We start from the raw sequence: 922,746 nt of genomic DNA, 5'->3' as shown, positions 1-922,746 counted from the left end.
TCGTCTAAGCAACAAATTGAAACACCCGCATTACCAATCTTTCCGTATATGTCTGGGCGATGGTCTGGGTCATTTCCATACAGTGTTACACTATCAAAGGCAGTAGACAACCGCTTTGCTGGCATCCCCAAACTCACATAGTGAAAACGACGATTGGTACGTTCTGGGCCACCTTCACCAGCAAACATCCTAGTTGGATCCTCCCCAGTTCTTTTAAATGGATACAATCCTGATGTATAAGGAAATTCTCCCGGAACATTTTCCTGCAATGTCCATCTAAGGGTATCTCCCCATGCTTGATATTTAGGTAAACAAACTTTAGGTATTTGTGTGTGCGATAATGACTCTGAATGTGTCTCAATTTTAATCTCCTTATCTCGTACTTTAAATGAATAAATAGGATTTTTATAACGATTTACTTTTTCATCCCATCCAGTAATTACCTCCCAATTATAAGGGTCTAAATTTAATTTTACACGGTCAAATTCAGCAAGCAACAGTTTAACTAATTCTTTATTTTCTTCGGAAATTTTAAGTTCTTCGGAAACAATACCTGCTTTGTTAAGTTCTGGTTTTTTATCCAAAACAGATTCCATTGTTTTATATATTCCATATAGCTTTTGGGCAACTTCAGCTTGTTCGTTTGCTGTTTTATCGTAAGCTCTATTCGTTTCAGAAATTTCAGAAAGATATCTTGTTCTTGCTGGTGGAATTACAAAAATCTTTTCAGACATCTCATCAGTAATCTCAAAAGAACTTTTTAAATCCGTCTCTGTTTTTTCTTCTAGCTCTGCCATAATAGCGCTATACAATTTGTTCATCCCAGGATCATTGAACTGGGAAGCAATTGTTCCATAAACTGGCAAATCATCTTGATGCGTTTCCCATAATTGATGGTTACGCATATATTGTTTTTTTACATCACGTAAAGCATCTAGAGATCCCCTTTTGTCAAACTTGTTAATAGCAACAAGGTTTGCAAAATCAAGCATATCAATTTTTTCAAGTTGTGTTGCAGCACCAAACTCTGGCGTCATTACATATAATGACACATCGCTATGCTCTAAAATTTCGGTATCACTTTGTCCAATCCCCGAAGTTTCTAAAATAATAAGGTCATATTCTGCAGCTTTAATTACTTCAATCGCTTCGGCAACATATTTTGATAAAGCAAGGTTGGATTGTCTTGTAGCAAGGCTTCGCATGTATACTCGAGGCGAATTAATTGCATTCATTCTTATTCTATCGCCCAACAATGCACCTCCAGTTTTACGTTTTGACGGATCTACGGAAATGAGACCGATTGATTTCTCGGGGAAGTCAATTAAAAACCTTCTAACTAATTCATCTACTAGTGATGATTTACCCGAACCACCTGTACCCGTAATTCCAAGGACCGGTGTTTTTAAATCTTTATTTTTTTTATGGATTTTATTTAAAGTTTCTGCAGCTATTTCGGGGAAATTTTCGGCTGCTGAAATCACTCGAGCAATGGCACCACTGTTTTTTTCAACTAAAAGCGAAAGTTCTCCGTTTAATTCATTTCCGATAGGAAAATCTGATGTTTTAACTAGATCATTAATCATCCCTTGTAATCCAAGTTCTCGACCATCATCTGGAGAATAGATACGTGTGATACCATATTCCATCAATTCTTTAATTTCTGACGGTAAAATCACACCGCCACCACCGCCGAATATTTTAATATGACCAGCGCCTTTTTCTTGCAATAAATCATACATGTATTTAAAATACTCATTATGTCCACCTTGATATGAGGTCATTGCGATAGCATTTGCATCTTCTTGTATTGCGGTATTTACAACTTCTTCTACACTTCTATCATGACCTAAATGTATAACCTCTACACCTGTTGATTGGATTATGCGTCGCATAATATTAATTGCGGCATCGTGACCATCAAAAAGTGATGCTGCAGTTACGATTCTTACTTTATATTTTGGTGTATAAGGAGTTTGCTGTTGCATGTTATATTCAAAAATGTTATTAAGAAGACAAATTTAATTAAAAATAACCCGTGTTCACTGACTTTAACGCCGAAAATATGTCTTAAAATTTACACAAATTTTTGTTCTAAGTCATTATTTTAATTATATTGCTCGCTCATTTAAACTTAAAAACAGATATTATGAAAAAAATTTACATTTTAGCCTTAGCAGCTATAGGCTTTACTACTACATCTAATGCACAATTATTAGATGATAACATGGAAGACTATTTAGTTGATGGCAACATAAGCTTACAATCTTCTTTATGGAGAAATTGGGGTGGTGATAATACAGTTGATGCTGAAGCTGCAAACGTTTCTGATTTATTTGCATTTGACGGAAGTCTTTCTATGGAAGTAGAAGAAGGTGTTGACCAAATACTTGAATTTCCAAGTGGTGTAACATCTGGAACAGTTACATTAAAAATGAAAATGTACATCCCTACAGGTCAATCAGGTTATTTCAACTTACAAGGAGCTATTCCTGCTGGAGCTTTAACAGGTTCTTTCTTAACGACTGACATCTATTTTAATCAAAACAACGCAACTCCTGGTGAAGGTAGTGATGGAACCAACTCTTGGAGTTTCCCTCATGATTCATGGTTTGATGTTGCATTTGTAGTAGATATGGATGGTCAAACTTTTAGAATGGTAATTGCTGGTGTAGATGCTATTCCTACTCAAGCTTTCAACGACGGTAGTATTACTGAATTTGGTGGAGTTGATTATTTTGGTGGAGACGCAACAATTTTATATTATATAGATACTGTTTCTCTAGAAGAAGGAAACACTTTAGGAGCTGAAGACTTTAATGCAGATGTATTTTCTGTATACCCTAACCCAGTTGTAGACGTATTAAACATTAGCTCAAAGGCTCCTGTTGATGCAGTTGTTGTTTATGACATTTTAGGAAAAGTTGTTGCTCAATCAAACTCAAAAACTGTTGATATGAGTGGATTATCTTCTGGTGCTTACTTAGTTAATGTAACTATTGGGAATACTTCAAAAACTATCAAAGTAATTAAGTAATTAATACTTAACTATTTTAAAAGGCGCTTCTCAAAAGAAGCGCCTTTTTTTTTAAAAAATTTAAAAAACGTATTATGAAAAAGTCTATTTTTTTATCGATCATTTGTTTTATGTCTCTCTCTTGTGCAGAACTTCAAAATGTCGTAAACACATTACCAACTTCGCAAGGAGGACTCGACCCAACCACAATTGCTAGCGGTCTTAGACAAGCCTTAGACCTAGGGATAGATAAACAAGTGACTAAACTCACTCAAAAAGATGGGTTTTATAAAAATTCTCTTGTCAAAATATTGCTGCCAGAAGAACTGCAAAAGGTTGATAACACTTTACGAAGTATAGGCTTAGGGAAATTAGCCGATGAAGGATTAAAAGTTATGAACCGAGCTGCTGAAGATGCTGTTAAAACAGCAACTCCTATATTTGTTGACGCTGTAAAGAATATTACTTTTGCTGACGCTAAAAATATATTGTTAGGAAATAACACTGCTGCTACAAGCTATCTTGAAGGCAGAACAACACAAGCGCTATATCAACAATTTAACCCTGTTATTAAAAATTCTTTTTCAAAAGTGGGAGCAGATAAAGTATGGAGCAACATCATAAATAAATACAATGCAATCCCATTAACAAATAAAGTAAATCCAGACTTAACCGACTATGTCGCCTCTAAAGCGCTAGAAGGTGTATATACAATGATTGGGGAGGAAGAAAAAAAAATACGCACCAATCTTAATTCAAGAACTACAAGTCTACTTAAACAAGTTTTTGCACTACAAGATTAATATTTTAACGTTTTTGAATAAATCTCTAACTCTTTTACAAAAATCTTAACGAAGTATTATTAAATATTTCAAAGATCCAGCTATATCTTTGTAGGATAATAAATTACTTAACGATGTCACTCTGGAATAGAAAAAAAACGAGATTAGAGAAACTTCAAACGAAGTATTGTGACCTAATGCGCAAATCTTTTGAAACAGCCTTGAGAGATAGAGAAAAAAGCAAATTAGTTAAAGAAAGAGCGCTAGAAATTTATGAAGAAATTGAATATTTAAGCCTTAAAGGTGCAGATAAATAGTTTGTGCTATTTGTGCAACTCTTTAAAATAATTAAACGCTTTAATAATTCTAGATCCATACCACGAAAAATATTCACCATCTACTAAACGCACTTCAGTTTGAAGTGCGTTTTTTAATTCCTCGACATTTTTATTTTTAAATGGGTAAGGCTCTGTCGACAATAATATTAAATCTAAATTTTTAAGAATTTTTAAATCTACTTCTGGATATCTCGAATTAATTGGCGCAAAATTTTCATAGTTATTTAGCTCCAGCATATTATTTATAAATGTATTTTGTCCAGCAATCATATAAGGCTTTTTCCAGATTAAATAAGCAACTTTTTTTGATCTCCTACCCCTCATAAATTTTTTAAATTCTAAAAAATTTTTATCAATAGCGCTATTTAGGGATGTAGCTTCAAATTTCTTATTCAAAAGAAGCCCTAAGCTTTTAATCATTTTTTTATTATCTTCTAACGTATAAATATCACTCACCCATGTTGGCGCAATATTTTGACAAGCGTCAACAATTTCTTTTGAGTTTTCTTCTTTATTACAAATGATTATATCTGGCTGAAGTAATAATATTTTTTCAAAATCAACATTTTTAGTCCCCCCTACTATACTGCTATTTTTCTTTATTGTAACCGGATGCACACAAAATTTAGTGACTCCCACAATAGAATCTCCTAGCCCTAAATCAACTAGCAGTTCTGTTTGGGAAGGTACTAATGAAACAATACGACTTGGCACAACTTTAAAAACCAATTTTCTACCTAATTGATCCTTAACGCGCATCTAAAATAACTTCCATTTGTTGTTGAAGCACTTTAGCTGCTTTTGCTGCTTCATTATAAAATTGAGTATCATTACCAGCATAAATAACTCCTCGAGATGAATTTACAAGTAACCCTACATGTTTATTCATTCCGTATTTGGCTACGTCTTGTAAATTACCACCTTGAGCTCCTACACCAGGTACTAAAAGAAAACTGTCTGGTATAATTGAACGAATATCAGCTAAATATTCAGCCTTAGTAGCACCCACTACATACATTAAATTTTTAGCATTTTTCCATGCAGTTGACGTTTGCAACACCATCTTGTAAAATTCTTGCCCACCAACATCTTTAGTCTGAAAATCAAAAGCACCTTCGTTTGATGTTAGCGCTAACATTATTGTATGTTTATTTTCAAACGCTAAAAAAGGCTCTATTGAATCTTTTCCCATATATGGAGCAACAGTAACACTGTCAAAAGCCAGATCATCAAAAAAAGCTTTTGCATACATTGTTGAGGTATTCCCTATATCACCTCTTTTTGCATCAGCGATAGTAAAAATCTCTGGATAATTTTTATTTAAATATTCAATTGTTCTTTCTAATGATCTCCAACCCTTTAAACCATATGCCTCATAAAAAGCAGTATTTGGCTTATAAGCCACAGCCAAGTGGTGTGTTGCATCAATTATTGCTTTATTAAAGGAGAAGATAGGATCTTCTTCAGAAAGAAGATGTTTTGGTATTTTATCTAGGTCAACGTCAAGTCCAATACAAAGAAATGATTTTTTACGATTAATTTCAGAAATTAAATTTTTAGTAGTCATTTCTCAAAGTCTTGATGTTGTTAAATTTCAGAATAATTAAAAACTATCACCCGTTTCCTTCAAACGTTCTGTATTATCAACCAATTGCAGCTCATCAATAATTTTCTGAATATCTCCATCAATTATATTATTTAAATCGTACAAAGTCAGATTAATACGGTGATCTGTTACACGTCCTTGAGAATAATTATAAGTTCTAATTTTAGCACTTCTATCACCACTTGTTACTTGAGAACCGCGCTTTAATGCGTCTTCTGCTTGTTTCTTTGCAAGTTCAAGATCATATAATCTAGATCGTAAAACCTTAAAAGCCTTCTCTTTATTTTTGTGTTGAGATTTTTGGTCTTGACATTGCGCTACAAGTCCTGTGGGAATGTGAGTCAAACGTACTGCAGAATAAGTGGTATTTACAGACTGTCCCCCTGGTCCTGAAGAGCAGAAAAAATCAACCCGAACATCTTTTGCCTCTATTTGTACATCAAATTCCTCAGCTTCTGGAAACACCATTACTGTTGCCGCACTTGTGTGAACACGCCCCTGAGTTTCTGTTTGTGGAACTCGCTGAACACGGTGTACGCCAGCTTCAAATTTCAAAGTTCCGTAGACATCGTCTCCTTCTACCTCCATCTGTATTGCCTTGTAACCACCACTAGTGCCTTCACTAAAGTCTACAACACTTGTCTTCCATCCTTTACTCTCACAATATTTTGTATACATACGATGCAAATCACCTGCAAATATACTTGCCTCATCGCCACCAGTTCCTGCCTTGATTTCCATCACAGCATTTTTAGCATCCTCAGGATCCTTAGGGATAAGCATAAATTTGATCTCTTCTTCAAGAATATCTATTTTAGATTTGGCTTCATCCATTTGCATCTTGGCCATTTCAACCATATCTGCATCACTGCCATCTGCTAATATTTCATCAGCCTCTGCTATACGCTCTGTTGCCATTACATAAGCCTCACGTTTTTTCATTAATGCATTTAAATCTTTATATTCTTTTGTAAGTTGAATATATTGTTTTTGATCACTAATAACATCAGGCTGGATGATGAGGTCACTCACCTCATCAAATCTATTTTTTACTATTTGAAGTTTATCTAACATAATTCAATATTCACCCCTTCATTTTGAAAAGGACGATGGCAAATTTACAATAATTTAACGGAATCTTTTGGTGGTTTAACTTCGGAAATTTGAGCCATTAAAAGGATTAATACTATTTGATTTTTAGCAGAAAGTTTTAAATATTTAATATTTCCGAAGCCAATATATGAAATCAAATTTTCAAACAATTATAGAAGGTACTCACTAATATGAAAATGTCCCAAATTCAGATTTTATGGTTAGTGATTTTTCTTTAGCAGCTTCAACTTTTCCTATTATTTGGGCAGGTACATTAAAACTTTCTGATATTTTAATAATTTTATCTGCTACATCTGGCGCTACATAAAGCTCCATGCGATGCCCCATATTAAACACTTGATACATTTCTTTCCAATCTGTACCACTTTCTTCTTGAATTAGCTTAAAAAGTGGCGGTATGTTAAACAAATTATCTTTTAGAATATGAAGGTTATCTATAAAGTGAAGTATTTTTGTTTGGGCCCCACCACTGCAATGAACCATTCCATTAATATTTGACGCTCCTACTTCTGAAATAATTTTTTTAATAATTGGCGCATATGTTCTTGTTGGAGACAATACTAATTTACCGGCATTCAGAGGACTGTTTTCAACAGCGTCAGTCAATTTTTTAGAACCTGAATAAACTAAATCTTCTGGCACAGCTGCATCAAAACTTTCTGGATGATTTTTTGCAAGCTCTTTGTCAAATACATCATGGCGTGCAGAGGTCAAACCATTACTTCCCATTCCTCCATTATATTCTGTCTCATATGTTGCTTGCCCAAATGAGGCTAAACCAACTATAACATTACCTGGTTTTATATTTTTGTTGTCTATGACTTCACTACGCTTCATACGAGCTGTAACTGTAGAATCAACGATAATAGTCCGGACTAAATCACCCACGTCTGCAGTTTCACCACCTGTACTGTGAATTTCAACTCCGTGGTTTTTTAAATCTGAAATAAGCTCTTCTGTTCCATTAATTATTGCTGATATTACATCACCAGTAATTAAGTTTTTATTTCTACCTATAGTTGAAGAAAGTATAATATTATCTACTGCTCCCACACAAAGTAGATCATCTATATTCATTATTAAGGCGTCTTGAGCTATACCTTTCCATACAGAAATATCTCCAGTTTCTTTCCAATACATATATGCAAGAGAAGACTTTGTGCCTGCGCCGTCTGCATGCATTATTAGACAATAGTCTGAATCTCCAGTTAAATAATCTGGAACTATCTTACAAAATGCTTGTGGGAACAAACCTTTATCTACATTTTTGATTGCGTTGTGGACATCTTCTTTTCCCGCAGAAACACCTCGTTGGGCGTATCTTTTTGATATTTCTTGACTCATTTATATAGTTTTAACAAGAGCGTAAAAATACAAAATGAAAAAACGCCTTAAAAATTTAAGGCGTTCTAAGTTTGTAAATTATATTTCTTAATTTTCCCAGTCTGGCATTTTACCATCATTTGTAACCACTACAAAATTTTGATCTGTAAGTGTAAAATCGTGAGTAAAAACTTGAGACGGTTCACCAAAGCCCCTACCCTTTTGAGTGTATATAACATTATTTTCATTTGGGGAAAAACGCGGATCTATATTTAAAAAGCCCTCTGTCACACTAGTTAACAACGCTTGAGTAGTCATTGAAGAAATTTCATAAATAAATAAACGAGCTTCTTGCAATGCATAATTAGGCAATTCTGTTCCAGAAACATCTCGATAATATAATACTCTATCTCCATCAACATCTAAATTTAAACCCCCAGCTCCGCCTGGCATACCGCTTAAAATTGTTTCTAGCCTATTACCATCTAAATCTATTGTAAATATTTCTGCATTATAACCTTCGCTATTATTTGTTTTAACAGCTATAACATCATCAAATCTACTCCAATCAACTTCAGTAACAAAATTTCCGTCACTTAAATTAAAAAAAACTCTTAGTCCAGTTCCATTTGAAGAAATTTGATAGAGAGTTCCAAATGCAGGATACAATAAAGTATCTCCTTGCGGAGACCATGTAAAATCTAATTCTTCAAAATTAAAACCTTGTAATGGCTGAGAGTTTGTTATTTGAACTTGATTGCTACCATCTTCATTCATAGTAAATAAATGAACATTACCACCTACATTTCTCAAAAAAGCAATCTTACTAGTGATGGAATTTCTTCTTGGCCTAAAACTATTAACAGATGGACTTGTTAGTCTAAATTCGTTACCATCTTGATCTGTTGAATAAATAACATTGTTACTATTCTCTTCACGAACAAATAAGATATCTAGTTGTGGTGATGTAGTTGTTTCAAAATTAAACAAATTACTAAAGACTGGTGACGTAACATTATCTGTAGCAGAAACTTGCCAAAAATACTTAGTACCAAACCTTAAGTTTTCTACAGTATAAATTGTATCTGTAATATTTTCAAAATCTAGTACATCACTATCTGTCTCATTATATATTTTCAAATTATATACAATATCATCATTCTCATCTGTATCAATTGCAGACTGCCATTCAAAATTCACTGTTGTCCCAAGATCTGTTGAGTTATTTTCAGGAGTAAGCAACACAGGGTTTGTAGGAGGAGAATTCCCTTGATCTGACACTAAAAGTTCAAACACTACATTGACAGGTCCATCTGCAATTACATTAGCTGGCTCAAAACCAGATAAAAAATCATCTAAGTCTGCCTGTACAGAATAACTTCCTAAAGGAACATTAGAAAGTGTAAAATTACCTCCAGCATCTGAAAACACAGTAGATGATACAGGTTGAGTTGTAATTTTAACATTCTCTAGGGGTGTATTATCTTGATCTTTTACAACTTTCCCAGTAATTGACCCTGTTTGATTACCGTCTATACGATCTTCACTACAAGAAAATATAAAGAGGAATAAAATTACCCCTAAGCTATATTTATATATATTGTTTATTTTCATAACATTATGCATTAAAATCCTAAGTTGTAGTTAACACCAAAGTGAACATTGTAATAATGATCATCTTTTGAACCATTTATAACATTGTCAATTTTATCTGAAAAAGAGTAGTTATAATCTCCCTTCAAAAAGAAGCTAAATGCATCAGAGCTATGGTATTCAAGACCAATTCCATATTGAATTTTTCCAAATGAATCTCCTTTTTGAAGAAATTTAAATGGCTCATCATCTACAAATAATAAAAGTCCAGGACCTCCATATATATATGGAGAAAATTTATCATTACTTAAAATTCTATATTCAAAATTTAAATCAAAATCCATAAACCAGTAGTTTATTTCAGGTGAAGAATACAGTTTAAATAATCCCGCAGCAGCATTAACACGGAACGAATTTGTTAAATCGTATTTATATCCAAGTTCTACAGCAAAATCTGGATCATGAGTTGCTAGATCTCCATCAATAAGAGCAGCTCCTATAGCTGCATGAATGCTGTGCTTTCTATCATTTTCATAAAATTTTCTATTATAAAGCCCGATTGCCTCTTCCTCTTCTTTATTTTTTAGATATTCTGTTTTAATTTCTTCTCTTTTTTCTTCTCCCCCTTCTGCTACCCATAAACCATCAATTATACCCTCATAAACTAAACTTTCGACTGCTTTTTCAATGGCTTCCTTAACAGCAAGTTCTGCCGGTTCATTTTTTGTATAACCCGTCTCAACTTCTAACAACCGTTGAAAATTAACATATCTAAATAGTCCAGCATCAACTCCTTGAGATAAAATTGTTTTTGAAACATAAACTGTTTTCACTACTTCGCCAGTTGATGTAGCCACTGCTCTTAAATAAATAGTAATTCTATCTTGACGATATTGGGTAGAACCTCCAATCCCAAAATAGCGGGCTCCAGCTCCGCCAGTTAAAATATTCGAATCGTAAGATATTATACCTCCTTCTAGGATTACACCTGCAAACAAGAGTGGAGATAATCTTTGGACTTGTGTTTTGTCTGAGGCATAATCATTTCTAGTAGCCTCAATAATTTTTCTTTCTTGTAATAAATTACTTAAATTTTCTCTTTCTATAGGTCTAAACCACTTTGAGTCCTCTAAAGCCTTAATTAAAACAGTAGTAGCTCCTTGAGTTACTGCTGTACTAAAATTACTACCCGCTTGAGTTTGTTTATATTGACCTGTTTGATCTTTAAAGTTATAAACACCAATGACAACCTTTTTTTCTGGTGTTGGCAACGATCTTATTGATTCTGTATTTTTTGTTGTTTCTCCTATACGGGCATCTTGAAATTTTGTAGGTTGATTAAAATAAGAGCCACAACTCACAAAAAATAATGTTATAAAAAACACTAAAACTTTTTGAAAATAAATCATGCTAATTAGGAACAATAATTTGAGTCTGTTCACCATTATTAGTGTCAAGAATATTAATAATAAGACCAGTAATACCTTCTGCTATTTCAACTTCTAAACTCCCGAAAGTAAATGTACCTGGCTGTAATGTATCTGAATCAAATTGATTATTAAACACTTCACGAGATATCTGGCTTAACAGCTGTCTATTCAAATTATCCGCAAATTGACTTAATTCACTCGTTTCCTCATTTTGTTGGGTATTGGGATCGGTAAAACTATTTTGTGCGTTTGCAGAGCTTAATAGCCATTGATAATTAAATGTATCTCCACCAAATGCTGGATTCACTGCTTTATAAACCAATTGTTGTGCAAAACCAAAAAAAGGAAATATTATGAATATTATAAATATTATAATTTTTTTCATTAACTAAAAATTTTAATAACGTTCAATTTGATTGTTCATGTTTTTTTTATTCTGCAAATATTTTACAATATTATCTATAGTGAATTGAGACATATATTTCAAATATTGTTCTTTAGGTCTTAAAAAAAACTCGCTCAACAAAACTCCATCAATTCTCACTTCTATTTTTGTATTTCTTCCTAAAGCAAGTACCTCTTTAACATCAATTATCTCTTCTGCATTAATCTCACTCAAAAAATATTGTGCATAAAATATTTTATAAAAATCATTCCCAAATTTTGTTCGAGTATCTTGTGTAACAATGCCACTAATTAAAGCATCATTATAAGCACTAGCTCTTATCTCTTCTTTCGAAAGCACAATAGGTACCTTTTCACTACTCTCTTCATCAAACTGTGACCATCTAGCTTTACCAATTAATTTTTCTCTGGCGTCATAAACTAATAAAAGAATAATAATCTTTGTCTTATCAGTTTTTGGAATTGTAATCTCTCCTAAAAATTTTTTCTCAAATGGCTTTAAAAAAAAGCCTCCTTCTTCATCAGTTTTATTTAATTTCTCATCCTCTGAAATCGTTTTAATTATTGAAAAAACAAAACGTAAATCTTGGTTTACTTCAACTAAATTATTTGCTCTGGCTTTAATTTCTGTAAATTCAGTATTTTCTTCAACAAGCAAATCTGCTTTTACAATTGTATTATATTGTCCCTTAGCAACAATACTAATAATAAAAATAATGTAAAGAAAAGATTTCATGCTGAAATTCTAAGAATCAAAAATATAAAATTTTAAAAACTAATAATAGTAATAGTTTTATTAGAACCCAACATATTAACTTCAAGCCCATTAGATATACTATTAGATCCAATTTTATTAACTTCAAGATTATTTCCTACTTGACTAACATTAGAATTAACTGAACCAAATGTATTATTTACAATTTCAATAATAGAATTATTTGATCCGTTTTGAAGAAGATTAGCACTAACATCATTTACATTATAAGAGACGTCAATAGTATTATTAGATCCTCTTTGATCTATAAATACATTTGATTTTTTTGCTTTGACGAAAACCGAAGCGTCATTATTAACTCCTATTTGATTCACTTGGGCAATATTTAATGATCCATTGGGTAAAGGAGCATTATTAACTACAGAAGAGAGTAAAGAAAGTTGATTATTCTCAATTAGTTCATCTGCTATTTTATTAGTTTGAGAAAAGCAATTAAAACTTCCAAACAATAGAAATGATATGTAAAAACAAATTTTCATCTTCTTGGTTTTTTATAAAGTTACTAAAATCATTTGTAATCTATATAAAAATAAGGTGCTAAAAAAATAGCACCTTATTAAATAATCATCAAACTCTTTAAATTAAAGAATCTTTTTTTAATTGCTAATTTGAGTAACCGTTGCAGTATTTGCACCACTTTGGTTTATAGCACTATTGTTAACTTCTCCAAAAGAACCAGGCCCCATTGTTGGCGAAGCTAAACTATTAGTTTGCATTACAGTAGCAGTGTTATTAGCATCTCCTGCAACTAAATCACCTTGGTTTACCGTAGAGTAAGCAAGTGAACCAGTTTGAGTTACCGTAGCCTCATTAGAATAATTTGCTAACGCATTTGCACCACCATTTTGAACAATAATAGATCTTTGATTAGCACCATTTTGTGTAGCTAATGCATAGTTGTAAGAACCATTTTGATTTATTGTACTCCCTTGTGTGTAACCTGCTGGATTACCTGCTAATGGAGCGATAGACATATTTCTGTCTTGATCTGTCTCCGCATAGTTGTTATCTCCTTGTTGATTGTGACTAGCAAAGTTACCTTCTTCCATTTGATCAACCTTAGATTCTTGAGAGTCTCCAGTTTGATCAATATCTGCTAAGTTAGCTACAGCAACTGAACCTGCCGCTGTAAATTGATCAACATCTGAACTATGACCATCTCCTGTTTGATCTACTAACGCAGTGTTACCACCACTCTGAAGAACATCAGAAGAGTTAGTTGCTGCTGTACCAGCTAAACCTTGACCACCACTTTGTGTAACAACTGCTGTACTTGCACCTGTTTGATCTACTATAGAAGAGTTATCTCCTGTTTGAGTAACTGTAGCAAGATTTGTTCCTACTTGATCTACATCACTAAAATTATAAAAAGACCCTATACTTGTTTGTGTAACAGTAGCTGTGTTACCAGCTATTTGATCTAGTTCTGATACATTTTGACTAATACCAACTGCTGTGAATGTTAATGCTAATGCACTTAAAATTACTTTTTTCATTTTGTTAAATTTAAATTATTAATTGAATTATTTTAGTTGCTGACTCAAAACAAAAATTTCATTTTTTAATGAAATATTAGGATTGAGAAATTTCCTTATTAATAACTTATTTCAATAACTACACTGAATATAAGTTAACTTGGGGTTTTATATTAATTTAATTTATGAAAAGTAAGGATGTATTATTTACATCCTTACATTCAATTATCCTAATTAGTTATTAGTTTGTGTTACAGTAGCTGTATTTCCTCCCATTTGATTTTCTGTTGAAATATTACCCAAGAAAGCAGTTGATAAATTCTCTTGAGTTACAGTAATTAAATTGTTACCATCATTTCCTAACATAGAATCACTTTGTGTAGTGGTCGACATGTTGTTATATCCATCTTGATCTATCGTTGCTACGTTGCTTTCTCCAAGAGTAATTGGAAAACCTGCTGAAGTTTGTTGATCTACAGAAGACTGGTTATTACTACCATCCTGATTTACAGTAGAAAGGTTATAATTACCTCTTTGCACTACAGTAGACTCTTGCTCGAAGCCAGCGCCTACAGAGCTAAGAACACCGTCAGAAGTTTGATTTGTATTACTAGTGTTTCTACCTCCGAATTGATCTACATTAACCGAGTTATCATCATTCACTTGAGTAACATAAGACCCATTGTGAAAAGGTCCTTGCAATACTCTCGCATAGTTACCATCTCCACCCGAAGCTACATTATTTTGATCTATTTCAGAAATGTTTCCACTTGCAGGATTTCCGCCTCCTAGGTTAGCTTGATCTACATCAATAACATTTCCAGATCCATTTTGAATAGCTGTTGAGGTATTTACATCAACATAAAATGTAGGCTGGTTACCCCCTATTTGATTAATATCGGCCATGTTACCAGTTCCGGTTTGATCAACCGTAGAATCGTTGTTACCTTCTTGATTTACCTGAGCATCGTTTCCAGATCCATCTTGATCAACATCACTATTATTGTAAAATGTGCCTGTTGAAACTTGTACAATATCAGCGTTGTTAGAACCCATTTGATCTAGTTCATTCACATTTTGAGCATAAGACATTGTACCAATCATTAGCGCTGCAGCGCCTAAAATTACTTTTTTCATAATTGTAAAATTTAGTTATTAATATTTAGTTGATAATTATTATTTAATTATTTGTTTGTGTTACAGTTGCGGTATTTGCACCTAATTGAGTTGCAGTATTCATATTACCTAAACCATTTACCATATTCGTTTGCATAACTGTAGCAGTATTATCTCCTCTTAATGAATTATTAAGGTTATTTTGAACTAAAACACTAGTACCAAGATCTCCATCTTGGACTATATAAGCCTCATTAGTCATAGGAGTACTATTTAAAGTTGAACTTTGATTTACAGAAGAGTCATTATTATCACCATTTTGAGCTACATCTGAAAAGTTTCTACGAAATCTTTGCATAACAGTAGACCTATTTAAATAACCTCCAGCTAAAGAACCAGAGGAAAGCTCAGATGACGTTTGATTACTTATAGATACATTACTTAAATCTCTTTCTTGAGTAACACTTAAATAGTTATTACCGTTGGTTTGTGTTGCAGTTGAAGTTTGATTTCTCTTTGTTTGTGTTATTGTAGCGAAATTTCCCACTCCATTTGAAGAAGCTGTATTGTTTTGAGTTAATACTGAAGAGTTACCACTTGCAAAATTATTTCCTACACCAGAAACTTGTGAAACAAAAGCTTGATTATTTGTACCATCTTGATCTATGGAAGAGTCTTGACGGTTTTGATTAAAACCAGGATTTCCATTACCGCCAACTTGGTTCACTGTAGCCATATTTAAAGTTCCTGTCTGAGTTAAAACCGACTCATTATTACCCACTTGAGTTATTTGAGCATCATTGCTTGCTCCATTTTGATCAACATCACTAGCGTTATAAAATACCCCTGTTGAAGTCTGATTAATATCAGCATTATTTGTACCTGATTGAAGCAAATCACTAATATTCTGTGAAAACCCCATTAAAGTTAAAAATGAAAACATTCCTGTTAAAATTACTTTCTTCATAATTAGATAGATTTTTAGTTATTAATTAAATGAAACACGATTAATATGTTAATCAAAATTTGGGCGAGGAGAGAGTGCTTAAATTAACATGTATTCATATTTAATTTCGCAATCCAAAGATTAAAATTAATTTGACTTAATATATACGTGGATGTACGTAGTAATCAATCATTTAAAGTATTTGTAGGAAAACACGTGTTAATGGTGTTTGGTAAAATCGGCTAAGAATTAATATTTATCGGTAACTAAACAAATTCTTCCTATATCTCAAATATGTTAAAGAAACGTTAAAATTTCAAAGTCCTTACGCGTTCGTTACAATGCAGAATTTATCAGACAATCAACGTAGTCTTTTTCCTGCTTTGTGAATTTTATCATGCATTTATAATATAATAAATAACAAAAGTCCTGTCTCAAACTGAAACAGGACTTAAATCAACTCTAATTTATTTTATAACTATCTAGTAAATAGCAATTCTCTGTATTTTGTTAATGGCCATAATTCATCATCAACTAATAGCTCAAGTTTATCACAATGATATCTAATTGTCTCAAAAAATGGCTTAACCTCATCACAATAAAGAATAGCTCTCTTTTCTCCATCTTCAATTTTATTTGCTTTTTTACGAGCATCAATCATTGATGTAATATCTTTATTAATATTCTCAATATGGGCGCTGATAGCTTCAATTAATCTCATTTGTTCGCTAGCAAATTTCTTAAAATCTTTCCCGTAGATATCTTTTAATCCTTGTACATTTTCAATTAAAATGTTTTGATATTTAATTGCTGTTGGTATAACATGATTTCTTGCAATATCACCAAGAACACGCCCTTCAATTTGAATGTGCATAGCATATTCTTCTACTTCAATTTCGTGACGAGCCTCTACCTCTACCTTACTCATAATACCAAGATCCTCATAAAGTTTAATTGTCTTCTTAGAAACTTGCTCCCTTAAAGCAATAGGTGTTGTTTTATTATTACTCAACCCACGCTTCTTTGCTTCCTTTTCCCAAGCCTCTCCATAACCATCACCTTCAAATCTAATACGTTTACTATCCTTAATATATTCTCTCAATACGTTAAACATAGCATCATCCTTCTTCATTTTTTTATCCTTGATAAGCGCATCAACCTGCGTTTTAAACTCCATTAATTGTTTTGCAACAATAGCATTTAATACGGTCATAGGCTTCGCACAGTTTGCAGTTGAACCTACTGCTCTAAATTCAAATTTATTTCCAGTAAAAGCAAACGGTGATGTACGGTTACGATCTGTATTATCAAGTAAAATTTCAGGGATTTTGCCAACAACGTTTAACTTTAAATCTGTTTTATCTTCTGGTGATAATTTCCCATTCTTCACTTTTTCAAGTGCGTCTAATACATTTGTCAACTGTGATCCAATAAAAACAGAGATAATTGCTGGCGGCGCCTCATTTGCACCCAAACGATGATCATTACTTGCACCTGCAATTGCAGATCTTAATAACTCTTCATATTCATTTACTGCTTTTATAGTATTAATAAAGAAGGTTAAAAACTGGAGGTTTTTCATTGGCGTAGTACCTGGGCTTAATAAATTTACCCCAGTACTTGTAGCTAATGACCAGTTATTATGTTTTCCGCTTCCATTAATACCAGCAAATGGTTTTTCATGAAATAACACTTTAAAATTATGACGGTCTGCAACCTTACTCATCACATCCATTAACAAGGAGTTGTGATCAACCGCAAGGTTTGTTTCTTCAAAAATAGGCGCTAACTCAAACTGATTAGGAGCTACTTCATTATGTCTTGTCTTTACAGGAATTCCTAAAAGCATGCATTCAGTTTCTAAATCACGCATATAGTCAAGCGCTCTTTTAGGAATTGAACCAAAATAATGGTCATCTAATTGTTGTCCTTTTGCAGAAGAATGTCCAAGTAATGTTCTTCCTGCAAGATTAATATCTGGCCTTGACTTAGCAAGAGCTTTGTCAATTAAAAAGTACTCTTGCTCCCATCCTAATGTAGGGTTTACTTTAGTTACGCTCTTGTCAAAATACTTTGCAACAGCTGTTGCAGCAGTATCGATTGATTGTAACGCTCTCAATAAAGGAGTTTTATTATCTAAGGCCTCACCTGTGTAAGAAACAAATACCGTAGGTATGCACAAAGTGGTCCCATATATAAATGCAGGAGAAGTAGGGTCCCAAGCAGTATAACCACGAGCCTCAAACGTATTTCTAATCCCACCGTTAGGAAAGCTTGATGCATCTGGCTCTTGTTGAACTAACTGTCCACCACCAAATTTTTCTATCGCACCATCCTCAGTAGTTTCAAAAAAAGCATCGTGCTTTTCTGCAGTTGTTCCTGTTAATGGTTGAAACCAATGCGTATAATGTGTCGCTCCCTTTGAAATAGCCCACTCTTTCATACCTGTCGAGATATGATCTGCTACAGAACGATCAATTTTACTACCATTAACAATAGCATCTTGTACACTTTTAAAAGAGTCTTTTGTCAAGTATTGACGCATTGCAGCATCATTAAATACGTTTTTTCCAAAAATATCTGAACGTCTTGCTGGTTCTTCAACATCAATTACTGGACGATTGAATGTTTCTTTTATGGCATGAAATCTTAATGTAGACATATTTTAAAGTGTGTTTATATTAAATTAAAGCACAAAAATAAACTTTTTACAAACACACCCCCTATTTTTTAATGTTAACTTATTAATAATTGTTGTTTTTAAACAACACACCCCCTAATTTATCTAAGAAGTCAAAATTAAATATGTATAAATATGAAAACAAAATAATATTTCTAGTCTCTCTTCTGAAATAAATTACTAATACAAAAATTTAGACAATAAGATATTGGTAAAAAACTGATGACAAAAAATAATTTAAGAATTTATATACCTATATATTAAGGTATAAAATAACATCGCTTCTAAAACTAAAATTGTAATTGAATAACTAAAAAGTTGCCGTAGATATATTTCCGAAGTTGTAAATAAAATATTATCCTATAAAAGCTAAACTAACAAAAACACAATATGCGACAACAATTGTAAGCCCCTTGATCCTCCCTATCTCAAACTTTCTAGGCAAAAAAGCTAACGGAATAAGCACAGCAGCAAACCCCATCATCCACCAAATATCACTAGTTAATACCTCTGGACTTTTTAAAGCAATAGGCTGTATTAATGCTGTAACTCCTAAAACTGAAGCGATATTAAAAATGTTTGACCCTATTAAATTTCCTAATGAAAGTGCTTTTTCTTTTTTTAACGCGGCAATTACAGAGGCTGCAAGTTCTGGAACACTAGTTCCTACAGCAATCATTGTGATAGCTATTACACGCTCACTAACTTCAAAATAATTAGCGATATCAACCGCACCTCTTACAAGCCATTCACTACCAAAATACAGCGCAGTACCACCAATTAATAACCAAATAATAATCTTAACATTTGAAACCGTTGAAAGACCCTCATCGATTTCCTCAACAGTATCAGCACTTATGGGTTGTTTTCTTGCACGACGAATAAGAATAAATAAATAAACCGCTAACATTAATAATAATACAACTCCTTCGATTGCAGTGATTACATTGCCGCTGGCTAGGATAAAATAGAGTGTGACAGAGAGAATCATCATCACTGGCCAATTAAATTTGTAAAAATCCTTATCAATAGTTAATGGGGCAATTATTGCTGTGATTCCTAGAACCAAGCCTATATTTGCAATGTTTGAGCCTATCACATTCCCTATAGATATATCACTAAAACCTTCCATTGCTGCTTGAATACTTACTAATAATTCTGGTGCAGATGTAGCAAAGGACACTACCGTCAAACCTATTACCATTTTTGATAATTTAAGTTTAAATGATAATCCCACCGCAGCGCGAACGAGAAATTCTCCGCCTACAACAAGCAATACTAATCCAAGAAAAACATACAGAAGACTCATACTATTATTATATTAAGGATGCGAAGATACTGATTGAAAAATAATTTTTGAGATGTGATTTCTAATTTATTCACAAAACAAGAATTGAGTTTTTAAACAATTTGTTAACTAACCATTTAGAAGTTTAATCGTAAATTTGCAATCAAGAAGGTTATACTTTTAAAGAATGAAAAAATCTATTTTCAAAACACTCGCTAAAATAAATAAAGCAATACTTCCAAGCTTCACAAAAAAAAAGTTGGATTTAGCAAAAGCTTCAAAATTTCAAATGGCAATTTTTGGATATAAGCTTTGGGTAACTAAAAACGCTTTGGATTAATTAATAATTTAAAACAGAAGCCACGTCATAAGATTTGAGTTTCTCATTTCCGCAGAGAAAATCTATTTGCATAATAAAGTTGCATTGCACAATTTCGCCACCACACTTTTTAACTAAATTACACGCGGCTCTAGCAGTGCCGCCTGTGGCAAGTACATCATCGTGAATCAAAATACGCTCTCCTTTTTTGATAGCATCTTCATGCATTTCAAGAACATCCATGCCATATTCTAATAAATATGGTTCTTTATGGGTTTCATAAGGAAGCTTTCCAGGTTTTCTAATAGGAACAAAGCCAGCGTTAAGTTTTTGGGCGAGTAACATCCCAAAAAAAAATCCACGCGACTCAATCCCAACTACTTTATCAATTTTTTCATCACCAACTTTCTCTAACAATAATTCTAAACATCGTTCAATAGCCAAGTGATTAGCTAATAATGGAGTGATGTCTTTGAAGACAACGCCCATTTTCGGGAAATCTTGAATATCTCTAATGTAATCTTCTATTGAAATCATATTTATGTATAACAAAATAAGCCACAACTATGTGGCTCTAAAAAAAATTTATGTTTGGAAAACTATACTTCTTCTTTAATAATGGCAATGATACCCAATACTAAACAAAGAAATGCTGTTCCTAAAACTAATGCTCCTACTCCCATGTGTCTAAATTATAAAATTAAAAGTTATTTTAATACTGAAACGAGAAAAATATTAAACATCAACTATTTCAGTTATAATTTGAGCTCCCATTTTTGAAACAACTTCATTTCTGAAAATTGCCTCATAAGCCATTGGGTTTGGAATATTATCAAACTCACAAAGCAACTCAATCACCGAAACCATCCCTTCAAAAAGAACTTCTTTTGGGATTGGAATTTTTCTATGCTTTGAAAAACCGCGCAGAGGAATTTGAAACCCACATGTTTTTAAAAAAGTAGCTTCTATTTTTAAAAGCTCAATTGGTAAATAACCATTAATTTTTCTTCCTAGGCGTTGATGCACAATCCCAACATAATTGAGCTGAATACTCCCATGAAAATCACTAAAGTGTTTCCAAGCATCCTTATTATCACAAATGTTCCCTACAGCACATTGTTTATTACATTCAGGATTAAGTTTATTTGAGTGAAAAGCATCATACAATCTTGAAATAGCGGCTTCAAATCTATTAATGGTTTCCATAATCATTTTAATATTTTCCATTTAAATATACTATTAATAAATAGTATATAAAAAGCCTGCATATTAATATGCAGGCTTTTAAGTAATATCTAAATGTTTAAATTATTTAGAACATAAACCCGACTCCTGTCGAAAAAATTGAGTTATGACCTTCTGAGTCTTCAATAACTTCAGAGAGTCCTAATGTATATCTTGCTTGTACAAATAGTCCAAAATCAAAAGTGTATTGTGCACCTGTAGCAAGTTGGAAATCCGTTGAGTTAAAAAAGTCTGTTTCTGTATCTCCTCCATTTTCAGTAATATCTAAATCAACCTCTTCATTAATTTTAAATCCTATTTGTGGACCTGCATGGGCACTTAATCCCTTAATGATATTAACTTTAAAAAGTACTGGGACTTGAATATAATCAACTTGAAACTCAGCATCAAAATCATCATCTAATGAAACATCATCACCAAGACTAAAACCTTGCTGTGAATAGAATGCCTCTGTTAATAGTGAAAAACGCTCTGAGAATCTATATTCAAAAACTAGACCTGCATAAGCACCAAAACGAGCATCTGGGTTATCAAAATCATCATCTTCACTCACAACAGTTGCAATGTTAAGACCACTTCTTACACCAAAGTTAAATTTTTTAAAAGTTTCTTGAGCAGTCATCATTGCACCAGAAAATAACATCGAAAGAATTAAAATTTTTGTTTTCATAATAAGTTGTTTTGTTAATTTGAAATTTTGGCTCTTTTACGTTTTTAAACTGTTCTGGACAGAACCCATATCCAACAACCAGTCTATATTATTTTTTCTTGCCCGCAAATGGGTCTATTGAAAATCCCACTTGAAAATACCCTGTAGGGTCTTGGTTATTTTCATAAATAAAATCCTGTGTTGGCTCTCCTTTTTCTGTCAAACGATTACTAATAAAATTTTGTAATCCACCTTGGAATGTTCCAATAAGATAATTACTAAAACGGTGTTCATATATAACTCCAGATTTAATCTCTAGTTGACTATATTCAAATGTTTCGGCAAAATTAGGGTTATCGACATTCACGTAAAAACCTGTAGAACCAAAGCTACTACCAATAGAAAAACGACCGTTTTTACCAACAGGTCTTCTAAACAATAAACGCTGCGGCAGTATAAAATCAAGTTCCCATTTTGAATTTTTAAACCTATGATTGTAGGAGAATGTAGGAAAGAAGGGAAGCTGAGAAGTAGGATCAATAAATACAATTGCTCCAAGAGTTAGGGTTGTTCGCTCAGTACGCTTTAATATAAATGATAAGCCCACAAGACCCTTTAAACGCTCGACACCTTCATCATTTCCATCTACTATTAATGAAGCATTATAAATCACTGGCTTTTTAAAAAGACTAGAGAAATATGTTGAACTAATGGCTGCGGAAAAGTTATGAAAATTAACAATTCCGTTTTGTTCAAAAACTGAAACATCAGTCGATTCAATATCGTCAAATTCAAACTCATTAAATTGATAATTTAAAGACCCAGTTAAACCCCATTGTCTTGTTTTAAAAATAGGAACATTAGCCGAAGCTGTAAAAGTTCTTTGTGCCTTTATTTCTCCATCTTGAAATTCTTGATCAAATAATTCTGAATCAAAATCACGAGATAAAGTTTGTCCATATTCAAAATTTAAAACTCTAGCTCTAGGAAATTTTTCTTTAATACCTAGCGTTGCTTTTTGTTGTAAAGAATCACTTTTTTGTTGGTCTTCTTCATTAACCTGGCTTAGCGCAGTACCATATATAGTCACTAACAAAAGTGTTGAAAAGAGTGTTTTTTTATTCATTATTATTATTGCTATTATTTGATTTATAGTTTAAAAGAGTGTGTATAATTGTTGTTTGAACGATATAGCCTATCACAAAAAAACTTGTATAAAATTTATCATTGTCAGTCTCCATCCAATAACTTTTTGCAATTATTAGAAACCCCCAGAATACTGCTGAGAGTATATAAAGCACGGCTATTTTATTTTTATTAAATTTCAGTTTGTGCTATTTTTTTAATTTTTTTCGCATCATATAAAAAAGTGTTACTGCTCCTATAATTACTAAAGCAATTATAAATATCATCGCTATATTTATTATTATCATGGTGGTTGGTTTTTAGATTCATCTATTCTGTTAGTTTTAATTCACCTTTAAGACTTTTAAGTTGTTCTTCTTTAAATACCATAGTTCTGTGTGGAAACGGAATTGAAATACCCTCTTTATCAAATCTTTTCTTTATGCTTTCATATAAATCACATTTCATCTCAAAAGCATCTGTAAAATTTGCTGCCCATGCCCATGCACGTAAGGTAACAGCACTATCACCTAAATCAATTACTCTAACAATTACTTTCTTTTTATTGTTGTACTTGTCAAGTTCACTGCGATGATCTAATAAATTAGGGTGGTCTTCACATTCTTCTCGCATAATATGCCTAGCAAGATCAATATCACTATCATAAGAAATACCAATTTCTACCCACTGGCAACACATACGCTCTCCTAAGTCATAATTGATTAATTTCTCTTTGTTAATAATTGCATTAGGTATGACAATCATTTTATTTTCGTAATTACGAATAATAGTATGTCTCAATGTTATGTCTGAAACCGTACCTACCATAGTTTCGTCGAGCTTAATTATATCGCCTAACTTGAATGGTTTAAATGCGATAATAAAAAGACCTCCTACCAAATTAGAAAGTGCTTCTTGCGAGGCAACTCCAGCAACTATTGCTAAAACACCAGCGCTACCTAAAGCCGTTACTGCAAAACTTCGCATTGACTCAAAAGCTATTAATGCCAAAATACCTCCAAGAAAATAAACTCCAAATATGGCAATGTATCTCAAAAATTTATAGCTGGTAGTATCTTGATTAGCATTCTTTTTTTCTCTAATACTTCTTTCAAACCAAGACTGAGTTATAGATGCTATTACTAATGTAACAACCGCAACAACACCTAAATACAACACAAGACCAAAATTGCCTAAAGCAACTTCTTTGACCCTATCTTCATCCATAAAATTCCAAGATATAGCCATGACACCCAACAATACCCATAGAGAATTCAAAATTTTCTTAGTTAAAATAATTGTGTTAGGCTCAACCTCAGGCTTTCTCCTAAGGCTTCTTTTTTCTAACCAATTATGAAAGATTTTTGTTAGAAACCTTAATATTATTACTACGATAATAACAATAGCTGTCCAAATTATATTAGTTTGATATGTAAACCAAAATTCTTTCATTAGGCAATATTTTCAATTATGTTATAAGCATAAGATGGACGGCAACTTCTTTTTTCTATTAAACTTTTAAACTGCTCTTTGATTGAAGGTTCAACTTTAAATAGAACATTTAAGTCTGGATTTTTTATAAGCGTATCCATAAATAAAAACACATGTTCTAAATCTGTTTCCGTATAATTTTTAACAATACTTACTTCTAACATAGGATTTTTACTTGCTATATAATAGAACATCTTTTAAATTTTAACCATTATTAATAAACATTAGTTATCTATTGTCTTCTTCTGAAATTTAGTTATCATTCCGTATCGATTGATCCTTTTTTTTGATTTTTGCATTAACAAAATCAACAAAATAATACTTCCTAAGATTGGGATTAAATGGAGTAATAACCACCAGCCACTACGATTTGTATCATGTAATCTTCTTACGGTAAGTGATAAAAAAGGAAACGCTATAAACAAACTAAATATCATTTCTAGTAAGCCTTTTTTGAAAGTCAATATTTCATAATTGAGAGCAAAACGATCAATCAATGCTAATGATGTTCCAATAATGGCTGCAATTAAAAAAAACATCCAAAAAATAATGAGATCAACATATTATATAAAGACACTCAGATTTAGTCAATATTTTCCTCAATCGTATTAAAAGTGATTGATTCTTGCGCTGCTGCTACAAATGACATTAATGTAATAGTGAGCGCTAGTATCGATTTAACAATTATATTCATTTCTTTTTGTTTTTCCAAAATTGTATGGTTCAGAATAAAAAGAACCAGATTGATAAAAAAATTTTTTCTATTTTTTCCAATTAGTAATAAGCTTGATACTCTCTTCTTGATAATAAGCAAGAAACTCTGTAAAGTCCTTTAATTGATCATTAAATTCTTTTGTTTTCTTTGTTCTATGCGTTAAAATTTCCTTAACTACCTCATTATATGCTGTAAGGCCATTTATGCTATCTAAAAAGGTATTTTTCCATTGACCTAGTTTAGTATGAAAATAACGTTTACGATCACCAGGTTTTGTTTTGTATCCAATACGCCTAAGCATTAATAAATTATTAATTGCATTACTAGTTGCACTCTTGCTTAATTCAAGAGACTCTCGAATGTCATCAAAAGTCAACTCTGTAGTATCTGCTATTGTTAACAAAGCATCTACTCGCGCAGAAGCAGGTGAAAGTCCCATTCCTTCTTGAATTACACCAAAACTTTCAATAAGTTCTTTTTGCTTATTTGTTAATTTATTCTCCATAACTAATGCAAAGATAGAAAGTTTTTTTAGTTCTGCCTGAAAAGAACTAAAAAAATTTATTTATTTTTTATACAAGGTAATTAATATATGATACAAAGTTTACCTTTTTGTAAATCTTTAAGAACATCTTATTTTATCAAAAGTATATTTGTAATTATATAATTAAAAATTTCTCAATATTGATTCACTAAAAACATTTGAAACATTTTTGAAGTTCTTAAAGAGCTTTAATTTTTCAAAAGCTATTCTTGTGGGTATTGCTATAACAGTACCTATTGTTTTAGGAATTGCACTTGAACATTTAGACATTGGTCTTGCTTTATGTTTTGGAGCTTTTTGGAGTTCACCTAGCAATACGCATGGAAGCTTTAGAAACAAAAAGTTAGGAATTCTATTTTCTGCAGCTTTAGTAACTATTGTAAGTTTTATAGGCGGCTATCTCAACATACAACTAATTTTACTACTCCCTATTTTAGGGTTACTTACGTTTTCAATTGCTTATATTTCAATTTATGGTTTTAGAGCTTCACTTATAAGTTTTTCTGGCTTGTTAGCTTTAGTTTTAAGTTTTGCTCATACCCCTACTGGACTTGAACCATACGAGTATTCTTTATTAATTGGTCTTGGAGGGTTGTGGTATTTGTTACTTGTAACAATTGCTTATTACTTAAACCCAAAAGCGCAAACTGAGGAGTCTCTCATAGAAACATTTGAACTAACTGCTCAATTTTTAAAAACACGCGCTCAACTTGTTGGTGAAAAAAGTAACAGAAAAGAATTACAAAACACACTTCATAAACTTCAAACTGAACTAATTGAACATCATGAAACACTACGTGATATTTTGATTGTATCTAGAAAAACTTCTGGAAATTCTAAATATCAAAACAAGCAATTGCTCATATTTATTCAGCTTGTAGAAATATTAGAAACAGCTATAGCAAATCCCGTAGATTATGATACTATGGACACTTTGTTTGAAAAAAATAGAGGTTTAAAAGAAAATTTTCAATCTATCATTTTTGAGATTTCTGAGCAACTTAATGTCTTTGCAATCTCTTTCAATAAAAAGGATATTTCTTGTTTTAATAAATTAGAAAAACTATTAAAATCCACTAAAGCTAAAATTAATACAATAGACGAAAAGGTAAATTATGAGCATTTTGTTATTCTTCAAAATTTATTAGAATACCAAGAAAAACAATTTGAAAAATTAAAACGTATTAAATGGTTATTATCTAATCCAACTTTAAAATCTTCAGAATTTCTCGCAACGAAAAAACTAAAGCAATTTTTAGTGCCACAAGAATATGATTTGAAAATGGGAGTTCAAAACTTTACATTTAAATCAACTATTTTTAAACACTCCTTACGCTTATCTGTTGTTATGATGACAGGATTTCTAGTAGGAACGCTATTACAGTTTCAAAATCCATATTGGATTTTACTTACGATTGTTGTTATTATGCGCCCTAGTTACGGTCTAACAAAAGATCGCTCTAAAGATAGAATTATAGGTACGGTAATAGGCGCATTCATTGCAGCTGGAATTGTGTTCTTTGTAAAGGATAATTATATTTTAGGAGTATTAAGTATAATAACTCTAGTTATTGCTTTTATGGTTTTACAAAAAAACTATAAAGTTTCGGCTGCGTTTGTGACATTGAGTGTGGTTTTTATTTACGCTATTTTACGTCCAGATATTTTTGTAGTAATACAGTATAGAATATTAGATACAATTATTGGTGCATTGTTGTCATTTATGGCTATTAAATGGTTATGGCCAGCTTGGGGGTTTTTAGAAATTCGTGGAGACATAGCATCTAGTGTATTGGCAAATCAAAAATTTTTCGTAGAAATAGCATCAGTTTATATTGATAAAACTAGTGTTTCAACTAATTTCAAAGTAGCTCGTAAAACTGCATTTTTGCAAACTTCAAATTTAAATGCTGCTTTTCAAAGAATGGCGCAAGAACCTAAATCTAAACAGAAAAATTTAGATACTATTTATGAGCTAGTTGTTTTAAACCACACACTGCTTTCTTCACTAGCAACTTTAAGCACGTATTTACAACACCATAAAACTACTCCAGCATCTAATAACTTTAAAGAAGCTGTAACTATTATTGAAGATAATTTAAAATATGTTAAACAAAGATTAGAGAAATCATCTCAAAACATAGAAGCAAGCACGCTAAAACTAGCGGCACCATCAGCAAGCGAGCAACGGTTAATGAATTTTAAATTTTCTGACGTTAAAGCCTTGATTCAAGAAACTCAAGATCAAGAGAAAAATTATCATGAGGCGCATTTGATCTGGGAACAACTAAGGTGGTTACATAGCATAAGTAGAAAGATGCGGGAGCTAAGTCATACTTTATAAATTTTTATTTTTTATAAATCAATCTCTAATTTTAAGACCAAAAATAACTCATGATTTAAATTTTGCGTGTAATCCGCAAGTCTATATTGTGTTCCAACTTCTACTACTTTATCCTTTTTTAATTTAAAACCATATAGTGTCGTAAGGCGCTGTTCATATTCAGGCTTTTGAGTTTTAGCTATTTCAAACAACGCTTCTGTTTCTAATTTTATATAGCTATTACTTAATTGATTTATTAAAAACGCTGTACCTAACTCATATCGTAATCTGTTTTTAAAGGTAGATTTATAAAAACGTTGTTCTGTACGTAATCTGTTTTTTATATTATGATTATGCCAAGTATTCTTCCATTTATATACTTGTAATAAACGTAATTCATTTTCTTCATTGATATTAAAAACTTTCTTAAAACGATACTTTATCCCAACTCCTATAAGTTGATTTACGCTTAATTCAAATTGTGAAACATGACCTATGTCTATTTGCTTTACAACAAACTGTTGTTCATTATTTTTATAAAGTAAATTTCTATTTTCTACACTAAAATTTATACTATATAAATTGTTTACCGAATGCTCAACTTCAATTTGAGGCTCAACATACATGATAAAATTTTCTTGAGTCCAGCTTATAGTACTACTCAAAATAAAAATTAATATGGATATTAAATACCTCATTGTTTAAATTTAAAAAGAGCTAGAAAAACCCTAACTCTTTTAATTATATGACTTCATTTTTTATTTTGTTCTTAAAATATTTCCGTCTTCTGTAATCACAATTTTTACATCTTTTGCAAACCATTTTTCAAGTTCTAACTCATAGGTGTTATTACCATTCTCTTCAGTCAATTCAATTTCATCAATATTGTATTTTGGGTATTTAGATTGTACCACATCACTTATTGCTGATGGAAGTTGATTTTTAGTAAGTTCTTTTTCTATTTTAACAATGATTCCTTCTTTAGAATACCATATTTCATTTTCAATTGAATTAAAATCAAACTCAACTTTGTAATTCATTTCTTCAAGCTCCCATTCAACATTTGTAGCAGTTGGATATGCTTTATTAAAACTTGTGATTAAATTATCTGGAACTTGCTCCATCATTAAATCTTGTGCGCTTAGTGCTGCTGTTGCAAATAATGCAATGACAGCAAATTTTAAATTTTTCATATTATTTTGTTTTTTTACTTTGGTTCAAATAAACAATAGGAATCTGTAAAAATTTAGGAATGCAGTTTTACACCAGAATATTAAATAAATAATAAAAAACATTTTCGGTTTATCTAGGGTTTGTAGTACCACTAATTATATTAAATTCCCATTTCATTTTAGAATTCCATTATATTATTGTTTAAAATTTCCGAAGAAAATGAAAATATTGATCGTTGAAGATGAGCAAGAAATGCTTAATAATATGCGCCAGAGTCTAGAACAAGAACTATACATTGTTGAAGCTGCCTCAAATTTTAAGTCTGCTACTGAAAAAATAGGCGTGTATGATTATGACTGTATTCTTCTAGACATAGGACTTCCAGATGGTGATGGGTTAGAACTACTTAAGTATTTGAAAAAACAAGGAAAGGATGATGGGGTTATTATTGTCTCTGCCAAAGACTCATTAGACGATCGTTTAAAAGGGTTAGATCTAGGAGCTGATGATTATTTACCAAAACCATTTCATATGGCAGAACTAAATGCTAGGATTAAAGCTGTGTTACGCCGTCGCAACTTTGATGGTAATACACTTGTTGAAATAGGCAATGTTTTAATAGATACAGAAAGTAGAATTATCAAAATTGCAGATGAAAAAATCATTCTTAATCGAAAAGAATATAGTATACTCATGTACCTTATTGCAAATAAAACTAGACTGGTTACAAAAACCGCTTTAGCCGAACATGTTTGGGGAGACCATATAGATCAAACAGACAGTTTTGACTTTATCTATTCACAAATAAAAAACCTTCGAAAAAAAATGGATAAAGCAACCATTACCGTAGAGGCAGTATACGGAGTAGGTTATAAACTAGAAGTTGAATAATGAAATTATTAAACTATACATCAAAATTCCTGGCGTTTTTGCTTTTGATACTCATAACAATCTGGGCTGTTTTGTTTTATTATGCAATGCTAGATGAGATTTATGACAGCCTGGATGATGGGTTAGAAAATCAAAAACTTTTAATGGTACAAAGAGCTGCAGAAGACCCAACAATCTTAGAGCAGAATGACCCAGAATTTAAAAAGCATGTGTATGATTTTACTTTAATTTCGAAAAAAACCTTTGAGGAATTTAAGGAAAATTATCGCGATACTTTAATGTATATGCTCAATGAAAAAGATTACGAGCCAGTACGTCTCCACGAAAGTGCAATTGCTATTAACAAAAAACATTACAGATTAAAAATTATAACCTCTATGGTTGAAGAGGATGATCTTGCTAAAGATCTTATACTCTATTTATTTGGTCTCTATTTATTGCTCATTGCAAGTGTGCTTGTCTTAAACAATTTATTACTACTTAAAATTTGGCAACCTTTTTATACGCTTATTAAACAGCTAAAAGATTTTAGAATTGAAAAAAACACAGCTATCAATATTCCAAAATCAAACATAGATGAATTTAACCTGCTAAATACTACCGTTGATAAACTCATAAAAAAATCTACAAACAGTTATATAACTCAAAAGCAATTTATTGAAAATGCATCGCATGAATTACAAACACCTCTAGCAATTAGTATCAATAAGCTAGAATTGTTTCTTGAAAATAATGCACTTAAAAAAAATCAAGCAGACGACATTACAACAGTCTTAGACAATTTAAATAAATTAACAAGACTCAATAAGTCACTCTTATTGCTTTCAAAAATTGAAAATCATCAATTTGAAAATGAAAATCAAGTAAACTTTACAGAGATTACAAAAAATATAGTAGTAGATTTTGAAGACATGGCTCATCATAAAATGATGAAAGTAAATATTACAAATAATGGTATTTTAAATTATCAAATAAATGAAGACCTTGCAGTAATACTACTTACTAATCTTGTTAAGAATGCATTAATTCACGGTCAAAAAAATGAAATAATACAAATACATATTGAGTCAAAAAGCTGGAAAATAAGCAATATAAGTACTTCGGAAATGTTAGATGAAAACACTTTATTTACAAGGTTTAAAAAATATAGTACTAACAAAAAATCAACAGGATTAGGACTTGCCATTGCTAAAGCTATTACTGACAAATATGACTTAAAACTAAAATACCATTTTGACACTACACATATCTTTAAAGTTGAATTTCCTTAGCTAGTTAAAATATCTTAAAAAACACTGATCTCCATAGTTTTCCAAATTGTTTACAGATTTAGGTCGCATCTTTAACTCATAAATTAATAGCAACCTCTATCTTATATAAACAGAAAATGAAAACACTTAAAATAATATCTTACGGTATGATGGTATTTTTAATCATTGCAGGATTTTTTGCATTTTCTGCACAAAACGACAGAAACCAAAATAACATCTCAAAACAATATTCAATCCAAAAAACCTGGAATCTCCCCAAAGATTTAAATGAAATAAGCGGTATTGCATGGTTGCCTGATGGAAATATAGCTAGTGTGCAGGATGAAGATGGCATCATTTTTATTTATAATTTGGATTCCAACAAAATTATTGAAGAAATAGAGTTTGAAGGCTCAGGAGATTATGAAGGAATCACAATTAAAGATAATGATGCATATGTATTAAGAAGCGATGGTACTATTTATGAAGTTTCAAATTTCAGAAGCAAAAACAAAACAGTCAAATCTTTTAAAACAGATTTTTCTTCAAAGAACAATGTAGAATCTTTAGCATTAAATTCTAAAACAAATAGTCTTATCATCGCGCCAAAAGACAGAGATAAATCTGACAGCTTTAAAGGTTTGTATGAAATTCCTATAAATTCTAAAGCTATGAATGCTAGTCCAAGTATAAAAATAAATATGACTGATGAGGCATTTAAAAACTATCAAAAAAAGAAAGTTTATAAAACATTTAGCCCCTCAGATGTTGCCATACATCCTAAAAATGGCAAATATTATGTTTTAGAAGGAAAAAATCCTAAACTAGTAATACTTGATAAAAAAGGCACAATTGAAAAGGTTTACGAACTTAACAAAAAACATTTTGCACAACCAGAAGGGATCACTTTTAGCCCAGATGGAGTGCTCTACATCTCTAACGAATCTGGAGATGGTCCAGCAACCATATTACAAGTAAACTTTAATTAATGGATAAAGATGATCAAACATCAAAAAGTAATTTACCTCTTTACTTAAGCATAATATTAATAGGTGGGATAATTTTATGTTATTTACTTATACCAAGCTTTAAGCAATTTTTAGACACAGCCTGGAGTGTTCTTACAAGTGATAATGAAGAACGTATTAAAGAGTGGGTGGCAGGATTTGGCTGGCTAGGACCTCTTGTAATTATACTTGCAATGATAGTCCAGATGTTCTTATTAGTTATTCCCTCTGTAGCATTAATTGTAGTGTCAATCTTAGCTTATGGTCCCATATGGGGAAGTTTGATTATTCTAGTCGCTGTATTTGCTGCATCAACTGTAGGATACGTAATAGGCCGTTATCTAGGAGAGACATTTATAATGAAATTATTAGGAAGAAAAACAGAAAAAAACATTGAGAGTTTTATTGAAGAGTATGGTTTTTTTGCTGTTATAGTTACTCGTCTCAACCCCTTTCTGTCAAATGATGCGATAAGTTTTATAGGCGGTATGCTAAAAATGAGTTATTTAAAATTTATAACCGCAACGCTAGTGGGAATTTTACCCTTAACAATATTCATCGCATTTATAGGAAAAAGTACAGACCAGCTTAAAACAGGTTTATTATGGGGTTCAATAATTAGTTTAGTTGGCTTTGTATCTTACATTTGGTGGAAAAGAACAAAGAAATAGATACTTAATTTTCAATTTTTCCCTTAAAAAAATTAAGGTTTAATACACCTCTATAATAAAAGACTCAAAACAACTATCTCTTTTTAATAGTAGCATTTTAGAAAACAAAAAAAGTCTGCAAAAATATGCAGACTTTTTAACAATTTTGTGACCTCGACAAGATTCAAACTTGTAACCTCTTGAGCCGTAATCAAGTGCGCTATTCAGTTGCGCCACGAGGCCTAATTCAAAACAAATACTGTTTTTGTTTCGGGGTGCAAATATAAATAATTTCGGTCTATATACTATAATATTTCAGAAAAAAATCGCTAAAATTTATTTTTAGTAGATAAAATTAGGTGGTATAAAATTATGATTTTATTAGTCTAATTTATGAGAAACTTAATATATTAGTAATATATGGATATGTACTTTTATTAAAAACCAAAATCATGACAAAAAAAGACAATACAACCCCAGACCTAGTTAAAGACGCAGACGATAAAAACAACAGGGATTATATTTTACAGGACAATAAAAAAACCAAGTTTGGTGCAACATTTATTATTGTAACACTCGTAATTTTAATACTTGCCGTTATAGCCACTTCATATTTTATAGGATAATAATTTATTGAATTTCGGCACTTAAACCCGCATCTAACAACATACTACACCGTGACTCCAATTCATCGTAAGGACCTGTCTTTACGGTGCATTTTCCTTTATAATGGACTAAGATAGAACATTGTTCTGCTTGCTCTGGCGTGTGGTCACAAGCATACATTAGTGTATTTATTACGTGATCAAATGTATTAACATCATCATTGAAAAGAACAATTTGATTTTCTTTCAATACATCTTCTAATACATCAACCTCTTCTTGGTATTTTTCTTTTGTGCTCATAATAGCAAGCAATTATATTAAGTAACTAAGATACAAATTTTGCGGCAATCCAGTTATTGCGTTTCTTATTGCTAACGAAAGTTAGCCCAAGCTTATTGCAACATTCTTTAATTATAGGCAGGTCTTCAGAGTAAAATCCACTGAGATATAATTCAGCATTTGGGAGCATACTATTTTTATAAATCTCCATATCGATTAATAAAATATTCCGATTAATATTTGCAATAACCGTGTGATATTTATTTACTGGAATCGCACTAGCATCACCTAACGAAACATGTATATTTTTACAATTATTCCTATTCACATTCTCCTCACTGTTCTCAACACACCACTGGTCAATATCAATAGCATCAAGGTTTTTTGCTCCTTTTTTTTCAGCAAGAATAGCCAATACTGCCGTTCCACAGCCCATATCTAAAACTGTTTTCCCTTTCCACTCGTTTTCTAAAATATGCTGCATCATCATAAACGTAGTTTCATGATGCCCCGTCCCAAAACTCATTTTAGGCTCTATCACAATCTCATACTCACAATTATATGCCTCATGAAACGGCGCTCGCACGGCACACGTATCATCAATAACAATAGGATCAAAATTTTTCTCCCATTCCTCATTCCAATTTACTTGCCCTATTTCATTTTTATCAAACGTAATTTTCACCTCATCGCTTGTCAAAATAAAAATATCCTCTAACACATTCTTTCTCCACTCATCTTTTTGAATATAAGCCTTCACCCCTGTTTCGTGCTCTACAAAACTTTCAAAACCGGCACCTCCTAATTCTGCTATCAAAATCTCGATATAAGGTTGTGTTGGGCTTACAGTAAAGTCGTATTCAATATATATTTGTGACATAACTTCGGAAATATTAAGGGTGGTACTTATTTAAAATGAATTTACAATCGCAATAAAATCTTCAGCTTTAAGTGCTGCTCCCCCAATTAATCCTCCATCGACATCCTCTTGCCCAAAGATTTCTTTAGCATTAGCAGGGTTAACACTACCGCCATAAAGAATAGAAACACTTTTAGCCACCTCATTTCCGAAGATATCAGCAACGAGTCCTCTTACATACTTATGCATTTCTTGTGCTTGCTCTGGACTTGCAGTTTCACCTGTACCTATTGCCCAAACAGGCTCATAAGCTAACACTATTGACTCCCAGTTTTCAGCCTTTATATGAAATAACCCTTCTTGTAATTGCTCTTTAACTATGTTAAAATGGTTGTCACTTTTTCTATCTCCTAGCTCTTCTCCAAAACAAAAAATTGCCGTCATTTCATTTTCTAAGGCAGTATTTACCTTTGCAGCAAGGATTTCATTAGTTTCCCAAAACATAGCACGACGTTCACTGTGGCCTAAAATTACGGTATCAATCCCTACACCATTTAACATGGCTGCAGACACCTCACCAGTAAAAGCACCGTTTGCGGCTTGATGCATATTTTGTGCAGCTACAATAATATCACTATCTACAAGGGCTTGGTTTGCGCTCTGTAAACTTGTAAAAGGTGGTGTCACAATAACAGTAACATCTTCAGGTAGTTCACTATCTTTTAACTCATCAAGCAATTCATACGTTTGCGAAATATCGCAATTCATTTTCCAGTTTCCTGCTACTATTTTGTTTCTCATATTCATTGCCCGCGTAGGCGGGTATCTTTTAATTATATTTCTTAAATCTTAAATATTTACTTTTAATTCTTACTTCTTTACTCTTTTAGCAAAGTGGTCTTTTTTATTAAAGCTACCTACTAATCTTAGGGTCTAACAACCCATAAATAATATCTACAAAAATATTGATAATTATAAACAATGTAGCGATGACAAGTACCATTCCCATTATAATTGGCAGGTCACTTTTATTTAACGCATCTACAATCTCCTTCCCCATACCATTCCAACCAAAGATAAACTCAACAAATACTGCTCCTGCGAGCATTGATGCAAACCAACCAGATATAGCTGTTACAACTGGGTTTAATGCATTTTTTAATGCGTGTTTTCTAATAATTTTAGGCATTGATAATCCTTTTGCTTTTGCCGTGCGTATGTAATCTTGGTTTAAAACTTCAAGTAATGAGTTACGCATTAATTGACTTACTACTGCAAGTGGTCGTATTCCTAAAACTATAGCGGGCAAAATTAAATTTTTTAATTGAATGTATTTTCCTTCGCCAAAGTCATCAACTTCATATAAGCTCCCTGTCATATTAAGTCCGGTGTATTTGTGTAATAAATACCCGAAAAACCATGCGAATAATATGGCGCTAAAAAAAGAAGGCACGCTCATCCCAAAAGTGCTTACTAATTGTATCATTTTGTCAATCCACCCATCCTTAAAAAGCACCGAAATAATCCCTAGCAACACACCAAGTATCATTGCAATTGTAATAGATGAGATAGCAAGTATAAATGTGTTAGGCAATGTTTCGGCAATAACGGAGCTTACTTTTTTTCCACTTTTTTGAAACGACTCTCTCAAATATGGAAACTTTAAAACGGTAGTCACATTTCCGAAGTTAAAAAGCGTAGTTGCACTGTATTTGTTTGGTGCTAAAAAAGTGTAATCACTCTTAGTATTACTGTGAAATGAAATAGGTGACAAATCATTAAGGTACAATAAATATTGAGTCCCTATGGATTTATCAAGACCATACTTTTTTTTCACCATTGCTATTTGCTCCGCGTTTTGATTTTGACCAAGCATCATTTTTGCTGGATCATCTGGCAACATTGCGAATAACATAAAAATAACCGTAACAACCCCAAAAAGCGTGAGTAACGCATAGCCTATTTTTTGAAGTACGTATCGTCCCAAAGCTTATTTTTTTATCTCATCGATGGTGAGTGCTTTATACTCAAAATCTTCACCAAAAAGTAATTTTGCATAGGCTTCAATAGTCTGTGTATAACCCGCTTTTACACGACGCTCATTTACAGTTTCTGGGTTTTCAATTGGCCAAATGTAGTTTGTACCATCAGGTAGTGTGCCTCCTTGCGTACCATATATTTGGGGTTTTTCTTCACCCATTAAATAACGGTCTTCCATCATCGCCACTAAACGAAATGAAATTTCACCAGCTTCACCTGCTTTTTTAATCATTGGCAAATACTCTGGGATTCTATCTGGATTGTGTTGTAGAACATACCATGCTGCATTATTAGAAGGCTCTCCTACAACGCTTTTTCCGGGATATCCTTTTGTATCAAAATACTTTTCAACAAATTGTATGTTTGAAGCATCAATTACTTCTTGCATTTTCCAAAGGCTGTCCAAATTTGCACCTTCATGTTGCATTAATTTACGATATTTTTGATCTAGAATAGCTATACTATCAAGGCGTTTTTTTAAATCAAAATCTAGGTTGGGAATTGCTCCATCTAATTGTTTTAATCTTAAATCTGCCGCGTCATTGAAATGTAATTTTTGGACAATTGTTCCTTTTTCAAGTGACACTATTCCAGGATTACTTCTCACAATTGTTTTTAGCGTAGTCATATCGCAGAAATAAAATTTAAAGTTCAAACCGTATAACTCCACCAATTTCTCAGTCTCCTCTTGTGAAGATGCAGAAAGTCCAATAACTTTATATCCATTTTTTATGGCTTCATTAGTAATTTTCCTAATAGGTAAGAAACCATCTTTCTCTGTATTATCTAGATTGTATGCGATTACTGCTATTAAATTTTCTTCTGCTAGAAAAGTTTCAGTATAATCTTCACCTTCCCTTTCCATAGAAAAATCATGCACTGGTGGTTCGTAAGGTTCGCGTAAAAACTCTGTAGTTACGCCCACCATCGTCCCTCCTGCTGGCTGTGGATCTTGTCCTGTGGTGTTTGAAATTATTTCACTTTTTCCGTTTATATCATATTCCCAATTATATTGAATTAATGGGGGAAGCGCATCTGGCGGAGTTTCCATTCCTTCTTTAATATTTGCACCTACTTTGTATGCTCTAAAATCTACTACTGGTAAGTGAGATAACACATGATACCCTAACCACATGCATAATACAAAGGCTATAAACACTATAATACTACGAGTAAATTTTGTGAAAAATGGTTGTATATGCTTACGCCCAGCGAACAATATCAAAATTAAAACAAGTAATACAATATCCTTGTAAAAAGACTGCCAAGGGGTTAGTTTTAAAGCATCTCCAAAACATCCACAATCTGTTACTTTATTAAAGTAAGCGGAGTAAAATGTGAGAAATGTAAAGCCTACTATTAAAATTAGCAAACTCCACAGCGTAAATTTCTTTGCATATCCCACAATCAACATTACTCCAAGTAGTACTTCAAATATCACAACTACGATTGCAATTAATAATGCAAATGGTACTAGAAATTCTAAGTTTAAAACCTCTGGGGCAAAATAATCTCCTAATTTAAATGAAAACCCAACAGGGTCATTTAATTTTATTAACCCACTAATGATGAATAAAACTCCAACAAATATTCTTGCAAATCCTATTAGTACTTTCATAAACTCTTACTTTTTAATGTCTTTAATATTTCAGCAGAAAACATATAACCTATTTAACATCAATTTCTAAATGTATCATCGCGAACACCGCATAGTTAATCATATCTTGGTAATTAGCATCAATACCTTCACTCACAAGTGTTTTCCCTTGATTGTCCTCAATTTGCTTAACGCGAAGTAGTTTTTGTAAAATTAAATCTGTTAAGCTACTTACACGCATATCTCGCCACGCTTCGCCATAGTCATGATTTTTATCGAGCATTAATTGTTTAGTAACTGCAACGTGCTCATCATACATCTGGACTGCTTCTTCTAATGCCAAATCTGGTTGCTCAACAACACCTTTTTCTAATTGAATTAATGCCATTATAGAATAGTTGATAATGCCTATAAACTCACTTACTTGGCCTTCATCCACACGTTGCTCTTTATTTTGTTGCAAGCCTCTTATACGTTGAGCTTTAATAAAGATCTGGTCTGTTAAGGATGGTAATCTTAAAATACGCCACGCACTCCCATAATCTTTCATTTTATTGATAAAGAGCGCTCTGCAGGTTTCAATAATTGCATTGTATTGTTTAGACGTATCTGCCATAGTAAGTGTAAGATTTTGCGTAAATTTCGTGGAAATAAATCAATTATAAAAATTGCAAACAATCAACTGTAAAGGTACGTTAATTGACATGTCTATGCCACACGTGATGGGTATAATTAATGTTACGCCAGATAGCTTTTATGACGGCGGAAATACTACATCCATTAGACCCATCATTGCACAAGCTACTAAAATGCTGGGCGAGGGCGCCACGTTTTTAGATATAGGCGGTTATAGCTCAAGGCCTAATGCTAGTGACATTTCGGCTTCCGAAGAAATTGAAAGAGTGATTCCTGCAATCAAAGCCATCATTGATGAATTTCCAGAGGCGTTAATTTCTATTGATACCTTTAGAAGCAATGTTGCGAGCGCAGCCATTGAAGCTGGCGCCTGTATTGTGAATGATATTTCTGGCGGTCTTTTAGATGCTGAAATGTATAACACCGTAGCTCGTTACCAAGTTCCCTATATTTTAATGCACATGAGAGGGACACCACAAACGATGAAAACCGAAACAGATTATAAAAATATTACCAAAGAAGTTTTGTTCTATTTTTCGCAAAGAATTGCCGAAGCACGAAGTCATAATATTAACGATATAATTGTTGATCCTGGTTTTGGTTTTTCAAAAACTGCTGCTCAAAGTTTTGAATTAATGAATTCTCTTGAGCTATTTAAACATTTAGATTTACCCATTTTAGCTGGAGTTTCAAGAAAATCGATGATTTACAAAACACTTAAAACCGAACCTACCGAAGCACTAAACGGAACCACAGCTTTAAATATGGTGGCACTTCAAAAAGGTGCTAGTATATTGCGCGTACATGATGTTAAAGAGGCGATGGAATGTATAAAACTGAATCATCAACTAAACAAACATCAATTATAAAATTGTATTTTTAAACCTTAGTAAAAAAACAACCCCATTTGGATTTTATAGAATTTACTGATTTTAGAATCATTGATGCCATTGACATATTCCTTGTTGCTGGCCTCCTTTATTATTTATATCGCCTTGTAAAAGGTACAGTTGCCATTAATATATTTATTGGTATTGTAATAATTTATGGAATCTGGTGGTTGACAGATTTGTTAGAAATGGAAATGCTTAGTAAAATACTAGGTGGTTTCTTGGGCGTAGGTATGTTTGCTTTGATTGTAGTATTTCAGCAGGAAATAAGAAAGTTTTTATTAATGCTAGGATCAACTCAATTTAATATAAGAAGGATTTTTAAACAATTTAAATCTATCTCAAAAGACAGCATCGCTGTAACCGAAATAACCCCAATCATTGAGGCTTGTGTGAAAATGTCAAACTCTAATACTGGAGCTCTTATTGTTATCAAACGTAATAATAGCCTCGATTTTGTAAAATCTAGTGGAGATGAAATGGATGTAGAAGTAAATCAACCTATAATTGAAAGTATATTTTATAAAAATAGTCCATTACATGATGGGGCTATGTTAATTGAGGGGAATAAAATTACTGCTACACGTGTTATTCTACCTGTTTCAAACGATAGAAGTATTCCATTACGTTTTGGTTTAAGGCATCGTGCTGCCGTGGGAGTTTCAGAAAAGAGTGATGCGGTATGTTTAGTAGTATCAGAAGAAAATGGACAAATATCTTACTTAAAAGATGGCGATTTTGTACTCTACGAAACCATCGAAGAACTTACCACTATTATCAACAATGACTTAATGCAATAATAAAATGAAATGTAAGAATTGCGAAAAGCAGCTTTCAGAAAACGATAAGTTTTGTAATGAGTGCGGGGCGAAAGTCATTGAACAGCGCCTTACAAATGGTTTTTTTATTTCTGAAGTAAAGGAGAATTTTTTTAGCATCGATGCAAACAGACCGTTGCGAACGTTTGTTGATTTGTTTAAAGAACCTGAAGCAGTTGTTTGTGGTTATATTAACGGTGTTCGAAAAAAATATATTAATCCGTTTGGATACTTTACAATTGCAATTACACTTACAACTTTTTTCTATTTCGTCGCTCAAAAATTTTTTCCAGAATCTATTGAGGCCGGAATGTCTATGGCAACAAGTATAAATGAAGAGCAAAAAGCAAGTGTAAATAAATTTCAATCTGCAATTTTTGAATATCAATCATTACTTTATTTTGCTTTTATACCATTCTTTGCTATAATAACATGGTTACTTTTTATCGTAAAAAGGAGATATAATTTTGTGGAACATCTTATCCTCAATATGTATGGATACTCGCAAGCATCAATATTTGTAATTATTGGTTATTTTATTACTGTTAGTTTTGAATCTGTTTTCCAATACGCAATGATTACTTCAATGCTACTTCAAGTAATCTATTATGCGTATTTTCTAAAAAGAATTTTCAAATTATCATTTGGACAAATAGTTTTGAAAACACTTTTATTCATCCCTTTAGGATTTGTTTTTTATATGATTATTTCTGTAATAGTGATAGTTATATTATTACTTATTGGAGTTATTGAGTTAAAAGACTTCCTTCCTCCTCCTAAAGAAACTAAAGACGCTGTAAGCTATATTGCCTCCTCAGTCATAAACTGGACTTCGTAAAGATTACGATAATATCCATTTTCTTTTTTTAGTAGCTCTTGGTGCGTACCAGATTCAACAATATGCCCAGCATCCATTACTAGTATTTTATCTGCTTTTTTAATAGTTGCAAGTCTGTGTGCTATCACAATTGAAGTTCGGTCCTGTGTTATTTTTTCTGTAGCGGTTTGTATCATTTCTTCAGAATAACTATCTACTGATGATGTTGCTTCATCAAGAATTAAAATACCCGGCTTGCTAACATACGCTCTTAAAAATGCGATTAATTGCCGCTGTCCAGATGACAACATCGCTCCTCGTTCTTTAACATTATATTGAAATTTACCAGGTAGTGAGTCTATAAATTTTGACACGCCAATCTCATTAGCAGCAGCTCTAACTTCAGCTTCTGAAATTTCAGGATTATTTAAAGTTATATTATTTAAAATAGTGTCTGCAAATAAAAAGACATCTTGTAATACAACAGCAATTTCCTTTCTAAGAGAGACTAAGGTATATTCGTCAATCGAAGTTCCATCAATAGAAATCTCCCCACTATTTATCTCGTAAAATCTATTTAATAAATTAATTATGGTAGATTTCCCCGCACCTGTAGCCCCCACAATTGCAATTGTTTCACCACTATTTACTTTAAATGAAATATCCTTGATCACCTCTTCGCCTTCAACATACCCAAAACGTACATTTTTAAACTCAATTTCACCTTTTGTCACATCTAACTCAGTTGTACCTTCGTTAACAATATGTGATTTTGTATCTAAAATTGCAAACACTCTATTTGCCGCAACCATACCCATTTGAAGCGAATTAAACTTATCTGCTATTTGACGTAAGGGTCTAAATAGCATTTGAGCTAATTCAATAAAAGCAACGATTAAACCTAAAGTAATTACACCACCTTCAGCGGCGTTAAGGCCTCCAAACCAAACAATCAAACCGATAGCTACTGAGGATGACATTTCGGCAATTGGGAAAAATATAGAGTTATACCATACGGTTTTAACCCATGCCTTCTTGTGTTTTTCATTGATAGCAACAAACTGCTTATATTCGGTATCTTCTCTTGCAAAAATTTGCACAATTTTCATTCCCGTCAACCGCTCTTGTACAAACCCATTTAAATTTGCAACCTGATTTCTTACTTCTTCAAAAGCAACCTTCATTGCTCGCTGGAAAATGCGAGTTGCATAAATTATTATAGGCATTACCGCAAAAGCAATTAGAGATAAACGCCAACTTTGATACAACATAAAACCAGCAATTGCTGCCATTTTAAGTAAATCTGCAATAATCATAAACAACCCCTGACTAAAAATACTAGAGATAGTTTCTATATCATTTACAGCTCTAGTCGTTAGCCTCCCTACCGCACTTTTATCATAATATTGCATCTTAAAACTCGTCATTAATTTAAAGAGTTTTACTCGTAAATCTTTGATAACATGTTGCCCTAACCAATTTGCGTAATAGATGAAAGCAAATTGAAAAAGAACCTCTAAAAGCAACACTCCTATCATGAGTGACACAAACATTACTAATAAATTTGAATCTTGTGGCACAAACGCATCATCCACCGTTCGCTTTAAAAGGTATGGTCTCAATACAGCAAGTATAGACATTGCGACCGCAGCAAAAGCCACAAAGTAGAAAATTAGCCGGTATGCATTTGTAAACGCAAGCAACCGTCTAAATAATTTAAAATCAAATGCTTTTCCTGATTCTGCCATCCTTAGTCTCCGCAAAAGCGGGAAAGTTTTATCCTCTATAAATACGAGGGTGTGTATTAAATTTTTTCTTCGGAAATATTAATCCCTTAAAAAAACGTCTTCGGGATATTCAACCTTAGTTAAATATAGTCCATGAGCAGGTGCAGATGTACCTGCTTCCCTCCTATCTTTTGATGCGATTATATTATGTAAATCTTCAATTGTGCTTTTTCCAAAACCTATATTAAGTAACGTCCCTACAATAGCACGTACCATATTGCGCAAAAACCTATCTGCTTGAATAGTAAATTTCAATAAATCACCTTCTCGCTCCCAATACGCTTTATTAATGTCACAAAAATAAGTCTTTACATCTGTATTAGACCTTGAAAAACATTGGAAATCCTGATACTTTAATAGAATACTTGCCGCCTCATTCATTTTTAAAATATCTGGAGCATGGTATAATTGATATGAAAGTCCTTCGAGAAAAACGTTTTTTTTAACCGAAATGAGATACTCATATTCACGAGCTATTGCATTAAACCTTGCATGTGCATCGTCCACAACACTATGAATTGCAATCACCGAAATATCTGAAGGTAAAAAAGAATTTATTTTATAAATAAAATTACCTTCAAATTGTGCCTCGTAATCAAAATGTACATACAATTGTTTTGCATGTACTCCGGCGTCTGTTCTTCCTGCAGCATGTACTTTTATTTCTTTTTGTAAAAGAATGCTCATTTTTCTTTCGAGTACTTCTTGTACACTAATTGCATTAGGCTGTATTTGCCATCCGCAATAATTAGTACCATTGTAAGCTATTTCTAGAAAATATCGCAAAAAGAAAAGATTTCAGCAAAGGTATCATTTTTAAAGAATTTTAAGTTTACGGTTTAGTGATTACAAACTATTATTTTTGTTGTATAAAATTTCCGAAGTGAAAAAAATTCTACTACTTAGTGACACCCACAGCTATATTGATGACACTATTTTAAAATATGTAAAATTAGCTGATGAGGTATGGCACGCTGGCGATATAGGAGACTTAAAAGTGACAGATGCTATTGCTAGTTTGAAACCATTAAAAGCTGTATATGGAAATATTGACGACGCTAGGGCGCGAGCTAGCTTTCCTCTAGATTTAAGATTTTTTTGTGAAGGTGTTGATGTTTGGATAACCCACATAGGCGGTTACCCTGGAAAATATAACCAACGCATTAAAAATGAAATTTACACAAACCCTCCTCGCCTTTTTATTTGCGGTCATTCTCATATTTTAAAAGTAATGAATGATAAAAAAATAGGTTTGTTACATATGAATTCTGGAGCCATTGGCAAACATGGATTTCATAAAGTTAGGACAATGTTACGGTTTGAAATTGATGGAGTGAAAATTCAAAATCTTGAAGTTATTGAATTGAAACGATAATGACATAAAAAAACCCTTACAGATGGCATTCTGTAAGGGCTTGCACTAATAATACTAAGTTGTGTTTATCGTAAACGATCAACAGATTTTACAAGGTCCTCATCCCGTTTGATGGCTTTGTTGGCCATCACTAAAAAAACGATAGAAATGATGGGAAGTAGCACCCCAATACCCTTCTCAGAAACTAATGTCTCTCCAGATAATATAAGTGATTTGTAAACGAAAACTCCCAGTAATACAAAGTTTAATATGATGTTCAAGCGATTTAATACAAATTGCATTTGGCGCTTTTTAAATAATAAAATAGTTATTATCACTAGTGCAATTGAGACAAAAATTATCCCAAAGACCAATGGTTCTTTGTTACCTAACAAAATATTTCCTTCATTATCAATGATTACAGGAAACCAATAATAAAGGGCCAGCATTATAAATGCGACGATAATTAAATAGACTGTTTGTATTCTTTGTAACATAGCGTTGTTTACACGTGTGTGAAGCAAAAATAAGGTTTCTTTTTAAAAAATATAACTGCAGAATATAATTTATTGTTGTATTATTGCATTAACTAGTGGTAACCATTTCAATATAGGTTACTTATCTTCAAATAAAATTTTCTTGAGCATTCTCGCTCATCATACTCACAAACTTAAAAAATATTAATAAACTACATTTTTTACATGTTAGAAATTTCAGAATTAAAAGCAAAGAAGCTTCCTGAATTACAGGAACTTGCACAAACGCTTAAAGTCCCTAAGTACAAGTCTTTAAAAAAGTTAGACCTAGTTTATCAAATACTCGATTATCAGGCAGCAAATCCATCTGCAGTTAAAGCAGTTGTAAAAGACGATACTCCTCCTGTTGCTAAAAAGGCGCCAACAAAAAAAGAAGAAACAAAAGAAGTTTCTGAAACTAAAGAGAATAAACCTGCTCCTGCTAAGAAGCAAGAAAGAGCTCCCAGAAAGCCAAGAGAAACAAAAAGCACCGAGAACAAAAAACCTCAAGTACGTCAACAGAATAAAACTACTAATACCAGTAGTAAAACTTCTAAAACCGAGGAGAAAGACGAAAAAACAAACGATAGTCGTACTGCAGAAGCCAGAAAAAAAGCTAACGATGCTAAAAGCAACGAAGGCAGAGCTAGACAAAATGATAATCGTAAGAAAAATAACGATGGTAAGTCACCACAACGTGATAATAAACAAAAAAATGACCATCGAAACAATGGAAATAAAGACAACCGTAATAGATATAAAGAACCAGATTTTGAATTTGACGGTATTATAGAAAGTGAAGGTGTACTTGACATAATGCAAGATGGTTATGGATTTTTACGGTCTAGCGACTATAACTATCTTTCATCACCTGATGATATTTATGTTTCTCAATCACAAATTAGACTTTTTGGTTTAAAAAGCGGAGATACAGTTCTTGGTGAAGTACGACCTCCAAAAGAAGGTGAAAAGTACTTTCCTCTTATAAAAGTAAATAGAATCAATGGTCAAAACCCAAATGTGGTGAGAGACCGTGTTTCTTTTGAACATCTAACTCCTTTATTTCCTCAAGAAAAATTTAACATCTCTGATAAGCAGAGTACTATTTCTACACGTATTATAGATTTATTTGCACCTATAGGTAAAGGCCAACGTGGAATGATTGTAGCACAGCCTAAAACAGGTAAAACTATGCTGCTTAAGGATATTGCTAATGGTATTGCCGCAAATCACCCAGAAGTATATCAAATGATTCTTCTAATCGATGAACGCCCTGAAGAGGTTACTGATATGCAACGTAATGTACAAGGCGAAGTTATTGCTTCAACTTTTGACAAAGAACCTTCTGAGCATGTACGTATTGCTAATTTAGTAATAGATAAAGCTAAGAGACTTGTAGAATGCGGACATGATGTTGTCATTTTATTAGATTCTATAACTCGTTTAGCACGTGCTTATAATACAGTACAACCCGCTAGTGGTAAAATACTTTCTGGTGGTGTAGATGCAAATGCTCTTAACAAACCTAAACGTTTCTTTGGTGCTGCACGTAATATTGAAAATGGCGGCTCACTAAGTATTATAGCTACTGCACTGACAGAAACAGGTTCTAAAATGGATGAGGTTATATTTGAAGAGTTTAAAGGAACTGGTAATATGGAATTACAATTAGATAGAAAAATATCTAATCGTAGAATATTCCCTGCAATTGATCTTACTTCATCTAGCACACGTAGAGATGACTTATTACTAGACGAGGCTACAATTCAACGTATGTGGGTTATGCGTAAGTATCTTGCAGACATGAACCCAGTAGAGGCAATGGAGTTTATTAATGAAAGATTTAGAACTACAAGAACAAATGAAGAGTTCTTGATTTCTATGAATAGCTAATTATAAATTTAAAATTTTTATAAAAAAAGGGACTAGCAATATGCTAGTCCCTTTTTTTTCCTATACCTAGAGGCCACATCCTTGAATGAAGGAAAGATTAAAATATAACCACAATAAAATACATCTCTGCAATCTTGTTTTAACACGCAATTCTAGAAACAATTATATTATATATTAATAATTTTAATTCTAAATATTAAAACAAAATTTAATTTACTTAATTAATATAAAAAAAGCCTCTGCAATTGCAGAGGCTTTTCTATAATAATTATTTGATAATTATTTGATAATTACCTTCTCAGTTAAAGTACCAGCTGTAGTAGTAATATTTAACATATACACACCACTTGTTAATCCAGCAACATTAATTTGTCCATTAGAAATAGTAGCAGATGCTCTTTTTCCTAAAATATCGTAAAGTGCAACACTGTTAATTTCAACATTAGCAGGAACTTTGATATTTAAAATATCGCTTGCAGGGTTAGGGAATACAGATATTTGAGATAATGCATTGTCATTAACACTAAGAGCAGGCTCTCCTTCAATCAAAAATGCAGTAGAGTTATAATCAGTAATACCTAAATTTTCGTAAGAAGTCCAATCTGTATAACCTCCACCAAAAATATCACTAGGATCAATTAAATGTGCAGAACTCAATGGTCCAACAGCATCAGACTTAAACCAATTCCAACGGTTTGTCAAGTCAACACCACCAGTAGCCATTCTAGGTCTAATTGAAACCCAATAGATACCAGCAGGTAAAACAACATCATCTCCACCGTTAGCCTCAGTAACATCAATTATAAATTCATAACCAGCATCTTGAGTAATCGTTAATGAACCTCCATTAGGATCTGCATTGAAAACCTCTAATACAGCACCACCAGAATAATCTCCATCTGGAGTGTTTGTAGCAGGATCATTATTGAATATAAAAAGGTCATATCCTGTAATAATATCTTGAAGAGTTAATTCATTTTGAAAACCATATGCTGTTATAGTTTCAATTCTACTACCTTCAGTTAATTCGAAATCATCAGCAATAGCTACACCTGATTGAGTATCATCGTAAAACGTTGAAACAACACCATTAGCACCAGTACTTGGCTGATCCCATAAGACTGCCTCTGTTGAATTTCCACCATTACTTATTCCTTGAACATTTGATTCAGAAGCAAAATCTTGAGCATTAGCAGAAACAGCTAAAGCAAAAGACGCCATTAATAACGTAATTTTTTTCATAATTTAATTTTTAAAAGTTTAATAAAGTTTAATATTGTGTAACAAATATAAAATAAGGAATTATAATTACCAACCTATTCTAACATAAATTTATGATAATTGCGATAAACAACAGTAATTCACTATTAACTTACTTTAAAGCAGCACTTTTAACAGTAATCACAGTGTTTTTCTGCAGTTGTGAAAATTTAAAAAAAGAAAAAAAAACGAATGATGTAATAACAAAAACATTATTTGAAACCTCGAATGGAACAGAAACACCTAGCTACGAGAATGTTATAAAGTTTTACAGTTTTTTAGCTTCAAATAATGCTAAGATATCTATAGTAGAATTGGACAAAACAGATAGTGGAGAACCACTACATGTTGTGATATATGACCAAAATGGAATAAACTATATTAACACCAATCAATTATTTCAAAAAAAAGAAGAAAGAAATATTTTACTGATTAATAATGGTATACACCCAGGTGAAAGCGACGGGATAGACGCTTCTATGTTGTTATTACGTGACTTAGCAAATGGAATAATCCCCAGCCCAAAAAATACCATTATTGCAATAATACCAGTATATAATATAGGAGGAGCATTAAATAGAAATAGTACCACAAGAACTAATCAAAATGGCCCTATTAATTACGGCTTTAGGGGAAATGCTCGCAATTATGATTTAAATAGAGATTTCATAAAAGCAGATTCTAAGAACGCACGTGCATTCACTAAACTTTTTAGGAGCCTAAAACCCGAACTATTTATTGACAACCACGTAAGTAATGGCGCAGATTATCAATATACGTTAACTCACCTATTTACACAACACAACAAACTAGGTGGCGAAATGGGAAAATACTTAGATCAAAAATTTATGCCCACCCTAGAAGATTCACTAACTATTAAAAACTGGGACATTACTCCTTATGTAAACGTATTTAATACTACGCCCGAAACCGGTTTCAAACAATTTATGGATTCTCCAAGATACTCAACAGGCTACACAACCCTATATAATACACTAGGCATGATGGTTGAAACACATATGCTTAAACCATACAAACAAAGAGTCAAAGGCACATATGAGCTTATGAAGAGCTTCATAGATATTGCTGATAAAGACTCTCAAGTTATTAAAACAATTATATCAAAAGACAATAATAGATTTAAAACTGGCGACAACTATCCCATACAATGGGTTATTGATAGCACAAAGACAACAACATTAGATTTTATAGGCTACGAAGGCAGCATGATTGCCAGCAATGTCACCGGCAAAGAACGTCTCAAATTTGACCGCACAAAACCATTTTCAAAAAAAGTCACTTATTACAACACTTTCAAAGCTTCAAAAAAAATTACAATACCATCCCATTATATAATACCTAAAGGATACTGGAATATTTTAGAATTACTGAAATTAAACAACATTAAAATTTCCGAAGTAAAAAATGACACAACACTAACTGCGGAAATATATCACATTCAAGATTTTGAAACTTACAAAAACCCATACGAAGGCCACTACCCTCATTATAATACTGAAGTAAAAACTACCACAGAGAGCATTAATATTTCAAAAGGAGATTTCATTGTTTCAACTAATCAAGAAGGAGTGCGTTATTTATTAGAAACATTAGAGCCTAGTGCGCCAGATTCATTTTTTAATTGGAATTTTTTTGATACCATTTTACAACAAAAAGAAGGTTTCTCACCCTATGTATGGGAAGACAAAGCCGAAATATTACTGCAAGAAAACCCTGCGCTCAAAACAACATTCGATTCTATAAAAATGATCGACCTTAATTTTGTTAATAACTGGTATGCGCAGCTAGAATGGTTACATAAACATTCACCTAATTATGAAAAAGCACATTTAAGATACCCTATCGTTAGGGTGCGTCGTTAAATATTCATTTGGAAAAAGCAATTTAATATTTTCGTAAGATTCAGTAAGGGCTTTTTGAGACTTTTCAAAGTTTTTCCATTTTGCTTTTTTAATACCCTCTTTCGCTTCTGGAATTAAATCCCCATCATAATCGCTATACATTTCATACCAATAAGTTATCTTGAGCTTAAACTTGTCATTTCGTTTAAACACATGATAAGTCTTTGTTATAAACTTTCTTACCACTAAGTCTTTGACGCCTGTTTCTTCCATTGTTTCTCTAATAGCACCATCTTGATGACTTTCTCCTTTTTCAATTTTGCCTTTAGGAAGATCCCATTTTCCATTACGACGAATGAAAAGAATTTCCTTTTTTTGATTAAAAACCATCGCTCCTCCAGCTTCAACAACAGGTAGTTTTTTTCTAAGAAATTGCTCTAATTTTTCCTCATTTTTATGATAAAGGTTTACATATAGTAAACTTCCTTCATTGATTTTTTTTATCAATTTCTTAAACTTAACCACTTTTAAAGGGATGGTTGTGTACTGCTTTCCAATCTTTTTTTCCGAAGATAAAATAATTGGTATGTCGTTGACGAAAACTTTATACATTTGCACTATGATATTAAACAAGGAGACAGCTCAAAAAACTGCCGAATTACTTTTGCAAATTAATGCAATAAAATTACAACCACAAGAACCTTTTACATGGGCATCTGGATGGAAATCTCCCATTTATTGTGACAATAGGATAACACTTTCATTTCCAGCAATACGCAATTATCTTAGAGAGCAACTTGCAAAACAAATTGAAGAAAAATATGGAAAGCCAGATATAATTGCTGGTGTAGCAACAGGAGCCATAGGCATAGGCATGCTTGTTGCAGACTATTTAAACGTGCCTTTTTGTTATGTACGCCCAGAAGCTAAAAAACACGGACGTCAAAATAAAATTGAAGGACTCGTTAGCGAAAACCAAACAGTAGTTATCGTCGAAGATTTGATCAGCACAGGAAAAAGCAGCTTGCTCGCAGTTGAAGCATTACAACAAGCAAACCTAAATATAAAAGGGATGTTTGCTATTTTTTCTTATGGTTTTGATGTTGCAAAAGAAAATTTTGAAAAAGCAAGCATTGAATTAAATACCTTGAGTAATTACGAGCATTTATTAATCAATGCCGAAAAGACAAATTATATTGCCTCAAAAGAAGCTCAACTTTTAGGAAAATGGCGAGAAAGCCCTAGCACTTGGATGCAATAACCACATTTTAATCAACCCAAATTATACTAAAAACTTATGGAAATAAATAGCAAAACAGTAACAGTAAATAAAAGCGCAACAGATCTTTGTGCATATTTAAGCGATGCTAAAAACTTTGAGCATATTATGCCAGAAAACATAAGCAAGTTTGAAATGATTAGAGACAATGCTTTTGTTTTTGCGCTTAGCGGTATGCCAGAGATTGCGCTAGAAGTAAAAGAGGTTGAAGCACCATATAAAGTTACATTAGGAGCTATTAGTGATAAACTTCCTTTTACACTTGTGGCGAATATTGATGAAATTAGCGATAATACATCAGCTTGTGAACTTGTCTTCAAAGGGAAATTTAACACAATGATGGCAATGATGATTAAAGGACCTATCACAAAATTTATTGCCACTCTTTCTACAAATCTAACCACGATTTAACCAAGTAGTCTAATTTCTTTTAAGCCGAAATATAACAACGTTGAATCTTCAGTTTCTACGATGAGTAATCCGTTATTAGTAACTCCTTTAATAATTCCGTTAAATTTTAATCCATTAGCATCTTCAAACACCGAAATTTTCCCCATTTTATACAGATGTGAGTGATACTGATCATGCAATTTATTCAGTTCATTCAATTGTAATAAATGTAATTTTTTTAAAATTTCCGAAGTAAGAATTTTTAACACAACATCTATATCAAACATTTTTCCAGTCGTTAAATAAAGAGAAGAAGCTTTTGGAAGATTTTCAAATTGAGATTCATTTACATTAAGTCCTATACCTATAATAGCGTCTTTAATGTTTGATTTTTTAATACTAGTCTCAATTAAGATCCCACAACATTTTTTCTCTTCTGCCATTATGTCGTTTGGCCATTTGATTTTGACATTAGGTATTTCTAGCTTTTTCAATGTCAAATACACGCCTAATGAAACTGCCATTGAAACATAAAATTGATGTTCCAACTTAACATTGCCAAACAACTTATAAATACTGAACGTCAAACTATTAGCGGGTTGAGATTGCCAAGAATTGGTATGTTGCCCCCTACCTTTAGTTTGATTTGACGCTAAGACTACGGTTTCATCACTCAAAGTAGTTGACATACGTAATTCTTTTAGGTATGTATTTGTCGATGGGATGGCATTAATTTTGATTAAATTCACGTAAATTTATTAGTTTATATAGTGAACTGCAAAGTAAGTAAACAAACAAAAAAGTAATAACTTTGTAGAAATAAAAAAAGTGAATGTTAAAGAAAGAAAAAGATACCGATGTACTCATCACTAATATTATTAGAGGCATTGAAGAAGTAAAAGGACAAGACATTGAAATTCTTGATCTTAGAGAAATCGAAAACACAGTTACAGACTATTTTATTATTTGCAACGGTACTTCAAATACTCAAGTAAACGCAATTGTAGGTTCTATTCAAAAAACTGTAAGCAAAGCGATTAAAGAAAAAGCTTGGCATATAGAAGGAAGTGACAATAGCGAATGGATACTTATGGATTATGTACATGTCGTTGTACATGTTTTTCAAAAACACATTAGAGAGTTTTATGATATTGAAGGCCTCTGGGGCGATGCAAAATCTGTTAAAATTCAAACAACACACTAAAACCTAAACGCCCACATGGCAGAAGATAAAAAAAGTCCAAAAGAAAATAAAGGCAAAAAGCCAGATTCAAAGAAACCTAAATTTAGTCCTTACTGGATTTATGGAAGTATTTTTTTAATATTTATAGCAATACAACTTTCAGGAGGCAGTAATTGGACGCAACCTAAAAAAACAACTCAAGCTGAATTTGAAACTTACCTTAAAGATGGTGATGTTGAAAAAGTTGAGATTGTAAATAAAAAGGTAGCTCAAGTTTACCTCACCCCTGAAGCACTTACTGAAGAAAAACACGTTAAGAATAAAAATAAAGGGTTTATGGCGCAAGCTGGAGACCCAACATATCAATTTGAGTTTGGTGATCTTCAAAATTTTGAGAATAACTTTCAAGAAATTAAGCAAGAAAATAACTTAGACACTAATATTGTTTGGCAAACAGAGTCAAATATATGGAGTGAAGTTATTATAGGTTTTCTTCCATTTATTGTAATCATTGCTATTTGGATATTTATCATGCGCCGTATGTCTGGCGGTGGAGGCGGTGGTGCTGGAGGACAAATTTTTAATATTGGAAAATCCAAAGCGAAGCTGTTTGATGAGAAAATTGATGTTAAAACTTCGTTTAAGGATGTAGCTGGACTTGAGGGTGCAAAAGAAGAAGTACAAGAAATTGTTGACTTTCTAAAAAATCCAGAAAAATATACCTCACTAGGAGGTAAAATCCCTAAAGGGGCATTATTAGTAGGTCCTCCTGGTACAGGAAAAACATTACTTGCTCGTGCAGTTGCAGGAGAAGCAAAGGTACCTTTCTACTCATTATCTGGTTCAGATTTTGTTGAAATGTTTGTAGGTGTGGGAGCATCAAGAGTTCGTGATTTATTTAAGCAAGCAAAAGAAAAATCTCCTGCTATAATTTTTATTGATGAAATTGATGCAATTGGACGTGCTCGTGGTAAAAGTAATTTTTCTGGCTCAAATGATGAACGTGAGAATACATTAAATCAACTTTTAACAGAGATGGATGGTTTTGGCACTGGAACTAATGTAATCGTTATAGCTGCAACTAACCGTGCAGATGTATTAGACAAAGCTTTAATGCGTGCTGGACGTTTTGACAGACAAATTTATGTTGATTTACCAGACGTTAGAGAGCGTAAAGAGATTTTTGAGGTACACTTACGCCCATTGAAAAAGGAAGAAGGACTTGACACAGATTTTTTATCAAAACAAACACCAGGTTTTTCTGGAGCAGATATTGCAAATGTTTGTAATGAAGCTGCACTTATTGCAGCTCGCCAAGAGAAAAAAGCTGTTGGAAAACAAGATTTTTTAGATGCAGTTGATAGAATAGTTGGTGGATTGGAAAAAAAGAATAAAATAATTACGCCTGCTGAAAAAGAAGCTATAGCTTTTCATGAAGCTGGTCACGCAACAGTGAGTTGGATGCTAGAGCATGCTGCCCCCCTAGTTAAAGTTACAATAGTTCCTAGAGGACAATCATTAGGAGCAGCTTGGTATTTACCAGAAGAACGCCTTATTGTTCGACCAGAACAAATGCTAGACGAAATGTGTGCTACACTTGGCGGTAGAGCTGCTGAAAAAGTAATTTTTAATAAAATCTCTACAGGCGCGTTAAGTGATTTAGAAAAAGTTACAAAACAAGCACGTGCCATGGTCACTATTTATGGATTAAATGAAAAAGTAGGAAATCTTACATACTATGATTCAAGTGGGCAAAATGAGTATAATTTTAGCAAACCTTATAGCGAAAAGACTGCTGAGTTAATAGATAAAGAAATTTCAAATCTTATCGAAACACAATATCAAAGAGCTATTGAGTTATTAGAAAATCATAAAGACAAATTGACTGAATTAGCTAATGTTTTACTAGATAAGGAAGTGATATTCAAAGATAACTTACAAACCATATTTGGAAAAAGACCATTTAGTAAAGAAGAGGAAGAAGACAAGAAAACTATAGCTGAATAACTATTAGTTTTCGATTACGTGCAAAATAGCAAAGATGACTAGCTCAAAGATTAGATAGATCCCTATTTTCTCTATCATTATTTTTCTATCTTTGAGTTTAACCTAATGTATAACTCCTCAAACTTGACTTATGAGTCTCTTTAAAAGACTTTTAAATCCTAAAAAACATTCTGAAGACAAGGCCAAAGCTTTGGGCAAATCTTCAGATCGTGGAAAATATTACCCAGAGGACAAGTTACCTATAGACGAAAAATTTACTTTTAATTTTAAAAAAAACGGAGGTAAGTTTCTCTATTGTGAAAATGATGCAGAAGTTTCAGAAGCTTTTGATAATATTCTTGCAGAAAATGATTGGTATGAAAAAGATACATTTTGTATCAATGAACTTTTAACTTCAAAATTTCAAGGATATAATTTAAACTTTGTCAAAAAAGCTAATGCAACTTTTTTTCTTTCAACTTGTGAATCTTTAGTAGCCAATAATGGCTCAATTCTTTTGTGTTCTAATCAAATGAAAGAGAAAAAGCTAGTTGAGCTTCCTAGTAATATAATTATCTATGCAACTACTAGCCAGTTTGTTGAAAACATAAGCGAAGGACTTCGCAATATTAAAAATTCTGGCGGCAAATTTATACCCACAAATATCACTACCATTCAAGACTTTGAAACCGATAAAGAAAAGGATTTTATGAGCTACGGAAGTAGTACAAAAAACTTATATTTGCTCCTGCTGGAGGACTTATAAAATGTATAAAGTCACGCTATTCCTAATCAAATACCTAAGGATTAGCAATTCCATCTGATTCAAAAACTGACCAAAACCACAGATGAAAGAAGTAATTGTGCGTTCTATTTCTGGCGCTTTATACATACTTATAGTCATATTTTCTATGTTTACCTCAAGAGCATGGTTTATGGCACTCTTCTTTATATTAGGAATAATTGTAATGCGTGAGTTTTTGCGACTTGTTCATCTTACAAGTTACCTTGCCTTTGGGTTGCTTGCAGCGGCAATGTACTTTTTAAGCTATAATATCTTTGAACAAAATGCAGTATTACTTTATTTAATTCTTTCATCATTTGTCTGTCTATTTCTTTTTAAGGATATGCTATGGACTAGCAAAATACCAATGTTTGAAAAAAAGAAATATATAACCACAATATTTTACATTATAAGCGGCTTTGTATTTCTAACACTAATCCCTTTTTCCGAAGGTGTTTTTATGCCAAAAATTATTGTTGGTGTATTTATTCTCATTTGGTCAAACGATACATTTGCCTATTTAATAGGAAAGAGTTTTGGCAAGCATAAATTATTAGAACGCATTTCTCCAAAAAAAACTATCGAAGGTTTTTTTGGAGGAATGTCAGGTGCTTTATTAGCAGGATTTATTATCTTTAAAACAATGGGTATATACAGTTTACCTATTTGGCTAACAATGGCACTTATCGCCTCAATTTTTGGAACCATCGGCGATTTAGTACAATCAAAATTTAAACGCCAAGCAGGTGTAAAAGATAGTGGTATAATTATGCCAGGACATGGGGGTTTATATGACAGGTTAGATAGTATTATTTATGCTAGCCCATTTATTTATGCATTTTTAGAAATAGTTCAATATGTTTCATAAAGAAGGTTACAAAATTATTTTAATCACACTTTTTATAGTCGTAGGTGTGAGCTTAGCTACTGATTATCTTATTTCAAATTTATATTTGAGAGGTGTAGTTTTATTAACCGTCGTTGTATTTCTTATCTTGATTTTACAATTTTTTAGAAATCCAAAAAGAAACTTTCCACTAAATGAAGAACAAGTATTATCTCCCGTAGACGGAAAAGTTGTAGTAATCGAAGAAGTTTTTGAAAAAGAGTTTTTTAAAGAAAAAAGACTACAAGTTTCAGTATTTATGTCGCCTTTAAATGTACACGTAACAAGATACCCTGTAGAGGGAGAAGTTTTATTAAGCAAATATCATCCCGGCAAATTTCTTGTAGCTTGGCACCCTAAATCTTCTGAAGAAAACGAACGCACCACTGTAGTTGTAAAAAGCAAGAATTTCGGAAATGTATTGCACCGTCAAATTGCTGGTGCACTGGCTAAACGCATTGTTAATTATGCTAAAGAAGGAACTATTGTTAAACAAGCAAGTGATAGTGGTTTTATTAAATTTGGATCCAGAGTAGATGTCTTTTTACCGCTAGGTACTAAACTTAACGTTGAGCTTAATCAAAAAGTAAAGGGAGGTATTACTGTATTAGCATCAAAATGACAAGTGAAGAAATAGATATAGCGTTTCAAAAGGTTGTCACTTTAGTGAATGATCATCAAGACCCATTTCCTGCAGATGTGTTACTAAAATTATATGCATATTATAAAAAAGCAACTAACGCTCCTCACAAACCTAGTTATAGTAAAAAACCACTTATAACAGCTTTTAAAACAAATGCACTATTTCAAGCACAACATTTTACTGAGGATGAAGCAAAACAACTATACATAGAAACTGCAAACCATTATTTTTTATATCGAAAATAAAAAATGACAGCTTGATCAGCTGTCATTTTTATAAATATATGTACTAAAAGGTGAAGTGTTATAATTGAGCTTTGTTAAATTTAATTTCATAGTTTTCCATCACTTCTTTTATCGCAGTAACATTGTCTGAAGCTTTTTGATGTGCTGCTTCCATTCCTTTTTCTAAATCTTTATCTGGATTCTCAAATAAATCTGTTATTACATGATTTATCTTATCAATTATACTCTCTTGGCTGTTTTTGATATCTTCTAATTTATTCAACATCGTCTGCATTGTTTCAAATTTATCTTGTTTATCTTGGTCCATTATCTTAAGTTTTTTGATTAAAAGACTAATATACATATGACAATCACTTAATAAATAGCTATTAACATGGGTTTGGCTCAATTTAAGGGTATTTAACACATTAACAGTCCCACTAATAAATATCTACAAATACTCACTAAAAAAAGTCCATAAAGACAAATGCCTTAATGGACTCTCAAAATTTGTCTAAATACATTTACCCTTGCTAGCTTAAACTAACTAAAGAAGTTTTTAAGGTTTCAATCTTTGCCAAAGCATCTGCTTCTTTTTTGCGTTCACTAGCAACTACTTGTTCTGGAGCACCATTTACAAATTTTTCATTTTTTAATTTTCCTTGAACACTGCGAAGAAAACCTTCTGTATATTTTAATTCCTCTTTCAGCTTTTCTATTTCGGCCTCCACATCAATAGCACCTTCCATTGGTATAAAGTATTCGTTAGACTTTACTCTAAATGTAAGAGCACTATCTAATGCTTCGGAAATATAATTTAATTCTGAAATATTAACCAATTTTGAAATAATAGCATCAAACACACTATCTACTTTCTCTCCATTTATAACCGAAAGTACAATTGCGTCTTTAAAGGCAATATTTTTTTCTTTTCGAATTGTACGAACTCCAGAAATTACCTCTGCAGCGAACTCAAAGTTTTTCAATAAATTTTCATCAATCGGTTCTACTTTTGGCCACGTATTGATACACAATGCCTCTTGCGGGCTACGATCTTCAATATTGTGCCAAAGTTCTTCTGTTAAAAACGGCATAAATGGATGTACTATTCTTAAGTTATCCTCAAACAATGCCATTACTTCATTATACGTTTTTGAATCTATTGGAGCTTGGTATGCAGGTTTAATAATTTCTAATAACCAACCACAAAACTCATCTTGTATTAACTTATAAGTTGTCATTAACGCATCACTAATACGATATTTGCTATAATGATCATCCATTTCAACTAGCGCTTTCTGTAATTTGCTTTTGTACCATTCAATCCCTATTCTAGAGGATTCTGGCTGTGGAATCGTTTTATCAACATTCCACATCTGGGTTAATGAAAATGCACTCTGTATTTTTTTACTAAAACCTTTTCCTTGATTACATAAACCCTCATCAAACATCAAGTCATTACCTGCTGGCGCACTTAAAAGCAATCCTACACGTACACCATCTGCACTATAATCATTGATGAGTTTTAAAGCGTCTGGAGAATTACCTAAAGACTTACTCATTTTTCTGCGTTGTTTATCACGCACAAGACCTGTTAAATAAACATTTTTAAATGGCGCTTTATCAGTATACTCATATCCCGCTATAATCATTCTAGCTACCCAGAAAAATAAAATATCTGGACCTGTAACTAAATCGTTTGTAGGATAATAATAATTAAACTCTTTATTATCAGGATTATTTAGACCATCAAAAACACTCATTGGCCACAACCATGATGAAAACCATGTATCTAACGCATCTGCATCTTGACGCAAACTTTCGGTAGTCAACGAATTATTATTGGTTTTTGATTTTGCCAGTACTAAAGCTTCATCTATGCTCTCAGCAACCACAAAATCCTCTTTTCCGTCGCCATAAAAGAACGCGGGAATTTGTTGTCCCCACCACAATTGACGCGAAATATTCCAATCACGAATGTTTGTCATCCAGTGACGATATGTGTTTTCAAATTTTTTAGGGTGTAACACGACATCATCATCTTCTAAAACAGCTTTTATTGCTGGCTTTACGAGCTCCTCCATTTTTAAAAACCACTGATCACTCAAACGTGGTTCAATAACAGCCTTTGTGCGCTCACTTGTTCCCACTTTGTTGATATGTTGCTCTGTTTTAATTAAAGCTCCTTTTTCGTCTAACTCTTTTGTAACCTCTTTACGAACTACAAAACGGTCTTTTCCTTCATAATGCAACCCAAAACTATTTAAGCTTGCATCATCATTAAAAATATCTATTACCTCTAGCTTATGCTTATCACCAAGCATTTTATCATTTTCATCGTGGGCAGGAGTTACTTTTAAACAACCAGTACCAAATTCAACATCAACATACTCATCCTCAATAATAGGAATTACTCTATTACAAATAGGGACAATTGCCTTTTTACCTTTTAGGTGCGTAAATCGCTCATCGTTAGGGTTGATACAAATGGCAGTATCCCCAAATATAGTTTCGGGTCTGGTAGTAGCGATTGTTAATGTTTCCTTGCTACCTTCAATTTTGTATTTGATAAAGTATAAATTACCTTGTTTTTCTACATGGTTTACCTCTTCATCACTAAGTGTAGTTTTTGCTACTGGATCCCAATTTACCATGCGATATCCACGGTATATAAGTCCTTTATTGTATAAATCAACAAAACTTTTAATCACTTGTTGTGACATTTCTGGATCCAGCGTAAACTTGGTACGTTCCCAATCGCAAGACGCTCCTAGTTTTTTTAATTGATCAAGAATAACACCTCCATATTCCTCCGTCCATTCCCACGCGTGCTTCAAAAATTCTTCCCGGGTTAAATCTGCTTTATTTATTCCTTGTTCTTTTAATTTAGCTACAACCTTTGCTTCTGTAGCAATAGAAGCGTGGTCAGTACCAGGTACCCAGCATGCATTATAGCCCTGCAAACGTGCTCTACGAATCAAAACATCTTGTATGGTATTATTTAACATATGCCCCATATGCAACACACCTGTTACATTAGGTGGTGGTATTACAATGGTATAAGGCTCTCTCTCATCGACTTCACTATGAAAATAATTATGTTCCATCCAGTAGGCGTACCACTTATCTTCTATTTCACTTGCGTTATATGTTGCTCCTAAGGCCATTTTGGTATCATTTTTGAAATAAGAATGCAAAAGTAGGGATAACTATACGACTTTAAAAGTGAATAACTTATTTTGCACAATATTCTAAAGTTACCTACATTAGCAATCAATAAAAAGATAGAAATTATGAAAAAATTAGTCTTAATAGCTGTTATAGCATTAGTAAGTTTTGCTGCAAATGCACAAGCTAAAATTACATTTAAAAGCGACACTGTAGATTATGGAGAAATCGCAAAAGGTAGTGATGGTGTACGTGTTTTTGAATTTACAAATACAGGAGATGCGCCACTTATTGTTTCTGATGTTAAATCTAGCTGTGGGTGTACTGTTCCTAAAAAACCAGAAGGTCCAGTAGCTGCAGGTGCAAGTGGAAAAATAGAAGTTAAGTATGACACAAATAGAGTTGGTCCTATAAGAAAAACCGTAACAGTTTATTCAAATGCTGACGAGCCTATCAAAGCCCTTAAAATTAAAGGTGAAGTTATGAAAGAAGCAGGCAGTGTTTTAGAGAAAACAAAATAATTACTTTTACAACAATATTTTAAGAAGGGTGAAATTTCAAAATTGAAATTTCACCCTTCTCTATTTCGAATAGTCTGAAGTCTATAAAATTCTTTTTAAGATGAAATCAACTACCTTAAAAACCTCATCACGCTCATATTCTATAGTTATTTTACGCCCTTCTTTGCTACTAAATAATGCAGTCAATTCGTATATCTTGTATTTATAAGCATACTTACCATTAACTTTAACTATTGCATCTCCCCTCTTAAGCCCTGCTAGTGCAGCAGGCGAATTTGCTCTTAATTCTGCAATCACTACTTTTGGGGCGGTAAATAACGAATAAATAGGATCAATCATCACATCTACACTACCCACATTTTTCCCCGCATTTGAATTTTTCATATTCATCCCCTCACTTCGAATGTCTTGTAATTCCTTAATTTGTACCGTTCCATCATACTCCAAAGTTAAACCGCTAAGATTATAATTAAATGGGCGCTTAAATTGGGTATTTGCTCTTAGCAACATCCTTCTACTTTGATAATCCATTAAAACAGTAAACCGCTTGAGTACTTCTCCACCTATACTTCCCGCCCTATTTTTATACATACGTAATGAATCTCCTTCTATTATCTTCGGAAATGCGACAGTAATGTCATTCAATGTAAAATTACCCAACACCAATCCATCAATACGTGATCTTTTACCAAAAATACCCCCAGTTATACTCATTCCTAAAAAATCTTCAAAATAATTTTTAGGAGTAATTTCTATAAAGTCATTTTCATCAAATAGCCATAGAGCATCACTTGAGCCTGAATCTACTAACAAAATAGACTCTTGCTCTAAACTATCATCCAGTACATTCGCTTTTATATAGGGTTTATTTTTATAAAATTCTATTTCAAACTCTTCACATCTTCTACATTTTTTGAATTTAAATTTATCAGGAGTATAGAAAGTAATCCGTTTTGAATTATAATTAGTTTTAACTACAAAATCTCTATAAAAATTAGAACCTATAATCCCATGGATTGGAATCCCCATTCTTTTTGAGAAATCAACCATTTCATTAAAAACAACAAAAACTGTGTGATTTTGATCTTTCGCATCACCAATACTCATTGTATTTCCAGAACTTTTAATAGCGCTAACTTCAATTTCATTTCCAAGACCCTTTATTTTAATTGGAACTGCAGCATTTAATGAAATCGAATCTGCTTGAGTGACGCCAAAAAGAATTGTGTTATTCACCCCAGTATCTAATAAAAATGATAGTTGCACTCCGTTTAATTCTATAGGAATAACAACTAAATTATTAATAAGTTCAAATGAAATTTTATCCTTCTTTACTCCATTTTCAAATGAAAATCCTATTTGAGCGTACGAAATTAACCCCTGCGATAACAAAATAAAGCAGCAAAGAATTCTTATTTTTATGAAGTATTGAAATTTCATCTTTTCAAGGTAGAAAAAAAATGATAAAAACGATTTCCGAAGCACCTATTATTCTCCATTAATTTTGCAACTTTGTTATAAATAAATTACGACATGCCATCTATCTCAATCAAGGGTGCAAACATGCCCGAATCTCCTATAAGAAAATTAGTTCCTTTTGCTGAAAAAGCATACAAGGCCAATAAAAAAGTATACCACTTGAATATTGGACAACCAGATATAAAGTCTCCTCAGATAGCTATGGATGCTGTTTCATCTCATCATTTAGAGATTTTAGCATACACGCGCTCAGAAGGCTCTGAACCTTACAGAAAAAAAATTGCAGCATATTATCACCGTAATAATATTATGGTTGATGAAAACGAATTAATTGTTACCACAGGAGGAAGTGAAGCATTGCTTTTTGCAATGGGGAGTATTGCAGATGTAGGTGACGAAATAATTATTCCTGAACCATTTTATGCAAATTATAATGGCTTTGCTACAGCAAGTGGTGTGACTATTGTTCCTGTAATTTCTAAAATTGAAGATAATTTTGCATTGCCTCCAATTTCAGAATTTGAGAAACTTATTACTCCTAAAACAAAAGCAATTTTAATTTGTAATCCTGGTAACCCAACTGGTTATCTATACTCACAAGAAGAAATTGAAACTCTTGCTGCAATAGTAAAAAAACATGATTTATTTTTAGTTGCAGATGAAGTTTACAGAGAGTTTGCTTACGACAATTTAAAGCATTTCTCCATTCTTGAAGCAAAAGGGTTAGAAGATAATGCCATAATTATTGACTCAGTATCTAAGCGATATAGTATGTGTGGGGCAAGGATAGGGTGTTTAGTTTCAAAAAATAAGTCTGTCATTAAAACCGCGCTTAAATTTGCGCAAGCGAGGTTGAGTCCCCCTACGTTTGCACAAATTGCAAGTGAAGCAGCATTAGAAACACCACAAAGCTATTTTGATGAAGTAATTGAAGAATATAAGGGAAGACGAGATATCCTTATCGAAAAACTTGAGGAAATTCCAGGAGTGCAAGTAGGTCATCCTAAAGGAGCCTTTTATTGTATTGCTCAACTCCCAGTTAAAAACAGTGATGCATTTGCACAATGGTTACTCGAAGAATTTGACTTAGATGGTGAAACTATAATGGTTGCTCCTGCTGCAGGATTTTACTCAAGTCCAGGTGTAGGTTTAAATCAAATTAGAATTGCCTACGTTCTTAATAAAGAGAGTTTAATCAAAGCTGTTAATATATTAAAAGCTGCATTAAAGGAATACAAAGATTAATGAACATTGAGCGCAACGTTTCTTTAAAAAAGTACAACACATTTGGTATTGAAAGTAGTGCTGAGTATTTTGTCTCAGTAAATTCGGTCGCACAATTAAAAGAGGTTCTTTCTAAAAACGAAGAACCTCTTTTTATCCTTGGTGGAGGTAGTAATATGCTACTTACTAAAGATATTAAAGGACTTGTACTACACCTCAACATTACAGGAATTGAACTTTCTAACAAAACAGATAGCCATGTTGAAATTACGTGTATGGCTGGCGAAAACTGGCACAAATTTGTTCTCTATTGTATAGAAAACAATTATGGCGGTCTCGAAAACTTATCACTTATTCCAGGAAATGTAGGTACTTCTCCCATTCAAAACATAGGTGCGTATGGCGTAGAATTAAAAGATACATTTGTTCGCTGTAATGCTGTTGAAATTTCAACAGGGAAAGAATTTATATTTAATAAAGCCGAATGTAACTTTGGCTATCGTTCGTCTATTTTTAAAACTTCGGAAAAGGGAAAGTTTATTATTACTAGCGTTACCTTTTTACTTACTACAAAAAATCATAACCAAAGTATTTCGTACGGGGCCATTAAAACTCAATTAGACAAACAACATATTACAACTCCTACAGTAAAAGATATAAGTAATGCTGTTATTGCAATTAGACAATCAAAATTACCAGATCCAGCATTACTAGGAAATAGTGGAAGCTTTTTTAAAAACCCAGTTATAGATGCTGAAACTTTTAGAAATTTTAAAACTAAATTTCCAGAAGCACCTTATTATGAAGTAACTAATACTACATTTAAAATTCCTGCTGGATGGCTAATTGAACAAGCTGGCTTTAAGGGAAAGAGGTATGGTGATGCTGGGGTTCATAAAAATCAAGCTTTGGTTTTAGTTAATTACGGAAATGCAACAGGCGAGGAAATCTGGAATTTAGCAATGAAAATTCAGAAAAAAGTTAGAGAAAATTTTGGAATTTTTATTGAACCCGAAGTAAATGTTTTTTAATTTTCATTGTATGTATAATTGTCTAAATATTTTAGAATTATTAAAATTTCAGTATAAAAAAAACCCGCTTTCAAAACAGAAAACGGGCTCTTCTTCATAGCACTCTTTTAGAAGTTAACAATAACCTTCTACATATAAAACAATCTAAACCGCATATTACCACCTCTCTATAAATATATATTTTTTATATAATTTTACGGTGCTATAAAATTATGGAAAAGAAACAATCAGTTTGCAACGAGACTACCTACGAGGCTGTTTATAAGAAACATTCACAATCGTTGAGCAATTTTATGTTTTTTAAAACGAAAGACAGAGCTTCATCTTACGATTTGGTCCAGGAAGCTTTTATAAAACTTTGGGACAATTGTGATAAAGTAAGTCCTGCAAAGGCAAAATCCTTCCTTTTTACGGTTGCAAACAACTTGTTTTTAAACACTATTGCTCATAAGAAGGTAAAATACACGTATGCTAATAGCATTACAGAGTCATCAGACAAACAAACACCAGAGTATTTACTGGAGGAAAAGCAATTTGGTGATAAATTACAAAGAGCTTTAGACAACTTGACCGAGATTCAACGCACTGCATTTTTAATGAGCCGCGTAGAAGGGAAAAAATATAGAGAGATTGCCGAGGTTTTAGAAATTTCAGAAAAAGCAGCTGGAAAACGTGTGCTTGATGCTTTAGAAAATTTAAGGAAATCGATTGAAAGAATTTAACAGGAAGGTGGTATTTTAATTACTTAACTGTTATAATTACAGAGACAATACAATGGAACACAATAATATACTTGACAAATGGTTAAATGGTGAGCTATCATCACAAGAACTGGAAAGGTTTAATGCTAATCCAGATTTTGATATTTACCGTAATATTGACAGAGAGATACAGAAAATTGAAGTACCCTCTCACGACGTTGAAACTGGATTTGCTGATTTATTACAACGAAAAAGTACTAGTAAAAAAGAGATTAAAATCTTTAGACTTTCAAACGTTTTAAAAGTTGCTGCAATTTTTGTGATGCTAGTCATGTCATACATATTTGTTGCAAATATTCCTTCTACTACAACTGCGCCAATGGCTAACACAGAGCAACTTTTATTGCCTGACGATTCTAGAATTACATTAAATAAAGATGCAACTGTTACATATAAAAAATATGGCTGGGCTTTTGACCGAAATGTTACCCTCGAGGGAGAAGCATTTTTCGAAGTTGCGAAAGGAAAAAAATTCACAGTCACTACCGAGCAAGGTATTGTAACTGTTTTAGGTACTAAATTTAACGTAAGTACCAAAAACAATAAATTTAAAGTGAGCTGTTATGAAGGATTAGTATCTGTTTCACATAACAACCGCATTTTTGAAGTGACTCCGGGAAACTCATACACTTTTGATAATGAGAGCAATGTAAACCATATAGTTTATACTTCTCATCCTACTTGGATTTTTAATGAAAGTAGTTTTACTAATATAGATTTGTATTCAGTGATTTTAGCATTAGAAAACCAATTCGGGATTGCTATTAAAACCGAAAATATTAATGTAGATTTACGCTATACTGGTACTTTCACTCACACAAATCTTGAAGATGCGCTGCGTACAGTGACGGTTCCATTAAATCTTTCGTATCGAAAAGACTCTAAAAATGGCGTTACAATTTATAATAGCAAAAAATAAAGGAAGCCGAAATTTTCTGCACCTACTATTTTTTTTCTGTTTTATTATATCAAGTACTGCACAGACATCAAATGAAATAAAATTTTTAGAAGCGTTGTCACTTTTAGAAGAAACTTTTGAAGTTAAGTTTTCTTTCAATTCTGCACTTGCAAATAGACTTCAGGTTTTTCGCCCCACTTTAAATCAACCTCTTGAGGCTACACTACAAAGCTATTCAGATACTTATAAAGTTGAATTCCAGAAAATAGACGAGCGCTATATAACTGTTACTTTTCCTACAAAACAAGTATCAATATGCGCCACAATAATTGATACTAAAACTGGTACTCCCATAAAAAATGCTATCATTTATAGCAGCAGTTCACAATTCAATGCAGATAATGGCGGAACCTTTTCTATTGCTGAAATAGAACAAACTGAAACCCTCCAGATATACAATAATGATATTTTTCTAAGGTCAATAACAGTATTAGAAATTCTAGAAAAACCAGAACCTTGCCCGTTGCTTTTTGCATCTGCTAACGTAAATTATCTCTCTACAGTAACGTTACAAAGCTACCTTGTGAAGGGAATTTCTAAAAATGCAGAAGGTTCTATCACTATTAATAATAATAATTTTGAAATACTGCCAAGTCTTGTTGAGCCGGATGTACTTCAAATAGCACAAGCACTTCCTGGCATTGAAAGTTATGATGAAACTGCTTCAAATATTAACGTTCGTGGTGGAGCAAGTGATGAATTACTCATTTTATGGAATGATATACGTATGTATCAAACGGGTCATTTTTTTGGACTTATATCTGCTTTTAATCCTAACTTAATAGATAATGTTATTATTTATAAAAACGGAACACATCCACGTTATAACGAAGGAGTTTCTGGTGTTTTAAATATGCAATCTTCTAATAATGTTACAAAAAATGTTGATGGAGGAATAGGCATTAATTTGAGCAGTGCAAATTTATTTGCAAGAATGCCACTTTCTGAAACTTTTGCAATTGATATCTCTGGGCGTACTTCAATCAATAGTGGCGTGGGAAATCCGATTTATAAATCATTTTTTCAGCGCACATTTCAGAATACAGAAGTAACTAATTTAAGCACTAATACTTCAAACGGAATTAGAAATACAGAACAGAGTTTTAATTTTTATGATATAAATATTACTTCAATTTGGGATATTTCAAAAAAGGATAAATTGCAATATAATTTTATGACTATAAATAATAAACTTGCTTTTACTGAGCGTTTTATTGCTATTGATAGTTCATCTGCGCTTTTTAATGAATTAAGACAACGCACACTTGTTGGTAATTTTGATTATAAAAGAACATGGAATTCAAAATTAAATACGCGCCTCTTATACAGTTCAAGCACGTACGTTTTTGATGGTGAAAATAAAGCAGTTGAATTATTAACCGAATCTTCTCAACGCAATGAAGTAAGAGAACAACAAGTAAGATTTGATGTAAATTACAGACTAAATAACGCAATAACGTTCCAAACAGGCTATCAATATACCGACACAAAAATAAGAGACAATCAAATTTTAGCAACTAGCTCTATTCCTATTATTAATGAAAGCAATAGTATAGTAAATGCTTTTTACTTAAATAGTATTTTACGACTTTTTGATAATACTACAATAGTAACACTAGGAGGTCGATTGACAAACTTTAGTAATCTCAATACACAATTTGAACCAAGAGTAAACATTAACCATAAACTTAAAAAACACTGGAATATTTTTGCTGCTGCCGAAGAAAAAAGCCAGCATATATTACAATTTGTAGCAAGAGAAAATCAACTACTCGGCATAGAGAGTAAGCAGTGGTTAATTGCAAATGGTGTAGACGTTCCATTACTTGAAAGTCAGCAACTTTCAATAGGAACAGATTATACATTTGACGGTTTCACGTTTATTGCAGAAGGCTTCTATAAAAAAGTAGATGGTGTTAATATTAAAAATTTAGGTTTTAGAAATCAACTACAAGATGTGAATACCATAGGTAGTTACAATGCTAAAGGTGTGGAGGTTTCTGTAGCTAAAAATACAGAACGATTTACAAGTTCTTTAAGCTACACCTATCTCGATAATGACTATACTTTTAACTCATTGAGTCCTAAAAATTTTCGTAGTAATTTTGATGTTACGCACACAGCAAGCCTAGCAGCTACATATAAATTAGGTAATTTTAAAATAGCTGTAGGATCTAATTATCACTCTGGACTTCCATATACAACACCATTAAATACTAATGCTATTATTGATGTTGATGGTAAACCACAAATACAATACAATGAACCAAACAACAAGACACTTAATTCATACCTTAGAGTAAATACCTCAGCATTATATGACTTTAAGGTTGATGAAACTTTTAAAGGAAAAATAAATGTTGCTTTGTTGAATATATTTGACAAAAAGAATGCATTAGATTCCTATTTTGAAATTGAAACAGATGCAGATGGAAATAATACCATCAATAGAGTTGATCAATTTTCATTAGGATTTACACCTAATATTTCTTTTCAATTGTTATTTTAATATTTTCCTTTATTAAGTACTACTAAGGCTTAGTAAACTTAAAAAGCTTTACATTCTATTAGGAACTGTAATTCCTAATAATGAAAAAGCCGTTCTAATTACATCTCCCACTGCACTACATAATGCAATTCTAAATTGCTTTTCAACATCTGATGTTGCTTGAAAAATAGGCACATTTTGATAAAAAGAATTAAATTCCTTCACTAAATCATACGTGTAATTTGCAATTAAAGCCGGGCTATAATTTGAAGCAGCTAGTTGAATTGTCTCTGGAAATAATTGAAGCGTTTTTAAAACATCTTTTTCTTTGGGCTCAAGACTAATAGAACTAAAATCTACATTCTTCCCAACTTCAGCTTTGCGTAAAATTGACTGAATTCTTGCGTAGGTATATTGAATAAACGGCCCAGTGTTTCCTTGAAAATCTACGCTTTCTTCTGGGTTGAAAAGAATACGCTTTTTAGGATCCACTTTTAAGATGTAATATTTTAAAGCGCCAAGACCAATGGTGTTATACAATTCGGTTTTTTCTTCTTTGCTGAAATCGTCAATCTTACCTAACTCTTCACTTATTTCACCAGCAGTTTTTGCCATTGATGCGATTAAATCATCTGCATCTACTACAGTACCTTCACGACTTTTCATTTTTCCACTTGGTAAATCTACCATTCCATAACTTAAATGATAAAGATTTTCTGCCCATTTAAAGCCTAGCTTTTTAAGAATTAAAAACAGCACTTGAAAATGATAGTCTTGTTCGTTTCCCACAGTATAAATCATACCATTAATATCTGGAAAATCCTTTACTCTCTGTATAGCCGTACCTATATCTTGCGTCATATAAACCGCAGTTCCATCACTACGAAGTACAATTTTTTCATCTAGACCTTCGTCTGTCAAATCACACCATACAGAGCCGTCTTCTTTTTGTTTAAAAACGCCACTTGCTAGTCCTTCTTTAATAAATTCTTTTCCTAAAAGGTAGGTATCACTCTCGTAATAATTTTTGTCAAAATCAACACCAATTGCTTCATAAGTTGCATCAAAACCTTCATAGACCCAACCGTTCATTTTCTTCCATAAATTAACAACTTGGGTGTCTCCTGCTTCCCACTCTTGAAGCATTTTCTGTGCCTCAATTAACAATGGAGCTTGTGTTTTTGCTTCTTCTTCTGTTTTCCCTTCTGAAATTTGCTGCGCTATTTCTTTCTTGTACTCTTGATCAAATTTTACGTAATAATTACCTACTAATTTATCACCCTTTAATGCCGTAGATTGTGGAGTCTCCCCATTTCCGAAGCGCTTCCAAGCGAGCATACTTTTGCAAATATGAATTCCGCGGTCGTTTATAATTTGAGTTTTGTATACCTTCTTTCCGGCTGCTTTTAAGATTTCGGCAACGCTATACCCAAGGAGAACGTTACGCACATGTCCTAAATGTAATGGTTTGTTTGTGTTTGGAGATGCATACTCTACCATCATTGCATCTGCGGAAGTTTGTCTTGTTCCGTAAGTTGAAAAGCTGGTTACATTTCCGAAGAAATCTAAATAATAAGTATCACTTAGCACAACATTTAAAAAACCTTTTACCACATTAAATTTTGAAACCTCAGCAACATTGTCAACAAGATATTGACCTATGGTTTCCCCTATTTGAACAGGATTTCCTTTGACAGTTCGTAACATAGGAAAAATCACAACGGTGATATCACCTTCAAAATCCTTGCGAGTAGCTTGAAATTCTACAGTTTTGAGAGTAGTGTTATAACTTGCTTGAACAGCTTCTTTAACTTTTGCTGAAAGGATTTCTTGTAAAGACATAGGGTTAAAATTTGCGTGCAAAGATAGCCTTTTTAACGGTTTTTTAAATTAGGGTATTGTATCTTTAATACTTAAAATTATTTATGGAATCAAGTCCTACTTTATTGTGCATACCGGATATAAGCGGTTTTACTCAATATATGCGAAATGCAAATTTTGAGATAAGCTCACAAGTAATACCTGCGCTGTTAAATGAAATTATTTACAGCAATGAAATAAACCTTAAGGTTTCGGAAATTGAAGGTGATGCTGTACTTTTTTTTCGTAGCGGAGAACTTCCATCTCTTTTAAACCTTATTAACCAGTGTAAACTTTTTTATACACAGTTTTATGAGCGAATGGGGGTACTATTAAAAAAGTTTAGGGATGAATCTTTAGATGCAGATTTTCCAGAAATCCTTGGGCTCAAAATTGTATTGCATTATGGCAAAGAGATAGGGATGGTTCCTATAGGCACTCATATAAAATTGATGGGTGAAGATGTAATTACTGCGCACAGGCTTTTAAAAAATAATGTTCCTATTGATGAGTATTTGTTAATTTCGGATGATCTTTTAACTCTATATAAAAGCAAAGAGGTCAAAGAAGAATTTGATTGGGCACAGTTAAAATCTGGAGAGCAAGATGTAGAACATTTAGGTACTTTAAAGTATCATTACATAAGCTTAAAACCACTAAATAAAAATTGAAATAACGCAGAATGCTCTTAAACGTATCTTACAATAACAAACAAGTTTCAAATAAAATTGATGCCGAAGTAGGTAAACCATTTACGCTTAAAGAACGTTTTTCAATGAAAGGAATAGGATCTACAAAGCTTGTTATTACTGAAACGAGCATACAAATTTCAAATTTATTAATTCTAGACAATAATAGAAATCAATGCAATATTGAAATGCGTCCTAAAGGGATTATTGTAGGATTTAGGTCTCTGCTAGAAAGTTATGCATTAATAATCCCCTATTATAAATTAGTGTTATACAAAGGCAAAGCTGAAGAATATTCTATCTATCGTGACAACTATTTCATTAAAATAAAAGCCCGTGCTAAAGACAAAAGCATTCACAAATTTATACAAAAGGTAATGGATGCTAAGATTGAAAATAGTCCAACCAGAATCGATGATTTATAGCTAGAGATTTTATGCTTTTATTTTCTATCTTTTAAAAATGCACCAGCCACAAGAGCTACTATTCCTAATCCAATCATCCCTAATGTTTGATTACTCAAGTCCTCTTTTGCATTAACCTCTAGAGGACCAATGTCTAAAACTTCTTGAGGAACAAATGCATTATAAAGACCAAATGCGATGAGTACAATCCCTACAATCATCAAAACTGTTTTCAATACTTTCATAATGGTGTGCTTTAGCGTTTTGATAAAGATACTATTTAGGTAGCGATAGAAATCATTTTATTCTTCTTGAGCTATATAATTTAAAATAAGTTTAACTTCTGTTATAGAAACGGTACGTATCTTTAAACAAAACTATCATATTGAAAATATTACTCACAGGCGCTAACGGATATATAGGCATGCGATTACTACCGTTATTGTTGGAACAAGGACATCATGTTATTTGTTCGGTACGAGATGCAAATAGACTTTCTGTTAATAAAGACATTCGTTCAAGAATCGATGTTGTAGAAATAGATTTTTTGAATAAACCTAATCTATCAGTACTACCCAAAGATATTGATGCGGCATATTATCTTATACATAGTATGAGTAGTTCCACAGAAGATTTTGATGAGCTAGAAGCTTTATCCGTTAAAAATTTTAATATCTATCTTAATAATACAGACTGCAAGCAAGTAATATACTTAGGGGGTATTGTAAATGAAGGAAATCTTTCAAAACATTTATGGAGCCGGAAAAATGTAGAAGATATTCTATATGAAGGAAATGCAAAATTAACTGTTCTTCGTGCTGCAATTATAGTAGGAAGCGGTAGTGCTTCATTTGAAATCATTAGAGATCTCTGTGAAAAACTCCCATTAATGGTTACACCCCGCTGGGTAAAAACTAGATGCCAACCCATTGCCATTAGAGATGTACTTACTTATTTAACGGGTATTCTTGGTAATGAAGCCTGCTATGGGGACTCGTTTGATATTGGTGGTCCAAATATTTTATCATATAAAGATATGATGTTGCAGTATTCAAAATTTAGAGAAATCAACCTCTCCATAATTACCCTTCCTTTTTTATCTCCTAAGCTATCCTCCTATTGGCTCTATTTTGTAACTTCTACATCATATAAATTAGCTTTAAATCTTGTAGATAGCATGAAGATTGAAGTTATTACGAAAGATACTCGACTTCAAAAAATTTTAAATATTGAACCTACCCCCTATTTAAAAGCTATTGAATTAGCATTTAAAAAAATAAAGCAAAATCAAGTTGTATCAAGTTGGAAAGACTCAATGGTGAGTGGACGCTTTACAAAAGATTTGAAAAAATATGTTGAAGTTCCAGATGAAGGATGTTTAAAAGATAAACAAAAAATAGCATTAAAAAACCCCGAAAAAGCGTTAGAAAACATTTGGTCCATAGGTGGAGAAACTGGTTGGTATTACGCAAATTGGCTTTGGAAAGTTCGAGGATATATTGATAAAGTTTTTGGGGGTGTAGGTTTAAGACGTGGACGCACTCATACTAATCAAATTTACGAAGGTGATTCATTAGATTTTTGGCGTGTAATTCTGGCAGATAAAGAAGAGAGACGGTTACTCCTATTTGCGGAAATGAAAGTTCCTGGAGAGGCTTGGTTAGAATTTGATATTGATGAAAATAATGTACTACATCAAACAGCCACATTTAGACCTCGAGGATTGTGGGGGAGATTGTATTGGTATTCCATGTTACCATTTCATTACTTTATCTTTGGCGGGATGATTAGGCGAATAGCTGCAAAATAAAAATAATGACTGCTAAACGAGATATTACAACGAGTGAGGACATAAAACTTTTAGTTGATTCATTCTACAATCGTGTTCAAGAAGACAACACTATAGGTTTCTTTTTTACAGATATTGCAAAAGTACATTGGGAAACTCATTTACCTACAATGTATTTATTTTGGGAATCAATTGTATTTAAAAATGCTGCATATAAGGGTAACCCAATGCTTAAACACATAGCATTAAATAAAAAAGAACCAATGGAACCAAGCCATTTTAAAACATGGTTATCGCTTTGGGAAACAAATGTACATACTCTTTTTAAGGGAAAAAATGCAACCGAAATTATAAACCGCGCAAAACAAATTGCAAGCCTAATGGAGTTTAAAGTTACACCATAATTATAATTAGACAACTTTTATCGCTTTTGGCAAAAACACCTCTGCCATCATACAACGTGCACTACCTCCGCCACAGGTTTCAATTGTAGTTAAGTCACTACTTAATATTTTACAATGTCTTTGTATTGCTTTTACTTGGTCACTTGTTAAAATATTTCTAGCAGCCTCACTCATTACCATATAATTATGGTCCTTACCTTTTACTTGTAACATGTTACCTGCAAAATGATGCATTTGTTCTTCTGTAATAGCGATGATTTCTTTTTTAGTTTCTCTCAAATGTTTTATAACATTTTTCTTTTCATGTTTATCATCAATTGTATCAAGACAAATTACAGCAAAAGTCTCTGCGAGTGCCATCATTACATTTGTGTGATAAATAGGTAAACGTTGCCCTTTTACAGTTTGATTTGCTGTGAAAATTACCGGATCACATTCAAAATCTTCACAAAATTCAATAACTAATTCCTCATCCGCCCTTGGAGATATGGCACAATATGCCTTACTAGCCACTCTATCTAATAGAAGACTGCCCGTTCCTTCTAGAAAATAACCTTCATCCTCAGCAACGGTATAATCCATAAAGCCTTCCACCAGAAAACCCTCTTTTTCTAATCGAGTAATTACCTCCTCTCTACGTTCACGACGTCTATTTTCGGCAAACATAGGGTATAATGCTACGGTTCCATTTTTATGAAAACTCACCCAGTTATTTGGAAAAATAGAATCTGGAGTATCCATTTTTAAATCATCATTCTCAACAATAACATTTACTCCCACGCCTCTAAGTTTTTCAACAAATGCATCAAACTCAGCTTGTGCTTTTGTATTAATCTCAGCATTGCGCATTTGCAAATCTTCCTGAAAATAATTATTCACAGCAGTTTCTTCGTTCATTCTAAACGCTACAGGGCGAATCATCAAGATAGTATCAGTAATTTGTGACATAACAAAAACCGCAAATTGCAGTGGATTTTAAAGGGGTTATTTTCGGCAAAAATAGTTCTTTTTTATAAGTGTTAACCACAAATTATTCAATGGTATTAAGATTTATATTTGGCACATTTCAGAAATTAAAAAATTACATAAATTGTATATTTAACACACTAAACTCAGATCATGAATCTTTCTTCAGCATTAGGCAAGCATTTTAAAGATGTAAACACAGGCGGAAATTGGACTGCTGTAAATCTAACAGAAGTTTTGTCTGGTATAACTTGGCAGCAAGCAACTCAAAAAGTGGGTAGTCTTAATACTATATACACCTTGGTTTTTCACATTAATTATTACGTCGAACTACAATTGCGCGTGTTACATGGAAAACCTATTACAGGTAGCGACAAAAAAAGTTTTGAGCATCCACAATTAACATCTCAAAAGCAATGGGAAGATTTTCTAACTACGGTCTTCGGAAATATTAGCGCCATGACTAAAAAGATAGAAACATTAAAAGAGAAACAATGGGGCGAAAATTTTGCCAATTCTGAAAAATACGGAAGCTACTATCGAAACATTCAAGGACTCATTGAACACCATCATTATCATCTAGGGCAAATTGTTTTATTGAAAAAGTTGATAAATAATAAATTTAAAGAAGACTAAATACAATTTATTTTTTTTATTCTAAAACACACTTGTTCTTTAAATTACAAAGTACATTTATATTGAAACCGATTTCAACTTTTTAAATATTGTATGAAAACCCAATTAAGAGCGCTTATTGTCGAAGACGAATTTATCACAGCAAATTTGCTTAAAAACTATTTACAGGAATTAGGTCATAATGTTGTTGCTTTGGCAAAAAATGCAATAGAAACGATTGACTATTTAGATAATGAAGAAATAGACTTTGTATTTCTTGATATACAGATACAAGGGTCTAGAGACGGAATATGGCTTGCTAAAAAAATTCAAAAAGATTATCATTTACCTTTTATATTTGTTTCGGCAAATAGTGAAGAACTTACAGTAAAGAAAGCTGCAAAAGCAAAACCGCTTGGTTTCATTGTCAAACCTTTTAAAAAAGATGAAATTTTTGCCACTATTGCAGTTGCCCTAGAAAATTTTGACACCAAAAAATTTAATGTACCAAAAGCAACTCAAGCCGATGACTACACCTTCATTAAAACTACAAATGGATATAAAAAACTTAGATATAACGATATTATATATATAAAGAGCGAACAAAAATATATAACAGTCTATTATACAAGCGGAAAGATGCTATTACGATCTGGACTTCAGGATTTTAGCGACACATTACCCCATAATATGTTTATAAGAGTGCATCGTTCATTCCTTATTAATAGTGACAAAGTAGATCATATTAATCCTAATTCAATAGTTTTAGGTAATATTACAGTTCCTATTAGCGCATCTTATAAAGAAGAAATTACTACAAATTTCAGTATTAATAATTAATCCCTAATTAGCGGCATTGTTGTACAACGCAATAAACCTTCTTGTTTCGAGATTTCAGCATAGGGTACTTCTTCTACAATAAAACCTTGGGAACGTAGCCATGTATTTAGTCGTGTAAAGTTTTTTTCTGAAATGATAACATCTTCTGAAATTGAGAAAATATTACTATTCATATGATACATTTCACGTTTATTGATATGAAAACAATTCTCATTTCCGAAGAAATCCACGAGCCATTTATATTCTGCTATTTCAGTAAAACCCTCCTTATGAATGATACATTTACCTTTGCCAATAGGTTGAAAACAACAATCTAAATGTAATGCATTATCCTCTGCAATTGTATTTGACTTATTAAGCGAGAACGATTTTACTTTTTTATTTGGGAACAAATCCTGTAATGCCTCTACGGCTTGCATATTAGTACGTGCTGTTATATAAGAAGCGTAATCATCTCCATAATACGTACCTACAAAAATATAATCTCCGTAGGGCATCACATCGCCACCCTCTACATGAACATCTTCAGAAAACTGTATTATATTCTCTGGATTAATTTGATTAATTACATGATGTATTGCTTCAATTTCCTTTTCTCTATCTGGTAAAATGTTTGCTTTTATAAGTTTATCGCCAATCACAAAAGCAATATCACGAGAAAAAATTTGATTATAATTTTCAATTTGTTTGGGGCGGTACACTTTAACGTTATACTTTTCAAATACAGCTGCTACGGCATCCATTTCTGCAACCATATCTTCATCTTTGGGATATGTTCCTGCTTTTATATGCTCGGCACTTTTTGGGTCGTATGCATCTTTGAGTAACGGGATGGGACCGTTACTTTTTGCTGTACCTAAAACTACTTCACGTAGTCTTGAAAATTCGTTATTGATGTTTAATTTTATCATGGTAACAAATATAAAAAAAGCACCTCAATTTGAGGTGCTTTTAAAATTTCCGCTTTGCGAAAAACTATCTTTTTTCTACTGGAATAAACTCTCTAAAAGTTTCTCCGGTATAAACTTGTCTAGGACGTCCTATAGGCTCTTTTTGAAGACGCATTTCTCGCCATTGAGCAATCCAACCTGGCAAACGACCTAGTGCAAACATAGGCGTGAACATCTCTACTGGAATCCCCAAAGCACGATAAATAATACCTGAGTAAAAATCAACATTAGGATATAGTTTTCTGTCAACAAAGTAACTATCCTCTAACGCTTCTTTTTCAAGACCTTTTGCAATATCAAGAACTGGATCATCAATTCCTAAACTAGACAAAACATCATCAGCTGCTACTTTAATTATTTTAGCACGAGGGTCAAAGTTTTTATATACTCTATGCCCAAAGCCCATTAAGCGAAAAGGATCTTCTTTATCTTTCGCTTTTTCCATAAATTTATGAGTGTCTCCTCCATCTTCTTTAATCTCCTCAAGCATTTCAATAACCGCTTGATTTGCTCCTCCATGAAGAGGACCCCAAAGTGCAGCAATACCTGCTGAAATACTAACAAAAAGACCAGCATGTGACGAACCTACAATTCTTACTGTTGAAGTAGAGCAGTTTTGCTCGTGGTCTGCATGTAGTATCAATAATTTATCTATCGCATCCACAACTTTTTTATCTACAGAATATTCTCTGTTAGGACGGTGGAACATCATTTTATGGAAGTTTTCCACGTATCCTAAGTTATTATTTCCATAATCCAAAGGAAGTCCTGCGCGTTTTCTATGTGCCCAAGCTGTTAAAACAGGAAATTTACCCATTATCTTAACAATAGCATTGTACATTTCCTCTTCACTGTCAACATTTACAGAGGTAGGATTAAAGGCTACAAGTGCAGACGTTAATGAAGACAACACACCCATAGGATGTGCAGATTTAGGGAAACCGTCTAAAATTTTCTTTACATCTTCATCTACATGAGATTGTTCTTTTATATCTGCATGAAATTTTTCTAGTTGTTGCTTTGTGGGTAACTCACCAAAAATCAATAAATAAGCAACTTCAAGGAAATCTGCCTTATCAGCAAGTTGTTCAATAGAATACCCTCTATATCTTAAAATCCCTTCTTCACCATTTAAAAACGTAATAGCACTCTCGCAAGATCCTGTATTTTTAAACCCTGGATCTATCGTTGTTACTCCGCCTGTTACTCCACGAAGTGTTTTAATATCAATTGCCGTTTCATTTTCAGTTCCTGTAATTAAAGGAAACTCATACTTCTTACCATCAATCTCTAATGTAGCAGTCTTTGCCATATATCTTTACTTTATTTTTTGAATTTTTTGCGAAATGCTAAAGTACAAAAACTCGCTTAATTTATTTAACATTTTACATTTTGGTTTGGTTAAATAAACCTTAAATTATTGCTCCTATTTCCTGAAGTTATAAACACCATGAATTTTAAAGGCTATCCTTATAAGGATAGCCTTTAAAATTTTGCCTAAATAGCTACTTCCTAAATTTTAAACGCTTTCAATCCAGGAAAATAAGCCACATTTGCAAGTTGTTCCTCAATACGTAATAATTGGTTATATTTTGCCATACGATCACTACGAGAGGCAGAACCAGTTTTAATCTGTCCACAATTTAATGCAACAGCTAAATCTGCAATGGTATTATCTTCAGTTTCTCCACTTCTATGAGACATAACTGATGTATATCCTGCGTTATGAGCCATATTAACAGCTGCGATAGTTTCGGTTAAAGTACCTATTTGATTAACTTTAATAAGTATAGAATTTGCTGTACCTTCATCAATACCTCTAGATAAACGATCTACATTTGTCACAAATAAATCGTCACCCACTAACTGCACCTTATCCCCTATTTGTTGTGTTAAATAATTCCATCCTTCCCAATCGTTCTCATCCATTCCATCTTCAATAGAGATTATTGGGTATTTTTCTGAAAGGTCGGCCAGATAATCTGCTTGCTCCTTGCTAGTTCTTACTTTTCCAGATTTACCTTCAAATTTTGAGTAGTCGTATTTACCATCCACATAAAATTCTGCTGCTGCACAGTCTAATGCTATCATAATTTCGTCACCAAAACTATATCCCGCATTCTCAACAGCCTTTTTGATAGTATCTAACGCATCTTCAGTACCGTCAAGTGTAGGAGCAAAACCTCCTTCATCACCTACAGCAGTACTTAAATTTCTATCATGAAGTACTTTTTTAAGGTTATGAAAAATTTCAGAACCCATTTTCATAGCTTCAGTAAAGTTCTTTGCCTTTACTGGCATTACCATAAATTCTTGAAAAGCGATTGGTGCGTCACTATGCGAACCTCCATTGATAATATTCATCATTGGCAATGGTAGTGTTAATGCACTAACACCTCCAACATAACGAAATAATGGTAAACCCAATTCATTTGCTGCAGCTTTTGCACACGCAAGAGAAACGCCTAAAATAGCATTTGCGCCAAGTTTTGATTTATTTTTTGTTCCATCAAGCTCAATCATAATTTGATCAATTTCAGCTTGTTCAAAAACTGAAACTCCAAGCAATGTACCCGCAATCTTTCCATTAACATTTTCGACGGCTTTTAAAACTCCTTTACCCATATAGTCTTTTCCACCATCACGCAACTCAACTGCTTCATGTTCTCCCGTTGATGCTCCAGAAGGCACCGCAGCTCGCCCAATGTATCCAAGTTCTGTAATTACATCTACTTCAACCGTAGGGTTTCCTCTTGAATCAAAAATTTGTCTTGCTTTAATGTCAATGATACTGCTCATGATGTAACTATTAATGGTTTATTAAAAAAAATTCTCTTCGGAAATGTGTGCTATAATTAATTAGTAACTGCTGCCGACTTTTTAATGTTATCTAAAAACTGGTCAAATAAATAAGAAGCATCGTGTGGTCCTGGGCTAGCTTCTGGATGGTATTGAACTGAAAATACTGGTTTTGATTTCATACGTATTCCTGCAGCCGTGTGATCATTAAGGTGTACATGTGTAATCTCAACATCTGCATGAGCTTCAGCTTCTTCTCTATTAATTGCAAAACCATGATTTTGAGATGTAATCTCTCCTTTTCCAGTTAATAAATTTTTGATAGGATGATTAATCCCTCTATGCCCATGGTGCATTTTATAAGTTGAGATTCCATTAGCTAATGCTAATACTTGATGCCCCAAACAAATACCAAACAATGGCATTCCGGTTTCTATAATTTTTTTAGTAGTCTCTATTGCCTGTGTTAATGGCTCTGGATCTCCAGGACCATTTGACAAAAAGTATCCGTCTGGGTTAAAATTTTTCATATCTTCAAAAGATGCGTTGTATGGAAATACTTTGATGTAACAATCCCTTTCGGCAAGATTTCGTAAAATATTTTTCTTAATACCAATGTCTAATGCGGAGACTTTAAATGAGGCATTCTCATTTCCGAAGAAATAAGGTTCATTTGTTGAAACTTTACTTGCTAGCTCTAATCCATTCATGTCTGGAACAGCAGCAAGTTGTTTTTTAAGTCCATCGATATTATCAACCTCTGTAGAAATAACCGCGTTCATTGCACCATGATCTCTAATGTAACTTACTAAGGCACGCGTGTCAACATCGCTTATAGCAAGTAAATTATTTTGATCTAAGAAATTCTCTAAAGAATCATCTGCCAAATCACGAGAATAATGATAACTAAAATTTCGACATATAAGTCCAGAAATTTTAATTCCTTCACTTTCAATTTCCTCATGGTTAACTCCATAATTTCCTATATGCGCATTAGTAGTCACCATTAATTGCCCAAAATAAGATGGATCTGTAAAAATTTCTTGATACCCAGTCATCCCTGTATTAAAACAAACTTCACCAAAAGAAGAACCTTCTTTCCCTCCTACGGCTTTACCGTAAAATATGGTTCCATCTGCAAGTAAAATAAGCGCTTTCTTTCTTGTTTGGTATTTCATAATTTTTTTTCAAAAAGAGTTTAACAAAAATAATTGAATTGTAATTATTATGATAATTCAGTTTTTAGAACTTTTAAACAATGTAGTATTATAAAACACTGTCATATAAAAAAAGGGATAAACATTAAATGTTTATCCCTTTATATTTTATAAACGATTCCTCATTTATTCTTCTTCTTTAGTAGCTTTTGTTGCTACGGCTGGAGCTGCTGATTTTGAACCTCCACGACGGCTACGACGTGTAGATTTAGTTTTTGTAGCTTTTCCTGCATTGTAAATAGTATTATAATCTACAAGCTCGATCATTGCCATATCAGCATTATCACCTAAACGATTACCAAGTTTAATGATACGTGTATATCCACCTGGACGATCACCTACTTTTACAGCTACTTCTCTAAAAAGTTCAGTCACCGCATCTTTTTGTCTCATTTTTGCCATTACTAAACGGCGATTGTGCGTAGTGTCTTCTTTAGACTTAGTAATTAACGGCTCAACAAAACCTTTAAGTGCTTTTGCTTTTGCAACAGTAGTGTTAATTCTTTTGTGTTCAATTAGGGAACAGGCCATATTCGCCAACATTGACTTTCTGTGCGCTGTTTTTCTTCCTAAGTGATTTACTTTTTTTCCGTGTCTCATGACATTTTAGTTGTCATCATCTTGCTACCATATTCGGAAATTTCCGAAGAGCAAATTATGATGGATTAAATTTAATTATTGAAAAGTTATATTAAACTTTGGTGCGCGAAAATAAACAAAAGCTTTTAATCGCACACTAAATTTAACTAGTCTTTATCTAATTTGTATTTTGAAAGATCCATCCCAAAATTCAGTCCTTTTACATTAACAAGCTCTTCAAGCTCGGTTAATGATTTTTTACCGAAATTTCTAAACTTCATCAAATCATTTTTATTAAAAGAAACAAGATCTCCTAATGTATCAACCTCCGCAGCTTTCAAACAGTTAAGTGCACGAACACTAAGGTCCATATCAACTAACTTAGTTTTAAGTAACTGACGCATATGTAATGACTCTTCATCATATGTTTCAGTTTGCGCTATCTCATCAGCCTCTAAAGTAATACGCTCATCAGAGAATAACATAAAGTGGTGAATCAAAGTTTTTGCAGCTTCAGTTAATGCATCCTTTGGATGAATTGACCCGTCTGTTTGAATTTCGAAAACTAATTTTTCGTAATCTGTTTTTTGCTCAACACGAAAGTTTTCAATACTGTACTTAACATTTTTTATTGGCGTGTAGATAGAATCTGTAAAGATAGTACCCATTGGGGCATTTGCTTTTTTATTCTCTTCTGCAGGAACATATCCTCTACCTTTTTCTATAGTGATTTCTAGGTTAAGATTCACTTTAGCATCCATATTACAGATAACTAAATCTGGATTCAAAACTTGAAAACCAGAAATATATTTTTGAAAATCTCCAGCAGTTAATACGTCTCCTCCATTGATAGCAATAGTAACAGTCTCGTTATCTATTTCATCAATTTGTCTTTTAAAACGTACTTGCTTAAGGTTTAATATAATTTCTGTTACATCCTCTACTACACCTGCAATTGTTGAAAACTCATGATCAACACCTTCTATACGAATTGAAGTGATTGCAAATCCCTCTAATGATGATAGTAACACTCGTCTTAACGCGTTACCAATTGTTAACCCATAACCAGGCTCTAAAGGACGAAATTCAAATTTCCCTTCAAAATCTGTAGAATTAATCATTATAACTTTATCAGGCTTCTGAAAATTAAATACTGCCATATTTTTCTTCGTTTTAATTGTTATTTAGTTGCGCGATTTAAAAGTTTGAAGAAGTCTAATAAATCCTTTGGCTAAATACCAATATGAATAATTTATTATTTAGAATATAATTCGACTATAAACTGTACGTTTATGTTCTCTGGAATTTGGATTAACTGAGGAATCGATACATATGTTCCTTGTTTTGTTTCTGTATTCCATGTAATCCACTCATATACATTACGTGAATTGGACAATGAAGACTCAATAGCTTCTAGTGATTTAGACTTTTCTCTCACAGCTACAACATCTCCTGGTTTTAATTGATACGATGGAATGTTTACTTTTTCACCATTCACAGTAATATGACGGTGAGAAACAAGTTGTCTTGCTGCTGGACGGCTAGATGCGATACCCATACGGTAAACAACATTATCAAGACGTGACTCAGCTAATTGAAGCAATACCTCACCTGTAATTCCAGGAAGTGCAGTTGCTCTTTTAAACATATTTCTAAACTGCTTTTCTAAAATACCATAAGTGTATTTAGCTTTTTGCTTTTCAGCTAATTGAATTGCGTATTCAGATTTTTTTCCACGACGACGGTTATTTCCGTGTTGTCCTGGAGGATAATTTCTTTTTTCGAAGGATTTATCTTCTCCGTAAATTGCTTCACCGAATTTACGTGCAATTTTAGTTTTTGGACCAGTATATCTTGCCATTTCTAAGTGTTTTTGAAGTGAAACTAAATTAAGGTCTTACGTTAATCCTCTAGTTCCGTTAATCTTCAGTTGATATTTATAAATAAAATTATTTTGCGTTTCCGCGTAAATATTGAAATTCTTGACCATTCAAAATTGAACAGTAAAAAATAGAAAAAGACCCATCTTTTAAAAAAAGTGGGTCAAATATATTAAAATTAAACGCGACGTCTCTTTGCTGGACGACAACCATTATGTGGCATTGGAGTCACATCAATGATTTCTGAAACCTCAATTCCAGAGTTATGAATACTACGAATAGCAGATTCTCTACCGTTACCCGGTCCTTTTACATATACTTTACACTTACGCATTCCAGCTTCATGTGCAACTTTCGCACAATCTTCAGCTGCTAATTGTGCTGCGTAAGGGGTGTTTTTCTTTGATCCTCTAAAGCCCATTTTACCAGCTGATGACCAAGAGATAACATCTCCACCTTTATTTGTTAAAGAAACAATAATGTTGTTGAAAGAAGCAGTAATATGTGCTTCACCCACAGACTCTACATTAACTTTACGTTTTTTTGTGCTTTTAGCTTTTGGATTTGCCTTTGCCATATCTCTAGTTATTTAGTTGCTTTCTTCTTATTAGCAACAGTTTTACGCTTTCCTTTTCTCGTCCTTGAGTTATTCTTAGTGCGTTGTCCTCTCAAAGGAAGACCAGCTCTATGACGAATACCTCTGTAACATCCAATATCCATCAAACGCTTGATATTCAATTGTACTTCACTACGTAATTCACCTTCAATTTTGAAAGATCCAACAGCATCACGAATAGCTCCGATTTCATCATCGTTCCATTCGTTTACTTTTTTGTCTTCACTTACTCCAGCTTTTTCTAATATATTTTTAGCACGGCTACTACCAATACCAAAGATATACGTTAACGCGATTACACCCCTTTTTTGTTTAGGAATATCTACACCTGCGATTCTTGCCATAATTATCCTTGTCTTTGTTTGAACCTAGGGTTCTTTTTATTAATTACATATAATCTACCTTTTCTACGTACGATAACGCAGTCGGCACTTCTTTTCTTAACTGATGCTCTAACTTTCATTTTAGTATCTGTATGTTATGCGAGCCTTAGATAAATCATAAGGACTCATTTCTAATTTTACTTTATCTCCTGGTAATAATTTTATGTAGTGCATTCTCATTTTCCCTGAGATATGCGCTGTAACAATATGACCGTTTTCTAACTCAACTCTAAACATTGCATTTGATAATGCTTCTACTATGCTTCCGTCTTGTTCTATTGCGGGTTGTTTTGCCATTCTGAAATTTTAATTTAATTATTAATATGCTATTACAATTGGCAATAGTCATACCAACATTTCAAATATAGTTATATTAGTTACGCTACTGCTTTTCTATTCTTTCCACTTTTCATCAATCCGTCATAGTGACGATTCAATAAATATGAATTAATTTGTTGCATAGTATCTATAGCAACACCTACCATAATAAGTAAAGATGTTCCACCAAAGAATAATGCCCAACCTTGTTGAACTCCTAGAAACTTGACAACAATTGCAGGAAATATTGCAATCAATGCTAAGAAAATAGAACCTGGTAAAGTTATTTGGGACATAATTTTGTCTAAATATTCTGCAGTTTCACCACCAGGCTTGATACCTGGTATAAATCCTCCACTACGCTTTAAATCATCCGCCATTTTATTAGTAGGTACTGTAATTGCTGTATAGAAATACGTAAAAACAATAATCAATAATGCAAACGTTACGTTATACCATAAGCCAAATATATCACTATAAATAGCTAGCATAGATTGACCAAAACTAGTATCCTTAATAAATCCAATACCTGCTAATGCACTTGGAACAAACATTATTGCTTGAGCAAAGATAATTGGCATCACCCCAGAAGCATTCAACTTCAATGGAATAAATTGACGTGCACCAAAAATATTTTTCTCATACTCCCCAGTTGCAGTTCTACGAGCATATTGGACAGGAATTTTTCTGACTGCCATAACTAATAAAACCGATAAAAGTATAATAACAAACCATATCACCAATTCTATAAGAACTAACATAATAGATGATGACACAACTTCTTGAGCAAATGATAGCGGTAAAGTTGCTATAATACCCACCATAATAAGAATTGAAATACCGTTACCAATACCCTTATCTGTTATCTTTTCTCCTAACCACATTGCAAATACACATCCTGTTACCAAAATGATAGTTGAAGAAACAAAAAACATTGGCGTTTTACCTAGAATAAATGCAGCAGAAGGAACCCCTAAGGCCTCTAATCCAAATAAATAACTAGGAGCCTGAATTAAACAGATACCAATAGTTAACCACCTTGTAATTTGATTAATCTTTTTTCTACCACTCTCTCCTTCTTTCTGTAATTTCTGAAGATAAGGAACTGCAATCTGCATCAATTGAACCACAATGGAAGCAGAGATATAAGGCATAATACCCAATGCAAAAACAGAAGCATTTGCAAATGCACCTCCTGTGAAAGCATTTAATAAACCACCAATTCCACCAGCATCAAAATTACCAGAGAATTCAGCGAGTTTTGAGGCATCAATACCTGGCAATACTACCTGTGCACCAAAACGATACACTAACAGAAGTCCTAACGTAACCAATATACGATTACGAAGTTCCTCTATTTTCCAAACATTTTTTAAGGTTTCAATAAATTTCATCCTTACAAAGAGATTACAATGTTACTACTTCACCACCAGCAGCTTCAATTGCTTTCTGAGCAGTACCAGTAAATTTATGCGCTGTTACTTTTAATTTTGACTTCAACTCTCCTCTACCTAAAATCTTCACCATTTCGTGTTTTCTAGCAAGACCAAGCCCTACTAAAGTATCAAAATCAATAGTATCCTTAATTTTCTTATCATCTACTAACTCTTGAAGTTTATCAAGGTTAATTCCTTGATAATCTTTACGGTTAATATTTGTAAAACCAAACTTTGGCACACGACGTTGCAGTGGCATCTGCCCTCCTTCAAATCCTATTTTCTTAGAATACCCAGAACGAGACTTTGCCCCTTTGTGACCACGTGTAGCAGTTCCTCCTTTACCAGAACCCTGTCCGCGACCTATACGCTTACCTTGTCTTTTAACCGAACCTTCTGCAGGTTTTAAGTTACTTAAATCCATTTTTTAGATATCTTATTTAGTTTCAATAGAAACTAAGTGTTGTACTTTATTTACCATACCAAGAATATTTGGCGTGTCATCATGCTCGACAGTCTGGCCTATTTTTTTAAGACCTAATGCTTGTAGCGTTCTCTTTTGGTTCTGAGTGCGATTAATTGCACTTTTAACCTTTGTTACTTTTATCTTTGCCATCTTAGTGTTGTTTATCCTTTAAACAATTTTTCCATAGAAATACCACGTTGTTTCGCAACAGTTTGTGCACTTCTCATTTGCAATAATGCATCAAAAGTAGCTTTTACTACATTATGCGGGTTAGAGGAACCTTGAGACTTTGAAAGTACATCATGTATTCCAACAGCTTCAAGTACTGCACGTACTGCTCCACCGGCAATAACTCCTGTACCAGGAGCAGCAGGCAAAAGATTTACTCTTGCTCCACCATATTTACCTTTTTGCTCATGTGGTAATGTTGATTTATTTAGAGGAATACGCACTAAATTTTTCTTTGCATCTTCAATCGCTTTAGCAATTGCACTTGCAACATCTTTAGATTTACCTAATCCTTGTCCTACAACACCGTTTTCATCACCTACGACAACAATTGCAGAAAAACCAAATGCTCTACCACCCTTTGTTACCTTAGTTACACGTTGTACACCTACTAAACGATCTTTCAGATCAAGTCCACCTGGCTTTACTAATTCTACGTTTTTATAATCTTGATACATAATACTTAGAATTTTAGGCCACCTTCACGCGCACCTTCTGCTAATGATTTAACTCTACCATGATATAAGTAACCACCTCTGTCAAAAGACACAGCTTCAACACCTGCCTTTGTTGCTCTTTCAGCGATTGCTTTACCAACTAATTTTGCTGCTTCAACTTTATTAACTTTTGAAGCGTCTATATCTTTGTCTCTTGAAGACGCTGCTGTGATAGTTTTACCACTTACATCGTCGATCAATTGAGCATAAATTTCTTTATTACTTCTAAAAACAGCTAAACGCGGACGTTGTTCTGTTCCTGAAACAGTCTTACGTATTCTGTAACGTAAGCGTTGTCTTCTATCGTTTTTTGATAATGCCATAACGTTATATCTTATGCAGATTTACCTGCTTTTCTTCTTAATTGTTCACCTACAAACTTAACTCCTTTTCCTTTATAAGGCTCTGGCTTACGGAAACCTCTAATCTTCGCAGCTACCTGTCCAACAAGTTGCTTGTCAAAAGACGTTAGTTTAACGATAGGATTCTTTCCTTTTTCTGAAATTGTCTCAACTTTCACTTCTGGAGCAATTTCCAAAACTATATTATGTGAGAAACCTAATGCAAGATCAAGTTTTTGACCTTGATTACTAGCTCTATAACCTACCCCAACTAATTCTAGTTGTTTAGTCCATCCCTTTGAAACACCTTCAATCATATTGTGAATCAATGCTCTATACAAACCATGCTTAGCTCTGTGGTCTTTGTGATCTGTTGAACGTTCAACGATTGCATTGCCGTCCTCTACTTTAATTGTAACATCAGAGTACTCTTGAGTTAACTCTCCTAATTTCCCTTTTACCGTTATCATGTTGGCTTTTACATCAACCGTAACGTCTGCTGGAATTGCTACCGGGTTTTTACCTATTCTTGACATTTCTTCTTGTCTTTTATATTAGTATACGTAACATAATACCTCTCCACCTACATTTTGGTTTTGAGCTTGCTTACCTGTCATTACTCCTGCTGAAGTTGAGACAATAGCAATTCCCAAACCATTCAAAATACGTGGCATCTCATTAGAGCTGGCATATTTACGTAAACCTGGTTTACTTATTCTTTGAATTTTTTTGATAACTGGATCTTTTGTAAGCTTATCATACTTAAGTGCGATTTTGATTACACCTTGGTGTCCTTTATCATCCTCAAATTTGTAACTTAAAATAAATCCTTGGTCAAAAAGGATTTTAGTAATCTCTTTTTTAAGATTAGAAGCTGGAATTTCAACAACGCGATGTCCTGCTTTTACTGCATTTCTAACTCTCGTTAAGTAATCTGCAATTACGTCTGTATTCATTTTCTTGAAGTTTCGATAGTGGTTTTCTTAAGAACCTTCTACCATATTAATTTTTATTCACGACACACCAACCAAGATATGCCATGGCGTTGATACGCCATTTTTATAGTTTATTTTACCAAGATGCTTTACGCACTCCCGGAATTAAACCTTGATTTGCCATTTCGCGAAACATTACACGCGAAATACCAAATGTTCTCATATACCCCTTAGGCCTTCCTGTTAACTTACAACGGTTGTGAAGTCTAACCGGAGAGGCATTTTTAGGTAGTTTTTGCAAACCTTCCCAATCACCAGCATCCTTTAAAGCTTTACGCTTAGCAGCATATTTCTTTACAGTTGCTTGTCTTTTAACCTCGCGGGCTTTCATTGATTCTTTAGCCATCTCTTAGTTCTTTTTAAAAGGTAAACCTAGTTCAGTTAATAATGATTTTGCTTCTTTATCTGTTTCCGCAGAAGTTACAAAGGTAATATTTAAACCTTCAATTTTCTTTACTTTATCAATATCAATTTCAGGAAAGATAATTTGCTCTGTAACTCCTAACGAATAATTACCTCTACCGTCAAAACCAGTAGCTTTAATTCCATTAAAGTCACGAACACGTGGCAAAGAAGAAGTAACAAGTCTATCTAAAAACTCATACATTCTTTCACCCCTAAGAGTAACACGCGCACCAATTGGCATTCCCTTACGAAGTTTAAACGTAGCAATATCCTTTTTAGAAATAGTTGCTACAGCTCTTTGACCTGTAATGTTAGTTAATTCATCAACTGAATAATCAATTAATTTTTTGTCGGCTACAGCAGCACCTACACCACGAGACACAACAATGCGCTCTAGTTTAGGAACCTGCATTACATTTTTGTAACCAAATTCATCAGTAAGCGCAGAAACCACTCTGCTCTTATATTCTTCTTTAAGTCTTGGTAAATATGCCATAACTATATTGCTTGATTCGATTGTTTAGAAAATCGTACTTTTTTTCCATCTTCCATTCTGTAACCTACTCGTGTCGCTTTTCCAGATTTTGAATCAACTAATGATAAGTTTGAAATATGAATTAGAGCTTCTTTTTCAGTAATTCCGCCTTGAGGATTAGCCGCACTCGGTTTCTCATGTTTCTTTACCATATTAACTCCCTCTACGATTGCTTTGTTTTTCTCCTGAACAACACGCATAATCTTACCTTCAGAACCCTTATGATCCCCTGCAGTAACGATTACCGTATCTCCAGTTTTTAATTTAAGCTTTCCCATTTTATAATTTCGTATTAAAGCACCTCTGGCGCTAATGATACAATTTTCATGAATTGTTTATCACGAAGTTCTCTTGCTACAGGTCCAAATACACGTGTACCTCTCATTTCTCCTTGTGGATTCAATAATACACACGCATTATCATCAAAGCGGATATAAGAACCATCAGCTCTCCTAACCTCTTTTACCGTACGAACAACAACCGCAGTTGAAACAGTTCCCTTTTTAACCTGTCCATTAGGGGTAGCATCTTTAACAGAAACTACAATTTTATCACCAATTGAAGCATATCTTCTTTTAGTTCCACCTAATACACGAATAGTAAGCACCTCTTTAGCACCTGTGTTGTCTGCGACTTTAAGTCTTGATTCTTGTTGTAACATATCTTACTTCGCTCTTTCAATTATTTCTACTAATCTCCAACATTTAGTTTTACTCATAGGCCTTGTTTCCATGATCTTAACAGTATCTCCTTCGTTGCAGTTATTTGTCTCGTCGTGAGCAACATATTTTTTCGTTTTCAAAACGAACTTACCATACATTGGGTGTTTAACTTTTTTTACTTCGGCAACAACTATAGACTTATCCATTTTATTGCTAGTAACTACACCTACACGTTCTTTTCTTAAATTTCTTTTTAATTCTTCCATCTTTCAGCTTGGTACTTATTGTACTTCTCTTTTAGTTAGTTCTGTCGAAATTCTTGCTACAGTTCTTCTGTGAGTTCTGAGCAGAATAGGATTCTCTAACGGTGAAATGACATGAGCCATTTTAAAATCTGAATACACTTTCTTAGCCTCTGCAAGTTTAGTTTGCAAATCTGCTGTAGATGCTTCGTTTATCTCTGATTGTTTCATCTTGAAAAATTTTAAGCTTGAAAATCTCTTGAAATTACAAACTTGGTTTTAACCGGAAGTTTTTGAGCTGCAAGACGTAACGCCTCTTTTGCAGTTTCCAATGGAACACCAGATATCTCCAGTATAACTCTTCCTGGCTTCACAACAGCTGCCCAATACTCTACAGCACCCTTACCTTTACCCATACGAACCTCAAGAGGCTTTTTTGTTATAGGTTTATCTGGAAAGATCATGATCCATAAAGAACCTTCTCTTTTCATAAAACGTGTTGCTGCAATACGTGCTGCCTCGATTTGACGAGCTGTCAAGAAATTTGAATCTAAAGATTTTATACCAAAAGTTCCATAAGAAAGTTGGTTACCACGCCCAGCATTACCTTTCATGCGGCCCTTCTGTTGTTTACGAAACTTCGTTCTTTTGGGTTGTAACATTTGTCTTTGTCTTTAAAAAATTACTTTCTACGACGTGGCTTTGAGCCCCCTCGTCCTTTGTTATCACCTTTTCCTTTTTTGTTACCCGTAGATAAACCAACTAAAGGAGAAAGCTCTCTTTTTCCATATACTTCACCTTTCATTATCCAAACTTTAACACCCAATCTACCATAAGTAGTGTGTGCCTCAACTAAAGCATAGTCAATGTCAGCTCTGAATGTTGATAAAGGAATACGACCATCCTTATAAGACTCTGAACGCGCCATTTCCGCACCATTCAAACGTCCTGAAATTTGAATTTTTATACCTTCAGCATTCATACGCATCGCTGCAGTAATAGCCATCTTAATTGCACGACGATATGAGATTCTATTCTCAATTTGTCTAGCAACACTAGCCCCTACTAAATGCGCATCAAGCTCAGGCCTCTTGATCTCATGGATGTTAATCTGTACCTCTTTACCAGTAATTTTCTTAAGCTCTTCTTTTAACTTATCTACTTCCTGACCACCTTTCCCAATAATAATACCAGGTCTTGCAGTAGTAATAGTAACGGTTACAAGTTTAAGCGTACGCTCAATAATTACCCTAGACACACTTGCTTTAGATAAACGAGCATGAACATATTTTCTAATCTTGTCGTCTTCGGCTAATTTATCACCGTAGTCATTGCCTCCGTACCAGTTAGATTCCCATCCTCTGATAATTCCAAGGCGGTTCCCGATTGGATTTGTCTTCTGTCCCATTTATTTAGCTTTGTGTGTTATCGTTTGCTGCTAATACCAGTGTTACGTGGTTAGAGCGTTTTCTAATTCTGTGTGCACGACCCTGAGGTGCTGGACGTAATCTCTTCAGCATAGTTCCTCCATCTACACGGATTTCCTTTACAAATAGATCAGCCTCTTCAATAGAACCCTCTTCGTTCTTAGCTTGCCAATTTGCCATTGCTGACAGTAACAATTTTTCCAAACGACGTGAAGACTCTTTTGAGCTAAACTTCAAAATATTAAGTGCTTTTTCTACCTTTTCACCACGAATCAAATCCGCCATTAGACGCATTTTTCTTGGTGATGTAGGACAATTATTCAATTTAGCGAAGTATTGTGTCTTCTTTGCCTCCTTGATCTGATCTGCTCTTTCTCTTTTACGAACTCCCATGGCCTATTATTTTTTTCCTTTATTTTTCGCACCTGCGTGACCACGGAATGATCTTGTTGGTGAAAATTCTCCTAATTTATGCCCTACCATATTTTCAGTAACATATACAGGAACAAATTGCTTCCCATTATGAACTGCAATAGTCTGCCCTACAAAATCTGGAGTAATCATAGAGGCTCTAGACCACGTTTTGATTACCGTCTTCTTATTAGAAGCCACATTTTGATCTACTTTCTTCTCCAGTTTGAAGTGAACGTACGGTCCTTTTTTTAACGATCTTGCCATAGCTTATTTCTTTCTACGTTCGATTATATACTTATTACTCTGCTTAGTCTTAGAACGAGTTCTAAATCCTTTTGCCGGGATACCGTTTCTAGAACGAGGATGCCCACCTGAAGACTTACCTTCACCACCACCCATCGGGTGATCAACTGGATTCATAACAACCGGCCTAGTACGAGGTCTTCTACCCAACCATCTTGATCTACCTGCTTTACCAGATACAAGCAATTGATGATCACTATTAGACACAGCACCTATTGTAGCCATACACGTTACTAAAATCAAACGAGTTTCACCAGAAGGCAATTTAACCGTTGCATACTTACCATCGCGAGCCATTAATTGAGCAAAAGCACCAGCGCTACGAGCCAATACAGCTCCTTGCCCAGGACGCAATTCAATACAAGATATAATTGTTCCCAAAGGGACATTTGCCAAAACCATAGCATTTCCAATTTCAGGAGTAGTTTGCTCACCAGAAACGATGTTTTGACCAACCTGAAGACCATTTTGCGCAATCACATAACGCTTTTCACCATCTTGGTAATTAAGCAATGCTATGAAAGCAGTACGGTTAGGATCATACTCAATTGTCGCTACAGTTGCAGGAACACCTGCTTTGTCGCGTTTGAAATCGATAATACGATATTTCTTTTTGTGACCACCACCTATATAGCGCATAGTCATCTTACCTTGACTGTTTCTACCACCAGACCTCTTATTCGGAGCAAGTAAAGACTTCTCCGGCTTATCAGTTGTAATGGCGTCAAAACCATTTACAACTCTAAAACGCTGACCTGGGGTGATAGGTTTTAATTTTCTTACTGACATTTTTGTCTAATTATACAGGATTAATCCTGAATGTTATTGTAAAAATCTATTTCATCACCTTCCGCCACCTGTACAATTGCCTTCTTATAAGCATTTGTTTTACCAGTTTGAATACCCGTCTTTGTATAACGTGTACTTCTATCCGGGCGGACATTTAATGTACGAACCTTAAGGACAGAAACTTCATAAGTGGCCTCAACCGCTTTTTTGATTTCTACCTTGTTCGCCTTTGGATTCACTATAAAGCCGTAACGGTTATTTAATTCCGCATCAGCAGTAGCTTTTTCCGTAATTATAGGTTTAATTAAGATACTCATCTTGTTTCTATTTACTTAAGTTTGACTCAATTCCTTCCAAAGAACCTTCAAATAGCACTACGCTATTTGCGTTTAAAATTTTGTAAGTACTTAAAGATGAATTACTTATCACTTCAGTACCTTTCAAATTTCGCGAAGACAAATATACATTATTATTTGGCTCCCCCAACACAAACAAAGATTTTTTATCATTAAGACCTAAAGTCTTTAAAACTGATGTGAAATTTTTTGTTTTTGGAGTGTCAAAATTTAAGTCTTCAATTACAACGATCGCTTTATCATTTGCCTTCATTGTTAAGGCAGATTTACGAGCTAATCGTTTTAAGTTCTTATTTAATTTAAACGAGTAGTTTCTTGGTCTTGGACCAAACATTCTACCACCACCTTTAAAAAGACCAGACTTAATACTACCCGCACGAGCAGTACCTGTCCCCTTTTGTTTCTTTATTTTTCTAGTAGATCCAGAAATCTCTGCACGTTCTTTTGACTTATGCGTTCCTTGACGTTGATTTGCCAAGTATTGCTTAACATCAAGATATACAGCATGATTATTAGGTTCAATACCAAACACATCTTTAGAAAGCTCTACCTTTCTACCTGTGTCTTTTCCGTTAATATCTAATACAGCTACCTTCATTATTTCTCAATCGTTACATAAGCGTTCTTATGTCCAGGCACACAACCTTTAACAACAAGCAGGTTCTTTTCAGCCACTACTTTTAAAACTCTTAAATTTTCAACTTTTACCTTTACATTTCCCATTTGACCGGCCATTTTCATTCCTTTGAATACTCTCGCAGGATATGATGCTGCACCAATAGAACCAGGCGCTCTTAATCGATTATGCTGACCGTGAGTCGCTTGACCCACACCACCAAAACCATGGCGTTTAACAACCCCTTGAAAACCTTTACCTTTAGATGTTGCCGCAACATCGACAAACTCACCTTCAACAAAGTGCTCAACAGTGATTGTATCACCTAATTTGTACTCCGAATCAAAACCTTTGAATTCAACGACTTTACGTTTTACAGAAACGCCTGCTTTTTTAGCGTGCCCTTGAGCAGCTTTTGTAGCAGTCTTTTTGTCATCGAAACCAAGTTGAAGAGCATTATACCCATCTACTTCTTCGGTTCTGACTTGGGTAACAACACAAGGACCGCATTCAATAACGGTACAAGGCATATTCTTACCTTTCTCGTCAAAGATGCTGGTCATCCCTATCTTTCTTCCAATTAACCCAGACATATTTATTAAATTTAAAATTATGAACACTCTAATTAAATCATCGTGACCCAATTCTCGGCATTCGTTTATATTACCTATTATTTTCCTTTAAACGGAAACATTATTTCGTTAAAATTTTAGCGAAAGCTAAAACTTCATAAAAAAAGGGATCAAAATAAATTCGATCCCGAATGTTACTTTGTTTACCGTTTTTCCCTCGCACGCAGCTCAGGACATGTTTTTTATTTTTCTAAATTCAGAATATAAATTCAGAATTCACTTACACTTTAATCTCTACTTCTACACCACTAGGCAACTCTAATTTCATTAGAGCGTCAATTGTCTTTGAAGAAGAACTATAGATGTCCAATAACCTCTTATAAGAACTTAACTGGAACTGTTCTCTACTCTTTTTATTAACGTGTGGTGAACGCAATACTGTAAATATTTTTTTATGTGTTGGCAATGGGATAGGACCAGTCACTACTGCACCCGTACTCTTTACCGTTTTTACGATTTTCTCAGCAGATTTGTCTACTAAATTATGATCGTAAGATTTTAATTTAATTCTTATTTTTTGACTCATTGCTGAAATATTAATCGTTAGTTCCTCTTGCCGCTTTAATAACCTCTTCTGAAATATTAGAAGGGGTTTCAGCATAATGTGAAAATTCCATTGTTGATGTTGCTCTACCTGATGACAAAGTTCTTAATGTTGTAACATAACCAAACATCTCAGAAAGTGGCACTGTAGCTTTTACAGTTTTAGCTCCCGCACGGTCTCCCATATCACTCACTTGACCACGTCTTCTATTTAAATCACCTACTATATCACCCATATTCTCCTCAGGCGTAATTACCTCAAGTTTCATAATTGGCTCGAGTATAACAGCACCAGCTGATTTTGCAACAGCCTTAAAGCCCATTTTAGCCGCAAGCTCAAATGACAATGCATCACTATCCACAGGGTGGAAAGAACCATCATTAAGTGTTACTTTCAAACTATCAACTTCAAAACCTGCTAATGGTCCATTAACCATCGCTTGTTTAAATCCTTTCTCAACCGAAGGGATAAATTCCTTAGGAACATTACCACCTTTAATTTTATTTTCAAAAGTCAATCCTTCCTGAGCATCTTCTTCACCCACAGGACCTAAATCAAATACAATATCAGCAAACTTACCACGCCCACCAGATTGTTTCTTATAAACCTCTCTATGACTTGCAGTTCTTGTAACAGCTTCTTTGTACTCAACCTGAGGAGCACCTTGATTAACTTCAACCTTAAACTCGCGTCTTAAACGGTCAACGATAATATCTAAGTGAAGCTCACCCATTCCTGAGATAATAGTTTGCCCAGAAGCCTCATCAGTACGAACTGTAAATGTAGGATCTTCTTCAGCAAGCTTACTCAAAGCCATACCTAATTTATCTACATCTGCCTTAGTTTTAGGTTCAACAGCAATACCGATTACCGGATCTGGGAAATCCATAGATTCTAAAACAATAGGATGATCTTGATCACTCATTGTATCACCAGTCTTAATATCTTTAAAACCTACTGCAGCCCCAATATCACCTGCCTCAATAAAATCAATAGCATTTTGTTTATTAGAGTGCATTTGGTATATACGCGAGATACGCTCCTTTTTACCTGAACGATTGTTCAAAATATAAGAACCTGCATCTAAGCGTCCCGAATAAGCACGGAAAAATGCAAGACGACCCACAAATGGATCTGTCGCAATTTTAAATGCTAAAGCAGCGAAAGGCTCCTTTACATCTGGCTTACGTAATTCTTCTTTTTCTGTTTCTGGATTCACACCCACAATACCATCCTTATCCATTGGAGAAGGCAAGTAACGACACACTGCATCAAGAAGAAACTGAACTCCTTTATTCTTAAATGCAGAACCGCAAATCATAGGAATAATAGACATGTCCATAACAGCAGCACGAAGCGCAGCATGCACTTCATCTTCTGTAATAGAATCCTCATCCTCCATATATTTTTCTAAAAGGTTTTCATCATAAGCAGCAACCTCTTCAATAAGCTTACCCCTTAACAATCTAGCCTCTTCTTTTAAATCATCCGGAATAGCTACAACATCAAAAGTCGCCCCTTGTGTTTCATCATGCCAAACAATAGCACGATTCTTCACTAAATCCACAATACCTTTAAAGTCAATCTCATCACCAATATTTAATACAATTGGTACAGCATTTGACCCTAACATATCTTTTACCTGCTGGCAAACGTTCATAAAATTAGAACCCTGACGGTCCATTTTATTTACAAAACCAATACGTGGTACCTTATAATTATCAGCAAGTCTCCAGTTAGTTTCTGATTGTGGCTCAACACCATCAACCGCACTAAACAAAAAGACCAAACCATCAAGTACACGTAATGAACGATTTACCTCAACAGTAAAATCAACGTGACCAGGAGTGTCAATAATATTAAAATGGTAATCTTTTGTAGTAGGAGTAACCTGAGCATTTTCCATTGGGAACTGCCAAGTACATGTAGTAGCCGCAGAGGTAATTGTAATACCACGCTCCTGCTCCTGCTCCATCCAGTCCATTGTAGCAGCACCATCATGCACTTCTCCAATTTTATGACTTACACCTGTATAGTACAAAATACGCTCTGTAGTAGTAGTTTTACCTGCATCAATATGAGCAGCAATACCAATATTTCTAGTTAATTTTAAGTCTCTTGCCATTTTTTAGAATCTGAAATGTGAGAATGCTTTATTTGCTTCGGCCATTTTATGCGTGTCTGTACGCTTTTTAACAGCTGCCCCTTCTTCCTTAGCCGCAGCTAAGATTTCAGAAGCAAGCTTTTGAGCCATCGATTTTTCGTTACGTTTTCTAGCATAACCTATCAACCACTTCATCGCAGTAGATATTTTACGGTCCGCGCGTATCTGCATTGGTATCTGGAACGTTGCTCCACCAACTCTACGACTACGCACTTCAACGTGAGGCATAACATTTGAAAGGGCATCCTTCCAAATCTCTAAACCTGTTTTTTCTTCGTCAGTTTTCTTTTCTTCTACAATGTCAATTGCATCGTAAAACACCTTGAACGCCACCGATTTTTTACCATCCCACATCATGTTATTAACAAAACGTGTCACCAATTGGTCATTAAACCTTGGATCTGGCAAAAGCGGTCTTTTTTTGGCTGCTCTTTTTCTCATGTCTTCGTTTTAAATTTGTTTAAAATTACTTCTTAGGGCGCTTAGCTCCGTACTTAGACCTACGTTGCGTTCTTCCATCGACACCAGCGGTATCTAAGGCTCCACGAACAATATGATATCTAACTCCAGGCAAATCTTTCACCCTTCCACCTCTAACCAATACTATCGAGTGCTCTTGTAAATTGTGTCCTTCACCACCAATGTATGCGTTTACTTCTTTTCCATTTGTCAAACGAACACGCGCAACTTTACGCATTGCCGAGTTTGGCTTTTTAGGAGTAGTAGTATATACACGCGTACAAACACCGCGGCGTTGCGGGCACGAATCCAATGCAGCCGATTTCGACTTCTTGGTTATTTTGGTCCTTCCTTTTCGTACTAATTGTGAAATAGTTGGCATAAAAATCCTTGTTATACTTAATTTATAATAAAATTCCCTCTTATTAGGGCGTGCAAAAATATAATAAATAATTGAAAACTCAAATGTTAGTCGATTAAATTTCTACCTTTTTTATTAATTTCATTTTCAGATATTAAAACCCCACGAACATCGTTAGCTTTACAAAACAAAATAAAACAGTTTTTGAAACATCTTTTTTACATATTTATCTACCTTAATATATATACTGCATTTAACAATAAATTACCTGCACAAGATCTGAAACTGACAATTTCTTCGGAAATTTCAATTTCAGCAACCCTTCTAGACTCAATAAATTTTGACAATACCCATAAAAATTTAAAATCTATTTCCGAAGAAGCTATAAAAATTTCTTTAAAAATTCAGCAGTTTGGGTTTATTGAATGCAAACTTGAAACTATTCAAAAAATAAATGATTCGGTTTTTAATGCGCATTTTTTCTTCGGAAATAAAATTGAGATGATAAAAATTTTTTATGACGCCTCTCTTTTTAAAAAGCAAGACATTAAAAATATTAGTTATTTTAACAACGAAAAGTATTTTATACAGCCTATTTCCGAAGTTGAAAAGACACTTAATTCATTAAATACCAATCAAACCAAAAACGGAAATGCATTCGCAAGACTAAGACTCACAAATTTTAAAAACAAAGATGGAGAAATTTCAGCAACACTAGAAACCGAAAGAGGCCCGATAAGAACTATTGATAGCATTGCAATAAAAGGGTATGACAAATTTCCGAAGTCATTCTTAAAATATTATGCTGGAGTAAAAAAGGGAAAAGTGTTTGACCAAAAAAAAATAACTGAGCAAAATAACACATTAAGCAGCTTAGGATTCATCAATACCCTTAAGACACCCGAAGCACTCTTTAGGAAGGACAGTACTGTTGTTTATTTTTATTTAGAAAAAAGAAATTACAATAATTTTGATGGTATATTAGGTTTTTCCACAAACGAAGAAACCAACAAACTAGAACTTAATGGTTATCTTAATTTAGAATTAAATAATAATTTAAATTATGGAGAGCAATTACTTTTCAATTATAAGGCAGATGGAAATGATCAGCGAAACTTTAGGATAAAGACAACATTGCCTTACATCGCAAAAACTCCATTAGGAATTTCACTTGAACTTAAAATTTTTAGGAGAGACACCACTTTTTCAAACACATCGCAATCAGTAAATGTGACCTATCAATTAAAACCTAGAACAAACTTAACAATTGGCTACCTAGGAAAATCATCGAGCAATTTACTTGACGAAACTTTAACAAACATTGAAAACTACAAATCAAAATTTGTTACATTAGGACTAAATTATGTGAAAATTCAAAAAAGTATTTTATTTCCTGTCAAAACAAATATATTACTAAATTTAGGCCAAGGCAGAAAAACTACAGAAACAAATACAGAAAATCAATCAATTATAGAAAACGACATTTCACACATCCTGCCTCTTAACGATAAAAATTCAATATTCATAAGAAACAACACGAATGTTTTATTTAGCGAGACTTACTTAACTAACGAATTATTTAGATTTGGTGGAATTCAAAGCATTAGGGGCTTTACAGAAAACAGCATTGACGCAACTTTTTTTTCAGTTATAAACACTGAATATAGGTATCTTTTGAATTCTTCATCCTACATACATTCGATCATAGATTTAGCATATTTTGAAAACAATGTTATTGAACAAAAAGAGAAACTTTTCAGTTTCGGGCTTGGCATTGGAGTTTTGACAAAAGCCGGGATACTTAGTTTAAATATCGCAAATGGAAATATTGACAATCAAGACTTTAAATTTTCGAACACCAAAATACACGTTAGCCTAACTTCCCGTTTCTGATAAAACGGGGCTTCGTCGGGTGTGTCACTTTCAAAAAAAAGCAAAATTTAAGTTTAAAAAGTTGTGTAATTAACTTTTTATTGTGATTTTTGGCATTGGCTAATTCAAATAATTATAACATGAAAACAAAGTTTAGTGGAATTTTAACGCTATTGCTAGCGTTAGTAGTGCAACTCTCGTTTGCACAAGAAAAAACAATCTCCGGAACGGTGACTGATAGTTCAGGCTTACCATTACCAGGGGTTAACATTATCGTAAAAGGTACGACAAATGGAACACAATCAGATTTTGATGGAAATTACTCTATCTCAACTGCGGTGGGACAAACACTTGTATTTAGTTATGTAGGTTTTGACAATGTTCAAAGACCTGTTACTGCTGCATCTGGTCGCATCAACATAACTCTTGAGGAAGGACAAACTCTTTCTGAAGTAGTTATTACTGGTTACGGTGGTGTAACAAAGGAGCGAAAGTCTCTTGGTTATGCTGTAACGACTCTTGAAGCTGAAGCTATTGAGAACAAACCTGAAAGTGACGTTGTGCGTTCACTAAATGGTAAAGTAGCTGGGGTTCAAATTACTGCAACTGGTGGTGCTACTGGTTCGGGTACAAATTTTGTAATTCGTTCAAAAAGTTCTATTAATGGTAACAACCAGCCTTTATTTGTAGTTGATGGAGTTCCTTTTGATGCAGGAACAAACACTCAAAATGGTTTTGGAACTGGAAGCACTACTACTAGTAGTCGTTTCTTAGACTTAGATCCTAATAACATTGAAAGTGTGAGTATTCTTAAAGGTCTTAGTGCTGCCGTTCTTTACGGTCAACAAGGACGTAATGGTGTTGTATTAATAACTACTAAAAATGGAAGTTCAAAAGACTTAAACAAAAAATTTGAAGTTACAGTTTCATCTGCTGTTTATGCTGTAGAAATTGCAAATTTAGCAGAGTACCAAAATACTTATGGACAAGGTTCTGACAATACACCAAATCCTGGTTTTGTAGGAAACTGGGGAGGTAGATTTGATGATAACTTAACAATTGCTCATCCACTTGCTGCTGACTTTGGAACTGTGTTTCCTGAATTTGATGGTTTAGAGATACCTTATACTGCTGCAGAAGATAACGTTAAGGATTTTTTCAGAACTGGACTTGGACAGACAATGTCTGTAAATGTTGCTGGGTCTCCAGGTAACGAGGGTAATACTCGTTATAACTTAAATTTCGGGTATGCATCTGAAGATGGTTTTATTAGAAATAATGGTTTGACTCGTTACAATATTGGTTTAGGTGGATCTACTAAATTATCTAATAAGTTTACTTTCAATGGAACTGCTAATTTTAGTAATCTTAGAGTTAACACTCCTCCTATTGCTGCAAATAATGCTGCAGGATCAATATCGGTTTTTACAAGAACTTTATTCTTGCCAAGAAACTTAGACTTATCAAATTTACCATTTGAAAATCCAAATGATAGATCTCAAGTTTATTACAGAGGTGACCAAACAAACCCTTATTGGTTATTAAACTATGCTGGTCAAGAACAATTAACTAATCGTTATTTTGGAACACTTGGAGCTTCATATGAAATTTCTGATAACGCAACGTTATCTTATAGATTTGGTCTTGATTCATATACTGAAAAGCAAGAATACAGAGTTGCTAAAGGAGCAAATGATGACGGTCCTAATAATGGTGATGGATTAAATTTTGTTGATTTATACAGAAATGGTTATTTAAGAACTACAACTGGTACTAACTTTATTTATGATCACAATTTAAACCTTGCATTTAATAATGTAGAGATTACAGATAAAATTGGATTCAGTTCTACTGTTGGTTTTAATGCACGTAGAGATACTTACTCTCAATTTGGTATTTCAAGTAGAGATCAAATTGTTTTCGATTTTTCTAATCACAATAATTATTTAACTTCTTCAAACTATGACCCATTAAGAAATGGTGGTCTTAATTTTGAACAAGAACAAAATATTCTAGGTGCTTATGCACAGTTAGATTTTAATTATGATAAATATTTATTCTTGACATTATCTGGTCGTAATGATTGGGCTTCAACATTAGAACAAGAAAATAGATCTTTATTTTACCCTGGTGTTTCCTTATCTTTTGTACCTTCTTCAATTGATGGTTTTGGTTCTCCAGAAGGTTTAGGGTTTTTAAAATTTAGAGGTAGTTTTGGTACATCGGCTCGTTTCCCGAATCCATATAACACTCGATTAGCATTAAGTACTAATCCAACTGCATTCTTTGATGGAAATGGTAACCCTTCAACTACAAACGGTATTCCTGGAACACGTCCTAATCTTGACTTAGAACCAGAATTACAACAAGAAGTTGAAGCTGGTATTGAAGCAGAATTTTTTAATCGTAGATTAACTTTAGATGCAACAGTTTACAAAAGAGTAATTACAGATCAAATTGTTGATCGTCCACTTGCAACTTCAACAGGTTTTTCATTTATAAATGATAACATTGCAGAATCTCAAATTAAAGGTCTTGAAGTTGGCTTAAACTTCACACCATTAAAGTCTGAAAACTTTTCTTGGGATGTAAGAACTAATTTTACAGCTTACGAAAATGAAGTAACTGATTTAGGTGGTTTAGAGCCATTTGCATTTGCAGGATTTAGCAATTTAGGAAACTTTGCTTCTGAAGGTGAAGCATTAGGAGTAATTAAAGGAAATTATGCTTCTCGTTATGACCCAGCTAACATTACTGATGAAAATCCATTAGGAGTTGGTGTTGAAGGAGTTCTATTAATTAATCCTAATGACGGTAAAGTAATTTCTAGTGATGTGATTGGATTTGAAGACGAAACGATTGGAGATCCAAACCCAGATTGGAATGCCACAGTAATTAATGGTTTTACTTATAAAAACTTGACTTTAAATGCTCAAATAGAATATACACATGGTGGTGATATATATTCTCAAACAGCTAGTCAATATTACCGTAGAGGTGTAACAACTGTTAATGAAGACAACAGAGAAGGATCTTACGTAATTCCAGGTTTATTAGCTAATCCTAACACAGGAGAATTGTTAAGAGATGGTCAAGGAAACCCTATTGAAAATAACATTCAAATTAGTGCTAATGATTTATATTTTATCAATTTAGTTGATCCAGCAGGACAAGGAATATATGATGCATCTCACCTAAGATTAAGAGAAGTATCCTTATCTTATGCTCTTTCTGAAAAGACTTTAGAGAAAACACCTTTTGGTAACGTAAGTTTTTCTTTATCAGGAACTAATTTATATATTAAAACATTTAATATTCCCGATGCATTTAGTTTTGATCCAGAAGCACTTAGTAGTGGTGTAGGTAATGGACAAGGTTTAGATTTTCAAACTGGTCCGACAACAAAACGTTATTCTTTTAGTGTAAAAGCATCATTCTAAAAAAAAAAAAATATGTCATAGGTGGTAAAATTGTTTCTCAATTGTTCTACCTATGACTATTAATTTAAAACATTATAAAAAATGAAAAATATTTTTAAATACTCTCTAATAGCTTCATTTGCATTGACGCTATTTAGTTGTGAGACAGGAGAATTAGAGTTATTAGAGAACCCTAATTCTATTACTGTTGATTCAGCTGACCCAAATTTCGTGTTAAATCAGATACAATTAGATTTCAATCAAGTTGTAGGTTCTTATAGCGGAATTGACAGTGATATTGTTAGGCTCGATAATCAAAGAGATACTTATCCAAATACTGTAGGTGTTACTACAGGAAATACTGCATGGAATAATTCATATGGTATGTTTGCAAACGTAGACTTCTTAGAACAAGTATTGGTTACTAATGAATTTGATTTACCTAATCATTTAGGTGTTGCTCAAGTATTAGAAGCTTACGCATATTTCTTACTTGTTGATCATTTTGGTGATGTTCCTTTTTCTCAAGCTAATCAACCTGAAGAATTCCCTAATCCTGTCTTAGATTCAGGAAGCTCTGTTTATGATGCACAATTTGAACTTTTAGATAGTGCTATTGCTAATTTTAATCAAGGTTCAACTGTTATACCAAGTGATTTCTTTCATGAATCTTTTGAAGCATCAAATTGGATTGCACTTGCTAACTCACTTAAGCTTCGTGCTTATTTAAATCAAAGATTAGTTGATCCTTCGGGAGCCACTGCTGGAATTAACTCAGTTCTAGGTTCTAACATTATAGATGAAGTATCTGAAGATTTTAATTTTATTTACAATCCTTCAAGTCCACACCCTTATTTTGCAAATAACTATTCATCTACTGTTGATACATACCAAAGTAACAACTTGTATGATTACTTAAATTCTGGAGATGCTACTGGAATTTTTATTGAAAATGGTATTGCTGATCCAAGAGTTCGTTATTATCATTATAGACAAACTGATAGCGAGCCTTCAGGATCAAGATTACCTTGTGAGGGTGATGCTAATTATGATTATTGTTATGTTGGTAACTTATATTGGGGTAGAGATCACGGTGACACTGAAGGTCTTCCTAATGATGGTGCTAGAAAAACTGCTGCCGGTGTATATCCAGGAGGAGGAGCATTTGACAACAATGCTTTTGAGAGAGCTAGAGACACTGAAAACACATTACAAGGAGCAGGGGTTTTACCAATTTACCTTTCTTCACATACACATTTTGCTTTAGCTGAAGCTGCTTTAACTTTAGGTACTGGTGGAGGAAGTCCAGCACAACTTTTAGAGTTAGGAATTCGTCGTAGTATGACTAAAGTTTTATCTTTTGCTGAAGGTGTTGATACAAGTTTTGATGGTACTAATTATGAAGCTACTTCTGCAGATGTAGATGCTTATGTTACTCGAGTAGTTAATGAGTATTCAAGTGCATCAAATGATGGTAAATTAGAAATTATTGCTAGAGAACAATGGATTGCTTCTTTTGGTGGAGCTATTGAAGCTTATAACACATATAGAAGAACAGGATCACCTGAATTACAGGAAGCTGTTATTGCTGCAGGACCGTATCCAAGAACTTGGAGATATCCAGCTAATGAAGTTAGTAATAATCCTAATGTTACTCAAAACACACCTTCTAACAAAACTTTCTGGGATAATAATCCAGACAATTTTATTGACTAATAACATTTAATATAATTAATATGAAAAATATAAATAAAATATTTTCTCTTGCTTTTGTTGCTTTAGTTACTTCAGTAGCATTTACAAGTTGTGAAGATGAGGATAAAGCACGTTTTCCCGAGTTAACTAACGGTGGATTTGTAAAATTTGTTTCTTTACCAGAATTTAATGCTGGTGCTGATCCAACTACAGCTAGTTTCGATATGGCTGTAGAAGATCCTAATGAAAATGCTGCTCTTTATGAAATTAGAGTTCTAGGTAATTTTACAGGTGCTTCTGAAGATACTTTATCTTTTAGATCTACTACTACTTTCCCTTTTGACATTGGTTTTACAGGCGCAGACATGGCTACTTTATTTAGCGTCCCTGTAAGTACTTTTGAAACTGGTGATAGTTTTGAGTTTTTTGCTGATGTAACTACTGTTGATGGAATTGTGTATGATGGAGCTGCGTCTTCATTTATTTCTCCAACAAATAATGGAGATTTACAACCAGGTGATGCAGGATACATAGACCCTTTAAGTCCAGAATTTGTTCCTGAGCCAGGAATGTGGAATGGAGCTAACTCTGACGGTATAGTTTTAGTCTCAACTCCTAGTCTTTTAGCTGCATTTAATTGGGAAGTAACTTTTGAGGATCCTGAAGAAGATTAATTAAAAAGATGTAATGTCTTTTAACATATTAAACCATCCGCTATGCGGATGGTTTTTTTATTTTTACTTAATGAAAAAAGAAGCACTCATATTTGGAATTTACCCTGTTATTGAAGCTATAAGAGCTAATCAGTTTATAGATAAAATTTACGTACAAAAAGGCCTTAATAACCCAAAGGTTGATAGTATTATTTCTGATCTTGAAAAAACAGACACCACTATATCAACGGTCCCTTTCGAAAAAATGGATAAGCTATGCCGTAGTAATCACCAAGGTATTATTGCAATAACTTCTCCTGTTTCCTTTCATAGTATGGAAAGTGTTGTAGAAAATGTTTTAAATAGTGACAAATCTCCTTTATTTATTGTTTTAGATCAAATTAGTGATGTTCGTAATTTTGGTGCAATTTTAAGAACTGCTGAGTGTACTGGAGTTGATGCTGTTATTATACAAAAAAAAGGAGGAGCACCCGTTAGTGGAGATACTGTGAAGACGTCTGCCGGAGCTATTTACAATGTTCCCATTTGTAAGGTCGACCACATTAAAGATGCAATTTATTATCTCCAAGGTAGTGGTATAAAGACAGTAGCTGCCACAGAGAAAACTAATAACAGTTTATATAATATAGATTTTAAAGTTCCAACAGCGATAATTATGGGATCTGAAGGTACTGGTGTTTCAAAATCAGTATTAAATATCGTAGATGAAAAAGGAGCATTGCCTTTATTAGGTAAAATTAACTCACTAAATGTTTCGGTTGCTTCTGGAGCATTTCTTTACGAAATAGTACGTCAACGCCTACAATAAATTAAATATTTTCGTTATTTTTCTTTATAATAATACTGTAGTGTATTTTTAGTGGTTGTTGACTTTCAGCAAATGTATTTGATTGAGAGTCATTTGGGTCTAAAGACTCTATTTCTAGCTCTGGTTTTAATTCTATAAAATTTCCGAAGTCATCAAATTGACGCATAAAAGGATCATTCTCGGGATTATAATCATCCTGCTCCCATTCAAATTTCTTTTTCTCTACGTATTGCCCTCTAAATAAAAAAGCAAAGGTTAATCCAACTAGAAATCCTGAAAGATGTCCTTCCCAAGATATAACTGGGTCTACAGGGAAAACATACCACAGTAAACTACCATAAATAAAAACTACAGCAAATGATAAAGCTGTTAGCTGATAATGTTTAGAAATAATTCCTTTAAAAAAAAGAAATGATGCCAAAAGATAAACTACTCCACTTGCTCCTATGTGGTTTGCAGGTCTTCCTATAACCCATGTCAAAATCCCTGTTATTAACAAACCTATTATCAATATGCGCCAACGAATAGAACGATAAAAATAAAAAAGTGCACTCATAAGCACTAACATAGGAATTGAGTTATTAAATAAATGCTTTAAGCTACCATGTATAAAGGGTCCAAATAAAATTCCACGCAATCCTTCTAATTTCCCAGGTCGCACACCAAATTGTGTGAAATCTGTATTGAATCGTATTTCAAACCAAAAAACAACCCACATTATAAAAACAAATAGTAGCGGATATAAAATTACATCTAGAGAAAAGAAAAGTTTAGTCGGTTTACTCATAATTTAAATACTTCAAAAAATTAACCCAATTGTAAATTAATGATAAATTGTCAGTCAATCGAAAGTTATAATATTGTAATTTTATATTTATGAGCACTCCCCTAGCAGAAAGAATAAGACCAAAAACATTAGAAGACTATTTAAGTCAACATCACCTCATAGGTGAAGATGGCGCATTAACTGCACAGTTAAAAAGTGGCATTTTACCTTCAATGATATTTTGGGGGCCGCCGGGAACAGGAAAGACTACATTAGCTACAATTATTGCCACACAGAGCAATAGACCATTTTATCAATTAAGCGCAGTAGACAGCGGCGTTGCTGCTGTAAGAGAAGTTATTGAAAAAGCAAAAAAAGCTGATACACTTTTTACTACTAAAAACCCATTATTGTTTATTGATGAAATTCATAGATTTAGTAAATCACAACAAGACTCATTATTAGGTGCAGTTGAAAAAGGACTTGTAACACTCATAGGTGCAACAACCGAAAACCCTAGTTTTGAAGTTATCCCTGCACTTTTGTCAAGAAGCCAAGTTTATGTTTTAAAACCTTTTACAAAAACAGACTTAGAGGCATTGTTAGCTAGAGCCTTAAAAATTGATGAAAAGCTTTCTAAATATAACGTAGAACTTAAAGAAAGCGAAGCTTTAATAAGGATTTCAGGGGGGGATGCACGTAAATTATTAAATGCATTAGAACTAGTTGTACTTTCAGAAATTTCTGAAAAAAATGATGCAAAAGTTATTATTACAAATAATTTAGTCTTAAAAAAAATTCAAAAAAACACTGTTCTTTATGACAAAACTGGCGAACAGCATTACGATATTGTTTCGGCTTTTATAAAATCTATAAGAGGTAGCGATCCTAATGCAGCGGTTTATTGGTTAGCTCGTATGATTGAAGGTGGTGAAGATGTAAAATTTATTGCTCGTAGGCTTTTAATTTTAGCTTCAGAAGATATTGGAATGGCAAATCCCAATGCACTTTTACTAGCAAATAGTACATTTCAAGCCGTTACAACAATAGGCTACCCAGAAGCACGTATAATTTTAAGTCAATGTACAATTTACTTAGCAACTTCTACAAAAAGTAATGCGTCCTATATGGCCATAAATAATGCGCAACGACTTGTAAAACAAACTGGAGATTTGTCAGTGCCACTTTCAATTAGAAATGCACCCACAAAATTAATGAAGGAACTAGGTTACGGTGATAATTATGCATATGCACATAATTATGAGGGAAACTTTATAGCACATGAATTTATGCCTAAAGAATTATCAAACAAAACTTTATATACTCCTGGAAACAACTCTAAAGAAAACCAACTAAAAAAATATTTGCAAAGTTTATGGAAAGAAAAGTATAATTTTTAATTCTGAAATTTTAAAACCATATTACTATCTTCTTTATATATAACTAAATCCTTATTTGACTTAAAGGAAACAGGATATTCTTTATCTGCAATCTTACAACTGTAAGAGTTTCCTTTTTTAGTAATATCACCAATCACTAACAGTCCATTTTCGGCTAATTCAGATTCCTGAAATAAAGTAAAACCTTCAGCCGTTTTCTTTAATAAATACGCAACATCACTTAATGAGTATTGATTAAATGTATTTGATGGAACAATTGGCTTACTTAGTGTTGCAGAAGAAACTACAGCCTCTTTTTTAGAGTCAATTTCATCTATTGCACGCTCTTTAACTACTATATCATTTTGTTGTACATGAAGTTTATTAATAAACTCAAAAGCATTTCTTAATGCATCATGATATGCTTTTCTATATTCTTTAAACTTACTTGCACCAGGTTCTCCTTTATAAATTTCATTTCCTCGACAATCCTTGAGTGTAATAAAAATTTTTGTACGTGTAAAATTGCTTTCTTCTGTAATTTCTGCGGTTAAACCATCGCAAAAATCAACCTCAGGTAATTCATTTCTATAAAGAGCATTAAAACCGTTTTTATTGAATAAAAATTTGGTCAATGAATTTAATTGAAACTGATCTTCTTCAGCTAAAAAATCAAACTTCTCTGGAACAATTACAAATGAATAATCATTTATAGATTGCTGTGCAAAAGATGGTGTTGCAACATAAAAAAACAGACATACAATTAAAATTAATCTTTTCATTCTTGATCTACAATTACATTAAAACCTAGCTGTAAAGATACGCTTTTTGCTTTCGCAATATTTCCATAATCTAAGAGATTATCTGCGGCGACATAAAAATTAACTTGACCTAACTTAACCGAAACACCAAGCCCTATATTCTTTGCAGAATAACTATCTAAAGTGTAAGTTGCCTTAGCAGAAAGCCATTCAGCAAAACGTCTTCTGTAAAAAATGGTTCCTGCAATTTGTGCTCCTTTAGGCCTAAAAACACTATAGTATTGTAATCCCACAGCCTCAACTGTAGTGCGTTTACCTCCCATATTCCTACAATCACAATCACCAGATCTATTTATTGTACGTCCAAAGTTATATGTCAATCCTGCATTAATTTTTGCTGGACGAAACTGAGAATAATTAGTAGTTAGTGTATCAATAGGAATTTCACGCTCAATCTCATCTTCTAGATTATCATAGTATGGAAAAGTAGGTTCACCATCAACAATTTCTGGAAAAATTAATTCAATACCATCAAGAGTATAATTACCACTTGCTCTATAATTTTCAGTGTCTTTTCTATGAAAGATAGCTCCTAAATCAAGTATTGAAGCCGTAGCCTCTAATTGGTTTGTCACCGCATATGTTACTCCCGCATCTATTCCGACACCTACATTCCCTCCAAAAAATGCACCTCCAATTAATGAACTCGTCCTTTCCCCATTAGACTCGGCATCTCTCAAAGAGGCATAGCCAGATGTCTCTACGCCTAAATCAAGGTTAGAAATCGTATGTTCGTATACATTATTTGTTCCATCTGTTTGTGTAGTTGTAAATGTCCCAGTATTGTTTTTACTGCGGAAACTTAACATGCTTGAATACACTTTAAGCCTAAATCCCATTGTTAGTTTATTACTTACCTGTTTATTAATCCCAAAATGATAAACTGTAAATAGGTCTCCTTGTAAATTAATATCACTAAAATCAAATTCATAACCTAAATAATCTCTATTTCCTTCCCAAGCAAGGATGGCAAAGTCTTTAGGGAAATAGGCAATAACATCTAATTCTTGATATATGCCTCCAGAAAAATAAATATCATTTTTTGAACGCCAACCAAAGTTTATTAACTCCAGCTGCTGGTTGACAGTAAAGAAATCATTATTATCTAACTCAAATATTTTATCTCTTATCTTATCATTAATATCTCTCCCATCCTCACCAAAAATATCAAAGGTAGATACCCCAGAAGCTCCTGCATTTATATGTATTTGTGATAAAAAAGGGAATCCATAATGATATTGAGATTCTACATTAGTTCCTGGATTAAGCATTAATGACTGAGCAGGACTCTCCCACTCATACAAAATCTGTTTATTTTGTGCATTACAAATAGTTAGCCCTAAGACTATGTAGATAAAATACATTTTCATCGTAGTCTTGTTAATCGATTTCTAAAAAATAAGTAACCTTAGATTGTAAATTGAGATTTCCTGTCAAAGTAGCAGATGATGAAGGAATAGTCACTTTAACCACTACCCTATTTGCTGTTGTAAGTTGATCAATTTCTTCTTCTTCAACAATAGGCTCAAAAATTGTAGTCTCTATTTGCTCAGATGTTCCTTGGTTAACTGTTGTTTGCGTAGAATAAGTTAATTCATCATTTTCAGAAATGAAATCAAAATCTACTTGAAAATCTCTCGGAATTTCATTTTCAAATTTGAAGAAAAACTCTGCCCTTTTTATAGCATCACTTATATCTTCTCCATCTAAAAAATCTAAAGCAGTAGTATCTCTTACCGTAAGAATAGGTGTATTTGCAATCGAATCATAAAACTGACTTGCATTTACATCAAAATAAATTAAATTTAATTCGACAACAGGTCTAAGGGTAATTTCTTTTGATTGTTCAAAATCTGTATCTCTAACGCAAGAAGTAAATAATACACATAGTAGAGAAAAAATAAATAGGAAGTTTTTGTAGTTAAGCATTTAATTGGGGATATAGTAATCAAACGCCTCACTTTCAATATTTAGTATAAATTATAAGTGCTTTTTAATTTCTAATAAAGTATTTACAACTTTATAGGTGCTAGGTATCACTTCGTTTCGGTAGTTATAAAAAATGGTATCCATTCCTACGCTTTCAGCTCCTAGAATATCGGCATCAAAAGTATCTCCTATCATTATAGAAGTTTCAGGCGCTGCGTTTGTTTTCTCTAAGGCTGTATGAAAAACAATAGGATTGGGTTTTTTAACACCCACTTCTTCAGAGGATGTTATTGTTTTAAAATAAGGTGCTAGATTACTTCGCTCCATTTTAATATTTTGAACTTCAGCAAAACCATTTGTTATAATATGCAGTGTGTATTTATTTTTAAGGTATTCTAATAGTTCAATCGCCCCGTCAAAAAGATAATTATTTCCAGGAAGTTCATCAATATAACCATCAGATAGCGCATCTATTATTTCTAATCCATAAGTTAGACTTAGCTTTTCAAAAGTATCTTGTAGCCTACCTCTTCTTAAAACTTCTTTAGTCACACGTTCTTCTCTATATTCTTTCCAGTATGCAAAATTTATTGGCTCATAAATCTTCATGAATTCAGTTACTGGAACTTCAATATTATTAGCACTAAAAACTCGTTCAAAAGCTAGTGCTGAATTACGGTCAAAATCCCACAGCGTGTGGTCGAGATCAAAATAAACGTCCTTTATCTTATTTTTCATAGCTTGGTATCGTTTCAGAAATTAGTGTACGCCATACTTTATTATTTGGATCTATTGAAAAATCTTGATTCGAAAAAATCATAGAAAAAGTACCATTCACACTATCTACAACATCTATTATACGTGTTACTTTTTCAATAATTCCATTAGGTGATAAACGATTAAAACCTTTACTAGTGCAAGATATTGGGTAAATGATTAGTGGTGTTCTAATTTCATAATCTAAATCATAAAATAGAAATGGAGTACATGTTCCTGCTCTAAATCCCACTACGTTTTCATAAACCATTGTAAAATCTTTTTCAACCTCAAGCTCTACAAGATTTCTATAAATTTCGGGAAGGTTGACCACAAAATTTAAATTGAGAGAATTCAAAAGTTTTCGGTTAGTAATGCTTACTAACTTCAACTTTTCAATTTTCAAAATTTCATTGTTTTTAAGCGCTTTTTCAGAAACCAACAGACCCACTTGATGATAATCTGATACGGTTTTGATAAGCATTTTAAATCTTTTTCTGTGAGTATTTATACTTTCATCAAAAGAATTTGCTTCACCTAAAAGAAAAAAAACAAATAGTTTTAAGCTATTGTTTTTCGTGACATTAACTAACCACTTAAACGTATCATGCGGGTCTCTTTGAAAACCAAAAATTACCCGTGTTCTATTCAAAATTGAATTAAATCTCAACCCTATTAAATCATTAAAATAGGCTATAAAACTTCTATAAACTCCTTTTTGAATATAGGCAAAAGGCGCTTGTGCATTTGCTATTACAGCGCTTTTCATCTTTTTCTTTGGAAATATTAAACCATCAAAACTTTCTTTTAAAACAGCCTTTAGTTTGTAAGCCCAGACATCTATTACTGGAATCTCTAAAAATTGATTTTTAAAACCGATAGACTCACTTGCAGGATATCTCCCTAAGCCATCTTTAACATGTGGTTGGTATTCCTCATAACGCGAGAGTAAATAAAATGATGCCGAAAATATATCAAAAGGAATAGCACTTTTATCACTCGTTGAGAAAAAGCAAGGAACATCGTCCCATTCTTTAACAGTTACATCAACACTTTCAATTCCCATTTGATTGAGCAAGCCATGACTTTGAAAAAAAAGCTCATTTCCTAGCGCTTGTTTTCCGTAAGAAATTTTAGCACCCGTGTGACTAATAAACACTTCAATCTCCGTGGTAAACCTCACTTCAATACCAAGAATACGCGTAAATAAATGCTTAAAAGCATAGGTAACACGTGGAGTAACTTTTTGAGTAAAAATTAAAAGCATAGTGAAATTTTCGGGGAACATTTCCGCAGGCTAAAAATACAATTTTAAATATTGCTCCGTAGTAAAATTAAACATCAAGATATTCAATTCATTAAAATTTCCGAAGTGAACATTATTTAATCTTCATAAAATTCCCTCATCAGCAAAACTAAAATAACTTTTCTCAGTCACTATAACGTGGTCGAGCACTTTAATGTCTAGGCTCTCTCCAGCTTTTACAAGTTTTTGTGTTAATTGTTTGTCTGCATGACTGGGTTTAAGCGTTCCACTAGGATGATTGTGGACTAATATTAACCCCACTGCACCTAGCTGCAATGCGTTTTTAAAAGCCAATCGCACATCGACTAAAGTCCCGGTAATGCCTCCTTTACTTAGCTGTACTTTTTGTAATACCTTATTTGAATTGTCCATGTAAATAATCCAAAACTCTTCATGCGGCAGTTCTCCAATTACCGGTTGCATTAACTCAAAAACAGATGTACTGCTTGTAACTTTATGCTTTTCAAGTGCCTCGCCGGCTCTTCTTCGCCTCCCCAACTCCATTGCTGCAACAATTGAAATTGCTTTTGCTTCCCCTATTCCTTTAAATTCCATGAGTTGCGGCACTGTGAATTTTCCTAAAACGTTTAAATTATTTTCAGCTTTACCGAGGATACGTTGACTTAATGACACTGCACTTTCATTAAGACTACCGCTACCTATTAATATGGCAACAAGTTCTGCATCGCTCAATGCAGCTTTACCTTTATTCATTAATTTTTCACGTGGGCGGTCATCTTCATTCCATTGTTTTATGGAAAATGGGGTGGAGTAAAGTGTCAAATCTTTAAATTTTAAACACACTATAAATTAGGGAGATTTTAAAGATAAAGCTAATATTTAAAAGAGCTCTAACTATATTGAATTTCAATGATATAAAATATAGCAGCGTTATTTAAATCTTGCTCCTTTCTGAAATTTTAAATACTTTTAAACATATTTAAACATATTTAAACAACCAAAACCATGAAATCAATTTTCACCGAAGAAGCATTCTCCGAAATCAAAACAAGACTCAATAATCTAAATGAAGATGCTCCTCGCCAATGGGGAAAAATGACTTCTGGCCAAATGGTACATCATTGTCAATTACCTTTAAATGTAATTCTTGAAAAAGAAAAGTTTGACATGAAACCTAACTGGATTGTAAATTTACTTTTCAAAAAATCAATGTATAGCGATAAACCGTGGAGAAAAAATATGCCAACAGCTCCAGGATTTAAAGAAACTGAGCCAAGAGATTTCACATCTGAAAAAGCAAAACTTGATGAACTTATTGAAGAACTAGGAACTCAAAGAGAAAAAGAAAATTGGAAACCTCATCCAGCATTTGGTAAATTTACTAAAGAACAATGGGGAAAAATGCAATACAAGCATCTTGACCATCATTTTAGACAGTTTGGAGTATAATCAAGTTATAATTAAGAATTTTCGATTTTAAATTAACACATGTATCCTCCCAAGCATCACCAAACAAAAGATATTCAAAAAATGATTGCTGTCATTAAGCAATACCCTTTAGCTATGCTAGTTTCGGCAAATGAAGGTGTGCCCTTTGTCACTCATATTCCTATTATTTATAATGATAAAACGGGAAAATTAGTAGCTCATATTGACAAATTTAATCCGCAGGTGGTTACACTCAAAGATGACGCAGAAGTAACTGTAGTTTTTAAAGGGCCAGATTGCTATATATCACCTTCCATTTACACAACTACGCAATTACCCACTTGGAATTACATTATAGTACATATAACTGGCAAAATCACTTTAATCAACAACCCGAAAAAAGCAAAACAAACAATTATTGCAATGACGGAGTTTTTAGAACATCCAGACCACAAATACATACTAGAAAAAGAAAATCCTAGAATGGATGGAGCCATCAATTACATACAAGCATTTGATATTGAAATTACAAATTGGGAAGGTAAATTTAAACTCTCCCAAGATAAAAATACTCAAGACCAAGAAAACGCAAAACAACAACTCATAAAAAAATCCCGCGATAGTGATGCGGGATTTATTGAGGATATTTATAAATAATTATTTAATATAATCTTGCACTTCATCAAAATCTAGACCTCCATAATTACCGCTACTCATTAATAGCAACGAGGTGTTATCAAAATTTTGTGAATATAAATACGTTTTAAAATCGGCTGGGTTGGTGAATACCACCAAGTCATCTCTTTCAAAAGCTTGAGTGATTTGCGACTCTTTTATTTCGGCTAGTTGTTTGATTAGTACAGCGTGCGGAGAATAAAAAACAACAGCTTTATCTGCTGCATCTAATGCACCTTTATATTCTTTTAAAAATTCTGGGTTCAAACTACTATACGTATGCAGCTCTAAACATGCTAATAACTTTCTTTCTGGATATTGATTTTTAACAGCTTGGGTAGTCGCCCTTACTTTACTTGGTGAGTGTGCAAAATCTTTAAACGCAATGGCACTTTTGCTCTCTGCTATTTTCTCTAGACGTTTGCTCGCTCCTTTAAACGTAGCAATCGCTTCGTAGAAATCTTCTTGTTGCACACCCATTAATTGGCAAATCCATCGTGCACCTTCAAGATTATTTAAATTATGTTTTCCAAAAACTTCAATAGGCATCGGGCCATCCTCTGTCATCAATAAAGTCTCTCCATCTTCAACAGTATATTCGGGTGTTTTGTATGGGTATTTTTTAATTTGGCTTTCGGACTCCTCAACAACTCTTTTTACCTCAGCATCTTCTTCATTGTATATAATTGCTCCCCCATTAGTGATTTCAGTTAAAAAAATTTCAAATTGTTCCACATAATTCTCATAATTAGGAAATACATTAATATGGTCCCAAGCAATACCGCTCAGTAGCGCAATATTGGGTTTGTACAAATGAAATTTAGGACGTCTATCAATGGGTGAAGATAAATATTCATCGCCTTCAAGTATCATAAAATCGTTCTCCTCTGTCAAATGCACCATTGTTTCAAAACCCTCTAACTGCGCGCCCACCATATAATCAACTTCTTTTTCATGATAATGCATAACATGCAAAATCATTGAAGTTATCGTAGTTTTTCCATGCGAACCACCAATAACCACTCGCGTTTTATTTTTTGATTGTTCGTATAAAAACTCTGGATAGCTATAAATTGTTAGCCCTAATGCTTTTGCTTTTGCTAGTTCTGGATTGTCTTCTTTAGCATGCATCCCTAAAATAATGGCATCAATATCTTCGGAAATTTTCTCTGGAAACCAGCCAAATTCCTCCGGCAATAACCCTTTAGTTTCCAATCTAGCCTTTGATGGATTGAAAATTTCGTCGTCACTCCCAGTAACGTGATATCCTTTATTATGTAGTGCTAAAGCTAAGTTGTGCATGGCGCTACCACCAATGGCAATAAAATGTACTCGCATAGAAATCCCGTAAACAGGTAATTTTAATGATTAATTGATTGATTGAAATATAAAGATACGTTGTTTGAAAACGAAATAGAAATTGAAGCTTAAAAAAATAAAAATTAGAGATTGTGAACTTTTATTAATTGAGTCTAACTATTTATTACTTTTTGTAAATTATAAATTTAAAGTGCCTCAATAGATTGCTTTTCCTCTAATGCCTCTTTAAAATCTGGCCTGTTTTTTAAAGCTTTTTCGATCCAAACAAGTGCTGTTTGCTTTTTACCCTGATTTTTATAAATCTGTGCTAGCCTAAAATATGCCCAATCTTTAGGAACACCATCTTTTATATTATATGCTTTAATATAATTTTGAAGACAATCAATACCCAGTTGTGGGTCTAGATTATACTGCGCAGAGATTTTACCTATTTGGTAGTTGAGACCATTTCGCTTATGTAATTTTAACGATGCTTTTGCAGTGTCTATAGCTTCTTTGGGCTGTTTGTTTTTTTCGTAGTGGTTGGCTAGTTTTTCATACGTATGTGGCGAACCTCCTATTTCAATAGCTCTTTTGTAAAGTCTCTCAGCATCCTTCGGTCGATCGCTATACTCAGCAATGTAGCCATTAGCTAGATAACCATCAACGGGTGAAATTTCCTTTAATTGATTGGCATATTTAATTGCCTTTTTTTCACTACCACCTATAATACCCGGCAATTGAATATAAAACTCTACAAGTGCCCAGCGTGTTTCAACATGTTTAGGATCAAGTGTTGCAGCAGTTTCAAAAGCTTCTTTAATATCACTAATATACATCGCCGCTCTCAAACGGTTTATAGAAAGCGCCTTCATTCCCATAGCGCCACCGTATTTAAAATGATAATTTGCACTTGTATCATCTTCCTCAACTAAGCTTTCATAAAAATAAATTGCAGTATCCCAGTCTTTTGCGTACCCAGCAATATCCCCCAAGTATTCGCGCGTTTTCTTATCGCTTGGGTGTTCCTTTAAATACGTTTCAAATAAAGGTTTTGCGCTTCGGAAATTTTCAGCATTGTAGTATGCTACTGCTGTTTCAAAAGAGGTTTGACTTAACAAAGTAAAAGGGAGTATTAAAAAAACTAAAAATTTCATGGGGCTCAAATTTCCGAAGTAAATGTAAGTATTAAAATAGCTTTATTTAAAAACTAAAAAATATTTCTCCTATTATTTTTTGGGTGGAAATTTTGAGAGAATTGTACGCACCAAGCGATCATAAAAACTTTCCTTTTGCTCTGGAGTTGCATTTTCATTAAGCACACCAGAGGCTACTCCTTCCCAAACTAGCGGCTGGTTTGTTGTTGCTTCATGGAATGAAATTGTAAGCACATGCTCCATCTTTTTTGCGCCAACGGGAATACCTACGCTACCACCAATCCCTATACCTCCACCGCCACTTCCTAAGCCAATACCAATAACAGAACGCCGCGAAGAGGGAAGAACATCAACATAAAAATCGACAAAAAATTGATTATAATCTGTGCGTTGCCAGTCGTTTGCAATCAGTACGCTGTCAATGGAAGTTTCAATACGCTTTGTGTCAAATGGATTTACACGACTGTCCTTTTCTGTAAAAAATTGAAATGTTTTCTGAGTGGTAAAATCGGTTTCTTTGTCATAATCTACAGCGACCGAAGCGCCGCAGGATATCATTATAAGAGAGCCGAGTACAAGAGATAAAAATTTCATGGAATATTTTTTCTTCTGAAATGCAAAAACCGCACCACTCACCCCGTTGTTTTATTCTTTAACTATTTTTTTTGTGATGGTGCCTTGGGTGGTTTCTATGGTTATGAAATAGACACCGGCAGAAAAGTTTGATATGTCAATTTGTTTGTTTGAGGTTTGTAACAACGTTTTTCCAGAAATTGAGCGAATAACTACGTTATCCATTACTAGATTATTTGTTTCTATATTGAGCAGTTGTGACGTGGGGTTTGGGTAAATTTTAATCATATCAACAGAGAAATTCTCCACTACCATAAGTGTACAAGCGTCATCAATTTCATTTATAGTATTACAGCCCATTGCGTTATTGTTTACATCAAAACTACCAACATTTGGGAAAGCATCACAAACATACGCGATTGAGCAGTTGCTTAAATTAGGGTTATCAGTAATCCTAAAATCAATATTACATGCACCTGAATAAGAATCAACAAAACCATCAATTGAAGTCAAAACCTCATTACCTGAAATTGTAAATCCACAGATTGGATCTATTGCATTTGGAAAATCTAAGACCTCTAGCATATCGTTATTTTCAACAAAAAGCCTACCTGTAACAAGTAAATCATCTAACCCACTAAGTGAATTTAACACATCATTATTTTCTATGTAAAAATTATCTACAGTTTGAATACTAGAAAGTCCTTCAAGGTCTAAAAGAGCATCATTCCCAATAATATTTAATGTACTTACAGTTCCTTGTAATCCTTGTAATCCGTCCAAATTTTCTAAACTGGAGTTTACTGAAATCGACATATTCAATCCTTCTGTATTTACCAAAGAACTTAATCCTTGTAAAGAAACTAGTTCTGGATTGGATATAATTTTAAGTCTCACCGGTTCTCCAATAATAAAGCTTTGAAATGTTATAATATTTTCTAAACCATTTAAGCTTGTCAAATTAAAATTTTGTTCAATAGTTAAGTCACCTACTTGGGTTATTTGATTTAATGGCAGAAGATTTGTGATATCTTGGCCAGAAATGGTTAATCCCTCAACAAGACTTGTACAATTAGGGTATGTTGATTGAAATTCATTTACCTCGGCTTGAGAAGAAAGTGATATTACTCCAGGAGGACAAAGTAAAGTTTGACCGCAACTTTGAGCAACTTCTACTATATTTTCACAACCTGTTCCATTATTCTCAATTTCAAAATAGCCTAAATTTGTATTTCCAATATTTTCACAAACAGCTTGAATATTACATAGGGATAATGCCGGGTTATTTAATATTTTAATTCCAAAAACAAATGTTGAGTTTAAATTTTCGAATGCTGAAATATCATTTATTAAAAGGTTATCAGTAATCCAAAAACTAAAATCTAAATTGTCAATATTTTCGAAACCTGCTAAAGAAGTTACTAAATCATTATTACCTATTACTATTCGTTCAGTTACCGTTGATAAACTTTCTAATTGCTCAAAACCTATTAAACTAGGATTACCTTGACAACGAAAACCTGACACTGATTGTAAATTTTCAAAACCACTGAAAGCAAGCAAAGATGAGTTGTCATATATATCAAGAAAGCCGCCTATAGAAACTACATCTTCAAAACCATTAAAATTTTCAATATTTGGATTATCTATGATTAAAATTGTGCCTGCAACATTATTTATATTTTCTAAACCTGTGAATGACTCTAAAAGTAAATTCTGTCTTATTTCAACGTCATCATTGACTTGTGTTCCAATATTTGAAAGAGAGGTTAGGTTTATATTTGTAATAGAAGTAAAAGATATTTCAAGTCCGCCACTAATAGAGGTTATTTGACCCAAAGGAGATAAATCTGTTATATTTGATCCAGAAATAACGACTACTCCATTAATCTCCGTACAATTAGGGTACATAGTAGGAAATGAATCTATTTCAGATTGAGCACCAAAAAAAACAAAATTATCTGGTGGACACTGCCCAAAACCAACAACATTAACAAATAAAAATAAAACAGAAAGTAGTAACTTTTTCATAATCAAGAATTTTCACAAATCAAAAAAAAAAAAACATTTAAGCCTAATAAAATTTCACAAAACTTTTGAGAAAATGGTATTGACTTATAAGAGACCAATACTATTTATCTTTTACTCTTTAACTATTTTTTTTGTGATGGTGCCTTGGGAGGTTTTGATTGTTATGAAGTAAACGCCTGAATTCAAATAAGAAACATCAACTATTTTTTTGTCTGTTTTTAGTAGTTTTTTACCCTCTATTGAATATATGGAAGCACTAATATAAGCTAACATTTCAGAAATTGAAATTGTCATTTTTTCTGAGACTGGATTTGGAAAGATTGAAGTTTCGGTTTCGAGAAAAATGTCTACATTTCCTAAAACACAGGATGCTTCAATTTCTTGAATTGAACTGCAACCTGTTCCATTATCTTCAAACACTAAGAACAAGCCATTGTTGTCAAGGTTTTCACAGACTGCGGCAATAGCACAATCAGTGAGGTTCGGGTTGTAACGCAATACGATTTGAATGAATAAACTGCTGGGGATAAGGTTAGATAAACCTGATATATCGCTAAGCACGGAGTTATCAGTAATTATAAGTTGATATAAATATTCTAAATTAGAAAGGCCTTCTAAATTTTGTAGAGAAGAATTATTTCGAATCTTCAAGGATAGCATATCCTCTAATCCACTCAAACCTTCAAGACTATTTAAATGTGGATTGTTAAAGACTTCAATTTCATTACCAATATCACTCAACGACTCCACACCGGCAAGGGTTAGTAAATTTTCATTATCACCTATTATCAAATTTTCGGCATCCGTTAACGAAGAAGCTCCGTCTAATGTTTGCAACAAATTATTATTTTGAATAATTATATCATCGTCAGTTCCTGTGAACGCTCCTATTCCAGTTAAATCAATTATACTCGTATTTATTATTTTAAACTCTCCACTAACCCTTATAAGATTATCAAGACCTACAAGACTTGTTAAATTTGCAGCTCTTATTTCAAATTCCCCTGATGCTCCTATTCCTGTACCAATCATTGTAATTTGACTGAGTCCCAATAAATTAGTTATATCATTATTGCTGTTGATATGCAGTCTATTCGTAAGCTCAGTGCAGTTAGGGTAATTTAAATAAAAATTATCTATTTCTGCCTGCGAAGACAGTGTTATTGATGTTGCAGGACACTGCCCAAAACCAACAACAGTAACAAACAATAACAATATAGAAAGTACTAACTTTTTCATAATCAAGAATTTTCACAAATCAAAAAAAAAAAAACATTTAAGCCTAATAAAATTTCACAAAACTTTTGAGAAAATATTAAATTTAAACCTCATGCACAGAAGTCCCATTCAACATCCCCCACAACGTGTCTTTCAACTCCATCAAACCTAATTGGGCTACAGAACTAAAAAACAAATAAGGTATTCCCTTAAAGTCTTTGTCAAGTTCTGCTTTCATTTCGGCTTTGAGTTCTTCGTCTAGCATGTCGCTTTTTGAGATAGCGACTAGTTTATCTTTATCTAGCAATTCTGGATTGTAGCGTTTTAATTCGTCTAGTAGAATATTGTATTGTCCCCTAATATCATCTGCATCTGCCGGGATAAGAAATAGCAATGTTGAATTACGCTCGATGTGTCGTAAAAAGTAATGCCCCAGTCCTTTACCTTCGGCAGCTCCTTCTATAATTCCTGGGATATCTGCCATCACAAAGGTGCGATGGTCACGGTATTCTACAATACCAAGATTGGGTTTTAACGTCGTGAACTCGTAATTGGCAATTTTGGGCTTTGCAGCTGTAATTACAGAAAGTAGTGTAGATTTTCCAGCATTAGGAAATCCTACCAATCCCACATCTGCAAGTACTTTCATTTCCAGTGTAAAGTCCCCCTCTTCACCATCCATTCCTGGCTGTGCATAACGAGGCGTTTGGTTTGTCGAACTTTTAAAGTGATTATTCCCTCGTCCACCTTTTCCTCCTTTTGCGATGACAAGCTCTTCGCCATGCTCCATGAGTTCTTTCATCTTTTCGCCAGTCTCGGTATTAATCACTAACGTACCGAGTGGTACTTGTATATAAATATCAGCACCATCAGCACCAGTACTTGTTTGTTTGCTTCCGTGTTCACCGTGTCCCGCTCTATAATGACGCTTAAACTTGAGATGATGCAATGTCCACATATTGCTGTTCGCAACAAGGATTATATGACCTCCACGACCACCATCGCCACCATCAGGTCCTCCCTTTGGGATATACTTTTCACGACGCAAGTGCGCGCTCCCCTGTCCACCTTTACCAGATTCTACATGGATTTTTACATAATCTACAAAATTGCCTTCAGTCATATTCGAGTTATAATGTTTGTGGTTTATTGTTTATGGTTGTTTTCTCGCTTACGCTAGGTTGACCGGTTGATTTTATAACTTCAATTAAAAGTTACTTAAATTTTTGTCCTTTAAATTCTGTCTTTCTTAAATAGAACATAAAGGCACCTATTTTATTTATTTCTATATCGCAAAGCTCAAGAAGCTCTTTTTGTTTTTCTTCGGAAATGTAGTTTTTATCATAACACCTATACAATTGAGATTTTAGCTCTGTTACTGAACCTTTTGCATAACTTAAAAAATTATGAAACTCTTTGTTTCCATCTCTTCCAAAACCTTCAGCTATATTATCCATAATAGAACCTGAACTTCCTTCCATTTGATTACGCAGTCTATAGTTTTTACCTAGTTCAGTATTTTGAAATAAGAATTCAACTATTTGACAAATTTTTCGTCCACGCTGCCAAATTTCTAAATCCTCAAACTTTTTAATAGTTCCCATAAATTAAAATTTAAAAACAGTAACTAAATTAAAAGTTACTGTAAAATTAAGGGGAACAATAAACTACAAACAACAAACTATAGACTACAGTTTATCAATCACCGTACTTAATCTAGCGGTAATCTCCTCAACACTACCTACGCCATCAACTCCAAAATATTTATCCTCCTTTTGATAATATTCCTTCAAAATATCTGTCTTACGGTAGTACTCTGCAATACGTTCTCTTATTACATCTTCATTTGCATCATCTGCTCTTCCACTTGACTTTCCTCTTTCTAAAAGTCGTTTGACAAGTACTTCATCATCAACCTCAAGTGCAACCATTGCATCAACCTCAGTCCCTTTTTCGGTAAGGAATTCTGTTAAAACTTTTGCTTGTTCTTTTGTGCGTGGGTATCCATCAAAAATAAAACCGTTAGGCTTTTCTTCTAATCTTCTTGTTACTTCGGCCTTTAGCATATCGTTCGTCACGCTGTCTGGTACAAGGTGTCCTTTTTCGGTATAGGTTTTTGCTAGTTTACCTAACTCTGTTCCATTTTTCATGTTGTAACGAAACATATCACCCGTTGAAAGATGTATCAATTTATAGGTCTCTTTCAAAACTTCTGCCTGTGTTCCTTTCCCCGCTCCAGGAGGGCCAAATAGTACGATATTCTTCATATTCATTACCCGCGCATGCGGATATTTTTTTAATTCAACTTCTGTTTTTTCTTCTTCGGAAATGTTAATTAAATCATCACCCGAATTGTTTTTTAAATCATTCCCGCTAATGCTCTTTGATGCGCTAGAATGTTTCAACTTACTACTATTTCCGAAGAAATTATGTATCCAATTCCACATAGCAATAAACATTCCAATTAATTTAAAAAACGGTATCGTTAAAATACCGCGCAAAGATACCGTTTTAAAAGGAAAAATAAGAAGGAGAAAAGAAGAAAGACTGCTAGGGTTTAACGTGTTACTTTCATGTATTCAAACTTGGATTTCAATTTCGATTTCAACTTCAACATTGTATCTTTGTAATATGGCAAATTATTTTTCTTCAAAGTTCACACTCGGAATATTAGGCGGCGGTCAATTGGGCAAAATGATGCTCTACGAAACACGCAAATTTGATATCACTACACATGTGCTTGACCCTAGTAATGAAGCACCTTGCAAGATTTCTTGCGATGTATTTGAACAAGGAGATTTAATGGATTATGACACGGTTGTTTCCTTTGGAAAAAAAGTAGACGTGCTTACTTTTGAAATTGAAGGCGTTAATATTGATGCGCTTGAAACGCTCGAAAATGAAGGAATAAAAGTTTTTCCTTCATCAAAAACATTACGAAACATTCAAAATAAAGGGGTACAAAAGCAATTTTATGCTGACCACAGTATACCCACTTCGCCTTTTACAAGATTTGCAGATAAATTTGAATTGACAGAAGCAATTGTTCGTAAAGATGTTTCTTTTCCATTTGTGTGGAAAAGTTGCACAGGCGGTTATGATGGAAAAGGTGTTGCTGTTATTCGCACTGCCGAAGACGTAATCCCATTACCCGAAGTTGAATGCATCGCTGAGGATTTAGTTCCTTTTAAAAATGAATTAGCAGTTATAGTAGCACGCAACCCATCTGGAGAAGTAAAAACATATCCGGTGGTAGAAATGGAATTTCATCCTGAAGCTAACCAAGTTGAATATGTAATCTGCCCTGCAAGAATTACTAATGAGGTTGCAACAAAGGCAAGGGCTGTAGCCGCTAAAGTTTCCGAAGCATTTAAACATGTGGGGCTTTTAGCCGTTGAATTATTTCAAACAGAAGACGATGATATTATTGTAAACGAAGTAGCTCCACGTCCTCATAATAGTGGACATTATAGTATTGAAGCAAGTTATACAAACCAGTTTGAGCAACACATAAGAGCAATCTTAGATTTACCGTTAGGAAAAACCGATAGCAAAGCTGCTGGAATTATGGTTAATTTAACTGGTGCAGAAGGTCACACAGGAAATGTACATTATGAAAATATTGAAAAAATAATGGCAATGGATGGCGTAACTCCACACATTTATGGTAAGAAACAAACAAGGCCTTTTAGAAAAATGGGTCATGTTACTATTGTCAATGAAGATGTAGCTAAAGCAAGAGAAATCGCCGAAATTGTAAAAGAAAGTATTAACGTAATAAGTGGATAAATTAAACCTTTGCAATTTTTGCAATCGTTCAAAAAAATATTAATTAAAAGCTACCCGTCTCTGCGGGAAACAAATATGAAAGTAGCAATAATTATGGGTAGTACCAGCGACATGCCAGTTATGCAAGACGCCATTGACATTTTAAGAGGATTTGATATTGAGATAGAAGTTGATATAGTTTCGGCACATCGCACACCAGAAAAGTTATTCGATTTTAGCAAAAATGCACATAATCGTGATATTAAAGTTATTATTGCTGGGGCAGGCGGAGCAGCTCATTTACCTGGAATGGTAGCATCATTATCACCACTTCCTGTAATTGGAGTTCCTGTAAAATCTAGCAATTCAATTGACGGTTGGGACAGTGTACTTTCCATTTTACAAATGCCAGGCGGTGTTCCCGTTGCTACAGTTGCACTAAATGGCGCTAAAAACGCTGGCATACTCGCGGCTCAAATTATTAGTACTGCAGATAAATGTGTGCTTGATAAGGTAATCGCCTATAAAGAAGGATTAAAAATAAAAGTTGAGGAAGGTGCTAAAGCAGTAAAGCAATAGACAGTTTCAAAAATCGACAATAAACAAAAGACCTTAAACTTCTCATCTCATAAACTCATAGACTATTTTTATGAAAAACCCATTATTATCAACTTTTGATACAGCTCCATTCTCTCAAATTAAGAATGAACATTATCTCCCTGCAATAAAAGAATTGATTTCATTAACAAATTCTGAAATTTCAAACATTACAGAAAATAGTGATGCACCTACATTTGCAAATACAGTTGAAGCATTAGAAAATACCGGAAGCCAGCTCGATAGAGCCACAAGTATTTTTTTTAATTTAAACAGCGCTGAAACCAACGACGAAATTCAGAAAATTGCTCAAGAAGCATCTCCCCTTTTAACCGAATTTTCAAACGATCTTCTTCTCAATGAAAAATTATTTGCTCGTGTAAAAAATGTTTTTGATAGCCGAAATGAACTTGATTTAAACATAGAGCAAACTACACTTCTTGAAAAGCAATATAAAGGTTTTGCAAGAAATGGAGCTAATCTTAATGAAGACGAAAAAACAAAGCTTCGTAAAATTGATACAGAACTCTCAAAGCTGTCTCTCACTTTTGGAGAAAACGTATTAGCTGCTACAAATGCATATCATTTGCATTTGACGAATGAAGAGGACTTAGCTGGATTACCTGAAGGCGAAAAAGAAGCTGCTGCTCAAGTTGCAATGGAAAAAGAATTAGAGGGTTGGGTTATTACATTAGACTATCCCAGCTACATTCCTTTTATGAAATATGCTGAAAATCGTGAACTTAGAAAAAAGCTTTCTTTAGCTTTTGGAGCACGTGCATTTTCAAAAGGAGTAAATAATAATGAGGAGAACGTTTTGAAAATTGTCAACTTGAGACATCAAAGAGCACGACTTTTAGGATATAAAAGTCACGCACATTTTGTTCTTGAAGAACGCATGGCAAAAACGCCTCAAACGGTTTTAGATTTTTCAAACGAGTTACTTCAAAAAGCAAAACCTGCCGCTCAAAAGGAATTTGATGAGCTTGAGGCATTTGCTAAAAAAGCAGACAGTATAAACCAATTGCAAAAATGGGATAGCGCCTTTTATGCTGAAAAGTTAAAACAACAAAAATTTAGCTTAGATGATGAAAAGTTAAAGCCCTATTTTAAACTAGAAAACGTAATTGATGGGGTATTTACAGTAGCTCAAAAGTTATTTGGGCTTCAATTTGAAGTTGACACTACTATTGACAAATACCATGAAGATGTAAAAACGTATCGCGTTAAAGATGCAGATGGCGCATTAGTATCAATCTTTTATGCAGATTTTCATCCTCGTGCTGGAAAAAGAGGTGGTGCTTGGATGACAAGCTATAAACCTCAACAAAAAATAAATGGTATAAACGACAGACCACATGTTTCTATCGTTTGTAATTTTACAAAGCCAACAACAAGCAAACCCTCACTATTAACTTTTAATGAGGTTACAACGTTGTTTCATGAGTTTGGCCATGCATTGCACGGGATGCTTGCTAACACAACTTATAAAGGATTAAGTGGCACTAGTGTTCATTGGGATTTTGTAGAATTACCGAGTCAAGTTTTAGAAAATTGGTGTTATGAAAAAGAAACGCTAGAGCTGTTTGCAAAACACTATGAAACAGGAGAGGTAATTCCTATGGAGCTGGTCCAAAGGATAAAAGAAAGCGCTACGTTTCATGAAGGAATGCAAACATTGCGTCAGTTAAGTTTTGGATTATTAGATATGCAATGGCATGGAAGCGACCCGTCAACTATTAAAGATGTAAAAGCGTTTGAGGAAAAAGCGTTTGAAGATACTTCTTTATATCCAGACACCCCTGAGACCTGTATGAGTACTGCTTTTTCCCATATTTTTCAAGGAGGATATTCGGCCGGGTATTATAGCTATAAATGGGCAGAAGTTCTTGATGCAGATGCTTTTGCTTATTTTAAAGAAGAAGGTATTTTTAGCAAAAAGGTTGCAGATAAATTTAAAAACTTTGTCCTTTCACAAGGCGGAACACAAGACCCTATGGAATTGTATATCAAATTTAGAGGTAAAAAACCAAATCCAGATGCATTATTAGAACGTGCTGGATTGTTGTAAAGTTAAAAAACATACTAATAGAAATTTGCAGGAGCAGAAAATACATATGAGCAATAAAGAAATTTTTAAAGACAAAGTAGTTATTCTTTTATCTCAACAAACTGATGTAAAATCAAACGTGATTGAAATTCAAGATTTTGTTGAAAAAGGAAAACCATTTATTCCTGTCTTTACCTCAAAAGAAAAAATGATGGAATCTACGCAGGGTTCAGAATTGCCTTTTCCTAAGTACAAGATTGAGGGATTATTTTTATTAGGAATGATGAATGGTAATGAAATATTGAGAGTAAATCCAGGTTTAAAAGACGAGGCTTATTTTATAGCTTCAGATTTAAAAGAGGAATTTTTGGATGACATTGAAAAATTAATGAAAGAAGTAAATTCTAAAAATAAATAATTTGTTTGATGAAAAATCTACTATTACTTTTTGCGTTAACGGGTATATTTTCTTGTAATCAAAAAGGAACTAAAAAGGCTAATGAAACTAAAATTTCCGAAGAAATTACAAAAGAAAGTCTAACTACAAATGACTTAGAAAACTCAGAGATTTTCAAAATGCTTCAAGGAAGTTGGGTAAACAATTTAGACCCATTAAGTACGCTAACTTTTAATGGAAAAAGTGTTACAAATGCCTATCAAGACACCTTGAGCGTTAGAACAGTAGGGTTTGTTCTAGGTAATAGTTGTCTTAACGCTCCTTCTATAAGCAATGAAAAAGAAGCAGATTTATATATTACAACTACTGGTAATATGAGCGAATGCTATTTTATTAAAAAGCTAAACGATACGATTCTAAAGATTAATTTTGTTGACGGAAATATTGATTTGACTTTTAACAAAAAGCGATAAAGCATTTTAAATTTCAGCAAAAAACAAAACGCTCTTATTTATATAAATAAGAGCGTTTTGTTTTTAAGAAAATTAAGCAGGTTTATTTAATAATTACCTTTTTTGAAACCGCTCCTTTGCCATCTGTTACAAAATTAGCAATGTATAATCCAGATGTAAAGTTTGATGTATTAATAGTTCCTTGAGCTGATTTAATCTCTTGCGTTGTAACAAGTTTACCACTAATATCATATAAGTTAATCACAGTAAAATCTTGATTTGTTGCAGTAATATTATAATTTATAACTCCATTGCTAGTAAAAACATTTACCGCATTTATTGTTACATCATCAAGCCCCAAAGCACCTTCGCTTTTTGAAGCTTCAATTAAAAACTCCACACACAGTTTTGCAAATTTTGTAGCATGTGTAGCTGTTCCTATTGCTGCATATGTATCATTTGGCGTATGGATTGCAGGATTGTGAGCTCCAAAATTAGCTTCAAATGGAAAAGACGCCATGTAACCCTCTGCAGTCCAACTTGCATGGTCAGAACAACCATAGTTACATAGTGAGGTTCCATAGGTGATTTCGTTTGCACCGCTGCCATTATAATGGTCTAACAAGCTCATTAAATAATTATTTAACGTTGCATTTGTAAAGTCTGTAACAAATGAAATATCGTTAGCAGACCCATTAAAGTTTGTCATATCAAATTGTACAACTGCACCTACATCAATGTCATTGTCTGCATATTCTTCAGCAATTTCAGCAGAACCTACAAGACCAATTTCCTCAGCAGAATATGCCATTATTTCAATAGTTCTTTTAGGAACAAAACCTATTTCAAAAAGACTTCTTGTTGCTTCAGTTATAGTTGCAATTCCTGAAGCATCATCATCTGCTCCTGGAGCATTTGTTTGAGCTTGCGAAGATGTTGAATCAAGGTGCCCTCCTACTATTACAAACTCTTCTGGAAATTCTGCTCCTTGGATAGTCATTATTACAGATGGCATGTTTGTATTCACATGATTAAATAAACGCACGCTTACATCTGTACGATTATACGATGCCGCCATAGCCTCCCACCTTGCTTTAAGGTCTACAGATGCTTGCATACCACTAGACGTTGCGTGATGACGAGTACCATAAGCCTCTAACTCCATAATATGACTTTCAATATTAGAGGTATTTATTTCTGCAATTGCTTGATTTACTAAAACATCTTCTGTAATTGTAAAGTCAATAACACTTCTAGTTGGGCTTTGTGACTTATTCAAACTTTCTAAAACGGCAGCTTCACTTGCCTTAAAAATGTAACCAGGTCCATGTACTAATACTCTATCATGTAATTCATGACCTGCAAACTCAGTCATATATACAGCAGCTTCATTCCCATTAGTCGCAATAATTGTTACTTGGCTAGGAAAATCGGCTTTTAATTCTTCGGCATCATGCAACGCCATTTTTGCGTAAAACCTTTCAGTTTGTACTTGTGCATGCATTGAACTAACACATAGCAATAAGAGAATAATAATCTTTTTCATAAAGTTAATTTTTCTCAAATTTACTTTTTTATATATAACATTAACTGTTGTAAATTGTTAAAACATCATTGTATTATCTCATATTAAACTAATACCCTTTTAAGTTAACTAAACTTTACTATTTTTGAAACTTTTCAAATAATACATGGCAACACACAAAATTGACGCAAATAAATGGGTAGATCGCTATAGCGATTACTTATACAATTACACTATTGTACGCGTTAACGATCATGAAGTTGCACAAGATTTAATTTCTGAAACGTTTTTCGCTGGACTAAAGAGTGCTGCTAATTTTAAAGGAGAAGCTAGTGAGCGCACTTGGCTCATCTCTATTTTAAAACGTAAAATAATTGACCACTATCGCAAAAAAAACAGTAAGAAAGGAAAAGCTGAAATTCGTATGCAGTATAATGACTCAGAAACTGAAGGCGATTGGTTAGAAGAACGCGTTAGTGACCCTTTTGATAAGACAGCTGAGGATGATATGGAAAATACTGAGCTAGGCCTAGCAATACATGAATGTCTTGACGGTATTAATGAAAAACAAGCTGCAATTTTCAAGTTGAAGACGATTGAAAATTATGATACCGAAGCAATTTGTAATGAGTATAATATTACACCGTCTAATCTCTGGGTAATCATTCACAGAGCGCGAACAGCTATGGCAGATTGCCTAGAACAAAAATGGTTAAAGTAAGTTATGAGTATATTTTTAAAATGCGAGGAAGCAAATCATAAATGCGATAAAAATCAATACAAAGAGGCGTCATTCTTTGAAATGATACAACTTAATATTCATTTAATTTATTGCAGAGTATGTCGTAAATATTCATCTCGCAATAACAAATTAACAAAGGCTTTTAAAAATAAAAATTTTAAAACAATGCCTCTTGATCAAAAGATTAAACTGCAGGAACGCCTAAGACAAGAAATAAGTAAATAATAATATAAATACAAAATACACAATCGGGATACTCTCCACAAAAAAGGAGGCAAAGTATCTCGATTGTTTTGTTTTAGCTCTCACGAGTGCAATGCTAATTAAAAGCAAGACTAGCACTAAACTATAAATATGCGCTTCGGAAATTTCATCCTCAAAGCCCTCTAATAACAAAATAACTGTAACTAAAAAAAGACCGATTCCTTTCGTTTTTTTTATTCCAAATTGCTGTGGAAATGTACGCAACAAAGTAGAATCGTATGCTACATCTCTAATATCAAAAGGAAAAATTAAAACGATAACCATTAAAAACCGCTGGATAAAACTCAACCAGTAATCTGTTGTTACATTCATATTATTTTCAATCATAGGAAGCAAAACAGTTACCCCTGCCCAGACTAAAGCAACTATGAAAATTTTTAAACCACCCAACATTCTCAAATTCTTTTTTGCAAATACTGGTACTGCATATAACATTGTTATAAATCCTAAAAATCCAGAAAATAGTAATGTATGTCTTGAAATATGGTATGCTGCATAACAAAAAACTAAAAAACAAAATATTGAAAACACCTGGATTGTTTTTAAGTCTTTAGTTAAACTACGGTGATGTAGCCCTGCGACTTCTGCATATTTAACAAAGTTGTACCCTGTTATTGTCCCAGAAAAAACAAAAAGCAACAAGTACAAAGAGAGCGATAAATCAAACTCAATTGCAGTTACTCCCACAAAAGCAATTACTGCTATTGCTACATGAATACTACTGTTTATATAAAAATTAAAAAGCTTTCTAATAAAACTCATGGCATAAAAATAGTTAAACTGTTAGTAACCTCGCTTTTTAGTTGAAAAGTATCGTTTTACTTAACAATAATCACCCACAAATTAAAGATGAAAGCATTATTTTTGCAATCACTTTTTCAGGAACATAATAGCTTTTTTAATGGCTAACATTTCCGAAGAAAACAAACTTATTTGTTCAATTAACAGCATCCGAAAAACCGGAGAACTATGAATACAGATTCTTTTGCACTTAGACATATTGGCCCACGTGAGGCAGATTTAAAATCAATGCTTAAAACAGTTGGCGCCGAAACAATGGACCAACTAATTTTTGAGACTATCCCAGATGATATACGTTTAGAAAAATCATTACGCTTAGATACTGCGATGAGCGAACAAGAATATCTTGAACACATTACAGAGCTTTCTACAAAAAACCAACTTTTTAAATCATATATAGGATTAGGCTACAACCAAGGTATTTTGCCTCCAGTGATACAAAGAAATATTCTTGAAAACCCAGGTTGGTATACAGCCTACACGCCTTACCAAGCCGAAATTGCACAAGGAAGATTAGAAGCATTGTTAAACTTTCAAACAATGGTGACAGATTTAACTGGAATGGAGCTTGCAAATGCATCATTACTTGATGAAAGTACCGCAGCCGCTGAAGCTATGGCACTATTATTTGCGGTAAGAGAACGTGATCAAAAGAAAAATGGAGCTAATAAATTTTTTGTTTCAGAAGAAATTCTACCTCAAACCTTATCACTTTTAGAAACACGTTCAACCCCCATAGGAATAGAATTAGTAGTTGGAAATCATGAAGATTTTGATTTTTCAGACGGCTTTTTCGCAATCATGTTACAATATCCAGGACGTAGTGGAAAAGTACATGATTTTACAGATTATGTAAAAAAAGCTAATGACCACCAAATTAAAGTAGCCGTTGCTGCAGATATTTTAAGTCTTGTAATGTTAGAGGCTCCAGGAACTTTTGGCGCAGATGTAGTTGTTGGGACAACGCAACGTTTTGGAATTCCATTAGGCTACGGAGGTCCTCATGCTGCATATTTTGCTACTAAAGAAGCCTATAAGCGTAGTATTCCTGGAAGAATAATTGGAGTTACTAAAGACACTAATGGCAATCGTGCTTTACGCATGGCATTACAAACAAGAGAACAGCATATTAAAAGAGACAAGGCTACAAGTAATATTTGTACTGCTCAAGTTTTATTAGCAGTTATGGCTGGAATGTACAGTGTATATCACGGACCAGAAGGATTAAAATATATTGCAAATAAGGTTCATAACACAGCAGCTACACTTGCTGACTCTCTTGAAAAACTAGGATACTATCAAGCAAATGAAACATATTTTGATACAATTGCTATCAAAACTGATATTTCAAAAATAAATTTTAGAGCGGAAGCAGAAGGAATCAATTTTTATTACAAAGACGAAGAGACGGTATCTATTTCTATAAACGAAACAACAACCATTAATGATATTAATAAAATAATTGGCGTTTTTGCTGAAGCCGCTAGTAAAGAACGTTTTTACATTTCTGAGCTAATTAAAGGGAATGCAATCCCAAAACGTGTAGCAAGAAAAACTGAATTTCTACAAAATGAAGTTTTCAATAGCTATCATAGTGAGACTGAATTAATGCGTTACATTAAAAAATTAGAGCGTAAAGATTTAGCATTAAATCACTCCATGATTTCTTTAGGAAGTTGCACAATGAAATTAAATGCCGCTGCCGAAATGCTACCTTTAAGTGACCCAATGTGGGGAAATATTCACCCGTTCGCCCCAATTGAACAAGCTGGAGGATATCAATTTATGCTTAAAAAACTTGAAGAACAATTAACCGAAATTACTGGATTCGCAGGAACTTCATTACAACCTAATAGTGGTGCACAAGGAGAATATGCAGGATTAATGGTTATTAGCGCTTATCATAAATCAAGAGGAGAAGAGCACAGAAATATTTGCTTAATTCCATCATCTGCCCATGGAACGAACCCTGCTAGTGCAGTAATGGCTGGAATGAAGGTAGTTGTCACAAAAGCTACTGAAGAAGGAAATATTGATGTTGAAGACTTAAGAGCAAAAGCAGAAGAGCATAAAGATAATTTAGCCGCATTAATGGTAACTTACCCATCAACACATGGTGTTTACGAAAGTGCTATTAAAGAAATTACAAGTTTGATTCATGAAAATGGTGGGCAAGTATATATGGATGGCGCAAATATGAATGCACAAGTTGCTTTAACAAATCCAGGAGCTATTGGCGCAGATGTTTGTCACTTAAATTTACATAAAACTTTTGCTATCCCTCATGGAGGTGGTGGGCCAGGTGTTGGACCTATATGCGTTGCAGAGCAATTAGTCCCATTTTTACCTACAAACCCAATTATTGAAACTGGAGGAGAACTAGGAATTACTGCAATATCCGCAGCTCCTTGGGGTAGCGCTTTAGCTTGTTTAATTAGCTATGCATACATCTGTATGCTTGGAGAAGATGGATTAAAGAAATCTACTCAGTATGCAATTTTAAATGCCAACTATATTAAAGAAAGATTGAATGGACATTTTAATGTTCTATATGCAGGAGAAAAAGGAAGAGCTGCTCATGAGATGATTATTGATTGTCGCCCTTTTAAAGAAAATGGAATAGAGGTTGTAGATATCGCAAAACGCTTAATGGATTACGGTTTTCATGCACCTACTGTCTCATTTCCAGTAGCAGGAACAATGATGATTGAACCTACTGAGAGTGAGAGCAAGCAAGAATTAGATAGGTTTTGTGATGCAATGATTTCAATTAGAAAAGAAATTGAAAAAGCTGATAAAGAAGATGAATCTAACATACTAAAGAACGCACCACACACACAAGCTATGCTAACAAGTGACACGTGGGAATTTTCATACACAAGACAGCAAGCCGCATTTCCTTTAGAGTATGTTAGTGAGAATAAATTTTGGCCATCAGTACGCAGAGTTGATGATGCTTATGGAGACCGAAATTTAATTTGTACATGTGCTCCTATAGAAGAATACATGGAAGCATAGATAAATTATTAAATCCTTATTTTAGCTCTTCTAAAATGAGGATTTTTTATTTACACGCCATTAAAATAGCAAAAACTCAATTTGAGCGTTTTAAACAGTTTTTAGAGCGTTAGTTCCTTACTTTTGAGTAGCTTTGGCAAAAATTTTAAGTACTATGGGTGTTACCATCACAGGCATAGGAAGTCATATTCCTCAAGGTGTTGCTACCAATTCAAATTTTGAAAACAATAAATTCTTCAATGAAGATGGTTCAAAATTTAAACATGAAAACAATATTATAATTGAAAAGTTTAAAGCAATAACTGGCATTGCCGAGCGTCGCTATGTGAAAGAGACCTTTACAACATCAGACATTGCTGCTGTTGCTGCAAAAAAAGCTATTGATAACGCAGGCATTGATGCTGAGACAATAGACTATATAATCGTAGCTCATAATTATGGCGATGTAAAACATAATAGTTCTCAAAGCGACACAGTACCCAGTATAGCTTCTCGTGTTAAACATATATTGAGAATAAAAAATCCCAGATGTGTAGGATATGATATGTTATTTGGTTGCCCTGGATGGGTAGAATCTATGATTCAGGCAAACGCATTTATTAAAGCCGGAATAGCTAAACGATGTTTAGTTATTGGTGCCGAAACGTTATCAAGAGTAATTGACCCACACGATAGAGATTCTATGATTTACAGTGATGGTGCTGGTGCAGCGATTGTTGAACATGTTGATGGCGATAGTGGTATTTTGACACATAACAGCGCTACATATGCATACGATGAAGCAAATTTTATTTATTTCGGAGAAAGCAATAATCAAGAAATAAGTGATGCTCGTAAATATATTAAAATGTATGGACGACGCATTTATAATTTTGCATTAACAAACGTTCCCGAAGCAATGAAAAATTGTCTAGAGGCAAGTGGATATGATATTAAAGATCTTAAAAAAGTTTTAATTCATCAAGCAAATGAAAAAATGGATGAAGCTATACTCCTCCGCTTTTATGAACTCTATAACCTACCTATGCCTGAAGGTATTATGCCAATGACAATTGATAAATTAGGAAATTCAAGTGTTGCAACCGTACCTACACTTTATGATTTAATTACTAAAGGAAAACTTAAAAATCACAGCATTAATAAAGGAGACTTAATCATGTTTGCAAGTGTTGGTGCAGGAATGAACATCAACGCAATGGTATATAAAGCGTAGCCAATGTACGAAGGAAAATACCCAAAAAAACGTTATAAGATTACTTTAGAGTTTTTAGAAAAAACCATCTCTAAAGAAGAGAAAATTCTTGACCTAGGGGTTCCTAATCCTTTTTCTGAAATTTTAATTAACAAAGGATATCAATTACAAAATACAAAAGGAGAAGATCTAGACATTGACACATCTACTGTTGTAAATAGTGATGCAGATGTTATTACTGCATTTGAAATTTTTGAACATCTCGTTTCACCATTTAATGTTATTAAAGACATTAAGGCAAAAAAATTAGTCGCATCTGTACCTTTAAAGTTATGGTTTGCCTCAGCTTACAAAAGCAAAACAGATGAAAGAGATCGTCATTATCACGAATTTGAGGATTGGCAGTTTGATTGGCTTTTAGAAAAAGCAGGTTGGACTATTAAAAAGCGAGTAAAATTTACAAACCCAGTTAAAAAAATTGGATTCCGCCCTATACTTAGACGCATCACACCACGTTATTACCTTATCTACGCAGAACGTATTTAAATTTATTTGAAATTTGCAATTATCATACCTGTCTATAACGAGGAAGCATTTTTAAAACAAATGTTACAATCTATAGTAAACCAGACAAAAATACCAGACTTGGTTGTTTTAGTAAATGATAATTCTACAGATGGTACACAAAAAATTATTGATTTATATACATCAAAATATCCTTTTATTAAAGGTATTATGAATACTTCGGAAGCTAAACATCTTCCAGGGAGCAAAGTTGTAAATGCCTTCTACAAAGGGTTTAAAACTTTGAAAGAAAATTTTGACTTGATCGGAAAATTTGATGCTGACATTATTCTGCCAAACAATTATTTTGAAAAGATAATCCAACTCTTTTCTGAAGACAATAAAGTAGGACTTGCTGGTGGCAATTTATACATTGAAGAAAAAGAAAAATGGGTTTTTGAAACTATTTCAGAAAAAACAAAAGTGCGCGGGCCAATTAAACTGTATCGCAAAGAATGTTTTCAATCCATTGGAGGCTTAAAAAAATCAATAGGCTGGGATACTGTTGATGGATTACTAGCAGTCTATCATGGATGGAAGATAAAAGCAGACACATCGTTACACGTAAAACACTTAAAACCTACAGGTGCTTCGTACACTAAGGAAGCTTCGCAAAAACAAGGTGAAGCATTCTACCGTATGCGTTATGGTAAGGCACTTACCAGGATTGCATCTTTAAAATTGGCTTTAAACAAAAATCAATTTAATTTCTATTTTGAATGTATGCAGGGCTATAAAAACGCAAAAAAACAACAAACCCCCTTCATAGTTAATCAAGAAGAAGGAAACTTCATAAGAGAGTTACGCTGGAAAGGCATTAAAGCAAAAATTCTATAACAACAAGTTAACAATCCCTACTATTATTAATCGTAATTTTGGGATTATAAAATTACGCACTATGCACAAACATCGTTTTATTTTAGGAACTTTAAGCCTCTTACTTTTTTTAGGCTGCGGAAATTTAGAGTTGGCAACAATTAATAGTCAACCATCAAACAATACAATTTCTTATACTTCAAATCCCCGAAGTATTGAGAATTCAACATTAAATATTTCGGAAGCTAAAATTTCTGAAGCAGATGAACCTTTAAATATTATTTTGTTGATTGGTGATGGAATGGGTTTAAGTCAAGTATCAGCAAGTCATTACTATGGTACTGGACCATCAAATTTTGATCGTTTTAATACAATTGGTCTTATTAAAACATCTGCCTCAAGCGACTTAGTTACAGACTCAGCAGCAAGTGCAACAGCCTATTCTGCAGGTGTTCAAACCTACAACGGCGCAATTGGCGTTACTAAAGATTCCATTGCAGCAAAAACTATTGTAGAATATGCGATTGAAAAAGGGTTAAGCACTGGACTTATTGCCACATCATCGCTTATGCACGCAACTCCTGGAAGCTTTTACGCCCATAGTAAATCACGTCAATTCTATGAGGAGATAGCTACTTTTATGCCTGACTCTGGTGTCGATTTTTTTGCAGGAGGAGGTCAACTTTTTTGCGCTCCAAGAACTGACGGTCGCAATATATATGATGAATTAAAAGCAAAAAACTATGAAGTAACCCTTGACTCCTTACCTAGTGTGATTTCAAATAAAAAACAAGCAATTATCTTAGCACCAGATGGTATGCCACGAATGCTAGACGGTAGGGGTGATTTTTTAGCTCGTGCAACAAAACTTGCTTTAAAAAAATTAGCTACAAATAAAAAAGGCTTTTTTTTAATGGTTGAAGGATCACAAATAGATTGGGGAGGACACAGCAATGAGGCACCTTATTTAATTACAGAACTAATAGATTTTGAAAAAACGATTGGTGTTGCCCTAGATTTTGCCAAGTCAAATAAAAACACATTAGTAATTGTTACTGCTGATCATGAGACTGGAGGTTTTACACTTTCTGCTGAAGATGGAAATTACAATGTAATTGAACCTAGATTTTCAACTAAAAGCCACTCTGCAACCATGGTACCTGTATTTTCGAAAGGACCTGGCGAAAAAAACTTTGCTGGTATATATCAAAATACATCCCTTTTCAAAAAAATGATGCAAGCTCTTAAGCTTAAATAGCTTGTTAACGTACTGCTAATTGCGATAAGCAATCATTTTTATTTATTATTTTTAGCCCGAGGAATAACTTATGGGATATTTAGAAGATATTGGAACTTACTTTTTAATGCTGAAACGCACCTTTAGTGGTTTTACAAAAGCTGGTGTTTTGAAAGAATTAATTTTTAAAGAAATTGATGATTTAATAATTGGCTCATTAGGAATTGTAGGCTTTATCGGTTTTTTTGTGGGTGGTGTAATTACACTTCAAACAGCCTTAAATTTAACTAATCCGTTAATCCCAAAAACACTCATTGGTTTTGCGACAAGGCAATCAATTATCTTAGAATTTGCACCTACATTTATCTCCATTATTATGGCAGGAAAAGTTGGTTCATTTATAACATCAAGCATTGGATCAATGCGAGTTACAGAGCAAATTGATGCACTTGAAGTCATGGGTATAAATTCATTAAATTATCTTGTATTCCCCAAAATTATTGCCATGCTTACCTATCCTTTTCTAATAGCGATTGCTATGTTTTTAGGAATTTTTGGAGGCTTATTAGCTGGGGTTTATGGCGGCTTTGTTTCTATGGATGAATTTGTTCAAGGAATACAACAAGAATTTATACCTTTCCATTTAGCATATGCATTTATCAAAACATTTGTATTTGCATTCATCCTAGCAACGGTACCATCATGGCATGGTTACTATATGAAAGGTGGGGCGCTTGAAGTAGGTAAAGCAAGTACAAAAAGTTTTGTTTGGACTAGTGTACTTATAATTCTCGCAAATTACATCATAACTCAATTACTACTTAGCGCATGATTAAGGTAGACAATTTAAAGAAGCAATTTGGTAATGAGGAGATCCTAAAAGGGATTACCACAACCTTTGAAAAAGGCAAAACAAATCTTATTATTGGGCAATCTGGTAGCGGAAAATCTGTAATGCTTAAATGCCTAATTGGTCTTTTTAAACCAGAGCAAGGTCGTATTTATTATGACGATAATGCAATTCAAGACATGGACGAGGAACAACAACGCGTTCTTAGAGAAGAAATAGGCATGCTCTTTCAAGGGGGAGCACTTTTTGATTCCATGACAATTGAAGACAATGTTATGTTTCCATTAAGGATGTTTACAAAACAAAAAAGAGCTGAAATGCTTGAACGAGTAAACGAAGTTCTCAATAGGGTTGAATTAGATGGTGTGAATAAAAAGTATCCAGCCGAAATTTCTGGAGGTATGCAAAAACGAGTTTCCATTGCACGAGCTATTGTCAATAAACCAAAATACCTTTTTTGTGATGAACCCAATTCTGGACTTGACCCAAAAACAGCTACAGTAATTGACAATCTTATTCAAAGAATTACACACGAGAATGACATTACAACAATTGTAGTAACTCATGATATGAACTCAGTAATGGAAATAGGTGAACGAATTAATTTTCTTAAAAACGGGGTGCTCGTTTGGAAAGGAACTCAGGAAGACATTTTTAAAACAGATAATAAAGATGTAACAGATTTTGTTTATTCTTCAGATTTGTTTAAGAAAATAAGAGATGTACAGAACAAAACTAATTGATATTTACAAAATAAATTTTAGAAATAAACTCTAACATTCTAAAAATCAATAAATTTAAAAACAAGATTAAAAATTATTGAATTTTTTTAAAATATTTGTTTGTCACATTTAAAAACAAGCTTATATTTGCAACCGCTAACAAAGTTAGGGCGCATAGCTCAGTTGGTTCAGAGCACTTGGTTTACACCCAAGGGGTCGGGGGTTCGAATCCCTCTGCGCCCACCACTAAAACCTCACAATCATTTGTGAGGTTTTTTTTATACAATAATTTTATTCTAATATGAATTCGCTAAAGTAAATAAATCAAGAAATTGTTTACTTAACATTTGGAGTTAGCCAACGATTAACTCTTTAAAAATAAATTCTAAGACTAAGGGAAATAGATTAAATAGAGTTACTATAATAAATCTAAAACACGCTCAAGAGCCATTCCTCTTGAGCCTTTAATCAACACAGAGGCTTCTTTAACACCTAAAGAACTAAAGGCCTCTAATAGCTTCTGAAATGAGCTAAAAATTATTATTTTTTTTGACTCATTCTTAATTGTACTGAAATTTTCTCCAACTAAAATAATTTTGTCAATTGCCAATTCTGCTGCTAAATCTGCAATATGTTGATGCTCTTTTTTTGCTTCAGAACCAAGCTCAAACATATCTCCAAGAATTGCCACCTTTCTCTTTTCCGAAGTATTATTTGATGTTAATTTGTTTGAAGAAAATGTTTTTAAAGCTGCCTCCATACTTGATGGGTTTGCGTTATAAGCATCTAATGTAATTTCATTATTATTTTTAATAATAATTTGAGATCTATTATTAGTTGGCTTGTAGTTTTCTATCGCATATTTGATATCCCATAATGAAACATTAAAGTATTTACCTATAATAGCTGCTGCACTAATATTTGAAAAATTATATGCCCCTATCAATTGGGTCTCTACATCGGTGTCCTCTATTTTTAATTTAACAAATGGGTCTGCTTTGATAAATTTAATTTTATAATAATTTTTATCAACTTGACTAAAACCATACTTTTTAATATATGTACTCAAAATTTTGTTCTGTAATGGATCATCAGCATTTAAAAAAACATGTTGCTTGTTTTCAATTAAATATGCATACATTTCACTTTTTCCTTTGACGACCCCCTCAATACTTCCAAATCCCTCTAAATGTGCTTTTCCGAAATTTGTGATATATCCATAATTGGGTTTTGCTATTTCACATAAATTCGCTATTTCTCTTAAATGATTTGCTCCCATTTCAACGATTCCCATTTCGGTTTCCTTTGTCATAGAAAGCAATGTCAATGGGACTCCTATATGGTTATTTAAATTACCCACAGTAGCAGTTGTTTTATATTTCTGCTTTAGCACACTATTAATTAACTCTTTTGTAGTGGTTTTTCCATTACTTCCAGTTAGAGCTATAATAGGTAAATCTAAATAAGTACGATGATAGCTCGCAAGTCTTTGTAGTTCTGTGAGTGTATTTTTACATAAAATAGTTTCTCCAGTATTTTTATGCTCTTTTTCATCATCAATCAAAACCTTATAAGCACCTTGATTGAGTGCTTCTTGAGCAAATACATTTCCATTAAAATTAGCTCCTTTAAGTGCAATAAAAAGACATCCTTTAGTAATCTTTCTGGTATCTGTACACACCCCTGTACTTTTTAAAAATAGGTTATGTAATGTTTCGATTTTCATAGAATTAAAGATATAAAAAAACCCTCTTTTGCAATATTGCAAAAGAGGGTTTTTGTTTTAGAACTCGGTATTAGTTACGCGCTCTTTTTCCTTGTTTTGATTTTGAGCCCACACGAGACATTGCGCATCTAAACCCAATATAATCTGTAGCCATATCTTGTGGGAAATAACGACGTTGTGCAGGATCTAACCAGTAGTCTCTATCTCTCCATGAACCACCTTTGTACACACGAACCTCGTTATTAACAAGCGTAGTTCTAGATCTTGATTTATCGTAATTCCTATCTAACTTAGTTGAAGCTGAATCTGCACTTACCTTTTGAATAGGTGAATTATACATTCGCTTACCTTCAGACAATTGTTCTCCGTCATCTTCACCAAATGATTGGTAATAACGAGTTGATCTTTTATCACCATCTCTGTAATCACGGTTATCACTTTGAGAAAATTGCGTTCTCAAATATGTTTCATTTTCATCAACAGGAACTTGTAGTATTTCTCCAGGTAAGTCTCTAGCTACAATTTTTCCATTACTCAATGTGTCATAAACAATAGAATCTGCAGTTACAACCTTTACTTTACCATCTTTATCAATAGCATTTTTAGTATATACATTACCACGATAATAGTTAAAATCATTAAATTCATCATCTACTATTGGTCTGTAAACATCAGCAACCCATTCAGCCACATTTCCTGCCATGTCATATAATCCAAAATCATTTGGTTCATACGATTTAATCTCCGCAGTAATATCTGCTCCATCATCACTCCACCCTGCAATTCCACCATAATCACCATCCCCTTGCTTGAAATTAGCTAGTTGATCACCTCTTGACTTTCTCTTGCCCGAACGTGTGTATTGTCCATCCCAAGGATATTTTTTTCTTCCTCTATAAACATTGTAATTTCTTAAACTTACAAGTCCAAGAGCAGCATATTCCCATTCAGCTTCTGTAGGTAGGCGATAATCCGGCATTAATAAACCATCTTTTCTTTGGATATATAAATTTGTACTATCCTTACTTCTCTTAGCGATTGATTCTGACTTTCTTCCACCTCTTGTTATGGAATCATTACCACCATACGTTTGTGTAGGAGCATTTAAATATGTTTCGGTACTAAAAGTTTCACCTGCTTTTGCTTCATAACGAGCGTTACGAGTTGTAATTCCTTCTTCTTCAAGAATAAGCTCATTTACACGATCTGTTCTCCAATTGCTAAATTCAACGGCTTGAACCCAACTAACACCTACAACAGGATATTCTGCATATGCTGGGTGACGCAAATAATTATTTGTCATTACTTCATTATACCCCAATCTATTTCTCCAAACAAGCGTATCAGGTAAAACACCATCATAGATAGTTCTGTACTCTTCTTGACTTGGCGGAAAAACTTGCTTAGTCCAATCTACATATTGTAAATACATGAAATTTGTAACTTCAGTTTCGTCCATGTAAAAAGATTGAACGTGTTGCTGATTAGGAGAATTATTCCAATCATGCATAGGATCATCCTGTACTCTACCCATTGTAAAAGTTCCACCTTCAACAAAAATAAGACCTGGGCCAGTTTCTTGCTCTTGGTATTTACTGTTTTTTTGAGGACCACCTTCTTTGGAATTCAATTTCCATCCAGTAGCACGAGAGCTATCTTTATAGTCTCTAGATTTATTACAACTCACTAATACTGTTGTAGTAAGCAATAAAATAAGTAGCCTAAGGGCTAGGTTTTTCGTTAAGATCATACTTCTAATTATGAAAGAATTGGGTTCGCAATATAATGATTAACGTATAAAATGCAATATTATTTTATAAATTAATACGTGTTAGTTTTCACTCGTAAATACAACTAACTTCTTTGAAACGGTTTCTTTAAACTATTATTATATTAAAACTACATATTAGGAAAAACTTTAAATGTACCCTATACTAAGTGTATATTTGGAACGTTAAAATAAGGCATGAAAAAGATATTTATACTATTGATTATTATATCAAGCGCCATCACAAGTGTTGCGCAACAAACTAAAACAATTACCATTCAATGGGAAGAGAGCGCAACACTTTCTAAAAATATTGCAGCAAAAAAAACAAGCACTGAAAAAGCAGCTACAAAAAACACTGGGAAATCTGTAACTGAGTACGCAAAAGACCAACTTAAATTACAAATAGACAAGGACAACAATCAATATACAGATACTTGGATAGACTCTAATTATGCCGCCCCTACTTCATTAAATATTACAAACATTTCTTATACTTCAATTTCTCAAAAAGAACTTGAATCTATTAACACCTATAATGTCCCGAGCAACATCAATGCAAATATTACAAGCTCAAAAGCTCGTGATAAAATTTATACAATATTAACATTATCACCAATTGTAAAAATTAATGGTCGTATTCAAAAGGTAAAATCTTTTCAAATACAATACAACTATGATTCAAATAGACAAAATAGCTTTAGGATTCCAATAACTAACTCAGTTCTAGCTACTGGAAATTGGTATAAATTTAAAGTTAATGAAACTGGCGTTCATAGTATTGACAAAAACTTTTTGAATGATATAGGGCTTAATACCGATGGTGTAGACCCAAGAACCATTAAAATTTATGGGCATGGCGGTCAATCTTTACCCTTACTCAATTCATTAAACAACGACTTGTTTGATTTACCAGAGACAAGCATTCAAGTAATCGGAGAGGGAGATGGATCTTTTGATAATGGAGACCGTATTTTATTTTATGCAACAAGCACATTAGGCTGGGTAGAGGAAAATGACTCTAATATCAACCCATATAGTGATGACTCTTACTACTATATAACTTCGGGAGGAAATAATGGCTTAAGGGTACAACCTATGAATGAACCAACATCTAGTGGCCCACAAATAACCACGTTCAATGACTATAAGTTTATTGAAAATGATGAGGAAAGTCCCGCAAAAGTAGGACGTAGCTGGTTTGGAAATCGTTTTGACATTGAAAATGACCAAACATTTGAACTCACTTTTCCAAATATAGTTCCTGGTAGTACTATGGAAATGGAGTATAGAATTGCATCTGCCTCTGAGAACCCTACTTCAATGGCAATTTCTGTAAATGGTGCTGCTTTAAACCCTGTTACATTTAATGTTATAAACGAACCCACTTTACTAAGCGTTCAACCAGCTACAAATATTGCTCCTGTTCAAATTCCAGCAAGTGGAGACATTGTTACTATCAACATGCTTTACAACAACGGCAACAACCCTTCAAGTAAGGGATATTTAGATTTTATTCGTATTAACGCCTTACGCCAACTCGTAGGAACAGATGGACAACTTCAATTCAGAAATAACAATGTAGCAACACAATCTGGTGTTGGTGAATATTCAATAGGTAATGCCTCTCAATTTTCTCAAGTTTGGGATGTTACAAATCCACAAAATATTACATCAACACAAAATGAATCAAATGCCGGAAATTTCAGCTTTAAAGCTACCTTAGGTGAAATTAGAGAATATGTTGCCATAAATCCATCAAACTACTTACAACCTGTTGAAATAGGCAGTAGCAATGTACCTAACCAAAACCTCAAAGGAACAATCTTTAATGATGCCTCCGGAAATTTTAAAGATATTGACTATTTGATTATTACCGCACCCTTTTTGATACAACCTGCTTTAAGATTAGCAGACCACCACCGAAACATTAGAGGCACTAGTGTAAAAGTTGTAACAACAGATAAAATTTACCAAGAGTTTTCTAGTGGAAAACAGGATATAGGAGCTATTCGTAATTTTGTACGTTATGTATATGAAAACGCTTCCGCTCCAGATAAACGGGTAAAATATATTAATTTTTTTGGTGACACCTCTGTAGATTATAAAAACAGATTACCTGGAAACAACAACACAGTACCTACCTTTCATACGCAACAGAGCACAAGTACATTCACCTCCTATATGAGTGATGACTTCTATGGCATGATGGAGCAAGAGGAAGGACAAATGGAGGACACTGAGACATTAGATATTGCTTTAGGGAGAATGGTTGCTGATAACGTAGGACTGGCAAACACCCTAGTAGATAAAATTATTGCGTACGAGGCAAAAGCATCTTACGGTAATTGGAGAAATAATATTTTAATGATTTCTGATGACGCAGATACATATTCCGAATTTAATTCACTTCAACTTACTTTAGATGGATTAGCTGACGACATATCGGCTGCAAAACCATTTGTTAATGTTAAAAAAATACATATAGATGCATTTGAACAACAAACCTCAGCTGGAGGTAATAGGTATCCTCAAGTTAATGGCATAGTAAAAAACGATATTGAAGTAGGTGCTTTAATTGTAAATTATTTTGGTCATGGTGGAGAAGATGGTCTTGCAAAAGAATTTATATTTACAAAAGAGACAGCCCTCACGTTAAGAAATGAGAATAGATATCCATTAATTGTAACGGTAACCTGTGAGTTTACAAAATTTGATCTACCTACAAGAACCACAGCGGGTGAGTTAACATACTGGAATAAAGATGGAGGTGCTATTTCATTAATAACAACAACGCGCTCCATTGGTGTAGGAACAGGCTCAATGTTAAATGAATTACTTGCTGATGAAATTTTTGGGTTTGGACAAGACATCCCTGACCTACCAGCCGAAGGACTTCGAATTTCAAAAAATGAACTTGCTGGAAATTCAAACAGACGCGTAGTTTTTTATGTGGGAGATCCTGCAATGCCATTAGCATTTCCGAAGAAAGACATTCGCCTTACTACAATTAACGACGCACCCATTTCACAAAGCGGTATTGTATTACAAGGTTTAAGCTACGCAAAACTAGGAGGACAAGTTACAACCGCATCTGGAGCATTAGATCCAACTTACAATGGTGTTGTGGAAGTAAAATTATTTGACAAAAGACAAGAACGACAAACACTAGGGAATGACGGGTCGCAATTCCCTAATAATGGAGGCCTAGCCATCTTAAACTTTACAACACTTGGAGAGATTCTTTTTAATGGACAGGCGACTGTAACTAATGGTGAATTTGAGGTAGATTTCATTGTACCCCAAGATGTTCAAATTCCAGTGGGCAATGGAAAAGTAAGCTTTTATGCTCAAAAAGAAAATATACTTTTAGATAATACAGGATTTAATCTAGATGTGCAAGTGGGAGGACTCAACCCCAATGCAGGAACAGACACCACAGGACCTATTATTCAATTATTTATGAACGATGAGAGTTTTGTCTCTGGAGGAATTACAAATGATTCCCCTAACCTTATCGCAAATCTTCAAGACGGAAATGGTATTAATACAGCTAGCGGTATTGGGCATGATATTATTGCAATTCTTGACGGAGATGAAGAAAACCCATTTAAACTAAATGATTATTATCAAGCTAATGTTGATGATTACACAAATGGAACAACAACATATAAATTAAGAGATTTAGAAGAAGGACTACATACACTTACTTTAAAAGCATGGGACACCTACAACAATTCCTCCACAGCAGAAATACAATTTATAGTCACTGGCGACGGAGAATTAGCATTAGACCGTGTACTTAACTACCCTAATCCTTTTGTTAACTATACTGAGTTTTGGTTTAACCACAATAAAGCTGAAGAACCATTTTTAGATGTTCAAGTACAAATCTTCACTGTTACTGGGAAGGTTGTAAAAACAATTTCAGGAAGTTACCCTACAAATGGTGGCAACCTCATTAGAGAAATTATCTGGGATGGAAGAGATGATTTTGGTGATCGAATAGGAAAAGGTGTGTATGTTTATAAGATTACTGTAAAATCTCCGTTAACTAACCAGCAGACTGAAAAAATTGAAAAACTAGTTATCCTATAAAATTAAAATTTATATTTGTCAAAATTTTTATACCTCATGAAGAAGATATTATTACCCTTACTTATTACCTTAATCACAATCAATGGGTTTGCACAAGATGACCCAAACTCAAATATTGACCAGCGTGTAATCACAACTGGCGTACCGTTTATGCTAATTGCCGCTGATGCTAGATCTGCTGGTATGGCTGATATGGGCGTTTGGACTTCCTCAGATGCTTTTTCACAGCAATGGAATCCTGCCAAATATGCATTTGCACTATCAAAACAAGGTGTTGGTGTAACATACACACCCTACTTAAGTAACCTTGTAAATGATATTTTCCTCGGAAATATTACATATTATAACAGATTAAATGAAAGAAGTGCCGTTGGAGCATCTTTTAGATATTTTAGTAATGGTGAAATTGAGCTACGCCAAACAGCAGATCAAGAACCACTTTTAGTAAAACCAAACGAACTTCTATTTGATGTTTCATATTCATTAAGATTAAGCGAGCGTTTTTCTATGGCAGTAGCTGGAAGATACATTCGAAGTGATTTGAAATTACAAACAGCAAACGAAGATGCAAGTGCTGCAAGTACATTTGGAGTAGATATTTCGGGATACTACCAAAGTGAAGAAATTGCCTACGATAGTTTTGATGGACGCTGGAGATTAGGATTTAACTTTTCAAACATTGGTCCTAAATTAAAGTATGACGAAACAGGGCAAGAAAACAACCTACCAACAAACATGGCGCTTGGTGGTGGATTTGATTTTATCCTAGACGAGTACAATAAAGTATCTGCCGGTCTTGAAGTAAACAAATTATTAGTTCCTACTCCAAGTGACTCTAATAATGACGGAACAATTAACAGCCAAGATGATTTTGCTAACGAGAGTTTTGTAAGTGGTATTTTCTCTTCTTTTGGTGATGCACCAGATGGTTTTAGCGAAGAATTAAAAGAATTTACTTGGGCTTTAGGAGCTGAGTATTCGTACCAAGATGTATTTGCATTTAGAGCTGGTTACTTTAATGAAAGTGATGAAAAAGGTTCTAGAAAATTTGCTTCATTAGGTGCAGGTTTTAAATACACATCAATCGGTATTGATTTATCATACCTATTCTCAACATCACAAGTTGTAAGCCCACTTGAAGGAACGCTTCGTTTTGGACTTACATTTAATTTTGGTGACGAATACGACGAATACTAGACCATTGAAAAAACACATCATTGAAACAGTTCTAGAGGTATATGATTCTATTACAGAATTACCAAAAGACATTCAACAATTAATGAATAAGGCGCAAGAAGCTCGAGACAGAGCTTATGCGCCTTATTCGTCTTTTATGGTTGGTGCAGCCTTACAATTAGCCAATGGCGAAGTTGTTCTAGGCAACAATCAAGAAAATGCAGCATACCCTTCTGGTCTTTGTGCAGAACGTGTTGCAGTATTTTATGCAGGAGCAACCTACCCAGGAGTTGCAGTAAACAACGTAGCGCTTACTGTTAAGTCTTTAAAGCATATAGTTGAAACCCCTACTCCACCTTGCGGAGCCTGCCGACAATCTCTTGCCGAATATGAAGTAAATCAAAAATCACCTATGACAGTCTATTTCATGGGCGAAAAGGGAAAAGTGGTAAAAGCAAATTCTATTAAAGACTTATTACCATTAGTGTTTGACAGCTCTTTTTTGAAATAAGACTTAAACCTTAACACTAAAGGGCAAATTTCTGACTATAAACAAACACTGCATTAAGACAAGAAAACCTTTTCAATTTTATTTAATAAAATAGAGGTTTTATAGTCTACACAAATATGTTATTTTTGTTATACCCATGGCACCATTTGCTATGAGAACTAATCACAGCACTCGATGAAAAAAATCACCAAAAAAACCTACCTTGATTGGTATGAGAATATGTTATTCTGGCGCAAATTTGAAGACAAATTAGCGCAAGTATATATTAATCAAAAAGTTAGAGGTTTTCTACACCTATATAATGGTCAAGAAGCAGTACTTGCAGGAGCATTACATGCAATGGATTTGACTAAAGATAAAATGATTACAGCATACCGTAACCATGTGCAACCTATAGGTATGGGTGTTGACCCAAAAAAGGTAATGGCAGAATTATATGGAAAAGCAACTGGAACTTCACAAGGACTTGGTGGCTCAATGCATATTTTCTCTAAAGAACATCGATTTTATGGAGGTCACGGTATCGTAGGAGGACAAATTCCTCTAGGCGCTGGACTTGCATTTGGTGACAAATACAAAGGAGACAATGCTGTTACACTTTGTTATATGGGTGATGGTGCAGTACGTCAAGGATCATTACACGAAACATTTAACATGGCTATGCTCTGGAAACTCCCAGTAGTTTTCTGTTGTGAAAACAATGGATACGCAATGGGAACATCTGTAGCAAGAACATCAAACCATACAGATATTTGGAAACTAGGTTTAGGTTATGAAATGCCTTGTAAACCTGTGGATGGTATGAAGCCAGAGGTTGTTGCAAAAGAAATGGACGAAGCAATGGAGCGCGCAAGACGAGGTGACGGACCTACGTTTTTAGAGATTAGAACCTACCGTTATAGAGGGCATTCAATGAGTGATGCACAACATTATCGTACAAAAGACGAAGTTGCTAAAAAACAAGAAGAGGACCCAATTAGCTACGTATTGCACAATATATACGAGAAAAAATGGGCTACCGAAGAAGAAATAAAAGCAATTGACAAACGCGTTAAAGACAAGGTAAAAGAATGTGAAAAATTTGCAGACGAGTCACCTTATCCAGACAAAAACGTGATGTACGATGTTGTTTACGATCAAGAGAACTATCCATTTTTACCACATAAATTATAAGCTATGGCTACAGTGATTAACATGCCGCGATTAAGCGACACTATGGAAGAAGGCACCGTTGCCAGTTGGCTTAAAAAAGTAGGTGACGCTGTTGAAGAAGGCGATATCCTTGCCGAAATTGAGACAGATAAAGCCACGATGGAATTTGAGTCCTTTCATGAAGGAACACTACTCCACATTGGTATTGAGGAAGGTGAAACGGCAAAAGTAGATACACTTTTAGCTATTATTGGTGAAGAAGGAGAAGACATTTCTGAGCATTTAAATGGCGGCGGAAATGAGGCAACATCTAAAGATGATTCCAAGGATGAAACTGATGATAATGCCGAAAAAGAAGAAAGTGATAAATCTGAAGAAGATGAATCTGAAGAAGACACTTCAAAAGAAAGTGACGTTTCCGAAGAGAAAGAAGAATCTTCAAACGATAACAGCTCAAACTTACCCGAAGGTGTAACCGTAATCACAATGCCACGATTAAGTGACACAATGGAAGAAGGTACTGTTGCATCTTGGCTCAAGCAGGAAGGTGACGCTATTGAAGAAGGAGATATCCTTGCTGAAATTGAAACCGATAAAGCAACAATGGAATTTGAATCATTCCACTCTGGAACGCTTTTAAAAATAGGGATTCAAGAAGGCGAAACAGCAAAAGTAGATGCATTATTAGCTATTGTAGGCCCAAAAGGGACTGATGTTTCTGGAATTACAGAAACAAAATCTACCCCTAAAAAAGAAACTCCAAAGAAAGAGGAAAAGTCAACCGATAAGAAACAAGAGAAAAAGGACGATAAGAAAGATGAGAATAAAGAAGCGTCAAAAACTTCAAAACCATCCTCGAGTTCAAGTTCATCTTCTAACAAACGCATTTTTGCTTCACCATTAGCTAAAAAAATGGCCGAAGATAAAGGTATTAATTTGGCTCAAGTAAATGGGAGTGGAGAAAATGGGCGTATTGTAAAGACTGATATTGAAAACTACCAGCCTAGTGCTGGAGGTGCAGCCTCTTACACACCTGTTGGTACTGAAAGTTTTGAGGAGATTAAAAACTCTCAAATGCGTAAAACCATAGCGAGACGTTTAGGCGAATCAAAATTTACGGCACCACATTATTACCTAACAATTGAGTTAGATATGGATAATGCTATTGCTTCAAGAACAGCAATTAATAGTGACCCTGATGTAAAAATAAGTTTCAATGACATGGTGGTTAAAGCTTGTGCAATGGCACTTCGCAAACATCCACAAGTAAATAGTCAATGGACTGGAGACAATACTCGAATTGCAAAGCATATTCATATAGGAGTTGCTGTTGCTGTTGATGAAGGTCTATTAGTTCCTGTTTTAAAATTTGCTGATCAAATGACATTCTCACAAATTGGAGCAAATGTTAAAGAGCTGGCTGGAAAAGCGAGAAGCAAGAAAATTACTCCTCAAGAAATGGACGGTAGTACATTTACTGTTTCAAATTTAGGAATGTTTGGTATTAAAGAATTTACTTCCATTATCAATGCTCCTAACTCAGCTATTTTAAGTGTGGGTGCAATTATTCAAAAACCAGTTGTTAAAAATGGAGCTATTGCTGTTGGTAATGTAATGACTGTAACACTAGCCTGTGATCATAGAACAGTGGACGGAGCAACAGGAGCAAAGTTTTTACAAACACTACGCAACTATATTGAAAATCCAGTTACAATGTTCGTGTAGTTTATAATTAAACTCTAAAATAATTAACCTATTAGATTTTGAAGATTTAGTAGGTTTTTTTTATGATTGCTAATTGATAACTGTTTATTAATTATTGAATTTCTTATATTTATCTCATGGCAAAAAACATTATAATTACAGGTACAAGTCGTGGTATAGGATATCAAATGGTTGCGTTGTTAGAGGACAGTGGTCATAAGGTTTTAGCACTTTCAAGAGATGCTGCACCCATTTCAGGATTAGATATTTCTAACTGCACGTGCTTTTCTTGCGACATTACAGAATCTAAGGATATTAAAAAAGTTTCGGCTTTTGTAAAAGAGCATTGGGGACATGTTGATATTTTAATCAATAATTCTGGTTATTTAGTGAGTAAGCCTTTCAACAAACTGAAATATGAAGACTTTAAAACTAGCTATGATGTTAATGTATTTGGTGCTGTTTCGTTAACGCAAGCAATACTCCCTTTTATGAAAAAAGATGGTCATGTAGTTAACATTAGCAGTATGGGAGGTGTGAGAGGGAGTGCAAAATTCCCTGGGCTTGCAGCATATAGCAGCAGCAAAGGAGCGATTATCACTTTAACAGAAGTACTTGCAGAAGAATACAAAGAAACAGGGCCTCAATTTAATGTATTAGCTCTTGGATCAGTACAAACCGAAATGCTCGAAGAAGCTTTTCCTGGCTATAAAGCGCCACTTAGCGCAAAGGAAATGGCAAAGTATATTATTGACTTTAGTATTAAGGGAAATAAGTTTTACAATGGTAAAGTGTTAGAGGTTTCTAGTAGTACGCCTTAAATTTTAAATCTAACGGAAAATAATATATAAGGTTCTTGTATCTCGTAGGAATAGAAAGTCGTAGAAAAATCTGTCACGCTAGTACGAGAAAAAATACTTTTGTTGGGTGTTATGTTTTTTGAAATTAAAGAATAATCCACGTCACCACTCTTTGTAGTTAAACGAAGTTCTGAGTCAATAAAAACGAAATCTTCTTTTCTATCTATATCTGGCTTAAAATAGTTTACACTTGTCTCAAAAAATAATCTTTTGTATGGACGTAAGAAAAAAGAAGTTTTATTTTGAAAAGAACTAAATTCAAACCTATCATTATTGTTTAAAAAAAATAAAACATTACTGTACTTAACATTGTTCTGAAAATTAATAATACCAAGAAAGCCAGTCTTAATATTTAAGTCTGCTCGACCAATATAACTTTCATTTTCTCGAATATCTGAGTTATCAACTATATTCTCAAAAAAATTAATCCCGTATGAAACATTTAATCTTACGTTAGACTTCATAAATGAAGCATATTTGTCAAGTCCAGTCACTATTAAAAAGGTGTCAAAACTAATACCTCTTACCTCTCTCGTATTTACGATAAATTGATTATCAATGTCTATTAACGAAAAAAAGTTGTTATAATTTGTTACATATGATGCACCTAAATTAAACTGAAATAAATCTACAAAATTATTATAATGGAACATAATATCAGTTGTTAGAGATTTAATATTTTCAAGAGAGGGTTTGTTTTTAATTGCAAATCTATTTGATGTGAAAATTGGATTTTCAAAAAGATAAAGCTCATTAGTACTCTTTTCAATGTAGTTTGCATTAAAATCAATACTTGATTTTTTATTAATATTATACCCAATTTTAAAACGAGGAAAAAATTGAAATTTATTTTTTTTTATTTTTTCGTTTGAAATAGCTCTTGTTTCTAAAAATTGAGATAAATAACCAACTCTCAACGTACTATTAAAATTAAATTTGTACCATTTGAAATTCATATTTCCTTCTACCCAAGGATTTTGAATTCTAAAAACAAAATCATTATTTGAAATATTAACTCCTGAACCCTCTGTTAATAATGATTCAAAATCACTTTTTCTTGAATCGTACCCTACGCCTAGTTTGAAATTATAGCTATCATTACTTTTTAGATAATTAGTATCAAATTTAAAATGGTCAATCGTGGAATTAACAAGCTGATTACTGCTAATGTTATTATCAAATCTAAAATCTGGTGAAAGAAATAACGATTCATTTAAAGAAGCATTATTATATTTAAACGAAGAAGTAACAGCGCTAGACCTACTCACCTTTTTAGTATATTTAGAAGCAGTTTTGAATTGTTGAAATCTTGTTCTCACTTCACTATTCTGTTTAACATCATTAATGAAAAAATCAATATCTGAATCAATATCTTCATTCTTAAATTTTGTGTCAACCTCTAAAAGTTCAGTATCAGATAACTTATAGGTTATTCCTACTTTTACATTATATAATTCAGGCTTCTTCTCAAAAGATTGATTTTCGATAAAACCAGACGAATTTTCTGTACTTTCAAAATTTGTTTCATTCAATATATTTCTGGAAAGAATATCATTTTTATAATCAAAATTAACTTTAGTTCCTATTCTATCTGAAATATTAAATATCGAATTTAGACTAGCAAATGCATTATTATTAATTCGAGTCCTCTCATCTTCTAGGTCTGGATTCAAAGAACCTGTGTCAATAAGTCTATCCATTTTAAAATCAGTTTCATTACTATCTTCCAATGAAAAATTATTTGATGAAAAATAATTATAAGGACTGTTTTCGACTCCTATATTATTAAAACTGAAAGTGGCAAAGGACTTTAAACGTTTTGATATTCCTAAAATATTACTATTCAAATCTGCTCTATTTTCAATACCAAGGCCTACATTTGAGGTAGAAGAAAAATCTGTCTTTCCTTTTCTCAACACAAGGTTTATAGCAATTGCATCTGTAGTTGCGATACCATGAAGTAAAGGATTCTCTATGTAATTCTCTATTGCTTCAAGGGTATCAACCATATCAACATCAATATTTTTCGTTCCTATTGTATAATTAGAATCAAATAAATTATCCCCGTCCAGTAATACACTTTCAACCTCTTTACCTTTAAAGGTTATTTTCCCATTTTCTTTAACCGCGAGACCTGGCAACTTTCCAATGAGATCTTCCACGGTACGCTCAGAACCATCTTTGAATTTTTCTGGATTATAAACAGTTGTGTCATTTTTCACAAGCACGGCCGCTTTCTCTGCTTTAATGAAGATTTCTTCTAGTTTAGTTTCTGATGCATCCAAACTAACATCATTGACATACAGTCTTTTAAAGTCAAAATCATTAAAAGTTAGTATGGCGGATTTGAAGCCCAATGAAGTTATTTCAATAATAAAAGAAGACAACTTATTAGGAATAATTATTTCATAATAACCTTGAAGGTTTGTAGTATCGTAGGCTAGTATTGTTGAAGAATCAATATCACTTTTAAGTATTATCGTAGCATTCACAATAGGCAAGGACGAGTCATTTGTAGTTACTTTCCCTTTTACTGCTTGTGCGTTAACATTAATCGAAACAGTTAAAAAGAAATATTTGCGGAAAATATTTCAATAGAACAAATAATTAATTTTTAATATACTCAACTATATTTTTTTTTGGCAAGGTCATAGACGGACCCCAAGATTCCATACTATTTCTCATCACGGCATCATATCTTTGCCTATAGAATGATAAAAATGAATTCCAATCGAGTGATATTTCATTTTCATACGGATTTACAAATTCAACATTTTTATTAACTAGTTTAATAGAAGTCGCTAAAATTGAAAAAACAGAATCATCTGATGTCACATTAAGAATAAGACCTGGAAGACCATCAAATCTCCACGGACCATTTGCAAAAGCCATTTCAGTAGTAAAAAAAGCAATGTAATTTCTACCACCGTAACTTGTTATTGCTTTTTGACATTTAAATCCAAAAATTTCCTCAAACTCTTCTTTGAGTTCCCATCGCATCGTATTAAGACTATCAATTATGTGTATAAATTTAAACTCTACCGTTTCCACATAATAAGATTCATTTTTATAAAAATCTTTATATACGAACTCATTTTCCTTTGATGATAATCCTATAACTATATCTTCATTCTTGTTATTTACATTATCCTCTGTCAAGCTTTTAGTATGGTCTATTTCATAAATTGATTTAAAAGAGTTCATTGTTAAAAGTGCATTTGTTTGATATTTTGAACCTGGCCCATAAAGCTGTAACGTTTGTAAATAAGATACTTGCACAGTCGATTGCTCATTATTATTTTGAGCATAAATACTGCACACTAATAGCAAAAAAATAGTTTTTATTAAACTCATATTTAAAGAGTAAAGTTCCTCTCACCTTGCAATGAGAGGAATTAAATTATTGTTGATGTTGTGGACATGAGCCACCTTGACTAATAATATAGTTGCACGCTAACATTTGCGCACAATCACAAGCCGCCATTCCACAACACTGAAAAGACGCCTGCCCTACTCCATTATAGGTAGCAGTCGCAGTACAACATACTACACCTTCAGCATTTACAAATGATACACTTTCAACTTCCCAAAGTTCATGGATTAACTCTTCAGTTTCTATAATTGTATTACTCTCATTAGAATTAAAGGAGACTAATCCGCAAAACAGAAACATAATCAATAGTAATTGTTTCATAATATTTTGGTTTTAAATTATTATGAAATAAAACTATTAAAGATACTTGCACTATCTTATTCTAACCAAGACTAAAGTTAGTCTATTTTAGACTAACTAACCTCAATAATAATAATAATAATAATAATATGTAACTTTGATAAAAGAGCTATCTCCCCAGCTACAAATTATACTATATTATGCATTTAATTGTGGGGGAAAACTTGCGTGCTTTGCGCAAGCAAAAAGGGCTATCACAAGAGGAGACAGCCGATTTATTAAATATTTCGCAAGCTGCGTATGCCAGAATAGAAAATGGAAAAACAAATTCTTGGTCCATCCATTTAAATAAAATTTGTCAAATTTTCCAATGTAATCCTGAAAATCTATTTGATATTGCTTTATTAAAAAATACCATGGGAGTAATAGAGATGATCAATTAAGCGACTCAAAAGTGATTGCTAAACTGATTGAACAATATGAGCTTAGATTAAAAGAAAAAGATGACCTCATAATTGCCTTAACTAATAAAGTAGGAAATTTTAAAGATTGAGCGTATCTTAGCTCCGTGACAAAGGTCCTTTCAAAATACATTCCACAAGCTGCTGTTGAAGCTTCTTTTGCACTTATCAAAGCAAACAACGTTCATTTAAAAATTGTTAATGAACGCGTCACGCGTCATGGTGACTATCGAAAAATGGCAAATGGGCAACATCAAATTACAGTAAACGCTAGTCTTAATAAATATCGTTTTTTCATTACCTTAATTCATGAAATCGCCCACTTGGTCGCTTTTCAAAAATACGGCAGAGCTATCAAGCCCCACGGAAAGGAATGGAAGTTTACATTTCAGCAGTTAATGTTACCCTTTATTCGACCAGAGATTTTTCCTTCACAATTATTACCATTGTTAGCAATGCACTTTAAAAACCCTAGAGCTAGCAGTGATACAGATGCACGCTTATCTTTAGCGCTCAAACAATTTGACCCAGAAAACGATAAAAATTATATCTTTGAGATACCCGCTAATGGCCTTTTTAGACTATATAACGGTAAAATTTTTAAAAGAGGAAATAAACGAGTTAAGCGTTATGAATGCCTCGAAGTAGCAACTGGAAGAGTTTATTTATTTAACCCAAATGCAGAAGTAGAGTTTTTAAAAACCGAAGCGTAAATACAGCAATTAAATTTTAGAAGTATTAAAATATGAAAGAAAGCACTACGAAAGATTACTACGCAGTGATCATGGCAGGTGGTATTGGCTCTAGGTTTTGGCCAGTGAGCACATCATCATTCCCTAAACAGTTTCATGACATGTTAGGCACAGGAAAGTCCTTGCTACAACAAACCTTTTCTAGACTCAATAAGTTGATTCCGTCAGAGAATATTTTGATTTTGACTAACGAACGCTATCTTGAATTAACGCTATCTCAACTCCCAGAAATTTCAGAAAAACAAGTTGTTCTTGAGCCTGCTATGCGCAACACAGCTCCTTGTATTTTGTTATCTGCTTTAAAAATTAAAAAGGAAAATCCTAACGCGGTAATGCTAGTTGCACCTAGTGACCACTGGATTGAGGACGAGGACGCATTTGCAAATGACGTGCAAAAATGTTTTGACGCAGCGCAACATGATAATATATTAATGACTTTAGGCATCAACCCAACGTTTCCAAATACAGGTTATGGCTATATTGAAGCTGATAAAAATAGTACTTCGGAAATTTCAAGGGTGGCACAATTTAGAGAAAAACCAGATTATGAGACGGCGAAAAAATTTTTAAACGAGGGAAATTTTCTTTGGAATGCAGGCATTTTTATTTGGAGTGTTGCAACAATTTCTGAAGCATTTGAGAAAAACGAACCTGTCATGCACGCCTTGTTTTCTGAAGGAATTCCTGTGTATAACACCACAGAAGAAAAGGATTTTATTGCTACAAATTATGAGCTTTCCGAAAATATTTCCATCGATTATGCAATTATGGAAAAAGCAAATAATGTATTCACAAAAAAAGCTACATTTGATTGGAATGATTTAGGCACTTGGGGCGCATTGCACGACAAGATGACTACAAATGAAGGTGATAATGCTGTTGTGAGAGGTATCCCCATGTTGACGGATGCAAAAGGGAATATGATTTATTCGGAAACCGAAAAGTTAATTGTTGTTGATGGCATTGATGATTATATAATTGTAGATAAAGCTGAAACGTTATTAATATTTCCGAAGAAAAAAGAGCAAGACATTAAAAAACTACTAGTGGAAGTTGAAAACACTCACGGTAAAAAATATACATAAGTATGAGCAAAGAGGATATTGAAATCACCCCAAATTCTTCTCCAGAAGAATTTGAGCATACAAAACTGACGGCCTGGGAAGGGGTTAAAAAGTTTTTTACAGACCTGTTTGATATCCATAATGACACAGACAGAGATGCTACAATTGAAGCCGTAAAAAAAGATATTTCATTTAAAGGGCACACCTCGTGGATTTTAATATTTAGTATTTTTATAGCCTCCATTGGCTTAAACGTAAGTAGTACGGCTGTTGTAATTGGCGCCATGTTAATCTCTCCTTTAATGGGACCAATTGTGGGGATAGGACTCTCTGTTGCGATTAATGATATTGAAACAATGAGACGCTCTTTTATCAACTTGGGCGTAATGGTTATTTTAAGTGTAATGACTGCTACATTTTATTTTTGGGTTTCTCCACTTACTGAGGAAACTCCCGAATTAGTTGCAAGAACATACCCTACAATCCTTGATGTCTTAGTAGCTATTTTTGGCGGGTTGGGACTCATAGTAGCTAAAACAAAAAGTGGCACCATTGCTAGTGTTATTTTTGGTGTTGCTATTGCTACAGCCTTAATGCCACCTTTATGCACAGTGGGCTACGGTCTTGCGATTGGTAATATGGCTTATGCTGGAGGTGCTATGTATCTATTTTGCATCAATGCAGTATTTATCGCTTTAGCAACCTTTATAGTTGCAAAAATATTACGCTTTCCATTGGTGCGCTATGCAAATTCACAACGTAGAAAACGTATAGCACAAGTAGCATCTTTAGTTGCTCTTGTTGTAGTAATCCCTAGTGTTATTTTATTTTATAATTTATTACAAGAACAAATTTTTACCAATAAAACTAAAGAATTTGTCAAAGATATAATCCAGTATGAAGGTGCGGAAGTGGTCAAATTTGACCAAAATTATAAATCCAAAGACATTCAAATTTATTTAATTGGACGCCCAGTTCCTCAAGCAACGATTGATGACTGGAGAACTAAATTAAAAGGTTCAGAAAAAATAGGAGAATCAAATTTGTTAATATATCAAGGTGCTGATAATAGCGGTGAGCTTGCCGAAAAAATAAGCGGCAACCTAAAAGCAGACATCCTTAGTGAATTATATGTAAATAATGAACAGAGAATTCGTGATAAAGATGACCGTATTACATTTTTAGAAAATGAAGTTGCTAGACTTAGTGTGAAAGAAAAAGGTATTCCTTTTAACCAAATAAGCAAAGAGCTAAAAATAACATATAGTGGGTTGCAAAGTTTTGGGTATTCAAAGCGAGTGAATACAACTTTTGACAAAACCGATACTTTAAGTGTATTTAATCTTTCTTGGGACAATTCTGTTCGAGGAAAACAACGACTAGAAAATCATAAAAAAATAGGAGAACTACTAAAACTTAAGCTAGCCCTTGACACATTAGTTGTTGTTGAAAATTAAACGACTTCAGCAACCACAAAAGTGCTTCCACCTACATAGACAACATCATGGTTAACCTGTTCTTTCTTCGCAGCATTGAGAGCATCGTTAACCGAAGGGTAAACTGAACCTTTAAGGTCATGCTTAGTAGCCTTATTTTTTAATATAGTTACGTCCATTGCCCTTTCAACAGCCGGCTGACAAAAATAGTAACGGGCGTGTTTAGGGAATAAGGATAGCACCTCGTCTAAATCTTTATCACTTACAAAACCTAAAACAATGTGAATCACGCGATAGTTAAGCTTTTCTAATTGACGCATTGTAAATTGCAATCCATCTTTATTATGAGCCGTATCACAAACTATTAATGGTTCCTTTTGTAAAATTTGCCACCTTCCTAAAAGTCCAGTATTTTTTACAACATTTTGAAGTCCTTTAGCTAGGTGCTGTATTCCTATGTGGAAGTTTTTATCTTTTAATATTTTAACAGCCATTTGCACTGTACGAATATTATTTTTTTGGTAGTCCCCTTTTAAATCTGAAGACATCAACGCTCCTTTTGTCTCAAAAGCTTTATACAAATCTGCATTTTTTTCTTTTGCAATTTGCTCAAAGACAGCAATGGTATTTGTATTATATTCACCAATGACTATAGGAACATTTTCTTTAATTACCCCTGCTTTTTCTTTTGCAATTTCTGGAAGTGTAGTTCCTAAAAACTGGGTATGATCAAGCCCTATATTTGTAATAATTGATATTTCAGGAATTATAATATTTGTACTATCAAGTCTTCCTCCTAGCCCTACTTCTATCACTGCAATATCTACTTCTTCCTTAGAGAAGTAATCAAAGGCTAATCCAACTGTCATTTCAAAAAAACTAAGTTGATTTTCTTTAAAAAAAGATTTATGCTTTTCTACAAACGAAGATACATTTCGCTTTGCAATAGGCTGCCCATTTATCTTAATACGCTCTCTAAAATCCTTTAAATGTGGCGAAGTATACAAACCTACTTTATAACCTGCTTCTTGTAAAATAGAAGCCAACATATGGCTTGTGCTTCCTTTTCCATTGGTCCCAGCAACGTGGATTGATTTAAACTTATTTTCGGGATTACCTAAATAGTTTGCGAGTAATAGGGTGTTAGACAAATCTGCCTTATATGCACTTTTACCTACTCGCTGATACATGGGGAGCTGTTGGAATAACCAATTGATAGCTTCTTTATAAACGATAATTTTAGTTTTTAATTAGCTTTTTTGTAATAGTCTTACCTTCCGTAGCAACACTTAAAAAATATACCCCAGTAGGGTATTGAGATAGATTTAATGTGGCTTGATTACTATTTCCAAAATTTAAAATTTCGGAAGCTACTAATCTACCCAACGCATCGTGTAATTGAATTTCATTTTTCGATCCAATACTTTTGCCTAACGTGAGAGTAATATAATCGTTGGCAGGATTAGGAGATACAATTAGTGTATTTTCTGCCTCATTTTCACTGAAAGCTAAAATATCGTTTGACAAATTTATCTTGTAAATCGAACGCCCATAAGTCCCTATATATAAATATTGACTTACTTCATGAATGTGCATATCAGTCACAGGAACTGAAGGTAAATTTGCTGCAAGAGGCACCCAAGTTTGACCGTTATCACCTGATGCTATTACGCCAATATCTGTCCCAACATATAAAATATCATTAATATCCTTAATAATGTCGTTTATAGGAATATCTGGAATTCCTGTGGAAATATTATTCCAATTAGCACCAAAATCTGAACTTTGATAAACATGACCTTCATTTTCACCAAAACGATACCCAGAAAATGTGACATATACCCCGTTTGCATTTTCTCTATCTGCAAGCACTTTAGTTACCCATCGATTAGGTAATGTGCTTGAAATATTTAGCCAATTTGAACCGGCATCTTGTGTTACCCATACATTTCCATCATCTGTTCCTACATAGATCACTTCACTATTTAAAGGTGAAATGCTTATGCTTATTATAGTTCCGAAAGTAAGATTTCCAGAAGAAGGGCCATTAGTTAAATCTGGGCTAATTGCAGTCCAACTTCCTGCTGCATTTGTAGTTTTATATAATTTATTTGTCCCATAATAAAGCGTTTGAGAATCTGCAGGGTCAAAAGTTATTGGTGTGTCCCAATTATTTCTATCTATGTTTGGTATACCATTTAAAGCACCATTAAAACTAGCTCCATTGTTTATAGATTTCCCTAAGTTACCATTTTGGGAAAGAGCATAAATTACATTTGTATTTGTTGGATCTACTAGTGGTTGAAATCCATCACCACCAAAAATAGTTGACCAATCATTAGTACCACTTGTAGTTGTTCTAACAGTACTATTATCTTGAGAACCAACATAAATTTTATCGTCATTTTGCGCATCCACATGCACTCTATAAAACTGGGTTATAGGCAACGTCTCAATTTTTGAACTACTTGCTCCTTCGTTTGCACTTGTGTATAATCCACCATCATTCCCTAATAAAATTGTACTTGCACCTTGCGTGGTAAATGCCATTGCATGCTGATCCACGTGTGCAATAGAAAAAACATCACTCCATGTTTGCCCTCCATCTATAGATTTTTGTACTTCGAAATCAACATTATAAATTATATTTTCATTTTCAGGATCTACAAATATGCCTCTAAACCACCAATGAAACCCTACATCTGTCAATGCGCTTGAGTTCATTGTCTGCCAGCTATCACCTCCATCTTGAGTTCTATAAACTCCTTGGATACCTCCTGCTGCATTTGCATAACGTGCATACAAGACATTAGGGTTTGATTGTGAAATATCAATGCTTATCCTTCCTTTTTGAGTAGCAATTGTAGGAAGTCCATTTGTCATTAGACTCCATGTAGTTCCTCCATCTTGAGAACGCCAAAGACCAGAATCTGCTCCTCCATAAATTCTATTTTCTGTAGTTCTTTCACGCTGCCAGAATGCAGCGTATACAATATTTCCATCTGTAGGGTGGATTGCCATATCAATGACTCCCGCTCTGTTGCTATATTGAAATACTTTTTCCCAAGTTACACCACCATCTATAGTTTTATAAACTCCTCTATTCTCATCGTTTTTAAAAAGAGGCCCCATTGCACCAACAAAAATTATATCTTCATTTGAAGGATGAATCAATATTTTACCAATGCTCCCTACATTAGGCAACCCTTTTGATTCCCAAGAAAGCCCTCCATTTTCACTTTTATAAATTCCGTCACCATCGTATGTGAGTGAGCCACCACCTGCATTTACCTCACCAGTTCCTACCCATAATGTATTAGGATTTGTTTTTGAAATTTCAATATCACCAATTGACAACATATCTTGATCATCAAAAATAGGGTTGAAAGTTACTCCAGCATTTATAGTTTTAAAAATACCTCCAGAAGCAGCACCCACATAATATGTATTACTATCGTTAACCGGAATTTCAATATCTGTAATACGTCCTCCAGTATTAACAGGACCAACAAATTCCCACACCTCGCTTAGCGAATTTCTTTTTGAAAGTTCGTTTCTTTTCCAAGCGGCCGCATCCTTAATTGCATTGGGTTTTAATTCCCCGCTAGGATATGCGCGCTGCATAAACATGAAATCATGAGGAGTTTTAGTAGTTTTTTCTGCGGAAATTTTTGCTGAAGAAACATTTCTATTAGTTGGCAAAGAATCTTTACAACTTTGAAAAACAAAAAAGAGTAATGCTAGTGTGTGAATGTATTTCATATCAAAAATTTGGAAAAATAAAGATACTGAAATAGTATAAGTGATTTTTGTTTTGAAACAATCACTTTCAATTATTTAAAATTTCAGAAATACGAAAAACTTTATTCAGAAAGACTAAAGCGATACACAATTTTACCTATCTGTTTTGCAGGTGCTTTATCATCACTATTAAATTTTGTTGCAAGAGCAGCTCTTTTTGCAGGTTCTAGTAAACAACTGGAGTTATTAGTAGTTCCCCTAACTCCTGCTGTAGCACTAATTACTTTTCCATTACGGTCCACTTCAATGCTAACCACAACAGTACCTGCTTCGTTACAATCTTGAACAAATTTTTCTTTGTTTAATGCTTTTCTTCCTCCTAGTTGATAATTGCCATCACCATCTAATCCTTTTCCTGTTCCGTAATAACTTTTTGCGTTTGGGTCACCGTTAGGGTTTCCTTTATCACCTGGTTTATTATCATTTCCTTCTCCTCCTTTTGCTGTTCCATCACTTTTAGGTCCATTGAGAATACTAGAAAGGGCATCTGTTGTGCTCTTATCTGGGGTAGGCTCAGGATCTGGAACGGGTGGCTTTGGTGTTTCTTTTTTGGGTTGCTCTTTTACTGGAATTTCTTTTTTAATCTCTTTCTTTTTCTCTTTTTTAATGACAGGTGCATCCTCAGTATCTTGCGTCACTACTTCTTCTTTTACCTCTGGCTCAGGCTCTGAGACTGGTGGAGGTGTTGTCACTTTTGGGGCGCTTTTTATCGCCTCAGTTGGCTGAATGTTTCCACTTCCCGTATCTGTAGTTCCAAAGTTTACTGCAATACCTTCCTCTGGCGGTGGATCTAAGTATGTCATCCCAAAAAAGAATAATAGCAAAATTAACAGTGAATATAATATCACTGTGATAGTCATGCTTTTCTTTTTATGTTGAGTATCTAAAAGAGACATTTTAAAGGTTTAGGGTTTAGGAAAAATAAAAGCGCGAATTAATTAGTCCAGAATACTTTAGGCACCTATTTTTTAATACTAATTAGGTCTTACGGCTAGCACAACTTTAAATTTGTTTTTATTTGCAATATCCATCACAAAAACAGCGTCTTCAATAGGCACTCCTTCTTCAGCTCTTAGTATCAATGTAGGTTCTTTTTCACCTGCAAAGGCTGCGATTAATACTTTTTCAATTTCATATTCGCTAACGCGTTCTTTATTTACATAATAAGCACCATCTTTAGTGATACTCACACTTGCTTTTTGAGCATTTGTGCTTTTCCCTTTTGCTTTAGGCAAAATTAAATCTAAAGCATCTGGTGTAATCGCTGGAGAAGTCAGTAAGAAAAAAACTAATAACAGAAATACAATATCTGTCATTGAACTCATCGAAAACTCTGGACTTACTTTATTTCTTCCGCGTAGATTCATATTATGCGGGTTCGTTTAAAAGATCTAAGAAATCTACTGCTGTAGCTTCCATTTGATGCACTACTTTATCTGTTTTAACCACAAGGTGATTATAGCCCATATATGCTATAATACCTACTATTAATCCCGCAACGGTTGTTGTCATTGCGGTATAAATACCTTCGGCTAGAAGTCCCATTTCAGCTTGACCACTACTTGTTGCTAATTGATGAAATGCTAATACCATTCCTATCACAGTACCTAAAAATCCAATCATAGGTGCAGCACCTGCAATTGTTGCGAGAACACTCACATTTTTTTCTAGTTTGTAAACTTCAAGACGTCCTGCATTTTCAATTGCTGTATTAATATCTTCTAATGGACTTCCTATTCTTGAAATACCCTTTTCTGTTAATCTCGATACAGGCGTATTCTGTCCTGCACATAATACTTTTGCACCTTGTAAATTTCCGCTAGATACATTATCCTTAATCTGGTTCATAAAGTTTGCATCATATTTTGATGCTGCTTTAATCGCAAACAAGCGCTCAAAATACACATACAACGCTACGAAAAGCAGAACGGCAAGTGTACCAATTATTATCATTCCTCCAGTCCCACCGTTGACGATGAGCTCCATGATAGAGAGTGTTTTTTCAGTTACTTCTGGTTCTAATTGTGCGGCATCTTCCGCACCTTCCTGAATAAAGAAGTTGAGCATATATAAATAGGTTTAATTTGTTAACGGTGATTGAGGGCTAAAAATTGTTATACGTGATTGAATATAACTCGCTCTATAAGTAAAAACACACCAGCTCCAGCTATAAAGCCTATAAATGCAAGCCATGTAATTTTCTTCAAATACCATATAAAGTCAATACGCTCCATTCCCATTGCAGCAACACCTGCTGCACTACCAATGATTAACATACTTCCACCTGTTCCTGCACAATATGCGATGAAGTGCCATAGAACAGAATCGGTTGGAGAATCATACATCCCCATAGAAGCTGCTACTAATGGTACATTGTCAATTATTGCAGAGAATACCCCTAATAATATTACAACGACATCTTGATTAGGAATGGCACTTTGTAAAACTTCGGCTAGATAGCGTAATGTCCCTACCGGATCTCCATTTTCGGCCACACCATATACAAGACTTTCTAATCCTGCTACTGCCATTAAAATACCTAAGAAGAATAATATTGACGAAATCTCAATTCTTGATAGTGCTTTATGAGCAGAATATTGTTGACGTCGTTCTTTAGTAAAATCTTCTTCTGGGTGAATATATTCTGAAACGAGCCACACTACACCAAGTGCAAGCATCATCCCAATATAAGGAGGCAAGTGTGTTATAGTTTTAAAAATAGGTACTGAAACAATCATTCCTAGTCCTAAAAACAACATTGTTTTACTACTTAAAAGTCTTTCTGCAACCTCATCTCCAGATGTATCAACATCTATTTCACCTTTAAAGGCTGGCAGATACTGAGCAATGAAAAATGGAATTACAAAACAAACAATTGAAGGAATCACAACATATTCAATTAACCCCATTGCTGTTACATTTTTTGCAATCCAAAGCATTGTTGTTGTTACGTCTCCTATGGGTGACCATGCTCCTCCAGCATTTGCTGCTACTACAACAAGCGCTGCGTACCACAATCGTTCTTCTTTGTTTACAATCAATTTTCTAAGTAATGTAATTAGTACAATTGTAGCAGTTAAATTATCAATAATAGCAGAAAGAATAAAAGCAAGTATTCCAATTATCCAAAGTAATTTACGTTTACTCTTTGTACGTACTGCACCTTTTAAAATCTCAAACCCACGGTGTAGATCAATGATTTCTACAATGGTCATCGCACCTATTAAAAAGATTAAAATTTCGGCAGTCTTCCCTAAATGATGTAATAATGTATTTTCAAAACCATGCTCTGCCTCTACTCCTCCGCTTAAAAAATTAAATGAATTGTCATAGGTGTCAATAACATCAAACCAACCTGCATGAAAACCAATTGCAAGTACTGCCCAAATCAATGCCGCCATAATTAATGCGGGCACTGTTTTATCAAGTTTAAGCGGATGTTCAAGTGTTATTGATAAATAACCAACGACAAATATTAAAATTATAATTGCTTCCATAGAATGAGGTTTGTTTTATTGTTTTTTGCTTATACTAGTTGCTTTAAAGCAATTTCGAACGCTGTTTTACTAATGTTTGTTTTTGTACTATTATTATCATAGGTATTACGAATCGCATTTTTAATGGTCATCGATGTATCATTAAAAATAGCTTCGTCTGTCATTTGTACTTTACGTTCCATAAAATAGGCAAATACGCGAGCCATTCCACAATTACTTATAAAATCTGGAATTAAAGAAACACGTTCATCAGTATATTCCATAATACTTCCAAAGAAAATTTCTTTATCGGCAAATGGCACATTGGCACCACAGCTTATAACTTCTAGACCAGTTTCCATCATTTGAGAAATTTGTCCCTTTGTAATTAAACGTGATGCAGCACATGGTGCAAACACCTCACATTCTAATGTCCAGATTTGTTCGTTTATTTCTTCAAAAGACAACATATTATCAGCAACAAGTGTATTCCCATCTTTCTTTAAAAATAACTGTTGAATCTCCTCAAAACTGAATCCATCTTTATTGATTATTCCACCCACTCGATCGATAATTCCAACAACTTTTGCTCCCATTTGTGCTAAATAATAAGCTGCGGCAGCTCCTACATTTCCAAATCCTTGTACAATGGCACGTTTTCCTTTAACGTCTCCGCCATAGATATCATAATAATGACGTACTGCTTCAGCAACCCCGTAACCCGTTATCATATCTGCCACGGTGTATTTTCTTGATACATCAGGGGAATACGTAGTGTTTTCTAAAACTTTTATTACTCCTTGACGCAATTGTCCTATACGGTTAATTTTATCAGCTTCGGTTGGTGTAAAGTGGCCATTAAAAACCCCCTCTTGTGGATGCCAAACGCCACTTTGCTCAGTAATTGGGATTACTTCGTGGATTTCATCAACATTTAAATCTCCTCCAGTTCCATAATAAGATTTTAATAATGGCGAAACAGCTTTGTACCAGCGCTCTAATACCCCTTTTTTACGAGGATCGCTTGGGTCAAAATTAATTCCAGATTTAGCGCCACCTATTGCAGGACCAGAAACAGTAAATTTCACCTCCATTGTTTTAGCAAGGGATAAAACTTCATTTTCATTTAATCCCACTCGCATTCTCGTTCCTCCACCTGCAGCACCTCCTCTTAATGAGTTAATTACTGTCCATCCTTCAGCTTCAGTTTCAGCATCGTTCCAATGGAATACAATTTCAGGCTCTTTATTTTCGTATTTTTTAAGTAGTTCTTTCATATATATTCTCTATAAAAATAGAGATTAGTTTAAAATTAATGCATTGTACTATATTTCTTTTTACTTCGGAAATTTGACTAGCGTAGCTACAATTGATTCATTTTAAACATTTTTTTAGGTTGGTATATTTCAGTAACAAATATAAATAATTGCAAATGTGTTTTGGTTTCTTTTAAATAAAAATTCTACCATAGTTTCTAACACTTTTAAAATTTCCGAAGAACAGAAAGCCATACATCTAAAATTTAACAAATTACTTTTTTCAAATTAATAGCTACAGACATTTTGTTTATACTTCTAACGATTTTACCCTAAATAAAACAATATTGTTAACAAACCTAAATAGAGATATTATTTAGAAAATTACTACCTTTAGTCATTCTGAAGGGCTTATAATCTTATTGAAGCAATAATTTATCTTTTTGACACAAAAAAATCACATGATTAACCAACTTGATGATTGTCTTAATTTTATTTTAAACCTTTATAAACACTTTAGAACAAAAAGTTTTTAATGCACAATAGAAAACTAAAACTAACTGAAAAAAGCAAGGCAAAAGTTATAAAAAAACTTTACCTAATAAGAGTATGAAAGATTCAATAGATTTGCTTGAAACTATCCAAGATAAACCGCAATCAGATAGTATTTATAATAATATTCTTAATGTTACAATAAACTCACCTAATGTTATTTCTATGGATTGGCTACGTGTGGCAGGTGCAATAGTTGTAATGATTATTGCTACAGAAATAATTGTTATTAGTGATGCTCTTAAGACCAATAGTGAAATAACAGACGTTATTCCTGTCAATAACAATATTTTGTACAATGACTAAAGCAACAGTTTACTTTATTTCCATTATAGGGCTTGTTCTTTTTAATCTTATACTTGTTGGTATTTTAGTAACAAAACCTAATACTAAACAAAATCAAGAAATAGAAACAATTCAAAATCCTAAAATGGTCGTTATCGAACGATTAAAATTTGATGAAAATCAAATTAAGCAATATGTAAAATTGATAGATACGCACAATATAGTTATAAAGGAAAAAGACGCAGAAATCGCACGTACAAAACAACAATTATACAAATTGTTATCGGGCAATTTAATGATTAATAAAGCAGACTCATTAACCTCAGTAATAGGTGAAATTCAAAAAGAAATAGAGATGCTTCACTTTGATCATTTTAAAGACATAAAAAAACTATGTAACGAAAAGCAACAAATTAAATTTGAGCAACTCTCTATTGAAATCTCTAAAATTTTTGAACGAGAATTACCGCCTCAATGAGGATTTTAAAATACATTAACTACCATTCTTTAATTAAAATTAATCCTCACTTACAGTATTCTCCTCTAATCGCTCCCACATTTTATTGCTATTGAGTCTAAAAGTCCCTACAAAATCCCAATTACATTCTTTAGGTGATATAAGCGACAACCATACATCGCCGTTAGCTTTACGATATAAATGATACGTTTTTCCAAGAATAGGCTCAAAGCTAAACTTTGCAGAGTAGATAATATTATTATATTCAAATTGCTTCATCATTAAATCATACTGAGCTTTTAGCTCATCAAATTGTGATTTAAATTGATGATTTACTTTATTAATATTACTATTTTTCCATGATGTAACATCGTCTGGAATGATTGCTGGAGCACCTAAGTTTGTAGCATAAGGTATTAGTGATGCGGCATATTTTTGTGTCTCTTCATCATATACAACTTGGTCAGGTTTTTTTTCTGTTTCTTTAGTCATTCCCTATTTTTTGTTCAAATATAAGTTGTTATCATTAAACATATAATATGCTTTAACACAATGTTATATTTCAAATATATTTCCTCCAGAACAATCAACACTTGCACCCGTAACGCTTTGCAGGCAATTTATTTCCCCACGCAACCGCAGAACACCGAGCAAACCAAAAATCAACGCTTCTTTAAACTCTAATAATTGAGACTCTGGAACTACTAACTCAACAGGATTAATACGTTTAATTTCTTCTAATAAGAATGTATTATAAGCCCCACCTCCAGTTACAAGTACTTTACTATTTGTTTTAAATTGATGTGCAATCTGGTTAGCAATGTGTGCTGTAAAGGTTGCTATTTTATTTTTTTTTGTTGTATTTGAGGCTTCTAGGACTGGGAATATGTTTTCTTTAACCCATTCTAGACCCAAGGATTTAGGTGGTGATTTTTTGTAAAACGGTAGTTGGTTTAAAGATTCTAAAATTTCTATTATGACCGTTCCACCTCTAGCGATGTTTCCATTATCATCGTATGGAAATCCTAATAAATTTGCATAACTATTAAGGACAATATTGACAGGGCAAATATCATAAGCAACACGCTTTCCATTATTATCAAGTGACACATTTGCAAAGCCGCCAAGGTTTAAACAATAATCAAAATCCTTAAATATTAGTTTATCCCCAATGGGAACAAGTGGCGCTCCTTGACCACCTAATTGTACATCTTTAACCCTAAAGTCACAAACTACTCTTTGCCCAATCAAGGCAGCTATTTCTGGAAGATTACCTATTTGAAGAGTTACACCACTATCCGGCTGATGTAAAATGGTGTGTCCATGACTACAAACCGCATCAATACTTTCAATTTTAAACTTATCAACAAATGCAGAGATAACTTCGGAAATATGACGGGTGTATCTTATATTTAGCTTATTCAACGCTTTTTCTGAAAACAAAATAGCATCCTGCAATTCTTGTTTTAAACTTTCATGGTATGGTACCGTTTCGGCTTTGCCAAATTTATAAGACCACTCCCCTTTTTTTGAAATGCTAAATGTAACTTCGGCAAGGTCAATTCCATCTAGTGAGGTTCCACTCATTACACCTATAACGTGGTAATTCTGTTTTATTAATTTTTGAGAAAACATCATACTCAAAGGTACATTTACATTTATAATAAAGAGAAATTAAAATAGAAATTAAACATTTTTTGGTTGAGTTTATTTTTGGAATTGCTCTATTTGAAAATCGCTGATTTATACCTACTTTTGCAGTCCTTAAAAAAAATCATTTTTAAAATAAACACTATGGATTTTAAACTTTCCGAAGAACACTTAATGATACGTGATGCAGCGCGTGATTTTGCTAAGCAAGAATTATTGCCTGGCGTTATTGAACGTGATAATAAGCAAGAGTTTCCTACTGAGCAAGTGAAAAAGATGGGAGAGCTTGGTTTTCTTGGGATGATGGTTGACCCTAAGTACGGTGGTGGAGGTATGGACGCATTGTCTTATGCTATTGTTGTTGAAGAGTTAAGTAAAGTAGATGCATCATGCTCTGTTATTGTGAGTGTAAATAACTCGCTAGTATGTTATGGAATTGAAGCTTATGGTACTGAGGAACAAAAACAAAAATATCTTACAAAACTTGCTACTGGTGAGTCAATAGGTGCTTTTTGTTTAAGTGAGCCTGAAGCAGGTAGTGACGCAACATCGCAAAAAACAACTGCGATTGACATGGGCGACCACTATGTGTTAAACGGAACAAAAAACTGGATTACAAACGGAGGATCTGCTGATTTTTACCTTGTAATTGCACAAACAGATAAAGAAAAAGGACACCGAGGGATTAACGCATTTATAGTAGAAAAAACGTGGGAAGGTTTTGAGGTTGGCCCTAAAGAAGATAAATTAGGTATTAGAGGGAGTGACACACACACTTTAAACTTTAATGATGTAAAAGTCCCTAAAGAAAATAGAATAGGTGAAGATGGATTTGGTTTTAAATTTGCAATGAAAACTTTATCTGGTGGCCGTATAGGTATTGCTGCACAAGCGCTAGGTATAGCAGGTGGGGCTTATGAAATGGCACGTGATTATTCAAAAATAAGAAAAGCATTTGGCACTGAAATTTGCAACCACCAAGCTATTGCTTTTAAACTAGCAGACATGCACCTTGAAATTGAAGCGGCACGTTACTTAGTATACAAAAGTGCTTGGGATAAAGACAATGGTAACAACTACGACATGAGTAGTGCTATGGCAAAATTAAAAGCTAGTAAAGTTGCCATGGACGTAACTGTAGAAGCTGTACAAGTACACGGTGGAAATGGATTTGTAAAAGAATATCACGTAGAGCGCATGATGCGAGATGCAAAGATTACACAAATTTACGAAGGAACTTCTGAAATTCAAAAAATTGTAATATCAAGAGGATTGTTGAGGGATTAATTTTAGCCACTCTCAATGATATATTAAATCGCTTTAAATTTTTTTAAGGCGGTTTTTTTTTGAACTATATTAGTTTTTCTTACTGCGGTAATGCAATTGAGGAAAACAGTAATATTGCTCTTCTAAGAATTTATAACTTTGAAATAAATTATTAAAACCAAATTAAAAAATGAAGAAAATTATTTTAATCTTAACAGTCGTTACATTATTTACCTCTTGCAAAACAGTAAGTCTCCATAGTGGTGGCTATAATCAACTTAACCAAACTCAAACTATTTTATCAGGTTCAAATTTTAATGTTTTAGGTAGTTTTACTGGAGTAGCAACTGACAAGATAAAGACCTATAATATACGAGACAAAGAAGGTATCATCTCTAGAGCAAAATCAAATCTACTAGATAATGCAAAAGCTGCAGGCATTGATTTAATAGGCAGTAGAACACTTGTAAATGTAACTTATGACATTATACAAACAGAAAAGAGAATAACAGCTACAATCTCTGCAGAAATTATTGAATTCAAATAACTCCTAAAAGTTTAAGGTCACAATTAAGAAATTAATTTAACCACTCTCAACAATAATTAAAATCGCTTTAAATTATTTTAAGGCGATTTTTTTTGTGAACAATTATACATATTGCCTAGCGGCGAAAATGTTAAGGGTGGGAGATTTGAGAGATTGTTTTAATTAAATGGACAATATTTTGAAAAAAAGGGATTAAGATACTTATCTAGCTTTAAAAATAATTAATCGATTATGTTGTTTTTAATGAATTTACAATTGAAACTAACTCACCTGGTTTAACAGGTTTTATAATATAATCAGAAATTTCTGAAATATTCTTAGCTTTTTTAATATCGTCTGAGTCCACCGAAGAAGAAACCATATAAATATATATTTTCTTACCCACTCTAGGTTTGATTTTAATATACTCCTCCATAAATTGAAAACCATCCATAATAGGCATATTAATATCTAATAATACAATATCAGGAAGATTAGCATCATTATCAAGATTTCTAATAAAAAAATCTAGTGCTTCCTCACCATCAGAAAAAATCAAGACTTCTTTGGCCAAATTATTAACTTCTATGGCTTTTGTTATCGTAAATTGATACACTCTATCATCATCAATAACACAAAAATTATAAAGATTTTCCATAAGTATTCAAATTAAAAATTACTGTAAATATTGATCCTTTCCCCACTTTACTTTTAGCAAATATTTTATCTCCCATAGAGTTTACTTGTATTTTTGTTAGATACAACCCCACGCCTTTAGCTTCCGGGTGTCTATGAAATGTTTTGTTTAGTCCAAATAATTTTAATCCATGCTTTTTTAAATCTATCCCTAATCCATTATCTCTAAACGTTAATATAATTTTACCTTCTAAAGACTCTGTTTTAATATGAATTTCTGGAAGCCTTTCAGAAGATCTATATTTAATTGCATTTGTTAGTAAGTTAAGAAAAATACTTTCTAAATATGTTTTATGATAATCAATTTGAGAAATTTCACTAAAATCGCTAGTAATTATTGCTTTTGCGTTAATTATTTTTTCTGAGATGATTTCTTTTGTTTTATTAAGGACGTCTTCAAAGTTTAATTTTTCAAGTTTTTTTTCATCCTGCTTTTTAGTTTTTAAAGCCTCAATTAATGTATTCAATGTTGATGTAAGATGCTCTATAACTATTTCAAACTTTTCAAAAACCTCTTTCTTATCTCCATCATTATTAGATGTGTGATACAAATGTAACAATGCATTTAAATTACTTACTGGTGAACGAAGATTATGTGAAGAAATATGTGCAAACTCCGCCAGTTGCTTATTTTGTCCTGTTAGTCGCTGTGTTAAGATCTCTAATTTTTCGTTAGCCTGAATAATTTTAAGCTCATCCATTTGTTGCTGTGTAATATCTTGACAAGTTCCAATCATTTCAGTAACATCACCACCATTAGTGGTTGTAATTACAGCTAAGAGCTGTACTGTTTTTATAATTCCATTTTTTAAAACAATACGATGTATAACTTTATTAAATAATTTACCATTTAAAGATTCTTGTATTTTTTCATCTACTAAACATTTATCTTCTGGATGAATAAATCCTAAATAAGTATCAATTGTCAAATCTTCACTTTCGTCTACGTCAAATATTTTATATAGACTTGTTGACCATTTAACTCTATTAGTAGTTAAATCCCATTGCCAATTACCCATCATTGTAATTTGCTCAGCAAAACTTAATAATTGATTTTTACCCAACAACTCATATTCAGCTATCTTTTGTATAGTAATATCTCTTATAGCCGCTGAAACTAACAATCCCTCTTCTGTATGTAAAGGACTTAAACTTATTTGAATAGGAATTTCTCTACCGTCTTTATCAACCCCAAACAACTCTCTTTCAACACCCACAGCACTATATACTGGACTGCCATAATAGTTATCTAAATAAGCTTTATAATCTTCATAAAAACGTTTTGGGATTAGCTTACCAGCAGATTTTTCTAACAATTCTAAAGATGAATAACCAAATAATTTTTCAGCTTGCTTATTTATAAGCTGAATTTTTCCTGCTTCATTAACAATAACCATAGCATCTGGCGCAGATTCTAATAACCCTCTAAATTTGTTTTCAGCCATTTTTTGAGCTGTTACATCTTGATAGGTACCTATTACCTCTGTAACTACTCCATTATTATCAATAACAACTTGTCCTAAAAGCTGAACTGTTTTAATAGTCCCATTAGCTAACTGAATCCTATGTACTATACCATCAAATCTCTTATTATTAACGGTATTATTCATATGTTCAATAACTCGCTCTCTATCTTCCGGGTGTATGTATTTAATGAATTTATTAAAAGTTATGTTTGTATTTTTTTCAATTTCAAAAATATTATAAAGGTTTGAAGACCATTGAGTGGTTTTATTAATTAAATGAGTTTGAAAATTACCCATTAACGTTATTTCCTCTGCAAAATTCAAAATTTCATTTTTCCTCAATAACTCATCTTGTGCTTTCTTTCTATTCGAAATATCACTTGCCACAGCTAAAAAGCCTATTTTATCCCCATCTTTATTATTAATTGCTGTTAATGTTAACTCAACTGGAAAAGTAGATCCATCTTTTCTTCGAAAGGTCCATTCTCTTGTATCAGAAACATTATTCTTAGCTAATTCTAAATAAGGACTAAAGTTAGATGTATCCTTTCCATATCTTTTAGCTATATCTTCTTTAAAAGCTAATAGTTCATCTTCTAAATGATACACTTCAGGAAATTGCAACCCCACCATTTCTGAAGATGAGTAGCCTAATAAAACCTCTGCACCATGATTAAAATGATTAATTATACCGTCATTATCAATTGAAACAATTGCCATTGATCCAGAATTAAATATAGCTTCTAACTGTGCATATGCATCAAACAACTCGTTCTCAGCAGCTTTAACTTCAGTTATGTCTTGGCAGGACCCAATCATTTCAGTTATTTCATCTTCAATTGTTGAATTAGCCACAGCTAAAAGTCGAATTACTTTTTCTGTTCCATCTTTTAGCACAATTCGATGCACTATCTCCTTAAAAAGCTCTCCCTTAAGAGATTGCTTAATATTTGCAGTCACTTCATCTATATCTTCTTCATGAACAAAATTAAAATAAGTGTTGAAAGTCAACGCTGTGCTTTCTTCAATATCAAATATTCTATAAAGATTAGATGACCATATTAATGTATCAGATTTTAAATCCCATTGCCAATTACCCATCTTGGTTATGCGTTCAGCAAAATTTAAAAGTTGGTTTTTTTTCAGTAATTCATTCTTTGCTCTTTTTTGTAACGTAATATCTCTAATTGCAGCACTAACTAACAAACCATCTTCAGTTTCAATAGAATTTAATGTAATGTTGACTGGAAATTCATCTCCATTTTTATTTATTCCATATGACTCTTTCTCAATTCCTACTGCTTTGATTTTTGAATTCCCATAATACACATTAAGATATCTATTAAAATATGGTGTTAATCTTTTAGGGAATAAAATTTCAGCAGAAGACTCTAATAGCTCTATGGAAGAATATCCAAATAAACTTTCAGCCTCTTTATTTATAAGCTGCATTATTCCCTTTTCGTTAATAATAACCATGGCATCAGGAGCAGATTCAAGCAAACCTTTAAATTTATTTTCAGCCATTTTTAGGTGAGTAATATCCTGCCCAGTACCTATCATTTCAACAACATCATCATTATTATCAGTAAAAACTTTACCTAAAAGTCGAACAGTTTTAACTTTGCCTGTGGTAGTAATTATGCGGTGTGTGAAACTATAAAACCTCTTATCATTTGTTGATTTCTGAAAGTATTCTGTTACTAATTCTTTATCATCTGGATGGACAAAATTAAAATAACTATTAAATTTTAAATCAACAGTTCCTTTATCTAACTCAAACATTTTATAAAGGTTATCAGACCAAATTACTTTATCTAAAACAGTGTCCCATTGCCAATGACCCATCATTGTTATTTCTTCAGCAAAATTTAATAAATGATTTTTCCTCAATAAATCTTCCTTTGCTTTTTTTCTTTCTGAAATATCAAGCGAAACACCCAGAAGGCCTATCTGTTTTCCGTTTTCATCTTTGATTGCTGTAATGGTTAATTGAACAGGAAAAGTACTACCATCTTTTCTTATAAAAGTCCATTCACGAGTATCAGAAAATTCATTTTTAGCGATTTCAGAATAAAAATCAAACTCTTCAGTTTCTAAACCAAACTTCTCTGCTAGGTCTACAAAAAATCTTTTTATTTCTTCTTTTGGATGCAACTTTTCTACACCGTATAATCCTACTAATTCAGAAGCAGAATACCCTAACATTTGCTCTGCTCCATAGTTAATATGATTAATCAAGCCATCTTTACTTGTTGATATAATTCCTATTGGCCCAGAATTTAATATTGCCTTTAATTGTTTATGAGCTATATCTAATGCTAAATTAGACTTCTTAATTTTATCGATATCTTGAAATACTCCAAAAATTCGAACACATTTCCCATCTACAATTTCGGTTTGCCCCGTAGCACGAGTCCAAAGAATATTTCCTTTCAATGTTACTAGCTCGACCTCTAAATCATATGGGGTTCCATTTTCTAATGCTTCGTTAACAGCTTTTTCAATAGCATCCCTACTATCCCCCTCTTTAAAAAAATTAATAGCAGTTTTTAAATCTGGCACAAAGTTTTCTGGGGCTTCATGTATTTCACGCACAACTTTACTCCAAAAAATTGTTCCTTTGCTAAAATCTATATCCCAAGTTCCAATACGGGCAATAGCATTTGTTTTTTCTAGTATTTTTTCAATATGAAGTCTCTCTTCCTCATTTTCTTTGATTTGGGTAATATCACCAGTATGCATAATTAAACCGCCAATAATTTCCTCAGAAACGTACCAAGGCCTTACATCCCAAAAAATCCATTGAACAGAGCCATCTTTACGAATAAATGGAGCCTCGTCACAAACGTCTATGGCTCCATTAAGACATTTTTTATGTATAGTTTTCCATTCTTCACCTATTTCTGGAAATAATTCATAATGACAACGCCCAATAACATCTTCATCACCCATTTTAAAATCTGAAATCCATTTTTTAGAGACCGCTATGTAACACATATTTTGGTCAAGCATTGCAATAGAGGTAGGGGCCTGTTCAATAAAAATTTTATTATGAGCTTCTTTCTTTTCTAAGTTAATTTTCACCTTACTTAACTCATCTAGACTTGTTTTTAATTTGTTTGATGAAAAAGATAATTCTTCATTTTTCTCAAACAATAATTTAAAGCTTGGACCAATAACAAAATAGTAACCCCCTGTTGCAATTAACAGGACGAATAGGACAAGAAAAGTAATGGTATAGATTAAATTTTTAAGTATACTGTTAGATTCGTTTAAATACTCAACAACAACTGCATCCATGATTGACGTGTAAAGAGTTTCCGTCTCTACAACATCACTCATATTTTCTTTTACACTTAACGGCTCAGGATTGACTAAAATATTTCTAGAAAAAGAGGTTACTTTTTTCAAGTGTAATTCACTCTCTTTTAAAAGACTATAAATCTTATCGTTAGAAGATTTAGCATTGTTAATTAGATAGTTATGTGTTTTCTCAAGCTCTTTAGTAACATTTTTTAATGCATTTAAATTTTTAATTTTTAGAGGAGTTGACAAATCTGCATCAAGCAAAAACATTGTTTTAGTTATATCATGACTAAGAACAAGTTGTTTGTTTGCTTTATTTATTACTGAAATACAGTTTTCCTGTAAATCAACATTTCTTTTAACTATAAAAAACATAGCAATCACTGTACACAATAGTGCTATAATAAAAGGCAAATACCTTTTCTGTATAGATTTAGCTAAATTTTTCATTTAAAACATTTAAATATTAGCGTATTATAAAAGTTGATTAACAATTAAACTGTAATAAATTACCATGAAAAAGGATAAACCATATTCATTAAACCGCTTTCCGCTAATAAAAGCAGATTTCTAAAAAATAAATATAAAATTCTAAAACGAACAATAAGAAAACATAAGTGACAAAAGGAGAACGTCTTATTAAATTTGGGGTTTTCTAGTCAATTTTATTAACAACAAGATACAAATTTTAACAATACGACATACGCTATTGTTAAAATTTTAACAATTTCTAAAACAAGCTTATTAATTCACCCCTATTTTGTTAATTTATTCAAAAAAAGAAAATAGACAAGTGTAACAAAATCAAACCATCACAGACTTATTAATTGAAAGCTTTTCAAAATTCAGTTTCGCACCTCAAAAATTTTCACGAAATTGATACTCCATTTTTTTATTTAATTATAAACTCTTAAAATAGCCATACCTATGTCTGATGATTTTGACTTATTAGAAACTGATTCTTCTTCAAAAAAACAAGAAAAAGTAGATGTAAACTGGGGGAAAGCCGTAGACCAAATGAAGTCTAAACTTGCCCAAGAAGATGATCCAGAAGCACGTCAAAAAATACTAAACGCAACCCTAGATGATGTTGTAGACATGGCAGAAAAAGATAGGTCTTCCCTATTAGATGCTATTAAGGATTTAACAGACTATCAAGATGAAGTTGGGATTATTTTTGAAAAATTTTCCACACTTAATGCAGATGAGCAAAAGGTAATTGATAATGCCCAAAAGGAACTTGAAAAAGCAAAAAGAGAATTAGAAGAGGCAGAAGCAGTTAAGGATAGCTGGTGGAATAACCTTTGGGGACGTAAAGCAAAAGTTAAGAAAAGAGAAGAAGAACTTAAAGCAGCACAAGTAGTACGTGACGGAGCAGACATGAAAGCAAAAGCGATGTTCCAAGAGCGTATTGAAAGTGCAGATGTCCAAACACTATTAAATGAACTCTCTTATAAATCTCAAGCGGCAGTTACACGTTTAAAAAATCGAGAAGTAGAAATTAAAGAAGTAGAAGAAAAGCTCCAAACTGCTATTGTAGAAGCAAGCAAAAACCACACAAGGGCTCTTGAAAAAAAGAAAGAGACTGAAGACAAACTTGAAGAACAATATGCATTACTAAAACAAGCAAGACAAGCACTAGAAGAAGTAGCAGACAAACAAAGTGCTGCCTATTCTGAGGCTATTGGCAAAGTAACTACCATAGAGCAAAAAGTAGAGGAATTAGAAGGTTTAAAAAATGCCTACACAACATTAGCCGCTTCAAAAGACAGTTTTGTTCACAAACATAATCTTACAATTAAAGTATTGACTTCGCTACGCAGCAACCTACAAACGCATAGAGCAAAGCTGAAAAGTGACACAGATGAAAGACTTAAGTACTATGATGGATATATCGTTGCCTTAAAAGCAAGAACAGATCAAGAATTTGCTGCAATCTTAGAACATTTAGGTGTGAAAACAGATGAACATATAGGGCAAACATTAGCTGCAATGCACACCGCTAGTGCAAAAGCACGACAAGATATGATGGATAATATTCCAGTTCATGAAAAGGTAATGCAGGGTGTTTATGGAAGCTACGCAGAGTCATTACAAGAAATTAGACAAAAAGACGCATCCATTCAGAAAAATTTTGCAGACCGTTATGGTATCGATATGAAAGAAATTTTTGAAGAATACTATGCAACAGATGGAAATAATCCAGCATCAAATAAGGAAGAAAAAACACCTCCCAAGCCAGCTGCTGATGTTGAAGATGACTTACTGAGTTAGAAAGTAGTTTGCTATATGTTAAAGGTTATATGTTTAAATCAAACTACATATAACTCTTAACCATAAACTATTAACTATAAATCTATTTATGTCCATTAACCAGATACAAACCCCACTAGACAGTGCCGTTCTTGAAACTAAGGAACAGTACAAAGTCTATTATAAGATTGTAGCGCACGCTTTTGATTCGCTCGTGGAGAGCTTGTCAAAAAAGCAAATTTGTGAGGAAATGGAAATTTTATTTATCTCTCAATATGCAGAACTTCTCTCCTATTCTTTAGAGGCATTTAGAATAAAATACCTTTTTGACGACGAAGAAAAAATGCGCATCGATTTAACCGAAAGCGGCTTCCCTAACTTTTTAGAATTTAGATACCTATATAATGATTTAGCATTAAAACATGAGCACGTAAGTAAATTGCCAAAAATTGAGGATTTAAAATCACAATTTCTAGAAACATTACTAAAAGATAAAGAAGAAGTTAGTGATTTTAAACTGCATCAAGCAGCTTCCATTGTGTATTATACCTCAGTGGAGCAAAAATATATTTTCAAAAAATTTATTCAAGGAAAAATAACTCGCAATAAAGATGTAACAAATGGTGAGTATATGGTGAGTTGGTCATTTTACGATGTCGTACACAATCGGCCATTTGTTTGCTTTATGTATTTTGATTTGTTTAAAACAACACTTGAGGAATACACCCAGCAAATTTATGAAGTTATTGAAAGCGTTGCAGATCGCAACATGTCGCTTGATATGATGGCATATGCCATAGACAAAAAGCTAACAAAACTATTCCCTAAAAAACTTCGTAAAATTGACCTTGGCCCTTTACATAATGTATTTGCCAAAGATGAACTCGAAGTAACACATGTAATATTAAAAGGTATTATTGACAAAACGCTTGACATTTCGGCGTATGCCATTTCCTTGCAATTAGAGGAAATAAACAGTACAGACACCTTTAGCGAAGGTGGATTTTTCAATAAACAGTATTTACAAATTTGGGAAACAAAAAAACCCGAAAGCTATGTATTTACATCACATAGAGTATTGCAGGTATTGTACGACAATATCCCACAATTTCTAAACACATTATCGCAATCACCCATTGAAATACCTGCGCTAAAATTGTAAAAAAATCATTTTCTCTTCGGAAATTTCAAGGGTGAAAATAATTTAAACAAACATTCATTGTTAGGTTGAACATTTTAAAAAAATTGCGATACGTAAATTTGAGGATAGTCAACATGGTTGCAAAACCCATTGAATTTAAAATTTTAATTGAAAATAATATTTCAGAATTAAAAAAAATATGGAACACAACAGCACATTTCCCATTAAAATAACTGAGCTCAACGCATTACGAGACGAAGCTACTTCGTATCTCAAAGGTGTACAATGGGAACAGGGCGGGAAGGCGCTGCGAAGAGACAAAGATCAAAAAGACAGTTCAATCTTGCTCTATTTATCAAAAGCAAACGGCACTGCAAGTAGTAACGTAACGTCGGTTTCAAAAACTATTTTAGCATTAAAAAAACGTTTGTTACCAGACTCTGTTGCAATTCCGTTACGATTAAATCAATCTCTTTTTGCATTGCAAGAAGGGTTAACAATGGGTATTTGGGTAAAGGATAGTTATTACGATGCTTCAGGATTATCTGGATTAAATGAGCGTAAATCCAACCTCGACGTTTCGCAACGAAGAGAATACGAGAGTAAAATGCAAACTGCCACAGCTTTTATGCTTCACGGTATTGCAACTAGAATATTATTTGATTTAAAACCCGCTATTGCAGATGATTTATCTGTCATGAAAAACAAATTTGCAGGTATTCCAGAACTATCTTTATCATCACCCCTCAAAGGTATTTCTTGCTTATTATTTTATTATGATAAATACTTAGCTCACCCTGAGATGATTGCCAATGATGAAGACGTAATACGTTTTACAGTAGTATATTTTGAAGCTGTAATTTCAGAAATTCAAATGCGTATCAGCTCATTAGATTATACTGAGACGATTACAGACCGCACCTATAAATTAGAGAAAAGTGAGTATGCGGTTTCGGGATGGGAAAATGCAAACGAAGGCACTGCAAAAAGTGTAGAATTCAACAAAATTGAATTTGAAGAAATTGTGGGAAATCGCGATGCAAAACACTTTGCACGCAGATTAACAGAGCGCATGTTAAGTTACGACTTTACTGCAAAGAAAAATCCGTTTCAGGAATTGGGTGGATTTATGCCTGTTTTTATGGGATATGGAATTCCAGGAACGGGAAAAAGTATGTTGATTGCCGCCATTGCAACTAGACTTAAAAAACATTGCGACGAACTGGAAATTCCGTTTTTATTTCATCCCATGCCAGATACGTTAATATCAACATTCCAAGGTGGAAGTGCGGAGAAAATGGTGCAATGGATGAAACCATTAAGCGATCCTACAAAATTAATTTTTGCTCCCATTGATGATGCGGAGAATAACCTACAAGAGCGAACCGCGCGAGGAGTTTCGGCAGGTGTTAAAGAAGTAATTGGTGTTTTTCTAAGATATACGGAGGGCGCATACGCAATTAACTATGGAAATTCTAGCATCGGCCTGTTTACAAATCTACCCGAAATGCTTGACAAAGCAGTAATTAATCGCGTACAGGGAAGATTTAAAATTGATGGTGCAAGATCAATTCCAGATTTTATTGACCAAGATTATATTTGGTGGCGCAAGTTTGAAAAAACAATGCCAGATTTTGTGAAAATGAAAAACCCTGAAGATTATAAATTTTTATCAGCACAAGGACTTGCTAAAAATTTAGGCGAAATTTTAAATGTAAGCGACAAACCTACCGAAGAAAAAATACTAGAGATTTATCAAAAAACCGAAAAACTATATGGGGCAGACCAGCATTTATTTTATGCCGAGTTGTATAAAAATGCACAAGAGTCATTTCCATTTTTCTCGTCGAGAGATATTAGAAATATTCAAAGTGCTATCTCATTGCGCTTAACAGATTTTGATTTACCTCAAGATTGGTTTAATGACCCAACGAGATATTTTAAAAAGGATTATGACACTAAATATGGTATGTTACAAGAGTTAATGAAAGCGAATATGAAAGGGCTTAACTTTAGTGATATAAGGAGGCAAGAGGTTGTGCGCTACCTAGACAACGTAGCCACAATTGCGGATACTGACTTTAAAAGAAAAGTAGAACAACGTTTGCATGATATGGAAGTACAGCTTGCGGCGAGGAAAGAATTTGATGCTTAAAAATGAGATTGGGATTAACGATTGAAGGTTTTTGATTGTTGAATTTTAACAAAAAAAGAATTTTAAATAAGATACCCGTATTCGCGGGCACTGAAGATGAAAAAACTAAAAGAGGCAGGATTATTTGGTAGTGGGTTAGTTCCCGTTTCGGGATCGTTAGCACAGCGCTATAACGATTGTCTTGCCATGCTTGGTGTAAGTCCAACTAGCTTATTATATTTTTCAATTGATGCGATGGGTTGGAGTCCAGAAATTTCCGAAGAAAAAAACGAGAATTTTTATCTCAACGTTGGTGATGCAAACCCTAATGCTATAATTATTTCACCAGAGCAAAAAGGGAAGCCTGTTTTTATGCCATCACATAGTTTTGACCGTGATTTAATGCATGCCATTTTCACAGCTTATAATAAACAGATTAGAGATATAACAAAGGATAGCGCAATTGTTGTACATCTTGACCAGCATATTGACGCATTTTATAGCCCGTTTGATTTGCTTAAATACAAGCATATTTCGGTAAGTTTTAGTTTGTTAAATGATTTGACTAAACATCAAAAAGAGCAACAACAATTAGTTAAAAAATTCAATGATGGAAATAACTTTATAGATAGAGAAATACACCACCAGTTATTAAATTCGGCAAAAAATTATGGCGATTTACGTATTCGAAAATTAGATTTCGAACCGCTATCGCTTAATGTTTCATCTTTTTACACAAGAGCTTTTGGCGGCGTTTTTTTACTCCGCGATTTTATAAAAGATGTAATGGTTTTTGAAGATATTGAGATGTTTAAAAAAGCAATTAAAGATACAGATCATGATGTAATGCTTTTTCACAAAGACCATGATGAGCTAGTGGATTTATTAAAAGACCACCTCATCGCTGAGATTGATTTAAAGGCAGCTATAAATGATGAACGTTATCAACGAATTAAAAAAAACGTATTTGCTGGAAAATTAAAAACTCCCGAGCATGGTATAGATGAAATTTTAGAAAATCAATTTTTATTCAAAAAATACCTCAACGAACTTGACATTGACACACGAAAAGAAATAATGGGTGTTGAATTATATCTTGATAAATTAGCATTAAGCAACCAAACAAAGCGCGAAGACATAGTGAGTAACGCATACTTTAAAGCACTACACAAACCTCACTCATCATTAGAATTAGAGCATCAAGAATTGATCTGGAAGCTGCTTTCTAAAATTGCACCGCTAGATATTTTACACCTGTATTGGTATGATAAAGCACAATTTTACAAAGCTTATTTAAAATGGAATGCTTCTCACCAAGATTGGGCAATTAAAATTATTAATAACGCGATAAAAAACTAAGTTATGACACTAGAAATCATAGTATTTGTACTGGCAATCCTCTTTGGGATTATCATTTACTGGACTGAATCAAAGAGCAACCGCATTTATCGTTTTATCAATCACCTTACACACAATGAAGAGCTCCAAATGAAGCCAGAAAACCGGAAAGGTTTTTTTCATTTACAGCCATTTCTATTGCGACTAGTGTATATCACATTATTATTTGTAATTGCTGCAGTTATTGTAAGTTTTACCACACCTATAAATGCATTCTATGTACAATATTTTGTATCCGCAATCGTAGGGACTATAATTGGCAGCTACATTGCTTCTATCTTTTTGTTTGCTTCAGAAAGAACGAAAAAAGAAGCATTACAACAAGCATTTGAAAAAGGAAAAGACCGTGTGGAAGAATTTGTTGACGATGTTAAGGATAATTTTGAAACAGAAACACCCAAACCACAATCAAAAACTGAAACTAAGATTAAAGACGCACCTAAGAAAAGTGCAAGAGACAGGTTTAAGGATAAAGGGATGATCAAGTGATTAACAATTAACAAAGTGATATGAAAACATATTGGCAAAAAGGAGGAAAACAAAAGCGCATCATTATCATTGGTGGGGTAATTTTGTTGTTACTATTGTTTTTTCTAAGAGATGACTATCAACCAGCGTTGTTATTTCTTCGGAAATATATCTTCATCATCCTCTTGAGTGTTTTATTCCTATGGTTTACACTTTCTAAATTTAGAGCTGCCGTAGGTGCAGGAAAACGAATACTTATTTTAATAGGTATCGTAGCCTTTTTTGTTACGGGTTGGTTCTTGGGCTGGAATACTGGAATGTATAATTACATGCAAACTTATAATGTATTTAACAATCTTAACCTCGTAGAAATTGACGAATTACCACTTACTCGTAATGAACGTATACAGCCATACAACAATATTGTGACGATGGCGTATGAGTCTATTGGTGAAACGCAAGAAGTCTCTCCGCCACAACTAGTGCGTGTTGATAGTGTAAACCAGTGGACAATGGCTGTACAACCTGCAAAGGAATATTCATGGCAACGCATGAGCGATAATACAGAGGAAATTTTTACCGTAGCGAGCACCTCCCCATTCCCAAGATTTGCTGGAGAAAATAGAATTCCCGTAACATTTGCTATTGGAGAGTCATTAGCTTTTTCACGCAATACGTATAATGCAGTAGTGCAAAGATTTAATTTCTTTCAATTATTTACGTTAGAGCCTAGTGAGGTTTTCTACATGAAAGATGATACAGGAAAATGGGTGCAAGTAGTGAGTTTAATTAAGTGGAAAGGTTTCTTTTTCCCTTACCCTTCGTATGGCGGCGTTATGATTATTGAACCAGGCGAACACGACACAACAGATTATTTAGAGCGTATAACAATAGGAAAAGGAACCTATGTTGCTCCAGACCAAACGCAACAATACCCTTTCCTCACAAAACAAAACACCCTTGCTGAAAACGTATCAAGATTACAAGCACAATCATTACAGTTTCTTGGTGGGTTTACAGACCCACTACCTTGGAATATGGAAACCGCGGTTAAAATTCCAGATTTAAAAGACGATGAAAACCAACAACCCTTTGTAACAGATTTTGATTTTGCAGATATGCCTTACGATGCTTATAATGGTTTGCATCATTGGTTTGGACTAGAACCTATTGGCGAAGAACGTACAAGTTTAGCGTTTAGTGTTCTTGTTCCAGCAGATGGAACAGACAAATTATACTATTATAATCATGGCGCAAAAAAAGAAGGTCTTGCGGGAGTTAGTGCCATGCCCCTTAAGGTAATTGAATCTAGAAAAGAATACGATTGGTCTGTAAACAAACCTGTTGAGTTTAGGCCATTTATCAAAAAAATAGCTGGACGCAAACGCATGTTTGTCATTAGCACAGTTGCAGCAAAACGTGACAACAGCAAAAAATTTGACGGTGCTGCAACGCCAGATTTGGCTTTAATTGACACAGAATATCGTGATGTAATTTGGGTAGATGCAAAACATCCCTCCACTTGGGAAGAAACCATTTTAAAACAAATGGGCGAAACATGGCAAACAAGTGAAAATTTAAGTGATGAAGTTTTAAATTCTAGTAAAAAGGATATAGATTTAAATCAAGAAAATCCTTTGTTTGAAGCGGATTCAGTTTTAAGAAAAAACGAAGTCAATGACTCTCTGAGAGCTGCTGCGCAAAGAATTTTGGATAGTTTGAATTAGATTGCACTTAATTTTATAATAGATACTAATCTAAATAATTCTTTTAAAAGAGAGTTTTCAACTAAGATTAACCCAAAAATGGTTATTTTTTTAAAGGAAGAAATCCCACACTAACCCAAAACGTATTACAGCATCACGATAAGGATATCCTGGAGCTGAGAAAAAATCGTTTTCCTTTTTAAACATGTGGTTGAAGTTTTCCCATTTAAAGAAAATACGGGTTTGTTTAATTTTTCCGTTGAAGAATAAATCTATTAGTGGAAATCCACCTATTTCTTGTTCATTTTGCACGTAGAATTCAGCAAGTATTGGGTCATAAGCATTCATATTGTATTTAGTAAAATACTTAAATCCTATTCCAGTTTCTAAATACAAAGCCTTTTTAAACCACTCATCCTTGTAGTACAATGACTGTCGAGTTATTATTTGAGGTACGTTAAAAACTTCATCCCCGCTTACTGTATTTTGATACATTACTGTATTCATTAACGCAAATTGCTTCCACTCAAATTGCTTTTCAAGCTTTATTTTTAAGTAATCTACACGGTCGCTAAACTGTTGTGGTGTGGGCGTAGAATCGTTAGGCTGTATTCCGAAATATGTATAATCATCAATCCCGGTGTAACTTATTGAAACATCAGCCAATTTTTTTGATTGGAGCTGAAATTTTAATTCTTGGGTTTTTACGTTATTAAATTCAGTTTTCCAGTTGTAATTGACATAGTCATTTTGATACAAAAGAAGATTAAAATTAGGCGCTACACTGTGAATACTAATTGAGGCTGTTGCCTTATTGTCTTTATCAAGCGCATAGCCTGCGGAGCCTTCAATATAATTACCATCAAAATCACCATTGATGTTTATTGCTGCTTTTCCTTTAAGTTCAAATCCGCGATATTCTTTTTGGTAAGCTCCCCCTACTTCTACTATGTTACCTTTAAGGCGGTTTGGGATAAATTCATCCGTAAGTTGGATAACCGTATTATACCCATAGTTATAGTCAGTATATTTAGTAAAGGCGCTAATATTTCCGAAGAGACTACTCGATAAATTTGCATATACGCTAGTATTAAAATCCTCTAGTTTTGTCTTTGTTAATAACCCCGAATTTTCATAAGAATTACCGTAAGGTGTGTAAGGCGCAACTTGTCTGTACTCAAAAAATTTATCCTCATACGTTACCGTATTCCCTATTTTGAGCACGTTGTAATTAACACTGTCTCTCTGTGCAAGCAGCTCATATTCATGTTCTAAATAAAAACGAAGTCCTTCAAGTTTGTTCTCCGCGTCTTCAAAGTTTACATCAAGTCTACCACGGTCTGAAAACTCATCATCATCTGCTATAAATAGCGCAAGTGAATTATCATTAAGTCCACCATTTTCTTGATTCAATACATCTTGGGCAGCAACATGAGCGCGTATATTATATTTTTTATTTTTTGTATGATAGTTACTAGTAAATGTAAAATTACCAGTACTTGTTAATATATGCTGATACTCACCAAGGGACCGAACCCCTTTATAAGCAAGCGAAAAATTAAATTGCTCTGAAGTGTTTACTGTAAAAAAGGCATCTAATTGTTGACCTTGTTCAAAGGCGGTTTTAAAGTATAATTCTGTTAATGGAGTTGGCACGTGAAAATAGTTGATATCCTCAATATCGTAATAATTGAAATGATGTGATTGCGCAACAAATTTAGGCTTCAAATGTTTACTGCTGAAATCAACCGCAAGCGAATTATATGTTTGGCCCACATTTGAGAATGGTAATAATTCAAAATCATCTCTACGCAAATAATTAAATTTGTAATCCTTTTGAATACTTAATGTGGTATCTAGATATGTAGTATCTCGCTCATGCGAAATTATCTCATACATATCAATAGGTGGTTTTTCATTTTTAGGCGGTGCCTTAATACGCTCAACATCAACTTGAGCAGAGCTTAAGACTATAAAACTGAAAAGAAAAAAGAAAAATAAATAGTGCTTCATTGTACCTATTAACGTATATCGCAAAGGTATATTTTTTTTATTTCTGAAATGTGCTTTTGACTTTTGATGTAAAGGTTATTTATTTTTAAAAACTTTACATAAAAAAAACGCATTAACTTGCTGTTATTGCGCTCAATACTTATTAGAGAACAAAATAACCTCACATTATTAATCTCTCTTTATTATATCTATTTTATATACGAGGAATTTTAAGTTTTGGTTTTTACTTAAAAAAAAATAGTACTAGTCATAACAACTAGTACTATTTTAATTACTAACTAAAACTTAATCCTTCTTTATTTTGAAGGTAATACAACTGTATCAACAACATGGATTACACCATTTGATTGATTTACATCTGTAATTGTAACCATTGAAGTACCGCCTTTTTCATCTTTTAAGATTACATTTTTACCCTTAAGCGAAGCAGTTATAGTACCTCCACTTACTGTTTCGAACATTGCAGTACCATCTCCGTCTTTTATAGCTTGAAGAATATCTGCCGCTTTAAAATCACCTGCTACTACATGGTACGTTAATACCCCTTGTAACATTTCTTTATTTTCTGGCTTTAATAAAGTATCTACAGTTCCTTTAGGTAATTTATCAAATGCTGCATTGGTAGGGGCAAATACAGTAAATGGTCCTTCGCTTTGTAGTACATCAACCAATTCTGCTGCTTTTACTGCAGCAACTAGTGTAGTATGATCTTTTGAGTTCACTGCATTCTCAACAATGTTCTTATTTGGATACATTGCTGCTCCACCAACCATTACTGACTTCTCCTTCATTTCTTTTTTCATATCCTTATCTTTCATCATTTTCTCTTGAGCAAATGATGCGCTACCTGCCAATAGTGTAATTGACAATGCGATTGCTGATAACATGTTTGATCTTTTCATAATTTTGAATTTTAATTTAATACTAAGTTTATTAAGGTTTGTTTTGCAAGATTAACGAGTGATTCTTCTATTTGGTTTTAAGTTAGGATCGTTTTAGTACTATTTTGGCAGTGTTTTAACTTTTGCAAAAATGAAAACCTTTATTTATTATTAACAACAAAGTCAGACAACATACTGATTATAAATACTTAATATTCATCTGCCATAGTATCAAACTTTTAAATTTTCATATATGGACTATATTGCTGTTATCGCCACTTTAATGGGCAACTTGAATTAATTGTTTCTATTTTTGCTCCTATATTTATTAAAAATGCTCGACCTTAAAATAAATCAACATCTTATTGAATGTGGCACAGATGAGGCTGGAAGAGGTTGTCTTGCTGGCCCTGTTACCGCAGCCGCTGTGATACTTCCAGATGATTTTAAGCATCCATGGTTAACAGATTCAAAACAACTTACAGAAAAAAAAAGGGTAGAATTGAAGAGCATCATTGAACGAGAAGCAATTACCTATAGCGTAACGCATGTAATGATGGAAGAAATTGACAAAATCAATATTTTAAACGCATCTATTTTAGGTATGCATCGCAGTATTGACAAACTAAAACCTATGCCACAATTTATTGCCGTAGATGGCAATAGATTTAAACCATACCAAACTATTCCTTTTAAAGCTGTTATAAAAGGAGACAGCAAATATCTACACATTGCCGCTGCGTCAATACTCGCAAAAACCTATAGAGATGAATATATGAGGCAACTACATGAAGAATTTCCTGCTTACGGATGGGCAAAAAATAAAGGATATCCCACAAAATTACATCGTGATGCTATAAGAAAACAAGGCCCCACAAAATACCACCGTCGAAGTTTTAGACTATTACCCGAACAATACACATTTGACTTATAAATAACATACGTTGTTGAAAAACCCTTTAATAAAGTGTGTTAAATCTTATTTAAGAGACAAAATAGCTTTGTACTTTTATCATATGAAAATTGGAATATATAGTATTGTAATATTAATAATCCTGAGTACGCTTTTTGCATGTGAAAACACATCAAGAAGTGACGCGCCACTCTATCAATTTCTTCCAGAAAACACAACACTAGTATATAGAATAAACCAAGAAGATAGTAGCTCCCAGTCTTTCAAAACGATACTTAAGGATTTTCAAAACAATACGCTTTTTTCAAAAACAGAAAGAATTATGTTCAATAATTCTTTTATTACAAATCCTATTATCAAACAACTTGAAATCACGGGGGAAAGTATACTCGCTTTTTCAAATAGTGACAGCCTTGCTTCACACTATACATATATAACCAAGCAGCCTAAGAAACCAATAGTACTTGATAGTATTAAAGACAAAAAGGTAGAAACACTCACCTTTAATAAAAAGAAAGTAACTAAAGTTACTATAGGAAAACAAGTACATTTTTACACCTCTATAGATAGCACATTTGTAATAGGATCTCACTTATCTCCTATTAAAAATATAATAGGAAACATAACTTTTAACGACAGTACATTTCAAAAACTAATACAGTTGCCACCTAAAAACGGACTAACAGTATTAAAAAATAACAAGACTAAAAACGTATGGACTTCTGTTCATATTATTAAAGATGACCCTGTTACTCAAGCAGCAGGCATTTTAATGGAGCGAGACACTCTTAAACCGCTTCTTTCATACTTTAAAGGACAAACACCACAAGAGCTGACCGTGCCGTCAATTATACCAAGTGACGTAAATACTGCAACCGTTTTCACCTATAATGATGCAGAATTATTATTTAAAAATCTTCGGAAATTTAAAAATGATTCTACAAAAGTTGTTTTAAGAATAGCCGAATCTTTCAATGAAATTGCGAAAGTTTCTCGAGAAGGTGAGTCCTTTTTAATTGCAAAAAGTATTGACAGTCAAATAGCTTTTGAAAACCTTGAAGCTGAAATTTCGGAAGTAAAAGAATTTAGAAATACCACTATTTATAAGTTTAACTCACCAGATTATTTTAAAAATAAATTTGGACAAATCATAGCGCTTGATGGTGCTAATTTTATGTTCGAGTTTAATGGTTACTTCATTTTTTGTTCTTCAGAAATTTCCGCAGAAAACATAAGTAGTGCCATTATGAGCGGTGCTGTTTTATCAAAATCAAATGCTTATAAAGACATCAATACAAACCTTACCCGAACTATAACATATTGCGAAATAGGTAGTGATAAAGCTGTGCCTCAAATGTTGAATAGCCTTATTGGAGAGACTGAAAAAAATATAAACTTCAAAAAAATAAGCGGCTACGATCTTGCAATCGCTCAATATACTTTTGAAAATAACTTTGCACACCTCAACTTTGTAACTAGCGAAAATAGTGGCAATTCGACTGCTATAGCTGGTGTCTCGGCACCTTCATCGATTGCTATAAATGAAACTATTCTAGGAAATCCCGTATATTTCTCAACACGAGGAAATCGCAAAAAAAGCATTGCGTTTCAAGATGTTACAAATAATTTGAATGCTCACTCTAGCGATGGCACATTGTTGTGGTCAAAAAAAATTGACGAGCCCATTTTAGGCGATATTAAAGAAATAGATATTAAACGTAATGGCAGAAAACAACTTGCGTTTGTAACTAAGAATAAAATGTTTGTTGTGGATGAGAACGGCAAGGATGTTTCCCCATTTCCTATTTCGTATAAAGATGAAATTACACAACCTCTTGCAGTTTTTGACTATGATAATAATCGTAAATATAGATTTGTAATTATACAAAGCAATGAAGTGATAATGCTTGATAGTAAAGGTAAAGCCGTAAAAGGTTTTACATTAAAAAAAGCTAAATCTAAGATAATTGCTACTCCACAACACATACGGTTAGGTAATAAAGATTATTTGTTATTTCAAGAGGAAAGCGGGAAGTTAAATATTTTAAGTCGTACAGGAAAAGAGCGAATTAAAGTTTCAGAAAAATTTAAACTTAATAAATCTGATGTTCAAAAAGATGGCAATTCATTTGTGTTTATAACTTCAGAAAATGAACAAAAAACAATATCGCAAAGCGGAAATGTGACTACAAAAAAATTGAATGTTACCACAGATTATTTTTACAATATTGATACTAAATTGAAGGTGTCTTTAAATGATAATTTGCTTAGGGTTAATGGTAGATTGATTGAATTACCCTTTGGCATTTACACAAAACCTAATTTGTTTTTCTTTAACAAAACAGGCTATATTACCGTAACAGAATCACAAGAAAATAAAGTCTATGTTTATGATAATAATGGTACACTTATAAACGGCTTCCCAGTTTATGGAACTTCTGCAGCGATCATCACTGATGTTTCCAAATCAAAATCTCTTCAAGTATTAGTAACTGCGGATGAAAAAGAATTTCTTTTATATACTATTAACTAGGTATAATTTTTAATCAAAATAAAATTTTTGACTAAAATTGCTACCTCAGTTTTTATAGTTTCCTCTATAAATTTTTAAAAGCTTATTTCGGCTTTGCCTAATATTAGATTGTATTAAACAACTACGCTTCTCTAAATGTTATAATAAATTAGAATATAAAAACTGTTTTTAAATTGTGTTTGCAATTTAAAATTCACCTAAAAAACACACATCTTAACTATTTGATTTGCTTATCATTGTGTACATTTATAAAATAGCCTTAAAAGCAAATAATAGTTTAAAAAAGTAATAATTTTTACAATTAAAATTATGAGACTAACCGCAATCACGATGATATGTACCACACTCATACTTATGAGTAGTTGTAATGATGAGAAGAAAAAAGATGTTGAAACACCTCAAACTGTTGAGAAAGCTACTAGCATTAAAAACGCCAATAGTGGTTTATTAAAACAAACAGCAAGCTATGAAAAACTTTTCAATAGAGAAGGAAAGGGTTGTGATTTTGTCTCGATTGAAATTATAGCAAAAGCCTTACAACTTGACAAAAGCTTAATAACACAAGGTAATAACAACTGTAATTTTTATTTAAATGAGGCAGATGGTAAAAGAACTCGTTTCTCTTTTTTAGTGGCTCCCATGGGCAAGAATGCTATTTCAAAAGAAATAAAAACAGCAATTGAGAATGAAGAAAACTTTGGGAAAGATTCTTTATTAAGTCAATATAGAATAAGTGAAACAGGAGACACTTATTTATCTATGCATCAAAATAGAATGGTCCGTATATATAATGAAATGGCAGAAAATGCTATTATTATCTTTTATTTTATAGAAGCTGTTCCTAATGACAGTGATATTGAAATAAAAAAGAGTCTTAAAAAAGAAGCGCTAGAGCGCTCTTATTCTATTGCAAATTATTTACTGAACACCAATAAAACATTATGAAAACTATCATCACTTGTATTTTTGCTATAATTATAACAACCACTATAATTGGTCAAAATGATTGCAGTACTTTCTATCCTTTTAAAGAAGGCACTAAAACCGAAATTACAACTTACGATAAAAAGAATAAAGTAGCTGCAAAAGTAACATACGTAGTTTCAAGCGTTTCAAATAATAATTTAAAAAGTGTTGCGGCTATGCAATCTACTATCAAAGGCGCAGATGGTAATGAGATTTCTCAAACTACTTACAATGTGACTTGTAGTAATGATGGTATTGAAATAGATTTCAATTCTATGTTTAGTCCACAACTGGCAATGCAGTTTAAAGATATGGAAACAGACGTTTCTGGAACTAATATTATTTTACCAAATAATTTAACCGTAGGGCAAACATTACCAGAAGCAACAATGAATGCTAGAATAAACATGAGCGGCATTACAATGAATATGGATGTGAAAATGACAAACCGTAAAGTAGTAGCGCAAGAATCTATCACTACTCCAGCTGGAACATTTGATTGTTATGTATTAGAATATACTAGTGAATTGAAAATGGGTATGAGTAAAAAAGGAAGTGCTAAACAATGGATTGCAAAAGGGGTAGGAATGGTAAAACAAGAAGATTATAATAAACGCGGAAAAGTTACAAGCAGTAGCCTACTTACAAGTTTTACCAAATAATAAAACAAACTCCATATTTAATATAAAAACCCTCAAGGCATATCACACTCTTGGGGTTTTAGCTATTAGATTTCAGCTTCAAAAAGCGCTATAAAATGTTTTATTAATTTACCTTTAACTTCATCCATGTTAATTTCGGCTTTGCCTAATTCTACGTTTAATGAAGTAACAGCCTTACCCTTAATTCCACAGGGAATCATATTGTCAAAATAGCCTAAGTCTGCGTTTACATTTAAAGCAAACCCATGCATGGTTACCCATCTACTAGCGCGAACGCCCATAGCACAAATTTTACGCGCAAAAGGAGTTCCTACATCAAGCCAAACACCAGTCTCACCTTTTGATCTTTCAGATTTTACATCATACTCAGCGAGGGTTAAGATGACCATTTCCTCTAACAATCTTAAGTATTTATGGATGTCTGTAAAAAAGTTTTCTAAGTCTATAATTGGGTATCCCACAATTTGCCCTGGACCGTGATAGGTAATATCGCCACCACGATTTATTTTATAATACGTAGCCCCAATCTCTGCAAGTTTATCTTTTGAAATTAATAAATTTTCAAGATCACCGCTTTTCCCTAATGTATATACATGTGGATGTTCCACAAATAAAAAATGATTAGGCGTTTTAAGATGTAACTCCTCTCGCCGGTTCCTTATTTTTAAATCAATAATCTCTTTAAAAAGTTCTTCTTGGTATTCCCAAGTTTCTTTATAATCCTTAAGACCTAAATCCTGTATATCAATTTTTTTATTCAAATGTTCTTTCTTTTACTCTTCAAGTTTAACCTCAAAATTTCTTAAAAGTTCTTTATCATCTGTCAATTTTTTCCAATCCACAGTAAACGTAACTGTCTTTCCATCTTCAGATATAACAGCGCCTTCGTGCGAAACAGATTTTATCTTTTTAGGAAATGTATATTCTAAAATCATGGTAGATTCCTTGAGCATATCTTCAAATTGACCTAACATACCATCCATCATATCTGAAGCCGCTTTTTCTTCATCAGTCTGCTCCTCTTCTTCAATGTCCATATCAAACGTCTCACCTTCCTCAACCAATTTTTTTGGGTCAACGCGCCTAAAGGTATTATCAACAAAGGTATACGTTACTTTTTCCTGCCCAAGCATATCATTTGCACCACTATTAGCTGCGCCACTTTCATTTTGACCACTTTGAGATTTTGCAATATTGAACATTTCGTCCATCTGGTATGAAACAAATGCAATATCATCAAACGTCTTAAATGGTTTATTCATTTCCATTAAAAAAACACCTTCTTCTTCATCCATCACCATATGCATATTCATATCCTTCATTGCTTTTAGCTGTTCTTGCTTTTCTGGCGAAAGCTTTGCAATACTATCTTTATATACCACCATCAATTCATTAACACTAATCAAGGTATCCATCTTTACCTTTTCTTTTTTAGACGTTGATGGCCCCATTTGTTTAGCCATCTGCATCATCGTAGTTAAATCAAACGAGCTTTTATAAGTACCACCCATATCCTCATTAAAAGTAATACTCTCGGTCACGTTGCAACTTGTAAATGTCAATACAGCTACAATTGCAATTAAAAATAAATTTCTCATAATTACTTTTCCGGGTTATTTAATATAATTAATGCTGCTATAACGCCCGGAATCCAACCTAAACAAGTTAAAATCAAGACAATTAACACAGAGCCACAACCTCTGTCAATAACAGCTAGAGGTGGAAACAAAATGGATAATAAAACTCTCCAAATACTCATAGGGTACAAAATTAAGATTAATTCAATTAATACGTCGGTGTAAATACGTTTTGTTACATATCATAAAATAGTATCTTAGTAGCTTAACTTCGGAAATGTCACAACCTCAAAAAATAACTTTTCTCATTTTACTTTTGTGCTCATTGAATATAACGGCGCAGTATCATTTCAGCGGAAAAGTAACCGAAGAGTATGCCAACGGAAACATATATCTGTCTTTAGTAGAAGATTACCGAAAAATTAACGGTGTCCATCCAGAACAAATCCTTAATAAAACTAGAGCAGATAGCAGCGGTCAGTTTACCTTTCAAGGTGATAACCTTAACAAAGAAAACCGAATTTATCGCATCCACATTGATAATTGCACAGAGGAGGAACAACAAACTTCTCATTTTACAGGGCATTGCCTTAATAGTAAAGAGATTGTATTTGTGGCAAACAATACAACTAAACTTGAGTTGCCTTTTGGCTTTGAAAACGAAATGTTTTGTCGTATTGTTTCGCCAAATGAAAGAGCAAATGCATTTCTCAAAATAGACTCTCTCAAAAACGACATGCGTTTTGCATTTGGAACCTATCGCAGTGAAGCAAACCGAAAAGTAAACTCAAAAAAATGGTTTAATATTTTACAATTATACGGCGAACAACTCAATGAACCACTCGCTGAATTATATAGTTATACTTTTTTAAGTGATCGCTCAAATGATCTACATTCTTATTATGTGGAGGATTTAAAATCAAGCGATTATTATGACAGTTTATTAAACAGGCTGGAAACAACCTACCCCAACTCTACTTACACAAATCAATATAAAGCCGAACTTGCTGCAGATAAAATGCTAATTGCCCCGTTTGAAGACAAAGGGTTGCCGTGGTGGATATATTTGGTTTCGGGTGTTACTATTATTTCTTTCTTCTTCAATCTTTATTTTTTAAAACAATTAAAACAAACCAAGCACATTTCAGAACAAAAGCAATCACTTTCTTCTCAAGAACAAAAAGTATTGGATTTAATTCTACAAGACAAAACAAATAAAGAGATTGCTACTGAAATATTTGTGAGTATAAGCACTGTAAAAAGTCACATTAACAATCTTTATAAGAAGCTTGGCGTAAAAAACCGTGATGCAGTAAAGTCTCTATATAACTAGGTTTACTGAAATTTACACCCCGGTCTAGTCCTATTTTCATCCCTAAGTACTTTCGTTTCTTTATCAATAATTAAGATGTTTGAAGTGTATTAATCACAAAACATTTTAATTATGAAAACTACAGTAAACACATTAAAAAAAGCTGCATTACTTTGCATCTTATTAGTAGCAACTGCACAAATTAGTAGTGCGCAAATGGCTTTTGAAAACGCAATAACTCCTGTTGCTATAATTGATTTTGAAGTCCAAATTGTTGAGTACGGTACCATAGATCAAAATAGTAATGGTGAACGCACCGTTAACTTTAAAAACACTGGGGATGCTCCATTGATTATTTCTAGTGTAAAATCTAGTTGTGGTTGTACTGTTCCTAGCTATGAGAAAAAACCTATTGCTCCTGGTGCTTCAGGAAAGATAACTGTAAAATATGATACGAACAGAGTGGGTGCTTTCAATAAAACCATCACGGTCACATCTAATGCCTTTGAGACAACCAAGTTGTTAAAAATCAAAGGCACAGTTGTAGCTACTAAATAAGACTATGGAATAGAACGGATTTGAAACAGGGATGATCTGTCCTTTTCAAATCCGTTTTTATAATCTAAGAAATTTCAGAAGAAAAAAGCCGCGTAAAATGAGCAAATAGGCTAATTTTGTGCTTTAAATTTTACACATGCAACTTTCTGAATTAGAAATTATCCGTAGAGAGAAACTCTCACAACTTAGAAGCCTAGGTATCAACCCGTATCCAGCCGATTTATTTCCGGTAGATCATACGAGTAAACAGATAAAACAGGATTTTAAAGAAGGTAAAAAGGTAATTATAGCCGGAAGATTAATGTCCCGCCGTATTCAAGGAAAAGCTTCTTTTGCTGAGTTACAAGACAGCGAAGGTCGCATACAGGTATATTTTAATCGTGATGAAATTTGTACGGGAGAAGATAAAACACACTACAACGAGGTATATAAAAAATTACTTGATATAGGTGATTTTATAGGTATTGAAGGGGAGCTTTTCACTACTCAAGTAGGAGAAAAAACGGTGATGGTTAAAGACTTTAAATTATTGTCAAAAGCATTAAAACCTTTGCCACAACCCCGCGTTGATGCTGAAGGAAAAGTACATGATGCATTTACGGACCCTGAGCAAAGATACCGTCAACGTTATGCAGATTTAGTAGTAAACCCACATGTAAAAGAAGTTTTTATTAAAAGAACGAAGCTCTTTAATGCTATGCGTACTTTTTTTAATGAACGTGAGTATTTTGAGGTTGAAACACCCATTTTACAACCTATTGCTGGAGGTGCTGCTGCACGTCCATTTATGACACACCACAACTCGCTTGACATCCCTTTATACATGCGTATTGCAAATGAGTTGTATTTAAAAAGATTGATTGTAGGTGGTTTTGATGGCGTTTATGAGTTTTCCAAAAACTTTAGAAACGAAGGAATGGACCGCACACATAATCCAGAGTTTACTGCGATGGAAATTTATGTGTCTTACAAAGATTACAACTGGATGATGGATTTCTGTGAGCAGTTGTTAGAATTTTGCGCTACCGAAGTTAATGGAACTACAAAAACAACTTTTGGTGAGCATGAAATTGACTTTAAAGCTCCTTATGCCAGAGTAACAATGGCAGAAAGCATTAAGCATTTTACTGGATTTGATATCACAGGAAAAAGCGAAGATGAGATTAGACAAGCTTGTAAAGACCTCGGAATTCCAGTTGACAAAACAATGGGGAAAGGTAAATTGATTGATGAGATTTTTGGTGAGAAATGTGAAGGTAATTACATACAACCTACATTTATTACTGACTATCCAAAAGAGATGAGCCCCTTATGTAAAGAACACCGAGACAATCCTGAATTGACAGAACGTTTTGAATTAATGGTCTGCGGAAAAGAGATAGCAAATGCCTATAGTGAATTAAATGACCCTATTGACCAGCGCGAACGTTTTGAAGCACAACTAAAACTTGCAGATCGTGGTGATGATGAAGCAACCGCATTTATTGACTACGACTTTTTACGTGCACTTGAATACGGAATGCCACCAACTAGTGGTATGGGAATAGGAATGGACAGATTAATTATGTATTTAACAAACAATCCATCAATCCAAGAAGTACTATTCTTCCCTCAAATGAGACCAGAGAAAAAAGCGGTAGCGATGAATGATGAAGAAAAAGCAGTATTAGCTATTTTAAAATCTAATGAAAGAATGGCCCTTGATACCCTTAAAGGCGAAAGTGGTTTAAGTAATAAAAAATGGGATAAAACCATTAAAGGCTTGACAAAACACGGTGTTGCAAAAGTGGAGAAAACCGAGGAAGGGTTATTTGTTGAGGTTGTTTAATTGTTTTAAAATTTCAGTATGAAAAACCTAATTACGCTTATAACTATTATTTGCCTAAATACAGTTGTAAATGCACAGGATGTAACGTTTACTGAGCAAACTATTACGCCCACAAATCTCATTTACGGGATTAGTGATGTAAATGGTGATTATCTTGATGACATAATTATACCTAAAGCAGACAATCTTTTTATATATCATCAAAGTACTGCTGGAACTTTAGAAATGACGACAATACCCACTACGGTAACTCATGGTGCTGAGTGGAGCCTTGCTGTTGCAGATTACGACAACAATGGTATTAATGATTTAATGTATGGAGCAGAAACTGGCGTAAGTTTTTTACAGGCAAATGTTGACGGAACTGCATTTACTGAAAATGATACAAGCACAACCTCAATTTTCTGTCAACGCGGAAATTTTATAGACATCAATAATGATGGATTTATTGATGGATTTATGTGTAATGATGAAAGCCCTAATAATTATTTTATTAATGATGGTACAGGTAATTTTTTACCAGACAATCAAGGAGGCATAGGTGACACACCAGGTGGTGGCAACTACGGCTCTATTTGGTTTGATTATGATGGAGACAAGGATATGGATGTCTACATTTCAAAATGTATTGCTGGTGGTGGAACTGGCCCAACAGATCCACGACGTGTTGATCAACTACATCGCAATAACGGCGATGGTACATTTACAGATGTTGCTCCAGCGGCAGGTGTAGATTTAGGAGTTCAGTCTTGGTCAACAGCAACAGGAGATTTTGACAATGATGGCGATATGGACTTGGTTGTTGCTGATCAACACAATAACGAAATAGGCACAAAATTGATGATTAACAATGGGGATGGAACGTTTACAGATATGACAATGGGCTCTGGATTTGAAGGGCAGGATCAAAGTGTTACAATCGTAGCTTTCGACTTTAATAATGATGGATTTATCGATATTTATGCAGAGTTTGGGCAAGGCATTTTCTTGAATAATGGTGATTTAACATTTACTCAAAATACAACCGACATATTAGGTAGAGGTACCGTGGGAGACATTAACAACGATGGTTTTTTAGATATAAAAGCAACCACAACAGACAAACTACTTGTTAATAATGGCAACTCAAACAATTATCTAACATTAAACCTTAAAGGCATTGAAAGCAACCCTAACGGCATAGGCGCCATCATCACAATAACGGGAGATTTTGGAACTCAAGTGCGGCATGTACAAAGCGGCATTGGATTTTTACAAGCGCATACATTAAATCCACATTTTGGCTTGGGCGATGCAGCACAAGTAACCTCAGTATTAATAGAATGGCCATCTGGAGTGGTAGATTTTATTGAAAATGTTTCAGTAAACGAAGCACTATTTGTAGAGGAAGGAAGTAATCCCATTTTAGGAATTTCTGAAATTTCAACAAATACAACTATCGAATTATTTCCTATTCCAGCGACAACAACTTTAAGTATAAATACTTCGGAAATTTTAAAACCTAAAGCTCGGATTACTTCATTATTAGGTGTAGCAATAAACGCTAACATCCAAAACAATACCGTCAATATTCAATCGCTAGCCAGCGGAACATATTTCCTTATTTTGGAAACTGAAAACGGACAACGTTTAAGTAAGAAGTTTGTTAAAGAATAAAAAACGACCTTTAAAAAAGGCCGTTCCCATCATCAAAATAAACGCTGAGTGCTACTCGGCGTTTTTCTATTCTGTGCGATTTTTTAAAACATAATCTTTGATAGAAATCTCATCTACAATAACATTTTTTAAAATAGCTTGGCCTTCTTTGATATAAACTAGCCCGTAGCAATTTAAGGGTAGTGTGTCTCTAGTTGCATTTCTTACATAGACCTCAGCTTCGTATGCTTTTGATTCTTCCATATAAAATCTATTAAATGGAAGCTGGAAATGAATAGTATCTTCATAAAAATAACCCGAATCAACTTTTATATAATCTTGCATATTATCCATTTTTTGGGCACTTGCATGTGTTGCTTGTGCAAAACCATTGGTGTCATTTTCAATATAAACATAAAACTCATCTACGTTAAAAAGAGAAGAATCTGTTATTTTCAACTTGTTCATTTCATAATTTAAAACTATATACTTGCCACGCAACGGGTCGCTAGGATCTATAGGAATCGTTTTAAATTTATAGGGAGTTCCCTCTGTGAGTACTGCTTCTTGTTGGTAAATCATTTGCGCTGGGATAAACCATTGTGCTGCAAATAGTGCCACAAGGATTATAGGTGTTAATAATTTATTCATGGCTTCTGTTTTTTAATTATTGTTTTTTAAACATGGAATAATTGGCGACAAAAAATCCGACTCCTATAGCTACAAACAGTACACCTCTTATTACGAATGAAATTTCGATATCGAAAAAACGAAACGCGATGAGCGAAGTAATAATGAGCAATCCATAATTGAGAATGCTAAATGCGTTGCGTTTTGAGCCTAGATATATTGCATATAACCCCATAGATAAAAGCAAAATATTTGTCAAAACCATAGGTATCATTGAATCAAATTCTTGAAAGAAAAAGATGCCCGCGAAGAGTAAAAATGCATACTGAAAAGGGTTAAATATTTTCAATGACTTTTGACGAAATAAATAAATTAAAACCCCAATCGCACTAGCGATTAAAAACCCTGTAATATAAATATCAGTCACATTTCCGAAGGTCGCACCATCGTTCCACACCCACCTAAAACTGGCAATCAACAATGTGATGACCGTTCCTAACGACCCAATGAGGAGATAGCCGTTGCGACGCATTTTTTGGCTTTTAAAATATGTAAGATGCCCAATATTATAAAACAACCCAAACAACGCCATATACATTACAAAACCCACTGTATCATTTCCAGAAACAAAGGCACCTAGCGAAATCAAAATACTCGCAGGCACCAGCCAGTGTAGCATTCCCGTGCTATTATCGCTTGGCGCTATCTTAATATTTTTAAAATATGCAGGCAATACAAACAGCACTAATGGAATATACAACCACGGAATATCATCATTAAAATATCCCACATTACAGGCGTAAATCGTGGCGAACAAAAGATGTAATAATAGTGAAGCATACGACTTTAAAAGATAGATTAAAGGTGCAGCGAGCAACATCCAAGTCAAAATTAAAGAGGACATACTGCCACTAATATTATAAATCTGGCTAACCAGTGATAAACTCGCTCCAATCCCAAAGAATAAAAATGTAGCCGAGCCTTCTACCCAAGACTTCCCCTTTCTTTTAAAATAAGAAAATGCAACGGCAATTTGCCCAATAACTAAAGGCAAAAATGCCCAAATAGTTTTTGTTCCTCTACTAAAATCATCCCAATTATGAGCGATTATCAAAATAACACCTAAACCCACGAGCAAGGAACCTAGCACGCCAAAAATGGCAAAAAGTTTGTTGGGCTCTGCCTGTTTTTTTGTGTCGTAATATTCTAAAATATTGTTCTGAACCTCAGTTGAAATAACCTGAGCTCCTACAAGCTCATCGAAGTCTCTTTCTAATTTTGACGTCATATTTTTTTATTTAATTAATGTTGTTTTGTGGATTGCGTACTAGGTAAAAAGCCCAGCACGCAACCTCTTAAAACTAATAGTTAGCTATTTGCCTTTTCATCTAGAAACTTAACGTCCCTAGTATTTTTCTGCACTGCGACAGCGGCAAAAAGCGCTAGCGTGAATGACATTCCGTAAAATCCTTTTTCACTAAGCTCAATGTCTGCATTCCACAAACCAATTATTAACAATACAATAGAGGCGATGGTGGTAAACCAGCTTATCCCGTAATACATATCTGTCACTGGGATCCCCTCTACTCTATCCCGCACACTTTTTTGTACGGAGACCACTGAGAAAAGACCAAATAACAGAATGGTAAAATAATAGCCTTTTTCATTCAATTCCATCCCCACATTCCATAAACCTATGCAATAAGACACCATCCCTATTAGTAATGCTGTCCAAGAAGCACCAATAAATGCTGGGCTTGGTTTACAATTAAAGTCTTCTACTTTTTTACTCTTTTTAGTAACAACTTTCTCCTCAAATGCAGGAGCGTTTACAGGCTTCTTTTCATTAAATACATGTTCCATAATTTTTGATTTTGATGATTTATGCCGCTCTAACTAAAATATAAAACATATAATTTGTTTCTTTTTCGTCCACATATCGCTATAAAATAAAACCGTAGCTAAGGCTATGCTTTTATTTTTTAATCTCATTTGAACAAAAAATAATTCAAATTAAGAATGCTCCATATTTCAATTAAAACGGCATTAAAATTATTTACCCCACAAAGATGCGGTGGATTAAGTTCTTCGGAAATGTTACTTTTTATTAAAACTTACGATTTAAAAAAACAAATATTTAATTAATAATACTTTATTGAAAGAAGCCAAAGTGTGCTTTATAAACAAAATTTGAGTGATTTTATTTGTTATATTTGACACAAGTTAAATATAACACTACCTTACTGTCTTCCATTTAACCCAAACTGACACAAAAAAAACTTACGATTAAATGAAAGCATTACAGAGCATTATAGAAACACTTTCTGCTGAAGAACAGCGTGATTTTATCTTAAACCTACAGCAAAAAAACCGAAGAGGAGACACAAAAAACACTACACTCTTTAAGCTTATTGTTAAAGGAGAGACAGATAATATTGTTGTCAAATTGTATGGAAAAGATTCTAAAAATGCCTTTCATGCATTGTGTAAAAGATTACAAGATAGTCTTATTGATTTCATTGCCTTAAAAAGCTTTGCAGGAGAAACAAGTGAAGAACTTGAAATACTTAAACTACTACTTTCCAGCCGGATTTTCTTTGAACACAAACATTACAAACTAGGATTTAAAACGCTAGCTAAAGCTGAAAAATCTGCGCTACAATTAGATGTGTATGCTATTCTTACCGAAATTTATCATACTAAAATTCAATACGCGCATCTTAATCCTGCAATCATTTTAAATGAGCTTATCATTTCAGCAGAAAAAAACCTTGCACTATTTAACCGTGAGCAACAAATGAATATGGCGTATGCGCATATTAAGGAAGCTTTAAAATCGAAGAAGCAAAAATCAATACAAGATATTATTACTGATGTTTTTAGCAATTTTAAAATTGGACTCGATAACAAACTTACCTATAAATCACTTTTTCAATTAATGAGTATTACAGCAACGGCCGCTCGTTTGCAAAGTTATTATTATGACAGTGCTCCTTTTTTATTTAGGTTGTACGAGATAGTTTCGGAAAAAGGAGAGCTTGCCAATAAACACTTATTCTATCATATTGAAATGTTGAATGTGATGGCAACGGTAAGTTTTAGAAATAAGGATTTTGAAACTTCGACAAAATTTTTGGGAATTATGGAAACCCAAATGGAAAAGGAACACCGCAAGTACTATGGCAGATTCCAAGAAAAACTGACTCTAAATAGAGCGCTTTGTTTTAATTACACCAATCAACCCAACAAAGCAATTTCATTATTAAAACAATATACCTCTAACTCCCTGGATATTGATTTAACGCTTGCCGTTTGTTTTTTTCAGCAAGAAAAATATGAGGATTGTTATGCTGTTTTAAAGCAAATGCACCATACCGATTTGTGGTACGAAAAGAAAAACGGTTGGATTTGGGTGATTAAAAAATCGATTATTGAAATTTTGGTGTTGATAGAACTGGATAAACTGGATGTTGTGCTTTCAAGGATTACGGGTTTTAACAATCGATTTTCAAAACAGTTGAAAGCTTCGGGTGAGGTTCGTGTGTTGAATTTTATTAAACTGGTCTCAAAATATTATGAGGCTCCTCAAGAGATCAATTCTGATAAATTTCAGCAGTTGGTAGAAACCTCTTTTGAGTGGATTGGCACAGAAAAAGAGGACGTGTTTGTGATGAGTTTTTACGCATGGTTGAAGGCAAAAATGGAGAGAACGGGATTGTATGAGACTACGTTAAAATTGGTGTTTTTTAGAACCCATTAAAAACCATCTGTTTATATTTGAAAAAAAATGCTTTATGAAACAATTACTACTCATTTTACTTGCTTTATTTTCAATATCTACTGGGTTTTCTCAGTCGTGTGTTGATGTATTGGAAGATGAATATTACAGCTGCGGAGGCTCTAATTTTCTACTTGATGCTACTTGTACAAATGCTCAATCTTATCAATGGTTTAGAAATAACGTACCATTACCAGGTGAGACTAATGCAACTTATACTGCAACTCAACAGAATGATTACAAAGTTGAGATTACTACAGGCAGCGGGTTGATAATTTCTGAAACTACTACAATATTTAATACACCACCAGCTAATAACGGATGTAGTTCTGGATCTAATTGTGACAATATAGATATTAATGATGGGACCGGTGATGGTTTTGCTCAGGTAGATTTAACAATAAACGATACTATCATTTTAAATGGACAAGACCCTTCAATTATTTCTGTAATATACTATGCTTCTCTTAATGATTTAAACTCAAATTTATCAATATTAAATCCTGAAGCATACACTAATGAAGTAGAATATTCTCAAATAATTTACTACAGAACAATTGAAGAAAATACAGGTTGCATGAGCTTTTATAAATTTTTTGTATTGAATGTCAATTGTGAAGTTGAGGCAAACCAACCAAGTAACTTAGAAGTTTGTGATATTGATAATGACGGTTTTGGAACATTTAACCTCGCTTCATTAAGTACAGAAATATTGGGCTCTAATTCTCCAGCCAATTTTACAGTAACTTATCATGAGGTTTTTCTTGAAGCAGAATTAAATGTAAATATTATACCTAATAGCACTGAATATACTAATATCGCTGGAAATTTTCAAATAATATATGCAAGGTTATCAAATAACAATACTGGATGTTTTGATATAGTACAATTTAGTTTAATTGTAAATGAAACTCCCCAACCCGTCACCCCAAATAATTTATTCTTAGTAGATGAAGATATGGACGGCACAGAAATATTTGATTTGACAAACGTTGAAGGAAAAATAATAAATAGTCTTCCTTCTAACGACTTTGATATTAACTATTTTGAAACTTTAGCAGATGCTCAGTCAAATATGAATCCTATAGTTGACCCCACACAATATTCAAATATTACCAATCCACAAACAATACATGTTTCGGTTACAAATTTTAACACAGGGTGTTTCTCTCTAATAAACTTTGATTTAATATTGACTGACACATTGGATATTGACGGCGATGGAATCCCTAATGATGACGAAGACCTTAACAATAATGGCGACTTGGAAGATGATGACACAGATGGTGACAACATCCCTAATTATCTAGATAGTGATGATGATGGCGACAATGTAGAAACGATCGACGAAATTCAAGGAATAGGCGCAGGCCTTGGACCACAAATATTTATTGATACTGATGGCGATTTAATTGAAAATTATCTTGACGATGACGATGACGGTGATGGCATTTTAACAAAAGATGAAGATTACAACAATAACGGAGACCCTATTGATGATGATACCAACAATAATGACGTTCCAGATTTCTTAGATGAAGATGTAGCATTAGGTGTTATTTCACAGCATTTAGTAGGATTGGCAATTTTTCCAAATCCTGCCAAAGACCTTTTAAATATCTCGATGCCAAATCTAGAAAGCAACGCAACTATTACAATTTATTCAATACAAGGAAAGCAACTTTTTTCTGAAATTTTAAACACCCAAGCAACTGTAAAGAATATACAGATTGCTAGTCTTCAAGGTGGCGTTTACTTTGTAAAGGTTGAAACAAGTAACGGTAGTTTAACTAAGAAATTTATAAAAAAATAAGAGCTTAATTTAATTTTATAGATAAAACAAAATAGCCGCTTTATAGCGGCTATTTTAAAATAACACCGCTCACTGTTCCTGCTTTTTGGCATAAGCGGGCTAGCATTTAAGGTAGCGTAAGCGATGTTTTAAAAAAGATGTTTCCATCTCAACAAACAAGACATGAATCTTGATATACTAAAATAATGTAGTAATAAACAAATTAAAAATTAGATAGGTCTACATTTATAAATTAAGCGTGTTTTTGACAAAAGACGTTTAATCTTCACCCATGTTACTTAAATATTCAATATCGTTATCAATAGTTAACAAGAGTAAGCTAGTTGCTGTACAAAACACAGGACTAGTAATACAATGGTGTCCATTCCAGCTACCATCTTGATTTTGGATTTTTAAGATTCTCCCACTCATATCATTATACCACTTTGTCCAATCATTATCTTGATTTACTGCAAGAGATTCACCTGTTTGTAAGAAACTTAAAAACTCTTCTCCTCCATTATTGCCAAAACCATTGAGAACATCTTCACGTTGCGCTACTTTCTTAGCAGATTGATATACATTGTAAGACGCTGTGTATTCTGCTGCTTCAGCTTCAGTATATCCTGCTTTTTGAAGATTTGCAGCATTAACAACTTTTTCTTCTAATGTCCCATTCTTATTTGCTTCTTTGATAGCATTCTCAGCTTTACGCGCATCTTTTGCAGTTGCTCTCACACTACCACTAACAGAATATAGCATAACACCGGCACCATCTGCAGTATTAATATTTCCGTTTTCACCATCATAATTTGATTTTTGATATGCTCGTGATTTTTCTAAAATATCTTCATTTACCGAAGCTCCCACAGATTGTGCCGCTTCTAGTGCACTATTAGCGAGACCGCTTTGCAAAACACCAGCCCAACCTGCACCTTTTTGTTTTCCTTGATCATCTGTACTTCGCTGGATTTTATCAATGCAAATATCTAATGCTCTTGACACTCTATTCGAGTCCACACCTTTTAATTCTCTCCCTAAAAGATTAGAAAAAAACTGAGCTGTCATTACCACATCTATATTTTCACCTAGCTTACGCTGAATTTGAGTACCTCTTGCCTGGGTGATATATTCGTTGTTTTTATTACGTTCAACTTCGTTTAGCAAATAATTAATTGCTCCTTGTAGCTGCTTACTATAAATACCTTTTTTTAATGTGGTTCCGCTTCTTAAAAAAGCTGTTGCTACCATTGCAGTTGTTGCTGGGTCGCCTTGAACAGCATGAGGATCCATAACGTTTTGCGCATTATGAGTTCCCGCACCGTACCCTCCATTCTCTAACTGTGCCTTTGACAACCATGCTAATCCATCACGGATAGCTAGAGTTAGGTTTTCATCATTTTTATATAGAGAAAAATTATTTGAGGACTCCTCCCCCATTACAGTCATAAATACGCACCCAGCCTCTGGCTCAAGCACTCTTTGAGTTTCAGTAAATTGTTTTGAAGGTTCAATAACCTTCCATGCGGTGAACACCAATACAATAAGCATTGCTGATAATAAAATTTTTGTTTTCATGTTGATATATCTTTTTAGATTTATAGTGAAAGTACTATCGAACACAATTTTTAAAAACCTCTAACTAGCAAACGCACCTTTCCATTGAGCCAAATAGTGATATCATATAGTAACCGAAATGATAAAAAATTAAACACATTGTTTTGAAATTCATCTTTTTGGCTCAATTATTGGTTTATTGAAATCAAATTATTTACATTAGTACATTATTTAATAAAAAACCGACAATGAAAAATTTATTTAAAGTAATAGCAGTAGCTGCACTATTTATTTTTGGAGCTCAAAATGCACAAGCTCAGTCACTATCTACAACACAAGATGACAGACCAGAGGTAGTTGCAAAAACGAAAACATCTAATTTAAACGATGCGTTACAATTAACAGGTGATCAACAACGTGCTGTTTTTAGAGCATTTACTGCAAATGAAGTAAGCATGAGAAAAAGCGTATCAGGAAAAGACATGAATAACGCTGAAGTTAAGGTGAAGAAAACTGAACTAGACAAAACACTTAACGATGCTATGAAAAAAACATTAACTGCTGAGCAATACACAAAATACTTAGCAATGCAAAAGCAATAAATTGTTTTTAATATAATTAAAAAAGTCCCACAAATTGTGGGACTTTTTTATGTTTAAAATGTTTGAACTGTCTTATCAATTACTTCAATTGTTTTATCTAAATCTTTATAAGATAACGCGTCACACAAAAACCAAGTTTCAAAAGCACTTGGAGCAATGTAAATACCATTATTAAGCAAACCGTGAAAAAACTTTTTAAAAGTTTCATTATTTGCATTTGCAGCAGTTTTAAAATTTGTAACTGGCGTTTCAGAAAAATGTACCGAAATCATTGATTGCTCTCTATTAATAGTGTGAGCAATGGAACGATTATTTAAAACTTCGGTCATTCCTTTGTGTAAATATTCGGTTTTCTTCTGTAAAGATTTGAAAATTTCAGACTTACTATTTAATTCATTTAACATTGCATATCCCGCAGCCATTGCTAGTGGATTACCACTTAATGTTCCTGCCTGGTAAACTGGTCCTAAAGGCGCTAAATGATTCATAATTTCTTCACGAGCGGCAAATGCACCAACGGGCAGTCCCCCGCCTATTACTTTTCCGAAGGTAACAATATCTGCTTTCACATTTTTAAGTTCTTGCACACCTCCTTTTGCCACCCTAAACCCTGTCATTACCTCATCAAATATGAGCAATATTTCGTTTTCATCACAAAGTTTACGCAACCCTTCCAGAAAACCCTCAGCAGGTGGAATACACCCCATATTTCCAGCTATAGGTTCTAAAATAATACAAGAAATTTCGTTTTTGTTGTCGTTGATAATTTCAGCAACTTGAGACAAATTATTATATTCTGCAAGCAAAGTATCTTTAGCCGTACCTTTTGTAACACCAGGACTATTAGGGCTTCCAAAGGTTACTGCACCACTTCCTGCTTGTATTAGAAAAGAATCACTATGCCCATGATAACATCCTGCAAATTTTATAATTTTATCTTTACCAGTAAATCCACGTGCTAAACGCACAGCACTCATACAAGCTTCTGTACCACTATTTACAAATCTTATTTTATCGATATTTGGAACCATAGAAATTGCTAATTCAGCTATTTTAGTTTCTATTTCTGTAGGCATCCCAAATGACGTTCCTAACTTTGTTTTTTCAATAACGGCGTTTACAACTGGTTCATGAGCATGGCCTAAGATCATAGGCCCCCATGAGTTTATATAGTCAATTAATGTATTTCCATCTTCGTCATATAAATAAGCGCCTTTCGCTTTCTTTACAAAAATAGGATCACCACCTACTGCTTTAAATGCGCGTACAGGGCTATTTACTCCACCAGGAATTACGTTTTTAGCCGCAGCGAATAAGGTACTGCTTCTTTGATATATCATCTTAATTTAATTTTTTACTGCGTGTAGATATAATTGTTGTCCTATTGACAAAGTATTGTCATCAAGACCATTATACTCTTTTAACGAGCTTACTGCTACATTAAATTTCCTAGAAATACTATATAAGGTATCTCCTTTTTTCACAATATAAGTGCTAATTTTTGTTTCATCAACATTAGTGATTTTTGCAGAACTACCAATCGTTTGGTTGTCATAACGCTGTAAATCATAACGCTCAATAATACTTATAAGCTTGTTAGGATATTTAGGATCTGTTGCATAGCCAGCTTTTTTTAAACCACGTGCCCATCCTTTATAGTCTTCTTTATTTAATTTAAATAAATCTTGATATCTACTTCGCCCAGTTAAGAATAATGAATGATCACGGTAAGAATATTTAGGGTCAACATATTTTCTAAAACATTCCTGGCTTCGGTCATCATCATGATAAACACGTTCGCCTTCCCATCCTTTATGGCATTTTATTCCAAAATGATTATTTGCCTTATTGCTCAACTCGCCTCTGCCCGCTCCGCTTTCTAAAATCCCTTGTGCTAATGTTATACTTGCAGGAATACCATATTGTAACATTTCTTCTTGTGCGATTTGACTAAATTCTGAAATATAATCTGTTACAATTTCTGCATATGAACTATTATTTTTTGGCCTTGAAGTTTCTTTGGGTTTAACAATCTCTTTTGGAGTTGGATTTGCAGCAACTGGATTATCCTTTTTTGGGGTTGCTATAACCACTTTCTCGGTTTTATCTCTTTTTTTATATGTAACTGCTTTCTTTTTTGCTTTGCAACTAGCAAATAATAAAACTATAATAATAATTAAGGAAGGAATGCGATGTGATAACTTAAACATTGATTGTAGGAAGGTTTTTTTTCTTTAATTTTTCATTCATACCCGCTATACCTTGAAGGCCTCCAGTATGAACGGCTAAAATACGGCTATTTTCTCTGAAATATCCATTTTTCAACAAATCGAAAATACCATAAAATAGCTTTCCGGTGTACACTGGGTCGAGTGAGATATTGTGATTTTCTTTAAACTCATTTATAAAACGAATTAATTTTAAATCTATTTTAGCATACCCACCAAAACAATAATCATCTATCAAAGTAAAATTTTTATTCTCTGAATATTTTGATATTATTTCCTTCTGAAATGTACCTTTCAACGCTGAAAACCCTAACACATGTTGATGTGGTGCTGCTGAAGTAACAATACCTGCTATAGTCCCCCCTGTTCCTACCGAAACACATACATAATCATAACTCAAATCTTGAGGTGTTAAAATTCCGGCGCAGCCTTGAACAGCCAAGTCATTAGTTCCGCCTTCAGGAATATTATAAAATTCACCAAATTTTTGATGTAATAAATTTATAAACTCTGGAGATTCTTTGTCTTTATATTGTTCTCTAGAAACAAAAAATAGTTGCATTCCTTGAGCTTTAGCATAAGATAATGTAGGATTATTATTAACCTTAGAAACCAACTCCTCTCCTCTAATAACGCCTATTGTATTAAATGAATGAATTTTTCCTGCTGCGGCAACTGCTGCAATATGATTTGAAAAAGCACCACCAAAAGTTAGTAATGTTTTTGCCTCTATTTTTTTTGCCTCTAAAATGGTAAATTTTAATTTTCTGAATTTATTCCCTGAAATGTGTGGATGCAACAAATCATCTCGCTTAATGTCAAGAATATTAGTATCTGATAAATAATTAATATTTATTGAATTGTTACTCATAATTCAATTTTGATATTTCCAAAATTTCATCTTAAAAAATTGTTACCGCACAATCGTAAAAACTGGTCATGGATTGTGTTTTGTAGCCGAATAATGTATTTTATCGATAAAAAAATTCTGGTTTTAAATGAAAAATGTTAAAATTTAATGTATTTCATCGAAAAAAATTGTTTTTAATCGCAATTATTAAAATGTAAGCTATAATTTAGTAGTCCCCAATCTAGATACGTATTAATATGAGGCAAAAATACACTATTCTAAAATTATGCTTATTGTTATTAGTAGTAAATACTACTTTTAGTTATTCACAAGTAGGAATAAACACTACATCCCCAGCAGTAGGAGCTCTTTTAGATATTTCAGCATCAAATAAAGGATTTTTATTACCTAAAGTTTCTTTAACAAGTACAGCAGATACTACTACTATTACACCTAGTGCTACAGTAGGACTATTAGTTTACAACACAGTTACTTCTGGGGCTTTACCATTTCAAGTTACCCCAGGTTTCTATTATTGGAACGGAAGTCAATGGCTGCGCTTTTACAATAGAGGGTATGGAATAAAATTTGACCAAGAATCTCAAACCACAGCAAGTATATTAAGTTCTGTATATACTCAAATTTCAGATTTAGATACTGGTTTCATAAGCGTTCCCTATTCTGGAACTTATCAAATAAAGGTTGAAACTGCTTATGCCTGCGGAAATCTTTCAAACACTTCTTCTGAAGGTGTAGGTCAAGCCTCAATTAGCTTGAACATGACTACTGGCATTGGATTACCAGTAAGAGTAAAAGAAAGGTACGTGACATCTACTTCTAAACGAATTGGAAGTGTTACTTTAAATAATATTCCTCAGAACACAACTATTATTTATACGGTAGACCTTAATCTTTTAAATACCTACCGTTTTAATGTTACGGGAAGGGAATGGTCTCGTAATAATGTGGGACTTGGAACTTTTGGAAAAAACACAAATGGATACCCTGGTGCTAGTGGAGTGAATAATGCACAAAGAGGTTCTATTTCAATTACCCTTTTAAAACAACAGTAACAAAATAATAATCGTACTACTGCAGCTGTTGATTTATAAAAAATTATTTAGCGCGGTTAGAATTAAGTTTCAACATATGAAATTCTTAACTATATCAAAGAATATATTTTTAGTTAGCAGTTGTTTTTTACTCTGCTCATTATTCACTAACGCTCAAGTAGGTATTAACACAACTACTCCAAGCGCCTCATCTGCTCTAGATATTACTAGCACAAACAAAGGGTTTTTAATGACTAAAGTGGCTCTTACTGGAACAGATGATATGACTACAATCACCCCATCTCCGACCATTGGGCTTCTAGTTTATAACACAGCTAGTACAGGTAGTTCTGGAACAGAAGTAGTACCTGGTTTTTATTATTTTAATGGAACTTCATGGCGTCGATTTTATACTCAAGGGTATACACTCTCATACGATCAAACAACAGAAATTACTGCAAGCGCAAATGACACTGAATATGTACTACTACCTGGATTAGATACAGGTGATATAACCGTTCCTTTCAGCGGCACTTATCAAATAAGAGTAGAAGGATATTATGCTGCCGGGAACCTGATTGACACATCTGGGGACGGTGCCGCACAAGGATCTATAAGCTTAGCTATGTCTTCTGCTAATAGTGGAGGTGGTGGTAGTCCAGGAGGTTGTACTGGAGGAATTACGACATATCCATACAACGAAAGCTTTGAAAGCGGATTAGGCTCATGGTCACAATCTGGAGCAGATGATATAAACTGGACACGAGATCAAAATGGGACCCCTAGCAGCTTTACTGGACCATCAAGAGGATCAAGTGGGATTTTCAATTCTTGGTATATGTACATAGAAGCAACTAACAATTTTAATAAAAATGCAATATTAAATTCACCTTGTTTTGATTTAACTTCGTCTCCTGCAGCTACTTTTACTTTTGATTATCATATGTATGGATCAACTATGGGCTCTATTGATTTAGAAGCTAGTGATGATAATGGTGCAACTTGGACTTCTTTATGGACCAATTCTGGAAATAAAGGAAATTCTTGGTTTACTCATTCTGTGGATTTATCACCTTATATAGGCGGTTCAGTTCAATTAAGGTTTAATGGGACTACTGGTCCAAATTTTAGATCAGATATTGCAATTGACAATATAAATCTTACTGAAACTACTACTGGTGGGACATTTGCCACAGTAAAAGAAACCTACCTCACAACTTCTTCTAAGCGCTTAGGAAGCGTATCTGTAAATAATCTAGCGCAAAGCGCATCTATACTAGTGAATATGGAATTGAATGCAGGAGTTACTTATAGGTTTGTAGTTCGCGGAAGAGAATGGCTTGCAAATAATACTAGTGTTGGAAGTTTTGGAAAAAACACGAATGGATATTCAGGCAATACCCTAAATGATGCCCAACGAGGAACTATGACAATTAGCCTCATCAAGCAATACTAAAATGTAATTGGCACATACTTTAAACTAACATCATGAAAAATTATTTTTTAGCTCAATTTTTACTCATCATTTTAACAGCTTCAGTTGGTACTTCAGCTCAAGTAGTAATTCCAGATTCAACGGAGAATCACACGATTGACAATGGAGCTATATTTCAGCTTAAAAGTGAGAACAAAGGTTTAATGATTCCTAAAATTTCATTACAATCAAGAAATGATATTACTACTATACCTGCAACCCTAGTAGAAGGGTTATGGATTTATAACACTTCAAACCTAGGTAGTGGGTTAAATAAAGTCTCCCCCGGATTTTATTTTTGGGATGGGAATAGATGGGAAAAAATGTTTAACGAAGGTTTTACTGTTCAATACGAACAAACTGAGACTGTGCGTGCAGCAAACACAACAACAACCTATACAATTCCCGGTCTAGACCAAAATTTTGTAGCACCCTATACAGGCACTTATGAAATTCATGTGACAGGCTATATAGCTGCTCTCAACCATTTGAATACTGCTCGCGAAGCTACTGTACATGGATCTTATATGTTAGAAATAGACAATACAAAAGTAGCAGAAAGCACAGTTAGTTCAAACACTAAGAAAGCACCAGGTACTAGTGCATTTCAAGCCTTAGGAAGACAAACAACTATAGTACATATAGTTGATTTAAGTGAAGGAGACTCATATAATTTTAAAGTACGTGCACGTCTTTGGGCCCATGAAAATGTCGATCCAAATAGCTTAAACTTATCTTCAGTTTGTGGTGGAGCAGCTACTGGTTATGCTTTTTTTGGCCTTTGCTCTAATCCCTACCAAGGAAATAACAGTTTTACAGATAATGCTCAAGATGCTTATTTAACAATAACACTATTAAGACAATTATAATAACCCAAAATAAAGCCCCTATTTATTATGAAAACACTAATTACATCAATAATTGCATTGCTAACAATTGCAACAATTTTTTTATTTAAATCGAATAGCGATGATTCTTACAATATTCAAAATCAAGAATTATTAAAAAACAATCCGGAATCCCAAGTTATTGACACCTCTAGAAATGATGAAGGTGATACATTTTCAATTGTAGCCTTTGACCCTAACACAGGACAAGTGGGCGGAGCGGGTTGTAGTTGTGTGAATTTTGACGCTGGAATTGACTTTTTAAGTGACTTAATTAGAGATAATGACGGTAATATTATTGGAGGGATTCATTCTCAAGCAGCCTATAATGAAAGTACACAAATTTTTGCAAGAAATAGAATGTTAGCTGGTGATTCTCCACAACAAATTATTACTGCGACTGTAAATGCTGATGGACAAAGTGCAAGTAGACAATATGGTATTGTAGGCTTTGACAATGCTGGAAATTTAACTCATGCAGGCTTTACAGGAAGCTCTAATGGACACTATGGGAATAACATAGGCGGTAGTGATACTAACGGAATTACTTATTCCATACAAGGGAATATTTTAGATAACGACAGTGCGGCTGACAACTTAAATGGACAAGATTTACTAAATGATATGGAGACTGCATTTGTAAATACAGATGGAAATCTAGCAGAAAAATTGATGGCTGCAATGCAAGCGGCAAAAAGAGTAGGTGGTGATTCTAGGTGTGAAAGTGACACCAATAGTGGTCGCACAGCTTTTATTCAAGTACTTTCTCCAGGTGAATCTACACCATCATTATATTATAATACAGATGCAATTTCTGGTCAAGCAACAACAAATGGTGTTCCTAACTTTACTGAGCCTATCGATAAATTACAAGATATGTTTGATGATGGAGAAAATGTTAGTTTTTGTAATGAATTAGTTACAGAATTCCCGTATGCAATGGATTTTGAAACTAATTCTTGGAAGCGTTTTGATCTAGACGGTAACCCAAATGACAACGATCGTTCTTGGATGAGAGACAGAGGAACTACAGCTAGTGGAAATACAGGACCTACAAATGCAAATCAAGGAACTTTTTACACATATCTTGAAGCTTCAGATATTACAGGTGCTTCTGATAACGCCGCTATAGCCTCTCCATGCTTTGAAATACCTAGTGATTTTGGTGCGCAAATCTCATTTGATTATCACATGCTTGGCGGTAATATAGGAACTCTCGCTTTACAAGCAAATAATCAAACTGGTTCTGGATGGGTAACTTTGTGGTCAAAAACTGGTGCTCAAGGTAGTAATTGGTTTAATGATCAGACTGTTAATTTAAATGCATATAGAGGTAATAATGTAAAATTAAGATTTATAGGTAGCAGAAATGGAAGTTTTGCTAGCGATATGGCAATTGATGATATAAATGTAACATTAATTCCATGTCCAGATATAGCTTCGTATAATAATGGTTGGACTGATGGAGATATTTCTAGTATATCAAGTAATACTACAATTAGCACAGATTACAATACATCTTTAAATGGAGGTAGCTTTGATGCTTGTACATTAACAGTTACAAACAATGCAACTCTTACAATTACAGCTGGTGACTATGTAAATGTTAATGGTAACATTACTGTTAACGCTGGAGCATCTTTAATAATTGAACACACTGGAAGTGTAGTTCAAATTATGGGTAATGCCACAGTAACGAACAATGGAACTATAAACGTTGCACTAACAACACCAGAATTAACTGCCCGTGATTTCATGTTTTTAGGAAGCCCAATGACTACTAGTAGCGATGCTGTATTCAATAACCCGTATCAATTACTCAAACACACCACTCAAAACTTTAGCCCTTTCCCGGGAATTAGTGGAATAAATTTTTTAAACAATAACAACAATGCATTTGACTATTCAAATCACACTGGTGTTTTAAACCCTGGAGAAGGTTATTTACTGAGACCTTCTTATACAGATGATGGTTCGTACAATTACAACTTTACAGAAGGGACACTTAATAGTGGTGACATTAGCTATAATGCTTTCTTCGGCGATAATAAAGAAGACAGCCCTAGCATTATTTCAAATCCTTACGCATCTGCAATTGATGCTGAAAAGTTTATTGAAGACAATAGTCGTGTGAGCGAAGTCTATTTTTGGGAACATAATATAACACCTAACAGTGGTGTGCCCGGTCCTTTGACTGAAAATTTTAGTATGGAAGACATCTCAACATATAATGGTATGATGGGAATTCCTGCAGCAAGTGGAGGAACCACGCCAAATGGTATAATTTCAACAGGACAAGGTTTTGGGATTATGGCAAACTCAGGTGGAGATATTACTTTTACAAACGCAATGAGACTGACATCTGGAAATACAACACTTAGAGCTCAACTAGAAGACAAAGATTTAATGAGACTTAATGTTTTAGATAATAAATATAACTTAGGAAGTACGGCCGGTCTTGGTTTCATTGCAACTGCCACTAATGAAATTGATCCTGCGTATGACACTCAACGTTTAGGCACTGTTGTTTCATTATACTCTCATTTACAAGATGGAACTGAACAATTAGGTATTCAAGGTCTTGGATCTTTTAACGATACAATGAGTGTACCATTTGGTTTCTCAACGTTAATAGAAAATAGAGATGATCAATCATACACCATTTCACTTTCAAGTATTGAAGGAATAAATATTGAAGGCGAAACCGTATTATTGACTGATAACGAATTAGGAATTACAACTAATTTATCAATAAATGAATATACTTTCCAAGCAGATGCTGGAACATATGACAATCGTTTTACGGTACATTTCCAACAAGAAACTTTAGGACTGACTAATACTAATGCTGAAAATATTAAATTATATCCAAATCCTACAAACGGGATTATAACAATTTCATCTCAGAATGCTATTATCAATAAAATTAAAATATTCGATCCTAGAGGAAGAGAAATTGTTAATATTAAAAAAGTTTCAAATAATACGTATAAAATAAATCTTGCTACACTAGACACAGCAGTTTACTATGCTATCATTGAAACAGATAAAGGAACAATTACAAAAAAGATTATAAAAAATTAATTAACTATTTAAAATTTGAAAAGGCGTTACACTCTGTAACGCCTTTTTTTTATGTTGAAATTTTAATAACATAAAACAGTTTAAATAAATTTTAAAAATGACCAAAATCGCCTTTGCTTTATATATTGAAAATTACATTCATTAGCATAAGCCTCTCTTTCAAAACTAATATTTCGGTAGGCAGTATGTTTGTTATTATACTGTATCCATCTAATAAAAAATTCAAGCCCATACCAAATATAAAATAGCACTACCAACATTTCAATTTGTTGTCGTAAATGGATTTTCTCGTGATTCAACATAACCGCATCTTCTTTCATTTCTCGTTTCCGTAGTATAACAAAAGGCCATAATGCAATCCCATTGAACCCCTTACGTATTAATAATTTTGACACTAGTATAATCATAGTTACATTTCGGCTATGCCTAAATATACATATTTTGGCCACGCAATGATTTATTTCTAATCTTGGATTTATGTATTTTTACTGCATGCTATTCCCAAAGAAAAATATACCCATCGAAGAAGGGGACTACTACCTTACCCCAGAAGGATATAAATGTTTTACCGAACAATATCACCTTAAAAGAGGTTATTGTTGCGAAAGTGGTTGTCGCCATTGCCCCTACGGATTTAACAAAAAGAAAAAACAGTAGTAATTTTAACACTCACACTATCATTATACGATATGAATTTTAAAGAAGAAATTTTACAAGGAATCCCAACCACACTTCCAGCCTTAAAGGAATACGATACAAATGTAAACCATGCTCCTAAACGTAAAAAAATTCTTTCTGCGGAAGAAGAACAACTTGCACTTCGTAATGCACTTAGGTATTTTGAACCTCAACACCACGCCACTCTCCTACCCGAATTTAAAAATGAACTCGATACCTACGGTCGTATTTATATGTATCGCCTACGCCCGGATTATAAAATTTACGCGAGGCCCATCAATGAATATCCAGGTGAGTGCACGCAGGCTAAAGCAATTATGTTAATGATTCAAAACAATCTTGACCATGCTGTAGCACAACATCCTCATGAGTTAATTACCTATGGAGGAAACGGTGGTGTGTTTTCAAATTGGGCACAATATAGGCTTGTAATGCAATATTTAGGACAGATGACAAATGAGCAAACACTTGTTGTATATTCTGGGCATCCGCTAGGTTTATTTCCTTCACATAAAGATGCACCGCGGGTTGTTGTGACAAACGGAATGATGATACCTAACTATTCAAAGCCTGATGACTGGGAAAAGTTTAATGCACTTGGCGTTACTCAATATGGCCAAATGACAGCAGGTAGCTATATGTACATTGGGCCTCAAGGTATTGTGCACGGGACTACAATTACAGTTTTGAATGGTTTCAGAAAAATTAAAAAATCACCTAGAGGAGGCTTGTTTGTAACCTCAGGATTAGGAGGAATGAGTGGTGCTCAACCTAAAGCCGGTAATATTGCAGGTTGTGTAACAGTTTGTGGCGAAGTCAATAAAAAAGCAACTCAAACAAGGCATTCGCAAGGGTGGGTTGATGAGGTAATTAGCGACGTACATAAGCTTGGAGAGCGTGTTACAAATGCACTAAAATTAAAGGAGACTGTCTCTATTGCTTATGATGGAAATATTGTTGACGTCTGGGAACATTTTGACAAAGAGAACATTCATATTGATTTAGGTAGTGACCAAACATCATTACATAACCCTTGGGCTGGCGGTTATTATCCTGTGGGAATGAGCTACGAAGCTGCCAATGAAATGATGGCAAACAACCCCGAGGAATTTAAAGAAAAGATACAAGAAAGCTTAAGAAAACATGCCGCTGCTATTAATAAACATACTGCAAAGGGGACCTATTTTTTTGACTACGGAAATGCGTTTTTACTGGAAGCTTCGAGAGCTGGTGCAGATATCATGGCTGAAAATAACATAGATTTTAAATACCCTTCGTATGTACAAGATATTATGGGGCCCATGTGTTTTGATTATGGTTTTGGACCCTTTAGATGGGTTTGCGCTAGTGGTAACCCAGAAGATTTAGCTAAAACCGATGCTATTGCCTGCGAGGTTTTAGAAGAGATCATGAAAACATCTCCACCAGAAATCCAACAGCAAATGCTTGATAACATTCAATGGATTAAAGGAGCTCAGGAAAATAAACTAGTTGTAGGTAGTCAAGCAAGGATTCTTTATGCTGACGCCGAAGGTAGAATGAAGATTGCGAGTGCTTTTAACAAACACATTTCCGAAGAAAAAATAGGAACAGTTATTCTTGGTCGTGACCATCATGATGTTTCAGGCACAGATTCTCCCTATCGAGAAACTTCAAATATTTATGATGGATCTCGTTTTACAGCAGATATGGCTATACATAATGTAATAGGTGATAGCTTTAGAGGAGCCACTTGGGTGAGCATCCATAATGGTGGTGGCGTAGGCTGGGGCGAGGTGATAAATGGTGGGTTCGGTATGGTTCTTGATGGTACTGATGACGCACAACGACGTCTAGAAAGTATGCTATTCTGGGATGTAAATAATGGAATTGCAAGACGCAGTTGGGCACGAAATGAAGAGGCAGTTTTTGCTATTAAAAGAGAGATGGAACGTACTCCTAATCTTAAAGTAACGCTTCCTAATTTCGTGGACGATTCATTATTTAGTTAAAAAAAAACTATGAAAGCATTTAAATTTTTACCCGTAGCATTGCTTCTCGTTTTTGCTTCATGCTCTTCTGTAAGAGTAGTTAGCGATTATGACAAGGATGCAAATTTTAATAATTATAATTCTTTTGCTTTTTACAAGCCAGGGATAGATAAGGCTGCAATTAGCGACCTTGATAAAAAAAGAATTTTAAGAGCAATCGAAACACAACTGGTTGCTAAAGGAAAAACAAAATCAAACACTCCAGATATGCTCGTAAGCATATTTACTAAAGAGAATGAACGTGTAGACGTTTATAATAGTAATTTTGGCTGGGGTTATGGCGCTTGGGGTTGGGGACCTGGTTATGGCTGGGGAGGCAATTGGGGCAATACAGTGTCTCGCTCTACTGAAGGAACCCTTTATATTGATCTAATCGATGTTAAAACAAACGAACTTGTGTGGCAGGGAATAGGTAGGTCAAGCCTTTACAGAGGAAGTGATATTTCTAAAAAAGAAGAAAAAATTAATACAATAGTTTCTGAAATTTTAATGGAATACCCACCTGAAGCAATGAATAAAAAGTAAATTAAAAGGCCCTCAATTGAGGGCTTTTTTTTATGGAATATATGGAACCGCATGACCATTATCTACCAGCCATTGGTTAAGATTTATATCACCTATTTTTATTGTGGCTAGATATCTTCCAAATTTTCCTTGTTTATCTTTATAACTATCTATCTCAACTTCTTTATCAAGTATCATTTCTCTAACAATATCTCTAACAACTAGTCCCTGTTCTCTTTCTTCTCCTCGCAATTCAGGTGTGTCAATACCGTAGAGTCTTAATTTCATTACTTGAAAATGAAGAAAACCTAAATCCACTTGGGCAGTTACTGTGTCGCCATCATAAACAGCTATAATTTTTGCCTTATAATTATACATAATTGGTTTTTAGCTAATTGAAAAATAAAAATACAAAAACGATTTTTTAAAACTTTATTTAAAAAATAATATTTTCAAAGTTTTAAGAAATCTAAGAACATTTAATATGCTTAAATACATTCAGTTTCCGAAGCATTAAAAAAAAATATAAATGGATGTTTTTATTTTCATCAAATAAACTTCCAAAAAAAACCTGTAACGTTATCAACGAAACAGGTTTTTAGATTATAAAATTAAATGAATTTAATTTTTAATTATTCTTTTTACAACTGTTCCGTTTTTAGTATTGATGTTAACAAAATATACGGCAGACTGCATTGCCAAAATATCTAATTTTAAACTGAAATTTTCAATATCCCTTATTTTTTTTATAATCCTACCTTGAATGTCTACGATAGTAATATCCTTAATTATTGAACTTGGAGAATTTATAAAAAGCACACCATTAGTTGGATTTGGAACTACCGAAATTCTTGATAGGTGTTGGTCCAAAGTCTCAAGAGTCTCATTATTTTCAAATTGTAAAATAAACCTATTTGGAAAATTACCTTTTGCAGTTGTAAATGTGTAAGCGCCATTTTCAGAAAGATTTGTAATGGTTTCCTCAAATGTATCTACTAGGTAAACTACGGCATTTTCAATTTGACCACCTTCAACAGCCTTTATCTTTATTTTAAAAAGAGCATTATCATTAATTTGAGAGGCATAGCCCATTGAAACCATAATATTTTCATCGAAAACTTCTCGTCCTTGAATACCAAGTGACATTGTTCCATCTGGTAGATGAGAATAAAGTGATACAATTCTACCTAACTGATCACTATCATATCCTGCATCAAATGATGATGTTGCCTCTGGACTGAATGCAATCAAGGTTTCACTACTAAGACCATATTGCATTGATTCTATTTCCAACCAAATTCTATTGCTATCTGCATTTGGCGTTCTCAAAGTTGTATTACCTGTGTTAATACGCATTGCATTATTAAAAACAGCGCTTCCAGCTGCTGTCGCTTTTACACCAAATCCTTGAGACGTAGCAATGACCCCGTTAGGAATTGCCCCTCCATTATTTGCTGCTGTACCTGTACCTATTCCGCCGGAAAGATTATACATGGAAATATCCTCCATGTTAAAATTTGCTGAGCTTCCTCCAGGAAAAGAGTTATCTGGCGTGGTGATATGCTCCCAGAAATAAACCTCGTCAATTTCATTGTTGGCATTTATAAACATTTCTGCATCGATTGCTGAGGCATAAGGGTTTGAAATTATATTTGGGCTTGAATTTTTATCGACGTGAAAATCCATTGCATATTTGATAACTCCGTTATTTAATGTACCTTCAGTAAAACTAAGGTTGTACGTTGAGTTCCCGTCTAAAATACTTGCTTGTGGATATACTAAATAACCTTCAGAAGGATTTATTGTACCTGTGTAATTTAACCAATCGTTAAAATTATCATCCATAAAATTAGCAACAATATTTGGTACATAAAAATCATCTACAAGTGGATGTGGGAAGAAATCTAATGTTGAATGTTTTAAAACCCTAAAAGAACTTTCATAAACAGCATCTCTTCTCTCCATTGTCATTGGACTACCAGAAATTATAAAGTCGCGTGGTTTTAATATAGGAGTTGTAACATCTACATTTATACTTCCAGTACTTCCTTTTACTACCCCAGACTTATTATTAATTTGCACAACACTACCTTGATGTTCAACATTTAATATGCCATTTACGATTATGCTATTTTCTATATTAAAATAGGTACCTGCCTCTATAGTCACTATAACACCTTCGTTTATTATTAATGAGCAAGCTTCTAAGTCTCCATTTATAGAAGTATTGTAAGGTGCATTTATTATTGCCGTAACTGTACTCGTGGGAACAATACCATTTTCCCAACCCGTAGCTGTAAAAGTTGTAGTTTCTATACATCTGTTAATAGGAAGAAAGTTTTTATCATAACTTGGACTAAATCCTTTTTCTGAGCTAAATGGAGCATTATATATCAATTCATTTTCTAGGATAGAATACGAAAATATACCCCCTTTATCATTAGCACCTCCCCCAGTTGTTGATCCATATATAATATTTTGATTCAATGGGTCTAAAGTATTAAGAGCCTTAGTTCCAACCATTGTAAAATCATATAGGTTTGTAAAGGTATCTGTGTCTAAATCATAAGAATATATATATCCAAAATTATTAGCCCCGCCACTTGAAGTTGATCCATATATTACTGAATTTTTAAATACTAAATACCCACTAAAACGACCATCTATTCCATTATCCATAAGAGAATGGAGTATACTTATGGTATTTGTACTTAAGTCAAATTGCAATAAATTACCTGTCACTGAGGTATTAAATTCTGTATTTGTAAAATATAATGTATTATTTTGATAATGAAACTGACTAAAAATATATAAATCAGCCTCATTATGATGTATTACAGCGTAAGTATCTGTATTAGTATCATATTTAAAAATAACACCTCTACTATTAGCCCCTCCACTGTTGGATTTGCCATATAGTATGCCATTTTCATCAACTTCTAAATTATTTGATGGATAAATTCCTTCTGCGATATTTACAAAATTATGTTCTAGTGCTAAGATACCCGTTAAGGTATTAAATGAGAACAAAATTCCGTAGTTAGTTGAATCTTCAGTTCTAGCTAAACCATATAGAATATTAGGTTGGCCTTCTACTAATTTTGTAGAAGGTAAGTTAACTATATCTCCTGTAAAGTCATATACTTTTGTATATATACTTGTTGCAGGATCAATTTCATAAAGTGTACCTTTCCCAAAATTTCCTCCGTTTCTAGTAACTCCATATAATTTACCATTTGTAGTTAATGTAAGTGAACTACTTGGGCTAGCTCCGCCTGGGCTATATCCAAAATCTATTAATTTTTCTTTTTCTCCAGTACTTGTATCGTATGAAAATAGCACTCCATTATTTCCTAAACCTCCTCTCAGGACACTATATAATTTATCAGCAATTTGAATTATTGGGTTTTCACCAGAAGGGTTTGTAGTTGCAGAAATTTCAGCAAAATCAGTCAAAAATGTTTTTGTATTAGTTACATAATCATAACTAAATAAGGCTCCTTTATCATCTAATCCACCTTTATATGTAAATCCATACATTAAATTATTACTACCTAAAAGCAAAGGACCTGAAGGTTCACTATAACCATTAAGTAAAAAATTGGTTTTCATAGAGTAGGTATCTGTAGAAGGGTCTATTTGATATATCACTCCTCTAGTTTGTTGCCCATTAGATCCACCTCCACCAGACCGAGCAATACCATATAGCATACCGTCTGGTGCAAGAATCATTTTTCCTATTGGATTATTACCAAGGCTTGTATTACTAAATGTATAAATTGTATTAAAAGTTAATGTATCAACATCAAATGAATAAACCATACCAGAGCCTCCTTGAAAGTATCTCAAAACACCATATAGTTTTCCATTAGGTGCTTCTGCTAATTCAAAGGGGTATTGAGTAGTTGCAGGATAATCATAAAGTGATGATATAGCATTTGTATCCATATTAAAACTAAATATAGAACCCCTATTATTAGCTCCACCGCTATATGTTGTACCATAGATCAATCCATCACTTTTTTGAATTATTGCTAAAGGATTACTACCTAATAAACCGTCAAAATGATGAAGCACAATTATAGTATTTGTTGAATAATCAAATTCATAAATTGTCCCAAAGCCATTAGTCCCTCCAGATGATGTGACACCTAATACCCTATTAGTATCTGTTATTAAAAAATTAGATTGTGGATTTTTTCCAGTAATATCACCCTTAAACTCAAGAACAATGCTATATACCTCTGTTTGTAAATTGTATTTAAAAAGTATCCCTTCATTAGATGCCCCTCCAGAGTACGTAACGCCATATAGATCACCATTTGGTAATTGCGTAATACCTCTAGGATTATTACCTGGATTAATCACATCATAATCTTTAATAATTGACAGATTTTCCCCTTGCCCATTTACTGCAAAAATTCCTCCTAAATTGTTTTCACCTCCGTGATTTAAAGAACCTAAAAATTCATAATCTTGAGCTAAACTAATTAATGAAGTAAACAAAAAAACAAGCGTACATATATATTTCATAAGTATAAATTTGAATCGGCTAAATTAAAAAAGTATGAAATAAAAAAAATACCTATTTGTGGGTATTTTTTTTATTTCTAATAATTAATAAGCTGAAATCTGCTTAATCCTCATCTTCTCAGTTAGAAAAATCGCTGGCATAGTTTTACTACTAATTATCACCACGCGCACATCCAATTATTAAAATATTCCTCTGGAATTTTACTTTATATGTTACGTGAAAACTATTTCCACTAGATCTTTTTTACAACTATAATATACCATCCACATTTTTAAATGAATCATATTTATTTATTGTTGTATTCTAATTTCTGCGGAAGCGTAATTCTCCTCTTAATTCTGGTCTATCATTTCCATAAAAACGCAACTCCATTACTTGAAAATGAAGAATACCTAAATCCACTTTGGCAGTTACTGTGTCGCCATCATAAACAGCTATAATTTTTTGCATTATAACTATACATAATTGATTTTTAGATAATTGAAAATTAAAAGTACAAAAGCGAATTTTTAAAAATTTTATTTTCAAAATTTTTAAAACACCTAAGAATATTTAACATTAAATTAGATTATCGCATTTTACCATAGTAATAGTTAAAATACTAGTAGCTTAATAATATGTATTATCTAAAAACTGGATTTAAAAACAAAATGCCTACATTTAATCGAATTAAATAGACAAGTCAACGAATAGAACATATCTTTTGACTCTTTTTTGTAGGAAAAATACACCTTTGTTTAAATTATTATTCTTTTATCGTAAAAAAGTATTTATGAAATGTAATAATAATTAAATTTTGCTCACTTAAATTTAAATTAACCTACAAATGCGACAACCTTTACTTTGTATTTTTTTTACAATTATATCATATTATGGACTTAGCCAAGTTGGTATAAATACCTCAAGCCCCAGTGATGGAGTTATATTAGATATAAACTCCTCAGATAGTGGCGTTCTCATACCAAGAGTGGCTCTAACAGGTGACGATTCGTTATCTGCTATAAATTTAACAGGAAATACTTTAGAAAAAAGTACTCTCATATTTAACACCGCAACAGTCGCAGGAGTTAATGCTGTAACGCCTGGATTTTATTATTGGAATGGTGTAGACAAGTGGATTGCAATAGAAAATGATTGGAAATTGAAAGGCAATGCTATAACCACGGGTGATTTTATAGGTACTACTAATCCACAATCATTAGTTGTAAAAACGAACAATAATACAAAATTTACCATTCCTTCTGGTTCTAGTTCTCAAGCAAAAATTTATTCTGAAGGTTTAGGAAGTGAATCTGCTCCAGTATATAGTTTTGCAGGGAGTACTAATTCTGGAATGTACATGCACAATGCCAGTAATTTGAGTTTTAGTAGTTCTAGCAGACGTTTTTTATCTTTTGATAGTTTTGGAGTTAATGGTGGTCAGGTAACTATAAATCCTGATGGTGATCCTGACATGAATTTTCAGATTAGAGCGGATAGCGGTGTCATAATTTCGGCAAACCCAATAAAAAACAACGTTGAAATTGGTGCAAATACCAACCCAGAATATGCATCTCTTACTTTATCTAAAACCAATCAAGGATTTTTAACTAATAGAATGCGAATTAATGATTTATCAAATTACAGCCCAATAATATCATCTCCAATTGACGGCTTATTAGTATGGAACACAGGACCTACAGCAGTATCTACAGGCACAGAGGCTGAAGGGTTTTATTTTTGGCAAAATTCTAGATGGAGGAGAATACTATCTTCAGATGATCTTGACCATGATTGGTATGAAGAGGGTACTACAAATCAACCTACTAACATTGATGACAATATTGTTACAAATGGCTCTGTAGGTATTGGCGACTCTTCAATTGATTTAAGCGCTACGCTAGAGTTAACCGGAAACAATAAAGGATTACTTATAAATAGAGTTGCGCTAACGAATGCCTCAATAGCGTCACCTGTTACATCTCCAGCAGATGGATTATTAGTGTATAACACAAATGAAAATTTAACTCCATCAGGGTATCTTAATGATGTTAGACTTGGATTTTATGTTTGGGAAAATGGCCGTTGGGTTGCACAAAAAAATGAAGACCGTGGAGCTAGATTTGGTAACGCAGAAAACAGAACGCAAAACTTAAATGACTTTGCAGGGACTGAATTAGAACTATTCGAATTTAATGAATGGAACGATGATACAAACCTTTTTTCTGTAACTGAGGGACCAGACGTCACTAGGCTTACCATAAACGAAGATGGTCGTTATAATATTCATGTAAATATGACAATTGTTGCTATTACATCAAATAGAGACCTTCAACTAGACACGCAACTATTAGTTAATCGAGGAGGTTTAACTAGATATCCAGGCTCAACAATATCAAACAACTATATAAGAAACGCAAATGGAGTTGTAACTTCAAATGTTGTTATAAACGAAACTATAGAAATGCAATCTGGAGATGAAGTTTACATATATGTTGAACGAGCTGGTAATAGTGGTGAAGTTCGTATGCGCCCTGAGGCTGGAAGTAATTTTTTTACAATTAAAAAAATTAAATAAATCACTCAAAAAATTTCTATCAAAAAAGTCTTCCTTTTTTACAGAAGGAAGACTTTTTTAATTTATAAAATGAAGGTTTTAATAATTAAATATTTCTTCAATCTTCGCCTTCACCTTCTCTGTTGAAGGAATCATTGTCTCCTCTAAAACCGAATTTAAAGGGATTGCCGGCATATTTTCAGATCCAATTATCATAACGGGAGCATCCAGTTGTTGAAAACATTTTTCTTGAATTCTACCTTGTAATGCTCTAGAAAAGCTGTTCTCAGAAGGTTCTTCTGTCACTACTAAACACTTTCCGCATTTTTTAACAGATTTAACAACAGTATCGTAGTCAAGAGGATGTAACGTTCTTAAATCAATTACCTCTATTTGTTGTTGTAGTCCCATTTCTGCACTAGCATTCATAGCCCAATGAACCCCCATACCGTAGGTTATAATAGATAACGTTTCTTCTTCCTCTTGCGGCCATATTTCTTGTAAAACCCAAGCTTTACCAAAAGGCAACATATAATCCTCATTTGGCTCTATGCTCGTAGCTCCTTTTGTTCCCTTCACTTTGCTCCAGTAAAGTCCTTTGTGTTCAAAAATTACTACTGGGTTGGGATCATAATATGCTGCTTTCATCAATCCTTTTAAATCGGCACCGTTACTAGGATATGCTATTTTAACCCCTCTAATGTTACTTACCACACTCTCCATTGAAGAAGAATGATAAGGTCCTCCACTACCATATGCACCTATGGGAACACGTAATATCATTGATACGGGCCATTTTCCATTAGACAAATAACAGCTTCGTGAAACTTCTGTAAATAATTGATTAAGTCCTGGCCAAATATAATCTGCGAACTGAACCTCAACAATAGGCTTCAACCCCACAGCACTCATTCCCACTGTCGAACCTACAATAAACGCTTCTTGAATAGGAGTGTTAAAAACACGATTATCGCCAAATTTTTGAGCCAGCGTAGCTGCTTCTCTAAATACGCCTCCTAAACGTCCTCCCACATCCTGACCATAAAGCAAACATTCTGGGTGCTTTGCCATTAATTCTTCAATTGCAAATAATGCGCAATCCACCATTACTACTTTCTCCGCTCCTTTTGGTGACCGCACTCCCACCTCTTCTGTAACAGGTGTGGGAGCAAAATCATGTGTAAATAAATCTTCAGGTTTTGGATCTTCTGCGACTAATGCTTTATCTAAACTTGAGGCAACTTCGGCTCCGATTTCAGTTTCAATTTTCTTTATTTCCTCTTCGGAAATATTAAAATTTGAAAGTAACTGCAACATTTTAGGATATGGATCTCGCGATTTTGCTTCGTCCAAATCATCCCTATAAAACTCCATTCGCACTCCCGAAGTATGATGATTTAATAGCGGAACTTTTGCATGTATCAAAAATGGTCTACGTTCAGCTCGTATTTTCTCTATAACTTCTCTAATTGTCTTATAGCTTTCTTCAAAGTCGGTACCATCGATTGAAATTGCTTCTAATCCATGAAATCCCGCTGCATATTCAGCAGCGTTTTGAGCTCTCGTTTCCGCAGCATTAGCACTAATATCCCAGCCATTATCTTGTACCAAATAAAGAATAGGCAATTGTTTTAAAGCCGCCATCTGGAAAGCCTCTGCTATTTCACCTTCGGTAACAGATGCATCACCTAAAGAGCATACAACAACAGGTTGTTCCTCAAACACTTTCTTAGCAATAGGCTCTTCCTTTCCTAAGCTTTCTTTGTAAGAAAAGCCTAAAGCAACTCCTGTAGCAGGGATTGCCTGCATTCCAGTAGCACTACTTTGATGCGGAATTTTAGGCTTGTCAATATCATTTAAACTAGGATGTGAATAATAAGTACGTCCACCTGAAAATGGATCATCTTTTTTCGCTAATACCTGCAACATCATTTCATACGGTGTCATACCAATTGCAAGCAGCATAGCATCATCACGATAATATGGAAACATATAATCCTGCGGTTGTAATTGCATTCCTACCGCGGTTTGTATTATCTCATGCCCACGAGATGTAGCATGTACATATTTTGAAACTACTTTAAAGTTTGCCTCATAAATCTCAGTCATTGCTTTTGCAGTGACTAGGTTTTTAAAGGCTTTTAAAACTAAATCTTTTGTAATCTTCATATTCAAGTCATTCCGCACTTGTAGCGGAATCGGTTTAACGATTTAACTACAGTCTAATTTATAAAGGTCTCGACTATGTTCGACCAGACAACACTAATATATTCTATTCGTATCAAAATTCTCCATATTATCAGCAATCCTTTTCAAGAAAGATCCAGCTAAAAATCCATCTACAATTCTGTGGTCAAATGAAAGAGACAAGTACATCATACTCCTTATTTCGATAGTATCTCCATCTTCTTTCTCAATTACTTCAGCACGTTTCTTAATAATTCCAGTTGCTAATATTGCTGCTTCTGGCTGGTTGATTATAGGTGTTCCCATCAAACTTCCAAAAGTTCCTACGTTGCTTATGGTAAATGTACTGCCCTTCATGTCATCGCCTTTCAAATTTCCGGAGCGAGATTTACCTACTAGTTCATTTGTTGCTGCTGCTAATCCTTTTAAATCTTTTTTATCTGCGTTTTTAACCACAGGAACAATTAAGTTTCCAGAAGGTAAGGCTGTTGCCATACCAATATTAATATCCTCTTTTACAATAATATTTTTTCCGTCAAGCGATGAATTTATCATCGGAAAATCTTTAATTGCATTCGCTACTGCTTCAATAAAAAGTGGTGTAAACGTTAATTTCTCTCCGTGTTTTTTTTGAAATTTTAGTTTGTTGGCATTACGCCAAGTAACCATATCAGTAAGATCTGCCTCTACATAAGCGGTTACGTGTGGCGAAGTATGTTTGCTATATACCATATGATCTGCAATCATCTCGCGCATACGGTCCATTTCCACTATTCTCCCTTCCCCTTTGTCAAACTTTAAATTAGGCACTTGAAATCCTAAGGATTCAGCCACTTCTTGTGCAAATTGAAATGGTCGTCCCTGTTTTAAATAATCTGTAACATCACTTTTACGCAATCTTCCATCTTTACCAGTACCGCTAACTCTTGCCAATTCTTCATATGAAATATGATTTTTGCGAGCCATAGCATCTACTAAAGGAGAAATAAAAAGATTTTCGTTTACCTTAAATGCCTTTGAGTCAACACTAGACCTACTTTGAGTTTTTTGAGGAGTTACCTTATTTTTTGAGGTTGACTTTTTACTCTCCTGTGAAGCAGCTTTTTCTTCGGAAACATTTGAAACCGAACTTCCTTCTTTCAATTCCAAAATTGCAATCGTTGCACCCACCGGTACCACATCTTTTGCCGAAACTTTGTGAGTTAACATTACACCAGCACTTGTTGCAGGCACTTCATTATCCACCTTATCTGTCGCTACTTCAACGAGAATATCGCCCTCTTCAAACGAATCTCCTTCTTCAACTAACCAATTTAAGATAGTACCTTCTGTAATACTTTCGCCCATTTTGGGCATTTTGAATTCTATTTTTGACATCTTTAAATTCATTATCAGGCTGTGCCTGTAAGAGTCACTATTGCTTTTTGAATAATTATCGATAAGCTCTGTGTGACAACTTTTATTTATTTTTTTAACTTTATCTCTTGAAGCGTTTTATAAAAATCTTCTTGTTTAGGTCTATCCTTTGGGATTTCCCGCAAGGGCTCTACTTCCTTTAAGGTCTTTTGGCAATCTGTTGGTAATTGTTGATACAATTTTGTCCCTGCAGTTTTCCAGGCAATCATTTCATCAGAAACTTCTTTTATTGCTTTAGCAGGATTCCCTACTATTAATTGTCTCTTTTCAAACTTGGTTTCCGCTTTTACAAATGCCATGGCTCCTACGATACATTCATCGCCTATTTCGGCATCGTCCATAATAACGCTGTTCATTCCTATGAGGCAGTTACGGCCTAAATTGGCTCCGTGAATAATGGCTCCGTGACCAATATGTGCACCTTCTTTCAAAACAATACTTTTACCCGGAAACATATGAACCGTACAGTTTTCTTGTACATTCACACCATCTTCAAGAATAATCTCACCCCAATCACCACGTATTGCGGCTCCAGGACCTATATAACAGTTTTTACCAATAATTACATTTCCAGTCACAGCCGCTAAGGGGTGCACAAAACTTGATTCGTGTACAACTGGTATATGCCCTTTAAAACTGTAAATCATATAAATGGAAATTTTTATTTAAACCTCTTTAATTTTTTTTTAGTAAAATCAGATAAAACAAGTCTTCCTGAAATCACCGCTCTTTCGGCTAGTAACTCATCCCAATTCTCTGTTCCTGTCCACATAATTTTTTTCATTTCTTTCATCGCCTCTGGATTATAATTACAAAGGTTTTCTGCAAATGCTTTTACGGCTTCGTCTAAAGCTTCGGTAGATTCGTGAACGCTCGCATACAATCCTTTCTGCCTTGCCCACTCCGCATCATAAAAACTATTTGCGTCTATTGCAATTTGACTCATTCCTGTAAGTCCTAATTTTCTTTCTACTGCAGGTCCAACAACAAAAGGCCCTATCCCAATGTTTAATTCACTTAGTTTAATGCTTGCAAATTTTGATGCCATACAGTAATCTGTTGCACTTGCAACCCCCACTCCGCCACCTACAGTTTTTCCTTGAACACGACCTATTATAAATTTGGGGCATTTTCGCATTGCGTTAATAACATTTGCAAAACCACTAAAAAATACGCGACCAGTTTCAGCATCATCAATACTTATAAGCTCCTTAAAACTAGCTCCTGCACAGAATGTTCTGTCACCACCACTTTTAAGGATAATTACTTTTACATCATTATTTTCGCCTGCTTCTTTAATAGTCTTTCTCAACTTTTCAAGAATATCTCCCGGCAAGCTATTATGCGCTGGGTGAAAAAATTCTATAGTTGAAATCCCGTTATTTATTTCTTCTTTTACGTATGGTGCTGTCATCGCTTTCTTGACTTGTGAATGCGGATTTATTCCGCATTCGGTTAAATATTATTATCTACTTTTTATTGAAACGCTCTTTACTAGTAATAAAACCATCAAAATTCCAATCTGCTGCCAGGTCATTCCATTCTGGATTAATACTTTCAATCAAATTTATTTTCCAATCGCGCTTCCATTTTTTAATAGTTTTTTCACGTCTTATTGCTTTTAATGGACTATCATGTTCTTCAAACCACACTAGTTGTTTTATATTATATGTCCCAGTGTGCGTGCCATAAGTTGCATTTTTGTGATCAAAGGTGCGTTGTTTTATATTATTTGTTACTCCTACATAAAAAAGCCTATTTTTAATATGAGCCATTATGTAGGTGTACATTGTTTTCATTTTATAGTCATTCCGCATTTATTGCGGAATCAGTTTAATGTTTTGTTCAATTTTTATTTTCAGTTCGCACACAGTTTAATCAACATTCGGTCTAGGGAGATAGCGAATGCGCAACAAGTGCGCATTGACTTTTCGTTGAACACCCGCATTGACTGTCCGTTAATTATTTTCTTCTTACAATAAATCAAATTGCTCAAAATGATGATTCAAATGCTTGCGCTCCAATAAATATGATTCATATTTATTCAATTTTCCGAACACTAAATTCTTTAAAACTGCATCTGGGTTTTCTTGAAAAAATGCTAAATATTTAAATCGCTGCTCTAAAAACTTATCTTTTGCAGTTTGCAAATCTGGGTGTACTAATGAAGCTAAGGTGTCTTTTTCTAACTGCGGAAAGCGAGAATTTTGAGGAAATTTTTTAAAATTATATAAACTGTCATGTGTTACATCTAAATATTTATCGGGAGTTGCAATCTCAAAATCTTGAATTTCTCCACCTGCAATTTTATAGGTATATTCCAGATGTTCCAGCATATGTTGTGGCGTCATAATCCCCCATTTAGGTTTGCTATCTTCGGAAATTTTAGACAAACAAGATTTTATTTTATCTGTTGTCATTTCGGTAAAAATTTCTTGCTTTTTCTCTACCATTGTAAGAATGGTTGCAATACATACTAAAGGGTCTTCTTTTTCTGCTCCAGAAGGTAAAATAGCATTAGCGCTATCTACATTTGCATCAAAAATCTCTACATACCATTTTACAATTCCGCTTGGATGCTCTTGACCTCTGCTATCTCTATCTACTTTTTGCTTGCACGTTAGACGCACATATAATGTATCGTTATGATAAATAGGTCGTAAAAATCTAATTTCTTCTAAACCATAATTTGCAGCAACTGGGCCTTTGTTTGGATACACAAACAATCCGGCCGCCATTGAAATGATAAAATAGCCATGTGCGGTTCTTTTTTCAAAAATACTTCCGTCTAAGCTGGTTATATCTGTGTGGGCATAAAAATGGTCCCAAGTTATATTTCCGAAGTTTACAATATCTGTATCCGTAATAGTACGGTTATGCGTTTTCAAAGACATTCCTGGTTGGATATCCTCCCAGTGATATGCAAATGGATGTTTAGAAGATTCTTTATAATCTGCTTTAGGTTGGTACATCCCTGTTACTTCAGTCAAGGTTGTTGGACTTCCTTGAATGGCGCAACGTTGTAAGTAATGCTTAATACCACGCATTCCGCCCATTTCTTCACCTCCACCAGCACGTCCCGGACCTCCGTGTATTAATCCCGGTAATGGTGAGCCGTGTCCTGTACTTTGCTTAGCAGACTCACGATTTAAAATTAAAATACGGCCGTGATGGCTTGCCGCGTTTACTGCATATTCTTTTGCAATTTTATCATCGTTTGTAACAATAGAGCTCACCAAAGAACCTTTCCCCATCTTCGCTAATGTGATTGCATCTTCCAATGTATCATAAGGCATTAAGGTACTTACGGGCCCGAAAGCTTCGGTTATGTGGGCATTTTCATTTTGCAGCGGATTCTCCTCGCGCATCAAAATGGGTTTCATAAATGCTCCTTTTTGAGCATCTGCGCCAACCGCTTTAAAGTCATTAAAATTTCCGTAGACCATTTCAGCAGTTTCGGCAATTTTAGCGACTTGTTCCTTTACGCTATTTCGTTGTGCATCGTTTACTAAACTTCCCATTCGGACTTCCTTCAATCGAGGGTCGCCAATAGTTACTTTGTCTAACTGATTTGCTAACGCAATTTGCACATCCTCTATCAACTCTTGCGGCACGATAATACGACGAATCGCCGTACATTTTTGTCCACATTTTGTAGTCATTTCGTTACGAACTTCTTTGACAAATAAATCAAATTCAGGAGTTCCAGGAACTGCATCTTTCCCCAAAACAGCGGCATTTAAACTATCTGCTTCCATAGTAAAGGGAACAGATTCTGCCGTTAGTTGCGGGTGCGTTTTTAATTGACGACCTATTTTTGCCGAACCTGTAAATGTAACCACATCCTGTGATTGTACCGTATCTAAAATATTTTTAGCTGTTCCAGAAATAAGTTGCAAAGCACCTTCGGGTAAAATTCCCGAAGCGATAATCTCTCTCACAACGGCTTCAGTTAAATAAGCTGTTTGGGGTGCGGGCAATACAACTGCTGGCATTCCTGCCATCCAGTTTACCGCACATTTTTCGAGCATTCCCCAAACTGGAAAATTAAAGGCGTTAATGTGTACTGCAACACCCTCGCGAGGTACCATAATATGATGTGCCATAAAACGCCCACCTCGAGACAAATCGATCGGGTCTCCTTCTACGTGATAGGTTTGATTCGGGAACAATTTTCGAAGCGATGCATTTGCAAAAAGATTTCCAAAACCTCCTTCAATATCCACCCAGCTATCACGTTTTGTGGCTCCTGTTCGGTAACTAATTTCGTAAAAAGCTTGCTTTCGTTTTGTTAGATAAAGTGCAAGACTTTTCAACATATTTCCACGTTGCTGGAATGTCATTTTACGAAGCGTATTTCCTTTATCTCTTCCATACTGAAGAATTGAAGGAACATCTAAACCTTCGATAGTGGTGCTTGTAAAATGCTCGCCTGTGATAGAGTCAAAAACTGGAATTCCTTCGCCGCTACCAGATTGCCATTGTCCTTGTATGTAGTGTTGTGTCTTATTCATTTTATTGAATTATAAATTCACATTTTCAATAATCGCTGCATAGCCTTGCCCAACGCCTATACACATTGTTACTAATGCATAACGTTTCCCTTTTTCTTTTAACTCTAAAGCTGCTGAATAGGCAATTCTAGTTCCTGTTACTCCTAGTGGGTGTCCTATTGCGATTGAGCCTCCATTTGGATTAATTCTAGCATCATCATCTTTTAATCCCCATTCTCTAATGCACGCTAAAGCCTGTGATGCAAATGCCTCGTTAAGCTCAATTACATCCATATCTTCCATTTTTAATCCTGCTTTTTTAAGGGCTTTGTTTGAAGCTTCAACAGGGCCTATTCCCATTATTCTAGGTTCAACTCCTACTACAGCAGAGGATACAATACGTGCTAATGGTTTTAAACCATATTTTTTTACGGCATCTTCACTAGCAATAATTGTTGCAGCTGCTCCGTCATTTAATCCAGATGCATTACCAGCAGTCACACTTCCTCCTTCTTTTTTAAAGGCTGGACGAAGTTTTGCTAAAATTTCTTTTGTTGTTGTTGGTTTAATAAACTCATCTTGAGCAAAAACAATTGGGTCTTTTTTTCGCTGCGGAATTTCCACTGCAACAATTTCTTTTGCTAATCTTCCGTTTTTTTGTGCTTCGGTTGCTTTCATTTGACTATTAAATGCAAAAGCGTCTTGGTCTTCTCTTGAAATGTTGTGTTTCTCAACTAGATTTTCAGCAGTAACTCCCATTCCATCGGTACCGTAAATTTCGTGCATTTTTGGATTTACAAATCTCCAACCAAAAGACGAATCGTACATTTTATTATCATTTCCGAAGGGAGCAGCACTTTTAGAGATTACCCAAGGACCACGTGTCATATTCTCTACACCTCCCGAAATAAACACATCTCCATCGCCTGCTTTTATTGCACGATTGGCGTGAATAATTGCTGAAAGACCACTACTACATAATCTGTTCACAGTCTCACCAGGGACTGTATATGGCAATCCCGCTAAAAGAGAACTCATACGAGCTACATTGCGGTTGTCTTCTCCGGCTTGGTTTGCGCAACCCATAATCACGTCGTCGTATGCGTCTTTTGGTATGTTAGGGTTTCTTTTTACAATTTCGGCAATTACTTTTGCTCCTAAATCATCTGTGCGAACTGCACCAAGTGTTCCTTTATAACTTCCTACAGGAGTTCTAACTCCGTCTATGATATATGCTTCTTTCATAATTTGATTTTAGATGTACTATATTTGATGTACAACTTTTCTAATCGTACTTCGTATATCTACATTTTTACATTTTTATTCTTCCCAGTCCTTACTGGTTCTATACACTACGCCTTTAAAAAGTGCTACTAATTCATCGTCTCGTTTTACTTCTACTATATTAAAACCAACCTTTGTTTTTTGTAAATCTAGGGTGGCTTGGGCAGTAATATAGTCTCCTTCTTCTAATGCTTCAATGTGGTTTATGCTTGTTTCAATAGAAACAGCATATTTACCGTGCGTGTTTGCCGTAAAGCCAAAAGCTGTATCTGCGAGACTGTAACTAATACCACCGTGGGCTTTGTTCATACTATTGAGCATTTCTTTTCTAATAGTCATCCCTACTTTTACACGTCCAATTTCACATTCTAGAATTTCTATTCCTAACCAAGTTGAATAGGCGTCTTGACTCAACATCTTGTATGGAATCTTTGCTCCTTCCATTAAAAAAATATTTTATTTTCTCTATCCATTCTTCTTAACAAAGGAGAACAACGATACCTATCTTCTCTATATTCTTCATACAATGCATCTAGCGCGTTAACACAAGCACCAATACCTAATTCATCTGCCCAAGTCAATAATCCTTTAGGGTAATTAACCCCTTTTGTCATCGCATTGTCTATATCCTCAGCGCTAGCAATGTTTAAAAACAAGGCGTCTGCTGCCTCGTTAATGAGCATCACTATTATTCTATTTTTAATACTTTCTAATAATTTTACATCTGTTTTTGGCTCTGGTTTTACAGCACCCTCTGCATAATTATAATATCCCCTGCCAGATTTTCTACCTAAATATCCTGCCTCTGCAAAACGTTTTTGAGTAAATGCTGGTTTGTATCTTGGGTCAAAATAGAAAGCTGTAAAAACAGTTTCGGTAACTGTGTAGTTTACATCGTTACCAATAAAATCCATTAGCTCAAATGGTCCCATTCTAAAGCCTCCTAAAGTTTTCATTGCGTGGTCAATGGTAGCAAAGTCTGCAATGCCCTCTTCATATATTCTTAATGCTTCGCCGTAAAACGGTCTTGCAACTCGGTTTACGATAAAGCCTGGTGTATCTTTAGCTACTGCGACTACTTTTTTCCAACTCTTAATAGTTTCTTCGGAAATTTTAAGCACATCAACACTCGTTTGAATTGCAGGAATTACCTCAACTAATTTCATCAACGGTGCCGGATTGAAAAAATGAATTCCAACACACCTTTCTGGCTTGTCTAAAGAAGAAGCTATTGAAGCTATTGATAAAGACGATGTATTTGAAGCTATAATACAGTCTGCCGAAACGTAACTCTCTAATTCTTGAAATACTCTCTTTTTAATATCTAGATTTTCAACAATTGCTTCAATTGTCATATCGCTATCTGATAATTCTTTCAGGGAATTAACGTAACTAATGTTGTTTTGAATTCTATTTTTATCTTCGGAAGTAACACGCCCTTTTTCTACTAAACGAGTCATGATTTTTTCAAGACTGGCTTTAGCTTTGTCTAAAGCATTTTGATTTAAATCAAATAGTTTGACTTTACAATCTGCTGTGGATGCAACTTGTGCGATACCACTGCCCATTGTACCTGCTCCTATAATTCCAACTTTTTTAATCATAAATAATTAATGTAAAACTTAAAACTTTAAAGTGAATTCTACTTTTACATTTTAAATTCTTGGTTTGATATTTTCAAATTACTTGCCTTTAAAAACTGGCTTACGCTTTTCTACAAACGCTGCAACACCTTCTGCATAGTCCTCTGTGCTTGCTGACTCAATTTGTAATTTACTTTCTAATTTTAACTGCGCATCTAAATCATTATTCATAGATTCATTTAACAATCGCTTTGTCAAACCGAGTGCTTTTGTTGGCATATTAGCGAGTGTTTGAGCAGTGGTAGTTACTTCATTCATTAATATTTCCGAAGAAACTACACTGTAAATCATACCCATTTGTTCTGCTTTTTCTGCGGAAATCTTATCTCCCAACATCATTATAGCCGAAGCTTTTCCGAACCCTATTAATCGTGGTAAAAAGAATGTTCCAGCACTATCTGGAATTAACCCAATTTTACTAAATGCTTGAATAAAACTCGCTCTATCGCTAGCTATTACTACATCGCATGCCAAAGCTATATTTGCTCCTGCCCCAGCTGCAACTCCGTTTACACCACAAATAATAGGTTTTTCAATACTTCTAATTCTAGACACAATAGGATTGTAATGATCGTCTAGAATTTTTTTAAAACCAGGGTTTAAATCAGGGTTTGTAATCTCGCCAATATCTTGTCCTGCGCAAAATGCTTTGCCATTTCCTGTGAGAATAATCGCTCTAACTGCATCATCTTTTTCGCAAGCGTCTAACTCATCTTGAAGTAAAAACGCCATTTCCTTATTAAAACTATTGAACACTTCTGGACGGTTTAACGTAATTATTGCTACTCCGTTTTCTATTTGTTTAGTTATTGTCATTTAAATATTTTTTGCTTTATTTATTTAAGACATTTAAAGTAGTCAAAGGGTTCTTGACAGTCATCGCATTTAAATAACGCTTTACATGCTGTGGAACCAAACTGACTTACTAAGTGTGTATTTTTACTGCCGCAGTTTGTGCACTTTACTTTTTTAGCATTTTTAAGGAGCACATCTTTATCGGCAGATTCAGTCAATGGACGTGCTATACCATATTCTTCCATTTTTTGCAAGCCTGCTTCGCTAATCCAATCTGTACTCCATGCTGGACTTAGCACTAATTGAACTTCAACTTTTTTATTGAGTTTAGCAAATGCTATTTTTAAATCATCTCCAATGACATCCATCGCTGGGCAACCACTATAGGTTGGTGTAAGTTTTACTTTTATAATTCCATTAACTTCAATCGCCTCTCTAATCACACCTAAATCTAATACTGTAAGTACTGGAATTTCAGGGTCGTTCACTTGTTCCAAAATTGGAATTAAGTGTGCGTCGATATTTGCGATTTGTGTTAAGCTCATTTTTGAGAGTTTACCATTCCATATTAGGATACGTACGTTGCATGTACTGCATATCGCTTAATATATATCCCATAAATTCTGAATGAACTCCTGTTTTTCCTCCCCTAATAAAGTATTTACTTTCTGGAACCTGCAAATTTGCTTCTTTCAATAATGTAGAAACTTCTTCGTAATATGTTTCTTTAAATTTTAATGTGTCAACAGCAACTCCTTCTGCAATCATTGTTTTGTCTGCTTCTGGCTGATCAAAAAGTTCATCTGTATATGCCCAAAGTTCATCAATAGCTTCTTGCATTTTTTGATTGCTTTCCTCTGTGCCGTCGCCTAGTCTTTTTACCCAGTCTCCAGAAAAACGTTTATGATAGCTTACTTCTTTAATTCCTTTTTTTGCAATTGCAGCTAAGGTTTCATCCTTACTTTTAAGTAACTCATTCATAAAAAGTAAGTGATATACATCAAATAAAAATTGGCGTCCCATCACGTATCCAAAATGCTCATTAGGTTGTTCAACTAATAATACATTTTTGTATTCTCTTTCTAGGCGCAGAAATGCTAAATCGTCTTCTGTTTTACCCTCACCTTGAATTTGAGCAGCGTACTGGTAATAATTTCTAGTTTGTCCAATTAAGTCTAGTGCAATATTAGTTCCCGCAATATCGGTTTCTAATGTAGGACCGTGACCACAAAGTTCACCAAGGCGTTGCGCCAAGATTAACGAGTTGTCTGCAATTGAAATAATATAATCGAAAAGATGTTTTTTATTCATTTAAAATTGTGCTGTGTTTGCCTAAAACCTTTAAAGAATTACATTCAATATCTTTAATAGTGAAAAAACACTATTTCAATAATACTCAAGGAGACAAACAATTTACATTTACATATGCTTAACTTCATCTGGCAACTCATAAAAAGTAGGGTGACGGTATACTTTATCATGTGCTGGTTCAAAAAGCTCTCCATTATGTTCTGGATTACTTGCAGTAATATTTACACTTTCGACTACCCAAATACTTACACCTTCACTTCTTCTAGTGTAAACATCACGAGCATTTTCTAGTGCCATTTCAGCATCTGCTGCATGAAGACTACCAAAATGTCTATGTTCTAATCCATTTTTACTTCTTACGAAGATTTCCCAAAGGGGCCAGTTTTTTGACATAACTTTTAATATTAAATAGTAAATTTTAATTGTGGATTGAGATTTAGCTTCTCATTAGCCATAACTAAAAATCCACTGCTATTTAAATTGCTTTCTTTAGTTTATTAGCTTCTTTCTTCTCAGCATGTGCCATTGCTGCATCTCGCACCCAAGCACCTTCTTCCCAAGCTCCTACTCTAGCTTTCATACGCTTTTTATTTGATGGACCATGACCTTTTACAACTTGCCAAAATTCATCCCAATCAATCTCACCAAAATCATAACTTCCTTTTTCTTCATTCCATTTTAAATCTTTATCTGGAATTGTCAAACCAAGAACATCTGCTTGAGGCACTGTTTGGTCAATAAATTGCTGACGTAATTCATCATTAGATTTACGTTTAAGCTTCCATTTCATTGATTGCTCTGTGTGAATACTTTCGGCATCTGTAGGCCCTAACATCATTAAGCTTGGCCACCACCACCTATTCAATGCATCTTGTGCCATATCTTTTTGCTCAGGTGTTCCATTGCATAATTTATGCATGATTTCAAACCCTTGACGCTGGTGAAAACTTTCTTCTTTACACACACGCACCATTGCTCTTGCATAAGGACCAAAAGAAGTATTACACAAAGGAACTTGATTAATAATAGCTGCGCCATCAACTAACCAACCTATAGCTCCCATATCTGCCCATGTTACCGTAGGATAATTGAAGATTGAAGAGTATTTTGCCTTACCTGAATGTAATTGCTCGTATAATTCATCACGAGAAATCCCTAAGGTCTCACAAGCAGAATATAAATACAAACCGTGACCAGCTTCATCTTGAACTTTAGCTAATAAAGCTGCTTTTCTTCTCAATGAAGGAGCTCTTGAAATCCAGTTTCCTTCTGGTAACATTCCTACAATTTCAGAATGCGCATGCTGACTCATTTGCCTGATATGGGTCTTACGATACTTTTCTGGCATCCAATCTTTAGGTTCAATTTTTTCATCCCGCGCTATGCGAGCTTCAAAAATTTCTTCTAGGTTTTTAATTTGTTCGTTGCTCATAATATTTTGCTTTAGACTTTGAGCTATACGCTCTAAGCTAATTAAACAATATTTTAATTTGATGAAATTTCCGCGTGCAAAGAAATACTTGCTTTAAATTACTTATACATCAAAATCTACTTTTACTTTATCTGTTGTTGGAACAGCTTGGCAACTCAAAACTAAATTTTGAGACACCTCTTTATCACTTAACGCGTAATTTATTTTCATTTCTACGGCACCACCTAGTACTTCACACTTACAGGTGCTACATACACCACCTTTACAAGCAAATGGTAAATCTGCTCCTGCTCCTAGAGCTGCGTCAAGAATGTTATCATATTCTTTTGTCATTGTAAATGAGAATTCCTTTCCTCCATCAACAATAGTAACCTCTGTTCCTTCTACATTTTGCTTTGCCAATCTTTCTTGCCTAGCAATATCCTCGTCTGATAGCCCTGTAACAAATAATTCAAAATGAATATTCTCTTTAGGAAGACCAGCATTAATTAAATATTGAGAAACAAAATTGACCATTTTTTCTGGTCCACATAAAAACACTTCATCTGTATCAGGAATATCAATAAAAGTCTTTGTTAAAACCTCCATTTTCTCATCATCAAAACGACCATTAAATAACTCTATATCTCTACGTTCTTTTGTTAGAAAATAATTGATTTCAAAACGTCCAAAAAACTGATTTCTAAGCTGCTCTAACTCTTCCTTAAAGATAATAGATTTTGCTGTTTTATTTACATAAAATAACTTGCATGTACTATTTGGCTCTTGAACTAAATGCGCTTTAACCATTGACAGTACAGGAGTTATACCACTACCTGCGGCAAAGAACAAATAGTTTTTTTCTTCGGAAGGTTGACATGCTACCCCAAAGTTACCACTAGGCTCCATAACCTCAAGCATATCTCCAACTTGTAATGTCTCATTAACAAAAGTTGAAAATTTTCCTCCAAGAATCTGTTTTACCGCAACCTTTAACTCACCATCGTATGGACTTGAACATAAACTGTATGAGCGTCGCACATCCTCACCTTCAATTGTCGCTTTTAATGTAAGGTGTTGTCCTTGACGGAAATGAAATGCATCAGAAATCTTTGAAGGAACATCAAAAGATATTACAGAACAATCATCTGTTTCTTTATAAATGTCTTTAATCTTAAGTAAATGAAAGTCTGCCAATTTTTATGTGTTATTTATTATACAAAACTAACGATTGTTAGTTAGAAATACAAATCCCGTTTAATAAGACCGAAACCATGTCTTTTTTTAAGATGTTTACATCCATTTTACCACGCTTTTCATTCCACAAATAAAGTGTTCTGAGCGTTGAGAGAATTGAAAATAAAATTACCTCAGGATGCTGTTGTTTTATTGCTCCCTGTGAGATTCCCTCTTTTATAATACCCCTAAAATTTTCTTCATAATCCTCCCGCATCTTCACTACTTTTTTCAAATCATCCCCTTCAAGGTGCACCCAATCATTATTTAATGTCGCTATATTTTCAGAATAATTTACTGTGATATCTATATGAATTTCTATAACCTTTTCAATCTTTTTTAACGGAGGTAACGTTTCCGAAGTAATCATATCCATTTGAGATGTAAACGCTGCTGCTACTTCTAAAATCAATGTAGAAAGAATTTCTTGCTTGCCAGAAATATGATTGTATAAACTTGCAGCTTTCATGTCCATCGCCTTTGCAATATCACGCATTGATACTGCACTAAAACCTTTCTCTTTAAAGAGGTAGGCTGCAACTTTAAGTATTTCTTTTTTACGGTTTTTCATAGTGCTTTGTAAATATAGAAAAACATCTTCATCTCTAAACTACTCGTTTAAAATCGTAAGTACTTTTAATAAAATTTATGTAAGTTTTAAATAGAACTCGCTACTTTTGGGCTATGATAGAAGAACGCATTGAAAGCAACGAATTGCTTGATAGACTGCCACCACATTTAAAGCAATATATCAAGCCACAAAATTATAACTACTACACACCTATTAATCAAGCGACGTGGCGATATGTAATGCGCAAAAACGTAGATTATTTGAGCAAAGTTGCACATGAAAGTTATCTTGAAGGATTGCAAAAAACAGGAATTTCTATTGATAACATTCCTTCAATGTATGGGATGAATCGTATTTTGAAAGAAATAGGCTGGGCTGCAGTTGCGGTAGACGGTTTTATTCCTCCTAATGCGTTTATGGAATTTCAAGCCTACAAAGTGCTGGTGATTGCGAGTGACATTCGTCAATTAGAAAATATTGAATACACACCAGCGCCAGATATTATTCACGAAGGTGCAGGTCACGCCCCCATTATTGCTAGCCCTGATTATGCAGAATATTTAAGGCGTTTTGGAGAGATAGGTGCTAAAGCTATTTCAAGTGCGCACGATATGGATATGTATGAGGCTGTACGCGAATTGAGTATTTTAAAAGAAGCCGAAGGAACTCCAAAAAATAAAATCGATGCTGCCGAAAAACGTGTTGAAACATTACAAAACAAAGAAGTTTTACCTTCGGAAATTTCACTTATAAGAAACCTCCATTGGTGGACTGTAGAATATGGAATGGTGGGTAGTGTTGAAAATCCGAAGATTTATGGAGCGGGACTATTATCCTCTATTGGTGAAAGTGAGTGGTGTATGAAAAAAGAAGTAAAAAAAATACCGTATTCTATAGATGCGGCATATCAAGACTTTGATATTACAAAACCTCAACCTCAACTTTATGTAACTCCAGATTTTGCTTATTTGCAAGAAGTTCTTGAAGAATTTGCAAACACAATGGCAGTAAGAAAAGGTGGTTGGCGAGGGTTAAATAAACTTATTGAATCTAAACAATTAGGGACAATTGAAATTAGTACAGGACTACAAGTTTCGGGAGTTTTTACACGCATGATTCGCAATGAAGACAATGAAGTTGTATATTTTGAAACCGAAGGACCAACTGCGTTAGCTTCAAGAGAAACCGAAGTAATAGGACATGGAATTTCAAGACATAAAAATGGATTTCGTTCTCCCTTAGGTAAATTAAAAGGGATTAATCTTGCCATTGAAAACATGGGGCCTAGAGATCTTTCTGCTTATAATTTTTATGATGGAAAACCCATAGAATTTGAATTTGAAAGCGGCATTAAAGTAAAAGGAATGAACGTTACTGGAATGCGTAATTTGAAAGGCGAATTAATGCTAATTCAATTTACTAATTGTACAGTTACCTATAAAGACGAAATTTTATTTAGTCCCGAAGATGGTGATTTTGACATGGCGGTAGGGAAAGAAATAGTATCGGCATTTGCGGGTGCAGCAGATTATTTAAGCTTTGATTTAGTGGAGCATCAATTAAGCACGCTGGGTGATGTTGTTAAAATTTCGGAAGAAGAAAAAATATTGAACTCGCTTTATTTAAAAGTTAGAAATTTTAGGGCAGAAGATAGTTTTGATAAAAAACAACTTCTCAAAATTTTTAATAAAGTAAAAGATGATTTTAAAAATGACTGGTTATTATCGTTAGAAATATATGAACTTGTAAAGGCTTCGGAAATATTAGATTATTTAAACTTTTTACAGGAAAAAAGACCCGAGGTATCTCACTTAATTAAAGGTGGTTTGGGGTTGCTAAAATAAATTACAGGTTACAATTAAGCGAATGCGTAATAAGTATGCATTGAAAGCTTAAGAAATTAAATGCAACTAAAATGGACATAAAAGAGAATAAAAAGAACGCTATTGCTTTTTATAAAATGGCGTATGAAGGAAATCCTGAAAAAGCTGTTGCGCTATATGTGGGAGATACATATATTCAACATAATCCTCATGTAGCTGATGGACTTCAAGGCTTTATTGATTATTTTAAAAGAATGCAACAAGCATACCCTAAAAAATCGATTGAATTTGTAAGGCAAATTGCTGAGGGAAATTTAGTAGCGTTGCACACGCACCAAATTTGGCCAGATAATGATGAATACATTACGATGGATTTTTTTAGATTTGACAATAATGGGAAAATATGCGAGCATTGGGATTCGATTCAACAAATACCAAAAGATGCAAAAAACAATAATACAATGTATTAATTGTTGAAATATAATAACTAACTGAATGCGCAATAGTTGTGCACTGATAAATAAAATAAAATATGGGATTATTAGATTTTTTATTTGGTAACAAGACTAAAAAAATTCAAGACTTTGTAGAACGTGATGCTGTCATTCTTGATGTTCGCTCAAAGGGTGAATATGAGAGTGGAGCAATTCCTGGATCAAAACACATTCCTTTACAACAAGTGGGTAATAACATTTCGGAAATTAAGAAATGGAACAAACCTGTAATTACTTGTTGTGCTAGTGGTATGCGCAGTGGTAGTGCTGCTGCTATTTTAAAAAGCAATGGTATTGAAGCGATGAATGGTGGCGGATGGTCTTCTCTATATCAAAAATTATAAAATTTATTATTTAAAATAGAAAGTTGCTATTATTTGTGGCATCTATTCTTATTGAAATACTAAGGTTTAATTATTTAAAATTTCCGAAGTACTTGAACTTTTATAAAGCTATTAATAAACTTATTTATAAAAATAAATAAAAGTAAAAAGTCCCTTATCAATACGATAAGGGACTTTTTTTAACTTAAGCTATCTCATTATTCTTTGAGTATTTGCTTTGTGATTACTCCATGGTCACTTTCAATTACAAACATATACATTGCACTTTGAAGGTCTGTAATGTCCATCGTTTTTTCAGTTCCCATATTATTTAAGTTAATGTTTCTTACCAATCTTCCATTTACATCATAAATTGAAACTTTTTCAAGATTGATTGCTTGTGGGTTGCTAAGTATTACATAATCTTTTGCTGGGTTAGGGTACATAGTGAGCGTTGCTAATGAAATTTCATTTGCTGGAACACCTAATACACTTTCTACAGTCAATGTAAATGTACAAGAACCTACATTTCCGTATTCATCTTCTGCTGTAATAGTCACAGGGTATACACCATCTGCTAAGAATGTTCCTGCTGCTGGGTCTTGAGTAAAAATAACAACTGGGTCTGTACAGTTATCAATAGCTGTTGCATCACCAAGTGCTACATAGTCTGGAACTTCATAATTAATATTTCCAGCTCCTGGATCTACAGTAATATCTGCAGGGCATGTTACTACTGGTGCCAATGCATCAATTACAGTTACGGTAGCCATACAGCTTGAGATGTTTCCATTTACGTCTTGTGTAAATACTTCAACCATCACTGGCGTTCCTATATCACTACAGTCATATTCAGTAATATCAACAGCGCTAGTGTCAATGCCACAGGCATCTGTATTACTTGCTATTACATTTGCCACATCAAGAATTGCTGTACCATCTGCACCAAGTTCTAGCGTGAAGTCCATACAAACTAGCTCTGGAGCTGTTATATCTTCAACGGTAACTGTTGCTGTACAAGTTGCTGTGTTTCCACTAGCATCTGTTACGGTTACAATTACAGTATTTGGCCCTACGTTACTACAATCGAAAGTATCAATATCTAATGTGAAATCTGCAATTGTACAATTATCTGTACTTCCATTGTCTAAATCACTTGCTGTGATTGTTACATTCCCTGTTTCATCTAGCTGCACTGTTATGTCTTGACAAACAACCATTGGCGCTTCGATATCCTCAACTGTAACAACTGCTATACATGTGCTAACGTTTCCGTTTACATCTGTAACTGTCAATGTTACATTATTGGGGCCTACGTTACTACAATCAAACGAATCGATGTCAATTGAAGTTGATGCAATACCACAGTTATCAGAACTTCCTCCGTCTACATCTGCCGGGTTAATTGTTACCATACCATTGCCATCTAATTGAACTGTGATGTCTTGACAAACTGCCATTGCTGGTTCCATATCCATTACTGTAATTGTAAACATACAAGTTGAAGAATTTCCATTAACGTCTGTCGCAGTAAATTCTATCAAAGTATCTCCTACTGGGAACATGCTTCCGCTAGGGTCACCCATTGTTTGGGTAATCGTTGTGATACCACAAGCATCTAATGCAATTGCATCAGGGAATGAAACTTCGGCAAAACAATCGCCTGGTGTCGTGTTTATAGAAATATCGGCAGGGCATGCAATTACTGGTGCAGTTACATCTTCAATGGTTACCACAGCAGTACACGTGCTCACGTTTCCGTTGATATCAGTAACTGTTAAAATAACATTATTTGGCCCCACGTTACTACAATCAAATGTACTCATATCAATGGTTGTGGAAGCAATTCCACAAGCATCTGTACTACCACCGTCAACATCTGCTGGAGTTATTGTTGCAGTCCCGTCTGCTGCCAGAGGAACTGTGATATTCATACACAATGCAACTGGAGCAACACTATCCTCAACAGTAACTATTGTTGTACACGTACTTATATTTCCATTTACATCTGTTACTGTTAAAGTAACTGTATTTGGCCCTACATCTGCACAGGTAAAGTCCATTACATCTATTGTGGTTGATGCAATTCCACAAGCATCGGTCGAACCATTATCAATATCAGCAACTGTGATACTTGCAATTCCAGCAGCATCTAACTGAACCGTAAATGGAGCTGCACAATTCGCAACTGGAGCAACATTATCTTCTACGGTAACTATTGTTGTACATGTACTTATATTTCCGTTTACATCTGTTACTGTTAAGGTAACTGTGTTTGGCCCTACATCTGCACACGTAAAGTCTGTTACATCAATGGTGGTTGATGCAATTCCACAAGCATCGTTTGAACCATTATCAATATCAGCAACTGTGATGCTTGCAATTCCAGCAGCATCTAACTGAACCGTAAATGGAGCTGCACAATTTGCAACTGGAGCAACATTATCTTCTACAGTAACTATTGTTGTACATGTACTTATATTTCCGTTTACATCTGTTACTGTTAAGGTAACTGTGTTTGGCCCTACATCTGCACACGTAAAGTCTGTTACATCAATAGTTGTTGTAGCAATTCCACAAGCATCTGTTGAGCCATTGTCAATATCAGCAACTGTAATGCTTGCCATTCCAGCAGCATCTAATTGAACCGTAAATGGAGCTGCGCAGTTTACTACTGGTGCTACCATATCTTCTACGGTAACTATTGTTGTGCATGTGCTCATATTTCCGTTAACATCTGTTACTGTTAAGGTAACTGTGTTTGGCCCTACATCTGCACAGGTGAAGTCCATTACATCAATGGTGGTTGTTGCGATTCCACAAGCATCGGTCGAACCATTTTCAATATCAGCTACTGTGATACTTGCCATTCCATTAACATCTAGTTGAACTGTGAATGGTGCTGCGCAGTTTGCTATTGGTGCTACCATATCTTCTACGGTAACTATTGTTGTGCATGTGCTCATATTTCCGTTAACATCTATTACTGTTAAGGTAACTGTGTTTGGTCCTATATCTGCACAGGTAAAATCCATTACATCAATGGTGGTTGTTGCGATTCCACAAGCATCTGTTGAGCCATTTTCAATATCAGCTACTGTGATGCTTGCAATTCCAGCAGCATCTAATTGAACCGTAAATGGAGCTGCGCACATTGCTGCTGGAGCTACCATATCTTCTATTGTCACCGTTGTTGTACATGTATCAATATTGCCAGCTGCATCCATTACAGTTAAGGTAACCGATTGAGCCGTTCCAACTGCTGAGCAGTCAAACGTATCTGGACTAACTGTTATGGATGTTACTCCACAATTATCTGTAGACCCTCCATCAACATCTACTCCTGTGATTGTTACTGAACCAGTTGCATCTAGTTGTGCTACAAAGCCTGTGTTGCATACTGCTACGGGATTTATATTGTCTTCTACTGTAATATTAGCAACACACATAGCTGTATTTCCACTAGTGTCTGTAACTGTAACATCTACCATTACAGTACCTATATCTGCACAGGTAAAATCTGTTTGAGACATAGTGATTGATGCAATCCCACAATTGTCAGATATATTTGACGGCAAAGGCACAAAAGAAAAGGCATCATTTGTGGCCGTCCAAGATGTTCCATTCCTACCAGGAACAGCATACCCTAAAGTTCCATCTATATTTTGAATACCTTGTGTATGAATACCACTGTCATTTTGATTGGCAGTATGTATTTCAATCCTATTAGAGGTTTCAAATAATTTTATTTGACCAGTAATAATACCCGGACCTGAATTAAAATGTACCACATTATTATAATTAACTATCAAAACACGATTAGGTACTACTCCTACTGTAAAATAGTCAATAGTTCCACCGCTGGGTGGATTTAAGTCGTCCCAACAAAGTGCAATTAAATTTTTAGGTTCAAAAGCAGATTGTTCTGGAACAACTTCGCCCGAACAACAACCATTATCGGTTAAATTATCAAAACCTATAAATCCATTTGAAGATATCCTAAATTGAGAATAGTCATTTCCGAAGAAATTAAAAACAAAGCCTACAGGAAGATCTCCCGATACTTGGTCATCACTCAAAGTAACTAGCGTACCAGATCCAGCTGTAGGGCCATAGGTTGTTGGTGTTACATCATATAAAAATGAGTCTCGATAAATATCTGCTGGAACAATCGTTGCCATTCCATTTGCATCCAATTCAACTGTTACGTCTTCACATGTGATGACTGGATTTTCAATATCATTTACAGTTACGTCAAATGTACATGTATCAATATTCCCGGCAGCATCTGTTACCTCAAAAGTATTTGTTGTGGTTCCAATTGGGAAAGTTGCCCCAGAAGGTAAACCTGCAATTTGTAATGTAGTACTTCCCGTACAGTTATCAGTACCCACAGGTGTTGTATACGTTACTATGGCTCCACAAATTCCTGGGTCGTTATCCATAGTTATTGGTGCAGGACATGCAATCATTGGTGGTACATTATCTGTAACGATAACATCAAACGAGCATGTTACACTGTTACCAGAGGCATCTTCTACATAAAATGTATTCGTAGTTGTCCCTTGAGGATATGGATTACCAGATGGAATTCCTGTTACTTGTACTGGACCGTTTGAAAATTCTAAAATATATCTTGTAAGGGTACCTGATTCAATATCATTCCAGAGACCATTACTAAATACCTGAGTATAGTCTTCTCCAGGCCCATTATTGTTGGGTTCACCTAAATTCCAATTAGTATAATTTGAAGGTTGGCCACTCTGCCACTCAAATGTACCTTCAACAGCTATATCATTATACCCATTCATAATATTACCTATGCCAAATGCGACAAGTTGACTTGATATGTAATCATTTTCATTACTATTATTTATTGTTAATAATTCATATCCATTAGCTATCGCAAAGGCAAATGCGTCTGGTCCTGTAGCTGTAACATCTGAAATAAAGTAAGTACTATTACCTAAAGTTCCAAATACTGTAAACCCAGGAATAGACGCTGGAGCAATCACTAAACCGCAATCATCTGTTACAGTAGGGTCTGCAAAAACAACATCATCGCCGCAAACGCTCGCAATAGGTCCTGCAGGACATGTTATCATTGGTGGTGTTACATCATTTACTGTAATTGTAGTCATACAAATATCTGTCAATGTACCGTCACTTACTGTTAACGTAACATTTGTTATCCCTAAAGGATAAGGACCTGCCGGACTTACTGTAAAAGTTAATGGATCCATATCTGGATCACTAGAACCACCGTCAAAATCTGCCGCTACTGCTGTTCCCATACATGCTCCATCTGCATTAACAACTACAGGTTGACAAACTGCCATTGGTGGTTGGTTACATGCGTTTAATGGGTCATTAATAGTAACCGTTGTTGTACACGTATCTGTATTTCCATTTGCACCAGTTACCGTAAGTGTAACTGTTTGTGGAGTACCTAATTCTGCACAGGTAAAAGTTGAAGGACTCACTGACAATGACATTATACCACAAGCTGCTGTAGAACCTCCATCAACATCTGCACCGGTTATTGTTATATTACCCGTGGCATCTAAGCTCGCGGTAAAAGGTTGGCAAATTGCTGTAGGAGTTGTATTATCTTCAACCGTTACCATCGCCGTACATGAACTTTGCTGCCCCATGTTGTCTTCAACAGTAAGTGTCACTGTATTAAGACCTACGTTAGAACAGTCAAATGTATTTGGACTCACGCTTATTAGCGTAACAGAACCAGAATTATCTGTAGAACCTCCATCCACTTGAGCAGGAGTTACACTAGCGTTACCAGTTGCGTCTAACTGAACAGTGATGTCTTGACATACTGCTACTGGAGGCGGATCTGAACAAAATTCAAAGTTATCAACACCTATATATACAAATGAACCGCCTATTGTAAACACAAGTTCATCAATTAAAGTCGCTGAATTATCTGTACCCCCTTCTGCACTAAAATCTAAAAGATAAAACCCATTATCTGGAACTAGACTCGTAGGAAAACCAGTGTTTTTTGTAATTGTATATTGCATTACACCATCTAAATTTGCAACAACAGTAAGCGTTCCGTCATCTGTTGGCTGAGCGCCATCAGCGATTGAAGAAACATACACGGCTAATTGATTCATTGTTATTTCAGAAGTATCTGTAATTGCAATTGAAAAAGTTTTACCTGTTCCTTGGTCATCAACATTGTCTAAATATCTATCTGAATTCCCTGCACCAGCATTAACAAATTCATCCACTTTAAATGTAACAGAGCTCATAAATGGAGTACCATTTGTAGTCCATGTATTTCCACCAATAGCTACAGCTTCAAATGTTTCTACATTACATAAAGACACTAAAAAAACTTCACCTTCATTAAACGGAGGAGGAGGTGTATTACTATCTGTATCTTCTATATCAGTTCCCGCTAATAAATCTAACCTTAATGTTCCTTCTCCTGAAATTCCAGACACACTAACAGTATAATTGTTACCTGTTCCTGCAATTCCAGCTATAGTACCAGTTGCTGAACCTGTACTCGTAAGCATAAAATCATCTATTGAAACATTTAAAGCGTCCTCATTAAAAATGACTGTAAAATCAACCGAAGCAGAAGAAGCTGGAGGATTACCAACTAACGAAATACTTTGAATAGTTGGTGGATCTGTTGTCAAAACTTCTGGACAATGTTCAAAATCATCTAAGCTCACATAGATAAACGCACCTCCTATAGTAATACGTAACTCATCAACATTAATAGTTCCATTTGCTGCAAAATCAATAGGATTATATCCATTATTAGTTGTAAAATCTGTTAAAAAACCTGAGTTTTTTGTTATTGTATAAATTGTACTTCCACTTAATCTTCCTTCAATAGTAAGTGTTCCATCGTCTGTTGGAAATGCACCATCTGCCATTGAAGATACATATATCCCAGCTGTATTTACCGAAAATAACTCTGTCCCTGTAGTCGTTATAGAATAGCTTTTTCCTGTTCCTTGATCTCCAAGATTATCTAAAAACTGACTACCACTAGCACCCCCGTTGTTTAAAAAGGTGATGTTGAAATTTGCATCACTTGTTTCAAAACCTACTCCATTACTTGTAAATGTATTTCCTCCAGCGCCGAAGCTTTCAAAAGTTTCGATAAAGCATCTCGAAGCATTAAAAATAGCTCCAGTCATAAAAGCTGGCGAAGGAGTATTTCCTAAAGTATCTTCTATATCATTACCTGCAATCAAATCAATACTCACCGTACCCTCTCCTGTTATACTACTAACTGTTACTGTATAAGATGAACCACTACCTGAAATACCAGAAATATTTCCTGAAGCACCCACTAAATCTGTAACAAAATCTGACACATCAACATTAACAGCATCTTCATTAAAAGTCACTAAAAAATCGACTGATGTTGCAGTACTTGAAGGGCTTCCTACTAAAGTAATTGACTGAACTTCTGGTGGATCTGTGTTTAACACTTCATCGTCAAATTCAAAATCATCAATCGCTGCATAAATAAATGCCCCGCCAAGAGTGATTTGAATGTTATCTACATTAATACTTGACTGATCTCCTATTCCGGGCATGTTAGAAAAATCAATATTGAAAAAACCATTATCAGCTGTAAAATCTAGAGGAAAAGGTGTATTTCCAGAATTATAAGTAGCTGTGTATACTACAGTAGCTCCCGTTCTTCCACTTACTGTTATTGTCCCATCATCTGTTGGAAATGCACCATCTGGCAATGAAGAAACATATACATCCATGGACTGCATTGAAAACAATGAAGCTCCTCCAGTAATAGAAATTGCATAAATCTTTCCAGCACCTTGATCATCAAAATTATCTATATATTGATCAGAACCTCCAGCACCGGCACTTCCAAAATTTTCAATATCAAAATTTGCAGTGCCACTAGAAAACGAGAAGCCACCTTCAGAGAATGTGAAAGCGCCAGCTGTTTCTGTTTCAAAGTTTTCGGTTGTTTGCGCTCCTACGGTTGCACTATAAAAGCAAACCATTATAAAAAGCAGTAAACAATTGTAAAAATTTTTCATAATGTTAGTTTATTATTAAAATATGGTTAGTTAGTTAAACTATTAAAAATCAAATATATGCAAGACATTCTTGCTTTAGATACGTATTTCTACGCAGATTTATATCTTTGAGTCCTATGGATTACACTTTATCAATTTTCAGTAATGTTATTAAAACACTTCTTTCATCAAAAAATGAAAACGAGGAGGTTATTAGTGCAAAAGAACTTGAAATCACTTATACCAAATTGCTCAAAGAGCTCAATGATGTTCCATCATATTCAAATAAAACACCTACTGCTTTATCAGGAGGGATTGCTTTATCCTCTCAACATGCGCTTGATTGTTTGAAAGATCCATTACGCACAGTTCGCTTTATAAAGAGCATGTATGCCGCCATTAATGATGCTATACAATTAAACCCAAACACCACACTCGAAATTTTATATGCTGGATGTGGACCTGTAGCACCTATTATCCTCCCTTTACTCCACTTGTTTAACCCAGAACAACTTCAAATAACACTCCTTGATATTACTCCTACTTCTAAACAGAATGTTGAAAATTTAATCTCACTTTTAAAGGCAACACCGTATTTCAAAAAATTTATGCTCTGTGATGCAATCACGTATCAACACCCTAAAGATTACCCATTACACATTATTGTAAGTGAGGTAATGGATAAAGCATTAACTCGCGAACCTCAAGTTAGGGTAACACAAAATTTAGCACCACAACTTCATCCTAACGGAATATTTATCCCGGAACGTATTTCAATTTTTCAAGAGTTTTCTTTCTACGGAAATGAGCCTTATTTTGATATTTATAAGAACGTATTAACATTAGGGAACACCTATAAAACCATTGGCAAAACCCTACTATTTGATATTACGAAAGACATTAATACAGATGCCAATTTCAGTTTTAACACCGAAACTATAGTAATACCCGAAGACTTTAAAGACCATCCAGATGTCTGTATTTTTGCGGAAGTAGTAATCTATAAAAACTACCGTTTACTAAAATCTAAATCTTTATTAAGTAATCCCATTTCAGTTTACTCACTATATAACTTAAAAGGAAAAACATTTCAATTACATTATACAACCCATAAAAATCCAACGTGGAAATTTATCGAAGTGTGATTAATTACGAGACGGAAAAATACCTTGTAATGCAATACACCAATTTACCACTAAAGATGGCTGTATATTATTAAATGGTTGCTGTCCTCCTGCAGAACCAATCGACCCTGTATTTAGCGCAACATTAGGTGTTGCAGCATTAAAGCTATCAATTTCATTAGTAGACCTGCCTTGATTTTCTACAGCCTTCGAAATACTATTTCCAGCTACAGGTACTGCAGCATTTCCGTTTGCATTACTAACAGACAACGTGTGATTGTGATTAGGCATTTGAGCAACATTCAGTGTGTTAGTTTCAGTTCCAAATCTTAGCCCTAATTGGCGACTTGATAACCCAGGGCCTTGCCCCGTATGCATCGCAGTTCTACCACGTAAATCTGGCAGTGCAAACGTAGTGCGGCCATCACCACCATATGTTGTACCTAGTAATGAAAACAGTGCAGTATTTTGTGAAATTGGCAATAATTGCCCATTGCATTGTGCCCAACCGCGTGGGGCAAAATTAAATCCAAATGCTATAATTTCTCCTATAAATGGCTCCATGGTTTGATTAGTTTTTAATGTTAGTAATTTTATGTTTAATGGTTTTATTAAGCAGAAAACATTTGTTTTCTTAATTTCTAGATGGGTAAATACCCTGTGTTGCAATACACCATGTCAAAACTAGACTAGGTTGTACATTATTAAAAGGTTGATTACCACCATTTGCACCTACAGTAGCTTCATTTAAATTAACATTTGGTGTAGCAGTATTGTATCTATCTACCTCATTTGCAGAACGCCCTTGGTTTTCAACAACTTTTGAAACGCTATTACCTGCCGTAGGTGTAGCTACATCTCCATTAGCGCTACTTACAGATAGTGTGTGACTATGATTAGGCATTTGCCCTTCTGTGAGTGTGTGAGTTTCGGCACCTAATTTTTGACCTATTGGACGAGGTGACAAACCAGGACCACTACCTGTATGTAATGCAACACTACTACGCAAATCTGGGAGTGCAAATGTAGTACGACCATCACCACCGTAAATAGTACCTATCAATGAAAACAATGCTGAGTTTGATGAAATTGCTAATAATTGTCCATCACATCTTGCCCAACCACGCGGTGCAAAATTGTATGGAAAAGATTCAATTTGTCCTAAAAATGGATTTACTGGCATAATAATATATTTTAGTTAGTTATATTAAAATTTATAGAAGTCGTAGTTCCCGCATACTCTGTACGTGGTAATAATTTAAGATCTGGAAGTTTATTTTCTTGCCAATGTTTTCCCGTAATATGTGCACCAGTGCTACTTAATATAAGCTCTGTGAAATAGGATTTATTTTGAGAGGTGACTTTAAAAAATATTTTTGGAGGATTGCCAGTTTCCCGGTTGGGCATTTCTGTAGTAAAACTATATTCACCCAAGTCATTAGTAAATAATTTTGCCCTGTGACGATATTTTTTACTATTAGGTGATAAGTGCCAAACTTCAACACTAGCATTTTGTAGCGGTATTTTACCAGTACTGTTGTAGATAACGCCATAAACATCTATGCGATCTGCGAGTGTATTTGTACGTAAATCAGTCTTAGTTTCTGCATATGGGTTATATCCATCAAACGGAATATCATTTGCAAAAGCTGCAGAAACACCATTAGATAATAGAGTAACACCTGTAGTCGCTAATGCTGTTTTGAGCAAAAACGACCTACGCGAAGTAGCTTTTTTCATAATGTAAAATTGGTCAATTAGTTACAGTAAAGTTAAAATTCTATATAGTATAGAAATCACCTTATCGATTAAGAACAAATATAATCGTTGAAATGATTGTTTTTTCCTTTTTGTAAGAAAAAATTACAAATATGTAAGATGGAAAACAATGATTATTTAAATTTATAATAACAAAATAGTTATTACTAGACTTAGATAAATTTTCACCTTATTAACAACACTACTATTTAATGTTAAATGATAAAATTTAAAGCAGTAAAAAAATGGAATCTATAAATAAATTAAAATGTTATAGAATACTATCCATATTTTGCAAATCTACATTTTCTGTAATTGTAGCTCCATTAAATTGAAGCGTCCAGCCCATTGAATTTGTCAAAATATAAATTTTTTGTAATTCTGAAATCAGCCTATTTTGAGCATTACTCTTTAATGCCGAAGCTTCAATCTTTTGTTTTAAAGAAGCGCTAACCCTTTTCTTTATCGTATTATAATCTGTAGCATTAAATTGATTTAAATAATCCTGTTTCACATCATAATACTCTATGTTGGGATTAATCTTTAATTCTGGTTCTGGGACTTTTATAATGGTCACTGTTTTAGTTTCGGGATCAACTAAAGTTTCAATTTTGCTCAAATCGTATGATATTGAAGCCTCTGCATTTACAATGACTAATGCTTTTTTCTGGGTATCTACTAGCCCCATTAGTAATGACTTTGTATCCTTGTAACTAAAAACTTGTGAGTAGCTACCTTCAGTTACCACAAGTTTACCTACATTCCTTATCTGCTTTTCAATGAGAGCTGTACTTTCAGTTAATTGTTGTCTATTATCCTTTTGATGTTCGCAATAGCGTAAACCAAAAACAATGACAAGACAAAGAATAATTCCGAAGAAAATATTACGCATTTTTCATTCAATTTAACGGCACTTTGTTGTACTTCGTTTCAGTAAAGATATATAAAAAGATGGGGGACGTGTAATAGATTTTAAATGACTAAATTAAAAAATTACAAATCATATTTTACTACAAACATTACAATTCTTGGTAACACAAAGTACTCACTTGTAGTGTTAAATTGATCTGTAAAACTATCATTATTTATGGAGCCAGTATCTAAAATATTTGTCGCCTTAACCGAAAACTCCCAAGGGCTTTCGCCTTTTTGATAATACAAATCTGCATCAAAAAAAGAATATCGATTCTCTACCGTATTCATGTCGTTTGAATAATCATAAAAGTCCCATGTTGCACTCAATTGAAAGTCTTTTAAAAATGTGACATCAAGATTTGCATAGGGTCGCTGTGTTGTAAATTTTTGTTCTCTTCCGCCATTATCATAATCGTTCATTATAAGACGATACCCAATCTCTAGGTTAGGCCAATCTCTAAAATTACTCTGCACACTTGCACGATAGTTTTGAGTAAAACTCTTGCTCTCAGTGATGTTTTGATTTATTGTATTAAAGGTATTTGAGATAGCAAGATTAGCATTTAATGCAAACTGTATTTTTTTTATTCGCTTACTAAAACGCCCAAATACCGAAATCGTTTCATCTGGAAAATTACTATCAAAATTAACAGGGGAACTCACTTGGCTAATACCCTCAATAGTAGTATTTTGTTTAATTGCGTCTATATTTCTGGAGTAATTAATATTTCCGGAGACATTAGTATAGTTAAATAAATTAAAACTAAAATATGTTAAATTGTAGGTATGTGCTAACGAGTTTTCAAGATTTCTATTTCCACGGAAAAGCCTATTATAATTATTAAAAACATATCCTCTTGCATAATCATTTACATCACTGTAGTTAGCATTAATACTATAATTGAATCGTAGGTTTTCACTCTTTTTAATTTCCCAAACTACATTTACATCTGGCAATACCATCCAGTCATTAGTAGTTACTTCACTCCCCAATTGTTCGTTTTTCAAACCATAATTATGCAAGGTCATACCTGGTGTCAAAATAAATTGACCCGTTTTTAATTTATAATGAAGCCCTAAAAACACATCGCTAAAAGTGTAGGAAATGTCATTATTAAAATCTGCATCTTCAAAATTATTTATACTATTGTTGTCTAAAATTTGAAAAATATTTGAATCAAATTGTTGATTACTATATGTTGTTCCTAGCGTGACATTTAAATTACTTACATTATTAAGTACGTAGTAATAGTCTACTTTTCCATCAAACTTATTACTCACAACATTTTTGTCTTGGTTGATATTATAACGATTAGATTGTTCTAATGGAGTAAATGCATCACTAGAACTATCAGCGGGATTTTCAGGATCAATCACTGTAAACAATCCTCTAAACGGAATTGAATCTTGGGCCGCTTGATAAAAAGGATCTTCATCTTGATACAAATATTGCACCTGCGCAGCAAATATATTTTTGTCATTTAAGGTGTAATATATATTTGCATTTTGATTTATAGAAAAAGGTTTATTCTCTAAATTCTCGTTGATATCGTTTGTGTTTCCTCCCACTATTGATAACGTGTTTGCGTCTTCGGTTTGTTTTGAGGTTTTTGCTAACACATCATAATCTAATTGAAAACTTGCATTAGGTTTATACTTGGTGCTAAATTTTACCATTCCTAATTGATTACGTGTATCGCTCACGTTATTTGTATTTTCTGTCGCGCCAGAAACTATATATTCCGTAATCGAATTATTAACAATGTTTGTTTTATTATCTGATAAAATTGCGAAACCACTAAAGTCTAATTTTGGGTTTAAAGCATAGCTGAAATTTGCCGCAATGAATTTTGCTTCTATTTCATTAGCCCTATTGTTTTGTGTTGTAGTAAAACCAAGATCACTTTCTCTTATATTAAAACTTGTTCCACCTCCTCTATTAAAGTTTCTGAAACCTCCCGTAAAGTTGAAGTAATCTCTAAACGTAAAAGGCACTTCGCCTATATTATTAAAATCTGTTATAATATTAATACTATATTTTGGACTATAATAAAAGAGTTTTGGGTGTACTAAATAGCGTCCATTTTCATCATCGAAATCTGACCCTAATCCTGCACCTGCTGTAACTTCACCAAACCAAAATGCCTTCTTACCCTCTTTTAATTTAATATTAATAGCAATATTATCTTGATCATTACCAAGACCACGCATTTGATCCACCTCATTATAGTTGCGTAACACCTCAACTTTGTCAACAGCATCTGCTGGAATATTTTTAGTTGCTAATTTTGAGTCACCATCAAAAAAGTCTTTTCCTTCAACCATAACTTTATTAACAGTTTTTCCTTCAATTTGTATTTCGCCATCGTCATTAATTTCAACTCCAGGAAGTTTTTTCATTACATCTCCAAGTTTACGCTCTTCTCCATTGGTAAAAGAATCTGCATTATAAATAATGGTATCTCCTTTAACCGTTACTGGCATTTCATAGATTAACTCCACATCGTCGAGTGCTGCCGCTTGCTGGTTTAATGTAAACTCGTAAGTTTGATTTTCTGCATCTTCTGAAACGGTTAATATCTTCTCTGCATTTTCATACCCTAAAAAACTTGCTCTAAGTAAATATGTATTCCCTTTGGGTAAATCTAGTTGATAGCGCCCTTCATAATTGGTAATCGCGTAGCTTTCAATCTCCCCGCTATCTTGGACTGTAGCAATGACATTTGCAAGTTCTAATGGATTGCCTATGCTATCCTTAATTGTACCTCGTAATTTAATACTTTGTGCTGATGCAATACTTGAAAAAGCAATAATGCATACTAGTGTAAATAGTTTTTTGGTCATTCGTTTTTTTTGTTAGAATTTTCTTTCTTCTTTTTTAGCCTGCATTATTTTATGAAATTGCTTCTCATTTAATTCTTCTCCCTTATTTTTAGGATAAATATTGAGTTTATCTTCTTTATAAATAGTTAAGCCCTTACATAAAAAAACGGTGTCTTTTCCATGTATTTCAAGTATTAAACCTGGTAATCCTTGAAAAAAAAGAGGCCCATGACTTACTGGAATAGATGGACTAAACCACGCCGTTACTATATAATTTACTTTCTCATTTGAATTTGCCGAATAAGAATCTAATATAATCGCCACTGTAGTTGTAGCTTTTATAGCAAGGTGCTCTCCTATCTGTTTTGATTCCTTACTAACATTCCATTTTAAAGCGGGTAATTTATCTTTTATGAGAAAGAGTTTACCTAAAAACTCTCGTTGCTCAGTAAATGTTTTTTTATCAATATTTTTATAAATACCATTGCTTAAATAACCTCCACCGCCACTCGCAAATCCCATACGGTACGCTGCGTTTTCTTGTAATGAAAGTGAAGGCACCTCATCATAATATGATTCATTCTCATTAAAAACGAGGCGCATTTCCTTTTCATACAATCTTTTTAGTTGTAATGCCTTTCTATCATTTTCTGCCTGTGTACGGTTTACATCTTCTTTATAAATTTTCTTTTCTATATAAATTGCTTCACCTGAAAATTGTTGACAAATAACCACTCCTGAAAAAGAAGTGAAAATTAAAACTAAAAGATATTTTTTATACATAAACAACATAATTGTCTTTTTAAGATTGACATTTAAGTTACAAATGCTACTTGCTTTTAGCCGTTAATTTAATGTTAAGCTACATTCCTCTTCCACCACCGCGACCTCCACGTCCACCTCTTCCTCGGAAATTTTCTCGCATCTCATCTGTCTTTTCCTTAACAATTTTTCTATATTCTTCTCTCGTCACTTCTTTTCCTTTTGTAGGCGCTTCAATTTTATCTGCTTCTTTAGGGTTCATTACAATTTTTGAACACAATAGAGTTGTTCTATACACATTTAACTCTAAAATCAATCCTGGTAATCCAGCATATTCTCCTGGGCCGTGACCTACGGGAACTTGAGGCGTATACCATGCTGTCACAGTAACTTCTTTTGGCACTTCAATATTATCCATTGGATCATCACTTATACTATCTTTTTTAGCAGATTTTTCGGGTTGTTCATCTTTTGTTTTTTTATCTCTATCACCTCTTACTCCTCTTCTTGGGCGTGCCATTGAAAAATCGTTAGGATCTACCTTTTTAATTGCTGTGGCTTTAAATGCTACATATTGACCTATCTGTTTTGATTCTTTTTCAAGTTTCCAGTCTAATGAAGCAACGCTATCTGTCACTAAAAACTCTTTTCCGAAGAACTCATTTTCCTCCACCATATTACCGGTTTCAATATTTTTATATTGTGCTCCTGGGGTAAAACTCCCCATCATCATCGCCATTGGACCGCCACCTTGACCGGTTTCAAGCTTTACTTCTTCTTTATAAATACTCTCTTTTGAATTGAAAGTAAGGATGTAGGTTTTTTCAAGATAACTCTTCATTCGTTGCATAATCATCTTCTTCATCTCTTCGCTCATCTCACGGTTTCCACCCCCAAAGGCATCCATATCCACGGTCGTTTTTGACTCATAAAATGCTTGTCCGCTAATATTTTGGGCTAAAGAAACAGCGGTTAAAAGTAGCGCTGCCAGTACAGTATATATTTTCATAATGTCATGTTTTTTTGATTAGTAACAAAGGTATTGTTTTGTTACATACACTTTTGACATTTATTATACCTAAAGGTTTAATTAACGCTACAAGACAGACTTCTTATTTTTTTAATCGCAAATTATCTCTCATAAAATAATTAATAATTTCACCCTCCAATCTTGATAGAAAAAGTTTTTTCGTCTCCTTTTTTATTATTGGAATCTTTGAATCGCTCCATCATTTCATCATTCTTCTTTTTTTGAATTTCGTCAAACTCTACTTGATTTACTTTTTCCCCTTTTGTGGGTGGATAGATATCAAGTTCATCCTTAGGGTTAAGGATAATTTTTGAACAAAGAATTGTTTGTTTTCCGTCGTTAATTTCCAAAATAAGTCCCGGTAAACCCCAAAAATCGCTTGGACCATGTTGTACAGGAATATTTAGTGTGTACCAAGCTGTAGTGATGCGCTCTTTTTTAATTGTCTCGGTTTCCATAGTCTCACTAGAAAACGATTGCTCTTCAACTTCTTCTGTCAACGTAGCCTTAAAACAGAGATACTCCCCTATATTTTTTGTTTCTTTCTCTAATTTCCATTCTGGTTTCTCCAAGGCATCTTCGATTAAAAATGGCTTATCCATAATTTCGGAGGCACGTGTAAATGTTTTTGACTTTGTATTTTTATAAAGGATATCACTTACTCCACTAATTCTTATTTGAATTCCCCCGGCTTGTGGCGCTTGAGGTTTGTCAAGTGAGGCTACTTCTTCATATAAAGAAGCTACGTTGTTAAATTTAAGTGTAAATTCTTTTTGAAATTGCTTTCGCAATTGGGCTTGAATAGAATTTTGAGTTTCTTCATCCATTCCTTCTTTTCCAGTGTCCATCTTTAAATCTACTTGACGATCTGTTTTGTAGGTGGCTATTCCTTCAATGGATTGTGCAAAAGCCGTTGTTGTGCTTAAAACTATTGTCAATATTAATGTAATTATTGTTTTCATTGTGCTATGTTTTAATTGTTTAATATTTCAGAAATTAATCCCTTACAAAGATGCAATCATTAAATGTTTTAAAGCGTTAACCATTGTTAACGTGTGTTAACCGGCTTGTAGAACAGCAAATTAAACTTGTTATTTGTACCATGCAAGAACAACACTACAAAACCATTCTCTATTTTATAAGCGCTGCCATATTAGGCACACTCGCAATACAAGGTTACTGGAATTATAAAAATTTTGAGGCAGGCAAGCAACAACTCATAAATGATGTGCAGCTAAGTATTGATAACGCGGTCAACAAATATTATGCTACTAAAACACAAGAACGTTTTAGAGAATTTACATTTGTGGATGAGTTGAAAGATGCAGATTCTATTGTAAACAGATTTAGGTCTAATGATTTTTTGAAAAATTTAAAAACCCGCGATTCTTTTTCTGCTAAAAAAGATACAGTTGCAGAGATTGAAATTTTCATAGATTCAAATGATGACGGAAATCTAACTTCTAGAATTTTAAGAAAACACAGAACAAAAAATGCAGACACAATTTTCAATTTTTTAAAATTAAACGATTCGGTTAGTGATGATTTTTTTAATCTTGAAAATAAAAACGACTCTTTATTTAAACATCCGTTAGCGCAACTTACCTCATCTGTACTATATTCTATGGCTGCTAAGAAAGTAGATTTAAAAAGTATAGATTCGCTTTTAGTCAAGGAATTTGAACTAAAAAAAATAGATGTAGCTTATAGTTTGTATTTACAAAACCCTTTTGGAGATGATCAAAAAACAGGTAAAATCCCTGATAAAAGAGATTTTTTAAGTACTGTTTCGACCAGTGCGTTTTTACCCAAACATGGCTTTTTAAAAATCAACTTTTCAAACATTACTGAGACCGTATTAAAAAGAAATATTATTGGGTTGCTGTTTTCACTTCTTTTTGTAATCGCCATTATAAGCTGTCTCTTATATTTATTGAAAATCATTAAAAATCAAAAACAACTCGCCGAAGTCAAGAACGATCTTATTAGCAATATCACGCACGAATTTAAAACACCTATTGCCACCATTGGCGCAGCGATGGAAGGAATTCAAAATTTTAATACCACAAATGACGCGGAGAAAAATTTACGATATGCAAAAATTTCAAGCGAGCAAGTTCAAAAATTAAACGGAATGGTTGAAAAACTACTAGAAACAGCCACTCTTGATAGTGAAAATTTAGAACTAAACAAAGAGTCAAAAAATCTAGTTATACTCCTTAAAAATGCCACAACTAAAGAAACGTTCGTTACTAATAAAAAGAGCATTTTTTTTAATACTTCGGAAACCGAACTAATTTACCCTATCGATGTGTTTCATTTTGAAAATGCTATAAATAACATTATTGACAACGCTATTAAATACGGCGGAAGTGAAATAGAAGTAACACTTTTAAGACAAAGCAAAGAGATTGAAATCATTATAAAAGACTCTGGAGATTCTCTTACTGAAACACAAAAGAAACAAATTTTTGAAAAATTCTATCGCGTGCCTAAAGGGAATACACATGATGTAAAAGGTTTTGGGATTGGACTGTATTATTCAAAAGCAATCATAGAAAAACATGAAGGCTCAATACATGTTACCGTTAAACCTACCACATTTAAAATTACGTTACCACATGGATAATGCAACTATTTTATTAGCCGAAGATGAATTGTCACTCGGGATGATCATCAAGGAAAGTTTAGAGACAAAAAAGTTTAAAGTTATCCATTGCAAAGATGGACAAGAAACAATTACAAATTATAAAACGGAGCATCCAGATATTTTAGTACTCGATGTGATGATGCCTAAAAAAGATGGTTTTACCGTAGCCAAAGAAATAAGAATGCAGGATGAACAGATCCCTATTATTTTTTTAACCGCAAAATCACAAACAAAAGATGTGGTCGAGGGATTTGCCAGTGGTGGAAATGATTATCTAAAAAAGCCTTTTAGTATTGAAGAATTAATCGCCAGAATTGAAAATCTACTAAATAGAAAAACATTACAGAACAAGCATCAAGCAATAGTGATTGGAGCTTATACATTTCAGTTTAAAAAGCAAACATTACAATTTAAAGCTGAAGATACTATAGCACTCACTCATCGTGAAGCTCACTTGCTTTTTCATCTCAACAATAACAAAAACGAAGTGTTAGAAAGAAGTGTGATTCTTAATAAACTCTGGAATAACGATGATTTTTTTAGCGCCAGAAGTATGGATGTGTTTATATCTAAGCTACGTAAAAAACTAGCTAATGACAAAAGCATTCAAATTATAAATGTGCGTGGGTTTGGGTATAAGTTAGTATATTAATATTACAGAGTTTACTAGTGGTTGTATTTTTTAAAAGCTTGCCATTAAAGCGTGGTCGTGTAAAATGCATTAACTGGCACACTTTTCGTACCTTGCCCAATATGGTGAGACTATTTTTTCTCTTGTTTTTTATAGCACAACTAAGTTATGCGCAGTCATTGGCTGAAGTAGAAAAAACGCCGTTGAAGGTTGATACTTTCATTGGTATTGATTCTTACAATAGTTTGTATTTTGTAAAAGGAATGGTGCTTCACAAAAAATCATCTTCTCAAAATTTTCAGTTTACAGATTTTCAATTGGGTGCTATTACAAGTGTTGATATTATTAATCCATTAAACGTTGTGGTGTTTTATGGTGATACAAATACAGCAGTGTTACTAGATAATCGATTATCAGAAATTGAACGCATTCAATTTAACAACCTACCAGAATTTTTGAATATAAGTGCAGCTACTAATGCCGGCGGAAATCGTCTTTGGGTTTTTAATATAGATAGTCAGCAATTAGAATTATATAATTACAGAACGGGACGAAGTTCGATTATTTCGCAACCCATAACTGCAAATGTTATTTCACAGACGAGTAACTTTAACTATTGCTATATACTAACTGAAAAGAAAATAAGAGTGTATAATATTTTTGGTGGTATTGTGCATGAAATTCCAATTTCCGAAGCAACAAAAATTGTACAGCATAATGAAAATTATCTTGTTCTTAAAAACAATCAATTACATTTTTATAAGCAAAACACCCCTGAGCCTAAAGTATTAAAAACGCCTAACATTACTATAAAAGACTTGCAGTTGACCCAAGATTTCTTGTATATTTATGACCGCGAATTTTTGTACAAAATCGCCCTCAATCAACCAAAGAATTAAAGAATATGCACGTTGCAATCGCAGGAAATATAGGTTCTGGAAAAACCACTCTAACTCGCTTATTAGCAAAACACTACAAATGGAAACCTCACTATGAAGATGTAGAGGACAATCCATATTTAGATGATTTTTACAATGAAATGGCACGATGGTCTTTTAACCTTCAAATTTATTTTTTAAACAGCCGTTTTAGACAAATACTCAATATTAGAGAAAGTGGCGATAAGATAATCCAAGACAGAACCATTTATGAAGACGCTTTTATCTTTGCGCCTAATTTACACGCAATGGGATTGATGACTAATCGTGATTTTGAAAACTATCGTTCTCTTTTTGATTTGATGGAAAGTGTAACTGAAGGTCCAGACCTTTTAATCTATTTGCGCAGCTCAATACCTAATCTTGTAAAACAAATTCACAAACGTGGTCGTGATTATGAGAACTCTATAAGTATTGATTATTTAAGTAGATTAAATGAAAGATATGAAGCATGGATACACGATTATGATAAGGGCAATCTTATCATTCTTGATGTTGATGATTTAGATTTTGTTGATAACCCCGAGCATTTAGGTCAAGTAATAAGCAAGATTGATGCTGAAATAAATGGATTATTCTAAACAAACTTAACTTTTAAAACCGCCACTTGGCGGTTTTTTTTATGCATTATAATTACTAAATCTTAACATTTTACAAACACACTAACAGACTAGGAAACACGATTTTTGCTAATAAATAACCTATAAACTTAAGCATAAGGTTTTAGTTAAATTTAAAAAGATTCAATCCAATAATCAATTGCACTGAGTCGAAATTCAAAAAAATCAAAAACACCCGTCTGAGCGGGCAATTTCATGGCATCACTTTACAACAATAAATCTTACCACCGCGACCTCTCATGGTTACGTTTCAATCATCGTGTTTTACAAGAGGCCTCAGACACTCGGAACCCACTTTACGAGCGTATTAAATTTTTAGCAATTTTCTCTTCAAATCTTGATGAGTTTTTTCGTGTTCGGGTGAGTGATATAAGACAGATTAGAAAAATTGAAAAGCCATTGAGGAAACGACTCATTTCAAAACCTAATAAGGTTCTTAAAGAAATTAAAGTACAGGTGGATAGACAACAGCAAGAATTTGGTAATATTTTTTCTTCAGAAATTATACCTGCATTAAAAAAAGAGCAAATTCATTTAATAAATAGCAGCCAATTTTCAACAACACAAAAATTAATTGCACAAAATTATTTTGAAGATTCATTAAAAGAATTGCTCGATATTAAAAGGTATGAAGCAAATAAAAATAACACAGCATTCGTTAAAAATGAAGCTTTATACCTTGTTGCGCTAACAGATAATGACATTGTACAAATTGTGCAAATCCCTGAAGATGTTCCTCGTTTTTTTACATTTCCGGAGCAAAACGGAAAACACTATATCACATTTGTTGATGATGTTTTAAAGTACTGTTTAAGGCAAACGCCTAAAGGTGAAGAAAAGTTAGACTTTTATTCAATAAAGATTTCTAGAGATGCAGAACTCTATATAGAAGATGAATTCTCAGGAAATTTGAAAGACAAAATAGCAAATTCATTAAGCCGAAGAGAAACAGGACAAGCAACGCGGGTTTTGATTGACCCAAATATGCCCTTGAATTTTCAGAAAATATTAAATAATATTCTTGATGTCACTAATACAGATGTAATTAAAGGAGGTACATATCATAACTTTAAGGACTTTTTTGCTTTTCTAAATCCTACCTCAAAACAATTGAGCAATGAAAATTTGCCCCCATTACCGCATCCCATGCTCGCCAATTACAAATCAATTTTTGAAGCAATAGATGCAAAAGATCAACTCTTGCATTATCCATATCACTCTTTTGAGCCCGTAATTCGATTAATGGAAGAGGCTGCAAAAGATGAACATGTTGTTGACATTAGAATCACTATATATCGTGCCGCAAAGGAGTCTCGCTTAAATGATGCCATACGATTAGCAGCAGCAAATGGCAAAAGAGTTACTGTATTTATTGAAGTAAAAGCTCGTTTTGACGAACGCAACAATTTAAAATGGGGGAAAATATTTGAAGAAAATGGCGCTAATGTAATTTACAGTTATCCAGACATTAAAGTACACAGTAAAATACTCTTAATCACTCGTCAAGTGGAAGGAGAACGTACTCGTTATGCTTACATAGCCACAGGTAATTTTAACGAGAAAACGGCAACGCTTTATACTGATTTTGGGTTAATGACTTCAAATAAAAAGATTGCAAAAGAAATTAAAAAAGTATTTTTAGTATTAGACCGCACTATCATTATACCAAAAACAAAACGTATACTAGTCTCTCCTTTTACTACACGTGTACATTTCACAGAACTTGTCAATAATGAAATAGCATTTGCAAATCAAGGAAATGGTGGCTCTATTATTCTAAAAATGAATAGTCTCCAAGATAAAGAAATGATAAAATTACTTTATAGAGCTAGCACCGCAGGGGTAAAAATAAAATTACTTATTAGAGGAATGTGTTCATTGGTACCTGGAATCAAAGGGCAGAGTGAGAACATCGAAGTTGTTTCTATAATTGACAGATTTTTAGAACACGGGCGAGTTTACATTTTTGGAAATAATGGTGATGATAAGATTTATATAGGCTCTGCAGACTGGATGACAAGAAATTTAAATCACCGCATTGAAGTAGTCACTCCTATCTATGATGAAGACCACAAGAAAACGATTAGAGACTTAGTAGAAATTCAATTAAATGATACGGTAAAAGCTAGAATTATTGATGTTGCTCAAACTAACAAATATGTACCCAAAGCTGACAGCAATATTCAATCGCAGTTGGCCACGTATGAGTATGTAAAAGAACATTTAACCTAGTCAAGATTTCAATATATCATTATGCAATAAATCCTTGCTCTCTTGCATGCATTTCTGCCTGTTCACTACTTTCAACCAGTAACGTAGGTGTTGTTTTATAATTTTCAAATAATCCTTTAATACGCAACATTCTTGCTTCGTGTTTGACACTGCGTAAATAAATTGCTTTGATTCGGTTAGGAAAAGCTTCGGCAATTTCAATGTATATATCTGCATCATGCTCGCCACTATCCCCAATTAAAATAAATTGTTGCTCAGGATACATTTCAAGTAATTGGATAATTTCTTTTTGCTTTTGAGGCTTTTCATCAAGTGACTTTTTCCCGAAAAAGTTTGACAGCGTCCGCAATAATATGGGTCCCTTTGGAAATGTATTCTTCATTAAAAAAACTTCGAGATATCGATATAAATTCCATGGACTATGGCTTACATAATAAACAGGATTTGCTTTTTCTCCATCACTACCTCTATGTAATTTATGATAAAAATCTGCAGCTCCTTCTAATGGACTTCTCCGTTCGGCTCTTTTAAATAATGTATTGACAATGAGTCGCCATTTAAACTTTGAAACAACTCCTGTGTGTAAAATAGTATCATCAATATCACTAATAATTCCGTACTCAGAATTATCTTTAGGAATGAGCATTTCGCCAGGAAATTTATTATTGTGATTAATAATTCTCCCCGAAATTTCATCTTCATATTTTACTTCGTAATGCAACCACCCTTCCTCATTAATAAGTGAGGATAAATCTTCCACATCCTCTGAAATTTTATAATAACCACTTTTATTTGTTGTAGTATAAAATGTACGTCCATCAGCTAATGTAACTCTTAGCTTTGTATGTTTTATTTCATCTGTCTCAAAGCGCTTGTAAGTGTTTATCAATAGACTAAACAAACTCCTTTTTGTCAGGTCTATTGCTTCATCTTCAATAGCTCTTCCTTTGATATAAAGATGTGTTTTGGTTCCATATGTTTGGAATGCGATTATTTGAAGTGGGTCTTTTTTAAAGAGATTCATGGTTGTTTTTATATTTCCGAAGAAAAAGATACTAGTATCCATAAAAAACCCCGCCGTGTTGGCAGGGTTTTAACAATTATTTTTTATAAGCTTCTAATTTTCCACATTCACTTTAACATCTTTTAATTTAGCAATTTCGGCTTGAACCTCAGCTTCCGTGCCCTTAAACGTTTTAACTTCTTTAGTTGTTTTTCCGTTTTGCGTAGTTCTAACTGTAACCTCTGCAGTGGTCAAATCACCTTCAACATTCATGTCAACCTCTACTTCTCTTGACACTTTTGTAGAATTAATAACTCTAGCTTCTTCTGAAGAAAGTTCTGTTGTGTTTCCATCTGCATCAATCATAATCATTTCGGTTGATGTATGTACATTATCACTTGCATGCCCTCCTAAAATAGGTGCAATTACAAGTCCAATAAGGCATGTTAATTTGATCAAAATATTCATTGATGGACCAGATGTATCCTTAAATGGGTCACCCACAGTATCACCAGTTACTGCAGCTTTGTGAGCGTCAGAACCTTTATAGGTCATTTCTCCATTGATCATCACACCAGCTTCAAATGATTTTTTAGCATTATCCCAAGCACCACCGGCGTTGTTTTGAAATATTGCCCAAAGTACACCACTTACGGTAACACCAGCCATATAACCACCTAACATTTCGGCAATAGCTAGTCTGTCCATCCCAAATAATAATGGTACAAATGCTATCACTAGAGGAAAACCAATGGTTAATAGACCTGGCAACATCATTTCTTTTAAAGAAGCCTCTGTTGAAATGGCAACGCACTTATCATATTCTGGTTTTCCTGTTCCTTCCATAATTCCTGGAATGTCTCTAAACTGGCGACGTACTTCTTCTACCATTTCCATAGCTGCTTTTCCAACTGCGTTCATTGCAAGTGCAGAAAATACTACTGGTACCATTCCACCTACAAAAAGCATAGCCAATACTGGCGCTTTAAAAATATTTATCCCGTCAATTCCTGTGAAAGTTACATACGCGGCAAATAATGCTAATGATGTTAATGCAGCAGATGCGATTGCAAATCCTTTTCCCGTTGCGGCAGTTGTATTACCGACAGAATCTAAAATATCTGTTCTTTCACGTACGATAGGGTCTTGTTCGCTCATTTCGGCAATACCACCTGCGTTATCAGAAATAGGCCCAAAAGCATCAATCGCTAATTGCATAGCAGTAGTCGCCATCATTGCAGAAGCTGCAAGTGCAACTCCGTAAAATCCAGCAAAAAAGTATGAAGCCCAAATAGCACCCGCAAATAAAATAACTGATGGGAATGTAGAAATCATTCCTGTCGCAAGACCTGCAATAATGTTTGTTCCTGCTCCAGTTGAAGATTGTTGTACTATTTTAAGAATTGGTTTTTTACCTAATCCGGTATAGTATTCAGTAACCGCAGAAATTACTGCACCAACTACAAGACCAACTAATGTTGCATAGAACACGCTCATTGAAGATACTTCTTTAAGTCCTTCACCAAAAAACTCCATATTCATTGTCTCTGGCAACATCCACTTACAAAGACCAAAACACGCTACAGCTACTAATATAATAGATGTAATGTTCCCTTTGTTTAATGCCCCCATTACTTGACTTTCTTTAGCGTCATTACTACTAATTTTCACAAGTAGTGTTCCTATAATTGAAATGATGATACCCACACCAGCAATTGCCATTGGTAATAAAATAGGGCCAATTCCTCCAAAGGCATCTGCAATACTTCCTCCCATGTCCTTAATAACATAGTTACCAAGAACCATTGCCGCTAATACTGTTGCTACATATGAACCAAATAAATCTGCTCCCATACCCGCAACATCACCTACATTATCACCCACATTATCAGCAATTGTTGCTGGGTTACGAGGATCATCTTCTGGGATTCCTGCTTCTACTTTACCTACAAGATCTGCACCTACATCTGCAGCTTTTGTGTAAATACCACCACCTACTCTTGCGAATAATGCGATAGACTCAGCTCCTAATGAGAAACCAGCTAGCGTTTCAAGCACAATTGTCATATCCATCGTATTTGTCCAAACTCCTCCCATAAAAAAGTGAAAGAAAAAGATAAAGAAAGCTGTTAATCCAAGCACTGCAAGACCTGCAACCCCAAGCCCCATAACTGTACCTCCACCAAAGGAAATTTTAAGTGCATTTGGTAAACTTGTACGAGCAGCTTGTGTAGTTCTTACATTTGTTTTTGTAGCAATTTTCATCCCTATATTTCCAGCGAAAGCTGAAAATACGGCACCAAAAATAAATGCAATAACAATTAAATAACTTGTAGTAGGAACAAAGTATGCTACTACAGCGAGTAATACACTAACAATCACTACAAAAATAGCGAGCAAACGGTATTCAGCATTTAAGAATGCTAGAGCACCCTCATAAATATGATCACTAATCTCCTTCATCTTCCCGTCGCCGGCGTCTTGTTTTAAGACCCAAGATTGCTTGATAAACATGTAGATCAAGCCTAAAATAGCCAATACGATTGGCACATAAATAATCATTGATTCCATAGTACTTTGTTGGTTTAGTATTAAGCAAACAAAAGTATCAAAATAAACGAGAACGCAAAAAACCCGCTAATCACTCATTAGCAGGTTATTACTTATTTCAAAAAGAAATGTTTTGTTATTTATATCATGAAATTTCCAGTGGCTTTATGCTCACTTTCCTCATAACGCTCCACACATTTATGAAAAATTTCGTAAGCTTCAACAGCATCTCCCCATCCACCAACATCAACACGTTTTTTCTCTAAATCTTTATAAACTTGGAAAAAATGCTCAATTTCTTTAATAGTATGTGGATTCATATCCCCTAAGTCTTCAAGACGATTCCAGATAGGATCACTTACTGGCACGCAAATAACTTTTTCATCTGGGCCTTTTTCGTCTGCCATGTGAAAAACACCAATAGGTTTTACCTCAACAACACACATAGGAAATGTAGGTTCTCCTCCCATAACTAAGACATCTAATGGATCACCATCAAGCGCTAATGTTTGTGGGATAAAACCGTAATCTGCAGGGTACATCATTGATGAAAACAACATACGGTCAAAACGAATTTTCTTTAAATCAAAATCGTATTCATATTTGTTTCGGCTACCTTTTGGTATCTCTATTAAAACGTCAAAAGTTATCTTTTTTGAAGGTGTCATATATTTTTTATTTCTGAAATATTAATTCTATGGTACTGTTTCAGTTAAGAAAAATACCTTTTTTTGGGGGTGCAAAAATACTGAAATTTGCAGGGTTGCCAACCGAAGTTTTAAAGTTTTTTATTCTGAAATTAGAATGAATAAAAAAATGAAGTTAGAAAATGAAACTAAATTACTTGAACCGTTAAAATTTCCGAAGAGAGAAATTTAAAAATCAAACCCGAATGAACCTGTAACACCATACTTGCGTGCCTCTGGATATTGAACTTCATTTAAATAATTACCGCGAATATTAAAGTCTATTCGAAAGATTTTAAAGATGTTACCAATACCAATGCTGTATTCATAATATGGCTTTGTGGGTGCTTGATAAATTATATTTGAACGATTAATATCAACATTTGATTGACTTATATTACCAATTACGGTTCTAAATCCTATAACTTCTCTCAGATTTAAATCACGTACCCAAGGAATACGCTGAAAAATTCGACCTCCAAAATTGTGTTGAAAGTGTAATGACACATATTCATCACTTACAAATTCGTAAAAATCTAACTGTGAAAATGTATTATAAATACTAAAAAGCGTTTGGTTTCCTGGAATAGGATTTAATAAACTCAAATTAACATCGCCAAATGTTTTACCTAATTCTACCGTTGTTGTCAATCTCCCTAATCCTCCTATATTCCATGGTTGTGTATACAATCCTTGTAATCGCTGGTATTCAAAATCACCACCTAAAACATCTTTCAAACCGTACGTATAACCTAGATAAATATTAGCAAAATCACCATCATTAATTACTGTTCTCTCTACACCAAAACCAGAAGTTTTTCTTTTTGGAGTATAGAAAAATCCTAGTTCAATTTCGGGCTGACTTACATCATCACCTATAGTTCCATCTTCTTTTAAATAGTCAATAGAAAAAGTTTCGGTTGCTGAACGTAATTTTCTATAAGAGCCCGTAAGTCTTACATTAAAGTTTTTTATCGGCTCTACTGAAAAACCTACAGTCGATAATTTTATGCGTGTCAATCTATCATTTGCTCCAACTGTTACTAATGATGACGAGGCTAAATTACGGCCTAAAACATCTGTTGTTGAAGTTAAACTTGCTCCGGTTTGTTCTACATCCTTTCTAAATCCTCCATAAGCTGTTAAACGTGTTTTCCTATCTAAAAGCACTTTTCCAGAAAGTCCAAACTTGAACCGCTGGTCTCTAAATCCATAAGCGCCAAAACCTTCAAAACGCCATAAATCATTTTGTGAAAAATAAGTACGAGCTCCCAATCGAAGTCTGAAACCTTCTGCTTCATTGAACCCTACTACAGAAAAAACGGGACCTAAATCAAAATTATCAACCTCATAATAGCCAGATGCTAATACAGACCCAATGCTATAAAGCGCTTTAAATCTAGGAACAGTTTTAAGGGTGTCAAGCATTTTGTAAACGCTCTTTTCGTCCTTGTTCAGTTCTTCCATACGTCTTTCATCCCAGAACTCGTCTGGGCGATTGTAGACCTCATATTGATAGGGATCTATTTGGGTTTTATAGAACTTTTTATCTTTTGGAATATCAAAGGAGTAATCATCGTAAAGTGTTGTTCTTCTGCCATAGATACCTTTAGCATCTTCCTTATCTCTAAGACTAAAATCACTCATAAAGTAATCTCGAGTAATTAAAAATATAGAGTCATTTAAAACATCAAACTCCTGCTCAATATATACTTCTCTAATCCAGTTAACATTTGCGCTTTTTGAGGCTTGCAAGTTGATTTCTTTAATTGCCCAAGTAGAATCATTTACCCAAAAATCTCCTTTAAAAGTAAGCTCGTTTTTACGGCGCGGGTAGTATACAATATTATAACACCACTTGTCCCCACGATACGCACTATCTAGCAAAACATAATTATACACATCAATTCCCGTACGTGACAAAGGACTTGTAAATGCTTTATCAAAAAACTTTAAATAATTATCATACACGTCATAATCACTATACAAGTCTTTTAAGAAAGCAATAAGCGTATTGTTGTTTTCAAATCCAGAGTTTTTATTTCCTTCAAGAATTTCTTTTTCTTCATTAATTAAATTATCACCGTAAACTTTTGAGAAAGCTTCGTTAATAAAAATAGGGAGATATGTATTACCTGTTATATTTGATGTGTCTACTTCTTCAAAGATAAACTCCATGCCTTTGAAAATTCTACTTTTTATCAAAGCACTATCAATTGTATTTAAATCAAACTCTAACTTTTCATACTTATCGTATGCGTATTGATTAAATTTTTTAACGCCATTTTCTCTTCTGTTTTCCCAGATTTTGCGAAGTATATCAATTGCTGGGTTATCTTTTTTGGATTGCTTACCACTAAAAATAACAACCTCGTCAAGAGATGAGGCTTCTTGTTCTAAGGTAATTTCCATCTTATAATTAGAACGAGCCTCAAGTGTTACCTCTTTATTCTTAAAACCTATAAATGAAAATACAACAGTAGTATATTTCTCATCACTCTCAAGGTAAAACCTTCCGTCTTCATTTGAGATGGTTCCTTCAAATGAGTCTTTAAAAACAACATTTGCAAAGGAAACTGGCGATCCGTCTGTGTCTTTAACAACACCACTCACTTTTGTCTGCGAAAAAACGGCAGCCGAAAAAAACAAAAGGAAAATTATAAATATGTGTTTCATAGAAATAGGTATGGCGAACACAGCTGGTTCGCCATTACAAATAAATGGTATTGTTTTTAGTTTTGTCGTAAAGAAATCTTAAAACTTAAATTTCAGATTTACAAAACAAACTTAATCTTTATACATAACTTTTTTAACCGCCTTTACAACATCATCACTATTAGGTATCCACTCCTTTAATAAAGCAGGAGAATACGGTGCTGGAGTATCTGCAGTGTTAATTTTAACTATAGGCGCATCAAGATAATCAAAAGCTTGACTTTGTACTTGGTAGGTAATCTCAGTCGCAACGTTTCCAAAAGGCCACGCTTCCTCAAGAATTACTAATCTATTTGTTTTTTTAACCGAAGTCAAAATCGCATCATGATCCATAGGACGTACAGTTCTAAGATCTATAATCTCGCACTCAATGCCTTCTTTTGCTAATTCATCTGCAGCTTTATAGGCTTCTTTGATAATTTTACCAAAAGATACAATGGTTACATCTGCACCTTTTCTTTTAATTTCTGCAACTCCCAACGGAATTAAATATTCTCCTTCTGGCACCTCACCTTTATCACCGTACATCTGCTCACTCTCCATAAAAATTACAGGATCATTATCCCTAATTGCACTTTTCAATAGCCCCTTCGCATCAGCTGGATTACTTGGCACTACAACTTTTAATCCTGGAGTATTTGCAAACCAGTTTTCAAAAGCCTGTGAATGTGTTGCCGCTAGTTGACCCGCACTTGCAGTAGGTCCTCTAAAGACGATAGGACAGTTAAATTGCCCACCACTCATTTGTCTAATTTTTGCAGCATTATTGATAATCTGATCAATCCCTACTAAAGAAAAATTAAACGTCATATACTCAACAATAGGACGATTGCCGTTCATTGCACTTCCTATTGCAATACCTGCAAATCCAAGCTCAGCAATAGGTGTATCTATAACACGTTTAGCGCCAAACTCATCCAACATCCCTTTACTCGCCTTGTAAGCTCCGTTATATTCTGCAACCTCCTCGCCCATTAAATAAATAGACTCATCCTTGCGCATTTCTTCGCTCATCGCCTCGCAGATGGCTTCTCTAAATTGTAGTGTTTTCATCTTCAGTGCCCGAGTAGTCGGGTAACTATTAATTAAGCGCCTAAGTTATTATCACTCCTGCGCGAGTATTTTTTACTTCGGAAATTTTAAGGGTGACAAAAATTTCCGAAGAACAAAAATAATATTATTTAATCGTACTCAATACGTCATAACCAAATTTTTAAGAAGAGGCACAAGATGGTCTATTGGTTCTATTTTAATAATATTAATTAACAAACTAGAAATGAAATTTTACTATGCATGCATAGTATTTTACAGTTTTATTCGCTATCTTTGCTATCCAATTTTTCGAGACATACTATTCTTGAAGAAAAGTAATTAAAATAATGTATAACTACCCTTTTAAAAGGGCTAGCGTTATTTCCTTTTTTATCAATGGAAATAAACACTAGACTAATAAGTTACCCGCCTTTGCGGGCATAAAGAATGAAAATATTAGTTTGTATCAGTCATGTACCTGACACTACTTCAAAAATAAATTTCACTGACGGTGATACTAAATTTGACACTGCTGGTGTAAATTTTGTAATCAACCCTAATGATGAATTTGGTTTAACTCGTGCTATGTGGTTTAAAGAAAAGCAAGGAGCGAGTGTTCATGTAATTAACGTAGGTGGACCAGAAACCGAACCTACTTTACGCAAAGCATTAGCTATTGGCGCAGATGAAGCAATTAGAATTAACACCCCTGCTACAGATGGCTATAGTGTTGCAAAGCAACTTGCAAATGTTGTAAAAGAAGGCGGCTATGACCTAGTGATTGGTGGACGTGAGTCTATTGATTATAACGGTGGAATGGTGCCAGGAATGCTTGCTAAATTAATAGATGCAAATTTTGTAAACACGTGTATTAGCTTAGAAGTTAATGGGACAGATGCTACTGCTATTAGAGAAATTGACGGTGGTAAAGAAACTATTAGCACTACCTTACCCCTAGTTGTTGGTGGTCAAAAAGGACTTGTTGAAGAAAGCGACCTTCGCATTCCTAATATGCGTGGAATTATGCAAGCACGTAGCAAGCCATTACATGTTAAAGAAGCGATAGACGCTAACGCAGAAACAAACACTGTTGTGTTTGAAAAGCCAGCCCCTAAAGGCGCTGTAAAGTTAGTAGATAATGTAGATGATTTAATTAACCTACTTCATAACGAAGCAAAAGTAATCTAAGAAAAATGAGCGTATTAGTATATACAGAATCTGAAAATGGTTCATTCAAAAAAATAGCGTTAGAAGTAGTTTCTTACGCAAAAGCAATTGCTGACAGCATGGGAACGTCTGTCACTGCAGTTTCAGTAAATGGCGGTAACGCTTCAGAATTAGGAGCTTATGGTGCAGACAAAGTACTTGAAGTTTCTAACGATAAATTAAACAATTTCAATGCAGAAGCATATGCTGATGTTCTTGCACAAGCTGCAAAAGCTGAAAATGCCCAAGTAGTTGTTTTATCACAAAGCGCAAATGCTAAATTTATGGCTCCTTTAGTTGCTGTAAACCTAGAAGCTGGTTATGTACCTAACGTAGTTGGTATACCAGAAAGCACTTCTCCATTTAAAGTAAAGCACAGTGTGTTTACGAATAAAGCATTTTCAGTAACTGAAATTTCTACTGCAATTAAGGTTGTTGGCTTAGGTAAAAATGCTTTTGGATTAAAAGAAAGTAATGGTGGTGCTGCTGCAGAATCTTTTTCTCCAACGCTATCTGAAGATGATTTTTCAACGAAAGTAGTTTCTGTAGATAAAGCAACAGATAAAGTAACAATTGCTGATGCCGAAATCGTAGTATCTGCTGGTCGTGGATTAAAAGGACCAGAAAATTGGGGAATGATTGAAGAAATGGCTGAGATATTAGGTGCTGCAACTGCTTGTTCAAAGCCAGTGAGCGACATGGGCTGGAGACCTCACGGTGAGCACGTAGGACAAACTGGGAAACCAGTAGCATCAAATTTATATATTGCTATTGGGATTAGTGGAGCTATCCAGCATCTTGCCGGAATAAACTCTTCAAAAGTAAAAGTAGTTATCAATACAGACCCTGAAGCTCCTTTCTTTAAGGCTGCTGATTATGGTATTGTAGGAGATGCTTTTGAAATTGTACCTCAACTCAATGAAAAATTGAAAGCTTTTAAAGCACAGAACGCATAATTTTTATTAATTTGTGCCTTTCAAAAAAGGCTGTTTAAATAAGGACAACCTCCTATTTAAACAGCCTTTTTTAATTGAAGCCGCATTAACGCTACTACTGAAAATTGATTATTGACGATGAGTTTAGTTCGATTAAATATTAAAGGAATTTCTTATAGCCAAACACAAAATGGTGCCTATGCACTTATTTTGAGCGAAATGGACGGAGAACGTAAATTACCAATTGTAATTGGGGCTTTTGAAGCTCAATCAATTGCCATTGCGTTAGAAAAAGAAATTATGCCTCCACGTCCATTGACGCATGATTTATTTAAAAATTTTGCTGATCGTTATGAAATTGTAGTAAAGCAAGTTATTATCCATAAACTTGTAGACGGTGTTTTCTATTCAAGCATTATTTGCGAAAGAGATGGAATTGAAGAAATAATTGACGCAAGAACAAGTGACGCCATTGCGCTAGCTCTTAGATTTAAAGCACCAATTTTCACTTACAAAGGAATTCTTGACACTGCTGGCATTTATCTCAAAACTGGCAAAAAGAAAAGTGATGTTGAAAAAGTTGATAAAGATGCAGTTATTGAAGACTTGCTGTTCGATGATGACAAAGAATCCTTAAGCACTGCAACAAACGATTACAAAAACACAACGCTTAAAGACTTAAAATCATTACTAAGCGAAGCTGTTGCAAACGAAGATTACGAGAGTGCTGCACGTATAAGAGACGAAATTTCTAAGCGTTAATAAAACACCACCTATTTTTTATGAAATATTTTTTAAGTTTTATATTAGTGCTTTTTTTCTTCGGAAATGTAACTGCGCAAACTATTGAAAAGAAATGGGATTTCAAAAGCGTTACCTCTGAAAACGGCGCATCCTTTTTTGAAGTAATTTCAGGAAAAGATTTCTTAGAATTACAGAACGGCTCATTCAATTACCAACTATCTGCTAAAGACAACCTAAAGGCTTCTGGAGATTATATATATCAAAATGACTTACTAATTTTTTTCTTCAACTCACCAAGCGACAGCATAAAAAGATACAGAGTAACAGAGCTAACAGACACTTCTCTTTCTTTCACTGAAAATAATACTACTTATAAATTTACAACACCAATAGCAACCACCGCAAACGAGTTAACATCCCTTCAAATTTCCGAAAAAAATGAAGACAGTGATAATACGGCGGCTTCATTTATACCCTCAGAAGGTTTTACATTTTCTAGTTTTTGGAGAGGCGCACTAGGCATGTTGTCTTTGATTTTTATAGCCTTTTTATTTAGCGCAAATAAAAAAGCTATTAGTTGGCGAACGGTAGGATTAGGTCTTGCGCTACAGTTAATTATAGCCATTGGGGTTTTAAAAGTACCTTTTGTACAAAGCATTTTTGAAGCTATTGGTAAGGTTTTTATCAATATTTTAGATTTTACCAGAGCAGGAAGTAAATTTCTATTTGAAGGTCTTGTGGTTGACATGGATACGTTTGGGTTTATTTTTGCATTCCAAGTTTTACCAACAATTATTTTCTTTTCGGCACTAACGTCTGTATTATTCTATTTAGGAATTATTCAAAAAGTAGTTAAAGCCTTTGGATGGTTATTATCAAAAGTCCTTCGTATTTCAGGAGCCGAAAGCTTAAGCGTGGCAGGAAACATATTTTTAGGTCAAACTGAAGCACCATTACTTATTAAAGCCTATTTAGAAAAAATGACTAAAAGTGAAATGCTTTTAGTAATGATAGGAGGTATGGCAACTGTTGCTGGAGCAGTGTTAGCAGCCTATATTGGATTTTTAGGTGGTGATGATCCTGCCTTGCGTTTAGTTTTTGCGAAACACTTATTAGCAGCTTCTGTCATGGCAGCACCAGGAGCTATTGTAATTTCAAAAATACTATACCCTCAAACAGAAGAGGTAAATACAGATGTAACAGTTTCTTCAGAAAAAATAGGTTCAAATATACTAGATGCCATCGCAAATGGTACTACAGAAGGACTAAGGCTTGCAGTAAATGTGGGTGCTATGCTTTTAGTGTTTGTAGCTTTCATTGCTATGTTTAATGGCATTATAGGCTACTTAGGACAAATAACTTCCATTAATGAATGGATGGCAGCAAACACTGCCTACCCACAATTATCCCTTGAAGCAATTTTAGGAACACTCTTCGCCCCGTTAATGTGGCTAATAGGTGTTGCAGAGGCAGATATGATGATGATGGGACAACTCCTTGGAATAAAGCTAGCTGCAAGTGAGTTTGTAGGATACATACAGCTTGCTGAGTTAAAAAACCTTAATAATGAAATGCATTTAAATTACGAAAAATCTGTAATTATGGCAACTTACATGCTTTGTGGTTTTGCAAACTTTGCATCTATTGGAATTCAAATAGGTGGTATTGGCTCATTAGCACCTGGACAACGTAAAGTTCTTTCAAAATTTGGGATGAGAGCATTATTGGGAGGTTCGCTAGCTTCCTTAATTTCAGCAGCGATTGCAGGAATGATTATTGGATAATTGCTAGATAATCTTCAATATTTATTTAAAATTTTAGCTAATAAAACATGTATTAGAATTATTTAAACATCAATCTCTAATTACAGTTCTAGCCCAACCTATAGCCTGTTCTACTGTTTTAAAAAAGCTAAATGCACCCTCGTATAAGTGTTGCTCACTCACCGCCTCTTGCTTTACACTAGCATCTTCACTAACAATAGCAAGACCTACCATAGTTTTAGGGTTTACCTCTTTATACGCCTTTGGGTCAACATCAGAACTAAATGCGCGATTTGAGATAAAAACATAAGGTTTATTTTGATAATGCGTATCAGCACATCTAAGAATTTCGCTAGCAATTTTTGCAGAAATTTCTGAACCCTGCAAAGTATAGACAAGATAGACATCAAAGCATTCCATAATACCATGATCCATTTTATAAGTAGTTACTGAGTGTGCCATAGAACAAAATTACACAATTCTGAGTGATTTGTTAACGGTATGTTAAAAAGTTAATAACTTCTTTAAAACCGCTTCCGCGAAAATTTTATCCCTCCAAGACCGTTAATTAAATTTACCATTCATAAAAGATTTAAAATGAAGCAATACCACGACCTTATAAAACATGTAGTTGAAAGCGGAGCTCAAAAACATGATCGCACAGGAACAGGAACTAAAAGTGTATTTGGATATCAAATGCGTTTTGATTTAAGCGAAGGATTTCCTATGGTCACTACAAAAAAATTACATTTAAAGTCCATTATTTATGAACTTTTATGGTTTTTAAATGGTGATACAAACATTAAATATCTTCAAGAAAACGGTGTTCGTATCTGGAATGAATGGGCAGATAAAAAAGGAGATTTAGGCCCCGTTTATGGACATCAATGGCGCAACTGGAATAGTGAAGAAATTGATCAAATTTCAGACATTATAAAAACATTAAAAACAAATCCAGACAGTCGCAGAATGCTTGTAAGCGCATGGAACCCTAGTGTTATGCCTAATACATCGGTTTCATTTTCAGAAAATGTAGCCAATGGAAAGGCCGCACTCCCTCCCTGCCATGCATTTTTTCAATTTTATGTTGCTAACGGAAAACTTTCTTGCCAGCTTTACCAGCGCAGCGCAGATATTTTTTTAGGCGTACCTTTTAATATTGCGTCGTATGCACTTTTTACAATGATGATGGCCCAGGTTTGTGGCTACGAGGCTGGAGATTTTATACATACATTTGGAGATGCTCATATTTACAACAATCATATGGAACAAATTGAACTTCAATTGTCTCGAGAAACAAGACCTTTACCAAAAATGTTGCTAAATCCAAATGTAAAAGATATTTTTGGCTTCAAATTTGATGACTTTACGTTGACTGATTATAATCCGCATCCGCACATTAAAGGTGCAGTTGCAATTTAAACCCAAAATTTACTTATGAAAAATCTATTTTTACTTGCTTTTGTACTTATTTCAGCTTCAACTTTTGCACAAGATGATCCAGCATGGGGTACTGTACAAAACAACACACTAACCATGAAAGAGATTGCACCGGTATGGCCTGGATGTTCTGGTAGTGAGGCTCAAAAAGATAAATGTTTTAATCAAAAATTGACACAGCATATTGTAAAAAACTTTAAATACCCTATGGATGAATACAAAAAAAATATTCAAGGTCGTGTTGTTGTTGATTTTGTAATTAATGAACAAGGTAAAGTAGAAGTTAAAAATGTGACTGGTGGAAATAAAGGGCTACAAGATGCTGCTAGAGCAAATATAGAAAAGATGCCTACACTTAAACCTGGTATGATGGGAGGAAAACCAAGGGCTATAAAAATGAGTGTTCCTTTTAATTTTAAGACAAATAAATAATTAAGAATAAACCAAATACTTCTTAGAAAATAAATTTAAAGGTATGTAAATGATAATCTCGTTTATATACCTTTTTATTATTAATTTAATTATGAAACATTTTTTTTCTCTTTTACTTATCACATCGATTTATACTAATATATACGCTCAAAATAAAAGTGATGAAGAAATTGTTGCTAGAAATATTCAAGACCTAGACAAACCACCTATTTATCCTGGATGTGAACATCACCTTTTTAACGATGCATTAAAGAAGTGTATGTCATACGAAATGCGAAAACATATTTTAGTCAATTTTAATAAAAGAATTGCTGACAGTTTGCTTTTAGAAGGAATTCAAAAAATATATATTAGCTTTAAAATTAACAAAGAGGGAGATGTTGTTAATATTAAAGCAAGAGCACCACACCCTTTACTAATTAATGAAGGAGAACGAGTAATTTCATTATTACCAAAAATGACTCCTGGTTATCTAAAAGAAAAGGCAGTCTCTTTACTATATGCATTACCTATTGTATTTAAAGTTGAAAATCTAAAAGAAACTCCAAAGGAAAAAAGAAAAAGATTACGTAGAGAAAAACGTTCTAAAAATGAGAATTAACATCTGTTTAACGCTTACTCGTTTTCTCTAAACCTTATAGAATTTGTATCTTTAAAGTGTCTACTTAATTGGACACTTTTTTTTATGACTATTACTGATAATTTAATTTTGCTTTTTACTGAAACTCGACAATATACTGAAACCCTCTGTAAACCCTTAGAGCTAGAGGATTATGTAATACAACCTGAACTAGACGTATCTCCCCCAAAGTGGCACCTAGGACACACCACTTGGTTCTATGAAGAATTTATATTAAAACACCATAAACCTAACTATAAACTTTTTCATAAAGACTTCGCATTTGCTTTTAATAGTTATTATGAAGGCATAGGTAAAAGAATTGTAAGAAGCGCACGTGGTAATATGTCCCGCCCTAGTGTTGCTCATGTGTACGACTATAGACATTACGTAACAAATGAACTTAAAGACTTGTTAAAAGGCAACATTTCAGAAGAAATTAAAAATCTTCTTTTAATGGGAGTCCATCACGAAAAACAACATCAAGAATTATTAATGACAGACATTAAATTTATTCTTGGAAACAATCCATTTCAGCCTAAATACAACGATACATTTATTGAAAACACAATCGAAGATATTGAGCAAAAATGGATATCTATAGAAGAAGGCATCTATGAAATAGGACACGAAAACCCAAAAACATTTCATTACGATAATGAGGTAAATCGTCACAAAGTTTACTTACATAATTACGCTATTTCAAATAAGTTAGTGACTAATGGCGAATATTTAAATTTTATAAATGCTGGGGGTTATAAAGACTTTAATTTTTGGCATATGGAAGGCTGGGAATGGGTAAAACAGCAACAACCCAATCACCCTATGTATTGGCACAATGTTGATGATAAATGGCACCATTACACCTTGCAAGGACTGCAAGCATTAGACATGGATGCACCCGTAAAACACATTAGTTACTTTGAGGCATTTGCATATGCACAATGGAGTGGCTTTAGACTACCTACAGAGTTTGAGTGGGAAGCAGCAAACACTAAATTTAAATGGGGACAACGATGGGAATGGACAGAAAGCGCCTACCTACCTTACCCCAACTACAAAAAAGCAGAAGGAGCAATTGGCGAGTATAATGGTAAATTTATGGTCAATCAAAAAGTACTTCGCGGAGGGTCTGTAGTAACTCCAGTAAATCACACACGTCCTACATATCGCAACTTTTTTCACGCACAGTTAAGATGGCAATTTACAGGAATAAGACTTGCAAAATAGTCGCTTAAAATGAATATTAAAACCACGATTGCATTGGACACAACATTTAAAAAAGAAGTTTTTGAAGGCTTAACCGCATACCCAAAATACCTCTCCTCAAAATATATTTACGACAAAAAAGGAGACAAATTATTTCAAGATATAATGGCATTGCCAGAATATTATTTAACTAACTGTGAGTTTGAAATACTATCGATACACACTAAAGAGATTGCTGCTCACTTCGGAAATGTTAAGGGTGGCTATGATTTAATTGAATTAGGTGCTGGTGATGCGAAGAAGACAAAAGTATTGCTAAAACTACTTTCGGAAACCGAAACAGATTTTATCTACAAGCCTATTGATATTAGTCAAAATGCAATAGACAGCCTTTCAAAAAAACTATCAAAAGAACTCCCTAAAGTTAATGTAGAAGCTGAAAAAGGCGAATATTTTGAAGTTCTAGAAAGATTAAAAACCTTCAAAAGTCGAAAAAAAGCAATTATGATTTTAGGCTCAAACATAGGTAATCTATTACATCCTCGTGCCATAGATTTTTTAACAAAACTAAAGGAAACGATGAATAGCAATGACATGTTATTTATTGGGTTTGACCAGAAGAAAAACCCACAGACTATTCTTAATGCATATAATGATGAAACAGGAGTTACCGAGGCTTTTAATAAAAACTTGTTGACTAGAATTAATACTGAAATGGCTGCTAATTTTAATCTTAAAAATTTTAAACACTGGGAAGTATACGATCCAGAAACGGGTACTGCAAAAAGTTTTTTAGTAGCTACAAAAGCTCAAAAGGTCCATATAAATGCGTTAGACTTAGAAATAAACTTTGATCAGTGGGAAACTATACATACTGAAATATCTCAAAAATATGACGATAAAACAGTGGCTTGGTTAGCAGGTGAAGCAGGGCTTGAAATTATTACAGATTTTACAGACTCAAAAGCTTATTATAAAAATTACCTTTTTAAAAAGAAATAGCATTTAGTTAACAAGTTTAAGAAGCATACATATAAATTGATTATGAAAGCAATTTGGAACAATCAAATTCTAGCCGAAAGTAATGATACTATTATAATTGAAAACAATCATTATTTTCCAAAAAATTCAATAAAGGAAGAATATTTCAAAGAAAGTAACAAATCAACACATTGCCCTTGGAAGGGAGATGCTTCCTATTATTCAATATACGTTGATGGAGAATCAAATATTGACGCAGCTTGGTATTACCCTAAAACATCACATGCTGCAAAGCCTATTGAAGGTTATGTAGCATTTTGGAAAGGTGTAGAAATTTCAGAATAATACAACTATGGCTTTAAAAAGAAAATTAAAAAAGCACTACGATTTAATTTGCGTAGGCGGCGGAATCATGAGTGCAAATCTTGCGCTAATTTCAAAAATATTAAAGCCAGATTTAAATATTTTAATACTTGAGCGATTAGACAAAGTTGCACAAGAAAGCAGCGCTGCCTGGAATAATGCCGGAACAGGTCACTCAGCCTTATGCGAGTTAAATTATTGTCCTGAAAATGAAAATGGTGTTGATATTAGTAAAGCTATTTCTATTTGTAAACAATTTGAAATCTCTAAACAATTTTGGAGTTATTTACTCAACAAAAATCTTATCAAAGATCCTAAAACTTTTATAAACCCAGTAAATCATCATAGTTGGGTGCAAGGAAAAGATAATGCAGATTACCTTGAAAAAAGGTATAATGTAATGAAAGAACATTTTATGTTTGATAGTATTGAGTTTACGCGCGACCATGAAGAAATGGCTAAATGGTTTCCACTAATTATGGGTAACCGCGACATAGACGAAAACCTTGCTGCCTCAAGAATGGGGCGTGGCGCTGAGATGAATTTTGGCTCATTAACCGAACAATTATTTCATATTTTAAAAACTGAGTACAATACTCCTGTATATTGTAATATGGAAGTTAAGGATATTGATCCAGATACAGACCTAGACTGGACTGTTGAAGTGAAAGATGTATTGACTAATAATACACAACAACTAGAAGCTGACCACGTATTTATTGGTGCTGGAGGGTACAGTTTATTGCTTTTACAAAAAGTTGAAATTGAGGAAAAAGAAGGTTATGGTGGTTTTCCCGTAAGCGGACAGTGGCTTGTTTGCAAAAATAAAGATATAATTAATCAACATAATGCAAAAGTGTATAGTAAAGCTGGGCCTAATGATCCACCTATGTCAACACCGCATTTAGACACTCGTTATATTGACGGAAAGCGTGAGTTATTATTTGGACCCTTTGCAGGATTTAGCCCTAAATTTTTAAAAGAGGGCTCAAACCTAGACCTTTTTAAATCTATTAAACTTGACAATATTTCACCTCTACTTGGAGCTTTTTGGAAAAACTTACCATTGACTAAATATTTAGTAGAGCAAGTATCTATGTCATTTGAAGATAGAATGAATGATTTAAGAAAATTTGTCAAAGATGCCAAAAATAAAGATTGGGAGATTATCCACGCAGGCCAACGTGTTCAAATTATTAAAGAAGATGAATATACCGGCGGTGAACTTCAATTTGGCACCGAAGTGATTAGTAGTAAAGATGGTTCAATAACGTGCTTGCTAGGCGCTTCGCCTGGAGCATCTACGGCAACTTATATTATGTTAAATGTTTTAGAAAAAGCCTTTCCAGAAATTATAAATTCAAAAAGAGGAAAAGAAATTATGCATAAAATGATTCCGTTTTGGAATGAAGAATTAACTAAAGAGCTTTTTAACGAACAATTAGAAAAATCTAAAGCAGCACTACAATTATAGATGTTGTTACTTTTCAGAAGTGAGAATTAAATTACTGAAATGGTTTATTTCTGCTTCTATCATATAATACAATACTTCCAGCAACGGCAACGTTGAGACTAAACTCTGATTTAAATTGCACTAAAAAATGCGATTTTTCAATAGCCTCATTACTCAAACCATTATCTTCAGCACCTAGTAGATACACACATCTTTTAGGATGTTTAAAATTTTCTAAGTTTTCTGCTTTATCTGTTTTCTCAATGCCAACAATGCGAACTCCCTTAGGAAGATGTTCGTAAAAATTATCAAAATTTTTATAGTGATAATAGGGCATTGACTTGACAGCATTGTGTGTATCGCTTGCTTGATTTGCATAGCGTTTACCAATAGTGAAAATAAAACTAGCTCCTAGATTTTGTGCGGTACGCCAAAGAACCCCAAGATTTTCTGGAGTTTTACCGTGTAGAATACCAATTCCAAAAAAAGAAGTTGTAAAGTTGTCAGGTTGCATGTTTCAAAAATAAGAAACTAAAACAACATTGTTTAATCTCGAGCCTCTGGAGGCAGTCCCATTAAACGTTTTTCAATTTTCTTTTTTTTCTCTGTAACCCGCTTCATAGTTGCCATGATTTCTGGATCATTATTCTCTTTGTAAATTGCGTAAAGTGCTAGAACGAGTCGTTTTCCTTCACGAGATGCTTTTACACGCTCACTTGTGGTTAAGTGACTCATTTTCATGTTTTCGAAAGCTTCAGCTTCTTTTAATAATTCCATTGAGGAGTTCCTTTGTTTAAACTAAAATAAAATTAATCAAACTAAATGGGTTTTTACACCATGTTTTATCAATTTTGGTAATATTAATATTTTCAAAAATTATTTGCAATTAAAAGTGTTTAGAAATTTCAGAAAATTTTATTTCCTTGAAATTTTGAATCACTAAATCTGCTTTTGAATAATCTTGATTTTTTGAATGATGGCTATTATAACCTACACAAAAAATACCTGCTCCTTTAGCAGCTTTTATTCCGTTTGTTGAATCTTCAATAACAAAACACTCACTTGGCCTAAAACCAGATGCAATTGCTGCTTTTTCAAAAATCTCTGGATGCGGTTTAGATTCATTCAAGTCTGCTCCGCTTAATTTTGCGATAAAATATTGATTAAGATTAAAACGCTCAAAGATTCTATTTATGTTAGGCATTGAGGCAGAAGATGCCAAGACCAAGGTAAGACCATTATTAAAATACTCTTTTATTAAATCTTCAACACCATCTAACAAAGCTAAACTTTCATCATTTTCAAAAAGATATTTAAAGTGTTTACGTTTTATAGCGACAAGTGTTTGTGGGTCTTCGGAAATTTTAAAATCATCCACCAAGCGTTTGCAAATATTCAATGTTGATTGTCCTGTAAAACTTTCGTACAATTCTTGCGAAACATTAATGCCTACTTCGTCAAACATTTTAAAATATGCCTTTTTGTGTAGTGGCTCAGTATCCACAATTACACCGTCCATATCAAATAAAACTGCTTTTAACATTATACTAAATTTTAACGCGAAGATACTTTAATCTTAAAAATACAAGGTTTAATTTGAAGTAGATTTGATTTTTTATCGCTTTGCTTAACTCAATAAAATCTCCATTTTAAAAATTAAACGTCATTGATTCTATTTCTATAAATCCACAAAAAAACCCTCACATTACTGTGAAGGCTTGTTTTTCCTAGTAGCGGGAACTGGACTCGAACCAGTGACCTTCGGGTTATGAGTTGCTGAAAAATTTGATTTACAACGACTAGCAATCCTATACAATAGCTTAGTGTTCAAAAACGTGTTCAGTTTTTGTTCACTTATTAATATTATTTTGAAGGCGTAAATTAAGAAAAAATTCATTCTTATTACCTAAATACCTTCATTTAACTTAGAAAAACACTTCTCTTAAAATATTCGTTCAGATTTACTAACAAAAAATTAAACTAACAATATTCCATAAAATTGAAAAAAATAAAATTAAGCTTTATAGCTACTAAAATTTACAAATCTGATTTTCCCTTATTTTAATATATACAAGTAAAACATTGTTTTTAAATTAGAACGAATAAATTAAATTATAGTTAAATGCAATATCAATTATCAAAGATTTATTAATTTTGTAAAAAATGAAGCGAGTAATCCAAAAATTGATAGCATTTTTTATGGCAGCTGTAGTCCTTATGACTACGATGTCATTTACGGTGGATATGCATTATTGTGGAGATACGTTAGTAGATTTTTCATTTGTGAAGCAAGCAAAGTCTTGCGGAATGGAAAAAGCACAACCAGCTAAAAGTTGTGAAAACCCAATGATGTCTGAGAAGTCTTGTTGCTCAGATCAACAGATTATCGTCGAAGGTCAGGACAATCTCAAACAAAATTTTGCGCAACTTTCTTATGAGCAACAAGTATTTGTTGCATCATTCACATATGCATATATCAACTTATTTGAAGGAACTCAATCAACAGAAGTTCCTTTTGTAGATCTCTCGCCACCATTTATAAGGCAGGATTTACAAGTATTACACCAGACATTTTTATTTTGATTTATTAGACAGTCCCGATTCAATTCGGGAGTAAAGCCCTGCGGTAATTCCGTTTAGGGCACGTTTTGTTGTTTCCAAGCTTTTGAGAATCAGCAAAGCAGTATTGTATAACTGTCTAATGAATATATATGTATGCTCAATAAAAGCATCAAGTTTCTTATAGAAAACAAGCTCGTCGCAGTACTTCTGCTCACACTTTTCGTGGGTTGGGGAATTGTAAACGCACCATTCAGTTGGGAAACTGGAATTTTGCCCACAGATCCTGTTGCGGTAGATGCCATTCCAGACATTGGCGAGAACCAACAAATCGTGTTTACAAAATGGCAAGGACGATCGCCACAAGATATTGAGGATCAGATTACCTATCCACTTACCACTTCTTTGCTGGGTATTCCAGGCGTTAAGACTATTCGTAGTTCTTCAATGTTTGGTTTTTCCAGTATCTATATCATCTTTGAAGAAGATGTAGAATTCTACTGGTCGCGCAGCCGTATTCTTGAAAAGCTCAATTCACTGCCCAGCAACCTATTGCCAGATGGCGTAAACCCAGCTTTGGGTCCAGACGCCACAGGATTGGGACAGATATTTTGGTACACCTTAGAAGGTCGTGATAAAGACGGCAATGTAACTGGCGGTTGGGATTTGCAAGAGCTAAGAAGCATTCAGGATTACTATGTGAAATACGGTCTGTCTTCGGCAAGTGGTGTTTCAGAGGTGGCGTCCATTGGAGGTTACGTGCAGGAATATCAAGTAGATGTTGATCCTGAAAAGATGCGTCAGTATAACATAGGCTTGAGCGCTATCGTCAAGGCAGTTAAAGAAAGCAATCAGGATATAGGTGCACAGACTTTAGAAATTAATCAAGCTGAATATCTCGTGCGTGGTCTGGGCTACATCAAGTCCATTGAAGATATTCAGAACGCAGTCGTCACTTCAGAAAATTTTACGTCTATCAGAATCAAGGACATAGCAAATGTTCAATTGGGACCGCAGACCAGACGTGGTATTTTGGACAAGGAAGGTGCCGAAGTCGTCGGTGGCGTAGTGGTCGCTCGTTATGGAGCAAATCCGCTGGAAGTCATTAATAATGTAAAAGATCAGATTGCCGAATTATCTTCTGGACTACCCACAAAAACCTTATCAGACGGTCGCACTTCACAAGTGACCATAGTCCCTTTTTACGACCGTACAGAGCTTATACAGGAAACATTGCATACCCTTTATGAGGCACTTACATTAGAAATTCTCATTACCATTTTGGTCATTATTGTTATGGTTTTTAACCTGCGCGCATCCATTTTAATATCTGGGTTGTTGCCGGTTGCCGTGCTGATGGTATTCATCACGATGAAGCTTTTTAATGTAGATGCAAACATCGTCGCATTATCTGGTATAGCCATCGCCATCGGTACAATGGTAGATGTAGGCGTTATCCTTGCCGAAAATATGATCAGGCATTTAGAAGATGAAAAATTACGCTTTGGCGAAAGCGGAATAGAATTCACCACAAACGAGGTTATCTACAATGCAACCGCCGAAGTTTCTGGAGCGATACTTACCGCTGTACTCACGACCATTATCAGTTTTATTCCAGTATTTACAATGGTAGGTGCCGAAGGAAAACTCTTCAGACCACTTGCATTTACAAAGACGATGGCACTTTCTGCATCCCTCGTAATCGCACTGTTTTTAATACCGCCGTTTGCAGCGTTTCTTTTCAGAAAAACGAATATTCGCAAGCGATCTAAACTGCTGTTGAATGGTCTTTTGATCGCACTTGGCATTACTGCAATTGTATTTGGTTACTGGCTTGGGTTGATTCTAATTGCGTTTGGATGCAGTGGTTTATTCTTTTCGCTTAAAGCGGAAAAGGAATACAAACTTACCATTGCTGGCTACAGCATCAACATCAATCAAAACGTAGTCAATATCATCATTTCCTGTATCGCTATTGTCGTGCTGTTAGCCGAATATTGGCGACCTTTAGGATTTGACCGCAGTATCTTAATGAACTTAATTTTTGTGGCGATCATCTGTTTTGGACTGCTTGGTATTTTCTCAATTTTTAGACGGTACTATGAGAACATATTGAAATGGGCGCTTGAAAACCGATACCTATTTTTAATTATTCCAACTACGGTATTAATTCTGGGTGCGCTAATTATGCGCAACACTGGCAAAGAATTTATGCCAGCGCTTAATGAAGGTTCCTTTTTACTGATGCCTACATCCTTGCCACACGCTGGTGTAGAAGAAAATAAACGCGTCTTACAACAACTGGATATGGCCGTCGCCAGTATTCCAGAGATTGAGACTGTGGTGGGAAAATCAGGTAGGACGGAATCTGCACTCGATCCTGCGCCATTATCTATGTATGAAAATGTGATTCAGTATAAAGCTGAATATATGCGCAATGAAAATGGAGAGCGACAACGCTACCAAATGAATGATGATGGGCTATATGTATTGAAAAACAACAAGTTTATCATCAATCCAAATAATGAAATAAGTGAAGATGCCAGCTATGATGCGTCCCAACTTAAAACCACCGCAACTCGTGATGATTTAATTGCAGATGATGATGGCGAATATTACCGCAACTGGCGACCAGAAATAACAAGTCCAGATGATATCTGGAACGAGATTGTAGCGGTAACCAAATTTCCTGGAGTGACCTCTGCGCCTAAATTACAGCCTATTGAAACGCGACTGGTAATGTTACAAACAGGGATGCGTGCGCCTATGGGCATTAAGGTAAAAGGTCCCGATCTAAAGTCGATTGAAGATTTTGGGTTACAGTTAGAAGATATTCTAAAACAAGCCGAAGGCGTAAAAGAGCAAGCAGTTTTTGCAGACCGTATTGTAGGTAAACCTTACTTACTCATTGATATAAAGCGAGATCAACTGGCGCGTTATGGTATTTCCATAATGGATGTACAGGAAGTATTACAAGTTGCCGTTGGCGGTATGCCTCTCACGCAAACTGTAGAAGGTCGCGAGCGTTATGGTGTACGCGTGCGCTATCCACGTGAGCTACGTGGTAATCCAGATGATATTAAAGATATCTATGTACCTGTAGAAAAAGGTAGTCCAGTTCCGTTGGGCGAGCTGGTGGAGATTCGTTATGAGCAAGGACCTCAAGTCATAAAAAGTGAAGACACCTTCCTGATAGGATATGTGCTTTTTGACAAGTTGGACGGCTTTGCGGAAGTAGATGTGGTTGAAAATGCACAAGCGCTCATCAAACAGAAAATTGATAACGGAGAGCTTATCGTACCGCAAGGGATCAATTACCGATTTACAGGAACTTATGAAAACCAACTGCGAGCCGAAAAAACACTTTCGGTAGTGGTTCCGTTGGCCTTACTTATCATCTTTATAATTCTGTATTTCCAGTTCCGCTCGGTATCTACATCGCTTATGGTGTTTACGGGAATAGCCGTTGCATTTGCTGGTGGATTCATTATGATATGGCTTTATGGGCAAGATTGGTTTTTCAATTTCAATCTGTTTGGCGAGAATATGCGAGATCTATTCAATATGGAAGTGATCAATTTGAGCGTCGCCGTTTGGGTAGGTTTCATAGCACTTTTTGGAATTGCAACAGACGACGGTGTAGTCATGGCGACCTATCTCAAACAATCCTTTGACTTAGAGCGTCCTGATAATAAAAAGCAAATTAGGCACGCAACTTTAGTGGCAGCTGGAAAGCGCATCCGTCCATGTTTAATGACTACCGTGACCACGGTTCTCGCACTGTTGCCAGTGCTCACATCTACAGGAAAAGGCAGCGATATAATGATCCCTATGGCGATACCCATTTTTGGCGGGATGATCATCGACATCACATCCTATTTTTTACTGCCAGTCCTGTATAGCTGGAGGGAAGAGTACTTACTTAAAAAAGCAAACAAATGAAAAATATTAAGATCGTAACGTGTTTTTTGTTGGTTTCCGCTTTCGCGAAAGCGCAACAATTACAATCCTATATAGATGAGGCAACTACGAACAACCCAGAGATTCAGGCGTTTGAATTGCGCTACAACATTGCCGAGGAAAAAGTAAATGAAGCAGACTGGATCCCTAACACAGAATTAAGTGCTGGTTACTTTATTAGTGAGCCAGAAACTCGGGTAGGTGCACAACGTGCAAGAATTGGTGTGAAGCAGATGTTACCTTGGTTTGGAACCATTACAGCACGTGAGAATTATGCAACCTCAATGGCAGAAGCTGAATATGTTGAAGTTACCATTGCCAAAAGAAAACTGACACTCTCAGTTGCTCAATCCTATTACCGTTTGTATGAAATACGTGCAAAGCAAAGAGTGCTTGATGAGAATATAGAATTACTGGAAACCTATGAGCGTCTTGCGCTCACATCTGTAGAGGTAGGAAAAGCGAGCGCGGTAGATGTATTGCGATTACAGATACGTCAGAACGAATTGCTACAGCAAAAAGAAGTGCTGGAAGAGGAATATCTGGCAGAACAGACTGCTTTCAACAACCTACTCAACAAAGATCAAGATGAGACTGTAGATATTTTAACAACAATGGAAATCCCTACGGAAGATCCCATTTATGGAAGTGATGCGCTCGCATTAAATCCAGAATTGCTCAAATATGACAAGCTCTACGAATCAGTATCTCAATCAGAATTATTGAATCAGCGTGAGAGCTTACCTATGATTGGTTTTGGGGTGGACTATTTGCCAGTAACTGCACGCGAAGACGTGACTTTTAGTGATAATGGGAAGGATGTTTTGATGCCTATGGTATCAGTTTCTATCCCAATTTTCAACAATCGCTACTCTTCCATAACTAAACAAAATGAGTTACGACAGCAGGAAATCGAAACCCAAAAGCAACAGCGGTTAAATGTGCTGGAGTCCGCTTTCGCGAAAGCAGTATCTGAAAGCAACCAAGCGCGTATAAAACACAACACACAAGCAAAAAACCTAAAACAAGCCAGCGATGCCGAGGAAATCCTGATTAAAAATTATGAGACTGGAACGATAGACTTCAACGATGTTCTGGATATTCAGGAGCTACAGTTAAAATTTCAGATGGATCAAATAGCGTCTGTGCAACAGTATTATATGCAACAGGCAATCATTAACTATTTAATCCAATAACGATGATAAAAGATTTTTACATAAAAAATATGGTTTGCGATCGTTGCATCAAAGTGCTCAAAAATGAAGTGGAAGCACAAGGAATTACCGTGAATGAAATTAAACTGGGACGCGTGCAGTTAGACATTCAAAATGATGGGCAAATTGAAGATTTAAAGAAAATCATCCTGAGCAACGGTTTTGAGATTATAGATACCGTCGAGGACAAAATAACTGAGCAAGTCAAGATTCAGCTCATAAAAATTCTGGGAGAATTACCGCTGGATTTACAAGAGAAATTGTCATCCCATCTCGCCGAACAAATGCATCAGGACTATTCAAAAATCAGCAAGGTATTTTCATTTACGGAAGGGATTACCATCGAAAAATATTTCATAAAGCTGAAAATTGAAAAAGTAAAAGAACTGATACAATCACAACATAAAAACTTTACAGAAATAAGTCAACTGCTGGATTATAGTCACGTGAATCATTTGAGTAGACAGTTTAAATCAGAGACAGGATTAAGTCTGACAGAATATAAATCAAGACAGAAAAATTTTAGGAATCCTTTAGACCAAATTGTGTAGATATGAACCATAATTATGACACAACTCTTTGGAGTTCAACTGTATTTTTATATAAAATATAAAAAAAATTAAATCTATGAAAATGAGATTATTACTTGTTCTTATGATATGTACTTCCTTTGGAGCGTCTGCCCAATTGGTTGCAAACAAAGCTGAAGAAAACGTTGATAATTGGCCAGAACGCGTCTATGATCTAACCATAGATTATGAGATGGTAAATTTTACAGGTAAGGACATTCAGGCTATGACTATTAATGGTGGTATTCCTGGTCCTAATTTAGAATTTAATGAAGGAGAATTTGCGATCATAAATGTAACTAACAAAATGGATGTGGAAACCTCTGTGCACTGGCACGGATTGATACTTCCCAACTTTTACGATGGTGTTCCCTATTTAACAACGCCACCTATATTGCCTGGAGAAACGCTACAATATAAATATGCGCTCAAACAATCTGGAACGTACTGGTATCACTCGCATACTGGTCTGCAAGAACAGCGTGGCGTGTATGGAAGCATACAAATAAATCCAAAGGAAACAGATTTAGAATATGATAAGGATCTTGTGATGGTGCTATCTGACTGGATGGACGAAAGTCCCAAATCACAACTCAAAAACTTGAAACGCGGTAACGAGTGGTATTTGATTAAAAAAGGACAAGTACAATCGCTCGATAAACTGATAAAGAAAAATGCCGTAGGCGCAAAATTAAAAATGGCGTGGCAACGGATGCCAGATATGGCAATATCAGACAACTATTTTGATAAATTTTTCATCAACGGCGGTGCGACACAAGAGTATCCTGACTTCAAACCTGGTGAACGCGTGAGATTACGTTTTGTAAATGCTGCCGCAGCATCTTATTTCTGGTTAACATTTGTTGGCGATGACCCTATGTTAGTTGCTTCAGATGGGATTGACGTTGTTCCTGTTACTCATAATAAAACCTTGATTGGAGTAGCAGAAACCTATGATTTTATAGTCACTATCCCAGCTAATGGTAAACTTCAAGTGAGAGCTACAGCTCAAGATGGCTCTGGAGAAGCTTCGGCATTTATAGGTACTGGAGAAATTATGGAAGCACCGGTTGTTCCAGAACCGGATCTTATTATGAGTATGAAGCAAATGATGTCTATGGGAATGAAAATGGGAGCGCCATCCACAAAATTTAATCCTTCAAAGAATGACTCTATTCAGATGATGGAAAAATATGCAATGGATATGGGCAGTATGCAAATGGATGGAATGGATATGAAGGGCGATGATATGAAGATGCAGGGTAACCAAATGCAAATGGATGGAATGAAAATGGACAAAGATTCTACAAAAATCGATCACGGTACGATGGATCACGACCAAATGAAAATGTCTAAATCTGAAATGAAGATGAAAGGCAATATGAAGATGAAGATGGATGATGATATGCAGATGGGTGGAATGAAAATGGGCTATATGATTCCGCAGGAAAAAGTGGTGGGAGACAATATGAAAACTGGTGGAAATCCAGAGTTTAACTATAACTATTTAAGAGCTAAAGAACCTACCGAATTTGATAATGATAAGCCAGTAAAAGAAATGCTGTTCAACTTAACAGGAAATATGAACAGATACACTTGGAGTATTAACGGTGTACCACTTTCTGAAGCCGATAAAATTAAAATCAAACAGGGAGAAGTTGTACGCATTACATTGAATAATTTAACGATGATGCACCATCCAATGCACTTGCACGGTCACTTCTTTAGAGTTTTAAACGAGAATGGAGAATATTCGCCATTAAAGCACACGGTAAATGTTGCGCCTATGCAAAAAGTGGTCTTTGAGTTTGCAGCAGATGAATCAGGAGATTGGTTTTTCCATTGTCATATTTTGTATCATATGATGAGCGGTATGGCAAGAGTTTTTAGTTACGATACACCACGAGATGTGCGTTTAGAAGCTTTCCCTTTAACTAATCTTACTAATGAAGCAGCACATTTTTACACTTGGGGAGAAGTAAGTGCTGCAAGCCATATGACAGAACTTTACGCAATAGCCGCAAATTTGCGTAATCAGTTTAGTGTTAGGGGAGAATATGGTTGGAATAAAAATCTAGAAGCAGAATTCACTTATGAACGCTACCTTAATGACTATTTCCGAGTTTTTGGTGGTGTGAACGTAGAGAATGAAGGCGAAGACAGCCTTGAAGAAATAAATACCACAGCAATAGCTGGAGTACGATGGTTGATGCCGTTACTTATTAATTCAGATTTCAGAATTGATAGTAAGCTACGACCACAAGTTAGTTTTAGTACTGGTTTTATGATTTTCCCACGATTGGGAATCTATGGCGAGTATGAATATCAAATGGACTTTGGTTGGGACGGAAAATTACCAGATGGTCAGGATTTCAAAGAAGAAACGACTTGGCAGGTTGGTCTAGAATATGTTCTAGGTCGCCAATTTTCTCTTATGGGAAGTTACGATAACCGTTTTGGAGCTGGTGGTGGATTGTCGCTACGATTTTAAACAGAGAATAATTAATAACAATAAATATCAAATATTATGAAAAATCAAAAATTGATTGACGCATTAAACAATTGTATAACACATTGTAACCATTGCGCAGATGCTTGTTTGGACACAGACAATATTAAAATGATGGTAGATTGCATAAGAACTGACAGAGCTTGTGCAGAAGTTTGTAGTGCTACGGTAAAATTATTGGCTATGGATTCCGCTTTCGCGAAAGCGATGGTAGAAAAATGCCACGAGATTTGTACGCAATGTGCAGAGGAGTGCAGTGGTCACGACCATCAACATTGTAAAGATTGTGCAGAGGCGTGTCAAAAATGTGCAGATGCCTGTAAAGCATATTTAGCATAAATCAAGTTGATTCCTGCTCTTTTTAGCGCAGGAATCAATACTAAATTCAATAACCTCAAAATTATAATACATTATGAAAACAGTAAAAAGAAGTTTAGGTGCAATGGCACTTGCTGCTATAACATTAATAACGGTTTCCTGTAATGAAGGAAAGAAAAATGAAGCTACAGCGCCTATGAGCAATGAGATGCATCAAGACACTATGGATGCTGATAAGGATATGGCAATGAATGACAGTCAGGACGCAAAGGCTGAAGCTATTCTAAAAGATTACTTTAATTTAAAAGATGCCTTAGTTGGAGATGATAACGCAAAGGCGAAAGGTTTAGGGAACACGTTAGTTCAATCCTTAAAATCTTTTGATATGTCTAGCTATGCAGATGGTAAAAAATCTGAACTAAAAGACATTATGGAAGATGCCATTGAACACGCAGAACATATAGGCGAGAGTGACATCAAACATCAACGTGAGCATTTTAAAATTTTAAGTAAGGATGTCACAGATATGGTTGCCATTACAGGAACTCAAATGAAACTATATGAGCAATATTGCCCTATGTATGATGGTGGAACAGCTTGGTTAAGTACTGAAAAGCAGGTGTTAAATCCATACTATGGTAGCTCAATGTTGAAATGCGGTAAAGTACAGCGTGAAATCAACTAGATGAGAGTTTTTAAAATCATAGCTTGGATAGCACTTATTTTGTTTATAATAATACAGTTTTTTCCAACGGAAAAGAATGAGAGCTACACCACGCCGGATAATGATTTTATGGTGGTTAACAATGTGCCATCAAAAATTGAAAACCAGTTGAAGGTGTCTTGTTATGATTGTCACAGTAATAGCACATCGTATCCTTGGTATAATAAAATTCAGCCAGCTGCCTGGTATCTTGAAGATCACGTCAAGGAAGGAAAAGCGGAACTCAATTTTAACGAATGGAGTACGTATTCAGACAGGAGAAAAGACAGCAAGCTACGTTCTATAATTAAACAGATTGAAAGTGGAGAAATGCCTATGGATAGTTACACACTTATACATAGAGATGCTATTCTTTCCGAGAATATTAAAAACAGCGTAATATCTTATATGAGAATTTTAAAAGACAGTTTAAAGTAAAGACCTGAATAGGAAAAGGAGCTCTAATGGTTAGTTATTTACCTTTTCCTTTTCAGGCACAAATAAGCCCTAAATCGAGAAAGAGATGATTTTTTCATTGGTTGGTTAGTAGAAACTCTTTCTCTTTTTTAGGCAATTATTATATGAAAGCGTGTTGCAATACAGGAAATAAAGGAAAAACAAAAAGTCGCTTACAACGATGGTTGAACTATGTTGTCTATGCAGTACTGACCATAATCATTATTGGAGCAATTTATTTACAGATTATAGGAAATAAATAATGAATTTTAAAATTAATCATTTTTACACACAGCTATTTAAAAAATCTTGGGTTGTAGTACTATTATTAGTGCTACTATCCTCGATTCAAGCTTTTTCGACTTCTATATTTAATGGAAGCTTTGCTGGATATCTTATATTCCTTCTGTCTGTCTTAAAGGTTAGTGCTATAGTCTGGTTATCATTTACACAACTCACAAAAATTATTGGTCAAAGCCATCTTATCTCACATATTTTAACGCTGTTCATTTTCCTAATCGCAACTATAGTATGTTCATTTTCATTAGATTACCTGTCTCTATATGTAAGTGATGGCAACAGTTTCAAAACATCGTTAGTTAATAATGATGTGTCGATGGTTGGTATGCTTTACGAATATTTTTATTTCAGTACAATTACATTTTCATCTGTTGGTTATGGAGACATTGTACCTCAATCAATACTAGCGAAAGGAATTGTAATGATTCAAGTTGCGGTTCGATTCTTTGTTCTAGTGTTTGGAATAGCTAATATAAATCAAATAAAAGTTGATAATAATACATAGACTTATGAAATCACTAAAAGGCATTACAACTGCAATACTATTGCTAATTGCAACTGGCTATTCATATGGACAAACTAGTTCATTAGAAAAGGATAAACAAGAAGTTATTGCTGTGATGAAAGCATACAAAGATGCAATCCAAAATTTAACAACCGAAGGCACTTTTGAACTCTTTACACCAGATGCTTCAGTTTATGAACAGGGCAAAGTTGAGGGTACATATGCCGAATATATAGACCATCATTTAGGACCAGAATTGGGGCATTTTGAAAGTTTTACATTTTCAGATTATTCTATAAATACGACCATAAATCTACCTTATGCATTTACAACAGAGAATTACTTGTATACAATAGTACTTAAAGAAGATAAGATCAAAGGCACAAAAGAGCGCATTGTTGAGAGTAAAGGTGTAGCTACTTCTATTCTTCAAAAGATTGATGGTGTCTGGAAAATCATTCACTCTCATACTTCATTCAAAAAACTCAATCAATAAAAATGAAATACACTTACCACATACAAGGAATGACCTGCAATGGTTGTCGGACTCACGTTGAGCAAACACTTTCTAAAGTGAAAGGTGTTACAAGTGCTTCAGTAAATTTAGAAAAAGCTGAAGCAACGATTGAAATGGAAAAGCATATTACTATTGAATCATTTCAAAAGACATTAAAAGGTGAAGGAGGCAGTTACAGTATTCATCCTTTAGGAGAGAAGCACGAACATACTGAAGTCGAAAAAGAGACGCCAAAAAAAAGCAAAGGAACTGGTACATTTTATTGTCCTATGCATTGCGAAGGTGATAAAACCTATAACAGGCCAGGCGATTGTCCAGTTTGTGGTATGGATCTCGTAGAAGAGCAAAACCTGTCGGTTACTTCCAGCGATCATTGGACGTGCCCGATGCATCCAGAAGTGGTAAAGGATGAACCAGGAGACTGTCCTATCTGTGGGATGGATCTCGTGCCTGTAAAAGCCGATTTATCTGCCGAAGAAAAGACGTATAAAAAACTCATAAAGAAATTCTGGATTGCCGTTGCTTTCACACTACCCATTTTTATAATTGCGATGAGCGAGATGATTCCTAATAATCCATTGTATGATGTAATGGAACAAAAATCGTGGAATTGGATTCAGTTCGGTTTATCCATTCCAGTGGTGTTTTATGCAACCTGGATGTTCTTTGAAAGAGCTTACCGAAGTATAATAACCTGGAATCTCAATATGTTTACGCTCATAGGTATCGGTGCAGGCGTGGCGTGGTTGTTTAGTGTTTTTGGGATGCTTTTTCCAGACTTCTTTCCACAACAATTTAAAACAGAGAGTGATGCAGTACACGTTTATTTTGAGGCCGCGACCGTAATTCTCACATTAGTATTGATGGGTCAGGTGTTAGAAGCACGCGCACAAAGTAAAACTAATAGCGCTGTAAAAGAGTTACTCAAACTTGCACCTAATAAAGCTGTCAAAGTTGTTGACGGTATTGAAGAAGAAGTCTCTATCGACCAGATTCAAAAAGGCGATATTTTACGTGTAAAGCCTGGCGATAAGATTCCTGTCGATGGTAGAATTACTGAAGGTCAAACCACTGTAGATGAGTCAATGATTTCTGGAGAACCTATTCCAGTAAATAAAACAGAAGATGATAAGGTAAGTAGCGGTACCATTAATGGTAACCAATCTTTTTTAATGAAGGCAGAAAAAGTAGGTAGCGACACCTTACTTTCTCAAATTATCCATATGGTAAACGATGCCAGTCGCAGCCGTGCACCCATTCAAAAATTGGCAGATACGGTATCGGGATATTTTGTGCCAGTTGTGGTCATCATCTCGATCATCACTTTTGCCGTTTGGGCAATTTGGGGACCAGAACCAGCTTATGTGTATGCCCTTGTAAACGCAATTGCCGTGCTTATTATCGCCTGTCCTTGTGCGTTAGGTCTTGCTACGCCTATGTCGGTAATGGTTGGCGTTGGTAAAGGAGCTCAAAATGGCGTTCTCATCAAGAATGCAGAGGCTTTAGAGAAAATGGATAAAGTGGATACGCTTATCGTTGACAAAACAGGAACAATCACAGAAGGAAAACCAACCGTTGAAAAAATTGGTGTTTTTGGAGATCGCTTTCGCGAAAGCGAAATAACGCAATTTATCGCATCATTAAATAGTTCCAGTGAGCACCCACTAGCGGAAGCCACCGTAAAATACGGAAAAGAGCAAAATGCTGAAATTTTAAAAACCAAAAATTTTAGTGCCGTAACAGGCAAAGGCGTTGAAGGAACCATAAATGGCAAAAAACTCGATTTAGGGAATGCCAAAATGATGGAATATGCAAAAGCGACTATTTCATCTGAAATGGAAACCAAGGCACAATCATTTCAAAAGCAAGGCAAAACGGTTTCGTATTTATCTATTGACGGTCAAGTTTCTGGGTATGTGGTTATAGGCGATAAAATAAAAGCAACAAGTGCAAAGGCTATCAAAGAATTACAAGATAAAGGCATCGAAGTCATTATGCTTACTGGGGATAACCACGACACCGCTCAAGCAGTTGCAAATGAACTCAACCTTGCAGATTTTAAAGCAGGAATGTTGCCAGAAGATAAACTCAAAGAAGTAACAAAACTACAAGAAGTTGGAAAAGTAGTGGCTATGGCTGGCGATGGTATCAACGATGCACCAGCCCTCGCAAAAAGTGATGTAGGTATCGCAATGGGCACGGGAACAGATGTTGCGATAGAAAGCGCAATGATCACACTTGTAAAAGGTGATTTACACGGCATTGTAAAAGCACGAAATTTAAGTCATAAAGTGATGCGTAATATCAAGCAAAATCTATTTTTTGCGATGATTTATAATACACTTGGCGTTCCTGTAGCGGCAGGAGTATTGTTCCCGTTCTTTGGAATTTTATTATCGCCTATGATTGCTGCATTGGCTATGAGCTTTAGCTCGGTTTCAGTAATTGCAAACGCATTAAGACTAAAAACAAAATCAATCAACTAAAAATTATAAAAAATGAAAAATATCATATTTATTTTAGGTCTTGCACTTTTTGTTTCCTGTAAAGAAGCTTCCAAGAAAGAAGTAATTCCACAAGAAACAGAAAGTGCTGTTCAAGAAATAGAAACTTTAAGTGCAGAACCAAACAAGAAAAAACCGTTGAGTCCGCACACAAGTGCAATGGCAATGGTGGGCGATGCACACATTCATATTGATTATTCATCGCCTGGCGTTCGTAAGCGTATGATTTTTGGTGGCCTATTGCCTTATGATGCTGTTTGGCAAGCAGGAGCGCATAATGCAACTTGGATAGAAACGGATAAAGATTTAAGTATCAAAGGGGAAAAATTACCTGCTGGGAAATATGGTTTTTTTGTTATTCCTAATAAAGACCAGTGGACCGTGATATTTAATTCAAACTGGAATCAGCACGGTAAAGATGATTATGATGAGAAGGATGATGTATTACGATTTAATGTCGTCCCTAAAATTTCAGAAGAGATTCAGGAACATCTAGAATATAAAGTGACAGAAACTTCTAAAACTTCGGGAACAATTAGCTTAAACTGGGAAAAAGTCACCATAGAATTTCCTTTTACTGTAAACTAAAAATGAACTAAAAACCAAAAATTATGAATGCCAACGAACACAACAAAAACGAAAAAGGAATGAGCCAATACACAAAATTCTTCCTGATGCTAGGAGCATCTTTTATTGCAATGTACATCACAATGTATTTAAACACTTACGAGTTTGACCACGTTTATTTTAGTCTTACGCGTTTTTATATGGTATGCCTTGGTATTGCTACGATGGCAGTCATTATGCTATTATTTATGCTCAATATGTATAAGAACAAAAAGAAAAATATCGCTATTTTGGCGGGAAGCGCTATTTTATTCCTGGGAGCTTTAGGATTGGTACGTGAACAGAAATCAACCGTAGGCGATGTGCTGTGGATGAGAGCTATGATCCCACACCATTCTATCGCAATATTAACGAGTGAACGCGCAGATATTAAAGATCCAGAAGTTAAGAAACTAGCAGATGATATTATTAAGGCACAACGCAAAGAAATTGCCGAAATGAAGGCGATGATAGAGCGTCTGGAAAACGCCAAGTAGCATTTGGGCGCTCGAGCGGGCTATCCGCTACAATCTTTTTTATGCAGAAAAAGCATAAAAAAGGATTTCCACTACTATCCCTAGCGCTAGATAGTGACACCATTAAAAAATAGGAGTTATGAATAAAAACATTTTATATATAGGAATAGCAGTTATTGTAGGTCTGCTTGGCGGTTGGCTCATTTTTGGAAATTCCGGAAGTGATGCAAATGCAAATAAGGATCTGTCAGATATGTCAGATTCCCACGACCATTCTGGTGAAACTGCATCACAAATGTGGACGTGTTCAATGCATCCACAAATTATGCAACCAGAAGCTGGCGACTGTCCTATATGTGGAATGGACCTTATTCCAGCCGAATCTGGTGCCGAAGGTCTTGCAGTTAATGAAATAAAAATGACCGAAAATGCAATGGCGTTGGCAAATATTCAAACCACTGTTGTAGGAAGCGGTACTATTTCTGAAGACGATGGAATGATATCGCTTTCAGGAAAAATTGCGACCAATGAAGAAAACAATTCAGTACAGGCCAGTTATTTTGATGGCCGTATAGAACGGTTGAATGTAAACTTTGAAGGTCAGAAAGTAAATAGAGGTCAGTTACTCGCCACCATTTATGCGCCTAATTTGGTCGCAGCGCAACAAGAACTCATAACTACAGCTTCACTAAAAGAATCGCAACCAGCTTTGTATAAAGCAGTACGCAACAAATTGAAGAACTGGAAATTATCAGAATCTCAAATTAATGCTATAGAATCATCAGGAAAAGTGCGCGATAATTTTCCAGTCTATGCTACTGTTTCAGGGACCGTTTCAATGGTAATGGCAGCCGAAGGTGATTATGTAAAACAAGGACAGCCTATTCTTAAAGTGAGTAACTTAAATTCGGTTTGGGCAGAATTTGATGCTTATGAAAATCATATTTCGGAACTAAAAAAAGGTCAGAAAATTAAAGTGATGACTAATGCGTATCCAAATAAAGAATTTGACGCTGCAGTTTCATTTATTGATCCCATTCTTAATAATGCTACACGAACCGTTATTGTGCGAGCAACTCTAAAAAATACCGATGATATTTTTAAACCAGGAATGTTTGTCACTGGGAAAATTCAGGGAACGATGGATATGAATGAGACTTTGCTCACAGTTCCTGCAAGCGCAGTAATGTGGACTGGAGAACGTTCTTTAGTATATTTAAAAACAAATCCCAACGAACCCATTTTCGAAATGCGTGAGGTGACCATTGGTAATCGTAACGGAGATAGTTATACCATTACAAAAGGACTTCAAAATGGGGATGAAATTGTAACTAACGGGACTTTTACCGTAGATGCCGCAGCACAATTACAAGGTAAAAAATCAATGATGAATAAAAGAATGGAAGACGATAAGATGATGGCGATGACTGATATGGAGATGAAACTTCCAGCTGCCTTTCAAACTGACTTTAAAAAGGCATTAGTTCCATATCTTAAAATGAAGGATGCATTTGTTGCGAGTGATGCTGGTCAAGTTTCCGCTTTCGCGAAAGCGACATTAAAAGAATTAAAATCCATCGATAAAAGTAGTTCTGACCAAATGGTAAGTCAGCATCATACTAAAAGTATGGAAATGCTGGAGGCAATCGTTTCAAACGATGATCTTAAAAGTCAACGCTCACATTTTGTGATACTAAATGAAAATATGGTTGCTATTACTATGAATATTGATAATGCCGGCGAGATACTCTACGTTCAAAAATGTCCAATGGCAAATAATAATAAAGGTGCAGTTTGGTTAAGTTCAGAAAAAGTTATCCTCAACCCATATTATGGTGATGCGATGCTAAGTTGTGGGAGTGTAATTGAAGAGATAAAATAACGATAAAAAATCATAATTTTAAAAATTTATACTTTTCATTTTTTATGAAAGAAAGGTTCAAACTCTAATGGTATTGTAAAATCAGAATTAAACTCTGAAGCTATTGTTTTTTCTTTTTTGTCAATGCAGTTTCGTAGCACATAGTTTTTAATTTATATATCCAAATTAGCAAATAAAATGGGAATTAAGAAATCGATTATTTTAAAATTTTTATACCTACAATTTTATGCAACCTAGAAAAACCTACACCAATTCTAAAAATTGTCACTTCTAGTTATAATTTATATATAGGGATTTTATACTCACTTTAATTAATTTCAATCCAAAAGAACCTAACGCAACCTAAGGCAATTATTTGCATTAGTAATGTTATCATGAAATTTGTTGCACAATATTAATGGAGTTTCCTTTACAATCTAACTAAAACTTCAATACAAACTTTACAAATTTGATGGATTAGTAAGTGATAGTTTCATTTGATTCTACGGTCTAATTAGTTTATCACAATATGAAATGTTATTGATTGTGTTTGATATTAATAATTACTAAATTGTTTTATAATTACAATTTTAATCAACCTAGTAAAACTCAACTAATAGATGATCAAATTACAATGAGTTTGGATCCAACAGTCTGAAATACAAACTTATATATATTCTGTATATTCCAGAAAAACCTAGTGCAACCCAGCAACCTAGGTTTTCTAGGTTGCTAGGTTGCTAGGTTGCTAGGTTGCTAGGTTGCTAGGTTGCAATTTTAATAACACAACTTACTTGCTCTTTATATTAAATACACTTTCTAAAAGAAATTGTTCAACATTTTGAAAACCTATGTTAGGCATTGAATACACTTTTGGTACGTAAAGTTTCTCGTTAGAAAAATCGTAGAATTCGTCTGGTTTAGAATCAATAGCGGTCAAATTACTTAGCGAAACAATATCATCCAACGAATATGGCTTTGAATTCTGTATATTACAAATTTCAAGGATGCTTTCACGATGTTCCAAGAAATTAAAGTATTGGTATTTAAATGCTAAATATTCGTTCTCAACAATGTTTGGAAATAATGAATAGATATCATTAAGCATTGCTTCGCTATAATAGCAAAATGCATTCAACCATAAAATATATTTATTGATTACCGTATCAAATTTTTGTTTGGTCACTTCATCTTGCAAATCAGTTATATCAAAAATAATATCATCTAAAATCTGCCTTTTAAAAAACACTTTTTGCATGTGTTTAGGAACTTGCAAAGACTTAATTACACGAGTGCTGCTAAAATAATTTAGAGATCCTAAATAAGGGTCTATAGGGCCTTTTATCAAACCTCTTACTCTCTCATCTAAGCCATCCTTTGGAAAGTAGAAAACCGATTGTTCAATTAGTTGTCTAAAAGTTTTTTGAAAATATCTTTACTTTTCATATTTAAAGCATATCTGAATAATCCTCGGGCATTTCTGCATCGATAGTTCGTAAATATTTCTCTAAGGCGGTCATTGTAGTATGTCCTGTTATGAGCATTAACTTACTTTTTGCAGCAAAGGGAGCCATTGTACTACTAAAACTTTTATATAGTTTAGTAATGTAGGTATGCCTAAAACTATATAATCCATAATTTTCATTAAACCCATAATGGTCTTTAACAACATCTTTATAGCGTTTCGAAAAATGGTCACGTCTGCTCTCAACGGTAGCATCCCAAGCCATACCAATTCCATCAGGCGAAAACAAAGGATATGATTTTGGTAATCTAGTCAAATCTGGCATTTCATCCAACAGTAATTGAGGGATAATCTTAGTTTTATGCGCTTTGTTTTTCGCTTTAAAAGTGAGCCTTTTATTTTCAACATCCACATCTCCAATTGTTAACCTACACGCTTCAATAGGTCTTAAAAAAGCATATGAAATAAATTTAATATAGAGCAGTAACAAAGGGTCTCTTTTATTTAGATAATTGAAAATTTCTTTCTGTTGTTTTTCTGAATACCCTCTATTTCTTTTCGGCACTGACCTTAGGGGTTTAATTTCCTTTAAATAATTTTCTGCTAAAATATCATTGTCTACTAATATTTGGAATACACTGCTTAGGTTGGTGCGATGATTATTTCTGTTTCTAGCACTACTGCGTTCTAAAATGCTATTTAAATAACTGATTAAAATACTCTTGGATACTTCGTGAATATACATCACGCTCTTCTGTTCCTTCTTTAACCACAATTTAAGATTATCAACCGAAGTTTTATAATCCTTTAATGTTCGTTCACTTACAGTATGCTTCTTTAATGCTAAAGATTTCTCAAAAGCGGCTGTAATTTTAATTCCTGCAATTTGATTAATTGTAGCAGTTGGATATACAGCATTAATCGTATTTAAAGGGCTTTGCGATAAAGTACTAGGTTCAACTGTAGACGTTTTAAGTTTAGTAATTACACTTTCAGTAGACAAACTGCGATGAAGTTCAATGTTATCGGAATAAGGACTATACCCTTTTTTCAATAAACTAAGAAGACTTTTTCTGTATGCCGTCAAGAGATGTAACTTGTCTTCCTTATTTTTTAATTTGTGTGCCGTTCCGTAGATATTCTTCTGGCGAGTGAGTTTATCTGTTTCAGGATTTCGATAGGTAAAATATACATACCATCGCTTGGAGAGGTCACCATTTGCATCATAAATTTTTGGGATAGAGTAGTCGATAGTGTGTTCTAAAACGTGTTCATTTCTGTGTTCCAAGATAATCAATTCGTTAATATTGGGCATAAAAAAAAGGTTAAGAGTGAACTTAACCTTTTAGTCATGGCACTTAAGCCTTTGTAGCGGGAACTGGACTCGAACCAGTGACCTTCGGGTTATGAGCCCGACGAGCTACCTACTGCTCTATCCCGCGATATGTAATACAAAACAACCAACTTAGCTCTTAACTTACGGCTCATAATACCGTCCAGTTTATTTTGGACTGCAAAGATACAAGGTTTTTGAGAAGTAACAACAAAATATGAAAAATAAATTCCAAAAATTATCTTAAATCTACTTGATAACTAAAAAGGTTCATTAAATTTAATCTATGAAGAAAACACTACGCTGGATTATATATATAATACTTACTTCAATTGTAATTTATGTCATTACATTAATAACAGTAAATAGCATTATAAAAGGCAAAGTAGAAAATTTTTTAGCTACTCGTTTGCCTGAAAATATTAAACAAAGCTATGAAAAGATGAACCTCAATACCTTTGAGGGAACTATAACTCTAAATAATATAACAGTTTCAATTAGTGACAAAAAAACGAAAGAAAAACACACCTTAGTAAGTTTAGATGCTTTTATCATTGAAGATGTGAGTTACTGGCAATATCTATTTAATAAAAAAATAGTAATTGAAGACATCAAACTTAAAAAACCTATTATCACATACTATAAAGACACTTACAAAAGCTCAAAAGATTCCACAGACTCTAAGCCATTAAAACTTTATAAAGACGTTATAATTGAAGAATTAAGCATCGATAATGCAACCTTAAACATCTTTGACAAATCTAAGGATAGTCTTTTCTTATATGCCGAAAATGTAACCGTTGAATTAGACGATATCCTTATAAATCAAGAAACATTAAAAAGAAAAATTCCTTTAGAGTTTAGCGAATATGAGGTAGAAGCAGACTCTGTTTTTCTGAAATCTAACAAATTTGAAAATCTTACCACTGCTAAAATAATAGTGAAACACAATAAAGCAACACTCAATAATATTACTTTAAAAACGAAATACTCAAAAGCTCAATTATCTAAAAACATAAATACGGAAAGAGACCATTTTAATCTTCTTATTCCACAACTTAAAATTGACGCAATAGATTTCGGCTTTAAAGAAAATAAACTCTATGTTAAAAGTGATTTGATCACTCTAAAGAATCCTACAGCGACGATATATAGAGACAAACTTGTCGCAGACGACCCAAAAATTAAGCCCCTCTATAGCAAAATGCTCAGAAATCTTCCTATAGCTTTAGCGGTCGATGTTGTAAAAATTGAAAATGCAACTCTTACTTATCAAGAGAAAGTTAAAGCTGGAAATAATGCTGGGGAAATCAATTTTGATAGTATGTACGCATCTATCTATAATGTAGGAAACATTTATGACAAAGCTATAAAAACAGAAATCAAAGTTAAAGCAAATTTCATGCAGGCAGCTCCTATTAACGTAGATTGGAGTTTTAATGTACATGATATTTCAGACCAATTTTTATTCAAGTTTGACGCCTCATCACTTCCCATTGAAAGATTAAATACGTTTACAAAACCTAATTTGAATGTCAACATAGAAGGAAAAATTCATAAAGTTTACACTACAATATCAGGCACATCAAATGCTTCAAGTGCAGATATGAGACTAAATTATGAGAACCTAAAAGTCAACATCTTAACTAAGAACGGAAATAAAAAAAACAAGGTCCTTTCTGCAATTGCAAACATCTTTGTGAAAAAAGATAGCAAAGATGAAGTTGATAGATTTAGAGAAGGAGTTGCAAATGTATCACCAGACAAAACAAAGTCAATATTTAATTATATCTGGCTTAATATTCAAAGTGGGTTATTAGATACTCTCACTGGTGATGGAAAGAAAGATTAGTCAGGACGAGAAATCCAATTAAGCGCATTTAATCTATTCTCAATCGTAAAATGTTTAACTCTAGAACTTAAAAATAGATTTTCAAAAGTCACACATATAGACATCCATTTATGATCACTAACAATAGCAATTTTATCAATATTTGTCGAATTTTTATGCTTAAAATAAATTTCTTGCATTACTGCTGATAATGTAAAATTCTCAATCCCATCATCTTCCATAAACAAATTAATGGTACCGTGTGATTCAATTCTTTCAAGAATAATTTCTTGAAGTTCATCAATAGTCGCACTGTTAAATTGTCCAGTAATTAAGAAACCTATTGTATTTTCAGAAAAAGAAAAAGTCGAGAGCATGGTGTTAGCGTATATTGTAAATATACAAATTTACTGCTCAATATCCTCAGCATTAAAACTTTGAAGCTCCATGTTTTCAAAATCCGTTGTTATTTGAATAGGATTACAACATACTTCGCAATCCTCCACATAACTAGTATTTGTAGAAGGGTCTAACAACATGGAAATCTCTTCCCAACAATAAGGACATTGAAAATAGTGTTCGTACATAATAACAATCCTTAAGCTTTAAATAGAATAAGGCTTTCGCCGAAATTTAACAACAACTAATAATAAGAGTATTAAAAATCAATATTTAATAATTGACCAGCCAACTGCAACACTTGCAACTCAGCTAATTTTGCTTGATATTTTGCAAGGTTTTTATCAGTTTTTGCATTTAAAAGGTTTACTTGAGCCTGTCGTAGTTCAACTGAAGATATCTGTCCTAATTTATAACGTTCATTACTGCGTTCAAAATTATTGGCAGCAGTGCTCACATTTTTTTCTTGTAATTGAAAAATTTGTAGTCTATTTAAATAATCTCCCTGAGCATTTGCAATATCTCGTTTTACCTCTTTTTTAAATTGCTCTTGAAATATTTCTTGATTAGAAATTGCAATTTTTGAATTTTTAACGGTTGTTATTCCACGACCGCCATCAAACAAATCCCAACTTAAATTTAATCCAGCAGATAAACCTGTTGATGTACTTGATGCTTGGAAACTAGTTGATGGAAAGTTACCCTCATTCCAACCATAAGAACCTGTCAACCCTAATGAAGGTAAAAAAATAGATTTACTCGCTTTATAATTGAGCTCCGTTATATTCTTATTCTTTTCTGCTTGTAGTAATCTTACATTACTATTTTCAACATCATTAACGTACTCGCTTAAAACTAATGATGGAATAAATATCACTGTGGTATCAACAGCAAATGTGCGCTCTAATGCTACATTAGCAACCACATTTAAATCTCTTTTAGTGTTTGATAAAAGTTGCCTAGCGTTCATTAAGTTAATACTATCTGTCACTATATCAACTTCTGCATTAAGCACGTCTAATTTATTGTTTTGCCCATACTCAAAAGCATATTCAGCGCGTTTAAGTCTACGCTTTGTATTTGCAAAAACCTCTTCGAGCACTGTGATATTTTCTGTCAACCGGGCTACTTCATAATACACACTAAATAATTGTAATACAGAAGTTTCAATGGTCTCTCGAGTTTGAAGCTCGCTTAAATTATATTCTTCTTTTAAAGCTTTATAATCATAGTACCTCCCCAATCCATCAAAGAGCGTATAATTTAAATTTACAGAAGCATTATACCGTGTAGTTTCTGCCCCATTTACCTCTCTAATTTCTCCATCTTGAGTAACTGCTTTTTGATTTTGTAAATCATACGTTGCCCCAGCGTTACCAGTCAAAGAAGGAAGATATCCTGAGTTTAAAATATTTTGGTTATTATCAGCAACATCTAAATTATTATTTGCAATCTGAATTCCGAAGTTATTCTGCAATGTTTCGGCTATCGCCTCTTGCTTTGTAAGCACATCAAGTTCTTGAGCAGTCACATTTCCGAAGAAAAAAGCAATAACAACTATGAATACTATATTAATGTTCTTCATTTTGTTCTTTTATAGCACGTTCAACACTTTCCTTTTCTATTTTTTTTCCTGTAGCTAACCAAGTACCTTTTGTTTTAATACTATTTGTCATCGCAAGTAAAACAGGTAATATGATAAGTGTTAATATGGTAGCAATGCCTATTCCGTAAGCTATTGAAATAGCCATTGGCTTTAAAAATTGTGCCTGTCTACTTTTTTCAAGCAACAAAGGAGCAATTCCTGCAATTGTTGTTAATGATGTTAAAAATATAGCTCTAAACCTTGAACGCCCTGCCTCATAAAGTGCTTCATCAAATTTCATCCCTTCTTTAAGATAGGAATTAAATTTACCAATTAGCACTAATCCATCATTTACCATAATACCTATTAGCGCAATGATACCAAGAGCTGACAAAATATTTACTGGGAAATCATGAAGAAAGTGACCCCAAGCAACTGCTATAAAGCTAAATGGTATTAAAAGCATTAAAAGAAGTGGTTGACTGTAACTTCTAAAGGTGAAAGCTATTACTACATAAATTAAAAACAGAATAATTGGCACCGCTGTTTTTGCTGAGTTTGTCAACTTGTTAGCTTCTCTATTTTGACCTTCATATAAAACCGAAACAGTGGGGTATTTTGAAAGCAAGTCTGGCATTACATTGCTTCTTAAATCATCTAAAATTTCAGTAGGACTTCCTTTTGGGTCTTTTAAATCTGCGTTTACTTGTATTTCACGCTGACCATTAAGATGGCTAATACTCTCATCTCCCCTTTTTATGGTATACGTTGCTATTTCACCAAAAGGAACTCTTTGTCCCGTTTGTGTCACAATACGCATATCATCAAGATCATTGATAGATTCTCTGTTTTTTCTATCATACCTAACCCAAACTCTTATTTCATCCTGTCCTCTCTGAAAGCGCTGGGCTTGTAATCCAAAAAACCCAGAGCGAACTTGGCCCATTACATCTCTTAAGTTTAAACCTAAGGCATAGGCATTTTCCTTTAATTCAATATTAATTTCTTTAATCCCTTCAGGGTCTGTGTCAGAAACATCGGCTAGAAGACTATTGTTTTCTAATACTAACTTTAACTCTTCTTTTGCTTGTTTTAATTCGGTACTGTTATTACCTAATAAAGATATTGAAACAGGGCTTCCTCCAAAATTTCCACCAGAACCAAATGTTAAACGCTCTACACCATAAACCTCACCTACTGCTGCTCTAATTGAATTTGTTATATCTGGAGATGCAAAATCTCTTTCTTCCCCTGGTAAAAGGTTTACATTAAGTGATGCTTTGTTATTACCAGGACCTACTCGCTTTATAATATTTTCTACAACTTGTTTATTACCTGTCTGTTTTGCAGTGTACTCATCATTAACTTTCCACGCTGCCTTTTCAACCATTGTAATAATTGAATCTGTTATCTTAGGGTTTGTCCCCTCTGGCATTAACAAATCTATACTTACTCTATCACTCGCTATGCTTGGAAAAAAAGCACCTCTTATTATTCCACCACCAAAAGATCCTATCGTTATTATCATCAAAGCTACTAATATAGCTAGGGTTAAAAATTTTTGATTTAAAGAAAACCGTAAAACAGGACTGTAAAGATTATCCCTAAGATATCTCATAAATCTGTCTCCATATTTATTTACAACTCTAAGTTTTAAAAATAATTTTGCTATTCCTTTTTTCTTCTTTTGTTCTTCTTCGGAAGTTTTAACCAAGGCCTTTGAATGAGCGATGTGTGCGGGTAATATTATTAATGCTTCAACCAATGACACTAATAAGGTTAAAATTACAATCACCGATACTTCACTGAAAAAATCACCTATCCTCCCTTCTAAAAACAAAAAGGTTGAAAAGGCTAAGACCGTAGTTAAAATAGCAGAAATAATTGGAGGCAAAACCTCCATAGTTCCATCAATTGCAGCTTGTACTGGCGTCTTTCCTCGCTCATAATGCTGATAGATGTTTTCTGAAATTACAATACCATCATCCACTAAAATACCAATCACAATTATCATCCCGAATAATGATAATACATTTATAGTTACTCCAAATTGAGCCGCAAATATAAACATCCCTAAAAATGAAATAGGCAATCCAAATGCAACCCAAAATGCCAAACGTGTATTTAAGAAGATAGACAAGAAAAGCAGTACTAATATAATCCCCATCGCACCGTTTTCAACTAAAAGTTGTGTTCGTTCACTCAATCGTATAGATGAGTCACTTACTACATCTATTTGAACTCCCGTATATTTTTGATTAAATTCCTCTACGTATTCGTTTACTTTATCTGCGGTAGTAATTAAATCTTCATTATTGGTGTTTGTAATTTCTATATTTACGGCAACATTTCCATTAAAATAAGAGGCATTTGGCGTTTCAGAAAATCTATCACTAATTGTTGCAACGTCTTGTAGTCTAACAACAGTTCCATTTTGGTCTGCTCTAACTACTAAGTTATTTAATTCATCACCATAATAGCTACGGTTATTAGCTCTAATCAAATAATCTTCTGCTGTTGTTTTAATATTTCCGCCGGTAGTTAAAATATTTGATTGGGATACTGCCTGAGCAACTTCAGCAAAACTTAAATCATAAGCAAGCAAATCATTTTCTCGTACGGCTATTTCAATTTCTTCCTCAGGATAGCCAGAAACAGTTATTTGTGATATACCATCCATCGCTCGCAAATCATTCTCCACTTGGCGTCCTATTTGTTTTAAGGAAGCTAGTTCAATCTGATTTCCACTAATAGCAAAATCAATAGTTTGCCTCACGTTTTCTCGCTTTGCAACTACTAGCGGCTCCATTCCTGTGGGGAAATTAGGCACTCTGTCTACTGCGTTTTTTATTTCAGCAAGCATGACATTTATGTCTTCATCACTTTCAATTTCCACAGTTATACTACCGCCATTTTCTCTTGAGGTAGAGGTTACTCGCTCAACACCTATTAAACCTTTAAGATTATCTTCTATTTTTAGAATAACACCTTCTTCAATTTCTTCAGGTGCAGCACCTGGGTATGCGACATTTATTGTTACAATCTCAGAATCTTGTAATGGAAAAAAGGATGATTTTAACTGGTATAATCCAACGATACCAAAAATAATGAATGCAAGAATGAGAACATTTCCTGCAACACTATACTTAATAAAATAACTAATTACTTTTTTCATTATTTATTGGTTGTTTGTCTCTTCATTAATTTTAACTAACATACCAACATATGCCCCTGGAATGGGTTTTGATACCAATTTTGAGCCATCTGGTATACCCTGAATAACTACTTTGTTTGGTGCAAAATAAACTGGATTAATTTTAATCAAATCAAGTACGGTATCTTTTACAACAAAAACTTTATTCTCATCAACAAGCAATTTTCTAGATATCTCTATGGCGTTTTCTTGTTTTCTAGCTTCAAGTTGAGCTTCTAGATACATACCTTCTTTTAAATCTTGATTTTCATTTTTAACTTCTACAAAAACTTTTATAGTTTGAGTCGCAGGGTCTATTCTTCCATTAATACGACTTACTTTACCTTTATAAGTTTCATCACTTTCTGGGACAGCTAATGAAACTTCTTCATTCAACTCTAATAAATCGCTAAACTCTTTTGCAATCGCCAATTCTAATTCAAAAACAGATGTATCAATATATTCACCTAATTTCTGACCTTGACGCACTAAAGTACCTTTTGTCACTAATGTTTCAGTCAAAATACCATTAAAAGGGGCGCGAATAGAATATTTACCCAAGCGTTGTTCTAAATTTTTAATAGAATAATAAGATGCTTGAACACCTCGCCCAGTGATAAAATAATTTACAGCATCTGTCTTTATTTCTGGTAAAGGCGGTAAACTACCATCAACTTTCAAAGATTTTAAATATGAATCCCAAGTAGGAAATGCTTCTGGATAATCTAACCTTAGATCTGGCATTAAAGAAGTAACCAGATTAATAAATTCACTTTTAGAAGCTTGAACTGAAGCGTAAAACTCTGCTGCATTAATACTAATAAGTGTTTGTCCTTTATTAAAGGGTTGACCCGCTTTAAATGTTTGAGCGCTACTTTGAAAGAGCCCTTGAACTTCTGCAAATAACTCTAACTTATTTTTTGCTTCTAGAGTTCCATTTGCTGGAATAAGAATGGCGACGGTATCATTTTTTGCTTCTTTTACAAAAACAGTACTTACTACTTTCTCAATAACAGGCTTTGGCTTATTGTTATTCTCAATTAAATAATTAGACCCTAAGACAGCTCCTACTATTAAAAGAACCCCCAGAAGAATAAGTATGATATTTCGCATGCTGAACTTATTGAATGTTAGACTTCAAAAGTACAGTTCCAAAAGAATGGATTACGTTAAATCTTTCTTAATAAAAAAGAAGCCTATCCCAATTTTTCAAGCTTCATAGTCACATTTTCCCAATCTTCCATGAGGGTGCCTATTTTATCTTTTTTTGCTTGGTAATTTTTAAAAAAGTCTGCCTTAGCTATTGTTGCATCATAATTAATAGCAAGCTCTACATCAATTTCTTTAATTTCACGTTCTAACTTATTGATGTTTGCTTCAATTTTACTTAGGCGATTTGTCAATGACTTCTGTTTCTTTTGATCCTCGTAGGATTGTTTTCCAGATGTTTGTTTTTTCTCATCTTGTGCTACGACAGTTTTCTTTTCAGCTTCACGTAAGTTTTCAATATTCCGTTTTTCTAAAAAATATTCAATATCTCCTAAATATTCTTTTAGTTTATGATCTTTAAACTCATAAACTTTATCTGTCAATCCTTGTAAAAAATCTCTATCATGAGAAACTAAAATTAGCGTTCCTTCAAAGTTCAACAACGCATCCTTCAATACATTTTTTGACTTAATATCTAGGTGGTTTGTAGGCTCATCCATTACTAATACATTAAATGGTTGTAATAATAATTTTGCTAACGCAAGCCTATTACGCTCTCCACCACTTAATACACGCACGTATTTATCAACTTCTTCTCCTCGGAAAAGGAACGAGCCCAAAATATTTCGTACTAAAGGTCTTGTACGCTCATCTGCCGCATCAATCATAGTATCCTCAACTGTCTTAGTGCCATCAAGATAGTCAGCTTGATTTTGTGCGAAGTAGCCAATCTCAACATTGTGACCTAATTTCATAGAACCTGCATATTCTATTTCGTCATTAATAATCTTAGCAAGTGTAGATTTCCCTTGACCATTTTGACCCACAAAAGCTATTTTAGAATCACGCTCAATAGTTAAATCGACACCTTGCAGCACATGATTATTGCCATAACTTTTTGAAACATTTTCTATTTCTACTGCAATTTTTCCAGGCACTTTTGAAATAGGAAACTTTAAAGACATTACACTATTATCATCCTCATCCACTTCAATCCTATCAACTTTATCAAGTTTTTTAATGAGGGATTGTGCCATGGTAGCTTTACTAGCTTTCGCACGGAATTTTTCAATCAATTTTTCCGTTTGCTCTATTTGTTTTTGCTGATTTTTTTGTGCCGCTAATTGTTGCTCTCTTAACTCTTGTCTTTGAACTAAATACTGTGTGTAGGGTTTATTGTAATCATAAATTTTACCTAATGATATTTCAATGGTACGATTAGTTACGTTATCTAAAAACATTTTATCGTGACTCACCACAACTACCGCCCCTACATATCCTTTTAAAAACTCTTCAAGCCACAGAATAGATTCAATATCTAGGTGGTTTGTAGGTTCATCAAGCAGTAGAATATCGTTATTTTGAAGTAACAGTTTTGCAAGTTCAATACGCATACGCCAACCTCCAGAAAAGGTTTCGGTTACTTTATTAAAGTCTTCTCTTTGAAACCCTAGACCTTGTAAAATCCTTTCGGTTTCTCCTTGATAATTGTAACCGCCGTATATTTCATATTGATGTTGCACTTCATTTAAATCAATCATCAATTGATTATACTCTTCACTTTCATAATCTGTCCTAGTCGCTAATTGCTCATTAATCTCTGCAAGTTGCTTTTCTAATTTTTTAATTTCTGTGAAGGCTTGATAAGATTCTTCTAGTACCGTTCTACCTTTAGTAAAGTCGATGTCTTGTTTTAAAAAACCAATTGACAACTCTTTGTCCATTGCTATCGAGCCCTCATCATATTCTTGTTCGCCTGAGATTATCTTAAGCAATGTAGATTTCCCTGCTCCATTTTTACCTACAAGCCCCACACGCGTTCCTCCCGTGAGTTGAAATGTGATTTTTTCAAATAAATATTCGCCTTGAAAAGAGACTGATAGATTATGGATATTAAGCATTAGATTATTTTATAGAGAGTAGGGTAATTTTGGTGCAAAGATGCCTAATTTTACAATGGTAAAAAAATTGAAATGCAGTTGTTATTTACTTTATAATCATTGCTGCTAAAATTATGTCTTTAACATTTTCGCGGAAGCTAAAACAAAAAAACTATGCTTAAAGGAACAAAATTATACAGTATATTTAAAGGCAAGTGCCCTGTATGTCATAATGGTGACATGTATTTAGAGAAAAATCCTTATAAACTTTCTCAAACTTTAAAGATGCACGAGAGATGCCCATCCTGTGATACTAAATATAAAATTGAACCATCTTTTTTTTACGGGGCAATGTATGTAAGTTATGCAGTAGGAATAGCTTTTGCAACAGCGGCTTTTGTAATTTGTTATTGGATGTTCGGACTTGGACGTAACATATCGTTTACTGCAATTATTATAACATTACTCATATTTCTTCCTGTCATAGCAAGGGTTTCTCGTAATATTTGGATAAACTTTTTCTTTAAGTATGATAAGAGTAGGAATAGAGCATAATTATGTTTTAAATCGTTTTAAATCAACCTCACTAGGAAGTGGTGTTTGATGTTCTAAGTAATTAAATAAATACTGGGAAAGTAATGGCGCCATAGAGAGCCCACGGGTACCTAATCCATTTAAAAAAGCTACATTTTTATGTTGTAATAAAGTGCCAATTAGAGGTTTTCTATCCTTTACCGTAGGGCGCACACCCGCTACTTGATTAACTATCTCATAATCACAATCAATCATTTTATCTAATTTTTCTACAATGCTTTCTTGGGCTTTTTGAGTTGTATGAACATCAATTTCATCTCGCCCATAACTTGCGCCTACTTTATACAAGTGGCCCCCTAATGGAATTAACATCATCCCCCCTTTTAAAATTGCGTTAAGCTTTAATTGCGGAGCTTTAATGATGACATACTCACCTTTATTAGGGACAAAGACTTTGTCTCTATTTGGTGAAATTGAAAGTGGGAAAAATGGATTATTAATTACACCTGCTCCCTCTGCGAATACAATTTTTTCAGCTTCAAAATTATTATATATAACTTTTTCTTCGGAAATATGAAGTTCTTTATACCTAAAGGCTTCGGAAACATGATGGTTATTGTCCTTTAAAAAAGTACGATATAAATTAATTAATTGTATAGGATTAATTTTTGCCGCATCATTTACTTCTCCTAACCCGAAAGGAGCAACAACAAATTTATTTTCATTTTTTAATATTTCCGAAGAAAGAAATCTACTTAATTCTTTTTTATCACTAGCAACGATCCAGTTGTTTTGCTCTTCAATATTATTTAAAATTCGATAGACGGGATATGAGTTTACTATTTTAATGCTTAAGCGATTCTCTATAGTCTTATAAAATGGTATTGCCGTGTCTAAAAACTCTACTGCATTCCATGCTGCAGTAAAACGTTTAAGAATTGTAGGGTTTAATACACCCCCAGAAGCTGCTGTTGCTCCTTCATTATAATCATCAAACACAATAAACGATTTATTATATTTTAATAATTGCTCGACAAATGCAATACCTGCAATACCTAATCCTACGAGGATGTAATCTACTTTTTCCACATTGTAAATATAGCTCAGACAAAATGAAAATAAAATTTTAAAAATATGCCTCTCAATTAGAATTCAGCAAACTTTAATGAAAAGGAAAAAAAAAGACTGTCATTACTGACAGTCTTTTTGATTTTAAAGTTGATTGGAAATTAGTAATTCCAAAGATCAATTTCGATATTTCTGATTTGTTCTTGAATACGATCTGATTCTAACAACTGCATTAAAGCATTATCATTAATGTACTCATTAACTTCTCTATCTCCTTGAACGTTATCTTCTTTATAAATTACGCCGTGAAAACGACGTGAGTTTAATAAATGATCATACGAAATAGGTTGTGATGTATTCTTGCGATTAAAGGCTTTAGCTTTATGTAGTACGTCTCTTGCTGCAGGAAAATAAACCCAAAACAAATCAACTTTACTATCCATACCATCATCTTCACCAAAGGCTTTTGAACGAGCTTCACCAGCTACTGGACAAATACCAAGTAATCTGTACTTCAACTCCCCTTGACGCTTATCAATATACCAAAGGCCACGTATTTTCCATTGTTCAACATCTGCAGCATCTAGGGTAAATTCACGAATATACTCGTCATCTACACGACCCTCAGCATTAAACTGGTCTATACCATAATCTGTTGTATCTCTATATACTAAAGAAGCATCAAGATCATCTAATGTACGTTTTTCAGTAAAATATGAATCAGCATATACATCTTGGATATTTCCATTTTGCATATTTTTCACTAATACATCATATAAAGAACGTCTTTCACTACCTATATTGTTTGTATCAATAGGATAGTACAATGGGAAGTTTACACGTTCATCAAGATCGATAATTTCCCATGTAGATTTAGACCACAATACATCACGCTCATCAACGTAACCATAAGGTAATGCCTCATCGTTATCATACGCGATTTGATCTGGCGTCTTAACTCCAATCTCCTCAGGAGTTTTGGAGTTTAAGATATTGATTTGGGCATTTGCAGAAGCTACTGTCATTGTAACAGCAAAAGCACCTAAAATTACGTTTGTCAATTTCATATAATCTATTTTAATCTTAGTTTGTTAACTCAATACAAATAGGAGAGATTTTCTTCAATTTGTAACCACTGTTTCCAGCGATGCTAGCATTAATATCAAAAATTTGAACTGTCTCACCACGTTTAGCTCTCTTAAGAGCTCCTGAGGCTTGTCCGTTTAGTTTTCTTCCGCTAACCTTGATAGTAGGTTGACCAGATACTTTGAAACTAAATCCTGTAACATTAAGGTTTAAATCAAAATCAAAGTCTTGTAATGCAGCTCCTACGCTAGACTTTTCAAGCCCTTGACGTTGCATGCGCACACAACCACCATCACCATCTTCACCACGAATTGTCCCTGTAGGACGTGGAATATCTTTAATACGGAATGTTGCAGCATCACTAACACCTCCACCACCGTTAGGTAAAGTAGCACTAACAGTAATTTTAACTTCACGACCAGAACCTGGTGTCATTGTATAAGACGTTCCAGATTTTTTTGAAAGACCAGGTGCAGAAGCATTTACTTTACTTGGGTCGATACCTGCAAAATCAATTGTCATTGGGTTTGCAACTCCACGATAAACTACATTCATTTTATCTGCAGCAATAGTTGCAGAATTAGGTTTTCCAATTGTTGTATAGCTCTTCTCTACTTTTACAGCAACTTCTTCTCCATCTTGTAAGAAAATCAAATTACCAGTAATTTTGTGCTCTCCTACACCACCTGCACCAACTTTAAGCGCTACTCTACCACCTTGAAACTCATATTGATCTTCACGTAAATCTCTTCCGTCAATTTTCAATTCAACTCTTTCAGGCTTTGTAGTTTCATCAACACGACCTAATGAAATTATACCATCAAAACTATCACTTGAGTAATAAGCTCCTTTAGTAGTTGTCATTACTGTTTCATAATTTGCTTCTGAAACTTCAGATAAAGCTTTCAAATCTCCTGCAAGCAATTTTGACAAATATTCATTCTCAACAGATTTAATATCATTTTGAGTTTGAGTCATTTTTGTTAAAGAAGAAACTGATGGAAAACCTACAAAGTGATGACTTATGTAATCTTTAGTCACTTTATCAGCACCTTCTCCACTTGGGATAGGGTCTGTACTAAAATCTTTCTTTAACTGCGCAGCCAATACAGGGTTGTTAGCCTCAGTTAATGCAAGCATACCATTTCGGTACGTATCCATTTTAGCTAAATATTCTTTTCCTGCATCGGTTAATTTACCTCCTTTATAATAAAGCTCATCTAAAAAATTAGACTTGTCCATTGCTTCATAATCAGTAGGATCCTCTACCTCAGATAAAAGCAATGCTTTTTGTGTATCTACATAAGCATAATACTCATTAGACAATTTGTGAGCTTGTTCAGCTTTTTCAGCTGTTTTTTGAGCTTTTTCACTAGTAGTTGCACTTGTTTTTAAACCAAGTAATGCTACGTCGTTCTTACTAGAAAAATTTTCATTAGAACGAGCTAATTTTTCGTTGATTGAACCAAAAGCTGATAATACTTCTTTTGACATATTTAATGCCAACATTGCGATGAATACCAAATACATTAGGTTAATCATCTTCTGTCTTGCGGATTGTTTTCCTCCTGCCATTATCTTATAATTTTATATTTATAAATGTGAGAAAAGTCCCTAGTTTCTATTCATTGCTGAAAGCATACCTCCATAAACTCCGTTTAAAGAAGAAAGGTTTGTAGTAAGGTGCTCCATTTGTGCTTTTAATTGCTCTGCGTTTTCAGCAACACGCTCGTTAGCTTCTGCTTGACGGCTTGTAGATTCAACCTGCACTTTGTAAAGACTATTTAATGATTCCATTTGTGCAGCTGCCATTGCCATTTCTTCACTATACTTTTTAGTAGAATTCATAGCATCTGCTGTTGGCGCCATTCCTTTAGCAGCTCCTTCAAAAGACTTAATGCTTGTAGAAAGACTATTCATCAATTCGCTATCAATACGTGCATCTTTTAACATTTCGTCTAATTTTTTAGATAAAAGTCCTTGAGCATCTTCTGGTTGTTGCTTAGCTTTTTTCCCGCTAACTGCACCTCCAGCTAATTCTGGATATACTAAAGCCCAATCTAAATCATCATCTACAGGTTCAAATGCAGAGATAGCAAATACAATTGCCTCAGTTACAAGACCAATAATTAACATTAAATTTCCGTAAGGCCAGTGCATAATTTTAAATAATGCTCCAATGATTACAATAGCGGCACCAAGTCCGTATACCATATTCATTAATTTTTTTCCAGTTTTTGAGTTTGCCATGATAAGTAAGTTTAGTTTAGTAAGTATTTAAGTTTAAGTTTTAAGTAAGAGTTGACGTTTTATCTCGCGTCACCGAAGTTTTGATTCAAAACAACATCTGTTCCCATATAATCCTGTACAGTTCTAAAGCCAATATAGCTACGAGCAGAATCTGCATATTCATAATCACGAGTACTTACTTGTAGAAAGTAAGCGACATCTTTCCAAGAACCACCACGAACAACTTTACGAGCATTCGTTTCATCGTTAACATTAGGGTTCATTGTAGAAGTATATTCATAAGAAGCGGGGTCGTAGGAGCTATCTACCCACTCTGCTACATTTCCAGACATATTATATAAGTTGAAATCATTAGGCTCATAGGCATCTGCCTCTACTGTATATAAAGCTTGATCTGCAGCATAATCTCCACGTAATGGTTTAAAGTTTGCTAAGAAACAACCTCTATCATTTTTAGTGTAAGGTCCACCCCAAGGAAAATCTCCACCTTGAAGACCACCGCGAGCAGCATATTCCCATTCTGCCTCAGCAGGCATACGGAATGAATTTACATAATTACGTTTTCTTTTTTTCTGATATCCATTTTTATATAATGTTCTCCATGCGCAAAATGCTTTAGCTTGTTTCCAAGAAACTCCTACAACTGGGTAGTCACTATATGCTTGATGCCAGAAATAATCATTATGCATTGGCTCATTATAAGAATAGTTAAAATCTTTAATCCAAACTGTAGTATCAGGATAAATGTTCACTTCTTCTTTAATGATAAAATCTTTTCTGCTTTTTGTTTTATCTCTTGCAGCTTTTTGAATATCCATATAAGTATATTGGAAGTTCAATTTTGAAACATCGATAGTTGTTTGTCCATTATATGCTTCTTCAGCAGGAATATACATGCTATCCATCACCTCAACGTAATACTCATCTGGGTATTCTTGCTTATCCCAAATAAGATCAATATCATTATTAATTTTTCTGCCTGCATAAAAATCATCACCCATACCGTAATAATTATCTTCCATGTATTGATCGTAAGCAGATTTTTCTTCTTCTGTATTATCTACAAATGCAAAATCTCCAATACTACCTTCTCCATCTCCAGGAGTAGCACCTACTTCGTCTGCTAGAATCGCAAGCTTTAATCTAATTGTTGAATCACGAACCCACTCAACCATTTGACGGTATTCAGCATTCGTAATTTCGGTTTCATCCATGTAGAATGAACGAACAGTAACTGTTTTTGTAGGTGCATCTTGCACTGCTACAAAATCATCACCAGATTTACCCATAATAAAGGCTCCACCTGGGACTAAAGTCATTCCGTATGGCTTTTCTGGATACCACTTTTTACCTTTAGCTCCAACAAGTTCCCCTCTATCTCCAGAGTTACAACTAGCCATAAAGGCAATAATCGCAGTTAATGCAATAAATTTTTTCATAGGTATTAGGTTAAATTCTAAGATTCAAGGGCGTAAACCTATCATTATTATTTCAAAAAAACAAGCTTTTTTGAAAACCCTTGAAGCAAATTATTATAATTTAATTGGTCAAACTTCATTCTTTCGGCGGGCTTTTAACCATCGCTCCGGAATCTCTTGATTTGTTGCACCCAAATATTCGCCATAGGTGCAAGGTAATAACGTGTGGCTTTTTAATTTATTATCAATTTTTGAAATAAATGGTAATTCTATCCACCAGCGCCCTGTCTTAGTACTTTTCTTGAAAATTAAGATTTCATCATTTAACGGAACTTTATAAGTTGTAAAGCGATTTTCATCGGCAAAATCGTCATCTTTCACTCTAAAATTAACCCCTTCTACAATATACCAGAGTACCTGTGCTATAAGCATTGCTCCACTTCTATTTTTATCAAAATCTGGAATTTCAAATAAACTAAATGAGGTTGTTCGATTACTTATTCCTGCATAACGAGCAATAGCACATATTTCTCTTCCATCAAAACCATTTGGACTTTCAGAATTAGAATAACTCAATTCACTGCCTTTTATTGCTGAAATATCAAAACTAATCATGTCTGCATTTCTAAGAATAGGCTCCACTTCTTTAATATCTGAAGTCACCTCCCCTAGCCTATATGCATCAAAAAACAAATGATCCATAAGCGCAATTTCTTGCGGTGGGTTAAAATAAGATTGATACCCTAACAAACTATAATTAAATAAGTTGTAAGGCTTATCAACAATTATTTTTCCTACATAACTTTTATTTGTAATAGCTCCTTCAGCATCACCAAGATCAAATCTACTATCAACGTTTACCACGTTGATCATTTTTACAAAATTGTCGTATGCTCTATATTGTGCGTACATTGAATCTTGGCTTCCACCAAGAATTATAGGAATAATTTCTTTTTTAAGTAAGGTTTCGGTTACTGTTTTGAGGGCAAAGTAACTATCTTCTACAGTTTCGCCTTTTTCAATATCACCAAGATCTGCAATCGTATATTTCCAATTTCCAGGATAGAGAGAATAGAATGATTTTCTAACACCATCAAAATTAACTTCGGCACCCATAAAATTTATGTCGCGCCTATTTTCTTTTATTCCGAAAAGTGCAAACTTGACGTTATTTAAATCTATTGAAATTTCCGAAGCACTGTGAATTAAAATTTCCTTACCAAGGGTACCTATAGGTAAAAACTCACGATGGGCAATGACAGATTTTGATACGGGGGAAAAAAATTCTTTCAATCTATAAATATTGAATGTAAAAGTTATAAAAGTTAAATATTTTTTACGTTTCCGAAGATATATCAAAAAAACACTTTATCAAAAAAAAATCCGTTCAGTTTATTAAATTTCAGAAGAAAGCATACAACATTTAATAAATCACACGCTTCCTTCATTTAATTTAGATATCTATAAATTAACAACTAACAACTCCAATTTACTTTTTCTTTGCTGCTGTTTTCTTTTTTGCTGGTGCTTTTTTCTTTGCAGGCGCTTTTTTCTTCGAAGCCTTATTTTTAGGAGCTTTCTTTGCAATAATATCTAGCGCTTGTTCTAGCGTCATCTCAACTGCTTTTGTCTCTTTAGGCAACTCAATTTTAGTCTTTCCTTTAATTAAGTTAAAACGTCCCCAACGTGCTTTCTCTAAACGAATACCTTCTTCCTCCCAGTTGTGGATTAACTTATCAATCTCTTTTTGCTTTTTAGTTTCTATCAGTTCAATGATGTCTGCTTCGCTCAAATCATCAAAATCATACTTTTTGTTGACGTTGATAAACATATTATTCCACTTAATAAAAGGACCAAATCTTCCTTTACCTTTTTGTACTGGTAAATCCTCATATTCATAAATGGGAGCATCTGCTTTCTTTTTCTCCTCAATGAGCTCCTTTGCAAAAGCCATATCCACATCTAAGGGATCCATGCCTTTAGGCAACGAAACAAACATTTTATCTAATCGCACGTAAGGACCATAACGCCCGTTATTTACCTCAACTTCTTCGCCGTCATAAATACCTAGAGTTTTAGGCAACTTAAACAGGTCCATCACCTCTTCAAAAGTCACTAAATGCAATTGCTGGTCTGGTCGTAAACTCGCAAATTTTTTCTCTTCATCATCTGGCGCACCTATTTGTGCCATAGGCCCAAACTTACCCAAGCGCACTAAAACAGTACGACCACTTTCTGGATCTTCTCCTAGAATACGCTCTCCACTTTCGCGGTCCGCATTTTCTTTTACGTCCTCTACTCTAGGATGAAATTTAGAATAGAAATCTTTCATCATTTTCTTCCATTCCTCTTTTCCTTCTGCAATATCATCAAAATCCTGCTCTACTTTTGCTGTAAAATTGAAGTCTAAAATTGATGAAAAATGCTCTACTAAAAAGTCATTTACAATCAACCCAATATCTGTAGGCACCAATTTTCCTTTATCGCTCCCCACCATCTCGGTAAGGTTGTTATCTTTTATACCATTTTCCTCAAGCGTTAATTGTAAATACTCTCGCTCTTTACCTTCAATGGTTCCTTTTTCAACGTAGTTACGATTGATGATAGTAGAAATAGTAGGCGCGTATGTTGACGGACGACCAATCCCTAACTCTTCTAGTTGCTTTACTAAAGAAGCCTCAGTAAAACGATACGGCGGTCTTGTAAAACGCTCCGTCGCAGTAATATATGTATTATCGAGAGCATCACCTTTAACTAATCGAGGCAACATTCCATCTTGTTCTTCCTCTTCAAAGTCAGTACCTTCTAAATATACTTTAAGGAAACCATCAAACTTTATCATCTCTCCGTTTGCAGTAAATTGTTCCTTTAAAGGTTTTGATCCGTGAATTCCAATCTTTACATTAGTACGTTCTAATTGTGCATCACTCATTTGTGAAGCCAACGTACGTTTCCAGATCAAATCATACAACCTTGCCTGGTCGCTATCCACATTTACGCTATGTTTAGACATATCAGTTGGGCGGATTGCCTCGTGCGCTTCCTGCGCGTTTTTTGATTTTCCTTTATAATTACGTGGCTTACTATATTTGTCCCCGTAAGATTTTTTAATCTCTTTCTCAGCTGCTGCCTTTGCGTCATTTGATAAGTTGACACTATCTGTTCTCATATAAGTAATCAAACCGGCCTCGTATAAACGTTGCGCCATGGTCATAGTTTTACTTACCGAAAAATATAATTTACGTGCTGCCTCTTGTTGCAATGTTGACGTTGTAAATGGAGCTGCGGGAGATTTCTTAGCTGGCTTTTTAACCAAATCTGCCACGTCATAACTCGCTGCAATATTTTTGTCTAAAAACGCGCGGGCTTCTTTTTCTGTCTCAAAGTTTTTAGGCAATTTTGCCTTAAACTTTGCACCATCTGTTGTTGTAAACTCAGCATCTACTCTATAGCTTGCTACTGCAGTAAATGCTTCAATTTCGCGTTCGCGTTCAACAATTAGTCGCACTGCTACACTTTGCACACGCCCTGCAGAAAGCCCACCTTTTACCTTACGCCATAATACTGGGGATAATTCATACCCAACTAAACGGTCAAGCACTCTACGAGCCTGTTGTGCGTTTACTAAGTTATAGTCAATTTTTCTAGGATTTTCAATGGCTTTTAAAATCGCCGTTTTTGTAATCTCATGAAAAACAATACGTTTTGTATTCTCATCTTTTAAATCTAGCTCCTCTGCCAAGTGCCATGCAATCGCCTCACCCTCGCGGTCCTCATCACTAGCCAGCCACACCATTTCTGCTTTCTTAGCATCCTTTTTTAACTCTCGCACTAGCGCTTTCTTGTCTGAAGAAACTTGATAATGCGGCGAAAAATCACCCTCCACATCTACTCCCAATTCCTTAGAAGGTAAATCTGCAATGTGACCAAAACTTGACTTTACCATAAAATCTTTTCCTAAAAATTTTTCAATAGTCTTTGCCTTAGCCGGGGACTCTACAATCACTAAATTTTTTGCCATTTGATGTTTTTTGATATTAATTTCCTTAGAAGCGGAAATCTCATATTTGGGCTACAAAAGTATGTGAAATTTTTATTAAGAAAATTTACTCTCACAATTTTATGTTGAATTTAACGCGGGAACACCTTATTTTACTGGTGATATTTAATGTAGCTTTTTTTATTTACTGCTGAAATTTTAAGAACCTTTTACCTTTAAGTGATGTTTTGAAGCTAGGGTTAGGGTAATTTTTTTGTCTATATATAGGTGTATAATTGAAAAAAGAACTTTATAATTATATTTTGATGGATATTGGAAAAGTTTTTAATAATATATCTTTACAGTATAACGACAACAAAAAAATGTTATTATCACGATTATATTGCGGGATATCAACAACAGGATGACTCTTTTAATACGTTGGGCACAATTAAAAACAAACTATGAGTAACTATAATATATTTAATGATTTTGGAAACGAAAATGAAGATGATTTAATTCAAAAAATCAACTCATTCGATGAAGCAGTAATTTGGGGAACTGATTGGACTACAGAAACTATCACAAATCAACTATTCAGAAAAAACATAGACCTTTTTCCAAAATTCCAAAGGAGAGATGCTTGGTCTAAAGTTGCCAAAAGTAAATTTATAGAATCATTAATTTTAGGACTTCCCATACCTCAAATTATTCTTGCTGAAAAAAAGAATGAAAAAGGAAAGTACATTGTAATTGATGGAAAGCAAAGATTATTAACAATTAGGCAATTTTTTGCTAAAGAAGAAAATGACGATTTTACTCAATTTAAATTAAGTGGATTAGAAGTTTTAAGTCAATTAAACAGAAAGTCATTTAGTGATATTAAAAACAATCCAGAATTCAATCAAGTACTAAATCAATTATATAATCAAACTATTCGCACTACAGTAATTAAAAATTGGCCAAATGAAGAATTCTTATTTACAGTTTTCCTAAGGTTGAACACAGGTAGTATCAAATTAAGCCCTCAAGAACTAAGACAAGCTCTTCACCCTGGTCCTTTTATAGATTATGCCGACTCTTTTTCAATAGAAAGCGAACCTATAAAGACTATGCTAAACCTGAAACAACCTGATTACAGAATGAGGGATGTTGAAATGGTAATTAGGTATTTTACGTTTAAATATTTTATTGAATCTTACGATGGTAATTTAAAAAAAGCGTTTGATAACACTGTAAAGCAATTAAATGAAAATTGGGAACAATCTGAAAATAGAATTCTATCAGATGCTCAGAACCTTAACAACGCTATTCAATTTACTATAGAAACTTTTGGAGCAAAAGAGGCTTTCAGTAAATGGAGTGATGGTAAATTTAAAGGAAACTTTAATCGAGCGATTTTTGATATCATGGTATACTATTTTAGTAACCCAGTTATTTTAGCAAACTTGCAAAATAAACAAGAAGAAATTGTCAATAACTTTAAAGAAAAATGTGAAACCGATTTTGAATTCATCACTTCTTTTGAACATACAACGAAGAGCATACCAAACACAGGTAAACGTTACGAAACGTGGGGAAAAATAATAGCAAGAATATCAAATCTTAATATTGATATCCCAACAATTGCTGAAAATAGACTTGAACTAAAAAAATCAAACAATGGCTAAATCAAGAAGATTAAGGCAATTAATTTCTCGTCTTAATTTTCTTGAAGCTAATATTTTACCAGCAGAAAGAATTAACGGAAATTATACAAAGAAAGAACAGGATTTAATTCGTAGCTACGTACTTCTATGCCATGCAGAAATTGAGGCATATATTGAAGATAAAGCTAAAGACAGAATTAGTAAAGCATTAGCAGATTGGGTAAGCACAAGGAAAAGAAGTAGTTGTCTAAAAAGTGTTTTAGCATACACAGGTAATGAAATAGATTTTAGTCGAGACCAAAATGCAATTAATAACATAGAGCATAGAATCCAACGAACTGTAGGACATTATTTGAATGCTGTCGTTGATAGAAACCATGGGGTTAAAGAAAAAAATATTATTAGCATGCTACTTCCTTTAGGCATTGAGTATAATGAACTTGACCAAACTTGGCTAGGCATTATGGAATCATTTGGTGCAACAAGAGGAAACATAGCACATAATACGACCCAAGTTCAAAATCAAATTGACAGAAATACTGAACTTACCCGAATTAAAAACCAAATATTGCCGGAGTTAGAAAGAATTGATGAATTAATAAGGAAATTAAAATAACTGTGCCCAACACCGTATATAATTTATTGCTGGCTTCTCGCCTACTTACGAAAGTCCTTGCGGACTTTCTTGGGCGGTAATTATTTACTAAATTAGTTGCTTAAACCACGCAACAAACCATATACAAACACGTTCTCTACAATTTAAAAAAAGCATCGTGATTGAATTATCCAAAAAGCAAATTATATATCTAATCGGAATTGGAGCGTTCATTTTAGCGACAATTATAGGGTTTACATATTTTGTTCGAGTTGCGCTTCGAGATTTACAAATATGGTTTAATCAAGAGCCAAATCTGAATTTCTGGATTACGGAATTTTCGCTGTTTATAGTTTATATTTTACTCGGATTATACTCAATTCGGACAATAAAAACTCTTGAAAATTTTACGGAAAAAAGATTACGAAAAATATTCTTTTTGTGGATTATCGCATTTATCGTTTCACAACTATTTCAATTTTTATACACGATTTTCGGAACTGATTTTGTTCTCGATAACCGACTTGATGAATTTTCAAATTACACGGATTTTATGCGTAAAGAATATTTGCTAAATTCGTATAATTCTTTATTTGCAATAATACGCTATCTGATTTTTGCTGTGATGATATACATTGCGGGGAAAAACCGTAGAGAACAACGTATATAGGCAATGCGGGAGTTGTCGCTTGACCAAAAGTTTGGGGATATTTGGAAGTCGCCGAATTTTTACAAATCCGACTTTTGACAAGAAAAATTAAAAAGCGGAATTTGTAAAAATCAGATTGTGCTCAACCTAATGGCAACAGCCATTTACTGCCGTACTGACCATATACATGAACGTTAACCACAACCTTACAAAAACGACCTAAATGAAAAACATCATTACTTTAATTTTAATTTTTGCAATAGCAATCTCGTGTAAGCAGAGTTCTGAAATAAAAAAATCTAAAGATAATTCACCAATCATTGACACATTAACCACTCAAATTGATAGAATAAAGAAAGAAGGTAAAATCGTTGGTTTTTCAGTAGCTATGGTCGACACAATTGGTTTTTTTTATAACAAAGGTTTTGGATATTCGGATTTAGCATCAAAAAAAGAATATTCAACAGAAACAATTCAATATGTGGCTTCAATTTCAAAAACTTTAATCGGAGTTTCATTAATGAAAGCTCAAGAAATTGGAAAACTCAACCTTGACGACCCAATTAATAAACATTTGTCTTTTGAAGTTGTAAATCCTAATTTTCCAAATAATCAGATTACAATAAGACAACTCGCAATTCATACTTCATCTATTATAGATGCAGATATATTTTGGGAAAACGATTATATTTTAATTAATAAAAATCATCCGAAAAATACTGGAATCCCAAAATATTTTAATGAACCAAAAAGTGGAATTCCAATATCTAAATTTCTTAACCAATTACTCGCTATTAATGGCGAATTGAACAATGGCGAAAGCTTTTCCAAAAATGAGCCGAACCAAAAATTTGATTATTCTAATGTTGGTTCGATACTCTGTGCTTTGATAATTGAAAACGCCACAAATATGTCATTTCAAGAATTTACAAAAAAACAAATCCTTGAACCATTGAAAATGAAGTCTTCCGGTTGGTCAATTGAAGAAGTAAATGCAAAAAACCGTTCAACTTTATATGTTACTAACGAACAAAGAATGGCTGATTATAAAACTATCGGATTTCCTTCAACTGGCTTTATTACATCCAGTAAAGACTTGGGTAAATTTTTATCAGAACTAATGAATGGCTATTCTGGAAAAGGAAAGATTTTGTCTAATAAAAGTTACGATGAACTTTACAAAAAACAATTAGTCAAAAGTCAACTTCCAGAAGGCGCAACTGCAAATGTTGGTATTTTTATAGACTATTCAAAAAGAGGTTTAGGTTATAACGGCTACGATGCAGGACTAATGGCATATATGTATTTCAATCCCGAAAATCTAATAGGTAAAGTTTTAATCATAAACACAGACACGGATTATGACGAAAATGTTAGTTCAAGTTTAGATGAAATTTGGGAACTACTAGGAAAATTCGAGAACAAATTCGACTGAAAAAATTATGGTAATTATATATAGCCCATACTATGCTTAACCGAAAAGAAACAGACTTTTTTACATGCAACTAGACGTATATAAGACCGTTGGCAATAAACTTGACCAATTCAAAAACAATAAATATAAAATATCAAGGCGTTTAATAATTTTTCGGAACTGGTTCGCAAACAACAAATAAAAAAATTGCTAGAGTGACAAATTTTTCTAAAGCCGATTTAAGAGTTCTATCTTTAATACAAGAAAGAAATGCAGTTATTTCAACAGATATTCATTTTAATGAAATAGGTAGTGGAAGTTCAAATATGTTAATGGTTTGTATAGTAGGAGCATCAATTCGAGGAACTAACATGGAAAATTTTAGATGGAAAATAGAGATACAATTATTAAGGTTTTTGAATGAACCGATAAATTGGAAGCAATAGCAATGGAAATAAAATAATTATTACCGGCAACACCGTATACAATTAATTATTTAGTTATAGCTTAATTGCAGAATTAGGTGCTTAAAGAAGGAACTAATCTTAAATAAGAATCTTAGCAAATATTATGACCAAAACTGTAACAATTGTGAAAGAAGACAATCTTAATAATAAAAATTATGAAGAAAACATCATTTCTAATTAATGCTCTTCTTATAATCACACTGTTTGCTTGTAAAGAAAATAATTCAACACAATCTGATATTACCGAGAATGTAGAAACAAATAAAGTTGTTTTCAAAGTTGACGCAAAAATAGAATTATTAAGAATAGCATTTAATTTGGCAGTCCAAGACTATATTGACCCAAAAATGCTTCCTTGTGACACTGATTATTCGAAACGTGTAAATAAACACTTTGAGAATTTTAAAAATCACCAATTAATAAAATACATAGATGATTCGCCAAACATAATAATTGATTTCCCAACAATTGGTTTGATGTTTAAAGATTTAGAAACTTTTGAATTTGATAATACTTATTTTCAAGAACTCTCGGGATTTAAGATGACAAAAAATGAAATTGACTCGTTACAACCACTTTTGATTGACTTCAGTAAAAAATCAAATTTTGAAATTTTCTTTGAGAAAAATAAAAGTTATTATCAAGATGCTTTGAAAACTATTGAAAAACAAGTAAACGAAGAAAAACTCTTTGACAAAATTGTGAATTTTTTTCAATCCAAAGAAAAGGGTTTAGAAATGATTGTTTTTGTTGAATTGACGAATAGTTTTAATAACAAAGCTGTGTCCTTTTTCGATAATTATAATCCAAAAAAAAGAGCAACAATTTTAGCAAATATTTGTGAAAAGCCTGATAAGTCAAATTCTACTAATGAAATAATGGAATTAGATGATAATAGACGTGGAATTTTATATCACGAAACATCACATTTATTTACAGATAAATTATTAAATAAATACATTGGAGACTTAAGTCAATACAGGCCTATCTGCGAGGATTGTAACGAAATTGAAATAAAAGATAAAGTTGACCATCTTATAGTAAATCCTTTGCAATGGTTATTACAACATAGAATAAATTCAAAAGATGATGGACATAATTATTTTCTAAATGAATGCGAAGATATCAGAAAGGAAGTTTATACAAAACTCAATGAATATCAACCAGATAAAGAGATATCTTTTGAACAAATATATTCTGAATGTATAAACTTAATAAAACTATCAGCATCTGAAAAATTACAATCTACCAATAATGAATTGAGGTAAAAAACAATCGTTTCTCCATAAATAGTGATGTAATATTATTCTATACTCAGAGATTCCATATATTGAATCTCTGAGCTTTTTAATTTCGTAATAGACTATTTATCTTGGCAATACTAATATGCATTTTTTATTAAACGGCCTACCTTATTTCACAATAGCAAAAACTTGTATCATTAGTTTGTTGACCACCGCAATCAATGCGGGAGTTGTTGCTTATTCAAAAGTTAAGGTATATTTGAAAGGCGTCGAATTTCAAAAAAATAATTTGTCGCAGTATTTTAGGACAAGTCATTTAGGATAAGTGAGTGAAATTTAAATATCTATTTTTTAATCTAATTTTATTTTCCCCTCTTGCTTGTGGAGAAAACGGAAATAAAAATCATACAAAAACCTTGAAATGAATTTAAAAGAAAACGATAAAATTCTAAAAATATCTAAGAGTTTAAAAAAAGGAATGATTGAATATATTGAACCGGGAGAATCTGAATATACAGCGTCTGATGTGGAAAAATGTATGATATTAATTAATAATTTTCTTGACAAAGTATCAAAATCTGAATCAAAAGAAAGCGGAATGTTACTTGTTAAAAATGTGGTCCTTGATCTTAATAATTTGAACGAAAACTGTGATTACGAACTAATTGAAACTGGGCAAAGAGAACAAATTGCTGAAATTATTATTTTAGCTGGACATTTAAAAGGTTATAATGACATAAATGAAGATATAACAGAAGAGTGGAGAGATTGGTAGAGGCCTAATAGTTTGAAATCTAAAAAAACACTAATTAAAGAAAATCCTAACATGAAACAACAAATTACTACGTTTCTTACATTTCAAAAAAGTAATGCTGAAGACGCAATGAATTTTTATGTAGATTTATTCGATAATTCTAAGATTATTAATATTCAACGTTGGGGCGAAAATGGACCGGTTGAAAAAGGTAAAATCATGCGTGCTACATTTGATTTAAACGGGAACTTATTTATGTGCAGCGACAGTCCACCCATTCATGCTTGGGATTTTACACCCGCCGTTTCTAATTACATTGAATGTGAAAATGAAGTTGAACTCGCAAACCTTTTTGAAAAATTATCTGCAAATGGAAACATAATGATGCCATTAGATAATTATGGATTTAGCCAAAAATTTGGTTTTCTAGAAGATAGATTTGGAATATCATGGCAACTAAATTTAGAATAGAAAAAAGAAAACCAGACACCAACAAAAGCGTATAAAAAAAATTGAGTATGGATATAGGTACCATTATTCTCGCAGTAGCTTTAATCATCATCATGTTTGGTATGGGTTTATCGCTCGTAAAAGATGATTTTATAAGATTACTAAAGGAACCTAAGGCTATTTTAATAGGCCTTGTAAATCAAATTATTTTGCTACCTATTATTGCTTATCTCCTACTTCGTGTTTTACATGTAAATACAGATATTGCTATTGGGATAATGATTTTAGCGGCTTGCCCTGGCGGACCAACTTCAAATCTTGTTACATTTTTAGCAAAAGGTGATGTGGGCTTATCTGTTTCGTTAACTACGGCAAATAGCTTAATTACTATTTTTACAATTCCGTTTGTGGTTGATTTTGCATTACGTCATTTTCTAAATGCTAATGAGATGATTGAAATTGACAAACTTCAAACAGTCATTCAAATTTTTGTTATTGTGATTATTCCTGTTACCATTGGTATGATTGTAAAAAGTGTAAGACCTGTGTTTGCAAATAAGATGAATAAGCCTGTTAAAGTTATCTCGGCTGCGGTGTTATTTTTAGTAATTATTGCTTTGGTCTTAAAAAAGAAAGAAGACATTACTCCCTATTTACAGCAGGCAGGTGTGGCCACGTTATTATTAAACATTGCAACGATGTCTATAGGTTTTATTTCAGCAAAGATCTTTAAATTAAATAGTTCGCAGTCAATAACAATTTCAATTGAGTCTGGTATTCAAAATGGTACTATGGCAATCGCTATTGCTTCAGGTATTTTAATGAATGAAAATTATGCAATTGCTCCTGCGGTGTATAGTCTTATCATGTTTCTCACAAGCGGCATCATTATCGCGCTAGGAATGAGGACCATATCATCTACAAAACATAAGAATTAAGTATATTAGTAGGCACATTTCAGAAATAAAACAAAAAGTATTTCTGAAAATTTAACTAAAAAATGAATCCTAAATTTCTTCCAAAAAAGATAACCTCAACATTAACGTGGCGACAGTTACTTATAAATGAGAAAGAATTCCGTCTCATTAAAAAGCTGGAGACACGATTAAATAAACAGGTTTTAGAGAGTAACAAAAGTCATTTAGCGTTATTCCATGGACCTCCGGGAACTGGAAAAACACTCACTGCAAGCTTGTTAGGAAAATATACAGGGCGCGATGTGTATAGAGTAGACTTATTCTTGGTTATTTCAAAATATATAGGCGAAACAGAGAAAAATCTCGCAACTATTTTTCAAAAATTATTGAGCAAAGATGCCATATTATTTTTTGATGAAGCAGATGCTATTTTTGGTAAGCGTACAGCGGTGAGAGATGCGCACGATAAGTTTGCTAATCAAGAAGTTTCATATTTGCTACAAAAAATTGAAAACCATCCAGGATTAGTTATATTTTCAGTAGCAACATTAAAAAATATAGATGATTCTTTTACAAGAAGATTTGAAACAATTGTTGCATTTAAACACCTCTCTGTCATGCAAAGAAGTATGTTTAAGTTTAAAAATTATTTTAGAACATTTATACGCTCTTAACAACACTCGATATATCTTTGAAAATATCTTTTTCTAAAAAAAGAAAACTCATAATTAATTTTCAAAGACACCTGCATCAAAAAAAATAAACCTACAATTATAAAGCACAAAATCATTAGATTCTTTATAGTGTTATGTATTGTTTTACTACAAATTGCGTTTCTGGCAATGACAGTAAAAGAGACATACCAGTTTAATAAATTTGCTACTACCCTATCATTGATTTCTATTATACTTACACTGGTTTTTGGGTATCACTATTTAGATCTACATCACAAAAAATATTCATATCAAAAAATCTCAGTAGTGCTTTGGGTTACTTTGGGAGCGTTAATTTGTTATGTATTAAGTATCTATTTTAAATTAGGTAGTGTTATATCAGCAGGCATCACAGGTACGTTAGCTTCATTTATTCCCCTTTTCAATAAAGAATCTGTTTATTTAAAAAAACTACCTAATGCACTCTATTGTGGTGCTTTTGTAGGAATGTCAAGCACAATTATAGCTCCGTCAATTGTATTTATAATTGCTGCTGGTTGTATTGCTGGAGGAGTTTATATGTTTTCTAAAAGTTTATTTGTTGGTATGGGTGGAAAACTTGGAACCATCGCTTTTGCAGGTGTTGTGACTGTAGTGCTTTTAAACTGGCTATTGTTATGAATGAATTTATCATTATAATCACAGGAGTTTTAGGAGCGACACTTACTTTCTATGTTAGCAAAAATCTTAAACAAGGTGCAGTGAGAGCCTCTGCCTTACTATCATTAGCCGTGGGGTTATTTTTTTATTGTTTTCCAGAATTACTCAATGAGTATGCAACAACACATATCCCTATTGTATTTATGGGTACGTCTTTCATTGGGATGGTTTCTTCAAAAGTGCAAACAAATTATATAGTACTTGCAGTCGCAGGCTTTTTATTTAGTTTTATTTACCTCAGCAAAAGCAATTTTTTTGACGGCTATGGAGGTGCTATTGGCACTCTAGCACTAATTTCGCTACTTGTAATTATGGCTTTCTCTAAGATAATCCCTAAAAGTACAAGGTTAGATAATGTGATCTTAAGCCTAAAAAGGGCTGCTTTAAAATTTAAAAAAAAGATTACATTTTAGCTTTTAAATTTTGACATCATTTTACACTTTTTTTACATTTAAAAGTCTGGAGTATTTAAACAATCTTGTAGGTTTGAGTAATAATATAATCAATCATGAAAACCTTTAAAATCTTCTTTCTAGCAACAAGCCTACTATTCATTTATTGTAAAGGACAATTACCAAATGACCAAAATGAGAATAAAACTAGCACCTTAGGTGCAATAGTTTCAAAAATGGATGAAAAAATTTGGAAAGTCTATCAAGATAAAAATGACAACTACTGGTTTGGGAGTAACGGTAATGGAGTTTACTATTTTAATGGTAAACAACTTAGAAATTATACAACAAAAGATGGATTGATTGATAATGCCATTCGCGGATTTCAAGAAGATACTTTAGGAAATATATTTATAGAAACTCACTCTGGCATCAGTAAATTTAACGGATCAAAATTTATAACTTTAATTCCTGAAATTTCTGAAGAAAATAAATGGAAACTAACGGCTACAGATTTGTGGTTTCACACTAATAAAACAGAAATTGACGTATATAGATACGACGGCGAATCACTCATAGGTTTACAACTCCCAAGAAAAGATTTAGACAAAGCCTTTGAAACTAAAGTCGTAGGCTTAGGATTTAAAGACATGTCTACCAGCCCTTATTCTATTTTTGGGATTGACAAAGATAAAGACGGGAATATGTGGTTTGGGACTATCGTTGCAGGCGCTTTTAGGTATGACGGAACTTCTTTTTTATGGTTCCTAGAAAAAGAACTTTCAACATTAACAGACGGGCGTGTACCGGGTGTTCGTTCTATAATTCAAGATAAAAATGGTCACTTCTGGCTGAGTAACTTTATTAGCAAATATAAGGTTAGTGAAGATGGTTCCAGTTATGAAAAATTTGAAGGGATTTCTAAATCGATAACATTCTTCGATAATCGCATTCCTTATTTTAATGCGGGTCTTGTAGATAACTTCGGAAATTTGTGGATGACAACATATACGGGCGGTGTTTGGAAATACGATGGAAAAACGCTTTCAAATTATCCTGTATTTCATGAAGATGAAGACGTTTTGTTAATTTCAATATATAGCGATAATGATAATATGCTATGGCTAGGAACAGATAACGCTGGGGTTTTTAAATTTAATGGTGAGACATTTGATAGATTTGAACCTATAAATAATTAAGCTAAAAATGAACAATACGCTACGCTATATAGAAGATGAAGTGTATACTCCCTGTGCATTTAAAATCTCAAATTTTAAAGTAGAAGCTGAAAGTAAGGGCTATGCTGCTTGTAATTTTTTGCTAAATGGATTACGTGTAATTAGCAGAAATGCTAAAATTACTCCTAAAAAGACAGGCCAATTTGTGACCTTTTGGAAACGAAAAAACGATGGTCCCATTGAGCCGTTTCAAAAAGAAGATATTTTTGATTTTTATATTGTAAACCTAAGCACTGAAAACACGATAGGGCAATTTGTTTTTCCTAAATCAATTCTCATTAAAAAAGGTATTATTTCAACACACAAAAAAGAAGGCAAAAGAGGATTTAGGGTATATCCTACTTGGGATATACCAACAAGTACCCAAGCATTGCGTACTCAAAAATGGCAATTGGATTATTTCTACGAGATTAAAGACCCTATAAATACAGCTTTGGTTAAATCACTTTATTACCTTGATGTTTAAAGCTAAAATCTTCACTTCGGAAATTTTAAACAACATCAAAAGACTTAAATTCTTAATATTTCCGAAGTAAATTAAATACATTAATTGCCCTACATAATATTAATGATTATTTGTAAAGCTCTTCAAATTATTTAGTTTTGTTATATAAACAGAAAGACTATGAGACTATTTAAAATCTTTGCAATATCAATCGTTTTAGTAATGTTACAATCATGCACAACGTATGAAACCGAAGTAATGTGGGTGAGTGGTGCAAAAACAACATGTGATGCAGGCGCTGGAAAAATGCAATGTCTCAAAGTTTATAAGGGTGAAGATATAAATAACCCTAAATGGGAAAATTTTTATGCAGGCATTGAAGGATTTGAATTTGAAGAAGGCTTCCTTAAAAAAATTGAGGTTAAATATAAACCCATAGAAGATGCCCCTGCAGATGCCTCTTCTATTAAATACATATTTGTAAAAGAACTTGAAAAGCGAGAGGACTTTAAAAGCATGATTGAAGGAGACTGGATAGGGTCTCGTATTAAAAACAATCCTATTCACAGAGGATACAAATTACCTCAAATACAAATTGAAAGTAACGAAATGCTTGTTAGTGGTATGGGAGGTTGCAATAATTATAATGGAGAAATCAAAAATCTTACAAATACAAATATTGAATTTGGTAATATTGTGAGTACAAAAATGGCATGTATTAATCGTAATGTAGAACGAGAATATTTTGAAACTTTAAATACTGTAAACACTTATAAAATTGAAGAAAACACTCTTTCTTTTTTTAATGCTGAAGGAAAAGAGGTTATGTATTATGTTAAAAAAACCACTCCATCAAAGTAAATAAACAATGATAGAGAGGTTTTTCTAATTAAATTTTAAGGTTTTTTTAAAATTTTTCAATCTCAGATATTGCAGCATCGCTAGGGTCATCATCAAACCCAATGGTGTCTTTATATACATAGTAAATAGGTATGTAAGCAAACATAGCTGTAAAAAACAAACCTACTCCACAAGCAAGTACCCCTAAGTAAGCGATTAAACCTCCCAAAATAAGAAGGCCAAAAATGGGCAGCCAGTATTTATTACCCAGTTTAAATGATGCAGATATATTTTCTTTTGCCATCAAATCTGGATTAAACGCAAATATAACCCCAGATAAACTTAGAGGTACCATCACGTAAAACAAAGGCAAATAACAAAGTAGCATTGCAATTAAAGCAACTCCCATAGTTGCTAAAGACAATAAAAACAATTTTTTAAAACTAGCTTTTTTAAGATAATCAAAATACCCTCCAGTATCCATAGGTTTTCCAGTATCAGCCTTTTTACACACTTGATAAAAATGCGCCATAATTGCAATAGAAAATGTTTGCATTAATGCAGAAACTATTAATATTAATAAAAACAACCCTACAAACGAAGGTATCATCGCGGGGTCAAAACCATTAGCTCCTTCAAATCGTTCTGCACCACCCGCAATAAAAAAATTAACTCCCAATATAGCAAACATCCCAACATACATAAGGATTATTACAGGAATCGAAATCACCATCATTAATAACAAATGGACAAATCCTTCCACCCACACTTTTTTAAATAACTCAAAACTTTTACTCAATACATTTCCAAAATCGAAGGAAGTAGATTGCTCAATTTGCGATAATAATCGTTGGTACATTGGTTTTTGGTTTAGATTAATACCTAGCTAATATAATAAAATCCTTTCTGCCACAATGGCAGAAAGGACAAATAATTCATATCTTTGCATACTAATTGACTATCATTTTGTCCAGTCGATTGTACAACTGCTTATGGAAAAGAAAATTGATGAAACCAAACAAGGAAATTCCCTTGTACTTGAAGCTAAAGACTCCAACAAACGCAAGCTTTTTATTGAAAGTTACGGGTGTGCTATGAACTTTAGTGACAGCGAAATTGTAGCCTCTATCCTTTCTAATCAAGGATTTAACACTACAAATGAATTAGAAGAAGCAGATCTTGTTTTAGTTAACACGTGTTCTATTAGAGATAAAGCAGAACAAACTGTACGTAAACGTTTAGAAAAATACAACGCTGTTAAAAGAGATATCAACCCAAAAATGAAAGTGGGAGTTCTAGGCTGTATGGCAGAGCGTTTAAAAGAAAAATTCTTAGACGAGGAAAAAATTGTGGATATGGTCGTAGGGCCAGATGCCTACAAAGACCTCCCAAACTTACTAGCTGAAGTTGAAGCAGGAAATGATGCTGTAAATGTTATACTGTCTAAGGAAGAAACGTATGGAGATATTTCTCCTGTACGTTTAAATTCTAATGGAATAAATGCGTTAGTTAGCATTACAAGAGGGTGCGATAATATGTGCACGTTTTGCGTAGTTCCTTTCACCCGTGGGCGCGAACGTAGTAGAAATCCACAAAGTATTCTTGATGAAATTCAAGATTTAGCAAATACTGGATATAAAGAAATTACGTTACTAGGTCAAAATGTAGATAGCTACGTTTGGTATGGTGGCGGACTCAAAAAAGATTTCAAAAATGCAACCGAAATGGAAAAAGCAACCGCAACTTCCTTTTCTCAATTGCTAGAAATGGTAGCAAAAGCACAACCTCAAATGCGCGTTCGGTTTTCAACTAGTAATCCGCAGGATATGACTGAGGATGTCTTCCATGTAATGGCAAAATACCCTAACATTTGCAACCATATTCATTTACCCGTTCAAAGTGGAAGTAATCGCATTTTAAAAGAGATGAATCGCCAGCATACCACTGAGGAATATTTAACGTTAGTAGATAAAATTAGAGAAATCTTACCTAACTGCTCTATCTCACAAGATATGATTACAGGTTTCCCTACGGAAACGGAACAAGATCACAAAGACACCCTCGCATTGATGGAAAAAGTACGTTACGCCTTTGGGTATATGTACAAATATAGTGAACGTCCAGGGACAATGGCAGCCCGTAAATTTGAAGATGATGTTCCCGAAGCAACAAAGAAAAGAAGACTAACCGAAATTGTAGAGCTCCAAAGAAAACACGGAGCCGAAATCACTCAAAGCTTCGTTGGGAAAACAACCGAAGTCTTAATTGAAAGAGCCTCAAAAAAGAACCCAAACGAGTGGAGCGGTCGCAACGAACAAAGTATTACAGTCGTCTTCCCTAAAGCAGGTTATAAATTAGGGGATATTGTAAAAGTAAAAATTAACAGTTGTACTAGTGCAACGTTGATTGGTGAAGCGGTTAACTATTAATTATAGTTTAACTCTTAGCGTATAATGGAGGAAACAAATAAAATTTTTGAATTCGTATTAAATTTCGGGTTCTAAATCGAATTAAATTTCGATTTCAAATCATTTAAATATGGAAAGCGTACAAGCAACAAAACAGCGATTTGGGATTATAGGGAATGACCCTAAGCTCAATCGTGCCATAGAAAAATCAATCCAAGTTGCTCCTACTGATATTTCGGTATTAGTTACAGGAGAAAGCGGTGTGGGAAAAGAAAGCATCCCGCGTATTATTCACGCACTTTCACATAGAAAACACGGTAAATATATAGCTGTAAACTGTGGTGCCATTCCTGAAGGCACTATTGACAGTGAACTTTTTGGACATGAAAAAGGAGCCTTCACTGGAGCTACAGCAACTCGTAGTGGTTATTTTGAAGTCGCAGACGGTGGTACTATTTTTTTAGATGAAGTTGGTGAACTCCCACTCCCTACACAAGTACGTTTATTACGTGTTCTTGAGAATGGAGAGTTTTTAAAAGTAGGTTCGTCAAAAATACAAAAGACAGATGTACGTATAGTAGCAGCGACCAATGTAAAAATGGTAGAGGCGATTGAAAAGGGTAAGTTTAGAGAAGACTTATTTTACCGCTTAAGCACCGTAGATATTAATCTCCCTCCTTTAAGAGAACGCGCAGAAGACATCCATTTATTGTTTAGAAAATTTGCGTCAGATTTTGCACAAAAATATAAAATGCCAACAGTGCGACTTGATGAAAGTGCTATAAGCTTATTATTACAATATCGCTGGAGCGGAAATATTAGACAACTGCGTAACGTAGCTGAACAAATAAGCGTATTAGAGCAACAACGTGAAATCAACGGTAACAAACTACGCCAGTATTTACCTAATATGAGTACTAATTTACCCGCAGTAATTGGCACTAAAAAATCTGAAAGTGATTTTAGCAACGAGCGAGAAATTTTATACAAAGTATTATTTGATATGCAGCGTGATGTTAATGACCTTAAAAAATTAACGCTAGAATTAATGAACAACGGTAATGCTAGCAAGGTAAAAGAAGAAAACAGTTCATTAATTAAAAAAATTTACAATGAAGATCAAAACCATGAAGAAGAGCTAGCAGCATATGTAGATGATGACTACAGTAGCGACCGTTCGCATGATATTGAAGTTGTTGAAGTTCCATCAAACCCACAAGACCAAAGAAAAGGAAACTATGATTTTGCTGAGGAAATTGAAGAAGAAGAAAATCTTTCTCTACAACAAAAAGAACTCGAGCTTATCAAAAAATCGTTAGAAAAATATGATGGTAAACGCAAAGATGCCGCAGATGAGTTAGGAATTTCAGAAAGAACATTGTATCGCAAGATTAAACAATATAACTTGTAACCCTTATGAAGGTATTTACTAAAATAGGCATATTTGCAATTTTCATACTCACTACTTTTCAAAGTTGTGGAGTCTATTCCTTTACAGGAGCAGATATTGATTATAGTAAAACAAAAACATTTCAAGTCAATTACTTTCAAAACAATGCTCAAATTATTGAGCCTGGAATTGAAAGGACATTTACACAACAGCTCCAAGAAATCCTTTTAAACCAAACAAGCCTTGACCTAGTTACAAACAATGGAGACCTCACTTATGAAGGTGAAATTGTAGAATATTATACCGCTCCAATTACCGCAACATCACAAAACACCGCAGCCCAAAACAGATTAACAATATCAGTCAACGTGAGGTTTTTCAATAAAAATGATGATGAAAAAGCCTTTGAACAGCGTTTCTCATTTTATAAAGATTACTCAGGACAACAATTATTATCAGGGTCAGCTCTAGATGATGTGCTTGACGAAATTTTTGAAAGAATTACCCAGGATATTTTTAATAAGTCACTCGCAAATTGGTAGCCAAGTGAATACAGAAAAATACACATCACTTTTAGCAAATCCAGGCAAAATTAAGGCTGAAGATCTCCCTACGCTTAATAGCATCGTGGACAGCTATCCTTATTTTCAAAGTGCACGCGCACTATTACTTAAAGGTTTAAAAGCCGAGGGAAGTTTTCGCTACAACGACACCTTAAAAGTTACCGCAGCACATACAACCAACCGCGATATATTATTTGATTACATAACTTCAAAAACATTTGAACAGAATGAGATTTCTAAACAAGTTTTACAGCATGATGTCGCGGCAAACGAGATAGAGGTCGTCTTAGAAGATGTCTCAGAAAAAGTAAGTTTAGCGCTTGACAAGCAAATGAAGCAAGAGCTTCAAAAGGCTGAGGCTATCCTAGACCCTACCCTATTCGAAAGAAAAGCCAAAGATGTACAACAACTTTTAACTTTAAAAGAATTACAAGCAAGAGCTTCGGAAATTTTAAAAGGGGAAGATAAAAGCGTTGATGATACTAAAATAGAGGCGAAAGCTAACATCGAAAATGTTTCTAAAAAAATAGAATTTTCAGAAAAAGAGGAAATAAATACAGAGGTTGAATTAAATGAAATTAATTTAAACGCTGGAATTTCCGAAGAGAAAATCGAGGTCGATGCGCCATTACAATTTAAAAAAGAAGACACACATTCTTTTAGTGAATGGTTGAAACTAACGCAAGCAAAGCCCATTGAGCGCTCAATAGTGGAGACTGTTAATGAAGATCACGTTTCCGAAGAAAAAAAGGAAAATAAAATTGATGAAAATGATGATGATGAGAAAATACGTAAGTTTCAATTGATTGATAAATTTATTCAAGATCGCCCAAAAATAGTTCCGCAGGAAAAAAATAGCCTACAAAAAAATACAACTACCCCTTTCGTTGAATCCTCAAACTCTTTGATGACAGAGACTTTAGCGAAGGTTTATTTGCAACAAAAAAATTATAAAAAGGCAATCCAAGCTTATAAAATATTAATTTTGAAAAATCCCGAAAAAAGTGGTTTCTTTGCAGACCAAATTCGAGCAGTAGAAAAACTGATAAATAAAGAAGACTCATGAGTACGTTTACAATATTTTTAATCTTAATCATTTTCGTAGCATTTTTGCTAATAGTAGTAATCATGGTTCAAAACCCTAAGGGTGGCGGATTATCATCGTCTTTTGGAGGCGGCGGTACACAGCAATTAGGTGGCGTGCAAAAAACAACAGATTTCCTTGACAAGAGTACTTGGACATTAGGAGGGCTTTTATTAGTACTTATTTTACTTTCAAGTATTCCATTAGTAGGAAGTCTAGACACAGTACAATCAACAGTGCAAGATACTGATGCAATTGAAATCCCTGCTCCAGCAGCAAATGATGTTATCACAACAGATCCTGAAACTGACGGAGGAAATTAAAACATTTTACTTTTGTAAATCTAAGTCCCGATTCTACCGAATCGGGATTTTTTTTGTACTTTTCTTTTAATTATAGCGTTATTATTATTCATCTTTTAAATGAATTGCACAAAAAACTATATAATTCACTTAAAACAATTAATCATAATAACAATAGATTAGGATATGAGAATTTCAACTAAATATTTAGTCTTGTGTATATTGTTCTTCGCTACAATAGCATGTGAAACCGATGATAACAGTGATGGCATTAAAGAACCGTATTACCAATTTACGAGTGACGATGAAGAGCTAATTATAAAATTTGATTACGCACCAAATCAAATCATCACGTACAAAAATCAAGATGGCGATGAATTAAATTTTAAAGTTATTCTTAATGAAAGAAAGATTGCTATCAATACTACTAGGGGAACTTTTGCTGGAGGCGGCGGTAGTTTTTTAAATCATTACGACAGTAAAATTATCAGATTTGAAATTTTAGAAAATAATAACTATCAAGAAGAGGGATTAGTAAATTATATTTTTTCTAAAAATGACGACTTTTTCAATTATGGCATCAATTTACCTATATGGAATAAAGCATCATTTATTTTTATGGATGAACTTGCAAATGACACTAATATTCCTAGCTCAGCCATTTCAAATTTTAATCAAACTCAATTGACAGTTAATAATCATCAATTTAATAAAGTCATTATTATAGAGTCTGGTAGTAATGAAATATATGACAATTTTCAATATGGCACACTCATTAAAAATGTTAACAAAATTTACTATGACTATGACTTTGGTATTATAAAATTTGAAAATATAAATGGAGACGTATGGGAAGTTATTTATCCCGAATAAATTGTCTCACTAAGATAACTATTATATAAAGCACAAAAACTTTAATTTATCTAACTTAGTAAAATGCCAGCTTAATGACAAGCTGGCATTTTTTGTTCCGGTTAAGTTTATAAATTGGCATAATTGGGGCATTGGCATACTTTCTGCCTATTAAGCAACAGACTAATTAATAATAATATTAATAGATTTCCGCCTATGCGGAAACTTTAAAACAAGTTTATAAAATGGCATTAAAAATTCAACCTCTTTCAGACAGAGTAGTCGTAGAACCACAAGCGGCCGAAACAAAAACCGCATCTGGATTATATATACCAGATAGCGCAAAAGAAAAACCTCAACAAGGTAAAGTTGCAGCAGTGGGAGCTGGAAAAGAAGATCATAAAATGACTGTTAAAGTTGGCGACACTGTACTTTATGGAAAGTATTCAGGTACTGAGCTTAAACTTGATGGTAAAGATTACCTAATTATGCGTGAGGACGATATTCTTGCAATTATTTAGCTTTTAAAAATCAACAAAATTTATAGTTAAGGATGTTTAGCTAAACTAAGTTAAAACCTCCTTTAAACTCTAAGATTAAAATTAATTTATTAAACAAAATTCTCGCACACGCGAGAATGACAAAATTAAAATTTTGACATGGCAAAAGATATAAAATTTGATATTGAAGCACGTGACGGTATTAAGCGCGGTGTGGATGCATTAGCAAACGCTGTTAAAGTAACATTAGGCCCTAAAGGTCGAAATGTAATTATAAGTAAATCATTTGGAGCACCTGTAGTAACAAAGGATGGTGTATCTGTAGCAAAAGAGATTGAGTTAGAAGATGCCCTAGAAAATATGGGAGCTCAAATGGTAAAAGAAGTAGCAAGTAAGACCAATGACCTTGCAGGTGACGGTACTACAACTGCAACAGTTTTAGCGCAAGCAATCGTTAAAGAAGGTTTAAAAAATGTTGCTGCAGGAGCAAACCCAATGGATCTCAAAAGAGGTATTGACAAAGCTGTTGAAGCAATTGTTAAAAACCTTGAAAAACAAACTACAAAAGTTGGAAACTCTAGCGAGATGATTAAGCAAGTTGCATCTATTTCTGCTAATAATGATGAGCAAATAGGAGACTTAATTGCTAAGGCTTTTGGAAAAGTAGGAAAAGAGGGAGTTATCACTGTTGAAGAAGCTAAAGGAACTGAAACATATGTGGACGTTGTAGAAGGTATGCAATTTGACCGTGGATTTTTATCTCCGTATTTTGTTACTGATAGCGAAAAAATGCAAACAGAATTAGAGAACCCAATGATCTTGTTGTATGACAAAAAGATATCATCAATGAAAGATTTGATGCCTATTCTTGAGCCAGTAGCACAGCAAGGAAAGTCACTACTCATTATTGCAGAAGACGTTGATGGAGAAGCTTTAGCAACGTTAGTAATAAATAAAATGCGTGGTTCTTTAAAAATTGCAGCGGTAAAAGCACCAGGCTTTGGTGACCGTAGAAAAGCAATGTTAGAAGATATTGCAATCTTAACTGGCGGTACAGTAATCAGTGAAGAAAGAGGTTTTACTCTAGAAAATGCTACTATCGAAATGCTAGGTACTGCCGAAACGGTAACTATTGATAAAGACAATACTACGATTGTAAATGGTGCTGGTAAAAAGGCTGACATTCAAGCACGAGTGGGTCAAATAAAAGCACAAATTGAATCTACAACGAGTGACTATGATAAAGAAAAATTGCAAGAAAGATTAGCTAAATTAGCTGGTGGTGTAGCAGTACTTTATGTAGGTGCAGCGAGTGAGGTTGAAATGAAAGAAAAGAAAGACCGCGTTGACGATGCTCTTCACGCAACTAGAGCTGCGGTTGAAGAAGGTATTGTTGCTGGTGGTGGTGTTGCTTTAGTGCGTGCAAAAAGCGTTTTAAGCAAAATCACAACAGACCATTTAGACGAAACTACAGGAGTACAAATTGTAGCAAGAGCTATTGAGTCTCCATTACGTACCATAGTTGAAAATGCAGGTGGCGAAGGGAGTGTTGTAGTAAGCAAAGTGCTTGAGGGGAAGAAAAATTTTGGGTATGATGCTAAAAGCGAGAGCTATGTAGATATGCTAAAAGCAGGTATTATAGACCCTAAGAAAGTAACGCGTATAGCACTTGAAAATGCAGCATCAGTGGCAGGAATGATATTAACTACAGAATGCGCATTAATTGATATTAAGGAAGATAGTCCCGCAATGCCTCCTATGGGCGGAGGAATGCCTGGAATGATGTAATTCTTAACATTTTACAACAAAAAAGCACTCATTATGTATTAATAATAATGAGTGCTTTTAATTTATAAATATAATTGTTTAAGCTAAATAAGCTTTACAGGCTTTAATGCATTTACGACAAGATGCTGCACAATCTTGACAATGTTTATGATCGTGTTTTTCGCAAGTGGCAAGACAATCTTCACAAACCGAAATACAATATGCAACTAAGCCTTCTACATTTTTATAATTGGTTGCTAAAATTTGACTAAGTGAACTGCATACTTCTGCACATACTCTATCAGTCCTAATGCAATCGCGCATCATAGCTACATCTTTTTCATCAAGACAAGCATCTGCACAATAATTACAGTGATTAATACAATTTCCTAAGGCTGAAATAAGTTCTGAATTTCTCATAATTTTTGTTTTAATCCAAATTACTAAGTAATGCTCAAATAGTATCTCAATAAAAGGCTAAATTATATTTACGATTTCTTAAAATGAAAATAGTTAATCCTTTTTAGGCCCAAATATTCTAAACAAACTTACTCCCACTAAGGTCAAAACTACGGGCCAGATTACAAATAAATCTGTTCGTATAACATCAACTCCGTTATCCGGTTGGTAAGATAACCATTGCTGGACATAAAACTCCCAGACAATAGCTGCAACAATTACAGCAACAGTAATAATATAAAGCAATATTTTAGGTGATAATTTCATCCTATAAAAATACAAAAACCATCCCAATACATTGAGATGGTTTTCTTTTATCCTTTGTTGTAAAAATACACCTAGTGCATTACAACGGGAAGTTCTATTTCATGAACTTCAATATCAAATTACTTCTTTTTTGAAGCAGTCTGAGTACTCTTTGCAGGAGCTTTTTTAGGAGCTGGCTTTGCTTGAGGTTTACCGTTTGACTTTTGTGTTGCCATAGTAAATAATTATTTAAAAATTAAGTGTAATTGAAATTCGCCTAGCGCATTCAACTTTTTGGAGTTTCGTTTTGTCTACTAACTCCACTTTCAAATTACTTCTTCTTTGAAGTAGCCTGAGTACCTTTTGCAGGAGCTTTTTTAGGAGCTGGTTTTGCTTGAGGTTTACTGTTTGACTTTTGTGTTGCCATACTTTGTATGCATTAAAAAACTAAGTAAATATAATTATTAAACATTCATTATTGTTCTCGACTTAACTATGTTTTAACTAAAAAAAAGTGTTAAAAATTATCAAACAAGCGGACTCTTAAAACTCTAATTAAAAGACCTAAAAATATTATTATTCAAAATGCCGCTAATCTCTTAGCGGCATTTTTGAATTTAATTAGTTATTTAATTATTGATGATCCTTTTGAACATCTTCATCTCTATAAAGACAGCAAGGGTGTACACTATTATAAGCTTCATCTGTAGCTTTAATAACTTTAGTATCATGACCCACATCTGCAACGCTCTGTTGAATAGTCTCCAAAGTAGTTTTGCGTTCATCATAAATAAGACTCAATTCTTTAGTCTCAACGTTCCACACGGCGCTTTTTACACCTTTAGTTTTTACACTTGCAGTTTCTATACGCTTTTTACACATACCGCAAACACCATCCACCCATACGGTAGAACGTGCGTTTTTATCTTGAGCAAAAACTGTTGCTCCCATAAATAATACCGTACAAATAATTAATAATTTTTTCATCTTTATTTTATTTTTAATGTTATTCTGAAATGTGACAACAATATAATTTACTCAATTACAGCACATTTCTGAAATTAAATTTAGTTTATTCTATAACGTAATCCTGCATAGTAATTGCTTCCAAAAATTGGACCATAAACAAATGTAGTGTCAAAATTTGAACCAAAAGGATTTTCAGAGTCAATAATTGGTGTATCTTGGGTTTCATTTGTAAAATTTTCGGCGCCTGCATAAACTTCAAATCTTGGAGAAAAAACCCTTGTAATTTGAGCATTAAATGTACCAATAGATGGGGAATATTCTGGTAGTCTCAATTCTTCTGGATTACCTATTGTAGAAGAATATCGTTGTTTGCCTAGCCAATTATAAGTTACATCAAATTTCCAGTGTTGTCCTTTACTTTTCACATTTGTTTCATACCCAAGGTTTGCAAAAATACGATGGCTTGGCGTCAATGGTCTTTCTAACTTTCCAGAATTATACTCAGTCTGCACATCATAATATTTGTACGCTGTTCTTAAATCAAGTCGTTCAGCTAGTGTGTAATTCAACTCCATTTGAAAGCTATTTGCAAAACTTTCCCCTTCTAAATTATAAAACCTAATTTGATTAACATCTTCCCAATCAACAACTACTTGATTTTGAAAATCAGTGCGATAAAAATCAAAGGTTACATCTCCTTTTTGTCCTAGAAAATTAAACCCTTGTAAAAAAGAAACACCGTAATTCCAAGCAATTTCTGGGTCAAGCCCATAAATATCTCCTCCATTATTTACAATTGAAATTGCCCTACTCGTAGAAAACAAGCCTAAATTTTCAGTAAAAATATTTGCACTTCTTTTTCCACGACCTATCGATCCTCTTAAAGCAGCTTTATCCCAAGGTGTGTAGCGCGCATGTAATCTAGGAGTCACAAAGGTCCCTAACAAATTATGAGTATCCAGACGCAAACCAGCAGTCAATGTTAAATCTTCTAAATCATCATAAGAGTATTCAAAAAAAGCACCAACAGATTGTTCAACTCTATCATATTCTGTCGTCTCTACCAGTTCTTGGTAATCATCATATGTTACGCTCAAACCTGTTTTAAATTTGTGTCGAGAATCACTAATAATAGAACTAAAAAGCGCATTTGCATACAAACTACTATGTTCAATATTATAGTCCCGCAATCCAAAATACGAATCTTGTTTATGGTTGCTGTATGCAAGTTGTAATCCCATACTTTGATATGGAATATCTGGAAAAACATACCCTAATTTTAACGTCGCTCCATACTTTTCTGTTGCAATTTCACCTCCCCAAAAGTTAGTTCCATTTCTGTCCCTTTCTGGGACAAAACCTGTCTGCCCTATTTGTTTATCATCTTTTAAATAGTTGAAATTGATAAAACTTACAAGTCCAGTTTCAGGATTCGCATATTGCCAGCGGTTCATTACATTAATCTGCTCCATCAAAGGAGCATCTAAAAATCCATCATCGTTACGGTCATTTTTCTTTCCTCTAAAATTTCTATGAGCATACACCCCGGTACTCCATTTATCATCAATTTTTGCGTTGTAATGAGCATTCAGTTCTAATCGCCCGTTCAATGCCTCGTAGGCATTAACAAAAATGTGATCATCTGTAGAAGGCTTTACAAGCTCTGCGTTTATTTGACCTCCTATGCTTTCAAAACCATTTGTTACACTACCAGCTCCTTTTGTAATTTGAATACTTTCCACCCAAGTACCAGGAATAAAACTCAAACCAAAAGCCTGCCCAGCCCCTCGAATAGAAGGTATGTTCTCTGTAGTTATTAATGTATAAGGACTTGTCAATCCTAACATTTTAATTTTTCGAGTTCCTGTAATTGCATCAGCAAAATTTACATCAATCGATGGATTTGTCTCAAAACTCTCACTCAAATTGCAACAAGCAGCTTTTAATAACTCTGCGCTACTCACATTAATTACGTTTTCAGCTTTCAAAAAAGAACGTGATGTTGCTTGATTGCGAGATTTAATTACTACCTCATCAAGTGTCCCTTTTGATTGTAAGACGTGACGCATTTTTTTGGGTCCCGCAATAGTTAAAGTGTCTGTTTCATACCCCACATAACTAATAACCAACGTTGAATACTCTGCTTTATACGGGAGGGAAAATAACCCATCAAAATCTGTTACCGTTCCTACTCCAGCATCAAGCCAGTAAACATTAACGCTAGGTAACGGTCGCTCTATGTTTCCATCCATTCCAAGAATAACCCCTTCAACTTTTTCTTGTGAGATTCCTAAAAACGGTACAATTAATAGTATATATATTAGCTTTTTCATTATAAATATATTTTAGTAATCATAATTATAGCCATTACAATCATAATGGTATTTTCAATAAAGGTAGCTTCGGTCATTGGCAGTTTCAATACAGTACCTAAACAAGCACATTGAATCGTTTTTTTGCTCATCAAAGATCGCGTCACTCCTATTGTTGTTATTCCTATAATGATAATTGTCACTATTAAAACAATGGGAATTTGAATACGACTTAAAAACATAAATCCTAAAATCAATTCAATAAAAGGATAAACTTTTCCATATTCAGGAACTGCTTTTGCAAGTGGATCATACATGCTAAATGATTGTGCAAACCCTCTCAAATTAAAAAATTTAAAGAGGCTAAAAATGAAGAAGAAAATCCCCATAAAGTCTAGCATTACTGCAGAAATATTAAATCCATTATAATTAAGTGCTGCTGTTATCAAAACAATACAACCAAAAATCAAAAACAATGGTTTTAACTGCTCTAGTTTTGTTTGCGTTTCATTATTTGAAGTATTAAATATGTTTTGTTTGTCTCCTATTTCGGCATTGCCTACTTGTTTTACACTGACTTCAGAAATTGTATATTTTGAAGGCAACGCCTGTCTAAAAGTTGTGGTTACAATGTGTTGATTCATAGAAATTTCGGCTCTGCCACTTTCTAAATTCACCTCAACATCTGTAACGTCATCGACAGCTCGCAGTGTTTTTTCTACAGAAGCCTTGCAACCATTGCAGGTCATTCCTGTTATATTATATGTGTGTTTCATATTCTAGTTATTATTTTCAATTCTCTCAATAGCCGCTTTCATTTGAGCTATCTCTTTTTCTTGTGCTTTTATAATTTCTTTTGATAATTTAATGACTTCGGGGTCTTTTAAATTTACATTATTGCTCACCAAAATTGCTGAAGAATGATGAGGGATCATAGCTTTCATATATTGAATATCACTAATAGGTTTTTGTGCTCTCAACCCATAAAGTGTAGCTCCTGGCTTAATGGGTGGTGTAGTCAAATAAGGCACACCGTCTTGAAAATTGGGTAATAATAATCCATGCCAATGAACAGAGGTTTCTACATCCATCGTGTTTTTTACATGAATTACAGCCTGTTCTCCCTCTGTAAATTCTAAGACGGGTCCTGGGATTGTACCATTAACGGTCATTCCCATCACGTCTTTTCCAGTAATATTTGTTTTATTTTTTGCTATTTCTAGCTTGTACTCTCTTACTGTTTTTATAGTAGTCTCTTCTTGCGCTTGCAAAAAGTTAGCGAATAACAGCAAGACAATTATAATAATTGAATTGTTTTTCATTCTATATTTGATTTTAATATATAACACTATACTCCCATTAGCGAATGGAAGTTATTTTAGCACTATTTTAAAATCAAATTAAAAAGGTTTCATAAAGTACAGGGATGTCCTTTATAAGTGGTGGTGGCAAATATGCCCTATAAGTAGTAGTTTTACTATTCGCAGTTAGCGATAAATCAAGAACAAATATTGTAGTAAATGCGGCTACAAAATGGGTGTTTATAATTTGCTTTTCGTTTAGGTCTAAACGATTAAATTCATCATCAACACCTAATGACTCATACTCATTATCGCAACAATCATGATCTTTTGCTCCTTCGCTATCACAATCTGAATGTACATCCATTCCACATGATAAATCAGCAACTCCATAGGTAATTTTCTCCATCATTTTATACTCACCACAAAAGTGTTGCGCAAGCATAACACCACTATTGCTAGCAAGCAATAAAAAGGTGAGAAGTATGGAAATTATTTTTTTCAAATGAAATATTATTGTCTAATAATAAGAATTACAAAAATACTTGTTTTATTTTATCTCAGCATCAACGCGACCACATTTAAGCATTTTATCACCAAAATAAGGGTTACGAATTTCTTTTGAATCACTCAACCAAGAAGCACCTTTATTGCCAAAAGCCATTGGACAATATTGCTTGTAAAGTGAACCGCTTGCGATGTTTCCTGTGACCAATTTCTCAACTGCTGTGCTAACCGCTTCAAATCTTTTGCGTTGATTTTCTATGTCTGTTAATTTTGAAATTTCGGAAACGTTATTAACAACAGCTTCATTAGCTTCTACTTTTTTTAAAGATATAGATAAATCAACCGCAGCGTTTGAGGCAATGTTTGCATCTGTATTTACTAGCGCTACACGTAATGCGTTGTAAGCATCATATACTACTGCTATTTTGGGGTCATTAAAAGTTACTGTCGTGGGTTTTAAAACTTCCTGAACTTTTGCTGCACCAGTCTCTACCATTTTTACTTCTGGCTCAGCTGTTTTTGAATCTTTACATGAAAAAATTACTGTTGCAATTAATGCTAATAAAAAAAGTTTTGAAAATTTCATTTTTGTCAAATTTTGGACCACAAATATACAAAATTTTAAGACGTCGTGATTTTCTGAAAATAAAAAGCAGGTAATAATATAAGCAAGAAAATAGGCTGGATTAAAAACCTACGAGTATAAAACAATAGCATGTGTGGCGCTTCCGCAGAAAATTTCAGAAGTAAAAAAAACATTATTAATAATATAACTAATAAGACACCGTAAAGCATCGCAGAAAATTTAACAACTGAAACCTTTTTAAAAACAACCCACAATATTGCGAGCGATATAACCGTATTCATTAAAAAGCGAAACACCGTAAATACAATTAATTTTATGGTATGTATCTGCGGCAAAGATTGTGTTGTATGGTCTGTTTTAAAAAAAAGCAATAGCGGGTCATAAAAAAGATTATTCTCAAAGGTGCGAATACAGATGAGTAAAAAAGCAAGTACTACGATAGAAAAAATATTGAGAGCTTGTGTCATACAATAGGTTTTTTTTTAATCATGCGAATCCAAAGCATCCATAGCAGGAATACCATTCCATATATTATTCCTGGAAATATTACCCCATGCAAGATGGATTCATACTCAGGAAATTTATATAATGCAACTGCTAAAATAGCAATACGAATAATATTGACCGTATAAATTAATATACTTCCGGCTAGAATAAAGAGCAACGTTTTTTTTATTTTTTGAGCAAATGCAATAACAAATGAGATAAATAAAACTATAATACTCATTGCGTTACAACCTTCTATAATATTTGCAAGATAGTTCCCCTCTACGATTAATTTCATTTGTGGTTTAGCATCGTGAGCGACGACTTGGGCATTGCAACCTGTATTATTAATTAGCCAACTGCTCTGCGTTGCAACTAGATTAGTAATAAAATCTGGCGTGTTGCTATTGTGTGCGGCATATTTTAAATAACGACCATATAAGAGGCTCAATAACAAATAAGTCCCAAAAAAAAGTGCGACAAACTTAATAACTGGCTTATATTTTGTAATTAATTTTTTCAATATGAGACTATGATTTTAACAAAAATACATCATTTGTAATTGGTGTATATTATCACTTTGAAATACTTTTGCCTAAAAAAATTACGATGTCATTTAAAAATCTAAAACAACAAGCCGCCCTTATTTTTGCTAACGAAAAAGCAACCGCAGAGATTAAAATGGAGCAAATTTGCGAACTACTTCGTAATGAAGTACCTTATTATGATTGGGTAGGTTTTTACTTTGCAAATCATGATGCTAAAACTTTACACTTGGGGGCTTATGCTGGTGAAGAAACTGACCACACTGTTATTCCCTTCGGAAAAGGGATATGTGGACAGGTCGCAGTATCTAATGAAAATTTTGTAGTGCCAGATGTTAAAGCACAGGATAATTATATTGCATGTAGTATTACCGTAAAGGCTGAAATTGTTGTTCCTATTTTTAAAAATGGGGTTAACATAGGTCAAATAGACATTGACTCTAACACAGCAGACCCTTTTTCTAAAGAAGATGAAGTTTTCCTACAGTGGATTTGTGAGGGGGTTGCTAAAATCTGCTAATTTCTTTCACAAGACACACATAAAGATGGATGGAGGAAAAATGAAAAGGTAAATTATAACACTATTACTGGAAAATGCTTTGCAAATAAAATTTGTGGTCATTATACTCAAATTGTTTGGCGAAAAACCACACAAGTGGGTTGTGGCGTAAGCATAGACGCTAACGGTCAATATGTTCTCGTTTGTAATTATGCTCCGCAAGGTAATTTTAGTGGTGAGCGTGCATTTTGACTTTTAAGTATTAAAACTTAACAGATTTTTACATTCCAGTTCTAATTGCCTCAACAGGATCTAATTTAGACGCTGAAATTGCAGGAAGAATTCCGGCAGTCAATCCTATAATTGCTGATATTACTGTTCCAAAAATCATATTACTAGCCGAAAGAACAAAATCAAAATCTCCAGTCATTGAAGATGCGAGTAAGCTAACAATGTAAACAAGTACTAGTCCTATCAAACCTCCTATAACCGCTAAAATTACAGCCTCAAATAAAAATTGGAATAGTATAAATTTATTCTTCGCTCCTAATGATTTTTGAATCCCAATAAGGTTAGTTCGTTCTTTTACACTCACAAACATTATGTTAGCAATCCCAAAACCCCCAACAAGCAAAGAAAATCCACTAATAACACCACCTATGATACTCATTTGGCCAGTAATATTGTCTATAATATCTGCAATACCTTGAAACTGATTAACAAAAAAATTATCTGTTTCTTCTGCACGGAGCCCACGCAAGTTTCTTAGTTTTTGACTAATCATTGCCATAAAACCAGCATCATCAATATTTTTATTTGGCTTAATAGTTATCTGTGGAAATACTGCTTTGCTATTATCACCATATACACGTCGAGCAACATTTACAGACACTAAAGCAGCTGTATCTTTTGAACCTCCTCCAAGTGCATTTCCTTCCTTTTTAAGCACGCCAATTACTGTAAATTTCCTACCATATAAACGCACTTTTTTACCCATGCTAGCTCCTGGAGAACCAAAAAGATTTTTTGCAATCTCATCACCTAATATTAAAACTGGAGCACCACCATTAGATTCAGATTCGGTAAAAAAACGTCCTTGCTCTAACTTTAATGTTTCAATCTCAGGATACTCATAACTTACCGCAGCTATATTTACACTTGATACAGTGTTATCCTCATATTTTAAAGTTTCGGTAGGAACATTTAACACAAAACAAACCGCTTTTGCATCTGGCAAAGAACGTTTTAATGCTTCGTACTCACTATAACTTACATCAGGAAATTGCTGCCATTTCCATCGTGGAATATCTGTTGAGGTAAATGGAAAACGCATTACAATAATTGTACTGTTGTCAATACCGCTTAAACTTCCTTCAATCTCTTGTTTTAATGAATCTACCGCAGCGAGTACAGCAATGATGGAAAATATTCCAATAGTAACACCGAGCAATGACAAAAACGTTCGTAATTTGTTATTAACAAGGGCACTTAAGGCAAAATTAAAACTCTCTTTTAATACGCGAAGGTATATTAGCATTTTCTGGTAATTTTTTGCAATAAAACAACGCTTAAAACTGATGTTTCTTCATTTCAGAATTAAGCTTCTATAAAGTTATGAAAAGTGAGACGCTTTCTGTTAACAATTGTTACAAAAAAGACATTCATTTACCTATTTTTGAGCCTTTAAAATTTTAAAGCCAATCAGTTTCTCTTCGGAAATGTATTTTAATCATTTCTATAATGGACATTATAATTTATCATGAGCGATATCAAAAAAATCAAATCAGCACTAATTTCAGTATTTCATAAAGATGGACTTGCTCCAATTGTCAAAAAACTTGACGAACTTGGCGTAACCATGTATTCAACTGGTGGTACTGAAAAATTTATTAAAGATCTTGGCATTAAAGTCATTCCTGTAGAAGATGTGACTGATTACCCTTCAATTTTAGGAGGTCGTGTAAAGACATTACACCCTAAAGTTTTTGGAGGCATTTTAAATCGTCAAGATAATGAAAGTGATGTTGAAGAAATGGGAAAATTTAATATTCCCCAATTAGATGTTGTAATTGTTGATTTATATCCCTTTGAGAAAACAGTTGCCTCTGGTGCCGCTGAACAAGATATTATTGAAAAAATTGATATTGGTGGAATTTCATTAATTCGCGCTGCTGCAAAGAACTTTAAGGATACAATTTGCGTTTCTTCAATGGAAGATTACAGCGAATTTTTAGATGTAATTTCGGAAGACGACGGAAATGTTTCATTAGCGACTAGAAAACAATTTGCGGCAAAATCTTTTAATGTTTCATCTCATTACGACTCAGCTATTTTCAATTACTTTAATACAGATCACAGTATTCCAGCTCTTAAAATTTCAGAAACACAAGCACAAATTTTGCGCTATGGAGAAAACCCACATCAAAAAGGGTTTTTCTTTGGTGATTTTGATGCTATGTTTGATAAACTTCATGGAAAAGAGTTAAGTTATAACAACTTGCTAGATGTTGACGCGGCTGTAAGCTTAATGAATGAATTTGAAGGGGACGCACCTACATTTGCTGTGTTAAAACATAATAATGCGTGTGGTTTAGCACAACGTACAACAGTGCTTCAAGCGTATTTAGATGCATTAGCGGGTGACCCAACCTCTGCGTTTGGTGGTGTTTTAATTTCAAATGTTGAAATAGATGCAGATTGTGCAAAAGAGATTCATAAATTATTTTGTGAGGTAGTTATTGCACCAAGTTTTTCTACAGAAGCCGAAACAACACTCAAAGGAAAAAAGAACCGAATTTTACTAGTAAAGAAAAAAACAAAATTAGCAGAAACTACTGTTAGAACATGTTTAAATGGTGTGCTTGTTCAAGACCGCAATAATATTACTGACTCTCTTGAGGATTTAACCTACGCAACGCACAATAAACCTAATGATGAAGAGTTAAATGACTTATTGTTTGCATCAAAAATTTGCAAGCACACAAAGTCAAATACAATTGTACTCGTTAAAAACGGTCAATTATGCGCGAGTGGAACTGGACAAACATCTAGAGTTGACGCTCTAAATCAAGCAATTATTAAAGCAAAAAACTTCAATTTTGACCTTAATGGAGCGGTAATGGCAAGTGATGCATTTTTCCCTTTTCCAGATTGTGTAGAAATTGCCGATAATGCTGGAATTAAAAGTGTAATACAGCCAGGAGGTTCTATAAAAGACCAGTTAAGTATTGATTATTGCAATGAAAATAATATTGCGATGGTATTTACGGGAACCCGCCATTTTAAGCATTAATTTTTAGTACATTTGTTTGACAACGAATAGCATACAGTAAACACATAACACCACAGCATAGCGAATGGGATTTTTTGACTTCCTCACCGAAGAAATAGCCATAGATTTAGGTACGGCAAATACCCTAATTATTCATAACGACAAAGTTGTCGTCGACGCACCGTCTATCGTTGCACGTGATCGTACTACAGGAAAAATAATTGCTGTAGGAAGAGAAGCTGCAATGATGCAAGGAAAAACTCACGAAAACATTAAAACAATTAGACCCTTAAAAGACGGTGTAATTGCAGATTTTGATGCAAGTGAAAAAATGATAAACATGTTTATCAAAGACATTCCCGCGTTAAAGAAAAAATGGATTACTCCATCGTTAAGAATGGTTATTTGTATCCCAAGTGGTATTACCGAAGTAGAAATGCGAGCAGTAAAAGAAAGTGCTGAGCGTGTTAATGGAAAAGAAGTGTATCTAATCCATGAACCTATGGCAGCGGCTATTGGTATAGGCGTTGACATTATGCAACCTAAAGGAAATATGGTTGTGGATATAGGAGGTGGAACTACAGAAATTGCTGTAATTGCACTTGGCGGTATTGTTTGTGACAAATCTGTCAAAGTCGCTGGTGATGTCTTTACAAACGATATTATTTACTATATGCGCACACAACATAACTTGTATGTAGGTGAACGTACTGCTGAAAAAATAAAAATCCAAATAGGTGCTGCGACTGAAGATCTTGAACTTCCACCAGATGAAATGGCCGTACAAGGACGTGATTTATTAACTGGAAAACCTAAACAAGTTCAGTGTTCTTTTAGAGAAATTGCAAAAGCATTAGACAAATCTATATTACGTATTGAAGATGCAGTAATGGAAACATTATCTCAAACGCCTCCAGAACTTGCAGCAGATATTTACAATACAGGAATTTACCTTGCGGGTGGTGGTTCTATGCTTAGAGGTCTTGATAAACGTCTTTCTCAAAAAACAGACTTGCCAGTTTATATTGCTGAAGATCCATTGAGAGCAGTTGTTAGAGGAACTGGAATATGTTTGAAGAATTTACCGAAATTTAAGAGCGTACTCATTAAGTAATAGTAAAATTTCAATAATTTTCACTTCGGAAATGTGACTAAGAAATTAGTTCTTAGATGGTCGTTTTACACCTCAATAGATTTACAATATTATAATTTAAGAAAATGCAACAGATAATTTATTTCTTTATTAAGAATAAAAATTTTCTGCTTTTTGCATTTTTATTCTTAATCGCACTTATTCTTACTATACAATCACACTCCTATCATAACTCAAAAGTAATTAGTTCAACAAACTTTTTTAGTGGTGGTATTTATAGTGCTAGAAGTAATGTTACTTCCTATTTTGATTTACGTAAAGAAAACAATCTTCTTATTGAAGAGAATACAAGATTACGTGAGCAACTTGCAACGTTAAAAAGCAACATACCTAATCCTAAATTTGAAGGAGACATTCTTCCCGTTTTTAATTTTACTGGAGCACGCGTTATTAATAATAATTATTCAAAAATTAAAAATCAACTTACACTTGACAAAGGACTAAAAGATAGTCTAGAGGTTGATATGGGTGTTATCACATCAAAAGGATTAGTTGGGATTATTAATAAAGTTTCAGACAATTATGCTCGTGTCCAATCTATTTTGAACACCACAAGCCAGATAAATGCAAAATTAAAAAAGTCAAATCACATTGGATTTCTAACGTGGAACACAAAAGATCCTAATATTGTTCAATTAATAGAAATTCCTAAACTAGCACCCATTGCTGTAGGTGATACAATAGTTACAAGTGGAAATTCTTCCATATTTCCGAAGGGAATATTAATTGGTACTGTAAAGGATTTTACTGTTGGCGCTACAGATAGTTTTACTGTAGACGTGCAATTATTTAATGATATGACAAGCCTCAATCACGTGTATGTTATCAAAAACCTTAACTTACTAGAGATTGAAAACTTAGAAAAGACCGACGATGCAGAATAAAGATATTTTGATAAATATTATTAGGTTTTTTGGGCTGTTGCTTCTTCAAGTTACATTGCTCAACCACATAAATTTTTTAGGATATGTAAACCCATATTTATATCTAGTTTTTATTTTAATATTTCCATTTACTGGCAACAAGGGATTACTTATTTTTTTAAGTTTTTTACTAGGCTTAAGCATTGATATTTTTAGTGATTCTGGTGGTGTACACGCAGCAGCTAGTGTGTTTGTAGCTTATATACGCCCACTTATATTAAAGTTTTCTTTTGGGGTTAGTTATGAGTATAATATGGTAAAATTAAACAAGGTTCCTATCGCCGAAAGAATTGTTTATATTTCGATTATTGTTGTGCTCCATCACATAATTTTATTCACTATGGAAATATTTAGCACATCACATATACTCTTGATACTAAAATCTACGTTATTTTCAAGTATTTTTAGTATTATCCTTATCATGTGTTCGCTGCTTTTATTTAGTAACAAAACAGCTTCATATTAAATTAGCTTCTCCTTGAGAAAATTTTTACTCTTACTATTAGTTATGATTACCGGCGTTGTATTTGCCGGCAGATTATTCTATCTTCAAATATATGACACTTCTTTTAAGCAATTAAGTGAAGATAATGCCATAAAAACTGTTTACGATTATCCGCAACGAGGGTATATTTTTGACCGCAATGATAAATTAATGGTTCAAAATCAACCTTCTTTTGACGTAATGGTTATTCCTAGAGATGTTAAAAATCTAGATACACTTGCATTTTGTGAGATGATAAAAATGCCAAAAGAGGATTTTATTGAAAAAATGAGAAAGGCAAGGGTGTATTCTCCTAGGCTAGCCTCCCCTATTTTGCCTCAGTTAACAAAACAGGAATACGCGTCATTGTCTGAGAAGATTCATAAATTTGATGGTTTTTTTATTCAAAAACGTACTTTACGTGATTATGAAGTGCAACATTCGGCAAACGTGCTTGGTTACATTAGAGAAGTAAATCAATACATAATCGACCGAAATCCTGCCTACGAAATGGGAGAAATCATAGGTATGACAGGAGTTGAAAAACAATACGAGGATATTTTAAGAGGAGTTAAAGGCGTTAAGTATATTCAAAAAGACAGATTTAACCGAGACATAGGAGCTTATGAAGATGGTATCTATGATACGTTACCGCAACGTGGAAAGGATATTACCTTAACGATTGATGCAACGCTCCAAGCCTATGGGGAAAAATTATTTACTAATAAACGCGGTGGTATTGTAGCGATAGAGCCAAGCTCTGGCGAAATTTTAGCACTTGTTACTGCTCCTAATTTTGACCCAGGATTATTGGTAGGAAGAGAACGTTCTAAAAACTTTAATCAACTTAGCAGAGATACTACGGCGTTGCCACTTTACGATAGAGGCCTATTAGCTGAATATCCACCCGGCTCTCCTTTTAAAACCTTAACAGCACTTATTGGGTTGCAAGAAAATGTTATTGATATAAAAGAAACAATTGCATGCCGCGGAGGCTATTATTATGGTACTCGTGGAAGAAAGCTAGGGTGTCATGCTCATAGTAGTCCACTTTCAATGGAAGGCGGGATTGCAAAATCTTGCAACGCTTATTTTTGTACGGTGTATCGTCGTATTATCGAAAAATATGACTCTCCTCAACAAGGTATTGATAATTGGAGAAATCATTTAATGAGTTTTGGATTAGGGCAATTTATGGGGTACGACCTGCCTGCTGGAAAGCGCGGTAAAATACCTAGTTCAAGAACGTATAATGCCATGTATCCTAATAATAATTGGTACTCTACGGCTACAATTTCAAATGCAATTGGTCAAGGAGAGGTGTTATTAACACCAATGCAAATGGCAAATTTTACAGCCACAATTGCAAATAGAGGCTGGTATAAAAAACCTCATATTATTAAAAACATTCAAGATTACGATACTATTCCAGGTCAATATACAGACATCAACAAAACCACTATTGACCCTCAACACTTTCAACCAGTAGTCGATGGAATGCATGAAGTATTTACAAATGGTACAGCAACATTCTTACAAGTACCTGGTATTGATATTTGTGGAAAAACAGGAACTGCTGAAAATTACACAAAAATTGATGGCAAAAGAACTCAGCTAACGGATCACTCTGTTTTTGTTGCTTTTGCACCTAAGGACAATCCAAAGATTGCTATCGCAGTATTTGTTGAAAACGGATATTGGGGAGCGCGATGGGCAGGTAGAATATCTAGCTTAATGATAGAGAAATATATTAAGGGTGAAATAACTTTGACAGCAATGGAAGACTATGTCCTTAACGGAAGTCTCATGCATGAATATGAAAAACCATATTCTGGCGAACCATTTAATATCAACCAATAATGCAAAATACGCGTACGCTCAAATTTGATTGGCTGACCATTTTTTTCTTTTTGGCATTAGTAACAATTGGATGGTTTAATATCTACTCAGCATCCTATACTGATGGGGGAAGTGGAATTTTTGATTTTAATCAAACGTATGCAAAGCAATTACTCTGGATATGTTTAAGTATAGTACTCATTGTATTCATTTTAGCCCTTGACGTAAAATTTTATGAACGGTTTTCTAGTATAATTTATATTGTCTCACTCCTTTCATTAATAGGACTATTTATCTTTGGAAAAAATATAAACGGTGCAACTTCATGGTATGCACTAGGACCCGCAAGTATTCAACCCTCAGAGTTTGCAAAAGCAGCTACTGCACTGGCATTAGCTAAATACGTGAGTGATATTCAAACTAATATTTCAGAATTTAAAGATCAACTTAAAGCGTTTTTAATTTTGGCATTGCCTGCATTGATTATCATTCCGCAGCCTGATCCTGGGAGTGCTTTAATTTATGCCGCATTTATATTTCCTTTATACCGCGAGGGATTACATTTTGTGTATTTATTACTAGGTTTTTTTGCTGCAGCATTATTTGTGGGAACACTTGCTATCGGGGTTCTTTGGGTTTCAGCTATTGTACTCGTTATTGCTACTGGCGTATACTTAAAAAACAGAAAACGTAAACCTAGTGTTTTTAAGTATGTAACAATTGCTATTGCCTGTATAGGTTTTGCCTTATCAGTTAATTATATTTTTGAAAATGTGTTTGAGCAACGTCACCGTGACCGCTTTAATATTGTCCTCGGAAAAGAAACAGACTCAAAAGGTATAGGGTACAATACCAACCAAAGTGAAATTGCTATTGGGAGTGGTGGCTGGTTTGGGAAAGGCTGGACCGAAGGAACTCAAACCAAAGGAAACTTTGTGCCCGAACAACAAACAGATTACATATTTAGCACTGTAGGAGAAGAGTGGGGATTTGCAGGAAGCTTACTTGTTGTTGCTTTGTTTGTTTTTCTAATTATACGATTATTAGTGCTAGCCGAACGACAAAAAAGCCAATTTGCGCGAGTATATGGGTACAGCGTAGCAGCAATCTTATTTTTCCATTTTTTTGTAAATATAGGGATGGTGACGGGATTATTTCCCACCGTAGGAATACCGCTTCCTTTCTTTAGTTATGGAGGTTCAGGTTTGTGGGGATTTACTATTTTACTTTTTATCTTCGTAAGGCTTGATGCTGGGAACTATTATTATACTTAGGGGAATTAATGCAGTAATTAAAAATAGATTTCGACTGCTCTCAACTAGAGGTAATCAAAAAATTTCTCACTCCCAAAACTTCAAATCACTGGAAGCTTCCATTTTATTTTCAATAGCATCATCAAGAGCAGGAAAAAAGTCTATGCCTGTTTTTGATTCAATGATATCTACTGAGGTAACATATTCATAAAAAGAATCATCTGTTGGTTTATTTGGAATAATAAATGCCGCTACTTTGTACCTACCTTTGGATTTATCAATAACTATTTTGTAAAACTCATCTGGTACTGAAACTCTTTCTTCACCAATTGTTTTTAATCCATTTTTTAATATTCCTCCCGTGATTACATAAACACCATCATATCTGCCTGCCCAATAACGAACTTTCTGTTCGAGACTATTCCAAATCCCAGCATTAAAATCATGATTCTGCGGACTTATATTACTCGTTAAAAATGTTTCAAAGTAAGCATCATAGTCAAAGCCTCTATCTCCTGCAGGACATAAATGACCTCTATCGTAGCCACTCTTTTTATAGTTACGCCAGTCTGCACTTTTTGTTTTAACATCCCGGTCTTCAATAAAATAAGGACGTTTAAAATCGTTACGTTTAATATGTTTGGGTTGTAATTCGTAAGCAACCCATTCGGCTTGCTCATGGGGCTCGCTATATGATAGTGTATAGCTCGCATGTGCTACAATAGCTCCAGTTGTAGATGAAGGTAACATAGCATCGCCAAATTCCACCGAAGGTTCTAAAAAACCATCACTATCACTTATATCTGGATACGGCGCATTTGCTTGATCTACATTTTGATTCATGTAATACAAGACAACTGTTACTATAACCATTAATAATGGGTAAATATATTTTCTTTGCATGGTTTAATTTCCTTTAACATCCATCGCATCTCTTAATGCGTTTCCTATTAACATAAAAGCAGTTACAAGACTCATTATTGCCAATCCTGGAATAATAGCTAAATATGGCTTTCCAAGAATAATGTAGCTATAATGATCTTTAATGATTCCTCCCCAACTTGGCATAGGTGGTTGTGCTCCTATACCTAAAAAACTGAGTCCACTTTCAATTAAAATTGCACCTGCAAAGTTAGCAGCACTAATAATAATTACGGGTGCCATTGCATTAGGCAAAATATGCTTTGTAATTATTCTGAAATCATTAAAACCCAAAGCCCGTGCTGCCGTTACAAATTGCATTTGTTTAACGCCCATTATTTGACCGCGTACAACCCTTGCAACTTCGACCCACATTGTTAAACCTACAGCAATAAAAACCTGCCAAAATCCTTTTCCTAAGGCTAGTGTAATTGCAATTACTAACAACAACGTGGGGATTGACCATGTGACATTTATAACCCACATAATCGCAGCGTCTATTTTACCTCCATAATAACCAGCAATTGCACCTAACGAAATCCCTATAAGCAAAGAGATGAATACTGCTACAAAACCTATGGCGAGAGAAATGCGAATACCAATGAGCATCCTACTTAATAAATCTCGCCCGTATTTATCTGTACCTAAAATGAATTTTTTTTCTGAAATGTATCGTCTTGAAATATCTTTAATTGAAGAAGCATTTGGAAATTGCGATAACATATATTCCTTCTGAAGCCCAGCGGTACCATCACTAGTGTATTCATAAATGAGCACTCCACTTTGAGTTACCTTATAACTACTAATAGGAATTTCGGTAGATGCGTTTCTATTTCCGAAGAAGAAAGAGGATATACTATTTTGGCTCTCAACCTCTGCTGGAATTGTAAGCATTTTGACTGTAAAACCTGGGGATTTTGAATGGATGGAGAGATGCATTTGGTTTGCATTCTGGCTATCATCTGGTGCTAAAGCATAGGCAAAAACAGCAATGAATACGCAAACAATTAAAAAAATTAAGCTCAACATTCCCCATAGATTTTTTTTAAATCTACGAAAGGCTAATTGCGATAAGGACGTTGCTTTTTCCACGTGGTAAATTTAGGAAAATTTGAGTGTGGTGCATCAAAAAACCCGTAACGATATTTATTCATTACGGGTTTCAGTTTTATTTTTTAATGACTAGTTCTTAATATTAGCCATTTTACTTTTTATGTTGTTAACTTTTAAGTCTTGTAACACATTAACAGCTTCTTCAACATAGACATCTTTAGACAAACTCTTGTGCCATCTTTTTCTCTTCTCTCTAAGAGTAGTATCCTGCTTCATTGTTTCCATTTCGCTTGGCAGAGAATGGTAATTCAACTTATTGTCGTATTCATCAATTGCATCAAACTTTTTAATTTCTTCTTTGTTTTTCGCAATCTCATCGCTGTATTTTTTAAGGTTGAGGGTCACGTCCATTTCATCTCTACGTTCCTTTATATACTTTGCATTTGCATCGATAAGCTTTAATTGCTCATTCATCTCAATACGACTTTTACTATTTTCAATGGTTTTCTCATAATCAATATATCCATCCCAAACGTCATATTTTGCTGGTGTAATTTTATCATATGGAAGTGGATTGTCATAATCACGTTCTCCAACATCAAAATAGCTGTAACGGTCTGGCATCACAACATCACTTTTAACACCTTCAAGTTGAGTTGAACCCCCGTTAACACGATAAAATTTTTGAGTTGTTAATTTCAACGCTCCCATATCGCCCACATCATTTTTACGCAACCACTGGTTTAAATCTACCACATTTTGTACGGTACCTTTTCCATAAGTTTGAGTGCTACCTATGATAATTGCTCTTTTATAATCTTGCATTGCAGCAGCTAAAATCTCTGAAGCTGAAGCTGACAATTCATTGACTAAAATCACTAATGGACCATCCCATAGTAAATCTGAATCTTTGTCTTTTAACACTTCTTTATTACCTCCACTACTTGCTACTTGAACAACAGGCCCATCTTTTATAAACAAACCAGCGATATCTACAGCTGTTCTTAAAGAACCTCCTCCATTATCTCTCAAATCTAAAATCAAACCTTCAACACCTTCTTTTTTGAGGTTAATTATTTCCTCCTTAACATCAGTAGCCGAATTTTTCTCCTTGTAATTCTCCATATCAAAGTAAAATGAAGGAAGGTTTACTAAGCCATAACGCTTATCTCCTTTGTCAATAATAGTTGACTTAGCAAAAGTTTCTGCAAGCTCCACCACATCTCTTGTGATAACCTCATCTTCAATAGTTCCATCAACACGTTTCATTGTTAATGTAACTTTAGTTCCTTTAGGACCTTTAATTAATTTTACAGCATCATCAATACGCATACCTACAATGCTTGTAGCTTCATCTTCGTCAGTTTGCTTTACTTTTAAAATAATATCACCAACTTCCATATGCTCGCCTCTCCAAGCTGGACCTCCACTAATTACTTCAACAATATTGATATAATCATTCTTTTTTTGAAGTCTTGCGCCTATACCTTCTAATTTTCCAGACATACGCTGGTCAAAACGGTCTCTATCTGGTGGAGCAAAGTAATTTGTATGTGGATCAAACTGCTCAACAACTGTTGTTAAAAATACAGCAAAGTAATCTTTGCGCTCTAGGTCATCAGTGAACTCAAAATACTCTTTAAGCGAAGTTCCTGTTGATTTTCTAGATTTTTCTTCTAACTCTTTATTAGTTATTGGAGTATAACCAGTCTCTTTTTCGGCTTTCGTTTTTTCATCTTCTAACAGATCGTAGAAATTTGATATTGTTGAAAATTTAAGCTGTTGTCTCCATCTCGCCTCTAAATCTTTTTTTGAAGTAGCATAGGCAAGTTTATCATAATCCACACTTATAGTTTCATCCTCATTATAATCAAAAGGAGTTGATAATGCTTTTTCATACATACTTTGCGAATCTTCCATTCTCTCATCAAGACGCGCATATACAGTATTAAAAAAAGTTAAATCTTTTTCTTTTATTTGATCGTCTATCTCAAATTTGAACTTTTCAAATTCTGCTATATCACTTGCTAAGAAAAAACGCTTTACAGGGTCTAATCCGTCAATAAACTTAGTATAGACCTGCTCTGAAAACGCATCGTCTAAATCTGCTGGTTCGTAGTGCCATTTATCCATTACATACGTAATAAGATCAATAAGCAATTTATCTTTATCTGGGTCTTCAAAACTTTTTGTTGTAAAACTGCAAGAAGCCGCAGCAACAAAAACAGTGAGCAATAGTATCTTTAAATTCTTTTTCATGATTCTCATAAATATCTCTTTCTGTATTGGATTGCTAAAAATATACAAAAAACCGTGCCATTTAAGCATTACCAACCTAATCTTTTGTTAATAGACTCAATTAAAACCAATAAGTTTCAATCATTAAAATTTCAGCATTAATAACTGTATTTTTGCTTCGGAAATGAATAACACATGAGCAAGAAGAAACCATTAATACTAGTAACTAACGACGACGGAATTACAGCACCTGGCATTAGAACCTTAATAGAGGTCATGAATACCATAGGTGATGTAGTCGTTGTCGCGCCAGATGCACCTCAAAGTGCAATGGGGCACGCCATAACTATTAACGACACACTGTACTGTAATAGTATTAAAGTAGCAAAAGATGCTCCTCAAAAAGAATACAGCTGTAGTGGAACCCCCGTAGATTGTGTAAAAATAGCCATCAACGAATTACTTGACCGTAAACCAGATTTGTGTGTGAGCGGTATCAATCATGGTAGCAACTCCTCAATTAATGTAATCTATAGTGGAACTATGAGCGCAGCAGTTGAAGCCGGAACGGTGGGTATTCCAGCTATTGGGTTTTCATTATTAGACTATTCACTAGATGCCGATTTTAAACCATCAAAAAAGTATATAAAAATGATGGTGGAGCAATGCCTTGAGCAAGGCTTACCCAGCGGCGTTGTTTTAAATGTTAATATCCCTAAATTACCAGCATCAAAGATAAAAGGCGTCAAAGTCTGTAGACAAGCCAATGCCCATTGGCAAGAAAAATTTGACAAGCGTACCAATCCATTAGGGCGTGATTATTATTGGCTAACGGGTGAATTTATAAACAAAGATAAAGGTGAAGACACAGACGAGTGGGCACTAGCAAATGGATATGTATCTGTGGTACCCGTTCAATTTGACATGACGGCACATCACGCTATTAAAGACATAAACACTTGGGATATATGATTAAGAAAGAAATTTTTATTGGCTTTATGGCGGGGATTATAACAAATGTTATAGGTGTTAGCATTTGTATTTTAGTCGTCTCTCTTATTAAAGGAATGTCCTTTATGGAAACCTACGACTTTTATATCGCTAGCGGAACTTCGTGGTCTATATTAACCTTAGGCGCACTACCCAACTTAGGAGTATTTTTTCTATTTTTAAACAAGGATAAATTTTATAGAGCAAGAGGTGTATTGCTTGCCACATTTATTACCGCAATTACTGCGTATATTGTTTATTTTACTTGATTTTTTAATACCATATTTTGACCACTTTTTGGCCAAATAGTGTAAAAAATGCTATTTCATAAAAGTACATACGTTCTTTTAAATACAGGCGCTGAATGAACATTGGATTACTATCCCTTCGGGATGCTAATCCCAGGACGTCACGGGAACTCTGGAGACTACCGTTACGGGTTTCAGGGACAGGAGATGGATAATGAGATTAAGGGTGAAGGAAATTCGCTTAATTATAAATATAGGATGCACGACCCTAGGATTGGTAGATTTTTTGCAACGGATCCTGTTGCATACAATTACCCTTGGAATAGTCCATACTCTTTTAGTGAAAATAAAGTGTTAGCATTTAATGAGCTAGAAGGTAAAGAGATTTCTCCTACTAAACAAGAAAGAGAAAGTTGGAGTGGCGGAAAGAAAGTTGCAATTGGTTTACTAGATGGAACTATTATTTTTGTAAAAAGTAATATTGAAATTCTTAAAAACCCACCAAAAACAATTAATCAATCTGCTGAGTTTGGTTGGAATCTTGGAGGATTTTTAGGGAAAAATGTTTTAGCTTGGACTTTATCACCGACTAGTGAGAAAGGAAGGGATATTGTTAGACAGTCGTATGTTGATAGAAATAAAAAGGTCTGGGGTACGAATTTATTTGATGATTCATTTGACCAAGCAATAGAGGATCAGATTCTTTTAACTGTAAACAAAGTTGTAAATGGAGATGCTTACGATAGAACAGTTATTACAACAGAAATAACTCTAGGTATTCTTAGTGAGAGAGGCTACACTAAAATTGGAAAAATATCGGATGTTTTTCCAAATAATCACATAGCAAATAGTGAAGGTTTAGTTACGAATGGATTTTCATTACAAGGTAAATTAGGGTGGCTTAAAAAGACTGATAATGTGGCTTCAATACCTAACGGATGTGAGGCTGTTGCTCGTAAAATTTCTAAGGAAATAGGAGGTCAATATCTCGAAATAACCCCTAAAATGGGTAACTTTGTAGGTGATTTTAAAGGACAAGCTACTATGTGGAGGCATCATGTAGCTGCGTTTAAAGATGGTAAAGTATTTGATAGAACGACAGGTAAGCAAGGATTGAATTTAGAGGACTATATAAAGAATTTTGATGACGCAGAATTCTTGAATTTTACAATTTTAAAAGAAAGTACATTAAAATGATGATTGAAAAGAAACTAGCAATAAATATTCTTAAAAAAGTAAGCCTCATTGAAGAAAGGCCCCAAATGATGTTTGCGGGTAAGCCAAAATTTCTTCAGCTTATAGATTTTTTTTATGGGTATATTGAAGGTATTTCTGAAGTATCAGAGAAAAGGATACATAATGAACTGTCTATTTGGTACAATAGTAGGGTAAGTATACAATCTTCTTTATTATGGTCAGAACATATTAAACTCAACATGAAAAATGAAACTGATGACAAATCAAGTTCCTATTTGATAAATTTATTTAAGGAATATTTCGAACAATTTTTAACTGCCTCCTCCTAAAAAAAATGTCCAAAACTGGATAGTATTCCAAAATAGAACTTTGATAAATAACAAGAAAATAAACACTGATTATTTAACAAAAGCAACGATTTAAAAGTCGTTGCTTTTTTGTTTCTTTATATAACGCTCTTTTACATAATAGAAACACCGCATAGGTTACCCTCCCTTCGGGATGCTAGTTCCGGGACGCCACGGTACAGATGGAAGTTATCGCTATGGCTTCCAAGGACAGGAGATGGATGATGAGATTAAGGGGGAAGGGAATAGTTTGAATTATACTTTTAGGATGCATGATCCAAGGGTTGGAAGATTTTTTGCTGTTGACCCTTTAACTGCTGAATATCCACACTACACCCCATATTCATTTAGCGGTAATAAAGTTATAGCGCATTTTGAATTAGAAGGATTGGAAGAAGTTTATTATCAAAATGGTATAAACAATGATGAAACTTTAAAACCCGCTTTAGATTTAATGTTGAGTACAGATTTAGGTTTTGATGTGTATAGGAAAATTTGGAGTACCGAAGGTGGGGATGACCAAAGAGATGTATATATAACATTCGGGTCATGGAGTAATGAACGAAATACAGCCAGCACTTATGATTTGAAATCAAATGATATAAATAAAAAAGGGAAAGTTACTTTTGCTCTAAGTGATAATATTGATGACAGAAAGAAAGATGCTATTGTTAAACAAATTGATTTCAGTAAATCAAAAAGAGAAGGAAATAATGTATCGGTTATAATTGTTAATACTAATTCTAAAATTTTTAAGAATGCAAAACTTAATCTAGATGGAATTTCAAATGTTTATTTAAGTGAAACACTCTATCATGAATTTTGGGCACATGTTATTTTAAAATTAGAGCCAAGGTTATTTCCAAAAGATGTAAAAGGTCAAGAGCAGGAACATTATAGATATCATGGGAAATATGGCACCACTTCGCCTAATCATACCGAAGAAACTCCAGGAACGCAAAGACAGATGTATATAGATGAGGCATTAGAAATTCAAGAACAAAACGATGAAGATAAAAAACAGGAAAAAGAAGAAAAACCAAAAAATTAACTTTTTGTTACTAATAATCTTGTCGTTAATAGTTTTAAATGTTTATTTCGTGATATTAAGAACTTCAGATGAGTGTGGAGACGAGTTTAATTACCCTTTGAACACTCCTGAAGATTTTAATTTTGAATTCAAAATATCAGATAGCGATAAAGAATACTTATACAATTCTATCAATCAGAAATTATATAAGACTATTTATTTTGACAAAATAGATACACTTGAAATAATACTTAAAGAAAGAGATAAAGAGAAAATATGGAACAAATTAATATCTATAAATTCTTTATATTATCCAGAAACATATGAGGTAGATGATTTTATTGAAGTATCAGATTCTGATTCTTTTTCATTTTTTTTTAAATTTAACGGAATAACTAAAAGGATAAATTTTAAAAATCATCGGGTAATTTCGAGTAATAAAAAAATAGATGATTTAGTTAGTCTTTTTCGCACCATTGATAGTATTATAATAAATAAACAAGAATTTATGAATTCAAGGGAAGCAGAATATCTGATTGAATAAAAGAGTGTCTCGTCCTATAAAAAAGTTTACCTAATAAGCCAAAGCAATAATCGAGAAAAGCTACACAAAACCGTGTAGTTTTTCTATTTTTATAGAACGTTCTTTTACATATTTATATCCTAATAATTACACTCCCTTCGGGATGCTAATCCCAGGACGCCATGGCAACTCTGGAGACTACCGTTATGGGTTTAACGGTAAAGAAACCGATAACGAGGTTAAAGGCGAGGGAAATAGCATAGATTATGGAATGCGAATGTACGACCCAAGAGTAAGTAGGTTTTTAAGTATTGACCCTTTGGCTAAAACATTCCCTTGGTATACGCCATATCAATATGCTGGAAATAAGCCTATATTCGCAATTGATTTGGATGGCTTGGAAGAAGTCAGTTTTATGGACAACCTTAATAGAGTACTTTCTGGAAAACCTAACATACAAAAACAATCAGAGTGGATGGTTCAGGATAGAAGGAAAAATGTCCATACGCCTGAAAGTTCCTTTTGGCAAGCATCAATTTACAATACGCTTACCAACGGTTCGGCATTGTACAAAGATATTGCGGAAAGGAACGCATTTTATGCTTTTTCCCAACAGTATATAGATTGGAGTACGGTAGCCACGGAATCAAAATGGTTCGGCGCTGCAGAGTTAGTCACGAACTGGAATGCAGTTGGTGGTGCTGATTTACCAGATGGTGGGATGGCTACATCTTCTGCCACAGATGACTTTTTGAGAGGAGGTAATGAGTTCTTGTTCAGCCATAATATGGACAACTTCAACGGTATTATGAGCAACTCTTTAAGTAAAACTTTTACCGATGCAAATGGCGAAAGTATATCCTTGGCAGGATTAAGCGGTAAGGAGCTTGATTACGCTTTAGTACAGTTCGAGCAAACAAAAGTTCAAGATTATATCAAAAGTTATTCAATAAACAATCCAAATGCAGATATGGAAGCCATTATTACTAATGTGAATGAATCTTTTGGTAAAAGTATTATTAGTTCAATTTTTGCGCCTGCGGAATTAAAATTGGTAATTAATGAAAATTTTACTGATAAAAATGGAGAAATAAATTTTGACTTCTCCAAATATAATGACAGAGTTAAGTTAGGGCAAAAGCTTATTGATAAAGCATACGAGCCAAAGGAATAATTTTATGAGAAGTATATTAAAATTTTTAGGATTAATACATTTAATGTATTTTATAGAATGTTGCTTATTGACTATGATAGCTTTCATACTCTTTAAAATAGAATTCCCAAGTAGAAACATTCTTGAGCTGATTGGAGACTCATTAAAGTTTAGTTTTTTTGGTCGTTTATACTTCGAACAATCTATGGTTATAGTATAGTTCTTATTTTACTGCTTTTATTATTGAAACATAAAGGAGTAGTTTTTTCGGGACTTAATGTTGCGATATCAAGTGTTGCATCATATGTAGTCGTAAGCCTCATATATGCCTTTATTATAGTGCCTGGGACTAAAGAGTTGCTTAAGCTTGATTTTAGTTATAACGGAGGTTATTTTTATTACTCTGTTATTTTGACCTTTCTTATCCCGTTGATTTTGGGAAAGATAGGATTTATAAAGCTGCTTGGATTGGAACAACAGGATTGACAAATAAAATGAAAACCATTCTTCGGGATGGTTTTTTGTTTTTATGAGTTCACGAGGCTCTGCAAGCTATCCCCCGCTAGCGCTAGTTTATAACTTGTGCACTCACTGAATGTAAAAGATTGCAAACCTGTACGATATAAAGCTAAAGCCACCCCCCCCGCTAGCGCTAGTATTCACTAGTGCCGTCACTGAATGTAAAAGACAGCATACCTGTAGGTTATAAAGCTACCCTAAAAATCCAATAGCATCAATCTCTAAAATAGTGTGATCTTCTGCAAAGTTTCTCGCACTTGAGTATTTCCAGTCTACAGGATTTGTTACAAAACCACTTACAACAGGATTATTATGAATATAATCTAATTTTTGTTTTATCACTTTTGGACTCCAAAGCTCAATAGGTTGTTGTGATGTTGCCAAAATTGATATTTGCTTGTTGTAGCATTCTTTTTACCCGCCCGCTTAAGCATCCATAACAGCCACTCCTTTCTTGTGGATTGTTTTCTATAGCTTCAATCATTTTCTTTGCTGTGTGACGTTTAAAATCCCGTAGTAAATCTGCTGGCTGTTCATTTGCTGACTTAAATATAAAATGTACGTGGCTTGGCATAAAACAATAGGCAAATAATTCCATTCCTTTCTCTGCTCTGCAGTAGCCAACACTATTTGCTAGCACTTTAAAATATTGAGCTCTAGTAAATACATCTATCCAGTATACGGTAGCAAAACTTACAAAATAAGCACCACTAGGATTATGAAACTTGTATTTTCTACTCATAGTACCACAAAATACAAAAAGCTATGACAGATTACTATCATAGCTTTTTGTTTATTATATATTGATTTGCTCACTCATAACGCCACTAAATACAATTTAGCGGTAGCGAGCATTCTAGCGCCAGCAAGGGGTAAGTGATATTACCTATTGGCGTATAGAAATCGGTTTTGTGTATATAAGCTTCATAACTGATGCCTATTCTAGAAAAATTTAGGGTATCATTTAGCTGATAGTTTACTTACTTCAGAGACTATTAAAGCATTACAAATGGCAATAAGCAGTTTGTCTGAAAATATAGAACACAAACAACAGCTCATGCATCATTCAGATAGAGGAACTCAGTATTGTAGTAATGAGTATGTAAAGTTGTTAAAGTCTGATGACATAAAAATTAGTATGACTGAAAATGGAGACCCACTAGAAAACGCTATAGCGGAACGAATAAACGGTCTTATCAAGGAGGAATATCTTAATGACTATCAGGTAAATAATATTAAGGAAGCTAGAGAATTATTGGATACAGTAATCAAACTATACAATAATGAAAGACCTCATATGAGTTTAGGTAATCTCAAACCAAATCAAGTGCACCAAAGTAATTTAAAAACAGAGAAATTATGGAAGAATTATTATGTAAAAAATCCTACTATTGTAAACTAATAATAGGATTAAAATATAGATGTAAATCTATTTTAGGATTAGTGTTTAATATGTAAACTTTTTTAGGACGAGACAACTCATAACGCCACTAGTAAATACTAGCGGTAGCCAGCACTACATTCTAGCGCCAGCACCAGCAGGGGGTAGTTCTACTTAAAACCATTCTTGACCTTTCAGCACTTTGTTACCATATTTTTGCAGTAGATTAGCATTTAACCTAACCGCTTCTATATATTCTTTTCCATTGGGTTGTAACTTTTGAGTGTTAAAATTTGGGTCATTCTTTTTTATCAGGCTTTCCATTGGTTTTACCGTTTCCCAGTATTCTGCATCATTAGGATAGGCAGTATATTTACCCTTAATTAGTGTAACATTGAACTCATTATTTCGATAATCAAAACATAGGCTAACTTTACCACTTGCGTTTTGATAGATGAATAAGACACCTGAATTGTCAATATCTTCTTCGATAATTTCAAAGCCATAGTCTTTTTCTAAAAAGGCAAATGATTCTTTTATCAGAATTGGGCTATCTATTATTTTGTATTCCATAGTGTTTTAATTATCATCAAATACTTCTTTAGTTTCCATTCCATAGTAAGCTCCCTTATCTGGAGATTTTGGGCCCGTACCTGTATCGTAGATAGTATAACCTTCGTCTTTGAGACCTTGAATCCATTTTTTATTGTTTGCTATATTCTCAGCTTCTGGCAAATTAATATCGAATCCATCCCAAGTTTCTGCTCCAATACCTTCAGCAAACTTATTAACTCTTTCCTTTTGGTCTCTACCAATAACTGCAACTTTTCCTTCTGCCCATCCGACCATTTTTCTTTTAGCTGTAACTCCATTTACCGTCTCATTTATATTATTCTTAATTCCACCGCCAAGCATTTTATTTACATCGCCATACTCAAAGCCCATTTTTGAAAGTCCTTTGGCAATAGCTTTTGAACCATACTTCGCAGTAAGTTCTCCCAGTCCACCGCCTGCAAGGTCTCCAATAAATCCAACTGCAAAATCCTGTAGTGCTTGTGATTTAGAATAACTTGAACCTGCATAAATAGCATTTGCCAAGACGTCTCCCGAAGCTGTGGCGGCTGCTCTACCAATTTTACCGCCCGGTGTTTTCCAAGGTATTAATCCTTCTGCTGCCGACCTGCCAACTTGCCACCAATTAACTGTTTCAAAGGCTTGTCCTACATTCTCAACATTTGGGTCAAAATAATAAGCCATTGCAGCCTGTGCCAACATATCTGCGCCCCTGCCGCCCCTGCTTTTAATAACAATGGAAGTATCGGAAGTTCTCCGTCAGGGTCTTTATAAACTAGTGGATTATTTAGAGAATAAGAATACGGCGAAAGACCTGCAATCTCTTTAAATTTGGGGTCAATGTTCCACCGCCTGCCAATTCTTGGGTCATACCCATAATCGCCAAAAGAATAGTGATTTCCAATACCTTTCAACTCTTCATCTCCTTCTAATCCTGTAAACCCATAGCGGTAGTCTCCAGAGTTCCCGTGGCGTCCTGGGATTAGCATCCCGAAGGGAGTATAACCTATACAGTATTTTAAAATTTAAAAGAACGTGATATAAAGTTAACAAAAAAAGACCTCTATTTTATTAAATAGAAGCCTTAATCTAACTTAACTATCAATACGCAAACATTGGCGTAGGTTTGTTGCAGATTTTAATAGATGCTGCTCGGTAAAAGATTTCCTGTCTGCTTTTGTACTGAAGGCAGACCTTACTCAAAAATTGGCACAATAAAAAAGCTATAACATTCTAAAACATCATAGCTTTTTATATTCTATTTATTTCCCTGCCTACTCAATACGGCACTAGTTGCAAACTAGCGCTAGCGGGGGTTACTCTGTTAAAATATATTTTTCTATTTCACTTGGGTCGTACCATTTTCCTACAGCTATAACTTTCTCCAAATGATTGACATTAAAAGTCTTAGGTTTTCTACCTTTAAACCATATTTGATATAGGTTGACTCCTTCTAATGTGTATTCTTCTAAATTGAATAATGAAAAGTCTATCTTAAATTCTTCCATAAATTCCAAGATAAAAGTTTCTAAATCTATTCCATCGAGACCTAAATCATTAAAAAAAACAGTCTTATTTGTAACATTGATTAATAATCTCTCTGACAACCAGTTTAATAACTCTTTATTGCTAATTTTCATCTGAATTTAAATCTGTTTGGGTACTAATTATTGTTGTACCATTATGTCCCATTAATATTAAACCTTGACCCATAGCATTATTTTGCATATCTCTACCTATATAGGCTGCTTTATCTTTGCTATATAACCATTTGAATTTTTTTCTACTTAATAAATTACCTGCATTATGTGATATTTGAACAAATAAACCTGCTTTTTTTCTAACAGACAATTTTGCACCTGTCCCTATATTGCTATATGCTAATGCTGAAAAATAATTTAACCGTTTAGAAAAACCAAAACCAGTTTTAAAACCTAAACTTTTTTTACTGACAGTTCCAAAAATATTTGCACCCAATCCAAATTCAGAAGCACCCATAAAACCCGAAGGGCCACCACTTAAAATTCCTGTAAATAAACTTAACCTAGCTTGAGACCCTTCTCGACCACCAGAAACCATACTAGAAGCCGAATCTTTAACTCCATCCCAAACAAATGAAGCTAGGCTTCCTCCGTGTTCATTTAAAGCATCTTTAAATGATTTAAAAGCATCCCCTTTAGTATATTTATCAACTGCTATTTGAACTAAGGGTGAAACATTTTTACCAATAGCATTAGTGATATTGAAAGAAGAAAGATCATCAAATTCTTCTCCTGCGCTAGTTGTATACCAAGCTTTATCTGAGTCCCATACAAAAGTATTACCATCTTTAGTTTCAAAGGCAAGAGCTTGCCAACCAGCCTCATCGCCCGTGTATATCCAAGCAACATTATCTAAATCATCAGAATAAACTAAACCTTTTCCATCTGTTCCAGACATCATTTCTCCATTAGGTGCTTTGAAAGGCATCCCACCATTACGACCTTCATTTTTTGAGATATGAACTTGATTTTTCTTTGCATTCTCAGGACAATCAGAACAATCTCCATTTGGATCATCTAACAAAACAGGATTGTTTCTAAAAGCAGCATATGGAGATTCATTCGCTACTACAACTGGGTCTGTATTCCACCTTCGAGCAACACGAGGATCATATTGCCAAAACGTTGCAGTGTAAGAATTTCCTTCTCCAGAAACTTCATCATCTTTCTCCATCCCATTTAACCCATAACGGTAGTCTCCAGAGTTCCCATGACGTCCTGGGATTAGCATCCCGAAGGGATGATAACCTATATAGTATTTCTAATATGTAAAAGAACGTGGTATAAAAGTAAAAAAACTACCCTAAATATGGATAGTTTTTCTGTTTTATTGCTCAAAAATAACGGCACTAGTTATAGACTAGCGCTAGCGGGAGGATGTTTCGAAACCTTACAAAATTTTATAGTATCATTTCTATTTACTGGTAAATCATCAATATAATATCTAATTTTTATATTTTCAGGGATTCTTAAAACATTTGGGAAAGGTGTCATTTTTTTACTGTTCACATTATTAAATACTAAATTAGAATTTAAAATATCTTTTCTTAAAATATCTTTTTCAAAATCATTAAAGTTAAATCTGGTCGAATTAACATCTCTTAAATGTAAATTAATGTTAGAATTGGATGGAATTGAAAAATTATTTTTCTTTTCTTCGAATATTACAGTTATATTATTTTTTTTGAAAACCTCTAAATCAGTAGCAATTCCTTTGTTATTTACTACTCTAGCTATAGGTAAATCAAAATCAAGTAATATTGAGTTATTATATGAATTTGTGATTTTAATATTTATACTATATGAAGAAAGAAGCAATGGATTGGGATGAGCACCGTTACAATCTTCATTATATAAAAATATATCTATTGACTCACAAGTTATTTCTTGAGAGTTATTTTTGGAGGTATTGTTACAAGAAAATGTGATAATGATTAATACAATAAATAATAAATTTTTCATTCAGGCTTCTATTCTTGATTAATGTTTGGATCTTTCCAAGTTCGATCTTCTTTTTGAAATTCTAATTTGGTATCAAATATTTTCTCATACATATTCTTCATTCTATTTATATAATCTACACTATCAAGGAATTCTGTTCCAGAATTAAGATATCCTAAAAATGATCTTTTTGTTTCAAATTTAAAAGCACTACTGGTGTTACTCCATGATTTATGTTTGAATTGATCGATATAAACAGACATCTCGTTAATACCATATGTTTCATAGCCCATTGAATAGTATTCTATGTGTCTAATTTCGTGAAAAACATCATTTGAAAGATTGTAGTGTTGTTATATTTATAATATTTAGTTACAGCAAATCCACCTTTATTACTATTTAATTCACCAAAGGCTTGAGCATTATGCGATTGAGATGATTTTTCTTGTGTCATTTTATCAGAATAATTAAAATCAGCCTCACCTTCATTTCCTTCAACACTGATTTTGTCATTAAATAATTCAATATCTGAACCAATGCCTTCTCTTTTTGCTGTAGCAGTAACTACTTTGGAAATTGTTTCACTTTCATTTGACATCAGTGGTTTGCTATTAAAATCTAATATATAATTTTGGTTTGAGCCAGGAGTTCCATCTTTATGTATATTCATTTTAATATTATCAACCCCCATTTCATCTACATATAAATTATTCATAACCCTTATAGTATTATCATCACCAAACTTGCCAAGTTTCTCGCCGTTAGAAGTTAAATAAAATTCTAACCCTTCTAACTCGACACCATCTATCAACCTATTTTCACTAAATGCATAAGAACTATTCCAAGGATATTTTTTGAATAACGGGTCTATTGCAAAAAACCTACCCACTCTCGGGTCGTGCATCCTATATTTATAATTAAGCGAATTTCCTTCACCCTTAATCTCATTATCCATCTCCTGTCCCTGAAACCCGTAACGGTAGTCTCCAGAGTTCCCGTGACGTCCTGGGATTAGCATCCCGAAGGGATAGTAATCCGAGTAGCTTTTTATGTCTGCATTAAAATAAGCCAAAGAACCTCCCTCAAAGGTAGGTGTTTTTTTTGTCTGTCAACACCCCACACTAGCACTAGCTTGTAACCACTGCTGATTACGAGCGGTTAAGCTATGGTAGTCCATGTAATGCTTTTTGTAAATTGCAATACACAAGCAACCTTGACAGAGAAAGTATCTAAGAATTTAATAAACATGAAATTAACTTTTAAAAAGAACAACGAAAATTTCGAAATCTCACCGTTTTAAGAAGTATCGCTACCGGAGTAGAAATCCCATATAACTTGGATTACAAAAAAGACTATTTAATTTTTTTATTTCAGAAATACAAATGAAATCCAATTTTTGAAAACACATTGTGTATTTTAGTGGCATTAAAATTTCAACGAAAAAATATAACTAATAACCCAATGAAATATTACCTCATCGCAGGAGAAGCCTCAGGAGATTTGCACGGCGCCAACCTAATGAAGCAACTCAAAGCTAAAGACCCAAATGCCACTTTTAGGTATTGGGGAGGTGATTTGATGCACGAACAAGGTGGAACTCTAGTGAAACACTATCGTGAGTTAGCGTTTATGGGGTTCATTGAAGTGGTGATGAATCTTGGTACTATTTTAAAGAACATTAAAATTTGTAAAAAAGACATCTTAGCATTTAAACCAGATGTACTCATCTTTATAGATTACCCCGGGTTTAATATGCGCATTGCTAAATGGGCAAAAAAGTTAAAAATCCCTACACACTATTATATATCGCCACAAATTTGGGCATGGAAAGAAGGCAGAATTAAAGCCATCAAACGAGATTTTGATGCAATGTATGTGATTCTTCCATTTGAGAAAACATTTTACGAGGATAAACATAAATTTCCTGTTCATTTTGTAGGTCATCCATTAATAGATGCCATTGCTGATAGAGAAATTACCAACCCCAAAAATTTCAGAAAAGAACATAATTTAGACGATCGCCCTATCATTGCGCTCCTCCCAGGAAGTCGTAAACAAGAGATTTCTAAAATGCTGGAGGTAATGCTTTCGGTGACCGAAGATTTTAAAGATTACCAATTTGTAATCGCTGGTGCTCCAAGCCAAGAAGCCGCCTTTTATGCGCCATTTATTAAAAAGCAAAATGTACATTTATTACTTAATAAAACCTACGACTTGTTATCCGTTTCACATGCCGCGTTAGTAACATCTGGGACTGCGACATTAGAAACTGCGTTGTTTAAAATTCCGCAGGTGGTTTGTTATAAAGGCTCCCGTGTTTCTTATGAAATTGCAAAGCGAGTTATTGATTTAAAATATATTTCTTTAGTAAATTTAATCCTTGATAGAGAAGTAGTGACAGAGTTAATTCAAACCGAATTTAACAAAAAACGTTTGAAAGAAGAACTTACTAAAATCCTTGATGACTACCAACGCGCAAAACTGTTTTTAGAATATTATGACCTTGAAAAAGCGCTTGGCGGAAAAGGAGCAAGTGAAAAAACTGCCTCTTTAATTATTAAAGCAATACAATAGATCTCTTAATTTTTTGTTAATACAACAAACCTCTTCAAATGCCTAAAAAGCTATACATCCTTCTTCTATCAATCTTACTTGCTTCTTGCGGAAGCTCAAAAGGTTCAACCTCTCGCCCATCAAAAATTAAAACAGAAAGAAATGTCTCTATATCAAAATCTAGTAACAGAGGAGCTTCAAGAAGTATTGTAGATTTTGCAAAAACGTTTGAGGGAACACGCTATAAATATGGCGGCACAACAAATAGAGGAATGGATTGTTCTGGGCTTGTATACACAGCTTTTGCTAATGAAAATATCCAACTCCCTCGAGTATCTCGCGATATGGCAAAGCGTGGCAAGAGAGTTTCAATTGATAAAGCAAATGAAGGAGATCTTGTTTTTTTTAAAACAAGTAAAAGTAGCAAGAACATAAATCACGTAGGGCTAATTGTTGACACAGGAAAAAATGGCATTATGTTCATTCACTCTACCACATCAAGAGGGGTCATTATTTCTTCGCTAGAAGAAGGCTACTGGAAAAATGCTTTTGTTGAGGCTAGGACTATTTTATAATTTTGCTTTCAAAATTTTCTGTTTTATGGAGGTTTCGATTACGCTCAACCAGATAGGTTTTTGAACATTTCTAATATTATAAACTCTCATTAAGATTAAATAACCTATCTTTAAGAACCTCCCTCGTTTATAGCGGCATCAATCAATGCCCCTTTTTTGAAGTTTATTAACTCTACCATTTTACGAGTATCAATTGCATATCTTTTTGGGATAATTGCGGGAATGTTCGCTGCTGAAATTTCAATTTCATTCTTTCCCGTTGTTGTCATTTTATTCTTTTTACTAGGCATTAGTGTGCTCGTTGCTAGAAAACAACTTTTTCCAAATCCGTTTTTTGGAACTATCCTACTTCTTCTATTTTTCTTTATTGGGTGTTATAATTATCAAAGCACCCAACCCCAATTTCAACCCAAACATTATAGCCATTCACTTATCAATAATACTGAAATGGAATATCAAATAACCATTTCAGAAATACTAAAACCAGATAATTATAATTCAAAATACATTGCTAAAGTAGCATATATAAATGGACAGGCTGCAAAAGGAAATTTACTAGTATCCATTCAAAAAGACACCTTAAATCCTGAACTTGAAATTGATACAACAATTTTAATAAAAACACAAACGTTGCCTATTAAAGCGCCTTTAAATCCAGACCAATTTGATTATAAAAAATATATGCGAAGTTTAAGTGTGCATCATCAACTTCGTTTTAAAAACAGTGACATTATCCACACTATAAAAAATAGTACTACTCTAAGAGGACTTGCAGAAAGCTCTCGTACTTCTATCATTAGCAAATTAAAGACAACACCTATAGAACCTAAAGCACAAGCCATCATCCAGGCTCTTGTTTTAGGTCAAAAAAGAGATATTAACAAAACACTCTATTCTCAATATGCAGCAGCAGGTGCTATACATATTCTAGCAGTTTCTGGTTTACATGTAGGAATTATATTTATTATCCTTCAATTTATATTTCGACCATTATTAAGAATTAGGCACGGAGAACTTTTTAGAAGTTTACTAATTATCTTATGTCTTTGGGCCTTTGCTTTTATTACAGGATTATCGCCATCTGTTTGTAGGGCTGTCACCATGTTTTCATGTCTTGCCTTTGCTGGACTTTTAAACAGGCGTTCTGCAACAATAAACTCATTAGCATTATCATTTATCATCTTACTTTTTTATAATCCGTTATGGGTGCTGCATGTGGGATTTCAATTAAGTTATCTCGCAGTATTATCTATACTATTAATACAACCCAAACTCTACAATTACTATATGCCTCGTACCTATATTAAACGAAAAGCATGGGGAATTTTAACGGTAACCCTCGCTGCTCAAATAGGAATTTTACCATTGAGTATATATTATTTTCATCAATTTCCTGGATTATTTTTTATTACAAATATTATTGTATTGCCGTTTTTAGGTCTTATCCTGGGCATTGGGATATTCGTTTTATTGCTTGCCATTTTAAATATATTACCAGACCCATTAGCAAAAAGTTATGGATGGATTATTGAACAAATGAATGCATTTATAGGCTGGGTAGCGGCACAAGATAGTTTCCTTTTTAGAGACATACCTTTCTCTAAATGGAATGTGATTGCTTGCTATTTTTTAATTACGGCTCTTTTTTTGTTTTGGTCACGCACTACTGGTAAACGATTGCTATTAAGTATGGTTGCTACCATAATATTTATTGGTTCTTTTATAATGGAAATTGAAACACACCGAGAAAACAAATTAGTTATATTTCAGAAGAGCAGAAAAACATTAATTGGTATTCAGCAAGCTTCGGAAATGAAGTTATTTAAAAGTGATACTGCCTCATTAACCACCGTAACCTATCCTTTAAAAAGTTATAGCGTTGCTAATTATATACACAAAATTACAGAAGAAAAACTCCCAACATATTTTAACTACAATGCCACCCCTATAGTCGTTCTTGATAGTCTGGGTGTATTTCCTAAAATTTCAGAAAAACCAATTATTGTCTTAACTGAGAGCCCGAGGGTTAATTTAAATAGATTGATTGACAGCCTAAATCCTATTCAAATAGTTGCAGATGGAAGCAATTACCATTCAAGCGTTGCAAGATGGAAAGTGACATGCGAGATTCGAGGAATTTTATTTCATCACACAGGGGAAGATGGAGCCTTTGTAATGAAAAACACTGAATAACCAATTAGCTCTCTTTTATTAAATTAAAAGAGAGCTAATACTATTCATACAATTATTTTTTAACAACCAGCTACCCAACAAAAAACTTGTGCAGCACCACATCCTATCACAATACCATTAACTGCAATAACGCTATTTATATATGCGTGATAAACGGAATTATGCGGCGGTGGTCCTGACAAAGTATTGTAGAATACCCACATAGTACCAACAGACACACATTCAGTAAAATTAAAATCACCTCCTGATCCACCTCCACTCAATTTAGAAGCAATATTTTTTTCAGAAAAAACATTCACACTACGGTCTCCTCTTATATTAGATAGGTTTAATTGATCATTTCCATTAGCATCCACTGTGTGCGTGTATTTAATAGATCCTCTATATTCTCCTCTCAAATAAAGTGTTCCATACAATTCGTTACGTTCATCAGTAAATAAATATGTGGTATTGCCATCCTCGTCAAATGTTTTAATTGCGTCATTTAAAGTCAACATTTCTACCCCTTCACTTGTTAGTATATCAAAATTCCGAATAAATTCTGGGTGTTCCGAATTGAGATATTCAACCTCACCATTATAGTTAGGTGCTTTTGAGTCATGTTGAATGGTATTTGTTAAGTTCTGTGAATCCTCTTGAACTTCAAGTGTGTTACTTTCTCTAGAACAGCCTACTATTGATAGTGAAATAACAAACACACATGCCGTAGTTTTTAAAATTTTTGATAAATATTTCATGTTTAAAATTTAAGGTTTTGTACTATTTTTTTAAGGTAATGGCCATTACTCTTGTTTATATATTTAATAGTTCACTTAATTTTTATTTGTTACCCATACTACTGCAAAATTTTTAAATTCTGATTGGTCGCATAAAAAAGCCTTCATAAATCTTAAAGATTCATGAAGGCTTTTTAAACATATAAATTCAAGATTACCCCTTAAATTTACTTTTAAAATCGTCTTGATACTCCTGCCATTTAGTACTGGTAGTTACTTTTTTATAATCATCGCTAGCAATCATTTTCAAATACAATTCTAGCTGTTGAGCTGTTTTATAACCGGGTACCGATTGTATTAAATTTCCGTCATCCTCAAAAAACACCAAGCTTGGATATCCTGCAAGTTTTAATGCATCTGCAAAAAAATGTGTTGCGTTTCTACCTTTACGATCTGGACGGTATTGTGGATTTGTGTATGTAAAATCTTGATAAGTAATTGGGTCTGGCCCTTCTGCATTAAACTTTACAGCATAAAAATTTTTGTTAACATACTTGATTAAGTCTTGATTGCTAAAGGTATTTTTATCAAGCATTTTACATGGGCCACACCATTTTGTGTAAACATCCATAAAAATCTTTTTAGGAACTTCTTCTTGGGCAGCAAGTGCCTCGTCCATAGTTATCCAATTAATTTTATCTTGTGCTGCTACATTAGCTATTGTACATAGTAAAAGAAGTGAAAGTATATATTTCATAGTAGAGTATTATGTTTAGACTTACTTGCCTTTTTTCTCTTTAAATTGTGGTACAAAGTTGTCTGTGTAAGCAGCAAACTCTTCGTTAGATTTTAAATTTTTATAATCTCCTGTCGCAAAAAGTTTTAAGTATAACTCTAATTGTTGTGGTGTACGATAGCTTTTTACAGCCGTTAATAACTCACCTTTTTCATTTAAAAACACAACCGTAGGGTATGCGCGTATACTCATATGTTTAGCAAAATCATGTTGTGTATTTCTTCTCTTTGCTTTTGCGGGATCGTAACGAGGGTTCCCAAAATTATTACCCATATATGTTACTTTCTCGTCTCCTTCAGCATTAAACTTTACAGCATAGTAATGTTCATTCATATAATTAATAACATCTTCATTGCTAAACGTATTTCTGTCTAGCATTTTACATGGACCACACCATGAAGTATACATATCGATAAAAATAGGTTTTGGATCTTGTGCTTGAATGGCAAGAGCATCATTCATAGACAACCAATTAACACCCTTTTGAGCACTAACTGATGTTGCAATGCAAAGTAACATTATGAGTACAGTATTTTTCATATTCAAATTGTATTAAAAAGAGAAGTGTTTAAAGTGTAGTCGTTCTTCTTTTCTAAATATAACAAAACAAAAAACGTTCCACAAAATGGAACGTTTTTTATACTAATTAATTGTGATGGTTATCGTATACCATGCATTTTCTTAATTAAAGTTTTGTTAAGTATTAACATAACAACACCAGCACCTATTGGTATTAATGTAAATATCATAAAGAAATAAGAAAGTCCTTTTTCTTCAAGTATTGGATCCATGTAACTACCAGTAATACCCGCTGCAGTATTTGCAATAAAGTTGGCTACAAACCATACTCCAAACATAAGACCTACTAATTTAACTGGAGCTAATTTACTCACGTAAGAAAGTCCTACAGGTGAAACACAAAGCTCTCCTAAAGTATGGAATAAATATGCTAGTATTAAGAACATCATACTTACTGATGCTGTTTTAGCTCCTAATGGGATTGCCATTGAACCGTATGCTAGAATACCAAATCCAAGTCCTAATAAAATAAGACCTATAGCAAACTTAACAGGCCCTGAAGGGTTGTATTTACTTTGCCATAATCTAGAAAACAATGGTGCAAATGCAATTATAAAGAAGGAGTTTAATATACCAAACCAAGAAGCAGGAACTTCAGAAGAATCTGCATTAAACTCTCTTACTAACATCCAAATTACAATTGCCCAAATAATAACAAAACTAGTACCTAACAAAATATTTGAAAGCGAGTATTTTGCATATGTTTGTTTAAATAACATACCTAAAACCCAAGTAATAATTAACATAGGCACTATAGTAAGTACAGTGTTAAATATTTTAAATGTAAGTGCTCCACTTCCTTCTAAAATTCTGTCTGTATAATCTGCAGCAAAAATTGTCATTGAACCACCTGCTTGCTCAAATGCCCACCAAAAGAAAATAGTGAAAAACGCAAGTACACCAATTACAATCAACCTATCTCTAGTAACTTTACTTGAATTTGCATCTTCAATTGTATCTTCAATTGCATGTTTAGTGTCTTCAAAAGTGTCTTCAACAGCATCATCAAAATCCTGAGCTTTATTAGGAGAAAGACCTATACGACCAAAAATGCCTTGTGCAAAGTAAAATTGTAACATTCCAAAGAACATAAATATTCCAGCTAGTCCAAATCCATAATGCCAACCAACAGATTCACCAATGTAACCACAAAGTAAAATACCCAAAAATGCTCCAGCATTAATACCCATATAGAATATTGTATAACCAGCGTCTTTTTCTTTCCCTTGATTTAAATATAATTGACCTACCATTGAAGAAATATTGGGTTTAAACAAACCATTTCCAATAATCAGAAGTCCTAATCCTACATAGAAAAAAGGATCTGAGAAAACTTCAAGCGCCATAGCTGCATGACCTAAAGTCATCAACAAAGCTCCAATTACAACCGCATTACGATAACCAGTAAGTTTATCTGCAATTAATCCTCCAAAAATAGGAGTGATATATACAAGTCCAGTGTACCATCCATACAATAAAAGTGCATCTGCACGTTCCCATCCCCATCCTTCATCTAACATTGAGGATACTAAGAACAGTACTAAAAGTGCACGCATTCCATAATAAGAAAAGCGTTCCCACATTTCTGTAAAGAACAATACAAATAAACCAGACGGATGCCCTAGCACCGTTTTTTGGTTTGTTTCTGAACCTCCAAATTTAAATTCCATGTAATCGAGTATTAATTAATAATTGGTTATTATAAATTGTTTTTAATAAAATCTGTCATCATATTGTATAAATGGATGCGTGTATTACCTCCATAAATCCCATGATTTTTGTCTGGGTAAATACGCCAATCAAATTGTTTATTTGCCTGTACTAATGCTTCAACTAATTGCATTGTATTTTGAACGTGTACATTATCATCAGCACTACCATGTACTAATAAATATTTTCCTTTTAATTTATCTACGTGTGAAATAGGAGAATTGTTATCATAACCGCTAGCATTTTCCTGCGGGGTTGTCATATAACGCTCTGTATAGATTGTGTCATAATACCTCCAGCTTGTTACTGGTGCAACAGCTATTGCCATTGAAAATGTATCTGCTCCTTGAAACAAACAATTACTTGACATAAAACCACCATAACTCCATCCCCAAATACCTATTCTGTTAGCATCAATATAACGTTCTTGACCTAATTTTTGAGCAACAGTAATCTGGTCTTCAACTTCAAGTTTTCCAAGTTCTTTTTGAGTCATTTTCTTAAAATCACGACCCTTTAATCCAGTTCCTCTACCATCAACGCATACTACAATGATACCTTGTTGTGCTAACATTTGATGCCAGTAATCATTTGAAGTATCCCATTTATTAGCAACATTCTGAGATCCTGGCCCTGAATATTGATACATAAATAAAGGGTATTCTTTATTAGGGTCGAAATCAAGAGGTTTGATGGTGTACATGTTTAAATCAAAACCATTAACGTTAATTGTAGAAAATTCTTTAGGAGATATTTTAAAACCCTTAGTTATTTCTTTAAGTGCTTTGTTATTTATAATTTCTCTAACTACACCGCCAGATTTACTGTCATTCAATGTAAAAGTGTAAGGTGTTTGTGTGTTATGAAATGAATTAATGAAATAAGTAAAATCAGCACTAAAATCTGCTCCATTTGTCCCTGTTCCAGTAGTCAACCTTTTTTTGTTTGTACCGTCTAGTGAGATACTATATACATCCCGGTTGATACTTCCATTTTCTGTACTTTGATAGAAAATTTTATTTGTCTTCTTATCGTAACCATAATAATTTGTTACTTCCCAATTTCCCGATGTTACTTGATGTTTTTGTTTTCCATTTTTATCAAAGTAATAAATATGGTTCCAACCATCGCGCTCACTTGTCCAAATAAAACTAGTATCATCAAAAAAGGTCAAATCATCAGTAATGTCTACATAAGCATCGTCTTTTTCTTGACGAACCAAAGTAGTTTTTCCAGACTTTGCATCTACAAAAACCAAGTCAACCACATTCTGCTTTCTATTTGTAAGTTGTACACTTAATGTATTTTTATCCTTTGTCCACTCAAGACGTGGAATATAATAACTGTTATATTTTGAAAGCTCAACATCCTTAGTACTCTCAGCATCAACATCATAAATATGTAATGATACTATTGCATTAGGGTCACCTGCTTTTGGGTATTTAAAAACTTGTTGACTGGGGTAAAGTTCTTTTCCAAAGACATCCATTGAAAAACGTGGTACTGCACTCTCGTCAAATTTAACAAAGCCTATATGTTTTCCATCTGCACTCCAATCAAAAGCTCTCACAAATGCAAATTCTTCTTCATAAACCCAATCAGTTATACCATTAATAACGCTGTTTTTTAAACCATCATTTGTCATTTGAGTTACTTTTCCAGAGTTCAAGTTCTTAATGTAAAGATTGTTTTCATACCCGTAAGCTACCTTTGTGCCAGCATTATTTAAAACGGGTTCTTGTATTTTATCTTCCGAAATTTTAGACAATTGTTTTGTCTTCAAATCGTAGATATAATAGGTGCCTAATGCAGAGCGACGATAGACTTGGTCTAATTGAGTAGCAAGAATCATTTTTGACTCATCACTATTAAACTCATAAGAAATTATATAATCAATACCCGCTAAATCTTTTGAAGAAACTAACGTACGAACCTTCTCACCACTTTTATAGTCATACACATCCACCGTTGAAGCCGCCATTTGCCTACTATAATTAAGCACTGCATACTCTTTTCCATTTTGCAATGAACGTAAAACATCGAGGCGCTCAGCTCTAAAAGTGCCACCGTAAATATCTTCAACGGTGATGTCCTGTATTTGAGCGTTAAGCGTAGTAAAGACTGTGAGTAATAAAAGAAAAAATGGGGAAAGTATTGTGTGCTTCAAACTGTTAAAATTTTAGTATGACAAGTTTAGTAAATTTTTAGGTATTTTTAGGCAATTACGCTGTTAAATACGCACGTTATTATAGAAAAAACAATGAAAATTGGGTGGATTCTACATCTCAAATTTTAAAATCTATCCCCTATCTTTGTCACTCTCAAAAACCTATCTATGGTAAACCCGGTATCAGGATTTTACAAAAAAACTAAAGAACAAAAAATTAAATGGTTATCAGCAAATTACCTTGCAGATGACTCACAATCCATTACTATCTTAAAAAAATACTGGAACAGTGATGAAGCACTGCAAAAACTGCATGACGACTTCATTGAAAACACTATTTCAAATTATTATTTACCGCTTGGAGTTGCCCCCAATTTTCTTATAAATGACAATCTTTATACCATCCCTATGGTCATTGAAGAAAGCTCTGTTGTTGCGGCGGCTAGTAATGCCGCTAAGTTTTGGTTAAACAAGGGAGGTTTTAAAGCTCAAGTACTCTCAACGATAAAAAACGGGCAAGTTCATTTTAATTTCTTCGGAAATGTAACAGACTTGGAAACGTATTTTGCAGAAATTAAACCCACACTAATTTCTAGTATCGACGCTATACAGAAAAACATGAAAAAGCGAGGTGGCGGTTTGCTCGATATTGAATTTATCAACATAACCGATACATTAGAAGGTTACTTTCAACTACATTGTACTTTTGAGACAGGGGATGCAATGGGAGCTAATTTTATAAATAGTTGCTTAGAGGTAATCGCTAGTACATTTAAAAATGAAGCACAATCATTTCAACCCTTTAAAATTTCCGAAGCATATCCTGAAATTGTTATGAGCATACTTTCTAATTATGTTCCAGATTGTCTTGTGAGAGCAGAGGTAAGTTGTCCAGTTTCAAAATTAAACGTTGAAGGGATGGATGGAGCGATTTTCGCTAACAAAATAGTGCGTGCAGTAGCTATAGCAAAGGCAACTCCTAGACGTGCCGTCACGCACAATAAAGGAATTATGAACGGCATTGATGCTGTAGTTTTAGCAACAGGAAATGATTTTAGAGCCGTTGAAGCTGGAGTTCACGCCTATGCTTCTAAAGACGGAAATTATACAAGCTTGACACACGCAAAGGTTGAAAAAGGGATTTTTAAATTTTGGATTGAACTACCGCTAGCAATAGGAACTGTGGGTGGACTCACCAATCTACACCCACTTGTAAAATTTGCATTCAGCTTGTTACAAAAACCAAATGCAAAACAATTAATGGAGATTATTGCAGTTACTGGTCTAGCGCAAAATTTTGCTGCATTGAAGTCTCTGGTTACAGTTGGCATTCAAAAAGGACATATGAAAATGCATTTAATGAATATTTTAAATGGCTTAAATGCTTCGGAAATTGAAAAGACAGAAGCTGTTGAGTATTTTAAAAAACACCCCGTTTCTCATAGTGCTGTAGTAAATTTCGTTACAAACAAAAGAACATAATAATTTTTGAAACAAACCTTTTACAGCAACGGAAAATTACTCATTACAGGTGAGTATGTAGTACTTGATGGTGCGACAGCACTTGCATTACCTACTAAATACGGCCAGACTTTGTCGGTTGAAAAAAATAATACACCTGGACTTTTTTGGAAAAGTTTTGACAAGGATAAAAATTGTTGGTTTGAATCATATTTTGAGTTATCAAATTTAAAATCTGAAAAAGAAACTAAGGAATCTGCAACACTTAGTGATATATTGAAAGCTGCTAGAAATCTAAACAAAAACTTTTTAACTTCTAAAAATGGATACGCTGTAACTACGTATCTTGATTTTGACCGAAATTGGGGTTTGGGGACGTCTTCTACACTTATTAATAACATTGCGCAATGGGCAAATGTTAATGCTTTTGAGTTACTTGAAAAGAGTTTTGGCGGCAGTGGTTATGATATTGCTGCAGCACAGCATAGCACACCTATATTTTATATAAGAAACAAGACGCTTCAACCGGAGGTAAGAAATGTACACCTCAATTGGGATTTTAAAGACGCTCTCTTTTTTGTGCATCTTAATCAAAAACAGAACAGCAAAGAAGGTATTGCTGCTTATAAAAACGCTTTGGTTTCAAAAAAACAGTTACAACAAATTACAGATTTGAGTAACAAACTTTTAATGTGTTATACGTTGCAAGATTTTGAAGCATTATTAAACGCACATGAAGCGCTTATTTCAATAATTATAAAACAACCCACTGTTAAGTCTAGATTATTTAATGATTATCCTAATACAATAAAAAGCCTTGGTGCTTGGGGTGGTGATTTCATTCTTGTAACTGGTAATAAAAATGACTTGGAGTATTTTAAAGCTAAAGGGTATAATACTATTTTGTCTTTTGAAGAAATGATATTGAAAACTTAAGAGGTAGATTTTAAACAAATACCATTCCTGTAAGCGTAATAAAAAAGCCTTTTCATAAATGAAAAGGCTTTTTTATATTATTTATTTCCCTGAAATCCTAGAAAAAATTTGCTCTGTTATCTTCAACATCTGCTGCATTTTTTAAAGCTTGGAATACTTTAGAATTAACTGTTGGAGTAGCTGCGCTATTTAATTGATTTGAATAAGTAGCATAATTTTCAAGTCCTGGTGCAGGATTTACAGCTGTAACTTTTACTTTAAATACTCCTTTTTCGCCATCAATCAATCCTGTAGATTCACCAGCTTTTTTAGCAAAAGCTGCTCCAACAACCTTAGGCTCTGCCCCTGCTCCTGGAAGCGTAGGTGCCGCCATTGTAATTGCAGTTGCATTTTGCACTGTTACATTTTGACTTGTTGCAATAGCGTTAAGATCGTTTCCAGAAATGCCTGCTTTAATTTTTTCAGCTTTCTTTTTGTTACGTAATTTTGGAGTAACAACAGCACTAGCTTCTGCCACACTCATAAGACCTCTTGGACTTTTACGTGTTAATTGAGCAATAACATACCCATCAGAAGTACTAAATCTTTTAATATCTCCTACTTCACTGTTTTCTTCGAATGCCCAATTTACAATTGAACGATTGTTACCAATACCAGGAATACTTGCATCCATATTGCTAATTTTATTTACAGGCTTTAAATTAAGCTCTTGTGATTTAGCAACCTCAGTAAAGTCACCTTTTTGAGAAGCAACTTCAAACTTAGATGCTTTTGCAAAAACATCATTTAATGTCTTTTCACTAGCCTCAATCTCTTTTGACACTGTTGCTACTTTAATTGCTTTTTGCATATTTTTTTGTTCACCTACTTTTACTACGTGGTATCCAAAATCTGTCTCAACAACACCTACTGAACCTTCTTTGTTATCAAAAATAAAGTCATTAAAAGCTGGCACCATTCTACCTGGCCCAGAATATCCAAGATCACCACCTTTTTCACTGTTTGATTTGTCATCAGAAAATTGCTTTGCTAAATCTTCAAACTTACTTGGTGATTTTTTAACCAAAGCATTTAAACTATCAGCTAATTTTTTTGCATCTTCTTTTGAGCGAGTAATTGCATCACTAGCTCTCATTGTTCCTTTCCAACGAATTAACATATGACTTGACTGTACTGAATCTGGCAAACGTGTAACTTCAATAACTTTAGTCAAATTGTTAGTGTTGTCTTGCTGGTAAGGCCCATAAATATCACCTTCGTTCATAGCAAACAAAGTATCTGCAATATTTGCTGGCAACTCACTTTTAAACCATACTCTGTCATTATAGCCTATATCGCTATTTGCATTTACAAACTCAGCATAATTTGTTGTGTTCTTTAATCCTTTTTCAACTTCTTTTGTTTTACTACTACTATTGTAGACCTCACGATCATTTAACAATGCAGCTACATCTGCTTTAGCGGCTTGCATATCTTCTTCAGATGGCTTTTCAGAAAAAGAAACATATTGAATATCTACTTGAGGCTGTACTTCAAAATCAGACGGATTATCTTTTATGTAGCTCCCTATTTCAGAATCACTAACGGTAATATCTGTATCAGGTATTTTTGTATAAGGAACAAATACATAATCTATATTTATTTTATCATTTTCAAAACGATATTGCTGCTCCCCTTCACTTAAGGTGCTTCTCATTCCCGCTTTAATTAAATTATAATATTGAGTTTGTAAAATATTATCTTTTAATCCATTTTCATAATCAATCCATTGTTGATATGCAGTAGGGTTGTTGCGTTGTACATCTGCAATATATTCTTGCACTTTTGCAGGACTATAATTACCATCAACATCCTGAAATGTAGCATTAGAAGCAAGTCCTGTTTGCAAAGAAGCATTTACTTGATCTTGTTGAGCCGTAAGTCCTAATTTTTCATATTCTTGGTTTTGCAAAACTGAACGCAATTCACGGTCCCAAACCATATTCATCGCTTGCGCTGTAGATCCATTAGGTCCTAATGTGCGCTGAGATTGCTCTACTTTTTTCATAAAGTCATCACGAGTCATTTCTTCACCGTTGACAGTCGCCACAGTAGTTAGAGATTTTTCTGAAGAAAAACCGCCATTTCTAATCACATCTGCAAGGATGAAAGAGAAAAGCGCTAACGCTATAATTATAATAAGGAAAACTCCTCTTTTTCTAATACTATTTAAAATTGCCATCGTTCAGGATAATTTTAATGCTGTTTTTAACACACAGCACCACATTAATTTAGTGGGCGAAAATACCATTTTCCCTGCATTAATAAAAAAACTTTGTGTAAAAAATTAAAGTTATAGCAACAGTGTGTTTTTCTTCGGAAATTTCACCTTGTTTAAACTTATAAGTTAAAATAAAAATTGTCTTTAATCAATTGATTTTGATGGCTTGAGCTCCACTAATTCAATCTTAGTGTTTGAAACATCGAGGATATTAAATTCGTATTCTCCAATAATTACTTTTTCATCTTTTTGAGGAATACCTTCTGTGAAGTTTACAATCATCCCTCCAAGAGTCTCGTAGTTTTCATTTTCTGGAAGTTGTAATTTGTAAGTTTCGTTTAAATAATCCACTTCATGCCTTGCCGAAAAATGGTAATGCCCCTCTCCTAACTCGTCCTCTACAAGCCCAATACTATCATGCTCATCCTCAATCTCCCCAAATAATTCTTCAATTATATCTTCAACGGTTATAATACCACTTGTGCCACCATATTCATCAACAACTACCGAAATACTTTTCCTTTTTTTACTAAGTATATTCAACACATCTTTACAAAGCATTGTTTCTGGAACAAAAATTACTGGGGTCAATACTTTTTTTAAGCTTGTAGGTTTTTTAAACAGTTCAAAAGAGTGAACATATCCTACAATATCATCAATGTTTTCTTTGTAAACCAGAATCTTTGAAAGCCCTGTTTCGGTAAAAATTTTATTTAATTCTTGTGGCGTTGTGGTGAGTTCCACAGCCACAACCTCTGTTCGGGGAATCATGGCTTCTCTTGATTTTATTTCAGAAAAGTCTAGTGCATTTTGAAATATTTGAATCTCTGTGTCAATTTCATCTTCGGTCTCTACGGCTTCCATTTGCTCGGTTATGTAGTTTCCAAGCTCTAATTTACTAAAACTCAATTGCACTGTATCACCCTCTGTTTTAAAGATGTACTTGAGAACAAGATCTGAAATCCAAATTATAAATTCGGATATAAAACTAAAAAATACATAAAAGAAATATGCTGGAATGGCAAATATTTTAATTAAGCTATTTGCATAAATTTGAAAAAATACCTTAGGCAGAAACTCTGCAGTTAAAAGGATAACTAATGTTGAAATTACTGTTTGAATTAACAGTCCACTAGCACCGTCAACGTGGATATACCTCATAAGCAATTCACCCATAAAAAATCCATAGACAACGAGTGCAATGTTATTACCCACAAGCATAGTGGCTATAAACTTAGAAGGTCGCTTAGTTATTTTTTTGAGTACTCCTGCTAGAAAATCGTTTTGTTTTTTCTCAATTTCAATATGTATCTTATTTGAAGAGACATATGCTATTTCCATCCCTGAGAAGAATGCAGAGAAAATTAGGGAAAGAATAATGATTATTAGATGGTATTCCAAATGATGGATTTATTTATTAATGTAAAGATAGCTAATGAATTTGAAATCTAAACTTAAATTAAAAATCTATAAACTACAGTTGGAGTATCTAAATTACTTTCACCCTTAAAATTTCAGAATAAATAAGTGTATTATTTATTTAGGTCCTTATTACGTTTCTCAATCATTTTACGAAAACGACGTTTAAAGAAAAACATAAATACTGCAACCACAGCAAAAAAGATAAACATATATGCGCGACCTCTTTGCTCCTCCCAAAAACTAAAAACTAGGTATAATGAGCCTATAGCCATAGCAATATATGCATATTCAAAAATTTTATAAATACTATTTCGCATCTGTTTCTTGTTTGTCAATTAGTTGAACACCTTTATTTTTTAATGAAATGAACTCTGTAAAATCTTGACTGGAGTCAAATTGCCCACCGTCGTTATAGGAGCCATCTTTAAATTTAATCTGGTAGGGTTGATCCGTAAACACCCATTCATTATTTTGATCCCAATATAACTGCGAGGCACTTAAGGTTAAACTATCACTTGTAATAATTTTGACATTTTCTCGCATATCAATTATTCCTGTTTCTTCATATCTAATAGCGTAATCTGCAGTTACTGTGCTCATCTTTTCATCTTCCCAAAACCGTACTTCAACACCCTCTGGGAACTCTTGATAAGGAAAACTATAGTTTGAATAATCAAGTAATTTTTTTGACAACAGATTAGTCATTACCTTTCCACTGTCTGTATATTTTACATTAATATCAACACCTATAGCAAGTGGCTCCATATCACTTATGGACAGCTTTTGTTTATTTTTATAATTATTATCACACGCAAAAAGCGTGATGACCATTAATATGGCCATCACGCTTTTATATATATGTGATTTTAAAATCATTCTTATAGATTAGGGACTCTTACGCTTCCACCAACCCAGCATCTTAAAGATATTGTCTTTCCAGCCATACCCGCTGTAAAAATATCTGCTTTTTGAGGCGCTCTAGCTCTGTAACTTCCTGCTGCTGCTCTTGCATTACCAGCAATAGAAGGATCAATCCTTGCAGCTCTGTCAGCATATTCTGCTGCTTTCCAGTTTACAGCTCTTTTTTCAAATGGTGTTCCACCACAACTGTTTGAACTTCTAGCAATCATATCTGCTATTTTTAGATAAGCAACACCTTTATTAGGTTTGATTTCAAGCATCTTATTGTAGAAACCTCTTGCAGCACCATAGCTTCCAGCTTTACGTTGTGCTTCTGCTAATTTGTAATAAATGCTATATTTTGCATTCGGATCTGTTTGCATTTCTAATGATTGCTCATAATACTGTAATGCTCTAGCATCATTACCCTTTTTAGCTTCTAATTGACCTAAGAACATCTTAGAATTTGCAGAAGGTTCTAACTTATCTAGTTGCTCCACTAGTTTAATAAACAATGGGTCACTCGTACAATCCTTTCCACTTAATCTTCCTGCTGCATTTTTCACCCAACTAATATCATTTTTCTTAGCTTCAAAATCTTTACTATATAATGGAACTAAGTTAGGACAATCAGCTACATTACCAAGCTTAGTATCAACAGAACCTCTTACTTTACCAAAAATGGTTAAGTTTTTTTCATAGGCTTGCATTCTTTTTTTATCTTTTGATGACAAAGTTTCACCAGCATCTTCTTTATCAATATACTCTGTTAAAGTTTTCGCCATTTTACCTTCTTCAACATCTAACTTCTCTTGAACAACATCATACAAGTTAAAAACATCTTGCAAATCTTTTTGTCCATCCTCAAACAAATCTTTTGCTAATGAAAAGTATGTATATAAAGATTTTGCACTTTTAAAGTTCTCTGCATCTTTTTTATAGGCATTATCAAAAGCATTAAATTGCTCCATTTTAGTTCCTATTTGGTTATCATAACGAACTTGTGCTAAATCTGCCAACACATCTCCTTCTTTAGTTTTAGAAGGATAATACTGCATACGCAATTTCATATTCTTTTCAAGTTCAGTAATTTTTGCCTTATCTCCTTTTTCAATAAAGTCAACAAACATTTTTTCACCATATTGATAAATAGCCATTGTTGACTGTGGACACTCTGCCACTACTTTATCATATGTTTTATAAGCTGCTTGATAGTTTTTTGCTTTTGCAGGCTCCGTAAATAGTGAAACCGTAACTGCACAGTCATTTTGTGCAATAGAAGTCCCAACAAGAGCTAGTCCAAAGAGCATTGTCATTAAAATTGATTTATTTTTCATCGTGGTAGTGTTTATTGTGTTAATCTAAATATCGTTTGTCAAACCATCTATCGTTTAATGAAAAACTTAAGAAAGTATTAAAGAAGTTTTCTTGAATCAACCCGAAGTCTGTGGTACCGCGCCTACCTATTTCAAAACCAAGGTTTACATTTGAGAATAATCTCCCTACAGGTAATCCAACTCCAAAAGATATGCCAAACTCGTTTATGTCTTGCCCATTAAGGTTTATCCCAGTTTCTTCAAACCTTATACCAGCCCTATAAACCACTCTCTTATAGTAATTACCAAGAGAATTATAATTAGGTATAAAATATCCACCAACTCTAAACTTTGATGCATCAGTAAATGAAACATTTTCAAGTTCAAAGGTTCTGTTTGTAAAATTACTGGTCTTTTGATCTGTATATTCTGCTCCTATTGCCCAATGTTTAGGCTTCCCTATTCCAGCTCCCAATGTCCACTGTGAAGGAAAGGTAAAATCTGTATTTTCTACAGCCACCTCAATTTCTTCTCTAACAATTGTTGTTCCAGTGGAAGGCACCACAAATAATGTTGAACGTTGTCTGGTGTTTTCAGACTCAAAGTTTGTTTCGGGTGTATAAATAAAAGATGTTGTAAGCTCAAGATCTTCAGTTACCATTGTTTTATATCTCGCTGCTAAATTAAAGCTGAAACCTAATAAATCTGACCTATTATTTTCTCTTGAAGCTAGCTCTAAGCCATCTTGCACACTAAAAGCTGTGTTTTGGATATTTCCGAAGTTATAGTTAGTGTCAACACCTAAACTGAAGTTTGGAGTAACCCTATAAGCAAATGTTAAAAACGCCTTATTTAAGCCTCCCTCACCAGTATAACGTGTAGTAACATCTCCTGAAACACTTTCAATATCATATCCTACAGATGTGTATGGTATTAATCCAAAACTAGCAACCAATTTTCCCATTGGTATTCCCATTGCTAAATAATCTAGCGATGTGGTTGATTGCTTTTGACTTTCCAAATCTGTTTTTTGCGTTACATACTTATGGCTTCCGCCAACTGTAAAATTTACAAGTTCTAAATCTGCAAGTGCAGCTGGGTTTTGAAGATTGACATGGATACTATCGCCAAAAACGCTAATACCCCCCATCATTCTATTTTCTGCTGTTCCTTTAAACTTTAAAGTTCCTATCCCGTAGAAAGAATAAGGTGAGGAAGTCCCCTCTTGTGCCCAGGTAATACTGGTAATGAGTAAAAAAACTCCAATAATAATTCGCTTCAACATCAATCTATATTATGTTCTAAAATGTGGTTTAATCCCTCTAACAGAAAATTTGAGTTCGCAAAGATGTCATTTTTTAATCTATCTCGCAAAAAATCAGTGTCTCCACCAGTTAAAATTATCGTTAAATTAGGATATTCTTTTTTGTATGCATTAATAACTCCGTCTATTTCAAGCAAAACCCCTTCAAGTACGCCGCTATGTATAGCTTTATCTGTAGTAGTACCTATCAACTCGTAGCTATCAATTTTTTTTAATAATGGCAAGTTTTCTGTAAAGTTATGTAAAGCTTTGTATCGCATTGCAATCCCAGGTGCTATTGCTCCTCCTATATAATTATTTTTATCAGTCAAAAAATCATATGTTATTGCACTTCCCGCATCGATGACTAATACATTTTTCTTCGGAAATTGTACTGCAGCAGCAGCTACGAGTGCTATTCTATCTACTCCTAATGTTGTAGGGGTTTCATATAAATTTTTAAACGGAATTTTACTTTCGTGAGTTAACACTTTAACCTTAAATAAAGAATCTAACATTGAAAAACTTGCTTCAGAAAGTTTACCCACTGAAGAAATTATACAATTATCCATCATAGGGTATGCTTTTGAAACCTGATTAATGGCTTCTAAAAAAGCTGTTTTTACCGAAACTTTTTTATGCACTAATGCGCCTCTATCAAAGACAGCGATCTTATTTAAAGTATTCCCAACATCAATTATTAAATACATACACGAGGTAAAGACGACAAAAATACAACTCTATTTCAAGGATTGTATCTTTTGTTATTTATTGTTTGACGTTTTAGCTTGGCGGTGTGCCACTTAGAAAGCAATAAATCTTTTTTTTTGAAATTATTTAAAATTATATTTTGCAGTATTCAAAATACCTTTATATTTGCCGACCAATAAAAGGTACCTTAGCTCAGTTGGTAGAGCAATGGACTGAAAATCCATGTGTCCCTGGTTCGATTCCTGGAGGTACCACAAAAACCCACTTTCTCACGATTGTGGGTTTTTTGTTTACTATACATTCCACCTCAAATTATCCTTAATCATGTTAAATTTAAAACTAACAATCTCAATAATATTATTTACTGCATTCAATATGGTCGCTCAAATGGATGTTAATGATGATAGACTTTATTTAAAAGACGGTACTGTACTCATTGGAGATGTAAAAATGAACTCTAACAGAACTACAATTTTTGAAAATCCTGAGGGCGAACCTAAGAAATTTAAAAATGACAAAATAGATAAAGTTGTTTTCTATAAAAATGGAAAAAGAAACACTTTTAAAAGCATTTATTTTAAAAAGAGTGGTAAATATCAATATTTAAAATTAGAACTTGTTGGTAACTTAACACTATATTCAAAATACATAATTTATGGACCCTCAGGAATTCCAAACGCACAACACTCTGGAGACACGATATACTATTATGTTCGACCTAATGAAACGGAACTAAAAAAATTAAAACTTGATGGTTTTGCAAGAATGGGTATTAATAGGAAAAAATCCATGAAGTTTTTTAGAGATTGTCCTTTATTGGTGTCCAAGATAAAAAACAAAGAAATCGAAGATATTACCATTAAAAAAATGGTTCATTTCTACAATAACAATTGTGAGTAATATAATTAAAGTGCTAATTATTATTTCTGAAATTTATAAGCTTCTATTAAATTGTTATTTATGAGGTTACAATTATTTTTATTTACATAAACCACATTATCCGCTCAAATCTTAAACTCAGAATCCCTTCGTAAAGTAATCGAGACCCCAAGTTATTTAGGCCCAGAAAATTTAAATTTTTCCCTTAATTAAAGTATAAAAACTTTATAACTCTTTCAAATAAAATTCACATTCAGTGAAAAAATTAAAGTTGGTATTATTTAAAAAGACATCATGCTCTAAAAAATACTTAAATATGAAAATGCATATGATGGCTCAACTCCCTAAAAAGGAATTTTAAATGGAGCACATATATGTTATTTAGCCTATATCCTACAGGAAATATTAAAGTAGTTAGCATAACACATAATCAATCTTTATTCAAAAACTTGTCATGTCAAAGCTTGCTAGTTAATTTAAAGAATCCTATTGGGTTATCTCACCAGTAAATTTATTTTTTTCGCAATTAAAAAAATCCAGAGTAATATTTTTTTTTGAAAAACACCTAATTTTCCTATTTAAGAGAATTTCAACTTAACAACTATAAGATTGAGATATTTAAAAACTATAACCCTTAAGTCTTACAATTATCACAATCAATAGGTTATATAATTAAAAAATAAGCACTCTATTAAATTAATAGGCATTACAACTTGTTATTTAATTAAGAGATTTAACCAAAAAATAGTTCTAAATTGCTGTAAATTCCTCTAAGGTCTGCAAAATAACATGTGATTTTATTGGGATTATACGGCATAACATTTTTGCTTTACATATGATGCTGCTTAATCCTCCTCCTCATGAATAAAAATTTAAACCAAAGCAATGAAGCTAAAAGATTAGATGATCTTAAGTCATATGATATATTAAATCAAATAGAACAATCTGATTATGATTTTTTGACAAAAATGGCTTCCCAAATTTGTAATACAAAAATTTCTCTTATTAGTCTTATTACAGAAGATAAGCAGTGGTTTTTGTCTCATGAAGGTCTTGACACAAGAGAAACACCAAGAGAATTTGCCTTTTGCTCTCATGCAATCGAAAGCCCTAAAGATATTTTTATAATAGAAGACTCAAGAGAAGATAATCGCTTTAAAAACAACCCACTTGTCACTGGCGAACCCAACGTTATCTTTTACGCAGGGGTACCTTTAATAAGTAAAAAAGGGTACTCTCTAGGAACTCTTTGCGTCATTGACGACAAGCCTAAACAATTAAATGAAGATCAAATTGAGTCCTTAAAACTTCTACGAAATCAAGTAATGCAAGTACTTGAGTTGAGAAAAAAAACAATTGAGGTAAATAGGTTAAATAATGAATTATCCAAAACCACTAAAATATTTAATGAAAGTCAAAAGTTTAATAATATTGGAGCTTGGGAACTCGATTTAAATACAAATAAAACACACTGGACAGATGAGGTGTATGCAATACACGAATTACCTCTAGATTACGAACACAACTTTGAAAAAGCTATTAAATTTTATCATGAGGATGACCGTAATTTAATTGACAAAACATTACGTAATGTACTTTCTACAGGAGAAAATTTTGATATTACCTGCAGACTAATTACAGCAAAAAACAATATTAAGTGGGTACGTACTACAGGCATAAAATGGACAGAAGATCCTGAAAACCCTAAATTAATTGGCTCATTTCAAGACGTAACCAAATCTAAACTTTCTAAGGAAAAACTAGAAAAAACGTTAGCCGAAAATCAGGCAGTATTTGATGCAAGTACACATGTGACTATTGTAACAACAGATATCTCTGGAATTATTACACGATTTAATAAAGGCGCCGAGATTAACCTTGGATATAAAGCCGAAGAAGTCGTTGGCAAACATACTCCCGTGATTTTTCATCAAGAAGAAGAAATTGAAGAATTAAAAGAACAGTTTTTTAAACCTTCTAATGAGAAAATTGAAGATTTTAAAACACTAACCTCTAATGTTAAACTAAACACAACAGATACAAAAAGCTGGACGCATGTTCGTAAAGACAAAAGCACATACCCAGTATTGATGACTGTATCTCCAATTAAAAAAAATAATGAAATTACTGGATTTCTTGGGATAGGAATAAACATTTCTGAAATTAAAAAAGCTGAAAGATACATCCTTTCACTTTTAAAAATATCTGACAATCAAGTAAATCGACTAAGGAATTTCGCTGATATTGTAACTCATAATTTAAGATCTCATTCTGGCGGTATATCTATGTTATTAGACTTACTTAAAGATGAATCTCCTAATATTTATAATAACGAAAATATTCAATATCTTAAAGGAGCTTCAGACAATTTAACAAATACCATTAAACACTTAACAGATATTGTTCAAACTAATTTAGAATCAAGTCAAGATTATATAGTTATTAATTTAAAAACGGTTGTTGATTACAATATTAACAGCCTATTATCTCTAGCAAGAAATAACCAAGTAATTATCAAAAATAACATTAGCGATGACATGCAAGTATTTGGATTAGCTGCTTATGTTGATAGCATTACAGTAAATTTTTTAACTAACGGAATAAAATATGCTTCTAAAGAAAGGGATAGTTTTGTTGAAGTATCTGCAGAAAAAAAAGATGATTACACTGTTTTAATTTTTAAAGACAATGGATTAGGGATTGATTTAAAGAAAAATAAAGAAAAGCTTTTTGGGCTACATAAAACTTTTCATTCTCATAAAGACTCACGCGGCATAGGCTTGTTTATTACTAGAAATCAAATTGAAGCAATGGGGGGTCATGTTGAGGTTGAAAGCGAAGTAAATGTAGGAACCACATTTAAAGTTTTTTTGAAAAACTCATAAGCCCACTTATTTACAAATTGAACTAATAAGATTTAACTAAACTTCACGCTTTTTCTATTTTTGTAACCACAATTAAAGAATAGCATGTACAGATTACATTTATTAATTTTATTTATTTTCATTTCATTTGCCTCAAGTGGGCAAATTTTAAATGCAGAATCGCTTCGCAAAGTTACTGACACCTCAGGATTTTCTGGAGCTGCAAGTTTAAACTTCGCATTAAAAAGAAATACAAACGATTTTATAACACTTTCAAACAACATCCATGTTCAGTACAAAATGAACAACCATCTAGTACTATTTAAAAATGACATTGCATTTCAGAAAATAGAAGGAGATGATTTTGAAAATAGCGGAATTCAGCATTTAAGATATAATTACAAATTGAAACCCAGATTAGCTTGGGAGGCTTTTGGGCAAGCGCAATACAACAAGATAAACAAAATAAAATTTAGAGGACTTTTAGGAACGGGACCTCGCTTTAAAGTTTCAAAAGCAGATAATTATCGCGTATACATTGGCACATTAGCAATGCTCGAATATGAAGAGGTTGATGATGGAGCAACTCCACTTCAAAAAGACTTTAGAGGGAGTACTTACCTATCTTTTAGCTTATATCCTACAAATAATGTTTCTATCGTTAGCACTACCTATTATCAACCTTTATTAAAAGAAATTTCAGATTATCGTATTTCTAGTCAAAGCGCACTTGTTGTATCAATGTTTAAAAACTTCGGGTTAAAATTAGCATATACGTTTATTTATGATGCACAACCTGCTGTTGGAATTCCCAATTCTCAATACGATTTTACGACGGGTATTAACTATTCATTTGATTAATATCATGAAGTACATTTCCGCGGAAATGTGACTACATCTATTTTCTTGATTCTAATAAAAATGGTGTAAACCAATCCCAAGAAATACCAAAGGACATCCTTGGGTAACTATCAACAAAACGATAATTATAATCATCAAAACCAAAGTCAAACTGTCCAAAAAACCCTAAATCTGTATTCCAAGGATGCACAATCATTCTAGATTGAGAACGAAAAGGGGTTACAGATGGGTGTGCTCCTAATTGTAAAAATATATCTTGTCCTGCAGCAATACGCATTCCCTTCCAATAGAAGGTAAATTCATATTGTGCTTCTATACGATGACGACCATAAATATCAATATCTTCAGGATTATAACCTCCAAAATCTATCACCCCAAAAAATTTGTCATGATATAATTGATACGTTAAGGTGTAAGAATGAATACGTTTAGGGATTACCTCATCTGTAAATTTATTTTGACGATAATTAAAAGAAAGTCTTGTCAAGTTTGTAGAAAAGTTGCCTGTTTTTCTATTTAAAATTTCAGACAAATCAGTATCATCTGTTATTGTAGTATAAACAGCTTGTCCTTCGGGACTTCCATCTTCAAACTCGTCACTAAATGCGCTGTTTGATTGTCCATTAGAGTAATGGCCAGATTCAATTCCTAATGTTAAAAAATTATTATCACTAGTAACAATTATAGGCTGCCATCCTGCAAGAATTTTATAAGAGGGTGTTTTAACAGGTCTAGACTCTTCATTATAGATTCTAAACTGAGGTTGAAAACTTAAATAAACAGCATAACCCGGTGTACGCTCATCTGCAGTTATAGCCTCGCGTATATCATTATAAAAACTATAATATACTGATGGTTTTGTATCTAAAAGAATTTGTTCATATTCGTTATTCCCAAAACCTCCTGACAAATACGATCGTTGAGCAATAGGGTAATATTCTTTAAAAGAAGAAGGCACTTGCGGTGTTTGTGCTAGTGCACTTTGATTACCAATTAAAAAAAATGAAAAGATCATCAAACAACAAAATAGTGTACTTTTTTCCATCAATATTTTTTTTGTAAAAATACGAGAATAGCAGTAGGAGCGGTCTAATACCCCTCAATTTAACAAAGCTTTACGAAAAATCATATAAAAATAATGTAGTTTAAAACATAGCTTTACAAATCAATTTGGTGAAAGGTTTTTGAATATCCCAAGACTACTTTGTTATATTTACGACTTTAAAACCAAAACGGGGTAAAACTCGTAAATTTCATATATCTATATTATGGCATCAAACAATTATTACGACCCAGCAGATTTGAGAAAATTCGGTGAAATCACCGAATGGAGTGAAGAACTAGGGACTAAGTTTTTCGATTACTATGGTAAAGTGTTTGAAGAAGGCGCTTTAACTGCAAGAGAAAAAGCATTAATAGCATTAGCAGTAGCACATACAGAGCAATGCCCCTATTGTATTGATGCCTATACAAAAGACACTCTACAAAGAGGAGTAACAAAAGAACAAATGATGGAGGCTATACATGTAGGTGCAGCAATTAAAAGTGGTGCAACACTCGTGCATGGAACTATGATGATGAACAAGGTTAATAAGCTAGAAATGTAAAGACACTTGTTACTTTCTATTAGAAATAAGAAATATATTTCTAGTTACGTGCGCAGTCTAAAATAATTCTAAGAATAAAAATAATACTACGATCTAAATAATCAATCGTAAATCTTAAACCCCTTAATTTGGCAAAACTAAAACAACAATCCCTTCAAAAACGAGATGCTGAACTTGCAAACGCAAAACGTCAAGTCGAAATTTTAAGCAATGGGATTTTTGCAAATGGGGAACTTCCCACCTTTGCAAAAAAAATAAAAGAAATAAATAAACTTCCACTTCGCCCCAAAAAGTTGGAAATTCTTCAAATCAACGTAGGCTACATGTGCAACCAGGTTTGTGAGCATTGTCATGTTGATGCAGGTCCTGACCGTAAAGAAATTATGACATGGGAGACCATGGAGTTAGCATTAGAGGTAATTAAGAATACAGGAGCGCATACGCTTGATTTAACAGGTGGGGCACCAGAAATGAACCCACATTTTCGCCGTTTCGTAGAAGAAGCAAGCAAAGCAGGAATAAAAGATTTTATCGTTCGTAGTAATCTTACAATTATTAGAGCAAACAAAAAATATCATGACCTTCCTGAATTCTTCAAAAAACACAATGTACATGTAGTGAGCTCCATGCCACACTGGACAAAAGGAAAGACAGATAAACAACGCGGTGAAGGCGTATTTGACATGTCCATCACTGCATTACAACAATTAAACGCTATTGGTTATGGTATGCCAGATAGTGGATTAAGGTTAGATTTAGTTTATAATCCTAATGGCGCATATTTGCCTGGTGACCAAGCTAGTATGGAGAAAGAATTTAAGCACGCATTAATGGAAGATTTTGGAATTCAATTCCACAATCTCTTTGCAATCACAAATTTACCTATCGCACGTTTTCTTGACTATCTCATCGCTAGTGAAAACTATGAAGATTATATGTATCAATTAGTTGAGGCATATAACCCCGCAGCTGTCGAAAATGTAATGTGTACAAACACAATTTCAATAAGTTGGGATGGTTATTTATTTGATTGCGACTTTAATCAAATGTTAAAACTACCTGTTGCAAGTAAAGTTAAACACTTAAAAGATTACAACGAAGATTTATTAAATGACAGGAATATAGTAATTTCACAACATTGCTATGGCTGCACAGCTGGTGCTGGGAGCAGTTGTCAAGGTACTGTTACAGAATAACAAATTGAATTTAAAACTTTAAAACATTGATATTTTTTTTTAATTAATTGATTCAAAAAACAGCCATATTAATTTTTGCCAATTCGGCTAAACGTGAAGGAGAAATAAAAATATTCCCTAAAGCGGCTGTGCTTTTTGATGCGCTTAACAAACAAGTAATTAAAAAAGTTGAAAAAACAGGACTTCCACATTTTGTAATTTCCGAATCACAACAAACAGGCGCAACCTTTGGTGAACGTTATACAAATGCAATTGAACAAGTTTACGCAAAAGGCTTTGATAACGTAATCACAATAGGAAATGACACCCCACATTTAAACAGCAATCAACTTTTAACTGCTGCAAAAAATCTTGAAGAAAACAAAATTGTTCTTGGACCTTCAAAAGACGGAGGGTATTATTTATTAGGGCTTAATAAATCTCAATTTAACAAAGCAAAATTTTTACAATTACCCTGGCAAACTTCGGGATTAACAGCAAGTTTATCTCGCCTCCTTTCGGTTAAAAAAATTGAGGTGCTTTTTTTAAAAACCCTGCAGGATATTGACACTATTTCAAACGTCAAAAAACTACTTGATGGCTTTAAAAACTTTTCTGCAAAAATTTTAAAGATTGTCATAACTATTTTTTCTTCTGAAATTTTAAAAATTTCAAACATACTTATTTTCATTTCCGCATTTCAGCAGGAAAATTACTTTAATAAAGGTTCTCCTTATATTATTTTATAACTAAATTTTTAAACCCTTATTATTTCCGAAGTAAACTAAACTAACGGAATCTTTGTAAGTGGTTAATTTCTTTTCTTTAATTTTAAAACCATTCATTAATGAAGCAATTTTACATTGCCTTATTGCTATGTTTTACAGCTATAGGGTATGCACAAACCAGTATTAACGGAAGCATTAAAAACATTGCAAACGAAGAGCCTATAGCATTTGCAAATATTGTTGTTGTAGGAACTACTAACGGAACAACTACAGATATTTACGGGGACTTTTCTTTAGTAGCCCCTCCAGAAGGAAGTATTTTAGAGTTTTCTTCTGTAGGGTTTGAATCTGTTCAATTTATATACACAAATGAGATTTCCATATATGTAAAACTCACACCTTTAATAGAAGGTCTTGATGAGGTTGTGGTTACTGCACTAGGAATTAAACGTGAAGAACGTGAACTTGGGTATGCGCTACAAACAATCAAAACAGATGAGGTAAATGAGGTAAAAGCTGTAAATTTTTTAGACAACCTCTCTGGTAAACTTGCTGGGGTAACTATTTCTCAAGGAGCCACTGGTGTAGGATCATCTTCAAAAATAACCATTAGAGGAGAAGCTTCTTTTAGTAATAACAATCCCCTTTTTGTTGTAGATGGTACTCCTATTAATAATGAAACTGTTTTTAATTTTACTAATGAGGCTGCTGCAGGATTTCAAGAAATTGATTTTGGAAACGGAGCAATGGAAGTTAACCCAGATGATATTGAGAGTGTAACAGTTTTAAAAGGTGCCAGTGCAGCGGCACTTTATGGAACACGAGCATCAAATGGTGTTATTGTTATAGAAACTAAAAATGGATCAAATAAAAAGGGCTTAGGGATTAGCATTAACAGCTCAATTTTTGTTGAAAATGCGTTTAGATTACCAGAATTTCAAAATCAATATGGGCAAGGAAATTCTGGAGAGTTTGAATATGTTGATGGTCTTGGCGGAGGTACTAATGATAATATAACCTATTCTTGGGGTCCACAATTAGATATTGGACTATTAATACCACAGTATGACAGTCCAGTAACACTTGCAGATGGTACTATTGTAAGAGGTGGAGACACATCGTTATATAGTGGATTGCAAATTGAAGGAACTCCATTTGTGAGTAATCCAGACAATTTAAAAGATTTTTACCGTACCGGTTATACAACAATTAATAATGCAAGTGTTGCTGATGGCTTCGGAAATGGTAATTACCGACTATCTTTTACAGATTTAAGAAGCGAATCTATTATTCCTGGTGTAAATTTAGATAGACAAACAGTAGCGGCAAAGTTACATTTTGAACCTTCCGAAAAAACAGAGATAAACACATCAATAAACTATGTAAATTCTCAAAGTGATAACCGCCCATCAAACGGTTACGGAAGTGAAAATGTAAATTACTCATTAGTAGCTTGGGGACCTCGATCTTTAAACATTGACAACTTACGTAACTATTGGCAACCTGGTCTTGAAGGTATACAACAGTATTCATTTAACTATACCTTTTTTGACAACCCATATTTTATACTTCAAGAAAACCGAAACAGTTTCAACCGTGATCGCGTTTTTGGAAATATATCTTTAACACATCAAATTACCCCAGAGCTTTCTGCTTCATTAAGAACTGGAATGGATTACTCTTCAGAAAAAAGAGAGTTAAGAAGAGCTTTTAGTAGCAATCGATTTGCAAATGGTGGTTATGCAGAACATGATGTGTTTTTTAGAGAAATTAACACAGATTTTCTTTTAAACTATGAGAAAAACGCAGGTGATTTTTCTTTTGATATCTCTTTAGGAGGAAATAGATTAGATCAAAAAGCAGCTACTAAACAATCACAAACAGTTAACCTAGCTCAACCAGGAATTTTTAATTTGAATAATGCCGCATCCCCTATTGAAGTATTTCAATTTGAATCTCAAAAGAGAATTAATTCATTTTATGGATTAGCTAAAATAGGTTTTAAAGAGTTTATTTATTTAGATATTACTGGACGTAATGATTGGTCAAGCGCATTAGCCACACCATTTTCTGTAGATAACACCTCATTCTTTTATCCTTCAGTTAGTACAAGTTTTATATTAAGCGAAGTTGCAGATTTACCTAATGCTTTTAGTTTTGCAAAATTTAGAGCGAGTTATGCCCAAGTAGGTAATGATACAGGTGCATATCAAACAAGTGGAGCTTTTGTTTCCCAAACACCTTTTTTAGGACAACCTACATTTAGCAATCAAAATTTTATACCTAATTCAAATTTAAGACCTGAAAAAGTAACAAACTACGAAGCAGGGTTTGATATTAGACTTTTTCAAAGCAGATTAAATTTTGATTTTACATATTATAACGCACTCACAGAAGATCAAATTATTTCATTGCCTATTGCAGCATCATCAGGCTACAATCAACAGGTTGTAAATGGAGGAAATGTGCGTACAACTGGAATAGAAGTAGTTGCAGGAATAACACCCATTAAAAGTGATGTATTTCGTTGGGTCTCTACTTTTAACTTTAGTCAAAACAAATCAATTGTTGAAGATTTACCTCAAACAGATGGTCGCTTAACACTTGCATATAGTCGCATTTATGATAGTGCTAATCAAACAGTATGGTTTCAAGTTGAAGAAGGTGGACAAGTAGGTGATATTTACGGAACCGGTTATTTAAAGAATGAAGATGGAGACTTTATTCTCACTAAGGATGGTAACTATATTGCAGATAACGAGCTACAATTGTTAGGAAACTATAACCCAGATTTTATGCTAGGCTGGAACAATCAATTTAATTATAAAAACTGGAACCTTGGTTTTCTTTTAGATTGGCGTCAAGGAGGCGAGATTGTTTCAAGAACACGAGCGTTAGGAAACGTAGGAGGTCAACTTGCAGAAACTAGCTCCAGACCTATAGAAGGAATTATTGCAGATGGCGTTTATAATGAAGGTACAGAAGAAAATCCTGAGTATATTCAAAATCCAGTTGCCATCTCTGCAGAAAGTTATTACCGTCAATTCTACGATCGTAACCATGAAGAAAATAACGTGTACGATGCTAGTTATTTAAAATTACGTCAATTTTCAATTGGGTACACATTTGACACTAGGGATGGGTTTCTAGGCCTTGAAGATGGTGCCGAAATCTCACTTAGCCTTATTGGTCGCAATTTGTATGCAATAACAGAAAACCCACACTTTGACCCAGAGCAATTAGCTGTTCAAGGTAATGGATTTGTAAGTGGTGTTGAGGATTTAAGTTATGCTACTAGCAGAAGTTTTGGATTTAAAGCTGGGATTAATTTTTAATTAAACATTATGAAAACTACTATAAAAATATACAGTCTTCTCCTCGTTTTAGTAATGAGCAGTTGTACAAAAGATTTTGAAGAAATAAACACAAACCCAAACGCACCAAATACAGTACAACCTAGTTTATTATTACGTCAAGTTATTTATGATTTTGGAGAACAAATGAGCTATGAAGGTTTTGTAGCTGGCGATTTATTATCACAACATCGTACGGCTTTAGACTTCAATTTATTTGACCGTCATGCGTTAAAATCACCTCAACTAGGGGGAAACCCTTGGCCTATTTTTTACAAAAATTTACGCGATAATGAAATAATATTAACTCAATCGAGAGAGGTTGAAACATTTGCAGTTTACGAAGGTCCAGCATTAATTTTAAAAGCTTACATAACTGCAGGACTTACAGACTTATTTGGCGACGTGCCCTATAGCGAAGCCTTTAACGGTGTAGATGGCTCTGTAACTCCTGCATACGATTTACAAGAAAACATTTATCAAGCAGAAAATGGCATTCTAGACAACCTTAATAAGGGTATTGCCGCCATTGAAACATACAACGATGTAATAGCGCTTGAAGGTGACATTTTATTCGGCGGAAATTTGGAAGGGTGGATAACTTTTGCAAACTCATTAAAAATTAAACATTTATTACGAATCTCAAATAAAGTTGACGTTTCCGAAGAAATGCAAACACTATTTAACAATGGAAATTATTTTACTTCTAATAGTCAAAACGCCATTTTTAATTTTACAAATACAGACCCTAACAGCTTTAGATTAGCACAATTGAGAGTGGGAGACTTTAATAATTTTGTCCTTTCTGAAACAATGGAAAATGTTTTAAAGAATCTTAATGATACCCGTATTTCTACATTTTTTAGAGGCACAGCAAACTCTAATGGTGCTGAATTTGAAGGCTTAATTAACGGTATTGACGCAGCAAACACTTCAATCGAGTTGGCTGAATTATCACTTGCGGGCACCGCGTTTAGAGAAGACACCTCAACGCTAGATGCTAATTTTCTAACAGCTTGGGAAACATATTTTAATCTTGCTGAGGCTGCAGAGCGGGGACTTATCCAAGCAGATGCCCGCAGTTTATATGAAACAGGTGTCAACTTAGCTTTTGAATACTGGCAAACAGACTTACCTGCAGATTACCTAACAAGTGCTGGAGCATACGATGCTGCAGGAACAACTCCTATACAGCAAATTATTACTCAAAAATGGATTGCAAATATTATTAATGGATATGAAGGTTGGGTAGAATGGAGACGTACAGGATTCCCAGAGTTTCTAAGTATTCAAGCAAGTTTAAACAATGGCTTAATCCCAGTAAGAATGCCTTATCCAGCAGAGGAAGAAGCGTTAAATAATGAAAACTATCAACAGGCAGCAAATGCTACAAATGGAAATAGCATTGATGTTCCAGTATGGTGGGATGAAAATTAAAAAGAAATAGAATTGATATAAAAACGATAATAAATTACACTGAAATTTAATTAATGAACGTACAAATCTGGCAATGGGGATTAATAGTCGTATCAAGTTTGATACTCTTCTTCCTTTCCCCTTTGGCAAAACATAAAGATGCGTTTTTTAAAGCTACTAATAATAAAAAAGCGCCCTCTGCCCTATGGCTTACGGGTAGTTTAATTATCTCATGGATTTTTGCAAAAAGCATTACAAATGCTGCAAATCTGGGACTAAGCTTTGGAATTGTAGGAGGTGTTGCTTATGCTGGTTATTACCTTTCGTTTGCGGTTGCTGGAATTTTAATTTATCAACTTAGAGTAAAAGGAAAGTTTAAAAGTATACATCATTTTTTGACAACTAAATTTGGTAAAAGTGCCATGGCATTATTCTCCATTTTAATTTCAATTAGGTTGTTTAATGAAGTGTGGAGTAATACAATGGTGATAGGAAGTTACTTTGGCGAAAACGGAAGCACTCCCTATTATTGGGCAATACTAGTTTTTACTGTATTAACATTAGCCTATGCTATTAAAGGAGGTTTGAGCAGTTCTATATTTACAGATGTAATACAAATGGTCCTCTTTTCAGTATTACTTATTGTTATTTTAGGTGTTATTTTTTCTACAAATAACTTTACGGTAACTGAGGCGGTGACTTCTGGGGGTTGGACTTTTGAACTGGGACTTAACTTATTTTTTGCAGCAATACTACAATCTTTTAGTTATCCATTTCATGACCCAGTATTGACAGACCGTGCCTTTTTAAGTTCGCCAAAAGTAACGCGCAAAAGTTTTCTGTGGGCAAGTTTTCTGGGGGCACTCTGCATTGTTCTATTTAGCTTAATTGGAGTTTATGCTCTAAGCCAAGGTATGCAAGGGCAGGCAGCGGTTGAAGTAGGAAAAGCATTTGGTGTTGTAATTTTATTAGTCATCAATTTTATAATGATAACTAGCGCAGCATCAACATTAGATTCAACATTTTCTTCGTTTTCAAAAATGCTAGCAGTAGATTTAAAGTTGGGAGACAACCTCACTTTTGGGCGTTTGTCAATGGCTGTTATTGCCATTTTAGGGACCATACCGGTTTTTTTAAATGCCGAAATTTTAAGCGCTACAACAATTTCTGGAACAATGGTTATTGGGTTGACTCCGGTGTTTTTATTTTGGCAAAAAAAAGTTCCAAAAATTAGTTTTCATTTAAGTGTTCTCTGTGGTATCATCTTTGGCTTATTGCTTGTTTTTGATATATTTCCGAAGACATTAATCCTCACCCAAGGAAAATACGCAGATCTCTTATGGGTCAACGTATGGGGTATTATTTGTTGCATCCTTTTATACTTAAGTCCCTCATGGATAAAAAAATAGAACAATTAGGCACATTAACTGGCAAGGTTTTGCTTTTTGGGGGCGTGTATAGTAATTTACAAGCACTTGAAAAACTGAAACAAATTGCCGAATCCATTGGTATTCCACCAGAAAACTGCATAGGCACTGGAGATATTGTAGGGTATTGCGCGCAACCTGAAGAGACGGTGCAATTATTAAAAATCTGGGGTGCAAAAAGTATTGTGGGTAATGTTGAAATTCAATTGCGCGAAGGTGCAGAAGATTGTGGCTGTGATTTTAGAGAAGGATCTCGTTGCGATGGTTTTTCACAATTATGGTATCCTTTTGCGCAGAGTAAATTGAGTAAAAACTCTTTGCATTATTTAGAGACCTTACCAGATCATTTTCAATTTAATTATGCTGGAAAAAAAGTTACCGTCGTACATGGTGCTTTTGAAAATGTATCGCAATTTGTATATAAAAGCACACCGTGGGAGTATAAAGAGCCTACTTTTAAAGCTACTAAAAGCAATGTGATAATCGCTGGACATTGCGGCTTACCATTTCAACATAAAAAAGATGATAAATTATGGTTGAATCCAGGCGTGATAGGAATGCCTGCAAATGATGGAAGTCCACAAGTATGGTATTGTATTTTAGATGATTCCCTCGGAAATTTTAACCACAAACACCACTCATTAGACTATAATCACCAATTAACAAGCCAACTCATGCGTAATGGGCTATTGCCCGAAGAATATGCGCGAACAATTATAACAGGTATTTGGGATAATACTGAAATTTTACCACCTATTGAAAGTGGTTTACAAGGGTTTGGAATTTCATTTTGAACTTATTGAGAAACCTAATTTTGGTATAAAAATTGACTAAATTTACATTGTGAAAAACATACTATTTTTATTTATTTTATTCTTCATTTCTGCCAGTAGTTTTGGTCAGAAAACATTAAGTGATTTATTAAAACAATATAATACACGCAGTATTCCATACATTTCGGTTCAAGAATTAAGAATGCTTCAACTAAATAGTGATGTTGTAATTCTAGACACTCGGGAAGAAAATGAATATCAAGTGAGCCATATTCAAGGTTCAAAATTAATAGGTTTTAATGAATTTTCTTCGGAAACGGTACAAGCTGAAATTACCGATAAAAACACGCCCATTATAGTGTATTGTTCTTTAGGAATTCGCTCTGAAGAAATAGGGGAAAAACTTACAAAAGCTGGGTACAAAAATGTTCAAAATCTTTACGGAGGTATTTTTGAATGGAGCAACAACGATTATCCTGTTATCAACAACAAAACTCAAGAGACTGACAGTATCCACGTTTTTTCAAAACCGTGGGGAAAATGGCTTTTAAAGGGAGAAAAAGTTTACTAAAATGAAAAATTTAAAAAATAACCTTTCATCATATGCTGTAATCATTGGAGCTTCAATCTTTATGTGTATTAAAATAGTAAGCCTTGACTTTAATGATTTAAGTTTTAGTAACGACCAAAACTCATACGGGAGTATTGTAGCCATGATTTTATTAATAATAGCTATGATATTGACAATAAAATTTGACCCAAAAAACAAGAACAAACCATCTTAGAGATGAGTAACATAATTAAATACATAAACAAATGCCCATTCTAGGATTAAAAAATACTGATGGAAAGGAAAACACAAAAGAGGTATTTCACTTTCCTACTTCAAAAAACGCACTCATTATATTTACGCGTAATCCAGAATTAGGTAAATGTAAAACAAGGCTCGCAGCGACCGTAGGCGATGAAGCAGCTTTAGAAATTTATAAGTTTTTATTACAACATACTGTTCAAATCACAACCCCTTTAAAAGCTGATAAGTTTGTATATTATTCGGTAGCGCATAGGGAAAATGACGGCTGGGACAATAGTCTTTTTAGAAAAAAAGTACAGAGCGGTGAAGACTTAGGTATTAGAATGCAACAAGCTTTTACCGAGATTTTCAAATTAGGCTATGAACGTGCCATTATTATAGGTAGTGATATGTATGACATGGACACACAGGATTTACAAAACGCGTTTACAGCACTAGAAACTAATGATGCTGTCATTGGCCCTGCAGAAGATGGCGGCTATTATTTACTAGGAATGAAATCTGTACATGAGACTGTATTTAAAAATAAAGTATGGGGAACTGATACCGTATTAGCTGCTACATTAAGAGATTTAGAAGGTCAAAAAATAGCAAAATTAGAAGAAAAAAACGATGTTGATTATTATGAAGATATTCAAGATATTGAAATCTTTCAACAATTTTTTCCTTCAGAATTAAAGTAGAAATAGATTAAATTCTCCCATTTTAACGAAAACTAAGCATGAAAAAATTTATAAAAGAAGCAGTATCATTTTTAAAAAGTAGAGGATTTGGTGAGCCAGAGGTTGGAATAATTCTAGGCACTGGATTAGGTAAAATTATAGACGAGGTTTCTATAGAAGCCGAAATGAGCTATAATCATATCCCTAATTTTCCAACCGCAACCGTAGAGTTTCATAAAGGAAAATTAATCTATGGGGAACTTGCTGGTAAAAAAGTAGTCTTAATGCAAGGAAGATTTCATGTATATGAAGGATATTCTTTATTAGATGTTACGTTTCCTGTGCGAGTAATGAAGCAACTAGGAATTTCGAAATTATTAGTTAGTAATGCCTCTGGAGCAATTAACAAAACCTTTAAAAAAGGTGAAATTATGTTGATTGATGACCATATTAACTTACAAGGTGGCTCTCCCCTAGCATTTAAGGGTGTTGAAAAATTAGGCGAACGCTTTGTAGACATGAGCGCTCCTTATGATGCTGAAATGAACGCTAAAATTGAAACAATAGCTAAAGAAAACAACATAAATTTACATAAAGGGGTTTATGCTAGCGTGGTAGGTCCTCAACTTGAAACGAGAGCTGAATATCGCTATTTAAAAATTATTGGAGCTGATGCTGTGGGCATGAGTACAGTGCCTGAAATTATTGTTGCAAATCAATTAAAATTACCTGTAGTTGCCTTGTCAGTGTTAACTGATGAATGCGACCCAGACAACTTAAAACCTGTTGATATTCCAGACATCATTGCGCAAGCCGGAAAAGCAGAACCGCAAATGATTACATTATTTACTGAGTTAATTAAAAGTATGTAATTATGGATAAAATTTTATCATTTCTACTTATAGTTGTTGGCCTTTATAAAGTTATTTATTCTTTCATTGAAAATTTAACCGTGGGAACACTTTTTGGATCAGAAATCAACATTTGGCTGTATCGTTTACTTTGGTTCTCTGTAATTGTCTTTGGTGTGATTTCAGTCATCAAAAAATTTAAACAGCAGTCAAAGGAATAAAATTTTAATATTTCCGAAGAAAATTTATTAATCAAAATTACTGCAATAGCAGTTATAATATGAGTTACTTAGATACTACACATGATGTTTACAAAGAAGCAGCACTTACTCCAGATGTAGGGTTGTGTTGCACCACAAATCCTATATGGGAATTACCAGGTTTGAAAATTCCTAAAATTATGCAAGAAATGAATTATGGCTGTGGAAGTACTGTACATGCGCGTGATTTATCAAATAATCCAAAAATGCTTTATGTGGGTGTTGGTGGGGGCATGGAACTATTGCAATTTTCATATTTTAATAGAGAAAAAAACGGTGTTGTTGGGATTGATGTTGTGGATGAAATGCTAGAAGCTTCTCGTAAAAATTTTAAGGTTGCTGAAGAGCAAAACGACTGGTTTAAAAGTGAATTTGTTGATCTTAAAAAAGGAGATGCGCTTAATTTACCTGTTGATGATAACTCAATTGATGTAGCAGCTCAAAATTGCTTGTTCAATATTTTTAAAGCAGAAGACCTCAAAAAAGCCATCGAAGAGATGTACCGTGTTTTAAAACCTCATGGCAAGTTAGTGATGAGCGACCCTACTTGTGAACAACCTATGAATGACAAATTACGTAACGATGATAGACTACGTGCATTATGCCTTAGTGGGAGTTTACCCATCGCAGAATACGTAAAAGCATTGACAGACGTAGGGTTTGGAACTATTGAAATTAGAGCTAGAAAACCTTACAGAATTCTTGATCCAAAAAATTATCCAACTAATGAGTTGATTTATATTGAGTCGATTGAAGTTGCTGCTATTAAAGACCCAATGCCAGAGGACGGTCCATGTATTTTTACAGGAAAAGCTGCTATTTATTACGGCAATGAAGATTTCTTTGATGATGGGTTAGGCCATATTTTATTAAAAAACCAGCCTTTAGCAATATGTGACAAAACTGCTGGAGCATTAAAAGCTCTTGGCAGAGATGATATCTATTTTAGTGAATCTACCTTCCATTATGATGGTGGTGGATGTTGCTAGTTATTTGGAATAAACTATTTTTTAATAGAAAATTTTATATTGTAATTTTAAAGTCTGTTACTCGACCAAAGTAACAGACTTTTTTATGGAAAAATATACTAACATTTTTAGAGATTCCTACGCTGGTTATTTTAATTACTTGCTTCAGGAAATTACTACATTTCATTGGGAAAATTACTTCTACGGGTTGATAATTGTATCGCTTATTGTATGGGGTTTAGAACTTGCTTTTCCTTGGCGAAAGGATCAAAAAATTTTTAGGAAAGACTTTTGGTTAGATGTTTTTTATATGTTTTTTAATTTCTTTTTACTCAACTTAATTGTTTTAATTTTTCTATCAAATACTACCGAGGCACTCTTTAATGATTTGCTTGCTTTTGCAGGTATAAAGCTAGATAATTTTCAATTGGTCAATCTAGATACATTACCCTATGGGTTAGGTTTATTGTTGTTTTTCTTAGTGTCAGATTTTGTACAATGGAACACACATCGCTTGTTACATCGCTCTCCTTTTCTATGGAATTTTCATAAACTACATCACTCTGTTAAAGAAATGGGTTTTGCTGCACACCTTCGCTATCACTGGATGGAGCCCATAGTTTATAAGTCTATTTTATATATTCCATTAGCTATAATTGGCGGATTTGATGTTGCTGATGTTGCGATAGTTCATTTTTTCGCACTAACAGTGGGGCATTTAAATCATGCCAACTTAGGTTGGGATTATGGACTACTGAAATATATTTTTAACAACCCTAAAATGCATATTTGGCATCACGCTAAAGAACTCCCTAAATCTCATAAACATGGAGTAAATTACGGCTTAACGCTCAGTATATGGGATTATATTTTTAAAACAAACCATATACCCCATGATGGTAGAGATATTGAGTTAGGTTTTGAAGGGGATGAAAAATTTCCAAAAGATTTTTTGAAACAAGAAGCATATCCATTAAGTAAACAAAAGTAAGCAGGTAAATAGTGGAATAACTATTGTAACTTCTGAAATGTTACACAAATTAAAACGACAGTTATTGAAAACAATACTATGAAAACTATAGCTCAAGCCTTCCTGTTATGTACTATTCTTATAGCGTGTACAGGAACGAAAAAAATTTCAGAAGAAAAACCTGTAAATGATATTGTCATTCATGATACAATGCAAATTTCAGAAAAGAAAGATAAATTAACTGTTGGTGAAGGCACAAAAGTTACAAAGACTATTCCTGTGCGAGATATGCCTATAATGCCTGATGAAAAAATTACCGTAGAAAAACAAGTTGAAGTTAATCCTCCCATAGTAATTCCATCTCCTCCAGTAGTACCAGAATTAGTAGAAACCGATGAAAATGATGATTATGCCCAAGAGGCATTTGACCACACTGTTTTTGATACTTTATTAAAAAATCATGTTACCGCTAACGGTAATGTAAGCTATGCAGGTTTTGCAAAAGACAAAGGTAAACTGCGAGATTACATTGCTAGCTTAGGCAATAATATGCCTAATAAAAATGCAAATACACAAGAAAAATTAGCGTACTGGATGAATGCATATAACGCAATGACAGTAGATTTGATTCTTAGAAATATGCCTCTAGAAAGTATTAAAAACATTAAAGATCCTTGGGAGCAACGCTTATGGAAATTAGAAGATAAATGGTATAATCTTGACGAGATTGAACATCAGATTTTACGTAAAATGGGAGATGCTCGCATCCATTTTGGAATTAATTGTGCTTCATTTTCATGCCCTCCACTTTTAAATGAGGCGTTTAATGCTGTAGATGTTGATAAGCAGTTAGATTTTCTAGCAAAACGCTTTATCAATGATCCTTCCCGAAATACAATAAACAAAGAGTCTATTGAAATTTCAAAAATATTCACTTGGTTTTCAAAAGATTTTAAAAAAGATGGAAGTGTTATAGATTTTCTTAACCGTTATTCAAATACTAGTATTGACACTAATGCGCGTGTACGATATAAAGATTACAATTGGGAACTCAACAAATAGCCAAAATTTTACTAATGCTAGCATAAGCCTTTGTTAATAGACCCTTATGGTCAAAATGATTTAAGTAGTTTTATTTAAAACAATTTTATGAAATCTATTAAATACGTATTATTACTTTCAATTGCTGCATTAACACTACAGAGTTGTAATTTGCTTTCTGCAGCAGGTGTAGGTAGCCAAGCACAACCAGTTAAAGAAGTTACACAACCACTTACAAGTACAACAGCAAACTCTGCTGTTAATGTAAATCATGAACAATGGACTGGACTTCTCAAAACATTTGTAAATGATAAAGGATTAGTTGATTACAAAGGTTTTAAAAAAAACGAACAAGAGCTTGATGAGTATCTAGACATGTTAGCCTCAAAAGATCCAAATAATGACTGGAGTCCACAAGAATTGTTAGCATATTATATTAATTTATACAATGCACAAACAGTAAAACTAATTGTAGATAATTACCCTACAAAAAGTATTAAAGATATAAGTGGTGCTTGGACAAAAGGACGTGCAAGAGTTGATGGAAGAGAATTATCTTTAGGAGGAATTGAAAACGGAATTCTAAGAAAAATGAACGAACCTCGTATTCATTTTGCAATTAATTGTGCCTCTATTTCTTGCCCAAAACTATTAAACGAAGCTTACACAGCAGCAAAAATTAATGAACAATTAGATCAAGTAACTAAGGAGTTTATTAATAGTAAGAAAAATGAAATTAGCGCTAAAAACCCAAAAATATCGAGCATATTCTCTTTTTACCCTAAAGATTTTAAAGTCGATGGCGAACAAGATATTGCTGGTTATATTAATAAATACAGCACAACTAAAATTGATGCTGGCGCACCATTAACATACAAAGAGTACGACTGGAATTTAAACGAGCAATAAGCTTATTTACAAAATATACTAAGCCAATGTTTACTTATTTCAAGTAAAAACATTGGCTTTTTTATACCCAAACACAAAACCACATCTATCGCTTTTTCGTATGTTTACACCTATGCTTAGCATCATCATTCCCGTCCTCAACGAAGCCGAAAACATTACAAATGTTCTCAAACATCTTACTACCAATACTTCGGAAATAAATAACACCGAAATTATTATTGTTGATGGAGGAAGTAGTGATAATACAACAGCATTAATTGCTTCATTTTCTGAAATTTCAGAAGCTACCATCAAACTCATTTCTTCAAAAAAAGGTAGAGCTAGACAAATGAATAATGGTGCAAAAAACGCAACCGGAAACATTCTTTATTTTCTACATGCAGATTCATTTCCTCCTAAAAACTTTGATGCTCTTATTATTCAAGAAGTTCAAAAAGGAAATCCTGCAGGTTGTTTTAAAATGAAGTTTGACAGTAACCATTGGTGGTTACAATTAGCAAGTTGGTTAACAAAATTCTCTTGGCGTGCGTGCCGCGGTGGTGATCAAAGCCAGTTTATAACCAGAGAACTTTTTGATGAAATTGGCGGTTTTGACGAAACATACACAATCTACGAGGACAACATTTTAATCAGTGAACTATACGCCCGCAATAAATTTGTAGTCATTCAAGAGTGGATAGGTAGTTCTGCTCGATTGTATAGAGAGCGTGGCGTTTGGAATTTGCAATATCATTTTTGGACTATTTATGTAAAAAAATGGTTAGGCGCAGATGCTGATGAATTATATGCATACTATTTAAAAAATATAAAGCAACAGCGCGCTCCAAAAGCTTCAACTTTAAAAGTTGAAACATCAAAGGTTTATAGCGATAAATAAAATTTTAAGATTTCCACAACACATTTTTTTTAGCATAGGTTGTAATTTAGACTTCTAACTAATAAAACACCTATGAACATTTTTGAAGCCATTAGATCAGACCATGATATCCAACGAGAACTTTTAGACAAAGCATTAGCTACATCTGGAAATACGAGCGAACGCAAAGAAATTTGGAAAAAATTAAAAGTAGAATTAAAGGGCCATGAAACTGCTGAGGAGCGTAATTTCTACAAACAATTAATGGATAATGATATGATGGTAGAACATACTCGTCATGGCATCGCAGAGCACCACGAAATTGATGAATTGATTGAAAAAGTGGATGAAGCAGACATGGATAGTTCTGCTTGGCTTGCACATATGAAAGCGCTAGACCACCAAGTACGTCATCACCTTGAAGATGAGGAAAAAGCGTTTTTTCAACTAGCAGGAAAGGTTTTTAGTGACAAGCAAAAAGCCGAACTAGCAAAGACATATAATGCTGAAATGGAAACTCAGCGTAAAGAAATGAAATAATTAAATCATAAAAATTCTAAACCCCAAAATTTTTAAAATCTTTGGGGTTTTTTGCTGTTTTTTAATTTCCGTAGAGCTTAAAATACTTCTTCAATTCCTGCTCCACAGGTTTATTTTGTGGCGTAAACTGGTTATTTTCAAGTCCACCCACTTTATTATGTTCAATAAACCATTTCCAAATAAAACCACCTGCAAACCACGGTTCTGGATACATTTCTTCAATCAAAGCTTTTGTCAAATTTGTTTGAGCATACATATTTATACTTTTCATTTCGCGAGAACTTAGCCAGGGTTCTTTACCTGCAAAATCTACACTACGATAACCATATTCTGTGAATAAAATAGGTTTTTTATGAATTTCGGAAATTTGCTGCATTTCAATTTTCCATTTTTGAAGACCACTTTTAGCTTGTTCTATTGTCGGCGTTTTTTCTTTTGAAATTGGGAAATAAGCATCAACGCCTATATAATCTAGCTGTCCCCAAAAAGGCACTCTTTTATACTCGTCCCAGTTAGCGGCATAAGTCAATTTACCTTTATAGACCTTTTTAACTTCGGTAATTAAGTGATTCCAAAATTTAGGTCGCTGTATTATAAATTGTTCTAGCTCGGTGCCTATGCAATACATTTCGGTATTCATTTGTTCAGCTAATCTTGCATATATTAAAATGAAATCTAAATAACTTTCTTCTAACACTTTCCAGTCTTTTTCTGTATTCATCTTTAAATATCCCGTAAACTCACCGCGTGAAATCCATATTTGAGGTTTTACCATCACCGCTATATTATTTTTATGGAGCATTTCAATGTATTGCTTTACACCTTCGGCACGTTCACCAAACCATTGTCGATCTGTATTGTACTGCAATACGGGTGTTTCTAAATTACGTATAAAGCCAAAAGGCATCACGGCTGCATAATTAGCATTGATATTTACTACTGCGTCTAGATGTTCTTGAGTAGTTGCTTCTCCAGATGCTACAAAACTAATTCCATTCACTTTTTTTGAAGGTTGACTGGTACAATTTTGGAATAATAAAAGACAACAAATGAGTCTAAAAAAGTTTTTCATGTAGTAATTATATTGAAAGTGGAAGATACATAAAAAGTAAAAATGTGTGCAATGAATAATAATTTGGGTCACATTTCAGAAGTAAAAAGAAATTTAATTTTTATTATTTCACTACTGTATGTAAAGTTTGTACCTTGATGTGCGACATAATTAAAAACCTATCAAAAATAGTTCCCCGACTTCTCGGGAAAATTTATGAAACACGTTGTCATCATAGGAAACGGAATTGCCGGAGTTACTGCTGCCCGTCATATTAGAAAATTAAGCGACCATAAAATTACCATTATAAGTGCAGAGACTGATCATTTTTTTTCACGTACTGCATTGATGTACATATACATGGGTCATATGAAATTTGAGCATACGAAACCGTATGAGGATAAATTTTGGAAAAAAAACAGAATAGATTTAAAGAAGGCCTTTGTATCACAAATACTACCGGACAAAAAAGAAGTGGTGACTAAAGACGGAGAAAACATAACGTATGACTCGTTAATTTTAGCTACTGGTTCAAAGCCTAATATGTTTGGTTGGCCTGGACAAGACCTTGATGGAGTTCAAGGATTGTATTCCTATCAAGATTTGCAATCCTTAGAGAAAAATGCTCCTAATAAAAAAGTATGTAACCGAGCAGTGATTGTAGGGGGAGGTTTAATAGGTATTGAAATGGCCGAAATGTTACGAACTCGCGATATCCCTGTAACATTTTTAGTGAGAGAAACTAGTTTTTGGAACGGCGTGCTACCAAGTGGAGAGAGTGAGATGATTAACAAACACATTAAAGACCACCACATTGACTTGCGTTTAAACACTAATTTAAAAGAAATAATTGCTGATGAAAATGGGCGTGCAAAAGCTGTTGTTATTGAAGAAACTGGTGAGGAATTGCCCTGCAATGTTGTAGGATTAACAGCAGGTGTAACTCCTAATGTTGAGTTTCTAAAAGACAGCCCCATTGCTTTAGGTAAAGGGATTAAAGTTAATAGGTTACTAGAGACTAATATTAAAGATATTTACGCTATTGGGGATTGTGCTGAGCAACATGAAGCCATTGGTAATCGTCGTACTATTGAAGCTGTATGGTATACGGGAAGGATGATGGGGGAGACTGTAGCACAAACAATTTGTGGAAATCCTATGGAATATAATCCTGGGCATTGGTTTAACAGTGCAAAATTTCTTGATATTGAATATCAAACCTACGGATGGGTTTTTAGTGAACGGAATAAAAAAGATGAAGAACTGCACTTTCACTGGAAACATGCAGACAATACTAAATGTATAACAATCGCATATCATAGAGACACGGGACAATTTTTAGGTATAAACACCTTTGGTATTCGCATGCGTCATAATGTTATTGACAATTGGCTTACAGAAAAGCGGGACGTTGAATACGTAGTCAATCATTTAAAGGAAGCTAATTTTGATCCTGAATTCTATACTCATTTTGAGAATGATATTTTAGCAACTTTTAGCAAAACAAAAGCAACAATTTAACAAACAGCATCTCTCTTTTTTAGAACTCTAATACTATGAGTAAAATACAAAACGACATGTCCTTAACTGGACAACCGCCAAAAACTATTAATAAGCAACAAAAATTAGCGAGTGCCCTTGGTCTCATCGGTTTATTTATTTTGTTAATAGCCTTATTTAATGTAATTCTTCCAGGCGGCAAAGTAATCTGGCTAACAACCTCGCTTGTAGCAATGGCCACTGGGATTATTTGGTTTGCACATGCTGGATATGCACATAAAAAAGCAGGTATAAAAAATGATGGCGTTTATTTTAAATCCCTCTCATCAAGAGGGCTTTGGGCTTGGTCATTGGGTATCTTCATTACGCTATTTTATGTAGCGCTCTATTGGTTTCCGCAATATTTAGGGCTCGTGGAAGATGGAGATAATAATGGGGTTATTGCTTTATTTGATCCATTAAGCAAACTTTTAAGCGGTAATCCAGCGAGCCAGTGGTTTGTATATGGAACCTTATATACTTTAGCCATCTTAGGTTTTGGTGTAAAATTCATGTATAAGTATTGGCACAACAAATACGAAGTACTCCGCACCTGCTCTGTGATGTTTTTTCAGTTGGCTTTTGCTTTTGTCATTCCTGAAATATTAGTAAGATTAAACCAGCCATATTATGATTTAAAAAACATGTGGCCTCTTAATTATGACCTTTTTGCTGGTTATAAAATAGACGAATTTTTAAGTGCTGGTAACGTGGGATTATTGATGTTAATCTTTGGTATAATTTCAATTTTTGTAGTCTCTCCTATTCTCACCTATAAATATGGAAAGCGCTGGTACTGTTCTTGGGTGTGTGGTTGTGGAGGTCTTGCCGAAACAGCTGGAGATCCCTTTAGACATTTAAGCGATAAACGCCAAGTTGCTTGGAAAGTGGAGCGTTGGGTAATTCATAGTGTTGTCGTTTTTGTAACTGTAATGACTACCGCTGTTATTTTTTCATATTTAAGGGGTAACGAATCTTCAAATATAAGTGAGTGGAGCAATCTAGAAGATAAGGTTGTTATCATGAGTGAAAGCCAAGGTAAATCCATTGGAGAACGTATAAAACAAGCTGAAAAAGCTAAAGCTAAAGCAGTTGTTTTTTTATACGAAGAAAATGAAGCACCAACTATTGAAGACACTGAAGGTATTACAATAGACTATATAGTAGCATCACAAAGTGAAAATAAACAAGCGCTACACATTATTAAAAATGGGAATGAAGCTATAATAAAAAACAGCAATTCAAACGGAGAAAACTTAACCGTTGCTAAACAACAAGATATTGCAGTTTATGATGATTTCTGGATATCTAAAGAGTTTTTTATCTGGTTTATTATTGGCTTATTAACATTAGTATTCGCTTGGGTAATGCTATTCAAAAGAGACGCATTAGCAAAAGATGCAAAATATGGTGCAATAGGATATTTTGTAGTAGTACTTTCAATATTGCTATTCACATATTTTAGTAACCCTGGAAAACTTTTCTTTTTTGATGCATATCAATTACGAAAAAGCTATGGTTTTTTAATTGGCGCAATGTTTAGCGGAGTTATAGGTGTAGGTTTCTATCCATTATTAGGGAGCAGAGTTTGGTGTAGATTTGGATGCCCTATGGCAGCGATTCTAGGATTTCAGCAACGTTTATTTTCAAGATTTAGAATTACTACTAATGGAGGTCAATGTATTTCTTGTGGTAATTGCTCAACCTATTGTGAGATGGGAATCGACGTGCGTGCCTACGCTCAAAAAGGTGAAAACATTGTACGCAGCTCATGTGTAGGGTGCGGTGTGTGCTCTGCTGTATGCCCCCGTGGCGTTCTTAAATTAGAAAATGGACCAGAAGATGGACGCATAAATCCTACTGATGTTTTGTTAGGAAACGACGTAAATTTAATGGAACTTATGAATAACAAAAAATAATTTATAAAATTCAAACGCATCAAATTCTTCGGAAATATTAGCGCCATTATTTCGGTTTATTTAAATGATATTCGCGTTGTTTAAGAATTTAATATTTCCGAAGTAAAACCTTTAAGTTTTTAATTTCAATAAAAACTTCTCATTTGGATTTTTAGCATCTATTTCATGAAACCCATAATAAAAGTTATCATACCTGCTTACAATGAAGCAGATTCCATAGGATTAGTCATTAATGATATTCCTGCTACCGTGGACGAAGTGATTGTTGTGAGCAATGGCTCTACAGATAATACTGAAGCTGTTGCCACAAATGCTGGCGCAACAGTATTAATTGAAGAAAAAATGGGCTACGGCTATGCTTGTTTAAAAGGTATAAGGCATGTTGAATCCTCAAAAAAAAAAGCAGATATCGTTGTTTTTCTAGATGGTGATTATAGTGATTACCCCCAACAATTAACAGAGCTTGTAGAACCCATTATTAATAATAATATTGATTTTGTCATTGGTGCACGTGTTGCTTACTTAAGAGAAGCTGGGTCTATGACGGTACCACAAAAATTTGGAAATTGGCTAGCCACCACTTTAATGCGGTTATTTTTTGGATCAAAATTTACAGACTTAGGTCCCTTTAGAGCTATTAAATATGACAAATTATTAGCGTTAAATATGGAAGATAAAACATACGGGTGGACAGTAGAAATGCAATTAAAAGCATTAAAACGAAACTACACCTACGTTGAAGTCCCTATGAAATACAGAAATCGTATAGGCGAATCTAAAGTTTCAGGAACGGTAAAAGGTGCTATCTTTGCAGGCGTTAAAATATTAGGTTGGATATTTAAATACTCCTTAAAAAAATGATTCTTGAAACCATAATTATGGTTATTTACTCGGTTGCATTGCTACTTATATTAATGTATGCAATTGCCCAGCTCAACCTACTTTTTAATTACCTCCGCTCAAAGAAACATGAAAACACCTGTGAAACATTTGATTTTACTATAGCGGAGGAAATCCCTTTTGTAACTATACAACTTCCAGTCTATAACGAAATGTACGTTATGGAAAGGTTATTAGATAATATTGCTACACTAGAATACCCCAATGATAAACTTGAAATACAAGTTCTTGATGACTCTACAGATGAGTCATTGCAAACTACTGCAAATCAAATTGAAAACCTAAGAAAAACTGGTCTTAACATCCAGCACATAACAAGAACAGACCGTACTGGATTTAAAGCTGGCGCATTAAAGGAAGGTCTAAAAACAGCAAAAGGAGAATACATAGCTATATTTGATGCCGATTTTCTTCCTCAAAGAGACTGGTTAAAAAAGACAATACCTTACTTTAAAAACCCTCAAATTGGCGTTGTACAGACCCGTTGGGGACATATTAATCGTGATTATTCTATACTTACTAAAGTACAAGCATTTGCATTAGATGCTCATTTTACCCTAGAACAAGTAGGTCGTAACAGTGAAGGTCACTTTATTAATTTTAATGGTACTGCTGGGGTATGGCGTAAAGAGTGTATCCTTGATTCTGGAAATTGGGAAGGCGATACGTTGACAGAGGATCTTGATTTAAGTTATAGAGCACAATTAAAGAATTGGAAATTCAAATATTTAGAAAATGTAGAAACTCCAGCCGAATTACCGGTAGTTATTAGTGCTGCACGTTCGCAACAATTTAGATGGAACAAAGGTGGTGCAGAAAATTTTCAAAAAATGATGAAACGTGTTCTTAAAAGTGAAAATGTTTCAGTAAAAACGAAGATTCATAGCCTATTGCACTTGCTAAATAGCACTATGTTTTTAAATATTTTTTTAGTAGCAATATTGAGCATTCCTATGCTGTGGATAAAGAACGAATATGAGCATTTGAAAATATATTTTCTTGTAATGAGTTTCTTTATTGTTAGTACAGTTATCTTTTTTGTCTGTTATTGGTATACTTTTAAAAGTATCTACGGTGGTGGTATAAAGCAGTTCTTAAAATATACTGGGATGTTTTTTACTTTTTTCTCAATAGCAATGGGTTTTTCTCTACACAATACTATTGCAGTAATTGAAGGTCATATTGGGAAGAAAAGTGAGTTTGTACGTACGCCAAAATTTAATATAAACTCCTTAAAAGATAAGTGGACAGGCAATAAATATTTGAAGAAAAAAATATCAATTAATGTGGTTTTTGAAGGATTATTAATGCTCTACTTTGGATTTGGAATGTATTCAGCATTTATTGTAGGAGACCAGGGTGGTGATTTTGGACTCTTTCCATTTCATTTAATGCTCTTTATTGGTTTTGGCTTTGTATTCTTTAAGAGTTTAACAAGTAAAGCCTAAAGGTTATAAACTTAATCTAAATTGTTGTGGAGTCATAAATTCTAGTTTTTTAAACTGCCTATTGAAATAACTTACATTATTAAAACCTGCTTTAAAGGCAATTTCAGAAATCAACATCTTTTTATGGTGCTTCATCAATTTTTTAGCAAATTTTATTTTTTCAGAATTTACAAAATCAATTGGTGAAATTCCTAAAGTGTTTTTAAATTTTTTATGAAAATTAGAGGTACTCATATAAGCTTTTTGGGCTAATTGTTCAATGGTTATACTCTTATCTGTTAAATTTTCACGTATAAATTTTACCACGAAGCCTATGCGTGTATCACTAAAAATGTGTAAATCATCATTTAAAATACTCTGCTTAGCCTTAGTTTGTAATAGACGAACAATAAGTTCTTGTATCATTAAATCTAACAATACATCTTTTGATACTGTATTCTTTGTAAATGTATCTACTAGTCTCTCTATTAAATAATTAACCTCAACTTGATGTGTTAAATGTGACGCTATACCCTTTTCTAAAGTCCAAATATCCTTTTCATCTTTTAATAAAATCTCTTCGTTAAATCTATTGGCTACTTCATAGATTTTTTGAGCATCTATTCCTAAAGCAAGGCATTGCGTAGGGTTGTCTATTCTAGCTATTGGGAAATCAATTATCATTTCTTGATTAGAGGGCATCACTACAGATTCTCCAGGTAAAAAATTAAAAGGAGCTTTATCCTTTAAATGCATAATTTTTTTTCCTGTAAGCATACTTGCGATTACAGGAAAATCAAATGTTAGTGAAACTTTTTCTGCAATAGCGTGGGTTTCAAAAATATTAAGTTCAGAATATTTAGCATTATACGTAGTACGATTCTCTACTAACGTGTACAGTTTTCTTGAAGTTTTATGTCTTGACAATGAGTGATTCATATTCAATAATACGACAAATAGCGCTATTTATAAAAGGAATATAGATATGTGCTACTTTAATATAGAATTGTTCAAGTTAATACATAATTATTAAAATACATTTATCATTATTAAGTATTTATCAATTAAACTATTAATATTTTATCATTATGAGCAACACAGCAACAGCATTAGGAAATGCAATAGAGCGCCCTAAATTTAAAAATCAATACGATAATTTTATAGGTGGTAAATGGGTAGCCCCTGTAAAAGGAGAATATTTTGAAAGTATTTCTCCAGTAGACGGAAATGCCTTTACGAAGATAGCACGTTCTACTAAAGATGACATAGACCTTGCTGTTGATGAAGCATGGAAAGCTGCACCTTACTGGAATAACACATCAGTAACAGAACGCAGTAACATACTTTTAAAAATAGCAGATGTTATTGAAGCTAATCTAGAAGTTTTAGCAAAAGCAGAAACTTGGGATAATGGAAAACCTATTAGAGAAACAATGAATGCAGATTTACCTTTAGCGGTAGATCATTTTAGATATTTTGCTGGAGCCATTAGAGCTGAGGAAGGTGGTGCAAGTGAACTTGATGAAAACACACTTTCATTAAATATATGGGAACCCCTAGGAGTTGTTGGACAAATAATCCCATGGAACTTTCCACTCCTAATGGCCACATGGAAATTAGCTCCCGCATTAGCAGCAGGTAATTGTGTAGTTTTAAAACCTGCAGAACAGACTCCTGTAGGTATAATGATGCTTGCAGATCTTATTAAAGATGTAATCCCAGCTGGTGTTCTTAATATTGTTAATGGTTTTGGTCTAGAAGCTGGAAAGCCACTCGCTTCTCATCCAAAAATTAATAAAATTGCATTTACTGGAGAAACAACTACAGGACAACTTATCATGCAATATGCATCTAAAAATATTATCCCGGTCACACTTGAATTAGGAGGAAAATCTCCAAACATATTTTTTAAAAGCATCATGGATGCAGATGATGAATTTTTTGACAAAGCAATTGAAGGAGCAGTACTATTTGCTTTTAATCAAGGGGAAGTCTGCACTAGCCCATCACGTATTTTAATTGAAGAGAGTATTTATGAAGCTTTTATTAAAAAAGTTGTTGAACGTACAAACGCAATTAAGATAGGTCATCCTCTTGATCCTGATACAATGCTAGGCGCACAAGCTTCAAATGACCAATATGAAAAAATCCTTAGCTATATTAAAATAGGTAAAGAAGAGGGTTGCGAAGTATTAGCCGGTGGAGACGCTGCTTATAACGAAGGGCTTGAAGGAGGTTATTACATACAGCCTACTATCTTTAAAGGAAATAACAAAATGAGAGTTTTCCAAGAAGAAATTTTTGGCCCTGTAGTGTGTGTAACAACTTTTAAAGATGAAGATGAAGCTGTTGATATTGCAAATGACACACTATATGGCTTAGGAGCGGGAGTCTGGACAAGAGATACACACCAAGCTTATCAAATTGCAAGAAAAGTAAAAGCTGGAAGAGTTTGGGTAAACAATTATCATGCATACCCTGCACACGCTCCTTTTGGAGGTTACAAAAAATCTGGTATTGGTAGAGAAAACCATAAAATGATGTTAGATCATTATAGACAAACTAAGAATATGCTTATTTCTTACGATAAGAAAAAGTTAGGTTTCTTTTAATAATTAGTTGAATTAACCTAAGGGGTCGGGATAAAATTATTTTGGCCCCTTTTTCAAAATCTTTAATTTTTAAAATACAATGATAAAATCTAGGGTAGATATTACAGAAAAAGCAACAGCTATAGTTATACAAATGCAAAAAAAGTACGGAGAATTAATTTTCCATCAAAGTGGCGGTTGTTGCGATGGATCCTCACCCATGCTCCTTATGAAAGAAGATTTATACCTAGACGAGAGTGATGTTTTACTTGGTCACATTGCGACAATTCCATTTTATATGAATATTGACCAATATCAATACTGGAAGCATACTCATTTAACAGTCGATATTGTAAAAGGAAGAGGCTCTAGCTTCTCTGTCGAAATTCCTTTGGGGATTCGATTTTTAGTAAAATCAAGACTTTTAACTGAAGAAGAAGACAGCTATTTTGAAAATCTTGAAAATGTGTATTAAATAATCTTTACAAGCTATTTGCTATAATAATTAAATTTTCCAAGGTGGGTTCAATCTATTAACTCCTGCATAGTAAAGAATAATTTGATTGCCATCTACGTCATTTAATCTTGCTTCTCGCCACAACCATGATTTGTCGTTTGGCAATTCATCAAAACAAATACCTTTTTCTAAAAGTGAATCTACATGGTTATCTAAATTTTCACACTCAAAATAAACAGAAACTCCAATACCCTCTGGTAGTTTTTCAACTTGATGAATGGAAAATGTAGCATTCCCATCAGGGCATTTAAATCTTGCATAATACGGCAATGCTTTTACTATTAACTTTAAACCTAATGTTTCATAAAACAGAATTGATTTATTTAAATCTATTGATGGAACGGTGATTTGATTTAGGTTCATAAAATTTTTGAAAATTAAAAAGTGACCTTGGCCTCCATCTTTTCACCATCTCTCAAAACAGTGACTATTGTGCTTTGCCCTTCTTCAAATGTAGCTAGTGCTTTCATATAATTCATCATATCTCCAGTTTCTAAATCACCAAGTTTTACAACGATATCACCTTTTTTTAATCCTGCTTTTTGAGCCGGCTTATCTTCACTTACTCCATCAATTCGCATTCCTTGTCCATTGTATAAATAATCTGGCACAACACCAAGCGCTACTTTAAACATGGGTACCTCTTCACTTTCATTTTTAGTTTTCCTAAAATTTAACTTACCCGCATCATCTAGATCTTCAATGACATTTAAAATATAATTTGCAATCTTTTTCATACCCTCATAATTTAACTTCTCTGCATCATCACTAGGTTTATGATAATCTTCATGTTGTCCCGTAAAAAAATGAAGCACAGGAATATCTGCTAAGTAAAAAGAAGTATGATCGCTTGGGCCTATACCACTTGCATGTTCGGCAATATTTAATGCACCATCATTATTTGCAAATAATGTTTGTTTAAAAATTGGCGATGTTCCCACTCCGTGGACTGCAATAGTATTTTCTTCGTTCAACTTCCCTACCATGTCCATATTAATCATGTATGAAACTGCTTTAGTATCAATCGTAGGATTTTTTACAAAATAATTTGACCCCAATAATCCCATCTCTTCTCCAGAAAAGGCAATAAAAAGATAGTTTGTTTTCATGGCAGTTTCTTGGTTGTCTAAAATTTCCGAAGCAAGCTTCATCATTACAGCAACACCACTTGCGTTGTCATCTGCACCATTATGTATTGCTTCTCCCTCTCTGTACAAAGAGCCGTCGCCACCCATACCTAAATGATCATAATGCGCACCAATAATTACTGTATTCTTTGCTTTATTATCAATATACCCTAACACATTTGTGCCTGTCAAAGTACCGTCTTCATTCTTCTCAGTAAACCCTGCTTGCTCATGTGGATTAGCACTAGGCTTAAAAGTAAATGTTTGTGTAAATGCGCCAGCAACCCCTTTAGGTTGTAACCCTATTTGTTTAAATCTTTTTGCTATATATGCTGCAGCTTGTACCTCTCCTTTTGTTCCAGTCTCTCTTCCATTGAAAGCATCGTCTGCAAGTGCAAATACATCTTCTTTCATTGTTATCACCGTCTTTTTTGTTTCTTGTTTACAAGAAATTACAATCAAAACAGCGAATAGTATTACAATTGAACGCATAATCTTATTTTTACACAAAATTACTAGATTTATGAGAGTATTTGCCTGTCTATTTACAATTTGTATGTTCCTTTCTTGTAAGAATGATGTTAAGAATAATACTTCGGAAATTTTAAATTCGGAGACTATTTCCGAAGAAAAAACCACCGTGACTTCATTAACTAGAGATGCAATTATAGATGCTGTTACTAACGACACACTAATTTATCCCGAAGAAGTTCACTTTAAAAACATACGTCAAGTAACATTTGGCGGTGATAATGCCGAAGCTTATTGGAGCTTTGATGACAAGCAATTAGTCTTTCAATCTAATTTTAAAGAATGGGGTGTAAATTGTGACCAAATGTTTTTAATGAACGTTGAAGAAACATTTAAAGACACACAACCTCCCATGATTTCAACAGGAATGGGACGCACAACATGTGCTTATTTTTTGCCAGATAACAAACATTACGTGTACGGTAGCACGCACTTAGCAGACAGGGAATGTCCTGAAGTTCCGCTACGTAAAAATGGAAATTATGTTTGGCCTGTTTATGATAGTTTTGACATATTTGTGTCAGATTTAGAAGGAAACATCACAGATCAATTGACTACTGAGCCTGGCTATGATGCAGAAGCTACAGTTTCGCCAAAGGGAGATAAAATTGTCTTCACATCAACACGCAGCGGAGATTTAGAATTGTATACAATGAATATTGATGGTAGTGACGTCAAGCAAATTACTAACGAATTGGGTTATGATGGCGGTGCCTTTTTCTCACCAGATGGAACAAAATTAATCTTCCGCTCTTCACGTCCAAAAACGGAAGCCGAAATTAAAAAATATAAAGACTTACTTGCTGACGGTCTAGTTGAACCTACAGATATGGAACTTTATATTTGTAATGCAGACGGCAGTAATTTAAAACAATTAACTAATCTTGGTAATGCAAATTGGAGTCCATTTTTTCACCCTAGTGGAGAGAAAATATTGTTCTCAAGTAACTTTGAAGCAGAACGCGGCTTCCCTTTTAATCTTTACATAATTGACGTCGACGGTAAAAATTTAAAAAGAGTTACCCACGGAGAAACATTTGATGCATTTCCAGTATTTAGTAACGACGGCAAACATTTAGCCTTCTCCTCAAACCGAAACAATGGCGGTGGAAGAGATACTAATTTGTTTATAGCAGAGTGGCAGGATTGATGAACATCGCCTTAAAAGAAAACTACCTGTCAATCCTACTCATTATATTGAGTGTAGTTGGGTATCTTTTATTTGGATATTCATTAGAACGCCATGAGTTTCTAAAATTACTATTGCTTTATACAGGATTATTTTTTTGTACATGGCGTATTATTGAACATAGCAGATTTAGTTTTTGGGAGATTGCTGGCTTTGGGGTCTTATTTAGGTTGTTATTTTTACTTGCAATTCCAAATCTCTCACAGGATTTCTACAGGTTTTTATGGGATGGGCGTGTTTTATTGCAAGGGCTGAACCCTTATTTGTTTACCCCTGAGCAGTTTATTACTAATATGCCTCCTAAACACATTTTAAGCAATTGGAATTTAATTGATTGGAACTCAATCGTTATAAATCAATCCGCAGAACTCGTTGGAGGAATGGGTGACCTTAACGCCAGTCATTATAGTAATTATCCACCTATAAACCAATTATATTTTTTAATAGCTGCATTATTTGCGGGCAAAAGTATTTTGGGGTCTGTGGTTGTTTTAAGGGTTTTAATCATTATTGCTGACGTAGGTATTCTCTATTTTGGAAAAAAACTTTTAGAAAAACTTAACCTCCCTGTAAAAAATATTTTTTGGTATTTCTTAAATCCGTTTATCATTATTGAACTTACTGGCAATCTTCATTTTGAAGGAGTAATGTTATTATTTGTCGTATGGTCATTTTACTTATTGCACCAAGAAAAATGGTTTTGGGCTGCAGTATTGATGGGAGTTTCTATCTCTGTGAAGTTGTTGCCTTTATTATTTTTGCCTTTATTTTTTAAATGGTTTTATAAAAAAGAGGTTTCGGCTACGCTCAACTTAGTATCATCATTAAAATTTTACATTATAGTACTAGGAACAGTAATATTAACATTTGCTCCTTTTTTATCTAAAGTTTTTATTTCAAATTTTGCTGCGACAATAGGTCTTTGGTTTAGTAATTTTGAGTTTAATGCTAGTGTGTATTATATAATACGATGGATAGGGTATCAAACAGTGGGGTGGAATATTATAGGGACTGTAGGTTCTATTTTACCATTAATAACAATAGTATTTTTAGCAATCTTGTCTCTTTTCCGTAGTAATAAAACCACTCAACAATTGATTACTGGAATATTACTAGGTGTTTCTTTTTACTTTTTACTTTCTACTACGGTACATCCTTGGTATGTTGCTACGCCGCTAATTCTCTCTGTTTTCACTCGGTACAAATTTCCTATTGTTTGGAGCTTTGTAATTATGCTTTCTTATTCTGCTTATGGGTTTAATGGATTTTCTGAAAATTTATGGCTTGTTTGTATAGAATATTTAGTCGTAATTGGATTTTCAATTTGGGAAATTTATAGCATCTCTTCAAGTCTAAAAATTTCAGAAATTAAATAAAAAACCTCACAAACATTGAGGCTTGTGAGGTGGTTCATTTTATATGTAAAAATTTTACTTTTTAACTCTTATTACGTCATAGACATCTTTGCGTCTATCTTTTAAGTTTTTTACAGCACCAAAAGAATGTAGCTCGCGTAGAAGACTTATATCTACGTCAGCCACTAAAATCATCTCGGTATTTGTAGTTGCTTCGGCTTTAATACCGTTACTTGGAAATGCAAAATCACATGGTGTAAAAACTGCAGATTGAGCATATTGAATATCCATGTTTTCAACATTTGGTAAGTTACCTACACTCCCTGAAATAGCAACATAACATTCATTTTCGACAGCTCTTGCTTGCGAACATAGGCGTACTCTCGAGTAACCATTTTGAGTATCTGTTAAGAATGGAACAAATAAAATATCCATCCCTTCATCTGATAATAATCTAGAAAGTTCTGGAAACTCACTGTCGTAACAAATCAATATTCCAATTTTTCCACAATCTGTCTCAAACGTTTTTAATTCACTTCCTCGTTGCATACCCCATACTTTAGCCTCGTCTGGAGTAACATGAATTTTTTCGTAACGCTCAATACTTCCATCTCTACGACATAAATAACCCACATTGTAGAGAGTATCTCCTACAAGCTCTGGCATACTTCCCGTAATGATGTTAATATTGTATGAAATTGAAAACTCAGACATTCTATTCTTTATTTCCTCTGTAAATTTAGCAAGTTCGCGTATGGCTTCAGATTCTTTTAAATGATTGAACTCTGCCATTAGGGGCGCATTAAAAAATTCTGGAAAAACAGCAAAATCGCATCGATATCCAGAAACGCTATCCACAAAATACTCTACTTGTTGCATTAATTGCTCAAGGCCAGAGTAAGGGCGCATTTGCCATTGAATCAACCCTAATCTTACAATTGTTTTTACAGCAGAAGGCGACTTAGTAGGTTTTGTGTAATATATATTATCCCACTCCATTAATACGGCATATTCTGCAGATGCTGTATCTCCCTCTAAGTATCCTTTTATAACTCTAATAGGATGAAAATCATTTGATATTTGAAAGTTTAAAACAGGGTCACTTACTTCTTTTCTTTTAACCGCATCAATGTATTGTTTAGGCGACATATCATTTTTATGGATATGATAATTAGGCATTCTACCTCCAAAAACAATCCCCTTTAGATTAAGGTTTTCACACAATTCTTTTCGATAATCATATAAACGACGTCCCAAACGCAAACCTCTAAATGAAGGTTTTATAAAAACATCAATCCCGTACAAGACATCACCTTTTGCATTGTGATTTTTAAAAGAGCTTTTTGTAATTATATCTGCATAGGTATGATTATCATCTATTTGAGCATAATCAACTACAATAGAAAGCGCACAACCTGCAATTTCACCATCAATTTTAATTAAAATTTGCCCTTCAGGAAAAATATCAATCAATTTTTGAATAGCTGGTTTAGCCCAATAAGAATTTTGCATTCCTACATAGGCTTCTTGAGTAGCTGTTTTTAATTCTTGAAAATCTTCAATTGTTAAAAATGATAATTCAATGTTTTCAATTTCTGAAATATTCTTTTTAGTGCTCATAGTATTTTCCCTTCGGAAATGTAATAATCATGTTATATTAAAATGCTGTTGTTTATTTATAAATTAAAAAAATTACATGTCAAGTAAGTATGCAAATATTAATGGAGCAACAATAGTTGCATCACTTTCAATGATAAACTTTGGTGTATTTATATCTAATTTTCCCCAAGTAATTTTCTCATTTGGAACCGCTCCCGAGTAACTCCCATAACTTGTTGTTGAATCGCTAATTTGACAGAAATAGCTCCAAAACGGCGTATCTGTACGTTCCATATCTTGATACAACATAGGCACAACACATATAGGGAAATCTCCCGCAATTCCTCCTCCTATTTGAAAAAAACCTATTCCATTTTCACTGTTATCAGTATACCAATCTGCTAAAAAAGTCATGTATTCAATACCACTCTTCATGGTACTTGCCTTTAATTCGCCTTTTAAAACATAGCTTGCAAAAATATTACCCATAGTACTATCTTCCCATCCTGGACAAATAATTGGTAAATTTTTCTCAGCTGCTGCATACATCCAACTATCTTTAATATCAATCTCATAGTACTGCTCAAGAACACCGCTCAACAATAATTTGTACATATATTCATGTGGTAAATAGCGTTCACCCTTCGCTTCTGCATCCATCCAAATTTTTACAATATGCTCTTGGATTCTTCTAAAAGCTTCTTCTTCTGGAATACACGTATCTGTCACACGATTTAATCCTTTTTCAAGTAAATCCCACTCATCTTGAGCAGTTAAATCACGATAATTAGGAACACGCTTATAATGACTATGCGCTACAAGATTCATAATATCTTCTTCAAGGTTTGCGCCCGTACATGAGATAATGTGCACTTTATCTTGGCGAATCATTTCGGCAAAAATCTTTCCTATTTCAGCAGTACTCATGGCACCCGCTAATGACACAAGCATCTTTGAACCACCATTTAACTGCTCTTCATATCCTTTTGCAGCATCAACTAAAGCTGCCGCGTTAAAGTGTAAATAATATTTTTGAATAAACTCTGATATCGCTCCTTTATTAGTCATCTTGATTGTCTTTAAATTTTGAAATTGTATTTCCTTTGTCTGAAAAATTACTCTCAAATTCTTCTCCTTCTTCTGCACCATTAAACTTATAGCTCAACATCTTATAATATAATTTTGCTGCAAGAAAATCTGAAGATTTATCGGCTTCATTAGGACATAACTCTACAATATCAAATCCTACTACATTTTTCTCTTCAAATACTTGTTTTAAAAAATCTAAAGTTTCATACCAAAACAATCCTCCTGGCTCTGGCGTTCCTGTTGAGGGCATAATTGAGGGATCAAATGCATCTAGGTCAAATGTTATAAATACATTATCTCCTAGTGCTTCAATAACGCTATCAATCCAATAGTCATCATTTGCCATATCATGAGCGAACCAAGTTTTTTCTTTATCTAAAACAGTGGTTTCTGCTATATCCATGCTGCGTATTCCCACTTGAATTAAATTTGTAGTTTGACTTGCTTCATAAACCGCACACGCATGGTTACAAGTTGAGCCTTGATATTCCTTACGTAAATCTGCATGCGCATCAATATGCAATACCGTTAAATCGTCAAAACATTCATTAAATGCTCTAATTGTTCCTATTGAGATACTATGCTCACCTCCAAAAACAGTTACAAATTTATTACGTAAAATGTATTCTTTAGTTCTTTTATGGACTTCATTAACAACAGCCTCTGGAGAACTTGATTCTGTGATTGCTTCTGCTAAATGAATACCTTGTTTATACACTTCAGTTTCTGTTTCAATATCGTATAATTCCATATTTTCACTGGCATGTAAAAAGGCATCTGGACCTTTATCTGCTCCTTTTTGAAATGTGCTAGTACCATCATAAGGCACCGGAATTAATACAATTTTTGAAGTTTCTAATGCAGCGTTTTCCTTTGGAATTCCCGCGTAAGTTTTAGTTGTCATACCCTAAAATATTTAGCAATTGCTCGCTTGTTTGTTGTTCTGAAAATAGTTTTGTGGAAATAGTTCCGTTTTTATCTTTGTCTATTAATATATGTTTTGGTGTTGGGATTAAACAATGTTGTAATCCCCCAAAACCACCAATGGTTTCTTGATATGCACCTGTATTGAAAAACCCAATATAGAGGGGCTTGTCTTTCTTAAATCTAGGCAAATATATAGCATTCATATTCTGTTCACTATTATAATAATCATCACTATCACATGTTAAACCTCCTAACAAAACACGTTCATACTCATCTTCCCAACGATTTAAAGGCAACATAATAAAGCGCTTATTAATAGCCCAAGTGTCTGGTAATGTTGTAATAAATGAAGAGTTTATCATATTCCATTTTTCACGGTCATTTTGTTGCTTTTGATATAATATTTCATAAATCGCACCACCGCTTTCGCCAACTGTAAAACTTCCAAATTCTGTGAAAATATTAGGTACTGGTACTTCAGCCTCTTCACAAGTAATATTTATTTGATTTACAATCTCGTCAATCATATATTGATAATCATACTCAAAAGCAAGACTATTTTTAATTGGGAAACCGCCTCCTATATTTAAACTATCAAGTGATGGACACACCTTTTTAAGTTTAGTATAAACCTTTAAACATTTTACAAGTTCATTCCAGTAATATGCATTATCACGAATTCCTGTATTGATAAAAAAGTGAAGCATTTTTAGCTCTACTTTGTCGTTATTCTTAATTTGGTCTTCATAAAAAGGAACTATATTTTTATATCCAATTCCTAAACGAGATGTGTAAAATTCAAACTTAGGCTCTTCCTCACTTGCAATACGAATACCAACCTTAAAGTCACGCTCAATGCCATCAGAAAGTAAGGTTAACTCTTCATAATTATCAATTATAGGAATACAATTTTCCTGCCCTCCATTTATTAATCTTGTAATATTTTTTATATACTGGTCACGTTTAAAACCATTACAGATAACATATGTTTTGTCTGTAATTTTACCTTCTGCCTTAAGACTTTCTACTATATTAATATCAAACGCAGATGACGTTTCAATGTGAATATCATTTTTTAAAGCTTCATTTAAAACATGTTTAAAGTGTGAACTTTTTGTACAATAGCAATAATTATAGTTTCCTTTGTAATCATGCTTTTCGATGGCATTAGCAAACCACTTTTTTGCTCTTTGGATGTTTTCTGAAATTTTAGGTAAATAGGTAAATTTTAGAGGCGTACCATATTCGGCTGTTAGTTTCATTAAATCAACACCGTGGAACTCTAAGGATGTCTCGTTTCGGCTAAATTCTTCTTGTGGAAAATGATAGGTTTGATCAATAAGATCAATATATTTTGTGTTCATTAAATAGTTTTAGTGTAATAAAAATAATGGCAATAGTATGCTTTCCCAAACGAAATGGGAATGATAACAGAAGTTTAACGTACTACTCAGATAATAATTGGGCTTAACCAGTAAGCTAAACGGTGGAAAGAACCCATAGTTTTACGCACAGGCCCAAGGCTTGTGGTATCAATACCAGTGGCGAAGACCAATGGTGAAACGGAAGCTAGCTTTAAAATTCGGTCGCTTATCTTATAAGCTGTTTTTGAATATGACTTCCTAATCTTCAAAAACCCGAACATATAAACAGGGTTCAAATTGTTCAGCTACCACAATTAGATGTGGTTAAATAACATGACAAATGTATACTAAAAAATGAATTGAAAATTAATTTTTAATAAAATTTTAAGGACATAAAAAAATTCGGTATTGAACCGACTTTTTCTCTATTTTGAATAGTTACAAATAGTATTATTTTGAAATTTGCTTTTTTAATAATGCTTCAGAAACTCGAAAAGTTGCTGTATACTTCATCTTTTCTTGTTTGCGCTTAAAAGCAAAGAAAGCTGTTTTATACCAGCGAGCATCTGTGGCTTTTTTTCTGTAATCTTCATTTACTTTAGCGCCAAATAACTTGCCATCATGCCATGGTGCAATTGCATAAATACCCACACCTAATTTTTCTGTACGCTCTATTACCGTATTAAAATCTGACTCAGAAAAACAATGCGTGTTTTCAATATCAAAACCATCATTTATATTATCTAATCCTTGGAATATGTGTGCTTCTAAAAACTCTTCTTTAGTCATATTTATTTGCTGTAAATTAAATTATGTGATATTTACTAAAGCATACCGAACAACTCTAACTCTTGCTTGGTTAAAATTTTCCAGCGACCTCTTGGCAGGTCTTTTTTTGTTAAGTGAGCAAGTGTAACACAATCTAATTTAACAACATCATAATTTAAATAATCAAAGATGTCACGAATAATGCTATTACCCATATTTTTGATTTTTAAACCAACTTCTTTTTTTGGCTTGTCTTTGACGTAACTCACGTCAATCACTTCAACTTTCTTACCGTCTATAGTAAGACCGTCTTTGATTTTTTGAAGGTCGGCTGCTTTTAGGTTTTTATCTAATTCAATATGGAACAAACGCTCCATCCCTTTTTTGCTTAATTTTTCCTTTAGTTTATCATCATTAGTAAAAAATAATAAACCTGTTGAATTTCGGCCTAGCCTACCTATGGGAGTTATTTTTGCGCTTGTAGCATTTGAGACCAAATCCATTACTGTGTTCCCTTTGCTATCACTTGTAGTTGTTGCAAAGCCTTTAGGTTTATTAAGTAACACATAAGCCATAGGTTCTGGGCTAAGACGACGCCCGTCAAAACGTACATCATCTTCAAGTTTTACTTTATAACCCATTTCATTAATGATTTTTCCATTAACACTTACAAGACCTGTTGCTATATAAGTATCAGCCTCACGGCGTGAACAGATTCCACTATTTGAAATATATTTATTTAAACGAATTCCTTCCATGGTATTCGTTCTTTTTGATGGAGCTTTTTTAATAGGTTCTGCTGGTGCAGCAGGTTTTGATTTACCAACTCTTTTTTGTGGTGCATTTACTTTTGAACCACCTTTAAATTTAGCATTCGTAGCTCCTCTTCCTGAAGTCTTTCCTTTTCGGCTATTATCGTTTCTGCTCATAATGAATTACCTGAGAGTCAGGCGTTTTTAATTTGGGCGCAAAGATACGCAAAGCGGTTGGTGTTTTGGTTAAGGTGAGGTTAAATAGTGGATTAACTATTAAACTATTCCAAATAAATATGACCTAAACAAAAAGTAATATCAAACTATTTATGTTCAGTTGTTTATTATTTCGGCTAAATATGAAGCATCTTTTGAAACTCCTCCTAAAGTTGCAGACCCTCTAGTAAACATCCATGGAAGCCCCATAAAATATAATCCCTCAATGTTACTAACCCCTCTATAATTTTTAGGGTACCCATCTTCGTCAAGCTCTAATCCTTCTATCCAATTAAAGTTAGGACGATACCCTGTGGCCCAAATAATATTTTTAATGGTTGTAATTTTTTTATTCTCAAATATTATTTGTTCTTCTTGTGCATCTTTTGTTCTCCCTGTTGTTATTACGTTTTTTCTAGAAAGAATTTCTTTTACATCAGTCCCAATGACAGGTTGTGTAGTTGAATTTATTTTTTTCCCTATCCAGCTATATTTACTATAACTTAAAAAACCAATCAAAGTAAACCACCACCATAAGGTCTTACCTAGAAAATTCTGGGGCAGTGATTTAACCTTAGTATCCCCTGAAAAATACACGATCCTGTTTGTGTTCTTAGAAATTTCGTTCAGAATTTGATAGCCAGAGTCCCCTCCACCAACAACCAATGCATCACCTTCTTCTAATTGATGCAACCCTTTATAATAGTTACTATGCATTTGAAGAATATTAGCAGATATTTTAGAATGGCAAGGAGGTGTGTATGGAATATGAAATGGCCCTGTTGCAACTATAATATTTTTAGTCTTAATTTCACCCTGCTCATGCATAACGTAAAAACATGTTTCGGTTTTACGCACTTTTTTAACTAACGTTTTAAGTTGTAATGGAAAATTAAATTTTTCTACATACAATTTAAAATAATTAGCAACTTCAAGTTTAGTGGGGTAGTGTCCTTTAGGCGCATCAAATTTTAATCCTGGTAGGTGATTATATTCAGTAGGTGTAAATAGTTTTAATGAGTCCCATCTATTTAACCAAGAGGCACCTATTTCATTTCCTCCATCAACAATTAGGAATTTTTTATCCATTTTTTTCAAATGGTATGCCATTGAAAGTCCTGCTTGTGCTCCACCAATAATCACATAATCTAACATTTCTTTTTGCTTATATTTTTTTGCAAAAGTAGAAACAAATAGATGGTTAATAGTAAATATTAATTATAATCCTGAAAATCTACGATTAAGTAATTTATAATTATTGAACATTACAAAATCATTCAAATTCTATTGTTGATTGTCTTTCTCTATTTACTTTTAATTTGGTGACATCTGGTCTGGAATAATGACCTACGGGATCAAAATTTTGACGCTCTTCATAAACACGGTTAAAATCTAAAGTGTGATAGATATTTCCATCTGTAATAATATCTGGTTTTATAAGCCACTCACCATTTGGTCCTGCGATACAACTTCCGCCATTGGCAAGTAAATCTGGAGCTTTTTCTATAATATTATTAAGATAGGGAGTATTTTCAGGGAAGTCACTTTTCCGCATTAGCGAAGATACTGAGATTACATAACTCCTAGATTCTCTAGCAATAAAGCGGGTAATATCTTTAGTATTATGGTCACTTCCAGGCCAAACTGCAACGTGCAAATTTTCGCCTTGACCATACAGTGCTGCTCGTGGTAGTGGCATCCAGTTTTCCCAGCAATTTAATCCGCCAACTGTAAATTTTTTAAGTCTATGAACTTGCAAACCATTACCATCACCTGGTGACCATGTAAGCCTTTCATCATAAGTAGGTTGTAGTTTGCGATGTACAGATTGGATAATGCCAGCTTCTGAAATATATACCAATGAACAATAAATGCTATGCCCGCCCCTATCCAATGGTCGTTCAATAACTCCCAAATATATTGCTATTTTATGTTTCTGTGCTAGTGCACAAATTGTATCTAGATCTCCATCTTCAATTGTTATACTATTATGAACATAATACGCATGCAATTCTTTATTTACTTTCTTATCCCATTCTGCACCTCCTGTAAGTGCTAACCAAAATGGATATCCTGGAACTAAACCTTCTCCAAAAACTATGAGCTCTGCATTGTAATCTGCCGCCTCTATTATTTGATTTTCAATTTTTTTTAATGTAGCCTTTTTGTCAAGCCAAACTGGTGCTATTTGAGCTAAGGCAACTTTAAGAAGGTTTTTCATAAAAATAAAGTTTGTAGTTTATTATAAAATTTGATAGTGCTATTCGAAAGGCTCTAGCTATTTAAAAAAATCTCCCCAAAAAAACATCCACATCAATTAAAACGATACACAAAACTCCAGCGACAATTATAAATTTTAAAATATTGTGTAAAATGATATAGTGCAACTTACGATTAGATTTCCAAAGTAAAACATCAAAAACAATAAGTGCTATGATACTTAAATAAAAGTACACATGCATATATCCTAATTTGAAACTAGTGAGTAATAAAACGGCTGGAATAAGTGTAGCAATGCTTAAAAATGTAAGAATAAATTTTGAAACTTTCTCTCCATAAACTACTGGAATGGTACGGTAGTTTTGAGCTAAATCGCCTTTAATATTTTCTAGATCCTTTGTCAACTCTCGCATAGAAATTAATAGAAAAAGAAATGTAGCGTGCACAAAAATTACCTCGCTAAAATTACGATAGTGGATAAAAATTGCAAAGAAAGGAACAACAGCTAGCAATGTGGCAACTAGATTTCCTATAAATGGAAATTTCTTTAATTTATGAGAGTAAAACCAAATGCCAAAAATATATATCGAGAAAAAAACTACAGCTCTAAAAGAGACATAACTCGCAAAAAATACAGACATAAAATTGAGTACAAAATAACCCGTCAATTTTGTTTGTTGACTCACTAGCTTATCTAGCATTGTTTTTCTTGGTCTATTAATTAAATCTTTTTCACTGTCATAAAAACTATTAATTATATATCCTCCAGCAATTGCAGCTGCAGAGGCTAGAATAAGCATTAATAAGTTAACATCAAGAAGGACTTGTCGTAAAGGTAATTGAGGTGCAAGAATAAAAATAGAGGTTAAATATTGTGCGATAACAATCACTAAAATATTATACCCTCTAACAATGGAGAACAAGCTAAAAAACTTCAACAAGAAATGCTTTTGTTTTCTGCTTAACATGTAAAATTTATTTGAAAATAACTTCTAAAAGTTATAAACTACTTCTAGATTGTAATCTTTTAACTGCGTTCTTGCTTGCTCAATATCTTCAGTAAAGCCTAGCATGTAACCACCACCACCAGAACCACATAATTTAAGATAATATGCATTTGTATCAATACCTTTTTTCCACAGTTTATGGAATTCTGCAGGAATCATAGGCTTAAAGTTATCGAGCACTACTTTTGATAATTGCTTTACATTTCCGAAGAGCGACTTCACATCTCCCTTTAAAAAGTCTGTCACACAAGCATCTGTATGTTTTACAAACTGGTTTTTAAGCATGTTTCTAAAACCTTCTTGTTTCATATTTTCCATGAAAATATTTACCATAGGAGCAGTTTCTCCTGTAATACCGCTATCTAACAAAAAAACAGCGCCTTTACCATCCACAGTTTGTGATGGGATATTTGCACTTTCAATATTATCTTTGCTGTTAATTAAAATAGGCAAGCTTAAGTAACTATTCAAAGGGTCGAGCCCCGAAGATTTACCATGGAAAAAAGATTCCATCTCTGCAAAGATATTTTTAAGCTCTAATAATTTTTCACGTGTTAGATTCTCTAAAACGGTAATTTTATTTGCAGCATATTTATCATAAATAGCAGCGACAAGTGCGCCACTACTGCCTACACCATAACCTTGTGGAATACTACTATCAAAGTACAATCCTTTTTCTACATCTTGCTTTAAGAAATCAATTTCAAAACTTACAAGAGAAGGTTGTTCTTTTTGTAAATTTTCTAAATAATCAGCAAAACGACGCAAACTATCATTTGATTTAATAGTAGCAATCGTACCATGCTCGTCAATTTTTAAAGCGCCGTTGTAAAAGTTATATGGAATAGAAAGACCTTTAGAGTCTTTAATAATACCATACTCACCAAAGAGTAATATTTTTGAGTAGAAAAGTGGGCCGCGCATCTATACGTATTAAGTTATAAAGTTACTGTTTTTTTAAGTAACTCCACCGTGGACTACAAAGATACTCAATAATTGAATTTTTTTAAAGGTTAATTTTTGAAATTAAAATTAATTAAAAATATGTAACTTCCAATAAATTAGAAACTTAAGACACATTAAAGGATATTTAGAATGAAAGCACTTAAATACCTCATCTTTTTAGGACTATTTACTACATTTTTAAGCAGTTATGCACAATCACACATCTGGACTCAAAACAATGGAGACACAAACTGGTCAACCCCATCAAACTGGAGTGCTGGAAGTGTTCCAGATATAAATAGCGAGGTTTTAATCCCAGATGGTTTTGTGGTTGAAATTACTGCAGCCGCTAATGCTAATAGTATTTTTTTAGAAGGCGCATCACAATTAATTGTAAGCAGTAATTTAACATTCCAAGAAGGACTTGATATTACATTAGTAGCTCAGCTTAAATACAGAAATGGAACAATCTCTGGAGGAATTATTGAAAATGAAGGAACGATTAAATTTGAAACTAACCAACAAAAATTATTCTCAAATATTACGATCAATAATTACAATTTGCTCTTTTTTGTAGATTCAAATCAAGTAAAAATTGGCAATGGAACAATAATTAATAATACTCAAAATGGCATGATAGAAATATTTGCCAATGGAGGAATGACTAGAGAAGGAACTACAGCAGCAACAGTTAATAATTATGGAAATATCAAAAAGTATTCTGCCAGTGGAGATTTAGGCTCATTTTATATGATTTTTGATTGTAACAATTATGGCACTATTGAAGTTACCCAAGACAATCAAATACTATTTTTAAGTCCTCAAGCATCACTTTCAAATTTCACAAATGGCATACTAACTGGTAATGGTGTTTTTGACATTACTTCTTCTTTTTTAAACGAAGGGCATATTTCACCTGCTGGTATTGACAACATAGGTATATTGCATTTTATCAATGTATTTAAAACTTCGGCAGCAACTATCCTTGATATTGATATCAACGCAAGTGAAAATGACGTCATTGAAATCACAGGTAGCGTAGATTTAGAAGGTGAAATTATTGTTAATATTACAGATACAATTGGTTTTGAAACTGGTCAAATATTTACAATTTTAACTACTACAAACGGAATTAACAGTTGTAATTTTCCTTCTCAAATTGTCTCAAACGATGGAGGAATTAATGACATTGTTTTTAATGTTTTTTGCGATAATAACAACCTCATCTTAGAAGTAGAAACTATTTCACTCTCCACAAATAATTTTTTAAGTAAGAATAAATTTAACCTTTACCCTAACCCCGCTTTTCAAAATGAGAATATTACAATTGAGGCATCCGCCGAAATTTTAAACAGTGAAAATATTAATATTGTTGTTTATGATGTACTGGGAAAAAGAATTAATTACAAATACACAAGTACAACACAAAGCACTACTTTAAATATGGAACACGCAACTCCGGGATTATATTTTGTTCAATTATTAGATGGAGATAAGGTTGTTGCGACTCAAAAACTACTTGTAAAATAATAACAATTACTTAAATCCATTAAAATTTCTGAAGAATTTAAAATTATTAATAATCTTACAGCCTCAGTATTTACTGGGGTTTTTTATTGATTTAAAATTAATTAAAAAATAATTGATGACATATGTTAAGTAAATGCGATGTAGTGGTATAGAATAAAAATTAACCACAATTTATAGCATTATGAAAACTTCACGTAACATTTTACTCTTAGCACTTATCGCAAACACAATGACATCTTGCTTATTAGGTTCATCAACCTCAGATCAAGAATCTAACTATGGTTATGAAGATGAACTAGCTTTTAGTAATCAAGATAATCTTGAGCAGGATTTTGATCAACATACAGATGCTTCGTTTCAAGGACAATCAAATACAATTAAAAATAAATCTATTGTAAATTTAAATAATGGAGGTAAAAAAAATTATGTGCTTACCGATCCCTCAACTGGTCAAAGTCTAGGGACAATGCCTATTCCTTCATCTTGGCAACCAGTTCGCAATTCAAAAGAATTTTATCTTCAAGGTCCTGGCGGAGTAAAAATTTATAATGATATGTCTAACTTTTTTCATTATTCAAACGATGCCAGCTATAATCAAATTATACGACAAAATGGGAATCAAGTAAAACCTACAATGACAATGGAGCAATTTTTCAACAAGGAATTTTTGCCTATGGCTCAAAAAGAAGGTGCAAAATTAATAAACAAAACACCGTTGCCTTCACTTGCACAAAAAGATAAACAAGTAGATGGCATGTTTTATAAAGGTATGCCAGAGCAAACTCATTTTGAGGCTATGTTAACAGAGTGGATTGACAAAGATGGAAAACCAGGAATTATTGTTATTAAACATAGAGTTTCTAACTACGGGCAGGGAAGACAAAGTTGGGGCTATACTTACAGCGGTATGGATGCAGAAAAACAAGCATACCAGAAAGCAAAAGCAGCCTTTTTACATGCACTTCAAAACGCAAAATTAAACCCACAATATGTGCAAATAACAAATCAGAAAAATCGTATACAATCTGATCAAATTACTAAAAATCATATTGCACGTATGGGGCAAATAAAAAGCTATGGTGATGCCCAGACTAAATTACATCAAACCTACAGCGATATTAGCGACATTAACCACAAAGGGTATATGGATCGTAGCGCTGCAAATTCAGCTGGGCATTCAAAATATATTAACAGTATTAACGAAGTACAAACAGGCACTGTAAATGGAACTACGTATCAAGTAGATGGATATGCTAATAACACATGGGTTAATCAAAGCAATGAATACATCCAGAGTAATGACCACAATTATGACCCTAATATATACGGAGAAACAAATAATAGCAACTGGCAGCAAATGGATTACAATGATGACGGGTACTAGCCAGAAATAATAAAGTCAAAAACACATTCAAAAATAATTGTTTGTTTTTGATTAGAAAAGGCCTTCCAGTTGAGGAGCTGGAAGTCTTTTCTTAAAAAATAAATTATTCTAGATAAAACAGAAATATCTTACAAACAACACATTGGATTAAAAATATTGGTATCTTTCCTTTACCATTTATGAAGGAAAATAACCACATCTCCATACAGTTACAACTCGTTGACGCAATCAAGTCAAACGACCAAAATATATTAAAATCACTGTATCAAAACAATTATAAAAAAGTGGAACTTCATATTCTTAAAAATAGCGGCTCAATAGCAGAAGCAAAAGATGTTTTTCAAGAAGCATTTTTAGCCATGTATCAAAATGTAAAAGCAGATAAGTTTACTCCAGAGACAGAAACCGCATTACAAGGGTATTTATTTACAATTGCCAGAAATAAATGGAGAGATGTATTACGCTCTTCACGCTTCAAAAAAACCTCTACTATTGATGATACGAGACATGAGGCCGAGGACGATTTTGAAAGTAACGCTTTCGCGGAAACGGAACAACAACACCAACTCTCGCTTACCATGGAAGCCTTTAAAAAACTAGGAGAAGAATGTCGTACACTGCTTAAACAGTTTTACTTTGAAAATAAATCGATGCGAGATATTTCTACCCAAAACAATCTTGCTGAAGCCTCCACCCGAAATAAAAAATACCGCTGTATTCAAAAATTAAAAGAACTAGCATTATCCCCAAATTAAAAAAGAGTGAAAAATTTAAATAACATTTCCGAAGAACAACTCACTGTTATTGACCGCTTTCTTAATAAAGAGATGGTCGCTGCAGAACGACTTGAATTTGAGACAAAATTGAACGATGACCCTATTTTTAGAAACCTAGTTGATCAAGTTCGTGAGATGAGACTAGGGATTGAAAGTGCAGTTTTAAAAGAACAATTAAATAGTTTTCATGAGGAGATAGTGCCAGTTAAGACACTAACAAATACAATTGAGACTTCAAGTAACAAATCTTTAACAAAACGACTTGTACCCTTTTCTATCGCAGCATCAATAGTAGCAGCGATTGGTATTTTTATGTTTATGAATCAAGGGAGCACAAATGAAAAATTATTTGCAAAACACTTTAATGTTGACCCAGGATTGCCAACTGTGATGAGTAATAGCTCTCAATATGAGTTTTATGAAGCTATGGTTGACTATAAACAAGAAAAGTATACTGAGGCTATTTCAAAATGGAAAATTTTAGCTATTAAAAAACCTAATAATGATACGTTAACTTACTTTTTAGGAGTAGCGCAACTTGCAAATAACAATCCCGAAGTTGCAATATTACAATTAGAAAAAACTATTGAGAATACTAATAGTCAATTTATAAATGATGCATATTTTTATTTAGGACTTGCATATTTAAAAAACAATGATGTAGATAAAGCACGCGCAGAACTTGAAAAATCAAACCTTCCAGATGCTAAAAAATTGCTAGAAGCTCTTAAACCTTAATTAAAAACAAATAATGATGCTTAGGTATAAATGTAGTTTGTTATTTATTTTCTTTAGCATTGTAGCATTATCACAAAACACATCGATAATTGCCACCACCACAATAGACTCTTTATTTACTGCAGATAAAAATGAAGCTGCAGAGCAAGCCATTAAAAAAAACATTGCTCTTTATTTTAGTGAAGGCCCCTTGGACTCTCTATACCGTTATCCACAATACATTGGTAAAACAACGTTATTAAAAGCTAATACAAAAGATGCTGAAGAAGAAGCACTTAAATTTATTGAAAAATTAAAAAACCTCACTAAAAATCCTCGTACGCTTTACAAATCTTACGTAAACTTAAATGAACTCTATCTAGATTTGCAAGACAATAAAGGCGCAACAGATGCTTCTATTTTAGCATTAGAATACGCATTAAAAACAAGTGATATAAATGATGAAGAGCTTGGTAGAGTTTACTACATACTAGGAAGTAATTATTACGCACTTTACGAAGATGAAAAATCACTTAAAAATTTAAAAAAATCTGTTTTTCATTATAAAAAATCATCAACAGCAGACAAGTACAGATTAGCTGATGCTTACAATGGTGTTGCAACTGGACTTTGGGCTTTAAATAAATTAGACAGTGCCGAAGTATACTACAGAAATGCAATAGATCTTGCAAAAAAAAGTGAGCTCAAAGAGTATAACAAATCTTATTACATTGCTGCATTTCAATTTAATTTAGCATTAGTAATAGACGATCAAGGAAAAATTAATGATGCCATTGAAATGAAGAAAAAGATCATTAAAACATTTCAAGAAATCATTGAAAAATCAGATGACAAAATACTTGTACAGAAGGCCAAAAGACTTGAAGCAGGTGCTATCGCAAACCTTGCAGCTTTATACAACGACATAGGCTATGTCGATCGTGCACACAAAATGCTTTTATATTCTTACGAAAAGAAAAAGCAAGTTTATGATTTATCAGATCCAAATATGGTGTCTATGCTTACAAAAATTGCAAATGCAGCCATAGGCTTAGGAAACTATGAAGAAGCTTTAAAAACACTTCAAATTTCTCTCAAAAATCTTAAAAAATCAAAAACTAATTATCCTACCGTTGAGGCAAACATTTATTTCTGGCTCGCAAAAACTTATGAAGAAAAAATGGACACTAATAGTGCGCAAAAATTCTACAAAAAAAGTGATTCTTTGTACCAGAAAACTAATGAAACATCTTACAGTCGTGACTATACTGCAATGCTACATCAGTACACATTATTTTTAGCCAATCAAAAAAACAAAGAAGAAGCTGTAACTAAAGCCAAAGCACTCTATCACTATGTTTCAAAAAATGTAGATGACAGTAATTTAATTGTTTTAAGAGAATTAATGCATTTATCAGAAATTCATTTTACACTTAATGAATATGAACAATCATTAATTTGGGCACAAAAAGCAAATAATTTTATTACTAAAAAATTACAAGGAACCACCAATGGGCTGGATTCAATTCAAATTGAATTTAGGAGACCAGCTATTATTTATTTTGAAGTTGCATCTCTTTTGAAAATTGAGAAAAACAAATCGCCAGAATTTCTTAGTAAGCAAATAAGCAAAATTGAAAAAGCTGTTGCCTCATTAGAACGTCGGAAAATTACAATTACAACTCAAAGTGGTGTTACGGAAATTCTCGAATTATATAAAAAATTGAATGATCTCTCTAAAGAATTACACAATACCCTTTACAAAAAAACTAAATCCCCAGAATTACTCGATAAGATTTTAACATTGCAAGAATCCAGCGTATATCAGCGAATTAGAACTCAATTACAAACTAAGCAACAAGTTAAATACAACAAAATTCCTGCTGAAATTTTAAAAAAGGAAACAAAATTAATTAATGACCTCTCACTTACAGATAGAGACACAGCCTTCAATATCACAACATATTTTGAAGCACAACAACGATGGACTAATTTTCTAGATACATTAAAAACTAAATACCCGTCCTATCATAATTTAAAATATGCTTCTTTGGAAATTCCCATAGACAATTTACAAACCCAAATTCCTGAAAATACTACGTTAGTACGTTATTTTTTTATAGCCGACCAATTATATGTTTTTATAATTTCAGAAACACAAAAAAAAATAATTCCATTGCAGGTAGATGAGCTTTCAAATCGTCTTTCAAATCTTACTAAGCAATGGCAGGACATAGCTAATGTGAGTAAAAAATTAGAATACTTATATCAAGATCTTTGGGCACCTTTTTCTAAAGAAATTAAAACACAAAACGTCCTTATAATTCCAGATGGCGTGTTGTATAATCTTAGTTTTGAAACTTTGCTCACAGCTCCCATAACTTCCTTTTCAGATTTTACTAAACATAGCTTGCTTGCTAAGCACACCATTTCTTACAATTATTCAGCTCTATTAGTTGATAAAAATAAAACAACAACCTATTTTTCTGATAATTATGTAGGTTTTGCCCCAGAGTTCACTACACAAATGAAGGACGGCTACCAATTAAAAATTAGGGACTCATTACAGCAAGACAAAGCTTATTTAACACTATTACCACAACCATTTATAACACAAGTAACTAAAGATTTCTCTAAAAAATTGGGCGGAAAATCCTTTTTGAATGAAAAAGCTTCAAAGGCAGTTTTCTTGAAAAATGCGAAGGAGCATAAAATTATTCATATAGGTACACACGCAGAATCTAACAACTTATATCCAGAATTATCACGACTAATTTTTGCAAAAAATACAAGCTCAAATGTAGCATTTGATGATAATGAAAACTCACTATATACTTTTGAAATTTATGACAGTAACCTTTCTGCTAATCTAGCTATTTTAACCGCCTGCGAAACTGGAAAACCCACCCATCAACCTGGTGAGGGAATGATTAGTCTCGCACATGCTTTTAATTTTGCTGGAGCTGAAAGTATGCTAACAAGCCTTTGGAAAATAGACGAAAAATCTAGCGCAGAAATCACTAGCTATTTTTATGAAAATTTAAAAGACGGCATGAAAAAAGATATGGCATTACAGCAAGCAAAATTAACCTATCTTTCATACGCAAAAGGCAGAACATTAGCTCCACAATATTGGGCAGGATTAGTTTTAATTGGAGACACTACACCTATTGACTTTAAAAACCCGTCCTATTTATGGATAATTATTGGTGGAGTCTTAATAGTGTTATTAATTGTTTTTCTTCTTCGGAAATTTGTCACACAAAGAACGCAGTAAGCAATTAAAAACTTTTTGCTCCCATACCTACAGAGTCATGAATAAACTCTCCATTTTTACAAAATTGAGATAATTCAACTTTTATAAATTTTTGCACTTGTGCTTTTTCGGTTTCAGGATATAGAATATGGACGTTAGCACCAGCGTCCAATGTAAAACATATATTACTTTTTGTCTCATTTCGGTACTGCCAAATACGATTGATGATTTCTAAAGTGTTAGGTTTCATCAAAATAAAATAAGGCTGACTCGCCATCATCATAGCGTGTAATTGCAATGCCTCACTCTCCACTATTTTAATAAATGCTGAAATGTCACCACTTTTAAATATTGCAATAAGTTTTGAGAGATTAGAATCTGCTTCTTTAAATCGCTCTGCAGCATAGGGGTGATTATGCATCAAGTCATGTCCCACAGTACTACTCACTTGCTTTTCCCCTTTATCAACTAATAAAATTGTGTCTTGATAATTACTAAAATTTGGATGAACTACACCATTATATTTAGTGCCAAATAGATTACTACTCTCTTTAATTTGCGGATGTTCACCCCAAACAACAAGAGGACCTTCAATACTACGAGCAGCACTTCCTGAACCTAAACGTGCTAAAAAAGAGGCTTTTTGAACTGCTTTTTCTGAAAGACTGAACGTATCCAATTTTATCTCCAGTTCTCCTTTGAGAAGTTCTGAACCACTTAAATATGTTTCTAAATTGACTAAACAAACGGCTAATGCACTCATACCACTTGCAGATGATGCTATACCGCTACTATGTGGAAAACTATTAGTGGTTTCAATCTTAAATGAATAAGATTTTAAAAAAGGTATATATTTTTCAACACGCTCAAAGAATTTTAAAATTTTTGGCTCAAAACCAAGCTCTCTTTTCCCATCAAGATATACTTCAAAATCAAAATTTGATACATTTTGCTTCTTTTCAAATTTCATAGTTGTCTTTGTATGACAAGCATTGAGTGTAAAGCTTACCGAAGCATTTTGAGGCATTTGTTCTCCGTACTTTCCCCAGTATTTTACAAGTGCAATATTACTAGGAGATTGGCAAGAGATTGTACCTTTATTTAATGTATTTGAATATGTTGTGGGAATAAAATGTGCTTCGGTCATGGGTATAATTTGTGTCGATAAAGATACAAAAATGGTAACCTTCAAATTACAAGAAAATATATTTCCGAAGTTTTGATGACATTTTTTGTATCGCGCGATGTATTTATATAAACATCAAATATTTTATGTCATGAAACAACTTATACGCCTGTCAAAAATGGTCCTAATTCTAATTAGTATTCCTGTCTTTTCCCAAACGCAAATAGGTAATAACATTATTCCTACCATACATACAGAAGGAACAGGAAATAATGTTTCAATAAGCGCTGATGGAAATCGCATGGTTTTTGGCTCCAGACTTGCCTCTATTAATGGTAACGATTTTGCTGGTGCTGCTCGTGTTTACGAAAAAAGTAATGGAACGTGGGAACAATTAGGACAAATCTTAGAAGGAGAAAATGAATTACAGTTTTTTGGAGAGACTATTGCAATTTCTCAAGATGGTAATCGCATTGCCATTGGTACTAGAGATTATTTAAGAATATATACTTATAATGGGAGTACATGGCAACCACTGGGTCAGGATTTAACAATTCCTAATATGTCAAGAACATTGAAAATGGAGTTCTCTTCAAACGGACAAATAATTGCCGTTCCATTTCAACAAACGGGATCAACCGAGGTTGTAAAAGTCTTTTCATTCAACGGAAATGTATGGCAACCCATGGGGGTTTTACCTGAACCTTCAGGCTTTGATACCTCTCTTTCAGATTCTGGAGCACGAATTGCTATGGTTTTTGAAGATGAAAATGATGATATTAAAGTGTTTGATTTTATAAATGGAGCTTGGAATCAAGTAGGCCAAACCATCTCGCCTACAACTAATTTTTATCCAGATAACTTTTTATTTTCTGGTGATGGCAGTCGTCTGTTTATATTTTCGGCAGACCAAGGAGGCAGTGTTGATCAAGGGTTTTTATCAACATACGAGCTTATAAATGGTACATGGACACAAACTATAGAACAAATTGATTTTTTTGATATAAATCCATACAGAATTTCATTAGCAACCTCAACAAATGGAAATCAAATAGCAATAGGTACCTCTGATGATAATTTTTTTGAAGATTATAATAGTGCGCAAGTCTTTGAAATTATAAATAATACGTGGCAACAAGCAGGAACAGAAATTCAAATATGGCAACACGATGAACAAACACCTAGTGTGGTTTCTATGACTCCTGATGGCGCAACAGTAGCTATGTCCAGCCTATTAAGCGCACCTGGTATGGAGGAAGGTTTAATTAGAACTTTTGATTACACTAGTGTCCTAAGCACCACAGATGTTATAAATATTAATGAACTAAATATATACCCTAATCCAACAAAAGGAGATATTACAATAGCCTTTAAAAAACCCGAAACACACATTTCATTAACAATCACAAATATCTTAGGACAACTAATTTCTACAGAAATGTGGAAAAACAAAGCTATGATAAGCACAGAGATTCAGGGGAATGCCGGAGTCTATTTAGCAACTTTAGAAACAGGCGAAGGTATATCAACAACTCTTAAGGTTATAAAGGAGTAGATAGTTTAATAATCTTATTCATGGTTTTATAATTGCGGGAAGTAGCAGTAACTTTTAATTTATTTTCAAAAAAGTTATTGCTCATTTTAGCCCTTCCCGCCCCGTGAACGGGGTAAAAATAAATACAGTTATTTGTAATATAAAACTCCTCATCTGGATAGTTGTATTCATTTAAATTAGTTCTATTTTCGAGAGTAGGTTTTCTATCTAATAATGTAAAATAACTTTTTACTTTAATTTCTTCGGAAAAAGGACACGCATTAAAAATTTGTAGTATTTCCGAAGCTTTAAAAACTATCACCGGCACTTGCCATCCATATTTTTTATGAATCGCATTTTCAATTTTAGCCGAAACTTCAACAACAGAAATTTCCGAAGTAAAAATCCAATTTCCCGTGTGTAAATAAACCTTAGGATTTTCAAACTTTAAAGTATCGAGCATTTCTAACTGCTTCACTTTTGGAAATTTTTTGTGACCACCTACATTAATACCTCGTAATAAAGCTATGTAAATCATTATTTTATATAAATAAAAATTTCTTGTCTAAGATATATTTTGTGCAACAATAAATCCACCCGTCCATGCATTTTGAAAATTAAATCCTCCTGTAATAGCGTCTATATTTAATATTTCGCCTGCAAAAAATAGATTGGGATGTATTTTACTTTCAAAGGTTTTAAAATTTACTTCTTTTAAATCAACACCACCTGCAGTGACAAATTCTTCTTTGAAAGTACTTTTGCCATCTACTTCAAATTGAGATTGGGTTAATTGATTTGCTAAGTTTTGAAGTTTCTTTTTAGAAATATCTGCCCATATTTCGGTTTCAGAAATTCCTGTTGCTTTTAATAAACTTTGCCACAGGCGTTTTGGTAATTCAAATTGAGCGTATTTAAAAAGTGTTTGTTTAGGGTGTTCTAATTTTAAACTTAAAAGGCTTTCAAGTAGTTCCATTTCCGAAGCATCGTGTAGCCAGTTTATTTTTATAACAAAATGATATTTCATTTCTTCTAACACTCGTGCTCCCCAAGCAGATAGTTTTAAAATTGCTGGACCGCTCATTCCCCAATGGGTTATTAGTAATGGTCCTTCACTCTCTAATATTATTTTACCCTTTCTAGAGAGCACCTGCACCGTTACATCTGTAGCGATTCCAGGGAGTTTTGCAATGCGGCCATCTTTAATATTAAAGGTAAATAATGACGGCACTGGTGTAATTATTGAATGTCCCAACGCTTCTAAAAGTTTCCAAACTTTAGGGTTACTCCCAGTTGCAAAGACAATTTTCTTGGCATGAAAGGTTTGTGTTGCAGTTGTAACTTGCCAATTATTTTCAGTTTTGTTTAATGATTTAACAGGTTGACTTTTGAGTAACGTAATTCCTAACCTTGAAATTTCAGAAGTAAAACAATCTATAATTGTTTGCGAATTATTACTAACGGGAAACATGCGCCCGTCTTCTTCAATTTTTAATTCAACCCCTCTTTTTTCAAACCACTCAATAGTATCTCCCGTCATAAAAGTGTGAAATGGCCCGAGCAATTCTTTTTCTCCACGAGGATATTTCTGTGAAAGGTCTTTAGGAATAAACTCGGCATGAGTTACATTGCAACGCCCACCTCCAGATATTTTTACTTTTCCAAGTACGTCTTTTCCACGTTCTAAAATGGCGACACTAAGTTTTGGGTTATTCTCAGCGGCATTGATAGCGGTGAAAAATCCAGCGGCACCACCGCCTATAATTATGACATCAAAGGTGTTAAGCATCTGCCAAAATTAGTCATAAATATTTGAGAATGCATTACTTTTATGCCTATGATTATGCTCTACATCATTAGTATTATTTTTATTTCCACACCGTTCTTACCTGCAACGGAAAATCCCCATTGGTTTTTTAGAACTGCCGATTTTGTGCGTTTGCAATCTATTGCAATTGAGCTTATTTGTTTAGGTTTTTTGTTGTACTTCGGAAATTTTAATGCGGTATTTGACATTGTTTTAATGTCACTTTTAGTGATTGTTATATTATACCAATTTCAAAAAGTATATAAATACAGCTCATTAACAAAAGAAAAGAGCAAACATGGCGAAAGCGAAGGTAGTGTTTCAATATTAGCAGCAAACGTGCTTCAAACTAATCATGAATATGACCGCTTTATAGCTGAAGTTGACCACTATGATCCAGATCTAGTACTCATTATGGAAAGTGATAAAAAATGGGAAGATGCAATGTCTGTTATTGAAAATCGATATACATATACCGTAAAAATTCCTAAAGATAATTTTTACGGCATGCATCTATATTCAAAAAATGAGCTTTTTAATATTACAACACAAGAACAAATTGAAGATGGGGTACCTTCGATTTTCTTTGATTATAAAATTAATAAAAGTACTAACGTATTTTTTGCTTGTTTACACCCAGCACCACCAAGCCCTACAGAAAATGAAACAAGTAAAGAACGTGATGCTGAGCTAATGCATACTGGAAAAATTATTAGAGAACGCAACATTCCTACTGTAGTTTGTGGTGATATGAATGATGTAGTGTGGAGCAGAACTACAAGGTTATTTGAAAAAATGACCAATATGATTGACCCAAGAGTGGGAAGAGGGTTTTTTGCAACATATCATGCCAAGTATTTTTTTATGCGTTTTCCACTAGATCATCTTTTTCACACCCAGGATTTATTTGTTGGAAAAATGAAACGTACTCGTTTTTTTGGTAGTGATCACTTTGGCATGTACTATGAAATACATAGTAAAAAAAAAATCAAAACACCTAAAACACAGCCATTAGAGAATGAGGATAATGAAAAGGTAGAAGAAATTTTAGAAATGGTTCAACCTCATTAATGTTGTATTTATTATTGATAAATACATGCCTATAATTTATAAATTACGACTTAGTTGCCTTGTGAGAAGAAGAAAAGCAAGGTAGTTTTATCATAAACATATAAATTATATAGTTATGAAAAAATCAATAATCATAGTACTTTTATTGTGCTTTGTATGTGGAGTATCTAATGCACAATACAAATGGGATAAACAATTTACAAGCGACTTATTTCTCATTGACGAGTTTATTAAGAGAAATGCAAAAGGAATAGAGTTTAAAGATACCGCTAGCTACATAGGAACACCCTATAACAACCCTTCTTATTTAAATGGCAATGTGTATAAAGACGGAGATTTACTTGCCACTAACGTTGCTTTACGTTACAATTGTATAGCAGATGAAATGGAGATAAAAGAATCGCTCACTACTGATGATGATAAAGCTAAAGTACTTACAAAATCTCCTAATATTTATGTTAAGATTGTTAATGACATTTATGTTTTTGTTCCCTATCAAGGTGGAGTTGAAAATGGTGGTTATTTTAGAGTAGTTCATGAAGGACAACAAATGGATCTTTATGAAAAAATGGAGAAAAAATTTACTCCAGAAAAAAAAGCTGCCAATACTTTAGTAAGAGATACTCCTGCTAAATTTAAAGATGACAATGCATTTTATATTGTCACAAAACCAGGAAAGTTTTATCAACTTCCAAAATCAAAATCAAAAAAATTCAACGTATTTGGTGACAACAAATCAATGATAAAAAAATATGCGAAAAAGAACAATCTTGATATTGATATAGAAAAAGATTTAATCAAAGTTATGAGATACTATGAAGAAACAAATGGTTCTATTAGTTCGCGATAAAATCTTTTAAATAATACGGTTCAAAATAAGCGACATCTACGGTGTCGTTTTTTTTATGTTTTGTTTCGGCTAGTTGTGCCATTTCTTTAGCAGAGGGTAATGAATCCTGTCTATAAATAGCATTTGGGTGATTACATATTTCTTTAAATTTAGCAACGCCATCTCCAATGAAAGTTACATTTCCGAGGGAAAGATATGTTTCAAAAGAATTTTCATCTATGATTTGAGCTTCTGTTTCTCGAAGCAGCTCTTTATTAGAAGAAAATATTGCCGAATAAACCTCCATTCTTCTAGCGTCTAGCATTGTTACAATAGTACTATTATCATTTACTTGCATTGCTAAACTTTGCAATGTAGATACTGCTATTAAAGGCACATCTAAAGAATAACAAAGTCCTTTTGCAGCCGAAACCCCTATGCGCAAGCCTGTATAAGAACCTGGTCCTTTACTAACTGCAATTGCGTCAATTTCGTTTTTTGAAATAGATGCTTTATCCAATACATTTCCTATATAGGTATGTAGCTTTTCGGCATGAGAAAATTTTTTACCTTCTTTGTTTTGAGGATTGTCTTCCTGTAACGCAATAACGCTTCCGTTTACCGAAAGCGCTACTGAGCAATTTGTTGTTGCTGTTTCAATACATAGTATTGTTGCCATTATTCTTCTGTTTCTATTTTAGTTTCTTCTTCTTGTGGAACGTCAATCATGTCGTCACATTTGAGAAGTTTAGTTACTGTATTATAAGGACCTGTGATTACTTCGTCGTTAGCTGAGAGACCAGATAAGACCTCTATATTACTGTCATCTTGTATTCCTGTTGTTATTACTTTTAATTTTGCTTTATCACCACTTTTCACAAATACAACTTCATATTTTTCTTCATTTACACTTTTTATTTTTGAACCAGAACTCTTAGTTTTAGAACATGTAGTATCTGTCTTAATTACAACTGCACTAATAGGGATTCCAATAATTTTTTCTTTCTTTTCTGTAATTATATCCACAGTTGCTGTCATCCCTGGTCTAAATGGCGAATAGTTTTCTGGTTTACCTTCGGCTAAATCTGCATAGCTTTCTGGCAATATGCGCACTTTCACTTTAAAATTTGTTACTTGGTCTGCGGTTAATGCAGACTCTGCTGAGTTAGCAATTTCAGTAACAATACCTTTAAATTCTCTTTTAAGGTAAGCGTCCACTTCAACAATTGTTTCGTCACCTACATTTACTTTAACAATATCATTCTCATTAACATCAACTTCAACCTCCATATTTTTAAGGTCTGCGACACGTACTATCTCTGTTCCCGCCATCTGTGCAGTACCAACAACACGCTCTCCAAGTTCCACCGCGAGTCTTGAGATAGTTCCAGACATAGGAGCATAAATTGAGGTTCTTGACAGATTGTCTCTAGATTGCTTAACATTTGCTGCAGCACTTTGTACACTATAATAAGCACTTTTTACATTTGCTTGCGCTCCTTCATATTCTGCTACGGCACGATCCCAATCTGACTTAGAAATAACTCCTTTTTCAAACAATGATTTACTACGATCATAATTGCTACGTGAGTTTCTTTCTGAGGCTTCTGCTTGTGCTAACTGTGCTCTTACATTTTGTAATCCTGCTTGAGATTGACTTACAGCTGCTTGAATCAAATCTGGGTTAATCTTTACTAAAAGATCTCCTTTATTTATCTGCTGTCCTTCTTTGATAGGTAGCTCAATGATTTCGCCCGAAACCTCAGAAGATAAAGCAACCTCAATCTCAGGTTGTATTTTTCCAGTTGCAGCAACGGTTTCAATTATATCGATAGGAGTGATTTTAGCAATCTCAACTTCTTTACCTTTATTTGTCTTTCCAAATAATCCAGCTTTTTTTCCTCCTACGAGTACTACAAGAGCGACAACCACTATTCCAAGAATCCAATACAGCGTTTTTTTCTTCATATTAAAATTTTAATTCGGTTACAGGAATCCCAAAATAGAGTTCTAGCACCTTTATTTTAAAAATGTAATCATACTTACTTCTATTTAAAGCAATAACAGCATTGTCATAACGCAATTTAGATTGACTAAAATCAAATGCATTTGTAAGTCCCACATCATATCTTTCTTTTGCATATTCATATGCTAATTCTTGGCTTTCAATTGCTTTTTGAGCAGCTTCATAAGCTTTTAAAGAACCTTTAGCATCAACAAAAGCTTGATATACATTACTCTCTAAATCCAGCTCAGCCTGTTCTAATAAGAATTCTGTACGTTGTAGATTTATCTTATTTCGCTTTACATTACTCTTAACTTGAAAACCATTGAAAATTGGAATGTTTAATTGTAGTCCATAAGAGATACCATCATTTTGATAAATTTGATCAAAAAACGGGTCTGGACCAACAAGCCTATTAACTGTATTAGGAATCTCTCCAATTACTGCTTGTCCAGTATTCTCAACAACACCTATTTGTTCTACACTAACTGGGTTGTCTGCATCTAAAGATTGTACAAATGAGGTACCATCTGTATAACGTGTATCATATCCAAAAAACGCACTCAAGGTAGGCCAATAAGCAGCTTTAGCAATTTGTAAATCCTTTTCAGCGAGATCCATATTTGCTTGAGCAATTTTCACTTCATTTCTATTCTCTTTCGCTGCAGCAATTAATTCTTCGACAGATTTTTCTGAAATTTCAGTATCGATAATATCATATCCTTCGTCTACAACGTCAAAGTTTTTATAGTCGTCGATAAGTAATAGCTGTGCTAAACTAATTCTTGAAATAACAACAGCATTTTCTAACACTGCTATATTTTGTAATTCGCTCGCATTTGAAGCTTCGATTTCTAACAAATCGCCTCTTGGTAATTCACCAGCATCAACTAATTGATTTGTACGTTCAATTTGTTCTATGGTAACGAGATTTTGGGCAGTAGCAGATTCTAGGTTTGCTTTATTTGTTAGAACTTGTAAGTATCCATTTGCAACAAATAATGCAATATCATCTTTAATTTTATCTAAACGATAATCTGCAGCAAGTTTTGATAAATCTGCTCTTTGAACACGTCTATAGTTTGCAAGTCCATCAAATAATGTATATCCCACGTTTATTCTCCCCGTAGCAGAAAGAAAAGTAGTTGTCTGTGCATTATTTGTAACTGGATTAAAGCTCAATCCTGTGTTTTCTGTAAGGCCTGCACTCATGTTTAGTGTAGGGATAAAATTACCAATTGCTGTAAGTTTATCAATTTCAGAAAGTTCGACATCAAGCTCGCTTTGTTGGATCGAAATATTATTGTCAAGTGCATGCTGAATACATTCGGCAAGCGTCCATTGCTTTGCCTCTTGTGCTTGTATCGAAAATGTACATATCGAAATAAGCAGCACTAAAATTCTTGATTTTTTCATGATTGATTGTATTGCAATGTTTGTCTTAGTTATTTTTGAAATGTTACAGTTTTAAAATAAAAAACTATCCTTGCCCTCCAAAACTAGGCGGAGCCTTTAATTGATTCCACACTTTAATTTTATCTTCTTTAGAAATTCCGCTTTTTACCTCTACATTTAAGCCATCACTAACACCCAGTTCTACATCTCTTCTTTCAAATTCTTGTTCACCTATTGCTATTTCTACAAAAGGCTTTTTAGTTTTTGAGTCGTATTGAACTAAAGCTTCTTTGATTGCTAACACACTTTCTGCTTTTTCTAAAATAATTGATGCATTTGCACTTAATCCAGCTCTAATGAATGTGGTATCCTTTTTAGCTAATGTTCCTTTAATTTCAAATTGAATCGCTCCATTTTCGCTCACTCCCTTAGGAGCAATATAATCTAAAACTGCGTCAAACTTTTTATTTTCAATAGCACCTACTGTAATTTCTAGAGGCAAGTTTTCTGAAATTTTACCAACCTCACTTTCATCCACCTTTCCTTCAAAAATCATCTTATCAACATCTGCAATAGTTGCTATAGTTGTACCATCATTAAAATTATTAGATTCAATTACTTGATTTCCTGTTTTTACTGGAACGTCTAGTACCATTCCTGAAACAGTTGCTCTAATCTCAGTATTTGCCGAAGCTCCCATACCACGAGTAGTTCCAGTTTTTACAATCTCAAAAGTTTGTTGTGCTCCTTGAAGACCTACTTTTTCTTGATTGTAACGTTGTTGTGCTTGATCAAAACTTAATTGTGCTTGATCAAACTCATTTGCCGAAATCACCCCCTTTTCAAATAGGCCTTTTTGACGTTGATAGATGTTACGCTGGCTTTCTAATGCCAAGCGAGCAGTCTCAACACTTGTTTTTGCTCCATTAATACTATTTTTTGCACTGTTTAGTGAATTAACATTTGGCACGACTTTCACCTTGGCAATAAGGTCACCGCTTTTAATAATGTCACCAGCCTCCACATATATTTCTTCAATAATTCCAGAAATATTTGGTTTAATAAGCACCTCTTCCTTAGGGGTGATACTTCCTGTTGCTACTGTTTTTTTAACGATTGTCTCAGTCGTTGGAGACTCGGTAGTATAGACAATAGGGTCTTCTGAATTTTTTGACCAAAGCCAATACATTGCTCCTGTAAATAATACTACAATAGCTAGGAGTATGATGATTGTTCCTGTTTTTTTCATGGTACCGCCCGATTGTTCGGGTATATTTTAATTGGTTAGACGTACAATTTTATTTCTGAAAAAGCACTTTTCCTATGCTTCGGAAATTTCTATTTAATTAATTTTTCGTTTTTAATCTATTTACAAAACATGGACAAAGGGATAATTTGTGTCACGTTTTCGCGTAAGCTTAATTATCATTTATTCAGTTCTCAAAGCATCTACGGGTTTAATTTTGATTGCATTTTGCGCTGGTATTAACCCAGCCAATAATCCCGAAACTATTAATATAATTAGTGCAATAAATACTACTCCTATATTTACAGATGGATTTAAAAACATCATTTCGCTAGTATCCATTCCTTCCATAATTTTATTCACTAATGCAAGCAAACCAGAAGCTAAAACTATACCTGCCATCCCTGATATTATGGTTAGGAAAATAGATTCTAATAAAATTTGTGATCTTATCGCCCATGGGGTAGCTCCTAATGCTCGACGAACTCCTATCTCTCTTGTGCGCTCTTTTACGACGATAAGCATGATGTTACTAATACCAATTATCCCTGACAAAAGCACTAATATTCCAACAAAATAAGCAACTGCATTTAATGCTATAAAGAGGCCATTAATCTTACTAAACTCTTCGTATAAATCAAAATGACCTACTGCTCGGTCGTCTGTAGGATCTATACTATGCCTTGATTTAATCACATCAAAAACCTGTTCTTTTAAACTTGTGATTGACGAACCATCTTGAGCAGTTACTGCCATCCAGCCTACATTTTCTCCCATATTAAAGGCTTGAGAAAATGAAGTAAACGGAACAAAAATTTCTTTTTGAGCTTCCTCTGCATCTCCACCTCCATTTGCCTTTTTAGTATAGGTACCTATTACTAAAAAATTTACTCCGTTGATTTTTATGTAAGAACCTATTGCCTCCTCACCAGGCTCATAAAGTCCTGTTCGCACAGACTCTCCAATGATTGCAACCTTTCGTTTATTTTCAATATCTGAGTAGTTTAAAAACCTACCACTTACAATATTCATAGGTTGCTGTTGGATAATTTCAGGGTAATCACCGTAGACATTATAGGCTCCGGTTTTTAAACCACGAACAACGTTATTTGCTCCTCTAAACCCTCCTAATTGATTGCGTGGAGATACGTAACGTAAATTAGGCACTGTCTCCTTTATTGCATCGACATCACTAATTTTAAAATTATAGCGTCTGCCTTTGGGCAATCCTTTATAAGGCTTTGAGGCTGTTTGAGACCACATAAACATGGAGTTTGTTGCCATGCCAGCAAAACCTTGCTTTACTCCATTTTCAAGTCCGTTTCCTGCGGCTAGTAATATTACAAGAATAAATATACCCCAGAGAACACCAAATGCAGTTAATAATGTTCTAAACCAATTGCTGCTCAACGCCTCAATGATTTCTGCCCAACTATCTCTACTAAATAATTTACTCATCTCTTAAAGCTACAATGGGTTTAATATTTGCTGCACGTCTGGCTGGAATAAAACCTGCTAATGCACCTGCAATGATTAATATAATAACCGTTGTAATTGCAACACCAAAATCAACCGATGGGTTTAATAAATAATCGCTCTCTATCAATGGACCCACAAGTTCAAGAAGAATGAGGCTAAAAATTAGCCCTAAAAAACCTGCTATTGCAGTCACAAAAATTGACTCATGTAAAATCATTCCTATAATCGAAAGGGGTTGTGCACCAATTGCTTTTCTAATCCCAATTTCCTTAGTGCGCTCTTTTACTATAATGAGCATTATATTACTTACTCCAACAACTCCTGCTATAATAGTACAAATACCTACGCCCCAGAAAAAGCCTCTAATCATGGCTATTAAATCATAAAACCGCTTAGCGTTTTCTAAAGTATTATTAATATTGATAGCCCTTTCATCTGTAGGAGAAACAGTATGACGTTGCTTTAAATCTGATTCTAAGGATGCTGAAAATGCTTCAGAAGCTGCAAGGGCATCTTCAAATTTTTCTTGTTTTTCAAGGGTAAAAACCATAGATCTCAAATTATTACCAGCTGCATACACACGTTGAGCAGTAGTAAGTGGAATAAAAATTCTAGTTTCTTCCCTTTCTCCCCCTGGATCTGTGTAAACTCCTACAACTTTATATTTAATTTTAGAGATTTCAATATATTCACCAATAGCATTTTGTCCTTTGAATAAATCTAAATAAACTCTATTACCAAGGATGGCAACTTTTTCATTATTAGCAAGATCACTTTCATTGATATATCTCCCAGCAACAATAGTTTCATTTTCTAAAAACTGGTAATCTCCTTTCACGCCTTCTACTCTGTAGCTACCAGATTCTTTTCCATAAGTAGCTAATTGTCCCCAAACACTATACACCCCAGATTTATACTCTAATTGATCAATATTTTTTTGTTCTGCTCTAGTATAGTCCTCATTATCCATTTGAATACGCCTACCAGGATTAAGACCTTTATAACTCTCTGCCGTTACACCTGTCCAAACGCTAATACGTGTTGCTGCATCATCTTCAAATTGTTGTCCTATACCGTTTTCCATTCCTTGCCCAATTGCGAGTAATATCACTAATATAAAAATCCCTGATGCTACAGATAGCCCAGTTAAAAAGGTGCGCAATTTATTTTTGCTTATTGTATCAAATATTTCTTGCCAACGCTCAATATTAAACATTTGAAGTCTGTTTAGATTGAAGATGCTTGTTTTTAGCTACACTAGCTCTTACTTGCGTAACGTTAGAGTCGTCAATAATTAAACCATCTTTAAGGTTTACTATTCGCTTAGTCATGTGAGCTATATCATCCTCATGAGTCACTAATAAGATAGTCTTCCCCTCATCGTTAATATTTTGAATAAGCTCCATCACCTCATAAGAAGTTTGAGTATCTAATGCTCCTGTGGGCTCATCTGCAAGTAATACTTTAGGGTCACTGGCTAATGCTCTTGCAATTGCTACACGTTGTTTTTGTCCTCCTGAAAGCTCATTAGGTAAATGTGTTGCCCATTGTGCTAGACCTACTTTTTCAAGGTAATGCAAGGCTTTTTCCATGCGTTCTGCACGCTTTACTCCTTGATAATACAATGGCATTGCTACATTATCAAGCGCAGATTTATAATTAATAAGATTAAAGGATTGAAAAATAAAACCAAGAAATTGATTTCTATACTTTGCTGCAACTTTTTCATTAAGATTTTTAATAGGCTTGCCGTCTAAAGTGTAAGAGCCACTATCTGCCTCATCGAGCATTCCCAAGATATTTAAAAATGTAGATTTCCCTGAGCCTGACGAACCCATAATTGAAACCATTTCACCTTCCTTTACCGAAAAATCAATACCTTTAAGTACATGCAAGGAATTACTCCCCATATGATACGACTTGTTTAAATCCTTAATTTCAATCATTAGCTGTGTGTTGCAAATACAAAATAACAACTTATACTACAATAAGCTGAAAATTAAACGTTAAGACTTTGGGGGATGCTTGGTTGCTAGTCTATTTAAAATAAGACTCTTTAAAGATTTTTTTGTTACAGTCTTTATCTTAAAATTATGTTAAATGAAGAATGTTTTATTTTTTTAATCTAGCAGAATTAAAAATGGGAACTAAAAATTGCTTCATTTTTTTTCTCTTCGGAAATTTGATGTTGTTTAAAATTTCCGAAGAGAAAAAAAATGGTTTTTAAGACTCCTCAGAGGTTTTATTTTTTTGACGATTACGGTAAATCATGTAGCCTATTCCGCCGACTAACAAATAAGGGAAGATCATTAAATACATAATCCCATTGTTAATTCCTTTAGCCATTGTATTGCCTTCTTCACTTTCGAGAACAGCACGGCACATAGCACATTGTGCTTGTGAAGGAATAATTAATAAAAGCACTAATAGTATGGATAAAATGATGGTCTTTTTCATTATTTAAAAATATAATTAAGACTATGTTATACGTAATATGGTGAAATCATAAAGTATACAATAACTCCTGTTACCGCAACATACAACCATAACGGATAGGTAATTCTAGCAAGCTTTTTATGTCTAACAAAATCTCCTAAAATTGCTCTTACATAAGTAATCAACACAAATGGAATAACTGTTATTGACAATAAAATATGTGAAATCAATAAAAAGAAATACACATATCTAATCACTCCTTCTCCTCCATACGATGTTGAGTCTGAAGTCATGTGATACACAACATACATCAATAAAAACAATACAGAACAGCCTATTGCGGTTTTCATCAATAGCTCGTGTGTTTTTCTATTTCCTTTTTTAATTTGGATTACTGCGGCAATGAGCAATATTGCTGTTATTGCATTAATAGTAGCATATGTAGGCGGTAAAAAACCCATGCGCTCTACTCCAGGAATTCGTACAGTAAATAATACGGCAACTGCAATTGGAATTACGATTGATAAAATCCAAATCCAAACGGTATATTTTTTTGATGTTGTAATTTTTGACATACTAGTCTTGCGGCTTTTTAATTATTGTATTTTCACTTAACAACTTTTCAATATCAGCTACGAGCATTTGAATCCCGCTATCTTCAAGACCGTTATAATAGAATAATGGATTGCCAAAAGCATCTTTTCTTGAACGAACTATACCGTCTTTATCAACTAATGCAAAGAAACCTGAATGTGCAAATCCACCAGCTTCTTCTTCATCTTCGGCAGCGTGTAATTTAAAATTATTATTTGAAAGGTCTAAGATTTCGGTTTTGTTTCCGGTAAGAAAGTTCCAGTGTGGGTGTGATACTTCGTAACCATCTGCATATTCTTTTAAAACTGCCGGTGTATCATGGCTGGGGTCGATGGAAATAGACGCAATCCCAAAATCATCTATATCACTAAAAGCATCTTGTACTTTTAACATATTCTGACTCATAATAGGACAAATACTCGGGCAGGTCGTAAAGAAAAATTCTACTACGTAAACTTTCCCTTTATAATAATCATTAGTTATAGTTTTTCCATTTTGATTTGTAAAATTAAAGCGCTCAACAGTTTGCAACGTTAACAATGGCGCTACATCATCTTTAGTCAAGGCTGCTTGGTCACCTGCAAGAATTTCAATTTCTTCATTAGTTAACCCTTGAGTTTTAGTTATTGACTTTGCATTTGAATCTGCATCAACGTTATCATCATAATTTTGAGGAATATTACTCATTCTATCATTATCAACAACAGAACCATTTACAATACGATTGTGAATTTTAGGGATGAAAATAATCCCAAAAACTAATATTATTGCAGCCATTCCTATATATTTCATCTTCATTATATCTCTCGCTTATATTTATTATTTCTTTTTAGCGCCAATCTATATTCAGCAAATACTACCTTTACATCCTCTGTCATGCGGTTATTAATATCTGCAACATCTGCAGAGTTATAGCCATAAACCATCCCATCTTTTGCTTTTTCATCATCATTACGCCCTCTTAAATTCATTTCTTTGTCAATTATAAAAACATAAGGTGTTGCACTATTACTGTCTAAACTGTATCCAGAATTTAAGGATTTAAAAACCGTATCGATTTCTTCTTCGGCACCAAAAGCAAATTTCCAGTTTTTAGTATTTGTGATTGTCTCTAAATTTGCAGTTAAAATTTTTGCTTTATTACGCGCACTTTCGGGAAGCAAGATTAAAAACTGAAAGTCTTCAAATCCTTGATATTTAGAGTAAATTTTATGTGCAAGATTGTATGTGTATGCTTTTGACTCTAGCGCATCTGTGCCAAAGAATCCAAGTACCGTAATACGCTCATTTAATTGAACAGCATCTCCATTAATATCTTTAAAAGCTGAAACTTCGTTAACGTTTTTTACTAATACTGGTAATCGCCCAAAGTTATCTACTCCAGTTCCAAAAAAAACATAAATACTTATAGGTAATAAAAACAAGACTCCTAAAACTAGATATTTCTTGAATTTTGACGTGGTTTCCATGAGCTGAAATTTCAGAATACAAAAATACGCTCTATAACAGTTTTGAACAAGATAGTAGGGTTAAAAAACCAACTTATAATTTAAAAATAGAAATTGTATAAAATAAATAAATCCCGCTTTGCAGCAGGATTTATGTTGTTGTTACATTTCAGAATTAAAAATCAAACTTGATAAAGTTATCTTTATAAATTTCAAAGATATAATCTCCTTCAATTAAAAGAATTAATACAAGGTAGCAGATTAAAAAGATTGCTGTCCAAACTACGGAGCGGCGCAAACCTTTTGTTTCATCACGCATGTGCATGAAATCCCATGTAATGTAATATGCTTTAACTAGTGTAAGCACAATGAAAATAAGATTCAAAGGCTTCATGTAAATAAATGGTGATAAAAAAATGTTTGCTAACGTTGCAAAGAAACCTCCTTCAAAAGGAGACATAAATGGAGTCATTAAAATCTCTGGCTTATAAATACCTAAGACGACTTCAATGATTGTAACAATAGAAAGGAAAACAAATACTCCCCAGATTTTCTGTTCATTATTTTTGAACTTCAACTTTCCTCTAAAGATTGCTAAATTATGTTCGTGATGTGCCATGTGTTATACTATATATAATGTCTTAATTATAATTATTGTTGTTATACGAGGTAGAAAAAAGTGAATACGAATACCCAAACTAAATCGACAAAATGCCAATATAATCCAACTTTTTCAACCATTTCGTAACTCTTTCTTCTCTCATATGTTCCTATAACAACATTAAAGAAAATGATGATATTAATCATAACTCCAGAGAATACGTGGAAACCGTGAAATCCTGTAATAAAGAAAAAGAAATCTGCAAATAAGGGGTGTCCATATTCGTTATGCCTCAAGTTTGCACCTTCAACAACCAACTTACCGTCTTTTTCAATTTTTGCAATAGATTCAGCTCTAGATAAAACCGTTGGATGACCATTGTCATCAAGATATTGAGTTCTAATCAACAAATTATCATTTGCTAAAAATCCAGCTTTTACTTCTTCAAAATTATAAGTGGTTTCTGTTTCACCTCCCATAAACCATACTCCTTTACTAGCTTCATGAGCTGTTGCAGTGCTAGGCAAGTCTTTCGCAAAACTACTAAGCGCTACACGATTACCTTCATTGTCTAAAAATTGTAAAATCTTTCCACCTTTTGTTTCAACGGCACCATAATCACCTTTAATAAACGTAGCCCATTCCCATGCCTGTGAGCCTACGAATATCAGACCACCTATAATGGTAAGAAACATATACATAGCTACTTTGCTCTGCTTCATTTTATGTCCAGCATCAACGGCAAGTACCATTGTTACAGAAGAGAAAATAAGAACAAACGTCATAAACGCCACATAAATCATAGGCGCTGGAACTCCATGCAAAAACGGAACGTGAGTAAACACTTCATCAGCAATAGGCCAAGCATCTACAAACTTAAATCTTGAAAAGCCATAGGCGGCTAAGAATCCTGAGAATGTCAAGGCATCTGAAACAATGAAAAACCACATCATCATTTTACCATAACTAGCTCTTAGGGGTTGGTTTCCACCCCCCCAAACTGCTCCTTTATCATCTGTTTGTACCACAGTAGCTTCCATATAAAATAGTTGGTTTTAAATAGGGTTCAAAAATACAGCATTTTTTTTTCTCACGAAACCTCAAAAACCAATTTGTAAAAATCGTGTTAAAATAGGCTTCGGCACTGCTAACTAGACCCTTTAATTAATTATTTTAAATTATGTGAAATACAAGAATAAAAACAAGTAAATCCACAGTATATCAACAAAATGCCAAAAGGTAGCCGCTAATTCAACGCCTAATGTATTTCCTTTGACATACTTTAGTTTATAATGATTATAAATTACAACAAGAATACATATTAAGCCTACGGTAATATGCGCTAAATGCAATAAAACTACAAGATAAATAAACGATGTAGTGATACTACTCTCACTTCCAGTAAAATAGTAACCATTTTCTATAATTTGCGAAAAGCCTAAAAATTGCAAATAAACAAATACAATTCCTAGAACAAATGTTGCAATCAAAAACAACATTCCCTTACTATTATCTTCATTTTTAATAGCAGTTTTAGCAAGCATAAAAGTTAAGCTACTTAATATAATAATAGCTAAACTTATAAAAAAAGCTTGTGGAAGCTCAAAACCGCTCAACCAGTCTGGACGTTCTTTACTTATAATATAAGCACTTGTCAAACCTGCAAAACTCATTGAAAGACTAATAAGGCCAAAAAGCATCATGTTCTTTTTAGCGCGTCTCGTTTTCTCTATTTCATTACCCTGCGTATAATTCATTTTTTCCTTTATTCTGAAACGTAACTATCGTATAAACTTATCTGCCACATAAATTATTTGTAATAACGTGATATAACTTACACTTACTAACATCAATTGTTTTGCTGCTTTATCTGTTTTTTCTCTATACAATCTTACAGCATAATACACCATCCATATTCCAATCCCTCCAACTAAGACTGCGGAAACAGGAGTTATGTATAATTTTCCAGTAACACCAAAGGCAGGAATTAATGAAGCAAGTACAGTCCAGATTGTATATAAGATAACCTGTATTGCTGTCCCTTTATCCCTTCTACCATTAGGCAACATAAAAAAACCACCCTTTTTGTAATCTTCAAATAAAAACCATCCTATTGCCCAAAAGTGGGGAAATTGCCAGAAAAACTGAATCATAAAAAGCGTTCCTGGTTCAATACCAAAATCATTAGTAGCAGCTACCCAACCCAACATAAAAGGAATTGCTCCAGGAAAAGCGCCAATAAAAACAGATAAAGGCGTTTTTGTTTTTAACGGAGTATACAAAGTAACATACATAAATATAGAAATCGCACCAAACATAGCTGTTTGAGGATTGATAGAATACAGAACTATAAGCCCTATAATTGTTAGAATAATCCCAATAGCCAATGCAGTATTTACAGACATTCTACCAGCAGGAATAGGTCTGTCTTGTGTTCTTAGCATTAATGCATCAAGGTCACGTTCCATGATTTGATTAAATACATTTGACGCCCCAACCATGCAATAACCTCCAATACAAAGGAGCAACAATGTCATAAAATCTACACTTTCTGCTCCTAGTAAATACCCCGCCACCGAAGAAAAAACAACACTTACAGACAACCTTATCTTAGTAATCTCTGTAAAGTTTTTTACAACAGAAGTAGATTCTTTATGTGTTTGTGAAATTGCCAATTTAAAAGCTATTTTGCAAGGGGTTTGTTTCCGGGTGCAAAGATACGGCACAAGCTTAATTTTTCACAACTAAAAACCAACTATCTAGTATTTAATTGATGCATATTTTGTAATTTCAAAACCAAAATTGATCTTTTAAAAAAATTAATTCAAAAATTATTATAATGCGGACACTAATTATTATTTGCCTTCTATTTATTTGTACTACAACACATTCCATTTCTCAAGAAGATAGCGCTCAACAGAGTGGTATTATCCTAAAAAAAGTAAAGGATGATATATATATGTTAAAAGGCAAAGGTGGGAACGTAGCTTTTGTTGCTGGAAAAAAAAGCGTACTAATGATTGACGATAAATTTGCCGACCTCACTCCTGCAATTTTAGAAAAAGTAAAAAGCGTGAGCAAAAAGCCTATTCAATTTTTAATCAACACCCATCATCATGGTGACCATACTGGTGGAAATGAAAATTTAGCAAACGAAGGAGCTTTAATTATCGCGCAAGATAATGTGCGAGGACGAATTTCTGAAGTCATGAAAACTTCAAAGACAAAAATGAGAGAAGAGGCGCTCCCTGTCATCACTTTCTCCAAAGACATTAACATTCACCATAACAATGAAACTGTAATGATTTTTCACGTTCACAACGCGCATACAGATGGTGATGCAGTTGTGTTCTTCTCACAAAGTAACGTGATTCATACAGGAGACGTACTTTTTAATGGCAAATACCCATACATAGATTTAAAAAGTGGTGGTAGTGTTTTAGGCTATATCGAAGGACTTGAATCCATCACAAAAATTGCTGATGAAAACACTAAAATCATTCCAGGCCACGGAGAGTTAGCAACAAAGACAGATGTTGTAAAAACAATTAACATGTTAACTTATTTATGGAAACAAATTATGTTTCATCACGGAAGCGGAAAAACGGAGGCCGAAATATTAGCCATGAAAGACCTCACTAAAAAATATGATGATCTAAATTACGGAGACGGGTTTATAACAACCGAAAAAATAATAAAAACTATTTATGAGGATGTTGAGAAAACAAGAACAAAAAAATGAATCATCAAAAATCATTATACCAGTTAAACAAATCTGTCCTCACGCCAAAGTTCACCCAAGTGGTATTCTCATCGAAGAAATTTGTTTCTTGTACCTCGGTATCAAAATCTCTTAAAATCATACTTCCATAAATTTTAAGATTTGTGGAAGGATTGATAAGGTAACCTGCTTGCAATTCTGCATGGAAAAACTGCGTTGTGTTTCCTTGTCCTAATTCATTATTTAAATCTCCTCTTCGCACATCTTCTGTGCCGTAAATATCCCCACCAAAAAAAGCAGGATTGGTATCTTTATCAAATTCCAATCCTCTCTTAGCGGTAATTAACTTAATGTCTCCAAAAATTCTACCACGATTGTATCGGGCAATAGCTATAAATTCTGAAAAATTCGCTCCCAGAGTGTGCGCCATAGATTGATTATTGTGACCGTAATTTAATGTAATACTATTGTGCGAATAAGTAAATGGACGCACTCTGTTATACTCGGCTTGTAACATTAAATCTTTTACTCCAAAGGCATCAAAATACTTTAAACCTAATTGATAGCCCGTCTTGTTCTTATAGCTACCGTTTCCGCCGAATATGTCAGAGGAAGAAAATTCATCGATAATGAGTTGTCCGTAAGCGTTGATTTTGTCTGTAAATTTATATTTTGTACTCAATCCTATGACAGCATTTCCACCTCGTGAGCCGGTTGAAAATTCGATAGCACGGTAAAAAATTACTGGGTTTATATAATTAAAATCAAATCCTCTGTCATTGTCATTTTCCCAAATAACGGTTTCAAAAAGCCCTATATTCCATCGCTTTGTAACATTATAGCTCAAATAATGATTTGCCATATATTTAGTTCTAAACGAACCACTATCTGTCACTTCTGGGCGCACATCTCGCAATGACATCCAAGTATTAGTGTATTTAATTTTCCAAAATGTAGTGTTCAGTTTTATAAATGGATAGGGACTCGCATTATCACTTAATAACAATGAACGGTATCCATCACCTATAAAGTTTTTTCCATGACCTAATTGCACATTAAACCATTTGCTTGGCGAATAAGAAACATGACCAGTAGCTATAGGGTAGTCATAAGAATCTGACCTAAACGCCTTAGCAATGCCTCGTCCAGGAATTATAGCTGGATTCCCACCATCTGGCCTTATAGATTCTGCATAACGATTATAATAACCTGCGAATCTTCCTTGACTTTCATAAACTACGGCAAAAAAACTAATATGCTTACCTAGCCCACCTTGTGCATATACTAGCCTAGTATTATTATATGTATTTATGTCGTCGTCAATATCTTTACCTGCTTGTAAATCAACACCAGGATCCAAGGTTAACCAATAATCTTCTCCTTGTAAACGAACCATATTTTCATTCCATAATTTACGTCCAAACCAAGAAGTATTGTCAAACAACAAGGCTTCTTTTTTTTCTTTAAAATTATAATATTTATTAACCTCATTATATATATATGGTTTTTGCGCAGTGTGATTGTTTGTCCCCACTCTATTCATAGCTGCATCAAATCGACCATATTCATGATGCGATAACGGAATATTAATATTACTCTCGTATAATGGATCATTATATGGGAACTTTTTAATGTCATCATATTCGGTTAAAACGGTTTCGACCTCTTTAGGCTTAATTGGATTTTCAATATTCTGACTTATTTGATTCTGGCTCATTTCCGAAGAAACAAAAACACGCTCTGTAGGCTTTTTTAGTGGTATCGATAAAGGCATTGTGAATTGAACATACGTTGCCTCACCATTAAATGTTGCAGGAGCAATTTTTTGAAATGTGCTAAAAACCCTATTTGTTTCATCAATAAGCTCTTGATAAATAGCATCAACATAGAGTACTTTAAAAATTCCTTCTTTGTCAACTTCAAAAAATATATTTACAGCTCCATTATAATTTTCTTTTGAAACTACTGCCGGAACGTTAAATTCATTAAAAATATGATTTTGCACCTCATTAAAAAAACAAGTTTCTAAAGCAGCCACATGCTGATCAACACATGCTGGAAATACAGGATATTTTTCATAGAGATTAGCTGGAGTTTGTCCAAAATTAACGAGAGCAATAAGACTAAAAAGTAAAGAAAGAGCTGGCTTCATTAAGTAGTGTTTAGGACCGGAAAGATACAGTTTTTAACGTGTTACTACAATGCAAAAAATAAGACCGTAATCATTTTAGAACGATTACGGTCTTTTAAAAAAAACAATAAATATTACTGAACTTTAAAATTAATAGGAACCATATATGAAACATTCACATTAGTTTTTCCCATTTTACCAGGTGTCATTTGTGGTAATTTACTTAATACCCTAACGCCTTCTTCTTGCATATCTTTTTGTGGCGCTCTTGCCACAACATCTATCACATTACCCTGAGTATCAATTTTAAATTGCACCCAAATTTTATGAGTTTCATCCTTTTTTAAATTTTTAAAATCATCCGAGTTAAATCTTCTACTTATGAAAGCACTAATTTTTGATGACATACATTCTTTTCGCTCATCATTACTATTTAAAGATTCACAACCAGGAAATATAGGTGCAAACTCTACGCTATTTACATTTTTTGTTATTGAAGTATCTATAGGTTTAACTTTGGGATCAGTTACAATTTTCGGTTGAGTGTTTGTTGGGGTAGGAGCTATAGTAGCCATAGGTTTAGTTTCAATAATATTTTCATCTGGTTTTACTACTAATGTAGTTGTTATTACTGGCCTAGTAATAACAGGTTTATGTTTTTCAACTTTAGCAATAGGCTTGGTAACTTCTGCTTTTTCTACAACATAAGTCATAGTGGGTGGATCAAGTTCTAAATTATCTGGTCTTGGTCCAGGTAAATTGCCATTATACCCAATGGTAGTTTCCATTAAAAAAATAACGGCAAGTAGACTTACAATTAAGCCAATTTGAAAAAAAATACCGCTTGGAAGTTTGCGGTTAATTTGTTTTTTTTCTTCCCTTTTACTAAGCATTTTTGGTTGATTGCTTTCTACATTGTTAGATGATGATTTCATAATGTATGTATTTAAGGGTTTATAATAATTAAAAAATATCAAGGTTTATGCCACAAAAAAATCCCGCTACTTACGTAGCGGGATTTTATATTATAAGAGATAAATTAGTTTTCTATCTTAAACTTAATAGGTAGTGCATAAAGCACCCCAACTGCCTGACCACGTTGTTTACCTGGCACCATCTTAGGCAATGCGTTGATAGTTTCTACAGCTTCTCTCTGCAATCTAGGATGTGGAGCTCTTGCTCTTACATCTGTAATTGCACCTGTCTTTGAAATCTTAAATTGCACATATATTTGCTGTACACCTTCAAGACCTAAATCACTTGCAAGTTCTGTATCAAATTTTTTCTGAACAAATTTTGTAATTTTTTCAGACATACATTTTTTCTTAGCGTCATTATTTCCTGCGCTTTCACATCCTGGGTAAATTGGCACATTTTCAATAACAGCAAAAGGTACGTCTTCAATAACCTCTTCAACTGCCTCTTCAATTTCCTCAATTTCAACAATTTCGGCTTCTTGATTTGTTTCGGTTGACTCAATTATAGTTTCTTCAATTTCCTTTTCATCCTCAACTACCTCAAGCACTTCTGGTGCTGGTGGTGGTGGTGGTGGTGGTGGTGGTGGTGGTGGCTGATTGATTTGAGTAAGCGGGATGTCCTCATCTAGGTCATCACCTACGTTAAGCATATCTCTAGAAAGGTCTCTGTCATACGACTTCCACTCTACAGCTTGCCACGATAAAAATAACATTAAAGCCAGTCCTGCAAGGAAGTAAACTCCACTCCATTGCTTAAGGTCGGCTTTAGGATTTTTTTTAGGTTCCATAATTGTGTCTTTATATTACTGCTAAAATATAGAATTTCTGCTGTATTCTAAAACAATAATCTTGTTAAGTTAAAAAATTTTTCTCTTCACAAAGCTAAAAGCAAGGTAGCCAGCTAATAGCCCAGTGCTATTGGCAATTATATCCATAAGGTCTGCTTGTCTTGTAGTTGTAAAGATTTCTTGACAAACCTCAATTAATATGCCATAAGTAAAGCAACTAATTATTGTTAAAACAATTGTTAATCTTTTTAGGTGGTCACGTTTCCGAAGAAAAGCATAAAACAACCAGATAAAAACAAGTATTGCGTTAATAAAAAAATGCACTACTTTATCTACATGAGGAATACCTTGTGACGGCAACCCGTTTGTAGGAAAAAGTAATGCAATTGTTATTAGCACCGTGTAAAATACGGCAGCTAGAAGTATGTTTTTAAGCGCCAATAAGTTCTGCATAAGCTTTGCTATCAAGCAATCCATCAACCTCTTCCAGATTGCTCAGCTTTATTTTTATCATCCAACCTTCACCATAAGCATCTGAGTTCACTTTTTCTGGCTCAGATTCTAGGCTATCATTAAATTCAATAATTTCACCTGAAAGCGGTAAAAACAAATCTGAAACTGTTTTTACAGCTTCAACTGTACCAAAAACTTCGTCTTTATCCATTGTTTCGTCTACAGTCTCTACTTCTACATAAACGATATCACCCAATTCTCCTTGAGCAAAATCAGTCACTCCCACTGTTGCTATATCACCTTCAATTTTTACCCACTCGTGGTCTTTAGTATATTTTAAATCTGCTGGAATATTCATAAGCTACTATATATTTTGTTGTTGTTTAGTTTCCGAAGTTATATCTCAAAGTAAATCCACTCCTAATTGTTGTCTGCGGAAATGCAGTTGAAATTGCATATGTTGAGAATGTATGATCGTAATAAAAGGCCGCCGTCAAGTTTTTACTTAAAGCATAATCTATTAATAACTGCGCACCATAAATTGTTTGTCCTGCAGTTGTTTGGTTATTTTCAATATCTAAATAACGAATTACCGTTCTATTATCACGGCGTGACAGGTCTAATTTAAAATTAAGATCACTCTTTAACACTTGTTTCTTCCCACCAAAGTTTGTTCCAATTCTTAAATCTTTTATTCTGTAACCAAGTCCTAAAACAATCTCATCTCCTTTAATTTCTGTCAATAAATTGTTAGCAAAACTCAATCCTAGCGCTCTATCTTTACGGTACTCTGCACTAATTTTTACCGAATTTTTCATCTCAAAGTCAATCTTTGCCAATGGTGAAAACTGTTCGGTTAAATTTACGTTTGTTAAAAATTGTTCACTCTTAAAGTTACCTGCTTGGTCAACTTCATCAGGGTTATCACGATTGTAATCTAAGTTTGTTTGAAATTGATTAACTGTATATCCAGCGCGATATCCATGTTGTAATGAAAATCTTTTGAATCTTTTCTTAAACCATGCTAAACGCATAAATCCAGTATACTTTATATCCCAATTAGGCAATGGTACATCTCTAAATATACCCGTCTTTTCATTTCCTGCATCGCTCCCTTTATAAGCAGCTAAAAATGCTGGCAATAAAACGTCTTGACTTGTTCTACCGTAACCTATTGGGTATCCATTTTCATCAATATTATTAGGATCATTTAAGTCAATTCCTCTTTCTGCTGCTAAACGATTTGCTATAACTAATCTATTGCTTTTGAAATCTTCAAAAGCTTGAGATTGATCATCTGTTGTTTTTTGAAAAGCAGTACCTATAAGTAATGTTGAAATATTAAAGTTCCCAGAAGTTACTGGTGTTAATGAATTATACAATCCATCATCTACGATAAAGTTTTCTGAATAATTCTCAGCATAAATACGACTTGCGTTTAAATCTATTTTTAAGTCTGGAATTAATTCAATATTTGTTTGAACATCCAGTTGTCTGCTCTCATTTTCTGTATACTGTTCATTAAATTCTGGATACAACGTCAACCAACCATTACGGGCAGCTAAGTCTCTTATTTCTCCTTGACTACCAAATGTAAATCCTGTGGTTGGCTTTAAAGTACCTATAAAACCTATTGATGGCGTGTATCCTGGTAAGAAAATACCGTTTGTTTCTTGATAGTTTATTTGTATTTTTTTGATAGATGTCAAAAGACCAATGGCTGTATTTGCTGCTTTATCACCTACACTAAGACCACCAGCAGCACCGCTATTTTCATTAGCGCCACCTCTTTTAGCACCAGCAGCAGAGCCGCCTTCAAGTGAATTACCCTTTTCATCTTCACCCGCTTTTCCGCTCTTTGCATTTGAACCCCCCTTAGGGTTTAAAGCGCCTCGAGAATTTCTACTAGTATTTTTAGCCTTTTTCTTAGTTAAGCCTACATACCTATAAAAAGCATTCATATCTAATGTTGAATTGATACGATGCGTACTTGCGTTTTGGATTTTGTTACCTAAATCAAAACGACCTGTTGTTCCATCTGCCAAATCAATCTGAATATCATTGAAACCTTCACTACCGTCTTGCCATTGAAAATCTCCAGTGTAAGAATACGTAGCGCGCATCCATTTTAAAAATGGGAACTTAGAAAATGGCAAATCATAATTTAATTGTAATGATTGAAAATGTTGATTAGGATCTCCTACATCAAAAAATCCATCCCATACGCTTAATGTGTTATCTGCTATAAAACCTGTCGAACCATTTTCTTGTTGTGTAGGAGTTAGATAATTATTTACTGTACGGCTATTAGAAGAGGTAAAATTAAATCTCAACGATTTTGTTAGGTTATAATTAATGGCATAATCCCAATCAAATAAATAATTACGTTGATACAAAGTAGGCAAGCCTATGTTCCCATCTTCTAAATCTAATTCTCTAAACTTTTGTTCACTATATTGACGTACAATATTTGAATTTACAGCAATACTTGTAGGCAAATAATTAATATTTAAATCTTTCATGAACTGCCAATACTTATTTTTAAATATTGAGTCATTCTTTTTGAAAGGCTCATAAGTTTTAGGTGTAAAATTATAAGCATATGTTCCGCCTAAACGTACATTTTGATCTAAAGCATCTTCTATTTCAAAATCGTGATGATCTACTTGGTTATAGGAAGCAGATAGCGTAAGGTTCTCTATATCGTAAATTTGAGGTTTAGTATCACCAACTCTATCTTTTCTAACACCTATAAAATTAACACTTTGTCTCTTTGTATAATCTACAGACTGCTCCTTAATAGCTTCTCGCTCTGTTGCGTCTTCGGTATTATCAAGGCGAGTTTCTAATTCTACATCTTGAAATTCTGGATCAAACTGTGGTGTTATTAGTATTTCTGACCTACCATAATTAAAGGGTAATTGTACACCCCATTTTTTAGGTAATAGTTGACCTACGTTTAAATTTGTAACCAAATCATACTCTTGAACATCTTCTCTGCTTCGTTGATTAGGCCCTTGATCTATTGTACCAAAACCAATAGTGCTCTGTCTTCCAGTTGCACTAATTGTCGCAAAATCTGCAAAGTTTGTATCCACACTTGCAACAGCAGCCCATCCACCTTGATTCTTTAATTCAGAAAGGCGCAGTTCATTAAACCATACTTCTCCACATATTTCATTTGTATTGCCATCTGCATTTCTAACCCCAACCATGGCTATACGCACATCACCAAAACTAGGATTACCTTTAATACCAATCCTCAAGTCATTCTCAGGACCATCTGCTGAGTTTCCTTCTAGGTCTGCTTGGTCAAAGAAAATTAACTCATTGGGATTTAGCGTATTATCACCCACAACTCTAGATTTTACTTGTTGAAGCAAGTCTAATGGTAAATTCAATCTGTTTTCTATTGGCCAAATTTCTTCAGCACTTGTTGTATTAAATGGTGTTGTATTTAATGGTATTTGAACTTCGTAAAAGCTTTCGGTTAAATCATTTCCGAGGCGAATAAAAGCAACCATCTCACCATCACTCAATGTTTGTTGATTAACTAACGATTCTGCATGAATAAACATCTCCAAGTTTTTATACTGGCGCATGTCTACATTAAAGTTTTTATAAACCCCACGACCGTCATTAGGCTCTAATCCACAAACACGTAACGCTAGTGACTGCTCATCTTGACGAATAATATTATTATTGTTATTCAACTCTTCTCTAAAAACCCCAGGTGGCAATCTATAAGGAATAGGAGTTCTATTTTCATTATCAATAATATTTACGGCCTCAACTTCAAACGTTGTGTCATCAAGCTCTGGGTCTTCCATAGAGTCATCTAAGGTTTGTAAATACCTTCTATAATCCCCACGAACCAACTCTAAAGTACCAAAACGTAATGTTGTTGGCTGCTCAAAACCACTCATATACATACGCATAAAACGCACAGATCTAAAATCTGAAATTCCATTTACAGCTCTATCAAATTCACTAACAGGAACTTTAAATTGTACCCAACGCACATCAAGTGGATTATTATTAGGCAAAGTCAATGAACTTTCTCTTACATCTGTAATAAAATCATTACTAGCTGGATCAAGCATATCACGACGAATAGGAATATTATACTCAAAATAGCTATCCACCGTATTCATTGAATTATCACGGTTAATATCCTCCACATCTGGTTGCGTAGTTGAACCTCTATTTGTGTTTGTAACTTCTACCGGCGAGTTACCTTCTGTACCATTATACATTCTATAACGGTTACGAATATCACCTGTAGCTTGTAAAAAGTATTGATAATTATCATTTGATGGATCTGGCAAACCACCAAAAGCAGGAAACATTGCTGCCTCTTGGGCGTTACTTAAACCATCGTACCCAATATCTTGGTTAATACGTTCTTGACCTTCAGAATCAAAAGTATAAACTAATGATTGACTCGTAGGCACTTTACCCCAAACAGTAGGTGTTGTATTTGTTGGCGTACCATCATCTGGCAATCCATTCTCATATTGTTTACGACCGTCTTTAAGAATATCTTCGGAAATGTTACCCAAATTAAAACTTAGCATACCACCATCATTCCCGTCATTTTCTGGATAAATAAATGGGTCCATTACCCAAAACTGAATGAACTCCACATTACTACGTTCAAAATCTGTAGTTGAAAGTTGTCTAGAAATACCACCAAAGTTCGCCGCCGGGTTAGGCAATTCATTTGTTCCATTAGCGGCTGGATTGTAGTTATATTCACCACGTTCTGATGGATAGTAAGAAAGATCTAAAGAAAATAATGCTTGTGTTTGCCCTTGAATTATATCTTGAGCAGGGAAAATTTCGTCTCTAAATATACGTCTTGTAAATGGATTTGATAAATCCTCATCTGTAATTCCATCTGGGCGTTGACTACTATAAAAAACGGGGTCAATTGTGTACCAGTTTAATTTTGCACGACGGTAGTTATATTGTAACATACTGTTACCATTTTCACCACCAAAACCATCTGGACTAGCAGACAAATACCATGTAAGGGGTGAGCTAATATCAAACTCAGTAGTTGAAGATTCAAAATCATCTACATATACCGTAGTCTTCCCGTTAAAATCTGAAACATCTGGCGCTCCAGGCATTAAATAGGCAAATTCTCCACGTACAGACAATCTTGACTCTACATCTGTATCAATATTAGGTAACTTATTTACAAGCCTTGTGAAAAAAGGAACCTCCGTAGAATAAGCAGCATTGAAACCAAAGACACTATTAGCAATTGGCTCTACCCCAAAGTTTGATTTCTGCGTTAACGGTCTCTCTTTTAGACTTAAATAAGTACCACCAATCACAAAGTTTTCATTAAACTTATGCTCAACGTTCAATCCAGTAAATCGCTTTGTTTGTTGACCAAAAAGTGTATTATTCTCTACTGAAATATTAATTGGTGTATTTGAAGCTAATAAAGCTGGATCTAAAATTTGAACACGACCTGCTTGATAATTAACCGTATAATCAACTCCTTCAGATAATGTTCTACCTCCAGCTGTTACAACAACAGATCCTTGTGGAATATTGAAAGCACCTATAGGGATTCCATCACCACCAGAAGACTTATAACGCCCTTTTAATTGAAATTTGTTTTTATCGCTTGAATTTTGCTCTGCTTGCGTTTTTGTGGTTCGATATAAATTTCGGAATACATATTTATTTTGGTTTGCATTATACGATTCTGGAACATTATAGTTCTCTGCGCCGCTATTAGGAGTATTGTCTAACTTATCAAATAAATAGCTACCAAAAGGCTCGACAGAGGTAAATATAATCCTACCATTTTGTGTATCAACCGTTAATCCTGGGATAAAGTCAAAAAATCCATCTCCACCTGCTTGAGGATCATTATTAAAATTCAACCTATCAAGATTGAATACCTTTAATAAAATGGTGCTATCAACATCATCTGGTAATGGAACTGGCGGCATCGTTACTGTACCTTCTGCAGGATTAATATAATTTAAAGGAGAGGGATCTCTATATTGAATATCAAGCCTAAAATCCTCTTGCTCTAATTGAAAAGCTCCTAAACTATAGATGTTTTTCATCATCAAATCCCAGATAGGCTCTTGTACACTCGTAATATTACTTTTTAATAGTTTTACAACTAAGTTTTGTGGTATTCCTTCAATAGGAATTTCTCCAGGATTGCCAGACTCACCTGGGTTAACTATTCCTCCAGTAGCGTCAACACCATCTGTTGAAAACTCTCCTACTTGGAAAACCCTACCATTTACAGTAAATTGAAAGGCAATACCTAAAACTTCATCATTATTCAATCGTTGGTTCAAGGATATATATCCTAATTGAGAGTTTAACGTATACTCATTAGGCTGTAAACGTCTTGCATTTTCTAAAGCAACATAATCTGATCCATCCTGAACTGGAACTCCACCAAATCCTTGCTGCACAGTTGCAACGTCTCTAATTTGTTCATTTAAGATAGATTGAACACCTGGCGTATCAATTCCAAAAGGGTTAAAATCGTTATTACTGTTATCTGGAAATGCAGCTCTTGAGGTATTAATAAAACCACCTGGAGTCACATTTAACCCTATGTTTGTAGGGTCTGATTCTCCTATGTCTTGTATTGCAACAATATTACGTACGTCTTGCGTTTGATTTCCACGATTGGTAATCCAAGCTTCAACGCGGGTTACTTGTACATTTGAGTTCACAAAAGGATATTGACTAAGTACCCTATCATAATTATCTCTAAAATAATGTGCCAAGAAGAAGTTACGGTTTTCATCGTAGTCTAATGCATATATTTCAAAATCTGTTACCGTTGCCCCACCTTCTGCGGTAACGCTTCGGGTTTCACTTTTTTGCTCAGAGAACACTCCTGTAATAGTTGTTTTTCCAAACTGCAACTCTGTCTTTACACCAAATAAACTCTGCGCTCCTTGAATCAATGTACTGTTCAAAGGCATACTTACATTACCCACTTCAATTTTACGAATGATATCGTCTTCGGTTGGAGTATATTCTAGTTTAATTTGGTTTTGGAAATCAAAAGTAGATTCTGTGTCGTAGTTAGCATTTACCTGTAAACGCTCACCCACTTTACCTAGTAGACTCAAGCTAATTCTTTGATCAAAATCAAAAGAAAAATTACTTCGGTTTCTTGGTGAAAATGCAGGATTGTCTTGTTTTGTATATAAAAGCCCTAAATCTATTTCAGCAGTACCTTGAGGTATCACTTCTATTGTATTTCCGCCGAAAACAGATTCAAAAAAGCTAGAATTCACATAAAATTTAGGAAGCAAATTTTTCTGTGCTTCCTCTGAGCCTTCTTTTCTACCATCTGCAGCATCAATTTTCTGCTTAAAATAATCTCGCATTTGCTCTCTCAAAACAAGATCGCGGTATTCTTCTGGAGTAAGAATTGCTGGAACACCTATATTAAAATCTCCTAACATCTGGCTATATATATAGCGATCTGTAACTGGGTCATAGGTATATAAATCCTCAATACTAGAAGACTGCGGCAACTCAATGCGCCCCATAGATGAGCCTGTTGCTGTAGAGTCCTGTGCAAATGCAACAGTACATCCCCCAAAAATGATACTCAAAATTAATAAATGCTTGAAAAAGCTATTCCCGTACACGTAATTATTTGCACCCAATATTATAATTTTTTTAAAGCTTGCTTTATTATTTCTTCGACGCTTGCCTGCGGGCTTTCTTTAACAACGCTGTCACAAACTTTTTCAGCTTGTTTACGCGCAAACCCCAAGGTCTCCAAAGCAGATAACGCTTCATTTTTATTCGTATTGCTTGAAACGACAGAAACATCGTCTAAACCATACACTTTTAAAATCTTATCCTTTAAATCTAAAAGCACACGCTGCGCAGTCTTAGCACCTATTCCTTTCACAGATTGAATGGTTGCCACATCGCTTGATGCTATTGCCTCAGTAACTTGTTGCGGTGACAGTGAAGACAACATTATTCTTGCCGTGCTAGTACCCACACCTGAAACCGAAATCAATAATCTAAAAACCTCCCGTTCATTCATACTTGAAAAGCCATATAAAATATGAGCATCTTCTCGTACCTGCAAATGGGTAAATAATTTAATGTTTTCTCCTTCGGGTAACTGCGAAAAAGTATGCATAGAAATGTTCACAAAATAACCCACGCCATTGCAGTCTATCACTACATGTGTGGGTGTTTTTTCTGAAAGTTTACCTTGCAGGTGTGTAATCATTTCTTAATAAAAAGTTAAGACGCCAAATATAGTATAATTTATTTGCTTCTCCCATCCTGCAAATAGGGAAAAATAACGTTAAAATTGAATAGGAATTTTCACTTCGGAAATGTGACTACAACAATAATCAAAAAGTAGATTTATTCTTTTTTTGACTACTGAAATTTTAAAACCGGAACTTTGTTATTTAAATATTAAAATCTCTGAAGAATTTATAAATTTTTATATTCTTAAATTTTATTTCGTTTCTCTTTTTGCTGCGCATCAACTACTGCAACGGCACTCATATTAACAATTTCTTCTACACTTGCACCCAACTGTAAAATATGAACGGGCTTACGCATTCCTAGCATAATAGGACCTACAGATTCTACTTCGTTAAGTTCTTTTAATAATTTGTAATTACTGTTTGCTGCATCAAGATTTGGGAAAATAAGGGCGTTTACTTTTTTCCCAGCCAACTTAGAGAAAGGGAATTTCTTTTTAAGCATTTCTGGATTTAAGGCAAAATCTGTTTGCAACTCACCGTCAACGTGCATATCTGGATTATTACGATGTAAATATGCTACTGCTTCACTTACTTTAGATGCATGTGGATCTTTTGATGAACCAAAGTTTGCATAACTAATCATTGCAATCACAGGGGTCAAACCAAACATTTTCATTGTATAGTTTGTCATCTGTGCAATCTTTGCAAGTTCCTTTGCAGTTGGGTCAATATTTATAGAGGTATCACTTATAAAAATAGGGCCTCTGCGGGTCATCATCATATTTGTAGTCGCCACTTTACTAACCCCGTCAAAACGCCCAATAGTTTCTAAAACAGGTCTCACCACCGCAGGATACGCTCTTGAATATCCAGAAATCATTGCATCTGCATCGCCTTCATTAACCATCATTGCTGCAAAATAGTTGCGTAAACGCATATTGTTTTGAGCATCATACAAAGACTCACCTCTTCTTCTTCTATTTTGCCAGTGTTTTTCTGCGTAATAGTTTAATCTATCTAGCTGCTCATCACTCTTAGGGTCAATGATTTCAATACCATTTGCATCAAAATCTAATTGTGCCATTAACTCTTCAATCACTTCTTTTCTACCTAAAAGAATAGGAACCCCAATACCCTCCTCGTTAACAATCTGAGCTGCTTTTAACACATCTAAATGGTCTGCTTCTGCAAAAACAATTTTCTTAGGGTCGCTCTTTGCACGATTCATTAATAAGCGAATAATTTTATTATCGCTACCCATGCGTTCGTTGAGCTCATCAATATATTTTTCCCAGTCTTTAATGGGTGCTGTCGCTACACCACTATCCATTGCTGCTTTTGCAACTGCAGGGGGTACTGTTGCAATCAACCTAGGATCAAATGGTTTTGGAATTATATAATCCCTACCAAAATTGAGCCTTGTTTCTTGATAGGCAATATTTACTTGCTCTGGAACGGGTTCTTTTGCAAGAGCCGCTAACGCCCGCACTGCCGCCATTTTCATTTCTTCATTAATTTTTGTTGCACGAACATCTAACGCGCCTCTAAATATAAATGGAAAACCAAGCACATTATTTACTTGATTAGGGTGATCACTACGCCCTGTTGCCATTATTATATCTGGACGAGAGGCACATGCTTCATCATAAGCTATCTCAGGAGTAGGGTTTGCCATGGCAAAAACAATAGGATTAGCTGCCATGGTTTGTACCATTTGTGGTGTTACAATATTGCCGACGGACAATCCTAGAAACACATCTGCATCCTTCATAGCATCTGCTAAAGAGTCATATTTTTTGTCTGTTCTAAAAACAGCTTGCATAGGAGATAAATCATCGCGATTGCTATGTAAAAGTCCGCTTGAATCGAACATGGCAATATTTTCTAATTTAGCACCAAGGGCCACATATAAATTCATACAAGAAATTGCGGCAGAGCCTGCTCCAGAAACTGCAAAACGCACATTTTCAATATCTTTTCCAGTTAATTCTAATGCATTTATCAATGCCGCCGATGATATAATGGCAGTACCATGTTGATCATCATGCATTACAGGAATGTCTAACTCTTCCTTAAGTCTACGCTCAATTTCAAATGCCTCTGGGGCTTTAATATCCTCTAGATTAATACCGCCAAAGGTGGGTGCAATGTTTTTAACTGTTTCAATAAACGAGTCCACATCTTCGGTATCCACCTCAATATCAAAACAATCAATATCTGCAAAAATTTTAAACAACAATCCCTTTCCTTCCATCACAGGTTTTGAAGCTTCTGGACCTATATTACCAAGACCTAAAACTGCAGTACCATTTGAAATCACCGCAACAAGATTACCTTTTGAGGTATACTTATAAACATTTTTTTTATCCTTTGCTATCTCTAAGCAAGGCTCCGCAACTCCAGGTGAATATGCTAATGACAAATCTCTCTGAGATGCATATTTTTTAGTAGGAACAACTGCAATTTTACCCGGTTTAGGTTTTGCATGATATAGTAATGCCTCGCGACGTTTAGATTGTTTACTCATAGTTAATTCAATTATGCTATATTACAAAAATAACAGAGTAACGGGAATAGAAGTTATATAAGAGGGTTTATTTATGGCTCATTGTAGAAAATAAAAAAAGCATTTAACTTTTATGCTAAATGCTTTTTTGTCTTAAAATTTCAGAATTAAATATCTGTATACGTCACGCTAAATTCACCTTCTGTAATCGTATACACCGTTTGATTTGACATTGAAGGTATTGTTGTAAAATTAAATGTACCACTAATAGTTTTTTCAGAACTATTGTGTGCAGTTACAGTTACATTTCCAGTATTGGCAAAACCTCCATCTTCAAAGTCACCTGTTGTTGAATATTGAGCCATTGTAATTGTACTCCACTCGTAGGTTCCAGGTGTTACATCTCCTGACAAAAAAAGTTGCATTGTTTCTCCAGTGCCCATATCACCCGTTATTAAAATGTTATTAAGACTTACTGTTTTGAAAGAAGTTACAAATTGAGGTATGTAATCAACACCATTTAACGTTGCCATAAAACTATTTTGGCCTTGTTGCTCTTCGTTATTATCATCATCTCCGCCACAAGCAGCTAATGTTACTAATAATCCTAAAATTAAAACACTAAATAATTTAGTAATTTTCATAATGTATAAAGTTTTAAATAATTTAATTTTTGAAATGCTAAAAAGTTTTTTTTCTTCTGAAATTTCAAGGCATTAAAATTTCAGAAGAAAATCTATTTATATGTAACCGAAAAAGAGCCAGCAGTTACCTCAATGGTATTATCACCATCAAGGTCTATATCTGCCACAAAATTAAACGTGCCTACAATTTTTTTTGAGCTCGTATTCTTTTCAGTAATGGTAAGGGTTCCAGATATACTTCCTCCTGTTATATTTCCGGCGGGCTCATTAACTATAGCCCCACCCGCTTGAGGTGTGTCAAGGGCGTATGTACCTACACCGTAGCTATCAGGGAATTGTAAGTTAAGTATATTACCCTCATCATCTAGAGTATAAATACCTAATTCACCGTCTAATACTTCTGCATTTATAAAGCTTGCTTGGTATGAAACGGCACCTACATTTGCTGTTAGACTACCCCCTAGCAAATTATCGTTTAATTCTGAAAGTGGATTATCATCGCTACAACTAATTAATAATGATAAAATAAATAGTAGGCTTAAAATGGATTGTTTTGAAATTGTTCTTTTTAAATTCATGATTGTTTTATTTACTTTATTATTCTACCACAACATAATCCACATCAAATGCGCCATCTGTAACAACAAATTCTATTTGTGTATTTAGTGTTCGTGCATTAAATGAAAAAGTACCTTTCATTGTGCCAGCACTCCTGTCATGAGTAAGTATAGTCAACATCCCGTCAGCACCACTATGCCCTGTAATTGCATATTGATTTACGGTAGATACTGTGCCAAATATATTTTCATCAAATGCGTAAGTTCCTGGATCTAAACTTGAATCCACTAGTAATTGAACACCATTATCCTGATTATCTATTGTTGTTATACTAAAAGATTCTTGATTTTCTTGTTTTAAGGCTATGATGTTTATAGGCATAAAAACATTTCCATCTAAGCTACAAGAAAAATTTTCATTCAGGTTTATAGGGTTTCCATTGCCTAACCCCTGCTGGTCTGATGACGAATTAGAATCATCATTACTGCAGGATGAAATTCCTAGGCAGATAAACAATAGCATTATTAATTTAATAGTTGAATTTTTAAATTGTGTTTTCATTTTACTTTTTATAATTTTTAGCGAAATAAAAATGTAGAAAGTTTCTATTTAGGATAGAATTTATGATAATTTAATTAGTAATATACTCCATATTAAATGCCCCATTTGTAACGTTAAAATCAATATTATTATCAACATTAGTAGAAACAAATGCAAAACTACCCGAAATGGTTTTTGCTACCCTATCGTGGCTTGTGATAGTAAAAGTACCCGAACCGCCATCTACTATTGTAGAGGTATATGCTTGAGAACCATCTGCATTTGTTTTAACTACAATTGAATAGGCGTTATTATCAAAATTGTAAGTTCCTGGATCTAAAGATGGAATTGTTGAATTTGATGCTGCGCGTATGACAATACTAAAAAGATATTTATCCCCATCTGTAGCACCCAGAGTTAATCCTATTTCATTGTCTACAGTTATTTTAGAGGCTGTTACCTCATTAGGTATAAATGCCTCACCATCTATTATTGCCGAAAAATTTCCGCTTAAGTCTATGGGATTATCACCACCACTACCGTCTCCATCACCATCGTCTTGAATCATTTGTTCCTCCGTACCACCATCATCATCACTACCACTGCAGGAGTTTAATCCTAAACATAAGGTCATTGATAATACTGTAATTGTTGCTAGTTTTCTAAAGTTGATATTCATAATAAACATTTTATAATTTTAAAGTAATTTTTTGTTTTTGAGTTATTTAATATTAAGTTCCTTGTATATAGACAAAGTTGAATTCGCCATCGGTAAGTGTTATTGTAGAATTATGATATACACTTTCAACCGTAAATGAAAATGTCCCTACCAAAATATTATTGGTTAAATCATGTGCTGTTATGGTTAGAGTACCTGTGGGGTTTATATTTGAGAACTCTGGAAATCCATCTATTACTACTGATGTAACAACAGTTTCGCCAAAAACATGTGTACCTACACTTAAATCCTCTTGTATTATTAATCTTATAAAATTTGTATCATCACGAACCTCAATAGACATAGATTCTTCATTAGCACTTTTCACTGCTATAATTTCTGTGGGTACAAAAGCGTTATTATTAATTAAAACAGAAAAATTACCACTTAAGTCAATAGGATTTCCACCATCACCATTTCCTCCGTTAGCATCTCCGTTTCCGTCTTGATTCATAGGTTCTTCGGCAGCCACTCCTTCATCACTTTTGCTACATGATGTAACCAACAAGCACAAGCTCATTGATATCATTATAATTTTTACAAATTTTTTAATTGAAATATTCATTGTTAAGGTTTTAAGTTTCTCTTTAATATTTGAGAAGTTTAAAAGGTTAACAAAGTGGCAATATGATGAGAAAAAAAATAAAAAGGTAGCTAATGCTGAATGCTTAAATCAAGATTTTCAACACATTAAAACGAAATAGAAAAGGTGAAAAAATTTAAAAACTATCGTTTTTCAAAAAATCAATATTACGTTTTAGACCCGTAAACTTGGTTCGTTTAACTGGGCTTTTTTTGAAGATATTATTAAAAACTTCTTTTGTAATTTCTTCCCAATCCTTTTTATCCATAGAAAGTAATTGTGGATTTGGATCAAATAATGGCTCATTATGGGATTTACTAAAACGATTCCATGGGCAAACATCCTGGCATATGTCACAGCCAAACATCCACTCATCAAAAGTATTTTTAAAAGCAGTTGGGATTTCTTTTTTTAATTCAATTGTAAAGTAACTTATACATTTACTGCCATCAACTTTATATGGTTCCACGATTGCTTGTGTAGGGCAAGCATCAATACAAGCGGTACAACTACCACAATGGTCTGTAACGGGTGCATCATATTCAAGGTCTAGATCAACTATAAGTTCTGCTATAAAATAAAAAGAGCCCGTTTGTTTAGATAGTAAGTTGCTATGTTTTCCTATCCACCCTAAACCACTTTTTGCTGCCCAAGCTTTATCTAATACAGGTGCCGAATCTACAAAAGCACGTCCGTGAACTTTTCCAATGTTCTCTTCAATAAAATGAAGTAATTGCTTTAACTTGTCTTTTATTACAAAGTGATAATCCGTGCCATATGCGTATTTCGAAATTTTATAAGAATCCTGATTTTGAAATTGAGATGGATAATAATTGAGCAATAATGAAATTACACTTTTTGAACCCTCCACTAATTTTGTAGGGTCTAGTCGTTTATCAAAATGATTTTCCATATACCCCATTTCACCGTGCATATTTTTGTTTAACCAAGCCTCTAATCGTGGTGCTTCTTCTTCTAAAAATTCTGCTTTAGAAATACCACAGGATAAGAAACCTAGACGTGTAGCTTCGGCTTTAATTAGGGCGGTATTTTGGTGTTTACGTTTAATGATTATGGCTTTTTATTCTTAAACTCTAGGGTTAAATAAGTGTTGACAGGTTTTGATGTTTAATATTTCCGAAGAAAGATTACTATCGTTTTTGAAATACTAAAATAGCATTTTTAGGTTTAAGTGTAATTAACGGCAATATCTCTATGGGAGTTTCTTTAGTATCAATTTTATAATTTTTTACTAATGATTGAACCGTCATTACCATCTCATACATTGCAAAATTATTCCCTATACACATTCTTGGGCCAGCTCCAAAAGGAAAATAATGAGAGGAGTAGGTTTTCTTTTGCTTATTTAAAAACCTCGATGGCTTAAATTTTAATGGGTCATCCCAAAAATTTTTGTGTCTATGAATTTCGTATAATGAAAACAATAGGTTAGAACCCTTTGGAATTTGAGTATCACTATAAACATCCTCTTCAATATTTATACGGTCTATAAAATATGCTGGCGGGTACAACCGCATAGTTTCTTCAATGACACTGGTGGTGTACGGACTACTCTTTAAATTCTCCATTAATGATTGTTCATCATTTTTAAAATCATTAATTTCATTTAATATTTGTTGTTGCGATTCTGGATTACTCGCAATTAGCAACGCTGCAAAAGTCAATGCATTTGATGTTGTTTCATGGCCTGCTGTAAACAATATTAATATTTCATCAATCAATTGTTCTTCGTCCATTTCCTCGCCGTCTTCGTAACGTGCATCAAGTAACATATCTAACAAATCATCATGGCGGATGTTGCTTTTTTTCCTATCGGAAACGAGCTCCCTCAAAATATCTCGAGCTTCTTGAATGTATTGTAGATGCCTTTTAATTTTTCCACTACCCCGAAACCACCAATTTAAATAGGGTTGACGTAATTCTTTGACTAACATTTTTTGAACTTCCTCTGTAATGTTTTGAAGTTTATTAATCTGGGCTTGATTTGCCGCATTGCTAAAAAGTGCTTGTACAACAGTTTGAAAAGCTAAGTCATTAAACACTGGAAAAACATCAAACGGTTGGTTGATTTTAATTTTTGAAAGTTCACTGTCAATGGCACTTTGAATACTACTTAATAAATTTACAAGTTGTTTTTTATGAAATGCTGGTTGAATAAGTTTGCGTTGTTGCTGCCAAAGCTCACCTTCTGAAGTTAATAATCCTTTACCTACGTATTTTGCTAAATCCTTGGTTTGGATAGGAGATTTTGTATAATTTTTTTGATTTTTCTGAAGTACATGTTGCAAAAATCCCGGGTCTCTAGAGAAAACAACTGAATTTCCAAAACCTAATTTTAACCGAAATGTATCACCAAGCATTTCAAATTTTGCATGATGAAAAGGCAATGGGTTTTTTAAAATCCGAAGAGAATTACTAAGAAATCTAAAAACTGAAACTTCTGGGATTTGTTGCATTGATATTATTTAAAACAACCCACCTTGTGTAGGGCCTTTGATTTTGCCTAAGTGCTTGTATGCAGCTTCAGTCACTTCTCTTCCACGAGGTGTCCGCATGATAAATCCTTGTTGTATTAAAAAGGGTTCATACACTTCTTCAATAGTTTCAGGACTTTCAGATACTGCTGTAGCTATTGTCGATATCCCTACAGGACCACCTTTAAATTTTTCGATAATAGTTGTGAGTATTTTGTTATCCATTTCGTCTAATCCAAAGGCATCTACATTTAATGCTTTTAATGAGAATCTGGCAATCTCGATGTTAATATTTCCGTCGCCCTTAATTTGAGCAAAATCGCGCACTCGACGCAACAATGCGTTTGCAATACGGGGCGTTCCCCTGCTACGACCCGCTATTTCTATAGCTGCTTCCATTGTTATGGGAACAGCTAGAATAGTGGCGCTACGTTGCACAATTGTAGTGAGCAACTCTGTTGTATAATATTGTAGGCGAGATGCAATTCCAAATCGAGCGCGCATAGGAGCTGTTAACAGTCCAGAACGCGTTGTTGCACCCACTAATGTAAATGGTGCTAAATGGATTTGAACTGACCGTGCATTAGGGCCAGATTCAATCATAATGTCAATTTTATAATCTTCCATTGCAGAATAAAGGTACTCTTCTACGATTGGACTCAATCTATGAATTTCGTCTATAAAAAGAACATCACGCTCATCTAGATTTGTAAGTAGCCCGGCTAAATCGCCTGGTTTATCAAGTACTGGCCCAGAGGTTACCTTTATCCCAACGTCTAACTCATTTGCTAATATGTGCGCTAGGGTGGTTTTCCCTAGTCCTGGAGGTCCATGAAAAAGTGTGTGATCTAATGCTTCACCTCTTAGATTTGCAGCTTGGACAAATATTTGTAAATTTTCAAGTGCTTGATCTTGACCCGTAAAGTCATCAAAAGAGAGTGGTCGCAATTTTTTTTCTACGTCTAAATCTTGCGGAGTTAAATTTTCTTCGGAAGGATCAAGGTGCTCATTCATATACACAAATATACAAAGGGTTTTATGATAATAATTGAAAGATTTAAAGCATAAAATTTCAATAAATAATAATAAATGCTCTTTTAAAATAAGGCTATGATTACAAATATTCACTTTTCATTAAGAACCAATTAGCTATATATTGGGAGTAAAAGACTTATGATATTAATAAATTGAACTTTTAGAAAACAATAATTTAAAATATTAAAATATGATTTTACCTAAAACAAAGACACCAAGCTTAGATATTAAATTAATTAATGGTTCTAAATGGTCACTTGAAAACCAAAAAGCTCCAAAATATACATTGATCACATTTTACCGTGGACTGCACTGCCCTGTATGTAAAAAACAACTTGAAAATTTAAGTGACAAATTAGAGAGTTTTGTTGAAAAGGGTGTAAATGTTATCGCGGTTAGTATGGATAGCGAAAAAAGAGCTAAGATTAGTGGTGAGGAATGGAATGTGGACGGATTACCTATAGGGTATGAAATGAGCGAAGAAAAAGCAAGAGAATGGGGACTTTATATTAGTAAAGCAATATCCGACAAAGAACCTTCAAAGTTTTCAGAACCGGGTATGTTTTTAATTGATAAAGATCAAAAATTGTATTTTTCTTCAGTACAAACAATGCCATTTGCTAGACCTGATTATAAAGACATATTAAATGCAATAGATTTTATTGAAAAGAAGGATTATCCACCAAGAGGGGAAAATTAAAAAACGCCTCTGCAATAGAGACGTTATATTAATTTCCAAATAATTCTCCTCAAAATTATTGGTTTAATTATCACAAATATAAATGAGGATTAAATTTAAAACAATACCCATTAGTGGGTATATTTTAATATTTCCGAAGTAAAAAGAGAGCCCTTTCAAAAAAAATTGAAAGGGCTCTCTTTATTTATTAAATATGTAAATGCTTAATGATGCATTTCTTCTTCATTTTCTTGAAGCGGAATGTGCTGTGGTGCGTAATCTTGACCAGCAATCACATAATCAGATTCATCACTGTTTAATTTACTATAGTCATATGCCCAACGGTGAACTTCAGGAATTGGTCCATCCCAGTTACCATGTATGTGCTTAACTTCGGCAGTCCATTCAAGTGTATTAGACTTCCAAGGGTTTTTAGGACCTACTTTTCCGTAGAACATAGAATGAATAAAGTTATATAAGAACACTAATTGTGCTGCTGCTGTAATGAAAGCAAATATTGAGATCACAACGTTTACATCAGTCAAATCATCAAAATAAGGAAATGCAGTATTAGTATAGTAACGGCGAGGTAATCCAGCCATACCTATAAAGTGCATTGGGAAGAAAACGCCGTATGCTCCAATTGCAGTAATCCAAAAATGAACATAACCTAAATTTTTATTCATCAACTTTCCTTCAAACATTTTTGGGAACCAATGATAAACTCCAGCGAATAAACCATACAGTGCTGAGATACCCATAACCAAGTGGAAGTGAGCTACAACAAAATATGTATCATGAACATTAATATCAAGCGCACTATCTCCCAATATGATTCCTGTCAACCCACCTGTAATAAAAGTAGAAACAAAACCTATTGAGAAAAGCATACCTACATTCATTTGAAGGTTACCCTTCCAGAGGGTTGTAATCCAATTAAATGATTTTACTGCTGAAGGTATTGCAATTAATAATGTAGTAAATGTAAATACTGATCCTAAGAATGGGTTCATTCCAGAAAGGAACATGTGGTGACCCCATACAATTGTAGAAAGGAAAGCAATTGCTAAAATAGACGCTACCATCGCTCTATATCCAAAAATAGGCTTTCGTGCATTTGTTGCCATAATCTCAGACACCATTCCCATTGCTGGTAGTATAACAATGTATACTTCAGGGTGACCTAAAAACCAAAATAAGTGTTCAAATAATACTGGGGAACCTCCTTGATTGTGGAGGACTTCTCCAGCAATATAAATATCTGATAAGAAAAATGATGTTCCGAAACTTCTATCCATTATCAACATTAATGCTGCTGAAAGTAAAACTGGGAATGAAACGATACCAATAATTGCTGTTACAAAGAAAGCCCAAATTGTTAACGGCAAGCGCGTCATAGACATTCCTTTTGTACGCAAATTAATTACTGTAACTACATAGTTTAATGAACCCATTAAAGAGGATGCAATAAATATTGCCATAGAAACTAACCATAGTGTCATACCAGCACCTGAACCAGGCATTGCTTGAGGTAAGGCACTTAAAGGTGGGTAAACAGTCCATCCAGCAGATGCAGGTCCTGCCTCTACAAATAAAGACATTACCATTATAAGACTTGACAAAAAGAAGAGCCAATATGAAACCATATTTAAAAATCCAGATGCCATATCTCGAGCTCCAATTTGAAGTGGTATAAGGAGATTACTAAAAGTACCACTCAATCCAGCAGTAAGAACGAAAAAAACCATTATCGTTCCGTGAATAGTAACTAGTGCCAAATACATACTAGGATCCATCACACCATCTTCTCCCCATTTTCCAAGTAATACTTCATAAATAGTAAACTGATGGTCTGGCCATGCCAATTGCATTCTAAAAAGAATTGACATTGATATTCCAATAATTCCCATAAACAAACCAGTAATAAGGTATTGTTTAGAAATCATTTTATGGTCTTGACTAAATATGTATTTAGTTATGAAAGTTTCCTTGTGATGATGCCCGTGATCATCATGGTGATCAACTGCGAGTTCATTTGCGTGTGCTGACATATCTTTTAAGCTTTTTATTTCTTTAATGCTGTTGCAATGTTAGGCTGTGTTGCAAGCCAAGCATCGTAATCTTCTTGAGATTCAACAACAATCTTCATTTGCATGTTATAATGGTTACTACCACAAATTTTATTACAAAGTAACAGGTAATCAAATTCGTAAGGTTCTAATGCTTCTTCTCCTTTTGCAGCTAAGTCTTTGCTTTTCTCTCTTCTAATATTATTAATTTTTCTCACTTTAGCCACAACTTCATCATCCATACGCATATCCTCAGTTGTGATAGAAGGAGTAAAAGAAAATTGTGTAATCATACCAGGCACACAGTTCATCTGAGCTCTAAAATGAGGCATATAAGCTGAGTGTAATACATCTTGTGAACGTATTTTAAATAATATTTTTCTTCCAACAGGTAAATGCAACTCATTAACAACTACATCATCTTGAGCATTAGGATCTGAAGCATCTACACCTAATTGATTCACCCCTTCAATAAGTCTAACATTAGCCTCTCCTAGAGTATTATCTTCACCACTGTAACGTGCTCTCCAGTCAAATTGGTATGCATACAATTCAACAACCATAGGATCATCTTCAGTATCTACATTCATAATATCAGTCCATGTGAAAAGTCCGAATATAATTAATCCAGCTAAAACAATAACAGGAATAATTGTCCAAATAAATTCTAATTTATCATTATCAGCAAAAAACAATGCACGATTTGTACTATTCCCTCTATACTTAAACGAAAAGTAACTTAATAACCATAAAGTAAAAAAACCTACAACAAAAATTAACGTCATAGAAATAAACATTAAGGTATCAATTGTTGAACCATGTTCTGAGGCTGCTTGAGGTAATAAAACATCCCACCATTTGTAAAAACAAACTATTAATAATAAATAAGTAAAAAATACAAATCCTAACATTAACCATCCGTTAATATTATTGTCTTTTTCTGAAGCTACTTCTGAGCCCTCACCTAATTTCTCAGCTGATTTAGACATGTTTAATATCTTACTCAACTGCAGTACGGTAATACCGAAAAGAATGATTACTAATACAACTAAAAATGCGGTCATCGTTATCTGTCTTCTAAATAATTAATTAATAGTGAAAGTGCTTACTTTCCTTAATGAAAGGATTGTTCTTTGCAAGTAATGGAACTTTTGTTAATGCTGTAAATACGACAAAAACAAATAGACCAAAGAAAAACAATACAGATCCTATTTCTGGAATTCCAATAAACCAGCTTGTTCCTACTGTTGCTGGCATTACCATTACAAAAATATCAATATAATGTCCAGCAAGAATTACGATTCCTGTTAAAACTACAAACCAATTAACACGCTTATAGTCACTATTCATTAATAATAACACTGGGAATAAGAAATTCATTGCAACCATACCAAAGAAAGGAAGTTTAAAATCTTCAATTCTCGTTATAAAATATGTAACCTCTTCTGGAATATTTGCATACCATATCAACATAAACTGTGAGAACCAAAGGTATGTCCAAAAAATACTAAACCCGAACATAAACTTAGCTAAATCATGAATATGACTGTCATTTACAAACTCTAAATATCCTTGAGATTTTAGTATTATAGTAATCAATGCGATTGTAGTAATCCCACAAACCATCATACCAGCTAACACATACCAACCAAATAAAGTAGAGAACCAGTGGGGATCAAAACTCATAATCCAATCCCAAGACATCATTGATTCTGTATAAATAAAGAACACAAGAAATGCTGCGGAAATTCTAAATGATTTTTTATAGTAAGTATTATCAGAAGCATCATCATCTTTTCTAGAAAATTTAACTGCATATGTGCGGTACAATATCCAACCACCTAAAAATATAGCTGCTCTAATCAGTAAACCTGTTCCATTCAACCATCCAGACTTACCTTGAATTAAAACATCATGAGCAACAACTTCTGGGTCTGCCCAAACAAACAAATGATTAACATGAAATCCAGATAAAGCTAGTAATACAAACATAATTATACCTCCTGGAACTAAGTAAGCGGTAATTGCTTCCATTACTCTAAATAATACTGGTGACCAACCTGCCTGTGCTGCCCAATTAACAGCATAAAATGCCAATACGCCTAATGAAATCATAAAGAAAAAGAAACACGCAACATACAATGCAGACCAAGGTCTATTTTGTAATTGATGCAGAGTATGTTCTAAGTGTGCTTCTTCACTATCGTGAGCATTAGCACTATCATGCGATTCAACATCCACAACTCCATGATCTATTGAATTATCCGTCTTATTATTATGTGAATCTACTTCATGACTTACATCAGCATGTCCACTTTCAGATGTATGATCGTTTCCATGACCATCGCCATGAGAAGCCATCATTTCTTTAACTTCAGCAGTAGTACTAGGTGCTGTTAAAAATCCTGCCGCAATACCAAGAGCTCCAATCACCATAAAAATGATTGCAAACAATTTTAATTTACTAGGTAGCTTATAGTCCATATCTTTAACTATTCTCTTTGTTGCTTAATTAGTTAGTTTTCTAAATTAGAGTTTATTTCAGCCTCTAACTCATTATCTACAGCAGAAGTATCACTCGGTGAAACTAGCTGTTGTGTATTTCCATCTTCAGTTTGAACTGGCGTACTAATTGGTCTTCCTTCTAATACTGCTTTCAAATTCATAACATGATGTGTAATCTGCCAGCGTTCCATCTCATTAGTCTGGGACGCATAAGATCCCATTGTATTCAAACCGTACATTTGCACATGGTAAACTCCACCTTCAGTAATATTACGACCTTCAGCAGCATAGCTTGGGATACCTAATATTTTTTCGCGTTGCATTAATATTCCATTTCCATCTCCTTTATCACCGTGACAGACCGCACAATAGATCGTATACAATTGTGATCCCGCTGCTAAATTCTCCTCTGTTATTGGGAGAGGATTTTTAAGGTCATCTTTAGCTCTATTTAACTCATCTGTTGTATTCTTATAGTCATAAGGTTGCCATCCTCTAGCAACTGTTCCTTCAACAGGTAACATTGCCTCCATTCCATTTTCGAAAACACCATATTCGCCATAAGTTTCGTATCCTACAGGCTCATACATATTTGGCATATATTGATAATTAGGTTTGTTATCACTTCCGCAGGAAATCATACCCAATAATGCTATCAAAGCAATGCTATATTTGATAATATTCTTCATATTAATGATCATCTTCAGATTCTACTATACTTATTTCTAATGCTCCTGTATCATATAAAAACTTAGAAAGTTTCTCTAAGTCATGATTCCCTCCATCAACTGCCATCAAAAAATGATCATCAGTTGTTCTAATATCTGGATTTTCAGCTTTCTTAAAAGGCCACAATTTACTACGCATATAAAACGTAATAACCATCAAGTGAGCAGCAAAAAAGACTGTTAACTCAAACATAATAGGAACAAATGCTGGCATATTTTCTATATAACTAAAGCTTGGTTTACCTCCAATATCTTGAGGCCAATCTTCAATCATTATAAAATTCATCATTGTAACAGCTACACTCAATCCTACTAAACCATACATAAATGCTGTTATTGCAAGTCGTGTAGGCTCTAATCCCATTATTTTATCTAAACCATGAACAGGGAAAGGCGTATATACTTCTTCAATATGATAACGTTCTGCTCGCGTTTGTTTCACCGCTTGCATTAGAATGTCATCATCGTTATAAATTGCATGAACCACTTTTGAAGCCATACTAGTTGTTTTTTAGTTTTGTTGCTTGTCCAGCCCAGTCATCACGCTTTGCTCTACCTGGGAACTCGCCAATTATTTCGTCTAATAAATCGTAATCCTCATTAGTCATTCTACTCACCTGAGCGAATGTATAAATACCTAATTGATGTAATTTCTGCTCCATCACAGGCCCAACTCCACTAATCTTTTTTAGGTCATCAGCGGTTTGTGTACTTGCATCAAAGGTCCCTAATTTATTTAATAAAGAATCAATTTGATCTTTTTGAAATTCTGAACTTACAAGTGCATCTGCATTCACAGTAGGATTGTGTTTGTTACCACTTGACACACCATCTTTAGCTGGTGCTGTATTTGCTTTTGGAACTCTTACAACAGGACTATAATGTTTTACATCATCACCATGCTCTTCTCTTAATTTCTTGTATTTATAACCAGATCCTTTAAGAATAGATTTAACCTCTGCTTGAGCAATTACTGGGAATGTTCTTGAATATAATAAGAACAACACAAAGAAGAAGCCAATAGTTCCAATAAAAATACCAATATCAACAAACGTAGGCGAAAACATTGTCCATGATGACGGTAGATAATCCCTATGTAATGAAGTAACAATAATTACAAAACGCTCAAACCACATTCCTATATTTACTATAATCGAAATAAAGAAAGAGAACATAATACTTGTACGCAATTTTTTGAACCACATAAATTGAGGAGAAAATACATTACAAGTCATCATAGCCCAATAAGCCCACCAGTAAGGTCCAGTCGCCCTGTTTAAAAATGCATATTGCTCATATTCAACTCCAGAATACCATGCAATAAACAATTCTGTAATGTAAGCCACACCCACAATAGAACCCGTAATCATAATTACAATGTTCATCAATTCAATATGCTGAATTGTTATATAATCCTCTAAGTTAGAAACCTTTCTCATAATAATGAGAAGCGTATTCACCATCGCAAACCCAGAGAATACAGCACCCGCAACAAAATACGGAGGAAATATAGTAGTATGCCATCCAGGGATTACTGATGTAGCAAAGTCAAAAGATACAATAGTATGAACAGAAAGTACAAGTGGTGTAGCAAGACCCGCCAACACCAATGACACCTCTTCAAAACGTTGCCAGTCTTTTGCTCTACCAGACCATCCAAACGATAAAATACCGTATATTCTTCTGGTAAAAGGAGTTACAGCTCTATCTCTAATCATTGCAAAATCTGGCAACAATCCAGTCCACCAAAACACTAAAGAAACTGAAAGGTATGTTGAAATTGCAAATACATCCCACAGAAGTGGTGAGTTAAAGTTTACCCATAAAGATCCAAATTGATTTGGTATTGGCAAAACCCAATATGCTAACCATGGTCGCCCCATGTGTATAATTGGAAACAAACCGGCTTGAATTACAGAGAAAATAGTCATGGCCTCTGCAGAGCGGTTAATAGCCATTCTCCATTTTTGACGAAATAATAATAATACAGCAGAAATCAATGTTCCTGCGTGACCAATACCTACCCACCAAACAAAGTTAGTAATATCCCATGCCCAATTCACAGTTCTGTTTAATCCCCAGACTCCAATTCCAGTAGAAACGGTGTAAACTATACAACCAATTCCCCATAAAAATGCAACCAAGGCAATAGTAAACACAATCCACCAAGATTTGTTTGCTTTTCCCTCTACAGGAGCAGCAACATCCACAGTAACATCGTGGTAGCTTTTATCTCCTAAAACTAAGGGTCTTCTAATAGGTGCTTCGTAATGCGACGCCATATTTCTTATACTATTTCTTAGTTAGTTATGCTTCTTTAGAGTTTCTCACTTTAGTTTGATAGAATACATTAGGTTCTGTCCCTACTGCTTCTAATAAGTGATACATTCTCTTATCTTTTTTATCTTTATATACTTTACTGTCGTGATCATTAATATCACCAAAAGTCATTGCTCCTTTATCACAAGCAGCAGAACATGCTGTTTGAAATTGTGCATCGCTTACAGGACGCCCATCACGTTTTGCTTCAAGAATTGACAATTGTGTTTTTTGAATACACATAGAACACTTTTCCATAACTCCACGTGAACGCACATTTACATCTGGGTTTAATACCATTCTACCCAAATCATTATTCATGTTGTAATCAAATTCATCATTCTCACTGTACAAAAACCAGTTAAAACGACGTACTTTATAAGGACAGTTGTTTGCACAGTATCTTGTACCAACACAACGGTTATACGCCATATGATTTTGACCTTGACGACTATGCGATGTCGCAGCAACTGGGCACACAGTCTCACAAGGAGCATGATTACAATGTTGACACATTACAGGCTGAAAAGCAACTTGTGGATTTGCCGCTGGGTTCTCCATTTCACCAAATTGAGATAAAGATTCACTCAATCCAGACATACTATCTTTTTTCTCACCATCTGCAACAAAACTCTCTTCTGAAGAATAGTATCTATCAATACGCAACCAGTGCATATCACGGCTACGTCTCATTTCACTTTTACCTACAACAGGAACGTTGTTTTCTGCGTGACAAGCTATAACACAAGCACCACAACCAGTACAAGCATTCAAATCTATAGCAAGATTAAAATGATGACCCACACTACGATCGAAAGACGTCCATAAATCGGCATCTGGTGAAGTAACAGGAATTTCTTCATGATCTTTAGAAACTTTTGGAATAGGATTCCAATCACTCACATTTTGAGTATTGAATATCTCTAAAGAGGTCTCAATGATGATATCCCTACCCATCATTGTATTATGTAATTGCACACATGCAAATTCATGCGTTCCTGATACTTTTTCTAAAGTTACATTTTGAACCGTTGAAAAATTATCATACAAAGCATAAGCATTTACACCTGTTTGCATTTCTTCTTGCACTGCTGCTTTTTTACCATATCCTAATGCTAATCCTACAGAATTCTTAGCCTGTCCTGGTTGAATTAATACCGGCACATTTTCAACAACAACATCGCCCATCTTAACATTTACTATACTACCGTTAAGTCCTCCATTTGCAACATTCTCATTTGTCAAACCCAAATCTTTTGCATCCATTGCAGATACAGTAACGTAATTATCCCAAGAGGCTCTTGAAATAGGATCTGGCATCTCTTGCAACCATGGGTTATTTGCTTGCTGCCCATCACCCATACTTGTTTTAGTATATAAAGTAAGCTCCATTCCACCACTTTGAGCGGTTGAACTTAAAGCATTATTAGATGTTGCACTCTCTAAATTTATAGCTCCCGCAGAAGCCACTTCATTATCAACAGCCACACCAGAAACCAATACTCCTGCTTCTAATGCCTTACTCCAAGACGTCGTTCCTAAAACCCCAGACCACGTCTCTTTAATATAATCGTAATATTTTTTTGAATTTCCCGTCCATTGCAACAAACTATCCTGAAATTGTCTTGTTGAAAATAAAGGACGAATTGTAGGCTGCATTAGACTAAAAGTTCCTTTTTTTAATTGTGCATCACCCCAAGATTCTAAATAATGCGGAGTTGCAGCAACTAATTGCGCCAATTCAGCCGTAGCATCTTTCTTCATTGCAAATGCCAATGACATTTCTAATTTTTGATATGCTTCGGTAAATTTTTTATTATTCGGAAATGAATAAACTGGATCAACACCTACAGTTATTAAACCTTTTATATTTCCGTTAAGAACGCCTTGCATAACTTTAGAAACTTCCAAAGCACTACCTTGACGAGTCATTTTTGGTTTTTGAGCATCCATCACAACACTACCCGCATTTGCCCTTAAAGCAACAACTTGAGCATCTACACTAGGCAGTCCAGTAATAACAACACCTTTACTCCCAGCTTTTGCTAATTGCGCTTTTGCACTAGCTACGGCCTGAGCAATATTCTCTGGCAAACCCGAAGCACTTCCTCCAGTTAAAGCTTTAAGCACTTGCATTTGCTGAGACGGAGAAGTTGGAACACGCTTATCTGCATTTGCACCAGACAATGTCATGTTCGCTTCAAATTGCACGTGACGAGACATTTTACCATTTTCAGGAATACGGCTCTTCGCATAACCAGCATCATAACCTCCACCTTGCCAATCTCCCAAGAAATCTGCACCGACAGAAATAATAACTTCAGCTTTGCTGAAATCATAATCCGCCATAGCACGAGTTCCATAAACAGTTTGAAACGCATCAAGCGCTTCAGAAGAAGATACTGCATCATACACCACATGACGTACGTTAGGATACTTCCCTGTAAATTCTTTTATTAACTTAGAAGTTGATGGACTTGCAAAAGTTTGTGTCATTAACACAATATCTTTGCCTTGCATCTCATTCATCTTCTGCGCCACAGCAGCATCAAAATCAGCCCAACTTGATTCTTTTCCACCCACTAAAGGTGTTTTCAACCTATTATTATCATACAATGACAAAACTGAAGCATGAACACGAGCATTTACGCTTCCATTTACACCGTCCAAATCATTACGTTCTATTTTAATAGGACGCCCTTCACGAGTTTTCACCAAAACATTTGCAAAGTCAAAACCATCAGCAATTGTAGTTGCATAATAATTAGACACACCAGGAACTATCTCATCTGGCGCAATAACGTAAGGAATAGACTTAATTACGGGACCTTCACAAGCAGCAAGTGACGCAGCCGCAGTTGTAAATCCAACGTATTTTAAGAAATCACGACGTGTGGTTGATGTAGCCTCAAGGGTTTCTTTGTCGCCCAAAAACTCGTCTGTAGGGATTTCCGTAACAAACTCATTTTTTTGTAGCGTCTCAACAATAGTGCTGTTTTCATTCAGCTCCTCAACACTTTTCCAGTATTTCTTGTTTGATGCCATTTATAAACTTTTAATTTTCTTTAATTTTTAATTTCTCCTAAGAGATTTCTGCACTTTTAGAAATTATTAAAATTTCTATTAATAGTGGCACTTACCACATTCAAGTCCACCCATCTGCGCTGCAGTCAACTGCTCAACTCCATATTTTTTAGATAACTCATCATGGATTTTTTCATAATAATCGTTACCAGCAACATTTACATTTGTCTCACGGTGACAGTTAATACACCACCCCATCGTCAAAGGAGCATGCTGAGTCATTATTTCCATCTCCTCAACCGGACCATGACATGTTTGACATGCTACACCAGCAACAGTTACGTGTTGTGAGTGATTAAAATATGCAAAATCAGGCAAATTATGGATACGAACCCACTTAACCGGCTCCGTTTTACCTGTATAAGTTTGCTCAGCTTCATCCCAACCAACAGCTTTATATAATTTTTGGATTTCCTTATTGTAATCTACTCCATATTCACTCAAACCTTCAACTTGAACGCCTTCAGCAACTTCGCCTATACTTTTGTGACAGTTCATACATACATTCAATGAAGGAATTCCAGATGTTTTACTTTTTCTTGCCGAAGAGTGACAGTAGTTACAGTCAATCTCATTTGCACCAGCATGAATTCTGTGTGAATAGTGAATAGGCTGCACAGGCGCATAACCTTGATCTACACCCACCTGCATAAAGAAACCATACATAAAATAAGCAGAGGCTAACAATAAAAATATTGAAGACACCAACATCAAAAATTGATTCTCAACAAATACTCTCCAGATAGGGGTTCTATTTGGATCTTTTGTAGGATACTCAACACCATTTGCTGAGGCAATTTTCTTCAAGGTGTTTGTTACCAAAAACAACATAACCACCAACAACAAGAAAACTAACGCTAAAGCCCCAAGTATAATATTATTTGAAACTCCACCTCCGCCATTTCCACCATCAGTACCTGCAGGCACTTCAGCAACAGCCGGGGCTTTCTTTTCAGTATACGTGTAAGCAATGATATTATCAATATCAGTATCACTTAAACCAGGAAAAGCAGTCATTGGGGACTTATTATATTCCTCAAAAATTTCAATTGCACGGGCATCACCACTAGCAATTAAGCCCGCACTATTTTTTATCCACTCATACAACCAAGCACTTTCGTATTTATCACCCACACCAAACAATGCTGGCCCGGTTCTTTTCTTATACAAATTATGACATGATGCACAATTTGCCTTAAATAATGCCTCACCTGCAGCAGCATCGCCTACACCATCTGTTGCCGGAGCAGCAGCTTCCGTAAGCGCAGCTTCATTTGCTGAGTCTTGAGCAAATACAGTTGTAGAAATAGTTAGCATAAACGCCAACGAGAATACTGACAAGATAGAGGATAGCTTCTTAAAATTCACCTTTTGCATACTAATGGTTAATTATCGTCAATAGTTTGGCACGTAATTGGTTAGTTTTTAAAACGTAATTTTTGTCTTAAAAAGTGCCATAAATAACGATGCAAAAATACTATATAAAGTCCGTTTGCGAAATCTAAACAAAGTGTTAACGACTAATTTATAATTATTCTAAATAATAAAACCCACACTACGAAAGCTAAACTCTTGTACCTTTGCATTAATAAACAATTATAATGAAAAAAACACTTGTATTCAACATATTTATTTTCAGCTTGTTAGCTGCGTGTTCTTTAGAAACAGTAAAAGCTCAAACCCCTGTTGTCACTGTAAATGCAGACACTCAAATTAGTGAGCTTCTCAAAATTAAAAAGCAATTAGAGAAAGATAATAAGTTAGCTGACGGCTACACCATCCAACTCTACTATGGAGATTCAAACGGCGCTAATGCTGTTATGAAAAAATATAGAATGCGTTTTGGGAGTTGGCCTGCTTCGCTCGAATACGAAACACCAAATTTTAAAGTTTGGGCTGGAAACTTCACAAACAGATTAGAAGCAGACAGAGCTTTAATGGAAATTCAAAAAGAGTTTAGCGCGGCTTTTATTCTAGAAAAGAAAAAGTAGCCATTAAATAAATTCACGCATTATTCTCTTAAAAGTAGCTTCGGAAATATTAGTTTTCGAAGTTACTTTTTTTGTTTACAACTTGTTTTTTAAAATCAAAACATTCATTTCGTTAGAGAAAAAATTTGGCTATTAAGATTATTAGCTAAAAATGTTTTTTTGTTTAAGTCATTTAAAAATTGAATACATTTCAGAAGTAAAGCCTTTTCAAGGTAATATTTAAACCAAAAAATCCCGTCTCTAAAAGAAACGGGATTTTTAATTTATAGTGTTAAAAAGTTTATTTCAACTTTTTCTTTACAGCTACTTCATGGAATGATTCAATGATGTCGCCTTCATAGATATCGTTGTAGTTTTTAATTTGCATACCACAATCGTATCCTTTTGCAACTTCTTTTGCATCATCTTTAAAACGCTTTAGGCTTTCTAACTCGCCTGTGTAAACAACTACACCCTCACGAATTAAACGTATTCCTGCATTTCTTATAATTTTTCCAGTTAATACCATACAACCTGCAATAGTACCTACTTTAGAAATTTTAAATGTTTCTCTAATTTCTGCAGTACCCGTAATCTCCTCTTTCATTTCTGGAGATAACATTCCTTCCATTGCATCTTTCAAGTCATTGATTGCCGCATATATAATTGAATACATACGGATGTCGATTTCTTCTTTATCTGCAATTTGACGAGCATTACCCATTGGGCGAACGTTAAATCCAATTATAATCGCATCTGACGCAGAAGCCAATAACACATCACTCTCAGTAATAGGCCCTACTGCTTTATGAATAATGTTTACTTGAATTTCCTCAGTAGATAGTTTTTGGAAACTATCTGTCAATGCCTCTACAGAACCATCAACATCTCCTTTGAGAATAATGTTTAATTCTTTAAAGTCACCAAGCGCAATACGACGTCCAATTTCATCAAGTGTAATATGACGTTGTGTTCTTACAGACTGCTCACGTTGTAACTGTGTACGACGACTTGCTATATCCTTAGCTTCTCGTTCATCTTCAAAAACACTAAACTTGTCACCAGCTTGTGGTGCCCCGTCTAATCCTAAAATAGATACCGGTATTGAAGGTCCAGCAGTTTTTACTTTTTTACCACGTTCATCCTGCATTGCTTTAACCTTACCACTGTGTTGTCCAGCTAAAACATAATCACCAACTTTTAAAGTACCGCCTTGTACAAGAATTGTAGATACATATCCACGACCTTTATCCAAGAAGGCTTCTACTACTGTTCCATTTGCGGCTTTATCTGGATTTGCTTTAAGCTCTAACAATTCGGCTTCTAATAAAACTTTCTCCAATAATTCTTTTACACCCTCACCTGTCTTAGCAGAGATATCGTGTGATTGAATTTTTCCACCCCAATCCTCTACTAAAAGATTCATTTGAGCTAATCCTTCTTTAATCTTTTCAGGATTTGCACTAGGTCTGTCAATTTTATTTATAGCAAATACGATAGGTACTCCCGCTGCTTGTGCGTGAGAAATAGCTTCTTTTGTTTGTGGCATAATGTCATCATCTGCCGCAACTACAATAATTGCTAAATCTGTTACTTGAGCACCACGTGCACGCATTGCTGTAAAGGCTTCGTGACCTGGCGTATCGAGAAATGCTATTTTTTGTCCATTTTCTAATTGTACTCCATATGCACCAATGTGTTGTGTAATACCACCACTTTCACCGGCGATAACATTTTCTTTACGAATGTAATCTAGTAATGATGTTTTACCGTGATCAACGTGACCCATTACAGTAACAATAGGCGCTCTTTCTTTTAAGTCTTCTGGAGCATCTTCAACTTCTTGAATTGACTCTTCAATATCAGCATTTACAAATTCTACTTCGTAACCAAATTCTTCAGCAACAATAGATATTGTTTCTGCATCAAGACGCTGGTTCATTGTAACCATCATTCCCAATGACATACATGCAGAAATAATTTTTGTTACTGGCAAGTCCATCATGGTAGCAACCTCACTTACAGTAACAAATTCAGTCACTTTAAGCAATTTGTTATCAATTTCTTGCTTTGCTAATTCTTCTTCCGTTTTTTGACGGTGAGTATCACGTTTTTCTCTCCTATATTTAGCACCTTTTCCTTTAGAAGACTTACCCTGAAGTTTTTCTAAAGTTTCACGTACTTGTTTTTGCACTTCTGCCTCAGTAGGTTCTTCTTTGGGCACATTAGACCTTTGAGAACCTCTGCGTGAACCTCCTCTATTATCTTTCCTATTTCCTCCTCCAGAATTAGCTCCAGATTTACCATTATCTTTACTGATACGACGACGACGTCCTTTTTTCTCTCCAGATGAAGCTGGTTTTTTCTTTTCTGGTTTTTTAAATTGAGTTAAATCAATTTTTTGACCTGTAAAGTTAGGACCGTTTAGCTTTTTATATTTTGTCTCAACTATACCTGTTCCTTCACCATCTGCTGCTTCAGCAGTATCTGGAGAACTCTTTTCTACTGGTTCTTCAACTTTCTTTTCAACCGTAGGCGCCACTGGTTTCACCTCAACCTTAGGAGTTTCTGTTTTCACAACAGGCTTTTCAACTTTTGGTGTTGTGGCTTTTGGCGTTTCTTTTTTAGTTGCTTCGACAACCTTTTCAACTTTTGGCGGCTCAGGTTTTTTAGCTTCTAATTTTTGAGGAGCTTCTTTTTGAGGAGCCTCTTTGGGCGCTTCAACAGGAGCAGGGTTCTGTTCTTTTTGAATAGGATTGCCTTTAGCATCAAGCTCTATTTTGCGCACTTGTTTTAAACCTGCAAGATTAGCCTCAGCTTTAATCACCTTAGAAGCCTCCGCTCTTTGATTTTCTTTTTCCTCAAGTTCACGCTCACGCTCGAGACGAAGTTCTTCCTTCTCTTTTCGTTTCTCTTCGCCAACTTCTTTTGACTCAACTTTTTTCTCTTTGTCCTTTGCAAATTCATCTGCAAGCACTTCGTATTCCGCACTACTAATTTTAGTAGTGGGCTTACGATCGATTTCGTGCCCCTTGGAACCCAAAAATTCCACAGCACGGTCAATAGAGATATTAAACTCTTTGAGTACTTTGTTAAGTCTTATTGATTTTACTTCAGCCATAAATATGCTTTCCTATTTCTATAATATCGTGAAAACTACGTTCAAAAATAACATTTTAGTCCTTAGTCTTCAAATTCTTCTTTTAATATACTGATTACTTCTTGAATAGTTTCCTCTTCAAGATCTGTACGAGAGACAAGATCCTTAAAGTCGTAATCTAAAACACTCTTTGCTGTGTCAAGCCCTATTTTCTTGAATTCATCAATTATCCATCCTTCAATCTCATCACTAAACTCAGTTAATTCTACATCTTCTTCAGCACCTTCTCGCAATACATCAATCTCATATCCAGTTAATTGACCTGCCAATCTAATATTATGACCTCCACGGCCAATTGCCTTACTTACTTCTTCTGGACGTAAGATAACCTCAGCTCTTTTTGTCTCTTCATTAATTTTCACAGAAGTAACTTTAGCCGGACTTAAAGCACGTGTGATAAAAAGAGTAAGATTTGTTGTGTAATTAATTACATCAATATTTTCATTTCCTAATTCTCTAACAATGCCATGTATTCTTGACCCTTTCATTCCAACACAAGCTCCTACAGGATCAATACGGTCATCATAACTATCAACAGCAACTTTAGCTTTTTCACCAGGGATTCGTACTACTTTTTTTACAGTGATTAAACCGTCAAAAACTTCAGGAATTTCAGATTCAAATAAACGTTCTAAGAACAATGGATTAGCACGAGACATAATAATTGACGGCTTGTTTCCTTTTAATTCTACGCTTTCAATAATTCCACGTACGTTATCTCCTTTTCTAAAAAAATCTGAAGGAATTTGTTTATCCTTTGGCATGATGATTTCGTTTCCATCATCATCTAACAATATAACCGCTCTGTGACGAATGTGATGAACTTCAGCAGTATACATATCACCCTCAAGCTCCTTAAATTGCTTATAGATAATAGTGTTATCATGCTCATAAATTTTTGAAATCAAATTTTGACGTAAAGCTAAAATAGAACGACGACCTAACTGGATTAACTTTACCTCTTCTGACACATCTTCGCCTACCTCAAAATCATCTTCAATCTTGCGTGCTTCAGACAATGAAATCTCTTCATTAGGATCCATTACATCACCATCAGCTACAACAACACGATTTCTCCAAATCTCTAAATCTCCTTTATCTGGGTTTACAATAATATCAAAGTTATCATCGCTACCATATTTTTTCTTTAAGGCGTTTCTAAAAACCTCCTCTAGTATCGCCATTAGCGTTACTCTGTCAATTTGTTTATCGTCTTTGAATTCAGAAAATGATTCAATTAACGCTAAATTTTCCATATCATTTTTAATTAAATGTTACCATCACTTTTGCTTCTACAATCTCGTTGTAAGGCAATTCTGCTTTTTTCTTCACAGTCACCTTTCCTTTACCTACAGGTTTTGGCTCACGTGCCTTCCACTCTAGCGTAATTTTTTCTTCGGAAACGTTAGTCAATTGACCCTCTATTGTTTCACCTTTCACTGTTTTGATTTTTAATGTTCTGTCTAAATTTTTCTTATACTGTCGTGGCATTGTCAAGGGCTCGGAAACCCCAGCACTCATGACCTCCAATGAAAAATCTTCCTCTTCTCTGTCAAGGTTGTGTTCTATTGCACGACTCACAGCAATACAATCTTCAACTCTCACTCCTTCATCTCCATCAAGCGTTACAACAATCCTATTATCGCTAATAATCTCTAAATCAATCAAAAACAATGACGGATTATCAGAAAGCGCTTCGTTCAATAATGTAGTTACCTTTTCTATCATCAAATACAGTTATAAAAAGAGGGGACGCTATGTCCCCTCTCTTTTACTAAATTAGGTGCAAATATAATACAAATTTCTGTTTAAAAAAAATGACTCGCCAACGGGGTTTTTTTTGTAACTTAGTAGTTACTAACACAATCCTTAATCCATTGCTTATGAAACGTATTTTAGTTCCTACTGATTTCTCAGAACAAGCTGAAAATGCTTTAAAAGTAGCTGCGGAAATTGCACTTAAAAATAACTGTGAAATTTATCTTGAACATTCGTTAGACATGCCCTCACAAATTCGTGGCATTCAAAATACTAGCGGAATGCCAGAGGCTTTATATTTTATAAAATTAGCAGAAAAAAACTTCGAAGAACTTCTAAAGAAAGAGTATTTATATCCTATTGAAGTTCACTCAGCTATTGGGCACGATGAAATTTATAATGACATTAACCAGACAGTAAAAGAAAAAGATATTGATCTTGTTGTAATGGGAAGTCATGGTGCTAGTGGTTTTAAAGAATTATTTATAGGTAGTAACACAGAAAAAGTGGTTAGAACATCAAAAGTGCCTGTGCTAGTTATTAAAAACGACCATGCTAAACTTGATATTAAAGACTTTGTGTTTGCAACAGATTTTGGAGAAGAGAGTCGTTGGAGCTTTAATGAAGGATTAAAATTTGCAAAAGTGGTAGGAGCAAAAATGCACCTACTATATGTTAATACCCCTGCAGGTTTTAAAACCACTGAAGAAGCAACTAAGCTAATGGAAAACTTTGTTCGAGGCATGGGTGCCGAAAATTATACGCTTAATATACATAATGCTTTTTCAGTTGAAAAAGGAATACTTCAATTTACAAAATTCAAAAATGCTCAATTGATTGGGATGAGCACCCACGGTAGAAAAGGTTTATCTCATTTTTTTAATGGTAGTATTAGTGAAGATCTTGTGAATCATGCAAATATGCCTGTCATTACATTTAAAATTCAATAAAAATGTTACTTAAGATTTCTGTTTTGCATATTTAAAACAAACCTATATTTAGTAATTTAAAAATAACCCAAGCCACTTCGCAATTCTTTTCTCTTAGAAGTGGCTATATTTATATATGAAACTATCAGTTACAACTATTTTAGTTTTTACTCTTACCTGCACTATTTTAATTAGTTGTGGAACCCCAACTAAAAAAAATAAAAATATTATTGGTCCAAAGACCACACAAAAAACCTCTCCAAAACCAAAACCCACTATTGAACCATCCAAGATAACCAAGCCTTCCATCCCTGATAATGCAGTAATTGGAAATTATAATGGCGATCTTGTCCCTTTTTATGCTAGGATAAATAAGATAGACACTAATAATGGTGTTACTCACATTTCGTTTCAGGATAATAGATTTCCGAAGTTATTAGTCCCCAAAACCTATGGAGGCACAATTTCTCCTCTTGTGCTTGAGGGATTTGACCGTGATTTACTTTTGTTAACCGCTAAATTAAAGGATGAAAATTTTAATAAATATTTTCTGTACGTTTTACGAAATAATCAATGGAAACCCGTAATGAATGGTTTTGCAATTCACAAAAGTAACAAGCCTGAAACATTACAAATTATAAGAGTAAATCCTGAAAAACCCAATGAACTTTTACGCTATTATTCTGTGTTTAATATCGACGAGAATAGCGAAACAGGTTACGCTTGGCTCTTACTTGAGGAGAGCGTTCCTAAAATGGCATGGTAAAAACCTATACCATTATTGTTCCTATAGTTTGTGTTTAGTAAGAAAAATCTCTAATTCAATTTTATTGAAACACTTTGTCTAATTATTTAACAAACAGTTGCTTAATGTAATTTTATTCTTTAGTTTTAATTAAGAATAACTCTCCTCTCTTACATATATTTAAAAATTATGTTGTGTACTCGTATAAATCATACGATACTCAAATGCATATGTTTTTCCTTATTGACATTTGTTAGCTTTTTACAAAATTCAACAATTGCTCAAGTTACTATAGCAAATCAGTACCCCACTACTGTTAGCCAGAAAGACACTGTTGTTGTGGAGGTATCAAAAAACAAAATAAGCGCTGAGGCTAATGAAATTATTGTTGCCAAGAAAAATCTTGAGCTTTTAAAACAAAAAATTGAAAGACTTAAAAAAGAACATGTGGAGGCTCTTGCTCTACTTGAAGCAAGCGCTAATGTAATTAACAGCAAAAGTAAAATAACTACCAAACAACCTGTTGTAAAGTACAAATTAGATCTTAAGAAAATATCAACCTCTGAAGCAGAAAGAGATTTAGTTAACGAACTTAATAAAATTGCAATGGAGGAAGGAGCTGAAAATGTGCAAACCAATTTAAAGAACACAACTACTCGTGTTGCTAATGAAAATATTGAACCTGTTAAAATTTCAGAAAAAAACAACTCATCAAATATTGTGATTCAAAAAGTGAGTCAAGCACAAGCAGAAAGAGATTTGTATGAAACTCTTAGAGATGTTGCTGAAGAAGAGGGAAATCAAAATGTGCAAACAAATTTAAAGGACACAACTACGCTTATTGCTAATGAAAATATTGAACCTGTTAAAATTTCAGAAAAAAACAACTCATCAAACATTGTTATTCAAAAAGTGAGTCAAGAACAAGCAGAAAGAGATTTGTATCAAACCCTTAGAGATGTTGCTGAAGAAGACGGGAATCAAAATGTGCAAACAAATTTAAAAACAACGAGTATTCCATTGGATAATACTTCAACCACTTTATCAAATAATAATGTAAATGCAATAAGCAATAACACATTACTTATTGAAGAGCGTATTGACAGTAGCAATGTTTTGCAAAAGAAAATTCATCGTGTAATTCTTAAATCTATAAGCCAAGAAGATGCAGATTTAGCGTTACAGAATAAAAAAGAACAGTTATCAAATAATTTAACAGCTTCGTTAAAAATAAATTCAAAAAGCACAATTAATGGTAGATTCAACGGTAATAATGATATGATTACCGCACAGATAAGCAGCATTGACACTGCTGAAGATAACACTACAATTGTTTCTTCAATGGTTAATTGTCCACCAATTATTATTCCTAAAACTCGCGGAGGCACTTTAACAACACTCACTTTTAATGGGTGCGATAGGGATTATTTACTTTTCAGCGCGCAGCTTAGAGACAAGGAGTTTGAAAAACATTATCTTTTTGTTCTTCGCGATAATGTGTGGAAACCTGTGATGAATGGTTTTGCAATTCACAAAAGCAATAAAAATAGTATTAGTAAAATTATTAGAATCAATCCAGAAAACTCAAACCAACTTATACGTAGCTATTCTGTATTTGATATTGACACTAATAGTGATACTGGCTTAACCTGGTTAGTTAGAGAAGAAAGTGTCACTAAAATGGCGTGGTAAAACTAATAGTTTAATTCCCATTAACACAATTACCTTAAGTCGATTAAGTCAATTGGTTTCCTACTCATCTTAGGTAAACGCAATAAATTTAAAGTTTTTTTATCGTGAAATTCAACCGTTGGCGTAACCCGCAACTTTGCCCTAAAATGATCTTTAACTTCTTGTAAAAATTCTTCACTCTCATTTGATGTTGCTATTTTTATGAGTATTTCATCCGTCTCAAACTCATTGTGAGAGATTTCAATTAAAAAACAGTCAATAGCTTCAAAATCATTGAGTACATTATACATTGCTGGAGGATACAATGTAGTTCCTTTATATTTTATCATTTGTTTTTTACGACCCACTACAGGACCAAGACGCATCGTATTTCTACCACAATTACAAGGGCTTGTGTGTGCTCGTACCATATCGCCTGTTTTAAAACGCAGTAGTGGCATTGCCTCAACTCCTAGTGTTGTTATAACTAATTCACCAACTTCTCCATCTTTTACCTGCTTGTCTTTATCGTTTAAAATTTCAGCTATAATAAGTTCGGGGTGATGATGTCCTCCTTTTCCTTCCCCACATTCATTAAATGCTGTACTCATCTCAGTACTAGCATACGTGGAATATAATTTAATATTCCATCCCTTTTTTATTTTTGAAGCTAAAGTGTTGTAGCCAAAGTTTTCATTACGAATAGGCTCTCCAATACAAATCGCCCCTTTTACGCTACTCTTAGCCAAATCAATCCCGTTGTTTGTGGCAAATTCTATCATTTTAAGTAAAAAAGAAGGTACACAAATAAGATATGTAGGGTTAAATTTTAAAATAGAATCCCATTGCAATTCAGGAATCCCACTACCCACTCTTATAATCCCTGCACCCAACTTGCGTGCGCCTAGAAAATAAGCCAAACCCGCCATAAACCTACGATCCATTGTAGTCATTAGTTGCATAACATCATCTTGTTTTACCTCAGCACAGGCAAAAGAAATTGCTTCATTATAAGCTAATCGTTGTAAATCTTTCTCTGAAAGTGCAAACGTTACTGGTTCTCCCAATGTACCACTAGTAGTGACATAATCAATTATTTTCCCTTTTGGAACACAAATAAAATCATCATTATTTTGTTGCAATTGATCCTTCGTCGTTAATGGTAATTGCTGTAAATCTTGAAGCGTTTTTACTTCGGAAATATTAATCTTATTACTCTTAAAGAGTTTTTTATAATATGTAGAATGCTCCCCAATGTACGCTAGCATCTTTTGCATTTCGGTTTCTTGAAGTGCTTTAATTTCTTGTGGTGATGCTGATTCTATTATTGGGGTCATTAGCTTTTTTAAATTTAATTCTTCTATTAACGTTTATAATTGGTTTTAATAGTATTCCATCTACACGCAATATTGCACTAATTATTTTAACTTCCTTAATGCTTTTTTTATATACCTCTCTAAGTTTTCAGCATCAGGCAACGTTGTAATCTCTTTTGTTTTTGAAATTTTAAATGCCTTTAAAGCTTCATCAAACCTTTTATACTCATAATAATACCTCCCTGCAAGGTAATGCGCTTTCCAGTATTCTGGGTTCTTCGATTGCAAATTATTCAGACTTTCTTCGGAAACTTCCACCTCATTATTAATAGCGTTTTCTATTGTTCTTTCAATAATGCGATATTCCTCATAGTTTTTATAAGATTCGGTTTTCAAAAAAGGATCTGCAGGAATAACGTTTTCTAAAATAGAAAGCGTTGTTTCCGCTGGATTATTTTCTCTATTATTAAACACTTTATTTAAATCATACGCTACAAATTCGCCCATTTGATATGGGTTTGCAGAAATCCAAACTTCTAAACTTTCAGGCTTAAAAACAATCCCATGATGTGCAAGCATTTGGTTTAATGCCTTCTCATTTCCGAAGCCTATTTTTTTATCACCCAGTCCTTTACGATTACGCAATAATGCTACGGCATCTTTAACAGTCATTTTTCCCTCATCTTCTTTCAAAATTTCCTGCATGCGGTCAAACCTGTATTTGCTGTGACTCTCCTCAATGCTTTTTGAGTTGCGTTTGTCGTCTTCATAAGTATCACTTTGAAAGTGATTGGAGCAAATTAATTGATTGCTATTTTCAACTTCGTAGATACCAAAGTTTTTAGGAGACACCTCAATCAATGCCGCCTTGCCATCTTTAGCACTCCCTATCAAAATGGTTTCGCTAACAAAAACTTCTCGCTTTTTAGCAATGGCAATTGCCTCTTCGATAGTTGTCGCATATTGCAAAATTTCCCTGCTCAAAATAGAAATAGGAGTCTTCGCTATCAACGGAATTTTAGACTTTGACGCGTTAATAGTTATTGTAAGTCCTGCAGTATTCATGCCGCTAGTCACTCCTGTAAAACCACCCCAAGTAACACTTACGTAGGGATTGCCACTATCTGGATTAATGAAGGCAATTATTTTTTGTTCTGCAAATTCATCACCTGCATAAAAGTCAAAGTTACGTGCAATTAGTAAGCTTCCATCTTCTGTTTTTTCATTCCAAGCGGCAAATGAAGAACAACCTACTAATGCTAAATCTTGCAACGCGTGCCCTATATCATGTGCACTGTGTAAATATAAAGATCGCAAATAAGGTGTCGCTAGCGAATTAAACTCATCTGATCCGTATTTTGACACTCCGTAGATTTCGGCTTTAAATTCGGGTTGGACATGTTTATAAATTTTTCGGTTATACCATTTTAAAAAACTGCGTAAAAAGCCTTGCCATGTTTTGTTAGGCACTAAATCGTTTACTTTGGTTAAAAACACACGTTCTTGGGTTTCAATAAGTTCTCTTGTGAGACTTCCCATAACGAGGCCTCTTTGATAAGGATCGCCTTCAACGTAGAGTTCCCAAAGGCCAAACTGATTTCTTGTTAGAAAATTATTTCCAGCGTGGTACGTAGTGTCGTTAATTTTTACTCTTTCGGGTATGTCATTATTATAGTTGCTTACATCTGGAATGTCCTTTAACGATTTTTGAACACCGCAGGAAGAAATAAGTAACAACATCAAATTTCCGAAGAGAAATAATGCGACTCTATTATGCATTGATTTTTGAATTTCGGTATTTTTTATTCACCTTTTTAACCATTTTTTGCTCTTTATAATTTACCCATTTTTGACCAAAACTTTTTCGCATTAAGTTTTCAAAATTGCGAAGAATAATAACATTGTAAAGAAGTGTTGCCAATGTACCTGGTTTTTTTACAAATGAGCGTAGTGTAATTGAAAAACCACCATCAAGATAATTGATGTAATGCCAATATGCACTGGGCATAAAGAGCGCATCACCATGTTCCATAAAAACTTCGGTAGCTTGTAAATTTTTGAGTGCTGGGTATTTTTCAAAATCTGGATTGTCCATGTCAATCGCTTCTAAGTTATGTACTGACCATGGCACACGGTATATATATTTACTTTGAGATGGGTCAAAAAGAAGTACTCGTTTATGACCGTGAAAGTGAAAATGCACCAAATTTGCAAGGTCCATATCATAATGCGCTAGTACATTTGAGCCTTTACCTCCAAAAAACATTACGGGTAATCTTTTAAAGAACTTCATGCCTATATCTGGATAATCAAAATCTTTTAACAGCTGTGGTAGATTGTCTAAAATATTGAAAAAGAACATTCGTAAATCTGTAGGCTGTGTTTTTAAAATTTCAAGATAATCGTACAGCTTCATTTTTTTTGCTATGGCAACAGATTTACCTTTACCTTCCGTTTTTTCATTATTGTATAAAGGTACTTCAATATCACCTGCAAGAGATTGCATATAATTAATATCCCATTTTTTATATGCTGGCCAGTCTTTTGTCCAACCTCCTTTAATAAGAACAGGACGTTGAGTTTTTAAGTAATGTTCAACAAAATCCTCTTTTGAAAGATTATCAACTGTAGTGATGGGTATTGTTTTTATTGCGTTCATAATTAAACGTTTAATTGGCCAATTCCTTTTGATATTCTTTATTTACTTTATCAACTATATAATCAAGACCTAATATTGCTGAGCACGTTAACATACCACTAATAGTAACGCCAAGTATGCCATGCATATTTAAACTCGCACCCGTAAAATATAGATTTTTAATTTTTGTCCGTGGTGATATCATGGATTGCATAGTATTATTGACATCTTTTTCATAACCATACATGGCTCCCTCATTACAGCCTATGTAGTCGCGGTATGAAAGTGGTGTAGATGAATAGACAGATTGAATACAGTCTCTAATATTTGGAAATTTTTTTTCTACCTCAGCAATTAATTTTTCTTCTTTTTCTTTTTTAAACGCTTCATAAGTTTGTCCACGTTCGTTTTTATCTGCCGCGGTATTAAAAGTATCCTCCCATTGACGTACATCATCATAATGCATATAGGTCATCACAGTTATAGTATCACCGTACTCATTTGCATTTTTTCGAATTCCCATTGATACCATATATGATTCTGGCCAACTTTCTTCACTATAATTGTGGACATCCCATACAGCATTACTGTCTTTATAATGATAGTAATTATGGTTTCTATATTTAAACGTATTTGGTTTTAAAACAATGTACAAACTAAATGCCGCTACAGTACTTTTTATCTCTTCAATACGCTTTACATAACTTTTACGAAGATGCTCCTCTCCTATCATTTTAATAGTGAGTTTAGGCTCAATATTTGAAATAAATATATCTCCGTGAATCGTTTTTCCGTTAGCAATTTTGACGGCAGCAACTTCCTTATTTTCCATTAAAAAATCAACAACTTCATGGCGTTTATATGCTGCCCCTCCATTTTCTTTAAGTCTTCGTAAAAGCGCTTTTGTGATTTGACTACCACCATTTAAACAACGGTAAGAGCTTTCAATATAAGAATTAACAGAAAGTGCATGTACAAAAAATGGTGTTTTGTCTCCGGCTCCTGCATATAATAAATTGCTTCCTGCAAGAACAGCTTGCAGTTTTTGATTAGAAGTTAACGAGGCAATAAAATCTTTAGCATTTAAGTTAAACATCCCCGTAACATTGTAATTAGGCGACCCAGCTTTTACATTATACAAAGGAAAACTGTCACACATTTGTTTTAACTTCTCACAATAAGAACGAATAGCGCCTTCCTCCTCTGGAAAATCTTTGACTAAAACACGAATAAAATTTTCATAACCCTGAGCATGTGGGTACGATTTTTCATCGTCACCAAAAGAAATTATATCAAACCCATCATCATCAAGCCGCAACCACTCTACATCATCCATAATATCTAAATAAGAAAAATATTTGTGTAAATTTTGTCCCTCATCTAGCCCTCCTAAATAATGAACTCCAGTATCAAAAATAGTTTTATCCCGTGAAAAGGTTTGAAGATTCCCACCAAATTGGTTATTCTTTTCTAAAACACAAACGCTCTTCCCCTCCTTGGCAAGTGTAATTCCTGCAACAAGACCTCCCATGCCACTTCCTACAATAACAACGTCGTATTTTTCTGTCATTCTATTGCTCAATTTTTTTAAATATACTAAGATTTGTCGCTGTACGCAAGATTTCAAATCCTTCCAAAATAAGAAATGCTTCGGAAATTTGCTGCGGCGAATCTATGAGTACTACCCATTGTAATGTTTGTTTTTGAAATGCTAAAAATTCAGATTCCGAAAAACCATCTGAATTAATTATCAGCACATCATTATCTAAGTTTAAAATTTCCGAAGTCTTTATAACAAAATTTAATTTTAAATCTGAAAGTGTCAAATAACTTTGCCTTAAAATTTTAAGCGTCTTAGAATTTTCAATCCTAGTTGTAATTTTTCGGTTGGCACTATCTAAAGCTAATAAGAAGTCTAATTGCCCACTTGAATTTGAAATATGTGTAATCGTACTATTTTTAGGTAGAGTAGCTGCAATAGTTTTGTAGCTCAAACCATTTGCCCTCAAGTCCATTTTCACTTTACTATGCAACGAGCTACCCTTATAGCGATACTCTTCTAAAATAAGTTTGTGAAAGTAATTTGCGTTCTCAACGTCATCTCTCAACAATTGAAATTCATCTCTAAAATGAGCTCCTATTTGCTTTGCTTTTTCGCTGTACGTAGGACCAAATTCTGTATCATCTTTTGGGATTCTTTTTAAGATTTTCACAGTTATGCTTCCATCTTTAATGATAAAACTATTCTTGGGAAGTACTTCACTGTTTCCGTGAATAATAACTGGAATAATATCTAACCCCAATTTTTCAGCTAAGAAAAATGAGCCTTTGTGAAATCGTTTTACTTTATTCGTTGTTGAACGGGTACCCTCTGGAAAAGCGATTAACGAATAGCCTTGTGCTACTTTTGTTTGTAAATGAGCCACAGCTTCATCTATGCCTTTTGACACAGGATAAAAACCAGCAAGCTTAACTACTCTTCCAAATACAGGCGAATTATACACCCAGTCATTTACCAGAAAAATAAGCTTAGGCGTCAACATTCCCACGGCTAGGATGTCTAAGAACGACGTGTGATTTGCAATTAAAAATGCGGGTTTTTTGAAATCTTCATTGTGTGTGTTCAAGACATTTTTCTTTACAAATGGGTTTGTGTATAATACACTTTTCATCAACTTTGAAATGCCATTATGAAAAACACCCATCTTTTTTTTCTTCGAAACGGGCAAAATTTTCAGTAATGGACTCACTAAAGAAAAAAGCAAGCCGCCAATTCCAAAATATAAAAAAGATCCAACCGAATGTACTAAATAACGTAACGTAATAGGGCGTTTTCTTTTACTTCCTATAAACAACACAAATAATAATGGCTGTAAGGTAAATGCAAGCAACATTGCAGAAAATATTCCAATAATGGAAACGATTGATATAGTATATAACGCAGGATGCTTAGCAAAAATTAAAACACCAATACCCAAAATAGTGGTTAATACCGAAAGTAAAATAGACGTTTTATGCGTTCCCAATGTGGGCTGCCCCGTCTTTAATTCTTGCAACAATCCATTTGTTATAAAAATAGAATAATCAATACCTAAACCAAAAATGAATGTAGAAATAATGATATTAAATATATTAAATTCTATTCCTAGAATTCCCATTACCCCTACCGTGATCCCCCATGTTAAAAATACTGGCAGCATTGTAACAATTGTGAGAGAAAAACTCCTATAATAGAGTAGCAACAACAATAGCACAACTGCCATTGAATACCAGATGAGTTTGTTGAAATCATCTCGCAATGACCCCAACAATGATTCATTCATTTGTTTGCGGTCAATTATTAATATACTGTCGCTATCAGCAAATGCAGCTTTCACTTCATAGGCATATTCGTCCTCTAATTTCACAACCGAAGTAACTGTAGTAATATCAAGTTCCTCAGAAATGAAATCTTCAATTGTAATACTCGAAAGCGCCCCATATTCAGCTATCGAAAGCGTTTTAAAATCTCTTTGCAGCAAACCATAAAACCCATCAAAGGACGACGGCTTAAAACCTAATTCGTTTCCGCTGGAAATCATATTTTGTTTCAAGTTTGATATTTTCTCAGACGTCCAAAAGAGGTTCCATTTTTTGATGTTTTTCGCTTGGCTTTCTTTTGATTGTACCAATGCCCCAAGGTTGCTAAAGCTCATTATTTTATGTTGGGACTCTAGATTTTTCAGTCCATTAAATAGACTGTCATTTGCTTTTAAAGCTGCTTCGGTAGTATTTCCATAGGCTACAGCATAAACCGATTTTGACTCTAGATTTGTTAATGCATCTAGATTCCTTTTGGCTTTTAAAATTTCCGAAGGCTCATAATTAAGCGTGGCGAGGTCATTGTTGAAGGTGACTTTATTGTAGGTAAAAGCGCTCATTATAAGCAAACCCGTAATTCCAGTAATAAGCCATTTGTTATGGTGAAATTTATAATTGGCAATATTATCAATACTCGTTTTTTTAGCGATGGCTTTAGTTTTCACTTTATATACTTGTGGAATAAATAATAAAGCAAAAATTGCTGCTCCTATTACACTTACCGCTGCGAAAATACCCAAATCCTGCAAGGCTTGTGAGTCTAATAACAAGAGACACAAAAATGCAAGTGCCGTTGTCAATGAGCTTATTAAAATAGGCTTTGCAATTTCTTTATATAGACTTTCTACACCTTCATTGTTACGAATATGAGTCAAAATATGTAATGAATAATCTAATGTCACCCCCAATAAAACGGAGCCAATTCCCAACGAAATTGCAGATATTTCTGTACGAATTAAATACAATAGTGACACAGCTAAAAGAGCTCCTAAAATAGTGGGTGTAAAAAGAATAAACGGGATGATTAATTTTTTATAAAAGAGAATAAAAATGACCATTAAAATAGTTATCGCAATCCCAATGGTAAATTGAATATCATGCTTTATTTGTTTGGCGTTTGCCACTGCAATTAGTGCTGCGCCAAAGTATTCACTGGAGGCTTCATCATAAAAAGAAGCGTTGAGATCATTTTGTAATTCATACAATTTGTCTGAAAACTCTTCATTCTTAGCTGCATCATCTGCCAGATATTGGGGTGTTATAAATAGCAATAAATTTTGTTCGTCTTTACTTATGACAAATCCATTTTTCAATTTAAAATCATCTCCCACGCCAAGCTTTTGTAATTTTTTTAAACCTGTATATGACAATCCTAACGGGTCCTTTAAAATTACTTTTCGTGCTATTATGCCGGAAGGAGATACGAGCGTTCGGTAGTTAGACTGGATGATTGCTTGGATACTATCTGGCATTAACCTACTTTCTAGATTTTTATAATCTTCGTTGTTTAAAAATTGGGGTAGGTTATTATAAACAAAATCTAAGGTAGTGTCTATGCCTTGGTCATTTACTTGTCCTTGAATGTCCTTTACAAAGTCGCCAAGATTGGCATTAAGACTGTCTAAAAACGAAGTGGCATATTGGGTAAGGTCGCTGGTGTTTCCTTCCGCTTTGCGAGAAATATTAACTATGATTTTATCTGTAAAATTAACACTCTTTAAAATCTTTTGAATGTTGCGGGTCTCTTCGGTTGCTGGGAGTATCTTGGTAATATCTTCTTCAAATTTGATTTTCGAAGCGAGAAAAATGAGTAAGAAAATACAACCTGCAGCAATGAAAATTGCAGGTAGTTTATTTTTTTTGATAAGGGTAAAAGTTTTGAACCACCAATTATCCATTTATACAACATTTACTTTTTTTCTATCAACAAGAGAGAATGCAATATACCCTACAAAACCTAATGCTAATGCAGCCAAGATAGCTAAAGTAAAGCTACCAATTATATAAGACTTAAGATGTTTTATTATCTCAAAATTTTCATTGATTAAATCCATAGAAACCTCAAATTCTGATCCCGTGACCCAACTACCTACTTGCACACTTGCTAAAAGCACAAAAGGAATAAACGGTGGTAAACTAACATTTGAAAATGTAAAAGCAATTACTTTATTTAAATTAAGGGCTACTGCTAAAAAAATAACTAGTAACGTATGAAATCCCCAAAGTGGAGAAATACCTATAAAAACCCCTAATGCTATGGATTGTGCCTTTTTCATTGGTGAGTCATTAACACCAAAAAGGTCTTCAGCTAAAAACTTTCTAAAACCTTTTTTTTTAAAGCTTCGAATAAAATCTCTTGGTTTTATATAAAACAAAGTAACAATTACAAACCACGTATTTAATATACTAATACGCGTAAAATCTTTGAAAGGTCTAAAGTGAGAAACACGCTCACTTTCATCATATAAAACTTTTACAGGAACATTCATTACATTCACCCCACGCCAAGCTGATTTTACAATGACTTCAATTTCAAATTCAAATTTCTTAGTAAAAAATGTGATATCCTTTATTATGTTTAAGGGATATAAACGGTACCCAGATTGGGTGTCTTGCAATTTAATTCCTGTCTCAAACCAGAACCAAAAATTAGAAAATTTATTCCCAAAACTACTTTTCTTTGGCACACCCTCTTGTGTCATATTCCTTGCACCAATTAACAGTAAATTTTTGTCCTCAGAAGTTTTAAGCATGTCTATAAATACTGCAATATCTTCTGGAAAATGCTGCCCATCACTATCGATTGTTATGGCATAATCAAAATTCGACTCAACAGCTCTTTTAAAACCTTCGCGCAATGCATTTCCTTTCCCTTGATTTATGGGAAGGTGTATTTGGACTAAAGATTTGTAGTTGTTTAAAATTTCAGCAGTCCCATCGGTTGCGCCATCATTAACGATGATAATGTTTGATGTGATGTTTAAAACGCCGTCGATGACACGAGCAAGCGTTTTTTCATTATTGTAAGTGGGTATAATGACGCAACAGCGCAGGGCTTCCATTTTTTTAGTAATGGTTTGTGTCATTATTAATTGTGAATTGTAGTGTTTGGCAAAAATAGCATTTTACTACACAAAGGTGCACTTTTAAAGGTTTTTGTGGAGGCAATAAAGATTGGTGTTTTTTTTAAATAGAAAAAGACTAAAACTGTATTTTATCTTCCTCAGTAAAAGAACTTGATTGCATCGCATAATCTTTAACAAACGCACACACCTCTTTACTTTTCGTTTTCTTAAAATTATCAATTATAAATGTTTTGTCTTCAACAATGCTACTATGATACTTTAAAAACTTAGGTGCATTTTCTTGAATACTCAATCTAATGGTTCTTAATTCAATATTGTTAGGTTCTGCCTTGATTGCATTTTCAATCAACCCCACACCATTTTTAAAATACGCTTTCTTTTGCTTGCCGCCTTTTTCATATTTAGCGAGCATTGTCATCACCGCTCCTTTGTAAGCAGACAATGTAAATTTATCTTCGAAAATATGTTCTAATTGACCATATAAAGACTCAATTGCCCCTTTGTCATTTTCAATACTCGTATATGCTTTTCTTACCTCCACCACATTTTGAGCAGAAACTGAAGTTACAATAAGCAAACAAAGAATTAATAAATATTTCATGGTTAAATTTTAGTAAATAGCGCACTCATTTTAAGTGCTAACGTATCTCCAAAAGAAGAATCGTTTTTAATTTTGAAACCATCTTCGGTTTCAGTTATTGAAATATTGAGATTTAAGTCTGGAGTTATATTTGGGTTAATGATTGCCATAAACTTAATGTTTGAAGTCTGTGACAAAAACAAAGATGACTCAGTTGCTTTTTCAGTAAGTTCTTTAATAATCTGAATCATACAAACACCAGGCATTACTGGATTTCCAGGAAAGTGCCCTTTAAAAATATTGTTGTCTTTATTCAAATGAATTTGCGCAGTTACAGCTCCGTCATTATTTTCAAAACTTGTAAGTGTATATAAATCTTTTATAAGCATAATTCTTATTTGTTGAGATATTCTAAGTCAATATTTAATTTAATATTTAGATGTTGAATTCTTAGTTTTTTTATAACTTCATTATTAGTTCTTTGAAAAGTAAAAATAATTTTCTCTTTCGATTTTGAGGCATTTAATATGACAACTAATTTTTTTTCGTCACTAAATCCATAATAATTATATCGATTACCGAATTCTGTTTTATACAAAATTTCAGGTATTTCAGAAATATATTCAGATTGTACATCAACTTTTTCAGTAATCAATATCTTAAAATCCTTTTGCAATGTGTTGACAATGATATTGCGGTCAAGGTCTGGCACTATAAATTTCTTGGTAAAGGTATTGCCTTCGTAGAGAAAATCAAATAATTTGCTTCCAAATTCGGTTGTAAATACCACTCTGTGCGAAGTGTCATTTACTTTTTTTATGATAAGGATTCCGCCAAAATATTTTCCATATACATCAATCTTTGCTTTGTACACATAATCTTGCGCGGTATCAGCAAAATATGGATTTGTAATTTGAGAAATTTCTGAAGGCTGTTCCTCTAATCCTTTTAAAATTTTTGGCGAGCAAGAAAACACTGCAAATAAAAGTACACTACTGAGTAAATACCGCATCGTTAATGGTTGTATTTACAAGTCGGTTTTTAAATATAATTTGCGTGTAATCCTGTGACGGTTCTATCATTTTAACTTCAGTAACCGAAGCTTCTTTTTTATCAAAAAGTAATTCAAAAGATGCTATGTACTCTGTAAGTTTTTTATCCTTTGGAACAAAAACTGCTTTATTTGCTTTGTCGGTTATAAAGTAAGTTACAGTAAAATCGTTATCATCAAACATATCGCCTTTAACGCTTTTTACGATTAAATCGTTAAGCTTTTTAAACATTTTACTACTTCCAATATCGATAGCATTTTTAGTTCCTCCGTCATTAATAAGTAATTTATCTTCTCTAAAAATCACACTGTAGACGTACGGTTTTGTATATTCCCATTTTACGAATCCTGGGGCTTTGAATTGTAGTTTTCCAATGGTTTCAATATCGTTATCTAAAAAATCAAGATGCTTGTATTGGATAAAGTCACTTTTAATGGTTTTTGATGCACGGGAGGTTTCAATAACGGCAGTTTTAAAAGCAGAAATTTCCGAAGCTGTCATCACACGTTCTTGTGCCATAACTTGTGTGGAAAAACAACCTAGTAATAAGATAATAATAAGCTTATACATATGCCTTGATTTTGAGCAGTGTGTCCACCGAAACAGACTGCATTTGTTTAGATTGCAAAGTTAGCAATAAGTGTTCCAAAACGGCAATGGTCTTTTCGCTGCTATCGTGTAGCAAAATAATATCACCTTTTTTTAAATTATTAGTAACACGCTTTTTAATGATATGCACAGCTAAAGGTCGCGTGTCTAGAGAGCGTTTATTCCACCCTATGGATATTAACGGTAAGGCTTTTAATGCTCGTTTTATACGTGGATTTGTCACTCCAAAAACTGGACGATACAATTGCATTTCTAGCCCTGTAATTTTTTTGACTAGTGCATTTGTTTGTTCTAATTCGGCTATTACTTTTTTAGTTGAAAAAAAGCCAAAACCCTCACTGTGAGTATATGTATGATTTCCTACAGTGTGGCCTTCTGCGATAATTTGCTTAAATAGTTCTGGATATTTTTTAATATGTACACCAATACAAAAGAAGGTGGCAGTAGCATTATGCAATTTTAATAATGATAATATTTGTGGAGTAAACCCTGGATTAGGACCATCATCAAACGTTATTGCTATTTGATTTTCAATTGTATTTGGACTACTACTTAAAGATTTAAAAAAATAATTCCAGCGAATAAACGCAGAACCAAAAACAGTTAGTGCAAACCATGTAAAAAGTATAAGTGTAAAAACGTTCCACGAAAAAGCAATAAAAAAGCGTGCTACAATTGCACTTAACAATAGAACACTAAAAATAATATTAACTGTTGTAAATTTTAACATGTACGAAGCATCACGAAGGTGTGATTTTCTCCACGATACTGGTTGTAAATCAACACATTTTTAATCGCCTTTGGGGCGTTATCGTTTAATTTAACGATTTGAGGAATGGACTGCGTTTTCAACATTTTTGCCCCTAACCAAAACCCAAAAGATGATACGGTTTTAAATTCTCCAGACAAATGTTTATAAGCCGTATGCTGTGTATTTTTAAACAATCCATTTGTCAATACACTATAATATTCATCAAAACTTACATCGCCATTATTCCCTAATACAATAACATCAACATCATTAATAGTCATTTTATTTTGATTTAAAAATGATCGTACTTGTTGCTCAAGTCTTTCCTTTGATAAAGTATTTAGTATTTCAACATCTACTAACTCTGCATAACAAGTATTTTCCTTTCCATTAGAAAGCACGAAAAAATTAGCACCTTCACTAAAAACAGCTCCTTCAGTTCCCGAGTTTAAAATAGCAAGATTATCAATAGTTTTTTCTTGCTTAATGTGTTTTATTAAGCCGTGCACTTGTATCATATGTGGGCCCAACTCATCAATACCACCCACTAAAATTGTAGAGGCCTCATCAAGAGTTAACTGTAATTTTGCATCAATTAATGCAGATTCAAAAGAACTACTTGAATGCACATAGGTAAAATTGTACCCTTTGCATTGTATACCCAAAGCAATTTGACCACCTACTGTATTGTGCGTGGATTGAATAAAAGAAGTAGGTGTTAAATATTCTTCATTATTATCAATTAACCTGCTCACAAATTTCTCTGAATCTATTACACAACCCATTCCCGTTCCTGTAATGACGGCATCAACACTTTCAACACCCGCTTCATCCATCGCTATTTTTGAAGCCACAACTCCCATTTTTATTCCTTTTGCCATGCGGCGTGCTGAACCTGCATCAAGATATTCTTTATAATTAGGGTTTACTACTGAAATATTAGTCGTATGATAATTGATAATGTCATTTAAAAATTCGTCATTATCAAATGTCTTTTGAGACGAAATAGAACCTACACTATTGATATATACTTTTTTCATCATTATGGTTCCTTTGAGAATAAAACAGAAGTACAGTTTCCTCCAAATCCTAACGAATTTGAAAGTACCATTTGTAATTCCTTTTCAACAAGATGAGTCTCAGGAGTAATATTGAATTCTTTCATCTGTGTTTTAAAATTCAGATTGGGAAAAATAGTGTTGTTTTGCAACGCAAGTATTGAATAAATTGCTTCAACACCACCTGCAGCAGCAAGTGTGTGACCTGTGAATGCTTTTGTGCTACTAAAAGGCGGTACTTTTTTTCCAAAAACTCTAATAATAGCCCTTCCTTCTGAAAGGTCATTGTTAGGGGTTGCAGTACCATGTGCATTAATATAATCAACCTGTGAAGGATTGACACCTGCTACTTTTAAAGTTTTTTCCATTGCAGCTGTTGCTCCATCACCGTTTTCAGAAGATGCGGTTTGATGAAAAGCATCATTAGTATTTCCATAGCCTTTTACATAACCAAGTACTTTTCGGTTTTCTGCTTTGACTATTTTATCAGATTCAAGTACAATGTATGCCGCAGCTTCTCCTAGATTTAATCCTTTTCGATTTTCATCAAAGGGAGTATTGTAAGTATCACTTAAAATCATCAAAGTTTTAAACCCATTAATGGTAAACTTTGATAGGCAATCTGTGCCTCCTACGATAACACGGTCTAATTTTCCCGCTTTTATTAAACGGGAGCCCATGATTATTGCATTTGCTGCAGAAGAACACGCTGTACTTATTGTTGTTACAAGACTTTCATTTAGCCCTATTTGTTGTGCAATTTTATTAGTTCCATCCCCTAAAGGATGCTCCTTAATAAATCTGCGATGTGTTTCATTTTCAAGATAATCATAATAATACTGCTCAGTCATATCCATTCCTCCCACAGTACTCGCAGAAATAAGTCCCGTTTTATATTTAGAAATATCTCTTATTCCAGCACTTGCAACCGCTTGCTTTGCCGCTAGAGAACCTAATAAACTTGTACGAGAGAAACTATGATTTTTTGGAAGTCCAAGCATAGCTTCCATTGCTGAGTTTGTGTATGGAATTTCGCCTACCATAATACTATCTTTATGAATAGTACTTAACCTAGATATTTTAGAAATTCCTGTTTTTCCTTGCACTAACGAGTCGTAGTTTTCTTGCACATTGTTCCCAATTGCAGAAAGCATTCCCATTCCTGTTATTGCAATACTAGCACCCATATTATTTTCTATTCGCTTCGATATAGGCTGCCATTGAATTTACAGATTCAAAAATTGCTTTCCCTTCCTTAGGGTCTGCAAGTTTAATCCCGTAATCTTTATCTAGCATTACAATTAGCTCTAAAGCATCAATAGAGTCTAGCCCTAAGCCATCACCAAAAAGCACCTCATCATCAGCAATTTCAGTAACTGTAAGGTCTTCTAAATTTAATTGCTCAATAATTTTTCCTTTTAATTCTTCTTTTAAATCACTCATAACTAGTTGTTGTATAATCTGTTAATTTCGGCAATTGTGTGGTTACCTTTTTCATTAGTTTCATTTACGAGATAGAGGAACGCCTCGTATTTTTCTTCATCAACATTTACCCATCCACAAAGCACACTTTTAGCCTTTTTAGATATTAAAAGTTGATTTGCATACGCATGTAAATATTGCGCATTAAAGGCTTCAAATATAAAAAAACTATTTTCAGAAAATAGCTTATACTTTATACTAATCTCTCCAATGCAAATATTTGCTAAAGTATATACAAATACCGCAGGACTAGGATAATAATTATCTTTATCTGCTATTGTATTTTGATGGTTTCTGTCAGTATCTAAACTTGACGCATTATTTGATAATATAACAGCAATATCATTTTCTTCGGAAGCTAGGTTTTGAGATTTCAAAAGCATATCTGCTGTTAAAAACGCTACCTTACTTAATACATCCATCTTAAAAAATTTGCGATAATCAGTCTCTAATTTTTTATAGATATCCTTTAAAATTTCAGGTAGTTCCGTTTCCGAAGAACTGTAAAGCACACTCCCGTTTAATGAAATTTTTCCATCTTTAAAATATGCAAAAGCCTTTATGTCAAAATCTTTATTAACCACAATTAAGATTGTTCTTTTTTACACACAAACATAGTATGATATTCTCCAAGTGTGACATCCTCATCAATATAAAGGCCAGCTTTTTTAGCAAGGTCAATTAGCACTGTTGAAGGATACATTTTACTATTCCCGTTTGCCATTACTGTAAAGTAAATAGATGTTGCTTCAAGGATAAATTTTGCATTATCAAACTTCTGCCTATCTGTATATGTCTCAATAATAATAAGTCTTGTATTTGCATCCATAGCCTCAACTGCAGTGTTGAGAATGGTAGAAATTTCCTCTTCAGAAAAGCAATCTAAGAACTGGCACATCCATATTACATCAACTCCTTTAGGTATTGTTTTCTCTTCTTTTGAGAGCCAATCAATTTCTTGACCTGTTACTCTTTCTTTAAAACCTTTCTTTTCAATGGATGCTAACGCTTTTTTAAGTTGTCCTGGAAGATCTAAGAGCGTCATCTCAACTTGAGGGTCTTTATCAAGACAACGCAGTGCATACTTTCCAGTATTTGCTCCCACATCAACAATTCTTTTAGGCCTGTAAGTAAATAATTTTTCAAGAGCTTCATCAAAAATATCATCACTATAATGATGATCAAATTCAAACCAAGACTTTTGTATTTGTGGAGGTAGTTTTGACAAACCTTCATAAATTGTTGGCCATGAACCTAGCTCTTTTAAACCTGCGGGAGTTCCATTTTTAATAGCTTCGGGCAAATGATAAAGACCTTTATAGCACACATCATTTGTGAAATTGACATTAACATTTACGGTTTCATTATATGTTAAAAAATAACCCGTTTTTGTAAGCAGAAAATTTCCATCTTTATCTTTAATTACAATATTAGCACTTTCGGCAATTTCTAATAAAACACCCACACCATACATTGATAGCGATAATTGAGATGCAATTTCTTTAATTTTTTTCCCTCCTTTTTTTCGATTCTTAAAAATAAACTCAAAAACACCCAAATCTCTTAAAGAAACTGTTGCCTGAAAAACAAAAGGTGCAAATGCTATTTGGTGAGCTTGTTGAATGGCATCAAATGCGCTATCTGGTTGTTCTTGCATAGTTTTATTATTGATTATTAAATTTCTTAAAAACCACTGCCGTATTACAACCCCCAAAACCTGATGCTGTTTTGAGAAAAGTGTTTAAAGAAGTAGAAGTGTTTTTTGTAATAATATTTAACGGTGCTGAAGTTCCTTTTACTGAAAACCCGAGCGAGGTAAATAGCTTATTTTGATTTAATGAATACATCCCAACAATTGTTTCTAATAATCCTGATGCTCCTAAAGTATGTCCAAAATACCCCTTCAAACTATTTAAAGGAATGTGACTCATTCCTAGTCTTTCAAAGGCAATTGACTCCATTTCATCGTTAAAAGAAGTTGCCGTTCCATGTGCCGAAATATAGTCAATATCACTTGCTTTTACACCAGCTTCTTTTAATGCAACTTTTGCACTTCTAAACAATCCTTCTCCCGTTCTTGAAGGTCCTGAAATATGATTTGCATCATTGCACGAACTATCGCCAGCGATTTCGCAGGCTTCATTACTCAAATTATTTTTATCTTTTGTTACTAAAATACTCGCAGCAACTTCTCCTATATTAATTCCAGTTCTATCATCACTATAAGGTTTGCACATCTCAGTACTTAAAGCTTGAAAGGAATTAAAACCACTTAAAATAAACTGAGTGACTAAGTCTCCACTTACTATAAATACCTCATCAAAAACTCCTTCATTAATGTAACGTTTTGCTATCGCTATTGCAAGCACGCCAGACACACATGCATTTGAAACAACAATAGGTTGAGTTTTAAAATTAAAAAAATTTGCAACGGTTGTAGCTAATTCACTTAAATAGGATTTTGACTTCGGAAATTTGCTGTTGTTTTCTAACACATCAATATTTCCTTTTGTAGTAGAGATTATCAATCCCGTCCTATCAGAAATAGTATTTTTTGATTGTTTTACCACATCGGCTAATGACAGTAACATCATTTTTTCTAAACGAGTATATCTATTTTGATCTTCGGAAATTTCCGCGAATGCGAGATTGAGCTTTGATTTATTAATAACCGAAGCATAAAATGGTTGTGGTAAAATTGTTTTGTCATCAACAAGCTCAAGTCCAGTAGTTTCACTTGCAACTTTTTCCACCACAGCAGCACTATTAAAGCCTAATGATGAAATAATATTATTATGTGAAACGTACGTTTTATTCATCTAAAAGTCCCATTTTTTGTTTCCATCTTACCATAAAATCTGGAAACGTTAATGATAATTCGCCTCCTAATGCTACAAATACTTGGGTAGTTTCACCTGTGCAAGCAAGCAATCCTTCAGGCGTAAAAATTTTATATTGAAAAATCATTTTTGCAGCGTCACAATCAATATATGTTGTTTCTATTATAGCAATATCACCATATTTTAATGGTAATTTATGTTCACACAACGATTTAACAATAGGTGAGGAAAAATTATGTTCTTTTTGGTTAAGATAGCCAATGCCAAGCTCATTTCCGAAGGACTCACGACCGTCTTCAAAATATTGAATATAATTGCCGTGCCATACAATGCCAAGTGGATCACATTCGGCAAACCGCACACGAATTTTACTTGTGTGCTGTATTTTTTTAGCGTTAGACGGCTTGCTTCTTTTCATTATAAATGATGGCGATTAGTGTTGTGAGGAGGAAAAACAAAAATAATAAACTGATTTCGGGAACAATTGCTTTTATAGAAGCATTTCTTAAAAAAACGTCATAAAATGCACTCAATCCCCAATTCATGGGAGAAACTTGTGATACGAGTTGCATAAATTTTGGCATTATAAAAACAGGCACCCAAACACCTCCAAGGGCTGCAAGAATAACGACAAACGTAGCTCCAAAAGGGGCTGCTTGTTCTTGCGTTTTTGCAATAGTACCAATTAAAAGCCCTAATCCAATTGCTGCTAAACCTGCAAAAAGCGCCACTATGAATAACAATGTTAGCCTGCCCGAAACATCTAAAATAGGTAACCCAATTAATGGAAAGATAAAAATTCCAACTAATAGCATTAATGCAAACTGGATTAAACAAACCGCTAAATAAACGAGCGTTTTACCGCCCAAAATAGTTGCATAATTAACGGGTTGTGTACGTAATCTCACAAAAGTTCCTTGATGTTTTTCTTTGACCATATTTATAGACAAAGGAACGATAATAAAGAAAATAGCAAACAATGCCCATGCTGGCACATTGTGTTGTGCGCTGTTAGGAATGATTTCTTTTTCATTTTCTATTGGCACTATTTCTTTAAAACTAATAAAAGATTCTGTTTCAAAAAGCGGTGTTTCCTCATCGCCTATTTGCTCTTGAAATGATTTATAAATTGTTTGAGTTTCAATTTTAGAAATCATTTTATCGATTCCATTTTTTACTTGATTTTTAAAGGAACCCTGCGTGGCTGGATCAAAATACAACCTAACTTCTTTTGCTTTAATTTCTTTTTTCTCCTTGGGAAGTGAATCCTCTCCCTCTTCCTCTAATCCAAAAGCTGAGAGAATACCTTCTACGTTATCGTTTACTTTTTCCGCCAAGTCTTCTGATAATTTTGAGGGGATTACAATTGCTAATTGGTAATCACCACTAAATACTTGTTCTTTTGCTTTAGCTTCAGAAGGTCCTTTAATCACCTGGAAGGTTTCTGAACTTGACAGTCCTTCTATTATTGTTTGTGCTACATTTCCGCCATCATAATCTACAAGTAAAATAGGAATTTTAATACTATTTACCGCTTTAAAACTACTGTCTTGAATAATGGTAATTACAACAAGTAATGCGAGTGGCATTAAAAACAGAATAGCCATCCCACCTATATCGCGAGATAACAATTTGAATTCCTTTACTGTTGAAGCCCAGAGTTTATGCATAATCTCTGAGGGCATTTCCTGTAAGTGCTAAAAATACATCTTCTAGAGTATTGGCTTCAGGTTGATTTTTAATAAGTGCTTCTGGAGTTCCTTTTGCAACGATGATTCCCTTATCAATAATAGCTACTCGTGTGCAGAAAGTTTCGGCTTCATTTAAGTGATGAGAGGTATAAATAATGGTCGTTCCTTGTTTGTTCAATGCTTGTAAATGAGCGATGATTACGTTTTTTGATTGCACATCTACTCCCACTGTAGGTTCATCTAGAAACAACACTTTAGGCTTATGAAGTATGCTCGCTATTAGGTTAACACGCCGTTTCATTCCTCCAGAAAATGTTTTAATTTTTTTATTTGAAAAATTTGCTAACCCTAAAATTTCGAGTTGCTTTTTAATATCGTTTTTAAATGACTCACCCTTTAAATTATACATACTCCCAAAGTACATCAAGTTCTCAAAAGCTGTCAAGTCTGGATATAACGCATATTCCTGTGGAACAATACCTATGTGTTGTTGAAGTTTACGTTTGTTATTTTTAAAGTCCAAGCTGTCAATAGTAAAATCTCCTGAGGTAGGTTGTATTAAAGAACTCAACATAGAAATTAACGTTGTTTTCCCGGCACCATTAGGCCCCAATAATCCAAAGATCTCTCCTTCCTCAACCTCTAAATCCAAAGAACTTACTGAAAACATTTCGGCACCTTTGTATTTTTTTGAGAGGTTGTTGATTTTTATCATTGGTAGATTTAAATGACAATTATTTTAATTGGTCTAAGAGACTGCTTTTTTTAATTTCTTAAAGAATACTTTCTCTCTGTCTGCAATTGCTTCTAGTTGGGTGGCTACTTCGTCGTATTTATCTAGTGCTGTGTTGTTACTTCGGTTTTTATAGATTCGGGATGCTTCTAATGCAAAATCACGCCACTGGTCTCCAATTTCAGTCATTTCCGAAGAAAGTTTTATAAGCTTTTCGTTCTTTAAAAGTTTCCCAGATTCTTGTAAAAATGCTCCGTAAATATACCTAAAACCGCCACCACCAGTTCCAATTTCTTCTTGCATACGAACGATTTGTCCAAGGTAATGATTTGCCTTTTTCGCACCTTTTTTCTTAGGCCATTTTCTAATAAGTTTCGCAATGGTTTTGATTCCATTGACTCCCACAAATGGAACAGGTGCTGCCATATCGCGACAAGTATGCTTGATTCCTTTGATGATTGCTTTTTCCAGCGAAAGTTTTTTTGGAAACTCAGTTGGGTAATAAATATGCCCTTTAGGAGCGAAGGCACCTTTGGCGAAACGCACTTTTTCTAATTCTTTATCGGTAAGCGTAGTGACGTTCTCCATTACGGGGTCACTAATAAGGTACTTGTTATCCTCTTTTCCGTAGACCACTAGATTATGCGCGTTGAAGTGAAAGCGATATTCGTCTGGGAAATACATTAAGTTATAAACGCCCACTTGCAATCCTACGGGATTATTTTTTGCTAGGTTTTCATCTAATCTAGCTTTTGCAGTTTTTGGGTTTTTAAATTTTTCGCGCTTTATTTTTATCCCCACTCTTTTTGCAAAGCGGTTAAAAATTTGCCCTGGCATAGCACGATAGGTCACAACCGGCGCATAATTTACTTTTAAAAAAGGTATATAACAAAAAAGCAATCCGGACCCTATTCCAAAAACCATAGGTTCGCTAATTTTGAACCCATTATGCTTCATTAAATTTGAAACCACCCCATTTTCGCAATGCGCAGACTGGTTGTGTGTAAAATCTATCTTCATAGGATTTATTTTGGGATCTCTTGTAGTTCTGCTACTGAAATGTCAAACACATCAGCATACTTTTTTAATTTTTTAGCACTCAATTTCTTGAATACCGAAGGTTTAAAATGGCGTTTAACTTTCCATTGCCAAAAACCAACATAACTTGCTAATATGGGAAGATCCATTTTTGAAAGTTCCATGTAATATTCTATAGGACTTGTCACTCCAGAATGCACACGTTTTTTTGCATCTTCAATACGTTGCTCGATTTCCTCGAGGGCATTGTCAAGCGCTATTTTTTTAGGATCCCAACCAGAGCTTAAAGCAGTGGTATATTCACCATTTTCATCAACGGCATAATACAACTCTTTTGAGTTTACTTTGTTAAGACTGCTTTGGTCTTGTGGAACTTCGATTTTCTTCACTTTATACTTCTTGAATGATTAAATTCATCGTACAATCTACGATTAATTCTTCATTGTTAAAAGTAGAAGTTTGCATGGTGCACATGGTGTACTCCTCTGTATCAAACCTTGATATAAGTGAAGCCTTTGTAATAATGGTATCATCAACTTTAGGTAATGCGTAGATTTTTGCTGTTTTTATGGTACTAATAAAGCCAACAACCTTATTCCCCTTACCCTCAACATCATCATCGTCAAAAAAGTTTTGCCCTACGATTGCTGAGCACGTTTGAGCGTTATTTTCTATTAATCCGCTTTCTTTAAAGAAGTTATTGTCATCTACAAAAACACAATTTTTTTCAATTTTAAAAGTTGATGAAACTTTGGTTTGTGTAAGCAACAACAGTTTATTCACCATTAACATAGGAGGTCTATGCGGAAGGAAATTTTGAATATCGAAGTTTTCAATATCGGTTTTCATATTATGCTAGTGCTGTTTTCATTTCGCCTATTGCAATCACTTCTCCATTGCATTTAGTTGATACTGATACTAGTGTTATTCCCATAAATTCTTGTAGAATATGGACTGTGGTAATTAATGTATCTCCCACTTTAGGTAATTCTTCAATGGTAATTTTTTTAATGGCACCTATATATCCAGTAGGAGCATGCTCTTCTTTTAAAAAAAAATCATACCCAGTGTGCAATGCAACACTTTGAGCCATGTGTTCTATAATACCTGATTCTTGAAAGTTATTGTTATCTGTAAATAAGTTATCTGCAGTAACGGTAAGCCCTGCTGTTATCATTTCCGAAGAGAAAGCATGTAATGAATCTACCATAACAAACGGTGCTTTTTGTGGAATTAAATTTTCCACAACTGCTTTATCAGTTATTTTTCTAGGCAATATATTCATATTAATACACAGTTAGAAGCGCATTGAAATACGAGAAACGTGCACTTTCTGGAACGATCAACCATATTTTATCTCCTTTTTTCAATTTACCTGTTGCTATAAGGCCATCAATCATTAAATAAATAGATACAGCCCCTATATTTCCCACTTCGCTCAAATTTATGAACCATTTATCCCAAGGAACAGCTACTCCTCTTTCTTCCATCTCACTATAAAGTCTTTCCTTAAAAAAATGCGATGAAATATGTGGTAAAAAATAATCAATATCATTAACAGTAACATTGTGCTTATTCATACTTCGCACCATACTTTCAACACCTTTGACAAGAACGTTTTCACCCAATAATCTTGTATCTTGCTTTAATGCAAATACAGATTTTTTTGTCCAATCTTCCACAGGTATTTCATTCCAAGATGTTAAAGTACCGTCTTCATTTTTATCGGATCCTGAAAACATGCAAGATTCTAACTCATTAGCAAATGAATATCCATCCATCCACTCAATTTTTAAGTTTACGTCTCCAGTAGGTTCTGGCTGTAATAAAAATGCTCCTGCTCCATCACTTAGCATCCATCGTAAAAAATCTTTATTAAATGCTAAAATAGGTTTTTCTTCTAGTGTAGATAGATGAGTCACTTCATCTTCGTAAATACCTCCTCTCAACCATCCAGAAACACGCTCAGATGCGCCACAAACTGCATTTTCAACCTCACCGGCTTTGATTGACAGGTATCCATATTTAAGCGCATTCATGCCGCTACAACAAGCCCCAGTAGGTGAGTTTATTTCCATATTACTACCTTTTAATTCTCCATGAACCATAGCAGCATGAGAAGGCAATGTTTGATCTGCACTTCCTGTTCCAAATGACAATAATTCAATGTCGTCTTTTGTGAAATGTTCATCTAAAAGTCCCTCAACAGCTTCTTTTGCAATTTGCGCATTGCTGTGTGTAGGTTTCCCTTCTTTATCAATTGCATAATAGCGCGTCTCAATTTTGTTGTTTCGAAGTACTATACGTCTAGCTCGGGATTCTTTTCCATTTACCTCACCAAGCAATTTCTCCATTTCATCATTATTGACAGGATTATTAGGTAAAAATTTGCTTGTTCTTGTAATGTATACGTCTCTCATTAATCTTGCTTTAATTGCACTGAAGCATAATATTGCTTCTGCTTTTTAATCCTACCATACAGAGGCAAGTAAGTGAGTAAAAATACAATAAAAACAATAGGAGCTATAACCCATATCGCAAATATCATATAATAATTAAAGTAGGGTAGAATTTTACGCCTTTTAGGGCTATTAGGGCCTCCTTTTTTAATAAGCATATTTGCCCATTTTGAAAAAACAACATTCCCTCTTTTATCTGTCGCAATTAAAGAAGGAATTACTGTTACTGCATCTTTTTTAAGAAGATTATCCTGAAGGTTATCATATTGATTAGACATTAAAGCTTCTTGAATAGTGTGTCCAAATTTTGATGCTTCGGAAATATCTTTTTCTGAAACACCAGGCTTTGGAAAAACACCCCATTTGCGGTCTTTTTTTCCATCTAACATCCAATGTTGAATTGTGATAAGACTAATATGGTTAATATTTCGATCCACCAAAGCAATATTTCCTACCAGTCTGGCGCCACAGTTTACTAATAAATGCTTCATTTTTTCTTGCGCCATAATCCACATATTACGTGCTCCAATTACAGTGACAACAGGTGTATCCTTAAGCAATTTTTTTCCCTCATTAGATTTTAGGAAGGAGTTTATTGGAATTGAAGGTGTTAAATACCAGACGGTATAACCAAGAATAATTAAATCGTATTTTTTATTAAGAACTGAAACTGGAATGGCCTCTAATTCAGTTGGGATTTGTAAAAAGGATTCTGGAAAGACATCAAAAAAATCTAATTTTGGCCATGGAAAAGGATAGTCCTTTATTGGCTTAATTTCATGATAGGTAATATTTGTAGCTGTTCCATTAAAAGGTTGCATTATATTCTTGAGAATATCTTGTTGCTGCCCTGTTTGAGAATAATAAACAACTAAAACTTCTTTCATTTTTTATTTTTTTCTCCCCAAAAATCAAAATAATTAAACCATTGTCTTGGGTATTTACTTAACATCCACTCAACGCTTTCTGTATATTCTTGTAACAAATGTTGAGCATCTCTATGTTTAACATCAGCTGTACGGGCATATAAATGATAATGTTGATTTGGATCTTTCATCACATAAACAAATATGACAGGTACTTTTAATCGTGAAGCAATCATAAATGGACCAGCAGGAAATTTTGCTTTTTCACCAAGTAACACTCCTTCAATATGCTTTGTATCTTTAATATAACGATCACCAGTCATACACACTATTTCATTACGTGCAAGGGCTGCATTAATTTCAAATATATGTGATATATCTTTTTTTATTACTATAAATTTAGTGTGTGACCTTCTTGTATATTGGCTTAAATACTCCTTAATGGCTTCACGTTCTGCATCGGTAACCACAAGACTTATAGTTGCGGTTTCATCTAATTCAGCAAAGAAAAATTCTGAAATTTCAAAGTTCCCAACATGCGCACTAATTAAAATTCCCCCTTGCTTTTTTTGTAATAATTTTATAATATTTTGACGGCCATCAAAATCATAGGTAAATGAGTCTCTAAGACCTGTAGATATCGCAACTTTATCAATTATAGTCTGACCAAAAATAAAGTAACTTCGAAATACATGGATAGCACTTTTAAGTGTTCCATATTTTAATCTTTTTCTGAAATAATAATAAATTGCATTTGTATTTTTTGGCGCAAAAAACACGTAATAACTAGCTACAAAAAAAAGAAGTGTGTAAGCAGCTTTTACACCAAATGTTTTAATAAGAAACACAAACACCTTGTACCCAAAAACAGTACCCTTGGATTTACCTTCCCATTCTGAACTCATAAAAGTAAAATCTTAATATTAGCTAGATTTAACTAATTTTACGTTCAATTAAATCGTAAAAATCTTGAAGTGTCTCCACCCCATTGAAATCCTCACCTATTAACTTTGTTCCAAAATTAGACTCCACCGCAACCACAAGGTCAACGAAATCCAAGGAATCCAACTCTAAAGTTTCCTTTAAATTGGCATCCGGACTCATATCATCTTCTTCAACTTCAAACTCATCTACAAGAAAGAAGTTGACTTTTTCAACGATTTCTTCTTTATTCATGTGATATTATTAGGGCAATTTTTTTATTATTAATGCTGAATTTGTTCCTCCAAAACCAAAGGAATTCGACAAAAATACATCTATTTTTTTATCTAACGTTTTCTTGACCAAATTTAACTTTGCTGAGTCTTCATCTGGATGTTCTAAATTTATGTTAGGGGCAATAAAACCGTGTTCCATCATCAACATACTATAAATCACTTCACTAGCTCCAGCCATCCAACATTCGTGCCCCGTCATTGATTTTGTTGAGCTTACATAGGGCCCATTTTCTCCAAAAACCTCAAAAATAGCTTTAGCTTCATTTGCATCTCCTACTGGAGTTGAAGTTGCATGTGCATTTACATAATCAACAACACTCGTGTTTAATCCAGACTGATCAAGTGCTTTTCGCATTGCTCTTGATGGACCCTCAACATTAGGGGTAGAAATATGATCACCATTAGACGAAAAGCCGTAGCCTACAATTTCGCCAAGGATAGTTGCTCCACGTTTTATAGCAGACTCATAACTTTCTAATATTAATGTAGCTGCACCACCACTGGGTATCAGCCCATTTCTGTCTTTGTCAAAAGGTTTTGATGCTTTTGCAGCGTTATTTTTTTCTGTTGCAAAGACACCTAATCCATCAAAACTTGCAACAGCAAGCATATTGATTTCTTGTGCACCTCCACAAATAATCATTTCTTGCATGCCACTTTTTATCATTTGGTAACCTACTCCAATGGCATGCGACCCACTAGCGCAAGCTGCGCTGATGGTAAAATTAACTCCTGTCAATTTAAATATAGTTGACAAGTTCATTGTCACTGTAGAATTCATTGCTTTAAAAATAGCACCAGATCCAACTAATGTTGTGTCTTTTTTATCTCTAATAACATCAATTGAATCAATAACGGATTTTGCCGTACTATCATTTCCGAAGAGAATACCCACTTCATTAGCTTCAAGATATGCCTGATCAACTCCAGCTTGGTCAAGAGCTTCAACAGTTGAGACATAGCTGTACATTGCTTCTTCACCCATGCTAGTGCGCTGTCTTCTAGTCAATTCTTTTTTTAAATTGGGCTCTTCAACATGTCCTGTGAAACATGAGCGAAATCCAAAATCTTTGCGCTTTTCATCATAAATAATACCTGAAGACCCATTATACAATGACTCCTTTACTTCTTGTTTGTTTTTACCAATGCAAGAATAAATTCCCATTCCTGTTATTACAACTCTATGCATATTAAGAATAAATACCTCCGTTAATATTAATGACTTCGCCGGTAATATATGATGCTTTTTTGGAAACTAAAAACGAAACTAACTGCGCTACTTCTTCGGCTTCGCCAAAACGATTTGCTGGTATCATTTTCTTTAACTCCTTTTCATCTAAATCTGCCGTCATATCACTTTTAATAAAGCCTGGAGCGACTGCATTTACTGTAATATTTCGCTTTGCGACTTCTGCAGAAAGTGCTTTAGTTGCAGCAATCACAGCTCCTTTAGCTGCCGAATAATTTACCTGTCCGGGATTACCTTTTAATCCTGAAACTGAAACCATATTAACTATGCGGCCATAACGATTCACTAAAAGTTTTTGGATTAAATGATTTGTTACATTGAAAAAGCCATTAAGGCTTGTGTTGATTACATTATGCCAATCATCAGGCTGCATCCACATAAACATGCCGTCTTTTGTAATGCCTGCATTATTTATAATCACTTCAATAACAGCATTTTTATTAACTTCCGCCCAAGCATCGAGTGAAGATTTTACGCTTTCTGAATCTGTTACATTAAATTTTATAATTGTTCCTTGACCTCCAGCCTGTTCTACTTCTTGCAAGGTAGCTTTTGCAGCATTTTCATTGCTATTATAATTAATCAAAATATGATATTCACTATCTTGAGCAAGTTGCTTACAGACCGCACTACCTATACCTCTTGATCCGCCCGTTACTAAAGCGTATTTTTTCTTTATTACTTTTTCAGCCATTAGTTGTTGCTTATATTATTCTGAAAACACTTCTGCATTTTCATACCATTTTCCTCCTAACGCATTACCCTTTTCATCTATAAAGCCCCATTCTTTTTTAAATCTCACACGAGCAAACCCATTGTAAAAACCCTTTAAATTATCTTTACTAAAAATGCTTAATCCTCCCGCAGAAATCAAATACTCGTCAGGAATTACCATTTTTCCAGATTTATCAATGAAACCCCATAATTTTTTTACTTTAACTGGCGCAAGACCATTTTCTGCAAATGTCTCTGCATCCCTATATTGAAACGGTATTACTTCTTTTCCTGTTTCATCAATAAAACCCCAGTCATCATCATTAAAAACTGGTGCTAATCCATTACTAAATGCACGAGCTTTATGAAAAGTAGGAGCAATAACCCATTCTCCTTTGTTATTTACAAATCCAATGAGCTTATCCTTTCTAGCATATGTTAATTTCTCTCCTTCTGGGAAATCCCAAACTTTATCAGCACCCGAAATTGTATTCATTTTTCCATTTAATAAAATTCCAAAAAAATCATTTTTTCGAACACTTATACCATTATTATTATAATCTCCAATTTCGTCATATTCTACTGGAACAAATATTTTACCCGTCTTATCTATCATACCCCATTTACCACTTTTTTTTACACGCGCATACCCATTTACAAAAGGCTTAATAGCATCATAAGAAGGAGTAAGAATCACTTCAGATTTTGTATTAATGAGTCCATATTGTTTTTCTACTGAATAAAAAGCGAGTCCATCTTCATTAAAATCATAATATTTTTCCTTAACAGGTGTTTGCAAAACCTGCCCGTTTTTACCAATATAATTCCATTGTTTTTCCTCAAGAACCAATGCATAACCAGACATAAAAGGTTTTACTCTGTCATACTTAGCTTCAATAATAAAGTTTCCTGATTTGTCAATGAAACCCCATTTATCATTTTTCATGGCTGCTGCGAGACCATCAGAAAAAGACGCTGCCTTTTCAAACTGTGGTTTTATAGTAAATTTTCCTGAGGTATCTATATACCCAAATTGGTCATTCTCCCTTACTAATGCTAATTCTTGAGCGAAGAACATTCCGCCAGTAAGCATAAACGTTAAAATAAAAAGTGTTGTTTTTTTCATCTTTATAAAGTTTAGTTAGTTTTCTTTATTAATGATATAATCCTTCACTTGGTTAACATAAGGATACATAATTATATCTTCTTCAAAGGCAGGAACAATTTCACGAATCTCATCATACATCTCTCTAGTTTTTGAAGACACTTTATCTTTTACACCTAAATACTCAATGGCCTGTACGATTGTAATTATGTGTATTCCCATAACCTCAAAACCATTTTCAATTACTTTTTTTGCAATTAATGCTGCATTTGTTCCCATACTCACAACATCCTGGTTATCATTATTATTAGGAATACTATGCACGTACATAGGGTTTGATAACATTTGATTTTCGGCAGTTGTCGATGTTGCCGTAAATTGTACCCCTTGCATCCCAAAGTTTAACCCCAATTTTCCAAGATTAACGAAAGGAGGTAATATATCATTAAGCTTAGAGTTTAGTAAGTAATTAAGTTGTCTTTCGGCAAGCATCGTCATCTTTGTTACAACAATTTTCAATTTATCCATTTCTAACGAAACATAATCACCGTGGAAATTTCCGCCGTGATACACCTGCTGCTTTTCAACATTTACAATAGGATTGTCGTTTGCAGAATTCACTTCCTCAATCATTATTTTCTCCACCATATTTAGGGTATCTAACACTGGTCCTAAAATTTGTGGCACACAACGCAGAGAGTAATATTCTTGTACTTTTTCATGAAAAACCTCTACATTATTATCACCAGTATAGAGGTGATGCTCACGTTTTCTGGTCAATGTACTATCCTTAAGGTGATCACGCATTGCATTTGCAATACTACGCTGCCCTTTATGCTTTTTTGTTTGATTAATCTCCTCACTTAGATGATCATCATACGCCTCAACAATTTCATTTATTGCTGATGAGCATTTAATCATCCAATCTAATAATCTGCGTGTATAAATTGTGTTGACAATTCCTATCCCTGTCATTACTGATGTCCCATTCATCAATCCTAAACCTTCTCTCAGTTCTACGGAAATGGGCTGCAAATTTTCCATTTTGAAAACATCTACAGTCTTTTTTCTTTCTCCCTTATAAAAAACCTCTCCCTCACCAATTAACACCAATGCTAAATGTGCCAATTGCACTAAATCACCGCTAGCACCTACACCTCCATGCTCATAAATTAGCGGAATTATATTACGATTTATCAACTCTGTCATTAACTCAATTACCGATACATGTACGCCAGAATTTCCCAGAGAGAGAGTATTCATTCTTGCTAGCATTGCTGCTCTCACATATTTAGGGGCAATAGGATTTCCTGTACCCGATGCATGACTACGAATAAGGTTATATTGTAATTGAATGCGCTGTGCATCTTCAATTTTGTATTGCGCCATAGGCCCAAAACCTGTGTTAACACCATAGATTACTTTATTTTCAGAAAACTGCTTTAAGAAATTAAAGCTTTTTTGAACTGTATCTATAACATCCTCATGGACCTCAATAGTTTCGTCTCTAAATATAATACTGTAAAATTCTTCTACTCCTAACTCTCCTTTGATTGTTAACATGTAACGTATTTCGTTTTAATTTTGGTTGTAGTTAATTCAACTTAAATAATATAGTTAAATTTGAGGAACAAATTTAATATAATTATTATTCTTAACAGAAACAATGAGGAGAGATGAAACTGTTGATGTGCTAATAATAGGAGCAGGTCCTTCAGGCTCCGTTGCATCTGCATATCTACACAAAAAAGGATTCACAGTAAAAGTAATAGAAAAAAGTAAATTTCCAAGATTTGTTATAGGTGAAAGTTTATTACCTAAATGTATGGAGCATTTTGAGGAAGTGGGCTTGCTAGATTGCTTAAAAGCTCAAGGTTTTGAAAAAAAACATGGCGCTCGCTTTCTTAGTAAAGATATAGTTTGTGAATTTGATTTTGCAGTTAAACACACTAAAGGATGGGACTGGACATGGCAGGTTCCTCGAGCTGATTTTGATAATGCAATGGCTCAAGAACTTATAAAACGTGGTGTTGATATAACTTTTGAGCATGCAGTAATTGATGTTCACTTTAATGATGACGGCTCTTCAATTACTACCATTGAAAACAATGAGGGTATAAAGACTAATATTTCTGCCAAGTTTATTATAGATTCTAGCGGTCACGGAAGAGTTTTACCGCGCTTATTAGATCTAGACACTCCTTCAAAATTAGGCAAGCACTCTTCAATATTTACTCATGTTGATGATTTGAGGAGACCTGATGGTGTAGAAGGAACACGCATTACGTTTGATGTTATTGATAAAGAAGTTTGGCTTTGGGTTATTCCATTTTCAAACGGAAAAACAAGTTTAGGTTATGTTGGGCCTACTGATTATATGGAATCATTTGAGGGCACAAATAGCGAGAAATTGATTGCAATGATGAAACTCTCTAGTTATTTTAAGGCCCGCTTTGAAGAAATCCCTTATGATTTTGAACCAATAATGATTAAAAATGTTTCAAAATCTGTAAAGAAGCTCTACGGAAATGGGTTTGCATTAACGGGTAATAGTGCCGAGTTTTTAGACCCCGTATTTTCAAGCGGGGTAACCTTTGCAACTGAATCTGGGCTACTAGCGGCAAAATTGATTGCTCGTCAATTAGAAGGAGAAACTGTTGATTGGGAAGAAGAATATTCAAATTATATTAAAAAAGGAGTAAATGTTTTCTCTACCTATGTAAAAGAATGGTACGGAGGGAATCTCCAAAAAATCTTCTTCCATTACAAAGAAAACCCAGAGATTAAAAAACAGATTTGTGCTGTTCTAGCTGGTTATGTTTGGGATGAAACCAATCCTTTTGTAAAAAATCATAATCGCCTTGTTAAGACAGTGGCACATATTATTGATATGGAAAAAAAACAGGATGGCATTGGGCATTAAATATTAAGAAAATAAAAAAGCCAGATTACTTAATTTGCAATCTGGCTTTTTCAATATTTAAAAATGGTTTATTACCAAGCTTTCTTATTAATTGTTTTTGCTAACGTTTTAGCAAGTTTTGCATAAGATTCAGAAATTCTATACCCAGAATCAAAATCATACCCCATTGCACCATTACCTTCTGCCTTCTTATACTTTACTGAGAAAATTATATTGTCTGGAGAACCTGTTTTATATACAGATATAATTGCGTCTACTTTTGATGGTTGACGCATAACCCCTACATTATATCCAGCATATAATAATGTTGTATGAATTTTCATCGTATATTCTGCATTAGGTAAATCTTTACCTACTTGAAATTCATCATAACGCTTATTAAAAGATTCAATAAACTTAGGCTCATAACGTTCTTCTCTATCTGAAAACCAAGATTTCTTAAAACGCTCACCATCTCCAGCTTTTTTTTCTTCTCTTTTAGCCATTTTATCTTTCAAAAAATCCTCCTCATTGTCATACTTAGGAATTTCTAGATCTGAGTAGTCAAAAACTAAGTTGTATTCTGTGATACCTTTAAGGTCTTTAAAATCTCCTTCAAGAACTTTTGCTTTCTGTGCAAATGTTGCAGCGGTAATGACCAATGCAAGCACTAATGTAATTTGTTTTTTCATATTGTTTAATTTAGTTGTACAAATGTAATTTTTTTAAGGAAACTGAAAAACACCCCTAATATATTATATAAACAACTAAAAGTAATGATTTACAAGCATTTAATTTTATAAAACAAAAAAAGCCCAACCTTTCAGTTGAGCTTTTTGTTGTCCCACTAGGACTCGAACCTAGAATGACGATACCAAAAACCGGAGTGTTACCATTACACCATGGGACAATACCTTTTTTGCTTACTTCCGAAATTAATCGGTCGTTAAGCGGATGCAAATTTAATATTTTCTTTAATTAAGACAAACATTTTATTATAAAAAATTTACGAAATTATATTTCGGCTTAAAATAAGGACACTTCTCTTACGTTAGGGTGTTTTACTACTTGGGATAGACTAATTATTAGTAAATTCGTCCCAATAAAAAATTGAACACAATATGGGTGCTTTTACATTCAAGAAATGGAATATTATTTTAGGTTGGTTTGTCTTTACGGTTGCCCTAATTACCTATTGGCTAACAGTTGAACCTACTGCTAGTTTTTGGGATGCTGGAGAGTATATAACCACCGCTAGCAACTTAGAAGTAGGGCATCCACCTGGAGCACCTTTATATCAATTGATGGGTGCTTTCTTTTCCATTTTTGCAATGGACCCCTCAAATATTGCATTGACCATTAATTTAATGTCAGTCTTTGCAAGTGCATTTACAATATTGTTTATGTTCTGGTCTGTCACAATTTTGCTAACCAATATCGTTTCAAAAAATAGTGAACTCAATCCCACAAATCAAAAAGCTATTCTAGGTGCAGCAGCAGTTGCAGCACTCTCATTTACGTTTACTGATAGTTTTTGGTACAGCGCTGTTGAGGCTGAAGTATATGCTATGGCTGCTTTTATAATGAGTGTTTTGTTTTACGCAGCATTACGCTGGGAACGTGAGATGAACACCCCAAGAGGTGATAAATGGCTTATTTTAATTGCTTTTATTGTTGGACTTTCTTTTGGTGTTCACTTTATGGGTCTATTGACAATCCCAGCTATTGGATTTTTATACTTTTTTAAAAATTACAAAAAAGTTACTGTAAAAAATTTCATCGTTGCAAATGTTGTTACCGTTGCAATTTTACTTTTTATATTTAAATTACTGCTTCCTAGCACATTAAAGTTTTTTAGTGCTACTGAACTCTTCTTTGTGAACACAATGGGGATGCCTTTTAATTCTGGTACTATTATAGCTGGAATTCTTTTTATTGCCGCATTTTATTTCGGCCTAAGATATACTCGTAGTAAAAATTTTGTAAAGCTCAACACTATTTTATTATGCACACTGTTTATTCTTATTGGCTTTTCTAGCTGGTTAATGCTACCTGTACGCGCAAATGCAGGCACGGTTATTAATGAAAATAATCCTAATAACGCTAGGGAGTTACTTGCATACTACAATAGAGAACAATATCCTGAAACACATTTATTTTATGGGCCACAATTTACAGAAGACTATGTAGGACTTGACGAAAATGAACCATTTTTAGACGATAAACCTAAATATGAAAAAGACTTAGAGACGAATAAATATGTTATTGTTAATGATATAAAAAATGCCAAACAGAATTTTGCAGATTCGCAAAAATCTTTCCTTCCGCGTATGTGGAGTATTGAGCACAATGCTAATTACATGGAAATTACGGGTGCAGTTAACTTTAAAATAAAGCCTGAATTCTCCAACGAACAACTTCTTATAGATGAAGTTGATAAATTTAGAACAGCCTACGATAAAGGGCTTGTAGACAGTGAAGATTACGACAAATTTTTAACGCAATTTAGTCCTTATTTTGATATTGAAAAACCATCATTTATTCAAAATATTGGATTCATGTTTGAGTATCAATTTGGCTATATGTATTGGCGTTATTTTATGTGGAATTTTTCAGGAAGACAAGATGATGTTCAGGGACGTTATGATAATCTCCACGGAAATTGGATAAGTGGAATATCTTTTGTCGACCAATTACGCTTAGGAAATCAAAAAAACATCCCTACAATGGACCTTGAAAATAAAGGCCGAAATACTTATTTCTTTTTACCGCTTATTATTGGGATTCTAGGATTAGTGTTCCACGCTAAAAATGATTCGAAAAGTTTTTGGGTCTTGCTTGTATTTTTCCTCTTTACTGGACTCGCCTTAAAAGTGTACCTTAACGAACGTCCTTTTGAACCACGAGAGAGAGATTATGCACTCGTAGGTTCATTCTATGTATTTGCAATTTGGATAGGATACGGAGTATATGCACTTTACGAAATTTTAAAAGAATATATAAACCCTAAAATTGCATTGCCCGTAATTCTTGGAGTCGCTACACTTGCTTCTCCAGTACTCCTAGCAACACAAAACTGGGATGATCATGATCGCTCAAATAGGTATACAGCACAATCAATGGCGCGTATGTATCTAGACAGCATTGATGAAAATGGAATTATTTTTACCATTGGAGATAATGACACCTTTGCACTCTGGTATCTGCAAAACATTGAAGGGTATAGACGTGATGTTCGAGTTATAAACACTGCTCTTTTTGCTACTGATTGGTATATCGATGACATGAAAAAGAAGGCTTTTGATAGTGATCCCATACCGTCACAATTAACACATGATAAGTATAAATGGGGTTCAAGAGATTACGTTATTTTCCAAGAAACTAAAAAAGACACCGTTGACATTAAAACTTGGATGAATTTTGTTGCAGATGACAGTCCTGTTACAAAATATCAAATTCCTCGAAGTGGTCAAGTAGTTAATACCTTTCCCGCAAAGAATATTACAGTTCCTGTAAATAAAGAAAATGTTCTTAAAAACGGAATTGTACAACAAAAAGATGCAGATAAAATTGTAGATAAAATCACTATTAGTTTTGACGGTGATGTTATCTATAAAAACAGGTTATTAATGTTAGACATTATAGCTAACAACAACTGGGAACGCCCTATTTATTTTTCTGGCGGAAGTTTTGGCGACGATGATTATCTATGGATGAAAGACTTTTTACAGTTAGATGGAGTTGTCTATAAGTTAGTGCCACTTCAAACCGAAGTAGATAAAGACAATCCTTTTGATATGGGGCGTATTGATAGTGACAAAATGTACAACCTTGTTAAAAGTTGGGACTGGGGAAATAGTGGTGATCCAGATATCTATCATGATGTAGAGACAAGAAGAAATGGTCTTACCTATAGAAGCAACATTGCAAGACTTGCCGAAACATTAATAAATGAAGATAAATTAGACAAAGCCGAAGAAATACTAGACTTAGCAATGGAAAAAATGCCCGTTGATAAATTTGAATTTTACTCATTACTTGAACCATACGTTCTAGGATATTATGAAGTAGGCAAACCTAAAAAAGCGAAAGAAATCTATAATCAACTTGAAGTTATCTATCAAGAAAAGCTACTCTATTTTAGTAGTCTAAAGACGAAAGAACAAATTGATTTAAGGAGGGAAATCTATACAGATATGGAACGCTATCGTGCACTTGTAAACATTCTTTTAGAAAAAGACAATCGCGAAATGGCAGAAAAAGAAGCAAATCAATTTAATGGTTACATTAAACTTTTTCCATACCTCTATTCTCCAGATGAGGGAATCGATGTAAATAGTAAACCTCAACAACAAGTAGATATGAACATACCATTAGATTCCACCTTGATGGAATTAATTGAAGAAGAGGAGACAGCACCTATTGAAAATTAAAATTTATTTATTTTAAAAACTGAGGGTTATATGCATTCTGAAACTTTAGAAATCATGTAACCCTTAATTATTATAGCTGTACCTTTAAACATGAATTCATTATTGGTAAGTCCACCAAAACTCATTCAACGACTATTCTCTACACGTGAATGGTCAAGACCAAATAATGAAAAAACCATATACCTCACCTTTGACGACGGCCCAATACCAATAATAACTCCCTGGGTATTAGAAACTCTTTATAAGTTCAATGCAAAAGCTACATTTTTTTGTATAGGCGATAATGTAAATAAGCATCCTTCAATTTTTGCTGAAATATTAAACAATGGACATTCCGTTGGTAATCATACCCAACATCATTTAAACGGGTGGAAAACGAATTTTAAAAATTATATAAAGGACGTTGAGTTATTTGAAAATACATTTACAAGAACAATTAAACTAAACGAAAATAATTATCAGAAAACAACAATCTGCAATCTCTACCGTCCGCCGTATGGTAAAATGACTTCTCGGCAAGCAAAAAAAATTAGAGAGAAAGGATATAAAATAATTATGTGGAATGTATTGAGTATGGATTATGATGCTAACATTTCCGAAGAAAAATGTCTTGAAAACGTATTAAAAAACATCTCAAACGGAAGTATTATAGTTTTCCATGATAGCTTAAAGGCAGAAAAAAACCTTCGCTATGCTTTACCGAAGGTTTTAAGTTTTATAGTTGAAAATAACTATAGGTTTTCAAAATTATAAGTTAATTTAATAATAGATTATAGCTTGTTATTAAAAATTGATTTGAACCAGATCCTGTATTACGTTCTACATAAATCTCTATATAATCTGATGGATTAGCCACCACTGTACCAACTATAGAAAGTCCTTGTCTTGCATTAGTATCCACAACATCATAAACAACTTCAGACCCTGGTTGTTGAACCCCATTTTTATAAATAGAAAATGTAAAACGCATACCTTGAATAGCCGTAAATGAGATTGAGCCTATTACATTTAATGCTCTTGATTTTTTACCTTCATACACTACGCTATTACTACTATTTGCTCCAGGACGAGTAGATGTCCTAAACATTCGAATAGGCGCAGTGGTTACTGGAAGTTTAATTGGTGTAGAGTTAGTAATAGTTACAACACTAGAGCTTGTATAATAAATATTTGCGGTAGCAGCTCCATCTTCTTCACGTGGAATTCCTGTAGAATTAACAGTCCAATCTTTACTAAAATTATACCCAGTATAACTGGACGAACCATTTACGTAAGTTCCTCCTCCGTAAAAAACTACTTGACTTAAGACTGCATCGCCAGTGATTGAAGTAATTCCGGTAGTGTTCATACCTGTCCTTCCAGAAAGTACGTTACTAAAACCGCTAGCCTTTTGTATTAAGCCAAAAGTACCAACAAATGTTTCATAAGTCCCACTGTTATTTCCTAGCCAGCCTTGATTGTTTAAAAGTAAATTTCCAATATTAGAATAAGTAACTCCGTTAGTGTTTCCTATAAACTGTACAATATTACCAAAATAGAGTCCTACATTAGATATATTCCCAACACTGGCCATGCCTGTAATTATTGAACTTTGTATTATTAATGAAGATCCACCTGTTATATTAAAAGCAGTACCTCCACCAGTTATTGTTAAATTTCTAATACTTCCCCCTGTTGATCCTTCAAAAACTCTACCGCTAGCTCTACTTAAAATATCTTCATTAGTATCTAATCCAGCAACATAAGCATTATTTAAATCTATTGGAAAATTTAAATTTATAGTTCCATTAATCTCATAAAAGGTATTTGCTTGTAATAAGTATTTAGTATTACTTCCCGCAACAAGCTCGGAAGCTAAATCTGAAACAGATTTGATAAGTTTATAGTTAGTCCTTTGATTTGATGCTGAATTTATTTTAATCCATGACGTTGTAGAAATATCATAGTGGTAAAATGACTTGATTGTAGTATCATAGACAAGAAGACTATTAGCAGGCATTGTAATAGCTGTTCGTTGTGCAGTTGTCATTCGTGGAGCTAGAAGTCCTTGGGTTGTTGAAGAAATATCTAACATTGATGATGCAGCTGGGCTTGTCGTTCCTATACCTACTTGAGCTTTAGAGACACAAACAGACAAACAAGTAAGGAATATGAATGTTATTATTTTAGTATACATAACAAATATGGTTTAATTGAAATTTTTTTCTAAATAAAAAAGAATACAAAACATGCAAAATTAGCACTTAAACCCAAATAAAAGCCTTTTAACGAAAAAATTATGCTCTATTATGTGTTTTTTTAACACTTTAAGATGTGTTAGACTAGTACTTCTATATATTTATTTAAATATATTCTTTGACAAGACCAATTAACGTAGATGCATCCTGCTCTCCGCTTTGACGCCATTTCATTTCCCCACTTTTATAAATCATAAGTGTTGGAAGTCCTTTAACCCTAAGAGCTTCAGCAAGTTCTGAGTTTTTTTCTACGTCAATTTTTATTACACGGGCTTTATCCCCTAACGCAGCTGCAACGTCACGTAAAACAGGATGCATCAATTTGCATGCATCATCCCACTCTGTATAAAAGTCCAATAAGACTGGGATTTTTGTTTCAATTAATTCTCCAAATTTTGACATTTGACTTATTTTTTCGTAACGTGTATATTACAAATATAACATTTATACTGCAATATCACACCTTAGACTATTTTCCCTTTCTTTTTTAATGTAATAACTGTCACCTCAGGCCACATTCCTACTCTTCCAGGGTATCCAAGATATCCAAAACCACGGTTGACATGAATATAGCGTCCAAACTCCTCATAAAGCCCAGCCCAGTTTTCATACCTATATTTTACGGGGCTCCATTTAAACCAGCCAGGAATATCAATACCAAATTGCATTCCATGTGTATGACCACTTAGAGTAAGTTGTATATTTTTATTATTTTGTTTTACTTGTTCCTGCCAATGAGAAGGATCATGACTCATTAAAATTTTAAAGTCTGAAACGTTACAACCTTCACATGTCTTAACAAGATCACCCGCTTTTTTAAAACCTCCAGACCCCCAATTTTCAATACCTAATAATTTAATAGACTGTCCGTTACGGGTAATTGTTCGGTGTTCATTTAATAACAAATCCCAACCCATATTTCGTTGCAATGCTTTTAATTTATCTAAATTTCGGATTTTTTCTGTTTTACTTTTCCATTGTACATAGTCACCATAATCATGATTACCTAATACTGAAAACACGCCATCTCTAGCTTTTAAATTTCCGAAGATATGAGTATAGGGTTCCATTTCATCAGCTACATTATTAACTAAATCTCCTGTAAATAAAATAACATCGCTTTCTTGTTCATTTACTAAGCTTACGGCATATTCTACTTTATTAATATTATCAAAACTACCACTATGAATATCACTTATTTGCGTGAGCGTATAGCCGTGAAACTCTTCAGGCAAGTCATCAAACTCAATAGCATATTTTAAAACCTTGTAATTGTATTTACCTTTTACCATCCCATAGAGAAGACCAGCGAATGGAATTGCTGCAATTCCAAGAGCAATAGTACTTATAAATTTGCGACGCGAGGGCAAATAAAAAGTTTCATTTCCACCTCCTATTTTTGAAAATAATCCAACAAATAAGCGTATAATATCTTCACCAAACATAAAAATTATAATGAGCATTTTTGGCACAAAAAAAGCCAGAAATAGTCCAAAGTAATACATCCCTCCAGGAGACATCATCCTACTGCCTCCTAATTTATTGAGTTGAATAATCAATAATATTAACACCACTAGCGAGCTCAGAATATAGAGCCAGTGAATTATAGAATTTCGAGTAAGTGTCTTGACGGCTTGGAATGCATAAATATCTATAAGAATATAAATTGCAATAAATATTACCCAACGAATCATATAAAATAAGGTTTTTATCAAAGATATTACAATTCAATCTAGAATAGATAATAGTTATGATATGTATATTTTTTATATTCCGAAATACCTTTTAAAAAAGCACATAACTAGAACATTCCTACGTAGTTACACCTGTTTTTTTAACACAGGAAAAATCTTACAAGTGAGTATCTTATTTTTAATTAGCTTTGTTATACATAAGTAGGTTGATACTTAAGGTATTAATCAAATTTGGGGCGAAAAGTCATCACACCTGTGATGACTTTTCCATTTTTGACTTTTTTTGCAGATAGATGAAGCATCATTTTGCTTTAAATTAGCTACAACAATTATTTAGCAATTATGTTTAATTAGAATTTAGTAAATTCACAACACTAACTGTCAACTACTTCCATTGAAAATAATCTTCATATTACTACTTCCATTATTTTGTTTTGCACAACAAGAAAAAAAAGTTGATTCGCTAATTACAATAGCAAATAAACTCACAACAGTTAAAGAAAAATTTGATTATCTATGTTCAATACCCAATAAAGAAAGATACGCCACCCACACAATTAACTACATAAAAGAGGCAGAGCAAATAGCAATTGATAATGATAACGAGGATTACATAGCACTTACCTATTATTATTATGCTAATTATTATTATTACAATGCTAAACTAGATTCGTCTTTATTTTACATAAAAAAAGCAAAACCCTTTTTATCTCCTACTCGACAACCTCTTGTTAACGCGTCTTTAATTTCAACCGAAGGAGGTGTTTATCAAAAAAAAGGGAACATGCCTCTGTCAATTTCAAAAACACTAGAGTCTCAACAGTTATTAGACAAAATTGATACAATACCACTTACAGGTGAAGAGCGAAGACGTTATAAAATGATGGGATTATCAACCCTAAATAGTTTAGCTAATTATTATAATAGCATTGATGAATATGAAAAAGCAATATCATTTTACGATAAAGGATATTCAACAGCTTTACGAAACAATTTATATATGTTCGCTGGAGTATTTATTAATAATAAAGGTGATGTTTTTTTAAAGAAAAATCAATTTAAAAATGCACTCGATGCTTTTCTAGAAGGGAAAAAATTAAAGAAAAAAGGGAATGCTCAAGAACGAATTATAAAAAATTCAGATTTAAATATTGGAGTTGCATATACTGGATTAAATGAAAATCAAATGGCACTTCCATATCTAGAAGATGTAGTGGCATTTTACAAAAAAAATAACATTACAACAATGCTTGCTGAATCTTTGTTTTATAAAGGAAATCTTTATTTAAATATTCAAGACTACAAAAATGCTAAAGCTGATTGTGAGGAAGCAAAAACAATAGCAATAGCAGATTCAAATCTCGAAGTTGTTAAAAAAGCATGTAATTGCCTATATCAAGGCTATAAGGCTACTTTAGATTATGACTTAGCTCTCGAAAATCATGAACTTTATTTAAAAACTAAAGACAGTATTTTTAATGAAAAAAACATAAAAAAGCAAACAGAACAAGAACTTCAATATGAGTTTAATAAAACAGAAGAGTTACGCTCAGCACAAATTAAAGCAAAAGAAAACGAGAGTAAACTTTATTCAATTTTAGCTGCAGTAGCATTTACATTTGCATTGTTTTTGGGGTTTTTCTTTTACAAAAACAGGAAAAAAAATATTTTACTTGCAAAACAGAAAAATTTACTTGAAGCTACAGTAGATGAAAAAAACATATTATTAAGAGAAACACATCACAGAGTAAAAAACAGCTTTCAAATGGTAAGCTCATTGCTTTTTATTCAAAGTGAAACCGCACAAGACGCTGAAGCTAAAATAGCCATAAAAGAAGCTCAAAATAGAGTGCGCTCTATGGTACTTATTCATCAAAAACTTTATAGTAAAAACAAATTAGTTGGTATTGATAGTAAAGAATATATCGAAGATTTTACAAAAGATGTTATAGAAAGTCATCAATTTGAAACCACAAAACTCAAATATAAAGTAGATGCACAATCTTTATTGCTAGACATTGAAACAATAACACCTTTAGGCCTAATTTTAAACGAATTAATTACAAACGTTTTAAAACATGCGTTTCATCCTGTAACTGAAAACAGTTTATTACATATTTCATTTAAAAAACAAGCGGCAACTCTAGTATTAACGGTAACAGATAATGGCAAAGGAATGCCCCCTAAAGTTAAGGATAGCTCTTTTGGACTTCAATTAATCGAAGGTTTATGTAAAAAATTAAAAGCAACTCTCACACTCCTACCTGCATCTCCAAAAGGCACAGAAGCAAAAGTGGTAATGATGCGTTTTGAAATCTTATAAAATTTATTCACTAAAAAAAGTATGCGTTCACTAAAAAAAGGATAAAAGTCCATTTGTTATTTGTAGATTGTATGTAACTGACAATCAAAAAACTTCTTGAACAAACTAAACGTCTATATCGTAGAGGATGAACCGCTAATAGTAATGAGCCTAAAAATGGCTTTGAAAAAAAATAATATAGCCATAGCTGGCAGTAGTGATGAATATGAAGAGGCAGTCGCCCAAATTTCTAAAACACAACCCACATTAGTCTTATTAGATATTCAACTACAAAGTAATAAAGATGGGGTTGATATAGCTCATTATTTAAGTAATGAGCAGATTCCATATCTATTTTTAACCTCTCAAACAGATCCAGTTACATTATCCCGCGTTAAAGAAACAAACCCATTAGGTTATATAGTTAAACCATTTACAGAGGCAGGACTTTTAAGTAATATAACACTAGCCTGGCATACTATTAACCAAGACGAAGAGAAACTCAGCTTTAAAACTGAAGGAAAAAAATATACCATCAATCAATCCAGTATTCAATATTTAAAAGCTTTTGATAACTATTGTTATATAGTTACATCAGCAAAAGAATACTTGGTGCCACACACCTTAAAATGTATTTCTGAAGCCTTAAATCAAGCACATTTTTTTCAATGTCATCGTTCCTACTGGATAAACCTTAGAAAAGTTGTAGCAGTGGCTACAGATTTTGTCCAAGTGGACTCCGTTGAGGTTCCTTTGGGGTATTCAAGAAAAAAGAAACTCAGTGCTAGAATGGCAGAAACACCAACTCTTAATTAATTTCTATTAATTTTAAATAATTAAGCTATTCAAATAGTCTTTGTTTTTAAGCCGAAATGTATAACAACAAAATGATTGTAATCCATTAAAATTTCCGAAGAAAACTTAATGCCACTCAATTTCAAAGTTTCACTAAAAAAAACATTTGTTCACTAAAAATATTTGTTAGGTTTTTTACAATCAAATAAATTTATATTGTAAGTCAACTAACGTATCAAATTACCACTACCAAACTTAACCTGCTTTTATTGTTATTAATTTAAAAAAATGAATCTATCGCTATTATTTTGAGATAGTTTTAATTTAGAAAAACAAATTAGCATTTATAGCATTATTGAAGGCCACGAATTGAGGAGCGTGGTCTTTTTTTATAAAAAACTAACTGTTAAGTGTATTTAAAAACCCATCTTTTCTACGCGCAGAAACATTTATAGTAGTTCCATCCTCCATTGTAAGGTAGCCTCCGTTACCTTTTGTATACTGCTTAACATATTTTAAATTAATCAAGTGAGAGTTATGTACACGATAAAAGCTTAGGTTTTCTAACAAATTTTCATAATGCTTTAATGGTTTTGAAACAGTAAATTGTTTGTCTAAAGTAAAAATATGAGTATAACTTCCATCTGCTTCGCAACGATTAATTGAGGTAATTTCAACAAACTCATATCCTGTTGCGGTGGGCAATGTTAATTTTGAATTATTATTATTAATGCTATCAAGTAACACTCTAAATCTTTGATCTATTTGCTGGCTAGTAGGCTTTATTCGATCAAGATAGCGCCTCACAGCTTCATTAAAATCATCAATGTCAATGGGTTTTAACAAATAATGAAGCGCACTAAACTTAAAGGCTTCGATTGAATAATTATCAAAAGCGGTTGTGAAAATAACTTGAAAGTTAATTTGAGGCATCTCCCTTAAAAAATCAAACCCTGTTTTTTCTTGTATTTCTATATCTAAAAACACTAAGTCTGGCTTGTGCAGTTTGCAAGCTTCAACAGCTTGCCATACTGTACTGCACGTTGCCATTACAGTAAATGTTGCAGTACTACGTTTTATGTGATACAACAATCTGTCAATACAATGCTGCTCATCGTCAATAAGTATTGTTTTAATCATTTATAAAATATTATGATGCATATAATAAGGGGAGGTACACTTCAACTCTTACACCTTTTTCTTTATCCATTATTTTTACCGAACCCTTTATATTATTGGTTCTATTGAGGATGTTGATTCTATTTTCAGTAATTTTTATCCCTAAAGATGTTCTATTATTAGACTTTACTGCGGTTACGTTTCTGCCTACACCATTATCATCTACAATATAATGTAATGCATCGCCTTTTTTATCAATAGTAATTTTAATGTGTCCATCACTTTCGTTTTTTGCTAAACCGTGTTTTATACTATTTTCTATAAAAGGCTGAATGATAAGAGGAGGAACTAAAACATTATTTGCATCAATGGTATCGCTTATGTCAAAGGTGTATAAAAATTTTCTATCAAATCGTTTATTTTCAATATCTAAATACATCTTCAATACTGAAATATCCTCAGAAAGCAGCACATTCTTTTTTTCTGAATTTTGCAAAATCTCCCTTATCAATTTGGCAAATTTTGAAAGATAGTCGCTAGCGGAATGTATATCATTTTTTATAATATAATCGCCAATTGAATTTAGTGAATTGAATATAAAATGTGGATTTATTTGTGCTCTTAATGCTTTCAATTCTGTTTGGGCCACCTCAGTGCTAAATTGAGCCTCTTTCGTTTTAAAAACCGCTTCTTGCCTCTTTTTATATAAAACAAATCCAATTATACTTAAAAAAGACAAGGACAAGCCTCCTACAATTGTTCCATTTTTAATAATTTTTTGCCGTTGCATTTGAGCTTTAGCTAGTGCTTGTTCTTTACTATATGCTGCTTTTAAAAGCGCTTCTTTTTTTTCAAACGTAAACTGAGCTTCCATCTTAGCAAATGCCTCCATTTTTTCAAGCGATAGAAAACTATCTTTTAAAACTGTAGCACGCTCTTTTTGTTGAAAAGCTTTTTTAAAGTCATTTAATTTTGAACTTGTCCATGAAAGACCCTCTAGGGCTTGTTGTTGTACAAGAATATTATTAACACTTTTAGCTTCCACTAATGCATTATTAAAATAGGTTGTAGCCTTTTTTACAAAAGATGATTGTGGATTGACTTTATACTTTTCACGATAGCAAGTTCCTAGGTTTTCATTTGCAATTGCCAAGTTTGTGGTATTACCTATTTTTTTATAATTTGATATTGCCTGCTCTAGATTTTCAATAGCATCATCAAACCTTTTTAAAGATATATAAGCTATTCCAGTATTTGTATGGTTGTTAGCTTCTAATAATGTATTACCTATGCGCTCATTTAATTTATTTGACTCTTTGTAATATTCAATAGCCTTTAGAGAATTTCCTTTACTATCGTAACAATTTCCTAAATTTGATAAGGCGTTTGCTTGACCGTAGAGGTTTCCTTGCCTTTGATATATTAGTAGTGCCTTTTCTTGTTGAGCAATTGCCTGATCAAATTTATCTAAACGTTTATACAGAAGCCCCAGATTAGCTTGGATACTCCCATACTCAAAATCGTTTTGCTTGTTTAAGTTTTCATAAATGATTGCTGCCTCATTAAAAGTTTTAATAGCTTCAGGATATTTAACTTGGTACATTTGATTTATAGCTATGCTATTTAGCATTTTCGCCATTAAAAAAGAGTCTTTTTCCTTTTCAAAAATTATATAAGCCTCTCGATAATTATGGTTTGATTCTTTATAATCTGAAGCATTAAAATAAACTAATCCCTTATTATATATTGTCTTAGCAAGCGCTTTTTCATCATTAAAAGTTTTTTGAATCTCAATTGCTGAATCATACATTTTCAATGCTGCTGCTGTATTTGCTAATGCATAATAATTAACACCTTTAAATTTATATGCTAATGCAAGTTGCTCTTTAGACTCTAGTTTTTTTGCCAAGTTAATTGCCTTATCACAAAATAAAAGTCCCTCCTTAGGTTGTATATTATTATAGTAATAGCACAAATCGTTAAGTAAAGTCAATTTCTCTATGCTATTATCAGGATATAATTTTAATTGTTCTGATAGAGAATCTATTAATTTTTGTTGGGCTGAGCTATATACCCAAAAGAATAAAATGAAATAGAGTAGTTTACATTTCATCAATGAAAATAGTTTTTTGCGGTTGTTTTTTAAAAGTATAAAATTATTTACGATTAAACCCTAACAATCAACACTTAAACTTTACTTAACGACGGTTACAAATTACAGCTAGCTAAGTAATAATGTAAAATTTATCTTTAACAGTAACCTCGCAAAAAAAATTTGATGAAAAAATCTAATTACTTTATTATCTACATCTGCAGTTGTTTGTTGTTACTTTCTAGCTTTACATCACAAATTTTTTGTCAAGAAAGAATAAACCCACCAAAAAAAAATTCAAAAATAAAAAGTGCAGATCAGTTTGTAGATAATACATTTCAGTTATATCATAAAATATATGTTTATGATAGCCTATCCCAAAAGGGTGTTGAAATTCCACCAGAGTTAGAAGACGAACTACTCGCAAATGCTCAAAAAGATATTGATAGCTTATGGCAAGTTTTACCCACTGTTGTTGAAGATATGGGAAGTGGCAAAGGCAATATTATGCGAAAAGGGAAAGCCACACTTAATTTAAACAAAGCTAAAAAGGCATTACGTTACTGTCTTGCAACATCAAAAACATATTTTATTGGCACCGATGAAGAAGAGTAAAAATATGAATAAAAAAAACAGCTTACTTTCAATAACACTCTCAATTGCTTTAGGTATTGCAAATGCACAGTCGTACACAACTAGTTTTAAAGCCGAAATTTGTAATTGTTTACCACAACAATTTGAAACACAAAAAAACCCCAATAAGGCTATTGAAACTTGTTTTCAAAACACATTGCCCAATTATGCAGCCCTTATTGATGCCGAAATTGTAGAAGAAAATGCAAACATTAGATACCAAAAAGGACAACAAAAAAGGATGGAATTAATGGTTTCATTCACTTATGAAATGGTGAACAGTTGTGATATATATTTTAATAAAATAGAAGAAATTAGAGAGCTTCAATTTAACCAAGGGAAAGCCTATATAACAGAAGCTAAAATTGTTGAACTTGACAAATTAGTTGCTATGCACCCCAATCACGGCACGTATTTAGAAAGAGGAAGAGCAAATTTTTACTTAGAAAATTATAGCAAAGCCGAAATCGATGTGCGAGAAAGTATTCGTATTTATAAAGAAATGACTCAACAGGAAAACATCGCTGCCATATATTTATTAGCTTGGATTTTAGAAAAACAAGAACGATATCAAAAAGCGTTTCAACTTTTAGATGAAGAATATAAAGAAAGACCCATTTTTAATACCGCCTATTTTCGTGAAATAGCAAATAAAAAAACTGGTGGAAGTTTTAAACCTTTAAAAAACGCCTCAAATCGCCGAATAAAACAAGATACTAGTAAACTAAAAAACATCAAAAAAAACGCATCAAAAGACGACCTTAAAAAATTATTTAAAATTAAAGGAAATAATAAAATTTGAATAATAAACTCCCCTATAGTTTACTCAATTAAAATAGACTCACTTTTAAAAATCTAAAAATTATGACTGTATTTAAAAAAATACTCCTGTTCTCTTTTCTAACTTTAGCGTTAAATTCTTGCGGTAGCGATGATGCAGAAGATATTATTGAGGATATAGGTGGCGGAGGTGGAGATGGTTCCATTGCACAAATTACAGCAAAGGTAAATGGCAATGATTTTTCCTCACTTGTTGTGGAGGGCGCTGTAGAGGCAAGACTCTCATTACTTCCTATAAATGGAAATCAAGCCTATGTCTTTGCCATAGGGGGCGCAGATTTAAATGGAGGTCTCCCCACTGCCATAGGTATTGCAATGGGTGACTCTAATTTTGACGCACTTGTAAATGGAAAAGTACATCAAGGAATTAATGACTCAAATCTTGAAGAGCAATTTGCCCTCGGCACTTATCAAGAAAATGATGAGATAAATGCCACAACCGAAAACACAGATAATGCTATTGTAAAAGTTACATTTATTGATAAGACTAATAAAGTAATTTCGGGAGAGTTTAGCTTCACTGCAACGGATGAAGATTCTGGCCAAACATTTGAAGTAACGCAAGGAAGATTTACAAATGTTCCTTATGACGATTAATGTCGAAATAAGTTAAATCATTTTACTACACGTTATAAATCAATGTAAATAGAATGTAAAATTTTGATGAATTTTAGAAATTCCACTTTAAATTAAAAGACCGTTATTCATAAAATAACGGTCTTTTTAATGTTTAATATTTCCGAAGAAAATCTACTGCGCAAAAATCTTTTTACCACTCGCTTCTTGTGCTTTAAATTTTTGTACTAACTCTAGCGCATCTGGCACTACATCGCTACATAAAATTATGAGTGAATCTTTTTTTGCATTGTTGACAGCATGTGTTATTGCTTCTTTCTCACTTGGAATAACAGTAGTTTTCATTTTTGGGTTTTGCATCTTAATTCCATCATTGAGCATTTTAATAAGCTCTTCTTCGGTTTTGCCTCGTAGTCGTTTATCTTGACGAATGATTATTTCGTCACTCATTTCTGCAGCTATACTTCCTATCAAGTTATTATCCTCCACACGTCTATCCCCTATTCCAGCAATAATGCACACCTTATGTGATGCCTCTAAATTATCTGAAAATTGTTTTAAAGCTCTCATCCCAGCAGGATTGTGTGCATAATCCAGTAAAATACTGAAATTTTCAAACTTGAAGAGGTTCAACCTACCAGGGGTTTGAGAGGCCGAAGGAATGAATGTTTCTAAAGCTACTTTCATATCTTCAATACGAATGCCTTGAACATGTGCCGCTAAAACTGCCGCAAGCACATTTTGAATCATAAAATCTGCTTTGCCACCGTATGTAAGTGGAATATTAACCGCTTTCATTACTCTCATTTTCCATTCTCCTTTACAAATAGTAACAAACCCATTTTCATAAATGGCTGTAATACCTCCTTTGCGTTGCAACGCTTTTACACGAGAATTTTCTTCGTCCATTGAGAACAGTGCTACCTTACAATCAAGGCTTCTGCGCATTTCATACACTAGGTCATCATCTGCATTCAAAATGGCATAACCATCTGGCAATACTGTTTCTGGTATTACTCCTTTTACACGAGCTAATTGCTCTACGGTATGAATTCCCTTAAGCCCTAAATGATCTGCAGATACGTTAGTTACAACAGCAACGTCACAATTTTTAAAGCCCAAACCTGCTCTCAATAGTCCACCTCTTGCACATTCTAAAACTGCAAAATTAACTGTAGGATCTTTGAGTACAAACTCTGCGCTTGATGGTCCTGTACAGTCACCTGTCATTAATAATCTATTTTGAATATAAACCCCATCACTAGTTGTATATCCCACTCGGTAACCTTTCATTTTTGCCATATGGGCAATTAAACGACTAGTAGTTGTTTTTCCATTTGTTCCTGTGATAGCAGTAATAGGAATACGTCCAGTATCACCCTGCTTAGGGAATAGTTTATCGATAACTGGAGCTGCTACATTTCTTGGCAACCCACTTGTAGGAGCAAGATGCATTCTAAAACCTGGCCCCGCATTAACTTCTAAGATTGCACCACCAGTTTCTGATAATGGTTTAGAAATATCTGTGGTCATAATATCAATACCACAAATATCAAGATCAATAATTTTTGAAATACGTTCTGCCATTGATACGTTTGCAGGATGAATAATATCTGTAATATCTTCTGCCGTTCCTCCAGTACTAAGGTTTGCCGTATCTTTCAAAATTAATTTTTCACCTTCTTCTAGAACAGAGTCTAATGTTTTCCCAGCATCCTTTATTATTGTTCTCGTTAAGTCATTAACCGTAATTTGTGTTAATACATTTTCATGCCCATAGCCGCGTCTTGGGTCTCTATTAACCTCATCAATTAAACTTTCAACTGTTTGTTTTCCATCTCCTACAACATGGGCTGGAGTTCTTATTGCACCAGCTACTAATACATTATTAATTACCAAGAGCCTGTAATCTTCTCCTGTAATATATTTTTCTACTATAACTCTTCTTGATACTTCTTTTGCAGCATGGAAGGCTACTACAGCTCCTTCATAATTTTGAATATCTACCGTAATACCGCGACCATGATTTCCATCTATAGGTTTAATAACTAATGGATAACCTACATATCTACAAGCATCTTCAAGACTACTTTCTCGTGAGATTATATCTCCACGAGGCACTTCAACCTCAGCCTGTTCTAACAAGTATTTTGTATCTTCTTTATCACATGCAAGTTCTACTCCTATACTTGAAGTTTCTGAAGTTACTGTGGCTTGTATTCTTTTTTGATTTGCACCATATCCTAGTTGGCATAATGAATATTTATTTAATCTAATCCACGGAATCCCTCTACTTTCAGCTTCTTCCACAATACTCCCTGTACTAGGTCCCAATCTAGAAGATTCTCTAAGCTCACGCATTTTTTGAATATCTGGGTCAAGATCATAATCCTTTGCTGCGATTAATGCTTCGCATATCTTAACCGAAGCTTCGGCGGCATAACGCCCCACACTTTCTTCCATATAACTAAAAACCACATTATAAACGCCTACTTCCCCGTAGTCTCTTGTTCTACCAAAGCCAGTATCCATTCCTGCAAGCGTTTGAATTTCAAGCGCAATGTGCTCAATAATATGTCCCATCCAAGTACCTTCTTCAACTCGTTGAAAAAAGCCACCAGGTTCTCCTACGCTACAACGATGACTATACATAGATGGAAACATGTTTTTCAATCGTTTAGAAAATCCCTTAATTTTGTTAGAGGGAAATTCTTCCATCTTTTCAAGATCAAGTACCATAACAATTAATTTGTGACGACGTACAGACCAGTAATTAGGACCGCGCATCGCATTTATTTCGCGTATATTCATAGTGGGTTGGTTTTTAAGTGTTTCTGAAATTTGTGGTATTCAAGAATCTTTAAATATATCATTTTTTCTTCATTAAAACGCCTATTTTTGCCCACCCAAACACATTTCATCATGAAAGCAAAAGGAATTTTGATACCCATAGGAGGTAATGAAGATAAAGGAATTGAAGAAAACGAAATTTATCATCTAGAATATATTGAGGATGGTATTTTATCTCGTGTTGTAAAAGAAGCTGGTGGCTCTAATGCGAAGATTATAGTTATTCCTACAGCATCAAGTATACCCTTAGAAGTTGGTGAAAACTATTTAGATGCATTTAAAAAACTAGGTTGTTCAAATGTACATGTTATGAATATTCGTGACAGAGATCAATCTGAAACTCCTGGTAATATAAAGTTAATGGAAGAAGCTGATTGTGTAATGTTTTCTGGTGGAAACCAATCAAATATTACTCGAAAAATTGGTGGCACAAAATTGCATGGTGTTATGTTAAAACGCTATCAAAATGAAAAGTTTGTTATTGCAGGAACAAGTGCTGGTGCAATGTGTATGAGTCATGAGATGATTACTGGTGGAAGTAGTCAAGAATCTTTTATAAAAGGAGCTGTGGGCATGGACAAAGGAATGTCTTTTATTCCTGAATTAATTATTGACAGCCATTTTATTCGTCGTGGACGTTTTGGTAGAATGGCAGAAGCTGTTGCAAGATTCCCTAACCTCATAGGCGTAGGACTTGCTGAAGACACAGGACTTATTATTAAAGGCGGAAAATTTGAAGTTTTAGGCTCAGGGATGGTTATTTTATTTAACGCTAGAAAAGCTAAGCATAACAATCATCATCTTTTAGAAAAAGGAACACCTATGTCGTTGACTAATTTAAAAACGCACATTTTAGCTAGTGGAGATCGTTTTAATATTAAAAAGAAAACTGTTAATATTTCACCTATGGAAGTTCCTTTAATTGAAGAATAAAACAAGTGATTTTTAGACTAAATAAAGTTCAGCATTTTAAAAAATGCTGAACTTTATTTTTTTAATATTATTCCTTATATATTTTTATATCCATTTCTCCATTACTCTTTTTGAAGGCCCTATACATACCTTCTGTATTGAATGGCATGGCAATATTACCATTTGTATCAACTGCTATTAAGCCTCCGTCTCCCCCTATTTTTAAAATTCTTTTTTGGATAACTTCATGAGTTGCTTCTTCAAGGGACAATCCTTTATACTCCATCAAGCAAGAAACATCATATGCTACTACTCCACGAATAAAAAACTCACCGCTTCCTGTACAACTTATGGCACAAGTTTTATTATTTGCATATGTTCCTGCACCTATCATTGGGCTGTCTCCCACTCTCCCCCATTTTTTATTTGTCATTCCTCCTGTTGATGTTGCTGCGGCGATATTTCCATGAACATCTAATGCCACTGCACCAACAGTTCCAAATTTACCATCCTTTTTTACAGAATGATCTAATTGAAATTTATCACTATCTTTAATACCTTGCCACTGTTGATAACGCACCTCATCATAAAAATAGTCTGGAGTTTCTAGTGTGTAATTTTGACTTTTAGCAAATTGCATTGCTCCTTCTCCAGCTAGGAAAACATGATCACTTTTTTCCATGATATCACGTGCCAAAGAAATAGGGTTTTTAATTCCTGTGATTAATGAAACACCGCCTGCTTCTAATGTTTTCCCATCCATTACTGCCGCGTCCATTTCGTGTGTTCCCGTGTGTGTAAAAACAGCTCCTTTTCCAGCATTAAACAATGGAGAATCTTCTAATGATTTAACTGCTGTTTCTACTGCGTCCATTGCTGTAGCTCCGCTTTCTAAAACAGCATATCCTTTATCTTTAGCATCTTTTAAGGCTGCTTTATATTTAGCCTCAAGCTCTTCAGTCATTAAACCTTTTACTAGTGTACCTGCACCACCGTGTATTGCAATTGAAAAGTTTTTCATGTATGTTATATTTCAGAAGCGAAAATACAAGTTATTGATGAGGTAATTAGCACTATAATTTCTGAAATTTTAGCCATCCTAAGTTTTAGATTTTATGAATAAAGATGTGTTCACTAAAAAAATCTTTGTTTAACTAAAAATTTTTGAAAACGGCTAGTATCATTCATAGATTTAAAATTATTTAAAATTTTTGTGATGAAACAACAATTACTTTTTATTATCACCCTATTCATTTCAGCAATAAGTATAGCTCAAAATGGTATCAATTACAAAGCACAAATTACTGACAACGATGGAAGCCTTATTACTAATCAGTCTGTAATCATACAGTTTACTATTTTAAAAAACGGGACAATTAATGTTTATCAGGAATCACACAATCCCACTACAGACGATAATGGGATAATAAGAGTTTTAATTGGACAAGGGACATACATTAGTGGTGATGCTCCAGAATGGAACATAGCTTCGCACTCACTTAATGTTAAAATGGATATTGGTGCTGGTTTTGTAGATTTAGGCACAGAGCCCTTTGGCACAGTTCCTTATGCACTTCATGCAACAAATATTAATGGTCTAGAAGCTCTTGATGAAGGTAATGGAAAGGGATGGAGACTTATAGGTCATTCTGCAGATAATTATGGTAATATTGGTAAAAATGCTGTAGATTTAAGTAGAAGTTCTATGGCTTCATCTTTAAATGGTGCCACCGGGAATAACTCTTTTACTGTTGGGCAAGATACACGAGCTTCTGCCCTAGGAAGTATTGCTTTAGGCTTTAATAACGAAGCCACAGGAAACAGCGCTACAGCAATAGGATTAGGTACTAAAGCAGATGCTGTAGGTAGCGTAGCGGTAGGAACATATAATACGGGAGGTGGAGATTCTGAAAATTTACGCGACTCAAACCCTATTTTTCAAGTAGGAAACGGACTTTCATCTTCAACTCGTAGCAATGCATTTACCATTTTACAAGATGGTACCATAGGCATAGGAAAACATACAGACATTAACGGGATGTTGGAAATTGAAGGGAATAGTTCAAGTAATTCGCCACAACTGTCATTAGTAGAAGACAACTCTGGTTATGCACGTATAAAGTTTAAAAACACAAATAGAAATGGAGAAGACTATTGGGATTTAGCTGCATTTATTGGTGAAAATACAGCAGATGACAGGTTAAACCTTTTTAATAGTGATGGCGGAAATATTTTTACCGTATCAGGAGATGGCAAAGTCGGAATTAATGATTCAAATCCCTCTAAATCTCTTGACATTAATGGCGATTTAAAAGTTGATGAAGTCCAGATTACAACTGGTGCTGCCAATGGTTATATACTTACCTCAGACTCTGAAGGTAATGCAACTTGGCAAGCACCAACTGGTGGAGGCGGAGGAAGTAGTCCTTGGACTGTAAATGGAAATGATATTTATTTTAATAACAATGGTAATGGTTTAGTAGGTATAGGAACTAATGATCCTGGAAGGAAGTTACATGTTGTAGGAAATTCAAGATTTGAAGGAAATATATGGGCAAATTCAACATCTGAAATACTTCCAGCTCTCAGAGGAATATCTATTGATGCACCAGGAATCACCGGCACATCAACTAATGGATATGGAATTGAAGGTTACGGTGGTAAAGGTGCTTATTTTGTTGGTTATACAGGTGATGGTATTGACGTAGACACTAATGCTCCAAATACAAATGGGTTACACTCTCGTGCTTTTGGTGAGAACAGTACAGGTGTTTGGGGAATCTCTGCAGCTAGTACTGGTGCTGGAATAGGTGTAAGGGGCTCATCATCAAGCCCAGATGGTTTTAGCTTTTATGCAAATGGGCAAGGTGTAATGTATGGGCAAGGTTCTTCAATACGATGGAAAAGCAACATTGTGGAAATTGATAATGCTTTAGAAAAACTATCTAAAATTAGAGGTGTGTATTACGACTTGGACGAAGAACATGGTGGTAAACACGACATGGGTATGATTGCAGAGGAAGTTGGTGCCGTATTACCAGAAATTGTTGCCTACGAAGAAAATGGTATTGACGCTATAGGAATGGACTATGGAAAAATGACACCGCTATTAGTCCAAGTTGCCAAGGAGCAACAACAAATTATTGAAGAGGAACGAGCTAAAGTTGACAACCTTAAACAACAACTACAAGAAATGACTGGAAAATTTGAAACACTTGAAAATAGACTTTCAGCTCTAGAAAACAATAATAACTTCGGAAATATAAAAACTGAAAAAAATTCAGCAGAAGAATAATAAAAAATCACTAATGAAATTAGTTTTAAATTTAATTTTTGCGTTACTAATTGTAACTACAAGCATTGCTCAAAATGGCATTAACTATAAGGCACTTATTAAAGATAGCAATGGAGATATTTTTGCGAGCCAAGCAATAACTATTCAATTTCAAATATTTCAGGGACCAATTACTAATGTATATCAAGAAACTCATAATCTAACTACCGACATTAATGGAATAGCTAAAGTGGACATTGGCGAAGGAATAGTAAATAATGGTAACTTTTTAACTATCGATTGGGGAATAGGTGATCATTTTTTAAATGTACAAGTAGATACTGGAGATGGATTAGTAGATCTAGGAACTTCAGGGTTTGGAACAGTTCCTTATGCAAAGCTAGCAGAAAAAGTAAAAAATCCTCCAGTGGATATTGCTGGATTTGCATTAGCAAAAGCTTATTTAACTAGTTTTTCATCAAGTTCAAATCCCAACAAAATAACTTATGGAACTGAGGTTTTTGACCTCACTAACAACTACGACCCTTTAACGAGTAGGTTTACAAGTACTGTTGATGGTTACTATAAAATTTCTGCAGATGCATCAATACGCTTTGTAAATGGTAATATAGATGAAACTAATCTTTCACTATATATTTACAAAAATGGGAGTTTTTTAAAAAAAAGCGAAGTAGAGTTTAGAGAAGATGATCGTTTTAAGATGACAGTTAAAGTATCATCCATTGTGCATTTAATCCCTGGTGATTATATTGAAATTTTTGGATCAGAAAACGGTTATGCACAATCCTTACCTAATAGAAATACTTTTGAAATTGAGCAGATTCGTTAATTATATTTTATTTACTTAGGTTAAAGTTTGTTCACTAAATAAACCATTCATTCACTAAATAAAATTTTTAAAGCCCTTCTTTCAATTTAGATTTATTATTCAAAATAAATTTAAAATGAAAAATCTTTGCCTAATTATTCTCACCCTGTTCATTTCAGTAATAAGTATAGCTCAAAATGGCATTAACTACAAGGCACTTATTAAAGATACTGACGGCAATGCGCTTGTGAGTCAAGACATTTTTGTCCAGTTTCAAATTTTAGAAAATGGGACTACAAATGTTTATCAAGAAACTCACGACGCGGTTACAGATGCAAATGGAATTGTAGTCGTAAATATTGGAGAAGGCATCGTGGATAGCGGTAACTTTTTATTGATAGATTGGGGTTTAGCAGCACACTTTTTAAATGTACAAATAAACACAGGGGCTGGATTTGTAGATTTAGGGACTACACAATTTATGAGTGTTCCCTATGCTAATTTTGCTGAGGATACTCGTAAAGGAACTTTAAATGATGCTTACAACAAGGGAGGAAATGGTGCTGGAAGAATTATTAATGCCGCAACTGGTAAAGTAGAAATTATAGGTGATGGCTTTGAAGTTAAAAATGTAACAAATAATTCTTTACTTTTTGTGGGTGGACAAAACGATGTTATAGGCATAAAAACAAATACTCCTCGAGGAGCACTTGATATAAACAGCACAAATAATGGAGGTTTTATTTTACCGAAAGCCACAACAAATCCTGAAACAGATATTATAAATATAGCAGACCCTGCAGCTAGCGTGCCCTATGGCACATTAGTTTATGACGCTGTAAATAATTGTTTATCCATGTATAGAGGTGGTAGTAATGAAGGTTGGATATGTGTGAGTGAGCCAGCGCCACCACTAGAAGTAGATTGTAACTCAAATGGGTTATCAGATGATTTTCAAGAAGGTGCTTATCTAGGTTCTTATACCTATACTGTAACCGTAATAAATTTAAGCCCAGTTTATGCCTCACAACCTATTACATTTAACTATACAGATGTCGTATTGAGTGGATCAGGATTAGGCACAATTTCTCCAAATGCAACTAACATAAAAGTAGATGGAGTAACAATAACTAATGGTGAAAGTATTATTATACCTCCTAATACATCAAAAACAATTGCATATAGATTTGCAGGAGATACAGGAACAGCTGGCAGCATAATAAATGCTACCTGGAACAACCTAGGTTTCACTTGTACAGACACCACAACTGTATTAGACCCAGACTTAAAACTTCGTAGTTATTCAGATTTATATGAAGTTACTGAAGGGGATACGGACGCTCCTTATATAATAAATGCTTTAATTGATGGAGGAAATCCTTCTGTTGACATACAATTAAACATAACACATAATGGCGATACTAGTGACATAACACCTGCAAGTTTAATGGTAACAATCCCATCAGGTTCTAATACTATTCCTGCTGTTTTTACAATAATAGGAGACAATATTATTGAAGCAGACGAGGATTTTATTTTTACTATTGAGATTATAAATGGTCCTCCTAACCTTTCATTCTCTAATAATGGAGACACCCAAAATTTAACCATCATTGATGATGAATTACCCACATTAAATATTGGATATTTTGACGATGATTTTGAAAATATTTATGAGTCAAATGATTTAGTAGGTTACAGAGCATTTATGGAAAATAATTTTGGTTATGGAAAAACAATTGATACAAAAGGAAACGGTGATCAATTTAGCAGAGTTAATTTCATAGATATTGATGATATGGATTTCACACTGTTATCATTAAATTCATTGGATTTAGATATCATTTGGGTAAATAGATTTTACTCTAATTTTTTTCCTCAAAATGCTGCACAAGTCCTATTAGACTGGGCAAATAATACAGATGATGGTGGAGTAATCATTGCAAGTTTATACAATGACAATACTGATGACTTACATCAACTTTTTGGTCATGAATTTATAGAAACACTTTCAGGAAATAATATTATAACTACAAATAGTCCTTATTTAAGCTCAGGTAATTTTGGTTCAGTGCCAGCAAATACCTTAGTCAATTATACTGGAAACAAGAGAAGCATAGCATTAGGTACATCAAATAATCCTGAGGTTTGGGCATTAGGTTCACAATTGCCACACAATGATGAATATTCAATAATTATTGAAGATAGAGGCGTTTTTTTATCAGATTATTTATTCTTTGAAGAAATGTCAAACGATGGAATTGTCAATACAGATAAAGAACGATTGCTTGCAAAAATCTTTGCCTTTGCAGTTAGCAAAATTGGGCAGTAATTTAATTTTATTCTTTTCTGAAATATAAAAAAATGAAGATAGCTAAACCCATTAAATAATTATTATAATGAAGACAATTTTAATTACAATTTCCGCAGTGTTAATTAGTTTAATTTGCTTTGCACAAAATGGCATTAATTATAAAGCACTAATTAAAAATACTGACGGCAATACACTAGTTAGCCAAGACATCATTATCCAGTTCCAAATTTTAGAAAATGGAACCACAAATGTTTACCAAGAAACTCATGACACGGTTACTGATGCAAATGGTATTGTAGCTGTAAATATTGGAGAAGGCACCGTTGGTAGCGGTAGTTTCTCAACCGTTAATTGGAGTTTTGCTAACCATTTTTTAAATGTCCAGGTAGATAGTGGTGATGGTTTTGTGGATTTAGGAACTACAGAATTTAAAAGTGTACCCTATGCAAAGGTTGCGGAAACTGTTATAGCATCACCTGTATCACAATTTCCACTTGCTAAAGCAAATGCATCAAATATATTTATTGGTACAAATTTTTCAAAAGTTACTTTCAATAATGAAATTTTTGATATTACAGAAAACTATGAACCAAACCCCTCTTTTTCAAATAACCCTCAATTAAGCAGATTTAACGTGACTGAGGCTGGGTATTATTCAATTTCAGCAGATGCTACAGGGCAAGTTTTTGGTAATTCAATAGAATATGTTTTAAACTTAGCCATATATAAAAACGGAAGTAGCGTCAAGATTGATCTGTTTTTTTCCAGAACGGTATCATCTCAAGCTGGAACTTCAAGAATATCTAGGGATATTTCCTCTATAGAGTATCTTGTCCCTGGTGATTATATTGAAATCTATGCATCAAAGTCTTCAGCAGTATCAATGCAAAATTTCTTTTTAGAGATAGAACGAATTAGATAAAAAACTCTTAATTTAAGTATTATATAATATGAAGGGTTTATATCTTTTTTATTTCCTTTCTGCTCATTTCCAGAATAATTATTACGAAAATGGTGTCAACTATAAAGCTGTAATCGAAGATAGTGACAGCAATACACTAGTTAGCCATAACATCGATATATTCCAAATTTTAGAAAATAGAACTACAAATTTATACCAAGAAACTCATGACCCGGTTACAGATGCATGTGGTATTTTAGTTATAAATATTTAGAGAAGTTATCGTAGATAGCAGTAGTTTCTCAACCATTAATGGGGACATTGCTGATCATTTTAAAATGTGCAGATACATAGTGATGATGAGTTTACAAATTTAAATACCTTAACCGTGATTGTTAGAGTGGATAAATCGTCAAATTTAGCAACAATGTTTAATGTCTCCTTATATTTCAACAAATACAACTCTTCTAAGTTATCAATAAATACTAGATCTTTATGAGGATATAAATCTATATATCGTGATTATTTTTTTGAAAACTGGACAAAAATAGCGACAGTAGGTTTGCATTTTTGAAGTGGACAAATTAAGGTGAGGATAATACCTTTATTTATAAAATTGAAAAATAATTATGCTGCTTTCTAACACCATTTAAAAATTATCAAAAAATTTTATAGAAATTTAATTAGTTGAATGTATTATATTTCGGCTTTCGCCAAAATTTTAAACACTTCAAACCGCTATAGCTCATTGAATATTGAGGTGCTTCACCATTAAATTTATTATATTATTATCTGAAGTTTTAAAAGACCGTATAATTTTCATTTTGAAAATTATACGGCTATCTAAACAAAAAAAATAAATTTGTCTACCTTGTTAATCTTTTAAATAAGCAATAGACTAATGACAAACACTTCGTTACAACAAAGATTGAGGGATGAAGATCCAACCGCTTTTGAAGAAGTTTACAAAGACAACCAAGAAGCATTTTTTAATTATGCGCTTAAATTTAATTTAGATAAGGACACAGTACTAGATGTGTACCAAGATGCTACCATTGCACTCTATCAAAATTTTGTTAGTAAACAATTAGTTATAGAAAATGGCACGTTGAGGACATACTTGTTTGCAATAGGAAAATATAAAATGTATAACATCCTAAAAAAACGGAAAAAAGTAATTTTAAAAGATGCACCCGAAAAAGTTGCCGATTTTGAGATTGAAGTAGACAATTCACCTAGCGAGCAACAAAAACAATTAGCAATTAATTTTAAAAATATGTCGCCCAGTTGTCAAGATATACTTAAAATGTATTATTACCGAAATCTCACTATTAAAGAAATTGTAGCACTTACACATTATAAAGATGAAAACACAGTAAAGAGCCATAAATCTCGCTGTCTAAAAGGTTTGAGACAACTTATAAACTCCCCTAAGTAACATGGAACAAGAACAACTAATACAACACTACGTTGCTCAAAAACTTTCCAAAATAGAAATGGAAGAAGTAGCACATAAAATGAAAGTAGATGCCACTTTTAAAGCAGCTGTTGATGAATATAAATTAATTGCTTCAAGCATTAAAATTTCAGAAAAAGACAAGTTAAAAAAACGTTTACAAGCAATTGAAAATGAACGTACTCCTAAAAAAAATCCTTTTAAAATCTGGCAAATTGCGGCGACGATTGCTGTGTTAATTGGTATAGGAAGTTTTTATGTGTTTCAAAACTCAAACAATGCTCAAAGTTTATATGCTTCAAATTTTGAACCCTACCCTAATACGCTTCAACCTGTTGTGCGTGATATACCTGGAAATTTAGCGTTTATGGAGTATGAGAATGGCAATTATGAGAAGGCAATTTCTGAATTTCAAAAAATGCTTGAGCTACAAGACAATCCAGACATCAAATTTTATCTTGCTATGAGCCATTTAAATACTGGTGCAACAGATAAAGCACTCATTATATTAAAATCTATTGAGGATACAAATACACGTTATCTACCACAGACACATTGGTACAGTGCATTAGCTCATTTAAAGAGTGAAGATAAAAAAAGTGCCTTACAAAGTTTAAAAAAATTGAAAACCGTGGATGCTATGTATAAAAAAGATAAAAGAACCTCTTTGGAAAATCAGCTCAATTGATTTTTAGTCCTTTTTCTCAATATTAAAACAATAATTAATAATAATATAGCGATAACTACCCAGAACCATAACGTTTTATAAAATTCGTTTTCTAATAGTATGGGACTGTCATCTCCATGTAAAACAAAGCCTGCCCAATAATAAGGATGTTTTAACTCTCGTTCATTTGTATTTTTTAAGTAGTCTAATTTTGCTAATTGTAACGCTTTTGATTTTGATGCGCCGTTTTTTAAATGCTCATAAAATGAGACCATTATTTTTTTTGTAGAAAGATCTGGCGCACTCCACAAACTACTTACCGTTGCAGGTACACCCGCATATTTAAAAGCTCGTGACATAGAGACTACACCATCACCGTTATCATAACCACCAACGCCAGTATTACACGCACTCAAAACTGCAAGATTTGCATTAAGATTTAACCCGTATAATTCTGAAATATAAAGTTCATTTTCAACTTCGTTATCAGAGAAAACAAGACTACTCAACTCTGGATCTTTATCATTAAGAAATGAATGCATACTCAAATGAATAACAGAAACATTATTGCTTAAATTTTGAAATGCTTTTTTTGATGCTGCATCATCTATGTAAACTGTTGACGGAATAATTTTTGAAATTTCGGCAACCTCCGCTTTTGCACCACTTAAATCATATGCCTCTCCACGCACTACTAATTGTGTTTCAGTAGGAACAAATCTTGAATATGAAGGAGCAAATAATGCAACGTTATTTGTTGTTCTTTTACTTGAAGTTTCGCTTTGCAAATATGATAGGCCTATTGCGTATGAAATAGTGTTGGTTTCAATTAAGCTCACGTTGTTTTTTTGAAGTAACTCAAAAGGCAAATAATTAAGCACCTTATCTGGAACAATATAGGTCTTCTCTTTAAACGGGATATCTGCTAATAAATCTACAAAAAGCTTATTTTCTATTTTACTAGAGTAACCTTCTTTATTTGAAGGATTTTTAATTGATGTAATAAATTGAATTACATCCTTAGCAATCTCATCATAATTACCTAATTTTTTAAAATGAATACCTGTATCATCAATTAAAAATCTATATAAATTATTTTTTGCTTCTATAAATTTTACATAGTTTTTATTTTCTGTATCAAGGTTTTTGAATAAGAATTGTTTCTCTAAAACACTTTCTATTTGTTTATTTTGACTTGATAATGTTATTTCAACTTCATCAAGTGAAGATTGAAGTTCAAAAAGTTGCTGCGCAACTTCATCTGTATCGTTTCTTGCTTGTTTTCTTTTTAAATAAGTAATATTTGACCGAAGCTGTTTTTCTTGCTCTAAAAGTTTATTTGTTTGCTCATCTTGTTTTACATAACGGCTTTGGTTAAATTTAGAGTATAAATATCGGGACGTTATACTTTCGTATTTTTCAAGAAAGTATAAGAGTGATTCTTGATCATCATTTTCTTGATATTTTAAGTACCCATTAGTAATCATATCTAAATATCTTTTAGCCCCTGGGTTTAATTCGCCTTGAATAAAATTAGCATCAAAATGGATTAAAGCCATTTTATATAATTTTTCAGGTACGTTATCCCATGGAGTTTCATTAGCTTCTAATAAAAAGGCTAAATCACGTAATATTGTAATATCAATTAACAGGTGTCCTGGTTTATAATCTACAATGTTTAAATTATCAATATCAATGAGAGAAGACTTGTCGCTTATACTGTAAAGCGTGTTATTTATATATTCTTTTGCGGTATCAAAATCTCTCAACTCAACCGCAACTCGTAGCTTATTTTTTAAATAGTGAGATTTTACAGAAGGAACCATCCCTATAAACAAAGAATCATTATCTAATAATATTTTTGCTTCCTTAATTTTATTTTGGTTGAGTTTCAGCTCTACTATTTCTACATAAAAATCTGGATGATAATCTGTTTCTGTGGCATTATCTGCTGTTTTTAAACCTTTGTTAAAATAAAACATTGCCTGTTTATAGTTTTCTGTTTTTTTATAATATCTACCAGTTTTTAGATAGGATAGTACATAATATTCATATTCAAGTGGATCTAGGTTTGTATTTATAGCAAAACTTTCTATTTTTTTTATAGACTCAAGCAATTCTTTTTCTTGTTCAAGTTTTGCATATAACATAATTTTATAATGATAATAATCTAATTCTTTTCTTAAATTAAAAATAGTAGATTTTAAAGTTTGAGAAGAGTCTTTATTATCGAGGTATAGTTGATATCCTTTATTTAGATAACCCAGTGAAACTTCATAATTACCATAAAACCTTTCATAGTCAGATAGCTGTGAAAGTGTAGTTTGATAGTTATCCTGATTAGGGTTTTTTAAAGTTCTAAAAACGGATTCGGCTTTTTTTAAATATTCATATCGTTTCTTTGGGATGTTTAAAAAATTAGGATGGTAGGTATATGCCATATCAAAATAAATAGTTGCTAAAGTATTACTATCTCTCTTTTTTTGACTCTCAAAAAATTTTATTCCCTCATCAAATATTTTTAATGCTTTATTTAAGTCTCCCTTTTCTCTTAAAACCATACCCCTAGAGTGCAAGTTTTTTAATAATAATATAGAATCAATTTGATCACTATTAAGATGCGCATCTATTGATTTCTTGACATATTTATCAGCTTCCTCCATGTCTCGCAAATAATCATAAGCACTTATAGAAACCCTACGATATACTTGATAAATTTGCTCTGGTTTTGGGTTATAGTTTTCAAGTTCCTTTACATTTAAAACTAATTCTTTATAAGTTTTTTTACGTGTTTCTCTATCATTGAACAACATTTCGGTCTCAGTAATATTTTTTAACGCGGTAAGGTAACCCAATGTATCGGACTGTTTTTTATTTGCAATTTCAAGAGCCTTTAATCTGAAGTTAAGAGACTTTTTATGCTCAAACTCCATGGATAATGAATCTGCAATATGAGTAGCCTCTTGCCATGTTTCTTGGGCTTGGACTGTATTAAAAGAAAATAAGAACGATAATACTAATAAGTAAAATACTTTCATAAATAAAGGTTGATAATTTGAGGCTTTAATGGTGAAAACCCATTAGTCTAAAGAGGAATATGTAAGGTTAACAGGATTTTAAAATTATAAAAAAAGTTTACCATCCAAAAAAATTATCCTATTTAATTATTAGATTTTCAATGTTTTGCACATTTAAGAAATATTAAAATACATTTTTTAATCCTAGGTGTTAACCTCTTTTAAAATATAATTACAAATGGGTGTATAACAATTAAAATCATCCATTTTGAAATCAATCTACACACTACTCTTTTTTTTATCGGCAATCTTAACAGGTCTTGCTCAGGCACCTATAAATTATAAAGCTATTATTAATGATGCTAATGGAAACCCAATAGAAAATCAAGTAGTATTTGTGCGTTTTTCCATTAATAATAATACTGGAATTCAATACATTGAAACACACGCACCTACTACAAATGCTAACGGGTTAATAGTTCTTAACATAGGTTCGGGAGGTTCTAATTTTAATACTTATAGTGATGTGGATTGGAGTGTTTCAAATATGCTTAAAGTTGAAGTTAATAGTGGTAATGGTTACGTGGATTTAGGAACTTCTGCTTTTAATGCTGTTCCATATGCGATAACAGCACTCAATACTGCATTTGTAAAAAGCGGTGATAATGCGATTAAGCAAATAGGTAATGTGGGAGTAGGCACAGATGATCCACAAGAACAATTACATATAAACGACGCTGATAATGCAGGTATTTTGATTACAACAGACAATTTAAACGACTCCAGCTCCATACGTTTAGAAAATGGATTGAGTACAAATAGTTCGTTCAATCATTATAAAATAGAAAATAATAATGACGATTTTATTATCGCAAAAAAGGGAACATTTACAAACAACACCTATATAAATGCGCTTAAAATAAATCAAAATTTAGGATTTGAATTTACAGGCACAATGAAATTAAATAGTGGGGCATCGATTTCAGAGTTTTCAAGTGGGTTTATAGCAGTAGAAAATAGTGACACTAAAATCCCAACTCAAGCCGCAGTTAAAAGTTATGTGGATCAAGCAATAGTTATTGCATTAAATAATCCGCCTGAGCCAATTGAAAAAACACTACACATTCCTTTTACTGCTTTTGAATATCAAATAGTAAATAATAATTCATCTTTAAATGCAGCGTATAATGAGGATGGCGTACTTTTAAGATCTGAGTTAATAGCACCACTCTTACTCTCAGCAGGTGCGACCATAACTTCAATTAAATTTTATTTGAGAGATAATCAAGGTGGGTCTAATATTTATATAAGCTTACGTGAAAAATCATTCTTAGATGCGGTTACACCTATTGAAGTATATCAAACACAACCTAGTCGTAATCAACCTGATGTTTTTATAGATACCACTACTACAAACATAACTATTGATGCAAATAGCTACTATTATTTTGATGTGAAATATAGTAATGGACCCTCTGTTGACATGGCTATAATAGGAGCAGAAATAACCTATACTGAATAAACATCGCTTATTCACTAAAAAAAACTCCCGTTCACTAAAAAAATTTAAATTAAGTAATCATTCGCCTTTAACTTTATGAATAAATATCTCATATCATGAAAAAAACATTAATTATTGCTCTACTTTTTTCAATAGTTGTAAACGCACAAACAATTGTTAAATCCAGCATTGATAGTGGAGGTGGTTCTGTTTCCGCAGGGAATATTCAAATGCTTTATACTATAGGCGAAGTATTTGTTCAAGAACGTAGCGCTGGGGATATACAAGTTAGTGAGGGGTTTATTAATCCTATTTCACTCAAATTGACAATCAACCCGAAAGTATTTTTGCAAGGTCCATTTATTTCTCCAGACACAGCTGGATTGATGAATGACAATTTACGTCAAAACAATCAAATACCTACTACTAGTCCTTATGCAGATGCTTTGGTCTGTGATGTGAATGTTTTTTCTATTACTGGCGATGATGCTATTGTTGATTGGGTACTTGTAGAATTACGTGATGCAACGGACAGAACTATTGTTGTGGAGTCTACCTCTGCACTTTTACAGAGAGATGGAGATATTGTGGCAGTAGATGGAATATCTGCATTAGGGCTTTCATCCCCAAAAACAGATTACTACATATTTGTGGGGCACAGAAATCATTTGTCAATTTTGAGTGCTACAACTGTTGCATTGTCCTCAATAACCCCTGTAGACCTTAGTGAAGATCCTATTGCAGTTTTTGGGGGGGCATCTTCATTAACAGCACTCAACGGAGTTTTTGCAATGGTATCTGGAGATGTAACCCCTAACGGCGAAGTACAAACCATTGACCTTAATAATTTAAGCTCTGCACTAGGTGGTTCAGGTTACAGCACTTTTGATGCAGATATGAACGGAGAGATACAAACTATAGATATCAATTTACATATTCGCCCCAATTTAGGTCGCGGAATTCAATACTAATTTTCCTTTTAAAATAGAACAGTGATGAAAAAAATTACATGTACAATAGGACTTATATTTTTAACGGTTATGACATCGTTTTCACAAAATGAAAATCTTTCACTTACATTTAGTAATGCAATGTTAACTAATGATGGCAACTCAGACTTTTATGAGGTTGATATCATTGCAACGCGCATTTCGACTGCTGATTTTAAATTGGGTGATGGACAATTTTATATCAATTACAACCCAGACGCATTTGGGACTGAAATAAATAATACAACAGTAGACTTTGAATATACTTCGAGTTCCATTTTAGGGGAAATGAATGTTTTTAACATCTACACAGATCCAATAATCGCAAATCGTTCAAACGGAATCATTTCAATTGCTTTTGAACAAAGTTTATCCTCCGGTAGTATGGCCGAAAATAATATTATTGCAGCGGGTAAAGTTTTAGGTCATTTAAAAATTGAAATGATTAACACCAATCAAGACCCTCAAATAACTTTTAACATTACAGGAACCGATTTTACTAATGCTTTTTTTACTGCTTGCGGTGATACAGATCCCGGTCCAGCTTTTAAAAATTGTGGTATCGTAGGCGTTGATTATTTTCAAATTATTGGTTATGATGGGACTGATAATAGTGGTGCAGCACTACCAATAGAAGCATGCTCTGGAGGCAGCACAATATTTACCACAGCACAAACTTGGGATCCAGTTGTTCCAGATGCAACTATGACCGCAATCATTGAGGGTAATTATGATACAGAAAATTTTGGAAATATTGAAGCCTGCGAACTGACAATCGCTGAAGGCGGTGAATTACTTATTAATCCACTAACTTACGTAAGAGTCCAAAATAACATTATAAATGATGGTTCATTTTCAGTACTCCCTACAGGAAGTCTAGTACAAGTCAATGATGAAGCAATAGTCACAAATAACACTAATATAAATGTTACGATAGAAACACCTACTTTAAAACCTAGAGATTTTATGGTCATGGGGAGTCCTATGACAAACGCAACGCCACAAATTGCACCTAGCCCAGACCCAATGGATCCTGCTCCACATAATATTTTTAGAATACTAAATCATACAACAACTAATTTTACCCCTAATGAAGATGTACAAGATGAGTTTCCAGGAGGAACAAATTTTGTTGACGAAGAAGGTGATGATTTTACACAGCATCCAGATGTATTTAGTCCTGCAGAAGCATATTATGTAAACCCACAAGAGTCTTTGCAAGATGGCAATAAAACATATAATATACTATACAATCAAGATAATACAGAGGGAACTTTAAATAACGGAATTATCACTTACATGCTTGACTATAATACGGTAGGTACACCTGCCGAAAATAAAAATGCAAGTCCTAGTTTAATTTCAAATCCATATCCGTCTGCAATATCAGCAGCTGCTTTTATAGCTGCAAATGATGCGGTTGACCAAGTATACTTTTGGGAACATAATACAACACCAGCAACAGAATTTCCAGGTTGGTTAGGAGCTAATTTTTCAATGGGAGACATTTCTATGTTCAATGGTATAGGTTTTATGCCCGCAGCTACAGGCGACCCAAATACTGCCTACATGGGTGATTTTTATATCTCTACTGGGCAAGGATTTGGTGTAAAAAGTAATGGAGCTATTACTGGAACGGCAAATCAAGCCACTTTTAACAATAGTATGCGGAGTGTTGATAATAATACAACGTTAAGAAACTCTGCAGAAGATAAAAACAGGCTTTGGTTACATTTAAAAAGCACAGACTATTTAGTAGCAAGCACAACACTTATAGGTTTTACAAATCAAGCAACCCCTGGATTTGACGCATCTTTTGATAGCAAACGAGTGGGTACACCAGTAAGCCTTTATTCTCATCTTTTAAATGATAGCGAGGAGTTATCAATTCAAGGAAGAGAAACATTTAATGATGCAATAGAAATTAGTTTAGGGTTTTCTTCTCAAGTGCAACAAGATGATGCTGCTTATACAATTTCGTTATCTAATATTGATGGAGAGCTTATTAGTAGTGCGCCCATTTACCTTAGAGATAATGAAACTAATATAGTTACACAGTTAAATAATGAAAGCTATGCATTTAATAGTCCTGCTGGAACATTTAATAATCGATTCACACTCTTTTTTAGAGATGCCGAAATATTAAACAACCAAGATATTGCATTACAAAATATTAGTCTTTACCCTAACCCAGCAAATAATATGTTGCACATTATTGCACCAAGTACAACGATAACAACTATTAATATTACAGATATTCAAGGGAGAACTATTAATGTTATTAATAATCTCAAAACCAATGAAAAAACGATAGACATAAGCACTTTAAAAAGCGCTGTTTATTTTATAACAATAACAACCGTTAATGGTCAAATAACACGCAGAATAATCAAAAATTAAAAGTCTTCTTTTCTGAAATATTAAATAAATTATGATTTATAGAAATTTCCGAAGAACTTGAAAATTTAAAACTAAATTTTACCAAACCCATGCTCAATTTTATAAGCATGGGTTTTTGTTATTAACTCAACGCCTCTTTGTTCTCTGCTCTTTTAACTTTTATCTATTTTTACGAAAATTGACAAGTAATGCAAGAACAAAAAAAACGCCTATTCCTAGTTGATGCCTATGCCCTTATTTTTAGAGGGTATTATGCATTTATAAAAAACCCTCGTATCAATTCTAAGGGTCAAAATACCTCAGCCATTATGGGGTTTATGAACTCATTGATTGACGTTGTAAAACGTGAACGCCCAGATCATCTTGCTGTATGTTTTGACAAAGGAGGTAGTGTGGACCGCGTGGAAATGTTTGAAGAATACAAAGCCAACAGAGATGAAACTCCAGACGATATACGATCTGCAATTCCTCATATTTGTGAAATTCTCGAAGCAATGAAAATCCCTATCATTGTCAAAGATGGGTTTGAAGCAGATGACGTAATAGGCACACTTTCTAAACAAGCAGAAAAAGCTGGCTACACTACTTTTATGGTAACACCAGATAAAGATTTTGCACAACTTGTTAGCGAAAATATATTCATGTATCGCCCTGTTTTTGGTGGTGGTTACGAAACTTGGGGAATCCCAGAAGTTCAGAAAAAATTTGAAGTTGAAAACCCACTACAAGTCATTGATTATCTTGGGATGATGGGAGATGCAAGTGATAACATTCCAGGACTTCCTGGCGTAGGTGATAAAACTGCAAAAAAATTCATCAAGCAATTTGGTTCTATGGAAGGTCTTTTAGAAAATACAGACCAGCTTAAAGGCAAGATGAAAGAAAAAGTAGAAGCTAATGGTGAGCTTGGGCTTCTTTCAAAAAAGCTTGCAACAATTATGCTTGATGTTCCTGTAGAATTCCACGAAGAAGATTTTGAAATGTGCCCTCCAGACACAGAAAAAGTGATGGAAATTTTTGAAGAGCTTGAATTTAGAAGACTTAAAGACAACTTTCTCAAAGCATTTTCAATTGAAGGAATGGCAAGCGTAGGTACAAGTCATCAAGAACCTGAAAAAAAATCTAAAGCTTCTTCAATAAAACCAGCCCCATCTGCAGGTGAAGGTCAATTTTCACTTTTTGGAGGAAACGGAGAAACAACAACCACAACCGAAAATTATAGCAGCCGAAAAACGATAAAAGACACTGAGCATTTTTACCAAACCATCCAGCCTGGCATGGGAACAAAATTATTCATTGGTAATTTAATGAAACAATCAAGCGTTTGTTTTGATACAGAAACTACTGGCTTAAACCCATTGACTGCAGCGCTTGTGGGAATTGCATTTTCTTGGGAAACTGGAAAAGGATTTTACTTACCTTTTCCAGAGAATAAAGATGAAGCACAACAAATTATTGAGCAATTACGTCCATTTTTTGAGGCTTCGGAAATTGAAAAGGTGGGACAAAATTTAAAATATGACATTAAGGTTTTAGCGAAATACAATATTCAAGTAAAAGGAAAATTATTTGATACCATGCTTGCTCATTACCTCATTAACCCAGATATGAGGCACAATATGGATGTCTTAGCCGAAACGTATTTAAATTACACACCTGTTTCCATTACCGAACTTATTGGTAAAAAAGGAAAGAATCAAAAATCCATGCGCGATGTTCCACTCGAGGAGCAAACAGAATACGCAGTGGAAGACGCAGATATTACATTACAACTAAAGGAACACTTTGCGGCGGAACTTAAAGATAGCGACTTACAAACCTTATTTGATGATATTGAAATTCCATTACTACGCGTACTTGCAGCGATGGAGTTAGAAGGTATTAATCTAGATGAACAATTTTTAAATAGCCTTTCTGGTGATTTAGAAACAGATATTGCCACTTTAGAAAAGCGCATTTATGAAGAAGCCGGTGAGGAATTTAATATAGCGTCTCCAAAACAATTGGGAGAGATTCTTTTCGGGAAATTGAAACTCGTAGACAAACCTAAAAAGACTAAAACAGGACAATACTCCACTGCAGAAGATGTACTTAGCTACTTAGCAAAAGACCACCAAATTATAAATGATGTATTAGAATATCGTGGACTCGCAAAATTAAAGTCAACATATGTGGATGCATTGCCTACACAAGTAGAGCCAAGTACTAACCGCGTACATACAGACTACATGCAAACGGTTGCAGCTACAGGACGTTTGAGCAGCAATAACCCTAACTTACAAAACATTCCTATTAGAACAGAACGTGGTCGTCAAGTACGAAAAGCATTTGTTCCAAAAGATGAAAATTATATCTTGCTTGCCGCAGATTATAGCCAAATAGAACTTAGAATCATTGCAGCTTTAAGTGAAGAAACTACAATGATTGAAGCTTTTACGAATGGAGAAGATATTCACGCTTCAACTGCAGGAAAAGTTTTTAATGTCCCAATAGAAGAAGTTACACGCGAACAACGTAGTAACGCAAAAACAGTAAACTTTGGGATAATTTATGGAGTATCAGCATTCGGGCTCAGCAATCAAACCGATTTGTCCCGTGGCGAAGCAAAAGAGTTGATAGACGCCTATTATGAAACCTATCCTAAGTTAAAAGCTTACATGGGTGAACTCGTTGACTTTGCTCGAGAAAATGGATACGTGCAAACTGTTTTAGGAAGAAGAAGATATTTAACTGGTATTAACGGTAGTAACGCAGTAGTGCGAGGTGCCGCAGAGCGAAATGCTGTAAATGCACCAATACAAGGAAGCGCAGCAGATATTATTAAAATAGCAATGATTAATATCTATAACAAATTAGAAATTGGAAACTTTAAATCAAAAATGCTATTACAAGTTCATGATGAACTTGTCTTCGACATTTACAAACCAGAATTAGATGAAATGAAAATTTTAATTAAGTCTGAAATGGAAAACGCATTTAAATTGAGCGTGCCACTTGACGTAGAAGTTGGATTGGGACAAGATTGGTTAGAGGCGCATTGATTTTGGTAATTGGATTTCAGTTGCAAACAGCAATTAAAACTTAAAAGAATAAATTTGGCATTAAGAGCTAAGCTTTTGAGGCCAATTTTTTTTTTTGGAATGTTTTATTGTCTAGATTAGTTAATTCTTTAAAATTTCCGAAGATATATGCTACGCTATTAATAAATACTTAAGCTAATGGTACAATATGGGCTTGAGGTATCCTAATTTATAGCGCTGGATATCTTATATTTACTACATCAACACTATTTTATGAAAAAAATATACACTACAGCATTAATACTCACATTAGTACTTTTTACTAATTTTTCTCTTTTTGCACAGTGCGAAGATGTTACTTTGGCAAGTTTAACAAACCCAGGCCCTTTTGAAATTGCAACACTAACAGAAGCAGACGGAATTAGAAATGGACCAGATTATCAAGGAGCAACAATTTATTATCCCACAAATGCAACTCCACCCTATGCGAGTATTGCGATTGTTCCTGGATTTGTATCCCAACCTTCAAGTGTGGAAGAATGGGGACCATTTTATGCAAGTCATGGAATTGTTACAATAATAATAGGAACAAACTCACTTTTTGACCTTCCAGAAGCAAGAGGTATTGCGCTGTTGGATGCTCTTGAAACAATGAGACAGGAAAATAACCGTAGCGCTTCTCCACTTGAAGGTGCTCTTGATACTAATAAATTTGCCGTAAGTGGATGGTCTATGGGCGGCGGCGGTGCACAGCGCGCTGCTGTGTTAGATAATTCTATCAAAGGTGTTGTAGCATTGTGTCCTTATTTGTTAAATCCGCAATTACAACATGACAGCCCAGTTTTAATTCTTAGTGGTGAAAATGACCCTACTGCTCCGCCAGCACAGCATGCAAACATACATTATAATGCGACTCCTAATTCAACAGACAAATTACTTTTTGAAGTTGCCAACGGTAATCACTCTGTAGCAAACACACCCAACGGAGGAAATGGAGCTGTTGGAAAAATTGCGCTATCTTGGCTCAAATTATATGTAGAACAAAACGATTGTTACTGCCCTATTTTAACAGAAAATCTTTTAGATAATCCTCCCGCAGCATCTAGTGTACTATCTAGTTTTGAATGTGAATTATTATCTGTTTCTGACAATGAAAGCAACATAGGTATCTTCCCCAACCCAACGCAGGATATTGTAAATGTCTCAGTGAAAAACGCTGTTTCATACCAAGTCTATTCAACAATGGGACAACTTATAAAAGAAGGAGAACTCTCTACAAGTATTAAACAAATAGACCTATCAAATTTACCTGCAACTATTTACTACGTGAAGATTGCGAACCAAACATTTAAAGTAATTAAAAAATAAAATTGTCAAAGGATAATTTCATTTGTAAATTAGAATTTGAAGCAATTCTAGTATTCTTAAAAAAAGTATCTTTAAGGTTCATATACAATTTAGATGCAAAAATTAATATCAAAAAAGAAGCCTACATACCCTATTACCGAAGAACTTTCTAGCTACTTGACTAAATATGCTCGTACTATTAAAATTCCTATTTATTATGATGACCTTTTGCGTTATCAAGGCTCAGTAACCGTTTATGACAAGCATGGCGATGATTCTTTATGGATACAGGTATATTATTCAGAATACGAACGAATAGATATTGAGCATAGTCTTAAATTAGTGTATTCAATTTTACACAGTGATGGGTCAGACTCTCTACTACCCTATCTTTCTGTTGATAGTATTGACTATTGCACCTTTGGAAATTCCAAACCATTTAGAATTAAAGTTAGAAATGTACTAAATGACAACTATGTTTTTTTCTACATTAAAAAAGCCGATGCTTCCCGAATTTACGGTCTAGAACTAGAACACCTTCTTTCTCCAAATCATATCAACTTTTTGGTCCATGGAAATTCGCTTATTGAAGAACATATTTCAGGAATTCCCGGAGATGATTTTATTGAACACCATTTAGCCTCTTGTTCTGAACAAGACAAAAGAGAAATTGCAAAAGAGTTTGTAAAATTTAATGAAAGATGCTTCGCAAGGTTATTGGGAGATATGCGCTCCTATAATTATGTAATGGTACTTACTAATGATTTTGACAGAATACAATATAGAATACGTGCTATTGATTTTGACCAACAAAGCTATGAAGGAAATCAAAAAGTTTATAAACCACAGTTTTTAAAGGAAAATAACGAGTTTGTAAAATTAGTTTCGAGTGTATTAGAAAACCCCTCGATAGAACAATACAAAAGAGAAGAGCGATCATTACTTGCTAAAAGAGCCACTAGTGAAAGCAGTAGACTTAATAGACTTCTTTCCTGTATGAAAGCAGATTCTATATCACAACCAGAAAAAATTGAGCAGCTAAAAAAATCACTTTTAGAAATGACTGGCGATATTAATTTTAAAAAATCTCATGGTATGGGAGAAATCCTTGAAAGCGCCATTGATTTTATAATTCGGAATTATAAAAATGAAAATCCATTTTTATGATTCCATAAAAAAACGTCGACAAAATTACTATGCATGCATAGTAATTAAGTATCTTTAACGCCATAACCTTTTAAAACTTAGTTTAAACCTTCTGCCGTCATGAAAATTAAAAAAGTCCTTGTAGCAAATCGTAGTGAAATTGCAATTCGTGTGCTACGTGCTTGCACTGAAATCAATCTAAAAACTGTTGCTATTTATACCTACGAAGATAGGTATTCACAACATAGATTAAAGGCAGATGAATCTTATCAAGTAGGTGCAGACAATGATCCATTAAAGCCATACTTAGATATTGATGCTATTATAAAAATAGCTAAAGATAAAAATGTGGACGCGATACATCCTGGTTATGGTTTTCTCTCAGAAAATTCAAATTTTGCACGCGCATGTAAAGAAAACGGCATCATATTTATTGGACCTGAACCAGAAGTGATGGATGCTTTGGGAGATAAAATAATGGCAAAAAAAATTGCTAAAAAATGCAATGTCCCAACTATAAATAGTAACACAGAAGATTTAACTTCATTAAAAATAGCCCTCTCAGAAGCTAAAACAATAGGATACCCAGTGATGCTGAAAGCAGCATCAGGTGGTGGCGGCCGCGGTATGCGGGTAATCCAAAAACCTGAGGAGCTTGAGAAAAATTTTGAGTCTGCTAAAAATGAAGCTTTAAATTCATTTGGAGATGACACCATGTTTTTGGAAAAATACGTGGAGAACCCTAAGCATATTGAAGTACAAATAGTCGCAGATAACCACAGAAATATTAGACACCTTTTTGAGCGTGACTGTTCTGTACAAAGGCGTCATCAAAAAGTTGTCGAAGTAGCACCATCATTTAACGTATCTCAATCAGTAAAAGATAAGTTATATGAATATGCTCTTGCTATTGCTGGAGAGGTTAATTATAATAACGTAGGTACTGTTGAGTTTTTAGTTGATGATGATAATAGTATTTACTTCATTGAGGTAAATCCACGTATACAAGTAGAACATACAGTTACCGAAATGGTCACAGGAATTGACCTTATAAAATCACAAATATTTATAGCAGGTGGCTACAAACTTGATGACCAACAGATTAAAATTTACGGTCAAGATTCACTTGCAACATACGGCTTTGCGTTGCAATGTAGACTAACTACTGAAGATCCAACAAACGACTTTACACCAGATTATGGTACTATTACAACCTATCGTAGTGCATCTGGAATGGGAATAAGGCTTGATGCTGGGAGCATCTACCAATCCTATAACGTAAGTCCGTTTTTTGACTCAATGCTTGTAAAAGTTTCGGCACACGGGAGAACGTTGGACGGCGCTGTTCGTAAAATGAGCAGGGCATTAAAGGAATTTAGAATTAGAGGTGTAAAAACAAACGTACATTTTCTTCAAAATGTAATTTTGCATGATGATTTTAGAAACGGAAAAGCTTCTGTAAATTTTATAAAGCAAAATCCTTCACTATTCAAAATTAAAATTCCACAGGATAGAACTACTAAGATTACAAACTATCTAGGTGAAGTTATTGTAAATGGAAATCCTGACGTAAAATTTGTTGATAACAGTAAAATTTTTAGAAACCCTATTGTACCTTCCTTTGATGCAAATGCTTCATTTCCGAAGGGAACAAAAGATTTATTGACCGAGCTAGGCCCCGAAGGTTTTTCAAAATGGTTAAAAAACGAAAAGAAAATTCACTACACAGATACCACAATTAGAGATGCGCACCAATCATTGCTAGCAACACGCATGCGAACAAAAGACATGGTTGCTGTAGCAGAAAGCTATGCAAAAAACCATCCCGAAATTTTTAGTATTGAAATGTGGGGCGGCGCTACATTTGATGTTTGTATGCGCTTTTTAAATGAAAGTCCGTGGACGCGATTAAGACAGTTAAGAGAACTAATGCCTAACGTATTATTTCAAATGCTGTTGAGAGGTTCAAATGGTGTAGGCTACAAAGCATATCCAGATAATTTAATTGAAAAATTTGTAGAAAAATCTTGGGAAAATGGTGTTGATATCTTTAGGATTTTTGACTCTTTAAATTGGGTGAATGCAATGGCTCCAAGTATAGAATATGTACGCAATAAAACAGGGGGACTTGCAGAAGCTGCTATAAGTTACACTGGAGACATACTTGACAAAAACAACACAAAATATACATTAACATATTACACACAATTAGCAAAAGATCTTGAAAATGCTGGAGCACATATTATAGCAATAAAGGATATGGCGGGATTATTAACTCCCTACGCTGCAACTGAGCTTATAGGCGCACTTAAGGACACGGTTGATTTACCGTTACATTTACACACGCACGATACTTCTTCAATTCAATCCGCAACCTATTTAAAAGCAATTGAAGCAGGAGTTGATGTTGTAGATGTTGCATTAGCTGGTTTAAGTGGGTTGACTTCACAACCTAATTTTAATAGTATTGTTGAAATGACCAAGCACCACGAGCGTGCAAACCCTATAAATATAACTTCATTAAATAGTTATTCTAATTACTGGGAAGACATACGCGAGTATTATTACCCTTTTGAGTCTGACTTAAAGGCAGGAACAGCTGAGGTATATACGCATGAGATTCCTGGTGGTCAATATTCAAACTTACGCCCTCAGGCAACTGCACTAGGCCTTGGCGACCGTTTTAGTGAAGTAAAAAAAATGTATGCTGAGGTAAATATGCTCTTCGGAAATTTAGTGAAAGTGACACCTAGTTCTAAGGTTGTAGGAGATATGGCAATTTATATGGTTACAAATAATTTGACAACTGCCGATATTTTTGAGCGTGGTACGAACCTTTCGTTTCCAGAATCTGTAGTAAGTTTCTTTAAAGGAGATTTAGGACAGCCCAAGGATGGTTTCCCAAAAGAGTTGCAAGCTATTATTCTAAAAAATGAAGTTGCCTATACAGATAGACCCAATGCACATTTAGAACCCATCGATTTTGAAGTAGAATTTAAAGCCTTTAAAAAGAAATTTCAAAAAGATTTTAGTAGAGAGATTGAGTTTGAAGATTTTTTAAGCTACAGTCTATATCCCCGTGTTTTTGAACAAGCACATGAAAAATACAAGCTCTTCGGCAATGTGTCAATCTTGCCTACAAAAAACTTTTTCTATGGAATGAAACAACGTGAGGAAATCATGATTGAGTTAGAACCTGGAAAAACCATTATTGTAAAGCTACTATCGGTCACTCCTCCCAATGATGAAGGCAAACGCATGGTTTTCTTCAAAGTAAATGGTGAAAATCGCTTTGTAGAGATTGAAGACAAATCAATGGACATAAAAGTACAGCAAAACATAAAAGCAGATGGAGATAACGACAATGAGTACGGGGCTCCTTTACAAGGAATGCTATATAAAATTCTAATAAAACCAGGACAAAAAATTAAAGAAAATGACCATCTCTTTATTATTGAAGCAATGAAAATGGAGACTACGGTGACTGCATTAAAAAATGGAACTGTAGCTTCTGTTGACTTAAAAGAAGGCGAAATGGTGATGACTGGAGATCTTGTATTAAAAATAGAATAAAAGATTACAATAATATGATAAGTAACACAATTGGGTGTTGTCGTATTTCTTCGGAAATGTAACAACACCCATATTTTTTTGCCACAAAACTAGAGAGTAAATCTTGCATTTTATATTCATATTTAAACATTAGCCTATAGATTAATATTTCCGAAGTACATTTGATTAAAAAATAAGCACACTACTGTTTGTTATTCAAACAAATAAGATTACTTTTGCCAACCCTTAGAATAAGGACAGAAAATAATTATTAATATTAGACAAAGAACTATAATGGATACATTAAGTTACAAAACAGTATCTGCTAACAAAGCCACAGTTGTAAAAGAGTGGTTAGTAGTGGATGCGGACGGGCAAACATTAGGTCGTCTTGCGAGTGAAGTTGCAAAATTACTTCGCGGTAAACACAAGCCTAGCTTTACACCTCACGTGGATTGCGGAGACAATGTGATTATCATAAACGCAAGCAACGTCCAATTAACAGGAAACAAATGGAGAGACAAGTCTTACATTCGTCACACGGGTTACCCAGGTGGACAACGTAGCTTGACTGCCACTGAGTTGAAAGACAAGAATCCAGCACGCGTTGTTGAGAAAGCGGTTAAAGGAATGCTACCTAAGAACAAATTAGGTGCAGTACTTTTTAGAAACTTGAAAGTGTATGCAGATGCAAACCACGGTCAAGAAGCACAAAAACCAAGAGAAGTTAAAATTAACACCGCAACTAAGTAATGGATACTATACACAAAATCGGAAGAAGAAAAACCGCTGTTGCGAGAGTTTACCTTACAGAAGGTAAAGGAATGATCGTTATCAACAAGCGTCCACTTGATCACTATTTTACAACATCTACGTTGCGCTACAAAGTAAAGCAACCATTAATGTTGACTGAAAACGAAACTACTTTTGACATTAATGTTAATGTTTTTGGAGGTGGTATCACTGGTCAAGCTGAAGCTATTAGACTTGCATTATCTAGAGCGATGTGTACGTTGAACGATGAAAACAGAGGAATATTAAAGCCAGAAGGACTTTTAACAAGAGATCCAAGAATGGTAGAAAGAAAGAAATTTGGACAAAAGAAAGCAAGAAAAAAGTTCCAATTCTCGAAACGTTAATATTTTTTTATGTCAATGCAAAAGCATTGTCATTCCGCACTTGTTGTGGAAACGCTTTAAACTAGCGTAAGCTATTTAAAGTTACAAAAAGTTCATACATATTTTTTAATAAGCTGTTAGTCCCGCTCTGCCGGGCGGGACAATTAGTTTAGTATCTAAATCATACGCATTGCGCAGATTGACATCTAAACACACAGAACGTAAACTAAAACAAAATGGCAACAGACAACAACATGGAAGTTAAAGAACTTCTAAAAGCAGGTGTACACTTTGGTCACCTAACAAGAAAATGGAATCCAAACATGGCTCCTTACATCTACATGGAGCGTAACGGGATTCATATTATTAACTTATACAAAACTGCAGCAAAGATTGACGAGGCTAGTGAAGCTTTGAAAAAAATTGCAGCATCTGGTAGAAAAGTACTTTTTGTAGCTACAAAAAAACAGGCAAAAGACATCGTTGCAGATAAAGCAAAAGCTGCAAATATGCCATACATTACTGAGAGATGGCCTGGTGGGATGTTAACAAACTTTGTTACTATTCGTAAAGCTGTTAAAAAAATGGCTACAATTGATAGAATGAAGCAAGATGGTACTTTCTTAACACTATCAAAAAAAGAACGTTTACAAGTAGATCGTTTACGTGCTAAATTAGAAAAGAACTTAGGTTCTATTAGCGAAATGAGCCGTCTTCCAGCAGCATTATTTGTTGTTGACACTACACGTGAGCACATCGCAGTAGCTGAAGCAATTAAATTAAATATTCCAATTTTTGCAATGGTTGATACTAACAGTGACCCTAGAGTTATTGATTATGTAATTCCATCAAATGATGATGCATCTAAGTCTATCGAGAAAATAATGAGTGCTGTCTCTGGTGCTATTATTGAAGGATTAGCAGAACGCAAAGCAGGAAAAGAAGGTGGAGATGACACTAAAGCTAAAACTAAAAAAGCAGACAAACCTGCTAAAAAAGCAGCTCCTGCAAAAGATGCTACTAAAGTAAGCGAAGCTCCTACAACTAGCGTAAGCGACGAAAAAGCAATGGCTGATGCAAAAAAACCTGTGAAATTAGAGTCTAAAAAAGAGACTTTAGAAGCAGCTAAAGAAGAAGAATAAATTTTTGAGTTGCTTTAATGCAACACTTATAATATATTTTGAAATCTTAACTATTTCATAAAATATAAAAGTCGCTAAGTTCATTTCTAACATTGAAATTTGCGAAGCGACTTTTTTTAAATTAAATCAAATTATTAACGAGATTCTCTTATTCAAGGGAATATAATCTACGATTATAATGGCAAAAATAACTGCTGCACAAGTAAACGAATTAAGAAAAGCTACTGGAGCTGGAATGATGGACTGTAAAAACGCCCTTGTTGAAGCTGAAGGTAACATGGAAGATGCAATTACTGTTCTTAGAAAAAAAGGACAAAAAATTGCTGAAAAAAGAGCAGACCGTGACTCAAGTGAAGGTGCTGTTGTTTCAAAAATAAACGATGCTAATACAAGAGGCGTTGTATTGTCTTTAAACTGTGAGACTGATTTTGTTGCAAACAACGACTCTTATACTGCAATGGCTAATGATATGGCTGCAATTGCAATCAATCACGATACAAAAGAATCTTTCCTAGCTGCAAAATTTGATGCAGATATGACTGTTGCCGAAAAATTAATTGAGCAAACAGGAGTAATTGGTGAAAAATTAGAAATTGGAGGGTTTGAAGTTCTTGAAGCTCCTTTTGTTGGGACTTATATTCACGGGAAGAAAATTGGCGCTTTAACAGGTCTTTCTACACCAGTTGATAATGCTGCTCAATTAGCAAAAGAAGTATCAATGCAAGTTGCCTCTATGGGAGCGACTACACTATCTTACAAAGATTTTGATCCAGCATTTGTTGCTAGCGAAACTGAAGCTCGTATTGCTGCAATTGAAAAAGATAATATTGAACTTGGACGTCTTGGAAAAACATTAAAAAATGTACCTAGCTTTATATCTAGAGCTCAATTAAACGATGATGTTTTAGCAAAAGCTGAAGAGGCTGCTAAAGCTGAGTTAAAAGCTGAAGGAAAACCAGAGCAAATCTGGGACCGTATCCTTCCAGGTAAAATGGAGCGTTTTGTAGCTGACAATACAACCCTTGACCATGAGATGGCTTTATTAGATCAAAACTTTATTATGGATGATAAGAAAAGCGTAGCAGATCACGTAACTTCTTATGGTGATGTAAAAGTTGTAGGATTTAAAAGAGTTACTTTGGCTTAAACCAAAATTTTATATTTACATAAATCCGTCTATGGCTTTTGCCAAAGACGGATTTTATTTTTTAGATTCTTTAATTCTTAATAATCCGCTTTAAAATTTTAAATCCAGTTTCTGTTGTGATTTGAGCAAGATACAATCCATCATTTAACGCACTTAAATCTAATTTAAAATTAATATCTCTAGGCTTTTTGCATAAAATATTTTTACCATGCACATCATAAATGGTTATTTCCTGTACAATAACATTACTTTCTACTGTAATAAATTGAGCAGATGGATTAGGAACTATCGAGAAAGTAGGTGTTTCAATATCATCATTACCTAAATTAGTGTTAACTCCAAAAATTGTTTCATAGATATCACCAGAAAACATTACCGTAATAGTATAAACTCCATCGTCAAAACTCGAGTCAATTGGGTATTGCCACTCTGCATAAGCACCTGTTAAGTTAGGCCAAGGTGAAACAAAATCATAATCATAGACAATAACCCCGTCAGGGTTATTTACTGTAATATGAGTATTCATATTTGTTTGAATATCTCTATAAAAAATTCTAAAATAAACAGTTTCTCCTTGAATAAAATTAAGTTCTTCATAGGTGTTTTCAACAACACCACAGTCATCATCAAAATTTTGAGTATTATGGGTTGATAAATGATTAATTTTAGGAACAAAATACGCTGGCTGATTAAGCCACCAACTATCATTATTTAACATATTACAAGGCCCCGTATACGGATCTATTAAATTATTATTTGCATCATAAACTTCAAAATGTAAATGAGGAACAGTACTACTACCAGAACTCCCTGCAGCACCTAAATATTCGCCTTGAGCAACCGTGTCTCCAATGTTTTTATTAGTGATAGCACCATTTTTAAAATGCCAATACCAAGCTTGTGACCCATCTATATGCTCTACAACAATTCCATTCCATAATGGATTGCCACTGTTATCACAATTTAAGTCAAAATTTCCATCTCTCTTATCCACTATTATTCCCTCACTAGCAGCAACAATTTCCATTACCTCTTCTTGCATATACTTCCAGGGATAAGGCCACAAAACAAAATCTGTACCCTCATGATTTCCACTATTCCAATCGTACGTGCGTTCATCACAATTATAATCTTCTAAATTATTATTAAAAGCAAGATTTTGATCTACTTGATTATTGACAATGTAATATCCATAATTATCAAATGAGGATTTGGATTGTAATGGAAGTATAAATAATGGGTGGCTTCCCTTTCTATCAAAAGCATTGGGGTTTTCTCGTAAAATAAATTGCTTATTTATTTCAATATCATTTCGTACAATTTGCCTCTGAACAGTAGTAATACATTTTGATTTTTCAAATGAAACAGATTTAAAAGTAGTTGGCAGCATCATGTTCTTTTGTGGCTTATTTTGTGAAAAACTTAATGCGCTAAACAACACAATGGACATAAATAATAGTGTTTTCATGATTTATAATTTTAATGGTTATACATATCAACACATCGAAAAAATAAATAAATGTCATCACAACATGGCTAAGGTTAATACAACCTATTATTTTAATAATACTCGAATCTTAACTAAAAACAACCGCCACCATCTATCAACTAACAACTTTTTAACTATTTTTGTAGCCAACAAATCCACACACATGCACTACAAAAGAATCCTTTTAAAACTTTCGGGCGAGGCCTTAATGGGCGAACGTCAATACGGTATAGATCCTATTAGACTTGCAGAATATGCTCAGGAAATCAAAGAACTTGTAGATAAAAAAGTAGAAGTTGCCATTGTTATAGGTGGCGGTAATATTTTTAGAGGAGTTGCAGGTGCTAGTCGTGGAATGGATCGTGTTCAAGGTGACCATATGGGCATGCTAGCAACTGTTATTAATGGCTTAGCACTACAAAGTGCCTTAGAAGATGAAGATATTCAAGTACGTTTACAAAGCGCCATTAAAATTAACGAAGTTGCAGAGCCATTTATACGCCGTAAAGCAATGCGACATATGGAAAAAGGTCGCGTTGTAATTTTTGGAGGGGGTACAGGAAACCCTTATTTCACAACTGATAGCGCAGCTGTTTTAAGGGCAATTGAAATTAAAGCAGATGTTATTTTAAAGGGAACACGTGTTGACGGTATATACTCAAGCGACCCAGAAAAAAATAGTGATGCCACTAAATTTGATGACATAAGTTTTGAAGATGTATTACGAAAAGGTCTTAAAGTGATGGACACTACAGCATTTACTCTTAGTCAAGAAAACGAATTACCAATTATAGTTTTTGACATGAACACTAAAGGTAATTTGATGAAAGTAGTGATGGGTGAAAAAATTGGAACTAAAGTAAATCTTTAAGCAATAGCCGAAATTTTAAAACAACGGTAGATTTTTTATTTCAGTCACATTTCCGAAGAGAATAGTACAAAATACACTATAGTTATTTCTATATAAGTATCAAGATAAAATAAATTACTATTTTTGGGATGGTCTGAATTTTGAATAAGACTCATTACAACAAAAATTAAATTAGTATTTCTAAAGTGAAACACATAGGAAATTCTAAACAATTAAAGCTATCCGCATATACGGAATATTAAAATGGAAGACGAAATAGATTTTATAATTGACAGCACAAAAGAGGCAATGGCAAATGCGCTAACGCATCTTAAAAAGAAATTTGTTAATATACGCGCTGGGAAAGCAACTCCTTCAATGGTAGGTGGAGTAATGGTAGACTATTATGGCAGCCCTACACCTTTGAGTCAAGTTGCTAATGTCAATACACCAGACGGTATGACAATAACTATTGCGCCTTGGGAAAAAGGGTTAATACCAGAAATTGAAAAAGGAATTCACCTAGCAAACTTAGGTTTTAATCCTATGAATAATGGAGAAAGCGTTATCATTAATGTACCACCTCTAACAGAAGAGCGCCGTCGTGATCTTGCAAAACAGGCAAAGCATGAAGCAGAAGAATCAAAAATAGGAGTTCGTAACGACCGTAAAAATGCGATGAACGAAATTAAAGACCTTGACATTAGTGAAGACCTTCAAAAAAACCTTGAAGACGATGTTCAAGAAATGACCAACGCACACATTAAAACTATAGATGAATTACTTACAGTGAAAGAAAAAGAAATAATGACAGTGTAATTCTTTACATTAAGTTAAACTATACACAATAAAGCGGCTCTAATGCCGCTTTATGTATACTTTTACATTACTCATCCTTACCTTTTTGCAATTTTATGCGTTACTATCTATTACTCTTATTATTGACAGTGCCTTTACTGTCATACGCGCAAGAGCCTGCAATACAAACCAAACAAGATACATCTGCTACTAGAGCAGAGAAAAAAGAAAGTCCATTTGTAAATGGTTTTTACCCTGTAAGTTTCTTTGACGTTGATTTAAAGTATATTATAAAATACAACAATTATGAGGGACTTCGTCTAGGTATAGGAGGCACAACTAATGATAAATTAAGTGATCGCTATAAGATAGGAGGATATTTTGCTTATGGATTTAAAGATAGAGATATAAAATTTAGTTTAGGAAATAGCCTTCGGATCAATAAAGAAAAAAAAACGTGGATAAACCTATATTATATTGATGATATTGCCGAGATAGGTTCATTTAAATACCTCACAGATGACAGAGTATATTCAGTTTTTGAACCTCGTCTTGTAAATGTCACTCAATTTTACAAGCATCGTACTTGGCAAACAAACATACAAACTGAATTCTCTCCAAAATTTTTAGCAGAAGCCAGAATATCCCGAAGTCGGATTGAACAAATTGAAGACTACCAATATGTCCTTGACGAAACACCCATCTCAGATTACGAAACTGCAGAAGCAACCGTTTCGGTTAGAATAAGTCCAAAAACTAATTTTTTCACTGCCGAAGATGGTCGCATAGAATACTTTGATGGTTTCCCAAAAATAAGTGCTCAAATTACACAAGGATTTAGCGGCATTACTGGAAGTGATTTTAATTACACAAAATTTGGTCTCAAACTAGATTACTATATAAAAAGAACAGATCTTTCTTCAACAAATTTTTTATTAGAGGGATTACTGGCAACAGGCGATGTTCCATTAACACATTTATTTCACGCTTATCCTAATAACCCTACGAAAGACGAAATTTTACAACGGTTTTCTGTGGCAGGGCGCCGTAGTTTTGAAACTATGTATTTTGGTGAATTTTTCTCAGATAAACTTACTTCACTTCAAGTAAGACATAGCTTAAGACGTTTTTATATTGCTGAGTGGCTAAAACCTGAGTTAGTTATAGTAACTCGCCATGCTGTAGGTAATTTAGACAATCAAGAAAAACATATAGGTATACCATTCAATACACTTGATCAGGTGTTTAATGAGTCTGGTTTTGAATTAAATAAAATCGCTTTTGGTTTCGGACTTAGTTTTGCATACCGTTATGGTTTTTACAATCTACCAGATTTTGAAGATAATGTTTCTGCAAAATTCACTTTTTATCTCAAGCTTTAATAAATACTATCTAGCCTGCTTTCCCACAAATCAAATCCTTACTTTTGTAACTTAAAGTAAGAACCCCATTCATTGAATAAACTTTTCAGCATAGGATTTTGGAGTGCCACGGCTCGCTTCATTTTAAGAAACCGAACCTTTATAATCATAGGGATTGCTCTGCTTACCGTATTTTTTGCAATGCAGTGGAAGCATATGCGCTTTACATACACAGAAGCAAACTTACTCCCTGACGACCACGAAATAAATCAAGAATATAACGAGTTTTTATCAAAGTTTGGCGAAGAAGGAAATCTCATTGTCTTTGGTGTTAAAGACAGTACATTATTTACCCCTAAAAATTTTCAAGCTTGGAATGCGCTTTCGACTAACCTTAAAAAAGATCCAAGTGTTGAACTAACGCTCTCCATTGGTGATTTACAGAAACTAGAAAAAAACGAAGAAAAGGAAGGTTTTGTAATGACCCCGCTGGTAAAGGACAGTGTTTTTACTTCGGAAATATTAAATCAATTACAATATGAGCTATTTGAAAAACTCCCTTTTTATAAAGGATTAGTTTATAGTCCAGACAAGACTGGCGTGCGTACAGCTGTTTATCTTAAAAAAGATATTGTCAACACCCCAGCAAGAAAAGAATTCATTGAAGAAGTCTTAATTCCTCAAATTAAACAGTTTGAAAGTGAGACAGGAATTAAAGTGCATACCTCTGGAATGCCCTACATCCGGACGTTAAACTCACAGAATATTATTGATGAAATAGGGTTGTTTATTGGTGCTGCATTATTGGTTACCTCAGTAATTTTCTTTTTCTTTTTTAGATCATTTAGAGCCACATTTATTTCCATGTTTACAGTAATAATTGGTGTAATGTGGTCTTTTGGAATTTTGGGATTGCTCAAATATGAAATAACCGTTTTAACAGCTTTAATTCCACCATTGATTATTGTCATAGGAATTCCCAATTGTATATTTCTCATAAATAAATACCAGCAAGAAATTAAGCAACACGGTAATCAAGCAAAATCTTTACAGCGTGTTATAGCAAAAGTAGGAAACGCTACATTGATGACTAATGTAACAACAGCTTCTGGTTTTGCTACATTTATTTTAACTAATAGTCAATTATTAAAAGAGTTTGGTGTTGTTGCATCAATATGCATTATTGCAATCTTTTTGCTCTGCTTATTTATCATTCCTATTATATATAGCTACATGCGAGTACCTAAGTACAAGCACTTAAAACACCTTAATAAAGGATGGATAAACAGCTTTGTGGATTGGATGGAAAATATGGTGCGCAAAAACCGAATTGCTATTTATATTGTTTCTATTTCGCTATTATGTTTAAGCATTATTGGAATTTTTAACATTAAAATTTCAGGGAGCATTATTGAGGACATGCCCAAGAATACCGATTTTTTTAAGGACATACGCTTCTTTGAAAAAGAATACGAAGGCATTATGCCACTCGAGATTTTAGTTGACACTAAGCGTAAAAAAGGAGTTATGAAACTCGCCACGCTAAAAAGAATGGACGAGTTACAGGAATATATTGAAGAAATTCCTGAGTTTTCAAAACCCCTTTCTATTGTTGATTTAGTAAAGTTTTCAAAACAAGCTTATTATAATGGCAACCCTGAGTATTACCAACTACCTAATAGTCAAGAACGCACATTTATTTTAAGCTATGCAAAAAGTAGTGCGAGCAATACTAATTTACTTACAAGCTATGTAGATAGTACGGGGCAATATGCACGGATTACTGCATTTATGAAGGATACAAAAACTGAACGATTTGATAGAATTGAAGAAGATTTAAAAGCTGAAGCTGCTAAAATTTTCCCCGAGGATAGATACAATGTGACCTTTACAGGAAAAGCATTGGTTTTTCAAAAAGGAACAAAATATCTAGTAAACAATTTAATATTATCACTATCGCTCGCAATTTTACTTATTGCTTTATTTATGGCATGGATGTTTAGAAGCTTTAGAATGATACTTGTTTCTTTATTACCCAATTTATTGCCATTGTTGGTAACAGCAGGACTTATGGGCTTCATTGGCGTACCTATTAAGCCTTCAACTATTTTGGTATTTAGTATTGCTTTTGGGATTTCTGTGGATGATACAATTCACTTTCTTGCAAAGTACAGGCAGGAGTTAATCGCCAATGATTGGAAAATTAAAAAATCTGTTTACGCAGCATTGCGAGAAACTGGTGTTAGCATGTTTTACACCTCAATAGTTTTATTCTTTGGGTTTTCAGTATTTACCATTTCTAGTTTTGGAGGAACTGTAGCCCTCGGGGCGCTTGTTTCGGTAACGCTTGTTTTTGCTATGTTAGCTAATTTATTATTACTTCCTTCTTTGTTACTTTCGTTAGAAAAAAGTATCGCAAATAAAGAAACTTTCAAAAAACCATCACTACGTATTCTTCCTGATAATATGGATGATGAGGATAATATTTCTGAAGAAAACCCCACTAAATCTAATAAAAATTAGAAGCTTACCCTTTTTAAAATTTCTTAATTAAAAAGTATCTTTACAGCTTATAAAAATTGACCATGAAACATATTGATATTGTCCACGTTTTAAAACAAGAACCGTCTTTGCACGAAATTACCGTTCGCGGATGGGTACGCTCTTTTAGGAGTAATCGCTTTATTGCATTAAATGATGGCTCAACGATCAACAACATTCAATGTGTTGTTGATTTTGAGAATTTTGAAGAGGAAACTTTGAAAAATATCACTACTGGTGCTGCTATTGAAGTTAGTGGAGTACTTGTTGAAAGTCAAGGACAAGGTCAAAATGTGGAGATTCAAGTTTCGAAGGTTGAAGTTCTTGGAATTGCAGATCCTGAAGAAGTAAAATTAACAATACTTTCTCCTAAAAGGCATAGTCTTGAAAAGTTGCGTGAACAAGCACATTTGAGAGTACGTACAAATACTTTTGGCGCTGTGATGCGTTTGCGTTCTAAATTGTCATTTGCGGTACATGAGTACTTTCAGAAAAACGGATTTTACTATATGCACACGCCTATTATCACAGGAAGTGATGCCGAAGGTGCTGGCGAGATGTTTAAGGTAAGCGCACTAGATACAAAAAATCCACCTCTTGATGACCACGGAAATGTTAACTATAAAGAAGATTTTTTTGAAAAAGAAACTAATTTAACTGTAAGTGGACAATTAGAGGCTGAAACATATGCGATGGGATTAGGAAAGGTGTACACCTTTGGCCCTACGTTTAGAGCTGAAAATAGTAATACGTCAAGGCACTTGGCTGAATTCTGGATGATTGAACCTGAGGTTGCTTTTAACAACTTGGCAGATAATATGGATCTTGCCGAGGATTTTATCAAGTATGTTATTAAATACGCTATTGAAAACTGCCAAGATGATCTGGAGTTTTTAGAAAATAGGTTAATTCAAGAAGACAAGTCAAAGCCTGTTGCTGAGCGTCAAGAAATGACTTTACGTGAGAAACTACATTTTGTAGTTGATAATAATTTTAAACGTGTAAGCTATACAGAGGCGATTGATATATTAAAGAATAGCAAACCCAACAAGAAGAAAAAATTTAATTACATTATTGAAGAATGGGGTGCAGATTTACAAAGTGAGCATGAGCGTTTTCTAGTTGAAAAGCACTTTAAATGTCCAGTAATTTTATTTGATTACCCTGCAACGATCAAAGCATTTTATATGCGATTGAATGAAGATGAAAAAACAGTACGCGCGATGGATGTTTTATTCCCTGGCATTGGTGAAATTGTAGGTGGGTCGCAACGTGAGGAACGTTATGATGTTTTGAAAAAGAAAATGAAAGATATGGATATCAGTGAAGAGGAATTATACTGGTATTTAGATTTAAGAAAATTTGGAACATGTACACATAGTGGTTTTGGACTTGGCTTTGAGCGTCTAGTATTATTTGTAACAGGAATGGGGAATATAAGAGATGTAATTCCCTACCCTAGGAGTCCTGGTAACGCAGAGTTTTAAGAATATCACAACCTTTTATTAAATCCAGCTACAATTCAATTTTGTAGCTGGATTTTTTTTAACTTTATATTTCCGAAGAATATTTTGGAATAATATCTAATTACAGCAAATGCTCAAACAATATTTAAATTTTAAATTATCTCAAAAATTATCTCCACAACAAATACAGTTGATGAAGTTAATTCAATTACCTACGCAGGCATTTGAACAGCGTATTTCACAAGAAATGAACGAAAACCCTGCGCTAGAAGGTGGAAAGGAAGAAGCTGATAAGTTTGATGAGGATATTAACGATGAATATCAAGAAGATTTTGATGATGGCACAGATGTAATTGAAACCGAAATTAATGTTGATGACTATTTAAGCGACGATGAAACTCCAAGCTATAAATTATCTGCTAATAATTATAGTGCTGATGATGAAGAAACTAACATGCCTTATGCTTCTGGGACTTCATTTAATCAACATTTATTACAACAACTAAATACGTATCGTTTTAATGATGATGAAAAGGAGATTGCAAAATTTCTAGTTGGTAGTGTTGATGAGAGTGGTTACATACGTAGAGAAATTGCAGATATTGTAGACGATCTAGCTTTTACTCAAAATGTATATACTGATGAAACACAAGTGGAAAAAGTTTTAAAAGTTGTACAAGAATTAGATCCTGCAGGCGTAGGTGCTAGAGATTTAAAAGAATGTCTTTCATTACAATTAGAACGTAAAGAACAAAGTCCTCCAGTTGCTTTAGCTACAATTATTATTAATGATGCTTTTGACCATTTTTCAAAAAAACATTATAAAAAATTAATTGCTAAATTTGATATAACGGAAGACCAGTTGAGAGATGCCATTCATGAAATAGAGCACTTAAATCCAAAACCAGGAGGCACCATATCTAGTGGTATACGTATTACAGAACATGTTGTTCCAGACTTTGCAATAAAGATTGTAGATGGTAAGTTAGACTTAACACTTAATGGTCGTAATGCTCCAGAGCTTCATGTTTCAAGGGAGTACACAAACATGCTTAAAGGCTATAAGGAGTCTAAGGACAAATCAAAGTCCCAGAAAGATGCTGTTATGTTTATAAAGCAAAAATTAGACGCTGCAAAATGGTTCATTGATGCAATTAAACAAAGGCAACAAACACTCTTTGTTACCATGAATGCAATTATGCATCGTCAAGAACAATATTTTTTGACAGGTGATGAACGTAATTTGAGGCCAATGATTTTAAAAGATATTGCGGATAAGATTGACATGGATATTTCGACAGTATCTCGTGTTGCAAACAGCAAATATGTTGACACCCCCTACGGTACTAGATTAATTAAAGATTTTTTTAGTGAATCTATGAAAAACGATCAAGGTGAAGATGTTTCTACAAAAGAAATTAAAAAAATCCTTGAAATTACAATTGGAGAAGAAGATAAAAGGAAGCCACTTACTGATGACAAATTAGCCAAAATTCTTAAAGAAAAGGGATATCCTATTGCAAGAAGAACCGTCGCTAAGTATAGGGAGCAACTAGATTTGCCCGTAGCTAGACTTAGAAAAGAAATATAATGAATTTTTTACTGCGTATTGCCGCATATATATTTCACCCTCTCTTCATGCCATTGTTAGGTGTAGGCACCTATTTTGTAGTAACACCCCGCTATACAGAGCCACAATTTATGATGGCAAAAATGTATGCCGTCATTATCATTACAATATTTATTCCTCTTGTTTCATATTTCTTATTAAGAAGCTTAGGGATTGTAAAGTCTATTCATCTATCAGATATCGCAGAGCGGAAATATCCATTGATGGCACAATGTTTACTTATTTTACTATTAATGAAAATGGTATTTAAACCATATGATGATCCTGAATTATATTATTTCTTCGTTGGTATTCTATTTACAACAATGACAGCATTGATTCTGGTATTTTTTTCATTCAAAATTAGTCTTCATCAAATGGCTATTGCTGGTGTAACAATGTTTATTATAGGGCTTAGTATTCATTTTCAAATTAATTTAATTTACACTATGGCCTTTTTCTTTTTTGTAAATGGGCTTGTTGCAACATCTAGACTTCATACAAAGTCACACACCTATCCTGAGCTAATAGGAGGCTTTTTTATAGGGGTTATTCCTCAACTTATATTATTTAGCTATTGGTTATAAAATATAAAAAATAAGACCTAATTTAAGAGGAGTCATATCTACACTTTCACCATTAGTTGTTACAGCACCTGTAAATAGAGGCGTAATTGCATAATGAGCGTAAAAATTAACTGTATTGTATCCAAAAGAAAAAGAAGCACCTAATCGCATTCTATTAAACTCTGAAATATCTGTTTGATTAACGTTATTTCCAGGCTGTTTAAATGCAGCTTTATACCAATAAGTATAACCCAAACGAACTCCCGCATAGATACGCCAAAACTTATAAGTTTCAGCAGTTGAAGATCGCCATCGTAATTGGAATGGAATTTCAATAGTAGACATACTAAACCTATTTCGATCATACGCTACATCATCATCATCAAGTACCGTATAAATTGACTTATCTTGAAGTGTTTCTCCTATAAATACTGTTTGGCCATACTCATCAAAAGACAATCCTAAACCTAAGGCTAAAGCAACATTTCTCTGTTTATTAATTGGCATATCCCTTAAATACCCAAAATGAATTCCACCGCTCAAACCTCTTGTACGAGCATCTCCAGGTTTATTAAGCAATACATTATAGTTAACTCCTATATAAAATTGGTCTTCTCTATATTTTGTATCAATACTATCATTAACCACAATATTTTCTTGACCATAACCATAATTAGTAGCAATCAACAAAATAAAAAAGAAAGAGTAATGAAACAGTTTTTTCATAAGCTAAATATAGTTGTATTTACCAAGTTCATAAAATTAAAAAAGCCTCTTCATTTCTGAAAAGGCTTTTAAATTTAAATTTTAAAGCTATTACTTGTCTGTCAATTCATTTCCTGGTGTTGTAATATAAATTACTTTAACCATATTTAAATCTCTAAGCTTTTCTTTAATATCTGTAACTAATCCTGTATTCGTATCTTCATCAACCTTTAAAGCGACAACAACACTATTTTGAAGTTCTGGTAATAATTTAGCACGTTCTTCAGTTAATGCAAATTGCAATCCAGTAACATCTGTGTACTTATCACCTATTTGAATCTTACCTTCAGTACCATATTTTTCTTGATACCTAGCGCTAGGCTTTCCGGCATAAATATATACAGAACGGTCTTTTTGTAGTTTTTCAACTTGATCTGCTTTAGGTAATTGTTGTTTTACCATTAAATTATCTTTCCTTAATACGGTTACAACCATAAAAAAGAACAATAACATAAATACAATATCTGGTAGCGATGCTGTATTTACTGCAGGTAGTTCACCACCTTTTTTCTTATTAAACTTTGACATTTGTTGTTCTGTTTAGTATTACTATTGCTTCGTATCTGCTTCAGATAGCTTCATTGGGAATAACTTTTGAATCTCTTTTAAACGATCCTTTGCTTTTTCAATGTTTCCTTTATAGCTACCCTCATCAATTGCCTTATTTACTTCTGTAAATTTCCACCCGTATAGACGTTGTGACTCTCTATCTCTTAAAAAATTATAAGCACCTACAAGTTCGTTTTGAACCTGTATATACATAGAGTAAGTACTTTCACGGTCATTTTTTACAGTAATAACAGCCTTATCAGGATTATCTGATGATGCTGGGTTCTTTCTACCTTTACAGTAAGTACATGAACCATCTCCACCATTATCTAAAAATTCAATAGCTGCTTGACGTAAGTCTTCAACTTCCATCAATTCATTATCTGCCAACATATCATTACTTCTATTTATAGAAATAATAAAAATGTTTTTTTCTTTAATAGGTGGAGGAGTTTCTTGTTTCTCCTGCTTAGGTGGTAACTGACGTGCAATCCCTTTATCCTTCTCAATAGTAGTTGTTACCAAGAAAAAGATAAGCAACAGGAACGCGATGTCTGCCATAGACCCTGCATTTACTTCTGGTGTTGCTCTTCTTCCCATGATTATCTTGTTGTTAATTTCTTCACTCCACTAAACACCATTGCAATTATAGCTAATATAGCCATAATATAAAAAGCATAAAGTCCAGTTCCAATCCATTTTGATGTTTGTGCTGTTATAATTTCGCCATCTCTATTTACAGATTCAACTCCTCCTGCTAGAACATAAGCAATAACAAATATGAGTACAAATGCTCCCAATGAAACTAAAGTTTTCTTGATGTTACCCTCGAATAAACCTTTGATAACAAAGATTAACACAGCCACTAATACTATAGCAAACGTAATATAAGCTACATATAGTATGGCATCAAGTCCTTCTCCACCGCTTTCGATGATAGCCTCGTCTCCTTTTGCCACAATCATTCCCCAAAGAACAATACCTGCGACACTAAGAACGAGTGCTACGATTTTTAAAATTTTATGTAAAGCCATTTATTTGGTTTTTTAATGTATTACTTTCTGTTTTTGTAGTCAATCAACATATCAATCAATGTGATAGACGCATCTTCCATACTATTTACAATACTATCAATTTTAGCAATGATATAATTATAAAAGATTTGAAGAATAATTGCCACTACAAGACCAAATACTGTAGTCAAAAGTGCCACTTTAATACCACCCGCTACTAATGAAGGGTTCATATCTCCAGCCGCTTCAATTTTGTCAAAGGCTGTAATCATACCAATTACCGTACCCATGAAACCAAGCATTGGTGCAAGTGCTATAAACAAAGAAACCCAAGAAACATTCTTTTCAAGTTGTCCCATTTGAACACCACCGTAAGCTACAACTGCCTTTTCAGCCGCTTCAATACTCTCGTCTGCACGATCAAGTCCTTGATAGTATATAGATGCTACAGGTCCTTTAGTATTACGACAAACTTCTTTAGCAGCATCAATTCCACCACTATTTAAGGCTTCTTCAACATTTTGAGCTAGTTTTTGTGTATTAGTTGTAGACATGTTTAAGAAAATAATTCTCTCAATTGCCATTGCTAATCCTAAAATCAAACAAACAAGTACAATCCCCATAAATAAAGGACCCCCTTGTATAAAACGCTCTTTTAATTGTTGGTGCCATCCTACTGGCTCTACGTCTGCGGCTGCTTCTTCATCTTGAACGAATGTTACAGTAGCTGCTTCTACTAATGTGTTTGAGGTTGTTGGCGCATTAAGAGCTGTTGCGTTTGCTGATAAAGTTCCCGCAAAAACAAGTGCGGCAATTGCCATAATAGAAAATAATTTTTTCATTGCTATCGACTTAAAGTTTGATTTTAAAATTGGTTTAATTTAAGATTTTAAAGATATAAAAATATTTATGGAAACAACAAGAATATTCTAAGACGTGTAACAAATTGTTTAAATAGTAGACAAAGTAACTTTGGTAGCTGCTAATTATTAACCAATTAAATCAATTAAAACTCTCACCTTAAATTTAAAATTACTTACATCTATTTTAAGCTTTGCATCTAATTAGGCACTAAAATAGCCCATTAAACATTCACAAATTGTTAAATCAACTAAATTATCCTGTTAAGAAACTTATTAATTATTGAACAAAAGCAATCATTATAGCAGCAATTAATAATTTGTTTAATTTCTTATATATTAATTAGATATACAAATAATAAGAATCGATTTATAAATTTTATTGAGTTTTTAAGCTATACTAAATGCAAAACCGACTACATCTAAAAGACATAATCGGTCATCTATTAGCAGAAAGGAAGGGATTCGAACCCTCGATACGTTGCCGTATACACGCTTTCCAAGCGTGCGCCTTAAGCCACTCGGCCACCTTTCTAGTTACTATTTGCAAATATCGCAAAAAGCTTCATCTCTTAAAATTTCCGAAGCTATTCTTTTAACTCATTTCACCTCTTAAAGGGGTTTCAAAGACACTTTTAAAATTTGAAAAGGTAATATCTTGTTTCAAAAGGTACATTAGTTTTGCAAGCGCCGCCTCTGTAGTGATATCTTTTCCGCTAATAATCCCCATCTTTTTCATCGCTGTACTCGTTTCATAATGACCCATCGCTACACTCCCTCCTGAACATTGTGTAACATTGATTACAGGAATATTACGTCTTAGCAAATCCTTTAACGCAGTTAAAAACCATGGTGCTGTTGTCAAGTTACCACTACCATACGTCTCTAAGACCAACCCCTTCATCCCAGTATATGAAAATATGTGTTTTACAGCTCCTTCTGTAATTCCTGGAAACATTTTGAGAAGCACAATATTTGATTCTAATTTTTTATGAAACTTTAAAATTTTGGTTTTATCAACTTTTAATAAAGACCGCTTATCAATGTCTAAATGAACCCCACTCTCGGCAAGAGCTGGGTAATTTAAAGATGCAAAAGCCTCAAAATGCTCTGCATTAATCTTTGTGGTACGATTTGCACGGTACAATTTATACTCAAAATAAAGTCCTACTTCTCTAATAATAGGTGCATCTTTACCCCATTGTGATGCTAATTGAATAGTGGTAATTAAATTTTCTTTTGCGTCCGTCCTTAAATCACCAATAGGTAATTGAGAGCCAGTAAACAAAACAGGTTTATCTAGGTTTTCTAGCATAAAGCTTAATGCAGATGCTGTGTATGACATTGTATCACTACCATGCAATACTACAAAACCGTCAAACTCATTATACCGTTCTTCAATAACCGTAACAAGTTGTTCCCAATGCGCCGGATCCATATTTGAACTATCAATAGGAGCATCAAAACTATAGGTGTCAATCTCACAATCAAGCAGTTTTAACTCTGGTATATGTTTTAACAAATCATCAAAGTTAAAATTACTTAATGCACCTGTTTCAAAGTTTTTAATCATCCCAATGGTTCCACCAGTATATATAAGGAGTATGTTTGGTATTTTATTCATAGGTGTTAAATTAAATATTATAGAATAAGAATGGGTTTCTCTTCGGAAATTTTAATGATTGGTCACATTTCCGAAGACATCAAAGGCATTTTTTGTTGTTTGAGTAGCAACTTCCTCTGCCGAAATAGAATAGATTGCTGCAACTTTTTCGCAAATTATAGACAAATAGCTGCTTTCGTTTCGCTTTCCTCTATAAGGTACGGGAGCAAGATAGGGCGAATCAGTCTCAAGCACTATATGCTTTAATGGTATTTGATTTAGAAACTGATCAATCTTTCCATTTTTAAATGTGACGACACCCCCAATTCCTAATTTCATATTATAAGAAATAGCTTGATGAGCTTGATCAATCGTACCCGTAAAGCAATGGAATATTCCAAATAGCTCATCACTTTTTTCGCTTTCTAAAACTTCAAAAACCTCATCAAAAGCATCTCTACAATGAATTACAATAGGGAGCTTATTACTTTTTGCTAAAGCAATCTGGCGTTTAAATGCATCCTTTTGAATACCTAATGTGCTCTTGTCCCAGTATAAATCAATACCTATCTCTCCAACTGCTACAAATTTATGTTCTCTAAATTGGTCCTCCACATGCACAAGTTCGTCCTTATAATTTTCGTTCACACTTGTGGGGTGCAATCCCATCATTAAATGGATGTTTTTTGGGTAAGCCGCTTTTAAATCATGCATAGACTTTGTGTGAGCTGCATCTATTGCGGGAAGAAAAAAATGATGGATATTTTTATCAAAGCTGCGTTGCATCACGGCATCACGGTCGTCATTAAATGCATCACTATATAAATGTGTGTGGGTATCAATTAACATGGGACAAATCTAGTCATTTTGTTTGCTATCTTTACAAAAAAAGAGGGTGCAACTACGTGAAATTTTAGAAGCAAAAGGATTTACTAGAGTACCATTAAAAACAATGAGCTCTGGCCATTTCACATGTGCAATAAAATTAAATAACATCAAAGGCACTTTCATTGTTGATACTGGGGCCTCTACAAGCTGCATAGGGTTAGATTACATTAACTTTTTTAAATTAAAAACCTCTAAAAGCGATGTTATTGCAGCTGGTGCGGGTGCGACAAATATGACGACAGAGCTTTCTGAAAACAATATTGTAAAAATAGAAAACCACACCACTTTAAATATGGCTTTTGTCCTTTTTGATCTCTCACATGTAAATCAAGCGCTTTCATTAATCGACTCTAATATTGTTCATGGAATTATAGGCGCAGACTATCTTAAAAATAAACGCGCAGTAATAGATTACGGACGTAATTGTTTGTATCTCAAATAATTTAAAGGCTTTATTACTATAAGTCCGAAAATTTATTAAATTTACGTCTCCTCGCAAAACCTCATGAATATCCGAATAGTTTTATTTTTTTTATTACTAATATCTGCTTCGCAACTTGTGAAAGCTCAAGATATTGAACATTATAAATATATTGCGACGACTAATAAAAATACAGAGATAATTCTTGAATCTCTTGACTCTGTGATTTCAAAATCTTTTAGAAAAGACGAAGATGTTTTTATTGATTATAGTTTAAAATATATTGAATTAGCAAAAAAGCACGATTATTTTGAAAGTGCAGCTAAGAAGGCTATTAACCTACAAGGACCTCTTACCTCCCACGGTAATGATCCATACAAAGCTGTGAGCATAATCAAAGGTGTTTTAGCTTATAAGTATAAAATTAAAGACAGCTTTCTTTTAGGTAGTCTTTATAATAGAAAAGCAAAAGCGTATCAAAGTGTATCGCTTGAAGACGCTGTTAAAAACTACACCCTAGCTATTGATAATTACGCCGTCAAAGACACACTACTTAGAGCGGATAATTATTTATTTAGAGGCCAAACTAATTCTAACTTAGGTAATTTCATTGAAGCTGGTAAAGATTTCAATAAAGCATATTCATTATATCAATCTACAGGAAGGATAAACTATATGCTATATTCACAACAAGGAAATATAGCAATGCTTAGTAAAAACGGGTTTTTAGAGGAAGCCTATAAAGAACGTTTAAAATTTATAAGTAAAGCAATCGAATTAGAAAGACCTCAATATCTAGTTACAGCTTATTATAATCAAGCATTAGACTTTAAACAAATGGGGAAGTTTGACAAAGAGTTTGAAAGTTTACTCAACGCAAAAAATAGTTTAAAAGGAAACGAGAACAATGATCTTATTCTTAATATTCATGCAAAACTTTGTGAATACTATTTAAGAGCTAATGATATTACAAACGCAAGAGAACAATATAATTTATTAAAAAGCATACCATTTAAAGAGGAAAGCGAACTTTTAAAATCTGTTGTTTTTAATGGCGCAAAAGCTAGATATCTATTAAAAACAGGAGAGTATGAAGCATCATTACTAGCAGCTCTCAAAAAACTTAAAAATTCAGAAACACTAGGTCATAGCGAAGAGGTTATGGACTCAAATTTATTAATTTCTGAAATTTATGAAAAACTAGGAAATTATAAAGATGCTCTAATAAACAAAAACGAATATCTCAGTAAAAGAAATTCACTTTTTAGTGAGAACAAACTTAACTCTTTAGCTTTTTATCAATCACGCTATGAATCCGAAAAAAAAGAAAAAGAATTATTTGAAAAAACAGCAAATATTGAACGCTTACAGGGACAAAATGATGAATTTAAGAGACAATCCATATATCTTAGTATTGCAGGAGTATTACTTTTTGGAATAATTTTACTGTATCGCGCGCAACGCCAACACAAAACAAATAAACTACTCCAAGAGCGATTTAGTCAAGATCTATTAATATCTCAAGAGGAAGAACGCAAAAGAATTTCAAACGATTTACATGATGGGTTAGGGCAACGCTTGTTGGTTTTAAAAAACAAGCTCATTGCTAATGGTGATTTAGAAAGTCAAAAAATGGTAGATACAACTATTGAAGAAGTTAGAACAATAACCAGAGACCTTCACCCTTTCCAGTTACAAGAACTTGGAATTACTAAAGCTATAGAATATACAATTTCAGAAATAGACGAAAATACAGGTTTATTTATCTCTTCCGAAATAGATAACATCGATAACGTTTTTACTAAAGAACAAGAAGTAAATATTTACCGCATTGTACAAGAAGCATTAAGTAATGTTGTAAAACATGCCGCTGCCGAAGCAACAAAATTGACAGTAACTAAAGCTATGAGTTCTGTTATTATAGCTATAAGAGATAATGGGAGCGGCTTTGACTTTCCTGAGAAATATCAAGACACCAAGTCACTAGGCTTAAAAACACTTTTAGAAAGAACCAAATCATTAAACGGACAAATGAAAGTACAATCAAGAAAAGAAAACGGAACATTACTCGAATTTCAATTTCCTATATAATGATAAAAAAATCAATAATCATAGCAGATGACCACCCATTACTCTTAAAAGGTTTACGGGATTTTCTCACTGAAAAGGACTATAACATTATAGGTAGCGCTTTAGACGGTAATAATGCTTTAGAAATGATTATTACAAAAAAACCAGACATTGCTATTTTAGATATACAAATGCCTTTCATATCTGGACTTGAAATTGCAAAAATGTGCAAGGCTAATGCTTACGAAACTAAAATTGTACTTATTACCCTACATAAAGAAAAGGAGTTATTTAAAAAAGCCAAGGACCTAAATATATATGGTTATATTCTTAAAGAGTTTGCTTTAGAAGAAATTGAAAACTGTATTAAAACTGTAAGTAAAGGAGAAACTTATTTTAGTGAAAATATGAAAAAGCTACTTGGCGTCGAGCAATTAAAAGAAAGCTCATTAAGTATGCTAACTCCTTCTGAAAAGAAAATTTTAAAATTGATTGCTCAAGACAAAACTAATAAAGAAATAGCTTCACTACTTTTTATTTCTTACAGAACTGTAGAAAAACATCGTAGTAATATAATTACAAAACTTAATTTAGAACCTAAAACCAATAGTTTATTGATCTGGGCAAAAAAGCACCAATCTTAAAATGAGGCACTTAAAACAATATACGTAGAAATACGTATTGATTAGTTGTATAAATATCCCCACATTTGTAACATAGTTTTTTAAAAAATGAAGGACGATATAGAAAAATCAAATTTACTAATTGGCAATAGACTCTTTTATGTCGTTTTAATTATTATAATCATTAGCGTAATTGGAATGAACGTCCTTAATTATTTTATTTAATTTAAATTGCAGAAAAAATCCCGTTATCAAGTAATGATAACGGGATTTTTTTTAAACACTATTTTTTACTCTGCTGCCTCAAGATTTATGTCATCGATATTTTCATCCTTTGAGCTTCTTAAACCATGAATCCACATTTTCATTCTCATTGCAAGATAAAACAACACAGGTACAATAATTAATGTCAAGAATGTTGCTATAAACAAACCATAAATTACAGTCCAAGCTAGAGGTCCCCAAAAAATTACATTATCTCCACCCATGTAAATATTTGGATTAAACTCACTAAATAGAGAAAAGAAATCAATATTTAAACCTATTGCTAGTGGTATTAATCCAAGAATAGTTGTTATTGCTGTCAATAAAACAGGACGCAAACGAGCCTTACCTGCTTTGATTATACTTTCTAATAAATCGTCTTTTTCAAGATAATCTTTATCATCAATATCAAGTTTGTTTTTCTTTCTATCTATTAATAATTGTGCATAATCAAGTAACACAACTCCATTATTTACAACAATACCTGCTAGTGAGATAATACCCATCATAGTCATCAATATTACAAATGAAGAACCACTAATTACTATTCCACCAAAAACTCCAATTAAACTTAAAAATATTGCCACCATAATAATAGTAGGCTTTGAAATAGAATTAAATTGGAATATCAAAATCAAGAAAATTAAGCCTAATCCACTAAAAAATGCTCCCATTAAGAAAGCTTGTTCTTTATTTTGTTCTTCTAATTGTCCAGTATAATCAATTTTAATATCCTCTGGCATTCCTTCATAACTTCTCATTGCATCTTGAACTTCAGCAACTGCAGCACCTGCATCTGTGTAACCTGGCTTAAGCCCAGAATAAACTGTAACTACTCTTCTAGTCTCTTTATGCTTAATAGCACTAAAACCTGAGCTATTTTCTTGAGAAGCTACTGCGCTTACTGGTATTTCTCTCATTTGACCAGTATTTGTTCTAAAAGTCATTGTTTGATTAAAAAGAGCACTTTTATTGTATCGACTATTTTCATTGAAACGAATATAAATATCAAAATCATCTCCATCCTCCTTATAAACGCCAGCCTTTGTCCCAAAAATTGCATTTCTCAATTGCTGCCCTACTTGTCCAGTACTAACACCTAGTTCTCCTGCTTTTTCTCTATCCACAACAACTTGCATTGCAGGCTTATCTTTATTTACATCTATCTTCAATTCATCAATAGCGGCTATGTTTCGTGTATTTAAAAACTTTCGCATATTTTCTGCAGTTGCAATTAACTCATTATAATCTTCACCTTCTAATTCAATATTTACCGCAGCACCTTGAGGTGGACCATTTGCATCCTTCTCTACCGAAACTAATAATCCTGGATAAACACCCTCTAACTCTTCTTGTACTTTTTTTCTTAACACCTCACTATCCTCGCCGCGTCTATATTTATATTCGCGCATTGATGCTGTAATTTTTCCTTTATGCGGCATTTCAGCAGCAGACCCACCATCGGTTTGTGGATTTCCTGCTCCAGCACCTACCTGTGAAACCGTACTCTCTACTAAAAAGTTGTAATCACCATCTGTATAAGAATCACTATTAAGAATTTTAAATACACGCTTCTCTACCTCTTTTGTAATTGCATTTGTTTTTTCAATAGCTGTCCCTTCTGGGTATTCTAAATACACAATTATTTGATTAGGCTTATTATCTGGAAAGAACTCTATTTTTGTCCTTTGTGCAGCAACTGACCCTCCAAACGCCATAATTGACCCTACAAATAATAGTAATGCAAGTACCGAAATTATATAAGGACGCTTTCCCTTAAAAGCTTTAGTCAAATTACGCTCATAGAAATTTTCTAATTTTACTAAGGATTTTTTCTGAAATCTATTCGCCATTTTACGTAAAACCAAACGATAAACCCATAGCATTATGGCAACAACTATCATAAGCACTCCAATACCTCTATATGCACCTCCAACAATAGCAATTACTAAACCTATTCCTCCAACAATTGCCGAAATTTTAATCAAATTACTAATAGGCATATCCTTATCCTCTGTAGTCATAAATTGTGATACCAGTACAGAATTAAAGAAAATAGCAACAAATAAAGAAGAACCAAGAACCACTGAAAGTGTTATAGGAAAATAAATCATGAACTGCCCCATCAAACCTGGCCATAATCCTAAAGGTATAAATGCAGCTACAGTTGTAGCAGTAGAAATAATAATAGGAAATGCAATTTCACCAATACCTTTTTTAGCTGCCTCTACTCTACCCATCCCCTCCTCATCCATTAAACGATATACGTTTTCAACAACCACAATACCATTATCTACAAGCATTCCTAGCCCCATAATTAAACCAAAAAGAATCATAGTGTTAAGCGTATAACCCATCCAGCTCAATATCATCAATGACATAAACATAGACATTGGGATTGCAAAACCTACAAACAGAGCGTTCTTAAATCCTAAGAAAAACATTAAAACTGTTACAACGAGAATAATTCCGAAAATAATATTATTCACTAAATCATCAACCTGACCAATGGTTTTAGAAGACTGATCATTACTAATCGATAATTTTAAATCTGATGGAAATTTATTCTCTTTTGCCTGTGCTACAATAACCTCTACTTTTTCTGCAGCAGCCACCATGTTTTTTCCTGAACGTTTTTTTACATCTAGCATAACAACTTGCTCACCAAACTCTCTTGCAAATGTTGTTTTATCCTTCTCTCTAAATGATACCGAAGCAACATCCTCAAGATATACCGTATTCCCATCCTCACTTTTTACAACAAATTTATTGAGCTCATTTGGGTTTTCAATTTCACCTAAAATTCTAATAGTTCTACGCTGTCCACTTGACTTAAAGTTTCCGGCAGACATTGTCATATTTCCATTACTAATGGCATTACTAATGTCTGTAAAACTCACATTACTCGCCATCATTTTATAAATATCAACAGCAACCTCTACTTCTTTTTCTTGAGCACCGCGAATATCCACCTTTTTAATTTCCGTTAGGTTCTCTATTTCATCTTGAAGATATTCACCAAATTCCTTCAATTGCATTACAGTATAATCCCCAGATATGTTAATATTTAAAATGGGCATTTCTTCACTCATACTTAGCTCAAAAACATTAGGCTCTATTTTTGCACCATTAAAAGTGGGCCAGTCTTCACCAGATGTTTCCCCGTCAATCTCATCTTTAACTAATTGTTTTGCTTGTTCTACAGGAATGTCATCATCAAACTCAACAACAATCATTGAATAGTCTTCCTGTGATGTAGAGGTCAATTCAGTAACTCCGCTCACGGTTTTCAATTTGTCCTCTAATGGATCTGTAATCAGTTTTTCAATGTCCTCTGCAGTATTTCCTGGAAACAATGAACTAATATAAATTTTAGTCTCTCTAATTTCTGGAAATGCCTCTCGCGGCATTGAATTATATGCGCTGTATCCTAAAAAAAGGATAAGTGCCATAGCCGCATAAATAGTAGTTTTATTATTTATAGCCCAGCTGGAGAGTTTAAATTCTTTTTCGGTATCTTTTTTCTTTTTTGCCATGATTTGGTTTCGCTAATGCGAACATATTTATGGTTAGTATGAGATTAATTTTACGGTTTGACCGTCTTTCACACTTCGTGCTCCTTCTTCAATAATCTCATCACCTGCTTTTAAGCCTTCAAGAATTTCTATTGAATCACCTTGCGTTTTTCCTGGTTTAACAATTACCCTCTTTGCTACAGCCTCTTCTCCTTTTTTATTAGACAAAACATATACGTATTGATCTCCCATTGCATTTTCACTAATTATACTTTGTGGAATTAAGATAGAGTTAGGGCGTGTGTAATCATTAATTTTAAGGCGAGCTGTTAAATTAGGCTTAATATCCTTTTCCTTATTGGGAATATCAATCTCAATTTTATAAGTTCTATTATTAGGGTTAATATAGTTTCCTGTTTGACTTACTTTAGCCTCCATTCTTTTATTCAATACTGGAAAAAACACCTCTACATCCTTGCCTGTAACAACATCAGAGAGGTATCCTTCAGGTACATTTGTCTTTATGTGCATGTCATTTAAACTTACAATACGCATTAATGAAGTTGTCCCTGGCGAAACAACACTACCACGCTCAGTAATTAAATCATCAATAGTTCCTGAAAAAGGTGCTCTAACATTCGATTTTCCCACTTGTTGCTTCATTGAGTTAATTGCTTTTAACTGTCCTTCATAAGTTGATTTTGCCTGGAGAAATTGAATTTCACTACCTATTTTTTGATTCCATAATCGCTCTTGTCTTTCAAATGTAGTTTTTGCCAAATCCGCTTGCACTTGCATTTGAGCTAACTGTTGGCTTAATCCACCATCATCCACTTTAGCTAGTATTTGACCTTTGCTTACTTTTTGTCCTTCTTTAATATAAACATTTGTAAGTACGCCCCCCATTTCTGGCGTGATTACAATATTTTGATCTGTTTCAACATCACCTTGCAATTCTACAAAATGTTCAAAAAGTGTATCTTTTGCCACAAATGATGTTACCAAAGGAATATTTTTATCAGGATTAAGTTCGCTTAGTTTTGCATCTAGCTTTTTTAACTCTGCATTTATCTCTTGTTGTTGTAATGCTAATTCCTTTCTTTTCTCTGTAATTGCAGCTACATCTTCTGTTTCTAATACAGACGCTACAGTTTTTTCTTCACCTTTTCCACAAGAGGCTACTAATAAGGCAATACTAAAAAGCGTGATTAATTTTTTCATTGGTATATTTTCGATTAGTTTTATTAGTATCTATTTTTTATTTCTTCTGAAGTTACTCTCAATTGCGGTGTGTTTAATACCGTTTCTATTTCAGCTTTGCTATTTATTAAATCTAGCATTGATTGAAAGTATTGTTGTTGTGCACTATATAATTGTGTTTGGGCTTGACGTAAGTCAAAACTTGTACTTAAACCCTCTGTAAATTTTACTTGATTTTTGTTTTCAATACGAGTTGCTAATTCAATATTTTTCTTAGAGTTTTCATATTTTTCAATAGCAAACAAGTAATTACTTTTTGCAGTATTAAGATCAAGATTAACTTGTTGTTTAGTCTCTTCAAGTTCTGTCTTAGCTTGATCAAGGGCTATCTTTGCACGTTGTGTACGAGCATTTCTAAGACCACTACTAAAAATAGGGATATCAAGGCTAAATCCTAAAATTGACGATTGAAACCAAACTTGATTATCATTTAAAAAAGTAAACTTGTCGCTATTTGCTGCAGCACCGTAATTGATAAATGCATTTAAACTAGGCAATGCTTTACTTCTTTCTAGTTGCATTTCAAGATCTCGTTGCTCTGTAAGATTTTGTGCTATTTTATAATCTACATTTTCTTCCACGTTTAAATTTGAATCTAACAATTCTAAACTTACTTGGCGTAGCGCTAATGTATCTAAATCATCCGTAAACATAACAGGTGCAGTTACATCAATCCCTAAAGCGATATTAAACATCTGTCTTGCAATTACTGAGGAGCGGCGGGCATTACTTAACTGTGTATCTACGTCTAGTAAGGTTATTTCAAGTTGCTCTACGCTCTCTTCTTCAGTAAGTCCATTTTTAAAAATTTCACGAGTTTCAAAAAGATTTTTTTCTAATGCTTCTTTGTTTTTTTCAAAAATAGCAATCAACTCATCAGATAGAAGCACACTACCATAAGAGTTAATAACTCCCTTTCTAACTTCGAGATTTGTTTTTTCGTTAGCATTTTCACTAAACCGCAAAAAAGATTTCGCTGCTTTTAATCCCACGAGATAGCTACCATCAAATATCAATTGATTTAATGTTGCTACCGCGTTTGCTGTTTGTTTTGTACCAAAAGTTACTGGAACAAAAGTACCTGGTTCACCTCCAGTAATTTCAGCAGGCAAAAGAGTAACGGGTTGTTTTAAATTATTTTGATATGAAACATTACCACTTACTTGCGGTAATCCCGTTGCAGTTGTTTCCCATTTTTGCTTTAAAGCTTTAGCAATATCTCTCCTTGCATTTATTGCAGTGTAATTACTATCTATCGCAAAGGTGACGGCTTCTTCTAAAGAAAAAGAATATGTCGACTCTTGAGCAGTTACACTAACAGAAAGTGCCGTTAATAATATAATGAGGTGTTTTTTCATTAGTTCTGGTTTGATTTGATGAGTTGGTTGAGTATTTTTCTGCCTTCTGGAGTTACAATACCACGTAAGTGATATTCTAAATACATTTCGTAAAGTGTATCTCCAGAAAACATAGAGAGCGGAAAAAGGTCTTCTTCTTTAATTCCTGTAAGTCCTTTAAAATAAATTCTAGAGACAAATTGTACATCAATATTATCTCTATATAATTTTTGTTCAAGACCACGATTTAAATTTTTCAAAACACATTCTTGCATAAAACTAAATTGTCTCCGCTTAATATTGCCATGAATTGAAGGGTAATATTTCTGTAATTGATGCCAAGGTGAAGTTTTTTCATTCCTCATATGGTCTATCACGCGTTTCTTAATGTCATAAAGTTCTTCAATAGGGTTTTTGTTTTGACTACAAATGCAATCAATATCTTTTGAAATTATTTCAAAAATAGCATCAGTTACCACCGCTATAATTGTTTCTTTATTATTAAAATGCGTATAAATTGTCTTCTTCGAAATACCCATTTCATGAGCAATGTCGTCCATTGTAACACTCTTAAAACCAAGTGTCATAAACATTTCTGAAGCTTTTTGTATTATCTTATCTGTCATCCCTACTCCTAAAATCTAATATATATTTTTACCCTATAAGGTTTAAATTAATAATTTGCAATCAATATTTTACGACAAATATGTTTTGCAAATGTTTTGCAAATATACCCTTGGAAACTATTAAAACCAAAAAAGTTTCCAAAGTTTTTACAATTATTTAACATTAGTTTTAATTGTAGCACCTATATATAGGTAACAATATTTTAGAGTAAATTTCAATTCATTCTACCCTCTTATAGTATTTTTGCAATCAAAAATTGCCAAATGATTCAACTTCAAAAATATAGTGACGCGCTCCTTGAACACCTAGACGCTACCGTTGCACTAAAAGAACCCGTACAATTGTACGAGCCTATTAAATATATTTTGACACTTGGCGGAAAACGTATAAGACCTCTACTCACCTTAATGACCGCAGATTTCTTTTCGGCAGATTTTAAAAAAGCAATGAATGCTGCACTTGCAGTAGAGCTGTTTCATAACTTTTCATTGATACATGATGACATTATGGATGATGCTCCTTTAAGAAGAGGTAAGGTGACAGTGCATGAAAAATGGGATATCAATACTGGAATACTTTCTGGTGACGCCATGTTAATTTTAGCATACCAGCTTTTTGAGGAATATGAACCTCAAATGTTTCAACAACTTGCAAAATTGTTTAGCAAAACAGCTCTCGAGGTCTGTGAAGGACAACAATATGATGTTGATTTTGAAACGAGAGATGATGTAACAATACCTGAGTACATCAAAATGATTGAATATAAAACCGCAGTATTAATAGGCGCTGCAATGCAAATGGGTGCAATTGTAGCTGGTGCTTCTTCATCTTGTGAGCAAGGTATTTATGACTTCGGAAAATATCTGGGTATTGCTTTTCAATTACAAGATGATTATTTAGATGCTTTTGGAAATCCAGAAACTTTTGGGAAACAAGTGGGCGGTGATATCATTACAAACAAAAAGACATTTTTATATTTGACAGCATTAAAAAACAGTACGGTTTCGGAAGCCGAAATTTTAAGTAATCATTTTAAAAGTGCTCCAGAAAATCCTTCGGAAAAAATTGAAATTGTAAAACAAATGTTTCAAAAAACTGGTGCGGCGACAGCTACTGAAAATGAAATTGAATACTATACTAATAAAGCAATCTCAGTTTTAAATTTGATTAAAATTTCCGAAGAAAAGAAAAACGAGCTAAAAGAATTTGCAAATTGGTTAATGAAAAGGAAAGTATAAGTTCTACTAAAAAAAATTAAAAGTAAACTCTTACAAACGGGGCCCAAGCTGTAGTATAGATGTCATCATCGTCATTAAACAATAAATTATATCTAAGCCCTATTGCTCCTTTACCCACGCGATACCCTGCTCCTACAAAAAGAGCTGTGTTCCAAAAATCTCTACTTACATTTCCTTCAATAAATTCGACTGTTTGCGATACGTATGCTTCTTCTACTTCGGCTGAGAGCTGGAGCTGCGGAATAGGATTTGCCAATGCAATAAAACTTACTCCTGCTAGACTGCTTTTAAATCCATTTCCACTTTGATAACTATATTGTAGCCCAGGCCCAGCACTAAAATATTCATTAAAATTATAAATCGCACTTGGTGCAATCAAACCACTAAAATAGCCATTACCAAAGTTAAGACCAATCCCTCCACCTATATCAACATTGTTCCAAAAAGACGAACCTGCTTCTTGAGCTCTAGCCGTAGAAAATGTAATACATAAAAAAATACTCAAGAGACCTATTGAGTTACTCACTTTTTGTGTAAACAACATTATGAAGAATTTATGATTTATACCCCATAAATATACTAAAACCAAAGATGTAGTTTCTCTATTTGTTGTATTTTTGTATTGTTTTTTAAAAACCCAACAGCGTTCCACCTTATGGATAAATACTCTTTTCTAAACGCCATTCACCCCGAGCAAATCTCGGAAATGTACGATAAATACCTTCAATACCCAGATAGCGTTGAAGCTAGCTGGAGGGCCTTTTTCCAAGGTTTTGATTTTGGTATTGAAAGCGGAGGCTCAGTAGAGGAGGCTTTTGGCTCAGCTACTGGCACTGAAATCCCTCAAAAGGTATTAAATGAATTTAAGGTTATTAAACTCATTGATGGATACCGCACTAGAGGCCACCTTTTCACAAAGACTAATCCTGTACGAGAACGTAGAAAATACGCACCTACGCTAGCTTTAGAAAATTTTGGATTAAGTGAAGTAGATTTACAAACAGAATTTGAAGCTGGCTCCATATTAGGCTTAGGTAAAAACACATTAGCCGAAATTGTAAAACATTTAGAGGCAATATACTGTGACTCTATTGGTATTGAATACATGTACATTAGAAATCCTGATGAAATTAAATGGATTCAAGATTGGTTAAACAAAAACGATAATCATGCAAATTTTTCTGCAGATCAAAAAAAGCATTTACTTGGCAAATTAAATCAAGCGCTTTCTTTTGAAACTTTTTTACACTCAAAATATGTAGGACAAAAACGTTTTTCTATTGAAGGTGTTGATGCATTAATTCCTGGGCTAGATAGCTTAATGGAAAATGGTGCCGAAAAAGGAATAGAGCAATTTGTTGTGGGTATGGCTCACCGTGGGAGACTTAACGTGCTTACAAATATATTTGGTAAAGCTCCAGAGAAAATCTTTAGTGAGTTTGATAGTAAAGAATATGATGAAGCTGAGCTTTTTGATGGTGACGTAAAGTACCACATGGGATGGACAAGCTTTAGAGAGACTGACGGTGGCAAAAAAGTACGCATGGACTTAGCCCCTAATCCATCTCACCTTGAAACTGTAAATGCAGTTGTAGGAGGAATCGCAAGAGCTAAAATTGACAATCAATTAGGCGGTGACGAGAAAAAAATATTACCTATCCTTATTCATGGTGATGCCGCAATAGCAGGACAAGGTGTTGTTTATGAGTTTATTCAAATGGCACAATTAGAAGGCTACCGCACAGGTGGTACTATCCATGTAGTTGCTAATAATCAAGTAGGGTTTACCACAAATTACTTAGACGCGCGTTCTTCTACATATTGTACAGATGTGGGTAAAGTAACTCTATCACCAGTATTACACGTTAATGCAGACGATGTAGAAGCGGTTTGTCATGCATTCTCATTTGCATTAGACTTTAGGATGAAGTTTGGTAGAGACGTATTTATAGATGTTTTAGGTTATAGAAAATATGGGCATAATGAAGGTGACGAACCTCGTTTTACGCAACCTCAGCTATACAAAGCAATTTCAAAACATGAAAATCCACGTGATTTATATGGTAAAAAATTATTCAAAGACGGAGTAATTGATGAAGGCTATATTAAAAAAATAGAAGTCGCTTATAAAGAAGATCTCGAAAACGATCTTGAAGCTTCACGTAAAAAAGACAAAACAGTCATCACTGAAATTCTTGCAGATGATTGGGACGGGTACACATTAGGAAAAAAAGAAGACATTTTAACTAAAATGGACACCACATTTCCGCAGAAAAAATTAGATGTCTTAGCTGAGGGAATTACAAAACTTCCTAAAGACAAAAAATTTATCCGAAAGATTGAGCGCATTATCGCAGATAGAAATACACGATATACAGAAGGCAATAATCTTGACTGGGCAATGGGTGAATTACTGGCATATGCGACTTTAATGGAAGAAGGTTTTAATGTACGTATGACAGGGCAAGATGTAGAACGTGGAACGTTTTCACACCGTCACGCTACAATAAAAACAGATGATGATGCAGAGGAAATTAACCTCCATAATAATCTTGATGTGGATGGTCACATGTATATTTACAACTCACTATTGTCTGAATATGCTGTTGTAGGTTTTGACTATGGGTATGCTATGGCAACCCCAAAAACATTGACAATCTGGGAAGCACAATTTGGTGATTTCTCAAATGGAGCACAGATTATGCTCGATCAATACATTAGTGCAGCAGAGTCTAAATGGAAAACTCAAAATGGACTTGTAATGCTACTACCACATGGTTATGAAGGCCAAGGTAGTGAACACTCAAGTGCACGTATGGAACGTTATTTACAGCTATGCTCAAGAGATAATATGATCATGGCAGATGTGACAACACCTGCAAATTTTTTCCATCTCTTACGTAGACAAATGAAGTGGAATTTTAGAAAACCACTTGTAGTATTTACACCTAAAAGTCTATTGCGCCACCCTAAAGTGGTTTCAACAAAAGAAGAACTTGCTACAGGTCATTTTCAAGAAACCATCGATGATACTCAAGTTAATAAAAAGAAAGTAACTTCGTTAGTATTTTGCACAGGGAAGTTCTATTATGATTTGATAGAGCGCCGCGAAGAAAATGGACGTGATGATGTTGCAATTGTTCGTATTGAGCAATTATTTCCGCTACCAGTGGAACAACTAAAAGAAATCATTAAAAGTTACCCAAAAGCAAAAGAATATGTTTGGGCACAAGAGGAACCAAGAAATATGGGAGCCCTAAGCTTTATGTTGATGAATTTTGATTTCGTTAAACTTAGAATGGCATCCAGAAGAGTATATAGCTCACCTGCAGCAGGTAGTAGCACACGTTCAAAGGCAAGACATAAAAAAGTTATTGATAGTGTATTTGACGCAACATTAGAATAATAATAAAGCTTTCGCGGAAATTTTAATGAGACAATATATATACTGTTGTTTTAAAATTTCCGAAGCGAGAATAATATAAAAGAGTACTAATATTTTGGTTATGCCAAAATGTAACAGAACAACCCTATGTTAGAGATGAAAGTTCCCTCACCGGGAGAATCCATAACCGAAGTAGAAATTGCACAATGGCTCGTTGAAGACGGTGATTATGTAGAAAAAGATCAAGCAATTGCCGAAGTCGATAGCGACAAAGCAACGCTAGAATTACCAGCAGAAGCCAGCGGAATTATTACACTCAAAGCCGAAGAAGGCGATGCTGTGGAAGTAGGCGCTGTCGTTTGTTTAATTGACACTGATGCTGAAAAGCCAGGTGGAAAAACAAAAGACGATGTTGAGACCTACGAAAACGCAGGTGATGAAAAAGGCGAAACAAACGCTGCTCCAGATTTAGACAAAGCAAAAGCCGAAGCTAAAAACACAAAAGAAAAAGCAGCTCCATTAGAGAGTAAAACTTATGCAAGTGGAACTCCATCTCCAGCTGCTAAGAAAATACTTGATGAAAAAGGAGTAGATACAGAAAGTGTTTCTGGAACAGGGCGTGACGGCCGTATTACAAAACATGACGCCGAAAACGCAACACCCTCAATGGGAACTCCAGGTACTGCAGGTCGTGGTTCAAGCCGTACAAAACTATCTATGTTACGTCGTAAAGTAGCAGAACGCCTTGTAGAAGCTAAAAATACTACTGCAATGTTGACTACATTTAATGAAGTAGACATGGATGCTATTTTTGAACTTCGTAAAAAATATAAAGAAACTTTTAAAGAAAAGCACGGGGTAAGCCTTGGGTTTATGTCTTTCTTTACTCTAGCAGTTGTTCGCGCATTAGAAATGTATCCTGCTGTTAACAGCATGATTGATGGAAAAGAAATGTTAACGTTTGACTACAAAGATATTTCGATAGCAGTTTCTGGCCCTAAAGGATTAATGGTTCCTGTTATTAGAAATGCAGAAAACCTAACATTTAGAGGAGTAGAAAGTGAAGTTAAGCGTCTTGCCATAAGAGCACGTGATGGAAAAATTACTGTGGATGAAATGACGGGAGGAACATTTACTATTAGTAATGGTGGTGTTTTTGGAAGTATGCTTTCAACACCTATAATTAATCCCCCACAATCTGGTATTTTAGGAATGCACAATATTGTAGAGCGCCCTATCGTAAGAGACGGTGGTATTGTTGTTGCTCCTATCATGTTTGTAGCGTTAAGCTATGATCATCGTATTATTGATGGTAAAGAAAGTGTAGGTTTCTTAGTTGCAGTAAAAGAAGCTTTAGAAAACCCAACAGAGCTATTAATGAATGGAGACGTTAAAAAAGCTTTAGAGCTTTAAAAATATTCATATCTCAACATAAGAAAAGCCCGCCTAAATAATTTAGGCGGGCTTTTTATTTTAATAACATTTGCTGTTATTTATTATTGATTCTCCGTTAATGGAATAGGGAAACTTGACCATACATCGTCTGGATTTCCTTCTGTATCAACTCTATCAATAGGTAAGGTATCAAGAAGACCATATCTTCTAACATCAATCCATCTATGCCCTTCACCATATAGCGAATAACGGCGTTGTTTAAGCATTTCAGTAGTTAACGATGCAGCATCAGTAGGTCCAGTGTATGCCGGTAACCCAGCTGCCATTCTAACAATTGACAATGCATTTACAGCATTAGCAGGATTTGATGTAATACTTGCCTCAGCATATATTAAAATTAATTCTTCGTTACGTATCAATGGGATAGCGTCATTATTTGACTGGTATAAATTTAATACTGTATCTCCAGCTAAATTATCGAGTGTAATTTCACCATTAGGTAGTGGCTCTGTCTTATTTGTAACTCTAGCGTCATCAGCCTCAGCATCTGTTAAAAATGACGGGTGCACCACTCTAGCGTTTGAAGGTACAGATCCAGCAACCGAAATAAATATAGGGTTAATTAAATCTGTTCCTGCTTCAGAAAAATCATAATATAGCCCTGTATTTAAGTCTCCATTTAATTCAAGAAAAGAATTATCTAATAAAGAAAGTGCGCTTGCAGAATCTCCTCTATAAATTGCAACCCTAGCAGCTATCGCATTAGTTACTTGTAAAAATGTTGCCGGCGTATCAAACCCATCAAATCCAGATGGAAAGAAAAAAGAAAAATCACTTCCACCTGCTGCAAGGTCACTAGCGGCATCTGCCAATATTGCTTGAATATCATTTAATGCTTGAGTCTTTGAAACAAAAGCTCCTAAATTACCTTCATCTGCGACATCTGTTCTAATTCCATTTTCATCAGTAAGGTTTAAATTTAATAATAATTCGTGAGCAATATAAGTTTTGAGAAGTCCTTTAGTAGCACTTACTTCGGCCTCGCTAAATTGCGCAGAAACATCTTGTCCATCTAAAAACCCTAAGATAAGGTTTGCATTTTTTACAGTTCTATATCTACCAGCCCAAGGGTTAGTAATATAAAACGTATTATTATCAAGCATTGTAGTTCCACCTCCTAGAAGGTCATTAGTAAATCGAGGGTCCGAACCTGAAAATCTGTAATAATCTCGCCCAATCACACCACAATCATCTAGATATGTACCTAATGCAACACGGCTACTGTAAAATAGACCACCTACTAAATCCTGGAGGTCACCACGGGTTAAATTATTTTCAAAGGCATCTACCTCTGGATTATTTAAATCTGAAAATTCTTCTACCTCACAAGAAACAAATGTCCCTATGACGGCAGCGAATAATACTATTTTATATATGTGTTTTTTCATAATATTTTTTTTTAAAAGTTAACTGCTACGTGAAACATGTAACGTTTAGATGAAGGAAAAGGCGTTACTTCAACCCCAGTAAAAATTGTTCCTGCACCAAAGTTTGAAACCTCTGGATCATAACTGTTATAATCAAAAATGTTGATTAAATTATTTCCAGAAAATCCTAATTTAACAGAGTCTACTGCTCCACCAATTACTCCATCAAGATAACGATCTGGTAAAGTATAATATAAACCTATTTCTCTTAATCTTAAATAAGAAGCATCTTGCACAAAAACATCTGCAGGTGCATTTGGTCTAAATTGTCCGTTAGGTATAACCCCATCAGGATCTAAAGTAATATCATCAAAATCAGCACTAGTTCCATTTAAATCTGTCAATAGGTTAGTTAAATTAATATTGTCCCCGCCTTTTTTCCATTGCCATAAGAATGAAAAATCAAATTGCTTATACTTAAAGACATTATTAAATCCCATTTGAAAATCTGGCTCACCATCTCCAATTACACGTAACCCTTCTGGATAAGCACCTACAATTTGCGTTGCACTCTTACCTTCTTCAATTCTAAAAGTTCCTAAACCAGCTCCAAATGCACCAATATTAAATGGCTCTACATCTAAACGAGTAATTTCAGATTTATTCTTAAACCAGTTTACACTAAAATCCCATTGAAAATCATCATTACTAAAAGGTGTAGCACTCAAAGAAAGCTCAATACCTTTATTTTGAAGTTCACCAGCATTAACAAATTCAGAAGTATAACCTGAAGATGGTGGCAGTGCTGATTGTAATATCAAGTCATCTACTGTTTTAATATAATAAGTTCCTGAAAAATTAAGACGGCCATTAAAAAACTCTAAATCTGAACCAAATTCTAGTTCTTTTTGACGTTCAGATTTCAAATCACCATCTCCTCTAATACCAATCAAACTAATACCCAAAACACCATCTGTTGAAAAAGCATTATATGATGTAAATAATGCTCCACTAGGAGGGAAATTTCCGGCTTCACCATAAGCAGCTCTTAATTTAAATTGATCCCACATTCCATCTTCGTTCCAAAATCCAAATTCATTTAAGTTAGTTGCTAGTGAAGCTTTAGGATAATAATTTAATTTATTGGCATCACCGTTATTTGAAGATTTATCTCCACGAACACCAAATGTTGCAATAAACATATCCATAATATTAACCTCTTCCTGTGCAAAGAATCCAGAATCTTCTTGAATAAATCTGGTTTGATTAACTCCAGTATTTGCAGCTTGATCAACATTTGTTTCAGAAGCTACTAATCCACTAGCAGTAATTAATACTGTATTTCTATCAAAAAATTCATTTGTAACACCTGCTTGAGTTCTAAAATTTATATCATTTGCAGTAGTAAAATTATGCACTGCAAAAGCTGATAGGTTATAATTTTTATTCTGTGTATCTCCTTGAACAGACACTCCATTTAAACCTCCATTTGCTGGTTTCTGAAATTGTAATTCCTTAGGAAATATAACTCTTGTTTTCTGTGCGTAAGAATCAAGACCACCTCTTAAGATTATTTCTAAACTTGAATTATCTGCCTTGTAAACATCTAAATTCATCGAACCACCAACGATAAAACGATTAACTGTTTCATTATTTCTAACTAGATCTCTAGTTTGTAATGGATTTGAAGCATTGTTAGGGTGATCTGGATAAATACCATCTGCATTAGGGAATAATTGATCCCAAGGTCGTGTTGCTGTTAATGCAATACCTATTGTTGTTCCTGTATTATCATTATTGAAAAACCCTCTATCTGATGATGAGTAAATATAATTTGAACTCAAATTAAATTTTACCCAATCTGCCGGTTTATGATCTAAGTTAAGACGTAATGAGGTCTTTTCATAACCAGTATTACTAACAATTCCGTTTTCGTTGTTATGGCTTACACCTGCAAAAAATTTAGACTTTGCATCTCCACCACTCATACTAAAGTTTGTATTGCTAATAAAACCTTTTTCTCCAAAAATTTCATCTTCATAATCCACTAAAGTTCCATTATTTCTTGCTGCAATGAAGTCTGCAAGCGCAGCTTCTCCATAGGTATTTAAAACACGTTCTTCGGTATAATCTCTTGTGCCTTGTAAATTTATTGCTTCGTTCCAACCTGTAGCTTGAGAAAATCTAAATTTAGTCTCACCTGCCTTACCACGCTTTGTAGTAATAATAACCACACCTGCTGCTGCACGAGACCCATAAATAGCTGCTGCAGAAGCACCTTTAAGTATCTCAATATTTGCAATATCCTCAGGGTTTATATCTGCAATTCTATTTGTAGGATTATCTTGGTTAGAAGCACTTCCGCCATTAGCAGCGCCAGAAACTGCATTTAATCCTGCAGAAATAGAACTGTTATCAACATATACACCATCTATTATATATAGCGGCTGAGTATTTCCTTGTAAAGAAGTTGCTCCACGAAGCTTAACAGAAAGTCCACCACCTGGTGCACCTGAATTTTGATTTACAATTGCTCCAGCAAATTTACCATATAAAGCTCCATCTAATGTTGAGGGTGGGGTGGTCCCTACAATATCTTCAGCTGTCAAGGAAGCTACAGCATTTGCTGAGTTTGTTCTTTCTATTGACGTTGCAAGTCCTGTAATTACAACCTCTTCTAACGCTTGCGCATCTGCTTCAAGCACAACATTTGTTGCACCCGCTCTGGCTACAGATTTTTCAAAAGTTGTAAATCCTAGTGAAGAAAACTCTAACACTACAGGTAGATTTGCTACCTCTATACTATACTTTCCATCAATATCTGATGTTACTCCATTACTGGTGCCTTTTTCAATGACATTTGCAAAGGGCATTGTAGTCCCTTCTGCAGTCATTACTGTCCCTGTAATCACATTCTGAGCAAACAGAAAACAAGGAAACATAAATAAAAATAACAGACTGAGCCTGCCCCTAAAGTTGTTTTGTTTCATAATACTAAAGATTTGTTATTAATTAATCAAAGCTAACAAAGAATTATTCGATTATTGTTAAAATCTCAAGCTTTTTATTAAAATTCTATCAATAACACTTATTTCCAACATATTATCTTTTACTAAAAATTAGTTATCAACCTAACTATATCTTGTTATTTTTGCTGAAATTTTCTAAATCATGTACAGAACGCATACCAATGGCGAATTACGCGCCTCACATATAGGTCAAGAAGTAACACTCTCAGGATGGATTCAAAAATCTCGCGATAAAGGTTTTATTATTTGGGCAGATTTACGTGATCGATACGGCATAACTCAACTAGTATTTGATGAAGAGCGTACTCCAAAAAAAATGATGGAACAGGCTGCACATTTGGGAAGAGAATTTGTAGTTCAAGTAAAAGGGAAAGTTATTGAACGAGAATCTAAAAACTCAAACATGGCGACGGGTGATATTGAAATCCTCGTTTCCGAAGTTATTATTCTTAATAAATCATTAACGCCTCCATTTACCATTGAAGACGAAACAGATGGTGGAGAAGATTTGAGAATGAAGTATCGCTACTTAGATATACGCCGAAATCCAGTACGTGAAAACCTTATTTTTAGACATAAAGTATCGATGGCGGTACGTAATTACCTTTCAGCCGAAGGGTTTGTTGATGTTGAAACCCCATATTTAATTAAATCTACTCCTGAGGGAGCACGAGATTTTGTTGTTCCTTCAAGAATGAACGAAGGTCAATTTTATGCCCTTCCGCAGTCGCCACAAACATTTAAGCAATTGCTAATGGTGGGTGGCTTAGACAAATATTTTCAAATAGTAAAATGCTTTAGAGACGAAGATTTACGTGCCGATCGTCAGCCAGAATTTACACAAATTGATTGCGAAATGGCTTTTATTGAACAAGAAGACATTTTAAATATGTTTGAAGGTTTGACGCGACACCTATTGAAAGAAATAAATGGTGTTGAAATAGGCGATTTTCCTAGAATGCAATATGATGATGCTATGGCAAAATACGGAAACGATAAACCAGACATTCGTTTTGGGATGGAATTTGGCGAGTTGAACGCTGTTGCGCAACACAAGGATTTTGGCGTTTTTAATAATGCAGAACTTGTTGTGGGTATTGCAGTTCCTGGCGGAAACAGCTACACAAGAAAAGAAATAGACAAACTTATAGATTGGGTAAAGCGACCACAAGTGGGGGCGCTTGGAATGGTTTATTCTCGTTGTAACGATGATGGCTCGTTTAAATCTTCTGTCGACAAATTTTATGACCAAGATGACCTTGCAAAATGGGCAGAAGTTACTGGTGCTAAAACTGGTGATTTAATTTGTATCCTTTCTGGAGACACAAATAAAGTAAGAGCACAATTGAGCGCTTTACGTATGGAGCTTGCAGAAAGATTAGGGCTAAGAAATCCTAAAGAGTTTGCACCTCTCTGGGTGATAGATTTCCCATTGTTAGAACTTGATGAAGAGACAGGACATTATCATGCAATGCATCACCCATTTACTTCTCCAAAACCAGGGCAAATTGAATTACTTGACACCAATCCTGGTGATGTTAAAGCAAATGCCTATGATCTTGTTCTTAACGGAAACGAGATAGGTGGAGGTTCTATTCGTATCCATGATAAAGCAACACAAGCGATAATGTTAAAGCATCTTGGGTTTAGCGATGAAGAGGCTAGAGCACAATTTGGCTTCTTGATGGATGCTTTTGAATATGGAGCACCACCACATGGTGGCCTTGCCTTTGGTCTTGATAGGCTTGTATCTATTTTAGGAGGACAAGAAACCATTAGAGATTTTATTGCATTCCCTAAAAACAATCGTGGTCGTGATGTTATGATTGATGCACCTGCCCCACTTGACCAAGAACAATTAAACGAATTAAACTTGCAGCTTAATTTGAAAAAAAACGACTAACATTTAGCCGCTCTATAATGTGTATTTTTTAATGCTATCTTTATAAGATGCCAAAGTCTAAATCAACTTTTTCTTGGTTTTCAACCTGGAGACACAAATACATTCCTCAAAAGGATTTTGTATTGGTTTTAAGTTTTATAGTAGGCCTATTAGCAGGTATTGTTACACTGATTCTTAAAAACATAACTTTTACTATACATTCACTTTTAGAGAAAGGAATTGTTTTTACAGATTACCACTTGTATTTTATACTTCCGGTAGTTGGTTTGTTGTTAGTATATCTCTTAAAAAAATATGTTTTTCGAAAGGAATTAAAACCCTCAATTCCTTCGTTTATAAAAAGGTCTATCCCATCCTTATTATATTCTTTATTGAGGCAGAAAGGTTTAATATCGTTTAGACTTATTTATCACCCATTAATTTTAGCACCACTAACGGTGGGTTTTGGCGGATCAGTAGGATTATTAGGCCCTGCAATAACATCAGGCTCTGCGTTGAGTTCTAATTTAGGTAGTCTTCTTAGAGTTGATAAAAAAACAAGAACTTTATTAATTGCATGTGCTACCGCTGGGGCAATGGCATCTATGTTTAAATCACCTATTGCCGCAGTAGTATTTGCTATTGAGGTCTTTAGTTTAGACCTGACATTTGCTTCTTTACTTCCACTGTTAATCGCGTCAATTTCATCAGTTTTGACATCCTATTTCTTTTTGGGAGATGAAGTGCTTTTTAACTTTACTGTTTCAGAAAAATTCTATTTAAAAGATACACTCTTTTATATTATTTTAGGAATAGGCACAGGCTTGGCATCTCTTTATTTTACAAAAGTATATTTCGCTATCTATGCGTTTTTCGAAAAATTAAAAACAAAATTTTTACGATTAATAATAGGAGGGCTTGCAATTGGAGTAATGCTATATTTTATTCCACCACTTTACGGAGAGGGTTTAAGTTTTATTACAAATTTATTAGAGGATCACACCTTAGAGGCAATTGGCGCTACCCCTTTTGATGATTATATAGACAACATATGGATGGTAATAGTACTATTAATTGGCATCTCTATTTTTAAGACAATTGCAATGACTATCACATTTACCGCAGGAGGTGTAGGTGGAGTAATTATTCCTACAATGGTAATGGGAAGTGCGCTAGGAAATGCTATCGCAAAGATGATCAACAATATTGGGTTAGGATTTCATGTGTCCGAAGCTAATTTCACGCTCATAGGCATGGCAGGTTTAATTGCCGGAGTAATACACGCGCCACTAACTGCTATTTTTCTTATTGCTGAAATTACCGGGGGTTATGAATTATTTATTCCATTAATGATAACGGTGGCTATGTCATTTCTTATTACTAAAAATTTACTCGAACATAATATATATACACAAGAACTTGCAAAAAGAGGAGATTTATTGACCTACAACAAAGACAAAAATGCGCTTTTATTAATGAACCTTGACAGAATTATTGAAACTAATTTTATAGCAATAACTCCAGAAATGAAACTAGGTGAAATTTTGAGCGAAGCAGTAGCAAAATCAAACAGAAACATCTATCCCGTAGTAGATGCTCAAAATAAATTTTTAGGCATAATATTACTCAACGATCTAAGGAAAATAATGTTTGATCAAAAGCTATACGATAAAATAACCGCAAGCGACTTGCTTGAAAACGCACCTGCCATGATATTCTATAAAAAAGACACCATGGAAGAAATTATGAAAAAGTTTGAAACTAGTAATGCGTGGAATTTACCCGTTATTTATGAGGGAGAATATCACGGTTTTGTATCAAAATCAAAGCTACTCACTGCATATAGAAAAAAGTTGATAGACTTTTCAGGGGCATAATTATTCTAAAGATTTAAATTATCATCTACAAACAAATTTTTTAATTTTATAGAAATCCTAACTTTGCAAAACAATTGATTAAAATGAAAATTACTTTATATATACTATTTTTTGCAGCTGTAGGAATGGCAATTTTTGGAGTCATCTCAAAAGCTAACGACCCAACCACTGGAGACTTATTTATCGGTCTTGCGGTAGTAATACTTTTCTTTGTATGGATGCCCACATTTGTATATCATCGATGGAAAGGGAAAAATGTACAAGATTATATGCTCAATAAAGAAAATATAGAAAAAATGCGCAAATACACTGATAATAATAAGTTATAGATGTATTATCCTTACAAAAAATTGATATTTAGTTAACATTACGCATCAATTTTTGACTACATTTGCCTTATTATTAATTTATTTATATTACAATGGAAGGAACAGTAAAGTTTTTCAACGAATCAAAAGGTTTCGGTTTTATCACTAATGATGAGACTGGAAAAGACATTTTCTTACACGTTACAGGTCTTAATGGTGAAACCGTTAATGAAGGTGACAAAGTAGAATATGTTGAAGAAGAAGGAAGAAAAGGTATGGTAGCAGGTCAAGTACGTGTTATCTAAGAAAAGATATATTTTTCAATTGATTATAAAAATCCCACTAGCCACTGCTAATGGGATTTTTTTTTAGTTAATTCAAATTTCTCTTCTCTATAAAAAATCGTTTTAATAGCGTAGAAGCCTCATCAGCTAAAATGCCACCTTTCAAAACGGTTTTAGGATGTAACTTTGTATCCATTGCAATACAACCACGTTGTTCATCCCTAGCTCCATAAATAATTTTTGAAATTTGACTCCAGTACAACGCTCCCCCACACATTTGACAAGGCTCAATTGTCACATATAACGTACAATCCTTTAAATACTTTCCACCCAAGTAATTTGCTGCTGCAGTAATCGCTTGCATTTCTGCGTGAGCCGTAACATCATTCAAGGTTTCAGTAAGATTGTGCGCGCGTGCTATAATTTGATTTTTTACCACAATCACAGCCCCTATTGGTATTTCGCCTTTTTCGTAGGCGGCCTCTGCTTCTTGCATAGCACGTTTCATAAAATATGCATCGTCGTATGGTTCAATCATCTTAAGTATAATGAAATTGTATTATTTTCTTTTCTGAAATTTCAGCTTAATTACAAAATTACTGAAATTGTTACAAGCCGTAATAATACTATCTTTGTTTTGTGCAAAAAACACTTTTACATACTATTGATATTCCTGCAGATTTAAGGAAACTTGATCCAAGTCAACTACCCCAAGTTGCTCAAGAATTACGTGATTTTATAATTCATGCTGTCGCCACAAAGGAAGGTCATCTAGGCGCAAGTCTGGGAGTTGCCGAACTTACAATAGCGCTTCATTATGTGTTTAATACCCCCGTAGATTTAGTTGTTTGGGATGTAGGACATCAAGCATATGGACATAAAATTTTGACAGGACGCCGTGAAGTTTTTGAAACTAATCGTAGCCTCAACGGCATTAGCGGATTCCCTAAAATGGACGAAAGTGAATACGACACCTTTGGGACAGGGCATAGTAGTACGTCTATTTCTGCAGCACTAGGAATGGCTATTGCATCACAACTTACTGGAGATATAAAAAAACAACATGTCGCAGTCATTGGCGATGCTTCCATCGCCAGTGGGATGGCAATGGAAGCACTTAATCATGCCGGAATTACAAATACCAACCTATTAGTTATTTTAAATGATAATGCCATTGGGATAGATCCAAGTGTGGGTGCCCTCAAACAGTATTTTTCTAAAGTTACCCTAGATGGCGCTCCTGAAACTGACAATATTTTTGAAGCATTAAATTTTGAATATTCTGGACCAATTGATGGTCATGATTTAGATGTTTTAATTTCTGAAATGAGCCGGCTTAAAAACATAAAAGGCCCCAAGTTACTTCACGTTATTACTAAAAAAGGTAAAGGATTGCGTCAAGCAGAAGAAGATCAAGTAAAATACCATGCTCCAGGTAAATTTGACGCCAAAACTGGTGAGGTATATCCTAAATCAACCGAAGTCTTACCTCCAAAATTTCAAGATATATTTGGAAAAACCATCGTGGAGCTTGCATCTCAAAATGACAAAATAATAGGCATCACTCCTGCTATGCCTACAGGAAGCTCTCTTAAATATATGATGGAAGCTTTTCCTGAAAGAGCTTTTGATGTTGGTATTGCCGAACAACATGCTGTAACATTTGCAGCAGGATTGGCAACTCAAGGATTTCAAGTTTTTTGCAATATTTATTCCACCTTTTTACAACGTGCTTATGACCAAGTAATACATGATGTTTGTTTGCAGAAGCTACCCGTCATTTTTTGTTTAGACAGAGCTGGCATTGTAGGTGAAGATGGTGCAACCCATCATGGTATTTTTGACATTGCCTATTTGAGGTGCATTCCTAATCTCATCATTTTTGCGCCGCGCAATGCTATAGAACTTCGCAATATATTATTTACAGCGCAACAAGGACTTGATACTCCAATTGCAATACGCTATCCTCGCGGTAGAGGAGAGATCAAAGACTGGATAAAGCCATTTAAATCAATCAAAATAGGAAAAGGAATTCAACTCAAATCTGGAAAAACTATTGCGATTTTAACGGTTGGCACAATGGCATTAAATGCACAAAAAGCGATTGCCTCAATTAAAAAAACAACCAATCAAGATACTATAGGGTTATACGACATACGTTTTATCAAACCGATGGATGAAGTGCTTCTTTCTGAAATTTTAAAAAAATATCAAGTTATTATAACTATTGAAGACGGTGTTGTTTCTGGAGGTTTTGGTAGTGCAATATTAGAGTTTGCAGCAAAATTTCATTTTAAAAACACTTTTGAAATTTTAGGAATTCCTGATTCATTTCCGCAACATGGTACTGTCGAAGAGTTATACCATTTAACTGGAATTTCCGAAGAGAAAATTAAAGAAACCATTTTAAAATATTTAAAATAAAAAAACGAGACCACTAAGTGATCTCGTTTTTAATATTTATTAAAATACTATCAAATTATTATTCAATAATTAATTTAGTTGTGTGTGTGTAATCACTTCCGTTAATAGTAAGAATATATACTCCCGTGCTTAATGAGCTTGCATTTAATGTTGCCGTGCTAGTCAAATCAATATCTTGAGTTATCATTTTTCTACCATTGATGTCGTAAATTGTTGCAACCGCTGCACCACCATTTTGTACCGCTCTAATATTAACTTGTCCATTTGAAGGGTTAGGGAAAATGATGATGTTATCATCGATTGATCCTCTGTCGCCATTAGCAAGTAAGCAGTTTGGTGTTGTAGGTTCATCATAAGCTTCAGTACCATCAAACAAGTTATTTGAACTCCCTTGTGACGCGCTTACTCCAAGACCTCTACGAGCAAAAGCTCCCCATATCAAACACTGGTTTGCTCCCCCATTTGCTATCAAGTCTGCTTCAAGAATTGCATCTCTACCATCAATGTATCCAGGGTTACAACCTTGTAATTTTAAACCGTCAATTACTAATTGCATTGCGATATTGTTACCGCCTGTTCCATTATAAAAATCTGCATCAAAACCGTATTCATCTACTAAATCCCAAGTCATTTCCCAAAGCATTGTTGCCCATACAAACCCTACACCGTGAGGTACAGATACGTTTCCTTTAATATCGTCGTAAGTATAATCATTGATTGAAAAGTCTGTACTATAAGGAGCTTCTCTAATTCCGCCACCATCAGTTGGTTCTCCTGTTGCATAAGTACCAATACCATTAATATCTGTACGAGTATCTGTTGATTGCATAGTTAACATTAGTCCAAACCAATCACTCCAGCCTTCGCCCATTTGCTCCTCGTTACCTAAACATCCTGCAGCACTAGGTCCACCTGTAAGTCTATTTGAAATTCCGTGACCATATTCATGGGCAATAATTCCATTATCTAAATCTCCATCTATATTGTAAGGTCCTGCATTAATTAATGATCCATTAACTGTATCACCATTTAAAAGAGCCGCAATTATTGCATCACCATCTGCTTGACTTACCATTATTCCAGGTATTGTAACTTGATCTCCAAAATCTCCAGGCCCCATTGCAATTGGTGCATCTGGAACATTATTTACCATAATCACCGCAACTGCTCCTTCATTTTCTGCGGCAAGTATTTTGAATCCAAATTCACACTCACCTCTTCTAATAACAACAATTTTTCCATCAAGGTCTGTTCCATTTGTAATCATGTCACAAGCATCATTTTCATCAACTGAAGCCCCTGCATTGTCATCCACAACAAGAGCTAAGTCTGTAGTTATTGCGATATCCTCAGGAAGTGGTGCACCAAATGTAGCAGGCACTCCTGTGTAATCCCCCATTAAAGGTCCATTATTAATTGTTAAAGGATCACCAGCTGGACCAGCTGGACTCCATAAAAACATTTGCATTCTTCCATTATTGCCATCTGGTGGTGTTGAAAAGTTTGCATTATTTGTACCTCCTCCATCTTGTGCTTGTGCATCTACGAAGTCATTCCCGTTTCCTCCGTTTCCGTAATTATTATCTTGGAAGTTTCCACTAGCTTCATCAAAGCCATATTGATACCAAACGTCATGCATAATGTTATTCCAGTAGAATAAATTAGTCGTTGCAGCATCTAACATATTTACTGGAGCTGTATCAAATTGATAAGGAAAATCGAACGTTAACGTTGCACCTCCATCAGGAGAAAGACCTCCTGTATTATTTCCATCTATATCATCTCTTGCTATTACATTATTACCACGTGTAATTGTAAATTCTGCTCCAGCAACACCATCATTATCATGCCATCCAAAAGGAGAAGCCACAGCATTTGCCGGGTCACTAACTAATTGATCAGTTCCATGATTAGGGCTTTCTGTAGGCAAAGGAAAGACTCTATATACTGCTCCTCCAGCAGAAGTTACTTCCATTGCATTTGATTCAAATAAAACACTTTCACCTAAAAATGATTGTTTTTTAACATGATCGTGAGGTCTTTCACCAAATGTACAACTTACAACCCAGTCATTTTTTGAAATAATATCTCCACTAATAGCATCAACTCGAACACTATAATAATGGCTACCGTCTAGATAATAAATACTTAAATCCCAAGCTAGTCTTAATGTATTGTTCTCGTTTAATTCATACACTAATTTAACAGGAATATTATCTTGAGATATAGATCCATTATTGAAAATGAAAGAATTTGAAGATACTGTTTCAAGAACCTGAAGACCTGATGGGCTTGACACACCAAGTATTGAAGCCGCACTATTAATAGCTTGACTTGCAGAAATTGATGCTGTAGTAGTATTAACTTTTTGATTTGCATTAACTACAAACCCTACTTTTGCATAATTTACTTCTCCTCCTTTTATAACAAATGAAGAGATTGAATTTACGACAGGAATGCCGTTAATTAATTGTGTTACATAAACGTTTTCAGCTGATAGACTTTTTGAAAAACTATGAGAGTTTACATTGAGATTCTCAATATCCTGTGGCTGCAATCCTAATTGTGAGCGATTAACTCCTAAGTAAGATTTAATAATTTGTGAATAGTCTTGTGCCTGTATAAAACCAAAGGTTAAACAAGCAATGAGTAATAGTGCTTTTTTCATATTTATTATTGAGATTTATCCTATTTGTCGAAAGTAACTAAAAACCAAACAATTTATTGTCAAAACAATAAATTTAACACCGCATCTTTAAATTATTCTAAATTTCCAATTAATTTTTGAAAAATTTTCAAAGCATTGCCATCTGTCAATCTAGATACAAAATTGCAGCATTGCATTAAATATTGATACACAGATGAGTCTTCGACAATATTGTGTTTGAAATGATGAAGGATTAGTCGATCATAATGACGTTCCTTACGATCACTATATAAGTTTTCAAAAGCTGTAGTAAATGCATCTAACAAAGTTGCTATCATATGATACCCTGCAATTTCTTTCTCAATTACTTCATTGCTTTGATATACTTTTTCGATACTTATCTTAATTATATCATCTATTTGTGCTTTAAAAGCACATTTATCCATTAATGATTGAGAAAATTCTCCTTTCAAAATAGCTTCTTCATTCTCTAAAAATTGTTTTGTTGCCTCTTGGATGAGCGTATTAATTGCAAGTGATCGCAAATACGCCAATCTATCTGAAGCTTGCGTCAAACCATTATACTTTTCTGTATTTATTTTATCTTTTACTAGCGTAATTAAATACTCTAGAGCTACTTCTTCGTTTATGAGCCCAAGATTTATACCATCTTCAAAATCAATTATTGTGTAGCAAATATCATCGGCAGCTTCTACAAGAAAAGCTAAAGGGTGTCTTGAATAACTTACATCTTCATGTGTTCCACGTTTTAGTAATCCTAATTCTTGGGCAACTTCTTCAAAAAATTTTTTATCGCCTTGAAACACTCCGTATTTTTTATCGGCTATTTGGTTTGTTGGTTTTTTAGGGAGTGACTCTTTTGGATATTTCATAAACGCACCCAAGGTTGCATAAGTTAATCGTAAACCTCCGTCAACACCATTTTTAGTTTCGGTTAGAATTTTAAAACCGTTAGCGTTACCTTCAAAGTCTATAAGATCTTGATATTCTTTTTTAGACAACGCATTTTTAAAACGAGTTCCATTTCCGTTAGAAAAATAATCTCCTATTGCTTTTTCTCCACTATGCCCAAAAGGTGGATTTCCTATATCGTGAGCCAATGCTGCTGCGGCTACGATTGCGCCAAAATCATTAAAATGATAACCATGCACTGCTTTTAATGAAGGATGTTTTTCTAAAATTGCTTTACCAGCAACTCGCCCCAAAGAGCGCCCCACTACTGAAACTTCTAGACTGTGTGTTAAACGAGTATGAACAAAAGAGGTTTTTGAAAACGGAATTACTTGAGTTTTATCTTGAAGGCTTCTAAAAGCACTTGAGAAAATTATGCGATCGTAATCGACTTCAAAGCCTAACCTAGTATCATCTTCTTCAATACGCAACCTTTTATTGGTGACACCTTGTTTTCTAAGTGAAAGTAATTGCTCCCATTGCATCATATTCAAAGATTTTTTAAGTAAGGAAATCTATATATCTATTAAAAAAGCAAACAGATTATTCATACAGTTTACTCACATAATTGTACTGCAAGATACCTATTAATATAGTGTGTTAGTAAAAAAAAGTTTTTATAATAATCTTCACTTAACGCAGATTGAGTTAATCGAAATTAATTTTATGACACTTTATTTAAATAAATCTACGTAACATTTATTTAACATTGAGCTTACAAAATACTAATACAAGGGTAACATTCTAATAACCATAGCTCTTTTAAATCTGAGTTTATTTGCATCTCAATTATAACTCTAATAAATTACTTAAAAATGAAAAAATTCTTTCTATCTCAAATTGCTATTATAGCATTGTCTTTATTTATTGTTAGCTGTGGCAGTGATGATAACGACCCTATTCCTGTAGATGATGATCCAGGTATGATTGACGCAACACTTACTGGTCAAATAACTAATGATATGACTTTAACTAGTGATGAGATATGGACTCTTGATGGTCGTGTTACTGTTGTAGATGGTGCAACATTAACAATTGAAGCTGGAACTATTGTTAAAGCATTACCAGGGCAAGAAGCTAACGCCTCTGTTTTAATTATCGCTAGAGGTGGTAAAATACAAGCTAATGGAACATCTAGCGCTCCTATTATCTTTACATCAAGCACTGACAATATTGCTCTTGGCCAAACAGTAGGAACTAACTTAACTGAAAATGATAGAGGTCTTTGGGGAGGTCTTATTGTTTTAGGTCGCGCTAAGGCTTCTTTATCTGGAGATGCTACAGAAAACCAAATCGAAGGTATCCCTGCTAGTGACACAAATGGTCTTTATGGTGGGTCTAATGATGCTGACAATTCTGGAAGCTTAAACTACGTATCAATACGTCACGGAGGAACTTTGATTGGAGAAGGAAATGAAATTAACGGTCTTACTTTAGGAGGTGTTGGTGCTGGAACAGTAATTTCAAACATTGAAGTTGTTGGTAATGTTGATGATGGTATTGAATGGTTTGGAGGTTCTGTAAATAGTTCTAATCTATTAGTATGGGCTCAAGGAGATGATGGTCTTGATATTGACGAAGCTTATTCTGGAACAATTTCTAACTCTTTAGTAATTGCTGGTGATATTTCTGACCATAGTCTTGAAATTGATGGCCCTGCTGGTTCTTTAGAAGGAATGTTTACAATAGATGGTTTAACATTAATAGGAAATTCCGTAACAGAAAATGGTGAATATGCAGATTTAAGGGACGGAGCTATGGGTACTCTTAGAAACGTATATGCGACCGGATTTAAATCTTCTGCTGATGTTGAATTAGATAATAATGAAGTTTCTCAAAACTTTTTAGATGGTAAAATAGTTTTTCAAAACTGGGTTCTTAATGGGGATGATAATACTGCTTTTGTTGAAAAAGGTGGATGTATTGCAAACTGTGATGATATGGATTCTAATAATGATGTTTTTGAAGACTTAATCATACTTAGCCCTACATTTTCTGAAAGAGCTGCTACTTGGACTACTACCGGTACAACTGGTGGTGCTAATACAAATGTTTTCTCTTGGACATTTGCAAGTGCAAAAGGAGCTTTTTAAGCTACACACTTAATTTTCAAAATAATAATTGACTTCAATTAGCCAACATGCTCGTCTTGTAAATTACAAGGCGAGTTTGTTTCATAAAAAAAAGACATGAAAAATTTTATATTTTTATTTATTAGCTTTCTATTTTTTCAGGTAACTTTTAGCCAAACTTCAGGTTTAGCTGGTATAATAAATGATGGAGAGTTTAATGATGTACTTCCATTTGCAAATATTATTGTTAAAGACACTCAAACTGGAACTACCACAGATTTCGATGGTAAATATTCTTTAGACCTTGAGCCAGGTTCTTATACTATTGTTTATTCTTTTGTAGGATATCAAACCAAAGAGATAACAGATGTAGTTATTAAAAACGGCGAAATCACAAATACTGATGTTACTCTTAATGCAAGTGCAGGTCAATTAGATGAAGTTATTATTACAACTACAGCTCGTCAAAATACTGAGGCAGCAGTGCTTAGTTTTCAAAAAAATTCAGTGAATTTATTAGATGGCCTTTCTATTGAAACTATAAAGAAAAGTGGAGCTAGTGATATTGCAAGTGCAGTTAAAAATGTTCCTGGAGTATCCATCCAAGGAGGTAAATTTGTTTATGTACGTGGTTTAGGAGACAGATACACTAAATCAATTTTAAATGGTGTTGACGTTCCTGGTTTAGATCCTGATAGGAATACACTTCAGCTTGACATTTTCCCCACTCAAATCCTTGAAAACATCATTGTAATAAAAGCTGCCACAGCAGACCAACCTGCAGATTTTACAGGTGGTGTAATTGATATTGTAACCAAAGATATTCCTACTAGAGAGGAGTATAGTGTATCTGTAGGAGCGACATACAATTCAGACTTTCATTTTAAAAACAATTATTTAGTTTCAGAAAAGAGCAGTACGGATTTCTTAGGCTTCGACGACGGACTAAGAGACAATCCACTAGTATCACACCAAGTAGTACCATTACCACAGCAAAATGGTGAGGCCGCATCTTTAATTACTCAAAGATTTGAAAAAAACTTGGCAGCCCAACGTGAGTCTAGCTTTCTAAATTATAATTTTTCAGCTACTGCAGGTAATCAATATGAAATTGGAGAAAAAAAACTAGGATACCTAGCATCTGTTTCTTATCGTAATGAAACCACCTACTATGATGAATATATTGATGGACAAATCTTTAGAAAAGATGAAGCAGACAAGTCTAATTTTCAACTACTTGCAGATCGAACTCAAAATGGAGAGGCAGGTATAAATAATGTTCTAATTAGTGCATTAGCAGGATTAACTCTAAAATCTGAAAAATCAAAATATCGCTTCAATGTTTTACATGTTCAAAATGGAGAATCTCAAGCTTCCATATTTAGACAAAGCAATTTTATTATTAGTAGTAATAACATTATTAAGGATAACTTAATTTATACTCAAAGGTCTATAACTAATGCTCTTTTAAATGGTAAGCATACTTTTGGTACTGAAAGTGATTGGAATGTGGAGTGGGCCTTGTCTCCGACATTAGCAAGAATAGAAGATAAAGATTTTAGGGTAACACCTTTTAGAGTATCAACAGATTCTGAAACTGGAGAAGAAACTTACACTATCGAACCTAGTGAGTCTGGAGTACCTTCTAGATTTTTTAGAGATTTAGAAGAAATAAATTTAGCTGGAAAACTGGATATTGAAAAAAAGCATTCTTTATTTAGTTATGATGCTAAAACTAAATTTGGTGGAGGATATACTTTTAAAAATCGAACTTTTGAAGTTTTAAAGTTTTCTATTCCATTTTTAAATTTCCCATCGGCTACATTAAATGGGGATCCAGATCAAATACTTGATGATGAAAATATTTATAATCCAGATACAAATAGTGGCTTCTTCATTAGACAAGACTCAAATGATTCAGACTCCTATGATTCTGACATTTCTATTGCTTCAGCTTATATTTCAGAGGAATTTAAAATTACCGATTGGCTAAATTCTATAGTAGGGCTTAGATTTGAGCAATTCAATTTAAATTATACTGGAGAAAGACAGGACGGAACGGCATTTAATGATACTGAAATTATTAATACATCAGACTTATTTCCTTCTGTAAATTTAATTTTTGACCTTAATGAAGATGGTGATAAAAAAATTAGAACTTCTTTTGCTCGGACCACTGCAAGACCTTCTTTTAAAGAAGCTTCATTGGCTGAAATTTTTGACCCAATAAGTAGTACCACTTTTATTGGAAATATAGATTTACAGCCTACCTATATAAATAATTTTGATTTACGATTTGAAAAATACGGTGAATCTGGTGATTTTTTTGCATTAAGTGGATTTTATAAATCATTTAAAGATCCTATTGAACTTTCATTTATACGAAGAGCATACGGCCAATATACTCCTTTGAATCTTGGTGACGCTAGTGTTTTTGGAGGAGAAATTGAAGTGAGAAAAAATCTAGGCTTTATTGGTGGACTTGAAAATTTAAATTTTAATGTAAATTTATCTATAATAGAATCAAGACAAGAGTATAGTGAAGATGAAAAAGAAGGTAGACTAGACAATTTACGAGAAGGTGAGAGTTTAGATGATACTCGTCAATTACAAGGGCAATCACCATACTTAATAAATGTAGGTTTTAATTATGAAGATAATGGCTGGAATGGCGGTATATTTTACAACTCTCAAGGTAAAACCTTACAAATTGTAGGTGCTGGAGATGTAGCCGATGTTTTCACCCTACCATTTCACAACGTGAAACTAAATATTTCAAAAAGTCTTGGAGAGAAAAAAAATTCAACTATATCATTAAAATTTGATAATTTATTAGATGATGATATTGAAAGTGTTTATCAATCATTTGGTGGACAAGATCAAATCTATTCTAAGTGGAATAAAGGTCAAGATATAAGTCTTGGTTACAGCATACGTTTTTAATAAAATTATTTAAAGTTTAAAATAGAAAGAGCCTCGAAAATTCGAGGCTCTTTCTATTTTAAAAATGCTATAAAAAACTAGGGTTTATTTGACACTACTCTTGTATCTTTAATCTCCCAAGTATCTACTTTCGCAATTTTTGAATTTGAGTAAGTAACTTCTTTTTTGATATTTCCATCAAAAAAAGACCAAACTCCCACTTTATTTCCTTTTTTATATTCAGCTGTAGCTGTTATATCTCCTTTTGTATTATAGCTTGTCCAAGTACCTTCAAGTTTATTATCTGCAGTGTAAAAACCCGTTTGAGCAACAGTTCCATTTTCATGATACAATGTTGCCTTAATTAAATCGCCAACCTGTACATAACTATTCTTTACTTTTTTCATATCACAAGCTTTTGAACAATCTTGTGCTATCATCACATTTGTTGCAAACAATACAGCAACTAAAAGAAACAATTTTTTCATAACCAAGGCATTTAAATTAATAATCACTATACAAACATACAATATATTTTACTATTATGAAACGTTTACATAACATTAAATTAACATTGAGAACATAACTAACTGTCTTAATGGCTTTTATGTTTTAAATTACAACAATGTGCTTTTTTAACGATTTGATAATATTGAGGTTACTTAAACGGTACATACATACCTGTTATTTGTATTGTCTTATGACAACAACGTATGAAAATCGTTTAGTTTTTGTCGACTAGGTTTTAACGTTGAGGCTACCCATTGGGTAGCCTTTTTTTATGTTTCTTGATCAAATAAGAAAACATATCCTTAATCTTAGGTTAACATTTGATTGACAAACATTGTAGAATTTTGCCACCGACAAAAACTAAAAAATATTTTCATAATGAAATTAAGTTCTCTGCTATTTGCAGCATTGCTTCTCTTTTGTTTTTCTACAAATGCTCAAAACATTAGTGACAGCAAATTTGGAAAAGGTTTAATAAATTTTGTAGCAAAAGACAGTTCTTTTAGCGTAAAATTTGCGCCTCGTATTCAAGGCAGATTCAACACAGTATGGGATCATGACGACGAGCAGTATGGAAAACCAGAACAAGATTTTTCAATACGTAGAGCTCGTCTAAAGTTTAGTGGTTTTGCATACAATCCTCAATTAAAATATAAAATTGAAATAGGACTATCTAATAGAGATGTCTCTGGAGCAAATCAATTTAATCGCAATACACCTCGCATTCTTTTAGATGCCGTTATAATGTGGAATTTTTATGAAAACTTTGAACTTTGGGCGGGCCAAACAAAGTTACCTGGAAACGTAGAACGCGTTATATCATCAGCAAACTTGCAATTAATAGACAGATCGTTATTGAATAGTAACTTTAATATTGACCGTGATATAGGCATACAATTACGTCATCATGCAAATCTTGGAGGTGACTTCACTATTAGAGAAAAGATTGCTATCTCTCAAGGGGAAGGAAGAAACATCACACAAGGTAATGAAGGAGGACTACAATATACAGGTCGACTAGAATTTTTGCCCTTCGGAAATTTCAGCTCAAAAGGAGATTATACTCAAGGAGATTTAAAGCGAGAAAAGTTACCAAAGCTTATGGTAGGTCTCACATACGACTATAATAAAGATGCTGTGAAAAACAGAAGTAATTTAGGAAATTACATGTTTCTCGATGACGGTATTTCTTTATATGAAACAGATATTACAACTTTCTTTGCAGATGCAATGTTTAAATATAAAGGACTTGCTTTTATGGGGGAATATGCAAAACGTGACGCAGATGCTCCTATAGCAATAAATGAAGATGGTACAGAAACTGGAGATATTGTAAGAGTAGGTAACTCTATAAATATGCAGTTGAGTTATTTGTTAAAAAACAATATAGAAGTTACAGGCCGTTGCACAACTTTAAATTTTGACGATATTACAGGCAGAGATTCTCAAAATCAATATACCTTAGGAGTTTCAAAATACGTGGTAGGACATAAACTTAAAATACAAGCAGATGTTAGCTACGGTACTAAGGATAGTGATGATGATAATATTATGCTTAGAACTGGATTTGATTTACATTTTTAATAACAATTTGATAACAAATGGACTCAGCAAAATTGAGACATTTGCATCATGATTACACAATTTATTATGGATAACATTTATTTATTAATGTTAGTAGCATTAACAATACTTGCAGTTGCAGATATTGTTGTTGGAGTTAGTAATGACGCAATTAACTTCTTAAACTCAGCGATTGGATCAAAAGCCATATCATTACGAACAATTATGATTGTCGCTAGTTTAGGAATTTTCATTGGGGCTGTCTATTCTAGTGGTATGATGGAAGTCGCACGAAAAGGAATTTTTGTTCCCGCAATGTTTACCTTCGATGAAATTATGATGATTTTTATGGCTGTAATGATTACAGACATATTGTTATTAGATTTCTTTAATACACTTGGACTTCCTACTTCTACAACGGTTTCTATTGTATTTAATCTATTAGGTGCGGCAATCGTAATTTCTTTAATAAAAATTAGTGCAGCTGATGATGTTACAATCGCAGATATAGGCAACTACATTAACACTGAGAAAGCCATTGAGATTATAAGTGGTATACTAATGTCTGTCGTTATTGCCTTTACTGTAGGGGCAATTGTTCAATGGATTTCCCGTAGAATTTTTACGTTCCATTATGAAAAGAAAATGAAGAATTTTGGCGCTCTATTTGGAGGTTTAGCCTTATCTGCTATCGTTTATTTTATATTTATGAAAGGACTTAAAGGGTCTCCGTTTTATAAGGAACTACAAGGCTTTCTTGAAGGAAATGAGTATGTTATAATGGTAGTAGGGTTTGTGTTTTTCACCCTTTTCTCATATGCATTTCAAAAATTAACTAAAAAAAGTATTTTACTTGTAGTAATCGCAGTAGGGACTTTTGGATTAGCTCTTGCATTTTCTGGTAATGATTTGGTAAACTTTATTGGTGTTCCTATGGCTGCATACCACTCATATGAAGCTTGGTCAATATCTGGAGTAGCTGCAACAGATTTCTCTATGGAAATCTTAGAAAAGAAAATGCCAGCAGAGCCGTTCCTACTATTTATAGCAGGAGGAATTATGGTTGCAACATTATGGTTTTCTAAAAAAGCAAAAACAGTAGCCGAAACTGAACTAAGCCTATCACGTCAAGGAAATACTCATGAAAAATTTGAACCTAATATGCTTTCTAGGGGAATTGTAAGAGGATCAACATTACTTTCAAGTGCTATAGGCGTTATAGTCCCAAAAACTATGCAAGAGAGAATCAATGCTAGTTTTCAAAAGCCTGAGGATAAACTTCTTACAAAAGACCAGAGTATTGACGCTCCTGCTTTTGATATGATTAGAGCATCAGTAAATTTAATGGTAGCTGGAGTTTTAATATCTGTCGCAACCTCAATGAAATTACCATTATCAACAACATATGTAACCTTTATGGTAGCTATGGGAACGTCTCTTGCAGATAGAGCTTGGGGTAGAGAAAGTGCTGTATACCGTGTAGCAGGTGTTCTTAATGTTATTGGGGGATGGTTTTTCACTGCATTTGGCGCATTAATAGCAGCTGGTACAGTTGTATTTTTAATTAGTTGGAATAAAGCAGTGATGGTACCTATTCTATTGTTAATTACAGCAATTTTATTAGTAAGAAATTATTTGTCTCACAAGAAGAAAAATACAACTTCAATCGACCCTAAAACGTTGAAAAAGTCTGAAAGTAGTACTGTTCAAGGGATTATTACTGAAAGCGCTGATAACATTTCAAACGTAGTTTCTAGAACTAATAAAATATACTCAGATGTTCTTAAGGGCCTTGCTAAAGAAGACAGCTCTAAGCTAAAGAAAAGTAAAAAAGGGGTTGACAAGTTAGAAGCAGAAATTGAAGATTTAAGAGACAATATTTTCTACTTAATTAAAAATCTTGACGACACAAGCGTACGTGGTAGTAATTTCTATATCACCATTTTAGGTCATTTAACAGATATGGCGCAATCACTTGATTTTATTACAAAAAAGAGTTACAAGCACGTAAATAACAATCACAAAAAATTACGTTTTAGCCAGATAAAAGATCTTCAGGAAATGGACCAAGAGCTAACTTCTGTACTTACCGAAATTGCTAACGTATTTGATAGCGGTAAATTTGAAAGAATAAGTTACGTTCTTTCACGCAAACAAGAAATATTAGGAAAAATTAATGATAAAATCCAAAAACAAATAGAGAGAACTCGCACAGAAGAGTCTAGCCCAAAAAACACAAGTCTTTACTTCAATATATTATTAGAGACGAAAGATCTTGTAAATGGAATTATGAATCTAATGGACGAATATTATTCAAGTTATCAAAAACAATAATTTTTAAATATAATATCTAAAAATCATAAAGCACCTTTCTCCATATTGAAAGGTGCTTTTTTTCTTCGGAAATGTGACTTCTGTTATTTTTTCTTCAGAAATTTGCTAACTTTATTTTCAACTAAACAAACCATCATTATGAAATATACATATCTAATAGCTTTGTTGTTATTCATTTCCGAAGGCATGATCGCACAACAACTTACAGGCGAACAACTACTTGATAAAGCTATTGCATATCACGACCCCCACAATAATTGGGATACATTTAAAGGCACACTTAATGTTACCATGGAAACCCCAGGAGGCTCGCCAAGAGTTAGTATTATTGATATTGATCTTTCTAATGAGTATTTTAAAGTTGTTGCTACTCGAGACTCTATACAAACAATGCATAGCATTAAAAAAGGAAAATGCACTACAAGTATTACAGATTCTATTAGCGAACCACAACGCAGAACTCCTTGTGAAACTGCTGGCTTTTTAAAAAATTACTATACTTATCTATATGGGCTCCCTATGAAACTAAAGGATCCTGGCACCCAAATTTTTGAAACTGTAGAAAGAAAAACTTTTAAAGGCAAAGAGTATTTAGTATTAAAGGCAACTTACGATGAAGCTGTGGGGAGCGATGTTTGGTATTTCTATTTTAACCCAAAAACGTACGCAATGGAAACTTACCAGTTTTTTAAAGGCGATCCTAACGCAAAAGGAAAAGATACTGGCGAGTATATACTTTTAAATAAAGAAACTGTCATAAACGATATTAAAATACCCGCAATTAGAGCTTGGTTTTATAATAAAGACGACAAGTATTTAGGGACAGACATTTTAAAAGCTGGTTAATAAATGTCTACAAAAAATTCTTTAAAAGAATTATCATTAGTATTCCTCAAACTAGGTTTTTTTGCATTTGGTGGACCTGCGGCACATATTGCTATGATGGAAGATGAAGTGGTGACTAAACGCAAGTGGATGACGCGACAGCATTTTCTAGACCTTGTAGGCGCTACAAATCTAATTCCAGGTCCAAACTCTACCGAGATGACCATGCATTGCGGTCACGAACGCGCAGGCGTAAAAGGCCTTTTTGTTGCAGGGTTTTCGTTTGTATTTCCAGCTGTAATCATCACACTTATCCTCGCATGGTTGTATACCCAATATGGCGAACTCCCAGAAATCAAACCTTTTGTTGCTGGAATTCAACCAGCAGTTTTAGTGATTATAGCTTCGGCAATATTTAAACTAGGAAAAAAGGCACTTAAAAATTGGGAGTTAGCAATCATTGGTTTGCTTGTCCTTGCGGCTAGCCTATATGGTGTCAACGAGATTTTTGCACTTCTCGCAGGTGGTCTTTTAGGGATGTTATATTTTTTTCTGAAAAGCAAAGTAATCAATACATCCGTAAATAATATTTCTCCTTTTCTTCTATTTTTATTTTCTACAGAAGTTGCAACTAAGCTTACTTCATTAAATATTTTTTGGACGTTTTTAAAAGTAGGTAGTATTCTCTACGGTAGCGGTTACGTCCTCTTTGCTTATCTTGATGCCGAACTTGTCACCACGGGACTACTATCCCGCCCAGCACTTATTGAGGCAATAGGAATAGGACAGTTTACGCCCGGTCCTGTATTATCAACGGCAACATTTATTGGGTATCAATTAGGAGGGTTTTGGGGAGCCATTGGAGCAACACTAGGAATTTTTCTTCCGTCGTTTTTATTTGTTTGGATATTAAATCCTCTAGTACCTATAATGCAAAAATCTAAATTACTTAGAGGGTTTTTAGATAGCGTAAATATTGCTGCGGTTGCGGTGATGATTTCTGTACTTCTAACTATGGCTCGTGAAACACTTGTTGCATGGCCTGCAGTTATTATTGCTATTATTTCTGCAATATTAGTGTTTGGCTTTAAGAAGCTTTCAGTAATTTGGGTTGTAATTGCTGGGGCTATTCTTGGATACTTGTTACAATTTTTGATTTAAAGATTATAGCTTCTTTCATCAGTAAATAAGCTATTATTTAAATAAGTATGGCTTCAAGTTTTCTCAAAAATAAAAAGCATATACCTATAAATTTTATTCGTTATTTATAATTAATAAACTAGGTATTAGATTTGGTTTCTTACCTTTTTTTAAATAAACTAATCACGACCTTAAATACACTTCTTTATCCCCTATTTTATATTAAATATAATTTCTTAATCGCTAATAGATAACCACATGTCTATTTGCTACCTATGAGATAAAAATAACTTGTGAACAATGACTCATTTTTAAAATATTCAAAAAAATCCATGAAAAATTATAATAAATAGTATAGATAATTAAACTTAAAAATGAGTTTTGCTTAACAATAAATCATTTTTAATAATTTGTTTTTCAGCACTTTAAAAAAACATGCTCTAATAGATATCTCACAATTTAAGTGAAATTCAAATCATTATTTTATATCTAAAATTCAAATTTATATACAAATCAATTTTCTCGTTTTGAAAAATTTAGTCAATACTTTTTAACAAAACAGTGTTGATATTTTTCATTTTGACGTGAACTCCTATTCTAATTGAACCCTTAACGTTTTGTTAATAACCATGTTGAGAAACCCCCACAATTATCTTCATTTTGTCTCTAAATTTATGAGATATTTACCTATCATTATAGAACACAATAGCACTCAATATTTATGGAAATTACACACATAAGAAAGCGAGACTTTACTACAAAATCGTTTCACTTAGATAAAATAACAGCGGCTGTATCTAAAGCAATGTCTGTTGGTAACAATGGGTCTAGTGAGGATGCACAAAATGTTGCCATATCTGTTTATAAATCACTTGTCGAAAGAAAGCAAAACGACACTACATACATTCCTACGATTGAACAAGTACAGGATATTGTGGAAACAAAACTTATGGAATGTGGTTTTCCCGAAGTTGCAAAAGCATATATATTATATCGTGACAAAAGAGCACAAGAGCGTAAGACAGATATTTTTGAAAAGCGCATAAGCCTTAAGCCATATGAGTACCCTCAATTATATGAATATGTCCCTGCTATTCGTCATTCATATTGGATCCATACTGAGTTTAATTTTACAAGTGATATCCAAGATTTTAAAACAAGATTAGATACAGTAGAGCGTGGTGCTATAAAAAACACAATGCTAGCCATTTCTCAAATTGAGGTAGCAGTTAAAAATTTCTGGGGTGATTTATATCAAAGAATGCCTAAACCAGAAATAGGTGCTGTAGGGTCTACGTTTGCAGAAAGTGAAGTACGTCATGCAGACGCATATTCTCACCTTTTAGAAATTTTAGGTTTAAATAAAGAATTTAAAGAGCTTAAGAAGAAACCTGTAATCATGAAGCGTGTGCAATATTTAGAAACTGCACTACGTAATTCTAAGAGTGATGACAATAAAGAGTATGCTGAGTCAGTATTGTTATTTTCTTTATTCATAGAGCATGTATCATTATTCTCACAATTCTTGATTATCATGGCTTTTAACAAGCACAAGAATATGTTAAAGGGTATTTCTAACGTGGTAGAGGCAACCTCTAAAGAAGAGCAAATTCACGGTGATTTTGGCATCGAACTTATAATGATATTAAAGAATGAACATCCAGAGTGGTTTACACCTGAATATCATGAAAACATTAAACAATTATGCAGAGACGCGTTTGATGCAGAGGTTGATTTAGTAGATTGGATTTTTGAAGAAGGAGAGTTAGATTTTTTACCTAAAAATGTAATTAATGAATTTCTTAAAAATCGTTTTAACAAATCACTAGAAAGCATAGGTGTTGAAAAAGTCTTCGAAGTAGATGAAACACTTGTAAGAGAAACCGAATGGTTTGATGATGAAATAATAGGAACCAAACATGGCGACTTCTTCGTAAAACGATCTGTAAATTATAGTAAAAGAACACAAAGTATAACTAGCGACGACCTTTTTTAAAATGATTCAACAAGAAAATAATACCTCACAAGAAGTTAAGAAAACTTCAAAAAACACAAATAGTTTAATTGCCGCTAGAAAAGAAGCGATTTCAAATGCCGAATCTAAAAACGAAAGTTTTAAATGGCTTAATGAAAACAGCCGTAATTTTTTGAAAGCTGGATACCTTACAGAAGGTGTTGGCCCAGAGCAACGCATTAGAGAGATTGCTGAAAGAGCAGAAGATATATTAGGAATGCCTGGATATGCAGATAAGTTTTATGGCTACATGTCTGAAGGTTATTACTCATTAGCATCTCCTGTTTGGTCTAACTTTGGAAAAAAGAGAGGCTTACCTATTAGCTGTTTTGGATCACATATTGATGATGACATAGGTAACATTCTTTACACACAATCTGAAGTAGGAATGATGTCTAAATTAGGCGGTGGAACATCTGGCTTTTTTGGAAAAATACGTCCTCGTGGAGCCGCTATCAAAAACAATGGTGAAGCATCTGGTGCAGTACATATTATGCGACTGTTTGAATCTATGGTAGATGTTGTAAGTCAAGGATCTGTACGTCGTGGTCGTTTTTCTCCATATTTACCTATAGATCATGCAGATATTAAAGAATTTTTAGAAATAGGAAGTGAAGGAAACCCTATTCAAGAACTTACTCATGGTGTAACTGTGACTAATGAGTGGATGGAAGAAATGATTGCTGGCGATGTAGAAAAAAGAACAACATGGGCAAAAGTATTACAAAGCCGTGGTGAGATGGGCTACCCGTATATCTTTTTCACAGACAATGCAAATAATAATGCCGCAGACGTTTATAAAGACAAAGGACATAAAATACACGCAAGTAACTTATGTACAGAGATAATGCTACCGTCAGATCATAATTGGTCTTTTGTGTGTGTCCTTTCTAGCATCAATGTATTGCATTACGATAAGTGGAAAAACACAGATGCCGTTGAGACAATGGTATATTTCTTAGATGCTGTTATTACAGAATTTTTAGAAAAATTAGAATCGTATAAAAATTCAGAAGACAGAGAAGATCGTCAAACATTTCTGTTCATGGAGCGTGCTTATAATTTTGCAAAAGAAAATAGAGCATTAGGCCTTGGAGTTCTAGGATGGCATTCATTATTACAATCTAAAAAACACGCCTTTAATAGTAAAGAAGCGTTTGATTTAAACAGCGAAATCTTTAGAGAAATCAAAGAACGTTCTTATAAAGCCTCAGAAGAATTAGCAGATGTTTTTGGTGAGCCAGAAGTGTTAAAAGGATATGGAAGAAGAAATACAACATTAAACGCTGTTGCTCCTACCACCTCATCTGCATTTATTTTAGGGCAGGTTTCTCAAGGGATTGAGCCTATCTGGTCTAATATTTATGTAAAGGATATTGCAAAAATTAAAACCACCATTAAAAACCCATTTTTAGTAGAATTACTACAAGAAAAAGGTATGGACACAAGAGAAGTTTGGTTAGACATTCGCGATAGAGATGGATCAGTACAACATCTTGATTTCTTAACAGAAAATGAAAAAGATGTATTTAAAACATATTCAGAAATAGACCAGTTAGATATTGTATACCAAGCTGCTAACCGCCAAAATCATATTGACCAAGGGCAATCTGTAAATATAATTGTACACCCAGACACCCCTACTAAAGAGATAAACAAAATTCATATTACTGCTTGGAAACTAGGGTTAAAATCCCTTTACTACCAGCACAGTATGAACGCAGCACAAAAATTTAAGCAAAAGAAAGACTGTGCATCTTGTGAAGCATAAGCTTTATTATATTTAAGCTAAATGGCTCTTATTAACGATACATGTTAAGAAGAGCCATTTTTTTATTTATATAATAATATCTATTCGGAGCACAAAGGGTTGTTCAAACACACAAGGTAGTTTCCCGCTTTCCGCTACAACGCCTCATTCTCGCTATCGCTTCATTACGGGGTTTTCACTTCAATCGGGGCTAGAGAGACAAGTCTGTAATCTATACAGAAATTACATAAGCTGCTTCTCAGCAATTTTCTCAAGCTCAGCGTACCAATGTTTACCAAATTTTCGAATTAACGCATCTTTTACAAATTTATACACGGGAACTTTAAGTTCATTCCCTAGCGTGCAAGCATCATTACAAATAGGCCATTTATGATAATTTACCGCAGCAAACTCACTATAATCCTGAACACGAACTGGGTATAAATGACATGATATAGGTTTTTTAAACTCAACCTCACCAGCATTGTAGGCATCCTCAATACCGCAACCAGCGGTTCCGTTTTCTGAGAAAGTAACATAAGCACATTCAGCACCATTTACTAACGGTGTTTCAAGCTCGTCAAGATCACTTACAATATGAGTGCCTTGCGCCTCAATTGCAGCAATTCCTTCGGGACGTAAAAAAGGTTTTACTTTTGGATAGATATCTTTTAAGATAGTTACCTCATCTTTAGTAACAGGTGCCCCCGCTTCTCCAGCAACACAGCACTCCCCTTTACAAGCTCCTAAATTACAGACAAAATCTTTTTCGATTAAATCCTCGCTAACAATTGTTTTTCCTAGTTGAAACATAAATGCAAAACTACAATTTTTGAAACTGAAATCGAAATCAAAAATTAAAGCAAGGAGTTAAATTTACAATCAAAAAAACAAGAATAAACAACTAGAGTTTTATACAAATAAGCATTCAAAAAATCATTAATTTTGCAGCTGTAACAAAACATTTAAAAACCCGTGTTGACGGAAGACAATGAATTTCAATCTTAAGGAAATCGCCACAGCTACAATGGTGCTATTTGCAGTTATAGATATTATAGGAAGTATTCCTATAATTATATCATTGAAAGAAAAATCTGGCACAATAAAAAGCGGGCGAGCTTCTATTATTGCTGCTATTGTCCTCATCGTGTTTCTATTTGTAGGTGAAAAAATTCTAGGATTAATTGGAATTAACGTCTATGAATTTGCAGTAGCAGGTGCTTTTATTTTATTCTTTATTGCTATTGAAATGATTTTAGGAATTAAGCTTTTTAAGCAAAACGAAGAGAGTTTAGGAACTGCAACGGTATTTCCTATTGCATTCCCCATTGTTGCTGGGCCGGGGAGTTTAACGTCTTTACTGTCTTTACGTGCAGAATTTTCCTTAGAAAATATTATAGTAGCTATTATTGTTAATGTTGTTATTGTATTTATAGTGTTGAGGACTTCTGGAAAGCTACAAAAGTTTTTGGGTAAGAATGGAATTCAGATAATCGAAAAAGTTTTCGGAGTAATTTTGCTAGCTATCGCTGTAAAATTATTTACCTCAAATATTCAAGAATTATTTAATTAATTGCTGAAATTTTAAAGGGAACAAAAAATAGTTAACTCATTAAAATTTCGGCGAAAGCCTACTCTTTATGAAAATTTTCATCTACATATTACTTCTTCTTTCTGCAGGAATGTTAATTTATAATTTGACTAACATTAATTGGGATGCTCCTTTTGTGGGTGAGAGTACGGTAGCCGCAATTTGCACAATGGCGGCGGCGTGCGTGCTTGTAATGCTTGCTATTTTACTGGTTTCTAGAAAGATTGCTTCGGTTAAAAAATAAGAAACAATTATATTTACCAACGACTTATAATCGTATTATTCTTTGACGGGAGTTTTAACAGGACGTCTTTCTAGTTCTAGAATTTTTTCAATCATTGCGTCGTTTTCGTTTAATATAAATTCAAACGCATTGTTCCCGTAAAGCTGTTGCGCGAGGTTTGCTTTAATTGCTTTCTTCAATGCATCCTTGTAATCTCTAAACATTACAGGACTATCATTGAGGCGTACATATTCTAAAAACTCTTCCACCACAGTATCATCTATTATGTAATCAGCAATAAATTGGGCTTGTGAAATATCCTTAAATTCAATTCTATGGGTGTCTAGATATTCAAAAGCAAAATAACTCATAGTACCATTACGAGAAACATAATTAATTGTTTCGCCTTCCATGCTAGTATCTTTGGGCACAAAAATATCTGGAATAATACCTCCACCTCCATAAACAACTTTGCCTTTAGGGGTTACATAACGTAGAGAATCATTAACCGAAATACTATCTGCGCTTTGCAACTCTCCATTATTATATCGGGTTTCGTAATCATCATAATAGGCTTCTTTGCCTTCGCTATAAGGTTTTTGAATGGAGCGTCCCGTAGGTGTATAATACCGTGCTATAGTCAATCGTACTGCGCTACCATCTCCAAGTGACATTTCGCGCTGCACTAGCCCTTTACCAAAAGAGCGTCTGCCCACAATGGTACCTTTATCATTATCTTGCAAAGCTCCAGCGACAATCTCACTAGCTGATGCAGAATTTTCATTGATTAGAACATAAATTTTTCCATCTTCAAAATCTCCACGACTTGTAGCAAATGATTCTTCTTCTTCACCATTTTTATTTTTAGTAACTAGAATAAGTTTATCATCTTCTAAAAATTCATCTATAATTTCTTCTGCTGCCGAAATGTAACCACCTGGATTACTTCGTAAATCAAGCACCAATCTAGACACACCTTCTTTCTTTAATTCTGATAACGCTTTCTTAAATTCATCTGGAGTAGTCTCTGCAAATCGATTAATTTTTATATACCCTAAATCCTTAGTAAGTGTATATGAAGCATCCACACTTACTAGTGGGACTGTTTTTCTTTTTACATCTACATCCCTAAGTTTCTTTTCTCCACTTCTCTTAATTGTGAGTGCAACTGAGCTATTTTTAACACCTTTTAAATATTCTGAAATACTATCTCTATCAAGATTTTCTCCAAAAACCTGTTTGCCATCAGCATATAAAATTCGATCACCTGGCTTTATTCCTGCTCTGGCTGCTGGACCACCTTCAATGGCTCTAATTACTGCAATGGAATCTTTGTAGACGTAAAACGAAATACCAATACCAGTAAAATTGCCACGCATATCATCTGCTGCAGCCTGATATTCAGACTCAGGAATATAAACAGAGTGTGGATCAAGATTTTCAAGAATCCCGTTAACCGTAACATCAACAATACTATCTGTGTTAACAGCATCTACATATTCATAATCAATATAATCTATAAGCCTGTTGAGTTTTTCCTTTTTAGAATTTTTCGCAAAAACAGCTTCATTAGTACTAAAGTTGAGCTTTGACCCAATGAGGACGCCCATCGCAATTGCAATACCAGTAATTAATGGAATGTATTTGTTATCGAAACTCACACTATGAATTCGAAGTCGAAACCGAAATCGAAGTTTGAAAAGTTATTAAAATTAATTTTTTTGACCCCTTATTATTAATCAAGATCACTTATGTGCTCTACTGTAACGCCTGCTTTTTCTAAAAATTTTACGCCACTATCATCTTTATATCCCTCAAGATATACAACACGGTTTATACCAGACTGGTGGATCAATTTGCTACAGTCTTTACAAGGTGACATGGTTATATATAATGTAGCTCCTTTGCAGGATTGTGTTGAGCTAGCCACCTTTAAAATTGCATTAGCCTCAGCATGCAGCACATACCACTTAGTTTCACCATTTTCGCATTCACAGACATTTTCAAAACCTGTAGGTGTGCCATTGTAGCCGTCACTTATTATCATCTTATCTCTTACAATTAACGCGCCAACTTGTTTGCGCTTGCAATAAGAAAGTTTACTCCACTCACGCGCCATTCGTAAATAGGCAACGTCATATTTGTGCTGTTTTTCTTGCTTCATTATATTGCTATAAGTGGCTAAATTAAAGATACGTTACAGCCTCACAAAGTTATTTTGTTCTTTTCTGAAATTTTTAACTCAAACAACTTCCGAAAATCATGGGTATCGACAGTAAAACAACTACTATCGAAACAACCATAATCCACATTTTACGTGAAATCTTAAAGTGTTCTTGAAATAACCAAGTCAATATTAAGACAACTAAAACAATTATAAGCTGTGCTAATTCTACACCCATTGCAAAGTAAAATAATGATTGTAATGCTTCGGTTTCTTCTATAAGAATCATATTAAAATATCCAGCAAATCCAAAACCGTGAATCAACCCAAAAATCAAAGAGGTAGCAAGTAATAGCCATGGAGTTGAAATTTCGGCTTTGCCTCTTAATGAAAATAGGTTATAAACTCCCGCTAATAAAATGGTGATAGGAATTAAACATTCAATCCATGCACTATTAATTGTAAAAACATTGTAATGAGATAGTAATAATGAAATACTATGCCCTAATGTAAACGCAGTTACTAAAACAAATAATCTACGCCAACTCACAAAGGTAAATGCAGCACTCAATGCTACTAAAAAAAGTAAATGGTCATAGCCTTGCCAATCTAATATATGTTCAAGTCCTAGTTTTAAGTATAGCCAAAAATCTGTCATTTCTTAAATTTAATGTTGGTATAAAGATAATCTGAAACTTAATATTATGTACCTTTAAATTTGTTCAATACATTAAAATTTAAGCTATCAAGAAAGACGACCAGCATATTAGAGAAATAAACAATGTAGCAAAAGATAAAACTCCTCAAGCTCAACCCAATAATCCTTTACATGGTGTAAAACTGGCTGCTATTGTTGAATTCCTCCATAAGAAATATGGCTGGGAAGAACTGGACCGTCGCATGAAAATGAATTGTTTTGCGGTTAATCCTTCGGTTAAATCTACTCTAAAATTTCTTCGGAAAACAGAATGGGCTAGAGAGAAAATAGAACGGTTGTATTTACGGTCTATTGATTAGTTGTTGTCACTTTTCAGAAAATACTCACAGCGCTTATAAATAATTTTTACTTACTTTTAAAATTTATAAAGCACTCCTCTACAATGTGTTGCAAACTGTAATGCAGTTTTATTAATCTAATTTTATTGTAATTATGGCAAATGAAAGAAAGCTGCCCATTATCCTTATTCCTGGAATTCAAGGAACAAAACTTTATAATGTAAATCTGGACGACTTTAGCACCCACTGGTCTGGAGTTAAGAAATTTTACACTAATATACATAAGCTAAAATTACAACGTGATGGAATTAATGACATAGGCGTAGAAACAATTATTGAGCGTGCAGATGTTGAAAACATGGCATATTCTGAAATTATAAACTACCTAAAATCTAAGGGATATCGTGTGTTTATTTTTGGGTATGATTGGCGAAAATCTAATGTGGATTCTGCTAGAAGTTTAAAAAAATATGTAGAAGTTTTACGTAATAAACTTAATATAGGAGAATTCAATTTTCTTACGCATAGTATGGGTGGACTGGTACTTTCGGCTTATTTAAAAATTCTTGATGATGCCGAAAGAAATAAAATTGTGAGTAAAGCCATCTTTACTGTACCGCCATTTTTAGGAAGTATTGAGGCGAGCTTTAATCTTGTTATTGGAAAATCTAGACTGTTTAATAGCAGTGATGATTTTAGAAAAATAGCAAGAACATTCCCAGCAGTTTATGAGTTACTTCCGGTTTTTGAAGATGCATACAAGTTTGAAAACCCAATTACAGAAGCCAATTATGACCCTTTTAATTTTTATACCTATTGGCAACAAGTAGCAAACGCAGACAGAGAAGACACCATAGATAAACATGAGTTTATGGCATATCGTTTAAGTAAAGTAAGAGAGGTACGAGACCAGAACAATCTCATTTTTGACCTATCAACTTGTAGTCCAGAATTTAGAAAAAAATGTATTGTTGTTTGCGGCGGAAACGAAGACACAAAAAGCCATATTAAAGTACACGACCGCAGAGATCATTTTAAAAACTTTTTTGACTACGAAGCTATCAAAGAAGATGAAGAAGGAGATGGAACTGTACCACATGCGAGTGCTAGTATTTTTAAAGATAGTGTACAAACAATAAGAGTGGGTAAAAAAACATTAGAGAGTTGGGCAGACTCAAGAATGACAGGCCCAGACTGGCATGCATTTTTTCTTAATAATGGACGTGTTCAAAATGTATTACAACGTTTTTTAAAAGGAGACACTCACCGTGAAGACTGGTATAAAAGTGCTGGTGGCAGGATAGAAAAAATTACTTAACTAATAATTATTTTAATAACAATCCATTAATAACTGACCGTTTAATTCAAAATCACTCAAGGGCTGTTGAAGCTCTATTTCTAAAATTTTTTCAAGAGTATCTAATACACTTTGCTGCATTGTCATAGAACCACATAACATTAATACCCCGCCATCTTTGAGTGTTTTAGCTACCATTTTTTGCTGTTGTAAAAGCATGTCTTGCACATAGCACTTATCATTTACTTGTGATAGTACTATATCATAGGTGTTTTGAGTATTAAATGAAGCGTTTATATAGGATGTCCTTATTAATTTACGCTCTACAAATGGACGGTAATAGTCAAACGAATCAACATTACGGCCACCCCAAAGCATGTGAGTAGGAATATTTTTTCTCTCTTGCAACATTCCTAGAAATGGAGTAATTCCAGTTCCATTTCCAATCATAAAAACAGAGGGAGCACTTTTTGGAAAATGGAAATCATCATTTTTCTCAACACTACCGCGAACAATATCTCCATATTTTAAATCACATAAATAACTAGAACAAATACCATGTGGATGCCATTTTACACTCAATAAAATTTCATTTTCAACACGTGCAATTGAATATTTACGAGACACATTACTATCTGGAGGTGTGATGAGTAACAAATCGCCTGACTGAAATTTAATTTTCTTTTTTGGACGCAATCTTAATAAAAATGTATTATCAATATTAAGTTTTGTGCAATCCACAACGCTAAAATCTATGACTTTCAATTGCTTAATAGATCTCTTCGGAAAAGTGACTTGTATGTTTAATCCCATCAATTCATTCCACTCTTTTAACCAACTTTGAAATGCAACATTTGACTGATCATTAATTTTCACCAACGGATGTAATGGTTTAAAACTAAGGTGTTGATGTAATAGCGCATCAACTTGTATAGCAAACTTACAGTAATGAGGATAAAGCAATGAACCAAAACCTACTATTGAAAATTTAATATTATTTAATGGTTGTATACCTTGAAAAGCAGCTGTAAACTTACGTGCATTAGTAGGAGCCTCTCCATCACCATACGTAGCTGTAAACACAATAATATTTGTTGCTTTTTTATACGTAGTATATTCATTTAACGATGATAAAAACACTTTTTTATCTGTTGCAACTAATGCTTTTTGAAATGCTTGTGCAAAGAGAAAAGTATTACCACTCTCTGAACCAACTAAAATTATAAACTCGGATTCATCTTTATTAAATATAGGAATTTGAAGTTTTATGTTTTTTCGTCGTTTGAGTGTCATTGAAAATCCCGAAACTATAAAAAAGAGTATACTCCCACTTGCGATTATCAATACTAGTGACCATAAAATGCTGCCTTGTCCAGTATGTAAATTAAGGCTCAGCTGTGATGCGACTGCTACAAATGGATAAGGAACATCACTCATAATTTCGCCAGTAAATTGATGTACTAGCACTTCCTTATTCTTAAGCGCAACTATAAAATAATCCTCTTCATCTTCTGAGAAAGGAAAAGTAAGTTTCTTTAAGTCATTTAAAGGGCTTCTAAAAACATCAAATTCACTAAGTGGTTTTTCTAGTTCCGTTTCCGAAGGTATCGCACTCCAGTCATGAGTAGTAGAACTTGAAGGAAGCAGCGAAAATTTTTCGGCTGAAAGATACACACCCGTCGCGGCGATTATAACAATTGGGATTAGTAACCATCGCCCTAAAATAATATGATAGCGTTGTGCAAAATTTGTTTCTTTAATGCGGCTATATAATTTTAAAAAACCTCCTTGTCTTTTTGCTAATAACAAAATACCCGTTAGCGAAATCAAACACAGTAATAAAGAAACAAGTCCTATAAAAAAACGCCCAATTCCCTTTAAAAAAAGGGATCTATGTACATTTGTTACCCAATTAAAAAAAGCTGTTTTTGCTTTAACTTCGCCTAGTTTTCTTCCTGTTATTGGGTGTACATATATAGATTCGGTTTCGCCATTTTGAGTAACGACAGAGGCTATCACAAAATCGTCTGCTGTAAGTTCAAATTCTAAAACCTCAGTATATTCTTGCTGTAAAGCCTCAATTGTTTTTGAAACAGAAATCTCATTTAAATTTGCTACAGCATAAGGCTGAACAGATTGCGATATAGGCTCAAAAGCTAAAATGACACCTGTAAAAGAGGCTATTATAAGAAATAGTGCTGACGAAACTGCTAGGGCTAAGTGACTATATCGCCATATTGAAAGTGTCATAAAAAATTTATTTATTTAGGTATTAATCTTACGTACCTAATAAAGCCCTTGCCTTCTTTTTTAGATTTTAGATTAGCTGTTGTAAGTTCAAATTCTACATCATCTTTATGATAAGCTTGGTCCTCAACCGATGTTTCAAAACGCAAACTATATCCCGCATCAATTTTATCCATAGGCACTTGCAAAACAGTTACTTTTCGTTCACCACCACTAATTGTAGCACCACTAATGGCATCAATTTCTGGACGGTATTTACCGTAGAACTTCCACCATTCTGGAATTTCACTATACCACTCACTATCTTTTCCCTGTACATAAAGAGTTTCTTCGTAGTCTCCTGATGAATTTAACAACGAAACTATAACATACGCTCCTTCGCCTGTATAATTTGTCATTTGTATCATACATTTTACAGCTTTCTTTTCATTAACGGTAAATGCTGTGAGTACAAACCCTACAAAAAAAAGGACCGGAATTATTTTAAAAAGTGTTTTCATACATTTAATTTTAATAAAGACCTGTCAAAACAGTAAATGCATGACAGGTCTATGTCTCTCTTTGGAGAGTTTTTAATAATTATTTTAATTAAGAAAATCCAAATTAGATTTCTGTAGTTGTAATAATTCGTTCTCGCTGGCTAAATCAAAAACGGTCTCGTCAAATTCTGTTGTTAAAGTTTTATCTGCTCCTTTTTGTAATAAATATTTTAAAACATCTGTATTTGAAGCAGTCATTGCCGCAATATGTAAAGCCGTTAACCCTTCATTATTTTTTGCGTTTATAGGAACATTCAATTCTCCTAATTGCTTTAACAATGAGACATCGCTATATTTTGCCGCCAAATGAAGCAGTGAATTATCATTTTCTTGTAGCATCTTAAAATTAAGTCCATTTGATTTCAATAAACTAAGTTTAGATTCAAACGTACTTATATCATTAGCTTTGTATGAATTGAGAAGATAATATGCTATTGAATTACCTTTTACATCAACAATATTAATATCTGCTCCATTTTTGAGTAAAAATGCTATTGTTTCTGTTGTATTCCCACTCACTGCTTTGGTTAATGCAGATTGACCGTTTTTATTTTTAAGATTGATATTATCTATTTCAGAAGAGAGCAATTTAATTATTTCAAGATTATTGCTATTTGCTGCAATCATAAAAGGTGAATTCCCATTTATATCTTGCTTATTAACATTAACTCCTTTTGAAATGAAGTAATTATACACTTCTTTCTCTTCATTGTTATTAGCAATGTTATGCAGTGGATTTCTTCCATCTTCATTTGTAGTATTTACATTAACCCCTAGGTTTTCTAAATATTTATAAAAGTCAAGCGAGTTTTGATGTCCGCGTCTCCCTTGACTTGCAAAAATTATTGCATTACCACCTTTTCCATTTAGGTTTTTAAACGAAACATCCCTTTTAATAAGCATGTTTAAAACATTTTTGTTTCCTCCTTTTGCGGCATACTCAAAAAGACCGTTTCCTTCTGCATCTTTACTTTGTAATGAAATTCCTTTATTTACGAAGTATTCAATAGTTTTATAATCCTTAGCATACCCCGCAATAAGATGAAGTGCATTTGCCCCTTTTTCGGTTTTTTCTTCAAAAATTTTAACCCCATACTTCTCAAATAAATCATAAACTTTGGGATCTATTTGACCTGCAGATGCTGCAAACATAACCGGTGTATTTCCGTGGCTATCGGTGATATTTGTTTTTGCATTTTTGCTTAACAAATAATCCATTATCTCAGTATTGCCAGCATATGCGGCCCAGAAAATGTACGTCCTGCTATCATGCGTACGTTTCTCTATTGGATTTCCCTCAAGTGACAACAAGTACTTAATTACTGGAGTTTCTGCCTTTTCTAAAAGCGCATATACCGTGGCATCAAAAGCATTTTGATTTAATTTTGTTGCATCATAACCATCTGAAACCTTTTGTTGCACTATTTGAAGTGTGGGATTCGATTTCCAAAATGCTCTGTCTAAAAATACGTTACCTTCTTGAGCTGTAACAGTTAGACTAGCTATAATTATTAAAAGTGTTGCTGTAAATTTCATTTTTATTTTTTTACAAATGATTCAATGACTTGATCAATTTTTTCTTTTGTTTCATATCCATCATCAAAAAGGTATTTATATAATACTTTGTTATCCACTTTTTCTTCTAGAACTAAATCCTTGTTACGTCCATAAATCTCATCCCATTTTGTTCTTACAAGCGCCCATTTATTAGTATTATCTTTCCACCACTGAGCAGCTACAGCACAACGATTATCATCTACTTTTTTATATACGTTATATCCTTTTTCATGTGCGACAATCACATCTTCTTTTCCATCTTTACGAACTATTTTTTTATTGTTTTGATCATGTATCCAACCAAAGTTTTTTATCTCTTGGCGGTTGCCTCTCTCTGTTACATTATAGTCACTTCTTGTAGTATATTCACGTCTTGGCAGTGGAGCATCTGTCGTATTCTCCCAATAGCTCTTTCCATCAACATGTACCCATGTCGCACTCCCTTCATAACGCGGACTATCATCAACTTGAAAAACTTTTTGAGTCCATTGTCCAGCTACATCTGTTTTAGCTTTATTTTGAAAAGCCCATTTATTATTAGCGTGGTAAGTGTATAAATCTGTATTTTCAAAAAGCCAATCTTGGCGCCAGTGTTTGATAACCATAGGCTCAGCAGGATTACCTACTTGCAGTAAATGCTGAATTGAAATTTTATCATCTTCATCGGTCACTAATTGTGCCCATTCTAGCCCTTTATCAACTTTATTTTTTGACGGTCTATACAGAGAGTCTTCACTATATTGAAAAGTTTCTGCAAAGTTGAATGTTACTTCGTAGCAACCGCACATTGCTTTTATTGCTTCTTGATCTTTTTGTTTTTTACTTTGCGCCATCGTACTAAATGTGAAACCTAAAACAAAGATTATAAATGCTGTATTTTTCATTTCTAAATTATTTTATGATTAATTTTTTTGAAATCTTACTCGTTCCTGATGTAAAGCTCACCAGATAAACACCCGATTGTAACGTCGAAACATCAATCGTTTTATTGAAAAAACCATTACTATTTGTAACCTCTTTATCATAAACTTTTGTACCGTTCATTGCATAAATTGCTACACTATTTTTTTCTGAAATGTTAGCTATATTTTCAAATATGATATTTACTTGACCATCCACTGAAGGATTAGGGTACATTCCGAATGAAACTTGCTCGGTTACATTTTCAATCCCTAATACACTTGAAACATCTTCGGTTACAAATGTGAGATTTCCGGTTGATGAGCCTTCAAATTCTGTGAAGTACAATCTATAAACAGTTTCGTTATCATATTTTACATAATATTTTTGATTGTTAGCAATATCATATCCTGAACCATTGAAGTTTTTCCAATCATAGCCTATGGTGTTCATTTCTTCTAAATACTCAACATTATTAGGGTCTATAGCCGTGTCATCCTCATCGCTTTGTGCAACGGTAACATTAGGATTGTGAAGCACTCCAGTTACTGGATAATACTGTCCTGGAGGATTAAGAAATGTCGTGTATTTTCTAAAAACAAAATCCCAAGTATCAATTGCTGGCTCTGCAACTACAGGTTCATTGTTTCTTAGTGAAAAATAGTTATAACGTGTATCTGGGTTTGTTGAATTATTAACCGTCTGTGTTGTTTCATTTACCCAAGCAGCACCATCCCATGTAGCAAACTTAAATGTGTATGCACCAAAATAATCTTCATTAATAAATTTTACATAACTGCCATCTGCATACTTCAACACAAATACAATAGTGCCCTCTACATGGTGTGAAGCTGGATTATACTCTCCCCAACCATAAGTTGCAGAACCTTGCATGAATGCACCATTATCCCAGTTTGTATCATCATTATAGAGTGGCGTCCAGCTAGCCTCATCTGTAACGTCGATTGAATTAAAATCTGCTGCTGTATTTGCCGTTTCAAAAACTTGTATTCCTTTTCCATCATTAACACGTATTCCTATGCTTTGAGCATTTTCACGTAAAAATGCAATGTCCCAATTGGCAGCTACGTACGTATTTTCAGAAAGGTTTGAAAGCTTAAAATATAATTCATTTTCATAATTAGCTCCCATTGAAACTGTGACCGTGTCCTGTGCAGTAGCAACTAATACCGTGGCTAATGCAATAACCGAAAGTAATATTTTTTTCATCTTTTTATTTTTAATTGTTGTTGATTTGTTGTTATAGTTATCGTACTAAATTGTATTTAAATTCTGGAAAACCTCTATCACCGCTATCATTTAATAATGCGGTAAACTTGAGTTTATAAATGTTATTATTTGGATCTCTTATGATGTAGTAAATTGTATCAATTAATACCTTATCATCATTAATCACTTCTCTCCAACTACTTCCTATTACGCGTTGATCAAGGACAAAATTTGTTTCTACAATGCTATTTTCATTAAAGTTATCATAAGCAATAGCATCTGTATTAACCGTGTAAATTTCTACGCCCCCTTTTCTATTATGGAGTACTCCATCTGAAAATCCATAGGAACCTGCTCCCTCAAGAATATTTGTAAACACTGTAAAATTGATATCCCAATTTTCGGCCTGAGGCTCTACAGGTAACGTAGTATTAGTATTAAAACTAAAAAATGTAAAGTTGAATGCCGAATCTTTTGAAATCACAACTTCTTGGTGTGAGGATTGATTTAAATCAGCATATTGAAGCAGGTATCCATTTTCTTGACGAAGCACTCTTATTTTTTTCCATCCTCGCGCATCACCTGCAACGGCAACACTTCCTGGCGCTGGTGTTTCACTTCCTACTTCAAATCCTTGATTGATTAAATACACATTATTATCAGCATCATTTGCGCTGATAGATGCGATGGCTGTTTTAGTAATATCACCGTCTGGATTGTCAATATAAACTTCATTTGTAGGATCAAAAGTTCCCACAGCTACTTGATCTTGAATTGATGCAACATCTGCTTCGGTAACGGCGTCAATATTGGTGTTATCTATTTCGGCTGCTGCCATATAAATTGAACCATTGATACCTACACGAAAATCATCTCCTCCATAAAATCCTAAATCCCACGTGTCCCTTTTTACCTGCGTTTGCTCTTCTGTACTTAAATCAATATAAACTTGGTTGGGCTGATTAGGACCTCCCACTTCTGGCTCAAAACCACGGCCTAAAGAAGCTTCGCTATTTAATGTATGTGTTGTGTTTCCTTGGATTTGTGAATTTGGATAGGAAACCGAAACTATATTAAATGAAATCTCAACTGTTTCATCAAGATTTTGATTTACTTTATTAAATGTGAAACTTGAACCATTTGCCCCTTGCAAAATTGGCACTGTAATATTTACACCTTCTAATGGTGGGTTTGTAGTAAAATCTTCTCCATAAGTAGCGTTTACAGTTTCGACTAAAAGAGTCACATTTCCAGACTCTGTAGCTGTTTGAGAATAAACAAATGCTATTTCTTGGCTTGTATTAATCGTTCCTAAATTTGAAGAAAGACTTTCAAAAGCAACGACAAATGATGCTTCTGTAACTACTGAGTTTTCATCATCGCTACATGAAATTGACATCAATGATACTATAGCAATCCATACAATTGCGATGTGTTTTTTATAAAAATTAGTCATTATATTTTTAGATTATAGGTTAGTTTTAAAAAATAAGAGCGGCCATACCCTAACGGAATTTGTGCTGGAGGACCGTTATGAGTACCTCCTTCAAATGCGGTTGTATTTACTTGTGTAACATCAAAAACATTGCGGCAACCAAGTGTGGTGACAAATGATCCTTCAAAAAAAGATTTGTTCACTGTAGCGTCCATCCAGCTATATGCATCGGTCGTACCAGCAGTAAACTCTTGCGCGCCTTGCTCATTTTTTTTTTCCACAAATTGCTGTTGTTCTCCTATATGCTTGAAAAAAACTGAAAATGTGCTATCCCATTTAGGCAGTGTGTATGCGAGGTTTGCGTTTAATTGTAGATTAAAAAGAAAGTCGTCATTACTTTGGGTACGACTATCAAGTACTTTTGAAATTCCTTGAAATGACGCACCTATTTGACCCTTAAAATTTCCGTAGAAAATCTCATTTTCTGAAAATATTCCCGCTGCTTTAAAATTGTCAATATTCTTATACTGAAATGCTAATGGGCTTTGATTTATTACAATTAATTCAATACGGTCTTTGAGCCCTAAATAGTTAAAACTTAATTTATTTTTTAACCGAACCTCCCCGTTTGCGAGTTCACTACGTTTTTTAATATGTAGAAAAGCCGAAACCCCCTTTTCTGGATTTAAAGTTGGGTTTCCTTGCACGTCGTGGTTTACATCTACGAAGAAAGTATACAATTCGTCGTAGCTAGGTGTGCGGTTTGCAGACCCTAAAATTGCACGAAGTTCCCAATCCTCGCCTAAAGACTGTTTTGCACTCAATGATCCTATATATTGGGTTTCAAAAATATTATTGATAGACGCCCTAAATCCAGGACGGAGGGAAAAGCGATCTGTTAGTTGAATTTCAGAAGAAGCAAAAAAGTCATAGCTATTGAGTTCTTGAGTTACCTCTTCGCTTTCAGGCCCTATTACAATTGCAAGAGAGGAACCAGAGCCTTTTTCGGCAGTGATTTCATATCCTAATTGTAGGTTTGTTTTATTTGTGTTTATAATATTGCTAAAAGTTCCACGAGAGAACACCGCGCTTCTACTTTGATATTCACCTTCTTCTACATTTTCTTTTTCTTGGTTTCTAATGCGATAGGTATAGCGCTCTAAGTCTTTGTTTTGTTCTTGGTAGGATAGAGAAATATTATAATCTATTTTTTGAAGTAGTTTACCCGTACTATTTAAATGATGGTAAAATCTATTATTAATATAAATTTCATCAAGTGCAGATGGATTTGTGGTTCCGGTTGCAGGATTTTCATTAATATCAACTGTTTCATTGTAACGCTCAATGTGCTCATTTAAATAATCAAATCGATAAAAAACATTGAAGCCCTCTACTTTGTAGGACAATAGAGCTTTTGTATTTTGTTGTAATTTAGGGAGCCATTCATGTCCTCTTAACCCGTCATTTTGTGCATAGTTTTCTCCTTTTTTAGTATTGAAAAACCCAGCAAAATCATTGCGAGTGTACGTGGCATTTGCGTACAATCGTTCCGAGAAATTGTGCCCCAATCGCAATGACTGAATATGACGGCCTTTATCAAACCATTCATATTCACTGCCTATAGTTTCTTCTTGAAGATAGGCAGTTATGTCCCAGTCATTACGTGAGGACTTTTTTGTTATTATATTAATGATTCCAGAAATTGCATTTGAACCATATTGCACACCCATAGCGCCTTCTACAATTTCAATACGCTCAATATCATCAAGATTGATTAATGTTAAATCCGTATTGTTTCCTACCCCTTCTTCATTTATAATAGGAATATTATCAATGAGTACTTTAATATATTGACTATCTAGACCAAATAGACTCACACCACTTTTACCTGTAGTAGTATTAGGTGTAATATTTAAATTAAGTGTTGTGTTAAGTACATCTGCAAGGGTATTACCTGCTTGGCGTTCTATATCTTTTCTAGTAATTACTTTTACCTCAACAACAGATTTTGATACTGATTGTGGATTGAGTTGACCAGTTACTACTATCTCATTCAACTTTTCTCGAGATATAGAATCATTATTCTGTTCAATTTGGCCGTAAAAAATAACACTATTTAATAGCCCTATAAAAAATAAAAAATGACGCATATAATTGTTAGTTATGAGCGAGCAAAATTAGTTATTCTTATTCATTCTAAATAAGAATAAGCGCATTTTTATTCATCTATTAAGATTTATTCTAAATAATTATTTCTGTAAATAACTCATTTTTATCACATAAACATAAATTGATGAATTATAATTTAACATATTTAAAAAAAATTAAGAAAATTTTAAGTGTTTGATAGCTCATAGTTTTTACTTAAAATAGGATTAAGAGAATGCTCTTAATTAATGTTTGAAATTTTAGCTTAGCTAAGTCTTTACATTTAAGTTCATAGAGACAATTTTTATTATTTTAAAGCAATCTAAATATAAACAACTGCAAAACAAGAATTTATATTCATTCTTAATACAACTTAGTGTAGCTTTGAGTTATAACTAAAACAAAAATTATGTCAATAAGATTAGGAAATAGCTGTACAAATTGTGAAAATTTAGTAGACGGCATGAACTGTAAAATACATGGTGTACAAGTGAGTGACAGTTATACTTGTGATAGTTTTGAAATGAAAGCAGCACTAAAAAACGACCCTAACTGCACAACATGCTCTAGATATGAAGGGCCAACATGCGCAAATCCTCAAAAAGCAGCACTAGGAATGCTATGCTCCCATTGGGCTCCACAAAATGCAATAGCTTAATACAGGAATTTTAAACTATAATTTTTTTAATTGTAGTTTGTTGTAAATAAGCACATTAGTGTTTATATTTAAACCTCCTCTTTTTACAAAACATAGTAAAATACAATATTCAAGGAAGTTTATTTCTAAATACTAAATTATGCAAACATTAAAACTACGCTCTAGAAATTCCAGCGTTCACGTACTCGAAGAATTATTAACAAGTTTGGGTTATGAGGTATATGTATCAAACTATTTTGGCACAGATACAGACCGCGCGGTAAAAGATTTTCAATCAAAAAATGATCTTGTTGTTGATGGTATTGTGGGAGCAAAAACTTGGGCAATACTCTTAAACGCACAACAACAATTAACTCAGTTTAATAATAAATTTCTCTCTGAGGATGATTTAAAAGATTTTGCCTCACAGTATGGTTTAGAACTTGCTGCGGTCAAAGCAGTAAATGAAGTTGAAAGTAATGGAAAAGGATTTCTACTAGACGGCCGCCCACGTATTTTGTTTGAAGGACACGTTTTTTGGCGTGAACTCAAAGCAAGAAACGTCTCCCCTGAAACATTAATAAATGAGCACTCAAAAAATGTATTGTACAAAAGCTGGACAAAGAAATTCTACGAAGGAGGCAAGCAAGAATTTGACCGTTTAGAAAAAGCAGCAGGATTAAGCGACGATGATTTAGTACACAATGCAGCATATGTATCTGCTTCATACGGAGCATTTCAAATTATGGGGTTTCATTATCAATTGCTAGGTTATAGTACGGTCGATAGTTATGTTGCAGATATGTACACACACGAGCGCCAGCATTTAAAGGCGTTCGGGCTTTTTTGTAAAGCAAATAATTTAATCCGCCATCTTAAAAGTAAAAATTGGGCAAGCTTTGCAAGGGGATACAATGGTCCAGAATATGCAGCGAATAAATACGACACAAAACTGGCAAGCGCCTATAGAAGGTATATAGCAATGTAGTTTTACTTCGGAAATATGCTTGTTAAAAAATTTGTATCTTACATTAAAGCCTTTAATTATGAAAAAACTTCTACTCTTACTCGTCCTTTTTTATTCAATAAATATTTCGTCACAAAATCCTGATATCGTGGGAACATGGTATTTAAATGCCTTCACAGCAGATTTATCAGATCCTGAACCCATTACTAATGAAGATTTTCCACAAAATCCTACATTGACAATCAATCCAGATTTGAGTTTTGAGGGAGTGGGTGCCTGTAATACCTTTTCGGGAAATATTATTTTTGTTGATGATATTGAATATTCCAGCACAAACTTTTCAGCCACAACAATGGATTGTGAGAATATGAATTACAATGACTCAGAACATAATTATTTTACCCATTTTGACGATGCTCAAAACCCTACAGTATATATTTATGGAGGAGGCACAGAACTTTATTGGGAAATTGCGCCAGGATTTGGACTCCAATTTCAAGACAATGTTTTTCTTTCTATTAAAGATAATGTAAACACCACTATTTCAATAGTACCAAATCCAGCCTCAAGTAATCTTTCAATCAATACAAATGGAGCTTTAATTTCAGAATTCTCTATATTCAATATCTTAGGTAAAAAGATATCTTCTGAAATGTATAACGGACAAAAAATTGATGTTTCATCTTTAAAAAGCGGCATTTATTTAATAGAGCTCATTTCCGAAGGAAAAAAGACCGTGAAGAAATTTATTAAAGAGTAGAAAAACTTCCACAGAATATAAAAATGATTATTTTTGCAGTCCAATTTTGAAGCTCGAGTGGCGGAATTGGTAGACGCGCTGGATTCAAAATCCAGTGACTTCGGTCGTGCGGGTTCGATTCCCGCCTCGAGTACTTTTAAACCCTTTGCTAACCGCAAAGGGTTTTTTTATAGAATCTAAATGGAAACTTTCTCAAGTTCAAATATCTTATTAGCAGAAAATTTTCTTTTTTCTAATCTTGAACGAAGTATAGGGCTATCTCCGTTGTTAGGTAATTCATCAATTAAAAAAATAACGTCTTTATATAATTTAATTGCTTCGTTAATATCACCTCTATTTTCACTCATTTTAGCTTTCTTAAAGCTTATTAAGTATTCAGGTATCTTTTTATTATTCTCACTTGAAAATAAATAAACTATAAACCCAATTAAAGGACTTAAAAAAAGAGAAATAAGGAAATAACCTAAAAAACCTAATGATTTCTCTTTGCCAATTAACCCTACAACTAATGATACACCAATCCAAATAATATAAAACATAGATATAATTTAGCAAATGAAAGTAATTAAAATTCTCTGAGTTAGAAAAATTAAAGATTCATTTTTTTTTGTTTACAACTCCGCAATAACATTTCTTTCTCACTTTTTTGGTTTCCACTATTTTTGCGGTACGTATAAAAAATTACCACCATGCCACTTGAACCACAACCCAAGATTTTTGCCTGTAAACAATCTCAAAGTTTAGCTGTTGATATAGCTAAAGCCTACGGTATTCTATTAGGAAATATCATTACCTCAACATATAGCGATGGAGAATTTCAACCTAGCTTTGAAGAAAGTGTACGTGGATGTCGTGTGTTTTTAATAGGCTCTACACACCCAAGCAGCGACCATTTAATGGAATTATTGTTAATGTGTGACGCCGCAAAACGAGCAAGTGCAAGACACATTACCGCGGTTATGCCTTATTTTGGCTGGGCACGTCAAGATCGCAAAGACAAACCTCGTGTACCTATTGCAGCAAAAATGATTGCAAAAATGCTAGAGACAGCAGGTGCAACTCGTATAATTACAATGGATTTACATGCTGACCAAATTCAAGGTTTCTTTGAAAAGCCAGTAGACCACCTTTTTGCTTCAACTATTTTCCTACCTTATTTAAGAGGTTTAAATCTTGATAATCTTACAATTGCCTCGCCAGATATGGGAGGTAGCAAAAGAGCTTATGCATATTCTAAAGCGCTAAATAGCGATGTGGTTATTTGCTACAAACAAAGAGAAAAAGCAAATATTATTAGCCATATGGAACTCATTGGTGATGTAAAAGGCAAAAATGTTGTATTAGTTGATGATATGGTGGATACCGCAGGAACATTAACAAAAGCAGCAGACCTGATGATGGAACGTGGAGCACTAAGCGTGAGAGCTATTTGTACACACCCTATCTTATCTGGGAGTGCATACGAGCGTTTAGAAAACTCAAAACTAGAAGAGCTAATTGTAACAGATTCAATTCCGCTAAAACAAACAAGTCCAAAGTTAAGAGTACTTTCTTGCGCAAAACTTTTTGCAGATGTAATGCTTAGCGTTCATGGAAACAAATCAATTTCAGAAAAGTTTTTAATGTAGGTTAAACAAAATTTAAGATTAAAAATTAAGCCAAGAAAAAGACAAAAAAAGTCTATTTTTTGGCTATTTGATTTATTTTAATTCAATGTATTTTAACATAAAAAAATTTATCTTTCCCTTTATTAAGGTAATAATCTACAGCTACTTAATTAACTCTACATAATCAAAAAGCTATATTCACTTACGCGTTTTAAATTTCAGAAAAAAAGAGTACATTTGCACCCCTCAAAAAGAGGAAATTACATTTAATTAATTAAAATTATAAAATGAAATCAATTACAATCAACGGATCTAAAAGAGAAACCGTAGGCAAAAAAGCAACAAAAGCCTTACGAGATGCTGGACAGGTACCTTGCGTAGTATACGGAGGAGACGAGCCTATTCACTTTAATGCACCAGAACTCGCTTTCAACAAACTAGTATACACGCCAGACGTTCATACAGTTGTAGTTGAGCTTGAGGATGGTACAAAAGTAAACTGTATCTTACAAGACATTCAATTTCACCCAGTTACTGACAGAATTTTACACGTAGATTTCTATCAAATCTTTGATGATAAAGAAGTAATGCTAGAAATTCCTGTACGTATTACAGGTAATTCTCGTGGAGTTAAAAATGGTGGAGTTTTACGTATAGTTACACGTAAAATGCGTATTAAAGCAGTTCCTGCAAACCTTCCAGATTTTATTGAAGTAGATATTACCGAAATGAAAATTGGTGCAAAAATGTATGTTACTGCTGTTAAAAGTGAAGATTTTACAATCTTACACTCAGACAACACAGTTATTTGCCAGATTAGAACTTCTCGTACTGCAATTGCTGATGAAGATGAAGATGAAGAAGGTGAAGAAGGTGATGTTCCTGCAACTGAGACTGACGACGTTGCTGCGGTTAAAGAATAAACCAAACAACGTTAATATATTTAAAAGCATTCCGTTAATTCGGGATGCTTTTTTTATTTTTACCTAAAATATAACCCTATGATTTCATGGCTTAGGAAACTTTTCTTCGGAAATAAAACAGCATCAACCACTGAGGTGTCTCATTTAAAAAACTCTGAACAACAAAATGAGAACACTAATTCCGAAACATCAATTAAACATGAAAAAAACACCGATAATGCTAGTCACATTATTGAAGCACCCAAAACTGACCCCACAACTATGAAAAAATTTCTAATCGCCGGCCTTGGAAACATTGGCCCTAAATATGAAAACACCCGTCACAATATTGGGTTTAAAGTGCTGGACTATTTGGCTAAAAAAGAAGACCTTACTTGGGAAACCGTAAAACTGGGAGACGTAACCACCTACAAATCAAAAGGCCGTACATTTATACTTTTAAAACCAAGTACTTTTATGAACCTTAGCGGGAAAGCAGTAAAATACTGGCTTGATAAAGAGAATATTCCTGTTGAGAATATGCTTGTAATTACAGATGATTTAAACCTTTCTTTTGGTACATTTAGAATTAAAACGCGAGGTAGCAGCGGCGGTCATAATGGTTTAAAAGATATTCAAGCAGTTTTAAATTCTGGTAGTTACCCTAGATTTAGGTTTGGTATTAGTGATGAGTTTTCAAAAGGGCGCCAGGTTGATTATGTGCTAGGCGAATGGACACCAGAAGAAGAAGCGGCACTTGGAGAGCGACTTGAAAAAGCGTCTCAAATTATCCCCTCTTTTGGACTTGCAGGAATTAATAATACAATGAACACCTTTAACGGCAAATAACATGGAGGAATATCTAGATGCTTCCACTTTTAATAGCACTACTCAAAGTGTAATAACTATTGGCACGTTTGATGGTGTACACATTGGCCACAAAGCCATTGTTGAGAGACTCGTGTCAGCCGCAAAAAAAGATGGGTTAGAATCTGTTGTACTTACATTTTTCCCTCACCCCAGAATGGTTTTACAAAAGGATAGTAATATTAAACTCATTAACACATTGCAAGAAAAAAAGCAGTTACTCGAAGCTGCTGGATTAGACCACTTTGTTGTAGAACCTTTTACATACGAGTTTTCAAGATTATCAGCGCTGCAATATGTACGTGACATTCTTGTCGAAAAACTTAAAGCAAAAAAAATTATAATTGGCTACGACCACCGCTTTGGCCGTAACCGTAATGCAGATATTAATGATTTAAAAGCCTTCGGAAAGGAGTTTGGTTTTGAAGTCGAAGAGATTAGCGCTCAACAACTTGATGAAGTTTCGGTAAGTTCAACTAAAATTAGGAGAGCTATTGAGGCAGGAGACATTAATACTGCTAATGATTATTTAGGCTATAATTTTATGATATCAGGAACTGTCGTCAAAGGAAAAGCAATAGGACGAACACTAAAATACCCTACAGCAAATCTTGCAATCGCTGAGTCTTATAAACTTGTGCCTGTGAACGGTGTTTATGTGGTAGAATCAAAAATAAATGATATAAATTACTATGGAATTACAAGCATAGGAACAAACCCTACCGTAGGTGGCACCTCAAAAACCATTGAAACTTATTTCTTAGACTTTGATGGAGATTTGTATGGTAAAAAACTAAATTTAGAATTCTTAACACATATTCGTGATGAAGAGACATTTAAAAATTTAGACATGCTAAAAGAAGCAATTAACAAAGACGAGCTTTTTGCCCGTAGTTACATTTCCGAAGTGAGAAAAAATGGATAAGTTTTTATTCAAACATATAGACAACACTGGGCTCGTTTTATGGCGTGTGGTTTTTGGAGCACTCATCGCAATCGAAGGTTTTGGCGCAATTGCAACAGGCTGGGTAAAACGAACTCTCATTGAGCCAGACTTTACATTCAACTTTATAGGGTTTGAGTTTTTACAACCGCTACCAGGCAATTGGATGTACATCTATTTTGCTTTGATGGGAGTTTTTGGGCTTTGTGTAATGCTAGGCTACAAATACAAATGGAGCATGTTTTTTTATGCTCTCATGTGGAGTTGCGTTTATCTTATGCAAAAAACCTCTTATAACAATCACTATTATTTAATGATGTTACTTTGCTGGTTGATGGTATTTCTACCCGCAAACAAATGGTTTTCTCTTGATGCAAAACTTAATACAAAAATAAAGTCACCCTCCATGCCACGATGGGTTTTACTAGTCATAATTTTACAAATATGGATAGTATATACTTACGCCTCAGTTGCAAAATGGTATCCAGACTGGCTTGATGGTACTGTTGCAGAACTCTTTATGCGTGGTAAAAAAGATTATTGGTTAATTGGTCCCATTCTGCAAATAGATTGGATTCAAGCATGTATCACTTACGTAGGTATATTATTTGATCTGCTTATAGTTCCGCTACTTCTTTGGAAACGTACCCGCCTTGTTGCATTCTGTATTTCTGTATTTTTCCATTTATTCAACTCAGTTGTGTTTCAAATTGGTATTTTTCCTTACATGTCAATTGCATTTGCACTATTCTTTTTCTCTTCTGAAACATTACAACGTCGATTTCTCCCTAAAAAACAATTATATACTGCTGGCGAGATAAAAGTGCCTAATTACAAACCCGCTTTAATTGGTGTTTTTAGTGTTTATTTTGTAATCCAAATTTTGCTCCCTCTACGTCATTGGACTTTTAAAGATGATGTATTGTGGACCGAAGAAGGACATAGATTAAGTTGGCGTATGATGTTACGAAGTAAGTCTGGAAATGCAACATATTATGTTGTTGACAAGGCCACAGATAGTAGAAGACGCTACCCAATTGACTCCTTATTATCAAGAAAGCAACGCCGAGCAGTAAGAACTAAACCAGATATGATCTGGCAGTTATGCCAGCGCATCAAAGAAGCAGAAAATAAAAATGGACGGGACGTTGCAGTATATGTGGATGCAAGAGTTAAAATTAATGGAGGGGGCTCTAACCAACTCATTGATCCTAAAGTAGACCTAGCAAGTGAGCCATGGAAACACTTTGAACACCACCCTTGGATTTTACCTCAACCAGAAAGCTACAAGAAAAAGAAAATTAAGAAAAAATAAGGTTTTTAAAGTACTCCACCACTACGCCATTTGCAATTAATACATAAAGATGTGTTAAAAACTTTTTTATTACTAACCAATCGTTTAGTTTTGTACTGTAATTATAAATACGCTTTTAGTTAAAAGCAAGAAATAATGGCAAGAAAAAAACAATATATTGAAAGTGATGTAGTCGAAAGAGCAATGAATCTTTTTTGGAAAAATGGCTATGAAACTACCTCAATGCAAATGCTCGAAAAAGAAATGGGCATCAATAAATTTTCAATCTATTCTAGTTTTGGTAACAAACATGGTCTTTTTCTTGAGAGTTTAAAATGTTATAAATCTAAAACTAAAAGCTTATTTGAGGATTTTAAAAATGGATCAAATGGCGTACACGATATCAAGGATTTTTTTTATAAATCTGTAGCTTTAAGCCTTAAAGAAGGAAATCATAAAGGCTGTTTTGTAACTAATACATTTAATGAATTTTCAGAAAAAGAAGATGAAATTATAAATGAGCAAATGAGTGCATTCATGGATAATTTAAAACAAATTATTATTGAAAAATTAAAAACTGACACTACTAAAGATGAAGCAATCATAACGAAACAAGCTAACTATTTGGTATTAGCAAAACATGGTTTAGCAGCAGCATCTAGAGTAAATACAAAAGAAGAAATTGATGATTATATAGAAATGATTTTTGATAATATCTAAAAGCATTTTTTTTAAACAATAACTAAACGAACGTTTAGAAAATATTAACATAATAATAAAAAAGAAAAATTATGACAACTTTAAAAATTCACGACATCGAGACTGCTCCAGAAGGAAGCAAAGCATTATTAGAAAACTCTCAAAAAGCCTACGGAATGATTCCTGGTTTACACGGAGTTTTAGCAGGATCTCCTCAAATTTTAGAAGCATACCAAACGTTACATGAGTTATTTACGCAATCATCTTTTAACGAAGAAGAGTTGACTGTGGTATGGCAGGCTATCAACGTAGAACATGCATGTCATTATTGTGTTCCTGCACATACAGGTATTGCAAAAATGATGAAAGTTGATGATGAGATTACCGAAGCATTACGTGATGAAACCTCTCTGGAAAATGAAAAACTAGAAGCTTTACGCACTATGACTTTATCTATAGTAAGAAACCGTGGTAACGTATCGCAAGAAGATTTAGATGCTTTTTACGCAGCGGGATATGAAGAAAAACATGTTTTAGATATCATTTTAGGGTTATCTCAAAAAACAATAAGTAACTACACAAATCACATAGCAAATACACCAGTTGATGCTGCATTTGAGAAGTTTGCTTGGTCAAAAAAATAAGTAAGAATCCCTTATTACTAAATAGTAGTTATAAGCCTTCCAAATAAAACGGAAGGCTTACTAATCATTAAATTATCAACCATAAAAAAATAGAACTATGAGTATTTCAGTAGAAAACAAAATTGCATTAGTAACAGGAGCAAATAGAGGAATTGGTAAATCTATAGTAGAATCCTTTTTAAATCATGGTGCAAAAAAAGTATATTTAGCTGTACGTGATACAGATTCTACAAAAGAATTAGAAGAAAAATATGGTGATAAAGTAGTCACGTTAAAAGCAGATGTATCTAACACAAAATCTATTCAAGATTTAGCAAAGCAAACTACAGATGTAGAAATTTTAGTAAATAATGCAGGCGTTGGTTCGCCTCAAGAAACGCTTGGCGAAGGTGTTGAAGACGATATGCAATTTCAGTTTAATGTTAATACTTTAGGTTTATTGCGTATTGCTAATTCATTTGCCAATACTTTAGAGAATAATAAAGGTGCATTAGTGCAATTAAACTCTGTAGCTTCTGTTAAAAATTTTCCTAATCTGTCTACTTATTCTGCTTCAAAAGCAGCTTCGTATTCATTAACTCAAGGATTAAGAGCATATTTCGATAAAAAAGGAGTTCGTGTACTTAGTGTACACCCTGGTCCTATAGATACAAAAATGGCAGAGAAAGCCGGGTTTGAAGAAACATCTACAAAAGAAACTGTTTCAGAAGGTATTGTTAGTGCATTAAAAGCAGGAGATTTTCATTTATTTCCAGACGAAATGGCTAAACAAATAGAAGAAGCATATAAAGGATTTTCAGAAAATGTTGTTTTAGGCGATTCTTAAAACAAACACAACAAAAATAAAAAAATGATAAAAGTATCAGTAATGTATCCAAACAGTAAAGATGTACAGTTTGATGCAGACTATTACAAAAACACGCACTTACCAATGGTATCCAAATTAGTTGGTAACACTTTAAAAGATTTAGAATTAAACTTAGGTATAGCTAGCAGAGTTCCTGGTGAGCCTGCTCCTTATGTAGCTATTGCGCATTTAAAGTTTGATAGTATTGAGACTTTCCAAGAATCTTTTGGACCTCATGCAGAAACTTTTGCTGCAGACACAAAAAACTATACTAATGTTCAAGCTGAGCTTCAAATTAGTAACGTTGTAACGTTTTAAAAAATGAAAACACAAGAGATTAACATAAAACCACTAGCCAAGCAATGTTTTAAAAAAGTATTTAGAACAACTACCGAAGCTCCTGGTTTTATGCATCTTGTTTTCGATAAAAAACAACTTACTCCATATCAATTTAGATCTATTATGATAGATTTAAAGAAAGAATTATCAGCACTCAATGTTTCAAAATTCAACAAAAAACTAAGCTATCATTGGCTTGTTCGCTTTGATCAGCAAGTAAACACGCCTTTTCATGTAGACAATGCTGCAGATCAATCAATTTTACTATTAGGTTACGAACCAAGCGACATAGAAAGTGAATTACAGCTAGCAGATTATCATAAATATGCTAATAAAGCTTACAATACGCAAGAAGATTACTTTAATAGGTTTACTCCTATTTTTAAAGAAGACGATGCCCTATTAAAGCCCTTCACTTCAAAAATAAAGTCTTATGATAATACTCACTACTCCATTGTAATTATAAACAATAGTAATCCTAAATCCAATTTAGAAACTTTAGGATTGTTTCATAAAGCAGTAATTCTAAATAAAGATTTAAGCAAAAGCAGAATTGTAAATTCTATGGTTTTAAATGTTGTTTCAACAGATGAAATAACGGAAGACGAAAAAAAAGAAAGCATCTTTTTAAACAGCACTGTAATTAGTAAATAAATATATAACTATATTAAAAAAGAAAATTATGTCAGATAAATTAAAAATAGATATCGTTTCAGATGTTGTGTGTCCTTGGTGTACCATTGGTTACAAACGTTTGGAAAAAGCAATACAAGAATTAGGTGTAGCAGATAAAATTGAAATAGAATGGCAACCGTTTGAATTAAACCCAAATATGCCAGCCGAAGGTCAAAACGTAACGGAACATATTACAGAAAAATATGGTTCTACATTAGAGCAGCAAAAACAATCACAACAAATGATGACTGATGCTGGTGAAGAACTAGGTTTTAAATTCGATTATTTTGATGAGATGCGAATGGCAAACACTTTTGATGCTCATGTTTTATTAGAATATGCTAAAGACTTCGGAAAGCAAACCGAATTAAAAATGACTTTAACTAAAGCCTTTTTTAGCGATAGAAAAGATGTGTCTAAAAAAGATATTTTAAAAGAAGCCCTTTTAGAAGTTGGTTTAAATGCAGATGAAGCGTTAGCAAAATTAGATAGCGATGAAGCACGATTGGAAGTAAGAAACAAACAAAACTATTGGAAAAACATGGGTGTAAACTCGGTACCAACTATTGTTTTTAACCGTAAGAGTGCCATTACAGGTGCACAGCCAGTAGATACTTTTAAACAAGTATTGACGGAATTAATTGCTGAACAACAAGCAGTTTAATTTTATAATTTTCAAAAGAAAAGAAAGATATGAGTTCAAATAAAAAAGGTGAATTAGATACTCAACTAAACGAAGTTCGTCAAGCAAGCGCATCTAAATTTACTGACGAAAAGAAAAAAATATATGCAGATGGAATTTCTAGTGTACAAAACTCTGGAGTTTTAGATTCGGCCTTAAAAGTTGGTGACAAAACACCTAATTTCACTCTAAAAAATGCTTTAAACGAATCGGTTAGTTTATACAACGAATTAAAAAACGGACCAGTAGTTTTAACGTGGTACAGAGGTGGTTGGTGTCCATATTGCAATATTACTTTGCACGCTTTACAAGAAAAATTACCAGAATTTAAGCAAGAAGGCGCTACGCTTTTGGCTTTGACTCCAGAATTGCCAGATAACTCGTTAAGTACATCAGAAAAGCATAGTTTAGAATATACGGTTTTAAGTGATGTTGGAAACCTAATTGGTAAAAAATATGGTGTAGTTTACACCTTAACCGATGATGTTGCTAGTATTTACAATACTGGTTTTGGACTAAACAAAGTCAATGGAGACACAAGTAATGAATTGCCTTTAGCTGCAACGTATGTTATAGATACCAACGGAATAATTACCTATGCTTTTCTAGACGCGGATTATACACAACGTGCAGAACCATCGGAAATATTATCCGCTTTAAAACAATTGAAATAACGTTTTTTTAAATGAAAAAATCAGTAAAAATACTAACCGGGATTTTAGGTTTTATAATACTTATCCCTGGCTTGGCTAAATTTAGAGAGCCTTTTAAAACCTTTATTTATAAACATCTTGATTATATAGGATTTCCTTTTCCTGAAGTCATGCAGTATGTAGTGAAGTTTGGCGAAGTAGGGGTTGGTTTAGCACTGTTGTTTTTAGCGTTTAAAGAAGCTGGCTTAACTAAGAAAGTAAGAGGGAGAGTTTTTTACATAAGTAATATAGCAATCATTGTTATGATGATTGTTGCCATCTATACTCACTTACATCCAGCTGTACCAGCCGAAATTTTACCATTGGAATCCAAACCTCCTGTAATGCCCATAGTGTATATTATCTTAACTGTATTAAATGTATTTTTATATAAAAAATCTACCATTAATTATGAAAAATAATAGGAGGATTTTTATAAAAAAATGTAGGATTAGTAGGGACAACGGGGCTATTAATCCCTAATTTAGTATTAGCAAATTCAGAAAAAAACATAGAGTTTATGACAAATAACACACGACCAAAAGTCTTATTTTTTGACGTTAATGAAACGCTGTTAGACTTAACAGATATGAAAGAAGTTGTTGCCAAAGCTTTAAATGGCAGAGAAGATTTATTGCCCTTATGGTTTACCACCATGCTTCAATATTCTTTAGTGACAACAGCTAGCGGACAATACGAACATTTCGGGATTATAGGCGCTGCAGCGTTACAAATGGTAGCAGCGAATAACGATATAGTTATATCTGAAGAGGAAGCTCGTAACACTGTTATAAATTCACTAAGAAGATTGCCGGCACATCCAGAAGTTAAAGAAGCACTGGCACAACTAAAAAAAGATGGTTATAAATTAGTATCCTTTACGAATTCATCAAATGAAGGAGTGAAAAAACAATTTGAAAACGCAGGTTTAACTGCTTATTTTGATGAAAGACTAAGTATTGAAGAGATAGGTAAATTTAAACCTTTCACAGATACTTATGCTTTTGCAGCTCGTAAAATGGGGGTGAAACCGGAGGAATGTATGTTGATTGCGGCGCATGGTTGGGATGTTGCAGGGGCAGTTTGGGCCGGCTGGAGAGCAGCATTTATTAGCAGACCGGGAAAACAATTATTTCCATTAGCTCCTAAAACAGAAATTATTGAATCTGACTTACAAAAAGTAACAGATTTATTAGTCACTTATAAATAACAATTCCTGGTTTAAATTTCTTTTACTAAAGATAGTTTTCAAAAAAATATATTAGGGGCTATGCTTAATTTATCTATGAGCTTTTTATGCTCAAAAATTTTAATTGTTATATATTTCCGAAGTAAGGCTTCTTTATTTATTCAAAATAAGAATTAGAGTACGTATCATTAATTATTCCTTTTAGATTATAGATCACTAAATGCTTGAATAGCTCTTTTTTAGAATATGATTGAAATAGGTTATTCTTTTTAAAAACAAGATTATCAAATCTGAAAAAATAAATTTTTATCATTAATTCTAGATTAACTTCATTGTTGATATTTCCATTATCTTTTGCCTTATTTAATAAATTGAGGATTGTTTTGTTTGCTAATTCTTCAACAAAATCGTCAAATAACGTATTAGCTTTTGGGTAATACTTTTCTAATCCAAAGAGAAAAGAGGGCTTGAAATGTTTTAAATATTCAAACCCTCTTTCGTATATCAAAATAACACTTAAAATAGGGTCTTTTTCATTATTGGTAACAATTCTATTTATATCTTCTCTATATTCATTCAACAAACTTTCTAGACTAGAGGTAACTAAGTCTTCTTTGTTTTTAAAAAATGTATAAATTGTTTTTTTAGATATCCCGAGTGATCTTGCCAAATCATTTAATGTCACATGTTTACTTCCTAGTTGAGTAAATTTTGCGATAGAACATTTTAATAATTCGGCTTTAGTAATCATTTTTTTTTATCTTAAACCACCACCTAGTGCTTCGTATAAATCAACTATAGATACTAATTGCTGTAGTTTACTATCTATTGTGTTTAACTCTGCACTAAGAGCGCTTTGTCTTGCTGTAAGTAAATCTAAGTAATTTGCATATCCGTTTTTAAGTAACTCTTCAGAGTTTGCTTCGGCAGTACGTAGCGCCTCAACTTCATTTTTTCTAAACCCAAATTTTTTAGTTTCAGATTCATAAGAAAATAGCGCATTAGAAACTTCGGTTCCTGCAATTAATAATGTTTTTTTAAACTGAAGTAGCGATTGCTCTTGTTGAGCAATGGCAACTTCTTTTTGTGTTTTAAGTTTTCGCTGATTTAAAAGTGGTTGCGTTAAACCTCCAATAATTGTAGCAAATAAAGAATTTGCATTTAGTAGTTTATCAAGTTCTAAGCTTTGGAACCCTCCTGAGGCTGTTAAAGTTAAAGATGGGTAAAAATTACTTTTTGCTACGTTAGTAAGCTCAAAAGATTCTATCAAACTATATTCTGCGGCCATAACATCTGGTCTATTACTTAAGAGTGTTGCTGGAACTCCTAATACAATATCCTGCTCAATTTTTTGAATTTCTAAACTACTCCTTTCAAAATTCTGAGGTGCTTTACCTAACAAAATACTTAACGTATTTTCTGTTTTGAAAATAGCTGTTTTAATATCTACCTGTAAAGCTTGAGCATTATTATATTGCGCAATATTTTGATCTACTGCAACTTGCGTTACTTGTCCTGCTTCTTTTAAAGCCTTAATAGTTGTAACACTACTATCTCTAGTTGCTATAGTTTGATTAGTTACTTCTAGTTGAGCGTCTAAAGCTATCAAATTATAATATGTATTAGCGATACTAGAGATAAGCTGGGTTTTCACTGCTTGATGTGCTGCGACACTTTGCAAATATGCTGCTTGGGTTGCTCTCTTGTTACTACGTATTTTTCCCCAAATATCTGCTTCCCAAGATAAATTTGCAGTAATATCAAACTGGTCTGTTGATGTGTTGCTCAAAAATGAACCAAACTGACTGTTCTCAGATAGCTCTTGGTGTGTCCAATTTGGACCAACGTTTAATGTAGGTAAATAACCAGCTTTTCCTTGCTTTGCATATGCTTCTGCAGCTATCATTTGTTGTATTGCAATACGAACATCCATATTATTTTGCAAACCTTCCTCAATATATTGTTGAAGAAATTTATCTGTAAATAATGTTTTCCAAGATATCTCTGCCATTGAAAGACTATCTGTTGGTAAATTATCTGTTCTATAAAGTGCTTCAGTTACAGGTAATTCTGGCCTGGTATAATCTTGAGCTACAAAACAACTTTGTAATGTGAGCGCAACAATTAATAATAGAGCTCCTTTACTTAAATTTCTAAGTTTTATAATTGATTTCATTGTTCTTAATCTTCAATAGTTTGTATTGCTGGCTTACTAGAAACTTTTTCTTGTAACCATTGAAATAATATAAATAGAATAGGAATTACAAATACCCCTAAAATGGTTCCTATAAGCATTCCTCCTACGGCACCGGTACCTATGGAATTATTACCCTCAGACCCCACTCCCTTTGCTAACACTAAAGGCATTAATCCTAAAATAAAAGCAAATGAGGTCATTAAGATAGGGCGTAAACGGGACTTTGCTCCGTGAATTGCGGCGTCTACTATAGACTCGCCATTCTTTCTTCTTTGAAGTGCAAACTCCACAATTAGTATGGCATTTTTAGCAAGCAGACCAATAAGCATGATTAAAGCAATCTGGAAATAGATGTTATTTTCTAATCCTAAAAACTTTGTACTTATGTAGGCTCCAAATACACCAAACGGAAGTGACAAAACAACTGCAAATGGTAATAGATAACTCTCATACTGTGCACTTAACAAAAAGTAAACAAACAATATACTTAAGCCAAAAATAAAAGCTGTTTGGTTTCCTGCACTTACCTCTTCTCTTGTTAATCCAGAATACGCAATGGTATAATTACTTGGTAGTTTTGCAACCTCTTCTTCAATAACTCTAATGGCATCTCCTGTACTATAGCCGTCATTTGTAGCTCCTGTAATAGTTGTTGAGTTAAATAAGTTAAAGCGTGTTACAGACTGTGGCCCATAAACTCTCTCTAGTTTTACAAACTGTGTAATAGGTGTCATCTCACCAGAATCTGTTCTCACATACATACTGTTTAAAGCACCTACATCTGCTCTGTCATCTGGTAAAGATTGTATGTAGACTCTAAACTGCTTTCCATATTTTGAAAAATCTGATGCATAAACACCTCCTACATACCCTTGCAGTGTTGAGAAAATACTGTTAATAGGCACTCCCTTTTCTTTTGCTAGAGGCACATTAATATTCATTTCATATTGAGGATAGTTTGTATTAAAAGAAGACTGCGCGTATTTAATTTCTGGATGGCTCATTAAAGCCATAGAAAACTCTTTATTCACTTTATCTAATTCTGTAAACTCTCCTCCAAATTTATCTAGCAAATTAACTTCAAAACCAGCAGAATTACCAAAACCTCTAATACTAGGTGGTGAGAAGAAAATAATATTTGCTTCAGGCATTGTAGAAACAACTCCAAATAACTTACCTGTAATAGCTTGTACAGAAAGTGATTTATCTTCACGGTCACCCCAATCTGCTAACTTTATTATTCCGAATCCATAATTACTTCCTGCTCCGCTAATTAGGCTTCTTCCTTTAATAAAGTTTACAGCTACAATACCATCAATACCAGTTATTTTATCATATAAATCTCTTGAAACCGCGTCAGTTCTATCTAAAGAAGCCCCTGCTGGCAACTCTATATTTGCAAAAATAATTCCTCTATCCTCATTGGGTACAAATCCTGTAGGTGTTGTATTTGAAGCCCAGAAAATACCCACAATTGCTAAAACAAGAAGTAAACCAGATACCCATTTTCTCTTGTACAAAAACTGAAGTGATTTTCCATAACGTTCTATTGTTGCATTAAAACCACGGTTAAAAAGTTTATAAAAACGTTTAAGTGGGCTTTTCCCTTTTAGTTCTTCATCTTCTTTATGTGGTTTTAACAAAAGAGCACATAAGGCAGGACTTAATGTTAATGCGTTTACTGCGGAAATAAGAATGGCAATAATTAAAGTGACGCCAAATTGTTCATAAAATACACCCGTGGGTCCAGAAATGAACGTTACTGGAATAAATACAGCTGCCATAACTAAAGTAATGGATATAATAGCACCAGAAATTTCGTTCATTGCTGTTAGTGTAGCATTTTTTGGATTCTTTTCACCTTCATCTAATTTTGCGTGAACAGCCTCCACCACTACAATCGCATCATCTACCACAATACCTATGGCAAGTACTAATGCAAATAGTGTTAAAAGGTTAATTGAATAACCAAAGACATTTAAGAAAAAGAAAGTTCCTATAATTGAAACTGGAACAGCAATAGCTGGGATTAGTGTAGACCTAAAGTCCTGTAAGAAAAGGAACACCACTAAAAACACTAAAATAAAAGCTTCTAATAGAGTGCTAACTACTTTTTCTATAGATGCATTTAAAAATAAACTTGTATCATATGGAACAAAAACATCAAGTCCTTTAGGGAGATCTTTTTTGACAGACTCCAAAGTCACCTTAATATTTTCAATAATTTCTTGAGCATTAGATCCCTTAGTTTGAAAAATACCCATAAATACAGCAGGATTACCTTTACTCATAGCATTTGATGCATAAGATTGTGCATCTAATTCTATAGTAGCAACATCATTTAAACGAAGAAATTCACCATTACCTAATGCTTTAATTACAATATCTGCATACTGTTTTTCTTCTTTAAATCGCCCGCTATAAGTCAATGTATAAGAGAAAGCCTCTCCATTATTTTCACCTAAAGACCCTGCTGCCGCTTCTAAATTTTGTTCTTGTAAAGCCGCTGTAATATCTGAAGGAATTAAACCATAAGCAGCTAATTTTTCTGGCTTTAACCAAATACGCATTGCATAATCTTGTTGAGAAAATACACTCACATCTCCCACACCACTTATACGTTGTATTGCGGGAATAACATTTATTTTTAAGTAATTCTGAATAAAAGTAGCATCATAATCTTTACTTTCAGAGTACATGGAAATAAACATCAAAGCACTAGTTTCTTGCTTTTGTGTTGTTACACCTGTTTGAAGTACCTCCTGAGGCAACAAAGAGTTCGCTCTCGATACGCGGTTTTGAACATTAACAGCTGCAATATCTGCATCCATTTCTTGATCAAAATAAACTGTAATTTCTGCAGTACCGTTATTAGATGCTGTGGAGGTAATGTAAGTCATCCCTTCTACACCGTTAATTTGTTCTTCAATAGGTACAATTACACTCTCTAGTACTGTTTCTGCATTGGCTCCTGGATAGGATGCTACCACTTTAATTGTTGGTGGCGCAATATCTGGGTATTCCTCTATTGGTAAGCTAGTTATACTTATAACTCCTAGTATAACTATGATTATAGAGATTACTGTTGAAAGAACTGGTCTTTCAATAAATGTTTTTAACATGGGCTATGTTTTTCTAGTGATTAGTTTTTAAACAATGTCGCTATTGGTTTAACAGCTTCATCAAAGGAGGTTTCTTGGGGAGTAATTGCCATCCCATCTCTTAATTTACCAACTCCAGATACTATAATTGTATCTTTTTCATCCACTCCAGACGCCACAACATATAAGTTATCTATTGCTGCCTTAACTTTAATGATGACAGTTGTAACTTTATTATCTTCGCCTAGCTTGTACAACATAATATTTCCTTGTTGTTCAAATGTTGCTTCTTGAGGAATTACAACAGCATTTTCATAGACTGTAGGAATTTGTATTTTACCGCTATTTCCATTAGTTAATAATTGGTTTGGGTTTTTAAAAACAGCTCTTAAACTTACAGTACCCGTATTTTGATTAATTTGTCCAGAACTAGTTTGAATTTTTCCTTTTTCAGTATAAGAACTACCATTTGCCAAAACTAAATTTACATCTGAGAAATTGGCTAACTTTTCCTCTAAATCTTTACCATCTGCATTCTGCAAAAAATCTAAATATTGTGATTCATTTAAACTAAAAAATGCATAAACTTCACTAATATCACTTACAGTTGTCAAAGGATTAGAATCATTTGGACTTACTAAAGAACCTTCTCTGTATTTAATAGTACCTACAAAGCCATTTACAGGACTTGTAATAGTTGCATACCCAATATTTGCAGAAACACTACTATAATTTGCTTTTGCTTGAGCCAAATTAGCTTTAGCGGTTTCTAATTGAACGGCACTAATAATATTTTTTTCTACAAGAGGTGTTAACTTATCAATCTCTACTTGCGCTACATTAACACGTGCTTTAGCAGCGCCAGCATCTTGATTTAAAGATTGTGTTTCTAATTTAAACAAAACTTGTCCTTTACGTACTTTTTGACCTTCGTCAACGAGTACTTTTTGAATATACCCCGATGTTTTTGCTCTCACAGCACTGTTCACAATTCCTTCTAGATTTGTCGGGTATTCCTGATATCCCGTTACCGTCTTTTTTTCCAATTGTGTTACAGGAAAAGGTGCTGGAGGAGCTTGTTGCGAAGCTGCCACATCTTCTTGCTTATTGCCACAACTCATTAAAGCTAAAAATAAACTTAGAGCTATTATCGAATATAATTTAATGTGTTTCATTGGTTATTTTTTTATTATATTTTAAATTGACTGTCAACAATTTTTATTCTTAATTCTTCAATAGAAGTAGTTGCTTCATCTAAAAATTTGATGTAATCATTATGAAAATTTAAATCAAAATCTTCTACTCCATTTTCTTTGTTTTTAATATTCATATCTTCTTTATATTTTTTTATCTCCAAGTGTAACTCACGTACCGCTTTCCACTCATTTATAACACTATCAATATGGTGAACAATCATGCCTTTATTTATAACAAAGTATTTTTTTCGGTCTCCTGTTTTTGTGAAATACTCAATTTTATTTAAATCCTGTAGATGATTAAGATGCGTTGATATAGTGCTTTTACTGGCACAAAGAATAGTTACCATATCTTCAAATGTGCTGCCTTTTTTACCTGTTAATATAATATATGATAATATGCGAGCAGCCACAGGCGCTAACTGTTCTCTCTTTTCAATATGAACCCCTAGTTTTTCAACTAAACCCATTTTTTGTTTACAAATTTTATTCTCCATGCTTTGTATTTTAATACTGTTAATTGCTAAATAATATTATTTAACCAAAAAACCTATGCAAATATACATATGGGTTCGGAACAAACCGAACTAATCGAAGTTAAAAAATGTTAAATGTTTAATGTGCTCTTTGAAACTTTAATAAAAGCCCCCAATTCCAAAAAGTAAGTTGTACTTCTTCGGAAATATTAAAAAATTGAACTTATTGATAAAACAAATTATTACGAAGTAGCGAAAAAAATTAATAATCATAAGAACACTCTTTTTTAAAGCTTAACCTATTAATAATGATTAAATTAAGAACAAAAACTATTTGATTAATGAAAGTAAAATTTCAGGAAAAAATTTGACTTGTATTAGGAAATAAATAAAGCAGGTTACTAAAAAACTTTGATTGACTTGTAACATTTATATCATTCATTTTAAAATGCAAAAAAACATAATGTAAATAAGTTGTAACTTCTCAGCTCAAAAATGAGTTAATCACTAATTTTCTATCAAAATATTTTACATATTAATAGATAATTCATTCCTACAATTAGAAAAAATTTACTTTTATTGAATTATATTTAAATTTCATATGGAGCACATTGAAATATTCATTGATTACATAGCCAAAATCACAGAAGGAATAGGTGTTTTAATTATTTTCTTAGGTTCATTATTTTCGATATTAAAGTTTCTTTTTTTAATTAAAAGTGATAAAGCTGTTAGTTATATTGAACTGCGACAAGGTGTAGGTAAGGCAATTCTTTTAGGTTTAGAGGTATTAATCGCAGCAGATATTATGGCAACCGTTGTTACAGAACCTACACTTAGGTCAGTTTCTATTTTAGGATTGATTGTTCTAATTAGAACATTTCTAAGTCTTTCACTTCAAGTTGAACTAGAAGGAGAGTTCCCGTGGAAAAAAAATAGTACAAAGAAATTATAAATCTTGTTTTTAAACACAAACAAAATGCTAAACAAGAAATCAAAAAAAGAACGCCAGAGAGAAACACAATCCATCATAATTATATTAATACTGTTGATTGTTGTAATTGCTATGCTATCCAACCGCTATGGATAAATTATAGGATAGCTATTTATTTTTATAATTTCCTTCATACATCTTGTAGCGAAGCTGCCTTTACTCATACCTATAACCAATCCTTTTTTTGTTTTGTAATCACTAGATACTATGTAACTTTACAGCTTCAAAAAACTAAGACACCATGTTACAAGTACAAGAGATTCGTGAGAACAAAGAGGCATACATTACAGCTCTTAAAAAAAGAGGGATTGATGCTAACGAAGTGCTAAATGCTGTTATAAAAGCAGATGAGCAAAGACGTACCACTCAAGCACAATTAGATGAAACACTCGCAGAATCAAACACCTTGTCAAAAGAAATAGGAAACCTTTTTAAGTCTGGTAGAGCGGCAGAAGCAAACGTTTTAAAAGAAAAGACTACTGTTTTAAAGGAAGCTTCAAAAACATTAAGCGATGATTTAAATAACACCGCAGAAGAGCTGCAAAAGTTATTATATACCATTCCTAACATTCCTAATACGCTAGTTCCTGCTGGAACTGATGAAAATGATAACAAAGAAACATTTCGCGAAGGTGATATTCCAGTGCTTGCTGACGGGGCAATGCCACACTGGGAATTAGCTAAAAAATATGATCTTATTGATTTTGAATTGGGTGTAAAAATTACGGGCGCTGGTTTCCCTGTGTACAAAGGAAAAGGCGCAAGACTACAACGTGCACTTATCGCATATTTTTTAGATAAAAATACAAGTGCTGGATATACAGAGTATCAAGTACCGCATTTAGTGAATGAAGCTTCAGGTTTTGGTACGGGACAATTGCCAGATAAAGAAGGTCAAATGTATCACGTAGGAGTTGATGATTTATATTTAATACCTACGGCAGAAGTTCCTGTGACAAATATGTTTAGGGGTGACTTAGTTAATGAAAGTGATCTACCAATAACGTGTACAGGTTATACACCTTGTTTCCGAAGAGAAGCAGGTAGTTATGGTGCACATGTAAGAGGATTAAACAGATTGCACCAGTTTGACAAAGTCGAAATTGTACGCATTGAACATCCAGACAATAGCTATAAGGCTCTAGATGGTATGGTTGACCATGTAGTCGAAATTTTAAGAGAGCTTGAGCTGCCTTTTAGAATTTTACGCTTATGTGGTGGAGACTTAGGTTTTACTGCCGCGTTAACATACGATTTTGAGGTATTCTCTACTGCACAAGATAGATGGTTAGAAATTAGCTCTGTTTCTAATTTTGAAGCGTTTCAAGCAAATAGATTAAAACTTCGTTTTAAAGATAGTGATGGGAACAATAGACTTGCGCACACTTTAAATGGAAGTTCATTAGCATTACCAAGAGTACTTGCTGGAATTTTAGAAAACTATCAAACACCTGAGGGAATTAAAATCCCTAAAGTACTTGTGCCATATTGTGGTTTTGACATGATTTCTTAACGTTACACAATCTAATCTGGCGCAATATTTGAACTAATAATAGGGAACAAATTCATAATTTCCTATTCTGAAATTTGAATTTCATTATATTTACCTATGCGCAATATTTTCATCGTATTCTTTTTTTTAATTGGAGCAGCCTCCTTTGCTCAGAGTGAGCTTTTAGCTAAAAATTATTTTGATAAAGGGGATTATGAAAAAGCAATTTCTATTTATGAAAAACTATATAAAGAGTCTCCCTATAAGAGAGATTACCTATCTGCACTTATTGAATCCTATCAACAATTAGAAAACTTTGAAGCAGCTCAAAAACTACTCGAGGAAAAAATAGACTCAAGACGTACTCAACCGCAGTTTTATGTAGATTTAGGGTATAATTTCGCTTTACAAAATAGAGACACACTCGCATTTGACAACTATAAAAAAGCAATTGATGCTATTGATGAAAAGCCTAATTACTCCTCAATAGTTGCTAAGTATTTTGAAAAATACAGTCTTCTCGACCAAGCCGTAATTGCTTATGAAAAAGGAATGCAAATTAATCCTGAGTTAGATTTTAACATTCAACTTGCACGCTTGTATGGTGAGCAAGGAAAGTTAGAGCTCATGTTTAGCCGCTATATTGATTTAATGCAAAGTAGGCCTACCTATAAAAGTATTGCACAGCGTAATTTTAGTCTATATGTTACTGAAGACCCAGAAAATGAAGCTAATGTAATTCTTAGAAAAACCTTGCTTAAAAAATCGCAAGAGTCACCAGATCTTTTGTATAATGAATTACTAAGCTGGTTATTTATACAGCAAAAAGATTTTAAAAAAGCATTTGCCCAAGAGAAAGCGATTTATAAACGAACGGAAGAAGTTGACCTTGGGGGTATGACAGACTTAGCGCTTATTACAATTGCTGAGGAAAATTATGAAAATGCTATTGATGTAATCAATTTTATAATTGAAAATGCCGCTACCCCTTCTTCAAAACTACAAGCTTATCAATATTTAATGAAAGTAAAGCTAAAAACTAGTGAAGAAAAAGACTATCCACAATTAGAAGAACAATTTGAAGCCTTAATTTCTGAATACGGTGCTGGTAAAAACACCTATCAACTCCAGATTGATTACAATCACTTTTTAGCCTTTGATACAAAAAAAGTAGACAAAGCAATCACTAACTTAAAAGCACTTGCTGATGAACAATTGAGCAAATATCAAGAAGCAAGAGTAAAAATGGAGCTAGCAGATATTTTAGTATTTGATGAAAAATTTAACCGCGCATTGATATATTATTCTCAAATACAAAAGATGGTGGAGAGTGATGTATTAGCACAAGAAGCACGCTATAAAGTAGCTCGTACTAGCTATTATAAAGGGGATTTTGTATGGGCAAAAGCGCAAGTAGATGTCCTTAGAAAATCTGCCTCACAACTCATTGCTAATGATGCGCTGCAGCTTGCTTTAATGATTCATGACAACTCATTAGAAGACTCTTTACAAACAGCATTAAAGAAATTTGCAAGAGCAGATTTATTAGCGCTTCAAAATAAAAACAAGGAAGCTATTACACAACTTGATGATATTTTAACCAACCATAAAGGTGAAAAAATTGAAGACGAAACATTATTAAAACAAGGAGAGCTTTTTGAAAAGACAAAACAATTTACAAAGGCCGAAGCTAACTATTTAAAATTAATAGAGCTTTATAAAACAGACATCCTTGCAGATGATGCATATTATCGCTTAGCAAAGTTGTATGAAAATGAACTTCAAGACCAAGTAAAAGCAAAAGAGTTTTACGAACAAATAATCTTTAATTTTGCTGACAGCATCTATTTTGTCGAAGCCCGCAAACGCTTTAGAATGTTGCGTGGTGATGAAATTGAGTAACATTTATCAAATACTGGAGAAAAGGAATTTTCTACTAATACTAATTATTCAAATTAAGGCTTTCAAATATGTATATCTACAACGTAACCATTAACATAGAAAATGAAATCCATGATACTTGGCTCCATTGGATGAAAACCGAGTATATTCCTGCAATGCTTGACACAAGAAAATTTAGCAAGGCATTAATGACTAAGGTACAAGTTGAAGAAGAAATGGGCGGCGTTACCTATTCAGTTCAATATACCACAGATAGCAAAGCAACACTTGAAAAATACTACGCTGAAGATGCAGAAACATTAAGAGCACAAAGCAAACCTTTTGAAGGAAAATTTATAGCTTTTAGAACAGAGTTAGAGGTAATTTGCGAACAATAAATAATTTCGCTTTCGCGGAAATTTTAATCTCATGGCTAAAAAAAGATACATTAAAGACCAAGCAACGGGCGTAAGTGCAAAAAAACATCTTGGACAACATTTTTTAAAAGATGAAAGCGTAGCATTAGATATTGCAAATACACTTACACATAAAGGATACAAAAATGTACTAGAAATAGGGCCAGGAACAGGTGTACTCACAAAGTATCTAGTTGAACAAAATATTAACCTTATAGCAATGGATGTTGATGGCGAGTCTATTCAACATTTAGTTGACACCTATCCCAACGAAAATTTACAAATTCTTGAAGCAGATTTTTTAAAAGAAGATCTGCAGGATTATTTTGGTGAAGAGCAATTTGCCATTACTGGCAATTTTCCATATAATATTTCAACACAAATTGTTTTTAAAACCCTCGAAATAAAAGAACAAGTCCCAGAGTTTACAGGCATGTTTCAAAAAGAAGTAGCACAGCGCATTTGTGCAAAAGAAGGAACAAAAGCACGGGGCATTCTTTCGGTTTTAACGCAAGCATTTTATGATGCTGAATATCTATTTACAGTGCCTCCCACCGTTTTTGTCCCACCGCCTAAAGTTGACAGTGGCGTTCTTAGATTAACACGTAAAGTTGATTATTCTCTTGGCTGTGATGAACAAATGCTTAGAAGAGTTGTTAAAACAGCATTTCAGCAGCGAAGAAAAACGTTAAGAAATTCTTTAAAATCATTTGATATTTCAGATAAACTAAAAGAAGATACTATATTTGGACAAAGACCCGAACAACTCTCGGTAGCACAATTTATAGCACTTACTCAAAAACTGGAAGAAGATGCAGTTTCAACTAACGACTGATTTTTTAAATACTATTGAAAGGCTCATCGATAACAAAGATGGTAAAGCCCTTCATGAACTCTTGCAAGACTATCACTTTGCTGATATTGCCGAAATAATAGAAGAGCTAAATAGTGACGAAGCAACTTTTTTAATACAATCTTTAGAAAGTGATTTAACTGGTGAAGCCCTTATGGAGCTTGACGATGATGTTAGAGAGAAAATTTTAAGCAGACTATCACCAAAAGAAATTGCCGAAGAATTAGAGGAACTTGACACGGATGACGCGGCAGATATCATTGCAGAACTTGATGATCACATTCAAAAAGAAGTAATTGATGAAATCAAAGATGAAGAACACGCAGCAGATATTCAAGAACTTTTAGCTTATGATGAGGATACCGCTGGAGCCTTAATGGCAAAAGAACTTGTGCAAGTAAAAGAAACATGGACCGTCGCAGGATGCGTGCGTGAAATGCGCCGTCAAGCAGAAAATGTAACACGCGTACATTCCATTTATGTAACCGACAAAGAAGGAAAACTTACAGGAAGGTTATCACTTAAAGATTTATTAACTGCCGGAGAAAAAACAAAAATTAGCGACGTTTTCATTCCTAAAGTAGATTACGTTACTGTACACACAGACAATGATGAAGTTGCTCGCATCATGCAAAAATATGACCTCGATGCTATTCCAGTTGTTGATGAAACAGGAGTACTCGTTGGGCGTATTACCATTGATGATATTGTAGATTATATTAAAGAAGAGGCAGATAAAGATTACCAGATGGCAGCAGGTATTTCTCAAGATGTTGAGGCAGATGATAGCATTTGGCAACTTACTAGAGCACGTTTACCCTGGTTAGTTTTAGGCCTTTTTGGAGGACTAGGCAGTGTCTACATTATGCAAGGTTTTGAAGACGCCCTAAGCACATTCCCCATTCTTTTCTTTTTCACACCACTTATTGCAGCCATGGCAGGAAATGTAGGTGTTCAATCAAGTGCCATTATCGTACAAGGACTTGCAAATGACAACGTAAAAGGCAGTCTTTTTAATAGATTGCTTAAAGAGGTTGGGCTTGCGCTAATTAATGGAACTGCTTTAGGTTTGCTCGTTATATTGTTCGGTTTTCTTGTAGGACAAGATCAACTTGTAAGCATCACTATTGCCGTTTCTATGCTTTCAGTAATTATTGTAGCGGCACTTGTGGGGACGTTTGTTCCTATTATTTTAGACAAGAGAGGTATCGATCCTGCAATTGCAACTGGGCCATTTATTACCACAAGTAATGACATCTTTGGTATTTTTCTCTTCTTTTATATTGCAAAATTGATTCTTGGATTTTAAAATAAGACGAGTGTAAATTATCAAAATCAAAAAATTAAAATAATCTATAATGACTTCGGAAATGTCACAACCTGAAATATTCTCTATAAACATTAAAGTTTCCGAAGTGCATATTGATGCGAATAAACACGTCAATAATTTAGTGTATCTCCAATGGTGCCTTGATGTTGCTCAAGCTCATTGGGACGCAAACACAACCCCAACTATACAAACTGATTATGTGTGGTATGTTTTAAATCACTTTATTTCTTATAAAAGTTCAGCATTCAAAGGAGATGAATTAATCGTTGAAACATGGGTTACTAATGTAGAAGGTGTTAAATGTGACCGAAACTACAAAATCACCAGACCCAGCGATGGCAAAATACTAGTTGAGGCAAAAACGTTGTGGTGTTTGTTGAATGGCAAAACACTACGCCCCACAAAAATCACTGAAGAGATTAGCTCTTTATTTTAACTCATAGCTCAATGAAACCTATCAACGTTAAAGAAAAATTTTTAAAATTCAACAAGCAATGGCATCCACACCAAATTGCAACTGTAGATGACATGCAAGTTATTTTAGCAAAGCTACAAGGTGAGTTTGTATGGCACAGTCACAAGGATGAAGACGAGTTATTTTTTGTTCAAAAAGGAACGCTAGAGATGCATTTTCGCAGTAAAGAAAACGACGTTGAAGAATTTAAAGAATGGATGGAAATTGTGAATGAAGGCGAACTAATCGTGGTGCCAAAAGGAGTTGAACATTGCCCTAAAAGTATAGGCGAAGAAGAAGTACACGTGCTACTTTTTGAAAAACTAGCGACTAAGCATACTGGAGAAGTGCTAGATGAAAAGACGCAGACTGAGTATCCCAAGATATAATAGTTAAATTTATAAAATCAGAAGATTGTGTTTTAGTAGCTATTACTTTAGCTTCAAATTATTTAGTTGCCGCATCATATTCAACTTCTCCATAAAATATACGTTTGCTTCCATAAATTAAACTGACAATAATTATAAAAACTACAATAATAATTGCTCCCACCTTTTTTGTATTTATAATTGCTAACGGTTTTTGTATAAGAATAGTAGGGCTGAAAAAGAGCGCAAACCATTCGGATGAACACAAGCCGAATTTTTAAATTTTTCTTATTATCTTTTTTGTTCAATAAGCCAAATTTAAAAATTTGGCGACCTTGCAAATGTGCCATTACTATTGGGTTAAACACTCATTGCCCTATTATTTTTATACTTTGTTAGCAATAGTTTTTACTCCATTCTGCCGTACCAAACTAATTCATCTTTCCAATCAGTTTTATTGTAATCAACTTTGTCATTTGTATAAACTCTAAAAATATCACTAAAATTTGTCTGTTTTAAAATATTTCGAACAGAATCTAATTCCTTAGCCGTAATTTTTTTATCGGCAATTAAATTATAGTGCAAATTATCTTGAATTCCTTCTTCTGTCATTGCCATATATTCATAAGCAAAAAATTTGAGGTCGGTCAAGTCTAAATGTTTATCATCATCAGATTTTGCGACTAATTTACCATTATTATATCCTACATAGATGTTCAATCCAATAGATGATTTGGGCTCTTTTTCTAAATTTTGTTTTCTTGGTAAATCAACTGTAAGATAATTCCGTTTGAGTTGATAATCAAATGCACTTTTAATTCTTAAAATTGCTGGACCAAAAACGCTATCAGTTTCTCGTTTTATAAAAAGAGTGTCAAGATTATGGCTCAACCTATAATCAAATTGATTTGTTTTAATCGCAAAGCTATCAAGTCCTTTAATCGGTTTGAGATAGAGTTTTGATTGGTCAATATTCCACTTATTTATGTAACTCATTCCCCATTCATTAACAATTAGTGAATCTTTGTAAAACTCAAATTCATTTAGAGCATTTGGCACACTCCAATTTCCAATCAGCTTATCTTTTTCAGAGCTTGAAGTACAAGATTGAAAGGTTATCGCTAAAATTAAAATGATATTAATGGGTTTCATTAAATTATTGCTAACTCGTTATATAACGCAATTTATAGATTATATACGGGAAAATAAACTCGATATCAACACGTTTCTTTAATTGTTTGTACAACCCACAATTTAACAATCCCATAATACTCCACCACTATTTTAAAAAGACTTTAATTTGTAACTTGAAGCACATTTCAGAATTCAAAAACATGAAAATCCTACACCTAGACAATAACCACCCATTACTAATTGACCAACTAGCAGCGGCAGGTTTTGAAAACGTTGAAGATTACTCTTCGTCAAAAGAAGCGATTGAGCAGATTATAAAGGACTATGACGGTATTGTAATAAGGAGCAGGTTTAATATTGATAAAACTTTTTTAAATGCCGCAACCAACTTAAAGTTTATCGCACGCGTGGGCGCAGGGTTAGAGAGTATTGATATGCCGTATGCTGAGTTAAAAGGCATTAAATTAATTGCAGCTCCAGAGGGCAATAAAAATGCTGTGGGCGAGCATGCATTAGGGATGTTACTATCATTATTTAATAATCTCAATCGCGCAGACAGAGAGGTGAAAGCAGGGCAATGGAATAGAGAAGCAAATAGAGGCGTTGAGCTTGATGGTAAAATTGTAGGTTTAATAGGCTACGGAAATATGGGAAAATCGTTTGCAAAAAAACTAAAAGGGTTTAATTGCACTACATTTTGTTATGACATTAAAGAGAGTGTAGGGAATAAAAACGCGACACAAGTTTCATTAAAAACGTTTCAAGAAATGGTAGATGTTGTGAGTTTACATACGCCTTGGACACCATTAACGAACAAAATGGTAAATGCAGATTTTATCAACGGCTTTAAAAAGCCCTTTTGGCTTATCAATACTGCTAGAGGAAAAAGTGTTGTTACAAAAGACCTTGTTAAAGCTATGAAAAGGGGTAAGGTTTTAGGTGCAGGATTAGATGTTTTAGAATATGAAAAACTCTCTTTTGAGCAGCTTTTTTCTGCGGAAATGCCACCCGAATTTAAAGAATTGCTATCCATGGACAATGTATTGTTAAGTCCACATATTGCTGGCTGGACAGTCGAAAGTAAAATAAAACTTGCCGAAACTATCGTTGAGAAAATTATTGATACTTTTAAAGTGTAACAATCCGCAAAACCTAAATAGATATTTACTTAAAAGTCTAGTTGAGCCCAGTCTAAAACTAACTTTACAAAAACTATTATCTAATTACTACCCGCTAACAACTTAAATTAATATATATGAAAAGAGTAACCGGAATAGGTGGCTTGTTTTTTAAAACTACAGACCCCAAAGAGACAAAAGAATGGTACAAAAAACATCTAGGTTTTAATACTGATGATTGGGGATGTACTTTTTGGTGGAAAGATGAAAATGGAAAAAAATGTTCTACGCAATGGAGCCCTTTTAGCAATGACACAGAGTATTACGAGCCCTCAAAAAAAGACTTTATGTTCAACTACCGTGTTGAAAATCTTGTCGAACTTTTAAAGTTACTAAAGCAAGAAGGGGTTGAGGTAATTGGTGAAATCCAAGAGTTTGAGTATGGAAAATTTGGATATATAATGGATAATGACAGCAATAAAATTGAGCTTTGGGAACCCATTGACGCTGCTTTTGAATAAAAACCAACTTGCTTATAATAAAAGGTTTAAGTGTTTGAAATTCATGCCGTAATTTCTCTATTTTAAATTAATATTGTAATATTGCTATATTAATTTTTTTGAAAACTATTTTATATATGGGTATTACAAAAAGACACATACATCCTTTACAAGCAAACAAACTAGCAGACTATGCTAAGGTACTTTCAAATCCCGCACGCGTTGCGATACTCAATTATGTAGGTGACTGTGATGGATGTTTATGTAAAGATATTTCAGAAAAAATTAGACTATCACAACCCACGACATCACAGCATTTACAAGTGATTAAAAAATCTGGTTTGCTTAAGAGTAAATTTGAAGGTAAAAGTCAATACTACCGGATTAATGTTGACAAATTGAACGAACTCAAAAACTTATTTCAGGAATTTTTTGAAGCTACCGAAGCTAAATGCAATTAGATTATGGCAATAATTACTAGTATACTCATAGGTTTTATAGCTTTTTTACATCTCTATTTTCTTTATTTTGAGATGTTTGCTTGGACCACAAAAGGCCCTAAAATATTTAGAGGATTTCCTAAAGATTTATTTCCAAAGACAAAGGCTATGGCTGCCAATCAAGGGCTTTATAATGGCTTTTTAGCTGCGGGGTTAATTTGGACTTTCTTTATTTCAAACCCTGTTTGGAAATTTAATGTTTCGGTTTTTTTTCTTGCTTGTGTTGCGATTGCTGGGATTTACGGAGGAATGACAGTGAGCAAAAAAATTCTATCCGTTCAGGCATTGCCTGCGTTGGTTACATTGGTTTTATTAATTGTAATGAAATTAATGTAGTTTAATTCGCAGCTAATTTCCGAAGAAAAAAATTTAAGCGTTTTCAAGGCTTTGGGCTACTTTTTTTACTTCTTTAGATTCAAAAAAGCGTATAATTTTAATACCAAATCGTAATACTTTACTTTTTACATTGCTAAGCTCTGCTGCTAAAATAGCAATGATTTTATCCCTTTTTAATATTTCGGAAGGTTGATCTAATGAACTGTGATATTGATTTGAAAACACCCAAGAACCATCACGGGCAATACTTATACTAAAAGCGGCTAGTTTGTCTTCCTTTCCCTTTCCTATCCATTCTAGTAAAATGAGTAATGGCGACACTTTATTGACACTTGTTTGCATGCTTTGAACCATGGTGCTCAATATGTCGTTGATTTTATCGTAGTCTTCTCTAAATGGGTCTAGTGAAACTCCATTTCCCACTGTTTGTGATGCTACAATGCCTAAGTCAAGATTAATATGTGCGTTGATACCTAATAAAATATGCTGTAAAATGATGACAGAATCATCTTTTGTTGCCTCAAAAGTAAGCAACCAACTGTTTGTGATTTTTTTACCGGCTTTATAGTTATAGTAAGCTTCTAAATATCTATTTGCAAAAAGAACATCTAAACGCTCCATCCTTGGATTATCTTGAAAATCACTGTTAAGAATTCCATCTCTTATGCGCTCAGTCACTTTTTTATAGAGAACTGGAAAGAAAGCCATGGCACTATTTTTATCAACTTCGTAAGCAATAATTTCATTAAGAATTTCTATTACTTCGTTAATTGATTTGGCTAAGCGCATAACTTATTTTTTTATTCGTCTTCCGTTTTTTGACCGTTTGTATATTTCTTTTCAAGCTCAGCTTGAAATTCTTCCATCACTGGTTTTACAGTACTTTCGGGAAGGTCTGCAATACGAATGTACATCAACCCATCAATAGCATTATTAAAAAGCGGATCAACATTAAAAGCTACAACTTTTGCGTTTTGTTTAATATACTTTTTGATAAGCACGGGCATTCTTAAACTGCCGGGCTCTACTTCGTCAATAATTTTATCAAATTTGTTTAAATCTGCTTCACTTTCATCAAAAATGAAATCTTTATCAGCATCTTTAAGTTTTACTTTATATTCTTTTTTTGGATTGATGTACTGCGCTACCCATGGGTCATAATAATTGGATTTCATAAATTCAATCATTAATGATTTTGAAAATTCGGAAAATTTATTGCTGATACTTACACCACCAATTAAAAAACGGTGTTCTGGGAAACGAAGCGTTGTATGTACAATTCCTTTCCACAATAAAAATAATGGCATTGGTTTTTGCTGGTATTCTTTTATAATAAAAGCGCGTCCCATTTCAATAGATTTGCTCATCATTTCATGCAATTCTGGCTCAAACCTAAATAAATCTTGCAGGTAAAATCCATCAATTCCATATTTAGCATAAATCTTTGAACCAAGCCCCATTCTATAAGCACCCGCAATTTTTTTTGCTTCGTTATCCCATAAAAACATGTGGTGATAATAAGCGTCAAACCTATCCAGATCAATTGCATTGTTAGTTCCTTCGCCAATTTCTCTAAATGTAATTTCCCGTAAACGTCCTATTTGCTGCAAAATATTTGGCATTTTCTCTGCCGAAGCTAAGAATACCTCATAATTTTTGCTGTGTAAAAGCCTCTTATCATCCTCTCTAAGTGCATCAACTTCAATTTCTAATGCTTTTGTAGAAATCTCACCTGCAATCTTTTTTGGCGCCTTTGGTATTTTTAAATTTTTAGGAATAGTATCTAATAATTTTTTCTTCTGAAATGGATTTGAAAGCACATATGTTTTTTTCCGAAGAAATTCAGAAAAACTCTCTAACGTTTCATGTTCCTGTTGATCTGCCACCGAAATAGAGTGTCCAATACGCACTTTAATTACTCGGTCTCCTTGTGATAATAACTCACTAGGTAATTTTGCTGTTCTAAGCGAATCGCTAATAGAAGATAATCTATAAAAAGCCTTACTATTCCTAGCATGAAAGTATATGGGAAGTACTGGTACCTGTGCTTTTTTAATAATTTTAATGGCACCTAGCTCCCATTCTTTATCTACAATTTTATTATTCTCATCTCGCTTTGTTGATACCTCACCCGCTGGAAATATGCCTAAGGGTTGCTCTGATTGTAAATGAGTTAATGCACTTTTTATACCTTGCAAACTTGACTTCGCATCCTTATGATTTTCGAAAGGATTTACTGGCATCACATATGGTTTTAAAGGTACAATACGGTGCAATAAAAAGTTTGCTATAACCTTAAAGTCTGGGCGATATTCCAGCAATATTTTTAATAAGATAATTCCGTCAATTCCCCCTAGTGGATGATTAGATATTGTAATAAAAGCTCCTTTTTTTGGAATTCTTCTTAAATCTTCTTCAGGAAGTTCAAACACCACTTCCATCTCATCGAGGATTTTATTCATAAAATCAAGACCCTCTAAGTGTTTTGTTCTATCGTAGCGTTTATTAATTTCTGATATGCGTAATATTTTCATCAAAGCCACACTAATCCCCGTGCCAAAAAAGCCGAGTTTATCGACTTTAATAGCTGTTGCAAATTCTTTGGCGGTGACGAGACTCATAGGCTTGGTTGGTATGGCAAATATAGATAAAAACGGGATTAATTAGCTTTAATTACAAGTTGGACAGTCTCTCTGCTTTCCTGTTTTAATAATATCGTTTTACCAGATTCTAATTGCTTGATTTCTTTTGGCATAGCGTGTCTTACTGTATAAAGCACAACATTTTCATTCCAAGTTACACTAAAAGTAGCTCGTAATTTACTAAGCAATGCCTCTAAATTGTCGTATTTGTTATTTATAACTACTGAAAAACTAATGGCACTATTTTGAATCATCTCTACCTTCATTTTATATTCGTGCAGCCATTTAAAAACATCGCCTATATGATTCTCCATCATAAAACTAAAGTCTAATGAAGATAATGAAATTAAGACTAAATCTTTCTTTAAAATAAAACAAGAGGTTTTAGGATCTAGCGTCACCCCCTTTCCTACACAGGTACCTTTACCTTTAGCATCAAAAAATGATTTAACATATAAAGGAATTTCTTTTCTTTGGAGAGGTTGTAGTGTTTTTGGGTGAATTACAGAAGCTCCATAAAAAGCTAACTCTATTGCTTCTCTGTATGAAATATGATTTAACAAGGTAGTTTTATCAAAATATCTGGGGTCTGCATTTAGTACTCCTGGAACATCTTTCCATATAGTCACGTTATCTGCATTTAAGCAATATGCAAAGATTGCAGCAGTGTAATCACTTCCTTCACGTCCCAAAGTTGTTGTAAAATTATTTGCAGCTTCAGCACCTATAAAACCTTGTGTAATTGTTATTCCTCTATTTGAAACATTCTCTAATATATTACTTTGAGTAAGCTCCCATAAAACATTTGCATCCCTGTAATTACCATCTGTTACGATACATTTTCTAGCATCGAGCCAGGTATTTTCAATACCTATTTCATTAAGATACTCTGTTAAGATCGTGGTAGATATTTGCTCACCATAACTTACAATCTGGTCATAAACAAATGCATGATTTTTTGATTTATTAGATTCAATAAATTGGCTTAGGTGTGCCATTATTGTTTTTACTTTTTTAAATATAGGATGTTTTTCTGAAATGAAGAGTTCTTTTAAAATAGTGTCATGGAAGACAAATATTTCATTCAAAGAAGCTTTTAAATGTGATATATTTCCGAAGTAATCACTAACAACTTGCTCAAGCGCATTTGTCATTTTACCCATCGCAGATATTACGACAACTAAGTCCTTTTCTCCTGTTTCTTTTAAAACCGAAACTACATTTCTTACCCCTTGTGCATCTTTTACTGATGCTCCACCAAATTTGAATACTTTCATCACTTATACTTAAAATAAATTATGTTTTCTGATGATTATGATTAAAAATTATTTTCTAATAGTTGTTTAACCCCTTTTCATCCATCTGTACTAAATACCAGTCTTTCAATAAAGTTGCACCGCTTTTTTCATAAAACTTAATAGCATTTTCATTCCAGTCAAGTACAACCCATTCTGCTCGCTTCACATTGTTTTCCTTAGCAAATTTTAAAACCTCATTAAATAGTGCGCCACCTACTCCCGTTCCCCTTTGTGATTCTGTTACTATTAAATCTTCAAGATGTAGCGTGCGACCTTTCCATGTTGAAAATCTAAAATATACGAGCGCCATTCCCACAATAGCGTTATCACCTTGAGCAACAAAGCAAGTAAATAACGGGTTTTCACCAAACCCCTCTTTTATTAATATTTTAGAAGAAACATCAACCGCATTAGGTTCTTTCTCAAAAACGGCAAGTTCTTTTATCAATTCAAGGACTGCAGGCATATCTTCTTTGACTGCTTTTCTAATAAGGTGGCTCATTGATTGGGTTTTGTGTCACAAATATCGGTTCAATTTCTTAAAAAAAGCGATATTTGCTACAAATCTATACCTACTAGAATTCATGGCAACGAAAAATCAAACACTTGGCGAGTTTATAATTGAAAATCAAACCGAGTTTAAATACTCTTCTGGAGAACTTTCTAGATTGATAAATTCTATTCGTCTTGCTGCAAAAGTGGTAAATCACGAAGTTAATAAAGCGGGATTAGTTGATATTCTTGGCGCTGCAGGTGACACTAATATCCAAGGTGAAGACCAGCAGAAACTAGATGTTTATGCAAATGATATTTTTATCAAAACGCTTACAAATAGAGAAATTGTTTGTGGTATTGCAAGTGAAGAGGAGGATGATTTTATTACTATCACTGGTCGTAATAAAAAAAATGACAATAAATATGTTGTTTTAATGGATCCCCTTGACGGCTCATCAAACATTGATGTTAATGTATCTGTTGGTACTATCTTCTCAATTTATCGACGTGTAACAGAAGCCGGCACTCCTGTAACCTTAGAAGATTTTTTACAACCTGGAAATAAACAAGTAGCCGCAGGTTATATCGTTTATGGCACATCCACAATGATTGTATATTCTACAGGTCATGGCGTTAATGGTTTTACTTTAAATCCAGCTATTGGTACTTATTATTTATCGCACCCTAATATGCAATTTCCTGTGGACGGAAAAATATATTCAGTTAATGAAGGAAATTATGTTCATTTCCCACAAGGAGTGAAAGATTATATCAAATATTGTCAACAAGAAGGGGAGGATAGGCCCTACACTTCACGTTATATTGGTTCTTTGGTTTCAGATTTCCACAGAAATATGATTAAAGGCGGAATTTATATGTATCCAAATACTGCAAAAGATCCAAAAGGAAAGTTGAGATTACTCTATGAATGTAACCCCATGGCATATTTAGCAGAGCAAGCAGGTGGAAAAGCGAGTGATGGTTTTAAGCGTATTTTAGATATCACCCCAACCGAGTTACACCAGCGTGTACCATTTTTCTGCGGAAGTAAAAATATGGTTGAAAAGGCTGAAGAATTCATGCAAAAAGCATAAATCTTCGATAAAATTACCTTTCCTTATTTTTTTTGTACATTTATTTTAACAACAATTGACCATGAGTAAAAAAAACAACCCCGAAGAATCAACTAATCCAATAGATTCTGCTTCGAAAATTGAAGCAATTAAGAATCTTATTTTTGGTGAAAACATTCAACAATACAACAGTGAGTTTGACAGTGTCAAAAAAGAGATTGACAAGCAGAAAGCTACTTTAGAAGAATATATTGACCAAGTAAGAGGTGAGTTAATGCAATCTATTGATTCTTTAAGTACTGATGTAAATATTCGAATTACAGACCTTGAAGATGCTATGAACGATAAGACAGAAGATCTTATGGAGAAAAAAGTAGACAGAAGAGAGCTAAGTAAAATGCTTATAGCATTAGGCGAAAAAATAGGCGCATAAAATTCACCCTTAATATTTCAGAAAATAAGTTATGGTTGAGCAAGAAGAAAAACTTCAGTTGCTTAGAGACATTCTGTTAATTGATGACAGACAGGTTGCCAATGCCATAAATGAACGAATTGATGCCATTACACAAACTATTGATACCAAGGAAAAGCTTTCGGAAAAAGTAGACCCTATTCTTGACGAAAGATTTAAAACGTTTATAGAAGAAATACCTACAACTCTTGGACCTACTATCACTAAAACTCTTAAAGAAGAGATTGCAAATTCTAAAGATGCAGTAGTTGAAGCTCTCTACCCTATTATGGGGCAGATGATAAAAAAATACATAGGCGCAGAAATTGAAAAACTCTCAGAAGCCATCAATCAAAAAATGGCTAAAACCTTCTCTATGGAAGGTCTTAAACGTAAGGTTATAGCAAGATTTACAGGACAAAAAGAAGGTGATTTACTTTTAAGTGAACTTGACAAGCCTATTGTTAATGAAATATTTGCAATTCAAAAAGGGTCTGGAATTTTACTGGGCAATTATAGTGTAAGCAATAAAGTTGACAAAGACATGGTTTCTGGTATGTTAACTGCCATAAAAAGTTTTGTTGAAGATGCCTTTGGAGGTGGAAATCAAAACCTAGAATCGATTGACTACGAACTATATAGTATTCATATTTATAACTTTCACTCATACTATATTGCAGTTGTAATGTCTGGCCATATGACTTCTTCATTTGAAAATAAATTAGAAAACAGGGTTTTAAAAGTTTCTAGAAAAATTTCTTCAAAAATTGATTCTTTATCTAGGAATGAAGTAGATAAGATATTAACAACATTATTCAAAACATGGAAGGCAATTAAATATTAATTGTTTAAAATGCATTTACGAATACTCATTTATTAAGACTATAACATATTTTTCGATTAAAGAATACATTAAAAGGTTATAAAATTTAATATTTAAAAATACATCTGTTAATTTTTTCTTTTATTTGTAAGAAATAGATTACCCTATTGTGATTTGTTTTAATATTATGGATCAAAATTTGATTTTTCAGAATATCCTGCATCACATTACAGTTGATTTTAACGGTATTGTTTTAAGCTCTAACGATACGCTATTTAAAGTTAACCTTGGATCAAACATAAATGATTTTCACCCCATTTTCATTTCTTCTATACCTCAATTGTTAAGCCAAGAAGAAAAAATAATGGCCTATCCCGGTTTAAATATTACGCAGAATAGCACTCAAGTTTTTTGTGATATTACAATAAAAAAGGAAGTTAATTTTATATCTATTATTTTCTTTAATTTCACAAGCGCTTATATTTCTAAACAACAAGCAACACAATCTCGTAACGAGAAAGAGATTAAAAGACAGTTGGGCAATAAAAAAAGTTAAACTCATAAAACCGAATAAATTATTGAATCATAATTTAGTTATACCGCATTTTGACCATTAAATTTTACTTAATAATAGTATATTTATCTTTAATTAAATATACGCAATGGCACATCCAAAAAAAATCGTCCTGCTAGGTCATTTCGGAGTTGGGAAAACAAGTCTAATAAGAAGGTTTGTTGAATCTCAATTCAGTGAAGATTATTTAGTTACCGTTGGTGTACACGTAAAAAAGAAAGAGATTTCCATCGATGGAAATAATATCACCTTAGTAATATGGGACATTGAAGGAAACACTTCAATCGATAAAGCCAGAAAGTCATACTTGCTCGGCACAAGCGGGTTTATTTATGTCTTTGACATATCTAGACCAGAAACTTTTGAATCTTTAGAAACCGAAATGAAGTATCTTCAAGATAATTTTGAAAATGTCCCAGTTGAAATAGTTGGAAATAAGAAAGATAAATTTGGCGAAGCAGTTTCCGAAGAATTTTTTAAAACACAACGTTTTGAAAATTGCACATTTACAAGCGCAAAAGAAGGAGATAATGTCGAAGATGCCTTTGAGCAACTTACTAGAAAAATGTTAGCAATATGAGTCTGCAAGAAATAAAAAATAGCTTAGTAAGTCAAAAAATCCAAATTTTACAAATAGACTCAAGCACTACAATTAAAGCTAGTGATAACACTATATGTAATATTGAAATTGGAAAAAGTTTAACAGACATAGACCCATTCTTTTATTCTTTGGAACATGTATTAACTGACAATTTTGAAACTATAAAATACCCATGCGTTAATATCAATACTAATAATAAAGATTACATTTTTGATATTGATGTCTTTAAAAAAGAAAGCGCTATCTATGTGCTATTAATTGATTTCACAGAACATTATACTGAAGCCCACCCTCTTGTTCAAGAAAAAAACGAAGCTCAAATAGAGAAAAACAGACTTTCGTTTGAAGGAAAATTATTATACGCCAAAGAGGTTTTTAAAAATAATTTCCTGTCACATTTAAATCACGAAGTGCGCAATCCTTTAAATAATTTATTAGGTTTTGTAGATGTTTTAATGGATACAAATCTTGATTTCCAGCAAAAAGAATATGTAAATGTCATCAACAAAACTGGACTACATATTAAATTTTTAATGGATGATTTACTGGATATTTCTAAAATAGAAACAGGCGCATTAGAGTTAAAACAGATCCCGTTTAATCTCATTCAAATCGTCGTTAATATTGCAAAGCATTTCCAAACAAAATACAGAGACTCTTCGATTGAATTAATTTATAACCTCGATAAGAAAGTACCTCAAAAATTAATAGGTGACCCCACTAGATTAAACCAAATATTTTACAATCTTCTAGAAAATGCTTTCCTTAATACTAAGGAAGGTATTATTGAAATCAACGTTTTATTAATCAAAAATCTAGATAAAACTGCTGAGATTGCTTTTGAAATTAAAGATACAGGAACAGGTATTCCTAAAAATAAAATAAAAGAGGTTTTTGAATCTTACTCCCAGCTTCAATTATCAAAAATTAAACCCATAGGTCAAGGACTAGGTCTAAAGATAGTCAAAGACTTATCAATAAAAATGGGTGGCAATGTCACCGTAAAAAGTACTGAAAACAAAGGATCAATATTTACCGTTGTACTCCCATTCAAGACAAGAGAAAAGAATGATAGAAAAAAGACAGTCCCTAAAGGGTCCGGCCTCGTTATAAGTAAAAAAATACTAGCTATTGAAGAAGATCAAACTAGTCAAATGTTACTTATGAAACAGTTTTTAGAGAACGATGAAGGATTTATACTTGAACTTGCAAAAAACGGCACACAAGCAAAAGAACTTTTAAATAAAAAAAACTATGCCGCAGTTATACTCAAATCTCAATTAGAGGATATGAATGCACAATCACTTATTGACTATATAAATAATCACGCAAAAGAGAGTGTCAATAAAGTTCCAGTAATAGTTGCCACTGGCAATACAATGATTAATGAAAGATATGATATTTTAGAATCTGGAGCAAGCGCATTTCTAGCCAAGCCATATTCTAAAAAAGACTTATTCAAAATTCTAAAGGAGCTTTAACAACTATTTTCTGTTAAGTAAATAGCGGTAATCATCAAGATCTAGTCCACCTTGATAGATTTCAACAGAACGCTTAATCAATTTAGAAGCTAACTCAGCAGTATAGCCTAACCCTATAGCATATTTTTCGATTAAAAAACGCTCATGATCATCAATCTCATGATCCGCAAAAATCATCTCAAATAAATCATGCATACGCTCAAGACGACGATCAGCATCATTTGGTGGGTTGATTGGATATTTTGTAGGGTTTTTCAACACCTCTTCATATTCAGACTCATCGATATCAAGCTTACGAGCAAAACGACGTAGCATTTTCTCCTCCTCAGCATTCAACTCACCATCAACAGCAGCCATATTTGCAATAGATGCAAAATGCCCTAAGTTACGCTTGTGTTCTCCACTCTCAAATAATCCTGTAAAAGACATAGTATAAATATTTTGATGCAAATATAATTTAAGTATCAAATATTTCCGAAGAAAGCATTAGAAAAAGGCAAAAAAATTATTACCCATAAGTAAACTAGCTTCGGAAATTTAACACGGTAAAGATTTCGCATTGTTTTGTAATTAGTCATTCTTCATATTTTAAATGCTTATCACATTTCCGAAGATTAAACTTTTCTTAATTCTGAAATTTTAAAAAATGGATGTATTATTTTTATAGTAAAAGGATTAAAAATGCCAAAACACCCATTACTCATCTTCAATACTAAAGGTATTTATTGCAAAGAAGCAGATGTATATATTGACGCGTGGAAGCCTGTCGATAAATGTATTATCACGCATGGGCATGCAGACCACAGTCGTTGGGGACATAAACAATATATTACACATCATAACAATGTACCCATCATAAAACACAGACTGGGAGACATCACTGTAGCAGGAAAAGAATGGGGCGAAACATTTACCATAAATGGCGTAAAATTTAGTTTACACCCAGCCGGTCATATTGTCGCTTCAAGCCAAGTAAGAGTTGAATACAAAGGAGAAGTTTGGGTATTCACAGGAGATTTTAAAACCGAAAATGATGGTATTGCCGAGCCTTTTGAGTTAATAAAATGTAACACATTTATTACCGAGTGTACTTTTGGGTTACCAGCGTTTAAATGGACGCCTCAAAAACAAGTTTTTGAAGACATTAATAATTGGTGGGCTGCAAACCAAACAGAAAATAAAACATCCATCATCTTTGGATATTCTTTAGGAAAAGCTCAACGATTATTAAAACACATTGACCCATCAATTGGAAAGATATACACGCACGGAGCAATTGAAAATATGACACAAGTATTGCGAGAAAATTATGATTTCCATCAAACAATACGCATTACAAGGGAGACCACAAAAAAAGAATTGCTTGGTAATATTGTAATCGCACCACCTAGTGCCCATGGTGGCACTTGGATACGCAAAATGGTCCCTTATGTTACAGCAAGCGCAAGTGGCTGGATGACATTTAGAGGAGCGAGAAGAAGACGCGCCATCGACCGTGGATTTGTCCTCAGTGACCATGCAGATTGGGATGGATTATTAGAAACTGTAAAAGCTACTGGAGCACAAAAAGTAATCGCCACCCATGGGTATACAGATATTTTCTCAAGATATCTCCGCGAAGAAATGGGCCTAGATGCACGCACCGAAAAAACACAATATGAAGGAGAACAAGGCGAATTAGAATCTAAAAAAGAAAAGGAAGACGAAGCATGAAAGATTTTGCACAACTCATAAAAAAGCTTGATACAACAAATAAAACTACGGAGAAAGTCGCAGCACTCACTCAATATTTAAAAAGTGCAGACGACGATGACAAATTATGGACTATTGCTATATTATCGCACAGAAGACCTAAACGACCTGTAAACACAACTCTTTTAAGGCTATGGGCAACAGAGATTAGTGGTGTTCCTTTATGGCTATTTGAAGAAAGTTATCACATTGTAGGCGACCTTGCAGAAACCATTGCGTTAATTCTCCCTAATAAAGAAAATATAGAAAGTAGCACAAAATCATTGACGCAATACATCAATGAAATTATCGCCCTCAAAGCACTTCCAGAAGAAGACAAAAAAGAATATTTACAAACCAACTGGATGCAACTCAATTATTTTGAACGATTTGTTTTTAACAAGATAATTACCGGAGGGTTCCGCATTGGGGTCAGTCAAAAATTGATGACTCGGGCACTTTCAAAAGCTACAGACATTGATGAAGATATTCTAGCATATAAACTTATGGGCGATTGGACGCCTTTAACCACGACTTATACAAAATTAATTTTAGAAACAATTGAGGAGGATTACCTCAGTAAGCCATACCCATTCTATCTCGCTTATGCCGTTGAAGATAACTTTCAAAATGACTTAGGCGATATAAATGATTGGAGTTTTGAGCACAAGTGGGATGGAATTCGAAGTCAAGTAATCATTAGAAATGATGAGGTCTTTGTATGGTCAAGAGGAGAAGAATTAGTCACAGACAAATACCCAGAATTTCAACGTTTCCTTTCTAAAATACCTAATGGAACTGTATTGGATGGTGAGATTCTTCCCTTCGGAAATGGGACAATTGGAAACTTTAATGAGTTGCAGACTAGAATAGGAAGGAAAAATATTTCCAAAGCATTACTAAAAAAAACGCCTGTTATTTTAAATGCGTATGACATTCTTGAATGGGAAGGAAAAGATATTAGACAACATCCCTTTTTAGAAAGAAGGAAGATTTTAGACAAATTAATTTCAGAATGTGATTGTGATGAAATAGGCTTATACCTCAGCGCTACTATGAAATTTGAAAACTGGGAAGATGCAGCTGCAGAACGCGAAATTTCGAGAGAGAAACACAGTGAAGGACTAATGTTAAAACGTAAAGATTCGCCATATTTAGTAGGAAGGAAAAAAGGAGATTGGTGGAAATGGAAAACAGATCCATTTACAATTGATGCCGTTTTAACGTATGCCATGCGAGGACACGGGCGACGTTCAAATTTATTTACAGATTACACCTTTGGGCTATGGAACGACGGAGAACTTGTAACATTTGCAAAAGCATACTCCGGATTAACAGATGCAGAGTTTAGAAAAGTAGATGCGTGGATTAAGAAAAATACACTCGAACGTTTTGGTCCGGTTCGTAGCGTGACACCACATCATGTTTTTGAAATAGCCTTTGAAGGAATTGCAGAAAGTAGCAGGCATAAAAGTGGTATCGCTACAAGATTTCCTAGAATTTTAAGATGGCGACAAGACAAGCCTATGGAGGAAGCAAATACGCTTGAGGATTTAAAAGCGATGATACCTAAATGAAAAATTCTCAGCTTACTTCTATAGCAGATTCTTGGTTTGAAACTAAAGGCTGGAAACCTTTCCCTTTTCAGAAGAAAACATGGAATGCATTTCTTGATGGCAAAAATGGCTTATTAAATGCTCCTACAGGAAGCGGTAAAACCTATGCGTTGTGGACACCTATTGTACTACAATACATTAAAGACAATCCTGACTATAAAACAAAACACACTAAAGGGATAAAGGCAATCTGGATAACTCCACTGCGAGCACTTTCGGTTGAGATTAAACAAGCCGCACAACGTTTTGCAGATGATTTAGAAACTGGTATGACCGTAGGGATTCGCACGGGGGATACAAGCCAAAGTGAACGTGCAAAGCAAAAAAAAAATATGCCAGATTTGCTCATCACAACTCCAGAGAGTTTAATGCTATTACTTGCTTCAAAGGGGTATGATAAGATTTTTAAAACCTTAACAGCCGTTGTTGTTGATGAATGGCACGAATTATTGGGAAGCAAACGTGGTGTACAAATGGAACTGGCACTTTCACGTTTAAAAACTGTATCACCTCAAATGAGAATCTGGGGGATTTCGGCAACTATTGGAAATCTTGAGCAAGCTCAAGATGTATTGTTAGGTGCCAGCAATGATAACAGCCTAAGTGCAGTCAAAGACAATGAAATAAAAGATTTTGAAGGCAGTGCAAATTCAATATTAATTAAAGCCAATCTCAAAAAGAAAATTGTTGTTAAGTCTATTATTCCTAAAAAAATGGAAACATTTCCTTGGCGAGGACATTTAGGATTGCACCTTCTTGATCAAATTATACCTATCCTAAATAAGAGCAAGACCACAATAATTTTCACAAATACGAGAAGTCAATGCGAAATTTGGTTTCAAAAAATACTTGAAAAATATCCAGAGTTTGCTGGAGAGATAGCAATGCACCACGGAAGTATTAATAAAGAAACACGTTTGTGGGTAGAACAAGCTATTAGAAATGAATCTTTAAAAGCTGTTGTTGCCACATCAAGTTTGGATTTAGGTGTTGATTTTGCACCAGTAGAAACTATTATACAAATAGGCGGACCTAAAGGGATTGCAAAGTTTTTACAACGTGCTGGACGCAGTAACCACCGTCCAGGTGAACCTTCGGTAATACATTTTTTACCTACACATGCTATGGAGTTGATTGAAGCTTCGGCTTTAAAAAAAGCGGTGAAGGGAGAAGTAATGGAAGATAGAATTCCATATTTGTTAAGTTTTGATGTTTTAATACAGTACTTGGTAACATTAGCAGTGAGCGATGGCTTTTTTCCGAAGAAAATATTTCCAGAAATTAAGGCTACGTTTTGTTTTCAAGGCATCACTGAAGAGCAATGGCAATGGTGTCTAAATTTTATAACACTGGGCAGTCAAAGCCTCCAAGCCTATGATGAATACAAAAGAGTTTTAGTTGATGATGACGGTAGGTTTTATGTTGATAGTAGGCAAACGGCGATGATGCACAGATTATCAATTGGCACAATAGTGAGTGATGCGATGGTACAGGTTAAATATGTTTCTGGAGGTTTTATAGGGACAATTGAAGAGTTCTTTATTGGCAAAATGAAACCCGGTGACACATTTGTGTTTGCTGGAAGAACGTTAGAATTAGTGCGATTACGAAACATGGCTGCACAAGTGCGCCGCAGCTCTAAAAAAACAAGAAATATTGTGAGTTTTATGGGAGGTAGAATGGCGCTATCTTCGCAAATGAGTGAAATTTTAAGAAACGAATTACAAAGCGAAGCAGACCATAAACGTAACACACCAGAATTAAAAGCACTCAGTGATATTTTTGACCGCCAAGAATTAGAAAGTATTGTACCAGGGAATAATGAGTTTTTAATAGAAACTTTTAAAACCAGAGAAGGGTATCACAATGTGTTTTATCCTTTCGAAGGTCGCTTTGTCCATATGGCTATGGGGGGATTATTAGCATATAGAATAAGTTTATTAAGTCCCATAACATTTTCACTTGCCTACAATGACTATGGTTTTGAACTTTTAAGCGACCAGCCATTAGACATTCAAAATGTAATTGACAACAATCTTTTTAGTACTGAATATTTATTTGACGATCTTCAAAAAAGTTTAAATAGTACAGAGCTCGCAAGAAGAAAATTTAGAGATATTGCAGTAATTAGCGGGATGGTTTTTACAGGGTATCCAAGTAAACAAATAAAAACTAAACATCTACAAAGTAACTCGCAATTGTTGTTTGATGTGTTTAGAGATTATGAACCAGATAATTTATTATACCAGCAGGCTTTTAGAGAAACTTTTGAACATGAAATGGAAGAGGGCCGTTTACAATTAGCACTTGAAAGAATTGCTAAACAAACCATTGTTTGGAAACAATGCGAAGACGCCACCCCGTTTAGTTTTCCCATTATAACAGATAGATTGCGAGAAAAACTTTCTTCAGAAAAATTGAAAGATAGAATTAAACGTATGACTTTAAAATTGATGAAATAGTGGTTGTTAAGATTCATAATAATACATTTGATCTGCACAAAAGTGGTGCTATTTTCTGGCAGGAACAGTCTATGTTATTAATTGCAGATGTACATTTAGGAAAGGTGGCACATTTCAGAAAACATGGTGCTGCAATTCCTGCGCATGTTGCCCATGAAAATTTAGAAAGACTCACTAATACTGTAGATGAGTTTCGACCTAAAAACATATGTTTCTTAGGAGATTTATTTCATAGTAAATTAAATACTGAATGGGAAGATTTTGCAAGTTGGACGCAATATACAAATGCACAAATTATTTTAGTTAATGGCAATCACGATGTCATTCCTAAATACCTTTTCAAAGATTTAGGAGTACAAATTGAAGACGAACTTATTATCGATTCTTTTTTGCTTACACACCATCCCACAAAACGAGATGCATTTTTTAATTTTTGTGGACATATTCATCCCGGAGTAAGAATGCAAGGACTGGGAAGACAGACAATGAAATTTGCATGCTTTTTTAAAACCAAAAATCAACTTATTTTTCCTGCTTTCGGAAATTTCACAGGTAAATACATTTTAGAACCAACAAAGGACGATGAAATATTTGTCTTAGTAGATGGAGAAGTAGTTTCTGTATCTTAATCAGTTATAAAAAAACAACATGAAAAAAACATTACAAATAGGAAATATTATAGCCTTTATCATTACTATATATTTTAATTATGCTTCTGCAGCAGGGGTTTTTAATGACACCACTCAAGCAGACATGAGTGCAAAATATACCACGCTTTTTACACCCGCTGGTTACGCATTTTCTATCTGGGGCTTAATTTATATGCTATTATTGGGTTTTGTAATCTATCAATCACGAAGCCTTTTTGTAAATGTGCGTGATGATAAATTTATTGAGCAAACAGGATTTTGGTTTATTTTAAGTTGTATCGCAAACAGCGCTTGGTGCTACCTTTTTGTAAGCGATATGATATTAACCTCAACATTTATAATTTTCTTTATGCTTTTTTGTTTACTTCAAATAATACTTCGCAACCGCATGGAATTAGATGACAAACCCATCTCGGTAATCGCTTTTTTGTGGTGGCCATTTGTTATTTATAGTGGTTGGTTAACAGTGGCTTGCATCGCAAATGTAACAGTATATTTAGTTAAAATCGATTGGAATGGATTTGGGATTGCTGCAGAAATGTGGACCCTATTGCTAATAGGTATAGCAACATCCATCAATCTAATCGTAACTTGGAAACGTAATATGCGCGAGTTTGCACTCGTAGGTGCATGGGCATTAATTGCAATAGGAGTAGCTAATACGGAAAGTTATGAAATTATTAAAATAGTTGCTTACACATGCGCTGGAGTTTTAATCCTAAGCAGTAGTATTCATGCATTAAAAAATAAAAATACAAATCCTGCAAAAAAATGTATTGAGTATTTTAAGGGCAAATAATACATCTATTTTAAACCATCCCTTTAATATCATTACCCCACGTTGGGTATGCAAATATCATTTGTTTAAGATCATCTGGTTGTAATTTTCCACACATAGCAAGAACAAAAAGGTTTATCATTTCGCCTGCATTTGCACCTGTAATATGTGCCCCTAAAATAAGGTTGCGTTTTTTATCAACAATTGTTTTGTACGCATAAGTATCATCATTTATCCTTTTGGCATTAAACCATTTAGGCACACTTTTATACTCAACTTTAAAATCAAACCCTTCTTTTCTAGCTTGATCTTCAGTAAGACCTATACTTGCAATTTGAGGAAGTGTAAATACAACCGAAGGCACCGGCGGAAAATCCATTTTAAGTATATTTTTCTTTAAAATATTTGTGGAAACTACTCTTGATTCTTGAGAAGAAACTGGTGTTAAAGGCAAACTTCCACTTGCCGAAACATCTCCACAAGCATACACATTTTTATTGGTCGTACTCTGTAAAAACTCATTAACAGAAATCCCTTTCTTTTCAAATGCTACGTTACCGTTTTCAAGCTCTAATGCTTCAATTGATGGCACCCGCCCAGCTGTATTAAAAACTGCTTTAGCCTTTATGGTTTCTGTATTACCGTTTTTCTGAAATGAGACGCGGTAATTTTTTTGTAACAATTCAACATCAGTAACTTCGGCATTAAAAATAAAGTTAATACCCAATGATTCTGAAGCTTTTGTAAGATGCGATACAATATCTTCATCAAATGGATTTAAAGGTCGATTTCCGCGTTCTACAATTGTTACTTTACTTCCGCATCTTGCTGCTATATGTGCAAATTCCATCCCTATATATCCGGCACCTACAAAAATTATTTCATCAGGTAAGGTTTCTAATTCAAGAAAATCCTCACTTTTTAAAAGATGTTCTCTTCCACTAATTTTTAACTCCATTGGGTGCATTCCTGTAGCAATTACAATCTTGTCTGCGGTAACTGTTTTACCCTCTACCGAAAGTGTGTTTTCATCAATAAATTTTGGTGATTGATGATACATTTCAATTCCTGCTTTTTCTAAATCTTTTTCTGTGGCAGCAGGAATGGCATCAGTAAAATTCAGTTTAAATTTTTGGAGGTCTGCCCAATTTATTTTTGGCACCTCTACAATGCCTTTTCCTTTTAAATTATGTGCCAGTTGTATAATTTCCGTAGCGCCAACTAAAACTTTTTTTGGGTCACAACCACGATTGGGACATGTGCCACCATATTCTCTATTGTCTGCGATTGCAACCTTCATTCCTGCTGCAGCACAATCTTTTGCTACACCTTTTCCGGCAGTTCCAGTTCCTATTACAAATACATCGTAGTGCTCTTTTCCCATAGAATATTTCCGCAAATGCGGTTTGTTTTTATTATTTCTTAAAAGTAACCTAACAAATTGCAACGCTATGTTATGGAATTGCTAAACTTAGCATTAAAAGCTTCATAGGTTTTGAAGCATTACTGGTTTTGACTTATTTTTGCATTTACATGTCAAAAAGTTTAGTTCGTTCCCTATTTTCAAAGAGTGATGCTTTGAAAAAATTAAACACCCAGCTTTCTAAAGAAGGCAGGGAAAACTGTGTTGTATCTGGACTTGTAGGTAGTGCAACTTCATTAATAATTGCCGAAACTTTTAAAGCCACTGATAAACCTTTTCTTTTTATTCTAAATGATAAAGAAGAGGCCGCTTATCACCTTAATGACCTTGAAAATTTATTAGGCGAAGACAATGTGCTTTTTTATCCTGGAAGCTATCGAAGACCTTATCAAATTGATGAAACAGACAATGCAAATATTTTACTACGAAGTGAGGTATTAAACCGCATTAATTCAAGAAGAAAACCCTCGTTAATTGTAACATATCCCGAAGCACTTTTTGAGAAAGTAGTCACTAAAAAAGAGCTGGATAAAAACACCTTAAAAATTGCTGTTGATGATCAATTATCTATAGATTTTGTCAACGAACTTTTATTTTCTTATAAGTTTAAACGCACCGATTTTGTAACCGAGCCAGGCGAATTTTCGGTCCGTGGAGGAATTTTGGATGTTTTTAGTTTCAGTAATGATGAGCCTTATCGTATTGAGTTTTTTGGTGATGATGTAGATAGCATTCGCACCTTTGATGTTGAAACACAATTATCTCTAGAGCAGTTAAAGAAAGTGTATATCATTCCAAATGTGGAGAACAAGTTAATGGATGAAAAACGTGAAAGTTTTTTAAAATATGTTTCTTCAAAAACAATTGTCTGTCTTAAAAATGAGGAGTTATTAAGTGGTGCAATGGATAAACTTTTTGAAAAAGCAACTGAAGCCTATAACGCTCAAAAAGGTGAAATTAAAATGGCTGCGCCCATCGACCTTTTTTGCACTTCAGCTCTATTAAAAAAACAGTTAGAGAGTTTTAAAACTATTACGTTAAAATCTGGTAATAGGTTAAACCTTAAAGAGAAAAAAGAGACAGAAGCTTTAAGACAAGCTCAAGTAGAAAATACTATTCATTTTTCGACAGTTCCTCAGCCATCATTTAACAAGCAATTTAACTTGTTAATTGAAAACTTAAATGAAAATACTACACATGGGTTTACAAATTATATTTTTTGCAGTAGTGAGCAACAAGCAAAAAGATTCCATGATATTTTTGAGGATGCCCAAGGGCATGTAGAACAATTTGAAACCGTTGTTTTTCCTTTATATCAAGGTTTTGTTGACAATGAAAATAAAACTGTTTGTTATACAGATCATCAAATATTTGAGCGCTATCATAAGTTCAATTTAAAAAATGGGTATGCAAAAAAGCAAGCCATAACTTTAAAAGAATTAACAAACCTTGAGGTAGGTGATTTTGTAACTCATATTGATCATGGGATTGGAAAATTTGGCGGACTTCAAAAAATAGATGTCAAAGGAAAACAGCAGGAAGCAATTAAGCTTATTTATGGAGAACGAGATATTTTATACCTCAGCATTCATTCGTTACACAAAATAAGTAAGTATAACGGCAAGGATGGTTCAGCCCCTAAAATTTATAAATTAGGTAGCGCTGCCTGGAAAAAACTAAAGCAAAAAACTAAAGCGCGTGTTAAGCATATAGCATTTAACTTGATTGAATTATATGCAAAACGAAGATTACAAAAAGGGTTTCAATACGATCCAGATAGTTATTTACAGCATGAGCTAGAATCCTCTTTTATTTACGAGGACACTCCAGATCAAAGTACAGCAACTGCAGATGTAAAACTAGATATGGAAAGTGAACGTCCAATGGACCGTCTAGTTTGTGGAGACGTAGGTTTTGGAAAAACTGAAGTGGCCATTAGAGCCGCATTTAAAGCTGTGGACAATGGAAAACAAGTTGCAATTCTAGTACCCACTACAATATTAGCATTTCAACATCACAAAACGTTTAGTGAGCGCCTCAAAGACATGCCCGTTAAAGTGGATTACCTCAACCGTTTTAGAACAGCAAAAGAAAGGAAAGGAGTTCTTGAAAATCTAAAAAACGGTCGGCTAGATATTGTAATTGGCACCCACCAACTAGTAAGCAAAAGTGTTGAATTTAAGGATCTTGGGTTGTTGATTATTGATGAGGAACAAAAATTTGGGGTTTCTGTCAAAGACAAATTAAAGACTATTAAAGAAAATATTGATACGCTTACATTAACTGCAACTCCCATCCCTCGTACGTTGCAATTTAGTTTAATGGCAGCAAGAGATTTAAGCGTTATAACTACGCCACCACCTAACAGACACCCTGTGGAAACGCATGTAATTCGTTTTGGTGAAGAAACAATTAGAGATGCAGTTCGTTACGAAATTTCAAGGGGTGGGCAAGTATATTTTGTACATAATCGTATTGAGAATATTAAAGAAGTAGCTGGGATGATACAGCGATTAGTGCCTGATGCAAAAATAGGGATAGGTCACGGGCAAATGGAAGGAAAAAAACTAGAAGCCCTAATGCTCGGCTTTATGAACAATGAATTTGACGTATTAGTTTCAACTACTATAATTGAAAGTGGACTTGATGTTCCTAACGCTAACACCATTTTTATAAACAATGCGAATAATTTTGGACTAAGTGATTTACATCAAATGCGTGGTCGTGTGGGTCGAAGTAATAAAAAAGCATTTTGTTACTTTATTACACCACCTTACTCTGTAATGACAGATGATGCCCGAAAACGCATTACTGCGCTTGAACAGTTTAGCGATTTAGGGAGTGGGTTGAATATTGCCATGAAAGATTTAGAAATTAGAGGAGCGGGAGATTTATTAGGTGGTGAACAAAGTGGCTTTATCAATGAAATAGGGTTTGAAACCTATCAAAAAATACTTAGTGAAGCGATTGACGAATTAAAAGAAAAAGAGTTTAAACACCTTTATGAAACTAAAGATTATGATAAACGTAATTTTGTCAAAGAGGTAGTTTTAGACACTGATTTTGAGTTGCTATTCCCGGATGATTATGTCAATAATATTACAGAGAGACTCAACTTATATACAAAATTAAATGAGTTAAAAGATGAGGCAGGATTATCAAAATTTCAGAAAGAATTAGAAGACCGTTTTGGAAAATTACCCGAAGAGGTAACAGACTTACTAGACAGCGTGCGTATAAAATGGATTGCTCAAAAGATGGGACTCGAGCGAGTATTAATGAAAGAAGGAAAATTTGTGGGTTATTTTGTGAGTGACCAGCAGAGTGACTATTATCAAAGTCCGTCATTTTCAAAAGTCTTACAGCTTGTTCAAACACACTCACAGCAGGTAAAAATGAAAGAAAAAAATACCCGTAATGGACTTCGTTTATTGCTCACTATTGAGCGCGTAACTTCTGTCCAAAAGGCATTAAATGTATTAGACAATTTTTCGGCATAAGTGTTGCTTTGTAAAAATGTATCTTTAAATAAAATTTAAAACATGTTCAAAAATTTACTTCTCGCATTATTATTACTTCCGCTTGTGGCAATGTCGCAGCAAACATTAAAAGGTAATTTTGCGCCAGATGGCGGATATCAATTTGGTATTTTATATCGTATTGCTCCAGATAATGTTTTTTATGTAACAGATTCTAACGTCAATGCTGAAGGTTCTTTTGAGCTGGCGATGAAGGAGGATTTAACACCTGGCATGTACCGTCTTGTTTATAATTTGCCACAAGACCAGCACTTTTTTGATTTTATTTTTAGCGGAAAAGAGCCAATCGAGTTTACTTTTAGCAAGGATGGAAAATTAGATTTTACGGTTTCAGAAGAAAATAAATTGTGGCAATCTTATTATGCTGAAATGATTACTAATGAAGCAAAAATTTCAGAAATACTTGCTGCTGAAGAAGTAAGCGAGCGTGATTTAAAAAAAGCTATAAAAGCACAAGCTAAATGGTATGAAGAGGTGAACGAAACTTCAAAAAATATGTTTGTAAATCAATTTATAAAAGCAACAAAGCCTTTTACAAATGACGATTTTAAAACGGTAAATCAATATGAGTTAAAGGCAAAACAAGACTATTTATCTCCTTTTGATTTTAATAATACAACATTGCAAAATTCTGGTTTGCCATTAGAACGCGCAATAAAATTTGTTTATAATTTTGCAGATAAAGATAATCTTGAAGCATCTCACAATTATAATATTGATGATTTAGTAACTTCAATTACTAGTACAAAACCTAATTATCAAAAATTATTATTGACTAATTTATGGAACTTTCTTATTACAAATGAGCAAGTGGCAGAGGCAAATCACCTAGCTGAAAAGCACCTAATTCCTCTTGCCGAATCTTTACAAGATGCAACACTAGCAAATAAATTAACATTGTATAAAAGCATTTCGCTAGGATCAAAAGCACCTAATTTTACTTGGCCTATATACGATGGCGACGAAGAAACTACAATGTCATTGCACCAATTAGATGAAGCTGAAAATTACATTATTGTTTTTTGGAGCAGCTTATGTTCTCACTGTTTAAAAGAAGTGCCATTATTACATTCAAAGATAGCAGCACTTGAGGAAGGGAAATATAAAGTGATAGCCGTTGGGCTCGAAGATTTTGAACAAGAATGGTCACCAAAAGCGGCTAATTTTCCACAATTTATCAATGTACTAGGTTTAGGGAAATGGGAAAATGATATAGGTAATCGCTACGATGTAAGCGCTACTCCTACTTATTTTGTGCTTGATACAGACAAGAAAATCGTAGCAAAACCAGAAATTCTAGAAGCATTGTTTGAGGTTGTTGATGGGGAAAAGTAATTTTATTTCTTTTTAAAAAAAATAAAAAGCATTCTCAAAATGCTCAATCTTCTCCTCTTTACTATTCTTTAAAACTGCAATAATATCAAAACGCGCTGCTAGCGAAATGTTGTTTGAAACAATATACTCATTCGCTGCTTTTGTGAGTAACTTTATTTTTGCTGGTGTGACAAAATCTTGGGGGTTACCAAAAAAGTTACTGTTTCTTGTCTTTACTTCTACAATGATAATCTCGTTATTAAATTGTGCAATGATATCTATTTCGGCTTTTTGATAGGTAAAGTTTCTGTCTAGGATTTTATAGTCTTTTTTGATTAAAAACTGGGTGGCAAGTTCCTCTCCAAGTTTTCCTAATTCATTATGGTCTGCCATTGCAAAAAGTTTATAATTTGTAATTTATAGTTGCGCTTACCTCATCTACAATGAGTTCAATCTCTGCTCCTATTACTAATGCTCTATTATCTTCAATATGCCCAGCCGGAAAATCAAAACAAACAGGATACTTATATTCACTTACAGCATCGCCAATAATTTGTATTGCTGTTTTTCCAAACGGAATAGTATTATCGCGCATATCACTCATACCGCCCACAATTAATCCTGCAAGACCTTTTAAAACTCCGCTGCGTTTAAGGTTCATCATCATTCGGTCAATATGGTATAACATTTCATCAAGGTCTTCAATAAATAGTATTTTCCCTTCGGAAATATATTCCGTTTGACTACCTATTGTTGAATATAAAACCGATAAGTTTCCTCCAATTAATACACCCTGTGCATTGCCTTTACGATTGTAACTATCGTTTAAAATATAGCTTAGATTATTAAAATTTCCGAAGAGTATCTCTTTCAATGTATTTCTAGCCGCTTGTGTTCTCTTTTCAATTTCAAGGCACATTTGCCCATGGATGGTGGCAACGCCAAGATTGTGGATATGGCTGTGTAAAATAGTGACATCGCTGTAACCTATAATCCATTTTGGGTTATTGAGAAATCCTGAAAAATTAATACCATCTACCATTCTAATTGTACCATAACCACCTCGTGCACACCAGATAGCATTTACTTTTTTATCATTTAGTGCTGTTTGAAAATCTGCCGTGCGCAATGTGTCATTACCCGCATATTGATGATCTTGAGCGCCAATAGTTTTGCCTACTTTTACATTTAAACCCCAAGATTTAAGCAACTCAATTGCTGGTTGAAGTTCTAGTTTTGTAATTTTTCTAGCGGTAGAAACTATGGCAACAGTATCGCCTTTTTTAAGTGCTAGTGGTATTTGCATCAATGGATATGGTTTTTATTATGCTAAATTTAGCTATTATTTTAATGACTTTATATTTTAATAAACCTAATCCTAGTTTGAAAATTTTTTAGAATTTCTTTGTTTCAATCTTAGCTAAAAATGTTTTCGCATTTTTATTATTTGGATTTAACGCTAAAGATTTTTCATAGCTTAGTTTAGACAAAGCATAGTTTTTATTTTCAAAATAAGCCTCTCCAAGGCTATCGTGTAAATCAGCATCACTGGGAGTAAGCTCAATCCCAAATTTAAACACTTTTATAGCAGCTTCTGGATTGTTTTTTTGTTTTAACCATTCATAACCTACCATATTTACAATACCATTGAGCCCCATTTCAACAAATTCACTTTCGGTTGCATTAAGAGAAGTGGCTACTAATTCGCTCAAAAAACGTTGTGGATTTTCTTCGTCATTGTACTTTGCATAATGCTGGTGTCCTTTAGAGTTTTTAGAGAATAAATCTGCGATCATAATTGCATGATTATCTTTCTCTAATTGCTCTTTTAAATCAATATCAACAAATTGCGAATAATCATGAAATAAATAAACTCTCACTGTCAAAGTATTTAAATCATACACTGTTGAATATTGAGTACCAAATAAACCTTCACTGGACATACTTTGCATTACATCTCCACAATAAGAAATTGACGCATCTCCTTTCGAAGTTTTAAGAAATTCCATTCCTTGTTTAAAATTTTCTAACTCTACATCTTCTTCACTCTCTATCTGTGAGTAATAAAAATTTGAGAAAGCTTTTTCTTCTTCCTCTCCTATAATAAGCGCGTCTCCTTCTACAATTAGGTATGTCCCTGTAGTGTCAACAAATACAATTTGACTACTCTCAAGCGAACTTAAATTAATAGTTTCTAAGTATAATTTAACCTCTTCTGCCGTGCTCATGGTTTGCATGATGTTTTTAATAGCGTCACCTATTGGTATTTCTATTTTTCCTGTTGCATTGTTTATTGGTAAATCTGGGTTAGCAAAACCATCAAAAACAAGACCTGCATCATTGATAGCTCCTTGTGCAAAATTGTCCAATTGCCCCATGTACATTACTCCATAATTACCTTCTGTACCAGTCTCAAACCAAAATTTACTATTAGGGCTTAACCAGTCTTCATTATTCCCCACGATTGTTTTACCATTTCTAGTAATTTTATACATGCTACAAGCACTTCCCACAATTGGATTTAATAATAAGATTAGTACTATTATTTTTATGATTGAATTTTTCATAATATGTTGTTTTTCGGTTAGTTGAATTTTTAGTTGTTTAGATAAATGACTGAAAAACTTTATGGTTGTTGCAAAAAATCATTTGTACCAAGATAGTAAATGGCAAAAACACTCTTTTTTTGATTAGTCTTTGCTGTCTTAAATGATGCTACATTTCCGAAGATAAAATCGTTATTTTTGCAGTCTTAAATTTGACCCATGCAAGACCCAAAAAGATATACGATTACCGCTGCATTACCTTATACTAATGGCCCTGTTCACATTGGACATTTAGCGGGTGTTTATGTACCAGCAGATATTTATGCCCGTTTTCAGCGATTACAAGGCAAGGATGTAGCCTTTGTTTGTGGAAGTGACGAGCACGGTGTTCCTATAACAATCAAAGCAAAAAAGGAAGGTATTACACCGCAACAAGTAGTAGATAAATATCATGCAATTATCAAGCAGAGCTTTGAGGATTTTGGAATTACATTTGACAACTATTCTCGTACATCTGCAAAAGTGCACCACGATACCGCGAGCGATTTTTTCAAAAAATTGTATGATGATGGGAAGTTTATAGAAGAAGTAACCGAACAATTATACGACGCCGAGGCTAATCAATTTTTAGCAGATCGTTTTGTGGTGGGGACATGCCCTAAATGTGGCAACGAAGAAAGCTACGGTGATCAATGTGAAAACTGTGGAACAAGTCACAACGCAACCGATTTAATAAACCCAAAAAGTGCCATTACCGGCGCTGTACCTACTTTAAAAGAAACAAAACACTGGTTTTTACCATTAGACCAATACGAACCATTTTTAAAAGAATGGATTCTTGAAGGTCATAAAAAAGACTGGAAGACCAATGTATATGGGCAGTGCAAATCTTGGATTGATGATGGGTTGCGCCCAAGAGCGGTAACACGTGATTTGGATTGGGGAATTCCTGTGCCAGTTGACGGAGCAGATGGGAAAGTATTATATGTGTGGTTTGATGCGCCTATAGGATATATTTCTGCGACCAAAGAATGGGCAGAACGCGAAGGAAAAGACTGGGAACCTTACTGGAAATCTGACGATACAAAATTGCTGCATTTTATAGGTAAGGACAACATTGTATTTCATTGCATTATCTTCCCAAGTATGTTAAAGGCTGACGGAAGTTATATCATGCCAGATAATGTACCTGCAAATGAGTTTTTAAATCTTGAGGGCAATAAGATTAGTACAAGTAAAAATTGGGCAGTGTGGTTGCACGAGTATTTAGTGGATTTTCCTAATCAACAAGACGTATTACGCTATACGCTCACCGCAAACGCACCAGAGACAAAAGACAACGATTTTACGTGGGCAGATTTTCAAGCCAGAAATAATAATGAGTTAGTAGCTATCTTCGGAAATTTCATCAACCGAGTTGTGGTACTAACCCATAAATATTATGATGGGGTGGTGCCTGCGCTGGCTACTTTTTCAGAAATTGATGAACAAACCTTAACTGAATTAAAAGCCTATCCTGCGGTTATTGAGAGTAGTTTAGAGCGTTACCGTTTTCGCGAAGCACAACAGGAATTAATGAATGTGGCACGTTTGGGGAATAAATATTTAGCAGACGAAGAGCCGTGGAAAACCATTAAAACAGACGAGGAGCGCACTAAAACTGTAATGTATGTTGCATTACAAATTGCTAGTGCTTTAGCAGTATTGAGTGAACCATTTTTGCCATTTACGTCTACAAAGTTGAGAAATATTCTCGATGTTAAGACGAACGTAGAAAACGCTATTCAATGGGCAGATGTATCGTCAAAAAGTGTACTTCTTCCAGCAGAACATAAGATTAATAAAGGTGAGCTACTTTTTAGTAAAATAGAAGATTCACAAATACAAGCACAATTGGATAAACTAGCAGCAAGTAAACTAGCAAATGAAATTGCAAACAAAGAGGTAACACCACAAAAAGACACCGCTACGTTTGATGATTTTACAAAATTAGATATGCGTGTAGGTACCATTATTGAAGCAGAAAAAATGCCTAAGGCAAAAAAGCTTTTAGTTTTAAAAGTTGATACAGGGCTAGACGTGCGCACCATCGTTTCGGGAATTGCAGAGAGCTTTACTCCAGAAGAAATCGTTGGTAAAAAAGTAACTGTTCTTGTCAACCTTGCCCCTCGTGCCCTTAGAGGCGTGGATAGTGAAGGTATGATTTTAATGACCGAAACGCCTGACGGAAAATTGGTTTTTGTAAATCCTGATACTGATGGCGTTGATAATGGTGCTACTATAAATTAATTATTCCTTAATTATTAGACCTCACATGTTTTAAAAACCGGTGAGGTTTTTTCTTATTATGAAGAAATTACTTATTTTAATAGTATTGATTTCTGGGCTTGCTAATGCTCAGCAAGAAGCATTTACAATAAAAAACCCCTATCGAAACACAGATTTAAACCCTAAAGCAACCTTTGTTGTAGAAGATGAAACATCTGGAAATTTTGCTGTATTTATGATTTCTAGAGGTATAACTTATGGATTTCTTTATGATAAATATTTTGAAAAAATAAAGCATATAAGATCAACAAAGTTACCTTCAAAATTCATCTCTTTTCAAGTGTATACGATTAAAGAAAACACCTATACTTTTTTAATGAATACTGCTAATAACCGGAGTTATGGTACGTTAGTTTTTGATTTTGATACTGGCGCCTTCGATGTTAAAGAAACAGATTTTAAATTAAAAAAAGAAAGGCTTTTATCTGTGGTTAGTAATTTTGATACTTGCCATTTAATTACAATTAGTAAAAAAGAAAATCATCTTATTATTTATAGTTTTAAGGATAATTGGGATAAACCCCTAAAGAAGATAATTAATTTTGATGGTGATTATTTTAAAGAAGAAACAAATAACAACTACACCTTTAAAGAACTTTTCTATGATAAGTTTAGTCTTACAAATATTAGTAACGAGCACCCTAATTCAATTAAACAAGCATCAGATAAAGTAAAAATATATACTAAAGATCTTGATGTACAAATAACATCAAACAAGTACAGTGAAAAAACATTTATTATAGATTTTAATATTGCTACTGGCAATAAAAATATAGCATCATTTTCAATGCCTCAATTTGAAAAAGAAGGGTTTTTTCCTAAATCAAATAGTTATTTAATTGATGACAAATTATTTCAAGTTAGGGGTAATAATTTAAAATTGGCTTTAAATATAACCGACACTAAAACTGATGTGATATTAAACAATTTCTATTCTGAAAAAGAATTACCTATTAAGTTTAAAAATGGCCCTATCATACAAAAAAAACGAGGGTTATTTGAAGAACAAAGAGATATTAAAACTACCTCAGCATTTCTTAGAAAACTTCAAGTGTTGGATATTGGGGTAGCTGTTTATAAAGACGGAAAGGATTATATATTTAATATGGGAGGTCATGAAGAAGAAAGCGGTAATCTTTTTATATATATTCCTGGTGGTGGGTTTGTAGGAGGTGTTATTTCTGGAGTTGCGTCTGGTTTTTTAAATTATACCTATTCAAAATCATTATTGATTGAAGGCATTTTAGACGAAAACTTTGAGCATCAAAATGGTACTGTCGCAAAAAATATATTTAATCTAATTTCTGATTTTTCCGACCAAAAAAAGACAAAGGCCGAAACACTATTTAAAAAAGATGAGACCTATTACTGGGGGACTTATAGCTCCAAATATGACCATTATACATTCTATAGTTTTAGAGAATAATAATTTAATCTTATGCTCAACTACGTTTTAAAACACACAAATCTCCCACAAAAAAGCATAAAAAATACACTTGCTTTATTGGCAGAGGATTGTACTATTCCTTTTATTTCCCGCTACAGAAAAGAAATGACGGGTAACCTTGACGAAGTACAAATTGAGCAGATAGTGCTTTTCAAAGAACAGTTTGAAACTTTGGAAAAACGTAAAGCAACTATCTTAAAAGCAATTGAAGAACAAGGAGAACTCTCAAGTGATTTATCGTCTAAAATTTCCGCAGCCGAAAACCTTACCATTCTTGAAGACCTCTATCTACCCTATAAAAAGAAACGAAAAACAAAAGCTGAAACTGCTCGTAAAAATGGATTAGAGCCATTTGCAAAAATTATTATGAGTCAAAATACACGTGATCTTGAGAGCAGCGCGCAACGTTTTGTTTCAAAAGAAGTTCCTAGTATTGATGATGCTCTTGAAGGTGCACGCCACATTATTGCAGAGTGGATTAACGAACGTACAGATATTAGAAACACCATTCGCAATGAATTTGAGCGGCATGCTATTATAAGCACTAAGGTGGTAAAAGCAAAAGCTGAAGACGAAAAAGCCCAAAAATTTAGAGATTATTTTAAATGGGACGAACCGCTGTCCCGCTGTCCCTCGCATAGACTATTGGCAATTTTACGTGCAGAAAAAGAAGGTTTCATTCGTGTTAAAGTTGAGATTGATACTCAAAGGATTTTAGACCGTATTGACCATCGTATTATCAAATCTAAAGGCGCCTGTGCAGACCAGATACAACTAGCAATTACAGATGCTTACAAACGTCTGTTATATCCTGCATTATCAAACGAGCGCCTTGTTGATGCCAAGAAAAAAGCAGATGAAACTGCCATCACAATTTTTGCGAAGAACTTAAAGCAATTGTTGCTTGGTTCTCCCCTTGGTGAAAAAAGAATCCTTGCCATTGACCCAGGGTTTAGAACGGGCTGCAAAGTGGTTTGCCTAGACGCGCAAGGAGGTTTTTTGTATAACGAAACTATTTTTCCGCATCCACCTAAAAGTGATGAAGCGGGTACGATAAAAACAATTGAGAGGCTAGTTTCTAAATATGATATTGAGGCGATTGCCATCGGAAACGGAACTGCATCAAGAGAAACAGAGGCCATTGTAAAGCGTATTGGCTTTAAAAATAAAATCCAAATTTTTGTAGTAAGCGAAGCTGGAGCGAGTATTTATTCGGCATCCAAAATTGCACGCGAGGAATTCCCAGATTTTGATGTTACAGTACGTGGTGCTATTTCAATAGGCCGCAGACTTGCAGATCCACTTGCCGAACTCGTTAAGATTGATGCAAAATCAATTGGCGTTGGGCAATACCAGCATGATGTTGACCAAGGACAATTACAGCGTTCGCTTGATAATGTAGTTTCTAATTGCGTAAATGCCGTGGGCGTAAATATCAATACGGCGAGTGTACCATTGTTGAGTTCTGTCTCAGGGATTGGAGCAAAATTAGCTGAAAACATTGTCACATACAGGGAAGAAAACGGTGCGTTTAACTCAAGAACCGAAATTAAAAAAGTACCTCGGCTAGGCGGAAAGGCATTTGAACAGGGAGCAGGATTTCTACGAATTAAAAATGGTGACAATCCTTTGGATGATTCGTCAGTTCATCCCGAGCGTTATAAATTGGTGCAACAAATCGCAAAAGATTTAAAGCTTAATATTTCAGAAATTATAGGAAATAGCGCTCTTCTGAAATCTATTCCACTCAAAAATTATTGTTCTGAAGAAATAGGATTACTCACATTAAAAGATATTATTACCGAACTTGAAAAACCAGGATTAGACATTAGAGAGCCTGCAAAAGTGTTTGAATTTAATCAAAGCATACGCACAATTGATGATTTAAAAATAGGACAAATATTACCAGGAATTGTAAATAATATTACCGCCTTTGGTTGTTTTGTAGATGTGGGAATCAAGGAAAGTGGCTTGATTCATGTTTCAAACATGGCAGACACATTTGTAAAAGATGTTAACGAGCATGTACAATTACAACAACAAATTACTGTTAAAGTACTGGAGGTTGATGTAAAGAGGAAAAGGATACAACTTAAATTAGAAAAATAAAAATATTATTCAACTTGCTCAAAATAGCGTACCATCCTATTTATAAATATGCGTTGCCTGAGGGACACCGTTTCCCTATGGCTAAATATAACTTATTGCCAGAGTATTTACTCTCAAATGGGATTTGTACAAAGGATAATTTTTTTAAACCGCAGAAAATTTCCGAAGACATTATTCTTAAAGTTCATGATAAAAACTACTACCATCGTTTACTTACGCTAGAATTAGATAAAAAAGAAATACGGAGGATAGGGTTTCCGCTTCGGAAGGATTTAGTGGAGCGTGGGCATTATATTATTGGCGGGACAATTGAAGGGTGTAAATTTGCTATGCAACATGGTATATCGCTCAATATTGCTGGAGGTACACACCATGCGTATGCTGACCGTGGCGAGGCATTTTGTTTGTTAAATGACCAAGCTGTTGCTGCTCAGTATTTATTGGACTTGGAAAAAGTTTCAAAGATTTTAATCGTTGACTTGGACGTGCATCAAGGCAATGGAACTGCAAAGATTTTTGAAAACAATCCTAATGTGTTTACATTTTCAATGCACGGAGCTAAAAACTATCCATTTAAAAAGGAAAAGAGTGATCTTGACATTGGTCTTGAAGATGGCACAGAAGATGTTGAGTTTTTAACAATTTTGAAAAGCACATTACCCATGCTTATTAATAAAGTAAAACCTAACTTTATTTTTTACTTAAGTGGTGTTGATATTTTAAAAAACGATAAACTAGGAAGGTTAAGTTGTACTCTTGAAGGTTGTGCTGAGAGGGACCACTTTGTGTTTAGAACTTGTAAAGAGCATGGAATTCCTGTGCAGGTGAGTATGGGAGGTGGTTATTCACCAGATATTGATATGATTATTACAGCGCACGGAAATACCTACAAGATGGCACAGGAGGTTTTTTTTAAATAATGGGAAAAGATATTAAAAAAGTTAAGCCAGAATTTAAAAAAGAGTGTTGTGAAAAATATCTCAAAAAAGGGGAGCATAAACGTTGCAAACGGTGTCCTTGTTTTGATATGGATGTTATTACCAGAAAGCTTCGGTTTACTCAAATAAAAACAGATAAACTTTTAAAAAAGAATTTTTAAAACTACCTCTTTAAACTAAAGTGCCCATGATAAATCACTCCTATACTGGGTCTAACTACTTTAAACCAATAGTCTGAAGATGGCATTTTTTTGTTTTTAAAAGTTCCATCCCAACCTTCAGAATCTGGAGTCATTATAATAAGTAATTTACCATATCTATCAAATATGTATATTTCTAAACTACCATCAAGGCCTGCGTTAAAAAGCTGCCATTTATCATGATAGCCGTCATTATTAGGTGTAAAATATACTGGATAGAAAAGTAACAATACATCTTCATTAACAATACCACAGGTGTTTTTATCTCTTACAAAAACAGTATAATTTCCGTTTGCAACATTTGTAAAAATGTGACTATCTTGATATTGCACTCCATTTAGAGAGTATTCGTAATCACCTATTCCGGTTACATTAACAATAATTGTATTGTCATTTGCAGACCAATCTTCAATATCAATACTTAGAATTTGTGCTTCGTTTGACTCTATAACTGTTATTGTTTTTGTTGCACTACAACTTGTAAATGGGGAGGAAACTATATTGTCTGTTACTAGTACAGAATACGTTCCGGGCGCATCTACAACAATTGAAGAAGTTGTTTCACCGGTAGACCACAGGTACTCATCGTAGCCTATTTCGGCATTGAGTGTTAGCGTTTCATCCGTACATAAAAAACCTGTCTCTTGTAAAACAATATCAGGGCTTTGCAATACTCTAATGCTAAATGATGTAGTATCATAACAAAAGGCATTTGCACTGTCTTGAATTCGCGCAAAAATTGTTTCAGGATTTGAGGTGTTTGTGTATGAGCTATTTATTGGATTAGTACCATTACTAGCATCTAACTGGTTTTTAAAATAACTTATAGTATAATTACCTGTTTGATCATTAATTATAAATTCATTTTGAGTTGTAAGATTAAATGTTTCGACTCTATCTTTAGAGGGGTCATCGCATAAGTAAAGTGTTTCTGGTCGATTGGCGATAATTATTCCATCTATTGTGATTAAAAACGATGTGGTATCATAACAAACTATATTGTTGTTGTTTTCAACTCTTATAAATAATTCTTGACTATTTGAGCTTATTTGATATAATGGGGATAACGCTCCATCAGCGTTGTCCGCATCTTCTTGCGATGAGTGATAGGTTACCGAGAAATCATCTGGTGATTGCTGTAATAGTGTTACACTATTAAATTGGTTTAAATCAATGATGCCACGTCCATTTGTATTACCACCTTCACATAAAACAACATCATCAACTGGGTTTGCAATGGCTGCGGCTTCAACAATAAGAAAAAAGCTGTTTATTGCATCACAATCACTATTTCCTGCATTGTAAATACGCGCAAAAATTTCTTGATTATTTGAGGTATTTGTATATAATAATGGTAATCTATTTGTGTCATTTTCTGCATTCATCAAGTTTTCATAAAATGCAACATCAAATTCTATATCAGACTGTCCATTTAGGACTTCTATAATTTTTGTATCTAAATCAAATTCTGCCATAAATCCACTGTCAGATTCATCACACAACACAAAGTCTTCCACGTTTGCAGCCAATGGTACCTTATAAATAGTTACTTCTTGTGTAAGAGTTCTTGTATTGTCTATAGTGTCTACAGTTACATTTACAATATATGTACCAACTGCGGTATAGGTATGCGTTGGGCTTTCAACAGTGGATGTTGTTCCATCTCCAAAATCCCATAAAATAGAAGTAATTTCTTCATTAGAGTCAAGTGTAAATAAAGTTTCATTTCCGAAGCAAGTATTATCTACTTCAAATCCTACATTAAAAAATGATTGTATAAAGGGAGGTAAACCATAAACTGCATTACGACCATTAAGGCTAAGACCTTGACTAACATAGCCTGCTGCAGTTCCTATTTCATTTGGGTTTTCAATAACATCTAAAAAAGGTGAGAGAGCGTTAGTTAAGTATATTCTTCCATCAATAGCTAATTGGATTCCACCTATAAAGTTACCTCCATCGTATAGTATTGTGTCACTGTTTATAATATCTGTTGCATTATTTAGTGTAATATTTAATTGATGGATTTTTGAGATACTTCCATCAACATCAGATATATATAGTAACTCATTGTTTGGAGAAAATTCTAGTCCATATGCGCCTTCACCATTTTCATAAAAAATGCCTTGTATAAAAATGGGGTTTGATACACTTCCATTAAGACTATTAAAATCAAAAATTTCTACAAAGGAATCTGTGTAAGACTGGGCGAGAGCTAAGCGTTCTCCATCTGGAGAAATTTTCATATAGCCAATAGCATTATTCCCATCGCTACCATTACCCTCACCATGATATTCACCTACGGCAGAAACTACAGGAGTTGTGTTAACACCTGCTGCGGTAACCTCATAAGAAATAAAATTATTTGATTCCCATTCATGAGCTACCACCCAATAATCTGTTCCATTATCATGCTCAATTGCAGTAATCTTTTCGGTTGTTGGACTAGAGAGTGATACATTTTTAATGCTTGTAACGTCTCCATTTCCGCCATTTAACGACAAATCTACTTCTGAATAAGTAAGACCATTTATATTAGCCTGAAAATCGACTGAAAAAATATAATAGATATTTGAGAACCCAGGTTTAGGAACAATAATTCCAGACTGCGTGCTGGAAGGGTTACCAAGCAACCCATTACCATTAGGCATAATATTATGTTGTTTATCCCAGACTGTGATACCATCTGTATAAAATAATAATTGTCCATTAGCATTTGATATTGTCGAACAACCTTCTTGCGTAAATAATTCTCCGTCAAGTAATGGGACAGGAGTTCCAGAATTAAAATCAAGACCGGCATTTTCTCCAAAATACCAAATATTAGCTTCACCTTGAGCAAAGGTGCAAAAAGTGATAAAAAATGTAAAAATTAACGTTAGGAATCGTAGGTATAAATGCATAAATATTGTTTTCACCGTGAGATTAATAAACGATTTTAAATATTGGTGAAATTAGGATGTAAATTAATAAATATGGGGAGTTGACAAATTTACAAAAGTTTTGAAATTAGCATAATTAATTTAAATATGTAACACGTTATTAATCAGTATTCTAAAAACAACATTTTAAAAAAATGTAATTCAGAGTAAAAAAAAGAGACTATTATTTAATGACACGTATCTTCAACCACTTTTCAACAAATGCTACACTCAGAACTGGAAACCTTTCTCTTTTAGATCAACAAAAAAAAGAAAAAATTATAGGCTATTATACTTTTATAAGGGCATTAGAAAACTCAATCCCTTTGCGAGTAGATGGTGTGCCGGTACTACTACAACCACACCAAATTATTTCGCTTACACCTATTCAACATTTGCAAATTTGTGAAATCCAAGATGCAATTGTATATCAGTTTAACAAAGAGTTTTACTGCATTAAAGATCACGATAAAGAAGTAAGTTGTTATGGTTTACTTTTCTTCGGAAATGAGACGATCCCTATAATTTCGTTAAATAAAGATGAGCAAGTTAAGTTTAATCTATTGCACGAAATGATTCTTGAAGAATTAGACACCGAAGATACCATCCAAGCCGAAATGTTACGAATACTGTTAGCTCGATTTATAATTAAAACAACCCGTTTATTAAAAAAAGACTTAACAACAACCGAAGCAAAAGATAAAACACTTGATACTATACGGGCATTCAATATTCTAGTTGAAACTCATTTTAAAGAAGCACACAATGTATCTTTTTACGCAAATAAGTTATTTAAATCTCCTAAAACGTTGTCTAATACGTTTTCAAAATTTAAAGTAAGTCCATTACAAATTATTCACGAACGTATAATTCTTGAAGCAAAAAGACAACTAAATTACACTGATAAAACAACCAAGCAAATTGCTTATGATATAGGGTTTGAGGATGCATCTCATTTGAGCCGCATGTTTAAAAAACAAACCGGAACCTCTCCTACAATGTACAAGAAAAGTATAGCTGCTGTATAATTGGCAAAACAAATACTAAGGAATTATTGACATACATTAGGGAAATAGCTCCCTTCTTTTAAGTAGTATATCCTCGCATCTTTGTAGTGTAATAAAAATACTAACATACGGAGATACTTCGATATAAAACTTAAATAATATGAAAACGCTAAAATCAATTTTAGTGGCACTTTTTGTCACTGCTACTGTTCAAAATACTATTGCTCAAGAGACGAACTATCTTGAGGTTCTTGATCCTATATATCTTACAAAAGAAAATCAATCTTTTATTGAGTTGTCAAGTTATGAGCAATTAAACCAAGAACTTATTAAGAAAAGCACATTTGTTTTTAGTAGAGAAATTAGACAAGCTCACAATAATAATGAGCTTTTGATCCTTAATGGAAATGAAAATGCAGTTTCGCTAGAAAAAGCAAATTATCTTAAAGCACTTCGAAAAGCTGCAAATAGAAGCGATAATGTTGAAGAGTTTTACAATTATCTTTCTAATAGTATTCCTGGTTTTAATGCTACTACAATTAATGATAATGATCTTTTTAAATTGTTTGAAGTAGCTAAAAAAAATACCACAAATGGAAAGCTAAACAATATATCTGCAGATTTAAGCTGGCTATAACAACGAATATAACATTAAAGGAAAAATTGACTAATACTAGGGAGTTTTATCCATTTCTTAACGCTGTATATCAATACATCTTTGCTGCATAAAACTTTACTAATTTTAATAACACATATTATGAAAAACACAAAACATAAATCAATTTTCAACTTAATTGAAATTTTTAGAAAAAGAAAAAAAACTATGGTAACTAGAATAAACGCAGTGACTCATTGTAAAAACAAAAGTATCCATGATTATTATTGTGACGCTGAAAAACAAAATTTAGTATCAATCAACGAGTAATCATTTAATTAATATTTCAGAATAAAAACTAATAAAAAATAAAATTATGAACATAATCAATGTACCCACCAGAGCAGAAGTAAATAAAGCAAATCAAACAATTTTTGACAATCTAAAAGAAAAACTAGGTTTTGTCCCCAATTTATATGCAACCTATGCACATAGTGACACAGCACTAGAGAACTACTTAACTTTTGCTAACGCTAAAACCTCTCTTTCTTCTAAAGAAAAAGAAGTTGTAAATCTTGCTGTAAGTCAAGTAAACGAATGTAGCTATTGCTTAGCAGCACATACTGCTATTGCAGGAATGAATGGCTTTTCTAGAGATGAAATTTTAAGTTTACGCGCTGGAGAAGCTCCTTTTAATGCAAAGTTTGATGCCTTAGCTAAACTAGCAAAAAATATTACAGAAAATAGAGGTCGTACGAATGAAACTATTGTTCAAGAGTTTTTGAATGCTGGATTTTCTAAGGGGAATTTAGTGGACACAATTGTATTAGTTGGTGAAAAAACAATTTCTAATTATATCCATAATACAACTCAAGTACCAGTAGATTTTCCAATTGCTCAGCCACTAGAAATAGCCGCAAATTAATTTTATCAATTAAATATAAATAGACTTAAAAATATGAAAAATATAATCACAGTCATCACAATTATTCTTGGTTTTACATCAATGATTAACGCTCAAGAAATAAAAAAATCAATGAATGATGTTACTATTATTTCAGTAGAGCAAACTCCTAGAGCATTTACTCAAAAACAAATTACTGTCAATGCTGGTACGTATATATTTGAAGTTGCAAATAATAATGTAGGGAAAGATGTAGGTTTTGTCCTTATTGCTCAAGGTACAGATGCAACAAACGCTGAAAACCATATTAAAGAAGCATACGTTACTAGTGTTGTTAAAAATAACACGAAACAAACCTCAAAAGAAGTAATCCTTAAAAAGGGAACGTATAATTATTTTTGTCCCCTGAACGAGACACCATTATACACGCTAACTGTTAATTAATAGTGTTTAGATTAAAGAAAAAGCGCCTAAAAAGGCGCTTTTTCTTATATATTTTTTATAAATATTTTGAGAGATTCTCCTTTTGTTACTCCCATTTTCTTTCGTAGATTATAGCGATAATTATCTACACTCGCAGCACTGATACCCAACTGTAATGCAATTTGTTTTGATGTCTGTCCTAAACGAAGCATGATAGCTACTTTTTGCTCCTTCTCATTTAGGTTATTATATTTTTGCTCTAGCTTTGCTCTAAAAGAATCATTTGTTTCTTCTACTTGTTTATAAAGTTGGATTTTTTCTTTGTTGTGCTCAATGTCGTTATTTATAAACTGCATTGTATTCATTAAAATTCCTTTATGCGAATCATTAATTACCTTAACACTTTTAAGCTTTTTCTTTATATTTTCAAGAAGCTCATTTTTCTCTGCTATATGTATTGCAAAATCTGTTATCTGTTTATTTTTAAATTGAACTTCAGTATCTAATGCCTGTTTTTTTATTTTTAAAACTTCTTGTTTTGCCAGTAATGTTTCTCTCTTAATTTTACTTAAACTACGTTGTCTAAAAAAAGAGAATATAAAGAAAACAGCAATTAGGCCTAAGAGACCTATAAAAAACATCCCTCTTTCATTTTGCCTTTTTTTCTCTTCTTTAGTTAACTTGAGTTGTGCATTTCTTGTTTCTAATTTAGCCTCTAATTCATTATAATTAAATTCCGATTGAAGTACACTATATTTATTTTGTTGAAGTACTTCTTTTAAGCTATCGTTTAATTCTTGATGTTTTTTAAAAAAAATTAAAGCATTATTAGGGTCATTCTTTAATTCATAAAGGTTATACAACTCTTCGTAAATTTCTTTCCTACTTTCCCTATACGTTGAAATAGAATTAGATTTTAATATTGCTCTAAGTTCTAAAATAGCATTCTCATATTGTTCTATTTCTTTAAACAATCTCGCTTTCTGTTGTCCAATTTTGATGGTATGAGCTGGATTATCACTCTCTAATGCAGAAACTTTAGCACTATCTAAATATTTATTTGCAACATCTAAGCGTTTATTTTTAGCATATGCATTACTCAAAAACAAATAATCCTCAGTAAGTGTATATGATAAACCATCCTTTTTATCAATATCAATCTCTTTTACAATAACTTTAATCGCCTCATCAAATTTCTCTTCTTGTAAAAACACATCTGCTCTTAATTTGTTAACATTGGATAAACCAACATCGCTTGAAATTTTTTGATACATTATAGTAGCGCTATCAAGATATTTTTTTGAAATTGCATAGTCGTTTTCTTTTAAAAAATAATTTGATAAAAACTCATACGCTCCCGCTATTTCCCACCAAGCTTCAATAGGTTTTGCAATAGATAAGGATTTCTCAATACATTCTAACGCTATCTCTTTATTGTCTGTAGAAAGGTAAATTGAAGCTAGATCTGAATAATTTTCAGCTAAATATGTCTTCAGCTCCTCATCTTGTTGGGGTTTTAATAAATATCTATTTGCTTGAAGAAAACTTTCTAATGCTTTATTATTTCTTTCTAAAAAACGAAAAGCCATCCCTTTAATACGATAACTATAGCCTATTCCTGCAAAATGTGATTCTTCAAAATAATCTGCATACATTAAAGCACTATCTGTAAACTTTAACGCTACATTATCATTCTCATCATAAATTTCTAATAATGCCAATCGATTATATGACCTCATTAAATTAAAACTATCCTTTAATGAAAGACTTAATTCTTTAGCATTTCTTAAATAGTTAAAAGCAGTATCACCAGGATTCCCCATGTAATAATCACCCAAAGCTATAAGATTATCAATTCTTTCTTTCTTTGGTAAATTTTTATTTTTTAAGGCATATTTAAAGCTTTGTAATTTTGCTTCAATATCCTCTTCTTGAGTATAAACTTGGAAAACAACTCCACATACAAACACTATAAATATTATAAGTTTTCTAATATACATATCACAAAACATTGCCTTTTATTGATTATAACCCATTTAATTGCTCATAATTTTCTCACATATTCATTGTGAGATTTAAATGAGGTGTAAATTTACAATAAATTAAGGCTTACGTCGAGAGATGAAAGTTTTGTTTATAATAAGGTTAATAAATTTACACTTACTTACTTTCAATGCTATGAAAGAGAAAAGCCACCAAGAAAGTTCTTGGTGGTTTTTTGTTTTCCTATAAAAAATTAAAGCTTAATTAAATACAACCCTAGTTTAATTTTATAATAAGGCATTTTTTCTTCAAAATGTTCAAAGTATGTTTTAAGACCGTCGGGATTATTTAAATCTGATTTAGCTTTTTGAACTTCGGAAATTTCAGCGTCTGATATAAATTGTTTTAAATCAACCTTAGTGCCCAATTCATGTATCTTTTGTAAATGACCATACACACTATTTTCCATAATCCCACGCTTAATTGCAATATCTGAAATACTCATGCCTTTTTCAAATAACTGAAAACTACGCTCATGTGTGGCCACTTTTGAAGTTTTCTTATCTTTATGCTTAGCTATAACTTGTAGAAATATATCTGCATATTTTTCGAGCTTAGCGCGTCCTACTCCACTTACCTCAGAAAATTCTTGAACGGTGCTAGGCATCTTATCTTCCATGTCTTGTAAGCTAGCGTCACTAAATACTACATATGCAGGCACGCCCATTTCTTTAGCAACTTTTGCCCTTACTGTGCGTAATTTTTCAAATAGATCTTTACCTCTTGTGGGTAAACGTTTTGGTTTTTCAGCCTCTACTGTTTCTTGAATTACATTTGCTAATCGTACGGTTTTACCTTCAAATAAAATTTGCTTTGCAAAAGGCGTAAGCAATAAGCGGCCTTTTTCATGAAACCAGATTTCAAGAACACCTTGATTTAAAAGTTGGATGACATATTGTTGTAAATCTTTCCAAGAGATATCTTTTGCTGCGCCATATGTTTTAATATTTTGATATCCTTTTTCAAGTACTTGCTGGTTTTGAGCACCACGTAATACATCTATCACTGTTCCTAATGCTTCTTGCTCTTTTAAACGAGCTACTGCAGAACATACTTTTTGGGCAATTAATGTTCCATCAAAATATTTAGGTGGTCTTTTACAGATATCGCAATTACCACAATCTTCGGTTATATATTCGCCAAAATAATTTAAAAGCGCTTTACGGCGACAGCTTAATGCTTCGGCAAATTGTTGCATTCTTTCCAGTTTTGCTAATTGAAATTCCTCTGTGGGTGTTCCCGCAGCAAATTTCCGAAGCATCACAACATCTGCAAAACTATAAAACATGAGTGCGTGTGATTTTAAACCGTCACGACCGCCACGCCCAATTTCTTGATAGTAACCTTCAATGTTTTTAGGCATATTGTAGTGAATAACCCAGCGTACATTGCTTTTGTCAATACCCATACCAAAAGCAATCGTAGCAACAATAATAGGAACACGATCATTAATAAAATCCTCTTGTACCTTACTTCGTTCTTCTGCGTCTAGTCCTGCATGATATGCTTTGGCATCATATCCTTTTTCTTTTAATTTTGAAGCAAGCATATCTGTACTTTTTCTACTCAAACAATAGATGATACCACTTTGTTTCCCTCTGCTCCCAAGAAACTTAAAAATTTGTTGGATACGTTGTTGTCCTGGTCTTACATCAAGATAAATATTAGGTCTGTCGAATGATGAAATGTATCGTGTTGCATGAGAAATCCCTAATTGTTTTGTTATATCATCCTGCGTTGCTTTATCTGCGGTTGCAGTTAAAGCAATTATAGGTGTTCCAAGAAATTCTGCTTTTAATCTGCTCAGTTGTGTGTAAGCAGGTCTAAAATCGTGACCCCAAGAAGAGATACAATGTGCCTCATCAATAGCAACTAGATTGATCTGTATTTTTGAAAGGTGGTTTGTAAGCCCCCAGAGGCTTTCGGGCGCTACATAAATAAGTTTGAGCTGGTTAGCAATTAACTGTTCTAAAATTAAACTTTGCTCCTCTTGTGGTTGTGAGCTATTAAAGTACGCAGCAGCAATACCATTACTTTTTAAGGCATCCACTTGGTCTTTCATTAAAGCAATTAGAGGCGAAATTACAATGGTTGTGCCTTCCATTGCTAAAGATGGCAATTGAAAACAAAGTGATTTTCCACCGCCCGTGGGCATAATTGCTAAAGTGTCTTTTCCTTTAAGGACATTTTCAATTATCGCCTGCTGATTGGGCCGAAAAGTATCGTAGCCAAAGTGCTGTTTGAGTAACGTATGTATATGAGTGGGAGTGGTTTCTTTTTGTAGTGCCATTGTACTGCAAAATTACAGAATATTTTTGGGCATAATTAATCAAAAATAGGCGCTTTCGCGCCTATTTTAAAATTGCTGCCGAAAATCAATTATGACTTACTCAACATTAACAGCTCATTACAAATAACCTCAGTCATATATCTTTTATTTCCATCTTTATCATCCCAAGAACGGTTGGTCAATTTTCCCTCAATTGCAATTTCTTGTCCTTTTTTTACATAATTTTCAACAACATTTACAAGACCACCCCAAACTACTATATTATGCCAATATGCACGTTCTACTTTTTGCCCATTTTTGTCTTTGTAACTATCATCTGTAGCCATGCTAAACTTGGCCATTTTATTCCCATCTTTTAAGGTTACAATTTCTGGTTCTTGACCTAATCTTCCAATTAACTGTACTTTGTTTCTTAGTGCATTCATAATACATAAATTTTAAATGTCTCCGTTTTGTGAGACCCGTTATACCTGTAAGGCTTAAATTATATCAAATGATTATCATTCGACACTGCAAACATATAATGACATCAAAGTAACATTCGGTAAATACGCATTTACTATCGTTTGCAAGTAATTGTAATCATTTGTTGTCTTTTTTAACACTTTAAATCAGTGGCTTATGTAATTTTTATAACTTCGGAAATATTAAACGTTTTATATTTCCGAAGTTATAAGTATCCCCATATTACACTTCAACAGAGACAACTACTCCATAAAAAATCCTAAAACCTATAATTTTTTACTACCTTTAAGTACATTAAAATTAACTCCCATGAATACATCAAATGAATGGACTAGAGAAGTTCTTGAAGGCTATATATTTATCTATGTAGCAAATGTAGATTTTAAGGAAAGCTACGAAGAACGCCAACTAATTAGTGACAAAATAGATGCCGAAACTTCAGCAAAATTACATCGCGAATTTGCCAAGGATAACGACTATGAAAGCATCACAAAAATACAAGATGCAATATCGCGTTTAGGATACACAGATGATGAAAAAGAACAACTCATTGAAGACGTAAAAAAACTTCTTACTGCAGATGGTGAATATGACGCCGCAGAGCAAAGTGTATACATGGCTTTAAAAAGAATAATTACTTAATACGCATACTAAACAACTCCCTACGAATACTAAAACACCATTAATTACACTTGGGTTTGAAATTACTTTTGGTCAAAACAAATAGTAATCTCAAAAAATCAAACCCATGAAAAATCTTGTTCTCCTATTCGCACTTTTAGTATCAGCAGCTAGTTTTGGTCAATACAAAACAGCTCAAAATAACAATCAAAAAACCGAAGCTCCCTACCTAGAAATTTCCGAAGCAAATGCCATTATTCCTTTACTTTCTTCAAAGGCAGATGTACATATCACAGGGACAATCGCCCACGTAAAATTAACACAGGTATACCATAACGAGGGCACTATTCCTATCGAAGCAAAATATGTATTTCCCATGTCAACCCAAGCTGCAATTCACGACATGAAAATGAAAATTGGAGACCGTGTAGTAAATGCAAAAATCTTCGAAAAGCAAAAAGCCGAAAAAGTATATAACGATGCGGTAAAAGAAGGAAAGCGTGCAGCAAAATTAGACCAATCTCGCCCCAATGTATTCCAAATGAAAGTGGGCAACATAATGCCCAGTGACCGCATTGCGATTGACATATATTATACAGAGATGTTAACGCCTATAAACGGCGAATATCAATTTGTAGCTCCAGGAGTTGTTGGCCCAAGGTTTACTGGCGAAAATACTAGCGGAGAAGAAACATTTAACCAGCCGTATACTAAAAAGGGGATTGCAGACACATTTGATTTTGACATGAATATGAGTATTAATGCGGGTGTTACGATTCAAAATGTAGCAAGTTCGTCACATAAAATTAATGTGACTTACCCTAAAAAAGACCAAGCAACTGTCTTTCTTTCTAAAAGCAATATAAACCCAGCCAACAGAGATTTTATTCTCAATTACAGTCTAAGAGGAAACGCAATCTCCAGCGGACTCCTATTATACGAGCACGATAATGTAAACTACTTTGCCTACATGATGGAACCACCTGCGCAAGTTCAAGAAAAAAATATCACGGCGCGTGAGTATCTTTTCATTGTAGATGTTTCGGGTTCTATGAATGGATATCCATTAGAGGTTTCAAAAAACCTGATGCGTAATTTGTTGTGTAATCTGCACCCAGATGATACATTCAACGTGCAACTTTTTGCATCGAGTTCAACGGTTTACAGTAGCCTACCAGTTACGGCTACCGAAAATAATATTGAAGACGCCATAAAATTTTTAAGCAATGGCCAAGGCGGTGGTGGAACTGAGCTTTTAAGTGCATTAAATGTTGCGTACAAATTACCAAGAGCAGATGCTGGAAGCGCTCGTTCAATGGTTGTAATTACAGATGGTTATGTGACGGTTGAAAAGGAAGCTTTTAAAATGATAGAAGAGCACTTAGATGAAGCGAGTGTGTTTACGTTTGGGATTGGGTCTAGTGTCAATCGGCATTTAATTGAAGGAATGGCAAAGGTGTCAAACAGCCAGAGTTTTATTGCAACGTCTCAAGAAGAAGCTAGTGATATGGCTTTAAAATTTAAAGAATATATTGCCTCTCCATTATTGACGCAAGTAAAATTTGAGACGAAAGGTTTTGAGGTTTATGATGTAGAGCCCAAGTCTATTCCAGATGTATTTTCGGCACGACCGGTAGTTATTTATGGGAAGTACAAAGGTGAGGCTAACGGTAAAATTATGTTGACAGGCTACCAAGGAAGAAAGCGTGTAAAACAAACCTATAAAGTCGCGGATGGTAACTTATCCAAAGAGAACAAGGCACTCCGTTACCTTTGGGCACGCAAAAAAATTGAACGTCTTGATGACCTCAATACTAATTTTTACACAGATGTGAAACCAGAAGTGATTGCTCTAGGTTTAGAATACAACCTTGCTACAAAATACACCAGTTTTGTTGCCGTCGATGAACTGATTGTGAACCCCAGCGGAAATGCAAAAAAAGTAAATCAACTACTACCTATGCCTATGCATGTTGAAAATAGTGCCGTGGGAGCAGCGGCTAAAGTTACAGGTAAATCAATTATCAAAAAATCGTATACCTTAACATTTGATAAAATTGCATTACCTAAAAATGAGCTTCGAGAAATTAAAGTTTGGTTTAAAGCAACCTTTGGAAAACTTACTAGCACTTATGTCTCTATGTATGGAGACTTGGAGTTTAAATTTGGGAAAGATGGTGAGTTACTTTCGGTTTCATATTTAAAAGATGGAAAATGGATAACTTCTGCTGAAATGTTACAGGCTTTTCAAACCCAACAAATAAATAAAAATAAAGTAGCTAAACAGGTTACAATAAAGGCAACAACAGTAATTTAATCCAAATTAAAAACGGATACTAGACTATCTTCTACGAATACTAAAAGCCCTCAAACAACTCCAGTTTGGGGGCTTATTTTTATACTATCAAATAGAAACAACTCTTAAAACAATAGTATTATGAAACATGTATTTAAAATTTTTGCTTTATGCTTAATCTCACAAATAGGCATTGCACAAGACTTTGGTAATTCAAATGACTACCAAGTAACAATTACAAAAACAGATAAAGAAAATCTTGCTAGTGTACCAGCACATCTCTCAACTATTGATTCTGGAAATGATATCCTCGCTGCATTTGAAGTGGACGCAGCTTCAAACATAGACTCAATTAAAATTAAAGTTTTAGAAAAAACTGGACTTGAAAGTATCTCACAAGTAATTAAAGTAGATGTTATTTATGTAGAATTCTGCAAATACACAATATCGCATTACTTTATGCTTACTACTAAAAATGAGATCATCTCTTTACCTAAATTATCAAATTCAGTTTGTGAAAAAGAAGTAGAAGAAACAGTATATCATTTTCCGTCACAAGTATATGGCGAACATAGTAAAATTGTGACTTCACAGGTATTTTATACAAATTACAATGAAATACATGGAGTTACCGCAACAAATAGTTTTGCATGGAATGATGATGCCTCCATTAGATTATAACCCTATAACAATATTACCCCAACAAGCTTAAGATGACAATAAATATGTGATGTTGAGCACAATCTAAACCTCAATTTAAATAATTAAAGTTATGAAATTCTTCACCACACTCTTAGTTCTGTTCACCCTGTTTCTAGCTTGTGAGAAAGCCTCACTATACAAAAACCTTGAAGCCGAAATGACAATTGGGTTATCAAAAATTCCTTCAAAACAAGAAAATAAACTTGCATTCAATACCAGTAAATCTGCCTACAAAAATACTGCTCAATCAATTGTATTTGTTGCTGGATTTGATGAAGATGACAATACCTATTATACAAATGCTACGGCGTATTTTAAAAGTAAAAACAACCATGTTGTAGAAGGATTATACTCGCTAGAAGAAATTATTAATTGGTTAAATACTAATGCAAATGACATTAATTATAAAAAAATTCATATAGTAACTCATAGCAATGCTTGGCGAGGAATGTCATTGCGAGGTTTAAAAGGTGGGGAGCGCATTACTTTAAAAAACATTGGAAAAACTTCAGAAATGTTACTACAATCAACCCTTGGTGTTACTGATGAAACTTCCATCGTTTTTCACTCTTGCGGACTTGGAAACAATCCAAAATTATTAAAAGAACTCAAAAATATTTTCTCAATGGATGCAAATCCCAAAGTCACCGCTTCACCCTATTTTAATATTTTTGGAGGAAAATATGCGGCGCATTATTTAGCACAACCATTCTACGTTTTTCACCCCACAGCACAATCTCCTGGACCTATGCAATTAGCTCAAGAAATTGAAAAAACATATCCTCACGAAACTATTGATTGGTTCACAGCTTTAAAAACTAGAGAAGAAACAACATTAGGAACGCCTTATTCTTATCGTTTTAATATTCCCGTAGAATGGGAATTTGAATATGAGTCAACAGATGATATTCCACAATTAAACTCTAAAGATGCTATTTTGGATTTCGTGAGCGACAATGATGAAATGGCACTGGCAATGTATGAACTAAATGTGCCTTTAGAAAAATTTAGATGGACATCTAAAATTTCAGAAAACACCTTAAAAATTTACGGGAAGTCGACAGTGCTTTGTGTGTTAAAGCCTGTTATGGATGTTGAAGACAAGGGGAATTATGTTTTTCCAATTGTTGAGAATACGGCTGTTTATACTACGTTATAAAAAATTTATGAAATAATACTATAGCACTTTGACAGCAATAGTATGACAAAAGTTAATAAACACTTTTTTAAAATTTTAACCTAACCGAAGGTTGACTATATTTGAAAGCACATGTACTAATAATGAAGCATCTACTCTATCTTTTACTATTAATCTGCACGATTAGTGTTTCTCAAAACAACGAGTTGCGTCCTTATACTCTTGCAGATGGATTGCCACAATCACAGGTATATGATGTTGTACAGGACAGCGTAGGTTACTTATGGTTGGGAACACAAGGTGGTGGACTGGCTAGGTTTGACGGTGAGGATTTCAAAATTTTCAATGAAAATGACGGCCTGACTTCAAATTACATCCAGTCACTTTTAGTGGTAAAAGATTCGCTATTTATTGGGACTAAAAAAGGGGTGTCAATTCTTGTAAATGAGACTATCACATCATTTAAAGGCCCTCAAGTTCATTGTATTTTTAATGATGGTGAACAAACATATTTTGGTACTAATACAGGAATTTATCAGCTCAAAAAAGATGCTACTCTATCGCAATTAACACTTAGTAAAACACTTAATGACGGAAAAATAAACGATTTCCTTTTTGATGGGAAAAATTATTGGATAGCCTCAAAAGAAGGATTGTTTAGAACAGAATTTCTCTACAAACGGAGCCCTATTTCTCAGGTGCAATTTGGAGATTTTACTTCTTTAGCACTTTATAAAAAAACACTATTTGCTGCATCATTTAATGAAGGAATTTCATTAATTAATATTTCAGAAGAGAAGATTGAGACTATTAAAAAACCTCAAAGAATCAATGATATTGCAATTATTGAAAATCAATTATGGGTGTCCACGGATAATGATGGATTGACTGCAATTAATATTGAAACCTTACAATTTGAAAAAAAGTTGGGTAAGGCAAATGGTCTTTCGGTATCTCACATTAGAAAAAGTTTTGAGGATAGAAATGGCGTAATCTGGATTGCAACTAGCGGTGGTGGGTTTTACAAATATTTCCCCAATCAATTTACCCACTTTGACAAAGACACAGGATTAAATGGCAATCGGGTTTATGCTACGCATGCCGTTGAAAACGCCTTGTGGTTTTCAGTGGCGGAGCGAGGACTTTCTGTAATAGACTCATTAGGAATTAAAAATATAGAATCAATTCAAGGTTTTGAAAATGTAAAAATCAAAACGCTTGCGAGTGATAACTTCGGAAATATTTGGGCGGGAAGCGACGGGAAAGGATTATTATATAGAGAGACAATTAAAGAACAGAACATCGTTGTTTCTGGTGCAGATATTTCAGATATAAAAGTTGATACGCTAGTGACGGTTAAAACTGTGAATCATCTTATTAATGAAAGTAATGGGTTTCCTTCAAATTGGATTAGACAAATTTATGTCGAAAGTAATAACATTTGGGTAGCTACATATGCTGATGGTATCGTAAAATTTAAATATAACAATATTGATGAAACACTTACCATTTTAAATGTTTTTGGAAAAGAGGAGGGCATTGAAGATTTGTTAATTGTTGATTTAAAACCTGATAATCAAAGCCGCATTTGGTACAGTACTCAAAAAGGTCATCTGGGTTATATTGAAGAAAATACTGTTACACATTTAGGTGATGTTTTGAACTCTAATACTTCAATCAATAGTCTTTTATTTAATGAAGATACTTTGTTTTTAGGAACTGCAGGAAATGGAATATGGGCATCTACTGGTTTTGATTACAGCAAATTTCAGAAATTAAAAGGAGCAAAAAATATAACCTCTCAAAATAGCTTTCAACTCATTTTTGATGCTCAAGGAAATCTGTGGACGGGAAGTGAGCGTGGTATTGACAACATTATTATTAACAATGAAAATGAAATTGTCGATGTATTTCATTATGGACGAAACGATGGTTTTTTAGGAATTGAAACATGCTTAAATGCAGCTACGAGGGATGCGCAAAATAATTTATGGTTTGGTGCTATTTATGGCTTAACAAAATACAATACTAACCAAACTACCAATCAAAATAACTTAAAACCCGTACTCCGTTTTGAGGATATTAAAGTGGATTATAGCTCGATAAATACTTTAGGAAAATGGGAGTATCAAAATAATAGTTTACAGTTAAAACCAGAACAAAATCAAATTTCATTCTCTTACCGTACGGTAGATTTAGACCATCCAAAAGCGATACAATATCGTTATAAATTAGATAATACTGAGTGGAGTCCATGGCATAAAAATAATGAACAAAATCTCTTGGGGCTTGCTTATGGAAGTCACATATTTACTGCGCAATCGCGGGATTTTAGATGGCAGGAAAGCAATCCTATATCATTTACTTTTACTATTGATAGTCCTTTGTACGCAAAAGCGTGGTTTCAATGGTTACTTATTGGACTTTTATTATTACTAATTTTCTTCGTGGGGTATTGGTATTTAAAACGTATAAAACGTAAAAATGCTGCCGAAACTAATCGCTTACAATTAGAAAATCATTTGCTTTCACTAGAACAAAAAGCGCTTAGATTACAAATGAATCCGCATTTTATTTTCAACGTCCTTAACGGTATAAAAGCAATGGGCAGTACAGATATGCTGAAGATGAATAATACCATCAATAGTTTTGCAACGTTGCTTAGGGGGATTTTAAATAATTCAAGGAAGGAGACTATTAATTTAGAGACCGAAATAAAAACACTTAAAAATTATATTGATGTTGAATTATTAATGTCTCAAAAACCTTTCATTTATAGTATTGATTTCTTTTCTGAAATTTCCGCAGAAGAAATATTGATACCTCCCATGTTGATTCAGCCATTTGTTGAAAATGCAATTAGACATGGAATTTCGAAACAAACTCAAGAAGGAATTTTAAAAATTACCTTTAAAACCCAAGATGATTTTTTACATTGTAGCATTACTGACAATGGCCCTGGCATTTTTGAATCACAGAAAAACAAAAAAGCAACAGACCATCAAAGTGTTGCCTTAGATGTAACAAAAGAACGTATTGCTTCGCTAAGCAAAAGAGATACGTTACAATTAAAAGAATTAGAAAATAACGGTAAAATTATAGGAACTGAAATCACTTTTTCAATTCCCTTAGAAACAGATTTTTAAAAAACACCCTAACTTTCTCTTTTAAAACCGAAGAAACTAAAGTGAATAAAAATAAAGTTATGCTAACAGCAGTAATTATAGAAGACATGCCAGACGCACTTCATGTATTAATGGAAGAGTTGTCAAAAAACCACAAAGACATTGAAGTCATAGCAACTGCTGGAAGTGTGGTTGAGGCGGCAAAAGTATTACGCAAAGTACAGCCAGACATACTTTTTTTAGATATTATGCTTGGCGATGGGACTGGGTTTGATGTACTTGAAATTTGTCCAGATTTAGAAAGTAAAATCATCTTTGTTACTGCGAGTGATGAATATGCTATTAGGGCTTTTAAATTTGCTGCTATAGATTATGTATTAAAGCCTTATGCGAGTGAGGATTTGGCAAAAGCAATTAATAGAGCAAAAGAACATTTAAAACCCAATCAAGAACGACTCACTATCTTAAAAGATACCCTAGCTGCGCCAGAGGCAAAACCAAATAAAATATCATTACATACCCTTGATAAAATAATAATTGTGAGCCTTGATGATATTGTACGCTGTGAGGCAGATAGTAACAACACTATCTTTTATCTCAATGATAGAAAAAAAATATTTGTAACCAAAACCTTGAAATATTTTGCAGATATGCTTAAGTCATATCGCTTTTTAAGGGTGCATCAAAGTCACCTTGTAAATTTAGATTGTATTAGCGCATTTATTAAAACAGACGGGGGCTATTTATTATTAAAAAATAAAGAAACAGTACCGGTATCTGTAAGAAAAAAATCTGAGGTTATTGAAGTGCTTGATAGTATGCATAAGTAATATAATTTGCATAAAGCATAAAACTAAAAAATGAGAAGCCTCCTCAAACCTCTCATTTTAAAAACAAACTTATGTAAGCCAAAACTTACTATGTAACACAACAATATTTGGTTAGTTGTTGCACTACAAAGATATATACCAACTTTACTTTATATACCCGTGAAAACACCTGAATTGTGCAGGGGTAATTAACCCCTTTTAAAACACGTATGTTGCAGCAACAATTAAGTTACGTCCAGCAGCAGTGATTCCAGAGGAATAAGTTCTATATCGTTGATCAGTAATATTCTCTAAAGTTGCATTTAATTGAAGGGCATCTGTTAGTTTGTACTGCGCAGCAACGTTGAGTGTTTCCCAACTTGGAGAAAATGGATCACCGTTTTCATCCTCGGCGTATATATATGCATTGTTTTGTTGACTTGGGGCTAAATCTTGGAAATCAAATTGCCCATTATAAACAACATAAGCATCCACTTTTAGTTTTCCTTTATTGTAGATAAAATGAGTGTTCCCAAATTGTGGTGCGGCATGTCTAATAGGCGCTCTGCTGCCATCATCCTCATCTGTGTAACCGTCAGTAATATTATATTGACTTGTAAGTTGTAATGCTTTTGAAAAGTTAATTTCTAGACCCGCTTCAAAACCATAAACCTCTGCTTTTCCTGAGTTTTGTATCGCTTGAACATTGCTTAATTCTCCTTGATATAAAATTTCGGTTTCACCACCTAGCTCAAAATCTCTTCGTACTAATGCATCTTCTAGCACAGTATAAAATGTTGCAACATCAAGTTTTACTACGTTCTCAAAGTTTAGGGTAGTTCCTATTTCACCAGTGTACGCATATTCTGCTTCTAGATCTGGATTAGGCACAACAACACTTCCTGGTTCACTATCAAAAACTTTACCTACGTCGTCTATGTTTGGTGCTCTAAAAGCAGTACCAAAATTCATTCTTAATCCTAAGGTTTCATTAGGGTTAAAGGACAATCCTGCACTTCCCGTAAATGCACCTGTATTAATATTTGCCTCTTCAAAAGGAAGATCATACAATGTAGGATCAAAAGTAGCATCTACAATTACTTGATTGTATCGCATTCCTCCTTGAAAAGAAAGATCATCAGTAAACTTTAAGGTTGTGCTTGCATATGCAGCAATAGATTGCCAAGTAGAGCCATCTGGATAACGAGAAACATCTCGGGTAGCTATATTTGTTGTAACATCTGTTTGTTGACCTGTTGAGCCTATTTTGTTATATACATATTCAACTCCATAATTAAATTTTGTTTCGTTCCAGTCTTTTTCAAAATCCCAAGCTACAGTATATGCACTAACTTTCTCCTCTGTTTGAAATAAAATGTTATCGCCAAAATCTCTATCATTACGGCTTTCTTTAAATTGTTGAAAAGAAATAGTAGCAACACTCTCATCAAAAAAGCTATTGTTATAAGCTGTATTTCTAGCTTGTAAATTACCCGAAAGCCATTCTTGAGGACCATAATACCACTCAGCTGAGCGTAATTCGCCATTTCTTCGTCTAATTAACCTGTCGTATCTTGGATAATCGCTAGTGGTAGTATAAAACAGTCCTAGATCAAAATTCCATTTATCAGATGGGCGGTAGCGTATTTTTTGCATTGCATTTATTTGACTGTACCCCGTAAATTTTTGTAATTCTGGATTCTCATTTTCAATGATTGTATCAATACCATTAATAGTTTCCACATAATCTGGTCTTAAATAGTCATCTGGTCCTTTGCTACCCATTTCTAAATCATCAAAATCACTATAGGTAACACTTGTTAAAAAAGCCCATTCTTTTGCTCCAATGTTAAAATCAAAGTGACCTGTTTTTTCATTGTTTGCAGTTGCATAGCGTACGGTAGCGTTTCCCGAAATTGCAAGTCCATCTTCAAATGAAAATTTCGGCTTTTTTGTGTAAAAACTCATTACTCCTCCTATTGCATCACTACCATAAGCTACAGAGCCTGGTCCTAAAATAACTTCGGTACGTTCAACTGCAAATGGATCTATAGAAATTACATTTTGTACATTTCCAGCTCTAAAAATTGCTGTGTTAAAACGTACTCCATCTACTGCAATTAATAATCTATTTGTAGAGAAACCTCTAATTAAAGGGCTTCCACCACCCAATTGGCTTTTTTGAACATATACTTGCCCACTCCTTTCTAACAAATCTGCAGCAGTTTGTGGATTTGAAAATAAAACATCTTCACTATTTACACTTACAATTTGTTGTGGGATGTCACGTTTGTTTTGACCAAATTTTGATACTGAAAGCACTACTTCATCAAGACTACTAGCATTTTGAGACATCATTACTTTATTTCCTGCTGAAATGATCTGCGATTTTTTTAATTGTAATGCTGCATGAGATATGTGCTGAAATATTAAAACTTCATTATCTCTAAATCCCGAAATATTTACAAACCCATCAAAATCAGAAACAGCACTTTTAGTTTTATCTGGATTAAAAACTGCGACCCCAGGTATGGGGTCGCTTGAGTCGTTATCTAAAATTTGAATTTCTTGAGAGAATGCTGTTGTAACTGAGATGAGCAAAATACTAAGGTAGAGTACTGTTTTTTTCATTGGTTAAATAGTTGGTTCAGCACGGCAAGCGATTTTGGTTTTTTATAACCGTGCAGATGTAGTTGATAATATTCTAATACTAAATTAAGCACGTCTAACCGTGCTTTTTTGGTCAATTTTAAAGCCAAACTATTATCAAAATTTATGCCAATAAAACGCTTAAAATTATCCACACGTTCGCTCATTTCTGAATAAATAGATATGTCCTCATTTTGAAATTGTCCTTCTGCAAGATTAAAATATGGCAACTCTATTTCAGAAGTATCTGGGTAACAACCTAAATGCTCTGTTAATTTTAGTAAAAATAGAATGTGAAAATTTGCAATAGCCTCATGGTGGTCGAGCCACTGTAAAGACGCTTCGATAAAATCAAATAAACGAGGATTCATTTCTTCCTCTTGAATTGAGTTTTTTAACATTTCGGCTAAAAAAAGAGCTAAAGAGGATTTTACAATATTAGTGTGTAATGATTGATACGTATTATAGACTTTTGCCTCTCTTATGCTTTCTAGCGTACCTTTATTTTTATGGCTTGCAACAATTTCTAATTGGGTCAATGGGAGAAAATAGGATGCTTTCAGTTTTCCTTTTCTAGATTTTAGAACGCCTCGAAGAAGATATGTTTTAAGTCCACTTTTTCTTGTAAAACAGGTTACAATTAAATCTGCTTCGGCATACTTAAGTGACGAAAACACAATTGCTCTAGTAGTTTCAATCATTACCTAACAATCATTATCTTTTTTATTTTAGTTTCTAAAGCATCTTCACTAGTAATCAAAACAAGATATACTCCTGATGCAACCTTGTACCTTCCAAAAGCCATTGTATCCCATTGAACACTTCCTCCTTCACTAGTTTGCTGATACACTAAGTTCCCTTCAATATCGGTAATTTTTACATTGGCATTTTCAGTAAGGCCATCAATAGTTACAAATCCCGCATATTGGGGTCGAACTGGATTAGGAAAGACAAAAACTTCTTCTAAGTTATCCCTAGGAGCAGTAGCGGTTCCATTATAAGCAACAAGTCCTTTTAATGTAGCAAAATAAACTACCCCCGTAAATTCATCAATGGCTATATCTTGTATATTATTTGATGGAAGTGGTGAGTTTTCATCATTGAAGCGTAACAATGTTTCTTGCCCATTTGCAGACACATAAAAAACTCCAGAGGTTGCAGTTCCTATCCATTTATTATTAGACCCGTCTACTTCAATATCAGTTATTGTTTGTTCAAAAAGCAATTCTTGACCCACACCTTCTTCATCTGCAAAAATAATAGGCTGTGATTCTACCTGTTCTCCTTCATCAAAAAAGCTTGATGCATTAAACACCACTCTTAAACCTGCACGTGTGCCTATCCACAATCTATTTTGACTATCAAAGACGAGAGATCTAACGTCATTATTAGGTAAATTACCTTGACCTACTCCTTCTGAAATTTTATTAAACTGTCCACTTGTAGGGTTGTAGCCTACGAGCCCAGTTTGTACGGCACCAAAATATATGAACCCTTCTCTACTAATTGCAACATCACTGTATGCCAATTCATCTCTACCTCCAGAAATATCACTAACGTCAGTAAGGTTAAATTGATCATTGGGGGTTTTTCTAAAAAGTGCGTCGTCTGTGAGCGATTGAACTCCCCATAAATTTCCCTCTCTGTCAAAATCTACTCCATAAATTCTAACACCAGCCATTACGGTTTGATTGTTTATAACAAAAGTAGGATTTTCTAAAGGTGTGTTTCTTTCATTAAAAAGCATGCTTGGTATTTGGTTTTTTATATTGAGCAACCCACTTCCAAAAGATGAAAAATAAACCGAGTTTAAATCATTTGGATCTATTTTAACATTAACTATATTATTCACAGAAGAAACCCCTAAGTCACTTACCAATTGATCATGCGGAATATTAAACCATGTATTATCCTTTAAATTACTAACCCCTCTTCGAACCGTTGGACTAGGATTAAATGAAACTGTTACTGCTCCAAATGAAACCCATAATTGGCCTGGAGATGCATCTATCGCAAAGGGATTATTAAATAATGGCCCATCTGGTAAAATTTGCTCTCCAGTATTAAGACCAAATGGAACTCTAAAAACACCTTGCTCCTCTGTCCCCATATAGAAGAAATCACCAAAACTATACCCAGCCTGCAACTTGTAATTTTCATTTTGTAGAGATGTGACTTCTGACCTCAATAAAAAACCTTGCTCATAAGCTCTAATGGCATTACTATTTGTAACTGTAAGCACAGCGTTATTAACCTTAAAATCTACAATGTTTGAAGTATAGCTTGCAACTTGCTCTATAGTATTACCTGCATTAAACCTAGATACTGTGTTATTTGAATTTGCGATATACACTGTTGCGCCAAATCTTTGTACTCCTATGTAATTTCCTGAAACAAGTGTTTCCCATGCCTCAAAGTCAATAATATCATCATCTGCTAAGAGTGCTCTGCGTATTCCTCCCTCAGAAGAGGATGCGTAAATATATGGCTCTTGAATAGTTGTTTGAGAAATAGGAATACGAGACCCAAAATCTCCTATAATAAATGAGTCGCCAAATTCTAACCTCTCAAGATTATATTCTGAAATACCAAAATCTGCAGAAATATAGATAATTCCTTCATATTCTGTAAAATGATTAATCGTTTTTTCATTGGGTGGTATGGACTGTTTGTCTAAAATATCAACCACCTTCAAAACGTCATTATCTTGGCGTAAATTTACAACTTCAATTAATCCATTTTGATACCCAATAAGTAAGAGGTTTCTTGCCTCACTGAAATGAATTGCTGAAATTGACTCTCCAGAAAGTCCTTGAACACTTGAAATTGTTTCTATTTCTTGTGTATCTAGATCGTAAATAAATATTGCATTTTCAGCCGCAACATATACTTTTTGGTTTCCTTGAGAAATGTCTTGTATAGAAACATAAGAAAAATAATCTGTCCAGAGCTCTTCAAAATTCTGAGCTTGTAATGATGTTACGATAATGGTAAAAAAAACCAGTAAAAAACGTTTCATGTGTATGTGTTAAACTACTATAACTATTTGCGAGTACAAATATTGCGATTTTATACGAGGTTGTATACTTGATACTACAATGTGTTTAGAAGTTATGAACTCTAAAAATGTTAATGTTACTTTAAAATATTCAATTGTCTAAAATTTCCGCGAAAGCGATATTAGTAAAAATATTATAAAAAGAAAATCGCAACAGTTACCTGTTGCGATTTTAATTTTTAATTAGACAGTATATTTATACTACACCTTGTGCCATCATAGCCTCAGCAACTTTTACGAAACCTGCTACATTTGCTCCTTTTACATAATCAACATAACCGTCACCATCCTTACCGTATTGCACACAAGCTGCATGAATGTCATTCATAATTGTGTGTAGTTTTTCATCAACCTCTTGCGCTGGCCAACTTAAACGCAATGAGTTTTGAGACATCTCCAACCCTGAGGTTGCAACACCTCCAGCATTTGATGCTTTTCCTGGAGCAAATAAAATTTTTGCTTTGGTAAATACCTCAATTGCATCTGGTGTAGAAGGCATGTTTGCTCCCTCACTCACACACATACATCCATTTTTTACAAGTGTTTTTGCTTCGCTTGCATCAAGCTCGTTTTGAGTAGCACATGGTAATGCAATATCACATTTTTCACCCCAAGGGCGTTTTCCTTCGTGGTACTTTGCAGAAGGGTATTTTTTTGCATACTCACTTATACGACCACGCTTTTCATTTTTAAGCTCCATTACAAATGCAAGCTTATCTGTGTTTAAACCTTCTGAATCATAAATATATCCTCCAGAATCTGAAACTGTAACTACCTTACCGCCAAACTCCATTGCTTTTTCTGCAGCGTATTGTGCTACGTTTCCTGAACCTGAAATTACAACAGTCTTTCCTTTAAAGCTTTCGCCTCTTGTTTCAAGCATGTTTTTTGCGAAGTAAACATTACCATAACCTGTAGCTTCTGGTCTAATTAATGAACCTCCAAATGAACGTCCTTTTCCAGTAAGCACTCCTGTAAATTCATTACGTAATCTCTTGTATTGACCAAACATATATCCTATCTCACGACCACCAACGCCTATATCTCCTGCTGGAACATCTGTATCTGGACCAATATGGCGAGAAAGCTCAGTCATAAAACTTTGACAAAAACGCATTACTTCGGCATCACTTTTTCCCTTTGGGTCAAAGTTACTACCTCCTTTTCCACCACCCATGGGTAGTGTTGTCAAACTATTTTTGAAAACTTGTTCAAACCCTAAGAATTTAAGGATACTCAAATTTACAGACGGATGAAATCGAAGCCCCCCTTTATATGGTCCAATAGCAGAATTAAATTCAACGCGGTATCCTTTATTTACATGAATTTCTCCATCATCATCAGTCCAAGGTACTCTAAACAAAATGGTGCGCTCTGGCTCAACCATTCTTTCTAAAAGTTTTTTACCCTGGTATTTTTCGTTTGCTTCGATAAATGGGATTACCGTCTCGGCAACTTCTGTTACTGCCTGTAAAAATTCAGGTTCGTTAGGGTTAGATTTTTCAACAGTCGCAATAAAATCCTTAATGCTTTGCTTCATAGTATGTTTTTTTTGTCTTTAAGACTTATAAATTGATAAAACTGGAACTCCTTTTTTGATTTCTTCGGAAATTTCCAGCGTTTAAAATTTCAGCATAACAACGAAAAAATTAGTGTATAATAATTAAGTCCTTAATATAAAGGCTTTAAGGAATTAAAAATATTTCAGTGAAAACTAATTCGTTATAACACTACAAATATAATATTTATGTAATTATTAATACGAATAAATTTTAGTCTTACCCTAAAAGTCATCGATAAATTTCGCCGTTCATAGTATTTTTATATATTTGTTACGTCTCAAACTAAACCTAAACTACTAATGAATACCAGAATTTTGCTATTGGTATTGATCCTTTTTGCTTTCTGCAAACAGGAAGTTCATAGCCAAGCCGGTTTCTCTCATGAAATAGGTGTTATCACTGGTCCTGTTGCATTCTACTCAGATTATGGAATTCGTGGAAATAATGAAACCAATACAGGAAACGTAGGTTTTGGTTTTGGTATCATCCATTATCTTAATTTTTCTTATCGCGCAGATTGTAATTGTTATACACGTGATAAATTTTTCAACGACCACTTTAAAGTTCGTAACGAACTAGATTATCACAAAACAAATTTACAACATTATGGTCCTTTAGTGGCTGATGATGAAACAAGTGTGTTTTCAGATCAATTACGTGCTGTAACTGCTAGTACAAGAGTTATAGAAATAGGATCACAGTTAGAATACTTTCCATTAAGTATACGTGATTTTGCTTCAATGCAATACCGTTTAGCGCCTTTTATTTCTTTTGGAGTTCACTATGTTAATTTTGATCCTGAAGCTGAGTCATCTTTGGCTCCTGGTGGAGATATTAATAGTCCGGTTGCAACTGGAGATAAATATAGAAATGCCTACCAACAAGAAGGAGGATCGACATGGAGTGTGGTAGGAAGTATAGGTGTACGATATAAATTAAATGACTATGCAGATATTATGTTAGACAGTCGCTGGACGTATTATTTTAGTGATTGGGTGGATGGCCTAAACCCTGGTCTTGAGCAAAATGGAATATTACCCGTACCAGAAAACAAAGCTAATGATTGGATTTACTGGTTAAACATAGGGTATATTCATTACCTAGATTAATTTCTAAATATTTAAATAATGTACAAAGCCGCTATCTACATAGGTATCGGCTTTTTTGTTTTCAAAGTGGCAATAAATTTTATCCTATAGCCTGCTTAAGGTCACTTATCAAATCATCAATATCTTCAACACCCACACTCAATCTAATTAACGCATCGACAACTCCTGTTTTTTCACGTTCTTCTTTGGGGATGCTTGCATGTGTCATGCTTGCTGGATGTCCTGCAAGACTTTCTACTCCTCCTAAACTTTCGGCTAGCGTAAATACTTTAAAATTTTCTACAATTTTAATAGCATCATCGTAGTTATTTCCTTTAGTTACAAAACTTATCATTCCGCCAAAGTCACTCATTTGAGATTTTGCAACTTTATAATTGGGGTGATCCTCAAAACCTGGCCAATATACTTTCTCTATTTTAGGATGATTTTTCAAATAGTGTGCAACGGCTTTACCATTTTCGCAGTGCCGTTGTACTCTTAAATGTAATGTTTTTATACCTCGTAAAACTAAAAAACAATCCTGCGGTCCAGATATTGCACCACTTGCGTTTTGAATAAAATAAAGCTTATCAGCAAGTTCTTTGTCCTTTACCACAAGTGCTCCCATTACAACATCACTGTGACCACCCAGATATTTTGTAGCGCTATGCATTACTATATCTGCTCCAAGATCCATTGGGTTTTGTAAATAAGGTGTTGCAAAAGTATTATCAACAACTAATAATAAATTGTGCTTTTGCGCAATCGCAGCACTTGCTTTAATATCAATGATGTTCATCATTGGGTTTGTGGGTGTCTCAACCCATATCATTTTTGTATTATCATTTATAAAATTTGCTATGTTTGATGCATCACTCATATTTACAAAATGAAATTTGATACCAAAACCTTCAAAAATATTTGTGAAAAGACGATAACTCCCACCATATAAATCGTTTGTAGAAATTACCTCATCACCTGGCTTTAATAATTTCAAAACTGCATCAATTGCAGCAAGACCACTACCAAAGGCCATTCCATAATTTCCATTTTCTATACTTGCCAATGAACGTTCAAGAGCTGCGCGTGTAGGGTTTCCACTTCTAGAATATTGAAACCCTTTATGTCCTCCTGGAGTAGTCTGCGAATAGGTGCTTGTTTGATAAATAGGCGGCATTACAGACCCAAATGCTGGGTCTACATTATGCTGTCCTCCATGTATAGTTTTTGTGTTAAATTTCATATTCAAAGTTCGCTTAGTCTAGTTCCTTTTATAATTATTATTATCAAATACTCTTATTTTAACAGTATTTATTATTGGATTGAAATCATAATTAAAAATATCTATTTAATAGTTTTGATTAAAAATACAGGTTTCTCTGTGCATAAAAAAAACTGTCGTATTTTTGTTTTATGATTAACAAAATTGCCTCCCTTTTTTTACTTTTTTTATTAATTATAAGTTGTAATGACACTCCTCTTGTGGCTTCTGAAATTTCTTTCACTCATAAAGATTTAGCCTCATGTAACACTGTTGAATGTCCCGAAATTTTTGTCAATTATCCAAAATTTTCTGGTGAAGTAGAAGTGACAAAAGCTATTAATGCTTCAGTTGAGCAGTTTATAATCGAATCACTTTATCTTGATGATCCAGAGCAAAAGCCTACGGCTAAAAATATACAAGAAGCTGCACAGCAATTTATTGATATGTACAGGATGCACAACGCAGAGTTTCCAGATTTAGCTATCGATTATTACTCAGAGATTGAAATCGAAGAAAGTTTCCGAAGTGAAGAAATTATTTCTATAGAGTTATATCAAGAAAAATATACTGGTGGTGCACATGGATATCGTTCTCTTTCCTACGGAAATTTTAGCATTAAAACAGGACAAAAAATTCCAGCAAATAAACTGTTTAAAGATTTAAATATTTTTACCAAATTTGCCGAAACTTATTTTAGAAGTCAGCATAATATTCAAGAGAATAAAGAAATAAACTCTACTGGCTTTTGGTTTGATGATAATAAATTTTACCTGCCCGAAAGTATAGGTTTTAATAAAAAAAGTTTTGTGTTACATTACAACCAGTATGAAATTGCATCATATGCTGAGGGACCTATTGAAGTGGAAATTCCATTAAAAGATGTAGCGCAATATCTCAACGTTTCTTTAAAAAAATAATTTTTTAAATTCCTAGTGCACGCTTTAATGCGAGTACGTATCCTAGGTGAATACCTTCATGAAAATTATTGAATTCAATAGCATCTTTAGCTGAGCTTAATGTTGTTTTTGTTGTCACTGTATATTCTTTATAATTAGTAAACAAGCCGCTATTCCAGTCTTCCTCTGTCTTTTTTACTAATGCATGAAGTTGATTTTTACATAAATCAACATCCTCTTTAGTAACATCTCTTTCTGGCTTTGTGCCTTTTTTATAATCTTGAACATCTTCGTTCGAAACTTTTAGCGGCAAGCCACTCAATCCATAAACAAGTGCTTGTTGCGTAACTACGGTATGTTTAATATTCCAAAAAATATTATTGTTAAAACCTTCGGGCACTTTGTTTAAAAGCTCTAAAGGAATTGTATTTAAAAAGTGATAAAATAGGTCTCTATTTTTAATAGTAATGTCAAATGCATGATTCATAACTGTGACTTTTGCAATTAATTAACGCTCTTTTGTTTAAGAAGCTACTAATTTGCATGTATAAAAATTAATTGTTTTAAAAGTAATAACATTAAAATAGGAACGCAATGAGAAAAGTATATTTTTTAAGCACTTGTGATACTTGTAAAAGGATTATGGAAGAGCTAGAATTACCATCAGCTTTTATTAAACAAGATATTAAAACACAACCTTTAACTGAGGAAAATGTAGAAGAAATGTTTAACATAACTGGTAATTATGAATCTCTTTTTAGTAAAAGAGCACGCCTTTATAAAGAGCGAAATTTGAAAGACACAATGCTAACCGAAGAAGATTATAGAAATCTCATTCTTGAACATTATACTTTTTTAAAACGACCTGTTATTATTGACAATGACAAAATATTTATAGGCAATTCTAAAAAAACTGTGGAAGCTGCAAAAGAAGCAATAAAAGGTGCTAAATAAGTACTTCGGAAATTTTAAAACAATTAAAATTTCCGAAGAGAAACAATTTTCTATTCTAATCAATAAAATTAAACTAACGTAAAACCAAAACGATGCAACTTAAAAAAATTGAGAATACCAATATTTATGAATTCAAATCATCTGAAAAATTAAACGAAGAAGATGCCGAGAGATTAAATAAGGCTTTTAAAGAATTTGAAGAAAACGGAGAGAAAATAAACCTACTTGGTACGATTGAAAAATTACCCATGCCTCAGGACTTTCCAGCATTTGATGAGTTATTTAAATTGAAAAAGAATTCTATTAATGTTATTGAAAAATATGCAATTGTTTGTGATAAAAAATGGCTAAATAATTTTATGTCAATAGGAAATTTTTTCACTCCTGGAATTCCTATGAAATCATTTGACACAAATAGCAGAGATGAAGCGATTGCTTGGTTAAAACAAAAGGAAGTTAAAACCTATAAAGTTGATGACTACTTTTCAAATATTGATATTAAAGAGATTAATAAAAAAACCTACGAGGTAAATTTAACTCATGATAAAATAAATCATGCAGCAATGACTGCACTTTATAATTTAATGAATGACAAAAAACATGATGATAAACTCAATTTAATTGCTGTTTTTAAATCATTCCCAACTTTTGAAGATCTTAAAACTATCATTCAAGGAATAAAAATAGATATTAAAGCTATTGGCATTGTAGAAAAATATGCTGTGGTGTCTGATGCTAAATGGATTGAATCATTCACAAAGTTAGGAGATTTTTTAGTTCCTGGATTAGACATGAAATTTTTCTCCATAGATGAGATAGATGCTGCCAGAAAATGGGCAACTAAATCTTAATGCTTATTTATTCTATATTCTCTTACCGGTTAATATTTCAAACTATATAAACCGTTAACTTTGCGATTTTTTTATGAATCCAAGAATTCTCGCATTAATAGCTGCATTTTCAGCAAGTTTTATTTACGGTATTAATCACACTATAGCTAAGGGATTAATGCCAACGGTTATTCAACCCTTTGGTTTTATACTGTTGCGTGTAAGTGGCGCGGCGATTGTTTTTTGGGTAATCAGTTTTTTTTACAAAAGTGAAAAAATTGACAAAAAAGATTGGCTACGTATTATTGCTTGTGCGTTTTTTGGGATGGTTTTAAACATGACTATGTTCTTTAAAGGATTAAGTTTATCTACACCTATAAATAGTAGTGTTGTAATTACTATTGCGCCCGTTTTACTTTTAATTCTTTCTGCATTATTTTTAAAAGAGCGAATTACTTGGCGTAAAGGAGTAGGTATAGGATTAGGACTCGCCGGTGCTTTAATGTTAATTCTCTTTGGTTTAAAAACACAAGAGAACGCACCAAATATTCCTTTAGGAAATATGCTCTTTTTAGTGAACGCGGCCTCTTATTCTGTCTATCTTATAATAGTTAAACCACTTGCAGCAAAGTACAGTAGTATTACTCTAATGAAATTTTTATTCCTTTTTGCTTTCATTATCAATATTCCAATTGGTTTTCAAGAATTTAGTCAAGTTGATTGGTTAGGATTGAGTTTTGACTCCATTTGGAAGTTAATTTTTGTTGTTATAGGCACAACAGTTTTGACCTACTTATTTAATATATATGCCCTAAAACAATTAAGTCCTGCCGTTATAGGTGTTTTTATATATTTACAACCGTTAATTGCAGCAATTTTTGCAGTGATAACTGGTGCTGACCAAATAACAACATTAAGAATTTTTGCTGCGTCAATTATTTTCTTAGGTGTATACCTAGCAACTCGAAAAAAGAAGATGCCAGCTTAACTTTTTGATAATAAATAAGTTATAAAGAAATAAGTGTTTTCTTTTGTATCTTTCTTTTCTAACTAAAAAACATCCTAATTATGAAAACACAAGAAATAGCAAATAATTTAGTGCAATGGTGCAATGAAGGCGAAGAGCAAAAATGTTATGAGCAATTATATAGTCCAGATATTGTAAGTATAGAAATGGAAGGTAGCGAACACCAAGTGTCAAAAGGTATGGATGCCATCGCAAAAAAAGGTGAATGGTGGCAAGAAAATTTTGAGGTACATAGTGCCAAAACGAGCGAACCTACCATTGCAGATAATTGGTTTAGTGTGCGTCACACTATGGATATAACTCACAAGCCTAGCGGTCAAAGAAGCACTATGGAAGAGCTTGGGGTTTATGAAGTAAAAGATGGCAAAATTATCAAAGAGCAATTTTTCTATAATACAGAAGAATAATCTTTCCTTTAGGAACAATAAAGGGATTAGCTTATTAAACTAATCCCTTTATTGTTAAACTAAGTCTTGAGGCACTTGCCCATGCCGTCTTGTATGCTCTTTCGTAATAGTATAAAAATCATCAGTCTTTTCAAGTTTGTTTAGGTTATTGAAAAGTTCCTTAGGCAATGCTCTTAACTTACGACTTGATAAATCAATCCATCCTCCCATCATCTCACAACGTGCTATATTTTTTCCTTTATGATCATAAAAGTTATGCTGAAATGAAAAATAGGTTCCATCTTCACTAATTCCTTTTAATTGTAAACTTACCCTTATAGGTTTACCAGGAAATACTTCTTTAAAATAAAACATATGTTCATAAAAAACCACAGGACCTATATCATGCGATACCATTTTAGCTTGTCCAAAACCATTTTCTAGCATAAAACTAAGTCGTGTGTGACTCATATAATTAATATAAGCACTATTCGCCAAATGACGATTAGCATCTATATCATTCCATCTAACTTCAAAATCTTTTAAGTACATAATGTGTGTGTTTTTGCAGGTTTATATTTTAAGCAACATCTCTTTTAATAAAATCAATCACTGTATTATAAACATCCTCTCTTTTTAAATCATGCTTTAGACCAGTGGTAATATATGTTTTAATTTCGGGATGATTTTTTAATGCGCTTTTAATAGGAGCATAAGGAGTAATATTATCCTCTTCGTCATGAACTAATAATAGTGGTTGTTTAACTGTGTCAAGAAAATTTTTCAACTTAATATCATTGTTTGGTATTTTTAAAATTGTATTAATTTTCGCACTAAGAGCAGCTTCAGTTTTATTTGATAAACCGAGCATGTTTTTAAAATAAACAAAAATTGCATCCATCCCAGAGGCTGCTCCCATAACAACATATTTTTGAACATTAATTTCTGGATTTAGACTATACATATAACTTATAGCAGTATTACTCAGAGAATGACCTATAATTGCATCTGCTCCATTCATTCTATCTAATGAATAAACGATAGATTGCCTAAAAACTTCAATATTTAAAGTTTTTCCTTTGGCCATGCCGTGACCTGGCGCATCTAAAGCATACATTGTAAATTTTGACATATCTAATTTCTCAAAATATGGTAACCATCGCTGGCTATTACTTTCCCATCCATGCAAAAATAGTAGTTTTATAGGCCCATTTCCCCAGTGGTGTAACACCGCAGATTGCCCATTAACTTCAAAATAGTGTTGTTCTCCTTTTGCTAAAAATTCTTTACCTTTTTCTGAAATTGGAGCCCGTCTAACTTTTATTAATAAATTAAAAGCTACATCTGCTGCTTTTTTAGGTGCTACAATGGCTAAAAAATTAATCCAAGCTCCTATAGATTTTATAATTATATTCTTCATATAAATTAGATACCAATTGGTATCAAGAATTTTAAATTTTTTTAAATAGAGATATCTTGCATCAATTGGCGCAAATGTTTGATGGTTTTTAAAATAGCATCTGGTGTACGTTCTAATTTGCTCATCATTATACCACCTTCAAGTGTAGCTATGATTATTGTGCTATAAAATGGCACATCTATATGTGGTTTCACTTGATTATTTTGAATACCGTTGGTAATAATTTTTTCAACAGACGATTTTAATTGAGCTAACATATTAAAAGTTTGTTGACGTAAAGCTGTATTCGTGTCATCACTTTCTACAGCAGCATTTAACAAAGGACATCCCCCTTTATACAAGGGCTTATGCATATAAGTTTCAAAAAACTCAAACATTGCCTCCATCTTAATTTCAAATGAATCTGCCTCTCGAATTGATGTTCCAAGTTCATCAAACATAAGCTTACCAAGACTTCTAAAGGCATGTTGTTCTAAGTCACTTTTACTTTCAAAATGTCTATAAATAGCACCTTTAGTTAAGCCAGTAGCCTTAGTAATATCACTTATTGAAGTCAACTTATACCCCTGGATATTAAAGAGGTTTGCACTTTCTCTAATAATTCTATTTCTTGTGGCTTCGGCATTTCGCATGCACAAAGATACCGATTGGTATCTTAATAAAGCCGTTTTAAAAAATATTTAACAATTTTTCTCCAAGCTTAATTATTAAGCTATTTCAAATGTATGTTTACATACTATTTAATTAAAGAATAAAATTTAACAATTACATCCCATCCTTCCTATAAATAAAAGAAGCTTATCACTACATATGTTTATAGGAAGGTTTAGAGAGATTATAATCTTCTACTTAGAAAATAGGTGTAGAATAAAAAGTAGGTGTATACTTATTTAACAATAAGCTTTCTAACAATACTAGCCGTGTCACTATTAAAATGAACAAAATATACTCCTGATGGTACATTAAAATTAATATCTTTTGTTGTTGTAGAAACCTCTTGATTTAACACTAATCTTCCTTGAAGACTAAATATAGATACATTGTTAAACGCTGGTGTATTAGAAAAATTAATTTTGTTTTGTGCCGGGTTTGGATAAAAAACAAATGTTTCTAATATTGGATTAGTTATGTTTAAAATATCACAATTTACTGGATCGAAAATCACTTCTCCTAAAGATGCATCATCAACTTGATGAAAAATAACAGACTCCGCGAGGCTTAAGTCATTCGTTACTCCTTCCACCCAGCAATTATTTTTAGCCTGTATAGTATTACTAGTGTTGTTATAAAGTGCAAATACTTCACCGCCATTAGCGTTTTCTGAAAATACATTTCCGCCTAATGAAGTAGTAGAATCATCTCCCAAATTTATAGAGGCTTCCCCTATAACCGTGATTCCCCATAAGTTTCTTCTAAATTCATTACCCGTTGCAATAACATTCATTCCAGGTGATGAGGCGTTTAAAGATATTCCGCTTCCCCCCAACAATGGGTCTCCTTGAGTATTATTATCTTCTATAACATTATTTCTAACTACAGCGACAGCATTGTTTCCTAAAATTGTAATTCCATAGCGGTTATTACGAATAATATTATCATCTATTTCGGCATTAATTGAACCTCCTGTAAAATTTGCCACGGCAATTCCTCCTACCATGTCTAAAGATACATCACCAACAATGGTGTTTTGAGAAATCACTAATGGCGCATCAGTTCTCGTAGTACCTAAATTAATTTGAGGTCTATTTGAGTTTGATTGGTTATTTCCTTCTAAATAATTGTTGAAAATATAAGCCGAAACATCTGAATTTGCTGCGGAACCTATTGCTGCAAATTGATTAAATGTAATCGTATTATTTGTAATTTGAGGCAAACCTCTAGACAATTGAATTACCGCACTGCTAGTAGCTCCTCCAGCATTATTCGTTAATGCGCAATTGTCAATTGAAAAACTTTCAGTCAAAACGCGCAATCCACCGCTATATTCGATTGAAGTATTTTGAATATTTATTAAGGATGATTCCTCAAAACGAAACCCTTCAAAAAGCACATCATCAATCCCAAAAATAGCGACTTCATCTGCTGAAATATTAAAACCTCCAAAAACAGTTATCAATAAACCGTCTTCAACACCTAAATCAAGGTTTGAATCAATAATGACAGTATCGTTTTCTGCTATAATTAAGTTTTCTAATAATGTATAATCCGTCCCAGAAAAAGTAATAGTTGAAGGGCTTGCTGCAGCAATATCATTTAATGTCAACGTAACACCTGTATTAGGAGTTGTATATGTTTGAGCGATTATTTGAAGTCCAAAAAAGACAGAGGTGCAAATAACAAGTGCAAATTTATTCATAGTTTTTTATTATAAGTTTAGTGATACAAAAATAAAGCTTATAGTCTCTGTAGAAAAGAAATCAATAAAAAATAGAAAACGATAACAATAATAGTGGGTATCAATCCATATAGTTTGTAATTTTATTTTTTTAATAAAAAAACTATCAAATTGCCAGTCATCAAATCACCTTATAAAGCAAAGGCTCTTTTTAAAAATGGCCATTTTGCAACTATATATTCGGCAAAATTACGCCCGTTTCCTTTTCTTGAACAAAAACGCCAACGTCTTGAATTAAAAGATGGGGACTTTATAGATATTGATTGGTCTTTAGCTAAAGTTTCCGAAGAAAAAACCACAAAACTTGCAATTTTACTACACGGCCTTGAGGGCAATGCACAACGTACGTATATAAAGGGACAAGGAAAAATTCTCGTTGAAAATGGATGGGATGTTGCCGCAATGAACCACCGTGGTTGTAGTGGTGAGGAAAACAGATTGTACTTATCATACAATAGCGGTCGCACGGAGGATCTCGATGAACTTATACAGCATATACTTGCAAATCATAAATATGATGAAATAGCACTCATAGGATTTAGCCTAGGTGGTAATGTGATTTTAAAATATTTAGGCGAACGAGAAGATGCTCCAAAAGAAATTAAAAGTGCCGTTGGTGTATCGGTGCCATTATATTTGCGTGGTGCCCTCGAGCAACTAATTAAACCAGAAAATGTAGTTTATAGCCAAACCTTTATCAATGACCTTCGTAAAAAATACAAACGGAAAATGCCATATTTCCCAGATGCTATGAATGCTGAAGAGTTAAAACAAATTAAAAACCTCCTAGAATTTGACAATAGGTATACAGCAAAAGCTCATGGATTTAAAGATGCTTATGACTATTATGAAAAATCTAGTGCATTACAATATTTACCAAATATTAAAATCCCCATTCTCATTTTAAACGCTGAAAATGATAGCTTCCTCTCGTCTGAATGTTACCCTTTTGAGATTGCTAAAAGGCATAAAAATATTTACCTTGAAGTGCCTAACACAGGTGGCCACGTAGGTTTTCATCAATCGAATAAAGTGTACTATTCAGAAAAAAGAGCCTTCAGTTTTATCACAAAACATGAATAGTTTAACTTTATTCCAAGAGTTTTTAATGGCAGTAGGCTACTGTTTAATAATGCTTGGCATAGGGTGTTTTTTGCTGAAATTTCCGCCGAAAAAAATAAATTATTTGTATGGATATCGTACTATCGATCAATGAAAAGCCAAAAGGCCTGGGTCGCTGCTAATAAATTTGCAGCACGCGCTTTGGTTAAAATTTCATTGTGGAGTTTATTACTTCCAGTGTTTTCATATTCATTTTTACCGAAATATGTCATCTTTATAACAATTGCAGGAAATACCATTTTACTACTTGCAACATACCCAATGACAGAACGTTTTATCAAAAAGCACTTTGATAATAATGGAAAACCCTTTAGTAATTAGCGATTCTGAATCCTTAATTCTGAAATTTGAATTAGTTACATTTGCACTCTTATAATGCAAGACTATGATTCAATCAATGACGGGTTACGGTAAGGCCGTAATTCAATTACCTTCAAAAAAAATTAGTGTTGAGATTAAATCTCTTAATAGCAAAGGATTAGACTTGAGTTCTCGAGTGCCTTCTGCATATCGTGAAAAAGAACTGGATATGCGAAAAATGGTAGCGAACTCATTAACTAGAGGAAAAGTTGATTTTAGTTTATATGTTGAAAGTACTGGTGAAGAAACTTCTACTCAGCTTAACGAAACTGTTGTAAAACAATATATGTCACAATTAGAAAAAGTTGTAGATGGTGACAAAACCGAATTACTTAAAATGGCAATGCGCATGCCAGACGCATTAAAAACAGAAAGAGAAGAAGTAGATGAGTCTGAGTTTGCTGAAATTTTAAAAGCAGTAAAGGAAGCATTAATTCAAATAAACGCTTACCGTAGTGATGAAGGTGAAGTTTTAAAAAATGATTTTTTAGAGCGTGTTGACACTATTGAAAATCGGCTTAATAAAGTTTTAGAGATAGACTCACAGCGTATTGATAATGTAAAGGAGCGTTTGCGCGGTGCTGTTTCAGATCTGAAAGAAAAAGTTGACGAAAACCGTTTTGAGCAAGAGCTTATTTATTATCTAGAAAAGTATGACATTACTGAAGAAAAAGTGCGCTTGCAAAATCACCTCAACTATTTTAGAGAGGCTATTAATAGTGATGATAGTAATGGTAAAAAACTAGGATTTATTACTCAAGAAATAGGTCGTGAAATTAACACTATTGGGAGTAAATCAAATTTTGCACCTATGCAACAATTAGTTGTACAGATGAAAGATGAGTTAGAGAAAATTAAAGAGCAAGCATTAAATGTTTTATAATGAATAAAGGAGGCAAGTTAATTGTTTTTTCTGCACCATCTGGCAGTGGAAAAACAACCATCGTAAAACATTTATTAAGGAACGATGATTTAAATCTAGAGTTTTCGGTTTCAGCAACATCGAGAGAACCTCGTGGTGAAGAAAAACATGGGAAAGACTATTATTTTTTAAGCTTAAAAGACTTTAAGCAACATATGAAAAATGATGACTTTCTAGAATGGGAAGAGGTATATCGTGATAACTTTTATGGCACTTTAAATAGCGAAATTGAACGCATCTGGGCAATGGGTAAAAATGTAATTTTTGATATTGATGTCGTAGGAGGATTACGCATAAAGAGAAAATTTCCAGAACGCACACTTGCAGTATTTGTAAAACCACCCAGTGTAGAAGAACTAAAAATAAGACTTAAAAAGCGTAAAACCGAAAGCGAGGAAAAAATAAATATGCGCATTGCAAAAGCAAGTGTTGAAATGGCAACAGCGCCTCGTTTTGATCACATCATTCTCAATGACACGCTAGAACATGCTCTAGAAGAGGCAGAAAGGTTAGTGAAAGAACATATTTCAAAACCTATTTTTGATGATGTGAAGGTTAAAAAAGAGACATTCTCAAACGAAGAAGAATGAAGACTTCAAAAAAAATAGGGCTTTATTTTGGAACATTTAATCCCATTCACATTGGCCATTTAACTATTGCTAATTATATGACAGAGTATAGTGATCTTGACGAAGTATGGATGGTCGTTACTCCTCACAATCCCCATAAAAAGAAAAGCTCTCTTCTTGATAATAATCATCGCATTGCCATGGTGGACATCGCAATTGAAGAATATCCAAAGTTAAAATCAAGCAAAGTTGAATTTGATCTTCCACAACCCAATTATACAGTGAATACTTTAGCTGTATTAGAAGAAAAATATCCCGAGCAAAACTTTTGTTTAATTATGGGAGAAGATAATTTGAAGAGCTTGCATAAATGGAAAAATTATGAGGTTATTTTAGACCGTTATTCCATTTATGTATATCCGCGCATTTCTAGTGGGGCTATTGAAACACAATTTCACAACCACCCTAAGATTATTAAAGTACCTGCACCCATAATGGAGCTTTCATCTACATTTATTCGCAAAGCCATTAAGGATAAAAAAAATATAAAACCTATGCTGCCGGAAAATGTATGGGAGTATCTTGACGAGATGAATTTTTATAGGTAATTTACCGTATGAAATTTAATAAGCTAAAAACCTATAACTTCTTTTTTTCGCTAATTATATTTTTAGTTTCAATTACCATATCTTCTGGACAACAAAACATTGATATTTCCCCAGCGAGGTTAGGGCCTAATGCACTCCCCATTCCAGAATTAAGAATGGGAGGGGTTAATAATCATATTCTTTTAAGAACAGCTTATGAAAGCCAAACGTCTGAAGGTGATAAAACTCACAACGCATACTTACAACTTGATGTTCCTATTATTAAAGATAGAGTAGGTTTTAGAATGTTTGTTGTACCCTATGAACGTTTTAAACTATCCCAAGAAGTCAAAGAAGAACGTAATATCAAAGAAGATGGATTAAAGGGTACTGCTGGAGGAGATATTTATATAGAGACACAAATACAGATACTCAAGGACAAAGTATACTTGCCAGATGTACTATTAAATATTGGTATTAAAACTGCATCTGGAACTAATCTAGAATTTGCTAGATACACAGATTCTCCGGGCTATCTTTTTGATTTGTCCCTTGGAAAAACAATTTTGAAAAAGAACAAATCATTAATTAAGCTATATGCCCAAACCGGACTCTTCGTTTTTCAAACAAACCGAACAACTGTTTACAGACAAAATGATGCTTTTTCTTATGGAGTAGGAATGCAATACCAAGTAAACAAATGGATTTTTAACAATGAGCTTGCAGGCTATCGAGGTTATATAAATAATGGCGATCGTTATAATGCATTTAGAACTACAATTCGCACAAACTTTAATGGACTAATAAATTTTGAAGGTCGTTTTCAACAAGGAATAGCATATAATGATTATACCAGTTTTAGAATAGGTTTAATCTTTAACCTCGATGACATTAAAAATTGGTTTATAAAAAATGCAGGAGAATAGACTATAAAAAAACACCGCCCCAATTACTCAGTTGAGTAATTGAGGCGGCTACTAACCAACCAAAAATCGTTGTATTTTATAAGGTGCTAATTTTCACCATTTGCTTCTCTATTTGCTCTTTAGATAAACGCAGCTTTCCTCTTTCTTCTCCTTTTTCAAAACCATCTTGATTCTTAAACTGTATGTATCCTCTTCCTGTAAACTCATAAGTCGTGCGACTATTTGGATGGTACAAAGAAATAGTTCTGTCATCGATAACGCTCATTTCAAAATATTCATTGCCTAAGAAATCATAATCTAATGTTAAGAATTTCAAGTAACGATTATTGTTAACATCATCCACATTATATATGCCCGTATAGTCATAATAAATGTTATTTGGGTTTGTACCATTATTATCTTGGCTACTTTGAAAATTTCCGTCACCACCGCCTGGTAAGAAAGCTACAAAGTTTTCATTGTCAAACTCATTAATTGCTCCTTGTTGGCTTGTAAATGTCTTTTCCCACGTTACATATTCTTGCACAAAATAATGTATGTTATCATAGAACAATGCGTTGTAGTCAAAAGTGTCTCTTTGAGCGCCTATAAGTGTAAAATACACACCTGTAGTTCTATTGTAAAGTTCTAACTTATTATATGCTAATTGCGTTACCTCAAAGCGATTAAATCCATCAAGATCGTGCGTAATATTTAAATCAAAGCCACTAGTATGGTAATAACCTACATCAATTCCTAACCCATATCCTTGGTCTCCAATGCCCACTAAATTATTATTCGCGTAAAGTGTGCCATTTTCAAACGATAATGTAAACGCAATTTGCATAAATGGAATTTCTCCATTACTATTACTTTTATTTACATCCACATACCACAATTCATAGTCTGATAATAAATGAGCTAAAGTTACTTGAGGTACAGGGTCAACTATTGTATCTTCTACAATCACGGTTTCGGTATAACAAGAGGTAAAAAACAGGGCTACCATACTCATCATTAAAAATAGTTTTGTCGTTTTCATAACTTAGCCTTTTAAAGTTATTGATTTCTAAATTCCATAAAGCGTGCCAAAGTTTTAAACCTCTTATTTACAACAAGATATGTAACTTATTTGCTTCGGAAATTTTAATAATGGCTAACATTTCCGAAGAAAAAAATGTTTTATAACTTCGGAAATATTATTTATTTAGAAGACACAACCACTGTTTAATCATTAAATTCATTTGAAATCTTTTCCCTATTTTTACTTTTAGGTTATTAAAATAATCTAAGCTAAATCTCACCGCATTTGCGGGCTATTATATATGAAAGAAACACCAAAATTTGCCGTCCTTGGTGGCGGAAGCTGGGCTACTGCAATTGTTAAAATGCTCTGTGAAAATCTTGATACTGTGGGTTGGTACATGCGCAGTGTGTATGCTATTGAGCACTTAAAAAAGGAGGAACATAACCCTAATTATCTAAGCTCTGTAGAGTTTAAACCTTCTCAATTAATGCTCAGCAATGATATTAATGAAATAGTACGCTATGCAGATGTTTTAATATTTGTAATCCCATCTGCTTTTCTATATACCGAGTTAAAAAATTTAACTGAGCCTCTAAAAGGCAAGACAGTGTTTTCAGCTATTAAAGGGATTGTCCCAGAAACTAGTCTCATTGTTGGTGACCATTTTTTCACACATTATGATGTGCCTTTTAATGATATAGGGGTAATTTCTGGCCCTTGCCACGCAGAAGAGGTTGCCTTAGAGCGACTTTCATACTTGACAATTGCCTGTGCGGATAATGAAAAAGCAATGTTAGTTGGCAATAATTTAAGCTGCGACTATATAAAATGTACAACTAGTGATGATGTAATGGGGACTGAATATGCTGCTATGCTTAAAAATATTTATGCTATTGCAGCTGGTATTGCACATGGATTGGGCTATGGTGATAACTTTCAAAGTGTATTAATGAGCAATGCCATTAGAGAGATGAAACGTTACGTAAAAAAAGTGCATAAAATGAAAAGGGATATTAATGACTCTGCTTACTTGGGCGATTTATTAGTGACGGGATATTCTGTTTTTAGCCGTAATAGAATGTTTGGAAATATGATAGGCAAAGGTTATACTGTTAAGAGTGCACAAATGGAAATGAGCATGGTTGCAGAAGGCTATTATGCAACAAAAAGCGCATATAAACTCAACCAGGACAAAGGTAAAAAGAAAGCAAAAACACCAATAATTAATGCTATTTATGAAATCCTTTACGAGGATAAGAATCCTAAAAAAGTGATGGCGAAGTTAACAGAGAAGTTGAACTAAGACTCTTTTGCCATTAGTTGTTTTAAATAATAACTTGGATAAATTTTATATTTTTTATAGAAGGCTTTTGAAAATGACTCTCCGCTTTTAAAACCGCTTTCTTGAGCGATTGCTTTAATTGTATATTTTCTAAATTTTGGGTTGTCATTTAATTCTTCCATTGCATATTCTACACGCAAATCGTTTAAATATTGAGAAAAATTCTTGTCTTTTTTTAAGTTAATTACTTTAGAGAGGTAGGTAGAGTTTGTGCCAAACGATTTTGCAACTTTATTTAATGTAAGGCTTGATGATGTAAAGTTTTTCTTGGTTTCAAAGGTTTTAAGATGCATCAAAATATCCTCAATAGTTTCGGCAGAAATTTCTTGCTTTGATGATGTTGTAGCTCTAATAGTTTTCTTTTTTTCATTAACTACAATTAATTTTTGAAATCTCTTTTTATAAACCCATTGTCTATTAAAATAATAACCCATTAATAACAAGCTAACTATTAATAACCCAATTACTAAAAGAGTTTTATTAGCCGAACTTTTATTCTCATTCTCTAACAAATCTATCATATCTTCCTTATCCTCTACTAATTGTGGAATAATATATTCTTCATTGGTTCGGCTTTTTATTTTTGCCTGTCTAGTATTTATTTGTTTTGTAACGTTATTAAGTTTGTAGAGGTAATCTAATTGTTTTTCTTTATTTCCCTGTTTTTCAGAATGAGAAATTAGTAGTGTATAAACCTTGGGTAATTCTGGAAATAACTTATTATTTTCTTCATATAGCTTATCTATTTTCTCTAGCGCTCTAACGCCATAGTCATCTGCACTTTGTCCAAAGTAAATTTGTGCCAACTCATAATGATAATTATAAATATAATTGCTATCAAAGTACTCTCTATAACTATCTCCTTTTAGCAAACTATCTTTAGCAGAGCGCATTCGTTGCTGTAAAATAAGTGGTCCCGCAGTTTTTGAAACAAAGTCATAGTACATAATGCTATCCCCAACAGCAAGTGATTTTTTAATCCCTAATTGATAGTAATGTAATGCCTCTTCAGGTTCAAATAGTTTTGAATAGCTTGACCCTATTCCTTTTAAAGTATTTAAGTAGTTTGAGTTTGAAACTTCTGTAATTGGCAACTGTTCAGATAATTTTAAGGCCAAGAAATCTGTATCAAGACTTTTTTGAAAATTTCCCCAAAGCCTATTAATCCCAGATATAATATTTAGAGCCGCAATTTTTTGCTCAGTGTTACCTTTCTTTTTGGCAGATTGATATCCTAAAATCCCATTTTTTAAACTCGCATCATAATCTTGATTAATGTACTGAAAGTAAGACTTATATAAATACCCTATTGCAGGAAAATCTATATGATCACTATTAATAGCATAATGGGTAACACTATCTAAATATTGAAGCGCCTTGGGAATCTCAGAAACTCGTGCCATTTGCTCATACCCAATTGCAATTTGAGTAAAATCATTTTTCTTTTTTGAGCGTTCGATTGTTACACGTGCAATTTGAATTGCAGTAATTGTATCTTTTGCTTTTATGTCAAAAAGAAGTCCTAAATAGTCATCACTTTTAGATGCCAAATATGCATCACTATATTCTTGCGCATAGATAAATGTGCAGCTAATAGACAAAAGAATGGTGTAGAACAGTCTCAAATAATGGTAGGTTAGTTGTTAAAATATATTAAATAGTTTGACTTGCTATTTCATACATTATAAAGGTAGCCATTCTTTACCACCTCAAAAGATGAGAAAACCATATTCTAGGAATAAAACATAGTACATATCTGTTTTTCAGTTACTTATAACTAAAAAAACAACGCGGTATTTATAAATGAACGGGTATTATCTGGCGAGTACACCTTTGTTAGGCATCACTGGAAGATCAACAGTATTGTCTTGCATAATAGAATTACGCGGAATTTCATACCGCTTATCATACATTTTATCTTCCCTAAAAAAGGTAATTGTAAAGAAGTTATCTAGCACAAAAACACTTTCATCAATAAACTCAATTTTTGCAAATCCTTTTGCGGGAACAATTTTAATTGTCTTACGCATAGGCGAGGTCATTTTCTTTTCATTATAACCCTGAGCAACAATAAGCACTGTCTCAATAGGGGTACTACCATCGTTAATCATATAAATATTCCAATCATGCACATTATAATCATCGTTAAATTCATATACTGCGGCGATGTAAACATCTTTCACCTCTGGAATTTCAATATCTTTTCTCATAACACTAACAACTGCTTTGGAAATATGATAAAATTAAAGTGATTGTATTAGTAAGTACTCTTAAATTGCTCTAAGAAACGTACATCATTTTCACTCATCATTCTAATATCTGGAATCTGATTTAATAACATTGCAATACGATCTATACCCATCCCAAAAGCGAAGCCGCTATAAATCTCTGGGTCGATACCACAATTTTTTAATACATTAGGGTCAACCATACCACAGCCCATGATTTCTAACCAGCCTGTACCTTTGGTTATTTTATGGTCTATTTCAGTTTCTAACCCCCAATATACATCTACTTCTGCACTAGGTTCGGTAAATGGAAAATATGATGGACGCAGGCGTATTTTTGATTTGCCAAACATTTCAGTAGTAAAATACTGTAGTGTTTGCTTTAAATCTGCAAAACTCACTCCTTTATCAACGTATAATCCTTCTACTTGATGGAAAAAGCAATGTGCTCTTGCGCTAATAGCTTCATTACGATACACACGTCCTGGCGAAATTGTACGTATAGGTGGTTGGTTATTTTCCATGTACCGTACTTGGACAGACGAGGTGTGCGTGCGCAATAAAACATCTGGGTCTGTTTGAATAAAAAACGTATCCTGCATATCACGTGCTGGGTGATATTCTGGTAAATTTAATGCTGTAAAATTATGCCAGTCATCTTCAATTTCTGGACCTTCACTCACATTAAAACCTATGTTTGAAAATACCTCAGTAATCTTATTTTTTACAATTGAAATAGGGTGACGAGAACCCAACTCAATAGATGCCCCTGGGCGCGATAAATCTCCATAAACACCTTTACTTTCTTCTTTGTTTTCAAGGGTATCTTTTAAAATATCTACCTTTTCCTGCGCAGCGTTCTTTAGTGTATTAACTACTTGACCAAACTCTTTTTTCTGGTCATTTGCAACATTTTTAAATTCGCTAAAAAACTCTTTTAAAAGTCCTTTACTTCCTAAATATTTGATTCGGAAATCTTCAACTTCTTCTTTTGTCGCTGCGGTAAAAGCTTCAACTTGTGCAATATGTTCTTTAATCTTGTCTATCATGGTACGGCTACGCTCACTATGAGTGACGCAGTATTTTAGTTGAGGTGGCAAAATTACAGAAACTCAGTAACATCTGCCCACTTTAAAATTTAGAATTTCTCTTCTGAAATATTAGTCAATCACTTTTTTCTCTAAAAAATAATTTACAATTGCATCTTTCATCAATATGCTTTGTTCTCCTGCTTTTAATGATGGCAGTTGCTCAAGTATTTTGTAATGAGGCCAACCCGCATCGTCAAAATATTCAAATTCGTAATATCCAAAAGGCTCTAGCAACCTGCAAATAGCAATATGCATTAAATTGAGCTTTTCATCCTTTTTAAACTTTTTATGAAGTTGTCCTAATTCCTGCACACCAACTAAATAAATAATTGCATCTAGGTCCAGTTTGTCACCGTCAGCAAATTTATTGCTCAAAGTAGTGACTACTGCCTCCCAACGCTGCTTTAATTGTTCATCTCTTGCCATGGCGCAAAGTTAGCAAACTTTAATAGCACGTGGAAACTTTAGCAGTGTTAACAAAACACGATTATTGTATATTTACAGCTCAACCTTAGACTTTCAGCATGAGTATAATAGATATTATTCTAGGAATTATTTTAATCTACGCTTTTTACAGAGGGCTATCGCAAGGGCTTTTCTCCACCTTGGCATCTTTATTAGGATTAATTCTGGGTGTTTATGGGGCAATGTATTTTTCGGGATATGCGGCTGATTATTTAGCTAATAATGTAGACTGGAATGAACAAACAATTCAGTTAGCTGCTTTTGCTATTACATTTCTTGTTATTCTAGTTGCAATAAGTATAGCAGGAAAGCTTTTAACAAAAGTCGCAGATTTTGCTGCTTTAGGTTTTTTAAACAAGCTTTTAGGTGGATTGTTTAATGCTATAAAGTTTGCATTTATAATTTCGGTGTTGTTTATGTTTATAAATGCATCGACGGCAGCAAGTGGGTTTGTTATTTCAGAAGAGAAAAAAGCAGATTCTATTTTATATGAGCCTGTTGCTTCAATCGCACCTCTTATGCTTCCACATATTTTAAAGGAAGTGGAGACCTATAAAGAGGAAAATGAAGAGGATGAAGACGAGCCAATTGAGACAACTCCTACAATTGAAGAAGAGACTGCAAATTAAATAACGATTGTAAAATTGTAGTCACATTTCCGAAGCGAAAAAAAAGTTTATTTTAAAAAAATGTTAAACATTTAATTTATAATAGTATTACTATTATATTTGCCTTCGTAAAATGAAAAACCTACAAGTAAATATCACAATTGATCCAGCACTTTACACCAAGAACCCAGAGTCTTCTGAGCTTGGACGTAAGATTGTGTCTCATAGTATTTTAATGATGGACACGTTAGGTTTTGAAAGCTTTACTTTTAAAAAACTTGGTACAGCAATAGGCTCTAATGAAAGTTCGGTATATCGTTACTTTGAAAGCAAGCATGCACTTTTAGTTTATTTAACCAGCTGGTACTGGAGCTGGATTGAATATAAATTAGTTTTTTCAACATTAAATGTGCCTTCATCTACAGAAAAACTGAGAAAAGCAATAGCACTTATAACTAATAAGGTAGAAGAGGACAATTCGTTTTCATACATCAATGAAATCCTTTTAAATAAAATTATTATCGCTGAATCCTCAAAGGCATATCATACTAAAGATGTTGATCAAGAAAATGAGAAGGGATATTACAAAACATACAAAAGAGTGGTGCAGCGTATAAGTGATATGGTCATTGAGGTAAATCCTACGTTTGCTTTTCCTCATATGCTTATATCTACAGTTATAGAAGGAGCACACCACCAGCGCTATTTTAGTCAACATTTACCAGCGCTTACAGATGCTGAAGATGACAAAAATACTATAGTCAATTTTTATACAGACTTAGTTTTAAAAACCATTGCAATATGAAAGGATTAAGCTTTCTTAAAAAATTTGCGATGCATTATATAGTGCTGCTTTTTGTAACTGCTTTAATTGGACAGCCGGTATTGAATGGTTTTATTTTAGCGAATAATACCACAGGAGTATCTGTTAATACAGTTCTTGAAGAAGAAAATAACGAGGAGGATTCTGATGAAGAAACAGCCGAAGACTCTATTGATTTTCATTTACCTAAGCTGCAATATTTAATACTAGCAACTTCATTTATCGAGAAGTTAAAAATCCCTGTACTTAAAGAACATTCATTAGTTCTTGACACTTTTATTCCACCCCCAGAAGTGGTATAAACGTATTTCTCATTCTCTAACAATACACACTCCCTTCATGGTTATGTGTTTTGTTACTCCCAAATCAAATTAATAAAACAATCGACAGACGCAATATAATGCGCTGTATTACAATATATTATATTCTAAAAATGAATAATTCAAATCCATTTAAAAATTTAAAGAGTGATATTCCAGCGAGTATCGTTGTATTTTTTGTTGCTCTTCCTCTTTGCTTAGGTATTGCACTTGCAAGTGGCGCTCCATTGTTTTCTGGCTTAATTGCTGGAATAATAGGAGGTATTGTTGTTGGGTCACTTAGTGGCTCACCCTTAGGAGTTAGTGGTCCCGCTGCTGGATTAGCAGCAATAGTTTTAACTGCCATTGGAACATTAGGAGGTTTTGAAAACTTTCTGTTAGCCGTTGTTCTTGGAGGTGCCATTCAATTAGTTTTTGGTCTTTTAAAAGCTGGTATTATAGGGTATTATTTTCCATCATCTGTTATTAAAGGAATGCTAACAGGAATAGGTATTATTATTATTTTAAAACAAATTCCACACTTTTTTGGTTATGATGCCAACCCAGAAGGTGACTTTGCTTTTTTTCAAATAGACGGTGAAAATACGTTTTCCGAAATTTTTAAAACCATAGATTTTATTAGTCCTGGAGCCACTATTGCAGCAATCATTGGACTTTTAATTTTAATTTTATGGGACAAAGTATTATCTAAAAAAGGCAAACTTTTTACACTTATACAAGGACCACTTGTTGCTGTAGCCATAGGTATAATCTATTTTATGGTAACACAAGGTAATGAAGCATGGGGCATATCTAGCGAACATCTGGTTAGCGTACCTATTCCAGATAGTATTGATTCTTTTTTAGGGCAATTTAGCTTTCCTAATTTTAGCGAAATTGGCAACCCTCAAATATGGATAACGGCATTTACAATTGCACTTGTAGCAAGTCTTGAAACGTTATTATGTGTTGAAGCAACAGATAAACTAGACCCTCGGAAAAGAGTAACACCCACAAACAGAGAGCTATTAGCACAAGGAACTGGAAATATGCTTTCTGGAATGATAGGAGGACTTCCTATTACACAAGTAATTGTTAGAAGTTCTGCTAATATACAATCTGGTGGTAAATCTAAAATGGCAGCGATTATACACGGATTTTTCTTGTTGATTTCGGTAATTTTAATCCCTACCATATTAAACATGATCCCATTATCTGTTTTAGCTGCAATTCTTTTAATAGTAGGTTATAAGTTAGCAAAACCATCTTTATTTAAACAAATGTATAAATTGGGATGGAAGCAATTTGTACCGTTTATTGTTACTGTTTTAGGAATAGTTTTCACAGATTTATTGATTGGAATAGGCCTAGGTCTTGCCGTAGGAGTTGTAGTAATCTTGATTAAAAGTTTCCAAAATTCGCACTTCTTGCATATCGAAGATAACAGCAACGGAGTTCATAAAATAAAAATGACCCTTGCCGAAGAAGTAACCTTCTTTAACAAAGGTGCCATACTTAAAGAGCTAGATAGCTTGCCAAGTAATTCGTTTTTAGAACTAGATGTAAGAAAAACAAGATTTTTAGATAATGATATTGTTGAGATTCTTGAAGATTTTTCAGAAAAAGCACGTAATAGAAATATTGATATTCAGCTCATTTCAGAAAGGGGAATCGTTCAAAATCCAGAAAGTTTTATCAAATTTTTTAAATTACGACCAAAAACAGCATAATTGAAGAAGTTTAGCACTTCTTTGACACATTTAAATAATCAAATTAAATATTTTAGTAATAATTATAAAAACAGAATATGAAAGCACATACAAAAGAAACACAATTAAAAATGACCCCTGCATCTTCATTACAAGAACTTAAAGATGGAAATAAGAGGTTTGTAAATAACAAACAAGTAGATAGAGACTTAAGTGAGCAGGTAGTACAAACGAGTACAGGACAATATCCATTTGCTACCGTTTTACATTGCATTGACTCAAGAGTATCTGCAGAGCTGGTTTTTGATCAAGGAATAGGAGACCTTTTTAGTATTCGTATTGCAGGTAATTTTGTAAACGAAGATATACTAGGGAGCATGGAGTTTGCATGTAAACTAGCAGGAACAAAAGTACTTGTAGTGCTTGGCCATACAGCCTGTGGTGCAGTAAAGGGAGCTTGTGACCACGCGCGTTTAGGAAACTTAACCGCTTTAATTAATAAAATTGAACCTGCAGTAGAGGCAGTGAAAGAACCTACAGATGAAAGCCTACGTAACTCAAAAAATATAGACTTTGTAAACACTGTAGCAGAGAAAAATGTACACATGACCATTGAAGATATTCGTTCAAAAAGTTCTGTTTTAAAAGAAATGGAAGACAATGGCGAAATTAAAATTGTAGGTGGAATGTATGATATTGCTAACGGTAAAGTAACTTTCTACTAGTATAAGTACTTTATTATAACATCTAAAAGCGGTTACATATTAAGTGTAACCGCTTTTTTTGATTACGCTTTCGCGGAAATTTTAGCTTGATTACTATTGATTGTTTACTTTTAAAGGGATAAAAATCAAAGTATTTACGGGATAAAAACTACATAATGTAATTTATAATGAGTTATGTGCAAGCGGAAAGAAACATCGAGATTAAATGAATGAACAGTTTATAGAAGAAAAAACATTTAAAAAAAAGGACTTTTCGGAAAATGGACTTGAAAAAGGCGAATATGAATTATGTACTTTTTTAAATTGTAATTTCTCGAATTCTGATTTGTCGAAAATTAGGTTTATAGACTGCGAATTTTATGACTGTAATTTAAGTTCAGCTCATATTTTACAAACAGGATTTCAAAATGTACTTTTTAAAGATTGTAAAATGTTAGGTTTACAATTCTATAAATGTAACGACTTTGGATTTTTAATAAAAGTTGACAAATGCCAATTAAATCATTCGTCATTTTTTAAACGGAAACTTTCAAAATTTTCATTTCAGAAAACCAAACTTCAAGAAGTTGATTTTACGGAGTGTGATTTGAGTTTATCCGTTTTTGATGATTGTGACTTACAAAATGCAATATTCAAAAACACAAACTTGCAAAATACTGATTTTAGAAGTTCTTACAATTTTTCAATTGACCCAGAAAATAATCAAATTAAAGGAGCTAAATTTACTTTAGAAACGGTAGTTGGACTTTTAACAAAATATAATATCAAAATAGAACCCGGCTTTTAGAATACAATCGAGAATAGTGCTAATTACTGAAAATATAGAAACGGACAATTTGAACTCTGATAAAGTAATGCCAGCACATAACAACGTATAAAATTAATTGCTAGTACGAGCCTACTTACGAAAATCCTCGCGGATTTTCTATTCGGTTTGTATTTGCTAAATTAGTTGCTTAAAATACGCAACTAATCTTATACAAAACCGTTGCCAGCAATTAGAAAAAAAAATTCCGAATTCAATAACTTAACGCTACAAATCATAACTTTAGATTAATATTGTTGTCTAAAAGCAGATGGACTAACACCTATGTGTTTTTTAAAAAACCTTGAGAAACTACTAATTGAATCAAAACCTAATATAAAAGCCAATTCTTTAGTTGTTATTTTACTTCTAACAAGTCTTCGTTTAGCTTCAGTTATTTGCCTTTGTTGTATAATCTGTTTTGCTGTTAGATTCAATTTTTCTTTTAAAATTTGATTTAATCGCTTTAAACTAATCCCTATTTCATTTGCATAAAAACTAGCATTTGTATTATCTAAAAAATGAGTTTCCATTAATTCTAAAAACTGAAAGACTCTTTTTTGACTTAAATCTTGTTCTAAAAAGCCACTATTTTGATATCTAATTAAATGCAATAGCAAAACTTTCAATAAAGTTTTGAGCATTATGTGAGACATACCACCACTATAAAATTCATTTTCAAGTAGTTGAACTATTTTTTTTATCTGTACTATTTTTAATGTTTCCTTAATTTCAAATTGTGGATACTTATTAAAAAGTGAAAAGACATCTAATGCATATTCAATATCATCTTCATCTATAAGTTCGCGTTCAAAATTTAATAAAATGCCTTTATTAATTGTAAATACATCCTTATTAAAAACTTCATTTAATGGTTTAAAATGAAGTTTTAGATTGCTTTCTGATTTAAATTCAAAATAAATACCCATTGAATTTTCTGAAAATAAAACGGTGTTACTTTCAAAGTTTTCAGTGATTTGAATTTTTTTATTTAAGGACTTTTTGTTCATTTACTTTTAAGGCTACCTCAAAAGTAAGAAGAATTTGTTTGATTAAATTTTATTTAATTCTCTATGAAACATAACATAAATAATTCCTGCAATTACTAAAGCCAAGCCTGATGATATAGTATAGATTATGGTATAATTATTTGATAGGTATTCGATAAATGTTGAGAGAAATTGTCCTCCAAAAACCCCCATAGAAAACAAACCTAAATTTTTACCTTGATTTTGTATTGTACTTGCTTCAAGCATCATGTGGTTTAATAATGGTATTGTAAATCCAAACCCTATACCTATAAAAATAGTTGTTAGCATTAAAAAGAGCAAACTCCCAGCTATTGCTAAAACTAAATAACCCAGCATAAAAAATAAAAACCCGATAGCTACAGTTTTTCCATCTCCAAAAAATTTAACCATTTTTGGCATCTGGCTAGCAGTGATAATAGCGATTACAGAAATAAATGCCATTAGATAACCTGTTTGAGATTCGGTAAAAGCAAAAGTTTTTGGCAAGTATAATGGTAATGTAACAAAACCAACAAAAAACAACATCATTGCTAAAAGAGAAGCTATAAAAATGAGTCTTACTTTTGTGTTTTTAGTATTTGTTGGTTGCGCATCGCTTTTTTCTATTGACTTTGTTTTAGATTTTGGTAATGACAGTGCTATAAAAATTAAACACAGTAAAGCCAAAAGATAAATATAAAAAGGGAATTGCCAGTTTATTTCTCCCAAAAGACCACCAATAGCTAAAAATACAACGCCGCCTAATTCTATAGACATGCCTTGCCAAGCAATCATTTTCATTCTTGCTTCACCTGTAAAAAAATCTGCTATATAAGCTGTTACAGATACTTGTATTGCTACTGTTGCTGCACCAAGTAAAATTCTATCAATAATTAATATAAAATCATTAGTGATAAATGCGCCAACAAAACCTAGAATAGCATAAGGTATAAGACCTAAACATAGCAAATTAATAGTGCCTAATTTGTTAAGTAATCTTCCTATTATAGGTGCAAAAAGAACTACACCTAAAGAAGGTAAGGTAATTAACCAACTAGGTGAAAACCCTAAACTTTTATTTTCTACAATTTCTGATAATGAAGGTGCAATAACTGTCCCAACCATTATGGTTAAACTGCTAACAAAAAGTAGGGTAAAAATTCCGAAGTTTGATATTTTATTCATACTGCAAAATTCAAACTAATTTTAATTAATGTGTTTACCTATTTTCTAATATACTTTGCAAAAATGGAAATTGATTAAAATTTATTACCAACAAAGAATTGAGGTATAGAGAGAACCAAACTTAAAAAGTATTGAATCCATTGCTAGTATTAGTCTATTTACGAAATTAGTTACTTACATACGCTACGTATCACATACAAAACCGTAATTTTGACCCATCCCAAAAAAGGCTAGATAGTTTTTAAAATCATAAAAAAATGATAATAGATTTAACACATACACTAAAAAATAAAATTACTGTTTACCCAAATACACTTGAACCTATTTTTGAACAAGGCAATACAATAGAAAAAGATGGGTTTGCAGAAATCAATATGACAATGTGTACGCATACTGGAACACATATTGATGCACCTGCACATATAATTCCAAACACATAATCACTTGACCAATTTGGTGTGGAAAAATTTATTGGACCGGCAATAGTAATTGATTGTTCTGAAATAAAAGAAATCAGTTTAGACTTTCTTAAAATGAAAGAGGATGAGATTAAAAATGTAGATTTTGTGCTTTTCTATTCAGGATGGCAACACAAATGGAATACGGAAAGATACTTTGACGAATTTCCAACTTTAACAACTGAGGCTGTTGAATGGTTAGCAAAATTGAATTTAAAGGCACTAGGTTTTGATTCTATATCTGTAGATAAAATGACTGCCGAATTACTTCCTAATCATAAAGTTCTTCTAAAAAAGGAAATTTTAATAATTGAAAATATGACTAATTTGGATAAGTTAATTTCTAAAAAGTTTGAATTAAATTGTATTCCTCTAAAAATCGAAAAATCAGATGGTTCGCCAGTTAGAGCGTTTGCAAGAGTAGAAATATAAAAGCACGAACGCACAACAAAGAGCTGAGATAAAGAACAGTCTTAATTCTCTCTTTTGTTCTTTCTGATTAATCATTAAATCTAAGTATTTTAATATAAATCAAACTGAAGAAACATATACTCAATATGGAAGTTGTCGCTTAATCAAAAGTTTAAGCATATTTGTAAGTTGCCGTTATAAAAAATCATGTCAAATAAAAGATTGTATTTAGAACATTAAAAATTATATTTGCAGTATAAAATGAAAAGACTAAACAATATATTACGCCTTCCATATTTCAGCACTTATTATTATAAAATAATATCTGCTCGAAATAGCTATGCGTATACTTCAAATAATATTTGATAATTATAAATTATAACATAACTAAAAAGCCCGAGCATTTTGCTCGGGCTTTTTTTTATTTAAAAAATTATGGAAACAATAAAGAAATTAAAAGAAAATGTAGAAATTATTCTTCCAGAAAATGGATTGGAAGACAAATTAAAACAAGCTAAAAAAAACAATCGAAAACTAATTATAAAACTAGGTTTCGATCCAACAGCTCCAGATTTACATTTAGGACATGCAGTGGTATTAAAAAAATTAAGGGAATTTCAAGATTTAGGACATCAAGTTATTATTTTAGTTGGAGATTTTACAGCACGAATTGGTGACCCAACAGGAAAAAACAAAAGTAGAAAACCATTATCTGTTGATGCTGTAAAGCACAATTCAGAAACTTATATTAATCAATTATCTAAAATTATAGACGTTGATAAAGTTAAAATAGTATTTAACTCTACATGGTTAGACAAACTTTCTTTTACAGAAGTCATTCAAATTTTATCTAATGTCACTGTTGCACAACTTATGCACAGAAACGATTTTAATAAACGATTTACAGAAAACACACCAATTGCAATGCATGAATTAGTGTACCCAATTCTTCAAGGTTTTGACTCTGTAGAAATTAAAGCAGATATTGAAATGGGAGGAACAGACCAGCTTTTCAATTGTACTATGGGTAGAAAATTACAAGAAACTTTTAAAATGAATCCCCAAATTGTCATGTGTATGCCGTTATTAAAAGGACTTGACGGAAAAGAAAAAATGAGTAAATCACTAAACAATATCATTGGATTAACAGATGAAGCTAAAGATATGTTTGGAAAAACAATGTCTATTCCAGATCATTTAATTGAAGAGTTTTTACACCTAACAACAGATTTTTCTTTAAACGAAAAACAAAACATAAATAACAGATTAGCAAATGGTGAAAACCCAATGGAAATAAAAAAAATAATTGCTAAAAACATTATTACACAATACCATAACGCTACTAAAGCTCAAGAAGCAGAAGAGCATTTTGTAAAACAATTTCAAAACAAAAAATTTGAAGATAAAGAATTCATGCCTGTGCTAATAAAGACTATCCAACATGTAAATAAAACTATTAAGTTAATAGATTTATGTGTTCAATTAAAAAGTGAATTATCTAAATCTGCAATTAGAAGGCTAATTGAAAGTGGAGCCATTCAAATTAATTTGAAAAAAAATAAGGACATCAATAGTAACATTAAATTACATTCTGGCATTAAAATAAAAATTGGCAAAAGAGATTTTTATGAATTAGTAGAATAGTAAACATATAGAAAAAAGTATACAACTATCCGCAATTTGCATACGTCTAAAGAATGATCCTGCTATAATTTTGCTCTATTAATAATTAAAATAGAAATAATATGAGCAAAACAATATTAATTACAGGAGCATCATCTGGTATAGGAAAAGAAACTGCTAAAAAATTTCAAGCTAAAGGCTGGAATGTTATTGCAACGATGCGTACACCCGAAAACGAAACAGAATTAAATAAACTGGACAATGTATTAGTTAATACATTAGATGTGCAAAATTTAGAGACTATTAACGCAGCAATAGAGGAAGGTGTTTCTAAATTCGGAAAAATAGATGTTGTATTAAATAATGCTGGCTATGGGATAATGGGGACTTTTGAATCTGCTACAAGAGAAAGTGTAACAAGACAATTTGATGTAAATGTACTTGGGCTTTTTGATGTTACAAGAGCTAGGTTACCACATTTTAGAAAAAATAAAAATGGAATGTTTATTAATATTTCTTCAGTAGGAGGAAAAATGACATTTCCATTAATGCCTCTTTACCATGCAACAAAATTTGCCGTTGAAGGTTTTTCAGAATCACTTCATTATGAAATGAAAGCTATTGGTGTAAAATTAATAGAACCTGGAACTGTAAACACAGATTTTGGTGGACGCTCTTTAGATTTACAACATGATAAAGAACTTAAAGAATACAATAAGTTTTTTAAAGGCACTATGAAATCTTTTGAAGACTTAATGGATCCTGATAGCATGAGTTCTCCAGAACAAATTGCAGACGTCATTTTTACAGCTGCAACAGATAATTCAAACACATTAAGATATAGAGCTGGAGCTGATGCTGAACAACTATTAACTGCTAGAAAAAACATGTCTGATGGTGAGTTTGTAAGTATGATGGAATCTCAGCTTAACTTACAATAATAAATATTTAGCTTACTTTATAGTTATTAGGGTAAGCTAAATGTTACTTTATAAATTGACGAAAAACAGAAAAAATAATAACATAACCTGTTTTTTAAAATGATCAAAAATATTTTAAAACGAATAATGATTACAACTCTTATTTTAATTGGTTTTCTGGTAATAACCTACCTTGCATTCACCAATTTCTATCCTAGCTTTGGTGGAGATATTTCAAAAGAACAAATGATTGTTTACGAAAGTTCTAAACAGTTTAAAAATGGAAAATTTAGTAACACAAATCCTGTTCCTAAAAATTTAAGTTTTTCTGAAACTATGAAACTTGCATATACTTTTTTCACCACAAAAGTACCTAATGGAAGACCTAAAGCAAACTTAATTTCGGCAAAAATAGATTCTACAAACATTGCAAATTATAATGGCGAAGCGCGAATGATATGGTTTGGCCATTCTTCTTTTTTATTACAAATTGATAGCAAAACTATATTGCTGGACCCTATGTTTGGCAAAGTTGCAGCACCTTTAGATATTCTTGGAGGTAATCGTTTTAATGCTGAGTTGCCCTTAGAAATTGCAAAACTTCCTAAAATTGATGCTGTTATTTTTTCGCATGATCATTACGATCATTTAGACTATAAAACCATCTTAAAATTAAAAGATAAAACTAATCATTTTTACGTACCTCTTGGGGTTGGCACACATTTAAAATCTTGGAAAATTCCGTCGAGCAAAATAACCGAATTAGATTGGTGGCAAGACGTAAAATTGGATAATTTAAACCTAGTTTGTACTCCTGCTCAACATTTTTCTGGCAGAAAATTAAATAACGGACAGAGTACTTTATGGAGTTCTTGGGTCATTCAAACTAAAACCGAAAACATTTATTTTAGTGGAGATAGTGGTTATGCTGCTCATTTTAAAGAAATAGGCGAAAAATATGGTCCTTTTGATTTAGCTTTAATGGAATGCGGACAATACAACGAGCAATGGTCTGATATACATATGATGCCAGAAGAAACTGCACAAGCAGGAATAGATGTGCAAGCAAAAAAAATAATGCCCATACATTGGGCAGGATTTAAATTAGCTTTACATGAATGGACAGATCCCATTGAACGCGTTATCAAAAAAGCAAAAAAATTAAATATTGACGTAATTACACCAACAATAGGTCAAGAAATAGTAGCCAAGGATTCAACTAACACTTACATAAATTGGTGGAAAAACCTTTAATCTTATTTTTAGTACAATGAAAGAAATAGTTAAGTTAAACAACATTTCAGAAGTCCATGATTATTTTGGTTTAGAAAAGCCCAAACATCCTTTAATTTCTATACTTCGTGTGTCTAATGCTTTAAAAGATATTGAAGTTGAAAATTTTAAATATGCATTAAACTTATACCAAATTGGTTTAAAAGATAATTGCCAATTTACAATTACAAATTACGGTAGAAACTCTTATGATTACCAAGAAGGTTCTATTGTCTTTACAGCTCCAAATCAAGTATTGGAATTTGAAAGACAAAATGTAAACAGAGAGGATACTGGTTGGAGCATTGTATTTCATCAAGACTTAATTAGAAAATCAGAATTAGGAAAAAAAATAGATAAATTTTCCTTTTTTGAATATGCCTCTAACGAAGCTCTTCATCTTTCAGATCAAGAACGACAAACAATCACTGAAATTTCAGAAAAAATAGAAAAAGAATTTAGTAGTAATATCGATGCACATAGTCAGACTTTAATTATTTCTAATTTAGAATTGTTATTAAACTATTGTGTACGTTTCTATGATAGGCAGTTTTATACTAGAACAAACCTAAATCAAGATATAGCAAGCCAATTTGAGCAATTACTAAAAAGTTATTACATAGAAAACAGACAATTAGATCTCGGCATTCCTTCTGTTAAATACTGTGGAGAAGCGCTTAATATGTCTCCCAAATATTTAAGCGATTTATTAAAAAAAGAAACTGGTCAAAGTACGCAAGATCACATCCATAAATATATAATTGATAAAGCTAAAATTAGATTGTTAAACTCTACAAAAAGCGCTAGCGAAATTGCTTACGATTTAGGTTTTGGCTATCCACAGCACTTTAGCAAATTATTTAAAAAGAAAACTACTATGAGTCCTAATACATTTAGGCAAAGTTTAAATTAAAATACTACATTTTACCAAATGCTATTTGTAATCCTAGCAAAATAAATATACATCCACTAAACCTATTAATCCACAATCCAACATTTGGGTTACTTTTTATTTTCTCAGAAAACGTACTTGCAAATAAGGTTAAAATTAAATACCAAATTACACCTATTAAAGCATAAGTAATACCTAGTAAAATAAAAGGAATAGGATCTTCTAATTTTGAATGTGTAATAAATTTCGGAAATAAAGCTAAAAAGAATAATGCAACTTTAGGATTTAATGAGTTTGTAAAAAATCCTGACCAAAAATCGTTTTTAGCCGTTTTTTTTAGATTGTTTTCATCATTTACTTCTAATAATCCTGAAGTATTAACAAGCTTCATAACACCTAAATAGACTATAAAAGCTGCACCAATATATTTTACCAACGTAAAGGCAATTGCAGATTTTGCAATAATAACCGTTAAACCTAACGCAGAAAAAAACGTATGCGTCAAAACCCCCACATTTAATCCTATTGCTGCATTAATTCCAGATTTGCGTCCTTGACCAATAGATTTATTTAATATAAATATGGTATCCATTCCTGGAGTCATTATAAAAAATAAAGCGGTAATCGCAAAGGTTATAAAGTTTTCAACGCCTAGCATGTTTTAATTTATTTAAAAGTGAAACAAAATATTAGGCAAAGAAACCATTAGGGCATATATTTAAAAATACATATTTTTGACTCAGTAATGCAAAAAATGCATTTATTATGACTACCCAGCAAATAAAATATTTTTTGGTATTAGCAGAAGAACTTCATTTTTGGAACACAGCCGAAAAGGTTTTCATCTCACAATCGTCATTAACCAGACAAATACAAGCATTGGAGGATGAATTAGGTTTTTCTCTTTTCGAAAGAAATAAAAGAAACGTAAAGCTAACGAATGCTGGAAAATTTTTACAAAAACATTGGACTAAAACTATAAACGAACTAGATCAAATTTATAGACAAGCAAAAAAAATAGATCAAGGTGATGCAGGACATGTTTCTATATCATATCCTGGTTCTATCACATTTAGTGTGCTCCCTAGCTTTTTAGAAATTATAAAAAACAATCTGCCAGATCTTAAATTAGAATTAGCCGAACTTACAGACGAAAACCACCAAAAACTACTACTTGATTACAATACAGATATAGCCTTTAGTCGCGATAGCATTCAGCATGCCAATATTCAATCACTAAAACTCTCAACCGAACCTATTTGCATTGCGGTTCCCAATAATCATTGGTTAGACAAAAAATCAATTAGTAATATTGAAAAACTTAAACACGAAAACTTTATTATATCAGGATTACATCAAACCACGTTCTTTTCGTCTTTGTTGAGAAAACTATTTAATCAATTGGGTTTTGAACCTAGAATTAGTATCGAATCAGATTTTGGTGGTATGATTTTAAATCTCGTATCTAAAGGCCTTGGAATTTCCATTCTACCTCATTCATTTAAACATTCCAAGTTTGATAATGTGCGCTTTATCGATCTAAAACAAACCATAGATTTGTACATGCATTGGCGAAAAAATGAACACAATAAGACTATTACTAAAGTTGTTGCATGTAGTAAGTTAATTAAAAAAAGTAAGGCATAATTAACCCTGTTGCCCAAATGGTAATTGGTTTTATAAAGGCTTCGGAAATTTTAGTTTGATTAAAATTGATTGCTTATATTTAAGAGAGTATATAACATTAACGTATACAGAATAATAATAAAAGACTTATTATTATTTGTAAAACATACAAAACCAAACTATAATTGAAAATAGTACTTAATAAAATAGTCGCCTTTATTGCTATAATTTTTGTGTTTGAATCGTGTTCAGTATTAGATCAAAATTTGAAAGTTTACAGTGAGCCTAATTCATCAAAAATCTACACTTCTGATATAAAAAACTTCTACAAAGCTTTTGATTTAGCTATAAATGACACTATTAATGCTAAAAATATTTTTAAAAAAGAATATTTCTCGAAAGGAACGAAAGGCCTTAAGGATTTTTATAAAACTAAAATTAAAGACCTAGATAAGTTCACAAAATTTGTAATTAAACACAAAGAGTTTTACAAAACTATTAGAAATAACATTACAAATATTGATGACTTAAAAGAGAGGATTTATTTAAATTTTAAATCTTTTAAAAATATATATCCAAATGCAGTTTTCCCCGATGTTTATTTTGTTATTGGAAAATTCAATTCAAATGGAACAATTTCAAAACGAGGTTTGTTAATCGGGACAGAAATTCTCTGTCGAACTAAAGATACAAATACAGAAAAATGGAATAAGAATATTTTAAGAGTTAGTATGTTGAGAAAGCATATTCCTATTACAGTATGTCACGAATTAGTCCATTTTAATCAATCAAATATGGAAGATGAGAGCAATACTTTACTTGCAAAAAGCATGAGAGAAGGTTCAGCAGAATTCATAGCTGAAATAATAAGTGGTGAAACTGATGGAAATTATTCTAAATTTAAAGGTAAAGAAATTGAAATATGGAATGATTTTAAAAACGATAAAAATAAAAGCATTTGGAATACTTGGAGTTCTTGGAGCAAAGGGAATAACAATAGACCTAAAAATGCAGGGTATTGGACAGGATATATAATTTGCAAAGCATATTACGATAAAACAAAAGACAAGAAAAAAACTGTTTCAAATATTTTAAACGTTCAGAATTATAACTCTTTTTATATTAAAAGTGATGTAGAAAAATACGTGCAAATTAAATATAGAAGGTAAAATACCCTTTTAATCTTATCGAGATATTAAAATAATAGTGTACGAGCTTAATACACTATAACAAATGCAGGTGTCTAATTATATAAAACACATATAAATGAATTGGATATTATTAATTATTGCAGGACTATTTGAAGTAGCTTTTGCAGCCTGTTTGGGAAAAGCTAAGGAATCAACAGGTGTTGAAACTACATATTGGTATGTTGCATTCTTGATTTGTTTAGGTATAAGTATGTTTCTACTTGTCAAAGCCACACAGCAATTACCCATAGGGACTGCCTATGCCGTTTGGACAGGTATTGGTGCTATAGGAACAGTATTGATTGGAATTCTAGTTTTTAGAGAACCTGCGACATTTTGGCGACTATTTTTCATCATGACATTAATTGCATCAGTTATTGGGCTTAAAGTAGTATCGCATTAATTGCACTTTTTTAAATTAAGAGAGCAACTAATTAACTGGGTTAATTTAGATGAACAAATGGAAATCAATAATACTTCAATTAATTACGAATGGAATAATTTAATTAACATTACAAGAAATAATGGTAGTATAAAAAAAGTGATAATGCTGGTGTTTCAAAAAATTTTTTGGGGTTACCAAAAAGCACCACTAATAAAAGTAATTTAGACGTATATAATTCTATTTATTATGCATTATTATCAAACTAAAGTTAATTGGTTTGAACCTACTATTAAAAGGAATCGATTTTGTTCTTAAATTAATTGAAAAAGAAATAAAATAAGCCGAATAACTGAAAAATTAAATCAAATAAAAGGCCGAACTGATAACAGTTCGGCCTTATTAATATTGTAGAATTTATTTTTTAAACAACATCCTCAACATTAGCATTAATGTAAACCATCGCTTCTTTAAAGTTTTTAAATAGACGTTTTTCTGGAATTAAATCTGGAATAATATCAATATTTTCCATCATCACTCTAGGTTGTTTTTGAAGGTTTACTAGAATTACTTTTACCTTAGATTTAAACAACCTTAACATTAGCTCTTCGAGTGCATATAGTCCAGATTGATCTATATATGGAACTTTCCCCATTCTAATAATTAAGTGTGTCGCAGTGTGTGGGATGCCTTTAGCAAGCTCTTGAAAGTCGTTAGTATTTCCGAAGAAAAGGGGACCGTCAAGCCTTTTAATAAACACCTCTTCTTTTAATTTTTGTGGAAAGTTGTTTTCATCGTTCCATGGCAATGCTAATTCATCTGCATTTGACAAGGGGACTATCTTTGAACGCTTTGCGCTTACATCACCTATCTTTTTCATAAAAATTAAAGACGCTAATACTAGCCCAATACCCACAGCATAAACTAAATTCCAAAATACCGAAAGTACTAATACCACAAGCATTACAACAACTTCACTTCTTGGCATTTTTGGAATTGCTTTTAAACCTTTATAATCCATAACCCCAATACCTACTGTAATTAAAATACCCGCTAGTACAGCTGCTGGAATTTGTGATGCTACAGGTGCTAAAACCAATGTAATTATCAATAATACAGCTGCAGCAATCATACCCGAAAGTTTTGTAGTTCCTCCACTATTTATGTTTACAACAGTTCTAATTGTAGCTCCTGCACCTGGAAGTCCACCAAAAAGTGATGCTACAGAGTTACCTATTCCTTGCCCTATTAATTCTTGGTTAGGGTTGTGCTTAGTTTTAGTCATATTATCTGCAACAACAGATGTTAATAACGAGTCAATTGCTCCTAAAAAGGATAAGGTCAATGCTGTAAAAATATATGGAGAAATTTGCCCTAAGCTAAAATTAGCAAACATGTCTAGGTTTAAACCTGGAAATCCTGATGGGATTTCAGAAATAGGCTTATAATCCCACTTTAAAAAGTAAGCTGCCGCACTTACAACTAACAATGCTACGAGGGTACTTGGTACTTTTGTAGTAATCCGTTTAAAACCAAAGATTATAAAAATAGTGACAAGCGCTAACCCTAATTCTAGAAAATTAATATTTTGAAAAGCTCTTGGTATTAACTTTACAGCCCCCATTACTCCTGAGCCAGCTGTTTTTGCAAGTATCAACGCTTCTGCATCAATATCATTACCATTAATACGTTTTGCGCGTCTTACGGTTTCTTCAAAATCCTCTAAGACTAAAATACCTTCTCCTGCTTCTTCTTGAAGAATTTTATCAAGTAAAACCTCTTCTGCTTGTGGCTTGAACTCACTTATATAATCCTTGTCATCTACAGTATAATACCCTAGCATAGGTAAAATCTGAGTAATTAATATAATTACACCAATAGCAGTCATAAATCCTGAAACTACAGGATAAGGAATGTATTTAATATATTTACCTAACCCTAAAATACCTAATATAATTTGAAACAATCCTGCTAATAAGAATACTAGTAAAATATACGGTAAGGCTTCTTCAACACTCCCGTTATTAGCAGCAATAATTCCTGCAATAACCACCATAGATACCGCAGTCATAGGTGCAGTAGGTCCAGAAATCTGAGTGTTAGTACCTCCAAATAATGAGGCAAAGAACCCAATCATTATTGCTCCATAAAGACCCGCGCTAGGTCCTAATCCAGACTGAACCCCAAAAGCAAGTGCCAAGGGTAAAGCGACAATACCTGCAGTAATACCGCCGAAAATGTTTCCTCTAAAATTTGTAAAAATATTCTTGAACATTGTAAAATAATATAAAGTTAGATTTGGCTTCGGAAATTTTTATTCCCGTAAGCCTTGATAATAAATTAAAAAAGTTGTTAGACTACAACCTCTGGAGGAGGAAGTGTAATTTCAGGATGTACAATTTTCCAAAAAGAAGTATTAAAAAACAGTGTGGGATTCTGTTTCCCATCAAAAAAAGAATAAAGTAATGAAGTAGTATAATTCTCTGAGGTATCTTTAATGACAACTTTGTGTATGTCATTTGACTCTTCTTCAGTAATAGTCATAAACAAAGCAGAATTTATATCATCAATAAAAACCCTTGCCGCCGCTGGTGCCACAATGGAAAAAGTAAAGAGGAATATAAAAAAAAGAGAAATGTGCTTCAAGTAACTTCTTTTGTAATGGGTTTCTTGTAAAAATAGCTTTTCTAACGCATTTACGTGTTAAATAACTATTAAAGATACATGTAATTCTATTATAAAAGCTTTAAATCTGTTTTAGGAATCCACCCGTCTTTACCATCAGCAAGAGAGATACGCAACCAGTCACCATCACTATCTAAAACCTGCACTTTAGTTCCCTCATGAAGTGTAAAGGCTGCGGCGCTATTCATTTTAGGCGCAGTTTTAATTTCAACACTTTCAGCAAAAACAATAGCTGGTTTATTATTTTGTACATCAGCAAAAGTTAAATACGCCATTGAAAGTCCTCCTATCAATAAAAACACACACACTATGGCGCTTGTAAAAAACAATCTCTTTTTCCCTTCTGAAATATTAAAATAATACAACAAAAAGAAGCCTACAAACAACATAGAAAAAACAACTGTAGCCGTTGCCCAACCTTCATAGGTAAAAACACTAGCAATATTATTATACCATTTTGAAAATACTGTTTTAGGTAGCGGTTCTATAACATCAACCTTTGCATTTTCTGCAAAAGCTAAATTTACTTTTATCTCTTTATCATTAGGAGCCAACTGTTGTGCCTTCTCGTAGTAATAAATACTTGGACCTATTTGATTTAATTTGTAATAAGCATTTCCGAGATTAAAATACAGCTCCGCACTATGATTGCCTTTGTCAACAATTTGTTTCCAGTTTGTAATCGCTTCGCTATACTTTTCTGCTTTATAATTATCCTTTCCTTGATTGAAAAGCGCCTCATTTTGCGCCATCCCAATCACAGAAAAAAGTAAAACCGTTATGTACAATAATTGTTTCATGTTTATAAATTATTGTAGTTGTTTATCAATTGTTGAAATTGTCTCCACTGCCTTGTCATAATCTTGCTGTATCGTCACATTGCTTGTAGGTGTATATCTAGCAAATTCACAACTTTTCAATAAAGACATAAATTGCATTACTGGAGTTTCATCTACGTTGCGTTCTTGCAATAATTGAGTAATACGTTCCTTACTCATTTCGCTAGTCTCAATATTTAACTTGGCTTTCAAGTAATTGTGTAATGAACGCTCTAATGCTTCATAGAATATAACCTTATTGCCAATATTCTTTTTGGCTTCGGCGAGATATCGCTTTGCCATTTTATTTGCCTTTCGCAATCTATTTCCTTGAACATCAGCGCGTCTTATACTTCTTTTCCTCCCTGCAATAATTAATAACGGAATCAATAAAAATGGACCGCCTAATAATGACCAAAATAATGTAGATTTAAAGAAAGGTTCACTCACTATGGGTGATAAATTAGCATCAAGTTTTATGTATTTAAAATTTTCGCTGCTAAGCACTACAGCCTGTTTATCTGTTAATGTTCCATCATCATTAGAGGTTGTCACAGCATTAGTAACAGGGCCATTTTCTACATTGATAACGAGCTCTTGGGATGTAATTGTTTGGTATTTTTCAGTTTTTGGATTAAAGTATGAAAAAGCGATGGGTCTAATAGGGTACAATCCCTTATATTGAGGAACAATCGTATAGTTTTCAGAAACTGAACCGCTAATTCCAGTAGCTTTAGTACGTAGGTTTTCACTACGTTCTGGCTCATACATTTCAAGTGTGCTTGGCACTTTCAATGATGGTAATTGCAGCGTATTTAAATTTCCATTTCCTGAAACAGCAGTTGTAATTTCTAATGCTTCGTTTGCATCTAATTTTTCCTTATTAGACTTTACACTAAATTGAAACTCACCCACAGCTCCACTAAAATTTTCTGGCTGCCCTTCAAGTGGTAATGGTTTAACATTAATAGTGCGACGCCCAGCAGATATTGTTTTATTCACACGTGTGGTCAAACGTCTTCCAAATAAATCACGACGATTTCCTGGGACATCAATAGGCACATCGAGTGTTAAAGGCTCTAGCTCTAGCTTTCCTGTTTTTTGAGGATATAGCACAGTAGTTCGTAAAATTACATACCGGTAATTCTCTCCTTTATAATCACCCTCATAAATTTTAAAATTTCCAGAAGCATCAATGTTTTTGCTCCAGAAGTCTGCATAACGTGGCGTATCAATCTCTCTCCACTGGCTGGTAATACTCACATCTTTTGAAACATACATTTTATAGGTAACCGTAATGCGTTCATTTAAAAACGGGCTACCATTGCTTATCTCTGCTACAAGATGCACGTTATCTTCTGCAATAATATCGGTATTATTACCATCTGTTGGGGTTTTAACTGCAGCAGTAACTTCAATAGCTACAGGAATAGTTTTATACGTTTGCCCATCAACTACAATAGATGCTTGCCCTATTGTCAAATTACCTCTTTTTAAAGGTGACAAGAAATAGGAGTAGGTTTTTGAGTACGTACGCTTTCTATTAATATACGAATTACTAATCGCTTGATTAGGGCCTCCCACAACTCTAAACCCATCAAAATCTGGCGGATTAAAATTGTCACCATCTTGGTTCATCTCAAACTCCACTCTAAGGCGCTCATTAATCCCTAGTTTTTTCTTGCTCACTTTTGCTTCAAACTTCACTTGTCCCTGAGCAGAAAAAGCGCAGGAGACAAATAAAATTGCATATAAAATGTGCTTCACTTTCATCATCTTACCAGTCTTTTTCACTTTTTACTTTTGCTCCTTTTTGTTTTTGAGCATTGATTTTATCTTGTACTTTTTTCTCTTCATTATTCATTGACTCCAGTAAGTTCTTTACCTCTTGTGGCGATAATTTTCCAGGAACGGGTTGTTGAGGTTGTTCACCCTGCTCATCTTTTGGATCCTTTGGCTCATCTTTTGGATCCTTTGGCTCATCTGGCTTTCCTTTATCATCTTCCTTATCACCTTCCTTATCTTTATCCTCTTCGTCACCTTTATCTTCATTTTCTTTGTCCTCACCGTCGTCGCCTTCTTTCTTGTCCTCGTTCTCTTGGTCTTTTTTATCCTCTTTATTTTCGTCTTGTTGGTCTTGATTATCTTTATTATCATCACCTCCGCCTCCTTGTGGCGGATTTTTTTCAAGCATATCTTTTGCTAAAGCTAAATTATATCTACTTTCATCATCTGTGGGATTATTACGAAGTGCGTTTTTATAAGCATCAACAGCACCAGCATAATCCTTTTCGTTCATCATCGCGTTCCCTAAATTATGAAATGCTCTATGGCGCTCGGGCTTCGTTGTAGCATTCTTCGCTGCCTTTTTAAAACGATCTTTCGCCTCCCCATTTTTACTTTTTAGATAATAGGAATTCCCTAAATTATAATTCCCTGTTGTTTGCTTTTGGTTTGCCGAAATAGCTCTTCTGTATTCTCCTTCTCCCCTAACAAATTTATCTGCAGATATAAGTTGCGATGCCTCACTGAGGTATTCATTAGACCTCTCAATAGCTCGCTGCTCCTTTTCTTTTTCGGTTTCTTGTGCTATAATGTCCTGCGGAAATATAACAAACAAAAGCAATATTAGTCCGATTGAAATTTTCGCTTTAAGCTGAAAAAAATCTGAAATCAAAACTTCACTTTTGAAATTGTTATTTTCTATAATATGTGTCTTTTTTCTATTCATTTGACGCGGGTTTTTCGTTAAACAAATTCAACCTCTTTACCCATTTTGTTTTTCTCTCTAACAATAATATATCGATTAATAACAAAAACAATGCCCCAGCTAAAAACCATTGAAACTGGTCTTTAAAATCACTAAACTGCTTAGCGTCGAATTCCTTTTTATCCATGCCGCCAAGAATGTTTTGCACGGTTTCAACTACTTCATTAGTGTTTGTTCCATTTATGTAAGCGCCATCTGCCGCTTTTGCAATCTCGCGTAAAGACTCCTCATTTAATCTTGTGATTACAACTTCATTATTTTGATCTCTTTTGTAGGACTCTACACGCCCTCTTACTTTTATAGGAATGCGTTCTCCTTTTTCTGTTCCAACTCCTATGGTATAAATTTTTATCCCTTTTTCATTGGCTTGTGCCGCAATACTTGCATAATCTCCTTCGTGGTCTTCACCATCACTCACTATAAAAAGCACGCGATTTTTTTGTTCTACATCATTGTAATAGGTTTCTGCCATTTGGATAGCCTCATTCATTGCCGTTCCTTGTGAGGAAACCATGTCTGTATTCATCCCAGATAAGAATAATCGTGCCGAAGAAAAATCTGTAGTAATAGGAACCTGCGGGAAAGCACTTCCTGCATATCCAATAATCCCCACACGGTCACCCGCTAATTTGTTTATAATTTGGGTTACTAATTGTTTAGATTTTTCTAGACGATTAGGTGCAATGTCTTCAGCAAGCATACTTTTTGAGACGTCTAGTGCGAAAACGACATCTACTCCTTCTCGTTTAACGGTTTCTAGCTTTGTTCCTATTTTAGGGTTTACCAATGCAATGCTCATGCAAGCTATCGCTAAACAAAGAACAAGTACTTTTAAAAAAGATTTAAAAATAGATTGATTGGGACTTAATTTTTCAAGTAAAGTAGCATTGGCAAACTTTTTTTGTGTGCGTCTTTTCCAAACTAATACACCAAAAAATAGCACAACAATCACTGGGATTGCGAGCAATACATAAAAATATATGGGTTGTTCTAAATTATACATAGTTTACACAAAACTCTTAAACACGGTATAACGCAACAATAATTCCAGTCCTAAAAAGCCAAGTGCAAGTAGTACCCAAAGACGGAAAAGTTCGTTATAATTTGTGTATTTAAATTCTTCAATATCTGTTTTTTCTAATTCGTTTATTTCTTCATAAATCTGTTCTAAACGCGTGTTATTTGTAGCTCTAAAGTATTTTCCGCCTGTGGTTTCGGCAATTTCCTTCAAAAGCGTTTCATCAATCTCCACTTGTTGCATACCGTATTGAAAACCGCCATCCGCACGAATACCTATAGGTGATTGTGCCATTCCGTTTGTTCCTAAGCCAATTGTATATACCTTAATACCAAACTCAACTGCTAATTCACTTGCAATTTTTGGGTCAATAAATCCTGTGTTATTTACCCCATCTGTCAATAAGATAATTACTTTACTTTTTGCACGGCTCTCTTTTAAACGGTTAACTGAGGTGGCAAGCCCAGAGCCTATTGCTGTTCCTCCCTCAATAACGGTATTATACGTAATGCTTTTTAAAGACGTTAAAACAATACTTTTGTCACTTGTTAATGGGGTTTTTGTAAAACTTTCACCCGCATATTCTACAAGACCTATACGATCTGTAACCCTATCTCTAATAAAACGTGCTGCTACATTTTTTAATGCTTCTAATCGATTAGGCTTTAAATCTCGTGCTAGCATACTGGCACTAACATCTATCGCCATCACTATATCAATACCTTTATTACTTACCGTTCTTGTACTTTCATCAACCGTCCTTGGGCGAGCTAAAGCAACTATAATGGCAGCTAAAGCTAACAATCGTAAAACAAATAACAGCGGACGTAATCTTGCCAACCAGTTTTTAGGCGTCTTAAACCCCTTAATACTCGAAATTTTTAACGTCGCCGTTTGATGATTCCTTTTAAAGAAATACCATAGCGCTACTAGTGGAAGTAGTAAAAACAACCAGAATAACTGCGGATTTACAAATTCAAAATTACTGAGCATTTTGCTGTTGTTTTTCGGTTACTTCAATTTCTATTGATTGTATTATGCGTTCTTTAATTTGCTTGATGTAATCATTATCAAACTCATTAAACATTAACACCATTTGCATTGCTTGTTCTTGTTTGAACATCAACATTGTGTATTCTCTTTTTTCTTCTAATGTATTCCCGTTAGCATCTTGTAAGTTAAAATCACCATATGCTTTCAATCCCTCAATACCACTATCTGTTTTAAAGTCTTCTCGCTTTACAATCATATTAATAGCTCCGTCTACCTCAATTTTTTGAAGCCCAGCCTCTAAACTTTGACTTAAATCTAATGGTACACTATCTCTGTATTTTGTAGTGTTAAGCAAGATTGAAAAATGGTCTTTTTTCTGGCCGTATTCAAATTGGCTAGTTGAAAGAACCACATCAGCAAACTCTGCAGGGATACCAGTTTCTTTTCTTAATAAAACCTCAGGTGTTTCAATTATAATTGCAGGCGCTCCATATTCACTATTAACCCATTCGCCTTCTAACAATGTTTTTGATTCATTCCCAAAAACTGAATCTTTAACAGCTCCAAAGCCATAGACACTACCCAATACTACAGTAGCAATACCTAATACAACTACACCTGCAAGGGTACCCATTAACACACGTTTTTTTAAGCGTTTTTTTCGTGCTTCTTCTTTGTATAGTTCATCTTGTAGTCTCTCTTCTTCTGTAGGTTCAGGGATAGCTTCATGAGTGTGATTGATAATTTCTTCTGTAGCTGCTCTATCTGCTTCTGCTTGCCCGGAGGCTTGTTGCATCTTTGCAAATTTTACTAAATCTGCACGTTTTAAGATATCGCTCAATCGCTTAATATCTTCCGCTTCAAATTCAAAATGCCCTGCATCTTTGTGTAGTTGTAGACGTTCAATCAACTCATCTGTAGTACTTTCTTGAGCGGCATCATCCACTTCACGGTCAAGATAACGTTTAACTATCTCTGTCAACAACGAGTAATATTCTTTTGATTTATTTTGAATTAAATACTCACTTTTATCAAGCTGCTGCAAGGCTACAATTGCCTCCTCGTAAGGTGGTAATTGTTTTTCGGCTTCTGCTTTTTTCTTTTTTCTTCTGAAATAGTACCACAATGAACCCGCTAGTAGTAATAATGGCAATAACCAATAAAATATTCTCTCCCATTTAAATGGAGGCTTTTCAACCGAAACTACAGGTTTTATATCAAACATTTTTTGCTTGGTAGTATCTACGGCAACATCTCTAACCTCAACATTTATAGAATCTGAAGTATAAAATTTATTATTAAAAATAATTTTTTGTGGCGGAATGGTATAACTGCCAGAATCAAACTGCGTTAAACCATAACGCTTTATAAGTCTTATTTTTGAAGCTTCGTACGTGGTATCTGTTTCGTAGGATTCGATAACTTCTAATGGGGCAAAAGTTTGCTGGTCTGGAAACACTACTAAATCTGTACTATCTGCAAGTACCTCATATTGCACTCTTAATTCCTCGCCAATTTTAATCGATGTAGTGTCGGCCGTAGTTTTAACCTGTGCAATGCTTGAAAAAGAAAAGAATAGCACAAAAAGTCCCCCGAAAAAATTTCGGTTTACATTATTTAAAATATTGATGGTACTCTTTTGTTTCATTTTTAGTTTTCGGTCTAATTCTTGGCACATTTCGGCTTTGCCTGCATATTACCTTCTTTTAAAATACCCTAATAGTTTTTTGACATAACTCTCATCAACTCGGCAATCTAATGCGCCAGCACCACTCTTTAAAAATGCTTCTTGAAAATAATCAACGCGCTCGCTGTAGTATTTACCATAGCTATTTCTAACTGCTTTTGAACTTGTGTTTACGAGCATTGATGCGCCTGTCTCTTCATCTTGCATTTGTACCATTCCTAAATTAGGGATTTCTTCTTCGCGTCTATCGTATACTCTAATGCCCGTGACATCATGTTTACCAGCTACGATTTTTAAGGTGTCTCTATAATCATCTGTGATAAAATCTGAGAGAACAAAAACTATTGCCTTCTTTTTCATCACATTTGTCAAGTATTTTAATGCTTGAGCGACATCTGTTTTTTTACTTTTACCTTTATATTCAATCAATTCTCGAATGATACGAAGGACGTGCATCTTGCCTTTTTTAGGCGGAATGAATAATTCAATCTGGTCGCTAAAAAGAATCAACCCTATTTTGTCATTATTCTGCATGGCCGAAAATGCTAGGGTTGCAGCAATTTCAGTAATTATTTCATTTTTAAATTGTTCATCTGTTCCAAAAAACTCAGAGCCACTAATATCTGCCATCAACATCATTGTCAACTCACGTTCTTCTTCAAAAACTTTAATGTGCGGTACGCTTGAGCGCGCTGTCACATTCCAGTCAATATTACGTACGTCATCACCAAATTGATATTGGCGTACTTCACTAAACGTCATTCCGCGACCCTTGAATGTACTGTGATATTCGCCACCAAATACGTGGTCGCTAAGACGACGCGTTTTGATTTCGATTTTACGTACTTTTTTTAAGAGTTCTTTTGTTGTGCTCATTTTCTTCAATTAACAATTAGCAGTTAACAATTATCAATACCATGCTTAAAACAATGATTATTTATAATTGAATGATTGTTTATTGATTAAGGTACCTCAATAACGTTTACAATTTTATTGATGATGTCTTCGCTAGTAATGTTTTCGGCTTCGGCTTCGTAGGTGATTCCTATACGGTGGCGAAGAATATCATGCACAACGGCACGTACATCTTCTGGCACTACATATCCTCTTCGTTTAATAAATGCGTAACATTTTGCAGCAATTGCAAGGTTAATACTACCACGAGGAGAAGCTCCTACACTAATAAGATCTTTTAATTCTGGAAGTCTATAATTTTCTGGATTACGCGTTGCAAAGATAATATCAAGAATATACTTTTCAATTTTCTCATCCATATATACTTCTCGCGCAGCAGTTTGTGCTCTTAGTATTTGTTCTAATGTAACTACTGAGTTTACTTGCTCAAATCCTCCTTTTAAGTTTTGACGAATTATTAACTGTTCATCCTCAAGTTTAGGATATTTGATGACTGTTTTTAACATAAAACGGTCAACTTGAGCTTCAGGTAGTGGATACGTTCCTTCTTGCTCAATAGGATTTTGAGTTGCCATTACTAAAAATGGTCTGTCAAGTTTAAATGTTGTATCACCAATGGTTACCTGTTTTTCTTGCATTGCCTCTAATAGGGCAGACTGTACTTTTGCTGGTGCACGGTTAATTTCATCTGCTAGCACAAAATTTGCAAAAATAGGGCCCTTTTTAATGCTAAAATCACTCTCTTTCATATTATAAATGAGTGTTCCTACAACATCTGCTGGTAATAAATCTGGAGTAAACTGCACACGACTAAAACTACCTTGAACTGCTTTTGACAGTGTATTAATCGCTAGCGTCTTTGCAAGTCCAGGAACTCCTTCAAGTAAAATATGGCCTTGACCAAGCAAACCAATTAACAGGCGCTCAATCATGTGCTTCTGTCCTACGATTACTTTATTCATCTCCATCGTAAGGATGTCTACAAAGGCGCTTTCCTTTTCAATTTTCTCATTCAAAGCCCCTATATCTAGAGCGGTCGAAGTGTGTTCCATAGCTATTTATTTTTCAGCAATATACCGTGATTTTTAACAACCCGCAAAGTCCTCAAATATTGCCGTTTTCCTTGTTAATTAATGGTTAAATGTATCTTGAGAAAAAGACGATTCTATTGTTTTAGAATTACAATAAATTTCATCTTTTTTCAATTAAGAAGGTAAAATTAAAAAATGCTAAAAAAAATGTCAAGCATTTTGATGAAAAATTGGAACGGGTTGTAGATGAAAATCAAATTTTAATTATGAAAATTTCCGAAGAATTGATAAATTAATTATTAGTGCTTCGGAAATATGTAAAATAAAAAACCTCCAATGTGATTGAAGGTTTTAAAGTCATTTTTATTTTATTTTATAGTTCGTTTATTCCCAACGCAGTAACTTCGCCTTTTAAGATAGTTACATCTTCATACTTAATTTGATTATTTTTATCTGAAGTAGATTGAATAATTACGTCGTATTCTCCTGGCTCAATCCCTTTGAAAAAAAACTGCCCACTTGAGGTTAACGTTTTCTCAAACGTTTTGTTTTCATTTTTTAATTTAATTATAAATTTTTGATCGTCTGAATCAATATCGCCCAAAATAGCGCCATCTGTAGGATATGAAGCTAAACTTACAATTTCATTATTTGTGTTAGAAAATGCATCACTTGTATTTGTAAACACAAAAACAGCAACTGCAATACTCATTAAGAGCATAACACTTCTTGTTAATGACATTATCATTCTATTATAAGCTTCTTTCTGGGACATGATTTAAAATTTATATATCACAAAAATAATATGAGATGATTGCTTATTGACTTAACTTAACAGAGATTAACAATGCAATTGGGAGACATTTAACTCTATGAAAAGTTTTAGAATACTTATTTTTAAGGGGTATAAATTAATTTACTTTACTACAATTATATATGACAAAAACAGCACTTATTACTGGCGCTACCTCTGGAATTGGCCTTGCAACTGCAACATTATTTGCGGAAAATAACATCAACCTTATCCTGTGCGGAAGAAGAACAGAGCGATTAACTGCTATTCAAAAAGACCTTTTAAAATATTGCAAAGTACACATACTTACCTTTGATGTCCGAGACAAAAATGCTGTTAAAGAACAATTAGCACATTTACCTAATGAATTTTCCCAAATAGATATTTTAATTAATAATGCTGGTAATGCTCATGGATTAGAACCCATCCAAGACGGAAGTACAGATGACTGGGATGCAATGCTCGATATTAATGTAAAAGGATTGCTTTACGTTACAAAAGCGGTTCTACCACAGATGATATCTAGAAATTCAGGACATATTATTAATATAGGCTCAACTGCTGGGAAAGAAGTTTACCCAAACGGTAATGTATATTGTGCAAGTAAACATGCCGTTGATGCTATAAATCAAGGAATGCGTTTAGATCTCAACGGAAAAGGAATAAAAGTAGCTGCTATAAATCCTGGTATGGTTGAAACTGAGTTTAGCGAAGTTAGGTTTAAAGGAGACACTGAAAAAGCAGGGAAAGTTTATCAAAATTTTACCCCGCTTCAGCCCGAAGACATTGCAGATATCATCTACTTTGCCATAACTAGACCTCCACATGTAAACATAGCAGATTTAACTGTAATGTGCCTAGACCAAGCGAGTAGCACTATTGTAAATAAAATATAGATTTCCGCCTCTGCGGGTAGCAATATGATTAACAAACGTCTTTTAATTAAAAACCTCCTCGCTCATAATGACGAGAGCAGTTTTTATGATAAAAAACGAAAAATTGACTTAGGTAGTAAAGAAGGTAAAGCAAAATTTTTAAAACATATTTGTGCACTCAGCAATAGTAATCCAGCTAATAATTCGTTTATCGTTATTGGCGTAGAGGATGCGACAAACGAAATACTAGGTGTTGACTTTTTTGATGATAGTAAAATTCAAAACCTCATCAATGCCTATCTTTCTAATGCTCCAATAATTACCTATGAAAATGTAGCATTCCCTTCTTTACCCAATAACAAAGTTGTGGGGTTAGTGACCATTAGACCCAATGGCCAAATTACATCCTTGCGTAAAAATATTTGGAAATATTGGGGCGGTTCTATTTTTATGCGAGACGGCAGCATTTCTATGCCTAAAGATTTTGATATAGAAATTAAAGATATTAATAGTAGCATTGTAAAAGCTATTGAAAACAAAGCAAAAAATAATATAGAGCACACGCTTCACGGGGTGATTGACTTTATTAATAACAGGCACAAAAACCTTCAATCTCATTATAAAGTTTTTAAAGAATTATTTGTTGTTTGTTGGGCAGGAACAACAAAGATTAACAAAGGAAAAACCTATTATTCTCGTGTAGATATTGAGCTTATTAATGAGCAAGTGCGGTTATTTTACTCCGCTTTAGACGAAGTGAGTATTGTTGTCAATGAAGACGAATTTATCATTACTGAATACGTATTACTAGGCATCAATAACCAAGATAAATACTATCCACTAGAAGAGGTTTGTATTCGATTTGAGGAAAATGGACTCTATCATTTAGACACAAAATTGCTATTTGAACCACCTCGTTATAATAAGAAAACACTCCACCATGTTTTTAATACAAATAATGCATTGATAGCAAAGCTCAAAAAAGGTATCTCATTAACCACTCGCGAAGTAAAAGATTTAGCTAACGTACCAGCAACGTATTTGATTGCTTATCTAAATGATTTTGAAGAGGCAAAGCCGAAATTACTGGAATCAAAACCATATTTAAAACCATTTCCCAGTATTTATGAGTCCTATAAAGAAAGTGTTCGGATACTTCGAAAAATTAAATATAATTCTTGAAATTTAAACCACAGAAAAGACCAATCACTTTACTCATTATAAAGAGAAAATAATTATAATACTAAGTAGCACTAATGAAAAGAACACTTGTAATAGGTGATATACACGGAGGCCTTAAAGGCTTGCAACAGGTTTTAAAAAGAGCTAAAATTTCAGAAAAAGATAAGCTTATTTTTGTGGGAGACTATGTAGATGGCTGGAGTGATAATGCATCTACAATTGACTTTTTAATTAAAATTTCAGAAAAAAACAACTGCATATTTATTAGAGGAAATCATGATTATCTACTACACAAATATCTCACTAAAAATGACACAAACCCTATGTGGGTAAATCACGGTGGTGCTTCAAGTATTAAAAGTTATGAGCATATTTCTGAAGAAAAAAAACAACGGCATATCTTATTTTTAGACCACTTAAAGAATTATTACATTGACTCTGAAAATAGATTGTTTGTACACGCAGGGTTTACAAATCAAAATGGAATTGGAAACGAATTCAATCCAGATATGGTTTATTGGGATCGCACACTTTGGGAAATGGTGTGTGTCATGGATCCTTCTTCTTCAAAAAATAATGAATTGTATCCTAAGCGACTTAAAAATTACTCTGAAATATTTATAGGTCATACGCCAACAACTAGAATTGGCAAATCTACACCTCAAAACTTCGCCAATGTTTGGAATGTTGACACTGGTGCAGCTTTTAAAGGGTGTATATCAGTTATGGATATTGTAACAAAAGATTTTTGGCAAAGCGACCCCGTATGGCGTTTATATCCCGACGAAAAGGGTAGAAATTAATTAGGGCTCAGTACCAGTGTAACTTCTTCCGGGATTACATGGCATTCATCTTCACCAACTATAACGTCATTAATTGTTTGAGGCATGTAATTATCTCCCGTTGCAGTTATTGAATACGTTCCAGCACGTTCTCCAGCACCTACAAAAACATCATTAATTAGCATTAATGTTTCTGAATAATCACCATCAACAGCCATCACTGTAATACCATCTGTTAAAATCGCATCTGTTTGACCATCTTTGATAGTTACACTAAGACCGTTTACAAAAACCTCGGTGCAATTGATATTTATGTTTCCTGCTTCATCATCATTATTACATGATACTGCGACTAGCGTAAGGCAAATAAATAGGAGTTTTTTCATAACAATACAACGATTAATTAATAGGATTCGTATACTTATAAAAAACCCGCCTAAACAAAGGAGTTTAGGCGGATTATAGTTTCTGAAAATTTTAAAAATTTCAGTGTAAAAAATATAAAATCAATTTTTACAAGTCAAATTTAATTCCTTGCGCAAGTGGAAGTTCGTCAGAGTAGTTTACAGTGTTTGTTTGTCTTCTCATGTATACCTTCCAAGCATCAGATCCAGACTCGCGTCCTCCACCAGTTTCTTTTTCACCTCCAAAAGCACCACCTATTTCGGCACCACTTGTTCCTATGTTTACGTTTGCAATACCACAATCAGAACCTGCAAATGATAAGAACTTTTCTGCCTCTTTCATCTCGTTTGTCATAATCGCAGAAGATAATCCTTGTGCAACTCCATTTTGAACAGCAATAGCATTTTCAACATCACCAGAGTATTTCATTAAGTATAAAATAGGCGCAAAAGTTTCATGTTGAACAATAGCAAAGCTGTTTTCTGCTTCAATAATTGCTGGTTTTACATAGCAACCACTTTCGTACCCCTTACCTTCTAATACACCACCTTCAACTAACACGTTTCCTCCTTCGGCTTTTGCTTTTTCAATAGCGCTTAAGTACGTGTTTACAGACTCTTTATCAATTAGTGGCCCTACATGATTATTTTCGTCAAGTGGGTTACCTATCACTATTTGCTTGTATGCTCCTACGATAGCATCTCTTACTTTATCATAAACACTCTCATGAATAATCAATCTTCTTGTTGAAGTACAACGTTGACCACACGTTCCTACGGCTCCAAATACGGCACCAGGAACAACCACTTTTAAATCTGCTGTAGGTGTAATTATGATGGCATTATTACCACCTAACTCTAATAAAGATTTTCCAAAACGCTCAGCAACCGTTGCACCAACTATACGTCCCATTCTTGTAGAACCTGTTGCAGAAATTAAAGGAATTCTAGTATCCTTTGTCATCATTTCTCCTACTTTGTAATCACCATTAATGATAGCAGAAATACCTTCGGGCAAATTGTTTTCTTTTAATACTCCAGCAATAATGTTTTGACATGCAACAGCACACATAGGTGCTTTTTCACTAGCTTTCCAAACACATACATCACCGCAAACCCATGCTAATGCTGTATTCCAAGCCCAAACAGCTACCGGAAAGTTAAACGCAGATATGATACCCACAATCCCTATTGAATGCCATTGCTCACGCATAACATGACCTGCTCTCTCAGAAGGAATTGTTTGTCCATTTAACTGTCTAGAAAGACCTACTGCAAAATCACAAATATCAATCATTTCTTGAACCTCACCGTAACCTTCCTGTAATGATTTACCCATCTCGTAAGAAACAAGTTTTCCTAAAGGCTCTTTTAACTCGCGCAATTTGTTTCCAAACTGTCGAACAATCTCTCCACGCTGTGGCGCTGGCATTGCTCTAAAAGTCAAAAATGCATCTTGAGCTGTAGTAATTACTTTCTCGTAATCTTCTTTTGTTGTGGTTGTTACTTTTCCTATCAACGCACCATCTACTGGAGAATAAGAGGCAATTTCTTCGCCACCTTTAAACCACTTATTTCCTGTTGAAGTTCCGTGATTTACGTCTTTAAGACCTAATTGTTTTAATGCTTCGTCCATCCCGAAGTCTTTAGCTACTGTTGACATAGAATTTATTTTTTTCCTTTCCGCAAGCGGAAATTTTTATTTAATTTAAAATAGTTGAATTGTATAAAATTTCTGCTGAAATATTAAGGCATTCAAACCGTTGCGCGAAGATACAATTTTGCTGAACCACTAAAAAGAAATAGGATGAATGCTCTAAAACTTAACAAGTAATTAGCTATTATTCTTTCTATTCCCATAGTGCGAATTCAAAATTTAAAGATTAATTTTTTTGAGACCTTTTTTAATATACTGGGTCTCTAATCTTTTTAATAAAAATATTTGAGAAGGATTACTAATAGCGATGGCACTAAACATAATTAAAATTTTAGTTGTAAAGCCATTATTTTAGTCAATTAATACAACACAAAATCTACTCATCTGCTGTAAACCGCTCATCTACCTCCATCACCGTTCCACAGTTATTACATGTCCTTAGTTCTTCACTTGCATAAAAATCTTTAAAGTGCTGTAAGAAATCTTTTTCCACATCATTTAATGGAAAATACACTTCGTGAAGTTTATTGTTGCAATTATCACAAAACCACATCAAGCCATCCTTCCCTTCAAGGTCTTGACGTTTTCTTTCAACAACTAAGCCTATTGAGCCAGCTTCTCTCACTGGCGAATGAGGCACTTTTGCTGGGTGTAAATACATGTCGCCAGGACCCAGCTCCATTGTTTCTTTCTTTCCATCTTCTTGTACATGTACTTGAATTTTACCCTCTAATTGGTAAAATAGTTCTTCAGTCTCATTGTAATGGTAATCTTTGCGTGCATTGGGACCGCCTACTATCATGACAATATAATCACCAGCATCTTTGTACAAATTTTTATTGCCTACAGGTGGCTTTAAATGTTCGCGATTTTCTTCTACCCATTGATTAAGGTTAAACGGTTTTCTAATTGCCATAACATAATTTTTATAGTTCTACGTAAAAATACAGAGATTTTAGGAGGAAGAAAATAGAAGTATAAGAAAATGGGATCTCAATTTTTAGATAAAAATTAAATGAAGTTGCATAGCTACGGAAATAGAATACATACAAATACTAAGGTTTAATTTAAGTAATGACTTTCACCTTATATATTTCCGAAGTAATTATCGATGAAATTTAAAAATACTATCGTAATAAAAAAAACTCCATAACAGTCTTTGGGAAACTGTCATGGAGCTTAGCTAATAAGTAGGTATGTTAATTTTTATCTTTTGTAGAATAGTTGCGTAAAATAGTATGTCCCGTTACTATTAGGTATGATCCCAAAACCTGAGTGAGTAAAATCTCCCTCAATTGCTCTTCTGTGACCTACACTATTTAACCATGCAGTAACTACAGTTTGAGCATCAGTGTAACCAAAAGCTACATTTTCTCCTACTTTCTCAGCACCTTGTCCTTTTAAGGCTTGTGTTCTGTATTGAAAGTTATCATGATTGATTTGCTTAAGGTCAATCATATATTTTGTGTGATCTACTGCGTATGCAGATGCGTGTTGCTTATCTTTTTTTATTGCATTAAGCCCTAAAGTGGCTCTGTGTTCGTTAACAAGAATAAGAATTTCTTCAGCCATTTCCCAGTCTGTTTCATGTGCAAGATTAAGATCGATTGCGTAATTTGCTTCTTCAACTGTGTTAGTGTCTTCAGTTGAGCAAGATGCTACAGTAAATAATAATACAAATGCTAGTAATGTAGTGTTTAAAGTTCTCATAATTAGGGGGCATCAAATTTGGGACATGATGTTGATTCAAATATAGAGAATTTTCTTACACAGACAACACTTAAACTGATTTGAAGCGCACTTAATCGATAAAATAGATATTATTCCTACAAAAAAGTCCTACAGAAAAGTCCATGAAGCTAATGATTATACGGTCTAACAAGAAAACAGAAGATTTAGAAAAAAATGAAAATATTTTCAATTATTTTGTTTTTTAACGGATTTATAGCACTTTTAAACGCAAAAATCGTTGTTAATTAAATGTTAATTAAGACAATTCCTACATCATCTACTTAAAAAATCGACGAAATGCATATCTATTAACTATTAAATTTTAACATTATAAAAATGATATATTGTATTCTAAACAATGTTTTATAAAAGTTAAAAGAGAACTTGTTAATTTTAATATTTATAATTTAAAAATGAAAGAATTATTATTACTAATAAAAAAGACTCCTTTTACATTATATGTTACTTACCTACTTATTTACATTCCTTGGGGTTTTGGGATGGACGCCTTTGGCTCTTGGGTAGAAATTGCTAGATTCAATAATTGGTGGCAAGTAATAACTTGCTATGGTTTATATATGATTCCTATTTCTGTTTTATTAAAAGGACGTCCTTTTTTTGAACAATACGCATACGGCTTTGTTGCAATGGGTTTGCTAGAGTTTGGCGGGTACTATTTTAAAACTTCTTATGCGTACCCTAATAATATAATAGAGAATTTTTTTGGTATTAGAAATTTTGCACTTGGAATGGCATTATTCTTCGCTGTCTATTTTCCGTTAGGAAATTGGGTTGTAGGAAAATTATTTCTAGTTATATTCCCTCAACAAGCACAAGGCTATGACAAATAACTATTACGCAGTCATTTTTACCTCAACACTTTCTAAGCATACTGAAGGTTATAATGAGATGGCACATAAAATGGAATTACTCGCAGAACAACAAAATGGGTTTTTGGGTATTTCTAGCGCAAGAGAAAATATAGGCATCACTATTAGTTATTGGGAGAATGAACAAGCAATTATTAATTGGAAGGCAAATTTAGACCACCAATTAGCACAAAAGTTCGGTAAATTAAAATGGTACTCTAGTTATAAAGTTGAAGTTGCTCTAATTAAAAGGAGTTATAATTTCAATAACAAAAACTTACCGTAGCGGAAAACCCTTACCCGCCCACCAAGGTTTAATCTCAATTATAAGCCTTCCTGCTTTTACCATTGGGTCAAGATGTGCTAAGCTATCTGCAATTTTCATTGTGGGAACATTATAAATTGTAATTCCTCGCATGTCGCCATCATCTCCAAAAGGGCCAGAAATATCTGCAAAGCCTTTTTCATACATACTACTCAAGTGTGCCATGTGCAGTGTTTGTAGACTATCTGCTGTGGCTTTTGTTTGATTTCTGTTAGGTCCACTCTTTAAAAAAGCCATGAAATATTGTTGCATAATAATAGTATCGCCAGAGGTTTCGTCTATATAATCAAAAATTTCAAAGCCTTCTTTCTTTAGTTCTGCAATTTGTTTTGCTGCCGAAATTTGCTGTGATTCATTAATTAAATCTGAAACATAAACATTCTTTATCTCTGGTTTACATGAAATAGCAACTACCGAAATAACGAGTGTGAGTTTAATAAAATTCATTCTATTTCCAGTTTTTAAAAGGGTTTATACTCAATTGCGAATTATAATATTTAATAGATCCCGTAACCTCTTTACCTAGCCATTTTGGCTTTTTAAAGATTTCATTTTCTGCTGTAAGTTCAATTTCTGCAATTGTTAATCCATGATTATTTCCGAAGAACTCATCTACCTCAAAAATATGTTTACCTACGTTAATTTCGTGACGCGTTTTTTCAATCACTCCATCCTCACAAATTTTTAAAAGCGCTTCAGCTTCCACAACGGGTATTTCTTTTTCCCATTCAAAACGAGTGGTTCCTGCTTTATTTGATTTTCCTTTAATTGTTAAAAATCCTTTTAAACCTTTAATTCTCACACGCACCGTACGCTCTTTATGAGTATTTAAAAAACCTTGAATGATTCTTTTTTTTGAAAAGGATTCTCTTTTATAACTATCGTCTTGGACTAAAAATTTGCGTTCTATTTCTTGCATTTCTAAATAAGCTAAAAGAAGGTGTTTAAATTAGTGGTCTTCTTCTTTGATTTCATTAACCTCTTGATTTTTTTGAGCTGCATATTCAAATCCACTTTTCCACCAAGTTGTCATTTTTTCTTTATTAAAAATTAGTGAATTTGTAGTGAGCACCGTTGGTGTATAATACAAGTTTAAAATTGCATCTTTATTTCCGGCAGCAAATTTACCAATAGCAATATTTTGTTTTTCAATACGGTCAATCATGTAATTGTGCAGATTTGACAGTAGCCCAAAAACATTTTTTGAAGCCAACCTATTATAAAAAGCGACTTCCGTTTCTAATATAATGACATCAACCACCTTTGCTCCTCTATCAATTGCTTCTTTAATTGGTACAATACTCCCAAAACCTCCATCTGCGTATTCACAACCATTTTTTTTCACAAGACTCATAAATGGAATGTAATTGCTAGAAATCCATATCCAATCACAAAAATCTTGATACTCCACATCTTTTATTGATTTGTATTCTACAGCGTTTAATGAAAGGTTAGAAACAGTTATTACTACATCTTTACTACTTTCCTTTAGTTTAGTAAACTCATCTTTAGTAAGTGTCCTTTCAATTAATTTTCGAAGATTTTTGCTCTCACCAAAAGTTTTTGAGCCTTTTAAAAAATTAAACAACACTTTTGAATGATTAATAGAAATTTGCTCCTCTCCCCATTTGTCCATCTTAACCCCAAAAGGACAATTATTAAAGATTGATTGTTGGGTTACGCTCGTGTAAACCTCTTTTATTTTATCAATTTTATTTAATGCTAGATGAGAAATTAATAAACTACCTGTTGATGTCCCAATAAACAAATCATAATTATGCCTAAGCTCCTCGATAAGATATTGTGCAACACCACCACCAAAAGCACCTTTACTTCCTCCACCCGAAATCACTAAAGCTCTCATAAATTTATTTTGCAGTTAATATTGCGCTCTCAAAAGATAAAAATAATGCTTAAGCACTTAGTTCACTATGTTCGAAATCTCATCTGATGTAATCCTAACCTCATTATAACCTTCAATTGACACAATTTGCATGGCTTTCGCAATAGTTTTTGGTTCAATCATTTTATATTTTTTGGGAATTAAAAAACTAAAAGTCTTAAATGCAATTTGGGCCATTTGCTCACCCCATCGTTGTTCTTCTCTTTCTCCGCCTATTAAAGATGGTTGAAAAAAGTGAGTGTTCTTAATACCTTCTTGCAATACATCGCGTTCCATTTCTCCTTTTACTTTATTGTAAAAAGTACTACTTTTTGGGTTTGCTCCTAATGCCGAAATCACTAAAAAAGTGTCAATTCCGTTTTTATTTGCCAATTTTGAAGCTGTTACAGGAATACCATAGTCAATTTTTTTATACGTGTCTTTATCGGGCGTTTTTGCTTTTGTAGTTCCTATACAGCAAAACACAACATCACCTTTAAAAGCATCTTTAAAGTCTTCCATTTTAAACATATCACCAAGGTGCTCCTCCAGTTTAGGATGTTTTTTTCCAGTAGCACTTCTTCCAAAGGTTTTAATTTTTGAAAAGCGTTTATCGTTCAATAACATATCTAGTAATATCCCACCTGTAAGTCCTGTAGCTCCTAAAATGATAGCTGTTTTATTCATGTTTTTTATTGATTGAAAAGGTTTAACTAGTCTGCGAAGTTTTCAAAAGATAAAGATATTAAATTTACACTATGGAAATTGAACTCCCACTTAGAAAGATAATTCATGTTGATATGGATGCATTTTATGCATCTGTGGAGCAACTTGATGACCCTAGCTTGCGTGGCAAACCTATTGCTGTTGGTGGAGGGAGTTCTCGTGGCGTAGTTAGTGCCGCAAGTTATGAGGCTCGAAAATACGGTGTTCGCTCTGCAATGGCTGGATCACTTGCCGCAAAATTGTGCCCTCAACTCATTTTTGTAAAAACTCGCTTTGATCGTTATCGTGAAATTTCGGACAAGGTGCGTAAAGTATTTTATGAATATTCAGATTTAGTAGAACCTTTGTCTCTTGACGAAGCCTATATCGATGTAACTCAAAATAAAAAGGGAAACCCAAGCGCCACATTAATCGCCCAAGAAATACGCACAAAAATTTATGAAAGAACAGGTCTAAATGCATCGGCTGGAATATCTATCAATAAATTTATTGCTAAAATAGCCAGTGACTTTAATAAGCCTAATGGTCAAAAAACGGTTCCGCCAGAGGAGGTTTTAGAATTTCTTGAAGCGCTAGATATTAAAAAATTTTATGGTGTAGGAAAGGTGATGAAAGAGAAAATGTACCGTCACGGTATTTATACTGGGGCAGATTTAAAAACTAAGTCAATAGAGTTTTTAGAAGAGCATTTTGGCAAAAGTGGCGGGTATTACTACAATATTGTGAGAGGAATTCACAATAGCCAGGTCAAGGCTGAGCGTACTCGAAAATCCCTAGCTGCAGAGCGCACTTTTAGTGAGAATATTGCTTCTGAAATTTTTATGATTGAACGCTTAGAAAATATTGCAGCCGAAGTAGAACGCCGACTCAAAAAAAGCAAAGTTGCAGGAAAAACAGTTACACTAAAAATTAAATACAGCGACTTCACACTTCAAACCCGAAGTAAAACGTTGTCATTATATATAGCTTCAAAAGAACTTATAATGGAGACGGTTAAAGAGTTATTGTTTCAAGAAGGAATGAAAAACTCTGTTCGATTATTAGGCATTTCAATGTCTAACCTCAACAATGAAGATAAAACCGAAACAAGAAAAGTAGCTCAAAAAGAAATTGACGTACAGTTAAAATGGGATTTTTGAAAACGAATTCTACTATAGTATTTACGATTACTAATCCATTGTTTGCGATTAAGAGAACACTCTACTTTACACCCTATTGTGGTGGTATCTTTGAGATATATCTATCACACTTTAAAATTAAAATTATGAAAAATACAACATTCACATTTGCATTGCTTGCTTTAATAATACTTTCAGCTTGCAAAAATAACAAAGAACAAACAGCACAAATTTCCGAAGAAAATATGGAGGATATTGTTGAAGAAGCTAACAAAAAACAAAATTCAGATTATTTATATGTTACTGCAACGAGTGGTTTATCGCTTCGAGAATTTGACAATCTTAACAGCGAAAAACTTGCTGTCATGCCCTACGGCACAAAATTAAAATTAAAGCTCATTGAAGAAAATGAAACAATGAACGTGGGAGGAATTAAAGGCGGTATGCATCAAGTGGAATACAATAATAAAACGGGGTATGCATTTAACGGGTATTTATCTGAGTTCTTTCCGCCAGAGAAAAATGCCAAAGCTGAGTTTTATATTGATGACTTGAAAGCAACGCATCCACAAGCAACTTTTACAGAAACTGTAGGCGGTACAGCAAGTAATCCTACTAATACCGAAACGGTTTTACTACCTACAAAAAAATGGCATGAGGCATTTTATATTGCACAAAAACTATATGATATTCCTTTAGCATTTTCTTTTCCAAACCCTAAAGGAAGAGACGCTCAAACTGTTAAAAACCCTAAAAAACCAGACTATATGTTTAGTAGTGAATTAAACGTTGAGCGTGAAGCAAACCTCTTAAAAACTATTAAGTACACTCAAGCCGGGGAAGGATATGGTAGCAGCGTCACCATCACAGCAGAAGGTGATATGATGAAAATAGAATGGACCGCAGTAGCAGACTAGTACCTTCGAAAATATTAAAAATTAAAAACTCGTAATTAAGATTGCGAGTTTTTTAATTTTACTCAATAGATAAGAGAAAAAAATTATTAAGTGCTTTTTTCCACCGTTTCTTTTTGTCTTCACTTAAATTATTATTGTCCAGCAAAAGTCCCTTCATTGTGTAGTTTTCAGTAATAAAAGCTTCTGGAATTGTATCAATATTACAATTGTTTAAATGCACTGAGAATAGACTTGGCATCTCAATAAAAATTTCTGGAACAGTTGTAAATGCATTGTGTTCTGCTTGAATCACCCATACTTGTTTCATGTTTTTCATTTCAATAGGAAGTGATTGTAATTGATTGTTCCCTATATACAAATTATTCACCTTACTAAGCAGCCCAATTTCTGGCGGCAGTTGTTTCATACTGTTATAACTCAACCATAAAGAGTATAATTTAGGCAAATATGAAAGATGCTCAAATGTACTTCCTTTAGTAATTTTATTATTACTCAAATTAAGATCTTTAAGGGTTTTTATTTCTGAAATTTCTTGCGGAAGACCACTTAGGTTATTGTATTGAAGATTTAAAAAACGAAGTGGGAGTACTGCTAGCTGACTATAGGTTAAAGACCAATTTAATAATGGGTTGCCATTAATTGAAAGTTGTTTAAGATTACTAAATTCTTTAATGTTTTCTGGAAGTTGTTGAAGGTTTAAATTGTCTAGTATTAAAACCTCGAGTTCTTTAGGATTGGGGATAGCATTAAAAGTTTCCAATAAGTCAACCGATGTATTTCCACTTAAATCTAGCATTTTTAAATGGGTAAATTTTGATATTTCCTCTGGAACCTTTTTAAGGTTTTGATTGCTTACATTTAGTCTAAGTACTTTCTCTGGATAAGAATTTTGAAAACTAGTTTCTGTTTTACTATAAAAAGTATTATACGTATTGCAACTTTGCATTAAAATTACAAGTACAAATGTGCTATATTTTAAACTATTCAACATCGCCAAGATTTTGAATTAAACTCCCTTCAATCTCTATAAACAGTTTATCTTTTGCTCTAACATTCCATGGAAATCTGGGGTTAAGGCCCGGACCGTCATGCAATGTGTTTTGTATATAAGCCCCCAATCGTTGACTATTATACCCCAGTTTTAAATTGCCGCTAAAATGATTTTGTTGAACAGTGCCAAAAAAATACGCATTGCTATAAAATAAATCTTCAAATGGGGTAAGCGTATACCACACATTTTTTCTTCCATCATCAGAATTTACAGAATTATCTGGGGATTTTGAAAAATCTGCTTTGGGAGTAAACAATGCTATACCTAATCCTATTTGATACACCAAACCATCTCCACCTATTTCTGAATAGCTAACTTTTAGCGTTCCTGTTGCTGCGTAGTCTGTACCTTCGCCACGCGCTAGTTGCCCAAACCTAAAATCATTTAAAAAGGCTATGTTAATAGAGTGGTTTGCGTTACTAAAACGCATTAAAATACTTCCTCTTTTTGGACTAAATGTTTTTAGCCCATTTGGTAAATATTCTTTTTCAAGACCAAACCCAAATCCATTAAAACCTCCATCACCTTTATTGTTAATTATTAAAGTAGTGTTTAAGTTTGAAATTGAAGAGCCTAGTAAGTTACTATTTTGCCCAATGCCTATTAAAGAAAATAAATCGTACCCGTATCCTATTCCTTTGTTTTTAACAGTGTGTCTTTTAAAAAGTTGGTTTATAAAAATAGTAGCCCCTGTTTCAATAGCAATATCATTATAATTAGCTGTTCCAAAACCAAAAACACCTAGTTTAAGTGCTTGATTTTGATTTCCTAGTTGCAAAGTTGCTTTGAGTTGTAACCCTCCATTAAACTTTAGGTCTTGCGCATTTGTTTGCAAACTAGCAACAACTAGTAATGCAAAAAATATTACATGTTTGATACAACTCTTTTTATTAAACAACTAATTTATCAATGAGATTAAAATTTCAGAAGTAATAATCACTTTACTTGAGAAACTCGTAAGGTATTCACCATCCCTTTATCTACAATTGGCATTGCAGCAAGGTTGATTAAATAGTCTCCTTTTTTTACAAATTTTTTCTGTTTTGCAATTTGGTTTACATCTTCTACTGTTTCGTCTGTACTTACATATTTATCATAGTAAAAAGCTTTTACGCCCCACAATAAATTGAGACGAGATAAAATTCTATGATTTGAAGTATACACTAAAATATGAGCATCTGGTCTCCAGGCGCTAATTTGAAACGCGGTATAGCCACTATTTGTTAGTGTGCAAATTGCTTTTGCTTCAATTTCATTAGCCATTGTAGCGGCATGATAACATATAGATTTTGTAATATACCTATTTGTTCGCACGTGTGGTGGCTCTTGTGGCACATGAATTAAATGACTGTTTTCTACTTGTTTACAAATACTAGCCATCTTTTCAATAACCTGTACTGGATACTGGCCTACTGAAGTTTCACCACTTAACATAACAGCGTCTGCTCCATCCATTATTGAATTAGCAACATCATTTACCTCAGCCCTTGTAGGTGTTAATGATGTAATCATTGTTTCCATCATTTGTGTTGCAATAATTACTGGGATTCTAGCGCGCTTTGCAGTAAGTACTAATTCTTTTTGAATTAATGGAACTTCTTCTGCAGGAACTTCAACGCCTAAATCACCACGTGCAACCATTAATCCATCACAATAAGCAACAATTTTATCGATGTTTTCAACAGCTTCAGGCTTCTCTATTTTAGCAATGATAGGTATTTTGTGTTCACTATGTGCTTCAATTAATGCTTGTAATTCTTTTAAATCCTCCGCGTGACGAACAAAAGAAAGTGCTATCCAGTCAACTTCTTGAGAGATTGCAAAGATGGCATCCTCTTTATCCTTTGTAGTTAATGCTGGTAATGAAATATTTGTATTAGGAAGATTGACCCCTTTGCGTGAACGCAATGGTCCTCCTTGAATTACTTTAGTTTTAACCTCAGCTTTTCCATCTGTGGAAATGACTTCAAACATCAATTTTCCATCGTCAAGTAATACACGCTCCCCCTTTTTTACATCACGAGGAAAGTTGTCATAATTCATGTAGACTTTTTTTGAATCTCCTTCAAATTCTTCTCCAGTGCAAAAGGAAATTTTATCTCCTGGATTAACGATTACTTCTTCTTTCATCATTCCTACACGTAATTTAGGACCTTGTAAATCGCCTAAAATTGCAGTACTTGTTTCAAGCTCTTTTCCTAAATCTCTAATGGTTGCAATTACTTCCTTAACATTTTCATAATTGGCATGTGAAAAATTGACACGGAATACATTTACTCCTGCAAGAATCATCTTCTTTAAAATCTCTCTATCTGCTGTTGCAGGCCCTAAGGTTGCAACAATCTTGGTCTTTTTTTGATTTGGCATTTAGTCAAATATTAAATTATTCTTTGATTTTAATTTTTCAACATCTATTTCATATGCTGAAATTACTTGTTTTATTTCGTTGATTTTTGAAATTGTAGTTTTTAGTCCAACGCTGTTAAAATCTGATTGTATTTTCAGAAAATAATCAACCTGTTTGTATTCTGGGATTACATAGGTAGTTATTGTTTCTTCGTTTGTAATATTTCCGAAGAGACTACCACTACTTGCCATTTTTGCAACGTGTGATTTACATCTATTAGCGACTAGATTATACGAAGTGTATTTCATCTCATCTTCAAAGTCATATAACGGAAATGTAATTTCTAACCCGTCTTTTGAAAAATCTAAGTCTACACGCCTTGACATTAAACGCAATTCAACAAACTGATTTAATAAATATGCAAGCCTAAACGGCTCCTCACTACAATGAATAGCTATCAAAGAAAATTCTTCTTTAAAATCATCATCTAGTATCAGCTTATACGTACCCATCTCAGCATTTTAATTTTTAAAAATACCGATTGTTTTTATACTAAGCGCTGTGCTATATGTAAAATCTATGTGAATTTTTTGAAATGACCCTATAGACTAAGATCTCAAAAATCTTTGTTAATTGCCTCTTGCAATTTATAGTAGGCTCTTTTTGCAGCTGTTTCTTCTGCTTTCTTTTTTGATGTTGCTCTGGCTTTACCTACAATAGCATCGTCTAGGTGTAGTTTTACTGCAAAGTGTTTTAGCTTATCATTACCAGTGTCTTCGTAAACTGCAAATTTAAATTGCTTTTTGTTTTTTTGGCACCATTCAATAAATAAGCTTTTATAGCTAATGACTTTTCCTTCGAGTTTCTTAATATCAACATAAGGTTTTATCACGCGTTTATTGATAAACTTTTCACAATAAACATAGCCTCTATCAAGGTATATTGCCCCTACTAATGCTTCAAAAACATTGCCATGGATATTTCCTCCAAATTGCTTTACAGGAATTGTGGTTTTTAAATGTTTTATTAATTCAAGGTCACGGCCTAGCTCATTTAAATGTTCTCTACTTACTACTTTTGAGCGCATTTTTGTCAAATACCCTTCGTTTCCACCAGGAACTTCATTATATAAATGTGCGGCAATTACTGAGCTTAACATAGCATCGCCCAAGAATTCCATACGCTCATAATTTTGAGCATGTCCATCTGCACTTTTTTCGTTTGTAGAACGGTGGGTGAATGCTTCTTCGTAAATGGAAATGTTTTTAGGCTTAAAACCCAGAAGCTTTTTAATGGCTAAAAAAAAATCCCCGTCGGTTACATTTCCGCGGGAATTAAATATGTTTTTAAAAGATGCCATTTAACTGTTTAAGCATCTATTTTCTTGAATAAAACACAAGCATTGTGTCCTCCAAACCCAAAAGTATTACTCATTGCTACATTAACCTCGCGAGGTTGTGCTTTGTTTAATGTAAGATTCAATGAAGGATCAATATTTTCATCAACCGTTGTATGATTAATCGTAGGAGGAACTAAGCTATGTTGCATAGAAAGGATTGAAGCAATCGCTTCAATCGCTCCAGCGGCACCAAGTAAGTGACCTGTCATTGATTTTGTAGAGTTGATATTGATATCATTTGCATGTTTACCAAAAATTTTACTAATGGCTTTAAGCTCTGCAACATCACCAAGGGGTGTTGATGTACCGTGTGTATTAATTGCATCTACTTCACTAGGATCCATCCCAGCATCATTCAAACAATTAATCATTACACGCTCTACACCTATTCCATCAGGATGTGGAGCCGTCATATGATAAGCATCACTTGACATACCGCCACCTACAACCTCAGCATAGATTTTTGCACCACGTGCTTTTGCGTGCTCATACTCTTCGAGTATCAATGCTCCAGCACCTTCACCTAATACAAATCCATCTCTAGTTGCGTCAAAAGGTCTTGATGCAGTCTCAGGAGACTCGTTACGTGTTGAAAGGGCATGCATTGCGTTGAAACCACCCATACCAGCCATGGTTACTGCAGCTTCACTACCTCCTGTTACAATAATATCACAAGTTCCTAAACGTATGTAGTTTAGGGCATCAATCATTGCATTTGCAGAAGAAGCACAGGCAGAAACCGTGGTATAGTTAGGTCCCATAAACCCGTGTTTGATAGAGATATTACCCGGAGCAATATCTGCAATCATTTTAGGAATAAAGAAGGGGTTGAAACGTGGTGTTCCATCCCCTTCGCTAAAATTTATTACCTCATTTTGAAAAGTTTCAAGACCTCCAATACCAGCTCCCCAAATAACACCTACTCTAAATTTATCAACAGTATCTAAATCGATACCTGCATCTAAAATTGCTTCATCACTTGAAACAAGGGCGTATTGAGCAAAGCGGTCTAATTTTCTAGCCTCTTTTCGATCAAAATGTTGTAATGGATCAAAATTTTTGATCTCGCAAGCGAATTTAGTTTTGAACTTTTCAGCATCAAAATAAGTGATAGGAGCGCAACCGCTCTTTCCATTTTTAAGACCATCCCAGTATTCTGCAATGTTATTACCAATGGGCGTAAGGGCACCTAAACCTGTAACTACTACTCGCTTTAATTCCATAGAAAGAGTCTTATTTGTTCTCCTCGATATATGAAACTGCTTGACCTACTGTTGCTATATTCTCAGCTTGATCGTCTGGTATTTGAATATCAAATTCTTTTTCAAATTCCATAATAAGCTCTACCGTATCTAGTGAGTCTGCGCCTAAGTCGTTTGTGAAGCTTGCTTCGTTTACAACTTCATTTTCGTCTACACCTAATTTATCTACGATGATAGCTTTTACTCTTGATGCAATGTCTGACATAATTGTTTTGTTTTAAATTTTAATTAACGGCAAAAATAAAATATTTTAATTGAATACACGCTTTAATACTCAAAATGTGAAACCAAATTAAACATTTTTAGGCGAAGTGAAACCCGATTGCCTTACTTTTGTGATTTATTATTAACGACACTTCGATTTGAATGCCCCAAGAAACGTAGAAATGAAGAAGATTGTAATTTTTGCTTCAGGTAATGGTACCAATGCTGAAAACGTAATAAAATACTTCGAGCAATCTAACATCGCTCAGGTTGTTCATGTGCTCTCAAACAAGAAAGATGCCAAAGTATTAAAACGTGCCCAAGCCTTTAAAATAGAAGCCTCATCCTTTAGCAAAGCCGAAATATTAAACCCTGAAAAGGTTTTAAATACCTTAAAATTAATTCAGCCAGATTTAATAGTACTTGCGGGTTTTCTGCTGAAATTCCCAGAAATCATCCTCAGCACATTTCCGAAGAAAGTCATAAACATCCACCCAGCATTGTTGCCAAAATATGGTGGAAAAGGCATGTATGGTAATTATGTACACGAAGCTGTAATAGCCGCTGGCGAAAAAGAAACAGGTATTACCATTCATTACGTTAATGAACACTATGATGAAGGCGCAATTATTGCGCAATACAAAACCCAAGTTTTAAAAACTGATACTGCTGTTGATGTTGCTAAAAAAATACATGTGCTAGAATATGAGTGGTTACCTAAGGTCATAGAAAAAATATTAATTAATACTGCGGGAAGCGATAACCAACTTCAACTTGTCTCCGACGAGTGAGACACGAGTGAGAGGAAGACATATGGCAAAAAATAAAAAGAAATATTATGTTGTTTGGTTTGGTAATCCTGCTGGCATTTATGACAATTGGAAAAAATGTCAAGCCGCTATTAAAGGTATAAGTGGCGCACAGTTTATGAGTTTTGGCAGCTTAAAAGAAGCAAAGATTGCTTATAGCAAAGACTTTAAAGACTACAAAGGAAAAGCGACTTCAAAGAAAAAGAAAACACTCACTGCGGCGCTAAAGGCAGCTTACGGAGAACCTAACTTATATTCTATCGCAGTTGATGCTGCCTCAAGTGGCAACCCCGGTATTATGGAATATAGAGGTGTAGTAACACAAACTCAAAAACAATTATTCCACCAAGGCCCTTTTAAAAAAGGAACTAACAACGTGGGCGAATTTTTAGCTCTCGTTCATGGATTAGCATTTTTAAAGCAACAAAAGAGTGACCGCATTCTCTACACAGATTCGCGCATTGCAATGGGATGGATAAAAAAGAAAAAGTGCAACACCAAATTAGCTTGGGGACCTAAAAATAAAGACCTTTTAGATTTGGTTAAACGTGCCGAAAAATGGCTCAAAGAAAACAGCTACACCACAAAAGTGGTAAAATGGGAAACAAAAGCATGGGGTGAAATCCCAGCAGATTTTGGGAGGAAGTGATGTTATTTTAATATTTATATTTATTCAAAAAAGAATTTTAATTTAGTTTTCTCAACACTTAATAGAGTTATACAACTTAATTTAACAACATGAATAACAAAGTAATATCTATACTTATCATATTTTTGATAGCACCACTTTTATACATGTGCACTCAAAATGACGATGATTGTAACTGCTCACCTATAGAAGGAAGTTTTTTTGATATTAAAGGATTAGACCTCATTAATACGAAGACAAATCCTGATAACTCAAACTCTATTATAAGTGAAAATGATGTCGTTATGTTTAATGAGTACGATGGAATGTTTTTAAATTTTGATGTCACGTACTTAAGCAATCATATTCATCAAAGCAACCCTTTTATTTCAAGTGCCTATGCTTGTTCTTGTTTATGGAGTGGGCATGCTGGTTCAAAGACAGAAATGTTTGAAAGCATTGATGTTGTCACACTAAATGATTTCGACGAATCACATTTAGCAAATCAATCCATAAATGATTTATTAAAGGCTTCTTATTATGCGTCGGACGAGGGTTTATTTATTGAAGAATTTATTGAAAACGATACTTTGAATGTTCAGGGTCAATCTTTGAAACTCTCTTTAATTAGGAAACCTGTAATAGACTCTAATTTTAAAGTAAAGGTCACTATCAAACTCTCTAATGGTGAGATATATGAGCAACTTAATAAGCCATTTATATTACAATAAAACGCTAAAACAACCTGTATATAATTATGATTTCTAATAAATTATGAACCGCGAGATTTGTATTTATAATACCCAACAAAAATCCTATCTTTGCACTTCATTTTTAAACATTTATTTTGAGCAAACTAGTTATAGTAGGAACGGTCGCATTTGACGCTATTGAAACACCATTTGGTAAAACTGATAAAATTCTTGGTGGTGCTGCTACTTATATTGGGCTGTCCGCCTCACAATTTGATGCCGACGGCGCTATTGTATCTGTCGTTGGTGGTGATTTTCCACAGAGTGATATAGATATGCTGGTTTCAAAAGGCATGAATGTGGAGGGTTTAGAGATTGTAAAAGATGGAAAAACTTTTTTCTGGAGTGGTAAGTATCATAATGACATGAATACTAGAGATACACTTGCTACGGAACTAAATGTTCTAGAAACATTTAATCCTGTTGTTCCAGAATCATACAAAGATGCAGAAGTAGTAATGTTAGGTAACCTACACCCAATGGTACAGATGGGCGTAATCAACCAGATGAAAAACCCAAAAATGGTAGTGCTAGACACTATGAATTTCTGGATGGACATCGCACTTGACGACTTGAAAAAAGTAATTGCAAAAGTTGATGTAATTACAATTAATGATGAAGAAGCAAGACAACTATCAGGCGAATACTCACTTGTGAATGCTTCTAAAAAAATAATGGAAATGGGGCCACAATATGTGGTGATTAAAAAAGGAGAGCACGGTGCTTTAATTTTTCATAAAGAAGAAATGTTCTTTGCGCCAGCCCTTCCACTTGCTGAGGTATTTGACCCAACAGGAGCAGGTGATACATTTGCCGGTGGATTTACAGGCTATTTAGCAAAAACTGGAGATTATAGTTTTGAAAATATGAAACGAGCAATAATTTACGGCTCTTGCTTGGCTAGTTTTTGTGTGGAGAAATTTGGTACAGAGCGCATGGAAAATCTCAGCAAAAAAGAAGTTGAGGAACGCTTAGAAAAATTTCAGCGTTTAACACAATTTGAATTAAATACATAATTAATTACGTCCTGAAATTTTCAGGGCGTTTTTTAATTTATACAATTATTAATAAAGTTTCCGCCTCCGCGGAAAATAATAGTTACCCGTCTTCACGGGCATTAAAAATGAGCGACGCTTTAAAACATGAATGTGGTATTGCCTTAGTACGATTGTTAAAACCTCTTGAATACTATAAAGAGAAATACGGTACGGCTTTTTACGGAGTGAATAAAATGTACTTGATGATGGAAAAACAGCATAACCGTGGACAAGATGGTGCTGGTTTTGCAAGTATAAAGCTAGACGTTGCTCCTGGCGAACGTTATATAAGTAGAGTACGATCAAACAAATCGCAGCCTATACAAGATATTTTTGCACAAATTAATGAGCGTATTAATAATGAATTTGAGGTAGCACCAGCATTAAAAGATGATGTTGCAGCACAAAAAAGACAAATTCCTTACATAGGTGAGTTAATGTTAGGTCATGTGCGTTATGGAACATTTGGCGGTAATAGTGTAGAAACAGTACACCCGTTTTTACGAACTAACAACTGGATGCACCGTAATTTGATTATCGCAGGTAACTTTAATATGACAAATACCACTGAGCTTTTTGACAACCTCATAAAGCTTGGGATGCACCCAAAAGAAAAGGCTGATACCATTACCGTAATGGAAAAAATAGGGCATTTTCTTGATCAAGGAGTTGCAAAATTGTATAAGCAAGCAAAGAAAAAAGGACTTAATAAACAAGAGTCATCTCCATATATAGCAGAACATTTAAACCTTACCAAAATATTAAAGAAAAGTGCTAAAGACTGGGATGGTGGCTATGCCATGGCAGGTCTTTTAGGGCACGGTGACGCATTTGTATTACGCGACCCAGCAGGTATTCGTCCAGCGTATTATTATAAAGATGATGAAGTGGTAGTCGTAGCAAGTGAACGCCCAGTTATTCAAACAGTATTCAATGTGAAATTTGATGATGTTAAAGAAATAGACCCAGGAACAGCATTAATAATTAAAAAAGATGGAAGTTTAAATTCTTCGGAAATTTTAAAACCATTAGAAAGAAAGTCATGTTCATTTGAACGCATCTATTTCTCTCGTGGTAGTGATGCCGAAATTTATCAAGAACGTAAAGAGCTAGGTAGATTAATTATGCCAAAGGTTTTAAAAGCCATTGAGCATGATACTATAAATAGTGTATTCTCATTTATACCTAACACAGCCGAAACCTCTTTCTACGGAATGCTTGATGCAGCGCAAAATGAGCTTAACAAACAAAAAAACGAAGCCATTTTAAAAGAAGCTGGGAATCTAACTGAAGAGCGATTAGCAGAGATTCAAGCACATAAAATTAGAACGGAAAAAATTGCCATTAAAGACGCAAAGCTACGTACTTTTATTACAGATGATAGCAGTAGGGATGATTTAGTGGCTCACGTCTATGATGTAACATATGGTGTTGTTAAACCCACAGATAGTTTAGTTATTATTGATGATAGTATTGTAAGAGGAACAACGTTAAAGAAAAGTATTCTTAGAATGTTAGACCGTTTAAACCCTAAGCAAATTGTAGTAGTATCATCAGCGCCACAAATACGCTATCCAGATTGTTACGGTATTGACATGGCTCGCTTAGAAGCTTTAGTAGCTTTCAACGCAGCTATAGAATTACACAAAGACAGAGGAACCCAAGGTATTATTGAAGAGATTTATCACAAGTGCAAAAAACAACTGGAATTAAAAGACACTGAGGTGATTAATCACGTTAAGGAATTATACGCTCCATTTACAGATGAAGAAATTTCAGACAAAATTGCAGAAATCATTAAAGACCCTTCTTTATCGACTGATGTAAAACTTATATTTCAATCTGTTGATGACTTGCATAAAGCATGTCCTGATAACTTAGGAGATTGGTATTTTACTGGAAATTACCCAACACCAGGTGGAAACAGAGTTGTAAATAGAGCATATGTACATTTCTATGAAGGAAACCCAGATAGAGCTTATTAAAAAACATAAAAACTAGCTTTTATTAGTTATTTAACGAACTAAATGGCAATTCGTCCAATAGTAGGAAAAATCTTATTTTTTAATAAACAAAATATTCTATATTTGGATTATACCATAGCATAAGTAGGTTAAGTTTATGGTAGATTTGGGGCAAAAAAGGTGAACTTATAAGTTTACCTTTTTTCATTTAACAACTTCTCTTTAAAAAATTGAAAAGCACGTTTAAATTTTATAACCAATTGTAAACCATGCTGTTTGTCGATTAAAAAGACCAACAATTCCCTTTTAACGAATTTACAGGCATTACATCTAAAACCTCTAATTAAAAAAACATTATAACCTATATTTACTTCATACCATAGCATAAGTAGGTTAAGTTCATGGTAGATTTGGGGCAAAAAAAGATGGATCTTTCCATCTTTTTTTATGCCCTAAATTGAACGGGGTGCGGAATAAAATGGAGCGTACAACCCCGCTTTTATCTTTCCATTTTTTTCTGTCTCAAATTTAAATAGAGCGGAAGCTTAACGAAGTGTTTTGTTCTATCTAAACAATCAGTTAATTTTATAACTGTGATTTAAGACTAAAAAAACCCTCTCAAAAAATAAGTTTTTAAGAGGGGTTATTTATTTAATATTTCCGAAGAAAGTATTACGCTTTTGCAAAACGAGACGCTACTTCTTTCCAGTTAATTACATTAAAGAATGCACTTACGTAATCTGGCCTTCTGTTTTGGTAGTTTAAGTAGTATGCGTGTTCCCAAACATCTAAACCTAAAATAGGAGTTCCTCCACAACCTACGCCTGGCATTAGAGGGTTATCTTGATTAGGGCATCCACAAATGTCTAAGGAACCATCTTCTTTCTTGCATAAAAATGCCCATCCAGAACCAAACTGTCCCTTAGCTGCATTTGAAAACTTTTCTTTAAAAGCATCAAAACTTCCAAATGATTTTGTGATAGCATCTGCAAGGTCACCCTCTGGTTTCCCTCCACCATCTGGTGACATCACTTCCCAGAAAAGTGAGTGATTATAAAAACCTCCACCGTTGTTACGAACGGCTTTATCATCCATATCAAGGTTTTTTAAAATATTTTCAATTGTTTTTCCTTCATTGTCAGTCCCCTTAATTGCATCATTAAGTTTATTAGTATATCCTTGATGGTGTTTACCATGATGGATTTCCATTGTTTTTGCGTCTATATGTGGTTCGAGTGCGTCCTTTGCATACGGTAATTTTGGTAATTCAAAAGCCATAATATCTATAATTTTAATTGTTAGTACTTGTTTTATAATCCCAAATTTACACAATACTATACATTTAAAGTGTTAGAGAATTTATAAGATTTTTATACCCTTATAGATTCAAGTAATACTTATCTCATCTAAATAGTTTTTATTAATTTTATACAAACTCTTTTTGTCTTGCAAAACAACGCTCCTTTTATAATTTATGATGCTGCTGCTGGTAGCGGAAAAACATTTACACTCGTAAAAGAATATCTTACTTTATTGTTAAAAAGTAATAAGCCACATTACTATCAGCAACTGTTGGCGCTTACATTTACAAATAAAGCGGTTGCAGAAATGAAACAGCGCATTATTGAAAATCTTGAGGAGCTTGCTAAAAAATCATCCCTTACTAAAGTACCAGATATGCTCCTTGCCATCGCTCAAGAAACTGGCATTGACATAAAAGTATTACACGAGCAAGCAAAAAAAGCGCTTAAGCATATTTTACACAATTATGCTGCGTTTACTGTTGAAACAATTGATAGTTTTAATCATCGTATCATTCGCACCTTTGCCCGCGATTTAAAATTACCCACTAATTTTGAAGTTGTTTTAGATACCGAAGCACTATTAACCGAAGCCGTTGATAGATTAATTAGTAAGACTGGAATTGATGAAGCAATTACTAAAGTACTCATTGATTACACTCTTGAAAAAGCAGATGATGATAAATCGTGGGATATTTCAAAAGATATTTTTAAAGCGTCAAAATTACTTAACAATGAGAATGATGAACCGCATATTGCAAAACTGAAAGACAAAAATTTAAAGGACTTCGGAAATTTTAAAACAACCCTACAAAAGGCACGATTAAAAACCGAAAATGAAATTACAAATAAGGCCAATGCGTTGCTCGAAATGCTGCACGGTTATGGTATTGATCAATCCCATTTTAGCGGAGGTTATTTTTACAAGCATTTTGATAAACTAGCAACTGGTGATTTTAATGTCAGCTTTGGGACAAAATGGCAAGATAATATTGTTGACAAACCATTATACGCCATTTCAAAGTCAAAAAACTTTCCCGAAATTGCTGCCACACTAGATTCCATTGCACCACAATTAAACGATGCTTTTTTAGAAACTAAAGATCTTGTTTTTAGATTAAGTCTTATTCAAAATATATTAAAAAACCTAACGCCACTTTCAGTAATCAACCTTGTGAATAATGAGGTAAATGCAATTAAAGAAGAACAAAGTTTAGTACCTATTTCGCAGTTTAATAGATTAATTAGAGAAGAAATTAAAGGTCAACCTGCTCCATTTATCTATGAAAGACTGGGAGAAAAATACCAGCACTTTTTTATTGACGAGTTTCAAGACACGAGTGTAATGCAGTGGGAAAATATGATTCCGTTAATTGATAATAGTTTATCACAAGCAGTTGAAAAAAATGATGGCTCTTTATTATTAGTAGGCGATGTTAAACAGTCAATCTATCGTTGGCGTGGCGGAAATCCCGAACAGTTTTTAAATATGATTCAAGGCGCGACTTCATTTTCTGGCGCAATACCGCACGTTGAAAATTTACCTCGTAATTGGCGTAGTAGAAAAAACATTATAGAATTTAATAACGATTTCTTCACCTTTGCCTCCCAGTATCTTAGCAATGAGTCACATGCCAGTTTATATGTCACAGGAAATCAACAAGAAACTAATAAGAATGGAAATGGATATGTGCAGCTTAGTTTCGTGTCAAAAGGGAACAAAGAAGAAAAGGATATTGACTATGGAGAGAAAACTTTAGAGACAATTAATAAATTACAAGAAAATGGTTATGATTTAAAGGACATCTGTGTGCTAACTCGCTCTAAAAAAGATGGAATAGCATTAAGTTCCTTTTTAATGGAATCTGGTATTGATGTAATATCTTCCGAAACTTTACTCCTACAACATTCACCATTAGTTAAATGTGTTTTTAATGTACTAACCTTAAGTCAAAACTCACAAAACATTGAGTCTGGATTGATGGTGTTAGATTTTTTACATGAACATTTAAACATTCAAGAAGAAAAGCATACATTTTTCACCTCGTACACAAACGCGGCAAGTTCTTTTTCTGAAATTTTAAACAACCATGGTATTACTTTTAATTTAGAATTTTTAAATGAAGTATCTCTCTATGAAGCTGCCGAATATATTGTAAGTGCTTTAAATCTTACTGAAAAAGCAGATGCCTACTTATATGGCTTTATGGATGTAATATTTGAATACACACAACAACCTCTTGCAGATACATCTGGCTTTATGGATCTCTGGGAAAATAAAAAAGAGAAAGCAGCTATTTCCATCGGGGATGATACAAACGGAGTGCAATTTATGACCGTTCATAAATCTAAAGGACTTGAATTTCCTATTGTAATTTTCCCATATGCAGATGTCAATTTATATTATGAACGTGAGGCTAAAACTTGGTTGCCTATCCCTAATGGATTAGAAACTGAATTTGATGAAGCTTTTATTAATTTTAATGCAGATGTAGCAAATTATAGTGAAGCTGGTCAAATAATCTACAATGATAGGCGATCTACATTAGAATTAGATAATTATAATATTCTATATGTTACCCTTACAAGAGCAGTTGAGCAGTTATATATTTTTACTGAAGAAGTTTCTAGTATGAAAGATGGAGTAAAAACTTTTAATCATCTTTTTAAAGAGTTTTTATTATCTAAAGGGATGTTTGATGAAAGCAAATCATTGTATGAATTTGGCACATTTCAGAAAAAAGAAATAGCCAAAAAGCAAAGCACAGATGTCATTGCAAAGTCACCTGCTTATATATCTAGTCTTCCAGCAGAGCACAATTTGCACATTATTACATCACAAGCAACTTTGTGGAATGAAGCTTTAAGCAAAGCTATTTTACAAGGTAATTTATTCCATGACACAATGGAGTTAATAAAACATAAAGGTGATGAAATTGATGTTTTTGAAATCATGGAAAGTAGGAAAACTGTCGCTCCAGAAATTTTAGAACTATTAAAGAAAACGGTTAATGAGGTCATGAGTCATCCAGATTTAAAACATCTTTTTAATAATAATGCCATTGTAGAAAATGAACGAGATATAATTACTAAAGATGGTTTTCTTTTACGCCCAGATAGATTAAATTTTAATCATTCGAAAAAAGAGGTTTCTATTATTGATTACAAAACAGGTATTCCAGATTATGCGCACGAGGACCAGATTAATGGTTATGCAATAGCGCTAATTGATATGGGGTTTAAAATTTCAGAAAAAATATTGGTCTATACTAATGATGCCATTATAGTAAATAAGGTATAAATTTGGACTTTAATTTAAATTAAAATACGACTCAAAAAACTTAGAATATGTACGGAAAAATTCAAGAGCATTTACAGCAGGAAATTCAAGATATTAAAGATAATGGCCTTTTTAAAAAAGAACGTATAATCACTTCTCCACAAGGAGCAGAAATTACAATTAGCACGGGCGAAACTGTAATAAATTTTTGTGCAAATAATTATTTAGGACTTTCCTCTCATCCAGATGTAATCCAAGCAGCGAAAGATGCAATGGACACGCATGGCTTTGGTATGTCTTCTGTACGTTTTATATGTGGCACTCAAGATATTCATAAAGAGTTAGAGGCAAAAATCGCCTCATATTATCAAACAGAGGATACCATTTTATATGCTGCAGCTTTTGATGCAAATGGTGGGGTGTTTGAACCTCTATTAGGTAAAGAAGATGCTATTATTAGTGATTCATTAAATCATGCTTCAATTATTGATGGTGTGCGTTTATGTAAAGCTGCTCGCTATCGTTATGCTAACAATAATATGGAGGAGCTAGAGGAGCAACTTATTGCAGCCAATAAAAATGGATCTCGTTTTAAAATTATTGTTACTGATGGTGTTTTCTCTATGGACGGTATTGTTGCATCTCTTGATAAAATTTGTGATTTAGCTGATAAATATGATGCATTAGTTATGATTGATGAATGTCATGCAACTGGTTTTATAGGTGAAACTGGAAGAGGAACTTTAGAAGAAAAGGGAGTGATGGGGCGTATTGATATTATTACCGGGACTCTTGGGAAAGCAATGGGAGGTGCCATGGGAGGCTACACAACAGGCAAAAAAGAAATCATTGAATTACTCCGCCAGCGCTCAAGACCATACTTATTTTCAAATTCGTTGGCTCCAGCAATTGTTGGGGCGTCAATTAAAGTTTTTGATATGCTTGCTACAGACACTACCTTAAGAGACCAACTTGAAGAAAATACAAATTATTTTAAAAAGGGTATGGAGGAAGCAGGTTTTGACATTGTCAAAGGAGATTCTGCAATAGTTCCTGTAATGCTTTATGACGCTAAACTCGCTCAAAAAATGGCAAATATGCTGCTTGAAGAACATATTTATGTAATTGGTTTCTTTTATCCAGTTGTACCAAAAGACAAGGCAAGAATTAGAGTACAACTCTCTGCTGCACATACAAAAGAGCACTTAGATAAGGCAATTAATGCTTTTATTAAAGTAGGCAAAAAACTTGATGTTATATAACATACATTACCAACAATAATGGGTGAAAGACTTTGTATTTATGAAAAATTTAATAGATTTGCTTTTGTTAATAAACTTTAACAACTTACTTTTGCTTCAATTAACACTTAAAAATTAAACAATCGAATATGAAACATCTTAACAGTATTTTAGTTGCTGCACTAGTTTTGCTAGTAGTTGGCGTAGCAAATGCTCAAGACGAGAACAACCCTTGGGCAATCGAGGTAGGTACTAACGCAGTAGATTTATTTCCAGTTGGTCATGCTGACGGACAGGATGCAAGTAATGACCGTCAAGGCGAGCTTTTTGAAGAATTTTTTAATGTAAATGATCATTGGAATATTCTTCCTTCTGTATCAAAATTATCTGTAGGTAGATATATTGGTAGTGGTTTTTCTTTAACTGCAGCTGGTACAATCAACAGATTAGATAAAGCTGGAGATTTAACCTTAGACGATTTAACTTACTACGGTTTAGATGGTGAAATTAAATATAGCCTTAGAGACTTAATCAACGGACCTGGTGGATGGTTTGACCCTTCTATTGGTGTTGGTGGTGGTTACACTTGGGTTGATGATATAGGATTTGGTACCGCTAACGGTATTGCTGGTGTTAAGTTTTGGATTGGTGAAAACCTTGCTTTAAACTTCCAGACTGCTTATAAGCATGCTTTTGAAGATGATTATGGAATTAAGCATTTCCAACATTCAGTTGGTGTTTTATTCAAATTTGGTGGAAAAGATACTGATGGTGATGGAATCTATGATGTTGATGATGAATGTCCAGAAACTCCAGGTTTAGAAGAATTTAATGGATGTCCTGATACTGATGGTGATGGAATCGAAGACAGACAAGATGCTTGTCCTAATACTCCAGGTTTAGCTGAGTTTAATGGATGTCCTGATACTGATGGTGATGGAATTGCTGATCCTCAAGATGCTTGTCCTACAGTTGCAGGTCCTGCTTCAATGAATGGTTGTCCTGATGCTGACGGTGATGGAATTACTGATGCAGATGATGCTTGTCCTAATGAAGCTGGCCCAAGAGCTAACAAAGGATGCCCATGGCCTGATACTGATGGTGATGGTGTACTAGATAAAGATGATGACTGTCCTACAGTTGTTGGTACTGTTGCTAACAAAGGATGTCCTGAAGTTGTAGAGCCAGAAGTAACTGTTGAAATCATTAAGCAATTAAATGATTATTCTAAAACTATTCTTTTTGACTTAGGAAAGTCTACTATTCGTCAAGAATCTTATGCTGTTCTTCAAAACATTAAAGATATAATGGAAGAGTATCCAAGTGCTAATTTTGTAATTGAAGGTCATACAGACAGTCAAGGTAGTGATTCATTAAATGAAAGACTTTCTAATGCAAGAGCTGCATCTGTAAGAACTTACCTTACAACTTTAGGAATGAGTGGAGCTAGATTGACTTCTATAGGATATGGAGAGTCAAGACCTATCGCTACTAACAAGACTAAAGCTGGTAGACAACAAAACAGACGTGTAAATATTTCTTTGAAAAAATAAGAACACCTCTTAATATTTATTAGAAACGCCTCCTTTTTTAAGGGGGCGTTTCTTATTTTTAGGGTATGCAAAGCTTTCTTGAAGACTCTCTAAAATATTTACAATCAAAACATGGTTCGATAGAGAACCTAACCATTATAATGCCTAGTAAAAGGTCTGGTGGTTTCCTTTTAAATTATATTAAAAAACATAGTAAAAAAACAGTATTTGCTCCTCGAATAATAAGTATTGAAACATTTATTGAATATTTATCAGGAATTAATATTATTGATACTACGACATTGCTTTTCAAAAGTTATCAAGTATATCTTACTCTAGATACTATTAAAGAAAAAGAAAGCTTTGATTCGTATAGTAATTGGGCCAGTACATTACTGGGAGATTTTAATGAAATAGATAGGTATCTTATTGAACAAAAGCCGTTTTTTAATTACCTAAGCGATATTCAAGATATTAATCATTGGTATCTAAAAGAAGATAAAACTCCTTTAATAGAAAAATACCTTGCATTTTGGTCAAGCCTAGATGATTTTTATACAAAACTAACAACTCAATTATTAAAAGAAAAAACAGCATATCAAGGATTAGTATATCGAAAAGCTTCTGAAAATTGTGAAGAGTACTTAAATACTAATCTTGAAAAAAAACATGTTTTTCTGGGCTTTAACGCTTTAAATTCTGCCGAACAAAACATTGTTCAAACTCTAATTAAAAATAGCAAGAATGAAATAATCTGGGATACAGACAATTATTTTTTTGAAGATTATGGGCACAGTGCTTCTTTGTTTTTAAGGAGTTATAAAAAAAAATGGGATTATTATCAAAATAAAACTTTTTCATTCATAAATGACTATTATACAAAAGAGAAAAAAATTGACATAATATCCACACAAAAAAATATTGGTCAAGTAAAATATATAGGAAAATTACTTTCAACATTTTCTTTACAAGAATTAGAAAAAACAGCTATTATATTAGCAGATGAGCAATTATTACTTCCTCTTTTACATTCACTGCCAGCTAATGTTCAAGATGTAAATATTACCATGGGGGTTCCGGTAAAAAACTTACCTTTTGCAATATTTTTTGAATTATTACTTCAAATTAAAATAACAGAAACTTCGGTATACTATTATAAAGATGTAGCATCATTGCTAAACCACCCCTTTTTACATAAAATAATACCTACAGCAACAAAATATATTTCGGAGGTAAAAATGTCAAATGCCACGCACATTTCCGTAGAAGACATTTTAAAGGGTATAGGTGAATCAACTTCAGTTAGTATTGTTAATGCTATTTTTAAGCCATGGAAAACAACACAAGAAGCTATAACTAATTGTTTATTACTAATAGATAATATTAAAGAATTTAAACATACAAAATTAGATTCGCTTGCCTTATTTGAATTACATGCAATCTTTTCAAAAATTGAAGTATTAAACAATGAATATCCTTATTTAAAAACAATAAAAACTATCCAACAGTTTTATAACGAACTCATAACCACAACTACAATAGACTATCAAGGAGATGCATACAACGGGCTCCAGATTATGGGAGTACTAGAAAGTCGCGTCCTTGATTTTGAAAATATAATTATAACTTCTGTAAATGAGGGCATTCTTCCTTCTGGAAAATCTAATGCTTCCTTTATAACATATGACCTAAAATCTCATTACGGCCTGCCTAAATACACTGAGAAAGATGCTATTTATACATATCATTTTACGCATATGCTACAAAGAGCTAAAAATATAACCTTACTCTATAATACTCACAGTGAAGGGATGAATGCTGGCGAAAAAAGTAGGTTTATCACACAGTTAGAAATCGATAATCTGCCCAATCATACCATCAATCATTACAATGTTGCCCCAAAAATAACGATAGGAAAAAAACAATTAAAATCTGTCAATAAAACACCAGATGTCATAAACAGGCTTAAAGAAATTGCAGCAAAAGGGTTTTCACCATCAGCTTTGACAAATTATATAAGAAACCCAATAGATTTTTATTTTCAGAGCATACTTAAAATTAGAGAAATTGATGAGGTAGAAGAAACAGTCGCCGCAAATACGTTAGGAACAATAATACATGATACTCTCGAAATCCTTTATACACCATTAAAAGGAAGTCTTTTAACTTCGGAAATATTAAAAACATTAAAAAAAGAGATACATCCAGAAGTTACAAAACAGTTCAAAAAAACATTTGAAGGTGGAGATTTCACAAAAGGAAAAAATCTACTCATTTTTGAAGTTGCCAAAAAATATGTGTCAAACTTTATCGATTTTGAGATAAAAGATATCCAAGCTGGAAATGAGATAATGATTATCCAACTCGAAGAAAAACTTAAAGCACCTATAATTGTTCCTGAATTAGATTTTCCTATCTACATAGGCGGTAAAGTAGACCGTGTTGACAGTTACAATGGCACCCTTAGAATTATAGATTATAAAACAGGTAAAGTAAATCAAGGAGATATTGAAATTATTAATTGGGAAGACTTAACTGATGATTATAGCTATAGTAAAGCTTTCCAAGTATTAGCCTATGCGCTTATGTACAATCACAAAAAAACAATTACAAATACCGAAGCTGGAATTATATCATTTAAAAATCTAGGGGCGGGATTTTTAAAATTTGGAACTAAAGAAAAATCAAGAGGTCCAAAGAATCAAGTAATTACTCAAGAAATACTCACACTATTTGAAGAACAGTTAGTTAGTTTAATTACTGAAATTTGTAATCCAAACAATCCTTTCATAGAAAAAGAATTATGATTAAACTTAAAAATAGAGTTATAGAATCTCAAAACAAGAGTCCCATAGTTTATGATGTATTTAAACCTAAAGAAGATGGTCAAAAACCTGTAGTTATTTTCTGTCACGGTTATAAGGGTTTTAAAGATTGGGGGGCATGGGACCTAGTCGCTCAAAGTTTTGCAAAAGCAGGCTTTCTATTTATAAAATTTAATTTTTCTCTTAATGGTGGAACAGTGGAGCAACCCATTGATTTTCCAGATTTAGAAGCTTTTGCAAAAAATAATTATTCAATAGAGTTAGATGATTTAAACAGGGTTATAACTCATGTTACTAACGTTTATAAAAACGAAGTTGCGCTAGACAATATAAATATAATTGGACACAGCAGGGGAGGCGGCATTGTCTTAATTAAGGGTGAAGAAGATAGCCGTGTAAATAAGGTAATTACTTGGGCAGGTGTAAGTGATTATAAAAGTAGGTTTATGATAGGTACTCCACAATTTGTAGCATGGAAAAAAACGGGCCGTATGTTTGTAAAAAATGGACGTACAAAACAAGAAATGCCACACGATTGGCAATTTTACAAAAATTTTGATTCAAATGAAGAAAGGTTAACTATTAAGCGCGCTGTCAAAAGCCTCAATAAGCCTTTATTAATAATTCATGGTGACAATGACACATCTGTAAAAATTGAAGAAGGAAAAGCCTTAAAAAAATGGCAACCAAACGCTAAGTTTCAAATTATACAAAACTCAGATCATGTATTTAACACCAAGCATCCATGGGAGGAAAATAAACTCTCTTTACAATTAGAAACTGTCGTGAACAAAACCATAGATTTCATTAAAATATAAATATAACTCGTCTCTACTTAGTACAATTTGCTAAGTTCGATAGTGCGCTAAATTCGCAGAATATACGTAATTGGTTATAAATAAGATATTTTTCACAAAAAAAGCTACATCAAATTAATGTAGCTTTTTTTTATAATCAAAATTTTTTAATGTTGAACACTTAAAACTAATAAAGGCTTAGACGTGTGGAATTCTTTTTTCAAAACTACGTTTTTCTCCCATAATTTTTTAAAAAACCCTCGCTTGCGCCGCACTACACACAACATATCTGGATTGTTACTTTGAAAATGTTCTAAAACAGCCTGAAAAGTCGTTGCGTTTTCTGAAGTTGTATATGCATTTTGCAACACCTTTAATTTTCCCGAAACATGTTTCATCTCCTCTGTTGAATCTGGAGTAGAAACGTGCAGCACATTGATTTCAGTGCCAAAATTCTTTTTAAACTTTTTAAGTGGTTCTAAAACACTTTTCTTTTTAAACGTACCATTTTTAAATGCTAATAAAATACGTTTAGGTTGTTTAAAGACAGCTCCCTCAGGAACAATAAGTGCAGGGATATTAGTGTTTTTAATAAGCTTACCAGATGTTTTTCCTAAGAAAACCTCTTCACGAATACTATTACTTCGAGGAGACAACACCATTAAATCTACAGATATATGTTTGTTAAAACGACTCACACCTTCAAAAACATTTCCTTTAATAGCATGTGGAATAATTGTTACTCCCTTATCATTAACTTGTGACAGAATCTTACTTAGCTTATCATCTGTGTCTTCTTTCATAATGGCATTCACTTTAGTTAAGCCTCCCACTTTAGAAACTTCTTGAAATACAGATATAACATGTACAAACGCATCAACTTCATGTGCTAAATCAATCGCATATTGCAAATTACTCGCAGCACTTTTACTTGAACCAATAGGAACTAAAATATTTTTCATAAAACAGTATCTTTAAACTATCTGCAAAATTAACCGTTAAATAATGATTAGGAAAGCTAAACCATCAGAAATTGTACAAGTTATGGCAATTACAAGAGCCTGTGCCGTTAAGATGATTGAAAACAAAATATATCAATGGAATGATGAATATCCCAATATAAAGGCGTTTGAAAAAGATGTTTCTAGTGGCGAACTTTATGTACTTACCATTTCTAAGACGATAATAGGGTGCATTACAATTTCAGAAGAAAAAGATATAGAGTATAATGATATCGAGTGGAATACAAAAGATTCAAAACACTATTATATTCATCGAGTGGCAATTCATCCAGATTTTCAACATCAAGGATATGCTAAAAGGTTAATGGATTTTGCTGAAATGTTAGCCATACAAAATAATGTTAGTTCAATAAGACTAGACACCTTTAGTCAAAACCTACGGAATCAAAAATTTTATCTCGCTCGTGGATATTTAAAAACAGGCGAAATTTATTTTCCTCGACAAAGTGAATTCTCTTTTTATTGCTACGAATTAATTATTACATAAAAGCTAAAAATACACCTAAGCTGAAACCCAAAAGTGTAATTTTGCACTTCCTAATGACAGCAACAAACATTTCATTTAAACGCATACAACAACTTGCTATTCCAGCAATCATTGCGGGTATTGCAGAGCCAGTTTTGTCAAGTACAGATGCTGCCGTTGTGGGTAACATGGAGCTTTACGGTACTGAGTCTTTGGCAGCCGTGGGGATTGTGGGAGCGTTTCTTTCTGCGCTTATTTGGATTTTAGGACAAACCCGAAGTGCTATTTCTGCAATAATATCACAAAATTTAGGTGCTGCAGGAAACATTGATGATTTAAAAGATTTCCCTGCGCAAGCAATTTTTTTCAACATTGGGCTTAGTATTATCGTTCTTGTATCTACCTATTTTTTTGTAGATGAAATATTCAAAATTTTAAATGCTGAAGGCTTAATTCTTAGCCTTAGTATTGATTATTATAACATTAGAGTTTGGGGATTTCCTTTAACACTATTCACATTTGCCGTTTTCGGAATTTTTAGAGGGCTTCAAAACACATTTTGGCCCATGATTGTTGCTGCAATTGGGGCTCTTGTAAACATTGGTCTCGATTTTCTTTTAGTGTACGGTTTTGAAGGCTATATTGATGCGATGGGCGTTACCGGTGCGGCATGGGCAAGTTTGATTTCTCAAATTTTGATGGCAATTATTTCTCTTGTATTATTATTAAAAAAAACGAACGTTTCCCTTAGACTTAAATTTCCTCTTCATCCCGAAATTCGTCGTTTAGTTTCTATGAGTCTTAATCTATTTTTACGCTCAGTAGCTTTAAATATTGCCCTCATATTATCAACTAGAGAAGCAACTGCACTAGGTAAAGAATATATTGCTGCACATACCATTGCTTTTAATATTTGGATTTTCACAGCCTTTTTTCTAGATGGCTACGGCGCTGCCGGAAATATATTAGGGGGAAAATTATTAGGCGAAAAAAATTATAGTGCATTATGGCAACTCACAAAAAAAGTAACTTCATATAACATAATTATTGCCAGCGTTTTAATTATACTAGGCTTTGCTTTATATTACCCCTTAGGCAGCATTTACAACAAAGACCCAGAAGTTTTATCCATATTTTATGGCATGTTTTTTTTAGTTTTAATAAGCCTACCTTTTAATGCGATGGCTTTTACATTAGATTCTATCTTCAAAGGTCTTGGTGAAATGGGTTATTTACGCAATGTATTACTAACAGCAACATTTTTAGGGTTTGTTCCAGTCCTTTATATTTTAAAATATTTAGATTGGGGATTACAAGGTATTTGGATAGCTATGATTGTTTGGGTTGCTTGGCGCGCCATTGCATTAATTATTAAATATCGTAATAAATATTATCCACTTGCGACAAACAATCATTAATCAGTATTAATACTAATGAAAGAACTATTTAACTACCTTAATGGCACAGGTGGCCTTTTAATTTTAGGATTTATTGTACTAATTGTGTTTCTCATAAAAAAGGTAAAAAACGAACGGTACTACCGCCAGATGGAAAAGAAAAGGAAAGAAAAAGACGCAAAGCGAAATGAGCAGTTTTTAAAATAATAGTACTTTTAAAAGAAAAAGATAACAATGGAAATATTACAATTTTTAGGTGGCCAAGGATTATTTTTAATATTAGCATTATTAGTAGTTGGTGTAGTTGTATACAATAAGTTTAAAAATCGTCGATAATTTATATAAGTGAATTAAAGGAGTAACTATCTTTACAACTTAGTTAAAAACACTATGAGCAACATACGCATTACAAAACAATTTTCTTTTGAAACAGGTCACGCACTTTATGGCTATGATGGTAAATGCCGCAACGTTCACGGGCATAGTTATAAGCTTTCAGTTACAGTAATTGGAACCCCTATTACTGAAACAAATAATGTAAAATACGGGATGGTTATTGATTTTAGTGATCTAAAAAAAATAGTTAAGGCAGAAATTGTAGATGTATTTGATCACGCTACAGTTTTCAATAAAAATACCCCACACGTAGAGCTTGCAAAAGAATTGAGTGACCGAGGGCATAATGTTTTACTTGTAAATTATCAACCTACGAGCGAAATGATGGTTATTGATTTTGCCGAAAAAATAAAAAAACACTTACCTAAAACTATTACATTACATTCCTTAAAACTGCAAGAAACTGACAGCAGCTTTGCAGAATGGTACGCCACAGATAACGAGTAATATCATAATATCTTTGAATAATGCAAATTCCAGCCGGAAAAAAAATATACTTCTCTAGCGACAACCACTTAGGCGCTCCCACAGCTGCCGAAAGTTTACCACGCGAAAAAAAGTTTGTTCGTTGGCTTGACGAAATAAAGGAAGATGCTGCAGCAATATTTTTACTAGGTGACTTATTTGACTTTTGGTTTGAATATAGGACTGTTGTTCCTAAAGGATTTGTGCGTGTACTTGGCAAGCTCGCCGAAATAAGCGACAGCGGAATCCCAATTTATTTTTTTGTAGGCAACCACGACTTGTGGATGAAAGACTATTTTGAAAAAGAGCTAAATATTTCTACATACCGGGATGTCAAAGAATTTACCTTCAATAACAAAGTGTTTTTAATAGGACATGGGGACGGAAAAGGCCCTGGTGACAAAGGATATAAGCGCATGAAAAAAGTGTTTACAAATCCTATTTTTAATTGGCTTTTTAGATGGTTTCACCCAGAACTTGGAATGCGTTTAGCACAATACCTTTCTGTAAAGAATAAGTTAATTTCTGGAGAAGATGACAAAACTTTTTTAGGGGAAGAAAATGAGTGGCTTGCACTCTACGCAAAACGTAAATTAGAAACAAAACATTACGACTTCTTCGTATTTGGACATCGCCACCTTTCAATGAAAATAAAAGTTGGTACAAACTCTACATATTATAATTTAGGCGATTGGATTGGACAATACACATATGGTGAGTTTGATGGTAATGCCTTTGAAATAAAAACATTTGAAGGTTAATAGCTTCAGAAATTTTAAGTCTGAAAATAATTATATTTTATCAACTCTTACGTTAAATCACCTCCTTCCTAGTATTTTACATTTCTAGTAGTTTTATATAACTTCAATTTTAATACCGTACATTTAAAATCTATGCAAAACATTTTATTGCACCTCATTTTAATTTTAGCTTTCATTTCATGTAAACCTTATCAATCTACTACTATGAAACCTAACCAAATTACCTATAAAAACTTTAGATCACAACAAAAATCTTTTTCATCAACCGATGGGGATATAAAGTATATTGACCAAGGAAAAGGCGATGTAATTTTGCTTTTACACGGGGTTCCAACTTCTGGGTGGTTATACCGTAATATGATTGAGGAGCTTTCAAAAACCCACCGTGTGATTGTGCCAGACATGTTAGGATATGGGAGTAGTAATTCACCTAAAGGCTATGCTATTTATAGCGAAGAAAATCATGCAAAAAGACTCCTTGCATTAATGCAATATCTAGAGATCAATCAATGGACCCATATAATGCACGATGCTGGTGGGCTTTGGACTTTAGAACTTATAAAAAAGAACCCCTTACAAATATCAAATCTTATCATTCTAAATAGTGTTATTCTTGAAGAGGGGTTTGACCCACCTATTCGTTTTAAGAAAGGTTTTATAGCCAGAACAGCAATGTGGGCTTATCGCAATGGGATTACAACTAACTTAATGTTGAAAAATTTATTTAAATCTGGAATGAAAGAAAACGATTTAAACAAGGTTGATGTAGAAGGATATAAAACTCCTTTAAAGGAGGGTAAGACTAGAGGCATGTATTATTTTTTTACTCAAACTTGTAATGAATTGCCAGATTATTCAACAACGTTAAAAAATTTGAATATTCCTATTTCAGTAATTTGGGGACAACATGATGAGTTTTTACTGTGGGAACCTCAACAACAGCATTTAATTTCTACCCTTAATATTTCCGAAGAGAACATTCATCTGCTTGATGCAAAACATTTTATTCAAGAAGAAAAGCCCAAAGAAATAGTACAGTTAATTCTTAATTTTTTAAAATAATTACTGAAGCAAATAATCAAGGGTCATTGCATCTAATTGTCCATCAACATACAATCCTTTTTTAGATTCGAAAGCTTTAAGTGCGTTAAGCGTTTCTGTATTAAAAACCCCATCAATTTTAATAACTTCTCCTTTATTATTTAACAAACGTTGTAACTCAAAAACAAGTGCTCCTTTGTTTCCGACATGCAAGGTTTGAGGATTAAATTTGTACATTTCTTTCACAAATTCATCTCTAATTTGCTCCTCTGTTTTTGTAGTTTTTTCTTGAATAGGTGCGGTAAGTTGAGATTCAAAATAACTCACAATTCCTTTTTTCTTTGCATAAGTTGCAACGGCAGCTAGTGTTTGTGCATTATCATTTTCTGGATTTCTAACATCAATATCATTAGCGCTCCATTGTGTTATTATATATCCATTTAAATCTGCAATAGCTTCTTGATAATCTAAGAGCATTGCCTTATTAGGATGATTAGCATCTATACTTTTATGTGCGGTATACTCATAAGTATCTGGGTGAAAACGCTGGTACGTATTATAAAAGTTATAGCCTAGTATGGCTACTATTATAAATAGCAGTAAAAAGATAAGGGCTTTCATAATGGGTTAATTTTTTATATAAAAGTAAACATTTTTATTCTTGGATATCCTTTAATCGCAATTGAAGATTGACAGTTCCTTGCCATTCATTCTCATCTATTACGTATGCTGCTTTAAAAATTTTATTGGTACAGGCAATATCCTTTTTATCACCTAGCCCAAAGCCTATTGCAACAAATTGATTTGAGTTACCTTGTTTTACGGTTACTCTCAAATGGGTTTTATCTGCTCCCACACATTTACCATATCCTGTATCTTTCAAATTTTTAGTTAAAAAAACAGGTTGGCGGTTTCCTGGTCCAAAAGGCGCAAATTGCTTTAATATACGATGAAATTTGGGGGTAATATCGGCTAGATCAATTTCTAAAGCGATGGCCAATTCTGGCTTAAGTAATTTTGGGTCAATGGTTTTAGCTACCACATCTTCAAATTTTGCTTTAAAATTTTTGTAATCTTTTTCAAAAAGCGTAAGTCCCGCAGCATACATGTGTCCACCAAATTGTTCTATAAATTCACTACATTCTTGCAACGCATTATACACATCAAATCCTTTAACAGAACGTGCAGAAGCCGCAAGTTTTTCACCACTTTTTGTGAAAACTAATGTAGGACGATAATAGGTTTCGGTGAGTCTTGATGCTACGATGCCAATAACTCCTTTATGCCAATTTTCATCATATACAACGGTTGTCATTTGTTGAGTTTCATTTGTTTCGGTGATTTGTGTAAGTGCTTCTTTGGTAATTCGTTTATCTGCTTCGCGACGGTCTTTATTAAACTGTTCAATTTCCGAAGCCCAAATTATAGCTTTGTTGATATCTGTTTCCACAAGCAATGTAACCGCATGATTACCATGTTTCATTCTGCCAGCTGCATTTATTCGTGGTCCTATGATGAAAACTACATCTGTAATTGTGAGGTTTGTCTTGTTAACCTGTTTTAAAATAGCTTGATAACCTGTTCGCGGGTTGTTATTAATAACTTTTAAGCCGAAATGAGCCAAAATCCTATTCTCTCCAGTGATGGGTACAATGTCTGCGCCGATTGCCGTAGCGACTAAATCTAGGTACAACAACAAATCCTCAATAGTCTGTCCTCTTCGAGATGCTAATGCTTGTATAAGTTTAAAACCCACGCCACAACCACACAAATCCTTAAATGGATATTTGCAATCATCTCTTTTGGGATCAAGAACTGCAATTGCTTTAGGAAGTTCATTACCAGGCCTATGGTGATCACAGATAATAAAATCAATATTTTTTTCAGTTGCGTATGCTACTTTTTCAATGGCTTTTACACCGCAGTCAAGGGCAATAATTAAACTAAAATCATTATCTGATGCAAAGTCAATTCCCTTATAAGACACGCCATATCCCTCATCATATCTATCTGGTATATACGTAGCAACATTGGGGTAGTATGTTTTTAAATACGAAGACATCAACGCAACACTTGTTGTCCCATCTACATCATAATCACCATAGATTAAAATACTTTCCTGATTTTCAATTGCCTTTTCAATACGTGCAACAGCAACTTGCATATCTTGCATTAAAAAAGGGTCGTGTAATTCTTCTAGGCTTGGCCTAAAAAAACTTTTTGCTTCTTCAAAGGACTCTATTCCTCTTTGTAAGAGTAATATTGCTATATTTCTATCTATGTTTAGAGCACTAGATAGTTTACTAATTTTTTCTTCGGAAATTTTAGGTAATATGTTCCAGCGCATAGAAAGGAAAAGTATAAAAAACAAAAACCAAATTTCAAAGAATAGAAAAACTATTTTAGGAATCTAATACCTAATGTAACTAGAGTTTGCTTATCATTTAGACTTAAAAAAGTAAATATATACTTTACAATTCTTGTAGTCAAAGATAATTTAAGAAACTCATTGTGCTTTTAAAAAGCTTCAAGCATCATTTTTTTATAAAACTATTGATATCTCAAACGAGTAATGTGTATTTTCGAAATTATAAAAATCATAAAAACTTATTTATATGCCTTTAGTTACACCGCTTGATTCTAACCACGATAAAGACACAAAAGAACTTGCCCAATTCTTTAATGAAACACTTGGGTTTTGCCCTAATAGTGTTTTGACAATGCAACGCAGACCAGCAATTAGTCGTGCATTCATCAATCTTAATAAAGCGGTAATGGCAAATGAAGGAAGGGTGACTAGTGCTTTAAAAAGAATGATTGCTTGGGTTAGCAGTAATGCAACTGGATGCCGTTATTGCCAAGCACATGCCATTAGAGCTGCAGAGCGTTATGGCGCAGAGCAAGAACAATTAGATAACATCTGGGAATATCGCACTCACCCTGCATTTAACGAAGCAGAACGTGCTGCTCTTGATTTTTCATTGCAAGCCTCTCAAGTTCCTAATGGTGTTGATGAAGAAATAAAAACACGCTTATATGAGCACTGGGATGAAGGAGAAATTGTTGAAATGTTAGGTGTTATTTCTCTATTTGGATACCTAAATAGATGGAATGACTCAATGGGAACCTCTATTGAAGATGGAGCTGTTGAAAGTGCAGATCAATATCTTGGGAAAAATGGTTGGGAGAAAGGAAAGCATGTTTAAAAAATTAAAAGAAAATTGATACAAAACACGGATTAATAATATGTGTTTTGTATCAATTTTGTAATGCAATTTCATTTACTTCAATTTCTAATACTTCTCTTAGTCGCTTACCAAAATCACTTAATGCAATAACCTCTTTAATTCCTGCAACACGTTCTTTACTAAAAATTAATAAGCTTGAGCCATTACTTTCAATATGATAGTATGGATTACACTCTAAAAACCTTATTAAATTATCATCAAAAAAGGCTGCTATTGCATATTTATCAGGACCAACGAGATAAAAATGTTTTGAAAATAATGGGTGTTTATCAATATTAATATCATGAAAACCAGCCAAGTGCCCCATTTTTTCGATAAACCCTTCTCTATCCAAAGTAAACTTTGGGATTGAGGCATTTAATTTAACGTAGAGCATTGTTGTTTTTACATCTTCCTTTGCAATAAATTCTCCTTCTGAAAAGTTGATATCAAAAAGCCTGAATGATTTTTCTGAATTAAATATTCTATTGTAAATTCCTTCAATCTTTTTAGTTCTAAAATATCTAAAAGAATCTAAAAAATGAGTATCTGTTGTTCTTTCTGATTCATATTCTAAAGAAAAATCTTTGGCTATTTCAAAAAGTGTTAGTTGGCGTTTTGTAAGTGCGTTTCCTCTTTTGCTCAACCCTGGAATGAGCCTACGAAGCGCAAAAGGATGCTCACTATCTGTGCCGTGAAGGTCTAACCCTATCACTTCAAAATGGCCGTCTCTCTTAGTAAAAATTTCTTGGTAGCCACTCAAGTTTTCCATAACAGTGTGATCAACAAATTGACACATGGAGAAATCTAATACAACGTCTTTATCTTCAGGAATGTCTTCTAATTTCTGCTTTAGTTTATAAAAATTTAAAAAAGTGCAAAAATGCTTTACACTTATATAATAAACACCAGTTTCTTTTTCTTGAAACATGAGAACATTTGGTTTTAATACATTTCGGAAAAAAATAGAAACACTTTTATTAATCGCAATATGAATTAAAAATGTAATTACAACCCCTGCAACAATCCCTGTAATTATATCTATAAACAATGTGAAAAATAGCGTTGTAAAAAATATAAGCAACTGCTCCTTACCCACTGAAAATATTTTACTCACTATTCTTGGGGAGGCTAGTTTATACCCTGTATAGACTAAAATTGCCATTAAAGCTGGCAATGGAATGCGGGTCAATTGCGTGCTAAAAAGAACAATAAATATGACTAAAAAGCTAGCATGTGCAAAATTTGAACTTCTATTACTTGCTCCATTATTTACATTAACAGAACTCCTTGCAATCACGGTAACAACATTTAATCCACCCAAAAAGCCACTTCCAATTGTTGCAAGTCCTAATGCTTTTAAATCTTTATTTACATTACTTCTTCTTTTTTGTGGATCTAGTTTATCAACGGCTTTAATACTTAGTAGAGATTCAATACTAGCAACTAATGTAAGAGCAAAAACACTAGTCCAAAAAGCTAAACTCCCTATACCACTAAAACTAGGAGTAGGAATTTCTTCTACAATTTGAGTCGCAGATGGAATCCCTTGAATCATATATTGAGGACTCACAGGATTAGGTTGTTGAAGTACTAACTCGTAATAATAACTAATACCAATTGCAATTAAAACAATCCACATAGGTGCAGGAACTAATTGCAAAAATTTATTTCTAATTTTTGAATAAAGCACCATAATTGCCAAAGAGCTCACTCCTGCAATTGCAGCAAATGTTAAACCTGGTTCTGTGTACTTAAAAACACCAATAATTGTGTTTGGCATTTCTAACAAATAATCAAAACTACCATCAAGTGATAGTTTATTCCCTAACATAATATGAAACTGTTTTCCTAAAATAATAAGACCGATTGCCGCAAGCATTCCTTGTATTGCAGATGAAGGAAAAAAGTCTGCCAGCTTTCCCATTTTCAAAAAACCTAGTAACATTAATAGTACTCCTGAACAAATTATTGCAGCATATGCGCCCTCAATACCTAATGTAGTTATGGCAACTAATAAAACGCCTACTAATCCATTCCCCGGACCTGAAATAGTAACATGACTGCCCCCTAAAATTGATACCATTATACCTCCCACAACAGCAGCAATAATTCCCGAAATAGGAGGAGCCTCACTAGCCATAGCAAGCCCTAAACCTAGAGGGAGTGCAATTAAACTTACTACAAAACCTGAAAAGAGGTTATGTGGTAGTTTTGCAATAAAGCTAGATATGTTGTTCCGTTTTGGGCTCATTGAATAATTAATACATCTGTGGGTAACTCAGTTAATATATGCTCAATATCATGTGGAAATAATCTATCCAAAAAATTTCCTTTTGTTGCAGCATTCATTATTAATAAATCTGCTCGTACAACCTTTGCATAATGACCAATAGAATAACCACGTTTACCAAAAATGGGTTGCGTTGCTATCTTTATTTTTTCTTTGTGGTGCTCTGGAAGTTGTGCTAAAATTTTTTGAACACGAGTATCTTCCCTTCTTCGCAAACGTTCTTTTAAAAGATTTGTCTTTCTTAATGTCTTTGTATCTTCAACCGTGCCCACCTCATCGTGCGAAATTTCCTCTACAATAGTAATTTTTTCGCTCTTTAATGCATGGCCTACAAAAAAGGCATTTGCAATGGTTTTTTGAGTTTTAACGTCTTCTAGGCCGTTAACTACAATATGCTTACAAACAATCCTTTCTATAGATGGATTAATTAGCAACATAATAGAGCAAGTTGCTTTTCTTGTAATTTTTCTCGCAATAGAACCTACATAGTATTTTAAAAAATTTTCTCTTTGTAATGCCCCTAAAATCAATAGATCAATATTATTTCTTGAAACAGCTTCTAGTATAGCTTCAACTGGGTTTCCTGGTTGAAAAACAATTTTGGCATCTAAGCCATCAATAATAAATGGCTGTAAAATAGTTTCAAACTTTGCTCTTTTCTCTTCGGAAAAGTTACCTACATGGATAAGTAGTAATTTTGATCCAAAAAGCATAGCAAGCCTTGATGCCTCATAAATATTTGCTTTGAGATTGGGAGAAAAGGTTACACCTATTCCTATTGTCTGAAATTTTTTATACTCCAAAGGGGATTTTTAAGTAAGGAGCGTAAGATAGTATTTTTTTAAAATTTGTAAAATTTATACGGTATTTTCATGTGATTAAAATTTCCGCGAAAGCGAGATTGTCTTTAAAAATATGAATGTGAGGTTAATTATTTATTAATTATTTCCGCTAGATACGTTATATTTATATTTTCGTCACCGCTTAATTAATACAGCTTTATACAGGTATTTACATTCAAAATAGAACAAACCATCAAGTATGTTAGAACTCGCAGGAATTATTATTTTAGGAATATTTGCACAATGGATTGCTTGGAAATTTAAAATTCCCGCAATTTTACCTCTTATTTTAATTGGACTTGCCGTAGGGCCTTTATCTACTTTTTACTCTGAGGATGGAACGCAGTGGATTCAACCCATTTGGAATACCGAAAAAGGGTTTTTCCCAGGTGAGAGTTTATTTTATTTTGTTTCGCTTGCTATAGGTATTATTCTTTTTGAAGGAGGTTTGACACTCAAAATGGGCGAAATTAAAAAAGTGGGAGGCGTAATAGGAAAATTAATTAGCTTAGGCTCAATCGTTACGTTTTTTGGTGCTGGAGTTGCGGCTCATTATTTCTTTGGGTTAGATTGGCAAATTTCATTTCTATTCTCAGGATTGATAATTGTTACTGGGCCTACAGTGATTACACCTATTTTGAGGAATATTCCATTGCGTAAAGATATATCTGCAGTACTTAAGTGGGAGGGTATTTTAATTGACCCCATTGGTGCTTTAGTCGCGGTATTGGTCTTTGGCTTTATAAGTGTAAATGTTCCTGTAGAAGTTATTGACGCTGGAGCTGGAGCAATTGACGCAGCTGGGGCTGCAGACGGTCATGATGCAGGCGGGAGTTATACAAAACATGCACTGCTTGAATTTGGAAAAATTATTGTAATCGGTTTTGCCTTTGGGTTAGCTGGTGGCTTTGCAATGTATCATGCCGTTAAGAGAAAAGTAATACCGCATTATTTATTAAATGTTGCTTCTTTATCATTAGTTCTTTTAATATTTGTATTGAGTGATTTATTCGCACATGAATCTGGATTACTTGCCGTTGTAGTAATGGGTATGTATTTAGGAAATAGTGATCTACCCAACTTAAAAGAACTTCTTTACTTCAAGGAATCTCTTAGTGTTCTATTAATTTCAATTCTGTTTATCTTGCTCTCTGCAAATATTAGTATTGATGATTTATTACTAATTTATAATTGGAAAACCGCTGTCTTATTTGCAATAATTATTTTTGTAGTACGACCCATTGGCGTCTTTTTAAGCACTACAAATTCTGGTTTAAGCATTAATGAAAAATTATTTATTAGCTGGGTTGGGCCTCGTGGTATAGTTGCCGCAGGTATCGCGTCTCTTTTTGGAACAAAGCTTGTAGAGATGGGTGTTCCTGGAGCAGAATATATTACTCCGTTAGTTTTTGGATTAGTATTAGTAACGGTTCTTTTAAATGCTACAACGGCAAGATTGGTAGCTTCCTTACTTGGGGTTTTCCTCAAAAAATCTGAAGGTATTATGATTGTTGGTGGGTCACGAGTATCAAGACTCATTGCTGCGTATCTTCAAAAAAATAACAGACATGTAGTATTAGTTGATAGTAATAGGAGCAACATTGAAAAAGCAAAAGAATTAGGAATAGACGCTATCAATGCAAACATCTATAATGATGATTTAAGTGATAACATTGAATTAAGTGATGTAGGTTATCTATTAGCAATGACCGGTAGTGATGAGATAAATAGACAGGCTATCAATAGATTTGGAAAACGATTTGGTGAAAATGGAACCTTTAGATTAATTACTTCTGTAGAATTAAAAGATAAGACAAGAATTAATAAAGGGGAGATTTTTTGTAAAACTCATGACTATATTCGTTTTGTTGAAGTAGCACAAGAGTTTCCATCAATTCAAGAAATTGAAGTTCATAGTCAAGAAATGTTTGATAAAATTCTTGGTTTAATTAATGAGAATAAGGATGCAATTCCCTTATTTTTCAAAAATCCAGAAGGCGAAGTACAACTAATTGATAACTTACAAGAAATTGAAATAGAAAATGACTCTATCATTGCCTACCTAGGAAAACCAATGGATTTTGAAGATATTGTTATCGCTAAAATGGACGAAGTTCCCGCTTTAGAAAATTAAAATAAAACTATTTTTCTATCGTTTTACTACGGAAATGTAACCTTATGAAAAAACACATTGTCTTATTCACATTAACGATTACCTCGCTATTAATTTCTTCTTGCGGAAGCGATGACTCAAAAACATGTATTACGTGTAACTCTGAACAAACTATCGAGTTTTTAGTCTGCGAAGAAAGTAATGGAAATGCCTCAGTCAATGGAGAAAATACAGGAACTCAATACGCACTGTACCTTGACGGACTTGTTGCTGCTGGAGCAGATTGTGGGGGAGATTAAAATTTAAATGCTTCTCAAAGTATAGATTATAGATAAAAAGCGACTCAAATTTGAGTCGCTTTTTATCTATATTTAGTGTCTTAATCATTCAACTTTAACACCGCCATAAAAGCTTCTTGCGGAATTTCTACGTTACCCACTTGGCGCATACGTTTTTTTCCTTTTTTCTGCTTTTCTAGTAGTTTTCGCTTTCTAGAAATATCTCCACCGTAACATTTTGCTGTTACATCCTTACGAAGTGCCTTTACCGTTTCTCGCGAAATTATTTTTGCTCCAATCGCTGCCTGTATTGGAATATCAAATTGTTGTCTCGGGATTAGTTGGCGCAATTTTTCGCACATTTTCTTCCCTATATCATAAGCATTATCTTGATGCAATAATGCAGATAATGCGTCTACAACATTTCCGTTAAGGAGAACATCCACTTTTACAAGTTTTGACTCTCGCATCCCAATAGGTGCGTAATCAAAAGATGCATATCCTTTTGAAACTGTTTTTAATCGGTCGTAAAAATCAAAAACAATTTCAGCAAGTGGCATGTCAAATGTTAACTCAACACGCTCTGTTGTTAAATACGTTTGATTAGTAATCTGACCACGCTTTTCAATACATAAAGACATTACAGACCCCACAAAGTCTGCTTTTGTGATAATTGTTGCTTTTATATAAGGTTCCTCCATGCGGTTAAGACTAGAAGGTTCTGGTAAGTCACTAGGGTTATTTACAAGCAACTTAATATCTGGTTCTCTGTTTGTATATGCATTGTAAGATACGTTAGGCACAGTTGTAATTACCGTCATGTCAAATTCACGTTCTAAGCGTTCTTGAATAATCTCCAAGTGTAGCATTCCTAAAAATCCGCAACGAAATCCAAAACCAAGTGCTGCCGAACTTTCTGGCACAAATACTAATGAAGCATCATTTAACTGCAGTTTTTCCATGGATGCTCTAAGCTCTTCATAATCTTCTGTATCTACAGGGTAAATTCCAGCAAATACCATAGGCTTTACATCCTCAAAGCCCTCAATCATATTTGTTGTTGGGCTTTTTGCATCAGTAATTGTATCTCCTACCTTTACTTCTTTTGCCTCTTTAATTCCAGTAATTAAATACCCTACGTCACCTGTTTTAATGACTTGTTTAGGGGTTTGAGTAAGGTTTAATGTTCCTACTTCGTCAGCATAATAGGTTTTACCCGTAGCCATAAATTTTATATGTTGACCTTTACGTATCTCTCCATTTAGCACTCTAAAATACGTTTCAACACCTCTAAATGGGTTGTAAACCGAATCAAAAATCAACGCCTGCAAAGATTCATCTGCAACTCCTTTAGGTGCAGGAACACGCTCAATAATAGCATCTAGAATTTCAGTAATTCCTAAACCTGTTTTTGCACTTGCAGGAATAACTTCGTCAGCATCACACCCTAAAAGATCTACAATATCATCTGTTACTTCTTCTGGGTTTGCTGAAGGCAAATCAACCTTATTTAAAACAGGAATAATTTCTAAATCATTTTCTAAAGCTAAATACAGGTTTGAAATTGTTTGTGCTTGAATACTTTGTGCGGCATCCACAACAAGCAATGCACCTTCGCAGGCTGCAATAGAACGTGATACCTCGTAAGAAAAATCAACGTGACCCGGTGTATCAATCAAATTTAAAATATACTCCTCCCCTTTGTAAGTGTATGACATTTGAATTGCATGGCTTTTTATGGTAATTCCGCGCTCACGCTCTAGGTCCATACTATCTAATAATTGCGCTTTTGATTCACGCTCTGTAACTGCCCCCGTTGCTCCTAATAAGCGGTCTGCTAGTGTACTCTTACCGTGATCAATGTGTGCAATTATGCAAAAGTTACGTATATGCTTCATCCTCATTCCCACAATGGTGGGTATCTATTAATTAATCTAAGTCTTGATATTCAAGCAACTACAAAAAGCTGCTATATTGGCTACAAATATACGCTAAAAACCACTGTTTATGCATATTAAAGTCCGTTCATCGAATTTTTAATCTCGCTAACAAATATTTAATTAAAAAATTACATATTTGTTTCACAGTTGTAATGATATGAACCTCACGTTCTTTCCCCTATCGTTTTAAAATTGAGAACAAAACCTAACCATTGACCCCTTGTGTCAATTATTATTACGCATGAATAAATTAATTTTTTTTTTCTTCTTTACTGCTTTTAGTTACGCACAAGAATTTTCAATTAACGGAAACATTACCGACGAGGCAAATAATGCTATCTCATTTGCCACAATATCTATATTAGAAAACAATGCGGAAGACTCCGAAGATCTTGAAACCGTACTTGTAGCAAATACAATTACTGATGACTCTGGAAACTTTATAATCGAAGGTTTATTTCCGAAGAGATACACTGTTCAAATAAGCTTTTTAGGATACACCACAACTTCTCAAATAATTGAACTTTCTGCAAATGAAGACCTTGGTAGTATAAGATTAAAAGAAAGCATTGAAACACTTGATGAAACAGTGGTCGTTGCTAAAAGACCAACGATTAAAAAAGAGCCCGGAAAATTAATTTTCAATGTTGAAAATACATCTATCGCAACTGGAAGCACGCTTGATATTTTGCAAAAAACGCCTGGCGTTCTTGTGAGCGAAACTGGAATTTCGGTGAAAGGAAAAACACCTGTTATTTATATAAATGGCAAGCGTGTGTATCTTTCAACGAGCGAAATAAATTCTTTACTCCAGAGCACAGATGCTTCTGCTATTAAAGCCGTAGAAGTTATTACTAGTCCTGGAGCAAAGTATGATGCTGAGGCTGGCATTGTCGTTGACATTAAAACTTCGCGTGCAGTTTCAATAGGCTATAAAGGTGCTGTTAACGGTACATACGAACAAGGCGTTTTTGCAAAATATCGATTAGGGACATCTCATTTTTACAAAAACAACTGGTTAAATCTATTTGGCAGTTATACTTTTAGTCCTCGCAAAGAATTTAAAGAAGATGTTAATAATATTCGTTTTTTTAATTCTCCCTCAGCAATTACAACGCATTCAACAAGGCAATCAGATTTTAATCGTACTACTCGCTCCCAAGCTCATCAAGCAAATATTGTTGCAGATGCAAAAGTGAATGATAAACATGATGTGGGGATCAATATTGGACTATTTATTTCACCAGATATAGAATATCAAAATAATGCTATTTCAAAAGACTTTAATACATTAAGACAATTAGACTCAATTTATACTACTGCAAGTAATTCAAATCATGATACCTCAAACCTGTCATTTAATTTAAACCATACATGGAAATTAAGTGAAGCTGGCGCAAATGTAATGATGAATGCAAATTATATATTATATGATATTGACAAATTACAGCATGTAGAAACAAATTTCTTTCTAGCAGACGGGAGCTTTATTAAAGATAATAATTTTTACACAGATGCTACTCAATCTAGTGATATTGCCACGTTGCAACTAGATTTTAATATTCCAGTACTTTCTGGCACTATAGAAACTGGTGTTAAGTATAGTAATATTAACACAGATAGCAGTCTTGATTTTTTTGATACTAATGGTGATGCCTCTCAAATAAACCCATTACTTTCAGATGGTTTTTTATATGAGGAGTCTATTTATGCGGCATATTTTAGCTTTGCTAAAGACTGGGACAAATGGGCTTTAAATATTGGTTTAAGAGGTGAACAAACAGATGTTACAGGAATTTCAAGAAAATTAGGTGATGTGAATACACAAAATTATTTTGAGCTTTTTCCAAGTCTTTCCATAGAACATTCTCCAGATAAAGACGCTACATATGGTATAAGTTATGCGCGCAGTATTTCTAGACCACGATATGAAAGCTTAAATCCTTTTAGATACTTTATCAATGAAAATAACTTTAGTGATGGAAACCCTAATCTTGTTCCCGCCATTGATTCAAAGTACACAATGAGTTATACATATAAAAATACTTGGTTTTTTGAAGCTTATTATTGGGAAACAAAAAACCCTTTAGGTGAATTAATATTTCAAAACAACCAAACACGAGTGCTTCAAAACCAAGATGTTAACTTAATTAAAGATTTTCAATATAGTTTTGATATCGTTTATGCAAAACCCATACTTTCCTGGTGGTATTTACAACTTGTCACATCTAGTTTTTATTTAGAAAACGAATTTTTTGCAGAACAAAGTAGTCAGGAAACTTACTCAAATGATACTTTCGGATTTTATGGTGAGATGTACAGCGGGTTAACAATATCTGAAGTTGCAGGGATTACAAGTGATATCACTGCATTCTACATTTCAAATTTTATTTACGGATCTTATGATTATAAAAATCAATTTAGCCTTTCGGCTTCATTAAGAAAAAGCCTTTGGAGCAAACGAGCAAGCATAACTGTAGGCGTTGATGATATTTTTAAAACCAAAAATGTACCATTAAGCTCTAGGTACTACAATCAAGATAATAGTTATTTTGCTCAGGATGAATCTCGATTGTTTAGAGTGGGTTTCAAATATAACTTTGGTAATGCACGCCTTCGTGACAATGACAAAAGGAAAACAACTAATGAGGGGGACCGCCTCAATTAAATTACTAGCTACGTACTAATTTGTTTATTTTTGCTGAAATTTTAAGCAATGGTAGAATGTACTATTGTTTTAAAATTTCAGAAGAAAAATATATTATCTTTTGTGTGTCGTTGAGTACAATCTAAACCCTTTTCGCAAAGATGAAATAGTACTCTTCAACTAATTTTTTTTAATTAATGAGATTTCCGCCTACGCGGGCAATGTGATGGCAAAAATAGGAGACATAGACGTTGGGGAGTTCCCTTTATTGCTTGCACCCATGGAGGATGTGAGCGACCCACCGTTTCGTGCATTATGCAAGGAACAAGGGGCAGATGTGGTATATACAGAGTTTATTTCTAGCGAAGGATTAATTAGAGATGCCGCAAAGAGCGTCATGAAATTAGATATTTATGAAAAAGAACGTCCTGTAGGTATTCAAATTTTTGGTGCTGTTCTTGAGTCAATGTTAAAGAGTGTAGAAATTGTTGAAGCCAGTGGGCCAGATATTATTGATATCAATTTTGGTTGTCCTGTTAAAAAAGTGGTAAGTAAAGGTGCTGGTGCAGGAATTTTAAAAGATATTGATCTCATGGTTTCTTTGACCGAAGCTATGGTAAAACACACAAAACTACCAGTTACCGTTAAAACACGTTTAGGCTGGGATGATGATTCTATAAAAATAGTTGAAGTTGCTGAGCGACTACAAGACGTAGGTTGTAAAGCTATTTCCATCCATGGAAGAACTCGTGCCCAGATGTATAAGGGAGAAGCAAATTGGCACCCAATTGCTGATGTTAAAAACAATCAACGCATGCACATTCCTGTTTTTGGCAATGGTGATGTTGATACGCCAGAAAAGGCGATGTTGATGCGGGATAAGTTTGGTTTAGACGGCGCAATGATAGGCCGTGCAAGTATAGGCTATCCGTGGTTTTTTAAAGAAGTAAAACACTTTTTTGAAACAGGAACTCACTGTGCTCCTCCCACCATGCAAGAACGTGTGAACGCTGCAAAACGCCACTTAGAAATGGCAATCGATTGGAAAGGTGAAATTCTTGGTGTTTTTGAAACACGCCGTCATTATACTAACTATTTTAAAGGCATTCCTCATTTTAAAGAATACCGAATGAAGATGGTTACTAGCGATGATAGTAAAGATGTATTTGCAGCCTTTGATGAGGTCTTGGAGAAATTTGGGGATTTTGAATTTAGTCGTTAAAGACTGCAATTACCGTTTTGTAAATCTTCTAGTGTGGGGTTAAATGCATTTCCAAAAGCATTATAATCATAACTATTATCTACGCTGGCCAACGCTGTTGTTAAAGAGCAATAATTTTGTAGACTATCATTACTATTTATTAAAACCATATTTCCTATGCTCGTTAAACTCCCTAAATCCTCAAGACTAGTTAGTTGATTATTTCCTCCGATAGATAAAGCATCTGTAATAGTTGTTACATTATTCAACCCATTTAGATTTGTGAGTGGTTCACTGCCTATGCCTAATCGGTCAATAATTGTTAGATTTCCTAAAGCACTTATATCTATCAACGCATTATTTGATAAAACGATGCCTCCGCCAATAGTTGTAACATTATGAAGGCCCTCTAAACCTTGTAGACTAGAGTTGTTCTTAATGTCAACAACCGTTACTGTCGCACCTGCTTCACCAATTTCTAAAAGTGACGACATGGCACTTAAATCTGTGATGTCACCATCAACCTCTTCTTCAATTATAAAACCGCTTATTTTGCTCCAACCCTCGCTGAAAAAAGCATCAATATTACTTTGTGATGTTAATGTCACTATTGCATTAAATTCCTTATGTTCTAATGTGTTAAGTACAAGTTCATCTCCATAAAAAGTTTCGTTGTCAACAGTTATAAACGACTTGACAAAATACTGTGTGTCAACTTCAAGGTTTAAAATTTCAACTGAATAATTTAATGCTATAGTTTCATTGATAACAACAGTGTCGTCAGTCGTCGGATTATTTGTTAAACTTAAAACAATCCCTTGACTATCAATTTCTGAAATTTCAACTCCAGTAATTATTCCTCCAGTAGTCGCTTTAATTTGGGTGATATTTGTTAACAGGCTCGTTGTTATATTTACATCTTCATTTTGTCCTTCCTGTTCTTCAACAGGTTGTGTATCGTCTTTTTGACAACCTATTACAACAAATAATGCGATTAGATAATAAGATAATTTTTTCATAATATTAATTTAATAGTTTTTCTCTCACTCTACTCGCTGCAATTCTAGCAGCAAGCAATCCTAAAATAGAAATCGTTGCAAAGACAATCAAAATATTGATTGCTTTTAATTTTACCGGGTACGGTAGTGTTGGGGTAATGTGTATAAATTCAAATTGGAGTTGCAACCACACAATTAAAATTCCTAAAACAATACCTAAAAGCCCACCTAAAACGGTCATTAATGCTCCTTGTAGAAAGAATATTTTACGAATGTTTTTTAAAGTTACACCCATATTAAACAGTGTTTTAATGTTTTTACGTTTGTCAAGTATCATCATTATGACAGATCCTATAACATTAAACAGGGCAATAATCATTACAAGTGTACAAATAAGATATACAGCAACATTCTCTGTATTCAGCATTTTATAAAGTGCATCATTTTGCTGAATGCGATTTTTTAAAACAACCTTGTCGCCAAAAATTGCAGTTAATTGTTCACGAACTGAGTTTTCATTTGCGTTTTCAACAAACTTTATTTCTAGTGAAGATATTTTAGTGCTATCAAGACTAAGCAAGCGTCTTGCAAAATTAACATCACTAAAAACGTATTTACTATTAAGGTCTTCGTTAACAAAATAAATACCCGAAACAACCACCTGTTCTGTAGTAAAATCTTGAGAGGGGTCTAATGTATTAATCTGTCCAGTTCCTGGTTTGGGAACAAAAATTTCTAATGGATTGTATATATCTCCAGCTCCCATTGAAAGTTTTACAGAAGTTCCATAACCCACAACCACTTCATTACGGTCTGGGGTAAGCCATCTTTCAGAAATTATAATACTATCTACTGGATTAACTTTCACATAATTTGTGTCAATCCCTTTAATATAAGCTATATCATTTTTTCCTTTAAATTGAATAAAAATTCTTTCTTCGATAATTTCAGAAAAAGCCTCAACCTCTGTGACTTTATTTAATTGTTGTCTTTGTGCTTGAGTAAAAGAAATTGTTTTGCCTTTGGCAGGATATAATTTTAGATCACTATCAAAAATATTTGTGTATTGAAGACTAAAATCTTTTAACCCAGAAAATCCAGATAGCACAATAAATAGTGCTAAAGAACCTACCACAACTCCAGTTGCAGCGATAATAGTTATAATGTTAATGGCATTGTTGCTGCTTAATGAAAAGAGATACCGCTTAGCGATGTACAGCGAAAAATTCAAATTATGACTTCCTTCTTTTAGGTAATAAATCTGGATTAGAAATAGGGTTTTCTTCACCCTTAACGGCATCTTCAATCTTCTCAATATAATCTAAAGAGTCATCATTGTAAAATGTAAGTTCGGGCATGCGGCGCAATTGATGTTTTGTTAATTGAGCAACTTCGTGTTTTATCTGTGGTTTAATTTTGTTTAATTCTGCAGTAATTTCCGAAGCATTTTTAGAAGGAAAAATACTTACATACACCTTTGCAATTGACAAATCTGTCGTCACACTTACCTTGCTAACTGATATTAAAATACCGCTCTGTCCCGCTTCTCTCAGTCTATTTTGCAATACGTTTGCCAAGTCCTCTTGGAGTACTCCGGCAATTTTTTTCTGTCTATTACTTTCAATCATACAGCAAAAGTACTACAATAAAAGGTATTAGTGTACTAACAGAGTGTTAGCGATTTTATATTTTTACGTTTTTAAGGAGCTTCTTAACGTTTTTGTTTTTATAAATGCTTCGGAAATTTTAGACTCATGAACAAAATAGAACACATTGGTATTGCCGTAAAAGACCTAAAAGCAGCTAACGAAATTTATACAAAACTACTAGGGTACGAGTACTATAAAACAGAAGGTGTCCCGACCGAAGGTGTTATGACTTCATTTTTTAAATGTGGCGAAAGTAAAATTGAACTTCTTGAAGCTACTGACAAAAATAGTCCCATTGCAAAGTTTATTACAAAAAAAGGAGAAGGTGTTCATCACATTGCTTTTGCTGTTGATGATATAATTTCAGAAATAAAAAGATTAAAAAATGAAGGTTTTATTGTCTTAAACGAAACTCCTAAAAAAGGGGCAGACAATAAGTTAGTCGCGTTTTTACATCCTAAGTCTTCAAATGGTGTGCTTGTAGAACTGTGCCAAGAAATAAATAACGTTGAAAAAAGTTTGCAATAATTTTAAAACCGATTACATTTGCACCCAGAATGCCGGTCCTATAGCTCAGCTGGTTAGAGCACCTGACTCATAATCAGGGGGTCCATGGTTCGAGCCCATGTGGGACCACAGATTTAAAGACTTTAGTTTAACCACTAAAGTCTTTTTTTATTTGATATTATTTTCTTCATACATCATTATACTTATGATTATGATTTAACGTTATAATAATATGAGTGCAAAAAACAAAAGATTTAAGTGTTTTGTCGAATTTTATTGTATCTTGCCGATATTTAGCACAAAAAATTGTTGATAAATAAATGAAAATTTATATGTTCTCATTTTTAACTTTAAAAAAAATAGTACTTTAGCCCCCTGATATGCGACCCCAAATCGTTTCAATATTAACCTTTGTACTCTGTTTCTTAGCAGCCGTACCTATGCTTGCTCAAGGCCCTTCGGCTAGTTCAGGCCCACCAGCTCCTGGTCGTGGCCCAACACTCCCCGAACTACCTTTAGATACTAATATAGTTATACTATTTATTGCAGGTCTTATTTACGGTGCTTACGTAGCGTATAAAAAATATCGCACTACAAATATCCCTCAGTAATCCTTTTTACATATTTGCCAATTACATCAAATTCTAAATTGATGACTGTACCTATTTTAAAAGCATTAAAATTAGTGTGTTGATAAGTATAAGGAATAATTGCAACGCTGAACTCATTCTTTTTTGAATTTACTACCGTCAAACTAACTCCATTAATCGTAGCTGAGCCTTTTTCAATAGTTACATTATTAAGAGATGCATCGTATTCAAAAGTAAATACCCAACTCCCTTTTTGATTTTCAATTGAAGTACAAACCCCTGTTTGATCAACATGACCTTGAACAATATGGCCATCCAGCCTATCCCCAATTTTCATCGCACGCTCAAGATTAACAGGTTCCCCAATTTTCAAAAAACCAATATTAGACTTTTCAAGCGTTTCTTTAATTGCGGTAATTACATAACTCTCTTCGTGAATTTCAACCACTGTTAAACAAACTCCATTATGCGCTACACTTTGATCAATTTTAAGCTCGGGTGTAAGTTCACTACTTACTTCAATATGTAAGTTTTCACCTTCCTTTTTCAAAGATTTAATTTTTCCTATGGATTCAATTATTCCTGTAAACATGCGTTGATTTTGGTTACATTTGTCTTACAAAAATAACGATAAAAGGGCTAGGAGCATTATGAGCAAACAGGATAAAATAATTGTAGGAATTTCAATTGGAGATTTAAATGGTATTGGTAGTGAAATCATCCTAAAAACATTTGACGATGTTCGCATGCTCGAGTTTTGCACACCTGTAATTTTTGCTTCAGTTAAGTTAATGTCATTTTACAAAAAACACTTTGGAATGAATATTAATTTCCACGGCATCGATAATCTTGATAAAATAATTCCGAAGAAAATAAATGTACTCAATGTATGGAAAGAACAAGTTGATATTAACTTCGGAAAAGAAGACTTTAAAGCTGGAGAATATGCTATAAAATCATTGACTAACGCTGTTAATGCTTTAAAAACACACCAGATTGATATCTTAGTCACGGCACCAATAAATAAATCCTGCATACAAAGCGAAACGTTTAGGTTTCCAGGACATACAGATTATTTGAACCAAGAATTAGAGGGCGACAGTTTAATGTTGATGATTTCTGAAACATTAAGAGTAGGGTTATTGACAGATCATGTTGCTGTCAAAGATGTTTCGGCAGCCATTACTAGAGAACTTATTGAAAAGAAAATAAATACAATTCACAAATCACTTATTCAAGATTTTGGAACCGAGAAACCTAGAATTGCGGTTTTAGGTATTAATCCACATACAGGAGACAATGGTGTAATTGGTAATGAAGATGATACAGTACTTAGGCCAACATTAGACAACTTGCGTAATAACGGTAAAACAATTTTTGGTCCTTATGCCGCTGATAGCTTTTTTGGTTCTGGAAATTACAAAAATTTTGATGTAATTATCGCATCGTATCATGACCAAGGCTTAATTCCATTTAAAACACTTGCCTTTGGTTCAGGCGTTAATTATACAGCTGGACTTGACAAAGTGCGTACATCGCCAGATCATGGAACCGCTTTTGATATTGCTGGTAAAAACACCGCAGACTTTAGCTCTTTTAGAGCTGCCATTTTTAATGGAATAGAGATTTTTAAAAAGCGTAAAGAGTATAAAAAAATATCACAAAACCCCATGAAAATAACTAAGAAAAGAGGGTATGTAAAAAAGAATTGATAAAATAATTTGCATATCAATTATTTTTTTATCTTTGCACCCGCTTTACATGTAAGGTGAAAAGTACAACAAGGTGTGACAATGAGAGATTTGAAAGAATATACAATCCCTTTTATAGGGTTGAAGCTTGGAGAACACCACTTTGATTTTATAGTTACAAATAAGTTCTTTGAGCATTTTGAGTATGACGAGTTTATTAATACAGATATTAAATTAGATGTATTATTGAATAAAAAAACAACACTGTTAGAATTTACGTTAGATTTCAAAGGGGATGTTGGTGTTCATTGCGATGTTACTAATGAGCCTTTTCAACAACCTGTCGAAGGAAATTATCACTTTATAGTGAAATTTGGCGAGGAATTTGACGATGAAAATGAAGACTTATTGATAATCCCACATGGGAGTTACGAAGTTAACATTCAACAGTTTATATATGAGTCAATTATTCTTAGTCTTCCTACAAGAAGAGTTCATCCCGGAATAGAAAATGGCACGTTAAAAAGCGACATACTTGATAAACTAGAAGAATTGAGTGTAAAAGCTCAAAATGAAGATATAGAATCTCAAGAAGGAACAGATCCTCGATGGGATTCATTAAAAAAATTATTAAACGATAAATAAAGATCCGTAATGGCACATCCTAAAAGAAAAATCTCCAAAACTAGAAGAGATAAAAGAAGAACACATTACAAAGCTACAGCACCTCAAGTAGCGACAGATCCTACAACAGGAGAGTCTCACTTATATCATAGAGCACACTGGCATGAAGGTAAATTATACTACCGTGGACAGATTGTTATTGATGCTGTTGAAGAAGTAGAAGCATAATATACATTTTTCATGTATAGATAACTCTCACAATATTGTGAGAGTTTTTTTGTTTCTCAAATTTTCTTACAAATCTCAAAAAAGGTTAAATGTTAACTTTTTTTCATTAAAATTGAGTACTTTTCCAAGATTTTAGAGGCGTTTTGCTTCTTTATTTCTGAATTTAAATAAATTCTATGAGTACAATCACTGCTGCAATCACAGCTGTAGGAGGCTATGTTCCTGATTATGTTTTGACAAACAAAATTTTGGAAACCATGGTGGACACTAACGATGAATGGATTACCTCTCGTACAGGTATTAAAGAACGTCACATTCTAAAAGATAAAGATAAAGGTACCTCCTTTATGGCTATTGAAGCAGCTAAAAATCTTTTAGAAAAAAGTAATACAAACCCAGAAGATATTGATATGGTGATTATGGCAACAGCCACACCAGATATGCCGGTCGCGGCAACAGGCGTTTACGTCGCTACACAAATTGGCGCAGTAAACGCTTTTTCATATGACTTAGTTGCTGCTTGTTCTAGTTTTCTTTTTGGTATGTCAACTGCAGCTCGCTATATAGAGTCTGGCAAGTATAAAAAAGTCCTCTTAATAGGTGCAGATAAAATGTCATCTATAATTGACTATACAGACCGCACCACATGTATAATTTTTGGTGATGGGGCAGGAGCTGTACTATTTGAACCCAACTTAGATGGCTATGGGGTTCAGGATGAAATTTTAAAATCAGATGGAATTGGGCGTCAAAGTTTAAAAATAGATGCTGGTGGTTCAATACTCCCCCCTTCTGCTGTTACAGTTTCAGAAAAAAAACATTTTGTATTTCAAGATGGGAAAACGGTATTCAAATTCGCGGTGTCAAATATGGCAGACGTTTCAGCAAAAATAATGGAGCGTAACAATCTTACTGCAGATGATATTCAATGGTTAGTACCACACCAAGCAAATAAAAGAATTATTGATGCTACATCTAGACGCATGAACCTAGATGAGGAAAAAGTAATGATTAACATACATAAGTATGGTAATACAACATCTGCAACTCTACCCTTGTGTTTACACGATTATGAAAATCAATTAAAAAAAGGTGACAATCTTGTATTTGCATCTTTTGGCGGAGGCTTTACATGGGGTGCGGTTTATGTGAAATGGGCATACGATGCTAATAAAAAATAAAGACCAATATTAGATAATATAAAACCAAAAATATGGAATTAAAGGACATTCAAAATTTGATAAAGTTTGTCGCTAAGTCAGGTGCTAGCGAAGTAAAGCTTGAAATGGAAGATATCAAGATTACCATTAAGACTGGAGATGAAAAAGGAGAGACTACTTACATCCAGCAAATGCCTGCAATGGCAGCAGCAATGCCACAGCAAGCCGCTCCTCCCGCAGCAGCTCCAGTAGCGGCTGCACCAGCCGAAAGTGCTAGTGAAGACTCAAAATACATCACTATTAAATCTCCAATAATTGGAACATTTTACCGTAAGCCTTCTCCTGACAAACCTATGTTTGTTGAGGTAGGCACTTCTATAGGCCAAGGAGATGTTCTTTGTGTTATTGAAGCAATGAAATTATTCAACGAAATTGAAAGTGAAGTTACTGGTAAGATTGTAAAAATCTTAGTTGATGACGCTTCTCCTGTTGAATTTGACCAACCATTATTTTTGGTTGACCCATCATAAATTAATGAACCATAATTTTCTAAAACCTCAATTGCGCTCCGTGTGATTTGGGATTTGAATTTTTTAATTAAAAGAAAAATATGTTTAAAAAAATATTGATTGCCAATAGAGGTGAAATTGCATTACGTGTAATTAGAACCTGTAGAGAAATGGGCATTAAAAGTGTAGCTGTTTACTCTAAGGCTGACGAAGAAAGTTTACATGTAAAATTTGCTGATGAAGCTGTTTGTATAGGACCAGCTCCAAGTAGTGAGAGTTACTTGAAAATGTCAAATATCATCGCTGCAGCCGAAATTACAAATGCAGACGCTATCCACCCAGGATATGGCTTTTTAAGTGAAAATGCAAAATTTTCAAAAATCTGCCAAGAACATAACATTAAATTCATCGGGGCGTCGCCTGAGATGATTGATAGAATGGGTGACAAAGCCATGGCAAAAACGACCATGATTGAAGCTGGTGTACCTTGTGTACCAGGAAGTGAAGGGGTAATTCCAGATTTCAAAACCTGCGTAAAAGTAGCTAAAGAAACTGGCTACCCAGTAATGCTTAAAGCTAGCGCTGGTGGTGGTGGAAAAGGGATGCGTGCAGTATGGAAAGAAGAAGACCTAGAAGATGCTTGGGATTCTGCTAGACATGAAAGTAAAGCAGCATTTGGAAATGACGACATGTATATGGAAAAACTCATTGAAGAGCCACGCCATATTGAAATCCAAATCGTAGGAGACAGTACAGGAAGAGCATGCCACCTTAGTGAGCGTGACTGTTCAGTACAGCGCCGTCACCAGAAATTGACTGAAGAAACTCCTAGTCCATTCATGACTGACGAATTGCGTGAAGCGATGGGAACAGCAGCAGTAAAAGCAGCAGAGTATATAAAATATGAAGGTGCTGGAACTGTAGAGTTTCTTGTAGACAAAAATCGCAACTTCTATTTTATGGAGATGAATACGCGTATTCAAGTTGAACATCCAATTACTGAGCAAGTAATTGATTTTGATTTAATTCGTGAGCAAATTATGGTAGCAGCAGGAATCCCTATATCTGGAAAAAACTATTTACCCAATCTTCACTCTATCGAGTGTCGCATTAATGCTGAAGACCCATATAATGGTTTTAGACCATCTCCAGGAAAAATCACAGTACTGCACGCACCAGGAGGTCACGGCATACGTTTAGACACTCACGTATATGCTGGTTATTCAATACCGCCTAATTATGATTCAATGATTGCAAAGTTAATTACAACGGCGCAAACACGTGAAGAAGCAATTAGTAAAATGAAACGCGCTCTTGATGAGTTTGTGATAGAAGGTATAAAAACTACCATTCCTTTTCATAGACAATTAATGGACCACCCAGACTATATTGCAGGTAATTATACAACCGCATTTATGGATACTTGGCAAATGAATGAGCCAGTAGACGAAGAGTAGTTTAAAAGATAAATTATCAAAAATCCGAAGCTTTTTAAAACTTCGGATTTTTTTTATCTTCGGAAATATGAGCGGTTATACTAAACCATTACTGTTGTTTATTTTAACAGCATAAATAACTGTAATATTTTTAAAACTTTTTGGAATTTACTTCGCCTTAAGTATTCCTATAATAATGGTGCTATTTATTTTAAAGATTAAAAACGAAAAACCTAAATAAGTACTTCGGAAATTTTAAAAACATGGAACTTAGTTACTGGGAAAGAAAAATATGGTTAGACAACATTGACTATGCTGTTATTGGTAGTGGAATCGTAGGTTTAAATTGTGCATTAGAACTTCGCAAATTAAAACCAAACGCTAAAATAGTAATTTTTGAAAAGGGAATGTTACCAAGTGGCGCTAGCACAAAAAATGCTGGCTTTGCATGTTTTGGAAGTCTTTCTGAAATTCTTGCAGACCTTAACACGCATTCTGAAGCTCAAGTTATTCAACTTATAAAACAACGTGTTGATGGGCTCAAACAATTAAGAGAAACCTTAGGAGATGCAACACTAGATTATCAACAACTGGGCGGATATGAACTTTTTTCGGAAACCGAAATGTCACTATTTGAAAAATGTATTTCAAAGATGGCATATATAAATAAATTACTATTTCCCATATTTAAAGGCGATGTGTTTTCTCTTAAAGATAACCCTTTTGGTTTTAAAAAAATAAACTCAAAAGTTATTTTTAATCAATTTGAAGGTCAAATAGATACGGGGAAAATGATGCAAGGGTTACTAAAAAAGGTTTCTGAAGCTGGGATTTTAATTTTAAATAATGCAGAAATTACCTCACTCAAAAGTGAAAACGAAAAAATAGTGCTCACCCTTAATATTTCCGAAGAAATAAAACCTCAGCATGTATGCATTGCTACAAATGGGTTTGCAAAACAGTTTTTAAAAGAAGATGTACAACCTGCACGAGCGCAAGTGTTGATTACAAAGCCCATCAAGGATTTAAAAATTAAAGGCACTTTTCACTTTGAAGAGGGTTACTTTTATTTTAGAAATATTGACGATCGTATTCTTTTTGGCGGTGGACGTAACCTAGATTTTAAAACCGAAGAAACCACTTATATGGGTCTAACCCCTTTAATACAAAATAAACTTGAGACTATTTTAAGGGAAACTATATTGCCCAATAAAATGGTTGAAATTGACCATCGATGGAGTGGTATTATGGGTGTGGGTGATCATAAACAGCCTGTTTTAAAAAAAGTGGCTCCACATGTTTTTTGTGGTGTACGTTTAGGAGGGATGGGTGTTACAATAGGAAGTTCTATTGGGAAAAAATTAGCTGCATTAGCCATACAAGATGATACTATTTGATGTAATTTTGACTTCATTAAACCTCTATAGATGATTGTTAAGGAACTTAAAGAATCTCTTTTTTCTGCTTGCAAAGATGTTGTGGCAACACGGTATGAAAAAGTACAACAAACAATTGCAGACATTGTTGAGTCTCTTGAGGACGAATCAAAAAGTAGTGCTGGCGATAAGCATGAAACTGGGAGGGCAATGTTGCACATTGATAGAGAAAATGCTGGTAAACAATTAAAAGAAATTGAAAATTTACAAGCACTTTTGCCTCGTATTGATATTTTAAAAACTTCAGACTATGCACGTTTGGGGAGTCTTGTTTATACTAACCACGCTACTTTTTTTATGAGTATTTCAATTGGTGCTGTTACAGTTAGTAAAACACAATACTTTTGTGTGGCACTTCAAGCACCTATAGGGCAACTTATTTCAGGAAAGAAAAAAGGGGATACTTTTTCATTTAATGGCAAAGATTATCATGTTACAAGTATTAAGTAACAACATCTTCCATTAAAAAAGTTTCAATTTGAGTATCGTCTTCACTATGCAGAACACTTACATCTCCCGTTGTTTCTAAAATAACAGCTCTCACTTGGCTTAATTTTAAAACATTTGCTTCTCTTAATTTACCTCGTAATTCATCTTTAGTAACTTTTGTTTTTTCTAGATTTTCAGTAATTATTTTTCCTTCTTTCATTAAAAGAATAGGCGAATTATCAAGTAAATTTTGAGCTTTATTGCTTTTAAATTGAATTATAGAAATTAAGTGATTCATCAAATATAGTAGCCCAATTATAAGTACCCCCATTAATAATTTAGGATTTCCAGTCCCAATACTCATGGCAAATATGTTACCTATAGCAATTGTGTTTATAAAGTCGAACCCCGTCATTTTGCTAAAACTTTTAAGTCCAAAAATGCGTGTATAAATAATTAATGCAACGTAAATTAATGTAGTACCAATTAGCAGAGAATAGATGGTTGGTAAATCAAAGTCTTTTGTAAAATAATCCCAATTCATAATTTTAAATTTTGTTCAACCCTAAATTAAGAAATATTAAATATTTGAAAAAACCGTTTAACGGAGTATTGTGAAATTTACCAATGAAAATATAAAAAGAGCTGTCCATAAAATTGTACGAAACCAATTACGGTTTGTTAATTGATGTAATATATTTTTCTCAAAAACACCGTCTGTAATTTTACCGTGAAGTTTTACGAAACAAACAAAAGTGATTACCCAAAGGGCAAAAACAATACTAGCATACATTACTGAAAACAATGTAATTTCTTGAAATAATTGCACTGCAGCAATTGCTAATTGCCCAATCATCATAGGGGATACAATTATAAATATGCCTTGCGTATATTTTTTATGCCATTGAATAAGCTCTTTCTTTGAAAAATACAATAAGCTGGGATAGATAATTAATTGTACTATCCAAATAAGCACAACTAATCCAAAATCAAATAAAATTCTGACTAGGGAGAGTTCCATTACACCTTTTTTAAATAAACTTTAATACCCGTTTTAAGCGATTTAAAATGTTGGAAATAAATGACCTTTTTATTAAATTTTGAAATTATTAAATAATAACTTCCTTTAAATTCAGTGTTTATTATTTCAACTTCAATTGCTGTTTTCTCTTCTGAAATTTTAAGTTGATGTGGTAATAATACTTCGGTTTTAGATGTGGTATTTTTAAAAAATGTTCCTTCAATTTCCGAAACATCTCCAAAGAACCCAGCAACATATTTGTTTGATAACGAATTATAAATTTCTGTTGGATTTCCGAAGCACTCTTTCTTTCCGTCTTTTAAAACAAGAACGGTGTCTGCAAATGAAAGCGCTTCTTCACTATCGTGTGTAGCAGTAATACACGTAATGTTTTTTTCTTTTAAATATGCGAATAGATTACGGCGTAATTTATTTTTAAGAAAATTATCAATATTGCTAAATGGCTCATCTAATAACAATACCTCCGGTGCTTTTGCGAGTGCCTTTGCAATAGCTACACGCTGTTTTTGACCTCCACTTAGGTGTTTAGCTTTTGTAGCTTTAAAGTCACTTAAATCAACAACGTTAAGCAATTCATCAACGCGTTTGTTATCGCTTTCTTTGTCTCTTCTATTAAGGTGAGATGCAATATTTTCGGCCACAGAAATAAACGGCATCAAATCAAATTGCTGTGAGACTAGTTTCATAAATGGCTCGCCAGGAATTAAAGAAAATGAGGGTCCCAATAATGTTTTTCCACTCCATGAAATTTCTGAATTCTTTAAAGACTCTAATCCATAAATAAGGTGCAGTAGTGTTGATTTACCACAGCCACTTTCACCAAGAAGCACAAGATGTTCGCCTTTATTTATTGAAAACGAAATGTCTTCTAAAATTACTTTGTTAGGAGTAGCTTGATATTTGAAAGAATCAATATTGACTTTTAGCATATTTATTTATAAAAAATGTCCTCTACAAATTGAGAGGACATTTTATTGTATTTAATTTTTAAGTTCTACTCTTTAACTCCGTCGCTTATCTTTTTTGGCAATACATCGTAGCCCATATTATAGAAAGTGAACCCATAGATGTCTGCATATTGTTCTATAGTTTTGCTCACTGGAGTTCCTGCACCATGCCCTGCATCTGTTTCAATTCTAATTAACACAGGATTTTCACCGGCTTGTTTTTCTTGTAACTCAGCAGCAAATTTAAAACTATGTGCTGGCACTACTCGATCATCGTGATCTCCTGTGGTTACTAATGTTGCTGGGTATTTTGTTCCTGCTTTAACGTTGTGAACTGGGGAATATCCTTTTAAATATTCAAACATTTCTTTATTATCATCTGCTGTGCCATAATCATAAGCCCACCCTGCACCTGCTGTAAAAGTATGGTATCTTAGCATATCAAGTACGCCTACCGCTGGTAAAGCTACTTTCATTAAATCTGGTCGTTGCGTCATGGTTGCTCCTACAAGAAGTCCTCCATTTGAACCTCCCCGTATTGCAAGATAATCGCTTGATGTGTATTTTTCTGCGATTAAAAATTCGGCAGCTGCAATAAAATCATCAAATACATTTTGCTTTTTTTGCTTAGTTCCTGCATCATGCCATTTTTTACCATATTCACCACCGCCACGTAAATTTGCTACGGCGTAAATACCTCCTTGTTCCATCCATACTGCATTTGTTATACTAAAGCTAGGTGTAAGGCTTACATTAAATCCTCCATATCCATAAAGGATTGTTGGGTTCTTACCATCTAATTTTAATCCCTTTTTATGGGTTATAATCATAGGCACTTTTGTCCCATCTTTTGAGGTATAAAAAACTTGTTGACTTTCGTATGCTTCTGGGTTGAAATCAATATCTGGTTTTACATACAGTGTGCTTTTACCACTTGCAATATTATATTGATAAATGCTCCCTGGTGTTACATAATTTGTAAAAGAATAGTATAATTCTTTATCATCTTTTTTAGCTCCAAAACCACCCGCAGAACCTACGCCTGGTAACGTTATTTCTCTAACTAATGATCCGTCAAAATCATATTGCATCACTTTGCTCACAGCATCTACCATATAATTAGCAAAAATTGCACCTCCTCCACTTCCAGCGTTTAAAACGTTTTCAGTTTCTGGGATTATATCTTTCCAATTATTTGGTGTTGGGTTTGATGCATCAACAGTTACCACTTTTTTATTAGGTGCATTAAGGTTTGTCACTAAAAACAATTGTGAGCCTTTACTGTCCATAATATAGCTATCACTATCTGTGTGGTCTAGAATAGTTACAAATTTGCTGTTTGGCTTTGTCAAATCTTTAATAAAAAGCTTATTTCCTGAAGTAGAAACACTAGCGGTTACTACTAAAAAACGGTTGTCTTCTGTAGTTCTACCCCCTACATATCTATGCTTTTGTTCTGGAGTTCCGCCATAGATTAAGTCGTCATTTTTTTGAGCGGTTCCTAGTGTATGGTAAAATAATTTATGTTGGTCTGTCTTTGCTGAAAGCTCGCTTCCCTTTGGTTTATCATAACTTGAATAAAAGAATCCTTCATTACCTTTCCAAGAAATGCCACTAAATTTTATATCAATTAATGTATCCTCAACAATTTCTTTTGTTTCGGCATTCATTATTAATACTTTTCGCCAATCGCTCCCACCTTCGCTAATGCTATATGCTGCCATTTTTCCGTTATCGCTAAAACTTAGTCCCCCTAACGAAATGGTTCCATCTTCTTTAAATGTATTGGGATCAAGGAAAATTTCGGCTTTGCTTACATCTTCGTCATTTTTATAACGATAGATTACATACTGATTTTGAAGGCCATTATTTTTATAGAAATATGTGTAGTCTCCTTCTTCAAAGGGTGAGCCTACTTTTTCATAATTCCATAATTTTGTTAATCGTTCTTTTAATTCCTCTCTAAAAGGAATGTTGTCTAAATAACCATAAGTTGATTTGTTTTCTGCCTTTACCCATTCTTTAGTTTCTTCGCTCATGTCATCCTCGAGCCAACGGTATGGGTCTTTTATTTCTGTTCCAAAATAATTTGTAACCGTATCAACTTTTTTTGTAGTAGGGTATTTCACTTTGATTGTTCTATTTTTTACGGGTTCCTCCTTGCATGCTGTAAAAGCAATAATTGCAATGAAAACTATAGCTAATTTTTTCATAATTATGGTTGTTTAAGGACATAAAAATAGTCCTTTTACAACGCTCTCACAAATAAGGAATAACGCGTAAAAGGACTTTAAAATTTTCTTCTGAAATGTTACTGAAACAAAGGTCTGTATGTCTTCCAATATTTATAAATTAAAATGCCATTTATTGCAACAATAATTACTGCAACTAATATACCCGAAACATCAAGGAAAATATGAAACAATAAAATATTTAAAGCTATTGGTGCTAACAATATTAATGCAAACGGTACAAACTTTTTAAAGACTAGCATAAACCCAATTATTATTTCAAGTAATGCAACCACATAAAGCACATAACCTGTACTTTGTAATGAATCCATAAAATTTGCTGCTGCTGGTGCCATGTCAAAAATAGGAATGAATGGATACAGTTTGTTTGCCCCAAAGACGAGGAGAGCAAGACCTAAGATTGTTCTTAGAATTGTAGTAAAAGTTGAATTCATAGTTGATTAGGTTTAGTATTATTATCAACTAAAGATAGCAAAAAAATAAAGCATCATACTCATTATGAATATGATGCTTTAAACTAATTTGAAAAGAATTATCTTTTCTTAGAAAATTTTTGAGCTTTTCTAGTATGTCTATCTGCAACTCTAAGGATGTATACTCCTTCTGCTAATTGCGAAATATTTAATCTTTGATTGTCTAAGCTTCCATTCATTACTCGTTTTCCAGACATATCAAAAATTGAATAAAATGGACTTTCAAATTGACTTATATCACTAAGGTTTAGCACATCTACTGCTGGGTTAGGGTATAGAATGAGGTTTTTAACAGTATTATCATCTAGTCCTAAAGTAGCCCCTTCTATAATTGTAAGCGTTTGATTTACATCAACATCATTTAATACATCAATAACTCCAGAAGGCCAGTAAACAGTAACAGTATCAATCGTGGTGTCTTGAGCAAGACCGAAATGTGCGTTTAATGAACTCATATATCTGAAACCTTCCCCGCTTCTTATATCTCTCATTTGATTTCCCAAGGCAGAGGAAATTTCGATGCGTGCACCTATTCCGTTTAAATTGCTTTGAGTTCCAATAGTATTAATTTTTAACCAGTTATTGCTATTTGCATTATTAATTAGAAGTGTTCCAGCCCCAAACGCATCAATAAATCCGTCATTATTAACATCTCCAAATGCTGAACCAAACGGTGCTCCGGGTATTATATTAAATGTAAGGTCTCCATTACCATATAATATTTTTCCCGCTGTAATAATATCTGCGAAGCCGTCATTATTAAAATCATGAGTTGCATTTTCAATATCTGTGTCTGTAAATAATGTAAGACCAGAATCTTCAATAACATCTGTGAATGTACCGTCGCCATTATTTCGCATCAATCTATGAAAACCATCTGCTGTTGTGCTTGCCCCAATCCAGATATCTAAATCTCCATCATTATCATAATCTGCCCAAGCAGATGACCACGTTTGCATATCATCTTCTAGATTCATTACTGCTGCAACTTCTGTAAAAGTACCATCTCCATTATTAATGTGCATTTCATTATCTCTTCTCGGTGCTTCACCTCCACATTTTGCAATAAATAAATCCATATCCCGATCATTATCAAAATCAACCCAAACTGAACCATAATTTCCTCCTGTTGGATAATCTCCTAAGCTCCCTTGATTGTAAAGTAAGTTGCCACTACCGTCATTAATATAAAACACATTAGGCTCAACATCATGACATACAAATGCATCTAGGTTACCATCATTATTAATATCAATAAAATTTGAGCGTTGAGAAAAAACAAATTCAGATCCACTTATTTCAGTATAACCTGTACCTGTATTATTTGCTTTCATAAATGTTACACCACTACCTCCTCCATAAAGAAGGTCATTGTAACCATTACCGTCAAAATCTCCTGCTGCCATACTCCAAGAAGCAGGATAATCTGCAAATGTTGTAGGAATATTTATCTCGCTTAAGGCTCCATCTGTCTGCTGATAAAAAATCTGTATGTTCTGTCTTCCAATAGAAACTATATCATCTAGAAAATCCCCATTCATATCAACTAATCCTCGATCATCTCCATCGTTTTGTGTATTGATTGTTTGAATTGTAAAAGACACTTGTTGCCCCATTGATAGGTTACAACTCAATGTTAAGGCTATTAGTAATAGTTTTGTTTTCATAGGGTTAGTTTTAAATTAGTTGTAATTAATCACATGTTCCTGGGAGGGAGTTTATCCATTCAGCAATCATTCTTAAAGCTTGTTCATGAGCAATTTGACGCCCTTGTTGGGGCATTCTATATTGCTCTTGTGAAACAGACATTCTATAATATAAGATCGATTCTTCTGCGTTTCCTGGCTCAATAATTTTTTTGTCAAATAAAACAGGAATTGGCGTGTCTGGATCTTCACAAATACCAAAATTTTCTGGATTTGTAGTGTCTCCATATGCTAAACGAATACCTCTATAACCTGCTTGGCCTCCTTCAATATGGCAGCTTGCGCAATTCATGTCTATATAAGACCGTACTCGTATTTCTAATGGTTGAGATGTATCTTCCCAATCAACCATTGTTTCAATTGTTCCTGGCAGGTTGTCTTCTAAATAACCAAAATCAATTAATTTTTGTAATTGGTTTTGTGTTCCATCTTCATATGTATAGTCAAAATTTAAACTTTTAGGCTCTAATCCTAAAAGCACTTTGTTGTTATCAAGTTTATGACACGTAAAACATTGACTCTCCGCAGGCATATTATAATTTAATGTTATTGGGGTTCCATTTTGAATCCATGTAATTTCCTTAAATACACCATCGCCAGTTTGATTTAAAAAAGCTTCGGTTTGTTCATCATTCCAAATATATTCTGCAAAAATCCAACCTTCTTCCTTCTTAATCATCACTCTTGTTTCTAGAATAAAGGTAGTATTATTAGGTTGTACGTTATTATAGTAAAAGTTTTTAATCAACGCTGTACCTATGGGGAAATTTAAAATTTCCGAAGCGTTTATATAGGTAGCTTTTTGACCATTAGGCATCCATACAAATCTTTTTTTTAATGCATAGTCTGAAAATAATGCACTTATAGGCTCATAAGGAATTACGCTGTATGCCGGTTCTTGATTTTTTAACTCACCTTTGAAAAATTTATAATCTGAGAGTTTTTGAGATGGAGGTTGATTAGGGTCAAGCACAACAGTAGAAACTGGAGGTGGATCTTCAATAACAGCTGTCATTTCACCCTCATCATCTCCACAAGAGACAAAGCTAAAGATTGCTAGACTAAATGCAATTTTTAAAAAAAGTAATGTGTTTTTCATATATAGTATTAAGCGTGTTCAAATTACAATCATTAACTTATATTTTAATAACAAGATAAGATTATTATGAAATTTGTCTCTTTTGTGTTAAATAATTGAGTTATTAATTACATATTTGATTTAACGATGTTATCCATTCATCAATTAGTAAAACTCCTTCTTCATGAACAATACGACGTCCTAACAGCGGCATTCTATATTGTTCTTGATTTGTTGAAATTCTAAATAAAAGCATAGAATTTTCTGGATTTCCCGGGTCAACTAATTTTGAATTTTGATAATTAGGAACATTTAAATCATCTGGAACTACACAAATCCCTAGGTTGCCATCATCATTTTCTGTCAAATTAAAAGCAAACCGAAATCTTCTATAGTTACAGTGCCCTCCATCACTATGACAACTCGCGCAATTAATATCAAAATAAGAACGAGCCCTAAGATCTAAAGGTTTTGATGTGTCATTATAATCAATAACCGAAGAAACAATTGAAGGTAAGTTATCTTCAAGATACCCTACATCAATCAATTTTTGAAGTTGGTTAACAGTACCATTTTCATAAATAAAATCTGAATTTAAACTTTGCGGTTTTAAACCAATGGGTGAAATAGCAAATGTGGCGTTTTCATCTTTATGGCAAGTAAAACATTCGCTCTGTGCTGGAATATGGTAAAACAAACTCCGCGAAACCCCTCCTTCAATCCATTCAATAGGAATATTATCTCCATCTCCGTTAACATCTAAAAAAGCATCTGTTTGTTCATCATTCCATATGTACTCAGCAAAAACCCAGCCTTCATCTTTTTTTATCATTAAGCGAGTCTCCATAATTTTAGTATCCCCACTAGGCTGCACATTATTGTAATAAAAGCTTTTAATCAACACTGCGTTGGTAGGAAAATTAAGGGCTTTTCCGTCGGAAACGTAACTAGCCTTAACCCCATGAGGCATCCATAAAAATCTTTTTTTATGAGCGTAGTCAGAAAATAAACTACTTATGGGTTGATATGGGATTACATCAAAACGAGCATTGAGTTCTGAAATACTCCCCTCAAAAAAGTTATAATCAGAAAGTTTAGGGTATGGAACATTTTGTAAATCTACATGTACTTCTGAAACTGGTAATGGGTCAACAATAGAAATATACTCATCATCTTCTCCACAGCTGAAAAAAACAATAATGATGAGAAAGCTCAATAAAACAAATGTCGTAGCTTTTTTCATAATAACAACCCAAAGATGGGGATTGCTAATTTACAAAGAAAAAAAAGCATACAACATGTTAAACTATTGATATGTTGTAAAATAAAGCTTTTTTAGGCAAACATTCCTTTATAAGAATTCCAGTTTTTATATATTAAATATCCATTTACAACTGCAACTAAAAGTGCTGGACCTATATTAGGTAAGTTAACAAACAAATGAAAAGCCACAATATTGATAGAAATAGGAACTAGTATAACGAGTGCAAGTGGCACCCATTTTCTTAAAATTAAAAGAAGCCCAATGAAAACCTCAGTACCTCCCACCATATTCATCAAATATCCTTTTCCACTAGGCTCATGATTTGAAAAACGTAAGGAATTAAAAAGGTATTCTGCTTCTGGATATCCCGTAAAATCAAAATCTGGCATGAACCAAAAAAACTTATTCAGTCCAAAAGTAAGCAACATAAGGCCAAGACCTACATATAATATTGTGTGGAAAATTTTCATAAATTAGTTTTATAAGGTTATTTCATACTAGACGAATATACCACAAAACACTTACAAATTAACTTCTAAACTAATCTATTGACTACAAGGTGTTCGGCAATTTGAACAGCATTTGTTGCGGCTCCTTTTCTTAAATTATCGCTCACAATCCACATGTTCAATGTGTTCTCTTGTGTTTCATCACGACGTATTCGCCCTACAAAAACATCATCTTTCCCGTGTGCATAAATAGGCATTGGGTACGTATTTGTTGCTGGGTTATCTTGAACTTTAATACCTTGAGTATCGCTTAAAATATTACGTATATCTTTTAAGTCAAAGTCATTATGAAACTCAACATTAACAGATTCACTATGTCCTCCAGAGGTAGGTATTCTCACAGCAGTTGCCGAAATTGAAAATGTTCTATCATCTAATATTTTTTGAGGCTCACGAGCAAGTTTCATTTCTTCTTTAGTGTATCCATTAGACTCAAAAACATCACAGTGGGGTATTGCATTACGATGAATAGGGTATGGATATGCCATTGCGCCTTTCAATCCCTGTGTTTCATTTTCTAGTTGTTTAACTGCATGCACTCCAGTCCCAGATACGGATTGATATGTTGACACTAGTACGCGTCGCATTTTATATTTTTTATGCAATGGGGCTAGTGCCATTACTAACTGTATGGTAGAACAATTAGGGTTTGCTATAATTTTATCTTCTTTTGTTAAAAGGTGTGCATTAATTTCTGGAACAATTAATTTTTTATCTTGATCCATTCTCCATGCAGAAGAGTTATCAATAACAGTAGTTCCTGCTGCTGCAAACTTAGGTGCCCATTCTCGCGACGTTTCTCCTCCTGCCGAAAATATTGCAATATCTGCTTTAGCCTCAACTGCCTCCTGCAAACCTATAACTTTATGAAGTTTACCTTTAAAAATTAATTCACGCCCAACAGAACGTGCTGAAGCAACGGGAAGTATTTCTGTCACTGGAAAGTTGCGCTCTTCTAATACTTTTAATATTACAGTACCTACCATTCCGGTGGCTCCTACTACGGCTATTTTCATGCTTTTTGGTTTGGGGATTTAAAACTACACTTTTTCAAAACAAAGATAATCCCTCTTAAGCTAAAAAAAGAACCACTCTATCGAAAACGAAGAGTGGTTTTAATTAATTTTAGTGTAGCGGTGCGTTTTGAGGCTATTGTCAAAACATTGCTTAAAAATTATTTTTTCAATGCGTCTCTTATTTCTTTAAGAAGATCATTGTCACTAGGTCCTGCTGGAGCAGCTGGTGCTGGTGGTGTTTTTGTTTTATTATAGGCTTTTACAATCATAAACAATACAAATCCTACTATTACCAAATTGATTATCGCATTAATCCACTTTCCATACATAATTGCATTTTCTGGAGTAGTTACAGTTCCATCTGCAGCGACAACTGCTGGATCAAGTACTACTTTCATTTCAGCAAAATCAATTCCACCTGAAAAATGACCCACGATAGGCATCATAATATCACTTACAAATCCACTTACAACAAGGCCCATGGCACCTGCTAATAATACTGCTACTGCTAAATCAATGACATTACCTGTCATTATAAATGCTTTAAATTCTTTTAACATTGTACGTTGTTTTTAAGGTTAATACATGAAGCAAGATAAAATAAAATATAAAGTCCTTAACAAAACATTAAGGATATCATTCCTATTTTCGATAAACAACTCTTTTTATCCTTTGAGAGATGGCCGTTAATAACTCGTAAGGAATGGAATTAATAGCATTTGAAAGGTTTTCTGCAGTAGTTGTGTTTCCAAAAACAACTACCTCATCACCTTCATTACAGTCAATATTTGTTATAGCTACCATAATCATATCCATACAAACATTACCTTGTATAGGTGCCTTTTGACCATTGATTGTTACCCAACCCACACCGTTTCCATAGGCTCTTGAAATACCATCTGCATGACCAATGGGTAACGTTGCTGTTTTTGTTGGTTCTTTAACAGTAAACGCTCGGTTGTAGCCCAATGTGTCGCCAGGGGCTAAATAATGTATTTGAGATATCACCGTTTTTAAAGTAACAACGGGTTGCAGGTGCTTATTTTCGGAAACAGAATTCCCATAACCGTACAGCCCTATTCCACATCTAACCATATCATATTGCGATTCTGGAAAATTCAATATTCCAGAGGTATTTAAGGTATGAAGCAATGGTTTATAATTTAGGCTTTTAAGAAGTTCTTCGGAAATTTCTGAAAATGATTTTAATTGTTTTAAAGTAAACTCGCGTTCTGCTTGATCTTCACTGGCTGCCAAATGTGAAAAAATTGAACGTACCTTAATGCTTTCTGAATTCTGAAGAATTTCTAGAATTTCAGGAATTTCAGAAGCAATAAAGCCTAACCTATTTAAACCCGTATTAAATTTTAAATGAATAGGATAGTTTTGTTGTTGTTCTGTTTCGGCGAAAGCCACAAACTCCCTTAACATTTTAATTGAATAAATACTGGGCTCTAAACAACGGTGAATGATAACTTTAAAGTTAGTTGGCAGAGGGTGCAGTACTAAAATTGGGATTTCAATACCTTTGTCTCGCAATTGCTCTCCTTCTCCAGAGTATGCTACTGCAAAATACTCTGCGCCTAAATCAACGAGTTCTTTTGCCACCTCAACTGCATCGCTACCATAGCCAAATGCTTTTACAACCGCCAGTATTTTTGTGCTTGGCTTTACTTTTGAGCGTATATAGTTGTAATTGTGCTCAAGTGCACTAAGGTTAATTTCTAAGGTAGTTTCGGTGGTTTTTTGCATGATTTAAGTAGAGCGTAAAATCGTTTTGATTGTTACTTATCACTATTTTTCACTGACGGTTTTGCATCAATTGGCGTTGCATCTTTTACATCCATTTTACGCACTTTTTCACGTAACATTGCTTTATAAAATGCTGCCCTGCTCAATGGTTCGTACTCTTCTGTTTCACCTAAAAGAACTAAATCGTCACTTGTGGATTTTCTAAAACTGTAGTTTGCTAAATTACCCGTACGTGGACAAACTGCGTGGACTTTAGTAACATATTCTGCAGTCGCCATTAATGCAGGCATAGGGCCAAAGGGGTTTCCTTTAAAGTCCATATCAAGACCTGCAACAATAACTCTTATACCCCTGTTTGCTAAATCATTGCAAACTTTTACAATCTCATCATCAAAAAACTGAGCTTCATCAATACCCACAACATCACAACCATCTGCTAAAATAGGGATGTTTGCCGCCGCTGGAACTGGTGTAGATCTAATTTTATTTTTATCGTGAGACACAACCTCCTCTTCATCATAGCGTGTATCAACCGCGGGTTTGAAGATTTCTACTTTTTGACGTGCAAATTTTGCTCGTTTTAAACGGCGTAACAATTCTTCAGTCTTTCCAGAAAACATAGAACCACAGATAACCTCGATCCAACCGAATTGTTCTTTTTGGTTTACAGTATTTTCTAAAAACATGGGGTGTAGTAAAAGGGATTAATTTTTCGTGTTTCGTTACGATTCCGTAAATTTATAAAAACAAAATGGAGCGTATAGCATATTGTAAAAAAGTTATGAAATACACTTAAAATTGATAGGAAAAATGAAAGACACACTGGCTGTAGAAATTAAAGAAATAGCTAACAAGTTGCTTGCAACAAATGGTAGTTTTGATACTTTAAAGGTTAAAAAGGCAGTAACACTACTGCATGAAAAACTTACCGTTCTTGCATATTTAGAATCCCAACTTGGCGGTGGTTCAAATATTACGACGCAAAGTGCGATGGATTCAAAAAGTTTTAGGGAGGAAAATTGGTTTAAAGAACCAGAACAATTACCTAAATCTGAGCACAATGAAGATCTTGTTGAGCCTTTAATGGAGAAAATTAAAGATCTTGTTGCTCAAATGCCCTCAGAATCACAAAATGTTGATGAGCTACTAGAGGAAATACTTCCGAAGAAAAAATATATAAAGAACGACCTTGAAGAGTTTGCCTCAAATTACCAAGAAATGCCCACTTTTGAACGTAAGACTAACGATAAAAAAGCCGAAAGTACTCCAGTAGCTTCAGAAAACTTAGAAAAAAGAGAATCTACTAAAGAGGCTGATGTTCCTAAAAAAACTACAGTTTTAAATGAAGATCCAAGCGCTCCAAAGTCACTAAATCAATCTTTAAATAAAGGATTAAACATTGGGCTAAACGATAGAATTGCATTTATCAAGCACCTATTTGAAGGCAATGCGGATGACTATCAGCGCGTGTTGTCACAAATAAATACATTTCAATCACAGGAAGAAGCAACCAGTTTTATAAAAAACCAAGTTAAGCCTGACTATAAAGGTTGGCCACACAAAGAGGAATACGAGGAGCGATTTTTGGGGATTGTGGAGAAGCGGTTTAATTAAATAACTGTTTATGAAAACACAAAGAATAGTTTATTGGGTTTCAACCGCACTTATGTGCGCGATGTTCCTGTTCTCAGCGGGAATGTATTTTGTAAATACAGAAATGATAGAGGGCTTTTTTGAGAGTTTTAATTACCCTACCTATATTGTTATCCCTCTTGCGATTGCAAAAGTTTTAGGTGTTATAATGGTGCTGTGGCGCGGTAGCAAATGGATTACCGAATGGGCATACGCAGGATTTTTCTTTGATGTTGTTTTAGCGTTTTTCGCACATCAACAAGCTGGAGACGATGTCACTCAAACATTAATAGTGATGATTTTAGTATTGCTTTCTTATTTCTTCGGAAAAGAGGTGAGACATTAAGTTTTAGGTTTAAAAAGTTAACATAGATTCATGACAGGAAAACTATACTTAGTACCAACACCAATAGGCAATCTAAAAGACATGACCTTTAGAGCAATTGAAGTTTTAAAAGAAGCAGACCTCATCCTTGCCGAAGACACCCGCACTAGCGGAAAGCTATTAAAGCACTTTGAGATAAACACACACATGCATTCTCACCACATGCACAACGAGCATAAAACAACTGAGAATATTGTTGCTCGTATTCAGGGTGGAGAAACTATTGCATTGATAAGCGATGCTGGAACACCAGCCATTAGCGACCCTGGTTTTTTACTAACCCGCGCATGTGTTGCCGCTGGGATTGAAGTCGATTGCTTGCCCGGCGCCACCGCTTTTGTACCTGCGCTTGTAAATAGTGGACTGCCCAATGATAGGTTTATTTTTGAAGGGTTTTTACCCGTAAAGAAGGGACGCCAAACAAGATTAAAAATACTGGCCGAAGAAACCCGAACCATGATTTTTTATGAGTCTCCGCATAAACTAGTAAAAACATTAGGACACTTTGTAGAATATTTTGGCCCAGAGCGTCAAGTTTCTGTCTCTAGAGAAATTACAAAACTACATGAAGAGACCGTTCGTGGAACCGCTGCCGAAGTTTTAACTCATTTTGAAAACAAAGCACCTAAAGGAGAAATCGTGTTGATTGTTGCAGGTAAATAATTAAAAAGAAACCCTTACACTCAAATTAGGCGTGAATCCTAAAGACGATTCTTCAAAAACTTGAATTTTATCATTATCATTTGTGTAATATCTATTAAGTATATTATTGTGGTTTAATACATTCCATAAAGAGAGCCCTATGATACTATTTAATTTTGGACTAATCGTAAGCTTGTAAGTTGCCGAAATATCTGCTCTAAAGTAATTATCGAGCAAATCACCATTGGGTGTTGTGTAATTTATAGTTCCATTTTCTTCATTTGCAATAGCAGTTGTTGGTAAACCAGAATGCCAATTAAACCCTATAGCAAGTGCTAATTTATTGTACGTGTAATTTGTAGTAAAATTGACCGCATGCTGTATCGCTACATTATTTGGAAATTTAAATCCATTATTCAGAGATTCAAATCTATATTCATTTCTATTTACAGAATAGCTCATCCAACTCTTAAAATTACCCCATTTTTTATGCGCTAAAAAGTCAAGACCATTTATAGTGTAACCGCCCGTTGTATTTGTAAATTGAAATTGGTTTTGAAACCCTTGGCTTCTGGATGAAATTCCTTCAACATCTTTAACATATCCCTCTGCACTCAAAAGCCACGTGTTTTTTTTATAATGTAAACCCAACGATACTTGCCTACTATAAACAATGGGAACTGTGCTATCATTTGCTAACACCCATCTTCGTTTTTCGATGCCTAAAAAATCGTTTTGACGGTCAATTATTTGTGTGCTCGCTTGATGTTTTAATTCTCCTAAAAGTTCTATTCTAAAGTTCTTTGCAAATTTTTGACTCGCAGAAATTCTTGGCTCAATAAATGCCTCTTCAAATTTTCTGTAGTGAGTTACACGTAAACCACCTCTTATATTTGTGTTCCTCTTCGCATATTCAAATTCGCTAAAACCTGCATGAGAGCGAATAACTTCTTTTATATAACGTTTAAAATCCGGCCTGTTTACATCTTCTAAATTTGACATTCCCACCTCAGCAAATTGATACCCATTTATCCATTGTATTGTTGGTGATATTATATTATTAATCTCAATTTTAATTCCAGTATCTAAGACTTCATTTTCTTGTAGAATTTGCTGGTTATTTATAACATCAAAATTTTTAGCACGCAGCATATAACTAGAAACATATCCTGAAATTGATGTTGTAAATATGGAATTCCATACACGATTATATTTTAATTTTCCCGAAACATTTTTTTGGGAAAGTCCGCTTTCTAATGCTTCGGGGAAGTCTGAGATTGTAGCTTCTTCTAGATAATTTAATCTATTGTCAATAGTCAAAAAAGACCCTTGAATTTTATCTTTTTTAGTTACATCATAAATTAATTTTGTGCTAACATCATAAAAGTAGAATTCCTCATTTTTAGTTATAGTCCTGTTGTAGTTAGCGCTGTTGTTTGTTACATCTGTATCTTGAAAAACACGGTCAAAATATTGATTATAAGTAACCGTATTAAAAACATCTGTTATAGACCTTCTTGCCGAAATTTGTAGTCCCATTTTTTCGCTAAGCGGAAATTTTAAGTATCCATTACCGTGCAATAAATTAAACCCTGCGCCGCCCGTATTTTTATTATTTACTGCATCCGAAAGTTCCATTTGCACCGTGCCAGAAACACCATCCCCAAAACGTGCCGAAGTACCATTTTTAGTAACAGAAACTGAAGCAATCGCATAAGGATCAAATGCTGAAATCATCCCAAAAAAATGACCTGATTGGTACATTTTTATTCCATCCCATAGTATGAGATTTTGGTCATTTGTCCCACCTCTTATATTTAGATTTGCAATGGTCTCATCTGTGCTCGTAATTCCTGGGAGTGCTTTTATAGTTTGCATCACATCTGGCTCAATAAGGCCTGGAAGAATATCAAAATCTTTTGGTGTAATTTTAATCGTTCCGTCTGCATTTAAGTTTATTCCTTTTGTTAGGTAGTGTTGAATAATAACAGTATGCAGTTGTTCTATTTGCGGCATTAATACAGTTACAGGTTTTTGAATGACGATAGATTTTCTATCTATCACTTTAAAAATTAACCCTGTTTGTTCTTTAAGAATAGTTAAGGCTTCTTTAAGTGTTACATTTTCGGGAGGAACGCTTGATTCAATATTTAACAATGTGGTGTTTAAAAAAGAAAAAGATACATTATAGCGAGTTTCTAGTTGTTCGATTATAGAAATAAGCGGTACTAATTCGGTTTGAATTTGTGCCTTTAATGGCTGCATCAAACCGAATAGAAATAAAAGTAAAACCGCCGCGTATTTATTCACTCGATAGTTGGATGTTTTTTGTATCAATAATTGTGGCATTAATATGCAATGGTAAAGTAATTGCTTGTAATGCTTTTTCTAGATTGTTGTGTGGAAAGCTTCCTGTAAATATTTGATTGGTGTCAATATTTCTTACCTTAAATTTTAGATTATATTGTCTTTCAAATTCGGTAAGTACATATTTGTATTGTTTGCTTTTAAAGGTGCTTTTTCCGTTAATCCATGTGGGGATTTTATCAATCACCGAGCTGTCAAATGAAAGTCCATTTTCCGAAGAAAAAATTTCGCCAGGCTTTAAAACATGGATTGTATTTTTAAAGTTTACCTGTACTGAACCTTCAAAACAAACAACTTCAAAAAATGAATTGCGATCGTTGATGTTAAATTGTGTTCCAAGTACGGTTACTTTTCCTTGAGTGGTTTGTACAACAAATTTTTTTCCTTTAGCTACTTTAAAGTGTGCCTCTCCGTTTAAAGAAATATTTCGATTGTTGTTCCAATTTTTTTTAGAATAAGAAATGGATGAGTTTGCATTTAATTGTACTATGGAGGTATCTGGCAATGTTACTTTTTCTATTTGGGCTGCAATAGTTTTTACGGTTTTGATTTGGTTGTTTGAGAACTTAAATATCCCGAAACAAATGATCAATACCGCAGCAATTGGTAATAGTATTTTTTTCCAATGGGCCGTTAGTTTAGTTTTTGGTTTTATATTTTTTTGAAGTTTTTTAAGCTCTAGTTCTGTTTCAAAATCAGGTAATGAAATATGCTTCATTGCTCGTGAGAGTTTTGTCAACTCGGCATAATCTTCTAATTGTATAAAGGCTTGCTCTTCACTTTTGGTGAGGTCGTGGTCTAGCCATTTTTGTATGAGTTGTTCTCGTGTCATTATATATATAACAGGCTGGTTAAAAAAACTCCTACCCTAAATTTGATTTAATTATAGCTCTTTGATTTGGGCTTTCATTTTTTTTAGTGCGCTATAAATTCTTTTTTCTACTGCTTTCTGGCTAATGTCTAGAATTTCGGCAATTTCTCTATGTTTTTTTCCTTCGGTTCGGTTAAGGAGAAATGCGACTCGTTCTGCTTCGGTTAAACTAGCAATGGCTTTTTCAACTTTTTCAAGATATTCTCGCTCTTCCATCAAAAACTCAGGAGTTTCATGGGTGTCACTTTTCGGCTTTGCCTTATTAAATTTTAAAACTACTTTTTTATGGGCAATTTCGTTGAGGGTAAAATTATTTGCTACTGTAAAAAGAAAACTCTTTGCTTTTTGGGGTGGTACATTTGAGCAGTTATTCCATAGTTTTAAAAATGCATCTTGCACTTTATCTTTGGGATTATATTGTGCGCCGTACTTATAAAATATAAAGTTGTGCAAATCCTTTGCATGTTTTTTAAACAGCGCATTGAATCTGTGTTCTTCACATACATTATTATGGAGTCGTTTTGACATGTTTTAATCTTACTACAAAGAAGCTATAAAAGTTTTACATTGTCAAGGTAGGAGTTTTTTAAAGTGTCTTGTTCTATATACAGAGCGCTCAAAATCTGAATTTTAAAACCAAAGACTATGAAAAATATTTTACAACACTATAAGAAAGCAACAACATATTTTGTGCTTTTTATTGCATTACTAGCGCTGACCACTTCGTGCCAAGATGAAGAAATGATTGTGGAAAACCCGCCTCCGGAAGAAAGTATTGTAGCAAATTCTACGTTATCAAATGCTATGCAAATGATGGCTACTAATGAAGTAGAAGTAACGACTGAGGCCATTGATTGTATAGATTTTGTCTATCCTATTTCGTTTTCAGTTTATAATACAGAGTTTGTTATAATTGATACTGTAGTAATTAATAATGCGCAGGAACTTTTAGTATTCTTGGCGTCTCTAATTTTGAATCCTAACCAAATTGTAAGTTTAAATTATCCTGTTTTTTTAGAAAAAGCTGACGGAACTATTATCGAGGCAAACAACAATGCTGAGCTTTTAAATATCATAATTACTGCTCTTGTTGAATGCGATGCAATGGTAGACCCAATGAATGATTGCCCTCCTTTGCTTGTAAGTGCAAATCTGCAGGAATGTTTTTGGTATCCTAAATTATATGATGGTTTAAATGACTTTAAATACAATCATATTACATTTATTAATGATAGTATTTATAATATGACTGGCTTTGGATATAGTGGAGCTGCAAGATATGATGTATTTGAACAAGAAGGAAACACGTTTATTCAATTTAGAGAAAATCCAGTGCTTATGTTTGATTTTGTAAGTGGAACTTGGCAAGTACAAGAATGTGAAGAAAATGAATTAGCGTTATTACATACCGAAAATGAAATTGAGATGATTATCGCGCAAGATTGTGGAGAAAATCTTAACGGCTGTTTATATGGGGGATTAGGTATTTGTGATGATGATGGAGATGGATTAGTGACAACAAATTTTTGTGATATTGTTACTGATAACTCCTGCACTAATACAAGTGCATATACCGTAAACTGGTTTCAAACAATTGAAGATGTTTATGCGCAAATAAATCAATTGCCTTGCGAATTTACTTTTCCAGAACCTGATTTTGGAATTGACACAAAGTTTTACTATTCAATCAATGATAGCACAACAAATGAAATATTATATATAGACCTTTTCATTTTTGAAAGTAATAGTTGTGGTGGTTGTAACAATCCTGGTATTTTGACAGAAGATTTGATTGTTTATATCCCTTTTTCTGGTCAATTTAAAGAACTAATTAGTGACCAACCATTAGATATTGATGGTTCGTTTTTAGGTCTTGATAGAGATAACGGTTTATGTGCTATTGAGTTTACTGAGACTAGTGATTTTATTTCTTTTGATACTGCACCTGAAAATTGGATTGATGGTAATGGAGATTTTTCAATTAGTATTTGGTTTAAAATGCAAAATGATGTTTTAGGCGACTACGAAGTAATGTTTAGTACAGGACAATATCAATCTGATGGTTTTGTACTTGGGATTACAGATTTTAATACTCCTGTTTTTAATGCTCTTTCCAGTAATGTTTTTAGTTTATTCGATAGTGACTGGAATCAAGAGGTTGATGTAATGTGGGATAATACAGACTGGCACCATTTAGTAATAACACATGAGGGTACTACATCAAAAATGTATAGAGATGGTATTTTACGTGATGAAAGTGACATAGATATCAACATTGGAGGTGCTATTGATACTGGTTATATTTTAAATAGCCAAAATTATAGAGGCCTTCTTGATGACCTTCGAGTTTATAAAAGAGCACTCAATGAAACTGAGATAAATACATTATTTAATCTTGAAGTAGACTGCTACGACTGTCTAGATTAAGTGTTTTTAAGTTTGTTTACGTTTTATGAAAGAGAGGGTTGTTCTTTGTTGAGCAGCTCTCTTTTTTGGCATACGCCGAAATATTAAACAATAGAAACTGTACCTTGTAACTAGAATAATTATTTTGAAAAACCTACTTAAAGAAATACGAAATTGTAAAGTCTGTACTGCACATTTACCATTGGGTCCAAGACCTATTATTGAAGCGGTTCCAAATTCAAAAATAATTTTAATAAGCCAAGCACCTGGACGTGTTGTTCACGAAAAG

General features: G+C 33.7%; 834 protein-coding genes, 8 tRNA genes and 4 pseudogenes (2 of these 846 cut by a window edge). 405 read left to right on the top strand and 441 right to left on the bottom strand.

Annotated elements, in window-relative coordinates; all coding sequences use genetic code 11:
• Positions 1-1,988 carry the 5' portion of a methylmalonyl-CoA mutase family protein gene (locus GB234_RS06225; protein ID WP_151893640.1) on the bottom strand. It extends 1,438 nt beyond the left edge of the window, so the window shows 1,988 of its 3,426 coding nt (coding positions 1-1,988); it begins with the start codon at positions 1,986-1,988; its stop codon lies beyond the left edge, outside the window.
• Positions 1,989-2,149: 161 nt separating this feature from the next.
• Here GB234_RS06225 and GB234_RS06220 point away from each other — a divergent pair, with 161 nt between their 5' ends.
• The 3 genes from GB234_RS06220 (at position 2,150) to GB234_RS06210 (ending at position 4,115) form a co-directional block, all read left to right on the top strand.
• The gene (locus tag GB234_RS06220) at positions 2,150-3,037 is read left to right on the top strand and encodes a T9SS type A sorting domain-containing protein (RefSeq protein WP_151893639.1); all 888 of its coding nucleotides are present in this window, start codon (positions 2,150-2,152) and stop codon (positions 3,035-3,037) included.
• 74 nt (positions 3,038-3,111) lie between these two features.
• Positions 3,112-3,819 carry a DUF4197 domain-containing protein gene (locus GB234_RS06215; protein ID WP_151893638.1) on the top strand — a complete coding sequence of 236 codons (708 nt, stop codon included), beginning with the start codon at positions 3,112-3,114 and terminating at the stop codon, positions 3,817-3,819.
• 113 nt (positions 3,820-3,932) lie between these two features.
• Positions 3,933-4,115, top strand: a complete 183-nt coding sequence (locus GB234_RS06210; protein ID WP_151893637.1) for a Lacal_2735 family protein — start codon at positions 3,933-3,935, stop codon at positions 4,113-4,115.
• 6 nt (positions 4,116-4,121) lie between these two features.
• Here GB234_RS06210 and GB234_RS06205 read toward each other — a convergent pair whose 3' ends face one another.
• From GB234_RS06205 to GB234_RS06140, 14 genes are all read right to left on the bottom strand, one after another.
• Positions 4,122-4,895, bottom strand: a complete 774-nt coding sequence (locus tag GB234_RS06205; protein WP_151893636.1) for an ABC transporter substrate-binding protein — start codon at positions 4,893-4,895, stop codon at positions 4,122-4,124.
• Positions 4,885-5,703: an orotidine-5'-phosphate decarboxylase gene (gene pyrF, locus GB234_RS06200; protein ID WP_151893635.1), complete on the bottom strand. Its 819-nt coding sequence runs from the start codon at positions 5,701-5,703 to the stop codon at positions 4,885-4,887. Before pyrF ends, GB234_RS06205 begins: the two co-directional genes overlap by 11 nt.
• Before the next feature lie 36 nt (positions 5,704-5,739).
• Positions 5,740-6,816: a peptide chain release factor 1 gene (gene prfA, locus GB234_RS06195; RefSeq protein ID WP_151893634.1), complete on the bottom strand. Its 1,077-nt coding sequence runs from the start codon at positions 6,814-6,816 to the stop codon at positions 5,740-5,742.
• 204 nt (positions 6,817-7,020) lie between these two features.
• Positions 7,021-8,199, bottom strand: coding sequence for an AIR synthase related protein (locus GB234_RS06190; RefSeq protein ID WP_151893633.1), 1,179 nt, complete (start codon positions 8,197-8,199; stop codon positions 7,021-7,023).
• A gap of 87 nt (positions 8,200-8,286) precedes the next feature.
• Positions 8,287-9,792, bottom strand: a complete 1,506-nt coding sequence (locus tag GB234_RS06185) for a carboxypeptidase regulatory-like domain-containing protein (protein ID WP_172966848.1) — start codon at positions 9,790-9,792, stop codon at positions 8,287-8,289.
• A gap of 11 nt (positions 9,793-9,803) precedes the next feature.
• On the bottom strand, positions 9,804-11,132 hold the full coding sequence (locus GB234_RS06180; RefSeq protein WP_235906068.1) for a CsgG/HfaB family protein: 1,329 nt from the start codon (positions 11,130-11,132) through the stop codon (positions 9,804-9,806).
• Positions 11,133-11,181: 49 nt separating this feature from the next.
• Positions 11,182-11,586 carry a curli production assembly/transport component CsgF gene (locus tag GB234_RS06175; RefSeq protein ID WP_151893630.1) on the bottom strand — a complete coding sequence of 135 codons (405 nt, stop codon included), beginning with the start codon at positions 11,584-11,586 and terminating at the stop codon, positions 11,182-11,184.
• Between the two features lie 12 nt (positions 11,587-11,598).
• Positions 11,599-12,342 carry a CsgE family curli-type amyloid fiber assembly protein gene (locus tag GB234_RS06170; RefSeq protein WP_151893629.1) on the bottom strand — a complete coding sequence of 248 codons (744 nt, stop codon included), beginning with the start codon at positions 12,340-12,342 and terminating at the stop codon, positions 11,599-11,601.
• 32 nt (positions 12,343-12,374) lie between these two features.
• Entirely contained in the window at positions 12,375-12,860 is a 486-nt protein-coding gene (locus GB234_RS06165; RefSeq protein WP_151893628.1) for a hypothetical protein, read from the bottom strand.
• A gap of 117 nt (positions 12,861-12,977) precedes the next feature.
• On the bottom strand, positions 12,978-13,877 hold the full coding sequence (locus GB234_RS06160; protein WP_151893627.1) for a hypothetical protein: 900 nt from the start codon (positions 13,875-13,877) through the stop codon (positions 12,978-12,980).
• Positions 13,878-14,090: 213 nt separating this feature from the next.
• The gene (locus tag GB234_RS06155) at positions 14,091-14,993 is read right to left on the bottom strand and encodes a hypothetical protein (protein WP_151893626.1); all 903 of its coding nucleotides are present in this window, start codon (positions 14,991-14,993) and stop codon (positions 14,091-14,093) included.
• A 43-nt stretch (positions 14,994-15,036) separates the two neighbouring features.
• Positions 15,037-15,939 (bottom strand): hypothetical protein, encoded by a 903-nt coding sequence (locus GB234_RS06150; protein WP_151893625.1) that lies wholly within the window; start codon positions 15,937-15,939, stop codon positions 15,037-15,039.
• 457 nt (positions 15,940-16,396) lie between these two features.
• Positions 16,397-18,580, bottom strand: coding sequence for a glutamine synthetase III family protein (locus GB234_RS06145; protein ID WP_151893624.1), 2,184 nt, complete (start codon positions 18,578-18,580; stop codon positions 16,397-16,399).
• 373 nt (positions 18,581-18,953) lie between these two features.
• Positions 18,954-19,907 carry a calcium/sodium antiporter gene (locus GB234_RS06140; RefSeq protein ID WP_151893623.1) on the bottom strand — a complete coding sequence of 318 codons (954 nt, stop codon included), beginning with the start codon at positions 19,905-19,907 and terminating at the stop codon, positions 18,954-18,956.
• 166 nt (positions 19,908-20,073) lie between these two features.
• On the opposite strand from GB234_RS06140, the gene GB234_RS06135 reads away from it, so the two are divergent.
• Positions 20,074-20,226: an SsrA-binding protein gene (locus GB234_RS06135; protein WP_151893622.1), complete on the top strand. Its 153-nt coding sequence runs from the start codon at positions 20,074-20,076 to the stop codon at positions 20,224-20,226.
• On the opposite strand, the gene GB234_RS06130 is transcribed toward GB234_RS06135, so the two are convergent.
• The 9 genes from GB234_RS06130 to GB234_RS06095 form a co-directional block, all read right to left on the bottom strand.
• Positions 20,227-20,739, bottom strand: a complete 513-nt coding sequence (locus GB234_RS06130) for an adenine phosphoribosyltransferase (protein WP_172966853.1) — start codon at positions 20,737-20,739, stop codon at positions 20,227-20,229.
• Between the two features lie 201 nt (positions 20,740-20,940).
• A complete protein-coding gene (locus GB234_RS06125) occupies positions 20,941-21,432 on the bottom strand; it encodes a Na(+)-translocating NADH-quinone reductase subunit F (RefSeq protein WP_235906067.1) in 492 nt (163 codons plus the stop codon).
• A gap of 85 nt (positions 21,433-21,517) precedes the next feature.
• A complete protein-coding gene (locus tag GB234_RS06120) occupies positions 21,518-22,120 on the bottom strand; it encodes a porin family protein (RefSeq protein ID WP_151893620.1) in 603 nt (200 codons plus the stop codon).
• Positions 22,121-22,208: 88 nt separating this feature from the next.
• Positions 22,209-23,225 (bottom strand): C2 domain-containing protein, encoded by a 1,017-nt coding sequence (locus tag GB234_RS06115; protein WP_151893619.1) that lies wholly within the window; start codon positions 23,223-23,225, stop codon positions 22,209-22,211.
• Positions 23,226-23,554: 329 nt separating this feature from the next.
• Positions 23,555-24,676, bottom strand: a complete 1,122-nt coding sequence (locus GB234_RS06110) for a mechanosensitive ion channel family protein (protein WP_151893618.1) — start codon at positions 24,674-24,676, stop codon at positions 23,555-23,557.
• Positions 24,676-24,909 carry a hypothetical protein gene (locus tag GB234_RS06105; protein WP_151893617.1) on the bottom strand — a complete coding sequence of 78 codons (234 nt, stop codon included), beginning with the start codon at positions 24,907-24,909 and terminating at the stop codon, positions 24,676-24,678. Before GB234_RS06105 ends, GB234_RS06110 begins: the two co-directional genes overlap by 1 nt.
• A gap of 30 nt (positions 24,910-24,939) precedes the next feature.
• Positions 24,940-25,254, bottom strand: coding sequence for a DUF805 domain-containing protein (locus GB234_RS06100; RefSeq protein WP_151893616.1), 315 nt, complete (start codon positions 25,252-25,254; stop codon positions 24,940-24,942).
• A 44-nt stretch (positions 25,255-25,298) separates the two neighbouring features.
• Complete coding sequence (locus tag GB234_RS15250; protein WP_262714100.1) at positions 25,299-25,427, bottom strand: hypothetical protein; 129 nt, start codon at positions 25,425-25,427, stop codon at positions 25,299-25,301.
• 49 nt (positions 25,428-25,476) lie between these two features.
• Positions 25,477-25,935 (bottom strand): GbsR/MarR family transcriptional regulator, encoded by a 459-nt coding sequence (locus tag GB234_RS06095; RefSeq protein WP_151893615.1) that lies wholly within the window; start codon positions 25,933-25,935, stop codon positions 25,477-25,479.
• Between the two features lie 208 nt (positions 25,936-26,143).
• Between GB234_RS06095 and GB234_RS06090 the strand changes: the two genes are divergently transcribed.
• Entirely contained in the window at positions 26,144-28,318 is a 2,175-nt protein-coding gene (locus tag GB234_RS06090) for an FUSC family protein (RefSeq protein ID WP_235906066.1), read from the top strand.
• A gap of 11 nt (positions 28,319-28,329) precedes the next feature.
• On the opposite strand, the gene GB234_RS06085 is transcribed toward GB234_RS06090, so the two are convergent.
• Entirely contained in the window at positions 28,330-28,995 is a 666-nt protein-coding gene (locus tag GB234_RS06085) for a DUF2490 domain-containing protein (RefSeq protein ID WP_151893613.1), read from the bottom strand.
• A 60-nt stretch (positions 28,996-29,055) separates the two neighbouring features.
• A complete protein-coding gene (locus GB234_RS06080) occupies positions 29,056-29,490 on the bottom strand; it encodes a PepSY-like domain-containing protein (RefSeq protein WP_151893612.1) in 435 nt (144 codons plus the stop codon).
• Positions 29,491-29,689: 199 nt separating this feature from the next.
• Here GB234_RS06080 and GB234_RS06075 point away from each other — a divergent pair, with 199 nt between their 5' ends.
• The 4 genes from GB234_RS06075 (at position 29,690) to GB234_RS06060 (ending at position 33,289) form a co-directional block, all read left to right on the top strand.
• A complete protein-coding gene (locus tag GB234_RS06075) occupies positions 29,690-30,361 on the top strand; it encodes a response regulator transcription factor (RefSeq protein ID WP_151893611.1) in 672 nt (223 codons plus the stop codon).
• Entirely contained in the window at positions 30,361-31,632 is a 1,272-nt protein-coding gene (locus tag GB234_RS06070) for a sensor histidine kinase (protein WP_151893610.1), read from the top strand. Before GB234_RS06075 ends, GB234_RS06070 begins: the two co-directional genes overlap by 1 nt.
• Before the next feature lie 116 nt (positions 31,633-31,748).
• Entirely contained in the window at positions 31,749-32,600 is an 852-nt protein-coding gene (locus GB234_RS06065; protein ID WP_151893609.1) for an SdiA-regulated domain-containing protein, read from the top strand.
• Complete coding sequence (locus tag GB234_RS06060; RefSeq protein ID WP_151893608.1) at positions 32,600-33,289, top strand: TVP38/TMEM64 family protein; 690 nt, start codon at positions 32,600-32,602, stop codon at positions 33,287-33,289. The genes GB234_RS06065 and GB234_RS06060 overlap by 1 nt, the downstream gene beginning before the upstream one ends.
• Positions 33,290-33,437: 148 nt before the next feature.
• Here GB234_RS06060 and GB234_RS06055 read toward each other — a convergent pair.
• Positions 33,438-33,511 (bottom strand) — tRNA-Arg (locus tag GB234_RS06055).
• 209 nt (positions 33,512-33,720) lie between these two features.
• On the opposite strand from GB234_RS06055, the gene GB234_RS15055 reads away from it, so the two are divergent.
• Positions 33,721-33,894: a hypothetical protein gene (locus GB234_RS15055; protein ID WP_172966847.1), complete on the top strand. Its 174-nt coding sequence runs from the start codon at positions 33,721-33,723 to the stop codon at positions 33,892-33,894.
• Positions 33,895-33,898: 4 nt separating this feature from the next.
• On the opposite strand, the gene GB234_RS06050 is transcribed toward GB234_RS15055, so the two are convergent.
• From GB234_RS06050 to GB234_RS06025, 6 genes are all read right to left on the bottom strand, one after another.
• Positions 33,899-34,174, bottom strand: a complete 276-nt coding sequence (locus GB234_RS06050) for an ATP-dependent Clp protease adaptor ClpS (protein WP_151893607.1) — start codon at positions 34,172-34,174, stop codon at positions 33,899-33,901.
• A 25-nt stretch (positions 34,175-34,199) separates the two neighbouring features.
• Positions 34,200-35,033 carry a 50S ribosomal protein L11 methyltransferase gene (gene prmA, locus GB234_RS06045; RefSeq protein ID WP_151893606.1) on the bottom strand — a complete coding sequence of 278 codons (834 nt, stop codon included), beginning with the start codon at positions 35,031-35,033 and terminating at the stop codon, positions 34,200-34,202.
• A gap of 30 nt (positions 35,034-35,063) precedes the next feature.
• On the bottom strand, positions 35,064-35,813 hold the full coding sequence (gene tpiA / locus GB234_RS06040) for a triose-phosphate isomerase (protein ID WP_151893605.1): 750 nt from the start codon (positions 35,811-35,813) through the stop codon (positions 35,064-35,066).
• A gap of 112 nt (positions 35,814-35,925) precedes the next feature.
• The gene (locus GB234_RS06035) at positions 35,926-36,999 is read right to left on the bottom strand and encodes an ABC transporter permease (RefSeq protein WP_151893604.1); all 1,074 of its coding nucleotides are present in this window, start codon (positions 36,997-36,999) and stop codon (positions 35,926-35,928) included.
• A gap of 3 nt (positions 37,000-37,002) precedes the next feature.
• The gene (locus GB234_RS06030; protein WP_151893603.1) at positions 37,003-38,670 is read right to left on the bottom strand and encodes a BT_3928 family protein; all 1,668 of its coding nucleotides are present in this window, start codon (positions 38,668-38,670) and stop codon (positions 37,003-37,005) included.
• Between the two features lie 49 nt (positions 38,671-38,719).
• A complete protein-coding gene (locus tag GB234_RS06025; RefSeq protein WP_151893601.1) occupies positions 38,720-39,265 on the bottom strand; it encodes a DUF1599 domain-containing protein in 546 nt (181 codons plus the stop codon).
• Between the two features lie 52 nt (positions 39,266-39,317).
• Between GB234_RS06025 and folP the strand changes: the two genes are divergently transcribed.
• From folP to GB234_RS06010, 3 genes are read left to right on the top strand one after another with little or no spacing between them, the layout of a single operon-like run.
• Positions 39,318-40,154 carry a dihydropteroate synthase gene (gene folP / locus GB234_RS06020; RefSeq protein WP_235906065.1) on the top strand — a complete coding sequence of 279 codons (837 nt, stop codon included), beginning with the start codon at positions 39,318-39,320 and terminating at the stop codon, positions 40,152-40,154.
• A gap of 38 nt (positions 40,155-40,192) precedes the next feature.
• Positions 40,193-40,975 carry a diadenylate cyclase gene (locus GB234_RS06015; protein ID WP_151893600.1) on the top strand — a complete coding sequence of 261 codons (783 nt, stop codon included), beginning with the start codon at positions 40,193-40,195 and terminating at the stop codon, positions 40,973-40,975.
• A 4-nt stretch (positions 40,976-40,979) separates the two neighbouring features.
• Entirely contained in the window at positions 40,980-41,831 is an 852-nt protein-coding gene (locus tag GB234_RS06010) for a DUF3667 domain-containing protein (protein WP_151893599.1), read from the top strand.
• Here GB234_RS06010 and GB234_RS06005 read toward each other — a convergent pair.
• Positions 41,795-43,558: an ABC transporter ATP-binding protein gene (locus GB234_RS06005; protein WP_151893598.1), complete on the bottom strand. Its 1,764-nt coding sequence runs from the start codon at positions 43,556-43,558 to the stop codon at positions 41,795-41,797. The two genes, GB234_RS06010 and GB234_RS06005, sit on opposite strands and share 37 nt — an antisense overlap.
• A gap of 78 nt (positions 43,559-43,636) precedes the next feature.
• Positions 43,637-44,383, bottom strand: a complete 747-nt coding sequence (gene truA / locus GB234_RS06000) for a tRNA pseudouridine(38-40) synthase TruA (RefSeq protein WP_151893597.1) — start codon at positions 44,381-44,383, stop codon at positions 43,637-43,639.
• 97 nt (positions 44,384-44,480) lie between these two features.
• On the opposite strand from truA, the gene GB234_RS05995 reads away from it, so the two are divergent.
• Complete coding sequence (locus tag GB234_RS05995) at positions 44,481-44,972, top strand: metallophosphoesterase family protein (RefSeq protein WP_151893596.1); 492 nt, start codon at positions 44,481-44,483, stop codon at positions 44,970-44,972.
• 65 nt (positions 44,973-45,037) lie between these two features.
• Here GB234_RS05995 and GB234_RS05990 read toward each other — a convergent pair whose 3' ends face one another.
• The gene (locus GB234_RS05990; protein WP_308645056.1) at positions 45,038-45,475 is read right to left on the bottom strand and encodes a DUF4293 domain-containing protein; all 438 of its coding nucleotides are present in this window, start codon (positions 45,473-45,475) and stop codon (positions 45,038-45,040) included.
• Between the two features lie 177 nt (positions 45,476-45,652).
• Between GB234_RS05990 and rho the strand changes: the two genes are divergently transcribed.
• Positions 45,653-47,359, top strand: a complete 1,707-nt coding sequence (rho, locus tag GB234_RS05985; RefSeq protein WP_151893595.1) for a transcription termination factor Rho — start codon at positions 45,653-45,655, stop codon at positions 47,357-47,359.
• Between the two features lie 279 nt (positions 47,360-47,638).
• On the opposite strand, the gene GB234_RS05980 is transcribed toward rho, so the two are convergent.
• Positions 47,639-48,601 (bottom strand): T9SS type A sorting domain-containing protein, encoded by a 963-nt coding sequence (locus tag GB234_RS05980; RefSeq protein ID WP_151893594.1) that lies wholly within the window; start codon positions 48,599-48,601, stop codon positions 47,639-47,641.
• A 92-nt stretch (positions 48,602-48,693) separates the two neighbouring features.
• Here GB234_RS05980 and GB234_RS05975 point away from each other — a divergent pair, with 92 nt between their 5' ends.
• On the top strand, positions 48,694-50,502 hold the full coding sequence (locus GB234_RS05975) for a M14 family metallopeptidase (protein WP_151893593.1): 1,809 nt from the start codon (positions 48,694-48,696) through the stop codon (positions 50,500-50,502).
• On the opposite strand, the gene GB234_RS05970 is transcribed toward GB234_RS05975, so the two are convergent.
• Entirely contained in the window at positions 50,470-51,093 is a 624-nt protein-coding gene (locus GB234_RS05970) for an NUDIX hydrolase (RefSeq protein WP_151893592.1), read from the bottom strand. The genes GB234_RS05975 and GB234_RS05970 overlap by 33 nt on opposite strands.
• A gap of 7 nt (positions 51,094-51,100) precedes the next feature.
• On the opposite strand from GB234_RS05970, the gene pyrE reads away from it, so the two are divergent.
• A complete protein-coding gene (pyrE, locus tag GB234_RS05965) occupies positions 51,101-51,742 on the top strand; it encodes an orotate phosphoribosyltransferase (protein WP_151893591.1) in 642 nt (213 codons plus the stop codon).
• 36 nt (positions 51,743-51,778) lie between these two features.
• On the top strand, positions 51,779-52,171 hold the full coding sequence (locus tag GB234_RS05960) for an SRPBCC family protein (protein ID WP_151893590.1): 393 nt from the start codon (positions 51,779-51,781) through the stop codon (positions 52,169-52,171).
• Here GB234_RS05960 and GB234_RS05955 read toward each other — a convergent pair.
• Complete coding sequence (locus GB234_RS05955) at positions 52,168-52,899, bottom strand: biotin--[acetyl-CoA-carboxylase] ligase (RefSeq protein WP_172966846.1); 732 nt, start codon at positions 52,897-52,899, stop codon at positions 52,168-52,170. The two genes, GB234_RS05960 and GB234_RS05955, sit on opposite strands and share 4 nt — an antisense overlap.
• Positions 52,900-52,982: 83 nt before the next feature.
• On the opposite strand from GB234_RS05955, the gene rsfS reads away from it, so the two are divergent.
• From rsfS to GB234_RS05925, 6 genes are all read left to right on the top strand, one after another.
• Entirely contained in the window at positions 52,983-53,354 is a 372-nt protein-coding gene (gene rsfS / locus GB234_RS05950; protein WP_151893588.1) for a ribosome silencing factor, read from the top strand.
• Positions 53,355-53,369: 15 nt separating this feature from the next.
• Positions 53,370-55,340 (top strand): ATP-dependent zinc metalloprotease FtsH, encoded by a 1,971-nt coding sequence (gene ftsH / locus GB234_RS05945; protein ID WP_151893587.1) that lies wholly within the window; start codon positions 53,370-53,372, stop codon positions 55,338-55,340.
• Between the two features lie 130 nt (positions 55,341-55,470).
• Positions 55,471-56,085: an LUD domain-containing protein gene (locus GB234_RS05940; protein ID WP_151893586.1), complete on the top strand. Its 615-nt coding sequence runs from the start codon at positions 55,471-55,473 to the stop codon at positions 56,083-56,085.
• 82 nt (positions 56,086-56,167) lie between these two features.
• The gene (locus GB234_RS05935) at positions 56,168-56,971 is read left to right on the top strand and encodes a phosphatidate cytidylyltransferase (protein WP_151893585.1); all 804 of its coding nucleotides are present in this window, start codon (positions 56,168-56,170) and stop codon (positions 56,969-56,971) included.
• The gene (locus GB234_RS05930) at positions 56,961-57,611 is read left to right on the top strand and encodes a phosphatidylserine decarboxylase family protein (RefSeq protein ID WP_151893584.1); all 651 of its coding nucleotides are present in this window, start codon (positions 56,961-56,963) and stop codon (positions 57,609-57,611) included. The genes GB234_RS05935 and GB234_RS05930 overlap by 11 nt, the downstream gene beginning before the upstream one ends.
• Entirely contained in the window at positions 57,608-57,877 is a 270-nt protein-coding gene (locus GB234_RS05925) for an acyl-CoA-binding protein (RefSeq protein ID WP_151893583.1), read from the top strand. The genes GB234_RS05930 and GB234_RS05925 overlap by 4 nt, the downstream gene beginning before the upstream one ends.
• A gap of 58 nt (positions 57,878-57,935) precedes the next feature.
• Here the strand turns inward: GB234_RS05925 and GB234_RS05920 are convergent, their stop codons facing one another.
• Together GB234_RS05920 and GB234_RS05915 are read right to left on the bottom strand one after the other, a co-directional pair.
• Positions 57,936-58,184, bottom strand: a complete 249-nt coding sequence (locus tag GB234_RS05920; RefSeq protein ID WP_151893582.1) for a hypothetical protein — start codon at positions 58,182-58,184, stop codon at positions 57,936-57,938.
• A gap of 205 nt (positions 58,185-58,389) precedes the next feature.
• Positions 58,390-61,023, bottom strand: coding sequence for a valine--tRNA ligase (locus GB234_RS05915; protein WP_151893581.1), 2,634 nt, complete (start codon positions 61,021-61,023; stop codon positions 58,390-58,392).
• 126 nt (positions 61,024-61,149) lie between these two features.
• On the opposite strand from GB234_RS05915, the gene GB234_RS05910 reads away from it, so the two are divergent.
• Positions 61,150-61,545 carry a DUF1573 domain-containing protein gene (locus GB234_RS05910; protein WP_151893580.1) on the top strand — a complete coding sequence of 132 codons (396 nt, stop codon included), beginning with the start codon at positions 61,150-61,152 and terminating at the stop codon, positions 61,543-61,545.
• An 81-nt stretch (positions 61,546-61,626) separates the two neighbouring features.
• Here the strand turns inward: GB234_RS05910 and GB234_RS05905 are convergent, their stop codons facing one another.
• Positions 61,627-62,985 carry an aspartyl protease family protein gene (locus GB234_RS05905; protein WP_151893579.1) on the bottom strand — a complete coding sequence of 453 codons (1,359 nt, stop codon included), beginning with the start codon at positions 62,983-62,985 and terminating at the stop codon, positions 61,627-61,629.
• A 93-nt stretch (positions 62,986-63,078) separates the two neighbouring features.
• On the opposite strand from GB234_RS05905, the gene GB234_RS05900 reads away from it, so the two are divergent.
• The 5 genes from GB234_RS05900 (at position 63,079) to GB234_RS05880 (ending at position 69,507) form a co-directional block, all read left to right on the top strand.
• A complete protein-coding gene (locus tag GB234_RS05900; RefSeq protein ID WP_151893578.1) occupies positions 63,079-64,269 on the top strand; it encodes a pyridoxal phosphate-dependent aminotransferase in 1,191 nt (396 codons plus the stop codon).
• Positions 64,269-65,279 carry a UDP-N-acetylmuramate dehydrogenase gene (murB, locus tag GB234_RS05895; protein ID WP_151893577.1) on the top strand — a complete coding sequence of 337 codons (1,011 nt, stop codon included), beginning with the start codon at positions 64,269-64,271 and terminating at the stop codon, positions 65,277-65,279. The genes GB234_RS05900 and murB overlap by 1 nt, the downstream gene beginning before the upstream one ends.
• Before the next feature lie 212 nt (positions 65,280-65,491).
• A complete protein-coding gene (locus tag GB234_RS05890; protein WP_151893576.1) occupies positions 65,492-66,001 on the top strand; it encodes an RNA polymerase sigma factor in 510 nt (169 codons plus the stop codon).
• 52 nt (positions 66,002-66,053) lie between these two features.
• A complete protein-coding gene (locus GB234_RS05885) occupies positions 66,054-66,959 on the top strand; it encodes a FecR family protein (RefSeq protein ID WP_151893575.1) in 906 nt (301 codons plus the stop codon).
• The gene (locus tag GB234_RS05880) at positions 66,928-69,507 is read left to right on the top strand and encodes a TonB-dependent receptor plug domain-containing protein (RefSeq protein ID WP_151893574.1); all 2,580 of its coding nucleotides are present in this window, start codon (positions 66,928-66,930) and stop codon (positions 69,505-69,507) included. Before GB234_RS05885 ends, GB234_RS05880 begins: the two co-directional genes overlap by 32 nt.
• A 48-nt stretch (positions 69,508-69,555) precedes the next feature.
• On the opposite strand, the gene argS is transcribed toward GB234_RS05880, so the two are convergent.
• Positions 69,556-71,328 carry an arginine--tRNA ligase gene (gene argS / locus GB234_RS05875; protein WP_151893573.1) on the bottom strand — a complete coding sequence of 591 codons (1,773 nt, stop codon included), beginning with the start codon at positions 71,326-71,328 and terminating at the stop codon, positions 69,556-69,558.
• A gap of 83 nt (positions 71,329-71,411) precedes the next feature.
• On the opposite strand from argS, the gene GB234_RS05870 reads away from it, so the two are divergent.
• Positions 71,412-72,017, top strand: a complete 606-nt coding sequence (locus GB234_RS05870) for a DUF2652 domain-containing protein (RefSeq protein ID WP_151893572.1) — start codon at positions 71,412-71,414, stop codon at positions 72,015-72,017.
• Positions 72,018-72,028: 11 nt separating this feature from the next.
• Positions 72,029-72,460, top strand: coding sequence for a hypothetical protein (locus tag GB234_RS05865; RefSeq protein ID WP_151893571.1), 432 nt, complete (start codon positions 72,029-72,031; stop codon positions 72,458-72,460).
• 17 nt (positions 72,461-72,477) lie between these two features.
• Here GB234_RS05865 and GB234_RS05860 read toward each other — a convergent pair whose 3' ends face one another.
• The gene (locus GB234_RS05860; RefSeq protein ID WP_151893570.1) at positions 72,478-72,684 is read right to left on the bottom strand and encodes a hypothetical protein; all 207 of its coding nucleotides are present in this window, start codon (positions 72,682-72,684) and stop codon (positions 72,478-72,480) included.
• Between the two features lie 140 nt (positions 72,685-72,824).
• On the opposite strand from GB234_RS05860, the gene GB234_RS05855 reads away from it, so the two are divergent.
• Together GB234_RS05855 and GB234_RS05850 are read left to right on the top strand one after the other, a co-directional pair.
• Positions 72,825-74,249 carry an SDR family oxidoreductase gene (locus tag GB234_RS05855; RefSeq protein ID WP_151893569.1) on the top strand — a complete coding sequence of 475 codons (1,425 nt, stop codon included), beginning with the start codon at positions 72,825-72,827 and terminating at the stop codon, positions 74,247-74,249.
• A 5-nt stretch (positions 74,250-74,254) separates the two neighbouring features.
• Positions 74,255-74,632: a group III truncated hemoglobin gene (locus GB234_RS05850; protein ID WP_151893568.1), complete on the top strand. Its 378-nt coding sequence runs from the start codon at positions 74,255-74,257 to the stop codon at positions 74,630-74,632.
• Positions 74,633-74,638: 6 nt separating this feature from the next.
• Here GB234_RS05850 and ctlX read toward each other — a convergent pair whose 3' ends face one another.
• On the bottom strand, positions 74,639-75,580 hold the full coding sequence (gene ctlX / locus GB234_RS05845; protein ID WP_151893567.1) for a citrulline utilization hydrolase CtlX: 942 nt from the start codon (positions 75,578-75,580) through the stop codon (positions 74,639-74,641).
• 171 nt (positions 75,581-75,751) lie between these two features.
• On the opposite strand from ctlX, the gene GB234_RS05840 reads away from it, so the two are divergent.
• Positions 75,752-76,234, top strand: coding sequence for a DinB family protein (locus GB234_RS05840; RefSeq protein ID WP_151893566.1), 483 nt, complete (start codon positions 75,752-75,754; stop codon positions 76,232-76,234).
• 93 nt (positions 76,235-76,327) lie between these two features.
• On the top strand, positions 76,328-77,053 hold the full coding sequence (locus GB234_RS05835; RefSeq protein WP_151893565.1) for a LytR/AlgR family response regulator transcription factor: 726 nt from the start codon (positions 76,328-76,330) through the stop codon (positions 77,051-77,053).
• Here GB234_RS05835 and GB234_RS05830 read toward each other — a convergent pair.
• The 36 genes from GB234_RS05830 to rpsL all read right to left on the bottom strand — a co-directional run bounded on the left by GB234_RS05830 (position 77,050) and on the right by rpsL (position 99,688).
• Complete coding sequence (locus tag GB234_RS05830; RefSeq protein WP_151893564.1) at positions 77,050-77,964, bottom strand: dimethylarginine dimethylaminohydrolase family protein; 915 nt, start codon at positions 77,962-77,964, stop codon at positions 77,050-77,052. The genes GB234_RS05835 and GB234_RS05830 overlap by 4 nt on opposite strands.
• A 64-nt stretch (positions 77,965-78,028) precedes the next feature.
• Entirely contained in the window at positions 78,029-79,315 is a 1,287-nt protein-coding gene (locus tag GB234_RS05825; protein ID WP_151893563.1) for a citrate synthase, read from the bottom strand.
• A 200-nt stretch (positions 79,316-79,515) separates the two neighbouring features.
• Positions 79,516-80,802: a phosphopyruvate hydratase gene (gene eno, locus GB234_RS05820; protein WP_151893562.1), complete on the bottom strand. Its 1,287-nt coding sequence runs from the start codon at positions 80,800-80,802 to the stop codon at positions 79,516-79,518.
• A gap of 56 nt (positions 80,803-80,858) precedes the next feature.
• Positions 80,859-81,980, bottom strand: coding sequence for a glutamine-hydrolyzing carbamoyl-phosphate synthase small subunit (gene carA / locus GB234_RS05815; protein WP_151893561.1), 1,122 nt, complete (start codon positions 81,978-81,980; stop codon positions 80,859-80,861).
• Between the two features lie 165 nt (positions 81,981-82,145).
• Positions 82,146-82,619: a 50S ribosomal protein L17 gene (gene rplQ / locus GB234_RS05810; protein WP_151893560.1), complete on the bottom strand. Its 474-nt coding sequence runs from the start codon at positions 82,617-82,619 to the stop codon at positions 82,146-82,148.
• A 146-nt stretch (positions 82,620-82,765) separates the two neighbouring features.
• Complete coding sequence (locus tag GB234_RS05805; protein WP_151893559.1) at positions 82,766-83,758, bottom strand: DNA-directed RNA polymerase subunit alpha; 993 nt, start codon at positions 83,756-83,758, stop codon at positions 82,766-82,768.
• Positions 83,759-83,853: 95 nt separating this feature from the next.
• Positions 83,854-84,459 carry a 30S ribosomal protein S4 gene (rpsD, locus tag GB234_RS05800; RefSeq protein ID WP_151893558.1) on the bottom strand — a complete coding sequence of 202 codons (606 nt, stop codon included), beginning with the start codon at positions 84,457-84,459 and terminating at the stop codon, positions 83,854-83,856.
• A 197-nt stretch (positions 84,460-84,656) separates the two neighbouring features.
• Positions 84,657-85,055: a 30S ribosomal protein S11 gene (gene rpsK, locus GB234_RS05795; protein ID WP_151893557.1), complete on the bottom strand. Its 399-nt coding sequence runs from the start codon at positions 85,053-85,055 to the stop codon at positions 84,657-84,659.
• An 8-nt stretch (positions 85,056-85,063) separates the two neighbouring features.
• Positions 85,064-85,438 (bottom strand): 30S ribosomal protein S13, encoded by a 375-nt coding sequence (gene rpsM / locus GB234_RS05790; RefSeq protein WP_151893556.1) that lies wholly within the window; start codon positions 85,436-85,438, stop codon positions 85,064-85,066.
• A 2-nt stretch (positions 85,439-85,440) separates the two neighbouring features.
• Entirely contained in the window at positions 85,441-85,557 is a 117-nt protein-coding gene (gene ykgO, locus GB234_RS05785; RefSeq protein WP_114676954.1) for a type B 50S ribosomal protein L36, read from the bottom strand.
• Position 85,558: 1 nt separating this feature from the next.
• Positions 85,559-85,774: a translation initiation factor IF-1 gene (gene infA / locus GB234_RS05780; protein WP_151893555.1), complete on the bottom strand. Its 216-nt coding sequence runs from the start codon at positions 85,772-85,774 to the stop codon at positions 85,559-85,561.
• 80 nt (positions 85,775-85,854) lie between these two features.
• Entirely contained in the window at positions 85,855-87,189 is a 1,335-nt protein-coding gene (gene secY, locus GB234_RS05775; RefSeq protein ID WP_151893554.1) for a preprotein translocase subunit SecY, read from the bottom strand.
• A 13-nt stretch (positions 87,190-87,202) separates the two neighbouring features.
• Positions 87,203-87,655: a 50S ribosomal protein L15 gene (gene rplO / locus GB234_RS05770; RefSeq protein WP_151893553.1), complete on the bottom strand. Its 453-nt coding sequence runs from the start codon at positions 87,653-87,655 to the stop codon at positions 87,203-87,205.
• 12 nt (positions 87,656-87,667) lie between these two features.
• On the bottom strand, positions 87,668-87,847 hold the full coding sequence (gene rpmD / locus GB234_RS05765) for a 50S ribosomal protein L30 (RefSeq protein WP_151893552.1): 180 nt from the start codon (positions 87,845-87,847) through the stop codon (positions 87,668-87,670).
• A gap of 11 nt (positions 87,848-87,858) precedes the next feature.
• Positions 87,859-88,383, bottom strand: coding sequence for a 30S ribosomal protein S5 (rpsE, locus tag GB234_RS05760; RefSeq protein WP_151893551.1), 525 nt, complete (start codon positions 88,381-88,383; stop codon positions 87,859-87,861).
• A 5-nt stretch (positions 88,384-88,388) separates the two neighbouring features.
• On the bottom strand, positions 88,389-88,745 hold the full coding sequence (rplR, locus tag GB234_RS05755; RefSeq protein ID WP_151893550.1) for a 50S ribosomal protein L18: 357 nt from the start codon (positions 88,743-88,745) through the stop codon (positions 88,389-88,391).
• An 11-nt stretch (positions 88,746-88,756) separates the two neighbouring features.
• Positions 88,757-89,299 carry a 50S ribosomal protein L6 gene (rplF, locus tag GB234_RS05750; RefSeq protein WP_151893549.1) on the bottom strand — a complete coding sequence of 181 codons (543 nt, stop codon included), beginning with the start codon at positions 89,297-89,299 and terminating at the stop codon, positions 88,757-88,759.
• An 18-nt stretch (positions 89,300-89,317) separates the two neighbouring features.
• Positions 89,318-89,719: a 30S ribosomal protein S8 gene (rpsH, locus tag GB234_RS05745; protein WP_151893548.1), complete on the bottom strand. Its 402-nt coding sequence runs from the start codon at positions 89,717-89,719 to the stop codon at positions 89,318-89,320.
• A gap of 115 nt (positions 89,720-89,834) precedes the next feature.
• On the bottom strand, positions 89,835-90,104 hold the full coding sequence (gene rpsN, locus GB234_RS05740; protein ID WP_151893547.1) for a 30S ribosomal protein S14: 270 nt from the start codon (positions 90,102-90,104) through the stop codon (positions 89,835-89,837).
• 3 nt (positions 90,105-90,107) lie between these two features.
• Positions 90,108-90,659 (bottom strand): 50S ribosomal protein L5, encoded by a 552-nt coding sequence (gene rplE / locus GB234_RS05735; RefSeq protein WP_151893546.1) that lies wholly within the window; start codon positions 90,657-90,659, stop codon positions 90,108-90,110.
• A gap of 2 nt (positions 90,660-90,661) precedes the next feature.
• Complete coding sequence (rplX, locus tag GB234_RS05730) at positions 90,662-90,976, bottom strand: 50S ribosomal protein L24 (protein ID WP_151893545.1); 315 nt, start codon at positions 90,974-90,976, stop codon at positions 90,662-90,664.
• Positions 90,977-90,990: 14 nt separating this feature from the next.
• On the bottom strand, positions 90,991-91,359 hold the full coding sequence (gene rplN, locus GB234_RS05725) for a 50S ribosomal protein L14 (protein WP_151893544.1): 369 nt from the start codon (positions 91,357-91,359) through the stop codon (positions 90,991-90,993).
• A 3-nt stretch (positions 91,360-91,362) separates the two neighbouring features.
• A complete protein-coding gene (gene rpsQ / locus GB234_RS05720) occupies positions 91,363-91,626 on the bottom strand; it encodes a 30S ribosomal protein S17 (protein ID WP_151675189.1) in 264 nt (87 codons plus the stop codon).
• A 15-nt stretch (positions 91,627-91,641) separates the two neighbouring features.
• Positions 91,642-91,833, bottom strand: a complete 192-nt coding sequence (rpmC, locus tag GB234_RS05715; RefSeq protein ID WP_151893543.1) for a 50S ribosomal protein L29 — start codon at positions 91,831-91,833, stop codon at positions 91,642-91,644.
• Positions 91,834-91,844: 11 nt separating this feature from the next.
• On the bottom strand, positions 91,845-92,264 hold the full coding sequence (rplP, locus tag GB234_RS05710) for a 50S ribosomal protein L16 (RefSeq protein WP_151893542.1): 420 nt from the start codon (positions 92,262-92,264) through the stop codon (positions 91,845-91,847).
• A gap of 20 nt (positions 92,265-92,284) precedes the next feature.
• Entirely contained in the window at positions 92,285-93,010 is a 726-nt protein-coding gene (gene rpsC, locus GB234_RS05705) for a 30S ribosomal protein S3 (RefSeq protein ID WP_151893541.1), read from the bottom strand.
• Positions 93,011-93,014: 4 nt separating this feature from the next.
• Positions 93,015-93,422 carry a 50S ribosomal protein L22 gene (gene rplV, locus GB234_RS05700; RefSeq protein ID WP_151893540.1) on the bottom strand — a complete coding sequence of 136 codons (408 nt, stop codon included), beginning with the start codon at positions 93,420-93,422 and terminating at the stop codon, positions 93,015-93,017.
• A gap of 6 nt (positions 93,423-93,428) precedes the next feature.
• Complete coding sequence (gene rpsS / locus GB234_RS05695; protein ID WP_151893539.1) at positions 93,429-93,707, bottom strand: 30S ribosomal protein S19; 279 nt, start codon at positions 93,705-93,707, stop codon at positions 93,429-93,431.
• A gap of 3 nt (positions 93,708-93,710) precedes the next feature.
• On the bottom strand, positions 93,711-94,535 hold the full coding sequence (rplB, locus tag GB234_RS05690) for a 50S ribosomal protein L2 (RefSeq protein WP_151893538.1): 825 nt from the start codon (positions 94,533-94,535) through the stop codon (positions 93,711-93,713).
• 20 nt (positions 94,536-94,555) lie between these two features.
• On the bottom strand, positions 94,556-94,852 hold the full coding sequence (gene rplW, locus GB234_RS05685; protein ID WP_151893537.1) for a 50S ribosomal protein L23: 297 nt from the start codon (positions 94,850-94,852) through the stop codon (positions 94,556-94,558).
• A 7-nt stretch (positions 94,853-94,859) separates the two neighbouring features.
• Positions 94,860-95,489: a 50S ribosomal protein L4 gene (gene rplD / locus GB234_RS05680; RefSeq protein WP_151893536.1), complete on the bottom strand. Its 630-nt coding sequence runs from the start codon at positions 95,487-95,489 to the stop codon at positions 94,860-94,862.
• A complete protein-coding gene (rplC, locus tag GB234_RS05675) occupies positions 95,489-96,100 on the bottom strand; it encodes a 50S ribosomal protein L3 (protein ID WP_151893535.1) in 612 nt (203 codons plus the stop codon). The genes rplD and rplC overlap by 1 nt, the downstream gene beginning before the upstream one ends.
• Before the next feature lie 259 nt (positions 96,101-96,359).
• The gene (rpsJ, locus tag GB234_RS05670) at positions 96,360-96,665 is read right to left on the bottom strand and encodes a 30S ribosomal protein S10 (protein WP_010181931.1); all 306 of its coding nucleotides are present in this window, start codon (positions 96,663-96,665) and stop codon (positions 96,360-96,362) included.
• A 10-nt stretch (positions 96,666-96,675) separates the two neighbouring features.
• Positions 96,676-98,808 (bottom strand): elongation factor G, encoded by a 2,133-nt coding sequence (gene fusA, locus GB234_RS05665; protein ID WP_151893534.1) that lies wholly within the window; start codon positions 98,806-98,808, stop codon positions 96,676-96,678.
• A gap of 3 nt (positions 98,809-98,811) precedes the next feature.
• Positions 98,812-99,288 carry a 30S ribosomal protein S7 gene (gene rpsG, locus GB234_RS05660; protein WP_151893533.1) on the bottom strand — a complete coding sequence of 159 codons (477 nt, stop codon included), beginning with the start codon at positions 99,286-99,288 and terminating at the stop codon, positions 98,812-98,814.
• A 25-nt stretch (positions 99,289-99,313) separates the two neighbouring features.
• A complete protein-coding gene (gene rpsL, locus GB234_RS05655) occupies positions 99,314-99,688 on the bottom strand; it encodes a 30S ribosomal protein S12 (protein ID WP_151675177.1) in 375 nt (124 codons plus the stop codon).
• A gap of 183 nt (positions 99,689-99,871) precedes the next feature.
• Between rpsL and GB234_RS05650 the strand changes: the two genes are divergently transcribed.
• The 5 genes from GB234_RS05650 (at position 99,872) to rlmB (ending at position 108,135) form a co-directional block, all read left to right on the top strand.
• Positions 99,872-101,560, top strand: a complete 1,689-nt coding sequence (locus tag GB234_RS05650) for a POTRA domain-containing protein (RefSeq protein WP_151893532.1) — start codon at positions 99,872-99,874, stop codon at positions 101,558-101,560.
• Between the two features lie 119 nt (positions 101,561-101,679).
• The gene (locus tag GB234_RS05645) at positions 101,680-104,979 is read left to right on the top strand and encodes a SusC/RagA family TonB-linked outer membrane protein (protein WP_151893531.1); all 3,300 of its coding nucleotides are present in this window, start codon (positions 101,680-101,682) and stop codon (positions 104,977-104,979) included.
• Positions 104,980-105,060: 81 nt separating this feature from the next.
• Positions 105,061-106,674 (top strand): SusD/RagB family nutrient-binding outer membrane lipoprotein, encoded by a 1,614-nt coding sequence (locus GB234_RS05640; RefSeq protein ID WP_151893530.1) that lies wholly within the window; start codon positions 105,061-105,063, stop codon positions 106,672-106,674.
• A 20-nt stretch (positions 106,675-106,694) separates the two neighbouring features.
• Positions 106,695-107,327, top strand: a complete 633-nt coding sequence (locus tag GB234_RS05635; RefSeq protein ID WP_151893529.1) for a hypothetical protein — start codon at positions 106,695-106,697, stop codon at positions 107,325-107,327.
• Between the two features lie 70 nt (positions 107,328-107,397).
• Entirely contained in the window at positions 107,398-108,135 is a 738-nt protein-coding gene (rlmB, locus tag GB234_RS05630) for a 23S rRNA (guanosine(2251)-2'-O)-methyltransferase RlmB (protein WP_151893528.1), read from the top strand.
• A 1-nt stretch (position 108,136) separates the two neighbouring features.
• On the opposite strand, the gene GB234_RS05625 is transcribed toward rlmB, so the two are convergent.
• A complete protein-coding gene (locus tag GB234_RS05625; protein ID WP_151893527.1) occupies positions 108,137-108,922 on the bottom strand; it encodes a rhomboid family intramembrane serine protease in 786 nt (261 codons plus the stop codon).
• 89 nt (positions 108,923-109,011) lie between these two features.
• Between GB234_RS05625 and GB234_RS05620 the strand changes: the two genes are divergently transcribed.
• Positions 109,012-110,301, top strand: a complete 1,290-nt coding sequence (locus GB234_RS05620) for a replication-associated recombination protein A (protein ID WP_151893526.1) — start codon at positions 109,012-109,014, stop codon at positions 110,299-110,301.
• On the opposite strand, the gene GB234_RS05615 is transcribed toward GB234_RS05620, so the two are convergent.
• The 6 genes from GB234_RS05615 to radC all read right to left on the bottom strand — a co-directional run bounded on the left by GB234_RS05615 (position 110,298) and on the right by radC (position 115,875).
• Entirely contained in the window at positions 110,298-111,062 is a 765-nt protein-coding gene (locus tag GB234_RS05615) for a hypothetical protein (RefSeq protein ID WP_151893525.1), read from the bottom strand. The genes GB234_RS05620 and GB234_RS05615 overlap by 4 nt on opposite strands.
• Complete coding sequence (locus GB234_RS05610; protein WP_208997317.1) at positions 111,059-112,465, bottom strand: DUF5723 family protein; 1,407 nt, start codon at positions 112,463-112,465, stop codon at positions 111,059-111,061. Before GB234_RS05610 ends, GB234_RS05615 begins: the two co-directional genes overlap by 4 nt.
• 16 nt (positions 112,466-112,481) lie before the next feature.
• Positions 112,482-113,030 carry a hypothetical protein gene (locus GB234_RS05605; protein ID WP_151893523.1) on the bottom strand — a complete coding sequence of 183 codons (549 nt, stop codon included), beginning with the start codon at positions 113,028-113,030 and terminating at the stop codon, positions 112,482-112,484.
• A gap of 51 nt (positions 113,031-113,081) precedes the next feature.
• Positions 113,082-113,768: a YjjG family noncanonical pyrimidine nucleotidase gene (locus tag GB234_RS05600; protein WP_151893522.1), complete on the bottom strand. Its 687-nt coding sequence runs from the start codon at positions 113,766-113,768 to the stop codon at positions 113,082-113,084.
• Complete coding sequence (locus GB234_RS05595) at positions 113,758-115,053, bottom strand: DUF7033 domain-containing protein (RefSeq protein WP_151893521.1); 1,296 nt, start codon at positions 115,051-115,053, stop codon at positions 113,758-113,760. Before GB234_RS05595 ends, GB234_RS05600 begins: the two co-directional genes overlap by 11 nt.
• A 123-nt stretch (positions 115,054-115,176) precedes the next feature.
• The gene (gene radC, locus GB234_RS05590) at positions 115,177-115,875 is read right to left on the bottom strand and encodes a RadC family protein (RefSeq protein WP_151893520.1); all 699 of its coding nucleotides are present in this window, start codon (positions 115,873-115,875) and stop codon (positions 115,177-115,179) included.
• 183 nt (positions 115,876-116,058) lie between these two features.
• On the opposite strand from radC, the gene GB234_RS05585 reads away from it, so the two are divergent.
• Entirely contained in the window at positions 116,059-116,502 is a 444-nt protein-coding gene (locus GB234_RS05585) for a DUF1569 domain-containing protein (protein ID WP_151893519.1), read from the top strand.
• A 39-nt stretch (positions 116,503-116,541) separates the two neighbouring features.
• Positions 116,542-117,138 carry an FMN-binding negative transcriptional regulator gene (locus GB234_RS05580; protein ID WP_151893518.1) on the top strand — a complete coding sequence of 199 codons (597 nt, stop codon included), beginning with the start codon at positions 116,542-116,544 and terminating at the stop codon, positions 117,136-117,138.
• Here GB234_RS05580 and GB234_RS05575 read toward each other — a convergent pair whose 3' ends face one another.
• The 8 genes from GB234_RS05575 to GB234_RS05540 form a co-directional block, all read right to left on the bottom strand.
• A complete protein-coding gene (locus tag GB234_RS05575) occupies positions 117,139-118,494 on the bottom strand; it encodes a UDP-N-acetylmuramate--L-alanine ligase (RefSeq protein ID WP_151893517.1) in 1,356 nt (451 codons plus the stop codon). It lies immediately after the preceding gene.
• A 167-nt stretch (positions 118,495-118,661) separates the two neighbouring features.
• Entirely contained in the window at positions 118,662-119,612 is a 951-nt protein-coding gene (locus GB234_RS05570) for a tetratricopeptide repeat protein (RefSeq protein WP_151893516.1), read from the bottom strand.
• A 72-nt stretch (positions 119,613-119,684) separates the two neighbouring features.
• On the bottom strand, positions 119,685-120,206 hold the full coding sequence (locus GB234_RS05565) for a DUF4136 domain-containing protein (protein WP_151893515.1): 522 nt from the start codon (positions 120,204-120,206) through the stop codon (positions 119,685-119,687).
• A gap of 51 nt (positions 120,207-120,257) precedes the next feature.
• A complete protein-coding gene (locus GB234_RS05560; protein WP_151893514.1) occupies positions 120,258-122,216 on the bottom strand; it encodes a T9SS type A sorting domain-containing protein in 1,959 nt (652 codons plus the stop codon).
• A 111-nt stretch (positions 122,217-122,327) separates the two neighbouring features.
• Positions 122,328-123,455 (bottom strand): T9SS type A sorting domain-containing protein, encoded by a 1,128-nt coding sequence (locus GB234_RS05555; RefSeq protein ID WP_151893513.1) that lies wholly within the window; start codon positions 123,453-123,455, stop codon positions 122,328-122,330.
• Between the two features lie 82 nt (positions 123,456-123,537).
• Positions 123,538-124,557, bottom strand: a complete 1,020-nt coding sequence (gene obgE / locus GB234_RS05550) for a GTPase ObgE (protein ID WP_151893512.1) — start codon at positions 124,555-124,557, stop codon at positions 123,538-123,540.
• Positions 124,558-124,648: 91 nt separating this feature from the next.
• Positions 124,649-125,038, bottom strand: a complete 390-nt coding sequence (locus GB234_RS05545; protein ID WP_151893511.1) for a four helix bundle protein — start codon at positions 125,036-125,038, stop codon at positions 124,649-124,651.
• A gap of 84 nt (positions 125,039-125,122) precedes the next feature.
• Positions 125,123-125,935: an adenylate kinase gene (locus GB234_RS05540; RefSeq protein ID WP_308645055.1), complete on the bottom strand. Its 813-nt coding sequence runs from the start codon at positions 125,933-125,935 to the stop codon at positions 125,123-125,125.
• A gap of 130 nt (positions 125,936-126,065) precedes the next feature.
• On the opposite strand from GB234_RS05540, the gene GB234_RS05535 reads away from it, so the two are divergent.
• The 5 genes from GB234_RS05535 (at position 126,066) to GB234_RS05515 (ending at position 130,719) form a co-directional block, all read left to right on the top strand.
• Entirely contained in the window at positions 126,066-127,223 is a 1,158-nt protein-coding gene (locus tag GB234_RS05535; protein ID WP_151893510.1) for a 5-(carboxyamino)imidazole ribonucleotide synthase, read from the top strand.
• Positions 127,224-127,298: 75 nt separating this feature from the next.
• Positions 127,299-127,781, top strand: coding sequence for a 5-(carboxyamino)imidazole ribonucleotide mutase (gene purE, locus GB234_RS05530; RefSeq protein ID WP_151893509.1), 483 nt, complete (start codon positions 127,299-127,301; stop codon positions 127,779-127,781).
• Positions 127,782-127,851: 70 nt separating this feature from the next.
• The gene (locus GB234_RS05525; protein WP_151893508.1) at positions 127,852-129,870 is read left to right on the top strand and encodes a M3 family metallopeptidase; all 2,019 of its coding nucleotides are present in this window, start codon (positions 127,852-127,854) and stop codon (positions 129,868-129,870) included.
• A 46-nt stretch (positions 129,871-129,916) separates the two neighbouring features.
• Positions 129,917-130,267, top strand: a complete 351-nt coding sequence (locus GB234_RS05520; protein WP_151893507.1) for an SseB family protein — start codon at positions 129,917-129,919, stop codon at positions 130,265-130,267.
• Positions 130,268-130,275: 8 nt separating this feature from the next.
• Entirely contained in the window at positions 130,276-130,719 is a 444-nt protein-coding gene (locus GB234_RS05515) for a hypothetical protein (protein ID WP_151893506.1), read from the top strand.
• 82 nt (positions 130,720-130,801) lie between these two features.
• Here the strand turns inward: GB234_RS05515 and GB234_RS05510 are convergent, their stop codons facing one another.
• Positions 130,802-132,244: a M28 family peptidase gene (locus tag GB234_RS05510; protein WP_151893505.1), complete on the bottom strand. Its 1,443-nt coding sequence runs from the start codon at positions 132,242-132,244 to the stop codon at positions 130,802-130,804.
• A gap of 145 nt (positions 132,245-132,389) precedes the next feature.
• Here GB234_RS05510 and GB234_RS05505 point away from each other — a divergent pair, with 145 nt between their 5' ends.
• Positions 132,390-132,944, top strand: a complete 555-nt coding sequence (locus GB234_RS05505; protein ID WP_151893504.1) for a sigma-70 family RNA polymerase sigma factor — start codon at positions 132,390-132,392, stop codon at positions 132,942-132,944.
• A gap of 222 nt (positions 132,945-133,166) precedes the next feature.
• Here the strand turns inward: GB234_RS05505 and GB234_RS05495 are convergent, their stop codons facing one another.
• A complete protein-coding gene (locus tag GB234_RS05495; protein ID WP_151893502.1) occupies positions 133,167-133,991 on the bottom strand; it encodes a UbiA prenyltransferase family protein in 825 nt (274 codons plus the stop codon).
• Between the two features lie 207 nt (positions 133,992-134,198).
• Here GB234_RS05495 and gcvP point away from each other — a divergent pair, with 207 nt between their 5' ends.
• From gcvP to GB234_RS05455, 8 genes are all read left to right on the top strand, one after another.
• Positions 134,199-137,048: an aminomethyl-transferring glycine dehydrogenase gene (gene gcvP, locus GB234_RS05490; protein ID WP_151893501.1), complete on the top strand. Its 2,850-nt coding sequence runs from the start codon at positions 134,199-134,201 to the stop codon at positions 137,046-137,048.
• Positions 137,049-137,202: 154 nt separating this feature from the next.
• Complete coding sequence (locus GB234_RS05485) at positions 137,203-138,261, top strand: 3-oxoacyl-ACP synthase III family protein (RefSeq protein WP_151893759.1); 1,059 nt, start codon at positions 137,203-137,205, stop codon at positions 138,259-138,261.
• Between the two features lie 3 nt (positions 138,262-138,264).
• Complete coding sequence (locus tag GB234_RS05480; protein ID WP_151893500.1) at positions 138,265-138,786, top strand: class I SAM-dependent methyltransferase; 522 nt, start codon at positions 138,265-138,267, stop codon at positions 138,784-138,786.
• Positions 138,787-138,792: 6 nt separating this feature from the next.
• A complete protein-coding gene (locus tag GB234_RS05475; protein ID WP_151893499.1) occupies positions 138,793-139,641 on the top strand; it encodes a glycosyltransferase family 2 protein in 849 nt (282 codons plus the stop codon).
• Between the two features lie 61 nt (positions 139,642-139,702).
• Positions 139,703-140,878: an alkaline phosphatase gene (locus GB234_RS05470; RefSeq protein ID WP_151893498.1), complete on the top strand. Its 1,176-nt coding sequence runs from the start codon at positions 139,703-139,705 to the stop codon at positions 140,876-140,878.
• Positions 140,879-140,948: 70 nt separating this feature from the next.
• Positions 140,949-141,689, top strand: a complete 741-nt coding sequence (locus GB234_RS05465) for an MlaE family ABC transporter permease (RefSeq protein WP_151893497.1) — start codon at positions 140,949-140,951, stop codon at positions 141,687-141,689.
• Positions 141,686-142,450 carry an ABC transporter ATP-binding protein gene (locus GB234_RS05460; protein WP_151893496.1) on the top strand — a complete coding sequence of 255 codons (765 nt, stop codon included), beginning with the start codon at positions 141,686-141,688 and terminating at the stop codon, positions 142,448-142,450. The genes GB234_RS05465 and GB234_RS05460 overlap by 4 nt, the downstream gene beginning before the upstream one ends.
• Before the next feature lie 147 nt (positions 142,451-142,597).
• Positions 142,598-142,675 (top strand) — tRNA-Val (locus GB234_RS05455).
• Between the two features lie 172 nt (positions 142,676-142,847).
• On the opposite strand, the gene GB234_RS05450 is transcribed toward GB234_RS05455, so the two are convergent.
• Together GB234_RS05450 and gldJ are read right to left on the bottom strand one after the other, a co-directional pair.
• Entirely contained in the window at positions 142,848-144,155 is a 1,308-nt protein-coding gene (locus tag GB234_RS05450; protein WP_151893495.1) for a UDP-N-acetylmuramoyl-tripeptide--D-alanyl-D-alanine ligase, read from the bottom strand.
• 70 nt (positions 144,156-144,225) lie between these two features.
• On the bottom strand, positions 144,226-145,905 hold the full coding sequence (gldJ, locus tag GB234_RS05445) for a gliding motility lipoprotein GldJ (protein WP_151893494.1): 1,680 nt from the start codon (positions 145,903-145,905) through the stop codon (positions 144,226-144,228).
• A gap of 216 nt (positions 145,906-146,121) precedes the next feature.
• Here gldJ and porU point away from each other — a divergent pair, with 216 nt between their 5' ends.
• From porU to GB234_RS05415, 6 genes are all read left to right on the top strand, one after another.
• Positions 146,122-150,021: a type IX secretion system sortase PorU gene (gene porU / locus GB234_RS05440; protein WP_151893493.1), complete on the top strand. Its 3,900-nt coding sequence runs from the start codon at positions 146,122-146,124 to the stop codon at positions 150,019-150,021.
• Between the two features lie 36 nt (positions 150,022-150,057).
• Positions 150,058-151,218 (top strand): type IX secretion system outer membrane channel protein PorV, encoded by a 1,161-nt coding sequence (gene porV, locus GB234_RS05435; protein WP_151893492.1) that lies wholly within the window; start codon positions 150,058-150,060, stop codon positions 151,216-151,218.
• Between the two features lie 4 nt (positions 151,219-151,222).
• Positions 151,223-151,708, top strand: coding sequence for a cytidine deaminase (cdd, locus tag GB234_RS05430; RefSeq protein WP_151893491.1), 486 nt, complete (start codon positions 151,223-151,225; stop codon positions 151,706-151,708).
• A 174-nt stretch (positions 151,709-151,882) separates the two neighbouring features.
• A complete protein-coding gene (gene pdhA / locus GB234_RS05425) occupies positions 151,883-152,881 on the top strand; it encodes a pyruvate dehydrogenase (acetyl-transferring) E1 component subunit alpha (RefSeq protein WP_151893490.1) in 999 nt (332 codons plus the stop codon).
• A gap of 3 nt (positions 152,882-152,884) precedes the next feature.
• Entirely contained in the window at positions 152,885-154,585 is a 1,701-nt protein-coding gene (locus tag GB234_RS05420) for a pyruvate dehydrogenase complex dihydrolipoamide acetyltransferase (RefSeq protein WP_151893489.1), read from the top strand.
• Positions 154,586-154,701: 116 nt separating this feature from the next.
• Positions 154,702-155,385 (top strand): SDR family NAD(P)-dependent oxidoreductase, encoded by a 684-nt coding sequence (locus GB234_RS05415; protein ID WP_151893488.1) that lies wholly within the window; start codon positions 154,702-154,704, stop codon positions 155,383-155,385.
• On the opposite strand, the gene GB234_RS05410 is transcribed toward GB234_RS05415, so the two are convergent.
• From GB234_RS05410 to GB234_RS05400, 3 genes are all read right to left on the bottom strand, one after another.
• A complete protein-coding gene (locus GB234_RS05410; RefSeq protein WP_151893487.1) occupies positions 155,382-157,916 on the bottom strand; it encodes a TonB-dependent receptor in 2,535 nt (844 codons plus the stop codon). The genes GB234_RS05415 and GB234_RS05410 overlap by 4 nt on opposite strands.
• 115 nt (positions 157,917-158,031) lie before the next feature.
• Positions 158,032-158,778, bottom strand: a complete 747-nt coding sequence (locus GB234_RS05405; protein WP_151893486.1) for a GLPGLI family protein — start codon at positions 158,776-158,778, stop codon at positions 158,032-158,034.
• Between the two features lie 46 nt (positions 158,779-158,824).
• Positions 158,825-159,118, bottom strand: coding sequence for a hypothetical protein (locus GB234_RS05400; protein ID WP_151893485.1), 294 nt, complete (start codon positions 159,116-159,118; stop codon positions 158,825-158,827).
• A gap of 179 nt (positions 159,119-159,297) precedes the next feature.
• On the opposite strand from GB234_RS05400, the gene GB234_RS15185 reads away from it, so the two are divergent.
• From GB234_RS15185 to GB234_RS05380, 4 genes are all read left to right on the top strand, one after another.
• Positions 159,298-159,540 (top strand): helix-turn-helix domain-containing protein, encoded by a 243-nt coding sequence (locus tag GB234_RS15185; RefSeq protein WP_371863331.1) that lies wholly within the window; start codon positions 159,298-159,300, stop codon positions 159,538-159,540.
• Positions 159,541-159,665: 125 nt separating this feature from the next.
• Positions 159,666-160,271: a SprT-like domain-containing protein gene (locus GB234_RS05390; protein WP_151893484.1), complete on the top strand. Its 606-nt coding sequence runs from the start codon at positions 159,666-159,668 to the stop codon at positions 160,269-160,271.
• A 32-nt stretch (positions 160,272-160,303) separates the two neighbouring features.
• Complete coding sequence (locus GB234_RS05385) at positions 160,304-161,395, top strand: mannose-1-phosphate guanylyltransferase (RefSeq protein ID WP_151893483.1); 1,092 nt, start codon at positions 160,304-160,306, stop codon at positions 161,393-161,395.
• Positions 161,396-161,397: 2 nt separating this feature from the next.
• Positions 161,398-162,831 carry a DUF389 domain-containing protein gene (locus GB234_RS05380; protein ID WP_151893482.1) on the top strand — a complete coding sequence of 478 codons (1,434 nt, stop codon included), beginning with the start codon at positions 161,398-161,400 and terminating at the stop codon, positions 162,829-162,831.
• Here the strand turns inward: GB234_RS05380 and GB234_RS05375 are convergent.
• From GB234_RS05375 to GB234_RS05345, 7 genes are all read right to left on the bottom strand, one after another.
• Entirely contained in the window at positions 162,828-164,000 is a 1,173-nt protein-coding gene (locus tag GB234_RS05375) for a bifunctional folylpolyglutamate synthase/dihydrofolate synthase (RefSeq protein ID WP_308645054.1), read from the bottom strand. The two genes, GB234_RS05380 and GB234_RS05375, sit on opposite strands and share 4 nt — an antisense overlap.
• A gap of 49 nt (positions 164,001-164,049) precedes the next feature.
• A complete protein-coding gene (locus GB234_RS05370; protein WP_151893480.1) occupies positions 164,050-166,572 on the bottom strand; it encodes a T9SS type A sorting domain-containing protein in 2,523 nt (840 codons plus the stop codon).
• Positions 166,573-166,673: 101 nt separating this feature from the next.
• Complete coding sequence (locus tag GB234_RS05365) at positions 166,674-167,507, bottom strand: energy transducer TonB (RefSeq protein WP_151893479.1); 834 nt, start codon at positions 167,505-167,507, stop codon at positions 166,674-166,676.
• Positions 167,508-167,585: 78 nt separating this feature from the next.
• A complete protein-coding gene (locus GB234_RS05360) occupies positions 167,586-167,978 on the bottom strand; it encodes an ExbD/TolR family protein (protein ID WP_151893478.1) in 393 nt (130 codons plus the stop codon).
• 1 nt (position 167,979) lies between these two features.
• Complete coding sequence (locus GB234_RS05355; protein WP_151893477.1) at positions 167,980-168,678, bottom strand: MotA/TolQ/ExbB proton channel family protein; 699 nt, start codon at positions 168,676-168,678, stop codon at positions 167,980-167,982.
• Positions 168,679-168,725: 47 nt separating this feature from the next.
• The gene (gene nhaD, locus GB234_RS05350) at positions 168,726-170,108 is read right to left on the bottom strand and encodes a sodium:proton antiporter NhaD (protein ID WP_151893476.1); all 1,383 of its coding nucleotides are present in this window, start codon (positions 170,106-170,108) and stop codon (positions 168,726-168,728) included.
• 29 nt (positions 170,109-170,137) lie between these two features.
• Positions 170,138-171,364, bottom strand: a complete 1,227-nt coding sequence (locus tag GB234_RS05345) for a Glu/Leu/Phe/Val dehydrogenase dimerization domain-containing protein (RefSeq protein ID WP_151893475.1) — start codon at positions 171,362-171,364, stop codon at positions 170,138-170,140.
• Positions 171,365-171,952: 588 nt separating this feature from the next.
• Here GB234_RS05345 and GB234_RS05340 point away from each other — a divergent pair.
• Both GB234_RS05340 and GB234_RS05335 read left to right on the top strand, forming a co-directional pair.
• On the top strand, positions 171,953-172,201 hold the full coding sequence (locus tag GB234_RS05340) for a hypothetical protein (RefSeq protein ID WP_151893474.1): 249 nt from the start codon (positions 171,953-171,955) through the stop codon (positions 172,199-172,201).
• Positions 172,194-172,658, top strand: a complete 465-nt coding sequence (locus GB234_RS05335) for a hypothetical protein (RefSeq protein ID WP_151893473.1) — start codon at positions 172,194-172,196, stop codon at positions 172,656-172,658. Before GB234_RS05340 ends, GB234_RS05335 begins: the two co-directional genes overlap by 8 nt.
• A 39-nt stretch (positions 172,659-172,697) precedes the next feature.
• Here GB234_RS05335 and GB234_RS05330 read toward each other — a convergent pair whose 3' ends face one another.
• Both GB234_RS05330 and GB234_RS05325 read right to left on the bottom strand, forming a co-directional pair.
• Entirely contained in the window at positions 172,698-173,129 is a 432-nt protein-coding gene (locus GB234_RS05330; RefSeq protein ID WP_151893472.1) for a DUF2452 domain-containing protein, read from the bottom strand.
• 63 nt (positions 173,130-173,192) lie between these two features.
• Positions 173,193-174,272 (bottom strand): anhydro-N-acetylmuramic acid kinase, encoded by a 1,080-nt coding sequence (locus GB234_RS05325; protein ID WP_151893758.1) that lies wholly within the window; start codon positions 174,270-174,272, stop codon positions 173,193-173,195.
• 159 nt (positions 174,273-174,431) lie between these two features.
• Here GB234_RS05325 and GB234_RS05320 point away from each other — a divergent pair, with 159 nt between their 5' ends.
• Together GB234_RS05320 and GB234_RS05315 are read left to right on the top strand one after the other, a co-directional pair.
• Entirely contained in the window at positions 174,432-175,574 is a 1,143-nt protein-coding gene (locus tag GB234_RS05320; protein ID WP_151893471.1) for an acyl-CoA dehydrogenase, read from the top strand.
• A 169-nt stretch (positions 175,575-175,743) separates the two neighbouring features.
• Positions 175,744-176,100, top strand: coding sequence for a DUF6567 family protein (locus GB234_RS05315; protein WP_151893470.1), 357 nt, complete (start codon positions 175,744-175,746; stop codon positions 176,098-176,100).
• Between the two features lie 229 nt (positions 176,101-176,329).
• On the opposite strand, the gene GB234_RS05310 is transcribed toward GB234_RS05315, so the two are convergent.
• The gene (locus GB234_RS05310) at positions 176,330-176,737 is read right to left on the bottom strand and encodes a response regulator (protein ID WP_151893469.1); all 408 of its coding nucleotides are present in this window, start codon (positions 176,735-176,737) and stop codon (positions 176,330-176,332) included.
• The gene (locus tag GB234_RS05305) at positions 176,721-182,000 is read right to left on the bottom strand and encodes a PAS domain S-box protein (RefSeq protein ID WP_151893468.1); all 5,280 of its coding nucleotides are present in this window, start codon (positions 181,998-182,000) and stop codon (positions 176,721-176,723) included. Before GB234_RS05305 ends, GB234_RS05310 begins: the two co-directional genes overlap by 17 nt.
• 477 nt (positions 182,001-182,477) lie before the next feature.
• On the opposite strand from GB234_RS05305, the gene GB234_RS05300 reads away from it, so the two are divergent.
• The 6 genes from GB234_RS05300 to GB234_RS05275 all read left to right on the top strand — a co-directional run bounded on the left by GB234_RS05300 (position 182,478) and on the right by GB234_RS05275 (position 190,671).
• Positions 182,478-183,824, top strand: a complete 1,347-nt coding sequence (locus GB234_RS05300) for a microtubule-binding protein (protein WP_151893467.1) — start codon at positions 182,478-182,480, stop codon at positions 183,822-183,824.
• Positions 183,825-183,912: 88 nt separating this feature from the next.
• Complete coding sequence (locus GB234_RS05295; RefSeq protein WP_151893466.1) at positions 183,913-184,965, top strand: hypothetical protein; 1,053 nt, start codon at positions 183,913-183,915, stop codon at positions 184,963-184,965.
• Between the two features lie 178 nt (positions 184,966-185,143).
• Complete coding sequence (locus GB234_RS05290; RefSeq protein WP_151893465.1) at positions 185,144-187,099, top strand: AAA family ATPase; 1,956 nt, start codon at positions 185,144-185,146, stop codon at positions 187,097-187,099.
• A gap of 96 nt (positions 187,100-187,195) precedes the next feature.
• Positions 187,196-188,437, top strand: coding sequence for a DUF6638 family protein (locus GB234_RS05285; RefSeq protein WP_151893464.1), 1,242 nt, complete (start codon positions 187,196-187,198; stop codon positions 188,435-188,437).
• Positions 188,438-188,440: 3 nt separating this feature from the next.
• Positions 188,441-188,965 carry an MFS transporter gene (locus GB234_RS05280; RefSeq protein WP_151893463.1) on the top strand — a complete coding sequence of 175 codons (525 nt, stop codon included), beginning with the start codon at positions 188,441-188,443 and terminating at the stop codon, positions 188,963-188,965.
• Positions 188,966-188,985: 20 nt separating this feature from the next.
• A complete protein-coding gene (locus GB234_RS05275; RefSeq protein ID WP_151893462.1) occupies positions 188,986-190,671 on the top strand; it encodes a hypothetical protein in 1,686 nt (561 codons plus the stop codon).
• Positions 190,672-190,761: 90 nt separating this feature from the next.
• Here GB234_RS05275 and GB234_RS05270 read toward each other — a convergent pair whose 3' ends face one another.
• Both GB234_RS05270 and GB234_RS05265 read right to left on the bottom strand, forming a co-directional pair.
• On the bottom strand, positions 190,762-192,687 hold the full coding sequence (locus GB234_RS05270) for a putative porin (protein ID WP_235906057.1): 1,926 nt from the start codon (positions 192,685-192,687) through the stop codon (positions 190,762-190,764).
• 272 nt (positions 192,688-192,959) lie between these two features.
• A complete protein-coding gene (locus GB234_RS05265) occupies positions 192,960-193,565 on the bottom strand; it encodes a fasciclin domain-containing protein (protein WP_151893461.1) in 606 nt (201 codons plus the stop codon).
• 313 nt (positions 193,566-193,878) lie between these two features.
• On the opposite strand from GB234_RS05265, the gene rnhB reads away from it, so the two are divergent.
• The 4 genes from rnhB to GB234_RS05245 all read left to right on the top strand — a co-directional run bounded on the left by rnhB (position 193,879) and on the right by GB234_RS05245 (position 198,618).
• A complete protein-coding gene (gene rnhB / locus GB234_RS05260) occupies positions 193,879-194,478 on the top strand; it encodes a ribonuclease HII (RefSeq protein WP_151893460.1) in 600 nt (199 codons plus the stop codon).
• An 82-nt stretch (positions 194,479-194,560) separates the two neighbouring features.
• Positions 194,561-196,990 (top strand): hypothetical protein, encoded by a 2,430-nt coding sequence (locus GB234_RS05255; protein ID WP_151893459.1) that lies wholly within the window; start codon positions 194,561-194,563, stop codon positions 196,988-196,990.
• A 309-nt stretch (positions 196,991-197,299) separates the two neighbouring features.
• Positions 197,300-197,935 carry a hypothetical protein gene (locus tag GB234_RS05250; protein ID WP_151893458.1) on the top strand — a complete coding sequence of 212 codons (636 nt, stop codon included), beginning with the start codon at positions 197,300-197,302 and terminating at the stop codon, positions 197,933-197,935.
• Positions 197,932-198,618, top strand: a complete 687-nt coding sequence (locus GB234_RS05245; RefSeq protein WP_151893457.1) for a TapB family protein — start codon at positions 197,932-197,934, stop codon at positions 198,616-198,618. The genes GB234_RS05250 and GB234_RS05245 overlap by 4 nt, the downstream gene beginning before the upstream one ends.
• Before the next feature lie 65 nt (positions 198,619-198,683).
• On the opposite strand, the gene lipB is transcribed toward GB234_RS05245, so the two are convergent.
• From lipB to GB234_RS05230, 3 genes are read right to left on the bottom strand one after another with little or no spacing between them, the layout of a single operon-like run.
• Positions 198,684-199,379, bottom strand: coding sequence for a lipoyl(octanoyl) transferase LipB (gene lipB, locus GB234_RS05240; protein WP_151893456.1), 696 nt, complete (start codon positions 199,377-199,379; stop codon positions 198,684-198,686).
• Positions 199,380-199,391: 12 nt separating this feature from the next.
• Entirely contained in the window at positions 199,392-200,216 is an 825-nt protein-coding gene (locus tag GB234_RS05235; RefSeq protein WP_151893455.1) for a hypothetical protein, read from the bottom strand.
• 2 nt (positions 200,217-200,218) lie between these two features.
• Positions 200,219-200,377, bottom strand: coding sequence for a YqaE/Pmp3 family membrane protein (locus tag GB234_RS05230; protein ID WP_151893454.1), 159 nt, complete (start codon positions 200,375-200,377; stop codon positions 200,219-200,221).
• A gap of 95 nt (positions 200,378-200,472) precedes the next feature.
• Between GB234_RS05230 and GB234_RS15305 the strand changes: the two genes are divergently transcribed.
• The 4 genes from GB234_RS15305 to GB234_RS05210 all read left to right on the top strand — a co-directional run bounded on the left by GB234_RS15305 (position 200,473) and on the right by GB234_RS05210 (position 205,549).
• Positions 200,473-201,528 (top strand): helix-turn-helix domain-containing protein, encoded by a 1,056-nt coding sequence (locus tag GB234_RS15305; RefSeq protein WP_151893453.1) that lies wholly within the window; start codon positions 200,473-200,475, stop codon positions 201,526-201,528.
• 111 nt (positions 201,529-201,639) lie between these two features.
• Entirely contained in the window at positions 201,640-202,065 is a 426-nt protein-coding gene (locus GB234_RS05220) for a DUF1573 domain-containing protein (RefSeq protein WP_235906055.1), read from the top strand.
• A gap of 136 nt (positions 202,066-202,201) precedes the next feature.
• Positions 202,202-203,893, top strand: coding sequence for a lysine--tRNA ligase (gene lysS, locus GB234_RS05215; protein WP_151893452.1), 1,692 nt, complete (start codon positions 202,202-202,204; stop codon positions 203,891-203,893).
• Between the two features lie 18 nt (positions 203,894-203,911).
• A complete protein-coding gene (locus GB234_RS05210) occupies positions 203,912-205,549 on the top strand; it encodes an FG-GAP-like repeat-containing protein (RefSeq protein WP_151893451.1) in 1,638 nt (545 codons plus the stop codon).
• A gap of 66 nt (positions 205,550-205,615) precedes the next feature.
• On the opposite strand, the gene GB234_RS05205 is transcribed toward GB234_RS05210, so the two are convergent.
• The 3 genes from GB234_RS05205 to yiaA form a co-directional block, all read right to left on the bottom strand.
• The gene (locus tag GB234_RS05205) at positions 205,616-206,179 is read right to left on the bottom strand and encodes a GDYXXLXY domain-containing protein (protein ID WP_151893450.1); all 564 of its coding nucleotides are present in this window, start codon (positions 206,177-206,179) and stop codon (positions 205,616-205,618) included.
• Positions 206,180-206,195: 16 nt separating this feature from the next.
• The gene (locus GB234_RS05200) at positions 206,196-207,446 is read right to left on the bottom strand and encodes a DUF2157 domain-containing protein (protein ID WP_151893449.1); all 1,251 of its coding nucleotides are present in this window, start codon (positions 207,444-207,446) and stop codon (positions 206,196-206,198) included.
• Between the two features lie 80 nt (positions 207,447-207,526).
• The gene (gene yiaA / locus GB234_RS05195; protein ID WP_151893448.1) at positions 207,527-208,021 is read right to left on the bottom strand and encodes an inner membrane protein YiaA; all 495 of its coding nucleotides are present in this window, start codon (positions 208,019-208,021) and stop codon (positions 207,527-207,529) included.
• A gap of 427 nt (positions 208,022-208,448) precedes the next feature.
• Between yiaA and GB234_RS05190 the strand changes: the two genes are divergently transcribed.
• On the top strand, positions 208,449-209,918 hold the full coding sequence (locus tag GB234_RS05190; RefSeq protein ID WP_151893447.1) for a hypothetical protein: 1,470 nt from the start codon (positions 208,449-208,451) through the stop codon (positions 209,916-209,918).
• 34 nt (positions 209,919-209,952) lie between these two features.
• Complete coding sequence (locus tag GB234_RS05185) at positions 209,953-211,749, top strand: T9SS type A sorting domain-containing protein (RefSeq protein WP_151893446.1); 1,797 nt, start codon at positions 209,953-209,955, stop codon at positions 211,747-211,749.
• A gap of 258 nt (positions 211,750-212,007) precedes the next feature.
• On the opposite strand, the gene GB234_RS05180 is transcribed toward GB234_RS05185, so the two are convergent.
• A complete protein-coding gene (locus GB234_RS05180) occupies positions 212,008-213,306 on the bottom strand; it encodes a prenyltransferase/squalene oxidase repeat-containing protein (protein WP_151893445.1) in 1,299 nt (432 codons plus the stop codon).
• Positions 213,307-213,533: 227 nt separating this feature from the next.
• On the opposite strand from GB234_RS05180, the gene GB234_RS05175 reads away from it, so the two are divergent.
• Positions 213,534-213,887 (top strand): hypothetical protein, encoded by a 354-nt coding sequence (locus GB234_RS05175; protein WP_151893444.1) that lies wholly within the window; start codon positions 213,534-213,536, stop codon positions 213,885-213,887.
• Between the two features lie 53 nt (positions 213,888-213,940).
• Here the strand turns inward: GB234_RS05175 and hemL are convergent, their stop codons facing one another.
• The 3 genes from hemL to GB234_RS05160 are packed head-to-tail and all read right to left on the bottom strand — an operon-like array spanning position 213,941 to position 216,986.
• Positions 213,941-215,227 (bottom strand): glutamate-1-semialdehyde 2,1-aminomutase, encoded by a 1,287-nt coding sequence (gene hemL, locus GB234_RS05170; RefSeq protein WP_151893443.1) that lies wholly within the window; start codon positions 215,225-215,227, stop codon positions 213,941-213,943.
• Between the two features lie 6 nt (positions 215,228-215,233).
• Entirely contained in the window at positions 215,234-216,097 is an 864-nt protein-coding gene (locus tag GB234_RS05165) for a glucosaminidase domain-containing protein (RefSeq protein WP_151893442.1), read from the bottom strand.
• Positions 216,090-216,986 (bottom strand): 1-aminocyclopropane-1-carboxylate deaminase/D-cysteine desulfhydrase, encoded by an 897-nt coding sequence (locus GB234_RS05160; RefSeq protein ID WP_151893441.1) that lies wholly within the window; start codon positions 216,984-216,986, stop codon positions 216,090-216,092. The genes GB234_RS05165 and GB234_RS05160 overlap by 8 nt, the downstream gene beginning before the upstream one ends.
• 272 nt (positions 216,987-217,258) lie before the next feature.
• On the opposite strand from GB234_RS05160, the gene GB234_RS05155 reads away from it, so the two are divergent.
• The 4 genes from GB234_RS05155 to GB234_RS05140 all read left to right on the top strand — a co-directional run bounded on the left by GB234_RS05155 (position 217,259) and on the right by GB234_RS05140 (position 223,462).
• The gene (locus GB234_RS05155) at positions 217,259-218,038 is read left to right on the top strand and encodes a phage tail-like protein (protein WP_151893440.1); all 780 of its coding nucleotides are present in this window, start codon (positions 217,259-217,261) and stop codon (positions 218,036-218,038) included.
• A gap of 76 nt (positions 218,039-218,114) precedes the next feature.
• Entirely contained in the window at positions 218,115-219,473 is a 1,359-nt protein-coding gene (locus GB234_RS05150) for a phage tail-like protein (protein WP_151893439.1), read from the top strand.
• Between the two features lie 32 nt (positions 219,474-219,505).
• Positions 219,506-220,360 (top strand): phage tail-like protein, encoded by an 855-nt coding sequence (locus tag GB234_RS05145; RefSeq protein WP_151893438.1) that lies wholly within the window; start codon positions 219,506-219,508, stop codon positions 220,358-220,360.
• Positions 220,361-220,387: 27 nt separating this feature from the next.
• Positions 220,388-223,462, top strand: a complete 3,075-nt coding sequence (locus GB234_RS05140; protein WP_151893437.1) for a RemA C-terminal-like gliding motility protein — start codon at positions 220,388-220,390, stop codon at positions 223,460-223,462.
• Positions 223,463-223,542: 80 nt separating this feature from the next.
• Here GB234_RS05140 and GB234_RS05135 read toward each other — a convergent pair whose 3' ends face one another.
• On the bottom strand, positions 223,543-223,869 hold the full coding sequence (locus GB234_RS05135; RefSeq protein ID WP_151893436.1) for a hypothetical protein: 327 nt from the start codon (positions 223,867-223,869) through the stop codon (positions 223,543-223,545).
• 85 nt (positions 223,870-223,954) lie between these two features.
• Here GB234_RS05135 and GB234_RS05130 point away from each other — a divergent pair, with 85 nt between their 5' ends.
• The 3 genes from GB234_RS05130 to GB234_RS05120 are packed head-to-tail and all read left to right on the top strand — an operon-like array spanning position 223,955 to position 226,695.
• Positions 223,955-224,119 carry a C1orf53 family protein gene (locus tag GB234_RS05130; RefSeq protein ID WP_172966852.1) on the top strand — a complete coding sequence of 55 codons (165 nt, stop codon included), beginning with the start codon at positions 223,955-223,957 and terminating at the stop codon, positions 224,117-224,119.
• A gap of 32 nt (positions 224,120-224,151) precedes the next feature.
• Positions 224,152-226,131 carry a urocanate hydratase gene (hutU, locus tag GB234_RS05125; protein ID WP_151893434.1) on the top strand — a complete coding sequence of 660 codons (1,980 nt, stop codon included), beginning with the start codon at positions 224,152-224,154 and terminating at the stop codon, positions 226,129-226,131.
• A gap of 9 nt (positions 226,132-226,140) precedes the next feature.
• Positions 226,141-226,695, top strand: coding sequence for a DUF4136 domain-containing protein (locus GB234_RS05120; RefSeq protein WP_151893433.1), 555 nt, complete (start codon positions 226,141-226,143; stop codon positions 226,693-226,695).
• A 30-nt stretch (positions 226,696-226,725) separates the two neighbouring features.
• Here the strand turns inward: GB234_RS05120 and GB234_RS05115 are convergent, their stop codons facing one another.
• From GB234_RS05115 to GB234_RS15050, 3 genes are all read right to left on the bottom strand, one after another.
• On the bottom strand, positions 226,726-227,052 hold the full coding sequence (locus GB234_RS05115) for a thermonuclease family protein (RefSeq protein WP_208997316.1): 327 nt from the start codon (positions 227,050-227,052) through the stop codon (positions 226,726-226,728).
• A gap of 243 nt (positions 227,053-227,295) precedes the next feature.
• Positions 227,296-231,207 (bottom strand): RemA C-terminal-like gliding motility protein, encoded by a 3,912-nt coding sequence (locus tag GB234_RS05110; RefSeq protein WP_151893432.1) that lies wholly within the window; start codon positions 231,205-231,207, stop codon positions 227,296-227,298.
• 304 nt (positions 231,208-231,511) lie between these two features.
• On the bottom strand, positions 231,512-231,658 hold the full coding sequence (locus GB234_RS15050; RefSeq protein ID WP_172966845.1) for a hypothetical protein: 147 nt from the start codon (positions 231,656-231,658) through the stop codon (positions 231,512-231,514).
• A gap of 376 nt (positions 231,659-232,034) precedes the next feature.
• Here GB234_RS15050 and GB234_RS05105 point away from each other — a divergent pair, with 376 nt between their 5' ends.
• The gene (locus GB234_RS05105; RefSeq protein WP_151893431.1) at positions 232,035-233,765 is read left to right on the top strand and encodes a phage tail-like protein; all 1,731 of its coding nucleotides are present in this window, start codon (positions 232,035-232,037) and stop codon (positions 233,763-233,765) included.
• A 78-nt stretch (positions 233,766-233,843) separates the two neighbouring features.
• Here the strand turns inward: GB234_RS05105 and GB234_RS05100 are convergent, their stop codons facing one another.
• The 16 genes from GB234_RS05100 to GB234_RS05025 all read right to left on the bottom strand — a co-directional run bounded on the left by GB234_RS05100 (position 233,844) and on the right by GB234_RS05025 (position 250,091).
• Complete coding sequence (locus tag GB234_RS05100; protein WP_151893430.1) at positions 233,844-235,913, bottom strand: alpha-ketoacid dehydrogenase subunit alpha/beta; 2,070 nt, start codon at positions 235,911-235,913, stop codon at positions 233,844-233,846.
• A gap of 93 nt (positions 235,914-236,006) precedes the next feature.
• On the bottom strand, positions 236,007-237,308 hold the full coding sequence (locus GB234_RS05095; RefSeq protein WP_172966844.1) for a dihydrolipoamide acetyltransferase family protein: 1,302 nt from the start codon (positions 237,306-237,308) through the stop codon (positions 236,007-236,009).
• An 86-nt stretch (positions 237,309-237,394) separates the two neighbouring features.
• Positions 237,395-237,994, bottom strand: coding sequence for an acyltransferase (locus GB234_RS05090; protein WP_151893429.1), 600 nt, complete (start codon positions 237,992-237,994; stop codon positions 237,395-237,397).
• Positions 237,995-238,008: 14 nt separating this feature from the next.
• Positions 238,009-238,761, bottom strand: a complete 753-nt coding sequence (locus tag GB234_RS05085; protein ID WP_151893428.1) for an enoyl-CoA hydratase/isomerase family protein — start codon at positions 238,759-238,761, stop codon at positions 238,009-238,011.
• Between the two features lie 55 nt (positions 238,762-238,816).
• A complete protein-coding gene (locus GB234_RS05080) occupies positions 238,817-239,137 on the bottom strand; it encodes a GIY-YIG nuclease family protein (RefSeq protein WP_235906054.1) in 321 nt (106 codons plus the stop codon).
• Between the two features lie 183 nt (positions 239,138-239,320).
• Positions 239,321-241,861 (bottom strand): phenylacetic acid degradation bifunctional protein PaaZ, encoded by a 2,541-nt coding sequence (gene paaZ, locus GB234_RS05075; RefSeq protein ID WP_151893426.1) that lies wholly within the window; start codon positions 241,859-241,861, stop codon positions 239,321-239,323.
• Between the two features lie 9 nt (positions 241,862-241,870).
• Positions 241,871-243,085 carry an acetyl-CoA C-acyltransferase gene (locus tag GB234_RS05070; protein WP_151893425.1) on the bottom strand — a complete coding sequence of 405 codons (1,215 nt, stop codon included), beginning with the start codon at positions 243,083-243,085 and terminating at the stop codon, positions 241,871-241,873.
• Between the two features lie 75 nt (positions 243,086-243,160).
• Positions 243,161-243,568, bottom strand: a complete 408-nt coding sequence (locus GB234_RS05065) for a PaaI family thioesterase (protein ID WP_151893424.1) — start codon at positions 243,566-243,568, stop codon at positions 243,161-243,163.
• Positions 243,568-244,728: a 3-hydroxyacyl-CoA dehydrogenase NAD-binding domain-containing protein gene (locus GB234_RS05060; RefSeq protein WP_151893423.1), complete on the bottom strand. Its 1,161-nt coding sequence runs from the start codon at positions 244,726-244,728 to the stop codon at positions 243,568-243,570. Before GB234_RS05060 ends, GB234_RS05065 begins: the two co-directional genes overlap by 1 nt.
• Positions 244,729-244,806: 78 nt before the next feature.
• On the bottom strand, positions 244,807-245,583 hold the full coding sequence (locus GB234_RS05055) for an enoyl-CoA hydratase-related protein (RefSeq protein WP_151893422.1): 777 nt from the start codon (positions 245,581-245,583) through the stop codon (positions 244,807-244,809).
• Between the two features lie 20 nt (positions 245,584-245,603).
• Positions 245,604-246,107 carry a 1,2-phenylacetyl-CoA epoxidase subunit PaaD gene (paaD, locus tag GB234_RS05050; RefSeq protein WP_151893421.1) on the bottom strand — a complete coding sequence of 168 codons (504 nt, stop codon included), beginning with the start codon at positions 246,105-246,107 and terminating at the stop codon, positions 245,604-245,606.
• A 10-nt stretch (positions 246,108-246,117) separates the two neighbouring features.
• On the bottom strand, positions 246,118-246,873 hold the full coding sequence (paaC, locus tag GB234_RS05045; RefSeq protein ID WP_151893420.1) for a 1,2-phenylacetyl-CoA epoxidase subunit PaaC: 756 nt from the start codon (positions 246,871-246,873) through the stop codon (positions 246,118-246,120).
• A gap of 108 nt (positions 246,874-246,981) precedes the next feature.
• A complete protein-coding gene (gene paaB / locus GB234_RS05040; RefSeq protein WP_151893419.1) occupies positions 246,982-247,266 on the bottom strand; it encodes a 1,2-phenylacetyl-CoA epoxidase subunit PaaB in 285 nt (94 codons plus the stop codon).
• A gap of 82 nt (positions 247,267-247,348) precedes the next feature.
• Positions 247,349-248,305: a 1,2-phenylacetyl-CoA epoxidase subunit PaaA gene (gene paaA, locus GB234_RS05035; protein WP_151893418.1), complete on the bottom strand. Its 957-nt coding sequence runs from the start codon at positions 248,303-248,305 to the stop codon at positions 247,349-247,351.
• 102 nt (positions 248,306-248,407) lie between these two features.
• Positions 248,408-249,481, bottom strand: coding sequence for a 2Fe-2S iron-sulfur cluster-binding protein (locus GB234_RS05030; RefSeq protein WP_151893417.1), 1,074 nt, complete (start codon positions 249,479-249,481; stop codon positions 248,408-248,410).
• A 37-nt stretch (positions 249,482-249,518) separates the two neighbouring features.
• The gene (locus GB234_RS05025) at positions 249,519-250,091 is read right to left on the bottom strand and encodes a TetR/AcrR family transcriptional regulator (RefSeq protein WP_151893416.1); all 573 of its coding nucleotides are present in this window, start codon (positions 250,089-250,091) and stop codon (positions 249,519-249,521) included.
• Between the two features lie 113 nt (positions 250,092-250,204).
• Here GB234_RS05025 and GB234_RS05020 point away from each other — a divergent pair, with 113 nt between their 5' ends.
• The 3 genes from GB234_RS05020 to GB234_RS05010 all read left to right on the top strand — a co-directional run bounded on the left by GB234_RS05020 (position 250,205) and on the right by GB234_RS05010 (position 252,752).
• Positions 250,205-251,935 (top strand): aromatic amino acid hydroxylase, encoded by a 1,731-nt coding sequence (locus tag GB234_RS05020; protein ID WP_235906053.1) that lies wholly within the window; start codon positions 250,205-250,207, stop codon positions 251,933-251,935.
• 71 nt (positions 251,936-252,006) lie between these two features.
• Entirely contained in the window at positions 252,007-252,384 is a 378-nt protein-coding gene (locus tag GB234_RS05015; RefSeq protein WP_151893415.1) for a nuclear transport factor 2 family protein, read from the top strand.
• 62 nt (positions 252,385-252,446) lie between these two features.
• A complete protein-coding gene (locus GB234_RS05010; RefSeq protein ID WP_151893414.1) occupies positions 252,447-252,752 on the top strand; it encodes a rhodanese-like domain-containing protein in 306 nt (101 codons plus the stop codon).
• Between the two features lie 197 nt (positions 252,753-252,949).
• On the opposite strand, the gene GB234_RS05005 is transcribed toward GB234_RS05010, so the two are convergent.
• Positions 252,950-260,785 (bottom strand): HYR domain-containing protein, encoded by a 7,836-nt coding sequence (locus GB234_RS05005; protein ID WP_151893413.1) that lies wholly within the window; start codon positions 260,783-260,785, stop codon positions 252,950-252,952.
• Between the two features lie 116 nt (positions 260,786-260,901).
• On the opposite strand from GB234_RS05005, the gene GB234_RS05000 reads away from it, so the two are divergent.
• Positions 260,902-261,909 (top strand): SAM-dependent methyltransferase, encoded by a 1,008-nt coding sequence (locus GB234_RS05000; protein WP_151893412.1) that lies wholly within the window; start codon positions 260,902-260,904, stop codon positions 261,907-261,909.
• Here the strand turns inward: GB234_RS05000 and GB234_RS04995 are convergent, their stop codons facing one another.
• The 8 genes from GB234_RS04995 to GB234_RS04960 form a co-directional block, all read right to left on the bottom strand.
• Complete coding sequence (locus GB234_RS04995; RefSeq protein ID WP_151893411.1) at positions 261,910-262,452, bottom strand: phage tail protein; 543 nt, start codon at positions 262,450-262,452, stop codon at positions 261,910-261,912.
• Between the two features lie 70 nt (positions 262,453-262,522).
• Positions 262,523-263,071, bottom strand: coding sequence for a phage tail protein (locus tag GB234_RS04990; RefSeq protein WP_151893410.1), 549 nt, complete (start codon positions 263,069-263,071; stop codon positions 262,523-262,525).
• 11 nt (positions 263,072-263,082) lie between these two features.
• Positions 263,083-263,628: a peptidase associated/transthyretin-like domain-containing protein gene (locus GB234_RS04985; protein ID WP_151893409.1), complete on the bottom strand. Its 546-nt coding sequence runs from the start codon at positions 263,626-263,628 to the stop codon at positions 263,083-263,085.
• 289 nt (positions 263,629-263,917) lie between these two features.
• A complete protein-coding gene (locus GB234_RS04980; RefSeq protein WP_151893408.1) occupies positions 263,918-264,538 on the bottom strand; it encodes a DUF4230 domain-containing protein in 621 nt (206 codons plus the stop codon).
• Positions 264,539-264,639: 101 nt separating this feature from the next.
• Positions 264,640-267,405 (bottom strand): TonB-dependent receptor, encoded by a 2,766-nt coding sequence (locus GB234_RS04975; RefSeq protein WP_151893407.1) that lies wholly within the window; start codon positions 267,403-267,405, stop codon positions 264,640-264,642.
• Positions 267,406-267,417: 12 nt separating this feature from the next.
• Positions 267,418-268,167 (bottom strand): GLPGLI family protein, encoded by a 750-nt coding sequence (locus tag GB234_RS04970; protein WP_172966843.1) that lies wholly within the window; start codon positions 268,165-268,167, stop codon positions 267,418-267,420.
• 79 nt (positions 268,168-268,246) lie between these two features.
• Positions 268,247-269,155: a GLPGLI family protein gene (locus GB234_RS04965; RefSeq protein ID WP_151893405.1), complete on the bottom strand. Its 909-nt coding sequence runs from the start codon at positions 269,153-269,155 to the stop codon at positions 268,247-268,249.
• Positions 269,156-269,304: 149 nt separating this feature from the next.
• A complete protein-coding gene (locus GB234_RS04960) occupies positions 269,305-270,138 on the bottom strand; it encodes a GLPGLI family protein (protein WP_151893404.1) in 834 nt (277 codons plus the stop codon).
• Positions 270,139-270,278: 140 nt separating this feature from the next.
• On the opposite strand from GB234_RS04960, the gene GB234_RS04955 reads away from it, so the two are divergent.
• The 5 genes from GB234_RS04955 to ppk1 all read left to right on the top strand — a co-directional run bounded on the left by GB234_RS04955 (position 270,279) and on the right by ppk1 (position 276,247).
• Positions 270,279-271,805, top strand: coding sequence for a sensor histidine kinase (locus GB234_RS04955; RefSeq protein WP_151893403.1), 1,527 nt, complete (start codon positions 270,279-270,281; stop codon positions 271,803-271,805).
• Positions 271,798-272,478 carry a response regulator transcription factor gene (locus GB234_RS04950; RefSeq protein WP_151893752.1) on the top strand — a complete coding sequence of 227 codons (681 nt, stop codon included), beginning with the start codon at positions 271,798-271,800 and terminating at the stop codon, positions 272,476-272,478. Before GB234_RS04955 ends, GB234_RS04950 begins: the two co-directional genes overlap by 8 nt.
• Before the next feature lie 101 nt (positions 272,479-272,579).
• The gene (locus GB234_RS04945; RefSeq protein ID WP_172966842.1) at positions 272,580-273,356 is read left to right on the top strand and encodes a hypothetical protein; all 777 of its coding nucleotides are present in this window, start codon (positions 272,580-272,582) and stop codon (positions 273,354-273,356) included.
• A 5-nt stretch (positions 273,357-273,361) separates the two neighbouring features.
• On the top strand, positions 273,362-273,976 hold the full coding sequence (locus GB234_RS04940; protein WP_151893401.1) for a deoxynucleoside kinase: 615 nt from the start codon (positions 273,362-273,364) through the stop codon (positions 273,974-273,976).
• Positions 273,977-274,210: 234 nt separating this feature from the next.
• Entirely contained in the window at positions 274,211-276,247 is a 2,037-nt protein-coding gene (gene ppk1 / locus GB234_RS04935) for a polyphosphate kinase 1 (RefSeq protein ID WP_151893400.1), read from the top strand.
• A 19-nt stretch (positions 276,248-276,266) separates the two neighbouring features.
• Here the strand turns inward: ppk1 and GB234_RS04930 are convergent, their stop codons facing one another.
• The 5 genes from GB234_RS04930 to GB234_RS04910 all read right to left on the bottom strand — a co-directional run bounded on the left by GB234_RS04930 (position 276,267) and on the right by GB234_RS04910 (position 284,254).
• Complete coding sequence (locus GB234_RS04930) at positions 276,267-277,313, bottom strand: App1 family protein phosphatidate phosphatase (RefSeq protein ID WP_235906052.1); 1,047 nt, start codon at positions 277,311-277,313, stop codon at positions 276,267-276,269.
• Between the two features lie 51 nt (positions 277,314-277,364).
• Positions 277,365-279,821, bottom strand: a complete 2,457-nt coding sequence (locus GB234_RS04925) for a sodium-translocating pyrophosphatase (protein WP_151893399.1) — start codon at positions 279,819-279,821, stop codon at positions 277,365-277,367.
• A gap of 119 nt (positions 279,822-279,940) precedes the next feature.
• Positions 279,941-280,468 (bottom strand): inorganic diphosphatase, encoded by a 528-nt coding sequence (locus tag GB234_RS04920; protein ID WP_151893398.1) that lies wholly within the window; start codon positions 280,466-280,468, stop codon positions 279,941-279,943.
• Positions 280,469-280,675: 207 nt separating this feature from the next.
• Positions 280,676-283,162, bottom strand: coding sequence for a DUF5686 and carboxypeptidase-like regulatory domain-containing protein (locus GB234_RS04915; protein ID WP_151893397.1), 2,487 nt, complete (start codon positions 283,160-283,162; stop codon positions 280,676-280,678).
• Positions 283,163-283,273: 111 nt separating this feature from the next.
• The gene (locus GB234_RS04910; protein ID WP_151893396.1) at positions 283,274-284,254 is read right to left on the bottom strand and encodes a pyruvate dehydrogenase complex E1 component subunit beta; all 981 of its coding nucleotides are present in this window, start codon (positions 284,252-284,254) and stop codon (positions 283,274-283,276) included.
• Between the two features lie 426 nt (positions 284,255-284,680).
• On the opposite strand from GB234_RS04910, the gene GB234_RS04905 reads away from it, so the two are divergent.
• From GB234_RS04905 to GB234_RS04890, 4 genes are all read left to right on the top strand, one after another.
• Positions 284,681-285,421, top strand: coding sequence for an electron transfer flavoprotein subunit beta/FixA family protein (locus GB234_RS04905; RefSeq protein WP_151893395.1), 741 nt, complete (start codon positions 284,681-284,683; stop codon positions 285,419-285,421).
• 5 nt (positions 285,422-285,426) lie between these two features.
• Positions 285,427-286,395, top strand: a complete 969-nt coding sequence (locus GB234_RS04900) for an electron transfer flavoprotein subunit alpha/FixB family protein (protein ID WP_151893394.1) — start codon at positions 285,427-285,429, stop codon at positions 286,393-286,395.
• A gap of 117 nt (positions 286,396-286,512) precedes the next feature.
• On the top strand, positions 286,513-287,136 hold the full coding sequence (locus GB234_RS04895; protein WP_151893393.1) for a bifunctional nuclease family protein: 624 nt from the start codon (positions 286,513-286,515) through the stop codon (positions 287,134-287,136).
• 20 nt (positions 287,137-287,156) lie between these two features.
• Positions 287,157-288,902, top strand: coding sequence for a NupC/NupG family nucleoside CNT transporter (locus GB234_RS04890; protein ID WP_151893392.1), 1,746 nt, complete (start codon positions 287,157-287,159; stop codon positions 288,900-288,902).
• A gap of 69 nt (positions 288,903-288,971) precedes the next feature.
• Here the strand turns inward: GB234_RS04890 and GB234_RS04885 are convergent, their stop codons facing one another.
• A complete protein-coding gene (locus tag GB234_RS04885; protein WP_151893391.1) occupies positions 288,972-289,343 on the bottom strand; it encodes a thymidylate synthase in 372 nt (123 codons plus the stop codon).
• Between the two features lie 135 nt (positions 289,344-289,478).
• On the opposite strand from GB234_RS04885, the gene GB234_RS04880 reads away from it, so the two are divergent.
• The 7 genes from GB234_RS04880 to mqo all read left to right on the top strand — a co-directional run bounded on the left by GB234_RS04880 (position 289,479) and on the right by mqo (position 295,399).
• Complete coding sequence (locus GB234_RS04880) at positions 289,479-290,303, top strand: thymidylate synthase (protein WP_151893390.1); 825 nt, start codon at positions 289,479-289,481, stop codon at positions 290,301-290,303.
• Positions 290,304-290,318: 15 nt separating this feature from the next.
• Positions 290,319-290,753, top strand: coding sequence for an energy transducer TonB (locus GB234_RS04875; protein ID WP_151893389.1), 435 nt, complete (start codon positions 290,319-290,321; stop codon positions 290,751-290,753).
• A gap of 91 nt (positions 290,754-290,844) precedes the next feature.
• Positions 290,845-291,354, top strand: a complete 510-nt coding sequence (locus GB234_RS04870) for an energy transducer TonB (protein WP_151893388.1) — start codon at positions 290,845-290,847, stop codon at positions 291,352-291,354.
• An 84-nt stretch (positions 291,355-291,438) separates the two neighbouring features.
• Positions 291,439-292,602, top strand: a complete 1,164-nt coding sequence (egtB, locus tag GB234_RS04865; RefSeq protein ID WP_151893387.1) for an ergothioneine biosynthesis protein EgtB — start codon at positions 291,439-291,441, stop codon at positions 292,600-292,602.
• A gap of 9 nt (positions 292,603-292,611) precedes the next feature.
• Entirely contained in the window at positions 292,612-293,583 is a 972-nt protein-coding gene (locus GB234_RS04860) for an L-histidine N(alpha)-methyltransferase (RefSeq protein ID WP_151893386.1), read from the top strand.
• 42 nt (positions 293,584-293,625) lie between these two features.
• Positions 293,626-293,907 carry a DUF427 domain-containing protein gene (locus tag GB234_RS04855; protein ID WP_172966841.1) on the top strand — a complete coding sequence of 94 codons (282 nt, stop codon included), beginning with the start codon at positions 293,626-293,628 and terminating at the stop codon, positions 293,905-293,907.
• Positions 293,908-293,914: 7 nt separating this feature from the next.
• Positions 293,915-295,399: a malate dehydrogenase (quinone) gene (mqo, locus tag GB234_RS04850; RefSeq protein ID WP_151893385.1), complete on the top strand. Its 1,485-nt coding sequence runs from the start codon at positions 293,915-293,917 to the stop codon at positions 295,397-295,399.
• Positions 295,400-295,430: 31 nt separating this feature from the next.
• Here the strand turns inward: mqo and GB234_RS04845 are convergent, their stop codons facing one another.
• From GB234_RS04845 to GB234_RS04835, 3 genes are all read right to left on the bottom strand, one after another.
• A complete protein-coding gene (locus GB234_RS04845) occupies positions 295,431-295,892 on the bottom strand; it encodes an RNA methyltransferase (RefSeq protein WP_151893384.1) in 462 nt (153 codons plus the stop codon).
• 32 nt (positions 295,893-295,924) lie between these two features.
• Positions 295,925-296,155: a hypothetical protein gene (locus GB234_RS04840; RefSeq protein ID WP_151893383.1), complete on the bottom strand. Its 231-nt coding sequence runs from the start codon at positions 296,153-296,155 to the stop codon at positions 295,925-295,927.
• A gap of 109 nt (positions 296,156-296,264) precedes the next feature.
• On the bottom strand, positions 296,265-296,921 hold the full coding sequence (locus tag GB234_RS04835) for an HAD family hydrolase (RefSeq protein ID WP_151893382.1): 657 nt from the start codon (positions 296,919-296,921) through the stop codon (positions 296,265-296,267).
• A 620-nt stretch (positions 296,922-297,541) separates the two neighbouring features.
• Between GB234_RS04835 and GB234_RS04830 the strand changes: the two genes are divergently transcribed.
• The 14 genes from GB234_RS04830 to GB234_RS04765 all read left to right on the top strand — a co-directional run bounded on the left by GB234_RS04830 (position 297,542) and on the right by GB234_RS04765 (position 314,456).
• Complete coding sequence (locus GB234_RS04830) at positions 297,542-297,961, top strand: HYC_CC_PP family protein (protein ID WP_151893381.1); 420 nt, start codon at positions 297,542-297,544, stop codon at positions 297,959-297,961.
• 132 nt (positions 297,962-298,093) lie between these two features.
• Positions 298,094-301,879, top strand: a complete 3,786-nt coding sequence (locus GB234_RS04825; protein ID WP_151893380.1) for an efflux RND transporter permease subunit — start codon at positions 298,094-298,096, stop codon at positions 301,877-301,879.
• Entirely contained in the window at positions 301,876-303,093 is a 1,218-nt protein-coding gene (locus tag GB234_RS04820; RefSeq protein ID WP_151893379.1) for a TolC family protein, read from the top strand. Before GB234_RS04825 ends, GB234_RS04820 begins: the two co-directional genes overlap by 4 nt.
• Before the next feature lie 2 nt (positions 303,094-303,095).
• Positions 303,096-303,662, top strand: a complete 567-nt coding sequence (locus tag GB234_RS04815; protein ID WP_151893378.1) for a helix-turn-helix domain-containing protein — start codon at positions 303,096-303,098, stop codon at positions 303,660-303,662.
• A 76-nt stretch (positions 303,663-303,738) separates the two neighbouring features.
• Positions 303,739-306,171 carry a multicopper oxidase domain-containing protein gene (locus tag GB234_RS04810; RefSeq protein ID WP_151893377.1) on the top strand — a complete coding sequence of 811 codons (2,433 nt, stop codon included), beginning with the start codon at positions 303,739-303,741 and terminating at the stop codon, positions 306,169-306,171.
• Between the two features lie 36 nt (positions 306,172-306,207).
• Entirely contained in the window at positions 306,208-306,528 is a 321-nt protein-coding gene (locus tag GB234_RS04805) for a four-helix bundle copper-binding protein (protein WP_151893376.1), read from the top strand.
• A gap of 73 nt (positions 306,529-306,601) precedes the next feature.
• Positions 306,602-307,192, top strand: a complete 591-nt coding sequence (locus GB234_RS04800; RefSeq protein WP_151893375.1) for a DUF3347 domain-containing protein — start codon at positions 306,602-306,604, stop codon at positions 307,190-307,192.
• Complete coding sequence (locus GB234_RS04795) at positions 307,193-307,648, top strand: heme-binding domain-containing protein (RefSeq protein ID WP_151893374.1); 456 nt, start codon at positions 307,193-307,195, stop codon at positions 307,646-307,648.
• 349 nt (positions 307,649-307,997) lie between these two features.
• On the top strand, positions 307,998-308,471 hold the full coding sequence (locus tag GB234_RS04790) for an ion channel (protein WP_235906051.1): 474 nt from the start codon (positions 307,998-308,000) through the stop codon (positions 308,469-308,471).
• Between the two features lie 4 nt (positions 308,472-308,475).
• A complete protein-coding gene (locus GB234_RS04785) occupies positions 308,476-308,967 on the top strand; it encodes a YybH family protein (RefSeq protein WP_151893373.1) in 492 nt (163 codons plus the stop codon).
• A gap of 2 nt (positions 308,968-308,969) precedes the next feature.
• A complete protein-coding gene (locus GB234_RS04780; protein WP_151893372.1) occupies positions 308,970-311,474 on the top strand; it encodes a heavy metal translocating P-type ATPase in 2,505 nt (834 codons plus the stop codon).
• 12 nt (positions 311,475-311,486) lie between these two features.
• Positions 311,487-312,080, top strand: a complete 594-nt coding sequence (locus tag GB234_RS04775) for a DUF2911 domain-containing protein (RefSeq protein ID WP_151893371.1) — start codon at positions 311,487-311,489, stop codon at positions 312,078-312,080.
• Between the two features lie 23 nt (positions 312,081-312,103).
• Positions 312,104-312,595, top strand: a complete 492-nt coding sequence (locus GB234_RS04770) for a DUF305 domain-containing protein (RefSeq protein ID WP_151893370.1) — start codon at positions 312,104-312,106, stop codon at positions 312,593-312,595.
• Between the two features lie 118 nt (positions 312,596-312,713).
• On the top strand, positions 312,714-314,456 hold the full coding sequence (locus GB234_RS04765) for an efflux RND transporter periplasmic adaptor subunit (protein ID WP_151893369.1): 1,743 nt from the start codon (positions 312,714-312,716) through the stop codon (positions 314,454-314,456).
• Between the two features lie 769 nt (positions 314,457-315,225).
• Here GB234_RS04765 and GB234_RS04760 read toward each other — a convergent pair.
• From GB234_RS04760 to GB234_RS04750, 3 genes are all read right to left on the bottom strand, one after another.
• A complete protein-coding gene (locus tag GB234_RS04760) occupies positions 315,226-315,693 on the bottom strand; it encodes a hypothetical protein (RefSeq protein ID WP_151893368.1) in 468 nt (155 codons plus the stop codon).
• 190 nt (positions 315,694-315,883) lie between these two features.
• Positions 315,884-317,215: a tyrosine-type recombinase/integrase gene (locus GB234_RS04755; protein ID WP_151893367.1), complete on the bottom strand. Its 1,332-nt coding sequence runs from the start codon at positions 317,213-317,215 to the stop codon at positions 315,884-315,886.
• Positions 317,216-317,269: 54 nt separating this feature from the next.
• A tRNA-Met gene (locus tag GB234_RS04750) sits at positions 317,270-317,342 on the bottom strand.
• Positions 317,343-317,519: 177 nt separating this feature from the next.
• Between GB234_RS04750 and GB234_RS04745 the strand changes: the two genes are divergently transcribed.
• Positions 317,520-319,085 (top strand): AsmA family protein, encoded by a 1,566-nt coding sequence (locus GB234_RS04745; RefSeq protein ID WP_151893366.1) that lies wholly within the window; start codon positions 317,520-317,522, stop codon positions 319,083-319,085.
• Here GB234_RS04745 and GB234_RS04740 read toward each other — a convergent pair.
• From GB234_RS04740 to GB234_RS04715, 6 genes are all read right to left on the bottom strand, one after another.
• Positions 319,082-319,441: a SpoIIAA family protein gene (locus GB234_RS04740; RefSeq protein ID WP_151893365.1), complete on the bottom strand. Its 360-nt coding sequence runs from the start codon at positions 319,439-319,441 to the stop codon at positions 319,082-319,084. The genes GB234_RS04745 and GB234_RS04740 overlap by 4 nt on opposite strands.
• 30 nt (positions 319,442-319,471) lie before the next feature.
• Positions 319,472-319,651, bottom strand: a complete 180-nt coding sequence (locus GB234_RS04735; protein WP_151893364.1) for a zinc ribbon domain-containing protein — start codon at positions 319,649-319,651, stop codon at positions 319,472-319,474.
• Between the two features lie 71 nt (positions 319,652-319,722).
• On the bottom strand, positions 319,723-321,048 hold the full coding sequence (locus tag GB234_RS04730; RefSeq protein WP_151893363.1) for a TolC family protein: 1,326 nt from the start codon (positions 321,046-321,048) through the stop codon (positions 319,723-319,725).
• Positions 321,035-324,223, bottom strand: coding sequence for an efflux RND transporter permease subunit (locus GB234_RS04725; protein ID WP_151893362.1), 3,189 nt, complete (start codon positions 324,221-324,223; stop codon positions 321,035-321,037). Before GB234_RS04725 ends, GB234_RS04730 begins: the two co-directional genes overlap by 14 nt.
• A 3-nt stretch (positions 324,224-324,226) precedes the next feature.
• Positions 324,227-325,354, bottom strand: a complete 1,128-nt coding sequence (locus GB234_RS04720; RefSeq protein WP_151893361.1) for an efflux RND transporter periplasmic adaptor subunit — start codon at positions 325,352-325,354, stop codon at positions 324,227-324,229.
• Between the two features lie 83 nt (positions 325,355-325,437).
• Positions 325,438-327,351: an ABC-F family ATP-binding cassette domain-containing protein gene (locus GB234_RS04715; RefSeq protein WP_151893360.1), complete on the bottom strand. Its 1,914-nt coding sequence runs from the start codon at positions 327,349-327,351 to the stop codon at positions 325,438-325,440.
• Positions 327,352-327,504: 153 nt separating this feature from the next.
• Between GB234_RS04715 and GB234_RS04710 the strand changes: the two genes are divergently transcribed.
• Positions 327,505-327,885 (top strand): DUF983 domain-containing protein, encoded by a 381-nt coding sequence (locus GB234_RS04710; protein WP_151893359.1) that lies wholly within the window; start codon positions 327,505-327,507, stop codon positions 327,883-327,885.
• Here GB234_RS04710 and GB234_RS04705 read toward each other — a convergent pair whose 3' ends face one another.
• The 7 genes from GB234_RS04705 to topA all read right to left on the bottom strand — a co-directional run bounded on the left by GB234_RS04705 (position 327,886) and on the right by topA (position 337,707).
• Entirely contained in the window at positions 327,886-328,953 is a 1,068-nt protein-coding gene (locus GB234_RS04705) for an NAD(P)/FAD-dependent oxidoreductase (protein WP_172966840.1), read from the bottom strand. It lies immediately after the preceding gene.
• 140 nt (positions 328,954-329,093) lie between these two features.
• Complete coding sequence (porN, locus tag GB234_RS04700) at positions 329,094-329,999, bottom strand: type IX secretion system ring subunit PorN/GldN (RefSeq protein WP_151893357.1); 906 nt, start codon at positions 329,997-329,999, stop codon at positions 329,094-329,096.
• Positions 330,000-330,015: 16 nt separating this feature from the next.
• Entirely contained in the window at positions 330,016-331,593 is a 1,578-nt protein-coding gene (gene porM, locus GB234_RS04695; protein ID WP_151893356.1) for a type IX secretion system motor protein PorM/GldM, read from the bottom strand.
• 39 nt (positions 331,594-331,632) lie between these two features.
• A complete protein-coding gene (porL, locus tag GB234_RS04690; RefSeq protein WP_151893355.1) occupies positions 331,633-332,268 on the bottom strand; it encodes a type IX secretion system motor protein PorL/GldL in 636 nt (211 codons plus the stop codon).
• Between the two features lie 59 nt (positions 332,269-332,327).
• Positions 332,328-333,707 (bottom strand): T9SS ring complex lipoprotein PorK/GldK, encoded by a 1,380-nt coding sequence (gene porK / locus GB234_RS04685; protein ID WP_151893354.1) that lies wholly within the window; start codon positions 333,705-333,707, stop codon positions 332,328-332,330.
• A gap of 108 nt (positions 333,708-333,815) precedes the next feature.
• Positions 333,816-334,979, bottom strand: coding sequence for a formimidoylglutamase (locus tag GB234_RS04680; RefSeq protein ID WP_151893353.1), 1,164 nt, complete (start codon positions 334,977-334,979; stop codon positions 333,816-333,818).
• Positions 334,980-335,175: 196 nt separating this feature from the next.
• A complete protein-coding gene (gene topA, locus GB234_RS04675; RefSeq protein ID WP_151893352.1) occupies positions 335,176-337,707 on the bottom strand; it encodes a type I DNA topoisomerase in 2,532 nt (843 codons plus the stop codon).
• A gap of 422 nt (positions 337,708-338,129) precedes the next feature.
• On the opposite strand from topA, the gene GB234_RS04670 reads away from it, so the two are divergent.
• From GB234_RS04670 to GB234_RS04605, 14 genes are all read left to right on the top strand, one after another.
• Positions 338,130-339,335 carry a DUF262 domain-containing protein gene (locus tag GB234_RS04670; protein WP_151893351.1) on the top strand — a complete coding sequence of 402 codons (1,206 nt, stop codon included), beginning with the start codon at positions 338,130-338,132 and terminating at the stop codon, positions 339,333-339,335.
• Positions 339,328-339,930 (top strand): HEPN domain-containing protein, encoded by a 603-nt coding sequence (locus tag GB234_RS04665; RefSeq protein ID WP_151893350.1) that lies wholly within the window; start codon positions 339,328-339,330, stop codon positions 339,928-339,930. The genes GB234_RS04670 and GB234_RS04665 overlap by 8 nt, the downstream gene beginning before the upstream one ends.
• An 851-nt stretch (positions 339,931-340,781) precedes the next feature.
• Positions 340,782-341,993, top strand: a complete 1,212-nt coding sequence (locus GB234_RS04660) for a serine hydrolase domain-containing protein (RefSeq protein WP_151893349.1) — start codon at positions 340,782-340,784, stop codon at positions 341,991-341,993.
• A 194-nt stretch (positions 341,994-342,187) separates the two neighbouring features.
• Complete coding sequence (locus GB234_RS04655; protein ID WP_151893348.1) at positions 342,188-342,418, top strand: hypothetical protein; 231 nt, start codon at positions 342,188-342,190, stop codon at positions 342,416-342,418.
• Positions 342,419-342,594: 176 nt separating this feature from the next.
• Positions 342,595-343,707, top strand: coding sequence for a DUF4932 domain-containing protein (locus GB234_RS04650; RefSeq protein ID WP_151893347.1), 1,113 nt, complete (start codon positions 342,595-342,597; stop codon positions 343,705-343,707).
• Positions 343,708-344,161: 454 nt separating this feature from the next.
• Complete coding sequence (locus GB234_RS04645) at positions 344,162-344,458, top strand: hypothetical protein (protein WP_151893346.1); 297 nt, start codon at positions 344,162-344,164, stop codon at positions 344,456-344,458.
• Positions 344,459-344,509: 51 nt separating this feature from the next.
• On the top strand, positions 344,510-344,908 hold the full coding sequence (locus GB234_RS04640; RefSeq protein WP_151893345.1) for a VOC family protein: 399 nt from the start codon (positions 344,510-344,512) through the stop codon (positions 344,906-344,908).
• 47 nt (positions 344,909-344,955) lie between these two features.
• Complete coding sequence (locus GB234_RS04635; protein WP_151893344.1) at positions 344,956-345,825, top strand: bile acid:sodium symporter family protein; 870 nt, start codon at positions 344,956-344,958, stop codon at positions 345,823-345,825.
• Between the two features lie 62 nt (positions 345,826-345,887).
• Complete coding sequence (locus GB234_RS15300; protein WP_151893343.1) at positions 345,888-346,478, top strand: ATP-binding protein; 591 nt, start codon at positions 345,888-345,890, stop codon at positions 346,476-346,478.
• A gap of 168 nt (positions 346,479-346,646) precedes the next feature.
• Entirely contained in the window at positions 346,647-347,138 is a 492-nt protein-coding gene (locus GB234_RS04625) for a hypothetical protein (protein WP_235906050.1), read from the top strand.
• On the top strand, positions 347,135-347,590 hold the full coding sequence (locus tag GB234_RS04620) for a hypothetical protein (protein WP_151893341.1): 456 nt from the start codon (positions 347,135-347,137) through the stop codon (positions 347,588-347,590). Before GB234_RS04625 ends, GB234_RS04620 begins: the two co-directional genes overlap by 4 nt.
• 95 nt (positions 347,591-347,685) lie before the next feature.
• Positions 347,686-348,768 carry a two-component regulator propeller domain-containing protein gene (locus tag GB234_RS04615; RefSeq protein ID WP_151893340.1) on the top strand — a complete coding sequence of 361 codons (1,083 nt, stop codon included), beginning with the start codon at positions 347,686-347,688 and terminating at the stop codon, positions 348,766-348,768.
• Positions 348,769-348,775: 7 nt separating this feature from the next.
• The gene (locus GB234_RS04610; RefSeq protein ID WP_151893339.1) at positions 348,776-349,273 is read left to right on the top strand and encodes a MepB family protein; all 498 of its coding nucleotides are present in this window, start codon (positions 348,776-348,778) and stop codon (positions 349,271-349,273) included.
• 159 nt (positions 349,274-349,432) lie between these two features.
• Positions 349,433-350,113 (top strand): DUF4377 domain-containing protein, encoded by a 681-nt coding sequence (locus GB234_RS04605; RefSeq protein ID WP_151893338.1) that lies wholly within the window; start codon positions 349,433-349,435, stop codon positions 350,111-350,113.
• Positions 350,114-350,159: 46 nt separating this feature from the next.
• On the opposite strand, the gene GB234_RS04600 is transcribed toward GB234_RS04605, so the two are convergent.
• The gene (locus tag GB234_RS04600; protein ID WP_151893337.1) at positions 350,160-350,951 is read right to left on the bottom strand and encodes a hypothetical protein; all 792 of its coding nucleotides are present in this window, start codon (positions 350,949-350,951) and stop codon (positions 350,160-350,162) included.
• Between the two features lie 133 nt (positions 350,952-351,084).
• On the opposite strand from GB234_RS04600, the gene miaB reads away from it, so the two are divergent.
• From miaB to groL, 8 genes are all read left to right on the top strand, one after another.
• On the top strand, positions 351,085-352,521 hold the full coding sequence (miaB, locus tag GB234_RS04595) for a tRNA (N6-isopentenyl adenosine(37)-C2)-methylthiotransferase MiaB (RefSeq protein WP_151893336.1): 1,437 nt from the start codon (positions 351,085-351,087) through the stop codon (positions 352,519-352,521).
• 109 nt (positions 352,522-352,630) lie between these two features.
• Positions 352,631-353,911 carry a sigma-54 interaction domain-containing protein gene (locus GB234_RS04590; RefSeq protein WP_151893335.1) on the top strand — a complete coding sequence of 427 codons (1,281 nt, stop codon included), beginning with the start codon at positions 352,631-352,633 and terminating at the stop codon, positions 353,909-353,911.
• Between the two features lie 5 nt (positions 353,912-353,916).
• Positions 353,917-354,432 (top strand): LptE family protein, encoded by a 516-nt coding sequence (locus tag GB234_RS04585; protein ID WP_151893334.1) that lies wholly within the window; start codon positions 353,917-353,919, stop codon positions 354,430-354,432.
• Between the two features lie 4 nt (positions 354,433-354,436).
• Entirely contained in the window at positions 354,437-355,519 is a 1,083-nt protein-coding gene (locus tag GB234_RS04580) for a DUF8458 domain-containing protein (RefSeq protein WP_151893333.1), read from the top strand.
• Complete coding sequence (gene secG, locus GB234_RS04575; protein ID WP_151893332.1) at positions 355,516-355,860, top strand: preprotein translocase subunit SecG; 345 nt, start codon at positions 355,516-355,518, stop codon at positions 355,858-355,860. Before GB234_RS04580 ends, secG begins: the two co-directional genes overlap by 4 nt.
• 165 nt (positions 355,861-356,025) lie before the next feature.
• Positions 356,026-356,712 (top strand): hypothetical protein, encoded by a 687-nt coding sequence (locus GB234_RS04570; RefSeq protein ID WP_151893331.1) that lies wholly within the window; start codon positions 356,026-356,028, stop codon positions 356,710-356,712.
• Between the two features lie 224 nt (positions 356,713-356,936).
• On the top strand, positions 356,937-357,212 hold the full coding sequence (locus GB234_RS04565) for a co-chaperone GroES (protein WP_151893330.1): 276 nt from the start codon (positions 356,937-356,939) through the stop codon (positions 357,210-357,212).
• Positions 357,213-357,350: 138 nt separating this feature from the next.
• Complete coding sequence (groL, locus tag GB234_RS04560; RefSeq protein WP_151893329.1) at positions 357,351-358,979, top strand: chaperonin GroEL; 1,629 nt, start codon at positions 357,351-357,353, stop codon at positions 358,977-358,979.
• A gap of 78 nt (positions 358,980-359,057) precedes the next feature.
• On the opposite strand, the gene GB234_RS04555 is transcribed toward groL, so the two are convergent.
• The 10 genes from GB234_RS04555 to xrtF form a co-directional block, all read right to left on the bottom strand.
• Positions 359,058-359,378 carry a four-helix bundle copper-binding protein gene (locus GB234_RS04555; protein WP_151893328.1) on the bottom strand — a complete coding sequence of 107 codons (321 nt, stop codon included), beginning with the start codon at positions 359,376-359,378 and terminating at the stop codon, positions 359,058-359,060.
• A gap of 93 nt (positions 359,379-359,471) precedes the next feature.
• Positions 359,472-359,684 carry a hypothetical protein gene (locus GB234_RS04550; RefSeq protein WP_151893327.1) on the bottom strand — a complete coding sequence of 71 codons (213 nt, stop codon included), beginning with the start codon at positions 359,682-359,684 and terminating at the stop codon, positions 359,472-359,474.
• A 612-nt stretch (positions 359,685-360,296) separates the two neighbouring features.
• Positions 360,297-360,650, bottom strand: coding sequence for a heavy-metal-associated domain-containing protein (locus GB234_RS04545; RefSeq protein ID WP_151893326.1), 354 nt, complete (start codon positions 360,648-360,650; stop codon positions 360,297-360,299).
• 80 nt (positions 360,651-360,730) lie between these two features.
• Entirely contained in the window at positions 360,731-362,965 is a 2,235-nt protein-coding gene (locus GB234_RS04540; RefSeq protein WP_151893325.1) for a TonB-dependent receptor plug domain-containing protein, read from the bottom strand.
• On the bottom strand, positions 362,965-363,720 hold the full coding sequence (locus GB234_RS04535; protein WP_151893324.1) for a heavy-metal-associated domain-containing protein: 756 nt from the start codon (positions 363,718-363,720) through the stop codon (positions 362,965-362,967). Before GB234_RS04535 ends, GB234_RS04540 begins: the two co-directional genes overlap by 1 nt.
• Before the next feature lie 3 nt (positions 363,721-363,723).
• Entirely contained in the window at positions 363,724-364,266 is a 543-nt protein-coding gene (locus tag GB234_RS15170) for a multicopper oxidase domain-containing protein (RefSeq protein WP_151893323.1), read from the bottom strand.
• Between the two features lie 73 nt (positions 364,267-364,339).
• Positions 364,340-364,750: an HYC_CC_PP family protein gene (locus GB234_RS04525; RefSeq protein WP_151893322.1), complete on the bottom strand. Its 411-nt coding sequence runs from the start codon at positions 364,748-364,750 to the stop codon at positions 364,340-364,342.
• Positions 364,751-364,795: 45 nt separating this feature from the next.
• Complete coding sequence (locus GB234_RS04520; protein ID WP_151893321.1) at positions 364,796-365,338, bottom strand: DUF3347 domain-containing protein; 543 nt, start codon at positions 365,336-365,338, stop codon at positions 364,796-364,798.
• A gap of 35 nt (positions 365,339-365,373) precedes the next feature.
• Positions 365,374-365,805 carry an exosortase F system-associated membrane protein gene (locus GB234_RS04515; RefSeq protein WP_151893320.1) on the bottom strand — a complete coding sequence of 144 codons (432 nt, stop codon included), beginning with the start codon at positions 365,803-365,805 and terminating at the stop codon, positions 365,374-365,376.
• Positions 365,802-366,347: an exosortase family protein XrtF gene (gene xrtF / locus GB234_RS04510; protein ID WP_151893319.1), complete on the bottom strand. Its 546-nt coding sequence runs from the start codon at positions 366,345-366,347 to the stop codon at positions 365,802-365,804. The genes GB234_RS04515 and xrtF overlap by 4 nt, the downstream gene beginning before the upstream one ends.
• Positions 366,348-366,433: 86 nt before the next feature.
• On the opposite strand from xrtF, the gene GB234_RS04505 reads away from it, so the two are divergent.
• Positions 366,434-366,889, top strand: a complete 456-nt coding sequence (locus GB234_RS04505; RefSeq protein WP_151893318.1) for an XrtF-associated fRMsr-like GAF protein — start codon at positions 366,434-366,436, stop codon at positions 366,887-366,889.
• Between the two features lie 36 nt (positions 366,890-366,925).
• Positions 366,926-367,120 (top strand): annotated as a pseudogene (locus GB234_RS15340) (CAP domain-containing protein); the annotation flags it as partial.
• Positions 367,121-367,148: 28 nt separating this feature from the next.
• On the opposite strand, the gene GB234_RS04495 reads toward GB234_RS15340, so the two are convergent.
• Positions 367,149-368,405: an ABC transporter permease gene (locus GB234_RS04495; RefSeq protein WP_151893317.1), complete on the bottom strand. Its 1,257-nt coding sequence runs from the start codon at positions 368,403-368,405 to the stop codon at positions 367,149-367,151.
• Between the two features lie 222 nt (positions 368,406-368,627).
• On the opposite strand from GB234_RS04495, the gene purH reads away from it, so the two are divergent.
• The 6 genes from purH to rodA all read left to right on the top strand — a co-directional run bounded on the left by purH (position 368,628) and on the right by rodA (position 375,812).
• Positions 368,628-370,160: a bifunctional phosphoribosylaminoimidazolecarboxamide formyltransferase/IMP cyclohydrolase gene (purH, locus tag GB234_RS04490; protein WP_151893316.1), complete on the top strand. Its 1,533-nt coding sequence runs from the start codon at positions 368,628-368,630 to the stop codon at positions 370,158-370,160.
• Positions 370,161-370,224: 64 nt separating this feature from the next.
• The gene (locus GB234_RS04485; RefSeq protein ID WP_151893315.1) at positions 370,225-371,253 is read left to right on the top strand and encodes a rod shape-determining protein; all 1,029 of its coding nucleotides are present in this window, start codon (positions 370,225-370,227) and stop codon (positions 371,251-371,253) included.
• A 104-nt stretch (positions 371,254-371,357) separates the two neighbouring features.
• Positions 371,358-372,176 carry a rod shape-determining protein MreC gene (gene mreC, locus GB234_RS04480; RefSeq protein WP_151893314.1) on the top strand — a complete coding sequence of 273 codons (819 nt, stop codon included), beginning with the start codon at positions 371,358-371,360 and terminating at the stop codon, positions 372,174-372,176.
• Complete coding sequence (locus GB234_RS04475; protein ID WP_151893313.1) at positions 372,166-372,681, top strand: rod shape-determining protein MreD; 516 nt, start codon at positions 372,166-372,168, stop codon at positions 372,679-372,681. The genes mreC and GB234_RS04475 overlap by 11 nt, the downstream gene beginning before the upstream one ends.
• A 12-nt stretch (positions 372,682-372,693) precedes the next feature.
• A complete protein-coding gene (mrdA, locus tag GB234_RS04470; protein WP_151893312.1) occupies positions 372,694-374,559 on the top strand; it encodes a penicillin-binding protein 2 in 1,866 nt (621 codons plus the stop codon).
• On the top strand, positions 374,559-375,812 hold the full coding sequence (rodA, locus tag GB234_RS04465; RefSeq protein WP_151893311.1) for a rod shape-determining protein RodA: 1,254 nt from the start codon (positions 374,559-374,561) through the stop codon (positions 375,810-375,812). The genes mrdA and rodA overlap by 1 nt, the downstream gene beginning before the upstream one ends.
• Positions 375,813-375,878: 66 nt before the next feature.
• Here rodA and GB234_RS04460 read toward each other — a convergent pair whose 3' ends face one another.
• The 3 genes from GB234_RS04460 to GB234_RS04450 form a co-directional block, all read right to left on the bottom strand.
• Entirely contained in the window at positions 375,879-376,694 is an 816-nt protein-coding gene (locus GB234_RS04460) for a DNA/RNA non-specific endonuclease (RefSeq protein WP_151893310.1), read from the bottom strand.
• 3 nt (positions 376,695-376,697) lie between these two features.
• On the bottom strand, positions 376,698-377,804 hold the full coding sequence (locus GB234_RS04455) for an ABC transporter permease (protein WP_151893309.1): 1,107 nt from the start codon (positions 377,802-377,804) through the stop codon (positions 376,698-376,700).
• Between the two features lie 90 nt (positions 377,805-377,894).
• Positions 377,895-380,024 (bottom strand): carboxy terminal-processing peptidase, encoded by a 2,130-nt coding sequence (locus GB234_RS04450; RefSeq protein ID WP_151893308.1) that lies wholly within the window; start codon positions 380,022-380,024, stop codon positions 377,895-377,897.
• Positions 380,025-380,198: 174 nt separating this feature from the next.
• Here GB234_RS04450 and surE point away from each other — a divergent pair, with 174 nt between their 5' ends.
• The 7 genes from surE to GB234_RS04415 all read left to right on the top strand — a co-directional run bounded on the left by surE (position 380,199) and on the right by GB234_RS04415 (position 385,512).
• A complete protein-coding gene (gene surE, locus GB234_RS04445; protein ID WP_151893307.1) occupies positions 380,199-380,975 on the top strand; it encodes a 5'/3'-nucleotidase SurE in 777 nt (258 codons plus the stop codon).
• Positions 380,972-381,262: a hypothetical protein gene (locus tag GB234_RS04440; RefSeq protein ID WP_151893306.1), complete on the top strand. Its 291-nt coding sequence runs from the start codon at positions 380,972-380,974 to the stop codon at positions 381,260-381,262. Before surE ends, GB234_RS04440 begins: the two co-directional genes overlap by 4 nt.
• Before the next feature lie 102 nt (positions 381,263-381,364).
• Complete coding sequence (locus tag GB234_RS04435) at positions 381,365-382,438, top strand: RHS repeat domain-containing protein (protein WP_262714099.1); 1,074 nt, start codon at positions 381,365-381,367, stop codon at positions 382,436-382,438.
• Positions 382,435-382,767 (top strand): hypothetical protein, encoded by a 333-nt coding sequence (locus GB234_RS04430; protein WP_151893304.1) that lies wholly within the window; start codon positions 382,435-382,437, stop codon positions 382,765-382,767. Before GB234_RS04435 ends, GB234_RS04430 begins: the two co-directional genes overlap by 4 nt.
• A gap of 151 nt (positions 382,768-382,918) precedes the next feature.
• Positions 382,919-383,836 carry an RHS repeat-associated core domain-containing protein gene (locus tag GB234_RS04425; protein ID WP_262714104.1) on the top strand — a complete coding sequence of 306 codons (918 nt, stop codon included), beginning with the start codon at positions 382,919-382,921 and terminating at the stop codon, positions 383,834-383,836.
• The gene (locus GB234_RS04420) at positions 383,793-384,359 is read left to right on the top strand and encodes a hypothetical protein (RefSeq protein ID WP_151893302.1); all 567 of its coding nucleotides are present in this window, start codon (positions 383,793-383,795) and stop codon (positions 384,357-384,359) included. The genes GB234_RS04425 and GB234_RS04420 overlap by 44 nt, the downstream gene beginning before the upstream one ends.
• A gap of 46 nt (positions 384,360-384,405) precedes the next feature.
• Positions 384,406-385,512, top strand: coding sequence for an RHS repeat domain-containing protein (locus GB234_RS04415; RefSeq protein WP_308645059.1), 1,107 nt, complete (start codon positions 384,406-384,408; stop codon positions 385,510-385,512).
• A gap of 690 nt (positions 385,513-386,202) precedes the next feature.
• Here GB234_RS04415 and GB234_RS04410 read toward each other — a convergent pair.
• A pseudogene (locus GB234_RS04410) lies at positions 386,203-386,752 on the bottom strand (REP-associated tyrosine transposase).
• 225 nt (positions 386,753-386,977) lie between these two features.
• On the opposite strand from GB234_RS04410, the pseudogene GB234_RS04405 reads away from it, so the two are divergent.
• Positions 386,978-387,412 (top strand): annotated as a pseudogene (locus tag GB234_RS04405) (transposase); the annotation flags it as partial.
• 153 nt (positions 387,413-387,565) lie between these two features.
• Here GB234_RS04405 and GB234_RS04400 read toward each other — a convergent pair.
• The 8 genes from GB234_RS04400 to GB234_RS04365 all read right to left on the bottom strand — a co-directional run bounded on the left by GB234_RS04400 (position 387,566) and on the right by GB234_RS04365 (position 392,518).
• Positions 387,566-387,964, bottom strand: coding sequence for a hypothetical protein (locus GB234_RS04400; RefSeq protein WP_151893299.1), 399 nt, complete (start codon positions 387,962-387,964; stop codon positions 387,566-387,568).
• A 6-nt stretch (positions 387,965-387,970) separates the two neighbouring features.
• Positions 387,971-388,666, bottom strand: a complete 696-nt coding sequence (locus GB234_RS04395; protein ID WP_151893298.1) for a hypothetical protein — start codon at positions 388,664-388,666, stop codon at positions 387,971-387,973.
• The gene (locus GB234_RS04390) at positions 388,612-388,974 is read right to left on the bottom strand and encodes an RHS repeat domain-containing protein (RefSeq protein ID WP_262714102.1); all 363 of its coding nucleotides are present in this window, start codon (positions 388,972-388,974) and stop codon (positions 388,612-388,614) included. The genes GB234_RS04395 and GB234_RS04390 overlap by 55 nt, the downstream gene beginning before the upstream one ends.
• A 306-nt stretch (positions 388,975-389,280) precedes the next feature.
• Entirely contained in the window at positions 389,281-389,571 is a 291-nt protein-coding gene (locus GB234_RS04385; RefSeq protein WP_172966838.1) for a DUF1493 family protein, read from the bottom strand.
• Positions 389,572-389,593: 22 nt separating this feature from the next.
• Entirely contained in the window at positions 389,594-390,736 is a 1,143-nt protein-coding gene (locus GB234_RS04380) for a hypothetical protein (RefSeq protein WP_151893295.1), read from the bottom strand.
• Between the two features lie 122 nt (positions 390,737-390,858).
• The gene (locus tag GB234_RS04375) at positions 390,859-391,467 is read right to left on the bottom strand and encodes a hypothetical protein (protein ID WP_151893294.1); all 609 of its coding nucleotides are present in this window, start codon (positions 391,465-391,467) and stop codon (positions 390,859-390,861) included.
• An 8-nt stretch (positions 391,468-391,475) separates the two neighbouring features.
• On the bottom strand, positions 391,476-391,739 hold the full coding sequence (locus GB234_RS04370; protein ID WP_151893293.1) for a hypothetical protein: 264 nt from the start codon (positions 391,737-391,739) through the stop codon (positions 391,476-391,478).
• A gap of 11 nt (positions 391,740-391,750) precedes the next feature.
• Positions 391,751-392,518, bottom strand: a complete 768-nt coding sequence (locus GB234_RS04365; protein WP_262714098.1) for an RHS repeat domain-containing protein — start codon at positions 392,516-392,518, stop codon at positions 391,751-391,753.
• Positions 392,519-392,907: 389 nt separating this feature from the next.
• Here GB234_RS04365 and lpxB point away from each other — a divergent pair, with 389 nt between their 5' ends.
• Both lpxB and GB234_RS04355 read left to right on the top strand, forming a co-directional pair.
• Positions 392,908-394,020 carry a lipid-A-disaccharide synthase gene (lpxB, locus tag GB234_RS04360; protein ID WP_151893291.1) on the top strand — a complete coding sequence of 371 codons (1,113 nt, stop codon included), beginning with the start codon at positions 392,908-392,910 and terminating at the stop codon, positions 394,018-394,020.
• A 38-nt stretch (positions 394,021-394,058) separates the two neighbouring features.
• Positions 394,059-394,574, top strand: coding sequence for a C40 family peptidase (locus GB234_RS04355; protein ID WP_151893290.1), 516 nt, complete (start codon positions 394,059-394,061; stop codon positions 394,572-394,574).
• A 110-nt stretch (positions 394,575-394,684) separates the two neighbouring features.
• On the opposite strand, the gene GB234_RS15165 is transcribed toward GB234_RS04355, so the two are convergent.
• On the bottom strand, positions 394,685-394,843 hold the full coding sequence (locus GB234_RS15165; RefSeq protein ID WP_235906076.1) for a hypothetical protein: 159 nt from the start codon (positions 394,841-394,843) through the stop codon (positions 394,685-394,687).
• On the opposite strand from GB234_RS15165, the gene GB234_RS04350 reads away from it, so the two are divergent.
• Complete coding sequence (locus GB234_RS04350) at positions 394,797-396,767, top strand: ComEC/Rec2 family competence protein (protein ID WP_235906073.1); 1,971 nt, start codon at positions 394,797-394,799, stop codon at positions 396,765-396,767. The two genes, GB234_RS15165 and GB234_RS04350, sit on opposite strands and share 47 nt — an antisense overlap.
• 59 nt (positions 396,768-396,826) lie before the next feature.
• Here the strand turns inward: GB234_RS04350 and GB234_RS04345 are convergent, their stop codons facing one another.
• The 5 genes from GB234_RS04345 to GB234_RS04325 form a co-directional block, all read right to left on the bottom strand.
• Entirely contained in the window at positions 396,827-397,504 is a 678-nt protein-coding gene (locus GB234_RS04345; protein ID WP_151893288.1) for a hypothetical protein, read from the bottom strand.
• A 193-nt stretch (positions 397,505-397,697) separates the two neighbouring features.
• Entirely contained in the window at positions 397,698-398,240 is a 543-nt protein-coding gene (locus GB234_RS04340) for a thioredoxin family protein (protein WP_151893287.1), read from the bottom strand.
• A 21-nt stretch (positions 398,241-398,261) separates the two neighbouring features.
• Positions 398,262-398,819: a thioredoxin family protein gene (locus GB234_RS04335; protein ID WP_151893286.1), complete on the bottom strand. Its 558-nt coding sequence runs from the start codon at positions 398,817-398,819 to the stop codon at positions 398,262-398,264.
• Between the two features lie 119 nt (positions 398,820-398,938).
• Entirely contained in the window at positions 398,939-400,528 is a 1,590-nt protein-coding gene (locus tag GB234_RS04330; protein WP_151893285.1) for a peptide MFS transporter, read from the bottom strand.
• A 29-nt stretch (positions 400,529-400,557) separates the two neighbouring features.
• Positions 400,558-402,735: a S9 family peptidase gene (locus tag GB234_RS04325; protein WP_235906049.1), complete on the bottom strand. Its 2,178-nt coding sequence runs from the start codon at positions 402,733-402,735 to the stop codon at positions 400,558-400,560.
• Positions 402,736-402,903: 168 nt separating this feature from the next.
• Here GB234_RS04325 and GB234_RS04320 point away from each other — a divergent pair, with 168 nt between their 5' ends.
• Both GB234_RS04320 and GB234_RS04315 read left to right on the top strand, forming a co-directional pair.
• Complete coding sequence (locus GB234_RS04320) at positions 402,904-404,217, top strand: hydroxymethylglutaryl-CoA reductase, degradative (protein ID WP_151893284.1); 1,314 nt, start codon at positions 402,904-402,906, stop codon at positions 404,215-404,217.
• A 6-nt stretch (positions 404,218-404,223) separates the two neighbouring features.
• Complete coding sequence (locus GB234_RS04315; protein ID WP_151893283.1) at positions 404,224-405,132, top strand: GYDIA family GHMP kinase; 909 nt, start codon at positions 404,224-404,226, stop codon at positions 405,130-405,132.
• A gap of 97 nt (positions 405,133-405,229) precedes the next feature.
• On the opposite strand, the gene GB234_RS04310 is transcribed toward GB234_RS04315, so the two are convergent.
• The 7 genes from GB234_RS04310 to GB234_RS04280 form a co-directional block, all read right to left on the bottom strand.
• On the bottom strand, positions 405,230-407,353 hold the full coding sequence (locus GB234_RS04310) for a peptidylprolyl isomerase (RefSeq protein ID WP_151893282.1): 2,124 nt from the start codon (positions 407,351-407,353) through the stop codon (positions 405,230-405,232).
• 183 nt (positions 407,354-407,536) lie between these two features.
• A complete protein-coding gene (locus tag GB234_RS04305) occupies positions 407,537-408,733 on the bottom strand; it encodes a hemolysin family protein (RefSeq protein ID WP_371863333.1) in 1,197 nt (398 codons plus the stop codon).
• 191 nt (positions 408,734-408,924) lie between these two features.
• Positions 408,925-409,131 carry a hypothetical protein gene (locus tag GB234_RS04300; protein WP_151893280.1) on the bottom strand — a complete coding sequence of 69 codons (207 nt, stop codon included), beginning with the start codon at positions 409,129-409,131 and terminating at the stop codon, positions 408,925-408,927.
• Complete coding sequence (gene lptC, locus GB234_RS04295) at positions 409,121-409,690, bottom strand: LPS export ABC transporter periplasmic protein LptC (RefSeq protein WP_151893279.1); 570 nt, start codon at positions 409,688-409,690, stop codon at positions 409,121-409,123. Before lptC ends, GB234_RS04300 begins: the two co-directional genes overlap by 11 nt.
• Before the next feature lie 2 nt (positions 409,691-409,692).
• On the bottom strand, positions 409,693-411,051 hold the full coding sequence (locus GB234_RS04290; protein WP_151893278.1) for a hypothetical protein: 1,359 nt from the start codon (positions 411,049-411,051) through the stop codon (positions 409,693-409,695).
• A gap of 19 nt (positions 411,052-411,070) precedes the next feature.
• Complete coding sequence (gene bamG, locus GB234_RS04285; protein WP_151893277.1) at positions 411,071-412,315, bottom strand: BamG family beta-barrel-assembly machinery protein; 1,245 nt, start codon at positions 412,313-412,315, stop codon at positions 411,071-411,073.
• Positions 412,315-413,043 carry a type III pantothenate kinase gene (locus GB234_RS04280; RefSeq protein WP_151893276.1) on the bottom strand — a complete coding sequence of 243 codons (729 nt, stop codon included), beginning with the start codon at positions 413,041-413,043 and terminating at the stop codon, positions 412,315-412,317. Before GB234_RS04280 ends, bamG begins: the two co-directional genes overlap by 1 nt.
• A 182-nt stretch (positions 413,044-413,225) precedes the next feature.
• Between GB234_RS04280 and GB234_RS04275 the strand changes: the two genes are divergently transcribed.
• From GB234_RS04275 to GB234_RS04260, 4 genes are all read left to right on the top strand, one after another.
• Positions 413,226-413,298, top strand: a tRNA-Phe gene (locus GB234_RS04275).
• 70 nt (positions 413,299-413,368) lie between these two features.
• Entirely contained in the window at positions 413,369-413,944 is a 576-nt protein-coding gene (locus tag GB234_RS04270) for a hypothetical protein (RefSeq protein ID WP_151893275.1), read from the top strand.
• A gap of 839 nt (positions 413,945-414,783) precedes the next feature.
• A complete protein-coding gene (locus tag GB234_RS04265) occupies positions 414,784-416,808 on the top strand; it encodes a PAS domain S-box protein (protein ID WP_151893274.1) in 2,025 nt (674 codons plus the stop codon).
• 84 nt (positions 416,809-416,892) lie between these two features.
• Positions 416,893-417,648: a DUF481 domain-containing protein gene (locus tag GB234_RS04260; protein ID WP_151893273.1), complete on the top strand. Its 756-nt coding sequence runs from the start codon at positions 416,893-416,895 to the stop codon at positions 417,646-417,648.
• 37 nt (positions 417,649-417,685) lie between these two features.
• On the opposite strand, the gene GB234_RS04255 is transcribed toward GB234_RS04260, so the two are convergent.
• Complete coding sequence (locus GB234_RS04255; RefSeq protein ID WP_235906048.1) at positions 417,686-418,693, bottom strand: hypothetical protein; 1,008 nt, start codon at positions 418,691-418,693, stop codon at positions 417,686-417,688.
• A gap of 223 nt (positions 418,694-418,916) precedes the next feature.
• Between GB234_RS04255 and GB234_RS04250 the strand changes: the two genes are divergently transcribed.
• From GB234_RS04250 to GB234_RS04165, 17 genes are all read left to right on the top strand, one after another.
• Positions 418,917-419,255: an arsenosugar biosynthesis-associated peroxidase-like protein gene (locus tag GB234_RS04250; RefSeq protein WP_151893272.1), complete on the top strand. Its 339-nt coding sequence runs from the start codon at positions 418,917-418,919 to the stop codon at positions 419,253-419,255.
• Positions 419,256-419,383: 128 nt separating this feature from the next.
• Positions 419,384-420,451: an arsenosugar biosynthesis radical SAM (seleno)protein ArsS gene (arsS, locus tag GB234_RS04245; protein WP_151893271.1), complete on the top strand. Its 1,068-nt coding sequence runs from the start codon at positions 419,384-419,386 to the stop codon at positions 420,449-420,451.
• Positions 420,452-420,498: 47 nt separating this feature from the next.
• Positions 420,499-421,179 (top strand): TIGR04282 family arsenosugar biosynthesis glycosyltransferase, encoded by a 681-nt coding sequence (locus GB234_RS04240; RefSeq protein WP_151893270.1) that lies wholly within the window; start codon positions 420,499-420,501, stop codon positions 421,177-421,179.
• A 98-nt stretch (positions 421,180-421,277) separates the two neighbouring features.
• Positions 421,278-424,493: a SusC/RagA family TonB-linked outer membrane protein gene (locus GB234_RS04235; RefSeq protein WP_151893269.1), complete on the top strand. Its 3,216-nt coding sequence runs from the start codon at positions 421,278-421,280 to the stop codon at positions 424,491-424,493.
• 9 nt (positions 424,494-424,502) lie between these two features.
• Complete coding sequence (locus GB234_RS04230) at positions 424,503-425,948, top strand: SusD/RagB family nutrient-binding outer membrane lipoprotein (protein WP_151893268.1); 1,446 nt, start codon at positions 424,503-424,505, stop codon at positions 425,946-425,948.
• 53 nt (positions 425,949-426,001) lie between these two features.
• Positions 426,002-427,336 (top strand): sodium:solute symporter family transporter, encoded by a 1,335-nt coding sequence (locus GB234_RS04225; protein ID WP_151893267.1) that lies wholly within the window; start codon positions 426,002-426,004, stop codon positions 427,334-427,336.
• A complete protein-coding gene (locus tag GB234_RS04220; RefSeq protein WP_151893266.1) occupies positions 427,321-428,148 on the top strand; it encodes a metallophosphoesterase family protein in 828 nt (275 codons plus the stop codon). Before GB234_RS04225 ends, GB234_RS04220 begins: the two co-directional genes overlap by 16 nt.
• Positions 428,149-428,197: 49 nt before the next feature.
• Positions 428,198-428,698 (top strand): rhodanese-like domain-containing protein, encoded by a 501-nt coding sequence (locus tag GB234_RS04215; RefSeq protein WP_151893265.1) that lies wholly within the window; start codon positions 428,198-428,200, stop codon positions 428,696-428,698.
• A gap of 1 nt (position 428,699) precedes the next feature.
• Entirely contained in the window at positions 428,700-428,912 is a 213-nt protein-coding gene (locus GB234_RS04210; protein WP_151893264.1) for a hypothetical protein, read from the top strand.
• Positions 428,913-428,943: 31 nt separating this feature from the next.
• Entirely contained in the window at positions 428,944-429,624 is a 681-nt protein-coding gene (locus GB234_RS04205) for a TIGR04282 family arsenosugar biosynthesis glycosyltransferase (RefSeq protein ID WP_151893263.1), read from the top strand.
• A gap of 38 nt (positions 429,625-429,662) precedes the next feature.
• The gene (locus GB234_RS04200; RefSeq protein ID WP_151893262.1) at positions 429,663-430,475 is read left to right on the top strand and encodes a purine-nucleoside phosphorylase; all 813 of its coding nucleotides are present in this window, start codon (positions 429,663-429,665) and stop codon (positions 430,473-430,475) included.
• 259 nt (positions 430,476-430,734) lie between these two features.
• A complete protein-coding gene (gene arsM, locus GB234_RS04190) occupies positions 430,735-431,703 on the top strand; it encodes an arsenosugar biosynthesis arsenite methyltransferase ArsM (RefSeq protein ID WP_151893260.1) in 969 nt (322 codons plus the stop codon).
• Positions 431,704-431,788: 85 nt separating this feature from the next.
• Positions 431,789-432,673, top strand: a complete 885-nt coding sequence (locus GB234_RS04185; protein WP_151893259.1) for a sterol desaturase family protein — start codon at positions 431,789-431,791, stop codon at positions 432,671-432,673.
• A 78-nt stretch (positions 432,674-432,751) separates the two neighbouring features.
• Positions 432,752-433,714 carry a DUF547 domain-containing protein gene (locus GB234_RS04180; protein WP_235906046.1) on the top strand — a complete coding sequence of 321 codons (963 nt, stop codon included), beginning with the start codon at positions 432,752-432,754 and terminating at the stop codon, positions 433,712-433,714.
• A gap of 87 nt (positions 433,715-433,801) precedes the next feature.
• Positions 433,802-434,602 (top strand): DUF547 domain-containing protein, encoded by an 801-nt coding sequence (locus tag GB234_RS04175; protein WP_151893258.1) that lies wholly within the window; start codon positions 433,802-433,804, stop codon positions 434,600-434,602.
• A gap of 112 nt (positions 434,603-434,714) precedes the next feature.
• Positions 434,715-435,479: a TIGR04283 family arsenosugar biosynthesis glycosyltransferase gene (locus GB234_RS04170; RefSeq protein ID WP_151893744.1), complete on the top strand. Its 765-nt coding sequence runs from the start codon at positions 434,715-434,717 to the stop codon at positions 435,477-435,479.
• Between the two features lie 72 nt (positions 435,480-435,551).
• Positions 435,552-435,998 (top strand): hemerythrin domain-containing protein, encoded by a 447-nt coding sequence (locus GB234_RS04165; protein WP_151893257.1) that lies wholly within the window; start codon positions 435,552-435,554, stop codon positions 435,996-435,998.
• 61 nt (positions 435,999-436,059) lie between these two features.
• Here GB234_RS04165 and GB234_RS04160 read toward each other — a convergent pair whose 3' ends face one another.
• Positions 436,060-437,070: a glycoside hydrolase family 113 gene (locus GB234_RS04160; protein WP_151893256.1), complete on the bottom strand. Its 1,011-nt coding sequence runs from the start codon at positions 437,068-437,070 to the stop codon at positions 436,060-436,062.
• 195 nt (positions 437,071-437,265) lie between these two features.
• Here GB234_RS04160 and GB234_RS04155 point away from each other — a divergent pair, with 195 nt between their 5' ends.
• The 4 genes from GB234_RS04155 to GB234_RS04140 all read left to right on the top strand — a co-directional run bounded on the left by GB234_RS04155 (position 437,266) and on the right by GB234_RS04140 (position 442,855).
• On the top strand, positions 437,266-438,570 hold the full coding sequence (locus tag GB234_RS04155) for an NAD(P)/FAD-dependent oxidoreductase (protein WP_151893255.1): 1,305 nt from the start codon (positions 437,266-437,268) through the stop codon (positions 438,568-438,570).
• A 35-nt stretch (positions 438,571-438,605) separates the two neighbouring features.
• A complete protein-coding gene (locus GB234_RS04150; protein WP_151893254.1) occupies positions 438,606-440,507 on the top strand; it encodes a 4Fe-4S binding protein in 1,902 nt (633 codons plus the stop codon).
• Positions 440,508-440,672: 165 nt separating this feature from the next.
• Entirely contained in the window at positions 440,673-441,368 is a 696-nt protein-coding gene (locus tag GB234_RS04145; RefSeq protein WP_151893253.1) for a glycosyltransferase family 2 protein, read from the top strand.
• Positions 441,365-442,855 carry a cellulose synthase family protein gene (locus tag GB234_RS04140; protein ID WP_151893252.1) on the top strand — a complete coding sequence of 497 codons (1,491 nt, stop codon included), beginning with the start codon at positions 441,365-441,367 and terminating at the stop codon, positions 442,853-442,855. The genes GB234_RS04145 and GB234_RS04140 overlap by 4 nt, the downstream gene beginning before the upstream one ends.
• A gap of 3 nt (positions 442,856-442,858) precedes the next feature.
• On the opposite strand, the gene GB234_RS04135 is transcribed toward GB234_RS04140, so the two are convergent.
• Entirely contained in the window at positions 442,859-443,773 is a 915-nt protein-coding gene (locus GB234_RS04135; protein ID WP_151893251.1) for an AraC family transcriptional regulator, read from the bottom strand.
• A 149-nt stretch (positions 443,774-443,922) separates the two neighbouring features.
• Here GB234_RS04135 and GB234_RS04130 point away from each other — a divergent pair, with 149 nt between their 5' ends.
• Together GB234_RS04130 and GB234_RS04125 are read left to right on the top strand one after the other, a co-directional pair.
• The gene (locus GB234_RS04130; RefSeq protein WP_151893250.1) at positions 443,923-445,446 is read left to right on the top strand and encodes an aldehyde dehydrogenase family protein; all 1,524 of its coding nucleotides are present in this window, start codon (positions 443,923-443,925) and stop codon (positions 445,444-445,446) included.
• Between the two features lie 79 nt (positions 445,447-445,525).
• Positions 445,526-445,900 (top strand): DUF779 domain-containing protein, encoded by a 375-nt coding sequence (locus GB234_RS04125; RefSeq protein ID WP_151893249.1) that lies wholly within the window; start codon positions 445,526-445,528, stop codon positions 445,898-445,900.
• Between the two features lie 30 nt (positions 445,901-445,930).
• Here the strand turns inward: GB234_RS04125 and GB234_RS04120 are convergent, their stop codons facing one another.
• A complete protein-coding gene (locus GB234_RS04120; protein WP_151893248.1) occupies positions 445,931-446,305 on the bottom strand; it encodes a VOC family protein in 375 nt (124 codons plus the stop codon).
• A gap of 14 nt (positions 446,306-446,319) precedes the next feature.
• Positions 446,320-447,561 (bottom strand): M28 family peptidase, encoded by a 1,242-nt coding sequence (locus tag GB234_RS04115; RefSeq protein ID WP_151893247.1) that lies wholly within the window; start codon positions 447,559-447,561, stop codon positions 446,320-446,322.
• Between the two features lie 31 nt (positions 447,562-447,592).
• Between GB234_RS04115 and GB234_RS04110 the strand changes: the two genes are divergently transcribed.
• Together GB234_RS04110 and GB234_RS04105 are read left to right on the top strand one after the other, a co-directional pair.
• On the top strand, positions 447,593-448,750 hold the full coding sequence (locus GB234_RS04110; protein WP_151893246.1) for a TolB family protein: 1,158 nt from the start codon (positions 447,593-447,595) through the stop codon (positions 448,748-448,750).
• Complete coding sequence (locus tag GB234_RS04105; RefSeq protein ID WP_151893245.1) at positions 448,750-450,165, top strand: MptA/MptB family glycosyltransferase; 1,416 nt, start codon at positions 448,750-448,752, stop codon at positions 450,163-450,165. The genes GB234_RS04110 and GB234_RS04105 overlap by 1 nt, the downstream gene beginning before the upstream one ends.
• 54 nt (positions 450,166-450,219) lie before the next feature.
• On the opposite strand, the gene GB234_RS04100 is transcribed toward GB234_RS04105, so the two are convergent.
• The 10 genes from GB234_RS04100 to GB234_RS04055 form a co-directional block, all read right to left on the bottom strand.
• On the bottom strand, positions 450,220-451,764 hold the full coding sequence (locus tag GB234_RS04100; protein WP_151893244.1) for a bifunctional GNAT family N-acetyltransferase/carbon-nitrogen hydrolase family protein: 1,545 nt from the start codon (positions 451,762-451,764) through the stop codon (positions 450,220-450,222).
• Between the two features lie 72 nt (positions 451,765-451,836).
• On the bottom strand, positions 451,837-452,811 hold the full coding sequence (locus tag GB234_RS04095; RefSeq protein WP_151893243.1) for a deoxyhypusine synthase family protein: 975 nt from the start codon (positions 452,809-452,811) through the stop codon (positions 451,837-451,839).
• Positions 452,804-453,736: an agmatinase gene (gene speB / locus GB234_RS04090; protein WP_151893242.1), complete on the bottom strand. Its 933-nt coding sequence runs from the start codon at positions 453,734-453,736 to the stop codon at positions 452,804-452,806. Before speB ends, GB234_RS04095 begins: the two co-directional genes overlap by 8 nt.
• Positions 453,726-455,123 (bottom strand): arginine decarboxylase, encoded by a 1,398-nt coding sequence (locus GB234_RS04085; RefSeq protein WP_151893241.1) that lies wholly within the window; start codon positions 455,121-455,123, stop codon positions 453,726-453,728. The genes speB and GB234_RS04085 overlap by 11 nt, the downstream gene beginning before the upstream one ends.
• Positions 455,124-455,573: 450 nt before the next feature.
• The gene (locus GB234_RS04080) at positions 455,574-455,912 is read right to left on the bottom strand and encodes a hypothetical protein (RefSeq protein ID WP_151893240.1); all 339 of its coding nucleotides are present in this window, start codon (positions 455,910-455,912) and stop codon (positions 455,574-455,576) included.
• 35 nt (positions 455,913-455,947) lie between these two features.
• Positions 455,948-456,820, bottom strand: coding sequence for a pseudouridine synthase (locus GB234_RS04075; protein WP_151893239.1), 873 nt, complete (start codon positions 456,818-456,820; stop codon positions 455,948-455,950).
• Between the two features lie 156 nt (positions 456,821-456,976).
• On the bottom strand, positions 456,977-458,014 hold the full coding sequence (locus tag GB234_RS04070; RefSeq protein WP_151893238.1) for a flavin-containing monooxygenase: 1,038 nt from the start codon (positions 458,012-458,014) through the stop codon (positions 456,977-456,979).
• Between the two features lie 118 nt (positions 458,015-458,132).
• Complete coding sequence (locus tag GB234_RS04065; RefSeq protein WP_151893237.1) at positions 458,133-459,080, bottom strand: carbon-nitrogen hydrolase family protein; 948 nt, start codon at positions 459,078-459,080, stop codon at positions 458,133-458,135.
• 61 nt (positions 459,081-459,141) lie between these two features.
• The gene (locus GB234_RS04060) at positions 459,142-460,047 is read right to left on the bottom strand and encodes a geranylgeranylglycerol-phosphate geranylgeranyltransferase (RefSeq protein ID WP_151893236.1); all 906 of its coding nucleotides are present in this window, start codon (positions 460,045-460,047) and stop codon (positions 459,142-459,144) included.
• Between the two features lie 24 nt (positions 460,048-460,071).
• The gene (locus tag GB234_RS04055; RefSeq protein ID WP_151893235.1) at positions 460,072-461,010 is read right to left on the bottom strand and encodes a mevalonate kinase family protein; all 939 of its coding nucleotides are present in this window, start codon (positions 461,008-461,010) and stop codon (positions 460,072-460,074) included.
• Between the two features lie 171 nt (positions 461,011-461,181).
• On the opposite strand from GB234_RS04055, the gene GB234_RS04050 reads away from it, so the two are divergent.
• The 5 genes from GB234_RS04050 (at position 461,182) to GB234_RS04030 (ending at position 468,715) form a co-directional block, all read left to right on the top strand.
• Positions 461,182-462,561 carry a T9SS type A sorting domain-containing protein gene (locus GB234_RS04050; protein WP_151893234.1) on the top strand — a complete coding sequence of 460 codons (1,380 nt, stop codon included), beginning with the start codon at positions 461,182-461,184 and terminating at the stop codon, positions 462,559-462,561.
• A gap of 181 nt (positions 462,562-462,742) precedes the next feature.
• Positions 462,743-463,945, top strand: coding sequence for a hypothetical protein (locus tag GB234_RS04045; protein ID WP_151893233.1), 1,203 nt, complete (start codon positions 462,743-462,745; stop codon positions 463,943-463,945).
• Positions 463,946-464,124: 179 nt separating this feature from the next.
• Positions 464,125-464,700: an RNA polymerase sigma factor gene (locus GB234_RS04040; RefSeq protein WP_151893232.1), complete on the top strand. Its 576-nt coding sequence runs from the start codon at positions 464,125-464,127 to the stop codon at positions 464,698-464,700.
• Positions 464,701-464,706: 6 nt separating this feature from the next.
• A complete protein-coding gene (locus tag GB234_RS04035) occupies positions 464,707-465,459 on the top strand; it encodes a tetratricopeptide repeat protein (RefSeq protein ID WP_151893231.1) in 753 nt (250 codons plus the stop codon).
• 13 nt (positions 465,460-465,472) lie between these two features.
• Positions 465,473-468,715, top strand: coding sequence for a CHAT domain-containing protein (locus GB234_RS04030; RefSeq protein ID WP_151893230.1), 3,243 nt, complete (start codon positions 465,473-465,475; stop codon positions 468,713-468,715).
• Between the two features lie 4 nt (positions 468,716-468,719).
• Here the strand turns inward: GB234_RS04030 and GB234_RS04025 are convergent, their stop codons facing one another.
• Positions 468,720-469,841, bottom strand: coding sequence for a diphosphomevalonate decarboxylase (locus tag GB234_RS04025; RefSeq protein WP_151893229.1), 1,122 nt, complete (start codon positions 469,839-469,841; stop codon positions 468,720-468,722).
• Positions 469,842-469,971: 130 nt separating this feature from the next.
• Here GB234_RS04025 and GB234_RS04020 point away from each other — a divergent pair, with 130 nt between their 5' ends.
• Positions 469,972-471,375: a T9SS type A sorting domain-containing protein gene (locus tag GB234_RS04020; protein ID WP_172966837.1), complete on the top strand. Its 1,404-nt coding sequence runs from the start codon at positions 469,972-469,974 to the stop codon at positions 471,373-471,375.
• On the opposite strand, the gene GB234_RS04015 is transcribed toward GB234_RS04020, so the two are convergent.
• Both GB234_RS04015 and GB234_RS04010 read right to left on the bottom strand, forming a co-directional pair.
• On the bottom strand, positions 471,362-471,892 hold the full coding sequence (locus GB234_RS04015; RefSeq protein ID WP_151893227.1) for a DUF1697 domain-containing protein: 531 nt from the start codon (positions 471,890-471,892) through the stop codon (positions 471,362-471,364). The two genes, GB234_RS04020 and GB234_RS04015, sit on opposite strands and share 14 nt — an antisense overlap.
• A gap of 27 nt (positions 471,893-471,919) precedes the next feature.
• Complete coding sequence (locus GB234_RS04010; RefSeq protein ID WP_151893226.1) at positions 471,920-473,143, bottom strand: BaiN/RdsA family NAD(P)/FAD-dependent oxidoreductase; 1,224 nt, start codon at positions 473,141-473,143, stop codon at positions 471,920-471,922.
• A gap of 54 nt (positions 473,144-473,197) precedes the next feature.
• Here GB234_RS04010 and GB234_RS04005 point away from each other — a divergent pair, with 54 nt between their 5' ends.
• Together GB234_RS04005 and GB234_RS04000 are read left to right on the top strand one after the other, a co-directional pair.
• Positions 473,198-474,232, top strand: a complete 1,035-nt coding sequence (locus GB234_RS04005) for an endonuclease/exonuclease/phosphatase family protein (protein ID WP_172966836.1) — start codon at positions 473,198-473,200, stop codon at positions 474,230-474,232.
• A 115-nt stretch (positions 474,233-474,347) separates the two neighbouring features.
• Positions 474,348-475,082: a hypothetical protein gene (locus GB234_RS04000; RefSeq protein ID WP_151893224.1), complete on the top strand. Its 735-nt coding sequence runs from the start codon at positions 474,348-474,350 to the stop codon at positions 475,080-475,082.
• Here the strand turns inward: GB234_RS04000 and tsaB are convergent.
• The 15 genes from tsaB to cyoE form a co-directional block, all read right to left on the bottom strand.
• The gene (gene tsaB / locus GB234_RS03995) at positions 475,069-475,740 is read right to left on the bottom strand and encodes a tRNA (adenosine(37)-N6)-threonylcarbamoyltransferase complex dimerization subunit type 1 TsaB (protein WP_151893223.1); all 672 of its coding nucleotides are present in this window, start codon (positions 475,738-475,740) and stop codon (positions 475,069-475,071) included. The two genes, GB234_RS04000 and tsaB, sit on opposite strands and share 14 nt — an antisense overlap.
• Complete coding sequence (locus GB234_RS03990) at positions 475,740-477,029, bottom strand: efflux RND transporter periplasmic adaptor subunit (protein ID WP_151893222.1); 1,290 nt, start codon at positions 477,027-477,029, stop codon at positions 475,740-475,742. Before GB234_RS03990 ends, tsaB begins: the two co-directional genes overlap by 1 nt.
• Before the next feature lies 1 nt (position 477,030).
• Entirely contained in the window at positions 477,031-478,482 is a 1,452-nt protein-coding gene (locus tag GB234_RS03985) for a TolC family protein (RefSeq protein WP_151893221.1), read from the bottom strand.
• 64 nt (positions 478,483-478,546) lie between these two features.
• On the bottom strand, positions 478,547-479,710 hold the full coding sequence (locus GB234_RS03980; RefSeq protein ID WP_151893220.1) for an efflux RND transporter periplasmic adaptor subunit: 1,164 nt from the start codon (positions 479,708-479,710) through the stop codon (positions 478,547-478,549).
• Positions 479,711-479,890: 180 nt separating this feature from the next.
• Positions 479,891-481,165 carry an ABC transporter permease gene (locus tag GB234_RS03975; protein WP_151893219.1) on the bottom strand — a complete coding sequence of 425 codons (1,275 nt, stop codon included), beginning with the start codon at positions 481,163-481,165 and terminating at the stop codon, positions 479,891-479,893.
• Entirely contained in the window at positions 481,158-482,402 is a 1,245-nt protein-coding gene (locus tag GB234_RS03970; RefSeq protein ID WP_151893218.1) for an ABC transporter permease, read from the bottom strand. The genes GB234_RS03975 and GB234_RS03970 overlap by 8 nt, the downstream gene beginning before the upstream one ends.
• A complete protein-coding gene (locus GB234_RS03965) occupies positions 482,395-483,132 on the bottom strand; it encodes an ABC transporter ATP-binding protein (protein ID WP_151893217.1) in 738 nt (245 codons plus the stop codon). Before GB234_RS03965 ends, GB234_RS03970 begins: the two co-directional genes overlap by 8 nt.
• A 277-nt stretch (positions 483,133-483,409) precedes the next feature.
• Positions 483,410-483,643, bottom strand: coding sequence for a CAMCR motif-containing small membrane protein (locus GB234_RS03960; RefSeq protein ID WP_172966835.1), 234 nt, complete (start codon positions 483,641-483,643; stop codon positions 483,410-483,412).
• Between the two features lie 26 nt (positions 483,644-483,669).
• Positions 483,670-484,197: a DUF420 domain-containing protein gene (locus GB234_RS03955; protein WP_151893215.1), complete on the bottom strand. Its 528-nt coding sequence runs from the start codon at positions 484,195-484,197 to the stop codon at positions 483,670-483,672.
• Position 484,198: 1 nt separating this feature from the next.
• Entirely contained in the window at positions 484,199-485,008 is an 810-nt protein-coding gene (locus GB234_RS03950; protein ID WP_308645053.1) for an SCO family protein, read from the bottom strand.
• 5 nt (positions 485,009-485,013) lie between these two features.
• On the bottom strand, positions 485,014-485,685 hold the full coding sequence (locus tag GB234_RS03945) for a hypothetical protein (RefSeq protein WP_151893213.1): 672 nt from the start codon (positions 485,683-485,685) through the stop codon (positions 485,014-485,016).
• A gap of 154 nt (positions 485,686-485,839) precedes the next feature.
• The gene (locus GB234_RS03940) at positions 485,840-486,283 is read right to left on the bottom strand and encodes a cytochrome C oxidase subunit IV family protein (RefSeq protein ID WP_151893212.1); all 444 of its coding nucleotides are present in this window, start codon (positions 486,281-486,283) and stop codon (positions 485,840-485,842) included.
• 41 nt (positions 486,284-486,324) lie between these two features.
• Positions 486,325-487,305 carry a cytochrome c oxidase subunit 3 gene (locus GB234_RS03935; protein WP_151893211.1) on the bottom strand — a complete coding sequence of 327 codons (981 nt, stop codon included), beginning with the start codon at positions 487,303-487,305 and terminating at the stop codon, positions 486,325-486,327.
• Positions 487,306-487,443: 138 nt separating this feature from the next.
• Positions 487,444-488,022, bottom strand: coding sequence for a cytochrome c oxidase subunit 3 (locus tag GB234_RS03930; protein WP_151893210.1), 579 nt, complete (start codon positions 488,020-488,022; stop codon positions 487,444-487,446).
• A 24-nt stretch (positions 488,023-488,046) separates the two neighbouring features.
• Positions 488,047-488,940 (bottom strand): heme o synthase, encoded by an 894-nt coding sequence (gene cyoE, locus GB234_RS03925; protein WP_151893209.1) that lies wholly within the window; start codon positions 488,938-488,940, stop codon positions 488,047-488,049.
• A 164-nt stretch (positions 488,941-489,104) separates the two neighbouring features.
• On the opposite strand from cyoE, the gene GB234_RS03920 reads away from it, so the two are divergent.
• Complete coding sequence (locus tag GB234_RS03920; protein ID WP_151893208.1) at positions 489,105-490,007, top strand: MBL fold metallo-hydrolase; 903 nt, start codon at positions 489,105-489,107, stop codon at positions 490,005-490,007.
• A 4-nt stretch (positions 490,008-490,011) separates the two neighbouring features.
• On the opposite strand, the gene remB is transcribed toward GB234_RS03920, so the two are convergent.
• From remB to ruvB, 16 genes are all read right to left on the bottom strand, one after another.
• Entirely contained in the window at positions 490,012-492,138 is a 2,127-nt protein-coding gene (gene remB / locus GB234_RS03915; RefSeq protein WP_151893207.1) for a gliding motility outer membrane protein RemB, read from the bottom strand.
• 113 nt (positions 492,139-492,251) lie between these two features.
• Positions 492,252-493,052, bottom strand: coding sequence for an energy transducer TonB (locus GB234_RS03910; protein WP_151893206.1), 801 nt, complete (start codon positions 493,050-493,052; stop codon positions 492,252-492,254).
• A gap of 104 nt (positions 493,053-493,156) precedes the next feature.
• Positions 493,157-493,882: an energy transducer TonB gene (locus GB234_RS03905; protein WP_151893205.1), complete on the bottom strand. Its 726-nt coding sequence runs from the start codon at positions 493,880-493,882 to the stop codon at positions 493,157-493,159.
• A 69-nt stretch (positions 493,883-493,951) separates the two neighbouring features.
• Positions 493,952-494,335, bottom strand: a complete 384-nt coding sequence (locus GB234_RS03900; RefSeq protein ID WP_151893204.1) for a VanZ family protein — start codon at positions 494,333-494,335, stop codon at positions 493,952-493,954.
• The gene (gcvH, locus tag GB234_RS03895; protein ID WP_151893203.1) at positions 494,313-494,693 is read right to left on the bottom strand and encodes a glycine cleavage system protein GcvH; all 381 of its coding nucleotides are present in this window, start codon (positions 494,691-494,693) and stop codon (positions 494,313-494,315) included. Before gcvH ends, GB234_RS03900 begins: the two co-directional genes overlap by 23 nt.
• A gap of 25 nt (positions 494,694-494,718) precedes the next feature.
• Positions 494,719-501,957 carry a T9SS outer membrane translocon Sov/SprA gene (gene sov, locus GB234_RS03890; protein ID WP_235906045.1) on the bottom strand — a complete coding sequence of 2,413 codons (7,239 nt, stop codon included), beginning with the start codon at positions 501,955-501,957 and terminating at the stop codon, positions 494,719-494,721.
• A gap of 56 nt (positions 501,958-502,013) precedes the next feature.
• Positions 502,014-502,595 carry a Holliday junction branch migration protein RuvA gene (ruvA, locus tag GB234_RS03885; protein WP_151893202.1) on the bottom strand — a complete coding sequence of 194 codons (582 nt, stop codon included), beginning with the start codon at positions 502,593-502,595 and terminating at the stop codon, positions 502,014-502,016.
• 230 nt (positions 502,596-502,825) lie between these two features.
• Positions 502,826-505,111 (bottom strand): NADP-dependent malic enzyme, encoded by a 2,286-nt coding sequence (locus tag GB234_RS03880; protein WP_151893201.1) that lies wholly within the window; start codon positions 505,109-505,111, stop codon positions 502,826-502,828.
• A gap of 146 nt (positions 505,112-505,257) precedes the next feature.
• Positions 505,258-505,734 carry a DUF6252 domain-containing protein gene (locus GB234_RS03875; protein WP_151893200.1) on the bottom strand — a complete coding sequence of 159 codons (477 nt, stop codon included), beginning with the start codon at positions 505,732-505,734 and terminating at the stop codon, positions 505,258-505,260.
• A gap of 92 nt (positions 505,735-505,826) precedes the next feature.
• Complete coding sequence (locus tag GB234_RS03870; protein WP_151893199.1) at positions 505,827-506,312, bottom strand: DUF6252 domain-containing protein; 486 nt, start codon at positions 506,310-506,312, stop codon at positions 505,827-505,829.
• A gap of 19 nt (positions 506,313-506,331) precedes the next feature.
• Positions 506,332-506,853: a DUF6252 domain-containing protein gene (locus GB234_RS03865; RefSeq protein WP_151893198.1), complete on the bottom strand. Its 522-nt coding sequence runs from the start codon at positions 506,851-506,853 to the stop codon at positions 506,332-506,334.
• Positions 506,854-506,923: 70 nt separating this feature from the next.
• Positions 506,924-507,511 carry a DUF6252 domain-containing protein gene (locus GB234_RS03860; RefSeq protein ID WP_151893197.1) on the bottom strand — a complete coding sequence of 196 codons (588 nt, stop codon included), beginning with the start codon at positions 507,509-507,511 and terminating at the stop codon, positions 506,924-506,926.
• Between the two features lie 52 nt (positions 507,512-507,563).
• Positions 507,564-508,115: a DUF6252 family protein gene (locus tag GB234_RS03855; RefSeq protein WP_151893196.1), complete on the bottom strand. Its 552-nt coding sequence runs from the start codon at positions 508,113-508,115 to the stop codon at positions 507,564-507,566.
• A gap of 154 nt (positions 508,116-508,269) precedes the next feature.
• Positions 508,270-509,208 carry a tRNA epoxyqueuosine(34) reductase QueG gene (queG, locus tag GB234_RS03850; protein ID WP_371863332.1) on the bottom strand — a complete coding sequence of 313 codons (939 nt, stop codon included), beginning with the start codon at positions 509,206-509,208 and terminating at the stop codon, positions 508,270-508,272.
• Between the two features lie 76 nt (positions 509,209-509,284).
• Positions 509,285-510,610, bottom strand: coding sequence for a cytochrome P450 (locus GB234_RS03845; RefSeq protein ID WP_151893194.1), 1,326 nt, complete (start codon positions 510,608-510,610; stop codon positions 509,285-509,287).
• Positions 510,611-510,619: 9 nt separating this feature from the next.
• The gene (ruvB, locus tag GB234_RS03840) at positions 510,620-511,642 is read right to left on the bottom strand and encodes a Holliday junction branch migration DNA helicase RuvB (RefSeq protein WP_151893193.1); all 1,023 of its coding nucleotides are present in this window, start codon (positions 511,640-511,642) and stop codon (positions 510,620-510,622) included.
• A gap of 211 nt (positions 511,643-511,853) precedes the next feature.
• Between ruvB and GB234_RS03835 the strand changes: the two genes are divergently transcribed.
• A complete protein-coding gene (locus tag GB234_RS03835; RefSeq protein WP_151893192.1) occupies positions 511,854-512,363 on the top strand; it encodes a peroxiredoxin-like family protein in 510 nt (169 codons plus the stop codon).
• A gap of 203 nt (positions 512,364-512,566) precedes the next feature.
• Here the strand turns inward: GB234_RS03835 and GB234_RS03830 are convergent, their stop codons facing one another.
• The 8 genes from GB234_RS03830 to GB234_RS03795 all read right to left on the bottom strand — a co-directional run bounded on the left by GB234_RS03830 (position 512,567) and on the right by GB234_RS03795 (position 524,424).
• Entirely contained in the window at positions 512,567-514,393 is a 1,827-nt protein-coding gene (locus GB234_RS03830) for a cytochrome c oxidase subunit I (RefSeq protein WP_151893191.1), read from the bottom strand.
• A gap of 14 nt (positions 514,394-514,407) precedes the next feature.
• Positions 514,408-515,475, bottom strand: a complete 1,068-nt coding sequence (locus GB234_RS03825; RefSeq protein WP_151893190.1) for a cytochrome c oxidase subunit II — start codon at positions 515,473-515,475, stop codon at positions 514,408-514,410.
• A gap of 25 nt (positions 515,476-515,500) precedes the next feature.
• Complete coding sequence (locus GB234_RS03820) at positions 515,501-516,895, bottom strand: quinol:cytochrome C oxidoreductase (protein ID WP_151893189.1); 1,395 nt, start codon at positions 516,893-516,895, stop codon at positions 515,501-515,503.
• Positions 516,896-516,927: 32 nt separating this feature from the next.
• The gene (locus GB234_RS03815; protein WP_151893188.1) at positions 516,928-517,605 is read right to left on the bottom strand and encodes a c-type cytochrome; all 678 of its coding nucleotides are present in this window, start codon (positions 517,603-517,605) and stop codon (positions 516,928-516,930) included.
• Position 517,606: 1 nt separating this feature from the next.
• Entirely contained in the window at positions 517,607-518,143 is a 537-nt protein-coding gene (locus GB234_RS03810) for a DUF3341 domain-containing protein (protein WP_151893187.1), read from the bottom strand.
• Position 518,144: 1 nt separating this feature from the next.
• Positions 518,145-519,926: a helix-hairpin-helix domain-containing protein gene (locus GB234_RS03805; protein ID WP_151893186.1), complete on the bottom strand. Its 1,782-nt coding sequence runs from the start codon at positions 519,924-519,926 to the stop codon at positions 518,145-518,147.
• Between the two features lie 25 nt (positions 519,927-519,951).
• The gene (locus tag GB234_RS03800; protein WP_151893185.1) at positions 519,952-523,008 is read right to left on the bottom strand and encodes a TAT-variant-translocated molybdopterin oxidoreductase; all 3,057 of its coding nucleotides are present in this window, start codon (positions 523,006-523,008) and stop codon (positions 519,952-519,954) included.
• Positions 523,009-523,086: 78 nt separating this feature from the next.
• Positions 523,087-524,424, bottom strand: a complete 1,338-nt coding sequence (locus tag GB234_RS03795; protein WP_151893184.1) for a c-type cytochrome — start codon at positions 524,422-524,424, stop codon at positions 523,087-523,089.
• 224 nt (positions 524,425-524,648) lie between these two features.
• Here GB234_RS03795 and GB234_RS03790 point away from each other — a divergent pair, with 224 nt between their 5' ends.
• Positions 524,649-525,038 (top strand): SPOR domain-containing protein, encoded by a 390-nt coding sequence (locus GB234_RS03790; RefSeq protein ID WP_151893183.1) that lies wholly within the window; start codon positions 524,649-524,651, stop codon positions 525,036-525,038.
• A 280-nt stretch (positions 525,039-525,318) separates the two neighbouring features.
• Here GB234_RS03790 and infB read toward each other — a convergent pair whose 3' ends face one another.
• The 3 genes from infB to rimP all read right to left on the bottom strand — a co-directional run bounded on the left by infB (position 525,319) and on the right by rimP (position 529,908).
• On the bottom strand, positions 525,319-528,138 hold the full coding sequence (infB, locus tag GB234_RS03785; protein ID WP_151893182.1) for a translation initiation factor IF-2: 2,820 nt from the start codon (positions 528,136-528,138) through the stop codon (positions 525,319-525,321).
• 62 nt (positions 528,139-528,200) lie between these two features.
• Complete coding sequence (nusA, locus tag GB234_RS03780; RefSeq protein WP_151893181.1) at positions 528,201-529,433, bottom strand: transcription termination factor NusA; 1,233 nt, start codon at positions 529,431-529,433, stop codon at positions 528,201-528,203.
• Between the two features lie 7 nt (positions 529,434-529,440).
• Positions 529,441-529,908, bottom strand: coding sequence for a ribosome assembly cofactor RimP (gene rimP / locus GB234_RS03775; RefSeq protein WP_371863330.1), 468 nt, complete (start codon positions 529,906-529,908; stop codon positions 529,441-529,443).
• 152 nt (positions 529,909-530,060) lie between these two features.
• Between rimP and GB234_RS03770 the strand changes: the two genes are divergently transcribed.
• From GB234_RS03770 to GB234_RS03760, 3 genes are all read left to right on the top strand, one after another.
• Entirely contained in the window at positions 530,061-530,885 is an 825-nt protein-coding gene (locus tag GB234_RS03770) for a universal stress protein (protein ID WP_151893179.1), read from the top strand.
• Between the two features lie 115 nt (positions 530,886-531,000).
• Positions 531,001-531,630 carry a hypothetical protein gene (locus tag GB234_RS03765; RefSeq protein WP_151893178.1) on the top strand — a complete coding sequence of 210 codons (630 nt, stop codon included), beginning with the start codon at positions 531,001-531,003 and terminating at the stop codon, positions 531,628-531,630.
• A 222-nt stretch (positions 531,631-531,852) separates the two neighbouring features.
• Positions 531,853-533,301 carry a hypothetical protein gene (locus tag GB234_RS03760; RefSeq protein WP_151893177.1) on the top strand — a complete coding sequence of 483 codons (1,449 nt, stop codon included), beginning with the start codon at positions 531,853-531,855 and terminating at the stop codon, positions 533,299-533,301.
• A gap of 29 nt (positions 533,302-533,330) precedes the next feature.
• Here GB234_RS03760 and flxY read toward each other — a convergent pair whose 3' ends face one another.
• The 32 genes from flxY to flxA form a co-directional block, all read right to left on the bottom strand.
• Complete coding sequence (gene flxY / locus GB234_RS03755) at positions 533,331-534,617, bottom strand: flexirubin biosynthesis putative acyl-CoA ligase FlxY (RefSeq protein WP_151893176.1); 1,287 nt, start codon at positions 534,615-534,617, stop codon at positions 533,331-533,333.
• Between the two features lie 81 nt (positions 534,618-534,698).
• Complete coding sequence (locus GB234_RS03750; RefSeq protein WP_151893175.1) at positions 534,699-536,375, bottom strand: C45 family peptidase; 1,677 nt, start codon at positions 536,373-536,375, stop codon at positions 534,699-534,701.
• Positions 536,368-537,255, bottom strand: coding sequence for a cupin-like domain-containing protein (locus tag GB234_RS03745; RefSeq protein ID WP_151893174.1), 888 nt, complete (start codon positions 537,253-537,255; stop codon positions 536,368-536,370). The genes GB234_RS03750 and GB234_RS03745 overlap by 8 nt, the downstream gene beginning before the upstream one ends.
• Before the next feature lie 10 nt (positions 537,256-537,265).
• Positions 537,266-538,804, bottom strand: coding sequence for a phytoene desaturase family protein (locus GB234_RS03740; protein WP_151893173.1), 1,539 nt, complete (start codon positions 538,802-538,804; stop codon positions 537,266-537,268).
• 1 nt (position 538,805) lies between these two features.
• Positions 538,806-542,492, bottom strand: coding sequence for an MMPL family transporter (locus tag GB234_RS03735; RefSeq protein ID WP_151893172.1), 3,687 nt, complete (start codon positions 542,490-542,492; stop codon positions 538,806-538,808).
• Entirely contained in the window at positions 542,493-543,656 is a 1,164-nt protein-coding gene (locus GB234_RS03730) for a DUF2062 domain-containing protein (protein ID WP_235906044.1), read from the bottom strand.
• Between the two features lie 139 nt (positions 543,657-543,795).
• The gene (locus GB234_RS03725) at positions 543,796-544,281 is read right to left on the bottom strand and encodes a hypothetical protein (RefSeq protein ID WP_151893170.1); all 486 of its coding nucleotides are present in this window, start codon (positions 544,279-544,281) and stop codon (positions 543,796-543,798) included.
• A 2-nt stretch (positions 544,282-544,283) separates the two neighbouring features.
• On the bottom strand, positions 544,284-544,649 hold the full coding sequence (locus tag GB234_RS03720) for an ApeI family dehydratase (RefSeq protein WP_151893169.1): 366 nt from the start codon (positions 544,647-544,649) through the stop codon (positions 544,284-544,286).
• Positions 544,650-544,654: 5 nt separating this feature from the next.
• Positions 544,655-545,272, bottom strand: coding sequence for a flexirubin biosynthesis protein LolB2 (gene lolB2 / locus GB234_RS03715; protein ID WP_151893168.1), 618 nt, complete (start codon positions 545,270-545,272; stop codon positions 544,655-544,657).
• Positions 545,253-545,882 carry a flexirubin biosynthesis/transport protein LolA2 gene (gene lolA2, locus GB234_RS03710; protein WP_151893167.1) on the bottom strand — a complete coding sequence of 210 codons (630 nt, stop codon included), beginning with the start codon at positions 545,880-545,882 and terminating at the stop codon, positions 545,253-545,255. The genes lolB2 and lolA2 overlap by 20 nt, the downstream gene beginning before the upstream one ends.
• Positions 545,875-546,651, bottom strand: a complete 777-nt coding sequence (locus GB234_RS03705) for a polysaccharide deacetylase family protein (protein WP_151893166.1) — start codon at positions 546,649-546,651, stop codon at positions 545,875-545,877. The genes lolA2 and GB234_RS03705 overlap by 8 nt, the downstream gene beginning before the upstream one ends.
• Complete coding sequence (locus GB234_RS03700) at positions 546,645-547,715, bottom strand: beta-ketoacyl synthase N-terminal-like domain-containing protein (protein WP_308645052.1); 1,071 nt, start codon at positions 547,713-547,715, stop codon at positions 546,645-546,647. The genes GB234_RS03705 and GB234_RS03700 overlap by 7 nt, the downstream gene beginning before the upstream one ends.
• Positions 547,715-548,917, bottom strand: a complete 1,203-nt coding sequence (locus GB234_RS03695) for a beta-ketoacyl-[acyl-carrier-protein] synthase family protein (protein ID WP_151893165.1) — start codon at positions 548,915-548,917, stop codon at positions 547,715-547,717. The genes GB234_RS03700 and GB234_RS03695 overlap by 1 nt, the downstream gene beginning before the upstream one ends.
• 1 nt (position 548,918) lies before the next feature.
• A complete protein-coding gene (locus tag GB234_RS03690; protein ID WP_151893164.1) occupies positions 548,919-549,173 on the bottom strand; it encodes a phosphopantetheine-binding protein in 255 nt (84 codons plus the stop codon).
• A gap of 2 nt (positions 549,174-549,175) precedes the next feature.
• Positions 549,176-549,796 (bottom strand): 3-oxoacyl-ACP synthase, encoded by a 621-nt coding sequence (locus tag GB234_RS03685; RefSeq protein WP_308645051.1) that lies wholly within the window; start codon positions 549,794-549,796, stop codon positions 549,176-549,178.
• 2 nt (positions 549,797-549,798) lie between these two features.
• Positions 549,799-550,869: a methyltransferase gene (locus GB234_RS03680; RefSeq protein ID WP_151893162.1), complete on the bottom strand. Its 1,071-nt coding sequence runs from the start codon at positions 550,867-550,869 to the stop codon at positions 549,799-549,801.
• A gap of 7 nt (positions 550,870-550,876) precedes the next feature.
• Complete coding sequence (locus tag GB234_RS03675) at positions 550,877-552,031, bottom strand: beta-ketoacyl synthase N-terminal-like domain-containing protein (RefSeq protein ID WP_151893161.1); 1,155 nt, start codon at positions 552,029-552,031, stop codon at positions 550,877-550,879.
• On the bottom strand, positions 552,024-552,470 hold the full coding sequence (locus GB234_RS03670) for an acyl-CoA thioesterase (protein ID WP_151893160.1): 447 nt from the start codon (positions 552,468-552,470) through the stop codon (positions 552,024-552,026). Before GB234_RS03670 ends, GB234_RS03675 begins: the two co-directional genes overlap by 8 nt.
• The gene (locus GB234_RS03665) at positions 552,448-553,722 is read right to left on the bottom strand and encodes an ABC transporter permease (RefSeq protein ID WP_151893159.1); all 1,275 of its coding nucleotides are present in this window, start codon (positions 553,720-553,722) and stop codon (positions 552,448-552,450) included. Before GB234_RS03665 ends, GB234_RS03670 begins: the two co-directional genes overlap by 23 nt.
• Entirely contained in the window at positions 553,715-554,458 is a 744-nt protein-coding gene (locus GB234_RS03660; RefSeq protein ID WP_151893158.1) for an ABC transporter ATP-binding protein, read from the bottom strand. The genes GB234_RS03665 and GB234_RS03660 overlap by 8 nt, the downstream gene beginning before the upstream one ends.
• Positions 554,459-554,491: 33 nt before the next feature.
• Positions 554,492-555,496 (bottom strand): BtrH-related acyltransferase DarH, encoded by a 1,005-nt coding sequence (gene darH, locus GB234_RS03655; RefSeq protein ID WP_151893157.1) that lies wholly within the window; start codon positions 555,494-555,496, stop codon positions 554,492-554,494.
• Positions 555,497-555,501: 5 nt separating this feature from the next.
• Positions 555,502-555,903, bottom strand: coding sequence for a flexirubin biosynthesis protein DarG (gene DarG, locus GB234_RS03650; protein ID WP_151893156.1), 402 nt, complete (start codon positions 555,901-555,903; stop codon positions 555,502-555,504).
• A gap of 1 nt (position 555,904) precedes the next feature.
• On the bottom strand, positions 555,905-556,363 hold the full coding sequence (locus tag GB234_RS03645; RefSeq protein ID WP_151893155.1) for a hotdog family protein: 459 nt from the start codon (positions 556,361-556,363) through the stop codon (positions 555,905-555,907).
• A 1-nt stretch (position 556,364) separates the two neighbouring features.
• A complete protein-coding gene (locus GB234_RS03640) occupies positions 556,365-556,799 on the bottom strand; it encodes a hotdog family protein (protein ID WP_151893154.1) in 435 nt (144 codons plus the stop codon).
• A gap of 1 nt (position 556,800) precedes the next feature.
• The gene (darB, locus tag GB234_RS03635; RefSeq protein ID WP_151893153.1) at positions 556,801-557,934 is read right to left on the bottom strand and encodes a dialkylresorcinol biosynthesis protein DarB; all 1,134 of its coding nucleotides are present in this window, start codon (positions 557,932-557,934) and stop codon (positions 556,801-556,803) included.
• Complete coding sequence (locus GB234_RS03630; RefSeq protein WP_151893152.1) at positions 557,934-558,860, bottom strand: NADPH-dependent FMN reductase family protein; 927 nt, start codon at positions 558,858-558,860, stop codon at positions 557,934-557,936. The genes darB and GB234_RS03630 overlap by 1 nt, the downstream gene beginning before the upstream one ends.
• Positions 558,857-559,744 carry a lysophospholipid acyltransferase family protein gene (locus tag GB234_RS03625; RefSeq protein WP_151893151.1) on the bottom strand — a complete coding sequence of 296 codons (888 nt, stop codon included), beginning with the start codon at positions 559,742-559,744 and terminating at the stop codon, positions 558,857-558,859. The genes GB234_RS03630 and GB234_RS03625 overlap by 4 nt, the downstream gene beginning before the upstream one ends.
• A 28-nt stretch (positions 559,745-559,772) precedes the next feature.
• Complete coding sequence (locus tag GB234_RS03620) at positions 559,773-560,015, bottom strand: acyl carrier protein (protein ID WP_151893150.1); 243 nt, start codon at positions 560,013-560,015, stop codon at positions 559,773-559,775.
• 9 nt (positions 560,016-560,024) lie between these two features.
• On the bottom strand, positions 560,025-561,245 hold the full coding sequence (locus GB234_RS03615; protein WP_151893149.1) for a beta-ketoacyl-[acyl-carrier-protein] synthase family protein: 1,221 nt from the start codon (positions 561,243-561,245) through the stop codon (positions 560,025-560,027).
• Between the two features lies 1 nt (position 561,246).
• Positions 561,247-561,999 (bottom strand): flexirubin biosynthesis SDR family reductase FlxB, encoded by a 753-nt coding sequence (gene flxB / locus GB234_RS03610; RefSeq protein ID WP_151893148.1) that lies wholly within the window; start codon positions 561,997-561,999, stop codon positions 561,247-561,249.
• 15 nt (positions 562,000-562,014) lie between these two features.
• Positions 562,015-563,145, bottom strand: a complete 1,131-nt coding sequence (locus GB234_RS03605) for a WG repeat-containing protein (protein WP_151893147.1) — start codon at positions 563,143-563,145, stop codon at positions 562,015-562,017.
• A 15-nt stretch (positions 563,146-563,160) separates the two neighbouring features.
• Positions 563,161-564,687, bottom strand: a complete 1,527-nt coding sequence (gene flxA / locus GB234_RS03600; RefSeq protein WP_151893146.1) for a flexirubin biosynthesis tyrosine ammonia-lyase FlxA — start codon at positions 564,685-564,687, stop codon at positions 563,161-563,163.
• Positions 564,688-564,790: 103 nt separating this feature from the next.
• Here flxA and GB234_RS03595 point away from each other — a divergent pair, with 103 nt between their 5' ends.
• Complete coding sequence (locus GB234_RS03595; RefSeq protein ID WP_151893145.1) at positions 564,791-566,047, top strand: NAD(P)/FAD-dependent oxidoreductase; 1,257 nt, start codon at positions 564,791-564,793, stop codon at positions 566,045-566,047.
• Between the two features lie 71 nt (positions 566,048-566,118).
• On the opposite strand, the gene GB234_RS03590 is transcribed toward GB234_RS03595, so the two are convergent.
• On the bottom strand, positions 566,119-566,718 hold the full coding sequence (locus GB234_RS03590) for a hypothetical protein (RefSeq protein ID WP_151893144.1): 600 nt from the start codon (positions 566,716-566,718) through the stop codon (positions 566,119-566,121).
• 147 nt (positions 566,719-566,865) lie between these two features.
• Positions 566,866-566,936, bottom strand: a tRNA-Gln gene (locus tag GB234_RS03585).
• A gap of 211 nt (positions 566,937-567,147) precedes the next feature.
• Here GB234_RS03585 and GB234_RS03580 point away from each other — a divergent pair.
• Positions 567,148-570,459 carry a glycosyltransferase family 117 protein gene (locus GB234_RS03580; protein WP_151893143.1) on the top strand — a complete coding sequence of 1,104 codons (3,312 nt, stop codon included), beginning with the start codon at positions 567,148-567,150 and terminating at the stop codon, positions 570,457-570,459.
• 90 nt (positions 570,460-570,549) lie between these two features.
• Positions 570,550-571,212, top strand: coding sequence for a polysaccharide deacetylase family protein (locus GB234_RS03575; RefSeq protein WP_151893142.1), 663 nt, complete (start codon positions 570,550-570,552; stop codon positions 571,210-571,212).
• A 1-nt stretch (position 571,213) separates the two neighbouring features.
• Here the strand turns inward: GB234_RS03575 and GB234_RS03570 are convergent, their stop codons facing one another.
• From GB234_RS03570 to GB234_RS03560, 3 genes are all read right to left on the bottom strand, one after another.
• Positions 571,214-572,635, bottom strand: a complete 1,422-nt coding sequence (locus GB234_RS03570; protein ID WP_151893141.1) for a phage tail-like protein — start codon at positions 572,633-572,635, stop codon at positions 571,214-571,216.
• 166 nt (positions 572,636-572,801) lie between these two features.
• Complete coding sequence (locus tag GB234_RS03565; protein ID WP_308645058.1) at positions 572,802-573,107, bottom strand: thioredoxin family protein; 306 nt, start codon at positions 573,105-573,107, stop codon at positions 572,802-572,804.
• A gap of 53 nt (positions 573,108-573,160) precedes the next feature.
• Positions 573,161-574,390 (bottom strand): metallophosphoesterase, encoded by a 1,230-nt coding sequence (locus GB234_RS03560; RefSeq protein WP_151893139.1) that lies wholly within the window; start codon positions 574,388-574,390, stop codon positions 573,161-573,163.
• Between the two features lie 394 nt (positions 574,391-574,784).
• On the opposite strand from GB234_RS03560, the gene GB234_RS03555 reads away from it, so the two are divergent.
• Both GB234_RS03555 and GB234_RS03550 read left to right on the top strand, forming a co-directional pair.
• A complete protein-coding gene (locus GB234_RS03555) occupies positions 574,785-576,713 on the top strand; it encodes a tetratricopeptide repeat-containing sensor histidine kinase (protein WP_151893138.1) in 1,929 nt (642 codons plus the stop codon).
• Between the two features lie 96 nt (positions 576,714-576,809).
• Positions 576,810-577,508 (top strand): LytR/AlgR family response regulator transcription factor, encoded by a 699-nt coding sequence (locus GB234_RS03550; RefSeq protein WP_151893137.1) that lies wholly within the window; start codon positions 576,810-576,812, stop codon positions 577,506-577,508.
• A 378-nt stretch (positions 577,509-577,886) separates the two neighbouring features.
• On the opposite strand, the gene GB234_RS03545 is transcribed toward GB234_RS03550, so the two are convergent.
• Complete coding sequence (locus tag GB234_RS03545; RefSeq protein ID WP_151893136.1) at positions 577,887-578,627, bottom strand: LytR/AlgR family response regulator transcription factor; 741 nt, start codon at positions 578,625-578,627, stop codon at positions 577,887-577,889.
• A gap of 10 nt (positions 578,628-578,637) precedes the next feature.
• Positions 578,638-580,719 carry a tetratricopeptide repeat protein gene (locus GB234_RS03540; protein WP_151893135.1) on the bottom strand — a complete coding sequence of 694 codons (2,082 nt, stop codon included), beginning with the start codon at positions 580,717-580,719 and terminating at the stop codon, positions 578,638-578,640.
• 165 nt (positions 580,720-580,884) lie between these two features.
• On the opposite strand from GB234_RS03540, the gene GB234_RS03535 reads away from it, so the two are divergent.
• The 3 genes from GB234_RS03535 to GB234_RS03525 all read left to right on the top strand — a co-directional run bounded on the left by GB234_RS03535 (position 580,885) and on the right by GB234_RS03525 (position 582,768).
• Positions 580,885-581,313 carry a hypothetical protein gene (locus GB234_RS03535; protein ID WP_151893134.1) on the top strand — a complete coding sequence of 143 codons (429 nt, stop codon included), beginning with the start codon at positions 580,885-580,887 and terminating at the stop codon, positions 581,311-581,313.
• 4 nt (positions 581,314-581,317) lie between these two features.
• Entirely contained in the window at positions 581,318-582,133 is an 816-nt protein-coding gene (locus GB234_RS03530; RefSeq protein ID WP_151893133.1) for a tetratricopeptide repeat protein, read from the top strand.
• A 62-nt stretch (positions 582,134-582,195) separates the two neighbouring features.
• Positions 582,196-582,768 (top strand): DUF6252 domain-containing protein, encoded by a 573-nt coding sequence (locus GB234_RS03525; protein WP_151893132.1) that lies wholly within the window; start codon positions 582,196-582,198, stop codon positions 582,766-582,768.
• Positions 582,769-582,921: 153 nt separating this feature from the next.
• Here the strand turns inward: GB234_RS03525 and cphA are convergent, their stop codons facing one another.
• Positions 582,922-585,558: a cyanophycin synthetase gene (gene cphA / locus GB234_RS03520; RefSeq protein ID WP_151893131.1), complete on the bottom strand. Its 2,637-nt coding sequence runs from the start codon at positions 585,556-585,558 to the stop codon at positions 582,922-582,924.
• 111 nt (positions 585,559-585,669) lie between these two features.
• Between cphA and GB234_RS03515 the strand changes: the two genes are divergently transcribed.
• The gene (locus tag GB234_RS03515; RefSeq protein WP_151893130.1) at positions 585,670-586,530 is read left to right on the top strand and encodes a cyanophycinase; all 861 of its coding nucleotides are present in this window, start codon (positions 585,670-585,672) and stop codon (positions 586,528-586,530) included.
• A 67-nt stretch (positions 586,531-586,597) separates the two neighbouring features.
• On the opposite strand, the gene GB234_RS03510 is transcribed toward GB234_RS03515, so the two are convergent.
• On the bottom strand, positions 586,598-587,530 hold the full coding sequence (locus GB234_RS03510) for an isoaspartyl peptidase/L-asparaginase family protein (RefSeq protein ID WP_151893129.1): 933 nt from the start codon (positions 587,528-587,530) through the stop codon (positions 586,598-586,600).
• Positions 587,531-587,725: 195 nt separating this feature from the next.
• Between GB234_RS03510 and GB234_RS03505 the strand changes: the two genes are divergently transcribed.
• From GB234_RS03505 to GB234_RS03475, 7 genes are all read left to right on the top strand, one after another.
• Positions 587,726-589,804 (top strand): tail fiber domain-containing protein, encoded by a 2,079-nt coding sequence (locus tag GB234_RS03505; RefSeq protein ID WP_151893128.1) that lies wholly within the window; start codon positions 587,726-587,728, stop codon positions 589,802-589,804.
• Between the two features lie 13 nt (positions 589,805-589,817).
• Positions 589,818-590,633: a complement C1q domain-containing protein gene (locus GB234_RS03500; RefSeq protein ID WP_151893127.1), complete on the top strand. Its 816-nt coding sequence runs from the start codon at positions 589,818-589,820 to the stop codon at positions 590,631-590,633.
• A 115-nt stretch (positions 590,634-590,748) separates the two neighbouring features.
• Positions 590,749-592,944 carry a phage tail-like protein gene (locus GB234_RS03495; protein WP_151893126.1) on the top strand — a complete coding sequence of 732 codons (2,196 nt, stop codon included), beginning with the start codon at positions 590,749-590,751 and terminating at the stop codon, positions 592,942-592,944.
• Positions 592,945-593,011: 67 nt separating this feature from the next.
• Positions 593,012-593,848 carry a DUF8740 domain-containing protein gene (locus GB234_RS03490; RefSeq protein WP_151893125.1) on the top strand — a complete coding sequence of 279 codons (837 nt, stop codon included), beginning with the start codon at positions 593,012-593,014 and terminating at the stop codon, positions 593,846-593,848.
• A 28-nt stretch (positions 593,849-593,876) separates the two neighbouring features.
• Positions 593,877-594,101, top strand: coding sequence for a hypothetical protein (locus GB234_RS03485; protein WP_151893124.1), 225 nt, complete (start codon positions 593,877-593,879; stop codon positions 594,099-594,101).
• 627 nt (positions 594,102-594,728) lie between these two features.
• Positions 594,729-595,265: an RNA polymerase sigma factor gene (locus GB234_RS03480; RefSeq protein WP_151893123.1), complete on the top strand. Its 537-nt coding sequence runs from the start codon at positions 594,729-594,731 to the stop codon at positions 595,263-595,265.
• 1 nt (position 595,266) lies between these two features.
• Complete coding sequence (locus GB234_RS03475; RefSeq protein ID WP_151893122.1) at positions 595,267-595,971, top strand: tetratricopeptide repeat protein; 705 nt, start codon at positions 595,267-595,269, stop codon at positions 595,969-595,971.
• Here GB234_RS03475 and GB234_RS03470 read toward each other — a convergent pair.
• On the bottom strand, positions 595,959-598,988 hold the full coding sequence (locus GB234_RS03470) for a CHAT domain-containing protein (protein WP_151893121.1): 3,030 nt from the start codon (positions 598,986-598,988) through the stop codon (positions 595,959-595,961). The genes GB234_RS03475 and GB234_RS03470 overlap by 13 nt on opposite strands.
• A gap of 247 nt (positions 598,989-599,235) precedes the next feature.
• Here GB234_RS03470 and GB234_RS03465 point away from each other — a divergent pair, with 247 nt between their 5' ends.
• The 11 genes from GB234_RS03465 (at position 599,236) to tsf (ending at position 616,329) form a co-directional block, all read left to right on the top strand.
• Positions 599,236-600,489, top strand: coding sequence for a hypothetical protein (locus GB234_RS03465; RefSeq protein WP_151893120.1), 1,254 nt, complete (start codon positions 599,236-599,238; stop codon positions 600,487-600,489).
• Positions 600,490-600,584: 95 nt separating this feature from the next.
• Positions 600,585-601,439, top strand: coding sequence for a hemagglutinin protein (locus GB234_RS03460; RefSeq protein WP_151893119.1), 855 nt, complete (start codon positions 600,585-600,587; stop codon positions 601,437-601,439).
• Between the two features lie 24 nt (positions 601,440-601,463).
• Positions 601,464-603,857 carry a RemA C-terminal-like gliding motility protein gene (locus tag GB234_RS03455; RefSeq protein ID WP_151893118.1) on the top strand — a complete coding sequence of 798 codons (2,394 nt, stop codon included), beginning with the start codon at positions 601,464-601,466 and terminating at the stop codon, positions 603,855-603,857.
• 188 nt (positions 603,858-604,045) lie between these two features.
• Positions 604,046-606,898, top strand: coding sequence for a DNA polymerase I (gene polA / locus GB234_RS03450; protein WP_151893117.1), 2,853 nt, complete (start codon positions 604,046-604,048; stop codon positions 606,896-606,898).
• Between the two features lie 252 nt (positions 606,899-607,150).
• Positions 607,151-608,245: a T9SS type A sorting domain-containing protein gene (locus GB234_RS03445; RefSeq protein WP_151893116.1), complete on the top strand. Its 1,095-nt coding sequence runs from the start codon at positions 607,151-607,153 to the stop codon at positions 608,243-608,245.
• Between the two features lie 93 nt (positions 608,246-608,338).
• Positions 608,339-609,391, top strand: coding sequence for a hypothetical protein (locus GB234_RS03440; protein WP_151893115.1), 1,053 nt, complete (start codon positions 608,339-608,341; stop codon positions 609,389-609,391).
• Between the two features lie 99 nt (positions 609,392-609,490).
• Positions 609,491-612,943 (top strand): pyruvate carboxylase, encoded by a 3,453-nt coding sequence (locus GB234_RS03435; RefSeq protein ID WP_151893114.1) that lies wholly within the window; start codon positions 609,491-609,493, stop codon positions 612,941-612,943.
• A 273-nt stretch (positions 612,944-613,216) separates the two neighbouring features.
• The gene (gene rplM / locus GB234_RS03430; RefSeq protein WP_151893113.1) at positions 613,217-613,675 is read left to right on the top strand and encodes a 50S ribosomal protein L13; all 459 of its coding nucleotides are present in this window, start codon (positions 613,217-613,219) and stop codon (positions 613,673-613,675) included.
• Positions 613,675-614,061, top strand: coding sequence for a 30S ribosomal protein S9 (rpsI, locus tag GB234_RS03425; protein WP_151893112.1), 387 nt, complete (start codon positions 613,675-613,677; stop codon positions 614,059-614,061). The genes rplM and rpsI overlap by 1 nt, the downstream gene beginning before the upstream one ends.
• Before the next feature lie 215 nt (positions 614,062-614,276).
• Positions 614,277-615,182, top strand: a complete 906-nt coding sequence (rpsB, locus tag GB234_RS03420; protein WP_208997314.1) for a 30S ribosomal protein S2 — start codon at positions 614,277-614,279, stop codon at positions 615,180-615,182.
• Between the two features lie 178 nt (positions 615,183-615,360).
• Entirely contained in the window at positions 615,361-616,329 is a 969-nt protein-coding gene (tsf, locus tag GB234_RS03415; RefSeq protein ID WP_151893111.1) for a translation elongation factor Ts, read from the top strand.
• Positions 616,330-616,399: 70 nt separating this feature from the next.
• Here the strand turns inward: tsf and GB234_RS03410 are convergent, their stop codons facing one another.
• On the bottom strand, positions 616,400-617,797 hold the full coding sequence (locus GB234_RS03410) for a peptidoglycan DD-metalloendopeptidase family protein (protein ID WP_151893110.1): 1,398 nt from the start codon (positions 617,795-617,797) through the stop codon (positions 616,400-616,402).
• 184 nt (positions 617,798-617,981) lie between these two features.
• On the opposite strand from GB234_RS03410, the gene pyrH reads away from it, so the two are divergent.
• The 7 genes from pyrH to GB234_RS03375 all read left to right on the top strand — a co-directional run bounded on the left by pyrH (position 617,982) and on the right by GB234_RS03375 (position 627,030).
• Positions 617,982-618,689: a UMP kinase gene (pyrH, locus tag GB234_RS03405; RefSeq protein WP_151893109.1), complete on the top strand. Its 708-nt coding sequence runs from the start codon at positions 617,982-617,984 to the stop codon at positions 618,687-618,689.
• 243 nt (positions 618,690-618,932) lie between these two features.
• Positions 618,933-619,487, top strand: a complete 555-nt coding sequence (frr, locus tag GB234_RS03400; RefSeq protein ID WP_151893108.1) for a ribosome recycling factor — start codon at positions 618,933-618,935, stop codon at positions 619,485-619,487.
• Between the two features lie 95 nt (positions 619,488-619,582).
• A complete protein-coding gene (locus GB234_RS03395) occupies positions 619,583-620,848 on the top strand; it encodes a DUF5686 family C-terminal domain-containing protein (protein WP_151893107.1) in 1,266 nt (421 codons plus the stop codon).
• Between the two features lie 72 nt (positions 620,849-620,920).
• On the top strand, positions 620,921-623,350 hold the full coding sequence (locus tag GB234_RS03390) for an efflux RND transporter permease subunit (protein WP_151893106.1): 2,430 nt from the start codon (positions 620,921-620,923) through the stop codon (positions 623,348-623,350).
• Between the two features lie 62 nt (positions 623,351-623,412).
• Positions 623,413-624,855, top strand: coding sequence for an asparagine--tRNA ligase (asnS, locus tag GB234_RS03385; protein ID WP_151893105.1), 1,443 nt, complete (start codon positions 623,413-623,415; stop codon positions 624,853-624,855).
• A 109-nt stretch (positions 624,856-624,964) separates the two neighbouring features.
• A complete protein-coding gene (gene rpoN / locus GB234_RS03380; RefSeq protein WP_151893104.1) occupies positions 624,965-626,425 on the top strand; it encodes an RNA polymerase factor sigma-54 in 1,461 nt (486 codons plus the stop codon).
• Positions 626,425-627,030 (top strand): manganese efflux pump, encoded by a 606-nt coding sequence (locus GB234_RS03375; protein WP_151893103.1) that lies wholly within the window; start codon positions 626,425-626,427, stop codon positions 627,028-627,030. Before rpoN ends, GB234_RS03375 begins: the two co-directional genes overlap by 1 nt.
• Here the strand turns inward: GB234_RS03375 and GB234_RS03370 are convergent.
• From GB234_RS03370 to GB234_RS03335, 8 genes are all read right to left on the bottom strand, one after another.
• Positions 627,025-627,735 (bottom strand): outer membrane beta-barrel protein, encoded by a 711-nt coding sequence (locus GB234_RS03370; RefSeq protein ID WP_151893102.1) that lies wholly within the window; start codon positions 627,733-627,735, stop codon positions 627,025-627,027. The two genes, GB234_RS03375 and GB234_RS03370, sit on opposite strands and share 6 nt — an antisense overlap.
• Before the next feature lie 90 nt (positions 627,736-627,825).
• Positions 627,826-628,302, bottom strand: a complete 477-nt coding sequence (locus GB234_RS03365) for an ExbD/TolR family protein (protein ID WP_151893101.1) — start codon at positions 628,300-628,302, stop codon at positions 627,826-627,828.
• 21 nt (positions 628,303-628,323) lie between these two features.
• Complete coding sequence (locus tag GB234_RS03360) at positions 628,324-628,923, bottom strand: ExbD/TolR family protein (RefSeq protein WP_151893100.1); 600 nt, start codon at positions 628,921-628,923, stop codon at positions 628,324-628,326.
• Positions 628,924-628,925: 2 nt separating this feature from the next.
• Complete coding sequence (locus GB234_RS03355) at positions 628,926-629,357, bottom strand: hypothetical protein (RefSeq protein WP_151893099.1); 432 nt, start codon at positions 629,355-629,357, stop codon at positions 628,926-628,928.
• Between the two features lie 20 nt (positions 629,358-629,377).
• Positions 629,378-630,178, bottom strand: a complete 801-nt coding sequence (locus tag GB234_RS03350; RefSeq protein WP_151893098.1) for a MotA/TolQ/ExbB proton channel family protein — start codon at positions 630,176-630,178, stop codon at positions 629,378-629,380.
• 468 nt (positions 630,179-630,646) lie between these two features.
• Positions 630,647-630,731, bottom strand: a tRNA-Ser gene (locus GB234_RS03345).
• A gap of 60 nt (positions 630,732-630,791) precedes the next feature.
• Entirely contained in the window at positions 630,792-631,820 is a 1,029-nt protein-coding gene (locus GB234_RS03340) for an asparaginase (protein WP_151893097.1), read from the bottom strand.
• Between the two features lie 51 nt (positions 631,821-631,871).
• Positions 631,872-632,648, bottom strand: coding sequence for a TatD family hydrolase (locus GB234_RS03335; RefSeq protein ID WP_151893096.1), 777 nt, complete (start codon positions 632,646-632,648; stop codon positions 631,872-631,874).
• A 46-nt stretch (positions 632,649-632,694) separates the two neighbouring features.
• On the opposite strand from GB234_RS03335, the gene GB234_RS03330 reads away from it, so the two are divergent.
• The 3 genes from GB234_RS03330 (at position 632,695) to GB234_RS03320 (ending at position 635,822) form a co-directional block, all read left to right on the top strand.
• A complete protein-coding gene (locus GB234_RS03330; RefSeq protein ID WP_235906042.1) occupies positions 632,695-633,129 on the top strand; it encodes a retropepsin-like aspartic protease in 435 nt (144 codons plus the stop codon).
• Between the two features lie 63 nt (positions 633,130-633,192).
• Complete coding sequence (locus GB234_RS03325; RefSeq protein ID WP_151893095.1) at positions 633,193-635,199, top strand: sensor histidine kinase; 2,007 nt, start codon at positions 633,193-633,195, stop codon at positions 635,197-635,199.
• Positions 635,199-635,822 carry a response regulator gene (locus tag GB234_RS03320; protein ID WP_151893094.1) on the top strand — a complete coding sequence of 208 codons (624 nt, stop codon included), beginning with the start codon at positions 635,199-635,201 and terminating at the stop codon, positions 635,820-635,822. The genes GB234_RS03325 and GB234_RS03320 overlap by 1 nt, the downstream gene beginning before the upstream one ends.
• A 269-nt stretch (positions 635,823-636,091) precedes the next feature.
• On the opposite strand, the gene GB234_RS03315 is transcribed toward GB234_RS03320, so the two are convergent.
• From GB234_RS03315 to GB234_RS03300, 4 genes are read right to left on the bottom strand one after another with little or no spacing between them, the layout of a single operon-like run.
• Positions 636,092-639,601 carry an efflux RND transporter permease subunit gene (locus GB234_RS03315; protein WP_151893093.1) on the bottom strand — a complete coding sequence of 1,170 codons (3,510 nt, stop codon included), beginning with the start codon at positions 639,599-639,601 and terminating at the stop codon, positions 636,092-636,094.
• Between the two features lie 33 nt (positions 639,602-639,634).
• A complete protein-coding gene (locus GB234_RS03310) occupies positions 639,635-640,801 on the bottom strand; it encodes an efflux RND transporter periplasmic adaptor subunit (RefSeq protein ID WP_151893092.1) in 1,167 nt (388 codons plus the stop codon).
• 23 nt (positions 640,802-640,824) lie between these two features.
• A complete protein-coding gene (locus GB234_RS03305; RefSeq protein WP_151893091.1) occupies positions 640,825-642,198 on the bottom strand; it encodes a TolC family protein in 1,374 nt (457 codons plus the stop codon).
• Positions 642,198-642,803: a TetR/AcrR family transcriptional regulator gene (locus GB234_RS03300; protein WP_151893090.1), complete on the bottom strand. Its 606-nt coding sequence runs from the start codon at positions 642,801-642,803 to the stop codon at positions 642,198-642,200. Before GB234_RS03300 ends, GB234_RS03305 begins: the two co-directional genes overlap by 1 nt.
• A 264-nt stretch (positions 642,804-643,067) precedes the next feature.
• Here GB234_RS03300 and GB234_RS03295 point away from each other — a divergent pair, with 264 nt between their 5' ends.
• Positions 643,068-644,042, top strand: coding sequence for a polyprenyl synthetase family protein (locus GB234_RS03295; RefSeq protein WP_151893089.1), 975 nt, complete (start codon positions 643,068-643,070; stop codon positions 644,040-644,042).
• A gap of 16 nt (positions 644,043-644,058) precedes the next feature.
• Here GB234_RS03295 and GB234_RS03290 read toward each other — a convergent pair whose 3' ends face one another.
• Positions 644,059-644,586 (bottom strand): hypothetical protein, encoded by a 528-nt coding sequence (locus GB234_RS03290; protein ID WP_151893088.1) that lies wholly within the window; start codon positions 644,584-644,586, stop codon positions 644,059-644,061.
• A 111-nt stretch (positions 644,587-644,697) separates the two neighbouring features.
• Between GB234_RS03290 and GB234_RS03285 the strand changes: the two genes are divergently transcribed.
• Together GB234_RS03285 and odhB are read left to right on the top strand one after the other, a co-directional pair.
• Positions 644,698-647,448, top strand: coding sequence for a 2-oxoglutarate dehydrogenase E1 component (locus GB234_RS03285; protein ID WP_151893087.1), 2,751 nt, complete (start codon positions 644,698-644,700; stop codon positions 647,446-647,448).
• A gap of 135 nt (positions 647,449-647,583) precedes the next feature.
• Positions 647,584-648,840 carry a 2-oxoglutarate dehydrogenase complex dihydrolipoyllysine-residue succinyltransferase gene (odhB, locus tag GB234_RS03280; protein ID WP_172966834.1) on the top strand — a complete coding sequence of 419 codons (1,257 nt, stop codon included), beginning with the start codon at positions 647,584-647,586 and terminating at the stop codon, positions 648,838-648,840.
• Between the two features lie 83 nt (positions 648,841-648,923).
• On the opposite strand, the gene GB234_RS03275 is transcribed toward odhB, so the two are convergent.
• Positions 648,924-650,270 (bottom strand): RagB/SusD family nutrient uptake outer membrane protein, encoded by a 1,347-nt coding sequence (locus GB234_RS03275; protein ID WP_151893085.1) that lies wholly within the window; start codon positions 650,268-650,270, stop codon positions 648,924-648,926.
• Positions 650,271-650,281: 11 nt separating this feature from the next.
• The gene (locus GB234_RS03270; protein WP_151893084.1) at positions 650,282-653,239 is read right to left on the bottom strand and encodes a SusC/RagA family TonB-linked outer membrane protein; all 2,958 of its coding nucleotides are present in this window, start codon (positions 653,237-653,239) and stop codon (positions 650,282-650,284) included.
• A 181-nt stretch (positions 653,240-653,420) separates the two neighbouring features.
• Between GB234_RS03270 and aspS the strand changes: the two genes are divergently transcribed.
• From aspS to GB234_RS03250, 4 genes are all read left to right on the top strand, one after another.
• Positions 653,421-655,181, top strand: a complete 1,761-nt coding sequence (gene aspS, locus GB234_RS03265) for an aspartate--tRNA ligase (RefSeq protein WP_151893083.1) — start codon at positions 653,421-653,423, stop codon at positions 655,179-655,181.
• Positions 655,182-655,228: 47 nt separating this feature from the next.
• Complete coding sequence (locus tag GB234_RS03260; RefSeq protein WP_151893082.1) at positions 655,229-657,037, top strand: chloride channel protein; 1,809 nt, start codon at positions 655,229-655,231, stop codon at positions 657,035-657,037.
• 83 nt (positions 657,038-657,120) lie between these two features.
• Positions 657,121-657,366, top strand: a complete 246-nt coding sequence (locus GB234_RS03255; protein WP_151893081.1) for a hypothetical protein — start codon at positions 657,121-657,123, stop codon at positions 657,364-657,366.
• 92 nt (positions 657,367-657,458) lie between these two features.
• A complete protein-coding gene (locus GB234_RS03250; RefSeq protein ID WP_151893080.1) occupies positions 657,459-657,650 on the top strand; it encodes a cold-shock protein in 192 nt (63 codons plus the stop codon).
• 67 nt (positions 657,651-657,717) lie between these two features.
• On the opposite strand, the gene GB234_RS03245 is transcribed toward GB234_RS03250, so the two are convergent.
• Entirely contained in the window at positions 657,718-658,167 is a 450-nt protein-coding gene (locus GB234_RS03245; protein WP_151893079.1) for a nucleoside deaminase, read from the bottom strand.
• A gap of 101 nt (positions 658,168-658,268) precedes the next feature.
• On the opposite strand from GB234_RS03245, the gene dxs reads away from it, so the two are divergent.
• Positions 658,269-660,053 (top strand): 1-deoxy-D-xylulose-5-phosphate synthase, encoded by a 1,785-nt coding sequence (gene dxs, locus GB234_RS03240; protein ID WP_151893078.1) that lies wholly within the window; start codon positions 658,269-658,271, stop codon positions 660,051-660,053.
• Positions 660,054-660,111: 58 nt separating this feature from the next.
• Here dxs and GB234_RS03235 read toward each other — a convergent pair whose 3' ends face one another.
• Both GB234_RS03235 and GB234_RS03230 read right to left on the bottom strand, forming a co-directional pair.
• Positions 660,112-662,721, bottom strand: coding sequence for a T9SS-dependent M36 family metallopeptidase (locus GB234_RS03235; RefSeq protein WP_151893077.1), 2,610 nt, complete (start codon positions 662,719-662,721; stop codon positions 660,112-660,114).
• Positions 662,722-662,813: 92 nt separating this feature from the next.
• Positions 662,814-664,157, bottom strand: a complete 1,344-nt coding sequence (locus GB234_RS03230; protein ID WP_151893739.1) for a deoxyguanosinetriphosphate triphosphohydrolase — start codon at positions 664,155-664,157, stop codon at positions 662,814-662,816.
• Positions 664,158-664,487: 330 nt separating this feature from the next.
• On the opposite strand from GB234_RS03230, the gene GB234_RS03225 reads away from it, so the two are divergent.
• Both GB234_RS03225 and GB234_RS03220 read left to right on the top strand, forming a co-directional pair.
• Positions 664,488-665,765: a beta-helix domain-containing protein gene (locus tag GB234_RS03225; protein WP_151893076.1), complete on the top strand. Its 1,278-nt coding sequence runs from the start codon at positions 664,488-664,490 to the stop codon at positions 665,763-665,765.
• A gap of 96 nt (positions 665,766-665,861) precedes the next feature.
• Complete coding sequence (locus GB234_RS03220; protein WP_151893075.1) at positions 665,862-668,687, top strand: TonB-dependent receptor; 2,826 nt, start codon at positions 665,862-665,864, stop codon at positions 668,685-668,687.
• A gap of 77 nt (positions 668,688-668,764) precedes the next feature.
• Here the strand turns inward: GB234_RS03220 and GB234_RS03215 are convergent, their stop codons facing one another.
• On the bottom strand, positions 668,765-669,154 hold the full coding sequence (locus tag GB234_RS03215) for a toxin-antitoxin system YwqK family antitoxin (protein ID WP_151893074.1): 390 nt from the start codon (positions 669,152-669,154) through the stop codon (positions 668,765-668,767).
• Between the two features lie 400 nt (positions 669,155-669,554).
• Between GB234_RS03215 and GB234_RS03210 the strand changes: the two genes are divergently transcribed.
• From GB234_RS03210 to GB234_RS03185, 6 genes are all read left to right on the top strand, one after another.
• Positions 669,555-670,760, top strand: a complete 1,206-nt coding sequence (locus GB234_RS03210) for a porin (RefSeq protein ID WP_151893073.1) — start codon at positions 669,555-669,557, stop codon at positions 670,758-670,760.
• Between the two features lie 66 nt (positions 670,761-670,826).
• Positions 670,827-673,073: an inorganic phosphate transporter gene (locus tag GB234_RS03205; protein WP_151893072.1), complete on the top strand. Its 2,247-nt coding sequence runs from the start codon at positions 670,827-670,829 to the stop codon at positions 673,071-673,073.
• 138 nt (positions 673,074-673,211) lie between these two features.
• On the top strand, positions 673,212-673,919 hold the full coding sequence (locus tag GB234_RS03200) for a DUF6503 family protein (RefSeq protein ID WP_151893071.1): 708 nt from the start codon (positions 673,212-673,214) through the stop codon (positions 673,917-673,919).
• Positions 673,920-673,922: 3 nt separating this feature from the next.
• The gene (gene chrA / locus GB234_RS03195) at positions 673,923-675,059 is read left to right on the top strand and encodes a chromate efflux transporter (RefSeq protein WP_151893070.1); all 1,137 of its coding nucleotides are present in this window, start codon (positions 673,923-673,925) and stop codon (positions 675,057-675,059) included.
• A 700-nt stretch (positions 675,060-675,759) separates the two neighbouring features.
• Entirely contained in the window at positions 675,760-677,034 is a 1,275-nt protein-coding gene (locus GB234_RS03190; protein ID WP_151893069.1) for a ribonucleotide-diphosphate reductase subunit beta, read from the top strand.
• A gap of 1 nt (position 677,035) precedes the next feature.
• Entirely contained in the window at positions 677,036-678,823 is a 1,788-nt protein-coding gene (locus GB234_RS03185) for a ribonucleoside-diphosphate reductase subunit alpha (RefSeq protein WP_151893068.1), read from the top strand.
• 222 nt (positions 678,824-679,045) lie between these two features.
• Here GB234_RS03185 and GB234_RS03180 read toward each other — a convergent pair whose 3' ends face one another.
• A complete protein-coding gene (locus GB234_RS03180; RefSeq protein WP_151893067.1) occupies positions 679,046-679,615 on the bottom strand; it encodes a DUF3109 family protein in 570 nt (189 codons plus the stop codon).
• Positions 679,616-679,793: 178 nt separating this feature from the next.
• Between GB234_RS03180 and GB234_RS03175 the strand changes: the two genes are divergently transcribed.
• Both GB234_RS03175 and GB234_RS03170 read left to right on the top strand, forming a co-directional pair.
• A complete protein-coding gene (locus GB234_RS03175) occupies positions 679,794-680,375 on the top strand; it encodes a MarC family protein (RefSeq protein WP_151893066.1) in 582 nt (193 codons plus the stop codon).
• 67 nt (positions 680,376-680,442) lie between these two features.
• Positions 680,443-680,637 carry a hypothetical protein gene (locus GB234_RS03170; RefSeq protein ID WP_151893065.1) on the top strand — a complete coding sequence of 65 codons (195 nt, stop codon included), beginning with the start codon at positions 680,443-680,445 and terminating at the stop codon, positions 680,635-680,637.
• A 35-nt stretch (positions 680,638-680,672) separates the two neighbouring features.
• On the opposite strand, the gene GB234_RS03165 is transcribed toward GB234_RS03170, so the two are convergent.
• From GB234_RS03165 to GB234_RS03155, 3 genes are all read right to left on the bottom strand, one after another.
• On the bottom strand, positions 680,673-682,226 hold the full coding sequence (locus tag GB234_RS03165; protein ID WP_151893738.1) for a S41 family peptidase: 1,554 nt from the start codon (positions 682,224-682,226) through the stop codon (positions 680,673-680,675).
• 125 nt (positions 682,227-682,351) lie between these two features.
• A complete protein-coding gene (locus tag GB234_RS03160) occupies positions 682,352-682,780 on the bottom strand; it encodes a deoxycytidylate deaminase (RefSeq protein ID WP_151893064.1) in 429 nt (142 codons plus the stop codon).
• Positions 682,781-682,853: 73 nt separating this feature from the next.
• Positions 682,854-683,438: a HupE/UreJ family protein gene (locus GB234_RS03155; protein ID WP_151893063.1), complete on the bottom strand. Its 585-nt coding sequence runs from the start codon at positions 683,436-683,438 to the stop codon at positions 682,854-682,856.
• Between the two features lie 86 nt (positions 683,439-683,524).
• Between GB234_RS03155 and GB234_RS03150 the strand changes: the two genes are divergently transcribed.
• Together GB234_RS03150 and GB234_RS03145 are read left to right on the top strand one after the other, a co-directional pair.
• Positions 683,525-683,797, top strand: coding sequence for a VF530 family protein (locus GB234_RS03150; protein ID WP_308645057.1), 273 nt, complete (start codon positions 683,525-683,527; stop codon positions 683,795-683,797).
• A 133-nt stretch (positions 683,798-683,930) separates the two neighbouring features.
• Positions 683,931-685,094, top strand: a complete 1,164-nt coding sequence (locus tag GB234_RS03145) for a lipase/acyltransferase domain-containing protein (RefSeq protein WP_151893062.1) — start codon at positions 683,931-683,933, stop codon at positions 685,092-685,094.
• A gap of 12 nt (positions 685,095-685,106) precedes the next feature.
• On the opposite strand, the gene GB234_RS03140 is transcribed toward GB234_RS03145, so the two are convergent.
• The 7 genes from GB234_RS03140 to GB234_RS03110 all read right to left on the bottom strand — a co-directional run bounded on the left by GB234_RS03140 (position 685,107) and on the right by GB234_RS03110 (position 695,131).
• Positions 685,107-687,323 (bottom strand): PepSY domain-containing protein, encoded by a 2,217-nt coding sequence (locus GB234_RS03140; RefSeq protein ID WP_151893061.1) that lies wholly within the window; start codon positions 687,321-687,323, stop codon positions 685,107-685,109.
• Positions 687,324-687,334: 11 nt separating this feature from the next.
• Positions 687,335-687,820: a DUF2271 domain-containing protein gene (locus tag GB234_RS03135; RefSeq protein WP_151893060.1), complete on the bottom strand. Its 486-nt coding sequence runs from the start codon at positions 687,818-687,820 to the stop codon at positions 687,335-687,337.
• 84 nt (positions 687,821-687,904) lie between these two features.
• A complete protein-coding gene (locus tag GB234_RS03130) occupies positions 687,905-689,395 on the bottom strand; it encodes an ankyrin repeat domain-containing protein (RefSeq protein WP_151893059.1) in 1,491 nt (496 codons plus the stop codon).
• Between the two features lie 2 nt (positions 689,396-689,397).
• Positions 689,398-690,300, bottom strand: a complete 903-nt coding sequence (locus tag GB234_RS03125; protein WP_151893058.1) for a DUF6607 family protein — start codon at positions 690,298-690,300, stop codon at positions 689,398-689,400.
• Between the two features lie 7 nt (positions 690,301-690,307).
• Complete coding sequence (locus GB234_RS03120) at positions 690,308-691,546, bottom strand: T9SS type A sorting domain-containing protein (protein WP_151893057.1); 1,239 nt, start codon at positions 691,544-691,546, stop codon at positions 690,308-690,310.
• 37 nt (positions 691,547-691,583) lie between these two features.
• Positions 691,584-693,002 (bottom strand): HmuY family protein, encoded by a 1,419-nt coding sequence (locus tag GB234_RS03115; protein ID WP_151893056.1) that lies wholly within the window; start codon positions 693,000-693,002, stop codon positions 691,584-691,586.
• Positions 693,002-695,131 carry a TonB-dependent receptor plug domain-containing protein gene (locus tag GB234_RS03110; RefSeq protein WP_151893055.1) on the bottom strand — a complete coding sequence of 710 codons (2,130 nt, stop codon included), beginning with the start codon at positions 695,129-695,131 and terminating at the stop codon, positions 693,002-693,004. Before GB234_RS03110 ends, GB234_RS03115 begins: the two co-directional genes overlap by 1 nt.
• A 407-nt stretch (positions 695,132-695,538) precedes the next feature.
• Here GB234_RS03110 and GB234_RS03105 point away from each other — a divergent pair, with 407 nt between their 5' ends.
• From GB234_RS03105 to GB234_RS03090, 4 genes are all read left to right on the top strand, one after another.
• Positions 695,539-695,787: a hypothetical protein gene (locus tag GB234_RS03105; protein ID WP_151893054.1), complete on the top strand. Its 249-nt coding sequence runs from the start codon at positions 695,539-695,541 to the stop codon at positions 695,785-695,787.
• Positions 695,788-695,926: 139 nt separating this feature from the next.
• Positions 695,927-696,754 (top strand): N-acetylmuramidase domain-containing protein, encoded by an 828-nt coding sequence (locus GB234_RS03100; protein WP_151893053.1) that lies wholly within the window; start codon positions 695,927-695,929, stop codon positions 696,752-696,754.
• A 58-nt stretch (positions 696,755-696,812) separates the two neighbouring features.
• Positions 696,813-697,493, top strand: a complete 681-nt coding sequence (locus GB234_RS03095) for a T9SS type A sorting domain-containing protein (RefSeq protein WP_151893052.1) — start codon at positions 696,813-696,815, stop codon at positions 697,491-697,493.
• Positions 697,494-697,544: 51 nt separating this feature from the next.
• A tRNA-Leu gene (locus tag GB234_RS03090) sits at positions 697,545-697,626 on the top strand.
• Positions 697,627-697,669: 43 nt separating this feature from the next.
• Here GB234_RS03090 and GB234_RS03085 read toward each other — a convergent pair.
• Positions 697,670-698,032, bottom strand: coding sequence for a hypothetical protein (locus tag GB234_RS03085; RefSeq protein WP_151893051.1), 363 nt, complete (start codon positions 698,030-698,032; stop codon positions 697,670-697,672).
• 150 nt (positions 698,033-698,182) lie between these two features.
• Here GB234_RS03085 and GB234_RS03080 point away from each other — a divergent pair, with 150 nt between their 5' ends.
• The 14 genes from GB234_RS03080 to GB234_RS03015 all read left to right on the top strand — a co-directional run bounded on the left by GB234_RS03080 (position 698,183) and on the right by GB234_RS03015 (position 708,894).
• Positions 698,183-699,121, top strand: a complete 939-nt coding sequence (locus tag GB234_RS03080) for a ribose-phosphate pyrophosphokinase (protein WP_151893050.1) — start codon at positions 698,183-698,185, stop codon at positions 699,119-699,121.
• A gap of 266 nt (positions 699,122-699,387) precedes the next feature.
• The gene (locus GB234_RS03075; protein WP_151893049.1) at positions 699,388-700,023 is read left to right on the top strand and encodes a 50S ribosomal protein L25/general stress protein Ctc; all 636 of its coding nucleotides are present in this window, start codon (positions 699,388-699,390) and stop codon (positions 700,021-700,023) included.
• A 78-nt stretch (positions 700,024-700,101) separates the two neighbouring features.
• A complete protein-coding gene (gene pth / locus GB234_RS03070; protein ID WP_371863329.1) occupies positions 700,102-700,851 on the top strand; it encodes an aminoacyl-tRNA hydrolase in 750 nt (249 codons plus the stop codon).
• 1 nt (position 700,852) lies between these two features.
• The gene (locus tag GB234_RS03065; protein ID WP_151893048.1) at positions 700,853-701,794 is read left to right on the top strand and encodes a bifunctional riboflavin kinase/FAD synthetase; all 942 of its coding nucleotides are present in this window, start codon (positions 700,853-700,855) and stop codon (positions 701,792-701,794) included.
• On the top strand, positions 701,787-703,127 hold the full coding sequence (locus GB234_RS03060) for an HTTM domain-containing protein (protein ID WP_151893047.1): 1,341 nt from the start codon (positions 701,787-701,789) through the stop codon (positions 703,125-703,127). Before GB234_RS03065 ends, GB234_RS03060 begins: the two co-directional genes overlap by 8 nt.
• 135 nt (positions 703,128-703,262) lie before the next feature.
• The gene (locus GB234_RS03055) at positions 703,263-703,826 is read left to right on the top strand and encodes a TetR/AcrR family transcriptional regulator (protein ID WP_151893046.1); all 564 of its coding nucleotides are present in this window, start codon (positions 703,263-703,265) and stop codon (positions 703,824-703,826) included.
• Positions 703,827-703,897: 71 nt separating this feature from the next.
• A complete protein-coding gene (locus GB234_RS03050; RefSeq protein ID WP_151893045.1) occupies positions 703,898-704,449 on the top strand; it encodes a carboxymuconolactone decarboxylase family protein in 552 nt (183 codons plus the stop codon).
• Between the two features lie 97 nt (positions 704,450-704,546).
• Positions 704,547-705,275: an SDR family oxidoreductase gene (locus GB234_RS03045; protein WP_151893044.1), complete on the top strand. Its 729-nt coding sequence runs from the start codon at positions 704,547-704,549 to the stop codon at positions 705,273-705,275.
• Positions 705,276-705,299: 24 nt separating this feature from the next.
• Positions 705,300-705,614, top strand: coding sequence for an EthD family reductase (locus GB234_RS03040; protein ID WP_151893043.1), 315 nt, complete (start codon positions 705,300-705,302; stop codon positions 705,612-705,614).
• Between the two features lie 3 nt (positions 705,615-705,617).
• The gene (locus GB234_RS03035) at positions 705,618-706,289 is read left to right on the top strand and encodes a hypothetical protein (protein ID WP_151893042.1); all 672 of its coding nucleotides are present in this window, start codon (positions 705,618-705,620) and stop codon (positions 706,287-706,289) included.
• A gap of 28 nt (positions 706,290-706,317) precedes the next feature.
• The gene (locus GB234_RS03030) at positions 706,318-706,974 is read left to right on the top strand and encodes a DsbA family oxidoreductase (protein WP_151893041.1); all 657 of its coding nucleotides are present in this window, start codon (positions 706,318-706,320) and stop codon (positions 706,972-706,974) included.
• A 29-nt stretch (positions 706,975-707,003) separates the two neighbouring features.
• The gene (locus tag GB234_RS03025) at positions 707,004-707,666 is read left to right on the top strand and encodes a peroxiredoxin-like family protein (RefSeq protein WP_151893040.1); all 663 of its coding nucleotides are present in this window, start codon (positions 707,004-707,006) and stop codon (positions 707,664-707,666) included.
• 11 nt (positions 707,667-707,677) lie between these two features.
• Positions 707,678-708,106, top strand: a complete 429-nt coding sequence (locus GB234_RS03020; protein WP_151893039.1) for a DoxX family protein — start codon at positions 707,678-707,680, stop codon at positions 708,104-708,106.
• A gap of 98 nt (positions 708,107-708,204) precedes the next feature.
• Entirely contained in the window at positions 708,205-708,894 is a 690-nt protein-coding gene (locus tag GB234_RS03015; RefSeq protein WP_151893038.1) for a haloacid dehalogenase type II, read from the top strand.
• 136 nt (positions 708,895-709,030) lie between these two features.
• On the opposite strand, the gene GB234_RS03010 is transcribed toward GB234_RS03015, so the two are convergent.
• From GB234_RS03010 to GB234_RS02990, 5 genes are read right to left on the bottom strand one after another with little or no spacing between them, the layout of a single operon-like run.
• Positions 709,031-709,624 (bottom strand): TetR/AcrR family transcriptional regulator, encoded by a 594-nt coding sequence (locus GB234_RS03010; protein ID WP_151893037.1) that lies wholly within the window; start codon positions 709,622-709,624, stop codon positions 709,031-709,033.
• Positions 709,625-709,630: 6 nt separating this feature from the next.
• A complete protein-coding gene (locus tag GB234_RS03005; RefSeq protein ID WP_151893036.1) occupies positions 709,631-711,049 on the bottom strand; it encodes an efflux transporter outer membrane subunit in 1,419 nt (472 codons plus the stop codon).
• Positions 711,050-711,054: 5 nt separating this feature from the next.
• Positions 711,055-714,192: an efflux RND transporter permease subunit gene (locus GB234_RS03000; protein WP_151893035.1), complete on the bottom strand. Its 3,138-nt coding sequence runs from the start codon at positions 714,190-714,192 to the stop codon at positions 711,055-711,057.
• 20 nt (positions 714,193-714,212) lie between these two features.
• The gene (locus GB234_RS02995; RefSeq protein ID WP_151893034.1) at positions 714,213-715,346 is read right to left on the bottom strand and encodes an efflux RND transporter periplasmic adaptor subunit; all 1,134 of its coding nucleotides are present in this window, start codon (positions 715,344-715,346) and stop codon (positions 714,213-714,215) included.
• Positions 715,347-715,360: 14 nt separating this feature from the next.
• Positions 715,361-715,864: a GbsR/MarR family transcriptional regulator gene (locus tag GB234_RS02990; protein WP_151893033.1), complete on the bottom strand. Its 504-nt coding sequence runs from the start codon at positions 715,862-715,864 to the stop codon at positions 715,361-715,363.
• Between the two features lie 580 nt (positions 715,865-716,444).
• Here GB234_RS02990 and GB234_RS02985 point away from each other — a divergent pair.
• The 8 genes from GB234_RS02985 (at position 716,445) to GB234_RS02950 (ending at position 723,652) form a co-directional block, all read left to right on the top strand.
• A complete protein-coding gene (locus GB234_RS02985) occupies positions 716,445-716,798 on the top strand; it encodes a DUF1622 domain-containing protein (RefSeq protein ID WP_151893032.1) in 354 nt (117 codons plus the stop codon).
• Positions 716,799-717,078: 280 nt separating this feature from the next.
• The gene (gene serS, locus GB234_RS02980) at positions 717,079-718,350 is read left to right on the top strand and encodes a serine--tRNA ligase (RefSeq protein ID WP_151893031.1); all 1,272 of its coding nucleotides are present in this window, start codon (positions 717,079-717,081) and stop codon (positions 718,348-718,350) included.
• Positions 718,351-718,446: 96 nt separating this feature from the next.
• Complete coding sequence (locus tag GB234_RS02975; RefSeq protein WP_151893030.1) at positions 718,447-720,231, top strand: tetratricopeptide repeat protein; 1,785 nt, start codon at positions 718,447-718,449, stop codon at positions 720,229-720,231.
• A gap of 68 nt (positions 720,232-720,299) precedes the next feature.
• Entirely contained in the window at positions 720,300-720,608 is a 309-nt protein-coding gene (locus GB234_RS02970) for a DUF4286 family protein (protein WP_151893029.1), read from the top strand.
• Between the two features lie 31 nt (positions 720,609-720,639).
• The gene (gene rsmA / locus GB234_RS02965) at positions 720,640-721,461 is read left to right on the top strand and encodes a 16S rRNA (adenine(1518)-N(6)/adenine(1519)-N(6))-dimethyltransferase RsmA (RefSeq protein WP_151893028.1); all 822 of its coding nucleotides are present in this window, start codon (positions 720,640-720,642) and stop codon (positions 721,459-721,461) included.
• On the top strand, positions 721,439-722,788 hold the full coding sequence (mgtE, locus tag GB234_RS02960) for a magnesium transporter (protein WP_151893027.1): 1,350 nt from the start codon (positions 721,439-721,441) through the stop codon (positions 722,786-722,788). Before rsmA ends, mgtE begins: the two co-directional genes overlap by 23 nt.
• 49 nt (positions 722,789-722,837) lie before the next feature.
• Positions 722,838-723,245: an acyl-CoA thioesterase gene (locus GB234_RS02955; RefSeq protein ID WP_235906041.1), complete on the top strand. Its 408-nt coding sequence runs from the start codon at positions 722,838-722,840 to the stop codon at positions 723,243-723,245.
• An 11-nt stretch (positions 723,246-723,256) separates the two neighbouring features.
• Positions 723,257-723,652, top strand: coding sequence for a cupin domain-containing protein (locus GB234_RS02950; RefSeq protein WP_151893026.1), 396 nt, complete (start codon positions 723,257-723,259; stop codon positions 723,650-723,652).
• Between the two features lie 387 nt (positions 723,653-724,039).
• Here the strand turns inward: GB234_RS02950 and GB234_RS02945 are convergent, their stop codons facing one another.
• On the bottom strand, positions 724,040-724,783 hold the full coding sequence (locus GB234_RS02945) for a hypothetical protein (RefSeq protein WP_151893025.1): 744 nt from the start codon (positions 724,781-724,783) through the stop codon (positions 724,040-724,042).
• Between the two features lie 182 nt (positions 724,784-724,965).
• Here GB234_RS02945 and GB234_RS02940 point away from each other — a divergent pair, with 182 nt between their 5' ends.
• The 4 genes from GB234_RS02940 to GB234_RS02925 all read left to right on the top strand — a co-directional run bounded on the left by GB234_RS02940 (position 724,966) and on the right by GB234_RS02925 (position 727,219).
• On the top strand, positions 724,966-725,904 hold the full coding sequence (locus GB234_RS02940) for a 2-hydroxyacid dehydrogenase (RefSeq protein ID WP_151893024.1): 939 nt from the start codon (positions 724,966-724,968) through the stop codon (positions 725,902-725,904).
• A gap of 116 nt (positions 725,905-726,020) precedes the next feature.
• Positions 726,021-726,404, top strand: coding sequence for a VOC family protein (locus GB234_RS02935; RefSeq protein ID WP_151893023.1), 384 nt, complete (start codon positions 726,021-726,023; stop codon positions 726,402-726,404).
• A 116-nt stretch (positions 726,405-726,520) separates the two neighbouring features.
• Entirely contained in the window at positions 726,521-726,844 is a 324-nt protein-coding gene (locus tag GB234_RS02930) for an ArsR/SmtB family transcription factor (protein ID WP_151893022.1), read from the top strand.
• Positions 726,845-726,847: 3 nt separating this feature from the next.
• Positions 726,848-727,219, top strand: coding sequence for a DUF1304 domain-containing protein (locus GB234_RS02925; RefSeq protein ID WP_151893021.1), 372 nt, complete (start codon positions 726,848-726,850; stop codon positions 727,217-727,219).
• Positions 727,220-727,252: 33 nt separating this feature from the next.
• On the opposite strand, the gene GB234_RS02920 is transcribed toward GB234_RS02925, so the two are convergent.
• From GB234_RS02920 to GB234_RS02905, 4 genes are read right to left on the bottom strand one after another with little or no spacing between them, the layout of a single operon-like run.
• Positions 727,253-728,008: a DUF5995 family protein gene (locus tag GB234_RS02920; RefSeq protein WP_151893020.1), complete on the bottom strand. Its 756-nt coding sequence runs from the start codon at positions 728,006-728,008 to the stop codon at positions 727,253-727,255.
• Between the two features lie 11 nt (positions 728,009-728,019).
• Positions 728,020-729,840 (bottom strand): GNAT family N-acyltransferase, encoded by a 1,821-nt coding sequence (locus GB234_RS02915; protein ID WP_151893019.1) that lies wholly within the window; start codon positions 729,838-729,840, stop codon positions 728,020-728,022.
• 38 nt (positions 729,841-729,878) lie between these two features.
• Positions 729,879-731,138 carry an aspartate kinase gene (locus GB234_RS02910; protein WP_151893018.1) on the bottom strand — a complete coding sequence of 420 codons (1,260 nt, stop codon included), beginning with the start codon at positions 731,136-731,138 and terminating at the stop codon, positions 729,879-729,881.
• A 55-nt stretch (positions 731,139-731,193) separates the two neighbouring features.
• Entirely contained in the window at positions 731,194-731,661 is a 468-nt protein-coding gene (locus GB234_RS02905; RefSeq protein ID WP_151893017.1) for a GNAT family N-acetyltransferase, read from the bottom strand.
• Positions 731,662-731,743: 82 nt separating this feature from the next.
• Here GB234_RS02905 and fbp point away from each other — a divergent pair, with 82 nt between their 5' ends.
• The 6 genes from fbp to GB234_RS02875 all read left to right on the top strand — a co-directional run bounded on the left by fbp (position 731,744) and on the right by GB234_RS02875 (position 736,657).
• Positions 731,744-732,748 carry a class 1 fructose-bisphosphatase gene (gene fbp, locus GB234_RS02900; RefSeq protein WP_151893016.1) on the top strand — a complete coding sequence of 335 codons (1,005 nt, stop codon included), beginning with the start codon at positions 731,744-731,746 and terminating at the stop codon, positions 732,746-732,748.
• A gap of 61 nt (positions 732,749-732,809) precedes the next feature.
• Complete coding sequence (locus GB234_RS02895) at positions 732,810-733,160, top strand: fructose 1,6-bisphosphatase (protein WP_151893015.1); 351 nt, start codon at positions 732,810-732,812, stop codon at positions 733,158-733,160.
• A 31-nt stretch (positions 733,161-733,191) separates the two neighbouring features.
• Entirely contained in the window at positions 733,192-734,022 is an 831-nt protein-coding gene (locus GB234_RS02890) for a cell envelope biogenesis protein OmpA (protein WP_151893014.1), read from the top strand.
• A gap of 166 nt (positions 734,023-734,188) precedes the next feature.
• Positions 734,189-734,557: a hypothetical protein gene (locus GB234_RS02885; protein ID WP_151893013.1), complete on the top strand. Its 369-nt coding sequence runs from the start codon at positions 734,189-734,191 to the stop codon at positions 734,555-734,557.
• Between the two features lie 106 nt (positions 734,558-734,663).
• Positions 734,664-735,155 (top strand): Rab family GTPase, encoded by a 492-nt coding sequence (locus tag GB234_RS02880; protein WP_151893012.1) that lies wholly within the window; start codon positions 734,664-734,666, stop codon positions 735,153-735,155.
• Positions 735,152-736,657, top strand: a complete 1,506-nt coding sequence (locus GB234_RS02875; RefSeq protein WP_151893011.1) for an ATP-binding response regulator — start codon at positions 735,152-735,154, stop codon at positions 736,655-736,657. Before GB234_RS02880 ends, GB234_RS02875 begins: the two co-directional genes overlap by 4 nt.
• 3 nt (positions 736,658-736,660) lie before the next feature.
• Here GB234_RS02875 and GB234_RS02870 read toward each other — a convergent pair whose 3' ends face one another.
• Entirely contained in the window at positions 736,661-737,086 is a 426-nt protein-coding gene (locus GB234_RS02870; protein WP_151893010.1) for a tellurite resistance TerB family protein, read from the bottom strand.
• 252 nt (positions 737,087-737,338) lie between these two features.
• Between GB234_RS02870 and GB234_RS02865 the strand changes: the two genes are divergently transcribed.
• Genes GB234_RS02865 through GB234_RS02845 form a run of 5 tightly spaced genes read left to right on the top strand, consistent with a single transcriptional unit; the run spans position 737,339 to position 743,915 of the window.
• Complete coding sequence (locus GB234_RS02865) at positions 737,339-738,370, top strand: ligase-associated DNA damage response exonuclease (RefSeq protein ID WP_151893009.1); 1,032 nt, start codon at positions 737,339-737,341, stop codon at positions 738,368-738,370.
• Positions 738,367-739,965: an ATP-dependent DNA ligase gene (locus GB234_RS02860; RefSeq protein WP_151893008.1), complete on the top strand. Its 1,599-nt coding sequence runs from the start codon at positions 738,367-738,369 to the stop codon at positions 739,963-739,965. The genes GB234_RS02865 and GB234_RS02860 overlap by 4 nt, the downstream gene beginning before the upstream one ends.
• Positions 739,962-742,466 (top strand): ligase-associated DNA damage response DEXH box helicase, encoded by a 2,505-nt coding sequence (locus GB234_RS02855; RefSeq protein ID WP_151893007.1) that lies wholly within the window; start codon positions 739,962-739,964, stop codon positions 742,464-742,466. Before GB234_RS02860 ends, GB234_RS02855 begins: the two co-directional genes overlap by 4 nt.
• Complete coding sequence (pdeM, locus tag GB234_RS02850) at positions 742,466-743,095, top strand: ligase-associated DNA damage response endonuclease PdeM (RefSeq protein WP_151893006.1); 630 nt, start codon at positions 742,466-742,468, stop codon at positions 743,093-743,095. The genes GB234_RS02855 and pdeM overlap by 1 nt, the downstream gene beginning before the upstream one ends.
• A gap of 19 nt (positions 743,096-743,114) precedes the next feature.
• The gene (locus GB234_RS02845) at positions 743,115-743,915 is read left to right on the top strand and encodes a TspO-related membrane protein (RefSeq protein WP_151893005.1); all 801 of its coding nucleotides are present in this window, start codon (positions 743,115-743,117) and stop codon (positions 743,913-743,915) included.
• A gap of 10 nt (positions 743,916-743,925) precedes the next feature.
• Here GB234_RS02845 and GB234_RS02840 read toward each other — a convergent pair whose 3' ends face one another.
• The gene (locus tag GB234_RS02840) at positions 743,926-745,278 is read right to left on the bottom strand and encodes a dihydrolipoyl dehydrogenase family protein (RefSeq protein ID WP_151893734.1); all 1,353 of its coding nucleotides are present in this window, start codon (positions 745,276-745,278) and stop codon (positions 743,926-743,928) included.
• 149 nt (positions 745,279-745,427) lie between these two features.
• Here GB234_RS02840 and mfd point away from each other — a divergent pair, with 149 nt between their 5' ends.
• Together mfd and GB234_RS02830 are read left to right on the top strand one after the other, a co-directional pair.
• Positions 745,428-748,817 (top strand): transcription-repair coupling factor, encoded by a 3,390-nt coding sequence (mfd, locus tag GB234_RS02835; protein ID WP_151893004.1) that lies wholly within the window; start codon positions 745,428-745,430, stop codon positions 748,815-748,817.
• A gap of 42 nt (positions 748,818-748,859) precedes the next feature.
• Positions 748,860-750,191: a TlpA family protein disulfide reductase gene (locus GB234_RS02830; RefSeq protein WP_151893003.1), complete on the top strand. Its 1,332-nt coding sequence runs from the start codon at positions 748,860-748,862 to the stop codon at positions 750,189-750,191.
• Between the two features lie 12 nt (positions 750,192-750,203).
• Here the strand turns inward: GB234_RS02830 and GB234_RS02825 are convergent, their stop codons facing one another.
• From GB234_RS02825 to GB234_RS02815, 3 genes are all read right to left on the bottom strand, one after another.
• Complete coding sequence (locus tag GB234_RS02825; RefSeq protein WP_151893002.1) at positions 750,204-750,563, bottom strand: YraN family protein; 360 nt, start codon at positions 750,561-750,563, stop codon at positions 750,204-750,206.
• A gap of 10 nt (positions 750,564-750,573) precedes the next feature.
• On the bottom strand, positions 750,574-751,476 hold the full coding sequence (locus GB234_RS02820) for a S66 peptidase family protein (protein WP_151893001.1): 903 nt from the start codon (positions 751,474-751,476) through the stop codon (positions 750,574-750,576).
• A gap of 88 nt (positions 751,477-751,564) precedes the next feature.
• The gene (locus GB234_RS02815; protein WP_151893000.1) at positions 751,565-752,737 is read right to left on the bottom strand and encodes a tetratricopeptide repeat protein; all 1,173 of its coding nucleotides are present in this window, start codon (positions 752,735-752,737) and stop codon (positions 751,565-751,567) included.
• 198 nt (positions 752,738-752,935) lie between these two features.
• Between GB234_RS02815 and metG the strand changes: the two genes are divergently transcribed.
• From metG to GB234_RS15120, 5 genes are read left to right on the top strand one after another with little or no spacing between them, the layout of a single operon-like run.
• Entirely contained in the window at positions 752,936-755,005 is a 2,070-nt protein-coding gene (gene metG / locus GB234_RS02810) for a methionine--tRNA ligase (protein ID WP_151892999.1), read from the top strand.
• 58 nt (positions 755,006-755,063) lie between these two features.
• Positions 755,064-756,470 carry a hypothetical protein gene (locus GB234_RS02805; RefSeq protein WP_151892998.1) on the top strand — a complete coding sequence of 469 codons (1,407 nt, stop codon included), beginning with the start codon at positions 755,064-755,066 and terminating at the stop codon, positions 756,468-756,470.
• Positions 756,471-756,482: 12 nt separating this feature from the next.
• Complete coding sequence (locus tag GB234_RS02800) at positions 756,483-758,600, top strand: Tex family protein (RefSeq protein WP_151892997.1); 2,118 nt, start codon at positions 756,483-756,485, stop codon at positions 758,598-758,600.
• Between the two features lie 14 nt (positions 758,601-758,614).
• Positions 758,615-759,520, top strand: a complete 906-nt coding sequence (locus GB234_RS02795) for a histone deacetylase family protein (protein WP_151892996.1) — start codon at positions 758,615-758,617, stop codon at positions 759,518-759,520.
• The gene (locus GB234_RS15120; RefSeq protein ID WP_151892995.1) at positions 759,520-759,699 is read left to right on the top strand and encodes a hypothetical protein; all 180 of its coding nucleotides are present in this window, start codon (positions 759,520-759,522) and stop codon (positions 759,697-759,699) included. Before GB234_RS02795 ends, GB234_RS15120 begins: the two co-directional genes overlap by 1 nt.
• A 2-nt stretch (positions 759,700-759,701) precedes the next feature.
• Here the strand turns inward: GB234_RS15120 and GB234_RS02785 are convergent, their stop codons facing one another.
• Positions 759,702-762,641, bottom strand: coding sequence for an FIDD domain-containing protein (locus GB234_RS02785; protein WP_151892994.1), 2,940 nt, complete (start codon positions 762,639-762,641; stop codon positions 759,702-759,704).
• A gap of 209 nt (positions 762,642-762,850) precedes the next feature.
• Between GB234_RS02785 and GB234_RS02780 the strand changes: the two genes are divergently transcribed.
• The 4 genes from GB234_RS02780 to GB234_RS02765 all read left to right on the top strand — a co-directional run bounded on the left by GB234_RS02780 (position 762,851) and on the right by GB234_RS02765 (position 765,609).
• Positions 762,851-763,687 carry a helix-turn-helix domain-containing protein gene (locus GB234_RS02780; protein WP_151892993.1) on the top strand — a complete coding sequence of 279 codons (837 nt, stop codon included), beginning with the start codon at positions 762,851-762,853 and terminating at the stop codon, positions 763,685-763,687.
• A gap of 139 nt (positions 763,688-763,826) precedes the next feature.
• Positions 763,827-764,303, top strand: coding sequence for a hypothetical protein (locus GB234_RS02775; protein ID WP_151892992.1), 477 nt, complete (start codon positions 763,827-763,829; stop codon positions 764,301-764,303).
• 334 nt (positions 764,304-764,637) lie between these two features.
• Complete coding sequence (locus GB234_RS02770; protein WP_151892991.1) at positions 764,638-765,186, top strand: carboxymuconolactone decarboxylase family protein; 549 nt, start codon at positions 764,638-764,640, stop codon at positions 765,184-765,186.
• 33 nt (positions 765,187-765,219) lie between these two features.
• The gene (locus GB234_RS02765) at positions 765,220-765,609 is read left to right on the top strand and encodes a plastocyanin/azurin family copper-binding protein (protein ID WP_151892990.1); all 390 of its coding nucleotides are present in this window, start codon (positions 765,220-765,222) and stop codon (positions 765,607-765,609) included.
• A 44-nt stretch (positions 765,610-765,653) separates the two neighbouring features.
• Here GB234_RS02765 and GB234_RS02760 read toward each other — a convergent pair whose 3' ends face one another.
• The 3 genes from GB234_RS02760 to GB234_RS02750 form a co-directional block, all read right to left on the bottom strand.
• Entirely contained in the window at positions 765,654-767,588 is a 1,935-nt protein-coding gene (locus GB234_RS02760) for a helix-turn-helix domain-containing protein (protein ID WP_172966833.1), read from the bottom strand.
• A gap of 236 nt (positions 767,589-767,824) precedes the next feature.
• Positions 767,825-769,921 (bottom strand): DNA helicase RecQ, encoded by a 2,097-nt coding sequence (recQ, locus tag GB234_RS02755; protein WP_151892988.1) that lies wholly within the window; start codon positions 769,919-769,921, stop codon positions 767,825-767,827.
• An 89-nt stretch (positions 769,922-770,010) separates the two neighbouring features.
• Positions 770,011-770,346, bottom strand: a complete 336-nt coding sequence (locus GB234_RS02750; protein WP_151892987.1) for a single-stranded DNA-binding protein — start codon at positions 770,344-770,346, stop codon at positions 770,011-770,013.
• 349 nt (positions 770,347-770,695) lie between these two features.
• Between GB234_RS02750 and GB234_RS02745 the strand changes: the two genes are divergently transcribed.
• The 6 genes from GB234_RS02745 to GB234_RS02720 all read left to right on the top strand — a co-directional run bounded on the left by GB234_RS02745 (position 770,696) and on the right by GB234_RS02720 (position 779,098).
• Positions 770,696-771,028, top strand: a complete 333-nt coding sequence (locus GB234_RS02745) for a hypothetical protein (RefSeq protein WP_151892986.1) — start codon at positions 770,696-770,698, stop codon at positions 771,026-771,028.
• 106 nt (positions 771,029-771,134) lie between these two features.
• On the top strand, positions 771,135-773,324 hold the full coding sequence (locus GB234_RS02740; RefSeq protein ID WP_151892985.1) for a VIT domain-containing protein: 2,190 nt from the start codon (positions 771,135-771,137) through the stop codon (positions 773,322-773,324).
• 120 nt (positions 773,325-773,444) lie between these two features.
• Positions 773,445-773,984 carry a hypothetical protein gene (locus GB234_RS02735; RefSeq protein WP_151892984.1) on the top strand — a complete coding sequence of 180 codons (540 nt, stop codon included), beginning with the start codon at positions 773,445-773,447 and terminating at the stop codon, positions 773,982-773,984.
• A gap of 91 nt (positions 773,985-774,075) precedes the next feature.
• On the top strand, positions 774,076-775,164 hold the full coding sequence (locus tag GB234_RS02730) for a hypothetical protein (RefSeq protein WP_151892983.1): 1,089 nt from the start codon (positions 774,076-774,078) through the stop codon (positions 775,162-775,164).
• 122 nt (positions 775,165-775,286) lie between these two features.
• A complete protein-coding gene (locus tag GB234_RS02725) occupies positions 775,287-778,289 on the top strand; it encodes a sensor histidine kinase (RefSeq protein WP_151892982.1) in 3,003 nt (1,000 codons plus the stop codon).
• 59 nt (positions 778,290-778,348) lie between these two features.
• The gene (locus tag GB234_RS02720; protein ID WP_151892981.1) at positions 778,349-779,098 is read left to right on the top strand and encodes a LytR/AlgR family response regulator transcription factor; all 750 of its coding nucleotides are present in this window, start codon (positions 778,349-778,351) and stop codon (positions 779,096-779,098) included.
• Positions 779,099-779,296: 198 nt separating this feature from the next.
• Here the strand turns inward: GB234_RS02720 and GB234_RS02715 are convergent, their stop codons facing one another.
• The 4 genes from GB234_RS02715 to gdhA all read right to left on the bottom strand — a co-directional run bounded on the left by GB234_RS02715 (position 779,297) and on the right by gdhA (position 786,324).
• Positions 779,297-781,708, bottom strand: a complete 2,412-nt coding sequence (locus GB234_RS02715) for a TonB-dependent receptor (protein WP_151892980.1) — start codon at positions 781,706-781,708, stop codon at positions 779,297-779,299.
• A complete protein-coding gene (gene recO, locus GB234_RS02710; RefSeq protein ID WP_151892979.1) occupies positions 781,705-782,427 on the bottom strand; it encodes a DNA repair protein RecO in 723 nt (240 codons plus the stop codon). Before recO ends, GB234_RS02715 begins: the two co-directional genes overlap by 4 nt.
• Positions 782,427-784,745 carry a type IX secretion system anionic LPS delivery protein PorZ gene (gene porZ, locus GB234_RS02705; RefSeq protein WP_151892978.1) on the bottom strand — a complete coding sequence of 773 codons (2,319 nt, stop codon included), beginning with the start codon at positions 784,743-784,745 and terminating at the stop codon, positions 782,427-782,429. The genes recO and porZ overlap by 1 nt, the downstream gene beginning before the upstream one ends.
• Positions 784,746-784,980: 235 nt before the next feature.
• Entirely contained in the window at positions 784,981-786,324 is a 1,344-nt protein-coding gene (gdhA, locus tag GB234_RS02700; RefSeq protein ID WP_151892977.1) for an NADP-specific glutamate dehydrogenase, read from the bottom strand.
• Between the two features lie 321 nt (positions 786,325-786,645).
• Between gdhA and GB234_RS02695 the strand changes: the two genes are divergently transcribed.
• Positions 786,646-787,455, top strand: coding sequence for a THC0290_0291 family protein (locus GB234_RS02695; RefSeq protein WP_151892976.1), 810 nt, complete (start codon positions 786,646-786,648; stop codon positions 787,453-787,455).
• Positions 787,456-787,534: 79 nt separating this feature from the next.
• On the opposite strand, the gene GB234_RS02690 is transcribed toward GB234_RS02695, so the two are convergent.
• Complete coding sequence (locus GB234_RS02690) at positions 787,535-788,677, bottom strand: cystathionine gamma-synthase (protein ID WP_151892975.1); 1,143 nt, start codon at positions 788,675-788,677, stop codon at positions 787,535-787,537.
• A gap of 170 nt (positions 788,678-788,847) precedes the next feature.
• Between GB234_RS02690 and GB234_RS02685 the strand changes: the two genes are divergently transcribed.
• Positions 788,848-789,615, top strand: a complete 768-nt coding sequence (locus GB234_RS02685) for a DUF3298 and DUF4163 domain-containing protein (protein WP_151892974.1) — start codon at positions 788,848-788,850, stop codon at positions 789,613-789,615.
• Between the two features lie 4 nt (positions 789,616-789,619).
• Here GB234_RS02685 and GB234_RS02680 read toward each other — a convergent pair whose 3' ends face one another.
• Positions 789,620-790,081, bottom strand: coding sequence for a DinB family protein (locus tag GB234_RS02680; RefSeq protein WP_151892973.1), 462 nt, complete (start codon positions 790,079-790,081; stop codon positions 789,620-789,622).
• Positions 790,082-790,188: 107 nt separating this feature from the next.
• Here GB234_RS02680 and GB234_RS02675 point away from each other — a divergent pair, with 107 nt between their 5' ends.
• From GB234_RS02675 to GB234_RS02660, 4 genes are all read left to right on the top strand, one after another.
• Positions 790,189-790,548: an arsenate reductase family protein gene (locus GB234_RS02675; protein WP_151892972.1), complete on the top strand. Its 360-nt coding sequence runs from the start codon at positions 790,189-790,191 to the stop codon at positions 790,546-790,548.
• A 92-nt stretch (positions 790,549-790,640) separates the two neighbouring features.
• A complete protein-coding gene (locus tag GB234_RS02670; RefSeq protein WP_151892971.1) occupies positions 790,641-791,399 on the top strand; it encodes a SpoIIAA family protein in 759 nt (252 codons plus the stop codon).
• Positions 791,400-791,472: 73 nt separating this feature from the next.
• Entirely contained in the window at positions 791,473-792,366 is an 894-nt protein-coding gene (locus GB234_RS02665; protein ID WP_151892970.1) for a DMT family transporter, read from the top strand.
• Positions 792,367-792,446: 80 nt separating this feature from the next.
• Positions 792,447-792,812, top strand: coding sequence for a nuclear transport factor 2 family protein (locus GB234_RS02660; protein ID WP_151892969.1), 366 nt, complete (start codon positions 792,447-792,449; stop codon positions 792,810-792,812).
• Between the two features lie 54 nt (positions 792,813-792,866).
• Here GB234_RS02660 and GB234_RS02655 read toward each other — a convergent pair whose 3' ends face one another.
• From GB234_RS02655 to GB234_RS02640, 4 genes are all read right to left on the bottom strand, one after another.
• The gene (locus GB234_RS02655; RefSeq protein WP_151892968.1) at positions 792,867-793,343 is read right to left on the bottom strand and encodes an acyl-CoA thioesterase; all 477 of its coding nucleotides are present in this window, start codon (positions 793,341-793,343) and stop codon (positions 792,867-792,869) included.
• A gap of 28 nt (positions 793,344-793,371) precedes the next feature.
• Positions 793,372-794,211 (bottom strand): alpha/beta fold hydrolase, encoded by an 840-nt coding sequence (locus tag GB234_RS02650; RefSeq protein WP_151892967.1) that lies wholly within the window; start codon positions 794,209-794,211, stop codon positions 793,372-793,374.
• Positions 794,212-794,252: 41 nt separating this feature from the next.
• Complete coding sequence (locus GB234_RS02645) at positions 794,253-794,843, bottom strand: TetR/AcrR family transcriptional regulator (RefSeq protein ID WP_151892966.1); 591 nt, start codon at positions 794,841-794,843, stop codon at positions 794,253-794,255.
• A 254-nt stretch (positions 794,844-795,097) separates the two neighbouring features.
• A complete protein-coding gene (locus GB234_RS02640) occupies positions 795,098-796,567 on the bottom strand; it encodes a T9SS type A sorting domain-containing protein (RefSeq protein ID WP_151892965.1) in 1,470 nt (489 codons plus the stop codon).
• A gap of 150 nt (positions 796,568-796,717) precedes the next feature.
• On the opposite strand from GB234_RS02640, the gene GB234_RS02635 reads away from it, so the two are divergent.
• From GB234_RS02635 to GB234_RS02610, 6 genes are all read left to right on the top strand, one after another.
• On the top strand, positions 796,718-797,689 hold the full coding sequence (locus GB234_RS02635; protein ID WP_151892964.1) for a YheT family hydrolase: 972 nt from the start codon (positions 796,718-796,720) through the stop codon (positions 797,687-797,689).
• Positions 797,690-797,818: 129 nt separating this feature from the next.
• The gene (locus tag GB234_RS02630) at positions 797,819-798,049 is read left to right on the top strand and encodes an SdpI family protein (protein WP_151892963.1); all 231 of its coding nucleotides are present in this window, start codon (positions 797,819-797,821) and stop codon (positions 798,047-798,049) included.
• Positions 798,050-798,113: 64 nt separating this feature from the next.
• Complete coding sequence (locus GB234_RS02625; protein WP_151892962.1) at positions 798,114-798,971, top strand: YicC/YloC family endoribonuclease; 858 nt, start codon at positions 798,114-798,116, stop codon at positions 798,969-798,971.
• Positions 798,971-799,600 carry a guanylate kinase gene (gmk, locus tag GB234_RS02620; RefSeq protein ID WP_151892961.1) on the top strand — a complete coding sequence of 210 codons (630 nt, stop codon included), beginning with the start codon at positions 798,971-798,973 and terminating at the stop codon, positions 799,598-799,600. Before GB234_RS02625 ends, gmk begins: the two co-directional genes overlap by 1 nt.
• The gene (gene nadD / locus GB234_RS02615; protein ID WP_151892960.1) at positions 799,597-800,187 is read left to right on the top strand and encodes a nicotinate (nicotinamide) nucleotide adenylyltransferase; all 591 of its coding nucleotides are present in this window, start codon (positions 799,597-799,599) and stop codon (positions 800,185-800,187) included. The genes gmk and nadD overlap by 4 nt, the downstream gene beginning before the upstream one ends.
• Positions 800,188-800,195: 8 nt before the next feature.
• Positions 800,196-801,092, top strand: a complete 897-nt coding sequence (locus GB234_RS02610; RefSeq protein WP_151892959.1) for a hypothetical protein — start codon at positions 800,196-800,198, stop codon at positions 801,090-801,092.
• Between the two features lie 76 nt (positions 801,093-801,168).
• Here the strand turns inward: GB234_RS02610 and GB234_RS02605 are convergent, their stop codons facing one another.
• A complete protein-coding gene (locus GB234_RS02605; RefSeq protein ID WP_151892958.1) occupies positions 801,169-802,113 on the bottom strand; it encodes a nicotinic acid mononucleotide adenyltransferase in 945 nt (314 codons plus the stop codon).
• A gap of 283 nt (positions 802,114-802,396) precedes the next feature.
• Between GB234_RS02605 and GB234_RS02600 the strand changes: the two genes are divergently transcribed.
• Positions 802,397-803,401, top strand: coding sequence for an NAD(P)H-dependent glycerol-3-phosphate dehydrogenase (locus GB234_RS02600; protein ID WP_151892957.1), 1,005 nt, complete (start codon positions 802,397-802,399; stop codon positions 803,399-803,401).
• Here the strand turns inward: GB234_RS02600 and GB234_RS02595 are convergent.
• The 4 genes from GB234_RS02595 to GB234_RS02580 form a co-directional block, all read right to left on the bottom strand.
• Entirely contained in the window at positions 803,398-805,041 is a 1,644-nt protein-coding gene (locus GB234_RS02595; protein ID WP_172966832.1) for a helix-turn-helix domain-containing protein, read from the bottom strand. The genes GB234_RS02600 and GB234_RS02595 overlap by 4 nt on opposite strands.
• A gap of 213 nt (positions 805,042-805,254) precedes the next feature.
• On the bottom strand, positions 805,255-805,650 hold the full coding sequence (locus GB234_RS02590) for a hypothetical protein (protein ID WP_151892955.1): 396 nt from the start codon (positions 805,648-805,650) through the stop codon (positions 805,255-805,257).
• A 47-nt stretch (positions 805,651-805,697) separates the two neighbouring features.
• Entirely contained in the window at positions 805,698-806,717 is a 1,020-nt protein-coding gene (gene pheS / locus GB234_RS02585; RefSeq protein ID WP_151892954.1) for a phenylalanine--tRNA ligase subunit alpha, read from the bottom strand.
• 111 nt (positions 806,718-806,828) lie between these two features.
• A complete protein-coding gene (locus GB234_RS02580) occupies positions 806,829-807,185 on the bottom strand; it encodes a hypothetical protein (RefSeq protein WP_151892953.1) in 357 nt (118 codons plus the stop codon).
• A 98-nt stretch (positions 807,186-807,283) separates the two neighbouring features.
• Between GB234_RS02580 and GB234_RS02575 the strand changes: the two genes are divergently transcribed.
• From GB234_RS02575 to GB234_RS02550, 6 genes are all read left to right on the top strand, one after another.
• The gene (locus GB234_RS02575) at positions 807,284-807,853 is read left to right on the top strand and encodes a CvpA family protein (protein WP_151892952.1); all 570 of its coding nucleotides are present in this window, start codon (positions 807,284-807,286) and stop codon (positions 807,851-807,853) included.
• A 112-nt stretch (positions 807,854-807,965) separates the two neighbouring features.
• The gene (locus GB234_RS02570; RefSeq protein ID WP_151892951.1) at positions 807,966-808,637 is read left to right on the top strand and encodes a TetR/AcrR family transcriptional regulator; all 672 of its coding nucleotides are present in this window, start codon (positions 807,966-807,968) and stop codon (positions 808,635-808,637) included.
• Positions 808,634-808,957: a hypothetical protein gene (locus GB234_RS02565; RefSeq protein ID WP_151892950.1), complete on the top strand. Its 324-nt coding sequence runs from the start codon at positions 808,634-808,636 to the stop codon at positions 808,955-808,957. The genes GB234_RS02570 and GB234_RS02565 overlap by 4 nt, the downstream gene beginning before the upstream one ends.
• Before the next feature lie 131 nt (positions 808,958-809,088).
• Entirely contained in the window at positions 809,089-810,684 is a 1,596-nt protein-coding gene (locus tag GB234_RS02560; RefSeq protein ID WP_151892949.1) for a SulP family inorganic anion transporter, read from the top strand.
• Positions 810,685-810,761: 77 nt separating this feature from the next.
• Positions 810,762-811,388, top strand: coding sequence for a carbonic anhydrase family protein (locus tag GB234_RS02555; protein WP_151892948.1), 627 nt, complete (start codon positions 810,762-810,764; stop codon positions 811,386-811,388).
• A gap of 205 nt (positions 811,389-811,593) precedes the next feature.
• Positions 811,594-812,175, top strand: a complete 582-nt coding sequence (locus GB234_RS02550; protein WP_151892947.1) for a pentapeptide repeat-containing protein — start codon at positions 811,594-811,596, stop codon at positions 812,173-812,175.
• 266 nt (positions 812,176-812,441) lie between these two features.
• On the opposite strand, the gene GB234_RS02545 is transcribed toward GB234_RS02550, so the two are convergent.
• A complete protein-coding gene (locus GB234_RS02545; RefSeq protein ID WP_151892946.1) occupies positions 812,442-813,203 on the bottom strand; it encodes a helix-turn-helix domain-containing protein in 762 nt (253 codons plus the stop codon).
• A gap of 42 nt (positions 813,204-813,245) precedes the next feature.
• Positions 813,246-814,388 (bottom strand): MFS transporter, encoded by a 1,143-nt coding sequence (locus tag GB234_RS02540; RefSeq protein ID WP_151892945.1) that lies wholly within the window; start codon positions 814,386-814,388, stop codon positions 813,246-813,248.
• A 257-nt stretch (positions 814,389-814,645) separates the two neighbouring features.
• On the opposite strand from GB234_RS02540, the pseudogene GB234_RS02530 reads away from it, so the two are divergent.
• The 5 genes and pseudogenes from GB234_RS02530 to GB234_RS02510 all read left to right on the top strand — a co-directional run bounded on the left by GB234_RS02530 (position 814,646) and on the right by GB234_RS02510 (position 819,985).
• A pseudogene (locus GB234_RS02530) lies at positions 814,646-815,278 on the top strand (cyclase family protein).
• Between the two features lie 414 nt (positions 815,279-815,692).
• A complete protein-coding gene (gene tyrS, locus GB234_RS02525; protein ID WP_151892942.1) occupies positions 815,693-816,901 on the top strand; it encodes a tyrosine--tRNA ligase in 1,209 nt (402 codons plus the stop codon).
• A 101-nt stretch (positions 816,902-817,002) separates the two neighbouring features.
• Entirely contained in the window at positions 817,003-817,821 is an 819-nt protein-coding gene (locus GB234_RS02520) for an SDR family oxidoreductase (RefSeq protein WP_151892941.1), read from the top strand.
• A gap of 126 nt (positions 817,822-817,947) precedes the next feature.
• The gene (locus tag GB234_RS02515; RefSeq protein ID WP_151892940.1) at positions 817,948-819,054 is read left to right on the top strand and encodes an MBL fold metallo-hydrolase; all 1,107 of its coding nucleotides are present in this window, start codon (positions 817,948-817,950) and stop codon (positions 819,052-819,054) included.
• A 16-nt stretch (positions 819,055-819,070) separates the two neighbouring features.
• Positions 819,071-819,985, top strand: a complete 915-nt coding sequence (locus GB234_RS02510) for a helix-turn-helix domain-containing protein (RefSeq protein ID WP_151892939.1) — start codon at positions 819,071-819,073, stop codon at positions 819,983-819,985.
• 4 nt (positions 819,986-819,989) lie between these two features.
• On the opposite strand, the gene GB234_RS02505 is transcribed toward GB234_RS02510, so the two are convergent.
• On the bottom strand, positions 819,990-820,622 hold the full coding sequence (locus GB234_RS02505; protein WP_151892938.1) for a LysE family translocator: 633 nt from the start codon (positions 820,620-820,622) through the stop codon (positions 819,990-819,992).
• A gap of 107 nt (positions 820,623-820,729) precedes the next feature.
• Between GB234_RS02505 and GB234_RS02500 the strand changes: the two genes are divergently transcribed.
• The 3 genes from GB234_RS02500 to GB234_RS02490 all read left to right on the top strand — a co-directional run bounded on the left by GB234_RS02500 (position 820,730) and on the right by GB234_RS02490 (position 823,183).
• Entirely contained in the window at positions 820,730-821,611 is an 882-nt protein-coding gene (locus GB234_RS02500; RefSeq protein ID WP_151892937.1) for a LysR substrate-binding domain-containing protein, read from the top strand.
• Positions 821,612-821,775: 164 nt separating this feature from the next.
• Positions 821,776-822,759 carry a gliding motility protein GldB-related protein gene (locus GB234_RS02495; protein WP_151892936.1) on the top strand — a complete coding sequence of 328 codons (984 nt, stop codon included), beginning with the start codon at positions 821,776-821,778 and terminating at the stop codon, positions 822,757-822,759.
• A gap of 97 nt (positions 822,760-822,856) precedes the next feature.
• The gene (locus tag GB234_RS02490) at positions 822,857-823,183 is read left to right on the top strand and encodes a DMT family transporter (protein WP_151892935.1); all 327 of its coding nucleotides are present in this window, start codon (positions 822,857-822,859) and stop codon (positions 823,181-823,183) included.
• Positions 823,184-823,586: 403 nt separating this feature from the next.
• On the opposite strand, the gene GB234_RS02485 is transcribed toward GB234_RS02490, so the two are convergent.
• The 11 genes from GB234_RS02485 to GB234_RS02435 all read right to left on the bottom strand — a co-directional run bounded on the left by GB234_RS02485 (position 823,587) and on the right by GB234_RS02435 (position 835,854).
• Complete coding sequence (locus GB234_RS02485) at positions 823,587-825,437, bottom strand: SulP family inorganic anion transporter (protein ID WP_151892934.1); 1,851 nt, start codon at positions 825,435-825,437, stop codon at positions 823,587-823,589.
• A gap of 77 nt (positions 825,438-825,514) precedes the next feature.
• Positions 825,515-825,808, bottom strand: a complete 294-nt coding sequence (locus tag GB234_RS02480) for a hypothetical protein (RefSeq protein ID WP_151892933.1) — start codon at positions 825,806-825,808, stop codon at positions 825,515-825,517.
• 89 nt (positions 825,809-825,897) lie between these two features.
• A complete protein-coding gene (locus GB234_RS02475) occupies positions 825,898-826,647 on the bottom strand; it encodes a tetratricopeptide repeat protein (RefSeq protein WP_151892932.1) in 750 nt (249 codons plus the stop codon).
• 9 nt (positions 826,648-826,656) lie between these two features.
• A complete protein-coding gene (locus tag GB234_RS02470) occupies positions 826,657-828,459 on the bottom strand; it encodes a BatD family protein (RefSeq protein ID WP_308645050.1) in 1,803 nt (600 codons plus the stop codon).
• Positions 828,443-829,396, bottom strand: a complete 954-nt coding sequence (locus GB234_RS02465; RefSeq protein ID WP_151892931.1) for a tetratricopeptide repeat protein — start codon at positions 829,394-829,396, stop codon at positions 828,443-828,445. Before GB234_RS02465 ends, GB234_RS02470 begins: the two co-directional genes overlap by 17 nt.
• On the bottom strand, positions 829,389-830,438 hold the full coding sequence (locus GB234_RS02460; protein WP_151892930.1) for a vWA domain-containing protein: 1,050 nt from the start codon (positions 830,436-830,438) through the stop codon (positions 829,389-829,391). Before GB234_RS02460 ends, GB234_RS02465 begins: the two co-directional genes overlap by 8 nt.
• Positions 830,439-830,441: 3 nt before the next feature.
• Positions 830,442-831,446: a VWA domain-containing protein gene (locus GB234_RS02455; protein ID WP_151892929.1), complete on the bottom strand. Its 1,005-nt coding sequence runs from the start codon at positions 831,444-831,446 to the stop codon at positions 830,442-830,444.
• Positions 831,436-833,094, bottom strand: a complete 1,659-nt coding sequence (locus tag GB234_RS02450) for a BatD family protein (RefSeq protein WP_151892928.1) — start codon at positions 833,092-833,094, stop codon at positions 831,436-831,438. The genes GB234_RS02455 and GB234_RS02450 overlap by 11 nt, the downstream gene beginning before the upstream one ends.
• Positions 833,095-833,142: 48 nt before the next feature.
• On the bottom strand, positions 833,143-834,009 hold the full coding sequence (locus GB234_RS02445; protein WP_151892927.1) for a DUF58 domain-containing protein: 867 nt from the start codon (positions 834,007-834,009) through the stop codon (positions 833,143-833,145).
• An 86-nt stretch (positions 834,010-834,095) separates the two neighbouring features.
• Positions 834,096-835,100, bottom strand: a complete 1,005-nt coding sequence (locus tag GB234_RS02440; RefSeq protein ID WP_151892926.1) for an AAA family ATPase — start codon at positions 835,098-835,100, stop codon at positions 834,096-834,098.
• Positions 835,101-835,452: 352 nt separating this feature from the next.
• Complete coding sequence (locus GB234_RS02435) at positions 835,453-835,854, bottom strand: hypothetical protein (protein WP_151892925.1); 402 nt, start codon at positions 835,852-835,854, stop codon at positions 835,453-835,455.
• 161 nt (positions 835,855-836,015) lie between these two features.
• Here GB234_RS02435 and GB234_RS02430 point away from each other — a divergent pair, with 161 nt between their 5' ends.
• From GB234_RS02430 to GB234_RS02420, 3 genes are all read left to right on the top strand, one after another.
• Positions 836,016-836,768 (top strand): SDR family NAD(P)-dependent oxidoreductase, encoded by a 753-nt coding sequence (locus GB234_RS02430; RefSeq protein WP_151892924.1) that lies wholly within the window; start codon positions 836,016-836,018, stop codon positions 836,766-836,768.
• A gap of 24 nt (positions 836,769-836,792) precedes the next feature.
• Positions 836,793-837,929, top strand: a complete 1,137-nt coding sequence (locus tag GB234_RS02425; RefSeq protein WP_151892923.1) for an ATP-binding protein — start codon at positions 836,793-836,795, stop codon at positions 837,927-837,929.
• Positions 837,930-838,003: 74 nt separating this feature from the next.
• Positions 838,004-838,732, top strand: coding sequence for a metallophosphoesterase family protein (locus GB234_RS02420; protein WP_151892922.1), 729 nt, complete (start codon positions 838,004-838,006; stop codon positions 838,730-838,732).
• On the opposite strand, the gene GB234_RS02415 is transcribed toward GB234_RS02420, so the two are convergent.
• The 4 genes from GB234_RS02415 to GB234_RS02400 all read right to left on the bottom strand — a co-directional run bounded on the left by GB234_RS02415 (position 838,729) and on the right by GB234_RS02400 (position 842,482).
• Positions 838,729-839,097 (bottom strand): hypothetical protein, encoded by a 369-nt coding sequence (locus GB234_RS02415; RefSeq protein ID WP_151892921.1) that lies wholly within the window; start codon positions 839,095-839,097, stop codon positions 838,729-838,731. The two genes, GB234_RS02420 and GB234_RS02415, sit on opposite strands and share 4 nt — an antisense overlap.
• Positions 839,098-839,224: 127 nt before the next feature.
• A complete protein-coding gene (gene amaB / locus GB234_RS02410) occupies positions 839,225-840,778 on the bottom strand; it encodes an L-piperidine-6-carboxylate dehydrogenase (protein WP_151892920.1) in 1,554 nt (517 codons plus the stop codon).
• 370 nt (positions 840,779-841,148) lie between these two features.
• Positions 841,149-841,688 (bottom strand): 3-hydroxyanthranilate 3,4-dioxygenase, encoded by a 540-nt coding sequence (locus GB234_RS02405; protein WP_151892919.1) that lies wholly within the window; start codon positions 841,686-841,688, stop codon positions 841,149-841,151.
• A gap of 290 nt (positions 841,689-841,978) precedes the next feature.
• Complete coding sequence (locus GB234_RS02400; protein ID WP_151892918.1) at positions 841,979-842,482, bottom strand: CAP domain-containing protein; 504 nt, start codon at positions 842,480-842,482, stop codon at positions 841,979-841,981.
• A 434-nt stretch (positions 842,483-842,916) separates the two neighbouring features.
• On the opposite strand from GB234_RS02400, the gene GB234_RS02395 reads away from it, so the two are divergent.
• Together GB234_RS02395 and GB234_RS02390 are read left to right on the top strand one after the other, a co-directional pair.
• On the top strand, positions 842,917-843,354 hold the full coding sequence (locus GB234_RS02395; RefSeq protein WP_151892917.1) for a hypothetical protein: 438 nt from the start codon (positions 842,917-842,919) through the stop codon (positions 843,352-843,354).
• Positions 843,344-843,658 (top strand): antibiotic biosynthesis monooxygenase family protein, encoded by a 315-nt coding sequence (locus GB234_RS02390; protein ID WP_151892916.1) that lies wholly within the window; start codon positions 843,344-843,346, stop codon positions 843,656-843,658. Before GB234_RS02395 ends, GB234_RS02390 begins: the two co-directional genes overlap by 11 nt.
• Here GB234_RS02390 and GB234_RS02385 read toward each other — a convergent pair.
• The 4 genes from GB234_RS02385 to GB234_RS02370 are packed head-to-tail and all read right to left on the bottom strand — an operon-like array spanning position 843,650 to position 846,266.
• Entirely contained in the window at positions 843,650-844,144 is a 495-nt protein-coding gene (locus GB234_RS02385; RefSeq protein WP_151892915.1) for a YciI family protein, read from the bottom strand. The genes GB234_RS02390 and GB234_RS02385 overlap by 9 nt on opposite strands.
• A gap of 1 nt (position 844,145) precedes the next feature.
• Positions 844,146-844,616, bottom strand: coding sequence for a CYTH domain-containing protein (locus GB234_RS02380; RefSeq protein ID WP_151892914.1), 471 nt, complete (start codon positions 844,614-844,616; stop codon positions 844,146-844,148).
• A gap of 30 nt (positions 844,617-844,646) precedes the next feature.
• Positions 844,647-845,561, bottom strand: coding sequence for a patatin-like phospholipase family protein (locus GB234_RS02375; protein WP_151892913.1), 915 nt, complete (start codon positions 845,559-845,561; stop codon positions 844,647-844,649).
• A gap of 57 nt (positions 845,562-845,618) precedes the next feature.
• Positions 845,619-846,266, bottom strand: coding sequence for an NAD(P)H-binding protein (locus GB234_RS02370; RefSeq protein WP_151892912.1), 648 nt, complete (start codon positions 846,264-846,266; stop codon positions 845,619-845,621).
• A gap of 71 nt (positions 846,267-846,337) precedes the next feature.
• Here GB234_RS02370 and dinB point away from each other — a divergent pair, with 71 nt between their 5' ends.
• Positions 846,338-847,444 (top strand): DNA polymerase IV, encoded by a 1,107-nt coding sequence (gene dinB, locus GB234_RS02365; RefSeq protein ID WP_151892911.1) that lies wholly within the window; start codon positions 846,338-846,340, stop codon positions 847,442-847,444.
• 125 nt (positions 847,445-847,569) lie between these two features.
• Positions 847,570-848,340 carry an SH3 domain-containing protein gene (locus GB234_RS02360; protein WP_151892910.1) on the top strand — a complete coding sequence of 257 codons (771 nt, stop codon included), beginning with the start codon at positions 847,570-847,572 and terminating at the stop codon, positions 848,338-848,340.
• A 58-nt stretch (positions 848,341-848,398) separates the two neighbouring features.
• Here the strand turns inward: GB234_RS02360 and GB234_RS02355 are convergent, their stop codons facing one another.
• The 7 genes from GB234_RS02355 to GB234_RS02325 form a co-directional block, all read right to left on the bottom strand.
• The gene (locus GB234_RS02355; protein WP_151892909.1) at positions 848,399-849,331 is read right to left on the bottom strand and encodes a leucine-rich repeat domain-containing protein; all 933 of its coding nucleotides are present in this window, start codon (positions 849,329-849,331) and stop codon (positions 848,399-848,401) included.
• Complete coding sequence (locus GB234_RS02350; RefSeq protein ID WP_151892908.1) at positions 849,321-850,289, bottom strand: hypothetical protein; 969 nt, start codon at positions 850,287-850,289, stop codon at positions 849,321-849,323. Before GB234_RS02350 ends, GB234_RS02355 begins: the two co-directional genes overlap by 11 nt.
• A 38-nt stretch (positions 850,290-850,327) precedes the next feature.
• Positions 850,328-851,758, bottom strand: a complete 1,431-nt coding sequence (gene pyk / locus GB234_RS02345) for a pyruvate kinase (protein WP_151892907.1) — start codon at positions 851,756-851,758, stop codon at positions 850,328-850,330.
• Entirely contained in the window at positions 851,759-852,250 is a 492-nt protein-coding gene (locus GB234_RS02340) for an IPExxxVDY family protein (protein WP_151892906.1), read from the bottom strand. It lies immediately after the preceding gene.
• Between the two features lie 104 nt (positions 852,251-852,354).
• Complete coding sequence (gene rnc, locus GB234_RS02335; RefSeq protein ID WP_151892905.1) at positions 852,355-853,098, bottom strand: ribonuclease III; 744 nt, start codon at positions 853,096-853,098, stop codon at positions 852,355-852,357.
• 8 nt (positions 853,099-853,106) lie between these two features.
• Positions 853,107-854,360: a beta-ketoacyl-ACP synthase II gene (gene fabF, locus GB234_RS02330; protein ID WP_151892904.1), complete on the bottom strand. Its 1,254-nt coding sequence runs from the start codon at positions 854,358-854,360 to the stop codon at positions 853,107-853,109.
• Between the two features lie 10 nt (positions 854,361-854,370).
• Positions 854,371-854,604, bottom strand: coding sequence for an acyl carrier protein (locus tag GB234_RS02325; RefSeq protein ID WP_151672630.1), 234 nt, complete (start codon positions 854,602-854,604; stop codon positions 854,371-854,373).
• A gap of 181 nt (positions 854,605-854,785) precedes the next feature.
• On the opposite strand from GB234_RS02325, the gene purN reads away from it, so the two are divergent.
• The 5 genes from purN (at position 854,786) to GB234_RS02300 (ending at position 859,814) form a co-directional block, all read left to right on the top strand.
• Positions 854,786-855,394, top strand: a complete 609-nt coding sequence (gene purN, locus GB234_RS02320; RefSeq protein WP_151892903.1) for a phosphoribosylglycinamide formyltransferase — start codon at positions 854,786-854,788, stop codon at positions 855,392-855,394.
• A 22-nt stretch (positions 855,395-855,416) separates the two neighbouring features.
• Positions 855,417-856,061: a ribonuclease H1 domain-containing protein gene (locus GB234_RS02315; RefSeq protein WP_151892902.1), complete on the top strand. Its 645-nt coding sequence runs from the start codon at positions 855,417-855,419 to the stop codon at positions 856,059-856,061.
• 89 nt (positions 856,062-856,150) lie between these two features.
• Positions 856,151-856,771 carry a DUF5034 domain-containing protein gene (locus tag GB234_RS02310; protein WP_151892901.1) on the top strand — a complete coding sequence of 207 codons (621 nt, stop codon included), beginning with the start codon at positions 856,151-856,153 and terminating at the stop codon, positions 856,769-856,771.
• A gap of 116 nt (positions 856,772-856,887) precedes the next feature.
• Entirely contained in the window at positions 856,888-857,808 is a 921-nt protein-coding gene (locus GB234_RS02305) for a PfkB family carbohydrate kinase (RefSeq protein ID WP_151892900.1), read from the top strand.
• Positions 857,809-857,915: 107 nt separating this feature from the next.
• Entirely contained in the window at positions 857,916-859,814 is a 1,899-nt protein-coding gene (locus tag GB234_RS02300) for an amidophosphoribosyltransferase (protein ID WP_151892899.1), read from the top strand.
• Positions 859,815-860,465: 651 nt separating this feature from the next.
• Here GB234_RS02300 and GB234_RS02295 read toward each other — a convergent pair.
• Positions 860,466-861,071 carry a superoxide dismutase gene (locus tag GB234_RS02295; protein WP_151892898.1) on the bottom strand — a complete coding sequence of 202 codons (606 nt, stop codon included), beginning with the start codon at positions 861,069-861,071 and terminating at the stop codon, positions 860,466-860,468.
• Between the two features lie 168 nt (positions 861,072-861,239).
• Here GB234_RS02295 and GB234_RS02290 point away from each other — a divergent pair, with 168 nt between their 5' ends.
• The 5 genes from GB234_RS02290 to GB234_RS02270 all read left to right on the top strand — a co-directional run bounded on the left by GB234_RS02290 (position 861,240) and on the right by GB234_RS02270 (position 870,790).
• Positions 861,240-864,395, top strand: coding sequence for a UvrD-helicase domain-containing protein (locus tag GB234_RS02290; RefSeq protein ID WP_151892897.1), 3,156 nt, complete (start codon positions 861,240-861,242; stop codon positions 864,393-864,395).
• Between the two features lie 47 nt (positions 864,396-864,442).
• Positions 864,443-865,636 carry a glycine C-acetyltransferase gene (gene kbl / locus GB234_RS02285; protein WP_151892896.1) on the top strand — a complete coding sequence of 398 codons (1,194 nt, stop codon included), beginning with the start codon at positions 864,443-864,445 and terminating at the stop codon, positions 865,634-865,636.
• A 128-nt stretch (positions 865,637-865,764) separates the two neighbouring features.
• Positions 865,765-867,168: an OmpA family protein gene (locus GB234_RS02280; RefSeq protein WP_151892895.1), complete on the top strand. Its 1,404-nt coding sequence runs from the start codon at positions 865,765-865,767 to the stop codon at positions 867,166-867,168.
• A 140-nt stretch (positions 867,169-867,308) separates the two neighbouring features.
• Complete coding sequence (locus GB234_RS02275) at positions 867,309-869,954, top strand: PD-(D/E)XK nuclease family protein (RefSeq protein ID WP_235906040.1); 2,646 nt, start codon at positions 867,309-867,311, stop codon at positions 869,952-869,954.
• Positions 869,951-870,790 (top strand): alpha/beta hydrolase family protein, encoded by an 840-nt coding sequence (locus tag GB234_RS02270; protein ID WP_151892893.1) that lies wholly within the window; start codon positions 869,951-869,953, stop codon positions 870,788-870,790. The genes GB234_RS02275 and GB234_RS02270 overlap by 4 nt, the downstream gene beginning before the upstream one ends.
• Positions 870,791-870,936: 146 nt before the next feature.
• On the opposite strand, the gene GB234_RS02265 is transcribed toward GB234_RS02270, so the two are convergent.
• Complete coding sequence (locus tag GB234_RS02265; RefSeq protein ID WP_151892892.1) at positions 870,937-871,731, bottom strand: universal stress protein; 795 nt, start codon at positions 871,729-871,731, stop codon at positions 870,937-870,939.
• Positions 871,732-871,774: 43 nt separating this feature from the next.
• Between GB234_RS02265 and GB234_RS02260 the strand changes: the two genes are divergently transcribed.
• From GB234_RS02260 to GB234_RS02240, 6 genes are all read left to right on the top strand, one after another.
• Positions 871,775-872,278, top strand: coding sequence for a GNAT family N-acetyltransferase (locus tag GB234_RS02260; RefSeq protein WP_151892891.1), 504 nt, complete (start codon positions 871,775-871,777; stop codon positions 872,276-872,278).
• A 53-nt stretch (positions 872,279-872,331) separates the two neighbouring features.
• The gene (locus GB234_RS02255; RefSeq protein ID WP_151892890.1) at positions 872,332-873,675 is read left to right on the top strand and encodes an MATE family efflux transporter; all 1,344 of its coding nucleotides are present in this window, start codon (positions 872,332-872,334) and stop codon (positions 873,673-873,675) included.
• A gap of 15 nt (positions 873,676-873,690) precedes the next feature.
• On the top strand, positions 873,691-873,861 hold the full coding sequence (locus tag GB234_RS15040; RefSeq protein WP_172966831.1) for a hypothetical protein: 171 nt from the start codon (positions 873,691-873,693) through the stop codon (positions 873,859-873,861).
• Between the two features lie 183 nt (positions 873,862-874,044).
• Positions 874,045-874,497, top strand: coding sequence for a 6-pyruvoyl trahydropterin synthase family protein (locus GB234_RS02250; RefSeq protein WP_151892889.1), 453 nt, complete (start codon positions 874,045-874,047; stop codon positions 874,495-874,497).
• 20 nt (positions 874,498-874,517) lie between these two features.
• The gene (locus GB234_RS02245; RefSeq protein ID WP_151892888.1) at positions 874,518-875,276 is read left to right on the top strand and encodes a UDP-2,3-diacylglucosamine diphosphatase; all 759 of its coding nucleotides are present in this window, start codon (positions 874,518-874,520) and stop codon (positions 875,274-875,276) included.
• 204 nt (positions 875,277-875,480) lie between these two features.
• The gene (locus GB234_RS02240) at positions 875,481-876,338 is read left to right on the top strand and encodes an alpha/beta fold hydrolase (protein WP_235906039.1); all 858 of its coding nucleotides are present in this window, start codon (positions 875,481-875,483) and stop codon (positions 876,336-876,338) included.
• Here GB234_RS02240 and GB234_RS02235 read toward each other — a convergent pair whose 3' ends face one another.
• Complete coding sequence (locus tag GB234_RS02235) at positions 876,339-876,938, bottom strand: peptidoglycan-binding domain-containing protein (protein ID WP_151892886.1); 600 nt, start codon at positions 876,936-876,938, stop codon at positions 876,339-876,341.
• Between the two features lie 34 nt (positions 876,939-876,972).
• A complete protein-coding gene (recJ, locus tag GB234_RS02230) occupies positions 876,973-878,664 on the bottom strand; it encodes a single-stranded-DNA-specific exonuclease RecJ (RefSeq protein WP_151892885.1) in 1,692 nt (563 codons plus the stop codon).
• Positions 878,665-878,932: 268 nt separating this feature from the next.
• On the opposite strand from recJ, the gene GB234_RS02225 reads away from it, so the two are divergent.
• Positions 878,933-879,523, top strand: a complete 591-nt coding sequence (locus GB234_RS02225; RefSeq protein WP_151892884.1) for a carboxymuconolactone decarboxylase family protein — start codon at positions 878,933-878,935, stop codon at positions 879,521-879,523.
• A 52-nt stretch (positions 879,524-879,575) separates the two neighbouring features.
• Here GB234_RS02225 and GB234_RS02220 read toward each other — a convergent pair whose 3' ends face one another.
• Together GB234_RS02220 and GB234_RS02215 are read right to left on the bottom strand one after the other, a co-directional pair.
• Entirely contained in the window at positions 879,576-881,798 is a 2,223-nt protein-coding gene (locus tag GB234_RS02220; protein ID WP_151892883.1) for a SulP family inorganic anion transporter, read from the bottom strand.
• A complete protein-coding gene (locus GB234_RS02215) occupies positions 881,795-882,640 on the bottom strand; it encodes a universal stress protein (protein WP_235906038.1) in 846 nt (281 codons plus the stop codon). The genes GB234_RS02220 and GB234_RS02215 overlap by 4 nt, the downstream gene beginning before the upstream one ends.
• A gap of 238 nt (positions 882,641-882,878) precedes the next feature.
• Here GB234_RS02215 and GB234_RS02210 point away from each other — a divergent pair, with 238 nt between their 5' ends.
• Positions 882,879-884,813 carry a cation:proton antiporter gene (locus tag GB234_RS02210; RefSeq protein WP_151892882.1) on the top strand — a complete coding sequence of 645 codons (1,935 nt, stop codon included), beginning with the start codon at positions 882,879-882,881 and terminating at the stop codon, positions 884,811-884,813.
• A gap of 44 nt (positions 884,814-884,857) precedes the next feature.
• The gene (locus GB234_RS02205; protein ID WP_151892881.1) at positions 884,858-885,091 is read left to right on the top strand and encodes a hypothetical protein; all 234 of its coding nucleotides are present in this window, start codon (positions 884,858-884,860) and stop codon (positions 885,089-885,091) included.
• Positions 885,092-885,171: 80 nt separating this feature from the next.
• Here GB234_RS02205 and lepA read toward each other — a convergent pair whose 3' ends face one another.
• On the bottom strand, positions 885,172-886,968 hold the full coding sequence (gene lepA, locus GB234_RS02200; RefSeq protein ID WP_151892880.1) for a translation elongation factor 4: 1,797 nt from the start codon (positions 886,966-886,968) through the stop codon (positions 885,172-885,174).
• A gap of 283 nt (positions 886,969-887,251) precedes the next feature.
• Here lepA and GB234_RS02195 point away from each other — a divergent pair, with 283 nt between their 5' ends.
• Both GB234_RS02195 and dusB read left to right on the top strand, forming a co-directional pair.
• Positions 887,252-889,678, top strand: a complete 2,427-nt coding sequence (locus GB234_RS02195; RefSeq protein WP_151892879.1) for an outer membrane beta-barrel family protein — start codon at positions 887,252-887,254, stop codon at positions 889,676-889,678.
• 205 nt (positions 889,679-889,883) lie between these two features.
• Positions 889,884-890,879: a tRNA dihydrouridine synthase DusB gene (gene dusB, locus GB234_RS02190; RefSeq protein WP_151892878.1), complete on the top strand. Its 996-nt coding sequence runs from the start codon at positions 889,884-889,886 to the stop codon at positions 890,877-890,879.
• Here dusB and GB234_RS02185 read toward each other — a convergent pair.
• From GB234_RS02185 to rbfA, 3 genes are read right to left on the bottom strand one after another with little or no spacing between them, the layout of a single operon-like run.
• Complete coding sequence (locus GB234_RS02185; protein WP_151892877.1) at positions 890,876-891,877, bottom strand: hypothetical protein; 1,002 nt, start codon at positions 891,875-891,877, stop codon at positions 890,876-890,878. The two genes, dusB and GB234_RS02185, sit on opposite strands and share 4 nt — an antisense overlap.
• Positions 891,878-891,881: 4 nt before the next feature.
• A complete protein-coding gene (locus GB234_RS02180) occupies positions 891,882-893,087 on the bottom strand; it encodes an ABC transporter permease (protein ID WP_151892876.1) in 1,206 nt (401 codons plus the stop codon).
• 1 nt (position 893,088) lies between these two features.
• Complete coding sequence (gene rbfA, locus GB234_RS02175) at positions 893,089-893,484, bottom strand: 30S ribosome-binding factor RbfA (protein WP_172966830.1); 396 nt, start codon at positions 893,482-893,484, stop codon at positions 893,089-893,091.
• 126 nt (positions 893,485-893,610) lie between these two features.
• Between rbfA and mce the strand changes: the two genes are divergently transcribed.
• The 3 genes from mce to GB234_RS02160 all read left to right on the top strand — a co-directional run bounded on the left by mce (position 893,611) and on the right by GB234_RS02160 (position 894,623).
• Positions 893,611-894,033: a methylmalonyl-CoA epimerase gene (mce, locus tag GB234_RS02170; protein WP_151892874.1), complete on the top strand. Its 423-nt coding sequence runs from the start codon at positions 893,611-893,613 to the stop codon at positions 894,031-894,033.
• A gap of 34 nt (positions 894,034-894,067) precedes the next feature.
• Positions 894,068-894,141: transfer RNA gene (locus tag GB234_RS02165), tRNA-Ile, on the top strand.
• Positions 894,142-894,392: 251 nt separating this feature from the next.
• The gene (locus tag GB234_RS02160; RefSeq protein ID WP_151892873.1) at positions 894,393-894,623 is read left to right on the top strand and encodes an Fjoh_0651 family PID-CTERM protein; all 231 of its coding nucleotides are present in this window, start codon (positions 894,393-894,395) and stop codon (positions 894,621-894,623) included.
• On the opposite strand, the gene GB234_RS02155 is transcribed toward GB234_RS02160, so the two are convergent.
• A complete protein-coding gene (locus GB234_RS02155; protein ID WP_151892872.1) occupies positions 894,604-895,194 on the bottom strand; it encodes a riboflavin synthase in 591 nt (196 codons plus the stop codon). The genes GB234_RS02160 and GB234_RS02155 overlap by 20 nt on opposite strands.
• Positions 895,195-895,252: 58 nt before the next feature.
• Between GB234_RS02155 and pdxA the strand changes: the two genes are divergently transcribed.
• The 8 genes from pdxA (at position 895,253) to GB234_RS02115 (ending at position 902,136) form a co-directional block, all read left to right on the top strand.
• Positions 895,253-896,314, top strand: a complete 1,062-nt coding sequence (gene pdxA, locus GB234_RS02150; protein ID WP_151892871.1) for a 4-hydroxythreonine-4-phosphate dehydrogenase PdxA — start codon at positions 895,253-895,255, stop codon at positions 896,312-896,314.
• Positions 896,315-896,395: 81 nt separating this feature from the next.
• Complete coding sequence (locus GB234_RS02145) at positions 896,396-896,938, top strand: YceD family protein (protein ID WP_151892870.1); 543 nt, start codon at positions 896,396-896,398, stop codon at positions 896,936-896,938.
• A 9-nt stretch (positions 896,939-896,947) separates the two neighbouring features.
• Entirely contained in the window at positions 896,948-897,145 is a 198-nt protein-coding gene (gene rpmF, locus GB234_RS02140) for a 50S ribosomal protein L32 (protein WP_151892869.1), read from the top strand.
• A 176-nt stretch (positions 897,146-897,321) separates the two neighbouring features.
• A complete protein-coding gene (locus tag GB234_RS02135) occupies positions 897,322-898,326 on the top strand; it encodes a beta-ketoacyl-ACP synthase III (protein WP_151892868.1) in 1,005 nt (334 codons plus the stop codon).
• 32 nt (positions 898,327-898,358) lie between these two features.
• Entirely contained in the window at positions 898,359-898,835 is a 477-nt protein-coding gene (accB, locus tag GB234_RS02130) for an acetyl-CoA carboxylase biotin carboxyl carrier protein (RefSeq protein ID WP_151892867.1), read from the top strand.
• Positions 898,836-898,915: 80 nt separating this feature from the next.
• On the top strand, positions 898,916-900,271 hold the full coding sequence (gene accC, locus GB234_RS02125) for an acetyl-CoA carboxylase biotin carboxylase subunit (RefSeq protein WP_151892866.1): 1,356 nt from the start codon (positions 898,916-898,918) through the stop codon (positions 900,269-900,271).
• 242 nt (positions 900,272-900,513) lie between these two features.
• Positions 900,514-901,647 (top strand): NAD(P)/FAD-dependent oxidoreductase, encoded by a 1,134-nt coding sequence (locus tag GB234_RS02120; protein ID WP_151892865.1) that lies wholly within the window; start codon positions 900,514-900,516, stop codon positions 901,645-901,647.
• A gap of 30 nt (positions 901,648-901,677) precedes the next feature.
• Positions 901,678-902,136, top strand: a complete 459-nt coding sequence (locus GB234_RS02115; RefSeq protein WP_151892864.1) for a 3-oxoacyl-ACP synthase — start codon at positions 901,678-901,680, stop codon at positions 902,134-902,136.
• Here GB234_RS02115 and GB234_RS02110 read toward each other — a convergent pair.
• The 13 genes from GB234_RS02110 to GB234_RS02050 form a co-directional block, all read right to left on the bottom strand.
• Complete coding sequence (locus GB234_RS02110) at positions 902,129-902,659, bottom strand: DUF421 domain-containing protein (protein WP_151892862.1); 531 nt, start codon at positions 902,657-902,659, stop codon at positions 902,129-902,131. The genes GB234_RS02115 and GB234_RS02110 overlap by 8 nt on opposite strands.
• A 57-nt stretch (positions 902,660-902,716) precedes the next feature.
• Positions 902,717-903,136: a hypothetical protein gene (locus GB234_RS02105; protein ID WP_151892861.1), complete on the bottom strand. Its 420-nt coding sequence runs from the start codon at positions 903,134-903,136 to the stop codon at positions 902,717-902,719.
• A complete protein-coding gene (locus GB234_RS02100) occupies positions 903,136-904,086 on the bottom strand; it encodes an ABC transporter ATP-binding protein (RefSeq protein ID WP_151892859.1) in 951 nt (316 codons plus the stop codon). Before GB234_RS02100 ends, GB234_RS02105 begins: the two co-directional genes overlap by 1 nt.
• A gap of 65 nt (positions 904,087-904,151) precedes the next feature.
• Entirely contained in the window at positions 904,152-906,317 is a 2,166-nt protein-coding gene (locus tag GB234_RS02095; RefSeq protein WP_151892858.1) for a prolyl oligopeptidase family serine peptidase, read from the bottom strand.
• A gap of 98 nt (positions 906,318-906,415) precedes the next feature.
• Positions 906,416-906,790 carry a DoxX family membrane protein gene (locus GB234_RS02090; protein ID WP_151892856.1) on the bottom strand — a complete coding sequence of 125 codons (375 nt, stop codon included), beginning with the start codon at positions 906,788-906,790 and terminating at the stop codon, positions 906,416-906,418.
• Between the two features lie 98 nt (positions 906,791-906,888).
• The gene (locus GB234_RS02085) at positions 906,889-908,496 is read right to left on the bottom strand and encodes an FG-GAP-like repeat-containing protein (protein WP_151892854.1); all 1,608 of its coding nucleotides are present in this window, start codon (positions 908,494-908,496) and stop codon (positions 906,889-906,891) included.
• Between the two features lie 25 nt (positions 908,497-908,521).
• Entirely contained in the window at positions 908,522-909,634 is a 1,113-nt protein-coding gene (locus tag GB234_RS02080; protein ID WP_151892852.1) for a hypothetical protein, read from the bottom strand.
• A 103-nt stretch (positions 909,635-909,737) separates the two neighbouring features.
• Positions 909,738-910,856: a hypothetical protein gene (locus GB234_RS02075; protein ID WP_151892850.1), complete on the bottom strand. Its 1,119-nt coding sequence runs from the start codon at positions 910,854-910,856 to the stop codon at positions 909,738-909,740.
• A 92-nt stretch (positions 910,857-910,948) separates the two neighbouring features.
• Positions 910,949-911,347: a DoxX family protein gene (locus tag GB234_RS02070; protein WP_151892849.1), complete on the bottom strand. Its 399-nt coding sequence runs from the start codon at positions 911,345-911,347 to the stop codon at positions 910,949-910,951.
• 65 nt (positions 911,348-911,412) lie between these two features.
• Positions 911,413-912,402 carry an aspartate-semialdehyde dehydrogenase gene (locus GB234_RS02065; RefSeq protein ID WP_151892847.1) on the bottom strand — a complete coding sequence of 330 codons (990 nt, stop codon included), beginning with the start codon at positions 912,400-912,402 and terminating at the stop codon, positions 911,413-911,415.
• 158 nt (positions 912,403-912,560) lie between these two features.
• Positions 912,561-912,962, bottom strand: a complete 402-nt coding sequence (mscL, locus tag GB234_RS02060; protein ID WP_151892845.1) for a large conductance mechanosensitive channel protein MscL — start codon at positions 912,960-912,962, stop codon at positions 912,561-912,563.
• A gap of 82 nt (positions 912,963-913,044) precedes the next feature.
• Positions 913,045-914,154 (bottom strand): alanine racemase, encoded by a 1,110-nt coding sequence (gene alr / locus GB234_RS02055; protein ID WP_151892844.1) that lies wholly within the window; start codon positions 914,152-914,154, stop codon positions 913,045-913,047.
• 32 nt (positions 914,155-914,186) lie between these two features.
• Positions 914,187-914,840 carry a thymidine kinase gene (locus GB234_RS02050; RefSeq protein ID WP_151892842.1) on the bottom strand — a complete coding sequence of 218 codons (654 nt, stop codon included), beginning with the start codon at positions 914,838-914,840 and terminating at the stop codon, positions 914,187-914,189.
• Positions 914,841-914,964: 124 nt separating this feature from the next.
• On the opposite strand from GB234_RS02050, the gene GB234_RS02045 reads away from it, so the two are divergent.
• From GB234_RS02045 to rsmI, 3 genes are read left to right on the top strand one after another with little or no spacing between them, the layout of a single operon-like run.
• On the top strand, positions 914,965-915,768 hold the full coding sequence (locus tag GB234_RS02045; protein ID WP_151892841.1) for a DUF8457 domain-containing protein: 804 nt from the start codon (positions 914,965-914,967) through the stop codon (positions 915,766-915,768).
• 10 nt (positions 915,769-915,778) lie between these two features.
• Complete coding sequence (locus GB234_RS02040) at positions 915,779-916,132, top strand: DoxX family protein (protein ID WP_151892840.1); 354 nt, start codon at positions 915,779-915,781, stop codon at positions 916,130-916,132.
• 30 nt (positions 916,133-916,162) lie between these two features.
• Complete coding sequence (rsmI, locus tag GB234_RS02035) at positions 916,163-916,834, top strand: 16S rRNA (cytidine(1402)-2'-O)-methyltransferase (RefSeq protein WP_151892839.1); 672 nt, start codon at positions 916,163-916,165, stop codon at positions 916,832-916,834.
• Here rsmI and GB234_RS02030 read toward each other — a convergent pair whose 3' ends face one another.
• The 3 genes from GB234_RS02030 to GB234_RS02020 are packed head-to-tail and all read right to left on the bottom strand — an operon-like array spanning position 916,835 to position 920,579.
• The gene (locus GB234_RS02030) at positions 916,835-919,078 is read right to left on the bottom strand and encodes a TonB-dependent receptor plug domain-containing protein (RefSeq protein WP_151892838.1); all 2,244 of its coding nucleotides are present in this window, start codon (positions 919,076-919,078) and stop codon (positions 916,835-916,837) included.
• Between the two features lie 37 nt (positions 919,079-919,115).
• A complete protein-coding gene (locus GB234_RS02025) occupies positions 919,116-920,012 on the bottom strand; it encodes a FecR family protein (RefSeq protein ID WP_151892837.1) in 897 nt (298 codons plus the stop codon).
• Positions 920,013-920,063: 51 nt separating this feature from the next.
• Positions 920,064-920,579 carry an RNA polymerase sigma factor gene (locus GB234_RS02020; protein WP_151892836.1) on the bottom strand — a complete coding sequence of 172 codons (516 nt, stop codon included), beginning with the start codon at positions 920,577-920,579 and terminating at the stop codon, positions 920,064-920,066.
• A gap of 117 nt (positions 920,580-920,696) precedes the next feature.
• Between GB234_RS02020 and GB234_RS02015 the strand changes: the two genes are divergently transcribed.
• Both GB234_RS02015 and GB234_RS02010 read left to right on the top strand, forming a co-directional pair.
• On the top strand, positions 920,697-922,478 hold the full coding sequence (locus GB234_RS02015; protein WP_151892835.1) for a LamG domain-containing protein: 1,782 nt from the start codon (positions 920,697-920,699) through the stop codon (positions 922,476-922,478).
• Positions 922,479-922,602: 124 nt separating this feature from the next.
• Positions 922,603-922,746: the 5' portion of a uracil-DNA glycosylase family protein gene (locus GB234_RS02010; RefSeq protein WP_151892834.1), read on the top strand. It continues 426 nt past the right edge of the window; the window shows 144 of its 570 coding nt (coding positions 1-144); the start codon lies at positions 922,603-922,605; the stop codon falls past the right edge of the window.

This window comes from Patiriisocius marinistellae (genome assembly GCF_009014635.1).
Lineage (GTDB): Bacteria > Bacteroidota > Bacteroidia > Flavobacteriales > Flavobacteriaceae > Patiriisocius > Patiriisocius marinistellae.
This window is presented reverse-complemented; position numbering and strand designations above follow the sequence as displayed.

Coding starts and splice junctions, on each gene's coding strand:
- GB234_RS03135 (WP_151893060.1), bottom strand. CDS start 687,820: ATGAAAACACTTTTTAAAATAATTCCGGTCCTTTTTTTTGTAGGGTTT.
- GB234_RS04170 (WP_151893744.1), top strand. CDS start 434,715: ATGCTTAGCATCATCATTCCCGTCCTCAACGAAGCCGAAAACATTACA.
- GB234_RS04825 (WP_151893380.1), top strand. CDS start 298,094: ATGCTCAATAAAAGCATCAAGTTTCTTATAGAAAACAAGCTCGTCGCA.
- GB234_RS05290 (WP_151893465.1), top strand. CDS start 185,144: ATGGAACACAACAGCACATTTCCCATTAAAATAACTGAGCTCAACGCA.
- cphA (WP_151893131.1), bottom strand. CDS start 585,558: ATGAATATACGCGAAATAAATGCGATGCGCGGTCCTAATTACTGGTCT.
- GB234_RS05185 (WP_151893446.1), top strand. CDS start 209,953: ATGAAACAATTACTACTCATTTTACTTGCTTTATTTTCAATATCTACT.
- GB234_RS03260 (WP_151893082.1), top strand. CDS start 655,229: ATGCCAAAGTCTAAATCAACTTTTTCTTGGTTTTCAACCTGGAGACAC.
- paaA (WP_151893418.1), bottom strand. CDS start 248,305: ATGAGCAACGAACAAATTAAAAACCTAGAAGAAATTTTTGAAGCTCGC.
- GB234_RS02460 (WP_151892930.1), bottom strand. CDS start 830,438: ATGTATAATTTAGAACAACCCATATATTTTTATGTATTGCTCGCAATC.
- rplE (WP_151893546.1), bottom strand. CDS start 90,659: ATGGCATATTTACCAAGACTTAAAGAAGAATATAAGAGCAGAGTGGTT.
- porV (WP_151893492.1), top strand. CDS start 150,058: ATGAAGAAGATATTATTACCCTTACTTATTACCTTAATCACAATCAAT.
- GB234_RS02340 (WP_151892906.1), bottom strand. CDS start 852,250: ATGGGTACGTATAAGCTGATACTAGATGATGATTTTAAAGAAGAATTT.
- lepA (WP_151892880.1), bottom strand. CDS start 886,968: ATGAAGCATATACGTAACTTTTGCATAATTGCACACATTGATCACGGT.
- GB234_RS04055 (WP_151893235.1), bottom strand. CDS start 461,010: ATGCGCGGCCCACTTTTCTACTCAAAAATATTACTCTTTGGTGAGTAT.
- GB234_RS02075 (WP_151892850.1), bottom strand. CDS start 910,856: ATGAAAAAAGCTACGACATTTGTTTTATTGAGCTTTCTCATCATTATT.
- mce (WP_151892874.1), top strand. CDS start 893,611: ATGAACAAAATAGAACACATTGGTATTGCCGTAAAAGACCTAAAAGCA.
- GB234_RS03970 (WP_151893218.1), bottom strand. CDS start 482,402: ATGTTTAATATTGAGCGTTGGCAAGAAATATTTGATACAATAAGCAAA.
- GB234_RS06205 (WP_151893636.1), bottom strand. CDS start 4,895: ATGCGCGTTAAGGATCAATTAGGTAGAAAATTGGTTTTTAAAGTTGTG.
- GB234_RS03745 (WP_151893174.1), bottom strand. CDS start 537,255: ATGAACGCAATAAAAACAATACCCATCACTACAGTTGATAATCTTTCA.
- rpsH (WP_151893548.1), bottom strand. CDS start 89,719: ATGAATACAGACGTAATTGCAGATTACTTAACGAGAGTTAGAAATGCA.
- GB234_RS02830 (WP_151893003.1), top strand. CDS start 748,860: ATGTTCAAAAATTTACTTCTCGCATTATTATTACTTCCGCTTGTGGCA.
- GB234_RS04570 (WP_151893331.1), top strand. CDS start 356,026: ATGAGAATTTCAACTAAATATTTAGTCTTGTGTATATTGTTCTTCGCT.
- rpsG (WP_151893533.1), bottom strand. CDS start 99,288: ATGAGAAAAAGAGCAGCCAAAAAAAGACCGCTTTTGCCAGATCCAAGG.
- GB234_RS02025 (WP_151892837.1), bottom strand. CDS start 920,012: ATGACACGAGAACAACTCATACAAAAATGGCTAGACCACGACCTCACC.
- GB234_RS05080 (WP_235906054.1), bottom strand. CDS start 239,137: ATGTACACCTACATAATGGCTCATATTAAAAATAGGCTTTTTTATGTA.
- GB234_RS04290 (WP_151893278.1), bottom strand. CDS start 411,051: ATGAAAAATAAATCAATTTTAATGACAATGCTCTTTGGACTAGCTCTT.
- arsM (WP_151893260.1), top strand. CDS start 430,735: ATGAGTTACTTAGATACTACACATGATGTTTACAAAGAAGCAGCACTT.
- GB234_RS04770 (WP_151893370.1), top strand. CDS start 312,104: ATGAATGCCAACGAACACAACAAAAACGAAAAAGGAATGAGCCAATAC.
- GB234_RS05255 (WP_151893459.1), top strand. CDS start 194,561: ATGAAAATTGGAATATATAGTATTGTAATATTAATAATCCTGAGTACG.
- GB234_RS06095 (WP_151893615.1), bottom strand. CDS start 25,935: ATGGAGAATAAATTAACAAATAAGCAAAAAGAACTTATTGAAAGTTTT.
- GB234_RS05090 (WP_151893429.1), bottom strand. CDS start 237,994: ATGATTTACAGTTTTAAAGGGCATATACCAGTTGTACACGAATCAAGT.
- GB234_RS05300 (WP_151893467.1), top strand. CDS start 182,478: ATGTCTGATGATTTTGACTTATTAGAAACTGATTCTTCTTCAAAAAAA.
- GB234_RS04005 (WP_172966836.1), top strand. CDS start 473,198: ATGCTCTACATCATTAGTATTATTTTTATTTCCACACCGTTCTTACCT.
- GB234_RS03455 (WP_151893118.1), top strand. CDS start 601,464: ATGAAAAAAATTACATGTACAATAGGACTTATATTTTTAACGGTTATG.
- GB234_RS03870 (WP_151893199.1), bottom strand. CDS start 506,312: ATGAATTTAAAAAGAACAATTTCAAAACAATCCATTTTAAGCCTACTA.
- rplP (WP_151893542.1), bottom strand. CDS start 92,264: ATGTTACAACCCAAAAGAACGAAGTTTCGTAAACAACAGAAGGGCCGC.
- GB234_RS05960 (WP_151893590.1), top strand. CDS start 51,779: ATGGAAATAAATAGCAAAACAGTAACAGTAAATAAAAGCGCAACAGAT.
- GB234_RS03935 (WP_151893211.1), bottom strand. CDS start 487,305: ATGGAAGCTACTGTGGTACAAACAGATGATAAAGGAGCAGTTTGGGGG.
- GB234_RS06215 (WP_151893638.1), top strand. CDS start 3,112: ATGAAAAAGTCTATTTTTTTATCGATCATTTGTTTTATGTCTCTCTCT.
- GB234_RS05450 (WP_151893495.1), bottom strand. CDS start 144,155: ATGAAAATCGAAACATTACATAACCTATTTTTAAAAAGTACAGGGGTG.
- GB234_RS05890 (WP_151893576.1), top strand. CDS start 65,492: ATGGAAAAGAAACAATCAGTTTGCAACGAGACTACCTACGAGGCTGTT.
- ruvB (WP_151893193.1), bottom strand. CDS start 511,642: ATGAATGAGCACCTTGATCCTTCCGAAGAAAATTTAACTCCGCAAGAT.
- GB234_RS04545 (WP_151893326.1), bottom strand. CDS start 360,650: ATGAAAAAATTATTAATTATTTGTACGGTATTATTTATGGGAGCAACA.
- GB234_RS04495 (WP_151893317.1), bottom strand. CDS start 368,405: ATGCTAATATACCTTCGCGTATTAAAAGAGAGTTTTAATTTTGCCTTA.
- recO (WP_151892979.1), bottom strand. CDS start 782,427: ATGATTGAAACTACTAGAGCAATTGTGTTTTCGTCACTTAAGTATGCC.
- GB234_RS04165 (WP_151893257.1), top strand. CDS start 435,552: ATGAACATTTTTGAAGCCATTAGATCAGACCATGATATCCAACGAGAA.
- GB234_RS05850 (WP_151893568.1), top strand. CDS start 74,255: ATGACTGCTAAACGAGATATTACAACGAGTGAGGACATAAAACTTTTA.
- GB234_RS02250 (WP_151892889.1), top strand. CDS start 874,045: ATGAGCAACATACGCATTACAAAACAATTTTCTTTTGAAACAGGTCAC.
- GB234_RS04375 (WP_151893294.1), bottom strand. CDS start 391,467: ATGAAAAATTTATTATTTATTGTATTAATCATTATCACATTTTCTTGT.
- GB234_RS04805 (WP_151893376.1), top strand. CDS start 306,208: ATGAAAAATCAAAAATTGATTGACGCATTAAACAATTGTATAACACAT.
- GB234_RS03695 (WP_151893165.1), bottom strand. CDS start 548,917: ATGGGTGCTAGTATTGCAATAACAGGAATGGGAATGCTTTCTGCAATT.
- GB234_RS05385 (WP_151893483.1), top strand. CDS start 160,304: ATGAAAGAAAGCACTACGAAAGATTACTACGCAGTGATCATGGCAGGT.
- GB234_RS02815 (WP_151893000.1), bottom strand. CDS start 752,737: ATGAAAAATTCAATCATAAAAATAATAGTACTAATCTTATTATTAAAT.
- GB234_RS04370 (WP_151893293.1), bottom strand. CDS start 391,739: ATGGGCTATGAAACATATGGTATTAACGAGATGTCTGTTTATATCGAT.
- GB234_RS06185 (WP_172966848.1), bottom strand. CDS start 9,792: ATGAAAATAAACAATATATATAAATATAGCTTAGGGGTAATTTTATTC.
- GB234_RS02805 (WP_151892998.1), top strand. CDS start 755,064: ATGAAGAAATTACTTATTTTAATAGTATTGATTTCTGGGCTTGCTAAT.
- GB234_RS04420 (WP_151893302.1), top strand. CDS start 383,793: ATGAAGATAAAAAACAGGAAAAAGAAGAAAAACCAAAAAATTAACTTT.
- GB234_RS04785 (WP_151893373.1), top strand. CDS start 308,476: ATGAAATCACTAAAAGGCATTACAACTGCAATACTATTGCTAATTGCA.
- GB234_RS05160 (WP_151893441.1), bottom strand. CDS start 216,986: ATGAGTAACAATTCAATAAATATTAATTATTTATCAGATACTAATATT.
- GB234_RS04885 (WP_151893391.1), bottom strand. CDS start 289,343: ATGGCACACTCAGTAACTACTTATAAAATGGATCATGGTATTATGGAA.
- GB234_RS04505 (WP_151893318.1), top strand. CDS start 366,434: ATGTCATTTAAAAATCTAAAACAACAAGCCGCCCTTATTTTTGCTAAC.
- GB234_RS02390 (WP_151892916.1), top strand. CDS start 843,344: ATGACAAATAACTATTACGCAGTCATTTTTACCTCAACACTTTCTAAG.
- GB234_RS02400 (WP_151892918.1), bottom strand. CDS start 842,482: ATGAGAACTTTAAACACTACATTACTAGCATTTGTATTATTATTTACT.
- rpsD (WP_151893558.1), bottom strand. CDS start 84,459: ATGGCAAGATATACTGGTCCAAAAACTAAAATTGCACGTAAATTCGGT.
- GB234_RS03675 (WP_151893161.1), bottom strand. CDS start 552,031: ATGAATAAAACGTACGTTTCACATAATAATATTATTTCATCATTAGGC.
- GB234_RS04640 (WP_151893345.1), top strand. CDS start 344,510: ATGAAACAACAAATTACTACGTTTCTTACATTTCAAAAAAGTAATGCT.
- GB234_RS04610 (WP_151893339.1), top strand. CDS start 348,776: ATGAACAATACGCTACGCTATATAGAAGATGAAGTGTATACTCCCTGT.
- GB234_RS04800 (WP_151893375.1), top strand. CDS start 306,602: ATGAAAACAGTAAAAAGAAGTTTAGGTGCAATGGCACTTGCTGCTATA.
- GB234_RS05140 (WP_151893437.1), top strand. CDS start 220,388: ATGAAAACACTAATTACATCAATAATTGCATTGCTAACAATTGCAACA.
- GB234_RS02255 (WP_151892890.1), top strand. CDS start 872,332: ATGACAGCAACAAACATTTCATTTAAACGCATACAACAACTTGCTATT.
- rplB (WP_151893538.1), bottom strand. CDS start 94,535: ATGTCAGTAAGAAAATTAAAACCTATCACCCCAGGTCAGCGTTTTAGA.
- fusA (WP_151893534.1), bottom strand. CDS start 98,808: ATGGCAAGAGACTTAAAATTAACTAGAAATATTGGTATTGCTGCTCAT.
- GB234_RS03845 (WP_151893194.1), bottom strand. CDS start 510,610: ATGCAACAAATCCCAGAAGTTTCAGTTTTTAGATTTCTTAGTAATTCT.
- GB234_RS02415 (WP_151892921.1), bottom strand. CDS start 839,097: ATGAAAAAACTCCTATTTATTTGCCTTACGCTAGTCGCAGTATCATGT.
- GB234_RS05870 (WP_151893572.1), top strand. CDS start 71,412: ATGGAATCAAGTCCTACTTTATTGTGCATACCGGATATAAGCGGTTTT.
- GB234_RS02675 (WP_151892972.1), top strand. CDS start 790,189: ATGAGAAAAGTATATTTTTTAAGCACTTGTGATACTTGTAAAAGGATT.
- GB234_RS02860 (WP_151893008.1), top strand. CDS start 738,367: ATGAAAGATTTTGCACAACTCATAAAAAAGCTTGATACAACAAATAAA.
- GB234_RS05860 (WP_151893570.1), bottom strand. CDS start 72,684: ATGAAAGTATTGAAAACAGTTTTGATGATTGTAGGGATTGTACTCATC.
- GB234_RS03030 (WP_151893041.1), top strand. CDS start 706,318: ATGTCAGATAAATTAAAAATAGATATCGTTTCAGATGTTGTGTGTCCT.
- GB234_RS02600 (WP_151892957.1), top strand. CDS start 802,397: ATGAAAGAAACACCAAAATTTGCCGTCCTTGGTGGCGGAAGCTGGGCT.
- prfA (WP_151893634.1), bottom strand. CDS start 6,816: ATGTTAGATAAACTTCAAATAGTAAAAAATAGATTTGATGAGGTGAGT.
- GB234_RS04205 (WP_151893263.1), top strand. CDS start 428,944: ATGCCCATTCTAGGATTAAAAAATACTGATGGAAAGGAAAACACAAAA.
- GB234_RS06170 (WP_151893629.1), bottom strand. CDS start 12,342: ATGAAATCTTTTCTTTACATTATTTTTATTATTAGTATTGTTGCTAAG.
- GB234_RS04645 (WP_151893346.1), top strand. CDS start 344,162: ATGATTGAATATATTGAACCGGGAGAATCTGAATATACAGCGTCTGAT.
- GB234_RS02020 (WP_151892836.1), bottom strand. CDS start 920,579: ATGTCAAAACGACTCCATAATAATGTATGTGAAGAACACAGATTCAAT.
- GB234_RS02680 (WP_151892973.1), bottom strand. CDS start 790,081: ATGAATCATGCATTTGACATTACTATTAAAAATAGAGACCTATTTTAT.
- mqo (WP_151893385.1), top strand. CDS start 293,915: ATGGCTTTAAAAAGAAAATTAAAAAAGCACTACGATTTAATTTGCGTA.
- paaC (WP_151893420.1), bottom strand. CDS start 246,873: ATGAATAAAAAACATCTTTTCGATTATATTATTTCAATTGCAGACAAC.
- aspS (WP_151893083.1), top strand. CDS start 653,421: ATGTACAGAACGCATACCAATGGCGAATTACGCGCCTCACATATAGGT.
- GB234_RS03360 (WP_151893100.1), bottom strand. CDS start 628,923: ATGGGAAGAAGAGCAACACCAGAAGTAAATGCAGGGTCTATGGCAGAC.
- rplX (WP_151893545.1), bottom strand. CDS start 90,976: ATGGGAAAGCTTAAATTAAAAACTGGAGATACGGTAATCGTTACTGCA.
- rho (WP_151893595.1), top strand. CDS start 45,653: ATGTTAGAAATTTCAGAATTAAAAGCAAAGAAGCTTCCTGAATTACAG.
- dinB (WP_151892911.1), top strand. CDS start 846,338: ATGGAAATTGAACTCCCACTTAGAAAGATAATTCATGTTGATATGGAT.
- GB234_RS02105 (WP_151892861.1), bottom strand. CDS start 903,136: ATGGAACTCTCCCTAGTCAGAATTTTATTTGATTTTGGATTAGTTGTG.
- GB234_RS03580 (WP_151893143.1), top strand. CDS start 567,148: ATGGGTGCTTTTACATTCAAGAAATGGAATATTATTTTAGGTTGGTTT.
- GB234_RS04330 (WP_151893285.1), bottom strand. CDS start 400,528: ATGGAATTTAAATTTGGAGGTTCAGAAACAAACCAAAAAACGGTGCTA.
- GB234_RS04915 (WP_151893397.1), bottom strand. CDS start 283,162: ATGAAACACATATTTATAATTTTCCTTTTGTTTTTTTCGGCTGCCGTT.
- GB234_RS05010 (WP_151893414.1), top strand. CDS start 252,447: ATGGGATTATTAGATTTTTTATTTGGTAACAAGACTAAAAAAATTCAA.
- GB234_RS03460 (WP_151893119.1), top strand. CDS start 600,585: ATGAAAAAAACATTAATTATTGCTCTACTTTTTTCAATAGTTGTAAAC.
- GB234_RS05545 (WP_151893511.1), bottom strand. CDS start 125,038: ATGGGAACTATTAAAAAGTTTGAGGATTTAGAAATTTGGCAGCGTGGA.
- GB234_RS03275 (WP_151893085.1), bottom strand. CDS start 650,270: ATGAAAAAACACATATATAAAATAGTATTATTCGCTGCCGTCATAGGG.
- lolA2 (WP_151893167.1), bottom strand. CDS start 545,882: ATGTATAAGCTTATTATTATCTTATTACTAGGTTGTTTTTCCACACAA.
- GB234_RS03670 (WP_151893160.1), bottom strand. CDS start 552,470: ATGAAAAGAAGCAAGCCGTCTAACGCTAAAAAAATACAGCACACAAGT.
- GB234_RS03595 (WP_151893145.1), top strand. CDS start 564,791: ATGAGGAGAGATGAAACTGTTGATGTGCTAATAATAGGAGCAGGTCCT.
- pyk (WP_151892907.1), bottom strand. CDS start 851,758: ATGCCAAATCAAAAAAAGACCAAGATTGTTGCAACCTTAGGGCCTGCA.
- GB234_RS02570 (WP_151892951.1), top strand. CDS start 807,966: ATGAAAAACCTACAAGTAAATATCACAATTGATCCAGCACTTTACACC.
- GB234_RS04840 (WP_151893383.1), bottom strand. CDS start 296,155: ATGGAATTATTAAAAGAAGCTGAAGCTTTCGAAAACATGAAAATGAGT.
- rpoN (WP_151893104.1), top strand. CDS start 624,965: ATGCTCAAACAATATTTAAATTTTAAATTATCTCAAAAATTATCTCCA.
- GB234_RS06125 (WP_235906067.1), bottom strand. CDS start 21,432: ATGGAAAATATTAAAATGATTATGGAAACCATTAATAGATTTGAAGCC.
- GB234_RS04965 (WP_151893405.1), bottom strand. CDS start 269,155: ATGAAAATATATACTGTACTGGCAGCGCTACTTTTAACCGCTGTTTCT.
- odhB (WP_172966834.1), top strand. CDS start 647,584: ATGAAAGTTCCCTCACCGGGAGAATCCATAACCGAAGTAGAAATTGCA.
- GB234_RS06080 (WP_151893612.1), bottom strand. CDS start 29,490: ATGAAAAATTTAAAATTTGCTGTCATTGCATTATTTGCAACAGCAGCA.
- yiaA (WP_151893448.1), bottom strand. CDS start 208,021: ATGGAACATGTATTTAATGAAAAGAAGCCTGTAAACGCTCCTGCATTT.
- GB234_RS02645 (WP_151892966.1), bottom strand. CDS start 794,843: ATGCGAAATGCCGAAGCCACAAGAAATAGAATTATTAGAGAAAGTGCA.
- GB234_RS03000 (WP_151893035.1), bottom strand. CDS start 714,192: ATGTTAAAAACATTTATTGAAAGACCAGTTCTTTCAACAGTAATCTCT.
- GB234_RS05830 (WP_151893564.1), bottom strand. CDS start 77,964: ATGATAAAATTAAACATCAATAACGAATTTTCAAGACTACGTGAAGTA.
- GB234_RS15305 (WP_151893453.1), top strand. CDS start 200,473: ATGTCACAACCTCAAAAAATAACTTTTCTCATTTTACTTTTGTGCTCA.
- GB234_RS05070 (WP_151893425.1), bottom strand. CDS start 243,085: ATGAAAGAAGCATATATCATAGACGGAGTTAGAACTCCTGTAGGAAGT.
- GB234_RS02940 (WP_151893024.1), top strand. CDS start 724,966: ATGAAAATCCTACACCTAGACAATAACCACCCATTACTAATTGACCAA.
- GB234_RS05340 (WP_151893474.1), top strand. CDS start 171,953: ATGAAAGATTCAATAGATTTGCTTGAAACTATCCAAGATAAACCGCAA.
- porM (WP_151893356.1), bottom strand. CDS start 331,593: ATGGCAGGAGGAAAACAATCCGCAAGACAGAAGATGATTAACCTAATG.
- GB234_RS06010 (WP_151893599.1), top strand. CDS start 40,980: ATGAAATGTAAGAATTGCGAAAAGCAGCTTTCAGAAAACGATAAGTTT.
- GB234_RS06145 (WP_151893624.1), bottom strand. CDS start 18,580: ATGTCTACATTAAGATTTCATGCCATAAAAGAAACATTCAATCGTCCA.
- GB234_RS05535 (WP_151893510.1), top strand. CDS start 126,066: ATGGCAAATTATTTTTCTTCAAAGTTCACACTCGGAATATTAGGCGGC.
- GB234_RS02145 (WP_151892870.1), top strand. CDS start 896,396: ATGAGAGATTTGAAAGAATATACAATCCCTTTTATAGGGTTGAAGCTT.
- GB234_RS05310 (WP_151893469.1), bottom strand. CDS start 176,737: ATGGAAAATCTTTATAATTTTTGTGTTATTGATGATGATAGAGTGTAT.
- GB234_RS02905 (WP_151893017.1), bottom strand. CDS start 731,661: ATGAGCCACCTTATTAGAAAAGCAGTCAAAGAAGATATGCCTGCAGTC.
- GB234_RS02445 (WP_151892927.1), bottom strand. CDS start 834,009: ATGAGCACAACAAAAGAACTCTTAAAAAAAGTACGTAAAATCGAAATC.
- GB234_RS05470 (WP_151893498.1), top strand. CDS start 139,703: ATGCACAAACATCGTTTTATTTTAGGAACTTTAAGCCTCTTACTTTTT.
- GB234_RS02695 (WP_151892976.1), top strand. CDS start 786,646: ATGAATACCAGAATTTTGCTATTGGTATTGATCCTTTTTGCTTTCTGC.
- GB234_RS05120 (WP_151893433.1), top strand. CDS start 226,141: ATGAAAGCATTTAAATTTTTACCCGTAGCATTGCTTCTCGTTTTTGCT.
- GB234_RS04270 (WP_151893275.1), top strand. CDS start 413,369: ATGTTAAATTTAAAACTAACAATCTCAATAATATTATTTACTGCATTC.
- GB234_RS03540 (WP_151893135.1), bottom strand. CDS start 580,719: ATGAAATGTAAACTACTCTATTTCATTTTATTCTTTTGGGTATATAGC.
- GB234_RS03015 (WP_151893038.1), top strand. CDS start 708,205: ATGACAAATAACACACGACCAAAAGTCTTATTTTTTGACGTTAATGAA.
- GB234_RS05610 (WP_208997317.1), bottom strand. CDS start 112,465: ATGTATTTTATCTACATAGTCTTAGGGCTAACTATTTGTAATGCACAA.
- GB234_RS02985 (WP_151893032.1), top strand. CDS start 716,445: ATGGAGCACATTGAAATATTCATTGATTACATAGCCAAAATCACAGAA.
- GB234_RS03045 (WP_151893044.1), top strand. CDS start 704,547: ATGAGTATTTCAGTAGAAAACAAAATTGCATTAGTAACAGGAGCAAAT.
- GB234_RS05580 (WP_151893518.1), top strand. CDS start 116,542: ATGTATCCTCCCAAGCATCACCAAACAAAAGATATTCAAAAAATGATT.
- GB234_RS03805 (WP_151893186.1), bottom strand. CDS start 519,926: ATGGCGTCGCATTACGAAGCACCTATTAGAAGACCCTTAGTTTTAGGA.
- GB234_RS04185 (WP_151893259.1), top strand. CDS start 431,789: ATGGAAAAATATACTAACATTTTTAGAGATTCCTACGCTGGTTATTTT.
- GB234_RS02160 (WP_151892873.1), top strand. CDS start 894,393: ATGCGACCCCAAATCGTTTCAATATTAACCTTTGTACTCTGTTTCTTA.
- GB234_RS05565 (WP_151893515.1), bottom strand. CDS start 120,206: ATGAAATTTTTATCTCTTGTACTCGGCTCTCTTATAATGATATCCTGC.
- GB234_RS04765 (WP_151893369.1), top strand. CDS start 312,714: ATGAATAAAAACATTTTATATATAGGAATAGCAGTTATTGTAGGTCTG.
- GB234_RS04820 (WP_151893379.1), top strand. CDS start 301,876: ATGAAAAATATTAAGATCGTAACGTGTTTTTTGTTGGTTTCCGCTTTC.
- GB234_RS02890 (WP_151893014.1), top strand. CDS start 733,192: ATGGTTGAGCAAGAAGAAAAACTTCAGTTGCTTAGAGACATTCTGTTA.
- GB234_RS02315 (WP_151892902.1), top strand. CDS start 855,417: ATGGCAAAAAATAAAAAGAAATATTATGTTGTTTGGTTTGGTAATCCT.
- GB234_RS04725 (WP_151893362.1), bottom strand. CDS start 324,223: ATGAAAAAAGTAATTAGTTATTTTATTAAGTATAGTGTTGCAGGAAAT.
- GB234_RS05980 (WP_151893594.1), bottom strand. CDS start 48,601: ATGAAAAAAATTACGTTATTAATGGCGTCTTTTGCTTTAGCTGTTTCT.
- GB234_RS02220 (WP_151892883.1), bottom strand. CDS start 881,798: ATGAGCCCAAAACGGAACAACATATCTAGCTTTATTGCAAAACTACCA.
- GB234_RS03100 (WP_151893053.1), top strand. CDS start 695,927: ATGCAAACATTAAAACTACGCTCTAGAAATTCCAGCGTTCACGTACTC.
- GB234_RS05100 (WP_151893430.1), bottom strand. CDS start 235,913: ATGAAGATTACAAAAGATTTAGTTTTAAAAGCCTTTAAAAACCTAGTC.
- GB234_RS03205 (WP_151893072.1), top strand. CDS start 670,827: ATGGATAACATTTATTTATTAATGTTAGTAGCATTAACAATACTTGCA.
- GB234_RS15185 (WP_371863331.1), top strand. CDS start 159,298: ATGCATTTAATTGTGGGGGAAAACTTGCGTGCTTTGCGCAAGCAAAAA.
- GB234_RS05880 (WP_151893574.1), top strand. CDS start 66,928: ATGGCGTTACAATTTATAATAGCAAAAAATAAAGGAAGCCGAAATTTT.
- GB234_RS02485 (WP_151892934.1), bottom strand. CDS start 825,437: ATGTTCAAGAATATTTTTACAAATTTTAGAGGAAACATTTTCGGCGGT.
- GB234_RS05345 (WP_151893475.1), bottom strand. CDS start 171,364: ATGAAAGAACTACTTAAAAAATACGAAAATAAAGAGCCTGAAATTGTA.
- GB234_RS03325 (WP_151893095.1), top strand. CDS start 633,193: ATGAATATCCGAATAGTTTTATTTTTTTTATTACTAATATCTGCTTCG.
- GB234_RS05560 (WP_151893514.1), bottom strand. CDS start 122,216: ATGAAAAAGTTACTACTTTCTGTTTTATTTTTATTTGTTAATGTTGTT.
- GB234_RS05105 (WP_151893431.1), top strand. CDS start 232,035: ATGCGACAACCTTTACTTTGTATTTTTTTTACAATTATATCATATTAT.
- infA (WP_151893555.1), bottom strand. CDS start 85,774: ATGGCAAAACAACCCGCAATAGAACAAGACGGAAGCATAGTAGAAGCA.
- GB234_RS06025 (WP_151893601.1), bottom strand. CDS start 39,265: ATGGCAGATACGTCTAAACAATACAATGCAATTATTGAAACCTGCAGA.
- rsmA (WP_151893028.1), top strand. CDS start 720,640: ATGGCTAAAAAAAGATACATTAAAGACCAAGCAACGGGCGTAAGTGCA.
- rpmD (WP_151893552.1), bottom strand. CDS start 87,847: ATGGCAAAGATAAAAGTAACAAAGGTTAAAAGTGCAATTAATCGCACT.
- GB234_RS03500 (WP_151893127.1), top strand. CDS start 589,818: ATGAAATTAGTTTTAAATTTAATTTTTGCGTTACTAATTGTAACTACA.
- GB234_RS02970 (WP_151893029.1), top strand. CDS start 720,300: ATGTATATCTACAACGTAACCATTAACATAGAAAATGAAATCCATGAT.
- GB234_RS03955 (WP_151893215.1), bottom strand. CDS start 484,197: ATGTCAAAAATTACAACATCAAAAAAATATACCGTTTGGATTTGGATT.
- GB234_RS04220 (WP_151893266.1), top strand. CDS start 427,321: ATGGATAAAAAAATAGAACAATTAGGCACATTAACTGGCAAGGTTTTG.
- pdxA (WP_151892871.1), top strand. CDS start 895,253: ATGAGCAAACAGGATAAAATAATTGTAGGAATTTCAATTGGAGATTTA.
- speB (WP_151893242.1), bottom strand. CDS start 453,736: ATGACAACTAAAACTTACGCGGGAATTCCAAAGGAAAACGCTGCATTA.
- rpsS (WP_151893539.1), bottom strand. CDS start 93,707: ATGGCAAGATCGTTAAAAAAAGGACCGTACGTTCACTTCAAACTGGAG.
- GB234_RS02725 (WP_151892982.1), top strand. CDS start 775,287: ATGAAGCATCTACTCTATCTTTTACTATTAATCTGCACGATTAGTGTT.
- GB234_RS02045 (WP_151892841.1), top strand. CDS start 914,965: ATGAAAGACACACTGGCTGTAGAAATTAAAGAAATAGCTAACAAGTTG.
- GB234_RS02950 (WP_151893026.1), top strand. CDS start 723,257: ATGAAACCTATCAACGTTAAAGAAAAATTTTTAAAATTCAACAAGCAA.
- GB234_RS03315 (WP_151893093.1), bottom strand. CDS start 639,601: ATGGCAAAAAAGAAAAAAGATACCGAAAAAGAATTTAAACTCTCCAGC.
- purH (WP_151893316.1), top strand. CDS start 368,628: ATGAGCGATATCAAAAAAATCAAATCAGCACTAATTTCAGTATTTCAT.
- GB234_RS04875 (WP_151893389.1), top strand. CDS start 290,319: ATGAAAAATCTATTTTTACTTGCTTTTGTACTTATTTCAGCTTCAACT.
- rodA (WP_151893311.1), top strand. CDS start 374,559: ATGCAAAATACGCGTACGCTCAAATTTGATTGGCTGACCATTTTTTTC.
- rplC (WP_151893535.1), bottom strand. CDS start 96,100: ATGTCTGGGTTAATTGGAAGAAAGATAGGGATGACCAGCATCTTTGAC.
- GB234_RS04795 (WP_151893374.1), top strand. CDS start 307,193: ATGAGAGTTTTTAAAATCATAGCTTGGATAGCACTTATTTTGTTTATA.
- GB234_RS05275 (WP_151893462.1), top strand. CDS start 188,986: ATGAAAACATATTGGCAAAAAGGAGGAAAACAAAAGCGCATCATTATC.
- GB234_RS05570 (WP_151893516.1), bottom strand. CDS start 119,612: ATGAAATTTTTAGTTTTTTTAATACTCCCTTTTACTTTGTTAAGTCAA.
- flxY (WP_151893176.1), bottom strand. CDS start 534,617: ATGACCCCAATAATAGAATCAGCATCACCACAAGAAATTAAAGCACTT.
- frr (WP_151893108.1), top strand. CDS start 618,933: ATGGAAGACGAAATAGATTTTATAATTGACAGCACAAAAGAGGCAATG.
- rpsC (WP_151893541.1), bottom strand. CDS start 93,010: ATGGGACAGAAGACAAATCCAATCGGGAACCGCCTTGGAATTATCAGA.
- GB234_RS05940 (WP_151893586.1), top strand. CDS start 55,471: ATGAGTCTCTTTAAAAGACTTTTAAATCCTAAAAAACATTCTGAAGAC.
- GB234_RS02205 (WP_151892881.1), top strand. CDS start 884,858: ATGAAAAAACACATTGTCTTATTCACATTAACGATTACCTCGCTATTA.
- ykgO (WP_114676954.1), bottom strand. CDS start 85,557: ATGAAAGTTAGAGCATCAGTTAAGAAAAGAAGTGCCGACTGCGTTATC.
- GB234_RS05970 (WP_151893592.1), bottom strand. CDS start 51,093: ATGTATAAAGTTTTCGTCAACGACATACCAATTATTTTATCTTCGGAA.
- GB234_RS05060 (WP_151893423.1), bottom strand. CDS start 244,728: ATGATTAAAAAAGTTGGAATTATAGGAGCAGGTACAATGGGCAGTGGT.
- GB234_RS03665 (WP_151893159.1), bottom strand. CDS start 553,722: ATGCATAAACTCTGGGCTTCAACAGTAAAGGAATTCAAATTGTTATCT.
- mscL (WP_151892845.1), bottom strand. CDS start 912,962: ATGTTAAAAGAATTTAAAGCATTTATAATGACAGGTAATGTCATTGAT.
- lptC (WP_151893279.1), bottom strand. CDS start 409,690: ATGATTTTAAAATCACATATATATAAAAGCGTGATGGCCATATTAATG.
- GB234_RS02450 (WP_151892928.1), bottom strand. CDS start 833,094: ATGAAACAAAAGAGTACCATCAATATTTTAAATAATGTAAACCGAAAT.
- gldJ (WP_151893494.1), bottom strand. CDS start 145,905: ATGATCTTAACGAAAAACCTAGCCCTTAGGCTACTTATTTTATTGCTT.
- GB234_RS04010 (WP_151893226.1), bottom strand. CDS start 473,143: ATGCTTAACACCTTTGATGTCATAATTATAGGCGGTGGTGCCGCTGGA.
- GB234_RS04460 (WP_151893310.1), bottom strand. CDS start 376,694: ATGCAAAGAAAATATATTTACCCATTATTAATGGTTATAGTAACAGTT.
- GB234_RS02590 (WP_151892955.1), bottom strand. CDS start 805,650: ATGAGAAAAGATATTGAAATTCCAGAGGTGAAAGATGTTTACATCGCC.
- GB234_RS03300 (WP_151893090.1), bottom strand. CDS start 642,803: ATGACAGATAAGATAATACAAAAAGCTTCAGAAATGTTTATGACACTT.
- ftsH (WP_151893587.1), top strand. CDS start 53,370: ATGGCAGAAGATAAAAAAAGTCCAAAAGAAAATAAAGGCAAAAAGCCA.
- ruvA (WP_151893202.1), bottom strand. CDS start 502,595: ATGATTACACACCTGCAAGGTAAACTTTCAGAAAAAACACCCACACAT.
- GB234_RS05460 (WP_151893496.1), top strand. CDS start 141,686: ATGATTAAGGTAGACAATTTAAAGAAGCAATTTGGTAATGAGGAGATC.
- GB234_RS05230 (WP_151893454.1), bottom strand. CDS start 200,377: ATGAGTATTTGGAGAGTTTTATTATCCATTTTGTTTCCACCTCTAGCT.
- GB234_RS03570 (WP_151893141.1), bottom strand. CDS start 572,635: ATGTATACTAAAATAATAACATTCATATTCCTTACTTGTTTGTCTGTT.
- GB234_RS15050 (WP_172966845.1), bottom strand. CDS start 231,658: ATGCAAAAAATTATAGCTGTTTATGATGGCGACACAGTAACTGCCAAA.
- GB234_RS05180 (WP_151893445.1), bottom strand. CDS start 213,306: ATGAAAACAAAAATTTTATTATCAGCAATGCTTATTGTATTGGTGTTC.
- GB234_RS04045 (WP_151893233.1), top strand. CDS start 462,743: ATGAAAACTTCACGTAACATTTTACTCTTAGCACTTATCGCAAACACA.
- GB234_RS04855 (WP_172966841.1), top strand. CDS start 293,626: ATGAAAGCAATTTGGAACAATCAAATTCTAGCCGAAAGTAATGATACT.
- GB234_RS03825 (WP_151893190.1), bottom strand. CDS start 515,475: ATGACCGCATTTTTAGTTGTATTAGTAATCATTCTTTTCGGTATTACC.
- GB234_RS04100 (WP_151893244.1), bottom strand. CDS start 451,764: ATGAGCACTAAAAAGAATATTTCAGAAATTGAAAACATTGAATTATCA.
- rpsK (WP_151893557.1), bottom strand. CDS start 85,055: ATGGCAAAGGCAAATCCAAAAGCTAAAAGCACAAAAAAACGTAAAGTT.
- GB234_RS03270 (WP_151893084.1), bottom strand. CDS start 653,239: ATGAAACAAAACAACTTTAGGGGCAGGCTCAGTCTGTTATTTTTATTT.
- GB234_RS04120 (WP_151893248.1), bottom strand. CDS start 446,305: ATGAACCTAAATCAAATCACCGTTCCATCAATAGATTTAAATAAATCA.
- GB234_RS04440 (WP_151893306.1), top strand. CDS start 380,972: ATGATTAAGAAAGAAATTTTTATTGGCTTTATGGCGGGGATTATAACA.
- GB234_RS03660 (WP_151893158.1), bottom strand. CDS start 554,458: ATGATAAAAATCAACAACCTCTCAAAAAAATACAAAGGTGCCGAAATG.
- GB234_RS05520 (WP_151893507.1), top strand. CDS start 129,917: ATGAGCAATAAAGAAATTTTTAAAGACAAAGTAGTTATTCTTTTATCT.
- GB234_RS03800 (WP_151893185.1), bottom strand. CDS start 523,008: ATGGCATCAAACAAGAAATACTGGAAAAGTGTTGAGGAGCTGAATGAA.
- GB234_RS04070 (WP_151893238.1), bottom strand. CDS start 458,014: ATGTTAGATTATGTGATTATTGGTGGAGCACAAGCAGGACTTTCAATG.
- eno (WP_151893562.1), bottom strand. CDS start 80,802: ATGAGCAGTATCATTGACATTAAAGCAAGACAAATTTTTGATTCAAGA.
- GB234_RS02625 (WP_151892962.1), top strand. CDS start 798,114: ATGATTCAATCAATGACGGGTTACGGTAAGGCCGTAATTCAATTACCT.
- GB234_RS04000 (WP_151893224.1), top strand. CDS start 474,348: ATGAAAAAATCAATAATCATAGTACTTTTATTGTGCTTTGTATGTGGA.
- GB234_RS03040 (WP_151893043.1), top strand. CDS start 705,300: ATGATAAAAGTATCAGTAATGTATCCAAACAGTAAAGATGTACAGTTT.
- GB234_RS03210 (WP_151893073.1), top strand. CDS start 669,555: ATGAAATTAAGTTCTCTGCTATTTGCAGCATTGCTTCTCTTTTGTTTT.
- GB234_RS04475 (WP_151893313.1), top strand. CDS start 372,166: ATGCAGAATAAAGATATTTTGATAAATATTATTAGGTTTTTTGGGCTG.
- GB234_RS02580 (WP_151892953.1), bottom strand. CDS start 807,185: ATGGCAAGAGATGAACAATTAAAGCAGCGTTGGGAGGCAGTAGTCACT.
- miaB (WP_151893336.1), top strand. CDS start 351,085: ATGGAAAAGAAAATTGATGAAACCAAACAAGGAAATTCCCTTGTACTT.
- GB234_RS04225 (WP_151893267.1), top strand. CDS start 426,002: ATGAACGTACAAATCTGGCAATGGGGATTAATAGTCGTATCAAGTTTG.
- rsfS (WP_151893588.1), top strand. CDS start 52,983: ATGTTAAAGAAAGAAAAAGATACCGATGTACTCATCACTAATATTATT.
- GB234_RS04065 (WP_151893237.1), bottom strand. CDS start 459,080: ATGAAAAACCTTCTTAAAGTTGCCTTAGCTCAAATAGCACCAGTTTGG.
- GB234_RS04305 (WP_371863333.1), bottom strand. CDS start 408,733: ATGGAAATAGCATATGTCTCTTCAAATAAGATACATATTGAAATTGAG.
- GB234_RS04620 (WP_151893341.1), top strand. CDS start 347,135: ATGAATGAATTTATCATTATAATCACAGGAGTTTTAGGAGCGACACTT.
- purN (WP_151892903.1), top strand. CDS start 854,786: ATGAAGAAGATTGTAATTTTTGCTTCAGGTAATGGTACCAATGCTGAA.
- GB234_RS03490 (WP_151893125.1), top strand. CDS start 593,012: ATGAAGACAATTTTAATTACAATTTCCGCAGTGTTAATTAGTTTAATT.
- GB234_RS02550 (WP_151892947.1), top strand. CDS start 811,594: ATGAATGAACAGTTTATAGAAGAAAAAACATTTAAAAAAAAGGACTTT.
- rplR (WP_151893550.1), bottom strand. CDS start 88,745: ATGGCATTATCAAAAAACGATAGAAGACAACGCTTACGTTACAGAATA.
- recJ (WP_151892885.1), bottom strand. CDS start 878,664: ATGCGCTGGAACATATTACCTAAAATTTCCGAAGAAAAAATTAGTAAA.
- porN (WP_151893357.1), bottom strand. CDS start 329,999: ATGAAATTGACAAACGTAATTTTAGGTGCTTTTGCTGTTACAATGACA.
- GB234_RS05595 (WP_151893521.1), bottom strand. CDS start 115,053: ATGCTTTTAATTTTTACTCAAAAAGTTACTCCACGTGTTACCTATGCT.
- GB234_RS03105 (WP_151893054.1), top strand. CDS start 695,539: ATGTCAATAAGATTAGGAAATAGCTGTACAAATTGTGAAAATTTAGTA.
- GB234_RS05525 (WP_151893508.1), top strand. CDS start 127,852: ATGAAAAACCCATTATTATCAACTTTTGATACAGCTCCATTCTCTCAA.
- GB234_RS04940 (WP_151893401.1), top strand. CDS start 273,362: ATGCACGTTGCAATCGCAGGAAATATAGGTTCTGGAAAAACCACTCTA.
- GB234_RS03950 (WP_308645053.1), bottom strand. CDS start 485,008: ATGAAATATATAGGAATGGCTGCAATAATATTAGTTTTTGGGATTATT.
- GB234_RS04990 (WP_151893410.1), bottom strand. CDS start 263,071: ATGCCAGTAAATCCATTTTTAGGACAAATTGAATCTTTTCCATACAAT.
- GB234_RS04625 (WP_235906050.1), top strand. CDS start 346,647: ATGACAGTAAAAGAGACATACCAGTTTAATAAATTTGCTACTACCCTA.
- GB234_RS03055 (WP_151893046.1), top strand. CDS start 703,263: ATGGCAAGAAAAAAACAATATATTGAAAGTGATGTAGTCGAAAGAGCA.
- GB234_RS02065 (WP_151892847.1), bottom strand. CDS start 912,402: ATGAAAATAGCCGTAGTAGGAGCCACCGGAATGGTAGGTACTGTAATA.
- GB234_RS02895 (WP_151893015.1), top strand. CDS start 732,810: ATGAGTAAAAAAAACAACCCCGAAGAATCAACTAATCCAATAGATTCT.
- GB234_RS04925 (WP_151893399.1), bottom strand. CDS start 279,821: ATGGAATCAATGATTATTTATGTGCCAATCGTATTGGCTATTTTAGGC.
- GB234_RS03025 (WP_151893040.1), top strand. CDS start 707,004: ATGAGTTCAAATAAAAAAGGTGAATTAGATACTCAACTAAACGAAGTT.
- rlmB (WP_151893528.1), top strand. CDS start 107,398: ATGAAAAAAGAAGCACTCATATTTGGAATTTACCCTGTTATTGAAGCT.
- rplQ (WP_151893560.1), bottom strand. CDS start 82,619: ATGAGACACGGAAAAAAAGTAAATCACTTAGGAAGAAAAACAGCGCAC.
- GB234_RS04760 (WP_151893368.1), bottom strand. CDS start 315,693: ATGCAAAAAGTGTTTTTTAAAAGGCAGATTTTAGATGATATTATTTTT.
- GB234_RS02770 (WP_151892991.1), top strand. CDS start 764,638: ATGAACATAATCAATGTACCCACCAGAGCAGAAGTAAATAAAGCAAAT.
- GB234_RS02785 (WP_151892994.1), bottom strand. CDS start 762,641: ATGCATTTATACCTACGATTCCTAACGTTAATTTTTACATTTTTTATC.
- GB234_RS04980 (WP_151893408.1), bottom strand. CDS start 264,538: ATGCGTAATATTTTCTTCGGAATTATTCTTTGTCTTGTCATTGTTTTT.
- GB234_RS04775 (WP_151893371.1), top strand. CDS start 311,487: ATGAAAAATATCATATTTATTTTAGGTCTTGCACTTTTTGTTTCCTGT.
- GB234_RS05175 (WP_151893444.1), top strand. CDS start 213,534: ATGAAAAATTTATTTAAAGTAATAGCAGTAGCTGCACTATTTATTTTT.
- GB234_RS05110 (WP_151893432.1), bottom strand. CDS start 231,207: ATGAAATATATATGTACGCTTGTTTTTTTGTTTACTTCATTAATTAGT.
- GB234_RS03815 (WP_151893188.1), bottom strand. CDS start 517,605: ATGAAGAATATTATCAAATATAGCATTGCTTTGATAGCATTATTGGGT.
- GB234_RS03220 (WP_151893075.1), top strand. CDS start 665,862: ATGAAAAATTTTATATTTTTATTTATTAGCTTTCTATTTTTTCAGGTA.
- asnS (WP_151893105.1), top strand. CDS start 623,413: ATGAAACATATTGATATTGTCCACGTTTTAAAACAAGAACCGTCTTTG.
- GB234_RS03705 (WP_151893166.1), bottom strand. CDS start 546,651: ATGTTAAAATTTACAACAGTTAATATTATTTTTAGTGTTCTATTGTTA.
- GB234_RS02855 (WP_151893007.1), top strand. CDS start 739,962: ATGAAAAATTCTCAGCTTACTTCTATAGCAGATTCTTGGTTTGAAACT.
- paaZ (WP_151893426.1), bottom strand. CDS start 241,861: ATGAATAAGACACAACACTACATACAAGGACAATGGCAATCTGGTAGC.
- GB234_RS02605 (WP_151892958.1), bottom strand. CDS start 802,113: ATGAAAACGACAAAACTATTTTTAATGATGAGTATGGTAGCCCTGTTT.
- GB234_RS02930 (WP_151893022.1), top strand. CDS start 726,521: ATGGGTATTACAAAAAGACACATACATCCTTTACAAGCAAACAAACTA.
- pyrF (WP_151893635.1), bottom strand. CDS start 5,703: ATGACTACTAAAAATTTAATTTCTGAAATTAATCGTAAAAAATCATTT.
- GB234_RS02880 (WP_151893012.1), top strand. CDS start 734,664: ATGGCACATCCAAAAAAAATCGTCCTGCTAGGTCATTTCGGAGTTGGG.
- GB234_RS05910 (WP_151893580.1), top strand. CDS start 61,150: ATGAAAAAATTAGTCTTAATAGCTGTTATAGCATTAGTAAGTTTTGCT.
- GB234_RS03905 (WP_151893205.1), bottom strand. CDS start 493,882: ATGGAACCTAAAAAAAATCCTAAAGCCGACCTTAAGCAATGGAGTGGA.
- GB234_RS03750 (WP_151893175.1), bottom strand. CDS start 536,375: ATGCATAATAGAGTCGCATTATTTCTCTTCGGAAATTTGATGTTGTTA.
- GB234_RS05645 (WP_151893531.1), top strand. CDS start 101,680: ATGAAAACAAAGTTTAGTGGAATTTTAACGCTATTGCTAGCGTTAGTA.
- flxA (WP_151893146.1), bottom strand. CDS start 564,687: ATGTTAACAATCAAAGGAGAGTTAGGAGTAGAAGAATTTTACAGTATT.
- GB234_RS02740 (WP_151892985.1), top strand. CDS start 771,135: ATGAAAAATCTTGTTCTCCTATTCGCACTTTTAGTATCAGCAGCTAGT.
- GB234_RS04995 (WP_151893411.1), bottom strand. CDS start 262,452: ATGGAGCCATTTATAGGAGAAATTATAGCATTTGGATTTAATTTTGCC.
- GB234_RS05480 (WP_151893500.1), top strand. CDS start 138,265: ATGTACGAAGGAAAATACCCAAAAAAACGTTATAAGATTACTTTAGAG.
- GB234_RS05510 (WP_151893505.1), bottom strand. CDS start 132,244: ATGAAAAAGATTATTATTCTCTTATTGCTATGTGTTAGTTCAATGCAT.
- GB234_RS02915 (WP_151893019.1), bottom strand. CDS start 729,840: ATGAGTCTCGTCACCGCCAAAGAATTTGCAACAGCTATTAAAGTCGAT.
- GB234_RS05920 (WP_151893582.1), bottom strand. CDS start 58,184: ATGGACCAAGATAAACAAGATAAATTTGAAACAATGCAGACGATGTTG.
- GB234_RS02665 (WP_151892970.1), top strand. CDS start 791,473: ATGAATCCAAGAATTCTCGCATTAATAGCTGCATTTTCAGCAAGTTTT.
- GB234_RS03615 (WP_151893149.1), bottom strand. CDS start 561,245: ATGCATAGAGTTGTAATAACAGGAATGGGAATTTATTCTTGCATTGGT.
- rplO (WP_151893553.1), bottom strand. CDS start 87,655: ATGGATTTAAGTAACTTAAAACCTGCAGAAGGTTCGGTTAAAAGACAA.
- GB234_RS04515 (WP_151893320.1), bottom strand. CDS start 365,805: ATGACACAAGCTCTCAATATTTTTTCTATCGTAGTACTTGCTTTTTTA.
- metG (WP_151892999.1), top strand. CDS start 752,936: ATGCAAGACCCAAAAAGATATACGATTACCGCTGCATTACCTTATACT.
- GB234_RS02100 (WP_151892859.1), bottom strand. CDS start 904,086: ATGCTAAAAGTCAATATTGATTCTTTCAAATATCAAGCTACTCCTAAC.
- surE (WP_151893307.1), top strand. CDS start 380,199: ATGAGCAAGAAGAAACCATTAATACTAGTAACTAACGACGACGGAATT.
- GB234_RS03115 (WP_151893056.1), bottom strand. CDS start 693,002: ATGACTAATTTTTATAAAAAACACATCGCAATTGTATGGATTGCTATA.
- GB234_RS03690 (WP_151893164.1), bottom strand. CDS start 549,173: ATGAGTGATTTAAAAGAAGAATTAAAAGGAAAAATTATTGAGCAATTA.
- pheS (WP_151892954.1), bottom strand. CDS start 806,717: ATGATAGACAAGATTAAAGAACATATTGCACAAGTTGAAGCTTTTACC.
- GB234_RS05315 (WP_151893470.1), top strand. CDS start 175,744: ATGAAGAAAATTATTTTAATCTTAACAGTCGTTACATTATTTACCTCT.
- porU (WP_151893493.1), top strand. CDS start 146,122: ATGAAAAAGATATTTATACTATTGATTATTATATCAAGCGCCATCACA.
- GB234_RS02955 (WP_235906041.1), top strand. CDS start 722,838: ATGACTTCGGAAATGTCACAACCTGAAATATTCTCTATAAACATTAAA.
- GB234_RS02565 (WP_151892950.1), top strand. CDS start 808,634: ATGAAAGGATTAAGCTTTCTTAAAAAATTTGCGATGCATTATATAGTG.
- GB234_RS04945 (WP_172966842.1), top strand. CDS start 272,580: ATGGTGAGACTATTTTTTCTCTTGTTTTTTATAGCACAACTAAGTTAT.
- GB234_RS04150 (WP_151893254.1), top strand. CDS start 438,606: ATGAGTAAAATACAAAACGACATGTCCTTAACTGGACAACCGCCAAAA.
- GB234_RS05485 (WP_151893759.1), top strand. CDS start 137,203: ATGGGTGTTACCATCACAGGCATAGGAAGTCATATTCCTCAAGGTGTT.
- GB234_RS03625 (WP_151893151.1), bottom strand. CDS start 559,744: ATGAGTTCAGAATGGGAAGGTAAATCCAAGGGTACTGTTTTTGGGTAC.
- GB234_RS04660 (WP_151893349.1), top strand. CDS start 340,782: ATGAAAAACATCATTACTTTAATTTTAATTTTTGCAATAGCAATCTCG.
- GB234_RS04355 (WP_151893290.1), top strand. CDS start 394,059: ATGCCTAAAAAGCTATACATCCTTCTTCTATCAATCTTACTTGCTTCT.
- prmA (WP_151893606.1), bottom strand. CDS start 35,033: ATGTCACAAATATATATTGAATACGACTTTACTGTAAGCCCAACACAA.
- GB234_RS02845 (WP_151893005.1), top strand. CDS start 743,115: ATGAAAAAAACATTACAAATAGGAAATATTATAGCCTTTATCATTACT.
- GB234_RS04670 (WP_151893351.1), top strand. CDS start 338,130: ATGAGTAACTATAATATATTTAATGATTTTGGAAACGAAAATGAAGAT.
- GB234_RS02355 (WP_151892909.1), bottom strand. CDS start 849,331: ATGTTGAATAGTTTAAAATATAGCACATTTGTACTTGTAATTTTAATG.
- GB234_RS04810 (WP_151893377.1), top strand. CDS start 303,739: ATGAAAATGAGATTATTACTTGTTCTTATGATATGTACTTCCTTTGGA.
- GB234_RS04950 (WP_151893752.1), top strand. CDS start 271,798: ATGGATAATGCAACTATTTTATTAGCCGAAGATGAATTGTCACTCGGG.
- GB234_RS04105 (WP_151893245.1), top strand. CDS start 448,750: ATGAACATCGCCTTAAAAGAAAACTACCTGTCAATCCTACTCATTATA.
- GB234_RS05555 (WP_151893513.1), bottom strand. CDS start 123,455: ATGAAAAAGTTAGTACTTTCTATATTGTTATTGTTTGTTACTGTTGTT.
- GB234_RS02090 (WP_151892856.1), bottom strand. CDS start 906,790: ATGAATTCAACTTTTACTACAATTCTAAGAACAATCTTAGGTCTTGCT.
- GB234_RS03065 (WP_151893048.1), top strand. CDS start 700,853: ATGGAGGAATATCTAGATGCTTCCACTTTTAATAGCACTACTCAAAGT.
- GB234_RS05130 (WP_172966852.1), top strand. CDS start 223,955: ATGCTATTCCCAAAGAAAAATATACCCATCGAAGAAGGGGACTACTAC.
- GB234_RS03185 (WP_151893068.1), top strand. CDS start 677,036: ATGATTCAACAAGAAAATAATACCTCACAAGAAGTTAAGAAAACTTCA.
- GB234_RS05905 (WP_151893579.1), bottom strand. CDS start 62,985: ATGAAATTTCAATACTTCATAAAAATAAGAATTCTTTGCTGCTTTATT.
- GB234_RS03765 (WP_151893178.1), top strand. CDS start 531,001: ATGAAACTATCAGTTACAACTATTTTAGTTTTTACTCTTACCTGCACT.
- GB234_RS05515 (WP_151893506.1), top strand. CDS start 130,276: ATGAAAAATCTACTATTACTTTTTGCGTTAACGGGTATATTTTCTTGT.
- GB234_RS02545 (WP_151892946.1), bottom strand. CDS start 813,203: ATGAACAAAAAGTCCTTAAATAAAAAAATTCAAATCACTGAAAACTTT.
- GB234_RS04235 (WP_151893269.1), top strand. CDS start 421,278: ATGAAGCAATTTTACATTGCCTTATTGCTATGTTTTACAGCTATAGGG.
- GB234_RS03875 (WP_151893200.1), bottom strand. CDS start 505,734: ATGAAAATTACTAAATTATTTAGTGTTTTAATTTTAGGATTATTAGTA.
- GB234_RS03125 (WP_151893058.1), bottom strand. CDS start 690,300: ATGAAAAATACAGCATTTATAATCTTTGTTTTAGGTTTCACATTTAGT.
- tpiA (WP_151893605.1), bottom strand. CDS start 35,813: ATGAGAAACAAAATAGTAGCAGGAAACTGGAAAATGAATTGCGATATT.
- GB234_RS02265 (WP_151892892.1), bottom strand. CDS start 871,731: ATGAAAAATATTTTAGTTCCTATTGGTTCAAGTAAAAGTGCTGCGAGT.
- GB234_RS03485 (WP_151893124.1), top strand. CDS start 593,877: ATGAAGGGTTTATATCTTTTTTATTTCCTTTCTGCTCATTTCCAGAAT.
- GB234_RS04895 (WP_151893393.1), top strand. CDS start 286,513: ATGAGTTTAGTTCGATTAAATATTAAAGGAATTTCTTATAGCCAAACA.
- GB234_RS04020 (WP_172966837.1), top strand. CDS start 469,972: ATGAAACAACTTATACGCCTGTCAAAAATGGTCCTAATTCTAATTAGT.
- GB234_RS05250 (WP_151893458.1), top strand. CDS start 197,300: ATGAGACTAACCGCAATCACGATGATATGTACCACACTCATACTTATG.
- GB234_RS02120 (WP_151892865.1), top strand. CDS start 900,514: ATGGAACTTAGTTACTGGGAAAGAAAAATATGGTTAGACAACATTGAC.
- GB234_RS04345 (WP_151893288.1), bottom strand. CDS start 397,504: ATGAAATATTTATCAAAAATTTTAAAAACTACGGCATGTGTGTTTGTT.
- GB234_RS03975 (WP_151893219.1), bottom strand. CDS start 481,165: ATGAGTAAATTATTTAGTAGAGATAGTTGGGCAGAAATCATTGAGGCG.
- GB234_RS02995 (WP_151893034.1), bottom strand. CDS start 715,346: ATGAAACACATTAAATTATATTCGATAATAGCTCTAAGTTTATTTTTA.
- GB234_RS02640 (WP_151892965.1), bottom strand. CDS start 796,567: ATGAATAAATTTGCACTTGTTATTTGCACCTCTGTCTTTTTTGGACTT.
- GB234_RS06100 (WP_151893616.1), bottom strand. CDS start 25,254: ATGTTTTTTTTAATTGCAGCCATTATTGGAACATCATTAGCATTGATT.
- GB234_RS02630 (WP_151892963.1), top strand. CDS start 797,819: ATGAAAAGCCAAAAGGCCTGGGTCGCTGCTAATAAATTTGCAGCACGC.
- GB234_RS04050 (WP_151893234.1), top strand. CDS start 461,182: ATGAAAGCACTTAAATACCTCATCTTTTTAGGACTATTTACTACATTT.
- GB234_RS04160 (WP_151893256.1), bottom strand. CDS start 437,070: ATGAAAAACTTTTTTAGACTCATTTGTTGTCTTTTATTATTCCAAAAT.
- GB234_RS04380 (WP_151893295.1), bottom strand. CDS start 390,736: ATGCTAATCCCAGGACGTCATGGGAACTCTGGAGACTACCGTTATGGG.
- GB234_RS05020 (WP_235906053.1), top strand. CDS start 250,205: ATGATAGAAGAACGCATTGAAAGCAACGAATTGCTTGATAGACTGCCA.
- GB234_RS03480 (WP_151893123.1), top strand. CDS start 594,729: ATGACAAACACTTCGTTACAACAAAGATTGAGGGATGAAGATCCAACC.
- GB234_RS06150 (WP_151893625.1), bottom strand. CDS start 15,939: ATGAAGAAAGTAATTTTAACAGGAATGTTTTCATTTTTAACTTTAATG.
- GB234_RS02095 (WP_151892858.1), bottom strand. CDS start 906,317: ATGAAAAAATTAGCTATAGTTTTCATTGCAATTATTGCTTTTACAGCA.
- GB234_RS05005 (WP_151893413.1), bottom strand. CDS start 260,785: ATGAAAAATTTTTACAATTGTTTACTGCTTTTTATAATGGTTTGCTTT.
- GB234_RS03640 (WP_151893154.1), bottom strand. CDS start 556,799: ATGAATATATTGCCTAGAAAAATAACTGATAAAGCAGTTGTGGAAAAT.
- GB234_RS05000 (WP_151893412.1), top strand. CDS start 260,902: ATGGATTACACTTTATCAATTTTCAGTAATGTTATTAAAACACTTCTT.
- GB234_RS03395 (WP_151893107.1), top strand. CDS start 619,583: ATGCGTTACTATCTATTACTCTTATTATTGACAGTGCCTTTACTGTCA.
- GB234_RS02875 (WP_151893011.1), top strand. CDS start 735,152: ATGAGTCTGCAAGAAATAAAAAATAGCTTAGTAAGTCAAAAAATCCAA.
- hemL (WP_151893443.1), bottom strand. CDS start 215,227: ATGATATATCAAAGAAGCAGTACCTTATTCGCTGCGGCTAAAAACGTA.
- obgE (WP_151893512.1), bottom strand. CDS start 124,557: ATGACTGAAGGCAATTTTGTAGATTATGTAAAAATCCATGTAGAATCT.
- GB234_RS04080 (WP_151893240.1), bottom strand. CDS start 455,912: ATGACTAAAGAAGAGTTTTTAGAAGCACACATATTCCAAGGATTAGAT.
- GB234_RS03440 (WP_151893115.1), top strand. CDS start 608,339: ATGCAAAAATTAATATCAAAAAAGAAGCCTACATACCCTATTACCGAA.
- GB234_RS03020 (WP_151893039.1), top strand. CDS start 707,678: ATGAAAAAATCAGTAAAAATACTAACCGGGATTTTAGGTTTTATAATA.
- GB234_RS03370 (WP_151893102.1), bottom strand. CDS start 627,735: ATGAAAAAACTGTTTCATTACTCTTTCTTTTTTATTTTGTTGATTGCT.
- bamG (WP_151893277.1), bottom strand. CDS start 412,315: ATGTTGAAGCGAATTATTATTGGAGTTTTTTTACTCATTACCAGTATT.
- GB234_RS05360 (WP_151893478.1), bottom strand. CDS start 167,978: ATGAATCTACGCGGAAGAAATAAAGTAAGTCCAGAGTTTTCGATGAGT.
- GB234_RS04615 (WP_151893340.1), top strand. CDS start 347,686: ATGAAAACCTTTAAAATCTTCTTTCTAGCAACAAGCCTACTATTCATT.
- GB234_RS04395 (WP_151893298.1), bottom strand. CDS start 388,666: ATGTTGGCACAGGCTGCAATGGCTTATTATTTTGACCCAAATGTTGAG.
- GB234_RS02185 (WP_151892877.1), bottom strand. CDS start 891,877: ATGAAAAAATTATCTTATTATCTAATCGCATTATTTGTTGTAATAGGT.
- GB234_RS02375 (WP_151892913.1), bottom strand. CDS start 845,561: ATGAGAGCTTTAGTGATTTCGGGTGGAGGAAGTAAAGGTGCTTTTGGT.
- GB234_RS03855 (WP_151893196.1), bottom strand. CDS start 508,115: ATGAATATTTCAATTAAAAAATTTGTAAAAATTATAATGATATCAATG.
- GB234_RS03310 (WP_151893092.1), bottom strand. CDS start 640,801: ATGAAAAAATTAATCACGCTTTTTAGTATTGCCTTATTAGTAGCCTCT.
- GB234_RS04600 (WP_151893337.1), bottom strand. CDS start 350,951: ATGTACCAACGATTATTATCGCAAATTGAGCAATCTACTTCCTTCGAT.
- rnc (WP_151892905.1), bottom strand. CDS start 853,098: ATGGCATCTTTTAAAAACATATTTAATTCCCGCGGAAATGTAACCGAC.
- GB234_RS04985 (WP_151893409.1), bottom strand. CDS start 263,628: ATGAAAAAAGCTACTTCGCGTAGGTCGTTTTTGCTCAAAACAGCATTA.
- GB234_RS06030 (WP_151893603.1), bottom strand. CDS start 38,670: ATGAAAGTACTAATAGGATTTGCAAGAATATTTGTTGGAGTTTTATTC.
- GB234_RS02575 (WP_151892952.1), top strand. CDS start 807,284: ATGAGTATAATAGATATTATTCTAGGAATTATTTTAATCTACGCTTTT.
- GB234_RS03990 (WP_151893222.1), bottom strand. CDS start 477,029: ATGAAGAAAAAAACGCTGTATTGGATTCTTGGAATAGTGGTTGTCGCT.
- GB234_RS04155 (WP_151893255.1), top strand. CDS start 437,266: ATGAAACACGTTGTCATCATAGGAAACGGAATTGCCGGAGTTACTGCT.
- GB234_RS06075 (WP_151893611.1), top strand. CDS start 29,690: ATGAAAATATTGATCGTTGAAGATGAGCAAGAAATGCTTAATAATATG.
- GB234_RS02115 (WP_151892864.1), top strand. CDS start 901,678: ATGATTGTTAAGGAACTTAAAGAATCTCTTTTTTCTGCTTGCAAAGAT.
- GB234_RS03175 (WP_151893066.1), top strand. CDS start 679,794: ATGAATTTCAATCTTAAGGAAATCGCCACAGCTACAATGGTGCTATTT.
- GB234_RS03225 (WP_151893076.1), top strand. CDS start 664,488: ATGAAAAAATTCTTTCTATCTCAAATTGCTATTATAGCATTGTCTTTA.
- GB234_RS04320 (WP_151893284.1), top strand. CDS start 402,904: ATGGTAAACCCGGTATCAGGATTTTACAAAAAAACTAAAGAACAAAAA.
- GB234_RS02650 (WP_151892967.1), bottom strand. CDS start 794,211: ATGAAGAATATAATTATAAAATCTATAGGAGCTTGGATTAATTTTTTA.
- GB234_RS03255 (WP_151893081.1), top strand. CDS start 657,121: ATGAAAATTACTTTATATATACTATTTTTTGCAGCTGTAGGAATGGCA.
- GB234_RS05495 (WP_151893502.1), bottom strand. CDS start 133,991: ATGAGTTTTATTAGAAAGCTTTTTAATTTTTATATAAACAGTAGTATT.
- porK (WP_151893354.1), bottom strand. CDS start 333,707: ATGAAAAAATTTATTGCATTAACTGCGATTATTGCCTTTATGGCTAGT.
- GB234_RS02825 (WP_151893002.1), bottom strand. CDS start 750,563: ATGGCAGACCATAATGAATTAGGAAAACTTGGAGAGGAACTTGCCACC.
- GB234_RS05285 (WP_151893464.1), top strand. CDS start 187,196: ATGAAAAAACTAAAAGAGGCAGGATTATTTGGTAGTGGGTTAGTTCCC.
- GB234_RS15165 (WP_235906076.1), bottom strand. CDS start 394,843: ATGACAACAACGGGAAAGAATGAAATTGAAATTTCAGCAGCGAACATT.
- GB234_RS02225 (WP_151892884.1), top strand. CDS start 878,933: ATGCCTTTAGTTACACCGCTTGATTCTAACCACGATAAAGACACAAAA.
- GB234_RS06190 (WP_151893633.1), bottom strand. CDS start 8,199: ATGAGTCAAGAAATATCAAAAAGATACGCCCAACGAGGTGTTTCTGCG.
- GB234_RS04740 (WP_151893365.1), bottom strand. CDS start 319,441: ATGCTCTCGACTTTTTCTTTTTCTGAAAATACAATAGGTTTCTTAATT.
- rpsQ (WP_151675189.1), bottom strand. CDS start 91,626: ATGGAAGAATTAAAAAGAAATTTAAGAAAAGAACGTGTAGGTGTAGTT.
- GB234_RS02735 (WP_151892984.1), top strand. CDS start 773,445: ATGAAACATGTATTTAAAATTTTTGCTTTATGCTTAATCTCACAAATA.
- GB234_RS04485 (WP_151893315.1), top strand. CDS start 370,225: ATGGGATTTTTTGACTTCCTCACCGAAGAAATAGCCATAGATTTAGGT.
- darB (WP_151893153.1), bottom strand. CDS start 557,934: ATGAGAGACGTATACATTACAAGAACAAGCAAATTTTTACCTAATAAT.
- rpsE (WP_151893551.1), bottom strand. CDS start 88,383: ATGTATCAAGATTATAAAAACGTAGAATTAGTAAAGCCAGGTGGACTT.
- GB234_RS05640 (WP_151893530.1), top strand. CDS start 105,061: ATGAAAAATATTTTTAAATACTCTCTAATAGCTTCATTTGCATTGACG.
- GB234_RS05355 (WP_151893477.1), bottom strand. CDS start 168,678: ATGCTCAACTTCTTTATTCAGGAAGGTGCGGAAGATGCCGCACAATTA.
- ppk1 (WP_151893400.1), top strand. CDS start 274,211: ATGGCATCACTTTACAACAATAAATCTTACCACCGCGACCTCTCATGG.
- GB234_RS02310 (WP_151892901.1), top strand. CDS start 856,151: ATGAATAACAAAGTAATATCTATACTTATCATATTTTTGATAGCACCA.
- GB234_RS04735 (WP_151893364.1), bottom strand. CDS start 319,651: ATGTACGAACACTATTTTCAATGTCCTTATTGTTGGGAAGAGATTTCC.
- GB234_RS03790 (WP_151893183.1), top strand. CDS start 524,649: ATGAAAAAAACACTTGTATTCAACATATTTATTTTCAGCTTGTTAGCT.
- ctlX (WP_151893567.1), bottom strand. CDS start 75,580: ATGTCACAAATTACTGATACTATCTTGATGATTCGCCCTGTAGCGTTT.
- GB234_RS02135 (WP_151892868.1), top strand. CDS start 897,322: ATGAGTACAATCACTGCTGCAATCACAGCTGTAGGAGGCTATGTTCCT.
- GB234_RS05505 (WP_151893504.1), top strand. CDS start 132,390: ATGGCAACACACAAAATTGACGCAAATAAATGGGTAGATCGCTATAGC.
- rbfA (WP_172966830.1), bottom strand. CDS start 893,484: ATGATTGAAAGTAATAGACAGAAAAAAATTGCCGGAGTACTCCAAGAG.
- GB234_RS03795 (WP_151893184.1), bottom strand. CDS start 524,424: ATGCAAAAGGTGAATTTTAAGAAGCTATCCTCTATCTTGTCAGTATTC.
- GB234_RS06120 (WP_151893620.1), bottom strand. CDS start 22,120: ATGAAAACAAAAATTTTAATTCTTTCGATGTTATTTTCTGGTGCAATG.
- GB234_RS03475 (WP_151893122.1), top strand. CDS start 595,267: ATGGAACAAGAACAACTAATACAACACTACGTTGCTCAAAAACTTTCC.
- porZ (WP_151892978.1), bottom strand. CDS start 784,745: ATGAAACGTTTTTTACTGGTTTTTTTTACCATTATCGTAACATCATTA.
- GB234_RS02505 (WP_151892938.1), bottom strand. CDS start 820,622: ATGCTAGGCGTTGAAAACTTTATAACCTTTGCGATTACCGCTTTATTT.
- GB234_RS04255 (WP_235906048.1), bottom strand. CDS start 418,693: ATGGAAAAAAGTACACTATTTTGTTGTTTGATGATCTTTTCATTTTTT.
- GB234_RS03620 (WP_151893150.1), bottom strand. CDS start 560,015: ATGAATAAAGAAGAAATCGTTGAAAAAGTCAACTTCTTTCTTGTAGAT.
- GB234_RS04635 (WP_151893344.1), top strand. CDS start 344,956: ATGGATATAGGTACCATTATTCTCGCAGTAGCTTTAATCATCATCATG.
- GB234_RS05575 (WP_151893517.1), bottom strand. CDS start 118,494: ATGCGAGTACATTTTATTGCCATTGGTGGTAGCGCCATGCACAACTTA.
- GB234_RS03155 (WP_151893063.1), bottom strand. CDS start 683,438: ATGACAGATTTTTGGCTATACTTAAAACTAGGACTTGAACATATATTA.
- GB234_RS04780 (WP_151893372.1), top strand. CDS start 308,970: ATGAAATACACTTACCACATACAAGGAATGACCTGCAATGGTTGTCGG.
- GB234_RS05335 (WP_151893473.1), top strand. CDS start 172,194: ATGACTAAAGCAACAGTTTACTTTATTTCCATTATAGGGCTTGTTCTT.
- GB234_RS02975 (WP_151893030.1), top strand. CDS start 718,447: ATGCGCAATATTTTCATCGTATTCTTTTTTTTAATTGGAGCAGCCTCC.
- GB234_RS04175 (WP_151893258.1), top strand. CDS start 433,802: ATGAAATCTATTAAATACGTATTATTACTTTCAATTGCTGCATTAACA.
- GB234_RS03335 (WP_151893096.1), bottom strand. CDS start 632,648: ATGTTAATTGATACCCACACACATTTATATAGTGATGCATTTAATGAC.
- GB234_RS05620 (WP_151893526.1), top strand. CDS start 109,012: ATGAGCACTCCCCTAGCAGAAAGAATAAGACCAAAAACATTAGAAGAC.
- GB234_RS03470 (WP_151893121.1), bottom strand. CDS start 598,988: ATGAAAGTATTTTACTTATTAGTATTATCGTTCTTATTTTCTTTTAAT.
- rnhB (WP_151893460.1), top strand. CDS start 193,879: ATGCTCGACCTTAAAATAAATCAACATCTTATTGAATGTGGCACAGAT.
- GB234_RS04830 (WP_151893381.1), top strand. CDS start 297,542: ATGAAGCGAGTAATCCAAAAATTGATAGCATTTTTTATGGCAGCTGTA.
- fabF (WP_151892904.1), bottom strand. CDS start 854,360: ATGGAATTAAAGCGAGTAGTAGTTACAGGTTTAGGTGCCCTTACGCCC.
- GB234_RS05865 (WP_151893571.1), top strand. CDS start 72,029: ATGCTCTTAAACGTATCTTACAATAACAAACAAGTTTCAAATAAAATT.
- GB234_RS06220 (WP_151893639.1), top strand. CDS start 2,150: ATGAAAAAAATTTACATTTTAGCCTTAGCAGCTATAGGCTTTACTACT.
- GB234_RS03140 (WP_151893061.1), bottom strand. CDS start 687,323: ATGACACTTTCAATATGGCGATATAGTCACTTAGCCCTAGCAGTTTCG.
- GB234_RS03700 (WP_308645052.1), bottom strand. CDS start 547,715: ATGATGAAAAAAGTATATATCAATAGTGTAGGTTCTATTTCGTCTCAA.
- GB234_RS03075 (WP_151893049.1), top strand. CDS start 699,388: ATGAAATCAATTACAATCAACGGATCTAAAAGAGAAACCGTAGGCAAA.
- GB234_RS04250 (WP_151893272.1), top strand. CDS start 418,917: ATGGCATCAAACAATTATTACGACCCAGCAGATTTGAGAAAATTCGGT.
- GB234_RS04730 (WP_151893363.1), bottom strand. CDS start 321,048: ATGAAGAACATTAATATAGTATTCATAGTTGTTATTGCTTTTTTCTTC.
- GB234_RS04125 (WP_151893249.1), top strand. CDS start 445,526: ATGATAAAATCTAGGGTAGATATTACAGAAAAAGCAACAGCTATAGTT.
- GB234_RS05975 (WP_151893593.1), top strand. CDS start 48,694: ATGATAATTGCGATAAACAACAGTAATTCACTATTAACTTACTTTAAA.
- GB234_RS02715 (WP_151892980.1), bottom strand. CDS start 781,708: ATGAAAAAAACAGTACTCTACCTTAGTATTTTGCTCATCTCAGTTACA.
- GB234_RS03720 (WP_151893169.1), bottom strand. CDS start 544,649: ATGCTTATAAAAGATTTATATACACTTACAAGTTTTGAAAATAATGAC.
- GB234_RS03305 (WP_151893091.1), bottom strand. CDS start 642,198: ATGAAAAAACACCTCATTATATTATTAACGGCACTTTCTGTTAGTGTA.
- GB234_RS02500 (WP_151892937.1), top strand. CDS start 820,730: ATGACTACCCAGCAAATAAAATATTTTTTGGTATTAGCAGAAGAACTT.
- GB234_RS03350 (WP_151893098.1), bottom strand. CDS start 630,178: ATGAAAAAATTATTTTCTATTATGGCAATTGCCGCACTTGTTTTTGCG.
- GB234_RS04970 (WP_172966843.1), bottom strand. CDS start 268,167: ATGTATAAAAAATATCTTTTAGTTTTAATTTTCACTTCTTTTTCAGGA.
- GB234_RS04555 (WP_151893328.1), bottom strand. CDS start 359,378: ATGAGAAATTCAGAACTTATTTCAGCCTTAGGAAATTGTATTAATCAC.
- GB234_RS04210 (WP_151893264.1), top strand. CDS start 428,700: ATGAAAAATTTAAAAAATAACCTTTCATCATATGCTGTAATCATTGGA.
- GB234_RS04920 (WP_151893398.1), bottom strand. CDS start 280,468: ATGACACCTTCAAAAAAGATAACTTTTGACGTTTTAATAGAGATACCA.
- carA (WP_151893561.1), bottom strand. CDS start 81,980: ATGAAATACCAAACAAGAAAGAAAGCGCTTATTTTACTTGCAGATGGA.
- GB234_RS05085 (WP_151893428.1), bottom strand. CDS start 238,761: ATGACAGCACCATACGTAAAAGAAGAAATAAATAACGGGATTTCAACT.
- GB234_RS02380 (WP_151892914.1), bottom strand. CDS start 844,616: ATGCAAGAAATAGAACGCAAATTTTTAGTCCAAGACGATAGTTATAAA.
- GB234_RS06115 (WP_151893619.1), bottom strand. CDS start 23,225: ATGAATAAAAAAACACTCTTTTCAACACTTTTGTTAGTGACTATATAT.
- GB234_RS02440 (WP_151892926.1), bottom strand. CDS start 835,100: ATGGAACACACTTCGACCGCTCTAGATATAGGGGCTTTGAATGAGAAA.
- infB (WP_151893182.1), bottom strand. CDS start 528,138: ATGGCTGAAGTAAAATCAATAAGACTTAACAAAGTACTCAAAGAGTTT.
- GB234_RS02660 (WP_151892969.1), top strand. CDS start 792,447: ATGAAAACACAAGAAATAGCAAATAATTTAGTGCAATGGTGCAATGAA.
- GB234_RS03930 (WP_151893210.1), bottom strand. CDS start 488,022: ATGAATTATACGCAGGGTAATGAAATAGAGAAAACGAGACGCGCTAAA.
- GB234_RS02295 (WP_151892898.1), bottom strand. CDS start 861,071: ATGGCTTTTGAATTACCAAAATTACCGTATGCAAAGGACGCACTCGAA.
- GB234_RS05210 (WP_151893451.1), top strand. CDS start 203,912: ATGAAAAACCTAATTACGCTTATAACTATTATTTGCCTAAATACAGTT.
- GB234_RS05635 (WP_151893529.1), top strand. CDS start 106,695: ATGAAAAATATAAATAAAATATTTTCTCTTGCTTTTGTTGCTTTAGTT.
- GB234_RS04710 (WP_151893359.1), top strand. CDS start 327,505: ATGCTTAAAGGAACAAAATTATACAGTATATTTAAAGGCAAGTGCCCT.
- GB234_RS03985 (WP_151893221.1), bottom strand. CDS start 478,482: ATGAAAAAATCAAGAATTTTAGTGCTGCTTATTTCGATATGTACATTT.
- GB234_RS05325 (WP_151893758.1), bottom strand. CDS start 174,272: ATGTTTTCTCAAAAATTAATAAAACAGAATTACCACGTTATAGGTGTA.
- gcvP (WP_151893501.1), top strand. CDS start 134,199: ATGAATACAGATTCTTTTGCACTTAGACATATTGGCCCACGTGAGGCA.
- GB234_RS04040 (WP_151893232.1), top strand. CDS start 464,125: ATGAAGGAAAATAACCACATCTCCATACAGTTACAACTCGTTGACGCA.
- GB234_RS06070 (WP_151893610.1), top strand. CDS start 30,361: ATGAAATTATTAAACTATACATCAAAATTCCTGGCGTTTTTGCTTTTG.
- rpmC (WP_151893543.1), bottom strand. CDS start 91,833: ATGAAACAATCAGAGATAAACGAAGCATCTACAGCAGATTTGCAAACT.
- GB234_RS03860 (WP_151893197.1), bottom strand. CDS start 507,511: ATGAATATCAACTTTAGAAAACTAGCAACAATTACAGTATTATCAATG.
- accB (WP_151892867.1), top strand. CDS start 898,359: ATGGAATTAAAGGACATTCAAAATTTGATAAAGTTTGTCGCTAAGTCA.
- GB234_RS03510 (WP_151893129.1), bottom strand. CDS start 587,530: ATGAAAAACTTTTCAATTGCAATACACGGTGGTGCAGGTACACTAGTA.
- GB234_RS04605 (WP_151893338.1), top strand. CDS start 349,433: ATGAGACTATTTAAAATCTTTGCAATATCAATCGTTTTAGTAATGTTA.
- GB234_RS05235 (WP_151893455.1), bottom strand. CDS start 200,216: ATGAGAAATTTATTTTTAATTGCAATTGTAGCTGTATTGACATTTACA.
- paaB (WP_151893419.1), bottom strand. CDS start 247,266: ATGTCAAAAAACTGGCCCCTTTGGGAAATCTTCGTAAGAAGTAAAAAT.
- GB234_RS04145 (WP_151893253.1), top strand. CDS start 440,673: ATGAAACCCATAATAAAAGTTATCATACCTGCTTACAATGAAGCAGAT.
- GB234_RS02300 (WP_151892899.1), top strand. CDS start 857,916: ATGAGCGACGCTTTAAAACATGAATGTGGTATTGCCTTAGTACGATTG.
- GB234_RS04025 (WP_151893229.1), bottom strand. CDS start 469,841: ATGACCGAAGCACATTTTATTCCCACAACATATTCAAATACATTAAAT.
- GB234_RS04520 (WP_151893321.1), bottom strand. CDS start 365,338: ATGAAATTTTCAAAACTTTTTTTATTAGCATTAATTGCAACAGTAATT.
- GB234_RS02865 (WP_151893009.1), top strand. CDS start 737,339: ATGCCAAAACACCCATTACTCATCTTCAATACTAAAGGTATTTATTGC.
- GB234_RS04430 (WP_151893304.1), top strand. CDS start 382,435: ATGATGATTGAAAAGAAACTAGCAATAAATATTCTTAAAAAAGTAAGC.
- GB234_RS03495 (WP_151893126.1), top strand. CDS start 590,749: ATGAAAAATCTTTGCCTAATTATTCTCACCCTGTTCATTTCAGTAATA.
- GB234_RS06175 (WP_151893630.1), bottom strand. CDS start 11,586: ATGAAAAAAATTATAATATTTATAATATTCATAATATTTCCTTTTTTT.
- GB234_RS05375 (WP_308645054.1), bottom strand. CDS start 164,000: ATGTATCAGCGAGTAGGTAAAAGTGCATATAAGGCAGATTTGTCTAAC.
- GB234_RS02385 (WP_151892915.1), bottom strand. CDS start 844,144: ATGAATTTTATTAAACTCACACTCGTTATTTCGGTAGTTGCTATTTCA.
- GB234_RS03145 (WP_151893062.1), top strand. CDS start 683,931: ATGGCAAATGAAAGAAAGCTGCCCATTATCCTTATTCCTGGAATTCAA.
- GB234_RS03605 (WP_151893147.1), bottom strand. CDS start 563,145: ATGAAAAAAACAACACTTTTTATTTTAACGTTTATGCTTACTGGCGGA.
- GB234_RS05840 (WP_151893566.1), top strand. CDS start 75,752: ATGAATCTTTCTTCAGCATTAGGCAAGCATTTTAAAGATGTAAACACA.
- rpsN (WP_151893547.1), bottom strand. CDS start 90,104: ATGGCTAAAGAATCAATGAAAGCCCGCGAGGTTAAAAGACAAGCAACT.
- GB234_RS03245 (WP_151893079.1), bottom strand. CDS start 658,167: ATGATTGAACCATACGACGATGCATATTTTATGAAACGTGCTATGCAA.
- GB234_RS02325 (WP_151672630.1), bottom strand. CDS start 854,604: ATGTCAGACATTGCATCAAGAGTAAAAGCTATCATCGTAGATAAATTA.
- GB234_RS04585 (WP_151893334.1), top strand. CDS start 353,917: ATGAAGGTATTTACTAAAATAGGCATATTTGCAATTTTCATACTCACT.
- accC (WP_151892866.1), top strand. CDS start 898,916: ATGTTTAAAAAAATATTGATTGCCAATAGAGGTGAAATTGCATTACGT.
- GB234_RS04870 (WP_151893388.1), top strand. CDS start 290,845: ATGAAACATTTTTTTTCTCTTTTACTTATCACATCGATTTATACTAAT.
- GB234_RS02435 (WP_151892925.1), bottom strand. CDS start 835,854: ATGTCCCAGAAAGAAGCTTATAATAGAATGATAATGTCATTAACAAGA.
- GB234_RS02780 (WP_151892993.1), top strand. CDS start 762,851: ATGACACGTATCTTCAACCACTTTTCAACAAATGCTACACTCAGAACT.
- GB234_RS04745 (WP_151893366.1), top strand. CDS start 317,520: ATGAAGAAAACACTACGCTGGATTATATATATAATACTTACTTCAATT.
- pdhA (WP_151893490.1), top strand. CDS start 151,883: ATGAAAAAAATCACCAAAAAAACCTACCTTGATTGGTATGAGAATATG.
- GB234_RS04720 (WP_151893361.1), bottom strand. CDS start 325,354: ATGCGAAATATCATACTTATTCTTCTGGGGGTTCTTTTAATAGTAGGA.
- GB234_RS04890 (WP_151893392.1), top strand. CDS start 287,157: ATGAAATATTTTTTAAGTTTTATATTAGTGCTTTTTTTCTTCGGAAAT.
- GB234_RS03560 (WP_151893139.1), bottom strand. CDS start 574,390: ATGATTCGTTGGGTAATATTTATTGCAATTTATATTCTTATAGATATT.
- GB234_RS03200 (WP_151893071.1), top strand. CDS start 673,212: ATGAAATATACATATCTAATAGCTTTGTTGTTATTCATTTCCGAAGGC.
- GB234_RS04075 (WP_151893239.1), bottom strand. CDS start 456,820: ATGAGCAGAAACGATAATAGCCGAAAAGGAAAGACTTCAGGAAGAGGA.
- alr (WP_151892844.1), bottom strand. CDS start 914,154: ATGCAAAAAACCACCGAAACTACCTTAGAAATTAACCTTAGTGCACTT.
- GB234_RS03725 (WP_151893170.1), bottom strand. CDS start 544,281: ATGAAATATTTATTAATTCTTTGTTTGCTTATTGTAACTTCAGTTTCT.
- GB234_RS05015 (WP_151893415.1), top strand. CDS start 252,007: ATGGACATAAAAGAGAATAAAAAGAACGCTATTGCTTTTTATAAAATG.
- GB234_RS04310 (WP_151893282.1), bottom strand. CDS start 407,353: ATGGCAATTTTAAATAGTATTAGAAAAAGAGGAGTTTTCCTTATTATA.
- GB234_RS05150 (WP_151893439.1), top strand. CDS start 218,115: ATGAAATTCTTAACTATATCAAAGAATATATTTTTAGTTAGCAGTTGT.
- GB234_RS04835 (WP_151893382.1), bottom strand. CDS start 296,921: ATGTTAAAAGCAGTTTTATTTGATATGGACGGTGTAATTGTGGATACT.
- GB234_RS04880 (WP_151893390.1), top strand. CDS start 289,479: ATGAAGCAATACCACGACCTTATAAAACATGTAGTTGAAAGCGGAGCT.
- paaD (WP_151893421.1), bottom strand. CDS start 246,107: ATGAGCTTAACACAAATCGCAAATATCGACGCACACTTAATTCCAATT.
- GB234_RS02070 (WP_151892849.1), bottom strand. CDS start 911,347: ATGAAAATTTTCCACACAATATTATATGTAGGTCTTGGCCTTATGTTG.
- GB234_RS03530 (WP_151893133.1), top strand. CDS start 581,318: ATGAATAAAAAAAACAGCTTACTTTCAATAACACTCTCAATTGCTTTA.
- tsf (WP_151893111.1), top strand. CDS start 615,361: ATGGCAAAAATAACTGCTGCACAAGTAAACGAATTAAGAAAAGCTACT.
- GB234_RS05165 (WP_151893442.1), bottom strand. CDS start 216,097: ATGTTTAAGTTATCACATCGCATTCCTTCCTTAATTATTATTATAGTT.
- GB234_RS05935 (WP_151893585.1), top strand. CDS start 56,168: ATGAAAGAAGTAATTGTGCGTTCTATTTCTGGCGCTTTATACATACTT.
- GB234_RS06140 (WP_151893623.1), bottom strand. CDS start 19,907: ATGAGTCTTCTGTATGTTTTTCTTGGATTAGTATTGCTTGTTGTAGGC.
- GB234_RS05205 (WP_151893450.1), bottom strand. CDS start 206,179: ATGAATAAATTATTAACACCTATAATCCTTGTGGCACTATTTGCAGCA.
- GB234_RS03900 (WP_151893204.1), bottom strand. CDS start 494,335: ATGCAGAACTTATTGGCGCTTAAAAACATACTTCTAGCTGCCGTATTT.
- GB234_RS04960 (WP_151893404.1), bottom strand. CDS start 270,138: ATGAAAACAATAATTACATTAATATTGACAATAGTTTTAAGCACAACA.
- GB234_RS05600 (WP_151893522.1), bottom strand. CDS start 113,768: ATGAAAAATAAGATAAAGGACGTTTATTTTGATCTCGACCACACGCTG.
- GB234_RS05805 (WP_151893559.1), bottom strand. CDS start 83,758: ATGGCAGTATTTAATTTTCAGAAGCCTGATAAAGTTATAATGATTAAT.
- GB234_RS04815 (WP_151893378.1), top strand. CDS start 303,096: ATGATAAAAGATTTTTACATAAAAAATATGGTTTGCGATCGTTGCATC.
- GB234_RS03835 (WP_151893192.1), top strand. CDS start 511,854: ATGATTTTACCTAAAACAAAGACACCAAGCTTAGATATTAAATTAATT.
- GB234_RS03960 (WP_172966835.1), bottom strand. CDS start 483,643: ATGAAAAAGACCATCATTTTATCCATACTATTAGTGCTTTTATTAATT.
- kbl (WP_151892896.1), top strand. CDS start 864,443: ATGTACGGAAAAATTCAAGAGCATTTACAGCAGGAAATTCAAGATATT.
- GB234_RS02260 (WP_151892891.1), top strand. CDS start 871,775: ATGATTAGGAAAGCTAAACCATCAGAAATTGTACAAGTTATGGCAATT.
- GB234_RS03215 (WP_151893074.1), bottom strand. CDS start 669,154: ATGAAAAAATTGTTTCTTTTAGTTGCTGTATTGTTTGCAACAAATGTG.
- GB234_RS05825 (WP_151893563.1), bottom strand. CDS start 79,315: ATGGCAAAGACTGCTACATTAGAGATTGATGGTAAGAAGTATGAGTTT.
- GB234_RS02040 (WP_151892840.1), top strand. CDS start 915,779: ATGAAAACACAAAGAATAGTTTATTGGGTTTCAACCGCACTTATGTGC.
- GB234_RS02030 (WP_151892838.1), bottom strand. CDS start 919,078: ATGCAGCCATTAAAGGCACAAATTCAAACCGAATTAGTACCGCTTATT.
- GB234_RS03050 (WP_151893045.1), top strand. CDS start 703,898: ATGACAACTTTAAAAATTCACGACATCGAGACTGCTCCAGAAGGAAGC.
- GB234_RS05465 (WP_151893497.1), top strand. CDS start 140,949: ATGGGATATTTAGAAGATATTGGAACTTACTTTTTAATGCTGAAACGC.
- GB234_RS03355 (WP_151893099.1), bottom strand. CDS start 629,357: ATGGCTTTACATAAAATTTTAAAAATCGTAGCACTCGTTCTTAGTGTC.
- GB234_RS15055 (WP_172966847.1), top strand. CDS start 33,721: ATGACAAAAAAAGACAATACAACCCCAGACCTAGTTAAAGACGCAGAC.
- GB234_RS04535 (WP_151893324.1), bottom strand. CDS start 363,720: ATGAAACACACATATAATATAACAGGAATGACCTGCAATGGTTGCAAG.
- GB234_RS03515 (WP_151893130.1), top strand. CDS start 585,670: ATGAAAGCAAAAGGAATTTTGATACCCATAGGAGGTAATGAAGATAAA.
- GB234_RS03645 (WP_151893155.1), bottom strand. CDS start 556,363: ATGAAAACCGATATTGAAAACTTCGATATTCAAAATTTCCTTCCGCAT.
- GB234_RS05420 (WP_151893489.1), top strand. CDS start 152,885: ATGGCTACAGTGATTAACATGCCGCGATTAAGCGACACTATGGAAGAA.
- GB234_RS02155 (WP_151892872.1), bottom strand. CDS start 895,194: ATGTTTACAGGAATAATTGAATCCATAGGAAAAATTAAATCTTTGAAA.
- GB234_RS02920 (WP_151893020.1), bottom strand. CDS start 728,008: ATGCGCTTAGCCAAATCAATTAACGAAGTAATAGAAATTCTTAATGAA.
- GB234_RS02685 (WP_151892974.1), top strand. CDS start 788,848: ATGATTAACAAAATTGCCTCCCTTTTTTTACTTTTTTTATTAATTATA.
- GB234_RS02465 (WP_151892931.1), bottom strand. CDS start 829,396: ATGAATAGAAAAAAGACACATATTATAGAAAATAACAATTTCAAAAGT.
- GB234_RS04665 (WP_151893350.1), top strand. CDS start 339,328: ATGGCTAAATCAAGAAGATTAAGGCAATTAATTTCTCGTCTTAATTTT.
- GB234_RS06105 (WP_151893617.1), bottom strand. CDS start 24,909: ATGTTCTATTATATAGCAAGTAAAAATCCTATGTTAGAAGTAAGTATT.
- GB234_RS04450 (WP_151893308.1), bottom strand. CDS start 380,024: ATGAAAAAGAATTTAAAGATACTATTGCTCACTGTTTTTGTTGCTGCG.
- GB234_RS05320 (WP_151893471.1), top strand. CDS start 174,432: ATGGATTTTAAACTTTCCGAAGAACACTTAATGATACGTGATGCAGCG.
- flxB (WP_151893148.1), bottom strand. CDS start 561,999: ATGGCTGAAAAAGTAATAAAGAAAAAATACGCTTTAGTAACGGGCGGA.
- GB234_RS02280 (WP_151892895.1), top strand. CDS start 865,765: ATGAAACATCTTAACAGTATTTTAGTTGCTGCACTAGTTTTGCTAGTA.
- darH (WP_151893157.1), bottom strand. CDS start 555,496: ATGAAGATAGATTTTACACACAACCAGTCTGCGCATTGCGAAAATGGG.
- rplN (WP_151893544.1), bottom strand. CDS start 91,359: ATGTTACAACAAGAATCAAGACTTAAAGTCGCAGACAACACAGGTGCT.
- GB234_RS03095 (WP_151893052.1), top strand. CDS start 696,813: ATGAAAAAACTTCTACTCTTACTCGTCCTTTTTTATTCAATAAATATT.
- GB234_RS05370 (WP_151893480.1), bottom strand. CDS start 166,572: ATGAAATACATTCACACACTAGCATTACTCTTTTTTGTTTTTCAAAGT.
- GB234_RS02840 (WP_151893734.1), bottom strand. CDS start 745,278: ATGGGAAAAGAGCACTACGATGTATTTGTAATAGGAACTGGAACTGCC.
- serS (WP_151893031.1), top strand. CDS start 717,079: ATGTTACAAGTACAAGAGATTCGTGAGAACAAAGAGGCATACATTACA.
- GB234_RS04110 (WP_151893246.1), top strand. CDS start 447,593: ATGAGAGTATTTGCCTGTCTATTTACAATTTGTATGTTCCTTTCTTGT.
- GB234_RS02690 (WP_151892975.1), bottom strand. CDS start 788,677: ATGAAATTTAACACAAAAACTATACATGGAGGACAGCATAATGTAGAC.
- topA (WP_151893352.1), bottom strand. CDS start 337,707: ATGGCAAAAAATTTAGTGATTGTAGAGTCCCCGGCTAAGGCAAAGACT.
- GB234_RS03340 (WP_151893097.1), bottom strand. CDS start 631,820: ATGAATAAAATACCAAACATACTCCTTATATATACTGGTGGAACCATT.
- GB234_RS04280 (WP_151893276.1), bottom strand. CDS start 413,043: ATGTATTTAATAATTGATGTTGGGAATACTTTAAATAAGATCGCTGTC.
- GB234_RS02935 (WP_151893023.1), top strand. CDS start 726,021: ATGAAAAGAGTAACCGGAATAGGTGGCTTGTTTTTTAAAACTACAGAC.
- chrA (WP_151893070.1), top strand. CDS start 673,923: ATGTCTACAAAAAATTCTTTAAAAGAATTATCATTAGTATTCCTCAAA.
- GB234_RS02720 (WP_151892981.1), top strand. CDS start 778,349: ATGCTAACAGCAGTAATTATAGAAGACATGCCAGACGCACTTCATGTA.
- rplD (WP_151893536.1), bottom strand. CDS start 95,489: ATGAAGGTAGCTGTATTAGATATTAACGGAAAAGACACAGGTAGAAAG.
- GB234_RS04565 (WP_151893330.1), top strand. CDS start 356,937: ATGGCATTAAAAATTCAACCTCTTTCAGACAGAGTAGTCGTAGAACCA.
- secY (WP_151893554.1), bottom strand. CDS start 87,189: ATGAAATTTATTGAAACCTTAAAAAATGTTTGGAAAATAGAGGAACTT.
- pyrH (WP_151893109.1), top strand. CDS start 617,982: ATGCACTACAAAAGAATCCTTTTAAAACTTTCGGGCGAGGCCTTAATG.
- GB234_RS04335 (WP_151893286.1), bottom strand. CDS start 398,819: ATGAAAAATACTGTACTCATAATGTTACTTTGCATTGCAACATCAGTT.
- lpxB (WP_151893291.1), top strand. CDS start 392,908: ATGAAATATTACCTCATCGCAGGAGAAGCCTCAGGAGATTTGCACGGC.
- GB234_RS05055 (WP_151893422.1), bottom strand. CDS start 245,583: ATGACAATAACTAAACAAATAGAAAACGGAGTAGCAATAATTACGTTA.
- GB234_RS02395 (WP_151892917.1), top strand. CDS start 842,917: ATGAAAGAATTATTATTACTAATAAAAAAGACTCCTTTTACATTATAT.
- GB234_RS03035 (WP_151893042.1), top strand. CDS start 705,618: ATGAAAACACAAGAGATTAACATAAAACCACTAGCCAAGCAATGTTTT.
- GB234_RS06165 (WP_151893628.1), bottom strand. CDS start 12,860: ATGAAAATTTGTTTTTACATATCATTTCTATTGTTTGGAAGTTTTAAT.
- GB234_RS15040 (WP_172966831.1), top strand. CDS start 873,691: ATGAAAGAACTATTTAACTACCTTAATGGCACAGGTGGCCTTTTAATT.
- GB234_RS02745 (WP_151892986.1), top strand. CDS start 770,696: ATGAATACATCAAATGAATGGACTAGAGAAGTTCTTGAAGGCTATATA.
- GB234_RS03110 (WP_151893055.1), bottom strand. CDS start 695,131: ATGCGTCATTTTTTATTTTTTATAGGGCTATTAAATAGTGTTATTTTT.
- GB234_RS04130 (WP_151893250.1), top strand. CDS start 443,923: ATGAGCAACACAGCAACAGCATTAGGAAATGCAATAGAGCGCCCTAAA.
- GB234_RS05280 (WP_151893463.1), top strand. CDS start 188,441: ATGACACTAGAAATCATAGTATTTGTACTGGCAATCCTCTTTGGGATT.
- GB234_RS04590 (WP_151893335.1), top strand. CDS start 352,631: ATGGAAAGCGTACAAGCAACAAAACAGCGATTTGGGATTATAGGGAAT.
- porL (WP_151893355.1), bottom strand. CDS start 332,268: ATGGCAAACTCAAAAACTGGAAAAAAATTAATGAATATGGTATACGGA.
- gcvH (WP_151893203.1), bottom strand. CDS start 494,693: ATGAATATTCCAGCAGATTTAAAATATACTAAAGACCACGAGTGGGTA.
- GB234_RS03365 (WP_151893101.1), bottom strand. CDS start 628,302: ATGTCAAAGTTTAATAAGAAAAAAGGTGGTGAACTACCTGCAGTAAAT.
- GB234_RS04715 (WP_151893360.1), bottom strand. CDS start 327,351: ATGCTTAATATCCATAATCTATCAGTCTCTTTTCAAGGCGAATATTTA.
- GB234_RS05365 (WP_151893479.1), bottom strand. CDS start 167,507: ATGTCTCTTTTAGATACTCAACATAAAAAGAAAAGCATGACTATCACA.
- GB234_RS03005 (WP_151893036.1), bottom strand. CDS start 711,049: ATGAAATCAATTATAAAACTTAGAAATTTAAGTAAAGGAGCTCTATTA.
- pyrE (WP_151893591.1), top strand. CDS start 51,101: ATGATATTAAACAAGGAGACAGCTCAAAAAACTGCCGAATTACTTTTG.
- GB234_RS04060 (WP_151893236.1), bottom strand. CDS start 460,047: ATGTTAAGCAGAAAACAAAAGCATTTCTTGTTGAAGTTTTTTAGCTTG.
- GB234_RS05220 (WP_235906055.1), top strand. CDS start 201,640: ATGAAAACTACAGTAAACACATTAAAAAAAGCTGCATTACTTTGCATC.
- GB234_RS05095 (WP_172966844.1), bottom strand. CDS start 237,308: ATGTCAAAAATAGAATTCAAAATGCCCAAAATGGGCGAAAGTATTACA.
- GB234_RS02425 (WP_151892923.1), top strand. CDS start 836,793: ATGATTAACAAACGTCTTTTAATTAAAAACCTCCTCGCTCATAATGAC.
- GB234_RS05405 (WP_151893486.1), bottom strand. CDS start 158,778: ATGAGTTTAATAAAAACTATTTTTTTGCTATTAGTGTGCAGTATTTAT.
- recQ (WP_151892988.1), bottom strand. CDS start 769,921: ATGGCACTACAAAAAGAAACCACTCCCACTCATATACATACGTTACTC.
- GB234_RS02610 (WP_151892959.1), top strand. CDS start 800,196: ATGAAATTTAATAAGCTAAAAACCTATAACTTCTTTTTTTCGCTAATT.
- GB234_RS02775 (WP_151892992.1), top strand. CDS start 763,827: ATGAAAACGCTAAAATCAATTTTAGTGGCACTTTTTGTCACTGCTACT.
- GB234_RS04015 (WP_151893227.1), bottom strand. CDS start 471,892: ATGATTTACATAGCTTTATTACGAGGTATTAATGTAGGTGGTCACAAA.
- GB234_RS03060 (WP_151893047.1), top strand. CDS start 701,787: ATGGATAAGTTTTTATTCAAACATATAGACAACACTGGGCTCGTTTTA.
- GB234_RS02655 (WP_151892968.1), bottom strand. CDS start 793,343: ATGTACTTAAAAGATTTTGAAGTTAGATGGAATGATATAGATGCTAAT.
- mgtE (WP_151893027.1), top strand. CDS start 721,439: ATGCAGTTTCAACTAACGACTGATTTTTTAAATACTATTGAAAGGCTC.
- GB234_RS03730 (WP_235906044.1), bottom strand. CDS start 543,656: ATGGAAGCCCTGCGCTGTTGCGTCATTATACCCACTTACAATAATGAA.
- GB234_RS03230 (WP_151893739.1), bottom strand. CDS start 664,157: ATGCAATGGGAGCAATTACTTTCACTTAGAAAACAAGGTGTCACCAAT.
- GB234_RS04975 (WP_151893407.1), bottom strand. CDS start 267,405: ATGACCAAAAAACTATTTACACTAGTATGCATTATTGCTTTTTCAAGT.
- GB234_RS03735 (WP_151893172.1), bottom strand. CDS start 542,492: ATGGATAATTGGTGGTTCAAAACTTTTACCCTTATCAAAAAAAATAAA.
- nhaD (WP_151893476.1), bottom strand. CDS start 170,108: ATGGAAGCAATTATAATTTTAATATTTGTCGTTGGTTATTTATCAATA.
- GB234_RS02750 (WP_151892987.1), bottom strand. CDS start 770,346: ATGAATGCACTAAGAAACAAAGTACAGTTAATTGGAAGATTAGGTCAA.
- GB234_RS02520 (WP_151892941.1), top strand. CDS start 817,003: ATGAGCAAAACAATATTAATTACAGGAGCATCATCTGGTATAGGAAAA.
- purE (WP_151893509.1), top strand. CDS start 127,299: ATGAAAGTAGCAATAATTATGGGTAGTACCAGCGACATGCCAGTTATG.
- GB234_RS02945 (WP_151893025.1), bottom strand. CDS start 724,783: ATGAAACCCATTAATATCATTTTAATTTTAGCGATAACCTTTCAATCT.
- polA (WP_151893117.1), top strand. CDS start 604,046: ATGCAAGAACAAAAAAAACGCCTATTCCTAGTTGATGCCTATGCCCTT.
- GB234_RS03920 (WP_151893208.1), top strand. CDS start 489,105: ATGCGGACACTAATTATTATTTGCCTTCTATTTATTTGTACTACAACA.
- GB234_RS03880 (WP_151893201.1), bottom strand. CDS start 505,111: ATGAGTAAACAATCTAAACGTCGCGAGGCATTACTATATCATGCAAAA.
- GB234_RS06135 (WP_151893622.1), top strand. CDS start 20,074: ATGAAAAAATCTATTTTCAAAACACTCGCTAAAATAAATAAAGCAATA.
- GB234_RS05200 (WP_151893449.1), bottom strand. CDS start 207,446: ATGACGTCAAAATTAGAAAGAGACTTCGATGAGCTTGTAGGAGCTCAG.
- GB234_RS02490 (WP_151892935.1), top strand. CDS start 822,857: ATGAATTGGATATTATTAATTATTGCAGGACTATTTGAAGTAGCTTTT.
- rpsJ (WP_010181931.1), bottom strand. CDS start 96,665: ATGAGTCAAAAAATAAGAATTAAATTAAAATCTTACGATCATAATTTA.
- GB234_RS05245 (WP_151893457.1), top strand. CDS start 197,932: ATGAAAACTATCATCACTTGTATTTTTGCTATAATTATAACAACCACT.
- rpsL (WP_151675177.1), bottom strand. CDS start 99,688: ATGCCAACTATTTCACAATTAGTACGAAAAGGAAGGACCAAAATAACC.
- GB234_RS03830 (WP_151893191.1), bottom strand. CDS start 514,393: ATGTCAGCACACGCAAATGAACTCGCAGTTGATCACCATGATGATCAC.
- rpsM (WP_151893556.1), bottom strand. CDS start 85,438: ATGGCAAGAATCGCAGGTGTAGATATTCCTAAACAAAAAAGGGGTGTA.
- GB234_RS05025 (WP_151893416.1), bottom strand. CDS start 250,091: ATGAAAAACCGTAAAAAAGAAATACTTAAAGTTGCAGCCTACCTCTTT.
- secG (WP_151893332.1), top strand. CDS start 355,516: ATGAGTACGTTTACAATATTTTTAATCTTAATCATTTTCGTAGCATTT.
- murB (WP_151893577.1), top strand. CDS start 64,269: ATGAACATTGAGCGCAACGTTTCTTTAAAAAAGTACAACACATTTGGT.
- GB234_RS02270 (WP_151892893.1), top strand. CDS start 869,951: ATGATTAAACTTAAAAATAGAGTTATAGAATCTCAAAACAAGAGTCCC.
- GB234_RS05135 (WP_151893436.1), bottom strand. CDS start 223,869: ATGATTATACTAGTGTCAAAATTATTAATACGTAAGGGGTTCAATGGG.
- GB234_RS03190 (WP_151893069.1), top strand. CDS start 675,760: ATGGAAATTACACACATAAGAAAGCGAGACTTTACTACAAAATCGTTT.
- GB234_RS04550 (WP_151893327.1), bottom strand. CDS start 359,684: ATGAAATTATCACCTAAAATATTGCTTTATATTATTACTGTTGCTGTA.
- nadD (WP_151892960.1), top strand. CDS start 799,597: ATGAAGACTTCAAAAAAAATAGGGCTTTATTTTGGAACATTTAATCCC.
- GB234_RS04540 (WP_151893325.1), bottom strand. CDS start 362,965: ATGAAAAAGCTAATATATATACTATTAATTGTACCGTTTTTAGGAATC.
- amaB (WP_151892920.1), bottom strand. CDS start 840,778: ATGTCAACAGTAGCTAAAGACTTCGGGATGGACGAAGCATTAAAACAA.
- tsaB (WP_151893223.1), bottom strand. CDS start 475,740: ATGGCAACAATACTATGTATTGAAACAGCAACAACAAATTGCTCAGTA.
- GB234_RS04030 (WP_151893230.1), top strand. CDS start 465,473: ATGATGCTTAGGTATAAATGTAGTTTGTTATTTATTTTCTTTAGCATT.
- GB234_RS04115 (WP_151893247.1), bottom strand. CDS start 447,561: ATGCGTTCAATTGTAATACTATTCGCTGTTTTGATTGTAATTTCTTGT.
- GB234_RS04930 (WP_235906052.1), bottom strand. CDS start 277,313: ATGGATACTAGTATCTTTTTCTTCGGAAATATAAAAACAACCATGAAT.
- GB234_RS05065 (WP_151893424.1), bottom strand. CDS start 243,568: ATGGAAGGAGCAAAGATTCCATACAAGATGTTGAGTCAAGACGCCTAT.
- GB234_RS04200 (WP_151893262.1), top strand. CDS start 429,663: ATGAAAAAATTTATAAAAGAAGCAGTATCATTTTTAAAAAGTAGAGGA.
- GB234_RS05295 (WP_151893466.1), top strand. CDS start 183,913: ATGTCCATTAACCAGATACAAACCCCACTAGACAGTGCCGTTCTTGAA.
- GB234_RS06005 (WP_151893598.1), bottom strand. CDS start 43,558: ATGGCAGAATCAGGAAAAGCATTTGATTTTAAATTATTTAGACGGTTG.
- GB234_RS03945 (WP_151893213.1), bottom strand. CDS start 485,685: ATGGAAACCACGTCAAAATTCAAGAAATATCTAGTTTTAGGAGTCTTG.
- GB234_RS04135 (WP_151893251.1), bottom strand. CDS start 443,773: ATGAATCACTCATTGTCAAGACATAAAACTTCAAGAAAACTGTACACG.
- GB234_RS06065 (WP_151893609.1), top strand. CDS start 31,749: ATGAAAACACTTAAAATAATATCTTACGGTATGATGGTATTTTTAATC.
- GB234_RS02820 (WP_151893001.1), bottom strand. CDS start 751,476: ATGCAAATACCACTAGCACTTAAAAAAGGCGATACTGTTGCCATAGTT.
- GB234_RS04095 (WP_151893243.1), bottom strand. CDS start 452,811: ATGACTAATAAAGGAGCGATATCAGAGTTTATTCAAAAATATTATTTA.
- rplM (WP_151893113.1), top strand. CDS start 613,217: ATGGATACATTAAGTTACAAAACAGTATCTGCTAACAAAGCCACAGTT.
- GB234_RS04140 (WP_151893252.1), top strand. CDS start 441,365: ATGATTCTTGAAACCATAATTATGGTTATTTACTCGGTTGCATTGCTA.
- GB234_RS02730 (WP_151892983.1), top strand. CDS start 774,076: ATGAAATTCTTCACCACACTCTTAGTTCTGTTCACCCTGTTTCTAGCT.
- GB234_RS03170 (WP_151893065.1), top strand. CDS start 680,443: ATGAAAATTTTCATCTACATATTACTTCTTCTTTCTGCAGGAATGTTA.
- GB234_RS02405 (WP_151892919.1), bottom strand. CDS start 841,688: ATGGCAATTAGAAAACCGTTTAACCTTAATCAATGGGTAGAAGAAAAT.
- GB234_RS03180 (WP_151893067.1), bottom strand. CDS start 679,615: ATGTTTCAACTAGGAAAAACAATTGTTAGCGAGGATTTAATCGAAAAA.
- GB234_RS02670 (WP_151892971.1), top strand. CDS start 790,641: ATGCAACTTAAAAAAATTGAGAATACCAATATTTATGAATTCAAATCA.
- GB234_RS03445 (WP_151893116.1), top strand. CDS start 607,151: ATGAAAAAAATATACACTACAGCATTAATACTCACATTAGTACTTTTT.
- pth (WP_371863329.1), top strand. CDS start 700,102: ATGATTTCATGGCTTAGGAAACTTTTCTTCGGAAATAAAACAGCATCA.
- GB234_RS03285 (WP_151893087.1), top strand. CDS start 644,698: ATGGATAAATACTCTTTTCTAAACGCCATTCACCCCGAGCAAATCTCG.
- rsmI (WP_151892839.1), top strand. CDS start 916,163: ATGACAGGAAAACTATACTTAGTACCAACACCAATAGGCAATCTAAAA.
- GB234_RS02800 (WP_151892997.1), top strand. CDS start 756,483: ATGCTCAACTACGTTTTAAAACACACAAATCTCCCACAAAAAAGCATA.
- GB234_RS04860 (WP_151893386.1), top strand. CDS start 292,612: ATGAATATTAAAACCACGATTGCATTGGACACAACATTTAAAAAAGAA.
- GB234_RS02510 (WP_151892939.1), top strand. CDS start 819,071: ATGAAAGAAATAGTTAAGTTAAACAACATTTCAGAAGTCCATGATTAT.
- GB234_RS05380 (WP_151893482.1), top strand. CDS start 161,398: ATGAGCAAAGAGGATATTGAAATCACCCCAAATTCTTCTCCAGAAGAA.
- GB234_RS02420 (WP_151892922.1), top strand. CDS start 838,004: ATGAAAAGAACACTTGTAATAGGTGATATACACGGAGGCCTTAAAGGC.
- GB234_RS02235 (WP_151892886.1), bottom strand. CDS start 876,938: ATGAAAGCCCTTATCTTTTTACTGCTATTTATAATAGTAGCCATACTA.
- GB234_RS02210 (WP_151892882.1), top strand. CDS start 882,879: ATGTTAGAACTCGCAGGAATTATTATTTTAGGAATATTTGCACAATGG.
- GB234_RS05305 (WP_151893468.1), bottom strand. CDS start 182,000: ATGAAAAATTTAGCTAAATCTATACAGAAAAGGTATTTGCCTTTTATT.
- GB234_RS05330 (WP_151893472.1), bottom strand. CDS start 173,129: ATGACTAAAGAAACAGAAAAAAAACCTGACCAAGTTGTATATGATGAA.
- GB234_RS03910 (WP_151893206.1), bottom strand. CDS start 493,052: ATGAAATCATCATCTAACAATGTAGAAAGCAATCAACCAAAAATGCTT.
- GB234_RS06085 (WP_151893613.1), bottom strand. CDS start 28,995: ATGAGGTATTTAATATCCATATTAATTTTTATTTTGAGTAGTACTATA.
- rplW (WP_151893537.1), bottom strand. CDS start 94,852: ATGAGTATCTTAATTAAACCTATAATTACGGAAAAAGCTACTGCTGAT.
- hutU (WP_151893434.1), top strand. CDS start 224,152: ATGAATTTTAAAGAAGAAATTTTACAAGGAATCCCAACCACACTTCCA.
- GB234_RS04910 (WP_151893396.1), bottom strand. CDS start 284,254: ATGAAAACACTACAATTTAGAGAAGCCATCTGCGAGGCGATGAGCGAA.
- tyrS (WP_151892942.1), top strand. CDS start 815,693: ATGGAAACAATAAAGAAATTAAAAGAAAATGTAGAAATTATTCTTCCA.
- gdhA (WP_151892977.1), bottom strand. CDS start 786,324: ATGAAGCAAAGCATTAAGGATTTTATTGCGACTGTTGAAAAATCTAAC.
- GB234_RS03130 (WP_151893059.1), bottom strand. CDS start 689,395: ATGAAATTTACAGCAACACTTTTAATAATTATAGCTAGTCTAACTGTT.
- GB234_RS02275 (WP_235906040.1), top strand. CDS start 867,309: ATGCCTAGTAAAAGGTCTGGTGGTTTCCTTTTAAATTATATTAAAAAA.
- GB234_RS06110 (WP_151893618.1), bottom strand. CDS start 24,676: ATGAAAGAATTTTGGTTTACATATCAAACTAATATAATTTGGACAGCT.
- GB234_RS02455 (WP_151892929.1), bottom strand. CDS start 831,446: ATGCTCAGTAATTTTGAATTTGTAAATCCGCAGTTATTCTGGTTGTTT.
- GB234_RS04300 (WP_151893280.1), bottom strand. CDS start 409,131: ATGCGAAATAGTATTTATAAAATTTTTGAATATGCATATATTGCTATG.
- egtB (WP_151893387.1), top strand. CDS start 291,439: ATGACTATTACTGATAATTTAATTTTGCTTTTTACTGAAACTCGACAA.
- GB234_RS04230 (WP_151893268.1), top strand. CDS start 424,503: ATGAAAACTACTATAAAAATATACAGTCTTCTCCTCGTTTTAGTAATG.
- GB234_RS04265 (WP_151893274.1), top strand. CDS start 414,784: ATGAATAAAAATTTAAACCAAAGCAATGAAGCTAAAAGATTAGATGAT.
- GB234_RS03865 (WP_151893198.1), bottom strand. CDS start 506,853: ATGAAAACACAATTTAAAAATTCAACTATTAAATTAATAATGCTATTG.
- GB234_RS05415 (WP_151893488.1), top strand. CDS start 154,702: ATGGCAAAAAACATTATAATTACAGGTACAAGTCGTGGTATAGGATAT.
- GB234_RS02560 (WP_151892949.1), top strand. CDS start 809,089: ATGAATAATTCAAATCCATTTAAAAATTTAAAGAGTGATATTCCAGCG.
- GB234_RS02870 (WP_151893010.1), bottom strand. CDS start 737,086: ATGTCTTTTACAGGATTATTTGAGAGTGGAGAACACAAGCGTAACTTA.
- GB234_RS03770 (WP_151893179.1), top strand. CDS start 530,061: ATGAAACGTATTTTAGTTCCTACTGATTTCTCAGAACAAGCTGAAAAT.
- dusB (WP_151892878.1), top strand. CDS start 889,884: ATGGCAAAAATAGGAGACATAGACGTTGGGGAGTTCCCTTTATTGCTT.
- GB234_RS03525 (WP_151893132.1), top strand. CDS start 582,196: ATGACTGTATTTAAAAAAATACTCCTGTTCTCTTTTCTAACTTTAGCG.
- lolB2 (WP_151893168.1), bottom strand. CDS start 545,272: ATGCGGTATTTACTCAGTAGTGTACTTTTATTTGCAGTGTTTTCTTGC.
- GB234_RS04905 (WP_151893395.1), top strand. CDS start 284,681: ATGAAAATATTAGTTTGTATCAGTCATGTACCTGACACTACTTCAAAA.
- GB234_RS04260 (WP_151893273.1), top strand. CDS start 416,893: ATGTACAGATTACATTTATTAATTTTATTTATTTTCATTTCATTTGCC.
- GB234_RS02885 (WP_151893013.1), top strand. CDS start 734,189: ATGGATCAAAATTTGATTTTTCAGAATATCCTGCATCACATTACAGTT.
- GB234_RS03680 (WP_151893162.1), bottom strand. CDS start 550,869: ATGCAAGAACAACCAGATAGCGCATTTGATGCCATTCAACAAGCTCAC.
- GB234_RS02085 (WP_151892854.1), bottom strand. CDS start 908,496: ATGAAAACAAAACTATTACTAATAGCCTTAACATTGAGTTGTAACCTA.
- GB234_RS05400 (WP_151893485.1), bottom strand. CDS start 159,118: ATGAAACAATTACTATTGATTATGTTTCTGTTTTGCGGATTAGTCTCC.
- GB234_RS03120 (WP_151893057.1), bottom strand. CDS start 691,546: ATGAAAAAAATATTACTTTCGGTTATTGCATTAGCCACGGTATTAGTT.
- GB234_RS02990 (WP_151893033.1), bottom strand. CDS start 715,864: ATGGAGAATAAAATTTGTAAACAAAAAATGGGTTTAGTTGAAAAACTA.
- GB234_RS03740 (WP_151893173.1), bottom strand. CDS start 538,804: ATGACAGAAAAATACGACGTTGTTATTGTAGGAAGTGGCATGGGAGGT.
- GB234_RS02515 (WP_151892940.1), top strand. CDS start 817,948: ATGATTACAACTCTTATTTTAATTGGTTTTCTGGTAATAACCTACCTT.
- GB234_RS04340 (WP_151893287.1), bottom strand. CDS start 398,240: ATGAAATATATACTTTCACTTCTTTTACTATGTACAATAGCTAATGTA.
- gmk (WP_151892961.1), top strand. CDS start 798,971: ATGAATAAAGGAGGCAAGTTAATTGTTTTTTCTGCACCATCTGGCAGT.
- GB234_RS03820 (WP_151893189.1), bottom strand. CDS start 516,895: ATGGACTATAAGCTACCTAGTAAATTAAAATTGTTTGCAATCATTTTT.
- GB234_RS03085 (WP_151893051.1), bottom strand. CDS start 698,032: ATGTTTTATATTATTTGGATTGGTGTATCATTAGTTGTAGGGTTAATT.
- GB234_RS02360 (WP_151892910.1), top strand. CDS start 847,570: ATGAAAAATACAACATTCACATTTGCATTGCTTGCTTTAATAATACTT.
- GB234_RS06210 (WP_151893637.1), top strand. CDS start 3,933: ATGTCACTCTGGAATAGAAAAAAAACGAGATTAGAGAAACTTCAAACG.
- mreC (WP_151893314.1), top strand. CDS start 371,358: ATGCAACAGATAATTTATTTCTTTATTAAGAATAAAAATTTTCTGCTT.
- GB234_RS03965 (WP_151893217.1), bottom strand. CDS start 483,132: ATGATTGAAATTAAGGATTTAAACAAGTCGTATCATATGGGGAGTAAT.
- GB234_RS15120 (WP_151892995.1), top strand. CDS start 759,520: ATGGGAAAAGATATTAAAAAAGTTAAGCCAGAATTTAAAAAAGAGTGT.
- rpsB (WP_208997314.1), top strand. CDS start 614,277: ATGGCAACAGACAACAACATGGAAGTTAAAGAACTTCTAAAAGCAGGT.
- rplF (WP_151893549.1), bottom strand. CDS start 89,299: ATGTCAAGAATAGGTAAAAACCCGGTAGCAATTCCAGCAGACGTTACG.
- GB234_RS05835 (WP_151893565.1), top strand. CDS start 76,328: ATGAAAACCCAATTAAGAGCGCTTATTGTCGAAGACGAATTTATCACA.
- GB234_RS06060 (WP_151893608.1), top strand. CDS start 32,600: ATGGATAAAGATGATCAAACATCAAAAAGTAATTTACCTCTTTACTTA.
- GB234_RS02540 (WP_151892945.1), bottom strand. CDS start 814,388: ATGAATAAAATATCAAACTTCGGAATTTTTACCCTACTTTTTGTTAGC.
- GB234_RS06050 (WP_151893607.1), bottom strand. CDS start 34,174: ATGAGCACAAAAGAAAAATACCAAGAAGAGGTTGATGTATTAGAAGAT.
- GB234_RS03630 (WP_151893152.1), bottom strand. CDS start 558,860: ATGAAAGAAGTTTTAGTTGTTTATTATTCTCAAACAGGGCAGCAACAA.
- GB234_RS04955 (WP_151893403.1), top strand. CDS start 270,279: ATGCAAGAACAACACTACAAAACCATTCTCTATTTTATAAGCGCTGCC.
- GB234_RS06160 (WP_151893627.1), bottom strand. CDS start 13,877: ATGAAAAAAGTAATTTTAAGTGCATTAGCATTAACATTCACAGCAGTT.
- remB (WP_151893207.1), bottom strand. CDS start 492,138: ATGAAGCCAGCTCTTTCTTTACTTTTTAGTCTTATTGCTCTCGTTAAT.
- GB234_RS02555 (WP_151892948.1), top strand. CDS start 810,762: ATGAAAGCACATACAAAAGAAACACAATTAAAAATGACCCCTGCATCT.
- GB234_RS05930 (WP_151893584.1), top strand. CDS start 56,961: ATGTTTCATAAAGAAGGTTACAAAATTATTTTAATCACACTTTTTATA.
- GB234_RS04180 (WP_235906046.1), top strand. CDS start 432,752: ATGAAAACTATAGCTCAAGCCTTCCTGTTATGTACTATTCTTATAGCG.
- GB234_RS02015 (WP_151892835.1), top strand. CDS start 920,697: ATGAAAAATATTTTACAACACTATAAGAAAGCAACAACATATTTTGTG.
- GB234_RS15300 (WP_151893343.1), top strand. CDS start 345,888: ATGAATCCTAAATTTCTTCCAAAAAAGATAACCTCAACATTAACGTGG.
- GB234_RS02925 (WP_151893021.1), top strand. CDS start 726,848: ATGGCAATAATTACTAGTATACTCATAGGTTTTATAGCTTTTTTACAT.
- GB234_RS03235 (WP_151893077.1), bottom strand. CDS start 662,721: ATGAAAAAAGCACTATTACTCATTGCTTGTTTAACCTTTGGTTTTATA.
- GB234_RS02195 (WP_151892879.1), top strand. CDS start 887,252: ATGAATAAATTAATTTTTTTTTTCTTCTTTACTGCTTTTAGTTACGCA.
- argS (WP_151893573.1), bottom strand. CDS start 71,328: ATGTCTTTACAAGAAATCCTTTCAGCAAAAGTTAAAGAAGCTGTTCAA.
- GB234_RS03010 (WP_151893037.1), bottom strand. CDS start 709,624: ATGATTACTAAAGCCGAATTATTAAAATGTTCTATCGCAAAATTTACT.
- GB234_RS03375 (WP_151893103.1), top strand. CDS start 626,425: ATGAATTTTTTACTGCGTATTGCCGCATATATATTTCACCCTCTCTTC.
- GB234_RS02110 (WP_151892862.1), bottom strand. CDS start 902,659: ATGAATTGGGATTATTTTACAAAAGACTTTGATTTACCAACCATCTAT.
- GB234_RS03435 (WP_151893114.1), top strand. CDS start 609,491: ATGAAAATTAAAAAAGTCCTTGTAGCAAATCGTAGTGAAATTGCAATT.
- GB234_RS02370 (WP_151892912.1), bottom strand. CDS start 846,266: ATGAATAAAACAGCTATCATTTTAGGAGCTACAGGACTTACAGGTGGG.
- GB234_RS03590 (WP_151893144.1), bottom strand. CDS start 566,718: ATGAAAAAACAAATTACATTAGTGCTTGCATTGGTCATTACCGCTGCA.
- GB234_RS15170 (WP_151893323.1), bottom strand. CDS start 364,266: ATGAAAAACAATTCAATTATTATAATTGTCTTGCTGTTATTCGCTAAC.
- GB234_RS05605 (WP_151893523.1), bottom strand. CDS start 113,030: ATGCTTAACTACAAAAACTTCCTATTTATTTTTTCTCTACTATGTGTA.
- GB234_RS04400 (WP_151893299.1), bottom strand. CDS start 387,964: ATGGAATACAAAATAATAGATAGCCCAATTCTGATAAAAGAATCATTT.
- GB234_RS05625 (WP_151893527.1), bottom strand. CDS start 108,922: ATGAGTAAACCGACTAAACTTTTCTTTTCTCTAGATGTAATTTTATAT.
- GB234_RS03940 (WP_151893212.1), bottom strand. CDS start 486,283: ATGGCACATCACGAACATAATTTAGCAATCTTTAGAGGAAAGTTGAAG.
- GB234_RS04845 (WP_151893384.1), bottom strand. CDS start 295,892: ATGCAACCTGACAACTTTACAACTTCTTTTTTTGGAATTGGTATTCTA.
- GB234_RS03545 (WP_151893136.1), bottom strand. CDS start 578,627: ATGATTAAAACAATACTTATTGACGATGAGCAGCATTGTATTGACAGA.
- groL (WP_151893329.1), top strand. CDS start 357,351: ATGGCAAAAGATATAAAATTTGATATTGAAGCACGTGACGGTATTAAG.
- GB234_RS03290 (WP_151893088.1), bottom strand. CDS start 644,586: ATGTTGTTTACACAAAAAGTGAGTAACTCAATAGGTCTCTTGAGTATT.
- GB234_RS03980 (WP_151893220.1), bottom strand. CDS start 479,710: ATGAAAAAAACAGGAACAATCATCATACTCCTAGCTATTGTAGTATTA.
- GB234_RS04350 (WP_235906073.1), top strand. CDS start 394,797: ATGTTCGCTGCTGAAATTTCAATTTCATTCTTTCCCGTTGTTGTCATT.
- GB234_RS03165 (WP_151893738.1), bottom strand. CDS start 682,226: ATGGGCGTCCTCATTGGGTCAAAGCTCAACTTTAGTACTAATGAAGCT.
- GB234_RS02240 (WP_235906039.1), top strand. CDS start 875,481: ATGAAACCTAACCAAATTACCTATAAAAACTTTAGATCACAACAAAAA.
- GB234_RS04755 (WP_151893367.1), bottom strand. CDS start 317,215: ATGCCCAATATTAACGAATTGATTATCTTGGAACACAGAAATGAACAC.
- lysS (WP_151893452.1), top strand. CDS start 202,202: ATGCAACTTTCTGAATTAGAAATTATCCGTAGAGAGAAACTCTCACAA.
- GB234_RS05615 (WP_151893525.1), bottom strand. CDS start 111,062: ATGAAAAGATTAATTTTAATTGTATGTCTGTTTTTTTATGTTGCAACA.
- GB234_RS05585 (WP_151893519.1), top strand. CDS start 116,059: ATGAAATCAATTTTCACCGAAGAAGCATTCTCCGAAATCAAAACAAGA.
- GB234_RS05915 (WP_151893581.1), bottom strand. CDS start 61,023: ATGGCCTTAGGAGCAACATATAACGCAAGTGAAATAGAAGATAAGTGG.
- GB234_RS04085 (WP_151893241.1), bottom strand. CDS start 455,123: ATGAACACAAAATATATTGATCTTATTGATCAAACCTATCATTTTCCA.
- rpsI (WP_151893112.1), top strand. CDS start 613,675: ATGGATACTATACACAAAATCGGAAGAAGAAAAACCGCTGTTGCGAGA.
- rpmF (WP_151892869.1), top strand. CDS start 896,948: ATGGCACATCCTAAAAGAAAAATCTCCAAAACTAGAAGAGATAAAAGA.
- GB234_RS05190 (WP_151893447.1), top strand. CDS start 208,449: ATGAAAGCATTACAGAGCATTATAGAAACACTTTCTGCTGAAGAACAG.
- GB234_RS05115 (WP_208997316.1), bottom strand. CDS start 227,052: ATGTATAATTATAAGGCAAAAATTATAGCTGTTTATGATGGCGACACA.
- GB234_RS02765 (WP_151892990.1), top strand. CDS start 765,220: ATGAAAAATATAATCACAGTCATCACAATTATTCTTGGTTTTACATCA.
- GB234_RS02475 (WP_151892932.1), bottom strand. CDS start 826,647: ATGAAACAATTATTGTACATAACGGTTTTACTTTTTTCTGTGATTGGG.
- GB234_RS03505 (WP_151893128.1), top strand. CDS start 587,726: ATGAAACAACAATTACTTTTTATTATCACCCTATTCATTTCAGCAATA.
- GB234_RS04650 (WP_151893347.1), top strand. CDS start 342,595: ATGAAGAAAACATCATTTCTAATTAATGCTCTTCTTATAATCACACTG.
- GB234_RS03295 (WP_151893089.1), top strand. CDS start 643,068: ATGATTCAACTTCAAAAATATAGTGACGCGCTCCTTGAACACCTAGAC.
- GB234_RS04900 (WP_151893394.1), top strand. CDS start 285,427: ATGAGCGTATTAGTATATACAGAATCTGAAAATGGTTCATTCAAAAAA.
- GB234_RS03250 (WP_151893080.1), top strand. CDS start 657,459: ATGGAAGGAACAGTAAAGTTTTTCAACGAATCAAAAGGTTTCGGTTTT.
- GB234_RS05265 (WP_151893461.1), bottom strand. CDS start 193,565: ATGAAAAGATCAAACATGTTATCAGCAATCGCATTGTCAATTACACTA.
- GB234_RS02050 (WP_151892842.1), bottom strand. CDS start 914,840: ATGTTTTTAGAAAATACTGTAAACCAAAAAGAACAATTCGGTTGGATC.
- GB234_RS03810 (WP_151893187.1), bottom strand. CDS start 518,143: ATGGCTTCAAAAGTGGTTCATGCAATTTATAACGATGATGACATTCTA.
- GB234_RS05885 (WP_151893575.1), top strand. CDS start 66,054: ATGGAACACAATAATATACTTGACAAATGGTTAAATGGTGAGCTATCA.
- GB234_RS02760 (WP_172966833.1), bottom strand. CDS start 767,588: ATGTATATTAGAAAACTTATAATATTTATAGTGTTTGTATGTGGAGTT.
- GB234_RS02245 (WP_151892888.1), top strand. CDS start 874,518: ATGCAAATTCCAGCCGGAAAAAAAATATACTTCTCTAGCGACAACCAC.
- GB234_RS03320 (WP_151893094.1), top strand. CDS start 635,199: ATGATAAAAAAATCAATAATCATAGCAGATGACCACCCATTACTCTTA.
- GB234_RS03080 (WP_151893050.1), top strand. CDS start 698,183: ATGCCACTTGAACCACAACCCAAGATTTTTGCCTGTAAACAATCTCAA.
- GB234_RS03160 (WP_151893064.1), bottom strand. CDS start 682,780: ATGAAGCAAGAAAAACAGCACAAATATGACGTTGCCTATTTACGAATG.
- GB234_RS05145 (WP_151893438.1), top strand. CDS start 219,506: ATGAAAAATTATTTTTTAGCTCAATTTTTACTCATCATTTTAACAGCT.
- GB234_RS03575 (WP_151893142.1), top strand. CDS start 570,550: ATGAATTCATTATTGGTAAGTCCACCAAAACTCATTCAACGACTATTC.
- GB234_RS02080 (WP_151892852.1), bottom strand. CDS start 909,634: ATGAAAAACACATTACTTTTTTTAAAAATTGCATTTAGTCTAGCAATC.
- GB234_RS02430 (WP_151892924.1), top strand. CDS start 836,016: ATGACAAAAACAGCACTTATTACTGGCGCTACCTCTGGAATTGGCCTT.
- GB234_RS02910 (WP_151893018.1), bottom strand. CDS start 731,138: ATGAAAGTATTCAAATTTGGTGGAGCATCAGTAAAAGATGCACAAGGG.
- rplV (WP_151893540.1), bottom strand. CDS start 93,422: ATGGGAGTTCGTAAAAGAGAAAGAGCAGATCAGATCAAGGAGGCAAAG.
- fbp (WP_151893016.1), top strand. CDS start 731,744: ATGGCAACGAAAAATCAAACACTTGGCGAGTTTATAATTGAAAATCAA.
- GB234_RS05900 (WP_151893578.1), top strand. CDS start 63,079: ATGCCATCTATCTCAATCAAGGGTGCAAACATGCCCGAATCTCCTATA.
- nusA (WP_151893181.1), bottom strand. CDS start 529,433: ATGGAAAATTTAGCGTTAATTGAATCATTTTCTGAATTCAAAGACGAT.
- GB234_RS03535 (WP_151893134.1), top strand. CDS start 580,885: ATGAAAAAATCTAATTACTTTATTATCTACATCTGCAGTTGTTTGTTG.
- GB234_RS06155 (WP_151893626.1), bottom strand. CDS start 14,993: ATGAAAAAAGTAATTTTAGGCGCTGCAGCGCTAATGATTGGTACAATG.
- mfd (WP_151893004.1), top strand. CDS start 745,428: ATGTCAAAAAGTTTAGTTCGTTCCCTATTTTCAAAGAGTGATGCTTTG.
- GB234_RS05925 (WP_151893583.1), top strand. CDS start 57,608: ATGACAAGTGAAGAAATAGATATAGCGTTTCAAAAGGTTGTCACTTTA.
- GB234_RS03410 (WP_151893110.1), bottom strand. CDS start 617,797: ATGAAAACACTATTATTTATGTCCATTGTGTTGTTTAGCGCATTAAGT.